Source organism: Allorhizobium sp. nf9_anc, from assembly GCF_056323085.1.
Window position 1 is genome coordinate 197,844 of sequence record NZ_CM150481.1, and the last position, 893,320, is coordinate 1,091,163.

Below are 893,320 nucleotides of genomic sequence, written 5' to 3' on the forward strand. Positions count from 1 at the left end.
GCTAAGTGCGGACCAGCACGAAGTCGTGCTTCACCTCCCAGAACTCCTCGGTGAAGCCATAGTCTGCGGCGCGTTTCGGATCGTTCTTCCGGACGAACTCTGCCAGAAGGCTTTCCTTCACACCGAAGACCGCGTCCGAGTGGATGTAGGGATCATCCGGATCGAAGATGTGCGTCACCAGCGTCTCGTAACCGTCGGCCTTGATGATGTAGTGCAGATGCGCCGGGCGATAGGGATGGCGTCCAAGCTTGCCGAGAAGTTGGCCAACTGGGCCGTCATCGGGGATCGGGTAGAATTTCGGCTTTACTGCGCGGAACCAGTAGTGCCCGTCCGGTCCCGTGCGGAAGACGCCGCGCAGGTTGAAGTCGGGCTGGATGCCCTTTTGCTGGACATCATAAAAGCCCTCGTCATTCGCCTGCCAGACGTCGATCACGGCATTGGCGATCGGCTTGCCGTCCGTATCGAGAATGCGGCCCTCGATCACCATGTCCTCGCCCTTGGAATCCAGGCAGATATTGGCGCCCATCGGCAGTTCGGGGGCGTCGGCCACGTGAAAGGGGCCGAGGACTGTGCTTTCCGAAGCGCCCGAGGGTTTGCGGTTGTTGACGGCGTCGACCAGCATCGAGACACCGAGCACGTCTGACAGCAGGATGAATTCCTGCCGCCATTCGTTGCACATCTGGCCGGTGCGGGTGAGGAAGAGGATCGCCTCCATCCACTCGTCCTGGGTCGGCTCCAGTTCCTTGACCGCCTCGTGCAGCTTGCGGGTGATGACCTCCATCACCTGCTTGAGACGCTCGTCCTTGGCGTTGGCATTGCGACCTGTGACGACGTAGACGGAGGTCTCCTCGGTGAAGTAGCCCTTTTCATGTGCTTCCATGTTCCCTCCTCACCGGTCCAGAATGGCTTTCAGGACGCGCCGCAGCTCGCCTTCGGGGTCAGCGACCGCGGCTTCTACGCGCCAGGCAACGTGATGGTCCGGGCGAACCAGAAGAGCACCGGAATCGCGGATTTCGCGGGCGCGCGCCCAGTCGCCGGAGAAGTCCTGCCAGGTCTGTCGGGGGCCGATCTTGTGAACGGTAATTGGCAGGCCGAATTCCTTCGACAGGGATTTTGCCGCAGCCACCCAGCCATCGCCGCCGATGCCGGTCAGAACGGTGAAGACGCCATGGCCGGTCAGGTCGAGGCTTGAGACCTTTTCACCTTCTGGGCCGAAGAGCCAGGCATGCGGCAGGCGGGCGCCGGGCCAGCTGGTCGGCTGGTGATGAAGCTCGGCATCCTTTTCGAAAGCCGGTTCCGGCTGGCCGTCGGTCACGACAGCGCCTGACTTGTAGCGCTGGTTCATCTCCACGCCGTGCGCGTCGAATTCGTAGACCTTGTGGGCAATCGCCTGGCGGATCGCCTCACGCTGTTTTTCTGCATCGGCGGTGTCGTCGCAGCGGGCGTCCATGTTTTCCTGCATCTTCACCGGGTCGACGGAATCGAGCAGGCCGAGCGCCTTGAAGATCGGGCCGAATTCCTCGATCGACTTGTTGGCGCGGGTGACGATCTGCTTGGCAACGGGCGCGCGCTCTGCCTGGTAGCTGTCGAGCAGCCCCATGCCGGCCTGGCCGCGGATAACGGCGGCCAGCTTCCAGGCAAGGTTGAAGGCATCCTGGATCGAGGTGTTGGATCCCAGGCCATTCGACGGCGGATGGCGGTGGGTGGCGTCGCCCATGCAGAAGACGCGTCCATTCGACATCGTGGTTGCGTACATGTTGTTTACGGTCCAAGTGGAAACCGACTTGATTTTCGGCTGCAGGTCCTGAACGCCGACGAGATCGCGCACCACCTTGGTGGCGAAGGCATCGTCGACGGCCGGTGCCGGCTGGTTGATGTCATAGCCCCAGACGATCAGCCACTCGTTCCATGGCCTGACCATGCGGACCAGACCCATGCCGATGCCGCCGACATCGGCGCCCGGCTGAAGCACCCAGTAGAGCACTGAGGGGCGGTGGGCGACGTAGCGCGACAGATCGCATTCGAAGAGGATGTTCATCGAACCGGCGACACCCATCTTGCCTTCGAAGGAGAGGCCTGCGTGTTCGGCGACCTTGGAGTTGCCGCCGTCGGCCCCGACCAGAAACTTCGATCGGATGGTGATGTCCTTGCCCGTCAACCGATCACGGCAGGTCGTGGTGACGCCGTCTGCATCCTGTACGTGGCTCAGATACTCCGTCGACATGCGTGACTGCGCACCGCGCGAACAGGCGGTCTTGAAGAGCAGCGGCTCCATATAGGTCTGCGGCAGGTCGTTCATCCGGCCGGGAGAGGACAGGAGATGTTCGGCGCGAGACAGCGGATGGTTGCCCCAGCTCTGCATGCGGCCGATTTCTTCGCCGGCGACCGCCGTGCAGAAGACGTTCTGGCCCATCAGATCCTGCTCGGTCGCGAACATATAGGCTTCGTCCTCGACTTCGCGGCCGAGATCGCGCAGAACCTCCATCGTGCGCTGGTTGGTGATGTGGGCGCGCGGCGTGTTGGCGAGCCAGCGGTATCGGTTGATGACCATGGGCTCAAGGCCGTAGCTTGCGAGCAATGCGGCCGTTGCCGAGCCGGCCGGTCCGGTGCCGATGATCAGGACGTCGGTTGTAATGTCAGCCATGTGGCCCTCCCTTTGTCGTTTGTTCAAGCGATCCACCCCTCAAGGTGCGGCGGACCGGAAAGAGTTCGATGCCGGTACGGTCGGTGATCAGGCCCCAGATCCCGCGCGGCGCAAAAAGCATGGTGACGATGGCGAGCGCGCCGAGCAGCAGCAGGTACCAGGACCCGTAGCTCGACAGCGCATTCTGCATGAGGAAGAAGATGATGACGCCGAGGATCGGGCCCTCGATGGTGCCGATGCCGCCGATCACGACGATGAAGATCACATAGGCCGTCCAGTCGGTGAGCGAGAAGGCGGCATCGGGTGAGATGCGGGCCTTCTGCAGATAGATGAGTGCGCCAACGACGCCGGTGATGAAGGCTGTCGAAAGATAGATCACCAGCTTCAGTTTCTGGGCGTCCACCCCGAGTGCCCGGGCTGCCGTCTCGTTGTCGCGCACGGCAGCAAGGCCCAAGCCCTGCTTCGAGCGCAGCAGGCGGTAGACGAACCAGATCGTCAGGACGAGCACGAGCAGCGCCAGCCAGAAGGCGATGGCGTCGGCGGCGGCTGCGGTTCGCATGCCGAACCAATCTTCGAGGAACGAGACACCGAACATCTCGCGCGTCGCGTCGCGCGGAAGTGACGTGCCCGTGCCGCCGCCGAGGGCCTTCCATTGAGCGAATAGCAGGCGCCCGACCTCGGCGATGACCCAGGTGCCGATGGCGAAATAGGGCCCGTAGAGGCGGAAGGCGAAGAAGGCCGTCGGGATGGAAACGAGGACGGCGAAGAGGCCGGCGAGCGGGATGGCGAGAACAGGATCGACACCGAGAAGGATGACGAAGCCGAAAAGCGCATAGGCGCCGCAGCCGACGAAAAGCTGCTGGCCGACGGAGATCAATCCAGCATAACCGGCCAGCAGGTTCCAGCTCTGGGCGAGCGCCAGCATGGTGAGGATGAAGAACAGATCCTGCACAACGCCGCGCGACACGACGAAGGGGGCTGCTGCCAAGAGCAGCACGAAGAGGATGGCTGCGATCGAAAAAAGCGCCGAAAGGCGGGTGCGGGTTTCGACCCGCCAGGATGGCGTCGGGCGCATGACGTTCGACAGGATTTCTCTGTTGGCGTTCATCGTCACCTCAATCGACAGCGCGCGGGAAGAGACCCCGCGGACGGAACAGCAGAACGAGCAGGAAGGCGATATGGCCCGATAGGATCTGCCATTCCGGGTTGATCGCGGCTCCCAGCGTTTGGGCGACGCCTAAGATGATGCTACCTGCAAGCGTGCCCCAGAGCGAGCCCAGGCCGCCGATGATGACCGCTTCGAAGGCATAGATCAGGCGGGCTGGGCCTGCGGTTGGATCGAAATTGGCGCGGGTGCCGAGATAGAGGGCGGCAATCGTGACGATCACCATGGCAAGGCCGGTTGCGATGGCGAAGATCTGGTTCGGGCGGATGCCCATCAGGCCTGCTGTCACGACATCGTCTGAGGTCGCGCGGAAGGCGCGTCCGAGGGCGGTCTTGTAGATCAGTTGGTTAAGGCCGACGATGACCAGGATCGCGGAGGCGAAGGTGAGCAGCGGCATAACGCCGGCGTTGATGCCACCGAGCGAGAGCGATGCCTGTTCGAGCGCGCCTGCGGGTATGCGCTGGCTGTCGGCAGTGAAGGCTTCGAGAAGCCCGTTCTGGATGACGATCGACAGGCCAAAGGTGACGAGTAGCGGTGGCAGGATATCCTTGCCGAGCGTCCGGTTCAGCAGATGATATTGCAGCAGGTAGCCGATCCCGAACATCAGTGGGCCGGCGATCAGTGCCGCCACGAAGGGATTGAGCCCCAGCGTCGAGACCAGCATCAGGATCAGGAAGGCTGAAAAGACAATCAGGTCGCCATGGGCGAGATTGACCAGCCGCATGATGCCGAAGACCAGCGATAGGCCTGCCGCGAAGAGGGCATAGAGGCCGCCGAGCAGGATGCCCTGGAGAATGGTATCAAGCCAGTTCATGGGGCTCCGCTCCGAAATAGGCTGCGTGGATGTCGGCGCGGTCGAGCTCTGCGGGGCGCCCTTCGAGCGTGACCCGACCTTCCATCATGCAATAGACCCGGTCTGCGACCTTCAGTGCCTGGGCGATGTCCTGCTCGACGATGACGATCGCCGCACCCGTTTCCCGGATGCGGGGGAAGGCGGCGTATATGTCCTTGATGACCACGGGAGCGAGGCCGAGACTGAGCTCATCGCAGAGCAGGACTTCCGGATTGGACATCAGCGCACGGCCGATTGCGACCATCTGCTGCTGGCCGCCAGAAAGCGCTGTCGAGGGATTGCGGCGCCGCTCCTTCAGGATCGGGAAAAGTTCATAGATCGTTTCCAGCGACCAGGGTCCATCAACCTTTCGGCCATGGCGGCCCACGAGCAGGTTTTCCTCGACCGTCAGCGATGGGAACAGTCGACGACCTTCGGGAACAAGCGCGATACCGCGGGCCATAACGTCGGGTGCGGCGAGCGCGCCGATCGGCTGGCCGCGATGCAGGACCGCGACGGGGTCATTGCGCAACACGCCTGCTATCGAGCGCATCAGAGTCGATTTGCCCGCACCATTGGCACCGATGACGGCAATCGTCTCGCCGGGATTGAGGATGATGTTAACGCCGAACAGGGCTTGGAAGTCGCCGTAGAAGGCGGTGAGTTTCTTCGTTTCGATGAGGCTCATCTGTCAGACCTCCATGCCCAAATAGATTTCGCGAACTTCGCGCGAATTCATGATGGTCTGCGGATCGCCGTTGCCAATCATCCGACCGAAGTTGAGGACCAGGATCTTTTCCGCGACGGCATTCAGCGCATGCAGGACGTGCTCAATCCAGATGATGGTCATGCCGCGCTGGTGGACGCGCTTGATCGTCGCGACCAGTTGTCGGCATTCGCCTTCGGTCAACCCGCCGGCGATCTCGTCGAGCAGCAGAAGCTTGGGTTTAGTGGCAAGCGCCCGGGCGAGCTCCAGCCGCTTGCGCTCCAGCAGGGTCAGGCTGCCGGCCGGGCGATTGGCCTTGGCGATGAGGCCGGTTTCAACGAGGATCTCGGCGCAGAAATCGGAAACCTCGGCTTCGCTGCTTTCACTGCCGAAGGCGCCGGCAACAAGCAGGTTTTCATAGACCGTCAGCCGCTCGAATGGCTGCGGGATTTGGAAGGTGCGGCCCATGCCCGCAAAGCAGCGCTGCATTGGCGGGACATTGGTCACGTCACGCCCATCGAAATGAACAGTGCCTTTGGCGACGGAGAGGTTACCGGTGATCAGGTTGAACAGCGTCGACTTGCCGGCGCCGTTCGGCCCGATGACGCCAAGCGCCTCGCCTGCTTCGACGGAAAAAGAAATGTCTTCGGCAACCACAAGGGCCCCGAAGGACTTCGACACACCATTCAGTTCCAAGATCGGCATGGACACTCCTCCGTCAGACTTACGGCGCCCCGACAAGGACGGGACACCGCGTAGCCACATGCTTCACAGGGTTCAGTTCAGCGCTTCCATCTTGCCGCCGAGCGGGATGTTTGGTGCCTGACCGTTTTCGACGACGACCAGATCGTAACCGCCGCCGGATTTCAGCCGCCACTGGCCGCCGACGAGCGGGGTCTTGGCGACGTTCTTCTGGGCGAAGGGCGGCAGGTTTGCGTTGTTCCAGGCGATGGGGCCGACCAGCGTGTCGAGCTTGGTCTCGCCGATCGCCTTGGCCACCGCATCGCCATCCGTCACGTCTTCGGCGCGCTTCATCACGTCGACGGCGAGCTCGAACAGCGCATGGGCAAAGCCGATTGGCTGTGTCCAGGTGCGGCCCGTTGCCGTGGTGAAGGCGGCAGCCACATCGGCAGCCGTTTCGCCTGTCAGCGAGGACTTGAAGGGATGAGACGGCGTCCACCAGACTTCGGTCGAGAGGTTGTGGCCGGCATCACCCAGGGCGTCCACCGTCTGCGGGAAGAGCAGCGCCTTGCCGATCGAGGCGATCTTCGGCTTCAGGCCCTGCTGCTTGGCCTGGTTCCAGAAGGTGGTGAGGTCAGGCGGGATCATCACGCCGGTCAGGATCTCTGTCTCGGCCTGCTTGAACGCATTGATCTGGGCGGAGAAATCATCCGTCAGGTTCTGATAGCGGCCGGTGTCAGTGAGACCATAGCCGAGCTTTTCGAGGACCGGCGGGAAGCCGACGACCTTGTCGCCCCAGGCATTGCCGTCGCCGTCGTTGGGGAAGAGACCGCCTACCTTCTTGTTGGTTTCGATCTGGCCCCACATGCCGGTGAAGACGGCAATGATGTCCTCGAGGCCCCAGAAGAAGTGGTAGGCGTAGTTGAACGGCTTCCAGCTGGCGGGATCGCCTGGATTGCCCTGCTGACCGATGAACCAGGGCTGCCAGGGTGCGACCGTCGACAGGCAGGGGACCTGCTCGGCTTCGCAGGTAGTAGACACCGGATTGGTGGTTTCTGGCGTTGAGGAGACGAGCATCAGGTTGATCTCGTCGTCGACGATCAGCTCCTTGGCGACTTCGGCCGCGCGGTTCGGGTTGGACTGGCTGTCCTTGACGATGACCTCGTAGTTCAGCCCCATCTTCTTCGTCGTGGCGAGGAAGCTGTCGATGACGAACTTGTCGGCCTCACCGAATCCCGCGAGCGGTCCGGTCTGTGGGCTGACATAGCCGAGCTTGACCGCCGCTGACTGCGCAATCGCGGGCGCCGCAAGGCCCGAAGTTGCCAGCACGGCACCGCCGGCTGCCGTCGTCTGCAGGAATTTGCGTCTCGTGAACATGTTTCCTCCCATCATCGTCTCTCCTCCCAAAGAGTGCGCCAAGCGCGAGATGTCGTCTCGGTCAGTCGGGCCTTACGCCCTCCCAGGCCTTTTGCAAAAGTGTGCGGATCGACGCTCGGTCGATCGGGCGCGGGTTCCAGTAGGGGTTTTCGACAGCGATATCGGCGGCGCGGTCGAGATCGGCTCCAACAAGCCCGAAATCCTTGAGCGACAGAGGCGCGCCGATCGACTTGGCAAAATCCCAGAGACCAACCCCGATCGAGCCACCGAAGAGTTCGGCGGCTGCCGCGAGCTCTTGTTCGGCGGCCCCGGAATTGAAGGCGGCCGTATGCGGCAGCATGACTGCATGGGTTTCGGCATGGGGCGTGTTGAAAGAGCCGCCCAGCGTGTGGCAGATCTTGTGGTGCAGCGCCATGCCGACGGTGCCGAGCACCGTGCCGCAGAGCCAGGCGCCGTACAGCGCTTCCGCCCGCGCATCGGTGTCTTGAGGGCTCTTCACCAGAACTGGAAGGCTATCCCTGAAGGCGCGCAATCCGTCGAGCGCCATCAGCGTTGAGACCGGATCGCGATCCTGGGCGTAGAGACCTTCGAGCGCATGGGCCATGGCATTCAAGCCACTCGTGACGCTCATGCCGACGGGAAGACCAAGGGTAAGATCCGGATCATAGATCACCACTTCCGGCAGAATACTGGCGTTCCGGACCGTCGTCTTTCGACCGCCTTCGGTCTGGCCAAGGATCGGGGTGACTTCGGAGCCGGCATAGGTCGTGGGAATGACCACCTGCGGCAGATCGGTGCGATAGGCGATCGCCTTGCCGAGGCCTGTGGTCGAGCCGCCGCCGAGTGAGACCACGCAGTCGGCGCGGGTGTCCTGGACGAGTTTGAGCGCGGTTTCAGTGACATCGACCGGCGTGTGCATCACGGCGCCGGCAAATACGCCGACAGACAAGGCGCCGAGCCTCTCGGAGAGAGCTTCGGCATCAGTCTTTTGATGCGGCGTAGCAAGCACCAGTGCGCGGTGGCAGCCGAGTGCTTCCACATGTGCGCCAATGTCCGCGCTGCGGCCGGAGCCAAAGACGATACGGGCCGGGCTCCCCATGTAGGTAAAGTTCTTCATTTGCTCTTCCCCGGTCGCGCACGGATCATGACGAACTTGACGCTGACCTTTGTGCCCGACTGACCATCGGCTTCGAACGGTCGAACGAGTTCCGGACGCACGCCGAACAAGGCGTCCTCCCCGAGCCGTGGATCACTTGCGTCATAGATATGCGTGGTAATCGTCTCGAAGCCCGGCGCGCGCAGGACGAAATGCAGATGTGCCGGGCGATGCAGAGGGTAGCCCGCCTGCGCGAGCAGCCGTCCGACGGGACCGTCACCGGGTACGCCATAGCCTGCGGGTCTGACGGTTCGGTAGTGGAAACGTCCGTCCTGGTCGGCGCGGAAAAGGCCCCTGAGGTTGAATTCCGGCTGCAGATCCGGCTGCTGGTTTTCGTAATAGCCTTCGGCGTTCGCCTGCCATGTGATTATCTCGGCAGTCCTGATCGGCAGGCCATCGAGATCTTCGACGCGGCCTTCGACCTCAAGCGGCTCACCGATACCATCCAATGAAATCGAGCTGCCCAGCGCGCGCTCAGGCGTGTCGGTTCTGAAGAAGGGGCCGCGGATCGTGTTGGGCGTGGCGCCGGCAGGGCGACGCGAGTTGATCTCTTCGACGAGAGCCGAAGCGCCGACGAGATCTGAAAACAGAACCCATTCCTGGCGGCGTTCATCCGAGGCGTGGCCGACTTCGGTGAGGAAATCGATGACCTTGCGCCACTGCTCCTGGGTGGGGCGGAACTCCTTGATGAGCTCATGCACATGGCCGACGACGGCCGACAGAAGGCGCGCCGTGGCGTCATCCGGCGTGCCGAAACGGTTCGCGAAGGCCTCGGCCGAGGTTGCTTCATTGAAGGTGATGAGGTCTGCGGCCCGCGACATGCATCTCCTCCCAAATCCGCATTGCTGGTCGAGGATGAAGCTAGCAGGGCTTGAATGCGTGATTGATGATTTGTTTGGGAGGCAATATAACAATCCGTTATGAAGTTCGACGAGCGACACCTGATCCAGCTGGCTGCCGTGGTGAAGACGGGCGGCGTGACCGAAGGCGCAGCCTTGTTGGGGCTCGCGCAACCGGCGGTGTCGCGCACTTTGTCGATGCTGGAAAAGAGGATCGGCGAACCGCTCTTCATCCGGGGAAGGCGCCCGCTGCAGCCTACCCCGCTTGGGATTGCGCTTGCAGAACATGGTCTTGCGATGCTGGCCGCCTCCCGCAAGGCCTCCGACCTGATGGAGAGCTTTCGCGTCGGCAAAAGCGGCGTCGTCCGGGTGGGCGGAAGTCCCTTCTTCATGGATTCTCTGATTGCCGGCATGTGTGCGGAGTTTCAGGCGACACATCCGGATGTGCGGATCGACCAGTCCTATGGCTATTTCCCGGATCTTCGCGCGGCGCTGAAGGCCGATCAGATCGATCTGGCGATCTGCCCCATCGATATTCTCGATGAAGGCTCTGGGCTTGCCTTCCAGCAGATCCTGCCTGGCCGCAATGTCATTGCCTGCCGGGTCACGCATCCGCTGCTCCTGAAACGCCGCCTGCAGCCGGCCCATCTTCTCGATTATGCCTGGGTGGCTCCGCCGCCCGGCAGTCCGCTGCTCGCAGACCTCCGAGCCCTGCTGCTCTCGTTCGGCGCGACCGAAATCCGCATCCGCTATTCGGGCGGGTCGCTGGCGAGTGTGGTCAATTATCTGAAAGCGGCAGACGCGCTGACTGTCATGCCGCACAGCGTCGTCTTTGCTCAGCGCAAGGAAAAGACGATCACGGCCCTGCCGATCAACATTCCGCATCCGGAGCGTGCGCTGGCGATCCTCAGAAGGGTCGATGCGCCCCGCTCTCCCGCTGTCGAGCAATTCTCGGCCTTCATCCGCTCCGGTTTCGACAACCTGAAACATCTGATCAAGCGGCATGAGGAGGCGGTCGTTTGGGGCAGTTGAGGGGCCCGACGTGGCGGGCCCCTGTGTGTTTGACCTGTCAGGCCAGCGCTTCCATCTTGCCGGCTGTCGGGATGTTCGGCGCCGTCTTGTTGTCGACGATGACGAGGTCGAAAGTGCCGTCGTCCTTGCGACGCCATTGACCGCCGACCAGCGGCGTCTTGGTGACGTTCTTCGCCGCAAAAGGTGGCACGCCCTGGCCGTTCCACTCGACGCGGCCGACGATCGTGTCGACCTTCGAGGAAGCGATGGCCGCTGCCACGGCTTCCGCGTCGGTCACGTCGTCGACGCGTCCCATCACATTGGTTGCCATCTCGAACAGCGAGTGGATGAAGCCGATCGGCTGCGTCCAGGGGCGGCCCGTCTTGGCGGTGAAGTCGGCAGCAAGTTCGCCCGCACTCTGGCCTGTGAGCGACGACTTGAACGGATGCTGCGCCGACCACCAGACTTCCGAAGATAGGTTGTGGCCGGCAGCTCCCAGCGTCTCAACCGATTGCGGGAAGAGGATCGCCTTGGCGACAGTGACCGCCTTCGGATTGAAGCCTTGCTGCTTGGCCTGGTTCCAGAAGGTGGTGAAGTCGGGCGGAATGACGACGCCGGTGATGATGTCGCACTGGCCATCCTTGAAGGCATTCACCTGTGCGGTGAAGTCGTCGCTCAGGTTTTGATAACGGCCTGGATCGAGCAGCTCGAAGCCGGCTTGTGAGAGACCCGGCTTCAGGCCGACATTCGGATCCCCCCAGGCATTGCCGTCGGCGTCGTTGGGGAAGAGGCCTCCGACCTTTTTGTTGGTATCAAGCTGGCCCCACATGTTGGTGAAGACGGCAATGACGTCTTCCAGACCCCAGAAGTAATGGTAAGCGAAGTCGAACGGTTTCCAGCTCTCGGGATCGCCGGGATTGCCCTGCTGGCCGATGAACCAGGGCTGCCAGGGCGCCTTGGTGGAAATGCAGGGAATGCCCTCCGCTTCGCAGGTGGTCGCCACCGGATTGGTGTTTTCCGGGGTCGAGGCGACCAACATCAGGTTGATTTCATCCGACAGGATGAGTTCCTTCGCCACATCCGCTGCCCGGTTCGGGTTCGACTGGCTGTCCTTGACGATGATCTCGAAGTTCTTGCCCGCCTCGGTCGCGAGGAAGGAGGCGATATTATAGGCGTCGCTCTCGCCGAAGCTTGCCAGCGGCCCGGTCTGCGGGCTGACATAGCCAAGCTTGATCTTGGCCCCTTGGGCGATCGCCGGTGCAGCGAGGCCCCCGAAACCATAGGCGAGACCGGTAGCAGCCCCCGCCTTCAGCAATTTTCTGCGCGTAATCATGCTGTCCTCCTCCCAGTTGTATTTGTGAAACTACGCCGCGACGTGGCGAAATGGCCGGCTTCCCTCCGCAAGATCCTGCAGGATCGCGTCTACCGCTGCGACTTCCATCTCGGACGCCTGATGCGTGCGTCCCGGAAAAAGTTCGCATCGAAGCCTCGCCCGCGCCCTCCCAAGCGCCTCGGATGCTTCAGCAAAGGCCGAGACCGGAATCCAGGGATCTTGATCGGAGCCGGTAAGATAGACGGGCATTCCGTCGAGGTCTTGTGCCGGACGCAGGTCTGTCGTCTGGCCCACTCGGCACCCCGTGAGATTGACCATCGCCCCGTTCCACGGGCCGAAGGTCATCGCATATTCAAGCGACAGGCAGGCGCCCTGACTGAAGCCGCCGATGAGAAGCGGCTTCTCCTTGCCGCCGGCCTGTCGCAGGGCCCCCACGAGCCCGTTGATGTAATCGAGAGACTTCTGCAGTTCCTCGCGGGTCGGATCGGTGAGCGCATCGGTAGCCCGCGCCGCATACCAGGACTTGCCGGTGGCACGCGGCAGGCAATAGGATACGCCGCGCACCGAGAGCTGCCCGATGACCTGCTCCATCATGTCCTCGGGCGATTGGGTGCGCCCGTGGACGAAGATGCAGAGAACGTCCGCCTCCGCCGGTGCGACGCCCGCGCTCAGCGGCTCGCCATGGATGGCCATGATCGCCTCCGGCTTAGAAGTTCGCGGGTTCGAGGCCGGCGATCAGTTCCTCGCGGCGATCCTCGAACCAGGGCGGGAAGACCAGCGTGGTGCCAATGGCGTCAGCTGGCTCGTCCAGGGCCCATCCCCCTTCAACCGACCAGGCGATTTCGAAGAGTGCTCCGCCGGGAGACCGCACATAGCAGGACTTGAAGTAGTTGCGGTCCTTCTGGTCCGAGACATCGGTGAAGCCGAGACCTTCGATATGGGCCTTGAGCTTCAGCTGGTTTTCCTCGTTGAGCGTGTTGAGTGCAAGGTGGTGGATCGTGCCGCCCGAAAGCGTCCATGTGCCCTGCGGGCCGGTCGGCTGGTGAATGACCTCGACCATGCTCGTCGGACCGTTGTTGTTCGGCACCGAGAACATCAGTCCCTCGTCGCTGTCGGCCTCCTTCTTCATGCCCATCCCGACGGTCAGGAAGTCGTCCATCGAGGTGCGGTCGAAGACGGCGATGGCAGCGCCATAGATGCCGCGAATGCCCTGTTCCGGGCCAATACCCTGTGCCTCATTCGTGATTGGCGGGCGGGTATCTGCCGGGCTTTCGACCAGTTCGTGGTCGATGCCGCAGGGATGGGCGAGCGCGACGCGGGTGATGCCGAAGCGGCTCGTCTTCTTCGCCGGGATGCCGCGTTCGTTCAGCCGGTCGACCCAGAAGTCGGCCGAACCGACCGGGATCGAAAGCTGGATAATCTTCGACTGGTTGGTACCGCGCTTGCCGTAGATGCCGGGTTTCTTGAAGGGGAAGGTCGTGACGATCGTCGAAGGATCGCCGCTCTTTGCGCCGTAATAGAGGTGGTAGACCGGGATCGTACCGTCAAACAATACTGTACGTTTGATGGAATGCAGGCCAAGTGTCTTTGTGTAAAAGTCATAGTCCTCCTGAGCGCCATCGGTGCTCAGCGTGAGGTGATGATAACCCGAGATGAACGACATGCTTCTTCTCCTCCAGAATCTGCAAATGCTAGGGTTGTGACGATCCCGGACACACGGGCCCTCCAACGGCATAAATTGCCGCGCCCGTTCTCCAAGTGTCGGATCGTATCCCACCCAATAATCCGACTATACAGAGCCTCAGACCCTCTGTTGATAAAATTGCTTATGTTCGGTATAGCGAATTGCTATGAAGATCGATGAGCGTCACCTCGTCCAGCTTGCGGCCGTTGCCGAGACCGGGGGCGTCACGGAAGGTGCTGCCATGCTCGGCATGACCCAGCCTGCCGTTTCGCGCACATTGTCCATGCTGGAGCGCCGGGTCGGCGAGCCGCTGTTCATTCCCGGCAAGCGGCCGATGCAACTGACGCCGCTCGGGCAGCAGCTGGCGATCCAGGGGCGTTCGATCCTCGGTGCATCACGCAAGGCAGTTGAGATTGTCCGCAGTTTCCAGTCGGGAACCGCTGGTCGCATCAAGGTCGGCGGGGTTCCCTTCTTCATGGATGCGGTGATCTCGCAGATGATCGCGAGCTTCCAGCTTCGGGAGCGCGATATCATGGTCGAGCAGTCCTATGGCAACCTGCCGGATCTGCTCACCGAGCTCGATTCCAGCCAGATCGATCTGGCGATCACGCCGATTGGCAGTACGGACCTCAAGAGCGATTTCGAATTCCAGGCAATCCTGCCGGGCCGCAATGTGCTCACCTGTGCCGTCGGCCATCCGCTGCTGCGCAAGCGGCGCTTGAGCATAGAGGATATCCTTACCTATCCCTGGGTCGCGCCGCTGCCGGGCTCCCCGCTGGTTCTCGATCTGCACAACATCCTGATCACGCTCGGCATCAGCGAGCTCTCCATCCGCTATTCCGGCGGCTCGCTCTTGTCGGTCGTCAACTATATCGCGTCCACCGACGCGCTCGCCATCCTGCCGCATTCGGTGGTCTTTTCTTTCAAGGGCGAGAACAAGATCTCGATCGTGCCGGTCGACATCCCACAGCCCGAACGCACACTCGGCATAATCACCAAGCGCAAGACCTTCCCCAATCCGGCCCGCCGCAAATTCCAGGATCACATTGTCCGTGAATTCATGGATCTGAAGAAGGTCATCGAGCGCCACGAGAAGTCGATTGTCTGGGGGCAGGGGCCATTCCTTCCGGAGCGGGATCGGTGAGGCCAAGTCTCTCCTCGCCATAAAAAATGCCCCGCACACCGAAGTGCGCGAGGCAGGCCAGGGAGGCCTTTGGCTACAGATCAGAGGTCGCCGAGCAGTTCGTTGACGCGGCTTTCGGCGGAGGCGAGGGCTTCGTCGACCGACTTGTCGCCATTGACGGCGGCACCGATTTCTTCGCCGATGATGTCCTGGATCGGGAACTGGCGCTGGACTTCAGCCGGCAGCGCACGGCCGGTCTGGGCAATCTTCGCGATGTTGTCACGATGCGGAAGTGCCTTGAATTCCGGCATGTCGAAGACGGCCTTGGCGGCTGGCAGGTGGCCGGTGCGGGCCCACTGGAAGTCGTTGTCGGCGAGGAACTTGAAGAGCTTTCCGACGGCGTCCACCTGCTCCGGCGAACGGTCTTTCTTCGGCATCACCCAGCTATGGCCGTCTGCATAGGTGCTGTCCTGGGCCGGGAAGAGCTGCGGGACCGGATAGACCGTGTAGCCGTTGAAAAGCGCCGCGCCTTCCTTTTCCGACTGCGCGACGTAATCGCCGATCAGCCAGGTGCCGTTGACGGCGATGCCGCCTTCGCCATTGGCAAAGCCCGAGACCGCTGCCGCATAGTCGAGGCCTGTCGTCGAGATGCCCTGATCCTTCGTTGCTTTCATCAGTTCGACGGCGGCTTTTGCTTCCGGCGTGTTCAGCTTGATCGCGGTCGGATCGGAGAAGAAGTCGGAGTTCTGCTGCTGCAGCAGCGTGTAGAGAATGCGGGCATAGGAGGCCGTTTCATTGGCCATGATCTGGATGAGATAGGGTTTGCCGGTCTTTTCCTGGAACTGCTTGCCCTGGGCGATCAGTTCTTCGCCAGACTTCGGCAGCATCGGCGTGCCGTCGGCGTTGACGAGGCCGGCTTCCTTCATCAGGTTCAGGTTGACGTGGAAGAGCATGGTCCAGTTGTCGAAGGGCAGGCCGTAGAGCTGGCCTTCCTTGGTGACACCATTGCGGCCTGCATCGGTGAAGCTCTCCGGCGAAACGCCCTGGGCGGCCAGGACTTCGTCGATCGGTTCGATCAGGCCGCGGCTCTGGTAGTCTGAGATCGCCGAATAGTGCATGGAGACAACGTCAGGTGCTGCACCGGACGCGAGCTGGGCGTTGAGCTGGTCGTAGCCGGGCCACTCGACCGTCGTCACGTTGACGTCGATATCCGGATTGTCGGCTTCGAACTTGTTGACCAGTGCGGTGATGATGCCGCATTCGCCGACGGCGGCCGAGACGTCAGTCACTGTGCCGTATTCAGCGTCGCAGGCACCGAAGAAGCGCTGCAGCTCGATCTTTGTCTGCGCCTGCGCCGAGGCGCTATAGCCGAGCGCCAAAACGGCGACGGTGGTCATCAGAATATGTTTCATCGTATCTCACTCCCTTATGTCGGGCTGATTGCCCTGTTGAACGAAGCCGGCCGGCTCCTCCCCGGTCGGGTAGGCTTCACTTCACCGCACCGCCGGAAACGGCAGTCACGATGTGTTTCTGGAAGATCACGTAGACGATCAGCGCAGGCACGCTGGCAAAGACCGCCTGGGCTGCGAGGAAGCCGAGGCCCTCGCTCTGCGCGAAGTTCGACTGCGACGAGGCAAGCCCCACCGTCAGCGTGTACATTTCCTTCTTGGTCGCCGAAATCAGCGGCCACCAGTAGTCGTTCCAGCCATGCAGGAAGGTGAAGATGCCGAGCGTTGCCTGGGCAGGCAGGGTCTGCGGCAGCATGATCTTCCAAAAGATCCGCCACTGCGATGCGTTGTCGAGTAGGGCCGCCTCGTCGATCTCCTTCGGGATTGCCCGGAAGAACTGCGTCATCAGGAAGACACCGAAGGCACCCGACATGCCCGGCAGCATCAGGCCGAGATAGGTGTTGTGCAGGCCGAACCAGTTGAACATCTGGTGCCGGGCGATGATGACAGCCTGCTCCGGCACCGCGAGCCCGAAGAGCACGATGATGAACAGCGTGCGGCGGAAGGGAAACTCGAGCCGGGCGAAGCCGTAACCGGCCAGCGAAGAGAGGACCAGCACCATCAGCGTCTGACCGGTGGCGACGACAAGGCTGTTGAAGAACCAGCCGAAGACCTGAGAGGAATGCCAGATGTTCAGGTAGTTGGCGATGGTATACGGCGCGCGGAAGACCGAGTCCGTGCCGACCATCAGGTCCTGGTTGCTCTTGATCGAGAGGCCGACCAACCAGGCGACCGGCGCCATCATCACGATGGATAGCAGGGCGGCACCCCAGAGCAGCGGACGGTTGGCCGTCAGCACTTCCGGCTTGTAGGTGTCGGTGGTGGAGCTCATGCGCCGTCCTCCGTCTTGCGCGAGGACACGACATATTGCGCCATGGCCGCGATGAGGATGATCAGGAAGAGGTATTGCGATGCTGCCGCTGCACGACCCACATCCCAGCGGATGAAGCCCACTTCATAGATGTACATGACGAGCGGACGCGAGGAGCCGTTCGGGCCACCATTGGTCATCAGCTGCGCCTGGCCAAAGAGCTGGAACTGCAGCACGATCTGGATGATCGTCACCAGCATGATGGTCCGCGCGATCGAGGGCAGGGTGATGCGTGTCAACACCCGCCAGGGGCTGGCATTGTCGAGCGCTGCCGCCTCGTAGAGATCCTGCGGCACCTGCTGGAGCGCGGCGAGGAAGAGCATCATCGGCAGGCCAATGCACCACCAGACGGTTGCGACGCCGACGGCAAACAGAGACCAGCCCTTGGTCGAGATGAAGTTGATCTGCTCAATCCCGGCCTCGGCAAAAAGCACCGAGAGAAGGCCGTCACCTGGAATAAAGACGAAGCGCCAGATCAGCGTGACGATCGTGACCGAAAGCACCGAGGACGAAAAGAAAAGGCCGCGGAAGAAGCTGGTCGTGCGCGTGGTGCGGTTGAGTGCCAGCGCCAGGAACAGGCCCAAGGCGACCAGCGTGGGCACGCTCACCACCACAAACAGGATGGTGTTGCGAAGCGCCTGCAGGAACACGGCATCACCGGCGACCCTGATGTAGTTGGTCAGGCCGACGAACCGGCCTGGGCCGAAGAGGTCGACCTTGTGCAGGCTCAGCAACATGCCCCAGATTAGCGGAAACACAAGCAATGCGAGGAAGACGAGGAGATACGGCAGAATGAAAAGCCCATTGCTCCACTGGCTGCGGCGATAACTCTCGGCCATGTCAGTCCGCCTCCTTGAAGAAGGCTCGGCCGTCGGCGCCAAAGAGATGGAAAGCCTTGGGATCGAGCGAGAGCATCAGCCGATCACCAGCCTTGATCAGCGAGCGGCCGTCGGCTTCCACGACGAACTTGCTGCCGTCATCGAGCACGCCATAGACGAGCGAGCGATCGCCGAGCCGCTCGACGACTTCTGCTGTCAGCGGCACACCGGCGGCGCCATCGGTGAGCACGGTGATGTCTTCTGCGCGAATGCCGATCGTCGCACCTTCAGACGGCGTGCCGGCGGGGACTTGGAAGCCCGTTTCGACGCGTCCCAGACCGGCCGTGGTCACCGCCAAGTCGGTGCTGCCCTGTATCCAGCCAGTGACGGGCAGGAAGTTCATAGCCGGTGAGCCGATGAAGCTCGCGACAAATTTGCTGGCGGGCCGCTGATAGACATCCATCGGCGTGCCGATCTGCTCGATCTTGCGCGCATTCATGATGACGATCCGGTCGGCCAACGTCATCGCCTCCACCTGGTCGTGGGTGACGAAGATCATCGTCGAGCCGAGGCGGTGGTGAAGCTGTGCCAGTTCGAGGCGCGTGCGGCCGCGAAGCGCTGCATCAAGGTTGGACAGCGGCTCATCGAACAGGAAGGCCTTGGGCTCCTTGACGATGGCACGGCCGATCGCGACGCGCTGGCGCTGGCCGCCAGAAAGCTTCTGCGGCCTGCGGTCGAGCAGATGGCCGATCTCCAGCGTCTCAGCGGCGGCGAGCACGCGGGCCTCGATCTCGTCCTTCCGCATCCCGATGTTTTCGAGACCGAAGGACATGTTCTGCTTCACCGTCATATGCGGATAGAGCGCATAGGACTGGAAGACCATGGCGACACCGCGCTTGCCGGGCGGTAGTGTATCCACGCGGCTGCCGCTCACCGAAATGGTGCCGGAGGTCACATCCTCCAGACCGGCTATCATGCGGAGCAGTGTGGACTTCCCGCAGCCCGAAGGCCCTAGGAAGACCACGAATTCACCCGCCTCGATGGACAGCGAAATGTCCTCGAGTACGGTCAGTGCGCCGTAGCGCTTGGTGACGTTGTCAATTTCAATCGAAGCCGACATGGTTTCTCCTCCCCGTCGTCGATTGGTTTACTGGCCGAGCCGGATCATCCGGTAGCTGAGCGGCGCCATCTCTGCCTTGAGGCGACCGCCCTCGACGGTGACCCCGCTGCCATCGACCGGCGCAACCGTCTGTTTGTCCGGGCCGTTCACATCCTTCAGCGCATGGCCTGCGATGACCTTGTCCATGATCACCTTGCGATCGCCGAAGCCTTCGAGCGCGACATCAAGAGTAATCGCGTCGGTCTCGTGGCGGTTGACGATGAAGAGGGTCAGCGCGCCATCGGTGTCGCTCTCAACGGCGGAGACGTCGAGATAGGGAACGGCGTCTGCGAAGTCGGTCGAATAACCAGGGCAGTCGATCGACAGCTGGTAGGAGGTGCCGCGGCCATAACGCGAGGCAAAGAGGTAAGGGTAATAGGTCGTCTGGCGCCAGGCCGGGCCGCCGGGCACGGTCATGATCGGCGCGATGACGTTGACGAGCTGGGCCAGGCAGCCGACCTTCACGACATCGGCGCGGCGGATGAAGGTGTTGAGGATGCAGCCGACCTGCAGCACGTCCTCGAAATTGTAGATGTCTTCGAGCAGTTCCGGCGCATGCGGCCAGCCATCACGGCCTTCCAGAACCTTCCGGTCGGCTTCGTTGGAATGGTACCAGACGTTCCACTCGTCGAAGCTGATATAGACATCCTTCTTCGAGCGCTTCTTCGCCTTGGTCACCTTGATCACGGAAGCGATGGTCTGGATGTAGTCATCGAGGCGGGCGTTCTGCGCCAGATAGGCTGCGGTATCGCCGGCGTGGTTCTCGAAATACATATGCAGGCTGATGTAGTCGACGCTGTCATAGGTGTAGTCGAGGACGGTAGCTTCCCAGGCCGGATAGGTCGGCATCTTAGGAGAGGAGGAGCCGCAGACGACCAGCTCGATCGACTTGTCGAAGGCGCGCATGGCCTTGGCTGTCTCGAAGGCGACCCGGCCATATTCTTCGGCCGTCTTCTGGCCGATCTGCCAGGGGCCATCCATCTCGTTGCCGAGGCACCAGAGCTTGACGTTCCAGGGCTCTTCGCGTCCGTTCTTGCGGCGCAGATCCGACCAGTAGCTGCCGCCCGGATGATTGACGTATTCAAGGAAGGCGCGGGCTTCATCCAGACCGCGTGAGCCGAGGTTCACGGCCAGCATCATTTCTGTGTTGGCGGCCTTGGCCCAGTCGGCGAATTCGTGGATGCCGACCTGGTTGGATTCCGAGGTGTGCCAGGCGAGGTCGAGGCGGACCGGGCGGTCTTCCTTCGGGCCGATGCCGTCTTCCCAGTTATAAGCCGAGACGAAGTTGCCGCCGGGATAACGCACGACGGGAACATCGAGTTCGCGCACGAGGTCGATGACATCCTGGCGCATGCCGTTTTCATCGGCAGTCGGGTGATCGGGCTCATAGATGCCGGTGTAGACCGCGCGGCCGAGATGCTCGACGAAGGATCCATAGAGGCGCGGATCGATCGTGCTGATTTTATAGTCGCGGTGAACGGTGCCGACAGCCCGCATGTGTATTTCCTCCGTATATATCCGTTTATCGGATATCTATCATAATTGGCGATATGATACACGGGATCGTCCGGAGGTCAATCCGGCAATATGCAGGGGAAAATCGAGGGGCGTTTCAGGTCTTGATGCGCAGGACGATGTCCTGGTCGTAGTTGCCGAAGCCGCGGCCGAAGATGTTGATTCCGCCGGGATGTTCTGCCTTTTCCGGCACCTCGATCCTGACGCGGATCGAGCGGTGGTCGAGCAATTCCAGGTCTTCAAGCGTGGCATCGGAAACCCGCATGCCGTCGATGAAGGTGCCACCCTCCGTGACGCGGAAACTTTTCAGCACTCCATATTGGCTACCCCGAAGTTTCCACCAGTCGGGCGTGAACTTGCCGCGCCGGTCGCCGAAATCGCCGGGCGACGTCCATGTCGCGACCGCCTTGCCGTTGATCGAAATGGTGATATCGGAGGGCCAGTTGTCGGAGGTGCCGGGGACCTCGGAGGAGAGCTCCATGAGCAGTTCCAGTTCGCGGATCGGCGCGCCTTTGATCCTGGCATTGTTGGGAAACTGATAGTCTACGTAGCCCCTGGTAAACCAGAGGAGTCCGGCTTTCATGCGGTCCGGGGAGAGGAAGGTGTCGGGGTTGTCGAGATAGCCGATAATGGCATCCGGCCCGCACATGCCGCAGGGGGCGTAGACCTCATAGCCACTGTAAAGGCCGACCGGCATCGCGACTTCGATCGCCTCGTCCGTCGCCTCGTTGGGGCGGGTAAAGGTCAGCACGATCTCGTCATGCACCGCATGACAAATCTTCTGGCTGCCCTTGCGCGCCTTCTGCACCTCGGTGCGAATGAGGCCGGCCTCTTCCATCTGATTGAGATGGGTGGAGGTGGTCGACTGCGGCAGTTCCAGGACTTCGGCGATTTCGTTGACGTTGAGCGCGCCTCTGGCATGAAGCAGTTCCAGGATGGCAAGTCGCGCCGGCGCAGCCAGGCACTTGAGGACATCCTTGCCGTCTTCCGGCGTGATCATCAGAAAACGGCTGCTCAATTCTGTCCTCCCTGGATAGATAATACGTATCAGATTTTCTGATTAAGACAAGTCTTTCGCTGCTGAGTTCAGGTGTTGGAGCGCTGAGTGGGTTCGGGTGCCGATGGCGCTGCCCGCTAGACTTCCTGTATACACGCGGTGAACAGGCGGCAGGTTCTGGCGCGTAATTTGCCGTATTTTGCCCCGCCGATTGACATCGTGTATACGGTATGGCTCTCTTGCCTCGATAGAGGAGGAGCTGTCATGTCCAAACCCACCTTTCCGCTGAATGCTTGGTATGCCGCCGCCTATGATGTGGAGCTGAAGCGCCAGCTGCTGCCGAGGACCATCTGCAACAAGCCTGTCGTCTTGTATCGCAAGGAGAATGGGACGCCGGTCGCGCTCGCCGATGCCTGTTGGCACAGGCTGGTGCCGCTGTCACTCGGGCGCCTGGAAGGCGACAATGTGATCTGTGGCTATCACGGACTCGAATATGACGAGACGGGCCGCTGTGTATACATGCCCTCGCAGGACACCATCAATCCGTCGGCTTGCGTGAAGTCCTATCCGATCGCCGAGAAGCACCGCTTCATCTGGATATGGCCCGGTGATCCGGCGCTTGCTGATCCGGCGCTGGTGCCCGACATGCATTGGAACCAAGATCCCGACTGGGCCGCCGATGGCAAGCTGATCGAGGTGAAGTGTGACTATCGCCTCGTTGTCGATAACCTGATGGATCTGACGCACGAAACCTTCGTGCATGGCTCTTCGATCGGCAATCGCGCTGTTGCCGAGGCACCGTTCGAAGCGAGCCATTCGGACCGCTTCGCCTATATTACCCGCTGGATGGAAGGCATCGACCCGCCGCCGTTCTGGCGCAAGCAGTTCGGTCGCCCGGGCAAGGTCGATCGCTGGCAGATCATCCGCTTCGAGGCGCCCTGTACCGTTACCATCGACGTCGGCGTCGCCGAGGCCGGAACGGGTGCCAAGCAGGGTGACCGCTCCAAGGGCGTGAACGGTTATGTTCTGAACACGATCACTCCCTCGACGGACAAGACCTGTCTCTATTTCTGGGCCTTTGCCCGCAACTACGACCTCGGCAATCAGGCGCGCACTCATGAGCTTCGCGAAGCGGTCGCCGGTGTGTTCCGCGAAGACGAAGAGGTGCTGGAAGCGCAGCAGCGGGCGATCGAGGCCAATCCGGACCATCAGTTCTACAATCTGAACATCGATGCGGGCTCAATGTGGGCGCGCAAGCTGATCGATCGGATGATTGATGCGGAATTGAAGCCCCAGGCCGGGCCACATGCGGTAGCGGCGGAGTGACCACATGAGTGCTGATCCGGACCGCGCTCCGAAACAACAGACGGCAAAGGCTCTGCTCGGCCTTCGCGATCTCATCCTGACGGGTGAGATCGAGCCCGGGGAGCGTTTGTCGGAGGTGGCACTCGCCGAGCGTCTCTCCGTTTCACGCACGCCGCTTCGGGCCGCGTTGCAGCGGCTCGAACAGGAGGGGCTTGTGACGCTGATACCGTCCGGCGGTTATGCCGTGCGTTCGTTCAGCAGGCAGGAAGTGATCGACGCGATCGAGTTGCGTGGCGTGCTTGAGGGCACAGCCGCACGGCTTGCTGCCGAGCGGGGTGTGACGCCTGCGCGGATGAAGGCCATTCGCGAGGTTGTCGCGCAGCTCGATGAGGTCCTCGCGGCCGAAGCCCATGCGATGGATTTCGAGCGCTACGAGGCGCTGAACGGCAAATTCCATCGGCTACTTTGGGATCTCGCTGGAAGCGAAGTCTTGCGGCGGGAAGTCGAACGCATGACAAGCCTGCCTTTCGCCAGTCCCAATGCTTTCGTGAATACGGAAGCGGATGCGCCCGCCTTCTACAGGACGCTGGTCGTCGCGCAGGCGCAGCATAAGGCGATCGTGGCGGCGATCGAATTGCGCGAGGGCGCACGGGCGGAAGCGTTGGCACGCGAACATGCGCGGCTTGCGCGGCAGAATCTCGATTTCGTGCTGGAGGAGCAGCCCGATCTGCGCCGGAAGGTTTTGGCGCTCGCCCTCATGGCGGGCTGATCGGGTCATCAAACATAGACTGGGAGGACTTCATGCGTTCCAAGCTGGAATGGCGTGCAGCGCGCGTCATATCGATCGAAAACCCGGCGGAGGATGTCCGGGCCGTGACCTTCGCGGTTGAGGGGCTCCGCTCTGCCTTCGATCCCGGGTCGCATACCAATATCAAGGTCGTCATCCGGGGAGAGCCGGCGATCCGGACCTATACGGTTCTGCCGAGCGCTCCCGGCACGCTGAAGATCGCCGTCAAGCTGCATCCGAACAGCCGGGGTGGTTCGGCCTTTGTCTGGAGCCTGGCCATCGGCGACCAGACGGAGATGACAGAGCCGGAGAACCGCTTCGAGCTCTCCTGGCGGGCGTCGCGCTATCTGCTGATCGCGGGCGGCATCGGGATCACGCCGATCTACGGGATGGCGAAGGCACTTGTCGCGCGCGGCCAGTCCGTCCGACTGATCTACGGCGCCAAAAGCCGGGCGCAGATGGCCTTTGCTGATGAGTTGCAGTCGCTGTTGGGTGAAGGCCTCGCAAGCTTCGTTCAGGATGAGGGACAAGCCTTCGATCTCGCAGCCGAATTTGCCGCCCTGCCGGTCGATGGCGAAGCCTATATCTGCGGTCCTCATGGGCTTCTGGAGGCTGCGCGCAATACCTGGCGGGAAAGCGGCCGCTCGATGAGCCGATTGCGCTTCGAGGTCTTCGGCGATAGCGGCCGGTTTGCGGAGCAGCCGTTCTCGGTCACGGTGCCGCAATATGGCCGGACCGTCGATGTCCGCGCCGACCAGACCATGCTGGATGCGCTGATGGAGGCGGGGATCGACATGGTCTACGACTGTCGTCGTGGCGAATGCGGTCTCTGCGCCGTCAACATCGTCGATGCCTCGACGCCGATCGATCATCGCGATGTGTTCTTCTCCCCGGAAGAACGGCATGAAGGCGAGAAGATGTGCGCCTGCGTTTCGCGCGCAGTGGGCGGCACGGTCACGATCGATACGGGTTACCGCCAGGAAGCGCTGCGGGCGTAATTTTTCAGCCCGCGCCGCTCCTCAACCGCTTTCCCCTTCGATAAGGGTCATCGGCCAAAGCCGACGGCGAACGGCCTCGGGATAATGCTGGGCAAGGTCCGGCATGGTCGCGAGCAGGCTTTCTGCCAGCGCTATTCCGAGTGCCCTCAGATCCGGGCGGAAGCAGGTGAGGACCGGGTTCAAGAACTGCGCCTGGGGACTGTATTGGCCGATGACGGCAATGTCCTTGCCCGGCTTCAAGCCGACCTCCTGCAAGCCGCGATAAAAGCCGACCACGGTCGCCTCGTTCAAGAGAATGATCGCGGAGGGACGTTCGCGTGACTTCATCACCTGCTGGGCGACATGATAGCCACCCGGTTCGTTTGGCCCTGAGCGATAGATATGGGCGGCATCGAGCTCGAGCCCGTGCCGGGCAAGGACCTCCCGGCAATGGTTTTCGAAGACGTGGCCAAGGTTGATGTCGCCATGGGGCCTGCTGATCGTAATCCGGCGATGCCCCTTGGCGATCAGGCGTTCCAGCGCATCCTCGGCCATGCCTTCGAAGTCCAGATCGTACCAGGGTTGGCCGACATCGGTCTGGCTTCGGCCAAGCGTGATGAAGGGGATCTTCGTCTTGTGCAGAAGCTCGAAGCGGGGATCCTGGAAACGCGTCGCCGACAGGATGATGCCGTCGACAAAGCCCCGGGCGACAATGCGCTTCAGATAGGCGTCCGGATCTTCCTCCGATGAACAGAGCAGTGCGACAAGGTCAAGCTGATGGCGCGCGAGCACGGTCTGTACGCCATCGAAGACGCGCATGAAGAAGGTGTCGCCCTGGCCGGTGATGTCGTGGCCCGTTTGCATCATGAAGCCGATGATGCCGGTTGCTCCCTTGCGCAGGGAGCGGCCCGCCTGGTTTGCCACATAGCCCAGTTGTTCAGCGGCTTCGAGCACGCGCCTGCGCGTCTCTTCGTTGACGTCGGGCTTGCCGTTCAGCGCACGAGACACCGTCCCGATCGATATGTCGAGATGTTCGGCCAGTTGCCGGATGCCCTTCATCAACCCCTCCGCTGAAACGCACGCCGTAATCGTTTACGAAATCTCTATTGACACATGGGCCGCCTCGTTCATAGTGTCGTAAACGTTTACGGTATGTGCGGGAGAGGAGTTCCGCTCATTCTTTGGGAGGATATCAGTGACTTCAAGGGCCGTTTTGTGCGGGTGCGGAGCTATGGCCAAAGGCTGGCTCAGAGCGCTTCAGTCTGCTTCTGACCTCAGCCGCGATGTCGAAATCGTGGGCCTCGTCGACCTCGACCTTTCGGTGGCGAAAGCGCTTGCAGCCGAATTTGGGCTTGAGGGCGTGGTGATCGATACGGATCTCGGCTCCGTCATCGAGGCGACCCAGGCCGATATGCTGTTCGACATTGTCGTGCCTGCGGCGCGCTTCGCTGTCGTTTCGACTGCGCTCAAGCTTGGCTGCCATGTCCTCTCCGAAAAGCCGCTTGCCACCTCCATGGATGAGGCAAAAGCACTGCTTACGCTCTCGGCAGAAACGGGGCGGGTGCATGCCGTCGTCCAGAACCGCCGCTTCATCTCGGGTATCCGGCGCTTGCGCCGCGCCGTCGATGACGGACTGATTGGCGATGTCTCGGGCATCCACTGCGACTTCTTCATCGCCCCGCATTTCGGCGGCTTTCGAGAAGCCATGGACAATGTCCTGCTGCTCGACATGGCGATCCATACCTTCGACGCCGCTCGCTTCGTGTCCGGCAAGCAGCCGCTCTCGGTCTATTGCGTCGAGAGCAATCCGTCCGGCTCCTGGTATGCCCATGGCGCGTCGGCGAATGCCATTTTCAAGCTCTCGGGTGATGCCGTCTTCACCTATCGCGGCTCGTGGTGCGCTGAAGGGCGGCGCACCAGTTGGGAGAGCGCCTGGAGGCTGGTCGGCTCGAAGGGCATGATCACCTGGGACGGCGAAGAGACTTTCGAGGCGACGGTCGCCGGCAATGAACCCGGCCTGCTGCGCGGTCAGCACATCTTGCCCGTGCCATTGGCGCCTGACGAGGACGAGACGCACGGACATCGAAGCGTGCTCGCCGAATTCATCGACGCGGTGAACTCCGGGCGGAAGCCCGAGACGGTGAGCGACGACAATATCAAGAGCCTTTCCATGGTGTTCGGCGCGATCGAAAGCGCTCGGACCGGACTTCCCGTCAGCATTTCAGTCGAAGGACATTGAGCCCGTGAGCAATCCTGCAAAATCCATTCGTATCGGCACCATGGTCAGCGCCAGCGGCGGCAAGGCGGCCGAGCGGATCGGACAGATCGCCGACATGGGCTTCGAGAGTTTTGAGCCCTTCTTCTGGCAGACCACCAATGGTCAGGACCTCGCCGATCTCGGCAAGCGCTGCGTCGAGGCGATTGGGGATCGCGACATCACGATTTCGACGCTCGGGATGTTCGGCAATCCGCTGGAAGAGACCGACATGGATCTCCAGACCCTTCAGGGCTGGAAGGATTGCATCGACAATGCCCATCATTTCGGCGCGACCTGTGTCGCCGGTTTTACGGGTCGTATCCGTAACCGCCCACTGACGGAGAGCCTGCCGCGCTACCGCGAAATCTGGAGCGAGCTCGCCAAGCGTGCTGCCGACAAGGGCGTGAAGATCGCGTTCGAAAACTGCGCCATGGACGGCAACTGGCAGACCGGCGACTGGAACATCGCCCACAATCCGGATGCCTGGGAGCTGATCTTCAATGAGACACCGGACGACCACATCGGGCTCGAGTGGGAACCGTGCCATCAGATGGTCTATCTCATCGACCCGATCCCGCAGATCCGCAAATGGGCCCACAAGTTTTTCCACGTGCATGGCAAGGACGCGACGATCCGCTGGGACGTGATCCGTGAACATGGGGTCTTCGGCAAGCACCCCTTCGTGTTCATGCGCACGCCGGGCTTCGGCGACACCAACTGGACGGATGTGATCTCCGAGCTTCGGCTCGCCGGCTGGTCCGGCTCGATCGACATCGAGGGCTGGCACGATCCCGTCTATCGCGACGCGCTGGAAATGACCGGCCAGGTGCATGGCCTCAACTATCTGAAGAATTGCCGGGGCGGGGATTTCGTCACCGACCCGCAATGAGACTGCCCGTCGGCTTGGAGGAAGCCGGCGAGACGACAAGGTCAAACCCTAAGGAGGAGAGCATGTCTATCAAGAATTGCCTGATGGCCGGCGCGCTGGCGCTGGCCTCCGTGTCCGGGCTCGCTGTGGCAGCCCATGCACAGGAAGAGGTCACCATCACCATCTGGAGCCTCGACAAGCCGGAGCAGCCGGCCTGGAATCTGGCCCGCGAATTCGACGAGAAGGAGCCGGGCATCAAGGTCGAGTATCGTCTTGTGCAGTTCGACGATGTCGTCAGCGAAGCGATGCGCGCCTATTCGACCGGTCAGGCGCCCGACATTATCGCCGTCGACAATCCGGAGCATGCGCTCTTTGCCTCGCGCGGTGCCTTCCTCGACCTGACGGACCGGATCGCGAAATCCGAGGTCATCAAGCCGGCCAACTATTTCCCGGGCCCGCTCAATTCCGTCACCTGGGACGGCAAGCTGTTCGGCGTGCCCAAGGCGACCAATACGATAGCGCTCTACTACAATGCGGACATGTTCAGGGAAAAGGGCCTCGATCCGGACAAGCCGCCGCAGACCTGGGCAGAACTCATCGACGCTGCACGCAAGCTGACCGATCCCGCTAAGAATGTTTACGGCCTGTCCTTCTCTGCCAAGGCCAGCGAAGAAGGCACCTTCCAGTTCCTGCCCTGGGCGCAGATGGGCGGCGGTGGCTACGAGAAGATCAACGCCGATGGTGCGGTGAAGGCGCTCGAAGCCTGGAAGACGATCATGGACGAGAAGCTCGCCTCGCCCGACAGCCTGACGCGCGGACAGTGGGATTCGACCGGCACCTTCAATTCCGGCAATGCCGCCATGGCGATCTCTGGGCCCTGGGAGCTGAACCGCATGTCGGATGAAGCCAAGTTCGACTGGCGTGTCACGCTTCTGCCGGTGCCGGAAGCCGGTGCCGAGCGGTCGTCCGCGATGGGCGACTTCAACTATGCGATCTTCTCGAACAGCAAACATCCCGAGGAAGCCTTCAAGGCACTCGAATACTTCGCCTCACAGGACAATGTGATGTTCGAGAAATACGGCCAGCTTCCGGCCCGCTCCGATATCACGCTGCCGGCCACAGGCAACGAGAAGAAGGATGCAGCGCTGAAGGTCTTCCAGGAGCAGTTGCAGTTCGCCAAGGCTCGTGGTCCGCATCCGGAATGGCCGAAGATCTCCAAGGCGATCCAGGATGCCATCCAGAGTGCTCTCACCGGCCAGATGACGCCGAAGGAAGCACTCGATCAGGCAGCTGAAACCATCGCTGCCGTAACCGGCTGACCTCTCCCCACGCCCCCTGTGGGAAAAGGCTCGACCCTACTTCGTCAACCTCCCGGAGGGCCGTCCTCGTTCGCCTTAGTCGCGGGGGCGGCCCGACCGGAGATTCCCATCGCGATGCGGAGACCCTCATGCGCAAGATCCTGTCCAGCCTGACTGATGGCCGTGGTTTCGACATCGGCCTCGTCGGACTGCCGCTCGCCTTCCTCTTCGTCCTGTCCGGCCTGCCGCTGCTCTACAATGTGCTGATGAGCTTCCAGGAAGTCGACATGTTCTCTCTGGGCTCCTTCTTTCGCCCCTTTGTCGGCTTCAAGAACTATGTCTCGCTGTTTGCCCAGCGGGAAACCTGGCCGATCTTCATCAACACCGCCATCTTTGTCGGGGCCTCCATTGCCGGCCAGTTTCTGATCGGGTTTTCCCTTGCGCTGTTCTTCTGGACGAATTTTCCCGGCGCTTCCTGGCTGCGCGGGCTCTTTCTCGTCTCCTGGGTGATGCCAGGGCTTGTAGTCGGCGCGATCTGGAACCTGGTGCTGTCGGGCGATTTCGGGGTGTTGAACTTCTTCCTTCGGGAAACGGGCTTGATCTCGGAGAACATCTTCTGGCGCTCGGACCCGAACTATTCGCTCTGGGCCGTGATCATCGCCAATATCTGGCTCGGGACTTCCTTCAACATGATCCTGCTATCGGTCGGTCTCTCCGGCATTCCAAAAGATCTCTACGAGGCGGCTGAACTCGATGGTGCCAATGTCTGGCAGCGTTTCTGGACGATTACGCTTCCGATGATGCGCTCCACGATCGGCGCGATCATCTCGCTCGGCCTGATCTTCACCCTTCAGCAGTTCGACCTCTTCGCCGCCATTACCTCCGGGGGGCCGAACAATGCGTCGAATGTCGCGCAATACTGGGCCTGGGACCAATCCTTCCGGCAATATGATTTCGCCCGAGGTGCGACCATCTCCGTCATCATGATCGTCTTCGTGATGCTGGCGTCCGTTGTCTATGTGCGCTCGACCCGGCAGGAGGTGCGCGGATGACCGAGACCTGGCGCAACCGGCTCATGCTGACGATCGCGATTGCTCTCGCAGCCATCTATCTTTTCCCGCTTTACTGGATGTACGTCACGGCGCTGAAAACCGGTTCGGCGATGTTCGCGACGCCGCCGAGCTTTTGGCCGAGCGATCCGCAATGGGGCACCTACATGTATGTCTGGGAGAGCCGAAACCTCGCCCGCTACATGTGGAATTCGCTGATCATCGCCTTCGGCGCCGTGGCACTGATCACGGTGCTCGGCACGGGCTGCGCCTATGTGCTCGCCCGTTATCGCAATGGCTGGATCGATGTCGGGCTCTTCCTCATCCTGATGCTGCAGGTTCTGCCGGCCTCGCTGATGATTACGCCGATCTTTGTCGGGTTCTCGCAATTCGGGATGCTGGAATATCCGCGGCTTGCCGTCATCATCGCGATTGCCGCGAAAAGCATGCCGTTCTTCGTGGTGCTGGTGCGCGCCACTTTCATGAGCGTGCCGATCGAGCTTGAGGAGGCAGCCCTTGTCGATGGCAATTCGCGGGTCGGCGCTTTCTTTCACATCGTCCTGCCACTTGCCCGCAACGGCATCCTGGTGGCGGCTATCCTGATCTTCATGCAGGCCTTCGGCGAGTTCGTCTATTCGAAGTCGATCATCCAGGATGCCGAATTCCAGCCGGCCAGCGTCGGGCTCAATTCCTTCATGGGGCCAAATACCAACGAGTGGAACAACATCATGGCGTTTGCCTCGATCTATGTAACGCCGATCCTCGCGGCCTTCGTTCTTCTGCAGCGCCGGATCGTCTCCGGGCTCACGTCTGGAGCTCTCAAATGACCCATCAGATCGAACTATCCGGCGTCAACAAATACTACGGTGCCTATCATGCGCTTCGCGACATCGACCTGAAGATCAAGAAGGGATCGTTCGTGGCTCTGGTCGGTCCGTCCGGCTGTGGCAAGTCCACCCTTCTTCGGTCGCTGGCCGGCCTTGAGAGCATTTCGGCCGGTGACCTGGTGATTGCCGGCGAGCGAATGAATGGTGTTCCGCCGCGCAAGCGCGACCTTGCCATGGTGTTCCAGTCCTATGCGCTCTATCCGCATATGACCGTCGAGGAGAACCTCACCTATTCGCTGCGCATTCGCGGGGTGAAGAAGGCTGAGGCGAAGAAGGCGGCAGAAGAGGTGGCGGCAACGACGGGCTTGTCCAATCTGCTGCATCGCTATCCGCGCGAACTCTCCGGTGGCCAGCGCCAGCGCGTGGCGATGAGCCGGGCAATCATCCGGCATCCCAAGGCCTTCCTGTTCGACGAGCCGCTGTCCAATCTCGACGCCGCCCTTCGCGTGCACATGCGCAAGGAGATCCGCTCGCTGCATGACCGGTTGGGTACGACCTCGGTCTATGTCACCCATGACCAGATCGAGGCGATGACCATGGCGGACCATGTCGTGGTCATGCGGCAAGGTGTGATCGAGCAGCAGGGCGCGCCGCTTGAGCTCTATGACCGGCCGGTCAACAAGTTCGTCGCCGGCTTCATCGGGTCGCCGGCCATGAACTTCATTCCAGCCGCGGTTGGGGCTGACGGCAAGTCGCTGGTGCTCGATCTGGGTACGCCACAGGTGATCGCTCTCGATCGGCCTGTTCCCACGGCTTCGCACCTGACCGTTGGCCTGAGGCCCGAGCATTTGCGGCTGGTGCCGGATGCCGAGGCACAGCTCAAGCTTCCTGTCGGCATTGTCGAGAGCACGGGCTCGTTGACCTATATCAGTTCCGCCAGCAAGCCGGAGATCAACGTCGTGGTCTCCGAGCGCCAGTCACTGAAGCATGGGGACATAATGTCGCTCGGCTTCGATCCGGCGCATCTGCACTTGTTCGATGCAGACAGCGAAAGGCGGATCGAGATCGTGGCTTGATGCTGGTGCGGTCCCTCAGATGTCCAACGTCGTCTGCCGTTCCCAGGCTGTGAAATGCCCGCAATAGCTGTTCCACTCGTCATGCTTGAGCTTGAGATAGGCGTCTGAGAATTCAGACCCAAGCGTTGATTTCAGCACGTCATCCTGCTCGAAGGCGCGCAGCGCGTCGAGGAGGTTCAGCGGCAGCCTTGGAGCATCCTTCACCGTGTGGCCATCGCGGTACATGTCGATGTCGTAATGCGGGCCGGGATCAGCATTGCTCTTGAGACCGCTCAAGCCAGCCGCGATGATGATCGACTGCAGAAGGTAGGGGTTCACGGCGCCATCGGGCAGGCGGAGTTCGAAGCGGCCGGGGCCGGGGACGCGGACCATGTGGGTGCGGTTGTTGCCGGTCCAGGTCACGGTGTTTGGCGCCCAGGTGGCGCCGGAGACGGTGCGCGGGGCGTTGATGCGCTTGTAGGAATTGACCGTCGGATTGGTGATCGCCGCGAGTGCCGAGGCGTGCTTCATGATGCCGCCGAGGAAGGTCTTGCCTTTGGCCGAGAGGCCGAAGGGCATGTCCTTATCGGCGAAGGCGTTGACCTTGCCATCAAGATCCCAGACCGAGATATGCGCATGGCAGCCATTACCGGTCAGGCCCTTGAAGGGTTTCGGCATGAAGGTGGCGCGAAGGCCGTGCTTTTCGGCGACAGACTTCACCATGAACTTGAAGAAGGAATGCTTGTCGGCCGTCTTCAGGGCATCGTCGTATTCCCAGTTCATCTCGAACTGGCCATTCGCGTCCTCATGGTCGTTCTGGTAGGGCTTCCAGCCGAGCGCCAGCATGTGGTCGCAGATTTCGGCGATCACGTCGTAACGGCGCATCAGCGCCTGCTGATCGTAGCAGGGCTTTTCGGCCGTGTCGTATTGATCCGATATCGTTTCGCCGTCAGCCGAGACCAGGAAGAATTCCGGCTCAACGCCGGTCTTCACCCGCAGACCATGCTCCGCAGCCTCTGCGACGAGTTTCTTCAAAACCACGCGCGGGGCCTGTGCGACCGGTTCGTCCTCCATCATGCAGTCCGCTGGGACCCAGGCGACCTCTGGCTTCCACGGGAGCTGGATGACGGAGGAGGCGTCAGGGATGGCGAAGAGGTCTGGATGGGCGGGCGTCAGGTCGAGCCAGGTGGCAAAGCCGGCAAAGCCTGCGCCGTCCTTCTGCATGTCGGCGATGGCCTGAGACGGGACCAGCTTGGCGCGCTGGGCGCCGAAGAGGTCGGTATAGCTGATCATGAAGTATTTGATGCCTCGCTCCGCAGCGAAGCCTGCCAGATCCTGTGTCACGTCGTTCCCCTGTTTTTATGGATTGAGACACATGTGTTGAAAAAGAATGGCCGCATCCGTGGGAGTCGGATGCGGCCATCAGGCTTTTAAAAACCTCCCTTGCCCGGATACCAGCTGGTGCCGGCAAGGGGCACCTGGGCCATGGCGGCGGCCTCCATTGTGAGCGCGCAGAGGTCCTCCGGCTCCAGATTGTGCAGTTTGTTCTTGCCGCAGGCGCGCGCGATGGTCTGCGCCTCCAGCGTCATCACCTTGAGGTAGTTGGCGAGCCTGCGGCCGGCAGCGACCGGATCGAGGCGGGCGGCAAGCTCGGGATCCTGCGTGGTGATGCCGGCCGGGTCCTTGCCTTCATGCCAGTCATCATAGGCGCCGGCTGTGGTGCCAAGCTTCTGGTATTCCTCTTCCCACTTCGGGTCGTTGTCGCCGATGGCGACGAGCGCTGCCGTGCCGATCGAGACTACGTCGGCGCCGAGCGCCAGAGCCTTGGCAACATCAGCGCCCGAGCGAATGCCACCCGAGATCACGAGCTGGACTTTGCGGTGCATGCCGAGATCCTGCAGCGCCTGAACGGCCGGACGGATGCAGGCGAGGGTGGGCATGCCGACATTCTCGATGAAGACGTCCTGCGTCGCCGCCGTTCCGCCCTGCATGCCGTCGAGCACCACCACATCCGCACCAGCCTTCACCGCAAGAGCGGTGTCGTAATAGGGACGGGCGCCGCCGACTTTCACATAGATCGGCTTTTCCCAGTCAGTGATTTCGCGCAGTTCGAGGATCTTGATCTCGAGATCGTCGGGGCCTGTCCAGTCGGGGTGGCGGCAGGCGGAGCGCTGATCGATGCCCATCGGCAGGTTGCGCATCTGGGCGACGCGGTCGGAGATCTTCTGGCCTAGCAGCATGCCGCCGCCGCCGGGCTTCGCGCCCTGACCGACCACGACCTCGATCGCGTCGGCGCGGCGCAGATCCCTAGGGTTCATGCCGTAGCGAGAGGGAAGATACTGGTAGACGAGCTTTTCGGAATGGCCGCGCTCCTCGTCGGTCATGCCGCCGTCGCCCGTCGTGGTCGAGGTGCCTGCCAGCGTCGCGCCGCGTCCGAGTGCTTCCTTGGCATTGCCTGAGAGCGCGCCGAAGCTCATGCCGGCAATGGTGATCGGAATCTTCAGCTCGATTGGCTTCTTAGCAAAGCGCGTGCCGAGGACCACCGAGGTGTCGCATTTCTCGCGGTAGCCTTCGAGCGGATAGCGCGAGATCGAGGCGCCGAGGAAGAGCAGGTCGTCGAAATGCGGGACCTTGCGCTTCGTGCCACCGCCCCGGATGTCATAAATGCCGGTTGCGGCCGCGCGGCGGATTTCGGCAAGCGTATGATCATCGAAAGTGGCGGACTTGCGCGGCGGGGTGAAGGGGTTGTGGTAGCTCATGGCTGTTCCTCGCCTCAATACGCGTCGGCATTGTCGATGTTGAAATTGTAGAGTTTCCGGGCCGAACCGTAGCGCTTGAACTCCTCAGGCTTCGCATGCGTTACGCCGGCCTTGGCCAGCAGTTCGGCGAGCATTTCGAGATGTTCGGGGCGCATTGTTTTTTCGATGCAGTCGGCACCGAGGCTCTTCACCGAGCCGCGCACGAAGAGCTTCGCCTCGTAGATGCTGTCGCCCAAAGCTTCGCCTGCGTCGCCGCAGACGACCAGATGGCCTGATTGTCCCATGAAGGCCGACATGTGGCCGATCGAGCCGTGCACGACGATGTCGATGCCCTTCATCGAGATGCCGCAGCGGGAGGCGGCATTGCCCTTGATGACGAGCAGGCCGCCGCGACCGGTGGCACCAGCATATTGCGAGGCGTCGCCCTCGATCACCACCGTGCCGGACATCATGTTTTCCGCCACGCCCGGACCAGCCGAGCCATGGATGGTCACGGTGCCGCCGTCATTCATGCCGGCGCAGTAGTAGCCGACCGATCCCTTCACTTCGACGGTGACGGGCGCATCGATGCCGACGGCGACCGCATGGTGGCCACGCGGGTTCACCACTTCGAACAGGGTGTCGTTCGAGCCGGCACCGAGATTGTGGAGCGCGCTGTTCAATTCACGAAGCGGAGTATGGGAGAGGTCGAAGATTGGCATTCTGCAAGCTTTCTCGATACGCGGATCAGGCGGCCTTTTTGTGGTCCCAGAAATAGACGGTTGCCGGCTCCGGCTCCCACACCCGGGCGGTCTCGATGCCCGGCAGGTTGACGAGCGCGCGGTATTCCGAGCCGAAGGCGACATACTGGTCGGTCTCGGCCATGACGGCGGGCTTGCAGGCGATGGGGTCGCGCACGACGCCGAAACCGGTCTTGGTGCCGACGACGAAGGTGAAGAAGCCGTCGAGATCATCGAGCGCGCCGGTCAGGGCTTCGCCGAGATCCTTGCCCTTGGCCATCTCGGCTGTGAGATAGGCAGCGGCGACTTCGCTATCGTTCTGGGTCTCGAATGACATACCTTCGCGGATCAGTTCGCGGCGCAGATTGTTATGGTTCGACAGCGAGCCATTGTGCACGAGGCACTGGTCTGCCCCGGTCGAGAAGGGATGGGCGCCGAGCGTCGTGACGGCACTTTCGGTCGCCATGCGGGTGTGGCCGATGCCGTGGGTGCCGCCCATCGCGCGGACGCCGAAACGCTGCACGACTTCCTTGGGAAGCCCGACTTCCTTGAAGATCTCGACGCTTTCCCCGGAGCCCATGATGCGGACATTGGGGCGGATATCAGCGAGGGCAGACCGGATCTCGGTCAGTTGGCTCGCGGCGATCGAGATGACCGCATGGGTACTCTTCAATTCGATTTCCGCGGCGATGCCTGCCTTTACCAGATCTTCGGCGAGGCCCGCAAAATCACTTTCCGGGGCGGCGGACTGGATGGTGACTTTGGCGGTCTTGCCATCGACGCCGCCATAGATGGCGATGCCGGCCGAGTCCGGTCCTCGGTCGGTCATGGTGATCAGCATGTCCGAGAGGAGATCGCCGAGCCGGGGCTCCAGCGCCTTGTCCTTGAGAAACAGACCTACAATGCCGCACATGGCCACGCCCTCCAAAGTCTCTGGAGAAAGGGCTAGCAGCGGCATCCGAGAAAATCAATCTAAAGGAATAAAGTTTTCCTAGTGGGCAACTATCGGCGTTGCGGATAGGAGATAATCGACAGGTATCGTGCCGGCAGGCTTACGAGTTCTTCCGGCCCGTGCGGTGCATCGGCGTCGAAGAACAGGCTGTCACCTGCCTGCATGCGGTAGAGGCTGTCGCCGTGCCGATAGACCACTTCGCCCTCGAGCATGTAGAGGAACTCCATGCCCTCGTGCTGGAAGGTCGGAAAGACGTCGGACTCGGCATTCAGCGTGATCAGATAGGGTTCGACGACGACGCCCGAAGTGTTGTTTTCGATGTGTCCGAGCAGGCTGTAATGGTGGCCGGCGCGGGTTCCCCGGCGCTCCAGGTTCACGCCTTCGCCCGCCTTCACGAAGCTCGCGGACTTCGGCTCCTCGAAGCCCTTGAAGAAGGCGGTGATCGGCATGCCCAGTGCCTTGGACAGCGCCTGAAGGGTTGTCAGCGACGGCGAGATGTTGCCGTTCTCGATCTTCGAGAGCATGCCGACCGACATGCCGGTGGCTGCTGCGAGATCGGCAACCGTGATGCCGAGCTTCTTGCGATAGGTCCGCACCTCATGGCCAATCGCCATCTCAAGATTGTTGGCGCGGGGCTCGCGAACGGCATGGGGATCCTGCGACAGCGCGGACTTCTGGGCGCTTTTCGCTGTTTTGGGTGTCTTTGCCATGGATCCTCCTCATGCTTCGCCGGCATGCCGGGTCATGATCCTCTAGCGGATTTTCAGCGCCTGCCCAATGGTCCCGGTCGTTTCCGTCACAGTCCAACGAAAACGAGGACTGCCAGTACGATCAGTGCAAGGAAGACGGTATCGGCGACCAGCACGCCGATCGCGCGTCCGCCGATCTTGAAGACTTCCGGAAGTGAAGTCTTTACGCCGACGGCGGCAATGGCGACCAGGAGGGCCCAGCGCGAGACGATGCCTGCCCAATCGGCCACCATGGGGGGGATGGTCACAAGCGAGTTCAGGGCTGCCAGCAACAGGAAGGCGACCACGAAGCCCGGCAGCAGCGGCGGGCGCTTCACATCGCCGGAGACCGTGCTTCGAAAGGCAAGTGCTGCCACGAGGACCACAGGCGCCAGCATGGTGACGCGGATGAGTTTGACGAAAACGGCCGTTTCGCCTGCAGGGACGGAAACCGAGAAGCCGGCGCCAGCGACCTGGGCGACATCATGGATCGTCGCGCCGAGGAAGATGCCGGTCTGGTGATCGTCCAACCCTGCCAGACTTGCGAGGATCGGGTAGAAGATCATGGCGAGGGTAGACAGCATGGTCACACCGATGACGGTGAAGACCATCTGCTGGTCGGCTTCCTTGCTGCGGTTCCCAAGCGTTGCTGATATCGCAAGGGCTGCCGAAGCCCCGCAGATCGCGACAGCGCCACCGGTCAGGACGCCGAAGGCCGTCCCCTGGCCAGAGAGGCGCGAGGCGAGGATGCCAAAGACAATGGTGAGCAAGACCGCACCGACGATCATCGCGATCACAGCAGCTCCCAGTTCGGCGAACATCGCGACGCTCACTCTCAGGCCGAGCAGGGCAATGCCGACGCGAAGAACCGTCCGAGAGGCGAAGTCGAGGCCTGCAGCAGTCTTCGGGTCCTCGGCCAGGAAGTGCAGCGCAAGCCCGATCAGGATTGCGAGCAGCATGGCCGGTGCGCCGTAATGTTCCGACAGGAAAGCTGAGGCCAGCGCGATCAACACGGTCACGGACAGACCGGGGAATAGCTTCTGCCATCGCCCGCTCAAGGTCGCAGAGTGGCGTTCTCGCTCCGGATCGGGCGAGGCGGTCGACGGTTCTGGCATGGATCACCTCTGGTGGGTCGCCCCGGAGATTGAAATCTCGCGCGATGCGCAGGGCGGTTGGGATGGGATGCGCGGGTTCGCCGCGCATCCCGCGTTCATCAGTTCAAGTCAGCTGCGCGCTCGGCGTCAACCTTCTTCTGGGCGTCGGCAACCGCTGCCGTGAACTGGTCAAACACTTCGGCACCGCCTGTGACGTTCGTCTTGAACCAGTCGAAGACGGGCGAGACGGCGGTCTTGAAGGCTTCCTTCTCGGCAGGCGTCGGCACGTAGATCTCGCCGCCGGCCTTGGCGAAGTCCTGGTAGGCTGCGATTTCCTTGCGCTTCGGCGAGGCGAAGGTTGCCTGCTGGAGTGCGGCAAAGCCATCGACGACGATCTGCTTCTGCTCGGGTGTGAGGGCCTGGAAGCGGTCGTTCGACATCCACCAGAAGGCGCCCATGTAGCTGTGGCCATCGAGCGTCAGATATTTCAGGCCGGCATCCGGGAACTTCATCGACATGATGTCGGTGATGCCGTTGGCCGTGCCTTCGACAACGCCCGTCTGCAGCGAGGTAAAGAGTTCCGGCCACGGGATCGGGGTCGGCGCTGCACCCACTGCGGTCGCAACCTGCTGCGGCAGATCGGCCGGCACCGTGCGCATCTTGAGACCCTTCAGATCTTCCGGCGACTTTACAGCCTGCTTGGTGTTGGCATAGTTGCGCCAGCCGCCGGTATTTCCGATCGTCATCAGGCGGATCTTGTTGTCACTGTCGGTCAGTGCCTTTTCGCGCAGCTTGCGTGTGAAGTCGCCAGTCAGCACTTCCTCGGCAATCCGGTCGTCGCTCATCAGGTAGGGCAGGTCGAGCACCTGGATATAGGGGAAGAGACCGGCAGCACCGCCTGATGTCGAGATATAGACGTCGAGCGACCCATCGGCGATGCCCTGGAGGCATTCTTCACCCGTGGCGCAGAGCTGCGTGCCCATGAAGATCTCGACGGCGATCGCACCGTTCGAGGCGTTCTCGATATAATTCTTGAAGACGACGAGGCCGTCATAGTCCTCGTCGTTCTCGTTGGAATTGGCGGTGGCACGCAGCGTGATGTCGGCCGCCTGCGCCACTCCCGTGATCGTCAATGCGCTGGCGAGCAGCAGGGTCTTGAACATGGACTTGAGCATTCTGGTTCCTCCCGTTTTCTCAAGTTAGTCGACGAAGCCCGCAAGGCGCGGGACCGTTAGGGTCAGGGCAGGGAAATAGGTGATCAAGAAGATCACCACGATTTCCGCCAAGAGAAATGGCATGACGGCCTTGGCCACCGTCTCTACCTTCAGTCCGGAGACCGAAGACGTGACGAAGAGCACGAGGCCCATCGGTGGCGTGAGCAGGCCGACCGTCAGGTTCACCACCATGATGATCGCGAAATGCACCGGATCGACGCCGAGCGACGTGAAGATCGGCCCGAGGATCGGTCCCAGCACGATGATTGCCGGACCCGCGTCCAGGAACATGCCAACGACGAACAACAGAATGTTGACAAGGAACAGCAGGACGAGCGGGTTGTCGCTGAGGTTGAGGAATAGGTCGGCCAGCAGTTCCGGCGTATGTGCAAGCGATGCCACCGTCTTGAAGGCCATAGCGGCCCCGATCAGCAGAAGCACGACGGCGGACGTCATCGCCGCGCGCATCAGGATGCCCGGGATATCCTTGAACTTCAGCGTGCCGATGACGAAGAGGCCGAGGAAGAATGCGTAACCGGCGGCAATGGCGGCGGCTTCCGTCGGTGTGAAGACGCCACCCAGAATGCCGCCCATGATGATGACGGGGGTAAGGAGCGGCCAGAACGCGCCGATCATCGCGCGACCACGGTCGCGCCAGGAGGCGCGCTTGGTGGCGGCCGGCAGATCGTAGTGGTTGGCCAGCAGCCGGATCATCACCATCAGGCTGATGCCGATGAGGATGCCGGGCACGATGCCGGCGAGAAACAGGGCAGCGACGCTTTCACCCATCACATAGGCGTAGATGATCATGATGCCGGAGGGCGGAATGATCGGGCCGATAATGGCAGATGCCGCCGTGATGCCGGCCGCGAAACGGCGGGTATAGCCCTCCTTTTCCATGGCCGGGATCAGCATGGCGCCGAGGGCGGAAACGTCGGCTACGGCCGAACCGGAAATGCCGGCAAACATCATGGAATCGACGACGTTGACCTGGGCCAGGCCGCCGCGCATGTGGCCGACCATGGATTGGGCAAAGCGCACGATGCGGACTGTTATGCCAGCCCGGTTCATCAGTTCCCCAGTTAGCATGAAGAAGGGGATGGCCATCAACGGGAAGCTGTCCATGCCCGCATAGATGTTGCGGTAGAGCAGCACGATGTCGCGCTCCTGGCCGTTCCACCAGAGGATGAGAGCAGGTGCTGCGATCAGGCCGAAAACGATCGGCAGCCCGAAGAGCAGGAAGACGATGAAGAGAGGAAGGAAGAGGCTCAGCATCATTCGGCTCCCAACTGTCCGGCGATGCGGATCGGGGTCAGTTCCCGGTCATGGCCCGTCAGCTTCAGGAGTGTTCTGAGAACGAGTTCTATGTTGACCACAAACATCAGGGTGATGCCGACCGCGAGCGACGCCATCATCCAGCCGCGTGGCACCTTCATCCAGGTGGACAGGTCGAAGGATGTGGGAACGGCGATCGCCGCCATCGCGAAACGGCCACCGATCCCGGTGACTTCACTCCAGCCGATGCGCATGCCGACATAGAGCACGGTTCCGATCAAGAGGAGGAACATCAGGCTTATCAGAGCAGACAGCAGGCGCGGGAGGTTGTCGAGGATCAGGCCAATGGCCACAAAACCGCCCTGGCGGAAGGCGGTCGGCACCAGAAGACCTGTCATCCAGAGCATCAGGAAGCGCGATGCCTCCTCACTCCAGGGCAGGGCGTTGCCGAGAAAGTAGCGGAAAAAGACCTGCATCAGCATGAAGAACAGCATGATGCCGAGAGCGCCTGCGCCCAGCCAGAGTCCGACCATCAGCACGGCGGCGTTGAGCCGGCCGAGCAGGTTGGTCAGGTTCGATAATGCTGTCATGTCTCCACCCGTTTTTATCATCGGTCAATTTGCGAGACTATCGAAGACTATACCTCGCCGCGCAAACACGGCTGTTCCAGTTTCAGGTCGCGGCGGAGTAAAATCCTCCTTGCGGCACTTGTTCCAGATCGTCCTCAACTGCCTCGCCGCGCATGCCAGGCATGCACCGACGACCTCCTCCCAAACTCCCAGCTCAGACCGCGAAGCGTCCGAACCGTCCTCCCGAGAAGCACAGCGGTTCTCCCTTCCGATGTGCGACCCTTAACACCCTGCCGATGATGATCGTGTGATCCCCGGCGTCATGCTGCGCCTGCTCGGCGCATTCGAAACGCGCGAGCGTGCCCGGCAGAACCGGGACGCCTTCGTCGTTGAATCTAACCTCGATCCCGTCGAAGCCATTGCCACCGCGTGTGAAGGCGGCGCTCAGGTGGTCCTGATCCGCACCGAGCACGTGGATCGCGAAATGGCGGGCACCCGTAAAAGCGCCGTACCGCGACGAACTCTTGGCCGGTGACCAGAGTACCAGTGGTGGATCGAGCGACACCGAGGCAAAGCTATTCACCGTCATGCCGATCGGCCCGTCTGAGGTCATTGCGGTCACCACGGTCACACCCGTGGTGAAGCTGCCCAGGGCGTTGCGAAAGGCACGATGGTTGTCGGCGCCCGGAACGAAGACGGCCTCCAAAGCATGGATGTCATTGGCAGCCATCATCAGGCGACCTCCCGTCCGATCGCAAGCGTGTAAAGCTCGAACCAGGTCTGGCGATCCATCTCAAGCTTGGTCGCGTCTGCAATCTTGGCAATACGATCGAGCGAATTGGTGCCCATGACCGGCATGATGGCGGCCGGGTGACGCAGGAGCCAAGCAACGGCGACTGCCGTTTCGTCAACGCCATGTTCTGCGCCGATCCGCTTGAGGGCCGCGAGAAGTTCCGGCTTCGAGCCGTCCATGAGACGTCCGCCACCGAGCGGCGACCAGGCCATCGGGGGAACCATGCGCTCCTGGAGATAGGCCAGATCGCCGTTCACGAAGGTATCCGTCGCAAGCAGGCTCATCTCGATCTGGTTGGTGACGAGATTGTTCTCCATCGACGACTGAAGAAGCGAGAAATCCCAGGGCCGGAAGTTGGAAACGCCGACGGCGCGTACCTTGCCCGAAGCGACCAGCGCATCGAGAGCCGGGCCTGTTTCGTCGGGATCCATCAGCGGATCAGGACGGTGGATCAGCAGCAGGTCGACATGGTCGGTGCCCATGTCGTTGAGCGAGGCTTCGACCGATGCCGTGATGTGAGCCGCCGACGTGTCGTAATACTTGACGCGGGCTGCCGCATGGCGGCCAACAGGGGCGACGATATCGCATTTGGTGACGATTTCGAGCTTATCGCGCAGACCCCGTGAGGCCTTGAGCGCGTTGCCGAGCACGGCTTCTGCCGTGTAGCCGCCATAGATGTCCGCCTGGTCCATCGTTGTGATGCCCTGGGCGAGGCAGGCCTCGATCTTGGCCTGGACGTGTTTGGGCGAGGTGTCGGCATCGTCGCCGATGCGCCACATGCCGTAGACGAGGCGGCTGAAGGTGAGGTCTGGGGTGAGATTGACGCGCTGCATCAGCGGCGAACTCCATTTTCGAGAGGTGTGGGCGGCGTTTCCGAGGGAACGCGGCCATAAGCATGGGGAAGCGAGACGGTCTTGAGTTCCGGCAGTACCTTGGTGCCGAAGTGAACTGCCTCGTCGATATGCGGATATCCTGACAGGATGAAGGCGCGGATACCCATTTTTCTGTAGGCTTCGAGTTCCGAGAGGATCTGATCCGTCGAACCGACAAGGGCTGCACCACAGCCGGAGCGGGCGCGGCCGATGCCGGTCCACATATGCGGTTCGATATAGCCGAACTGGTCGGCGAGTTCGCGGGCGCGGGCCTGATGGGCGACGCCGAGCGAGATCGAGTCATGCGCGCGATCGCGGATCAGCTTGCCGTATTCGTCATCGAGCTTTGAGACGATGTATTCGGCGTATTCGCGGGCTTCCTTCTCGGTGTCGCGCACGATCATGTGGACGCGCAGACCGTAATCCAGCGTGCGACCATGGGCTTCGGCGCGTGCGTGCACGGCCTTCATGCGCTCGGCGAGCTGGTCCTTCTTCTCCGGCCACATCAGATAGACGTCGCATTGCGCGCCGCAGAGCTCCAGGGCATCGGGGGAGTAACCGCCGAAATAGAGCAGGGGGCCGCCGTTCTGCTGATAGGGGCGGGCGGGTTCGGTCGAGACGCCCTTGAACTGATAAACCTCGCCCTCGTGGTCGATCGTGTCTCGCGTCCAGGCCTGGCGGAGGATCTCGACCACCTCGTGGCTGCGCTTGTAGCGGAAGGCGCTGTCTGCGACTTCGCCAGGGAAGTCCGAGCTGATGACGTTGAGTGTCAGTCGACCCTTCAGCATGTGGTCGAGGGTGGCGACGGTCCGCGCCAGCATGATCGGCTGCATCTCGCCGCAACGGATGGCGGCCAGCATGTTGATCTTCGACGTGATCGGCGCGCAGCCGGCAACGAAGCTCAGCGTGTCCTGGCCGACCTGATAGGAGGACGGGCAGAGGATGTTGCGGAAACCCAGTTGCTCGGCCTTCTGTACGATGTCGGAGCAATGCTCCCAGCTCGAGCGCAGGGCGCCATCCGGCACGCCGAGAAATTGATAATCGTCAGAGCAGAGGGCGGCGAACCACGACACTTCTGCGCCATCGAGATCGGCCGATGTGACGGGTACGACAGTCATTGAGGTCTCCTCCAAGGCTCCAACTTTCCTCTTGCCTAACACCCGATTTGATGTAGATCAATAGTGTATCAATTTTTTCTTGGGCGTACCGAAGTGCCACAGAACCCCGCAACGCAGCCGCCCGGCAGCCTTCCGATCTATGTCCAGATCACCGAACTCCTGGTGCGCGACATCGCGGCCGGGCGGCTGATTGATGGCGAAAAGCTGCCGCCGGAACGGGACATGGCCGAGGAACTCGGGATTGCCGTCGGCACGCTGCGCAAGGCCCTGGCGGAGCTGCAGAATCGCGGACTTCTGGAGCGAATCCAGGGCTCCGGCAATTACATCAGGGCGATCTCTGATCCCAAGTCGGTTTATGCGATGTTCCGGCTGGAACTCCTGGGCGGGGGCGGTTTGCCGACGGCCGAGATCCTCTCGATCGACCGCCTGCCGAAGCCTTCTGGACTGCCCAGTTTCGGCGGTTCCACAGAGGCGCATCGCATCCGGCGTCTGCGTCGTCTTTCCGGCAGACCGGCCGCACTCGAGGAGATCTGGCTCGACGGCTCCTATGTCGAGAGGATCGATCTCGAGGCGGTGTCGGAATCCCTTTATCTCTTTTACCGCACCAAGCTGTCGCTCTGGATCGCCCGGGCGGAAGACCAGATCGGCCTCGACGTCGTGCCGGATTGGGCGCCTGCGAGCTTCAGCCAGGCGGCCGGCGCGCCGGTCACACACATTCAACGCATCAGCCAGGATCAGGAGGGCGTCCGCGCGGAAGTCTCGCGGACCTGGCTCGATCACACCGTCGCCCGCTACGTCGCGCGACTGAAATGACAGGGCCGCGGGGAGCGGTCCAATCCAGGAGGAAAGAGTGACAGGACTTCAATACGGGATCATCGGTTGTGGTATGATGGGGCAGGAGCATCTGCGCAATATCGCGCTTTTGCCGGATGCGTCGGTGGCGGCAATCTTCGAACCGGATGCCGGCATGCGCAGGCTCTCTGCCGAGGCGGTCCCGAATGCTAAAATGGTAGGCTCGATCGAAGAACTGCTCGGCGTCGAGGCAGTGAACTGCCTGCTGATCGCAAGCCCCAACTATCTGCATCTCGAACAGCTCGAAAAGATCGCCGCAATCCGCCCGCTGCCGGTGCTGGTCGAAAAGCCGCTCTTCACCGATCCCGCCGATGCGCCCCGCCTTGCAGCGCTCCGCGCCGCCTATCCGGCGCCGATCTGGGTCGCCATGGAATACCGCTACATGCCGCCCGTTGCTCGGATGATCGAGCAGGCGGACGAGGCGACCGGCGGCATCCGCATGCTGACCATCCGCGAGCATCGCTTCCCCTTCCTCGAGAAGGTGGGCGACTGGAACCGCTTCAACCGCAATACCGGCGGAACGCTGGTGGAGAAATGCTGCCACTTCTTCGACCTGATGCGGCATATCCTGAAATCCGATCCCGTGCGTGTCATGGCGTCTGGCGGGCAGTCGGTGAACCATCTCGACGAGGTCTATGACGGCAAGCCTTCCGACATCTGGGACAATGCATATGTCATTGTCGACTTTGCGTCCGGCGCCCGCGCCATGCTGGAGCTCTGCATGTTTGCCGAAGGTGCCCGCTATCAGGAAGAGATCTCGGCGGTCGGGCCTAAGGGCAAGATCGAGTGCCTGGTTCCCGGTCCCGGTCGCTTCTGGCCGGAGCATCTCGGAGAGCCGCCGATTGCCCAGGTGATCGTCTCGCCACGCGATCCGAAGGGGCCGCATGTCGTCGAGATCCCGGTCGACCCGCAGCTGCTGGAAGCCGGTGACCATAATGGTTCGACCTTCTACCAGCATCAGCGCTTCCAGAAAGCCGCCAAGGGCGAACGTCTGGTCGAGGTTGCGATCGAGGATGGCTGGTGGGCCGTGGCCATGGGGCTTGCTGCTCAACAATCGGCAGAGACCGGCCAGGTTGTGACTTTCCCCCTCGCGTTTTCGCCGAACGCCGTCTGAGAGAGCGGCGGGTCGCAAACCCGCCGCAGCATCATCTCAGAGCCGAACATTTCACGACTTGCCGCGTTTGCTCTCATCGTGCCAGTGCGAGGAGATGCCGCGTGAATGATTATACTTTCGGCCCTGTGATCGAGGATGACGGGGTGCGGTTTCGGCTCTGGGCCCCGCATTGCGACGCGGTCACGCTCGAAGTCGACGGGCACTCTGCGCAGCCGATGGATCCGCGGGACGAAGGTTGGTTTCATCTGAAGGTCGCCGGGGTTGTGCCGGGTGCGCGATATCGGTTTCGCCTGCCCGATGGTCTCGTCGTCCCGGACCCGGCAAGTCGCCATCAACCTGAGGACGTTTTCGGCCCGAGCGAAGTCGCCGATCTCTCACGTCACCCATCGCGGGATCTGCCGTGGCGCGGGCGGCCATGGGAAGACATGGTCCTCTACGAGTTGCATGTCGGTGCCTTCACCGAGGAGGGGACTTTCCGCGCCGTGATCGAGCGGCTCGATCACCTTTCTACCCTCGGCATCACGGCTATACAGCTGATGCCGATCGCAGACTTTCCGGGACAGCGGAACTGGGGTTATGACGGGGTGATGCACTACGCGCCCGACAGTTCCTATGGGCGCCCGGAAGACTTGGTGCTCCTCGTAGATGAAGCACACCGGCGGGGGATCTCTGTCTTCCTTGATGTCGTCTACAATCACTTCGGTCCGTCAGGCAATTTCATGCCGGCCTATGCGCCCTTGTTTACGTCCAGCCATCAGACACCCTGGGGCGACGGTATCAATTTCGATGCCGAACAAAGTCTCATGATCCGGGAATTCCTGATCGAGAACGCCCTCTACTGGATCGGCGAATATCGCATCGACGGACTGAGGTTGGATGCCGTTCACGCGATTCGCGATGACAGCGAACCGCATTTCGTCGAGGATCTCGCCGCTCGTGTCCGGGAGCAATTTCCTGATCGTCACGTTCATCTGATCGTGGAAAACGAGGAGAATGATGCGGGGCTACTTGAGCGCGACACGGGGGCAAGACCGGCTCTCTTTGAGGCGCAATGGAACGATGATGTGCATCATGCGCTGCATGTGGCGACTACTGGCGAGATATTCGGCTATTACGGCGACTACGAGGATGCGATTTCGGCACTGGCGAGGGCGATGGCCGAAGGGTTCGTCTATCAGGGCGAGGTGATGCCCTATCGTGGGGAAACGCGCGGCCAGCCGAGCGCCCATCTTCCGCCATCGGCATTCGTTTCCTTCCTTCACAATCACGACCAGATCGGCAACCGCGCAAACGGTGACCGGGTGATGGCTTCGCTGCCGGAGCCGGCGCTCGCTTTCGCAGCCTCGCTGGTTCTCCTCTCGCCACAGGTCCCCATGGTCTTCATGGGAGAGGAATGGTGCTCGGCCAGCCCTTTTCCGTATTTCTGCGATTTCGACGAGGAACTGAATGAAGCGGTGCGTAAGGGAAGGCGAACGGAGCTTTCCAAGCTGCCGGGCTTTGACGGTGATCATGTCCTTGATCCGACAGCGGAAACGACGTTCCATTTGGCGAAGCTCGACTGGGCAACAGCAATGTCCGCTTCGGGTCTTGTCTGGACCGAGCGGTATCGTCAGCTCATCGCATTGCGTCGGGAACGCGTGGTGCCGCTCTTGTCTCACATGCGCAGCGGCGGCTCTCATGCACTGGACGGCAAGGTGATCCGGGTCGAATGGCCGCTTGTGGATGGGCGCCGATATGTGCTCGTGGCCAATCCGACGGCGCTTGCCGTCACCACCACCATGGAGCGCGATATTGTCGACGTGATCTATGCTCTCGGCGAGCATCGTCCCGATGGTCTGGGGCCCTGGTCCCTCGTCTTCGGGGTCAAGGAGTGACGGGTGGCGTCCTCTCCCGGATCGGCTCTGCGGTCAGGCCATCCTGTCCGCCAGATGCATGACCTCGATAGCTGACCTCGCTACCATGTCTGCTCCGATGCTGCCGAAGGCGCGCGGGTTTTTCATGACAGCCGGTCCGCCCACGGCGATCTTCATCGTGCTGGTGCTGCGGCTTGATTGAACGCGGCGTATGGCTGCTGCGCATTGATCCACCTCGTCAACCCGCCCGACGGAGATGCCGAGAAGGCTGTAGGACGAGTTTGACAGGCGCAGGTAAAGACTGTCGTCGAGTTCGAGATCGGCACCGCCGTCGACATCCCAGCCCATGTCGCGGAAACAGGAGGCCACGATCGATACGCCGATGGTGTGGAGCGCGCCTTGCGTCCGGGCCAGCAGCACGCGGCGCACCTTCTGGCGGTCACGGATCGCCTGACTGCGGTTCTGGGACAGATGGTTGACGATCATGCCAAGCCGCGTCGATGCAACGGCCACCTGGATAAAATCGGTCTCGTCATTGCACCACAAGCGGCCCAACTGGGCTGCCACCGGCGAGAAGAGCTGGATGGCGAGGGTGTGCATGGGCAGATCGCTGCGCTGCAGTTCCTCGATCATCTCCCGATGCCCGCGCGGGTCTGTATTAACGAGGGCCTCGGTCAGGGCCGCACGATAGCTGATTGCCTTTTCGGTCCCCGGCAGCTCGCGCGCCTTGGGATCCAGTTCCGGATAGAGATGGAAGTCGATGTCCGACGGCATATCACCGCTCTGGGAATCCATCGACAATTCACTATGGCCCGCACTGACGATTCGCGGCACGGAATCCCGTATCGCGCTTTCGAGAATACGCTGATCAAGGCTTGTCAGCCTGGTGTCACTTTTGGAAAGCCCAGATCTGGCTTCGCCAACGTACGGGGGATCTCCCGTCGTCCCAGACGGTCCCCCCTTTTTATCACCCGCCATATCACCCTCCCGGTCATCGGCCTGGGCTCATCCGCTCATCCCGACCGGATGCTACTGCATTCCTTGGCCAACGCCAAACCTCTTGTGGTCGAATACGCGATTCAACGTCTTGTGGTTTAGTTAGCGATCCTCCGCGCGGTGTAGGCGCGTCGGCAGTTCTTGTTGGCCGGCCCGTGTCGAGCGGCGAATATCGGCATGTGGTCGCGCCACGCCCAGTGCGTTGCGCGCCGTGGCGGCGATGTGTCGCGCCGTCAGTCTTGCCTCCTCGTACATGTCATCGGGGCTCGCCTGAGCGATGAAGGTGTCCGGCAGCGTCAGCGTCCGCACCGCACAATGTCCATCGAGCATGCCATGATTGGCGAGGTGGTGGAGAACCAGTGCGCCAAAGCCGCCGGTCGCGCCTTCCTCGACCGTAATCAGCATGGCGTGATTGTCGACGAGATCCGCCAGCAGCGCCGTGTCGAGCGGCTTGGCGAAACGTGCGTCTGCCACGGTCACGGAGATGCCTTCCAGCGCCAGGAGACGCCTTGCTTTCAGACAGTCTGCAAGCCTTGTCCCGAAGGACAGAAGCGCCACCTGACTGCCGTGTTCGACGATGCGACCCCGCCCGATCGGCAGAAGGTCTCCGCGGGTCGGCAAGGGCACGCCTGTGCCTTCGCCGCGCGGATAGCGAAACGCGATCGGACCGTCATCATGTGCTGCGGCGGTCGCCACCATATGCACCAATTCCGCTTCGTCGCTTGCAGCCATCACGGTGAAGCCTGGCAGGTTGGCCAGATAGAGGATGTCGAAAGACCCGGCATGGGTCGGTCCGTCCGCTCCGACGAGGCCTGCTCGATCGATGGCGAAGCGCACCGGCAGCTGCTGCAGCGCGACGTCATGGACGATCTGGTCGTAGGCCCGTTGAAGGAAGGTCGAATAGATGGCGCAGAACGGCTTCATTCCGCTGGCGGCAAGGCCGGCGGCGAACGTGACGGCATGTTGTTCGGCAATGCCGACATCGAAAGCGCGATCGGGAAAAGCCGCTTGGAAACGATCGACGCCGGTCCCTGCCGCCATGGCAGCGGTGATCGCGACGATACGATCGTCGTGTCGTGCTTCTTCAATCAGCGCATCTGCAAAGACCCGGGTATAGCTCGGCGCCTTGGCCTGTACCTTGGTCTGAACGCCCGTTTCGACATCGAAGGGGTTTACGCCGTGATACTTATCGGCTGCCCGCTCGGCCGGGGCGTAGCCTGCACCCTTCTGCGTCACGACATGCAGAAGGATCGGCCCGTGCTTGCTGTCGCGCAGCTCGGCAAGCAGCGGCAGGAGGAGGTCCAGATCATGGCCGTCCACGGGGCCGCGATAGTCGAAGCCGAAGTTCTGGAAGAGATTGCCGGTGTTTTCGCCGGGGCCTTTTCGAACAGCGGCAAGGTGGTGCGACAGCGCGCCCGTCGATTCCGAAATCGACATGTCGTTGTCGTTCAGGATGACGATCATGGGCCGGCCGGAGCTTCCGGCGTTGTTCATGGCCTCGAAGGCCATGCCCGCAGACATAGCGCCGTCTCCGATGATGCAGACGACATGGCCGTCGTCACCTTTCAGATCGCGTGCGGTCGCAAAACCAAGGCCTGCAGAGATCGAGGTTGAGGAATGGGCAGCGCCGAACGGATCGAAGGCGCTTTCGCCGCGGCGGGTGAACCCGGATAAGCCGTTCTTTTTGCGCAGGCTGCGCATGCGGTCGCGCCTTCCTGTCAGGATCTTGTGGGGATAACACTGGTGGCTGACATCCCAGATGATGGTGTCTCGGGGGGCTGCGAATATCGCATGAAGGGCAACTGTGAGTTCGATCACGCCCAGGCTCGAGCCCAGATGGCCGCCGGTTTCGGATACCACCCGGAGGGTTTCCGCACGCAGTTCCTGTGCCAGGCGACAGAGTGTGTCGTGATCCATTTCCTTCAAGTCGTCCGGGGATCTCACCTGGTCGAGCAAAGGGGTGGCGATGCTATTCGCACTAGACAAGCCCACTGCGCTTTCCTCCCACGCACGAGCCCATTTCTCTGAGGTCTGCCGAGGCTCAAGGTGCCGGACTGGCACGAGAAACAACGGATGCCTGAAAATGGTGCAACATCTGCATAGTCGGAGAAGACGAGCGATATGTAAACTTTTTTTTACACTTTTGCCGAATTTTCCGCCGGAACGCTTGTTCCGGCGGAAAAGCGAGCGCCGATTACGGGGCCGGAGTGAAGGTTTTCAGGTAGGCAATCACATCGGTGATGTCCTTCGGCTCCTTCAGGCCTGCGAAGGCCATACGGGTTCCCTTGACCACGCCACGGGGGTTGGCGAGGTAGGCGGTCAGCTGTGCCTCATCCCAGACCTTGCCGGCGCCGAAGTCGACCATGGCCTTGGAATACTTGAAGCCTTCGGCGATGCCGGGCTGCCGGCCGATCACACCTTGTAGCGATGGACCCACTTTGTGTTTGGCGTCGTTGACGTTGTGACAGGCGCTGCACTTTTTGAACACTGCCTCACCTGCCGCTACATCGCCTTCCTGAGCAAAGGCGTTTGAAGACAGCAAGAGTGCTGCGGCTGTGCATGCGGCTGCAATTATCCTCGACATGTGTATCCTCCCATGGCATCGCGGATGAAACTAAGATGTAATGCTGGCATGAAATTCGACCAGCCGGTCCATTTACCGACGGGTTCGCCTCGCTTCGTGGTGCCATCATCGGAACCGAGATGCAGGCTGTAGGCTTTTCATACTACGCAAACGAACCCGGAGCCGGATCATGGCCGCAGTCGTCTTTATTGTCATCGTCTTCGCGGCGGCCTCGAGCGGTGCGATTTTCAAACCAGGTGAATGGTACGAACGACTCGACAAGCCAAGCTGGACGCCGCCAAAATGGGCCTTTCCGGTGGTTTGGACAATACTCTATCTGTTCATAGGTTACGCGGGCTGGCTCGTCTGGACGACGGCCGGATGGTCGCTGCCAATGGCGATCTGGACGCTGCAGATTATCGTCAACGCGCTCTGGTCTTATTTCTTCTTCGGCATGCGACGCATGGACCTGGCGCTCGTGGATGTGGCGGTCCTCTGGCTGTCGGTCGCACTTTTTATTCTCGCGGCCTGGCCCGTGGCGCCGCTCGCGTCCCTGCTTTTCGGTCCCTATCTCGTCTGGGTTTCGGCAGCCGCGGCCTTGAATTATTCCGTTCGGCGTCTCAATCCCGAAGCCTGATCCGCAGATCGATCAGGAAAGCGACGAGCGAAGCAGTCAGCAGAAGTGCGAGCCATGGGACAGGTCCCTGGCGCATCGCGAGGCCAAAGGCTGCGAGAAGGCAGCTTCCCGAGACGGCATTGGGCACGAGGCCTGCCAGAGTGGACTTAGGCCTCAGTGCGCGCCCTGCCGCAAGCAGGGTGACCGCCCAAAGCACGACAATCGCCACGACGCTGATCCAGCCCGAGGTGAAGATTTGCGTCACCCATGCGATCATCGCTGCCCCGCAGGCATGCCGAAGAGCTGGGCAAGATCCTTGGCAAATACGCGCAGATGCGCGAGCGGATCGCGCCGAACAAGCTTCTTGTTGAGATAGGACTCCCAGGTCAGGCGCTGGACATCCGGATCGGCGCACATAGCGACGAATTTTTCGCGCAGCCTATCATTGCGATACCAGATCTTCTGCATGATGCCGAGGATCAGGAAGACACGGCCATGGGCCCGCATGAAGGTTTTCCGCGCTCCTGCCAAAGCTCGTCCGTTTCCGGCCAGCAGCGACTGGTGTGCCGCTTCTGCCGACAGCCGACCGCACAGCATGGCATAGTAGATGCCCTCACCGGATGAGGGGGCAACGGTTCCCGCGGCGTCACCAGCCAGCAGAATGTTGCGGCCGTTATCCCAGCGCCGCATAGGTTTGAGGGGAAGCGGAGCGCCTTCGCGCCGGATGACCCGACAGTCGCCGAGACCTGCCGCTAGCTTTAGCGCGGTGGTCGCTTCGCGGATGTTGTGGCCTTTGACGGCCGTGCCAGTGCCGATGCTGGTCTGGCCACCATGGGGGAAGACCCAGCCGTAGAAGTCGGGTGAGATCCGCCCGTCATAGATGACATCGCAGCGATCGGCCCGAAAGATTTCCGGGTTGGCGCCTTCAGGACTTTCGACGATCTCATGATAGGCGAAAACGTAAGGTGGTTTTTTGGACGCGGGAAACATCATCCGGCGGACCGCAGAATTGGCACCATCGGCCCCGATCACCCGGCGTGCCCTGAACTGGACGTTGCCGGCATCCTCCGTGGTTCGCGCGATCGTCAGATCGAGCAATCCATCGGTGGCCTCCCGGATGTCATCGAGTTTTCCCGTCAGCCGCTCGGCGCCGGCATCGGCTGCACGTTGGCGCAGGTACGGGTCGAAATGGGCGCGATCCACCATGCCGACATAGCCGATATCGCCAATGGTCATGTCGACCGTTCTGCCGGAGGGCGCAATGATGCGTGCAGCGTTGGCGCGCGCCACAAGCTGTGTCTCCGGGATTGCGAAGTCTGCAAGGGCCCTCGATGGAATGGCGCCGCCGCAGGGTTTGATCTTGTTATCGGGATCGACCAGGACAACGCTGTGGCCTTTCTGCGCCAGTTCTTCGGCGGCCATCGCGCCGCAGGGGCCTCCGCCGATCACGGCGACATCATAGATCTTCGGCATGCTCTTCTCCCTGCCGGTGCTCCGGCCTGAGGGTTTATTCTCCGGGCATCATGGCGGCGTCAGGCAGTGTGTTCGAGCTTGTCAGTGCTGGTCGGCCGATGCGGGTTGCCACGATTGCGGACACGAGAAAGAGGCTTGCTTCAATCGTGAAGACGGCCGCGAAGGCCAGTGCATCGCTTGCTGTCAGCCATCGTCCCAGATCGAGTGCCACGGTCCCCAGCACGCCTCCAAGCCCGAAGGCGATGGCCTGGGCCGCACCCCAGACGCCCATGCGCATGCCGTAGTTGGATTTTCGACCCTGTCCGGCGAGGATCATCATCGTGCCGACTGCCGCGACCGCAAACGCGCCGTTTGTGGCGCCGAGCAGGAAGATGTTGACTTCGAGAGGCCAGAGCGGCGCCGACTGTGTCGAGAGCGCGAGGGCAGCGAGTGCCACAGCAGACCCAAAGCAGCCCCCCGTGATGAAGTGGCGCGGCAGATGGGGGTAACGCTTTCCGAAGAAGGCCCCCGATACGCCGACGAGGATCATGCCGAGCAGAACGCCGGCATGCTGGGTGCCGGAAAGGCCTGTCGTTTCCCCCGGTGTCATGCCGAAGAGAAGGCCCGCATAGGGCTCGAGGATGAGGTCCTGCGTTGCAAAGGCGAGCATCGACAGGAAGATGAAAAGGGTAAAGAGGCGCGCCTCGCGATCCTCTAGGACATCCTGCAGGCTTTCGCGAAAGCTTGTCGTTGCCGCGCCCTCTTCCTGTCTGTCGACGGATGGCTTCTTCTCCATGCCGGCCACACCGAGAAGCCCGATGCAGAAAGCGACAACACCCGTGGCCGCCGTGACCGCGATCAGTCGTTCATGCGAATAGGGATCGAGTTGTGCACCCACGACGATCGAGGTGACGATGATGCCTGATATCATCAGCATCCAGGTGATCGTGGCTGCGGCTGCTCGTCGTTCGACGGCGGTTTTCATGGCGATCAGGGCGAGCAAGGAGGTGCCGGACGCTCCGATGCCAATGCCGATCAGGAGATAGGCGAGGATCGCTGCGAGGATGCCGGCGAGGAAGGATTGCTCGAACAGAAGTGTGGTGGCCGCAGCGCCGGTGCCGGCGATGGCAAGAAGTGCGAGGCCGCCCAGGATCCAGTGTGTGCGCGATCGTCCGGTGTCTGATTTGTGTCCCCAGACCGGTCGCGTGATCTGCACTCCGTAATGCAAGCCGACAAGCAGGCCCGGAATGACGGCGGCGAGGCCGAGTTCGACGATCATGACACGGTTGAGCGTGGAGGTGGTCAACACGACAATGGCACCGAGCGCTGCCTGGACCAGCCCGAGGCGGACTATCGACAGCCAGCTCAGTCCCGGGTTGAGGGTCAGGGTCGTTGCGGGATTTCCGAATGCCTGGCTCATGATCGCCGCCTCCTATCCCGCAGATGTTGCCGATAGAGGCAGCGAACCCAGGGCCACCGCTGCCGCCATCATGCCGCTGACATAAAGCCCGACACCCACGGCCGAGTACCACACGGCCTTGCCTTCGGGATCGCGCAGGAAGCGGATCATGCAGATGAGCTGCAAGGCAAGCACGGTCGCGACCAGCGCCGCCCCTGTCGAGAGGCCGGCGTTCGCGAGCAGGAGGATCACACCGGCTTGAGACGCGGCCATGACCAGACAGGCGATGCGGGCTGCATTGGCCGCGCCGTGCAGCACCGGCAGCGTATTGACGCCCATCTGGCGGTCACCCTTGATCGCCTTGAAGTCGTTGAGGGTCAGGATGCCGTGCGCGCCCAATCCATAGAGCAGGGCGACCAGCATTGTGAGCCTCGAAGGGGTAGCCCCGAGGGCGGCCGTCGCGGCTGTGATCCAGGGAAGTGTCTCATAGCTCAGGCCGACGACCCCGTTTCCGATCCAGCCATTCTGCTTGAACCGGAAAGGCGGAGCGCTGTAGGCCCAGGCGAGCGCCAGCCCGACGAGGGCGGCGACAAAGACCAGCGGACCGAGCAGCGCTGCCACGGCCATCGATATCACGGACATGGCGATGGCGATCATCAGTCCCCATCGTCCCGGCATGCGTCCGGACGGGATGACACGGTCCGGTTCATTGATGGCATCGACATGCCGATCGAACCAATCGTTTACCGCCTGGCTCGTGCCGCAGAGAAGTGGTCCTGCGAGCAGCACTCCGAGTGCAACCGGGAACCATCGGTCAGTAAGGCCGGCGCCCGAGGCAATCGCGCCGCAGGCGAAGGCCCACATCGGTGGGAACCAGGTGATCGGCTTCAACAATTGCACGACCGCGGAGGCGGTCGGGTAAGGGGCAGCCGGAACATGTGAAGGGATCTGGGCCATAGGAGAAGGCTAAGCCGCACCCATGAATGTGTCAACTCAAATTGACAGTTTCGGCGTCGATCAGCCTTGACGTGCGTTGCCTGGGCGGTAGTCTTCCAACCCGTGGCGGCGCAGCTTGATGTAGAGGCTCTGGCGCGACAGGCCGAGGATCTCGGCTGCGTAAGCGCGATTGTTGTTGGTCTGGTCGAGTGCTGCCTCGATGCAGATCTTTTCGATCACATCGAGGGATTCGCGGATCAGATCCTTCAGGGGAACCTTGCCGACAAGGGCCGAGAAGCCTTCCGCCTGCTCGGGGACGCCGGGCGAGGGGATGGTCAGCCGGTCGCTGCCAGTGGGCTGCGGCACGACGATCAACTGGATCGTGTTGTTTGACGCATTCAAGCGGGCAGAAATGCTGACAGCACTCTCGCCGGAAAGGTTGTCAGTCAGCGTCGAGGTGAAGCCGCGGATCGAGGGTTCGTCCAGCAGGCGCGCATAGAGAACACGGATATCGATGGCTGCAGTGGTAAACCAGGATCCGATGTTGCGGCCGAGGACCTGTGTCAGCGAAGGGGCGTGGATCAGGTCCAGAAAGAGCGTGTTGGCGGCCAGGACAAGGCCTTCAGCATCGGTCTGCACCACCGCTTCGGGAAGGTCGGCAATCTCCAGCGCCATGCCGCCCGCAGGCTTCTCCGTCCGCTGCCGGCTGGTTTCGTGATCCTGATCGGCGGGCCAGATCGCCAGCAGCACATTGGTGATGCCGTTCTCCCGGTAGGATCGGATGGTCAGCGAAACCGGCTCGCCTTTTGCAATGGTGACGCCGTCCAGGTTGACGGGGCCGGGGCTGTGGCGCGCTTCGCTTATGGCGTCACCCACCCGATCGCGATCCTCCTTCGCGAAAAGATCGCGAATGGATTTTCCGGACAGTGGCGCCCCGGTCGAGGACATGAGGGTGCTTGCGGCCGGATTGGCGTCGAGAATGGTTCGCCGTTCGCCATCCAGCATCACATAGGCGACTGTGGCGACCTTGAAGGCGGTGCGATAGCGGGTTTCGGCTTCCTTGAGCTCGCGGTAATCCGCCTCGAGCTCCATCTGCGTCTGGACCAGGCGCTGCTGGTCGAGCATCTGCTGGCGCATTTCGCGGCCAACGACGATGGTATAGGGGAAGTCCTTGGCTCGGTAAGCGGAATAGACAACCGGCAGATCTGGCTTGCCGCTGCATTTGTGGTTGACTTGATAGCCCCGCACCGGATGGTGGCGGGTCTCGGCCGACAGCATCGACACGATCTTGGGCACTGATTCGATAGTCACGCAGTCCTGAAGCCGCTTGCCAACGATCTTCGACAGCCCATAATCCGCAAGGTCCTTGCCTGCGAGGAAGATCTGGGAGACAGTGTCACTGCGGTCGACGAGGATCACGACGTCGGCGCCGAGGCTTACCAGCGAGCCGATTGAATTCAGGTCGAGGGTCTTCAGCAGGCTGTCAGCAACTGCGAAGCCATCCGTACCGCTTTGACCGTTCAGTGGCTTCATGGAGTGAGCCAATCAATTCCGCTTGGTGAAACCACTGCCGTTAGGCCTGCGGCGCGGGCCTGCTGGCTGATTCTCTCTAGTTCGTAGTAATTGTCGCAGATCCTGACGGCGGAGTAAACGCTGTCACAGATGCAGTCAATCCCCAAACTTACAAGAAAATCAATGGAATCCAGTGCTGCGGCGCCGCCAACGATGAGAGGCAGCCGGGGGCCTTTTCGAAGCTTCCGCACGTCCTGGACGAGTGTCTTGAATTCTGTCGCCAGTCTTGCGTTGCTCCAGCCGATGCAGGCGACGTCTGCCCCTTCGACAGCCCGTTCGAGGGCCCTTGTTCTCGTGGCGGCAGGCTCCAATACCTCACTTGTCCAGCCGAGGCTGTCGAAGAGCAGGCCAATCAGATGCGGCATCAGCGTATGCTGCTCGCCGAAGGGCGTCAAAACCAGGGCGCTCGGCGTATCCCCGCTTTGCACGGTTCCCCGAAGCTCCATTGAAAGCGAGATCGCCATTTCCTGCAGGCGTGCGGTTCCGATCGTGACATCGATGAAATCACATTCGTCGGCAACCCAGTCCTTGCCCAGCAGACGTGCGACGGTTTCGAGGAAGAGGACTTTTACATAATTCGGGCGGCCCGGCGGCAACTCGTGTTCGAGAAAGGCCCTGAGCGATGCCACGCGCGTGCGTGGATTGACGATGAGAAAACGAAACTCTGCGAGCGCCCTATCATAAAGGCGATCGTGCTCCAGACCCCGGTCGTATCGCGTTGACAGCTTTTCGGCGGTCATCGAAGCTACCGTTCCCTCAATCAGGCGTCGGAGTTTGTCCCCTTCGCTCTGGGTTAGGTATGCGCTCTTGCTCCCCGCAGCAAGCCCCTTGAGTGGCTTAACACCCTCGGATCCCGAAGGTTTGCCGGTATTTTGCGGGTCATTCCCGCCATGAAGCGAACCGTCCAACATCCCGCGCCGTGCTCCCCGCCCGCGAAAACCTCCCTGTGCGGCGTCGGGCGGAGACGTACGAGGTTCCGTCGGACGAGCAAGAGTAGAATGAACCGAGATTCCATTTCTGTAAATCAAAATATACGTCAATCTAAGTTGACACTTTGATTGTCTGAGAGGTAGTCTTCTTGCAATCCGGTCGCCTTTGGGAGGGGATGGGAGAAGGGATGACTGCCATGCGCATATCCAAACCATCGGCATCAAGCCGCGCACTTTACACACCGGATGAGCGTCGCAGACGCGACGAAAGTGTGTGGACCCTGGTGCAGGGCATTCTCGCTCCCGTGCAATTTCTCGTCTTCCTCGTCAGTCTCGGATTGATCCTGCGCTTTCTGGCCACCGGCCAGGGGATTTTTGCAGCGCAGATCTCGATCGTCGTGAAGACGCTTACCCTCTACGCCATCATGGTCACCGGCTCGATCTGGGAGAAGAAGGTCTTCGGCCGCTTTCTCTTCGCCGGTCCGTTCTTCTGGGAAGACGTCTTCTCTATCCTGGTTCTCGCTCTCCACACGGCTTATCTCGTCGCGCTTTTCACCGGTGCGCTGACAGCCGACCAGCTGATGGCGCTGGCGCTCGCCGCCTATGTCACTTACGTGATCAATGCCGGGCAGTTCCTCTGGAAGCTGCGTCTGGCCCGTCTCGACCAGGCCGGCAGCGCCGGTTCTGCCGGGGCGCTTGGAGATGGCTCTTCGCTCTCGGGGAGCGCGTCATGAACCAGCCTCTCGTTTCCTGCGCGCCGACCGCCACCATCCGCCAGCGCGGGCAGCATGAAGTTTTCTGCGGCCTGACCTCGATCATCTGGCTGCATCGCAAGGTTCAGGACGCCTTCTTCCTCGTGGTCGGATCGCGCACTTGCGCGCATCTCATCCAGTCTGCCGCCGGCGTGATGATCTTTTCCGAGCCGCGTTTTGCGACAGCGATCATGGAAGAGCGCGATCTGGCCGGCATGGTCGACATGCATGACGAACTCGACCGCGAAGTGGCCCGGCTGCTTGAGCGTCGCCCGGATATCCGCATGCTGGTGCTGGTCGGTTCCTGTCCGTCGGAAGTGATCAAGTTCGACCTCAATCGTGCCGCAGAACGTCTCGACAAGCGCTTCGGCTCCCGCCCGCGCGTGCTCTGCTATTCTGGCAGCGGTATTGAGACGACCTTCACCCAAGGCGAAGACAATTTCCTCGCTGCTCTTGTTCGCGATCAGGCCGTGCATGGGGCAAGCGAAAAGGTCGCCAAGCTCGTGGTGGCCGGTTCCGTCGCCGATGTGGTTGAGGACCAGTTTGCCCGGCTGCTCGACGAGATGGGTCTCGAAGATGTCGTGTTTCTGCCCGGCCGCAGCAGCGAGCGCCTGCCGAAGATCGGTCCCGAGACGCGCTTCATTCTGGCGCAGCCCTATCTCGGAGCCACGGCAGCAGCGCTTGAAAGTCTTGGCGCAAGCCGGATCAACGCGCTTTTCCCGCTCGGCGAAGAGGGCACCACTGCCTGGCTGAAGGCGATTGCCGATACGTTCGGTGTCTCGCCTGCGCGCTTTACGGCCATCACGGAGGCACCCCGCCGCCGGGCCCTCGAAGCCACGGCGCATTACCGCAGTGCCCTTGCCGGCAAGCGGATTTTTCTCTTCCCCGACAGCCAGATGGAGCCGTCGCTCGCCCGCTATCTCAGCCGCGAGCTCGACGCCGAGATCATCGAGGTCGGCAGTCCCTATCTGCACCGCGAACATGTGGCCGGCGAGCTTGCCATGCTGCCGCCGGGTGTCTCCATTTCTGAGGGCCAGGACGTCGAAATCCAGATCGACCGTTGCCGCGCCGCCAAGCCTGACCTCGTGGTCTGCGGCATGGGGCTTGCCAATCCCTTCGAAGCCGAAGGCATTGTCACGAAGTGGTCGATCGAATTCGCCTTCACCCCGATCCAGGGCTATGAGCAGGCCGGTGATCTCGCCGAGCTCTTCGCCCGTCCGCTGACGCGCAAAGCCATGATCGCGGGCGACCGCTCCGGCAACCGGAGGGCCGCATTATGAAACTCACCATGTGGACCTATGAAGGACCGCCGCATGTGGGTGCCATGCGGATCGCCGCCTCGATGAAGGGCGTGCACTATGTGTTGCACGCGCCGCAGGGCGACACCTATGCCGACCTGCTCTTCACCATGATCGAGCGGCGCCCGTCGCGTCCGCCGGTGACCTACACGACCTTCCAGGCGCGTGACCTTGCCGGTTCGACCGCCGATGTGTTCAAGAATGCCTGCCGCGATGCCGTCGAGCGCTTTCAGCCGGATGCGCTTCTGGTTGGTGCTTCCTGCACGGCAGAGCTCCTGCAGGACGATCCGGCGGGCCTTGCCAAGACGCTCGACGTGGCAATCCCAGTGGTACCCCTGGAGCTTCCTTCCTATCAGAAGAAGGAAAATTGGGGCGCTGCCGAGACCTTCTATCGCCTGGTGCGCAACTTTGCCGGTGGCCGGGAGCGCCCGGCGGATATCGCGCCGAACAGCTGCAACATTCTCGGGCCGTCGGCGCTCGGGTTCCGCAACCGCGACGACGTCACGGAAATTTCGCGGTTGCTCGCAGCCAACGGTATCGATGTCCGGGTCGTGGCTCCTCTGGGTGCGACGGTCGAGGATCTCGCACGCCTGCCGGAGGCTGCCTTCAACATCGTGCTCTATCCGGAGATCGGCGATAGCGCTGCGCGTTATCTCAAGAAGACCTTCGGCATGCCCTTCGTCTCCACAGTGCCAATCGGTGTCGGCGCCACACGCAGCTTCCTCAGGGAAGTTCGTGCATTGGCCGGCCTTGCGGAAGACGTTCCGGTCGGAGAGGCCGAGGATCGGGCAACCTGGTATGCGCGCTCGGTCGACAGCAATTATCTCACCAACAAGCGTGTCTTCGTTTTTGGCGACGCGACCCACGCGATTGCCGCGGCCCGCATCGCTAGCCGCGAGCTTGGTTTCAAGGTCTGCGGCCTTGGAACCTATATGCGCGAATTTGCCCGTGAAGTGCGGGAAGCAGCCGAAGAATTCGGTATCGAAGCGCTGATCAGCGACGATCATCTCGATGTCGAGCAGGCGATCATCGACGCCCGCCCGGAACTGGTGCTCGGGACGCAGATGGAACGGCACATCGCCAAGCGCCTTCGGGTTCCCTGCGCTGTCATCTCGTCTCCTGTGCATGTCCAGGATTTCCCGGCCCGCTATTCGCCGCAGATGGGCTTCGAAGGCGCAAACGTGATCTTCGACAGCTGGGTTCATCCGCTGATGATGGGGCTCGAAGAGCACCTGTTGCAGATGTTCCGCGACGATTTCGAATTCAACGACGGGGCGACCGCGTCCCATCTGCATGAAACGCATGCTGCGGTTCCTGCGCCAGTTACCCCGATTGAAGTTCCTGTTGCTGCCGCTGCTGCCGTTGTTGAAGGACCTGTCGGTTGGACGGCCGAAGCCGAGACTGAACTGAAGAAGATACCCTTCTTCGTCCGCGGCAAGGCACGCCGCAACACAGAGCTCTTCGCCGCCGGCAAGGGCATTCAACCCATTACCGTGGAGACGCTGTATGACGCGAAAGCTCATTTCGCCCGCTGACAGCACCCCGGTCAGGGTTGTGCTGGTGACGCTCGACAATCACATGGGGGCAGCCGTCGACGACGCCCGCCGCAAGCTCGCCGTCGATCTGCCGGGTCTTTCCCTCTCAGTGCATGCTGCGACCGACTGGAACGACGATCCGGCAAGCCTCGAGGACTGTCGCGCGGCAATCCTGGCCGGCGATATCGTCATCGTCTCGATGATCTTCGTCGAGGAGCATGTACGGGCAATCGCCGATGTGCTCGAAGCGCGCCACCGCGAATGCGATGCCATGGTCTGCTGCATGTCGGCTGGCACTATCATGAAATACACTTCCATGGGCCGCTTCCGCATGAGCGAGGAGCAAAAGGGTCCCTTGGCCTTGCTGAAGAAGCTTCGGGGAAAAAGCTCGCGCGGTGGCAAGGACAGTGGTCGCACCGCCGGCGAGCGCCAGCTCGCCATGCTGCGCCGCCTGCCGCAACTGCTTCGCTTCATTCCGGGCACAGCACAGGACGTGCGCAACTATTTCCTGACACTGCAATATCGCATCGCTGCATCGGACGAGAATATCGCCAACATGGTGCGGCTCCTGGTCAACAAATATGCCAAGGGCGAGCGCAAGGCGCTTGCCGGTCGGCTGAGTGCCGGCGATCCGGTCGAATATCCGGAGGTCGGCCTTTATCATCCGCGGATCAAGCCGCGCGTGACGACGCGTCTTTCCGATCTGCCATCGGTATCCGGTGGTCGCGGCACGATCGGCGTGCTCCTGATGCGGACCTATATCCTGTCGGGTGATACCGGTCATTATGACCGCGTCATCCGTGAGCTGGAGACCCGCGGCTACAATGTCGTGCCGGTCTTTTGCAGCGGGCTCGACATGCGCGGCGCCATCGAGCGCTACATGCTGCCGGCGAATGGCGGCGTAACGATCGATGCGCTCTGCTCGCTTACCGGTTTTTCGCTGGTCGGCGGTCCCGCCTATAGCGATGCTGCCGCTGCCGCCCAGACGCTCGAAGCGCTCGACGTTCCCTATATCTCCGCCTTCGTCACCGAGTTCCAGACGAAAGAGGCGTGGCTGTCTTCTTCTCAGGGCCTGACCCCGATCGAAACCACGCTGATGGTCGCCATTCCGGAACTGGATGGCGCGATCGGCTCGATGGTCTTCGGTGGCCGGTCCGATGGTGGTGGCAAGCCGAAACCCTGCATCTGCTCGCGCGAGCTGAGCGCCTGCCCGTCGGGTCGCTCCTGCATGCAGCCGGATTCCGAGCGGGTAACCCTCCTGGCTGACCGGCTCACCGCCATGGTCGATCTGCGCCGCAAGGCGCGTTTCGAGCGCCGCGTTGCGATCACAATGTTCAACTATCCACCGAACAGCGGAAGCATCGGCACTGCTGCCTATCTCTCGGTTTTCGAAAGCCTCTTTGAAACCATGCGCCGCCTGAAGGCGGAGGGTTATGACGTCGAATTGCCAGCGGATGCCGAGGCCTTGAAGGTCTCCATCCTCGAAGGCAATGCGCCACTCTATGGCACAGAGGCGAATGTCCATGTGGTCATTCCCGCCGACCAGCATGTGCGCGGCGAAGTGCATCTGGCGGACATCGAAAAGCAATGGGGCCCAGCACCCGGACGCGTGCTCAGCAATGGTCGCGGCCTCTTCGTGCTCGGCCGTCAGTTCGGCAAGCTGCTGCTCGGGATCCAGCCACCCTTCGGGTACGAAGGCGATCCGATGCGGTTGCTGTTCGAGGGCGGCTTTGCGCCGAACCATGCCTTTGCCGCCTATTATCGCTACCTGCGCGACACCTTTAAGGCCGATGCCGTGCTGCATTTCGGCACCCATGGGGCGCTCGAATTCATGCCGGGCAAGCAGGTTGGTCTGGCGGGCGACTGCTGGCCGGACCGCTTGCTGGGCGCCTTGCCGAATTTCTATCTCTATGCGGCCAACAATCCGTCGGAAGGCACGATCGCAAAGCGCCGGTCTGCGGCCACGCTCGTTTCTTATCTGACGCCACCGATCACCCATTCCGGGCTTTACAAGGGATTGAGCGACCTCAAGGGAAGCCTTGATCGCCACCGTGCTGCGGCTCCCGAAGCCCTGGTTGAGCGTGAGCGGCTGTTTCAGCTCATCCAGGTTCAGGCCGGACAGCTCGAACTTGGGAAGGACACGCTGGGGCTCGCCGAGGCCGATGTCATCCAGAAGCTGGTCGCCGAGGTGGCCGAGGTCGAATATGCGCTGATCCCACACGGCCTGCACATTGCCGGCCGCGGCATGGACGAAGCCGAGCGGCTGGAAATGCTGGAGCATGTCGCGACCAATATGCCGTCGATCAGCCGTCATGGGCGGCAGGTCGAATTGCTGGGTGCCATCGCCAAGAACGATCTCGTCACCGTCGCGCGGATGACGAAGGATGCGGATGCCGAGCTCAAGGAGAGTGTCGACAAGCTGGTCACCATGAACCGCGAGCTTGCGGACAACGGCGAAATCGACGGCCTTATCCGGGCGCTCGATGGTCGCTATGTGCTTCCCTCGCCATCCGGTGACCTGCTGCGCACGCCCGAGCTGCTGCCGACCGGTCGCAACATCCATGGTTTCGATCCCTTCGGTATCCCAAGCGCCTTCGCTGTCCAGGACGGCGAGCGTCAGGCGGCCAAGATCCTCGAACGTTATCTCGCCACGGATGGGCGCCTGCCCGAAACCGTGGCTGTGGTTCTCTGGGGCACCGACAATCTGAAGGCCGGTGGCGCGCCGCTGGCACAGGCCATGGCGCTGATGGGCGCCCGCCCGAAACTCGACGCCTACAACCGTGTCTGTGGCGCGGTTCTGGTGCCGCTCGAAGAACTGCAGCGTCCGCGCATCGATGCTGTCATGACGCTGTCGGGCATCTTCCGCGACCTTCTGCCCATCCAGGCAAGCATGCTGGCCGAGGCGAGCTATCTCGCCGCTATCGCCGACGAGCCGGTCGAGATGAACTTCATTCGGAAACATGCGCTCGCCTATTGCGAAAGCCATGGCTGCGACATCGAGGCTGCTGCCTACCGGGTCTTTTCGAATGCCGATGGCGCCTATGGCTCCAACGTCAACATGCTGGTCGCGTCGTCGTCCTGGAGCGATGATGACGAGATCGCCCAGACCTATAGCAACCGCAAGAGCTTCGCGATCAACCGTCGCGGCAAGACCAGCCATCAGGCCGAGGTGTTCGATGCGATGATCGGTCAGGTTGATATGGCCTATCAGAACCTCGATTCCGTCGAGATCGGCGTGACCACGATCGAAAACTATTTCGACACACTGGGCGGCCTGACCAAGGCGGTCTCGAAAGCCAAGGGTGGCGCGACGCTGCCGGTCTTCATCTCCGACCAGACGCAGGGCGAGGGCCGTGTTCGTACCCTCGGCGAGCAGGTGGCCTTGGAGACACGCACACGTACGCTGAACCCGAAGTGGTTCGAAGGCATGCTGAAGCATGGCTACGAGGGTGTGCGCAACATCGAGACGCAGGTGACCAATACCTTCGGGTGGTCGGCCACGACAGGCGATGTGGACCCTTGGGTCTATCAGCAGATCACGGAAACCTTCGTGCTCGACGCTGCCATGCGCGAACGGCTGGCGACGCTCAATCCGGCCTCGGCCGCCCGTGTCGCCAACCGGCTGATCGAGGCGCATGAGCGCAACTATTGGCAGCCGGATGCAGAAACGCTCGCCGCCCTGAAACAGGCCGGTGAAGAATTGGAAGACCGTCTCGAGGGGCTGGTCAGGGAGGCTGCCCAATGAACATCTACACTCATGGCAAGATCGCCGAACGCGAGGCCCGCATCGCTGAGAAGCTCCGGGAGCGAGCCGATGGCGAAGGCAGCGTTCAGGTGCATCTCGACCCGACGATGGAAATCGATGGCGCGAAAGTTTTTGCGGTCTATGGCAAGGGCGGCATTGGCAAATCGACGACCTCGTCGAACCTCTCGGTCGCCTTCTCCATGCTCGGCAAGCGCGTGCTGCAGATCGGCTGTGATCCGAAGCATGATTCCACATTCACGCTGACCAAGAGCCTGATCCCGACCGTCATCGACGTTCTGGAAAAGGTCGATTTCCATTCGGAAGAACTCCGTCCGGAAGACTATATGGTCGAGGGCTATAACGGTGTGCAGTGCATTGAGGCGGGCGGTCCGCCGGCCGGCACCGGCTGCGGCGGTTACGTCGTCGGCCAGACGGTCAAGCTGCTGAAGGAGCACCACCTGCTCGACGACACCGATGTCGTGATCTTCGACGTGCTCGGTGACGTCGTCTGTGGCGGCTTTGCCTCGCCGCTCCAACATGCCGAGCGCGCGGTCATCGTCGCTGCCAACGACTTCGATTCCATCTTTGCGATGAACCGGATCGTTGCCGCCATCAAGGCGAAGTCGAAGAACTACGATGTGCGCCTCGGCGGCGTCATCGCCAACCGGTCACGCGAGACGGACCAGATCGACCGCTACAATGCAGCGATCGGGCTGACGCGCCTCGCTCATGTGCCTGATAGTGATCATGTGCGGCTGAGCCGGCTGAAGAAGAGCACGCTGTTCGAGATGGGCGACAGCCCGGAGATCCTCGGCATCCAGAAGGAATACATGCAACTGGCCGAGCGACTCTGGGCGGGTACGCCAGCACTCGAGGCCGAACCGATGAAGGACCGGGAAATCTTCGAATTTCTCGGCTTCGAGTGAGGTTGTCATGAGCCAGGCCGATTATATCAGACGCACCGGCGAGATCGAGCACTACTTCGACCGCACCGCGCTCGATGCCTGGAAGCGGCTGACCGGCGATCAACCGGTGAGCGGCATCCGCGCCACCGTGCGCAAAGGCCGCGAAGAGATGCGCGGAACGCTGGCTTCGTGGCTGCCGCAGGATCTCACCGGCTGGCGCATCCTCGATGCAGGCTGCGGTTCCGGCGTTCTTTCCTTCGAACTTATCGCTCGTGGTGCCGAAGTCGTTGGCATCGATCTCTCGGCGCAGATGATCGCCCATGCCCGCCAGCGGGCACATGACCTTGAAGCGTCCCATGGCCGCTTCAAGGGTTCGGTCACCTTCCACAGCGGCGACATGCTCGATCCCCGCCACGGGCGCTTCGACGCGGTGGTCGCGATGGATGTACTGATCCACTATCGCCCTGCGGACGCCGTTCGCGTGCTCCACACGCTTGCCGAGCGCACCTCGCGTCAGATGATCTTCACGCTCGCTCCGGGCTCGCGCCTGCTGCGGGCCATGCTGGCTGCAGGCAAGGTTTTTCCGCGCGGCAACCGGGCGCCTGCGATCTACCCGGTCGATCCGGCGCGGCTTGTCGCACAGATGATCAACCATCCGGAGTTTGCCCATTGGCAGGCTGGTCGCAGCCACAAGGTCGCCGTCGGCTTCTACACCTCGCAGGCCATGGAGGTGATCCGGTCATGACGATCGCTGCCGCCAACCGCAAAATGATCTCGTTCTGGCAGAAGCTCGGAACGCGCTTCATGCCGTTTGCGGATGCTGCGTCGGCCGAGATGCCCCTGTCGAGGCTGCTGCGTCTTTCGTTGTTCCAGGTTTCCGCCGGTTGCGTGCTCGTTCTCCTGACCGGGACATTGAACCGCGTGCTGATCGTCGAGCTCGGCGTTTCCGTCGCGCTCGTCTCGGCGGTCGTCGCCATTCCGGTTCTGGCCGCTCCGCTGCGGCTGCTCTTCGGCTTCCGATCGGACACCTATAAATCGGTGCTCGGCTGGCGGCGTGTGCCCTATGTCTGGCTCGGCAGCCTGCTGCAATTCGGCGGCCTGGCGATCATGCCTTTTGCTCTTCTCCTACTGCAATCGCAGACGCTTGGCCCCGATTGGGCCGGCGCTGCAGGTGCAAGCCTTGCCTTCATCTTGACCGGCTTCGGCATGCACATGTCGCAGACGGCAGGCTTGGCGCTCGCAAGTGACCTCGTGCCTGAGGAAAAGCGCCCGCGGGTCGTGGCGCTCCTCTACTTCATGCTGCTCGCCGGCATGATCGGGGCCTCCAGCTTCTACAGCGTGTTCCTGGTCGATTTCTCGCCGAAGGTGCTGATCCAGGTTATCCAGGGTACGGCGCTGCTCACCATCATCATCAATGTCATCGCCATCTGGAAGCAGGAAGCGCGCGATGTGCGCCGCACGGCGGTTGACCGGGATCTGTCGAGTTTCTTCGACGCGCTTGAAGACTATCGCAGTGCGCCGGGTGTCATGCGGCTTCTGCTGGCGGTCGCAATCGGATCAGCGGCCTTTTCGATGCAGGATATTCTGCTTGAGCCCTATGGCGGTGAAATCCTCGGCCTGTCCGTCGGCGAAACAACCCGCCTGACGGGTCTCTGGGCCTTCGGAACCATGATCGGCTTTGCCTGGGCAGCCCACAGCCTGCAGCATGGCGCGCAAATGTACCGGGTTGCGGCGCGGGGCTTGCTCATCGGTCTTGGTGCCTTCCTGGCTGTCATCTTCGCCTCGCCGCTCGGTTTCAACGCGCTCTTCCATCTCGGTGCCTTCGGTATCGGTCTGGGCGGCGGTTTGTTCGCCGTCGGCACGATGCTTGCTGCCATGGGCATTGCAGAGCGCTCGGACAGTGGCCTTGTCGTCGGCGCCTGGGGTGCCGTGCAGGCGACTGCGATCGGCGCCAGCATGCTGGCCGGTGGCGTGATCAAGAACACGATCAATGCGCTGGCACTGAACGGCTCGCTGGGCGAGGCCATGATGACCCCGGCTGCCGGGTATCTGGTGGTCTACACCTTTGAAATCATTCTCCTCTTCCTGTGCCTGGCGGTCCTGGGTCCGCTCACCGGCCGGCGCTATCAGAGGGACTATCTGCAAGACATGCGTTTTGGACTGGCGGAGCTGCCCGGCTGACCGCCGGCGGATGCGCTTTACACGGGAGGGTCTGATATGACCGGGTCGTTGGTTGGGAATATCGATGTTGCACAAGTGGTGCTTTATGCGTTCTGGCTCTTCTTTGCGGGGCTGATCTGGTATCTGCGTCAGGAAGACCGTCGCGAGGGCTATCCGCTCGAAGAGGATGTCACGGGCCGCTACAACAAGAGCCCCTGGCTCTTCGTGCCGCCGAAGAAGACATTCCTCCTGCCGCATGGCCAGGGCATCAAGCAGGTTCCGGATTTCAAGCGCGACGAGCGCACGTTCTCCAGCCGCCGCATCGCACCGGCACCTGGCTATCCCATCGAGCCGGTCGGCAATCCGCTGCTCGCAGGCATTGGCCCCGGCTCCTGGGCCGAACGTTCCGACAAGCCTGACGTGACGGCCCATGGCGACGCCCGTATCGTGCCGATGCGTGTGGCTGAGGGTTTCGGTCTCGCCCAAGGTGCAACCGATCCCCGTGGCCTTTCTGTCCTCGGCTGCGACCGTCAGGTGGCCGGAACCGTCAAGGACATCTGGGTTGACCGGGCCGAACATCTGATCCGCTACTACGAAGTGGAGCTTGGTGAGGGCGGGCGTACCGTGCTTCTGCCCAACAACTTCGTCGTCTTCGGCACGGGCCGCGGGAACGTCCGCTACCTCTATGTGCATGCGGTGACCGCTGGTCAGTTTGCTGATGTGCCCGCCACCGCTCGCCCCGAACTCGTGACCCTGCTCGAGGAAGACAAGATCGCCGCCTATTTCGGCGCTGGCCTCCTCTATGCGGATCGCTTCCGTCAGGAGCCACTGCTGTGAAACAGTTCGTCACCCGTGAGCATGAAATCGAGCCGCTGCCGGGTCTTCCTGGCGTGCCTCCGGCCGGCGAGGTCATCCTGTGGCAAGGGCGGCCATCGTCTGCCCTGGTCGCTCGCCATCTGCTGAAAGTCCGCTGGATCGTTGGCTATTTCCTGATCCTTGCCAGCTGGGCGGTCGCGGCCGGTCTTTCGGACGGCCACCCGGCGGGCGGCATTCTCTTCTCGGTCGCTGTTCTCACGGCACTTGCCGGTCTGCTGATCGGCATGATCGAGCTGTTTTCCTGGGCGGTGGAGAAGACGACCCTCTACACGATCACCACGGAGCGCATCGTGATGCGCTTCGGTGTTGCGATCTCCATGACCCTCAATCTCCCCTTCCGCCAGATCGACAGCGTGTCGCTCGCCCGGATCGGTGAGAAGGCCGGCTTGATCGCGATCGCGCTTGTGCCGGAACAGCGCCTTTCCTGGCTCATCCAGTGGCCGCATGTGCGCGGCTTCCGCTTCGCCAAGCCTGAGCCGAGCCTGATCTACCTGCCCGACGCGACGAAGGTGGCCAATGTGCTGTCGGTTGCGATCGGCCAGTATCGCGGTGCGCGGGCCGAGCAGCCGCGGATCATCGTGCAAGAGACAGCCGGAAGCGCCATGCCGCCTTCCGTTGTCGCCGCCGAATAGGAGCGCGTCATGGGATCGGCTTCGCATCTCGGCTACTGGGCAGACCGCAAGGGCAAGACGCCAAATCGGGTACCCCGTGGCTTGTTTTTCGGTCTTGTCGGTCTTCTCGCCTTTACGGCGGGCGCAATTCTCTTCGGCAAGACGACGGGGCTCGGCCTTGTCACGCAGCAGCAGGGTGCGCCGGTCGGCATTCGCGATCTGATGATCACACGCAGCTCGTCTGACTTCGTCGTCGTCACCGATGCTGCGACCGGCCAGGAGATCGCCAGCTACGGCCCCCAGGCGGGCGGCTTCGTTCGCGGCTCGCTCCGGGCGTTCGAGCGCATGCGCCAGGTGGCCAAGGTGCCGTTCGACACACCTTACCGGCTGATCAAGTGGGAAGCCGGTTCCGTCAGCCTGTCCGACACGGGCACCGGCGAGCGGATTTATCTCGATGCCTTTGGCCGCGACAACGTGGCCGCATTCGAAGCCCTTCTGGGCTCACAGGGAGGAGAAAGCCAATGAACCCGGTCTTTGCCTTGATGCGACGGAAGGAGACGGTCGATTGTACCGTCGAAATCAACAACACCTTCGAGGCGCTCGGTGCGCATTTGAGGTTCGACAACGGGGTGGTCGTCCATCCGGGTGATGAAGTGCTTGTGCACGGCGCCCCGGTCCAGATCCCCTATGGCTCCAGCCAGAATTTCCGCCGCAAGGCAACCATCACCCGGGCCGGCGCGCTGGAGCGGGCCTGGATCCGCGCCACCGGCGATCTGGATATGATGGAATTGTGCGAATTCAGCTTCACGGAGAGGGCACTGTCATGAACAACCATGTTTCGCCAAGCGATCTTTCCGATCATGAGCCGACCGTCGAAGAACGCATGGCCGGGGTCAGCGATACGACCCGCAGCGCGCTCGTCTCCACGATGCTGACACCCCGCTTCTACACCACCGATTTCGAAGAGATGGACAAGATCAATGTCGAGCCGGTGCGTGCCGAATGGGACGTCTTGATCGCCCAGATGAAGAGCGATCCGAACCGTGGCCACTTCAAGCGCAACGAGCAGTGGGACGATATCGACATCGACGGCCTGCCGGACGATCTGCGCGAGGAATTCATCGACTTCCTCGTCTCGTCGCTCACGTCAGAATTCTCGGGCTGCGTGCTCTACAAAGAGATGAAGCGGCGCGGCAAGAACCAGGAGATCTGCGAGCTCTTCGGCTATATGAGCCGCGACGAGTCCCGCCATGCCGGTTTCATCAATGATGCGCTGAAGGAATTCGGCATCGGCGTGAACATGGGCTTCCTGGCGAAGGCCAAGAAATACACCTTCTTCAAGCCGAAGTTCATCTACTACGCGACCTATCTGTCCGAGAAGATCGGCTATGCCCGCTACATTACCATCTTCCGGCATCTCGAAAAGCATCCGGACAAGCGCTTCCACCCGATCTTCAAGTGGTTCCGCGAATGGTGCAATGACGAGTTCTCTCATGGCGAGGCCTTCTCGCTGATCATCCGCTCCGACAAGAGGCTGATGGAGGGGATGAACAAGTATTGGATCAAGTTCTTCCTACTCGCCGTCTTTGCGACCATGTATGTGCGCGATCACATGCGGCCGGCCTTCCACAAGGGGCTCGGCGTCGACATCGATGACTACGACATGAAGGTCTTCCGGCTGACGAGCGAGATCTCGCGCCAGTGCTTCCCGCTCGTGCTCGATCTCGACAATCCGGCCCTGCATGAAGGCTTCCGCCGGATGGAGCGGATCAATCGCCGTGTCATGGCAGCTGACGCCAAGGGCGGGATTTCCGGCCGGATCGCCAAGGGTTTCTGGTCCGCGGCCGCGGCCGTCAATTTCGTCCGCATGTATGTCATCCCGACGAAGTCGAACGCCATCCCTGCCACATCCCGCCTTCAGCCGGTCTGGTGAGGAGATTGCCATGACCTTCACGCACCCGCTCGCTGTCGTTCTGGTCGCCATCTCCGTATGGTGGCTTTCGACCGGGCTGGTGCTGGCCATGGTCAACCGATCCGACGGCCCGCGGGGCAGGGGCCTTGTTCTGATGGGCCTGATGACCATCGTCGGAGCCTTCGGCTTTGTCTTGATGCTATACGGTGCCCGCGAGCCGACGGTGCTTGGATCCTATGCCGGTTTCTTTGGCGCACTGCTCGTCTGGGCCTGGCACGAAGCTGCCTTCCTGACAGGGATCCTGACAGGTCGGCGCACGGGTGAGTGCCCTCCGGATCTCACCGGCTTTCGCCGTTTCCGGGCTGCCTGGGAGGCAGTGAGTGATCATGAGATCGCCATTCTCGTCACCGCAGTCGCACTTTGGCTGTCGCTCCAAGGATCGGTCAATCTCTTCGGGCTTGCCGCCTTCGGACTGCTCTGGGGCATGCGGATCTCGGCCAAGCTCGTCATTTTCCTAGGCGCGCCGCATGCCGTCAGCGAGTTGATGCCGAAAGGCATCCGGCACCTGAAGAGCTATTTCAAGACAGACCGGATGACGCCGCTGTTTCCGGTCTTTCTGGCGATCGCTGCGGGCCTGTTCGCCGTCCTCGTCGTGGGGGCAAACCGCGCGACCCAGGCGCATTCCGTCGTCGGCCACACGCTGCTGGCGACGTTCATGGCACTTGCCATCATCGAACACCTTGTTCTCGTGCTTCCCGTTTCCGACACTGCGCTGTGGCGCTGGGCGATGGCAAGGCAGGAACGGGCAAACCTCGTCATTCGCCCTTCGGCGGACGGCGTTTCCGCACTCAAGGAGGCTGGGCCTGTGTCTGTGCCGCACCCCTCCTGGACAGCAATTGGACAAGACACGATCGGGAAGAGGAAAGACTGATGACTGTTTTCCAGCACATGGAAGAGGCGCTCGCCGGCCTGCACACCGCCGGCAACTACCGCGTATTCGCGGATCTGGAGCGTCAGTGCTCGGCCTTTCCGAAAGCCGCGTTTCACAATGGTGACGGAACGGCCCGTGAGGTCACCGTCTGGTGCTCGAACGATTATCTCGGCATGGGCCAGAACCCGCTCGTGACGGAACGGATGATCGAGGTCGTTCGCAAGTGCGGCGCCGGTGCCGGCGGCACGCGCAACATCTCCGGCACCAATCACTATCACGTCCTGCTCGAGCAGGAGCTGGCTGACCTGCATGGCAAGGAAGGCGCGCTGATCTTCACATCGGGTTACGTGTCCAACTGGGCAGCGCTTGGAACGCTTCTCTCTAAGATCCCCGGGATCATCTGCTATTCGGACTCGCTCAATCACGCTTCGATGATCGAAGGCATTCGTCATTCCCGCTGCATCAAGCGGCAGTTCCGCCACAATGACTACAAGCATCTGCGCGAGCTGATGGCGGCCGACGATCCGGCAGCGCCGAAGCTGGTCGCGTTTGAGAGCGTTTATTCGATGGATGGCGACATCTCGCCGATCAAGGAGATCTGCGATGTCGCCGACCAGTTCGGTGCAATCACCTATCTCGACGAGGTGCATGCAGTTGGCATGTACGGCCCGCGCGGTGGCGGTGTCGCCGAGCGCGAAGGCTTGATGGACCGTCTGACGGTCATCGAGGGCACACTCGGCAAGGCTTTCGGTGTCATGGGCGGTTACATCACCGGTCCGGCCGTGCTCGTCGACTTTGTTCGCTCGTTTGCCTCTGGCTTCATCTTCACGACCGCGATCCCGCCGGCGCTTGCCGCGGGTGCAACTGCGTCGATCCGTCATCTGAAGGAAAGCAGCTTCGAGCGCCACATGCATCAGGCGACCGTTGCCAAGGTGCGGCGGGCGCTCGACGTCCGCGGAATTCCGCATATGCACAATCCCAGCCACATCGTGCCGGTCATGGTCGGCAATGCTGCGAAGTGCAAATGGATCTCGGACGTATTGCTCGACGATTTCGGCATCTACGTGCAGCCGATCAACTATCCGACGGTCGCCGTCGGCAAGGAACGGCTGAGGATCACGCCAACCCCGCTGCACAGCGATGCCGACATCGACCATCTGGCCGAGGCGCTCTGTTCGCTATGGTCGAAATGCGCGCTGGCGCGGGCGGTTGCCTAAACGGGGTAAAACCCGTATCGGCAGGCCCAGGATCTCTGTGGAACCGGACAGGATGACCGAAAGCATTTACATCCCGGCGATTGCCGGTGACGGATCGCTTTTTCCGATCGAGAAGATGCAGGCGCATCTCGACGGGCAGTTGCATCTTGCCGTCTCGGTTTTCGTCTTTGACGGCGACCTGCTGCTGATCCAGAAGCGTGCCGCAAGCAAGTATCACTGCGCCGGCCTCTGGGCCAATACGTGCTGTACACATCCCCACTGGGACGAGACCGTCGAACACTGCGCCGAGCGTCGGCTCACCGAGGAGCTCGGCTTTACCCTGCCGCTGACCCGTCATCAGACCGTCGAATACTCGGCTGATGTCGGCGAGGGTTTGAAGGAGCACGAACGGGTCACCCTGTTCAGCGCACAGGTCGACAGCCAGACGCTTCAGGTCGAGCCCGTCGCCGACGAGGTGGATGAAGTGCGCTGGATCGTTCCTGGCGAGTTGCTTCGGGAGGTGCGTGAGCGTCCTCAGGATTTCACGCCCTGGTTCCGCATCTATCTGCAACGCTTCCCAGGACTCAGCTTCGCTGAAGCGGCCTGATACAGACCTACCCCCTCATTCTCCTCATCTGAAACAAGTCCGCATCGGTAGCCTGGAGGTTACCGATGCGGACTGCGTTTGCAGTGAAGACAAGCAACTGCAACAGGGAAAGAAGCGCAAAAAGAAAGGGAGCCCGAGAGCTCCCCTTCCTCTTGCGGCCCGCCTTGGGAGGCCGTCAATCGCTGGCAGTCGGCGGGGACGATGGCGGCAGCAGGACGGCCGCCGTCTCGGACTTTGGTGCTGCGAGCGGCAGAGCGCTGCTCTGTTCGGCCGGTGCCATCCGTTGCGTCACGCCGGGCTGATAGGTGGTGAAGTCCGGCACCGTGATCGGCCCCTTCTTGGCGAGGGAGTCGACATAGTCCTGCAGCATCGAGGTGCCATAGAGCGGCTTCTGCACGCCGGCATGGCAGGTGCCGCAGCCGACCTTGAAGACATCACCCTCGGGGCCCTTGCGGGTGTCCGGGAAGACCGGCGTCAGGCCGACCATGTAGTTGGCATTGACGTCGCGCACCATGCGGATCCCGTGCCAGGCGGTCACACGCTGCGGCGGGCTTTCGTCCCAGGCGTTGAAGGCACGAGAGTTGTGGCAGGTCGTGCAATTCACGCCGAGAGACTCGGACATGTGCATCATCAGCGACCAGGTGGCTTCCGTCTCCTTGGTGCCAGCCGGATTTGTGCCGGTCGGCAGGGCGGTGTTGGAGTGCACTCGGATCGGCTTGGCATCCAGCAGGTAGTCCTTAAGGACATTCTGCGGCAGCGAGGAGTTGCCGCCGAACTTGGCGACGACGTTCTGGCCCGCGCGGTTCTGGGTCATGCCGCCCGCCGGCTTGGGCTCCAGATCCTCGTACCAATAGTTGACCGGGATCGCCTGGCCGCGGTGGCAGGTGTAGCAGGTGGCGCCGACCTGGCCGACATGGCTCTGCCAGTCGACATTGATGGCCTGCGTCATCTGGATCATCCGGCGCGCTACGACCTTTTGGTAGACTTCGTCGGAGGCGAGGTTTTCCGGGTTGTGGCAGTAGTTACAGCCGGCTTCCGGCGCGATCCATTCGGTGATCGAGGCCATGAACTGGTTGAACTGATCGTCGGAGAGATCGCCGAGGATCTGCACGTTTTCATAGAGATCGCGTGCCTTGTCACCTGCGGGGTCGGCTTCCCAGGGGGCTGGGGGCACGACGTTTGCCAGCTTCAGCGCTTCCTGGTTTTCGACGTCGCGGTGGACATACATGCCGGTGCCGCGAAAGCCGATCTGTTCGCTTTCGACAGGTGGTGCGTCCCAGCCGGCGCCGACGAAGCTTGCGATCGTCAGCAGTGAACCGGCGGAGACGGCGAAGGGGATCCAGAGTTTCATCGTCGTTCTCCTCAAAGCGCCGGGTCAACGACGCCGGGATAGCCCGGCAGCGGGGACACGATCCCGTGGTTGATGCCCCAGAGGTACCAGTTGTCGACGACCGTACCTGTCAGCAGGATGCCGATGCCGCCGGTGATCGGGGTCAGAATGGCAAACCACCAGGCCCAGCGGTGGACGGATTCCATGGTGGCGTTGAAGCCCATGGTCCATCTCCAGAAGAGGGCTGCGCGTTCGGAGGCCGTACCGCGATCGGTGATCTGTTCCAGCTCGCGTTCACCGCCGTATTTGCCGACGGCGAGGATCGTTGCGCCATGCATGGCAAACAGCAGGACCGAGCCGTAGAGGAAGACGATCGAGAGGCAGTGGAAGGGATTGTAGTAGAGATTGCCGTAACGGATCGAGAAAGCGGCCGTCCAGTCGAGATGCGGGAAGATGCCGAAGGGCACGGCTTCCGAGAAGTTGCCCATCAGGAGCGGACGGATGAAGCCGAGCACGAGGAAGAGCCAGATCGCAGCGGCGAATGCCCAGGCGACATGCGTGCCCATTTCCAGCTGGCGTGCCCGGCGATAGACGCGCACCCACCACAGAAGGATCGATGTCGTCAGGAAGAAGCCTGCGATCAGCCACCAGCCACCTTCCGCCAGTGGCGGCAGGACCTTGAGGCCGTACTTTGCCGGTGGCGGTTCAAGCCCCAGCCAGAAGAGCTGGCGAACGAACTGGATGGGATCCCAGCCGACCGAGGCCAGCATGTTTAGGCCGATGATCTCGAAGGCGATGAAACCGAAGACCAGCGAGAGCGTGCCGAGATAGCCGAGATAAATCGGTCCGATCTGGGCGTTGCCGATCATGCCGAACAGCTGCACCAGCATTGGCTTGCCGGCTCGCGGGCTGTCGCCGGCGGGAAGGGGCATGCCCTCTTCCAGCGGACCGCTGACCTGGATCGGCGTAATGATGTTTTGATACTGCGCTAATAAGAACATGGTCCGGTCCCCCTCAGTTCCAGATCGGCAGCGTCAGCCACCAGTTCCACCATTGCGGCCAGCCCTGATTCCAGAACGGTCCGCTGATGACGATGCAGACCGCGCTCCAGAAGCCCGCGTTGAGCGCCAGGATCAGGCCGAGGCGGTGGATGCCCAGCGTGCCGATCGAGTAGCCAATGATGTCGCGGAAGAATGTGTCTTCGTATTCCGGCGTCTTTACCTCGGCCTGCTTGCCGGCCTCGGTGATCGATGCACCTGGATTGGCAGCCGACAGGATCAGGCCGCCATGCAGGGAGAGCGCGAGCGTCGTGGTGAAGAAGAAGGTCACCGCGATCATATGCGCCGGATTGTAGTGGAAATGCAGGTACTGGTAGCCGACGTTCGACACCCAATCCAGATGGCTGAAGATGCCGTAGGGAAAGCCATGACCCCAGGCGCCGAGCAGCAGCGGACGGAAGACGACAAGCGTCGCATAGGCGAAGATCGCGAAAGAGAATGCAAAGGGCACGTGGTAACCCATGCCGAGCTTGCGGCAGATTTCCACTTCGCGCAGTGCCCAGGATATGAAGGCACCGAGCGCGCAGACGGTGACGATCTGCCAGAGGCCGCCTTCCTTCAGCGGCGCAAGCGCCAGGCCGTAGGACAGGTCGGGTGGTGCAATCGAGATCTGCCAGATGTTCCATGTCGGGCCAAGCGCCGCGCCATAGATCAAAAGTGCCGTCCCGAGCGTGGCAAAAAAGGCCGTGGTCACGCCGAAGAAGCCGACATAGAACGGTCCTACCCAGAAATCGAAGAGATCGCCTCCGAGCAGCGTACCGCCTCGTACGCGATATTTGCGTTCAAAACTCAGCAGCGCCATGTTCGTTTCCTCCAGAGGTGATCAGCCAGGCGGCGTTGTCGGGTCATGCGATTTGGCGGCGGGCGAGACCTAGGTCACGCCCGCTGCCGTCTTGGTCCTTCAGCCGATGAGCCGGAGATCCACGCCTTCAGAGAGGGAATGCTCCAGGGAACTGGTCGTGAGGGGCTTGCCCTCCAGCCAGTTGAAGCGTTCCGTGCTCAGCAGGATAAAGTGGATCAGGATCGCAAGCGTGAACAGGAATACAGACAGTGCAACCAGCGCTTTGCGCGGGTCGAACATAAGCCAGACTCTCCACATATCGCGTCCTCCTCAGGTCAACATCGGCAGAAGCGTGAGAGCCGTCTGGTTAATGCCCTCGAGAGAGCTGTAACCTTCCGGACCGGGGATCCAGGGACGCCACATCCAGACCAAGATATGCGCGACGATGGCAATCGCCGTGAATATCATGAAGCCTTGGATGAAAAATCCATGGACCTCGCGCGCTTCGCTTTCGGTCAGACCCGAAAGCGAAACATTTGATGTTTCAGCCATCAAATTCACCTCCTAGTCTCGAACACCGCGGCGCCCCCGCGGCGGGGTTTCGGCAGGGTCTTGAGGATCCTGCCGGGTTTCTGCCGGTGTCGAGAACACCGGCAAACGGATCGGGTTACGCGTGGAAGGCGTAACCGGCAGCTGCGTAAGCCGAAGAGCGAGCCTCGGCGAAGATCGATTGGTCGGGGCGCTCGGCCGCGTCCTCGGCATGCCCGGCAAGCCTCGACGTCAAGGCGGCGCAAAGGCACAGCGGATAAAGGAGCAGGTAGAGACGCCGCATGTTCTGGCGCTCGGACTGGCGGTCGCGATGTCGACGCAGGTCCTGATCGGATCGGGTTGCAGTGATCATGGCTTCACCTCCAGTTGTCCCATTGATGGGTGTCGTTCCCTCGCTCATGCATAGGCTCCCTCAAGGCGGGCGGCCGTCTCGACATGATGGCGGGTAACTTCGTGGTCTTCGGCCCGGCGCGCCTCACGCTCCGCCGCTTCCCTGAGCCGCTTGGCGGCCGAGATGCGCACGAGCACGGGCTCGTTGCCGATGAATGTTTCGAGCGAGGCCTGGGCATCGGACTGCCAGGCCATCTCGCTGCGCGGACGAGCTGTTGTCGCTTCGATCGCGTCGAGTTCTCCGGCGCGCGGCAGGATGTCGAACAGCATGTCGAAGAGCGCGTTGCAGACCTCCTGGATCAGCCAGGCCGCCCCCGAATAGCCCATGACAGGCGTACCGGGATGGCGACGAACGATGGCGCCGGGATAGGAGAGCTGCACGAACTTGCCGCGGGCACCGCGCTCGGCCATGTACATCCGCTCGTTGAACGAGCCGAACATGATCATCGGCGGCTTCTTGGCCGTGAGCTCCGCGACCTCGATATTGTCGGTCTTCGATCCGGCCTTGCGGGGGATCGCGAAGTTGCAGGGCAGGCCCATTTCCTCCTCGAGGAAATTCCGGATGCCGCGCACATAAGTTTCGTTTGCGACGATCGCGAAGCTTGCAGTCGCAAAGAAGTCCTGGGTGACGGAGCGCCAGAGATCCCAAAGCGGCTTCAGCGTCGTGTGCTTTTCCTTCAAAATGAAGGGTTCGGGGTCGAGCCCGAGCATGTCTCCGAGTTCGCGCAGGAAGGCCGTCGTCGAATGAATGCCAATAGGGGCTTGCAGATAGGGACGGTCGAGCGTCTCGCAGAGCAGACGGCCGAACTCGCGGTAGAGGCAGATATTGGCATCGGCATCAGCGAGCTTGCGCACGTCTTCGAGATGGCTGCCCAGCGGAAAGACCATGTTGATCTCGGCGCCCATTCCCTCGACCAGCCGGCGGATTTCCGCCAGGTCCGAAGGCATGTTGTAGGTGCCGTAGATCGGGCCGATAATGTTGACGCGGGGCTTGGCACCATCAGGACGACGGCGCGGTGCCGGCACCTTGCCGCCCTTCGGGCCGAATTCGGTCCAGAGCCATTTCAGCGCGCGGTCGGCGCTCTGCCACTGGTCCTCGTCGATGGTGCGCGGCAGGAAGCGGACGATGTTGGAGCCTTCGGGCGTCACGCCGCCGCCGATCATCTCGGCGATCGAGCCGGTGACAACGACAGCCGGCAGGTCCGGATCGAGCGCCAGGCGGGCCCGCTTCATTGCGCCTTCGGTGCCGTGCTGACCAAGCTCGTCTTCCGAGAGGCCGGAGACGACGATCGGCAGTTCATGTGGGGGCAGGGCGTCCGTATAGTGAAGGACGGAGGTGACGGGCAGGTTCTCGCAGCCAACAGGGCCGTCGATGATGACCTGTAGGCCCTTGATCGCGGTGAAGGCGTAAACGCTGCCCCAATAGCCGCCGGCTCTGTCGTGGTCGAGGATCAGCATCCGACACTCTCCCCATTGTCGACGGCGTTGCGGGACTGCTTGACCTTGGCGGCGAACTTCTTGCGATAGGCGCTGCGGTCTTCGGGCACGTTTTCCCAGATGCCGGCACCATCACCTTTGCCGACGCCCTCGAAGAAGGCGTTCATGGCGAGGAAGCGGTCCTTGTTGCCGATCGCGGCATTGATGACAGCTGGCAGAGAGGCGACACCGGCCGGACCCATCAGGGGACGGGCGGAAATTAGGTTGGTGAAGTAGAGGGCAGGGGTGGCTGCCTCCTTCGCCTTCTGCACGACGGGGGTCGTGCCGATGGCGAGGTCCGGCTTGAATTCGGCGAAGGCGGCGAGGTCTTGCTCCAACGAGGCGCGGAAGCGCAGTTCCACACCATGCGCGGATAGCCACTCGGCATCCTCGCTGTTGTAGGGGGTCTTCGGACAGGCGGTCCCGACATAGCGAAGATCCGCGCCAAGCTCGACGAGCAGTCGGGCAACCAGGAGTTCGGAACCTTCGTAGCCGGAGAGCGTGATGCGGCCATTGATCCTGTGCTCGGCAAGTGCCGCCTTTATTGCGGCGCGCATCGCGTTGCGGCTGATATTGGTCTTCGCCTCTGGGACGTTGCAGCTATCGCCGATCGCCTTCAGCCAGGCATCGGTGCCGTCGACGCCCACCGGTGCCGAGCCGACGATCGGGCGGCCGGCCGCCTGGAATTCGCGGATGCTCGCCGTGTAGAAGGGATGGATTGCGGCCACAGCGGCGCAGTCGAGAGCGGAATAGAGCTCGCGCCATTCGCGGACGGGAACGGTCGGGCCGGCGGCGAGGCCCATCGGCTCCAGCATGCCGCCGATCACAACCGGATCGACCGGGAACATTTCACCGAGCAGGGTGACGGTGGGTCTGTCCTTCAGCCCGCCGCGCGGGCGCTGAACCGGGCCTTCGCCGATTTCCTGGCGGGCATAGGCGAGCATCGCGCCTGACAGCACGTCTTTCGCTTCCGCATGGGTCGGAACGCCAAAGCCGGGGACGTCGATCCCGACGATGCGCACACCATCGATTTCGCGCGGCAGCATGCGGAGCGGAACGCCGGAGGCCGAGGGGACGCAGAGATTGGTGACGACGACGGCATCGAACTTGGCCGGATCCGCCATCTGGTGCACGGCCTCGACGATGTCCTCATAGAGCTTGCCGGTGACCAGGGTCTCGGAGCTGAATGGCACATAGCCGACGGAGCGCTTGGCGCCATAGAAATGCGAGGTGAAGGTCAGGCCGTAGACGCAGCAGGCGGAGCCTGAGAGGATCGTGCCGACGCGGCGCATGCGAAGGCCGACGCGCAGCGAGCCGAAAGCCGGGCACATGGATTGCGGCTGATCGTGTGGACCCTTCGGGTAGTCGGCTTCGAAGCGATCCATAAGCTCGCCCTGGCCGGCCGCACGGGCAGCCGCTTTGGAGAGTTCGACGCCACCATGGCAGCCGATGCCGGATGCCTCCGCCACGCCGTCTGCAAGGACGGCGGCATCGTTGCCGACGGGAGTGATCCCGTTGGCGTCGTCCGGCTCGAATTCCTTGCGAAGGTCATCCATAATGCTCACCCGATCTCACACGTTGTCGTAGACGACTTCCAGCGACGGCCGTTTCAGCGCGCCCGTGGCGCACATGTCTTCCGGCAGGGCTGGTTGGAGCTTGTAATCGGCGCCCGTTTCGCTGGCGTCGAAGAGACCGAGCAGGCCATCCTGATCGAGCGGTTTGGGGAGGATCGGCGGCGCTTCGGCCAGATTGATGGACAGCGCTTCGAAAAGCGGTCCCCAATGGCTCTCATGCGTGCCGATGATCTGGTAATTTGCGCTCTTGCGGCGGATGTCATCGTCCTGCGGGATCGAGGCGAGCACCGGGATGCCAACCGCGTCCGCAAAGGCCTGGGCTTCACCCGTGCCATCGTCCTTGTTGATGACGAGGCCGGCGACGCCGACATTGCCGCCGAGATTGCGGAAGTATTTCACGGCCGAACAGACATTGTTGGCGACATAGAGCGATTGCAGATCGTTCGAGCCGACGACGACGACCTTCTGGCACATGTCGCGGGCGATCGGCAGGCCAAAGCCGCCGCAGACCACGTCGCCGAGGAAGTCGAGCAGGATGAAGTCGAAGTCCCATTCATGGAAACCGAGCTTTTCCAGTGTCTCGAAGCCGTGGATGATGCCGCGTCCACCGCAGCCTCGGCCTACTTCCGGTCCGCCGAGTTCCATGGCGAAGACGCCGTCACGCTTGAAGCAGACGTCGGAGATCGAGACCTCCTGGCCAGCTTCCTTGCGGCGCGAGGCCGTCTGGATGATGGTCGGGCAGGCGCGGCCGCCGAAGAGCAGCGAGGTCGTATCGCTCTTGGGGTCGCAGCCGATCAGCAGGACTTTCTTGCCGAGCTGGGCCAGCATGTAGGAGAGATTGGCGAGCGTGAAGCTCTTGCCGATGCCGCCCTTGCCGTAGATCGCGATGATCTGCGTGTCCTTGGTGACTTTGCCGGTGGCCGGGGCATCGGGTTCGATCGCGGCTTCTTCGCGGAGGTTTTCCTGCAGGCGCTCCAGTCCGTCCTGTGCGAGGTCGAGGCTCATGCGGCTTTCCTCCAGTCGATAATCATTTTCAGGCAGTCGGGGTCGTTGAATGCAGTCCGGTAGGCCGAAGCCGCATCGGACGGGGCAGAATGATGGGTGATGAGACCGCCCAGCGAGAGGCTGCCAGCATCGACCAGAGCGAGAACCGCCTCGACGTCGGTCGAGTTGAATTCGGCGGCGATGGCGATCGATGCTTCCTTCATGAAAGCGGCCGGGAAGGCAAAGTCGACGCGGCTCCCGTAAAAGCCTGCCAGGACAAGTTCGCCGCGGCGATTGAGCTGCGCGATTGCCTTGTCGATGACCGCAGCGTCGCCGCTTGCATCGATGATCACGTCGTGGCGCTGATCGCTGTCGCTCTCAGGCGCGGCGACAACATAACCGTTGGCGCCCGTGCGGCGGGCTGCCCGTGTCTCCCACACGATCGGTGCGGGCAGTCCGGTGGCGACAATGATGCGGGCGATGAGACGTCCGAGGACGCCGTGGCCGATGACAAGTGATGCGGGGCGTGTCGAGCGACAGACCGCATGGTGCGCCGTTGCAGCGAGTGCCAGGAGTGCGGCTTCTTCAGCCTGTTCAAAATGGGTTCGGACCGTGCGGGCACCCGGCACCACGAGCCGTGCGGCGCTTGCGCCGAAAAGCCCTGCGGCGTCTGCGTAGCAATTTGCGCCCGGTACGAAGACCTGGTCGCCGACAGCGCGCCCCGAGGTTTCTCCGGCTTCGATGATGGTGCCCACCGTCTCATAGCCCGGGACCAGCGGATAACGCATGCCGGGGAATGCCGGCATCGTGCCCTCGTACAGCATTTTCTCTGTCCCGCTGGAGACGCCGCTGAAGCGCGATTCCACAACCACGTCCGACGCCTCGGGCGCATTCAGCGCCAATCGCCTGACGGCGAGCGTTCCTGGTTTTTCGAAGACGATGGCTGCGCTGTGCATTGTCGCGTCCTCCCCGGACACGGGATGCCTTCTGCTCCCAAATGTCATATTAAGATTACGCTTCTGAGTGTCAATCTAAATTTACACAAAGCGAGGGTGAGATCACCGATCATTCACCGTTGTGCGATGACAAGCGTTGCCAGCAGGGGATTTCCTGTGGTGACGGCCTTTGCGTTCCGGAACCCGCAGCGGCCCAGGAGGGCGCTGATTTCCGCGGACGACCGGCAGCGTCCGGAGCCCATGGCGGCGAAGTAGGTCCCGAAATAAATGGCGGCGAGATTCGCCCCTTCGCTGTCCCCTGCCATGGCTTCAGCCACGACGAGGCGCGTCCCGGGCAAAAGGTGCCGGTGGAGATTGGTCAGGATCTTGATGACCCGATCGTCGTCGTGGTCGCAGAGGATACGGACGAGCGTCACACACTCATGGTCGCTCGGTAGCGGATCCGAAGTGAAATCGCCGGGAGACAGCGTGTAGCGGTCTAGCATGCCGCGTTCGCGCAGATGGCGCAGGGCGAGGTCGGTGACTGCGGGCAAATCGAAGAGCGCCAGCTTCACCTGTGGATGACGTTCCCCGAGCGCACCGAGAAAGGCTCCTTCGCCGCCACCGACGTCGAGCACCGATAGGTATTGGCCGAAGTCGTGCGCCGCCAGGATGCAGTCTGCCAGCATCGCCTGGCTTTCGCGCATCAGCGCCGAGTAGGGTGCGACGAGTTCGTTGTCCATCTCGGCGGGATTGCTGCCCCGGACATAGGCCCAGTAGCGGCGGAGTTCGGTGTCGCGCAGATCGCCGCGCCAGAAGGCGGCGGCATCGGTGAGATCCCGATAGAGCATGTCGTGATGCTTGATCATCTCGCGCAGTCCACGATCGGTGGCAAGGACGGTGCCGGCGTCGGAGAGCATCCACAGATCGGGCCCAGCGCTCGCCACAAGATCGAGCCGTTTTGCCTGGTCGAGCAGCCGCCGCATGGCATCTGGCGCCATGTTGCAGCGTGTTGCGATCTGAGCGGTGGAAAGGGCCTTGCCGTCGAGAACCTCGAAGAGACCGAGCTGCACACAGGCGGACAGGATTTGTGTGTGCACAAAACCGCTTGTCAGCCGGAAAAGCTGGTTCGCCTTCGCGTTTGCGACCAACCGCAGAAGAGGCAGGCGGGAGATCAGCGCACGAAATCGGGGTGAGCCGATCTGTCTGTTTCGCCATAGCCGCATCCTGATCGATAGCGATCGGAGGATACCTGGCATCTGGCGTGGGCTATCCACGGTGTTGCCGATCGGCGGGCTGGCCTTCAAGCCTCTTCCGCCGCCGGTATCCATGGCGTCACGCAGCGCTGGTTGCGAGCGTCTTCGGCATCAGCCGGGTCGCTTCGTTGCGGATCATCGAGCGGAATGCATCGGCACCCGGGCAGTCCGGCACGCTGTCGACCGCCTCTGCCACCAGACTCTTCAGGCGGGCGAGTGCGGCCTCCAGGCCGATGCTGGCGACAATATTGGGCTTGCCGTTGCGGCTGTCCTGGCCCGCTGGCTTGCCGGCCTCCGATTGCCCGACGGCATCATAGAGGTCGTCTGCCACCTGATAGGCGGCGCCGAGTGCATCTGCCAGCACCAGCCATTCGCGTGGATTGCCGCCCGAGGCGATGGCGCCGGTCGATACTGCGCCGCTGAAGAGCGATGCTGTCTTGGCACGGTGATAGGCGGTGATGTTGATTTCCGGCTCGCTCTCCCAGGCCTGACCGGCGACGAGGCCATAGGGGCTGCCCACCGCATTGGCGATGGTTGCGATCAAGGGCGCGGTCAGAAGCGGGGTCTGTTGCGTTTCTCGCGCGACCGTCTCGAAGGCGGCAATGATCAGGCCGTCCCCGACCAGCAGGGCGATCTCCTCGCCAAATTGGGCATGCACGCTGGGCGAGCCACGCCTTGTCATCGCGTTGTCGAAGCATGGCATGTCGTCATGGACCAGTGACGCGCAATGCAGCAGCTCAATGGCCACGGCAGCACTGTCGGCGGCGTGCGGCTCGCGGTCACCGCAGGCGGCAGCGACGGCAAGGCAAAGACGGGGCCGGATGCGCGCACCTCCGGGAAACACCGCATGTTTCAAGGCTTTCGCCAGGATCGGCGGACATCCGTTGGCGGTTGCGTAGCGCAGGCTGCGCTGCATGCCGGCTTCGATGCGCTCGGGAAAATCCATCAGGCTCACCTCCAGGGAATGCGCAGTTGTAAATTTTGAGCAACTGAATAATGTGTAAATCAAGATTGACACATGTGGACTGTATGTCAACCGTGCAAAGGAGAGGAACTTGTCCATGGCAACCGATGATACCGTTGCGGTGATCGGGGCGGGCATGGCCGGCCTTGCGGCCGCCGTGCGGCTGGCGGCTGCCGGATATCGCGTTGTGGTCCTTGAGGCTCAGGCCGAAGCGGGTGGCAAGATGCGCCGCGTCGAGGTTGCCGGACACGGTTTCGACGGCGGACCGACGGTGCTGACCATGAAATGGGTCTTCGACGCGCTGTTCGCTGCGGCCGGACGCTCGATCGACCAGGAGCTTTCGCTCGTTCCATCCACGGTGATTGCCAGGCACTATTGGCGCGGAGGGGCAGCGCTCGATCTCTATGCCGATCCGCAGGAAACCATTCGTGCCATTGCCGACTTTGCCGGTCGGCGAGAGGCCGAAGGCTATCGTCGGTTTGCGGCGGACAGCCGCCGGACTTTCGAGGTGTTAAAGGACAGCTTCATCGATGCGTCGAGACCCAACCCGGTCTCGCTCTCGCGCCGCATTGGCCTTGCCCGTCCCGGTGCGCTTCTCGCGATCAAGCCATTCGCGACACTCTGGTCTGCGCTGGGAGGCTATTTTGCCGATGCCCGGCTTCGCCAGCTCTTCGGGCGGTACGCAACCTATTGCGGTTCGTCGCCCTATCTTTCTCCCGCCACGCTGATGCTGGTCGCGCATGTCGAGCAGGAGGGTGTCTGGACGGTGCAAGGTGGCATCCGGGCACTCGCGCAACGGCTCGCAGCTCTGGCCGTCGAGCTTGGCGTGGAGTTCCGATATGGCGATGCCGTCAGCGAAATCGTCATCGATCCGTCCAGGCGTGCGTTATCAGGCGTCGTGACCCGGACGGGGCGCAAGCTCGATGCGCGGCAGATCATCTACAATGGCGATGTTGCAGCGCTTCCCAGATTGATCGGTGTCCCGCCCCCCGATCCAACCCGCGCTCAGGCGCAGCGGTCGCTGTCGGCCCTCGTGTCTTGCAGCCTCGCGGAACTGTCCGGCGTGCCGATCGCGCATCACACGGTCTTCTTTTCCGATGATTACGAGCGCGAATTCGAGGCGATCTTCAAACGTCGCGAAGCCCCCTCCGACCCGACCGTCTACCTCTGTGCCCAGGATCGCGATGCCGCAGGTCGGCTCTCAGCTGGGCATGCGGGTCCTGAACGCATCTACGCCCTGATGAACCTGCCGGCGGACGGCGATCGCCGTCGTTTCCATGAAAGCGAGGTCAGCACATGTCTGAAGACCATGGAACACCGTCTGGAGCTGAACGGGCTGACGCTCTCGATGAGCCAGGCGGCGGCGGACATCACGACGCCGGACCGTTTCGCGACCCTTTATCCGGGAACGGGCGGGGCCCTATACGGGATGGCCTCTCACGGCTGGATGGCGTCCTTCGCGCGGCCGGGCTCGCAGGGGCCGGTGCCGGGTCTCTATCTGGCGGGGGGCAGCGTGCATCCGGGGCCGGGCCTGCCGATGGCGGCCCTATCGGGGAAACTCGCGGCCGAACGGTTGATGGCGGACCGGCCTTTGACCAGGCGGTCCCTGCCGGCGGCTATCACTGGTGGTATATCGACGGAACGAGCGACTGCGGGCGCTTCGCCTTCACGGTAATCGCCTTCATAGGTTCGGTTTTTTCGCCCTACTACCACTGGTCCGGTCGGAAAACTCCGGAGAACCATGTGGCCTTCAATGTCGCGCTCTATGGGCCGGACGGACATGCCTGGGCGATGACGGAGCGCTCCCAGCGTCACCTTCATCGCGGCAAATCCGTCCTGCAGATCGGCGGCAGTTCCCTGCGTTTCGACGGGTCTGATTTCGTCATCGCCTTCGATGAGGTCTTCCTGCCCTGGCCAGGGCAACGGTGGTTGCCGAAACGCATGCGCGGGGGAATCCGTCTTGCGCCAGCATTCCTGGCGGATCAGACATATCTGCTCGATGCCGCCGGTCGCCATGCCTGGAAGCCCGTTGCGCCATGCGGGCGCGTCACCGTCTCCTGCGACGCCATGCAAGATGGCGGCTGGTCCGGAGACGGTTACCACGACATGAACCATGGCAACCGTCCCTTGGAAGAGGATTTCCAGGGGTGGGACTGGGCTCGCGGCACAACAGCCGACGGTCGCACCGTGCTGCTTTACGATTCAGTGCTGGCGGACGGGGACAATAGACGGTCGGGTCTCGTCTACACCGACCGCGGCGCGGTCAGCCACTTCGAACCACCGGCGCGGCGGTTGCTGAAGCGTGGCTTCTGGGGTGTCGGTGGGGGTGTCGCCTGCGATGAGGGAACGACGCCCGAATTGCTCGGCGCCTACGAGGACACGCCCTTTTACCGGCGCTCGCTGGTGGAGACGGCTATCTCTGGCGACCGGGTCCTCATGATGCATGAGACGCTGGACTGTCAGCGGCTTGCCATGCCTCTGGTCAAGCTGATGCTGCCGTTCCGTATGCCGCGTCGGGGTTAGTCCTGTGTGGCTTCTCCATGGACCTCTCGCTCGGCCTCACGGGCGCGGGCCTCAGCCTTCAGCTTTTCTTTCTTCAGGTCGCGCATCTGCCAGACGTAGAAGGCAATCGCCAGGCTGAAGACGAATATCGCTTCGATGATCCCGAAATAGTTTTCAAGCAAGGCTCGCCACCTTTTCTCGCGCGGCGCGCCGGCGTTCGCGGGCCTCTGCCCGGGCATCCGCGTGAAGACGCAGGAGTATGTCCGTCACCCGCCCGATCGTATTGTCCTTTGCCGCCAGCGAGGTGGTCGCTTGCTGCTCGGGCTCGGCGTCCCGCGCGGCCCCGCTCAAGGTGACCAGATCCCGTGCGACGATTTCAGTCGAGGCATGCAGATCGCGCACTGCCGTTGCCGTCCATCTGCTGTCCTCGCCCCTTGCTTTGATCATGAGGCCGATCTTCTTTCCAAGGCCGGTGGTCGCGCGTCTCGAGACGCTGTCGTAGTCGTTGGCTGCGATATCCTCGCCGATCGCCTCGTAGACGAGGGCAGCTGTGCGGATCGCGTGTCGGCAGGACTTCGGCAGGCAGCGAATGCCGGCATGGCCGAGCCGATAGTGGCGGGCTGCCTCGTCAAGCAGACGTTGAACGACCACTCCCAATGCTTCGCTGTGTTGCGGGTTGCGCAAAAAGGCTGCTCCATCGATCCCATGTTCGTCGAGCCATTCGAGCGGCAGATAGAGCCTGCCGTTTCTCGCATCCTCGCCGACGTCACGGGCAATATTGGTCAGCTGCATCGCAATGCCAAGATCCGCGGCGCGGGCAAGGGCAGCCCGGTCGCGCACGCCCATCACGCAGGCCATCATCAACCCGACGCTTGAGGCGACGCAGGTTGCATAGGCCTTCACGTCCTCGATGGTTTCGTGTCGCTGGCCTTCGAGGTCCATGGCGAAGCCATCGAGCAGGGCCTCGACCACCGGCTTGGGGATTGCATGATCGTGCACCACACGGGCAAAGGCCCGGTCGCAGGCAAAAGGGGCTGGCTCGCCGGCATAGATCAGGTCGAGGCGCTGTCGCAGCCGGAGAAGGGCCGGCATGCCGCTTTTGGGGTCATCGATCAGATCGTCGGAATGGCGGCAGAAGGCATAGAGCGCGCGGGCCGCCTGGCGTGTGGAGGCTGGCAGCAGCAGGGACGCCAGATGAAAGGATTTCGAGCCGCGTCTGATTGCGGCGGAACACGCCTTTTCGTCCTCGTAGTCGCCGGAAAAGCCGTAGTTGAGCGAAATCGGGCGGCGGGCGAGGGGACGGGCGAGCAGTTGCTCCCGAGCCGTATCGGACGCGATCATGGGCTTTTCCTCCTTGCCTGGGCTTCCCAGGTTTCGGCCATGATGGTGGCCGGGTCGGGCACGAGATCGGCAACGATGCGAGCGGAGGAGACGACGCCGGGCAGGCCTGCTCCCGGGTGGGTGCCCGCACCGCAGAGGAAGAGGTTGTCGAGTTCTTCGCTCTTATTGTGCGGACGGAACCAGGCACTCTGGAAGAGCTTCGGCTCAAGCGCAAACGCGGCCCCCTGCCAGGACAGGAGACGATCCCGGAAATCCATCGGCGTGGCGATGCGGGAGGTGACGATGTGGCGCGACAGATCCGGAAGGACGGTCTCTTCCAGCCGCTTTTCGATCTTGCGCCGGTAGTGTTCGGCCGTCTCTGTCCAGTCTGTCCCACTTGCGAGGTTCGGGACCGGGCTCAAGACGTAGAAGGCATCGCAGCCCGCCGGTGCAAGTGATGGGTCGCTTGCCGTTGGGCGATGCAAGTAGAGACTGAAGTCCTCGGCGAGGCGGTGCTTCCTGAAGATGTCGTCGAGCAGCCCCTTGTAGCGCGGTCCGAAAAGCATGGTGTGATGCAAGACATCGTCATACCGGCGGCTGGTGCCGAAATACCAGACGAAGAGGCTCATCGAATAGTCGCCCCGCGCGAGCTTGGCGTCTGTCCAGCGGCGGCGTGGGTGAGCTTTCAACAATTCTCCATAGGTGGTCGCAGGATCAGCGTTGGAGACCACGATGTCTGCGGCGATGCGCTCGCCGGACGCCAATCTGACGCCAGTGGCTCTGCTGCCTTCGGTTTCGATTTCGACGACCGTCTCCTGGAGCCGGATGCGGCCGCCATTGCGGGTCACCAGCGAGGCGATGCCGCGCACGAGGGCATTGGTGCCCCCGACTGCGTAATGCACGCCGTATTTCCCCTCCAGATGGGCAATCAGGCAATAAAAGGAGGTGGCAGAAAACGGGTTGCCGCCGATCAGCAGCGGATGAAACGAAAAGAGCGTGCGCAGCTTGTCGCTGCGGAAGTGTTTCGAGACGACCGAGTAGACCGAGCGATAGCCGCCCAGGCGGACGAGGCGGGCAAGCGTCTTTGCCGTGAAGAGCAGGCTGTGGAAGGGCTTGTGCGCGAGCTGCTCAAAGGCGACCTCGTAAATGCGGCGGCTCTCGTCAAGGAAGCTGCGGTAGCCGGCGACGTCCTTCGGCTCAATTCTTGCGATCTGGGCTTCCATCGCCTCGCGGTCGCCGGAGTAGTCGAAGACCGTGCCGTCATCGTAACGCACCCGATAGAAGGGCGTGTTGGGGTGGAGGTCGACATCGTCGCTCAGCCTGCCGCCGCAATCGCGCCAGAGGTTTTCGAAAAGCCATGGGGCGGTGATGATGGTGGGGCCGGCATCGAAGGTGAAGCCGTCCTGGCGATGTGCGTAGGCGCGTCCGCCGGGCTCGTCGAGCGGATCGAGGATCGTGACGCGATAGCCCTTGGCGCCTAGCAATGCGCCGGTTGTGAGCCCGCCGACGCCGGCGCCGATGATGACGGCGTGTGGCCTGTTGTCGGCGGGTGGGGTTTTCGGTTTGGGAAAGCGGCCTGCGATGTTCATGCTGCATCCGCTCCGTTGGATTTCTGTTCGCTCACCACCTCGTCAAGCCATTTGGCGACCTCTGCTGCACGGCATTCGTGCAAGAGGTGGCCGCCCCGCTCGGTGAGGATCAGCCGACTGCCTGGGGCTTGTCGCGCTGCATGGCTGGAATTGGCGATCGGCACCATCGGGTCATCGCGGGCGGCGATCAGCGTCATGGGAAAGGGAAGGCGGCGCAACGTGGTGTCGAACCGGGTCAGGTCCCAGGCTGCCATCATGCCGAGTGCGCCCCGCACATGGGCGGGCGAGGCGAGCAGCACGCGATAGATCGCCTTGCCCTCTTCGTCGATTGATGAGCCGGTGGCCGTCAGCAGATTGCCGCCGAGCGGGGTCGCGCGCGCCAGCATCGAGAACATCGAGGCCGAAAAGGGATTGGCAAAAAGCGCCTTGGCGAGCGGCGAAAACAAGGCGTTGCCGCGGATCGGCAGGAAGGCGCCGTTGATGCCGACAACATGGCGCGGCACGGCTGAGGCCTGATCGGCTGCCAGTGCGACCGCGATCGCTGCGCCTGCGGAGTGTCCGAGAATGACGGCCGGGCAGCGTTCGAGCGTTGCAACGAGCTCGCTGAGTGCCCTGACCATGCCCGGGAGAGAAAGGTCGGCGGATCCGCGCGGACGGGTAAAGCCATGGCCGGGCAGATCGGGGGCAACAATCCGGAAGCGGCTCGACAGAAGCGGAAGGATGTTGCGCCAGGAATGCGAGGCGGCGCCTGTTCCATGCAGAAGCAGGATGATGGGTGCATTATCAGGTCCGGTGATCTGCACATGCCAGTCGAAGGATGCGGTCTGCACGAAGCGGCTCGCGCTGCGATGGGGCCAGTTGCGACCATCCGTTTGCCAGTCCAGCCGCTCGCGCCCGCTCATCATGTTCGACCCTCCCGCATGGAAAGATCGACCAGGTGCGACACGCGGCCGGCATCGGCCTGCCGCAGTACATGCAGGTCGGCGCCCAGCATGCGGGCGAGGTTCGTCACGCTTTCGCGTGGCCGCCGTGCGATGTCGATACAGATGGTGCGCGTCTGCCGGCTCTTGCATGTCGCGGCAAGCCGCGTCAGTTCCTCTGCCGCGAGCGTGCGGTCGGCTGTGCCGTCGAGTGCGATGTTGCCGCTGCCGTCGGTCAAGAGCACGAGGACGGGGCTGCTGCCCCGGCGCTCGACCGAAAGCGCCAGTTCCAGTCCCGCCTTGAGGCCAGCCGCGAGCGGTGTCGGGCCGCCGCCGGGAAGCCCGGCGAGCTTGCGCTTGGCGGCGGTCAAGGAGCGCGTCGGGGGGAGAAGCAGGTCTGCACCGGTGCCTCTGAACGCAATCAGGGCGACTTCGTCGCGACGGACATAACACCGGGCCAGCAATTGCTCTATGGCGCCCTTGGTTTCGCCGAGGCGCTCAAGCGCGGTGGAGCCGGAGGCATCAACGACAAAGATCGCCGTCGATGGGGCGGCGTGGCGCAGACGCACATAGCGGAAATCGTCGCGCGTGACGAAGGCGCGTGGGGTCGTCGTTTGCCCTGATGGCGTCGTGCCAGGCGCGCTTAGGGCGCGGCGTTGTGCGGCCCTGATCTTCTGGAAAGGCGCCGCCGCGCGCAGGGTGGCTACAATGTCCGGACGGGCCTCCGCATGGGGTGGAGTAAGGCCGATGCCGAAGGGGCGACCGCGCCTCGCATTCTTGCGAACGCCACCGGATTTGCCCGCAAGACCAGAACTGCGCGTCGGACGCAGGCAGATCGACAGCCAAGGGTCGGCCGAAAGCGTGCCGGCCTGAACTGCGGCCAGCATTTCGGTCAGGTCGTCGAGACGCGACGGCGCCGTGGTTTCGGCTTCGGGCTTCGGCTCCACGGCTTCGGTCGTGGGCGCCGGTTCCGCTGGCGCTTGGTCGCGCTGCTCGGGCGGCGAGGTTTCGGGTTCTTCCGGTGGCTGATCGCTCACCGGAGAAAGACGGATGCCGAGGCAGAGGCGAAGGGCTGTCAGCACATCACCTTCCGCGACGGCTGCGCGATCATCACGGCAGGCAAGCAGCCGGGCGGTGCGTACAAGGTGGCCAAGTATCCGCGGCGAGCGGTGGCCGGTGCTCAAGGAGAGGGCGGCAAGCCCCTTCAGCAACCGGTCGTCGATCGAAACGTTGCGCCAGGCCGAATGCGGTTGGGTCAGGGTTGCGCCTTCTGGCAGATTGCTTTCCACGTGGTGCCAACCGATGCCGTCGAGATCGACGCGCAGGGCGAGGCGGTCGCCGATGAGGCCGGACAAGGGCGCCTCGTCATCAAGGGATTCGTCCAGGGCAATCACCATATGGCCGGACGCAGCTGGTTCGTCCATGCCTCGGGCCACGAGCGCTGCTATCGCTGGATCCAGACGCTCGGCCATGGGGATCAGCAGAATGCCGCCTTCGGCTCTCGCTAGAAGGCCAGGCTGGCGCACCAGATGTCCGAGTTTTGCGGTTGCTGCGAGATCGACACCGCCAATCAGGTTGGCGATTGAGGTTCCCGGCGGCAGTCTTGTCCAGGACTGCCCGTGGCCCAGGTGCTGTTGCAGCCTTTCGAGGAACAGGTCACGCACGCCGCCCGCACGCGCCTTCAGCCAGAGCCCTCCGATGCCGGACCCGCCGATGCAGAGCAGCTCTATTGCCAGAAGGGCGTCGGCCAAAAGCTCCGAACCTCTGATGTCGAGTGCCTGTTCGAAGGCTTCGTGGGGGCCGAGTTCAGCCATGGGCGTTGTTGTCGCTGATGGTCGCGAGCGCGCGTTCCACCCTTGGGCTCGATCCAGCGTCGTCGAGCGGGTCGCGGCGCAGGCGATGGCAGAGCACCATCGGCGCAATTTCCGCGACATCGTCCCAAGTCGCGAGTTTGCGGCCTGCAAGGGCGGCTGCCGCGCGGCTTGCCCGCATCAGCGTCAGCTCGCCTCGCATGCCATCGATGCCGAGCCTCAGACAGAGCTGCGACATGCGCATAACCACATGATCGGGGATCTCGACCTGGCGAATAATCTTGCGGGCTGCAACGACGCGGCGACCGATCGTGGCGTCGCGCTTGGCCCAGAGCCTGACAAAGGCAGCCGGGTCTGTCTCATAGGCGTCGCGGCGGCGGATGACTTCAATGCGTTGGTCAAGGTCATCGATGGTGCGGACATCGACCGACAGACCGAAGCGATCGAGCAATTGCGGTCTGAGATCGCCTTCTTCCGGATTGCCACTGCCGACCAGAACGAAGCGCGCAGCATGGCGGATGCTCAGGCCCTCACGTTCCACGACATTGACACCAGAGGCTGCTGCATCGAGCAGGAGATCAACCAGATGATCCTCCAGCAGGTTGATCTCGTCGATGTAGAGGAAGCCCCTGTTGGCGGCGGCGAGCAGGCCTGGCTCGAAGTGCTTTTCGCCTGCCACGAGCGCCTTTTCGATGTCGAGCGAGCCGCAGACACGGTCTTCTGTCGCGCCGAGTGGCAGGTCGATCATCGGCGCCCGATGCTTGACGATCGGCGGGGCTTTCAAACCTGATGCCGGATTGCAGGCGGTGCAGGCGGATTGGGGTTCGGCGGGCAGGCAGTTGTAGCGGCAGCCGGTGCGCGTTTCGATGGGCGGTAGCAGTTCGGTCAGGGCCCGGACGGCTGTCGATTTTCCCGTGCCGCGATCGCCGAAAATGAGAACCCCGCCCAACAGAGGTTCGACCGCTGCCATCAGGAGGGCCTTCTTCATGTCCTCCTGTGCCACGATGGCAGCGAATGGGAAGGGTTGGGCCATAGGTCTGCCTCAGTTCGAGTGTCAAATTTAGTTTACACTTTTTGATGTCTCTTTGAAGAGGGTTTGTCGAGAATCTTGTGCCCCAACGCAAATGGCCGCGCTTGCGGCGCGGCCATGCGTTTTCGATCTCATTATGCTTTCAGGTCCGCAGCACCCGGTAGATCGCCGGAATGACCAGCACCGTCAGCAGCGTCGAGGAGATCAGGCCGAAGAGCAGCGAGATCGCCAGGCCCTGGAAGATCGGGTCTGTCAGGATGACCGCGGCACCGATGATGGCGGCGAGCGCCGTCAGCAGGATCGGCTTGAAGCGGATCGAGCCTGCCTCGATCAGCACATCCGTCAGCGTCTTGCCGGTGTGATCGGCATGGCGGATGAAATCCACCAGCAGGATCGAATTACGCACGATGATGCCGGCGAGCGCGATGAACCCGATCATCGAGGTCGCCGAGAAGGGCGCGCCGAAGAGCCAGTGGCCCCCGAGGATGCCGATGAAGGTCAGCGGTACAGGTGTGAGGATCACCAGCGGCACCTTGAACGAGCCGAACTGGGCGACGACGAGGATGTATATGCCGAGCAGCGCGATCATGAAGGCGGCGCCCATGTCGCGGAAGGTCACCCAGGTCACTTCCCATTCGCCATCCCAGAGAAGCGTTGCCTCGTCCTCGTTGGTCGGCTGACCGTTGAGCGAGATCACCGGCTTGGGAAGGCCCGTCCAGTCCTGCGCATCAATCGCTTCCTGCACGGCGAGCATGCCGTAGAGCGGGGCTTCGAAGTCGCCAGCCAGTTCGGCGGTCACCATTTCGGCGTTGATGCCGTTGTGGCGGAAGATCGGCAGTGTCGTCTTCTCGTCGAGAACACGTACGACATCGCCGAGTTCGACCACGCCCTTGTCGCCGGGTAAGACATTGGCTGGCATCGGGGTCGAGAGGAAGCGCTCATCGATGACCTTGTCGCCCTTTGCCCGCTCCAGGCGGATCGGGATCGGCGGACGGCCATCGCCGCGATGCGAGTAGCCGATGGTCTTGCCATTCGACAGGATCGCGATCGTGTCGAAGACATCGCCTTCCTCGACGCGGTAGAATTCTGCGTCGTCGGTGGAAATCACCAGTCGCTTGCGCTGGGCTTCGACACCATAGGAATTGTCGACATCGACGATGAAGGGGACCGAGCGGAAGGCCGCCTCGACCTTGGCGGCCACGGCGCGACGGATTTCGGGCGTCGGGCCATAGATTTCCGCGAGCAGGGTTGCCATGACGGGCGGGCCCGGTGGGGGCTCGACGACCTTGAGGCTGGTGCGTTCGGGCGTCGTGATCGATGCAATCTTCTGGCGGATGTCGAGGGCGATATCGTGGCTCGAACGGTCGCGTTCCGACTTCGGCGTCAGGTTGATCGCGACGTCTCCCTGATAGGAGGCTGCGCGCATATAGGCGTGGCGCACGAGGCCGTTGAAGTTGAAAGGGGCGGCCGTGCCGGCATGGGTCTGCACGGAGACCACTTCCGGCATATCTAGGACGGTGCGGCCGACGGCCTGGGCAATCGCATCGGTCGCCTCGACGGACGAGCCTTCCGGCAGGTCGATGGTCACCTGCAGTTCCGACTTGTTGTCGAAGGGCAGGAGCTTCATCGTGACATGCTTGGTGTAGAAGAGGCTGAGCGATCCGAGTGTCAGCAGGCCGACCAGAGCGAGGAAGATCCAGCTGCGCGTCTTGGTGGCGAGGATGGGGCGGGCAGTCGCGGCATAGAGCCGCCCAAGTTTGCCACCCGTCTCGTGATCCTCATGGGCGTGGACGGGCGCATTGCCCGCGACCTTCAGCATCAGCCAAGGGGTGACCATGACCGCGACGAAGAAGGAGAAGACCATCGCTGCCGATGCATTGGCGGGGATCGGGCTCATATAGGGGCCCATCATGCCGGAGACGAAGAGCATCGGCAGGAGGGCGGCGACGACCGTCAGGGTCGCGACGATGGTCGGATTGCCGACTTCGGCGACGGCCTCGATGGCGCTGCGGCGGCGCGAGCGCTTGTCGCCCATGCCCCAGTGGCGGGCGATGTTCTCGATGACGACGATCGCGTCATCGACGAGAATGCCGATCGAGAAGATGAGCGCAAAGAGCGAGACGCGGTTCAGCGTGTAGCCCATCAGGCGCGAGGCAAACAGGGTGAGCAGGATCGTCACGGGAATGACAATCGCGACGACCAAGGCTTCGCGTCGGCCGATCGCCAGCCAGACGAGTGCGATGATCGAAACGGTCGCGAGGGCGAGGTGGTAAAGGAGTTCGTTCGCCTTTTCGTCCGCTGTTTCGCCGTAGTTCCGGGTCACCTCGACATGGATGTCTTCGGGGATCAGCTTGCCTTCCAGGGCTTCGACGCGCGCAAGGATGGTCTCGGCCACCACGACGGCGTTTGATCCGGCGCGCTTGGCGATGGCCAGCGTCACCGAGGGCACGCGTTCGACAGTCTCCCCGTCCTTGCGCAGCGTCGAAACCAGGGCTTCGCTGGTGTCGGTGGCAAAGTCTATCGTGGCGACATCTCGGACATAGACCGGGCGACCATCGCGGGCGGTTAGCAGCAGGTTGCCGATCTCGGCCGGTGTGGACAGGGTCTCGCCGGCGATCACGTCGATCTGGCGGCCCTGTTCGCGCACCTGCGAGGCGGGCATGGCGGTATTGGCCCCGCCGACCTTTCCGGCGAGTTGCTGCAGGGTAATGCCATAGAGCGCCAGCTTTTCCGGCTGTGGCGATATGCGGATGATCTCGTTGGTCTCGCCGACAACATAGGTCAGGCCGACATCCTCGACCTTGGCGACTTCGTTGCGAACCTCGCGGACGATGCGGGTCAGGTCGTTGGGGCCGACATGGCCGCTGGCATCCTTCGTCGGGGAAAAGGTGAGGGTGACGATCGCGACGTCATCGATGCCGCGCCCGACCACCTTGGGTTCGGCGATGCCGACCGGAATGCGGTCGATGTTGGCGCGGACCTTGTCATGAACGCGCAGTACGGCGGTGTCGGATGAGGTGCCGACCAGGAAACGAGCAGTCACCATGACCATGTTGTCCATGGACTGGGAGTAGATATGCTCGACGCCGTTGATGCTCTTGACGATCGTTTCCAGCGGCTCGGAGATCAGCTTCTGGGCATCATCAGCTCGCAGGCCGGGTGCCTGGACGATGATGTCGACCATGGGCACGGAGATCTGTGGTTCTTCCTCGCGGGGCAGCGTGAGCAGCGCGACGAGGCCGAAGGCGAAGGCGGCGATCAGGAAGAGCGGTGTGAGCGGCGACTTGATGAAGGCGCGCGTCAGATTGCCGGCAATGCCCAGATTTCTCATCGGGGTATCGTCGTCTGGCTCGCCAGCCCCCGGGGGATTGTGATTGGGGTTTGTCATTTCGTCACCACGACATCACCGGCTGCGAGGCCGGACAGGATCTCGATTTTGGGGGCGCCCTCGAACGCGATTGTCTCACCGGCCACTACGGCGCGTTCCACGATGGCTTCGCCTTCACGGACTGCAACGAAGTCGATGCCGGCGCGGTTGGTGAGGCTTGCGGTTGGCACTAGCAGCGCCTGGCGCTCGCCAACCGGCAGTTCGACCAGGACGCGGGCTGCGACGAAATCGGTATCGAGACCTTCGACCTCGACATCGGCGGTAACGCGGCCGCCCTCGATCTGCGGATAGATCTTCACGAGTTCGCCCTCCAGCGTCTCGCCGCCAGCCTCGATCCGGATCGGCGCGCCCTGGGATAGTTCGTGGGCGTGGCGTTCCGGAATCGCGAGCCGCAGGAAGAAGCCGCCACCGGCGATGGTAGCGACGGTCTCGCCGGCCATGACGACGGCGTCGCTGGTTACCGGAACCGAGATGACCCGACCGTCGGAGGGGGCGAGAACTGCTCCCTCCGAGGTCTGCTGCACGAGGAGGGAGCGCTGGGCCTCGGCCTGGCGGACCTGATTGGTGATGACATCTAGCTGGGTTCTCAACTGGTCGAGGCGCTGGGTGCTGGTGGCACCGCTGCGGACCAGTCTGTCCGCACGGTCAAGTTCGACCTGAGCATCGTTCATCGACGCGTTGAGGCCCTGAAGCTGGGCGTCGACCGCCTTGATCTGGAAGTCGATCTTGTCGTCCTTCACTTCGGCGATCACGTCGCCGGCCTTGACGAGGTCGCCTTCGGTGACATTCAGCGTCACGATGGTGCCGCCAAGCCTTGCGCGCGCAAGGACGCTGTTGCGCGGCTGGATCTGGCCATAGACCGCCTTCATCTCCGGTATGCTCACGGCCTCAAGCCTCAGATCCGCCGCTTGTACGGCTGTCAGTCCTGCTGCCGTCATGGCGGCGATGAGAGCGATGAAGGCGGTTTTCTGCATGATCGGATCCTCAGAATGCTGTGCCGGGGCGAAGGCCCAGCTTGCGGAAAATCATGGCGGCTGGACAAAAGCCGGTGAAGGCGGACTGTAGCATGTTCACGCCGATGAAAGCGGTGAACCAGACGAAGCCTGGATGGACGAAGTGGGTCAGCAGCAGAGAAACCAGAACCATGATGCCGGCAAAGGCCAGAACAGCGCGATCAATCGACATGTTTTTCTCCTTTAAGATACATATCTACGATAGTACGTATATATCAGATAAACGGATGTCAAGTCGCAGGCGGTGTGGTTGTTCAAGCCACGACCAATGCCGTCACACGGTGCAATCGTCCGTTTTGCAGAAACTGTTGTAGAGGGTGCCGATCACGGCGCGTGCCGGTTCGCTCTCGATCCGGTACCAGATCGTCTGTCCGTCACGCCGACCGGCGATGATCTTTTCGCGCCTCAGAAGCGCCAGATGCTGAGAGACGGTGCTGTCGCGAATGCCCAGAAATTCGGCCAGTTGACCGACCGAATGCTCGCCATCGGCAAGCCGGCACAGGATCAGCAGTCGATATCGGTTGGATAGCGACTTCAGGAGTTCGCTGGCCATGTCAGCGCCAGCTTTCATCTGCTCAGGATCAATCTTCATAGATACGAATATATCTTAGAAAAGAAGGTTGGCAAGGGTTGACTAAAGAGCGGCTCCCACAAATATATAAAAAACGCTATCTCTAAAGTCTCGCCGTTATGGGCATTCAGCCGGCAAAGGAGCCGTTCATGAGCATCCGCAGTATCGATCCGAGTTTTCATGTGACGGGGCAGATCAGCCCATCGCAGCTGAATGAGATCGCTGGCCTTGGCTTCAAGACCGTCGTCTGTATGCGACCCGATAACGAAGGTTTCCGGCAGCCGTCGTTTGACGAGGTGGCCCATGCTGCGCAGGAAGCCGGACTGGAGGCGCATTATCTGCCGGTCGTTCCAGGCTCCATGCCACTAGACCAGGCGGAAAAGCTCAAGAGCATTCTTGGAAAACAGACCGGCCCCATTCTCGCCTACTGCGCGTCCGGCCAGCGCTGCGCCGCCGTCTATGACATGGCGAAGCGCGCTCCCTGAGATCGAAGCGCCTGGATCAGGCGGTTCTCCATTAGGGACGACTACAAGATTTGCCAATCGACGCGACTGGCGAAATGGCCTTGAATGCGCATCTCTGGTTTGGAGTGTGCTCATGGATCAACTGCGTGGCGAGCTTGACCGGGAGCGGCTATCGGTCGTTCATCCCGGCGTCGAGCAGCACATCGGGGAGCCCGTCTGGCTGATGGCGAGTGCCTTGCTCGCCAATCCGGCCTTTGACAGGGCGATGCTCGCCTATTGCCGGAGAATGGTGGAGCCGAGCGCCTTCCGATGGCCTTCCAACAAGATCTTCGCCCAGAAGATGCGCTACATCACCTGCTACATGCTGATCGGGCTTGCAGCGCGTTTTGAAGACGGCACCGGTCCCGCGCCGACCATGACCTTGTTGCAGACGATGGTTCCCGGTAGCTCTCGTCAGGTCAGCGACCTCATCGCGGGATTGAGGGCCGGAGGCTATGTCGTCGCCCATCAGAATGCGCGGGACAGGCGCGAAATCCGGTTGGTGCCTACCCCCTTGCTGGTGCTTGAAATTGCCCGCTCGCCTCTCGCCTTCCTCGCGTCGCAGGCCATGCTGGAACACCACACGCTGTTCGAGGCCTTGAGTGCCGACACGGCTCGTCTTTCCAGGCTGATCGCCAGATCGACAGAGGCTTTCCAGTCGAAGGATGTGCTGTTTGCACCATTCGAGACGGTCGTCGAATTCACCGGCCGCGACAGCGGCTACCTGATGCTCTGCGCCGTCATGGGCGCTCACCTTGCCCGGCAGGCAGGGGAGGCGTGGGATCTCGCTCTCACTTATGATGCGCTTTCGCAGCGGTTTCAGGTCTCGCGGCAGCATGTGGGCAATGTTCTTGCCCTTGCGACGAAACGCGGCCTGCTGACGCTGCATGGAGGCAGGATCGGCGATGTGGACGACCGGTTGCTGACCGAGTTTGCCTGGTGGGCTGCGGGCCAGATGGCCCATTTCCGAACGCTGGCTGCCTGACTGTGGACGCGTCGACAGGGAGCAGCGCATTCTCTGCTCTGATTTAGATATTCTTTAATTACTGGTGGTCTAAATTGCTCACAGATTGCAGAATCAGTTTCTGCGCGCCGGGATGCCCGGTTGATCAACATCGTGACAAGGTGCCAGCAGGCACGGGCTTGCAGCAGGAGGAATTGCAGATGAATACGACGTCGAATGCCGCTGATGCCCTCGAAATCATCGCCTTTCGGCTTCATCATCAGGAATTCTGTGTGAAGACAACGTCCATCCGCGAAATTCGCGGTTGGGCCCCGGTGACGCCGATTCCGCATTCGCCCTATGAAGTCCTCGGTGTCATGAACTTGCGCGGCACGGTCATTCCGATCGTCGATCTCGCCGTCAAGCTCGGCATGCCGGCCGCCCAGGCGACGGAGCGCAGCGCCGTGGTTGTCACCGAAGTCAACGGCATGACGGTCGGTCTTCTCGTCGATGGTGTTTCGGACATCCTGACTGTCGCTGGCAGCACGCTGCAGCCGCTTCCGGCCGCGACCGGCCCGAGTGCCGCCTTCTCCGACGGCATCATCGCGCATGACAAGAGCATGATCTGCTTCCTCAGCCTCGAGCGCATGTTCGGTGAGGACGATCCGTCCGCCTGGGGCATGGCTGCCTGATCAAGAATGTCGGTCGGGCAGGGTGGCTCAGCCTCTCTGCCCCATCATTCCGCGCTCTTGATATCGTCACACTTTGTTTGCCATGGCTCGCGAAAGAGTTGTGCCGCCGGGGCGCGCTCACGGAGAATTGCGACTTTTTTAAGTGTTTGAGCCCAGCTTGCGTGGCGAACGACTTCCCCAGTTCCCATCTTTGTAGCAGGATGTCGTCAGAGGAGCACCGAGGTGACGCAGTCCCCGAACAACCTGACCGAAGACCTGCTGGGCCGTCTCAGCGACGCGCTTGCTGGCACCCATGGGCGCGAGTTGTCGCTCGATGCGGTGAAGTCGCTCGTCCAGCTCGAAGTCCAGGATTGGAACATCGACCGCTGTCCGGATGAAGGTCGGGCAGGCACTGCCCGCGTCGAGCAGCCCCTGATCCCTCATCGTATCCGTCTATCGTCAGACTGAGACGTCTCAGTTCTGTGCCGAAATCGTGCAACTGACCCTTCGACCGTCGTAGAGCTTGGTCAGATTGCCGCCAAGTTTGGTATTCGACATCGGACGCAGCGCTTCGAATTCTGCCTTCATCTCAATATCGTTGCTCAGGGCCACATAGGGCTCAAGCCAGGCTATGGCCGATAGGTTGTTCTTCAGGCCGGGCTTCACGGTCTGGCTCTTGCCGTTGATCTTCTGGACAATCTTCGGATCTTTCACTGCCGCCACCGAGAACCGGGCCATGGTCTGGAGCTTCTCCAGGTCCGCGCCGCCCTTTCCATAACCCGCATCGCAGATCCGCGCGACCGACGTGACGAGCGGAGCCATGGCATGCAGCTGATAATGCAGGGCATATCTCTGGCGGTTCATCTCGAGCGGCAGGCTGCCATCTGGTGATGCGTTGACGATCATCGTGTTGTTACTGAGGATTGCCCATTCGACCAGTCCACGGTCGCGGTTGAGCACGCCCACTTCGCCCACGGCCAGGCTGGCCCAGGCGCGCAGGTTGTTGCGGGCTGCTCCCTTGGTGGCCTCGTTTTCGAAGAAGTAGACGATCTCCTGGGCCCGCTTTTGCAGCCATTTCTCGACGATGCGTTCCCGGTCATGCAGGCCGGGCACCTGGTCGCGGCTTTCGGCGAAGAGGATGGCAAGCCCGCCGATGCGGGCCGGGATCGAGAGTTTGGCATTGAAGGTGCGCATGTCGTTGAGCGCGTCGGCCTTCGCCCAGGCATAGATGGAATCCACCACGCAGCGCTGGTACTGCCTGCGGGTCGCGACGTCCTTTTCGGTTTCCGCCTTCGACACCACCTTGGCGAGGTTCTGGATAAACTGGTCGATGGGTTTCAAAGCCTTGGTGACGGCGGCGTCCGAATCCTCGTCAATGTCGGACCTCGTCTTCGAATCGGCCTCATAACGGCTGCCGAAGCCCAGGCTCATGACCGGCGTCGGTGTCTTGAAGCAGGTCTCCTCGGCTGCTTCTGCTTTCGGTATAATCGCCATGGCGGCGGTTATGGCGAGCAGCGAGACTGCGATGTGGCGGTTCAGTGTCCATCTTTTGAGATCGGCCAATGATTAGCCCTCCGTTCCTGCGTTGTTGAGCTTCAGGACCTGGGCGGCGTCTGGGTATCCGGCTTCTGCGGCTTTCACCATCCAGGTTTGTGCGGCGTCGAGTGCCGGGCGGGTGCCCAGTCCATAGGCGTAGGATTGCGACAGGAGGAACATGGCCTCGCCGTCGCCGGCTTCCGCCGCCTTCTTCAGCCAGGTGAAGGAGGCGAGGATCGACTTGCTGTCCTTGGCATCGTCGCGCATCAGCTTGGCCACTTCGCGCATGGCGACGGGCTGTCCGGCCTCGGCGGACTTCTGGTAAAGGCCACGCACATCGACGCGCTGCGACACCTGACGCCGGATTTCCGGCTTCATGTTGGCCAGCATGAGGAGTTTTTCAGGCACGGACTGCAGATCGGAGCTCTCAACGAGATCGACGAAGATGTCGCTCGCCTGCTTCGGATCGTAGCTCTCGCCGGCATCGTTGGCGTAGTGCTTGACGAGGCGATAGTAAGCGGCTGGCTCGCCGCCGAGCCGCGCTTCCTGGTAAAGGCCGAGCGCGCGCTGCTGCATGTCCGAGCGATTGAAGGCCATGTAGACATCGGCGATCTTCACTTTCCTCCAGGCATCATCGCCGGCAATGTGCTCGGCGATCGACAGCCAGCGCTTGGCATCCTCCCGCTGATGTCTGATGGCGAAATCCGCAAGCGCCATCGTGTCATCGTAGTCGCAGCGCTGCGTGCTGATGGCCTGATGGTAGAGGCGAAGCTTATCTTCCTCGGAGGCAGCGTTTTCTGCCAGCAGCAATTGCGCCGACATGTCGCCGCGATCGCGCATCACCTCGCCGAAACGAATGAGGGGCGAGGACAAGGGATCCATGTCCGGGCCTTCGAGCTCCTGGAGGAGACGTACCGCGCGCCCGGCGCCGCTTGCGGCGAGCGGGTTCAGGATTTCCTTGGCCAGTGCCACGCTTTCCGGATCGGTCGCGTAGTTGTTGACGAGGAAGCGGGCGAAGCTCAGGCCGGCATCGACGGTCATGCCTTCGCCGGTCATCTGGATGCTGCGCTTGGCGTCGTTGATGCGGCCCTTTTCGAGGTTCTGCTTGAATTCCAGCAGAGCGGCTTCAACGGTCGCGCCGCGCCGGATCTCGGCGCGCTCTGCCCAGAAGCGCAGAACCTGGTCGGAATAGCCTGCGCCCTTCAGATAACGTTGATACAGCGCCAGTGCGCTGGCGCGACCGTAGAGTGCCTGCGTCTGGATCGCGGCGATCACCATCGGATCCTTCAGCGCGGGCAGCTGGTCAATCTGTTCGGGCGCGAGATCGAGTGTCTTGTTGCCGGCGCCGGCTTCGACGTTCGACCAGTAGTCTGCCGCTGAAAGATCAGGTCCCGTGGGATCGACGCAGAGGTAGACGCGCTGGAGCTTGGCGATCGCGTTGATCTCGCCGTTGATGTGGATCGCGCCCGAGAGAAGGTCGGTGGAGCGGGCGATGGTCTTGGGCGAAAGATCTTCGCGCATCAGAAGTTCGGCGAGATCGATGCCGCCCTCGATATCACCGCGTCTCACGGCTTCTTCGAGCAGCGGTTTTACTTCGGCCGCCGATTTCCAGAGACCGTCGCCGGCCTGGATGACGCGGGCGAGGCGGGTGAGAGCCCATGGTGGCGGATCGTTGCGGGCGATCAGGCGGCGAAGCAGGTCTTCATAGGCTGCCGCATCGGCCGGCGATGTGTCCTTGGTCTGCTCGAGGAGCTGCGCTTGCTTGATGACGCCCGCCTGGTTGCCCGCTGCTTCTGCCTGCTTGAAGTAGGCAAAGGCCTTTTCCTTGTCCTGAGGCACCAACGCACCTTCGGCATAGAGACGTCCCATTTCGAGGATCGCGGCCATATTGCCGCCGTCAGCGGCCTTCTTCAGGTATTTCAGGAGGACATCGTTGTCCTTGACCACTTTTTCACTGAGGAGATTGAGCTCAGCGACTTCCCAGGCGGCGGCCGTGTCGCCCAGATCGGCGGCAAAGCGGTACCAGGCCTGGCTGAGATCCGGATCCTTCACGACGACTTCGCCATCGTCATATTCGCGCGCAACACGGCTGATGCGGTCGCAGATGCCTTCGTCGAGCACGCCGACCAGGGAGCCGAAGGCCATGTTGACCGCGAGTTCCGGTTCGATTGCCCAGCCGTCGACGCTCTCGCCGTCTTCGGTAAGCCGGGCGAGGTCGAGAATGGCATCGGCATTGCCGCCATAGGCAGCCTGGACCTTGAGCTTCAGGCCCGCCTCTCTGTCCTGATCAATGCCTTCACCGGCGATCAGATAGTCGGCAAGCGTGTTGAGCGAGCCTGCAGGATGTCCGCCAATATCGAGCAGTTTCTGGACAAGGCCATCCGCGCGTGCATTGTCCGCCTCGCCCTTGGCCAGCATCAACTTGACCGTGTCGAAGAGGGCGTCCGTCTGGTCGTAGCCCTTCTTCACCGTCGGCATCAGTTCCTGGATGCGGGTGATGATCGGCTCGAAGCGACGGGCATCGAGATCCCGCATGCGGTTCATGTCGCGGGTGATGGCAAATGTCGCGCGCTTGGGCAGGGCCTTTTTATCCCATGCGGTCCATTCGGCGATCATGTCCTCGTCGCGGACGCGCGGCGTGCAGACCGCCGTCTTGGGCAGCTCGACGTCCGGTGGCGCGAACCGGACGTCTATGGCTGCTGTTCGCCCGGGTGTTCCGGCGGCCATCGTCATCACGCCTGCCATCAGCAGCGACTTCGCCATTCTTGCAATCGTCATGATAAACCTCCGGAACTCTCTATGATTTAGCGGGCAATGGTGCTGGGAACGGCGACGGCGTCGACTTGGTCGCCTTCTCCGGTCACCACGATGGTGACACCGGCGAGGCGCTTGAATTCGACCTTGTCGAGCTTGGCGAGATCCTTGTCGCCTTCGCGGACGACGAGATCGACGGCGAGCGGCGCCCGTAGCGCGACTGACTTGGAGCCGCCGCTGTCGACGTCCGAGACGGCTTCGGCACCAGCCTGCGGCACGAAGAGGTCGATCGCGGCCTTTCCGGTCAGATTGTAGAGCGACAGCGTCGCCTTGGACGGGTTCTTGGTCATGTCGTCTTCGACCGTTGTTGCACCGTCCTTGGTGACGACCACCGAGTAGAACTTGCCGGCGCTTGCCTTGACGCTGCTCTGACCCAGCGAGGAGGTGACCGGAATGTCACCCGGTGCTACCGCCACGTAAGGCGAGACACCGTCGTTCAGCTTGTTGAAGGCGCTGTTCTGAACGGAGGCGCTGGTCGCCCCCGGAGCGATGACGCGAACAAAGGCCGAGTTCGGATCCAGCGGCTTTTCATAGAGGCCACCGTCATCGGCCCGGACATTCGTAGACAGGGCAAGAGCTACTGCCAGCGAGATGGTGGCGATACGGATCGGGTTGATGGTCATCATGACTGTTCTCCAGTTTTGGATTTGCAGATGGAAAGGGTGGTGGTGTCGTCGACAGGCGCGTCAAAGCTGACGGCCACCTTGTCGATCGAGCCATCGGGGAAGCCGCCGAGCGAGAAGAAGTAGCGGCCGGTCGAGCGCAGGCGGTCGCCGCGCTCGATGGAGCGGGTGCGAACGGTTCCGTCGGCGCCCGTCAGGGTGAAGATGGCCTTGCGGCTGGTGTCGCTGCCGATGTCGGCGAGGATGACATCATCGCGGGTGAGCTTGATCGTCGAGAGATCGGCTTCAACCGCATTTTCGCCGCGCGCGGTCGCAGCCATAGCCGGGCTGCATTCGCCAAGCGATGCCGCCACGATCTCGGCCCAGGGGGCGTCGCCGTACTGACCGAGATTGTTGTAGATCGGGTTCTCCCAGATCAGGAAGCGCGGGCGCTGTTCCTGGAATTCGCGCGACGTGATGTAGGAGAGGATCGAACCGAACTGGTTGCCGCCTGAAATCGAGTAGTTGTCGAGCGGTACGCCCGTCCAGTGCTCGATATAGCCGGCGAAATTGCTGATCGGCTTGTCGGAGTAACTGGTCCCGATAAGCGCGATCGTCGCCTGGTCTCCGCTGCCGAAAATGTCCATGGATCCGGACTCGGCCGTCTCGTCTTCGCTGCGCACTGCCTCATAGGTGTGGGCGGTAACCGTGGGCACGTGGTTGACGCAATGCTTCTGCAGCAGCTCGCGCATGCTGGAGAATTCCTGCGGCGGCGGGACTTCCTTCATGTCGAAGCGGACAGGCTCGACATCCTCGTAGGCGGGGAGCGCCTTCACACGGTCGGCGATTGCTTTTGCGGCAACGTCCGCACCGTGTGCCGTCCAGTGGAAGTCGGCTTGGAAAAAGGAGTGTTCGCCGAAGCCGTTGCGATTGTTCTCGCGCATCGGTGTCGCGATATCGACGGCGGTCACGCCCTTCTGGTTCAGGCGGCGGACCACATCGTCGTAGATCTCTGTCGCGATGCCGGCTTCGAAGCCGTAGAGCGAGGCGCGGGCAGGCACGAGTTCCGGCAGAACTTGCGACTTGGTGGGAAGCGGCACGTAGATCAACGTCGTGCCGTTCTTCTCAAGCGCCTTGGCCATGGTCGCCAGATGGTCGACGGTCTGTTCCGTGAAGGCATGCTGCAGACGAAGGTCGGCGAGGATACGGAAGAACATCCCGTCCTTGCCTTCGATCATCTGCAGCTCGGCGATTTCCTCCAGGCTGCTGCAGCCATAGGAGGATGGCGCTTCACCGCCTGTGGTTTCGGCCCGGGCCTGGTTGCCCGCCGCCATCAAAATGGCAGCAAGGGCCGTTCCGGCGAGAATGCGTGTCTGGCGAACTCGGGTCATTGCTGAACCTCCGCGGTTGTTTCACTGGACTTGGTCTGGAGCTGCGCCAGGATATTGGTCGCGGCTGCCTTCATGCCTATGCTGCCGCTCTCCTCGGCGATGGCGAGGAACCGGGTTGCCTGTTCGGTCTGCTCGGGCGTGCGGTCTTGATCGGACAGCAGAAGCACGGCGAGCTTGAAGGCTGTGTCGCCGTTCTTCTTGCCGATACCGGAGGCGAGCAGGGCTTCCAGCTCGTCCCGTTTGTCACCGAAGCGCCGGCCCTCGCTGTAGAGCCGGATCAGACCCTCGACCGCTTTGTCGTTCCCCTTGCGGGCCTGCAGCCGGAGGGCCGCTTCGGCGCTCTTCAGATGCGATGGCGAGAGCTCAAGGCTGTCATTGCCGAGGATCTCCATCATGCGGCCGACGGCATAGCCGCGGTCCTCATAGGCAGCGATCGCGAAATAGTGGAGTGCATCGGTTGCGAGCGTCGGATCACTCTGTTTCTGGATGCGCTCAGCGAGCTTGAAGGCGCCGATCCCGTCCTTGGCATCGGCGAGTGCCTGAAGCTCTCCGTAGGAGACGCGCTTGCCGGCGATCAGGCGCTTGCGCGCTTCCTGCAGAGCGATTGGCAGATGCGAAGCGGGCCCCATGGTCTTACGCTTTGCCGGTTTGGCCGGCTCGACGGTTTCCGGCGGATTGCGCGGAAAGAAGGGCTTCACAGCCGCATGAGCTGATGTGAGGCCCAGCAGCGGCAATGTCAGTATGGTGGCGCAGCACAGGCGGACGAGGCGATCAGACATTGCCGCCTCCTGCCTTGGCGTCACCGTCGCGCTGCCACAGCGTCTTGGTGCCGAGATAGCGGACTGGGAATTCCCAGACGACGACGGTTGGTGTGGTCTCGTCGAGCGCGACGCCTGCGAGCAGGTCCATCATCGGAACGCCCGGCCCGAGGCCTTCTTTTGCTACGTTCACGACATCGGCTTGTAGCGACTGGCGCAGGAAGTCGGCGAAGGACCAGTTCTCGTTGGCGCTGTAGCTGGTGCCCACCAGCATGACCGGGACTGCCGTATCGTCGCCGAAGATATCGGCGCCGTCAGCGGCTGCATTCACCGTGGTGCGATAGATCGGCACGCTTTCCTGTGCCAGTCCGACGGTCGGGGCATAATCAGGCGAGGTGACAAACTTGGTCAGGTCCCCCCAGAGCGAAACCGGCGTCTGCCATTGTGCTGTTACGCCCTCGGACGGCAGCGCGATGCCGGCCACCTGCAGGCTGGTCTGGACGGCTTCCGCCGTCGCCTTTGCCCCTGATGGAGACCAGTGAGTGTCGGACTTGAGGAAGACTTCGCCGAAGGGCTTTGCGGCCATAAGTGCCGGACGCGTGTCCGCCGTGACGATCCCTCTGTCCCTCAGCGCTGCGGCAAAGGCGTTGTAGGCTTCGGCCATCGCAGGGCCGCGAACGAGGGAGGGGACCTCTTCCGCATAGATGTCCGACTTTGCCGGAAGCGGAGCCAGAACCAGCCGTATGCCCCGCGCGTCGAGATCCCGCTGGACCTCGGCAATTCGATCGACGGCTGCGGCGATATCGGCGCTCGAGACGTTCTTGAACTCTTCAGCCGAGAAGAACCAGCCATCTTCACCGACGATCACACCCTTTCGCCCGGCGCCGAGGAGCGCATAGCGGGCATTTCCGAAGAGGCCGACGGATGCGGCGCGGTGCGGAAGCTCGTTCTTGTAGAGCGTGTCGAGGTCGCGGGTTGCTTCCCCGTCGATGACATAGGAGAGCGACAGGTCCTTCGCCTCCGAGGCTTGCGCTTCAGGCGATGCCGCATTCATCAGCAGGGCAGAATTCGCATAAAGCGCATAACCGAAGAAGGTGGTCGGTAACAGCAGCAGGGATGTGTACTGGCGCAGACTGGGCATGGGGTTGCTCCTGTCAGAACTGGAAGTAGAGGAAGGGTGAGGCGGACTGCTCGGCGAGCCGGGCGATCGTCACGGCCAGCAGGGCGGTCATGGCGAGCGGGTAAGCGATCGACGGTGACGCGATGAGCGTGCCGTCCGGCGCCATCCGCGGTGCGCCGGCGAGCGGCACACGATCCGGATCGGTCATGTGTTTGAAGCGCGGCTCGAGGACAACGGCGACGACAGCGAGCAGGATGAAGACGATATGCTCCTGGTTGACGCTTGCCAGGAATTCCAGGCTCGGCGCCATGCCGTTCAGGCCGAGCATGCCGGCATAGACCGAGAAGGCTTCACCAACGCTCGTGGCGCGGAACATGACCCAGCCGATGACGACGAGCAGCAGCGTTGCGGGAACCGTGACTGCCTTGCTGAGGCCGGCGCGGGCATATCCCGTGTAGCGCTCGACCGCCAACCATGCCCCGTGCCACGCGCCCCAGAGGACGAAGGTCCAGGCGGCACCGTGCCAGAGGCCGCCGAGCAGCATGACCAGGAAGAGGTTGAGATAGGTGCGCAGCGGTCCCAAGCGGTTGCCGCCGAGCGGGATGTAGAGATAGTCGCGCAGCCAGGTCGACAGGCTGATGTGCCAACGCTGCCAGAATTCGGTGATCGAGGCGCTGACATAGGGCGTGTCGAAGTTGCGGATGAACTTGAAGCCCATCATCAGGCCAAGCCCGATGGCCATGTCGGAATAGCCGGAGAAGTCGAAATAGAGCTGCAGGGTATATGCGGCGGCGCCGAGCCAACCTTCGACAAAGGTGATGTTGCCAGATGCGAAGGCGGCATCCGCGACCGGGGCGATCGAGTCCGCCAGCAGCACCTTCTTCGCAAGGCCGATCGTGAAGATGCCGAGGCCGGTCGAAAACAGCGCGAGGCTGTGGGTGCGCTCATGGAACTGATCCGCCAGATCCTTGAAGCGCAGGATGGGGCCTGCGATCAGCTGCGGGAAGAGCGCGATAAAGGCGGCGAAGTCGACGAAGCTGCGGGTCGCCGGCGTATCCTTGCGGTACACGTCGATGACATAACCGACGGCCTGGAAGACGTAGAAGGAAATGCCGATCGGCAGGATCAGGCGCCAGTGTACGCCCAGCTCATCGGGTGTCGTGCCGAGCAAAGCCGCAAAGCTGTCGATGAAGAAGTTCAGGTATTTGAACACGCCGAGCACGGACAGGCAGCCGACGACGCCCAGGACGAGCGGGATCTTGGCGCGAGCCTGTCCCTCCCAGCGCTCGATCAGCAGGCCGCAGCCATAGGCCCAGGCGGTCACCCCGACGAACAGGATGAGGAAGTCCGGCCGCCACCAGCAATAGAAGATGTAGGAACCGATCAGGATGGTCCACGACTTCAGCCGGTCTGGCGTCAGGTAGTAGGCGACCAGGAAAAGGGGCAGGAAGAGAAACAGGAAAGTCTCTGACGAAAAGACCATGGTCAGCTCCCGGTCTTGCAGTCCACCGGAACGGCAGACGACGTGTTGGCGTGAATGGTGAGGGCAGTCGCCGATGCTCCCTGCGAGGCAGAGGCTTGCAGCAACTGCGGCACGTAAGGGGCGAATTCGCCGTCGAGCAGGATCGGCGACTGGCCGGCAAAGTCGTTGGCGAGAAGTGATACTTCGCTCGCCGCGCCGCCATGGATCCCGGACTTGTTGGCCGAGAAGGCATTGCCGTCGATGGTGACGCGGGCCTCGGCCTCCTGATCAATGATCGAGATGCCGGCACCGGCATTTGCGATGAGATCATTGTGCGAGAGGAAGAGCCCGTTGCTCGCGCGCAGCTTGATGCCGACCTGGCTGTTGGAGAGGACGAGGTTGTCCGAAATCGTCACACAGGTGCTCCGTACCACGGAGACGCCGCCGCGGCCGTTGCCGGACATCAGATTGCCAGTGACCGTTACATCGCGGGCGTCGTTGGCAATGAAGATGCCGCTGCCGCGGTTGGCGAGCAGGATGTTGCCGGCGACACGGATCGACGAACTCGTATTCTGGATATCGATTGCCTGGGTTTCGGTCGTGCCGGTGATGACGTTGTCGCTGATATCGGCGCCGGTGACGCCCTTCATGGCGACCGCCGGGCCAGTACCACCCGAGAAGCGGTTGCCGGCGACCGTCACACGATGGATGTTTTCCAAATTGACGCCGGAGACGTTGTCGAAGCTGCTGTCGACGATATGCGAGCCGATTTTGGAGGGGAACAGCGCCGCCCCGAGGATCGAAAGCCCACTGGTCGAGCCGGCGTCGGCGTAGCCGAGACGGCTAAAGCGAGCGCCCGTTGCCTGGAATGCGCCGGTCATTGCCGTAGCGACAAAGGGTCGAAAGCCCTTGAGACCAGGGTTCTCACCCTCGGAGGCTTTGAGTTCGCCGTGATCCACAGTGAGAAGACCCGAATTGAGCAGGAAGGCGCCATCGGTTGTCGAGAGTTCAAGCGATTGCCCGGGTTCGATGATGAGTGCCGAGTCCGACCAGATGACGATCGGCCAGCGGGAGAGGATGGTCTTGCCCTTGCGCTCCAGAGCGCCGGGATAGAGCTTGTCCGCCTCGACTGCGACCTGATCGAGCGTCATGGAACCGCCGCGGACGAAGAGGGCGGGGGGTGCGCGGTTGACGAGCGCTTTCTCGATCTCCGTATCGAACTGCCGCGCGGTCTGCAGGCGCAGCTGGGCCAGCATGAAATCGATCGGCACAGTCTGCAGTTTGCCGACAGTCGTCAGACGGTCGAGGGCAGGGCGCGGGGCGGCTTCCGTCCTGTCGATCATCGCCAGGCGACCGGTCAGGAGTGCGCGGGCATCATCCTTGCGAGCATCGACGGCTTCGAGCCGCGTACCGATCTCGGCCACGGTCCGGGTCAACCTGGCCAGTTCCGCCCGGTCGAGGCTCTCGGCACGAAGGCCGGGAGCTGTCGACGCGAGCAGGAGTGCCAGAAGGAGGGGGAGGCCCTTGCGCATCACCATTCCTCAGCTGTGCACGAGTTGCAGGGTGGCGATGGCATCGGCTTTCTCGATGACGACTTCGCAGACGACCTCGACCAGCTGCATTTCGCTTTCGGGACCGCAGTAGATGGCTGCCGTTTCGCCCGCCGGGACCTCGAAATTGTCACCGATCCGAAGCGGCCGGGTGACGGCTCCGGTCTTCAGGAGGCCAGCTCCAGAGGTGACCGTCACCATGCGATGCGACGCCGTGTCCTCGGCAATCGGCAGCATAGTGCCGGGCCGGAGCGTCATCATCCGCAGTTCGTAACCCGGACCGCTTTGGACGCGGCGCACTTCGCCCCAGGCCATCTGGTTGCGCATGTGCTGCGCAAGTTCGCGGCGCTTGATGCTCTCCAGCTTCTTGACGATCTGCTTGACCTGCTGGGCCTGATCGCGGGTCGTGATGAGCAGCGCATCGTCGGTATCGACGACGACCACGTCATCCATGCCGACGACGGCGATCAGCTTGCCGGAGGCGCGGACATAGGAGTTGCGGGTATCGATGCTGATGACGTCGCCGCTTAGGACGTTGCCGTCCTCGTCCTTCTCGGCGATGTGGTGCAGGGCATTCCACGCGCCGACATCGCTCCAGGCGACGAGGAGGGGGGCAATGACCGTGCGCGGCGAGTGTTCGAAGACGATGGATTCCGTCGGCAGATTGGCCGCCGGCTGCAGGGCCTCGGCATTCAGGTAGAAGGCGTGCTCGGTTTCGAAACCGTGGTCGAGAGCCTTGGTGACCGCGTCGAAGGTCTTCGGGTCTAAACGCTTGAACTCCGCGATCAGGACATCGGCGCGGAAGAGGCTGAGGCCGGATGCCCAGTATGCGCCACCGGCCTCGATGAGGGCCGTTGCCACTTCGACGGGCGGCTTTTCAATGAAGCTCGAGACTTTACGGGCGCAGGTGAGGCCATCGAGAGCGCCACCATCGACGATATAACCATAGCCGGTCTCGGGGTATTCCGGCGGAACGCCGAAGAGAACGATGTGGCCCTGTTCAGCCGCCTTGCGGGCTGCCAGCACGTTGGCGGGAAGATCGCCCTTCACGACATGGTCGGAGGGGATGACGCAGATGAGCGAGGCCGGATCGGTCTTCGCCAGCGTCAGCGCGGCCGCAAGCACGGCCGGGCCAGTGTTTCTGGAGATCGGCTCTGCCAGCACCCGCGCCGGGCACTTGATGTCGCTCAGCTGATGCAGAACGGTTGCGACATGGGCGCTGCTGACGGCGACGATCGGATCGGCGAAGCCCGGAGCGCGATGGCGCTCCACGGTGGCGTGGAAGAAGGTGGTTTCCGAGCTGCCGTCGATGCGCTGGAACTGCTTGGGATGTTCCGTGCGCGACAGTGGCCAAAGCCGGGTGCCGATGCCTCCGCAGAGGATGAGGGGGTGGACGTCTTGCATGGCTGCTCCTGTGAATCCGTTGGAGTGATTACGCGGGATAAACTGCCTGGACTTCAGGTTGCGGCGCCCTCCCTGAACCACTCGCCAAGCTTCAGGCGCAGGGCGAAGATGCGTTGGCTGATAATGCGGACGGAGACGGGGGAGCCGGTCGCCTCGCTCTCGAGTTCGGTGGTCGGCTCGATCAAGGCGCGCATCTCTCCTTCGTTGCCGATCGCCGTCAGTGCTTCCGCATCACGCGACAGGCTGCCGAAGACGACCTTGCCGTCGGAGAAGCGGAGTTCGGCGATGTCGCCGGAGACGAGCTGCTTGGCCTGTTCGGCAGAGACGACGGCCTGGACGACCGGTGTCGCGGTCTCGTCGACCACTTCGACGATCGGGTCGCCGGCCATCACGGTTGAGCCTTCGCCGGCGCGGGTCGGCAGGATCCGGCAGTCGCAAGGCATGTTGACGCTGAGCGTTGTGCCGGACACGGATTGCAGGGTGTAGAGGACCTCGCCGCGGGTGGCGCCGAGATCGAGGTAGGAAATCTGGCCGCTGGCGATCGCCCGCAGCGGTTGACCGCCGGCGGAGAGCACGGCGAGCTGCTTCACCTCTTTCGAGAAGACGCGCTCATAGACGAGATTGGCAGCGATGCCGGCAAGGGCGAGGCTGGCGGCCACGGTGGCAGCGGTCTTCAGGCCGCGCCCGACCATGTTGCCGATACCCGCCTGAGTTCCGGGCTTCTTGCCGCCTGAGACGGCTGCCCGTTCCCGCAGGCTGATGATGCCGTCGACGGAGGTGATGTCACCGGCGATATAGCTGTTCAGAAGATAGCGCAGCGTCGGTAGGTGCTCGCCCGTCGGCTCGAGGAAGTCGAGCCGCACTTCGCCGGTCTCGGCATGGGTCCGGCTGATGCGAACATTGACCTGCAGCGAAATCGTGTAGCCGTCGAAATCGAAACGCAGGACGGCGATGCGCTCCTTGGCTTCGAGCTCGGGGCCGGCAAGGCCCGACACGGAAGCCGAGACCAGGGACAGGCTGCGGCCACTGAACTGTCGGCCGTCAATGACGGCGATGAAGGGGATATTGGTCTTCGGATGCTCCGTGCCCGTGTCGAGCAGCATCGGGAAGCTTTCGGCCTGTCCGGTGTAGCCCTGGGAAGCGGTGTCGCGTGCGGCCTTCGTTTCGATATCCATGGTTACGGTCCTTCGGGAGTTAGATAATGTTGCCGACATAGGCCACGCCGAGGATGAGCCATCCAAGCGCGAGGCAGTGCATGTAGGTGGAGCTCATGGCCCGCCAGCGCTGGCCGAGCGGGATCGCCCGGGCCGATCCGGAGCCCGACTGGCGGGTCCATCTCTGGCGGTCGAGGCGGAAGAGAATGAAGCTTTTGACGACCGCGCCGCCGACCTGGCTGAAATACAGGAGGAAGGGATAGGTGATCGGGAAGCTCTGGCCTCTGAAAGTCATGATAACCGTGCAAAAGAGGTAGCGGGTGAACATGACCCAGGCGATGTAGATCGGCAGGATCCAGGGGCTGACAAAGAAGGCGGCCAAGAGGATGCTGGCGGGGCCGGCCAACGTCGTCCAGATCGAAAGCGCCTGGTCGAGGATCGACCACCAGGTGAAGTAGCCGATGCGGGAGGCGGGGAGCGCCAGTGCCCGGGCGTTGGTGCGCAGCATGTTGCCGAACCAGCGGGTCATCAGCGTGGTGGCGGATTCGAAGAAGCCGTCCTTGGGCTGGGTTTCGATCGACAGCGTGCAGAGATCCGGCAGGTAGAGCATCTTGTAGCCGCGCTGCAGCAGCCAGTACCAGGTGGACTTGTCGTCGCCGGTCAGGAAGTGGACGCGGCCGAGACGCCAGTGGTCGATGAAGTCGTTGCGGACGAGATCGACGAAGCCGGGATCGGTTGCGAGGCTTGCCCGGAAGATCGACATGCGCCCGGTCAAAGTCAGCACGCGCCCGCCCAGCGACATAGACGACATCATGACGTGACGCTGCGAGAAGCGGAGGTCGAACCAGTCGCGGAACAGGCGGCCACCCTGGGTGTCGCTCAGTTCGTCTGTCGTCACCGCGCCGATGGTCGAATCGGTGAAGAAGGGAATGCTGCGATCGACGACGTCATGGGGCACGCAGCTGTCGCCGTCGACGAAGATGACGATGTCATTGCGGCCGGGATTGAGCCTGGCAATGGAGCGCAGCGAGGTGGCGAGCGCGTCACGCTTGCCGGTGCCCTCGATCTTGTCGATCTTCAAACCGACGGTCGCTTCGCGGCCGGGATGGTTGAGGGCAACCGATGCCATGACCCGGCGGATGAGGCGTGCATCGGCCTCGTCGACGATGGAGGCGACAATGGTCGCGCCGCCGGTCGCCCGGAAGGCGGCCTCGAAGATCGAGCGATAGACGCGGGTCGAGATTTCCGGGGCGATCTTGTAGGTGGTGACCAGGAAATAGGCATGGTCCTTCAGACCCCGGGCTGTGTATGCCTCGGCGGCCTGACGGCGCCGCCGAGGATAGGCGAAGTTGAGGAAATAGGCGGCCCGCGCCAGGTTGATCCCGGCCCAGGCATAACGCCAGGCGCCAATCAGACCGACGGTGATCAGGGTGCCGGAGACCGCCGAGACGGTCGGGTGTGGCACGCTGAGCGCCAGGATCGTCATGGAAAGGATGTAGATGACGTGGGCCAGCATCTTTCCGCTCCTTACCAGCAAATGCCCTGGTAGGTGCCGGACGAGCGAATGTCCGGCCGGATGCGCAGAAGATCGACCATCGGGATCTTGTCGCTCGACTGATCGAGAACCGGCATGGCTTCGGCATAGTGGTTGCCGACCAGGATGACATCCGAGGTGTCGATCAGATCGTCGAGTTCGCCGACAAGCCGGTTCTTCAGGTCGATAGCGGTGTCATTGCCGCGACCGGCGCCGCTCATGCCCTCCGCATAGGCCTGCTGAACGAAGGGGTCGTAGATTTTCAGGTCGTAGCCCTTGGCGATCAGGCGCGAAGCAAGGCTTGCGAGCGGGCTCTCGCGCAGGTCGTCGGTGCCGGTCTTGAAGCTGATGCCGACCATGCCGATGGTCTGGCCGCCCATCTGGGAGACCATGGTTTCGGCGCGGTCGATCTGGGCTTCATTGGCTTCGAGAACAGCATCGAGCAGGGAGCTCTGGACATGGGCTTCCTTCGCCAGATGGCGAAGTGCGCGCACATCCTTGGGCAGGCAGGAGCCGCCGAAGGCAAATCCAGGACGCATGAAGTAGGGCGAGATGTTGACCTTGAGATCCGAGCACAGGATCTTCATCACCTGCTGGCCATCGACGCCGCAGGCCTTGGCGATGTTGCCGATCTCGTTGGCGAAGGTCACCTTGACGGCACGCCAGGAGTTGCTGGTGTACTTGATCATCTCGGCCGTCGCGAGCGGTACGGAATGGCAGACGCAGGGCAGGCCGGCGTTGATCTCGTGCAGGATCTTGTCGGTGGTTTCGTCGATCGCGCCGAAGACGATCAGGCCCGGATCGTAATAGTCCTCGATTGCCGTGCTTTCGCGCAGGAATTCGGGGTAGTAGCCGACGCCGAAGTCCTGGCCGGCGACTAGGCCGGAGGCGGCTTCAAGCGCCGGGATGCAGACCTTGTCCATGGTGCCCGGCACGATGGTCGAGCGGACGACAACGGAGTGGTATGCCTTCTTGCGGGCGATTGCCTCGGCGATCGCCTCGCAGGCCTTCACGACATAGGTGAGGCCGACGGAGCCATCCGGTGCGCTCGGCGTGCCGACGCAGACGAAGGAGAGGTCGGTTGCGGCAATCGCCTCATCAATATCAAGCGTTGCCCGCAGGCTGCCATTGGCCACCGTCATCTCGATCAGCGGCTCGAGGCCCTTCTCGACGATGGGTGTCTTGCCTCGGTTGATCGTGTCGACCTTGGCGGGGTCGATGTCGACGGCCACCACTTCGTGTCCGTCCTTTGCGAGGCATGCCGCGGCGACCACGCCGACATAACCAATCCCAAATACGCTGATCCTAGCCATTTGCTGCCCTCTACCTGGCGGCGCGACCCGCTTGGGGCCAGCCGTTCGTTAACATCTGTTAATCTCGGCTGTAGGATTGGCAGCATTGCCTTCACGATCAAAGTCAGGAAAATACGATAGGTGTCAGGAAAATCCTGACCAATGACAAGTTTATTTCAGAATATGTTCATAAATTTCGAGCGAGCACGAAAAAAGCCGCAATCCATAGGATGCGGCTTCCGGAAGTTATATTGTATTATATCTAGTGTTGCAGCCATCCTACGCTTATAGCGTAGTTGACTATATCTGAGCGCGTTCTCAGGTCGAGCTTTTTAATTGCTCTATACTTGTAGGTCTCGACTGTCTTTGCGCTGAGCTGTATGTCGGCGGCGATTTCCTTCATCGCCTTTCCCAGGGCGACGTGACGAAGGACAAATTCCTCCTTCGTCGACAGTTTTCGCTGGTCCAGCTCGCAGGATTGCAGTGAACGGTCTGATAGAGCCAGCACGGTCTCGTCGATGACGACGTCGCCGGCATGAACGCTCTTGATGGCGCGCAACAGGCGCGGGCTTGCCACCGTCTTTGTCACCACGCCGCTATAGCCGCGATTGATGTAAGTCTCGCCCGACAGGGTTTCCCGCGCATCGCAATAGGCGATCAGTTTTGCTCCGGCGCGAAGGTCCTGTAGTTGCAGCCCGCATTCCGCAAGCGTCCGATCCAGGAAGTTCGGATCTGCCACCATCACGTCTGGCTCAAGCCGTTTCACTGCTTCGCACAACTCCTGATCGCGTTGCGCCAGGATGATCGCATGCAGTTGGCGGGTTGAGTTGATCAGGAAGTTCAGCCCGTCCACGAGGACGGGATTATCGTCGAGAACAAGCACCCTGATCTTGCTAGTGTAATCCATTGCAGCTCCAATCTTTCGACAACGCCACAAAACTCCTCTCCGGTCACAACCGGTTGAATAAGTTTCATTCACCGAGCCAGCACCGGAATGGTCCGGGAGAACGGGCAAGGTGTCAAGATGTTGCAGTGCCGCGAAAATTCTAGACAAATTGTTGGCCTACAAAATCAAGGTTTAGAGGCGTGCATCACTTTCCCAAAAAATTATCGTTCTTTAACAGTATTATAAGCCAATTTACTGGTGGGAATCCGATGGTTGCGATTGGTACCGTTGCAATTTTGCGATGCGAAAAACTGTCCATTTTTGGGTCACCAAGGATCCTTTCGATAGCCGCTTTATAAGGAATGACGGATGAGAATTTCGCTGTGGGATGAGCCGCGACCCTTGCCAAATCAGGCAGGATTGTGGCGACGCAGGCCGCTCACCTGCGATCTATCGTCATCCCCGAAATGATATTCTCTGTCGTCCCCGTCACGATACCTGACGGAATCGTGATTTGGCGGAGGCTAAAGAAGCTATCAGGCGAAAATGCAGCAGCGACATGATTGTCGCAAAAGGGCAAACGGCGAAGGGGCCAGACTGTGTCTCTACAGTCGGCCCCCGAGCGGTGGATTGCTTCCAATGGTTGTGTATTCTGGTGGCTTAGGCCGCGGTCTCCAGGGCCTGGAAGTCTCGCTGCGAGCCATAAGCCGGCGGTTGAATGGCGCTGGTGCTGACCAGCCTCAGAACTTCGTCGGCAAAGGCTTGCGCATTCATAACCGCCTTCTCACCTCCTGTGGACAGAGCGCCATCGAGTTTGCGAAGCGGGCGATGTATGTCGAACATCTCGCGAAATGCCGCGCGTTCCGCGATCGGCGTTTCCAGCACATTGATCTGCTGCTCCGACAACAGTCGCTTCACGGCCTGCATCGAGCGGGTGGTGATCGCCGGGTTGACGCGGGAGAGGACTACCGAGTGGGGGATGCGGATGCCGGCCTTGCGGTCGAGATAGCGCAGAAGGTCAAGAACCTGCGCGCCGCCCTGGGCGTCCATGCTTGAGCCCTGGATGGGGACGAGCACATGATCGGACAGTCCGACTGCGGATGCGAGAAGCGGGGATTGGATCCCCGGAAGATCGACGATGACAAAATCCCACTGGCTGCGCCGCTCATGCACGATCTTCTGGATCGTCGGGGCGGAGACATAGGTCTCGACCGACAGCCTCGGCATCAATGCTGCACCTTCGTACCACTTGGAGAACCAGCGCTGAGGGTCGGCGTCGATCACGCAGACGCGGTAGTTGCGATGGAGAAGTTCGGTGGTCAGGAGGAGGGCCGCAGTTGTCTTGCCTGCGCCACCCTTCGTATTCGCAAAGGTGATCACTGCCATCGGGTATTCCTGTTTCGTGAAGCGGGAGCCGGAATCGCTCATGCGGAGGCACAGGACATCGTGCATCTGGAAATATAAAGAAAACTGGTTAACAGAAAATTACGAGATTTAGGGAGGCTGGGCCGGTCGCCCCGGTTTCCAAGCGTTTTGCCGTCAGAGCGGATTCTATACTCGGCGGGTGCGCGCTTTCCATGTTAACCTTTGCCTCGACCCGGCGTTCGGAAGGTGATGCGAAAAATAGAAAATACTTATGCTGCAGCGCACAACATATAATAGTACTTTTGGTCTTTACAGGTTGTGTCGCTTTGCCTATGCATAATGACAGACACCGTGGAGGCGGTGTCTTTTCAAGGGAGGACATCATGACATTTCTTCGCAAGCTTGCGCTCAGCGCAAGCGTGATTGCACTCGGCTGCTCTTCGGCTCTCGCTGCAGACCTGACCGTCGGCTTCTCGCAGATCGGTTCGGAATCCGGCTGGCGTGCGGCTGAAACATCCGTCACCAAGCTGGAAGCTGAAAAGCGCGGCATCGAACTGAAGTTCGCCGACGCACAGCAGAAGCAGGAAAACCAGATCAAGGCCATCCGCGGCTTCATCGCCCAGGGCGTTGACGCCATTCTCGTTGCTCCCGTCGTCGCAACCGGCTGGGAAGACGTTCTGACGGAAGCCAAGGAAGCCGAAATTCCGGTCATCCTGCTCGACCGCGGCGTTGACGCTCCGCAGGATCTCTACCTGACCTCGGTCGCTTCCGACCAGGTTAAGGAAGGCCGCGTTGCCGGCGAATGGCTGGCCACGACTGTCGGCGACAAGCCGTGCAAGGTCGTTGAACTGCAGGGCACCGTCGGTTCGACGCCTGCGATCAACCGCAAGAAGGGCTTCGAAGAAGCCATTGCCGGCAAGGCGAACATCACCATTGCCCGCAGCCAGACCGGCGACTTCACCCGCGCCAAGGGCAAGGAAGTCATGGAAGGCTTCCTGAAGGCTGAAAACGGCGGCAAGGACATCTGCGCGATGTATGCCCACAATGACGACATGGCCGTCGGCGCCATCCAGGCGATCAAGGATGCTGGCCTGAAGCCGGGCACCGACATCCTGGTTGTCTCGATCGACGCTGTTCCGGATATCTTCGCCGCTATGGTTGCCGGCGAAGCCAATGCGACCGTGGAACTGACCCCGAACATGGCAGGTCCGGCCTTCGATGCACTCGACGCATTCCTGAAGGACGGCAAGCAGCCGGAGAAGTTCATCATCACGGAATCCAAGCTCTACACGCCTGCGGACAACCCGCAGGGCGAGTATGACAACCGCAAGGGCCTCGGTTACTAAGGTAACCCTCCCGGCAGGACCCCGCCCTACCCTGGTGGCGGGGTCTCTGTCGCTTTCTCCCGGCTTTAATCGGGGATAGCTTTATGGGAGAGGGGGAAGAGGCAATGACCGAGCATCCATCGATCGTGCTTGCGGCGGCGGGCATCACCAAGACATTCGGCAATCATACGGCGCTCGACGGCGTCGATATCGCGTTTCACCGGGGCGAAGTGCATGCACTTCTCGGCGAAAACGGTGCCGGCAAATCCACGCTGATCAAGATCCTGACGGGCGCCTATATTCCAGATGGCGGGACGATCACACTTGACGGCGAGGTCGTGAACTTCACCACGCCGCAGCAGGCCCAGACGCTCGGCATCGGCACGGTCTATCAGGAGGTCAACCTCCTGCCGAACATGACCGTCATCGACAATCTCTTCATAGGTCGCCAGCCGACCAACCGCTTCGGTCTGGTCGACAAGCGTCGGATGGAGCGCGAATCCCGCGAGATTCTCAATACATATGGCCTCGACATCGACGTGAAGGCCGAACTCTCCACGTTCTCGGTTGCCGTTCAGCAGATCATTGCGATCGCCCGTGCCGTCGAACTCTCCGGCAAGGTGCTGATCCTCGATGAGCCAACAGCAAGCCTTGACCGGTCCGAAGTCGAGAAGCTGTTCGGCATTGTCCGGCAGCTGCGCGATCGCGGTCTCGCCATCGTCTTCATTACCCACTTCCTTGATCAAGTCTTTGAATTGTCGGACCGCGTGACGGTCCTGCGCAACGGGCGCCTCGTCGGGACGCAGGCGATTGCCTCGCTCGACCGCACCAGCCTGGTGCGAATGATGCTCGGCAAGGATCTCGCCTTCCATCATCCCGATGTTCTCGGTGAAGAGGGCGAAGTGGGCGAGACGCTGATGGAATTCGATGGCTTCGGGCTTTCCAACAGCGTGCAGCCCTTCGATCTCAAGATCCATCGCGGCGAGGTCGTCGGCGTTGCGGGCCTCCTTGGCTCCGGGCGTACCGAGATGGCGCGGCTGATGTTCGGCATCGATCAGGCCGATAGCGGATCGATCAAGATCGATGGTTCAAGCCGCCAGGTCCGCAATCCGCGTGAAGCGGTCGAACTCGGCTTCGGCTTCTGCCCGGAAGATCGCAAGATCGACGGCATCTTCGGCGACCTCTCGGTGCGCGAGAATATCGTGATTGCCATGCAGGCGCGGCTCGGCTGGTTCAAGGCGCTCAACCGCGACGAACAGCTGGAGATCGCCGGCAACTTCATCGAGGCGCTCGACATCCGCACGGCTTCTGCCGAGCTGCCGGTCAAGCTGCTCTCGGGTGGCAACCAGCAGAAGGTGATCCTCGCCCGCTGGCTTGCGACCGATCCGCGTTTCCTCATCCTCGACGAGCCGACGCGCGGCATCGATGTCGGCGCCCATGCCGAAATCGTGCGCATGATCAGCCGGTTGCGGGAAGATGGGCTGGCGCTCGTCGTCATCTCGTCCGAACTCGACGAAATCGTCAGCTATTCCTCGCGTGTCGTCGTCATGCGCGATCGCAAGATGGTCGCCGAGTTGCATGGCGCCGACATCACCCCCGGCGTCATCGTCCAGACCATTGCCGCCCAGCCGGCGGAGGTCGAGGCATGAAAAGGCTTTCCATGTCCCGCATCATTTCCCCGCAGCTCCTGGCACTTGCCGGCGTGCTGTTCTTCAACTGGCTGGTCTTCCCCGGCTTCTTCAACATCACTTGGCAGGATGGCCGTTTGTTCGGCAGCCTGATCGACGTCATCAATCGCGGTGCACCTGTCGCGATCCTGGCAATCGGCATGACGGCGATCATCGCGACCAAGGGTGTTGATCTCTCCGTCGGCGCCGTGATGGCAGTTGCAGGCGCGGTTGCCGCGACCTGTGCGGTTGCCGGTCAGCCCCTGATCGTGACGCTCGTCGCAGCGCTTGCGATCGGCATCCTCTGTGGTCTGTGGAACGGTATTCTGGTTGCCTATCTCGGCATTCAGCCCTTCGTTGCGACGCTGGTGCTCATGGTAGCGGGGCGAGGGGTGGCGCAGCTGATCACCGAGGGGTCGATCGTGACCTTCTCCGATCCCGCGCTCATCTTCGTCGGCACGGGCAATCTGTTCGGACTGCCGATGCCGGCTGTCATCGCGATCGTGCTGATGATCACAGCGCATCTCTTCATGCGACGCACGGCGATCGGACTGTTCATCGAGGCGATCGGTATCAACCTGTCGGCCGCCAACTATACCGGTCTGCGCAGCAAGCTCGTGATCCTGTGCATCTATGCCTTCGGTGGCTTCTGTGCCGCGACCGCCGGCATCATTGCCGCCGCCGATATCCGCGGAGCGGACGCCAACAATGCCGGCCTCTGGCTGGAACTCGACGCGATCCTCGCGGTCGTCATCGGTGGCACCTCGCTGCTCGGCGGACGCTTCTCGATCCCGATGTCGGTGCTTGGCGCCATCATCATTCAGGCCATGAATACGGGCGTCTTGGTTTCGGGCTTCCCGCCGGAATTCAACCTGATCGTCAAGGCCGGCATGATCATCATCATCCTGGTGCTGCAGTCGGCCCGGATCGCCCAAGTGCTCGGCCGCAAGTTCGGCCCGCGCCAGGCACCCGCCACGACCCCGCCCCAGACCAAGACCCAAACTTCGGGACAGGCACGATGAATCCGCGTTATCGCCCTCTCGCCGCGACCACCCTCATCTTCGTGATCGCCTATGCCATCTGCATCTCCCAGTATCCGGGCATGTGGTCGACGCGCGTCTTCGGCAACTTCCTGACCGACAACGCCTTCCTCGGCATTGCTGCCGTCGGCGCGACATTCGTGATCATTTCCGGTGGCATCGATCTCTCGGTCGGTGCGGTGATCGGCCTGACCGGCGTCATCACGGCCATCCTCATCTCCTGGGTCGGCATCCATCCGCTGGCGGTGTTTGCGATCGTGCTGGCGCTTGCTGCCACCTTCGGCGCCTCGATGGGAGCCGTGATCCATTTCCTGCAGGTGCCGCCGTTCATTGTGACGCTGGCCGGCATGTTCCTGGCGCGCGGTTTTGCCTCTGTGCTCAGCCAGGATTCCATTCCGATCGACCACGAATTCTATCGGACGATCTCCAGCCTCTATTACCGGCTTCCGGGTGGCGGGCGTCTCAGTGCCATTGGCCTCCTGATGCTTGCAACATTCCTGGTGTGCGGTTTCATCGCCCACAAGACGCGCTTCGGTTCCTATGTCTATGCAATCGGCGGCAATGCCACATCCGCCTCGCTGATGGGCGTTCCGACAGGCCGGGTGACGATCGGCATTTATGCGCTCTCGTCGTTCCTAGGCGGGCTCGCCGGCATCGTCTATTCGCTCTACACCTCGGCGGGCTACCCGCTGGCGGCTGTTGGCATCGAACTTGACTCGATTGCAGCCGTGGTGATAGGCGGAACCCTGTTGACAGGCGGTTACGGTTTCATCTTTGGAACCCTGATCGGGGTCATGCTGCAGGGCCTTGTCCAGACTTACATCGTCTTCGATGGGACGCTCTCCAGCTGGTGGACTAAAATCGCCATCGGGTTCCTGCTGTTCATGTTCATCTTGCTTCAGAAGCTGGTGTTTACCGCGCAGACCGGGCGTACGCGCCTGAAGAAGGCCCCTGCATGAGTGAGCCGGGGAGCCTTCTTCGCTCCCTGTCCGGGCGGTCGACGGCGCGTAATTACCATTCGCATGTGATCAACGAGATCGGGGCCGGGGTCATCTCCGGCCGCTATGCGATTGGCACCACGCTGCCGAACGACGCGGAACTGATGGAAGAGTTCGAGGTGTCACGCACCGTGTTGCGCGAGGCTTTGAAGACTTTGGAAGCGAAGGGCTTGCTCGAGGCTCGGCCAAAGGTCGGCACCAAGGTCGCCAAGAAAAGCCGTTGGAGCCTTTATGATCCGCAGGTGCTCGCCTGGCACCTGGAAGCTCCTGTTGATGCGGAGTTTCTGTCCGGGCTGCATGAGGTGCGCCGTTCGCTGGAGCCGCAAGCGGCGGCCGAGGTTGCGCGGCGCCGTACCGCTGACCAGATCCGCCTGATGCTCTACTGGATCCACCAGATGGAGACCTCGCTCGGTTCGCCGCAGAACTTTGCGCTTGCCGATTTCGAACTGCACCGCATCATTGCGGATGCCGCGCACAACCCGTTCGTGCGCGCTCTCTACGGGCTGATCGAACTGGCGCATGCCTTTGCCTACAAGACCCAGATCGATGAACCCGATCCCTGTGTGCTCGACAAAATCCTCGAGAGCCACAAGTTGCTGGTCAACCGCATCGAATATGGCGACGAGGCGGGGGCTCGCCAGGCTATGCTGGATTCGATCGAGCAGGACAGGGCGATTGCGGCTGCCGTGAGGTAATGGCGGCTCAGGCTTCCGGCGACGGGCTTAGAGCGCCAGGGCGTCCTTCAGTGTCCGGGCTTCCGCGACCGACAGATCGAGGTCGGCCTCTATGTGATCGATGTGATGCAGCATCAGATGCGTCGCCTTTTTGACGTCGCCCTTTTCCAGCGCATTCAGAATTTCGTCGTGTTCGTCATGACCGCAGCTCGAAATGCCGGTCCGACCATAAAGCGCGATGACGAGGGAAGAGCGGGCGACGAGCTCATCCATGAATTTTTCCAGCACCTGGTTTCCGGCAACCTTAGCCAGCATCAGATGGAAATCGCCTGACGCCTTGATCTCGGCGCGTCTTGCGTTCGCACCGCGTTCGGTGCGGTACCGCGCCTCTTCCTTCAGGTGTTCGCGCAGGGCGGCGATGTCGGATGGCGTGATGCGCTCGGCGGCGGCAGCAATAATGCCAGCCTCGATCAGGCGGCGCGATGAGAAGACCTGGCGCGCCTCTTCCGTGCTCGGATTGGAGACGAAGGCGCCGCGGTTGCGTTCTGTCTTCACCAGCCCCTCGAAAGCGAGCATCTGCAGGGAGTCCCGCACCACCGTGCGGCTGACGTCGAACAGAGTGCCGACTTCGGCTTCGGAGAGCTTGGTGCCGGGGGCAAGCCGTCGGTCGACGATCGCATCGCGCAGGGCATCGCGGATCGCGCGGGCGCGATCTTCAAGGTTGGGGTCGAGTTGCCTGCGGAGCGAGCTCTTGGCGTTCATTGATCCATCCGGTGTTCGTCTCTGTTGTAGCTCGCCATGAGCCATTGGGGAAGATCGTGAGAAGACCAAATGCCGTCTAGATTGCATACAATCTGATCTCACTAATGATGACAATCGATTAATTGCTGTGCATGCAGTCTCTCCATGTGCTCAATCCTTTTGCGGTGCAGCAATGCGGCCCATGGGAATCAAGCACTTAGCGAGATGGCCGCAAACTGGCACGGCTTATGCATCGTCTTGAGCGACACCAAGGAGCCGCCATGACGAAAGCCGCCGACATCGAACTTGCCGCCGTTACCAAGACCTACGGGACGTCGACTGCGGTTCATGCCATCAGCCTGAAGATCCCGGCCGGTACCTATTGCTGCCTGCTCGGACCGTCCGGTTGCGGCAAGACATCGACGCTCAGAATGGTCGCCGGGCATGAAAGTGTGTCCTCCGGCGACGTCGTGTTCGGCAATACCAATGTCACCACGCTGCCGCCTGCGCAGCGGGGGACTGCGATGATGTTCCAGTCCTATGCTCTCTTCCCGCATCTCGATCTTGTCGACAATGTCGCCTTCAGTTTGAAGATGAAGGGTGTCGACAAGGAGACCCGTCGCGGACAGGCGATAGAGATGCTTAAGCTCATGCAGCTCGAGCCTTATGCGAGCCGTCGTCCGGCCCAGCTGTCCGGTGGACAGCAGCAGCGTGTGGCGCTGGCGCGTGCGCTGATCACCAAGCCCGAGGCGCTTCTGCTCGACGAGCCGCTCTCGGCGCTCGATCCGTTTCTCAAGATCCGCATGCGGGCTGAACTCAAGAAGCTGCAGACCTCGCTCGGCATTACCTTCGTGCATGTGACCCACAGCCAGGAAGAGGCGATGGCTCTCGCCGATCTCATCGTCGTCATGAACGAGGGACGCATCGAGCAGGCGGCTACGCCACGGGCCGTCTTCGAGCGGCCCGCGACCGCCTTCGTCGCCCGCTTCATGGGGGATCACAATGTGCTCTCCGGGCGCATCGTCGAGCGCACCGCTGAGGGCTTGTTCATCGAGGTTGTCGGTGGCGGTCGCTTCTTCGCGCTCGGTGCTGCACCTGTCGAGGATGAAACGGCCGATATCGCCATCCGCACGGACCATGTGCGCATCGGCGCCATGCCGACCGATGGCCTCGGATTCGACGGCATCGTCTCGAATGTCGAATATCTCGGCGCCAAGGTGAAGCTGACCGTCACCACCGCCTTTACCGATGAATTCACCGCCGTTCTTTCGGACGCGGCCTTCTTTGCCTCCCCGGTTCGCGTCGGGGAAGGCGTCACCCTGTCATGGGATCAGCCGGATTCGATCGTCCTCGGACGCATCGTGAAGTGAAGCCAAACCAATAAAACCAGGAGAACAGCGCAATGTCAGACAGCAGCAAGACGAAGAAGGGCGTATCCCGCCGCACATTCCTGAAGACCGCATCGGCCGCTGCCGGCCTCGCCGCCGGTTCGGGTGCGATCACCGGCTTCCCGACGATCTGGGCGCAGAACCCGATCACGCTGCGCCAGTTCGGCACGGGCGTGTCGAACATCAATGCCATCGCCGAGAAGTGCAAGGCTGACCTCGGCATCACGCTCGAGATGACGGCAACCGATTCTGACGCCGCCGCCCAGCGCGCCGTGACCCAGCCGATGTCCTACGATATCGCCGACATCGAATACTGGATCCTGAAGAAGGTCTATCCGACCGGCGTCATCCAGCCGATGGAAACCTCGAAGCTCAAGTTCTACGACAAGGTCGTTCCGCTGTTCAAAAACGGCAAGCTGCTGCCCGACAGCGTGATCGCACAGGGTACGGCGCCGCACACCGTTGGTTATGTCGAGAGCAAGGATGCCAAGACCTTTGCATCGGGCGAGACCGAACTCTTCACGATGATGCCGACCATCTACAATGCCGACACGCTTGGCATTCGTCCCGACCTCGTCGGCCGCGAGATTTCGTCCTGGGCCGACATCATGGACCCGGCTTTCAAGGGCAAGACCTCGATCCTCAACATACCCAGCATCGGCATCATGGATGCCGCGATGATCTGCGAAGCCATGGGCATCATCAAATATGCCGACAAGGGCAACATGACGAAGGCGGAGATCGACACGACGATCGACTTCCTGATCAAGGCGAAGCAGGACGGCCAGTTCCGCGCCTTCTGGAAGTCGTTCGACGAGTCGGTCAACCTGATGGCCTCGGGCGAAGTCGTCATCCAGTCGATGTGGTCGCCGGCGGTTGCCGCCGTTCGCTCCAAGGGCATCGCCTGCAAGTATCAGCCGCTCAAGGAAGGCTATCGCTCGTGGGGCGGCGGTCTGGGTCTCGCCGCACACCTCACCGGCGCGCAACTCGATGCGGCCTATGAATACATCAACTGGTACACGTCCGGCTGGGTCGGCGGCTATCTCAACCGTCAGGGCTACTACTCCGCCTGCATGGAAACCGCCAAGGAATTTATGTCCGCCGACGAATGGGGCTACTGGATCGAAGGCAAGGCCGCGACCGGCGACATCATGTCTCCGGAAGGTGCGGTCATGGAAAAGGCCGGTGCGGTTCGCGACGGCGGCTCCTTCGAAGAGCGCATGGGCAAGGTCGCCTGCTGGAACTCCGTCATGGACGAAGACCGCTACATGGTCCGCCGCTGGAACGAGTTCATCGCGGCTTGATTTTCCACCCTCCCCTTGAGGGGGAGGGTCGGAGCGAAGCTCCGGGGTGGGGTGAACGTCAGCAATGGATCACCCCCACCCGCGGCTTCGACGCGACCTCCCCCCTCAAGGGGGAGAAGGTCCCGGCAGGGGGATGAGGGGCATCTTCACATGCGGAATGCTGATTGAGCGACAGGAGACCTAACATCATGGTGGAAGTGCGATTTCTGGGTGTCGGTGAGCCGAAGCCGAAACGCGTGATCCGTGTGCCGCTTAGGCTCATCTCCTATCTGCAGGCGACGCCGCTGATGCTCATCCTCGGCGCGTTCCTGCTGTTGCCGATCCTGATGATCGGGACGGTTTCCTTCTGGGACTACGACTTTGCCCAGATGTATCCCGACTTCGTCACCTTTAATTACACCGAGACACTCGGCTCTTGGGTCACCTGGAAGATCTATTTCAACACGTTGAAGTTCGCCTTCATCGTCTGGGCGATTACCCTCTTCGTCGGCTTTTGGGTCGCCTATTTCCTGGCCTTTCATGTGCGGACATCCGCCATGCAGAGCGTCCTCTTCCTTGTCTGCACCGTGCCGTTTTTGACTTCCAACATCATCCGCATGATCTCGTGGATCCCGGTGCTCGGCCGCAACGGGTTGATCAATACGGCGCTGGTCAATGCCGGTATCGTGCCGCAGCCGATCGAATGGCTGCTTTACTCTGATTTCGCCGTCGTGCTCGCCATGGTGCATCTCTACACGCTGTTTATGGTCACCCCGATCTTCAACACGATGATGCGCATCGACCGATCGCTGCTGGAAGCGGCGCGCGATGCTGGTGCCAGCGGCTGGCAGATCCTGACCAATGTCATCATCCCCCTCTCAAAACCCGGCATGGCGATCGGCACGATCTTTGTGGTGACGCTTGTGATGGCCGATTTCTCCACCGTGCAGGTCATGTCGGGCGGGCAGAGCGCGTCTGTTGCGCTGATGATGAAGAACCAGATGTCGCTGCTGCAATATCCGGCCGCTGCCGCCAATGCCGTAGTGCTTCTAGCGCTGGTTCTGTTGATGGTCGCGGCCATCCTGCGCGTCGTCGATATCCGGAAGGAGCTCTGAGATGCATTCCGACAAGCGCCCGCGCGAGTTTTACGTTCTCGCCGCCTTCTTCGCCCTGTTCGTCCTCTTTCTCTACGGCCCACTCTTGGCGATCCTGATCCTCTCCTTCCAGGGGCCGAATGGGGGCCTGACCTTCCCGCTCAACGGTGTGTCGTTCCATTGGTTCGGCAATCTCTTCGAGCAGCAGGCGGTGGGTGATTTCGGCGGCTCGTTCCGTCGGTCCTTCGCGCTTGGCGTCATGGTCATGGTGGTGACGGTGGTCGTGTCGTTGCTGGCGGGTCTCGCCTTCCGCCGCAAGTTCGTCGGCTCGACGGCACTCTTCTACCTCTCGGTCGCCAGCCTTGTCGTGCCCTCGATCATCATCTCGCTCGGCATCGGCGTGTTGTTCAGCCAGCTGGGGCTGCAGCCGGCCTGGTATTCCTCGGGCTTCGGGGCGCATCTGACCTGGACGCTGCCCTTCGGCGTGCTGATCATGTTCGCCATCTTCAACCGTTTCTCGCCGGCCTACGAGGAAGCCGCACGCGACCTTGGCGCTTCGTCGTGGCAGACATTCCGCCATGTCGTGCTGCCGATGATCGCGCCGCCTTTGATCGGGGTCGGACTGTTCGGCTTCACGCTCTCCTATGACGAGTTTGCGCGTACGCTGATGACGTCGGGTACCTACAACACGCTGCCGCTCGAGATCTACGGCATGACGACCAATGTCACGACGCCGGTGCTCTACGCGCTCGGCACGGTGACCACGCTCTTCTCCTTCCTGGTGATTGCCGGAACGCTCGGCATCATCATGGCCATGAACCGCCGTCGGGGGCGGGCGTAATCGTATGAAAATTGCCGTCATCAATCCAAATACGACTGCCAGCATGACTGCGACCATTGCGGATGCGGCGCGGCGGGTCGCCCATGCCGGAACCGAAATCCTGGCGATCACCTCGTCGATGGGGCCGGTCTCGATCGAGGGTTATTATGACGAGGTCTTCGCGGTGCCCGGCCTGCTGGTGGAAATCGTCAAGGCCGAACGCGAAGGGGTAGATGCGATCGTCATTGCCTGTTTCGACGATACGGGGCTGGATGCAGCCCGTGCGCTGGCGGGCATCCCGGTCATCGGCATTTGCGAGGCGGCGCTTTCGGCGACATCCTTTATTGCCCAACGGTTTTCGGTCGTGACGACCATGGAACGCTCGCGGCTCCCCGTGGAACATCTCGTGCATCGCTACGGCATGGGTAGTCGCTGCAAGGTACGGGCGGCGGATGTGCCTGTGCTCTCGCTCGAAGATCCCAATTCCAACGCCCGCGACCGGCTGCGCAGCGAGATCTCCGCAGCACTCAAAGACGACAGGGCCGAGGCGATCGTGCTCGGCTGTGCCGGCATGGCGGATCTGACGGCATCGCTCCGTCAGGAGTTCGGCGTGCCCGTCGTCGATGGTGTCGCTGCTGCTGTGAAACAGGCGGAAAGCCTTGTGGCGCAGGGCCTGTCGACCGCCAAACGCGGCGCCTATGCGACGCCCGTCTCCAAGACCTATCACGGTGACCTCGCCCGTTTCTCTCCTGCTGCCATGGGCGTGTGAGCGTGGCCGAGGATGGGGAGATCAGGGTCCTGACGGCTGGCGAAGTCGAGGAGCTCGTCGGCTGGGCGGCGCTTGAAGGTTGGAACCCGGGGCATGGCGATGCCGCAGCCTTCCGCTCAGCCGATCCCGAGGGCTTCATCGGCTGTTTCGTCGACGGGCGGCTGGCTGCCGGGATCTCGGCCGTGCGCTACGGGGACAGCTTCGGCTTCATCGGGCTTTATATCTGCCATCCGGACTTCCGGGGCCAAGGCCTGGGACGGCGGGTCTGGGATGCCGGAATGGCGCATCTCGGGGATCGTGTCATCGGCCTCGACGGCGTCGTCGAGCAGCAGGCGAATTATGGCCGCATGGGTTTCGCGACCGCCTATGACACCGTCCGCTGGAGCATCGATCGCATGCCAGCTCTGCCTGCGAGCTTCGCACGGTGCGAGGCGATCACCGAGGGTGATCTCGCTGAGATCCTTGCGCTCGATCGGGCATTCTTCCCCGCGCCGAGAGAAGACTTCCTCTCCGACTGGCTGAAGCCGCCGCGTCGTGCCTTCCTCTGCCGCCGACAGGGTGTGGTGGCCGGCTATGCCGTGATGCGACCCTGCCTTGGTGGCTACAAGATCGGGCCGCTGTTTGCCATGGATGGGCGAACGGCCGAGGATCTGCTGAAGATCTGTCTTGCAAACCTCAAGGGCGAGGAAGTGCATCTGGATGTGCCGGAATACCAAGAAGGCTTTCGCTACCTGCTCAGCCGTCTCGGCTTCAAACGGGGGTTCCAGACGTCGCGCATGTATCGAGGCGAACCGCCGCAAACGCAGAAGACAGGCGTCTATGCGATCACCACACTGGAGCTCGGCTGAGATTTCTCAGTCCGCCATGCCTGCCGGCGCGGCAAGCGGCAGCATGTCCTTGTAGATGCCGGGCGAAGAGCCGGGGATGGCGATGGCACCGACGCTCTTTTCGTAAAAGCCCATGGGGCCAGCACCGCCAATGATGGCATAGCCATAGCCTTGGTCGCGCATGTCGAGGAGCGTGCGGATCAACAGTGCATGGCCGATGCCGCGGCCGCGGGCTTTCTCATCCACGCCTGTTGGCCCGAAGAAACCCTTCATCGTCGCCTCGTGGCAGGCAAAGCCGAGCAGCGTTTCGCCTTCATGGGCAATCCAGCAGGTCACAGGCTGGCGCATGATGGCCGCCGTCGCTTCTGATGCCCAGCCGACGCCAAAGCGCGGTTCGATCCAGGCGCAGATTCCTTGCAATTCGGGCACAAGCGCGCGCCGGATCGTCACGCCTTCCGCTTCCATGCGCCGATCAGGGTCGGGATTTGGCTGCAGATCGTAGAGCTTTACCAGCATGTCCGCAGCCATCTCAGCCTCCTTGATGCTCTCTAGCGAAGTCGAGACCGAGGATCGCGGCTCCGATGAGGCCCGGCTCGACGCCGCATGCTGCGGGAACAACGATCGGGTTCTTGAACTTGCGAAGGATGCGCGCGCGCAGGGCCGTGTCGATCCGTGAAAGGAGCGCCGGCACGTTCGAAAGGCCGCCGCCGACCGGCAGAATAGTCGTGCCGGTGACGTTGACCACCACCGAAAGCGCATCGGTCAGGATGTCGACATAGACATCGATGGTGCGTTCGGCCTTGGCATCGCCCTTCTGCCAATCAGCGATGATTTCCTCGCTGGTCAGCTGTTCGGCGTGAATATGCTTGTGCAGCTTTTCGAGGCCTCGCGCGCTGCAGATCGCGTCGATGCAGCCGATCTGGCCGCATCCGCACTGGAAGCGTGGCACGTGCATTGGCGGATTGCCGGCTTCGGTTGGCTGGATGGGCCCATGGCCCCATTCGCCGGCAAAGCCGCTTTCGTTGATCAGCTTGCCGTCGATGACGAGGCCGCCGCCAACGCCCGTGCCGAGGATCACGCCGAAGACGACGCGGTGGCCGCGGGCTGCACCAATGCCGGCTTCGGCCAGCACGAAACAGTCGGCATCGTTGGCGACGATGACCGGCAGGCCGAGGGCAGCTTCGAGGTCGGCCTGCAACGGCCGACCTTGGATGCAGGGGATGTTGGCAACAACGGCGTTCGCCGTATCGGGATCGATGACGCCGGCGATCGAGATCGCGATGCAGGCCGCTCGCTCACCGGCGATGGCTTCGGCTTCCGTGATCACGGATGCGAGCGTTGCGACGAAGGCGTCGAAATCGTGGATCGGTGTCGGTTGGCGCGGAAAGGGGCGGATGTCTTCGGGGCTCATTGCCAGCGCGCCCTTGATGGCGGTGCCGCCGATGTCGAAGCAGACGATCATGCGAAGGCCCTGCTGGCTTCTGTGCCCTCCGCAAAGACGCAGGCGCCTGAAATCCAGGTCGAGTGGATGTTGAGATCAGGGCCAAGCACAATGAAGTCGGCGTCCTGGTCTGCTGCCAAGCTGCCCTTGGTCTTGGCACCAATGGCCTCAGCGGGATAGAGCGATGCCATGCGCAGCGCTTCCTCCAGCGGCTGTCCCAGCTTTTCGTGCACGTAGCGAACACAGGAGAGCATGTCGATGTCGGCGCCGGCGAGCGTTCCGTCGGCAAGCGTCAGCCGCCCGTCGCGGCGGTAGACGGTCCGGCCGTTCAGGTCGAAGCTTGTCTCATCAGAGCCAATGGTCGACATGGCATCGGTGACGAGGAAGATGTGGGCGGGGCCGGTCTTGGCGGCGAGCGCGATCTTCATGGTCACCGGATCGACATGGAAGCCGTCGGCGATCAGGCCGCAATGGAGGATCGGTGAGGTGAGGGCAGCACCCACGAGGCCGGGCTCCCGATTGCCGAGCGGGCTCATGGCGTTGAAGAGATGGGTAACGAGTGTGGCGCCTGCTTCGACATAGGCCTCGACGCTGGCGCAGCTCGTATCGGTGTGGCCAAGGCTCACGCGGTAGCCGGCCTGAACCAGACGATGGACCTGATCCGGTGTGACACTTTCCGGGGCGACCGTGATCATCGGGATGCCGAAACGCGATGCCTGCTCGACGAGATAGTCGAGATCGGCTTGCGTCATCGGGCGGATCAAGGCCGGATCATGGGTGCCCTTGCGGGCGATCGAGAGATGCGGGCCTTCGAGATGCAGGCCGAGATAGCCCGGCTCGCCTGCCTTGGATGAGGCCTCGCCAGCGGCGATCGCCTCGCGCTTGATCTCGGGCGCATCGGTGATCAGCGTGACCATCAATGCCGTCGTGCCGTAACGCGCATGGGCCTCGCAGATCGTGCGGATGCCGGTCACAGTCGGATCGTTGTTGAACAGCACGCCGCCGCCGCCATTCACCTGTAGGTCAATGAAGCCGGGGGCAATCAGCGCATCACCCATATCCTGCCTCGCAATGCCAGCGGGCAAGTCGGCTCTGGCGAGAACAGCCTTCACCCGGCCGTTGTCGACCAGGAGGGCTGCATCTTCGTGGAACATGTGCCCATCGAAGATGCGGCTTGCTGTGATGGCGAAGGCTTGGCTCATTGGGTCTCGGTAACTTTCTTCAGTGCGACCGGCTTGTCGGGATTGAAGCCACGGGCACGGGAGAGGGATTCGATAAAGCCATAATAAGGAACGATCAGGGCCAGCGCATCCGTGATTGGATGTCCTGTTGCGATGAAAGGCAGCTTGTGGCCGGCGGTCGCCTTATCCGAGGTGATGAAGCAGGTGGCATTGCTGGCCGCGAGCTTCGAGACGGTGCCGGCGATCGAGGCTTCCGCCTTGTCGCGGGCCGCAAAGGCGACGACGGGGAAATTGCGGCCGACGATCGAGACTGGACCATGCAGCACCTCAGCGGAGGAATAGGCCTCGGCGTGTAGTTCGCAGGTTTCCTTGCATTTGAGTGCGGCTTCCGCCGCGATGGCAAGTGCTGGGCCGCGACCGAGCATGTAAAGAGAGTCTGCCGATTTCAGCGGTTCGAGCAGTGCGCTCCAGTCGAGAGCAAGTGCCTTTTCGAAGTGCTCGGGCAGGGTATCGACGGCGCGGGTCAACGCATCGTTACGGCTCCAGCTTGCAAGGATAGCAAGGCCTGCCACGATCGAGTTGACGAAGGACTTGGTGGCGGCAACCGCGATTTCGGGGCCGGCCTTGATGTCGATGGCGAAGGTCGCAGCATCGGCGAGCGGCGAGGGCAGTGTATTGACCAGGCTCACCGTGGTCGCGCCGCCGTGGCGAGCACCTCTCGCCATGGCAACGATATCGGGGCTCGCACCGGACTGGGAGACGGCGAAGGCGGCGGCCTTGCCGAGCTTCATCGGCGTCTCGTAGATCGAGGCGAGCGAGGGGCCGAGCGAGGCGACCGGCAGACCCATCTGCAGTTCGATCGCATATTTCAGGAAATGGGCCGCATGATCGGAAGATCCGCGGGCGATGGTGACGATGACGCCTGGGTCCTTGTCGCGAAGCGCGTTCGCGGCTTCTGATATCACGGTCCTGGAGCTATCCAGCAATCGGGCAGCGGCTGCGGGGATCTCGTCGATCTCCTCACGCATCTTGGTGGTCATGGTACGCGCTTTCAGTCTTGAGGCTTCATGGGCGAGCCAATGCCGAGTTCGGCAACCAGGTCATAGGCGTCGCTGCGATAAAGCGCGCGCGACATTTCCATCACGCGGCCGGTTTCGAGATAGGCAATGCGCTGTACCGAGAGTGCTGCCGAGCCGGGCGGAACGCCAAGCAGCTTGGTTTCCTCGTCTGTCAGTAGAACGGCCGAGATGCGCTGGTTGGCGCGCACGGGGCGGATGCCGGCGTCCAGCAGGCAGAGGTAGAGAGAGTCCTCAATTTTATCCGGATCCGGCAGCAGATCGTCGGGCAGGCTGGTGCGTTCGAGTGCAATTGGCATGTCGTTGGCGGTTCTCAATCGGTCGATGCGGGCTACGCGTGCGCCGCTGACGAGGCCGAGCATCATGGTTTCTTCCGCGGTCGGGTAGAACAGACCGCGTCCCAGCCAGCGGGAGCCTGCGACCATGCCGCGCCGGCGCATGTCCTCGGTAAAGGAAGTCAATTGGCTCAGCGGTTGCTGCATGCGCGGGACGGGCTTCACGACAAAGGTGCCGGACCCACGGCGGCGGACGAGCAGGCCTTCTTCCACCAGCTCGTCGATCGCCTTGCGCACCGTCACACGGCTGATATCGGCCGCTTCTGCGATGTCGCGCTCGGCCGGCAGGGCGTCGCCGTGCTTCAGGCGACCCGACGCGACGGCGTCCTCGATCATCTTGCGCAGCTTGACGTAAAGCGGTCCGCCGCGGACGGACTGAAGTTGTTCCAGGGGAAGGGACGTGCTCATGCGGTTCCTCTGCCCCAGGTGCGGACGGACCGCAAGCGGAGGGCAATTGCGCATTCCGTCTTCGGTGTCTGCATGCTTCCGTCCCCTCGGTGGTCTTTCTCAAAACAATACCAACCAGAAACCTATTTCGCAAATGGTTTTGAAAAGGATCTGCGCGTGAATGTTGATATGAAGAAATTTCGCCGGAAAAACAGCAATTTGGATGTTTTGAAGCTGATTTTGACATAACCCGCTTTACGATTGGACTAGTTTTGGTATCTTAAATTAACGATTGGAGAGGAGCCCAATCCAAAGCCTCTGCGCCTTCTTCCGCAATGGGACGAGTTGCAACTGCAGGCCCCGGCATTTCGGCTCTTCATCCAATATCGTAGGCGGTCATGAAAACCATTTTCATCAACGGTGGGATTTTTGCTCCCCGTGTTGACGATCTTGGAAAATTGACGCAGTCTGCGAAAAATAATTACGAAAGCAGGGGAATGCATCATGAAGGTCGCGATTATCGGACTCGGATTCCGTCTTGGATATCTGGGTCGGGTGTTCAAGGAGATTGATCCGAGCTTCGAGATCGTCGGCTATGTCGATCCGGCGCCAGCCGGCATGGCAACGCTCGACGAGCATGGCATCTCTGCCGGCAAGGTCTATGAGACGCCTGAAGCCCTGATCGCCGGTGAGACATTCGATCTTCTGATGATCGGTTCGCCGAACCACCTGCATCTCGACCATATCCGGCTCGGCCTTGAGGCTGGCCTTACCGTCTTCACCGAAAAGCCGATTGTCACCAGCATCGAGGAAAGCTATGCGCTCGCCTCGCTGTTGAATACCCATGGCCACGACCGCCTGCTGGTCGGTCTCGTCCTGCGTTACTCCCCGCTCTACCGCGACCTGCGTAAGGCGCAGGAAGAGGGGCGGCTCGGCAATGTCGTCTCGATTGAGGCCTCCGAGCATATCCAGCCATATCACGGCGCCTTTTTCATGCGCGACTGGCGCCGTTACGGGCGTTATGCCGGTGGCTTCATGCTGGAGAAGTGCTGCCACGACCTCGACCTTTACAATGGCGTGGTCGGTGCCCGTCCGCGTTTCGTCGCGAGCTTCGGCGGCCGCAAGAGCTTCGTGCCGGAAAATGCGCCTGAGGCAGAAGGCATCAACGACCTCAACGTCTATCACCGCAAGCCGAGCGGCTGGCAGGGCTCCGACAAGGTGTTCGACAGCGACGGCGACATCATCGATTTCCAGACCGCGATCGTCGAATACGAGAACGGCGTGTCGATGACCTTCCACACCAATCTCAATGTCCCGGACGAGTTCCGTCGCTTCTGCGTCATTGGCTCGAAGGGCATGGCGGAAGGTGATTTCGTGCGTGGGTTCATGGATGTGCATGACGCCCGCACCAATGAGAAGGTCATTGCCAACACCTACAAGGCGCCGTCCTCGCTGTCGCAGCACTATGGCGCCGACGAGCAGATGGCCGAAGACGTGATTGCCTTTGTGCAGACGGGCGCCAAGCAGCCGGTGTCCGCCATCGATGCGCTCGAAGCCGGCATTCTGGCGCTTGCCATGGATGAGGCGCGGCTCGCCCGCAAGGTCGTCGATCTGAAGCCGGTCTGGGAGAAGTTCGATGGCTGCCTGCACGGCACGTCGGACGCTTCCGCCCGTGTTCGGTCGGCGTAAAGGAGCGGTCGGATGCAAGCTCGCCGAAGCGCTATCATCTTTGCCTGGCTGCTGATTGCGCCGGCCCTTCTCTATATCGCCGTCATCGTGGCCTATCCGCTGGTACAGACCTTTATTCTCTCGTTCACCGACGCGTCGCTCAAGAAGACGACGAACTGGGTGGGCTGGGTGAACTACGAGAAGATCTTCAACGATACCTTCGCGACCGTCATCATCAGGACCTTCATCTGGACCTTCTTCTCGGTGTCGATCAAGATGATCATCGGCACCTTTGGTGCCGCGATGCTGAATGCTGCTGTGCCTGGTCGGACGCTCTTCCGCGTGCTCACCATGCCGCCGTGGATCGTGCCCATGGCAATCGGCATCTTCATGTGGGGCTGGATGTATAACGGCCAGTTCGGGATGATTTCCGGCGTGCTGCAGCGCATGGGCGTGGTCGATGGACCCGTCGCCTTCCTCGCCTATGGTTCGACCGCATTCTGGGCGACCATCTTCACCGATGTGTGGATCGGCGTGCCGATGGTCACGCTCTACATGCTGGCTGCCATGCAGGCGATCCCGCAGGATCTCTACGAGGCCGCATGGACGGATGGCGCCGGCCGCTTCTATCGCTTCCGCCGCATTACTCTGCCGCTGATCCTGCCGGCGATGATCACCATGTCGATGCTGTCTCTGATCGCGACCTTCAATTCCTTCGACATCATCTGGATCCTGACGCGCGGCGGTCCGAGTGGCGAGACCACCACGATGATCATCGACACCTATCACACCGCGATCGGCTCGAAGAAATATGGCGAAGGTGCCGCCCGTGCAGTCCTGATCTGCATCTTCCTCTCGATCTTCTGCGTCGCCTATTTCCGCGTGACCAGCCGCCTCTCGCAGGAGCATGCCCGATGAGCTACGACAAGACAGCCCTGATCAACCGCTATCGCTGGTATGAACTGGTCGGCATCTATGCGGGTATCGCGCTCTTCCTGACCTTCGTGCTCGCGCCGTTCGTCGAGGGTTTCCTGGTGTCGCTCAAGCCGCTCAGCCAGCTCTTCTCCTCGCCTTATCGCTTCTTCCCGGAGAACGGCTCCTTCGACGCCTACATCACCATGTGGGACAGCGTGCCGGGCTTTGCCCGCTACATCTTCAACTCCTTCTTCATCTCGACGATTGCGACAGTCGTCGTGCTGATCCTGGTGGTGCCGGCATCCTACGCCTTCGCTCGCTTCGAGTTCAAAGGCCGTGGCCAGCTGCTGGCCGCCTTCCTTGCCGTCAACATGTTCTCGGGCGCCGTGCTGCTCATCCCGCTCTTCCGGCTGATGCGGTCGATGGGCGTGCTGAACACCTACTTTGCGATGATCGTGCCGGGTGTCGCCTTCCTCATCCCGTCGGCCATCTGGCTCTTGCGCACCTACATGATGCGCATTCCGCGTGAGCTGGAAGAGGCGGCCTATGTCGATGGGGCCGGCTACTTCTACACCTTCCGCCGGGTCATCCTGCCGCTCGCCACGCCTGGCATCGCTGTCGTCGCCATCACCACCTTCATCGGCGCCTATGCCCAGCAGTTCATCTTCGCCCTCACCTTCAATTCCAAGACCGAATACATGCCGCTTCCGATCGGACTGTTTGCCTATTTCGGCCGTCAGGAGGTCATCTGGAACGAGCTGATGGCGGCAAGCTTCGTCGGCATTACTCCGGCGATGATCGTGATCTTCTTCCTGCAGCGCTACCTCGTCAGCGGACTGACCGCTGGTGCCGTAAAATAAAGGCTGCCAATCAAAATTCGGGCCAACCGGACGCTTTCAACCTGTCAACAAAGGGGAACTACCGATGACAAGAAAACTGACCATGCTCGCAGGCTCGTTCGCCCTGCTCGCAAGCTCGGCGCTCACCACGCTGGCGGCCGACCAGGAGATCAGCTGGATCTATTGCGGCGACAAGATCGACCCGATCCATGAGAAGTACATCGCCGAATGGGAAGGCAAGAATGCCGGCTGGAAGGTCAAGCCTGAAGTCGTCGGCTGGGAGCAGTGCCAGGACAAGGCAACGACGCTTGCCGTCGCCGGTACGCCGGTTGCCATGGCCTATGTCGGCTCGCGCACGCTGAAGGAATTCGCCCAGAACGATCTCATCGTTGCGGTTCCGATGACGGACGAGGAAAAGGCATCCTACTATCCGAACATCGTCGACACCGTGACTTTCGAGGACACGCAGTGGGGCGTGCCGGTCGCATTCTCGACCAAGGCGCTCTACTGGAACAAGGATCTGTTCAAGGCTGCCGGCCTCGATCCGGAAACCCCGCCGAAGACCTGGGCTGAAGAGATCGCCTTCGCCAAGCAGATCAAGGAAAAGACCGGTACTGCCGGTTACGGACTGCCGGCCAAGACCTTCGACAACACCATGCACCAGTTCATGCACTGGGTTTACACCAACAACGGCAAGGTCATCGACGGCGACAATATCGTCATCGACAGCCCGGAAGTTCTGGCCGCCCTGCAGGCCTACAAGGACATCACGCCTTACTCCGTCGAAGGTGCGACCGCCTATGAGCAGAACGAAATCCGCGCCATCTTCCTCGACGGCAAGGTCGGCATGATCCAGGCCGGTTCCGGCGCCGCCTATCGCCTGAAGGACACCAAGGTCAACTGGGGCGTTGCTCCGCTGCCGCTCGGTCCGTCCGCCAAGGGTGAAGGCACGCTGCTGATCACCGACAGCCTTGCCATCTTCAAGGGCTCGGGCGTTGAGGAAAAGGCGACCGAATTCGCCAAGTACATCACCTCGACCGACATCCAGCATGAATACGAATTGCAGGGCGGCGCTGGCCTTACCCCGCTTCGTCCGGGCGCCGTGGTCGACCAGTTCGTCGCCAATGAGCCCTTCTGGAAGCCGTTCATCGACGGCATCGCCTATGGTGGTCCGGAGCCCCTCTTCACCGACTACAAGGGCTTCCAGAACGTCATGATCGAGATGGTCCAGTCTGTCGTCACCGGCAAGGCCGAGCCGGCCGATGCCCTGAAGAAGGCTGCCGGCGAACTCGAGCAGTACAAGTAATCTCGGGAAACCGAGGCTCCGCGGGCCGGTTTCGGCCCGCGGAATTCATCAAGAGGGTTTGGCCGACTGTTGAGGTCGGCAATGGAGACTGAGGGTCGTGGGTCAGCTATTTCTGAAAAAGGTGCGCAAGTCGTACGGACATTTCGAGGTCATCAAGGGTGTCGATCTCGAGGTGAAGGACGGCGAGTTCGTCGTTTTCGTCGGTCCTTCGGGCTGCGGCAAGTCCACGCTGCTGCGCATGATCGCAGGCCTCGATGACACGACCGACGGTGACATCGTCATCGATGGCGAGCGGGTCAACGACAAGCCGCCAGTCGAACGTGGCATTGCCATGGTCTTCCAGTCCTACGCGCTTTATCCGCATATGTCGGTCTTCGAGAATATCGCCTTCCCACTGCGCGTCGAGAAGCTCTCAGAGGAGCAGATCCGCGAAAAGGTGGGAGGCGTTGCCAAGATCCTGCAGCTCGATCAACGCCTGCAGCAGCGCCCGGGCCAGCTTTCCGGCGGCCAGCGCCAGCGCGTTGCCATCGGCCGCGCGATCGTGCGTGAACCGAAGATCTTCCTGTTCGACGAGCCGTTGTCGAATCTTGACGCTGCCCTTCGCGCTGACATGCGCATCGAGCTTACCAAGCTGCATCGCGACCTCGAAGCGACGATGATCTACGTCACCCATGACCAGATCGAGGCCATGACAATGGCCGACCGTATCGTGGTGCTGAATGCCGGCCATATCGCCCAGGTGGGTGCACCGCTCGAGCTCTATCACAAGCCGCAGAACACCTTCGTCGCCGGCTTCATCGGCAATCCGAAGATGAACTTCGTGCCAGTCACCTGTGTCGGCGTCGATGCGATCGGCGTGACGATTTCCTACGAAGGCCAGACGGCGCTGATCCCGGTCGATGCGCGTCCCGATCTCGTCGGCCAGACGCTGACGCTCGGCATCCGGCCTGAGCATACGCGTCTCAGCGAAGGCGATATCAACATCATGGTGACGCCTGCCGTCATCGAGCGGCTTGGCATCAACACCATCGCCTATGCCTCACTGCCAAATGGCGAGCCCTATTGCGCCCTTCTGCCGGGCTCGGCGCCGATCCGTGTCGAGCAGCCGATGGTGACCGGCATCATGGCGGCAGACTGCCACCTCTTCGACGCCAGCGGCGAGGCGCTCGAACGGCGCATCGACTGGCGCACCCTCGACCTCCCGGCGTCTGTGACGGCCGCCGAATAAAGCTCCTCCCGGCCATGCCAAAGGCCCCTGGTCCGCCCTCGGGCGGACCTTTTTTCGTTGGGGCGGCGGGTCTTGGTCAGCCCGGAAATTCGTCGAACTGCGGCAGGTCGTCGAGGATCTCGTACCATGGCGCCTTTGAGCCGACGAAGATGTGCATGGTGGGCTTCATCGAGGGCGGGTCGATGAGCGTGCCCATGGGGATATGGACCTTCACGCTGCCGTTTTCGGCAATCCACGAATAGACGAGCGAGCCGCAGGTGCGACAGTGCATGTCATGGATACCGTCAGGGTCGCCATGGCGGAACATAGCGTCCGATCCTGCCGTGAGATTAAAAGCATCTACCGCGACGCCAGCTATTGGTTTGAAAGCGGAGCCCGTGGTGCGGCGACATTTCGAACAGTGGCAGTTGATTGCGTAGAGGAAGCGATCTGCGACCTCGTAGGTCACGGCGCCGCACATGCAGCCGCCACGCAGCTGGCGCGCGTCGGAATTCTCAGTCCTCTCGCTCATGATCGTCCTCCCGAAGCCAGCCTAGGCGGGCGAGGCGATGAATTGCAAGTCGCTACCAGACGAGTCCGCGCGCCGCGACCTCTTCCACGCGGGTGACGATCCCGTCTCGGTGGAAGGTCATCACATCGAAGAGATTCGAGACCACGCATGTGTGGTTCGGGATGATCCTGACCTTCTCGCCGATCTCCGGGCGTCGTCCCTGGACCTTCGACAGATCGACCGTGCCATGCTCTTCGGAAAGACCGGTGATGACCGTGTCCGGGTACTCAACGATCATGCCGTAGTCGGAGAAGCCGAGAAGGTCCGAGGTGAGGGCCTTGGAGCCTGCATCAAGGATGGCGCGATCCTTGGTCGGGCGGGAGACCACGGTCGCCAGGATGTGCATGGCGCAGTCGTCGAGGCTGCAATGGCCCGATCTTGCCATGGCGCGGTCGTTATAGACATAGGTGCCGGCGCGGTGCTCGGTCGCCGAGGTCACCTTGTGGGCGGAGAAGAGGCTGGGCGTGCCGCCATTGGAGACGATGGGGCAGGGGATCCCGCGGGCCGCGAGGCCTGCGAGCGTGGCGGCGAAGAAGGCTTCGACGGCTTCTTCAGTGTCGGCCTTGGGATAGGTCAGGATGCCGCCGAAGGTGAGGCCAGGGGCTGCAGCGATTGTCTCGGCAAGTGCTACGGCCGCTTCAGGACTCTGGACGCCACAGCGTCCGCCGCCCGTGTCGCATTCAACGAGAACCGTGAGCGGGCGCGTCTGTGAGAAAGCACAGGAGAGGCCGCGCACGGTCGTCTCGCTGTCTGCGACGACCTTCAGGCCGGAAATGCGGGCGTTCAGATCGATCAGGCGCTTGTGTTTCTCGCTGCCCAGAATGTTGAAGGTGATGAGCAGGTCCTCGAAGCCGGCATCGGCGAAGATCTCGGCTTCGGTGATCTTCTGGCAGTTGATGCCTTTCGCGCCCGCCTTTACCTGTTCGCCAGCGATCACCGGGATCTTGTGGGTCTTGATGTGCGGACGGAAGGCGAGGCCATGGCTGTCCATATAGGCCTGCACACGCTCGATATTGGTGGCAAGCTTTCGCTCGTCGATCAGCGGCAGCGGCGTGGAAAGTTCTGATGTCGGCTGGCCGGGCTTGGGGCGGGGGAGTTCCATCATGCGGCCTCGCTGCCTTCGGGCGTCTCGTGCGGATTGGCCATGATCGGCCATATATCGCGGCGCACATGGCGGTAGGCGGTTTTGGCCGGATTGTTGGGATAGGGCGTTCCGGCTGCGCAGTAGAGGATCTCGGAGGCGATCTGCGAGAAGGCCGCATAGAAGTGGTTGGTCGACTTGATGACGAGCAGATGCTTCGTCTTCGGGTCGATGCCGAGCGCGGTAAACAGCGACGGATCGTAGCTCTGGACTCTCACCGAGCTCAGGATGATGTCGATGCCCTCAAGCCGGATATGGGCAGCATCGCCGAAGGGGGCGATGCTGTCGCCGAAGCGCATCTCAGCATTTGGCACGACCTTGACCACCTTCACCAGACCGTCGACCGGATGGCCCGTGCCGGGGGCCGATTTCGCGCCGAAACGCAGGGGGATTTCAGCACCTTCGCCGGCCGCCACGCAGATCTGCACGGCGATCGGGTCCCAGATCATGCCGACGGCTGCGTTGGTCACGCCACGCGCCAGCATCTCCTCAAGGATCACGGTCGCGTCGCCCGCCGTGCCACCGCCCGGATTGTCCCACATGTCGGCGATGACGACGGGGCCTTGCGGGTAGGCGAGCGCCTGGTCGAGCGCGGTCTTCTCGTCGATCTGCGGCATCATAAAGGTGCCGCGCTTTGCAAAAAGCTCGAGACCTAGATCACGGGCGAGCATGGCGCCCTTGTCGGCATTTCCGTTGGTCACCGCGATCGTCTTGGTGCCCATCTCAGGCACGTCACCGGCCATGAAGCCATGGATGACCGAGAGCGTCAGAACTTCCGGATCGACCTGTTCAATGGCCATAAGTCTGTCAACAAAGCTGCGCATCGGCTCGCGCGAGGTCGGGAAAATATCGATCATCCGGCAGTCGAAGACCGACATGACAGGCTTGACCCGACCTTCCAGCGTGTCGACAGCGATCCGCCAGAGATCTTCGGCGCGATCGACGAAATCGGTGTGCGGGAATTCCTTGAAGACGACGAAGAAATCGGCGGCGGCCACGCGCTTTGCCGTCAGGTGGCTGTGCGGATCGAGCTCTGCGCAGAGAAGAATGTCGGGGCCGATGATCTCGCGGATCCGTGTCAGCAGATCGCCTTCTGGGTCGAGATAGCCGTCGGCGACCATGGCGCCGTGCAGGCCGAGCACGACGGCATCGACGGGCATGGCTGCGCGCAGTTGATCGAGAATCTCGTCGCGCAGGCTCTCAAAGGTCTGCCGGTTGACGAGACCCGCCGGATCCGCCCAGGTTGCTGTGCCTTCGATCAGGGTCCAGCCCTTGTCAGCGCAGACCTTGCGGCCGACGGTGATCGGTGCGGTGCAGAGCGTGGGGGTCGCGGGATGTTGTCCGGGAGGCGCATAGAGCGAATCCTCGAAGGCGCGCCGGTCGATGCAGATCGGGGAGAAGGTGTTCGTTTCCGTTGCAAGCGCGGCGGTGAAGATGCGCAAAGGCTGACCTCCGGGGTCTTGAGGGTTTGAGGGCGGTTCAGCGCTTGCCCATCGGATTGGGCAGATAACCGGTAAAGCCGGAGATTTTCCAGCGGCCTTCATGCAGACGGCAATAATAGAGCGTCTGCCAGCGCATGGCGTCGAGGCTGCCATCCGCCTTCTTGATGCCGCCGTCGAACTTCTTGCGAACGAGCGCCGTCTCGCCTGAGATCTCGATCTCTTCCAGCGTCGTCGTCGTGAAGATCGCGGTGCGCGGATCTTCGCCATATGTCTGGGCGGCGAAGTCCTTGGCCTGCGTCAGCCACTCTTCGCGATAGGCGGGCAGATTCGGGAAGGCCAGCGTCCACTTGTCCGGATCTTCCTCGCGGTTGCCGCTGATGCCGATAAAGCCGTCTTCGACGAAGTCATGGGCGACCATGCTCCAGTCGGCGGCGAGAAAGGCATCGATATCGCGGGGGACGAGCATCTCCCAGATGGCGTGGCGGGCTTCATCCGTTGCCGGAAACGGATTGTGGAATGGGTCGCGCATTTCTTCCCCGCTTTTAAATTCTTTTCATGAACGTCGATTTTGTCTGGTCAAAATCCGTTTTTTGTGGTCGCTTGTCAACGATCGAAGAAAATAATTTGCATGAGAGGTGTCCATGACGATCAAGCGTTACGGGGCCGAGAAGGCGGGTGCCGGTGGCCAGCGGCTGCCGTTTGCCCGCGCTGTCGAGGCCGATGGCTGGCTCTATGTTTCCGGCCAGGTGGCCATGGAAGATGGCGAAATCATCCCCGGCGGCATCATCGAGCAGACCCACAAGACGATCGCCAATGTCATCGCCATTCTGGATGAGGCCGGCTACGGGCTCGAGCATGTCGTGCGCTGTGGCGTGTGGCTTGATGACCCCCGCGATTTCTGGACCTTCAACAAGATCTACCAGCAGTATTTCGGCGAGCACCCGCCGGCGCGGGCCTGCGTTCAGGCCTCGATGATGGTCGATTGCAAGGTCGAGATCGACTGCGTAGCCTTCAAGCCTTCGAAATAGCAGAGAGGGCAGCGCATTGGATATCTTCGCGCGCATTCAGGAAGAGGCAGGGCAGTTTTCGGCCTCCGAGCAACGCATCGCGGATATCCTGCTCAACTCCTTCGACTTCGCGGTCAATGCCTCGATCATCGAACTGGCGGAGAAGGCAGAGGTGTCGCCGCCGACGGTCACGCGCTTCTGCCGTCGTCTCGGCTGCCAGAACTTCGCCGATTTCAAGGTGAGCCTCGCGCGAACGGCTTATGTCGGGGTGCGCTATCTCAACCCTGAGGCCCAGAGCACCGAGCCTGCCGACGTTGCGACTGATGTCATCACCAAGGCGCAGAACGCCATGTTCATGGTGCATCGGGCGCTCGATCCGGCAGTTCTCGACAAAGTCGCCGACCGGCTGGCGCGAGCGGAGATGGTCTATGCCTTCGGCTCCGGCGGCAATTCCTCGATGATCTCCGGCGAGATCCAGAACCGTCTCTTCCGTCTGGGGTCACGGGTGACGGCTTCGGCCGATCACAATATGCAACTGATGCTGACGGCTGCTGCCCGCTCTAACGACGTGCTGATCGGTTCGTCGTTTTCGGGGCGTAATGCCGAGCTGGTCAAGTGCTTCAAGCTCGCCCGCGAGAACGGCATCACCACGATCGCGCTGACCCAGAGCAACAGCCTGGTGGCCGAGGCGTCCGAACTCTTCATCGGCATCGACCTGCCGGAAGGCGAAAACATCTTCCGGCCGACCTCGACGCGATTTGCCTATCTCGCGGTCGTCGACGTGATTGCGAGCCTCGTTGCCTATCGCAATCGCAAGCAGTCGCAGGTGACGCTGCGCCATATCAAGCAACAGCTGGTCGAACACCGCGATGGCGGAGACGACCGGCAACTTCTCGGAGACTGAGCCATGCCCGTATCGATAGCGGAGACCTGCCGTGACGCATAAGGTTGCCGTCGTAACCGGTGCTGCCGGCGATATCGGGCGGGCGATCGCCAAACGTCTGGCGGATAGCCATGACGTCGTCGTGCTGCTTGACCTCGATGCGGATGCTCTGGATCGGGCAATCGTGGAGCTCGGAAGCGATCCGCGTTTCGTGCCGCTCACTTGTGATGTGACGGACGAGAAGGATCTCGCCGAGACCGCTGCGCGGGTGGCCGACAATGGGCTCGTGCATACGCTGGTCAACAATGCCGGTGCCGCCCGCGCTGTCAGCCTCGGCGATACCGATGGCGAGATCTGGCGCAAGGACAATGCGCTCAATCTCGAAGCGCCCTTCCTCTGCTTCCGCGCGTTTGAGGAGGCGCTGAAGGAGGCGAAGGGCGCGCTCGTCAACATTTCCTCGGTCAATGGCATGGCCGTCTTCGGGCATCCTGCCTATAGCGCTGCCAAGGCCGGGCTTATTCACCTCACCAAGCTGATTGCCGTCGAATACGGCAAATACGGTATCCGCTCGAATGCGGTGGCCCCCGGCACCGTGCGTACCCAGGCCTGGGAGGCGCGTGCTGCCGCCAATCCGCAAGTCTTTGAAGAGGCCAAGCGCTGGTATGCGCTGCGCCGGATCGCGACGGCTGAGGACATCGCCAATGCGGTCTTCTTCCTTTCCGGCGATCAGGCGGCTGCCATCACCGGTGTGTGCCTGCCCGTCGATTGCGGGCTGACAGCCGGTCAGGCCGAGCTCGCGCGAACCTTCTCGCAATCCGACAATTATTGATACCGACAAGCCCGGAGCATTCCCCATGGCAACAGAAGTCCAGTTCCGCCTCGAAAACGCGTGGCATCCGGTGGAGGGCGACGCCTGCGGCGCCTTCGTCTTTACGCTGGTCAATCTCTCCGACGCGGCGCTTTCCGATTTCAAGCTCGCCTATACGTCGCTCACCCGCGTGAAGGACCTGGAAGAGCCGATCCTCGAGAATGCGATCTTCCTGAAGCGCAACGCCAATTTCCACCAGTTCGCGCCGCCGGCCGGCTTCGTGCTGCAGCCGGGTGCTTCCTGGACCTTCCGGGTCGGTGGTCTATGGCGACCTGCAAAACACCGGACAGATGGGGCAAAGTCCGCTTTCATCACCCTCTCCACCGGTCAGCACGCCGCCGTCGCGGTGGCCGACCTGATGCTGGGCGGTGGTCATAGTGCGCCGCCTCCGGCCTTGCTGCCTGAGGGCAAGGTGTCCCAGCCCTTCGCCATGCTCCCCTGGCCGGCCTCTGCCGAGCTCGTGGCCGGAGAAGGTTTCCCCGTTGCGCTTTATCCGGCTGAAGGCGCCTCGCTGGTCGAGATTCGGGCCGTCGAGAACGTGCTGCGCCTCTTCTGCCGCCTCTTCGCGGTTGGCCATGCGCCGCTGTCGCTTGCACCGGTGCATCAGGGGCGGGCGGTCTCCCTCAAGTCCGAAGAGGCGCTTGGTGCCTCCGCCTATCGGCTGGACTTTGCCGCTGACGGCATCACGCTCACCTATGGCGATGTCGCGGGCCTGCAATATGCGCTGACCCTGCTTGCCCAGATGCTGCATGGTGCGCGCACCCAGCCGGAGACGTTCCGCTTTCCCGCATCAGGCACGATCGCCGACAAGCCGCGCTATGACTGGCGCGGTTGCCATCTCGATGTCTCACGCCAGTTCTTCCCCGTTGCAGACGTCAAACGCTTGATCGACATCCTCGCCTGGTTCCGGATGAACACCTTCCACTGGCATCTGTCCGACGACGAAGCCTGGCGGCTGGAAATCAAGGCCTTCCCGCAGTTGACGACCCTTGGCGTGTTGCGCGGGCCGGACGAACCGCTCCTGCCGCAGCTCGGCAATGGCGCCGAACCGGTCGGTGGTTTCTATGCCCAGGACGAGGTGCGTGACATCGTTTCCCATGCCGCAGCCCTTCAAGTTGAGGTGGTGCCGGAGATCGACATCCCCGGCCACAGCACAGCCATGCTGGTGGCATTGCCGGAGCTTGTCGACGGACAGGAAGCACCGGATAGTTATCGCTCGGTCCAGGGCTATCCGAACAATGCGCTGAACCCGGCGATCGAATACACCTATGAGGTTCTGGGCAAGGTCTTCGACGAGATGGTCGAGCTCTTCCCGTCGACGCTTATCCATATCGGCGGCGACGAAGTGGCGGCCAATACCTGGATGGCTTCGCCGCTCGCGCGGAAATTGATGCAGCAGGAAGGCATCGAGGGCACGTTCGGGCTGCAGAGCTATTTCATGAAGCGCATCCAGAAGATGCTGGCTGAGCGTGGCCGCAAGCTCGCCGGATGGGACGAGGTCAGCCATGGCGGCGGCGTCGATCCCGAGGGAACGCTGCTGATGGCCTGGCAGAAGCCGGAGGTCGGGCTGGAACTGGCGACACAGGGCTACGACGTCGTCATGACGCCGGGCCAGGCCTATTACCTCGACATGGTGCAGGACGAGGCCTTCCAGGAGCCTGGTGCAAGCTGGGCCGGCACCGTGCCACCCAAGCATACCTATACTTACGAGGCGGTCGCCGAGTTTCCGGCGGAGCTTGCGGCCCGCATGCGCGGCGTCCAGGCCTGCATCTGGTGCGAACACTTCCTGACCCGCGACTACTTCAACCACCTCGTCTTCCCGCGGCTTCCGGCCATCGCCGAGGCCGCCTGGACGCCGAAGGACAACAAGGACTGGCTGCGGTTTGCCGCCATCGTCCGTCTGAGCCCCCGCTACTGAGGATATCCACCCCATGACCTTCCGCATCGCCGTCGGCGGTATCCATACCGAATGCTCGACCTCGTCTCCCGTTCTGATGCAGCCGGAGGATTTTCGTGTGCTGCGCGGGCCGGATTTGCTGGCGCATGAGTACTTCGACTTCCTCCATGCCGATGGTGTCGAGCATCTTCCCTTGCTGCATGCCCGCGCGGTTCCCGGTGGTCCCTTGGCGCGCACCACGTATGAGGGTTTCAAGGCGGAATTCCTTGAGCGGCTGAAGGCCACACTGCCGATCGACGGGCTTTATCTTGCCATGCATGGCGCGATGAATGTCGAGGGCATGGACGATGCCGAGGGCGATTGGATCTCTGCGGCGCGCGCAGTCGTCGGACCCGATGTGCCTGTTGCGGCGAGCTACGACCTGCATGGCAATGTCACGCAGAAGATCGTCGATCAACTGGATATCTTCGCTGGCTATCGTACCGCGCCGCATATCGATGTGCGCGAGACCATGGTGCGCGCCTGGTCGATGCTGGTTCGAGCACTGAAGACCGACGAGAAGCCGGGCGTCGCCTGGGCGCCGGTCCCGGTTCTCTTACCTGGCGAGCGAACCTCAACCGAGGACGAGCCGGCGAAGAGCCTTTATCTGAAGCTGCCGGAGCACGACACTGTGCCCGGCATCTGGGACGCCAACCTGATGGTCGGTTATGTCTGGGCGGACGAGCCGCGCGGCACGGCCTGCGCCGTCGTCACGGCTGTCGACAAGGCTGCGGCGGAAAAGGTCGCGGCTGCCATTGCGCAATCCTATTGGGACGCGCGCGCGGACTTCCGCTTCGGCCCGGTCACGGGACCGCTGATGGAGATGCTGGACATCGCTGAACGCACCGAGACACGGCCGATCATTCTGGCTGATTCCGGCGATAACCCGACCGGTGGTGGCGTGGGCGACCGGGCGGATGTGCTGACGGCGCTTCTGGCGCGGTCGATTGATGATGTCTTAATTGCCGGTGTTACCGACCGACCCGCGGTCGAACGGTGTTTCGCAGCGGGTGCTGGCGCGCGGGTTAAGCTGAAGGTCGGCGGGTCTCTGGATCCGGCGAGCCCCTCCGTCGAGGTGGAGACGGATGTCGTGTTTCTTGACGATCCCGGCTCCGCCTTGGAGCAGCAGGCGGTCGTTCGCATTGGCGGTATCACGCTGGTACTGGCGGCGCGGCGTCGGCCCTATCACAACATCGCGGATTTCACCCGGCTTGGGCTCGATCCGACCACGGTGCGGCTGCTCGTCGTCAAGTCTGGGTACCTCTCGCCGGAGCTTGCGCCGATCGCCAATCCCAATCTGATGGCGCTGACGGATGGCGTGATCAACCAGGATATCGAGAACCTGCCGAGCCACCGCCGACACCAGCCCAGCTATCCCTTCGTCAAGGATTTCAGCTATACGGCAAAGGTGTTTTTCTCGACGCGATTCCCTTGAGACATTGATGTCGGTGCTGCCCTTCCGGCGGCACGACCCCCAACCCGATTGTACCCTTGATGTTGTCCTCCTTTTCGGTGGTCTATCGCCACAAGCCGATCCGGGTCAGTGCGGCCGCGATCTTTTTCTTCGGCTTCTCAGGTGCCGCGACGTCGCCCTACATGTCGCTGATCGGCATCCGTGAACTCGGATTGTCGGACGCCGTCTATTCTGTACTGATCTTCCTGGCGGCCGTGGTGAATGTCAGCGCCAGCGTGACCGCCGGAATCATTGCAGACCGGCTCGGACACTTCCGCTCGCCGATGATCCTGGCCGCGATCTTCGGCATCGTCGGCTTCGGGCTGGTTTATGTGGTGCCTACGCCTGTCATGTTTGCGATCGCGACGCTGGTTCTGATCCCGGTGTTCGGGACGATCAATTCGCTCATCTTCGCCAATATTCGTGCGGTTTCCTCGGGCATGGCCGTGCGCGAGCTGATGGCAGTGAATTCCGCCGTCCGTGCCATTCTCTCCGCCTCATGGGTCCTTGTGCCGGGGATCGTCGGGGCGCTGCTCGTCAGTCAGCCGAGCATGCTGCCGGCCTTTCTGCTGGCGAGCCTTGCCTGCCTCGTCTGCCTCCTGCTCTTCGTCTTCGGGCTGGATCGCCTGCCGCCGGTGCAGGAGGGGGAGCGGCAGCACTATTCCTTCTTCCGCTCCATCCGGCAGATTGGTTCGGCAAGCGTGTTGCCAAGGCTTCTGGCGATCTCATTGATCTCTGCCATGTTGCATGCCAATGGCACCGTCCTGCCGCTGATCGTCACCGGCAAGGCCGGCGGAACACCGGCCGATGTCGGCGTCATCGTCGGTATCGTCGCCTTCCTCGAGATCATCTTCATCCTCTTCTGGGGATGGGTCGAAGCCCGAACCTCCATCCTCTTCGCGATGGTCACGGCTGCGCTGATCTATTGCAGCTATCTCGTCTTCCTCGGCCTCGCCGACCGTCCCATGGATGTCTATCTGCTGACTGCCGTGGCCGGTCTCGGAGCGGCAGGCATTATCGCGATCCCGATCACCTATCTGCAGAACCTGATCGCGGACCGCGCCGGCCTCGGCAGCTCGCTGATTGCGGTCAACATCTTCCTGAGCGGTGGTATGGCTTCGCTGATGTTTGCGCTCGGCACCAGCATCAGCGACTATGCGGGCACGGCGATCATCGCCTCGATCGCCGGCTGTTCGGGCGTCTGCCTGCTGTGGCTGCTCGATCGGACGCCACGCGTGAAGACGGACGGTTGAGGGAGGGCATGGTGACATCTCGGGAGAAAGCCGCAGGACCGCTGCTCGAAATCTGCGTCGATGACGTCGCCGGGCTGGACGCGGCCGTCGCTGGTGGCGCTGACCGGATCGAGCTCTGTTCGGCACTTGGTTCCGGCGGGCTCACGCCCTCTCGTGGTTTCATGGTTGTCGCGGCCAAAGCACCGATCCCCGTCCATGCGCTGATCCGTCCGCGCGTCGGTGGCTTCATCTATAGCGAGGCGGAAGTCGCGCTGATGGAGGCTGACATTGTTGCGGCTCGCGAGGCCGGCTTGGCCGGCGTCGTCATCGGCGCGACCACGGCCGCTGGTGTGCTGGATGCCGACGTCATCCGTCGGCTCATCAACGCGGCAGAGGGACTGGACCTCACTTTGCATCGGGCGATTGATGTCGTCGGGGACATGGATGCCGCCCTCGATCTTGCGATCGAACTCGGTTTCTCCCGTGTGCTGACATCGGGCGGTGCGCGACATGCCGAAGAGGGCATTGATGTGATTGCCCCTCTGGCGAAGAGGGGTTCCGGCCGCATTTCGATCATGCCCGGCGGTGGCGTGCGGCCAGAGAATGCGGGTCGTTTTCTCGCGATTGCCGGGGTGAGGGAACTGCATGCGTCCTGCAGCCGGGCGGGTGTCAGCGAGCCACGACTGACCGAACTGGGTTTCTCGACCGAGACACCCCGGCACACGGATGCCGATACCGTCCGTCGCCTAAAGGCGCAGTTGCGGTTTGGACTGGACTGACCTTTAAGACGCCATCGCCTGGGCAGGTTTGGCCGCCAGGAACTTGACGGTCTCGGCCGCCAGCATCGGCTTGCTGAAGTAGTAGCCCTGCACCGCCCGGACACCGAGATTTTCAAGGATCCGCAGTTCCTCTTCCGTCTCGACGCCTTCGACAATCGCTTCCAGTTCCATCTCGGCGCAAAGCGCCAGCACCGATTTGACGATGTTGAAGCTCGTCCGGCGCGTGTGAATGTTGCGCACGAAGCTGCCGTCGATCTTGATCTTGGTGAGCGGTAGCTTGTGCACATGGCTCAAGCTGGAATAGCCGGTGCCGAAATCGTCGAGCGAAATGCCGGCCCCCATTTCGCGCAGCATCTGGATCGAGGCGCTCGCCTGCTCGAAGTCGTGCATGACGGCGGTTTCGGTGATCTCGAAGTTGATGCGGCGCGGGTCGAAGCCGCTCTTCAGCACGATCGAGACGATCTTCAACGTGTTTTCCGGCGAGCTGAGATCGTGCGGAGAGAGATTGAAGGAGAGATAGACGTCATCCGGCCACAGATGTGCAACGCTCAGGGCGCGTTCCAACAGGAGGCGCGTGATCAGCGTGATCCGACCATTGTGCTCGGCAACGGGAATGAACTCAGCAGGCGAAACCTGGCCGATGCGCGGGCTTTCCCAGCGCGCAAGAGCCTCGAAGCCGATGCAGATACGGCGGTTGATGCAGGTGATCGGCTGGAAGACGAGCGAGAGTTCCTTGTCCAGGTCGGCTGCGACGAGGGCCTCTTCGACGAGCTTCTGGCGGTTCAGTTCGTTGGCCTGGACGGCGTTGAAGATAACCGTGCCGGCCCGATGATGGCGCTTGGCGGTGTAGAGCGCATAGTCGGCAAGCTCATAGATTTCCTGCCCGGTTTCCCCGACATTCGGATAGAGGGCAAAGCCGACGGAGCCGGTGACCTGGACCATGCCGCTGCCGATATTGATGCGTTCGGCAATCAGTTCGCAGACCTTCTGGCCAAGCGCCATGACCTCGTTGTCGCCGCATTCACCCTCGAGCAAGAGGCCGAACTCGTCGCCGCCGAGACGATAGACCGACAGGCCTTTGTCATGGATGGCCGACAGGCGGGCACCGATTTCGATCAGGACCTTGTCGCCGGCGGAGTGACCATAGAGATCGTTGACCGGCTTGAATCCATCAAGGTCGATGACGCCAACCGCGAGTTTGTCTCCCGCGACGCTCGCCCGCGCAAAGGCCGTCTCCAGCATGTGGAAGAAGCTGCGGCGGTTGGGGAGCAGCGTCAGGCTGTCGAGATTGGCGAGGCGCAGGTTTTCGTCCGAGAGCGCCTGCATGGCCTTGTTCTGCTCCTGCAGCGCCTGTTGCTGCAGCATCAGGACGTTGCGAGATTCGTGCAGCTGGCGAAAGTCGCGGTAGTGCGAGACGAGGATCATGATCATCGCCATCGTCACCAGGATGACGTTGACGCCGGTGGCAATGAAGGTCGGCTCGCCCGAGAGACACATGACGACGAAGAAGGGCAGGTTGACCGTGACGGTCACGATCAGGGCTGCGGAGCGCAGGTGCATCAGGCAGAAGATGCAGCCGATGACGGTGATCGCCATGAAAAAGGCGACATGCGCTTTCTGATAGGCGTCGCCATAGGGGAGCAGCGAAATCGACCAGGCGGTGCAGAAGACCGCGATCGGAAAGCTGAGAATGTTGGTGGCGCGGAGCTGCCTATAGGCTTGCTCTGGCGTTCTCTGGCGGCGCCGGCCTCTAAGCCAAATCAGGGAGCGCAGGGCGAAGAGGGCCGTCAGGACAGTCGGCAGGTAGACGACGAGATAATCCGGTGCTGCACCCTGATGTGTCCAGGCGAGCGAGATCAAGTTCGTGGCAAGGATGAAGTAGAGCAGGGGGACCTGCTTGGAGAAAGCCTCGAACTGGGCCGCCGTCAACGCCGGATTGCCGTTGGGAACCTTGAGCAGGCCGAACCACTCTCCCATCCGGCTTCGGATGTCTTGCATCGTCCCTTTTTCAGCCACGCCTGTCCGCTCTCCCCTTCGCTCCGAGCTTGTTTTTTTATATGAGAATCCGTTAAAATTGCGGAAAGCGCGGACTACCAGATTCAAGCACCATCGAGTGTTGCCTTCAGATGGTCATTGCGGTTGGCTAAGTCGGCCGGTATCAGGATGCCTGATCCCAGGAGCCGTTTCACCGTGAATTCGATCTCTCGTCTGCTCGCCGCCCTCGTTGCCTCACTCTCAGCAGCATTGCCAGCCGCCGCCCAGGAGTGGCAGGCGACTGAAAAGGTGGAGCATTACAAGGTCAATGGCACTGCGCCGATGGAGCTCTACCAGTCGATCGGCGAGCGTGGGCCGAAGCTTAGCCTCGGGCGAGTGATCGCCCACACGACCTTCAAGCTCACCTGGCAGCGCGACTATCAGCAGCAGGGACAAGCTTGCGTTCTGGCGACGGCAAAGCCGAGACTGATTATTACCTACACGCTGCCGAAGCCTGCGCAGAAGCTTGCACCTGAGGTGGCGGCAAAGTGGGAGGCCTTCTACGACGGGATCGTCGAGCATGAGAAGCTGCACGGGCAGTTCATGAAGGACCTCACGCAGGCTATCCAGGATGTGTCGATCGGCCTGCGCGATGAAAACGATCCGGGCTGCAAGAAGGTACGTGCCGCACTTCAGGCCCAGTTGAAGCCGATCTCGGATGCGCATGTGGCGCGCCACAGCGAATACGACCAGGTCGAGATGTCACCGGGAGGTGCTGTGCATCAGCTGATCCTGACCTTCCTCAATCCGTGAAATGAAAAGGCGCCCACAAGGGGCGCCTTCAATTCCGTGTCAGATGCGTTCCAAAGCAATCGCAATGCCTTGGCCGACGCCGATGCACATGGTGGAGAGCGCATAGCGCCCGCCCGTTTCCTTCAGTTCCAGCGCTGCCGTTCCGGCGATGCGGGCGCCCGACATGCCGAGCGGGTGGCCGAGCGCGATGGCGCCGCCATTGCGGTTGACGCGCGGGTCGTCGTCGGCGATGCCGAGGTCGCGAAGCGTGGCGATGCCCTGGCTTGCAAAGGCTTCGTTCAGCTCGATCACGTCGATCTGCTGCTGCGTGAGACCCAGACGGGCGAGCAGCTTCTTCGAGGCCGGTGCCGGGCCGAAGCCCATGATGCGCGGCGGAACGCCAGCGGTTGCACCACCCAGGATTCGGGCGATCGGGTTGAGGCCATATTTCTTCACGGCGGCTTCCGACGCGATGATCAGGGCGGCGGCCCCGTCATTGACGCCCGAGGCATTGCCGGCGGTGACGCTGGCGCCTTCCATCTTGTTGACCGGCTTCAGCTTGGCGAGCGCCTCGACGGAGGTCGCGCGCGGATGCTCGTCGCGGTCGACGATCACGGGATCGCCCTTGCGCTGGGGCACGGTGACATCAACGATTTCCTTCGCCAGTCGGCCGTTGCCTTGCGCTTCTGCCGCCTTGGCCTGGCTGCGCACGGCAAAGGCGTCCTGGTCTTCACGCGAGACCTTGAAGTCGATTGCGACGTTGTCGCCGGTCTCCGGCATGGAATCGACGCCATACTGCCTCTTCATCAGCGGATTGACGAAGCGCCAGCCGATGGTGGTGTCGTAGATCTCGGCATTGCGCGAGAAGGCGGTGTCGGCCTTGGGCATGACGAAGGGGGCGCGGCTCATGCTTTCTACGCCGCCTGATATCATCAGCTCGGCCTCACCGGACTTGATGGCGCGGGCGGCGGTGATCACCGCATCCATTCCGGAGCCGCAGAGGCGGTTGATCGTGGTGCCGGTGACGGAGACTGGGAGACCCGCCAGCAGCGCCGACATGCGCGCGACATTGCGGTTGTCTTCGCCCGCCTGGTTGGCGCAGCCGAAGATCACGTCCTCGATGGCTTCCCAGTCGATGCCGGCATTACGCTCCATCAGCGCCTTCAGCGGCACGGCGCCGAGATCATCGGCGCGGACGGAGGAGAGCGAACCGCCGAAACGGCCGATGGGTGTGCGGATGTAGTCGCAGATAAAGGCTTCGGTCATTGCATTTTTCCTCACAGAGCCGGGACGACGAGGTCGGCGACTGAACCGTCGGTGTGCAGCTTGGCCCCGGTCATGGCCTGCAGCTCGTCCATGCTCATGGGGCCAAGCTTTTCGCGCACCACAAACTTGCCATCGACGATGTCGATTACGGCATGGCTCGTATAGACACGGGTGATGCAGCCGACGCCGGTGAGCGGGAAGGTGCAGCGCTCGACGAGCTTCGGCTTGCCGTCCTTGGTGACGTGTTCGGTGATGACGACGACCTGCTTTGCGCCATGCACCAGATCCATGGCGCCGCCGACGGCGGGAACGCCCTTGGAGCCGACGCGCCAGTTGGCGAGGTCACCGTTTTCCGCCACCTGATAGGCGCCGAGGATCGCGACATCGAGATGGCCGCCACGGACCATGGCGAAGCTGTCGGCATGGTGGAAGAAGGCAGCGCCCGGCTTCAGCGTCACGGCCTTCTTGCCGGCGTTGATCAGGTCCCAGTCTTCCTCACCGGCGGCTGGCGCTTCGCCGAAGTTCAGCACGCCGTTTTCGGTGTGGAAGATCGCTTCGCGTCCCTCGGGCTGGAACTTGGCCACCATTTCCGGGAAGCCGATGCCGAGGTTCACATAGGCGCCGTCCTCGATGTCCTGGGCCGCGCGCCAGGCGATCTGGGCGTTGGAGAGCTTGATGTCTTCGCGGGTGTCGATTGCAGGTGCGTCGGTCATGCGTATACCACTCCGGCCCGGATGAGCTCTTCTTCCTGTTGCGGGTTGGCGACTTCGACGACGCCATCGACAAAGATGCCGGGGGTGATCACCTGCTCCGGATTGATCTCGCCGGGCTTCACGATCTTCGAGACCTGAGCGATGGTCTTGGCGGCGGCCATGCACATCAGCGGATTAAAGTTGCGGCCGGCCATCCGGTAGGTCAGGTTGCCCATGGTATCGCCGAGATGCGCCTTGATGATGGCGAAGTCGGCTTTCAGCCAGCGTTCCTGGACGTAAGACCGTCCGTCGAACTCGGCGATCACCTTGCCATTGGCCAGTTCGGTGCCGAAGCCTGTCGGTGTGTAGAAGGCTGGGATGCCTGCGCCGCCGGCGCGGATGCGCTCGGCAAGCGTGCCCTGCGGAACGAGTTCCAGCTCGATCTCACCGGCGAGGTAGCGGTCGGTGAAGGCGCGCGGGTCGGAGGAGCGGGGGAAGGAGCAGATCATCTTCCTGACCATGCCAGCATCAATCATGGCGGCAATGCCGATGCGACCATTGCCGGCATTGTTGTTGATGACCGTGAGGTTCTTAGGGCCCTTGTCGATGAGCGCGTGAATGAGTTCGATCGGCGCCCCGGAGCCGCCGAAGCCTCCGATCATGACGGTTGCGCCATCGCCGATTCCAGCCACGGCATCTGCCAGGCTTGCAATTGTCTTGTCCATGGGAACTCCCGTTTCCTCGAGCGCGGTCTGGCCGCTTTCTCCTGTCGCCAAATATGACCGTGAAAACATCGACAGCAAGTATTTTGTGCGATATTTGATATTTGTTCGATAATCGCACGAATGTGGGTGGTGTGCTATGGCGATCGGTGAGCGCGATCTGATGGGTGGTTTCGCGAAGGGCTTGAAGGTGCTGGAGGCTTTTGGGCCTGAGCGCCAGCGGCTCAGCATCACCGAGGCGGCCGAAACCAGCGGCCTCGACAGAGCGACGGCACGGCGTTGCCTGCTGACGCTCGCGGAGCTCGGATATGCTGACTATGACGGCAAGTTCTTCTCGCTGACCTCAAAGATCCTCAGGATCGGCCATTCCTGGCTTTCGGCCACGCCGCTGCCGGTGCTGCTTCAGCCGCACCTCGATCAATTGTCAGAGCGGGTCGGGCATAGCGCATCGGCTTCCATTCTCGACAATACCGAGATCGTCTATATCGCCCGCGCTGCGCAAAAGCGGGTCATGTCGATCAACCTGATGCCGGGATCGCGCCTGCCGGCCTATAGCGCTTCGATGGGGCGGGTTCTGCTGGCCAGCCTTGCCGAGGCCGAGGTTGATGCCATTCTGGCAGTGACACAGTTCAAGGCACACACGCCGCGCACGCTGACCGATCCCGCGCGGCTCAAAGCGGAAATCGCCCGGGTCCGCGAGCAAGGCTATGCCGTCATCGATCAGGAACTCGAGATCGGCCTCTGTTCCATCGCCGTACCCATCAGCAATGATCGGGGACGCGTCGTGGCCGCCATCAATGTCGGCGCGCCTGCGGCTGTGCTTCCGGCGTCAGACCTGCCTGGGCATTGTCTGCCGGCGATGCTGGAGGTGCAGGCCAGGTTGCGACCGCTGCTGCCCTGAGCTCAGGCGTTGGCCACGTCCGACGCTGCCTCGCGGATCGTGCGCATGAGAAGCGCCAGCGGCATGGAGGGGACGGAATCGGCACGTACGGTCAGGCCCACCGGTCCCTTGGTCTCGCTCGTGTCGATCGGCAGGGCTGCCAGCGTGCCATCGGCAAGGTCGGTTGCCACAACGCCTGCCGAGATGATCCAGATCGCCTCCGTCTGGCGGACAAAGGCGCGACCGAAGCTATCGGAGACCGTTTCGATCTGGGTGGGTATGCCGGAGATGCCGTTGGCGATCAGGAAGCGCTCGACGAAGGGGCGGATGATCGAAGCCCGGGTCGGCATCAGCACGGGGTAGCGCTCCAGCTGGCCGAAGAGGTCCGAGCCGGCCAGAAGGAGCGGATGACCGGCGCGGACGCAGAAGATCACCTGCTCGGAATAAAGATGCTCGAAGGAAAAGCCGGTCATCTGCTCCGGTGCAGCGAGACGACCGACGACGAGGTCGAGATCGCCGACCCGCAATTGTTCGAGCAGAACGGCGTTCTCACCGGTGACGATCTTGATGCGGGCGGGCACGTCCTCCTTGAGGAACAAGGTCATCGCCTGAGGCATGATGCGGGTTGAGACCGTCGGCAGGGCGCCGATCCGGATCGGTGGTGCATCGGCATGCAATGCATGGGACACGGAATCGAAACCCTGGCGGAGCGCAGTGAGTGCTGCACCTGCATGCTTCAGGAACGCTTCGCCATAGCGGGTGATGCGGATGCCGCGGCCATCCTTTTCGAACACCGCGACGCCCAGCACTTCCTCCAGTTCCCGGATGGTCTTGGTCACCGCGGGCTGGCTGACATGCAGGAGTTCTGCCGCCTTCATCACGCTCTTCTGGCGCGAAACCTCCACGAAGGTCTGCAGATGGCGAAACTTGATGCGGTTATCGATCATGGAAAACATAACCCTATGGTTAGGTGTTTCGTGGAAAACATCATTTTACCTAACCAAATCGCGTGAGCAATATGGTGTCAACGGAGGAGGAACCCGTGCAGTTCGTTCAGGTCAACGGCGTCAGCCTGCATCACCAGATAATTGGTGGGCCGGGCAACAAGCCGGTCATCGTCTTCATCAATTCGCTCGGCACCGATTTTCGCATCTGGCGCGACGTGATCGTCCGGCTTGCCGGCAGCTATCCGCTGCTGACCTATGACAAGCGCGGGCATGGACTGTCTGACGTGGGCCATGCGCCCTATTCGGTCGAGGACCACGTCGACGATCTGATCGGCCTGCTCGAGCATATCAAGGTCAGCAATGCCGTGATCTGCGGGCTCTCTGTCGGCGGTCTCGTTGCGCAAGGGCTCTATGCGCGTCGGCCTGATCTGGTGAAGGCGCTCATCCTCTGCGACACGGCCCACAAGATCGGAACGGCGGAGATGTGGGCTGCCCGCATCGCAGCCATTGAAGAGGGCGGTCTTGATGGCATCGTCGATGGCGTCATGGAGCGCTGGTTCACGACTGCCTTCCGCAACAGTGATCCCGCCTTCCCCGGCTATCGCAACATGATGCTCCGCCAGCCGGTCGACGGCTACATCGGAACATGCGCGGCGATCCGCGATGCTGATTATACCGAAGCTGCCGGTCAGATTTCTGTTCCCACGCTCTGCGTCGTCGGCGATCAGGATGGGGCAACACCACCCGATCTCGTGCTGTCGCTTGCCAAGCTCGTGCCCGGCGCGCGCTATGAAGTCATCAAGGATGCTGGACACATTCCCTGTGTCGAGCAACCGGAAATGCTCACCACCATTATCGAGGCCTTTCTCGCGCCCGTCATTTCAGGAGAGGCAGCCCATGGCTGATGCCCGCAGTCCATCTGATCGCTATCGACAGGGTATGGCGACCCGCCGCCGTGTGCTGGGCGATGCCCATGTCGATCGCGCCTCGGCCTCGGCCACGCCGTTTGATCAGCCGTTCCAGGAGATGATCACCGAGGGCGCCTGGGGCACCGTCTGGTCGCGTCCCGGCATCAGCGCGCGCGAACGCTCGATGATCACGATCGCATTGCTTGCAGCACTCGGCCATGACGAAGAAGTCGCCATGCATGTTCGCGCCACCGCCAATACCGGGGCGAGCCGTGAGGATATTACCGAAGCGCTGATGCATGTCGCCATCTATGCCGGCGTTCCCGCCGCCAACAGGGCTTTCAAGATCGCCAAGCACGTGTTTGATAAGCTGGATGCCGGCGAGACCGGGGGAGGGAGCCATGACTGATCTTTCGAACAAGAAGCCGGAAACGGGCGCCTTCTTCCCGCGCGACCGCAACTGGCATCCGCCGGCCTATACGCCGACCTACAAGACGTCCGTCCTGCGCTCGCCGCAGAAGGCGCTGCTGTCGCTCGATGGCACAAAGTCCGAGATCACAGGTCCAGTGTTTGGTCACTCGATCCTGGGTGAGCTCGACAACGATCTGATCCACAACTTCGCCAAATCAGGCGAAAGCGCGATCGGCGAGCGCATCATCGTGCATGGGCGCGTGCTCGACGAGCGCGGCCGTCCTGTTCCCGGCGCGCTCATCGAGTTCTGGCAGGCCAATGCCGGTGGACGTTATCGCCACAAGAAGGAAAGTTATCTCGCACCGCTCGATCCGAATTTCGGCGGCTGCGGGCGGACGATCACCGATGAGAACGGCTATTATGCCTTCCGTACGATCAAGCCCGGCCCTTATCCCTGGCCGAATGGTGTCAACGACTGGCGCCCTGCCCATATCCACTTCTCGGTCTTCGGCCATGGCTTTTCGCAGCGCCTGATCACCCAGATGTATTTCGAGGGCGATCCGATGATCTGGAAGTGTCCGATCGTGCTGACGATCCCGGATCGCAAGGCGATCGAGCAGCTCGTGGCAGCCCTCGACTGGTCGGCGACCATCCCGATGGATGCGCGCGCCTACAAGTTCGACATGGTGTTGCGTGGTCGGCGTTCGACCTTGTTCGAAAACCGGATGGAGGGAAATTGATGGTCCAGGATCTCGGCTACCTCAAGGAAAGCGCCAGCCAAACGGCCGGCCCTTACGTCCATATCGGCCTCACGCCGAACTTCGCCGACATCAAGGGCGTCTATCCTGTCGATCTCGGCACCACCATGGTCAACGACAAGACGCGCGGCGAGCGTATCACGATCACTGGCCGCGTCATCGATGGCTCCGGCACGCCGCTCAAGGATGCGCTGATCGAAATCTGGCAGGCGGATGCCGACGGGATCTACAACAGCCCGTCAGAGACGCGCGGCAGCGCCGATCCGAACTTCACAGGTTGGGGGCGCTGCCCTTGTGACCTCTCGACCGGCGAATACCGGTTCGAGACAATCAAGCCGGGCCGGGTGCCGTTCCGGGATGGTCGCCTGATGGCGCCGCATATCTCTTTCTGGATCGTCGCGCGCGGCATCAATCTAGGCCTCAACACGCGCCTTTATTTCGGTGACGAAGAGGCGGCCAATACCGAGGATCCGATCCTCGCCCGCATCGAGCATCGGGTGCGCGTACCGACCCTGATTGCGCAGCGTGACGGTTCGACCTATCACTTCGACATTCACCTGCAGGGGGAGAAGGAGACGGTCTTCTTCGACATCTGAGAAGGGCCTTGAGATCAGCATGACCGCATCCGTCTTCGACCATCCGATCCTGTCTGGCCTTCTGGGTGACGAGGAAATTGGTGCCCATTTCTCGGCGGCAGCCGAGCTTTCGGCCATGCTGCGTTTCGAGGCGGCACTTGCTGAGGCGGAGGCTGCCGAAGGCGTGATCCCTGGTGAATCCGCGGAAGCGATTGGGGCGCTGCCGGAAGCTTTCGTGGCCGATCTCGATGCTCTGAAGCAGGCGATCGGGCGGGACGGTGTCGTCATCCCCGATCTCGTGCGGCAGTGGCGGGCAGGGCTTGGCGACGCCGGCAAACATCTCCATTTCGGCGCGACCAGCCAGGATGCCATCGATACCGGCCTGATGCTGCGGCTGGGTGCTGTGCTTTCAATCCTCGATCAGCGCATGGCGACCATCATTTCGTCGCTTGACGGTCTGGAGAAGCGCTTCGGGGCGCAGTCCCTTATGGGGCGCACGCGTATGCAGGCGGCGATCCCGATCACGGTTGCCGATCGACTTGCCACGTGGAAAGCGCCGATCATTGCCCATCGGGCTGCTGTTCAGGATGTGCTGAAAGCCGGCCTGCCGCTTCAGTTCGGCGGCGCTGCCGGCTCGCTCGAAAAGCTTGGAGATAAGGCGGCGTTCGTTCGTACAAGGCTCGCGGCGGTGCTTCAGCTCTCCGACCGGCCGCAATGGCACAGCCAGCGGGCGGTGATTGCCGAGATCGGCGGTCTGTTCTCCCAGATCAGCGGCAGCCTCGGCAAGATCGGCCAGGATCTGGCGCTGATGGCGGACAACGGCACGGCGGTGATCGGCGGCGGCGGCGCCTCTTCCGCCATGCCGCACAAGCGAAACCCGGTGAAGGCCGAAGTTCTGGTCACGCTCGCCCGGTTCAATGCCGTGCAGATCTCGGGCCTGCATCAGGCCCTGGTGCATGAGCAGGAGCGGTCGGGCGCTGCCTGGACGCTCGAGTGGATGATCCTGCCGCAGATGGCGATTGCCACCGGGGCTGCCACGCGGCTTGCAACGGAAGTCCTGCAGTCGATCGAGGCGCTCGGCGACCGCTGACTATCTCTCACTCGTGTCGGAAGCGTCTGTTGCGACGTAGCGGCGGGTGACCTTGCGCATCATCTTGATTTGCCGGACGAAGCCCGAGCAGGCGCCACACTTGAAGAGATGCAGACGCAGGCCGACGGTTTCGCCGAGCGACAGGCGTCTGTCGAGTTCGTCCGAGGCGAGTTTCGTTGCGTTTTCGCACATCATGACAATTTTTCCTCCGGCGCGAACCAGTGTCCTTGCAGGCAGTTGCGCAGACGAAGCCGCGCGCGGTGCATCAGGACATGCATGTTGGTGGTGGTGATGCCGATCTCGGCGCAGATTTCTTCCGTGTCCATCTCGACGAATTCACGCATCATGAAAACGCGGCCCTGATCGGGGGGCAAATGATCGAGGCAGGCCTCGAAGACCCGCCAGAAATCCTTCCCGAGCAGTTCGACTTCCGGATTGCCCCAGTCGCTCGGGCGATTTTCCGGAACCCAGTGACCCTTGGCGTCAAAGTAGCGCGGCTCATCCTCATCCGGAAAATGTCCGAGCGGCATGGCGATCATCTGCGATTGCTTGCGTTTGAAGCGGATCTGGTCGGCGATCTTGTTGCGCAGAATGGCGAAGACCCAGGTGCGAAAGGCGGACCGCCCGGCAAAGGCTTTGGCATTGCGAAGCGCGCCCGCGAGCGCCTCCTGAACGGCATCTTCGGCAAGGCCGGGATCGGCAAGCTGGAGGCTTGCGAAACTCAACATGCGTTGACGCAGCTCCGCCATGTACATCGCATCGGCCAGGAACGGTGCGGCTGCACCGTTTCCGCCGTTCAATTCCTGCTCGCCCGCATTCGCCATCGTGATCCCCCGGACATTGCCCGCGCCTGCCAAAGACCCGACGCGCTGCACAGCACGCCTCCGTTTAGTCGCGGCTTTCAGCGCCATCTTACAGGTCGCGCAGAAAAAATCTCATGTCAGGATCATCACCACGGCATAGGCCGCAAGCACCAGCAGCGTGACGTTGCGCCGGAGCGCCAGATACCAGGCGGGTTGGTCGCCTTTGCGGTGGATGCCGAGATCGGCGGCCAGCAGGACCAGAAATACCCCGACATGCAGCGCCATCGTCAAAGCCGGTATGTAAGGATAGGCCAGCAGCCCGCCGATGGCAGCGAGGGCCGCGACATTGCTCACGATCAGCATGAGCCGTGGATCCTGAGCGCGGATCTGAGCCTGGCTCCAGAGCGTGCCGGCCATGAAGCAGGCGATGCCGGTTCCGTAGGCGATGAAGGCTTGCGCGGCGAGTGCGGGCTGGTAGCCGAGCACCTGGGCCAGTCCCAGCGCCCAGAAGGGCAGGGCGCCGGCATAGGTCAGGAGTTTGGTGAGCGCGGGGTCGCGGTACATCGTCAGGCTCCTTGCAGATATGTGATCAGCCGTTCCGACAGGGCCGTGGCGCTTTCGACCGCTGCCTCGACGCGGTTGCCGAGGCACCAGTCGCCGCAGGCGCCGAGGCCGAGGGCTTCATCGAAGAGATACGGTTGGTCTGCGGCTTGGTCCACATTGGCATAGCGCCAGCGGTGCAGATCGAGCCACGTGGCGTTCGAGAAGTCCAGTCCAAGGAGCCGCTTCAGCGACGCAAGCATCTCCGATTTCACCTCGTCCCGGTCGCGTTCCAGGTTTGCCTCGGCCCAATCGTTGCGGCTGTGGATGGTAAGCGCGGTGTTCTGTCCGCGGCCCGGCTTGCTGCCCTCCACGGCAATCCAGCTCAGGATCGCATCGTCGATGCGCGCGGCATCGAAGTCGAGATGCAGGGGCTCATCGATGCCGATCATCAGGGTAAAGCAGCCGCTCATGCGGACACGGGCCAAAGCTTCGCGGCCGGAGAATGTCTCGGGCAACAGGCGGATGGTCTGTGGTGCCGGGGCGGTGGACATCACGAGATCGAAACGGCCGAGATCCTGGCCTTCGCTATCGGTCAGTGACCATCCATCTTCGGCACGGTTCAGCCCCGCCACGGTCGCTTCCTTGCGGACCTGAATGCCGCCGGCCAATCCGTTCGCAAACCCGCTCATGCCGGGCAGCCCGATATAGCGCGGCTCCGGTGGGCGGCTGTCGGTCACCAATCCGTCGGCCTTGAGCGTGTGCACTGCCTTCGGCCAGATGGCGGCATGACCTGCCTTGATGGCAACTTCCGCAACGGACCGGAATGCCGGCGAGCGGGCAGTGAAATACTGGGCGCCATGGTCGAAGGCAAAGCCCTCCCGGCGGCGGTTTGCCATGCGGCCGCCGAGGCCTCGGCTCTTTTCGAAAATGGTGACGTCGGCTGACGGGGCAAGCGCCCGCGCGAGCGTGATGCCGGCGATACCGGCTCCGATAATGGCAATGGACGTCTTCACGCAATCCCTCTCTCAAGCGCTTGGCGCGCTTATGCTTTACGCGGTTCAGGCGGTGGTGGATTTGCCGTCTTCGCTCGCTTCCAGCAGTGGCCGGATGAGCGGGTTCGGAAAGCGACGCTTTACCGTGACGGCGAAGAAGGATTCGATCATGCCAGGCAGGGCGTCGAACTCGACCAGGGTGCCAGCTTCGAGCTCGCCCTTGACGACGATGGGCGGCAGAACGGCAAGGCCTGCCCCTTCGCGGGCTAAAAGACGCATCATCGCCATGTCGTCGACTTCAGCCGCGATCTGGGGCGTGATGCCAAGGCGCGCGACGAGCGCTTCGAACTGCGAGCGCACGCCGCTTTCGAGCGTCGGCAGGATGACGGGATGCTCGGCCAGAAGGTCGGCGAGCTTCGCACCTGGTTTGCCGTAGGAGGGTTTGCCGATGAGGCTGACCCGCTGCTGGTAGACGTGCTGGGCGATGAAGGGTGTTACGGAATCGGCCATCGGCGCCTGGTTCAGGAGGACTATGTCGAGGTTCAATGCTTCCAGCGCGCCCAACAGCTCACTGGTGCTGCCCGAGCGCAGGATCATGTCGACGTCGGAGCGCCCGAGGATAGGACGCAGGAACTCCATCTGGAAGTTGCGTGACAGGGTGGCCAGCGCGCCGATACGGATGGCGCGGCGTGTCCTCCCGGTTTCCTTCAGCGTCTCGACCAGTTCCTCGCCGGCCGAAAAGATCGTGTCGGCATGGTCGAGCGCGATGCGACCGGCTTCCGTGAGATAGAGCTGTCGACCACGACGCTCGAAGAGAGAATGGCCCAACCGCTCCTCAAGCTGCTTGATCTGGATGGATAGCGCCGATTGCGACAGGTTCAGCCGCTCGGCTGTGCGGGTCAGGTTGCCGTCATGGGCGACGGCGCGGAAATAGCGGAGATGATGATAGTTCAGCTCGGACATGGTTCTATTTTATAGAACGAATTTAGAGAAACAATGAATTTTTCTTGTGATCACGCCGCTGATAACAGGTCTGTGAGATCGCCGCTGCCTCCTCCCAAGCAGCGGCCCAGCCTGGAGATATCACGTGATCCATATGCTGCCGCTTCTCGCGCCGCTGCTGCTTGCAGGTGCATCGCTCTATGCCTTCCAGGCGCCCGGGCTTCGTCCGCGTCAGGCGATCCGCGTTGCCGAATTCTCGGCCCTCGGTTCGATCCTCGTCGCCGTCCTTTCGGCTGTCGTCCTGATGCTGCAGGGGCCGGGAACCAGCCCGGCGATCGGCTACAGCTATTTCGCGCTTGCCTCGCGGCTTGATCTCGTCAGCCTGGTGATGCTGCTGCTCGTGTCCTTTATCGGTTGGGTGGTGCTGCGTTATGCCGGCACTTTCCTTGACGGCGAAGAGCGGCAGGGCCCGTTCACCGGCTGGATGACGGCAACACTTGCCGCCGTCCTGCTCCTCGTCCAGTCCGGCACGCTGCTGCAGCTCGTCGTCGGCTGGGTGGCAACCAGTCTCCTCCTGCATCAGCTGCTGCTCTTCTATCCTGACAGGATCGCTGCCCAGCGCGCCGCGCGCAAGAAGTTCATCGTCTCGCGCACCGGTGACGCCGCCCTGATCGGCGCTGTTATCCTGCTCGCCATTTCCTTCGGCACCGGCGACATCGCCACCATTCTCGCCGCGGCCCGCGAGGGCGAGGGGCTGCCGCTGACGATTGCCGCTGCTGCCCTGCTAGCGATCGCAGCACTTCTGAAGTCCGCCCAGTTCCCGACCCATGGCTGGCTGACGGAAGTGATGGAATCGCCGACCCCGGTTTCGGCCCTTCTGCATGCTGGCGTCGTCAATGCCGGCGGTTTCCTCTTGATCCGCTTTGCCGATGTCATGCTGCAGGCCCCGGTGGTGCTTGCGGTGCTGGTCATGGTCGGTGGCTTCACGGCGCTGTTCGGCAGTCTCGTGATGCTCACCCAGTCGGCGGTGAAGACTTCCCTCGCCTGGTCCACGGTTGCGCAGATGGGCTTCATGATCCTGCAGTGTGGTCTGGCGCTCTTCCCGATCGCACTGCTGCACATCGTCGCGCACTCGCTCTACAAGGCGCATGCCTTCCTCGCCTCCGGCTCGGCCATCGAGACGGTTGCCTCGATTCGGCGCCCCGGTCCGGTCGCGATCCCGAATGCCAAGGCGGTCGGACGCGCCTTCCTGCTGGCGCTTGCCATCTATGCCGTCATCGGTGTGCTCTTCGGCTTTGCCGACAAGCCGCCGCAGGCGCTCGCACTCGGTGCGATCCTGATCTTCGGCGTCGCCTATCTCATTGCGCAAGGCTTGGCGGATGCGGCTCCCCGGGCGCTCACCTGGCGGACCTCGCTCTACGCGATCTCGGCGGCCACGGCCTACTTCGCCCTGCAGCGCATCTCCGACAAGCTGATGCTTGGCACGCTGCCGGCGACCCCGCAGCCCGGGCCGCTTGAATGGACGCTGATGCTGCTTGCCGTCGTGACCTTCGGCGTGGTGGCGGTCGCTCAATCGCTCTTCCCGCTCTGGGCCTATCATCCGGCGGCTGCGGGCCTCAGGGTTCATCTCGCCAACGGCCTCTACGTCAATGCCCTCTTCGATCGCCTGCTCGGTGGCTGGACGCTTCCGCGCTCCACCTCCGCAACGCCTGCTTCCGTGAAGGAGTGAACCGATGACCGAGACGACCACAGTGGACACCCTGCATGGCGAAGCGCTTGCCCGGGCGGCAGATCAGGCGGTGCGGGCGATCCCGCCGGCCTGGCCGCTGACGGCGACCGTTGCCGTCAACCCCTTCCTCGGTCAGATCACCGAGACGCTCGACCAGACGGCGGCCCGGCTCGCCCGGATCGGCGGCGTCCGGCTGGCATTGCCGCGCAAGCACTATGCGGACCTGATTGCCAAGGGCGAGATCACGGATGAGGACCTCAGCGCAGCGCTTCAGTCGAGCGCGCTTTTCAACCGCATCGACCTGCCGGCGCTCAAGGCTGCCGTAGCCGAGGAGCCGCAGCCGGTTGCCGCACTTCCGACGATCGCGGAGCTTGCCGCGCGGGCCACGGGCAAGGATTGGCCGGGGCTCGTCTCCGAGCGGATCGGCACCTTTGCAGCCGGTTTCTTCGATCAGGGCCAGGCCCTTTGGGCCGCGTCTCGGCGGAACGGTCTCTACGCCGCCTGGCGTGCCTTCGCGACCCATGACCTGACGCCTGAGATCCTGGGCTTCAAAGGCTTCAGCATTCATGTCGACGAAACGCCGGAGACTCCGCATGGGGCGATCGAGCGGGCGGCCGTTGCGCTCGGCCTCGGCGCCGAACCCGGCACCTATTTCCATCAGCTGCTGCTGACCGTCGGCGGCTGGGCGCAGTATGCGCGCCATATCCAGTTCAAGGCCGAGGTCGAGGGACGCACGGACACCACGGCGCTTGAGCTGCTGGCGATCCGTCTCGTGTTCGAAGAGGCCCTTTACGCCCGGCACAAGACCGCCATTGAGGGTGAGTGGCAGCAGGTGCGGCGGAGCCATGTCGAGCCTGTCAGCCCTGACTTTGATACAGTCATCGACGGGTTGCTGCAGGTCGCTGCCGAGCGCGCGGCGCAGCGGAAGCTCGCGGCCACGCTTGCTGCACCCTCGCCGATCAAGGTTGCCGAGTTGCGGCCCGTCCTGCAGGCGGCCTTCTGTATCGACGTGCGCTCGGAAGTCTTCCGTCGCTCGCTCGAAAGCGTTGATCCTGCTGTCCGCACGCTCGGATTTGCCGGCTTCTTCGGTCTGGGCGCCAGCCACAAGGGCTTTGCCTCTGACGTATCAGAGCATCGCTTGCCGGTCCTCCTGAAGCCTTCCGTCTTCAGCTGCAGCGCCGTCGATCACGACGAGGACGCCGACCAGCAGGCGCGGTTCAGCGCGCGCGCCACCCGTGCCTGGGGTCGTTTCAAGCTGGCTGCCGTCTCCTCCTTCGCCTTCGTGGAAGCCATGGGGCCGGTTTATGCGGGCAAGCTGATGCGCGATGGTCTCGGCTTCGGCAAGGGCAAAGGTCCTGATGCCGCCAAGCCGCGCTTTGCGCCGAGCCTCGATCTCGACACGCGGGCGGTGGTTGCTGAGACCGTGCTCAAGGCCATGTCGCTGACGGAAGGTTTCGGCCGCTTCGTGCTGATCGCCGGCCATGGGGCCAATGTGGTGAACAACCCTTATGCCAGCGCCCTTCACTGCGGCGCCTGCGGTGGCTATGCGGGCGACGTCAATGCGCGTCTCCTGGCTGATCTGCTGAACGACCGCGCCGTGCGGGAAAAGCTGGCGGTGAACGGGATCAACATCCCGGCTGATACCGTCTTCCTCGGTGGCCTGCACGATACGACGACGGATAGCGTGACGCTGTTCGAAGACGATCTGGAAAACGACCTCGCAGCGGAGGATATCGTCCGTATCCGGCAATGGCTTGCCCAGGCCGGACGCCTTACCCGCGCCGAGCGGGCGCGGCGGCTGCCTCGGGCGACGGCAGAGAGTGTCATCGCGCGCAGCAAGGACTGGTCGGAAGTGCGGCCCGAGCTCGGGCTTGCCGGCTGCCGCGCCTTTATCGCGGCACCGCGCACGCGGACGGCTGGCCGGTCACTGGAAGGGCAGGCCTTCCTGCACGACTATGTCTGGAAGAAGGATGAGGGCTTCAAGATCCTCGAACTGATCCTGACCGCCCCCGTCGTCGTCGCGAGCTGGATCAGCCTTCAATACTTCGGCTCATCGGTCGCCCCGTCGCTCTTTGGCGGTGGCAACAAGCTGTTGCACAATGTCGTCGGCGGTATCGGGGTCGTCGAGGGCAATGGCGGCAACCTGCGCGCCGGGCTTCCCTGGCAGTCGGTGCATGACGGGGAAAATTTCGTCCACGAGCCGCTGCGGCTGACGGTCGCCGTCGAGGCGCCGAAGGAGGCGATATCAGACATCCTGAAGCGGCATGCGCAGGTACGGGCGCTATTCGACAATGGCTGGCTCAACCTCTTTGCACTCGACGAGCAGGGCCAGATGGCCTGGCGCTACACTGGCAATCTCGGCTGGACGGATGTTCGCCCGGGTGCAGCATCGGGCGTCGAGCAGAAGGCCGCGAGCTGAATTGGGACAAGAGCAAGCCGCCGGCCTTTTGCGCCGGCGGTCGACTATTTGCCTGTCAGATGGCGCCGGCGGTCTGGAGCCGCGACGTCTCCGACATGTGCGATGCCGTCTTGCTGCTCGCAAGCAGGCGCTCGGCCTCAGCCATCATCAGCGGGCCGACACCCTTGATGTCATCCGGCCGGATGGCTTCGGTGAGATAGTAGGCGATGCTTCCGTCGCGATAGATGCCTTGGAAGGGACCGAGGCCCGCGACGCAGCAGATATTCTGCAACTGCCGTCGCCCGCCCTCGACGGGTCGTACCTCATGATCGGCAAGCGCCTGCAGCGCGGATCGCCCGAGACCGCCGTGTCGGTCGATACCCAGCCGTTCGGACTTTTGCAGGGCGTAGGCGAACATGGCTGTTGCCGAGCTTTCAGGGTAGTTGTCGCTCGCGTCCGGCGCATCGATCACCTGCAGCCAGCGATGATCTTTGGTCACCAGCGCGGCAAGCCGATCGTTGAGTGCTGCCAGTCGGGCCGATAGATCGCGGCGGTAATTGCCCTCCGGAAGATGCTCGATCACGTCGACAAAGGCCATGGCGAGCCAACCGATGGACCGCGCCCAATGGGCGGGCGACAGGCCGGTGTCGGGATCGGCCCAGTCCTGCAGGCGCGACTCGTCGTAGCCGTGGCGATAGAGGCCGGAGGCTGCGTCGAATGTCAGATCGAGCGCCGTGTTGAACTGGGCGATAGCGTCATCCACGAGGCGCTGATCACTGAGTGCCAGGCCAAGCTCCACCTTGAACGGCATGGCCATGTAGAGGCCATCCAGCCAGACCTGATGCGGATAGCGCAGCTTGTGCCAATAGGGGCCGCTTCCGATGCGGGGGTGATGGGTGAGCTGCCGGCCAAGCAACTTGGCGGCCTCCAGATAACGGCCCTGTCCCGTCTGGCGATTGAGGTAGAACAGTGCCCGGCCTGGCAGAATGTTGTCGATGTTGAATTCGGTAATCCGGTAGTCGGTAAGACCGCCGTCGGCATCCACCTGCGCATCGACGAGACGGGTCAGGTGGTCGAGCCAGCGCCGGTCTCCCGTCGCCTGATGCAGCGTGATTAGGCCGCGATAGAGGCAGCCGTCCTCATAACACCAGGCACCGGCCTTGTAGGGTTCGTAGTCGCGAGCGTAGTCGTCGAAATAGGAGATCAGCATCGGTCTTCATGGGTCCGGGTGAATGGAAGCGGGTGAGAGGCGCGTCAGGCGACTGAACCTCGTGTTTTCGGCAATGATGCCGGCGTGGCGCAGTTCCGGCAGATGACAGGCCATTTCCGGCACGGCGGGTTTTGCATCGGCGCTGTAGCCAATGTGCATGCCGTCGATCGACACCGCATCGATGGTGGATTCCGGCAGCCCGTAGAAGACGGCAGCCGCCGTCTCGGCGCCGGAAACCTCGAGATTGCGGATGTCGATGCACTCGATCTTCGGCGTGGTCACGGAGACGGGCAGGGCAATACGGGACTGCACATAGTCGGATCGGCCATCGGCATCGCAGAAGTAGAAGGCGTTGACGGCAATCGGGGTCGCGACGTGCTCCATGCGGCAATCATGGACGCTGATATTCGAGACGCTGCCGCCACGGCCACGGCGGGTTTTGATGCGCAGTCCCCGGTCGGTGCCGATGAAATGGCAGCGACTGATCGTGACGTCGCCGATGCCCTGGCTCATCTCGCTGCCCATGACCACGGCGCCATGGCCGCGCTGCATCAGGCAGTTGCGGATCTCGACATTGCGGGTCGCCCTGTCAGGGCCGCCGCGCGGATCGCGCTTGCCGGCCTTGAGCGCCACGCAGTCGTCGCCGACGGAAATGTCGAGGCCAACAAGGCGGATGTTCTGGCTGGATTCGGGGTTCAGCCCGTCGGTGTTCGGGGTATCAGGATGGTTGCGGATCGTCAGTCCGGCGGCGAGAACATCCTCGCAAAGCACCGGATGGACCGTCCAGGACGGGGAATTCTGGACAGTGATACCTGAGAGCGTCAGGTTTCGGCAGCCGGACAGGAAGATCGTGCGTGGACGCCGGGCGCCATCGCGGGTTTCCTTCGGCCAGGTCCACCAGTCGCCGCGATCGCCGCCTCCATCAACGACACCCTTGCCGCAGATCGTCAGGTTGTCGCAATCGATCGCCGTTAGCAGGCTGGCGAAGCAGGCTTCCGCGACCCCTTCCCAGGTGCCGAGCACGCGCCCGTCCGGATGCCGGGCGGATAGGATCGGGCGCCCATCGCGGGTGCCGATGTCTTGCAGAACCGCGCTCTCCTCGATCAGCAGTGTCATGTCACTTTTCAAGAAAAGCGGGCCTGAAAACCAGGAGCCGGCGGGCAGCCGGAGTGTTCCACCCGCCGGCACCGCGGCGATCGCGGACTGGATCGCCTTGGTATTGTCCTCGCTGTCTGGTCGCGCGCCATGGTCGCGGATATCGACCAGGGCCGTCTCGTCGGCTGTACGAAAGGTGATGCCACCGACTGCGGTCGAGAAGCGGTACTCGTTGTCAGGTTCTAGACCGTCGAGGGACAGCACGACCGAGGTCGCGCTGCCGGTCTTGACCGTCGTGCCGTCACCCAGCTGCAGCACCCAGGGCAACGCCCGGTCGAGGGCGAACAGATGCGCGTCCGCCTCGATCGTGAGTGTTGCCGTCCTTGACGACAGGTGCAGCAGCTGGATGGGGCCGTCGGTCAAGATCGTCTTCCTCAAATGCCGGTCAGCGCGCTGTTGATGCCGTCGATGATCTCGGCGGCGGCGTCTTCGGCGGAAGCCTGGCCGTAGGCGAAGGCCTCGAAGGTGCTGTCGAAGGCTTCCGTCACGCGGGGATGCTCGTTGAGCGGCGAGACGCCGACACCGTTGCTTTCCAACACGATCTTGTTCGCCTCCACCTGCACCGGCTTGATCGAGCCTGCCTTGGAGAGTTCGTCGAGTGCCACCTTGCTGGAGGGCACGCCACGGGTCGCGCCGAGGATCTTGATCGCTTCCGGATCGTTCAGCAGGCAGTTGACGATCTCGGCGGCCGCCTTCGGCTCCTTGCTGTTCTTGGAGATCGCCAGGAGCATCGAGGGCTTGCGATAGACGCCTTCGGTCGTCGCGCCCTCGATCTGCAAGAGCTTGACGGGCACGAGTTGCTGGCCTTCCTCCATCGGACCGGAAATCTTGCCGTAGGTGCTGTCCCACTGATAGGTGCCGGCGATCTTGCCGCTGGCCCAGGCCGGGTTTTCATGCAGCGGCGCATTGCCGCCGGCAGCTACGTCCTTCCAGGACTTGATGACGCCGTTGTCGACCATGGTCTGGTAGAACTTCAGGCCATCGGCCAGTTCTTCCACGGTCCAGGCAACCTGGTTGGTCGCGGGATCGATCAGGTCCTTGCCGGTCTTCTGCGTGGTACGCAGGATCACGACGAGGCGGGCGTCGAGCGCCGTGCCTTCGAAGGGATAGTAATCCTGACCGAGCTTTTCCTTCATGACCGGGGCTGCGGCGAGCAGTTCGTCCCAGGTAGTCGGGATTGCGAGCCCTGCCTTGTCGTAGGTGGTCTTGTTGAACATGAAGACGCGGCCGGTGGTCGAAACGGGCAGGCCGTTCAGCTTGCCCTCGACGGTGCCACCCTTCAGGTCCGTCTCCGACCACTGGCTGAGGTCAATGACGTCCTTGAACTCGTTGAGATCGACGAAGCCGTCGCCGTTCTTGGAGAAGATCGGCAGCCATGGCCAGTTGATCTGCATGATGTCGGCTTCGGTGCGACCGGCGAGCTGCGTGGTGATCTTTTCCTGGTGACCGGTCCAGCCGGTAAACTCGGGCGAAACGGTATGGCCGAACTTGCCACCGCAGAGCTTCAAAGCTTCCTGCGTGGCGATATGGCGGTCGTCGCTGCCCCACCACGACATGCGAAGGTCGGCGGCATAGGCAGTGCTCAGGCTGGTTGCCGCAAGAAGTGCGGCGGTCATGATCAAGGTTCTCATTCTGGCTCCTCCCAAGTTAGAACGATGACGGCTTTCAGTCGGCGAGCGAGATGTTCTCGCCCGTCATGCGGTTGAAGATGTGCGTGGACCGGATGTCGGGGCTCAGCCAGACGCGGTTGTCGCGGATCGCGGACCGGTCGTACTGGCTGGAGGGCACGACGGCGATGACGCGTTCGCCGCCGATATCCACGTAGAGATAGACTTCGTGGCCCATGAACTCGACATGGCTGATGCGCCCCGACAGCGTGCCCGGCGTTTCGGGCGGCGCGATCTTCAGATGCTGCGGGCGTATACCGATGGTGACCTCACGCGCGGCATCGCGATGGAGCCGCTGGGCAAGGCCATCCATGATCGAGAGCGTCTGGCCGGCAGTGACGAGTTCTCCGTTGCCGGTGAGCTCTGCCGCAATCAGGTTCATTTCCGGACTACCGATGAAGCCGGCAACGAAGGCATTGGCCGGGCGATTGTAGAGCGTTACGGGATCGGCCACCTGCATGATGTGCCCGTCCTTCATGACGCAGATCCGGTCGCCCATGGTCATGGCTTCGGTCTGGTCGTGGGTGACGTAGATGACGGTCGCAGCCATGCCGTCGGCCTTCAGCTGCTTGTGCAGATCGGTGATGCGCACGCGCATCGAGGCGCGCAGCTTGGCGTCGAGGTTCGACAGTGGCTCGTCGAAGAGGAAGACCTGCGGCTTCTTGATCAGCGCACGGCCGACGGCGACGCGCTGGGCCTGGCCACCGGAGAGTTGCTTCGGCAACCGGTTGAGCAGGGCGCCAATCTCCAGCGTGCCCGCCACCTTGTCGGTCGCTTCGTCGATCTCGGCCTGGGGGCGCCGTTTGAGTCGCATGGAGAAGGAGAGGTTCTTCTTCACCTTCATGTGCGGATAGAGCGCGTAATTCTGAAAGACCATGGAGATGCCGCGGTCTCCGGGGGCGCGGTCGTTGACGAGCTCGCCGCCGATGCGGATCTCGCCGCCGGTAATCCTTTCCAGGCCGGCGATCATGCGCAGCGTTGTCGACTTGGCGCAGCCGGAGGGGCCGACCAGGACCATGAACTCGCCGTCTTCGACATCGAGGTTAATGCCATGCACCGCACGGAAGGCGCCATAGTCTTTTTCGAGGTTTTTCAGTTGCAACCGGGCCATTGATTTATCCCTTGATGCCGCCGGCGGAGATGCCGTCGATGAAGTATTTCTGGGCGAGGAAGAAGACGGCGAGGGCCGGTAACAGCGTCAGCACCGACATCGCGAGCACCCGGTTCCATTCAAAGGCCTCCGTCGTGTCGATCGACAGTTTCAGCGCCAGGGAGACGGGGAACTTGTCGACGGAGGAGATGTAGATGAGCGGTCCTAGGAAATCGTTCATCGTCCACATGAACTGGAAGAGGCAGACCGAGATCAGCGCCGGCATCAGAAGCGGAATGACAATGAAGACGAGCACCTGCCAGGTATTGGCTCCGTCGACGCGGGCGGCTTCTTCCATGTCGCGCGGGATGGCGCGCAGGAACTGCACCAGCATGAAGACGAAGAAGGCGTCGCCGGCAAAGGCCGAGGGGACCCAGAGCGGCAGATAGGTATCGAGCCAGCCGAGATCGCGGAAGAGCAGGTATTGCGGAATGCGGGTGACGACGTTGGGCAGTAGTAGCGTCGCGATCAGGGTGGCGAAGAGCAGCTTCTTGAAGGGGAAGTCGAAGCGGGCGAAGCCGTAGGCGACGGCCGTGCAGGAAATCGCTGTGCCGATGATCTTCGGCAGAACGATCCACAGCGTGTTCAGGAAGAAGGTGCCGAAGGAATAGGGCGTCGAGGTCTGCCAGCCGCGGATATAGCCGTCCGCGGTCGGGTTTTCCGGCCAGAAGCCCGGATTGGCGAAGATCTCTGAATTGGTCTTGAACGAGGCGCCGATCAGCCAGACCAGCGGATAGATCATGATCAGGCCGACCAGCGTCAGCACGGCGTAGCGGAAGACAGTGGTGATCTTCTGTCGCCGCAGATCGCGGCGATGGGCCTTGTCGACTTCATCGACGCCTGTGGCATAGGGGGTGAGGGCGTGGTCGGTCATGATCAGCTCCGCTTGTCGCCGGCGTAGTAAACCCAGTGGCGCGAGGACCAGAAGGCGATGAGGGTGAGCGCCATGATGATGACGAAGAGCACCCAGGCGATGGCCGAGGCATAACCCATGTCGAAGCGCTTGAAGGCTTCGTCATAGATGTAGATCGGCAGGAAATAGGTGGCTTTCAGGGGGCCGCCCTGCGTGATGATGTAGGGGCCGTTGAACTCCTGGAAGGCCTGGACCATCTGCATGATCAGGTTGAAGAAAATGACAGGCGTGATCAGCGGCAGGGTGATGTGCACGAAACTCTTCCACTTGCCGGCGCCATCGATGGCGGCTGCTTCGTAGAGGCTCTTGTCGATGCTCTGGAGGGCGGCGAGGAAGATCACCATGGCCGAGCCGAACTGCCAGAGGCGCAACAGGGTGATGGTGAAGAGCGCATTGGTCGGGTCGCCGAACCAGTTGACGGGTTCGAGGCCAATCATCGCCAGCCCCATGTTGACGAGACCGACATCGGCGAACATGTAGCGCCAGAGAACCGCGATCGCGATGGAGCCGCCGAGGATTGAGGGCACGTAGAAGGCCGTGCGGTAAACGTTGATGAACTTCAGCTTGTAGTTCAGGATCACCGCGACGAAGAGCGCGAAGATCAGCTTCAGTGGCACCGTCGTGAAGACGTAGATGAGGGTCACCCAGAGCGACTTGCGGAAGGTCCTATCGCCGGTGAAGAGCCTGACATAGTTGTCGAAGCCGGTGAAGATCGGCGCGCTCATCAGATTGTAGTCGGTGAAGCTCAGATAGAGCGAGACGACGAAGGGCAGCGCCGTGAAGATCAGCAACCCGATGATGTAGGGCGCCAGGTAGAGGAGCCCGAGGTAACGGCTGTCTCCGCTCATGCCACACCTCCGGCTCTGCTCAGCGTCTCGGGCAGGCGATGCTGGGTGGCTGTCACCATCTCGCGGAAGAGGTGCATCGCCTTGTCCTGGGGCAGGGCGGCGACGAGCGGGTCCGAGATAAAGAGTGGCAAGAGTGCGTCGACGTCATCAGAGAGAACCGCTGCCACGAGTGCGTTCTGCCTGTCGGCGTGGGGGCGGGCGAGCAGCTCAATCGCCTGCGGCAGTCGCCCGGCGACGATGGGCTGGAGGCCGAGTGGGCTGAAGCGGGTGTTGGTTTCGACGATGGTGCCTTCCGCGAAACCGGACAGTTGCCCCCGGTTCGGCAGATTGACGTTGCTCACATGCTCAGGACCACCCAAGAGCGCCTTGATCTGCTCGACGATCGCCTCGTCGGAGGCCAGAGCCGGCGGCAGGGGCGCGCCCTTGTCGAGCGCCTCCGCGTGGTCGACTTTCTGCTTTCGCTCGCGCATCCGGAACTCCACGGGGGTGAGGCCGAATTTCCATGCGGCGTGATCATCGAGATACCACGCCTGAGGCAGGAACTCGACGAGATGGCGATCGCCGGCTGCCGCGGCGATGCCGAAGCGGAGCGAGAGATCGAACTTTACCCGGAAACTGTCGGTGAAGTAGCGGTCGTGTTCATTGGCCGGATCGAGCGGAGATTCCCGCCAGCCGGATGTGAGATGCTCGCGGGCGAAATCGAGATAGGTCGGCATCATGTCGACACCGCCAACTGCCGCCCGATCAACGAAAGTGAAATGGTTGATGCCGAGCACGTTCACCTTCGCGTCGCGGTAGCCGTAGAGAACCTCGCCGGCCCTACGGTTCGCGAGGTATGCCATGATCTTGCGGGTCTTGATCACTTCGTGGCAGGAGCCCCAGGCCCGGATTTCCGGAAAGACGGCATAGAGCGTGCCTGTCAGGACCGACATGGGATTGGTCAGGTTGCAGACATAGGCTTCAGGGCAATGGCGGGCTATGGCGCGGCCGATCTCGGCAATCATCGGGATTGCCCGCATGGCGCGGACAAAGCCGCCGGGTCCGACGGTGTCGCCGACCGACTGGCGGATGCCATAGCGCTCGGGGATCGCAATGTCGTTCGCCATGTCCTCGAAGGAGCCCGGCAGGATCGAGATGATGACAATGTCGGCACCGGTTAGGGCGGCCTCGAGCGTCCGTTCGGCTGAGTAGGTGACGGGTGCGCCTGCGTCGCTGCGGGCGGCATAGCGGTTGCCGATGCGGGCGTTGCGCTCGGCGGCGGCATGGTCGAGATCGTAGAGCCGGACGGTTGCCGGAACGGTGCCGTCCTGGGCCAGGTCGCCCATCAGTTTCGTCGCCCAGTTGAGCGAGCCGCCGCCGACATAGGCGATGGTGACCGGGCGCGTGTATTCCGCTTTCTGCATCGCAACATTCAAGGGCTGCGGCTTTGGGGCGGCCCACAAGGCTGCCCGTCTCACCGACGTCCCTTCTCCTCCTGATATCCTCCCGGCCTTCCCAAGAGGGCCGCTCCTGTGGCTAATATCCCCCCAATTGGTCTCGCGCGGAAATCGACAAATAGGGGAAAAATGATGGACGAAACTGAAGGTAGCGTTCTCGCCGGCATTCCGATGCAGGCGCTGGCGCTGAACCTGACCCGCTCGACCATCCGCATGCAGCATTCCCAGACCTGGTCGATCGACAAGTCGAACCGGGTGCATGATCTCGTGATCTGCCTCAGCGGTCGCGGGATCTATGAGGTCGAAGGACAGACGGTAGAGCTTGAGCCGGGGTCGGCCATGCTATTGCCGGCCGGCACGCGGTTTGTCGGGCGGTCGGCTTCGGTCGAAGCCTATACGGGCATCGCGCAGCATTTCACGCTGGATCTCTTCGGCCGCCTCGACCTGATCGCGCAGATGGACCTGGCGCTCTCGGTGAAACTCGCCCGTTGGGACATGCTGGAAAAGGTGGTTCGCCATTTTCGCGAGACGGCGCCGCCCTACTCGACGTCGCTGCAGCAGCATCATGTCTTCATGTTCCTGCTCATCGAATTCATCGAGCAGGCTTTCGTCCGATGGCGCGAGCAATCCGTCGGCACGGTTGCCAATCCCGATCAGCTTTCGCTTGCGATCATGGTGGCCGCCAGCCAAATCGCGGCCGACCCGCTGAACGAGGCAATCAGCGAACAGGTGCTGGCCGCAGCGCCCTATAATCCGGATTATTTCAAACGTGAATTCCGCAAGCGCGTCGGCTGGACCATGGACAAGTTCCAGGAGTTCAAGCGCATGGAACGCGCCATGGGGTTGCTGGCCGGCGGATGCACGGTGAAGCGGGCAGCTGCCCTTTCCGGCTATACGGACGCCTATTATTTTTCCCGCATGTTCAAGCGCTATATCGGCATCAGCCCGCAGGGTTATCGCGAAGCGGAACGCCGCAACCGGGAAGGGGCCTTTCCGCGTGGCGAGGAAGACGGGCAGGTCGTCTATCCGCTGCCGCGCCCCTGAAACCTGTCTTATGAGTTGCGGCGAAACAGATCCTCAAGGCGGTTGTCCAGCCAACGCATATGGATTTTGTCCTTGCTGAGCGCTTTCCAACATGTATGATAAGTTGAAATAACATGTATGGGAGGAATGATGTCGCACACCGACTTCACCAATCGCTTCGCCGTGGACCCCTTGACCGCTGCCGGCTTCGGTACGGACGAATTGCGGTCGAATTTCCTGCTGCCGCCGCTCTTCGTGCCGGGACGCATCCAGCTGCACTATACCAATTATGACCGCATGATCGTCGGTGGCGCCGTGCCCGTTACTTCGGAGTTGTCGCTCGAAACGATCAAGCCGGCCGGCACGCCGGAGCTTCTTGCGCGTCGTGAGATGATAGCGGTCAATATCGGTGGCGCTGGGGTCGTGACGGTCGATGGCGAAAAGTTCGAGGCCGGCACCCGCGATATGGTCTATGCCGGCATGGGTTCCTCGGTCACCTTCTCATCGGTGTCGTCAGAGCAGCCGGCGAAGTTCTACCTCTTGAGTGCGCCGGCCCATACCCGTCATCCGGCCCGCCATATCGGCATCGCCGATGCCAAGCGGCTCGATCTCGGAGCGCAGGAAACCAGCAACGAGCGCTCGATCTTCCAGTTCGTGCACCCGGAGGGCGTAAAAACTTGCCAGCTCGTGGTCGGCATGACCAGCCTCGCCAAGGGTTCCGTCTGGAATACCATGCCGTGTCACATCCATGACCGGCGCATGGAGGCCTATCTCTATTTCGACATGGCGGAAAAGACGCGTGTCTTCCATCTGCTGGGCGAGCCGGACGAGACACGCCACATTATCGTGAAGAACGAGGAAGCCGTGCTGTCGCCCGGCTGGTCGATCCATTCGGGTGCGGGAACAGCCAATTATTCCTTCATCTGGGCCATGGCCGGCGACAATGTCGACTATACCGACGTTGATCCGGTGGCCATCGAAGACATGCGCTGACCTCGACCGGTTCATTGTACCGGGCATACACATTCTTGCGGCATGCGGGATCGTCCATCTCGCGTGCCCTCTTGTGTTACCATTTTCGATTTAAGGTTGCGGACTTCGTCGAGCTTCCGGTGCCGCTGACGCTGCTTCCCGCAGGTCAATCAGAGCTATCTCATTAAGGTCATATTAGTCTTCCTTGCCCATTCTCCATACGATTCAGGCATGGACCTCGATGACCGCAGTTTTCCCGGTCGCCGATGTCGGAGGAGACCAAACCGTGTTCATCGACCGCATATTGTCGCGCTTCAATATTCAGACGAAGGTGCTGATTTTCATTCTGCCTTTCGTCATCAGCATTTCCGCCGTCGGCTTTACCGGGCTTTACGCGTCGGGCCTACTGCAGGGACGCATCGAGATTTCGAACAGTGTGCTGCAGTCGCTGAGCGGTTTCCGCGATGTTTCGGCGTCGATGACCAGCTTCCTCGCGAACACGACCGAAGAAGCAAGGGCTGACCTGACTGGGCGCCTCGAGCAGCAGAAGCGCGATCTCGAGACGACGCTTTCGCAGCTCGCCCCCGATGCCGATGGTCGCACGGAACTTGAAGAGGCCGGCAAGCTGATTGACCAGGTCTTCGTCCATATCGGCGATCTCTGGACGCTGCATGATGCCGAGTCCAAGCTTGTGGATACGCTGCAGCAGGGCACCAAGCAGATCGTTGTCGCCCAGGGCCGCGTGACCGCCGCCATGGCCACCCTTGAACGCGCCGTCCAGGGGGATGATGCCGCCGCCAAGACCATGCTGCGCGATGCCGAGAGCATTCGCAGCACCGGTACCTTCCTGACCGAAACCAATTCCGCCTTCACCAAGGCCAAGACGCCGGACGAGAAGTTTGCCGTGATCACGGCCCGCGTCGACGAGATCATCGCACGCCAGCAGGTGCTCGCTGCCGTGCTGCCGAAAGCCAACCAGTCTGCCGCCAAGACGCTCGACAAGATCGGCGGCGAATTGAAGGCTGCCGTGGCTGCCAACGACAAGTCCGAGGCCGTCATCACCGATCTCGCCGGCAAGCTGCGCAATTTCACCCAGCTCAACGCCTATCTCGGTCTTGCCGCCCAGCAGAAGATGAAGGAAGCCACCATCAAGTTCGGTGAGCTCGATGCGCCCTTGGCCAAGGCCCAGGCCGTCATCGCCGACGGTCGCCAGGTCATGGCTGCCGGCTATGCCTTGCAGATCATGATGGCGCGTTTCCTCCTGGAGCCGACCGAGCAGAACCGGATGCTCCTGGAGCAGCAGTTCAATGCCGTGAAGAAGTTCTTGGCCGCACTCGACAAGACGGCTGCCGATCAGCCAATCATGATGCAGGTGAAGAAGGAGCTCGGGCCGGCTGTCGATTCCATGATCGGGGCAAGCGCCGAACTCGTGAAGGTCAGCCAGGAGCGCAAGTCGAGCTTCGAGCAGGCCGCCTCCGATCTCAATGTCATCTGGAAGCAGTTGACCACCTTTGCCGAAATGCAGAAGGTCTCGGCGGGCGAAGAGCGCCAGGAGGCAAACTCCATCTCCATCGGCGCGACCGGCCTTGGAATCCTCATCTCGATCTTTGCAGGTATCGGCCTCGTGCTGACCTTCAAGGGCCCGATCGGCCAGATCACCGGCGCCATGCGTCGTCTGGCCGAAGGCGTGCTCGACACCAAGATCAATGGCGAAGCCCGCGTCGACGAAATCGGCGAGATGGCCCGTGCGCTTGGCGTGTTCAAGCAGAACGCGCTGTCGAAGATCGAGATCGAAAGCCGCAGCGAAGCCGAACGGGTTCAGGCCGAGGAAGAGCGTCGTCGCAACGATCTCGAAAAGCAGGAGATCGACCGTCAGATCGACTTCGCGGTCAACGCGCTCGCCACCGGTCTTGGCCGCCTTGCAAAGGGTGATATTTCCGAGACCATCGACACGCCGTTCCACGGCCGTCTCGAGCAGCTGCGCAACGACTTCAACCAGTCGCTGGAGCATCTGCAGGATACGATGACGCAGATCCGCTCCAACACCTACATGATCCAGCGCAACGCCGCCGAGATGAGCAGTGCGGCCGACCAGCTGGCCAAGCGCACCGAACAGCAGGCGGCCTCGCTCGAAGAGACGGCGGCTGCCGTCGACGAAATCACGGTGACCGTCAAGTCATCGGCCGAGCGGGCCGAGGAAGTGAACAACATCGTTGCCGATACCAAGGGCCGCGCCGACACATCGTCCACGGTTGTCGGAAACGCCATCGACGCCATGGGTCGCATCGAGGACGCCTCGGGCCAGATCGTGCAGATCATCGATGTCATCGACGAGATCGCCTTCCAGACGAACCTGCTGGCACTGAACGCCGGCATCGAAGCGGCACGTGCGGGCGAGGCCGGCAAGGGCTTCGCCGTCGTTGCCCAGGAAGTCCGCGAACTGGCGCAGCGTTCGGCGGGTGCAGCGCAGCAGATCAAGGACCTCATTCACAAGTCGAGCACGGAAGTCTCGGCCGGATCCAAGCTGGTGCAGCAGACCGGTGCGGTGCTCGCCGAGATCTCGGCCAATATCATCACGGTTGCCGACCGCGTCTCGGTCATCGCCATGGCGAGCCGTGATCAGTCGAACGGGCTGGCGGAGGTGAATTCCTCCGTCAACGAGATGGACCAGATGACCCAGCGCAATGCTGCCATGGTCGAGGAGACCAATGCCGCGACCCGTCAGCTGGCCGATGAGGCGGATGCGCTGATGCAGCTCGTCAACCAGTTCAAGCTCGCACCGGAAGGTCGTCGCGCCTCCGCGCATTCCCACAGCCGCGCGGCCTGATTGCCTCAAAGCCCCGCTATGTTTTCGAGCCGCCGGACCCGTAAAGGCCGGCGGCTTTTTCGTGAGCCGAGGCCGTGTTCGCAAGCCGGCTTGGAAAGCGACAGTCAGGTCGCTATCCTTGCGCTCGAGGAGATAGCCCGTGACGACAGCAACGATACCACCTGCGCGACGACTGGCTGTGGCACGGCGCATGATCCTGGCGCTCGTCTTGATCCTCATTGCTGCAAGCCTTGCACTCGCCACCATCGGCAACCGGCTCCTCACCCGCAATGTCATGGCGGAAGCTTCGCTGCAGGCCAACAGCGCCTTGCGCCTGGCCACTTCGGCGCTGTCAGGCCATCTCAGCCGCTATGAGACCTTGCCGGCGCTGATCGCCGACCACGAGGACATGAAGGAACTCATCCTTGATCCTGACAATCCGGCGCTAAGGCGGGCTGCCAATCTCTATCTCAAGGAAATCAACACGCTGCTCGAATCCTCCGACATCTATGTGATGACGATGGACGGCAACACGATCGCCGCGAGCAACTTCGACGGTGTGGCGAGCTTTGTCGGCGAAAACTTCATCTACCGTCCCTATTTCTACGAAGCGGCGGCCGGCAAGCAGGCGCGCTTCTACGCACTCGGCACGACCTCGGCGAAACGCGGCTACTATTTCTCGGCGCCCATCGAAGTGAATGGCACGGTACGTGGCGTCATTGCCTTCAAGGTCGATATCGAGGGTATCGAAACATCCTGGCGGGGTGGCGAGTACAAGATCCTCGTGCATGATCCCGAGGGGATCATCTTCATGACCGGGAATCCGGAATGGCTCTATGCCTCGGTGCTGCCGCTCACGCCTGAACGACTGGAACGGACGACCGCCTCCAGGCGCTATTCCGATGCTGTCTTGCGGGAGCTTCCCATCAAACGAAGTGCGCTTGATGATCATGTGTTGATGACCGTCAGCCAGGGGGCCGGATCTCGGGAATATCTAGTTCTCGAACAATACATGCCGGACGCCGACTGGACGGTGAAGGTCCTCTTCGACACCGGCACCATCCATGCCCAGGCGCGGACCATGCTGGTCGCCATTCTTCTGTTCCTCTGCCTGTTCGGGCTGGGGCTGGCTGTCGTCATCCAGCGCCGCGCCCGGTTGCAGGAGCGCATGCATATGCAGATCGAGGCGCAGGCCGAGCTTGAGCGGCGGGTTGAGGAGCGCACCGCCGATCTCGCCCGCGTCAACCTGCAGCTCCGCCAGACGCAGGCCGACCTCATTCAGGCCGGCAAGCTTGCAGGCCTCGGCCAGATGTCGGCTGCCCTTTCACACGAATTCAACCAGCCGCTTGCCGCCGCCAAGACCTATGCCGACAGCGCGACCATGCTGATCGATCGCGACCGGATCTCCGAGGCGCGAGACAATCTGGGGCGTATTTCCAATCTCATCGACCGTATGGCTTCGATCTCGCGGCATCTGCGCAACTTCGCGCGGAAGCCGAACGAGAAGCTCAGCGCCATTTCGATCGAGGAGGTGGTGGAAGAGACACTCGAAATCGTCTCGGCGCGGCTGGGCACGGCAGATGCGACGTTGTCGCTGAATTTCGAGCCTGGGTTGCCGCCTGTCCAGGGCGGATCCGTTCGCCTGCAACAGGTGCTCGTCAATATCCTCACCAATGCCTGCGACGCGGTCGAAGGGCTAGATGATCGCGCGATAGAACTTTCGGCGCGTCGGGAAAATGGTCGTGTGGTGATCGAGATCGTCGATCGGGGACCGGGTGTGCCGCCGGCGATCATGGAGCGGATCTTTGATCCGTTCTTCACCACAAAGGGTGTCGGCAAGGGCCTTGGGCTCGGCCTGTCGATTTCCTACAATATCATCAAGGATTTCGGCGGAAGCCTGACGGTTCGGGAGCGTGAGGGCGGCGGTGCCCTGTTCCGGATCGATCTCCTGGAAGCGGAAGCATTGCACGAGGCGGCGGAATGAATTCAGGTCTGGTGTTGCTCGTCGATGACGAGGAGGAGCTGCGCTTCTCCACCAGTCAGGCGCTGGAATTGCATGGTCTGCAGGTCAAGGCCTTCGCCTCGGGCGACGAGATCCTCTCGCGGGTTGGCTTCGGCTTTGATGGCGTGGTCGTCAGCGACATCCGGATGCCGGGCATGGATGGAATGACGCTTCTGCACCGGATCCGGGAACTGGATCACGAAATCCCCGTCATCCTAGTGACCGGCCATGGCGAGGTGCAGCTCGCAGTGAAAGCCATGCGCGAGGGCGCTTATGACTTCATCGAGAAGCCGTTCGCCAGTCAGGCATTGGCGGGTGTCGTGCGGCATGCGCTGGACCGCCGGTCGCTTGTTCTCGAAAACCGGCGCCTGAGGGCCGTTGCCGGCAAGCGCGACGACATCGAGACGCGGCTTCCGGGGCGAACGCCTGTCATGGTCGATCTGCGCTACCGGGTGAGGGCGATCGGTGCGACGGAGGCTGATGCGCTGATCATTGGCGATACCGGGGCCGGCAAGGAGGTCGTCGCCCGCAGTCTGCATGATATCAGCGCCCGGGCGAAGGCACCCTTTCTCGCCATCAACTGTGCTTCGCTGCCGGAGACCCTGATCGAAAGCGAGCTCTTCGGCCACGAAGCCGGTGCCTTTCCCGGTGCGCTTCGGGCGCGCTACGGCAAGTTCGAACATGGGCGTGGCGGAACCATTCTCCTGGACGAAATCGGCTCGATGCCCTTCGACCTGCAGGCAAAATTCCTGCGCGTGCTGCAGGAGCGGACAATCACGCGTCTCGGGTCGAACGAAACGGTGCCGCTTGACGTGCGGTTCCTTGCCACGAGCAAGGTTGACCTCGAAAGCGAGGTGGCGGCCGGGCGTTTCCGCGCGGACCTCTTCTACCGGCTGAATGTCGTGACACTCCGCGTGCCGTCGCTTGCGCAGCGGCGGGCCGACATTCCGCTCCTCTTTCTGCATCTCGTGCGTGAAGCCTGTGCACGCTACGGCCGCGACGACATGGAGGTGGAGCCGGAGATCCTTTCCGAGATCGCCGAGCGTGACTGGCCGGGCAATGTTCGCGAGTTGCGGAATGCGGCCGATCGGCTGGTGCTCGGGCTGGAAACCGGGCTCGACAGTGCGGCAGCCCTTGAAACGGCGAATACGCGTCTGGCCGACAAGGTGGCGGCCTATGAAAAGCAGCTGATCGCCAATGCCATCACCGCCCATGGCGGATCACTGCGTCCGGTCTACGAGCAGCTCGGAATCTCCCGCAAGACGCTTTACGAGAAGATGCAGAAGCACGGGCTCGACAAGAGTCTCGCCTTCGACAGCAGGGACTAAGGCCCCTCCCGACCGCTCCCTCCTTCAGGAATGGGTGGAATTCCACACATCATCTGAGCTGCTTGGGAGGAAACCCACCCATGTTGCACTGCGATGGCTCACAAAAGCTTGGTCCACACGTGACCGGGCGATTGTGGCGCGGTCTCGCCTGAAGAAGATCGGGCCATCCAATGCCGGGCGGGAGGAGCCGAACCGGCGGGATCAATTGAACCGGGAGGCTTTCATGACTTTCTTCAAGTCGCTCTTCAGCGCGACTGCCATTGCGGCAACCTTCATCGCAGCATCTGCATCGGCCCAGACCTATCCCGAGCGCTCAATCACCATGGTGGTCCCGTTCGCGGCAGGTGGTCCGACGGATACCGTCGCGCGTCTCGTCGCTGAATCCATGTCCAAGGATCTTGGCCAGCAGGTCCTCGTGGAAAATGTCGGCGGTGCCGGTGGCACGCTGGGCGCCGGCCGCGTCGCGAGCTCGGAGCCGGATGGCTACACCATTCTTCTTCACCATATCGGCATGGCGACCAGCGCGAGCCTTTATCGCAAGCTCGCTTATGATCCGCTGAACGCCTTTGATTATGTCGGTCTCGTCACCGACGTTCCGATGACCATCGTTGCCCGCAAGGATTTCGAGCCGACCGATCTCAAGGGTCTTGTTGAGTATGTGAAGGCCAACAAGGACACGGTCACGGTGGCCAATGCCGGCATCGGTGCAGCCTCGCATCTCTGCGGCATGCTGTTCATGAGCCAGATCGAGACCCCGCTCGTCACCGTTCCCTACAAGGGCACCGGTCCGGCGATGACCGATCTGCTCGGCGGCCAGGTCGACATCATGTGCGACCAGACCACCAACACGACGAAGCAGATCCAGGGCGGCACGATCAAGGCCTATGCCGTGACCTCCGCCGACCGCCTGCCGGTCCTGCCGGATGTGCCGACAGCTGCCGAAGGTGGCCTGAACGACTTCCAGGTTGGTATCTGGCACGGCGTCTACACGCCAAAGGGCACGCCTGCTGAAGCGATCGAGAAGCTCAATGCCTCGCTCAAGAAGGCCCTCAAGGACGAAAACGTCGTTGCTCGCTTCGCCGAACTCGGCACCGCACCGTCCCCGGACAGCGACGTGACGTCTGCCGCCCTCAAGGCCAAGCTCGAAGGCGAAATCGCCCGCTGGAAGCCTGTCATCGAAGCTGCCGGCCAGTACGCCGACTGATCCATCCACATCTGCGCGGATCCGGTCTTTTGGCCGGGTCCGCGACTTGTCGTGCCGGTCGGCCAAGTCCAAGGCCGTCCGCGCCTTTTGTCGGGGGACATCATGAAATCCATACGCTTCGACACGGCCAATCTGCTTTGCGGTCTGCTGTTTATCGGGCTTGGCCTCTTCTTCGTCATTCAATCCTTGTCGCTGGAACTCGGAACCGCGTTTCGCATGGGCCCGGGCTACTTCCCGCTTGTGCTTGCCGGTGTGCTGACGCTGCTCGGTGTCGTCATCCTCGTGCAGTCCGTGAAGGTCACCGGTGAGGTGATCGGCGCGATCGCCTGGCGCGGCATGCTCTTCATTCTGCCGGCACCGATCGTTTTCGCTCTCCTGGTGCGGGGCGCCGGTTTCGTTCCGGCCCTTTTCGTTGCCGCCTTCATCGCAAGCTTCGCCTCTGAGCGGCTCCGGGTTCCGGCGGCGCTCGCGCTTGCGACTGGCATCACCTTCTTCTCGGTCCTCGTGTTCAGCTATGGCCTCGGCCTACCGTTCGAACGCTTCGGCCCCTGGTTCCGTTGAGGCGGCGAACATGGATTTCATCAGCAATCTTGCCCTCGGTTTCGCGACCGCTGGTTCCATCGAGAACCTATTCTTCTGCCTGATCGGTGTCATCCTGGGCACGCTGATCGGCGTGCTCCCCGGCATCGGTGCAACAGCCACGATCGCCATGCTCCTGCCGATCACCTTCCAGCTTGAGCCCGTCTCGTCGCTGATCATGCTAGCCGGCATTTATTACGGCGCGCAGTATGGCGGTTCGACCACAGCCATCCTGATCAACATGCCGGGCGAATCCTCATCCGCCGTTACCGCGATCGATGGCTACCAGATGGCTCGCAATGGCAGGGCAGGGGCCGCGCTCGCGATTGCCGCGATCGGCTCCTTCTTCGCGGGTACCGTCTCAACCTTCCTCGTCGCGATCTTCGCGCCGCCGCTCACCGCCATCGCGCTTGAATTCGGGGCGGCCGAATACTTCTCCCTGATGATTGTCGGTCTCGTTTCGTCGATCGCGCTCGCGCACGGCTCGATCATCAAGGCGCTTGCCATGGTCGCGCTCGGTCTGCTGCTCGGGCTTGTCGGCACCGACATCTATTCGGGCACGCCGCGCTTCACGATGGGGATCACCGAGTATGCGGATGGCCTGAATTTCGTGGCAGTGGCCGTCGGTGTCTTCGGTGTCGCTGAGATCCTGCGCAATCTCGAAAGCGATCGCAACCGGACGGTGCTCATCACCAAGGTCAGTGGTCTCATGCCGACCCGTGATGACTTCAAGCGGATGGTCGGACCGGTGCTGCGCGGCACGGGCATTGGCTCGGCGCTCGGTATCCTGCCGGGTGGCGGCGCGATCCTGGCGTCCTTCGCCTCCTACACGGTCGAAAAGCGCATGTCGAAGAACCCGCAGGAGTTCGGGCATGGCGCCATCGAAGGCGTCGCAGGTCCGGAATCGGCCAACAATGCCGGTGCCCAAACCTCGTTCATCCCGCTGCTCACCCTCGGCATTCCGGCAAATCCGGTCATGGCGTTGATGGTCGGTGCGATGATCATCCAGGGCATCGTGCCCGGTCCGAACGTCGCCAGCGAACAACCGGCCTTGTTCTGGGGCATTATCGCTTCGATGTGGATCGGCAACCTGATGCTGCTGGTCTTGAATCTGCCGCTGATCGGGCTCTGGGTGAAGCTTCTGACGATCCCGTACTACGTGCTCTTCCCGATCATCATGGCCTTCTGCTCGATCGGGGTCTACAGCGTCAACGGCAACATCTACGACCTCTATGCCGTCGCCTTCTTCGGGCTCATCGGCTACGTGCTGGTCAAGCTGCGCTGCGAGCCGGCACCCTTGCTGCTCGGCTTCGTTCTGGGACCGCTGCTCGAGGAGAACCTGCGGCGGGCGATGATCCTGTCCCGCGGCGATCCGTCTACCTTCGTCACCCGGCCGATCAGCCTGACCCTGCTGCTGCTCGCGCTTGCGGTTCTGATCGTGGTCTTCCTTCCGAGCGTCAAGAAGAAGCGCGAGGAGGTCTTCCAGGAAGAGGACTGAGGTCTTTGATCCTGGTGCTTTGCAAAGGCCGGCGGAGACGCCGGCCTTTTTTCATCAGGGCGCACCGGGTGCCAGAAGCGATGTCCAATTGCGGATGAATTCCTCGCGCGTCGCCCTGTCCTGAGCGGCGAGGAGCGCCGGGCCGACGCGGATCGGGCGGCCGATGCCGGATTCGATCAGGGAGATCGGCCCGTCGACGCCGGGTGGCAAAGGTGCGTTTTCGGCAAAGTAGAAGGCCTTTTCCCGCGCAACCTTCTGGCCGCGCTCCGAGACGAGATAATCCACGAACCGGGCGGCGAGGTCTGGCTGTGGCGAATGGGTCGGGATCATCGCGCCCCGGGTGAGGATCAGCGTGTAATCGCGCGGTACGACCACCCGCATGTCGTTGTTGCGCAGGTAGCGCGCATAGGCATAGGAGCCGAGGATGTTGTAGGCGATCTTCAACCTGCCGGTCTCGATCAGGTCGAGCACTTCCTTGTTGCAGCAACTGGTCACGACCTGGGCGCGGCTGAAGCTTTCCAGTAGACGGCCATAGCTTGTCGGCGCCTGCTGGGCATCGTGGAAGGCGAGGAGATAGCCGACGCCCGACAGTTTGACGTTGTAGGTGCCGATCCGCGTCCAGTATTCGTCCGGCTTGCGGCGCAGGAGTTCCGCGATCTCGACATGCGAGCGCGGAACGTCTTCCGGCGGTACCTGCGAGGCGTCGTAGACGATGACAGCCGGCTCGAAGGCGAAGCCGAAGATCTCATCGCGCCAGTTCGCCCAGGCCGAGACCCGCTCGGTCTCCTCCGATTGGTGAGCGTGGGCGCAGCCGTCATTGGCGAGTTTGACCAGATGATCGACGGATGAGGATATCCAGAGATCGCCATGGCTTCGCTGCTGCCTGCAGGCCATTTCGGCCTCGCGGAACAGGTCGTTGCTCACATAGTCATTGAATTCCACCGTGACGTCTGGTGCCGTCTGCTGGAAGTCGAGGATGAGGGGTGCAATGACATCGGCATCGGTGACGCCGTTGATCACCAGCCGGGCGCGTTCCTTGGTCGGTGCCGGAAAGACGGAGCGGTCGCCTTCGAGCGCGAAGACCGAAGTCGAGGCGAGGGCTGCGGCCAGCAGGCCCGACATCACTGCGGTGAACCGTGTCTTCAGCGTCATGGTTCGGACCTCGCGTCGAGCAGGGGGAGTTCTAGGAAGACGGTGAAGCCGCTTCGAGACCCCGGTTCACGAAAGCCGAGCGCTCCGCTCAACGTTGTCGCGACTTCCGAGGCGATCGCAAAGCCGAGGCCGGAGCTGCCTTCGCCGGATTTGGAGGAGACGAAGCGGCGGGTGACCTGCTGCCAGTCCTGTGCCGGAATGCCGGGACCGTCGTCCTCCACCTCGACCAGCACGAAATTGCCGCGCCTGATGACGCGAACCGCGAGGCTCGAGACGACGCCGTGGCGGAGCGAATTGTCGATGATGTTGACGATCGCTTCTCTCAGGCTCAGCGCATCGCCGAGCACCATGAGCTCTTCCGGCGGCGCTTCGAAGGAGACGATGATGTCAGGATCGATCGTGATCGGGACTGCTGCGCGGAAGGCCTTGCGGGCAACATCGATCACGTCGATCGGCGCGAGCTGCACGGAATCGAAACGATGGATGACCATGGCGTGGTTCAGGAGCTGCGTGGTGAAGCGGGCAAGCTCCGAGGCGCGGTTCTTGACGCGGTCCAGGTGACGACGGTCGTTTTCGGAGAGCGCGTCTTCGTCGATCAGGCTGACCTGCGCCGACAGAGCCGTTAGCGGCGTGCGGATCTGATGCGCGCTGTCGGCGATGAAGCGCTGCAGGAGGCGCAGGCGATCGTCGAGGCGGCGCATGAAGTGATTGATCGACTCGACAAAGGGCGAGAGTTCACGGGGAACGTCGACAGCGAGCGGTGTCAGATCCTGGCTGTCACGGCGGCGGAGTGTGTCGCCCAGCGCATCGAGCGGGCGCAGGGAGTAACGGACGGCGAGCACCGTACCGCCGAGCGCAAGCAGGCTCATGACGCCGACCAGAGCCAGGGCGCGGGTGGTGAGTTCCGTCGTCAGCTCCTGCCGTGCCTCGGTCGTCTGGGCGATCAACACATTCGCCCAGCCGCCGATGGTGGGATCCGCGATCGCGCGGCTTGCCGCGACCATGCGCACATGCTGATTGCGAAAACTTGTTGTCGCAAACCGGGCCTGGGTCCGCGCGTCGGCCACGTCATCCGTGAATTCGAGGTCTTCGTAGCCGGTAAGGGTGGTGCCATCGGGTGCGACAACCCGGTAGAAGATCTTGTCGCGCGGTGCCAATCCCAGGAGCTCGAAGGCGCTCGGCGGCAGGTCGACGGCGATGCGCCCCTCTTCGACCACCAGGCTGTCGAGGATCTGGATCGCGGCACCCTGAAGCAGCCGATCATAGGCCTCGTCGGCTGCCGCGCGGGCATAAAGCCAGGCCGCGGTCATCAGGATCGCGGCGCCGCCGGCGAGAACCACGGCAACGCGGATGACCAGTCGGGCAAAAAGTGAGCGCCTAGTCCTCTGCATCAGACACCAGTTGGTAGCCCACGCCACGAACAGTCACGATGCGGGCCTTTGCCCCTTCCAGCTTCTTTCTCAGGCGTCCAACATAAAGCTCGATGGCATTCGGCCCCGCCGGTTCATCAAAGCCGAAGAGCTGGTCGAGAAGCTGGTCCTTGCTGAACACACGACCAGGCCTGCTGGCGAGGATTTCAAGTAATGTCATTTCGCGACGTTTCAGCGGCACCTCGCGATTGCCGACCTTGACCGAGCGCTGGGAGCGGTCGAGCAACACGTCGCCGCAGGCGATCACATTCGTCGCCTCGCCTCCGGCGCGGCGGCGCATCAGGACACGGGCGCGCGCTTCGAGCTCGCGGAAGTCGAAGGGCTTTACAAGGTAGTCATCGGCTCCGAGATCGAGCGCTCCGACGCGATCGTCGATCTCGGAGCGCGCCGTCAGGACGAGCACCGGCACGGCGCTGCCGTTGTCACGCAGCCTCTTCAGGATCGAAAACCCATCCATGCCGGGCAGCATGACGTCGAGGATGACGAGATCGTATTCGGTGAAGTCGAGGATTTCAGCTGCAGCACGGCCGTCCGTCTGCCAGTCGACCGTATGGCCGATGGTTTCAAAGCGGCGGGAGATGGCCTCTCCGACGTCAAGCGTGTCTTCCACAAGCAGAATGCGCATGGCCGGACGCTCGCATGTCTGACGTCTGTGATCAAGCTGGCGGAAAGGCTGTATTCAGGGCTTCCGGTTAACTCGACGATAAACCGGGACCACTAAAGTTCGCCGGCAACGGGAAACGGAGACGCGGTCTTGGCAGACGAACAGAAGGAAAGCTTCATCCGGGCGGGTTACGACCAGAGCTCGTTGCTCTATCTCATGAAGCGCATCTTCTGGCGCCTGATCGCGCCTTTGCCGGACAAGCTCTATATCCAGCTGAAGTTTTGGAGCATCAAGGGCGAATGGCCCGATGTCGACAAGCCGAAGACCTTCTCGGAGAAGGTTCAGTATCGCAAGATCCATGACCGCAATCCGCTCTATGGCAAGCTGGTCGACAAGCTGGCGGTGAAGGACTACGTGGCCGAGAAGGTTGGCGCCCAGCATACGATCCCCACCTATTGGGCGGGAACCCAACTATCCGAGGTCGAGTGGTCGACAATTCCGCTGCCGGCTGTGATCAAGCCCAACCATGCGAGCGGGCTTGGCGAGTTCCTTTACACGACTGAGGATGTCGAAACCCTCCAGCGCAACGATCCCTGCGCCGAATGGCTGTCGATCGACCATGCCCGCTACAACAGGGAATGGGCCTATTCGCAGGTCGCGCGGAAGGTGGTCATCGAGAAGATGCTGAGCAAGGATGGTGGCATCCCCTGGGACTATCGCTGCTTCGTCTTCAACGGACGGCTGTCGCACATCATCATCGATACGCGCACCGACGATCAGGGCTATTCCGCCACCTATTCGCGTTCATGGGAACGCCTGCCGTTCTACGACCCGGATTATTATCCGCCCTATCCGCACGAGATCCCGCGCCCGGAGCAGCTGGACCTGATGGTGTCGCTGTCGGAAACCTTGGGGCGTGATCTGGATTTCGTCCGCGTCGACCTCTTCGATACGGGCGACAATCTCTTTGTCGGTGAGCTCACGCTTTATCCGGGCGGCGGCTTCGAAGCCTTCGAGCCGCCGGAATATGATCGCCTTGTCGGAGACAAATGGCAGATCGCCGGATCTCGGACGTAATGTCAGGCCTGGTGCAGGCCTGCCGGTGTCTGCATGGCGGCCAGCACATCTGCCGGGGGTGCCTGTAGCGCTTCGATCAGCGATGCCATGATTGCCGTTCTCAGTGCATAGGTGTTGGCTGTGGTTTTCTTGTGGTCCAATCTCTGAGCGGCGACGACCAGATTGGCACCCTGCTGCATTACAATCTCATGAGCCCTGACCATCGCCCAGGTCTCGATATCGATCTGTTCCCGCATGTCCGCATCCCCAGCTAAGTCATTTAGCCCGCGAGGCTTTCTCGAATCAGCCTCATATTTCAAGGATATTCGATTATCTCGATTGGTTAAATCAGCAATCCAAAAAAGGTCATGAATTGCGGAACAAGGCGGTTGCTTCCTCGGAAACTGGTTGCGTAGCAGCTTTCAAGCTTCCTTAAGACGGTTGTGTTTTTGTTGTGATGCATAATTTAGGAGCCGCGATGACCTGCCAGGGTTGCAAAAATGGGACCGCCTTCGAGTCGAGGTTTTCGATGGCATTTCAGCCCATCATTGATACCCGGCGTCGCGAGGTTTTCGCTCATGAGGCGCTCGTGCGTGGCCTTGATGGCAGCGGTGCCGTGTCGGTGCTCTCACTTGTCGATCCCGACAATCGCTACGCCTTCGACCAGCAATGTCGGGTCCGTGCCATCGAATTGGCCGCAAGCCTCTTTCCTCGCAACGCGATGCCGCATCTGTCGATCAATTTCATGCCGAATGCCGTCTACGAGCCGCGCGCCTGCATTCGCCAGACGCTCGAGACAGCACGGCGTACCGACTTCCCGCTCGACCGCATCATTTTCGAGTTTACCGAAGTCGAGAAGCTCGACACCGCGCATCTCCTCAACATTCTCAGGAGCTACCGCGAGATCGGCTTCAAGACGGCGATCGATGATTTCGGGGCCGGTTACTCAGGTCTCAACCTTCTCACGCGCTTCCAGCCCGATCTGGTGAAGCTCGATATGGATCTCATCCGGGGCATCGACACCGATACGGTGAAGCAGATCGTCGTCAGCCGGACACTCGACATGTTGCGCGATCTCGGCGTGACTGCCGTTTGCGAAGGCGTGGAGACAGCGGGCGAGCTTCAGCTGTTGACGGAACTCGGCGTGGATCTGATCCAGGGCTATTATATCGCCCGGCCGACCTTTGAGGGTCTCAGCCCCATTCCGACCGCGCTCGCCGCCTGAGCACTGTAAAACCACATACAGAAGAAAGGGCCGCCCTCATGAGCGGCCCTTTCTCGTTTGCAGACCTTCTACTGACAGCATTACGATCTGGCGCCAAACTTTCCGGAAATGACGAAATTTCTCGAATTCTGGCGCGCCAATCTCGACGGCGATCTGCATTCGGTGCGTTTCAGCCACAAGCGGCTGATCGGTCCGAATGAATGGCGCAAGGTGGACGGAGAGTTCGACCTCCACTGAGGCTGCGGCATGCACCGGCCAAGGTGGAACAAGGGTGGCAGGAGGGCGTTAGCTGGCGTCGGACACCGCCAGCCGCAAGGATGCCAGCATGCCCTTTCCCGTTTCAACCTACCGCCTTCAATTTCGCGGTGGCATGGATTTCCACCGTGCCATCAGCCTCGTGCCTTATCTGAAGCGGCTCGGCATCACGCATCTCTACGCGTCGCCCGTTTTTGCCGCCACAGCAGGATCGACCCATGGTTATGACGTCACCGATGCGAACCTGATCGATCCCGTGCTTGGCGGTCGTGCGGGGCTCGAGCAGCTTGCAGCCGCGCTGAAGGCGCAAGGACTGGGTCTCATCCTCGACATCGTACCGAACCATATGGCGGCGAGCCTGGAGAATCCCTGGTGGCGGAGCGTCATCGAGTGGGGAGAAGCCAGCCGCTACGAACATTATTTCGATATCGACTGGGGCCAGCGGCTGACCCTGCCGTTTCTCGGAAAACCCTTCGAGCAGGCGGTGGTGGACGGCGAGATATCGCTGACGCTCGACCGCAAAGAGGGTTCGCTCGCCTTCAAGTACTTCGACAGCCTCTATCCGCTGAACCCTTCCACCTATCCGGCCGTGCTCAAGGGCTGCAGTGACCCGATGGCGGCTCCGCTTGGCGATCTCGGACGGCAGGCCAAGCCCGGCGATGAGCAGGCCTTTCACGCTTCGGTGCTGACGCTTTGCGGTGAGCACGGCTGCGAAGGGCTGCTGCAGGAATTGAGCGCCAAGGCACAGGCGGGAGAATTCCTGCTCTTCCTGCATGATCTTCAACCATGGCGCCTGATGCATTGGAGCGAAGCGGCGAGGGGCTTGAGCTATCGGCGGTTCTTCGAAATCGCCGGCCTTGTGGGGCTGCGCGTGGAGGCAGAAGACGTTTTCAAGGCGGCTCACCGGACGGTGCTGGAACTGGTGCGTGCCGGACAGGTGGATGGGTTGCGTATCGACCACGTGGACGGTCTTGCAGATCCGACGACCTATCTGGAGCAGTTGCGGGCCGCCGTCGGACCGGAGATCCCGATCTACGTCGAGAAAATCCTCGCCGCCGGAGAAGAGTTGCCAGAGGCCTGGCCCGTGCAGGGCTCGACCGGCTACGAATTCATCGCGGCCCAGGTGCCTGTTCTTCTCGATGCCGCAGGCTTCCTTGCCATGCGAGATGCCTATGTCAACGTCGCCGGGCCGCAGGCTCCCGTCGCTGACAAGATGCGGGACGCGAAGCTGCAGATGATCCGGGTGAATTTTGCCGGTGAGGTGAAGGCGCTCGTCGAGCTGGCTTCGCGCCTCCTCGGGCAAACGACGGACCTGGTTCGAAGCGCGCTTGAGGAGCTTCTGCTCGCCTTCCCGCGCTACCGGACCTATGGCTCCGATCAGGGCATGCCGGCTGCAGATCGCGCGCTGCTTGATGACGTGCTGTCGTCTGTCACCGATCAGCTCGGGGGCGATGCTCAGGCGGTGGCAGAGGATCTGGTCACCCTGCTCAAGGGTGACGGCGTTGCGGCGGAGAACCGCCCATCGGCAGCCATCTTCCGTCGTCGCTTCCAGCAGTTGACCGGTCCGCTGATGGCCAAGTCTCTCGAAGACACCCTGTTCTTTCGCCATGTCGAATTCCTGGCGCTCAACGAGGTGGGCGGCGAACTTGAGCCGGAAGAAGGCGGCTTGGCCCACCTCCACGCCGAAATGCAACGGCGTGCAGAGCACCAGCCGCTTGGCCTATCCGCCTCTTCCACCCATGACACCAAGCGTGGCGAGGATGCCCGCGCGCGCCTCTTTGCGCTCGCCGAAGATGCCCCTCGTTTCGCTCGGCTGATCGAACACTGGCGCAAGGCGCATAAGTGTGCCGTCATCGACATCGACGGGCAGATGGCGCCGGAGCCGGAAGTGCAGTGGATGATCTTCCAGGCCCTGATCGGTCATTGGCCGGTCGATCTCAGCGCCGGCGACCGGGATGGCCTGTCGGATTTTGCAGAGCGTGTCGCGGCCTTCGTTGAAAAATCCCTGCGTGAGGCGAAGCTTCGGACCGACTGGAACAAGGTGAATGCCGAGTATGAGGCCGCGGCTGCCGACTACGTGCGCACACTGCTGGACGATCACGAGTTCGTCGCCGAGTTGGTGCGGGAGATCCAGCCTCTGATCCAGGCAGGACTGGTCAACGGACTGACCCAGACCGTGATCAAACTCACGGCGCCCGGTATTCCGGATATCTACCAGGGAAGCGAAGCGATTGATCTGAGTTTCGTCGATCCGGACAATCGACGTCTGCCGATGTTCGATACGCTCTGCGAGTTCGATCCCGAGGCGCCGCTTGCCTTTGCGGACGAGCGTGCGCTGAAGGAGGGATGGCTGAAGCAGGCCGTGGTCGGTCGCGGCCTTGCGCTTCGCAACCGCCATCCGGCGCTTTTCCTTGAAGGACGGTATATGCCGCTGACGGTCACTGGGCCGCGCCAGACCCACGCGGTGGCTTTCGCCCGGGAGAGGGATGGCCTCTGTGCGGTGACGGTTGCCTGCCGACTGCCGGTTGCGATGCTCGGCGAAGGCGAAGGACTGGCCTCCCCCGCGTTCTGGGGCGAGACGGTCATCGAATTGCCTGCGGAGATCGCTGGTCGGACTTTCACCGATGTGCTGACAGGGCGCAGATTTACGGGTGACAAGCCGCTTGCTCTGCGCGACCTCATGGATGGTCAGACGGTGGTCATACTCATGTCAGAGGTGGGGTGAGATGGGCTTGGGTGCAGATGCGCCCTAGGGCGTATCCGCATCCTCCGGTGCCGCCCTCAGGCGGCGGATCGGGCTCGCGGCAGGAAGCTCACGAGTTTCTGCGGGTTCGAACACTGGGTCATGCCTGCTTCATGGGCGGCTGCGATAAAGGCGCTTCGTGCGAGTTCGGTCGCCCTTGAGCCTCGCAAGGCGTTCTGGCACAGGCGCAGAGCCCGCTGATAGGCATCGCCGCGCCGGGTCGGCCATTCCGCGTCTAGAAAATCGAGCGCGTCATAGGCATTCAGGAAACGCCGCGTCAGGCCACAGGGCAGTTCGAGTTCCACGGGAATGTTCCAGGTAAAATCGGCTTCAGTCATGCCTTCCTCCATTTCGCTGCGGTGAACTCGCAAGCGGCTCACCGGTTCCCGGAAGGCGATCAAATAAAAATGTTAGGATATTGATTTTTCAGGGGAGGTTCGGGTTTCCGCCTCGCGGCGCTCTAGCCATGCCGTCGTGTCATTGCCGGCGATCCGGCTCGCTGCGACGATATCGGCCCCGCCCAGCAGGCAGTTGATCAAGGCGCCGCTGAAGCTGTCGCCAGCGCCGATGGTGTCGGGAACGGAGACGGTGCGGTCAAGCGTCACGGTGTGCTCGATCTGCCCGTCGAAGATCGAGATCGCGGCCGGGCCATCGGTCATCACGAGGTGGGTGAGGCGTTCCGATCCGAGCCGTCGTGCCCGGCGCCACGCATCGGCCATGGAGACCCCGGGCAAGTCCGCTTTGGAGCCAACCATGATGTCGGCGCCGCGGGGTTCGCCTTCACGCAGCGGAAATTGCGAGACGACGAGCGGTGCGCTTTCGAGCGAGGCGAGGATCGTTTTCGGCAGCTTCGGTGCGTTCACATAGAAAGCGTCGGCATTGACAGGCTCGTCCAGCAGAAAGGTCCGTGACAGGCGCCGTTCACTCGACAGGATAGTGCGCTCGCCCGTGGGGTCGAGCAGGATATCGGCGAAATCGGTCTCGCCGTCGCGGCGAGCAATGAGGCGCGTGTCGAAGCCTGCAGCGTGGAGGTCGGCGAGCGCCGCCTCGCCATGGGCGTCGCTCATCAGGTTCGAAAGCAGGGCAACCTCGTGGCCGAGGTCGAGCAGGCGTCTGGCGGTGAAGTAACCGCCGCCTCCAAGGCGGGTCTCCCGCGACGACCAGGCGATGCGTCCTCCGGCGCGAAGCGGCTCCGTAAGCCGCCAGATGCGGTCGTGATTGATGTGGCCGATGACGACGACGCGCTTCTTGACGGGCTTGGTCATTCGGGTTTTTCCTTTGGTGCCGGTCGGCTCGTCTCGCGCAGGACCAGTTCGATCGGCCAGAGCTCCCTGATGTCTGACGGCTCGCGACCTGCCAGCATTTCCAGCGCCAGGTCGGCAATGCGAGTGCCGGCAGCGCGGATCGAGGATCGGGTGGTCGACAGAGCGGGCACCATGTTCTCAGCGGTCAGATAGGGGAAGACGTCATCATGCGCGATGACCGAGATGTCCTGACCGATGACCAGGTTTCTTGAGCGGGCCGCTCGGTAGACACCGAGTGCCGTCATCATGGAGCCCGCAACAAAAGCCGTAGGTCGCGGGCGCTCGTCCAGCATCGAGCAGGCGAAGCGGAAGCCGATCTCGTCGGTGAAGTCGCCATGGGTCACGAGCGTCGGGTCGAAGGCAATTCCATAGGCCGCGAGCGCCGCCTTGTAGCCAGCAAGCCGATGCAGCGTGAAGGTCAGGCCCTCCCGGCCATTTAGCAGCGCGATGCGGCGGTGACCTAGATCCAGCAGGTGTTCGGTGCTGCGGCGGATCGCGCCTTCGTTGTCGATGTCCAACCAGGCATGCGGCACATCGGTTTCCGAGCGACCATGCACGATGAAGGGCAGTTTCAGCTGGTGGAGGAGGGCGATGCGCGGGTCCCTGGGACGCGGCGAATGGATGACAACTGCGTCGACCCGACGGCTCTCCGCCAGGCGCCGGTAGAGCTGCAGTTCATCCGCCGTGTCGTGTTCGGTCATCGGCGTAATCAGGATGTCGATATCCTCGCCGCTCAAGCGCTCTGCCATGCCGCTCATGAATTCGGAGAACTGGTAGTCGCTGGCCCTGGTCATCACGACGCCGATGGCGCCCGCCCGTCCGGTCGCCAGGCGTACTGCATTGATATTGGGCCGGTAGCCGAGGCGGGCGGCCTCTTCCATGACGCGTGCGCGCGTTGCCTCGTTCACCTCGGGATAACCGCTGAGCGCGCGGCTCACCGTTGTCGGTGACAGTCCGATATGCTGGGCGAATTCCTTGAGCTTCATTCCTGTCGTCGAACCCCGGCGGGAACATCTCCGCTTTTGTCGGCTTATGTCATGCCACGGCGCATTCTGGCAATTCTAGACCCCTGATGTCAAAGCGCTTCCAAAAAAACTTTGTTTTCAGGGCGTGGAGCTGGGGTTCGGAATGGTGGGATGAGTTCGAAGAGCGCCAAAATGCAATTTGACAGCAGATTATTAGCCTGCAAAAGTCGAGGCCAAACCGCTTTCAAATTTTTGTCTTCTGCCCTAGTTTCGATCCTATTCATTCCTAGGTCAGTTGGGGCGACGGTTTCGTCGAGGCATTGCTGATGGGCGGTTGCACAGATCCTAACCAAGGAGAATTCAGATGACGATCAGAACGGTTGTCTGGGGTGAAAACATCCACGAACGCGAAAACGCCATTGTCCGGGACATCTATCCCGACGGCATGCATTCGACGATCGCCAGCGCCCTGAACAAGGATCCTGAGATCGAAGCTACGACTGCGACGCTGCAGGAGCCGGAGCACGGCCTTCCCGTCGATCGTCTGGCCGAGACCGACGTGCTCGTCTGGTGGGGCCACAAGGCGCATGGCGAGGTCTCCGACGAGATCGTCGAGCGGGTGGCGAAGCGGGTCTGGGAAGGCATGGGGCTGCTCGTGCTGCATTCCGGTCATTTCGCCAAGCCCTTCAAGCGGCTGATGGGCACGCCCTGCGCGCTCAAATGGCGCGAGGCGGGCGAGCGTGAGCGGATCTGGACGGTCAATCCGGGGCATCCGATCGCAGCTGGCATTCCGGAAAACTTCGTGCTCGAAAACGAGGAAATGTACGGCGAGTTCTTCTCCGTGCCGGAGCCGCTGGAGACCGTGTTCATCTCGTGGTTTGCCGGTGGCGAGGTGTTTCGCTCAGGGCTGACATGGCGCCGTGGAGCGGGCAATATCTTCTATTTCCGTCCCGGCCATGAGACCTATCCGACTTATCACGATGCCAATGTGCAGCAGGTCATCCGCAATGGGGTGAAGTGGGCCTATAATCCGATGCCGCGTTACGCCGCCGTTCATGATGCGCCGAATGTCCCGGTCGAAGAGGCGCTGGAGCCGATCACCGAGCGCGGTCCACGTCTCCACCAGGCCGGTGAGGAAGGCTACAAATGAGCACTGCCCCCATTCGTCTTCTGGTGCTCGGCACCGGCGGCATGGCCAATACCCATGCAATGAATTTCTCGACGATATCTGACGTGCAGCTTGTTGCGGCCGTCGATCTCGACATGGCCACCGTGCGGGCCTTTGCCGCCCGGCACAACATTCCCAACACGTTTACCTCGCTCGACGAGGCAATCGCCTGGGGTGAATTCGATGCCGTCACCAATGTTACGCCGGACAAGGTGCATTATCCGACGACCCTGAAGCTGCTTGCTGCCGGCAAGCATGTCATGTGCGAAAAGCCGCTGGCGGAGAATTATGCCAAGGCAGACGAGATGGCGACGGCGGCGGAAATGGCCGGCCTCGTCAACATGGTCAACCTCACCTATCGCAATGTCGCGCAGGTGCAGAAGGCGCGGCAGATGGTGCTGGGCGGCGAGATCGGCAAGGTGCGCCACATCGAGGCCTCCTACCTGCAGAGCTGGCTCGTTTCCAAGGCCTGGGGCGACTGGTCGACCGAGAGCCAGTGGCTTTGGCGGCTGTCGACCAAGCACGGCTCGAACGGAGTGCTGGGCGATGTCGGCATCCATATCCTCGACTTCGTGGGTTATGGCGCGGCGACTGATATCGACCATGTCTTCGCGCGGTTGAAGACGTTTGAAAAGGCACCGGGCAACAAGATCGGCGAATATGATCTCGATGCCAATGACAGCTTCACCATGACCGCCGAGTTCACCAACGGCGCCATGGGCGTGATTCATGCGAGCCGCTGGGCGACGGGGCATCTGAACGAGCTGCGCCTGCGGGTCCATGGCGACAAGGGCGCGCTGGAAGTCATCCACCGCCTGGATGGCTCCAGCCTCAGGGCTTGCCTGCAGGAAGATGTCGAAAAGGCCGTCTGGCGGGAGATCGAGGTCGATCCGGTGGAAACGAATTATCAGAAGTTCATCACCGCGATCCGCTCCGGCTATATGCAGGAGCCGAGCTTCCGGCATGCTGCGAATCTGCAGAAGATTCTGGATCTTGCCATGCTGACCGAAGTCGAGCGGCGCGAGCTCGTCGTCTGATCTCTCATCCGTCCACAAACTAAAGCGCCGCCCGAGGAGGTTCGGGCGGCGCTTCCATTCTGCGTGACCTCTCGGCCACGCGGGAGCTGTTTATCGTCAGTAGGTGACGGTGACGGCCGACTTGTCCTTGGCCGACTTGACGGCGGCATCAGCCAGCGCCAGCGCGATCAGGCCGTCTTCTGCCGAGGGTGCCATCGGCGTGCCGTTGTCGAGCGCGTCGATGAAAGCCGAGATTTCGGCGGCGTAAGCTGCCGTGTAGCGGGTCATGAAGAAGTCGTGCAGCGGCGGGCGGGTATAGCCGTCCTTGTTGGCGACTTCGATCGAAACCGGGCGCTGGTTTTCGGCCGAGACCGAGCCTAGCGAACCATGGACTTCGATGCGCTGATCGTAGCCGTAAGACGCGCGGCGCGAGTTGGAGATGATCGCCTGGCGGCCGCTCTTCGTCGTCAGGATCAAGGACGCGCTGTCGTAGTCGCCGAGTTCGCCGATCTTGGGATCGACGAGAACGGAGGCCGAGGCCTGGACCGTTTCGATCTCTTCGCCGAGCAGGAAGCGGGCCATGTCGAAGTCATGGATGGTCATATCGCGGAAGATGCCGCCGGAGACTTTGATATATTCGGCCGGCGGTGCACCCGGGTCGCGGCTGGTGATCGTCACCATCTCGACCTTGCCGATCGAGCCCTTGTCGATCTCCTTGCGGACAGCCTGGAAATGCGGGTCAAATCGGCGGTTGAAGCCGAGCATGACCTTGCCGCCGACGGCGCGCACGGTTTCAAGGCAGGCTTTGGCGCGTGCGACATCCAGATCGATCGGCTTTTCGCAAAAGATCGCCTTGCCGGCCTTCGCGAAGCGCTCGATCAGATCGGCATGGGTGTTGGTCGGCGTGCAGATGATGACGGCGTCGATGTCCTTGTCGGCTTCGATCTCCTCGATCGTCTTCACCGCGCAGCCGGTCTGGGCGGCGATGGCGTTTGCGGCGTCCGCAAAGGCATCGGCAACCGCGACGAGCTTCGCGCGCTTGTCTTCGGCGATGGCTTTTGCGTGTACCTTGCCGATGCGGCCGGCGCCCAGAAGTGCCAGTCTCGTGACCATGTTCATTTCCTCCCTGTCGCGCCTTGGTCTCTCGTCAAGAGGAGGCGATTGTGATGTCGTTGGGCGCTCCTGATGGAGGCGCCGGATCGATGTTCCATTTCACGCTGGCAAATGCCATGTTTTGGAATATATGTTCTATTTTGCTAGATCGTGACACGGTTTCTGTCAAGCGTGACGATGTGTCCGGATGAGGGTAGGGGACGGCATGAGCGAGAACGGCGGACCGCAGACGATCAAGGAGTTCGAGGACCGGTTGCTGGAAGTCTCTGGCAGTCTGCCCAAGCGGCTGAAGCAATGCGCGGACTATGTCGCTGCCAACAAGGATCGCATTGCAGTCTCTACTGTCGCCGAGATGGCGGAAGGGGCGGGCGTGCAGCCCTCCGCCTTCATGCGCTTCTGCCAGATCATGGGTTTCTCCGGCTTTTCGGAGATGCAGAAGCTGTTTCGCGAGAGCTTCGTCGGTGGCTGGCCTGACTATTCCACGCGTCTCCAGCATTTGCGCGAGAAGGCCGAAGGATCGCCCTCCGCGCTTCTCGCGGAATTTGTCGAGGCTGGCCGGCTTTCGCTCGAAAATCTGGTGAAAACCGTTGATCCGCAAGCGATGGAGGTGGCGGTCAAGCAGCTTTCCGAAGCACGCATGATCCATATCATTGGCTTGCGCCGCTCCTTTCCGGTTGCAAGTTACATGGCCTATGCCTTCGAGAAGATGGGTGTGCCGGCCATGCTGCACAGCGTGGTCGGGCGGCTCGACAATCACCATGCGATCCGGGAGGGCGATGCCTTGCTTGCCGTGACATTCTCCCCCTATTCCGCCGAGACCCTTGATCTGGTCGAGCAGGTGCGGGCGCGCGGCGTTCCGGTCGTTGCCGTCACGGATACCGTCGTCAGCCCACTCCGCCGGCTGGGTGCTACGCTTCTGTCGGTCTCCGAGGTCGATTTCGGTGCGTTCCGCTCGCTGTCCGCCACGCTCTGTCTCGCCATCACGCTCTCCGTTGCCGTCGGGACCGCGCGACAGGATGGCTGAACGTCCGTATTGAAATTCTGAAAAATAGAATTTATAGTCCATTTCTAGATATCGCCGTTCCAAATCGTGGAATGGTTTCGAGGCGGGGCGAAAGATCCCGCTTTAAAGGGAGGACATCGCTTGGCTTTGCTCGATCTGATCACGATCGGTCGCTCGTCCGTGGACCTTTATGGGGCCCAGGTCGGCGGTCGACTGGAGGATATGGCTTCCTTCAACAAATATATCGGCGGGTCGCCGACCAATATCGCGGCGGGAACGGCGCGGCTCGGTCTCAAGTCGGCCCTGATTACCCGCGTCGGTGACGAGCATATGGGTCGCTTTATCCGCGAGCAGCTGGTGCGCGAGGGCGTCGATGTGCGCGGGGTGAAGACGGACAAGGAGCGGCTGACCGCGCTCGTCCTGCTCGGCATCCGCGACGAACACCAGTTCCCGCTGATCTTCTACCGCGAGAATTGTGCCGACATGGCGCTCTCGGAAGAGGATATCGATCCGGATTTCATTGCCCAGGCACGCTGCGTCTGCGCCACTGGCACGCATCTGTCGCATCCGCGCACGGAAGCTGCCGTCTTGAAGGCGCTGAAGATCGCCCGGGAGAAGGGTGGTCTGACGGCGCTCGACATCGACTATCGCCCGAACCTCTGGGGTCTTGCCGGTCACGGCGACGGCGAAAGCCGCTTCGTGGAGTCGGCGAAGGTGACTGAAAAGCTGCAGTCGACGCTGCATCTTTTCAACCTGATCGTCGGCACGGAAGAGGAATTCCACATTGCCGGCGGCTCGACCGATACCATCCAGGCCCTGAAGGCGGTTCGCAAGGTGTCGTCCGCGACGCTCGTCTGCAAACGCGGCCCGATGGGGGCCGTGGTCTTTGACGGTGCGATCCCTGATAGTCTCGATGCCGGCCAGACCGGCCAGGGTTTCCCGATCGAGGTTTTCAACGTGCTCGGCGCCGGCGATGGCTTCATGTCTGGCTTGCTCAAGGGCTGGCTCACCGGTCAGGACTGGCCGACCAGCCTGAAATTCGCCAATGCCTGCGGAGCCTTCGCCGTCTCGCGCCACGGCTGCACGCCGGCCTATCCGAGCTGGGACGAGCTGCAATATTTCTTCAGGACCGGCATCAAGAACAAGGCGCTGCGCAAGGACGAAGCGCTGGAGCAGGTGCATTGGTCGACGAACCGCAAGAATGACTGGTCGACGATGCGGGTCTTTGCCTTCGATCATCGCATGCAACTCGAGGCCATGGCCAAGGAATCAGGCGTTTCGGACGAGAAGATCGGTGCGTTCAAGAACCTCTGCCTCGATGCGGCGCTCAAGGTTTCCGGCGGCAATTCCGGTTACGGCCTGCTCTGCGACAGCCGTCTCGGTCGCGAGGCGCTCTATCGCGCCGCCGGTACGGGGCTCTGGATCGGTCGTCCCGTAGAATGGCCGGGCTCGCGTCCGCTGACACTGGAGCCGGAAATCGGCCCCGATTTCGGCGGTCTCGTCGAGTGGCCGGTTGAGCACGTGGTCAAGGTGCTCTGCTTCTATCACCCTGACGATACCGCAGAGATGAAGGCCGAGCAGGAAAAGACCGTGCAGCGGCTCTTCCATGCGGCACGCCGCAATCGCCTCGAATTCCTGCTCGAAGTCATCCCCTCCAAGGTCGGCGCCTGTGACGACGAGACGACCGCCAAGATCATCGAGCGCTTCTATGAAATTGGTGTCTATCCCGATTGGTGGAAGTTGGAGCCGATGAAGACCACTGCGTCCTGGGCGAATGCCTGCAACGCGATCGAACGCAACGATCCGAACACGCGCGGCATCGTGGTCCTCGGCCTCGATGCGCCGCAGGCGGAGCTCGAGGCGAGCTTCCAGCTTGCCGCCGGCTTCGATCTGGTCAAGGGTTTCGCGGTCGGGCGCACGATCTTCGGGGATGCCGCGCGCAAGTGGCTCGCCGGTTCGCTGAGTGATGCCGCTGCCGTGGAGGACATGGCGGTCCGTTACCAGAGCCTCTGCGCGATCTGGGATGCGGCGCGCCAAAAGGCGGTTTCCGCCAAGGGAGGAAAAGCATGAAGACGATCCGGCTGACCGCCGCGCAGGCGATGATGCGCTATCTCGCCAACCAGCTTAACGAGGATGGCGTGCCCTATATCGCCGGTATGTGGGCAATCTTCGGCCATGGCAATGTCGCCGGCATCGGCGAGGCGCTTTACGGCATCCGTGAGGAGTTGCCGACCTATCGCGGCCAGAACGAGCAGTCGATGGCGCATGCGGCGATCGCCTATGCCAAGCAGCTCGGCCGTCGCCGCGCCATGGCGGTCACGTCCTCCATTGGCCCGGGCGCGCTCAACATGGTGACGGCTGCGGCCCTCGCGCATGTGAACCGTCTGCCAGTGCTCTTCATTCCCGGTGATGTCTTCGCCAATCGTGGCCCGGATCCGGTTTTGCAGCAAATTGAAGACTTCGGCGACGGCACGATGTCGGCCAATGATTGCTTCCGCCCGGTGTCGCGTTACTTCGACCGCATCATGCGGCCGGAGCAGCTCCTCACCGCTCTGCCGCGTGCCATGCGCACGTTGACCGATCCCGCCGATTGCGGCCCCGTCACGCTCGCCTTCTGCCAGGACGTGCAGGCCGAGGCCTATGACTATCCCGAGAGCTTCTTTGCCAAAAAGACCTGGCGCTTCCGCCGTCCGGAGCCTGATGTCGTGGAATTCGAAGCGGCGGTTGCGGCGCTGAAGGCTGCAAAGAACCCCGTGATCGTTGCCGGTGGCGGAGTGCATTTTTCGGGCGCCACGGAGACGCTGAAGGCCTTCGTCGAGAAGCACCAGATCCCGGTCGTCGAGACGCAGGCCGGCAAGTCGGCACTGGCTTGGGACCATGGCCTGAACTTCGGCCCTGTCGGCGTGACCGGTGCCGAAAGCGCCAATGTCGTGTCGGAAAAGGCCGATCTCGTCATCGGCGTCGGCACCCGCTTCCAGGATTTCACCACGGGCTCCTGGGCGCTGTTCAAGAACCCCAACCGCAAAATCCTGGCGCTCAACGTGCAGTCTTACGATAGCGCCAAGCATGATGCGATCCCGCTGGTGGCGGATGCCAAGATCGGGCTGGAGAAGCTCTCTGCAGCCCTCGGGGATCACAAGTTCGCCACACCCGATGCTGGTCTCAAGGCCTCCTGGTTTGCCAAGGCGGATGCCGTGACGGCGGCACCCAAGGACAGCAACGCACTGCCGACCGACATGCAGGTCATCGGCGCCGTGCAGCGCGCCTCGCGGGACAATACGGTGGTCATGTGCGCCGCTGGCACCATGCCGGGCGAGCTGCATCAGCTGTGGAAGTCGAAGCTGCCGCTCTCCTACCACATGGAATACGGCTTCTCCTGCATGGGCTACGAGATCGCCGGCGGTCTCGGCATCAAGATGGCGGAACCGGACCGCGACGTCATTGTCATGGTCGGCGACGGCTCCTACATGATGATGAATTCGGAGCTGGCGACTGCCGTTGGCATGGGCGTGAAGATCACACTCGTGATCACCGATAACAGGGGTTACGGCTGCATCAACCGGCTGCAGATGGGTACCGGCGGGGCGCAGTTCAACAATCTCTACGCTCATACGAATGTCAGCCCCATCGCCATCGATTTTGCAGCACACGCGGCGTCGATGGGCGCGCGGGCGCACAAGGTGTCGTCGATTGCAGAGCTGGAAACAGCGCTCGATGCCGCACGCGCGGCGACCCAGACCACTGTCATCGTCATCGATACCGATCCTTATCCGACCACCGGAGCCGGCGGCTACTGGTGGGATGTCGCGGTGCCGGAAGTCTCCGCCCGCGCTGAAGTCAATCAAGCCCGCGCAGCCTATGAAGCGGCTCTGAAGGAAAGAACCTGATCATGATCCTTTTCGGAACCAACCCGATCGCCTGGTCGAATGATGACGACCGCCGCCTCGGCGCCCATATCAGCCTCGAACAGTGCCTGGACGAGACCGCCAAGATCGGTTTCGACGGCATCGAGAAGGGCCACAAGCTGCCGACCGATCCAGCCGGATTGAAGTCGGTGCTCGAGCCGCGCGGCCTGAAATTCGTCTCCGGCTGGCATTCGCTGAACCTGCTCACCAATTCCATCGAGGAAGAAAAGGCCGCGATGCAGCCCTTCCTCGATGTGCTCAAGGCCATGGGCTGCAAGGTCATCATCGTCTGCGAAACCTCGAACGCCATCCATGGCGCCGATGACACGGCTCTTGCCGACCGCCCGGTTCTGTCCGATGCCGAATGGGCAAAGTTTGGCGCGGGCGTCGAGGCGCTGGCCGAATTCTCTGCCAGCCAAGGCATCTCGCTCGTCTACCACCACCACATGGGTACGGTGGTCGAGACAGAGGCCGAGATCGACAAGCTGATGGAGCATACCGGCCCGCATGCCAAGCTGCTGCTCGACACCGGCCATTGCTATTTCGGTGGCGGCAATCCGGAAGCGGTCGCAAGCAAATACATGCACCGCGTCGGCCATATCCACGCGAAGAATGTCCGTCCTGTCATCGCCGATCAGGTGCGTAGCGAGAAGCTCTCCTTCCTCGAAGGCGTGCGTCGCGGCGTTTTCACGGTGCCGGGGGATACCGAAGGCGGCGTGAATTTTACGCCTGTGCTGAAGATCGCGGCCGAGCATGGTTATGAGGGCTGGATCGTCATCGAGGCCGAGCAGGATCCTGACGTGCGCAATCCCTTCGAGTATCAGAGCCTCGGCCTGAAATCGTTGAAAGGTTTCGCCAAGGACGCCGGCCTGATCTGAATGAAAGCCGGGGCAGGGACTTAATCTCTGCCCCGTGTTTTGACAGCACACGGATTTGGGCTCTATTGCAGGCGACCTATTCACAAGACTGCCGGGAGCAAAGCCTTGAAGTTCCAGATCCTTGATCCAACCCATCCCTTCTTCAAGCCGCTTTGGCGCCGCATTCTTTGCGTCGTGCTGCCGCTGGCCTGGGCGGGGGTGGAGTATGGGAACGGCGCCACCGGCTGGGCGATGGTCTTCATCGTCTCCGGTCTCTATGCGGGCTACGAGCTGCTGTTCATGTACGACCACACGATGAAAAAGGCCGAAGCCAAGGCGGAGGCCGAGCGGGCGAGGATCGCGGCAGAGGCCGAACGCTCCGACGCCGACTGAGCATAAAACACGGGAGACGAGGAATGGCCGATCTGTTGCGCAAGCCCACGGGCACATCCGGCAAGGTGCACGACATCACCCCGGCCAGCGCCGGCTGGGGTTATGTCGGCTTCGGGCTCTACCGCCTGAAGGCCGGCGAGAGCGCCGCAGAGCCCACGGGCGAGACGGAAGTCATTCTCGTTCTCGTCGAGGGCAAGGCCACGGTCTCCGGTGGCGGCAAGGAGTTTGGCGAACTCGGCCAGCGCATGTCCGTCTTCGAGAAGACGCCGCCGCATTGCGTCTATGTGCCGGCCGGCAGCGACTGGTCTGCAAAGGCAACGACCGATTGTGTGCTCGCTATCTGCACTGCACCCGCGATGCCCGGCCGCGAGGCACAGCAGATCGGGCCGGAGGGCATTTCACTCGTCGAGCGCGGCAAGGGCGCTAATACAAGGCACATCTATCCGATCGCAATGGAAGACCGGGATGTCGCGGACAGCCTGCTGGTGACGGAAGTCTTCACGCCCTCGGGCAACTGGTCCTCCTATCCGCCGCACCGGCATGATGAGGACAATTTCCCCGAGATGACCTATCTCGAAGAGACCTATTACCATCGCCTCAATCCGGCCCAGGGCTTCGGCTTCCAGCGGGTGTTCACCGAAGACGGCTCGCTCGACGAGACCATGGCAGTGTCGGATGGCGACGTGGTGCTGGTGCCTAGGGGGCATCACCCCTGCGGCGTGCCGCATGGCTACGAGATGTATTATCTCAACGTCATGGCTGGCCCCTTGCGCAAATGGCGCTTCCAGAACCATCCCGATCACGACTGGATCTATCAGCGCGACAACGGCTGAGTTTGCTTAAGGCGTTGCCTGCGCCGCCTTCACGAATATGTTTGCCGGGCCGGGAAAAATCCGGCCGTCCATCCGGTGCGTAGTGGTTTGCACAATGCCAATGATGGAGACGCCAATCATGCCGAAGCTCACTTTCGCCCTTGTCGGGCTCGCCATGAGCCTGCTGCCGACCGCCGGTCAGGCGGCGGACAAGTTCACGTTCGAGGACTATTTCAACGGTCGCACGGAAGCGGTCGGCTCGTTCAGCGCCATCAACGGCGTGAAGCGAACCTTTACGGTGGATCTGACCGGAAACTGGGATGGCAAGACGCTGACGCTGCGCGAGGACTTTGTCTTCGACGACGGCACCAAGGACCGCAAGACCTGGCGCTTCACCAAGACGGGCCCGACCACCTATAGCGGCACCCGCGAGGATGTAATCGGCGAGACGACCGTGCGGCTGAATGGTGCCGTCGCGCGCTTCAACTATCTCGTCTATCTCAGCCCGGAAACGCAGGGCAATAAGGTCCGCTTCTGGGACAAGATGGTGCTGCGTGAAGACGGGACGGTGCTAAACACGGCGCTCGTCACCAAATTCGGCATCCCGGTCGCCAAGACTACCGTTGAGTTCCGCAAGCCGGGCTATTCGCACAAGACCGCCAGCCGCTAAGGCTTAAACCTTTGGTGTCTCCAGCCAGCGGTCGATGCCGCTGGCGGCGGCAATGCCGGTCGCAAAGCAGGCGGTCAGCAGATAGCCGCCTGTTGGCGCTTCCCAATCGAGCATTTCGCCTGCCACGAAGGTGCCCGGGCGCGATGTCAGCATGAATCTCTCGTCAGTCGCGTCGAGTGCCACGCCGCCTGCCGTCGAGATCGCTTCGGCGATGGGACGTGGCTTGCGAACGGAGAGGGGCAGGGCCTTGATCAGGCGTGCGAGACCGCTCGCATCGAACTGGTTGGCATCGGGGTTCACTTCGCGCAGGAGCGCGATCTTCGCGCTGTCGAGATTGGCGGCCTTTTTCAGCCGTGTCGAAAAACTTGCCTTGCGATCCTGACGCGCGAGGTCTGCGACGAGCTTCTCCTCCGTCCGCCCCGGTGTGAGATCCAGCATGAGTGCCGCATTGCCGTCCCGGTCGAGCGCATCTCGAAGCGCCGCCGAATGCGCGTAGATCAGGCTGCCTTCAATGCCGCCCTTGCTGATGACGAATTCACCCTGCGTGGTGCCGGCTGCCGAGGTGGCCTTCACCGATTTGATCGGTTGGCCGGAGAAGCGGGTGTCGAAGCTTTCGGAAAAATCGCAGTCGAAGCCGCAATTGGCCGGGCGGAGCGGTGTGATGTTGACGCCTTGGCCTTCCAGCAGTGGCACCCAGGCCGCATCTGAACCGAGCTTCGGCCAGCTTGCGCCGCCGAGGGCGAGGAGCGTGGCATCGGCAGTGACGTGCTTCTGCCCCTCCGGAGTTTCGAAAAGCAGGGCTTTTCCGTCGAAACCTGCCCAGCGATGGCGGGTGAGGATGGTCACACCCATCGCTTCCAGCCGTTTCAGCCAGACGCGCAAAAGCGGCGAGGCCTTCATCACCGTGGGGAAGACGCGGCCGGAGGAGCCGACAAAGGTCTCTGTGCCCAAATCAGCGGCCCAGACCCGGATCGCCTCGGGTGTCATCAGGTCGAGTATGGGGCGCAGCCGACCGTTTGCCGCGCCATATCGCGTCACGAAGCGCGCATAGTCCTCGGCATGGGTGATGTTGAGGCCGGACTTGCCGGCGAGCAGGAACTTGCGACCCACTGTCGGCATGGCGTCGTAGACGGTCACGGCATGGCCTTTGCCGGCGAGATGTTCCGCCGCCATCAGGCCCGCCGGGCCGCCGCCGATGATCGCCACGCTTTTCGTCATGTCCGGTCAGTCCAGCTTGAAGGTCGAGAGACGGGAGACCAGACCTTCGATCGTCGCGCTGTCGGCATTGGCGAAGGCGAAGCGCAGGTAGTCCTGGCAGTCGTCGCCGAAATAGGCGCCGGGAATGCAAAGCACGCCGGCCTTCTTTGCCAGCCTTTCCGCGACATGGGCCGAGTCCTGGCCTGCAAAGGGATGGCGGATGAAGGCGAAATAGGCGCCGAGCGAGTCCATCTTCCAGGCGGGAAGTTGGGCCATCACGCCTTTCAGGGTTTCGGCGCGGTGCAAGATTTCGATGCGGTTTTCCTCGCGCCATGCCTTCAGCGCGGGAATAGCCTTGGCGACGGCCGCCTGGGGTGCGCGGGGGGCGCAGATCTGCAGGTTGTCCATAACCTTGGCAATTTCCGAGACGGCGCGGGGGCCTGCCGTGATTGCGCCCAGGCGATGGCCGGGGATGCAGAAGGACTTCGAGAAGGAGTAGAGCAGGATGAGGTTCTCTTCCCAGCCTTCGACCGAGAGCAGATCATGCGGGCGGCCTTCGCCGGGGAGGAAGTCGCGATAGGTCTCATCGAGGATCAGGAAAGCACCGGCTTTGCGGCAGGCGTCGAAGGCCTGGTGCAGCAGGTCCGCCGGATAGATGGCGCCCGTCGGGTTGTTCGGCGAAACCAGCGCCACGGCCTTCACGCCCTTCGCCAGGACCGCCTCGATGCCTTCGATGGTGGGCACGAAGCCGGTCGCGGGGTCGAGCGGGAGCAACTCGCGGCGAATGCCCATCATCGCCAGCGTAGTTTCCTGGTTGAAGTAGAAGGGATCCGTCAGCGCCACCGCATCGCCGCTCCCCGCAATCGCGGAGACCGTTGCCATGAAGGCCTGGTTGCAGCCGGCGGTGATGTGGATGTTGTCGGCGGTAACAGGCGCGCCATAGACGGCGGCCACCTCCGCCGCATAGGCTTCGCGCAGCGGCGCTTCGCCCTCGATCGGGCCGTAGCCGGCGTTCGCCCGCGCCGAGGCTGCTTCCGCCAGCCAGGCGAAGAGATCGGGATGCGGCGGATAGCCGGGCACGGCCTGGCTCAAGTCGATCATCGGGCCCGCCGCTCCGTCATAGGCGCGCGCCCAGGCGAAGACGGAAGGTACGGGCGGAGCCGAGAGATCTGCAACGAGCGGATTGAAGGGTGCGGCGGGCATGGCAGGTTCCTCGGTCTGTTGTCAGCTCTCTTCCGAGAGCACGGCAGTGGTGTTTGTGTTGCGTTTGCGTGTCGAGGGCAGGCCTCGTCCCGAAGGGCGGCTTGCCGGGCGCGGCTGGGCGGCCCGCTCGGTTTCGATCATGTCGAAGATCCAGTCGATGAAGACCTTGGCGATCGGGGCCGCGCGAACATCATTGCGAGCCGCGACATAGAAGGCGTCAGGGGCGGGCACTGCGAGATCGAAAGGGATCACGAGTTCGCCGGCGGCAATCAGGCTGGACGCCGTGATGCTGTCGCCGAGCGCCACGCCCTGGCCGAAACGGGCAGCCTCGGTAGAGAGCCGTGCATCGCCCATGAAGTGTTCGCGCGCCTTCGGCATGTCGAGCTGATCAGCGGCAGCGAGCCAGCTTCGCCATTCGCGGCCATCGTCGCCATGCAGCAGCACGTGGTCGTGCAGATCGCGAACCGAGCGCAGGGGACGCGTATTGAGCAGCGTCGGGCTGACAACGGGGAAGAGTTCGAAGGTGCTCCAGAGCCGTGTCCAGCAATCCTTCCAGCCGCCCGCGCCATAAAGGATCGCGATGTCGATATCGGGCGAATAGATCAGGCTGGAATCATTGCTGGAGGTCAGTGTCAGGCTGATCTCGGGATAGCGATCGACGAAGGAGCCGAGGCGGGGCACGAGCCAGAGAGAAAGCAGGGCCGGCACACAGGAGATGCGCAAGCTGCCGCTGGTCGAGGGGCGGTTCATCAGCGCGGTTGCTGCTGCAATGCCGTCAAAGGCCTGGGTGACGGCCGGCAGGAGAAGCGCGCCCTGCGGCGTCAGTTTCAGCCGCTTCCCGCCGCGCTCGAAAAGCGCCGTCTTCAGCGTTTCTTCAAGGCTGCGGATCTGATGCGAGATCGCGCCATGAGTCACGCTCAGCTCCCGCGCTGCAGCCGAGATCGAGCCACGGCGAGCGGCGGCCTCGAATGCGCGCAGAGGGTTGAGCGGGGGCAGGCGGCTTGCCATGACGAGTTCAGGATCCGTGAATTTTTCTCACATCGAATGCTATAACATCGTGAATTGATTTTCCAAGTCTGTTGCGGGTTAATGCTCACAATAAAGGCAGGCACGGATCGTGCCGCAAAAATGGACGATGGCCTTGTCATCGTTCACAAACAGGGAACGAGACATGACCTTCGACGAAAAGCGTCTGGCGGCACTGCGCGAGAAATACGGAGCCGACAAGGCCGGCGAGATCTTCGATCCGAAGTTTGCCAAGGTCGGCGAGAAGATCTTCTCGAACGGTACGCGCGCTGCGCCTTACGCCGGCGTGCCGACTTTCGTGTCCGCGCCCTATCGCCAGGTTGATCAGCGCAACCCTGAAGTCAGCGACCTCGATGTCGCGATCGTCGGCGTTCCCATGGATCTCGGCGTCACCAATCGGCCGGGCTCGCGTTTTGGGCCTCGCGCCTTGCGTGCCATCGATCGCATCGGTCCTTACAACCATGTTCTCGAATGCGCGCCGGTCTTCGATCTCAAGGTCGCCGATATCGGTGACGTGCCGTTTTCCAGCCGCTACCGGCTGGAGATGAGCCATGACGATATCGAGGCCTATCATACGAAGCTGGTGAGCCAGGGCGTGCTCCCGCTTTCCGTCGGCGGCGACCATTCGATTACCCATCCGATCATGAAGGCGATCGCCAAGAAGCATGGTCCTGTCGGCATGATCCATATCGATGCCCATTGCGATACGGGCGGCGCTTTCGACCAGACCAAGTTCCACCATGGCGGCCCGTTCCGGAATGCGGTACTTGACGGAGTACTCGATCCTGTCCGCACGATCCAGATCGGCATTCGCGGACCTGCCGAATATCTCTGGGAGTTCTCCTACGAGTCCGGCATGACCGTCATTCACGCCGAGGAAATCAATGGTCTCGGCATCCAGGCAATCATCGAAAAGGCCAAGGCCGTGATCGGTGACGGTCCGACCTATCTCTCCTTCGATATCGACAGCCTCGATCCGAGCGTGGCTCCCGGCACGGGTACGCCTGAGGTCGGTGGTCTCACCTCACGCGAAGCGCTGGAACTGATCCGCGGCTTCAAGGGCATCAATCTGATCGGCGGCGATGTGGTCGAAGTCGCGCCGCAATATGACGCGAACCACAATACCGCACATGTCGGCGCACAAATCCTCTTCGAAATCCTCAGCCTGATGGTCTACAGTCCGGCCATCAAGGCCCGCTGAGGGCTGATATCCCGGACGGCTCATGTCGTTGGGCAACCGATGCAGATGAACGGGCGAAAACGCCTCAACCACAACATGGGAACAGGACCATGAAAGACATTCTCTCCACTTCCGTCAGCCGCCGCGGCGTGCTCGCCGGCTCGGCCGCCATTGCCGGCGCGCTTGCCATGCCGTCGATCCTGCGCGCCCAGGACAAGTCGATCAAGATCGGCGTCTATGGCGGCTACTTCAAGGATTCGTTCGACAAGAACATCTTCCCGGAATTCACCAAGGCAACCGGCATTGCCGTCGAATCCATCGCCGAGCCGACGGGTGAAGCCTGGCTCGTGCAGCTGGAACAGGCCGCCAAGGCCGGCCAGGCTCCCGCCGATCTTTCGATGATGTCGCAGGTTGCCATGCTGAAGGGCCAGGCGACCGAGCTCTGGGCACCGATCGACATGGCGAAGATCAAGAACGCCTCCGGCCTGATCGACCGCTTCGTCAACAAGTATCCAGATGGTCGCGTCGCCGGCGTCGGTGCTGTTGCCTGGTACATCACGCTCGTCACCAACACCGATGTCTACAAGGAGGCCCCGACCTCCTGGGAAGCGCTGTGGGACCCGGCAAATGCCGACAAACTCGGCCTGCTCGCGCTCGTCTCCAACTCCTTCCTGCTGGAAGTGACCGCCAAGACATATATGGGGGGCACCAATGCGCTCGATACCGAAGAGGGTATCCTGAAGGCGCTGGAGAAGCTTGCAGAAGTGAAGCCGAATGTGCGCCTCTGGTATCGTGACGAGGCCCAGTTCGAGCAGTCGCTGAAGTCGGGCGAAATCCCGATGGGCCAGTATTACCACGACGTTACGGGCCTTGCCGCTGCCGATGGCCAGCCGGTCCGCTCGACCTTCCCGAAGGAAGGTGGCATTCAGGACTCGGGCTGCTGGGCTCTGTCGCGTGCTTCGACTAAAACCGAAGAAGCACACATCTTCATCGATTACATGTGCCAGCCGTCGATCCAGGCGACCCTGTCGCGCAAGGTCGGCACCGCGCCTACGGTCAAGCGCGAACTGCTCGACCTGACGGATGCCGAATTCGCCTCGGTATCCTCGGATATCGAGCCGATCACGCCGCGTTATGATCTCTACCAGACCAAGTCGGACTGGCTGAACCAGAAGTGGACCGAGCTGATCGTCGGTTGATATCGGCAGAGGCTCGCCCCTCATCCGCCCTGCCGGGCACCTTCTCCCCGCACGCGGGGAGAAGGAGATGAGCGGTTCGCTCTGCGCCTAGTTCTCCTCTCCCCGCTTGCGGGGAGGGGGTAGGGTGAGGGGCAAAGCCCCAACCTCAAACGCGTGCTGCGCCTCATGGGGCTGCTCAGCGCTTGCAAGACAATTCGGGCGTGAGATGCTATTGCCGCGCCAAAGGGCTTTGAGCCTGCACCATTTGATTTCGGAGACATGATGTCCGGCCTCGCCCTCAATTCCATCACCAAGCAGTTCGGTCCGTTCACGGCCGTCGACAATGTCGAGCTTTCTGTCCCGCATGGCACCTTCGTCTGCCTGCTCGGCCCCTCCGGCTGCGGCAAGACCACGCTGCTTCGGATGATCGCCGGTCTAGACAGCCCGACCAATGGTGCGATTGTACTCGATGGACAGGACATTACTCAGGTGCCCACGCATAAGCGGGATCTCGGCATGGTCTTCCAGTCGCTGGCGCTGTTTCCGCATCTGACTGTCGGTGAGAACATTGCCTATCCCTTGCGCATTCGTGGCATTGGTCGCGAGGAGCAGGTGAAACGCGTCGACGAGCTGCTCGCGATGATCCACCTCAACGGCTATGCCGACCGTCCGGTGCACAAGCTTTCCGGCGGCCAGCGGCAGCGTGTGGCGATTGCCCGGGCACTTGCCATCTCGCCCAAACTCTTCCTGCTCGACGAGCCGCTGTCGGCGCTCGATGCCAAGCTGCGCGAGGCGATGCAGGTGGAGCTGCGCAAGCTGCAGCAGCAACTCGGCATTACCACGATCGTCGTGACCCATGACCAGCGCGAGGCGATGACCATGGCCGATACCGTGGTTGTCATGAATGGCGGCAAGATCCGCCAGGCGGCGAGCCCGATCGAGATCTATCGCAAGCCGGCCGATCGCTTCGTCGCCGATTTCATCGGCTCGACCAATCTCCTGCCGCTGAGCGCGCAGAGCGGAACGGCGCTGGTGCTCGGCCACAGCGTCGCCGGCATTATAGCTCCCTCGGGGTCAACGCAGGCCAGCCTTTCGGTGCGCCCTGAAGACGTAAAGCTCGCGGCTCCCGGTGAAGGCCGCATCACCGGCAAGGTCACCTTTATCCGTGACCTCGGAGGCACGATCGAGACCTTCCTCGATGTTGCCGGCACTGAAGTCGTCGCCGTCTCGACCCCGCGCGAGCGACCCGTCGTGACCGTCGGCCAGGATGTCGGCATCGTCATCGACCCCGAAACCGCCGTGGTGCTGTCGGCATGAGACGCGAACCGCCCAAGACCGCGCTCGACTATGCGCCGCTCGCCTTTCCGGCCGGCATGCTGATCTTGTTCTTCGTCGTGCCCTTCGCGACGATGATCGCCGTCTCCTTCTTCAAGCGGGATCCGACCGGCTTCTATTCGCCGGATTTCGTCTTCGACAATTACGCCCGCTTCCTCAGCTTCTTCTTCGGTGGCGTGCTGAGCTTCTCGCTAATGCTGGCGATCGCAGTCGCCGTGGTCTGCGTGACACTGGCGCTGCCCTTCACCTATCTGCTCGCGCGTATGTCGCGCAAAGCGCAGGTGCTCTGGCTCGTTGCGCTGCTCTCCATCCTGTCGCTTTCGGAGGTGATCATCGGTTTTGCCTGGTCGACACTGCTTTCGCGCACGGCCGGCATCACCAATCTGCTTGTGATGATCGGCTTGATGGAAAGCCCCGTGGCATTGATGCCAAATTTCGGCGCGGTGCTGACGGGCATGACCTATCAGGCGCTGCCCTATACCGTGCTCGTGCTCTATCCCGCTCTCGTGAGGCTTGACCCGACGCTGACCGAAGCCGCCCGCACGCTCGGGGCCTCGCCGATCAAAGCCTTCTTTACCGTGGTCGTGCCGGCGCTGCGCAACACGTTGATCGCCACGCTGATCATGGTCTTCATCTTCGCGCTCGGCTCCTATCTTCTGCCGCAGATCCTCGGCCGTCCCTCGCATTGGACGCTCTCGGTGCTGATTACCGACCAGGCGATCTACCAGTCCAACATGCCGTTTGCAGCGGCGATGGCTGTGTTCCTCGTGCTGGTCACGCTTGGCATGGTGGCTCTGACCCTGTTGATTGGTCGCAAGGGAGAGGCGGCATGAACAAGGCTCTGACCCGTCTCTATTTCACCCTGATCGGCATCTTCCTCGCGGCTCCCATCGTTGTCGTCGCCGGCGTCTCGGTAAATGCCAAGCAGAGCCTCAACTTCCCGCCGCAGGGCTTTTCGCTCTCGTGGTACGGCGCGATCTTCACCGATCCCGGCTGGCGCGCGGCCCTGTTCGCCTCGGTCATCCTGGCGCTCTGCGCAGCTGCTCTTGCGGTTGCCATCGCGCTGCCGCTCGCCTGGTTCCTCTGGCGGCGTCTTGCCCCCTGGGCGCAGGTCTTCCAGCTGCTGGGCATCGCGCCCTTCACGCTGCCGCCCGTCATTACGGCGCTGGGGCTGCTCACCTTCTGGGCGGCAACAGGTTTCTACGGCCAGCCCTGGACAGCGGTCATCAGCCACGCGATCTTTTTCGTGACGCTGCCCCTGGTGACGCTTTCGCTCGGTTTCTCGGCGATCGACCGTTCGCTGGTCGAGGCGGCCGCCACCATGGGCGCCGACGACCGGACGATTTTCCGCACAGTCGTTCTGCCGCTGATCGCGCCTTATCTCGTCTCCGGTTATGCGTTTGCCTTCGTGCTCTCGCTCAACGAATACATCGTCGCCTACATGACGGTCGGTTTCGTGATGGAGACGCTGCCAATCAAGATCTTCAACGCGCTGCGCTACGGCTATACGCCGGTCATGGCTTCGGTGACGATCCTGTTCGTGGCGATCGCTGCCCTCATCTTCGGCCTCGTTGCCCGCTTCGGCGACCTGCCGAAACTGCTCGGGGCGAATGCCGACGACCGCAACTGATAACAACGGTCAGCGGTGATCCTCAAGGATCATCGCGGCCGCTTTTTCGGCGATCATCAGGGTCGGGGAACTGGTGTTGCCCGAGGTGATCGTCGGCATGACCGATGCATCGGCAATGCGCAGGCCTTTCAGTGCGCGGAGCCTCAGGCGGGGGTCCACTACGCTATCCGGATCCGCCCCCATGCGACAGGTGCCGACGGGGTGGAAGATCGTCGTGCCGATGTCGCCGGCGGCCTGTTCCAGTTCCGCATCGCTTTCGAGATCAGGTCCTGGACGGTATTCCTCAGGGTGATAGCGGGCGAAGGCTGGTTGAGCGGCGATCTGGCGGGTGAGCCGGATCGAGCGGACGGCGACATCGCGGTCAGCAGGCGTCGAGAGATAGTTCGGCGCGATCTTCGGCTGGGCGGCGAAGTCCGGTCCGGCGATGTGCACGGAACCCCGGCTTTCGGGTCTCAGATTGCACACACTCGCCGTCATCGCCGGGAAGGGGTGGACCGGATCGCCGAATTTGTCCAGCGACACCGGCTGGACATGGTATTCGAGGTCGGCGGTTTCCTTGTCCGGGCCGGAGCGGGTGAAGATGCCAAGCTGGCTCGGTGCCATCGACATCGGGCCTGAGCGCCGCAGCGCATATTCCAGCCCGATCATCGCCTTGCCGAGGAGGCTCGACGCGCGTTCGTTGAGTGTCGGCACGCCCTTGACCTTGAAGACGAGGCGCAGCTGCAGGTGGTCCTGCAGGTTTTCTCCGACGGCGGGCACCTCGCAGACGGTCTTAATCCCTGCATTTTGCAAGACATCGCCGCGGCCGATGCCGGAGAGCTCAAGGATTTGCGGCGAGCCGATGGCCCCGGCAGACAGCACCACCTCGCGGCGGGCGGTAAAGCGCTTCAATTCGCCGTCGTGATGCACCTCGGCGCCGGTCACGCGGTCCCCCTCTATCGTCAACCGCTTCACATGGGCGCGGGTGAGGATGGTCAGGTTCTTCCGATGCCGGATCGGCTTCAGAAAGGCTTTCGCCGTGTTCCAGCGTATGCCGGAGCGTTGGTTCACCTCGAAGAAGCCGGAGCCTTCATTGTCGCCGCGATTGAAGTCGTCGGTTTCCGGAATGCCCGCCTGTTTGGCGGCCTCGCGAAAGGCTTCCAGCACGTCCCAACGAAGCCTGGCCTTCTCCACCCGCCATTCGCCGCTGGCGCCGTGTTTGTCGTCCGCGCCTTTGTGGAAGTCTTCGGTCTTCTTGAATAGCGGCAGGACGTCATCCCAGCCCCAGCCTTCGCAGCCCATCTGGCGCCACTGGTCGTAGTCGCGGGCCTGGCCGCGCATGTAGATCATGCCGTTGATTGAGGAGCAGCCGCCGAGCACCTTGCCGCGGGGGTAGCCGATTGCGCGGCCGTTCAGCCCCGGCTCGGCTTCCGTCTTGAAGCACCAGTCGGTACGCGGGTTGTTGATGCAGTAGAGGTAGCCTACCGGGATATGGATCCAGTGATAGTTGTCGCTGCCGCCGGCTTCCAGCAGCAGCACGCGCCGCGTTGGATCGGCGGAGAGCCGGTTGGCGAGCAGGCAGCCGGCGGTGCCGGCGCCGATGACGATGTAATCGTAGGTCTCCATGCTCCTCCCTGAGCGCTGCCTGCGTCTCAACTGTTTCGCAGGCGACCCTCCAGCAGGTCAAGCACGGAGCGGGCGGCGTCCATGACATTGGTGCCGGGACCGAAGACGGCGGAGACGCCATGCTCGAGCAGAAAGTCATAATCCTGGCGCGGGATGACCCCGCCGACGACCACGATCACGTCATGGGCGCCCTTGGCCTTCAGCGCTTCGACCAGCTGCGGCGCGAGCGTCTTGTGGCCGGCGGCAAGCGAGGACATGCCGACGACCTGGACTTTGTTGGCGACCGCGAGATCCGCCGCTTCCTCAGGCGTCTGGAACAGGGGACCCGCCACGACATCGAAGCCGATATCGCCGAAGGCCGACGCAATCACCTTGGCGCCGCGATCATGGCCATCCTGGCCGAGCTTGGCGATCAGGATACGCGGCTTGGAAGCCGCCTTGCCGTAATCCTTGAGGCGGGTCGACAGCGTCTCCATCTCCGGATCGCCCTCATAGGCCTTGCCATAGATGTCATGCACGACCTCGGGCACAGCGACATGATCGCCGAAGACCGCCCGCATGGCATCCGAGATCTCGCCGACGGTGGCGCGGGCGCGGGCGGCGTCTACGGCGGCTTCGAGGATGTTGCCTTGACCACTCTCGGCGACCTCGGTCAGGCGCGCGAGCGTTTCGCTGACCCGTTTCGGATCGCGCTGGCGCCGCGTCTGTTCGATACGTTTGATCTGCGACAGGCGAACGGCGGTGTTGTCGATCTGCAGGATATCGATCGGTTCCTCGTTTTCGAGACGGTATTTGTTGACGCCGACGATCACCTCTTCGGCGCGGTCGACGGCGGCCTGGCGACGGGTGGCGGCCTCCTCGATCAGGCGCTTCGGCAAACCGTCATCAACAGCCTTTGTCATGCCGCCCAACCGCTCGATCTCCTCAATTAAGGCCCAAGCCTTTTCGGCCATGTCATTGGTCAGGCTCTCGACATAATAGGAGCCAGCAAGGGGGTCGACGACCTTGGTGACGCCTGTCTCGTGCTGCAGGATCAGTTGCGTGTTGCGGGCAATGCGGGCGGAGAATTCCGTCGGCAGTGCAATCGCCTCGTCAAAGGAATTTGTGTGCAGCGACTGGGTGCCGCCGAGCACGGCAGACATGGCCTCAAAGGCGGTGCGGACGATGTTGTTGTAGGGATCCTGTTCGGCCAGCGAGACGCCCGAGGTCTGGCAATGGGTGCGCAGCATCAGGGAGGACGCCTGCTTCGGCTCGAATTCCTGCATGATGCGGGTCCAGAGCAGGCGGGCGGCGCGCAGCTTTGCCGCCTCCATGAAGAAGTTCATGCCGATGGCGAAGAAGAAGGACAGGCGGCCGGCAAACTCGTCGACATTGAGCCCCTTGGCGATGGCGGCGCGGACATATTCGCGCCCGTCGGCCAGCGTAAAGGCGAGCTCCTGCACCAGCGTCGCGCCCGCCTCCTGCATGTGATAGCCGGAGATCGAGATCGAGTTGAACTTCGGCATCTCCTTCGCCGTGTATTCGATGATGTCGGCGATGATCCGCATCGAGGGCTCGGGCGGATAGATATAGGTGTTGCGGACCATGAACTCCTTGAGGATGTCGTTCTGGATGGTCCCGGAAAGCTTGTCGCGCGAGACACCCTGTTCCTCGCCGGTGACGATGAAATTGGCGAGGATCGGGATCACGGCGCCATTCATGGTCATCGAGACGGAGATGGCTTCGAGTGGAATGCCGTCGAACAGGATCTTCATGTCCTCGACACTGTCAATCGCCACACCGGCCTTGCCGACATCGCCTTCGACGCGGGGATGATCCGAGTCGTAACCGCGATGGGTGGCGAGGTCGAAGGCGACGGATACGCCCTGCTGGCCGGCAAGAAGCGCCTTGCGGTAGAAGGCATTTGACTCTTCCGCTGTCGAGAAACCGGCATATTGCCGGATCGTCCAGGGGCGGCCGGCATACATTGTGGCACGGGGGCCACGGGTGAAGGGGGCAAAGCCCGGCAGGCTGTCGAGATGGTCGATGCCGGCGATATCGTCTGCCGTGTAAAGCGGCTTGACCGGAATGCCCTCGGGCGTTTCCCAGACGAGGCTATCCGCCGGACGCTTTAATTCCTTCTCGGCAAGCGCCTGCCAGTCGGCGATGGTCTTCTTGGTCATCGATGCGATCCTTTCGCGAAGGCTGCGCGTTTCGGCTGTTCGCCGATTGAGGTCAGTTTGACGGAATTTGGGGTCCGGGCTATTCTGAAGGCCTCAACCGGAGCGCCTTGCCATGACCTTAAAAGCCTCTGTCTCGCTCTCACCCCAGCAGGAAGAATTCGCTCGCAAGCTGGTCGAGGATGGGCATTTCCCGAGCCTTTCCGCTGTCGTCGAGCGAGGGTTGGATTTGGTGCGGGAAGAGACGGAGATGCGGGAAGAGGATGTGGAGGCGTTGCGGGCGTTAATTGAGCGTCGGCGCAAAGGGCCTTTCCTCTCTGAGGCTGAAAGCCATGAGCGGATCGAGGCCATGATTGCTGCAAAGAAGGCCGAGTATGGTCTTTGAGGTCGAACTTTCGGAAGAAAGCGAGGTCGATCTCAAGCAGATCTTTGATCATCTTGTTCAGTCCTACACCCAGTTGGGCGAGCCTCTCGAAGATGCCTTTGATCAAGCGTCCGAACGCGTTCGGCGTATCCGCAGTGACATCTTTGGCCTCGGGAGAGCGCCGGATCAGGGAACATTGTCGAAGGAGATTGGCGACGGTCTGCGTCACGTCACCAAAAACCGCGCAGTCATCTATTTCGACGTTTACGAGGCGACGCAAACCATTCAAGTCATTGCCGTTTTCTTCGGTGGACAGGACCATCAGCGGCATATGCTGAAGCGGCTGTCCTAGGCGGCTTTGAATCGTCTGCTGGTTTACCGCGCGGATACCGCCCTCTGTCCTGCCGGACATCTCCCCCCTTGTGGGGGAGATGTCGGCGTAGCCGACAGAGGGGGGCGCCCCGACCGCAATTGTCGACGGCGTCCTCACCCCTCAAACTCCATAATCAGCTCATCCACTGCCAGGCTCTGGCCAGGCTTGACGACGATCTTCTTCACGGTGCCGCGACGTTCGGCCTTCAGGATGTTCTCCATCTTCATCGCCTCAACGGTCGCCAGCGCCTGACCAGCCTCGACCGTCTCGCCCTCCTTCACCGCAACCCCGGTGATGACGCCCGGCATCGGGCAGAGCAGCATCTTCGACGTATCCGGAGGCAGCTTTTCGGGCATCAGCCTGGCAAGCTCGGCGACACGCGGCGAGCGGACGCGGGCGGTGATATCCATGCCGCGCCAGCGCAGCCGGACGGCGGGGCCCTTGAGGTCGACCTTCACTGCGAGCGTCTCTCCGCCGATGTCGACATGGGCGAGTGTCTGACCCGGCTGCCAGTCGGTGGCGACAACAAGCTCGTTGCCTGCCTCAAATGCGACGCGCGTGTTGCCGGTGCCTTCGGTGATCGCCAGGGCATGGTCCGATCCGGCTAGGTTCACGACCCAGTCCTTGCCGAGTTTGCGCGGGTGGTTGCCGATGGTACCAGAGATCTGGATCGCGCGGGCCTGCAGGCGGTGGTTGATGACGGCGGCGATCGCAGAGAGTTTTTCCGCCGAGGCCGCATCCGGCGTCACGCCGGTGAAGCCATCCTTGAACTCCTCGGCGATATAGGCCGTGGTGATCTTGCCGGAGCGGAAGCGGTCCTGGTTCATGACGGCTGAGAGGAAGGGCAGGTTGTGGCCGATACCTTCGACCTCGAAGCTGTCGAGCGCCTCGCTCATGGCGTCGATGGCGGTCAAACGATCGGGCGCCCAGGTGCAAAGCTTGGCGATCATCGGGTCGTAATACATCGAGATCTCGCCGCCTTCGAAGACGCCGGTGTCGTTGCGAACAACCGTGCCGTCGGCAGTCGTTCCCTCAGCTGGCGGACGGTAGCGGCTGAGGCGGCCGATCGAGGGCAGGAAGTTGCGATAGGGGTCTTCAGCGTAAAGCCGGCTTTCGATCGCCCATCCCTCAAGCTTCACGTCGTCCTGACCTAAAGCAAGCTTTTCGCCCGCAGCGACACGGATCATCTGCTCGACGAGATCAAGGCCGGTCACCAGTTCGGTCACGGGATGCTCGACCTGCAGGCGGGTGTTCATCTCGAGGAAGTAGAACTTGTTCTGCTTGCCATCGACGATGAATTCGACGGTGCCGGCGGAGTGATAGCCAACGGCTTTTGCCAGTGCCACGGCCTGTTCGCCCATGGCCTTGCGGGTGGCGGCATCCAGGAAGGGCGAGGGGGCCTCTTCGATAACCTTCTGGTTGCGCCGCTGGATCGAGCATTCGCGCTCGCCGAGATAGAGCAGGGTGCCGTGTTTGTCGCCCAGCACCTGGATTTCGATATGGCGCGGCTCGGTGACGAATTTCTCGATGAAGATGCGGTCGTCGCCGAATGAATTCTTCGCTTCGTTCTTCGACGACTGGAAGCCTTCGCGGGCCTCCTCGGCATTCCAGGCGATGCGCATGCCCTTGCCGCCGCCGCCGGCCGAGGCCTTGATCATCACGGGATAGCCAATCTGGTCGGAGATCTTCACCGCCTCGTCGGCATCCGCGATCAGGCCCATATGGCCGGGCACGGTGGAGACACCGGCTTCAGCCGCGAGCTTCTTCGAGGTGATCTTGTCGCCCATGGCCTGGATCGCGTTCACCGGCGGGCCGATGAAGGTGACGCCCGCCTTTTCCAGCGCCTCTGCGAAGGCGGCGTTTTCCGAGAGGAAGCCGTAGCCGGGATGGACGGCATCGGCGCCCGTCTGTCTGATAGCATCGAGGATCTTGTCGATGACGATATAGGACTGGTTCGACGGCGCCGGGCCGATATGCACCGCCTCATCGGCCATCTCGACATGCAGCGCGTTGCGATCGGCATCGGAATAGACGGCGACCGTCTTGATGCCGAGTTTCTTCGCGGTCTTGATGACCCGGCAGGCAATTTCGCCCCGGTTGGCGATGAGGATTTTCTGGATCATTTTCTTCTCTCCCTGCCGTTTATCATCCGGGTTCAGCCTCCAGGCGTTCATGCGCGAAGACTGCCGCTATTCCCGCACCTTCTTCTTCAAGCCCTTGGCCACGCTCTGCTCGTCCTTCACGTCGCCAAAGGCTTCCGGAAAATTCTTGCGGGCCAGTTGCTCGTTGATCTTCAGCTTGGCGAAGTAGGATTGCGGATCGAAGCCGCGCTCCGCAGCGATGACTTCGCGGCCGAAGAGGCGACAAAGGCGTTCACCATCGAGGTTGCCACGCTCGAAGGTTTCTGTGCCGAAGAATTGCCAGAGCGCCTGCATAAAGCCGAGGTCGGCCAGCGCCACCGTCTGGTCCATGGTGCGGTGGCGCGGCCAGTTGGTGAGCGGCGTCACCTTCGGGTTCGGCCGGCGGATCGTGAATTGCCACTGCGTTCCCGGCAGTCCCAAGGGAAAGCCCTGGTGTTTCGGCATCAGCGGATCTTTTGCCATGGCGTTACACCTCGAACACGTCTTCGAAGGATTCGGGGAAGCTCTTGCGCGCCACCTTCTCGTCGATGACGAGCATGGCCTCGTAGGAGAGCGGGTCGAAATCCTTGGTGGCTGATATCACTTCGCGGCCGAAGAGCAGGCTCAGGCGCGCGGCATCGAGATTGCCGCGCTCGAAGGGTTCCGCGCCGAAGTGATGCCAGAGCGCGTGCAGGAAGGCCGCATCGATGCGATGTTCCTTGGTGCCAGGGCGCGCCTTGCGGGGGAAGGCCTTGATGGGGGTCACGCCGCGCGGATTGGCGCGGCGGATGGTGAACTGCACACCGGTCCCCGGCATGCCGCCGGGGAAACCGCGATGTTTGGTCATGTCGGGCAGGCTCGGCATGGTCTCTCCTTACGCCGAAGCGATCTTGTCCTGCGTCTTCGTTTCGAAGTCGGAGGCATCGTGGCGTTCATGCAACTGTTCGGACAGCGGGCCGGAGGTCCTGTTGACCATCACGCCGCGCTGCAGGGCGGGGCGTTCGGCAAGCTGCTTTGCCCAGCGCAGGACATGGACATATTCATGGGTCTGCAGGAAGGTGCCGGCATCCGGATAGGACTGGTCGAGCGCCAGCCGTCCGTACCAGGGCCAGATCGCCATGTCGGCGATGGTGTAGTCGCTGCCGGCGACGAATTCATTGTCGGCGAGCTGCCGGTCGAGAACGTCCATCTGGCGCTTGGCCTCCATGGCGTAACGATCGATCGCGTATTGGATCTTCATCGGCGCATAGGAGAAGAAGTGGCCGAAACCGCCGCCGACGAAGGGGGCGGAGCCCATCTGCCAGAACAGCCAGTTCAGGGCTTCGGCGCGGGCGCGGGTTTCCGACGGCAGGAAGGCGCCGAATTTTTCTGCGAGATAGGTCATGATCGAAGCCGACTCGAACAGGCGAACCGGCTTGCCGCCGTCCTTCGGTGCGTGGTCGGCGAGGGCCGGGATCTTCGAATTCGGGTTGATCTCGACAAAGCCTTTGCCGAACTGGTCGCCCTTGCCGATATTGATCAGCCAGGCATCGTATTCAGCGCCAGAATGGCCGGCTGCGAGCAGTTCTTCCAGAAGGATCGTGACCTTCTGGCCGTTCGGCGTTGCCAGCGAATAGAGCTGCAGCGGATGTTTGCCCACCTGAAGCTCGACCTCTGTCTGCGCGCCAGCCGTTGGGCGGTTGATGCTGGCGAACTGGCCGCCATTGCCGGCTTCCCAGGTCCAGACCTTGGGAGGCTGATAGCCAGCGGGCAGGTTCTTCTCGGGCGGGAATTTTTCGTCGGTCATGAAATCGGATCCTTTCTCGGTCAAGCGCCTCGGGCGCGCCGAGAGTTATATAGGCCTTCCGTGTTGTCCTTGCCCACTCTCAATCGGCTGTTACAACGGGATCGTGTCGTGCTTTTTCCAATGGGTGCCCACCTGCTTGTTCCTGAGGCTCGCAAAAGCCTTAGCAATGCGGCGGCGGGAGGAATGCGGCATGATCACCTCATCGATGAAGCCGCGCTCTGCCGCCTTGAAAGGATTGGCGAAGTTGACTTCGTATTCTTTGGTCCGCGCCGCGATCTTCTCGGCGTCGCCGAGTTCGGAGCGGTAGAGGATCTCGGTTGCACCCTTGGCGCCCATCACGGCGATTTCGGCGGTTGGCCAGGCATAGTTGATATCGGCGCCGATATGCTTCGACGCCATGACATCATAGGCGCCGCCATAGGCCTTGCGGGTGATGAGGGTCACCATCGGCACGGTCGCCTGGCTGTAGGCGAAGAGAAGTTTCGCGCCATGCTTGATGACGCCGCCATATTCCTGGGCGGTGCCGGGCAGGAAGCCGGGCACGTCGACCAGCGTCAGGATCGGGATCGAGAAGGCATCGCAGAAGCGGACGAAGCGGGCGGCCTTGCGCGATGAATCGATGTCCAGGCAGCCGGCCAGCACCATGGGCTGGTTGGCGACGACGCCGACCGTCTGGCCTTCCATGCGGATAAAGCCGGTGATGATGTTCTTGGCAAAGGCTTCCTGGATCTCGAAGAAATCGCCCTCGTCGGCCAGCGCGTAGATCAGCTCCTTCATGTCATAGGGCTTGTTGGAGCTGTCAGGGATCAGCGTGTCCAGCCGCATCTCGATGCGGGCCGGATCGTCGTGGAAGGGCCGGACCGGCGGCTTCTCGCGGTTGTTCAAGGGCAGGAAGTCAAAGAGCAGGCGCACCTGTTCCAGGGCTTCGATGTCGTTCTCATAGGCGCCATCGGCGACGGAGGATTTTTTCGTGTGCGTCGAGGCGCCGCCGAGTTCTTCCGCCGTGACGATCTCGTTGGTGACGGTCTTCACCACGTCGGGGCCGGTGACGAACATGTAGGATGAGTCCCGCACCATGAAGATGAAGTCGGTCATGGCGGGGGAATAGACGGCACCCCCGGCGCAGGGGCCCATGATCACGGAGATCTGCGGGATGACGCCCGAGGCATCGACATTGCGTTTGAAAACATCGGCATAACCGGCAAGCGAAGCGACGCCTTCCTGGATGCGGGCACCGCCGGAATCATTCAGGCCGATCACGGGTGCGCCCACCCTCATCGCCATGTCCATGATCTTGCAGATCTTCTGGGCATGGGTTTCCGACAGGGAGCCGCCGAGCACGGTGAAATCCTGGGAGAAGACATAGACCTGGCGACCGTTGATCGTGCCCCAGCCGGTGACCACGCCGTCGCCCGGCACCTTCTGTTCGGCCATGCCGAAATCCACGCAACGGTGCGTGACATACATGTCGTATTCTTCGAACGAGCCTTCGTCGAGCAGGACTTCCACGCGCTCGCGGGCGGTCAGCTTGCCCTTGCCGTGCTGGGCGGCAATGCGCTTTTCGCCGCCGCCGAGGCGGGCCTCGTCGCGACGGGCTTCGAGCTGGTCCAGGATCGTCAGCATATCTCCTCCCTAATGGTCTTCTGGCTTCAGAGCCTTGATGTGACACCTATTCCACTGTGCCGCAGAAGAAAACGGTTGAACAGGTGCATCTGTGGATTTATGAATTTGCAAAGTGAAAATTGCGAATTTGCGAAATGGCCATCGGGAAACTCTTCATCGGCCGCAAGGTCCGCGACATCCGCCAGGCAAACGGGGCCACCCAGGCGCAGTTTGCCGATATAGTCGGCATTTCCACCAGCTATCTCAACCAGATCGAAAACAACCAGCGCCCGGTTTCGGCCTCGGTGCTGCTGGCGCTTGCGGAAAAGTTCGGCATTGACATCACCGAGCTCTCGTCCGGCCAGAATGATCGCCTCCTCTCGGCGCTGACGGAGGCGCTGTCCGATCCCTTGTTCGAGACCTATTCGCCGAGCCTGCAGGAGCTGAAGCTCGTCACGCAGAATGCGCCCGGGTTTGCCCATGCCCTGATTGCCGCCCACCAGGCCTACAGGCGCGGCAACGAGCAGCTGGCAAGCCTGGACGACCGGCTGGGGGCAGCCCCCAGCCAGGAAGTGACGCCCTATGACGAGGTGCGCGACTTCTTCCATTTCGTCGACAATTACATCCACGATCTCGACCTTGCCGCCGAGCAACTGGCGACAGAGCTGAAGCTCGGGGAGGGGGAGAATTACGCGGCGCTCTCAGGCCATCTCGAAGCGAAACACGGCGTGCGCGTCGTGCGCGGCGAGGCGGGCGACGAGGCCATCAGGCGCTTCGATCCGGTGGGGCGCATCCTCACCGTCAGCCGCTATGCATCGGCCCCCACCCGCGATTTCCAGATCGCCATCCAGATCGCCCAGCTGGTGGCTGCCACCAAGATCGACCAGGTGCTGAAACAGGCGAATTTCCGCAGCGAAGAGGCGGTCGAGATCTGTCGCATGGGTCTCTACAACTATTTCGCCGGCGCACTGATCCTGCCCTATCGCAGCTTCCTCACCGCCGCGCGGGATCTCCGCCACGACATCGAACTGCTCGCCGCCCGTTTCGAGGCCTCACTCGAACAGGTCTGCCACCGTCTCTCGACGCTGCAGCGGCCGGGCCTCAAGGGCGTACCGATCTTCTTTGCCCGCATCGACCGGGCCGGCAATATCACCAAGCGGCATAGCGCGGCCCGCCTGCAATTCGCCCGCTTCGGGGCGGCCTGTCCGCTCTGGAATGCCCATCAGGCCTTCGAGACACCCGGCCGGATCATCCGCCAGACGGCGGAAACGCCCGATGGCGTGCGCTATCTCTGCATCGCGACGCAAGTGTCAAAAGGCTCCGCCGGCTTCCGCGCCGCCAATCCGCGCTATGCCTTGGCGCTCGGCTGCGAGATCTCCTATGCCGGCGCCTTCGTCTATGCCGACGACCTCGACCTCTCCAACCGCGGCGCCTTCGACCCCATCGGCATCTCCTGTCGCATCTGCGAGCGCGTCAAATGCACCAGCCGCGCCGTGCCGCCGCTGAAGCGGAAACTGGTGGTGGATCATCGGGTGAGGAACCCGATGCCGTATGAGATTGAGTGAGAAGTGGTTCTTTGATTGCGGCAGGGCAAAATCTTCGTCTGCAGTCGGCCCGAACCGGTCATCCCGCACTCGCCGAATGGCAGCGCAGATCCTAACATTCGCGCTGTTCGTAACCGGAGCCGAAACCATTAGGTAGCGCGCAACCAACGTGTTAGGGTAGCGCGCTACCTAATGGAGAGCGCTATGCCGAGACCTAAGAACGCCGATGACGGCCTGACCAAGTTTCAACGCTACCGGCAACAGCAGCAGAACCGGGGCATGAAGCAACTGCGCATTTGGGTGCAGGATCCTCACAGGCCCGAATTTGCCACCGAAGCCAAGCGGCAAGGCCTGCTCTTGCGCGGTCGTCCCGAGGAAGCCGAAGCACTGGATTTTATCGCGGCTGCTACTGAATGGCCAGAACCGTGAAAAGAGGTGATCTCGTCACGGCTTCGGCGCAGGGCGATTATGGAAAACCCCGCCCCGCGATCGTCATTCAGTCTAATTTTCTCAATGCGGCAGACAGCGTGCTCGTCGTTTTGCTCACCAGCACGATCGCTGATGCCCCGCTTTATCGGCTCACCGTCGAGCCAACGGCGGAGAACGGTCTCAAGGTGGTTTCACAGGTCATGGTGGACAAGGTTATGGCCTATCCGCGTGCCAAATGCGGCCTGATCATCGGTCATCTTTCCGATGCCGAAATGTTGGCTCTCAACAACATGCTTTCGGTGATGATCGGCCTTGCTGACTGAAGTCAATGTTTGTTGCGACAAATCGGTCGCGCCCTCTAGGGATCCGCGACCCTACCCAAACAACCGCTCATCCCTCACCGCAAAGAACGCCTCCACACTCTCCGGCGCCACATCCTCCAGCGTCGCCGGCGCCCATTTCGGGTTCCTGTCCTTGTCGATGATCGCCGAGCGGATGCCTTCGTAGAAGTCGGGGACTTTCACCACCTGGAGGGTGCCGGCGAATTCGCGTTCGAGGCAGGTTTCGAGGTCCCCGGAGCGGCGGGCCTCGCGCAGCATCCTGAGCGTCACCTTCAGGCTGGTCGGCGATTTTGCGCGCATGGCGGTGAGGGTGCGCGTCGCGAGGTCTCCGCCTTCCTTCTCTAGGGCTGCGACGATCTCCTCGACCGTGTCGTGGGCGAAGCAGCGGTCGATCATGTCGCGGCCTTCGGAAAAGATGCCGGTCGGCCCGTCGACGGTGTAGTCGCGGATGATCGAGGCGATCGTTGCCCCCAGGGCGGGGGCGGGGAGGGCGGCAATCCGCTCCAGCAGTTCGGCCACCCGGTCCTGCGGCACATACCAGTCGGCGAAGCCTGCGGTGATGGCATCAGCGCCGTTGATCGCCTCGCCTGATAGCCCCATCCAGGTGCCGAGTTCGCCGGATGCGCGGGAGAGGAGCCAGGTTGCGCCGATATCGGGGAAGAAGCCGATGCCGGTTTCGGGCATGGCGAGTTTCGTGGTTTCGGTGACGATGCGGTGGCTGCCATGGCTGGAGACGCCGACACCGCCGCCCATGGTGATGCCGTCCATCACGACGATGTAAGGTTTCTTGAAGCCGGCGATGCGAGCGTTCAGGCGGTATTCGGCCTTGAGGAAATGGGAGGCCTTGCCATCGCCCGCCTTGCCGCTTTCATAGAACATCCTGATGTCGCCGCCAGCGCACAGCCCGCGTTCGCCCTCGCCGGTGACGAGCACGGCAGCGACTTGGCGATCGGCCTCGAAGGCATCGAGTGCCTTGCCGAAATCCAGGATCATGTCGTGGGAGAGGCTGTTCAGCACCCGTGGGCGGTTGAGGGCGATCAGGCCGATTGCGCCCTTTCTCGCCGTCAGGATCTCGTTGCCCTGATAGTCCGCCTCAAGATAGCGCATGCCGTCCTCCCTTGTCTTTTGAGAGAGTTAGATATGCGTCGCGCCTAAAGGGCAAGGGGTGGGCTGTTGCATGTGGACCAACGGTGGCTGTTGCGGACGCCCTCTTCTCCCCAGCGGGGAGAAGTGCCGAGCGCATGCGAGGCGATGAGGGGGCTGCCTGCCCGGCACAGCTCTGGCGCTTCGCGTCCCCCTCATCCGGCGCTTCGCGCCACCTTCTCCCCGCTGGGGAGAAGAGGGAGCCCGGGACGCCACCGGTGTCCCATAGGCGATAGCCCTGCTCCCTTTGTTGGCTCAGGTCACGAGATTGCGCGGCGTGCCCAAGAGAAAGAGCTCGATGTTCTCGATCAACTGGTCGGCCAGCGCCTGGATCGCCTCGCGACTTGCCCAGGCGACATGCGGGGTGAGGATGACGTTTTCGCGTGACGCGATCCGCATCATCGGGCTGTCGGGTGCGGGCGGTTCGCCATCGGTCACGTCGAAGCCGGCGCCTGAAATCTGGCCGGCATCAAGGGCCTTTTCGAGTGCCAGTTCATCGACGAGGCCGCCGCGACCGGTGTTGATGAGCAGCGGGCGGCGCTCCATCAGGGCGAATTCTCTGATACCGATCACGCCGCGCGTTTCGGGCGTCAGCGGGCAGTGGAGTGTGATGACGTCAGAGCGTTTTAATACCTCGTCGAAGGCCGTCTGGCCGGGCTTGAGCTCGGCTGCGCCACGACGACCGGCAGCAAGTACCGTCATGCCGAAGGCCTCGGCGATCTTGCCCACCGACTGTCCAAGCGTGCCATGGCCGATGATGCCGAGCGTCGAGCCGCCGAGATCGGCGATGGGATAGTCGAAATAGCAGAATTGCGCCGCCTGCTGCCAGCGACCCTCGATCACCGACTGGCGATAGGGCAGGATCGAGCGGCGCAGCGCCAGCATCAGCGCGAAGGTGTGTTCGGGCACCGTGTGTTTGGCGTAGTTCCTGATGTTGCAGACGGCGATGCCTCGCGCCTTGGCTTCCGCGAGATCGACGATGTCTGTGCCGGTGGCAGAGACGGCGATCAGCTTCAGCTTCGAGGCACCGGCCAGGGCCTCGGCGCGGACGGGGGCCTTGTTGGTGATCACAACGTCTGCGTCGCGGATACGCTCCGCCACTTCGTGTGGGGCGGTCCGAGCATGGACGACCATCTCATGCGGCACGGCGGGCGCGCGGACCACGGTTTCCGGCGACAGCGTGTCCCGGTCGAGAAAGACGATGCGGATCATGGCGGACCTCCCTGCTAGCGTTCCGACCTAGCCGAGCGGCTTTCGGCCAGCAAGGCAGGTCAGTGGTAATCCGGTACGCCCGGCATGGTGATGAAGCCCGGAAGTGCGCGGAAGCGGCGCAACCAGCGACGAAGGGCGGGGTACTCGTCATGATCGATGCCGCAGTCGCGCGAGAGGGCAAAGCTCGGCAGGAGTGCGAGGTCCGCAAGCGTCGGAGTGTCGCCCACGAACCAGTCCGAACCTTCGATCTGCCGCAGCGTCATGTGGTCTTCCATGATGCGGAAGGCTTTACGGGCTGCCTTGAGGTCGGCCTCGCTGGCGCCCTCTGAGGTAAAGAGCGCTGCCTCGCGGGCGTCCACGGCTGGTCTCAACTCGCGCCCGGAGAAGCCCAGCCATTGCTGCACGCGGCCGAAGTCTGCTGCATCGGCGGGGAGCCAGGGACTGTCAGGCGCATAGGCGCGGGCGAGATAAGCGAGGATCGCAGCGGTGCCAAAGAGCCTGACGTCGCCGTCTTCAAGGATGGGCAGCGTGCCGGTCGGATTGAGCGCCAGCATATGCGGCTTTTCCTGCTCGCGGCCCGGTGCCTTGTCGACGGCGACGGTCTCGAAGGAGAGGCCGAGCATGGAGAGGAGGAGACGGACGCGAAAGCCGTTTTCGTCGAGGTGGTAGTCGTAGAGCCTGATCATCACGCGGCCTCCACCATCTGCGATTCAACGCGGTTGCGCAGGTCTGTGGCCCAGAGGATCAGGGCGCGGCGAATGTCTGCGGAGGTGTTTCCGGCCACCGTGATGTGCAAGGCCGTCCGGCCGGCGTCGCGGGCTTGGGCTGCGATCAGGACGGTCACGTCGTTCCCTTGCAAAGTCACTGTGCCGGTCTCGCTCGGGAGCGGCCTGTAACCCTCGGGTGGCGCTGCCGTCACCGCCAGCAGAGCCGCGTTCGTCGACAGGTCGAGGAAGAGGCTGCGAACAGGGTCGGCCGTCTCCGGAATTGCGGAGAGCTTAGCCGCATCCGCCCCTTCCGGTGCCATCCAGACAATGCCGGCGCGTTCGGTTGCGGCGAAGGTCGGGACCTTGATGGTCTGGGGTACCTCGAGTTCGGGATGGGCCGGAATGTAGCGACATTGGCCGCCGGTATCGTAGCGCCAGCCGTGATAGAGGCAGGCGATGTGGTCGCCGCGCACGAAGCCGAAGCTCATGCGCATGCCACGATGCGGACAGCGGTCCTCCCAGACATGCACGTCGCCTTTCTCGTCGCGCCAGACGACGCGCTCCTCGCCGTTGACGAGCGTTCCGGCAGAGGTGCCGGCTTCGATGTCGGCGGAAAGGGCGACGGGTATCCAGGGAGAGGCTGATGTCATGATGCGGCCTTTGCGGGCAGGTCTTCGTCGGTTTGAAATCGTGATACGTCGAGCACGATGCTGTCATAGGGGCCGAGGCTGACCGCCATCTCGAAGGCGTCGATCAGGGCTTCCGGGCCCGACAGCGTCAGGCGGCAGCGCTCACTGTTGCAGGAGGCAATGTTCAGCCCGAGCGACAGGCGCGCTGCACGATGTTCGGCGAACGCGATGAAGCCCTGCGGCTCCAGCCTTCCGGAAAAGGTGAAGCCGACTGTCATCTGGTCGGCTTTCGCCGTCATCGGGTGGGGATCAGTGTTGCCTTGCAATTGTGCGCGCTCTAATTTTTGGGCAATCTAGCGGGCGACGAGATGGGGGTTCAAGTGGTTTCTCCCGTGCTCCAGAGGAAAGACAGACTATGCAGAACGGTATCGACAAGGCGTCGCTCGATCAGTGGTATGTGCTCGATACCGTGGCGGTTATCCCGGTTGGGCGATCGCAGAACTGGCTGCTCGGGACGGATCTCACCGTCGTCAAGCAGGCGGATGGGTCGATCGAGGTGTTTGCCGAGGGACGGGCCGAACCTCTGCCGCTTCGCCATCGCTTCGGCTTTCTCTGGGCGACACTGGGCAACCCCGAGCGCGAGATCTTTCCGCTGCCGGAGGCCGATGAGCCTGACCGGCGCTATGTTCCTTGCGGTGTCGTCACGGTGAAGGCCTCCGGGCTTCGCATCGTCGAGAATTTTCTCGACATGGCGCATTTTCCCTTCGTGCATACGGATGTTCTCGGCGCCGAGCCACATACGGAGGTGCAAAGCTATGATGTCGAGATCCGCCGCGAGGAAGACGAGGTCTGGGCGACCAACTGCACCTTCTTCCAGCCGCAGGCGGCTCTGTCCGCGTCCGACGGGATCACCACGCAATACATGTACCGGGTGATGACGCCGTTCACGACGATCCTTTACAAGACCTGCCCCAATGCGACCAATCGCTGGGATGTCATCGGCCTCTTCGTCCAGCCGCTCGATCCGGGCCGCTGCCGGGCACATCCGATCATGTATCTGATCGACGATGTCTCAACGACGACGGAGCTCATTCATTTCCAGCAGATGATTTTCCTGCAGGACCGGATCATTCTTGAAAACCAGCGGCCGGTGCTTCTGCCGCTGGAGCCGCGTAAGGAAGTGCCGACGCGGGCGGATGCCTCGTCGATCGCATATCGTCGGTGGCTCAAGGAAAAGGGCGTCACCTATGGCGCGACGACGACGGCTGCCTGAATTCAGGCAAAAGAAAACCCGGAAGCGGGTGCTTCCGGGTCGGGGTATCTTCTAGACTGACGGTCTTAGCCTCTGGTCATCCAGTCGTCGATCTCGCGATCGGCTTCTTCCTGGGTCTTGCCATAGGCAGCCTGGATCTTGCCGGAGAGTTCCTTGCGCTTGCCGGCGATGACGTCGAGATCGTCACCTGTCAGCTTGCCCCACTGGGTCTGGGCCTTGCCCTTGAACTGCTCCCAATTGCCTTCGATCTGGTTCCAATTCATCGGTGTTCTCCCGTGTCTGGTGTTGGTCGAGGCTCCGTGTCCTCGGATCCGAAAACGCCGGTTTGTCGCAGAAGTTCCGTCCTCGTTGTCCGACATCAATGGCCTGATAGGGGCGTGTCGGCGGCGCGTGAGAATATATCGGGACCGGTGGAACACTCGCTCTTGCTCGACGTTCTCTAGACGAAACACAATCGAAAGAACGAGTGAAGGAGATCCCCATGGCCCAGGTACCGAGCGCCTCCACGAACGATATCGAGGACAAGGCGAACGAACTTGCTGACCGCATCGAGGCAAAGACCGATTCTGCCGGCGGTGCCACGAGCGACGACATCCAGGCCGATCTGGAAGCCCTTCGCCGCGATATCGCCGCACTGACGCAGACAGTCGCCTCCTTCGGCAGCAGCAAGATCCGCCAGGCTGGCGAGACTTCGCAGCAGTATGTCGACAGCGCTCGTGAGAGCATTGCAAATGTCGAAGATGAGCTGGAGGCCTATGTGCATCAGCGTCCGTTCCAGTCGCTCGCGATTGCGGCCGGCGTCGGCTACGTGCTCGCACTGCTTACCCGGCGCTGATCATGCTGCCACTCTTTAGACAGCTCGGCATTCTCGCCTTCGGTCGGGTGCAGCCGACCGCGACCCGCATCACGCGCTCCCTCATCGGGGGCGCGATTGTCGGCGTTCTGGCACTCACGGCCTATGTGGCATTGCTTCTGGCGTTGGGCTTCTATCTGTCCAGCGAGTTTGGCGCGATCTATGCCGCCCTTATCGTCGCAGGCGTCACCGCCCTGTGCGGTCTCATCGTCATTCTCATCGTTAAGTCGATGAACAAGGCGACCGAGCGGCGCATGGAGGCACGTCGCCGTGCAGCGAAGTCGCAGTTGCCGGATCCGATGACTCTGCAATTGCTGGCCGGTGTTCCCGCTCTGATGAAGGGGCGATCCTTGCTTGCCACCGCCGCAATCGCCGCGCTCGTGTTCGGCGTCGCGAAGATGCAGGGCGTCGGTCGGGATGGACGGGACGATTGATATTGGGACAATGTCGAATGCCAGTGCCTTGTGCTCTGGCTTTCGACGTTGAAGCGCCTATTTCTTCGCTTTGGTTTCTGCGTCTTGCAGCCGCTCGAGGAGGTCCAGAAAATGAGGAGGGGTGCCTTCTTCGATGATGCTGTCGTAATAGCCACGCAGCTTGGTGGCGATCAACGCATTGTCGTTCTGGCGTCGCGCTGCGGGGAGCTTTTTCGGTTTAGCCGGTTTGTCCGCGGGGCCTTCAGCCATTTTGTTCCAGTTCCATCGTTTCCCTAGGCGAAATGAGAATTACTCCTATAAGATTCCGGATGCAAAATAGTTCCTGGGGAGATGGAACTTTTTTGTAAGTCCCGCGTTCTCAGCCGAGTCCGCACCGAATTCCATACTGATTGGAGAACTGCATGTCCCTTACTGCCCGCGTTGCCGTCCATCTTCCTTATCTGAGGCGATATGCACGCGCCGTCACTGGTTCGCAGACATCAGGAGATGCCTATGTTGCTGCGGTCCTTGAGGCTCTGATCGCCGATATCTCTATTTTCCCGGCCACCGGCGATGACCGCGTCGCGCTCTACAAGCTGTTTGTCGTCATCTATGATTCGACCAAGGTGGAGCTGCCGCCGATCACCTCGCCCTTCGCCTGGGAAAAGCGCGCTGCCGCCAATCTCGCATCCGTGCCGACACGCGCCCGCCATGCTTTCCTCCTGATCACCGTAGAAGGCTTCACCACCGCAGAGGCCGCCAACGTGCTGAGCGTCAGCGAGGCGGAATTCAACGTGCTCTTCAATGAAGCCTCGATGGAAATTTCCCGCCAGGTGGCAACTGACATCATGATCATCGAGGACGAGCCGCTGATCGCGCTCGACATCGAACAGATGGTCGAAGACCTGGGTCACCGCGTTACCGGTATTGCGCGCACGCATGCCGAAGCCGTTGATCTCTACAAGCGCACGAGCCCGAAGATGGTTCTAGCCGACATCCAGCTTGCGGATGGCAGCTCGGGCATCGACGCGGTAAACGACATTCTGAAGGTCGATACCATCCCGGTTATCTTCATCACTGCCTTCCCGGAACGTCTGCTGACCGGCGAACGTCCGGAGCCGGCTTTCCTGGTGACCAAGCCGTTCAACCCCGACATGGTCAAGGCTCTGATCAGCCAGGCGCTTTTCTTCAATGAGCGCGTGGCAGAGCAAGTCTAATCCCGCTCACATGGGCATAGGTTAGAGTGAGAAATGGGGCCGGCCGCGAGTGCCGGTCCGGGGTGCCGATCAACGGCGGAGCAGGACAATTGGTACATCGGTTGACATGGTTTGAACCTCAGCGCGGCGATGAGCAGCTGCGGGAGTTCTTCATAACCGCGCTCATTGACATGGGCGCCAGCCTGATTCTTCAGGACAAGGATGGTACCTATGTCTGCATCACCTCGCTTCCGGCGCGGTGGCGTCTGCCGTCGGGTAGCAAGCCGTCCGACGATACGGTCTTCGGGCCTGAGATCGGACAGAAGCTTGCGGAGCTGAAGTCGGGTCTCGTGAATGCCGGTGATCGGGTGGAGCTGGAGATCGAAGCCGGCGACGATACCTTCTTCGAGTTCCGGTGCCGCATGGTGGAAATGGCGGATAATGATCTGCACATGATCACCGTGGTCATCGACCGGACCGAGGATCGTCGGCGTGAGCGTCTTTTAAGGGCGCTTTTGCGCGAAGTGAGCCACCGCTCGAAAAACCTGCTTGCGATCATCCAGAGCATTGCCTCCCAGACCGCGCGTTACTCCGGCACGCTGGACATGTTCCTCGGAAAGTTCCGCGGCCGGCTTCATGCGCTGTCGCAGTCGCAAGACCTGATCACGGATTCAAGCTGGCGCGGTGCCTATTTCCGCGACCTCTTGAAACAGCAGGTCGATCGTTATGTGCAGGAGAATGCCGATCTGGTTCATGTCTCCGGCGACGATGTGCTTCTGACACCGAATGCGTCGCTGCATATTGGCCTGGCATTGCATGAACTGGTCGTGAATGCCGTCAGCCACGGCGATTTCCTGCAGCGGCGCCTGCCGATCGAGGTGACCTGCCGCAAGATCGATACGCCTGATGGTCCCGTCGTCGAGATTGGCTGGAACGAGCCATTCACGGCGCAGGTCGGCGAGGAAACCAAAGCGGCGCGTTTCGGCAGTACCGTGCTTGAGCGCGTTGTTCCCTCTTCGGTCAACGGCGAGGCCACCCATAAACTCGAGAATGGGCAGGTGCGCTACATGCTCCGGTTCCCGCTTGAGATCTTCGACTGATCCCTCCGACACTCCGGTGTCGCCCCCATAGAAAGACGAGATCATGCGCCTGTTCAGTTGCAGCAACTGTACGAATGTCGTGCATTTCGAAAACGACGGCTGCGTCACTTGCGGCGCACGGCTCGCGTTCCGGGCAACCAGCCTCGACATGGTCGCGCTCGATGCCTCGGGCACCCATATTCTCGATCACGGCCAGACGGAACCGGTCCCGGTTAACCCGTGTGCTAACGCGGCGATGGGCGGCTGCAACTGGCTTGCCGATGATGGCGATGACAGCGGCTTCTGTGTCGCCTGCCGGCATAATGTCACTATCCCCGATCTCTCCGTGCCGGAGAACTTGCACAACTGGCAGCGGATCGAGCTTGCCAAGCGCAGCCTTTTCTATTCGCTGCTGAGGTTCCGTCTGCCGCTCGTTACCCGCACCGCAGATCCGGAGGGGGGGCTGGGCTTCGAGTTTCTGGCTGACGACCCCGCCGCTCCCGATGGGGAGGGGCCGGTGCTGACCGGCCATGCCGAGGGCCTGATTACGCTCAACATCGCCGAGGGCTCCGACGCTGAGCGGGAAGCGCGTCGTGTGGCGCTTGGCGAACCCTTCCGGACTTTGCTCGGCCATTTCCGCCACGAGGTTGCCCATTACTACTGGAACGTCCTGGTGCGCGACCGAGGTGCTTTCGAGGAATGCCGTGCCGTTTTCGGTGACGAGCGCGTGGATTATTCCGAAGCTCTGAAGCGGCATTACGCCGAGGGACCTGCTCCCGGCTGGGAGAACACTTTCATTTCCGCCTATGCCGCTAGTCATCCTTGGGAAGACTTCGCGGAAACATTTGCGCATTACTTCCATATGGTGGATGCGCTGGATACCGCCGATGCCTTCGGTCTCAGAACGAGCCCTGATGTCGAAGCCGACGTGCCTGCGATCGAGTTGAAGCGGACCTTCGACAGTTACAGTGCCGGCAGCGCAGGGGCGCTCATCCGTGCCTGGGTCCCGCTGACGCTCGCGATCAACAGCATCAACCGCAGCATGGGCCAGCAGGACCTGTACCCCTTCGTCCTGTCAGAGCCCGTCATTGCCAAACTTCACTATATTCATGAGCTGATCCGCTCCTGATCTTGCGCTGCGCCTAGCAGGTGCCGAATTCCCGGAACATCGATCAAGTCTCCGCGTTAACCTTCCAGTAACACGGAGACTGATCATGAACAGTATGGCTGCCTTATTGGTCATCGTGGCCTGCCATCCCCAAGACACAACCTGTCTTCAGGATCCGGTCGCCGTGATTTCTTACGAAACGGATCAGGCTTGCTATCAGGCTTTGCCGGAAGAACTGCGTCGCGCCCGGGCGATGGCGGACATCATTTATGGTGATTGCTTCCCCGTCAGTGCCGATCTGGTTGCAGGTCGTGATATTCGCCAGACGATCGATCCCGGCAAGCTTGCTGCTCTCGACGCCCCGGTCGTCACCGCCGGTCCGGCAGAGGCGCAGGCGCTGATCGCACCGATCCCTGCTGATCGCTATGGAGCCGTCGAATGAGCCCCTCCACTCACGACCGCCAGCCGTCTTCCGAAATCGACGCGCAGAATCGCCACCTGGCACAAGAAGCTGGGCTTGATCAGGATCTCGAGTCGCAGGTTCCGCCCCGCTATGGTTCCTTCACGGTCACCACGCTCTTGATCATGCTGGGCCTGCTGATCGCAGTCATGGTCTGGATCATCCTCTGACGTTTCTTTGTCCGACTATTCCAAACGAAAAAAGGCTGCGCCTCTCAGCGCAGCCTTTTTTGTATCCGCTTCCGGTCTCCCGTTACGCCCGACGGAACAGGCGCATCGCGAGCGAGATGATGAAGAGAATGATGAAGATTGCGAACAGGATCTTGGCGATGCCGGCAGAGGCGCCAGCGATGCCGCCGAAGCCGAGAACGCCGGCGATCAGGGCGACGACGAGGAAGACGAGAGCGTAATAAAGCATTTTGGTTCTCCGAGTTTCGATGGCTGGAAAACGTCGATTTCATGACTTTGTTCCATGCCGATCACGGCTTCGAGAGCACCTTCGACAGCCATCGAAAAGACGGCTAAAAAATCTTCTGTCGCGTGGAACCTTATGGGGATCGCGGCGTTGTCAGGCGACACTCTTTCAAACCCGTTGGACCCAATGACAGAACATTCAAAGAAAGCGCCGGTTTCGAACGGTCTGCCTGGAACGGGCGCCTTTCATCCTGGCGTCTCGGCGCAACTGCGGGAATATTATCAGTCGGTACAGGAGGAGGGGATACCGGAACGGTTTCTCCAGCTTCTCGAGCGGCTGGACATGGCAGAGCGCCAGGCCGGCGATGACACTCGCATGAAGGACGCTGCTCGATGACCGTTGCCGACAAGTCGACCGACGGAGCCTTCAAGCGCGATCTTCTGGCCGCGCTCCCAAACCTGCGCGCCTTTGCCGTGTCGCTCACAGGTCGCCACCATGTAGCGGACGACCTGGTTCAGGACACGATCATGAAGGCGTGGGCCAAGCAGGATCATTTCGAGCCCGGCACCAATATGAAGGCCTGGCTTTTCACCATCCTGCGCAACGAGTTCTATTCGCAGATGCGCAAACGCGGCCGCGAAGTCTCCGATACCGACGGCATCTTCACGTCGCAGCTGTCAACGCATCCGCAGCAATATGGTTCGCTCGACCTGCAGGATTTCAAGCGCGCACTCGACCAGTTGCCGAGTGACCAGCGCGAGGCGATCATTCTCGTCGGCGCGTCGGGCTTTGCCTATGAAGAGGCCGCCGAGATCTGCGGTTGCGCCGTGGGCACGATCAAAAGCCGTATCAACCGCGCGCGCAACAAGCTGCAGGAAATCCTCGGCGTGAGCGGCGAAGGTGACTACGGCCCGGACGCGCACAGCTCAGCGGTCATCAAGAAGGCCTTCGCTGTTTAACCACTTGCGACGCATCGCGTCGACGACCGCCGCGGCCAGCTCGTCTGCCTGCGGCGGTTTTGATAGCATGGGGTAGGACGAAACGATCGTGCCGGCATCGGGGAAATGATCATAGGACGACAGGAAGACCGGCATCGCACCGGCCGACAGCACGAGTGTCGCCCGCTCCACATTGAGTGGTTCGGAAGACGCCGCGTCGATGATGACGATATCGAACCCTCCGGCAAAGAGTTCATTCGCAAGCCCGGAAACTGGCGTGATTTTAACATCGCAAACCAGGCTCTCCTGCAGGATCCGCTCCACCTCCATCGCAATCAAATATTGGTTTTCAGCGATGAGGACGCGCGGCGGCGATGTGTTCATGGGACTTCCTTCTGTCAGGCGCGCTTTATGGGTCCACCCCTGATGGCCGTCATTTAAATAAGACATGTCGATGCCATGGTTGTTCCACGCGGGAACATGATGGCAGCCAAACGAGGTGATCGCATGGCACCGGAGCCGCGCCACAATCCAGTTCGCGTCAGTTGTTACGAATGTCCGCTTCGGCGGATGAAGCAGTTCCGGCCCTTCACAGAGGCTGAGCTGGAGTTTGTCTCCAACTTCAAGCGGGGCGAGCTGCAGGCCGATCCCGGCACGACGGTGTTGGTGGAGGGCGCACAGAGCGCGCATCTCTACACCGTTCTTGGCGGCTGGGGCTTCCGCTACAAGATCCTTGAAGACGGTCGCAGGCAGATCCTCAATTACGTGGTGCCGGGTGACATGATCGGGCTGCAGGGCGCCGTGATGGCGGAAATGCAGCATTCGGTCGAGGCCCTGACGCCTATGACGCTGTGCGTCTTCGAACGTAGCCGACTGTTCTCTCTCTTCGAGCGCCATCCTGGCCTTGGCTTCGACCTGACCTGGCTTGCCGCGCGGGAAGAGACGATTCTCGACGAGCACCTTCTGAGTGTCGGCCGACGTTCGGCGCTGGAGCGTGCTTCCTATCTTCTCGCTTTCCTCTTCGAGCGTGGGCGTGTGGCCGGTGTTGTCGACGAGAGACAGCGGCATGTGCCGATCACGCAGACGCACCTTGCCGATACGCTGGGCCTCTCGATCGTGCATACGAACAAGACCCTGAAGAAGCTCTCCGATCGAGGCCTGATCCTGTGGCGTGACCGCGGGTGCGAGATCCTCGATGCGCGCGGGCTCGAGGACATCGCTGGCTGGACGCCGGGAGAGCCGCGGATCCGCCCATTTATCTAGCTTTGGCCGTCGGCCAGGGACTGCCAGACAAAAGAATAGCCCGCCGTGAACGCATCCCGGCGGGCTTTTTCGTCTTGTCTCGCGGATGTCAGGCGACAATCAGAACGCCGGTGAAGAGCGCAATGATCATGACGATCAGGACGATGAAGATCAGGATCTTCGCAATGCCGGCGGAGGCGCCGGCCACGCCGCGAAAACCGAGAAGGCTTGCCACGGCGGCGATGAGAAGGAGGATGAGGATCCATTGTAGCATGCGTGTCTCCCTTGCAATGTTCCATGGGGAAACAGTGACTTGCCGCAATTGTTCCCTGCTGCGGCGAAGGTCTGATTTTGTGCGGTGCAACAAAAATCGGTTTAAGCCGACGCGCCATCGCCTAAAACCGTCACTTGTCCTGAAAGCTGGACTAGACAGGCGACCTCGCTTCTGCTCGTGTCCGCCATTGGAGTGTCCTTCGACTTTAGGCGAGGGACTGAGGTTTGCCCCGTTCGAACGGAGTTAAGGAGATGGGATTGAAGATCGGATCGCCAAGGGAGATTTACGCCGGCGAGGCCCGCGTTGCGATGACGCCGGACAGCGCCACGCAACTGCAGAAACTCGGCTATGAGTGTGTCATCGAAAGCGGCGCCGGCAAGGCCGCGGGACTTTCTGACGACGCCTATCGCGCCGCTGGCGTGACCGTCGTCGAGACGGCTGCCGCGCTCTTCGAGACGGCCGATATCATTGCCAAGGTGCGGCCGCCGGAGACATCCGAAGTCGATCGTCTCGGCCCCGGCAAGACGCTGATCTCCTTCTTCTATCCGGCCCAGAACTCGGCCCTCTTGGAGCAGGCCAAAGCCAAGGGTGCGACCGTCGTTGCCATGGATATGGTGCCGCGCATCTCGCGCGCCCAGAAGATGGACGCGCTGTCGTCGATGGCGAATATCGCCGGCTATCGCGCTGTCATCGAGGCTGGCAACAATTTCGGCCGCTTCTTCACCGGCCAGGTGACCGCTGCCGGCAAGGTGCCGCCGGCCAAGGTACTGGTCATCGGAGCAGGCGTCGCGGGTCTTGCTGCCATTGGCACCGCGACTTCGCTCGGTGCCATTACCTATGCCTTCGACGTTCGTCCTGAGGTCGCCGAGCAGATCGAGAGCATGGGTGCTCAGTTCGTGTTCCTCGAATTCGAAGCCGCCCAGGATGGAGCAGCCACCGGCGGTTATGCCGCGCCGTCCTCGCCGGAATTCCGCGAGAAGCAGCTCGCTAAGTTCCGCGAACTGGCGCCTGAGATCGACATCGTCATCACCACGGCACTGATCCCGGGCCGGGATGCGCCGAAGCTGTGGCTCGCCGACATGGTGGCGGCGATGAAGCCCGGTTCCGTCGTTGTCGACCTTGCCGCCGAGCGTGGCGGCAATTGCGACCTGACCGTTCCGGATCAGAAAATCGTTTCGGAGAACGGCGTCACCATCGTCGGCTATACCGACTTCCCGAGCCGCATGGCAGCGCAGTCCTCGACGCTTTACTCGACCAACATCCGCCACATGATGACGGACCTGACGCCGGCCAAGGACGGCGTTGTGGTGCACAACATGGAAGACGATGTCATCCGGGGTGCCACCGTCACCAAGGACGGCGAGATTACCTTCCCGCCGCCGCCGCCGAAGATACAGGCGATCGCTGCTGCCAAGCCGAAGGAAAAGGTCAAGGAGCTGACGCCCGAAGAAAAGCGGGCCCAGGAAATCGCCGCCTTCAAGACGCAGACCCGCAACCAGGTGGGCATGCTTGCCGGTGGCGGTGCGCTGATCCTGCTCGCCGGTCTCTATGCACCCGCCAGCTTCATGAGCCATTTCATCGTCTTCGTGCTCGCCTGCTTCGTCGGTTTCCAGGTCATCTGGAATGTCAGCCATTCGCTGCACACGCCGCTGATGGCGATCACCAATGCCATCTCCTCGATCATCATTCTGGGTGCCCTGATGCAGATCGGATCAGGCAACTTCCTGGTGATCATCCTCGGTGCGCTGTCGGTCCTGATGGCCGGCATCAACATCTTCGGTGGCTTCATGGTGACACGGCGAATGCTCGCCATGTTCCAGAAGTCTTGAGTTAGGGGAGGGGACACACACATGGAATACGGATTCACCACAGCGGCCTATGTCGTCGCAGCCGTTCTCTTCATCCTGTCGCTCGGCGGGCTCTCGGGCCAGGAAAGCGCCAAGCGCGCCGTCTGGTATGGTATCGTCGGCATGGGGCTCGCCGTCGTCGCGACGCTTTACGGCCCCGGTGCCGGTAACTGGTTCGTCTCGGTCGTCATGATCGCCATCGGCGGCGGTATCGGCTGGGTCGTTGCCCAGCGCGTGCAGATGACGGAAATGCCGCAGCTTGTGGCCGCCATGCATTCGCTGGTCGGTCTCGCCGCCGTCTTCATCGGCTTCAATGCCGAAATCGAGATGTGGCGTATCGCCAGCACGCTTGCCGACGCCGGCCTCAACACTTGCGATCCGCTAAGCGCCGTGGCGTGCGCGGCTCAGGCCGGTCAGGCGAACCTGTTTGCCGACTTCGCAGGCTTCGCGCTCAAGATCGCTCAAAAGACCGGTGCCGAAATCGCCGTGTTGAAGATCGAGGTCTTCCTCGGCGTCTTTATCGGGGCTGTCACCTTCACCGGCTCGGTCGTCGCCTATGGCAAGCTTGCCGGTAAGGTTGATGGCAAGGCGAAGAAGCTGCCCGGCGGCCATATGCTGAACGCCGGTGCTGCCCTCGGCTCGCTGATCCTGCTGGTCCTCTACTTCAATGGTGCCGGCAGCTGGACACTGATCCTGATGACGCTTCTGGCGCTCTTCATCGGCTATCACCTGATCATGGGCATCGGCGGCGCCGACATGCCGGTCGTCGTCTCCATGCTCAACAGCTATTCCGGCTGGGCGGCGGCGGCAATCGGCTTCTCGCTATCGAACGATCTGCTGATCGTCGTCGGCGCGCTGGTCGGTTCGTCCGGTGCGATCCTCTCCTACATCATGTGCAAGGCGATGAACCGCAGCTTCGTCTCGGTCATCCTCGGCGGCTTCGGCGGCACGACCGGGCCGCAGATGGAAGTCGTGGGCGAGCAGATCGCCATCGACGGCGATGGTGTTGCCAATGCGCTGAACGATGCCGACAGCGTCATCATCGTTCCAGGCTACGGCATGGCGGTCGCCCAGGCGCAGCAAACGGTCTCGGAGCTGACCCGCAAGCTGCGTGCTGCCGGAAAGACGGTGCGTTTCGCGATCCATCCGGTCGCCGGTCGTCTGCCAGGCCACATGAACGTGCTGCTCGCCGAAGCCAAGGTGCCCTACGATATCGTTCTGGAAATGGACGAGATCAACGAGGACTTCCCCGAGACGGATGTCGTCATCGTCATCGGCTCGAACGACATCGTCAACCCGGCGGCCCAGGAAGACCCGAACTCGCCCATCGCCGGCATGCCGGTTCTGGAAGTGTGGAAGGCGAAGCAGGTCTTCGTCTCCAAGCGCGGCCAGGGCACAGGTTATTCCGGCATCGAGAACCCGCTGTTCTACAAGGAGAATACGCGGATGTTCTACGGTGACGCGAAGAAGTCGATCGACAGCATCCTGCCGTTGATCAAGTAAGCTTCGGATCAGACCAAATCTTTAAAGCCGGGTGGTGACGCCCGGCTTTTTTCTTCCATGAGTTGCCAAGAAAACCGGACGTTAACCATAAGCCACTTAGATGGTGGCCAGTGTGACCGCAGGAGTTTTCGTGAGCATCAGGGTGTTTCTTGCCGGCATTTCTGCCGGGTTTATCGCAACGGCAGCGACAGCAGCCGACCTCAATTCATCCGATGCACCACTACCGCTGCCGCCGCAGGGCGATGTTGCTGATATCATTCACGACTGGGGCGGCGGCTATGTCGGTGTTGTCGGCGGTGGTGCCGTCGGCGAAGTGGAAACACAGACCGGTTCGGGCACGCTGTTTTCCGAAACGCCCTTACGCGGTGGGCTTGCCGGCGTGACGGCGGGCTACAACATCCAGAACGGCAACATGGTCTATGGCGTCGAAGCCGACGTTTCCTGGGCGAAGATCAAGGGCGACAAAGCCTGCGCGGGCTTTCCCTCGCAGAACTGCAGTTTCGAACTTGGCTGGCAGGGAACGGCACGTGCTCGCGTCGGTGTCGCGTTCGACCGGACGCTGCTCTACGTGACCGGTGGTCTTGCGGTCGCCGGTGGCAAGGGTGGTGTTAACCCGGTCCTCGGCGCGATTGTGGGCGAAGACCAGCAGACATATTTCGGCTACGTCGCTGGCGTGGGTGCCGAATATGCCATGACCGAAGCGCTGAGTTTCAAGGCTGAGTATCTCTATACCGACTACAAGTCGCGCACTTCGCCGGTCGGGACGGTCAGTCCGACTGACAGCTACAAGTCCGACCCTTCTAGCCACCTGTTTCGGGTTGGCGTGAACTACAGTTTCTGATCTCCTAGGCCGGGATCCTCCAAGCACGTAATAAAAAAGCCGAGCGTCAACGCTCGGCTTTTTTTGTTCATTGCCATGATACGCAAGACCTCACCACAAGAGTGGGGTCAATAACCGGATTATCGGTTCAACTCAGACATCCGCCTTGAACGTCTGCTTCTGGGTGCCGAGCCCTTCGATGCCGAGCTCGACCACGTCGCCGGCCGTGAGGAACTGCGGCGGCTTCATGCCGAGTCCGACGCCTGGAGGGGTGCCGGTGGAGATGACGTCGCCGGGATGCAGGCTCATGAACTGGCTGAGGTAGGAGACGAGGTGGGCGACGCCGTAGACCATGGTCTTGGACGAGCCGTCCTGCATCATCTTGCCATTGACCGAGAGCCACATCTTGAGGTTCTGCGGATCGGAAATTTCGTCCTTGGTGACGAGCCAGGGGCCAATCGGGCCGAAGGTGTCGCAGGACTTGCCCTTGGTCCACTGGCCTGCACGCTCCGTCTGGAAGGCGCGCTCTGATACGTCGTGGGAGACGCAGTAACCGGCGACGTAGTCCATGGCGTCGGCTTCCGAGACATATTTCGCGGTCTTGCCGATGACGACGCCGAGTTCGACTTCCCAGTCGGTTTTTTCCGAGGTGCGCGGAATCAGCACGTCGTCGTTAGGGCCGCAAATGGCCGAGGTCGCCTTCATGAAGATGACCGGCTCCGGCGGAACGGCAGCGCCGGTTTCTGCGGCGTGGTCGGAATAGTTGAGGCCGATGCAGATGAACTTGCCGGTGCCGGCGACGCAGGCGCCGATGCGGTTGGCAGCGATTTCCGGCAGCGAGGAGAGGTCGAGAGCCGCGATCTTGGCCAGGCCCTCCGGCGAGATGGCAGCGCCGCCGATATCGGTCACATGGGCCGAGAGGTCACGCACCTTGCCGTCCTTGTCGAGGATCGCAGGCTTTTCCTGGCCGAGAGGGCCGACGCGCATCAGTTTCATGGTCTTGTTCCTTCCTGAATATTAGATCGTCCAGCCGCCGTCGATGGCATAGGCCTGGCCCGAAGTGTAGGCGGCGCCGGCGAGATAGACGGCAAGGTCGGCGATTTCTTCCGGGGTGCCCAAGCGCCCCATGGGTTGACGGGCGATGAAAGCGGCGCGAGCGGCGTCATAGTCGCCTTGAGCGCGCATGCGGTCCTGCAGCGAGGGGCTTTCGACAGTGCCCGGGCAAATGGCATTGCAGCGGATGCCCTGCGTCACGTAGTCCGCAGCGACGGACTTGGTGAGGCCGATCACGGCTGCCTTGGTGACCGTATAGGCGAAGCGGTTGGGGACGCCTTTGATTGCGCTTGCCACCGACGCCATGTTGATGATCGAGCCATCGCCGCGTTCCAGCATCGCGGGCAGGACGGCCCGGATCGTGCGGATCATGGCGCGCACATTGAGGTCGAGGGCGAAGTCCAGATCCTTGTCGTTCATGTCCAGGACCGTGCCGGCATGGACGACGCCGGCACAGTTGAACAGAACGTCGAAGGGGCCGGTCTCGGCAACGACGGCCTTGACGGCTTCGTCGCTCAAGACATCCAGCTTGCGCGTCGTAATCCCAGCCTCGCCATCCAGGCTCGCCAGCGCCTCGGTGTTGATATCGGTCGCAACGACCGTTGCTCCGGCGCGGGCAAAGGCAAGAGCACTGGCGCGACCGATGCCCTGGCCGGCAGCCGTCACCAGCACATGCTTGTTCTCAAGGTTCATGCTCTTGGCTCCTCCAGCCGATCCCTCGTCACTCGACCCTTGCATATTCTGACCGTCGATGCGAGCATCATTCATATGCAAAACATTTATTCATGAACGTCAAGGCCAGACCTCGGACTTCAAGGAGAGAAATGACGTGAATGACCTCGACCAGGACCGCTACCGGGCGCCAGCGCTCGACAAGGGGCTCGACATCATCGAGCTTCTGGCGGGCGTCGATGGCGGCTTGAGCCAGGCCGAGATCGCCAAGAAACTCGACCGCAGTCCCAATGAATTCTACCGGATGCTCGACCGGCTGGTGAAGCGCGGCTATGTCGCGCGGCTCGATGGTGATCGATACGTTCTGACGCTGAAGCTTTTTGGCCTCGCGCAGCTGCATGCGCCGACCCGGCGGCTCGCCTCGCTGGCCATGCCGCTGATGCGCGAGCTGGCGGAGATAACCCGGCAGGAGAACCACATCGTCGTCTATGACCGGGGCCATCCGGTCGTGATCGCGCAGCTGGAGGCGCCGGGCTATTGGGGGATCTCGATCCGGGTCGGCTCGCGCATGGGGCTGTTCGATACCGGCTCCGGCCATGTCTTGCTCGCCTTTCGAAGCCCGGAGGTGCGGGCGATGATGGTCGCCGAGCACGTGGCGAGCGGCGGGCCGGACGGGCGGATGACAGAGGCCTTTATCGACCGGCTCGAGCAGATCCGGGCGCGCGGCTACGAGATGATGCCAAGCGCGCAGACCGCCGGTGTCATCAATCTCTCGGCCCCGATCGTCAGTGCCGATGGCGAGGCCATCGGGGCGCTCACCATCCCCTACATTACCATCATCAATGCGCCCGAGGCGCCCGACATCAACAGAACGATCGAAGCGTTGACCGCAACGGCAAAGCGGATCTCGGAACTTGCCGGTGCCGGTCTGGGGACGGACGTTTCGGATACGAATTGAGGTTCAACGGCCTTGGGAGGGGCCTTGCATGATCATCGATACCCATCTGCATCTCATCTATCGCGACCGTCTCACCTATCCCTGGCTGAAGGATGTCCCGGAGCTCAATGCCGATTTCACCTGGGAGACCTATGCGCGGGAGGCGCGTCGTCTCGGGATTTCCTCGGTGCTGCATATGGAGGTGGATGTGGCGCCCGCAGACATTCCCCGGGAAACCGAGATGGTGCAGGAACTGTCCCGCGCTACCGATAGCCTGATCCAAGGTGTGATCGCCTCCTGCCGCCCAGAAGAACAGGGCTTTGCCGCCTATCTCGAAGCCCAGCGGGCAAACCCGTTCGTCAAGGGCTTCCGCCGCGTGCTGCATGTGGTGCCCGACGAGGTGTCCCAGGGGGCGCTGTTCCGCGAGAATGTGAAGCGGCTCTCCGGTACAGGCCTCACCTTCGATCTCTGCATGCTGCCGCATCAGATCGACAAGGCGAAGGCGCTGGTCGATCTCGCGCCCGATGTCACCTTCATCCTCGATCATTGCGGCGTGCCCGACATCAAGGGGCATGGCTATGAAACGTGGAAGACCGGGATCACCGACATTGCCACACGCGACAATGTCCGCGTGAAAATCTCCGGCATCCCGGCCTATGGCAATCTGGAGAACTGGACGCTGGAGGATCTCAAACCCTATTTCGAACACACGATCGCATCCTTCGGCTTCGACCGCGCGATCTGGGGTTCTGACTGGCCGGTCTGCACGCTGGGCGGTGGGCTCTCGACCTGGGTCGCGACCACACAAGCATTGCTGCATTGCTGCACGATTGAAGAGAAGGAAAAGCTCTTCTCGGGTAATGCGAAACGGATCTGGGGCCTCTCCTAACGCGCCTTGCCATGCTCTGCCAGGAGACGGCGGAGATAGCCGCGCATGGCAATGATGAGGGCTTCGATGTCCTCATTCGAGGCGGAGAGATCTTCGAGGGCGTAGCTCTGCAGGATGATGCCGTCGATGCCGATCAGCATCTGGCGGGCGACGGCGCGGCCGATGCGGCGGAGCTCCTCGTCGCTGTCGTCCTCGAAAACGAGATGGCCGTAGAAGTCGATATAGGCATTGTACTGACGGGCCGCGAGCCATTCCGAGCCCTTGGTCCGGAGTGCATAGAGCGTCAGTTCCGTCTGGGCGATCTGCTTGCCCCGGGTGCGCTGGATATAGCGCCAGCTCGCCCGGATCAGGGCTTCCACCCTGTCCTCCGGGGCTTTCGGCAGGGCGACATCCTGCCGGTAGGCCTCGTCCATCTCGGCGATCAGGTCTTCGAGCACGGCGAGCAGCAGGCTTTCCTTGCTGTCGAAGTAGTAGTGCAGTGTCGCGAGCTTGACGCCGGCGGAGGCGGCGATGCGCCGTGTCGTCAGCGCCTCCATGCCACCTTCCTCCAGCGCCTCTCGGGCACCCTTGATGATGCGGACGCGGGTTTCCAGCCCCTTGCGGGTGGCGCCTGTGGGGCGGCCACGTCCCGGCGTGTTCGCCGGCTTCTCCCGCGTCGCGTCCGCTACCTCGCTCATCGGCCCCCTCCGGCTTCGAAGGTGACGCGGCCGTCGCAGATGGTGAGCACGGGAGAAAGCGCGGCGATGCTTGCGGGGTCGGTCGCCTCGATGTCACCGGAGAGAAGCACCACGTCTGCCAGATATCCCGGTTTCAACACGCCCTTGCGGTCTTCCATGTCTTCGACCCAGGCGCCGGTCCTTGTGTAGGCGGCGAGCGTTTCCTGAAGGCTCAGGCGTTGGTCGGGCATATCATCCGCCCAGGGCTGGCGTGTCATGGCGTCGCCGATGCAGCTCAAAGGCGGAAGCGGGGAGACGGGCCAGTCGGTGGCGAAGACGATCGTGGCGCCTGCATCCACCAGCGTCTTCCAAGCGAAAGCGAGAGGCCAGCGCTCGCGGCCGATATAGGTGAGATAGGGTTCGAGCGGGAGGCCGGCGGATCCTGGCGGATGGGTGGGCTGCATCGAGGCGATGGTGCCCGTTTCGGCAAAGCGCTTGATGTCGTCGGGATGGACAACCTCGATATGCTCGACGCGGTTGCGCATGTCCTTTCGGCCATTGGCGTTGATCGAAGCCTCGTAGCCGTCGAGCACCATGTGGACCGCGCCGTCACCGATCGCGTGGACCGCGACCGGCATGCCGAGGCGGTTCGCCTCGGTCGCGACCGCATTGAAGGCGTCGGCCGAAAACAGCGGCTCGCCCTTCCAGCCGGGCTTGTGGGCGTAGTCGTCGACGAAGACGGCGGTCTCGCCCTCGGTCACCCCATCCATGAAGAGCTTGACGAAGTTGCAGCGCAGCTTGTCCGTATCGAAGCGGGCCTTCCAGACGGCAGCCTTCGTTTCCAGATCGGTGAGCGGCATGAAGTTCTTCATGTGATAGGGCATGCGGACACGAACGGCCAAGCCATCCGTCTTCTCGATCTCATCCAGCATTTCCAGCTGATAGAGATTGCCGTCCATGTTCTGGAACGACGTAATGCCGAGCGATGCGCAATAGGCGAGGCCCTTCTTCAGCACTGCGATATCCCCGGCGCGCTCTTCCGGGGTGACGTGTTCGGGATCTCCGCCAGTGCCGACACCGAGGCCTTCTCGACCGCCCGTCACGCTCATCGAGGCGACAGGACGCATGGCATTGCTTTCGCGCAGCTCGCCATTGGCGAGACCATCCTCACCCATGACGATCTCGTTGCCGACGCCGACATCGCGGCCGTGGAGGATGCCGGCTTTTTCCAGCGCGATGGTATTGGCCCAGGCCGTGTGCCGGTCGGGGGCGACCATCATGAAGGGGCGGTCGGGAATGATGCGGTCGAGATGGTGGCGGGTGACGCGTTCGGTTTCCGAGAGGATGGTATAATCGGCCGTCTGGGCGACAAGCAGCGGCAGGTCCGGGTTGGCATCCGCATAGTCCCGCACTGATTTTGACAGGGCGTCGAATCCACTAACGCCGAAGAGCGAGAGTTCGCCGAGCGAGACCGAGCCGCCGAAGATATGCATATGCGCTTCGTTGAAACCGGGAAGCACCGTTGCGCCACCGGCATCGACGACGTGTGTCATTGGTCCCGCCAGCGCCAGAATCTCGGCATTGCCGCCCACTGCCAAAATCCGGTTGCCGGTGAGCGCGATCGCTTCCGCGCGCGGATGCTCGTCATCCATGGTCAGGATGCGGGCATTGTGGATGACGAGATCGGCGCTCATGGGACGTGTCTTTCTTCAAGCCTGGAAGGTGATCTGGCCGTCGCAGATGGTGACGGCGGGTCGGACCGTGTCCATGATCTCTTGGGGTGCCACGGCTTCGATGTCCCTGGTGAGGATCACGACGTCGGCGAGGTAGCCGGGCTTCAGCATGCCCTTGCGGTCTTCCATGAACTCCACCCAGGCGCCGATCGAAGTGTAGGCTTCGAGCGCCTCCATCAGCGAGAAGCGCTGGTCCTTCAGACCCTCCTTCCAGGGTTTCCGGGTCAATGCATCCTGGATGCACTGGAAGGGCGATACGGGCGAGACCGGCCAATCGGAGGCGAAGACGACGGGCGCGCCGGCTTCCTTCATCGTGCGCCACGCATAGGCCTCGTTCCAGCGGTCCTCGCCGATCTTGGCCGTTGTCGGTTCTGCCGGGAAGCAGGTGCCGCCGGGGTAGTGCACCGGCTGCATGGAGGCGACGATGCCCAGTTCGGCAAAGCGGGGAATATCATCTGGATGGATGATCTCGATATGCTCGATGCGGTGGCGATTGCCGCGTGGGCCATTGGCATTTAACGCCGCCTCGTAGCCGTCGAGCGTCTGGCGGATCGCGGCGCTGCCGATGGCGTGGACGGCGACCTGCAGGCCGAGCGCATCGGCCTTGGTGGCTATGGCGTCGAAGGCTTCCGGTGTAAACAGCGGCTCATATGTGTAGCCCGGTCGGTCACCGTAACCGTCCAGCATATAGGCGGTCTGGCTGTCGAGCACGCCGTCCATGAAGACCTTGACGAAATCGCCGCGGAGCATGTCGGTGGCGAATTCTTTCTTCCACGCGGCCGCCTTGTCTAGGTCCTCCAGCGCCATGAAGTTCTTCATGTGGTAGGGGATGCGGATGCGGCAGGAAAGTTCGCCTGCAAGTTCCAGGTCGCGCATCAGGCGAAGCTGGTAGTGATTGCCATCGAAGTTCTGGATCGAAGTGACACCCCAGGAGGCGCAGTAGTCGAGGCCGGCTTTCAGGATGGCGCGATCGAGAGCGAATTGCTCCGGCGTGACGTTTTCCGGGTCCATGCCTGTGACCATGCCGAGTTCCTCGCGGCCACCTGTAGAGGCCAGCGCCGAGACCGGGCCGAAGGCATTGCCCTCACGCAGCTCGCCATTCGCCAGACCGTCGGGCCCCATGACGATCTCGTTGCCGATGCCGACATCCTTGCCCTGCAGAATGCCCGCCTTCTCCAGTGCTGCCGTGTTGGCCCAGGCGGTGTGATGATCCGGCGCGAACATCATGAAAGGACGGTCCGGCAGGATCGCATCGAGATGGTGGCGGGTGCAGGGTTCGGTGAGCGAGATGATCGAATAGTCGGCGGAAAAGCCCATCAGCAGCGGCTCGTCGGGGTTCTTTTCCGCATAGTCGAGGATGGCGGCCTTCAAGGGCTCGAAGCCCTGGATGCCATGCAGGTTCAGCTGGCGCAGCGACACGGAGCCCGGGAAGATGTGCATATGGGCTTCGTTGAAGCCTGGCATCACGGTGGCACCCTTGGCGTCAATTAGCTTTGTGGTCGGACCGGCCAGAGCCTTCACCTCGGCTTCGCTGCCGACCGCAAGAATGCGGTTGCCGGCAAGGGCTACGGCTTCGGCGCGCGGGGCGGCGCTGTCCATGGTGAGGACGCGGCCATTGGTGATGATGATGTCTGCGGTGGTTGCCATTTCAGGCTCCTCTGATCTCATGCGGTCCAGGCGCTGAGCGCGCGGAAAAAGGCGAAGTTGTCGTGTTTCAGCTCGTCGTCCAGCGGATTGGGCTGCGATGAGAGCTTGACGATCACGGTTTCCGTCGACGGATCGACATAGAGCCATTGGCCGTGGATGCCGATGGCGCAGAAGGCTCCATCCGGTTCACCCGACTGGTACCACTGGCTGCGATAGCGACCCTTGGGGAAGAAATTGGACTTGCCGTCGACCCAGGCCTGGTGGTCGCCAGCCGTCAGCATGTCGGAGAGCCAGGCTTCGGGAATGAGGCGGTTGCCGGCGACCGTGCCGCCGTTGCGCAGCATTTCACCGACGCGGGCGAGGTCGCGGGCGGTGACCGAGATGCCACCTGCCGCCCGCGCCGTGCCCTCGGCATCGACGGTGACGCTGGCATGGTTCCTTGCGCCGAGCGGCTTCCACAGGCGTGTCGACAAGACGTCGGCATAACGTTCGCCGGTGGCGCGCTCGATCAGGATGCCGAGAAGGTCGGAATTGGGCGAAGCATAGAAATGCGCGCCGCCATGCGGATGGGCGTCTTTCTTCAGCGTCAGAAGGAAGGCCAGCAGGGTCTCATCCGGCTGGGACGGATCGGCCGGGTTCCAGAGCGTGGCGCGGCGATAGCGGGCATAGGCGCCATCGGTGTTGAGATAGGCCTCGTCGAAGGCGAGGCTGACGCGCATGTCGAGCACGTTGCGGATGGTGCAGTCGCCATAGGCGGAGCCTGCCGCTTCGGGCAGGAGACTGGTGACCGGGGCGTCGGGATCCATAAGCCCGTCGGCTTCCAGGGTCGCGATCACCAGAGCGGTCAGCGACTTGCTGATCGAAAAGACGATGTGACGCTGGTCGACGCCGGCATGCGGGGCATAGTGTTCGGCGACGATGCGGCCCGACTTCATCAGGACGAAGGCATCCGTGTGGGCATAGTCGAGATAGGCGCCGACATCAGGCTGTCCGGCAAGCCCCTCAGGGAGTGACTGGCGCATGAGGTTGGAGACCACCGGCGAGCCCTCGGGCTCTTCGGCGCCTGCAGAGATCCTGGCGCTCGGCACCACCTCCTCGGCATGGCCGAAGCTGAAACGGCTGAAAGGGGCCGTGCGCCAGTTGGCAAGCGTCACGTCCCGTCTTTCGAAACCATAGGCCTCGGCAAACTGCGTCGTCATCAGGGTGTGCTCCTCCTGCGGGAGGGCCATTGGCCCTCCCGTTTCTGTTTTTTGTTTTGGGTCGAGGTTACTTCTGAACTTCGGTCCAGATCCGGGTGTAGAGCTGCTGCACGTCAGGTTCGCAGCTCAGCAGGAACTCGCCGGCACTCTCCAGTTCTGCGGGGATAACCAGTTCCGGCGCGCCCTGCATCTCCTTGTCCATGAACGCTTCCGAACCCTTGATGCCGTTGGCATACTTGGCGAAGTTCGACAGCATGGCCGCATTTTCCGGGGCCATGATGAAGTTCATGAAGGCCTTGGCGTTGTCGACGTTCTTCGCATCCTTGAGGATGACGACGCTGTCCATGAAGACAGGATAGCCTTCCTTCGGATAGCCGAACTTGACCTCCGGGTTCTGCAGGCGCGAACGCATGATGGCGCCGTTCCAGTAGTAGACGCCCGCATAGTCGCCGGTCGGCAGCTTGTCGGTGACGCTGTAGTCCATGGCGAGCCACTTGGCCTTGGCTTCGACGAGCTTGTCGCGGACCTTCATCAGCACTTCCTTGTCGGTCGTGCACCAGGCGCCGCCAAAATACTTGATGGTGGCGAAGAGAACGTCGTTCATTTCGGGCGTGACGTTCAGCTTGCCGACCAGCTCTTCCGGCGGATCGAGGAAAATGGCCGAGGTGTTGATGTCACCCTTGTAGAACTTGGTGTTGACGCCGATGCCAGTCACACCCCACTGCCACGGAACCGAGTAGCGGCGGCCCGGATCCCATTCGACATCCGCCCAGCGCGGGTCGACATTCTTGAAGTTTTCCATCTGGTCAGGACGGGCTTCGAGCAGCAGGCCTTCGTTGATCCAGATCGGCATGTAGTTGGCCGAGGGCACGACGATGTCGAAGCCATGGCCGCCGGCGCGGACCTTGGCAAGGGCAGTGTCGTTGGAGTCATAGTCGGTGATCGTCACCTTGACGTCGAACTGCTCCTCGAACTTCTTGATCATCTCGGGGCTCGTATAGTCACCCCAGTTGTAGATGTTGAGCTCGCCGGCGGCCGAGGCCGCACCTGCGAAACCCAGCACCGAGATGGCGGCAATTGCCGTGGTCGTCATCCATTTCATTGTCATTCTCCGTTCCTCTCTTTTGGTTGTCGTTATGCTTGCGGCTTGCGCCGGTTGATGAAGAAGAAGATCACGATCAGCACCGTCGAGGCGGCCAGGAAGATCGTGGCGATGGCGTTGATTTCGGGTGTCGTCTCGCGCCGGATCTGGCCGAGCATGTAGGTGGGCAGCGTGTCCTGCCCGCCGGATTTGACGAATTCGGTGATGACGACGTCATCCAACGAGATCACGAAGGCGAGCATGAAGCCCGCGATGATGGCCGGCCGCAGCAGGGGAAATGTCACGGAGCGGAAGGCCTGCCAGGGCGTGGCGTAGAGATCGGCCGCTGCCCGCTCCAGCGTCAGGTCCATGCTTTCCAGACGTGCCCGGATGGGCAGATAGGCGAAGGGAATGCAGAACGCCGTATGCGCCATGATCAGGTAGCCAAGGCCGGAATAGCCGGTCCAGACCTTGATGCGCGAGAAGACGATCAGGAGCGCCACCGCCGTGACGATTTCCGGGATCATCAGCGGCTGGTTGATAACAGCATACTTCGCCGTAAGGCCGCGATAGGGCTCTGTGCGCGTCGTTGCCAGCGCGGCCATGGTCGCGGCGATCGTTGCGAGCCCCGCTGCCCAGAGGGCGATGATCACCGAACGAAGCGCCGCCTCCTGCGCCGTACCATTCTCCAAGGCGGATGCAAACCAGCGCAGTGAGAAACCGCCCCAGCTCGAGAGCGAGTCATTGGCGTTGAAGGAATAGGCGACGAGGGTTGCAATCGGCAGATAGAGCGCGAAGAAGGTGAAGAGCGCGATCAGGCCGAAGCCCGGCTGCGAGCGGATGTCGAAGCGACGTTCAGCCATGACGCACCCCCGATTTCGCGGCGTTGCGGACATAGAAGAGCAGGGCGATCATGACGAGGGCCATCAGCGTGATGGACATTGCGGCCCCGAGCGGCCAGTTGCGACCAGAGCCGAACTGCAGTTCGATCAGGTTGCCGAGCATCAGGTTCTTGCCCCCGCCCAGCACGCGCGGGATGACATAGGCGCCGAGCGAGGGGATGAAGACGAGAATGGAGCCTGCGATCAGGCCGGGCTTCACCAGCGGGATGACGATCCGCCAGAGCACCTGCAGGCGGTTTGCGTAGAGGTCGTAGCCGGCCTCGACCAGCCGGAAATCGAGTTTCTCGATCGAGGCATAAAGCGGCAGCACCATCAGCGGCAGGTAGACATAGGTCATGCCGAGCAGGGTGGCCGTGTCGGTATAGATGATCTGGAGGGGGGTATCGATGACGCCGAGCCAGATCAGCAGGTTGTTGAGGATGCCTTCGTTGCGGATAACCTGCTGCATGGCAAAGGTGCGGATCAGAAGGTTGGTCCAGAAGGGGATGGTGATCAGGAAGACCCAGATTTCGCGGGTCCGGGCCGGTCGCGTCGCGATGAAATAGGCGGTCGGGAAACCCAGGATCAGGGTGAAAATGGTCGTCTGGAGCGAAAGCGAGATGGAGCGCCAGAAGATCGCCAGATGCGCGTCGGCGATGCCCAGCGTGTCATCGAAGATATCGCGCTGCATGAACACCGAGGTCCAGCCTTCGAGCGAGAAGGTGCCGAACTTGACGTCGCCGTAGTCGCCCTTCTCCAGAAAGGAATAGAGCACCATGACGAAGAGCGGACCAAGTGCGGCGACGAAGATGATCGCGAGGGCCGGGAGGCTGAGCAACCAACGGTTTTTGACATCGCGCGATCTGGCAGTTTCGGGGGCCGTTTTCATCGCGCTCATGGTCAATCCCTCAGGATCTGCGCGACATCGTCGCTGACAAGGATGCCGACCGTCTGGCCTTCGGTCTCCACACAGCAGCCGCTGCGGCTGTTCTGCTGGCGAACGCTGAAGAGCGACCCGCCCTCCAGACGCACGTTTATGTTGGTGTCCGTGCCGAGATAGACGATGCTTTCGATCGTGCCCTGCAGCGTTGCCTCGGGTGACGGAGCGACGATCTTGGCATGTTCGGGACGGATGACGATGGTTACCTTGCCCGAAGGGGTCGTGTTGTCCGGGAAGGTCGCCGGGATCTCGCGGCCGGACCGTAGCCGGACGCTCGCCCGATCACCGGTGACGGAGGCGACCTCTACCTCGAGGAAGTTGGTCTCGCCGATGAAGTCGGCGACGAAGCGCTCGGCCGGACGATCGTAGATGTCCCACGGGGAACCCACCTGGCGGAGGCTGCCCGTCGACATGACCGCAATGCGGTCCGACATGGTCAGAGCCTCTTCCTGGTCATGGGTGACGAAGATGAAGGTGATGCCGGTTTCGGCCTGCACGCGCTTCAGCTCGATCTGCATTTCCTTGCGCAGCTTGTAGTCAAGCGCCGACAGCGGCTCGTCGAGAAGCAGGACCTTCGGCTTCGGCGCGAGTGCTCGGGCAAGCGCCACGCGCTGCTGCTGGCCGCCGGAGATCTGGCTCACCTGGCGGTCGCGCAACTTGGTCATGTGCACGAGATCCAGCATTTCGGCGACGCGCGCTTCGATCTCGGCCTTCGGCTTGCCGAGCATCTTCAGGCCGAAGCCGATGTTGTCGGCGACCGACATATGCGGGAAGAGGGCGTAGGACTGGAAAACGGTGTTGACCGGCCGCCTGAAGGGCGGCAGCGGTGCGATGTCTTCGCCGTGCAGCAGGATTTCGCCCGTTGTCGGGAAATCGAAGCCGGCGATCAGCCGCAGAAGCGTGGTCTTGCCGCAGCCGGACGGCCCCAGCAGCGTGAAGAACTCGTTTTCCTTGATCTTGAGAAAGATCCCGTCGAGTGCTGTGACCTTGTCGGGTCCGGTTCCATAGACGCGGCTGACGCCGCGGATTTCGATGGCTGCCTTGTCTGATGCGGAACTCAAGCCGTGCCCCCTGGCGTTCGGGTTATGCGCGATGTGCTTTGGTCGACCCGTCGGTCGGCAGAGGATGCCGGTCACGGGGTGGCGCAGATGATGTCACGCAAGTCACGTGCCAGCTTTTCGGCATGCTGAGCTCTCCCCTTCGGCATCGCCTGCAACATGATCCCGGAACAGGGAATTTGCCGGCTTTTGCCTTGTTTCGTCGAGGTTCCCGTGTTTCGGAGATGCAGCTCGACGGCCTCTGCATCTTCCTCTTTTGTGGCATGTTGCCTCTAATTTGGTCGTTTGACCATTTTTATTTTCGGCAGGTCCAAAGAATTCCGGATGTGCATGGCAGGCCTGCGTGAGGCGCTCGGCCCAGCGCTTGACAGAGCTCAGGCGGGGGCTCCATCGTTGGTATCTGCCCGGCCCGAGCGGCCCATCCGTCAGGAGCCATGCGTGTCCGATCCGATCTCCCTGTCCCTCACCGAACTCCTCGCCGCGCTCGATACGCAGCGCATGACCTGCGAAGAGCTCATGGTGTCCTGCCTCGACAGGATCGAACGGCTCAATCCAAAGATCAATGCCCTTGTGAGCCTCAGACCGCGCGAAGTTCTCATCGCCGAAGCCAGAGCCAGGGATGGTGAGCGAAAGCAGGGCGCTGCTCTTGGCGCGCTGCATGGCGTGCCGATTGCGATCAAGGATCTGAGCGAGGCGAAAGGCATTCTCTGCACCTATGGCTCGCCGCTCTTCCACGACTATGTGCCCGATTTCGATGATATCCAGCTCGAGCGTATCCGCGCGGCCGGTGCCATCATCATCGGTAAGACCAATACGCCGGAATGGGGCTTCGGTTCGCATAGCTACAATCCCGTCTTCGGTGTGACGCGCAATCCCTGGGACCTGAGCCGTTCGGCCGGTGGCTCCAGCGGTGGGGCAGGGGCGGCGCTTGCGGCGCGGCTCGTGCCGATCGCTGATGGCAGCGACATGATGGGATCGCTCCGCAATCCGGCGGCCTTCAACAACGTGGTCGGATTCCGACCAAGCTTCGGTCGTATCCCGGCTCTGCCTGGTCGCGATGCCTATCTCAATCAGCTCGCGACTCTCGGGCCGATGGGGCGCTCCGTCGAGGATGTTGTGACGCTTCTCAACGTGCAATCCGGTTTCGATGCGCGCGATCCCAGCTCGTTCGAGAGTGGGTCGCTTGCCCTCGACCGCGAGATGGCGGCCAAGGGCGGGCGGATCGGCTGGCTCGGCGATTTCGGGGCGCATCTTCCCTTCGAACCGGGTGTGCTTGATCTCAACGAAAAGGCGCTCGGTGTGTTCGAGCGGCTCGGGTTTGCGGTTGAGTCTGTTCGCATCGATTTCGACATGAACAGGCTCTGGTGGGCCTGGACGACGCTGCGCAGCTTCTTCACCGCCGGCAGCATGCGCGACTATTACGAAGATCCCAGCCGGCGCGGTTCGCTGAAGCCGGAGATCCTCTACGAGGTCCGGTCGGGCCTCAGGATCAATGCTGCGGATGTCTACGAGGCGTCAGCGGTGCGGACGGCCTGGTATCAGGCGCTGTCGAAGGTCTTCGAGACCCATGACTACCTGATCGCGCCCGCCGCCCAGGTGTTCCCCTTCGATGCCGATATCCCCTGGCCGCGCGAGATCGCGGGTAAACACATGGATACCTATCACCGCTGGATGGAGGTGGTGATTGGCCCGAGCATGGCGGGTCTGCCGGTCGCGGCACTTCCGGCCGGATTCTCGCCGCAGGGCCTGCCCACCGGCTTCCAGCTGATCGGCCAACCCCGCGCGGATGCGCAGGTTCTGTCTGTTGCCGCCGCTTACGAGGCCGCCACCGACTGGCTCACACAAATACCGCCGCTCTCTTGAACACTTCTTCCCGGTTAAATCGTCGCCTGACTTGAAGCGCGACATGATTTCGTCCAACGATTCCGAAACAGTTTTGCTTCGACGCCCAGCCATCCCCTCCCGTCCGGGTCCACACCTGGATGCCATTTTCTGGATCTGCCTGCATGAATCTCGTTTTCGACGGCCATAATGATGTTCTCCTCCGCCTCTGGCGCAGTGGAACGGAAGGTCGCAACCCCGTGGCCGAATTCCGCAACGGAACCAGCGCCGGGCATATCGATGCACCCCGGGCCAAGCGGGGTGGTCTCGCCGGTGGTCTCTGTGCCATCTACATTCCGTCGCCGCATGATTTCACGCTGCGCGAGCCTGATGCCAACGGGCACTATGCGACACCGCTCGATCCGCCGCTCGATCGCCAGGCTTCCCTGGATATCGCGATGGAAATGGCGGCCATCGCCCATCGTCTCGATCAGGACGGAAGCTGGCGGCTCTGCCGCTCGACACGCGACATCCGGCAAGCCATGGATGATGGCGTGTTTGCCGCCGTGATGCATATGGAAGGCTGCGAGGCCATCGATGCCGATCTCGATGCGCTTGAGGTTTTCTACGCCGCTGGCCTGCGTTCGCTCGGCCCGGTCTGGAGCCGTCACAATATTTTCGGCCATGGGGTACCCTTCGCCTATCCGAGTTCGCCCGATACAGGGCCCGGCCTGACCCGCGCCGGGGAGGATCTGATCCGGGCCTGCAACCGGCTCGGCATTCTGATCGATCTTGCCCATATCACCGAGAAGGGCTTCTGGGACGTCGAGCGCCTGAGCGATCAGCCGCTGATCGCCAGCCATTCCAATGTGCATGCATTGACGCCTGTTGCCCGCAACCTGACGGACCGGCAGATGGATGCGATCAAGGCGAGCCACGGGCTCGTGGGTCTCAACTATGCCGTCACCATGCTGCGTCCTGATGGGCGCGACGATGCGGAGACGTCGCTTGCGACCATGGTCAGCCATATCGATTATCTCGTAGAGCGCATGGGGATCGACTGCGTGGCGCTGGGGTCTGACTTCGACGGGGCGACGATACCGAACGTTATCGGCGATGCTGCCGGCAACCAACGGCTTGTGACCGCGCTGAAGGAGCGCGGCTACGGTGCTGCCGAACTCGACAAGATCTGCCGGGAAAACTGGCTGCGGGTGCTGGCGTCCGCTTGGCACGAGTAAACGCGGGGAGGGCGCTTCCGCTCAGGCGACGCGGTGACCGGAGCGCCACACCGACTTGGCGAAGGGATGGCCATCGTACAGGTTGACGCGGATCAGGTCGGCCTTCAAGCCGGTTTCGATGGCACCGCGATCCGTCAAGCCGCCGGCGAGTGCCGGGCTGCGGGTTACCATGGCAACAGCGCTCGGCAGGTCGTAGTCCAGACCCGGATCGGCTGAGATCATGAAGGCTGCATCGAGCATGGAGCGTGGGACGTAGTCTGAAGCCAGGATATCGACGAGCCTTGCTGCTAGCAGGTCGCGCACGGCGATGTTGCCGGATTGGGAGCCGCCGCGCACCAGGTTCGGAGCACCGGCAACGATTGACATGCCAGCCGCCCTTGCGGCCTGCGCCGCTTCGATCGAGCAGGGGAATTCCGAAATCGACACGCCCTCTGCCACGCCTTCCTCGATGTGGGCGATATCGGTGTCGTCATGGCTCATCAGCGGCATGGAGCGCGTGCGGGCAAGGGCGACGATATCAGGCCGGGTCGTGGCGGCGATATGGCTCTTTTCCGCCACCAGCACCTTGATCTTTTCGCGCACAAGATCGGGGCTCTCGCCCGTCGATTTGCAGGCTCTTGCGACATAGGCGTCGATGTCGCGGCTCTGCCGGATGCCGGGCAGGTGTTCCATGATGGAGATGACGCGGACGATCTCGCGGTCGATATTGTCGGCTGTCAGTTGCGGGGTCACCGGGTCCGTCAGTTCGCAGCGCAGGTGAACGAGATGTTCGGCGCGCAGCATGCCGGAGCTCTGCGCCTGCTCCAGCGCCTCGATCATCGGTTTCAGGATCTCGGCCCGTTCCGGATTGTCGGTGGTTGCGCCGACGCAGAGGCTGTCGAAGACGGTGGTGACACCGCCACCAATGATCTGGGCGTCGTGGGCCAGGGCCGCGCGCATGAAATCCCAGCGCACATGGGCGCGGGGATAGAGGTGTTTCTCGAAATGGTCGGTGTGGATATCGACAAGGCCGGGCAACAGGTAGTCGCCGACAAAATCAAGCGCGTCGGCATGGCGCGACGGTCCCTCGTGGATCTCCGTGATCTTCCCGTTTTCAATCAGCACCGAGCCATGCAGGACATGGCTTGGTGTGACAACGCGGGCATTGGAGAGCACCAGTGCCTCGCCGCGCGCTGCGTCATGGGTTTCACCCGTGGCATTCGTCTGTCTCAGCATGACCGCATCTCCATCCGCTCTCGTCGAGGCGTCTCTAGGCGCGTTTCATGACGCTTTGGTGTCAGTGCTGGCGGATATTCCTAGCCGACGAGTCTCAGGCAATCGTCGGCGATCACCCGTTCCTCGTCGGTCTCGATCACGCGGATCTTCACCCGGCTCTCCTCGCGCGAAATGACTGCTTCACTGCGGTCGTTGGCCTCGCCATCCAGGAGCAGACCGAGGAAGCGAAGGCGCTCGACCACCGATCGGCGGATTGCCGGCTGGTTCTCGCCGATGCCGGCGGTGAAGACCAGCGTGTCCAGGCCGCCGAGCGTGGCTGAGAGCCGCGCCACTTCGCCTGCGATGCGGAAGGTGAAGACATCGAGCGCTTCGCAGGCTTCCTTCGACGGGGTCTCCAGCAGTACCCGGCTATCGGCACTGATGCCGGAGAGACCGAGCAGGCCAGACCGTTTGTAGATCAGGTCCTCGACTTGCCCGATGCTCAGCCCGTGGGCCTCTATCAGGTGGAACAGCACGCCCGGATCGATTGCGCCGGAACGGGTCGCCATGGGTACGCCGTCGATGGTGGAAAAGCCCATGGAGGTGTCCCGGCTCACGCCATTCTCGAGTGCGCAGAGGCTGGCACCGGAGCCGAGATGGGCGATGACGGCGCGGCCGCCGGCCGTTTCCGGTTCGAGCGTCTTTAAGGCGCCCGCGACATACTCATAGGACAGGCCGTGAAAGCCATAGCGCTTGACGCCCTTGTCAAACCACTCGCGCGGTATGGCGAAGCGGCGCACGGTATCGGATTGTGTCCGGTGGAAAGCGGTGTCGAAGGATGCGGTCTGGGGCAGGCCGGATTTTAGCTCGGCGATGGCGCGGATGAGGCGGAGGTTCTGCGGCTGGTGGAGCGGCGCGAGCGTCACCAGGCTCTCGATGCCGGCGAGGCTGGTGTCATCGACCCTGACGGCATCTGCAAAGAGATCGCCGCCATGCACCACGCGGTGGCCGATGGCCGAGACGGCGTCGAGATCGTAGTGCTCGGACAGCCAGTCGAAGACCTCTTCGAGAACGTCGTGCAGCAGGTCATCGGTCTTGGCCACCAGCGGCACGTCGAAGACGGCGGGGCCTTCGACCAGATGAAAGGTCAGCGGCTCGGCGCGGAAGTCGATGACACCCTTGCCGATGCGTTTTGCTCCATCCGCCTCGCGGGCGAAGATGCCGATCTTCACCGTGGAAGAGCCGGCATTGAAGGTCAGCAGCAGTTTCTGGCTCATGACTTGCCACCAAGGGCTGCCGCACGCTTGGCGGCGACGAGTTTCGCCAGGGCGGCCGAGGCGATGCGGACCCTCAGGCTATCCGAGCGGCTGGTCAGAATGATCGGCACGCGGGCGCCGAGCACCAGGCCGGCGGCATCTGCATTGGCGAAGTATAGGAGTTGTTTGGCGAGCATGTTGCCGGCCTCGAGATCCGGCACCAGCAGGATGTCGGCGTCACCGGCGACGGGCGAAATGATGCCCTTGGTGCGGGCGGCCTCCATGCTGATTGCATTGTCAAAGGCAAGCGGTCCGTCGACCTTGGCCCCCTTGATCTGGCCACGCGCGGCCATCACGGTGAGGGCCGCCGCCTCGAGCGTTGCCGGCATCTTGTCATTGACCGTTTCGACGGCGGCGAGCACGGCGACCTTTGGCTCGGCCACGCCCAGCATATGCATGAGATCGACGGCGTTCTGGCAGATGTCGCGCTTGTGCTCGAGGGTGGGGGCGATGTTGATCGCCGCATCCGTGACAATCAGGGGCTTGGAATAGGCGGGGACATCCATGACATAGACATGGCTGACTCGGCGTTCGGTTCTGAGCCCCGAGCCGCTGCCGACGACCGCGCCAAGCAGCTCGTCGGAATGCAGACTGCCTTTCATGACCGAGCCGACCTTGCCGGCAACCGCAAGCTCGACGGCAAGGGCCGCCGCCGCATGGCTGTGTTCGGTATGGAGGATCTCGAAGCCGTCGATGGATATGCCGGCCTGTTCGGCGGCGGCGCGGATCTTCGCCTCCGGCCCGATCAGGATCGGCTCCAGCAGGCCTTCATCGCGGATCTCGACGGCCGCCTCGATCGCCTCCGGTGAGCAGGGGTGGACGAGGGCCGTCTTCACCATTGGCAGGCTGCGGGCCTCAGCGACGATGGCGTCGAAGCGGTCGTGACGCTGCAGCGAGACATCCGGCGGAAGGTTCTCCGACCAGCTGATGCGCTCGGTTGGCGCCCGAACGCGGGCCTTGCCGGCGAGCACCGGCTCGCCATGCTGGTTCACGGCGCGGGTGTCGAAGATTAGCGTCCTGCCATCGCTTTCCTTGGTCATCAGGGTGACGGTCGCAGTAATGCGGTCGCCGGTCGCGATGTCCTTCCAGAATTCCAGATCCTGGCCGAGATAGACGGTGCCTGGGCCGGGCAGGCGCGTGTCGAGGACCGCCGAGATCATGCCGGCCGGGATCAGCGACTGGCCGAGCGGCACGGGATTGTTGTCGCCGGACAGCGCCGCGAAGAGTTCGATGTCATCGGGGCCGATGACGCGGGTGATGCTGGCCGCATCGCCGAGCTTCAGCTCGTCGAAGGTGCGGTTGGTGAGGACTGGTCTTTCCATGTCGCTTTCGTCTTCCATTGTCGAACCGTCCTCCCCCGATCCGTTCATCCTGTGGTCGGTCTGCTTCGTCAGCATGGCCAACCCTGAGGGGCAATCTCTGTGGTGTAGGGTGGGCTGTCCTTGACTTGGGTCAAGGGGCGGTGGGACGAAAGTCTTGGGGGTGCAGGAGGGGCGCCTCTCCCCCTTGTGGGAGAGGACGGAAAATCGAAGGCTTAGGCGAGCGCAATCCGCCTAAACTTCAGAATTTCCGGGTGAGGGGACCGGTTCAGTTGCCACTGAGAACGGACGCCCTCACTTGCGATTTCTGAAGTTTAGCCGTGGCTTGCGCCACGACTAATTCATCGAAATCGCTTTCTCCCCCACCAAGGGGGAGAAGAAGTCACGCCCACCTGTCACGCCATGCCGGTTGCGCATCGGCATAGGGCAGCGCCACGGCCTCGAACACACCGCGCGCAATGGCCCGGGCCGTGACCAGCGTTGCCAGATGGCAGAGTTCCATGAGGTCTGCCGTGCCATTGCCCTTACGCTTGCCTGTCGAGGCCGCAAACATCGTGTCGCCATCCAGCGGCAGATGGGCGGGGAGCACCGCGCGCGCCAGGCCGTCATGGGCTGACAGAGACAGGCGGTGGAGCTCGGGTTTTGACAGAGTGCAATCGGTCACGACAGCGCCGATGGTCGTGGCCGTCAGTCGCAAGCCCTTGATGCGCATCGCCCGGTCGTCGGAGCTGACCTGGGCAGGCTGGCCGAGCCCGCCGAATTCCTGGCCCTCTTCAAAGGGGGCGGCCCAGAAATGCGGTCCGTCGCCGATCACCACAGAGCCCATGGCATTGACGGCAACGAGTGCTGCGATCGTATGGCCTGAAGACGAGACGGCGCTGGCCGAGCCGAGGCCGCCCTTGAAGTTGGCGGTCGTAGCACCCGTTCCCGCGCCGACCGTGCCGAGCGGGAAGGCGCCCTTGGCGGCGTTTTGATAGGCCTCATAGCCGAGGTCGCGATAGGGCGCATGCAGGCCCCAGTCCTTATTCCCGCCGTTCAAGAGATCCATCAGGATCGCCTGCGGCACGATCGGCACGCGCACCGGCCCGACGGCAAAGCCGCGACCGGCGGCGCGCAGGCCCGATTGCACCCCGCCTGCGGCATCGAGCCCGAAGGCCGAGCCGCCCGAGAGCACGAAGGCATCGACCTGTTGGACCGTCATCGACGGGTCAAGGAGCGTGACGTCCCGCCCGCCTGGCGCGCCGCCGAGCACGGTGCCCGAGGCGGTCGCGGGTTCATCGAACACGATTACGGTTACCCCGGAGCCGAGGGCGAGATCGGTCGCATGCCCGACGGAGAGGCCAGAGATGTCGGTCAGCATGTTGAGGGGGCCTTGGGGCATGGGGGTTCTCCAGTGGGTGGGCGGAGGGTGGCTAAATCAGGCGCGTCGTCCAGCGCGCCAGGCGCTTCTTTTCCATCTGAAACAAACGATGCCGACGGCCAGTATGAGCGAAAGCGGCGCCAATATGCCTGCGACCCAGATTGTAGAGGCCGCGTCACTGCATTGGTATGCGCCAGGGCAGTGGAGGTTCTGATAGTCCGCCCATGCGGCGAGCCCTGCCAATCCCAGAATGGGGGCAACCATGAAGCAGACGGCAGCTATAGTTGACAGCAGGGTCGTGACGAAGGCTCTGGCGAAGGGCAAGTTGTGGGCTCCCGTTTGGTGGGCACTTATACCGGGTAGATGCGGTTTTGTATTCTGGAACAGTTGGCACTGCTGCCTTGCCGCTTTAGAGCCCCTCATCCACCTCCTGAGCCTGTCGAAGGGCGGCACCTTCTCCCCGCAAGCGGGGAGAAGGCCGAGACGGCCACCGCGCGTGCCTCCCTCTCCCCGCAGCTAAGGCGAGGGTAGGGTGAGGGGCAAACCCCCTGGCTCGGCGCAATCATCGCGTCCACCCATTCCCGCGCGGGGAAACGATGCCGCTGGACTAGTCGTATGGAACAACCGCGACCCGCCCACATTTGCCTCCCGCGTCCCGGTTGACGCACGCGCCTTGCGACGCGATGTACGTTCAACGCCACCGATCAGGAACCAGCCCATGCATCGCATCAAGCTCCATCTCACTCGCATCGCCTCGGCGGCAGAACGGCGTGTCTGGCTGACCGCGCTGGTGGCAGCGCTGGTCGCCTACTTCCTGTTCGAGCTGACGGGCGAGGTGCTGGAGGGCGAGACGCGGGCCTTTGATGAGGGCGTGCTCTTGATGTTGCGCGACCCTGCCGATCCGGCCATGCCGCGGGGGCCTGCCTGGCTCACCAAGATGATGGTGGACATTACCGCACTCGGCGGCGTCACCGTGCTGACGCTGCTGGTCACCCTTGTTGTCGTCTATCTCGCACTCCGCCACAAATACCGGACCGCCCTCTTCGTCACGGCCTCCATCCTCGGCGGCTGGGCTTTGAGCAGCGCCATGAAGCTCGGCATTGCAAGGCCGCGGCCGGAGGTGGTCCAGCATCTGGTCGAAGTCACCGATATGAGCTTTCCGAGCGGCCATGCCATGCTGTCCGCCATCACTTATCTGACGCTCGGCGCTATGCTGTCACGGCTCGAGGAGCGCGTATCGCTGCGGTACTTCTTCCCGCTGGTCGCTGTGGTGCTGACGCTGATCATTGGCCTCAGCCGCATCTATCTCGGTGTGCATTATCCGACGGACGTGCTCGGCGGCTGGGCGGCGGGCATGGTCTGGGCGTGCGGGAGCTGGTTCGTGGCAAGGCGGGTGTTGGGGAGCCCGAGCGGGCGCTAAAGCGCCCGCTGCGATTTCTCAATGCTTCAACGCCTTCGGATCGAGCGCATCGCGGATCGCGTCGCCGATGTAGTTCACGCTCAACACCGTTAGCGAGATCGCCAGGCCCGGCCACAACACGCGAGACGGGTTGATCTGCAGGAAGTTGGCGCCGTCGAAGAGCAGGCGGCCCCAGGTGGGGAAGTCGGGCGGGAAGCCGAGGCCGAGGAATGAGAGCGCGGATTCGGTGATGATGGCGGTGGCGATGCCGAGCGTCGCCGAGACCATGATCGAGGACATCACATTGGGCAGGATGTGCTTGATGATGATGCGGTATTCGCGCATGCCGCTCGATTTCGCCGCCAGGATGAATTCCTGGCTCTTGATCGCCAGCACGTCGCCGCGAACGATGCGGGCGGTGTGCATCCAGCTGGTGATGCCGATGATGAAGACGATCAGGATGAAGATGCCGGTTTCCGGCCCGAAGGCTGCCCGTAGTGTGTCGCGGAAGAGCATGATGATGACCAGGAGCAGCGGCAAAAGCGGCAGCGCGAGGAAGAGGTCGGTCATGCGCATCAGCGGACCGTCGAGTTTGCGGGAGTAGCCCGAGAGCACGCCGATCAGCGTGCCGACGACCAGCGCCAGCAACATCGCGGTCATACCGACGGCGAGCGAGATCTGCCCGCCGGCCAGCACCTGGGCCAGCATGTCCTTGCCGAGGTTGTCCGTGCCAAAAGGGTGTTCCCAGGAGGGGCCCTGGTTCTTGGCGCGGATGTCGATCTTGTTCGGGTCGATCGTGTGGATGTAGGGGCCGATGAACACGGCCAGCACGATGAAGGTGAAGACGATCAGGCCGGCGACGCCGCCCTTGTGGGCGCGGAACTGGCGCCAGAGCATGGGCCAGAAGCCGCCGCTCTGGGGCCTTGTCTGCGGTGCTGTTGCAGTCACGATGGCGGCGTCACTCATAGCGGATCCTCGGATCGAGTATGCCGTAGAGAACGTCGGCAATCAGGTTGAAGAGCACGATCAGGATCGCGAAGATGAAGGTCAGCGTCTGCACGAGCGGGATGTCTGCGCCCTGGATCGCGGTGATCAGCAGCTGTCCGAGGCCGTTCACGCGGAAGACCTGTTCGGTGATGATGGCGCCTGAGAAGATCGTCGGCACGCCAAGCGCAATGACGGTGACGACCGGGATCAGGCTGTTGCGCAGGACATGCACGAGCAGCACGACCTTTTCCTTGACGCCCTTGGCGCGCGCCGTGCGGACATAATCCATGTTCAGGTTGTCGAGCATGGAGGCGCGCACGAAGCGGCTGATCTGCGAGACGTTGAAGAGCGTCAGCACCAGCACGGGCAGGAACATCTGCTTCACCTGGAGTACGAAGCTGTCCCAACTGTTGACCACCAGCGTGGTATCGTAGATCGACGGGAACCACTGCAGGTAGGAGGAGAAGACGACGATCAGCAGAACGCCTGTGAAGAAGGTCGGGACGGAATAGCCGACCATCGAGATGAAGGTGCCGATCTGGTCGAACCAGGAATACTGGCGATAGGCCGAGATGACGCCGATCGGGATCGCGATCAGGACGCCGAAGAGATAGGACAGGCCAACGACCCAGAGCGTCTGCGGCAGGCGCTGGACGATCAGGTCGACCACGGGGCTGCGGGTCGCCCAGGAGAGCACGCGCATGCGCTCGCCGGAACCGACGGTGATGCCGGTGATCTGTTCGAAGATGTTGAGCGGTTCATTGATGAAGAACTGCTGCAGCCATTTGAAATAGCGGATGAGGAAGGGCTGATCGAGACCCATGGCGGCGCGGATCTGCTCACGCACATCAGGCGGAATGGTCAGCGGCAGGTCGCTTAAGGGATCCCCTGGGGAGAGGTCGAGCAGGGCAAAAATAATGAAACTGATGGCCAGTAGCGTCGGGACTGCGAACAGCAGCCGCCGGACGGTGAAGGTAAACATCGGCTGGTCTCCAGACTGTCACAGAAAATGCTGATGCCGGGCCTGCCGACAGGGCAGGCCCGGCACCTATGGCATTACTTAGCGCGCGACCAGTCGGCGACGTTCCAGAGTTCCGAGTCCCAGGCGTTCATCTTGACGCCCAGCAGCGTGTTGTTGACAGCCGAAGGCTGGCCACGATGGATGAGCGGGATCTGGGCGACATCGTTGGAGAGCATGTCGTTCAGCTTCTTGGCAATTTCGGCGCGCTTTTCGAGTTCGCCGGTCTTGCCGAGTTCCTTCACGAGCGCATCGTATTCCGGGTTGCAATAGCGGACGATGTTCTCACCCTGCCAGCCGGTGGCAGGGCTCGGGATCTTGTCGCACATCCAGCCGGCCATGTACTTCTCGGGGTCGGTGCCGTCGAAGTTGTTGGTGTACATCTGGATGTCGGCCATGAACTTCTGGAAGGTGTCCGGAGAGGCCGGGTCACCGCCGAAGAAGACGGAGGCCGAGATGTTGCGCAGTTCGACGGAGACGCCGATCTGGCTCCACATGTCCTTGACCAGCGCCTGGGTGCCCTGGCGGACGGAGTTGGTCGAGGTCTGGTAGAGGAAGGAGAGCTTGACGCCGTCCTTTTCGCGGATGCCATCCGAGCCCATCTTCCAGCCGGCGTCTTCGAGCAGCTTGTTGGCGCCTTCGACGTCCTGCTTCAGGCACCAGTCGACGGCGGTCGAGACATAGATGTCAGGAGCGGGCAGGATGTTGCAGGTCGGCTGACCGTTCGGGCCGTAGCCGGCTTCATCGATGATCTCGCGGTCGATGGCGATCGAGAGTGCGCGGCGCACGGCCGGGTCGGACAGGGCCGGATGCGGGCCGGCTTCCTTGGTCGAGCGCTTGTCGCCGAGCGAGGCGTCAACGCCATAGGGGTTGATGTCGATACGTTCGACCTGGGTGCCGAAGGCGACTTCGATCTTGCCCTTGCCGGCAGCCATCATCTGCTCGAGGATTTCAGGCTCAACCTGCATGTTCCAGGCATAGTCGAATTCGCCGGTTTCGAGAACCGAGCGGGCAGCCGACGCTGCATCACCGCCACCCTTGAGGGTGACCGAGGCGAAGGCCGGCTTGGCAGCATCGCGGTAATTGCTGTTGGCTTCGAAGGTCACGACGTCGTTCGGCTTGAATTCCTTCACGACGAAGGGGCCGGTGCCGATCGGGCCAAAGTTGGCCGAGGTGCATTCCGGTGCCTTGGCGCCGAGGCAATCCTTGAACTGGGCAGCCTGGATGATCGGGGCCTGCGCGCCGACAAAGGCGCTGTACGGATAAGGCTTGGCATCGGCGAAGGAGACCTTGATGGTGGAGGCGTCGATCGCCTCGACATTGGTCACGCCTTCGAAATAGGCGCCCTGGGCGCAGCCGCCGTCCGGTGCCGTGCAGTATTTCCAGGTGAAGATGGCGTCTTCAGCCGTCACGGCCGTGCCGTCCGACCACTTCAGATCGGGCTTCAGCTTCCAGGTGATGCTCTTGAAATCGGCCGCGACGCCGCCGTTTTCTACCGTCGGGATTTCCGTGGCGAGCATCGGCACCAGCGCGCCGGTCTCGTCGTAACGGGCCAGCGGCTCGATGACCATCGAGGCTGCGTAGACTTCCTTGGTGCCGCCCGACAGATACGGGTTCATCGTCGAGACGGCCTGCCAGAAGATAATCTTCAGGTCGCCGTCGGTGCCGCGTTCGGCCATTGCCGGCGCTGCCGTCAGCGCAAAAGCGGCAGCAGACGCTGCCAGCATCAGTTTGCGAGTGTTCATGTGCTCATTCCCCATTATTTTTTGTTAGCAGGCATGATGGTAACCCGATCTGCCGACCCGGGATGTGGCCAGCGCATTCAAGAAATGTCAACCACCTATCTTTTTGGTATTTCAGGAAAATTTAGGCACATCCGGCAAATATCGGAGTCGCGACAGGCGTTCCCGGACAGCTCAGCATCTGTCGGGTTGGCTAAAATTTAGGCCATGTAAACACAAGCCTATTTTCCATGCAAGATGGAATTTTGCGGCTTGCCAAAGCTGCGCATCGCAGCACAGTATGCGCGAAATCCTGCGGGGAACAACGACAAAAAGAGGTCCTTTCATGCCAGTGCTCAACCGCGCCAGCGAACTTCAGCCCGAAGTCGCGGAGTGGCGCCGCCATCTGCACCAAAATCCGGAACTTCTCTTCGATGTGCATGGCACGGCCGCCTTCGTAACGGAGAAGCTCAAGGAATTTGGCTGTGACGTGGTGAAGACGGGGATCGGTCGCACCGGCGTGGTCGGCATCATCAAGGGCAATCGCGGCGATGGCCCGGTCGTCGGATTCCGTGCCGACATGGATGCCCTGCCGATTCATGAAATGTCGGGCAAGGCCTGGGCTTCCAAGACGCCTGGCAAGATGCATGCCTGCGGCCATGACGGGCATACCGCCATGCTGCTGGGGGCTGCGAAATACCTCGCCGAAACCCGCAATTTCCGCGGTTCGATCGCCGTCATCTTCCAGCCGGCCGAAGAGGGTGGCGGCGGTGCGCGCGAAATGGTTGCCGATGGCATGATGGAAAACTTCGGCATCAAGGAAGTTTACGGCATGCACAATCATCCCGGCATGGCGGTCGGCACCTTTGCCACCCGCCGGGGATCTATCATGGCGGCCGCTGATCAGTTCGACATCGAGATCGAGGGCCGCAGTGGCCATGCCGCCATGCCGCACAAGAGCGTCGATCCGGTGCTCGCCGCCTCCCAGGTGGTCGTTGCCTTGCAGTCGATCGCATCGCGTGAGGCGGACCCCTTAAGCTCTGTGGTCATCACGGTCACCAAGATCCATGGTGGCGACGCTTATAATGTCATCCCCGATATGGTGAAGCTGTCGGGCACGGTGCGCACGCTTCTGCCGGAGATGCGCCAGATGGCGGAGACCCGCATCGGCGAAATCGCCAGCGGTGTGGCAATGGCCATGGGTGCCAAGGCAACGTTGCGTTATCACCGCGGTTATCCCGTCACTTTCAACCACGCCTCCGAGACCGACTTCGCCGTCGATATCATGCGCAAGGTCGCCGGCGACCATGCCGTCAGCGATGCCTTCCCGCCTACCATGGGTGCGGAGGATTTCTCCTACATGCTGGAAGCGCGGCCCGGCTCGTTCGTCTTCATCGGCAATGGTGACACGGCGAACCTGCATAATTCGGCCTATGACTTCAACGACGAGGTCATCCCCTATGGCATCAGCTACTGGGTGACGCTCGCCGAGACGGCGCTCGCCGCCTGATCAAACGACCACATCTCGATACAGATAAAAACAGGGGAACGGGATATGGCCGCGGTGGAACAGGGAAAAGAGACGAGCGGGGCACCGGTGCTTTCCGTGCGAGGTCTGACGACCTCCTTCAGGATCGGCACCGAGTGGCGCTCTGTTGTGCGCAACATGAACCTCGATATCGCGGCCGGTGAAACGGTCGCGATCGTCGGCGAATCGGGGTCCGGCAAAAGCGTCACCTCGCTTTCGATCATGCGGCTCCTGCCGCAGATCACCAGCCGCATCGAAGGCAGCGTCAAGCTCGAGGGGCGCGAGCTTCTGACGCTCGATGCCGAGCAGATGCGCCAGGTGCGCGGCAACCAGATCTCGATGATCTTTCAGGAGCCGATGACCTCGCTCAATCCGATCTTCCCGATCGGCAAGCAGATCGCCGAGGCCATTACCTGCCATCGCGATATCTCGAACGCCGATGCGAAGACGGAGGTATTGCGGCTGCTCGATCGCGTGCGGATCCCGAATGCGAAGAACCGTTTCGACGAATATCCACATCAGTTTTCAGGCGGCATGCGCCAGCGCGTGATGATCGCCATGGCGCTTGCGTCACGGCCGAAGCTGCTGATCGCCGACGAGCCGACGACGGCACTCGACGTCACGATCCAGGGCCAGATCCTCGACCTGATCAAGACCCTGCAGGACGAGGAGGGCATGGCGGTTCTCTTCATCACCCATGACATGGGTGTCGTCGCTGAAGTGTCGGACCGCACCATCGTCATGTTCCGCGGTGAAGCTGTGGAGACCGGCACGACTGATGATATTTTCAACCGCGGCCAACACCCGTACACGCGGGCGCTGCTCTCGGCGGTGCCGAAGCTCGGCTCGATGGGCGGGCGCCAGCGGCCGATGCGGTTCCCCGTGATCGACATCAAGACCGGCGATACGCTGGTGCCGGAGGCGGAAGCCGGGATCCCGGAAGCCGGGAGCCGCCCGCTTCTGGAGGTGAAGAACCTCACGACCCGCTTCGACATTCGTTCCGGTCTGTTCGGGCGGAAGAGCGGGGCCGTGCATGCCGTCGAGAATGTCTCCTTCGATCTGAGGCCCGGCGAGACCTTGTCGCTGGTCGGCGAATCCGGTTGCGGCAAATCGACCACGGGACGTTCGATCACGCGGCTTGTCGAGCCGACTTCCGGCCATATTGCCGTCGACGGATATGATGTCGGGCGGCTCGACCAGGCGGCGCTCAGGACCATGCGTCGTAGCATCCAGATGGTTTTCCAGGATCCCTTTGCCAGCCTCGACCCGCGCATGAGCGTCGGACATGCGGTCATGGAGCCCTATGTCGAGCACAAGCTTGGCTCGAAGGCGCAAGCGCGTGACAAGGCGGCCGATCTTCTCGAACGCGTCGGTCTGTCCGCCGAGATGATGCCGCGCTATCCGCACGAGTTTTCAGGCGGCCAGCGCCAGCGCATCGCAATTGCCCGCTCGCTGATGCTCGATCCGAAGATAATCGTGGCGGACGAGGCAGTGTCGGCCCTCGACGTCTCGATCAAGGCGCAGGTCTGCAATCTACTGCTCGACCTGCAGCAGAGCTTCAATCTGGCCTATCTCTTCATTAGCCACGATATGGCGGTCGTCGAGCGGGTCAGCCACCGGGTGGCGGTGATGTATCTCGGGGAGATCGTCGAGATCGGTCCGCGCCAGGCAGTCTTCGACAATCCGCAGCATCCTTACACCAAGAAGCTGATGGCGGCGGTGCCGGTGCCGGATCCGGCGCGTCGCAAGCTGAAGCGCAATCTGTCCACCGACGAGATCAAGAGCCCGATCCGTCCCGTGGGTTTCCAGCCACCGGTGCGGCAGTACCGGGAAGTGAGCGAAGGTCACCTCGTGCAGATGTGAGGCATGGTGCCAGTCCCGATCCCGGGGCTGGTTTCCCTATTGCTCGACAGGCGCGTTGCCGAAGCCGACCAGCGACACGTGCGCTGTCCATTGATACTTCGTGGCGTCGATGATCTGTGGGCGCGGATGTGAAAAGCCGTGATAGAGCAGGGCGTAGCATCGTGTGAGGGTTTCGCCGGGCGCCAATGCGCGATCGTGGCGCAGGGTGCCGCGATAGGCGACCGCCGTTCGGCCTTCCTCCCGCCCGACAAGGTCGAACAACAGGCGGTTCACCATCGCATCCGAATTGTTGGCCAAGGTCGCGGAAATCGGAAGGGCCTGGTCAACGCATACCGATGCGTCAGCCGCCACCGTCACGGTGACCGCCGAGACGGCGTTTTGTTGCTGGCGGGATTGGCCATCGCTGAAGAGCCAGACGATCGTGGCGATAACGGCGATCGCAGCGGTCAGCGCAATCGCCCAGGGACGACGCCTGAGGAAAAGCTCGATCAGCAACAGGGCGATGGCGGCGGTGACGACAAATGCCATCACGTAAGGTTGGCTTCGATTTCATGATCCATCCCCTGAAGATAAGGGCGGCGACCGGAAAGGCAACCGCAGATGCCTGCCTTGGAGTTGCCGCTTGTCTGCGCTAGGCATGCAGCACTACCCTTCGAACTCAACCTCCGACGCAGACAGGTGCATCATGCTGATTTCGCTCTATCAAATGCAGCCGCTTTCCGGCGACGTCCCGGGCAATATCGGCAAGATCGCGCAAGCGGCGATGGCGGCGGCGGAAATGGGGGCGGAACTGCTGGTGACGCCGGAGCTCGGCACGAGCGGTTATGCGCTGGGCGCCCAGTTCGAGGAGGTCGCGGAAGGCCGTGACGGGTCGATCATCGGAGCGCTGACGGAGATCGCTGCGGATTGCGGCCTTGCCATCTGCGCCGGCTTCCCCGAGCGGGACGGCAATCAGGTGTTCAATTCCTCGGTGCTCATCCGGCCTGACGGCAGCACGGAATTCTATCGGAAGAGCCATCTTTACGGCGACGGGGAGCGGGCAGCCTTCGTGCCGGGCGCCGAGCCGCCGCATATCTTCGATCTCAACGGCATCAAGACGGGCATGCTGATCTGCTACGATGTGGAGTTTCCGGAAAATGTCCGCACGCTTGCGCTCGCCGGCGCGGAACTGATCCTGGTACCGACAGCACTGCCTGAAGGCATCATCAGCCGTCGGGTCGCCGATACGGTGGTGCCGACACGCGCCTTCGAAAACGGTGTGTTCCTGGTCTATGCCGATCTCTGTGGCAAGGAGAACGACCTCTCCTATGGCGGGCGTTCGGTGATCCTCGGTCCCGACGGTGACGAACTGGCGCGGGCCGGCATGCGCGAAACCTTGCTGGTCGCGGAGATCGATCCCAAGGCTTACGACGACGCGAAGGCGCAGAACCCCTATCTGATCGATCGCAGGCCCGGCCTCTATCGTCTGGGCTGACGCCCCGCATTGCAGCGGGCGCCCGGGTCTCCTACATCACAGCGACAGATGAAGGAGACCCCGATGATTTTTGACGCTGCCGCGTTGTCGCTGCGCAACCTGTTCGCTCCCGAGACGCGGACCGTGTTCTGGAAGACGCTTGGTCTTACGATCCTCGTGCTCATCGGCCTGTGGTTCGGATTGCGCGAGAGCTTCATGGCTTTCATCATGCCGCTGCTCCAGGGCTTCATTCCCGAGCTTCCGGACTGGGCCGGGTGGCTGACCTTCATCTTCGGCATTCTCGCCAGCATCGGGCTGGCGCTTGGGCTCGCACTGCTGCTGTCGCCCGTGACTGCGATCATCGCCGGTCTTTTCCTCGATGACGTCGCCGAGGTGGTCGAGAAGCGGGACTATCCCAATGATCCGCCTGGCACGGCGATGCCGATGGGCCAGGCGATCATCGCCTCGATCAAGTTCTTCGGCGTGGTTATCGTCGGCAATCTCTTCGCGCTGATGCTGCTTTTTATCCCGGGCATCAACATCATCGCCTTCTTCCTGGTGAACGGCTATCTGCTCGGACGCGAATTCTTCGAGTTCGCTGCCATGCGCTTCCGCAGTGTCGAAGAGGCAAAGCTGCTGAGGTCCAGGCATTCCGGCACCGTCTTCATGGCGGGCCTGGTGATTGCGCTGTTCCTGGCGGTGCCGATCGTCAACCTTCTCACCCCGCTCTTCGCCGCAGGCCTGATGGTGCATCTGCACAAGGCGCTGACGGCTCGGGACGTGGCGCTCGCGCGCTAAGCGTCACTCGACCTCGCCGATCACTTGCTGCGGCAATTCGACGAGCGGGGCCGGGACATCCACCGTCTTTTCCGGTGACTTGCAGATGTCGGCGATGACGCAGCGCTCGCATTCGGGGCGCCGCGCCTTGCAACAGTAGCGCCCATGCAGGATCAGCCAGTGATGGGCGTGGAAGAGATATTGTTCTGGGATGATCCGCATCAGGATGTCCTCGATCTCATCCGGCGTCTTGCCGGGCGCGAGCTTGATGCGGTTGCCGATCCGGAGGATATGCGTGTCGACCGCCATGGTCGGGATGCCGAATGCCATGGACATCACGACATTGGCCGTCTTGCGGCCCACACCCGGCAACGTCACCAGTTCTTCGCGGGTGCGCGGCACGACGCTGCCGAAGTCGTCGACCAGCTTCTGGGACAGCGCAATGACGTTCTTCGCCTTGTTGCGGTAGAGCCCGATCGTCTTGATGTAGTCGCGGACCTTTTCCTCGCCGAGTTCAAGCATCTTTTCCGGCGTGTCAGCCACCTTGAAGAGAGCGCGCGTCGCTTTATTTACGCCTGCGTCGGTTGCCTGGGCGGAGAGCGCCACGGCAACGACAAGCGTGAACGGGTTGACGTGTTCCAGCTCGCCCTTGGGCTCCGGCCTCTGGATCGAGAAGCGGCGGAAGATCTCTTCCAATTCGGCCTTTGAATAAGCCGTGCGACGGCGTGCCGCTGGCTTGCGACGGGTCGCAGGATTTGACTTTTTCAAAGTTTGGGTGCTGGATTTCGGCTTCGCTACAGTCATGGAAAACCTATAATCGGGCGCAGTGATGGAAGGCAATCTCGAGCAGGCGGCAGACCAGCCGATTTTCGCAGCGGAACTGACGCCCTACCGGTCGCTTGGCCGCAAGGGGTATCGTATTCTGTTTGCGGTGACTGGCACTGTTTGTTTCCTGCATGCAATCTTCTTCATGGCAACCGGCGCATGGCCGATCGGCCTGTTCTTCGGCCTCGACTTCCTGTTGCTCTACGGGGCCTTCTGGCTGAACTATCGTTCTGCGCGGGCGCGTGAAGAGGTGACGGTGTCGCGCACCAGCCTCTCGATCCGTAAATTCACGCCTGCTGGCCGGATGACCGAGCACACCTTCAAGACGCTTTGGGCGCGGTTCTTCGTGCACCGCCACGAGGAGTTCGGCATCACATCGATGATGGTGAGCGGTGAGGGTCGCGGCACCGATGTCGGCTCCTTTCTTAACCCCGATGATCGCGAGAGTTTCGCCAAGGCCCTCACGGGGGCACTCGCGACGGCCAAGCAGCGGATCTGAGTTACCCAACATCGGCGCAAGAAACGGGTGGCGTCCAAGGCTTGCCCGTGGTGAAGTCCTGATCAGATTGAGGATTTCGCCATGACGCTTGCGCAACAGATCGACCTTTCCGGCTCCACCGACATCACACCCGATGGCTCTGATTATGAGACCGTGCGGCAGGTGATCGAGATGCTGACGCTTGACTATCAGAGCCAGCCGTCGCTGGAGGTGATCGCCGAGCGGCTGGGCCAGTCGCCGACGCAATTGCAGAAGACGTTTACACGCTGGGCGGGCCTTTCCCCCAAGGCTTTCCTGCAGGCCGTGACACTCGACCATGCCAAGCGGTTGCTGGGACGCGAGGAATTGCCGTTGCTGGAGACGTCGTTTGAGCTTGGCCTTTCCGGTCCCGGGCGCCTGCATGATCTCTTCGTCACGCATGAGGCCATGAGCCCTGGGGAGTGGAAGGCGCGCGGCGCTGGCCTCACCATTCGTTTCGGCTACCATTCGTCTCCCTTCGGGCTGGCGCTTGTCATGATCACCGAGCGCGGGCTGGCAGGGCTCGCCTTTGCTGATGTCGGCGGCGAGATCGCCTGTTTCGACGACATGGCGCAGCGCTGGCCGAATGCGCATTACGTCGAGGATAGCGTGGCAACCGCGCCTTATGCCGCGCGTGTCTTTCACCCGGAGCGCTGGTCGGCGGAAGAGCCCCTGCGGGTCGTCTTGATCGGCTCGGACTTCCAGATCCGTGTTTGGGAAAGCCTGCTGCAAATCCCGCTCGGCAAGGCCGTCACCTATTCTGATATTGCTCAAAAGATCGGTCAGCCGACTGCCAGCCGTGCCGTGGGCGCCGCCGTCGGCCGCAACCCGATCTCGTTTGTCGTGCCCTGCCACCGGGCACTCGGCAAGAGCGGCGCGTTGACCGGCTATCACTGGGGGCTGACCCGCAAGCGGGCCATGCTTGGCTGGGAGGCGGGTAAGGGGTGAAGCGCGGCGCTTTTCGGATGGCTGCTTCTGTGAGAGGATAAGCCATGCGCAACACGGTTCAACTTCCTGAAGACATCAGCCGCCGGATCGACAGTCTGGTCGAGTCCGGTCGCTTCGATCATGCTGATGATGTGCTCCGCGAAGGACTTCGGCTTGTCGAGGAGAAGGCTGCCGATGAAGCGGCCAAAGTTGAGGCTTTGCGACAAGCCGCCGACCGAGGCTTCGCCGATCTGGACCAGGGGCGTTTCACCGACGTGCCGGTCGAAAAGCTGGCGGACCATGTCGCGAGGATCGGTCGCGACGCTATCCGACAGGCGGACAAGCGGGTGAGGGACGATGGTTGAGGTTCGGCTTTCGACCGAAGCCGATGCCGACATCCTCGATATCCTAACCCGAACCTATGCTGACTTTGGCGGCGACGCTCTGCTCCGCTATGAGTTTCTGATCGTCACTGCTCTCTCGGATCTCGCCGTCTCGAACTGGCGAAATGGCGTCGTGTCACGGCCTGAGCTTGGGCCTGGGATTCACAGCTACCATCTACGCCACAGCCGCGATCGGGCGCGCCATCCAACCGGTATTGTTCGCCGGCCGCGACACTTCATACTCTATCGACATGTCATGGCAGAATTGATCGGTGTTGGGCGCATCCTGCATGATGCGATGGAGGTGGAACGACACCTGCCACGCAGCTTCGGCGACGAGTAGACGACTTACGCAGTCGCCAGCGCCAGCAACTCCCGCGCCGCCGCCTCATCTGTGATCAGTGTATTACACCCAATCCGCCGGATCGTGGCGCGGATCGCCTTGGCGCGATGCGCGCCGCCTGACGACAACACGATGTGTTTGGCCTTCTTCAGCGTATCCAAATCAACCGACATCACCCGCTCGTTGATCGGATGGGCGACGGAGTTTCCGTCAGCATCGAGGAAGTTGAACATGGTGTCGCAGACGCAGCCGGCTTCGACGAGTTCGGTCAAGGTCTGGTGGCTGATGAAGCCTTCCGAAAGCGAGGTGGAATGCGGGCCGATGTCGCCGCAGGAGACGATGGCGAGGTCGAGGTTTTCGGCGAGGTCGTAGATCGCTTTCAGCCCGCATTCCTCGATCAGCGCACGTTTTGTCGTGACGGAATCGACGAGAAGCGGTGCGAGGAACATGTAGCATTCGGCGCCGAGCTGGCTTGCCAGCCGCCAGGTGTAGTCGATCGGGTTGGTCTGGCGGACGGCCACGATCCCGCCGAGCAGCGAGACCACCTTGCAGTTTTCCCGGCCGGGCGAGCGGAAACCGGCAAGCGATGCGGTCATGGTCCGGCCCCAGCCGACGCCGATCGTCATGTCATTGGTGATGGCTTCGGTCAGGAACTGGCCGAGGGCGAGACCTACGGCTTTGGCGATCGAGGCGGCATCCTGGCTGTCCGGCGAGGGGACGACAACGGCCTCGTCGAGACCATAGGCCTTCTCCAGCCGCACGGCGAGATCAACGCAGTCGGCGACGCCATCGCTGATCCAGATCTGGACTTCGGAGCGTTTGCGCGCCTCCTCCAGCATGCGGATGACCGTCGAGCGGCTGATGCCAAGACGGTCGGCCACATCCTTCTGCGTCAGGCCCTCGTTGTAATAGAGCCAGGCGGCGCGGATGCGCAGCGCGGCTGCGTCCGAAAGGGTGCTGTGGGTCTCGCGTCGGAGCTTGGTCAAGATCTCTCTCGAATGGGGAACTTCCAGCGGGCACTATCCGTTCTTGTGATACTTATGTCAAATTCAAAGGACATATGTCTTGACTTTGCCGTCTTCTGACGGTGATAGTCCGGGCAATGAGACCGGCGTGCACATGCCGGTCGCCAACCCTTTTCGCGCAGCCGAAGGATGATCTGATGACCTCGAAACTCGAACAGCTTCGTTCCATGACGACCGTCGTCGCCGATACCGGTGACATCGAGGCCGTCCGCCGCCTGAAGCCGGTCGATTGCACCACCAATCCCTCGATCGTTCTGAAGGCGCTCGGCACCGATGCGTTCAAGGATGCCTTCCAGGAAGCGATCACCTGGGGCAAGGCCAAGGGCGGTCAGGATGATGCCGTGATCGGCGCGATTGCCGATCGCATGGCGATCTCCGTCGGTGCTGCCTTGGCTGAACTCGTCCCGGGCCGCGTGTCGACCGAAGTCGATGCCGACCTCTCCTTCGACACCAAGGCCTCGATTGACAAGGCGCATCAGATCATTGCTGGCTACAAGGAGCGCGGCATCGAGAAGGATCGCATCCTGATCAAGCTCGCCTCGACCTGGGAAGGTATTCGCGCTGCCGAAGTGCTGCAGAAGGAAGGCATCGACTGCAATCTGACGCTGCTCTTCTCCAAGGCGCAGGCGATTGCCTGCGCCGAAGCCAAGGTCTTTCTCATCTCGCCTTTCGTCGGCCGCATCCTGGACTGGTACAAGAAGTCGACCGGTGAGGACTACACGTCCGAAACCGATCCGGGTGTGGTCTCTGTCCGCTCGATCTACAACTATTACAAGGCGAACGGTATCAACACGATCGTCATGGGCGCCTCCTTCCGCAATGCAGGCGAAATCGAAGCGCTCGCCGGTTGCGACCGCCTGACGATCAGCCCGCAGCTGCTCGACGAGCTGAATGCGGACCAGGGCACGCTTGCCCGCGCGCTGTCGCCAGAAACGGTCAAGGCCGAGCCGCATGTCTCGCTCGACGAGAAGGCTTTCCGCTGGGCGATGAACCAGGATGCGATGGCGACCGAGAAGCTCGCTGAAGGCATTCGCGGGTTTGCAAAGGATATGGATACGCTGCGCGGCCAGATCGCCAAGGCACTGGCTGCCTGATCGGGCAACCAATTCTCCAATATCGAGTTCGAGGATGGCCGCGGCGAAAGCTGCGGCCATTTTTCATTTGTGCCAGAGTGCTGGTGTTGTTGAAGGGAGAGCGGACATGGCCATCATGAAGGGCGGTTGCGCCTGCGGCAAGGTGCGGTTCGAGGCTGAGGGTGAGCCGGACCGTGTCGGCATCTGCCATTGCCTCGATTGCCGCAAATATCACGGAGCGCTCTTCTATGCCGCGGCCATCTATCCGGACACGCAGGTGAGAATCACCGGCGAAGCGCAGATGTATGAGGGCCGCTATTTCTGCCCGACCTGCGGTTCCCGGGTCTTCAATCGGAGCGGCGGCGAGGTCGAGCTTCATCTGGGCTCTCTCGACGATATCAATGTGCTTCAGCCGAGCTATGAACTCTGGACGATCCGGCGGGAGGGCTGGCTGCCGGAGTTTCCGGTGGGGGAGCGCCACGAGCGGGATCGGCCAGGTGAGGGGCGTGAGGCGGAGTGAAGCGGCGGGGTCGGCCGGATTCTACGGCTTACCCGTGTGGCGCCATCGCATCAATCGCGGGCAATGTCGTTCTGACCCGACTCAGGGCTGCAGGAAGTGCTGCCTTAATGATTGACGAAGGGTTAATTTCTGCGTCATATCGCATAAATGACGAGCCTCCGAATCCGCATGGGATTCGCGCAGGTGAGGAGCGGGATTTTCCGCCTTTTGTCATTGTCACGGCGGGGGAAGCAGACACCAACTCTGCTGCATGATGCCCGATCCAACGCCAGGCTCTTAAGAGCCATGTTTCCACTGAAGATTGCGTCCGCAGCCGCACTGCCAGATGTCGCCCGTTGTTCAACGCGCGCCTTGCAGGAGCCGCCGGGCTAGCGCGTCAACCCGGGGGAGACGCGCGCCTGGTGTGGGGTCGCAATGCGTATTTGATCCACATTTCTTTAGGGCGGGCGTTGATGGCTACGATCATTCCTTCGATGAGCATCACTCAGATCAGGACGCTGGCGACATCGACGATCGCGGCTTTCTCCAGCGAAGACGTCAATGCGCTGAGCTCCGCTCAGATTGGCGCAATGTCGTCGAAGCAGATCTCGGCCTTCCAGACGGATGATTTCGACAGTCTGTCATCCAGCCAGTTGCGCGCCGTTTCGGCAGCTGCGGTGCGTGGATTGACCATGGATCAACTCGCCGTCATCGATAGTGCCAAGATGATTGGGCTGCAGAGCGGTCAGCTCGGTGCCCTTTCTTCCGCCCAGATCGCAGCGCTGTCTGCCGACCAGTTCAATGCCCTGACGACGTCCCAGCTGAGCGCGCTCACCAGTGTGGCGCTTGCCGGGCTCGGGACGGACGATATCGCGACGCTGACCGCAGCCGAGCTCTCCGCCCTGTCTACACGGGCGCTTTCCGGTCTGTCCGCCACCAATTTTGCCGCACTGACCAGCAGTCAGCTCGCCGGTCTCACCACGGCCCAGATTGCCTCGCTGTCCACCGCCGTCATCGCTGGCCTCACCAGCAGCCAGATCGATGGTCTCTCCGCGCTGCAGGTCTCAGGCCTGACCTCGCGCCAGATCACGGTTCTCACCACCGACAAATTTGCCTCCTTCGGGACTGATCAGATTGCAGCCCTGCGGAGCGGTACGGTGGCTGCCCTGTCTTCGACACAGCTGGCGGCACTCTCGACCGAGCAGATCGATGTCATGACGACCGGCCAGCTTGCGGCGCTCAGCTCCGCGGCGATCAAGGGCCTCGGTTCCGATGATATCGATGTGCTGTCCGCAGAGGATGTGGCCGCCATTTCGACGCGGGCCCTGGCCGGCATTTCCGTCGACGTCTTTGCCTCGCTTAGTTCCGCACAGCTGACCAGCCTGACTTCGGCCAAGATCGCGGCATTGACCACGGCGCAGATCGCCTCCCTGACATCGGATCAGGTCGACGGCCTGGCGCCAGCCCAGCTTGCTGGTCTGACGAGCGCTCAAGTCAACGCGCTCAACTCCGGCACGCTGCTCTCGCTTAGCACCCTGCAGATCAGCGGTCTCACTACCCGCGTGATCGCGATGCTCGGGTCGGCCAAGATCGCCGCGCTCGATAGTGCGCAGGTCGCGGCCCTCTCGACCGCGCAGCTTGCCGCCCTGTCCTCGTCGGGCGTGGCCGGGCTCGGGACCGACGATCTTGCGAACTTCACGTCCACCGAGCTTGCGGCCCTGAATTCCCGTGCACTGCAGGCGCTGACGACAGTCCAGATCGCCAGCCTGCTCTCGGCTCAGCTGACGGCGCTCTCCAGCGGCCAGATTGCGAGCCTGACGACAGCCCAGGTGGCGGCACTCAACAGCAGTCAGATCGACGGTTTGAGCACCGCCCAGATTGTGGCGCTCGGTTCCGCTCAGATTGTGGCTCTCGGAAACGTCAACATCACGACGCTTTCCACCGAGCAGATCGCCGCACTGAACAGCCGTGCCATCGGCGCGCTCACCAGCGCCCAACTCGATGCGATGACCAGTGACCAGATCGCAGCGCTGACATCGGCCCAGATCGCCGCGCTCTCGTCGAGCGACGTCGCAGCACTCTCGGCCAGCGACCTGGAGACATTCTCCACGAACGAGTTTGCCGCACTGACCTCCGCTGCCATCCGTGGCATCTCCACGTCCGTCATCGGCACCCTGTCGACGACGCTGATTGGCGCGATGAACACGCGGGCCGTGGCGGCTCTCGCCTCAGGGCAGGTTGCGGCCATGACCTCGGCGCAGATCGCCAGCCTGTCGAGCGCCCAGATTGCTGCCCTGTCGTCGACTTCGGTTGCGGCACTCGGGTCTGATGATCTCTCCACCTTCGATTCCGCCGACATTGCCGCGCTGCAGTCCCGGTCGCTGGCCGGCCTGACGAGCGGTGCGTTCTCCAGCTTGACCTCCAGCCAGCTGGTCGCCTTTACCTCCGCCCAGATCGCAGCTCTCTCGACCGCCGTGATTGGCTCGCTGCAGAGCACTCAGCTGAATGCCCTGACCACGAGCCAGATCGCGACGCTGTCGTCGAGCCAGATCGCGGCGCTGTCTAGCGCAGCACTTGCATTGCTGGACACGGCTCAGATCAGGGCGATCAGCACGCGTGGCATCGCGGCTCTGACGTCCCAACAGATTTCTGCCCTGAACACGGCGACCTTCGATGCGCTGACCAGCACGCAACTGGCTGCGCTGAGTTCCTCGGCTATTCGTGCCCTGACCACCGGTGCCATCGGTACTCTGACATCTTCCGAGATCGCCACTCTGCCGTCTCGTGTCATTGCCGCGCTTTCAAGCAGCGGCATTGCGGCGCTGACATCCGACCAGATTTCGAGCCTGACTGCCGCTCAGGTCGCAGCACTGACATCAGGGCAAATCGACGTTCTGAGCAGCACTCAGATCGATGCGCTGTCCACAGCCGCCGTCGCCGGGCTCACCAGCGCCCAGGTTCGGTCGCTCACACCAGAGCAGTTCGCCTCTCTGTCGAGCGAACAGATGCAATCCTTGAACACGCGTGCGCTTGCTGATCTTGGCAGCACTCTGTGGTCTGCGGTCGGAAGCGCTGAATTTGCTGCTCTTTCGACGTCGCAACTTGCAGCGCTTGGAAGTGCGCCGCTCGCCTCGACCCTGCTCGATACGCTGACCTCGTCGGAACTTGCCGTTTTGAGTAGCCGAACGATTGCTTCCATTGCCCCAACCGCCTTCGCCACTCTCGATACCACCCAGTTGGCCGGGCTTACGTCCGGACAGGCCTCCGCGCTGACCACGGCGCAGATCGCTGCCCTTAACAGCACGCAATTCGACGGCCTGACATCGGCCGCGATCGGTGCCTTGACCAGCGCGCAGTTGCGGGCGCTGACGTCCGATACGTTTGCCTCGCTGTCCACCAGCCAGATTACCGCAATCAACACCCGCGCCTTTGCCGGCCTCGCCTCAGCTCAGATCGCCGCGCTGTCTTCCGAGCAGATCGGCTCTCTGACGACTGCCCTGCTCGCCCTGCTCTCGAGTGCTGCGGTTGCCGGTCTCACGACCGAAGACCTGGGTGCGCTGGAATCGAGCGATATCGCTGCCATCAGTTCGCGGGCGATCGTCGGCTTGTCGACGGCCAATATCGCCGCCCTTGGCAGTGCTCAGCTCGCCGGACTGACCACGTCGCAGATGAGTGCGCTGACGACGGCCCAGGTCCGTGCGTTGACGTCGGCTCAGGTCGCCGGCCTGACGAGCAGCCAGTTCTCTGCTCTGACCTCGACACAGATCCGCAGCCTGTCGACCAGCAGCATTGTCGCTCTCAACACTGCTCAGGTCGCAGCGCTCAGTTCGCGGGTCATCGGGTCGCTATCCACCGAGCAAGTGGTTGCCATGACCACTGGGCAGATCGAGGCTCTGACCGCAGCGCAGGTCGGCGCTCTCGGGTCGGCCGCGATCCGTGCCTTGGAGGATGGTGACCTGCAGCTCTTCGCCACTGAAGACATCGCCGCCATTGCCACGTCCGCGATTGCGGGTCTGACGACCCAGGATATTGATGATCTAAGCTCTGCGCAGCTCTTCGCGCTGACGACCCCGCAGGTTCAGGCCATGAACGACGTTCAGCTCGCGGCGGTTATCGCAGCCTATCAGGATATCTGATCCGCCAGACCACGCATTGCCCTCAGGGCCTTCTGGGCCTTGGGAAAGGATCGATGATTATCTCCGGCTCGAATGAGGGATTGCGCACGTCATCCGGCGGTGCAAAGCCTGTCTCCTCTAGCAGGAAGCGTCCGTCTACCCAGCCTGAGATGCGGGGGCGATCCACAGTCGCGATGCGGCACCAATAGCCGCCACGGCTATCCTGGCAGGAGAGGCGCTCGATCGGTTGCCCCTCATCGAGTGCGTAGATGACGCGGAAATTCGGGCCTGCGCCGGAGTGGACCGCGAGGCGCTTGCCAGGCGGCAGGCCGCGGACATGCCAGAGATAGGTGTCCATCAGATTGCTGTCATCGATGTCAGGGGCGGGGATGACCTTCGGCTCTTGAGCATGCGCCGCAAGGCTCGTACCTGCGATGCAGGCGAGAGCGGTCAGGATGATCATGGTGGCGCGGTGGTGCATGCGAGGCTCCCTGAAGTGCTTCGCATCATACCGGCGGCTGCGGGATGCCGCCACCGCTTTGCTGCGTCAGGGTAAATGCCAACAGCCAAAAGGGAAGGGGCCACCGAGGTGACCCCTTCCCCTTATCGCCCGCAGGCCCCTGCTGAAATTAATGCGCGATCATCACGTGGCGAACGGTCGTGTAGTCTTCCAGCGCGTAGATCGACATGTCCTTGCCATAGCCCGACTGCTTCATGCCGCCATGGGGCATTTCGTTGCAGAGCATGAAGTGGGTGTTGATCCAGGTGCAGCCGTAACGCAGCTTGGCGGCGCTCTGCATGGCGCGGGAAATGTCCTTGGTCCAGACGGAGGAGGCAAGGCCGTAGTCGCTGTCATTGGCCCAGGCGACAGCCTGCTCGGCTTCGGTGAAGCGGGTGACGGAGACCACGGGCCCGAAGACTTCGCGGCGGACGATTTCGTCGTCTTGCGTCGCGCCGGCAATGACTGTTGGCGTGTAGAAGAAGCCCTTGTCGGAGCCGAGCTTGCCGCCGGCGACGACTTCCATGTGCTTGTGTTCGGCAGCGCGCGTGACGAAGCTTTCAACGCGGTCGCGCTGGCGCTTGGAAATCAGCGGGCCAATCTCGTTTTCAGCATCGTCGGCCTGGTTGAACTTGATCGTGGACACGGCGGCCGCGAGATCCGCGACGAAGCGGTCGTAGATCTTGTCGCTCGCATAGATGCGGCAGGCGGCGGTGCAGTCCTGGCCGGCATTGTAGTAGCCGAAGGTGCGGATGGCAGCGACGGCGGCGTCGATATCGGCATCGTCATGGATGATAACCGGGGCCTTGCCGCCGAGCTCCAGATGGGTGCGCTTCACCGTCTTGGCGGCTGCCGTCATGATCTTTTTGCCGGTGGCGATATCGCCGGTGATCGACAGCATCTGGATTTTCGGGTTGTTGATCAGCGCGTTGCCGACGCTTTCGCCGCGCCCGAGCACCACGTTCACCACGCCCTCGGGCAGGATGTCGGCCATGACCTTGGCGAGCTTCAGCGCCGTCAGCGGCGTCTGCTCAGAAGGCTTGAAGACCACGGTGTTGCCGCCGGCAAGTGCGGGAGCCAGCTTCCAGGCCATCATCATCAGCGGGTAGTTCCAAGGCGCAATCGAGCCGATGACGCCGACCGCATCGCGGCGGATCATCGAGGTAAAGCCCGGGAGGTATTCGCCTGACACCGGCGCCTGCAGCGTGCGGATCGCGCCGGCGAAGAAACGGTAGCAGTCGACGATCGCCGGGATTTCGTCATTTAGGACGGCGTTGATCGGCTTGCCGCAGTTGAGGCTTTCAAGGGCTGCGAAAGCGGCTGCGTCCTTTTCGATCGCGTCGGCAATCGCGAGCAGGTAGCTCGCGCGCTGGCCGGGTGTCGTCTGCGACCAGGAGACGAAGGCGCCTTCGGCAGCGTCGACTGCCGCCTCGACCTGGGCGAGCGAGGCTTCAGGGAGATCGACGATGAGTTCGCCGGTCTTGGGGTTCAGGATCTTTTCGTCCGTCTCTGTGCCGGCTTCAAATTTGGCGCCGATCAGCATCTGGGTGTCCATGTCGTTCTCCCTTTTATCAGACTTCATTTGCGACAACGCCCCTGAAGAAGAGGCGTCGACGGTGGTTCATTTGCCGCTGCCCGCGATCTGGTCGGTATCGCGGGTCAGATAATAGGCCGCCAGGATCGGCAGGAAAGTCACGATCACCACGACCATGGCGACGACGTTGGTGACCGGGCGCTGGCGGGGGCGGATCAGTTCTTCCAGCATCCAGATCGGCAGTGTCGATTGCTGGCCGGCGGTAAACGTGGTGACGATGACTTCGTCGAAGGATAGCGCGAACGCGAGCATGCCGCCGGCCAGAAGCGCTGTGGCAATGTTCGGCAGGATCACATGGCGGAAGGTCTGGAAACCATCGGCGCCAAGATCCATCGAGGCCTCGATCAAGGATCCTGAGGTGCGGCGGAAGCGGGCGACGGCGTTGTTGTAGACCACGACGACGCAGAAGGTCGCGTGGCCGAGGATGATCGTCCAGAAGGAGAAGGGGATATCCGCCAGCGAAAAGGCCGAGCGCAGCGCGATGCCGGTGATGATGCCGGGCAGCGCAATCGGCAGGATGACGAGCAGCGAGATGACTTCCCGGCCAAAGAACTTGGTGCGGGCGACGGCGGCAGCCGCCAGCGTGCCGAGTACCATCGCAATCACGGTTGCGATGCTCGCGACCTTGACCGAGAGCCAGAGCGCTTCCCAGATATCAGGGCGGTTCCAGGCGACGGCAAACCACTTGGTGGTGAAGCCCGGTGGCGGCCACTGGAAGCTCTTTTCCTCCGTGGTGAAGGCATAGACGAAGATCAGCAGGATCGGCAGATGCAGGAAGGCAAGGCCGGCACCGGCGGCGATCTTCAAGGACAGGCCTGATGACTGGGAGCGGTCAGAGCGCATCGAAGGCCCCCATGCGTTTGGCGATGGTGAGGTAAATGCCCATGATCACGATCGGCACGACCGAGAAGGCGGCGGCAAGCGGGATGTTGCCGGCAGTACCCTGCTGCGCATAGACGGCCTGGCCGATGAAGAGGCGCGAGGTGCCGACGATCTGCGGAATGATGTAATCGCCCATGGTCAGCGAGAAGGTGAAGATCGAGCCCGCGACGATGCCGGGCAGCGCCAGCGGAAAGAGCACATGGCGGAAGGTCTGGCGGCTATCGGCGCCGAGATCGCCTGAGGCTTCGATCAGGTTGCCGGGCACGCGCTCCAGGGCTGCCTGGGTCGGCAGGATCATGAAGGGCAGCCAGACATAGACGAAGACGATGAAGGTGCCGAGATAGCTGATCGACAGCGAATTGCCGCCGATGACCGGGATTGCAAGGAGGCCATCGAGCAGCCAGGTGAGATGCAGCTTAGCGAAGATCCAGGTGAGGATGCCTTCCTTGGCGAGGATCAGCTTCCAGGCATAGACCTTGACCAGATAGCTCGACCAGAGCGGCAGCATGATGCCGAGATAGAAGACGGCCTTCCAGCGGCCCTTGGCGTAACGCGCGGCGTAATAGGCGATCGGGAAGGCGATGACGGCGGAGGCCAGCGTGACGGCGGCCGACATCAGCAGCGTGCGCAGGATGATGTCGAAATTGGCCGGACGGAGCAGTTCGCCATAAGTCGCGAGCGTGAACTCGTAATTGATCAGGCCGGAGAATTCGTCGATCGAGAAGAAGCTCTGAAGCAGCAGCGCCACCAGCGAGCCGACATAGATGATGCCGAGCCAGAGCAGGGGCGGCACCAGCATCAGAACCAGCAGCAGGTTGGGCCTCCGCCAGAACAGATCCGAGAGCCGCCCCATCAGGCCCTGACGGCCAGGGGTGATGGCAGATGTGGAGATAGCCGTCATGCGGCCTCCTCCATGTAATGCGGGTCGGAGGCCGACCATGTGATGCGGATGCTTTCGCCGGCTTGAGGCGCGGACTGGCCAGCGGGCAGCGAGACGGTAAGGGCGGTCACTGCGGTCTCGACGAAGAGCTTGGTCGAGGCGCCAAGGAAGCTGGTCGAGCGCACGGTCGCCTCGACGCCGCCTTCCGAGACGATGCGGATCGCTTCTGGGCGCAGGCTCGTCCAGCGGGCTTCACCGCCCAGCGCTTTCATGGCGTCCGGGGCGATCACGTTGGAGGAGCCGACGAAATCGGCGACGAAGCGGGTGCGGGGGCGGTTGTAGATCTCGTGCGGGGTTCCGGCCTGGACGATCTTGCCGTCATTGAAGACGGCAACGCGGTCGGCCATGGAGAGTGCTTCCCCCTGGTCGTGGGTGACGAAGACGAAGGTGATGCCGAGCGAACGCTGCAGGCTTTTCAGCTCCTCCTGCATCTGTTCGCGCAGTTTCAGGTCCAGCGCCCCGAGCGGCTCGTCGAGCAGCAGCACCTTCGGCTTGTTGACCAGCGCCCGGGCCAGCGCCACGCGCTGCCGCTGGCCGCCGGAGAGCTGGCCGGGCTTGCGGGCGCCGTAACCGGGAAGCTTGACCATCTCCAAGGCCTTCTCGGCTTCGCGGTGGCGCTCGGCCTTGGCGACGCCCTTGACCATCAGGCCATAGGCGACATTGTCGAGAATGTTCAAGTGCGGGAAGAGGGCATAGTCCTGGAAGACCGTGTTGACGTTGCGGCGATAGGGCGGCACGCCCTCGGCGGTTTCACCGAAGATCTCGATATGGCCAGCCGTCGGCTGTTCGAAGCCGGCGATCAGGCGCAGGCATGTCGTCTTGCCGGAGCCTGAAGGGCCGAGCATGGCGAAGAACTCGCCGGGCTCGACGGTCAGGTCGACGGCATCGACGGCTTTCACGCTGCCGAAATGGCGCGAGACCTTCGAGAAGGAGACGGCTGCGGACATGGGGACTCCAGAGGTATGTGAGGTGTGCCGCCGATAGGCGGCCTCTTCTCCCCAGCGGGGAGAAGTGCCGAGCATAGCGAGGCGATGAGGGGGGCCGAAGGCCACGAGGCCCCACGAGAGGCTAGAGGCTTCGCCTCCCCCTCATCCGGTCCTGCGGACCACCTTCTCCCCGCTGGGGAGAAGGGGAAGTGATCAACGTCCGCCGATCACGCCGATGTAGTCGGAAACCCAGCGGTGGTAGGGGACGCATTCGCCCTGGCTTTCGCACTTGGAGACCGGGGTCTTCCAGAACTTGATCTTCTCGAAGTTGTCGAAGCCGTTGTTGGTGCAGCCGGCGTCGGTCAGGAGCGCATTGCCCTTGCAGGCGGCAGGAACGGAGGGAACCGTGCCGAACCAGGCGGAGACGTCACCCTGGACCTTGGGCGAGAGCGAATGCTCCATCCACATATAGGCGCAATTCGGGTGCTCGCTCTCGGCATGCAGCATGGTCGTGTCGGCCCAGCCGGTGACGCCTTCCTTCGGGAAGACCGAGGCGACGGGCTGGTCCGCCTTCAAGAGGTTGACCTGGAAGGGCCAGGAGCCGGAGGCAACCACGCCTTCGTTCTTGAAGTCGTCGATCTGGATGAAGGCATCGTGCCAGTAGCGGCTGACGAGCTGGCGCTGGCCGCGCAAGAGGTCAAGCGCTGCCTTGTACTGATCTTCGTTGAGTTCGAAGGGGTCCTTGATGCCGAGTTCCGGCTTGTGGAACATCAGGTAGTTGGCGGCGTCGGCGACATGGATCGGGCCGTCATAAGCCTGGACGCGACCCTTGTTGGACTTGCCGTCAGCGAGCGTCACTTCTTCGAAGACGACATTCCAGCTGTCGGGCGCTTTGTCGCCGAACGCCTTGGTGTTGTACATCAGGACGTTCGGGCCCCAGACATAGGGCGTGCCGTAATGAACGCCGTCCTTGGTGTGCCAGGGAGCGTTCTGCAGACGCTCGTCGATGGTGCTCCAGGAGGGGATGAGGGCCGTGTTGATCGGCTGGACGCGCTTGCCGGCCACGAGGCGCAGCGACGCATCGCCCGAAGCGGTGACGAGGTCGAAGCCGCCTTCGTTCATCAGGGCGACCATTTCATCTGAGGTGGCGGCTGTTTTCACCGAGACCATGCAGCCGGTCTTCTTCTCGAATTCGGTGACCCAGTCGAAATTCTTGTCGGTTTCGCCGCGCTCGATATAGCCGGCCCAGGCGACGATGGAGAGGGCGCCTTCGCCGGCTCCGAGTGCCTGCAACGGCTCCTGGGCAACAGCGGCGGTGGTCATACTCAATACAGAGGCAAGGACAGTGCAAGACTTCAGAAGAGATTTCATCGCGAGGTCTCCCGTTTTTGAGGCCGCGTTTTTGCGGCCATATGTTCCCGGCGAGAAAGTTGCCGCGAATTAACCGCATTCGCAAATTCATTCGTCAGAATGGTGGTATCGGTTTTTCCGATGGGAGGTTGGTTGAGGTAATTGTTCTTAAGTGCCCCTCATCCCCCTGCCGGGACCTTCTCCCCGCAGGCGGGGAGAAGGGGGCAAACGGCCGGCCCCGGTGGCCTTCTCCCCGTTCACGGGGAGAAGGTGGCGGCAGCCGGATGAGGGGCAATCGCTGCGGGTCTTTACCTGACCCTTCCACTGCGGCTCGCCTCGGCAATCCCGACAAAATCCCGTGCCGCTTGCGGCAGGCTCGATCCCTTGCGCCAGACCATGCCGACCTGCACCACCGGCAGGGCACCTGACACGTCGCGGCTTTCGATGCGGTCGCCTTCCAGCGACCAGGGGCGATAGACGAGGTCGGGCAGGAGCGCCACGCCGGCGCCTGTCGCGACCAGACTGCGGACCGCTTCCACCGAGCGGGTGCGGAAGGCGACATGGGGGCGGGCGCCCAGCGCCGAGAGGAGCTTGCCGGTGTTCTCCTCGATTTCGTCGACCGTCAGCATGATCAGCGGTTCCTTGGTGATATCGGCAATCGAGATGATGTCCGCCGAGACCAGCGGATGGCCGATCGGGAGCCAGAGGCGATAGGGCGAGGTTTCCAGGATTTCGGCCTGCAGCGCCATTCGGTCCCGCAGGTTTGATATGACCATGACGGCGACATCCAGTTCGCCACCGATCAGCAGATGTTCGAGATAGGAGCCGTTGTCCTCGATCGCCGAGACCTCGACGCCCGGACAGGCCCGGCGATAGCGGGCCAGCAGATCTGACAGCACGTAGCCGGCGACGAGCGAGGTGACACCGATGTTGAGCGTGCCGCCGGTGCTGTTCTGAGTTTCGGTGAAAACGTTGCGGGCGTCCGAGACATCCGCGAGGATCTTCGTCGCGTGGCGAAGGAACTGGTGGCCGTTATAGGTGATGGTCAAACCGCGCGGGTGACGCTCGAAGAGTTCGACGCCGAGATCGCCCTCGAGCTCCTTGATCGCCTCGGTGACGGAGGACTGGGAAATCGAGAGGTTCTGGGCGGCGCGCGTGACCGATCCCTGTTCTGCGACGGCGACGAAATACTGCAACTGACGGAGGGTGAAGGCCATGGCTCTTTCAAGCATGGCGCCCGCCGTGAGGCAAGGCGGTCGTCATGACGGGCGAGGGCTTGTCAGGTTGCAGGGCAGGTTTGCAAAACTGCACTGGTCAAGACCCGCTCAGGGTGTAGGATCGTTACGCCCGCGCCGTTGGTTCGTCCACGGATCCCTCCTCGTGCAAAGCTCCCATTGCCCCATGAAATCGACGCCGCTCGGCTATATCTTCACCTTCCTCGCCTTTTCCGTCTTTGCCATCCAGGACGGACTTTCCAAGCATCTTGGCGAAACCCACTCGCCGGTGCAGGTGGCCATGGTGCGCTACTGGGCCTTCGTCGCCTTCGCGCTGTTTCTGGCGATGCGGTCGTCCGGTGGCTTGAGTGTTGCGGTCAACACGAAGCGGCCGTTTCTGCAAATCCTCAGGGGCCTCATTCTCTTCTTGCAGATCCTGATCTCGATCGTGGCCTTCACGCAGGTGGGACTTGCCCAGAGCCAGGCGATCTTTGCGGCCGGGCCGATTTTCGTGGCACTCCTCTCCATGCCGATCCTCGGCGAAAAGGTCGGCTGGCGGCGCTGGACGGCGATCCTCTTCGGCCTTGTCGGCGTGGTGATCATGCTGGCACCCAGCGGCGACGGCTTCAATTCCTATATCTGGCTGCCGCTGATCTGCGCGGTGCTCGGCGCGATCTACGGGATCGCCACGCGTCTCGTCAGTCGCGACGACCAGCCGTCGACCAGCTTCTTCTATCTGGCGATCGTCGGCTTCATCGGCTCGAACCTGCTTGGTCCCTTCTTCTGGACGCCGTTCACGCCTGTTGGATGGGGCTTGATGATCGGCCTCTGCTGCACCGGCATTGTCGGGCATCTGGCGCTGATCAAGGCCTATGAAAACCTCGATGCCGTCATCGTCCAGCCGATCTCCTACTGGCAGCTGGTGCTGGGTGCTATGATCGCGGTGACGGTGTTCGGCGAAGTGTTGCGCTGGAATACGGTGGTGGGTGCCGTCATCGTCGTCGGTGCGGGTCTCTTCACCGTCTGGCGGGAATGGGTGGTGTCGCGCCGCGCCAAGCGCGCCGAGGAAGAGGCGCGGGTCTAAGACGCTCCGGAGGTCTTATTCCTCATCAGCGATCCGTTTCAGTTCTTCCAGCCCCACCGGTGCGATCGGGCGGAAGTCCAGGCCATAGACACGGCTTGCGCAATCGCGTTTCACCCGTTCGATCTGCGCCTTTTCGCCCCGGATGCGGGCGCGCAGGAGCGGATCGCGGGTGCCTGTGATCGCCATCGACTTGTTGACCACCCAGCCATAGGGCGCGATGCCGGCGCGGCGCAGGTCGTCCTGAAGCGCTGATGCTTCAGAGACCGGTGTCGTCTCCGGCAGGGTGACCAGCAGGACGCGCGTATAGGCGGGGTCCTGCAGGCGCATCAGCGGTGTCACCATGCGGCCGGGAGCGTTGTCGTCCATATGGCGTGTCATCTGGCGGTGATAGGCGCCTGTCGCATCGAGCAGCAGCAGCGTGTGGCCGGTGGGCGCGGTGTCGATCACCACGAAGCTTGATCGGGCTTCGCCGACGACACGGGAGAAGGCGTGGAAGACGGCGACTTCTTCGGTGCAGGGAGAGGCAAGATCCTCGCGCAACAAGGCCTGACCGGCGTCATCGAGATCCCGGCCCTTGGTCGCCATGACCTTGTCGATGTAGCGTTTGGTCTCCGCCTCCGAATCGATGCGATCGACCGTCAGGCCTGGCATGGCGGCGGCACCGACGACGAAGGACAGATGGGCCGCCGGGTCTGTCGTGGTGAGGTGGACCGTATGGCCATGGGCGGCAAGCCCGACGGCGACGGCGGCGGCGACCGTGGTCTTGCCGACACCGCCCTTGCCCATGACCATGACAAGGCCCTTGCCGCTTGCGGCGATTTCATCGACCAGCGTCGAGAGACGGGGAAGGGCCAGGCTTTCGACGGTGTCGTCTGCGGTATCGGCAGGAGGCGCGAGGGCCGTCTCGGACAGCAGTGCGCGCAGGGCGTCGAAGCCCACCATGTCGAAGGGTTTAAGTCCGACCTCGTCGCGGGGCAGCGATGCGAGAGCGATTGGTAGGTCACTCAGCGCCTTCCTCTGTTCTGCCGCGAAGGCGCTCGCCACAGGATCGTTCGGATCCGTCGGCGTGAAGCGGCCGTTGACGGCGAGCATCTGGTTGGAAAGGCCGAGTTCGGAGAGCTCTCCGGCGGTGCGGGCGGCTTCGCGGATCGCGCCGCGATCGGCGCGTGTTACCAGCACGATGGTGGTGCGGGCGGGATCGCCGAGGCATTCCAGCGCCGTGCGGAATCGATCTTCCTGCATTTTCAGTCCGGAATGGGGCCCAAGGCAGGAGGCGCCGCGCTCATTGGTCTCCAGGAAGCCGGTCCAGGCCTTTGGCAAGCTGAGCAGCCGCAGGGTATGCCCGGTCGGCGCGGTGTCGAAGACGATGTGGTCGAAACGCGGGTTGTCATCGGCGAGCAGGCCGACGAATTCGTCGAAGGCGGCAATCTCTGTGGTGCACGCGCCTGACAGTTGTTCGCGCACGGTGGCGCGGTCCTTGTCGGTCGCATCAGGTCCCATCTGTCCCAGCACACGTTGGCGATAGTCTTCTGCCGCGCTCTCCGGGTCGATGTTCATCGCGGACAGGCCCGGCACACCGGGCACCGCTGTCGGATCGCTGCCGAGCGCCAGCCCCAGCATTTCATCGAGATTGGAGGCGGGGTCGGTGCTGACGAGCAGGATCTTCAGGCCCTGGTCGGCGAGCGCGATGGCCGTCGCGCAACTGAGCGAGGTCTTGCCGACGCCACCCTTGCCGGTGAAGAACAGGTGGCGGGTGGGTTTTTGAAGAAGTTTCATCGTCGACATGGGCGTCCATCCTCGCGTTGATGGAATGACCCTAGCCCGCCATCGCCCTTGCGGACTTGATTCATGCCAAGTGGCAGGGTGATCAGATGTCTCCTGCTGCGGCGATGCGGTTGACGCTGCGGGCCTGCCAGAGCGTGCGGAAGAAGGCGAGGATGAAGATGCCGCTCATGATCAGCACGATCGTCGGGGCGGGGGCACTGTCGATGAAGAAGCTCAGATAGATGCCCGCGAGCGAAGACGAGACAGCGACGATCACGGCCGTCACCAGCATCGTTGCGTAGCGCTTGGTGAGCAGGAAGGCGATCGCGCCGGGGGCAACGAGCATAGCGACCGAGAGGATGATGCCGACCGCTTTTAGGGCGCCGACGACGACCAGCGAGAGCACGGCGAGCTGGCCGTAATGCAGGAGACGGACAGACAGGCCGATGGCGCGGGCGTGCTGCGGATCGAAGGCATGGGCCAGAAGATCCTTGCGCAAGACAACGAGGAATGCGGCGGCGAAGAGGGCGATCAGGCCGGTCTCGATGAGGTCCGAGGGCAGGAGGCCCAGCATGTCGCCGAAGAGGATGTGGTCGAGATGCACCGAGCTCTGGACCTGGACATAGAGGACCAGGCCGAGGCCGAACATGCCGGAAAAGACGATGCCCAGCACCGTGTCTTCCTTGATGCGGCTGTTCTCCTTGATGAAGCCGGTCAGAAGCGCACAGACGAGACCGGCGATAAAGGCCCCGATCGCCAGCGGAATACCGGCGATATAGGCGATGACCACGCCCGGCAGCACGGCATGGGAGACTGCGTCGCCCATCAGCGACCAGCCTTTTAACACCAGCAGGCAGGAGAGGAGTGCCATGGGGATGGCGATCATCAATGTGACCACAAAGGCCGACTGCATGAAGGGAAGCTGGAAGGGCAGGAGGGCGAGTTCGAGGGTTTCGCTCATGCGGGCCGCTCCTCGGGCAGACGGTGCGGTTCTGCCGTCGATGCGGAGGGCATCGGTTCCAACGCTTCGCGGGCGCGGCTGCGGGCGGCGAGCAAGCCGTGCTTCGGGGCGAAGAGGAAGGCTGCGAGGAAGATCAGGGTCTGCAGGACGACGATGATGCCGCCGGTCGCGCCGTCGAGGAAGTAGCTGGCATAGGCACCGACGAAGCTGGTGCCGGCACCGATGGCAAGTGCCATGATGATTAGACGCTGGAAGCGGTCGGTCAGCAGATAGGCTGTGGCGCCTGGCGTTACGACCATGGCGATGACGAGGAAGGCGCCGACGGTCTGCATGGCGGCAACGGTGGAGGCCGCAAGCAGAGTGAAGAAGATCACCTTGAGGCGTTCGGGCTTGAGGCCGATCGAGCGGGCGTGGTTCTCGTCGAAGAAGGTGACCATCAGGTCCTTCCACTTCAGTGTCAGCACGAGGAGGCTGACGCCGCCGATCAGGATGAGCTGCAGCGTATCGGCCGGCGTGATGGCGAGGATATTGCCGAGCACGATGGTCTTGATGTCGATCGAGACGGGCGAGATCGAGACCATGAACAGGCCAAGGCCGAAGAAGGAGGTGAAGATCAGGCCGATGATCGCGTCTTCCTTCAGCTTGGTGCGCTGGTTGAGGAAGAGGATGGCGAGCGCTGCGAGCCCGCCGGACATGAACGCACCAAAAGCAAAGGGCAGGCCCAGCATATAGGCACCGGCAACGCCCGGCACGATGGCATGAGAGAGCGCATCGCCGATCAGCGACCAGCCTTTCAGCATCAGATAGGCGGAGAGGAAGCCGCAGACGCCGCCGACGAGTGCGCTCACCAGGATGGCGTTGCGCATGTAGTCGTAGGTGAAGGGCTCAACCAGGGTCGCGAGCATCGGCGGCTCCCGGTTTCGGCTGGCCATAGATGACAAAGGGGCGTTCGTCGTCGGTGATGACGGTGACCTCGCGGCCGTCATCGTCGTCGTGCAGGTCGCGGCCGGCGAGCACAAAGTGGCGCAGCGCGCCACCAAAGGCGGTCTTCAGGTTCGCCTCGGTGAAGGTATCCTCAGTCTTGCCGGAGGCGATGACCGTGCCTTTGACGAAGATGGTGCGGTCGCAGAAGTCGGGCACGCTGCCGAGATTGTGGGTGGAGACCAGCATGACGCGCCCCTCTGCACGCAGGTCCTTCATCAGACCGATGATCTGCTCCTCGGTGGTGACATCGACGCCGGTGAAGGGTTCGTCGAGCAGTATCACCTGGCCTTCCTGGGCAAGCGCGCGAGCGAGGAAGACGCGCTTGCGCTGGCCGCCGGAGAGTTCGCCGATCTGGCGCTTGCGGTAATCGCCCATGCCCACGCGGGCAAGCGCTTCGTCAACGAGCTGGTGATCGCGCTTCGAGGGGATGCGCAGGAAATTCATGTGGCCGTAACGGCCCATCATCACGACATCTTCGACGAGAACGGGGAAGTTCCAGTCGACTTCTTCCGCCTGGGGCACATAGGCGACGAGGTTCTGCTTGAGTGCCTGTTTGACGCTCATGCCGAGCACGCGGATCTCGCCTGAGGCCACCGGCACGAAGCCCATGATCGCCTTGAAGAGGGTGGACTTGCCGGCGCCGTTGACGCCGACAAGGGCCGTGATGGTTCCGGGTGGGATTGCAAAGCTCGCATGGCGCAAGGCCGTGTGGCCGTTGCGATAGGTGACCGTCACATCCTCTGCGGCGATCCCTTCGCGATTGCGTCTTGCGCCCGATCCCATGATCATCCGGCAAATCCCTTCACGATGGTCGATACCGTCACCTTCAAGAGATCCAGATAGGTCGGGACCGGGCCATCAGGCTCGCTGAGGGAGTCCACATAAAGGATGCCCCCGTAGCGTGCCCCGGTTTCCGCCGCGACCTGTTTGGCCGGCTTGTCGGAGACAGTGCTCTCAGAGAATACGACGGGGATCTTGTTTTCGATCACCTGGTCAACGACAGCCTTGACCTGCTGGGGCGTGCCCTGGCTATCGGCATTGATCGGCCAGAGGTAGAGTTCCTTCATGCCGAGATCGCGGGCGAGGTAGGAGAAGGCGCCTTCGCTCGTTACCAGGAAGCGCTCGTTTTCCGGGATCTTGGCGATTTCCGCCTTCATCGGCTCGATCTCGGCGCTGATCTTCTGCGAATAGGTCCTCGCATTGGCCTCGTAGATCGCGGCGTTTGCGGGGTCGAGATCGGTCAGGGCCTTGCGGATGTTTTCGACGTAGATCAGCGCGTTTTCCGGCGACATCCAGGCATGCGGGTTGGGCTTGCCGTCATAGGCGCCGCCGGCAATGCTGATCGGCTCGATGCCATCGCTGACGGTGACGGTCGGCACGTCGCCGAGATTGGCGAGAAATTTCTCGAACCAGGCTTCTAGGTTAAGGCCATTGCGCAGAACCAGATTGGCGTCGCGGGCCTTGAGGATGTCGCGCGGTGTGGGCTGGTAGCCGTGAATTTCCGCGCCGGGCTTGGTGATGCTTTCGACGGTTGCGGCATCGCCTGCAACATTCTGGGCAATATCGGCAATCACGGTGAAAGTCGTGACGACCTTCAGCTTGTCGTCGGCAAAAGCTGTCCCTGGCAGCAGGAGCGCCAGGGCGAAAAGACGGCAGGCAAGCTTTGAGACCATGGTCTATTCCTGTTCTTGCAAGTCATTCTCATTAAAACCTATCGCGCTCCGCGCTGATGTCAACGCTTTTGCAAATCATTTGCAAAAAGCTTTCCGTGATCTGTGCCGGAACTGGAAAGCCGGGGTTAAAGGTTCCGCAAGGAGAAGGGGGCTATGGTCGACCTCAGTATTGCGTAAACAGTCGGGACGGTGTCATGGCGGAGTTCCAAGCGTGAAGGTGCCGAAGATCCACCTTTCACGAAAGCTCATGCTCATTTTGGGCGGGGTGCTGGTCACCCTTGGCGGCACGGGTGCCGCTGCCGTCTATATCGGCGCGGACAAGCTGCTCGGCCCCTCCTATGCCGAATTGAACGGGCTTGAATGCACCGAAGTCAAAACGGTCGAGATCCGGAAGAAAGATCGCTTCTGGGTGCGCAAATTCATTACCACCAATGAACCCGGCGACGGGCTGACCCGCGTCAAGACGGCGCTGCGCGTGGCAAAGACCCTGCAGGAAACGAAGAAGGCCGACCTGGTGCAGGTCGTCGTACTCGATGCCACCGGCCCGAAGGACCGCTCGGGCATGCGTGGTCGTGCGGTCGGGGCTGACGTCATCTATGTGCCGGACCCGAGCCATGTGCCCCAGGAAATGTCGGCGCGTGTGCTGACGGCCCGTTATGCCGATGGCCTTGCTGCGCCGAATGGCGAGTTCTTCGGCGAGCGTGTCGACATGCTCGAAGCCGATATTCAGGCGCTTGTCGCCAAGCTCAACGATCAGACGGATTGCGTGAAGCCCGAAGGCTTGGTGCCGGAAGGCGAGGGCCATGGCGAGAAGGCCGCCGATGGTCACGGAGAGGCGCCGGCTCATGGCGCCGAGGATGCCCATGGCGAGAAGCCGGCCGAAGGGCATGGCGAGACGGATGCCAAGGGTGATGCCGAGGGTCATGGCGATGCGCCTGATGGTGAACACGGTGAGGAAACTCCGGTCGCCGAGCACGGTGCCGAGGAAGACAAGGGCTGGATGGCCTCGCTGATGGGCATGGTCGGTCTCGGCGGCGATGAAGCGCCTGCCGAAGGACACGCCGTACCGGCGGATGGCCATGCGGCACCCGCCGATGGCCATGGTGCCGTGGCCGAGGGTCACGAGGCGCCGGCCGAGGATCACGCGGAGCCGGCTGCTGTTGCGCATGGAGATGCAGGTTCTGCCGAGACCCATGGAGGAGACGCGGCGACCGATCATGCTGCCACGGATCCTGCCGCGCATGGTGAGGAACCGGCTGCCGATGCGGCTCATGCGGCTGCGCCCGAGCATGGGGCAGAACAGGTCGTGCATACCGAAGAGAACCCCGCCGTTGTTGATGAGGCTGCGGCCCATAGCGCGGATGAAAACAGCCACGACGGTGCGGTCGAACAAGCCGCAGGCCATGACGCTGCTGCCGGTGAGACGCCGGTGGCCGAAGAGGCGCCCTCCGAAGGCGACGGCTGGTTCTCATCGCTGAAGAGCATCGTTGGGCTTGGCGGTTCCGAGGAAGAGGCGCCCGTCGCGGATGTTGCCGCTGAAGCCAAGCCCGCCGAGGGTTCGGATGGTGCCAAGAGCGCCGACCACGGGGCTGCCTGGCTGGAGAAGATGCGGGCACAGCCGATCGCGCCAGAGGGTGCGGGTGCTGCCGTGCCGGCAACCAAGCCGGAAGAGCATGGTGCTGCGACAGTTCCGGCCGAGGACGAGGCCGTTCTGCCGCCCAAGGCCAACACCAAGGGTGACGAACACGCCAAGGCGGATCACTGACAGCGTTTTCGCGGCGTCCCGGCTAAAAGGCGGGGCGCGTTCGTCAGTCCATAGGGTCTGGAAATTCCGCGATGGCGGTCTTAAGCCAATCCAGGAAATGCTGCGTCTTGCGACGACCCTTGCGCGCCACTTTCACAGCATATCGATAGTCGCTCGGGTGAAAGCCTGATGGGGCCACCAGTCGACCTGAGCCGACATCCGTCGCGACCAGATGCCACGGGACTACCGCCGCGCCGAGACCGTTCAGAGCGGCCTCGATGGTCAGGTGATAATGGTCGAACGTTCGTGACGGTCTAGGACTGTCCGGGGAAGTTTGCGCCACCAGGCGCGCCCATTCATGCCAGACATGCGGGCGGGTGCGCGTTTCCAAGCGTGGCAGTTCGCCTGCCCAGGCCGCGGCATCAAGCTTTGTCTCAGGCGCAACTGAGGGCGCGAAGACGAGGCCGAGTTTTTCCTGAAACAGCAGTGAACAGTCGATCGGAATCTCAGTGCCGGGTTCAAGGATCAGGATCTGAACATCGACGGGGCTGCGCGGCGACCGGTCGTCTGTCGCGAGCCGCACATCGTATTGTGGATGCTTGGTGGTAAAGTCGTGCAGTCGCGGAACCAGCCAGCGGATTGCAAAGGTGCTCAGGCAGGCAACGTCCAGAATGCTGTCATCGCCTTTCGAAACGAGGCGTAGTGCATCCTCGATCTGATCGAAGGCGTTTGTCAGGGCAAAGCCGAAAACACGTCCTTCAGCCGTCAGTCTTGGACGGTTGCGCGGCCCCTCGAACAGCGGTGTTCCGATTACCGCTTCCAGGTGACTGACATGGCGGCTCACGGCGCCATGGGTGACGGCGAGCTCTTCGGCACCTTCTGTGAGGGTTCCATGGCGGGCCGCAGCCTCAAAGGCGCGCAGCGCGGCAATGGGCAGATTTTTCCTGTGATTCATGTGAGCCACAGTCACAAACATGCGGGCCAGATGTCAATATGTGCGGCCTTATCTGTGTGATATTTCGCAACAATCTTCAGCACGTACAAGAGGTTGTTCTATGCCCTTCATCCGAACTGCTTTGCCCCATGGAACCGAAATTGCGCGCAAGCGCCATATCGTGGAGGGCATTCACGATGCGCTGGTCGAGGCCATTGGCATGCCGCAAGACGAGCTGTTTAACTTGGTCAGCGAGTACCGTGACGGTGAGTTCTTCTTTGATCGTCGCTTCAATGGCATCGCGCGCTCGGATGCCGTCGTGGTGGTGGAAATTACGATGCGGCGCGGGAGAAGCGATGCGATGAAAAAGGCGCTTTATGCCGCGATTGCGCGCAATCTCGAAACTCGCGCGGAGGTCTCCCCGAAAGATGTTTTCATCTTCATGCATGAAAATGATTATTCGGACTGGAGTGTTGGGAACGGTGTTTTTGCCATGGCGATCGCGCAGCAGCGCGGCGCAGACAACTGACGGGCGTCATCGCCCGATCCTGCCGTTCAGGTCACGCTCGCAGTCTGTCGGCTGCGAGCGCTTTTGTCTTGAACTGGCGCCGAAGCGCCTGCCGTCGAATGTGACCGCTCAGTCGTTGCGGTTGCGGCGCGCCGGGAAGAGGATGACGTCGCGGATCGACGGGGCGTTGGTCAGAAGCATGATCAGGCGGTCGACGCCGATGCCGAGGCCACCGGCGGGCGGCATGCCCTGATCGATCGCATCCAGGAATTCGTCGTCGAGCTGCTTGTCCTTTTCGCCGCGCGAATGGGCCTGTTCGAGCTGCTCGACCATGCGCTTGCGCTGCTCTTCCGGGTCATTCAGTTCGGAGAAGGCATTGCCGACTTCCCAGGCGTTGCAATAGGTCTCGAAACGCTCGACGAGGCGCGGCTCGCCCGGCACTTCCTTGGCAAACGGCGAGATGTCCTTCGGGAAATGCGTGACGTGGCTCGGCTGGATCAGCGTGCCTTCGACCTTTTCCTCGAAGATAAAGGCCAGGCATTCACCCCAGGTCCAGTCCTTCTCGACGGCAAAACCTGCGGCCTTGGCGGCGGTGCGGGCTTCCTCGTCGGTCTTCATTGAAAGGAAGTCGATGCCGGTTGCTTCCTTGACGGCGTCGGGCATGGGCACGCGCTTGAACGGGCCCTTAAAGGAGAGCTGCTTGTCACCGAAGGTGAGGTCGGTCGTGCCGTGGATGCCGATGGCGAGCGTCTCGAACATGCGCTCGACGAGGCCCATCATGTCCTCGTAGTCGGCATAGGCCCAGTAGCATTCCATCATGGTGAATTCGGGATTGTGGCGGGTCGACACACCTTCGTTGCGGAAGTTGCGGTTGACCTCGAACACCTTGTCGGCGAGCCCCGACACCAGCGTGCGCTTCAGGAACAGTTCCGGCGCGATGCGCAGATACATGTCCATCTTCAGCGTGTTGTGGTGGGTCTTGAAGGGCTCGGCCGTTGCGCCGCCGTAGACGGTCTGCAGCATCGGGGTTTCGACTTCCAGGAAGCCTTCGCCCTCGAGGAAGCGGCGGATGCCGGAGACGATCTTCGAGCGCTGCTGGAAGCGGAGCTTGGATTCCTCATTGGTGAGGATGTCGAGGTGGCGCTTGCGGTAGCGCAGCTCGATGTCGGCGAGACCGTGATACTTCTCCGGCATGGGGAGAAGCGTCTTGGTCAGCATGGTGATTTCATGGGCGTTGATGGTCAGTTCGCCACGCTTCGTACGACGGACCTGGCCCTTGACGCCGATGATGTCGCCGAGGTCGATCATCGGCAACAGCGCGCGGGCTTCTTCCGGGGTCGTGTCCTTGTGGGAGAAGATCTGGATCTTGCCCGAGGCGTCATGGATGTCCATGAACATGCCGGAATTGCGCGAGGAATAGACGCGGCCGGCCACCGTAATGATGTCGTCAGACGTCTCGTCCAGTTCCAACCCTGCGTATTTCTCGGCAAATTCCGCATTCGTCATCGTGCGTTGGAAATGCGCCGGATAGACATCGCCGACCTGTTCGCGCAACAGCGCGAGTTTCTGGCGGCGGACTTCCGTCGGGTCGGAGGAGAGGGCGGTTTCGGTGGTCTGTTCGGTCATCGTGTGGTTCCTGTGGCGGCCTCTGGCCTCTGCCGTAAGTCTTTGCCCCTCACCCTACCCTCTCCCCGCAAGCGGGGAGAGGAGACGTTGTGCCAAAGTTCGCCGTCGTGGCCTTCTCCCCGTTCACGGGGAGAAGGTGCCCGAAGGGCGGATGAGGGGCACTCTTTCAAATCAGTTCTGCGCACCCGCCATCGCGGTCAGGACCTGGATCGCCACCTTCAACCGCTGGCGCACGACCGAGCGGCCGAGCAGCGCCATCGAGTCAAACAGCGGCAGCGAGCGCTGGCTACCGGAGACGGCGACGAAGAGGGGCGGGGTGACGACACGGAGCTTCTTTTCCATGCGCTCGGAGATCGCGCGCAGCTCTTCCTCGATGGTTGTGACATTCCATTCGAGGATCTTTTCAAGATCCGCCTGAACGGTGGTGACTATTTCGAGTGTTTCGGCCGGGCTGGTCTTCAGGCCGTCAAAGGAGGCGGGCGTCAGGCCGACGTCGTTGGCCAGCAGGAAGCCGGCAAGCGGTGGCACTTCGCCAAGCTTGGTGACGCGGCTCTGGGCAAGCTTCAGGCCTTCGACTAGGCGATCGTTTTCCATCGACCAGTCGCGCACGCGTGCGACAAAGTCTTCCGGCGAGAGCTTCTCGCGGAGCCAGCGGCCGTTCAGCCAGTCGAGCTTCTGAATGTCGAAGATCGCGCCGGCCTTGGACAGGTTGTCAGGATCGAACTTGGCGATCAGCTCTTCCATCGACAGCAGCTCTTCGCCTTCTGCGATCTGGATGAAGAACAGGCCGAGGAAGTTCATCAGGGCTTCCGGCAGGTAGCCGAGGGCCGAGTAATAGGAGATCGAGGTCGGGTTCTTGCGCTTCGACAGCTTCGACTTGTCGTGATTGCGCATCAGCGACAGGTGCATGAAGACAGGCGGCTCGAGACCGAGATGCTTGTAGATCAAGATGTGCTTCGGCACGGAAGCCAGCCACTCCTCGCCGCGGGCGACGTGGGTGATCTTCATCATGTGGTCGTCGACGACGTTGGCCATGTGATAGGTCGGCATGCCATCGCCCTTGAGCAACACCTGCATGTCCACGCTTTCCCACGGGATCGACACGTCGCCGTAGACGCCGTCGTGGAAGTCGCAGGAGCCTTCGCTCGGCACTTTCAGGCGGATGACATGTGGCTCGCCGGCAGCAACGCGGGAAGTCACTTCTTCGGCCTTCAGGTGCAGGCAGTGGCCGTCATAACCAGGCGGCTTGCCGGCGGCGCGCTGCGCTTCGCGCATGCTCTCAAGCCGTTCCGGTGTGCAGAAGCAATGGAATGCGCCGCCATTGTCGAGCATCTTGTCGACGTAAGGGCGGTAGAGGTCCTTGCGCTCGGACTGGCGATAGGGGCCGTAAGGGCCGCCGACATCGGGGCCTTCCGACCAGGTGAGGCCGGTCCACTTCAGGGCGTCCAGAACCTTCTGTTCGAATTCCGCAGTCGAGCGGGTCGCGTCGGTGTCCTCGATGCGCAGGATGAACTCGCCGTCGAATTTCTTCGCGAAGAGGTAGTTGAACAGCGCGATATAGGCGGTGCCGACATGGGGCTCGCCGGTCGGGGATGGTGCAATGCGGACGCGGACGCCGGACTTGGTCATGGGTAAAGCTCGTGGTGCGTGCGGATGATCGGCAGTTTAGCGCCGGATCTTGAAATTGTGAGGCTGCCGGTAAGGGCCGGTGAGAACGGAGTTCGGCACCTTGGCGCCGCCTGTTCCACAGCGTGGCCTTAGGCCATATTCAGGGCCGTGCGTCAAGAAAAACCACGGAAACCGGCCTTTCGAGCGGCATTGAAAAAATCGTCAAAAAATTTTTGGGAGAGCCGGAACCTGGGGCCGGATCCGGCGTTCTTATGGCAGAGCGCAGGCCGTGCCAACCGGACGCGACGGGATATGGGGAACACGGGAGTTTTTCCGGTTTCTATCCGTGGCCAACGAAATGGCAGGCGAGCCCCTTAACCGTCCGGCCTGTGCTCTCCCCAAGTCCCCGCCCCCAAGGAAAACCTGCGTCCGCCGACGCAGGTTTTTCTTTGTGCGCGTTTTCCGTGGCCTAGCCGGATCAGCTGACCGGCCAGACCATCAGCAAGGCCGGGACCGAGACCAGGACGATGAGGATCGAGAGGGGAAGCCCAAGCCTTGGATAGTCCGAAAAGCGGTAGCCGCCGGGGCCCATGACCAGCGTGTTGCACTGGTGACCGATGGGGGTGAGGAAATCGCAGCCTGCACCAATGGCAACTGCCATCAGGAAGGCCTCCGGCTTGTAGCCGAGGCCGGTCGCGAAGCTTGCAGCGATCGGGGCCATGACGAGAACCGTCGCTGCATTGTTGAGGAAGGGTGTGACGGCCATGGCGGTCAGCAGGATCATTGCTACAGCACCCCAGGCGGGCATCCCTCCAGCCACTGCGTTGAGCCAGCCGGCAATGACGTCGCTGCCACCTGACGTGCGCAGCGTATCGGCGACGGGGATCAGGGCGGCCAGCATGACCAGTATCGGTCCGTCGACAGCGCGGTAGACCTCGCTCACAGGGATGACGCCGAACGCGACCATGGCAAGGGCTGCGGCGAAGAAGGCGATGGCGACAGGCGCCAGGCCGAGCGCGGTTGCGCCCATGGCGATGACCAGGATTGCCAGCGGGATGAAGATGTTGCGGCTGGTGCCGAGCAGGATTTCGCGTTCGGCGAGCGGCAGGCAGCCGAGTTCTGTCAGGATCGACGGCATCTGCTGGCGCAGGCCCTGGAGCACCACGACGTCGCCCGAGCGTAGGGTCAACTGGCCGAGGCGCTCGCGGATGCGTTTGCCCTGGCGGCTGACGGCCAGAAGGTTGACGCCGTAGGTGTGGACCAATGACAGCTCGCTGGTCGTCTGACCGATCAGCGGCGAGCCACGTCCGATGACAGCCTCGACGGAGGAGATGTCGCCACGCCGCTTGCGGTCGCCATCCGTGTTCCCGGACAGGCTGAGATTGCCTTGCGAGACGATACGGTCCAAAGCCTCGGACGGTCCTTCCAGGAGAAGCGTGTCCTCCTCGTGCAGCAGGACATCCGGGAAGGGCGACAGACGGGTCTGGCCACGTAGGATGGCCGAGGCCGTCACCTCGCCGTGGGACGTTTGCAGCAGGTGATGCAGCGTCTTGCCGACGAAGGGAGACTGGCGGGTGATCATGGCTTCCGTCGCGAAGCTCGAGGCTTCGAGTGCCTCCTGCAGCGACGGATTCTGGTTCTCGCGGCGCGGCACGAGCCAGTAGAAGAAGATCAGGAAGACGATACCGGCTGCGGCGAGCGTTGCGCCGACCGGCGTGAAGTCGAACATGGTGAAGGGCTGGCCGGTCAGCTCTTCCCGCAGGCGGGAGACGGCAATATTCGGCGAGGTGCCGATCTGCGTCATCAAGCCGCCAAGCAGGGCGGAGAAGGCCATGGGCATCAGGAAGACGGATGGTGGGACGCTCGATCTGCGGGCGAACTGGAAGGCCACCGGCATCATGATGGCGAGGGCGCCGATGTTCTTGATGAAGGCCGAGAGCACGGTCACGGTGACCAGCAGGAGCAGCATCTGGCCGTGTAGCGATGTCAGCGCCGGGAAGAAGCGCTTGATGGCGAGATCCACCACGCCGGAGCGGGCAACACCCGCACTGACCACCAATGCGCTGCCGACGATGATGACGAGGTCGTCAGAGAAGCCGGAAAAGGCATCGGCTGCCGGCAGAAGCCCAAGAACGACCGCGGCGACGAGCGCCACGCAGGCCACGACGTCGTAGCGAAACTTCTCCCAGAGAAAGGCGGCCATCATCACCGCGATGAGGCCGAAGGCGAGGATTTGCTCGTATGTCATTGGGCTCCGGCCAAATGCGGATGGTCGATGAAGGCGTAAGCGCTGACAGCAATTCCGGCAAGAGCCGATCGGCTCCGGCGCGATCGCTGCAGATAAAAAAAGGCCCATCTAACGACAGGCCTTCTTTTCAATTCAGCTAGAGCTCAATGCACCGCGGTCTTGGCTGCGCGGTCACGCTCGCGCTTGCGGCGAGCGAACATGTTGAGCACTTCGACCAAGGCCGAGAAGGCCATCGCGGCGTAGACATAACCCTTCGGCACATGGAAGCCCATGCCTTCGGCAATGAGCGTCGTGCCGATCATCATGAGGAAGGCCAGAGCCAGCATGACGATGGTCGGGTTCTTCTCGATGAAGTTGGCAAGCGGGGTAGCTGCCACGAGCATGACGGTGACGGCCGCGACCACGGCGACGACCATGATCGGGACATGCGGCGTCATGCCGACGGCGGTGATGATGCTGTCGATCGAGAAGACGAGGTCGAGCAGCAGGATCTGGCCGATGGCGCTGGCAAAGGTCGTCGATGCTGTCGAGGCGATGAAGTCCTCTTCCTTGTCGACCGGGTCCACGGCATGGTGGATTTCCTTCGTTGCCTTCCAGACGAGGAAGAGACCGCCGGCGATCAGAATCATGTCCTTCCACGAGAAGCCGTGGCCGAAGAGCTCGAAGACCGGCGTGGTCAGCTGGACGATCCAGGCGACGGTGCCGAGCAGGGCCAGGCGCATGACGAGCGCAAGGCCGATGCCGATGCGGCGGGCCTTTTCGCGCATCTCTGCGGGCAGCTTGTTGGTCAGGATCGAGATGAAGATGAGGTTGTCGATGCCGAGAACGATCTCCATGACGACGAGCGTCACGAGTGCGACCCAGGCGGCGGGGTCCTGGAGGAGAACGCTGATATTTTCCATTAATGTCTTCCGTGCTGATCAAACGGATGGGGGACCTAGGACATGAGACATATCCCGGGGAATGGCAAGCAGCGATTTAAAGTCCGAGATCGGAACAAAGTTCCGTCGATGATCAGCCGCGGGCTTCGGTGCTTTTCGGGCCGTAGAAGTTCATGAACATGCGAAGGCCTGACTCCACCACGCGTGCGATTTCCGTTTCGGCGGGGCGCACGGGAATGTCGTTGAACAGGCGCTTCTTGAAATAGCCGGCCGTCGACATGTCGATGAACTGACGGGCAGCGAGATCCGTGTCCTCGACTTCCAGTTCGCCCTTGTCGTTGGCAGCCGCAATATAGTCCTGCAGCAGAACCTTGATGTTCGTCGGTGACGAGGCGAAGAAGCGCTGACAGAGCGTCGGCATGCGATCGAGCACGCCCATCAGGATGCGCATCGTCGGGATCATTTCCGTGTCGAGAATGAAGTGCGCGTGGGCCAGCGCATATCGGCGCAAGCCTTCCTCGACATTGGCGCTTTCTTCAAGGATCTGCCGGATGGCGGCATCGAATGCGCTCTTTTCCCGTTCCACGAGAGCACCGAACAGATCTTCCTTGCTCTGGAAATAGACGTAGATGGTGCCCTTCGACACGCCCGCCTCGCGGGTCACGTCATTCATGCTTGCGGCGTCATAGCCGAGCTTCATGAAGACGCGCTTCGCGCCGTCCAGGATCTGGCCTCGCTTCACGGGGTCTGCGCCCGCTGCGAAACGGCCGACCCCACCGCAACCCTCGGGGGCTGCTATTGTGATCTCTTCCTGTTTCATCCTCTGCCTCGGCATTCTGCCTTCAAGACTATTAACCCAATCGGATCTTCGCTGAAAATCCGCGTTTCTATGCCTTGATATGCGTTAGCAAAGGCTATATGTCAATCGAACCGAACGGTTCAGTTCGAATAAATTAAACCAATCCCCGGTCCGTATCATGTCAGCGACGCAAAGATCCACCGCCCTTCGTTCCAATTCCACTCCAGTCGACCGGAATGAGGCCGCGCCCGCAACTGAAACGGATACCGGGGTCCCTACACCGTCCATCTCGGACGCCCCGAAGGCGAAGAAGCGCAGCCCGGTTCTCCCGGTGATCCTTGCAGCACTCCTCGGCGGCGCGGCTTGGTATGGTTACGGCTGGTGGACCGAGGGTCGGTTCATGGTGTCGACAGAGGATGCCTATATCGAAGGTGATATCGCCATCATCTCGCCGAAGGTGTCCGGCTATGTCGAGAAGGTCAATGTGACCAGCGATCAGATCGTCCATGCCGGCGACCCGCTCGTGACGCTCGATGGCGGCGACTATCAGATTGCCTATGAGCAGGCGCTCGCCAACAAGGAAAGCGCGGAACTGTCGGTCAAGCGCATCGATGCGCAGATCATCGGCGGCGAGGCGAGCGTGGCGCAGTCCGAAGCCCAGCTCGGTGCGCTCGAAGCGGCCGCGCGCGGCGCCGAAATCACCGCAAATCGGGCGAGCGACCTTGCCTCCAAGTCCGTCGGCACCACCGCTGATCTCGACAACGCCAAGGTATCGCTCGACCAGGCACGCGCCAATCTCGTGGCCGGGCAGGCGGCAGTTTCTTCCGCGAAAGCCAATCTCGCGCTCCTCAAGGCGCAGCGCGAAGAGGCCTTGAGCACGGTGCGCCTGCAGCAGCTGGCGATCGACAAGGCCAAGCGCGACCTCGACTTTACCGTTCTCAAGGCGCCTTATGACGGCGTGATCGGCAATCTCGCGGTTCAGGCCGGTGACCTCGTCTCCGCCGGCAAGCGGCTCGCAGCTCTCGTTCCGACCAGCGAGCTCTATATCGAAGCCAATTTCAAGGAGACGCAGATCGCTGATCTGGTCCCTGGCTCCAAGGTCGCGATCCATGTGGATGCCTATGGTGATCAGCCGCTCGAAGGCACGGTGACCTCTATCGCTCCGGCCTCCGGTGCCATCTTCTCGATGCTGCCGGCCGAAAACGCCACAGGCAATTTCACCAAGGTCGTTCAGCGCGTGCCTGTTCGCATTGCTCTTCCTGAAGACGCGCTTGCCGGCGGCCATCTGCGCGCCGGCCTGAGCGTCATCGTCGACGTCGACACCCGCACGGCCCCTGACGGCCGGGCGCTTGCCGCGAAGTAAACCACCGGCAGTCGTTATCGAAAGGGCCGTGTCATGGCCGCAATCACCACACAGGACATCGCTGCCTCGGCGCCCGCCGAGGAGCGGATGGATCCGAGACGCGTCTTTGCCTTCCTGGCAATGGTCTTCGGGATGTTCATGTCGATCCTCGACATCCAGATCGTCTCGGCGTCATTGGCGGAGATCCAGGCCGGCCTTGGGGCCGGTTCCGACGAGGTCGCCTGGGTGCAGACCTCCTACCTGATCGCCGAAGTCATCATGATCCCCTTGTCGGGCGTGCTCGCACGGATCGTGTCGACCCGGGTGCTGTTTACCGTCTGTGCGGCCGGCTTCACGCTTGCCAGTGCGCTGTGTGCGACCGCCACCAATATCGAGCAGATGATCGTCTACAGGGCGATCCAGGGCTTTATCGGTGGTGGCATGATCCCGTCGGTGTTTGCCGCGGCCTTCACCATCTTCCCGCCGTCCAAGCGCAACATCGTCTCGCCGATGGTAGGTCTTGTTGCCACACTGGCGCCGACAATCGGTCCGACGATCGGTGGTTACATCAGCCATGCGATGTCCTGGCACTGGCTGTTCCTGATCAACGTCATTCCCGGCATGCTGGTGGCTGCTGCCGCCTGGAGCCTGATCAATTTCGACAAGCCGGATCTCAAGCTGCTGAAGAAATTCGACTGGTGGGGGCTTGCCTCCATGGCGGTCTTCCTCGGCACGATGGAGTTCGTTCTGGAGGAGGGCAACAACAAGGACTGGTTCAACGACCACCACATCGTCATGGGCACGGTCGCCATGGTCATCGGCGGGGCCATCTTTTTCTGGCGGGTGTTCAAGGTCGAACTGCCCGTCGTCGATCTCAGGGCCTTCTCGAATGCCAACTTTGCCTTCGGTTCGCTCTTCTCCTTCGTCATGGGGGTTGGTCTCTACGGGCTCACCTATCTTTATCCGCTCTATCTCGGTCGCATCCGGGGCTACGACTCGCTGATGATCGGCGAGACCATGTTCGTGTCGGGTGCCGCGATGTTCCTGACGGCGCCGGTCGCGGGCATGCTGTCAAACAAGCTCGACCCGCGCGTGATGATGATGATCGGCTTTTCTGGCTTCGCGCTCGGCACCTACATGATGACCGGCATCACGGCGGATTGGGATTTCTACGAGCTGCTCGTGCCGCAGATCCTGCGCGGCTGCTCGCTGATGATCTGCATGGTGCCGATCAACAATCTGGCGCTCGGCACGCTGCCGCCCGACCGGATGAAGAATGCCTCGGGCCTCTTCAACCTGACCCGCAACCTTGGCGGGGCAGTCGGGCTCGCCATCATCAACACCATGCTGACGCAGAGGACCGACGACCATTATGCGCGGCTCTCCGAGCAGCTTTCCTGGAGCAACAAGGCAGCGCTCGACTGGCTGGCAAGCGTCGGTGCGAATTACGACAGCTATGGCCTCGACGGGACAGCGGTTGCGATCAAGAAGCTGTCGGGCGTGGTGACGCAGCAGGCCTGGCTCCTGTCCTTCATGGACGTATTCATGGGGCTGACCGTTCTCTTCATTGCTCTGGTGTTCCTGGTCTTGCTGCTGAAGAAGCCGCAGGGTGCCGCACCTGCAGGCGCCGGTCACTGACATCTCCATGCCCGCATAAGCTTCGCGGTCCAGTTTCTAAATCGATCTCCAGATCTCGGCCGTCCCAACTCGGGGCGGCCTCTTTTTTTGTCTGTAAAAGAGGTACGTACATCAGTTTCTGATTTACGTACCTCATGAGGTGGTGTAGGAACGGCGCCGGAGGAGAGAATGAAGCCGACAGTCCACGACATCGCGAGCCATGCAGGCGTCAGCCTCGCCACCGTCGACCGGGTTTTGAACCGGCGGCCGGGGGTGAGCGCGCGGACCCGTGAAAAGGTGGACAAGGCTGTGCACGAACTTGGCTTCGTGCGCGACGTGGCGGCGGCCAATCTTGCCAAGGGGCGGACCTATCCGCTGACCTTCCTCATTCCCTCGAACGACAATTCCTTCATGCGGGGCCTGCGGCTCGCGCTCGACGAGGCGCGGGACCGCGCGGGCGTCGAGCGGATCGCGATCCGCCTGGTTGATGTGCCGGCCTTTGACGTCGCAGCGCTTGCCCAGGCGTTGAGAGATGCAGCGGCCGAGCAGCCGGCCGGCATCGCCTTCGTTGCCGTCGATGCGCCTGAAGTGGCGGCCGCTGCATCCGAGGTCATCGCCGCCGGGATTCCGCTGGTCACGCTGGTGTCGGATCTCTCCGGCACGGAGCGCGACCATTATGCCGGCATCGACAACGCGGCGGCCGGGCGCACGGCCGCCAGTTTGCTTGGTCGTTTTGCAGGCGGTCGTCAGGGCAAGGTTGCGGTGCTTGCCGGCTCGATGCTGGTGCGCGACCATCGTGAACGCTGCGAGGCCTTCGCCTCCGTCATGGCGCGGGACTTCCCGACGCTGGAGCTTTTGCCGGTGCTTGAGGGCCGAGACGATCCTGCCGTCGTCGAGCGGCTGGTTGCGGCACTCTTCTCCGGGCTTGATGACATCGTCGCCCTCTACAGCCTGGGCGCCGGCAATCGCGGCCTCGTCAAGGCGCTGGAACGCGTGCCGGCCGAGCGGCGTCCGGTCGTCATCGCCCATGAATTGACCGAGACAACGCGCGGTGCGCTGCAATCGGGGCTGATCGACGCCGTGCTGAATCAGGATGCGGGACACGAGGTGCGCAGTGCGATCCGTGTCCTGAAGGCCAAGGCCGATGGGCTGCCGGTTGTTGCCGACCAGGAGCGCATTCGTATCGACATATTCTTGAAGGACAATCTGCCCTGAAGGCAGAGGAATGGAGGACTCCTATGTATCTCGGATTGGATCTCGGCACATCCGGCATCAAGGCGATGCTGATCAACGACGCCCAGCAGGTGATCGGCGTTGGTCATGCGGCGCTGACCGTGCAGCGGCCGCATCCCGGCTGGTCTGAACAGGCGCCGGGCGACTGGCTGCATGCGACGGAAGAGGCGATCGCAGCGCTGAAGGCAGCGCATCCCAAGGAGCTGGCAGCGGTTCGGGGCATCGGCCTGTCCGGCCACATGCATGGTGCGACGCTTGTCGACGCCAAGGGGCGGGTGCTTCGGCCCTGCATTCTCTGGAACGATACGCGCAGCCATGCGGAAGCAGCAGCCCTCGATGCCGATCCGCGCTTCCGGGCGCTGACCGGCAACATCGTCTTCCCCGGCTTCACCGCACCGAAGCTCGCCTGGGTGAAGAACAACGAACCAGAGACCTTTGCCAAGGTCGCGAAGGTGCTGCTGCCCAAGGATTACCTGCGCTTCTGGCTGACGGGGGAATATCTCTCTGACATGTCCGACTCGGCTGGCACCAGCTGGCTTGATACCGGCAAGCGGGCCTGGTCGACGGAACTGCTCGACGCCACGGGACTGACGATCGAGCAGATGCCCGGTCTCGTCGAGGGGACGGATCGCGCCGGTACGCTGCGTGCCGAACTTGCGGCCAAATGGGGTTTGGGATCCGACGTCGTGATTGCCGGCGGGGCAGGGGACAATGCGGCCTCGGCCTGCGGCATGGGCACGGTCGCCGAAGGTCAGGCCTTCGTCTCTCTGGGTACATCGGGTGTGCTGTTTGCCGCCAACGCTTCCTATCTGCCGAAGCCGGAAAGCGCCGTGCATGCGTTTTGCCATGCTCTCCCCAGTACCTGGCACCAGATGGGTGTCATCCTGTCGGCCACCGATGCGCTGAACTGGCATTCGGGTGTCACCGGCAAGTCGGCTGGAGAGCTGACCGGTGAACTGGGCGATGCCCTGAAGGCTCCGACGGGCGTCACCTTCCTTCCCTATCTCTCGGGCGAGCGCACGCCGCATAACGATGCGAAGATCCGTGGTGCCTTTATCGGGCTTGGCCATGAGAGCGACCGGGCCGTGTTGACGCAGGCGGTGCTGGAAGGGGTGACCTTCGCGATCCGCGACAGTCTGGAGGCGCTGAAGTCTGCTGGCACCTCGATCAGCCGTGTCACGGCGATCGGCGGCGGCTCGCGCTCGCGCTACTGGCTGTCCTCGATTGCCACCGCGCTCGACATGCCCGTCGACATTCCCGCCGACGGCGACTTTGGTGCCGCCTTCGGGGCGGCACGCCTCGGGCTGATTGCGGCGACGGGTGCGGATCCGCTGTCGGTCTGCACGGCACCGCAGACGGCGGAGACGGTGGAGCCGGTTAAGGCACTGACGGGTGCTTACGAGACGGCTTACGGGCGTTACCGGGCGCTGTATCCGGCGATCCGGGGCCTTTGAAGATTTGCCCCTCACCCTGACCCTCTCCCCGCAAGCGGGGAGAGGGGACTGAAAGGGCGGCGGCGCGTCCCCTTCTCCCCGTTCACGGGGAGAAGGTGCCGGCAGGCGGATGAGGGGCTGCACGGCAATCACCCCACCCCGGACCTTCGGTCCGACCCTCCCCCTCAAGGGGAGGTTAGAAACAACACACCAAGGAGGACTACCCATGAGCACAGGTTTCTTCGGCAATATCCAGAAGATCAAATATGAAGGCGAAGGTAGCACCAATCCGCTGGCCTTCCGCCATTACAATCCGGACGAAGTCGTCCTCGGCAAGCGCATGGAAGACCATCTGCGCTTTGCGATTGCCTATTGGCACACCTTCGTCTGGCCGGGCACCGACCCGTTCGGCGGCAACACCTTCGAGCGTCCGTGGTTCAAGGACACGATGGATGCTGCGAAGCTGAAGGCTGATGTCGCCTTCGAATTCTTCCAGCTGCTCGGAACGCCGTATTACTGCTTCCACGATGCCGACGTTCGCCCTGAGGGTAACAGCTTTGCCGAGAACACCAAGAACCTGAACGAGATCGTCGACTACTTCGCCAAGAAGCAGGAAGAGACCGGCGTCAAGCTGCTCTGGGGCACGGCGAACATGTTCTCGCATCGCCGCTACATGTCGGGTGCGGCCACCAATCCGGATCCTGACGTTTTCGCGTTCGCCGCTGCGACGGTGAAGACCTGCCTCGACGCGACCCAGCGTCTCGGCGGTGAGAACTACGTGCTGTGGGGTGGCCGTGAAGGCTACGAGACCCTGCTCAACACCGATCTCTCCCGCGAACTCGACCAGATGGGTCGCTTCCTCAACCTCGTCGTCGAATACAAGCACAAGATTGGCTTCAAGGGCGCGATCCTGATCGAGCCGAAGCCGCAGGAGCCGTCGAAGCATCAGTATGACTACGATGTCGCCACCGTCTACGGCTTCCTGAAGCGCTACGGCCTCGAGAACGAGGTGAAGGTGAACATCGAGCAGGGCCATGCGATCCTCGCCGGCCACTCCTTCGAGCACGAACTGGCGCTTGCCAATGCGCTCGGCATCTTCGGCTCGATCGACATGAACCGCAACGACTACCAGTCCGGCTGGGATACCGACCAGTTCCCGAACAATGTTCCGGAGATGGCACTGGCCTATTACCAGGTTCTGCAGGCCGGCGGCTTCACCACCGGTGGCACCAACTTCGACGCCAAGCTGCGCCGTCAGTCGCTCGACGCCGAAGACCTGCTGATCGGTCATATCGGCGGCATGGACTGCTGCGCCCGTGGCCTGAAGGCTGCTGCCAAGATGGTCGAGGACAAGGCCCTGTCGGGACCGCTCAACAGCCGTTACGCCGGCTGGGACAAGGCCGAGAACCAGAAGATGCTGCGCGGCGAGGAAAGCCTCGACGCCATCGCTGCTCGCGTCGAAGCCAAGAACGTGAACCCGCAGCCGGTTTCCGGCAAGCAGGAACTGCTGGAAAACGTGGTCAACCGCTACGTTTGATTTCGGGTTTTCTGATGAGACAAGGGCCGGGGCGCGAAAGCGTCCCGGCCATTCGCATTACTTTGCCGGTCGTCATCCTCGGGCTTGTCCCGAGGATCTGTCGCGGGTGGCTGCGGTTCAGACTTCTCAGGAATGCTGGGCGGGAGCCGCGGTCGCCAGGAGGGTCGAGTTTGCAGCAGGCAGCAGTGGATCCTCGGGACGAGCCCGAGGATGACGACGTTGGCGGATTTGCGACGTCCGTTGCAGGCCTCGGGTATGATGACGGCGGGGAAGGCGTTGCTTGACGACCGGCCTTTAAGCTATGGCCGTGATCTCCAATTCCTGGTCGCCGACAGTCACAACGTCACCGACGCTTTTGCCCATGAGGCGGGCTGCGACAGGCGAAACGAACGAAATCGAGCCGGCCTTCGGATCGGCCTCGTCCTCACCGACGATACGGTAGGTCTGGACGCGACCATCGTCTCGCTCGAAGGTGACCTTGCTGCCGAAGGCGACGACAGCGTTGGTTTCGGGCTCCGGGATGACCTGCGCGGTGCGCAGCCGCTCCGTCAGGTATTTGAGGTCACGATAGGGGACGGCCGATTGGCGACGACGCTCGTTGACGTCCTCCACCGACTGCGCCGCGAGATAGGTGATGCGGGCCTCTTCCGCTTCGGCCTCAAGCTGCACCAGCCCTCGCGCCGTCACCAAGTTCGGGTGCTGCGAGATCGGACGGTCCGGCAGGTGGAGTTCTGCTGCGGTTTCCGAACTCTCTTCTTTGGTGAAAGCGACACTCATAAGCGTAATCCAATGGCTGGGCAGCTCTTTGCTTTGATCTGCCAATAAAGGGGATATAGGTCAACGGCCCAGATGACCGATAGGTCCGTGGCGTAACCAGATCGCGCTATTCCTGCTCAGCGCCTGGCCGGCCCCGTCACAGACCCCCGCACGATCAGATCCGGCATCAGCAGGATTTCCTGGCGTTCCATCGTGCGGTCACCCAGCGACTTGATCAGCAGTGACATGGCCTGGCGGCCGATGGCTGTGCGGGGCTGGCGGATGGTGGTGAGCGCGGGGTTCACATAGGTCGCCTGGGGCACGTCATCAAAACCGATGACGGAGAAGTCGTGTGGCAGATCGTAGCCGCGGGCGGTGAGGCCGTTCAATACGCCGACGGCCGTGGCATCGTTGACGCACATGAAGGCGGAGGGAAGCTGGTCGCGCATGAAAAGCTGTTCGACGGCGAGGCGCCCGCTTTCGATGGTGCCTTCGCCTTCCAGCACGAAGCGTTGATTGGGCGGAATGCGGGCGGCATCCAGCGCGATATCGAAGCCCTGGCGGCGGCGCTGGTGGCCGAGCCTCGTTTTGCTGTCGCCGATGAAGGCGATGGAGCGGTGGCCGGCCGAGAGCAGGTGTTCGGCGGCCTTCCGGGCTCCTGCCACATCATCGACGCCGACATAGGAGATCTTCGAGCCGAAGACCGGTTCGAAGACGGCCACCGACGGCGGCAGCCGCTGGCCAAGCACCTGGTGGCCGAAGGGCTCGTGACCGGTGAACAGCACCAGGCCTGTTGCCTGGCCGGAACTCAGGAATTTCAGGTATTCGAGGCCGCGTTCCGGGTCGTTCTGGGTGTGCCCGATCAAGACGCCATAGCCATGGGCGCGGGCCTCGTTTTCGAGGCCGATCAGGGTCGATGAGAAGTTGGGGTCGCCGATATCGGGAGCAAGGATCAGGATCATGTTCGACCGGCCCATGCGCAGCGAGCGTGCCATGGCGTTGGTCGTGTAGCCGGTGATGGCGATGGCCTGGTTCACCCGCTGCCGCGTGGATTTCGCCACCTTGTCGGGCGTGTGGATCGCACGGCTCACCGTCGCGATCGACACTTCCGCGATGCGCGCCACATCCTCGATCGTTGCTGGTGCTGAATTCGGCACGCGGCTCCATCCCCCTATCCGCATGGAATCGTTGGAGACCTTACCGTTCCTGTTGCCGCTGCGAAAGCCGGCAGGGCTCAAATTGTCCCCTTGATCGGATGATGTAAACCTTTACATCGGCTATGTAAAGGTTTACACAAATGGCATAGCGGTTGAGGAGCCGCCGGGAGGATTGCATGACATTGGCTGGGGGCGAGGCGCGGACACCCGTGCTCGTGGCGGAGCGTATCTCCAAATCATTTGGCGACGTGCAGGTGCTGTTCAGCGTCGATTTCGACGTGTTGCCGGGCGAGGTTCATGCGCTCATGGGCGAGAATGGTGCCGGCAAATCGACGCTTGTGAAGATACTCTCGGGCTTCGAGCAGGCGACGGCGGGGCGCATCCTGCTTGACGGCGAGCCGGTGATCCTGCCGGCGAATGGCTCGGCCGAGGCGCTCGGCATCGTGCTCATCCACCAGGAATTCAATCTTGCCGATCATCTGACGGTCACCGAGAGCCTGTTTCTCGGGCGCGAGGTGACGCGTTTCGGCGTTCTCGACCGCAAGGTGATGCGGGCCGAAGCGCGGCGCGTGCTCGACCAATTGGGGTCAAGGATCGACGAGAATTCGCTGATCAGTTCGCTCGCTGTCGCCGACAAGCAGATGGTCGAGATCGCCAAGGCGATCAGCCGCAAGGCGCGGATCGTCTTCATGGATGAGCCGACGGCGGTCCTGTCGCGGGACGAGACCGAGGTGCTGTTCGATCAGGTGCGCAAGCTGCGCGCCCGGGGCACGAGTTTCGTTTTCGTCAGCCACAAGCTCGACGAGGTGATGGAGCTCACCGATCGGGTCACGGTGTTACGTGATGGCCAGTGGGTGAAGACTGCGCCGACCTCGGCGCTCGATGGCGAAGCGATTGCGCAGCTGATGGTCGGCCGTGAATTGTCGAGCCTCTATCCAACGAAGCACGAACCCAATGTCGATGAAGAGGTCGTGCTTTCCGTCAAGGATCTGACGACAGGCTTCGTGCGGAATGCCAGCTTTGATCTGAGGCGTGGCGAAGTGCTCGGTTTTTCCGGATTGATCGGGTCTGGCCGAACGGAACTGATGGAGGCGGTCGCAGGGCTTCGTCCAAGGCTTTCGGGCGATGTCTGGCTGAAGGGCATGGTGCTCGACCAGCAGGATTTTCGCGAGGCGAACCGGCGCGGGCTCGCCTACATGACCAAAGACCGTAAGGGCAAAGGGCTGCTGCTCGGCGAGGGCATGACCGCAAATCTGACCTTGCAGTCGATGGACAATCACGTCCGCCATGGTTACCTCGACCCGGCCAGCGAGGCGAAAGCCATGGCGCGAGCCAAGCGCCGTTTCGATATTCGTGTGCGCGACGAAAAGGTGCGGGTCGGCCGCATGTCGGGCGGCAATCAGCAGAAGCTGCTGCTCGCCAAGATCATGGAAGTCGAGCCTGACATCATCATCATCGATGAGCCGACGCGCGGCATCGATGTCGGCACCAAGCAGCAGATCTATCATTTTATCGCAGCGCTTGCCCGGGAGGGCCGCTCGATCATCGTCATCTCCTCGGAAATGCCCGAGGTGATCGGCCTTTGCACGCGGGTTGCCGTCATGCGCGAAGGCCGCATGGTCGGCATGCTCGAGGGCGACGACATCAACGAACAGACGATCATGCGTTACGCCGCCGGCCTGAAACGGCAGATGGCAAGCTGAGTGATTTGCACAGCCCGGCGACAAAGACCGGGCTTGGAAACGAAGACTTCAGGGTGCGCGACCTCCAGTCGAGGCGCGTGGGAGGAGACGGGACAACATGACTGCCGAGACTGAAACGACCACCCCTGGCCGTGCCCGCCGGACATGGCGCGATGTGGACATGCGCGCCGTGGCGCCCTTTGCTGCGCTTCTGATCCTCCTGATCGTCGGCGCGCTGGTTAATCCCAACTTCATCGGCCTCACCAATCTTGCCAATGTCGCGACACGCTCTGCCTTCATCGCGATCATCGCCGTCGGTGCGACCTTCGTCATCTCGTCGGGGGACCTTGATCTCTCTGTTGGTTCGATGGTGGCCTTTGTCGCCAGCCTGATGATCCTGTTCATGAATTCCGGCGCGATTGCCGATCCCGGCCTGATGATTGCGGCGGCCATGGCGCTTGCCGTCATCATCGGTTCGCTCTGCGGTCTGGCCAATGGCCTGATCACCACCGTCGGCAAGATCGAGCCATTTATCGCGACACTCGGCACGATGGGCATCTATCGTGGCCTCACCACCTGGCTCTCCCAGGGCGGTGCGATCACGCTGCGCGACCCGGCCCAGCAGGAAATCTATCGGCCCGTCTATTTCGGCTCGATCCTTGGGTTGCCGGTGCCGATCGTCATCATTCTGGTGGTGACCGCGATTGCCGCCTTCGTGCTTTACCGCACCCGGTATGGCCGCCATGTCGTCGCCGTCGGTTCGAACCGTGATGTCGCGCGCTATTCCGGCATTGCCGTCGACCGGGTGCGCACCATCGCCTTTGTCATCCAGGGGCTCTGTGTGGCGATTGCCGTGTTGCTCTACGTGCCGCGTCTCGGCTCAACGTCCGCTACGACAGGCATTCTCTGGGAGTTGCAGGCGATCACGGCGGTCGTCGTTGGTGGCACGGCGCTTAAGGGTGGGGCGGGGCGTGTCTGGGGCACGATCTGCGGTGCTTTCATCCTCGAGCTCGTCGGCAACATCATGCTGCTCTCGAATTTCATCTCCGAATATCTGATCGGCGCCATTCAGGGCACGATCATCATCATCGCGATGCTCGTCCAGCGGTCGCTGGCGCGCAAGGCGTGAAGAAACGACCGGGCAGGAGGGTCGCCCGGTTCGTTCACACTCGACCCTCGTCACTTTGGGAGGAAACCAATGCACAAGAAACTTATGGGTATGGCTGTCGCCATGACCGCGCTGGTGTCGATCTTCGGCGCAGCGCAGGCCCAGGACGCCAAGACGATCGGCGTTTCGATCCCGGCTGCGACGCATGGCTGGACATCGGGAGTCATCTATCACGCCGAGCGTATTGCCAAGCAGCTCATGGAGCGTCATCCGGGCCTCAACGTGGTCGTGAAGACCTCTGCTGATCCGTCCAGCCAGGCGAATGCCGTGCAGGATCTTGCCACGCAGGGCATCGATGCGCTCGTCATCCTGCCGACGGATCCGGATCCGCTGGTCAATGCCATCCGCCAGATCAAGGACAGCGGCAAGTTCGTCGCTCTCGTCGACCGCGCACCGTCCGTGAACGACAACACCGTGCGTGACCTTTACGTGGCCGGCAACAACCCGGCTCTCGGTGAAGTCGCTGGCAAATACATCGCCGCGACGACCCCGGACGCCGAAGTCGTCGTCATCCGCGGCATGCCGATCCCGATCGACCAGCAGCGCCAGGATGGTTTCGACAAGGGCATTGAAGGTTCGAACGTGAAGATCCTTGATCGCCAGTTCGGCAACTGGAACCGCGACGACGCCTTCAAGGTCATGCAGGACTACCTGACCAAGTATCCGAAGATCGATGTGGTCTGGTGCCAGGACGACGACATGGCTGTCGGCGTGCTGCAGGCGATCGAACAGGCTGGCCGTACTGATATCCAGTACATCATCGGTGGTGCCGGTTCGAAGGACATGATCAAGAAGGTCATGGACGGAGACAAGATGGTTCCGGTCAACGTTCTCTATCCGCCGTCGATGGTTGGCACGGCGATGGAAATGACGGCTGCTGCCCTCTACGACAGCGTTCCGGTCCATGGCACCTACACGCTCGACGCGACGCTGATCACGCCTGACAACGCGAAGAACTACTACTTCCCGGATTCGCCGTTCTGATCCGCAGGCCTTCAACGCCATGGTCTGCCCGGGTTTTTCCCGGGCAGATTTCCGCTGTGAACATCATTGCGGTTGTGTCGAAATTCCATCTCCTGTAATCGTTCACGGAAACGTTGCAGGAATACTCAGGGAGGAGAATTCATGAAGACGATCAAGGGACCGGCGATCTTTCTCGGCCAGTTTGCGGGTGATGCCGCACCGTTCAATACCTGGGATGGGATTACGAAGTGGGCGGCCGAAAAGGGCTATGTCGGCGTGCAGGTCCCGACCTGGGCCAGCCAGCTTATGGACCTGAAAAAGGCCGCTGAATCCAAGGATTATTGCGACGAACTCGCGGGTGTGGCGCGCCAGAATGGCGTCGAGATCACCGAGCTTTCCACCCACCTGCAGGGCCAGCTGGTCGCGGTTCATCCGGCCTATGACGAAGCCTTCGACGGCTTTGCCGCACCCGAAGTGCGCGGCAATCCGAAGGCCCGCCAGGAATGGGCGGTGCAGCAAGTGAAGTACGCGCTGAAGGCCTCGCGCAATCTCGGCATCAAGGCGCATGCGACCTTCTCGGGCGCGCTGGCCTGGCCCTATATCTATCCCTGGCCGCAGCGCCCGGCGGGTCTGGTCGAGACTGCCTTCGACGAGCTTGCCCGCCGCTGGCTGCCAATCCTCGACTATGCCGAGGAGCAGGGTGTCGACGTCTGCTACGAGATCCATCCGGGCGAAGATCTGCATGATGGCGTGACCTTCGAGATGTTCCTTGAGCGCGTGAAGAACCATTCCCGCGCCAACATGCTCTACGATCCGTCGCACTATGTGCTGCAATGCCTCGACTATCTCGACAACATCGACATCTACAAAGACCGGATCAAGATGTTCCACGTCAAGGACGCGGAATTCAATCCGACCGGTCGGCAGGGCGTCTATGGCGGCTATCAGGGCTGGGTCAATCGCGCCGGGCGCTTCCGCTCGCTCGGTGACGGCCAGGTCGATTTCGGCGCGATTTTTTCGAAGATGGCAGCGAACGATTTCGATGGCTGGGCCGTTGTCGAATGGGAATGCGCGCTGAAGCACCCGGAAGACGGTGCCCGCGAAGGCGCGGATTTCGTCCGGGCGCATATCATCCGCGTCACCGAGAAGGCGTTCGACGACTTCGCGTCCGGCGGTACGGACGATGCGGCGAACCGCCGGATGCTGGGGCTCTGATCGTCAGACCTGCTTGAGGGCGGCGATGTCGCCGCTCTCGAGATGGGGCAGGGCTCGCTCGATCCTGTCAAGCGGCCAGTCCCACCAGGCAAGCGCCAGCAGGTCGGCAATCTCCTCGTCCGTGAACCGCTTTCGGATCACGGTTGCCGGGTTGCCGCCGACAATGGTGTAGGCCGGCACATCACGGGTCACCACCGCGCGGGCGGCGATGATGGCACCGGATCCGATCGTGACCCCCGGCATGATCGTTGCGCCATGACCGATCCAGACGTCGTGGCCGATGATGGTGTCCTGGAAAGGCAGGTCCTGATAGCCGCCGATTGTGTCAGGGCTGAAGACGCGGAAGGGATAGGTTGTCACACCCGACATGGCATGGTTGGCCGAACTGGTGATGAAGATCGCCTCGCGGGCAATCTGCACGAAGCGGCCGATCACCAGCCGTTCCTGGCTGAAGGGGTAGAGATAAGGCGCGATTGTCGCTGCCGTCTCTTCTGCCGTGCCGGAATGGGTGAAGTAGCTGAAGTCGCCGATCTCCATTCGGGGATGATCGATGACGGCCGCAAGCTGAACGGTCTCGCGATAGGGCGTGCCATCGGCGAGCGTGATCGGATAGGGTTGTCTCGGGTCGAGAAAAGGCATGGCTGAGATCCTTGCAAAAGCTTCCATTCAGCGTCGCGGTGATCGCCGACGCGGGCTTGTTCGCTTTGCCTCAGAAGAGGCGGATCTCAGATGTTCACTGTCAGGGCATCCTTCTTCTCGGATGCCAGTCTAACGGATCTGGAGCGTGAACTCCAGACGCAGCTCATAGAAGGAGGACGCATCATGGCGATCGAAGCAAGCAAATCGGGCGAACGGACACCGAAGATCCGGCTGGGCATGGTCGGCGGTGGCGCTGGCGCGTTTATTGGCGCGGTGCATCGCATGGCAGCCCGTCTCGATGACCAGTACGACCTCGTTGCCGGCGCATTGTCCTCGACGCCGGAAAAGTCCGTGGCGTCCGGCCGTGAGCTCGGGCTCGACCCCGAGCGCTGCTACGGCTCCTATGAGGAGATGGCGGAGAAGGAAGCGGCTCGCCCCGATGGCATCGAGGCGGTGTCGATCGTCACGCCGAACCATGTACACTTTCCGGCGGCCAAAGCCTTTCTGGAGCGCGGTATCCACGTCATCTGCGACAAGCCGCTGACCTCCAACCTCGAAGACGCCAAGGCGCTGAAGGCCGTTGCCGACAAGGCGAAGGCGCTGTTCATCCTAACCCACAATTACACCGGCTATCCGATGGTGCGGCATGCGCGCGAACTCGTGCGTTCCGGCGAGCTCGGTGATCTTCGTCTGGTGCAGATGGAGTATCCGCAGGATTGGCTAGCCGAGCCGATCGAGCAGACCGGCCAGAAACAGGCCGCCTGGCGCACGGACCCGAAGCAGTCGGGTGCGGGTGGATCGACCGGCGACATCGGCACGCATGCCTATAATCTTGGCTCGTTCATCTCCGGCCTCGAACTCGATGAACTGGCGGCCGACGTGCACACCTTTGTCGAGGGCCGTCGTCTTGATGACAATGCCCATGTGATGCTGCGCTTCAAGGGCGGCGCCAAGGGGCTGCTCTGGTGCAGCCAGGTGGCAACCGGCAATGAAAACGGGTTGAAGGTTCGCATCTACGGCACCAAGGCCGGGATCGAATGGACGCAGGCCGATCCGAACTACCTGTGGTTCACGCGCCTCGGCGAGCCGAAGCAACTAATCACGCGCGGCGGGGCAGGGGCGAATGCGGCCGCTGGCCGTGTGACCCGCATTCCGTCCGGCCATCCGGAGGGCTATCTCGAAGCCTTTGCGACGATCTACACGGAAGCGGCTCACGCCATCAATGCGGCGAAGGCGGGGACTGAGGTCGATGCGGCGGTGGTCTATCCGACGGTGGATGACGGCGTGAAGGGTGTCGCCTTTGTCGAGGCCTGCATCGAGTCGTCGAAGCAGAATGGTGGCTGGGTGAAGGTGTAACTCCACCTCTCCCTTGAGGGGGGAGGTCGCGCGGTACGCGCGGGTGGGGGTGAACCTGTAAACTTGCCCCTCACCCTACCCTCTCCCCGCAGGCGGGGAGAGGGAGGAATGTTTGGTCAGCGGCGAGGCCTTCTCCCCGCTCGCGGGGAGAAGGTGCCCGAAGGGCGGATGAGGGGCATGGTTCATGAGCCATGCAGATGCCCCGCCGATCCGCCCCCTCACCCCGCCTCCGCTTCGCTCGGCGACCCTCTCCCCGAGGGGAGAGGAGGTGACGCCGGCGGTCACCCCGCCCCCGCGATTGCACTCCGACCCTTCGTCCTAGGGGAGGGTGGATTTCCTGCAACGTTGCAGTTTTTTGTTTCCTGCGTCTTCACCGCGTCGCGCGATTGCTCTAAATCGCTTGTCACTGACATCGGGCGCCGCCTGTTCGCCCTGATATGACGAAGGACATGTTTGATGATCGATCCCAAGGCGCTCGCCTCGCGTTTTCCTGGTGACTTCCTCTTCGGTGTGGCCACTGCATCCTTCCAGATCGAAGGAGCGTCGAAAGCCGATGGGCGCAAGCCGTCGATCTGGGATGCCTTCTCCAACATGCCGGGCCGGGTCTTCGGGCGGCATAATGGCGACATGGCCTGCGATCATTACAACAGGTGGGAAAGCGATCTCGACCTGATCAAGGACATGGGCGTGACCGGCTATCGCTTCTCGATCGCCTGGCCGCGCGTGCTGCCCGAGGGGACAGGACCGATCAACGAAAAGGGCCTCGATTTCTACGACAACCTCGTGGACGGATTGAAGTCCCGCGGCATCAAGGCCTATGCGACGCTTTATCATTGGGATCTGCCGCTTGCCTTGATGGGCGAGGGTGGATGGACGGCGCGCTCCACGGCGCAGGCCTTCCAGCGCTACACCAAGGTGGTGATGGAGCGCCTCGGCGATCGGCTTGATGCGGTCGCGACCTTCAACGAGCCTTGGTGTTCTGTCTGGCTCAGCCATCTCTACGGCGTGCATGCGCCGGGTGAGCGCAGCATGGATGCCGCCCTGCATGCGTTGCACTACACCAATCTGGCCCATGGTCTGTCGGTTCAGGCGATCCGCGATGTGGCGCCGAAGGTGCCGGTCGGGCTGGTTTTGAATGCGCATGAGACGCTGCCGGGCTCGGATAGTGCTGCCGATCTCGCCGCTGCCGAGCGCGCGCATCAGTTCCACAACGGCGTCTTCTTCGATCCGGTCTTCAAGGGCGAATATCCGGCCGAGTTCCTGTCGGCGCTCGGCCATCGTATGCCGAAGATCGAGGAGGGGGATCTTGCCATCATCAACCAGCCGCTCGACTGGTGGGGGCTCAACTACTACACGCCGATGCGTGTCGCAGACGATCCGACGCCGGGTGCCGAATTCCCGGCGACCGTCAATGCGGCGCCTGTATCGGACGTGAAGACGGATATCGGCTGGGAGGTCTATGCGCCGGCGCTCAAGTCGCTCGTCGAGCGTCTCTATGCCCGCTACGATCTGCCGCCCTGCTACATCACCGAGAACGGTGCCTGCTATAACATGGAGGTCGAAGGTGGCGAGGTCGAGGACCAGCCGCGGCTCGATTACTATGCCGAACATCTCGACAAGGTCGCCGACCTGATCGCCGGGGGCTATCCGATGCAGGGCTATTTCGCCTGGTCGCTGATGGACAATTTCGAATGGGCGGAAGGCTACCGGATGCGCTTCGGCCTTGTTCATGTCGACTACGACACGCAGGTCCGCACCATCAAGAAGAGCGGCAAGTGGTATCGGGATCTCGCGCTCGAATTTCCAAAGGGGAACTTCAGGGCGGATTGACCGGGTATGGGGTCTTGCCCCAGCGCCTTGATGCGATCAGCCCAGCTTGATCAGCTTGTTGCCGGCATCGGCCTCGGTGCGGCGGTCGAAGTCGGCGCGGGCCGTCTGGATGCGGTCGTGATGGGTGAAGACCCAGCCACCCAGCGCCCGGATCGGCTCGCCAAAGGAGCGGCCGAGATCGGTCAGCGCATATTCCACCTTGGGCGGCACGGTCGGATGCACGGTGCGTTCGACGATGCCGTCCCGCTCTAGTGAACGCAGTGTCAATGTCAGCATGCGCTGCGAGATTCCGACCACTGATCGCTTGAGATCCGAGAAGCGCTGGGGGCCGTCTCCGAGTATCATGATGACCAAAACCGTCCATTTGTCGCCCAAACGGGCCAGCATTTCGCTGACGGTCTGGCACTTGGTCGGATCATAATTGTCGCACATGGCGGGTCCAATCGTTTCATCGGTGTAACCTGGTATCAAAAATGTGCCTTCTTGCACAAAATTCCCGGTTACATATCTAGGCCTGGTTACGAATTGATACCAGACCTCGTTCGCGATGCCAACTCCTAACGGCGCGCTACCGGGTCCAACCAGGATCGACACCATGTCCGCACTTATCGAAAAGCTGAACTGGCGCTATGCCACCAAGAAAATGGATCCCGCCAAGACCGTCTCTGAAGACAAGGTCGAGCGCATTCTCGAAGCGGCCCGCCTCGCGCCCACCTCCAGCGGGCTGCAGCCCTTCGAAGTGATCGTGGTGACGAACAAGGATGTTCGCGCCAAGATCCAGGAGATCGCCTGGAACCAGGCGCAGGTTACCGAAGGCTCGCATCTGCTCGTCTTCGCCGCCTGGGACAACTATACGGTCGAGCGCATCAACCACATGTTCGACCTCACCAATGAAGAGCGCGGCTTCACGAACGAAGGCTTCGAAAACTATCGCCAGATGTTGCTCGGCATGTATCCGGGCCGCGATGCGGACGTGAACTTCGAGCATGCCGCCCGTCAGGCCTATATCGGCTTCGGCATGGCTGTCGCGGCTGCCGCATTCGAGGGCGTCGATGCGACCCCGATGGAAGGTTTCGACGCTGCCAAGCTCGACGAGATCCTCGGCCTTCGCGAAAAGGGCCTGCGTTCGGTCACCATCCTGCCGATCGGCTATCGTGCGGCCGAGGGCGACTGGCTCGCCGGCCTGAAGAAGGTGCGCCGTCCGAAGGACGAATTCGTATCCGTCGTCGCCTGATCAACATATGAGGGGCCGGTGCCTCCAGGCCGGCCTGCCAAGGGCTCCGGGCAACCGGAGCCCTTTTCCCTTGCGCGAATATTCATTTAACCGGATCATTCGTTATTCTGCATGCTGTTCAGTATGTTAAGTCAAATTGAACACATTCTGCCGCAAGGTGGCGCCTCAGCCTTGGGTAATGTGTATGCGGCTTCAGCATTTGGACAGACGGCTCCGGCCTCTTGCGACCCGCCGCGTGGCGGTTGCGGTGTTGCTCGTGGTGTTCGCGACCATGGCAATGATGGTCGCCTCGATTGTGATGACGGCGCTCGACCGTGTCGCCAGCTATGCCAATCATCTCGACGAAGAACGCTCCCGCGAGACGCTGGTCGGTGCGGTACAGACTTTTGAGCATCAGCTCGGCGCGACACTCCTCGACTACACCGCCTGGGATGATGCGGCCGCTAATGCTTACGACCATCCCGACATGGCGTGGATGATCAGCAATTTCGGCGACATGACCTTCGACAGTGACCTGTTCGACGTGGCAATCGTGCTTGATGCCGAAGGGCGTCCGCAGATGGCTTATTCCGACGGCCAGCCGCTCGAAGGGCGCGTTACAGGATATCTGACGCCGGCGTTGATGGGTTTGTTCGACGCGGTCCAGAGTGGCAAGAGTGGCCTCGTCCCGCAGGCGCTCGGCTTCATCCGGACGCAAAAGGGGATCGGTTCGGCTGGGGTGGCGCTGATCCGCCCGAAATCCGGGGAGATCGGACAGCCGCGCGAAAACTACGTTTATCTCGCTTTTATCCGGCATCTGTCTTCGTCGACGGTCGAACGGCTGTCGGACGCCTATGTGTTGCCGGGCCTCGCCCTCGTGCCGCCATCGACGAACCAGACCTCTGTCACCATTTCCGCTCCCTCCGGAGAGGCGATCGCGTCGCTTGCCTGGACGCCGCGCGCGCCGGGCGACCAGAGCCGCGAACAGGTGAAGCCGCTGATCAAGGCCGCCCTCGTGATCGTCACGATCTATGCTCTCCTGCTCGTGGTCATCGGCAATGCCGAGATGCGCCGCGTCCGGAGAGATGAGGCGAATGCGGTCAAGCTTGCGCAGACCGATCGTCTGAGCGGCCTTCTCAATCGTGCGGGATTGAACCAGCTGCTCGAGGATACGGTTCGCCATGGGCGTGATGTGGGCGAAGACGTGGTGCTGCTTTATCTCGATCTCGATGGGTTCAAGGAGATCAATGACGCCTATGGTCATGCCACCGGTGACCGGCTGATCCGGGCCGTGGCCGCTGGTCTTGCGGTTCTGGTGGGCGAGGGGGCGGGTCTTGCCCGTATTGGCGGAGACGAATTCGGTATCGTGCTGACGGGCCAGGATGCGCAGGCGCGCGCCTATACGCTTGCCACCTCGATCATCGCCTTCTTCGACGAGCCGGTGCTTCTTGGCGAACGCACTGTCGTCGTTGGCTGTAGCATCGGCATTTGTGTTTCCGAGGGCGGCCAGGTGGACGGCAGCGAGCTGACGCGTCGTGCCGACATGGCCATGTATTCGTCCAAGGACGGTGGTCGGGGGCGGTGGACGATCTACGATCCGCGCATGGATGAAGAGCGTGAAACCCGCAACCAGATGGAAATCGATCTCCGGAGCGCGATCGCCCGTGGCGAGATCACCGTCGTCTATCAGCCGGTCGTTGATGCGAAGACCTTCTCGCTTGTCAGTGTCGAGGCGCTGGCGCGCTGGACCCGCAAGGGGCATGGGCCTGTTTCGCCCGATGTCTTCATTCCGATAGCCGAAGCGAGCGGGCTGATCGACCAGCTTGGGCTTTGCGTGCTGAGCCAGGCATTGGCGCAGCTTTCGCACTGGCCCGACCTGAAGCTGTCGGTGAATGTTTCTCCCGGACAGTTCCGCGATCCCGCCTTCGTCGATCGCGTTGCAGATCTCTTCGAAGAAGCGAATATCGAGCCGGGCCGGGTCGTTTTGGAAATGACCGAGACTTATTTCATCCAGAGCCCGGACCGAGCACGTCTTGCGCTTGAACGGCTGAAGGCGCTTGGGCTACGCATTGCGCTCGATGATTTCGGCGCCGGTTTCTCGAGCGTCGGTTATCTCAGGCAGTTCGGGTTCGACCGCATGAAGATCGATCGGTCACTGGTCCAGTCGCTTGATCGTGGGCATCGCGCCGTCGAGATGCTGCAGGCGACGGTGGCGCTTGCGCGGTCGCTTGGCATCCCCGTGACCGCTGAGGGCGTCGAGACCGAACAGCAGGCCGTCATCTTGCGACTGGCCGGCTGCGACCAGTTGCAGGGTTACCTCTTTGGCCGGCCGCAAACACCGCGCGAGATCGGCGAACTAATGATGCGGCCGATGGAGCTGCGCGCCAAGGCAGCCGAACTTGCCTTCGCGGCCAGCCGCGATGGTGGGGTGCTGGTGTGAGGTCCTGAGGGGCGCCGCCAGCGATGCTCTGGGCTTCTCCGGTGGCCGGTGCTCAGCTGCCGATGTGCCTTTCGCCGCGCTTCCTGGCGAGCGCGATCTGTAGCTGGCGCTGGCGATAACGGTCACGGTCGGCTTCGGTGCGGCTGTCATAGCAATGGCTGCAGGAGACGCCTTCCTCGTAATGGGGATGGGTCAGCTCTTCTGCGGTGATCGGGTTGCGGCAGGCGTGGCAGAGCTTGTGATCGCCCTCTTTCAGGCCATGGGTGACGGACACGCGCTCATCGAAGACGAAGCAGGCGCCATCCCAGAGGCTCTGTTCTTCCGGCACTTCCTCCAGATATTTCAGGATGCCGCCCTTGAGGTGGTAGACCTCGTCGAAGCCCTGCTGCTTCATGAAGGCCGTCGCCTTCTCGCAGCGGATGCCGCCGGTGCAATACATGGCGATCTTCGGCTTGTTGTGCAGGCCGGGATTGTTCTTCACCCAGTCGGGAAACTCGCGGAATGTCTTGGTGTTCGGATCGACGGCGCCGCGGAAGATGCCGATTGCCGTCTCATAGTCGTTGCGGGTGTCGATGACGATGGTCTCGGGATCTGAGATCAGATCGTTCCAGTCCTTCGGGTCGACATAGGTGCCGACGATCTCGTTGGGGTCGATATCCTCGACGCCCATGGTGACGATCTCCTTCTTCAGCCGCACCTTCATGCGCAGGAACGGCATCTTGGAAGCCCGGCTTTCCTTGTGCTCCAGGCTCACGAATTCCGGCTGGCTGCGAAGAAACGCCAGAACCTTTGCAATCGCGGCATCGGTGCCAGCGATGGTGCCGTTGATGCCCTCATGGGCAATGAGCAGCGTGCCCTTGACGCCTTCGGCCTTGCAGAGGGTCTCCAGCGGTTCCTGGAAGCTCTCGAAACGCGGAAACTTGGCAAAGTGATAGAGGGCGGCGACGCAAAAGGCGCCGCTTGTCTCAGGGCGGGGGGCTGTCGAATGTTCTGTCATGGCCTGCGAAATACCGCCTCGGCCCCTGCCGTGCAACGGATTTCCGCTTTCCGGGTCAAGTTTGAAAATCGTCAAGTGAGGTGAGGGTTGTGGGCGAGTGCGTTGCAGCACTGGACAGCGCGGATCGGTTTGGCTAGACGGATGTAACTTTATAACATTAAAGGTGCTCCTAATGTTTCGCAAACTCATTGCTGCCTCGCTCGTGACGCTGCTGGCCGGTTCGGCGCCCGCCATGGCGACCGACGGTGTCGTCGATATCGTCGCGCCCTTCGAGATCACCGGTCTCGATCCCGCCAAGTCTGGCGACATATTCCTGCGCATGGGGATCGTCGAAACGCTTGTCGAAGCCGATATGGACGGCAATCCGGTTCCGGCGCTCGCGAAGAGCTGGTCCGTCAGCGAAGACGGTCTCACCTGGCGTTTTGAGCTACAGACCGGCGTGAAATTCCAGGACGGCACGGGGCTGACGGCCGAGGCGGTTGTCTCCGCACTCAACATCGCCAGGGCGAAGGCCGGGCTTCTCAGCAAGGCGCCGATCTCGGATATCAAGGCTGACGGGGAAGGGGCTGTTGTCGTTTCGCTGTCAAAGCCTTTCGTGCCGCTGCTGGCTTTCCTTGCCGAAAACCGCGCCCAGATCCTGGCGCCGGCGGCCTATGACGGTGCGGACGTCAAGGCGATCATCGGTACGGGGCCGTTCAAGCTCAACAAGCTCGAGGCGCCGCAGAGCCTCGCAGTTGAACGTTTCGCCGATTATTGGGGCCAGAAGCCTGAGATCGAGAAGGCGACCTATCTCTCGGTGAGCCGCGCCGAGACCCGCGCGCTGATGGCCGAGAGCGGCGATGCTGACTATGTCTTCAACCTTGATCCCGCGAGCCGTACGCGTCTGGCGAAAAGCGACAAGGTCGTGCTGCAGTCGGTGTCGATCCCGCGCAGCGTGCTGCTCAAGGTCAATGCCGGCCATGCCTTCCTCGCCGACGTGAAGGCACGCGAAGCGCTGAGCCTTGCCATCGACCGCGAAGGGCTTGCGGTTGCGATCCTGCGCTATCCGGCGGCCGCCACGCAACTCTTCCCGCCGAGCCTGAAGATCTGGCACGATGCCGATCTCGCACCGCTCGGCTACGATCCTGAGAAGGCCAAGGCGCTTCTGGCCGAACTCGGCTGGACGCCGGGCGCCGACGGCATCCTGCAGAAGGACGGCAAGCCCTTCGCGCTTACGCTGACAACCTATCCGGATCGCCCCGAACTGCCACTGATCGCCGCTGTCCTGCAGGACCAGCTCAAGGAAATCGGCGTTGCACTGACAATCAACTCGACCAATTCCTCCGAGATCCCGGCGAAACATCAGGATGGCTCGCTGGAGCTTGCACTGATGGCGCGCAACTTCGCGCTGGTTCCGGATCCGATCGGCACCATGCTCTCCGATTACGGTCCAGGCGGCGGTGACTGGGGTGCGATGAACTGGACGAATGCCGGCTTTGAAAAGGCGCTGGATGATCTCACGCGCGTCGCCGATCCGGCAGAGGGCGAGGCCCTGCGCCATCAGGCTGTAGCGGCCATCCAGGCTGACTTGCCGGTCATTCCGATTGCCTGGTACCAGCAGACGGTGGCCTTCTCGCCGAAGCTGGAGGGCGCCATGATCGATCCGTTCGAACGATCCTTCGGTCTGGAAACCATGCGGTGGGCGAAATGAGCAAGGCCATCCTGAACCGCCTGATTCAGGCGGCTTTGGTCGCGTTCATGGTGGGGCTCATCTGCTTCGTGATGACAAGGTCGCTTCCGGGCGACCTCGCCTACCGGATCGCTGCCGGCCGCTATGGCTTTGACGTCGTCGACAGTGCGGCCGCGGCGAAGGTCGCCGCCGAACTCGACCTCGGCAAGCCGGCCATCGTCGCTCTCTTCGACTGGATGACCGATCTCCTGCGCTTCGATCTCGGAACGTCTCTGGTCACCGGCAAGCCTGTGATCGAGGAGATCGGCATGCAGCTCGGCCATACGATCGAGCTGGCCCTGGCCGCGATCGTGCTCTCGCTGTTCATCGGTCCGCCGCTCGGCATTCTGGCGGGTCTAAGGCCCGGCGGCGTGCTCGACCGGACGCTGATGCTGGTGTCGACGGGGTTGCGGGCGCTGCCGCAATTCGTGGTGGGCCTCATCCTGATCATCGTCTTCGGGATCACGCTCAATGTGCTGCCGGCGGCGGGACATACTCATGGGGCGCATCTCGTGCTGCCGGCGCTGACTTTGGCGCTCGGACTGGCGGCGGTGTCGAACCGGGTGGCGCGCGATGCAATGGTCGCCGTGTCGCGGTCGCCCTACTACGCCTTCGGACGGACGAAGGGTCTTTCCGAATGGCAGGTCTTTTTGCGGCATGGATTGCGCAATGTCGCGGTGCCGATCGTCACCTATCTCGGCGTGCAGTTCGTCTATCTCGTCGAGGGGGTGGTGGTTGTCGAAACGCTGTTTGCCTGGCCGGGCATCGGCCATGCGCTGGTGCATGCGATCTTCGGGCGGGACGTGCCGATGATCCAGGGGACGGCGCTTGTTATGGGCCTGATGTTCGTCGCGCTAAACGCGCTGGTCGATCTCTTCTGCCATGGCGTAGATCCTAGGAGGCGCAGCGCATGACGGCGTTCGATTATGTAGCGCCGCGCCCGGTGCACTGGCCGCTGCGCCGGCTTGTCGGTGTGGCAATCCTTGGCGGTTTGCTCGCCTTTGCCTTTCTGCCGCTGGTGATCGGTGGAGCCGATCCGCTCAAGCAGACACTGCGTCTGACGCTGCAGGGGCCGAGTGTTGCCGACTGGTTCGGCTATGACCATCTCGGGCGCTCGATGCAGGCGCGGCTGGCTGCTGCCCTTCGCCTCTCGCTCGGGCTTGCACTGCTCTCCGTCTTCACCGCGATGATCCCTGGCGTGCTGCTCGGGGTTCTCGCGGCCTGGCGCGGTGGGTTTGCCGACCGTGCCGTCGGCGCGGTCTCGGAGGCCTTCCTGGCGCTGCCCGGACTGCTTCCGGTGCTGATGCTGACGGCGATTGTGCCCGACAATCCGGCCATGCTCTATATCGGCATCTCGCTGGTGCTTTGGGTCGAGTATTTCCGCCTGACGCGGGCGATGGCGCGGCCGCTCTTGCTGTCACCGGCGGTGGAAGCCTCGCGGCTACTCGGTTTTGGCCCGGCCTATATCCTGCGCCGGCATCTCTGGCCGGAGCTTGCGCCGATGCTTCTGACGGTTGCCGCCTATGGTGCGGCGTCCGCGATCATGGCGATTGCCGCCCTCGGCTTCGTCAGCGTCGGGGTCCGTCCGCCGACACCGGAACTCGGTTCGATGATGATCGAGCTTCTGCCGTACTACCAGGAAGCGCCGCATGCGCTGTTGCAGCCGATTGCCGTGATCTTCCTGATGGTGCTCGCGCTGCAGTTAATCGGCGGAAAGGACAAGCCATGACCACTCTTCTTTCCGTTCAAGCGGCCTCTGTCTCTGCCGTGACCGGCGAGATCGTTGCCCCGGTCTCGTTCTCCCTGAAAGCCGGACGGCCCTTCACCATCCTCGGCGAAACCGGCTCCGGCAAGAGCCTGCTTGCCCAGGCGATCATCGGCATTCTCCCGGAAGGGCTGACCGCGACAGGATCTGTGACGATCGAGGGGCAGACGCTCTCGCTTGCGGAGCCGAAGCTGTTCCGTCCGCTCTGGGGCCGCAAGGTTGGCGTTCTGCCGCAAGAGCCATGGCTGGCGCTCGATCCGACCATGGTGGCGCTTGAGCAGGTGGCCGAGGGGCATCGCTATCTCGGACGTCTGGGTGAAGATGAGTCTATCTCCGCCGCGCGTACTGATCTCGAAGCGCTGGGCGTGCTCGATGCCGAGGCGAAGCTTCCCGGACAGCTCTCCGGCGGCATGGCGCAGCGCGTCGCCTTTGCCGCCGCGCGGGCCGGTGGGGCCCGGATCATCATCGCCGACGAGCCGACCAAGGGGCTTGATGTAGGCAGGCGCGATGAGGTGATCGCGCTTCTGATGCAGGAGGTGGCGGCCGGTGGCACGGTGCTTGTCATCACCCATGATCTGGCGCTTGCCCGGCAGATGGGCGGCGATCTCGCTGTCATGCTGGAGGGTAAGATCATCGAGACGGGCGAGGCAGCGGACGTGCTGAACGCTCCGTCGCACGACTATACCCGTCGACTGATCGCGGCGGAGCCGGAAAACTGGGCTTCCCGAGTTGGCACTGCACCTGAGGATACCGACCCGATCCTGATCGCCTCTGGCCTCGCCAAGACGCGTGGCGGCAAGCTGCTGTTTTCCGGCCAGGACCTGTCGCTTCGTCCGGGCGAGATCGTCGGCATCACCGGCCCGAGCGGATCGGGCAAGAGTTCGCTCGGTGATGTGCTGCTGGGATTGTTGAAGGCCGATGCCGGGCAGGTGACCCGCCTGCCGCAGGCAAAGCCCGTTCGCTATCAGAAGCTCTACCAGGATCCGCCCTCAGCCTTCCCGCAGAAGATCCCGCTCGGGGAGGCGATTGCCGATCTCGTGCGCCTGCATCGGCTTGACGCATCCCGCGTTCAGCCGCTGATGGAGCGGCTCCGGCTTTCGCCAGTACTGCTAACGCGGTTGCCGACGGAAGTTTCCGGTGGCGAGTTGCAGCGGTTCGCACTCTTGCGTGTGCTGTTGCTCGATCCGGTCTTCCTTTTCGCCGATGAGCCGACCTCGCGTCTCGATCTGATCACCCAGCAGGAGACGATCGATCTGCTGACCGAACTGGCGCGAGAGCGCAATTGCGCGGTGCTACTGGTCAGCCATGATGCTGTAATGATCGAGAAAACCTGCGATCGGCAGGTGTTGATTGGCGGCCTCTAGGTCGCCGCTCGCATCCACAATGACTCGATGATGCCGGCCTCGCTCTTCGCGGGGTCGGCGAAAACCTGGTCGGCCAGATCAAGCGCCTCCCGGCGCAGGTCCTGCTGGCGGCGGATGATGATGGCGAGGAGGAAGGACAGGCCCTCGCCATCGCCGAAGGTCTGGGGTTCATGATCGATCAGCGTGGTGAGCACAGTCAGATCGTGCTCGTGGCCGAGAAAGTCGACGAGTTGTTTGGCGTCCTGGCGTTTGGCATCGAAGGCGCTTGGCCAGAGGTCGCGCAAGAGTGAGAGGTTCATCCAGTAGGCCTGGGCTGCCTTGCGCAGGTCGTGAAAGGCCTCGCCATGACTTTCACCCTTGCAGATTTCGAGCGACTTGCGTGCCTCGTCGAGGCCCTTGCGCCAGCCTTTGGCCATAAGGCGGCCGGCGTGACCCGTCTTGGAGGGGAGAGACAGGCCCTCAAGAGCCTCGATCGCCGACCGGCATTCGGCGACCGCGGCTGCCACCTTGGCCTCAAGATCGCTTTCAGTCTGCGCGATTTCGTCACGGCGGAGAGCCAGCACTTCGCGGGCGGCCGACAGCGTTTCGGCCTCATCCTCGGTCAGCGTATGATTGGTCAGGTGCTGGACGGTTTCGATCAGGGCCGTGGCGTCGCGCATGCGTGACAGGCTGCGGGCCGCATCGCGCAGCCTTGCGTTTTCCGCCTTCTGGAACGGCTTGTCGCCGCTTGCGACCAGCCGATAGAGATTGCGCAGGCGTTTGAATTTCTTGCGGGCGGCGTGGATGGCTTCGTGCAGACCGTCCGGTCTCGCCTCCAGCGTTTCGATCGCCTTGTCCAGCTCCTGGCGGGCAACAAGCCGGACCTCGGCAAGAAGAGGCCGGTCCGGCCTAATGCGATATGGCATGCACCAGCTCCGGCCGCATGCGCTCGGTGGCAAGGGCCTGGTTCGAATAGCGCTTGTCGCCGGTCACCTCGCGGCCGAGCCAGGTCGGGAGTGCCGGGGCGTCGTCTTCCGAGGCCATCTCTACCTCGGCGGTGATGAGCCCGCGATAGACACCTTCGAAGACATCTATCTCCCAGGTGAAGCCTTCGAAGTCGACCGTGTAGCGTGTCTTCTCGATGACGTTGCCAATCGAGAAGGCCAGCATTTCCAGCGCATCGTCATGGGCTATCGGATATTCGAATTCGTCGCGGATGAGATGGCCTTTGCCGAACTTGATGGTCAGCTGGGCGGTCTGGTCGTTGCGGGTGCGGACGCGGACGGAGCGATCCGTTTCGGCTGCAATATAGGCCTGCCGTATTTTCGTCTCGGAAGTGACGGCGTTTTTCCAGCCATCGGTCCGGACGAGAAACTTGCGCTCGATTTCCTTCGCCATACACTCACGCTCCGAAATATTACGCCATTGGACCATAGCGGAGGCGGAGGTGTTAGGAAACCCGAAAGATTCCGTGCTACCTGTCGGTCTCGACATCGCGGTCAGCGCGGGTTAGTGAATTGCCGATCTAATCGTTTTAAAAGAGGGTCCTGCCATGGGCGACAAAACCGAAAAGCTACTCTCCACCCTGAAGCTGCAGCCGGTCGTGCCGGTCCTGATCATCGAAGATGCGAAGACGGCTGTGCCTCTGGCGCGCGCGCTTGTCGCCGGCGGTTTGAAGGCGATCGAGATCACGCTGCGCACTGAAGCAGCCCTCGAAGCGGTGCGCCTTGTGGCTCAGGAAGTCGAAGGTGCCGTGGTCGGCGCCGGCACCATCCTCAACGCCGCTCACTATGCCGCAGCCGTCGATGCCGGCTCGCAGTTCATCGTCAGCCCCGGGACGACGCAGGAACTGCTCGACGTCGCGCGTCAGTCCGACATTCCGCTTCTGCCCGGTGCGGCAACCGCGTCCGAAGTCATGGCGCTGCGCGAAGAGGGCTACAAGGTTCTGAAGTTCTTCCCCGCCGAACAGGCCGGTGGCGCCGCTTACCTCAAGGCGCTGTCTTCGCCGCTTGCCGGCACGCTGTTCTGCCCGACCGGCGGTATCTCGCTCAAGAACGCCATGGATTACCTGTCGCTGCCGAACGTCGTCTGCGTCGGCGGCTCCTGGGTTGCGCCGAAGGAACTGGTGTCTGCCGGTGACTGGGCTGGCATCACCAAGCTTGCCAGCGAAGCTGCAGCCCTCAAGGGCTGACATTTACGCCAGCTTCATCGTCGTCCTCTTTGTAATGTCGAAGTCGCTTCCTATCTAGGGAGCGACAGAGACAACAAGGAGACCGCGATGTTCGACGCCAAGAAGCTGCTGGATCAATTTCTGGGATCGCAGATGCCGGGAGCATCAGGCTCGCTCGGCCAGAAGGGGACCGATCTCCTGGGTATGGCGAAGGCCAATCCCTGGAAGAGCGGCGCTCTTGCGGCCGTGCTGCTCGGCACGAAGACCGGACGCTCGCTCGGCGGCAATGCCCTGAAGCTCGGCGGTCTCGCCGTCATCGCTGGTCTCGGCTACCAGGCCTACAAGAATTACCAGGCCGGTCAGAAGCCCGAACCGACCCAGGCATTGCCCGAACTCCTGCCGCCGCCGAAGGATTCGCCCTTCAGCACCGAGCCCCAGGCTGTCTCCGATGATTTTGCCCTGTCGCTGGTGCGCGCGATGATCGCAGCCGCCAAGGCCGACGGCCATATCGATGCGAGCGAACGGGCGCGGATCATGGACAAGGTCCATCTGTCGGGCCTTGGCGCCGAGGCGGAAGCCTTCATCGAGGCCGAGCTTGCCAAGCCCATCGATCTGGACACGCTGGTTGCGTCGGCCAAGACAGAAGAGCAGCGCGTCGAGATCTACACCGCCTCGCGCCTGACCATCGAGCCGGATACCCGCACGGAGCGTGGCTATCTCGACATGCTCGCTGGTCGCCTTGGCCTTCCGGATGCGCTGGTCGACCATATCGAGGCGACGGTCGCCTCTGCCAAGATCAGCCTTTGACGCCACACATCTGCGGCATCCGGTCCACCCGGGTGTCCGCGACGTCGGTTGCCTTTGCCGCTTGCGTGACTTAAGCCTCGGGCAATTGTTTGAGCCCGAGACTTTGCCATGCGTGACCTATCCAGCTTCAAGGGATGTCCGGCTCCCCAGCCCGTCAGGCTGGAGGGTCGTTTTGTCGTGGTCGAGCCTTATGAGCGTGAGATCCATCTCGAAGCCCTTTGGGATGGCCTGGGCGGCATGGCGATCAACCCGCTGCTCACTTATTTCACGCAGCCGGACTTCAAGGGTATCGAGGATTTCGATGCCTGGCTGAGCGCCGTCCAGAAGGGCGGATGGGTCACGGAAGTGTTTCGGGACAAGGCGACCGGGAAGGTCGTCGGCATGGCCAACTATATGCGGCCGGATCCCGCAAACGGCGTGGTCGAGGTCGGTGGCGTGGCGCATGGCCCTGCGATGGGCCGTTCGCCGCTTGCGACGGAAGCGCATTATCTTCTCGCCCGGCATGTGTTCGATGATCTCGGCTATCGCCGCTACGAGTGGAAGTGCCACAACGAGAATGAGCCGAGCAAGGTGACGGCCAAGCGGTATGGCTTCAGCTTTGAAGGCATCTTCCGACAGCACATGCTGTCCAAGGGCAAGAACCGTGACACGGCCTGGTTCTCGATGATCGACGGCGAATGGCCACTCATCCGGGCCGCCTTCGAGGCCTGGCTCGATCCTCAAAATTTCGACGATGCCGGACGCCAGAAGCGTCGGCTGGAAGAGCTGCGGGCCGAGATCGCAGCCTCCGCGACCTGATAGGAAATGACACCGTGAAGCCGAACATCTTCAGCATCATCCTCAATGTCGGCACGGCTGTGGTTGTCGCCGCACTCGCTTATGCGAGCTACAAGAGCGCGACCGTCGCCTGGTCAGTGGGTCTTTGCGTGGCAATCGGTCTCGTGGTCTATGCCTTCCGCTTCCTGCCGGAGCCGAAGAAGGCTGTGCGGAAAGACGGTGCTGAACTGTCTCCGCGCTCTCAGACGAAACAGGCCGCTGTCGTTGTCGCCGTCATTTTCGGATTGATGCTCGTGGTGCCGACGGTGGTGCTCTGGCTCGGCCGCTACTCGCCGGAACTCGGCGCGCTTGTCGGTGCGGTCGCCTTGATGGCGATCTTTCTGATCCTCTGGCTCCGCTCGCGTCATCAGCGCAGCCATGAGGCCGACGAGGGCTGATCGCCTCAGGCGGTCAGACTTGCGGCCAGGAGCAGCGCACCGAGCAGTATCACCAGCAGAGCAGCGCCGACTTCGATCGCGCTTGCGACGATGCCGGCTCGACGGGAGCCGGGGCCGGAAAGCGTGAGTGCGACGCTCTTGGCGCCGACGGCGAGGCTTGCCAGCACTGAGACGGTGATGGCCGTTCCGAGCGCCATGGCGAGCACGGACAGGATGCCGCCGAGCAGCAGGCCGTTCAGCAGCGAAAAGGTCATGACCAGCAGCGCGCCGGAGCAGGGGCGCATGCCGACTGCAATCACCGCAGACCAGGCATCCCGCAGGCTGAATGTGCTGCCGCCGACCAGGCTCGGATCCGGCACATGGGCAATCCCGCATTCATGGCAGACGGAGCCGGGGGCCAGTGCATCATGGTCATGGGCGACTGCCATGCCGCGGAAACGCGAGCCACCCGTTTCGCGGGGCGTCGCTGTTGTCGCCGGTTCGGCAAAGAGTGAGGCGGTGACGCTGCCGGCGGCCGGTGTTTCCGGGGTGCCGAACAGCGCACCCGTGCCTGCGGTCTGCACGGAGGTAGCGAAGGATGCCTTCAGCTTACGGACCAGGAGCCAGATGCCGAAGGCGACGATCATCGCGTAGCTTGCGATTTCGAGCGTCCGGGTTGCGTCGGTCATGCTGATCGATGTGCCGCGCAGAGCCAAGTAGGTGACGCCGACGACCGTGATCGCGACGACCGCCTGCAGGAAGGCCGAGACGAAGGAGACGAGGATGCCGCGGCGCAGTTCGATCTCATTGGCAAGCAGGTAAGACGAGATGACCGCTTTGCCATGGCCAGGGCCTGCGGCATGGAAGACACCATAGGCAAAGGAGAGGCCGACGAGGGTCACAAGGCTCCAGGGATCCTCGCGCATGGCCTTGAGGGCATTCGTCAAGGATCGGTAGAAGGCCTGCTGATGCGTATTGATCCAGACGAGCAGTTCGGCGAAGGGTCCGCCTGTCGGCTGGTAGCTCGGCTCTGCGGTGCCGATGCCGAGCGGGGAGGCTGCATGCGCAAACCCGGCAAGCAGGAGGCAAACAAGGGCAGCGAGGGCGAAGCGTGCGAGGGACGGATGCCCGGCAATCTTCAGCATGTCACCTCCAGCCGCGTGGCGAAGAGCTTGCCCATGTCGGTGCCGGCGGGATCGTTGAAGAAGGCTTCCGTCAGATTGGACTGGTTCTGGGCGATCACCTGGTCAGGATCGGGGCGCACGACCTTATGCGTGCAGGCCTCGAAGGGCTTGCCCTCGACCACCATGTCCTCATCCTTGGCAAAGTCGATCGCCGTGTAGAGGGTGGGATCGTAAACGCCGAAGGTCATGCGGCCACCGATCTTCAGTGGTGTCTTGGGCTTGGCGACGAAAAAGACGAGAAGCTGGTTGTCCTTGAAGTCGACATTGAAGATCTCTGGCTTTGCGATCTCGCTCGATGCGCCGTCCTTCGAGATGAAGGTGAAATAGCTGTAGTCACCGAGGGAGTCGCGGATCGTGTTGGCGATCTCGTTCAACTCGCTGTGGTCGAGCTTCAGGTTGCTGTTCTTGTCGAAATCCATGAGCACGCTGGAGGAAAAGATGTCGTCGAAGCGCCAGACATTGCGCAGCTCCTTCAGCATGCCGTCGTCCGTCGCGACGATCTCGACGCGTGCCTCGGCAAAGATGTGCGGATGGGAGAGGGCCGGCGATGCAAACGCCATGACCGCTCCGGCCGCGCAGTAACCGAGGCTCTTCCGCATGCTTTGAATACCCTTCCCGAATTCCAGCTTGTGGTCTCTCCCTGTCCGATGATTGGGACAAAAGTGGGACCCTGCGCCGGCTCTATGGCTCAGGAATAGCGCTTGAACCATGCGTGAAGGTAGTCAACGAAGGCGCGGACCTTGGCCGGCAGATAGCGGCGATGGGGATAGACGGCATAGATGCCGCGATCCTTGGCGATGAAATCGTCGAAGAGCGAGACCAGTTCGCCGGAGGCCAGATAGGGGCGGGCGATGAAGTCGGGGATCATCGCGATGCCCATGCCGGCGCGGGCAGCCCTGAGTGTTGCAAGCGGACTGTTCACCTCGATCGGGCCTGTGACGCTGACCGAGATCATGTCGCCATCGGTATCGAGAAAGCGCAGGCTGTTGTGTGAGCGGGAGTTGGTGTCGATGAGGAAGGGGATGCGCGAGAGTTCGCTCGGATGTGTCAGCGGTCCATTCTCGGCGATGAAGGCGGGCGTGGCGCAGGCATAGACGCGGAAGTCGGAGAGCTTGCGGGCGATCATGCCGGAATCGTCGAGCTTGGTGATTCGAATGCCGAGATCGAAACCCTCTTCGATCAGGTCGACGAATCGATCTTCGGCGACGATCTCGAGCGAGATCTGCGGGTTCTCCTTGGCAAAATCGATGAGCGACTGGCCGACATCGGCATCGATGAAGGTGCGAGGGACCGTCACTTTAAGCTTGCCCTTGAGGTCGGCATTATTCTCGCGCACGAGATCGGCGAGGTTGTCGATCTCCTTCAGGATGTCGGCAGCCGTCCGAAAATAGGTGTGGCCGGCCTCGGTCAGTGAGAATTGCCGTGTGGTGCGGTTGAGCAGCAAAGCGCCGAGCTCATCCTCCAACTCTCTGACATATTTGGACAAAAGTGCCTTGGAGCGGCCTGTCTTGCGGGCGGCTGCGGAAAAGCCCTCGGCTTCGACCACATCGATGAAGGCACGAATACGAGTGAGCGTGTCCATCCCAATCCCCCAAAATTTATCGCTATTTGTGAACGTATGGAGGAAATTGTTCAAAGAAAAGTGTCCAAGTCGGCAAAATTAACCAGGGGCGAAAAAACCTCTTGATTATGACCGACACATTTCTTATCTCGTGTTCAGCCCAAAGTCGCACGTGCCCGTGTGTGTCCGCCGACCCTCGAATGGGGATTAATCCCTAAGGTGAGGTCATCGGTAAGGTACCTGGAACTAACCCCTCCAGTCGCTATTCCGGCCAACCGGAAAATGCGAGGACATACGAAGCAACGACGGTGCGGGCCTTTCTAGTCTCTTCCGGCTTTCCATCAGCTGGAGTTACTTCAGAGGCACACCATCATTGCCGGAAGTGCGGTAGGGTCTCCCTCCAATCCATGGCAGACAAAGCGGATTATTGTACTCGTTTCCAGAGTGCGTTGATCCATCGTTTCGCGCGTCGAGCGTTCGTACGGTACCGGTGTCTCCACCGACTGGTTTCGAGCGATGTCTCGCCGTCCTTTGTCCATCCGAAGCTTGGCAGCTTCGGGTATCGCTGGAATTTGGAAGGTTACATCGATGACCACTGCTCGCATCCTCGACTTCATCAACACCCGACGTCCCGAAGGTCCCTGCCTCGTGGTCGACCTCGACGTCGTGCGCGACAATTTCGGTGCGTTCCGTCATGCCCTGCCGGACAGCGCCATCTACTACGCAGTCAAGGCGAACCCGGCGCCGGAGATCCTCCAGCTCCTGGCCTCGCTGGGCTCGAACTTCGACTGCGCTTCCGTTGCCGAGATCCAGATGGCGCTCGATGCCGGTGCAGATGCTTCGCGCATCTCGTTCGGCAACACCATCAAGAAGGAGCGTGACATCGCGCGTGCCTTCGCACTCGGCGTCAACCTCTATGCCGTCGACAGCCACGAGGAAGTCGAGAAGATCGCTCGTGCCGCTCCCGGCGCCCGCGTGTTCTGCCGCGTCCTGACGGATGGCGAAGGCGCCGAATGGCCGCTTTCCCGCAAGTTCGGCTGCGTGCCGCAGATGGCCGTCGACGTTCTCGTCTACGCACACCAGCTCGGCCTCGAATCCTTCGGCGTCTCGTTCCATGTCGGTTCGCAGATGACCAAGGTCGATGCCTGGGACGGCGCTCTCGCAGACGCCAAGCGCGTGTTCAACTCGCTGGCCAAGCAGGGCATCGTGCTCCAGATGGTCAATATGGGTGGTGGTTTCCCGACCAAGTATCTGCGCGACATCCCGTCGGCAGAGGCCTATGGTCAGGCAATCAAGGCGTCGCTGAAGAAGCACTTCGGCAACAACATCCCGCAGACCATCATCGAGCCGGGCCGCGGCATGGTCGGCAATGCCGGCGTGATCAAGGCCGAGGTCGTGCTGATCTCGAAGAAGTCTGACAATGACGAGCACCGCTGGGTGTTCCTCGACATCGGCAAGTTCGGCGGTCTCGCCGAAACCATGGACGAAGCGATCCGTTACCCGATCCGCACCGCCCATGACGCTGACGCGATGGAGCCCTGCGTTCTCGCCGGTCCGACCTGCGATTCGGCCGACGTGATGTACGAGAAGAACATGTATCCGCTGCCGATCTCGCTTTCGATCGGCGACGAGGTTCTGATCGAGGGGGCCGGCGCCTACACCACCACCTATTCGGCGGTGGCGTTCAATGGCTTCGACCCGCTGAAGTCCTACGTCATCTGACGTCTCCCGTGCCGGCATGCCGGCACGGACCCTCACAATCATCGTCATCGCTTGGGATAGGAGGCCAGAATGGCCGCTGTTCTGACCAGCATGCGCGCGCTCTTCGCGCCGGCGCCTGCATTCGTCATTGATCATGAAACGCCGGCCGACGTCGTGGCACGCGAGGCTTTGCTCGACCGCGCCATGGGTACGGATCGCCGGAAGAAGTCGTCGGAGAAGATCCGCAGCGGCCGGATTCCGGCCGAGGGCCTAGCCCTCGTCGCCCGCGACGCTGCCGGCCATGTCATCGGGACCGTGCGGCTTTGGAACGTCGAAGCCGGCATCAGCCGTGAGGGCAGGGCGATCAACGCCCTCCTGCTCGGCCCGCTCGCGGTCGACGAGGCACATGCGGGCAAGGGCATCGGTGGCGCCTTGATGCGGGCAGCGCTTCTCGAAGCCCGCAAGCGCGGATATGGCGCCGTGCTTCTCGTTGGTGACGCCGCTTACTACGAGCGCTTCGGCTTCTTTGCCGACAAGACGCAGCATCTGGTGATGCCGGGTCCGTTTGCGCGCGACCGCTTCCTGGCGCTGGAACTCGTGCATGGCTGGCTCGAAGGAGCCGCCGGCATGGTTGTCGCGTCCGGTCGCAAGCTGTCGCAGCCGACGGTCCTGCGCCGCGCAGCCTGAACAAGGCTCCCGGATGCTCGCTGAAGGGCCCGGCCGCGATTCGTCGCGCCGGGCCCTTTCCTTTGCGCTCCGTTTTGCACAGCGCTTCTGCCGGGGTTTTCAATCGTCAACTCTGGCTGTGTCGCGCCGGTCACAGTCACAAAGGCGATGGTTGTTTTATATAACCAAGATCTAACCTATTGATCTGGCTCAAAATGCTCGTCTCTCCCGGGCTGCTAGCTGGCGTTGGCTCAACGCCAGTAGTTGTTTCAAGGAGAGAATGATGACCACCGTCCGGACTGCCTCGACCCGCGCTCTTGCCGCGACCGCCTCACTGTTGCTACTCGCTCCGGCTGCCTTTGCGGCGGACATAGCGCCGCTGATGGAAGCGGCACCAGAGGCGGCAATCGAGACCGTGGTTGCGTCCAGCCCCTGGCAGATCCGCCTGCGCGGTCTCGGCGTCGTCACGCATGATTCGGGTTTCGTCGATGGTGCTGCCGGCTCGGGCCTCTCCTACAGCGACAGCGTGATCCCCGAGCTGGATATCAGCTACTACCTGACCGACAATATCGCGGCCGAACTGATCCTCGGTACGACCTATGCCAATATCTATGGCGAAGGCAGTCTGGCCAGCCTCGGCAAGGTGGGCAAGACCTGGGTGCTGCCGCCGACGCTGACGCTGCAATACCACTTCACCGAATTCGGCGCCTTCAAGCCCTATGTCGGCGCGGGCGTGAACTACACCATGTTCTACAGCCAGAAGGGCGATGCGGCGAGCAGCCTCGACGTCAAGAACACCTTCGGCACGGCACTTCAGGTCGGCGCGGACTATATGGTCAATGAGCACTGGGGCGTGAACTTCGACGTCAAGAAGCTCTTCCTGAAGGCCGACTTCGATGCCACCGTCAACGGTTCTGCCGTCTCGGGCAAGGCGAAGCTCGATCCGTGGCTGATCGGCGCGGGTATCACCTACCGGTTCTAATTGCCTCCCGAGCCAAGTTTTCTTTGAGGGGCGGTTGCCGATGGCGGCCGCCCCTTGCCGTTTGCTCAAGCGGGACCCCTTTAACCGAAATCTGCCGCAGCGCCAGACACTTGGCCATCTGGCATTCGGTTTTCAGCTTCCGTGTCTCAACGGCTAGTGTTGCAGATCTCACGCACTCCTCACGCCTTCCTGAAACAGTGGATCTTTTTTCCGCCATACCAAGGAACCATTTTCCTGCTTGGAGCTTCTTGCTGCGGGGTCCGGCGCGAGAATTTCGCACGGGCGGGAACAAATGCGCCGGTTAGGTTTAGATGGTTATGTTGTATAATCATCACATACTTTAACCAGAGATGGCGTTATAAGTGGCCTTGTAACACAGGAGTTAAAAACATGATGAAGAGCATCCTTCTCGGATCTGCCGCCGCTCTGGCGATTTCGACCTCGGCTTTTGCGGCTGACGCAATCTACGAAGCTCCGGCAGAACCGCCGGTAGCCGTCGAAACCGTGCCGCAGTTTTCCTGGGCAGGTGGCTATGCAGGTATCCTGACCGGCTACGGTTGGGCTGATGGCGACGTCGAAGGCTTCGGTACCGAAAGCTTTGACGGTGCACGTCTCGGCGGTTTCGTCGGCTACAACTGGGACCTCGGCAACCAGCTGGTCGTCGGTCTTGAAGGCGACCTGAATTACGACTGGAATGACGAGTTTGTTGCTGGCGTTGGCGATGTCGAAACCGGCATGAACTGGTCCGCTCGCGCACGCGTCGGCTACGCGATGGACCGCGCCCTTCTGTTCGCGGCTGGTGGTTACACCGGTACCAATGCTGAAGGCCCGCTCGGCGACGACACGCTGCACGGCTGGACCATCGGCGGTGGCGTTGATTACGCTCTGACCGACCGCATGTTCACCCGCATCGAGTATCGTTACAACGATTTCGGCAGCGGCGACCTCGGCGGCACTGACGTCGACTTCGACCAGCACACGGTCAATGTCGGCCTCGCGGTCAAGTTCTGATCCGATCGATCTGACATAGAAAAGCCCGGCTTCCGCAAGGAGGCCGGGCTTTTTCTATTTTGAACAGCGGTCAGGCTGCGCGGTGGTCGATCTGGCGGGTGCCTTCTGCCCTGATGTCGTTGCGCCGGTTCAGCTGGAAACGGTTGACGAGCGAGGTCAGCTGCACGGCGCCCTCCGCCAGGGTGTGGCTGATCGCTGTGGTTTCCTCGACCATGGCGGCATTCTGCTGCGTCATCTGATCGATGCTGTTGATGGCAGTGCTGATCTCCTGCAGGCCGACTGCCTGTTCGCGGGCAGCGGTGGCGATCGCATCGACATTGGTGTCGATCCGGCTGACGAACTCGCCGATCTGGTCGAGCGCGCTTCCCGTCTCGCCGACGAGCTGGACGCCGGACGAGACTTCGATGCTGGACTTCTGGATCAGCCCCTTGATATCGCGTGCAGCGGTGGCTGAGCGCTGGGCGAGCTCCCGCACTTCCTGGGCAACGACCGCAAAGCCCTTCCCGGCTTCCCCGGCACGCGCCGCTTCGACGCCGGCGTTGAGCGCGAGCAGGTTCGTCTGAAAGGCGATTTCGTCGATGACGCCGATGATCTGGCCGATTTCGGAGGAGGCCGTTTCGATCCGCTCCATGGCCGACACGGCCGAGCGCACGATACCGCCGGAAGCGACGGCACAGTTCTTGGCCTCGCGCACGAGTTCGCGTGTGTCGCTGGTGCGCTGTGCAGAAGCACGCACCGTTGCCGTCACCTGTTCGAGTGCGGCAGATGTCTGCTCGAGCGCTGCGGCCTGCTGTTCGGTGCGGTTTGCCAGGTTGCTGGAGGCCTCGCGCATCTCCTGGCTGTTTTCCAGCAGACGGCGGGTTTCCTCCATGACCTTTTCCAGCGTCGCCTGGAAGGTGGCGATCGAATGGTTGAAGTCCTGCCGCAAGGGTTCGAAGCGGGCATCGAAGGCGTCGTCCAGGGTCATGCGGATATTGCATTCCGCAAGACGGTGCAGGCCGGCACCGAGCGCCTCGATGACGAAGCGAAGCGCTTCGGCCTCGATCAAGCGGTCCTGGTCACGCAGGTTGCGTTCCCGGTCGACTTCCGCGCGGGCCGCCTCCGTTTCGGCCTGCAGACGCTGATTTTCGAGACCTGACTGACGAAAGACCTCGACGGCCGCAGCGATGTGGCCGATTTCGTCACGGCGGTTCGCGTGCGGGACGGTGGCGGTGAAGTCGCCCGATGCCATGTTGGTCATGAAGTCGGTGATTTCCCCGAGCGGTTTCAGCGCGCGGCGGTGGATGAAGAAGACGCTGCCGAGTGCTGTCGCAATCAGGAGCAGGCCCAGGGTCAGGACAAGCGCTTCGCGGCTGGCGGATTCGGCTGCCGCAAACCCTTCCCGATCAACCAGATACTCGCTCGCCATCGTGACGAGTTCGTTCACCGAGGTCTCGTGGTCATGGAATTCGAGCTTGAGCTTCGAGAGGATGGGAGTGATAGCGCTGGCATCACCCGCAACAAGCGCGGGCTTGAGGTCGTTCTGCAACGTGGCCCAATAGAGATCACCCTTGGCGATGACTTCATTGTAGAGCTTGGCGCGTAGATTTTCGGGCAGCGTCGAGTTCTTCCAGTATTCCCGGCGCTCATCGTAGAGCTTGTTGAGCAGATCGAAGCGGGGCAGGTTAACCCCTGCCGTATCCGGATGGACGAAGACCTCATTGGCCAGCGCATAGGATTCGATCAGGTAGAGCGGCGGCGGCAGGATGTCCGCTATCAGATCCTTGCCGTCCACGATCTGCTTGTAGATCGGGCCGTTGACCTTGAGCGTCTGTAGCGTCTGGGCACCAACACCCGCGACGGCGACTATCCCGGCTGCAAGGCACAGACCTGCTGCCGTCACCACAATTTTCAGGTTGAGATTCATGTTGCGTCCGTTCGCAGTCCGCCCGTCGGCGCGGCGCATGGATAAGCGCCCGCGGCCAGGCAGCCGTGGTTGAAGAAGAATTGAATAGGCTATGTTGGAATGATTCCCAGTCCCGACGAGACGCGGCTGTTTTGTCTCTCGCTCGTCCTCCCTCAAATTAGGGAGGTAATTACTACCACATGGTTAAGGTGAGTAATTGATGAACGAGACAGTGCAAATTTTTATACTATTTGACCTTAGGCGCGATTTTTCACGCCTTTACACGCAACTAAAACGCTTTGAGGCGTGATTTTTAGCAATCAGCCGGTGATGTCGACGACGCCGCAGTCGCCCGCTTCGGAGGCGAAGGCGAGCAGTTTGCCGGTGCTGCTCCAGGCGAGCGAGGTGATTGCACCCTTGCCAGGACGGCGCAGAAGCGCCTCCTTGCTGTCGGCGATGCGGACCGCGAGGATCATGCCGTCGATGAAACCGATCGCCAGGACCTCTTCCATCGGATGGAAGGCGACCTGGGTGACAAGGATGTTGGCGCGGGTGCCGAGCTCCAACGGAGCCTTACCCATCGGGCCGTCCTTGCCGGCAAATGGCCAGACGATGGCGGCCGGTGCGCCCGAGGAGGCGAGCCACTTTCCCTTGGGCGACCAGGACAGGGATTTTACCTTGGCGGGGTAGCCGGTCATGCGCATGTGGCGGGTGTCGGCGGCCTTGCCGTCGAGTTTCCAGCCGTGCAGCGCGCTTTCCTGCATCATGGTGACGACGAAGCGGCCATCGGGCGAGAAGGTCACGCCGGTATGTGCGCCCTTCCAGTCGAGATCGACAGGAGCCCCCGCCGTTCCGACCCAGTGGAGCGTGACGCCATTGTAGCGGGCGACGGCGATGCGCAGGCCCTTAGGCGCGAAATCGACTGCCTCGACCGTGCGCTCCTCGGTGAATTCCTTCGTCGTGCCATCGGCGAGGCGCACGAAGGTCGACTTGCCATGGGCATACGCCACGGCCCCTTGCGGGCCTGGCGCCACAACCGAGATCCACTTGCGCGGCACCTGGGCAAGTTCGCTCACGGTGCCGTCATGGGCGATGCGCAGCACGCGGCCGTCTTCGCCGCCGGTCAGCAGCGTCTGGCTTGAAGGATCCTTGACGCAGGTGAGGAGGCCGGCATTGGCCTCCGTCACCTTTTCGCCGCCGTCCAGCCGATGGATGGCGCCCGTCGCGGCAGCAAAGACCGGGATGTCTCCCAGGAAATGGGTCGAGACAACATGACCTTCGATATCGAGAGGGGCGACTGTCGGCATATTACAAGGCTTTCTTTCAGGCAGAGGTCAGGCGGAGAAGGGCGCTGGCGCGCCCCGCTCGTTCGGTTCAGGCAGAGGCTTCGCAGGCCTTGAAGCTTGCTTCCAGCTTCTCGCGGTCGAGCTCGCGGCCGATGAAGACGAGGCGGCTTTCGCGCTTCTCGCCATCCTTCCACGGGCGCTGGTGATCACCCTCAACGATCATGTGCACGCCCTGGACGACATAACGCTCCTCGTCGCCCTTGAAGGCGATAATGCCCTTCAGGCGCAGGATGTTCGGGCCCTGTGTCTGGGTCACTTTCTGGATCCAGGGGAAGAAGCGGTCCGGGTTCATCTCGCCGCCGCGCAGCGAGACGGACGTCACGGTCACATCGTGGATGGCAGACGGGGCGTGGTCATGATGGCCGTGGCCGTGGTCATGATGATGGTGATCATGCCCGTGATCATGGTCATGATGGTCATGGCCGTGATGGTGATGATCGTGATCGCAATCCGGTCCGCAGACATGATCCGGGTCGTCATGATCGAGGAAATGCGGATCGTTTTCCAGCGCGCGCTCCAGGTTGAAGGCGCCCTGGTCGAGGACCTTCGACAGATCGACGCCCGACCGGGTGGTCGAATAGATGCGGGCCGACGGATTGATCGCGCGCACGATGTGCTCGATCTGATGCAATTCATCATGGCTGACGAGGTCGGCCTTGTTGATAACGACGACGTCGGCAAAGGCGATCTGGTCTTCGGCTTCGCGGCTGTCCTTCAGGCGCAGCGGCAGGTGCTTGGCATCAACCAGGGCGACGACGGCGTCCAGCTCGGTCTTGGAGCGAACATCGTCGTCCATGAAGAAGGTCTGGGCGACAGGAACCGGGTCGGCCAGACCGGTTGTCTCGACGATAATGCCGTCGAAGCGGCCCGGGCGGCGCATCAGGCCTTCCACCACACGGATCAGGTCGCCGCGCACCGTGCAGCAGACGCAGCCGTTGTTCATCTCGTAGATTTCTTCGTCCGACTCGACGATCAGATCATTGTCGATGCCGATCTCGCCGAACTCATTGACGATGACGGCGTATTTCTTGCCGTGGTTCTCGGAGAGGATGCGGTTCAGCAGCGTCGTCTTGCCGGCGCCGAGATAGCCGGTGAGCACGGTGACGGGTGTCGGTTTCGCGGATGCTTCGGTCATGAAAGCCTCTGATGTCAGGGGGCGCCGGGCGGTGCGGCTGTAATGGTGTTACCCCCATATAGGCGTTCCGCTTTGCCAGTTCAAAGGCTTTCGTGTGGTCAAGCGGTAGACAGGGCCGAGCGGATATCGGTGCGGGCGAAATCGTCGCCGACATAGAGGAGAGGGCAGTCGAACTCTTTGCCGGTGGCGTAGGAAAAGCAGTCACCGAAATTGAGGGCTGCGGGGTGAAAGCCCTTGCCGAAGCGCAGGTAGGCTGCGGCAGCGAGTTCCGCGCGTATTGACTTGACGTCGATGATCTTGAAGTCGAGCGAAGTTATAAGGCGATACAATCCATCGGAGCACTTCTTTTGAAGCGCCACGATTTTCAACTCAAGTAAGGTGCCTGCCGACAATAGCAGAGGCCTGTCTGGAATCTCCAAAACCGCAGCACATCTAGCCGCAGTCGGTTCGTTCTTAACAATCGCGATCAAGGCGGATGTATCGACTGCGATCACGCCGGAAGGCCGTTCTCGTCATACAGAAAATCATGACTTCTATCAGCCAGTGGCTCGCCAGGGACCCGGTGAGGTGCCTTCGCCATTATGTCTTGGATAATGGCCCGCCGTTCCTCAAGCGAAAGTGCTGGAGGATGTCCGGAGTTCTGTGCCTCAACCGGTTGCAGCACGACAGCATCCTGCCCATCGCGGGTGATGATGACGGGCTCTCCGCTTTCGGCTCGTTCTACGAGTTCTTCGACCCGTGCAGCTGCCTGCTCCATGGAAACACGCATGCGTCTTCCTCACGATCTCTTCCGAACAATATGCGCCTTACATCTTGAGCCTGCAAGCTCACGTCAATGTTGCCACATCAAACTCATGCACGTCCTCGAGCAGTTCCAAAATGCCCCTCACGGCATGCGCAATCAGTTGCTCTCCCCGTTCCGCGGTTGCCGCCGCCGCATTGCCGGCGACGCCATCAGGGTTGAGGTCCGACATCTTCCAGCCGATGGCGTGGGGGCCATAGGCGCGCAGGTGTTTGTAGCGGGCGGAAAACTCGGATTGGCGCGAGGGAAAGGCGGCGGCCTTCGTCATATCGACCTGGTCGGGGGCCAGCGCCAGCATGACCGAGGTCTCGATGTCGCCGCCGTGGATGTCGATAGCCTTGTCTTCCGGGCTAATCCAGCCCTCCGGCTGGCCGAAGCGGGTCCAGCTGGTGGCGACCACTAGCATGTCGAAACGAACCCGGGCTTCCGTCGCGACAATGGTCAGGAGCGGTGAATTGCCGCCATGGGCATTGAGCAGGACGAGCTTGCGGATCCCCTGGCGATTGAGCTCCTCGGCGATCCCGAGCCAGCGATTGATGGCCTCTTCAAAGGCGAGACTGCGCGTGCCCTCGACGTCCAAGTGTTCGATGGAATAGCCGACAGGTTCGACCGGTAGCATGGTGACCGGCAGGTGTTCGGCAAGCGCTGCAACGACACACTCGGCGATGCCGGCCGCGATGATCGTGTCGGTCTCGAAGGGCAGGTGGGGGCCGTGCTGCTCATGGGCACCGAGCGGCAGGACGGCGATCCAGTCGTGCCGATCTGCGGCAGTCAATTCCGGATCGTTATCCTTGAACCACGGGGCTGGTTTCGCCATCTGGTCTAAGCTCCTGATCTTCGTTATGCATTGCAGCCATCGCTGCGTGTATGAAGTGGCGACCGCAGCGTGTGTCGACCGGGGAGAGTCATGGCGAAAAAGGACAAGGCCGACAAGGACCGCGGCGAAAAGAAGAAGGGCAAGAAGAAGGAGCCACCAGGCTCCGGCGTTCTGTGTGCCAGCGTTACCCAGGTTGCGCGCGCCATGCGCACTCATCTTTCCCATGGTCTTGCCGAAAGCGGCCTCTATCCCGGGCAGGACGGCGTCGTGCAATTGCTCGCCCAGGAAGACGGGCAGACGCCCGGCGCGCTCGCCCACCAGCTTGGCGTAAAGGCGCCGACCATGACCCGCACGATCGGGCGCATGGAGGCGCAGGGTTTCGTCCTGCGTCGCACCGATGATCGCGACGGCCGGCTCACCAAGGTTTATCTGACCGATGAAGGTCGCGGCAGCGTTGCCCGTATCGCAGGCGCCATGGAAGCCTGTGAGACGCAGGCGGTTCAGGGTTTGTCGGGCAAGGAGCTGAAGACGCTGGTGAAGCTCTTGTCTCTTATCGAGGGCAATCTCTCCGGCAACGTGGTCATACGACCTTCGAACGAGGCCGAGGAAGACGATTGAAACGCCTCCTTAAATTGTTTAATTAAAACTTTTAAGGGCGATGAAACGCCCGCCGTTCTGCTGCGAGGGAGGAAACGTGGCACAAAAGGTAAAGCTTTCGACCATTGCGGAGTCGCTGGGTCTGTCGACCGCCACCATCTCGCTTGCGCTTCGTGACAGCCCGCTTGTCGCCGCCGATACCCGCGAGAAGATCAAGGAACAGGCGCGCGCGCTCGGCTATATCTACAACCGTCGTGCGGCCAGCCTGCGCACCTCGCGCTCCGGGATCATCGGCGTCGTGGTGCACGACATCATGAACCCGTTCTACGGCGAAATCCTGAAAGCCATCGAGACCGAACTCGACCGCAGTCGCCACACCTTTATTCTCTCCAATCATTACGACAGCGTCGACAAGCAGCGGATGTTCGTGGAGACGCTGCTGCAGCTCGGTGGTGACGGCGTCATCATGTCGCCGGCGATCGGCACGCCGCCCGAGGACGTGCTGCTGGCGGAAAACAACGGCATGCCGGCCATTTTCATCGCGCGTTCGATGGAGGGTCTCGACGTTCCGATCTATCGCGGCGACGATACCTACGGCATTTCATTGGCGACCAACCACCTGATCGGCCTCGGCCATCGCTCGATTGCCATGATCGGCGGCACGGACCAGACCTCGACCGGGCGCGACCGCTATCAGGGCTACGTCAACGCGCTGCGCAAGGCTGGCATCGAGGTCGATCCCGGTCTGCGCATTCCTGGTCCCCGCACCAAGCAGGGTGGCTTCGAGGCCGCGGTGAATTTCCTTTCGCTCCCCCAGAAGCCGACGGCGGCTGTCTGCTGGAACGATCTGGTCGCCATCGGGTTGATGAACGGCATTGCGCGTGCGGGGCTCATTCCCGGCCAGGACATTTCTGTCACGGGTTATGACGACCTCGAGGAAGCCTCGATCGCCACACCTTCGCTGACCACCGTCTGGAACGGTCAGGCGGAAGTCGGGCGGCTTGCGGCCCGCGCGCTTCTCGACAAGCTTGCCGGCAGCCATGAGCCTGACGGCATCCACCTGATCAAGCCCGAGATGCGCATCCGCCAGTCGACTGGTCCGATCCGCCGCTGAGCTTCGGCCGGTTGTTCAATCCGGTCGCTCTCCATCCTTGCCTGCCAGGAGACAGTCATGTCCGATCGCCCCCTCGTCTTGATCCCCGGTCGCATTCATTCGCGGGTGCGTTCCCGCCTTGCCGAAACGTTCGAACTGCTGGAAGTCACTGACGCGTCGGCGACAGAGGCGACGCCGGAGCAATTGTCGCGCGTGCGTGGAGCTGCCGTATCAGGTCGTTTCCCGGCGTCGCTCATCGATCGCCTGCCCAAACTCGAAGTGATCGGCAGCTTTGGCGTCGGTTATGACGGTGTCGATGTGAAGGCTGCGGCCGCGCACGACATCGTGGTCACCAACACGCCTGATGTCCTGAACGATGAAGTGGCCGATACGACGATCGCGCTGCTCCTCAATACCCTGCGCCAGTTCTTCTTCGCAGAGCGCTACCTGCGTGACGGGCGTTGGGAGAAGGAGGGCGCATTTCCGTTGTCGCCCCTGTCGCTCAAGGGGCGGAAGGTCGGGATTCATGGTCTCGGTCGTATCGGCATGGAGATCGCCTCGCGTCTTGCGCCGTTCAAAGTCGAGATCGCCTACCACACCCGACGACCGCGCACGGATGTGCCCTATGCCTATCACGACAGCCTCGTCGGGCTTGCAGCGGCTGTCGACATCATGATTTCGATCGTGCCCTCGACCCCTCAGACCAATGGGGCTGTTAATGCCGCGGTGCTGGAAGCGCTTGGATCGAACGGCGTGCTCATCAATGTCGGTCGTGGCTCGACTGTGGACGAGCCAGCTTTGATCGCGGCGCTCCAGAAGGGGACGATTGCTGCAGCCGGCCTGGATGTCTTTGCAGATGAGCCCCGCGTGCCTCAGGCGCTGATCGACTTGCCCAATGTATCCCTGCTCCCGCATGTCGCCTCGGCTTCCGTGCCGACACGCGATGCGATGGCCGATCTCGTTGTCGACAATCTCATTGCCTGGTTCCAGACCGGCAAACCGTTGACCCCGGTGCCGGAGACGCCACACAAGCCTGACTGATTCGGCAGTTCAGCCTTCCGCAAGCTTGAGAGAGCATCCTGCTCGGACATGGGGTTTCGAGCGGAAGGATGCTCCGATGAACGCCTCTCTCGTCATCGTGACGACGGCACTGGTGTGTGCAGGTGTTTCGGCTGCCGGGCTCAGCTTCTGGGCCATGCCGCAGCCCTCCGAGCCCTTCGTGGCAGATCCGATTGTCCTTGGGACGATCCCGACGCCGGGCGCTTCGCCGTCTGGACTGTCCGCCTCGCTGCAGGCGGGTACCGTTTCCCCGCCGGCCATCTTCTCGGTCTCCAACTTTACACGTCGGACAGTCTGTCTCGTGGAGCGCGGAGCAGCCTTGACCAGCCGCAGCCGGGATTTCTTTGCGCCACCCGATTGCGAGCAAGTCTGGCCCGGCCTCACGCGTGCGAGCAACTGGACGCAGAACGAAGACGGCAGCGTGACGATCAGCGATGCCGCCGGGGGGACCGTGTTGACGCTCGTGCGCGGGCAGCACTTTTCCTATGAGGCAACAGACGCGCCGGATGCCGATCTGGCGCTCCTCATGCTGCCGTGAGCGTGCCCGTCACCGGTCGAAACTGTCCTTGTAAAGATTGCTCGCAGATCGCGCTGGTTGCAGGTCTCCGTGAAGTAAGTGCGTGTTCGCGCTAACATCGCGGTTGATGAAAATTGGCACGCGCAAGTGAAAGCTCTCATCCAAAAGAATAGCTCCCAAGCGCTTGAAAGGCTTTGGACAAAATGGTTAGCTCGCGCATCGCTGCCGGGAGGGGCCGACGATGCCCGCCGGTGGGGCAACAACTGGGAGGTAGTTCATGGATCGTCGTTCATTCATCAAGAAGGCTGGCGTGGCCAGTGCAGGCGCAGCCGCGTCTGCCGTATTGGCAGCACCCGCCATCGCGCAGGAAAATCCGAAAATCACCTGGCGCCTGACCTCGTCTTTCCCGAAGGCGCTCGACACAATTTTCGGTGCTGCCAACGACGTCGCGGAACGCGTCAAGGCCGCCAGCAACGGCAACTTCGAAATCCAGGTCTTTTCTGCGGGTGAAATCGTGCCCGGCCTTCAGGCCAACGACGCCGTGGCCGCCGGTACCGTCGAAATGTCGCACACCGCCAACTACTATTACTGGGGCAAGGACCCCACCTACGCCCTGGCGACAGCCGTCCCGTTCGGTCTCAATGCCCGCCTTCAGAATGCCTGGTTCTACCAGGCGAACGGCAACGAACTGCTGAACGAATTCTTCGCCACACAGGGCCTCTACGGCCTGCCGGCCGGCAATACCGGTGCGCAGATGGGTGGTTGGTTCCGTAAAGAGATCAATACGCTCGATGACCTCAAGGGTCTGAAGATGCGTATCGGCGGATTCGCCGGCAAGGTCATCGAAAAGCTCGGCGTCGTGCCGCAGCAGATCGCTGGTGGTGATATCTACCCGGCGCTGGAAAAGGGCACGATCGACGCTACCGAATGGGTCGGTCCCTATGACGACCAGAAGCTCGGCTTCTTCAAGGTCGCGCAGTACTACTACTATCCCGGCTGGTGGGAAGGTGGCGCTACGCTGCATGCCATGGTCAACCTCGAAAAGTGGAACAGCCTGCCGGCCCATTATCAGGCAATCCTGCATGACGCCTGCGCCTTCGCCAATGCCAACATGCTGGCGAAGTACGACGTCAAGAACCCGGTCGCGGTCAAGGAACTCGTCGGCTCCGGCGCCGTGCTGCGTCCGTTCAGCCAGGAGATCCTGACAGCCTGCTACGAAGCCTCGCTGGCGACCTATGAAGAGATTAATGCCTCCAACGCGGCCTTCAAGAAGATCTACGACAGCCAGTTGGCGTTCAAGAAGGACGCGTATCTCTGGATGCAGCTGCCGGACTATACCTTCGACACCTTCATGATGATGCAGCAGCGCGCCAACAAGCTCTGATCAACAATTGCATCTCGACAGTCAGTAGCCCCGGTCCTCGCGACCGGGGCTTTTTCGTGCGCCTTCGGGCAAAAACAAAACCCCGGCGCAAGGCCGGGGTTCTGCAGATTTCTCGTCGTGCTGTGGGCCTCAGCCGCCGCTACTGAATGACAGGCGGCTGGCTCAGGTCCATCGAAGGTGCCGGGGCAGGGGCGGCGGGTGCCGCGCCTGCTGGCGGTTGGATGGCCGGCGGCTGACCGAGATCGAGGGGCGGCAGGCCGAGTGCCGGCTGCTGGCCAGCACCGCCAGCCGGTGCCTCGCTGCCGAGCGGTGGCAGGCCGAAGGACGGCATGGTGATGCCGCCACCGTCGGTCGGCTGCGGGATGGTGATCTGGATCGTACTCGGATCCTGGACCACCGCGTCGCCCTTGTAATGCATCACCAGACCCGGGAAGGCGATGACCGTGATGATCGCCAGGAACTGGATGATGATGAAGGGCAGCACACCCTTGTAGATGTCCAGCGTCTTGATGCCGTCCTGCATCTGGCCGGTCACCTTGTCCCTCCATCTCCCCTCTGGCGCGACCGAGCGTAGGTAGAAGAGCGAGAAGCCGAAGGGTGGCGTGAGGAAGGAGGTCTGCAGGTTGATGCCGAGGATGATGCCGAACCAGACGAGGTCGATCCCTAGGCTCTGTGCGACCGGGACCAGGAGCGGCACCATGATGAAGGCGATCTCGAAGAAGTCGAGGAAGCAGCCGAGGATGAAGACGATGATCGTCACGACGATCAGGAAGCCGTATTCGCCGCCCGGAAGCGCCAGCATCAGGTCTTCGACCCAGACATTGCCGTTGATGCCGTAGAAGGTCAGGCCGAAGACGCGGGCGCCGATCAGGATCATCATGACGAAGGCCGAGAGACGCGTGGTGGCGTCGAGGGCATTCTTCAGGATGGCGAGGTTCAGGCGTCCCTTGGCTGCGGCGATGATCAGAGCGCCGGTCGCGCCCATGGCGCCGCCTTCTGTCGGCGTTGCAATGCCGAGGAAGATCGTGCCGAGAACCAGGAAGATCAGCGCCAGCGGCGGCACCATGACGATGATGACTTCCTGGGCGAGACGCGAGATCACGTTCAACTGCATACCGCGATTGACGAGCGCGAAGACGTAGACGGAGATGACGCCGAAGGCGAGTGCCGCCACCAACTGCCACTCGGCGCTTGCGATGCCGGTGAACAGGATGTGATAGCCGAGGAAGTAAAGGCCCGTGCCGATGGCGATCATCACGAGAAGCGAGGTGACGCCATCACCGAGAGTGCGGGCCTCCTTAGGAAGGGCAGGTGCCCATTCCGGCTTGATGATCGTGACCGCGAAGATGTATGCGCAGTAAGCTGCAATGATCATCAGGGCCGGGTAGAGCGCGCCGACATACATGTCGCCGACGGAGCGGCCGAGCTGGTCGGCCATGACGATCAGAACGAGCGAAGGCGGAACGATCTGGGCAAGCGTACCGGAGGCCGCGATGGTGCCCGAGACCAGCGGACCATTGTACTTGTAGCGCAGCATGATCGGCAGCGAGATCAGGCCCATAGCCATAACCGAGGCTGCGACGACGCCGGTGGTGGCGCCAAGTAGCGCGCCGACGAGGATGACGGCATAGGCAAGGCCGCCACGGATCGGGCCGAACAGCTGGCCGATCGTGTCGAGCAGGTCCTCTGCCATGCGCGATCGTTCCAGAATGATGCCCATGAGCGTGAAGAACGGGATCGACAGCAGCGTGTCGTTATACATGATCCCGTAGATACGCTCCGGATGCGACTGGAGCAGCGGCCAGAAGAGACGGATCTCGGACGAGAAGATCGACAGTTCTACGCCGAGCACGAAGTAGATCAGACCACCGGCTGCAAGCGTGAAGGCGACCGGATAGCCAAGCAGCAGCATGGCCATGACGGTCGTGAACATGATCGGCGCGAGATTGTGGGCGATAAGGTCGATCATCTCAGGCCTCCCTGCCTTCGGTCTCAGTTTCTGGCTCAGGCGTGACTGCGTTCGGTTCCTCGATCCGGCCCATCAAAACGGCGGCGCGTTTGATGATTTCGGAGAAAGCCTGAGCGGTCAGCATCATGAAGCCAAGCAGGACCATTGCCTTGGCGGGCCAGATGATCAGGCCACCGGCGCTCGACGACATCTCTCCCGAACGGAAGGACAGCCAGAACCACGGCCAGGCGAGATAGGCCATCAAACCGGCAAAGGGCACGAGGAAGATGGTGTGGAGGATCAGGTCGATCCAGTCGCGCGTCCTCTTCTTCCAGCCGCTCGACAGGATGTCGATGCGGATATGTTCGTTGCGGAGCAGAGCGTAAGCGGCGGCGAGCATGAACACGGTGCCAAAGAGGTACCATTGCAGCTCGAGCCAGGCATTGGATGAAATGTCGAAGACTTTACGGATGACGGCATTGCCGGCGCTGATCAGAACGGCGGCCAGGAGCAGCCAGGAAACCCAGCGCCCGATGGCCCCGTTGATCGCGTCGATCACCCGGGAAACAGCCAACAGGATTGTCATTGTGTTTATTCTCCCCTTGTCTTTTTGTGCTTAGAGCAATGGTAAACCGCGCGCAACTGGACAGCACCTGTCCTCCCGTGAGGCATACCAAAGTCGAAGGTTTGCGGTTCGGTGCGGTCTGTCTCGGAAGAACTCGTCATGCTTTGCCGTTTCGCCTTTTGGTCGCATTTTACCGGTTTCCCTATGCCGGCCTTAACAGGTTCTCACTTACTTGTTTGCGTCCCGCTTCGAAGCAGTGCATTTTAGCACTTGCTTCGCTTTGCGCATTACTGTGACGTTTTGAACATGCATTTTGCCCCCGGAAACGGGACCAAGGATTGGAAGAGACATCATTTGACACCTGAGGTTTCGAGTCCAACCTCGCCGGGAGGGCAAAATATGAGGGCCGCCAAGGGGCATGACCACAATGTGCCCACGGATGTGTATCTGTCGTTCGTGAGCTCTCTATTTGACAACCGCTTCACGCTGTTCACCGGCATGGTTGTCCACATCCTGACCTTCGTCACCGTCTATGTGCAGACGGGTGCCTCCTTCTACCTCCTGCTCTGTGCCTGTTTCGTGCTGGTTTTCTCATTCCGGCTGCACTCCTTCTTCCTGTTCGACCGCGAGGACAAGGCGAAGCTGACGCGCGAGCAGATTGCAGCCTGGGAACGGCGTTATGTTCTCGGCGGCGCATTGACCACGGCCATTCTGGGCATTGGCAGCGGCTATGCGATGCTGGCCTTCCAGGACACGTTTGCCGAACTCGCCTGCATTTCCGTCGCCATGGCCACCATGGTTTCGATCGTCGGGCGGAATTACGGCTCGCGTCTGGCCGTGGATCTGCAGACACTTGCCTGTTGCGCGCCCATGGTGATCGGCAGCCTCCTGGCGCAGGACATCTTCAAGTCGCTGCTGTCGCTGATGCTGATCCCGTTCTGGCTGACGACCCGCGCCATGGCCAATGGCGTGCGCGACTTCCTCTACGAAAATGTCATCGCCTCGCGCGAGATGGCCAAGATTGCCGACAGCTTCGATACCGCGCTCAGCAACATGACCCATGGTCTCCTGATGCTCGATCCGAACAACCGGATCGAGGTGGTCAATCGCAAGGCCTGCGAACTCTTGAGCCTTGGCGACAGACGGCGCCTGGCGGGCTGTGATCTGGACGTGGTGCTGCGCTATGGCGTGCGCCATACCTTCATCGACGGGTCCATGCCCAGCCTGTTGCAGAAGCAGCTCGCGCAGCTCACGCAGGGTCTTTCCAATCGTGCCGTCATGCATTTCTCCGAGGATCTGGTGCTGGAATTCTCTGCCAAGCGGCGGGATGAAGGCGGCGTGGTTCTGATCTTCGAAGATGTGACTGCACGTGTCCGCGCCGATCGCAAGATCCTACATATGGCGCGATACGACAGCCTGACGGGCCTTCCGCAGCGCGGCTATTTTACAGAACTCGTGCGCGAACGTCTGGAGCGTCCGGGTGAGTTTGGACCCGTGGTCGGTCTGATGATCCTTGACGTGACCGACTTCAAGCATGTCAACGACCTCAAGGGGCACTTGACCGGCGACAAGCTGCTGGTGGCGATCGCTGCCCGGCTGACCGAGCTTGCGGCCGGCAAGGCCGTCGTCGGCCGCCAGGTCGGCGATCACTTCATCTGCTTCTTCCCCAATGTCGAGGGGCGCGAGGATCTGGATGAAGAGATGCGCAGCCTTCATGCGGCTGCCTGCAGCAATTTCGAGGTTGACGGTGCCATCATCACCGTCAGTTTCTCGGCCGGCGCGGTGTTGCTTGAGAGCGCAGACGTCAAGATGGACGAGTGGCCCGTCAAGCTCGACATTGCGCTGTTTGAATCGAAGGCGCGCAGCCGTGGACAGTTCACTCTCTTCGCCAAGGAAATGGATGCCCGCTATCTGGAGCGCCAGCGCCTGAAGGCAGACCTCAGGGCGACTGTGGATGATCACGGCATCACCGTCGTCTATCAACCCATGTTTACGCCCGATGGCCGTGTGCTCGCCTGTTGCGAGGCGCTTGCCCGGTGGCATCATCCGGAGAAGGGGCCGATTGCACCCAATATCTTCATCCAGATTGCCGAAGAGATGGGGATCGTTACTGACATCACGCATCAGGTGTTGCGAAAGGCCTGTGCCGATTGCCGGGCCTGGCCGGAGCCGATCGGCGTCTCCGTCAATCTCTCTGTTCACGACCTCCGTCATGGTGACCTTGCGGCGACGGTCGCAGAGATCCTCAATGACACCGGACTGTCGGCCAAACGTTTGCACCTTGAAGTGACGGAAAGCAGCCTGATCGAGGAGCTTTCTGCGGCCCGTGCCGTGCTCGACCGGCTGCGCGCCCTTGGCATTACCATCTCGATCGATGATTTCGGCACCGGCTTCTCCAGCCTGAGCTACCTCGACACGCTGCCGGTCGATGTTGTGAAGATCGACCGCTCCTTCGTGCGCAATATCGGCGAGGATTCCCGTCGCCTCAAGCTGCTGCGAGGCATCGTCAGCCTCACACGCGGTCTGGACATCGGCATCGTCGTCGAGGGCGTGGAAACGCGCGAGCAGCTGTCACTCATAAAGAAGCACAACTGCGCAGACCTGATCCAGGGCTATGTCTTCTCGATGCCGATCGCGGCGCATGCCATCGAAGCGCTTGCGGAAGAAGCAGCTGCGACCGGTCTGGCCGAGCGTGTCGGCGTTGCCTGACGCTGCGGCTTGAATTCCACCTGATCCCCTTGTCTCGAAGGTCCAGTGAGCAGCCCGTTTTGGGCCTAGCGGTGTCAAACGATACTGTTAACCTTAACTTATGGAGTGTTAATTTGTTATTAATATTCGGGGGGGCGAGGTTCCGGAATGCGTGATACCCGTTCACATGGTGTTAACCATGATGGGCGGCAAAAATATGGAACTGGAAGGCTTTTCGGAGCGATTGATGCGTCATCTCGACTTTATCGAGTACCGTCGAATTGAGACGCAGGAGGACTTCGAGGATATCGAACAACTCCGTTACAAGACCTACAAGGCCGCCGACATGATACCGCGATCGGCTCCAAGCATGATCGACGAAGCTGACTTCGATCCGCACGCTTATGTGTTTGGAATCTATTATTTCGAGGAGTTGGTCAGCACCATCAGGCTTCACCACGTGACGCCTGATCACCGGCTGTCGCAGTCGGCTCAGGTGTTCCCTGACATCATGCAAGCCTATCTGGATGCAGGGCTGACGATCATCGATCCCGCGCGTTTCGCTGTGGATCCAGCCTTTGCAGCCGAGGTGCCGGTTCTTCCCTATATCACGCTGAGGCCGAGCATCGTGGCGGCGGCCTATTTCAAGGCCGACAGGGTTCTCCAGCCCGTTCGTCCCGCGCATGCTGCCTTCTACAAGCGTGTCTTCTATGCCGAGACAGTGGTCGACCGCCGGATGACGGAGATCTATGGCCGGGAGCTCACCCTGATGGCGACCAATACCCACACGACCGGGACCAAGCTCCTCAAGCGCTATCCCTTCTTCGATTCGGGTGTGCACGAGCGGCGGCTGATGTTCGGGCGCGGAGTAGGGCCGTTGCCGACAACGCCGCTGACCATCCTGCCCTCGGCGCGGCTGGTGGCGGATGGCAAGATCACAGGCGCGATCGCCGGTCGGGATTATTGACCACGAACCCCGGAGGCGATTGCACTCGGGCTGGCGTTTGTGTATGCGGGAAAAAGACGAAATTTTGCCCACGGCTACGTCCCGCGTGATTCTGCCGTGGTGCCGCCAGTCCTACGATTTGGGAGATCGAACATGAGCGAACATCATTCCGGTCCGGTCGAAACCGGTGCTTCGATGGACTACAAGGAACACGAGAAGACCTACGACCTGTTCATCGCGGGTACCAAGTACGGCACCGCACTTCTGGTCGCCCTGATGATCGCCATGGCTGCCGGTTTCTTTGCCGGTGCAGGCCTGCTTGGCGGGTTCTTCATCTGGATCGTTCTGTCGGTCGCCGGCGTCTTCATGATGCGCTGAGCCGCGACACAGTTTGCATGCACAAAAGGCGGTCCGGAAACGGGCCGCCTTTTTCATTTGCTCCTGTCGTCAACCGGAGTTTTGATCGACCATAAAAAAACGGCGGGTTGCCCCGCCGTTCTGATCTGCTTGCCTGAGCGAATATCAGGTGGTGCCGCGTGTGCGGGCAAGGCCCTGCTTGGCGGGTTCGTATTTCGGGTCGAGCCGCAGCGCATGGCTGTAGGACTTTGCCGCGCGTGCCTTGTCGCCGCGACGCTCGTAGACGAGCGCCTGGTTGGCCCAGCTTTCGGCAATGTTGCCGTTGAGCTCGATGGCGAGGTTGAAGTCGGCAAACGCGTTTTCGTCGTCATTGAGCGCGATGTAGGAGACGCCGCGACCGTTATAGGGTTCGGGTGCGCGCGACGAGAGCGAGATGGCCTTCGAGAAGTCATCGATCGCTTTCGCGTGGTCACCGCGCAGCTGATAGATCAGGCCACGATTGTGGAACGCGCGACCATCCGTGGTGTCGAGCTGGATCGCGCGGTTGAAATCGCCGAAGGCTTCGTCGACACGGCCGGCCTGGCGGTAGATATTGCCACGGCCGATATAGGCGACGTCGTAATTCGGGTTGATCTTCAGCGCCATATTGTAGTCGGCGGCGGCTTCGACAGGCTTGCCCATGTTGCGATAGACGAGGGCGCGGTTGGCATAGGCCTGGAAGAACTGCGGATTGAGCTGCAGCGCCGTGTTGAAATCGTCGAGCGCCTGCTTGAACTGGCCCGAGCGGCCATAGGCGGAGCCGCGCACGTTGTAACCTTCGGGGTCACGCGGATTGGCCTGGATGACGGCGGTCAGCGACGCAATGTTTTCGTCGGATCCCTGGGCGCGATCGATGCGGATGACGTCGGTCGTCTCCGTGGTCGTGGCGCATCCTGCCAGTGTCATGGCTGCGAGCAGGGCCACGGCGGATGCCAGGCGATGCTTGCGGTCGGAATGGGAGGCAGTCGTCAGCACGGAGGTTTTCGTCATGAGGCGCATCGTCCGGCCGCTGCCTGCGCCGCATCAGGCTTCAGACAGCGCAAGTTGGTGTTTCATATCAAAAGAGCGGCGGCGATTCGTCTCGCCCCCGCCCTCATTTCATAGGAAAACGTCTAAATCTAGGCTGATCAGCGAGCGCGAGCAGGAGCCGGCAGAAGGCCTTCGCGCTGCATCTTCTTGCGCGCGAGCTTGCGGACGCGACGAACGGCTTCAGCCTTTTCGCGTGCACGCTTCTCGGACGGCTTTTCGAAGAAGTCGCGCATCTTCATTTCACGGAAGATGCCTTCGCGCTGCATTTTCTTCTTGAGAGCGCGGAGCGCCTGGTCAACGTTGTTGTCGCGGACTAGTACCTGCACGTTTATCCCGTTCCTTTGGTTCTTTGAGTTGGTCCTTCCGCCGATGGAGGTCACATCAACGGAAACAGCATAAAAGTTCGCCCGGCCAAGTGAGTCCGGCGATTGTGGTGCGAATTACCAGAACAAAGGGGTGAAGTCCATATGGCGCAAGGCTTCTGGCCAAGAATTTTGCGTCGATGAGTGCCCTTCTGGCAGGGTGTCGAAAGACGGATGATAATGCGTCGCAAAACGGACGTCACGACGTGGGTTGATCTGCGAGGTGTATCGTCCTACCCCAGTGCCTGAACCACAGGAGTTTAAGGCGAATGCGCAAATATTCGGTCTTTGCCGTTGTCCGTGAGGCGATGCGTGCCCACAAGGGATGGGAGGCTCAGTGGGTCTCTCCCGAGCCGCGGCAGTCCTATGACGTCATCATCATCGGCGCCGGCGGCCACGGCCTGGGCGCGGCCTATTATCTGGCCAAAGAGCACGGCATCACCAATGTCGCGGTGATCGAGAAAGGCTGGCTCGGCGGTGGCAATACCGGCCGAAACACGACGATCATCCGGTCCAACTATCTCTATGAAGAGAGCATGGACATCTACGAGCATTCGCTGAAGCTCTGGGAGGGCCTCAGCCAGGACCTCAACTACAATGTCATGTATTCGCCGCGCGGCGTGATGATGCTGTCGCACAATGTGCATGATCAGCAGTCCTTCAAGCGCCATGTGAATGCCAACAATCTCTATGGCATCGATAACGAATGGTTGACGCCGGAGCAGGCCAAGGCCTTCTGCCCGCCGCTCGACATCTCGAAGACCGCCCGCTACCCGATCAATGGTGCAGCTCTTCAGCGTCGTGGCGGCACGGCGCGTCACGATGCGGTCGCCTGGGGTTATGCGCGTGCGGCGTCGGATCGCGGCGTGCACATCATCCAGAACTGTGAAGTCACCGGCCTGCGTCGCGGACCGAACGGTGAAGTGACCGGCGTCGATACGACCAAGGGCTTCATCGGTGCGAAGAAGGTCGGCGTTTCCGCTGCCGGCCATTCCTCCGTCGTCATGGGTATGGCAGGCGTGCGCTTGCCGGTGCATTCGACGCCGCTGCAGGCGCTCGTGTCCGAGCCCTTGAAGCCGATCTTCCCCTGCGTCGTCATGTCGAACACGGTGCATGCCTATATCTCGCAGTCTGATAAGGGCGAGCTGGTGATCGGTGCGGGTACCGACCAGTACAATTCCTACAGCCAGACCGGCGGCATGCAGATCATCACGCATACGCTCGACGCGATCTGCGAGCTCTTCCCGATGTTCCGTCGTGTGAAGATGATGCGCCAGTGGGGCGGGATCACCGACAACACGGCCGACCGCTCGCCGATCCAGAGCGTGACGCCGGTGCAGAACCTATTCGTCAATGCCGGCTGGGGTACGGGCGGTTTCAAGGCGACGCCGGGGTCTGCCAATCTGTTCGCTCATCTCATCGCCAAGGGCGAGCCGCACCGGCTGGCCCAGGGCCTGACGCTCGACCGGTTCCGCACCGGCCGCCTCATCGACGAGGCAGCCGCCGCTGCCGTGGCGCACTGATACTTAGGGATCGTCCAACATGCTGGTCATCAAATGCCCCTATTGCGAAGAAGAGCGCGCAGAGCTCGAGTTTCGCGCCGCCGGTGAAGCGCATATCGCGCGGCCTGCCGATATCGCCTCGATCACGGACGAGGAATTCGCGGACTACTTCTTCCTGCGCGACAACCCGAAGGGTCTGATCTTCGAACGTTGGCGCCATATCCATGGCTGCGGTCGCTTCTTCAACGCGGCCCGCGACACCATTTCAGACAAGATCCTGCTGACCTATAAGGCCGGTGAACCCATGCCCGATCCCGCAACTCTGGTTGCCCCATCTGCATCGAAGGGAGAAAAGGCATGAGCGCTGCCAACCGTATTCCCGGCAAGGGCCGCCTGACTCCGGCGTTGACTGCCCGCTTCACCATCGATGACCGCACGCTGACCGCTTACGAAGGCGATACCGTGGCGTCTGCCATGATCGCCAACGGCATGCATCTCGCCGGCCGTTCGTTCAAGTATCACCGTCCGCGCGGCATCCTGACCGCAGGTCCGGAAGAGCCGAATGCGCTGCTCGACGTCTCGCGTGACGCCGCTCGCCGCCAGCCGAATGTGCGGGCGACCGTGCAGGAAGTCTTCGACGGCATGAAGATCGAGACGCAGAACCGTTGGCCGTCGCTGTCGCTCGACATCGGCGAGGTCAACAACCTGCTGTCGCCCTTCTTCGCCGCCGGCTTCTACTACAAGACCTTCATGTGGCCGAAGGCTGCCTGGCACCAGATCTACGAGCCCTTCATCCGTCGTGCGGCGGGTCTCGGCCATGCGCCGAAGGAAGCCGATCCGGATCATTACGCCAACCGTTACGCCCATTGCGACGTGCTGGTGATTGGTGGCGGTGCTGCCGGTCTCGCATCAGCACTGGCGGCTGCCCAGACGGGCGTGCGCGTCATTGTTGTCGATGAGCAGCCGGAAATGGGCGGTGCCTTCCACTTCGACACGGGTGCGACCGTCGACGGCCAGAGCGGCTGGGACTGGGCGCAGGCGACTGTCGCGAAGCTGAAGGCGATGTCTAATGTCACCGTGCTCTCGCGCACGACCGCTTTCGGCTATCACAACCACAATTACGTGGCGCTGGTCGAACGCGTCACTGACCACGTCGCCAAGCCGTCCAAGAACCAGCCGCGCGAACGGCTGTGGCAGGTCCGTGCCAAGCGCGTTGTTATCGCCAGCGGTTCGATCGAACGCCACATGGTGTTCGCCAACAACGACCGTCCCGGCATCATGCTCGCCTCTGCAGGCCGCACCTATCTTAACCATTTTGGCGTCGCTGTCGGGGCCAAGGTCGGCGTCTATACGGCACATGATTCGGCCTATGAGGCGGCGATCGATCTGAAGAAGGCGGGCGTTTCCGTGCCCGTCATCGTCGATGCCCGCGAAAAGCCGGGCGAGGGCGTTCTGGCCCAGGCCCGTGCGCTCGGCATCGAAGTGCTGACCGGCCATGGTGTGGTCGACACGGCTGGTCGCCTCCGCGTCCGCTCGATCACCGTTCGCCGCAATGGTGGCGGTGCGAGCCGCAAGATCGAGGTCGATGCTCTCCTGATGTCGGCCGGCTGGACGCCGTCCGTACACATGTTCTCGCAGTCGCGCGGGAAGCTGAAATATGATGCGGCCAATGACCGCTTCTTGCCTGATGTTTATGTGCAGGATTGCGTGTCCGTCGGCGGCTGCAATGGTACCGACGACCTGCAGGCACTGCTCGACGAGGCGACCGCTGCCGGTCTCTCCTCGGCCAAGGCTGCAGGTGCGACCGAAACGCCTATCGTTTCGCTCTCCGGTGCCAACGCATACGCCTGGACCGGCGGCATGATCGGGGCTGCCGAAGGGGCGGGTCGCGAAGACAACGTCAAGGCTTTCGTCGACTTCCAGCACGATGTCTGCGCCAAGGATATTCGTCTGGCCGTGCGCGAGGGCATGCATTCGATCGAGCATATCAAGCGCTTCACGACGAACGGCATGGCCTCCGACCAGGGCAAGCTTTCCAACATGCATGGTCTGGCGATTGCGGCAGAAGTGCTCGGCAAGGAAATCCCGCAGGTCGGTCTCACCACCTTCCGTGCGCCCTATACGCCCGTCACCTTCGGGACGCTGATCAACCATTCGCGCGATGCGCTGTTTGATCCGACCCGCAAGACGCCGATGCATGCCTATGAAGTCTCACAGGGTGCCGTCTATGAAGATGTCGGCAACTGGAAGCGCGCCTGGTATTATCCGAAGGCGGGCGAAGACATGCATGCCGCCGTCAACCGCGAAGGCAAGACGGTGCGTGACGCGGCCGGCGTGTTCAACGCCTCGACGCTCGGCAAGATCGAGGTCGTCGGGCCCGATGCTGCCGAGTTCCTGAACCTGATGTACACGAACGCCTGGGACACGCTGAAGCCGGGCAAGGCGCGTTATGGCATCATGACGCGCGAAGACGGCTTCATCTATGACGATGGTGTTGTCGGGCGTCTGGCCGAGGACCGCTTCCACGTGACCACGACGACGGGCGGTGCGCCGCGCGTCATGCATCACATGGAAGACTATCTGCAGACGGAATTCCCGCATCTGAAGGTCTGGCTCACCTCGACCACCGAACAGTGGGCGGTCATCGCTGTCCAGGGTCCGAAGGCGCGCGACATCATCGCGCCTTTCGTCGAGGGCATCGATATCTCCAACGAGGCCTTCCCGCATATGAGCGTGGCTGAGGGCAAGTTCTGCGGCGTGCCGACGCGTCTCTTCCGCGTGTCGTTCACCGGCGAGCTCGGGTTCGAAGTGAATGTGCCTGCCGATTTCGGCGCTGACGTCTTCCGCCAGATCTGGGAGCGCGCCCAGTCGCTCGGCGCTTGCCTCTATGGCACCGAGACCATGCACGTGCTGCGCGCCGAAAAGGGCTATATCATCGTCGGTCAGGACACCGACGGCACGCTGACGGCTGACGATGCCGGCCTCTCCTGGGCTGTATCGAAGAAGAAGACCGACTTTGTCGGTATTCGCGGCATGAGGCGGCCTGATTTGGTCAAGGAAGGCCGCAAGCAGCTCGTCGGTATCTACACCAAGGATCCGAACGAAGTGCTGGAAGAGGGCGCGCAGATCGTCGCCAACCCGAACCAGCCGAAGCCGATGACCATGCTCGGTCACGTGACCTCGTCCTACTGGTCGGAAAACCTCGGGCGCTCGATTGCGATTGCGATGGTGGCCGGTGGCCGCGCGCGCATGGGCGAGACGCTTTACGTGCCGATGAAGGACAAGACCATCGCGGTGGAAGTCACCGACATGGTGTTCGTTGACAAGGAAGGAGGCCGCATCCATGGCTGATATGTCTGTTGCAGAGCGCAAAACCGTTCTCGCCGGCTTCCACGGCGGCAGCGCCAAGGTGCGCCTGACCCCGGCGCTTCCGGCCACCCGCGTGTCGCTGCGCGCTGGCGCCGATGCCGTCGCGGGCCTCTCCAAGACGCTTGGCCTGAAGCTGCCGACAAAGCCGAAGACGTCCGCCTCGGCCAAGGGCCGCACGGCCTTCTGGATCGGTCCGGACGAATGGTTCCTGATCGATGAGAAGGGTGATGCTCTGATGGCCGACTGCGCCGCCTCCGGCGTCGTTCACTCGGCGACCGACATCTCCCACCGCAACACCGCGATCATCGTCTCGGGGCCTGCGGCTGCAAACACGCTGAACGCCGCCTGCCCACTGGATCTCTCGCTCGCCGCCTTCCCTGTGGGCGCCGTCACGCGCACCGTTTTCGGCAAGATCGAGATCATCCTCTACCGCGTCGAGGAAGAGACCTTCCGCGTAGAATGCTGGCGGTCGTTTGCGGAGTATGCGTTTGGCATGCTGGCCGAAGGGGCGGAGGATGCCTCGCTCTGAGGCGCGGCTGTTGGTGAAGGGGTTCGAGGAGGCCGGGGTGACCCGGCCTTTTCTGTGTTTTACGGCGCAGGCGCTACTGCTGGGATCCTGTAGACCACACGTATGGCCCGGAGCCAACTGAGAGCCGGTGGCGGCTTTGCGCCAAAACCGGACATTCGCGTCAAGCTATCCAATGTCGGATTAGAGGCCGGTGGCGGAATGACGGTCTTTGACAGGGGGGCTAGTTGGAGGAGAACACGAATAAAGGCTACGCGTAGCTCTCTTGAAGTTTCTTGGCAGCATCGCGCAACCTTGTCAGCAGGCTCGTGAGAATGCCCTCATAATCAGTCAGGTTGGTGATGCCTAGATGCGCCGCAACGTCCTTCAGCTTGTCGTCGCCCATGTCGTGATCAGCCCAAAGTCGCAGATCGTAGAGCCAGAAGAAAGGGGCTATCAAGTTGGTGCTGTCACCCAGGACATCGTTGTAGACATGTTCCAGCAACTTGTTCCCCTTCTTCCCCTTATCGAACTTCACACCTTTGATAGTGAGGAAATTTCGTAGCCCTTCGGTGTCGACGTTCTCGTTTATGATCTCATTCAGCTCGCTTATGAACCGGATGAAGTCGTCTTCGGACCGTATTATGATCCTGCGGTAACGGCGGACAGCATCGATGCGATCCTTAAACGAGCTAGGTTTGTAAAGCTGCAAGCCGTGCTTTGCCGCGAACCCAATGTTCCACTTCTCAAGCGCGTTGATCGCTTGGATTCCAATCGGGTGCCCCGTGAATACGGCTTCGATCTGTGCGTCGTAAAACTCCGACTTCATATCGTGCTGCGATGATATGTTGTGCTCACGCCAATGATACTGCTCGGATTCAGGCAGTTCCTTCAGGTCGCCCAGCCACGCGATTACGGCATTCTTTGAGTTGATGCCGAACGACATATAGCCGTCAGGCCAATAAATGGTGCCGTACGTCTCGCTGGCGAACTCCACCGCAATTGTCTTGCTATAGAGGTGCTTCACCAGTACTTCATTGTCGAAATAGACAGGTGTCAAGAAACCGTCGCCGAGGCCTTCAGCGGGGTCGAAATCGAAGGTGACGGCAGTGCTCATTTGTTGGCTCGCTAATGACTGCGGGGGGCAGCACTACATAGTCAATTTTTTCTATGTCGGCCATCTTTCCTATAACCGATCACCATCCGGAAACGACAAGTGGCAGCTCGTGATGTGTTCCTGCCCAAAAAGTAGATCAGCAGGTACTAAGTGCCGGCAAAGTTAGTCTGAGCGGCCTCATTGGAGGCGCGACGCTTGCGACTTTGCATCTAGCCAGCAATAACCGCTTAGGGCCGAGAGGCGACATAAGGCCGCGCTTGTTCAACTCAAGAGGCTGAGCCACCCAACCCATTTCACCCAACGCCCGTGAAAATCCGCCCGGCCGATCTCACGGGTTTCGCCCGTCGGCCACAGCGTGAGCAGGATCGCCGCCCCTTCCGGCTTGCCGTCGGCCTCAAGCTGCAGGCGGGCAAGCGGTGCGGCTTCCGTCGCGCGGGCGCCGGCTTCGGCGATCAGCGTTTCACCCTCAGCCTTCAGCGCGGGTGGCAGATATTGCCAAGCGATGGTGTGGTAGATGACATGGGCCATGCCCGGACGCGGCGTTGTCAGACGCTTCTTCAGCCAATCGATGGCGTCGGCCTTTTCCACCTTCAGGCCGCTTTCGGTTGCCATTTCAAGGGCTGCTGCCGTGCGGTCTAGGCGATCCTGCTGGTCGGCCCAGATGTAGGAGAAGAGCCGCAGGCGGTCGTCTTCTGAAGATGGGGCGAGCGGGTTCAGATCGCAGCCGGCGCGCTCAGTGATCTCGATCTCGGCTTGCGGTGGCGGCGGGCCTTCCCAGCGCGGGGCGAGTTCGACAGCAGAGGCCTTGCCCCAGTGGAAGTCTCCCAGTTGGTAGCTGTAGCGGTCCCATTGCAGGTTCAGCCCTGCGCTGGCGCCGACTTCCGAGAGGATCAGCGGCTTGCCCGTCAACGCCGCAATCGTCAGGAAACCGGGCAGCAGGGCGGAGGAGCGGCGTACCTCGTTGGTCTGCGGCGCGGATTTCAGGCGCTCCAGCATGAAGGCTTCGTCGCGGCGCAGGGTGGCCTCGATCGTGGCCCAGAGCGTGTCGTCGTCGACGGCATTCGGCGGATAGACGGCTGCAAGTGCTGAGTCCTGGCCGGAGCGGACAAGGGCATGCAGCGTGCCGGCGAGCCTGAGGGCGAGTGCATCGCCGGTGCCATCTGGATTGCCGGGCCAGCCGAGGATCATGGCGCCGACCCTCGTCTCATCCGTCAGCCGCTCTGCGGCGAGCGTGCACAGGCGCGCGGTGAAGGGGGAGCCGAGATCGGCGCAGGCTTTCGCCTGACGGAGGAAACTCTGGCGGATCAGTTGACTGCGTTCGTCACTCATCGTCGCAGTGCCTCTCGTGTCAGACGTCTTCCGGACGGTCCTTGGGGTCGAACTGGGAAATGGTAATCCAGTTGGCGGTGAGCGCCGGCTTACGCTCGTCCTCGATTTCGACCGTCACCTCATAGGTGTTCATCAACATGCCGGCGCCGCGGAAGCGGGCTTCGGCGAGCTTGAACGAGCCTCGGATCCGCTTGTCAGTCTTCACCGGCGACATGAAGCGCAGCTTGTCGAAGCCGTAATTGATGCCGAGCGTCTGTTCGCGGATCTTGGGCAGACAATTGTAGTTCATCGCGGAGAGCAGCGAGACGGTGAGGAACCCATGGGCAATGGTGCCGCCGAAGGGTGTCTCGGCGGCAGCGCGGACTGGGTCGGTGTGGATGAACTGGTGGTCCATAGTGGCGCCGGCGAAGGCGTCGATCATCGGCTGGTCGACCGTAATCCAATCGGATACGCCGACGATGGTTCCAACGAGGCCCGGCACGTCCTTGAGCGAAATCTCTTGCGGCATGAAAAGAACCTGATCCTTCAATAATTCCCGCAGGCTACAGCCGCTTGATGTCCTGAGGAAGAGGCTAACGTCACTGGTGGGGAAAAACTCAAGTTTCGATCCAGAAATCGACACTGCGCGCCTTCACCGTCAGCTTGGCGGCGCTGCGGCCCGTCTCGAGGCGGCGCCATTTGCGCTTGTCGTGTGCGGGGAGCGCGAAGTCCCTCGGCTCAGGCGATCGATTGAAAAGAACAGCGACATGGCAGTCCTTGGCCGTCTCGCGGTCAATGGACGCGAGCACCATGGCAAAGGCGCCGAGATCGGGCGTTTCCCAGTCGCCGACTGTCATGGGCAGACCGTCAGTGTTCAGCCAGCTGACGTCGCCGTCGCCGGTCAGGACACTGGTGTCCATGAAGCAGGAGAAGCGCTGGCGCATGGCGGCCAGACGGGCGGTCGTTTCGATCAGCTCTTCATCCGCCTTCGACCAGTTGAGCCAGGTGAGCGCATTGTCCTGGCAATAGGCATTGTTGTTGCCGCCTTGGCTGCGACCGAATTCGTCGCCTGCCGTCAGCATCACGGCACCCCGGCTGGCGAAGAGGGTCGAAAGCAGCGCTTCGACATCCTGCCTTCGCTTTTTCAGGATCGTCTTATCAGAGGTTTCACCCTCGACGCCATTGTTCCAGGAATGGTTCTCGTTGTGGCCGTCGCGGTTTTCCTCGCCATTCGCCTCGTTGTGTTTGTGCGCGTAGGACACGAGGTCGTAGAGCGAAAAGCCGTCATGGGCGGCGATGAAGTTGACGCTGCGGGTCTGGCCGTGGCCGTCATGGGCGAAGAGATCGGACGAGCCAGCCAGTGCCGTTGCGAGGTCGCCTGTCGTGCCGTCATCGCCCCGCCAATGGCGGCGAAAGGTGTCACGAGCGCGGTCGTTCCATTCGAGGAAGGCGGGCGGGAAACGGCCGAGCTGATAGCCGCCAAGCCCGATGTCCCAGGGTTCGGCGATCAGGATGCGGTCCTCCAGCACCTCGTCCTCAAGGATGGCCTTCAGCGTCGGGGCATCCTTATGGAAGCCGTCCCAATGGCGGCCCATGATCGGAGCGAGGTCGAAGCGGAACCCGTCAACGCCGGCCGAGAGGACGAAGTGACGGAGCGTGTGGACGATGAGTTGCCGCACAAACGGATGATCGCAGGCGAGCGTGTTGCCGCAGCCGGTGTCATTGACCAGCGTGCCGGGATCATCGGCGACATGACGGAAGAGGGAGCGGTTGTCGATGCCGCGCAGGGAGAGCGTGGTGCCGTGTACGTCACTTTCGCCGGTATGGTTGAAGACAAGGTCGAGGATGACGCCGATGCCCTCGGCATGCAGGGCGGCGACCGTGTCGCGCAGTTCCTTGACACCGCCGGGCACGAGGCGCGGATCGAGCGCCATCATGGCGACGGGGTTGTAACCCCAGCTGTTGGTGAGCCCGAGCGGGGGCAAATGCCGTTCATCGATCCAGGCGGTGATCGGCATCAGTTCGACCATCTCGACGCCGATCCGCCTGAGATGGGCGAGGATGGCGGGATGGGCGAGGGCGGAGAGTGTGCCGCGCTGGGATTCGGGCACGTCCGGATGCAGCATGGTCAGCGCCTTGACGTTGACCTCATAGATAAAGCCGGTGCGCTCGCCGAGCGGCATCATCGGCTTCAGCAGCTTGTGCGCCTTCAGGATCGCTTTCGGCATCAGGCCGGCGGTGTCTACGCTGAACTGGCCGAGGCGTGGGTCGTAAAAGAAGGGACGGTCGAGCTCGGTGGCGTAAGGGTCGATGAGCAGCTTGGATGGATCGTACCAGTGCCCTTGCGCCGGGTCATAGGGGCCGTGGATGCGGAAGCCGTAGCGGGCGCCTTCCTTCAAACCCTCGACGAAGACATGGTGCACATCGCCTTCGCCGCGGGTCATGGAGATGCGGGTGAGTTCGGTCTCGCCCCCGTTATCGAATAGGCAGAGTTCGACGAGATCCGCATGATGCGACCACAGACGGAAATCGGCACCCGTCTTGCCGATGATAGCTCCGAGCATCGCATGCGTCATGTCTCGCCTCGTGGTCGGGTTGATTCGCTCGCCCGATGGAACAATAGCAGGCGAGCGATCTTCGACCAGAGCGGTTGCGCTTACATGGCCTTGAGGTTCACCGCTTTAAGGGCCTCTTCCTTGCGCTCGCTATAGCGATCGGTGAGGTAGTCCGAGATGTCGCGGGTCAGATAGGTGAATTTGATCAGTTCCTCGCACACATCGACGACGCGCTCGTAATAGGCCGAGGGCTTCATGCGGCCTTCGCCGTCGAATTCCTGATATGCCTTGGCCACGGACGACTGGTTGGGGATAGTGATCATCCGCATCCAGCGGCCGAGCAGGCGCATGGCGTTGACGGCATTGAACGACTGCGAGCCGCCGGAAACCTGCATCACGGCCAACGTCTTGCCCTGGGTCGGGCGGACAGCGCCGACCGACAGCGGAATCCAGTCGATCTGCGCCTTCATGATGCCGGTCAGCGTGCCGTGGCGCTCGGGGCTCACCCAGACCTGGCCTTCGGACCATGCCGAGAGGTCGCGCAGCTCCTGCACCTTCGGGTGGCTCACCGGCGCATCGTCGGGCAGCGGCAGGCCTGAAGGGTCGAAGACTTTCACCTCGGCGCCGAAATGCTCGAGCAGGCGCTTGGCCTCCATCGCCAGCAGGCGGCTGAACGACACCTGACGCAGCGAGCCATAGAGGATCAGGATGCGCGGCTTGTGGGTCGAGAAGGGACGCCGCAGCGCCTCAAGATCCGGCATGCGCAGGTGGTCGAGATCGGCGGCGGGCAGGTCAAGTTCTGCATCAGACAATGCGCTTGCCCTCCGCATCGAGCACGGCTTCGCCGTCTTCCTTGACGAAGGCGGAGGTGAAGGCGTCGGCGGGGAGGATGTCGAGCACGACTTCCGACGGGCGGCAGAGGCGGGTACCCATCTCGGTGACGACGAGCGGGCGGTTGATCAGGATGGGGTGGGTGATCATGGCATCCAGCAGCAAAGTGTCGGTCAGGGCCGGGTCGGCCAGGCCGAGCTCCTCATAGGGCGTGCCCTTTTCGCGGATGGCCTCGCGTACCGAAAGGCCGGCGTCGGCGATCATCTTGGCAAGCTGCTCCTTGCTCGGCGGGGTCTTCAAGTATTCGATGACCACAGGCTCGATGCCGGCATGGCGGATGAGGTCGAGCGTGTTGCGCGAGGTGCCGCAGGCAGGGTTGTGGTAGATGGTGACGGTCATGGTCATCAGGCTCCTTGAGAATTTGTCTTGTGGGTCGCGCGGCGCTCATCGGCAAACAGCCAGGCGGCGAGCATGGATGCCAGCACTGCGCCGACGATCTGCGCGATGATGAAGCCCGGCAGGTCGAGGGGACGAATGCCGGCAAAGGTGTTGGTCAGGCTGCGGGCGATCGCGACGGCCGGATTGGCAAAGGAGGTCGAGGCGGTGAACCAGTAGGCCGCCGTGATGTAGAGGCCGACCAGCATCGGGATGGCGTCCGCCTTGAACCGCAACCCACCGAGGATGGTGAGGAGCAGGCCGAAGGTCGCGACCGCTTCCGCCGTCCACTGGGCCGAGCCTGATCGAACGGTCTCCGAGACCTGGAAGATCGGTAGCTCGAACATCGCATGGGCAATCAGCGTCCCAGCGATGCCGCCAAGGATCTGGGCCAGAATGTAAGGCAGGATGGCGGAGGCCTCAAACTCCTTGCGCAGGGCAAAAACCAGCGTGACAACCGGGTTGAAATGGGCACCGGATATCGGCCCCAGGATCGTGATCAGCACGAAGAGGATCGCGCCGGTCGGGATCGTGTTGCCGAGCAGAGAGACGGCGACATCGTCGGAAAGGCGGTCCGCCATGATGCCGGAACCGACAACGGTTGCGACCAGCATGGCGGTGCCAAGCGCCTCGGCTGCGAGGCGGCGGGAGAGATCGACCATGGTCTTCAGCCGGCCGTCTGTGTGTTGCTGCCGATTTTGTTCAGCCGCTTCTGCAGCGAGAGCTTGTCGAGGCTCGCCATCGGCAGGCTGACGAAGATCGAGATGCGGTGATTGAGCATGCGATAGGCCTCGGCAAAGGCGAAGTGCTTTTCGCTATCCGTGCCTTCAGCGGCAGCCGGATCGGGTACACCCCAATGGGCGGTCATCGGCTGGCCGGGCCAGACGGGGCAGGCTTCGGCGGCGGCGTTGTCGCAGACGGTGAAGACGAAATCGAGCTCAGGCGCGCCGGGGACTGCGAACTCGTCCCAATTCTTCGAGCGGGCAAAACCCGTGTCGTAGTTCATGCCCTTCAGGAGCTGCAGCGTGTAAGGGTGGACTTCGCCCTTCGGCTGCGAGCCCGCGGAATAGGCCTTGAACTTGCCCTGGCCGAGCCGGTTCAGGAGCGCTTCTGCGATGATCGAACGGGCGGAATTGCCGGTGCAGAGGAAGAGCACGTTGTAGATCTTGTCGGACATGGCCGGTCTCTCAGTTGGGGCGGGTGACTTCGAGGGTGGGTGAACAGCAGGCGAGATCGTCGATCAGCGGCTGGCAGAGGCTGGCATTGCCGCCGCAGCAATCCTTGAGCAGGTAAAGGGCAACGGCGCGGAAGCGATCGAGATCGGCTCGATAGATGATCGAGCGGCTCTGGCGTTCGCCGGTGACCAGACCGGCCTGCGAGAGCGTCGACAGATGCGCCGACATGGTGTTCTGCGGCACACCGATCAGGCGCGCGAGTTCACCTGCGGGCACGCCATCGGGTTCATGCGCCACCAGCAGACGAAAGGTCTGCAGGCGGGTCGGTTGGGCCAGGGCGGCGAGGGCCGCTATTGTCGATTTTTCATCCATATATCCAGAATAGTGGATACAATAGCGGAGTCAATTGGGGTCATGCCGCTGGCAAAGAAAAACCCCGGTGTCGAAGACGCCGGGGCTCGATGCGCGAGGGAAGGTCTCAATCGGATCAGGTGATGACCGTCGGCTCGTTCATGCCGGTGTAGCGCTTGATCTCGGCCACTTCCTCGGCTGCCGCGATCAGGTCGGCTAGGGCCGCTTGGGTCTCGATGCCGTGGCGGCTGGCGTCTGGTTCGTAACGTTCCACGTACAGGCGCAGCGTCGCGCCCGAGGTGCCGGTGCCGGAGAGGCGGAAGACGATGCGGCTGCCGCCCTCGAAGAGGATGCGGATGCCCTGGTTCTTCGAGACGGAGTGGTCGATCGGGTCGTGATAGGCGAAGTCTTCGGCGGCGCTGACGGTCAGGCCGTTGATCTGGGTACCCGGCAGGCTGTCGAGCTTGGCGCGGAGCGCTGCCACCAAAGCGTTGGCGTTGTCGGTGTCCACGCCTTCATAGTCGTGGCGGGAATAGTAGTTGCGGCCATATTCGGCCCAATGGGCTTCGACGATCTGCTTCACGCTCTGTTTGCGGGCGGCAACGATGTTGAGCCAGAACAGTACTGCCCAGAGGCCGTCCTTCTCGCGCACGTGGTCGGAGCCGGTGCCGAAGCTTTCTTCGCCGCAGACGGTGACCTTGCCGGCATCCATCAGGTTGCCGAAGAACTTCCAGCCGGTCGGGGTCTCGTACATGCCGATGCCGAGTTTTTCAGCGACGCGGTCGGCGGCAGCACTTGTTGGCATGGAGCGGGCGATGCCAGCGATGCCGTTCTTGTAGCCGGGGGCACAGGTGGCGTTGGCGGCGATCATGGCGAGGCTGTCGGAGGGCGTGACGAACATGCCCTTGCCGACGACCATGTTGCGGTCGCCGTCGCCGTCGGAGGCTGCGCCAAAGTCCGGGCCGTCGGCGCTCATGACGTCGTCATAGAGGGTCTTGGCGTGGACGAGGTTCGGGTCCGGGTGGTGGTGGCCGAAGTCGGGCAGGGGGACTTCGTTGCGCACGGAGCCTGCGGGCGCGCCGAGGCGCTTTTCGAGGATCTCGACGGCATAAGGGCCGGTGACGGCGCTCATGCTATCGATCACCACGCGGAAGCCGCCAGAGATCAGCGAGCGGATGGCGGGGAAATCGAAGAGGGTTTCCATCAGGTCGGCATAGTCGGTGACCGGGTCGATGACCTCGACGGTCATGCCAGCAAGGTCGAAGCTGCCGACGGTGTCTAGATCAATATCGGCGACGTCAGCGATCTTGTAACTGTCTATGGTACGGGTTCTGTCAAAGATCGCGTCGGTGATCTTTTCCGGTGCCGGGCCGCCATTGCCGATATTGTACTTGATGCCGAAGTCTTCGGTCGGGCCGCCGGGGTTGTGGCTGGCAGAGAGTACGATGCCGCCAAAGGCATGGTATTTGCGGATGACATGCGAGGCGGCCGGCGTCGACAAGATGCCGCCCTTGCCGACCATCACCTTGCCGAAGCCATTGGCGGCGGCCATTTTCAGCGCCACCTGGATGACTTCACGGTTGTAATAGCGGCCGTCGCCGCCGATCACCAGCGTCTGACCTTCAAAGCCTTCCAGGCTGTCGAAGATCGCCTGGATGAAGTTCTCCGCATAGTTTTCCTGCTGGAAGACCGGAACCTTCTTGCGTAGGCCGGATGTGCCCGGTTTCTGATCCGCATAGGGTTTCGTGGAGACGGTCGAGATCATCGATTACTGGCCTTTCGAGACGAGGCGTTGATAAAGATCGGCATAGGTCGCGCCACTCCTATCCCAGGAGACGTCGGACTTCATGCCCTGCTTCTGCAGTTGCGACCAGAGACGCTGGTCACTGTAGAGGCGAAGCGTGCGGCGGATGGCGCGACGCAGGGCTTCTGATGTCACCGGGGCAAACTGGATGCCGGTCGCGACACCCGCGGCAAGAGCCGCTTCATTGGCGTCGATGATGGTATCGGCAAGGCCGCCGGTGCGGGCGACGAGTGGCACGCAGCCATAGCGCAGGGCGTAGAGCTGGGTCAGACCACAGGGCTCGAAGCGCGAGGGCACAAGGATGATGTCCGATCCGGCCTGCATCAGGTGGGAGAGTTTCTCGTCATATCCCAGCACCATGCCGATGCGCCCGCGGTTGTGGGCTGCCGCCCCCTGCAACGTCGCTTCGATGCCGCTTTCGCCGGACCCGAGGATTGCCAGTCTGCCGCCTGCTGCGAGGATCTCGTCGATGACCTCAGGCAGGAGGTCTAGGCCCTTCTGCCAGGTGAGGCGGGAGATCACGCAGAAGATCGGGCCGTCGTCACCATCCAACCCGAAGCGTTCGACGAGGGCTGCGCGGTTGCCGGCTCGCTTCTTGAGCGTCGTGGCCGAATAGCCCGACGGCAGGAGCGGATCGCTGGCCGGGTTCCAGACATCGGCATCGATGCCGTTGACGATGCCATAGAGGTCGGAGGCGCGGCTGGCGATGACGCCATCGAGGCCCATGCCGAATTCGGGTGTCAGGATTTCCTCTGCATAGGAGGGGCTGACCGTGGACAGCGCATGGGATGTCAGGAGCCCGCTCTTCAGGTAGCTGATCGTGCCGTAATATTCGAGGGCCTCGTGCCAGGCGTGGGTGGGCAGGCCGAGATAGGGAAAGAGCGTCGCGCCGAACTGGCCCTGGAAGGCGATGTTGTGGATGGTGATGAGGCTCGGGACCTCCGGCGCCTCGGAATACCGCATGTAAACGGGCACCAGAGCTGCCTGCCAGTCATGCACATGGACGAGATCCGGCTTGAAACCCGCAACGGCCCCGGCCGCGATCTCCGCACCGACCTTGGACAGTACCGCGAAACGCTTCCAGTTGTCCGGATAGTCGCGGCCCTGGGTGTCGAGATAGGGGCCGCCCGAGCGCTCGTAGAGCGGCGGGCAATCGAGGATCAGGAGGTCTAGGCCTTCGTGTTTCACCTCAAGGAGTGTCGCCCGCTCGTCGAGGATATCCTCGAATTCGTGGACCTTCTTCGGCTTCTTGATCGCCTTCATCACGGCGGGATAGCCGGGAATGAGCGTCTTCGTCTCGACGCCATGGGCGGCGAGCGCGATCGGCAGCGCGCCCGCGACATCGGCGAGGCCCCCGGTCTTGATCAGCGGATAAAGTTCGGAGGCGACCGAAAGGACCTTCATCGAATTGGCTAACCCAGTTTGTCGATCATCGCCTGTGTGATGAGGCAGATCCCGTTTTCGCTGCGGCGGAAGCGCTTGGCATCCATTTCCGGATCTTCCCCGACGATCAGTCCTTCGGGGATCACCACGCCATGGTCTATCACGACATTCGTGAGACGCGCATGACGGCCAACCTGTACCTTCGGCAAGACCACTGCGCCCTCAAGGCGGGAATAGGAATTGGCGCGCACGCCGGTAAACAGCAGGCTCTTGTAGAGCGACGATCCGGAGATGATGCAGTCGCCTGAGACGAGCGAAGAGATGGCCGAGCCACGGCGCCCTTCGTCGTCATGGACGAACTTGGCGGGCGGGGTGATCTCCGAATAGGTCCAGATCGGCCAGGTCTTGTCGTAGAGATCCAGTTCCGGAACGATGTCGGTCAGGTCGATATTGGCCTGCCAGTATGCATCAATCGTGCCGACGTCGCGCCAGTAGGGCTCGCGCTCGAAGTCGGAACGGACGCAGGACTGAGCGAAGCGGTGAGCGACGGCCTTGCCGCTCTTCACCACGTAAGGGATGATGTCCTTGCCGAAGTCGCGGCTGGATTCCGGATCGGCGGCGTCTCGGCGCAGGAGTTCCATCAGGAACTTGGTGTGGAAGACGTAGATGCCCATGGAGGCGAGCGCGAGGTCCGGATTGCCCGGAATGCCCGGAGGGTCGGCGGGCTTTTCGACGAAGTCGATGATGCGGTCTGTCGCGTCGACATGCATGACGCCGAAGCCCGTGGCTTCCATGCGCGGCACTTCCAGGCAGCCGATCGTCACATCTGCACCCGAGGTGACGTGCTGCTGCAGCATCAGCTCGTAGTCCATCTTGTAGATGTGGTCGCCCGCGAGGATGACCATGTATTCCGGCGCGTAGGATTCGATGATGTCGGCGTTCTGGTAGACGGCGTCCGCCGTGCCCTCGTACCACTGGGTCTCGGACACGCGCTGAGAGGCGGGGAGGATGTCAAAGCTCTCATTGCGCTCCGGCCGGAAGAAGTTCCAGCCGAGCTGCAGGTGGCGGATTAGCGAATGCGCCTTGTACTGGGTGGCGACGCCGATACGGCGAATACCGGAATTGAGCGCGTTGGAGAGGGCGAAGTCAATAATGCGTGCCTTGCCACCGAAATAGACGGCGGGCTTTGCCCGGCGGTCCGTCAATTCCTTCAGGCGGCTGCCGCGCCCGCCGGCCAAAACATAGGCCATGGCATCGCGCGACAGGCTTCTTGCCGTTTTCTCGGTCATGTAATTCCTCCCCTTACTGTTCCAATTCCAACATGATCACGGCGAGCGGCGGAAGGGTCAGGCCCGCCTTTGCCCATCCGCTTCCTGTGGCATGCGCCTCCACGCGTCCACCATTACCCTTGCCGCTGCCGCCATAAATCTCGGCATCGGTATTTAGTATCTCACGCCAACGACCGGCGGCAGGCAAGCTCAATTCGTACCTGTCGTGATAGGCCGGCGTCAGGTTGCAGATGACGGCGATCGGCTTCTCGCCGGGTGCCTTGCGCAGCCAGGCGAAAACGGAGTTTTCCTGGTCGTCGCCGACGAGCCATTCGAAGCCCTCGCCCTCACAATCACGGGCATGCAGCGCTGCCTTCGAGCGATAGGTGAAATTGAGATCGCGCACGAGGCGGCGCATGCCTTCATGCGGGGCGTAGTCGAGCAGGTTCCAGTCGAGGGAACGCTCTTCGGACCATTCACCCCACTGGGCGAATTCCTGGCCCATGAACAAGAGCTTCTTGCCGGGATGGCCCCACATCATGCCGTAATAGGCGCGGAGATTGGCGAATTTCTGCCAATCGTCGCCCGGCATCTTGGCGATCATCGAACCCTTGCCATGCACGACTTCATCATGGCTGATCGGCAGAACGAAGTTCTCCGAAAAGGCGTAGAGCAGACCGAAGGTCAGCTCCTGATGATGGTACTTCCGGTAGATCGGATCCCTGGCGAAATAGCTCAGGGTGTCGTGCATGAAGCCCATGTTCCACTTGAAGCCGAAGCCCAGGCCGCCTTCGTGGACGGGCTGCGAGACCTTGGGCCACGAAGTGCTTTCCTCGGCGATGGTCATGATGCCTGGGTGGCTGCCGTAGACATGGTGGTTCATCTGCTGGAGGAAGCGCACCGCCTCCAGATTTTCACGACCACCATATTCGTTGGGGATCCACTCGCCTTCCTTGCGCGAATAGTCGAGGTACAGCATCGAGGCGACGGCATCGACGCGCAGACCGTCGAGATGGAACTTCTCGGCCCAATAAAGCGCGTTATTGATCAGGTAAGACAGGACTTCCTGACGGCCGAAATTGTAGATCGCCGTGTTCCAGTCAGGGTGGAAGCCTTGGCGGGGGTCGGCGTGTTCGTAAAGTGCCGTGCCGTCGAAGTTGCGAAGCCCATGTGCATCCGTCGGAAAGTGGGCGGGCACCCAGTCGAGGATGACGCCGAGGCCGACCTTGTGGCAGCCATTGACGAAGCGGGCAAAGCCTTCCGGCTCGCCAAAGCGGGCGCTCGGGGCGTAAAGGCCCGTCGTCTGGTAGCCCCAGGATGGGTCATAGGGGTGCTCGGTCACAGGCATGAATTCGATATGGGTAAAGCCCATGTCGACGCAGTAGGGGATCAGGCGCGCTGCCATTTCGTCCCAGGTCAGCATGGAGCCGTCGTCGCGACGCTGCCATGAACCGGCATGAACCTCGTAGATGGAGATCGGCTGGCGGCGCTGGTCAATGCTCGACCAATGCTTGCGATGCGCTTCGTCGTCCCAGACCTGCTCCAGTTCCGGCGTGGTCATGGAGGCGTTCTTGGGGCGCAGTTCGGCGCGACGTGCATAAGGGTCGGCCTTTAGCGGCTGAACGTCACCATGCGATCCGACGATCTCGAATTTGTAGGTGGCACCGGCGCGAACATCAGGCGCAAAGATTTCCCAGATGCCGGTGTCGCGGCGTAGCCGCATGACGTGGCGGCGGCCGTCCCAATCGTTGAAGTCACCGACGACGGAGACACGGCGGGCGTTCGGTGCCCAGACGGCAAAATGGAAGCCGTCGACACCCTGGTGCTTGATCGGATGGGCGCCCATCTTGTCGAAGAGGCGCAGGTGCGACCCTTCCTTGATGAAGTAGTCGTCCATCGGTCCGAGGATCGGCCAGAAGCTGTAAGGGTCAGTCACCGTCCATTCGGCGTCGCCCCGGGTGGCGCGGTAGCGCACGGGCAGGACGCCGTCGAGCTTCACCGAGCCGGAGAAGAAGCCGGCATCGTGCAGACGCGCAAGTTCGCCGATCTGTTCGCCTGCGAGATTATGGGCGACCACGGTCTCGGCACCCGGGATGAAGCAACGGGCGACGTGGCCCGTGCCTGCCTCATGGACCCCTAGAAAGGCGAAGGGATCGCCGTGGGTGCCTTGAATGATCGCTTCGATTTCTGCTGCCGACGGTGTGTCCGGCTTCGCTACGTCACCGCTCCTCTTCGGTGATTTTGCCATCAAGCTCTCCAGATGTCCGCGTTGTACTGCCGGATGGTGCGGTCCGACGAGAACCAGCCCATGCGGGCCGTGTTGCGGATGGTCTTGGAATACCAGGCCGAAGTGTCGGTCCAGATGTCATCCACCTGACGCTGAGCCTTTGCATAGGCGTCGAAATCGGCGGCGACCATGAACCAGTCATGCTGGTAGATGCCCTGCATCAGATCGGCATAGCGGTCGCGATCATCTGGCGAGAAGACGCCTGATGCGATCGACGAGAGGGCTTGCTGCAGTTCGCGCGAGGCGTCGATTGCTGCGCGGGGATTATGTCCATCCGCTCGCACGCGTCCGACCTCGTCTGCGGTCATTCCAAAAATCACAATGTTCTCCTCGCCCACATGATCGCGCATTTCGACATTGGCACCATCGAGCGTTCCAATTGTCAGTGCACCGTTCAACGCGAACTTCATGTTTCCGGTTCCGGAGGCTTCCATGCCTGCGGTCGAAATCTGTTCGGAGAGGTCTGCCGCCGGCACCATGACTTCGGCCAGCGAGACATTGTAGTTCGGGATGAAGACGACCTTCAGCAGGCCACGGACAGAGGGATCCGTGTTGATGACGCGGGCGACGTCATTGGCCAGTTTGATGATCAGCTTGGCGTTGTGGTAGCTCGGCGCTGCCTTGCCGGCGAAGAGCTTGACGCGCGGTACCCAGTCGCGCTCGGGATGCGAGCGGATCTGGTCGAAGAGGGCGACCGTTTCGATGATGTTGAGAAGCTGGCGCTTGTATTCATGGATGCGCTTGATCTGGATGTCGAACATCGCATGCGGATCAAGCTTGATGCCCATGCGGCTGGCGACGAGGCTTGCGAGCTTCTGCTTGTTGCCGAACTTCACTGCCGCGAATTTATGCTGGAAGGCGGCATCGTCTGCAAATGCGTCGAGGCCCTTGAGCTTGGTGGCGTCGTCGAGGAATTCCGGGCCGATCGCTTCCTTGATCAGGTTGGTGAGATCCGGATTGCACTGCATCAGCCAGCGCCGCGGCGTGATGCCGTTGGTCTTGTTGTTGATGCGCGTCGGGTAGAGCTTGTGAAGATCGGAGAAGACGGTCTCCTTCATCAGCTCAGTGTGGAGTGCAGAGACACCGTTGATCGAATGGGAGCCCATGAAGGCAAGGTTACCCATGCGCACGCGCCTGTCGCCGCTTTCGTCGATCAGCGAGATCTGGCGGATTTCATGGTCGTTGAAGCCGCGCTTCTTGCGGGCATCGAGCAGCACCTTGGCATTGATCGCGTAGACGAGCTGCATGTGGCGCGGTAGGAGGCGTTCGAAGAGCGGAACCGGCCAGCTTTCCAGCGCTTCGGGAAGCAGGGTGTGGTTGGTGTAGGAGAAGGTCTTGGAGGAGATCTCCCAGGCCTCGTCGAAGGCGATGCCGTGTACGTCGACCAGCAGGCGCATGAGCTCGACGACCGAGACAGCCGGGTGGGTGTCGTTGAGCTGGATCGCGACCTTTTCCGGCATTTGTGCGAGCGTGTTGCCCTGCTGCAGATGGCGGCGGACGATGTCCTGCAGTGACGCCGAGCAGAAGAAGAATTCCTGGCGCAGACGAAGTTCCTGGCCGGCAGGCGTCGCATCGGCCGGATAGAGCACGCGGGTGAGCGATTCGGCCTTGTTGCTCTCGCGGAGCGCGCCGATGTGGTCGCCGGCGTTGAAGGCATCCAGCAGGATCGGGTCGATCGGCTGGGCCGACCAGAGGCGCAATGTGTTGACGCGTTCGCCACGCCAGCCGACAGCCGGCGTGTCATAGGCGGTGGCGATGACGCGCTCGCCCTGTTTCCAGACATAGCGGGGTTCGCCGTCCGGGCCGTCGACGGTTTCGACGGTGCCGCCGTAGCCGACTTCATAGGAGCTTTCGCGGCGTTCGAATTCCCACGGGTTGCCGTGGGCAAGCCAGCTCTCCGGCAGTTCGACCTGCCAGCCGTCCGCCATCTGCTGGCGGAAGAGGCCGTGCACATAGCGGATGCCGTAGCCATAGGCCGGGATGTTGACGGTTGCCATACTCTCCATGAAGCAGGCGGCGAGACGGCCAAGGCCACCATTGCCCAGCGCTGCGTCCGGCTCCAGGCCGGCGATCACGTCGAATTCTACGGAGAGAGAAGACAGTGCCTGGCGGATGTCGTCGATCAGGCCGAGGTTCGACATGGCGTCGCGCAGCAGACGGCCGATCAGGAACTCGAGCGATAGGTAATAAACCCGCTTGCCGTTGTTCATGTAGGTGTTGCGGGTGGATTCCATCCAGGTGTCGATGATGCGGTCGCGGACCACGAGGATGGTTGCCGTCAACCAGTCATGCGGGGTCGCGACCTTGGCATCCTTGCCGATGCTGTAGGTCAGCTTGTCCATGATCTCGGCGGCCAAGGCGTCCGGATCGGAAACACCGCGCTTGGGAAGGGGAAGGTCGACTTTGTGGGGAGTCTTGATCATCGGTCCGCCTGGCGTTGTTCGTGTCTCCGGGCGGCGCCGATGCGATGATGGTGCCGCTTCCGTGAATGCCAGTTTACGCATCGAAATGAGACAGTTGCAACAGGCGGGACGCGGCGTGCGGAAAATTGTTCCCATTCCGGGAGGCGGAAATAAGTGTCTGTTCTGACTGTCTTATCTTGACATGAGCAGAAACGATAAGACCGCAGCCATGGAGGCTGCGGTCGAATTGCGTGGAAAATCCAAAACGTTTTGGATGTTTCAGTTGGTGAGGAGCGTGGAGGCCTTGGCGGCAGCCTTACCGATATCCTCGAAGGCCTTGACGAGATCGCTCATGGTCTGAGGTTCATAATAGTTGTTCAGAGACGAGGCGCATGCCGAAAGAAGCGATTTGCCTCTTGTTGGCGCCATGAAGGCAACGGTGAAGATCTTGATGCCGTCGTTCTTGGCTTCGGTGCACCGCGTGCGCACCAGATTGTCGATGGACGAGTTCCAGTTTGAGCTGTTGCCAGTCATTTCGCCGTCTGTCATCAGCACGATGTAGCGCTCGAATCCGGTGTTGCCCTTGGCTGCATGAGCAGTCTTCTCAGTCGCCACGGAAGTCTTCAGCGCGTCGAAGGCCGCCTTCATTCCGCCAGAGGCATCTGTGCCGCCGGTGGGTACGGTCGGAAGTGCGCTGATGTAGGTGCTCGCCGTCGATACCCCCCAGGCCATGCCCGATGCCGCCTGAGTGCTGTCATTGTAAGAGACAGCCCCGACGCGCGAGCGCTCGCTCTTTGGATCAGCGGTTACGAGCTGTTGCAGCAAGGTTGCGGATGCCGCCTTCAAAGCTGCCATTTTCTTGACATAGCAGGGGTTGGACGGATTGATGTAGTTGTTCCTGCCGGGTAGTACGTCCTTGTAGGCCCAGTTGGCAGCGCTGTAGTTCACGCAACTGGAGACGGCCGTGTCAACCGAATCCGTCGTGAAGGCCATAGAGCCCGAACGATCGAGGACTAGGTACATCGATAGCGCGGCCTTGCTCTCTGGCGTGGACTGGGCAGTCGCGGTCACGGCGACAGTCGCTTCCTTCCAGCCCAAGAGCGCGGTCATGCCGTTTGTCGGCATCGTGTATTCCGTCGTCAGCGTGACTTCGACAGTTTTGCCGGTCACGCCCAGTTCCCGCTCGACGTTGCCGACAGCGCCAGCCAGCGGATCTTCTTCTGCTGGAACATCGGCTTCGTCATTTCCCGCTTGCGGGACGGCGTTGTTGAACTGCGCCTTCATGAATTTGCGGGCGAAGTCGAGGACTTCTTCGTCCGACATGTTGTTGTTCTTCGCGAGAGCATTGGCCGCCGAGAGAACCGCTGAGTCGGCCGAATCCTGCAGAGCAAGCCGGACCTGAACCATCTGATTGAAGTCCAGCGCGACACCGGCTGTGGCGGCGGCCACTGGCAGGATGACCGCTGTAATCACGCCGAAGTTGCCGGCGCGGTCGTGCCAGAGGCGGGAAAACAAAGATTTCTTGGGGCTGTGAGGCGTAGTCATCATGTCCATCCAAAAGCAGCGTTTGGATGGTTGTAGATCAAGCATATTGCGATCCGTTTAATCCGGTCGCTAAAATTCGATGGAAACTGGTTCTACTGCTTGACCGGGATGACATCGACCGCTTGCGCTGTCTGATGACTGCCGTAACTCTTCAGGACACCGATCACAGGCGCCACATCTGCATAGTCACGGCCATAGCCGACGACGATGTGGTCGGTGCCGGCGGCGATGTCGTTGGTCGGGTCAAGCTCCAGCCAGCCGCTCAGCTTGCCGCACCAGACCCGGACCCAGGCATGCATCGCGTCTGCCCCTTCCAGGCGCTCCTTGCCCGGTGGCGGAATGGTGCGCAGGAAGCCGCTGACATAGCCGGCAGGAATGCCGAGGCTGCGCAGGGCGACGATCATCACATGGCTGAAGTCCTGGCAGACGCCGCGCTTCTTGGCGAAGGCTTCTGCCGGCGTCGAATCCACAGTGGTCGCTTCGGCGTCGTATTTGAAGTCCTTGTAGATGCGGCTGCAGAGCGTCTCGGCGATCTGGCGCACGGTCATGCTCGGCTTCAGCATGCTGCGCACATAGGTGGCAATTTCCTTGTCGCGGGGCAGGCGGGGGCTGGTGCCCATGAAATGATGTGGTGACTCGGCGTCCAGTGACCAGGTCTCGCCGATTTCCTGCGGCAGCCGGTCGAGCAGGGGCGAGAAGTCGGCGGTCATCGGCTGCGCCTGAACCATGACGCGGGCCTGCATGCGGATATCGAGTTTCTCGTGGGGACCGCGGAGAATGGCGTGGCTTGCGGGATGGTGGAAGAAATCGCTGAAGGTCGAGATCTCGTCCGGCTCCGGCGACACGGTGATCGCACCGGCGACGAGGCGCTGGCGATCGGGCAGGGAGAGCGGCAGAAGGCGCAGCATGTGATGCGCGCCCGATGCCGGGACTTCGTAACGATAGCCGATATGGAGCGAGAGGTCATAGAGCATGGCGTCAGCTCAAATAGGACTGGGCAAGGATATCGGAGAGCTTTTCCAATTCCCGTTCCAGATTGGTGTAGACCTCGGCCGACATGGTTTCCGGCGTCATCACGGCCAGGCCCGAATGCAGGCGCATGGCCTCGCGGAAGAGGCTGGACATTTGACCGTTGACCATGGCGTTCGGCAATTGCTCGACCTCGATGCGGATCTCGTTCAGCTGGAAGAGGATTGAGCGCGGGTTGAGCGGATCGAGAGCGAGCAGGTCGGTGACCGTTAACCGCGCCGTCGAGACGTTGTAGCGCCTGCGGTGGGTCATGACGTTGTCGCCAATCTCCAGAAGCATGTCGAGCGCGCCGTCGGGGGCGTCGGGGCCGGTCATGTGGCCGAGCAGGCGGGTCATGTGCAGGCCACGTTCCAGCAAGCGACCAATGGTGAGGAAGCGCCAGCCGGTGAAGCGATACATGTTTTCATGCACGAGACCGGCGAAGCCCGCGAGCTTGCGCAACAGGATGGTCATGGCATGCGCCGCGTCGTCGCCGGGCTTGACCTTCTCGTGGAAGCGCTTGGCGGTTTTCGACAGGTCGTTCAGCGCCAGCCAGCCGTCGGGCGAGAAGCGGTCGCGAATGTTGCTTGCCGAATAGACGGCGCTGTCGATGTTGCGCAACAGGCTCTCTGGCACGCCCGATTTCGTGTCGACGTCGATGTCGGAGAGGTACTCGCTGACGAAGGCGAGCAGAGGCTGGTCCGGATTGGCGCTTTCGGCATAGCGCGCATGCCAGGCGCGCAGGATACGCAACACGCCTTCGGCGCGTTCAATGTATCGACCCAGCCAGAAGAGATTGTCGGCGGCGCGGCTCGGGAGGCTGCCCGGCATGTTGCGGGTGAAGGTCTCCTCGGCGGGTAGCAGCGAGGTGCGGTCGACCGGCTTGTCGGAGACGATCCAGACATCGGCGGCGCTGCCGCCTGCCTGCATGGCGATTGCGGAGACGTCGGAGCCGCTGCCGATGCGGGCGAAGCCGCCCGGCATGATCTGCCAGCCGTTCTTCGTGCGGGCGGCGAAGACGCGCAACGACATCGGGCGTGGCGTCAGCTTGCCGTCGACGATCGCCGGTGTCGTCGACAGGGTCACGACTTCCTGGCCCACCAGATTTCCGACTTCGGTTTCCAACCATTCGGCAGTGGTCCGGCCCTGCGGGTCCTTGTAGCGAGAGCCCATGACCGAGCGCCCGCCATCGTCGAAGAAGGGCAGGCGGGAGAAGGCGGAGCCGATGACCATGCGGTCGAGGTGCGCGGCGACATGCTCGCGTTCGGCCTTCTGGCCGCACCACCAGGTGGCGATCGAGGGAAGCTTCAGTTCCTCGCCTAGCAGGTGGCGCGAGAGAGTGGGCATGAAGGCGAGAAGCGCGCGAGTTTCCAGGATGCCGGAGCCCAGCGCATTGACGAAGGTGACCGCACCGTTACGCAGCGCCTGCACCATCCCTGGCGTGCCGATATAGGAGTTCTGGTCGAGCTCCAGTGGATCGGCGAAGGCGGCATCCAGGCGGCGCCAGAGGACGCTGACGGGTTTGAGGCCAGCGACCGTGCGGACCATGACCTTGCCTTTGACGATGGTCAGGTCTTCGCCTTCGAGCAGCATGATGCCGAGATAGCGGGCGATATAGGCGTGTTCGAAATAGGTCTCGTTGGCGGGGCCGGGCGACAAGACGGCGATGCGTTCATCACTGCTGCGGGTGCTCGCCTGCAGCGCCTTGCGGAAGGCGCCGAAAAAGGAGGCGAGCCTATGAACATGCGTCTCGGCATAGATGTCGGAGAAGGCTCGTGCGGTCGCGACGCGGTTTTCCAGCGCAAAGCCGGCGCCAGAGGGGGCTTGCGTACGGTCGGCCAAAACCCACCAGTTGCCATCGGGGCCACGGCCAATTTCGAACGAACAGAAATGCAGGTAGTGGCCGCCGGCAGGCTTAATGCCGACGAGGGGGCGCAGGAACTCGGGATTGGAGGCGATCAGCTGGGGTGGCAGGAAACCTTCCTGCACCAACTTGTTTTCGGAATAGATGTCGGCAACGACGGCTTCGAGCAGGTCGGCGCGCTGGACCAGGCCGTCCGCCAGCACCTGCCATTCGGCTTCGGAGATCATCACCGGGATATGCGAGAAGGGCCAGGCGCGCTCGCTCGATCCGCCGGAACCATAGGCCCGGTAGAAGACGCCGGCATCGCGCAGATAACGATCAGCCCTGGCGAAACGCTCGTGCAGTTCGTTTTCCGGCATCGTGTCGATGGCCGAGACCAAGGCCTGCCAGACCGGTCGGACATTGCCCTTGTTGTCGAGCATCTCGTCGGCGGCGCCCGCCAGCGCGCGATAGCCGGCCGTGCGGGCCTCGCTCATCGGCGCCTCTGGCGGGGATAGCTCCGCTGCCGTCTTCTGTGCCATCAGATCAGATACCTTGCGGTCGTCTCAGGTCCAAAGTGTGCGGGAATTCCGGCGACACGGTTTCGGGCCATAGGGGATAGGAGCCGGCTGTATGGCCCCAAGGCTCGAAACGTGCAAGCCGACGGGCTTCCGCTTCATTCCCATTCACAGGGAAAGTGTCGTAGGTCCGGCCTCCGGGATGGGCGACGTGATAAACGCAGCCCCCGATCGACCGGGAAGACCATGTATCATAGATGTCGAATGTTAGCGGTGTGTTGACGGGCAGGACCGGATGCAGACCGGAGGCCGGCTGCCAGGCCTTGTAGCGGACGCCGCCCACCGCGACACCATTGACGTCGGACTTGCGCAGCGGCACCTGGCGTCCGTTGCAGGCCACGACGAAGCGCTCGGGATTGGCTGTCTCCAGCTGGACCTGCAGGCGCTCGACGGATGAGTCGACATAACGGACCGTGCCGCCGGGCGCACCTTCTTCGCCCATGACATGCCAGGGCTCCAGCGCCTGTCGCAGCTCCAGCTTCGATCCTTCGTAGGTCACCTCGCCGACGAAGGGGAAGCGGAATTCAAGCTGGGCGGCAAACCATTCCGGCTTGAAGTCGAAGCCGTTTTCGCGGAGATCCGCCAGAACTTCGAGGAAGTCTAGCCAGAGGTAATGAGGCAGCATGAAGCGATCGTGCAGGCTCGTGCCCCAGCGGACGAATCGGCCGCCGATCGGGTTCTTCCAGAAGCGGGCAATCAGCGCGCGGACCAGCAATTGCTGGGCCAGCGACATGCGCGCGTTCGGCGGCATTTCGAAACCGCGGAACTCGACAAGGCCGAGGCGGCCTGTCGGGCCGTCCGGCGAAAACAGCTTGTCGATGCAGATTTCCGAGCGGTGGGTGTTGCCGGTGACGTCGATCAAGAGATTGCGGAACAGGCGGTCGACGAGCCAGGGCAGCGGCGCTTCTTCACCGCTTGCCGGCATCGGCACCTGAGCCATGGCGATTTCCAGCTCGTAGAGACTGTCGTGGCGGGCTTCGTCGAAGCGCGGCGCCTGGCTGGTCGGACCGATGAACATGCCGGAGAACATGTAGGAGAGCGCCGGATGGCGCTGCCAATGCAGGATCAGGCTCTTCAGCAGGTCCGGACGACGCAGGAAGGGGCTGTCGGCGGGATTGGCGCCACCGACCACGACATGGTTGCCACCGCCGGTGCCGGTATGGCGGCCGTCGATCATGAACTTGTCGGCGCCGAGGCGGGTCTGGCGCGCTTCCTCGTAGATGGCATTTGTCGTCGCGACGCAGTCATCCCAGCTGGAGGCCGGGTGGATGTTGACCTCGATGACGCCTGGATCCGGGGCAACGCGGATGACGTTGATGCGCTCGTCCTGAGGCGGTGCGTAGCCTTCGATATGAACCGGCAGGCCAAGCCCACGAGCGGCAGTTTCTGCGGCAGCCACCAGTTCGAGATAGTCCTCGACGGCTTCGACCGGGGGCATGAACACGCAAAGGCGGCCGTCGCGGGGCTCGACGCTCATGGCCGTGCGCACCGCACCCCTAATGTCGCCGGCGGAGCCTGTAATGTTCTGCTCGTTGCGATCCTGCTGAGCTTCGCCGCTCTTGCGAGACGCCTCCGGCATGGCGCGACCCTCACGGACCTGCGGGCCAAAATCCGGCAGGGGTGCGCGCGGAATCGAGGGATCGGTGGTGTGGATATAGGGATATTGCGACGGCGGCACGTAGGGCAGGGTGCCGAGCGGCATGCGAAAGCCGATCGGGCTGTCGCCGGGGATGAGGAAGATCTTGCCACGCCGCGTGCGCCATTTCTCGCTGACCCAGCGGCGGCCTCCTGCCTTGGCGTTCCAAGCCTGTACCGGCAGGATGTAGCCGGTCGGAGTAGTCAGGCCACGTTCGAAGACCTTAGCGATGCGGGCGCGCTCTTCCGCGCTTTCGAGCTTGGAATTCGAGGGGTCGACGTTTTCCGGCAGGCTGCCTTCCTTGATGATCCACTCGGCCGGATCCTCGAAGGCCGGGATGATCATATCCGGCTCGATCTCGAGCTCGGCCGCGATCCCGGCCATCAGCGCTTCGGCCTGTTGGTGGGTGACGCCGGTGTCCTTGTGTTCGGCGGCAATCAGCGCTGGATCATGCCAGATCGGCTTGCCGTCCTTTCGCCAGTAGAGCGAGAAGGTCCAGCGCGGCAGGCTTTCCCCCGGATACCACTTGCCCTGGCCGTAATGCAGGAAGCCGCCGGGAGCGAAGCGCTCGCGCAGGCGCCTGATGAGTTTGTCGGCGAGATCGCGTTTGGTGGGCCCGACGGCATCGGTGTTCCATTCGGCGGACTGGAAGTCATCGATGGAGACGAAGGTTGGCTCGCCGCCCATGGTGAGCCGCACGTCATGGGATTTCAGGTCGGCATCGACTTTCTGTCCGAGTGCATTCAGGGCATCCCAGCTGTCGTCCGAGAAAGGCTTGGTGATGCGCGGGTGCTCGGCGACGCGCTTCACCTGCATGTCGAAGGCGAATTCGGTATTGGCCTGGCCGACATAGCCGCCGGAGATCGGAGCGGCATTCTTGTAGTGGGGCGTGGCCGCCAGCGGAATGTGACTTTCGCCGGTCAAGAGGCCCGAGGTCGGGTCAAGGCCGATCCAACCTGCGCCTGGGATGTAAACTTCCGTCCAGGCATGCAGGTCGGTGAAATCGACCTCGGTGCCGGAGGGGCCATCAAGCGCCTTCAGGTCCGGTGCGAGCTGGATGAGATAGCCGGAGACGAAGCGGGCAGCAAAACCGAGGCGGCGCAGGATCTGGACGAGCAGCCAGCTCGAATCGCGGCAGGAGCCGCGGGCGGAGGTCAGCGTCTCCTCCGGCGTCTGGACGCCTGGCTCCATGCGAATGACATAACCCACATCGTGCTGCAGGCGGGCATTCAGGCCCACCACCATGTCGATGGTGCCCTGGCTCGGCGTCGTGTCGACGGTTGCCATGAAGGCATCAAGCGCCGGGGACGAAGGCTCCGGCGTCATGTAGATCTTGAGGTCGTCGCGCAGATCTTCCGGATAGTCGAAGGGCCATTTGACCGCGACTTCCTCGGTGAAGAAGTCAAAGGGATTGTAGACCGTCATGTCGGCAACGAGGTCGACCTCGATCTTGAATTCGGTCACCGGGTCCGGGAAGACGAAGCGGGCGAGGTAGTTGCCGTAGGGGTCCTGCTGAAGATTGACGAAGTGATTTTCGGGTGTGACCTTCAGCGAATGGGAGAGAACCTTGGTGCGGGAATGGGCGGCAGGCTTCAGCCGGATGATCTGCGGTCCGAGCTGGACCGGGTTGTCATACTTGTAGTGAGTGAGATGATAGATGCTTGCCTTGATCGCCATTCTTTACCGCTTCGCTGTTCGCCCTGCCGCTTTTTCCGGCTTGCTTCGATCTTGTGCAATGCAGCGCCATAAAGCAAGCGGCCCGGACGGTGGAAGCCGCCGGGCCGCGCGTGTGCAGTGGATGACGCTGTATTAGCTGCGGCCGAATTCGTCGACCAGGCGGATGATGTCGTCTTCGCCGAGATAGGAGCCGGTCTGGACCTCGATCACCTCGAGCCGGATCTTGCCGGGATTGGCGAGGCGGTGGACGGAGCCTTGCGGAATGTAGATCGACTGGTTCTCGTGCAGGACGGTCACCTTGTCGTCGATGGTGACCTCTGCCGTGCCGCGCACGCAGACCCAATGTTCGGCGCGGTGGTGATGCTTCTGCAGCGAGAGCTTCTTGTCCGGATGCACGAACAGCCGCTTCACCTGGAAGCGGTCGCCGTTGAGGATCGAGGTGTAACCACCCCAGGGGCGCAGTGCCGTCGGGTGGTTCTCGGTGAGATGCGCCGTTTCCTTGTTGGCGGCGAGCATCTTCACCAGATTGCCGACGTCCTGGCTGCGGTCGAGGCGACCGACATAGACGGCGTCTTCGGAAGCGATGACGGCAACGCCCTCCATGCCCTGGACGGCGAGATGGGCGTTGCGCGACATGATCAGCGAATTGGTGGTGTCGGAGACGGTGGCGTTGCCATTGACCACATTGCCATGCTCATCGCCTTCGGCGAGCTTCCAGATGGCATCCCAGCTGCCGAGGTCGGACCAGGTGATCGGGGATGGAACGACGGCGGCGTTCGGTGTCTTTTCCATGACCGCGTAGTCGATCGAGATGCTGGGGCTTGCGGCAAAGCTCTCTGCGTCGAGGCGGGTGAAGTCGAGGTCGCCCTTGGCGTTTTCGACCGACTGTTCGACAGCTGCGAGCACTTCAGGCGCCAGGCTCTGGAGCTCCGAGATCATCTGGCCGGCGGAGAAGACGAACATGCCGGAGTTCCAGGCATAGTTGCCGCTTGCCAGCATCTTTTCCGCGACGTCGGCATTCGGCTTCTCAACGAAACGCGCGACCTTGTTCACGCCATTGCCGAGGTCCTCACCGATCTCGATATAGCCGTAACCGGTGGAGGGTTCGGTGGGTGTGATGCCGAAGGTGACGATCTTGCCGTCGCGTGCCGCTTCAGCGGCCTTGGCGACACAGGTGCGGTAGGTATCGTCGACCGTGATTTCGTGGTCGGAGGGCAGGATCTGGATCAGGGCGTCGCGGCCATGGCGCTGGCTGACGATGACGGCGGCAGCGGCGACGGCTGCTGCCGTGTTGCGCGCCTCGGGCTCCAGGATGATGCCATCCAGCTTGACGCCCAGTTCGCGGGCCTGTTCGGCGACCAGGAAGCGGAAGTCTTCGTTGGTGACGACGATCGGTGCGTCATAGATCGCGTCGTCGGAGACGCGGGCGAGGGTCTTCTGCAGCAGCGTCTCGTCGCCGAGGAAGCGGATAAACTGCTTGGCGGCAGCTGCGCGTGACAGCGGCCAGAGCCGGGTTCCCTTGCCGCCAGCCATGATGACCGGCACGATCTTGATGCTCATATTCTTGCCTTTCGATGTCTTGCCGGGACGAGAAACCTTCTGCCTTCGCCCTGTTCGACGGATCTTCTTCACGCTTTATGCAACGCGGTCGCGGCGGTTTTGTTACATGTTTGGGCCGATGTTCCAAGCCCGCTCAGCGGATCGCTTTGCGCCAACATTGCACCATTATCAATGATGCGTAACGATCTGGCGGGCGTTATGCTGGCTGTGTCGCAGCGTCCTGCTGCGATCCTTGCGTGTCCCATCCGAAGAGAGTGTGCCTTGTCCGCATCCCGTCCGCTGTTTTCCGTGCCGTCTGCCCCGCTCGTTCCGATCCTGGGGCTCGATGAAGGCTTTCCGATCCACCGCATCTTCTGTGTGGGACGCAATTACGCGGCGCATGCCGCAGAACTTGGCAATACGGTCGACCGTGTTGCGCCCTTTTACTTTACCAAGCCGCCGACCGGCCTCGTTCTCGACGGTGGCACGATCGCATATCCGCCGGGAACGGAGGACTATCACCATGAGATCGAGCTGGTGATCGCGATCGGCGCGCCGGCCTTCCGCATTTCTGCCGATGAGGCGATGGGTGCGGTCTATGGCTATGCCGTTGGCCTCGATATGACCCGTCGTGACCTGCAGAATGCGATGAAGGAAAAGCAACGGCCCTGGGATATCGCCAAGGCCTTCGAGGATTCGGCCGTGATCGGCGCGATCACGCCGGCCGCAGCCTTCGAGCCCGGGGCGCAGCGGATATCGCTTCTCGTCAATAACGGGCTGCGTCAGGAAGGGCATCTCTCCGACATGATCTGGTCGGTGCCCGAGATGATCAGCCATCTCTCGCGCTACTATCACCTGACGCCTGGTGACCTGATCTTCACCGGCACACCCTCTGGCGTCGGCGCGCTCCAGCCGGGCGACCGGCTTGAAGGCGCGGTCGAAGGGCTTTCGCCGATCACCGTCACCATCGGCCCGGCGGCCTGACATGGCTCTCTCGGGAGAAGGGCAGGGCCCGGCGCTGGTGCCGGGCCGCGATTGCGGCAGCTGTTCGCTCTGCTGCATCCTTCCCGATATCGCCGAATTCGACAAACCGGCCAACGAACCCTGTCGCCACTGCCTCGTCGGCGGTGGCTGCGAGGCCTATGATGTCAGGCCCGCGACCTGTCGCGACTTCTATTGCCTGTGGCGCACCGATCCGACGCTCGGGGATGTATGGGAGCCGCGAGTGAGCCGGATGATGATGTATGGGCAGGGGCCGCAATTGACAGTGCTTGTCGAGCCGGAGGCTGGCGCGATCTGGCGAGAGGCGCCTTATCTCGGCTGGCTTGAGGCGCGAGCACAGGCGCTGAAGCCAATGGGCGGATATGTGGTGGTTTATGCGGGGGAGGAGGTCTCTGTCGTGAAGGGGTGAGGCCTCAGAGGCCTGCCGCCTTCTTCAAGATATCATCGATGCGCTTCTGCCAGCCGGGGCCGGTCGCTCGAAAGTGATCAATGACCTCTGGCGAAAGACGGATCGAGACGGGGATCTTTGTCGGCGCCTTCTGAGTACCCCGTGTTTTGGGGAAAAAGGCGCGCAATTCCTCTGGCAGTCCCGGTCGGGCGCGGGCGAAATCCGATGCCGTCCATTCGGGGTTGTCAGCATCATCGCTTGGCTTCGACATAACGCTCAAATTCCTTCCTATGGGCTCGTCGCAGGCTGATCGCTCTTACGTGCCCATCGCGATAGGTGAAGGCCAGGCAGTGAGGTTGGTCATCGATGAACCCCCATGCCCTGTAGCGGATCTCGCCATATGCGTTTCGATCGTCCTCAAGAAGAGCGAGAATATCGATATCGCGTGCACGTTCGAGCGAGATCCCGTGCTTTTGAATGTTGGCCTCTTCCTTGGCCGGATCATATTCGATGATCATCAAATTGTATACACGATTTGAATTTGAAGCCACGCTCCATCATCGGTGGTGATGACGGATTTCTCAACTGGAAATCCGCACGGCTTCAGGCTTCGCGCAAATGGTGATTCGGATTGCCGCTTTTAGCCCTAGGGCGTCCGTCGTTGGAAAACCAAAAAGGGCTCGCCGTTTCCGGCAAGCCCTTGAAAGAATTCGAATGGTGGGCGTGACAGGGATTGAACCTGTGACCCCTACGATGTCAACGTAGTGCTCTCCCGCTGAGCTACACGCCCATCCGATGAGCGGCTTAAGACCACAAAACCTGTTCGCCCGTCAATAGGCATTTTGCAGTTTTGTGAAGAGATTTTTTCAACCCCTTCGGCAGGCCTTACGCAGCAAGGAGTTTGTTCACTTCGTCGACGAGATCACGGAGGTGGAAAGGCTTGGACAAGACCTTTGCATCCTTCGGCGCCTTCGAATCGGCGTTGAGCGCGACGGCTGCAAAGCCGGTGATGAACATCACCTTCAGGTCCGGATCGAGTTCGGTGGCGCGGCGCGCCAGTTCTATGCCGTCCATTTCCGGCATCACGATGTCGGTCAACAGAAGGGAGAAGGGTTCTTCCCGGAGGCGGTCATAGGCGCTGGCGCCATTGTCGAAGGAGGAAACTTTATACCCCGCCTTTTCCAGCGCCTTCACCAGGAACCGGCGCATGTCGTTGTCGTCTTCGGCGAGAAGGATTTTCTGAGTCATTTAGGGACCGCTGTACTCGATTGCATAGGGAAGCTCGCAGTCGCTCACTTTAGGGTCGGCGCAGTAAAGAACCGGTGAACAACGAAAAAGTGAGCCTGCTCCGCCATTTCCGGCAGTATGGACTTCCCGGCGGCCAACTGGCAACATGGTGAACACAACAAGTTTGTGACTTGGTAAAGAAGAGGCCCTGGGAAGCGGATGACCAACGAATTCGAGCTGTTCGAGGTTCGAGAGCCCGCGATCCAGACCATTCCCTTCGTCTATAATTCCCCGCATAGCGGCCGCCGCTACCCGTCGTCCTTCCTGGATGAGTCGCGACTCGATGACGTCTCGATTCGCCGATCGGAAGACCATTACGTGGATGAGCTGTTCTCGGCGGCGCCCGGCTTCGGTGCGCCGCTGCTCGTTGCGCATTTCCCGCGCGCCTATGTCGACGTCAACAGAGAGCCGTATGAGCTCGACCCCCGGATGTTTTCCGATCCGCTGCCGCCGTTTGCCAACAGCAATTCGGCGCGTGTGGCCGGCGGGCTTGGCACCATTCCGCGTATCGTTGCCGAAAACATGGAGATCTATCAGCGGCGCATGCCGCTTTCGGTCGCCATGGAGCGGATCGAGAGCTGCTACAAGCCCTATCATGCCTGCCTGAGAAGGCTGATTGCCCGCACCCATGCGATGTTCGGCTTCGGCGTCTTGATCGATTGCCATTCGATGCCCGGCAATATTCGCGTCGCTGGCAGCGGCTTGAAGCCCGACTTCATCGTCGGGGATCGCTATGGCACCAGCGCGTCTGCCGATCTCAGCCAGGCGGCGCTACAGTTCCTGGAAGAACTTGGCTACACGGCCGTTCGCAACAAGCCCTATGCCGGTGGTTTCATCACCGAGCATTATGGTCGTCCGGCGCGTGGGCTGCATGCGCTGCAGATCGAGGTCAATCGTTCGATCTATATCGACGAGACGACGCTGGAGAAGCGGGCCGATTTCGATGCCCTTGCCGGCTCGATTGCGGTCTTCATGCAGCAAATGGCGGATTTCGTCGCGGATTACGCGATCGATCAGGCGCTCGCGGCCGAGTAAGGCTTTCCAATCCAAAGTGTCCCTAAAGGCCCTTGCATTGCAGCGGGCAAAAAAAACCGCGCTCGTGGCGCGGCTGAGTCTAGGGAGGAAACACCCAAGGAGGGTATTTACAGTCAGAAGACTGTAAGTGAGACGTTAGATGTTGCGGCGCACCATTGTCAAGTCGATTTTTGGTGCTTTTTTGAGCAAGGCCAAAATTTGCGCAGTTTCGCTCCCGGCGGCCGCCGAAAGGGCGTGTGGGCAGCGATCCGTCGCGTTCGGATGTTTTCTTTCCGCGCAACTGGCTTTAAGACGTGGTCTCCCTCCAGACGACGGACTTTCCCATGCGCCCTGACCGTGAATTCTTCTTCCGCCTTGCCGATGCCGCCAAGGCCGAGACCCTTCCGCGTTTTCGTTCGGGCCTCTCCGTCGTCAACAAGGAGAAGGCCGGTTTCGATCCGGTCACGGAGGGGGATCAGGCCGCCGAGATCGCCATCCGTCAGCTGATCGAGGCGGAGTTTCCGACGCATGGCATTCTCGGCGAGGAGCATGAGAATATCCGCATGGATAGCGACCAGCTCTGGGTCATCGATCCGATCGATGGCACGCGCGCCTTTATCTCCGGCGTGCCCGTCTGGGGCACGCTGATCGGCTTCCAGGAACATGGCAAGTCGGTCATGGGCCTGATGGAGCAGCCGTTCACCGGCGAGCGTTACTATGCCGATGGCGAGCGCTCCTGGTACTCAGGTCCCGATGGCGAGCGCCAGAATCAGGTGCGCGACTGCGGCAGCCTCGAAAACGCGATCCTCTTCACCACCTCGCCGCATCTGTTCAAGGATTGGGAGGTCGAGCGCTTCCAGGCGGTGCAGGACAAGGTCAAGCTCTTCCGCTACGGCGTCGACTGCTACGCCTATTGCCTACTGGCTGCCGGCCATGTCGATCTCGTCATCGAGACGGTGCTGAAGCCCTATGACGTTGGCGCGCTGATTCCGATCATCGAGCAGGCGGGCGGTATCATCACCACCTGGGACGGCGGACGTCCGGAAGCCGGCGGTTCGATCATCGCGGCTGGCTCAAAGGCTGTGCATGCTGAGGCGATGGAAATGCTGAAGCGCCGCTAACGGCGGTCGCTCCAGCTGAGAGCTTAAGCCTCTAGGGCCGAATCGGTCAGTTCCCCGACAGGATCTGCCTCGTCTGGCTCGCCGCCGGGCATGAAGGCGAAGATGGCCGCCAGCGCCTGTTTGCGATAGCGGTCCTGCTCCTGCAGTATCTCGTGGCGGGCGCCGGGCACGGGTACGAGTTGTCCGGCACGGAAATACTGCGCCAGCGATTCCTGAAAATGATAGGGCACGATCGGATCGTTGCCGGGGGCAATGATGACGGTCGGGACCGTGATCGAGGCAAGATGGCCCGGCCGTCTGATGGCGTCGATCGCCTTCTGGCTCTCGTAGAGCCAGCGTGCCGTCGGTGGGCCAAGCGCCAGTTCCGGATGCTCGATGAGGATCTTCTGGTTGCGGGCGAAGCGGAATTCGTCCGTCGTCAGCGGATTGCCCTCGAAAGGCTTCAGCGGTTCGTCCTTGTTGAGGTTGATCTTGCCGAAGCCGGTGAAGGAGGCGAGCGTCGCCATCCGCCTTATGTTTTCCGGCGAGGTCTTCTGGCCACCGAGGCCAACGAAGGGTGCCGTCAGCACCATGCGTTCGATGCGGTTGGAAAGCCGGGGTGCGGCCTTCAAGGCGATCAGGCCGCCGGTCGAATGGGCAAGCAGGAAAAAGGGCAGGCGGGTGTCCGGCAGGACGATCTGCTCGAGGAAGATCTCGAGATCCCTGACATAATGATCGAAGCGGCCGACATGGCCCTTGCGCGGGTCCTTGAGCAGGCGCTCGGAGCCGCCCTGACCTCGGAAATCATAGGTCGCGACCCAAAAGCCTTGGTCGTTCAGCTCGCGGATCGTCTCGAAATATTTCTCGATGGCCTCATTGCGCCCATGCACGAGAACGATGGTGCCCTTGGTTCTGGCTGCACTCGACCGAAAGACCGCGTAGCGCAGCTTTACGCCGCGATGTCCCTCGAAGAAGCCGACAAGCGGGTTCCCTGGAATGGGGTTGCCGGGGGTGGCGTGAAGAATGGCATCCATGCCTGCAACTGCCTGTCGGTTGAGAGCGCCTCGGGTTTCTCCGGGATAGGATGCGGCCCCAGCAGAAGTCAAAGAAAAAAGCCGGAACCGCATACGGAGGGACGCGGTTCCGGCGAAGCCTGGCCGAAGTGGAAGGGACGATATCTCCGGCCCGGTCGGTCGAGACAACCGATGGATGGACATTAGGGCAGACCGCTTGAATGCGGCTTGAACCATGCGTTCACGGACTATTCATCGCGGCGGTCATGCCGCGAAACGGACGATCTTGAATTCGCATCGGGCATTTCCCACATCGGGATTGCGGACGCCAAACGGGTCCGCGAACCGCCGCCAGCATCGCCCCAAGCGGGATGCGCGCGGCATAAAAAACGCCAACGTCGCTTCAAGGAGGACATCATGCGTCACGTCGATTTTTCCCCGCTCTACCGTTCCACCGTCGGTTTCGACCGCCTGTTCACCATGCTCGACAGCCTCGGTCAGCCGGAACAGGCCCAGAGCTATCCGCCCTATAATATCGAGCGCACCGGTGAGAACCTTTACCGGATCACCATGGCCGTTGCCGGCTTCGACGAAAGCGAGCTTTCGATCGAGGCGCATGCGCATGTGCTGACCGTCAAGGGTGAGAAGGCCGAAGACGAGAAGGCCGAGCAGAGCGAATTCCTCTATCGCGGCATTGCCAAGCGCGCGTTCGAGCGCCGTTTCCAGCTTGCCGACCATGTGGAAGTCACCGCCGCTTCGCTGAAGAATGGGTTGTTGCACATCGACCTTTTGCGCAACATTCCGGAAGCCATGAAGCCCCGCCGGATCTCCATTGCCGCAGAGCCTGTCGGCTCAGCGCCGAAGGCCATCGAGGCGCATGTGAACTGATCACAGTCGCTGTAACAAGCTCCCAGTCAGGCGGTCGGCGCAAGCCGGCCGCTTTTTTCTTGGGTGGTCATGCGGCGCGTCCACACGGTGCAGAGCAGCTTGTCGAGCGAGACGAGGCCAGCCCCTTTCACCACCAGATATACGAGCGGGAAGATCCAGAGCAGGCGCTGGTCGAGGATGACGCTATCGGGGAAGCGATCGAAGAGCGCGCCGATCGTGGTGGCGTCGACATTGTGCACGAGGATGTCGGTCAGCGTCTGGACGATGATGAAGCCGATCATGCCAAGGGCCGCGATGCGGGTGAAGAGGCCCGCAACCACGAGCAGCGGCAGGATGACCTCACCGTAGGAGCCAAAAAACACCATCAGGCCCCAGGGGAAGAAGGATACGGCGGACACATCCCCGCCTGCCGCATCCACAGCCGGTAGTGCGATCTGGTAATAGGCGCCGGCCGCGATCGAGAAGGGTCCGTCGAACTTGGTGAGCGCGGAATTCAGGTAGTAGGGCACGAGCACGGCGAGGAAGACGATACGCGCGAGGATACCGAGGAACCAGCGGTCGAGCGCGGTTTCCAGCCCACGGACGGCCCGGCGATAGAGTTCGATGAGCGAGACGGCAGAGGTCATGGGGTCGGACTTTCGTGATGGATGTCGATTGCGCTGAAGGCGCCGCTGGACAAGGCGAGGCCAAGCAATCCGGCGATATCAGTGTCTTCATCGCCTGCGGCGGCGGCAAAGGCTTCGCCGAGCGTTTGCCCGGCGATGAGTGCCTCGAAGAAGGTGGCCCCGCCTGACGGCAGCAGTTCGATCGCCACGTCGTAGTGCTGTCGGGTGATGAGCACGCTCTCCGGTGCTATCGGGTCTACCCCTTCAAGCGAGATGCCGGCCCTGTCACGGCCGGTGATGGTGCCTCCGGCGTGCCTCAAGCGCGCGATGCGCATGGCGGGATGCGGGCGAAAGCGGATGCCGGCCAGCTCTTCCGTCGGGACCTGTGCAAGGGTGGCCGGGTCGAGAGGTGCTGCATCTGCCGCGTGATAGGCGTCGAGCCAGAGGCGCTCGACGCGCGCGACGTCAGCGAGGAAGGGAAGGTCCGCCGCGGGTGGGAAGTTTTCGAGGAAAACCGGAAAGGTCTCGCCATAGGTGAAGAGCAGAGGCGAGGTTGGTGGATGGGCGGTTACATAGAGCCGCGCCATCGCCCGGAAGAAGTCCTCGCCGACAAGGTTCTGAACGGTCGGAAAGATCGAGGCCATGGCATCGATCAGCGAAACCGTGACGTTGTTGCGGTAGACGGCAAAACGGCGCTCCGGTCGCACGTGATCGCGCCCCGCCAGCCCGTCGGGTGCCGGGAGGTCTGGCGTGAAGAGGGCCTTGGCAAAGGTGCCGCTCTGGACTGGATCAGGACGCATGGCGACGTCCCAGCTCGACAATGGCGTGGCGGTCGAGAACAGCATCGGCGCGCTGCGCTTCACGCTTCAGCACCGGCCAGTCCGGCACTTCGTTATCCCATTCGACGAGGGTTGGCAGCGGGCCGAGCCTGGCGATGACATGGTCGTAGAGATCCCAGACGAGATCGTCGACCGGGCGATCGTGGCTGTCGATGAGGAGCGGCAGGCCGGCATCGTCAATATCTTCGGCATGGCCGGCCAGATGGATTTCCTCGACGCAGAGGAGTGGGAAATCGGCGAGATAGTCGCGAGCGCCATAGCCGTGATTGATGGCGGAGACATGGACATTGTTGATGTCGAGCAGAAGGCCGCAGCCGGTGCGACGGGCGATCGCCCGGATGAAATCCGTCTCTGACATGGTCGAGGCTTCGAAGCCGAGATAGGTCGAGGGGTTTTCCAGCAGCATCCGGCGGCCAATCGCCTCCTGGACCTGGTCGATGTGGTCGCAGACCCTGTTGAGGGTTGCCTGGTCATAAGGGACCGGCAGAAGGTCGTTGAGAAAATGGCTGTCATGGGTCGACCATGCCAGATGTTCGGAGACCTGTTCCGGCTGATAGCGGTCGACGACGGTCTTCAGGCGGGCGAGATGCTCGGGGTCGAGACCGGTCGGGCTGCCGATGGAAAGACCGACGCCGTGGATCGAGAGCGGGAAATCCTCGCGCATGCGCGTGAGGATGCGGTGCGGATGGCCACCGGCGCCCATGTAGTTCTCGGCATGGACTTCGAGAAAGCCGATGCGGAAGTCGTCTTTTAGGATTGCGTCGGCATGCTGAGGCTTGAAGCCGGCGCCTGCACGACGAGGGAGGCGGGCGGCAGTGCCCTTAGGGCTTCTGTCGGAACGGGTTATCTCTATAGCGGGATGGACAGACACGGCCGACTCCTCAAGCATTCATCCTGGACAGAAAAGCGGGACGGCACCTGCGGACTTGCCGCAGATGCCGTATCGGTTCAGGCCTTGGGGAGGTCGCGGTCGAGGGCTTCAAGCGAACCCATGCGACCATCGGGAGCGGCCATGGTCATGCAGGTGCCCTTGGCGACGTATTTCCAGGCATTGCCTTGGAAGTCGACCTTGGAGGTGCCGGCGCAGGTGGTGCCGGGGCCGGCTGCGCAGTCATTCTTGCCGGCCATGGAGACGCCGAAGCACTTTTCCTTTTCCTGGGCTACGGCCGGGCTGGACAGGAGGGCGGCGCTGCCGATCGCCATGGTGACGGCGGCGGCGAGGGCGGCGGTGTTGAGGGTGGTCTTGGTCATGAAAGTTCTCCTCGGATCGTGATGCGCGTTGTTGGTCCAGCCCTCGTCGGGGCTGGCAAACGCATCATGTCGAGGAGTTGCGACTTTGAAAAGTCAAGGTTTTTTGTAGCAGAAGTGCGCGTTTCGACTGTAAGAAACGGTTCCCTCAAACGACTTCTATGAATTGATCGACTTCATCGGTCGTCGTCGCGAAGCTCGTTACCAAGCGAACTAGTGTTTCATTCTCAGCCGGCAAGGGGAGCCAGCCCTGTGGCGGCTGCCAGTCGTAGAATTTCGCGCCCTTGTCTCTTGCCCGTTCAGCTGCCGACTTTTCGATCACGGCGAAGACTTCGTTGGCCGAAGTATCCCAGGCGAGGCGCGCAGTATTCTTGGCCGAAAGCCCGGCGCGCAGCCGATCCGCCATTGCATTCGAGTGCTGGGCCAGTTCGAGCCAGAGGCCATCATCCAGATAGGCTTCGAGCTGCGCCGAGATGAAGCGGCTCTTCGAGAAGAGCTGGGCCGAGCGCTTGCGAATAAAGGGCATGTCGGCTGCCATGTCCGGATTGAAGAAGACGATGGCCTCGGCGCACCAGCAGCCATTCTTCGTGCCGCCGAAGGAGAGGATGTCCACGCCGCGCTTCCAGGTCATTTCAGCCGGTGTCACGCCCAGCGATACGAGCGCATTGGCGAAGCGGGCGCCGTCCATGTGGAGCGGCAGGTTGCGCGACTTGGCGACGGCTGCAATCGCGTCCAGTTCGGCGAGGGAATAGACGGTGCCGACTTCGGTCGCCTGGGTCACGGTCACGGCCATGGCGCGGCCGTGATGCGGGGAGACGGGTTCGAAACGGGCGATGGCGGCGTCCAGCGCCCGTGGGTCGATCCTGCCTTCCTTGCCTTCGACGGGAAAGAGCCGGGTCGCGCCCGTCAGGAATTCCGGCGCGCCGCCTTCGTCTGCGTTGACGTGGGCATCGGCGTGACAGAAACTCACCCCACCCGCCTTGGCGAGGCTTGCGAGCGCCAGAGAATTGGCAGCCGTGCCGGTGGCAACGAAGAAGACAGCGACTTCGCGTTCGAAAATGGCGCTGAACCTGTCTTCTACGGCCTTGTCCAGATCGCTTGTGCCATAGGCGGAGGCGAAGCCGGCGGCATGGCGGGTGAGGCTCTCGGCGATCCTCGGATGGGCGCCGGACCAGTTGTCTGAAGCGAAGTGCATGGGCATCTTTCCTGAGGCGAAGGTGGGTGTGCGGACTTTAGCCACTTCCGCCTCGCTATCAATCCGACCCGGTGGACAAGGCGCGCGCGGAGATCAAGTCCGCAAGAAGCCGAAAGAAAGATGCAGGTCTGCGTAATTAAATTTCGCATCGATGACGGTCGTCGTAATTTCGCGTCCTTTGCCCGGTTAATTTTCCTGAGTGCGTCTTGCATGAGCGTTTACTTTCTGTCATAGGAAAAGCAGAAATTAGGTCAGACTAGTTGACCTAATTCCGGTTTCGAAGGCGACATGTTTTCGGGCGTCATGGGGTGGTCAAGCAATCCGTGTAGGGAGGGCGAGGCTATCGCTGGCGCCCATCGGCGCCTGAAATGGGTCCAATCAGCCCGGCCAGTCCGGCTTCAACGGAGGTAAAGGTCATGACGAAGGTTCCGTCATCCGAAGAGATCATGCGGTCCGCCAGTGCGGATGCAGTCGCCGAGACGGCGATCGCGCGCACCGGTCTGCCTCCGAAACAGGGTCTCTACGACCCCCGCAACGAACATGACGCCTGCGGCGTCGGCTTCATCGCCCATATGAAGGGGCAGAAGTCGCATCAGATCGTCAAGGACGGCCTGTTCATCCTGGAGAACCTCACGCACCGCGGTGCTGTCGGTGCTGATCCGCTGATGGGTGATGGCGCCGGTATCCTGGTGCAGATCCCCGATCGTTTCTTCCGCGAAGAGATGGCAGCTCAGGGCGTGACCCTGCCGAAGGCTGGCGAATATGCCGTCGGTCACTTCTTTTTCCCGCAGGACGAACAGCAGATCGCCCATTTCAAGCAGGTCATCGCAGAAGTCTGTCAGTCCGAAGGCCAGACGCTGATCGGCTATCGTGATGTGCCGGTCGATAACTCCTCGCTGTCGAAGGCTCCGGAGATTGCCGCAACCGAGCCGCGCCAGATCCAGGTCTTCATCGGCGCTGGACGCGATGCCGCGACCCAGGACCAGTTCGAGCGTCGCCTGTTCCTGCTGCGCAAGGTGATCTCCAACCGCATCTACGACCAGTATGGCGGTCAGGAAACCGGCTTCTATCCCGTGTCGCTGTCGTCCTCGACGATCGTCTACAAGGGCATGTTCCTCGCCTATCAGGTTGGCGCCTATTACAAGGACCTCGCCGATCCGCGCTTCGAGTCGGCGGTTGCCCTCGTGCACCAGCGTTTCTCGACCAACACCTTTCCGTCCTGGAAGTTGGCACACCCCTACCGCATGGTCGCCCATAACGGCGAAATCAACACGCTGCGCGGCAACGTCAACTGGATGGCGGCGCGTCAGGCGTCGGTGTCTTCGCCGCTCTTCGGCGACGACATCTCCAAGCTCTGGCCGATCTCCTATGAGGGCCAGTCCGACACCGCCTGCTTCGACAACGCGCTCGAATTCCTGCAGCGCGGCGGCTATTCGCTGGCGCATGCGGTGATGATGCTGATCCCCGAGGCATGGTCTGGCAACCAGTTGATGTCGCCTGAGCGCAAGGCCTTCTACGAATATCATGCCGCGATGATGGAGCCGTGGGATGGCCCGGCCGCCGTCTGCTTCACCGATGGCAAGCAGATCGGCGCCACGCTCGACCGCAACGGTCTGCGTCCGGCCCGTTATCTCGTCACCGATGACGACCGCGTGATCCTCGCATCCGAAGCCGGCACACTGCCGGTTCCGGAAGAGCGGATCGTCAAGAAGTGGCGCCTGCAGCCGGGCAAGATGCTGCTCATCGACATGGCGGAAGGCCGCATCATTTCCGACCAGGAAGTGAAGTCGCAGCTTGCCGGCAGCCATCCGTATCGCGAATGGCTGGATCGCACGCAGCTGATCCTGGAAGACCTGAAGCCGGTAGAGCCGCGCGCTCTTCGCCGCGACGTGTCGCTGCTCGATCGCCAGCAGGCTTTTGGCTACACGACTGAAGACACCAAGATCCTGATGTCGCCGATGGCGACGACGGGCCAGGAAGCGATCGGCTCGATGGGTACCGACACGCCGATCTCGGCAATGTCGACCAAGTCGAAGCTGCTCTACACCTACTTCAAGCAGAACTTCGCCCAGGTCACCAACCCGCCGATCGACCCGATCCGCGAAGAGCTCGTGATGAGCCTCGTGTCGTTCATCGGTCCGCGTCCGAACATCCTCGACCATGAAGGCATGGCGAATGCCAAGCGCATGGAAGTGCGCCAGCCGATCCTGACCAATGGCGATCTCGAAAAGATCCGCTCCATCGGTCACATGGAAGACCGTTTCGACACCAAGACACTCGACTTCACCTATGACGTGGAGCGCGGTGCCGAAGGCATGCCGGAAATGCTCGACCGTCTCTGCGAGCGGGCGGAAGCGGCCGTGCGCGGCGGCTACAACATCATCGTGCTCTCCGACCGCCAGATCGGCCCGGATCGTATCGCCATCCCGGCGCTCCTGGCGACCGCTGCCGTGCATCACCACCTGATCCGCAAGGGCCTGCGCACCTCGGTTGGTCTCGTTGTGGAATCGGGCGAGCCGCGCGAAGTGCATCACTTCTGCTGTCTCGCCGGTTATGGCGCTGAGGCGATCAACCCCTATCTGGCCTTCGACACGCTGCTCGACATGCACAAGCATGGCGAATTCCCGAAGGAAGTGTCGGAAGACGAAGTCGTTTACCGCTACATCAAGGCCGTGGGTAAGGGCATCCTCAAGGTCATGTCGAAGATGGGCATCTCGACCTATCAGTCCTATTGTGGCGCGCAGATCTTCGACGCGATCGGCCTGTCGTCCGAGCTGGTCGACAAGTATTTCTTCGGCACCGCGACGACGATCGAGGGCATCGGCCTTTCCGAAATCGCCGAGGAAACAGTCACCCGTCACGCTTCGGCCTTCGGCAAGGACCCGGTTCTCGCCAACACGCTCGATATCGGTGGCGAATATGCCTACCGCATGCGTGGCGAAAACCACGCCTGGAGCCCTGACTCGATTGCGTCCCTGCAGCATGCCGTGCGCGGCAACAGCCAGGATCGCTACCGCGAATTCGCCGAGATGGTGAACGACAGCAATCTGCGGATGAACACCATTCGCGGCCTGTTCAAGATCAAGTCGGCGGAAGCGCTCGGCCGCAAGCCTGTTTCCGTGGACGAAGTCGAGCCTGCCGTCGACATCGTCAAGCGGTTCTCGACCGGTGCCATGTCCTTCGGCTCGATCAGCCGCGAGGCGCATACGACGCTTGCCGTTGCCATGAACCGGATCGGCGGTAAGTCGAACACCGGCGAAGGCGGCGAGGAAAGCGACCGTTACCTGCCGCTGGCGGACGGTTCTTCGAACCCCGAGCGTTCGGCGATCAAGCAGATCGCGTCCGGTCGCTTCGGCGTGACGACGGAGTATCTGGTCAATGCAGACGTGCTGCAGATCAAGGTCGCCCAGGGTGCAAAGCCCGGCGAAGGCGGTCAGCTGCCCGGCCACAAGGTCGATGCGACGGTCGCCAAGACCCGCCACTCGACCCCGGGCGTCGGCCTGATCTCGCCGCCGCCGCATCACGACATCTATTCGATCGAAGATCTGGCGCAGCTGATCTACGACCTGAAGAACGTCAACCCGGAAGCCGATGTCTCGGTCAAGCTCGTCTCGGAAGTCGGCGTCGGCACGGTTGCCGCCGGTGTTGCCAAGGCCCGCGCCGACCATATCACTGTCTCCGGCTTTGATGGCGGCACGGGTGCATCGCCGCTCACCTCGCTGAAGCATGCGGGTTCGCCTTGGGAAATCGGTCTCGCCGAGACCCAGCAGACGCTGGTGCTGAACGGTCTGCGTTCGCGCATCGCGCTGCAGGTCGACGGTGGTCTGAAGACCGGCCGTGACGTCATTATCGGCGCACTGCTCGGCGCTGACGAGTTCGGCTTTGCGACCGCTCCGCTGATTGCGGCCGGCTGCATCATGATGCGCAAGTGCCATCTGAACACTTGCCCGGTTGGTGTCGCTACCCAGGATCCGGTCTTGCGCAAGCGCTTCAAGGGCACGCCGGAGCACGTCATCAACTTCTTCTTCTTCGTCGCCGAAGAAGTGCGCGAAATCCTCGCCACGCTTGGCGTGACCAAGCTCGACGAGATCATCGGCGCTTCGGAGTTGCTGGAGAAGGACGAGATGCTCGCTCACTGGAAGGCCAAGGGGCTCGATTTCTCGAAGATCTTCCACAAGGTCGATGCGCCGAAGTCCGCCACCTACTGGACCGAGCGCCAGAACCACCCGATCGTCGATATTCTCGATCGCAAGCTGATCGAGAAGGCGATGCCGTCGCTTGAAGCCAAGCAGCCTGTGGTCTTCGACGTCGATATCAAGAACGTCGATCGCTCGGCCGGCGCCATGCTTTCGGGCGAAGTCGCCAAGCGCTACGGCCACAAGGGTCTGAAGGACGACACCATCCATGTCACGCTGAACGGCACCGCCGGTCAGTCCTTCGGCGCCTTCCTGGCACGTGGCATCACCTTCGACCTCGTCGGCGACGGCAACGACTATGTTGGCAAGGGTCTCTCGGGTGGCCGCATCATCGTGCGCCCGCCGGAAAATGCCCGCATCGTCGCGGAAAACTCAATCATCGTCGGCAACACCGTGCTCTACGGTGCGATCTCCGGCGAGTGCTACTTCCGCGGCGTGGCCGGCGAGCGTTTTGCCGTCCGTAACTCGGGTGCGATTGCCGTCGTCGAGGGCGTGGGTGACCATGGCTGCGAATACATGACAGGCGGCGTCGTCGTCGTGCTCGGCGAAACCGGCCGCAACTTTGCGGCCGGCATGTCCGGCGGTGTGGCTTACGTGCTCGATGAGAGCGGTGATTTCGCCAAGCGCTGCAACATGGCGATGGTCGAACTCGAGCCGGTTCCGGAAGAGGACGACATGCTGGAGAAGCTGCACCATCACGGCGGCGACCTCATGCATAAGGGCCTTGTCGACGTGTCCGGCGACATGACCCGCCATGACGAGGAGCGCCTCTACCAGCTGATCTCGAACCATCTGCACTACACGGGCTCGAACCGTGCCAAGCAGATCCTCGACAGCTGGGCCGAGTATCGTCCGAAGTTCCGCAAGGTCATGCCGGTTGAATACCGCCGTGCGCTTGAGGAAATGGAACGCATGCGCATGGGCGTGGCTGCGGAGTGAACCGCAAGGGACGCATCGTCCATATCGGAATGGCCGTGGCAATTGCTGCGGCCGTTCCAACGGTCGCCGCACTGGTCAATGGTGCGCTTGTTTTGGAATTCGTGGTGCTGGGGGCGGTGATCGGTTTCGCCTACTGGTACTGGGGGCCGCAATGGCCGCCTCTGTGAGCTGAGGGAAAGAAAATGGGCAAGGTTACAGGTTTCATGGAAATCGACCGGCAGGTGGCGAAGTATCAGCCGGCCTCCGACCGCATCCGCCATTTCCGCGAATTCACCATCCCCATGTCGGATGCTGAGGTCACCAAGCAGGCGGCGCGCTGCATGGATTGTGGCATTCCCTATTGCCACGGTCCGACCGGCTGTCCGGTGCATAACCAGATCCCTGATTGGAACGACCTCGTCTATAACAACAAGTGGGAGGAGGCGATCCGCAACCTCCACTCGACGAACAACTTCCCGGAATTCACCGGTCGCGTCTGCCCGGCCCCTTGCGAGGAAGCCTGCACGCTGAATCTCGAGGATACGCCGGTTGCGATCAAGACCGTCGAGCAGGCGATTGCCGACAAGGCCTATGAGCTTGGCTTCATCGTGCCGCAGCCGGCGACGATCCATACCGGCAGACGCGTTGCCGTGATCGGCTCCGGCCCGTCGGGTCTCGCTGCTGCCCAGCAGCTCGGCCGCGCCGGTCACGAGGTGCATGTCTATGAGCGTGAATCCAAGCCCGGCGGCCTGCTGCGCTACGGCATCCCGGACTTCAAGATGGAGAAGAACTTCATCGATCGCCGTGTCGAGCAGATGAAGGGCGAAAACGTCACCTTCCATTGCGGCGTGAATGTCGGCGTCGACGTGACCGTCGAGAAGCTGCGTGCTGACTACGATGCCGTGCTCTATTGCGGTGGTTCGGAAACCCCGCGCGAAGCTGGCATTCCCGGCGTCGAGTTCCATGGTGTGCACGATGCCATGCCGTATCTCGTGCAGCAGAACCGTCGCGTCGGTCGCGAAAACATCGACAGCGTCGGCTGGCCGGCCGATCCGATCCTCGCCGGCGGCAAGCATGTCGTCGTCGTCGGTGGTGGTGATACGGCTTCCGACTGCGTTGGTACCGCCTTCCGCCAGGGCGCCGTCAAGGTGACGCAGCTCGACATCCGCCCGCGTCCTCCGCAGACGGAAGACAAGCTCGCCATCTGGCCCTTCTGGGCGACCAAGATGCGCACCTCGTCCAGCCAGGCCGAAGGTGCCAACCGCGAATTCCAGGTGGCAACGCTCGAATTCGTCGGCGAAGACGGCGTGCTGACCGGGGTGAAGTGCTGCCAGGTGGATGAGCGCCGCAAGCCGATCCCGGGCACCGAGTTTATCATCAAGGCCGATCTCGCTTTCATCGCCATCGGCTTCTCCGGCCCGTTCACCGATAGCGTGCTGAAGGATCTCGACGGCAAGCTTGAACTCAACACCGACCGTCGTGGCTCGACCAATGTCGTTGCCAACGACAAGGACTATCGCTCGTCGGTCGACAAGGTCTGGGTGGCAGGCGACGCCCGCCGCGGCCAGTCGCTGGTCGTCTGGGCTATCCGCGAGGGACGTCAGGCCGCGCGCGCCATCGACGAGGCGCTGATGGGCGAAAGCGTGCTGCCGCGCTGATCCTGGCGAGCATCGAAAAACGATAAAGGGGCTGCTTTCGAGCGGCCCCTTTTGATTTTGGATTGTTTTGTCGAGAGCTTAAGGCGTGGCCGTTGTCGGCGTTGTCGGCGTTGTCGTCGTCGCTGTGGTTGCCGGCACACGCTTGACATAGTCCACACGGCCAACCGGCGGATCCGGCAGGCGACCGTTCTGGACGAGCTGGTCGCGGGGCGTGGGGAAGCTGGAGGAGGGCGGGAGCGTGCCTCCCAGCAGTTCGTCCGCGCCGTCGAGTTCCGGATCGAAGAGGTCGATCGGCTGGGTGGTGACGATGGCTTTGCTTTCCGAGGGTGGCAGGCTCAGCAGCTCCGGCAGGTTGCTGCCATCGAGGCGCACGAGATCCGGGCTCGTCATGTCGCCGAGATAGCGGCGCGCGGACTTTTCGACATAGAAGGCGAGCTTGCGCTTGCCGGGGCCGGTGAAGTTGATGCCGTCATTGCCGCGCAGGCGCACCGGCTGGCCATTGATGTCGGACCCGGTGACGATGAAGCGGCCTTCCTGGTCGACGAAGCCTTCCCAGACATCGACGAACTCGCCACTGACCTTCTCGATGCTCGATCGATAGATGGTGTTGAGGCGCAGCGCATCCGCCGTCATGTTCTGCGGGCGGAAGGCCGGCAGGCCGACCCAGATGACCGGCACGCGCGTTTCCGCAGCCACCGTCGCAAGCCGGGCAACACGCTCGCCATAGGCGGTGAACCAGGGATCGGTGCGGAAATCGAGGCGGCCTTCTGCTGTCACAAGCTGCTGGCGGTCGTTGGCGCCGATCTGGATGACCAGCACGCTGGGCTTGATCTCCGAGACAAGCGAAGGGAGTGCAGCCGGCCAGTCGTAGAAATCGTCGCGGACCAAGCCGGAAGAGCCGTTGGCCCGGCTCTCGACGATGACGCCCGGCGAATCCTCGAAGGCCGCTTTCAGGCCGTCTCCCAAGGCATTTGCGACGAAATCGCCGACCACGAGCACCTTCTTGGCCGTGTCGAGCTTTGGCGGTGGCGGCGGAGCGGCCGCGGTGCGTGTCGTTGGGGTGCGGGTCTTGATGGTGGTGACGCTGCCACTGTTTTTCTTGCGGGTCTTGCCTTCCCGGGGCGGCTGGACGTCCTGCGGCGGCACATAGGCCGGCTGTCGCTGGCCGAAGAGCATATCCAAGAGGGTGCGCCGCCGCTCTGGTTGCTGCGCTTCTGCGGTCGAACCAAGGAAGGTCGTCGCGGCCAGCATCACGGCGAGGCCGAGGCACAGCAAGCGGGCAAGGGTTCCGCGGGGGCTCTTCACGTCAAACTCCTTCGGCGTCGTCGCGGCAGTGTTCAAAAACAGTCCGCCGCGATCCCATGTTTCTGGATCGCGGCGGAGGGCAAGTCAATCGTTCCGTCGTGTGGAGCGGTTGCGATCAGTTGCGAAGCGCGTCGAGAAGGACGCGCGACGGCTGGCCGTCTGCGGCCATGCCGAGGCGCTGCTGGATGGCGGTGATGGCCGCCTTCGAGCCTGAGCCGAAATTGCCGTCGATCTTGCCGTCGTAATAGCCGAGCGCCTGCATGCGGCTCTGCAGCTCGAACTTCTCCTTGATGTCGAGCGATCCATCGGGACGGGGCCAACGCTGCTTCATGCCGCCGTAGCCGGCGATTTCGTCGGCGAGCAGTCCAACGCCAAGGGCATAGCTGTCGGCAGCATTGTAGCGCTTGATGACAAAGAAGTTCTTGGTCATCAGGAAGCCCGGTCCGTTTGCACCGCCCAGCATCTTGAGCTCGGCCCGTTCGGCACCGTTCTTGAAGCCCTTGCCGGTCGGACGGGCAAAGCCAAGCGCCTGCCACTGGGCGAGCGTCTTGGTCTGGCCGGTGAATTTGCTTCCACCACGCGGCACGACGATTTCGTAGCCCCAGGTGCGGCCGGTCTGCCAGTCGTTCTTGGCCAGCAGATTTGCGGCCGTTGCCAAAGCATCCGGGATCGAGTGCCAGATGTCCTTGCTGCCATTGCCGTCGGCGTCGATGCCGTAAAGCAGGTAGCTCGACGGAATGAACTGGGTGTGACCCATGGCGCCGGCCCAGGAGCCCATCAGATTGTCATTGGACACATCGCCGTTCTGCAGCATCTTGAGAGCCGAAATCAGCTGGGTGCGCGCATATTTTGCCCGCTTCTTGTCGGCATAGGCAAGGGTTGCCAGCGAACGCGGCACATTGTGCAGGCGGTCCGGACGCTCAAGGGCTGCGCCGTAGTTGGATTCCATCGACCAGATGGCAAGCAGGACGTGCTTGTCGACGCCGAAGTGGTTCTCCAGTGCCGTCAGTAGGCGGCCATGCTTGGAGAGCATCTCCTGGCCAATCTTGACGGTATAGGGGTTCACGCGGCTGTCGAGGTAATCCCAGATCTGGGACTTGAACTCGGGCTGGTAGGCCGCTTTCTCGAGCACGAACTGGTCTGGCTCGCTCACACCCTTGAAGGCTTGGCGATAGGTCCGCTCGGTGATGCCGGCCTTGGCGGCCGTTGGATAGAAGTCTCGGATCCACTTCTGGAAACCGGCGTCTGCAAAGGCATCCAGCGGGATGAGCGCCGTCGATAGCGTCAAGGCGATCGCGCCGAGCAGGCTGGGGCGGTGTCTTTTCATGGGCATCTCCCGTGCATTCTCGTGTTGGCAGCCGGAACAAGGCTGTTCACCACAGGTTAATGCTGTTCAGTCAACAAACCCTTTACCACGTTGTCCGCCCAAGCTTAGTCTTTGCCAATTTGAAGCAATTGTATGTTACTGGCCGTGACCGCGTTATGAAGGCGTTAATCGATTATATCCTCGAGGAGGGATGAGTGGTTCAGTCTAAAAAGCTCCGGAAAGCCGTGTTTCCCGTTGCCGGTCTCGGCACCCGTTTTCTGCCCGCCACCAAGGCCGTGCCGAAGGAAATGCTGACAGTCGTCGACAAGCCGGTCATCCAGTATGTGGTTGACGAGGCCATCGAGGCTGGCATCGAGCATTTCGTGTTCGTTACAGGCCGCGGCAAGGCGGTCATCGAGGATTATTTCGACATCCAGTTCGAGCTTGAGCAGACGCTGAAAGCCCGCAACAAGAATGCCGAACTGTCGCTGCTCGATTCGTTGCAGCCGACTGCAGGCCAGACCAGCTTCACGCGCCAACAGGAGCCGCTGGGTCTCGGACACGCCGTCTGGTGCGCCCGTGACATCGTGGGGCACGAACCCTTCGCCCTTCTTCTGCCTGACATGATTATGCGCGGAGAGAAGGCCTGCCTCAAGGGCATGGTCGAACTTTATGAAAAGACCGGTGGCAATATCGTGGCCGTCGAGGAATGTGCGCCCGAACAGGCCCACAAGTATGGCATCGTCGGCGTCGGCGAGACGCTCGAAGGTGGCTTCAAGATCACCCAGATGGTCGAGAAGCCGGCCAAGGGAACTGCGCCCTCCAACTTCTTCATCAACGGTCGCTATATCCTGCAGCCTGAGATCTTCGAGATCCTGTCGACCCAGGAACGTGGTGCCGGCAACGAGATCCAGCTCACCGACGGCATGCTGAAGCTCGCTCAGGCCCAGGATTTCGCCGGTTACCACTTCAAGGGTGAGACCTTCGACTGCGGCGCCAAGGATGGCTTCATCCTCGCCAATGTCGCCTTCGCCATCGAGCGTGCCGACATTCGTCCGGCCATCGAAGATCAGCTCAAGGCGCTGCTTGCAGCGTTGAAGTGATAGTACATTCCTGACCGCCGGGCTCAGCGCTTGGCGGTCAGGCCTACCAGCGCCGTCAGGCTGTCATTGTCGCTTCCGTTCTTGTAGTTCGTCCGCTCGTAGTTCAGATCCGCCGTCGCATCGAGATAGCGGTTGACCTTCCAGGTCAGGCCCGCGCCGGCGAGATAGGCGGTCGTATCGCTGGACGCCGCATCCCCATCATAATTCGTGAAGGTCGTGCCACCGGTCAGACGGGCGACGAGGTTCGTGCGCAGGTCATGCGCGAGCTGCGCCGTTACCCGATGGATGGTTGCGCCGCTGACGCCTGCCGTTGTCGATGGGTCAATGCTGGTGTCGAGGGTCACGTCGATGCTGGTGCCCTCGCGCGGTGACCAGAAGATGTTGCCATCCACGGTCAGTGCCGAGAGTTCGTCCAGGCGCGCGTCTTCGTATTTCTGGTGTTCGTAGCCGACCGCGATTTCGCCGCGCAGCTTTTCGCCCAGATCCACGGCGACACCGGTTTTCGCACCATAGAGATCGGCAGACCGGCGGTATCCAGCCGAATCCTCCGCATCGTCATAGTCGATCTTGCCGATCGTGCCTTCGATGAAGGGAATGAGAGCCGGCGAGAGTTCGTAGCCGAGGCGGGTGCTCAAGGCGTAGCGGTTGCGGTTACGATCGCTGCGCTCCAGCGTCGAGCCGTCCGAGAGTTCGGCGTCTGAGTACTGGTAGCGCGTGATGTCGGCGACGATGGAGCCGCGGATCAGGCCGAAGTCGCGCTCGATGGAAGCGCCGGCGCCATATTCATTCACGCCGGACTGGACACGCGCGCCTGATACCGCGTTCGGGTCATCCGTGTCTTCGCGGCTGAAACTGTAGGAGCCGGACAAGGTTGCAGTGGTGTCGTCGGCGAGGTCGAGGCGCAGGCGTGCGTCGATGTCGGCCCGCGGCTTGTCGGTGCCGTCGCCCGATAGCGTTTCCTGCCATGCGCCCTCGGCGCCTACGGACAGTTCATGGCGCGACCAGTCGGAGGTGATCGTGCCCTTGAGACCGGTTTCTGAGAAGATCCTGTCTTCCTTCACGCCGCCGCTTTTTTCCGTTTCGCTGCCCAGCTTCTGGCTGATCGAGGGGCGCAGGATGAGCGTGCCGAGGCGGATGCCGCTGTCCTCTTCGGAATCGAGTTCGCGGTTGATGCGGTCGGCTGTGGGGTTGTCGAGGCGGGTTTCGCGGAGGTTCTGGCGCCCCAGGCTTTCGTCGACCGGGATGGCGTCGGTGTCTGCGAGCGGTTCCAGGGTCTGGGTGGCGGGAACGACAGAGCCGGTCGCCAATGGATCGGCTGCTGCCGAGGGGGAGGCCGCGACGTCCGTCATCGCAGATGCGCCATTGGCAGCGGTGGTTCCGGCTGTGGTCTGTCCAGCGGTGGGCAGGAGGGAAACGGAGGAGGCCGTCGCTGTCGTCGGTTGGGTCTGTTGTGCTCCCAGCAGGGACGGATGCGCGAGCACGGACAATGCCAGCACGCTTCCAAAAGCGCGCAGCCCGAGGCGGCCTGTGCCGCGCGTGTCCCGATTTTCGATTGAATTCATCCCTGCGCCCGGCAATCTGCAATGCTTACCCAAACGTAAAGCCTGATGGTTAATGTTTCGTTTCGACACTCTCGGTTGGCCTCGCTCCGGACCGTCAGCAGCCCGCCGCATCGCACGAGAATTTACACCAGCCCTCAAACGCAGTATGGGACGGCATGATCAAGCGCGCAGTCAATCTCGTCGAAGCCAGTGCCACCGAATCCGCTCTCCGGGTCATCTCGACCGAGCGCGAAGGATTGCGGGTGCTCGAGGAGGCGCTGTCGGGTCCGCTCGCCGCGCCCTTCTGCCATGCCGTGAAGACCATCGGCGACATCGGCGGCCGGGTCATCGTCACCGGCGTCGGCAAGAGTGGCCATATCGGCTCGAAGATCGCGGCGACTTTCGCCTCGACCGGCACGCCGGCATTCTTCGTGCATCCCTCGGAAGCCAATCATGGCGATCTCGGCATGATTGCGCAGGATGACGCGATCCTCGCCATCTCCTGGGGTGGCGAGACCGCGGAGTTGCAGGGCATCCTCGCCTTTTCCCGCCGCTTCTCGATCCCGTTGATCGCAATCACGGCAGGCGAAAACTCGACGCTGGCGCGCAATGCCGATGTCGTGCTGCTGATGCCGAAGGTTCAGGAAGCCTGCCCGCATGGGCTGGCACCGACGACGTCTGCCGTGCTGCAGCTGGCGATCGGCGATGCCATCGCGATCGCTCTACTCGAAGCGCGCGGTTTCTCGCCTTCGGATTTCCGCACCTTTCATCCGGGCGGCAAGCTCGGTGCGGCACTCACCCATGTGCGCGATATCATGCATACCGGCGACCGCGTTCCGCTCGTTCCGCTCGGCACTTCAATGCCCGAGGCGGTGAAGACGCTGTCGCACAAGCATTTCGGCTGTGTTGGCATTACGGATGAGGCGGGCCAACTCTGCGGCATTGTTACCGAAGGCGACATGGCACGCAACCTCGCCCGCGATCTCTCGATCCTCAACGTCGAGGACGTGATGACCCGCAATCCCAAGGTGATCAAGGGCGACGCGCTGGCCACGACGGCAGCCGCCATGATCAACAAGCACGGGATCGGCGCGCTGATTGTGGTCGATGAAGACAATACGCCCATCGGGCTCATTCACTTCCACGACCTGCTCAGGATCGGCGTGGCCTGAAGCTCAAGGGAAGTTGTCCGGCCACTCCCGTGCGCCGTGGATGACGCTCAGAATCTCGACGCCGGCTTTGATGCGATAGACCACAATGTACCGCGTGCGGGTGATGACGAGTTCGCGCGTCCCGGCCACCCGGCCGGTGCGTCCCATTTCCGGGTTTGTGGACAGCAATCTGTCTGTCTGAGTGAAGATCCTGCTTATCAAACGATGGGCGGATGCGGGACGCTTTTGAGCGATGTAGTCCTGTATCTCTTCCAGATCCTGGATCGCGGGAAGAGACCACGAGACCTTCATCAGCCAGGCCGATATTTGTTGAGGACCCGGTCCACATCCGACTGTGACGCGAATTCCCCGCGGTCGGCCGCTTCGATCGCCATCTCCACCTTCTGGACAAACCGTTCCTGCCACTCGATGGAGTGGCCCTTTTCCAATGCGTCCTGGATGATTTGCGAGCGAGAGCCACCGGACCGGGCTGCAAGAGCGTCGATCCGGGCTGCGAGGTCAGGCGCAATGTCGAGTTCTACCGTCATGCGCTCACTATGCCACGGATTGTCGATGGTTCAACCTGTCCCGCTCGTTACGCCTCTTCGACCACCAGATCGCGTCCGTTGCTGGAGACGATCCGCACACGTGCGCCGCCCGGTAGGTCGGGGCCCGATACCAGCCAGAAGGTGTCGTCCAGGCGGATGCGGCCACGGCCCTCACGGATCGGTTCGGCGAGCACTGCCGTGCGACCGACAAGGCTTGCGCCCCGCTGGTTGAGGAGCGGTTCGTCACTTTCGGTTTCAAGGCTGGAGAAGTAACGACGGCCCGCCAGGGTGAAGACAACTGCACTGGCGGCGAAGACAAGCGACTGCACCCGCCATGTCCAGAAGCCGGCATCCCAGAGCAGCAGCGATACTGCGCCGGTCAGGATTGCGCCAAGCCCGATCCAGACGAGGAAGACGCCCGGCATCACGAGTTCGGCCGCCAGAAGCAGCATGCCGAGCACCCACCAGCTCCAGGGACCGAGTTCTGCGATGATGCGGCCGATCATGGCCATCACTCGCCGTTCGGGTTGAAGGAGGAGATCGGAGGCGTCGTGCGGACTGGCGTTGCCGGACGCGGCGGGGCAGGGCGCTTGTCCTCGCCGAAGACCTCGCGGGCAATGGCACCGATGCCGCCGAGCGAGCCGATCAGCGCGGTTGCCTCCATCGGCATCAGGACGATCTTCGAATTGTTGGCCGTGCCGATCGCAGTCATCGCTTCGGTGTACTTCTGGGCGACGAAGTAGTTGATGGCGTTGACGTCACCGGCCGCGATCGCTTCGGAGACCAGGCGCGTTGCCTTGGCTTCGGCTTCGGCCAGGCGTTCACGGGCCTCTGCCTCGCGATAGGCGGCTTCGCGCTGGCCTTCAGCCTCGAGGATGGCAGACTGCTTGGCACCCTCGGCGCGCAAGATCTGCGCGTTGCGGAAGCCCTCGGCTTCGAGAACCTGCGCGCGCTTCTCGCGCTCTGCCTTCATCTGGCGGCCCATGGCATCGACCAGATCGGCAGGCGGCTGGATGTCCTTGATCTCGACGCGGGTAACCTTGATGCCCCAGGGACGCACGGCTTCATCGACGACGCGCAGCAGTCGATCGTTGATCACCTCGCGGTTGGACAGCAGTTCGTCGAGATCCATCGAACCCATCACCGAGCGGATGTTGGTCATCGTCAGGTTCAAGATCGCGTTTTCGAGATTGGCCACCTGATAGGCGGCTTCCGCGGCGTTCAGGACCTGGTAGAACGCCACGGCATCGGCCGAGACTGACGCGTTGTCTTTGGTGATCACCTCCTGGGTGGGCACGTCGAGGACCTGCTCCATGACATTCATCTTGGCACCGATGCGCTCGAAGAAGGGGATGATCAGGTTGAGGCCCGGCTCAAGCGTGCGCGTGTAGCGGCCAAAACGCTCGATGGTGTAGCGATATCCCTGCGGCACCGTCTTGATGCCGGCAAACAGCACAAGGATGACGAGCACGACAAGTGCGATGACGACGATATCAGGACCGGTGATCGGCATGAATTCCTCCAGCAATGGCGCGAGAAATGATCGCGCCCCCATGCGCTAACATCGTGGGGTGACAGGGGAATTGCAAGGGTGGGAGATCACAGCCGGGGGAGGCAGAGGTCGATCATCACAGGATGAGGGCCGGCCCAAAAGCAGAAGGGCGGCGGGATTGATCCCGCCGCCGCCCTTTCGTTCCTATCGGATATGGCCTGGGCTTAGAACTCTTCCCAGTTGTCCTGAGCGACTGCCGCATTGCCGTGGCTGCGCGGGGCAGGGGCGGCGTGGCGGACGGGTTCGGCTGCACGTGGTGCCGGGGCACGATGGGCGGAAGGCTGTGCCATGGTGCGGGCAGTTTCACGCAGCGCCGAGGCCTGCGTTTGCTGCACGCCGTCGATGGTGAAGTGCGAGATCAGGTCACGCAGCTTGGCGGCTTCCGTTGCCAGGGCGCCGGAGGCTGCGTTGGATTCCTCGACCATCGCAGCGTTCTGCTGGGTCGTCTGGTCCATCGAGTTGACCGCGTGGTTGACTTCCGAAAGGCCGGTTGCCTGCTCCTTGGCGGAGATGGCGATGGCATCCATGTGGGTGTTCATCTCGGTGATGAAGCCGCCGATCGTGCGAAGAGCCTCGCCGGTCTTGCGAACCAGGTCCACACCGCCTGCAACTTCCGTCGAGGAGTTCTGGATGAGCGCCTTGATCTCCTTCGCGGCATTGGCAGAGCGCTGCGCAAGTTCGCGGACTTCCTGGGCGACGACCGCGAAACCCTTGCCGGCTTCACCGGCGCGAGCCGCTTCGACGCCTGCATTGAGCGCGAGCAGGTTGGTCTGGAAGGCGATCTCGTCGATCACGCCGATGATGTTGGAGATCTGCTGCGAGGAACCTTCGATGCGGCGCATCGCGTCTTCGGCCTTGGCAACAACGTCGGACGACTGGGTCGCGGAGGTGTTGGCCTGGGCCGCGACGGAGCGGGCTTCTTCGGTGCGCTTGGTCGAGTTGACGACGTTAGCGGTGATTTCCTCGACGGCGGCTGCCGTTTGTTCGAGGGCTGCGGCCTGCTGTTCGGTGCGCTTGGAGAGGTGATCGGTGCCCGAGGCGATCTCGCGAGTGCCGGTCTCCATGGTTGCAACGCTGTTGGTGATGCCGGCCATGGTCTGGTTCAGCTGGCGGACCGACTGGTTGAAGTCGTGGCGCAGGGCCTCGAAATCAGGGGCAAAGGCTTCGTTGATCTGAAAGGCGAGGTCGCCGGCTGCGAGGCGCTTCAGGCCGGTCGCAAGGCCGGAGGTCGCGATCCGCAGACGCTCGGCTGCATCAGCCTCGGCACGCTGCTGGGTAGCGATACGCTCGGCTTCGGCGCGCTGACGGTTGCCTTCGGCTTCCGATTCCAGACGCTTGTTGGCGATCGCTGCCTCGCGGAAGATCTGCATGGACGCTGCCATCTGGCCGATCTCGTCCTTGCCGCCCGAGACGATCTCGACATTGAGGTCACCGTTGGCCAGTCGGTCGGTCGCGGTAGCAAGCCTGGACAAGGGGCGCGAGACGAGGCGGTAGTTGAGGAAGCCCATCAGGGCTGCGACCAGTGCGACGGCAATGGCCGCGGCCAGCGCGATGCTCTCGACCATCATCAGTGCCGCGCCTTGCTGCTGTTTGGCGGCGGCGCTGCGCGTTGCGAATTGCTGCATGACCGCCTGCAGGCTCTGCTGGGCCTGTTCAACCAGAGCTTCACCGCTACCACCGACTTCAATGGCGCGCGCAAGGTCGACCGTGTCCGGAACACGCATCAGGTCGATCTGGCGCTGGACGATTTCTGTCTGCCATTGCGCCAATGTTGCGAAGCTCGCCTGCAATGCGGGGAGCTCACCGGGTGCCTGCTCTCCGAACAGCTTCGTGAGATCCGTTACATCCTTGGCGATTTCATCGAGGCGCGCCTGGGTCGTTTCTGCGAAATCGCGGTTACCCGTCAGCAAGTAGGTCTTCAGCTTGAGGTCGGCGACATAGATGTCGTCGCTGAATTCCGCCACGGCCTCTGCCAGAGCCTGAATGTTGTCAGCTTCGATGACGAGCTGGTTCGCAACAACAGTCCTGTTGTAGATGAAGATGGAACTCGCAATTGCGATCGTCGCCAGAAGGCTGAATGCGATCAAGCCCTTCGTGGTGACGGAAATATTGTTCAGCATGGCGCTCAGCAGCCTCAACGTTCAAAGTGATCAGCAGAAATTGGTCAAGCGAACGCCATCATGGCTCCGCAGCAGGCCGCTTAGGACGCGGCCAGCAGTCGTCTTTCAAGCTCAGTCAGGTTGATTTCTACGGTCACGGCGCCGATCTTCTTCTTCGAAGCGTCAAGCAGCGTGAAGCTGACCTGGTTGCGCCAGATCTTCGCCTCGTCGTCCCATTCGGCGGCGTCGACGAACATCGCATCGTCTGTGACGTCAAAAGTCTTCTGGAACTTGTCCTCGTCACCCTGCCAGAAGTCGCTGGTTACAGAGCTCTGGCCGACGTTCAGGCCGTTCTGGTCCATCACGAAAATTTCGGCATAGAGACCGAGCGACTTGCCCTGGATGCGGGCGAGGTAAACGGACAAGGGGCTGGAGAGGGTTGCTGCGATCAGCGGCTTGTCTGCCGCCTCGCGCTCCGCCTTCCACTGGTTGTCGAGCGCATCGATCTGTTCCTGCGTCATGTTCGTCAGGCGCTTGTTCTGAGCGTCGACCGATACCTGGACGATTTCGGCGTTGATGAAACCGCGCATCTCTTCGATCAGTGCCGGTGAAATGAGCTTGTTGACGTCCGGCTCCGGCGTTTGGGCATGGGCCGGCATGAACGACATCGCAACAAGGGCGGATGCCAGGGTCATACGGAAGTGATGCATGGGTGCTCTCCTTTGATGCCCTAATTCTAGGCATCATTATTAAACGGACCGTTAATATAAGAAATCGTTCCTGTAAAATTATATTTAAATCCAATGATTTATGCGGTTTCCCGCAATCTTTGAGGCGGAAACCCGACAGCCCGAGGTTGCCTCGGGAATGCGCAAGGAGGAGCGGATTGCCGCACTAACCAGATGAAAAAGAATGGCAAAACTTGCGCGGACCGCGTTGCAACCTGGTACCCGCTTCATTTTATCGTGAGGGGTAAGACGTTCTGGTTGCATACATTCAGCCGCGCTGAAATGAGACGGCCTGCGGGTGAAATATGAGGGCCTGCTGAAACGAAAACGGCCGCCTCGCGGCGGCCGTCTGTCAAAATCCATGGGGCAGACCGGTTCAGGCCCAGCCCTGCAATTCCCGCCGAACGACGTTTTCAATCACCCGCATGCCGTCCTCGCTGTCGTTGAGACAGGGGATATGCGTGAACTTTTCGCCGCCGTTGTGCAGGAAGTCCTCGCCCGCTTCGCCAGCGATTTCTTCCAGCGTTTCCAGGCAGTCCGAAACGAAGCCCGGGTTCAGGATGGCGATGCGCTTGACGCCTTCCTTGGCGAGCTTCTCGACCGTCTTGTCGGTATAGGGCTGCAGCCATTCTTCCGGTCCGAAACGGGACTGGAAGGTGACCATCAGCTTCTCCTTCTCCCAGCCGAGATGCTCGCGCAGCAGGCGCGTCGTCTTGTAACACTGGCAGTGATAGGGATCGCCCTTCATGAAGTAGGACTTCGGAATGCCGTGATAGGAGGTGATCACCAGCTCTGGCTCCCAGTCGAGGGAGGCGAGGTGGTTGTTGATCGAGTTGGCCAGTCCCGCGATATAGACCGGGTCGTCGGCATATTGCGGAACGGTGCGAAGTGCCGGCTGCCAGCGCATCTTGAGCAGGGCCTTGAAGGCCTCGTCATTGACCGTCGCCGTCGTTGCGGCTGCATATTGCGGATAGAGCGGATAAACGAGGATGCGCTCGCAGCCTGCCTTCTGCATCTCGTTCATCTTGGCCTGGATGGCCGGCTGGCCGTAGCGCATCGCCCAATCGACATGCACGTTTGGCAGGTCCTTCAGGGCGACTGCGAGCTTTTCCGCCTGGCTGCGCGTGTAGGTGCGCAAGTAGCTCTCGTCGAGATCCTTGTTCCAGATCTCCTCATAGGCCTTGCCGACTTTCTGCGGACGCTTGTTGAGGACGATGCCGTAGAGAATCGGATACCAGAACCAGCGTGACCATTCGATGACGCGCTTGTCCGTCAGGAACTCCTCGAGATAGCGGCGCATGGACTTGTAGTCCGTGCCGTCTGGTGTGCCGAGGTTGACGAGCAAGACGCCGACCTTGCCGAAATTCACGGGCGGATGGTCGGAAGGCCAATGGGCGGGAAGTGCATTCATCTTGTTATCCTGGTGATGAGATCTCGACCGATACGTCATGGAGGCTTGTTGAGATCATCTGATAAAAGCAAAAGCCGGCCCGGGGAAGCCCGGACCGGCTTTTGCCGTGCGTCAAACGGTCTTACTTCGCCGGCAGCTGCAATTCGCGGCCGATGGAGATCACGTTCGGATTGCGCAGCGTGTTGGCTTCCGCAATCTTGCTCCACATCAGGCCGTCGCCATAGGTGGCCTCGGCGATCTTCCAGAGGCTGTCGCCAGCAACCACCTTGTACACGGTAGCCGCGGTCACGACTGCCGCCTCCGTGGCCGTCGATGCTGGGGCCGGAGCCTCGGCAGCCGGCGCTGCGGGTGCCGTCGCGGCCGCTGCGGGTTCTGTCGTTTCGCCCGCCGGCGGCGCCGTGGCGGCGATAACCGTGATGCGGCCGTCGGTGTAGGGCTTGTAGGGGCTGTTCTTGGAAATGTAGTCGGCAAGGACAGCCTCAAGGCCTGGGCCGAAGTCGTAGGCGTTCTGGCCGCCGGTTGCGAAGACCTTGTAGCCGTCGCCGCCGGAGCGCATGTAGTTGTTGGTGGCAACGCCGTAGACCTTGTTCGGGTCGATGGCGACGAAGGCATCGCCTTCCTTGACCTCGACAGAGGTGATGCGGCTGCCGGCCGGCTTGGTGAGGTCGGCGGTGTATTTCAGGCCGGAGACCTGTGGGAAACGACCAGCGGCCTCTTCAACCTGGCTCACGCCGTTCTCCAGTGCCGCCACGACGTCCGAGCCCTTCAGCTGGAACGAGGCGAGCGTGTTCTGGAAGGGTAGGACGGTCAGGACTTCGCCCATGGTGACGGTGCCGGCATCGATCGATGCGCGCAGGCCGCCGCCGTTCTGGATGGCGATGGTGATGCCCTGGTCGCTGAGGCGATCGACCATGGCGTCGGCGACGAGGTTACCCATGGTGCATTCCATGGCGCGGCAGGTCTCGCGCGAACCATCGACGCCTTCGGCCGTCGCGCCGATTTCCTTCTGCTTCAGCTCTTCGATCGGGCCTGCAAGTTCTGCGACCTTGGCGACGAAGCCAGCGTCCGGGGTGACGGATGCATCGAGCAGCTTCGGCTCACCGGTCGCCGTCTTGACGACGCCGGCGTCGTCGAAGACGACCGTGAGATCGCCGAGATACTTGGAGTACGCATAGGCCTGGACGATCGGGACATCCTTGCCGGCCGGGTTCTTCACCATGGTCGGATAGGGGCCGGCCGCCTTGTCGTCGGTGTTGGAGAGCAGCGTGTGGCTGTGACCGCCGACGATGACGTCGATGCCGTCAACGGCTGCTGCAATCTCCTGGTCCTTGACGTAGCCGACATGCGAGAGAAGCACGATCTTGTCGATGCCCTGGCCTTCGATCTCCTTCACGGCTTCCTTGAGGTAGCCGATCTCGTCGGAGAACAGGACTGCATCGCCCGGAGAGGAGGTTTCATCGGTATCGGTTGCGAGCACGGAGACGATCGCCACCTTCTCTTCGCCGAATTCCTTGACGATGTAGGGCTTGAACTTGTCAGCCACCGGCGAGTTGAGGCCGGCCAGAGTGTTGCCCGAGATCATCGGAAACTTCAGCGCATCGATGAACTTTGCCAGTTCTTCCGGGCCGTCGTCGAATTCGTGGTTGCCGATCGCCATGGCGTCGAAGCCGATGCCGTTCATGAAATCGGCGATCGGGGCGCTCTTGTAGGTGGTGTAGAAGAGCGAACCCTGGAACTGGTCGCCGGCGTCGAGCGTCAGCACGTTCTTGCCGGAGAGTTCTGCGCGGCGGGCGTCGATCGCGGTCTTCACGCGGGCAATGCCGCCGAAGCACTCATTGGCGGCGGCATCTTCTGCCGAGCAGGTGGAGTCGGACTTGCTGATCGCCTCGATGCGCGAGTGCAGATCGTTGATGTGCAGGATGTTGAGTTCGAAATCGGCCAGAGCGGTTCCGGCCGTCAGCGCCAGCACCGAGGCGCTAAATAGGCCAATCTTCAAGTGTTTGAACATCTTGTATCTCTCCTGTTCCAATCCATCACACCCATCTGGCACGCAATCATGACAGCCGCATGCCAGAATTCGGATGGCGGATGTTTTCATCAAGGCCGGGGCAGGGCAAGTAAAAATCCGTCGCCGCCCATATGTTAGTGGTTGTAGAACGACAAAAGCGGCCCCTGGAGGCCGCTTTCGAAATCACCATCAAATTGAGTCTGATCAGACGTTGCTGCGGGCGAGCGAGAACTGCGCGCCGCTGTCGGAGGTGCAGTTGAGCTGCGTCGGGGTGACGAGCGCGCAATTGACCTTCTGCCGGGTGTTGCGAACCAGCGAGGTCATGTTGATCTCGACGAGGCGGTCGTTGACCAGAAGATAGGTGCCGGAGGCCAGGATCTGGTTCGAGTCGGTGGTGCGGGTGGTGAAGGTGCCACCCTGGAACGTGGACGTGATCCCGTTCGGATCAACCCATGCACCCTCGATGGAGGGACCCTGCTGGACTGCCGGCAACTGGCGCGGCGGGCTCGAATAGCAGGACGTGAGCGCGAGGCTCGCTGCTGCGACGGCGACCAGGGACTTGGTTTTCATTCTTGTCTCCCACCAACTCGGCGGTTCGGCTGTGCCGCCCGCCTTCTGCATTGTCATCAAAACATGCCGCGAAGCCTTGGTCAAAGCAAGGCGATAGCCCTGCGTTCTCGGGGTTATCCCGGGCTTGCTCTGCATGGCAAAAAGCCCGCCGCGAGCGACGGGCCTCCATTGCGTGCGTAAATCGCTTAGCGGACCAGAATGTTCCGGAACTGCCACGGATCCTTTTCGTCGAGGTCTTCCGGGAAGAGGCCCGGGCGACCGTCGAGCGGGGTCCAGTCGGTGTAGTGACCTTCGACGGGGCCGAGATAAGGCGTCTGCACTTCGAGGCAGCGCTTGTAGTCCATCTCGTCGGCTTCGACGATGCCGGCCTTCGGGTTTTCGATGGCCCAGACCATGCCGGCGAGCACGGCAGAGGTTACCTGCAGGCCGGTTGCGTTCTGGTAAGGGGCGATCTCGCGGGTTTCTTCGAGCGAGAGGCGCGAACCGTACCAGTAGGCGTTCTTGTCGTGGCCGTAGAGCAGCACGCCGAGTTCGTCGACGCCGTCGACCAGCTCATCCTCGTTGAGGACGTGCAGGACCGGCTGCTGCGTGCCGCCATTGCCGAACATCTCGTGCAGCGACAGCACGGCGTCGTTGGCCGGATGGTAGGCATAGTGGCAGGTCGGGCGGTAGGTGACTTCGCCATCCTTTTCGACGGTGAAGTAGTCGGCGATCGAGATCGACTCGTTGTGGGTGACCAGGAAGCCGTATTGCGGACCCGGCGTCGGGCACCAGGTGCGAACGCGGGTGTTGGCGCCCGGCTGCTCCAGATAGATCGCGGCCTTGCAGCCCTTCTTGTGCTTCTTCGCGTTCTTCGGCATCCAATTCTCATGGGTGCCCCAGCCGAGTTCGGCAGGCTGCAGACCTTCGGAGATGAAGCCTTCTACCGACCAGGTGTTCCAGAAGACGTTGAGCGGCTTCGGGTTCTTGGTGCGCTGGGTGTCGCGTTCGGCGATGTGTACGCCCTTCACGCCGACCTTCTTCATCAGCTTGGCCCAGCCTTCGCGGTCGTTCTGATCCGGCTCGTCGAACTTGATGCCGAGTTCGTTGGCAACATTGACCAGAGCCTGCTTTACGAACCAGGAGACCATGCCCGGGTTTGCACCGCAGGTGGAGACGGCCGTCGTGCCGCCCGGGTTCTTCGCCTTTTCCTGGCGGACCGTTTCGCGCAACGCATAGTTGGTGCGCTCGGAATTCTTCATGTTCTTGTCGAAGTAGAAGCCGAGCCAGGGCTCAACAACCGTGTCGATGTAGAGAACGTCGAGCTTGCGGCAGAACTTCATCAGGTCGAGCGAGCCGGTGTCGACCGAGAGGTTGACGCAGAACCCCTGGCCTTCACCTTCGGTCAAAAGCGGCTTCAGGAGCTTCTTGTAGTTGTCCTTGGTGACATGGGCCTGGATGTGCTTGATCCCGTGCTTGGCCAGCAGTTCCGCTTCGTCGTTGCGGGGATCGATGACGACCATCCGGCTCTTGTCGAACTTGAAGTGGCGTTCGATCAGCGGCATGGTGCCGCGGCCGATCGATCCGAAGCCGATCATCACGATCGGGCCGGTGATCTCGCCATAAACCGGGTAGGTCTTTTCGCTCATTCTTGTCTCCTTGGAGGCCCGGTTCTTTTGCCCGTGCCATGTTTCCGGCCTGTGTTTTACGGCCAGAGCGATACTGGCGGTTCTAGATCACAAAACTCTGACACAATAAAGAGTGCGGGCGAGGGGCAGAGGCGTCCTAGCTGCGATTTTCGGACGTCGCATCCTGCCGCAGCCGCGCGACGAGCCTGGTTCGCTGTCGCTCAAGGCCCTTGTAGCGAAGCTGGGGCTCGCTCAGAGCCTCCAGCTGGTCGGCGAGTGCCAGGGCGAGCCGCCTGCCGTCCGCATGTTTTTCGAACAGGGTGACGGGGTCGAGATAGATGCGGATCGTGAAGACGATGGCGCCGGTCTCCGGCAATTTCGTCAAGGTCTGGCGCTCGACCCGCACGACGGCCTCGTCCGGGGCAGCAGCGTCGTTGCGGCCTGTCTCGGGATGAAAGAGCTTTTGCTTCCAGTTTATCGACCAGTTGAAGCGTTCGGCGGGCAGACCGGGCGCCAGATTGTCGAAAATGCGGTTGATCATCGCGGCATTGCGCGTGCGGCCTTCGAAGCCAGGCACATGCTCGTGGACCTCCTCCATCGGTCGGTCGAACTTTTCCGCAAGCAGCCAGGAGGAGGGGAAGGAGAGATGGGCCGCGGCGATGTACCAGCCTGCCTCGCGCCTCATCATGATGACGAGGTCGTCCTGAACCAGCATGCCGGCGCGGAGCAGTGGGGGGAACGTTTCGTCGGAAAGGTCGAGGGTGTGGCCAGCGACTTGCAAGAGGTTGCCATCGCGACGGTAAAGCTCCGGGTGCTGGGTCTCCAGATGCGAGACAAGTTCGGTCAGACATTCCTGCTGAGCGGCAAGGCTGTCGTCTGCCGCGCGGAAGATCTCGGGGAGGCGGGTCGCGGCGAGGTCACGCTTCTCGGCGAGATAGTGGGCCAGATCGCTGTCGGGTTCGATCCATCGGGTTGGATCAAGGGCCGAGAGGCCGATGGTGAAGGGGCGTGTTGGGCCAGCATAGGGGGTGTGGGTGAGATTGGTCAGAGTACCGCCCATTGGTCAGGCCGAACGCTCGATCTCTTTGCGCGCGCAGCTTGCCAGAAAAGCAGAGCGCGTCAGGCCACGTTGTTTTGCGGCCTGGTCGATAGCCGCCAGGGTTCCGGCTTCCATCGTAATGTTTGCCCGGACAGTCCGTGTATCGTCCTCGATCAGCGGGACGCGGATCAGAAAGGCGCCGGCAGCCAGTTCGTCGCGAACGTCTAAGCGCTCCACGATGTCCTGATGAGGGGAGGCTGCTGGAAGCTCCTCATCCTCCGCCCAAAGCCTTAAGGCCTCGATTGCATTGGTGACCAGATCTTCGTCGCTGTCCGCCGCCGAAAAAACGGACGGCAAATCAGGGAAACTGATCCCGTAGGCGCTGTCCGGATCCTTATGCACCAAAGCCACATAATATCGCATTGCCGCTCACCTTTGCTTTTCAGATCCAGCCAGCCTGTTTGGCAATCGCCCGTGCCGTGCCCAATGGAAGGTCCTTTTTTGGATGCGGCACAATGATCGTTTTGTCGTCTTTCCGAAATTTGTGATGGGAGCCGGACACCGAGACGAGCTCATACCCTTCGGACCGGAGCCGCTGGATGATTTTGCGAGAGTCTTTCTCCATCTCTGCTCCAGTGCGCAAATATATGCGCATTCCAGGCTGCTTTCAATGACTAGGTTTTATCCCTTCAACCCTTCCAGCCCAACCGCCGTTCGCGTCACAGCCACTTCCATCACCTCATACACGGCAACACCCTCTGCCGCGAAGGGATCGGCCGCGACATAAGACTCGATCTTGGCTCGATCGCCCCGGGCGAGGATCACTCCATCGGTGCGTGGGTTCTTGCGGCCGGAGGCGAGGAACAGGCCGCTGTCATAGCCAGCATTCACCCAGTCCATATGCGGCTGCATCAGGCGGTCGGCTTCTTCTGTGGGCTTCACGTAGGTGAGGGAGAGAATGAACATCTGACTATTTCCATTAAGCGGAGGTCGTCGCGTCACGGCGCTCGTGCGCCAGAACGAGGAGGCAGGTTGCTGCCGCGATCAGCGGCAGGATGCGGTGATGGTAGCGGTCGGGTGGGCCGGAGACCACGGCGAACAGGCTGTCATTGGCGAGGCAGATCAAAAGCAGGATGACAAGCCAGCGCCTGTTCTCGGCGCCGGTCCATCGCCAGCCGATGACCATGGCAATAGCAAGGCTTGCATAGACGACCCACCGCAGTCCGGTCAGAGCTGCGAGGTTGGCATCCGATTGCCAGATGCCTCGTGCCTGCCAGGAACTCGAGAACGGCTCCGGCATGGGTTCGTTCAGGCGCGCAATGAAATCGAGGCGCGTTCCGGTGCCGTAGAAGCTCAGGAAATCCCGGAGGATGATATCAGCCGTTTCGAGGGGCATCTGCGTGATCGCGGCCCGGATAATCGGCCAGGCATGATCGCGTTCGAAGGCGGCGAGTTCGAAACGGTCGGGAAACGCGCGCATCAGGTCCCAGAAGAAATCGCGCCGACCGGCATTCTCGGGACGCTCCCGGATCGTTTCGATCAGACTGGCAGCGTCACACAGGACGACTGCATCGCTGCGCTCGCACTCTCCCCGCAGCAGTTCGGGTTGGACGGAGAAGAGGCGGGCCGCGAGGAACGTGCGTCCGAGAGACGGGGTCTCGGGGAAGTATTTGGCATCCAGAAAGCTGCTGACGCCGATGGTGGTGGCGATGGCGAGAACCGGCATCACCATTGCCTTTCGGAAGCCGAAGAGCAGCGCCACCAGCACGGCCAGCACACTTGCCAGGATCAGGCCGCTGGCGTGGCCGGAGAAAAGGATGCCGGCGGACAAAGCGAGAAATGGGCTCTTGTTTCTGATCGAAACGATCAGGAAGACGACGGCGGCGAAGAACCAGGAATCCACAAGCACGGCACTCGTGTAGAGCGGTTGCAGCGCGAGCACGGCGAGCGGCAGGATCAGCCAGTAGCCCCGCAGGTCAAAGCTGCGGATCAGAAGCAGCCAGGCTGCCGAATTCACGACGGCGTTGAAGAAGGGCAGGGCCCAATAGCCGATGAGGCCATGCAGCGGGGCAATCAGGACCGCAGCCGTCTTGGCCCGCATCCAGTTCACGCCCTGTCCGGAATAGGCGATCGAGTCGTCCATCACCCATGGGAAGCCGTTGAGAAATGCGGGCAGGAGGAAGAGCGCCACCAGGGCCAAGCCCATGAGCCCGGTGGCGGTTCTTGAGGTTTCGGGTTGAACGGCGTTCGGGGGCAGGGGGTCTGCCATTGCCGTGCCTATTCGACCAGTTCGGCGGGGATCAGGCCGCGCAGAGAATTGCCGACGAAGAGTTTGCGGTGGCGCAGGTCATCGAGTTTCAGCACCTCGCCGCGCGCCTTTCGCTCGCGGATCAGTTCGGCGCGCAAGACGCCGGGCAAAAGCCCGCTGGTAAGCGGCGGTGTGAGCAGAATGCCGTCGGCAGCTTCGGCGAAGATGTTGGTGATCGTGCCCTCGCAGACCTCGCCGCGCTCGTTGAGCAGGATCACCTCGTCGGCCTCATCCTTCGAGAACTCGGCGCGCGCGGCTTCATAGGGTTCGCGGCGGGTGGTCTTGTGGCGGAAGAGGCTGTCTTCGGATTGCAGCCGCGTCTTGGCGATCTTCAGCCGCCAAACGCTTTGCGCAGGCACCGGCTCGAATGGCGTGGCGGTCACCTCCATCTTGCCGCGATAGGTCATGACCAGGCGAACGCGCAAAGGTTCGCTGCCGGAGACTTCCTTCTCAAGCTTGCCTTTCGCGTCCTGCGGCTGGCGAAAGCCGAGCGCATCGGCCGAGCGGGAAAGGCGACGCAAATGCTGGTCGAGCCGCAGGAAACCCGCGTCCGGCTGCCACCGCAAAGTCTCGATCAGCGAGAAATCCATTCGTCTCCCACGGCAAAGCGCGCCTTCAACAGGCATTCCTCGTATTCGGCTTCCGCCTTCGAATCGAAGACGATGCCGCCGCCGACATTGAAGACGGCGCGGCCTCCGTTGAAAAGGGAGATCGTACGGATCGCAACCGAAAATCGCATCGGGCCGGCTGGATCGCACCAGCCGATCGCGCCGCAATAGATATCGCGCGGGCCGGCCTCGAGCTCATGCAGGATGCGCATCGCCCACATTTTCGGTGCGCCGGTCACGGATCCGCAGGGGAAGAGGGCGGCCATGATCTCGGCCAGGCCGATGCCGGGTGAGAGTTTTGCCCTGATATAGCTCACCATCTGGTGGACGGTCGGATAGGTCTCGATGGCAAAGAGCTTGGGGACGGACAATGTGCCGACCTCGGAGATGACCGAAACATCGTTGCGCAGGAGGTCGACGATCATGCGGTTTTCGGCTTGCGTCTTCTCGTCGCCGAGCATGGCCGCGATGATCGCCTCGTCTTCCTCCGGGGTAGCACCCCGGGCAGCCGTGCCTTTCATCGGGCGGGTTTCGAGCCAGCCGTCGTCGTCCACGGAGAAAAAGAGTTCGGGCGAGCGGGACAGGATAACTGGATCGCCGAAATCGATCAGTGCGCCGTAATGCACCGGCTGCCGCCCGACCAGCGACCAGAAGGCGGCGCGGGGATCGCCTGACCAGCGGGCCTCGACCGGCATGGTCAGGTTGGCCTGGTAGCAGTCGCCCTTGCGCAAATGGTGATGCAGGCGATCGAAGCGGGTGCGGTAGGTCTCGAAATCCCAGCCCGCTCTGGGTTCGGTGAGCAAGGGGGCGTTCGGGATGTTGGATGGGGCCTCAGCCAGCGGGTGTTCGGCCGGTGCGGGCGCGGCGAAGACCCCCATGGCGATGAGCGGGGTTTCCCGGCCGTTTTTCACGAGAGGACGCAGCTTAGGCTCGAAGACGAAGCCCGCTTCATAGGATAGATAACCCGCCAGCCATTTGCCGGCTTTCCGGTGCGCTTCCAATGTGGCGAGCGCAGGCTCGACCTCGTCCGCCGTCCGAGCGACGACGAGCGTCTCCGGTTCGGCAAAGACGAGGCTCGTCCCCGCGCGGTCGTCGCGGAAGAGCGCATAGGGCGCGTGGTCACGCATTGGATATCGGCGGCTCCGGTTCAGGCTGCCTTATCTAGCGCTTCCAATTCGTCGATCAGCCCCTCGATCATCGACAGTCCCTTGGCCCAGAACGACGGATCGGTCGCATCGAGCCCGAACGGAGCGAGAAGCTCCGAATGATGCTTGGTGCCGCCGGCCTTCAGGAGCTCGAAATACTTGTCCTGGAAGCCCTGATCGGCGTTCTGGTAGACGGCATAGAGCGAGTTCACCAGGCAGTCGCCGAAGGCATAGGCATAGACGTAGAAGGGCGAGTGGATGAAGTGGGGGATATAGGCCCACCACGTCTCATAGCCTTCCGAGATCTTGATTGCCGGCCCGAGGCTTTCCTGCTGCACGGAGAGCCACAATTCGCCGATCTTCTCGGCCGTCAGTTCGCCTTCCTTGCGGGCCGTGTGGATCTTGCGTTCGAACTGGTAGAAGGCGATCTGGCGCACGACCGTATTGATCATGTCCTCGACCTTCTGGGCGAGCATGGCTTTGCGTTCGCGCTTGTCGGTCGTCTTGTCGAGGAGCGCGCGGAAGGTCAGCATTTCGCCAAAGACGGATGCGGTTTCGGCAAGCGTCAGCGGCGTCTGGCACATCATCGCGCCTTGGCCACCTGCCAGCACCTGGTGCACGCCGTGGCCCAGCTCATGGGCCAGCGTCATGACATCGCGCGGCTTGCCGAGATAGTTGACCAGCACATAGGGGTGGGCGGACGGAACTGTCGGGTGGGCGAAAGCGCCCGGCGCCTTGCCCGGGCGGGCAGGCGCGTCGATCCAGCCGCCGTCGAAGAAGCGGCCGGCGATCTCGGCCATTTCAGGCGCAAAGCCGCCATAGGCCGACAGCACCATGTCCTTGGCTTCATCCCAGGAAATCAGGCGGTCAGGGGTTTCGGCCAGCGGCGCGTTGCGATCCCAGAAATTCATCTGGTCCATGCCAAGCCACTTCGCCTTCATCTTATAATAGCGATGCGACAGGCGCGGATAGGCCTCGCGTACGGCCTCGGCCAGGGCATCGACGACTTCGCGTTCGACGCGGTTGGCGAGGTGGCGGCTATCGGCGATGTCCTCAAAGCCGCGCCAGCGGTCGGAGATGTCCTTGTCCTTGGCGAGCGTGTTGGTCACCAGGGTGAAGATGCGGATATTGTCCTTGAAGGTCTTCGACAGGGCTTCGGCCGCCTGGCGGCGCTTTTCCGGATCGGCGTCCTGCAGAAGCGTCAGCGTCGGCTCAAGTGGCATTTCCTCCTCGCCGACCTTGAAGCGCAGCGAAGCGAGCGTCTCGTCGAAGAGGCGGTTGAAGGCGGCGGCGCCGGTCTGCGATTTCTCGAGGAAAAGCTGCTCGATCCGGTCGTCGAGCTGGAAGGGCTTGTCCTTGCGCAGATCGACGATCCAGGGGCGGAAATGACCAAGCGCCGGGTCGCGGTCCATGGCGGCGTCGACCGCATCGTCGGCCAGACGGTTCATTTCCAGTGGGAAGAAGAGGAGCCGGGACGACATGTCGGTCAGCTTGGCCTGAATGTCGCCGAAGAACTTGCCGTTCGCCGGATTGGTCATGTCGGAATAATAGGTGAGGCCGGCATAGGAGGCGATGCGGCCTAGCAGGTCTTCAAGCGCATCCATTTCGCGAAGGGCCTGGGCCAGCGAGTTCTCGCCAACGGTTTCGAGCGCAATCGAAAGCTTGCCCTTCCATTTGGTCTCGAAGGCAAGCGCATCCGATCCCGCCTTTTCGACGGCACCGAGGAATTCGCTCGAGGTCTGGCCCGGATAGAGATCGTCCAGCTTCCAGACGGGCAGGTCGCCGAGGTTCTGATTTCCGCTGGCGGAAGCCGGGTGGGCGGGGCTCAGGGTGGGGCGGCGGTCGATCGTCATGGCGATGTCCTTTCTTCTCTTCGTTCCGGAGATGTAGTCAGTCGCCTGCGGATCGGCAAGCAGCCGGGTGTGCCGCCATGGTGCGACATCCGTGTTCGCACGCACCGAGACACCTGTGGATTGTGCCAGAAACGGTTAAGGACCGTTAAAATGCGAGGCTTTCTCCCAAGAACATCTTCAGGCCTTTCTGGCAGTCTCCCCGCGATAACCCAGGAGCGCGAATGCGCCGAAACAGCCCCGGGGAGCGCAAGTTGACCGCACAGATTCTACTCATCGATGAAGATGCTACCGAGCGCCGCAGCATGAAGGCTGCGATCGAGGCGCACGGCCACGCCGTCCATGTCGCCGATACCGCGCATGCCGGCATCGACCTTTTCCGCCGCCATCGCGACGCCATAGGTGTCGTTGTGATCGATGCGGCATCCGCCGAGGGCCTGAACCCCAACATCATACCCATGCTGGCCGAGATCAACGCGGCGGTGCCTGTGATCGTCGGAACTGCCGAAGGTGCAACGGAGACGGCGCTTAATGCGGTCCGTGCCGGCGCTTTCGACTTTCTGGTCAAGCCGATCGCCCAGGAGCGGCTGATCGGCGCCATCGAATCCGCGCTCAAGATCCATCGCACCAGCCTGCAGGGCAGGGCGCCACGTCGGGCCCGCAGTGGGTCGGTGAGTTTCGCCGATGTGATTGCTGCAAGTGCCGCCATGTCCCGCGTTGTCGAACTCGGCCGCCGGGCAGCGCAATCGACCATCCCCGTCATGCTTGAAGGGGAGGCGGGTGTCGGCAAGGAACTGGTCGCGCGCGCCATTCATGCCGCAAGCGATCGTTCGTCGCGGCCATTCGTCGGGTTCAACTGCAATTCCATTTCTCCGGCCCAGATCGAAGAGGTGCTGTTCGGCAGCGAAAGCCAGATCGGCAAGCTTTCCGAGGCCGAAGGCGGCACGCTTTTCATTGAGGAAATCAGTGAGTTGCCGCCCGGGGGTCAGATGCGGCTGCTGGAGCTTGTGCAGACGGGCGAAGTCCATGGTGGCGGTCAGCAGCGTTCGGTGAAGGCCAATGTCCGACTGATCCTTGCCACCAACAAGGACCTGATCGAAGAGGTCAAGGCCGCGCGTTTCCGCGAGGACCTGTATTACCGTCTCAACGTCTTCCCGATCACGATTGCCTCGCTGCGCCGACGCAAGGAAGACATCCCGCATCTGATCCGGGCCTTTGTCGAGCGTTTCTCGCTGGAGCAACGTCTGCCGAGGACGCTTCAGGTGGAATCATCGGCGCTTGCGCTGCTCACCTCCTTCGACTGGCCAGGCAATACGCGGCAACTCGAGAACGCGATCTTCCGCGCCGTCGTGTTGGCTGATGGTGTGAGCCTTCGCGAGGCGGATTTCCCGCAGATCTCGGCCCAGATGAAAGACAATCGCAGCGGCACGACCGGTCCGGATGCGCAGCCATCCGTTCCGGAGCAGAGCCCGATTGCCAAGGTGCAGGCGGCTCTTGCCGAGCGGGCGGCGGGTCTTGTGGGCAATTATCAGGCTCCATCCACAGGTTTCAGTGGCGGCGCATCCGGCAATGTTATCGTCAGCACCGACGAGGCCGGCAATGTGCGCAAGCTCGCTGAAATCGAGGAGGAACTGATCCGTTTCGCGCTGAAATTCTACCGGGGCCAGATGAGCCAGGTGGCGCGAAAGCTGGGCATCGGGCGCTCGACGCTCTACCGCAAGCTCAAGGATTACGGAATCGATCCCGACGATCCGCAGAAGGATGCCGCTTGATTTGCCTCAACCGTTCGATGTTAACTCTGGGGTAAGCTTAATCGCCTACCAAAGGGCTAAGCATTTGTTAGGCAAGCGTTCACTATAAATGGACAGCTTGTGCGGATGTGGCAAATTTGCCATGGTATGACCGCATTTGACGTTCATTTCGGTTGGCGTGGGACGTAGTCTTTCGGACGGGGATTGCATTGCAGGCATCGCAGGACATCAGCGCGCTCCATACGCAAAGCGGGCGCAAAACCCGGCTTGCGTCCGCGCAGTTGGCAGCGAGGCTGCTTTTTTCGCTGTCTGCCGTCCTTCTGATGGCTTTCGGTGGTCTCTTGGGCAGCGTTGGTTCGGCGCAGGCCGAAAGCCGCACACTCAATATCGAATTCGTCCACACCGGCGAACGCGCATCGATCACCTTCAAGCGCAATGGCCGCTATGACCCCAAGGGTCTGAAACAGCTCAACTATATTCTCCGTGACTGGCGTCGCAACGAACCGACGAAGATGGACCCGCGCCTCTTCGACCTAGTCTGGGAAGTCTATCGCCAGTCGCGCGCCAAGGGCTACATCAAGGTCGTCTCGGCCTATCGCTCTCCGGCCACCAACTCGATGCTGCGTTCGCGCTCGAAGGGGGTTGCCAAGGAAAGCCAGCACATGCGCGGCACGGCAATGGACTTCTACATCCCTGGCGTTCCGCTGAAGACGCTGCGCGAACTCGGCGTGAAGATGCAGGCCGGTGGCGTCGGTTACTACCCCAATTCCGGTTCGCCCTTCGTGCACATGGACGTTGCAGGCGTGCGCGCTTGGCCGCGCATGAACCGCCAGGATCTCGTCCGCCTCTTCCCGGACGGCAAGACCGTGCATATTCCCGCTGACGGCAAGCCGCTGCCGGGCTATCAGCAGGCGCTCGCAGAGTACAAGCGCCGCGTTGCCTCCGGCAATACCGTCATGATCGCTGAGGAAAAGTCGTCTTCGCGTCCGCGCAATTTCCTCGCCATGCTGTTCGGCGGTGGCGACGAGGATGAAGTCGAGGATGTTCCGGAACCCGCCGCTCGTCCTTCCGTGGCACAGCCGCAGCAGGCTCCCGCCGCACCGCGCGAGCAGCCTGTCGTAACCGCTTCCGAGCCCGTGATGGTCGCCAATGCGCTTCCGGGTGTGGATGCTGCCGATGCGCCCGTTCCGCAGGCGCGGCCTTCACTGCGCCCGGCTGACAACAGCCTCGCCGTGGCTCTTTACCAGCCGCCGCGCAACGCGGCCGAGGACGCCCTCCAGCAGGTCGCAAGCGGTGTTCCGGTTCCGGCCTCCGCGCCAACGGATGAGTTCGCCGATCTTGCTTCTCTGACCACCGTACCAGTGCCGACGCTTCTCAATCCGCGGCCGCAGGCTGGCGGCGCAGAGCAGGGCGTCATGACCGCCTCGATCGACCCGAGTTCCGAAGCCATGCTTTTGGCGGAGGGTATGGCTGTTCCGGTTCCCGCGGCGCGTCCGCAGGTGGCCGAGGCGCTCCTTGCCTCCTCGCAGGCTGAAGCCGAAGCCGAGGTGGACGAGGTCGAGCAGGCGATCCTGTCGCCGGAAGCGGCCGCCGCACTTGAAGACAGCACCATTCCGGAAATGGCAGCCCCGATCCCGTCCAGCGCGCCTGTCCAGGCTGAGCTGACGGCGGCTCCCGAGCAAGCCCCGGCTCCCGCCCAGAAGCCCGTCGAGGTCGCATCGATCCCGCAGGAAACGACGGCCGTGGAAACCACGACGCAGTTCGGCGACATGTTCGACGCTCCGTCCGACGCCGTGCCGAATGCCGATGCCTCGCTGCCCAAGAAGGGCGGTCGCCCGGGCCAGGAAGATGCAGAACGTGCGCACATGGCCATGTATGGTGGCACCAAGCTCACCAAGGGCATGATCGAGCAGTGGGCCCTGAACCAGGGCAAGTTCGACGCCGTCTCCAAGCCGGTCAAGGCGCCCCGCGTCGTGTCGCGTTCGCTGGTGGCTCCTGCCACGGCGGTTCCCGATGGCTTCCGTCTCGATGCGACAACCATCGACCCGAGCCGCTTCGGCGCTCCCTGATCGTCAAATCAGCCAGTTGATAGACAATAAAAAACCCGCCGGATTGGCGGGTTTTTTGTTGGCTTTCGAGATGTCGCTCAGCCTTCCGGCGGGCTCTCGATCATGCCGAGCGCGTGCAGGTAGGTGTCGAGGATCAGATCCTCTTCCATGCGCTCCTGGTCGTCCTTCTTGCGCAGCGCAATGACCTTCTTCAGGATCTTGGTGTCGAAGCCCATGGACTTGGCTTCGCCGTAGACGTCCTTGATGTCGTCGGCGATGGTCTTCTTTTCTTCTTCCAGGCGCTCGATGCGTTCGACAAAGGCACGGAGCTGGTCGCGGGCGACGCCGTGAGCGGCATCAGACATGGGCAATCTCCTTCATTGCAGGGATGGCATTCTTGAGGTGGGTTTTCGTGGCGATCACGTGCCGCGAAGCGGCGTCCGCGTCAAGCCCCAAAGCTCGGGGACGTGATCATTCCTTCGGGCGGTTCTTCTCGAAGGCCTGCTGCTGGTCGTTGCTTGCCTCGCGCTGGTGCAGCGCCTTCCATTCTTCATAGGGCATGCCGTAGACGATCTCGCGGCTCTCGTCCTTTGTGAGGTCGAGGCCGGTTTCCTTCGCGGCGTCCAGGTACCAGTTCGACAGGCAGTTTCGGCAAAAGCCGGCGAGGTTCATCAGGTCGATGTTCTGGACCTCGGGGCGATTGCGCAGATGGGAAACGAGCCGACGGAAAGCGGCGGCTTCGAGTTCGGTTTGTTGGTCCTTGGTGGGGAGCGTCATGCAGTCCTCCTTCAGGGCGCGATTGGCTGGATAGGGTAAGGGCCGGTGCGCGAGGCATGGATCTGATACTCGTGGAGCATCGGGTCGGCATTGAGGCGCTCGAAGATTGGCGCGAGGCGATCAGCCCAGGCGGCGACGCCGGCGTCGTCCCCGATCAGATCCTGCCGGACCTCCAGCAGCGCATGCGGGATGCCTGTCACCATGCAGTGACGATACATGGTGTCGCCCTTCAAGGCGCCATCATAGGGTTCGTTGTCGCCCACAAGGATGTCGCCCGATGCTTCAAGGCCATCGATCAGTTGGCGCACTGCCCGCTCGTCGGTATCCCAGAGAACGGCGGCATGCCAGGGACGCGGCACGCCTTTCCAGGCCGGTGTGTAGGAATGCAGCGAGAGCACAAGCGGCGCCTTGCCCGAAGCTTCGGCGACGCTGGCGATGACCTCGGAGACGGCCTGGTGATAAGGGCGGTGATAGGTCGCGATGCGGTGCTGCCATTCCTCCGGCGTGATCGGATGGTTGCCGGGAATGATGGCGCCATCCGATATGCGCATGATGATGGTCGGGTCATCCTCGCCGCGATTCGGATCGATCAGCAGGCGGGAGAAGCGCGACATCACCGCCGGCACACCGAGGCGTGCCGCAAGCTGCCGAGTGAGCGGCTCGATGCCGATGTCGTAGGCGATATGGCGGCCAAAGGCGCTGTCCGGCAGGCCAAGGCGGCCATAGGGCTCGGGAACAATGTTGGTGGCGTGGTCGGCGAGAAGCACGAGGCCGGCATCGAGGCGGCCTTCTAAAATCTCAAAAACGGGGGAAACATTCATCAGTTTGAAGCCATCGTCTGCTACAGCCGCTTGATCGCATGGGGAATGGGGGAGCGCAAGCTTTCATGGCTGTCACGTTTGTGCCAAGATCGGACATATAGGTTCCAGTACTGACCAAAGACAGAAAATATAATCGATTAGAGTTGCGTTGACATTCTCTGGTCAGCATCGCAAGAAGGCATCCCATGCGCATTTTTGGAGTTCCGGCGGCAATCGTGCATCACTCGATCAGACAGACTTTTGACCGTGCCAAGGCACGTTTTCTGAAGCCCCTCCTGATCGCGGGTGCGCTGTTTTCGCCACTGCTGGCAGCCGATGCCGCCCATGCCGAGTTCCGTGTCTGCAACGGCACACCGAACCTTGTCGGCGTCGCCGTCGGCTACCGGGCGGAAGAGGGCTGGATTACGGAAGGCTGGTGGCAGGTTCCGGCCGGCACCTGCGCCACGCTGATCGAGGGCGAACTCCAATCGCGTTACTATTATCTCTATGCTGAGGATGCCGCCCGCGGTGGTCGATGGACTGGTGACATCAACATGTGTGTCGCCGAAAACGAGTTCAAGATCGTTGGCGTGAAGGACTGCTTCGCACGCGGTTATCAGCAGATGGGATTCAAGGAATACGACACCGGCAGGCAGGGGAGCTGGATGGTCCAGCTGTCCGATACGTCGGGCACCCAGGAAAGCCAGAACTGATGAAGCGAAACCGCAAAGTAAAGATCCTCGCCACGCTTGGTCCCGCATCTTCCGACGAAGCGATGATCCGGAAGCTCCACGAAGCCGGGGCTGATCTTTTCCGCATCAATATGAGCCATTCGAGCCATGAGATGCTGCGGACGCTCATCCAGCGCATTCGCAGTGTTGAGGCAGCCTGTGGGCGCCCGATTGGCATCCTCGCCGACCTGCAGGGACCGAAGCTGCGTGTGGGCAAGTTTGCCGAAACTACCGTCGAGCTGAAGGCCGGCCAGACCTTCACCCTCGACAGCAACGAAGCGCCCGGCGACGCGACCCGCGTCTACCTGCCGCATCCGGAAATTCTCGAATCGGTGAAGCCGGGCGACCGCCTGCTGATCGATGACGGCAAGCTCCACCTGAAGGCCGTCAAATGCGATGGCAAGACGATCGTGACCGAAGTCGTCTCCGGCACCAAGATTTCCGACCGCAAGGGCGTGAGCCTGCCCGACACGATCCTCGCCACCGGCGTGTTGACCGACAAGGACCGCGCCGACCTCGACGCCGTGCTCGCGACCAATGACGTCGACTGGGTGGCGCTCTCCTTCATCCAGCGTCCGGAAGATCTGGCGGAAGTCCGCAAGATCGCCAAGGGCCGCGTCGGCCTGATGTCGAAGATCGAAAAGCCGCAGGCCATCGAGCGCATCGACGAGATCATCGCGCTGTCCGACGCCCTGATGGTCGCTCGTGGTGACCTTGGCGTTGAAATGCCGCTCGAGCGCGTGCCTGGCATCCAGAAGCAGCTGATCCGCGCCTGCCGCCGCGAAGGCAAGCCTGTTGTCGTCGCGACCCAGATGCTGGAATCGATGATCACCGCACCTGTCCCGACCCGCGCCGAAGTCTCCGACGTTGCGACCGCCGTCTTCGAAGGCGCCGATGCGATCATGCTGTCCGCCGAGTCGGCTTCCGGCCAATATCCGGTCGAAGCCGTTGCGACCATGGCGTCCATCGCCCATACGGTCGAGCGCGAGCCGCACTATCCGGGCATCATCTACGCCCAGCGCGCCCAGCCGGAAGCGACAGGTGCTGATGCCATCTCTCTCGCTGCCCGCCAGATTGCCGAGACGCTGCGCCTTCAGGCGATCGTCTGTTACACGTCTTCGGGCAATACCGGTCTGCGTGCCTCGCGCGAGCGTCCGGAAGTGCCGATCATCGCGCTGTCGCCAGTCATCCAGACCGCGCGTCGTCTTTCGGTGGTCTGGGGCCTGCATTGCGTCGTGTCTTCGGAGCCGACCGATCTCGACGAGATGGTCAACGGTGCCTGCCGCATCGTCGTGGACGAAGGCTTCGGCAAGCCTGGCGATCGCATCATCATCTCGGCCGGTGTGCCGCTCGGTACGCCTGGCTCGACCAACATGCTGCGTATTGCCTATATCGGCTCGGATGGTCAGACAGGGATCTGATCCCCGCCTAAATACTAGAATTGGAAAAGCCGCCTTCGGGCGGCTTTTTTCATGGCGGCTACTGGCCAGCCTGAAGGGAAGGGGCGGTCCCCACCGGTTCCACGCGTGTTGCCGCCAGCATAGGCTCCACTGCACGCGCCATGGCCTGCAGGTCGCGTGTCTCGCCGGCGATCTTCTCAAGGGCAGCGATAACGATATCTGTCACGATATAGTCCGGCTTGTGGCCAAGGCCTTCGATCCAGACGAGTTCAGAGCCTGCGATGTCGCGGGCGAGGCCCTTCGAATGGATTTCCTCCAGCACGATTTCGTCGGCGTCACCGGTGATCACCACCGTCGGCTTGGCGATCTCGCGGTAGCGGGGGGCGAAGGTGCTCACATAGGCATGCAGGCCCGCCACATCCTTTGCGTTGGAGCGGAAGGTCGAGGGGCGCAGGACGAGGGCAGGGCCCGTGTTTGCGAGATAGGTGTCAGGGCGTGGATTCGGTGCGAAGACATGATCCGTCGCCGGCTCGATGCGCATCATGCCTGCATGCAAAGCCAGCGTATGGCAGAAGATCGGGCCGATCACTGGGGCGGAGGCGAGGTGATAGTACCAGTCGACGCCGCCGGGCCAGGGATGGGTGGCGGCGGCGAGGAAGACCAGACCCTCGACTTTATCAGGATGCAGCACGCCGAAGCTTGCGGTGATCGCGCCGCCGAAGGAATGGCCGACGATGATCGCTCGTTCGATGCCCTTCTTTTCCATCAGCCTCGCAATCGCGTTCGCCTGGCCATCCGGCGTGTCGTTCTCCGGCCCGCCGCGCTCGGAATAGCCGTGTCCCGGCCTGTCAACGAAAAGAAGCTCGGCACGACCGCGCAGAGGCTCCAGGAAGGCGCCGGTCTGGTCCCTGAGGTTACCGGAGGCGCCGTGGATGAAGACGATGGGCGGCAGGTCTGCGTCGGGGCCTGCGGGCACGTGGAGGGCGTTCAGGCTGAAGCCGCCGACATCGGTTAGTTCGCCGACGTTCGGCGCCTCGGCCTCGATGGCGCGCGCCCGGAGTTGGGTGGCGATGGCGAGGGCCGCGAGCACGGCGATGAGGATGAGGAGGATGACGAGCAAGGCGAGACCGATACGGGGGAGGAGCAAGAGCGAAGCTTCCGAGCTGGACGATATGGCAACAAGATCGTGCTGCAGTGCCGTTCGTCAAGGGAGGTCGATGCTGCCTTACGTCCGCTGGCCGGCCAGTTCTTCCGAGAGCTTCGAGACGATCTCCTGGGCCTCACGATCGGCGGGGAAGATGTCCAGGTAGCGTTCCCAGGCCTTCAAAGCCGCATCCTTGCTGCCGCGCTCGGTGAGGATGCCCGCAAGGCCGGCGATGGCGCCAAAATGGCGAGGCTCGAGTTCGAGGACTTTTTCGATGTCCGAGACGGACTTCTGGTAATTGCCCATGGTGAAGTGAAGCGTCGCGCGCTGGTTCCAGGCACCGACAAAATCGGGTTCGAGGATGATGGCCTGGTCGATGAAGTCGAGGGCCGCAGCATTTCGCTTTTCACCGGCTGCCTTGGCAGACCATTGCATGAGCAGATTGATCGTCGGGCTCGACGATTCGCTCCAGGTGGCCATCGTGGAATTGGCGATCTGGCGGGCGGCCTGGGGATTGCGCTCCCGTTTCAGCTCGGCCAGCAGGTCGTCAACAGTCTTGGGCTTGGCCGGCGGCTTCAGCGGGATCTGTTCGACAGGAGCCTGGGTCGCTTGCGCGCCGCCCTGGTCTTCGGGTGCCTGCGCTGAGACACTACCTGCCGTGAGCAGGGCGGGAACGAGCAGGTGGCTGAGGGCGAGTCGCAAAGAAAAACGGCGCATACAGGGAAGGTAGTCCCTCAGCGCCGTCTTTCAAACTCAAATTTCCGATATCAACACGCCGCAGATGCAGCGGGCAGTCCGTCCGGCTCATGGGATCCTGAGATCCCGGGGCATCAGCCCTGGCGAGCCTTGAAGCGCGGGTTCTGCTTGTTGATGATGTAGATACGGCCCTTGCGGCGAACCAGACGGTTGTCGCGATGACGGGCCTTAAGCGCTTTCAGCGAGTTCTTGATCTTCATTTTTCTGGTCCACAACGATTGTCGGGGAATGTGTCATTCACCCACTGTGTTCAAACAATCAAAAGCGCGCCGCTGGGCGCGCCCCTGAAGAGTTGGCGGCAATTAGCCCGAGGGAGGCCTTGATGTCAACATGCCCGGCGGAAAATGCGGGACCCATCAGGCTAAAAAACCGGGAAAATCAGTCGCGAAACGGCAGGATTTCGGTGACATGGCCCATCTTGCGGCCGGGTCTGGCTTCCGTCTTGCCGTAGAGATGGACGAGCACGTTGGGCTTTGAGAGCCAGGCGGGGACAGAATCGATGTCGTCGCCGATCAGATTCGTCATCACGCAATCGGAGTGGCGTACGGTGTCACCGAGCGGCAGAGAGGCGACCGCGCGGATGTGCTGCTCGAACTGCGAGACGACGCAGGCGGCCTCCGTCCAGTGGCCGGAATTGTGGACGCGGGGCGCGATCTCGTTGGCGATCAGGCTCCCGTCCTCCAGCACGAAGAACTCCATGCCGACAACGCCGACATAGCCGAGGCCGTCGAGCAGCTTGGTCGCAGCCTCACGGGCGGCCTTGGCCGTCTCCGGCGTGATGGCGGCTGGCTGGGTCGAGGTGTGCAGGATGCCGTTGCGGTGAACGTTCTCGGTCGGGTCGTAGCAGCGGACTTCGCCATCGGTGCCGCGGGCGGCGATGATCGAGATCTCGCGGACGAAGGGCACGAAGCTTTCGAGAATCAGCGGGACGGAGCCCAGGGCTTCATAACCGCCGTCGGCGGCTTCACCCTTGCGGTAGACCTTCTGGCCCTTGCCGTCGTAACCGAGGCGGCGGGTCTTTAACACACCTTCACCGCTGAAGTCTGCGAGGGCTGCTTCGAGGTCGGCCTGACTGTCCACGGCGTGGAAACGGGCCGTCTCGATGCCCGACGCGTTGAGGAAGCGCTTTTCCGTCACGCGGTCCTGGGCAACTTCAAGTGCCTTCGGTGGCGGATAGACGGGCACGCTTGCGGCAAGTGTCTCGGCGGCGGTCACCGGCACGTTTTCGAATTCGTAGGTGACGACGTCGCAGAGGCGGGCGAGCTCGGCAAGTGCTGCCGGGTCGTCATAGGCGGCGGTGACCTGATGGTTCGCCACTTGCGCGGCCGGGCTGTCGACCTGAGGCTCGAGGATCACGGTGCGGAAGTTCAGGCGGGCGGCAGACATGGCCAGCATACGGCCGAGCTGGCCGCCACCGATGATGCCGATGGTGCGGATGGTCATGGGGCCTCGTCCACGGGATATTCGGCGACGGATGCCGTCTGCCGCTCGACCCATTCGTCGAGGCGATCAGCCAGTTCGTCGTCATAGACGGCCAGAACACGGGCGGCGAGCAGGGCGGCATTGACGGCGCCTGCGCGTCCGATGGCCAATGTGCCGACGGGAATGCCGGCCGGCATCTGGACGATCGAGTAAAGGCTGTCGAGGCCGGACATCGATTTCGACTGAACGGGTACGCCGAAGACGGGAAGTGTTGTCAGAGACGCGACCATGCCGGGCAGGTGGGCTGCGCCGCCGGCCCCCGCGATCACCACCTTGAAGCCTTCGTCGCGGGCTCCTTTGGCGAAAGCATACATGCGGTCGGGCGTGCGATGTGCCGAAACGATCCGGGCTTCATAGGAGACGCCGAGTGCGTCGAGCGTGTCTGCGGCATTCTTCATGGTCTCCCAGTCGGACTGGCTTCCCATGATGATGGCGACGGGCGGGCACTCAGCGGTCATCTCGGATCCTTCCGTGTCACGCAATGATGTCAGGGATGATCTGGTCTTCAAGCGCCGTGATCTTGTCCTTGATGGACAGTTTCTTCTTCTTCATGCGCTGAATTCGCAGGGCGTCGCAGCCGACGGAGATCATGGCGTTGATCGCGGCATCGTAGTCTTCATGCTCCTGGCGGAGCCGCGCCAACGAGAGCCTGACGTCAGCCTGTTCCTGATCGGCCATGCTTATTCCCCATATCGCCGTTTTGCCCATCCTTTAAGGATGCCCGGAAGATTCGCGCAAGCTCCTATCACCAAATACCGGTAACGGGAAGTTATCCCTGTCTTGGTTTTTGATGGTCGTTTTTGCCCAGTTCGCCTTCGACAAACCGCATTTCTCGTGTCACATTATCTTCGCAAAGCCTGAAACTCCAGCGGATGAGGGTTGGAGGTAGGCGAGAAGGAAGGACGCATCAAATGACCATACAGGCTCATCTTGAATCGCTGCAGAAGAAGCACGGAGCCCTGGAGGACAAACTCCATGACGCACTTGCATCTCCCTCCGTTGATGACCGGCACATCGCCGAGCTGAAGCGCCTGAAACTGCGCCTCAAGGATGAAATGGAACGCCTGAGGGCCTCCACACGCCACTGATACCACCCTTCCGGCTGCGCCGGGATCAGGCGGACCCAAAGACCGATCCCGATGTATTCATGAAGCAGCCAATATCCCACCCTTGGCCCCGGAGTTCACACGACTTCGGGGCTTTTATTTTGCCTGTTGGGTGGAGGGCAGAAAGGGCTCAGGACCAGAACTGGTCGAGCCACATGTTCATCCGGTCAAAGCCCGGGCGGTTGATGAAATAGATGCGCCGGGTGCCTTCGGAACGCACATGCACCAGGCCGCTGTCGAGCAGGGCTTTCAGGTGCTGGGAGACGGCCGGGCGGCTGATCGGCAGCTGGCCCGCCAGTTCGTTGACGGTCTTTTCCCCCCGCCGCAGATCCTCGAGGATATGTCGCCGGTTCGGGTCTGCAATCGCCATGAACGGGTCTGCGTTCGTCATGGCTAAAAGGTTATGTCAAAGGTCCCTCGGCGGCAAGCGCAGATGTGCGGCGCAGCATAGGCTTTGCCAGCACGGATGTCTGCTTCAAATGCCGGTCAGTCCGCGCGTGCCATCCCAGAGAAGCTTGCTGCCGGCGATCAGCACCATGCCGTACATCAGGGGGTAGAAAAGCTGCGGCTTCAGGTAATGCACGAGGCGCGCGCCGGCGAGCGTCGAGATGAGTGCGACCGGCAGGAGCGCGCCTGATAGACTGAGATTGGTCGCATCCAGTTCGCCAAGCGCGAAATAGGGGATGACCTTGATCGCATTGAGGATGGCGAAGAAGCGCGTCGAGGTGCCGGTATAGGTGAGCGGGTCGAGCTTCAGCGGCAGGACATAGATCTGGAAGGGCGGGCCACCGGCATGGGCAACGAAACTCGCATAGCCGGCAATCGAGCCCCAGAAGGAGCCGGCGACAGGCCGTTCGCCGACCGCTTCAGTTTCCTTGCCCTTGTAGGCCAGCCAACTTTCAAGGAAGTATTTGAGCGCAAAGACGACCGATATCGCGCCGAGGACAAGGCGCATGGCATCCGCCGATACATAGGTGGAGGTGGCCCAGCCGAGCCCGATGCCGATCACGGCGCCCGGCAGCATGGCTATCAGGGTTGCGCGGTTGTTGTGATGGCGCCAAGCCCAGAGTGCCACGGCGTCCATGACCAGAAGGATCGGCAGGAAGATGGCGGCGGCCTGCATGGGCGGTACGGCAAAGGCCAGCAGCGGCACGCCGATCAGCGCAAAAGCGCCACCGAGACCACCTTTCGACAGGCCGACAAGGGCAACAGCGGGAATGGCGACGGCATAGAAGTTCGGGTCTGTCAGCATTGCGCGGTTGATCCTTTCGGAAGAGCGGTCTATCGGATTTGTCTAGAGAAAACGAGGACGAAATCCGCAGAAACGGACCCGTCCCGCACACGGAAACACCGCGCATGACCGAAGACCGCTGCCGCCTCGTCCTCATCGTTCCAGATATCGCTGATCCTGCCGAGCGCACGGAGGTGTTGCGCAACGCCTTGCGTGGCGGCGACGTGGCCTCGGTCATCATCCCGCAATACGAACTCGATGACACCGTGTTCCAGAAACATGCGGAAATGCTGGTGCCCGTCATCCAGGAAGCGGGCGCGGCGGCGCTGATCGTCGACAACAGCCGTGTGGCCGGGCGCGTCAAGGCCGATGGCCTGCACATCTCCGGAAATGCCGCTGCACTCGCAGAGGCGGTCGAGAAGCATGTGCCGAAGCTGATCGTCGGTGGCGGCAATGCCATGGACCGTCACCATGCGCTGGAGATGGGAGAGATCCAGGCCGACTACATCTTCTTCGGCAAGATCGACGGTGACATCAAGCCGGAAGCCCATTCGAAAAACATCGCGCTTGGCGAATGGTGGTCGTCGATGATCGAGATTCCCGCCATCGTCATGGGCGGTAGCGATCCTTCCTCGGCGGTCGTCGTTGCCGAGAGCGGTGTGGAATTTGTGGCGCTTGGAAACGCCGTGTTTGCCGATCCTGCCCAGGCTGCCGCAATCGTGACTCGTGTGAATGCAGAGCTTGACGAAAAAGCGCCACGGTTTGAGGCTTGAACCGCCTCATGCGTTCAAACTCGTCCCTCCACCGTCTGATTCTCGCCGCACTCGCCGGGGCATGCCTTGCTGTGGGCACGCCTTCGAGCGCGCAGGAGAGCGAGGATGGTATCGCGATTGGTGAGCAGCCGGCGATCCTGCCGGCGGATCCATCCGATGCGGGCGAGATCGAACGCGGCACGCGCGACAGCAGCAGTACCGGGGATGCCAACAAGCTCGATCGTGGCGATCTGGATTCCACCTTGCCGGTGACGAAGGGTGCCAAGCCGACCGCGGGCGACAAGCCCGATGAGTTGCAGGGCATCAATATCTATCTGCGCATGGGCGCCCCCTTGCCGGACGTGCCGGCGGAAAAGGCCTATGAAGGCAAGCCTGACGACGCTTACGGCGCCTTCCAGCGCGGGCTGTTTCTCACGGCCGTCGACAAGGCCTTGCCGCGTGCACAGCTCGGGGATCCCGCAGCGCAGACGCTGCTGGCGGAGATCATGTCACGCGGTCTCGGCGTCAAGCGCGACCTGAAGGGCGCGGCCTTCTGGTATGGTCAGGCGGCTCAGGGCGGTGATCCCGCCGCAATGTTCAAATATGCCCTGCTCCTGATGGAGGGCCGGGAGGTCCCGCAGGACAAGGCGAAGGCAGATGACTACATGCGCCGCGCGGCGGACGCCGGCAATGCATCTGCCCAGTTCAACTGGGCGCAGATCCTCGTTGCCGGCACACCCGGCGTGCGCGGGCTGACGGCTGCCATGCCCTATTATGAAAAGGCGGCCGAGCAGGGCATTGCCGATGCGCAATATGCGCTGGCGCAGGTCTATTCGGCGCTGAAGGACGTGCCGGACGAGAAGAAGTCGCGGGCGCGGGAATGGATGATGCGGGCCGCACGGGCGGGCTTCGATACCGCTCAGCTCGATATCGGGCTCTGGCTGGTCAATGGCTACAATGGCCCGCGCGACTATGAGGCCGGCTATCGCTGGCTGAGCATTGCGGCTGCGCGCGGCAATGTGGTGGCGCAGAACCGCATCGCCCATCTCTACATCAATGCGCTCGGGACAAAGCCCGACCCGGTCGAGGCGGCCAAGTGGTATGTGCTGTCGCGCCGTGCGGGTCTGAAGGATCCGGGGCTCGAGGATTTCTATCTCGGTCTCAACGAAGAGCAGCAGAAACAGGCGATCGATCTCGCCAACAGGTTCCGGCGAACCTGACGCAGCCCGCTCTGCCGCTCTATACCAAGTCTCGATGAGGAGCGTATAAGCACGGGGAGGGCGGCGGTCATGGGTCTCATCGATATCTTGCAAGGTCTTGGTCTGGCACTCGCCATCGGTGCTGCCGTCGGCGTCGAACGGCATTGGCGTGAACGTGAGGAGCCGGAAGGCGCGCGGATCGCCGGCATCCGCACCTTCACCCTGATCGGCATGACGGGCGGGATCGCCGGGTTGCTGGATCAGGGCCTGACGCCAGATGGCATCTCCGGTCTCGTTGTCGCGAGCTTCCTGCTCGCGGTTGCCATGGTCATGCTGCGTTTCGGCCTGATGGAGGCCCGGGCCGAGGGTTCGTTCAGCGCAACGACCGTCATTGCCGGGATCACCACTTTCGGACTTGGAGCGCTTGCTGTGCTGGGCGATATGGCTGCGGCGTCCGCAGCGGGTGCCGCCATGGTCACGGTGCTTGCCAGTCGCGAGTTCCTGCATGGCGCGATCCGGCGGCTCACCTGGATCGAATTGCGCTCGGCCGTCGTGCTCCTGGCCATGGGGTTCGTGCTTCTGCCGCTCATTCCGGCCAGCCCCTACGGTCCCTTCGGCGGTGTCTCCCCGCGCAGCCTGGTGATCCTGGTCATCATGCTCGCTTCGATCTCCTTCGTCGGCTATGTCGCGGTGCGCCTCATCGGTGGCGGGCGCGGTGATCTCGTGGCCGGAGCCGTGGGTGGCCTTGTCTCTTCCACGGCCAGCACGCTTGCCATGGCGCGGCAAAGCCTAGTGGTCGCAGATGGCGCTGCAGGGCCGGCCGCCGGCGCGATTGCGGCCGGGAGCGTGTCGCTGGTGCGCACCGGCTTGCTGCTGCTTGCGCTGGCACCCGCCCTTGCGGAGCGGCTGCTCTGGGGCCTTCTCGTTGCCGGTGCTCTGATGATGGTAGTGGCCGTCTCTCTCGTCGCACGCAGAGGCGCGAGTTCTGAGGCCGCCCTGCCGACCAATCCTTTTGAACTGCTCCAGGTGCTCAAGATGGCGCTGATGATCACCGTCATCGCCTTTCTGGCGCGGGCGGCCAGCCAGATTTTCGGAGATGCAGGCCTTTATGCGGTATCAGGGCTGACGGCCCTGGCCGATGTGGATGCGGCGACGGTGACGGTTGTCGGCATGCTGCCGACGCTCTCAGTCGAGGTTGCGACCATTGCCATCAGCATTGCCATTGCCTCGAACATGGTGGCCAAGGTCGTCTATGCGGCTGCGATCGGCACCAAGGGCTTTGCTGCCCGACTGGCGGGCGCGACTTTGCTCGCGATAGGCTCGGGCGTGATCGTCACGCTGGCTGCAGGGCTCATCTGACGCTGGTGCATGGGCCGGAATAGCTATCCCCCTTGAATTCTGGCGGCATTTGTGGTCTTGAACCGGCCAAATGCCGCCGCCATCGCGTGCTGCTACGGTCGCCGCCCTCCGGTGCCTCCCAGTTTCAAGGATTTCGATCAATGGCCCGCTCCGCCCTTCTCAATGTCATGGTCCAGGCTGCCCTCAAGGCCGGCAAGTCGCTGTCGCGCGATTTCGGCGAAGTGCAGAACCTGCAGGTTTCGGTGAAGGGCCCAGGCGACTTCGTCTCGCAGGCCGATTTCCGGGCCGAGAAGATCGTGCGTGAAGAGCTGCTCAAGTCCCGTCCGACCTATGGCTTCCTCGGCGAGGAAGGCGAAGAGATCAAGGGCACCGACGGCGCGCATCGCTGGATCGTCGATCCGCTCGACGGCACGACCAACTTCCTGCATGGCATTCCGCAGTTCGCCGTCTCGATTGCGCTGGAGCGCAATGGCGAAATCGTCGCTGGCGTGATCTTCAACCCGGCGACCGATGAACTCTACACGACGGAAAAGGGCGGCGGCGCCTTCCTCAACGACCGCCGCATCCGCGTCGGCGCGCGCAAGGTTCTGTCCGACTGCGTCATCGGTTGTGGCGTACCGCATCTCGGCCGCGGCCAGCACGGCAAGTTCCTCGTTGAGCTGCGCCACGTGATGGGCGAAGTCTCTGGCGTTCGCCGCATGGGCGCTGCTGCGCTCGACCTCGCCTATGTTGCCGCCGGCCGTCTCGACGGCTTCTGGGAAGCGCAGCTGAATTCCTGGGACATCGCGGCTGGTATTCTCCTGATCAAGGAAGCCGGTGGCTTTGTTTCCGACATGAAGGGCGGCCAGGAGATGTTCGAAAACGGCACCGTACTTGCCGGCAACGAATACATCCGCAAGGCGCTGGAAGAGGTCGTCAACCGCCCGGTGCCGCAGTCCTGATTACTGTATAGGGAAAATTTTCCCAACCTCCGCGGCTTCAATTCGTCTCAATTTTGCACTAGCCTCCGGGTCCAAGATTCCCCGGAGGTTGAGCGTATCATGGCGAAAGTGAAGTTGGAGGATCTCGAGGTGGGTGAAACCCGTCCGGGAGCATACGGCCAGAAACTCTCCAGCCCGATGCCCTTCTTCACGACGATGGTGATCTTCCTGATCATCGTGTGTTTCATCGCCGCCATCCTCTATCGCCAGGCGCATGCGGCCTTCATCACCAACCCCGGCCTGAACGGCCTGATCCTCGGCGTTCTCGCCGTCGGCATCATCCTTGTCTTTGCCCAGGTGCTGGCACTTCGACCGGAAGTCCGCTGGTTCAATTCCTTCCGTGCCGCTGGTGACAATGCGACGCTTGTCGGCCGCGACCCGAAGCTGCTGGCGCCGATGCGCGCGCTGATCGGCGGCCGCCGCTCGATGGCGATCTCGACGACCGCGCTGCGCTCCATCCTCGATTCGATCGGCACACGCCTCGACGAATCGCGCGACACCAGCCGCTATCTGATTGGCCTCCTTGTCTTTCTCGGTCTGCTCGGCACCTTCTGGGGTCTGCTTGGCACGATCGGTTCGATCAATGAGGTGATCGCCTCGCTCGATCCGGCCTCCGGCGACAGCAATGATGTGCTGCAATCGCTGAAGTCAGGCCTCAGCGCACCGCTTGCCGGCATGGGCACGGCTTTCTCGTCCTCGCTGCTTGGTCTCTCGGGCTCGTTGATCCTCGGCTTCCTCGACTTGCAGGCAGGGCGTGCGCAGAACCGGTTCTACATCGAGCTGGAAAACTGGCTGTCCTCCGTCACCGATGTGGATTCGGAGCGTGGCACGGTATCCGAGGCGTCTGCAGCCGTTGCGAGTGACGACATCCGCCTCCTCGTCGAGGAGATCCAGAAGCTCTCGAACCGGGAGGGGAATGACCGTTCTGTCGCTGCGATCGCGGGTCTGGCCGAAGGTATTCAGGGGCTGGTCAAGAACATGCGCAACGAACAGCAGATGCTGCGCGACTGGATCGAGGCGCAGCAGGAGGATGCTCGCGCCATGCGCAAGACGCTCGACCGGCTGAACGACAAGATCAGCGGGAGCAACAAGTAAATGGCGCTCGGCCGCAACCGTCGCCGCGAGCGCGGGATCGACTACTGGCCGGGTTTCGTCGACGCCCTGTCGACGCTTCTGCTTGCGATCATGTTTCTGCTCACGGTCTTCGTGGTTGCGCAGTTCATCCTGGGCCGAGAGATCTCCGGCAAGGATGAGGTGCTCAACCGGCTGAACAGCCAGATCGCCGAACTGACGCAGCTTCTGGCGCTCGAAAAGAGCGGAAAGCAGGATCTCGAGGATATGCTGGCGTCGCTGCAATCGTCGCTTGCCTCGTCGGAGACCGAACGGTCGCGCCTTCAGGAACTGCTCGACAGTGGAGCGGGATCGGCCGATGTCGCCAATGCCAAGATGGGCCGGCTGACGGAAGAGCTCGATGCGGAAAAGCAGGTGAGTGCCCGGGCGATGAGCCAGATCGAGCTGCTCAACCAGCAGATCGCGGCGCTCAGGTCGCAGATCGCGGCCATCGAAGAGGCGCTGCAGGCGTCCGAGGCCAAGGATCAGGCATCGCAGACGCGCATCGCCGATCTCGGACGGCGTCTCAACGTGGCGCTTGCCCAGCGTGTTCAGGAGCTCAACCGCTATCGCTCCGACTTCTTCGGCCGTCTCCGCGAAATCCTGTCGGATCGCGAGAACATCCGGATCGTCGGCGACCGCTTCGTCTTCCAGTCGGAAGTGCTCTTCCCAGTTGGTGGTGCCGATCTCGATGGTGCCGGTCAGGCGGAGATGGACAAGCTGGCGGCGGCCGTACTCGAACTGGCGCAGGAAATTCCAGCCGAGATCAACTGGGTGCTCCGGGTCGATGGGCATACCGATGCTTCGCCGCTCACCGGCACAGGACGGTACCGGGACAACTGGGAGCTTTCGTCGGCGCGTGCCACCTCGGTCGTCAAATACCTGATCTCAAGGGGCGTGCCTGCGAACCGCCTGGTTGCTGCCGGTTTCGGGGAGTTCCAGCCGATTGCCGAAGGCGAAACGCCCGACGTCCTCTCGCAGAATCGCCGTATCGAACTCAAGCTCACCGAACGCTAAGTTCATCCGTAATTGTTTGTCCTCCAGACAACTTGCGTGCTGTATTACGTGCGCGTAAAGGTAAGACATGCGCTTTGGGAGGGTGGCATGCAGGAATTCGACGTCATCGTCATTGGAGGAGGGCTGGCCGGTCTCGTTGCGGCCACGGAGGCTGTCGATCGCGGTCTCAAGGTTGGCCTGATCGACCAGGAGGGCGAACAGAACCTCGGAGGCCAGGCCTTCTGGTCGCTGGGTGGCCTGTTCTTGATCGACAGTCCGGAACAGCGTCGGATGGGCATTCGCGACAGCATCGAGCTGGCGCGCCAGGACTGGCTGGGCTCGGCCGCCTTCGATCGCACGGAAGACTTCTGGCCACGGCAATGGGCTGAAGCCTATCTGCAGTTTGCTGCCGGCGAAAAGCGCAGCTGGTTGAAAGCCCAAGGTGTCAGCTGGTTTCCGGTGGTCGGTTGGGCCGAGCGGGGCGGTGGCCATGCCGATGGCCACGGAAACTCGGTGCCGCGCTTCCATGTCACCTGGGGGACAGGCCCCGGCGTGCTGGCACCCTTCGTCCGGCGCGCCAAGGCGGCGGCCGACGCTGGCAAACTGACCCTTCTCTTTCGCCACCAGGTGGACCGGCTTGTCGTAACGAATGGCGTCGTCACGGGCGTCACCGGCCAACTGTTGGCGGGTGACGCGACGCCGCGCGGCGGCACCAGCTCCCGCAATGTCATCGGAGATTTCGAGGTCAAGGCCGGATCCGTGATCATCGCGTCCGGGGGCATCGGCGGCAATCACGATCTCGTCCGCAAGAGCTGGCCTGTCGATCGCCTGGGGCCTGCGCCGAAGCACATGGTGGCCGGCGTGCCGGCGCATGTTGATGGACGCATGCTCGGCGTTGCCCAGGCCGCTGGTGGCGAGGTCATCAATGGCGACCGGATGTGGCACTATACCGAGGGCCTCAAGAACTGGGATCCGATCTGGCCAAACCACGGCATCCGCATTCTGCCTGGCCCGTCTTCCTTCTGGTGTGATGCTGACGGCAACCGTTTTCCAGCACCCGCCTTGCCCGGCTTCGATACGCTTGGGACGCTGAAAGCCATCCGTGCGCGCGGTCATGACTATTCCTGGTTCATCCTCAACAAGGCGATCATCAAGAAGGAGTTTGCCCTGTCAGGCTCCGAACAGAATCCTGACCTTACCGACAAGAACATCCCGCTCTTGATGAAACGTCTCGGCAAGAACCCGCCGGGTCCGGTGCAGTCCTTCATAGACAAGGGCGAGGATTTCATCGTGCGCGATACGCTCGAGGATCTCGTGGCCGGCATGAACGAGCTGACGGGTGAACACCGTCTCGGCGTGCACCATGTCCGTGCCCAGATCGAGGCGCGCGACCGGCAGATGACCAACAGCTTCTCCAAGGATGCGCAGGTCGTGGCCATTCGGGGTGCTCGCAACTATCTCGGCGACAAGCTGATGCGCACGGCAAAGCCCCACCGGCTGCTTGATCCGGCCGCTGGGCCGCTGATCGGTGTCAGGCTGCATATCCTCACCCGCAAGACGCTGGGCGGGCTGCATACGGATCTGGAAGGCCGGGTGCTCAATCGCGAGAACAAGCCGGTGCCGGGGCTTTATGCGGCGGGCGAGGTTTCCGGCTTCGGCGGTGGCGGCATGCATGGTTACAACGCGCTCGAGGGGACCTTCCTCGGTGGCTGCCTGTTCTCCGGTCGGGTGGCTGGGCGCAGCGTCGGGCGCTGATCGAGCCCCTGGGGGAATTGATAAAGGGCGGTGGTGACACCGCCCTTTCCTACATGTGGTAAGGTCGGTTCAGTCCATCTGGACGTTGGCGTCCTTGACCACCGGCGTCCATTTCGCGACTTCGGCCTTCACATGCGTGGCAAGCTCATCCGGGCTGGAGGCGACGATCGTGGCGGAGAATTCCTTCATCCGCTCGGCGACGCCAGGATCTGCCATGGCCTTGACGGCGGCGACATTCAGCCGGTCGACCACATCCTTTGGCGTATCCTTCGGGGCAAAGAGCGCATTCCAAGTATAGGTCTCGTAGCCGGGCAGACCGGCTTCCGCCATGGTCGGGACATCCGGGAAGGATGGTGCGCGTTCGGCGGTCGTGACGGCAAGAGCCTTCAAGGTGCCGGCCTTGATATGGGCGGATGACGAGGGCAGGTTGTCGAACATGATCGACACCTGGTTGCCGAGCACGTCGTTGAGTGCCGGGCCGGATCCCTTGTAGGGAATGTGCTCCATGGTCACGCCTGCCATCGACTTGAACAGTTCGCCAGATAGATGCAGCGGTGTGCCATTGCCGGAAGAGGCGTAGCTCCATTTGTCTGGCTCGGCCTTCAGCAGGGCCAGAAGCTCCTCGACAGATTTTGCTGGCAGTTCGGGGTTGACGACCAGCACGTTGGGAACGAGCACCAGCAGCGAGACGGGTGCGAAGTCTGCCTCAGCGTCATAGGGCTTGCTCTTCAGCATCAGCGGGTTGAGCGCGTGGGTGGCGACCGTGCCCATCAGGATCGTGTAGCCGTCCGGCTCGGCCCGCGCGACATTGCCAGCGCCGAGGCTGCCGCCAGCACCTGCCACGTTCTGGACGATTACCTGCTGGCCGAGATCCGCAGACATCTTTTCGGCGATCACGCGGGCGACGACATCGGTCGAGCCGCCAGCGGCAAAGGGCACGACAAGCGTCACGGGACGCTCGGGAAAGGCAGCCTGTGCCTGTGCGGCGACAAGCAATCCGGCGGCCAGACCGCCGGCAAAAAGGGATTTATAGAACGACATGAGTACTCCTCCATTCAATGTCGAATGTCCGAAGCGGCTGCTCCTCCAGCTTCTCGGACGTGGGGAGTGTGGCAGGCGCGCGAGGCCGTTCAACGGCAGGCTGCATGCCGGTGTCCAAGGAGGCGTAATCGGGAAGGGGAATGGGTGACAATTCACCCAATTGGCGCTTTTGATGGGTGGACGTCCACCCATCAGGCTTCAATTGCGGCGCTTACTGCGCAGCGGCCGTGAAATCACGGCCACCCGTCTCGAACTGCAGACGGGCGAGCTTCGCATAGAGGCCACCCTGCTGGATAAGACTCTGGTGCGTGCCTTCCTCGACAATGCGGCCATCATCGAGAACCAGGATGCGATCGGCCTTCAGCACGGTTGCCAGCCGGTGGGCGATCACGATCGTGGTGCGGTCGCGCATCAGGCCATCCAGTGCCTTCTGGACGAGTGTCTCGCTTTCGGCGTCGAGCGCCGAGGTTGCTTCGTCGAGCAGCAGGAGAGGGGCGTCGCGCAGGAGGGCGCGGGCAATCGCGATGCGCTGGCGCTGGCCGCCCGAAAGCGTCACGCCACGCTCGCCGACAATGGTGTCGAAGCCATTCTCCAGGCGGCCGATGAATTCGCTCGCCTGGGCGGCTTCTGCTGCCGCCTCCACCATGCCGCGGCAGGCGTCCGGCGTGCCAAAGGCGATGTTGTCGTGGATCGAGGAGGCGAAGATCGTCGTATCCTGGGGGACGATGGCAATGCGTTCGCGCACGGCCTGCGGATCGGCTTCGCGAATGTCGACACCGTCGAGCCGGATGGTGCCGGAGGATGGATCGTAGAAGCGCAGGATGAGGGAGAAGATCGTGCTCTTGCCTGCACCGGACGGGCCGACAATCGCGACCGTTTCGCCATGCGCGACAGAGAAGGAGAGCCCGTTCAGCGCTGATTTCGTCTTGGCAGAGGGATAGACGAACTGGACGTCGTCGAAGGTGATGCTGCCCTGGGCAGGTTCGGGCAGGGCCTTGGGGTTGGCAGGTGCTGCGATCGCCGGGTGTTCTGCCAGGAGTTCGTGCAGGCGCTCCGCAGCACCGGCGGCTTGCGAAAGCTCGCCCCAGACTTCCGAGAGCGTGCCGAGCGAGCCGGCTGCGATCAGCGAGTAGAGCAGGAACTGGCCAAGCGTGCCGCCGCTCATGGTGCCGGCCAGAACGCTCTGAGCGCCATACCAGAGAACGCCGACCACGCTGCCGAAGACGAGGGCAATGGCGACGCCTGTCAGAAGCGAGCGGGAGCGGATCGCTGAGCGTGCGGCCTCAAAGGCGCTCTCGACGGAGGAGAAATATCGACCACGTGCGGCCTCTTCGGCATTGAAGGCTTGAAGTGTGCGGGCAGCGCCAATGACTTCGCCGGCATAGGACGATGCTTCCGCGAGCGTATCCTGAGCGGCGCGGGAGCGCTGGCGCACGGAACGGCCAAAGCCGACCAGAGGGAAGACGATGACCGGGATCGCCGCCAGGACCATGATCGACAGCTTCGGGCTGGTCGCGATCATCATGCCGACAGCGCCGAGACAGAGGATGGTGTTGCGGAGCGCAAGCGAGGCCGTCGCGCCGACAGCTGATTTCAGCTGAGTCGTATCGGCCGTCAGCCGCGAGACGATCTCGCCCGACTGGTTGATGTCGAAGAAGGAGGGAGAGAGCCGCGTGACATGGGCAAACACGTCGCGTCTCAGGTCTGCCACCACGCGTTCGCCGATTGTGATGACGTAATAGTATCGAAGGGCACTGGCGACCGCGAGAACGATGGCCATGACGATCATCATGGCGAAGTATTTGTTGATGAAGGCGCTGTCGGATGCTTGGAAACCGTGGTCCAGCATGCGACGGATGGCGATCGGTAGGGCAAGCGTGGTGGCGGCGGCCAGGCACAGGAAGATCAGCGCGCCAGCGACCAGACCCCGATAGCGCCCGAGATAGGGAAAGAGGCTTGTCAGGGGCTTCAGAGAGCGGCGTTTCTTGTCTGTGTTTTCAGCTTCCGAGGTCACTCTGTCATGCTCCTTCAGTGCACATGGGCTTTCGCGCCTTGGCACTTGTTATCCCTGCGTCCTTCATGTATAGGCACGGCATCGAATTGGGAAGCCGTAGCCCAGACGGACTGCGGCTTCATCTATTGAATAGGTTCTGCCGAGGCAATTGCGGCAAATGGACCGCTCGGCACAGCAGGAATAGAGCGATGAAGGCTAACATCCATCCCGACTACCACGTCATCAAGGTCGTCATGACCGATGGTACCGAATACGAGACCCGTTCGACCTGGGGTTCGGAAGGCGCCGTCATGAACCTCGAAATCGATCCGAGCTCGCACCCGGCATGGACCGGCGGCAACCAGCAGCTGCTGGACCGCGGCGGCCGCGTTTCGAAGTTCAACAAGCGTTTCGGCGGCCTCGGCCTCTGATCGTTCGAACGATCCGAATATTAACAAAAAGCCCGGCCTTCGTGCCGGGCTTTTTATTGTCCGTGATTCAGAAGTCTTGGTCGACCCGGCCATGAAAAAACCCGGCGCAGCTTTCGCTGGCCGGGTTGAAGGTGGTGCTTGCGACTTGATCAGCCGGCGTTGAAGGCGGTGCGCAGCAGGTTGAGCTGAGCCTGGACGCTGTTTTCATTGTCCGGCTGGAATTCTTCTTCGCTGGCTGGACGATAGATTTCGCGGTCGAGAAGGGCGATGCGGTTCTGCAGGCGCAGCGAGCGCTCGACGAGGTCGCGGAAAGCTTCCGGCAGGTCGTTCCAGCCCGGTGCAGCACGGTCGACATTGAAGCCGTCGAGGCGAACCTTGCTCTTCTCGGAGAGAACCTGGTCGCGGCTCATCTCACCATTGTTCACGGCGCGCTGCAGGAGAAGCCAGGAGGCCATCTGCATCAGGCGCGTGGTCAGGCGCATCGACTCGGCCGCGTACAATACCGAAGCCTGGCGCGGCAGAACCTTGGCGGCTGCGCGGCCGGGGCCGTCGAGGTAAGCGGCAGTTTCTTCAACCAGTCCCATGCCTTCGGCATAGGTCGACTTGAACTGGCTGGACGCTGCCACACGACCGGCAAAGCTAACCGTATTCACACCGAGTTCAGACATGGATGTTTCCCTGTAAACGCATCACTTAGGCATGTAACGACAGCGCTACGAACTTGTTCCTGTCGCATTTTGTGAGGCTACGATGCTACCAATAGCCCAAATCCGCAAGGCGAAACTTAAGGAAGGGTTAATTCCCACAATTTCGTGAAACCTTTGCCCCATTGGACAAAAAAAGAGCCGCAAATGCGGCTCTCAAGGTAAAACAGGGAGAAAATCAAGCCACCCCAAATAAAGGAAAATGCCTGAACCCAGGAGCTCTGGATGACCACAGTTTCGGATAAAAGGCTTAACGTGAAGTAAACGGAAAATTGAAAAGTGGTTCTTTCGGAGGCGGGTCTGTAGATCGCCGATCTATACTTTAGGGCCGAACAGGCTGTCGGCCGCCTTTCGGCCTGCCTCCTTGCGGTCGATCTCACCCTTCAGGCGCTCGATCTCACCTTCCAGCAAGGTGATTCGATGTCGCAACTCATCCGCCGAGATGGCGGATATGTCGCAGCCCAGCTCGTGGCCGGTGCCGCGCTTGCGGGGTTCTTCGTCGATGATCATTCTCGCGAATCCCTCTGGTCCTGTTCGTCATAGGGTTCCTGGTCTGGCAATGGTGCCGCACGCGGGTCGAGACTCAGGCCTTCCGGCGTGCTGCTCATCGGCGAAGCCGAGATCGGCAGGTTCGGGACGTTTTCGCGATCGGCGGCCGGGATCGCGGCGCGGGTGCGGCTGCGGTAGATCGCATAGGCCGAGATCAGCAGGTGCGAGACGGCGGTGACTGCGAAGAGCGCGTAAGGTCCGGCGGCCGTCATGACAGGGCCGCCGAGGGTCGGGCCGATGATCGTGCCGATGCCGAAGAGCAGGAGCAGGCCGCCGGACACCTTCACGAACTCATCCGGCTTGGCGAAGTCGTTCGCATGGGCGACGGCAATCGGGTAGAGCGCGTTGGCGGCCGCACCATAGATGCCGACGAAAATGAAGATCCAGAGCGGATCTGTGGGCGTCAGGAACACGAGGCCGAGGGCTGCGAAGGCGGCCAGTGCCGAAAGCGCTGCCAGCACGTAGCGACGGTCGATCCGGTCGGAAAGCTTGCCGGCCGGAAACTGCATGACCGCGCCGAGGAAGATCGTCACCGAGAGAAGCAGCGCGATGGTCGAGGCATCGAGCCCGGTGCGCGCGCCGAAGACGGCGCCGAGCGTGCCATAGGCGCCGTTGGCGATGCCGATCATCAGGATGCCGATAAAGGAGACGGGCGAGTTGCGGTAGAGCAGTGGCAGGTCGAGCTTGATCGACCGGAGCGGCTGGGGCGTGGCTGCGGTCGACATTAGCGTTGGCAGGACGGCAAAGCCGTAGACGATGCCGCAGACCATGAAGAGGATGGTTGTCGCCGGATCGAAGACGCCGACCAGCATCTGGCCGCCGACCACGCCGATCAGGGTGATCGAGATGTAGAACGAGAAGATCATGCCGCGGCTCTCGTTCGTCGCGCGCTCGTTCAGCCAGCTTTCGATGATCATCGAGGTGCCTGCCGTGCAGAAGCCGGTGATGACGCGCAGCGCCACCCACCAGTTTGCATCGACGACGATGCCGGTCAGCAGGGCGTTGACGGAGATCAGCGAGACGAAGGTGGAGAAGGCGCGGACATGGCCGACGCGCATGACCAGCTTCGGCGCCACGAAACAGCCGAGCACGAAGCCCGCCGCCCATGTCGTCCCGAGCAGGCCGAGCACTTCGTTCGAATAGCCTTCTGCGGCGCCACGGACCGGTAGCAACAGACCATGCAGGCCGTTTCCGAGGAACAGGAAGAGCGTGCCCAGAAGCAGGGCCATTACCGGCAGAAGATTACGTCTCATGGCATTCTTGTCGATTGGTGTGGATGGCACCCGAGGGCGGGCGGTACGACGCGGTTACAGTAGACGGATGTTCCTACCGTTGTCTGAATGCGACCTTGGCGCTTGCAGGAAAAGTTTCTGGCGGGCAAAAGTGACAGCGATGTGGCTGCGCACCGCATCGCATGCCGCCAGCGTGGCATCCCGCGCGGGTTCCACAAGGAAATTCGATGACCAAGGCCATCTCCGCCTTTTTGATTCTTGCCATGATCGTTCAGGTGATCAAGCCGATCGGCATTCCGGGCCTGAGACGACGCAGCGATTTCTGGAAGCTCGCAGTCGTCGCCTTTGTCACCTGGTCGATCACGCTGCTGATCCGGCCCTGACCCGATCGCGGGTCAGTTCGCGGCAGCAGCCTTTTCCGTCTGCCATTCGGGCAGGGGGAAGAGCCGGTCATAGGCCCAGTTGAAGATGAAGGCATAGACCAGGTAGAAAAGCGCAAATGCCACGTCCATAACGAAGGCCTGCCACAGGCTGATGCCGAGATACCAGGCAATGAACGGCATCAGGACCATCAGAAGTCCGGCCTCGAAGAGGATGGCGTGGATGATGCGCATCGGCACGGTCTTCAGCGTCGTGCCGGCATAGCGACGCAGAAGGTGGTCGAAGCCAAGATTGTAGAGATAGTTCCAGGCCGTCGCGAGGGTCGCGCTGACGACGCCGACGATGCCGATGTCTGACACGGGCACTGAAAAGGCCCAGCTGCCCAGCGGTATGATCAAGGCAAGCCCGATGAGCTCGAAGCTGATGGCGTGGCGGATGCGGTCTGCGGCAGTGCGCATGTTCTTCCCTCCGGGAAAACAGGCGGGTCGTCCCGCAGTGCTATCGGTCTCAAACTGGGGAGGTCGTCCTCGAGCGCTGTTATAGGCCCAGAGGCCTGAACCGGCAAGGATGGTCTGCTGACATTTTCAGCAAAAGCACAAGGATTGAGCGTTATCGGTAGGCTGGTTGCCCTTCCGTCACAGGTAAAGTTCGCCGCGCGTGACGAGAACAGAGCTGCCACTGATCTCGACCTGGTCGAACTTCCCGTCGTTTGTCGTCACACGCAAGCGGATGAGGCTACGCCGGCCCATTTCAACGCCCTGTTCGATCAGCAAGTGTCGCTCCGGCAGAGCGGAGCTGAGCGTGGTGAGGAAGGCACCGAGTGCCGCCGAGGCGCTTCCGGTCGCGGGATCTTCTGCGACGTTGTCGAAAGGGGCGAACATGCGGGCGCGGATGTGGTCCGCACCGACCCAGGTGTAGAGGAAGGTGGCGCAGTCGCAGTCTTCGTCGGCAAAGGTTGCGCGAAGGGCGGTGAGGGGATCAAGCTGCGAGGCTGCCTTGCCCAGGGCTTCCAGGTTCTTCACTTCGACCAGGATGAATTTGAGGCCGACAGAGGCGAAGACCGGTTCATGCCTGTTCACCTCGATGTCGGCTTCGGCAAGGCCGATACAGGGGGCCATGACATCAGCCGATATCCTTGCACCGGTGGTGAGGGGCCCCGGAGCGCGGATCGTGGTTCCCGTCACCGTGCCGTCCGGATCGCGCTTCACTGAAACGTCGACAAGGCCTGCCTTTTCTTCGAAGCGAAGTTGCTCGCCTACCGGCCTTCCGAAGGCGGCTCCTGCTGTGGCGAGCACATGGGCCGTGCCGACATTCGGGTGGCCGGCGAAGGGAACTTCCGTCACTGGCGTGAAGATGCGGACTTCGGCCGTATTGGCTGGGTCACTCGCAGGTAGGACGAAGGTCGTTTCCGAATATCCGAACTCTGCCGCGACTTGCTGCATCTCGATGTCTGTCAGGCCCCGTGCATCGGTGATAACGGCGAGCGGATTGCCGGCAAACCGGCTTTCGGTGAAGACATCGACGGTGACGAAGGGGACGGTTTTCATGCGGGCTCCGGATGTTCCATTCCCCTCCCATAACGCAGAAAACCCGGCGCGTGGCCGGGCTTTCGTGTCCTGATGACAAGTTTGACGTCAGTGGTCACGTCTTACTTATAAGAGCCTGGACCCAATTATTCGGCCGCGATGGCGCCGACCTTGGCAACGCTTGCGGCGTAAATCTGCTCGATCGTCGCCGCGATGCTGCTGTTGAATTCGGCGTCGCTCATGGAGGCACGCAGCTTTTCGGCGAGCGCGCGCGAGAAGCTCGCGATCATGCCGTGGTTCTGTCGCAGCTTTTCGCAGGCGTCGACCGTCGAATAGCCACCGGAGAGGGCCACAACACGGACGACTGCTGCATGGCTCATCAGCGGTGCGTAGAAGTCGGCCACGGTCGGAATGGTCAGCTTGAGCATGACCTTGTCGCCTGATGGCAGCTTGTCGAGCTCGGCGGCGATTGCGTCACGCAGGATGGCTTCGGCTTCCGCCTTGCTCGGGCTCTTGATCGAGACTTCCGGTTCGACGATCGGCACGAGGCCCTGGGCGATGATCTGGCGGGCAACCTCGAACTGCTGGCGCACGACGGCGGTGATGCCGGCCTTGTCAGCATGGGCGATGACCGAGCGCATCTTGGTGCCGAAGATACCCTTTTCGCGGCCGCGGATGAGAAGCGCGTCGAGGTCCGGCATGGGCTTCATCAGTTGAACGCCGTTTTCTTCCTCCATCAGCCCCTTGTCGATCTTGAGGAAGGGGACAACGCCCCGCTTTTCCCAGAGGAAGGAGGGGACGGGCTCGCCGTCGACATCGCCGTCCATGGTCCGCTCAAAGAGGATGGCGCCGATGACCTTGTCGCCGGTGAAGGCAGGCGCCTTCATGATGCGCACGCGCATTGCGTGGATCAGGCGGTACATTTCGTCGTCGCCCTGGTAGTCGCTCTCGGAGACGCCATAGAGACGCAGTGCGCCCGGTGTCGAACCGCCACTCTGGTCCAGCGCGGCGATGAAGCCGGGTGCCGAGGTCATTTTGTCCAACATCTTCGCGTCCACCATATCTCACTCCTATCCCTGAACATGGCGCCGTCGCGCCGGACTATTCTCTTGCTCTTTCGACGGACCGCTGTGGTCGTCCGGGTCATTCCCTTGAGCCTTTCGGCCTTTAAAGACCGAGATGAGTTCGGCGATAACAGAACTTCTCCAAAGGGAAAATGGGCAGCTAACCTATTGAAACGATTGAAATCATTTCAATCGTTTGAAAATTCAAAGATTTTTAAATGCGTTTCAATCGGCACGGAAATTGCTGTCGTTTCGCCGACAGACTGCACATCTGGCTTCACGAGGAACAACCCGCTTGGCGGACCGAGGTTCCCGTTGCACCATGCTAACACCGAAGGCTCGGCAGCCAAATGACATGGCGCACGAAAAAACCGCGTGCCCTGGGACACGCGGTCACTGTGTTTCCGATCGGTGCGTCGGCGTGATCAGCCCTTGGTCAGGACCGCGACGCCTGGCAATTCCTTGCCTTCCATCCATTCGAGGAAAGCGCCGCCTGCCGTCGAGACATAGGAGAAGTCATCGGCAACGCCCGCGTGGTTGAGTGCCGAGACGGTGTCGCCGCCGCCGGCAACGGAAACCAGCTTGCCGGCCTTGGTCTGTTCGGCGGCATGCAGGGCCGCCGAAACGGTCGCCTTGTCGAAGGGCGCGATTTCGAAGGCGCCGAGCGGGCCGTTCCAAACCAGGGTTGCGGCCTTGCCGATCCAGCTGTTGATCAGTTCTACGGACTTCGGGCCAACGTCCAGCATCATGGCATCCGCGGGGATCGCGTTGATGTCGACGGTTTCGTTGGCGGCATTGGCCTTGAACTCGCGGGCAACGACGCCGTCGACGGGCAGCACGATGGCGCAGCCGGCGGTCTTCGCTGTTTCCATGATCGAACGGGCGGTGTCGGCGAGGTCATGCTCGCAGAGCGACTTGCCGACATCGATGCCCTGGGCGGCGATAAAGGTGTTCGCCATGCCGCCGCCGATGACGAGGGCGTCGACCTTGGTCACGAGGTTGGAAAGCAGATCGATCTTGGTCGAGACCTTGGCGCCGCCGACGATGGCAACGACGGGTCGGGTCGGCTGTCCCAGACCCTTTTCCAGCGCTTCGAGTTCAGCCTGCATGGTGCGGCCGGCATAGGCGGGCAGGTGGTGGGCAAGGCCTTCGGTCGAGGCATGCGCACGGTGTGCGGCCGAAAAGGCGTCGTTGACGTAGATGTCGCCGTTCTTGGCGAGTTCGGCGGTAAACTCCGGGGTGTTCTTCTCTTCGCCCTTGTGGAAGCGGGTGTTTTCGAGAAGCAGGATGTCGCCGTTCTCCATCTTGGCGATGGCGTCGGCAGCAGGTGCGCCGATGCAGTCGGAGGCGAAGGCGACGCGCTGGTCGAGCACTTCCTCGACGGCAGGCGCGATCAGAGACAGCGACTGGTCCGCGACCGGTTCACCCTTCGGACGACCGAAATGGGCGAGCAGGATGACCTTGGCGCCCTTTTCCGACAGTTCCAGGATCGTCGGCGCAACGCGCTCGATGCGGGTCGTGTCGGAGACCTTGCCGTTGGTCACGGGGACGTTGAGGTCAACGCGGACAAGCACGCGCTTGCCTGCGATGTCGGAGAGATCGTCGAGTGTCTTGAAAGCCGGCATGGGTCTACCCGTCTTGAATGCTGTTGGAATTGGGCTTGCGGGCCGGACCTTACACCGCTCGTGTGACGGCGCAAGGCGCGCCGGCTCATTTTTCGGCGCTGCGATCGACGGCTGCCGCGCCGCGTTTGCGACGCAGGTAATCGCGTGTCGCATGGGCGAGTTCGCGGATATTGAGGAAGATCGGCCAGGTGGTCGCAGGCTCGACCGGTTCCATCGAGACGCCGACCGAGGCGATGTGGCCGTGCTCGTCGATGTCGCGGACGATCAGAACAATGGTGCCGAGGCGAACGCGATCCGCATAGTCCGGCCGGCCGCCGACACGCTGGGTGATCAGTTCGGCGACCGTCTTGCCGCGTTCGCTGTCGGAGATCGAAAGCGGCCCATAGGCCTCGTCGATATCGCGCACATGGCTGGCGGGAGCGATGGCGAAGGTGCCGAAGAATTCGCCGTCGTCCTCGGCCACCGGGGCCTCGGTGGCGAAGAGTCGGTCGAGCAGCTTGGAATAGCTCGGCGCGATGAAGAGGTAGACCTGGTCATTCTCGCGCAGACGGCCGGCATATTGATAGCGCATCGACTTGCCATCGCGGATGACGAGCGAGGGCATGGCCCAGCGCGGAATGCGCTCGCCGTTGAGCACGGGGCTGCCGGCGACGACGCGGTAGGCCAACAGTTCGTGATTTGCGGTACCCGGCAGGTCGAGTTCGACCTTGTCGATGGCACCGATGCGCGGCGGGATGATAAGGCCGAGACGCTTGGCCAGTGGCTTGATGGTCCAGCCTTGTAGAACCAGCGAGATCATGACGACGATGAAGGCCGTGTTGAAGAAGGCCTCGCCGTTTTCCATGTTGCCGATGACGGGCACGATGCCGAGCAGGATGGAGACCGCACCGCGCAAGCCCACCCAGGCGATGAAGCCCGTTTCACGCTGGGTGAAGTCGAAGGGCAGGAGGCAGAGCCAGACCGCGAGTGGCCGCGCGACGAACACCAGGAAGAGGGCGAGCAGAACGGCGGGCAGCAGGATCTGCGGAAACTGCGACGGGGTCGCGAGCAGGCCGAGCACCAGGAACATGACGATTTGGGCAAGCCAGGTCATGCCGTCCTGGAACCGCTTGATCGACACCGTCGAGGGTAGCTTGCGCGAACCCGCATAGATCCCAGCGACATACACGGCAAGGAAGCCGCTGCCGCCGATCAGGCCGGTAAAGGAGAAGATCATCAAGGCGATCGCCAGCATGAAGATCGGGGCGAGACCCTGCTCGATCTGCAGCTTACGCAGGATGAAGGCGATCATTGCGCCACCGACGAGGCCGAGGATCAGGCCGATGCCCATCTGCTCGACGAAGAGCCTCAGGAGTTCGAGCGACAGACCGTCCGAGCCGCTGCCATTGGAAATGAGTTCGACCAGAGCGATGGCGAGGAAGATCGCCATTGGGTCGTTGGTGCCGGATTCGACTTCCAGCGTCGAGCGTACGCGATCACGGATGTTGATGCCGCCGATGCGCAGCAGGAAGAAGACGGCAGCCGCATCGGTCGACGCGAGGATCGCGCCGAGGAGCAGGCCTTCGAGATAGCTGAAGCCAAAGAGGAAGTGTGCCGCCACGCCGAGCAGGACGGTCGTCAGCAGCACGCCGAAGGTCGCGAGCGTCAAGGCGGGGGCGGCCGACAGGCGGAAAGACTGCAGCGATGTGCCGAAGCCCGAATCGAAAAGGACGACTGCCAGGGCAAGCGAGCCGATTACATAGGCGAGGGGGAAGTTGGAGAAGTCGATGCCGAGGCCGTCGACACCTGCGCCAAGGCCAATGGTCAGAAAGAGAAGAAGGAGGGGCGCGCCGAAGCGGAAAGCGATGAGGCTCGAAAAGGCAGCCAGGAAAACCAGCGCCGTTGCAACCAACGTGACCGCATAAAACTCACTCAATCCTCTTCCCCTTTCCCGATGCCGGCCGATCGACAGCGCCCATCACTGTCCGGTCCCTCTCTCCGGCTGTCAAACCGAAAGGTGGTGGCTTTCCGTCGTCATGACGGGCGATCCTTGCAAACCGGAAAATGAGATGCGTGCCGAACGGCTTGCGCAAAATGGAACAAGATCATGATCATAGTAGGGCGGATTTAAATTCTTTAATCCGCCCTACGAAATTTTATCGGGGTTCGGAAAGCAGTCCCCGGATCAGGGCGTAGCTTGCTCCCAGAAGCACAATGGCAAAGGGCAGGCCGGTGGAAACCGCCATGGCCTGGAGGGCCACCAGTCCGCCGCCGAGCAGCAGCGCGATGGCGACAAGGCCCTCGAAAGTCGCCCAGAACACCCGCTGCGGCACGGGTGCATTGACCTTGCCGCCGGCCGAGATCGTGTCGATCACCAGCGAGCCGGAGTCGGAGGAGGTGACGAAGAAGACCACCACGAGCACGATGCCGATGAAGGACGTGATGGCGGTGAGCGGCAGATGGGCGAGCATCTCGAACAGCTGCAGTTCAAGTGCTGCGTCCTGGACGCTGCTCAGGCCGTCATTGACGACCTGGCTGATCGCCGTGCCGCCGAGCGCTGTCATCCAGAGGACGGAAACCAGCGATGGGATCAAGAGCACTGCCGTCAGAAGCTCACGCACGCTGCGGCCACGGCTGACGCGTGCGATGAACATGCCGACGAAGGGCGACCAGCTGATCCACCAGGCCCAGTAGAAGGCCGTCCAGCCCTGTGAGAAGTTGGTGTCTTCCCGACCGAAGGGATTGGCCAAGGCGGGCAGATAGGTCGCATAGGCCTTCAGGTTCAGGAAGAAACCCTGAATGATCTGCATGGTCGGGCCGACCGCGATGATGAAGACGAGCAGCAAGGCAGCGAGGCCGAGATTGATCTCCGACAGGAGTTTGACGCCCTTGTCCATGCCAGCGACGACCGAGGCGATGGCGATGCAGGTGATGGCGAGCACGAGTAGGATCATCGTCGTCTGGGTCGATGGAATGCCGAAGAGGAATTCCAGGCCGGCACTCGCCTGCTGGGCACCGATGCCGAGCGAGGTCGACAGGCCGAAGATGGTGGCGAAGACCGCAAGGATATCGATGACATGGCCCGGCCAGCCCCAGACGCGTTCGCCGAAGATCGGGTAGAAGATCGAGCGCAGGGTGAGAGGCAGCCCTTTGTTGAAGGAGAAGAGTGCGAGTGACAATGCCACGACCGCATAGATCGCCCAGGGGTGCAGGCCCCAATGGAAGATGGTCGCGGCCATGGCAAGGCGACGAGCCGTTTCGGGGTCACCGACCGCACCATTGAGGGGTGCCCAGTCGGTCCGTACGCCATCTTCGAAGACCGGCCCGCCAAGGGCTGCGGTGAAGTGGCCCATGGGCTCGGAGACGCCATAGAACATCAGGCCGATGCCCATGCCGGCAGCAAAGAGCATCGAGAACCAGGAGAGATTGCCGTAGTCGGGGCTCGCATCGGGGCCACCAAGCCGGATCCGCCCGAGCGGCGAGACGATGAGACCGATGCAGACGATCACGAATACGTTGCCGGTGAGCAGGAAGAACCAGTCGAGATTGCCGGTGAGGAAATCGCGCAGCCCAGTGAAGGCGGGCTCGAGCGTGGTCTGAAAGGCCAGCGTCAGGAAGGTGAAAACGACGATAGCGAGGGCCGAGACGCTGAAGACGACATTATGGATGTCGAGTTCGAAGACGAAGCGGCGGCGGAAATTGATGTTGTCCTGACCGATCTCATAGGTCGTGTCGATGATCTCGGTGCGCCCTTCTGGCGCCGGGATCGCCTCTTCGGCGACAGCGGTATTGGGATCGGTGATTGTTATGGCCAATGGTCCGGTATCCTTTCGAATGGGTGGGGCCAAGGCCCCGAAGACGGCGCGGAACGCGCGCCAGGAAGGGGCGCAGGTCTGCCGGAGCAGCCGCATTTGCGCCACAATTCGAAGGGGCAACCATTGACGTGCCGGATTGTTCCCAACCGGGACGATTTTTTCTCGAGCCTTTTTCCTCATCTCCGAAACGAAAGAAGGCGGGCCATTGCTGGCCCGCCTTCCTTCAAGATGATGTCCGAATGATCAGATGAGCTTGGCGAGCGCCACAGCCGTGTCCGACATGCGGTTGGAGAAGCCCCACTCGTTGTCGTACCAGGTCAGGATGCGGACGAAGTTGCCTTCGAGAACCTTGGTCTGGTCGAGCGCGAAGATCGAGGAGTGGCTGTCGTGGTTGAAGTCACGGCTGACCAGCGGCTCGTCGGTGTAACCGAGGATGCCCTTCAGCGCGCCGTTGGAGGCGGCGATGATGGCGTCGTTGATTTCCTGCGCGGTGGTGTTCTTCTTGGCGACGAACTTGAAGTCGACGACCGAGACGTTCGGGGTCGGCACGCGGATCGAGGTGCCGTCGAGACGGCCCTTGAGGTGCGGGAGCACGAGGCCAACGGCCTTGGCTGCACCCGTCGAGGTCGGGATCATGGACAGGGCTGCAGCGCGAGCGCGGTACAGGTCCTTGTGCATGGTGTCGAGCGTCGGCTGGTCACCCGTGTAGGAGTGGATCGTGGTCATGAAGCCGTGGTCGATGCCGACGGCGTCATCCAGCGTCTTGACGACCGGAACCAGGCAGTTCGTCGTGCAGGATGCGTTCGAGATGACCAAGTGGTCCTTGGTCAGCTGATCGTGGTTGACACCGAAGACGACCGTCAGGTCGGCGCCGTCAGCCGGAGCCGAGACGATGACGCGCTTGGCGCCAGCCTGGAGGTGAAGGGCAGCCTTGTCACGCGAGGTGAAGATGCCCGTGCATTCCATGGCGATGTCGACGCCGAGTTCCTTGTGGGGAAGCGTGGCCGGATCCTTGATCGCGGTGACCTTGATCGGCTTGCCGCCGTCGATGATGATCGTGTCGCCTTCGACCTTGACCGTGGCCGGGAACTTGCCGTGGATCGAGTCGTAACGCAGCAGATGCGCGTTCGTCTCGACTGGGCCGAGATCGTTGATGGCGACGACTTCGATGTCGGTGCGGCCGGATTCGACGATGGCGCGGAGAACGTTACGTCCGATACGGCCGAAGCCGTTGATGGCAACTTTCACAGTCATTGGTGCACTCCCGATTGAATATTGAGCTCTTGGGCAATGTCAGGGCGCCTTGGGGACGCCCTGGCGGGATTGTGTCAGGCAAGCTTGGCTTCGGCGGCGGCCACGACGGCGTCCGCCGTGATGCCGAAGTGCTTGTAGAGTTCCTTGGCAGGACCGGAGGCGCCGAAGGACTTCATGCCGATGAAGGTGCCGGTGGAACCGATGATCGCGTCCCAGCCCTGGCGAATGCCGGCTTCGACGGCGATCTTGACTGGCGCGTTGCCGATGATCGCTTCCTGGTAGTCAGCGTCCTGCTCGAAGAAGAGTTCGAAGCAGGGAACGGAGACGACGCGGGCGGAGATGCCCTTGGCTTCCAGCTGCTGCTGAGCCTTCATCGCGATCTCGACTTCCGAACCGGAGGCGAAGATCGAGACCTTGGCGTCGCTTGCAGAGATCAGCTCGTAAGCACCCTGAGCACAAAGATTGCGCTCTTCGTATTCGGTGCGGGCCGGGATCAGGTTCTGACGCGTGAGCGCGATGCCCGACGGACGATCCTTTGTTTCGAGCGCAACCTGCCAGCATTCCACCGTTTCCGTGGCGTCGGCCGGACGGAACATCATCAGGTTCGGAATGGCGCGGAGCGCTGCCATGTGCTCGACCGGCTGGTGGGTCGGGCCGTCTTCGCCAAGACCGATGGAATCATGCGTCAGGACGTGGATCACGCGGATGCCCATGAGGGCTGCCAGACGGATCGACGGACGGCAATAGTCCGAGAAGATCAGGAAGCCGCCGGAATAGGGGATCAGGCCGCCATGCAGCGCAATGCCGTTCATGGCTGCGGCCATACCGTGTTCGCGGATGCCGTAATGGATGTAACGGCCGGAGAAGTCGGTTGGGGTGATCGACTTGGTCTGGCTGGTCTTGGTGTTGTTCGAGCCGGTCAGGTCAGCGGAACCGCCGAGCGTTTCGGTGACGACGCCGTTGATGACTTCGAGGGCATCTTCCGAAGCCTTGCGGGTTGCGACCGTCGGCTTGGTTTCAGCGAGCTTCTTCTTGTAGGCGTCGACAGCGCCGGCGAGCGTGCCGGGCAGTTCGCCAGCGAAGCGGCGGTTGAATTCGGCGCGCTTCTCGGCGTCGGCACCAGCGAGCCGGGCTTCCCAATCCTTGCGGGTCTTGGTCGAGCGCAGGCCGGCGAGGCGCCAGGCGTCGAGCACGTCAGCGGGGATCGAGAAGGCTTCCTCGTTCCAGCCGAGAGCCTTGCGGGTGGCGGCGATTTCGTCAGCGCCGAGCGGCGAACCGTGAACCTTGTGGGTGCCGGCCTTGTTCGGAGCGCCGAAGCCGATGACGGTCTTCGCAGCGATCATGGTCGGCTTGTCGGACTTCTTGGCCGTTTCAATGGCTGCAGCGATCGCTTCCGGATCGTGGCCGTCGATGGCGATCGTGTTCCAGTTGGCAGCGCGGAAGCGGGCGTGCTGGTCGGTCGAGTCGGCGAGAGAGATCGCGCCGTCGATCGAAATGCCGTTGTCGTCCCAGAAGACAATCAGCTTGTTGAGCTTCAGGTGGCCGGCGAGCGTGATCGCTTCCTGGCTGATACCTTCCATGAGGCAGCCGTCACCGGCAAGCACATAAGTGTAGTGGTTCTGCAGTTCCGAGCCGAACTCGTTTTCCAGCTTCTTTTCGGCGAGCGCCATGCCGACGGCAGTCGCAATGCCCTGGCCGAGCGGACCTGTTGTCGTTTCGATGCCGGAGGCGTGGCCATATTCCGGGTGGCCGGCAGTCTTGGCACCGAGCTGACGGAAGGACTTGATGTCCTCGATCGTCATGTCCTCATAGCCGGTTAGATAGAGGAGCGAGTAGATCAGCATGGAGCCGTGGCCGGCCGACAGCACGAAGCGGTCGCGGTCGGGCCAGAGCGGGTTCTTGGGGTCGAAGCTCAGGTAGCGGGTGAAAAGAACGGTCGCGACATCGGCGCAGCCCATGGGCATGCCGGGATGGCCGGAATTGGCCTTTTCCACTGCATCCATGGCGAGGAAACGGATCGCATTCGCCATCCGCTGATGTTTTTCGGGAGAAATCATGGCTTATCCGCTTGTTCCGGGGCTTCGAGATACGGCCTGCCGGGACGGGCCGTCTGAACGGGGGTGATCCTTATCAGGTGCATCGCGCAAGTCAACAAATGGGCCGGCTTCGGGCGTTTCTGGGATCAAGAAAACATCTCTTTGCCTCTTTCCTGTGCGAGTTCCGAAGATGACTTCGGGAGCAGCAAATCGGGACAGTCTTCCACAGAATTGGCTTCTTCCAACGGCCCGCGCTTTATTGACGCGCGGCAAGCCCGGGGCTTACTGTCCCGGCACACATGGTCGGGGCGGCCACGACGATTCGTGTAGCGAACAGACATCACTGAGGCAGGGGCGAACGAATGCCGGCGGAAAATTCGGTTGATGCCGCGCTCGCAGCGCTACGTCAGGCTGTCGCCGGGCTCGAGAACGCCGTCGACATGCGTTTCGAAGCGGAGCGCGAGAGCACGGAGATCGACGGTGAAGTTCGGCGGGTTCATGCCGACCGGGCGCGGCTTGCCCAGGAGCTCGATCAGTCGGAGTTTCGGGCGAACCGCCTCGAAGAAGTCAACCGCGAGGTTTCCCGGCGTCTTGTCACGGCGATGGAAACGATCCGGGCGGTGCTCGACCGCTGAACGGTCGACAACAGCGTTAGTTGCTTCCGGCGTCAGAACGCCGCGCGTGAGAAAGAGTTGGAAGGCCGATGTCGCAGGTGACAGTCACGATCGACGGAAAAGCCTATCGCATGGCTTGCGAGGAGGGCCAGGAGGCCCATCTCACCGAGCTTGCGAGCCAGTTCGATCGCTATGTCGGCCATCTCAAGGGACAGTTCGGCGAAATCGGCGATCTCCGTATCACCGTCATGGCCGGGATCATGGTCATGGATGAGATGGCGGAGATCAATCGCCGTCTGGCTGCCGCCGAAGCTGAACTTGCCGGGTTCCGCGACGGGCGCGATACGGTTCTTTCAGGTGTGCATCACCGCGAAGAAGCCGTGGCGCATGCTATATCAGACCTCGCAGAGCGTCTGAACGGCATTACCCGCAAACTCACCCAGCGGCCCGCGCCCCAGCCTCAGGGCTGAGGACTATTTGCCAAGCCCACTGGCGCATTGCCTGCGAAGCGCCTATATCTGAATCGCGGTCTGCGCCTCACGACAGGAACCACAATCCCTGGGGCCATACTCGATCCAAAGGGAGCTGTCCCTGGCCGGGCCCGTGGGCTCGGACATATGGCGCCCACCTACGTTTGTAGGCACCCAGGATCGTAAATCTCCATCGGTTGCCGTGGATCGCACCTTTTCATCTCATCGAGATCATACAAAAAAGCCGCCGCGATCGCTCGCGACGGCTTTTTGTTGATTGGGCGGCTGGGATCAGAATTCTTCCCAGTTGTCCTGCGATGCGGCTGCGGCCGTGTTGCCGCCGCCGAATGCCTTGGCGAGATTGCCGACCATCTTGCGGGCCGGGGAGGCAACGGGCCGGGTTTCGGCTGCAGCAGCAGCCGGACGTGCGGCCGGGCGGTAGGCCGGTGCCGATGCGGAGTAGGTCGGTGCAGCAGACGAGCGGGCGGCAGAGGTTGCCGCACCGGCCATGCGGAACTGCGAGACAAGGCCTGCGAGGTTGCGGGCGCTGTCGGCCAGGCGGTGCGTGACGGCGGTTGCCTCTTCCACCATGGCGGCGTTCTTCTGGGTGAATTGGTCCATGTGGTTGACGGAGCCGTTGATCTCGTTGAGCGCGGTCGACTGTTCACGCGCAGCAGACGCGATGGATGTGATGTGGTCGTTGATGACGGCCACCTGGCTGGAGATCTCACCCAGCGCGTTGCCGGTCTGCTGGACCAGCGAGACGCCGCCGGCGACGGCTTCGCCCGACTTGTTGATCAGCGCCTTGATGTCCTTGGCCGCATTTGCAGAACGCTGAGCCAGTTCGCGGACTTCCTGGGCGACGACGGCAAAGCCCTTGCCGGCTTCACCGGCGCGAGCCGCCTCGACGCCGGCGTTCAGCGCCAGCAGGTTGGTCTGGAAGGCGATTTCGTCGATGACGTTGATGATCTTCGAGATTTCGCTGGATGCCTGCTCGATGCGGCTCATCGCCTCGATCGCGTTCGAGACGACCTTGCTGGAGTTCTCGGTGCTCTGGCGCGCCTTGGTTGCCATGGTCGCCGCTTCGTCGGCCTTGGAAGACGAGCCACGGACCGTCGAGGTGATCTGTTCGAGGGCGGCGGAGGTTTCTTCCAGCGAGGCAGCCTGCTGCTCGGTACGCTTCGAGAGATCGTCGGTGGCAGAGCGCATTTCGGCAGAGCTTGCCTCGATGCCGCTGGTTTCCACACGAATTTCGGAAAGCGTGCTGCTGAGCTTCTCGACGGAGGCGTTGAAGTCGACGCGCAGGCGATCGAGGTTGCCGGTGAAGGTGCGATCGATGCGGACCGTGAGGTCGCCGTCGCTCAGTCGGTTCAGACAGTCGGCGAGCACGTCAACGGCTTCCTGGACGATGCGCGAGTCTTCGGCCTTCGCCTTCTCGTTCTCTGCGCGGTCCCGCTCGCCCTGGGCAGCAGCGTCTGCTGCGCGGCGCTCGATTTCGATCTTCTGGATAGCGCTTTCACGGAAAACGTTGATCGAGCGGGCGAGGGCGCCGATCTCGTTGTGCAGATGCTGATCCGGAACGGAGGTCTCGAGCTGGCCGGAGGCCAGGCGATCGGCGACGGCGGTCAGGCGGGGCAGCGAGCCAACGATACGGCGGACGAGCAGTGCAATGAGCGTGGCTGCGATCAGAAGCACGATCAGGGCTGTCGTGCCGATGGCATAGGTCATCTCGGTGGCGATGCTGTTGATGTCGGCCTTGCGAACGCCGGCATAGAGGATGCCGAGCACGTCGCCGGCCGGAGAGAAGATCGGCTGGTAGATCGTGTAGTAGGGCGTTTCCAGGATGACGGCTTCGCCGCGATAGACCTGACCCTTGACCGAGAAGGGATAGACGGCGCCGGTCTGGCCGAGTGCCGTTCCGACCGCACGGTTGCCATCAGGCTTGATGATGTTGGTGGTGCGGCGCCAGAAGTCCTTGCTCTCGGCGTCCCACGCAAAGATCGTCGCCGTCTGGCCGGTCATGCGGCCGATCGTGTCGATCATCGTGTGTTCGGTGAATTCCTTCGGGATCCCTTCCATCACAATCCGCTCGACATTGCCGTCCTTCGCCCAGGTCACCTTGGTGCCCGGCAGGTCGCGCTCGATGATGGTGGCGGCGGTACGAAGGCTTGCATCCTGGCCGGCAATCGCCTGCTGCTGGATGCGCGTCTCAATGCTGCCGGAGATGACCCACGCCACGGCTCCGAGCGCCGCGATCAAGATCATGACCGTCGTCGCGGTGATTGTTTTCGTGATGCCGAAGCGCGAAAAGAACTGCATAGAAATGCCCCTTGAACGTTGTCTTGATCCTTAGTCTAAGCGCTTTGAGTTAATCCTTGGTTTTTTAGGGTATTTTCAAACCAAGTTGATGAAGTGCAAAAACACGATTTTCTGGTGTCTGGCCTCCCCATATTTGGCGAGGTTGCGAAGAAAGGAGCCGCAAGTGGTGGAAAAGCGGGAATTGAAGGCCGGAATCCGCAAGGCGCGACTGGCGGTCCGAGATGCGATCCCGGCGGAGCTCAGGCTTGAGCACGGCCTCGCGATGGCAGAGCATGCCGGCGACGCTTTGGAGATGGAGCCGGGGCTCGTGGTCTCCGGCTTTTTCCCGATCCGCTCCGAGGCGGATATCCGCCCGCTGATGGCGCGGCTCAAGGCACGGGGCGCGCGCCTCTGCCTGCCCGTCGTCATGGACAAGGAGACGATCGTCTTTCGCGAACTCGTGGCCGGTGCAGAACTCGTGAATACCGGGTTCGGCACCCGTGGCCCGGGGCCGGAGGCGGCCGTTCTCGACCCGGATCTGCTCCTGGTTCCGCTCTCCGCCTTTGATGCCAGCGGCAATCGGATCGGCTATGGTGCGGGTCATTATGACCGCGCGATCGCTCGTCTGAGGGAAAAAGGCCGGCATCCGCGGCTGATCGGCATTGCATTCGACTGTCAGGAGGTGGCAGAAGTGCCCTTCGAGGCCCATGATGTCCGGCTAGAGGCCGTGCTGACCGAAAGCGGCCTCAAAAGATTCATGGAGTGATTGGACGAAAATGCGACTTCTGTTCCTCGGAGACATGGTGGGCAAGACCGGACGTACGGCTGTATGGGAGCGGTTGCCGGGCCTGATCTCCGACCTGAAGCTCGATTTCGTCATCGTCAACGGCGAGAACGCTGCGGGCGGCTTCGGCATCACCGAGGACATCTATCTTGAGACGATCAATGCGGGTGCTGATGTCGTCACCACCGGCAACCATGTCTGGGACCAGAAGGAGGCCGTCTCCTTCTGCACGCGCCATGACCAGTTCCTTCGCCCCGCAAATTACCCCGCCGGCACACCGGGCAAGGGCTCCGGCCTGTTTTATGCCCGCAATGGCGCGCGCGTGCTTGTCGCCAACATCATGGGCCGCGTCTTCATGCATCCCGAACTCGACGACCCCTTCAAGTCGGCCGAGACGATCCTGGCGGCCTGTCCGCTGAAGGAGCAAGCCGACGTCATCGTGTTCGACTTCCATGCGGAGGCGACCAGCGAGAAGCAGTGCTTCGGGCATTTCGTCGATGGCCGTGCAAGCTTCGTTGTCGGTACCCATACCCATGTGCCGACCGCCGACCACCAGATACTGAACGGTGGCACGGCCTATATGTCGGATGCCGGCATGTGCGGCGACTATGACTCCTCGCTCGGAATGGAGAAAGAAGAGCCACTCAACCGCTTCATCTCCAAGATGCCGAAGGGGCGTTTTGAGGCGGCGAGCGGTCCGGCCACGATCTGCGGCGTTGGCGTCGAGATTTCCGATGCAACGGGACTGGCCGAAAAGATCGCGCCGCTGCGGCTTGGACCACGCCTCGCCGAGACGATCCCGCCGTTCTGGGCCTGAGCGCCCGGCGATAACGCCATTGTGACGCTCGCAGACGGGGAGGCCGCTTTACGCTTTCCCGACGCTCCCGCATTCTGAGCCGCAGGGAAGACGGTGCAGGGAGCGGCATGATGCTGAGACTGGTGTTGTCCACGATGGCGCTCACGGCTTTGGCCAGCAGCGTGTTTGCACAGGAAGCCAATCGGCCACAGGTCAGCCAGTGTCAGCTGATCGCCGAGAAGATCCCGAATGTTCAATATGCCAATTTCACCCCGCAAGCCTCGGGGGCTCCTGCGCTCACCCTCGCGCAGGTGCAGGAAGACGTTGTCATCACCTTCGTCGGACATTCGACCTTCCAGATCGATACGCCCGGCGGCATTTCGATTGCCACTGACTTCAACGGATGGCTGAGAACGTCGCGCACGCCAGATGTCGTGACGATGAACAAGGCGCATTCGAGCCATTACACGCTCAATCCGGATCCGGCGATCGGTGCTGTTCTGCAGGGCTGGAACGAGACGCAGTCGGGGCAGCCCGTGGAACATCGCCTGGTGGTCGGCGACGCCTATATCCGCAATGTGCCGACCGACATCCGCGACTGGGGCGGATCGATGGAGGCAAACGGCAACTCGATCTTCATCTTCGAAGTGGCGGGTCTCTGCATCGGGCATCTCGGCCATCTGCATCATGAGCTCACCGATACGCATTATGGCGAGATCGGCCGCCTGGATATTCTGATGGTGCCTGTCGACGGTGGACTGACGCTCGGCGCCGACAGCATGAGCCGGATCGTCAAACGGTTACGATCCGCCGTGATCCTGCCCATGCATCGCCGAGGTCCGCCGATCGAAACCTTCCTGTCGATGTTCGACGACAGTTTCGATACGCAGATCTCGGAGAACCGCGGCTTCACCGTGTCCATGCGGACATTGCCGAAGAAGCCGCTGATCCTCGTGCTTCAGGGGGTCTGACCGACCCCCTTCGCCTCAGGCGAAGCGGACGTGGCGATGAACGCCGACGTCAGGCATCTTTTCCGGGTTGAGGTTCGCCTTGGCGATTTCCCAGCCGAACTTGATGGTGCTGCCCGTCGAGGCCCAGATCTCGCCCTCGTCGAGGGAAAGCGCCAGCATGGTGAGGAGGGGATCGGACTTGCCGCCCTCGTACCAGGCTGCAACGACCGAGTTCCAGTATTCGTCGATCTTGGCCTGGTCCTTGACCACCGTCAGGCTGCCGGTCAGCGATGCATGATAGTCGTGGTTCTTGCCGACGACGCAGAACTGGCCGCGGCTGCCTTGACGAAGTGCCTTCACAAGGTCGGTGTCGGTCTTGGTGTAGAACCAGATGATATGTGTCGAGCGATCCGCCTGCGGTGCCATGGGCCGCATGAGAAGATCGGAGCCGACGAGACCGAGCATGCCGGCATGCACGTCGTCGATTTCCTCCCAAAGCTGTTCTACGGGATTTTCCTTGGCTTCAGTGAAGCTTGCCATCTTTTGTCTCCTTGGGTTTTGCCGTGGAGGCAACGAAGTTCAAGGTCAGATGTTCCTCACCCAGCGGCGCTTTGCAGAGGGTTGATGACCCTTGAACCGGGCGGATTTCGCCCGTATAAGGCGCCCATTCCCAACATACAGACCTGATCAGGGGTGCCATGGCTGGCCATTCACAGTTTAAAAACATCATGCACCGCAAGGGGAAGCAGGACGGTATCCGTTCCAAGATGTTCTCCAAGCTTGCGCGCGAAATCACCGTTGCTGCAAAGACCGGTCTGCCTGACCCGACCATGAACGCGGCCCTTCGCCTTGCCGTGCAGAACGCCAAGGCACAGTCGATGCCGAAGGACAACATCGAGCGCGCGATCAAGAAGGCGTCCGGTGCCGATGCTGAGACCTATGACGCGATCCGCTACGAGGGCTATGGTCCGGGCGGCGTTGCCGTCATCGTCGAGACGCTGACCGACAATCGCAACCGTACGGCATCCGTCGTCCGCTCGACCTTCTCGAAGGCCGGTGGTGCACTCGGCGAAACCGGTTCGGTATCCTTCTCCTTCGACCATGTCGGCGAGATCACCTACAAGGCTGCTGTCGGCGATGCCGACAAGGTCATGGAAGCGGCGATCGAAGCCGGTGCCGAAGACGTCGTGTCCGATGAAGACGGCCACACGATCTACTGCGCCTTCGAAGACATGAACGAGGTCTCCAAGGCGCTCGAAGCCGTGCTCGGTGGTGCGGAATCGGTCAAGGCCATTTGGAAGCCGCAGAACACCATCGAAGTCGACGAGGAAAAGGCGACTTCGCTGATGAAGCTCATCGACACGCTGGAAGACGATGACGACGTGCAGAACGTCTACTCGAACTTCGAAGTCTCCGACGAAGTCATGGCGAAGCTTTCGGCCTGATCGTCACACTCGATCGAGACAAACAAAAGCCCGGCTGCATCGCAGCCGGGCTTTTTGCTTTTCAGGAATTTGGCGACGGCTCAGGCGGCGGCGCTGCGCACGCTGCCGATGACATCCACCAGTTCGTTGACGATGCGCTCGACCTGCTCGCGGTCGTCGCCTTCCGCCATGACGCGGATCAGGGGTTCGGTGCCGGAGGGGCGGATGACCAGACGACCGGACTTTGCGAGTTCGGCTTCGGCATCGGCGATCGCCTGCTTGACCACGGCGTCTTCCAGCGGCTTGCCGCCGGAGAAGCGGACATTGCGCAGGAGCTGCGGCACGGGCTCGAAGCGATGGCAGAGTTCGCTGACCGTGCGGCCGGTGCGCTTGACGGCGGCGAGGATCTGCAGCGCGGCCACGAGGCCGTCGCCGGTCGTGCCGTGGTCGGAGAGCACGATGTGGCCGGACTGCTCGCCGCCGACGTTGAAGTCGTGGCTGCGCATGTGCTCGACGACATAGCGGTCGCCGACCTTGGTGCGGGCGAGCGTCAGGCCCTTGTCGCCGAGAAAGCGTTCCAGGCCGAGGTTCGACATGACGGTCGCGACGATGCCATTGCCGCGCAGCAGCCCGTCCTGCGCCCAGGTTTCGGCAACGACCGCCATCAGCTGGTCTCCGTCGATGACGGTGCCGTTCTCGTCGACGATGATGACCCGGTCGGCGTCGCCATCGAGCGCGATACCGATGTCGGCGCGGGTTTCATGCACCTTCTTCTGCAGCGTTTCCGGGTGGGTCGAGCCGCATTCGAGGTTGATGTTGGTGCCGTTCGGCTCGTTGCCGATGGTCACCACTTCGGCGCCGAGCTCCCAGAGGGCTGCGGGGGCCACCTTGTAGGCCGCGCCATTTGCGCAGTCGATCGCGACGCGCAGGCCATGCAGGGTGACGTCGCGGGGCAGGGTGCGCTTGGCAAACTCGACGTAGCGGTCATGCACGCCGTCGATACGCTTGGCGCGGCCGATATCATTGGGGGCTGCGAGCTGGCCGTAGATGTCCTTCTCGAGCATGTCCTCGATCTGCAGCTCCAGCTCGTCCGAGAGCTTGTAGCCATCGGGGCCGAAGAGCTTGATGCCGTTGTCGGCGAAGGGATTGTGCGAGGCCGAGATCATCACGCCGAGGTCGCAACGCAGCGAGCGCGTCAGCATGGCAACGGCGGGCGTCGGGATGGGGCCCAAAACGAAGGCGTCGAGGCCGGCTGCCGTAAAGCCGGCGACCATGGCGTTTTCAAGCATGTAGCCGGACAGGCGCGTATCCTTGCCGATCACGACACGGTGGCGATGGCCGCCGCGGCGGAAGATCGTACCGGCGGCGATGCCGACCCGCATGGCGAGATCCGGTGTCATGGGGAAGCGATTGGAGAGGCCGCGGATGCCGTCCGTGCCGAAGTAACGACGTGTCATCAAGTGTTCCTTCAAGTCCTATGGATCTCAGCCGCTTTGGAACGTCATCATTCGTGAGCGATCGCGCGGGGATCCCTTGTTGGCTGCTCATGCCACAGAACGCAGTAAAGGACACGTAAAATAGCGCTAAAAACGATTACACGGCGTTACCGGGTACCCGGTCGTCCACTAAATTCTGCTGATAGGATCATCTGAAACGAAAAAGGCCACCCGTTGGGGTGGCCTCGATCTTGAAGCATTTTTGCGCTCAGTGCGGCTGTGGTTCCAGACCGCCTTCGGCTTCCCCACCCTTCGGGGCGTCCTTGCGGCCGGTCGAGGGCACGGCCGAACCACGGCTTGGCGTGCTGTCGTCACCGCTGTCGCGCGACGGCTTCTCGCCACGGATCAGCGCCTTGATCTCTTCGCCCGAGAGCGTTTCGTATTCAAGCAGACCCTCGGCGATCGCGACGAAGGCGTCGTGGTGGTCGGTCAGGATGCGGCGGGCCTCGGTATAGGCCTCGTCGATCAGGCGACGGACTTCCATGTCGATCTTCTGGGCGGTCGATTCCGAGACGTTCTTTGACTGGGAAACCGAGTGGCCGAGGAAGACTTCCTGCTGGTTTTCACCGTAAGCGACCTGGCCGAGGACGTCGGAGAAGCCCCACTGGGTGACCATGGCGCGGGCAAGCTTGGTGGCCTGCTCGATGTCGGAAGAGGCACCAGAGGTGATATTCTCCTTGCCAAAGGTCAGCTCTTCGGCGACGCGGCCGCCCATCATGATGACGAGACGCGAGACCATCCACTTGTAGCTCATCGAGTAGCGGTCGCCCTCGGGGAGCTGCATGACCATGCCGAGTGCACGGCCGCGCGGAATGATGGTTGCCTTGTGCAGTGGGTCGGCTGCCGGCACCTGCAGAGCGGTGATGGCGTGGCCGGCTTCGTGATAGGCGGTCAGCTTCTTTTCGGCTTCGGTCATGGCGGAGGAGCGGCGTTCCGCACCCATCATGATCTTGTCCTTAGCGTCTTCGAATTCTGCCATGGTAACGACGCGCTTGTTGCGGCGGGCGGCCATCAGGGCTGCTTCGTTGACGAGGTTCATCAGGTCCGCACCGGAGAAGCCGGGCGTGCCACGGGCGAGGACCTTGAGGTCGACGTTCGGAGCCAGCGGAACGTTGCGGGCATGCACCTTGAGGATACGCTCGCGGCCGATGATGTCAGGGTTCGGCACGACGACCTGGCGGTCGAAACGGCCCGGACGCAGAAGGGCCGGATCGAGAACGTCGGGACGGTTGGTCGCGGCGATCAGGATGATGCCTTCGTTCGCTTCAAAGCCGTCCATCTCGACGAGCAGCTGGTTCAGCGTCTGCTCGCGTTCGTCGTTGCCGCCGCCAAGACCGGCGCCACGATGGCGACCGACGGCGTCGATTTCGTCGATGAAGATGATGCAAGGTGCGTTCTTCTTGGCCTGCTCGAACATGTCGCGGACGCGGCTTGCGCCGACACCGACAAACATTTCGACGAAGTCAGAACCCGAAATCGTGAAGAACGGGACGTTAGCTTCGCCAGCAACCGAGCGGGCGAGCAGCGTCTTACCTGTGCCCGGAGGGCCGACGAGAAGCACGCCGCGCGGGATCTTGCCGCCGAGGCGCTGGAACTTCTGCGGGTCGCGCAGGAATTCGACGATTTCTTCCAAGTCCTGCTTGGCTTCATCGACGCCAGCGACGTCATCAAAGGTGACGCGGCCGTGCGCTTCGGTGAGAAGCTTCGCCTTGGACTTGCCGAAGCCCATGGCGCCGCGCGAGCCACCCTGCATCTGGCGCATGAAGAACAGCCAGACACCAAGGATCAGCAGCATGGGGAGGAGCGTGCCGATATAGCTCAGGAAGCCTGAGGAGCCGTCGGTTTCCGGACGCGCGACGATCATGACGTTTTCTGCTTCCAGCTTGGAGAGCAGGTTGTCGTCGACGACGGGCGCATAGGTCTGGAAGGCTGTGCCGGATTCGGCATATTTGCCGAGAACGCGGTTGCCTGTGACCGTCACCTCACGAACGCGCCCAGCGTCCACTTCGCGCAGGAACTGCGAATAGGGGATCTCGCTCGAGGCCGTCTGCGAAGGCGACGTCTGGAACATGCTGAACAGCGCGATCAGCAAAAGGGCGATGATCGCCCAGAGCGCGAAATTGCGAAAATTTGGGTTCATTGAACTCCCCGAACCTGTGGTGCGGGACGGAGCCCCGCAGAATTATCTCATAACATAGGATCGTGGCGCATCCTTGCCAAGGCAAACGCACCCTCGCAGATCGTTTTCCGTCAATAAGTCTTAAATGGGTGAGGGCGGGGCCGGTTCCGCGCCGAGAATGCGGGCGATAGCATCGGCGAGTGGCTGGTCGAAGCCGGGCATGAAGTCTGCGAAGAGCGAGAGGCGCGGGGTGATGGTGATCTTATCGCTTGCGGCACCCGAAAGCTCTTTGTCCACAATGACTTGCGGGCAGTTTCCAGCAAGTGCAGAGCGCACTGCGCCGGGAAGTTCTGAGATGATTTCGGCGGCTGGTCCGGCTGTGACGGTCACTTCGTCCGCGCTTTGGTTCTCAATCAGGTAGCGCCCGTCCCAAACCATCGTGGCTGTTGGCGGCAGGGACAGCGGCAAAAAACCGCGCCTTTCGCGCAGCAGAAAAAGGTCCTGGCCCCGACGCAGCACCAGGCATCCCGACATTGTGAGCCGGAAATCCTTGCCAGCGTCGAGTGCATCGGCCAGGCGCGCAAGGCTCGTTGCCGCCGGCCGGTGCGGTTTGCCGCCGAGAATGGCCGTCAGTGCCGCGAGTGCGTGATCGCGGATTTCGGACGGAGCTGCGTCGCCCGAAAGCGCGATTTTCACAACGGCACCGGTGAAGACCTCTGCCGATGCGTCAAGCCACGTGGCCGCGCCGAGGGACAGTGCCTCCCGTTTGCGAGCAGCCTCCTCGATTGCCGAAGGTGAGATCGTCGGTGCCGACTGGCGAATGCGGATGCGTTCGTAACGGGGATCTTCATTGCTAGGGTCATCGATCCAGCTTTGGCCGAGGCCATCCAGATAGCTGCGGACAGCGCCGCGGCGGGTGCGCAGAAAAGGGCGGAGGATCCAGAGACGGCCCCCGTAGAGGGTAGCAGGTGCCATGCCGGTAAGGCCGAGAGCGCCCTCTGTCGAGCGATCGGCACGCATGGCGACTGTTTCGATCTGGTCATCGAGCGTATGGCCGGTCACGATTGCATCGGCACCGAGCGCGTCGGCTACGTCAGCGAGGAGCCGATAACGCGCGTGGCGGGCGGCGGCGGGTAGACCCTGCTCGGGTTTCGCGTCTGACCAGCGTGCGATGCGGTGGGGAATACCAAGGTGTTCGCAAAGCTTGGCGACCGCGCGCGCTTCGTTGGCTGAACCGGGGCGCAGAGCATGGTCGACGGTTGCGGCCGTCAGGGTGTGGTGATGGTGAAAGCGCTGCGTTGCGATCGCGCGCTGCAGGGAAAGCAGAAGGCCGGTCGAATCACTGCCGCCGGAGATGGCGACCAGCAGGCGCGTCGGGCGGCGGAGGGCATAGAGGAAATCTTCGATCGCCGCTTCGGGCGAGAGGTCGGGCACAGGCGAACCTGCCGCGCGGCGCGCGGCCATCAGCAGCCGAGGCGCTTCTGCTCGCTCGCGACCTTGGATACGACGGCGCGGGAAGCCTTGGGATAGCGCTTGGAGACTTCGCGCAGCGTGGCGCAGGCGGTCTCTGTGTTGTCGAGGGCAGCCAGCGACATGCCGAGCTTCAGCAGCATTTCAGGTGCCTTGGGAGAGGTGTTGTAGGTCTGGTGCGCGTTGAGGAAGGTCTTGGCCGCCTCGTTGTAATTGCCCTGCGAATAGAGGGCCTCGCCAAGCCAGAAGTTGGCATCTGCGATCTTGGCACTGCTCGGATAGGCGGCGATGAAATCCCGGAATTCGCTCTCGGCCAGCGAATAGTCGCCGGAGAGCACATGGGCATAGGCCACCTGGTAGACATCGCTTTCGGAATTCAGCGAGGCTGTCTGCGAGGGCGCGGCCTGACCGGTGGTCGAGGGAGCCGTCACGCCGCTGTCAACGCCGGGCAGGGCGGTTGAGCTATTGCCGAGGGCGTCCTGATTGAGCGTTGCCGTGACCGGCATGCCGCTTTCGTCGAGCGCGATCGAGCCGAGGGTCTGTTCGGCGGGAGCGGTGCCCGGCGCCTGGCCGGCCGAGGAAGCGTCGGCGGTTGCGCCGACGTCCGGTGTTTCGGTGATGATCTCGGCAACGGAATCCTGTTGCTGGCCGCCCTGGACGGGACGGGTCAGAGATCCACTCTTCTTTTCGAGATCCTGGAAGCGGAACTCGTTGTCTTCCTGCTGCTTGCGGATGGTTTCCTGCATCTGGAGAAGCTGGAAGCTCATTTCCTCGATCCGGCCGTTCAAGGCGCGAATCTCTTCCTCAAGCTGCTGAACACGCAGGGTCGGGTCTGTTGCCTGGGCGAGATGCACCTCGGCCTTGGGCGAATGTTCGGGCGCAGTCTTCTGGCCGAACTGGACGTTTGGAAACAGCTGGAACGCGTTCGCGCTGCCATGCAGTCCCATGAGCGAGGCCGTCGCAAGCAGAGCGGCCATCACAAGTTTGTTCATGTTCCTTTTTCCTGTTTTCGCGGCGAATTGCGCCGAACCAGCGCCGACAGGAGTTTTCCCAATTGCCTGCAAAAAGCAACCAAGTTCGGCCAAAGTATGGAGAAAAGTAAAAGGCGGCCCAGGGGCCGCCTTCACGTGCTGGTGATTGCCGGGTGGACCGGATCACATGCCGGCGCCACCGAGAACGGTGACGGCGCGGCGGTTCTGCGACCAGCAGGAAATGTCGTCGCAGACGGCGACCGGACGTTCCTTGCCGTAGGAAATGGTCTTCAGGCGCTGAGCCGGAACACCGCGCTGCGCGAGGTAATCGCGGGTGGCGGCGGCACGGCGTGCGCCGAGGGCCAGGTTGTATTCGCGGGTGCCGCGTTCGTCGGCATGGCCTTCGATCGTGATCGCGTAGTTCGGGTAGCGGGCCAGCCACTGGGCCTGACGGTCGAGCGTCTGAGCGGCATCGGCACGGATCGAAGTCGAGTCGGTGTCGAAGAAGATGCGGTCGCCGACGTTGACGGTGAAGTCCTGGGCCGAACCCGGAGTTGCGGCACCAGCGCCACCGGCGCCGAGGCCGAGTTCGCCAGCGCTGTTGGGCAGGTTCTTCTTGTTGGCGCAGCCTGCGAGGGCAAGAGCCACGGCAAATGCGATCATGGCCGGGTTGGTTGCCATTTTCTGCAGACGGCTCGTGGCCGGGGAATGAATGCGGCTCATCGCCGGTCTCCTTGAATTCTCTGTTAGGGTTGCCGGACCTTAACCAATCGCGGTTAACCGGCTTCCAACAATCATGGTTAACAAACTGTCAAATCACGCGTCGAAGATGGCGATTGCAGGCCGTTTGCGGCGAGAAAGAGGCGCAAAAGCGCCTCTTTCCGATCACTATTCCATCAGCGGCGACCAGGCCGGGTCAGACGCGAAGGACGGCGTCTTCACCAGCTGCTCGTTGTAACCGGTGAGGTCGATCGAGTAGAGCTGCGGTCCACCGGCGCCAGCGTTCTGGCGGAAGAACATCAACACGCGGCCGTTCGGTGCCCAGGTCGGGCCTTCATTGTGGAAGCCCGTCGTCAGGATGCGCTCGCCCGAACCGTCCGTCTTCATCACGCCGATCGAGAACTTGCCGCCCGACTGCTTGGTGAAAGCGATCAGATCGCCGCGGGGAGACCAGACCGGGGTCGAGTAGGAACCGTCGCCGAACGAGATGCGGCGCTGGCCGGAGCCATCGGCACCCATGATGTAGAGCTGCTGGCGGCCGCCACGGTCGCTTTCGAAGACGATCTGGCTGCCATCAGGCGAGTAAGATGGCGAAGTGTCGATGGCCGCTGTCGAGGTCAGGCGGGTCGTGGTGCGCGAGCGCAGGTCCATCGTGTAGATGTTGGCATTGCCTTCCTGCTGCAGGCTCATGATGACCCGCTGGCCATCCGGCGAGAAGCGCGGCGCAAACGTCATGCCGGGGAAGTTGCCCACGACCTCGCGAGAACCGGTTTCCAGCTGCAGCAGATAGACGCGCGGCTGGTCGCCCTCGAAGGACATGTAGGTGATTTCCTGGCGGTTCGGCGAGAAGCGCGGGGTCAGCACGAGGTCCTTTGAGCTGGTTAGCGGGCGCATGTTCTCGCCGTCCTGGTCCATGATCGCGAGCTGGCGCTTGCGGTCGGTCTTCGGACCGCTTTCGGAGACGAAGACGATGCGGGTGTCGAAATAGCCCTTTTCGCCGGTGATGCGCTCATAGATGGCGTCGGCGATCATATGGGCGACGCGGCGCCAGTTCTTCGGGTCGGTGAAGAACTGCTGGCCAGTCATCTGCTGGCCACCAAAAGTATCCCAGAGACGGAATTCGGCACGAAGGCGACCATCCGGCTCGCGGACGATGCGGCCGACGACGAGGGCTTCTGCCTTCAGGACCTTCCAGTCCTCGAAACGCGGAGGCTGGTCGGGATTGGAGATCTTCTCGATGAAGGCGGCGCGGCTGACCGGGGCAAAGAGGCCCGAACGCTTCAGGTCGGCTTCGACCACGGCGGAGATCTGGGCGCCGATGCCATCAGCGGAGATGAAGTCGGTAATCGCGATCGGCAGCGGCTGAACGTTGCCGCGGTTGATGTTGATTTCCACGGCTGCGTTTGCAGGTGCCACGAAGGCGCCTGCCATGCCGGCACAGACCAGCAGAATGCGGAGAAGGAGAGTTTTCATGCTTACCAAGCCTTTCAGCTCTTACATCAGTTCGCTGGGGTCGAAATTGACGACAACTTCAGACCAAGCGTCGTATTTGTCCGGGGGAAGATTGGTGAACGGGGCGGACTTTCGAACGGCGCGCACGGCCCCGCTCATGAGAACCTGTTGAGCCGACGGTGAACCGCCGGTTGCGGTCGCCTCCGGCTCGCCGACGAGCTCGCCATTCTGGTCGAGGCGGAAGGTGACGCGGACGCGGACATCGGCAGCATCGGCCATGCCGGGCGTAATCAGCCAGTTGTTCTGGATGATGCCGCGCAGCGCGTCGAGTTCGCTCTGGCTCAGCGTCGAGCCGCCGGTATTGGTGCTGCCGCCCAGCGCTTCAGGTGCCGTAGAGCGTTTTGCGCCGCCACCGGCTGCGTCTGTCTTGTTGAGAAGGGCCGCCACGTCATCGGCGTTGAAGTCGCTTTCCATCTGCGGCTTCGACTTTGCCGTTTCCTGGGCCTTGGTGTCCTTCTTGGCGTCAGGCTTCGGCGGCTTCTTTTCTGCGGGCTTGGCGATCTCTGGCTGCGGACGGGCAGCCGGGATCGGCGCCTTCTCGGGCAGGGGGATCTCTTCGGCAACCGTCTCTTCGGGCACGGCCTCTTCAGTCGGCTTCGGTTCGGGCTCTGGCGGAGGTGCCGTCTCTTCGGGCACGACTTCCTTGACCTCATTCACTTCCGGATCAGGTGTCGGTGCCGGCGTTTCCACCTTCTTCGGTGCAGCCGCGACTTCCTGCTCGACCGGGCGCTGCGAAGGCGTCGGCGGGGATTTCAGGTCGACTTCATTGTCGCCGAAGTTTTCAGCGGGTTCGGCGATCGGCGGCTTTTTCGTCGGCACGGGTGCGGATGTCTCCGCCATCGGTGCCGTCTTGGAGCCCTGCTGTATCTGGGTGAATTCCGAGATCGGGACGATGTCGACGGGGAGGGTTTCCATCGGGGCGATCTCCAGCTTTTCGGGCGAGCCGAGGCTCACCAGGGCTGCAGAGAGCGCCAGTGTGTGCAGAAACGAGGATGTGAAGAGGCTGCCCTTCATGTCCGTCCGATCAATTCTGCTGTTCCTGCAAGGTCACGAGACCGATATTGGTGAAGCCGGCCGACGAAATCCGCGCCATGACCTGCATGACGATGCCATAGGTGGCGGCGGTATCAGCACGCACGAAAATACGTTCATTGTAGCCGGTGGTGGCGATCGCCTGCAGCTTCGGCACGACTTCCTCGATCGGGATCGCCGTTTCCTGCAGATAGATCTCGCCCGCCGGATTGACCGAGACGGTGATCGGCTGATTTTCGCTGCTCATCGCCTTGGCCTGCGTCTGCGGCAGGTCGATCGGCACGCCAACCGTCATCATTGGTGCTGCAACCATGAAGATGATCAGCAGCACGAGTACGACGTCGACGAAGGGCGTGACGTTGATTTCGCTGACGAGGGCTTTCTTGCCACCGCGACGTCCGCGGCGTCCGCCACCCTTGCTACCCGATCCGACCGACATACCCATGATGCGTCCCCTGCCTTCCGGGCCTTACTGTGCCGCCTGGCGCGGCTGCAGCTTCTCGTCGATCTGACGCGACAGGATGGCCGAGAATTCGTCTGCAAAGCCTTCCATGCGCGACGAGAGCTTGCCCGCTTCGCCGGAGAACTTGTTGTAGGCGATAACCGCGGGGATAGCGGCGATCAGGCCGATTGCGGTAGCGAGCAATGCTTCGGCGATACCCGGTGCGACGACCGCGAGGCTGGCATTGTTAGAGCCGGCGATTGCCTGGAACGAGGTCATGATGCCGATGACGGTACCGAAGAGGCCGATAAAGGGACCGGCAGAGCCGATCGTGGCCAGCGACGACAGGCGCGATTCGAGCGTTTCGGATTCGCGTGCCATTGTCACGTCCATGGCGCGGTCGATGCGCATCTGAAGGCCGATCGGCGAGCGGGCGCCGCGCTCGAAGCTCTTCTTCCACTCGCGCATGGCGGCGACGAAGATGGCGGCAAGGCCCGTGTTGTTGCGCTCGGCAAGGGTGCGATAGAGCTCTTCCAGCGACTGGCCTGACCAGAAGACCTGCTCGAACTGATCGAACTGGCGGCGGGCGCGGGCGTAGCTCAAGTATTTGTCGATGACGATCGCCCAGGTCCAGACGGAGGCAGCCATCAGGCCGATCATGACGAGCTTGACGATCAGGCCCGCCTGCATGAAGAGGCCCCAAAGGCTCACGTCATGGGTCGCAGCAGCCATTCCAACTTGTTCCATCGCCTTCAATTCCCCGAAATCCAAACGCCCGGTGGGTTGGACCGGGCGGCGACATGAGCTTTACTGGTGGAAAACTTGTGCGGTTGCAGCCGCCGAAACCCTTTTCCCGCCTTAGCTCCCAGAGTGCTTCTGGGATGAAAATTTGGTCAAAGGAAGGCGTGCGCTGCACAAACTTCCAAGCGCCGAGTAAGACCCGATTAAGGTTAAAAAGGGGTTACCAAGGGCCTTGATCAGGGGTTTGTGAATTCAGGCGAGGAACTGTTTGGCGAGAGCATCCGGCAGGCGTCTGGGGCGACCGGCGCGGTTAACGACAGCGATCACCACCTTGGCGGCGATCAAGATCTGCTCGCCCCGGCGGATCTCCTGCTGCAGGATCATCTTCGCACCGCCGGCCTTTTCGGTGACGGTCACGACCGTGATGATGTCGTCCATGCGGGCAGGGGCCTTGAAGTCGATCTCCATGCGGTGGACCATGAAGGCGAGGCCTTCGTCCGAGGCCTGGAAGAGTGTCGACTGCTCGACGCCGACGCAGCGGAGATAATCCGTCCGGGCGCGTTCCATGAAATGCAGGTAGCGGGCGTGATAGACGGCGCCGGAGAAGTCGGTGTCTTCATAGTAGACGCGCTGGGTCAGGTGATGACCATCTGCTGTCAGCGTGCCGGAGAGCGATATTTCCATCGAAGACATTGCCGTCCCTGGTCCTGCATGGGCGGCACTGCTCGGTGCCTAGCCCGGTAATCTCGTCAGGAGGCGCATAGCAGAAAGTGGCGGAGTTTCGCAAACCTGGATCGTGTTTCAGGGATCCGCTTAGGCTGGATAGAAGGCCGGCCCTTACGCGCCAGCCTCCGGTTCAGTCTTCGTCAGGCAAGCCCCATGACCGGTTTCGACCGATCGCGCAGGCTGGAGGGCAGTTCAGAGCGCCGGTCGTCTCCAAGTGCCAGAAGGAGGAGCTGCGTTGCCAGCAAGGCAAGCGTCAGCAGCAGGGCATAGGCGAGCAGGATCGTCGTCATCGGTACGACGAAATTGAGCTGCGGCATCGCGCCGAGAAGCAGAGGGACGTACCAGGAGGTGGCCGACAGGGCGCCCGAGGCAAAGAACAGGCTGCGCTGTCCGGTCGACATTCCGTCGAGCAGTGAGCGTCCGATCTGCGCTTTCACCTTGGGAAGCACGGCCATGTGCAGGAAGATCCCGTTGATCGTCAGGATGAGGACGATCGTCATCTTGGCCCAGACCTTTTCATTGCCGAGCCGGATCGGATCGAAGGCGCTGTAATAGGCTAGAAAGCCAAGCCCTGTGATCCAAAGAAGGATCAAGCCGGCATTGACGATCCGCGAGCCGAAATGGAAGACGTTCCACTGGTCGGACGTTACCTTGCCCCTGAGGAAGAACTTCAGGATCATCAGGTCGAGAACTGTTGCCGCCCCCAGGCCCAAGGCAAGGCCTATGAAGTGGACGATACGCAACCCCGTCTTGATGGATGCGACGGGATCGAGGCGTAATGTATCGATAAGGTACATGAGACCCATAACGGGAATCCTTCAGGTTGTGCGAGGCCCCCACTTCCTCCTTCTGTCCAGTTTTACAGACGTGCGGAACCATTTCCGCAAACGCCGGGCGTATGCTGACTGTGAAATCAGGAATTACTCATTGCGTCGACTTAAGGGGCCGCACTTAACCTTAGGTCCGCCGCCTCATTACTGGCGTATCTGGACGGAAAAGGGGCTGGCATGTGGCGTCATTATGATATGCGGATTGTCTGATGCATGCGCTCCGCAGATGCGGTGCGACCGGCTTGTCAGGCTTCGCGCAGGTTCATGACCTGCGCTTCTGTTAGCCCCAGCCGCTGAAGAACATCCGAACGGCTTGCCGCGTCATCGGCGACGATGAACTCGTCGATCTGTGGTGGCTTGATTGTGGTGCCAGCCAGCATGGCATGCGCCTGGCCGCGATGATGGGTCTGGTGCTGGAAGAGGTGGGAGAGCACATCGTCGCATCGCTCCACCTGGATGCGGCCTGTGCGATGGATCCTCACAGGGCGGTCGAGGTATTCGTCGTTTAGAGCCAGGCAAAAGGCGAGCAGGCGTCGGTCGGATGCCAATTGCGCTGCGCGAAGGTCGGCGTGGTCGGGAAAGGGGATCTGATTGGCCCAGGCCTTCGGGCCAAGATCACCGCCTTCGAGGGCGTCGACGTAGAACCAGTCGATGATCAGGATATGATTGAGTGTGGCGACGAGCGAAGGGAAAAAGCTCGTGCGGGGTGCCTTGAATTCTCCGGGCTCCAGCTGCGAGACGGCCTCGTGCAGGCGGTCGTTGGCCAGCATATTGGCATAGGCGAGCTTGCGGATGAACCGTGTGGTCTCTGTCATGGCGTGTCGAGGTCCCCATCGTGCCAGACCACATGTTTCGGCGAGGCCGGCAGGTTCTCGATTTCTTCGGCGATGAAATAGGGTGGGATATCCAGGGCCTTCAGCGCTTCCCGTGTCGCCGGCACCCATTTGAATTCCAGAGAATTCTTGCCGTCCTCGTTGCGGTGGATGATGTCGGTGGGGTGGAAGGGAAAGCTGTTCGGGATCTCCATCCGGTAATAGAGACCCAGCTCGTGCCACGCCTTGCCCTCGTAGTCGAAGAAGTTCTCGACAATCCAGAGCAGCGGGCCGACGACGGCCTCGACGCCCAGCTCTTCCTGCATCTCGCGCACCAGTGTTTCCGTCGAAGTCTCGCCGATCTCCGCGCGGCCGCCGGGAAAGGTCCAGAAGGTCTCATGTGTGGCGCGGTGGACCAGCACATGACCGTCGCGGAAGGCGAGGCCGGCGATGCGGTGGTTGAAGCGCCGCTTGCTGTCCTTGATGGTGATGAGGGTGCGTTTGGACACGGTCTCAATCGTCCTCGAGCGTGAGCCGGAATTGCGCCGCTTCGAGATCCTTGGGCGGTGTCATGCCGAGGTGTTTCCAGGCGGTGGCCGTCAAAACACGGCCACGCGGGGTGCGTTGGATGAAGCCCTGCTGGATCATGTAGGGTTCGATGATATCTTCGATGGCGTCGCGCGGTTCCGACAGGCCGGCGGCGATGGTTTCGATGCCCACAGGGCCGCCGCCGAAGTTGACGGCGATCATCGAGAGGTAGCGCATGTCGAGCTGGTCGAGGCCCATATTGTCGACGTTGAGCCGCGTCAGGGCTTCGTCGGCGATCTGGCGAGTGACGGCCTCGGCGCGAGCCACTTCGGCGAAGTCGCGGACACGTCGCAGCAGACGGCCGGCGATGCGGGGCGTGCCACGCGCGCGGCGGGCGACTTCGCGGGCGCCGTCTTCCGTCATCGGCAGGTTCAAGAGGCGGGCACCACGGCGGACGATCGATTCCAGCTCCTCGACGGTGTAGAAATTCAGCCGAACCGGGATGCCGAAACGGTCACGCAGCGGCGTCGTCAGAAGGCCCAGACGGGTGGTGGCGGCGACAAGGGTGAACTTCGACAGGTCGATCTTCACCGAGCGGGCGGCGGGGCCTTCGCCGATGATCAGGTCGAGCTGGAAGTCCTCCATGGCCGGATAGAGGATTTCCTCGACGGCGGGGCTCAAGCGATGGATCTCGTCGATGAAGAGTACGTCGCGCTCTTCGAGATTGGTGAGAAGAGCCGCGAGATCACCCGCTTTGGCGATAACGGGACCGGAGGTCGAGCGGAAGTTGACGCCGAGCTCCTTGGCCATGATCTGGGCAAGCGTCGTCTTGCCGAGGCCGGGAGGGCCGACGAAGAGCACGTGATCCAGCGCCTCGCCGCGGTTCTTGGCCGCCTCGATGAAGATCTTCAGATTGGCACGCGCCTCGGCCTGACCGGTGAAGTCGTCGAGCGTCTGCGGGCGCAGAGCCGCATCGAGGTCTTCGCCACGCTTTTCCGGGGTCAGGATCGGGTTGTTGGTGTTCATGCGAGAAGTTCCATGCCGGGCATTGCCTGGGCTGCTATTTTGTCGAATGTCACGGTCTGATGACAGCCAGCCCGCTTGGACGACCAGGCAATCAGATAGTCGGCGATATCTGTTCCTGGCGTCTCCTGAGAAAGGAGTGCGTCCAGCTCTTCGGTGAATTCCACCACGAGGCGATCCGCCGCCAACAAATTCTGAATGAGGTCGCTTACGGTCGCCGAAGGAAGCTTCACTCGCCGACGTAGCAACCAAACAGTTTCTGCGATAACAATCGCGCTGACAAAAGCCGGGTCTTCTGCGCTTCGTTTCGAGAAGAAATCGCGCGCAAGTGCGTTTTGCTTCGGATCGTCCTCGACAAGAAATCGGACGAGCACGTTGGTGTCGACGCCGATCATTTCAATCGCTCTGCCGTTTCGCGCAGGATGCGCTTATCGTCTTCCGCTACGGCGTCGGCCACAGACGCCTCCATATCTTCCAGGCTCAAGCTTACCCCCGGAGGCAGTTTGAAGACGCCGGCGAGATCCATCAGGTTCTTGTTTTTCGGGATCGCCACCACCTGGCCATTGCGAGCGGCGACATAGAACCTTGTGCCCGGTTCCAGCTTCAGTGCATCTCGAACTTCGCTCGGGATCGTAATCTGACCTTTGGAGGTCATAGTGGTAAAGGCACCCATGTCTTACCTCCTCAAGGAATTCTTACGAGAAGCATATCAGTATTTCGTTCTAGCGCCAATTCCTACCGCGACAGCTCCTTCAACCCCAGCCGTATCAGCTTGGCGCTATCAGCGCCTTCGCCGCCGTTCTTGAGGGCCGCCGCGATGGCATTGGCGGCCTGGTCACGGGAGTAGCCGAGGTTGGTCAGTGCTGAGACGGCATCGGCAACCGGGACGGAGGCCACGCCTTCGCCGAGTTCCTGCTTGAGGCCTATATTGGCCGAAGCCTCGCCGGCGAAAGCAGGGGCCTTGTTCTTCAGTTCGGTCACGAGGCGAAGTGCGACCTTCGGCCCGACGCCAGGCGCACGGGAGATCGCGGCCTTGTCTTGTAGCGCGATGGCGTTCGCGAGTTCCGACGGGGTGAGGGTAGAGAGGACGGCAAGCGCCACCTTGGCACCCACACCTTGCACGCTTTGCAAGAGCTTGAACCATTCCCGCTCCAGCGCGCTCATGAAGCCGAAGAGCTTCAACTGGTCTTCGCGCACATAGGTCTCGATGAAGAGGACGACTGCTTCCCCTGCAGAGCCGATGCGGCCGAGGGTGCGCGAGGAGCAGTGGGCGACGTAGCAGACGCCGTGGACGTCGACGAGGACATAGTCGTCGCCGATCTCGTCGATGGTGCCTTTGAGTTTGCCGATCATGGATAAGTCCGTCGCGTTACAGGGGATGGGTTTCGGGAGAGATGATGTCGAGGTCTGGGAAGTAGCTGCGATACCGCGCCGCATCCCGTGTCAGCAAACGGTGAGACCTCACGGCTGCGTGGGCCCCAATAAGGAAGTCCGGTAGGGTGCGGTCGCGCTGTCCGCCGTTCTTTCGATAAAGCAGATGGGCTTTCCCAGCGCGGAAAGCCACTTCATAGGAAAGCGGCTCTTTCTTCAGGTCGAGCCAATCGAGCGCCTGGCTGAGTTGCTGCTCGCTCAAAGGAGAAGCGGCAAGCTCTGACCAGATGACCGGGTTAATCACCAAAGGGCCTTCGTGGAAGCAGCGCTTCATCGCATCAAGCGACCAAGCACGCGTTTCGCTACCCGGCCCCAGCACATCAATCAGCGCATTGGTGTCAATGACGGTCGAGGTCATCACGCGGTCCCCGCAGCCAATCGACATATTCGTCTGCTGTCATTCCATTCGTGTCAAAGACACCCTGGACGCTTCTTGCCCATGCGTCGAAGTCCTTGAATGCATCCGTCGCGTCACCATTCTTGACGAGCATGACGCCCTTCTCGGCAACAACGAATTCCACTTCCGACCCTGGCTTGATGCCAAGCCGATCGCGGATTTCCTTGGGGATGGTGACCTGGCCTTTTTCGGTGACGCGCATGGTAATACCTCTGAAGTATTACTTACGGCTGCCAACGGAACAAGTCAAGAACAAATCAGGCTGAGGCCAGCACCTTGCGCATGCGGTCGCCGCCCCTGTTATGGGCGTGGCAGATGGCGATGGCGAGGGCATCGGCGGCATCGTTGCCCTTGAATTCGGCCTTGGGCATCAGGATCTTCAGCATCATGTGGATCTGCGCCTTTTCGCCGTGGCCGACGCCGATGACGGCCTTCTTCACGGCGTTTGGCGCATATTCCGCCACCGGCAGGCCGGCGCGGGCAGGGACCAGCATGGCGATGCCACGGGCCTGGCCGAGCTTGAGGGTCGCCACCGCATCCTTGTTGACAAAGGTCTGTTCGACGGCTGCCTCGTCGGGCTTGTAGGCATGCACCACTTCGGCCAGACCATCATGCAGCTGGCACAGGCGGGAGGCGAGATCCATGTCTCCGTCGGAGGTGACGGTGCCCGATCCGACGAAGCGCAGGGAGTTGCCGAGCGTCTCGATGACGCCCCAGCCGCAGCGGCGCAGGCCTGGATCTATGCCTATGATGCGAATCGTGGATGTCATGCCAAACCCTAATGCAGATGCGGGCTGGTGTGCCAGTCAAATGTGAACAAACCGAAAACAAGCGAAGTGATTATAATTTATTATCGTCACCTCTTGGGACTTTGGCGGGGCCTGACTACATGAGGGAGGTACATAGAACAGGGCCACCGCCATGATACCGTTTTCCATTCTCGATCTTTCTCCCATCTCCGAGGGACATTCGGTCCGCGAGGCGCTGGACGCGTCGCGCAAGCTTGCGCAGGTGGCGGAAGAGAACGGATATCGCCGCTTCTGGCTGGCCGAGCACCATGGCATGCCGGGCATCGCAAGTGCAGCGACGGCACTGGTGATCTCCCATGTGGCGGCAGGCACAGAGACGATCCGCGTCGGCTCCGGCGGCATCATGTTGCCCAACCATTCGCCGCTGGTGATTGCCGAGCAGTTCGGAACCCTGGAAGCCCTCTACCCTGGGCGCATTGAACTCGGTCTTGGCCGTGCGCCGGGAACGGACATGCGCACAGCGCGTGCCCTCCGGCGCAATATGGATGCCGGTGCCGAGAGCTTCCCACACGACATTCTCGAACTGCAGCGCCTGATGGGCGAGCCGGATGACGAGGGCGGGCTGATCGCCGTGCCCGGCATGAACAGCCACGTGCCGATCTGGCTTCTCGGGTCGAGCCTCTATAGCGCGCATCTCGCTGCCGCGCTTGGATTGCCCTATGCGTTCGCCTCGCATTTTGCCCCGGATCAGTTGCTCGACGCTGTCGAGATCTACCGCGAGCGCTTCCAGCCGTCGGCTTCCTTGCAGAAGCCCTATGTGATGGTCGGCACCATGGCGGCGATTGCGGAGACGGATCGGGAGGCCGAACGCCTCTTCACGTCTGCCCAGCAGCAGTTCGTCAACCTTCGTCGCAACGTTCGCCGGGCGTTCCCGCGTCCCGTCGATACGATGGAAGGCTTCTGGTCGGATGTCGAGCGTATCGGCGTGGAGCACACCCTGCGTTATGCGATCGTGGGTTCGCCTGAGACGGCTGCGGACAAGCTCGGCCGCTTTATCGCCGAGGTCAGACCCGATGAAGTCATCGTCTCGACGCCGGTCCACGATCTGAACGCCCGGCTGCGTTCCGTCGAGCTCTTTGCGGGCCTCCGGGAGCACGTGGCGCAGCCCGCCTGAACCCCTTGGTATTACGGGGTTTCGCCTAATATCTTTACGGCCAATTAAGGGCAGAGAGTGATTGTTCCTGGATAAAAGGGGAATTTGCTGTGTTTCGCAGCAGATCGAAATTCTGGCCGCGACCGGACTTGTCCGGCCGGCCAGCGGGAACAAAAACCATGACAGCTCGCATCCATTCGCTTTCGTTCAAAGTCATCGCCGTCTTTCTGCTGCTGACGCTCATCACCATCGCTCTGCTCAACGTCTTCGCCTATCGCAGCTCCAGCCAGCTGTTCGGCGAGCAGACGGAAAAGGCGATGTCCAGCACGCTCACCTTCCGCGGTGACCTGCTGACGGAGAAGCTGCAGGCACTGGAAAACCAGGCGGCATCGATCGCCAAGATCGAGACCCTGCAGCAGTCGCTGACGGGCCTGAAGAGCGGCTGGAATACCATCGCCAAGAGCACAGGCGATGCCAAGGCGGAACTGCAGCGCATCTTCGTCACCGAGAACCCGCATCCGGCAGGCGAGCGCGAGAAGCTGATCAAGCCCGAGGGGCCGAGCGGTTTCTACTATTCCACCCATGAGACGACCCAGGCCCAGGTTGCCGCCTATCTTGCAGGCACGAGCTTCAGCGACATGCTGATCGCCGACCAGAACGGCAATGTCATCTATTCCTTCGAGAAGGGCCCAGCCTTCGGTGAGAACCTGAAGGAGGGGACCTTCGCGGCGACCGGGCTCGGGCGCGTTTACCAGCAGTCCGCCGAGGCTGCGGCGAAGGCCGTCGACGATGTCGTCGGCGTCAATTTCTCAGGCCTTTCCGTCGGTGCCGATTCAGGTGCGCCGGATATCTATTTCGCCGTTCCCCTCGTGAAGCTTGGCGGCTTCAAAGGCAGCCTGATGTTCCAGGTGAAGGCTGATGTCTTCGTCAACCTGTTGTCCAAGGGTATCATTGCCGGCAGCAGCCAGACGGCCGCCATTCTGTCGGGCAATGGGGCCGGTATTGCGCTCGACGCTTCAGGCAAGTTGACCGATGTCCGCGCCGATTTCGCAATTTCGGGCGATGGTATCGCCGTTCAGGACGGTGAGCGCCCCGAAGGGGCAGCTGTGGTCTATGGCCGCCGGATCAGCTTTGCCGGTCAGGACTTCGTGGTGACCGAGAGCCTGACCAAGGCCGAACTGGAAGCCGGTTCGATCCGTATTGCGACGATCCTGATCATCACGGGTCTGATCGCTCTTGCCATTCTCGCTGCTGCCACATGGGTCTTCACCCGCCGTCTATTTGCGCCTCTCGACCGTCTCGTCGCCTTCACCGGTGCCGTTGCCGACGGCGCGATCGAGCAGCCGGTCGAAAACCAGGACCGTCGTGACGAGATCGGCAGCATGGCGCGGGCGCTCGAACGTTTCCGCCAGGCGCTTATCGAGCAACAGAGGCAGTCTGCCGAGCGTCGTGACGAACGGGCACGTGCCGAGGAGGAGCGTCGGCAGCGGATGGAAGAGCGGGACCTTGAAGCCCGCACTCTGCAAGAGGTTGTCGAGACCCTCGATATGGGGCTGGACAGGCTGGCTGCCGGCGATCTCGCCTTCCGGATCGAGCGCCGCTTCCCGGCTGATCTCGAAGGTCTGCGCTCAAACTTCAACAAGGCAATCGAGACACTGAGCACGACGCTTGGTGGGATCGGCGGCAATTCTGTTGCAGTGCGCGAGGGATCCGAGGAGATGCGCGCAGGCGCCGACCAGCTTGCCGAGCGGACCGAGCGCCAGGCGGCTGCCATCTCGCAGGCCGCCACGGCGATCCAGGAGATCACCAGCGCCGTCAAGACGCAGATCGCGCGTGCCGAAGAAGCCGAGCGGATTGCCCGCGCAGCGAAGGACGATACCGCGATGTCGGGTCTCATCATGCGCGATACGATCGCTGCAATGGAGGCGATCCAGGGATCGTCCCAGTCGATCTCCAACATCATCGGTGTGATCGATGAGATCGCTTTCCAGACCAACCTTCTGGCGCTCAATGCCGGTGTCGAGGCGGCACGGGCAGGCGAGAGTGGCAAGGGCTTTGCTGTGGTGGCACAGGAGGTGCGCGAACTTGCGCAGCGCTCGTCGAATGCCGCCAAGGAGATCGCCAACCTGCTGTCGAAGTCACGCGGCGAAGTGGATCACGGCGTCAAGCTGGTCGAGAAGGCCGGCAATGCGCTGGATGGCATCGGTTCCCACGTGCTGTCGATCAACAGCCATATCGGTGAGATCATGGAATCCACCCGGGAAGAGGCGCAGACGCTCGTCGATATCAACACATCGGTGAACCAGCTCGACGCCATGACCCAGCAGAATGCGGCGATGGTCGAGGAAACGACCGCCGCCATTCACCGGCTTGCCGGTGAGGCTGCCGAGATGGATCAGCGACTGGGCTTGTTCAATCTCGGTGCCATGCGCACCAATCAGGGTCGCCACGCCGCCTGAGCGGCGGTAAGGCGAGCCTATTCGATATAAGTCAGGGCGCGGTTCTCCAGGGAGCCGCGCCCTTTCTTTTTGCTCTCAATCTGGTTGCAAGTATCAAGGTAAGCAAATGGATAAGGGTTAGAGTTAAGATCTGTAGTTAATCGCAACTTAACCTTTTCACTCCATTATCCGTCTCAATTCAGGATGTCTGGCTTCGGACGCCCTGACGCGAAAAAGCTGGGATTTGGAGTATCCTGTCATGACGAAAACCATTTTTGCCGCGGTCACGGCAGCCCTGCTTGCCAGCTCGGCCGCCTATGCCGCTGATGTCTATCAGGCCGAACCGCAGCCGGCCTATGTCGACGCACCGGAAGTTGCTGTTGCAGAAGCGTCTGGCTGGTACCTGCGCGGTGATCTCGGCTACAATTTCAACAAGCTGCGTGGCGCCAAGTATTTCCAGGGCGGCAACGACAATGAAGTCGATTTCACGACTTCCTCGATCAAGGACAGCTTCTGGCTTGGTGGTGGTGTCGGTTATCAGGTCAACAGCTATCTGCGCACCGACTTGACCTTCGACTACATGTTCAAGTCTGACTTCAATGGTTCGACGAAGGGTGAGTGCGGTTTCGCCGCTACACCATGCACTTCGAGTGACCTGGCTGCACTGAAGGCTTACACGCTTATGGCGAACGCCTATGTCGACCTCGGCACTTACGCCTATTTCACGCCGTACATCGGCGGTGGTATCGGTGGCTCCTACGTCAAGTGGGACAAGCTGCGGAACACGTCTTGCGCAGACAACGGCTCGGGCTGCGATCCTACCGTCGAACATGGCGGCAAGGGCAGCTGGCGCTTCGCCTATCAGCTGATGGCTGGTGCCTCGATCGACGTGACCTGCAACGTCAAGGCCGACCTCGGCTACCGCTTCCGCCACACAATGGGTGGCGACATGTTCGGCTACGCCTCGAACGGCGGCCCGGGCTACGACAAAGGCTTCTACAGCCACAGCGTCCATGCCGGCGCACGTTATGTCTTCGGTGGTTGCGAAACCCCCGTCGCCTACGAGCCGCCGCCGGAACTGCCGGTCTACAAGTAAGCCGGACACGGACGTCCAACATCACAGACCAGAAAGGGCCCCCTTCGGGCCCTTTCGCGCGTCTGGGCTCAGAGAATTCCGGTTCTGCGCAGGATCCACCAGGACAGCATGACCGAGATCAGGATGAAGCCGAAGGCATAGGCCGTGCCGTGCAATCCTTCCGCAAAGGGGAGGGCGGTGGTGTTCATGCCGAAGAAGCCGGTGACCAGTGAAGGCGGCAGGAGCAATGCCGTCATCAGCGACAGGATGTAGAGATGCCGGTTCGTCTCGGCGCTCTGCTTGGAATCGAGTTCCTCATGCAGGAGCCTTGCCCGGTCCGCCAGCGCATAGACATCCTGATCGACGGCTTCGAGCCTTGCTGCGAGACGCGCGAGGCTGTCTTCCATCTCCTCTGGCAAGTCCTCGTCATCGGCGGCTGCGGCCCGGCGCATGACCAGCAGCATGGTGCGCAAGTGCCTGTGCAGCCTGACGATAAGCCGCCGCACGGGTGTCAGTCGCCGCCGCTCGTCGCGCATTTCCGTGCCGTAGACATGGTCTTCGATCTGGTTCAACTCTTCCGTCAGTTCCAGAACCACGGCGATCAGGCCGCGTTGAAACTCGGCCACGAGCAGTTCGAAGATTTGAAGCGGCGAGGTGTAGCGCGCGGCGTTCTTTTCGACCGCCGCGCGGACCTTGTCGACCGAGCGGATCGGTTGCAGCCTCGTCGTGATGATGAAGTTGCCTGACAGGGCGACATGCAGCCATCCAATGTCCCTTGTGGTCGAATCGAACTCACGCTGAAAATCGATCAGGGTGCCGAACAGCAGGCCCTCGTCCACCGAAAGTGCTGCATGGGTGTCATGGGTGGTGAGCGCTGCGATCGCGGGGGGTGTCAGGGGCTGGAACTGTTCGAGAAACGCTGGCACGCGTCCGTCCGCCAGGTTGAGATGGAGCCAGATGAAGCCATCCCCCGGCTGTGCCTGCTCGATGGAACATTCCGCCGGCAGTCGTTCGCTTCGCATGCCGGGGGTAATCCGGTAGGCCCAGACGAGGCCTGGAATGGCGCTGCTCAGGGGAAACATCGATGCGGGCTCCGTGGTGGCGGGACTGGAGGCGGTGGGTCTTCAGGCAGATGCGCTCGATGGATGACGGATTGATGACAGTCGTCGGTGCCGGGCTGCGCCATCCTTGGCGCGGACGGAACAAAAATTTTGCTCATCGCGACGCAAGCCCGCTTGACTGACATGGGCGACAGGAGTAGTTCCGACGGCGGGACACCTCTCCCCAACGAGAGGCTAATTACCTGGAAGGGTATCTATATGGCTGATGTGATCGCCCCCGCCGCGCGTCCGGCAAACTCTCATTTTTCGTCTGGCCCCTGCTCGAAGCGTCCCGGTTGGTCGCTCGATGCGCTTTCCGATGCCCCGCTCGGTCGTTCGCACCGCGCCAAGGTCGGCAAGGAAAAGCTGAAGCTGGCCATCGACCTTACCCGCGAAATTCTCAATGTTCCCGCTGACTACCGCATCGGCATTGTTCCGGCCTCCGACACGGGCGCTGTTGAAATGGCCATGTGGTCTCTGCTCGGCGAGCGCGGCGTCGACATGCTGTCCTGGGAAAGCTTCGGCGCCGGCTGGGTCACCGATGTGGTGAAGCAGCTGAAGCTTGCCGATGTCCGCAAGTTCAATGCCGACTACGGTCTGCTGCCGGATCTCGCCGCCGTCGATTTCGACCGCGACGTCGTTTTCACCTGGAACGGCACGACCTCGGGCGTTCGCGTGGCGAATGCCGACTTTATCCCTGCCGATCGCAAAGGTCTGACCATCTGCGACGCCACCTCGGCGGCCTTTGCGCAGGATCTCGACTTCTCCAAGCTCGATGTCACGACCTTCTCCTGGCAGAAGGTTTTGGGCGGCGAGGGCGGTCACGGTGTGATCATTCTCTCTCCGCGTGCTGTGGAGCGTCTGACGACCTATGTGCCCGCCTGGCCGCTGCCGAAGATCTTCCGCATGACCTCGGGTGGCAAGCTGATCGAAGGCATCTTTGTCGGTGAAACCATCAACACGCCGTCGATGCTTTGCGTCGAAGACTATGTCGATGCGCTGAAGTGGGCAAAGTCGATCGGTGGCCTCGAAGCCCTGATCGCGCGCGCCGACGCCAATGCCAAGGTCATCTTCGACTTCATCGAAAAGAACGACTGGATCGCCAATCTCGCGGTCGACCCGGCTACGCGGTCGAACACCTCCGTCTGCGTCAAGATCGTTGATCCCGAAGTGACCGCACTCGATGCCGATGCCCAGGCAGCCTTTGCCAAGGGTATTGCCAGCATCCTCGAAAAGCAGGGTGTCGCCTTCGACATCGGCGCTTACCGTGATGCACCGGCCGGCCTTCGCATCTGGGCAGGTGCCACGATCGAGACTGCCGATATGGCGGCTCTCATGCCGTGGCTCTCCTTCGCCTATGAGACGCAGAAGGCGTCTCTGGCCAAGGCTGCCGCCTGATCCTTGCCGATATCGGCTCCGCCTGACCGGCGGAGCCCCGCAATTCTCATCATTTTCTTCAAACGAACTCTCTGAAGGAGGCCTCGTCATGGCACCTCGCGTTCTCGTATCCGACGAATTGTCTGAAACCGCCGTCCAGATCTTCCGTGATCGCGGCGTTGAAGTGGATTTCCAGCCGAAGCTCGGCAAGGACAAGGAAAAGCTTGCCGAAATCATCGGCAACTATGATGGTCTCGCCATCCGTTCGGCCACCAAGGCGACGGAAAAGCTGATTGCTGCTGCGACCAACCTGAAGGTCATTGGCCGCGCCGGCATCGGCGTCGACAATGTCGACATTCCGGCTGCGTCGAAGCGCGGCATCATCGTCATGAACACGCCCTTCGGCAACTCGATCACGACGGCAGAACACGCCATCGCCCTGATGTTTGCCGTTGCCCGCCAGCTGCCGCAGGCCGATGCCTCGACCCAGGCCGGCAAGTGGGAAAAGTCGAAGTTCATGGGTGTCGAAATCACCGGCAAGACGCTCGGCGTCATCGGTGCCGGCAATATCGGTGGCATCGTCTGCAAGAAGGCGATCGGCCTTGGAATGTCCGTCATCGCCTATGACCCCTTCCTCTCGGCTGAACGCGCACAGGAGATGGGCGTCGAAAAGGTCGAGCTTGACGAACTCCTGCCGCGTGCGGACTTCATCACGCTCCACGTGCCGATGACCGACAAGACCCGCGGCATCCTCGGCAAGGACAACATTGCCAAGACGAAGCCCGGCGTGCGCATCATCAACTGCGCCCGTGGTGGTCTCGTGGATGAGGCAGCCCTTGCCGACGCCATCAAGTCCGGCCATGTCGCCGGTGCAGGCTTCGACGTCTTCGAAGTCGAACCTGCGACCGAGAGCCCTCTTTTCGGCCTGCCGAATGTCGTCTGCACGCCGCATCTCGGTGCCTCGACCACGGAAGCCCAGGAGAACGTCGCACTGCAGGTCGCCGAGCAGATGTCTGACTATCTCATGAAGGGTGCTGTCTCGAACGCCATCAACATGCCGTCGATCACGGCTGAGGAAGCGCCGATCCTGAAGCCGTTCATCCGTCTCGCCGACGTGCTCGGTTCGTTTGCCGGCCAGATGACCGAGAACCCGATCAAGGAAATCGAGATCCTCTATGACGGCGTGACCTCCGGCATGAACACCAAGGCGCTGACGTCTGCGCTGCTGGCAGGTCTCATCCGCCCGCAGGTTGCCGACGTCAACATGGTTTCAGCCCCGATCATGATCAAGGAAAAGGGCGTCATCGTCTCGGAAGTGAAGCGCGACAAGACTGGCGTCTATGACGGCTATATCAAGCTCACCGTCACCACCGAGAAGCAGACCCGCTCGGTTGCCGGTACCGTCTTCTCCGACGGCAAGCCGCGCTTCATCCAGATCAAGGGCATCAACATGGATGCCGATGTCGGTCCGAACATGATCTACATCTCCAACACCGACGTTCCCGGCATGATCGGCTTCATGGGCACCACGCTCGGCAATGCCAAGGTCAACATCGCGAACTTCCAGCTCGGTCGCGACAAGGAAGGTGGCGACGCGATCGCGCTTCTTTACGTCGATGGCCCGGTGGAGCAGGCGGTTCTCGACCAGCTCACCGCCAACCCGGCGGTCAAGCAGGCCAAGCCGCTGGTGTTCAACGTCGACTGATCGACGTTCTCGATATCATCGACAAAGACGGCGCGGGATCAAACCCGCGCCGTTTGCGTTTTCCGCCGGAAGTAGGGTTAGATTAGAAACATATGAAAAGTATTATGCGTTGAACTGACGCATGGCGGGTTGTCGCATTGCCTTGCCGGTGCGAGGGTATAGTTGATGTTTATCATCTCCGGGAGGAGAGAAGGAAAGGACATCCCATGTTCGAGCACTTCGACGCGCAACTCCTGGCACGCATACAGTTTGCCTTTACCGTATCGTTCCACATCATATTTCCTGCCTTTTCCATCGGCCTTGCGAGCTATCTCGCGGTGCTCGAAGGCCTCTATCTCTGGAAGAAGGACAAGGTCTATCTGGAGCTCTTCGACTTCTGGAAGACGATCTTCGCGGTCGCCTTCGGCATGGGGGTCGTGTCGGGCATCGTGATGTCCTACCAGTTCGGCACCAACTGGTCGGTGTTTTCCGACAAGGCTGGACCGGTGATCGGTCCTCTGATGGGCTATGAGGTGCTGACCGCCTTCTTCCTCGAAGCGGGCTTTTTGGGCGTCATGCTCTTCGGTCGCAACCGCGTCGGGCCGGGCCTGCATTTCTTTGCCACCCTGATGGTCGCATTCGGGACGCTGATCTCGGCCACCTGGATCCTCTCGGTGAATTCCTGGATGCAGACGCCTGCAGGCTTCGCGATGAATGATGTCGGGCAGTTCGTGCCTGTTGATTGGTGGAAGATCGTCTTCAATCCATCCTTCCCCTATCGCCTCGTTCATATGGTCATCGCCGCCTATCTCACGACCGCCTTTGTCGTCGGTGCGGTCGGCGCCTGGCATCTGCTGAAGGGCACAGCACCGCGCCGCGCCGGCGTGATGTTCTCCATGGCGATGTGGATGGCGGCGATCGTTGCGCCTATCCAGATTGTCGCTGGCGACATGCATGGCCTCAACACGCTTGAGTATCAGCCGGTCAAGGTCATGGCCATGGAAGGCCATTTCGACAGCCATCCGGAGGGAGCGCCGCTGATCCTCTTCGGCATTCCGAACACGGAAGAGAAGCGGATCGACTATGCGATCCAGATCCCCAAGCTGTCGAGCCTGATCCTGAAGCATGATCTGAACGCCCCGCTCGCAGGCCTCGATACGATCCCCGACGACAAGGAGCCGCCGGTCGCTATCGTCTTCTGGTCCTTCCGTGTGATGATCATGATCGGTTTCGGCATGCTCGGTGTCGGCCTCTTCTCGCTCTGGTGTCGCTGGAAGGGAACGCTTCACTCCAATCACTGGCTGCACAGGGCTGCCCTCGTCATGGGTCCCTCGGGCTTCGTCGCGGTGCTTGCCGGCTGGATCACAACCGAGGTCGGCCGCCAGCCGTATACGATCTACGGCCATCTCCTGACGGCGGATTCGATTTCGCCGATCGCGGCCCCCGCCGTTGCCGCCTCGCTGATCGCCTTCATCGTAGTCTATTTCATCGTCTTCGGGGCCGGCACCTTCTACATCCTGCGCCTGATGGGCCGCCTGCCGCGTGACCCGATGCCGGATCTCGACGATGGCCCGATCCGCACCTCCGGCATCACGCCGGCTGCCCAGCCCGGTCACCATGGAGGCAAATATGCCCATTGATCTCCCTTTCATCTGGGCCGGCATCATTGCCTTTGCGGTGCTCGCCTATGTCATCCTCGACGGCTTCGACTTAGGCGTCGGGATCCTGTTTCCCTTCTTTCCGGAAAAGCACGAGAAGGACCTGATGATGAATTCGGTGGCGCCCGTCTGGGACGGCAACGAGACCTGGCTGGTGCTGGGTGGGGGAGGGCTACTCGCGGTCTTCCCGCTCGCCTATGCGACCATTCTGCCGGCGCTCTATGCCCCGATCATCCTGATGCTCTTGGGCCTGATCTTCCGTGGCGTCGCCTTCGAATATCGCTGGCGCACGCAAAGGGCGGAACATCTGTGGAACTGGGCCTTCACCGGCGGTTCGGTGGTTGCTGCCTTCTTCCAGGGCGTGGCGCTCGGGGCACTGGTCCAGGGCATTCCGGTTGAGAACCGCGCCTATTCTGGCGGTTGGTGGGACTGGTTGACGCCGTTTTCGGTGGCCACAGGCGTGGCGCTGGTCATCGGCTACGCCCTTCTCGGGGCGACATGGATCGTCATGAAGACGGAGGGTGAGATATGCAGGCGCGCCCGCTCTCTCGCCCTGCCGCTCTCCTTCGCAACCGTCGGGGCCATGGGGATCTTCAGCCTCTGGACGCCGTTCCTGGAAACGCCCTATTTCGAGCGCTGGTTCGGTTACCCGACGATGATCTTCTCCGTCATCGTGCCGGCTCTGGTGCTTGGCTGTCTCTACCTGATCGTCACGGGGCTGAAGGCGGGACATGACGCGCGGCCATTCATCGCGGCGCTCGGGCTCTTCGTGCTCGGTTATGCCGGCATCGGCATCAGCTTCTATCCCTATATCGTGCCGTCCTCGCTGACGATCTGGGAGGCTGCCGCACCCGATGAGAGCCTCGCCTTCCTGCTCTACGGTGCGGTCATCCTGGTGCCGATGATCCTGGGCTATACCGCCTATGCCTATTGGGTTTTCCGCGGCAAGCTCAATCCGGACGAGGGCTATCACTGATGGACAAGCGCCTGATTGCCAGCCGTCTTTTGTGGTTCGTCGGCCTCTGGGCTGGCGGGGTGCTTGCGATCACAATCGTCGGCCTGATCATCAAGTTCGGGCTCAACGGCTGATCCCGATCACTTGAAATTCAATGGAAATTGCGGGGCTCACTCTTCAAAAGAGGGTGAGCTCTCTCCATATGGGAGCCAAGCCCCTAAAAGGGCATAGAGACTGTTTCGAGGAGGACAGGAAACACCCATGCGGCAATACGGAAAGATATTCGCGACGCTCGCGCTCGGCATGATGGTCACGCTCGTGGCCGTCGATTTCGCTGAAGCCCGTCGCGCTTCAGGCGGCTTCGGCAGCCGTGGCACGCGCACCTTCAATCAGCCGGCGATCACCCGCACGGCGCCGGCACCCGCTGCTCCGATCGAACGGACGATGACGCCGCGCACCAATGCGAACCAGCCGGGTGCGGCCCAGTCGACGGCGGCCAACCAGGCAGCGCGTCCGGGTGGTCTGTTCGGCGGTCTCGCCGGCGGTCTCATGGGCGGCCTGCTGCTCGGTGGTCTGTTTGGCATGCTGATGGGCACCGGTTTCGGCGGCGGCTTCGGCTTCCTCGGCCTGCTCCTGCAGGGCCTGCTGATCTTCTTCCTGATCCGCTTTGCCATGCGCATGTTCGCCAACCGTCAGGCGCCGGCATCAGGCCCGAGCGTCGGCCCCGGTTTCGGCGGCTTTGGCGGGATGGCGCGTGACAATCAGAGCGGTGACCAGCTGCGTCCGAGCTTCCAGATTCCGAAGCTTGGCGGCGGTGCTGCGGCCAGCGCCTCTGCCGCCCGTTCGGGTTCGGCCGATGAACTCGGCATTGCGCCGAAGGATCTGGAGCGCTTCGAACAGCTCCTGCAGGAAATGCAGCGCGCCTATGCCGAGGAAGACTACGGTGCACTCCGCCGCATCACCACGCCGGAAGCCATGTCCTATCTCGCCGAAGAGCTTAGCGAGAACGCGACGAAGGGTGTGAAGAATACGGTGCGTGACATTCATCTCGTCCAGGGCGACGTGGCTGAAAGCTGGGCCGAGGACAAGATGGAATACGCAACGGTGGCGATGCGCTATGAAGCGATCGACTATGTGGTCGACCGCCAGAGCGGCGACGTCGTCGAAGGCGATCCGAATACGCCGGTCGAATCGGTCGAGATCTGGACCTTCGCCCGCCGCCCGAACACCCAGTGGCAGATCTCGGCGATCCAGAGCGCCAACTGATCTCCAGCGGTGCTGAATGCAACAAGCCTCCCCATCGGTCACGGTGGGGAGGCTTTTTCGTTTTAGTGCATTGGTCTGATCAGGCGCGCCACCCTTAGCCCGGGCACTGCTGCAACTGCTTGGCGTAGGTATAGGTAATGTCGGTAAACCGCTTCGCGCCGCGCAGAGCCTCCGGGCGCTTGTTGTAGGCGCCGCGCAGATAGCCGGTGTGGCCGGAGTGGTAGGCGAGATAGAGCTTGTAAGGGTCGTTCAAGGGGATGTTGACCTTCGTCGCGCTCTCGCGGTGATACCAGCCGATGAAGCGGATGGCGTCGGCGAAATCGGTGCGGCGGGCGCCCCAGCGGCCGGTTTCGCGCTGGTAGCGTTCCCAGGTGCCGTCAAGGGCCTGGGAGTAGCCATAGGCCGACGATGCGCGCTTTCCGGGGATGAAGCCCAGGATCATCTTGCGCGGCGGCTTGGCGTTGTGGCGGAAACTCGATTCCGTATAGATCGTCGCCATCAGGATCGGGACCGGCACGCCGTATTCGCGTTCAGCATCGACGGCGGCGCGGCGCCAGTTGTTGAACAGCCCGTCGCGCTGCTCGAAAATCGCGCAGGCATTGCGGGTCTGGGATGGCGGCTTGGCACAGGCCGACAGCGTCAGCATGACGCCGAGGGCAGATATGAGAGCGGTACGCATGACAAAACCTCGCTACAGGCCCGCCATTCTATTCATTAAAATTTAACGAAAGGTTTTCTTAACCGCCCCCGGATCTAGCATCCCCCGATCGGGGGTGGTGATGCCGGTGGAGGGCGGCCCCCGCATGCTCGCCTGGCGAGAAACAGGCGTTGACGTCAGTCGCATTTGCCACCAGTCTGCCGGGCGATCGCAAGGCAGCGAGGAGGAACGGTTGCGTTCTTGCCCGGCGGTCGCAGGTGGACATTCGTCCGGGAGCGAGGATCTTCAAGACATGCAGCAGGTCGGCATCGGCATCATCGGATGCGGCAATATTTCAGGCGCTTATCTGAAGGCGCTCCAGCATTTTCCCATTCTCAAGGTCTGTGGGATTGCCGATCTCAACGCTTCGCTGGCAGAAGCGCGGGCGGCAGAATTCGGTGTGCCGGCGCTCACCATCGACGAGCTGCATGCGGATCCCGAGGTTGCCATCATCGTCAATCTGACGATCCCCAAGGCGCATGTCGAGGTGGGGCTGAAGGCGCTCCAAGCCGGCAAACATGTCTATTCGGAAAAGCCGCTCGGTGTGACCTTTGCCGAGGGCAAGCGGCTCGTGGAGGCGGCAAAATCGCTCAACCTCAGGGTGGGATCTGCCCCCGATACCTTTCTCGGCGGCGCGCATCAGACGGCGCGCGGGCTGATCGACCAGGGCGTGATCGGCCAGCCGATCGGCGGCACGGCTTACTTCATGTGCCCCGGTCACGAGCGATGGCATCCCAATCCCGATTTCTACTACGAGGCCGGTGGCGGGCCGATGCTCGACATGGGGCCCTACTACATCACCGATCTCGTCAATCTCTTCGGCCCGGTCGAAAAGGTGGCGGGCTTTGCCACCAAGGTTCGCGACACCAGAAAGATCGGCAGCGAGCCGCGCCGGGGCGAGACGATCCCCGTCCATGTGCCGACGCATGTCGCGGGTCTCATGTCCTTCGCCAATGGCGCGGTGGTGCAGATCTCCATGAGCTTCGATGTTGCAGCCCACTGGCACAAGCCGCTCGAGGTCTATGGCACCGAGGGCACGCTGATTGTGCCGGATCCCAATCATTTCGGCGGTGACGTGTTTGTCCTGCCGCTGACCGGCGAGGCGCAAGGGAAGCCGGTGACGCTGCCTTATGCCGATGGAAACTGGCGCTCGCTCGGTGTCGCCGACATGGCGCATGCCATTCTCTCCGACCGACCGCACCGGGCAAATGGGGATCTGGCGCTGCATGTGCTCGAAGTCATGGAGGCCTTCCAGACGGCCTCCGACCGGGGCGAGACGGTCACCATCACCACGAGCGTTGAGCGGCCGGCGCCGCTCGAACAGTCGCTCATCGATGGCCTGATCGGCCGCTGAAGACAACAACAGGGAAATTCACATGCGTCAGGTTCTGAATGGCGCATGCCATTCTCTCCGACCGACCGCACCGGGCAAATGGGGATCTGGCGCTGCATGTGCTCGAAGTCATGGAGGCCTTCCAGACGGCCTCCGACCGGGGCGAGACGGTCACCATCACCACGAGCGTTGAGCGGCCGGCGCCGCTCGAACAGTCGCTCATCGATGGCCTGATCGGCCGCTGAAGACAACAACAGGGAAATTCACATGCGTCAGGTTCTGATTTGCTGGGGCGGCTGGGACGGACACCAGCCCGAACAATGCGCCGCCGTCGTCTCCAACATGCTGCAGGCGGAGGGCTTTTCCGTCCGCGTCGAAGCGGGCACGGAGGCCTTTGCCGATCCCGCGATCCGCGACTACAGCCTCATCGTGCCCATGCTGACGATGACCAAGATCGAGAAGCCTGAAATCGAGAACCTCGAACTCGCCATCCGCGGCGGCGTCGGCCTCGGCGGCTTCCACGGCCAGGCCGGCGACAGCTTTCGCGACTGCGTTCAGTATCAATACATGATCGGCGGCCAGTGGGTCGCCCATCCCGGCAATATCTATGATTATACGGTCAATATCGTGAAGCCCGAGGACCCGCTCGTCTCCGGCGTCAGTGACTTCCCCTATCGCTCCGAGCAGTATTACATGCATGTCGACCCCAACAATGAGGTGCTGGCGACGACGACGTTTACCGGTGAGCACGATGCCTGGATCGAAGGACATGTGATGCCGGTCGTCTGGAAACGCCGCCACGGGCAGGGCAGGGTGTTCTATTCCTCGCTCGGCCACCAGGCGGCGGAGTTCGCGGTGCCGCAGATGCGGGAGATTGTAAGAAGGGGGCTGGTTTGGGCGGCTCGGTGAGGGTGGCCTAACCGACGTGCCAGGAACGCACGGCCGTCCAGTTGTTGAGGATAACGATGACGGCCGCTGCGATCGACAGCATGGCAGCGGCCTTGCCCATGGTCGGCAGGCTGTTGATGCGGCCTTTCAGCTCGCCGAACTCGATCGCAGACGGTGCTGCGCGCAGCATGCCCTTGATCTCGGCGGTGTCCTGCAGGACCCGCTTCATATCGTCTTCAAGAGCTTTGACGCGCTTTGCCAATACTGTACCGCCTGTTGCTACCGCAGCAATGGGTTGATCTGTCGCTTGATAGAAATTTCCTTATGCCACAACATATTCTGAAACGATGAAATCTGAAAGGATCAATGGCCGGATGCAGAGTTTGGATATTCAAGTCATCTCGGCAATAGCCTTCTTAAGCGGGTGCATCGGTGAATGGCAGGTTCACATTCAGATACTTCAGAAAACTGACATGATGGCTCCGATAAACCATTCGCCCACCACGCGCGCACAATTCATAAAGAGCTTGGATGTGTTGACTAATTCCGCACGAGCGCTCGGGATGACTGGAGTTGCCATCGCAGGAAGGCGAGCGATGGAAGACTGCGTCGAGTTGACGGCGTCGCCTGTAGGGAGGGATAGCCATAAACTTGAGCAAATTGTGCGAGCCGCAGAACGTGTACTTTTTGCGTTTGTCAACGAATTGCATGGGCGTGTTTTGTTTGCGATGACGGAGGAAAATGCACGCGGCTTTTCCGCTATGGCTCCATTCGGAGATGCCGTTGCAAGAGCGTTCCCTTCGGCAGAATATGACATTGCTGAGGCCGCAAAATGTCAGGCTTTACGGAGACATACAGCTTGCGTGATGCACTTGATGAGAGTGCTTGAGGCCGGATTGAAGTCATTAGCGAAGCACTACGAAGTTGATTCAGTAGAGAACTGGAATGCTGCTCTCAATCAAATTGAAGCCAAGTCCCGGCAAATAGGAAAGCACTCACATGGCAAGGAAGAAGAGCAGTGGGCCGCAGAGGCTGCAACGCACTTTCGGTTCATAAAAAATGCCTGGCGCAACCACGCTATGCATCCCTCGGACATATATAATGAAGATAGTGCAGCTGCGATCTTTAACAGCACTCGTTCTTTTATGCAGCAGTTAAGCAAGAAACTATCCGAAGGATAGTCGAGTATTCTTTTGAAGAATTTTGGTAGCGGGAGGCGGACTTGAACCGCCGACCTTGGGGTTATGAATCCCACGCTCTAACCACCTGAGCTATCCCGCCACACATTCGGAAACCTGATGGGCCGTGGCAGCCCGTCCGAAGCGATGGGCGGCTTATAAGGCGAGGCTCCGATCAAAGTCAAGCGCGGTTTGGCCAAAAACAGTGTGGCTTTCCACCGGCTTGGGAGAAGACCTTGCAGGCGGCCCGAAAGCTCAGGCGTCAGGCCGCGACAGGACTTGCCAGAAGCGCCTTCAGCGAGGCTTCTGCTGTCCCTGAACGTTCCGAGCGTTCGATGAAGCCGCCGCCATAGACGCGGGCGTCCGCACCGGTTGCCGAATAGAGCACGCAGGCCTGGCCGGGGGCCACACCGGCTTCGCCGATTTCGAGATCGACATAGACGCCGCGCTCGTCAGCATGCAGCACGGCCGGGGTCGGCGGCCGGGTGGAGCGGACCTTGGCAAAGCAGGGCATGCCGTCACCAGCGTCTTCGGCCAGTGTGCGGTCGCCCAGCCAGTTGATGTCGCGCAGATAGACGCGGTGGGTTTCCAGCGCTTCCTTCGGGCCGACGATGACGCGGCGCGAGCGGGCGTCGAGATAGATGACGTAGAGCGGCTCGCCGGTGGCGACGCCCAAACCCTTCCGCTGGCCGATCGTGTAATGCAGGATGCCTTCGTGGTTGCCGAGAATACGGCCATCGAGATGCACGATGTCACCGGCCAGAGCCGCATTCGGCTTCAGCTTGTTGATCACGTCGGCATACTTGCCCTGCGGCACGAAACAGATGTCCTGGCTGTCGGCCTTCTGGGCGACGACGAGGCCCATGTCTTCGGCAAGCTTGCGGACTTCCGCCTTCGACATGGCGCCGAGCGGGAAGCGCAGATAGTCGATCTGCTCCTGCGTGGTGGCAAAGAGGAAATAGCTCTGGTCGCGCTCGCTATCGATCGGGCGGAAGAGAGCGCGGTGGCCGGGATCGTTTGCCAGCGGCACCGACTTCGAGCGGATATAATGGCCGGTCGCCAGCGCATCGGCGCCGAGTTCTCGTGCCGTCGCAAGCAGATCGGCGAACTTGACCGTCTGGTTGCAGGCTACGCAGGGGATCGGCGTTTCGCCGGCGACATAGCTTTCCATGAACGGGTTGATCACGGTGTCACGGAAACGCTGTTCGTAATCGAGCACATAATGGGGAATGCCGAGCGTTTCGCAGACGCGGCGGGCATCGTCGATGTCCTGGCCGGCGCAGCAGGAGCCGGCACGGTGGACCGCGGCGCCATGGTCGTAGAGCTGCAGCGTGATGCCGAGGACGTCATAGCCCTCGCGCTTCAGGATGCCGGCGACGACGGACGAATCCACGCCGCCCGACATGGCGACGACAACGCGCGTATCTTCCGGTCTCTTGTCAAAATCCAGCGTGTTCACGGGCTTCGTCTCTGTGCTTCATGCGACCGTTCATCCCGCCCATTGCGGGGATCTACGTCAGGCTTTGCGGGGTTTTTGGCCCGCTGCCGGTACCGGTCCTTTAGTTGACGGATATAGAAAGGATTGCATCTTCGTGCAAGAGCAGCGATTCGCGGGGATTGCCCGCGAGAGGAGATCCCATGCCTGTCCATATGACCGTCACACCGGAAAGCTTCCCGATTGCGGGCAGCTTCACGATTTCGCGCGGGTCGAAGACCGAGGCAAAGGTGGTCACCGTGCGGCTGACGGATGGCGCGCATGTCGGGCAGGGCGAATGCGTGCCCTATGCGCGCTACGGCGAGACGGTGGAGAGTGTCGCTGAGATACTGACGGCGCTCGTGCCTGAGGTGGCGGACGGTCTCGACCGTGCCGGGCTGCAGAGCCGGCTGAAGCCGGGGGCGGCGCGCAATGCGCTGGACTGCGCGTTCTGGGATCTGGAAGCCAAGCGGGCGGGGCTGCCGGTCTGGCAACTTCTCAAGTTACAAGAGCCAAAGGCGCTGTCGGTCACCTATACGCTGTCGCTAGGCACGCCTGAAAGCATGCAGGCTGCGGCGGAGAAGGAGGCCGCGCGGCCGCTGCTGAAAGTCAAGCTCGGTGGCGAGGGGGATGTCGAGCGCATCCGGGCGGTGCGCGCAGGGGCGCCTAAGTCGGCGATCATCGTCGATGCCAATGAGGGCTGGAGCCTTGCGCAATACAAGGCGCTGGCGCCTGTGTTTCTCGATCTCGGGGTGAAGCTCGTCGAGCAGCCGTTTCCGGCGGGTTCTGATGATGCCCTTCTCGGTCTTGATAGGGTCCTGCCCGTGTGTGCCGACGAAAGCTGCCATGACACGGCATCGCTGGCTTCGCTGAAGGGTAGGTATGACGCCGTCAACATCAAGCTCGACAAGACGGGCGGGCTGACGGAAGCGCTGCTGATGCGCGATGCGGCGGTCGAGGCCGGCTTCGAGATCATGGTCGGCTGCATGGTCGGGACCTCGCTTGCCATGGCGCCGGCCTTCCTGATCGGGCAGGGGGCGGCCTTTGTCGATCTCGACGGGCCGCTGCTTCTGGCGCGGGATCGCGAGCCGGCGATTGCTTATGACGGCGCGGTGATGCCGCTGCCGCCGCGTGGGCTGTGGGGATAGAATTATCAGTCGCGTTTTGCCGTGCGACATCCCCCTCTGCTCTGCACCGGTAACGGGCCGGGTTCCCTCTTCTCCCCAGCGGGGAGAAGTGCCGAGCGTATGCGAGGCGATGAGGGGGCTGCGCGGCACAGCTTTAGCGCTTCGCGCCCCCTCATCCCCCTGCCGGGACCTTCTCCCCGCTGGGGAGAAGAGCGACCCCGCTTCGTGCGCCGCTCAAAATCCATATGCAATTGCTCTGCGCATCGGGGAGATGTCACGCAGTGACAGAGGGGGTGTTGGCGAAGCCAAAGCGGTGCCGCCTGATGAAGCCCTTCAGGCCTTCGCCATCCAGATCATGTGCTTCTTGCCGCGTCCCGTTTTCCCTGCGCGGACGGGAATCTCTTCTGCGCCATAGCCGCAGTCCTTCAAGCGGCGCGTGAAGTAGGGATCTGGACCCTGTGACCAGACGCCGAGAACGCCGCCGCGGGTGAGTGCTGCCTTGGATTTGCGTAAACCGTCATGGGAATAGAGGCCGTCATTCGCTTCGCGGGTGAGGCCGTCAGGGCCGTTGTCGACATCGAGCAGGATGGCGTCGAAGATACCCTTGGATTTGGCGATCAGCGCGCCGACATCGCCGACATGGATTGCCACGCGCGGGTCGTCGAGGCTGCCGGCATAGATCTCGGCCATCGGTCCGCGCGCCCAGTCGACGACGGCGGGCACGAGTTCGGCGACGGTGACCTTGGCATCCTCGGGCAAGACGGCGAGAGCGGCGCGCAGCGTGAAGCCCATGCCGAGGCCGCCGATCAGGATGTGCAGGCGCTTGTGGGTGGCGATCCGCTCGAAGGCGAGGGTGGCGAGCGCCTCTTCGGAGCCGCTAAGGCGGCTGTTCATCAGCTCGTTGGTGCCGAGCATTATGGAGAATTCTGATCCCCGGCTCTTCAGGCGCAATTCGCCGCCGCCGGGTATCTTGGCCGTGTCGAGCTGGATCCAGGGGAGCATCGGGCAGTTCCTGCGTGTTGTTTATGGGCTGCCCCGTATCACGGCGACGCCCTCGGGTTCAATGTCGCGGGCGTACCGGAGACAGAGAACGAGACTTGCGGTCTCCATCGCTTCCGGGGATAGCTTGTGGTCTCCGGCCACATGGCCGGTTGGTGATTGCCTGAGGAGAAGACGCATGCCCGCCCCCGTGAACCCCTTCAAGAAAGCCCTCCGCGAAGACACCGGTCTCCTGACCGGCCTCTGGGTGGCGCTCGCCAATCCGCATTCGGCGGAAATCTGTGCCGGGGCCGGCTTCGACTGGATCCTCATCGATGCCGAACATGGGCCGAACGACATTCCGCTGATCGCAGCCCAGCTCGCGGCCGTCACGCGTCATGCCGCCCATCCGGTGGTGCGGCTGCCCGTCGGCGAGCCCTGGATGATCAAGCAGGCGCTCGATATCGGGGCGCAGACACTGATGATCCCGATGGTCGAGACGCCAGAACAGGCCAGCATGCTGGCCAAGGCGCTGCGTTATCCGCCATTCGGCATTCGCGGCATGGGCGCAAGCCTTGGGCGCGCGTCTGATTTCGGGCGGGTGAGTGACTATGCCGATACGGCCAATGATGAGGTCTGCCTGATCGCGCAGATCGAGAGCCGGCTCGGCGTCGAGAATGCCGAGGCGATCCTGGCTGTCGAAGGCGTCGATGCCGTGTTGATCGGGCCGGCCGATCTCTCTGCCGACATGGGCTATCGCGGCAAGGCGACCGTGCCTGAGGTGATGGAAACGGTTGAAACGCTGATCGGCAAGATCCGGGCTGCCGGCAAGCCGGCAGGCATCATGACCGGCGACGCGGAGATGATCGCGCTCGCGCGCCGCGCCGGTGTGCGCTTCATGGCCAACGGCACGGATACGGGGCTGCTGGCGCGCGCTGCCGCCACTATGGCGGCCGAGATGCGGAATGCAGGCGGCGACGCTGCTACCCCTTCCAAGGCTGCTGGCGGCTATTCGTAATCGGCGCGGTTGATGCCGTGGCGCTGGAGCTTGTCGTAGAAGGTCTTGCGCGGAATGCCGAGGGCCTCGATCGTCGAGCGCACGTCACCCTTGTTGGCGGTCAGCGCCTCGCGGATGAGGCTCGCTTCGTGGCTCTCCATCTGCTCGGGCAGGCTGGGGCCGGGTCCCGCAGCCTGTGAGGCCTGCTTCGGCGGCGGGGTGATGCCGAGCACGACGCGTTCGGCGAAATGCGAGAGTTCCCGCACATTGCCCGGCCAGTCGTGGCTTTCGAGATGGCGTCGCACCTCGGTGGTCATGGCCGGCATCTCGCGACGGAAGCGCTCGGCGGCGCGGGTGGCGAAATGGGCAAAGAGCAGTGGGATGTCGGCGCGGCGTTCGCGCAGCGGCGGGATCGAGATCGTCACGACGTTGAGGCGATAGTAAAGGTCCGCACGGAACTCGCCGCGCTCGGCGGGATTGCCGAGATCGAGTTTGGCGGCGGCGACCACGCGCAGGTCCACGGGCCTGATCTCATTGGTGCCGAGCGGGCTCACCTCCCTCATTTCCAGAACCCGCAACATCTTCACCTGGGTGGAGAGCGGCATGCTCTCGATCTCGTCGAGGAACAGCGTGCCGCCGCTTGCATGTTCGATACGGCCGACGCGCTTCTTCTGGGCGCCGGTGAAGGCGCCCGGTTCGTGGCCGAAGAGTTCGCTTTCGATGACCGTCTCGGGCAGGGCGCCGCAGTTCAGGGCGACGAAGTTGCCGCGTGCACGGCGGCTCCAGCGATGCAGGAGGGTGGCGACCACTTCCTTGCCGCTGCCGGTTTCGCCGGCGATCAGCACGTCGACATCGGTGTCGGCTATCTGGCGGAGCGTTTGGCGCAGATGCTCCATCGCAGGCGTCTGGCCGATGAGGGGCAGGTCGTCCGGCGTCGTGGTGGCTGCCTCGCGCAGGCGGCGGTTTTCGAGGACCAGCCGGCGCTTCTCGATGGCGCGCGCGACGCTCTGGACGAGGCGGTCGGCGGGAAACGGTTTGGCGATGAAGTCGTAGGCGCCGTCGTGGAGAGCCCTGACCGCCATGTCGACATCGCCATGACCGGTGATGAGCAGCACCGGCAGATCCGGGTCGAGGCTGCGGAGGCGGGCAAAGAGTTCCAGCCCGTCCATGCCGGCCATCCGGATGTCGGTCACGACGACGGCCTCGCTTTCCCGCGACAGCTGGGCGAGCGCCTGCGGTGCGGCGCCGAAATCGCGCACGGCATAACCGGCAAGCTCCAGCGTCTGGCGGGTGGCGCGGCGCAGCGCCTGATCGTCGTCAACGAGGATGATGTCGATGCTCATGCGCTGGCCCTTTTGAGGGTGATGGTGAAGGTGGTGCCGTCCTTGCTCGTATCCACGGAGAGCCGGCCGCCATATTCGGTGACGATGTCACGTGCGATCACGAGGCCAAGGCCCAGGCCTCCCTCTTTGGAGGTGGTGAAGGGGATGAAGAGGTTGTCCCTGACGTGATCCGGCAGGCCGGGACCAGTGTCGCTGACCGAGAGATCCACTTCGTCGTCCGTCAGGCGGGAAAGCCCGATGGTGATTGTGGCATCCGCTTTGTCGTCAATGGCTTCGAGCGCGTTTTGCAGGAGGTTGATCAGCACCTGTTCGAGGCGGATACGCTGGCCGAGAACAGCGATGTCTGAGGGTATGTCGCCAATAGCAAGCCGGTCAAAGCTGCCGGCGAAACGGCTCTTCAAGAGGAACAGCGCGCCATCGATCGCAGCCTTGGCCGTAACGGGCTCGGCGGCCTGGCGACCCTTTCGGGCAAGGCCCTTCAGCTCTCCGGTGATCGCGCCGATGCGGTCGGTGAGCTCGGCGATCAGGCCAAGGTTTTCCTTCGCCGTCTCGCCGTTGCCGCGATCGAGGAAGGCCTTGGCATTGTCGGCATAGGCGCGGATGGTGGCGACCGGCTGGTTGATCTCATGCGCTACGCCGGCTGCGACCTGACCAAGGATCGCCAGGCGATTGGCCTGGACAAGATCCTGCTGCACGCCCTGCAGGCGGCTGTCGGTTGCCCGGTGTTCGGTGATTTCGGCCTGGAGGCGGTCGCGCGCTTCGGTCAGTTCGACGGTGCGGAGTTTGACCTGCCGCTCAAGCTCGACCTGGGCGGCTTTCGCTTCGGCCTCGCGACGGGCGGCGCGGCCGAAGCGGTGGAGCAGCAGGCCGGCTGCCGCGAGCAGGGGCAGGGCGATGGCTACGAATGCGAGGCGATCCTGCAGGATGCCGGCATCCATGGCGGCGGCTGCGGGGCTGAGGATGTGCAGCGTCCACGGCGTGCCCGGCAGAGGCAGCGCCTCGGCGAAATGCGGCTGGCGCGGGACCGTGCCGGATGTGTCGGTCGCCACCATCGTGTGGCCGGCGAGATCTTCCAGCGACCATATGGGAATGGGCAAAAGCGGCGCTTCGCCGAACTGCAGGCTCTCCCGGATCGCGATCCGCTCCTCCTGGGGGATGTCCGTCACGGTCAGGAAGCGCCATTCGGGACGGCTTGTGATCAGCACGATACCTTTGGGATCTGTCACATAGGTGATGCGGCCGGAGCGCTGCCAGTTCTGCTCGAGTGCCTCGAACTCGACCTTGACGACCACCACGCCCAGCGCTCGTCCGGTCTCGTCTTCGACGCGGCGAGACAGGTAGAGCCCTGGCCTGCGGCTGACATTGCCCAAGGCATAATGTTCGGCGGTGCCTCGTGTCAGGGCGCCGGTGAAATACTCCCGAAAAGCGTAGTTGCTGCCGACGAAGCTGTCGGGCTGGCGAAAGTTGCTCGCCGCTATGGCGGTGCCGTCGAAGTTCACGACGTAGATCACCGAGGCGCCTGTGCCGGGGATGAGAGCCTCAAGCTTTTCGTTGAGCTGAGTGATGGCGCCCGGCGAGGGTGTCTCAAGCGCTTCCGTCAGGTCCGCGTCGCTTGCCAGCACCAGCGGCAAGGTGCGCGACCGGTCGAGGGCGGTGAGCAGCAGCGCCTGCTTCAAGGCGGCATCGGAGCCCGCATCCTCCGCCAGGGCGTCGAGTGCCGAGGCCTGTCCACGCTCGCCGGCATAGAAGAGGCCGGCAACCAGTACGGTGATCGCAAAAGCCGCATAGGCGAGCCAGAGAATGCGTCCGTTGCGGCGGGGTTTCAGCATGGGTGGATGGCCTCGGTCGGGTTGGTGATTGTGCGTGAAATCGCACTATAGCACAAAGTGCCTGTGCGGAAAATCACACTGGTTCATGTGATGAATCAAGTGTAATCGGCGAGAGAGCCTCTGAAAATCAATGGGTTGGTTGGATTTTTTCGAATTGGCACGCGCCTTGCTGACCTTTTTCCCAAGCGGCCGCGCCGCTCCCCATTCAGATCAGCAACCGCCCGGGAGGCCGGAATTCGTTCCGTCAGGGCGATCATGGAGGAAAGCATGCATATCGATACCGCAGGGCACGCGCCCGAGGGCCGGCAGCCCTTCTACAAGCATCTCTACGTCCAGGTTCTGGCAGCCATCATTGCCGGCATCCTGCTCGGCCACTTCTATCCCGAGATCGGCGCGCAGTTGAAGCCGCTGGGTGACGCCTTCATCAAGCTCGTCAAGATGATCATCGCGCCGGTTATCTTCCTGACGGTCGCGACCGGCATTGCCGGCATGAGCGACATGAAGAAGGTCGGCCGCGTTGCCGGCAAGGCGATGCTCTACTTCTTCACCTTCTCGACGCTGGCGCTTATCGTTGGCCTCGTCGTTGCCAATGTCGTGCAGCCCGGTGCGGGCATGCATATCGACCCGGCGACGCTCGATGCGGCCGCCGTGGCAACCTATACCGAAAAGGCGCATGACTCGTCGATCGTCGGCTTCCTGATGAACATCATCCCGACGACAATCGTCGGGGCCTTTGCAGATGGCGACATCCTGCAGGTGCTGTTCTTCTCGATCCTGTTCGGCATCTCGCTGGCACTCGTCGGCGAACGCGGAAAGCCGGTCACCGACTTCCTGCAGGCGGTCATCGCGCCCGTGTTCAAGCTCGTCGCCATCCTGATGAAGGCCGCCCCGATCGGTGCCTTCGGCGCCATGGCGTTCACCATCGGCAAATACGGCATCGGCTCGGTCACCAACCTTGCCATGCTGATCGGCACCTTCTACCTCACGTCCTTCCTGTTCGTGGCGGTCATCCTCGGTGCCGTCTGCCGTTACAACGGCTTCTCGATTCTGGCCCTCATCCGCTACATCAAGGAAGAGCTGCTGCTGGTTCTCGGGACGTCGTCTTCGGAAGCAGCCCTTCCGGGCCTGATGAACAAGATGGAAAAGGCCGGCTGCAAGCGTTCGGTCGTCGGCCTGGTCATCCCGACCGGCTATTCCTTCAATCTCGACGGCACGAATATCTACATGACGCTGGCGGCGCTCTTCATCGCCCAGGCGACGGATATTCAGCTGCCGCTCGGCGACCAGATCCTGCTGCTGGCCGTTGCCATGCTGAGCTCGAAGGGGGCGGCCGGCATCACCGGTGCGGGCTTCATTACGCTCGCTGCGACCCTTTCGGTCGTGCCCTCCGTGCCGGTTGCCGGCATGGCGCTGATCCTCGGCATCGACCGCTTCATGTCGGAATGCCGGGCGCTCACCAACTTCATCGGCAATGCGGTGGCAACGGTCGTCGTCGCGCGCTGGGAAGGTGAACTCGACCAGACGCTCTTCCATGCCGCACTCGGTGGCAAGGTTCTCGAAGAGGACGACATCCAGCCGGAACTGCAGCCGGCGGAGTAATACTTCCGCGCCGACCCAAGACGGCGATCGGAACTGAAGCGCGGCCCGGCATTTGTCGGGCCGCGCTTTTTGTTTGCGGTTACTCGGCGGCGATGATGTGGAATTCCTGAGGTGTGCCCGGATTTTGCGCCTTGCTCATCAGATAGATGAGACAGCTCGTTCTCAGCAGCGATGCGAAGTTCGACACCGAGCCGTTGATCTGCAGGGCTTCGTCGTAGAGCGTCGACAGAAAGCGGGATGTCGAGAAATTCTGGCTGGCGGCGATCTCGTCGATCAGCACCCAGAAGGCGGCTTCGAGCTGAATGCTGGTGGAATGACCACCGATGCGGACGGAGCGGTTGACCGCGCGATAGCGGCCCGGATCCTGTCCTGCGAAGACTTCACACATGGCATGCTCCTCCCTGATTTTTGCGTTTTTTCGGTCTGCAGTCTTTTGCGGCATTATGTTGCGCGCCGTGGCTCTGGTCAATTTCCGTCTTTTCTAAACTGCCTCGCCCGGGTGCGAAGAATGGACACATCCGCTGGCGAAAAAAATCGGCTGCGGTAATGGGCTGCTACCAGCCTTCCCGCAAATCGCGACATCCTCTCTCCATGACATCTGTCAGCATGCGAGGAGCAGCCCATTGGCGAAAATGATCCATTCCATGATCCGCGTCCTGGAGGAGCAGCGCTCGCTCTCCTTCTACACCGAGGCCTTCGGCCTGGAGATCGCGGAACGTCTCGATTTCGAAACCTTCACCCTGATCTATCTCAGCAATTCGGAAAGCGAATTTGAGCTGGAGCTGACGGTCAACAAGGGCCGTGAAGAGGTTTACGACCTTGGCAATGGTTACGGCCATCTGGCGTTCAGCGTTTCGGATCTCGACGCCGAGCACAAGCGGCTGACCGATCTCGGCTTGAACCCGAACAAGATCGTCGAATTCAACCGGGATGGGGCATTGCTCGCCCGCTTCTTCTTCATCACCGATCCCGATGGCTACAAGATCGAGGTCTTGCAGCGGCACGGTCGGTACAAATGATCGGGAGGCCGGGGAAGAGGAGTTCCCGGCCTTTCCTGTTTCGCAGACGGCCGGCGCGATCATCGCGCCTGCCTGGGGTGGCGGCCAAAGCCGTCGCACTTCATCTCATGGGAGGAGAATGACGTGGTTACGATACTCGACAAGACCGGGGGCATGTCCCGTCGCCAGCTTCTGAAGACCGGTGCGGCGAGTGCCGTGCTGATGGTCACCGGGACTGCGGTGATCTGTCCCGACCAGGCCTGGGGCCTGGAGGCGACCGCCCTGAAACCGGACACGCTCGCGACGCTCATCAAGATGGCGCGCGACATCTACCCGCATGACCAGGTCGCCGAACGCTTCTATGCGGCAGCCGTCAAGGGTCAGGACACGATGGCGGGCAAGGATGAGAAGCACAAGGCGCTTATCGAGGACGGCATCGCCGATCTCGACAGCAGAGCGGGTGCCGGCGGCTATCGCGGCCTCGGCTGGGAGGACGATCGCGTGGCGATCCTGCGCGACATCGAGACGACGCCCTTCTTCCAGGCGGTGCGCGGCGACCTCGTGGTCAGCCTCTATAACCAGAAGGAGATCTGGCCGATCTTCGGCTACGAGGGCGAGTCCTATTCCAAGGGCGGCTATATCGAGCGCGGGTTCGACGACATTACCTGGCTCTGAGCTACCCCAGACACGCATTCATCGTCGCCGGAAGGAGGCCCATCGCGGATGGGAACGGCGGCGCTTACCCAAATTGACCGATTTCCCGGGAGGAAAACATGGCAGCGCCCTATGATCTCAACGACGACAGCGTGGTCGTCATCATCGGTTCCGGTGCAGGCGGCGGCACACTCGCCAACGAACTTGCCCAGAAGGGCATCGACGTGGTCGTGCTCGAAGCCGGTGCCCGCATCGAATACGAGGACTTCATCAATGACGAATGGGAGAGCTTTTCCCAGCTCGCCTGGCTCGACAATCGCACCACCGGTGGTGGCTGGCGGGTGTCGAAGGACTTCCCCAACCTGCCGGCCTGGATCGTCAAGGCTGTTGGCGGCACGACCACCCATTGGGCGGGTGCCTCGCTGCGCATCCAGGAGCACGAGTTCAAGACGCTCACCCACTACGGAAAGGTCGAGGGGGCCAACCTTCTCGATTGGCCGATCAGCTATGCGGATCTGGAGCCGTATTATGCCAAAGCCGAAGACAAGATGGGCGTCACCCGCACCAACGGGATCGAGGGCCTGCCGGGCAATAACAACTTCAAGATCCTGAAGGCCGGCGCCGACAAGCTCGGCTACAAGGACTGTCACACCGGCAACATGGCGATCAACTCGGCCGATCGCGATGATCGCATGAGCTGTCAGCAGACCGGCTTCTGCTTCCAGGGCTGCAAATGGGGCGCCAAATGGTCGACGCTCTATACCGAAATTCCGAAGGGCGAGGCGACGGGCAAGCTGGAGGTTCGGCCGAATTCGCATGTCGTCAAGATCGAGCATGATGACACGGGCAAGGTGACCGCCGTCGTCTATGCCGACAAGGATGGCAATCTGCAGAGCCAGAAGGCCCGCATCATCTGCGTCGCCGGCAATTCGATCGAAAGCCCGCGCCTGCTGCTCAACTCGGCCTCGTCGAAGTATCCGGACGGGTTGGCCAACTCGTCGGGCCAGGTCGGCAAGAACTACATGCGCCACACGACCGGCTCGGTGTATGCGGTCTTCGAAAAGCCGGTGCATTTCTACCGTGGCACGACCATGGCCGGGATCATCCGCGACGAGGCGCGGCACGATCCGTCGCGCGGCTTCGTCGGCGGCTATGAGCTGGAGACACTGGCGCTCGGCATCCCCTTCATGGCGGCCTTCCTCGATCCGGGCGGCTGGGGTCGCTCGTTTGCTTCCGCCATGGACCAGTATGCCAATATGGCGGGTCTCTGGATCGTCGGTGAAGATATGCCGCAGGAACAGAATGCCGTGAAGCTGCATGCCGAGCTCAAGGACAAATACGGCATGCCGATCCCGGATGTCTGGTTTACCGACCACCCGAACGACGAGGCGATGCGCAACCACGCCTACAAGCAGGGTGTGGCGATCTATGAGGCTGTCGGGGCAACCCGTGCCTTCCCGACGCCGCCTTATCCGTCGACCCACAATCTCGGCACCAACCGCATGAGCGAGAAGGCGCAGGATGGTGTGGTCAACAAGTGGGGCCAGACCCACGACATCAGCAACCTCTTCGTCTCCGATGGCAGCCAGTTCACCACCGGAGCAGCCGAGAATCCGACCCTGACGATCGTTTCTCTTGCGATCCGCCAGGCGGATTACATCGCCGAGCAGATGGGCCAAGGCACGATCTGAGCGGCAAGACTACCTCCCTCCTGCGGGCAGCGATCGTGACGAGCGGTCCTGCCCGCTTTTTCGTGGGAAGGCGATGCTCAGTGGCCGCGGGCGGCGACCAGAGCGCGGGCCTTGTCACGTGCCTTATCGCGTGTTCGCAAAACGGCCTGGCGCAGACGGGCGGTGCGGCCGTTGTCGTTGTCCGCCACCGTCATGGCATTGCCGCGCCATTCGAAGCCGCTGCCGAACCAGGCGGCGATGAAGAGGACCGGCAACAGCAGGTCGCGGGCGATCATCGCCGGCAGGATGCGCCAGCCACTTGGCCAGCCATAGGCGCGGGCGAGCGCGAGTTCGCCCGCATACCAGATGGCAAGATAAGCAAGCGGAGCGAGCGGCGGCAGCGTGCCCGTTGCAGAAAGCGCAATCATCGCGGCTGCTGGCAGCGCGGCGCCGGTGAAGATTTCCGGCAGGAAGTAAAGCGGGAAGGAGGCACGGCGCAGGCGGGCCCAGCGGAGCTGGCGCTTCCAGACGGCCGTGATCTTGCGGGCGCCCAGCGGCTGCGGGAAGGGCTCGTGGACGAGCCGGACCTTGAGACCCGCACCGCGGATCAGAAGCGTGGCTGCGGCGTCTTCGGCCACCTCGTCGCCGAGGCGCTCGAAGCCGCCGAGCTTGGTGATCAGCTGCCGATTGAAGAGCATCGATTTGCCCTGGGCAAAGCCGAAACCGACGGCATCGGCGAAGAGCTGCCAGCGAGCCTGGAAACTGTCGAGCCAGGCGCTTTCGAGGCAGGCGCCGAAATTCTCCGGCTCGGTGCCGGCCGGCGGCGAGCAGACGAGGCCGGTCTGGCTGTCCCACCGCGCCATCATCTTCTCGAAAATGTCTGGTGGCATCAGCACGTTGCTATCGGTCATGACGATCCAGTCATGGCGGGCGGAGCGCCAGCCCTTGACCACGTTGTTCAGCTTCGGATTGGCGCTGAACAGGTCTTCACCGACCAGGAGGCGCGCCTGGATCTGCGGATGTTCGGCCATCAGTCGGCGCACGAGGGACGCTGCGGGATCATCTGCCTTCGCGACGCAGAAGAGGATTTCGTAAGTCGGCCAGTCGAGCTTGAAAGAGGAGGCGAGGCAGCGCTCGAGATTGTTTTCGAGGCCGCAGACCGGGCGGATCAGCGTGACCGGCGGACGGGGTAACGGCGTCTTCTCGCCATTGCGGTGGCGCTGTTTGACGGAGATGACGAAGGCGATGCTTGCAAGTTGAACCAGAAGCGCGATCGCTGCGAACCAGATCAGAAAAGTCATGGCGAGTCTCCGGATTTTCCGTTCCGGATAGCACCGCTGTGTGACAGTTCGGCGAACGCCAATATTCGGACGGCGCGGGGTCGTCAGTCCTTGGCTCTCACGGCCTGAAGCAGCTTGTAGCCCAGGATCGCCGCGACCGCACCGGCCGCCAGAAATCCGCTGATGCTGCCGCTGATCTCGGCGATCTGCGTGACGCTGTCGCTGAAGGTGGCGCCAAGTCCAGTATAGAGGCCGACCCAGACGGCTTCCCCCAGAATGCTGGCCAGCGTAAAACGCACCCACGAAAAACCAGAGGCGCCAGCCATCAGGTTGAGATAGGGGCCGAGCGGCGACAGCAGCCAGCGCGTCAGAAAAACGGCGACATTGCCGCGCTCGTCCATCTCCCGCTCCGCCCGCTCGATCGCCTTTCGACGCGCCGGATTGCGAGCGACGATGGGCACCAGCCGCCGCCCGGCTGTGCGCCCGAGGATATAACCGAGCTGGTCACCGCCAACGGCGGAGGCCAGTGCCACGGCGATGACGATCCAGAGGGTGAAGTCGCCGGCGGCAGCAAGCGCGCCCATCAGCATCATGACGATCGAGGCTGGCAGCGGTGCGCCGAGGCAGCTCACACAGACGACAATGCCGAGCAGCGAGAGCCCATAGGATGGAAGCGACGCGAGCAGCGTCTCGGTCAGAGTCATTTCGGCGGACCCAGACGGCGGAGTTCCGCAAGGGAGGCCTCGATCTCTGCCTTGAATTCTTCGAAGTCCTGGCCACGATCTTCGGCCAGCCGCTCCAGCGAGGGGCGTGGGCCATCCTTCGGCGGCGGTGGCAGGTCGAGGTCGCGGGCGAGCTTCTCGACGGGCACATGCCAGGAATGGGCGACGTAGCCGATCGTCATCCAGGGTTCGGGTGGCAGGTCCTGGCGCGCGGGATCGCTCCAATAGACGACGAAAAAGATCGTCCGCCCGGCGAAGAAGAGCGCAAGCGCCATGGCCAGCACGAAGGCGGAGGTGAGGATGCGGTGACGGCGCCACAGTCTGAGGAAGGGCTTCACGGTTCTCTTGTGTGCTCCGTTTGTCTCAAGGTTGACAGATCCCGGCCTGCAGCTTCTATCGTCCGCATCCATGTAAGCGAGAACGCGGAGCAGCGGCAATGGCGGATGCGGAAGTCAGACTCGAAGACAGCTGGAAGGCGGTGCTGGGGGCCGAATTCAGCCGTCCCTATATGGCCGAGCTCAAGGGCTTCCTGCAGCGGGAAAAGGCCGACGGCAAGCACATCTTTCCGAAGGGGGCTGAGTATTTCCGCGCGCTCGACCTGACACCGCTCGATGAGGTGAAGGTCGTCATCCTCGGTCAGGATCCCTATCATGGGGCAGGACAGGCGCATGGTCTGTGCTTCAGCGTGCAGCCCGGCGTGCGCATTCCGCCGTCGCTGGTGAACATCTACAAGGAGATGCAGAGCGATCTGGGCATTCCGCCAGCGCGGCATGGCTTTCTCGAGCATTGGGCAAGGCAGGGCGTGCTGCTGCTCAACAGCGTTCTGACGGTGGAAGAGGCGCGGGCCGCCTCGCATCGGGGGCAGGGCTGGGAGCAGTTCACCGATGCGGTCATCCGCGCTGTCAACGAGGAGTGCGAGCATGTCGTCTTCATGCTCTGGGGTTCATATGCGCAGAAGAAGGCGGCCTTTGTCGACCGTTCGCGGCATTTGGTGCTCAAGGCGCCGCATCCTTCGCCTCTGTCAGCGCATAATGGGTTCTTCGGTTCCCGGCATTTCTCCCAGGCGAACGATTATCTCACTGCGCAGGGCAGAAACTCTATTGATTGGCAATTGCCCGAAGTGTCTTAATCTCTATCCGTGATGTTTCTTTCGCGTTCTTCTTAAGTAAGAAGATCGTCACTCTACCGTCGCGTCAAAATACAGCCTGACGTTTATTGTCTCTTTTGTTCACGCCATGCAGATTGCGCGCCGATCTTTCCAATCGCGACGCAGGTCTAAGCTTCATGCAGCCCCCAATAGCGGATTCGCCTGTTTGGCGACGGCCCGTTTCACCGATCCTCTGTCGGTTCGCCGATGACACCGTCGACCTGGTGGTCATCGGCGCGGGTTATCAGGGGCTTTCGACCGCACTTCATGCTGCACGCGCGGGCTTGTCGGTTCAGGTGATCGAGGCCGGAGACATCGGCGCAGGCGGATCGGGCGTCAATGGCGGTCAGGTGATCCCGGGACTGAAGCAGGATCCCGAGACGCTTATCTCCCTGTTCGGTGAGGAGGCGGGGCAGAAGCTGACGCGCTTTGCGGCAATGACCGCCGATGTCGTCTTCGACCTGATTGCGCGGGAAGGGCTTGACGCCGAGCACATGCGCTGCGGCTGGATCCAGGCAGCGCATACCGAGACCGCCATGCAGGCTGCCATGCAGCGCAACCGCCAATGGCGCGCGCAAGGGGCCGATGTCGCGCTGCTCAATCCGGCGGAGATCGCACTTCTGACCGGTGCTGAGGGCTATCGTGGCGGTTTCCTCGATCGACGGGCAGGGGTCGTCAACCCGCTTGCGCTGGTGCATGAACTGGCGAGGGTCGCGACGGAGGCCGGCGTGCGGCTCGTCACCCATGATCCGGTGACAGAGCTTGTCCGTGACGGGACAAACTGGCGCGTTGTGACCGAAAGCGGACGTATGCTTCGGGCCAGGAAGGTGCTCGTCGCGACGAATGCCTATTCCGGTCGGCTGGTGCCCGAGCTTGCCCAAAGTCTCGTCTGGCTTCACTCGTTCCAGATCGCCACCGAGCCGCTGCCGGCGGAGTTCGACCTCGTTCTGCCGAGTGGCCAGGCGGTTTCGGATAGCCGCCGGATACTCGTCTACTATCGCCGCAGTCCGGATGGGCGTCTGGTGCTGGGCGGTCGCGGGCCGATGCGTCCGCCCCGCTCCGAGGAAGACTGGGCGCATCTGGAGCGGGCGCTCCACCGGCTCTATCCGATGCTTTCAGGCGTCCGGATTTCGCATCGCTGGTTCGGTCGGGTTGCCATGACGCCGGATCATCTGCCGCATCTGCACGAGCCTGAGCCGGGCCTCGTGATCGCCGCTGGATGCCAGGGGCGGGGCATTGGTCTGATGGTGTCGCTCGGCGAGGCGATTGCGCGATACATTGCGGGTGGCGATCCCGCCGTGCTTCCACTGCCGATCACACCCATCCATGCCATACCGTTGCATCAATTCAGGCGATTGGGCGTGGCGGCCAATGTTGCCTGGTACAGGTTGCTCGATGGCCTGGAACGCTGATCTCCCCATTCTGGTTGGGGAAAGGCGGTCCGCATACCCTTGCGTGCTTGCCGAGTTCCTGCATGTGGCGAATAGTGCCGAAACATCACCTCTTTCTCCGTCGGAGCCCGCATGTCCAAGTATCTGAAGTTCTTCATCGGCGGTGCGTGGGTCGACCCGGTGGAGCCGGCGCTTCTCGATGTGATCGATCCCTCCACCGAAGAAGCCTTCACGACGATCTCGATCGGCAGCCGGGGCGATGTCGATCGGGCCGTCTCGGCCGCCAAACGTGCGTTTGCGACTTTCTCCGTCACCGACCAGGCCGAGCGGCTGGCTCTGCTTGAGCGCATCCTTATCGCCTATACCGAGCGTTTCGAGGATATCGCCCAGGCGGTGAGCCGGGAAATGGGTGCGCCACTTTCCTTTGCCCGGGAATCGCAGGCCTGGGCCGGGCGGGCACATCTCGAAGCGACCATCGCAGCCTTCAAATCCTTCGAATTCTCCGAGCAGCGCGGCACGACCCGCATCGTCCGGGAGCCGATCGGGGTCTGTGCCCTGATCACGCCCTGGAACTGGCCGCTCAACCAGATCGTCTGCAAGGTTGCGCCGGCGATTGCCGCGGGCTGCACTGTGGTTCTGAAACCCTCCGAAATCGCACCGATTTCCGGCCTGATCTTTGCGGAGGTCATGGAAGCGGCGGGCACACCTGAGGGCGTCTTCAACCTCGTCAATGGCCGTGGTCCGGAGGTGGGTCAGGTGATGGCGGGGCATCCGGATGTCGACATGGTCTCCTTCACCGGCTCGACGCGCGCCGGTATCGTCGTCGCCAAGACGGCTGCGGATACGGTCAAGCGCGTGGCGCAGGAGCTCGGTGGAAAGTCCGCCAACATCATCCTGCCGGATGCGGATCTCGTCACGGCTGTCAGCAAAGGTGTCGAGGGCTGTTTCGGCAATTCCGGTCAGTCCTGCGATGCGCCGACCCGCATGCTGGTGCCAGCCGATCGCCATGACGAGGCCTTGCAGATCGCAAGGCAGGCGGCAGAGACCCACAAGGTGGGCGACCCGCAGGCCGAGGATACCGTGCTTGGTCCTGTGGTCAGCGAGGTCCAGTACAACAAGATCCAGCGGCTCATTGAAATGGGCATCGAGGAAGGCGCGCTGCTCGTCACCGGCGGGCCGGGCAGGCCTGATGGCCTCAACCGTGGCTATTATGTTCGCCCGACCGTGTTCGGCCATGTGACGCCCGACATGACGATTGCGCGGGTAGAGATCTTCGGACCTGTCCTGTCCATCATGCCCTACGAGACGGAAGAGCAGGCGATCGAGATCGCCAACGACACCGTTTATGGTCTGGCGGCATACGTGCAGTCCGAGGATATCGAGCATGCGCGGCGGGTGGCCGCGCGGATGCGGGCGGGGTCCGTCTATCTCAACTACCCGGACTGGGATACTGCCGCACCCTTCGGTGGCTATAAGCAGTCAGGCAATGGTCGGGAATATGCCGATTGGGCCATTCACGATTTCCTCGAAATCAAGGGCATTGTCGGCTGGGGCTGATAGCCACCAGCCGGCCCCTCGGCTCCTCGCCCGCAGGAGCAAGACCAGCGCTGACGCTGAGCCGCGATTTACCACCGCTCTGCAAGTCTTTGTCTGCAGCTTGAAGTAAAGCGCAGGCCATAAACTGCACGCCTGCCTCAATTTTGTCTATTTTTCCAGTCGCTTGCAGCACAAGGCCTAAAGGCGCTCATGGAACAATTTCCTGTGATGCCCGTTCTTTCCGTCACTGGCAGACAACGGAAAGGATCCAGCCATGAAGACGAAGATCATTGCTCTTGGAGCCATTGTCATTGGTGCCGTGGCCTCGCCTGTTGTGGCGCAGGAAGGCACTGTCACGGGCGCTGCAGGTGGTGCCGTCACGGGCGCCATTGTCGGTGGTCCTGTTGGTGCTGCCGTGGGCGGTGTTGTCGGCGCGATTGCCGGCACCGCGATTGATCCGCCGCCGCAGAAAGTCGTCACCTATGTTCAGCAGCAGCCGGTCCCGGCGCAGACTGTCGTGATCGAACGCCAGGTGGTTGTCGGTGAACCAATCCCGCAAGAAGTCGTTCTGACGACGATCCCTGAAGATCCGACCTATGCCTATGCGGTGGTCAACAACCAGCGCGTGATCGTCGATCCGCAGACCTATGTGGTTGTCGGCATCGTTCAGTAATCGATCCGAAAACGGATTGTCCAAGACTTGCATGAAAACATGAACTCGCGGCCAGCCGCATAGCGGTTGGCGGCCCATCCAGGAGGAAATACCATGGACCAACGTCCCGATCCCCGCATTGACCAGCGTCCGAACGTAACGCAGCAGACCACTTCGAGTGGCGCAACCTGGGGCATCGCCGTCCTGTTGGTTGTTGTTATCGCTGCCGGTGCCTTCTTCGTGTTCGGCGGTGGCGCAGACACCGATACGGCAACGACCCCGGCGACCAGCACGACAGCGCCTGCAGAGCCCGCGACGCCGCCTGCCGCTCCAGTAACGCCGCCTGCGACCGACACGGCTCCGGCTGCTCCGGCAACACCGCCGGCCACCGATACGGTTCCGACCACGCCGCCGGCTACGGGCACTGCTCCGGCTGCCCCGGCCCCGGCTACGCCGCCGACGACCACGCCTTAATCTGAGAAGGCATATTCAAAGAGGCCAGCTCCCATTGGGGGCTGGCCTTTTTCGTGTGGCTGGGCTTTGCTTTTAGATGTTGGCACCGAGGGGATTGATCATGATGGAAGAGCTCAGTTCCGCTGACGGGATACGGGCTGCACGCCTCATGGCGGAGCCGTCGGACTATGCGGTCATCTATGCCATCGGCGATGTGCATGGCTGTCTCGATGCCCTGCTCGAACTCGAGAAGCGGATTGTCGAAGATGCCGACGCCATCGAGGGGCGCAAGCTGATCGTGATGTTGGGCGATTATGTCGATCGCGGGCCAAAGTCAGCCACTGTCCTTTATCACCTCATTGCCGCGCCCCCGGCCGGGTTTGAGCGGGTCTGCCTGCGTGGCAACCATGATGACGCGTTCCTCGCCTTTCTCGAAGGAGATCCGGCCGGTGACTGGGTCCTCGATCATGGCGCTGCGGAGACGTTTCAGTCTTATGGTGTTGAGTTCGATGTCGATGGTCCCCGCGCCATTCATCCGCTGCGCACGGCGGTCCGGGCCGCTGTTCCGGATAGCCATCTGACGTTTCTTCGGACGCTGCCGGTCTTGCTGACCGTTGGAACGGATGTCTTTGCTCATGCCGGCATCCGGCCTGGGCGACCACTTTCAGAGCAGAGCGACGACGATCTGATGTGGATCCGGCGATCTTTCCTCGATCTCGGCCCGGGGCTGCCTGTCCGGGTTTTCCATGGCCACACGGCGATGCGGCTCCCGCATGTCGGGCCGGATCGGGTGAGCCTCGACACCCAATGCTATCGCACGGGCCGCTTGACCGCAGCGCGGTTGTTGTCCGGCGAGGTCACGATCCTGTCGGTTGGAGGCGAGCCCGAGGCAGACGATTGATCCGGTCAGTTGGCCGGTTTGTCAGCGGCTGGCGTGTCGGCTGCGGGCTTGCCCCATTCGGCGATCGCGATACCGCCAAGGACCAGAACCAGCGCCACTATGTGGAAGACTTCCAGCGTCTCGCCGAGGATGGTGATCGAGAGCAGGGTGCCGAAGACCGGTACCAGGTTGATGAAGAGGCCGGCGCGGTTGGCGCCGATGCCTTCGACGCCCTTGATGTAGAGGATCTGCGAGATCAGCGAGGGGAACAGGCCGGCATAGAGAATGATCAGCCAGCCGCGCGTGTCCGGCAGGATCAGTTCGCCGCGGCCGGCTTCCCACCAGAGAAGCGGCAGACAGGTGAGCGCGGCGGCGAGTGCTGGCACGGCCATCAGGCTCTTCCAGTGCACCGGCGGCTTCCAGCGCAGCGAGACCGTATAAATAGCATAGGAGATGCCGGCAAAGAGCATCAACAGGTCGCCGGAGTTCAGGGTCAGCGTCAGCAGCGTCTGCAGGTCGCCATGCGAGGCGGTGACGGCCGCGCCGACGAAGCTGATCAGGAAGCCGAGGATCTGGATGGCCGAGACCTGGATGCGGAACAGCAGGAAGTTGATGACGAAGATCAGAACCGGGATGGCGCCCTGTTCGATCGCGCCGTTGACCGCGCTTGTGTATTTCAGCGCGGTGTAGAGGAAACCGTTGAAGGCGGCATACCCGACGGCGCCGTAGAAAATCAGCAGCTTCCAGTTGGCTTTCAGGACATTCCAGTCCTTGCGGATCTGCGGGATTGCGATCGACGCGATGACCAGGGTCGCGAGTGCCCAGCGTCCGAAGCTCAGCACCATGGGGCTCACATGGCCGAGCGCCAGCTTGCCGGCGATGGTGTTGCCGCCCCAGAGCAATGTGGTGATGACGAGAAAGCTGTATGCGCGAATGGGCAAGTGCGTCTCTTCCCTGCAGGCTTGCACCGGTCGTCGAACCCGTTTCCTCCCGGTCCGGCTCAGCGCGAATTGCCTTCGAAATAGGCGAGGGGGCATGCTTTGTCACGCAAAAAGCCAAATCGCCCGTCAAGACGGGTCGATTTCCCAAAAACAACACAGTATAGATGCGCGGGTTTGGGTAGGGCGCAGACGCTGCGCGATATACAGGATTATGTGATGACGAATGTCGTGGTGATTGGTTCGCAATGGGGTGACGAGGGCAAGGGCAAGATTGTCGACTGGCTCTCCGAACGTGCGGACATCGTGGTTCGCTTCCAGGGCGGACACAATGCCGGCCATACGCTCGTCATCGACGGCGTTTCCTACAAGCTCTCGCTTCTGCCTTCGGGTGTCGTGCGTCCCGGCAAGAAGGCTGTCATCGGCAATGGCGTGGTCGTCGATCCGCATGCGCTGATCGCTGAAATCGGCCGGCTGAAGGACCAGGGCGTTGAAGTGACGCCGGACAATCTGCGCATCGCCGAGAACGCCACACTGATTCTCTCGCTGCACCGCGAACTCGACGGCATGCGCGAAGACGCAGCCTCCAACAGCGGCACCAAGATCGGCACGACTCGCCGCGGCATCGGCCCGGCTTACGAAGACAAGGTCGGTCGTCGCGCGATCCGCGTGATGGACCTCGCCGATCTCGACGCGCTGGAAGGCAAGGTCGAGCGTATCCTCACCCACCACAACGCGCTGCGCCGCGGCTTCGGCGTGGCCGAAATCGAGCACAAGACGATCATGGAAGAGCTGACCTCGATCGCCGATCGCGTGTTGCCTTTCATGGATTCGGTCTGGGTGCTGCTCGACAAGGAGCGCCGCAAGGGCTCGCGCATCCTGTTCGAAGGCGCTCAAGGCTCGCTGCTCGACATCGACCACGGCACCTATCCCTTCGTCACCTCGTCGAACACGGTTGCCGGTCAGGCCGCTGCCGGTTCCGGCATGGGCCCGGGTTCGCTCGGTTATATCCTTGGGATCACCAAGGCCTACACGACCCGCGTTGGCGAAGGCCCGTTCCCGACCGAGCTGCATGACGAGATCGGCCAGTTCTTGGGCGAGAAGGGCCATGAGTTCGGCACCGTCACGGGCCGCAAGCGTCGCTGCGGCTGGTTTGACGCCGCGCTCGTTCGCCAGTCGGTGGCGACCAATGGAATCACCGGCATTGCTTTGACCAAACTCGACGTTCTCGACGGTCTCGAAGAGCTGAAGATCTGCGTCGGTTACAAGCTGGACGGCCAGGAAATCGACTATCTGCCGGCAGCCCAGGCCGCCCAGGCGCGAGTCGAGCCGATCTACATCACGCTCGAAGGCTGGAAGGAATCGACTGTCGGCGCCCGCAAATGGGCGGATTTGCCGGCTCAGGCGATCAAGTATGTCCGCCAGGTGGAAGAACTGATCGGTGCGCCGGTCGCCCTCCTGTCGACAAGTCCCGAACGCGACGACACAATACTTGTGACGGACCCCTTCGAGGACTAATCTCGGAATTTAATAAATTTCTGCCGGCCCTCAGCGGGCCGGCGCCTTAGAGAAAGTGCTGATGGCTGACTTTATCGCAGTGATTCGACGGGCCGTTGACGGGCTCTCGAACAATACCCCGGAGATGCGTGCGCGGGTCTATGAAAAGGCTCGCGCCGCTGTCGTTCGGCAGCTCGAGAACATGTCACCGCGCCCGCCCGAGCACATGCTTCAGCGCCAGCTGGACAAGCTCGATGCGGCTATCCTGGAGGTCGAGGCAGAGCATGCGGAAGCCTTGGCGCCGCTCGATGATGCGCCGCCGGTCGTCATGCCAACGGCTGTTGCTGCAACAACGGTTGCCGCAGCTGCCGCACCCGCATGGGCCGAGCCTTCGCCGGAGCCTGAAGCACCTGTAGAGGCCGCTCCCCAGGACGAAGTCCAGGCTGCCGAGATGGAGCCGGTCGAGGCTGCACCTGCCGTGACAGGGGACGACTGGGCCGATGCCCATATGTCGGAGCCGGCGGCGTCTGCGCCCGAGGCTGAGACCACCGACGCGTACCAGGAGGAGCCGGCTTCCGAGGATCGTTACGCTTCCGATGCTCCTTACGCTGCCGAACAGGTAGATCAGGTCGACGCTGCACCGCAGGAAGATCTTGAGCCCATCGTGCCGGCCGCATCGGAGGAGACTTCCTGGCGGACCGAACCGACCTTCGGCCATGACGCTCCGGAAGCTGATTTCGCCCGCATCTACGAGACGCGGACTGAGCCGGAGATGGCTGAGCTGCCGCAGGTCGAGCCTGAGATTGCCGACGAGCCGACGCCGCAGTCCGCGGATGCGTTTGAACCGGGCGCCGAACATGCGACGTTCAGCAATGCGCCGACGGCCGAGGAGAACTGGTCCCGGGCCGAAGAGCCCGAGCCTGCTCAGCCTGCATGGGATATCGCGCCCGCTGTTGAAGTCGCGCCGATGGTTTTCGAGCCTGAAGCCGTCGAGGAGCCGAAGGTCGAGGCGCACCTTGAACCGGAAGCGCCAGCGCTCGGTATCCGGGTCGATTCGGTCGAAGACTGGCTGCAAAGCCGCGCGCTCGATCCGGCCCCCAGCATTCCCCAGGCAAGCTGGGACATGCCGGTCGCCACGGAAACTGCCGCGAACCGCGTGCCGGAACTGCCGGAAATCGAACCGGGCCCGACTGCCATTTCCTATACGCCGACGGACGAGTTCCCGGCCTATGAAGAACCGGTGCATGTCGAAGCCAGCCGCGACTATGTCGCACCGCAGGGCCTCGAGCTGCCACCTGCCGATCCGGTGGTGCTGGGCACACTTGCGGCCACTCCGGCTGCCGCATCCGTCGATGCCGACGACTTCAGCCAGTGGTTCCAGGAGCATGCGGACGGGACGCCGGCACGCGATGCCGAGGCTGGATCTGCTGCAGGCGCGTCGATCCCTTCGACCGAATGGGACGACCACATCAACAGCTTTGCGCCGAGTGCCAAGGGCGCACAGGTCGACCTGGGCAACCAGGCCGACGGCATGGAGGCGCTGGTTGGCGGATACGGCCAGCAGCCGGCCTATCGTCTTGAGCCTAAGAAGCGTCGCAATTTCGCGCCGTTGATCGTTGGCGCTCTGGTCCTCGTTGTGCTCGCCGGTGGTGGGTATCTGGCCTGGAGCATGCGGGATGATATCGGCAGCATGGTCGCCAATCTGACCGGCGAAGTCGCGCCTGCCGAAGAGGCGACTGCTCCGCCGGCTACGACGCCTGCCGATCCGCAGCCGTCGACCGAGGCGCCGGCAGCCGAAACGGCGGCCGCTCCTGCTGCTGCCAATGGCGAGACCGAACAGAAGTTTACCCAGCGGCTGCGCGCCGATGGCACGGAGATCGATGAAGGTGCGGGTTCCGCACCGATCACCGGTGCGCCTGCCGAAGGACGCTCGGTTTCGGCCCAGACGGTTGCCTCTACGGTTGAACCCACCGATGCTCCGCCGGCTGCAAGCGGCACTGCCACGACCCAGACACCGGGCACGGCTGCCAATACGGCGCCGGTCGCCGGTGGCGAAAAGCTCTTCCTCTATGAAGAGCGTATCGGCCAGGCGACGCCGGTGGCCGTCCCCGGCTCGATCAGCTGGACTGCCGTACGCGAGAACGGTGCTGATGGCCGGCCTGACCCGCAGATCCAGGGACGCATCAACGTGCCGGAGCGTGGCATCTCGGCTTTGCTGACGATCAAGCGCAACACCGACAACTCGCTGCCGGCGAGCCACATCATCGAAGTGGTCTTCTCCGTGCCCGCAGATTTCGAAGGCGGCGCCATCGAAAACCTGCAGCGGATCGCGATGAAGCGCACCGAGCAGGATCGTGGCGACCCGCTCGTGGCTGTCACAGCCAAGGTGACGGACGACACCTACCTTGTGGCGCTCAACGACTTCGAGGACGTGGTGAAGCGCAACATGGAGCTTCTCTCGACTCGCGGCTGGATCGACATTCCTGTCACCTATCGCAATGGTCGTCGGGCGCTCATCACGCTGGACAAGGGCACGACAGGCGGAAACGTCTTCGAGCAGGTGCTGCGCGAATGGGCGGCTTTGACGCCCGCCGCACCGGCGAACTGAGGCTCGTTCCTATCGCTTTTCCAAGGATCCGTCGGGTATTTCCCGGCGGATTTTTCTTTTCAAGTTGAGGGTTGTGCGCCGGACGTATCATCCGCCGGCGACCCCTCAGGATCAAGGGCAGGGAAGACGTGATGTCAGCACAGGCGCAGCGAGTTTCGACCATACCCTCTGCGGATCCAGGCGGGGATCCGGCCATTGCCTTTCTCTCCGTCAGGAAGGGGTTTGGGCACGGTAGCGGGGCCGTTCAGGCGCTGGATGGCTTGAGCCTCTCCATTCCCCGGGGCGTGGTCTACGGCCTTCTTGGTCCGAACGGCGCGGGCAAGAGCACGCTTCTGCGCATCCTTGCCGGGCTGCTGCGCCCCGATCGCGGCGAGATCAGGATATTCGGCGAGGCTGCAGGCCCCGCCCAGCGCAGCCGTCTCGGCATGCTGATCGAATCGCCGAGCTTCTATCCCTTTCTAACGGCCCGCGAGCATCTGCAGATGCTGGCGCGCGCTACCGGCACCCGGGCGCTGGTGGCGCCTGTCCTGCAGCGCATCGGGCTTGAGAAGGCGGCGGACAAGGCCGTGTCGGGCTTCTCGCTCGGCATGAAGCAGCGGCTCGGTATCGGCTGTGCGCTGATCGGGCAGCCGGAGGCGCTGGTCCTTGACGAACCGACCAACGGGCTCGATCCCGATGGCATTCTGGAAATGCGTGCCCTGATTCACGATCTGGCGCATCGCGATGGCCTGACCGTGCTCCTTTCCAGCCATCTGCTGGACGAGGTGGAGCGGGTCTGCGACCGGGTGGCGATCCTCCAGCGGGGTAGGCTTGTTGCCGAAGGTGCTGTTGCCGATCTGCTCGATCGTGACGGACGCTTCTGGCTGAAGGTGGACGCGCCGGATGCGCTTGTTGCCCGTCTTGGAGATGCGGCCGAGGAATCCGATGGTGGGGTCTATGTGCGGGTCGAGCGGACGGAGGTCCCCAACCTCATCCTCTCGCTCGCCAATGCAGGCGTTCGCATTCACGAGGCAAAATGGATCAAGCCGGATCTCGAAACCGTCTTCCTGTCCGAGACGCGTGAGGTACGCTCATGAGGCCGCTTCTCTCTGCCGAAATGCTCAAGCTCGTCCGTCAGCCGGGAACCCTCTTCTGGGGCTTCGTGGCCGTGCCGCTGGCAGCGCTTCTGGTCAAGCTGGTCATTGCAGGCTTCGTCTATCTGCGTCTGGGGCGGCAGTCCGGTGATGTCGATGTTTTCCTGTCGGCGGCCAAGAGCCTCAGTCTCTCCGGCAACTCGCTGGGGCACCTGCTCTTTGCGCTCGGGATCGCCACCGTCTTCTTTCTCGAATATCGCTATGCGACCTGGAGGCTGCTGGTGCCGAGGCATGCGCGCGTGGAGCTCTTCGCCGCCAAGCTGCTCGTCTGCCTTGCCTGGCTCGCACTGGCCCTGCTGCTGGCCGCGGTCGGGGACATGCTGCTCAGTGTGCTGTTTGGTGTCTTGCAGGGGCAAAGTCTCGAGCTCTCCGCATCCTCACTGGTTACGCTGGTAGCGGCGTTCGGCATCGCATTCCTTGAACTTGCGGTGCTGGCGGCGCTCGCTGGCCTGCTCGTGATTGCCTTCCGGTCGATGATTGCAGCCGTCATCCCGGCCTTTCTGCTGGCCATCGGTTCGACACTGCTGCAGCTCTATCTGGGAGCGGATGCCGACCGGCTGCCCTTGCCGAGCTATGCGGCCCAGGCGCTGCGGGACTGGTTGCTGGCGGGAGGGGCTCCGATGGCAGCCTTGATTGGCGTCACTGTCCTGATCTGCTGGTTCTGCGTCCTGACGGCGCTTGGACTTGCAGTCTTCTCGCGGCAACAACTGGCAGCGGAGTAACGCGCGGCCACTTCCATAAAGGAAAAGCCGCCCGGTTGCCCGGACGGCTTGAACAATTGTCCTCAGGGTCGGTTGGCCCTTAGGCCTCGACCACCCGGAGAGCCTTGGCCCGCTCGAGTGCGTCCTTCTGGACGGCCTCCTGGACCTTTTCAAAGGCGCGAACCTCGATCTGGCGCACGCGTTCGCGGCTGATGTCGAACTCGGCGGACAGCTCTTCGAGCGTCACCGGATCTTCGGCCAAACGGCGGGCCTCGAAGATGCGCTGCTCGCGTTCATTCAGCACGCTCATGGCGCGCTTCAGCATGCTGCGGCGGGTTTCAAGCTCGTCCTGCTCGATCAGCACGGCTTCCTGGCTCTCGTGGTCGTCGACCAACCAGTCCTGCCACTGGCCGCTTTCGCCTTCGGAGGCGCGCAGCGGTGCGTTGAGCGAGGCGTCGCCGGAGAGGCGACGGTTCATCGAGATGACCTCTTCCTCGGACACCTTGAGCTTGGTCGCGATCTCGGTGACCTGGTCGGGCTTCAAGTCGCCTTCTTCGATTGCCTGGATCTTGCCCTTGAGGCGACGCAGGTTGAAGAACAGGCGCTTCTGATTGGCGGTCGTGCCCATTTTCACCAGCGACCAGGAGCGCAGGATGTATTCCTGGATCGAGGCCTTGATCCACCACATGGCATAGGTCGCCAGGCGGAAGCCGCGCTCGGGATCGAATTTCTTCACCGCCTGCATCAGGCCGACATTGCCTTCAGAGACGACTTCGCCGATCGGCAGGCCGTAGCCGCGATATCCCATGGCAATCTTCGCCACGAGGCGCAGATGGCTGGTTACGAGACGGTGTGCGGCGTCGCGGTCACCATGCTCGGCGTAACGCTTCGCGAGCATGTATTCTTCCTGCGGCTCCAGCATCGGGAACTTGCGGATTTCATCGAGATAACGATTGAGGCCGGCTTCGCCGGCTGTGATCGATGGCAAACTGCTGCGGGCCATAAAGCACCCCCTTTTCCTATTGGGCTCCCAAAGCAACGGCGAGCCCGATCTCCGTGGATCTCACTTCCCCACGGAAATCCAGATGACAGATAAGTATGGCAAAACGGCGATACAAGCCTTGTGTTCCCTCACGAGACCGTGACGGAGTGTTCGCGATTCAACGATAAGGCTCGGGCGCCAGGCAATGTCGGCTGATGACGATATGGTGGCAGTTGCGGAATGTTATAAGCCTCTATCGTCGATTCTCCGAAGGTTCTCCCATGTCCCTGTCTGCCTATTCGCGCGGGCTCGTTGCTGTCAGTGCCGCCACCGTGGCGCTGTCCACGGCAGGGCTCATGACCCGGCTGGTGTCGATTGATGGGCCCACGCTTCTCTTCCTGCGCGGCACGATCGCCGGGGTCTTCCTGCTTGCCGTGCTGGCTGTTACCGCGCGACGCCGGACCATCGCCGATTTTGTCCGGCTTGGGTGGCCCGGCCTTCTGATTTGCGCAACATCGGCTGCCTGTGCCGTCCTGTTCATCGGCGCTCTCTACGCGACGTCCGTCGCGCACGTGGCGATCATCTTTGCAACATGCCCGTTTCTCGCAGCCGGCCTTGGCTTCCTTCTGCTTGGCGAACGGCCGGGCAGAGTGGCGCTGATTGCCAGCGGGGTGGCGATGGCCGGCGTGATCTTGATGATCGGCAGTGGGGAGGAAGGCACGCTGTTTGGTGATCTGCTGGCCTTCGCCATGACGGCTATGGTGGCACTCTGGACCGTGCTTGTGCGCCGGTATCCGGACAAGCCGGCTCTGCCCTGCACCGTGGTGTCCTGCTTCATGAGCGCGACGGTGGCACTGCCCTTCGCGACGCCGTTGGCTGCCTCGTCGCAGGACCTCCTGGTCGTTCTCGGCTTCGGGGTGCTGGCCTTCTCGCTGGGTTTCCTACTGCTGACCATTGGTGCCCGGGACGTTCCGCCCGTGGAATCGGCACTCATCGGTGCGCTGGATGCGCCGCTTGCACCGTTCTGGGTATGGCTATTCCTCGGCGACGTGCCGGCATCGACGACGCTGATCGGCGGCATGGTCGTGCTTGCGGCCGTCGTCGGTCACGTGCTGCTGGCGCGCAATGCGCCAGCGGTGGTGGCCGTGCCGTCGACCGACCGGTAGCGCCGGATAGGGGTTTGGTTACATCACCTTCAGCGCGTCAATGACCTTCTGAAGATCCGCCGGGATGGGGGCCTCGAAACGCATGGTCTTCCCCGTGGTCGGATGTTCGAATGCGAGCAGATAGGCGTGTAGCGCCTGGCGGTGGAACTTGTTGACGGCGCGCTTGGCGTCCTCGGTCAGAAGGTTCGCCTTTGTCTTGAAGGCGGCACCGTATTCCTGATCGCCGATCAGCGGATTGCCGATATGGGCCATGTGGACGCGGATCTGATGGGTGCGGCCCGTCTCCAGGCGGCACTCGACCAGCGAGGCGAGGCAGGTGGCGTCAGGCTTCTCGCCGTAGCGCTCAAGCACGGTGTAGTGCGTGATTGCCTCGCGGGCGTCGTCGGTGTCCTCGCGCTTGACCGTGCGCTTGGTGCGGTCGGCGCCGGAGCGGCCTAGGGCGGCATCGATCGTGCCGGCCAGCGAGCGCGGGCGGCCCCAGACCACGGCGCGGTAGGCGCGCTCCAGCGGGCCGGTGCGGCCATGGTCGGCGAACTGGTCGGAGAGATGGCGGTGCGCGATATCGTTCTTGGCGACGACCATCACGCCCGACGTATCCTTGTCGAGGCGATGCACGATGCCGGGACGCTTGACGCCGCCGATGCCGGACAGGCTGTCGCCGCAATGATAGATCAGTGCATTGACCAGCGTGCCATTCCAGTTGCCGGCGCCCGGATGGACGACAAGGCCCGGAGGCTTGGCAATGACGATCAGGTCAGAATCCTCATAGAGAACCTCCAGCGGGATATCCTCGCCCTTCGGCTGCGGGTCCTCGGGCGCCGGCAGGTCAATGACTACGGTATCGCCCGGCTTGATCTTGCGGTTGGGAGAATCCAGCGGCGCGCCGTTCAGCTGCACCGCGCCCTGTTCGATCAGCGCCTTGACGCGATTGCGCGAGAACTCGGCCCCGAGCGCTGCCGTCAGCCAGGCGTCGATGCGGCCTGAGGCATCGTCCTCGGCAATCAGCTCTTTCCTTGATGCGGCGGCTTCGTTAAAGGGGTCGGTCATCATGTCATCCCGTCTCACGGCGGCCGATGCTGCGGCCCTTGTCGCTGCCATTTGGCACAGACCGGGGGCTTCGACAATCGACAGCCGGTTCGCCCGGCGATTTTCTCCGGTTCGTTCGCCTCGGGGAAAGCGTCGGGATCAGGGCGAACACGATGGGAAACGACTGCTGCCATGGCTGATATCGACGACGAGAACCTGGAAGACAAGCCGCTCGATCCGGTCATGGAAGGCGTTCGCCGCAAGATGGTCAAGCTGCAGCTGATCTCCGGCGGCATCATGGCGGTACTCTTCCTCGCCGTGCTGGTGTCGATCTTCTACAAGCTGACCCGCGATGAGGGTGGTGCCGAAGCTGTGGCCGCGACGTCGTCGTCGACCTTTGCCGTTCCATCCGACCAACCGCTCAGCCTGACTGCCAATCTGCCTGCCGGCTTCCGCGTCGCCCAGACCTCGCTTTCGGGCAGCCAGATGCTGATCTATGGCGAAACGGCTGCCGGTGAACGCAAGGCCTTTGTCTTCGACCTCGCGCTCGGCCGCATCATCGCCGACGTGACGCTTGCCGGCGACTGAGGACGGCGTGGGGCCCGATCGCTTCATCGAGATTACCGATCCCGGCGATTTGAGGATCGCCGAGTTCACGGCGATCCGCGAGCGCGACCTGGCCGGCCGCCAGGGCCAGTTCATTGCCGAAGGCACGGTCGTCTTGTCGATGCTCGCCAAGGCGCATGGCGGCTCCGGCCCGGTGCGGGCGGAAAAGCTGCTGCTTTTGAAGAACAGGGTCGCCGGGCTTTCCGATCTGATCGGTCAGTTTCCTGAGGATGTCCCCGTCTATGTGGCAGAGGCCTCTGTGCTGGATGCGATTGCGGGTTTTCATCTGCATCGCGGGGTGCTTGCGCTTGGTAGCCGTGCCGCGCCACCCGATCTCGGGCACTTGATCGCAGGATTGCCGGAAAGCGCGCTCGTGCTGGTCGGCTGTGGCATTTCCAATCACGACAATATCGGCGCGCTGTTTCGCAATGCCGCCGGCTTTACTGCCGATGCGGTCCTGCTCGACGAGACGTGCTGCGACCCGCTTTATCGCAAAGCCTTGCGTGTGTCCGTCGGCGCGGTGCTGGCCGTGCCCTATACGCGTCAGCGCAGCGCAGAGGAGGTTCTCGGCACCCTCGCGGGAGCTGGTTTCGAGATCTGGGCGCTCTCGCCGGCAGGCACTGTCGAGATCGGCGCCATCGCTCCGGGACGACGTGTGGCTCTGGTCATGGGTACGGAAGGCGAGGGTCTGCCGGCGACGATCCTCGATCGCTTCCGCTCGGCGCGCATCGCGCAGGCGCCGGGGCTGGATAGTCTGAATGTCGGCACCGCAAGCGGGATCGCGCTCTACGCCATTGCCCGCGCCATGGGGCGGCTCGGCTGACCCGCTACGCGACACGCAGTTTCAAATTCTCGGATGTTGATGGGTTGCCTTATTCGGCAGGCGTTGCCATGCCGGAAGCGCGGCCGATCGACGGATCCATGGCGAGAACTCGGTCGACGAGGCTCTTTTGCTTGTCGCCGCCCTTCGGCTGTGAGCCGATCAGGTCGGTGATAACAGACCGCTCGTCCTCGCGGGCTGCTGTCAACACGATCATCTTGGCGGCAATGTCGCCCAGTTCCTCGCGCAGCGCATCGTCTTCGGTCGACGCCTTGGCTTTGAGCAGGCGTTCGGTCAGAACCGTCTGGCTGCGGCGGATGTCGTTTTCAAGGACGACCGGGTCGGCAGCGAGGTTGGAATTCGCGATCTCGTCTTCGACCATGGACGGCTCTTTCGTGTCGGGCAGGGCGATACCGGCTTCCCGCAGCGCGCGTTGCGCATTGCGCAGCTGGGCATTGGCCGTCTTCAACTTGGCGCGCAGATCGGTCAGTTCCCGCGTGCGGCGTTCGACGAGCGAGCTAGCATCGGCACGCTCGGCGGCGTCGCGGGCGAGGATGTCCTCAAGCCGCAGGACCTTGTGCTCTTCCTGGGCCAGGCGCAGCTCGGCGTCCTTGGCGCGCTTGCCGAGCAGCTTGGTCTCGCGGCGCAATTCTTCGCGCTCGTCGCGCATGCCCTGGATGCGGGTCTTCAGCGTGTCGATCTCGGTGTCGCGGCTCATTGCCTCGATGCGCATCGTGTCCATGTCGCTGATGACGCGGGCAATCCGATGGGCGCGTTCTTCGAGTTCGACATCCTTGGCGGCGGCTGCGATCTCGACGCGCTTCAGCGTCTCGCGGATAGAGCCCATCTCCACATCGCTGCGGCGCAGCTTGGAGCGAAGATCAGCGGCTTCCGTGCTCATCTCCTCGATCTGAACCTTGAGGTCCTTGCTGTCGGACAGAAGTCTGGCGGCGTCCCCGCTCAGCGTCTCGTTCTGCAGCTTGAGGCCGATCGACTTTTCCCGCTCGCGGGTGAGCTCGTGCTGGGTCCTGGCATTTTCTGCAGCATAGAGGGCGCGCACCATGTCCTTCTGGGCGCGGATCTCCTGCGGGCTCAGCGGCATGGTCGCCTTCAGCCGGTTCTCCGTGTAGAGCACGACGCGTTGATGGATCGCCGGTGCGACAAGCATCACCAGCAGCGCCGCCGCCATAAATCCCATTGCGAAAATCAGGGCATATTCAATCACGGTCGCGCCACGGAACTCTTGAAGATTAGCAGTTAGTTAAGCATGGCCGCCGTCAGGCGGCAAGCGGAACGACGGACCTGGCCGGTACCTTCCACGAATATGCCTAACGACAGACCAGATCGAGCTTGCGTGAGCCTGAGCCACGCAACTTGTGGGCTCAGAAGGGGTTCCAGGTGGGCGCGCGGGTCAACTTGAGATAGCCGACGTTAACGCCGAGCCGTGCGCCTAGGCCTGTGCGAATCGGCACCAGGATCACATCGCGGCTTTTGAGGACCGTCATGCCGACGCCGGCGACGATGTAGGCCGAGCCGCTCACGCCGCCGTAGCGGGCATAGAGCGTGTCGACATCGGGCAGGTCATAGACGAGCATCATCGCGCGCGTGCCGTTGCCGCCGTAATCGATGCCGAGGGATGGGCCCTGCCAGAACACGTCGTGTTGGCCGACATTCTTGGTGTAGAGCGTGCCTTCGCCATAGGTGAGGCCAGCGATCAGGGCACCGGAGCCTTCCTGGCCCAGGATATAGCCGTTCGGCAGGCCATACTGTTCGAAGGCCTGTTCAATCACCTTGGCCAGGGCGCCGCTGGTCTCACCGAAGAAGCCGTGACCGGCATCGACCACTTCCTGGATCGTGTATTCTCCGGCAGCCGCGGCTGGCCGTTCGCTGACCGCAATGCCGATGATAGCCATGGTGGCCAGGAACAGCGATCGCAGAACCGGCAGGGAGCGAATGGACGAGGGAATCATGGTGCCTCCTGAATGCGAAGCCGACGGATTCGGCGTCTTCCTTGGGGGTAATTAAACCTAGCGGGCATCGTCTTAATAATCGGTTTACCAAATATGGTGTCATTATGGCCGAACGGCATCCGACCAAGTCGCGGCCTGCGGACGTGTGTCCGCCTGTTGCGCTCAGGGTCCACATCTTCTGGAGACGACCATGGCGAAGAACCCCAACCTCACGCTTGCAGGTCCCGACCTCGCGGCGCTGCTTTGCAGCCGCGTCTGCCACGACGTCATCTCGCCGGTCGGCGCGATCAACAACGGCCTCGAACTGCTCGACGAGGGCGGTGCGGACGCCGATGCGATGGATCTGATCCGCACCAGCGCGCTGAATGCCTCGGTCCGCCTGAAGTTCGCCCGTCTTGCCTTCGGGGCTTCCGGCTCTGTCGGCGCCTCGATCGACACCGGTGAGGCCGAGAAGGCTGCCAAGGACTTCGCTCAGGCCGAGAAGAAGACCGAGGTGACCTGGAGCGGTCCGCGCGCCATCATCGCCAAGAACCGCGTCAAGCTGCTCCTCAACCTCTTCCTGGTCGCCTATGGCGCCATTCCGCGTGGCGGCTCGCTCGATATCTCGCTCGAGAACCCGGAGACGGACGCAAAGTTCAAGATCGTCGCCAAGGGCCGCATGCTGCGCGTGCCGCCGAAGTATCAGGAAATCCTCTCGGGCCACCTGGAAGAGGCGGTCGACGCCCATACCATCCAGCCCTATTACACCATTTTGCTCGCGGATGAGTGCGGCATGGAACTGAAATGCGTGCCGAGCGAAGGCGAGATCGCTTTCACCGCAGAACTGATCGCCTGAGCTGTCCCGATCCGGGACGATGGGCTGTTACAACCGGTAACCTTTCCTTAGGTCAGGCCCGGTATCATGGCGGTTAAAATTGTATTCCCCGGTTTTGAGGGGAGGGGAGTTGACCATGAAGCGCTTGATGATCGCAGACGGCTCGGACATCGTTCGCAAGGTCGGCAAAAAGATCCTGTCGGAGCTTGGCTATCAGGTCACGGAAGCTGGTTCCGGGCGTGAGGGTCTGACGCGCTGCGAACGGGAACTTCCCGATGTCATGATCGTCGATGCCGGCATGGACGACGCACTCGACCTGATTTCCAACGTCCGCGCGCTTCCCGATGGCAAGGCCGTGAAGATCTACTATTGCGTCGTCGAGGCCGAGCTGAAGGTGATGATGGCCGGCAAGCGTGCCGGTGCCAACGACTTCCTGCTCAAGCCTTTCGATCGCGAGATCCTCACCAAGACATTCGGCGACAAGGCGATCGCTGCCTGATCTGCCAGGAACTGAAGCAAATATCTGAAAGGCGGTACCCATCGGTGCCGCCTTTTTTCATGGCCGCAATCCGCGACGCTGCTGCGGCAGGGTAAAGCCCAAAAAGCAAAAGGCCCGCGTCGTGAACGCGGGCCTCCGGCAAGGGGATTGGGAAAAGGCTTATGCCGTTTCCATGTATTCTGCGCCATCCGGCTCTCGCAGCACGTAGCCGCGGCCCCAGACGGTTTCGATGTAGTTTGCGCCACCGGCGGCATTTGCGAGCTTCTTGCGCAGCTTGCAGATGAAGACGTCGATGATCTTCAGTTCAGGCTCGTCCATGCCACCATAGAGATGGTTCAGGAACATTTCCTTGGTCAGTGTCGTACCCTTGCGGAGCGAAAGCAGCTCCAGCATCTGGTATTCCTTGCCCGTCAGGTGAACGCGCTGGCCACCAACTTCGACCGTCTTGGCATCCAGGTTCACGATGAGTTCGCCCGTGATGATGATCGACTGGGCGTGGCCCTTGGAACGGCGGACGATCGCATGAATGCGGGCAACCAGCTCGTCCTTGTGGAACGGCTTTGTCATGTAGTCGTCGGCGCCGAAGCCGAGGCCCCGCACCTTGTCTTCAATGCCTGCCATGCCGGACAGGATCAAGATCGGCGTCTTCACCTTTGACAGGCGAAGGGTACGCAGCACCTCGTAACCGGACATGTCGGGCAGGTTCAGGTCGAGCAGAATGATGTCGTAGTCGTAGAGCTTACCGAGGTCGACACCTTCTTCGCCGAGATCGGTGGTGTAGACGTTGAAGCTCTCGGACTTGAGCATCAGTTCGATGCTCTGCGCCGTCGCGCTATCGTCTTCAATGAGTAGAACCCGCATATTTATCCCCTTTACCGCCGCCGAAAGGTCAAGATGGCCCCCTACGCGATACGGATCCAGTCGTTGCCTGATTTGAAGGCTGCCACCAATTGGTTAACAAATTCTGATTCCCTCTGGCAAGGTGTATCGAATTTATTAAGCAAAGATTTCAGCCTCCTGATTCTTCATGTGTTTCGGTCATCGCCACACCTGAATCTGCGCCTCAGGAAAACCCTGTAACCGATTCATTTGACTCATCATTGTCAGGAGCTCTTTTCGGGCTCTGGCATTTACTGACCCTTAAGTGATCGGGCTTATCATTAACGATGCCCGTAAACGAAAGGTTACCAAAGGTAGCTTTTTGTTAACGCCGCGGACTTTTTTTGGACGAATCGGTGGCGGGCGTGTTGAGTAGCAAGTGTGGCGGGGGATCTCGCATCACGGGAGTATTGCGTATGAAGTCGCGTGAGAGCCTGGTACGCCTGAAAGGTTTTCAGGTTACCGAAAAGCGTCGGCAATTGCAGCAGTTGCAGTCGATGATGTCCGAGTTCGAACGGATGGCGAAGGAGCTCGAAGCTCAGATCGGCATCGAGGAAAAGAAGTCGGGTATCTCTGATCCCAATCATTTCGCCTATCCCACCTTCGCCAAGGCAGCTCGCCAGCGCGCGGACAATCTTCAGGTCTCCATTCGGGAACTGAAGGTCCAGCAGGAAGCAGCAGAACTGGCGTTGGAAGAGGCAGAAGCGGAATACCAGAAGGCGGCGGCTCTCGAAGAGCGCGATGGCCAGATGCGTGTCCGGGCCTGAATAACGCTATTCAGTCTGGTTGAGATTTCGAAAAGGAAGGCGGTCGCGGGTTACCCTCGCGTCCGCCTTTGTTCGTTTATGGCCCAAGGGATCAGCCCTGTCGAACGTCATTCCAGTCCGGATGGCGGTCCATCTGCGCCTTCATGAAGGGGCAGAGCGGGATGATTTTCCAGCCGCCCTTGCGCGCCTCGGCAACCGCATGCTCGGCGAGCGCCTGACCGGCGCCGGTTCCGCGCATCTCGCCCGGCACCTCGGTGTGATCAATGATGATCAGAGTGGGGGAGGCGCGAGAGAAGGTCATGAGCGCCGGTTCCGCGATGCCATCGACGCGGCCTAAATAGCGTCCGCCGGACCCTGCTTCCTCACTGGTGATGTGCATCCTAGCCTCCTGTTGCCGTCGTTTCCTGCTTCTGCTTAACATCGGCGCTTGCGAACCGGCAACGATAGAGCCGGACACGCAGTGTTCGACATTGCAAGGGGAACCTCGTTGCTGGTCTGGTTGAAGGCGCTTCTCCTTGTCGGTGCCCCGGCATTTTTTGCCCTTGGGGTCACACTTCCGCTGATGCGGTTCGAGAGCTTTTACGTCTTTTCGACCGATGCCTCCCTGGTTGAGGTCATCCTCTCTCTGTGGACAGGCGCGGATGCGGCGCTCGCCGTGCTTGTCGGGCTGGTTTCCATCGTCTTTCCGCTCGCCAAGCTTCTGCTTGTCGCTGCCGAACAGGTGGTCGAAGATCGCCTTCAGCAGATCGGGTTTCTCGATCGTCTGGTGCCGGTGCTATCGAAGTGGTCGATGATGGATGTGCTGCTCGTCGCCATCGTCATCTTTGCGACGAAAACGAGCGGGCTGGCGCAGGCCTTTACCCAGCCGGGCCTCTGGTTTTATGCGGGATCGAGCCTGGCGGTGGTTGCCTTGAGTGCTCTTGGCCGAAGGGCTGTGCCCCAGAAAGCATGAAACCGGCAGGCTGGGCCATGCCGGTTCAGGATGGGTCTTGTCAAAAAACTTAGTGTACCGGCAAACCGGCACCAAAGGTACTAATGGCGATACTGCTGGATTCGGGTGGTGCGCAGGCCCGGCAGGCCGTGGTCGCTGATCGAAGACTGCCAGGAGAGGAACTCCTCGACCGTCAGCGTGTAGCGTTCACAGGCCTCTTCCAGGCTCAACAGGCCGCCACGCACTGCCGCGACAACCTCAGCCTTGCGGCGGATCACCCAGCGGCGTGTATTGGCCGGCGGAAGATCGGCAATCGTCAGGGGGCTGCCATCGGGGCCGATGACATATTTCACTCGTGGGCGGATCATTTCGGTCATTGGACTCTCTATACAAACTCAAGACCACACACCCGCATACTAGGACCGATGCTTTAAAATTTGCCTAAGCCCATTGTAAGCATTTGATAATAATTTTAGCGACGCAGCCGCGCCGGGATTCGCCCATTTTGCTGCAACTTGAGTAAACTTGCGGCAATTGCATAGGAGTTATGCGAACGGCGCGACTGGTGCGCGTCGCGCATCTGTGGCATTGGGCGCTCATCAATATCCATGCCGAGGACGATCCGTCGTCCAGAAGGGCAGATGTCGCGCAAGTCGGCTCTTTTTGAGCCGCAAGATCGGCGACAGGCCCAGCTGATACCCGTTCCTTCATGGAACGACTCAATGTCCATAAATATTCAGATCCCGATCGGACGGAATGTTCGGTCGAAAGGAGTTGTATGTTCAGGCCAACCGATGTGACGCACAGTCACAATCTTGGTGACGGCGCTGCCGTTTTTCAGAGTGAGGCGCTCTCCACGGGATCGTGGGGGCGTGATCTCTTTTCGCTGGGTCGTGCTCACGGGTTTCGGCACTGTCTTCTTGCCAGGTTTCCGAAGGCTGACAGCCCGGAATTTGCGGCCAATCTGATCGTCTGCACCTGGCCAGACGAGCTGCGATTGGCTTATGAGGCAGCCGAAGTCTACGCCGGAAGCCAGCTCGTTGCGCGCATCAAGCAGTCGATCCTGCCGATCTACACGGAGGACAACCTCTTCCTCGGCACACCTGGCTCGGAAGCGCGGCAGCCTGTGGCGCCGGTGTTCCAGCAGTTCGAGCTTGGCGCTCTTCTGGTCTACAGCCTGCATGACCGGAACCAGACCCAGTATGTTCTGGTTCTTTCGGGACGTGCCAGCGCGCCCGACCGCAGAGAGATTGCAGAACTGCAGTTGAGCTTGATGGAACTGCTTGATGCCGGTGTCGAGGCGCTGGTTCCGCGGCTCGGCCCGAAGGAAAAGCTGTCTGCGCGCGAAATCGAATGTCTGCGCTGGTCGGCTGCGGGCAAGAGCAGCGACGAGATCGCGATCATTCTCGATATTTCCAGCCATACCGTCGTCAGTTATCTGAAGAGCGCGATGCGCAAGCTCGAAGCGGTCAACCGCATGCAGGCAGTCGCCCGTGCCTGCCGTTACAGGCTGCTCTGAGATCCGACTTTTGTTTTGAGCGAAAGGCGCCACACGACCTGTGGCGCCTTTCGTCGTTTCGGGTGTCAGAGCAGGGTCAGGCTGAGCTCCGTCTTCGCGTAGCCGAAGTCATACTGGATCGTGCCGAGGTGGCGGAGTGAGAGGGTGTCGCCTGCGTCGAACCAGACCAGGGCGACCGTGCTCGAGACACCTGCACCGCCGATATGGCTTGCAACATCGATCGAGCCATTGCGGCTGACATGGACGGTGTGGGTGCCAGTGCTGTTCGCGTCTACGGTCAGCGACAGAAGATAGAGACCAGACGCCGATACCACGAGCGGGCGCCCATTGCCGGAGGCAAGCGGAGAGCCGAGCGCGACATCGCCGCCCGAGAGATGCAGGACATCGAAGCCGGTGAAGCTCCCGGCCGCCGGGGTGAGTGTTGCCGTATTCAGCGAGGCGCGGGCGTGAGGGCGCTGGTCGTGGCGGACATAACCCTCCGGCGTGATGCTGACGGCCTGACGCCAGCCGGTCACGTCGCCGTTCACCTTGAGCGAGAAGCGGTCTTCCCCCGCAAGCCCCATTTCGGCACGCCCCTGCCAGTTCGATTGGAAGATCAGGCTCGCGGTCTCTGCCGTGCCTGATTTGTTGATCGTCAGCCGATGGCTGTCGCCCGCGTGATTGAAGAGGCTGGCGGGCGAGGCGAGCGACAGCCTGTTATAGCTGTCCGGCGTGGCGGCGATGCCCAGCCGCTCGAACTGAGCCTCAGAAGGGAGAGGCTGCTCGATCCAGTCGGTGCCGTCGAAAAGTTTCAGTCTCTCTTCATCCAGAAAGACGGCGGTCCAGCCCGCACGCGGTGTGATGAAGATCCAGATGCCATCCTGGAAGAGGGCGAGCATGCCTTCCCGGCCGCTCCAGGCGCCAGTCCCGGGAGTGATGACCAAATGGATCTGGCCATCGAGAGGATCTGTGGGCGGACTGGGCAGGCTGCTGGTGATGACGAGCTGCACGAGCGCGTCGAGGCGCTGCAGCGCTTCATTGTGGGTCACATGCTTCTGCGCCTGTGCGGGCAGGATGAAGGGCAAAGCGAGCTTGGTGGTCGTATCGGGCATGGTCTCTCCTTCTCATTTGGCTGCCAGGTGCAGCGCGGGTTCGAAGGGAGAAGTCTCGGGCATGCCTGAAGACGGGGTATGAAAATCGCATGCCCCCGTTGAATTTGCTCACTCTTTCTTAGATGTCATCCCCGCTCGTGCAGGCGTCCTGTCGCAATGAAGGCCGGATTTTCGAAGGCGCGCAGGCCGATCAGTCGCTTGCCATAGGTGAGCGGCGCGCCGTCCTCGGTCGCAACCATGCCGCCTGCGGCGCGCAAGACGGCATCGCCGGCTGCCGTATCCCATTCCATGGTGGGGCTAAAACGGGGATAGATGTCGGCCACGCCTTCGGCCACCAGGCAGAACTTGAGCGAAGAGCCGACCGCCTTGCGCTCCAGGATCTCTGCCTTCTTGATATAGGCGTCGGTCGCATCGCAATTGTGGGAGCGGGAGACGAGCGCTGAGGGCGAGGCGTGCTTTTGCCTCACCGCAATGGGATAGCGGGCGGTGACGCGGTCCAGATCGTCCACCACCAGTTTCTCGGCCTTGCCGGGGCCGCCGAGATAGAGCGTGTTGAGTGCTGGCGCATGGACCACGCCGATGGTGGGGGTGCCGTTTTCGATCAGCGCGATGTTGACGGTGAAGTCGTCATGGCCGCCGATGAATTCCCGGGTGCCGTCGAGCGGATCCACCAGGATGAAGCGGCCGCCGCTGACATCAGGGATACGGCCGGCGGCGACCTCTTCTTCTGCGACCACGGGCACGTCCGGCAAATCGCGTGCGAGCGCGTCGAGGATCAGCCGTTCTGCGGCCTCGTCGGCTTCGGTCACGGGTGACTTGTCGCCCTTGATGCGCACCTTTGCGCCGGCGCGGTAGATGTCGAGAATGACGCGGCCAGCGGCGATCGCGCTTTCCTCGAACAGTCTCAGAATGTCTGTCGTCTGATGCACCTGAACCGGGCTCCCGATCATGTCACACTCCGGTTTACTGCCATGGCCCGCCGTTTGGAAGTGCGCCTTGCCGCAGCATGGGAATGCAGGCTGATGTTTCTGTGCTGCACTGCGAGCAAACCTGTGTTCCATGTCTCAAACAGCATAGTTTTTGTCCTGATCGCGCTTGCTCTTTGTGACGCCTATGCGAATGTGACGCGACATTTGCAGAGGTTGTTCGATGCGTTATTCCGCCCTTTCGATCTTCCGCCAGGCGCTTTCCGGCAACCGGAACTGGGCGCCGATGTGGCGTGAGCCGCAGCCGAAACCGCATTACGACGTTGTTATCGTCGGGGGCGGCGGGCATGGTCTTTCCACCGCCTATTACCTCGCCAAGGAATTCGGCATCACCAATGTCGCTGTCATCGAGAAGGGCTATCTCGGCGGCGGCAACGTCGGGCGAAACACCACGATCATCCGTTCGAACTACATGCTTGAAGGCAATGAGCCCTTCTACGAGCTGTCGATGAAGATGTGGGAAGGCCTGGAGCAGGACTTCAACTACAATGCCATGGTCTCGCAGCGCGGGATCGTTAATCTCTTCCATACCGACGGCCAGCGCGACGCCTATGCGCGGCGCGGCAATGCGATGATGATGCATGGCGTGGCTGCCGAACTGCTCGACCGTGAGCAGGTGCGCCAGATGATGCCGTATCTGAATTTCGACCATGCGCGCTTCCCGATCCTCGGTGGTCTTTTGCAGAAGCGCGGCGGTACGGCCCGTCATGACGCGGTTGCGTGGGGCTACGGGCGCGGTGCGGACGAGCGCGGCGTCGATCTCATCCAGCATTGCGAGGTCACCGGCATCCGCCGCGACGAGCTCGGTCAGGTGACCGGCGTCGAGACGAGCAAGGGTTTCATCGGCTGCAACAAGCTGGCGCTGGCGACCGCCGGCCATACCTCTGTCACCGGCAAGATGGCCGGACTGGATCTTCCGATCGAGACGCATGTGCTTCAGGCTTTCGTGTCGGAGGGCATTAAGCCCGTGATCGACAATGTCATCACCTATGGTGCCGGACACTTCTATATCTCGCAGTCCGACAAGGGCGGCTTGGTCTTCGGGGCCGACATCGACTACTATTCTTCCTATGCGCAGCGCGGCAATCTCGCGACCGTCGAGCATACGATCGAGGAGGGCGTGTCGCTGATCCCCGGTCTCTCTCGCGTCCGGGTGCTGCGGTCCTGGGGTGGCGTGATGGACATGTCGATGGACGGCTCGCCGATCATCGACCGCACGCCGATCGACAATCTCTACCTGAATTGCGGCTGGTGTTACGGCGGCTTTAAGGCGACGCCGGCGTCCGGCTTCTGTTTTGCCCATCTGATCGCCAAGAACGAGGCCCATCCAGTGGCTCGCCTCTTGCGCCTTGATCGCTTCGAACGCGGCTTTGCCGTCGACGAAGGCGGCAAGGGTCCCCAACCGAACCTGCATTGAGACATCGCCATGGCAAGCCTGATCACCTGTCCGCATTGCGGCGTTCGCCCCAAGGAAGAGTTCAGCATTCGCGGTGATGCCAGCCCGGTCCGCCCGGCCGCCGGCGCGCCTGACGATGCCTGGTATCGTTACGTTTTCATCCGCGACAATCCGAAGGGCCGGATTACCGAGCACTGGCACCATTCGGCCGGCTGCCGCCGCTGGCTGGTGGTGGAGCGCGACAATGCTGCGAGCCACGAGGTCTATAGCGTGACCGATGCGAGCGATTACGCGAAGGAGGCCGCACGATGAGTGGCTACCGGCTTTCCTCCGGCGGGCTCGTCAATCGCGCCCGTACGCTCTCCTTCTCGTTCGATGGCAAGATCTATACCGGCTATGAGGGCGATACGCTGGCGTCTGCGCTGATTGCCAATGATCAGATGTTGGTCGGGCGCTCGTTCAAGTATCACCGCCCGCGCGGCATCGTCACGGCAGGTGCGGCGGAGCCGAACGCGCTGGTCACGATCGGCAGCGAAGGGCGCACCGAGCCCAATACCCGCGCCACCGTGGCCGAGCTCTATCAGGGGCTTGAAGCCAACAGCCAGAACCGCTGGCCGTCGCTGAAATACGATATCGGCGCGGTCAACAGCCTGTTGTCGCCGTTCCTCTCGGCCGGCTTCTACTACAAGACCTTCATGTGGCCGAAGGCGTTCTGGGAAAAGCTTTACGAGCCGATCATCCGTAAAGCCGCCGGCCTCGGCAAGACGCAGTTCATCGCCGATCCCGATCGCTACGAAAAGGCCTGGGGGCATTGCGACCTCCTGGTGATCGGCGCTGGCCCGGCCGGATTGATGGCGGCGCGGGCTGCGGCGCGCGCCGGGCTTCGCGTCATTCTGGCGGATGAAGGCTTCCGGCTTGGCGGATCGCTGCTCTCCGAGCGCGTCACCGTCGGCGGTGTGCCGGCGGCCGAGTATGCGGCCTCGGTTGTCGAGGAACTGAAGAGCCTTTCAAACGTCACGCTGATGCCGCGCACCACGGTGTTCGGCTGGTATGACGACAATGTCTTCGGCGCCGTCGAAAAGGTGCAGAAGCATGTCGCCCAGCCTTCGGGCGATCTCCCGGTCGAGCGGGTCTGGCGCATCGTCGCCAAGCGGGCGATCCTCGCTTCGGGTGCGGAAGAGCGGCCGCTGGTCTTCGGTGGGAACGACAGACCGGGTGTGATGACTTCGGGTGCCATTAGGACCTATCTCAATCGCTATGGCGTGGCCGCTGGCCAGAACGTCGCCATCTTCACCAATGGTGGAGCGGGCTATCGCACGGCGGCCGATCTGGTCGCGGCCGGTGTCGGCGTTGCGGCCATCATCGATGGCCGGACACAGTCTTCGGATGTCGCACCATCAGGCGTGCGGGTCATCCGCGGCGGTTCCGTCATCGACACCAAGGGCACCTACCGGATCGAGGGTTTGATCGCCGAACGCGTTGGCCACCAGGAAGAGATTGCCTGCGATGCGCTGGCGATGAGCGGCGGCTATAGCCCGATCGTGCATCTCGCCTGCCAGCGCGGCGCTAAGCCTTATTGGTCGGACGAGCACCAGGCCTTCCTGGCGCCCGATGTGGGGCAGGGGCTGCGGATCGCCGGCTCGGCTGCCGGTCATGCCTCGCTTGCCGCTGTTCTGCGCGATGGTGCGGACAAGGCACATGAGGCGATAGGCGATCTCGGTCGTCTCGTCGGCACGGTCGATGTGCCCGAGGTCGAGGGTGAATTCGATGCGAGCTTCGCGCCGCTCTGGTATGTGCCGGGCGCCAAGTCCAAGGCCTTTGTCGACTTCCAGAACGACGTGCATGTGAAGGACCTGAGTCTTGCCCAGCGCGAGGCCATGGGGCATGTCGAGCATACCAAGCGCTACACCACCGGCGGCATGGCGACCGATCAGGGCAAGCTCGGTAATGTTGCAACGATCGGCATCATGGCCGGCATGCGCGGCGTCTCGCCTGCCGAGATCGGCACCACGACCTTCCGGCCCTTCTATACGCCCGTTTCCTTCGGGGCGATGGCGGGCACGTCACGCGGCGAACATTCGCGGCCCGTGCGCACCTCGCCGCTGCATGGCTGGGCGAAGAAGAACGGCGCCGTCTTTGTCGAATCCGGCCTCTGGTATCGCTCCTCCTGGTTCCCGCGCGATGGCGAGAAGACCTGGCGCGAGTCGGTCGACCGGGAAGTCTTGAACATTCGTGCCAATGCCGGGATCTGCGATGTCTCGACGCTCGGCAAGATCGAGATCTTCGGCAAGGATGCGGCCGAATTCATCAACCGGATCTATTCCAATGCCTTCCTGAAGCTGCCGGTCGGCAAGGCGCGCTACGGTTTGATGCTGCGCGAAGACGGGATGATTTTCGACGACGGCACGACGAGCCGGCTGTCGGATGAGCATTTCTTCATGACCACGACGACGGCCTATGCCGGCGAGGTGATGACGCATCTGGAATTCTGCTCCCAGGTTCTCTGGCCGGATCTCGACGTGCGCTTCGTCTCCTCCAGCGATCAGTGGGCGCAGATGTCGGTTGCGGGTCCCAAGGCGCGGCTCATCCTCGAACAGATCATCGAGGACGATATCTCCGACGAGGCCTTCCCCTTCCTCTCGGCCCGCGAGGTGCTGCTCAAGGGCGGCTTGAAGGCGCGTCTCTTCCGCATCTCCTTCTCCGGCGAACTCGCCTTCGAAGTGGCAGTGCCGGCCAACTACGGCGAGGCTGTTGCCGATGCGATCATGGCGGCCGGCAAGCCACATGGCATCTGCGCTTACGGTGTCGAGGCGCTCAACGTGCTGCGCATCGAAAAGGGCTTCATCACGCACAGCGAAATCGACGGGCGCACGACGCCCGACGATGTGGGTCTCGGAAAGATGTTCTCGACGCAGAAGGCCGATTTCATCGGCAAGCGGCTGTCCAGCCGTTTCGGCCTCACCGCTGCCGATCGTCCGCAACTCGTCGGCCTGAAACCTGTCGATCGCGACAAGAGTTTCGCTGCCGGCGCGCATCTGCTGAAGGAAAACGTCAAGCCGTCGACGCTGAACGACCAGGGCTGGGTGTCCTCCGTCTGCCATTCGCCGACGCTCGGGCACACGATCGGCCTCGCCTTCCTCAAGTCTGGTCGCGAGCGGCTGGGCGAAAAGGTCGTGGTTTGGGACGGGTTGCGCGGCTCGGAAGTCGTGGCCGAGGTCGTCAGCCCCGTCTTCTACGATCCCGACAACAAGAAACTGAACCTGTGAGGATCCTGCTATGCCGGTGACCTATGCCATCAGTCACGTGCTCGAGGACCACATTTCCGGTTTCGAAGCGACGCCCAATCCGCATCATCTCGCCATCCTGCGGGCAGTCTCCGTCTTCTCCGTGCTTGCCCATCCCGGCCATGAGGCTGATATCGACGAGGCGCTGACCAATCTCGAAGATGTGCATGTTCGCGTCTGCGGGCCCAGCGACTGGCTCGTGCTCAGCGAGACGGTCGCAACTGACACGATTGCTCGGCAGCTGGCAGACCTCGGGGCGACCCGCGCGTCGTTTGTCGACCAGAGCGACGGTCGCGTGGTGCTGCGTATTCAGGGACCAAAGGTGCGGGCGATCCTTGCCAAATGCACGGCGCTCGACCTGCATGCCGACCTGTTCGAAATCGGCCAGTCGAGCAACTGCCAGATCTGCCATGTCGCGGCGAACCTCGCCTGCACGGGGCAGGACGCGTTCGAGATCATCGTCATGCGCAGTTTCGCGGGCTTCCTGTTCGATGAGGTTCGCGAGATGGGGCGTGAGTTTGCGCTGACGGCGGGGTTTGCGTGACCCTCCCGGTGCGGAGATCGTTTTAGATGTGAACCGGCAGGGACTTTTCGGCGTTTACGGCACAAAGGATCCCCCGCCCGCATGTTTCATCTGATGTTTTCCCTGCCATGGCTCATCGTGGCAACCCGCTTCATCGCCCCCTTGCCATGGCCTTGGATGGTGAAGCTGTTGCTTGCCGCCTTCCTGCTTTTGGCTTCGCAGTATCATCTCTTCAGCCGCTTCACGTCCGGATCGGTCTTCGCGCCGGAGTTCCCGCGTCCGCTGGTGATCGGGTTCAACCTGTTCTTCGGGGCGATAGTGCTCTTGGCCGCAATGCAGGTGGTGCTGGATCTCGTCAGCATCCTGATCCTCGCCGTCAAATGGTCGTTTCCGGTGGTGCCGGCCGAAGTGCGTTACACGATGGGCATTGCGGCTCTGGTGCTGGCTAGTTTTGGCATCAGCCAGGCGATCCGCGTGCCGCCGATCAAAAAGATCGAGGTGGCAATCCCCGGGCTCGCGCCTGAATTCGACGGTTATCGGATGGTGCAATTGACGGACCTGCATATCAGCCGTCTATTCACCGGTCGCTGGGCGAGCGCCGTGGTGGAGAAAACCAATGCGCTCGATGCCGACCTCATTGTCATCACCGGTGACCTGATCGACGGTAGCCTGGACATACGCCGCGAAGACGTCGCGCCGCTTGCGGGTTTGAGCGCCCGTGACGGCGTGCTCACCGTGCCCGGCAATCACGAATATTTCTTCGAGGTCGATCGGTGGCTCGCGCATTTTCCTGAACTCAACATGCGGATCCTCGCCAATGAGCATGCGGTGATCGAACGTGGGGCGGGCAGGCTGGTTGTTGCCGGTGTCACCGACCTTTCGGCCCGTTCGACCGGGTCACTCGAGCCGGATCTCGGGGCTGCCCTGCGCGATGCGCCTGCGGGCGCGCCGATCATTCTTCTCGATCACCAGCCGCGGCTTGCCCAGCGGGCTGCCGAAAAGGGTGTTGCGCTTCAGCTTTCGGGCCACACCCATGGCGGCATGGTGCGTGGCCTCGACCAGATCGTCGCCCGGGCGAACAATGGTTATGTCTCCGGCTTCTACCAGGTCGGAGACATGAAGCTCTATGTCAACAATGGCACGGGCCTCTGGCCGGGCTTTGCGCTCCGGATCGGGGTGCCGGCGGAGCTGACGGAATTCACGCTGCGGCGGATGTAGGCCATCCACAATTACAAACAAAAAAATCATCAGCCGCCGGTTTCTCACCGGCGGCTGATGCTTTTCGGACGTCCTGTCAGGCGGCTGCTGTTTTGGTCACCCGGGACGGGCCGAAGGTGAAGATGGCGATCGCGGCTGTCGCCACGGCGCAGGCGGCCATGACGCCGATCATCGGAAGGGCAGTCCCATCGTCGAGCACGCCGATGGCGAAGCTGCAGAGCGCGCCGGCGCCGAAGCCGAGGGCACCCATGAGGGCCGCAGCCGTGCCCGAGATCGCGCCATGGGATTCCATCGCAAGGATGTTGCAGGTGGGCATGATGCCGCCGACGCCCATCACCATGATGAAGAGCAGGATGCAAACCGGGACAAGGGGGGCGATGCCGGCAAGCTGCAGACCGAGCAGGATGAGGCCGGCAGTCGCATAGACGCTGGCACTCAGCTTGACCACGCCGCGCACGCCGATCCGCTCTGCCAGGCGCGGGGCGAGCTGCGCGCCGATACCGATGCCGATCGCGTTCAGGCTGAAGATGACCGAATAGGCGAGCGGCGAGAGGCCATAGACATTGATCAGCACGAAGGACGAGCCGGCGATATAGGCAAAGAAGCCACCCTGGGCGAGCGCGAGTGCGCCGGCAGAGGGAATGAAGCTGCGGGTGAAGAGCAGGCGGCCATACCAGTGCAGGGCGTCGCCTGGGCGGCTCATGGCGCGCAGTTCGGGCATGCGCGTTTCTGGCAGCATGGTGACGGTGATGACCGCGACGACGACGCCGAGGGCGCCAAGGAGCGCGAAGATCATGCGCCAGTCGCCCATCTGCAGCACGAGGCTGCCGAGCAGGGGTGCCAGCACCGGGGCGATGCCGAGTACGAGCACGACCATCGACATCAGGCGGGCGGCGGCCTGTCCGGTATGGACGTCACGGATCGAGGCGGTGGCGATGACCATGCCGATCGAGCCGCCTATGCCCTGAAGGAAGCGGAAGACAAGCAGTTCCGTGGCGCCGGTGGAGAGTACGCAGCCGATCGAGGCGAGAACGAAGATCACCAGCGCCAGATAGATCATCGGCTTGCGACCGGTCTTGTCGGAGACGGGGCCATAGAACAGCTGGCCGAGCGTGAAACCGGTGAAATAGGTCATCATGCTCAGCTGGATGTTGGCATCCGTCGTGGCGAGGTCTTCTGCCATGCGGGGCATGGCGGCGACATACATGTCGGTCGCAAAGGGGCCGAGAGCACAGACGGCTCCCAGCGCAATCGCAAGTGCGGTGTTCTTGTTCTGCATGGTCCTTGTCTCTTCAGCGGCGGGGGTTGAAACGCGCAATTGGAAACGATATCGTTTCCTTGAGGAGATAGGAAACGCAATCGTTTCTTATTGTCAACCAGAATCTTGTGGGATGGCAGGCATGACGACGGCTTCAGCAACGGTGGGACGGCCCCCAAGCCTCGCGGACGATGATCGCAAGGCCTTGATATTGCAGGCGGCGGAGACCGTTTTCGACAGTCTCGGCTATGGCGATGCAACGATGGAAGAGGTGGCGCGCGCCTGCGGCATGGCTAAGAAGACGGTTTACAAGTTCTTCCCGGACAAGGCCTCGCTCTTCGGCGCGCTGGTCGACAGCCATGACGTGGCGGTCATAGACAGCCGTGTTGCGAGCGGTGAAGAGCAGTCGGAGGCGCGGTTGATCCGGCTCCTGGAGGATGTCGCTGCAGCGATCCTGTCGCCTCGGCAGATCACGCTCACACGGCTGGTGATCGCGGAGTCGATAAAGTACCCGGAGCTTGCGCAGCGCTTCTACCGGGATTGCGTCGAGAAGACGATGAGCCATGTTGCACAGGCACTGGCCAGCGATCCGTCACTTCGGCTGCCGCCTGGCATCGACAACAAGACCTTCGCCGACATGCTCGTCTCGACGCTGCTCGGCTCCATCCATCTGCGCGCTCTGATGCTCAACCTGTCCCGCGAGGCGCTGGAGGAGGAATTGCGCGGGCGGGTGCCGCTGGTGATGGATCTGATTGTCCGGAGCTTGCCGGCGCGCTGAGCCGCGGGCAGGAGATGACAACCGCCCGCGCTGGGAAACGCGGGCGATCTGGAGTTCCAACGGAGGCGTTCTCCGGTGTGCAGGATCTGCGCTGCAGGCGTCAGGATGCGGCGCGGTAGGGCATGCGCAGACGGGCTGCCCGCTCGGCCGGTGTCCAGACCTCCTTGCCGTCCTCACGGATCCCGTTCCGCCGGTCGAGCTTGAAGCGGTTGACGAGATCGGCGAGCACGGTTGCTCCATCGGAGACAGCCCTGCTGATTTCGGTCGATTGGGCGACCATCGCGGCGTTTGCCTTGGTCATGCCATCGACATCGGTCACAGCACCGTTGATGGCTTCGAGAGCTGCCGTCTCTTCAGCGGCGGAGGTCGCGATGCGGTCGACATTCTTGTCGATGGCCGAGACGAACTTTTCGATCTCTTCCAGCACGCGGCCCGTCTCACCAACGAGGCGCACGCCTTCCTGCACTTCATTGGCAGAGGTGTTCACCAATGCCTTGATTTCCTTCGCCGCATTGGCCGAGCGCTGGGCCAATTCGCGCACTTCCTGGGCAACGACGGCGAAACCCTTGCCTGCCTCGCCTGCGCGCGCTGCCTCGACACCGGCATTGAGCGCGAGCAGGTTAGTCTGGAAGGCGATCTCGTCGATCACGCCAATGATCTTGCCGATCTCGTTGGAAGCGCCTTCGATGCGCTCCATGGCGCTGACGGTGTCGCGGACCACAGCGACGGACGAGGTCGCGGCAGCACGGGCATCCGTTGCCATCTGGCGTGTTTCGCGGGTTCGCTCGGTTGCCGCGCGCAGCTTGGTGGTTGCTTCCGACAAGGCCGCTGCCGTCTGTTCGAGTGCAACGACCTGCTGGTGCGTTCTGTCGGAAAGCTCTTCGGCTGAATTCTTCATCGCGCTGCCATTGCGCGCCAGTTCATGCGTCTGGTCGAGGACGCCGGACAGGGTCAGCTGAAAGGCGCCGATCGAGGCGTTGAAGTCTCGCCGCAGCGGTTCGAACTCCTCGCCGAAGGGTTGGTCGAGCGTGATGCGGATATTGCTGTCAGCGAGGCGGCCGAGGCCGGCCCCGAGCTCCTCGATGACTCGGAAGCGCTCCGTGACGTCGCTTGCGAACTTGACCACCTTCAGCACCTTGCCGTCGGCATCCATGATCGGGTTGTAGGAGGCCTGGATGTGGATCTTCTTGCCGCCCTTGCCGAAGCGGGTGAACTGGTCGGAGACAAAACGGCCTTGTCCCAGTTCGCGCCAGAAGTCGCGATACTCTGCCGATGAAGCGTAGTCCCCGTCGCAGAAGATCTGATGGTGGTGCCCGACGATTTCGGACAGCGTGTAGCCCATGGCGCCGAGGAAGTTCTCGTTGGCATGCAGGATCTCGCCGGTGGGCGAAAACTCGATGATGGCCTGCGCCCGGTCGAGGGCCGTGAGTTTGCCTTCGGCATCCAGAGACTTCAGCTTCATCGCCGTGATGTCGGTCGCGAACTTGACGACCTTATAGGGGCGATCGCCCTTGCACACGGGATTGTAGGTCGCTTCGATCCAGATCTCGCGGCCGCCCTTGGCGATGCGCTTGTACTGGCGCTGGTCGAAGTTTCCGGCGGCCAGGTGGCGCCAGAATTGCTGGTAAGCGGGGGAATTGGCTTCGGTCTGGGTGACGAACATCCGGTGATGCCGGCCGACGATTTCGCTCAGCTGGTAGCCGATCGCTTTCAGAAAGTTGTCGTTGGCATGCAGGATGCGGCCTTCGAGGTCGAACTCGATGATGGCCTGGGATTTTTCGAGGGCGTTCAGAATAGAGCGGGCATCGCTGCCGAAGGCGAAAAATGACATGCGGATCTCTGATTTGGGACGGCGGCGGGGGATTGGGCCGATATGATACGATTATAATTGCTAACTTACTGAACTCTTAAAAAGACAGCTGTGTGTCGTGTTTGATTGACACAAAAGTCGCAACCGCGACGCCGCCAAGAGAACACTGTCTGTCACTCATGCGACATGTTTCGTCGCAGCATGGTCTTCTGGCTTTCATGCGGGCAATCTAGCTTTGTGGGATCAATCTTTGCCGCCAAGGGAGCGTTTTCCATGAAGAGCCATGCGCGTGTCGTCGTCATCGGCGGGGGTGTCGTCGGGTGTTCGGTCCTCTATCACCTGACCAAGTTCGGCTGGACCGATGTGGTGCTTCTTGAGCGTTCGGAGCTGACCTCCGGGTCCACCTGGCATGCGGCCGGCGGCATGCACACGATCAATGGCGATCCGAATGTTGCCAAGCTGCAGAAATACACGGTCGAGCTCTATAAGGAGATCGAGGAGTATTCCGGTCAGGACATCGGCTTGCACATGACATCGGGCCTGATGCTCGCCGCCACCAAGGAGCGCTTCGACTGGATGAAGTCGCTGCTTGCCAAGGGCAAGTATGCGAATGGCGAGGCGACGCTGATTTCGGCGCAGGAAGCCTATGAGATGATGCCGCTGTTGGACCCCAAGCAGTTCGTTGGTGCGGTCTTCGATCCGCACGAGGGCCATCTCGACCCTTACGGCACGACCCACGCCTATGCGAAGTCTGCCAAGAAGAATGGCGCCGAGATCTATCTGCACACCAAGGTCGAGGATCTGGTGCAGCTGGAAGACGGCACCTGGCGGGTGATCACCGACAAGGGCGAGATCCGCGCTGAGCATGTGGTCAACGCCGCCGGTCTCTGGGCGCGCGAAGTGGGCCGCATGGTCGGGCTGGAGCTGCCGGTTCTCGCCATGGAGCACATGTATCTGATCACCGAGGACATGCCGGAGGTGATCGAGTTCAACAAGACGACCGGCAAGGAACTGATGCACTGCGTCGACTTCGACGGCGAGATCTATATCCGCCAGGAGCGCAACGGCATGCTGATGGGCACCTATGAAAAGGATTGCCGTCCCTGGTCGCCGATCGAGACGCCCTGGACCTTCGGCCATGAGCTTCTGGCCGAAGACCTCGAGCGCATCACCAACGAGCTGGAAATCGGTTTCCGGCATTTCCCGGCGTTCAACAATGCCGGCATCAAGAAGATCATCAACGGCCCCTTCACCTTCTCGCCTGACGGTAACCCGCTCGTCGGCCCCGTGCGTGGCATGACCAATTACTGGTCGGCCTGCGCGGTCATGGCGGGCTTCTCCCAGGGCGGCGGCGTGGGGTTGGCGCTTGCCAACTGGATCATCGAGGGCGATCCGGGCTTCGACGTCTTTGCCATGGATGTCTGCCGCTACGGTGACTATGCGACGCTCGCCTATACCAATGCCAAGGTGCGCGAGAACTATTCCCGCCGCTTCTCGATCCGCTATCCGAACGAAGAGCTGCCGGGCGCACGGCCGCTGCTGACCACGCCTGTCTACGACAAGCTGAAGGCGGCCGGTGCCGTGTTCGGCGCGTCCTATGGTCTGGAAACGCCCCTCTGGTTTGCACCTGAGGGTGTCGAGGACGCCTTTTCCTGGCGCCGGTCGACGGATTTCGAGGCGGTCGGTCGGGAAGCCAAGGCCGTGCGCGAGAGCGTCGGTCTGATGGAGACCTCGGGCTTTGCAAAATACATGGTGAGCGGGGAGGGATCTCGTGCCTGGCTCGACCGGATGCTCGCCTGCAAGCTGCCCGAAGTCGGGCGCATGGCGCTGGCACCGATGCTGAACGAGGCCGGCAAGCTGATCGGTGACTTCACGGTCGCCAATCTCGATGACGAGGACTTCCTGATCATCGGTTCCGGCATTGCCGAGGACTATCACATGCGCTGGTTCGAGAGCCATCTGCCGGAGGATGGTTCTGTTGATGTCGAGGCGCTGAACCTCAGCCTTGTGGGCCTGTCGATTGCCGGGCCGAAGTCCCGCGAGGTGCTCGCCAAGCTGACGCATCTCGATGTCTCGGACGAGGCTCTGCCGTTCATGGCGATCCGAGAGATGGATCTCGGCATGGCACCGGTCATGCTCGGTCGCGTCAGCTATACCGGCGATCTCGGCTACGAGATCTGGATGCGGCCCGAATACCAGCGCTATGTCTTCGATACGCTGATGGAGGCGGGTGCCGAATTCAACATCTCGCTCTTTGGTCTGCGGGCCCTCAATGCGCTCCGACTGGAGAAGAGCTTCGGCAGCTGGTCGCGCGAGTATCGCCCGCTCTACGGGCCGCTCGAAGCCGGGCTGTCACGTTTCGTGGCGCTCAAGAAAGAAGCGAGCTTCATCGGCAAGCAGGCGGCTCTGGAAGAGAAGCTTTCAGGCGGCACGCTTCGTCTGCGCACTTTCATCGTCGAGGCCAAGGATGCCGACGTCATCGGCGACGAACCGATCTCGTTCAACGGTGAGGTGCGCGGCTGGGTTACCTCGGGCGGCTTTGCCCATCCGAGCGGCGTGTCGGTCGCCATCGGCTATGTTCCGAAGGAGATTGCCGACGAAATCGACGGCTGGGGCGTGGAAATTCTTGGGGAAATCCTGCCGGCCCGTCTGCAGCCTCAGTCGCTTTTTGACGCGAACGGGTCGCGAATGAGAAACTGAACTGTTTTTCACAAAAGTGGGCTTGCATTAGTTCGCGAGAATGAACGGCGGGTCGCCTCGCGCGACCTGCTGATTTCCTAAGCTTTTTCTGCTTCTTTTTTGTGTGACCTGTCATTTCCCGGGTCAAAGCGCCTGTTAACAGTAACATTTTGTCTGACGGATGCCTTTTTGGCTTCACATTTTCGGACAAAGCGATATGGAATCCTCCGACGCCTATGCCCGAAAGGGACAACAAAATGAGACGCAACAATCAGGCGCGTCCGGGGGATAATATATGGAGTACTTCATCCAGCAGCTCATTAACGGGCTGACTCTTGGATCCATCTATGGCCTCGTGGCTATCGGCTATACGATGGTCTACGGCATCATCGGCATGATCAACTTCGCCCACGGCGATATCTTCATGCTTGGCGGCTTCGCCGCTCTTATCGTCTTCCTCATCCTGACATCCTTCTTTGCCGGCATTCCGGTGGCGCTTGCGCTGCTGATCATGCTGATCATTGCCATGCTGATGACGGGTCTGTGGAACTGGACGATCGAGCGGGTTGCCTATCGGCCGTTGCGCGGTTCGTTCCGCCTCGCGCCGCTGATCACCGCGATCGGCATGTCGATCGTTCTGTCCAACTTCATCCAGATCTCGCAGGGTCCGCGCAACAAGCCGATCCCGCCGCTGGTCAGCGACGTTCTGCATTTCGGCAATGTCACCATCGCCGTGAAGCAGGTCATCATCGTCGTCATCACGGCCATCCTGCTTGCCGCCTTCTGGTACCTCGTCAACAAGACGCCGCTTGGACGCGCTCAGCGCGCGACCGAACAGGACCGCAAGATGGCAGCTCTGCTCGGCGTCGACGTCGACCGCACGATCTCCATCACCTTCGTGATGGGTGCAGCACTCGCCGCCGTCGCCGGTACGATGTACCTGATGTATTACGGCGTTGCCTCGTTCCACGACGGCTTCATCCCGGGCGTCAAGGCTTTCACGGCCGCGGTTCTCGGTGGTATCGGCTCGCTCCCGGGCGCTGTTCTCGGTGGCCTGTTGATCGGCCTCATCGAGTCGCTCTGGTCCGCTTATTTCAGCATCGCCTACAAGGACGTCGCGACTTTCGGCATCCTGGCCTTCGTGCTGATCTTCAAGCCCACCGGCATCCTCGGACGTCCGGAAGTCGAGAAGGTTTGATCCCATGACCACTCATGCAAACGTAAACGGTGCCGCGTCGTCCGGCACGCTCGCGCGCGCCATCAAGGAAGGCATCTTCGCGGGTGTCATCTCGCTCGGTCTCTTCGTCCTCTACATCGGCATCAAGACCGATCAGAACATGGCGAACGAGCTGGTCTGGTACACGCGTCCCGGCCTGCTGGCGATCTTCGTCCTCATCGCCGCCTTCGGTCGCTTCGCCATGGTCGCCCTCATTGCGCCGTGGTTCGCCGCCCGCAAGGAGAAGAAGTCGGCGGCCGTGCCGGTGCACGACATCGATGCCAAGCCGTCCTTCTTCAAGACGCATTTCCTGAAGATCGCGCTCTTGGCGCTCATTCTGTACCCGCCGGTCATTCTCGCTCTGACAGGCGTTCAGGGTTCGCTGAAATATGTCGACAACTTCGGCATCCAGATCCTGATCTACGTCATGCTTGCCTGGGGTCTGAACATCGTCGTCGGTCTCGCCGGCCTGCTCGACCTCGGCTACGTCGCCTTCTATGCGGTCGGTGCCTATTCCTACGCGCTGCTCGCCCAGAACTTCGGCCTGTCCTTCTGGCTGCTTCTGCCGCTCGCCGGCATTCTGGCTGCCTTCTGGGGCATCATCCTCGGTTTCCCGGTCTTGCGGCTCAGGGGTGATTATCTTGCCATCGTGACGCTCGCCTTCGGGGAAATCATCCGACTGGTGCTGATCAACTGGCAGGACGTCACCAAGGGTACCTTCGGTATCTCGAGCATTCCGAAGGCCACCTTCTTCGGCATCGAGTTCAATGCCTCGGCTGACGGCTTTGCCAAGACCTTCGACCTGCCGATGTCCTCCGCCTACTACAAGATCTACCTCTTCTACGTGATCCTGGCGCTGTGCTGCCTGACGGCCTATGTCACGATCAAGCTTCGCCGCATGCCGATCGGCCGTGCGTGGGAAGCGCTGCGTGAAGACGAGATCGCCTGCCGTTCGCTCGGCATCAACACCGTGACGACCAAGCTGACCGCCTTTGCGATCGGTGCGATGTTCGGTGGTTTTGCCGGCTCGTTCTTCGCGGCTCGCCAGGGCTTCGTCTCGCCGGAAAGCTTCGTCTTCCTCGAGTCCGCGGTTATTCTCGCCATCGTCGTCCTCGGCGGCATGGGTTCGCTGACGGGTATTGCGATTGCGGCGATCGTCATGATCGGCGGCACGGAAGCGCTGCGCGAAATGGAGTTCCTCAAGCACATCTTCGGCCCCGACTTCACGCCGGAACTGTACCGCATGATCCTCTTCGGCCTCGCCATGGTCGTCGTCATGCTGTTCAAGCCGCGTGGCTTCGTCGGCAGCAGAGAGCCGACGGCCTTCCTCAAGGAACGCAAGGCCGTCTCGGGCAGCTTCACCAAGGAAGGTCACGGCTGATGACCTCCGGGAACACGACAATGAGCAATGACACCATCCTGAAGGTCGAGCATCTGTCGATGCGATTTGGTGGTCTGATGGCCATCAACGACTTCTCTTTCGAAGCCAAGCGCGGCGAGATCACCGCGCTGATCGGCCCCAACGGTGCCGGCAAGACCACCGTCTTCAACTGCATCACCGGCTTCTACAGGCCGACGATGGGCATGATCACACTGACCCAGAAGTCCGGCGACCAGTATCTGCTGGAACGCCTGCCGGACTTCGAAATTCCGAAGAAGGCAAAGGTCGCGCGTACCTTCCAGAACATCCGGCTCTTTTCGGGTCTGACCGTTCTCGAAAACCTGCTGGTCGCCCAGCACAATGCGCTGATGAAGGCGTCGGGCTACACCGTTCTCGGTCTCCTCGGTCTGCCCGCCTACAAGAAGGCGGCAAACGAGGCGATCGAGAAGGCCCGCTACTGGCTCGACAAGGCAGATCTCACCGATCGTGCCGACGATCCGGCCGGCGACCTGCCTTACGGCGCCCAGCGTCGTCTGGAAATCTGCCGCGCCATGTGCACAGGGCCGGAACTCCTGTGCCTCGACGAACCGGCAGCCGGTCTCAATCCGAAGGAATCCCTGGCGCTCAACACGCTGTTGCGCAGCATTCGCGATGAAGGCACGTCGCTGCTCCTGATCGAGCACGACATGTCCGTCGTCATGCAGATTTCCGACCACGTCGTGGTTCTGGAATACGGCCAGAAGATCTCCGATGGCACGCCTGATCACGTGAAGAACGACCCGAAGGTCATCGCGGCCTATCTGGGTGTCGAGGATGAAGAATTGGAAGAAGTGATCCACGAAGTCGAAGCGATTGCCGGAGGGGAAGCCTGATGTCCTCTGAACCGCTTCTCAAGGTTTCCAATGTTGAAACCTACTACGGCAATATCCGTGCGCTCGCCGGTGTCGACGTCGAGGTCCATAAGGGCGAGATCGTGTCGCTGATCGGTGCCAACGGCGCCGGCAAGTCGACGCTGATGATGACCATCTGCGGCAGCCCACAGGCGCGCTCCGGCCAGGTCATCTTCGACGGTGAAGACATCACCAAGATCCCGACCCATCTGATCGCCCGTCGCCGCATCGCCCAGTCGCCGGAAGGTCGCCGCATCTTCCCACGCATGACGGTGCTCGAAAACCTGCAAATGGGTGCCGGCCTTGATGACCTGAAATACTTCAAGGAAGACGTGGAGAAGATCTTCACGATGTTCCCGCGCTTGAAGGAACGCCAGAGCCAGCGCGGCGGCACACTGTCGGGTGGCGAGCAGCAGATGCTCTCCATCGGTCGTGCGCTGATGTCGCGCCCGAAGCTGCTTCTCCTCGACGAGCCTTCGCTCGGCCTTGCGCCGCTGATCGTCAAGGGCATCTTCGAACAGATTAAGCGGCTCAACCAGGAAGAGGGGCTGACCGTCTTCCTCGTCGAGCAGAACGCTTTCGCCGCACTGAAACTGTCCGACCGTGCCTATGTCATGGTCAACGGCAAGGTGACGATGAGTGGCACGGGTAAGGAACTGCTGGCCGATCCGTCGGTCCGCGCGGCCTATCTCGAAGGCGGCCATCACTGAGCGCGGGGAGAATTTGACATGCAAGGTTTGTTTTTCGAAAGCGACACCACCGTTCGGCTCGTGCTGCGGTTCCTCGTGATGCTGCTGGGTTTCTGGACCGCATGGCGGACCGGCAAGGCCGCAGCCGAGGGCTGGAACGGCTATGGCACGGTGTTCGTGTATGTGCTGGGCTTGGGGTTTGCGATGCGTTTCCTGCATTATTCGCTGTTTGCAGGACCGTTCGTCAGCCCCTTCTTCTACGTCCTCGACGTGGTCATCCTGATGGTGTTTGCCGTGGCTGGTTTCCAGTCCCGCCGCACCACGCAGATGGTCGATAACTACTACTGGCTCTATGAGAGAACCTCGTATTTCTCGTGGAAGAACAAAGATTGACAAGCTGTTGTTTTCTGTCGCAGATTGGCGACAGAGGGCGTCGACTTGCAATAAGACAAGGCCTCGGCCGTATACAAAGAGTGGAACAGTTTTCCGGCGCAGTCACAGCGGGTATTGCGCAGGGTTTTTAATCCTAACCCGCATAAAAAACTTGGGAGTCACAATATGAAGAAGTCTCTTCTTTCGGCAGTTGCGCTGACGGCCATGGTTGCCTTCAGCGGCAATGCTTACGCCGAAATCCTCGTCGGCGTTGCCGGCCCGCTGACTGGCCCGAACGCTGCGTTCGGCGCTCAGCTCCAGAAGGGTGCCGAGCAGGCTGCTGCCGACATCAACGCCGCCGGTGGCATCAACGGCGAGCCGATCAAGATCGTTCTCGGTGACGACGTTTCGGACGCCAAGCAGGGCGTTTCGGTCGCCAACAAGTTCGTCGCTGACGGCGTCAAGTTCGTCGTCGGTCACTTCAACTCGGGCGTTTCGATCCCGGCTTCTGAAGTCTATGCCGAAAACGGCATCCTGCAGATCACGCCTGCTTCGACCAACCCGAACTTCACCGAGCGCGGCCTGTGGAACACCTTCCGCACCTGCGGTCGTGACGACCAGCAGGGCGCAGTTGCCGGCAAGTACATCTCCGACAACTTCAAGGACGCCAAGGTTGCTGTCGTGCATGACAAGACGCCTTACGGCCAGGGTCTTGCCGACGAAACCAAGAAGGCAATGAACGAACTCGGCGTTACCGAAGTCATCTACGAAGGCATCACTGCCGGCGAAAAGGACTACTCGGCCCTTATCGCCAAGATGAAGGAAGCCGGCGTATCGGTCGTCTACTTCGGCGGTCTGCACACTGAAGCTGGCCTGATCATGCGTCAGATGGACAGCCAGGGTCTGGAAGCAACCCTGATGTCTGGCGACGGCATCACCTCGAACGAACTTGCTTCGATCGCCGGTGACGCAGTTGACGGCACGCTGATGACCTTCCCGCCGGATCCGCGCCAGAACCCGAACGCTGCCGACGCCGTGAAGAAGTTCCGCGACGCTGGCTTCGAGCCGGAAGCCTACACGCTGTACTCCTACGCTGCTCTGCAGGTCATCGCAGAAGCTGCCAAGGCTGCCGCTTCTTCCGACCCGGAAACCGTTGCTACGGCTCTGAAGGAAAAGGGTCCGTACACGACCGTTATCGGCGAACTCGGCTTCGACGCCAAGGGTGACATCACCCGTCCGGACTACGTCATGTACACCTGGAAGAAGGGCGAGGACGGCAAGTACTCGTACTTCCAGAACTAATTCGATCCAGTCTTGGAACGACGGAAAGCCCGGCCTCGCGCCGGGCTTTTTGCTTTTGGGGGGACAGGATTTAGGCAGTAGCCAATAGGCAGTAGGTGCTAGGGAATTGGCATCCGAATGTCGTCCGGGTGTGGAGCGCCGTGCCTCGGAATAGGTGTTTGCAGTGTTGGGTCGGCTGGCGAGTTTTCGACTGCCTACTGCCTACTGCCTACTGCCTACTGCCTACTGCCCACTGCCTACTGCCCACATTTTACGTCTCGCGCAGCACATTTGCGGCCTTCACGGCAGCCGAGGCGCGGTTTTCGACGCCGAGCTTGGAGTAGATCTGCTCGAGGTGCTTGTTCACCGTGCGTGACGACAAGCCCAGGATTTCGCCGATATCTCTGTTGGCCTTGCCCTTGGCGATCCACAGCAGGACTTCGCTTTCGCGGTGCGTGAGGCCGAAGCGTTCGCGCAGCATCTCGTCTTCGCTCTGGCGGTTGGCGGAGGTGAGGCGGAAGAGATATTCGTCGGCACCGATCGTGCCTAGCAGGGAGAGCGTCAGCGGCAGGCCGGTGGCTCCGGGATAGGCGAAGCTGGATTCGCCCTGGGCAGGGCTGCCGGCACGGCGGACGGAAAGCCAGGCGGCGGCGGCCTTCGCGACGTCGCCGATTCCGTCTGCGTGGCCCGTCGCGGTCTCGATCAGCCGGTTTGCCTGGGGCGTGGTCCAGTGCACCTGGCCGTCACCACGGATGGCGAGCAGGTGGCGGCCGGCGGCATCGAGTGCCACACGTGCGCTCTGGGCCGAGCGGGCATTGGACAGATGAACCCGGATGCGGGCGCGCAGCTCGTCGATGTTGATCGGCTTGGTGAGATAGTCAACGCCACCGGATTCCAGGGCTTTGACGACGTGTTCGGTTTCCGTCAGGCCGGTCATGAAGATCACAGGCACCTGGGCGACGACCGGATCGGCCTTTAGTGTGCGGCAGGTCTCGAAGCCGTCCATGCCGGGCATGACGGCATCGAGCAGGATGAGGTCGGGGCTGATGCGGGCGACGATCGAGAGGGCGCCGTGGCCGGAGGTCGCAATCAGCACGGAATAGCCGGATGCCTCCAGGGCTTCGGTGAGAAAGCCGAGCGCATCGGGACTGTCGTCCACGAGAAGCACGATATCGCGGCGGTTCGCCTCAGCCATGGATCGGCTCCCTGCCGGTTTCGAAGGAGGTCAGGAAACCGCGAAGCCCTGCTAGGTCGAAAGCCTGCACATGAGCGCGGGCCGCGTCGACGAAGGCCGTATTGTTCCCCAGCCCGCCAAGTTCGGCGAGTTTTGCCTCGATGCCGCGCACATAGCCGATATCGCAAAGGCTGATCAACTCCTCGATATGGCCGGGGCCCGGAGATACCGGTTTGTCGGGCAGCGTTGCCGGCAGCAGCAGGCGCGGATCGTCGGCATAGATCCAATCCAGCCCGAGGAAGCGGGCCAGCTTATCGCGCAGCCGGGTGATGTCGACGGGTTTGGTGATTGCGTCGTCATGACCTTCGCCGCCCGGGGCAGGGGCGTCGCCGACATTGGCAGACAGCATCAGGATCGGTGCCTTCTGGCCGGCATCGCGCAGCTTCTCGACCAGTTGCCAGCCGTTCATGCCCGGCATCGAGATATCGACGAGGAAGAGGTCCGCCTTCACGCCTTCGACGAGGGTCAGGCATTCCGGCCCGCCGGCGGCGGTCAGCACGACGAAATCGAGCGGGGCCAGAACCTCCCGCATCAGTTCGCGGTGATCCTCGTTGTCGTCGACGACCATGATGGTGCGACGCGGGCCGGTGTAGGAGACGATCTTGCGTTCAGGGGCAGGCGCCGTGTTCGGACGGTCGATGGTCGAGAGCATCAGACGGATCTTGAAGGTCGAGCCCTTGTCGCGCTCGCTGGTGACCGAGATCTCGCCGCCAAGCGTGTTGGTCAGGAGCTTGGTGATCGTCAGTCCAAGGCCCAGCCCCGGCATCGGGCGAACATTGTCGGCCTCGCCGCGCTGGAAGGGTTCGTAGATCCGGTTCAGGTCCTTTTCCGAGATGCCGCGACCGGTGTCGCTGACCGTGAAGGTAGCCACCTGGCTGCGATAGTCGACGCCAAAGCGGATGGTACCTTCATCGGTGAACTTGATCGCGTTGGAGAGCAGATTGACTAGGATCTGTCGCAGCCGTCGTTCATCGGTCCGGACATAAAGCGGCAGGTTTCGGGAGCGCTGGTGCTCGAAGAGAATGCCCTTGGCCGCAGCCTGGGGGGCGAACATATCGATCAACTGGTCGAGGAAATCCTGGATGTTGACCTCGTTGGAGAAGACCTGCAGGCGGCCGGCTTCGATCTTGGAGATATCGAGGAGCCCGTCGATCAGACCCGACAAGTGGTCGGCGGAGCGGCGGATGACCTTGATCGCCGACTGGCGCGGCACGGGGATCGTCTCGTCGCGCTCGAGGATCTGGGCGTAGCCTAGCACCGCATTCAGCGGTGTGCGCAGCTCGTGGCTCAAGCCGACGACATAGCGGCTCTTGGCGCGGTTGGCTGCCTCAGCGGTTTCCTTGGCGTTCTGGAGCGCTGCGTCCGTCTTGCGGTGGGCCGCTATCTCCTTGAGCAGCAACGTGTTCTGGCGAGAAGATTCCTCCTCGGCGACGACGCGGCTGTCATGGGCGAGCACGTAGAACCAGGAGACGATGCCGGCGATGATGGCGAAGATGAAGAAGACGACGGTCACCGTGCGGTTGACCACGTCGGTCATGTCGGGCGTCGCGGCATTCACCTGATGGGCAATCAGCGCCAGGATGCCACCGATGACGGAGATCGACACCAAGGCGGTCAGCGCATAGCGGCCGAGACGGGTCGAGAAGGTTTCGAGCATCGCCTCGGGCAGGAAGGCGCGCGCCACTGTCGCGGCCTGTGCGTTGATCTTCGCATGCGGCTTGCACATGTCGTGGCAGCGGCTGTCAAGCGTGCAGCAGAGCGAGCAGATCGGTGCCGCGTAGGCGGGACACCAGGCCATGTCCTCCGGCTCGAAAGGGTGTTCGCAGATCGAGCAGGTGATGCCCGTTTGGTTCTTCCAGCTGTGGCGGGGTTTGCGGGCAAGGTAGAATTTGCCTTCCGTCCACCAGGCGATGAGCGGCGAAATGAGGAAGGCCACCAGGGTGACATAGGTCGAGAGCGACGCCATGAGGTCGCCGAAGGTGCCAAAATGGGCGGCGAGCGACAGCCCTGCCGACAGCGCCATGGTGCCGCAGCCGACCGGATTGATGTCGTAGAGATGGGCGCGCTTGAACTCGATGCCGGGCGGTGAGAGGCCAAGCTTCTTGTTGATGAAGAGATCGGCGGAGATGGCGCAGAGCCAGCTCATGGCGATGATCGAGAAAATGCCGAGCGTCTCTTCGAGCAGGCCGTAGATGCCAAGCTCCATCAACAGGAGCGCGATCGCCACGTTGAAGACGAGCCAGACGACGCGGCCCGGATGGCTGTGGGTCAGGCGCGAGAAGAAATTCGACCAGGCGAGCGAGCCCGCATAGGCGTTCATCACGTTGATCTTGAGCTGCGAGATGACCACGAAGCCGGCCATCAGCAGCATGGCCGCTGTCTCGTTCGGCAGCATATAGCCAAAGGCCGCCACATACATGTGGGCGGGGTCGGCCGCCTCGCTGATCGGGACGCCGGTCGAGAGCGTGAGGACCGCGAGGAAGGAGCCGGCGAGCAGTTTCGGCACGCCGAGCACGACCCAGCCGGAGCCTGCGAGGAAGATCGCGATGCGGTGATGCAGCTTGCGCGCACCCTCCGGCGGCAGGAAGCGCAGGAAGTCGACCTGCTCGCCGATCTGCGGCATGAGCGCCAGGATCACGGCGGAGGCGGCGCCGAATTCCAGGAGATCGAAGGGGGCCGCCTGGCCGAGATGGGCGTTGGAATGGTTGATGCCGGCAAAGGCGCGCCAGAGGTCGATCTTCTCCCAGTCGAGGAAGGCGATGAAGACAAAGGGCAGGATGTTCAGCACGATCCAGAAAGGCTGGGTGAGCAGCTGGAACTTCGAGATCATCCGGATGCCATAGGTGACCAGCGGCAGAACGACGATCGCCGAGATGATGTAACCGAGCCAGAGCGGAATGCCGAAGGCGAGTTCCAGCGCCTTGGTCATGATCGATGCCTCGATGGCAAAGAGCATGAAGGTGAAGGCGGCATAGATCAGCGAGGTGATGGTCGAGCCGATATAGCCGAAGCCGGCACCCCGGGTCAGCAGATCGATGTCGACGCCGTGGCGGATCGCGTATTTGCTGATCGGGATCCCGACCAGCAGCATCAGGATGGCGGCGACGATGATGGCGAAGAAAGCGTTGGTCGTGCCATAGGCAATGGTGATCGTGCCGCCGATCGCCTCCAGCGCTAGAAACGAGATGGCGCCGATCGCGGTCTGGGAGATCCGGCTTGAGGAAAACTTGCGGGCGCTCTTGGCGGTAAAGCGCAGCGCATAGTCTTCCAGCGTCTGGTTCGCGACCCAGCGATTGTATTCGCGACGAACGGGGATGATGCGTTGGCGTGCCGGCATGCCTAAAATCTAGCGCCTTTTGTGGATTGGCTTTCCTTTAGGCATTTTCACGGGATTGTCCAGAATAGCAAGGGCAGAGAAAGGGCTAGCCGACAGTTGGTGTCATGGCTTTATAAGGCCGCCATGATAGTCGAGACGATAGGCGAGCCGGTCGTTGACGAGGATGCGTTCGACGCCCTGAAAACTCGCCACGTCGCCGATGGATTCATCGATATATTCGCCAAGTGCATGCTGAAAACTGAAGCCGCCGAGAAAGCGGTTCTGCTGATAAAGCGCGATCAGCGCCTGCTTGATGATGGAGCCCGCCTTCTCCGCGTCGAGCCGGTTGGGATCGATGATGCGACCGTAGTAGTTGAGTGCCCAGACGGGGCTTCCATCCTTCCAGACCACTTCCTGGCCGATGAAATCCGTGCCGCCGAAATAGCTGTCGAGATAGCGGAAGGGACCGCATTCGTAGCGCAGATCATGGGCCGCCAGACGTGAGCCTTGCGGTTCGGCGGCTTTGCCGCCGACATAACACGCGGCCTTTGCGTCAACGATGAACTGTTCGAGTGCGCGCATCGATTCTCTCTCTGCCCTTGGAACAAAGAGAGAACTTAAAGTTGCCGGTCGCCGTTGACAACCCTGCCTCGACAGGGGTTTTCGAGCTAATCTGTGCCTAAGCAGGCAAGTCCTACAGCGGGTTCACACCGGCATTGCTTCAAAACGTCGATCGTCTGCCGCCGCGTTCTCCCGCGGCCAGCAGCATGCTTTGCATCACAAGCCTGGGATAGGTGCTGATGCCGGGCGAGGCGGCAGCAAAAGCGCCCCTGCCTGCAACGACGTGCTGTTTCAGATAGTCTGTCGCAGCGTCCGTCATGTCTCCGCCGTCTGGCGCAAATGCCACAGCGTTGATCGTATAGTCCTCCCGCTGATACCGGTTCTTCGTGCTTCTCGGCGGTTGCCTGTCTTCATCCGCGTAAACAGTCGAGACGTTGATGATCTTGTTCCTTGCGGCAAAGGGCATCGTCCGCATCGCTTCATGGGCGAGGTCGATGGCGTCAACCGGCGAGGCTGATGCATTGGACGCCGGGACTTCGGCCTTTGCCGTCGCTGCTTCGATCATTCCGGCGGCTTCGCGCGCCTTGTCCGCAGAGCAGATCACGATCCAGGGGAGGATGGTTTGTGCGCGTCCATCGCCCGACCATTCCAGGTAGTGAAGACCCAGGCACCGATCGTTGGAAAGAGCCCGATCGGCGAATGCCGGTGACTTAAGTGCAGCGACATGGGCGCTGATCTGCGCTGCCCGTTCTACAGCTGTCACATATATAGAATTTTCAACCGCCAGCACTATCGCAGTATCCACGGTTGACCGTTGCCTCGCATCCGCTGACGGTGAAGCAACCATCACAATCGCCGTCGTTACGAGCGATGCAAATATTCTTGTTCGCAATTTCATGTTTATGTCCCTCCGCCAATTTCAATTGGATTCCGATCCCTATCTACTGGTATTGGCGAGCCGTCTTTGAACGTCGCGGCCCTTCATTCCGAGGGTCTGTTCATGCAATGCCTTTGTTGCAGAATTATTTGATTTCATCTTTGGTGGGACCAATGAAGCGCTATATCGATCTGCTTTTCGATCAAGACATGACTTCGGCTCAACGAAATGGGGAATTGATCCGTTTCACGAAGAATGAGCGTTTGCTGCTTGAGGCCTTCACGCAAAAGGCGGGGCGCGTGCTGACGCGGGCTGCTTTGCTGGATGCGATTTCAGGCACCGGCTCCGATCGCTCCGATCGCAATATCGACTTTGTCATCACAAGGTTGCGCGCCAAGCTCGGGGACAGTGTCAAGCAGCCGCGCTTTCTCGCCACGCGTTATGGCGAAGGTTATGTCTGGATAGCGCAGCCTGAAGAGGTCGATCTGAGCGACGTCTTCCTCGTGGTCGGCCCGGTTTACGGTCTGGAGGGGGAGGCCTTTGAACCTCAGGTTCGCGAGGTCATCCACCACCTTTGCCATTTGCTTTCGGAACGGCTTGCAAAGCCGCGTACGGTTGTCTTTTCATCCACTCTGGATCCGCGGCAACAGGCGCGCAGCGCCGAGTATTGCCTGGAACTGGCATTCCTCCGGGATGGCGACAAGCTTCACGCCCGGGCCGTGCTGAGGTCTGCGCGCAGTTGGCAGACGGTCAAGGTGTCGAAGCTGCTGATCGACTGGCTGCTTGTAGGTGAAAACGATCAGGGGATCGCGGCGCTTGCGAGTGAAGTGATCGACGAGATGGTCTTCCATGCCTCAGACCGGGGTACGCAGGCGAGCGCCATACCGCTGGAGCTCAGCATGCATGAGGCCGCCCGGATGTTCGGGATGCCGGATCAGGGATGGTTGGACAGCGGCGAGATGCTCGCCCGAAAGCGGGCCGAAGACCCGACCGACGCGAAGGTGGCGGTGATGTGGGCGTCCCATCTCTATGCGATCCTTGTCATCGGACCTGTCACCTTCGGGCTCACCGATGAACGGCGGGAGGAGATCGAGCGAGAAATCGAGGCGACGTGCCTTGGCTGCCTGCCAGACGTTCAGAACAGTCCGGTTTTGAGGGCCTGTATCGCAAAGCTGCTGTTTTTCGTCGACCGCCGCCATCTCGATTTATCCGAAAGCCTTGTGCGCGAAATTTTGGAAAGCCCGGACCTCGAACTCTCGGTCGTCTATCCGCTTCTGGGCCAATTGCGGGCCCTGCGCGGCGAGTTCACGGATGCGTTGCGCTACTTTGACCATGCGCTGCGCACGGCAGAGATCGGCTCGCAGTATCACATCTACATTGCCGTCCTCAGGCTCTCGATGTTCCTGGCATCGGGTCAACGTGAGCAGCTCGAGCGCGAAGCCGAAGCGTTGTATCGGCTCTCGCCCCAGACGCTATACACGGTCGGTATCTTTCTCGGCGGACCCGATGACCCGCTCAGGCCCGAGCACGATGCTGTGCTCACCGCACGCGGCCCGGAGGGGGCACTCGAGATGTTGAAATATCTCTACAATACCTCGGCAAGGCAATTCGCCTCGCCCGTTCACAGGGAGCGGGTCTATTCTGGTTTTGCGTCGCAAGTCGAGCGCAAGTTCGGGGTTCGGTTCGTTCCCCCGGAACTGCGGACCCTTCGCGGTTCGCCGGTTCGGGATGCTCTCAGTGATCCTGCAGGCGGTCCGATAGCGCCTTGACGAGGGCGCTTGCGTCATAGGGCTTGCGCACGACCGGGATCGACAAAAGCTCGTCCGGCACCACCGATCTGTCGTCGTAGCCGGTGGCGAAGACGAAGGGAATGCCGCGTCGGACCAGTTCCTCGGCTACGGGCACGGAGGTGTCGCGTCCGAGATTGATGTCGAGAATGGCAATCGAGGGTGTGAAGGACTTCAGGCGGTTCAGCGCGTCGGTGCTTGAGCTTGCGGTCACGATGACATCGATGCCAGCGTCGGCAAGCATCATCTCCGCATCCATGGCGATCAGCACCTGATCTTCCACGAGCAGGACCGGCAGGCCGGCGATGCTGACGGGTTCAACCGCTGACTGGATATCCATGGCCTGACCCTTCTCCGAACGCGTTGGTTCGCTTTCCCAAGTCAAAAACCGGCCGGGCAGGCGAAACTCTGCATATAGGCCTCCCGGTCGGTAGTCGAGGCTGCTCGTGCCGCCTAGATCGTAAGGGATGCTTCTCTCGATCAGTGCAGTTCCGAAGCCCTTGCGCCCGGTCGGTCCAATCGTTGGACCCCCATTTTCGTGCCAATGCAAGATGCAATCGCCATCCTCGACCTCTTGCCAGGTCACGTCGAGGGCGCCGCCATCGCGCGACAGGGCACCGTATTTGGCGGCATTGGTGCACAATTCGTGGATGACGAGTGCCGCCACCGCATGGGCACGGGCATCCAGCGTGGCCGCGGGGCCGGCAATCGTGATTGTGCTTCGGCCGGCGCGGTAGGGCAGGAGCTCCGCGTCGAGAAGATCGCCAAGCGTGCCACCGCCGCCACCGCGGGTCAGCTGGTCGTGGGCGTGGGAGAGCGCATGAATGCGGCCCCGCAGGGAGCCGATATAGTCGTCGATCGGAACCTGATCCTGTGATGGCCAGGTGACGAGCGACTTGATGACCGCCAGAATGTTCTTCACTCGGTGGTTCAGCTCTTCGTTCAGCATGCGCTGGCGCACGTCCGATTTGCTGCGTTCTTCTTCCATCAGCTCGTTGTGGCGCAGCACGATCTCGACGGTTGCCGACCGGATCGCTTCGGCGATCTCAAGGTCGGAATCGCGCCATGGCGTCGCCTGTCGCTGAACGGTTTCCTTCCACAGGGCGAAGCTCTTGCGCGGCGTCAATCGATCGCCAAGAGGGCCCGTCTCATAGGTCTTTTCCGGATTGCCCGCCCAGTTCAGCGTCTGCAGGCGTTCCTTGCGGAAGAAGAAGAGGTAATCGCGTGGGATCTGCGACAGCGGAACCGCCATGACGCCGGATACGTCTTCGAAATAGTCGGCTGCCGGCGGGTAATCATGCGAAAGTGTCTTCGTCGACCAGATCCGGCCGTCGGCGACATCGCGGATGAAGTGAGCGAGATCCACTTCGCGCCCAGGCGGCGGGGCAGCGCCGATCGCAGTCCAGCGTCCGTTCATCCACATGCCCACGCCATCGCAGGCAAAGAGCGTCTGGAACTCGGGCAGGGCGGCCATCAGGATGTCATCAAGGTCAACGTGGTGCGACGCGGCCTGCAGGAAGCGATCGAGCGACCGGCGTGCTTCATTCGCGATGTCGAGCTTGCGCTTCTGCTTCAGCGCCAGAAGATGGAGCGAAAAGAACTCGCCGAACATTTCAGCGGCGATCCGCTCCGACATGGTCAGTGTCTTCGGCGCATAGTGGTGGCAGGCGATCAGGCCCCACAGGCGGTCGTCGACAATCACCGAGATCGACATGGAAGCGGAGACACCCATGTTGCGCAGGTATTCGCAATGGATGGGCGAGACGCTGCGCAGGTGGGCAAAGGAGAGGTCGAGCGGTGCGGCTTGCTCGTCGGCTTCTGGCACCAGGTTCACCCGCAGTCCACGCGCGTCCGAAATGACGCGGATGGGGTTCTGCATGTACAGGATGCGGGCCTGGCGCGGGATGTCGGTCGCTGGAAAGTACTGGCCGAGGAAGCTCTCCAGGTCGTGGCGCTTGGCCTCGCTCGCGACCTTGCCAGAACCATCGTCCTCGAAGCGGTAGATCATCACGCGGTCGTAGCCGAGCACCGTGCGAACGAGCTTCGCTGATGCGGTGATCAGAAGGTCGATGTCGTTGAGATCCTTGATCCGACCGATCATCTCACGGGCGAGCTGAAGAGGCTGGGTCCGTCTCAGAGACGGCTCGAATTCCAGGATGGCGCCCTGCTTCTGGCGATGGACGGCAACGTCGAAATACCGTCCGTTCTGCAAGGGCAAATGCGCAATGACCGCCGGGCGGCTCGCATCCGGTGCTGCCGCGATCGCATTGCGGATGTCATGGGTCACGTCTTCGCCAAGAAGCTCGATGATCGACACACCGTCCAGACGAAGGGGTCCGCCCAGCATCTCGGACGCATTGGCCGAGTGGCGACGAATGGTCGTGATCGACAAATCGCAGGCGAGAAGACAGCCGTGCGGTTGGATTGATCCGGGAATATGGATCGGCTCGCGATCGCAATTAGTTAGATCGACGGCAGGCGTGGTCAACATTCATCGCGCTTTCGAAAGCATCACGGGCATAGTCGAAAGCGGTGTTTGCCCACCGCGCAGCGGCTCGGTCGTCGTATCCACGCACGTTCTCCATACGATCCGAAAACGCGCGCCAGTTGGAAAAGTTCCGCGCTTGCGAAAAAAGATGTCGGGCACCGAAATCTGCAGAGAAACCAAGTGCCTCGGCCCTTTTCGCGAGGAGCCGGGCGCCGAGAGAGGAGCCTTCCAGCACATAGAGCAGGCCTACCACACCTTCGCCTTCTGGTGGAGAAAATGGGCGGGTGGCAACAGGTTCCGGCGTGTCGAGGTCGGAAAGGTCGGCCTTCAGCTCCTCGTGGACGAGGCCGGGCTGCCAGTCGTTAAAGGCTTGAGGCAGTGCATTGGTCGAAAGCCAGGCCTCCACGGGCAACCGGAAGGCGGCTATACCCTGAAGGTATCGGCGGTAGTCGGCGACCGTCGTGAAGCCGCCAACCATCTCATCAAGTGCGGCATGGGCACTTGCTGTCGCCTGTTTCAGGGCGTCTCGACGGGGTGGCAGCTGCATGGCAATTCCTTCGTTCGGTCGTCCCTTATATATACGACGTCGCCACGGCGCCGAACAAGTCGTCATCGTATCGGGCATCGGCGATGCAGGGCCGAACGTGCCCGGCGGCCGTCCTGTTCCCACTTTTACCCCCCGACCTACGTCAAACGACGTATACGGTTTTGCACTGCGGCATCGGATAGTCCCCTTCAGCAACGGTTAACACTCATTAACCGACCGGTTGCGACCAAGAAGAGGGGATCACAACAATGTCCATGAAGATGAAACTGACAGGCGCGCTGCTCGGCGCCATGCTGTCGACGACGGCCTTCCACGGCGCGTTTGCCCAGGAAGACACGATCAAGATCGGCGTTCTGCATTCGCTGTCCGGCACGATGGCGATCTCTGAAACGACGCTGAAAGACGCCATGCTGATGCTCGTCGAAGAGCAGAACAAGAAGGGTGGCGTTCTCGGCAAGAAGCTCGAAGCCGTCGTCGTCGACCCGGCCTCCGACTGGCCGCTGTTTGCCGAAAAGGCTCGCGAACTGATCGAGAAGGACAAGGTTGCGGCCGTCTTCGGTTGCTGGACCTCGTCCTCGCGCAAGTCCGTCCTGCCCGTCTTCGAAGAGCTGAACTCGATTCTCTTCTACCCGGTCCAGTACGAGGGTGAAGAATCCTCGCGCAACATCTTCTACACTGGTGCTGCTCCGAACCAGCAGGCCATCCCGGCCGTCGACTACCTCGCCGAAAACGAAGGCGTCGAGCGTTGGGTTCTCGCTGGTACCGACTACGTCTATCCGCAGACGACCAACAAGATCCTCAAAGCCTATCTGATGTCTAAGGGCGTTGCCGAAGAAGACATCATGATCAACTACACGCCGTTCGGTCATTCCGACTGGCAGACCATCGTCTCCGACATCAAGAAGTTCGGCTCTGAAGGCAAGAAGACCGCCGTTGTCTCGACCATCAACGGTGACGCGAACGTTCCCTTCTACAAGGAACTGGGCAACCAGGGCATCAAGGCCGAAGACATTCCGGTCGTCGCCTTCTCCGTCGGTGAAGAAGAACTCGCCGGCCTCGACACCGCTCCGCTGGTCGGCCATCTGGCTGCCTGGAACTACTTCCAGTCCGTCGATGCTCCCGTCAATGCCGAGTTCATCAAGACCTGGCATGCCTTCACCAAGAACGACAAGCGCGTGACCAACGACCCGATGGAAGCGGCCTATATCGGCTTCCAGGCCTGGGTTGCAGCCGTCGAAGCTGCCGGCACCACCGAAACCGACGCCGTTCTCGACTCGATCATCGGCGTTGCCGTTCCGAACCTGTCTGGCGGCACCTCGACCGTCATGCCGAACCACCACATCACCAAGCCGGTCCTGATCGGTGAAATCCAGGCCGACGGCCAGTTCGAAATCGTCCAGCAGACCCCGTCTGTCGTCGGTGACGAATGGTCGGATTACCTGCCGGACTCTAAGGACCTGATCTCCGATTGGCGCAAGCCGATGGAGTGCGGCAACTTCAACGTCGCCACCGGCAAGTGTGGCGGCAAGGGTAGCTGATCGGCTTTCTCCTACCTCCCCCTTCAGGGGGGAGGTCATCGCGCAGCGATGGGTGGGGAGATCTTGTCTTTGGTATCGCCCCACCCCGAACCTTCGGTTCGACCCTCCCCCTCAAGGGGAGGGTGTTCGCAAACCGCCCATAGCGGAACTACCCCTTCTACTCGTTCGCGGGGAGGAGGTGCCGGCAGGCGGATGAGGGGCTTTTCGAGCTCCGCCGCCCCGCCAACCGGGGGACAACAGAATGCTTATCCGTTTCATCACACTCGCCTTCCTATTCCTTTCCTTCGCCGCGCCTTCTTTCGCGCAGAGCGATCCCAAAGATCTCATCAACGCTCTCGGAAAAGCCAATTTCAAGCAGGCCGAAGAATTGCTTGGGCAGATCGCGGCCGCCGCCGATCCCCGGGTCGTGCCGGCGCTCGAAGCTTTTGCAGAGGGTGATCTCTATGTCCGCAAGTCGGACAATCAGGTTTTCATCACGAAGCCTGCCGGCAGTAATCTTGCCGCGATCGATCCGCTGACGGGCGAGACCGTTGCAGAGGAGCCGAAGGGCGCCTTCACCAAGGTCAAGGTCAACAACAGTTTGCGCCGCGCCATCCGTTCGGCGCTGGGCGGCTTGACGCTGCTCAGCCCCGATCGCAGCGTCCGGCTCGCGGCCGCACAGGCAGTGCTTCAATCGCCGAGCGCCGAGAACCTCGACCTCGTCGAGGCTGCCCTCGCCACCGAACAGGACCGGGAAGTCAAGGCGCGCATGGAAGAAGCACGCGCCGTCTCGGTGCTAGCGTCCGACCGTTCCGCCGATGAGAAGCGTGCTGCCATCGACACCGTTGCCTCGCTTGGCGGGCGCGAAGCGATCGGCATCCTGATGTCGGTTTCCTCTACCATCGACGAAAGCCTGAAGCCCGATCTCGACGCCGCGATTACCGGCCTCGAGGGGCAGTTGCTGTTCTGGGATGGCGCGCAGAATGTCTGGTACGGCGTCTCGCTCGGCTCGGTGCTGCTGCTGGCTGCCATCGGCCTTGCCATCACCTTCGGCGTCATGGGCATCATCAACATGGCGCATGGCGAGATGGTGATGATCGGCGCCTACTCCACCTTCATGGTGCAGCAGGTGATCCGCACCAGCTATCCCGATCTCTTCGACTGGTCGCTCGCCATCGCCTTGCCGGTCGCCTTCCTGGTGACGGCCGCGATCGGCCTCGTCATCGAGCGCGGCGTCATCCGCTTCCTCTATGGCCGGCCGCTGGAAACCCTGCTCGCCACCTGGGGCATTTCGCTCATCCTTCAGCAGACGATCCGCACGATCTTCGGACCCACCAACCAGGAAGTCGGCAACCCGTCCTGGATGTCCGGCTCGTTCGCGCTGGGCGGCATGACGATTACCTGGAACCGCATGTGGATCGTGCTCTTCTCGCTCACCATCTTCTTTGCGCTGCTTGCGCTGATGAAGAAGTCCGCCTTCGGTCTGCAGATGCGTGCCGTCACCCAAAACCGCCGCATGGCGTCTTCCATGGGCATCCGGACGCCTTGGGTCGATGCCTTCACCTTCGCGCTCGGCTCGGGCATTGCCGGCATTGCCGGGGTAGCGCTCAGCCAGATCGACAACGTCTCTCCGAACCTCGGCCAGGCCTATATCATCGATAGTTTCATGGTCGTGGTCTTCGGTGGCGTCGGCAATCTCTGGGGCACGCTGGTTGGCGCCTTGTCGCTCGGCATCCTCAACAAGTTCCTCGAACCCTCGGTCGGCGCCGTGCTCGGCAAGATCCTCGTGCTCGTGCTGATCATCCTCTTCATCCAGAAACGACCGCGCGGCCTGTTCGCGCTCAAGGGAAGGGCGGTGGAAGCATGATTACCGGCTTCATTCTGCGCGCACTCGAAGGCAAGATCCTCATTGCCGCCGGCATCCTCATCGCCTTCGCATTGCTCATTCCAGCGCTCAACCTGCTCACGCCACCCGACAGCGCCCTGCATGTGCCGACCTATGTCATGTCGCTGCTCGGCAAATATCTCTGCTATGCGCTGCTGGCGCTGGCTCTCGATCTGGTCTGGGGCTATTGCGGCATTCTCTCGCTCGGCCACGGCGCCTTCTTTGCACTCGGCGGCTATGCGATGGGCATGTATCTGATGCGCCAGATCGGCTCCCGCGGTGTGTATGGTGATCCCATCCTGCCCGACTTCATGGTCTTCCTGAACTGGAAGGAATTGCCGTGGTTCTGGCATGGCATGGACATGTTCCCGGTTGCCATGGCGATGGTGCTGATCGTCCCCGGCCTGCTCGCTTTTGTCTTCGGCTGGTTTGCCTTCCGCTCCCGCGTCAACGGCGTCTATCTCTCGATCATCACCCAGGCGATGACCTATGCGCTGATGCTCGCCTTCTTCCGCAACGACATGGGTTTCGGCGGCAATAACGGCTTGACCGACTACAAGGAAATCCTCGGCTTCTCCGTTCAGGCAGACGGCACGCGTGCGGTGCTCTTTGCGCTCTCGGCGATCTTCCTGGCGCTCTGCCTGGTGATTGCCTCTGGCATCACCCGGTCGAAATTCGGCAAGGTGCTGGTTGGTGTCCGCGATGCGGAAAGTCGCGTGCGCTTCCTCGGCTACCGCGTGGAGAACATCAAGCTCTTCACCTTCGTCGTTTCTGCGATGATGGCGGGCATTGCCGGTGCGCTCTTCGTGCCCCAGGTCGGCATCATCAATCCTGGTGAATTCGATCCGGCCAACTCGATCGAAGTCGTCGTCTGGGCGGCTGTCGGCGGACGCGGCACGCTGATCGGGCCGATCATCGGCGCGATCCTCGTCAATGTCGGCAAGAGCTACTTCACCGGTGCCTTCCCAGACCTCTGGCTGTTTGCGCTGGGTGGCCTCTTCATCTTCGTCACGCTCTTCCTGCCCAAGGGCATCGTCGGCACTGTCCAGGCCTATCTCGCGAAGCGCAAGGACTATGCCCGCGAGGCGGACAAGGATGCGGCGAACAGCGACGTGAAACCCCAATCGGCCCCTGTGGCTGCGGAGTGATGTGATGAGCGACCAGACCACGTCCAGCCTGCTCTATCTCAACGGCGTCTCCGTTTCCTTCGACGGCTTCAAGGCGTTGAACTCGCTGTCCTTCATTGTCGAACCCGGGGAACTCCGCGCCATTATCGGCCCGAACGGCGCCGGCAAGACGACGATGATGGACATCATCACCGGCAAGACCCGGCCTGATAGCGGTGAGGTCTTCTTCGACGGTGGCAAGATCGACCTGACAAAGAAGGACGAAGCGGAGATCGCGCAGCTCGGCATCGGCCGCAAGTTCCAGAAACCGACGGTGTTCGAAAGCCATACCGTCTGGGACAATCTGGAACTGGCGCTCAACCGCAAACGCGGTGTCTTTGCCACTCTGTTCTACAGCCTGTCGTCCGAGGACAAGGCGCGCATCGAGGAGATCCTGGAGACGGTTCGTCTGACGCATCGCAAGGACGAGCTGGCCGCCAATCTCTCCCACGGCCAGAAGCAGTGGCTGGAGATTGGCATGCTGCTGGCGCAGGAACCGAAGCTTCTGCTGGTCGACGAGCCGGTTGCCGGCATGACCGATGCCGAGACGGCGGAGACGGCCATTCTGCTCAAGGAAATCGCCAAGACTCGTTCCGTGGTCGTCGTCGAACACGACATGGGCTTCATCCGCGATCTCGGCGTCAAGGTGACGTGTCTGGCGGAAGGCTCGGTGTTGGCGGAAGGATCGATCGATTTCGTCTCGAACGACCAGAAGGTCATCGAGAATTATCTGGGGCGGTGATGGCTCACCCTCCCCTTGAGGGGGAGGGTCGGCGCAGAGCGCCGGGGTGGGGTGACCGGTCGCACAGGGATCACCCCCACCCGCAGCTTTGCTGCGACCTCGCCCCCTTAAGGGGGAGGTGGAAACAAGACAACGGGGACAAACCCATGCTGACAGTCGAAAACGTCAACCTTCATTACGGTGCCGCCCAGGCACTGCGCGGTGTTTCCATCAATGCCGAGATGGGCAAGATCACCTGCGTGCTCGGCCGCAACGGTGTCGGAAAGTCCTCGCTCTTGCGTGCCATCACCGGCCAGCATGCGGTGTCGGCGGGCACGATCACCTTCAACGGCCAAAAGCTCAACGGCATGGCGCCGTTCAACCGGGCGCGGACCGGCGTCGGCTATGTGCCGCAGGGTCGCGAGATCTTTCCACTTTTGACCGTCCGGGAAAACCTCGAGACCGGCTATGCGCCGCTCGACCGCAGGGACCGCTTCATCCCGGATGATATCTTCGCGCTCTTCCCGGTGCTGGATACGATGCTGTCGCGGCGTGGCGGCGACCTGTCCGGTGGGCAGCAGCAGCAACTGGCGATCGGGCGGGCCATGGTAACACGGCCGAAGATCCTTGTGCTGGACGAGCCGACCGAAGGCATCCAGCCGTCGATCATCAAGGATATTGGTCGGGCGATCCGTTACTTACGCGACACCACCGGCATGGCGATCCTGCTCGTCGAGCAATATCTCGATTTTTGCCGGGAGCTGGCCGATCACGTTTACATCATGGATCGCGGCGAAATCGTGCATCAGGGGGCGGCCGAGACGCTGGATACGCCAGAGGCGCGGCGTCACCTGACCGTGTGATTTTGCAAGACAGGGTTGATGATTTATTAGCGAAGTCGGGTTGATGCTGGGGGCACGCGTGGTATTAAACGCGCATCTGCGAACAGAAGGCACATCCATGACGACCAGCACGGTATTCCCACACGTGCGGGCACGCGGCGTATTGCGCGTGGTCGCGGGGCTCTTTCTCTTTGGTATCTCGACCGCTGCCGCTCAGGCTGCCACTTGCGGCAGCCCGATCGAGCCCGGCCAATATGGCCTCACTTTCCAGTCCGGTGGCGTGGAGCGCGAGGCGGTCTATGTCATTCCGTCGAGCTATACGGGCAAGAAGAAGGTTCCGCTGGTTCTCGATTTCCATGGATCGAACAGCAATCCCAAGGTGCAGCTCGGCCGCAGCCACTGGAACGAGGTTGCCGAGCGCGAGGGCTTCGTGGTCATGGCGCTTGCCGGCAGCCTGAAGGGCGAATTGCCGAATACGCATGCCTGGAACGTGCCCGGTGTCACCGCGGGTGAGGGGGCGGATGAATCTGCCGCTATTCGCGAGCTTCTGAAGCTTGCGAAGGAGACGCTCTGCATCGATGCCACCAAGGTTTATGCCTCGGGCTATTCCGGTGGCGGGCGCATGCTGTCACAATATATCTGCAACGGCTTCGGTGACTTTGCCGCGGCCGGCTTCGTCATGGGGCTTCGCGCCGGCACGCCGGTCGAGGAAAACGGTGTCTGGCAGCCGCGTCGCGAAAGCTGCCAGCCGAGCCGGCCGGTGTCGATTATCGCGTTTTCGGGCAAGAAGGATCACGTCAATCCGTTCGAGGGCGGCGGCCGGGCCTATTGGCGCTACGGCGGCGAAGTGGCGCTCAACCGCTGGGCCGAGCTGAATGGCTGCGAGACACGGGCTAATCTTGAGACCGGCGCGAATGCCGATGTGGCGACCTATGCCGGCTGCCGTGCCGGCACCAGCGTCGTTTCCTATGTGATTGCCAGCGCCGACCACGCCTGGCCGGCCCGCACGGTCCGCTTCCGCCTCGCTTCCAATGGCGACAAGGCGATCCGCGAGGTTGATGCGACCGATAGAATGTGGGAATTCTTCAAGGCTTCGGGCGGCGAAATGATTGCGACAGTCGCGGTCGAGAATGCTTGCGGCGACAAACAGAAAACCGCCGCGATCAGCGATGGCGGGCAGGGGACAAGGTGCAGCCCATCCAGCAAACCAGACAGCAACGCGCCGTTGGTGTCGGACGACTTGTGACGAAGTCGCTCGGCGGGCGCACGCGCATCGCCGAGCTTTATCAGGAGGGGGCGGCGAAGATCCGCCTGCCCGAGACCTTCAGCGACGAGCTTGAGGCCGTCATTATCAACACCGCCGGCGGCATCACCGGTGGGGACCAGTTCGACTGGAATTTCAGGGCCGGTCCCGGTTGCTTTTTGACCGCGACCACACAGGCCTGCGAGAAGATCTACAAGGCTTCTGCCGGTACCGGCCAGATCACCACGCGCATCGAGGTGGGCGAGGGCGCCAGGATGCACTGGCTGCCGCAGGAAAGCATTCTCTTCGACAACGCATCGCTGACGCGCCGGCTGGAGGTTGACCTCGCCGAGGATGCCGAATTCCTGGCAGTCGAGGCGATCCTGCTCGGTCGCAAAGCCATGGGCGAGGCGATGAATGCTGGCCTCGTTCGTGACCGTTGGCGGATCCGCCGTGGAGGTCAGCTTTTGCATGCCGAAGAGCTGAAGCTCGGTGGGGATGTCGCCGGCCTCGTGGCATCTCCGGCGGTGTTGGCCGGGCGCGTTGCCTTTGCCACGCTGATCCTCGTCAGCCCGCGTGCTGAAGCGCTGGTCCGCCCAATTCGTGAGCAGATCGGTGAAGAAATGGGCGGCGTAAGTCATTGGCAAGGCAAGCTTGTTGCCCGTGTATCGGCCAGTGATGGCTTTGCCTTGAGAAAAATCCTGTTGCCCGTCATTTCGGCCTTGCGCGGGGGCGCGTCTGTGCCAAAAGTCTGGAATCTCTGACGATCACGCCATTGGAGCACGCATGAATCTGACGCCGCGGGAAAAGGACAAACTGCTGATCGCGATGGCCGCCATGGTGGCCCGGCGCCGGCTGGAACGGGGCGTGAAGCTCAACTATCCGGAAGCGATCGCGCTGATCACCGACTTCGTCGTTGAGGGAGCGCGTGACGGCCGGATGGTGGCGGATCTGATGGAGGCGGGCGCCCATGTCATCACCCGCGACCAGGTGATGGAAGGCATTGCCGAGATGATCCACGACGTCCAGATCGAGGCGACCTTCCCCGATGGCACGAAGCTGGTCACCGTCCACGAACCCATTCGCTGAGGACTGAGATCATGGCGCTGGAACTTCGACCCAATTGCGAGTGCTGCGACAAGGATCTGCCGCCGGAGAGCCTGGCGATGATCTGCAGCTTCGAATGCACCTATTGCGCCGACTGCGCCGAAACCACGCTTGCCGGCATCTGCCCGAATTGCGGTGGTGAACTGGTGCGCCGGCCGGTGCGTCCGGCTGCCAAGCTCGCCAATAATCCGGCGTCTACCAAACGCATCCTCAAGGCCGAGGGCTGCCAGCCTTCGCGCGCTGCCTGAACCTGCTCAAGGAGAGATCGATGATCCCCGGTGAAATCATTGCAGCTACTGGCGAAATCGAACTGAATGCCGGCCATCCGACCGTGACGATCGAGGTCTCCAACAGCGGCGACCGCCCGGTGCAGGTCGGCAGCCACTATCATTTCTACGAGACCAATGCCTGGCTGATCTTCGAGCGCGAACAGGCGCGCGGCATGCGGCTCGACATTCCGGCGGGCACGGCCGTGCGCTTCGAGCCGGGGCAGACACGGCAGGTCACGCTGATCCCGCTCTCCGGCAAGCGCGAAGTCTATGGTTTCCGCCAGCAGGTCATGGGCGGCCTCTGACATGCAGCGATCGGGGGCGTGGCCATGGGGCGAGCGATGAACTGGAGCATGATCCTGATGCTCTGTGGCTGCGTCTTGCTCAAGGACGCGCCGGCATCGAGCGAGGACGTGCGCCCCGTCGACTGCGGTAATGCCCAGACCCAGGCCGACATGAACCAGTGCGCGGCTGGTGACTACCGCAAAGCCGATGCCGCGATGAATGCCCAATGGGCGGAGACGCGCGCGGCCATGCTGGCATGGGACAAGGCGTCGCCGGCCTCGGACAATAACGGCGCTGCCAAGCGGCTGCTTGCTTCCCAACGTGCCTGGCTCGCCTATCGCGACGCGGCCTGCGACGTCGAGGGCTACTCGGTGGAGGGTGGCTCGATGCAGCCGCTGATCGTCTCGTCCTGCCTCGCCGAGTTGACGACGCGCCGTACGGAAGAACTGAAGAGCCTCGGCTCACTCTATGCCAACTGAACGTGTGAACGGGGAAGCACAGGTGTCTGAACGAGTTGCCAATGACTTTGCCAGCATGACCAGGGCGCTGATCCGCGCCCTTCCCAAGACAACCGCCCTCTCCCAAGGAGCCTGAGACCCATGTCCTTCAAGATGTCCCGCGCCGCCTATGCCTCGATGTTCGGTCCGACCACGGGCGACAAGGTACGTCTTGCCGATACGGAGCTGTTCATCGAGGTGGAGAAGGATTTCACCACCTACGGCGAAGAGGTGAAGTTCGGTGGCGGCAAGGTCATCCGCGACGGCATGGGGCAGAGCCAGGTGACACGGGCGAACGGCGCCGTCGATACCGTCATCACCAATGCGCTGATCCTCGACCATTGGGGGATCGTGAAGGCCGATATCGGGCTGAAGGACGGCCGGATCGTTGCGATCGGCAAGGCCGGCAATCCGGATACGCAGCCCGGCGTCAACATCATCGTCGGTCCCGGCACCGAAGCGATCGCGGGCGAGGGCAAGATCGTCACGGCCGGCGGCATGGACGCGCATATCCACTTCATCTGCCCACAGCAGATCGAGGAAGCGCTGATGTCCGGCCTCACCTGCATGCTGGGCGGCGGCACAGGGCCGGCGCATGGCACGCTTGCCACGACCTGCACGCCGGGTCCCTGGCATATCGCGCGCATGATCGAGGCTGCCGATGCCTTCCCGATGAACCTCGCCTTTGCCGGCAAGGGCAATGCTTCGCTGCCGGGCGCTCTCGAGGAAATGGTGCTCGGCGGTGCGACTTCGCTCAAGCTCCACGAGGACTGGGGCACGACGCCTGCTGCCATCGACTGCTGCCTGTCGGTTGCCGATCAATACGATGTGCAGGTGATGATCCACACGGACACGCTGAACGAAAGCGGCTTCGTCGAGGATACCGTCAATGCCATCCGTGGCCGCACCATTCATGCCTTCCATACGGAAGGGGCGGGCGGTGGCCATGCACCCGATATCATCAAGATCTGCGGGCAGCTGAATGTGATCCCGTCGTCGACCAATCCGACACGGCCCTATACCGTCAACACGATCGCCGAGCATCTCGATATGCTAATGGTCTGCCATCACCTGTCCTCGTCGATCCCTGAGGATATCGCTTTTGCCGAAAGCCGCATCCGCAAGGAAACGATCGCGGCGGAAGACATCCTGCATGATATCGGTGCCTTCTCGATCATCTCGTCCGACAGCCAGGCCATGGGCCGCGTCGGCGAAGTCATCATCCGCACCTGGCAGACGGCGGACAAGATGAAGCGCCAGCGCGGTGCGTTGCCGTCGGAGACCGGCGATAACGACAATATGCGCGCCAAGCGCTATGTGGCGAAATACACCATCAACCCGGCCATCGCCCATGGGGTGTCCCATGAGATCGGATCGGTCGAAGTCGGCAAGCGCGCCGATCTCGTCATCTGGAACCCGGCCTTCTTCGGCGTGAAGCCCGACATGATCCTGATGGGGGGAATGATTGCCGCCGCGCCGATGGGCGATCCGAACGCCTCGATCCCGACGCCGCAGCCGGTGCATTACCGTCCGATGTTCGGTGCCTATGGCAAGGCGCGAACCAATTCCTCCGTCACCTTTGTCAGTCAGGCTGCCCTCGATGCCGGGCTTGCCAATCGCCTCGGCATTGCCAAGCAGTTGGTGGCGGTCAAGAACACGCGCGGCGGCATCTCGAAAAAGTCGATGATCCACAACGACTTGACGCCGCATGTGGAAGTGGATCCGGAAACCTATGAAGTGCGCGCCGATGGTGAGCTTCTGACCTGCGAACCGGCGACCAAGCTGCCGATGGCGCAGCGGTATTTCCTGTTCTGACAATCCATGACAGCCTGTGCCGCTGGCGGCCAGGCTATCCATGGTTGCGGCTGGTCGAGGCTCGTGTATCCTTCGGCTTGACGGATCGGGAGCTATGCCGTGAGCGACGATGTGAACAACCTGGTGCTGGAGCATCTGAGGGCCATCCGCGCCGATTTGCGCGAAATGCGTGACACGATGCAGGAGCAAGGCCATCGCCTGTCACGGATCGAAATCGGATTGGCAGGACTGCGCCGTGATCAGGGCTCGGATGCCGAAGGCGTTGCTGAAATGGGTTTGCGCATTGATCGCCTGGTGCAGCAAGTGCGCCGGATCGAGCATCGGCTTGACCTCGCCGACTAAGATGCGCGTTCAATGAAGACTTTACTCAAATGGCTTGCGGGCTTGGTGATCGCAGTAGCCGCATTTGTATCGCTTGGCACGCTCGTGCCTCGCCCGCTGACGTCGCCGGCCGTGGCCTCCGCCGGTGCCGGCAGCCAGATCCTGCTTCTCGCCAATCCAATCCATACGGATATCGCGCTGCCGCTCGATGACGAGGTGCGGGCTGCTTTCGCCGATCTCATTCCGGCGGGGCTGCCGATCGATATGCCCGGCGTCGAGTATCTGATCATCGGCTGGGGCGGTCGATCCTTCTATATCGAGACGCCGACCTGGGGCGACATTCGGCCGCTGCCGGTGTTGAAGGCGCTGACGGTCGATCGTTCCGTGCTGCATGCCTCGGTCGCAGGGGCGATCGATTCGTCGCATCCGGCGGTTCGTCCTATTGACGTCGTGGGGGAGGGCCGCAGCCGGATGATTGCTGCGATCCGCGCAAGTTTCGTTCGGGAGAATGGCGCACCCGTGCCGATCCCTGGGGCGGCCTACGGGCTGGATGATGCCTTCTTCGAGGCGGAAGGCTCCTTCAACGCGTTTGTCGGCTGCAACACCTGGACCGCGTCCATGCTGCGCAGCGCCGGGGTTCGGACCGGTTGGTGGACGCCCTTGCCGCAATTGCTGGACCTTTCCATCGATCTGCATCACGGCGCCTGATGGGTGCGGAGTGGCCTTCATTGGCCCATGCGGTTGAACTCCCAATTCCGTGATTGGGTTTCGCTCGTCCTTTTTAGGTGGTTCCTCCTTCAATCCCGAGATCGATCGCATTTGAGTGATTCCTTTAGGAATAGGCCAACCGACGCAGCCTAAGCCATGGGCATGTTCATGAAGGAGCAGGCGGTGATTCTCATCGGCAAACGGCCATGGCAGCAGATCGATCTCAAGGGCTTTGACAGGCCTTATGGGATCTGGAGCTTTGCTTTCCGGGTCAGCTTCCGCTCCGTCATCATCAGCTGTCTTGCCGGCTTGGCCGCATTGCCGCTTCTCTATGCGCTTGATCTCGTGACGATCCCGTTTGAGGAGATGGTCAGGCTGATGGTGGCCTTTTCCTGGCTGTTTGGCGGCGTCTTATCCGGCGCTCTCGCCTTCGTCGCTGGGCATGTTATCCGGGACCTCATGCTGTCGCGCACAGAGTTCGAACGCTTGAGCCGGACAGACACGCTGTCGGGGCTCGCGAACCGGCGGGCGTTCAACGAAGCCCTGGCTGCGGTGGACGAGGACGCTTCGCTCGCCATCATCGATATCGACCGGTTCAAGTCGATCAATGATCGCTTCGGACACCAGGCCGGCGACCGGGTGATCCAGGTGATCTCATCGGTGTTGAGAGAGGTGTTTTGCGATCGGCACCTCGTCGCCCGTCTGGGCGGTGAGGAGTTCGGGGTGATCCTGAAAGGTGGCACGGTAGCTGAGCGCCTGGCGCTGGTCGAGCACGCGCGCCTGCGGGTGGCCGAGATGAGCGCGAGTTATCATCAGGCTCAACTCTGTGTGACCATCTCGGCTGGTGTCGCCGAGTTCGAACCCGGCAAGCGGCCGGAAATCGTCTATGCCTGGGCAGACAAGGCGCTTTACCTTGCCAAGGATAGCGGTCGCAACAGGGTTTTCCACGAGCAATCGCTGTCGATCGGTGATCCCGTGCTGGCCGAGCATGCTCCTGATGATGCTCGCCTTTTCGCTGCGATCGGACGGCGCGGCTGAAGAACGATCTTGCCGTATGCCTCATTCCTGTGCATGGTTCAAAAAACAGTCATGCCGGGAGTTTTCATGCAGCGCGCGACATCTTTCAAACCTGCCGGTTCGGTCGCCGATGCGCCGGAAGGCACCGTTGTCCTTCCCCATGACGGGCGCCATCTGCGACGCAAGCTCCTGCATCTCGACAATGGCGATATGGTCATGCTCGACCTCAAGGAGCCTGTGCTTTTCCATCATGGCGACAGGCTTGTGCTCGATGATGGTACGACGATCGAGATCCAGGCGGCCGAGGAGCGGCTGTTCGAGATCCGCCCGCGTGACGGACAGCACCTGATCGAGCTCGCCTGGCATCTTGGCAACCGGCATCTCGCTGCCCAGATCGAAACCGGCCGTATTCTGATCCAGCGCGATCACGTCATCCGCGAGATGCTGATCGGTCTCGGCGCCGATGTCACTGACGTCGTCGAGCCGTTCCAGCCGGTGCGCGGGGCCTATCATGCGCATGGTGGTCACGGCTCCCACGGCGGCCATCACGAGGCCGGACATGGCCATGGCTGAGATTGCGGCAGACGGCCACGCCGCCCGCCAGGCGCTGCTGCGGCTGATGGCCTGGCTTTCGCCAGCCTTTCCCATCGGCGGGTTTTCCTATTCTGCCGGCCTGGAGAGTGCCGTCGTCGAAGGTCACGTCTCCGGTGGTGATGATCTTGAGGCCTGGCTTCTGGTGCTGCTCGGCGATGGCGGGATGCGCAATGATGCAATCCTGCTTGGCGAGGCACATCGGCTGCAGAGCGAGAGCCAAGCGCTCGACGAGATCGTGTCACTCGCGACAGCACTTGCCGGGTCGGCGGAGCGATATGCGGAGATTACCCGTCTCGGCGAGGCCTTCGTTCAGGCCGCTTCTGCCTGGCCCCATCCGGTGATCGACGCGCTGTCGGGGCCTGTGCCCTATAGTGTCGCCGTCGGTGCCGTGGCTGCGGCGCATGGGGTTGATAGGGTCGATGCGATCGCAGCCTTTCTGCATGCGCAGATCTCGCAATATGTCTCGGTCGCAATCCGCCTCGGCGTGATCGGCCAGACCCGCGGTGTCACAATCCTTGCGGGCTCGGAGGCCCCGATCCTTGCTGCGGCTTCGTCCTATGCGCGGCTCGGTCTCGATCATCTCGGTTCGGCGACGATCATTGCCGATACGCTCAGCATGCGCCACGAGATCCAGTATTCCAGACTTTTTCAATCCTAGGCGAAAGCGCTCACACAGGACGAACATCATGAAATCGAAGAATGGTCCCCTTCGCGTCGGTATCGGCGGACCGGTCGGATCCGGCAAGACGGCGCTGACGGAGAAGCTCTGCAAGGCGATGCGCGACGACTATTCGGTCGCGGTCGTGACCAACGACATCTACACGCGCGAGGACGCCGATGCGCTGATCCGCATGCAGGCGCTGACGTCGGACCGGGTCGTCGGCGTGGAGACGGGTGGCTGTCCCCATACTGCGATCCGCGAGGATGCCTCGATCAACCTCAAGGCCATTGCCGATCTCAATGCCCGGATCCCGGACCTCGACATCGTCTTCATCGAGTCGGGCGGCGATAATCTCGCGGCAACCTTCTCGCCCGACCTCGCCGATATCACCCTTTACGTGATTTCAGTCTGCCAGGGCGAGGAGATCCCGCGCAAGGGCGGGCCGGGGATCACGCGATCGGATCTGCTTGTTATCAACAAGACCGACCTCGCGCCGCATGTCGGCGTTGATCTCGATGTGATGGAGAGGGATGCGGGCCGCATGCGCTCCGAGCGGCCCTTCGTCTTCACGGACCTGAAGCGCGGTGCTGGCGTCGACCGGATCGTCAGCTTCCTGCAGGAGAGTGGGGGGCTCTGAGCAGGCGGCAGACAGATCTGGGGCGAGGCGCGCTCAGATCTGCTTGAGCGCGCTCACGTCGCTGATATGGATCGTCCGCCCACGGACGATGACGCCGACGCGGCGAAGCGTCGAGAAGGCGCGGGAGAGCGCCTCGGGTGCTAAGCCGAGCTTGCCGGCCAGCAGGCTCTTCTGGAAGGGCAGGCGGATGGCCGCCGGGCCGCCCTCGGTTTCGCAATGGGTCAGAAGATAGTGTGCGACGCGCTGGGGGGCGGTCTGCAGACGGTCATTGGCGATGCAATCCATCGTCGCGCGCAGATGGTCCGACAGGCAGCGGATGATTGATTTCGCCACATCCTTCTCGTGTTCGGCGAGCGCCCGGACACGCTGCAGATCGAAGCGGGCGAGCGTCACCGTCTCGGCGGCCTGGGCGTTGTAGAGATACTTGTCGCCGAGGGCGAGCAGGCATTCGGCGAAGGTGTCTCCCGGACCGCAGATGCGGATGTCAGCCTCTCGGCCGTCCTTGTTCAGACGGTAGAGCCGCACATAGCCGCTGAGTACGCTGTAAAAGCAGTCGGCGGGCTCTCCTTCGCGGAACAGCACGTCCCGTGCCTCGTAGTTGGAGATATTGGCGATCTCCATCATCGAGGCCATGGCCGTCGGGCCAAGTTGTGACAAGAAGGACGTCCGCAGGAGCGTATTCTTGTCTCGCGAGTTCAGTCTCAGCATCTTGTTCACGGTTTTCACGGCTCCCCATCCATCACGGTGTCCGGGCATGCAGCGCTGCGATCGTCGCGCCTGCTTTCACCCGAATTAGGTCAGGGTCCCGCATCGGACCGGCGCATCTCCTGCAGGTCCTGATATCTTTGCCCTTCCCAGTCGATTCACATTATCGCGGTGCCAGCAAGTTCGGATTGATTTCGATCAAAGCCCCATGGGCATATGACGATTGTCGAATGCAGTTCCCCGACATGACCGCGGGCGCTCCGTTGCCGAGGCGCCCGCTCATGGAGAACTGTTGTTTTGCTGCTGGGTCTCAGAACTTCACGCCAAGACCGAATTTGACGGTGTGCTGGGTGAGCTCGGCTCCGATCGAGGCTGCGCCGAAGTCGAGTTCCCCGGTACCGAAGTCGTTGTAGCGATAGTCGATTCGACCGAAGATCCTGTCTGTGACTGCATAGTCCATGCCGGCGCCGAGAGTGTATCCGTGGAAGCTGGCGGTCGTGGTGGACACGCCGATATACTCCGCTTCCAGATGCGTGGCCGCCCAGCCGGCGGTCGTGTAGATCAGAAGGCGGTCGAAGGCATAGCCGAGGCGCAGGCGGGCGGAGCCTTGCCAGTCCGCACCGCCGGTGAAGGTGCCGAACGCCGCCGTCACTGTGACATCCTGAATGTTGTATTCGACGTCGCCTTCGATGCCGAGAACGAGGTTGTTGTCGAATTGCGCATTGACGCCGGCAAAGGCCCCGAGGACCGTGCCGTTGAGCGGGTCTTCTGTCGGCGGGTAGCCTGCGGGAGGCTCAAAGTAGCCGTCCATCCAGCCGTAGCCGCCGGCAATGCCTGCGTAACGACCGCTCCAGTCATAGGGCGCGGTTTCGACGTCAGCGGCGACGGGATCAGCCGCCGGCGTGCTGATGGCATCGCCAGCCGATGCTGTGCCGGCGAGCAGGGAAAAGGTGATCGTGATGAAAGGTCTCAAGGCAATCCTCAGAATCTGCAATAGCAATAATGCTTAGAGGTTGCATCATCGGGCTTGTGCGTGACTTGAGGATGCGGTGCCCTAGGGCACTCGAGACCGGCCGCCGATCTGCGGCGGCCGGTCTTGTCTGATCATTCCGCTGCGAGCGGCGGAAGGTTGATGACGTTGCCGTTGCCGTCGCTCTTGCGGCTCACCGGCTGGCTGCGTTCCACGGCAGAGACCCGTTTTTCAACGGCTTCCAGAGCCTGAACGTTTTTGCGGGCCAGGAAGGACAGGACTTCCGGTGTGAGTGGCTCTTCCTCTTCTTCCTTCTTGCCAACGAAGCGGCTGAAGATCCAGCCAAGCAGGCGGGAGACGTCGTCGAGGATCAGGAAGAAGGCGGGCACGACCACAAGGCTCAGCACCGTCGAGACGATGATGCCGCCGATGACGGCGATTGCCATCGGTGCGCGGAACGAGCCGCCTTCGCCGACGCCGAGCGCCGAGGGCAACATGCCCGCCGACATGGCGATCGAGGTCATGATGATCGGACGGGCGCGCTTGCGGCCTGCCTCGACCATGGCTTCGAGGCGATGCATGCCCTGACGGCGCATTTCGATGGCGAAGTCGACCAGCAGGATGGCGTTCTTCGTCACAATGCCCATGAGCATCAGGATGCCGATGAGAACGGGCATGGAGAGCGCGTTGTTCGTCAGGATCAACGCCACGGCCACGCCGCCGATCGCAAGCGGAAGCGAGAACAGGATGGTGAAGGGCTGGATCACGTCCTTGAAGAGCAGGATCAGCACCGTCAGCACCAGAAGCAGGCCGAGGATCATGGCGTTGACGAAGCTTTGCTGCATCTCGGCCTGGATCTTGGCGTCACCGCTTTCGGCCAGTCGCACGCTCTCCGGGATCTCGGCGCTTGCCACGGTGTCGCGGAAGGCGTTGGTCGCGGTATCGAGTGCCACGCCCTGCGGCAGGCCGGCGCCGATCGAAACGACGCGGTTGCGGTCGTTGCGCTTGATGGACGAGACGCCTTCCGCGTAGTCGATATCGGCGACGCTCGAGAGCGGAACGGTCGCACCACTTGCGGTGCGCACCTTCAGGGAGCGGATGGCGGCCAGATCGGTGCGCAGATTGGTTGACGCCTGGACGCGGATCGGGATCTGCCGGTTGTCCAGCGAGATCTTCGGAAGTGCCGCATCCACATCACCAATTGTGGCAACGCGAACCGTCTGGGCGATCTGCTGAGCTGTGATGCCAAGGCGGGCTGCTTCGTCCGCGCGGGGGCGGATCTGCAGTTCCGGACGGGGAAGGGCACCGTCGGCGCTGACATTGGCGAGTTCCGGCACCTGGCGCAGCTTGGCCTCGAGGATGCCGACGGCCTGGTTCAGCTCTTCCTCGTTCTTCGACAGGAAGTTGAAGGTGATGTCGCGTTCGCCACGGTCATTGAGCTTGGTGATGCGAATGTCCGGGATCGAAGCGAGCTTGGCGAAAACCTCTTCCTCGACGTCCCACTGAGGACGCACGCGGCCGTTTTCGGGCAGCTTCGGCAGATATTCGCCGATCAGCGGCAGGCCGCCGAGACCCTTGTTGACGAGCGTCTTGGCCAGCGAGTGCTCGATGCGATCGAGGTTCATCGTGACGCTGGCGCGACGCAGTTCCAGATCGCCGCGCGGCGACGAACCGCCGAGGATGAAGATGCTGGCGACGTCGGGCACATCCTGGATCGCGGCATAGATCGCATCCGTCTTGCGCTCGGTTTCTTCGAGTGTCGCGTTGGGCGGCAGCTCGACCGAGAGCACGATACGGCCCGCATCTTCCGGCGGGATGAAGCTGCCCGGGACGCCCGACAGGAGGACGATCGAGCCGATCAGGAAGAGGATGGCTGCAGCAAGCGTCAGCAGGCGGGATACCCAGCCAAAGCCGACGCGGGCGAACATGAAATGCACGAACCTGCCGGCCGGTGTTTCCGACTTTTCGCTCTGGCGCTCGACGCGTTCACCCCAGTTCCGCAGGAACTGCGGTGCCCAGCCGCCGGTCGTTGCCCGGACGATGCGGGTGTACATCTTGAGCGGCAGGCTGTCGTTGTCGTGATGGTCGTCCATCGCGTCTTCTGCGCGCATCAGGTAGGCGGCCATCATCGGCGTGATGAGGCGCGCCACAAGCAGCGAGAAGAAGACGGAGAAGGCTACCGTCAGGCCGAACTGGATGAAGTACTGGCCGGGAATGCCCGGCATGAAGGAAACCGGCACGAAGACCGCGATGATCGTGAAGGTCGTCGCGATGACGGCGAGGCCGATTTCATCTGCCGCCTCGATCGCCGCCCGATACGGCGTCTTGCCCATCTTGATGTGCCGGGCGATGTTTTCCACCTCGACGATCGCGTCGTCGACGAGAATACCGGTCGCCAGCGTCAGCGCCAGGAACGAGACGAGGTTCAGCGAGAAGCCCATCATGTCCATGACCCAGAAGGTCGGGATGGCCGAGAGGGGCAGGGCGACTGCCGAGATCAGCGTCGCGCGCCAGTTGCGCAGGAAGAGAAGCACCACGATGACGGCGAGGATCGCGCCCTCGACCAGCGTGTGCATGGCGGCTTCATAGTTGCCGTAGGTGAAGTAGACCGAGTCGTCGATCATCTCGATCTGGACGTCGGGGTTCTCGGCACGCACCGTGGCAAGGCTTTCGGCCACGGTCTCGGCAACCGTCACTTCGCTTGCACCCTTGGCGCGGAAGATGGCGAAGGAGACGACGGGCTTGCCGTCGTGGCGGGCGAAGGACTTCGGCTCTTCATAGGTGTCGGTGACACGGCCGATTTCGGACAGCTTGACGAAGCGACCGCCGGGGAGGGCGATCGTGGAATTGGCGAGGCTCTCGACATCCCGGTTGTCGCCCAGTGTGCGGATCGACTGCTCAGCACCCGCTACCTGACCACGACCGGAGCCGAGGTCGACATTGGTGCCCTTGAGCTGGCTCGAAATGTCGGATGCCGTGACGCCCAGTGCATCGAGACGGTTGGGATCGAGCTCGACGCGAACTTCGCGGTCGGCGCCGCCGTAGCGGTCGACACGGCCGATGCCGGGCTGGCCCTGGAGGGCGCGCTTGACGGTGTCGTCGACGAACCAGGACAGCTCGGCGAGATTCATGTTGGGCGAGGAGACGGCGAAGCTCTGGATCGCCTGACCTTCGACGTCAACCTTGGTGACGATGGGTTCATCGACGGAGGCCGGCAGGTCGCCGCGGATCTGGTCGATCGCGTCCTTGACGTCCTGAACTGCCTGTTCGGTCGGCACTTCCATGCGGAACATGACGACGGTCTGGGACTGTCCGTCCGTAACGGTCGAATTGATTTCGTCGACGCCGGTGATCGAGGCCACCGCGTCTTCGACTTCCTTCGTCACCTGGCTTTCGAGTTCAGCCGGGGAGGCGCCGCTCTGGCCGACGGTGATCGCCACCAGGGGAACGTCGATGTTCGGAAACCGGGTGATCGGCAACGCATAAAAGGACTGGATGCCGACGACCATCAGGAGGAAGAAGGCCAGGATCGGCGCAATCGGATTGCGGATGGACCATGCAGAGAAATTCATGGCGTCGTCGCCCTTCAGTTGGAAACGCTGCTGGTGTCTTCCACGGGGTTAATCTTGTCCCCGTCGCGGACAAACACGCCCGCCTTTGCGACGACCTTGTCGCCTTCATCGAGGCCCTCGGTCACCTGAATGTAGGACCCGTCCTGGATGCCCGTCTTGATCTCGACCATCTGCACGGTTCCGTCGAGAACCTTGCGCACCGTCGTCTTGCCGCCTTCGGTGGTGATCGCAGACAGCGGAAGGGCGATCCCTTTTGCTTCGCTGACAATGATCGCGGCACTGCCATACATGCCCGATCGGGCGGCCAGATCGTCGTCGAGTGCGATATGAACCGCGCCCAGACGGGTGACCGGATCGACGACCGGGGAGATGAGGCGCACAGAACCCGTCAGAGGTTGCGTGCTGCCGGCAATCGTGACGGCAGCCTTCTGGCCCTGCTTGAGGCGCAGGATATCATTTTCCGGGACATCCGCCACCAGTTCGATCTGCCCGTCGCGGATGACCGTGAAGAGCGGCTGGCCGGCGCCGGTTGCGATGGCGCCGATCCGGGCGTTGCGCACCGAAATGGTGCCTGTGACCGGAGACTTGATGTCGGTACGCGCGAGACGAAGGTCGGTATCGGCAATCTGCGTGTCGACGACCTTGATATCCGCTTCGGCGACGGTGATTGCCTGGCGGGCGGTCTCGACCCGGGCGGTCGCGCTGGCGAGCGACGTTTCAGCCTGCTCTTTTTGTGAGGTGGAGACGGAACCTGATGAGACCAGGCGCGTTGCACGTTCGAACTGGCGCTGCGCGTCGTTGAGGCTCGCTTCGGCTTCCACCAGTTGCGCCTGATACTGGGCAAGGGCGGCTTCAGCCTTGGCACGGTTGGCGAGATACTGGCTGCGCTGGAGCAGGAGTGCGTCTTCGCTCAGCTTCGCGACCACTGCGTCGGCCTGCACTGTATCGCCGACATCGGCGTTCAGCGACTGGATCTGCAGACCCTCGACCTGGGGCTGGATCTGCACTTCTTCCTCGGCGCGCAATGTGCCGGTGGAGACGACCCTGTCGACGAGGTCACGGCTTTCAGCCGCTGTGACGATAATGGCCGGGAGGTTCTGCGCTGGTGCCGTCGGCTGTTCCTGGGCAATGGCGACAGAGGCCGCCAGCGACAGAGTGGCAGCCATCAGCACGGACTTCGCGCTCGCGTTTCGAAACATGAGACCCTTCCCAGAGAATGATAAAAGCAGTTCTGAAAGCATTACGTCTTGTCAGCCGGATCGGCTCACAGCGCCGATGCTAACGACACTCATACGCTGTTTTCAACTTTTCGGCATCTGAACCCAGATGAAGAGGTGGGGGATCGCAAAACCGCTTGCAAGAGGCTTAAAGGCCATTTGCGATGCGCTCGTGAAAATAGTTCAATATAGAACGATGGTGTTGCCGATTTGCCAGTCCCGGCGACTGAAAATGATCAGTAAAACCTACAAATAGACACGGGGATTGCTCCCCGTGTCCTGTATTCGCTGTGGTCCGCCAAGACTATTTCAGGGCCGCGTCGGTGATCTCGGTCGTGAAGGCGCCGGTCGGCTCCTTGGAGATAACGGGATCCGAACCACCGCCGAGCAGGGTCTTCACCGTGCGATCGTAGTCGGCCTTGTCCAGCGCACCGGCAGAGCCAGCGGTCAGCTTGGCGACTTCGCTCATCATGCGCTTCTGATGGGCTTCGGTCTGGGCGCCTGAGGCGTCGTTTTCGAGTACGATTTCAGCAGCTTCGTCCGAATTGGCTTCGGCATACTTCCAGCCCTTCATCGAAGCGCGGACGAACTTGACCATCTTTTCCTTGAAGGCCGGGTCGGCGAGCTTGTCTTCGAGGACGTAGAGACCGTCTTCGAGCGTGGCCACGCCTTCGTCTTCATACTTGAAGGTCACAAGGTCTTCCGCCTTGATGCCGGCATCGATGACCTGCCAGTATTCGTTGTAGGTCATGGTGGAGATGCAGGCAGCCTGCTTCTGGAGAAGAGGGTCGACGTTGAAGCCCTGCTTGAGAACCGTCACGCCGCCTTCCGAACCGTCGGTCTTGATGCCGAGCGTGCTCATCCAGGACAGGAACGGATATTCGTTGCCGAAGAACCAGACGCCGAGGGTCTTGCCCTTGAAATCTTCCGGCTTGGTGATGCCGGTTTCCTTGAGGCAGGTCAGCATCATGCCCGAGGACTTGAAGGGCTGGGCAATGTTAACGAGCGGCACGCCCTTTTCGCGGGTGGCCAAAGCCGATGGCATCCAGTCGACGATCACATCTGCGCCGCCACCGGCCAGAACCTGCGGGGGGGCAATGTCTGGGCCGCCCGGCTTGATTTCGACGTCGAGGCCTTCTTCTTCGTAGAAGCCCTTGTCCTTCGCGACGTAGTAGCCGGCGAACTGGGCCTGGGTTACCCATTTCAGCTGGAGGGTGACCTTGTCGGCAGCGGCGGCCTGCATGGCGGTCAAGGAGACCGCAGCAGCCAGCAGCAGGGATGCGAGTTTGATTGTCATTTCAGTTCCCTCTTTTTTTGTTGGTTCAGTTCACGACCGTCCACCACGGACGGACGGATGCCAGAAGGTGACCCGGCGTTCTGCCAGTGCCACCAATCCGTAGAAGACCGAGCCGGCGAGTGCGGCAACCGCAATCTCGGCCCAGACCATGTCGACATTCGAGCGTCCAACCTCGGTCGAGATACGGAAGCCCATGCCGACAATCGGGGTGCCGAAGAATTCTGCCACGATCGCACCGATCAGCGCGAGGGTGGAATTGATCTTCAGCGCATTGAAGATGAAAGGCCAGGCGGCGGGAAGCCGCAGGCGCACCAGTGTCTGCCACCAGGAGGCGGCATAGGTGTGCATCAGGTCGCGCTCCATGTGGCTGGCGGCGGCCAGGCCCTGGACCGTGTTCACCAGCATCGGGAAGAAGGTCATGATGACGACGACGGCGACCTTGGACTGCCAGTCGAAGCCAAACCACATGACCATGATCGGGGCGATGCCCACAACTGGGAGTGCGGACACGAAATTGCCGATCGGCAGCAGGCCCTTTTGCAGGAAGGGGGAGCGGTCGATCAGGATCGCGACGAGGAAGCCGAGGCCGCAGCCGGCGACATAACCGGTGATCACAGATTTCAGGAAGGTCTGCTGGAAATCCGCCCAGAGGATATGGGTGGAGGTGAGAATGCGGGCCCAGATCATCGAAGGTGCCGGCAGCAGGATCGAGGGGATCTCGAAGCCGCGCACCATGCATTCCCAGATGACCAGCAGGGTCACCCCGAAGATCAGGGGGACAGCCAGCCCGATCGCGCGGCGGGTGGATGGATCCTTCGGACGCTGTGCCACCAGCCACTGGTTCAGACCCCAGGCGCCGAGCCAGAAAAGGAAGGCGAAGACGAGGTAACCGTTCATGGCTTGACCCCCATGCGTGCGAGAACCCGTATATGGGCCATGCCGACGATTGATACGAGGAGGGCAGCCAGCCCCGCCGCCATGAAGAGGGCGGCCCAGATTTGGATGGTCTGGCCATAATAGGAGCCGGACAGCAGGCGGGCGCCAAGACCGGCGACGGCTCCTGTCGGCAGCTCACCGACGATGGCCCCGACCAGCGAGATCGCGATCGCCACCTTCAACGAGGTGAAAAGATAGGGCATCGAGGCCGGCCAGCGCAGTTTCCAGAAGGTCTGGGAGGGGCTGGCATGATAGGTGTGCATCAGGTCGAGCAGCAGCATGTCAGGGCTGCGCAGGCCCTTCACCATGCCGACGACGATCGGGAAGAAGGAAAGATAGGTCGATATCAGCGCCTTGGGCATCAATCCTGAGATGCCAATGGAATTCAGCACGACGATGATCATCGGCGCGATGGCGAGGATCGGGATTGTCTGGGAGGCGATCACCCAGGGCATCAGCGACTTGTCCATGGCCCTGTTATGGACGATGGCGATGGCGAGCACGATGCCGAGCACGGTGCCCATGCCAAAACCGGCCAGCGTCGCCGAGAGCGTGATCCAGGCATGATAGACAAGGCTGCGCTTGGAGGTGACGGCCTTGTTGAACACCGTGTCCCAGAGTTCGGCGACGATCTGGTGTGGCGCGGGCAGGATCGGACGTTCCTGGGCGAAGGTCCGCTCGACGACCTGGGAGAAGGTGATCTCTTCATTTGCACGTGCGGCCTGATCACGGACGAAGGGCGCGTTCAGATAGACAACGAAGAGATGCCAGATAACGAGGATCGCGAAGAGAACCGTCAGGACCGGCAGGATGCGGTCACGAAAGGCGGAAGGGGCTGACGTCATCAGGCACCTCCTTTTGCGGGATAGAGCATGAGGGCCATGGAGACGACACCAAGTGCGACGCCCGCCGTTTGGACGGCGCTCAGGCGTTCGCCGAAGAGGAAGAAGGCAATGACGTTGATGAGGACGAGCTGGGCGATGGCCGAGGCGGATATGGCGAGGCCAAGACCACCCTCTCGCATCAGTTTCACCATCATCAGATTGCCGATGCAGTAGAGAGCCAGCGATGCGAGAAGCACCCAGAGCTTGCCGTTGTCGACATAGGCGCGGGAGACGGTCGCCGCACCGAGGAAGGTCGCCATGGCGGCACCGAGCCAGAGGAGGAAGGTGGGGTTCATGGGGTGTTACCCTCAATCACAAGACTATTCCTCATAAGAATGCCCCGCCTTCAGACCCTCGCGCACCCGGTGCGCGATCTCCAGAAACTCCGGCGTCTCGCGGATGTCGAGTGGGCGTTCCTTCGGCAGCGTCGACTCGATGATGTCGGTCACCCGGCCCGGCCTCGGGCTCATGACGACGATCTTGGTCGAGAGATAGACGGCCTCGGGGATCGAATGGGTGACGAAGCAGATGGTCTTGTTGGTGCGGGCCCAGAGTTTCAGCAGTTCGGAATTCAGGTGGTCGCGGACGATTTCGTCGAGCGCGCCGAAGGGTTCGTCCATCAGCAGAAGGTCGGCGTCGAAGGCGAGCGCGCGGGCGATCGAGGCGCGCTGCTGCATGCCGCCTGACAGCTGCCAGGGATATTTCTTGGCAAAGCCCGAGAGGTTGACCAGATCCAGCGTCTGCTCGATGCGCTTCTTCTTTTCGACAGCACTGTAGCCCATGATTTCGAGCGGCAGCGCAATGTTGTTTTCGATCGTGCGCCAGGGATAAAGCGCCGCCGCCTGAAAGACATAGCCGTAGGAGCGCGCCTTGCGGGCCTCTTCCGGTGTCATGCCGTTGACGGTGATCTCACCGCCGGTGTGCTTTTCAAGGTCGGCGATAACGCGCAGGAAGGTGGTCTTGCCGCAGCCGGAGGGGCCGATGAAGGAGACGAAATCGCCCTTCTTCACCTCGAGATCGACATTCGACAGGGCGTGGACGGGGCCGTCATTGGTCTCGAAGGTGAGGCTCAGGTTCCTGGCCGAGACGACGGAGTAAGGTGCATTCATGCGCTAGGACCAATCGGGTTTATTGCAAAGGCAGTCTGCCTCTTGCATTCTTTTGACATGCGGCCGCTCGGGAGCAGCGGGCCGGGAGAGGCGGGCCTGCCGCCGGTGAGAAGAGGACGGGACAATGGACGCATCAGCAAAACCCACCTGCCGGATCGTGCAGCCCGGCCACACCTATGAGGGCAAGCAGGGACTGAGTTACTTCGAGGGCATTGCCGCCGAGACCGTGGGCGCCAAGGGCATCTGCATGCATGTGCTGTCCATGCCGCCCGGTGCCCGCGCCAAGGCGCATCTGCACGAGAGCCACGAGACCGCAATCTACATGCTCTCCGGCCAGGCACATACCTGGTATGGCGAGAGGCTTGAGAACCATGTGGTGGTTCACGCGGGCGAGCTCTTCTACATTCCGGCCGGCGTGCCGCATCTGCCGGCCAACCTGTCGAACGCGCCCTGCACGGCGATCATCGCGCGCACCGACCCGAACGAGCAGGAAAGCGTTGTGCTGCTGCCGGAGCTGGATGGGCTGGTCGAGGTTTGACGCTGAGTTCATCTCGCCAGCCCTTCTGTTCGGGACAGGGCGATCAGCCAGTAGATGATCGCGCAAATCATACCTGTCGGGACCAGTGACAGGGCCATTGATGCCGAGTTCTGATTGAAGAATCGGCCCCAGGTTGCCAGTTGCAAAAGAGCGATGCCGGAAAGGGGGCAGGCGGCACCCGCGATGGCGAAATGCCACCAGCGGTTCCAACGCATTCGCAGCAGCACCCAGGTCGCCAGCAAGGTGAAGGGGGCAGCGAGCAACAAGGCAACCGGCAGGATCTCGAGGGTCAGCTGAAGTGCTTGAAGAATGGGGCGCGGAAACATCGAGATGAAGTGCGGCAGGCGGCCGTAAGTGAAAGCATCTTCGACCTCCATGGTGGCCCAGATGCCCATGACGCCGACAAACACGGCCGCCGCATAGCCAGCCCCGAAGCGGGCACTCCTCAGCAGCCATGTCTTCTTCGCTGGCCTCACGCTCACACCCCCGTAGCCGGAATGCCCGTGCGTTCCACCTTGCGCGGGGCGACCAGTTCCTTCCAGGTCGACAGCGCCTTGGAAACGGCGGGGAAGGGCTCGCGCTTGACGAACTTGCCGTGGCCCTCACGGGTCTTCACAGCGCTCTCCTCGATCGCGACATAACCGCGGGTCAGCGTGTAGCGCGGCAGGCCGGTCACTTCCTTGCCTTCGAAGACATTGTAGTCGATCGACGATTGCTGGGTCTTGGCGGAGATGGTCTTGGAGCGCTTGGGATCCCAGACCACGAGGTCGGCATCGGCGCCGACGAGGACGGCACCCTTCTTCGGGTAGATGTTGAGGATCTTGGCGATGTTGGTCGAAGTGACCGCGACGAATTCATTCATCGTCAGGCGGCCGGTCGCAACGCCATAAGTCCAAAGCATCGGCATGCGGTCTTCAAGGCCACCGGTGCCGTTCGGGATCTTGGCGAAGTTGCCGACGCCGAAGCGCTTCTGTTCGCTGGTGAAAGCGCAGTGGTCGGTGGCAACGACCGAGAGCGAGCCCGACTGCAGACCGGCCCAAAGTGAATCCTGGTGCTGCTTGTTGCGGAAGGGGGGCGACATGACGCGGCGGGCGGCGTGGTCCCAGTCCTTGTTGAAATATTCGCTCTCGTCGAGCGTCAGGTGCTGGATCAGCGGCTCGCCATAGACGCGCATGCCTTTCTGCCGGGCGCGGCGGATGGCTTCATGCGCCTGTTCGCAGGAGGTGTGCACGACATAGAGCGGAACACCGGCCATGTCGGCCAGCATGATGGCGCGGTTGGTCGCTTCGCCTTCGACTTCAGGCGGACGGGAATAGGCATGGGCCTCCGGACCGTTATTGCCTTCGGCCAAGAGCTTTGCCGTCATCGAGGCGACGACGTCGCCGTTCTCGGCATGCACCATCGGCAGCGCGCCGAGTTCGGCGCAGCGTTGGAAGGAGGCGAACATCTCGTCGTCGTTCACCATCAGCGCGCCCTTGTAGGCCATGAAGTGCTTGAAGGTGTTGATGCCCCTGTCCTGCACGACGGTCTTCATCTCGTCGAAGACGCGCTCGTTCCAGCCGGTGATCGCCATGTGGAAGGAATAGTCAGCCGTGGCGCGGGAGGTCTTGTTGTCCCACATCTGCAAGGCTTCGAGCAGCGACTGGTCAGGGCCGGGCAGGCAGAAGTCCACGACCATGGTCGTGCCGCCGGAGAGGCCGGCGCGGGTGCCGCTTTCGAAGTCGTCGGCGGAATAGGTGCCCATGAAGGGCATTTCGAGATGCACATGCGGATCGATACCACCAGGCATGACATAACAGCCCGCCGCATCCAGCACGGTGTCGCCGGAAAGGTTCGGTCCGATCTCGACGATCACGCCGCCCTCGATCTTGACGTCAGCCTTGTAGGTCAGATCGGCGGTGACGATGGTGCCGCCCTTGATGACTGTGGTGGTCATATGCTCTCTCCCTCGTTTGTTGTTCTCAAGACTGCGCTCTGAATTGCTGCAAGCCGGTGATGTTGATGATCGCCGTCTCCAGCAGCGTCATTTCATCCTCGCTCAGATGGCCGATAACCTGGCGTATTGCCGCCTTCTTCAAATGGGTGATTTTGTCAGCCATATTTTGGGATCGTTCCTTCAGGCCATTGGCTTTCGATGGCTCTAGCGTCGGGCGAAAATCCGCCGCATCCGAGAGAAATGTCGATAGTGGACAGAGCAGCAGCGTAACGTGGTGTTCGATGTAGTGGTCGGCTTGAACGATCACTGCAGGCCTCGGTTTGCCCAGATCGCCTTGGAAGGCGGCCGTCACCATGTCACCGCGCGCAAACCTCACGGCTTATCCCAGTCTTCAGCTATGTCTTCGCCAATCAGTTCCTCAATGCCTGCGCGGCGATCGGCCTCTACCGCAGCTCTGGTCTGTCTTGCTGCTTCCGCCCGAGATGTCTCGCTGGACATGTCCGGCACCCAAATCTCAATCGGGCGATAGCCACGCCTCAGCAGGTCAGCCCGCTCTTCCTGTGACAATTCCCTTGGTCGTCCCATGGTTCGCTCCCGTTTAGGACTGCTCGCAAGTCTCGATCCTACCCCACAATCTCCGCCGTCTCCAGAACTGCCCGTAGCAGCACGTCGCAGCCGGCAGATGCCCATTCCTTGGAAATCTCCTCGGCCTCGTTATGGCTCAAGCCACCGACACAAGGGCACATGATCATGGTTGAGGGCGCGACCTTGGCGGCCCAGCAGGCGTCGTGGCCGGCGCCGGAGATGATGTTCATGTGGGAATAACCGAGGTCTTCGGCGGCCTTGCGGACGGAGGCGACGAGTTTCGGGTCGAAGGTCACCGGATCGAAATGGCCGACGGCCTCTACCGCACAGCCGACGCCGAGCGCTGAACAGATCTCGGCGGCCTTCGCCTCGATCGTGGCCCGCATGCGGTCGAGCTTTGCCTGCTCTGGCGTGCGGATGTCGACGGTGAAGACGACTGTGCCGGGCAGGACGTTGCGGGAATTGGGCGAAAACTTCACCTGGCCGACACCGCCGACGGCGCCGGGCTGTTCGCTCATTGCGACCTCCTGGACCATTTCCATGATCCGGGCCATGGCAAGGCCGGCATTGACGCGCAGGTTCATCGGGGTGGAGCCGGTATGGGCTTCCTTGCCGGTCAGGGTGAATTCCAGCCACCACAGACCCTGACAGTGGGTGACGACGCCGATCTGCTTCTCTTCGGCTTCGAGGATTGGGCCTTGTTCGATGTGGTATTCGAAATAGGCATGCATCTTTCGGGCGCCGACCTTTTCGTCGCCGACCCAGCCGATGCGCTTCAGCTCATCGCCAAAGGTCTTGCCGTCCATGTCCTTGCGGCCATAGGCGTAATCCTGGGTCAGCATGCCAGCAAAGACGCCGGAGGCGAGCATGGCAGGCGCAAAGCGGGCGCCTTCCTCGTTGGTCCAGTTGGTGACGACGATGGGGTGTTTGGTCTTGATGTTGAGGTCGTTCATTGAGCGCACGACTTCCAGACCGGCGAGCACGCCGAGCACGCCGTCATATTTGCCGCCGGTCGGCTGGGTGTCGAGGTGGCTGCCGATATAGACGGGCAGGGCATCCGGATCGGTGCCGGCGCGGGTCATGAACATGTTGCCCATGGTGTCGACGCCCATGGTGAGCCCCGCATCCTCGCACCAGCGCTTGAAGAGGCGGCGGCCTTCGGCATCCTCGTCGGTCAGGGTCTGACGATTGTTGCCACCCGCCACGCCGGGGCCAATCTTCGCCATGTCCATGAGCATGTCCCACAGCCGATCGCCGTTCACGCGAAGGTTCGTGCCGGGTTGCGCCGTCATTGCAGATCCTCACCTGTTTTTCGGGGATCCGGATCTTCCGCCCGTTCCCCATGTTCCCGGGGTCAGCGACAGCGGCTTGTCTTTGTCTTTTCCGCTGTCGTATCGGCAGTTGCCTTTATTTGACATCTGTCCAATAATTTGACCGACTGGTAAAACATTACAACTTCCATCACGGCACTCAAGACGAAATCGGCAAAATTCTGCGACAAAAATTAAAGCAGATGCCCAGTTTTTGGGCTTCAATATTGCTGAGCGAGTTCAGTATCTTAGGCAGGGAACAACTCTAAGATGGCGATACCGAGAGCGGCGCAAACCCAGAGGCGGACGCGGATCCAGGAGGAGAAGGAGGAGCTCATCCTGGAGGCGGCGCTGGAGGTGTTCTCGCAGCGGGGATTCCATGGCTCGACGATCGACCAGATCGCCGAGGTCGCCGGCATGTCGAAGCCGAACCTGCTCTATTATTTCCGCACAAAGGAGGCCATGCACCGGGCGCTGATCGACCGGGTGCTGGAGAACTGGCTCGAGCCCCTACAGGCATTCGATGCCGAGGGTGATCCGGAGGAGGAGATCCGCTCCTACATCCGGCGCAAGCTGGAGATGGCGCGGGAGTTTCCGCGCGAAAGTCGGCTCTTTGCCAACGAGATCCTGCAGGGGGCGCCGCATATCGCGGGCGTGCTCGATGGCCCGCTCAAGGAACTGGTCGACGAGAAGGCGGAAGTCATTCGTGTCTGGATCGCGTCGGGCAAGGTGCGCGATTGCGATCCGCATCACATGATCTTCTCGATCTGGTCGACGACCCAGCATTATGCGGATTTCGACGTCCAGGTGAAGGCTGTGCTCGGAAGCGGCCGCGACGGGGCGGACCGCTTCGAAGAGGCGGCGCGTTTCCTCGAAGGTCTTTTCGTCAGCGGCCTGATCGTCAAGCCGGCAAGCAGTTCTGTCGTCAGTCCCTGAGCAGTCCCATTACCAGCAGGCCGGCCGCCGTGACCAGCGCTCCGATGAAGACGGCGGGGCTTGCCCAGCCATGGCCAAGCATGCCTTCCAGCAGGATGATGAAGGTCGGCGTCAGGTAGCCGTAGCCGAGCACCTTGGGGGCGGGCAGGCGCATGGATGCGTATTGCAGCAGCATGAAGGTGATCGCGGTCGTCACGATCGAGAGATAGGCGATCGTCGCCCAGACGGTGCCGGGCAGGTTGACGAAGTCCGTTTCGGCCAGCGGGATCGCGCCGGTCGGTAGCAGCCAGGGTATAGTGAAGACCACGACCCAGAAGCCGAAGGCGACCGGGTTTTCGCCGAGGCCGAATCGCCGGATGAGCGGCACATAGGCGCCGTGGCAGATCACGCCGACGAAATAGATGAGCTCTCCGCGACCGACATCGAAGGAGAGGATGGCGCCGATATCGGCGCGAAAGATTACCCAGATCGCGCCGAGGGCGGCGATCACCAAGGCAGCCAGCACGTCGGGACGTGTCTTCTGGCCGATGAAGAGGAGCGCAAATCCGGCTGAGATCAGCGGCATCAGGGTGAAGACGGCGCCTGTCTGCACCGGGCTCGTGAATTCGAGCGCTGCAAACATCGTCAGCATGTAGATGGCGATCAGGCCGCCCAGCAGCGCATAGCGCCATACGCGCTGCGGTTTGGCGAAGGGGATGCGCAGGATGCCGAAGGTCATGATGCCCATGACCACCATGGTCATCAGGTAGCGCCAGAGGGTGAGGGGTCCTGCCTCCAGATGCTGGGCTGCCATGCCGCCGAAGGAGAAGGATCCCGCGATCAGGGCGGCAAAGAGCAGCATGGCCGCATGGGCCTTCAGCTTCTCGCGCCCCGTGGCGTGGATCGTGTGGCGATTGACGGGGGACGCGGCGGGCTCTGCTTGGTCTGTCATGATCTGCCTTATGAGGACCGACCTCGACCGTCCTTAGGGGGCGTGACTTGACCGGGCCGGTATTCTCCTTCATCTGCGGCGGGTGGTCGTGCCGCTCGGCATGGCCCTTCACAGATCTTGCCACGGCAGTTAATCGAAAGCGGACCTGATGACAACGATGATCGGCTTCACCGACACGGACAAGAGCACAAGTGCTGTGCTGGAGGACGTGATTCGTTCCATGGATGAGGAGCATATCACGCTCCGCCAGATCCTTGAGAAGATGGGCGAAAGCGGGCTTCTCCTGCTCTGCGGTCTCCTGTCCCTGCCGTTTCTCGTGCCGGTTTCCATCCCGGGTGTCTCGACCGTATTCGGCGCCGGGATCGTGCTGATCGGCATTGCCGTCACATTCAATCGATTCCCCTGGCTGCCGTCCAAGCTCGCGGATCGCAAGCTCGAGCGCAGCAAGCTCGTGCCGGTGCTGGAGCGCGGACTCACGATCCTGCGCAAGGTCGACCGCTATGTCCGTCCACGTCTGCTGGGTCTGACGACGGGTGGCCTCGTCAGCCGGATCAACGGCCTCGTGCTGACTTTTGCCGGCGTGCTGTTGATGATGCCGTTGAGCTTCATTCCGTTTTCCAACACGCTGCCCGGTGTCGCGATCCTGCTGCTCTCGACGGGCATTTCGCAGCGCGACGGCGGCGTCGTGCTGGCGGGGCATCTGCTGGTGGTGCTGACGCTTCTCTATTTTGGCGGTCTTGCCTGGGCGGCTTATGCTGCCGGAAACAGCCTGCTAGGCTGACGGGTTTCAGGCCGTCCGCTGCCAGAGGGTTTCGCGTTCGCCCGCGTGTTTGCGCGCGAAGTCCATCAATGCGTCGGCGCTCATCGGCCGGGCAAGGGCATAACCCTGCAGCGTATGGCAGCCGAGATCCCGCAGGATCGCGGCATGTTCCATGGTCTCGACGCCTTCCGCCACGATGCCGACGCCGAAGGATCGGCCGATATCGACGATCGAGCTGATCAGGCGGCGCTGCGCGGGGTTGTCGACGATCGGGGCCACCAGCTGCCGGTCGATCTTCAGGCGGCTGGGTGAGAGCTTGATCAAGGACAGGATCGAGGCATAGCCGGTGCCGAAATCGTCGATCTCGACGGAGATGCCATGGGCGCGGATGCGCTCCAGGCTTTCAGCGACTGCGTCTACCTTGTCATCAAACGAAATCGATTCGAGCAGTTCGAAGGACAGGCTCCCCGGCTTCAGCGATAGTGTGTCCAGATGGCTGATGAGGCGATCGTCGAACAGGCGCTGGGCGGAGATGTTCACCGACACATGCTCGATATCGAGATTGGCGGCGCGCCAGCGGGCCAGCTGAAACAGCGCCTGGTCGAGGATGCTTGCATCGATCTGGGCGACGACGTTGAGGCTTTCGGCGATTTCGAGGAAGGCAGCGGGCGGCAGAATGCCCTTCTTCGGGTGACGCCAGCGGGCTAGCGCTTCCACACCGTTGATCGCGAGCGTGTGGGCGTCAAATTGCGGCTGGTACCAGGCGATGAAGTCGTCATCCCCGAGCGAGCGGAGAATGGCGTCTGCGGTGTGCTTGATGTTGATGGTGCGGGCGCGGAGCTGGTCGTTGAAGCGCTCAACGCGATTGCGGCCGCGTCGCTTGGCCTCGTAGAGGGCAATGTCGGCATTCACTAGCAACTGCTCTGCCGACAAGTCGCGCTCGGTCTTGTCGGCGATGCCGATGGACGCTCCCACGCGGCACTCATGGCCCTCATAGACGATCGGCGTGTTCACGGCGGTGATGAGTTTGCGCCCGACGACGTCATGATCCTGGTCCAGGGTGCAGCCTTTGCAGGCGATCAGGAATTCGTCGCCGCCGATGCGGGCTACAAAGTCGCCGGGCTTGACCAGGTTTCGCAGTTCGTGTGCCACATGGCGTAGGATGGCGTCGCCGGCACCATGGCCGAGGGTGTCATTGATTTCCTTAAAGCGGTCTAGGTCCATGTGGAGCACAGTCAGGCGCTCTCCGGACGTGTTGCTTTCCAGGACGAGTTCTTCGAGACGCTGGTCGAGATAGCGGCGGTTGGGCAGTCCGGTCAGGGCGTCATGCAGGGAGTTGTACTCCATCCGCTGCCGCGCCGATTCCAGTTCCTCGTTGCGCTGTGCCGTCTCTTTCTGGGCGCGGCCCAGTTGCTCCTGCAGGGTTACGTCAGCGCTGACATCCCAGTTGACGCCAAGCACGCTGATCTTCCCGTCCGAATCCCGGAAAATCGTACCGACAGCGCGTATATGGCGGATTTCGCCATTGTCGCGGAAAATGCGGAACTGGGTCTCGTAGGTCTTGTCTGAGGCAATCGCATCATCAAGCGCTTCGTCCGAAGGGCCGATATCATCGGGATGGACACGCGATTTCCAGACCTCGTAGCAGGCGTCGACGTCAGGCGGGAGCCCGTAGAGTTGATACATGCGCTCGTCCCACCGGATATTTCCGGTGGCGAAGTCGAGTTCCCAGATGCCGATGGTGGAGGCCTCCAGTGCCAGACCCAAGCGGTTTGACATTGCGGACAACTGTTCTTCGCGCTGGCGCAAGGCGGCATAATTGCGCTGCCGTTCGCGCATGAGCTGTGCTACCCAGATGACGCTTCCGGCCATCAACGCTGCCATGACGAAGATCATGGTGCGAATGGGGAAGCTCTGACTGCTGACGCCCTGCCAGCCCTCTTTCGGGATCGCCGAGAGAAGCCAGTGCTGGGTCCCGAAATTGACCACCATGGAGACGGGATCGTCTTTCAGAATATGGCCATCGCCGTAGATCACCGAGGATCTGGTTTCGTTCTGATTGGTGATAGCGAGCGAAAGCGGCAGGTCCGGTGAGCGCAGTCCGCTGTCGTCATAAAGGCGGGCGACATCGACAATGCCTGCAAGGCCACCCCAGAAGACGCTCTGGCCGACGTCGTTGGTCATGGTGACCGGGAGCGTGATGATCAGCCCCATGTCGCCATTGTTGAGGGGGAGGGGACCCCGAATGATGGTCTTGCCCTCTTCTCGCAATTGCCGGGCGGCGGCCTCGCCATTGGGCGGTGGCACTACCCAGCGGCCGATGAAGCCCTTGTTCTCCTCATAGGGGTAAACGAAGGTGGTTATGAGGTTGGGTGCGGCTGCAATGTTGGTGATCTGTGAAGGGATCGCCATCAGTTTCGTCGCCAGCGATTCAAATCGCGGCTGCGTCACGTGGGGTTCGGTGCCGATGACAGCCACCATGCCCTGCAGAAGCTTGATGTTGGCATTGATGTTGGCTTCGAGCTTCGTGCGGATCAGGCCGAGGCTCTCTTCGACCGTGTTGCGTGCTGCTTCGCGGCTCAGGCGCTGCTGCTGCAGGTCTGCATAGAATGCCGATAATGCGATGCCTGTCAGGACGATCACGCTGGGAATCAGAATCTGAAGGCGCGACCTCAGAGAAGAAACGCCATCTGCACTCTTTTTCTTGCTAGCCATGGTCTCCTTGCCTGGTCTGCCTGGCTCGAAGCCAACGGAGGCACGGCCGACGGGGGCGATCGTGGAGTATAGCGCTGAACAATTTCTGAATCGGTTGACGATATGTTGGAGATTTATTGGGCGCAAAGGTATCCGGCCCGCTTGCGGGCCGGATTTGCTTGCCAGACGTTATTCCGCAGCCTGAACGGCCATCGGATTGTTCGGATGAGTCGTCCAGTTGGCATAGTTCGGATCAACGGGCCGGCCGGTGCGCTGGTCGAGGGCGCCGGTCGGCAGTTCGACCATGGTGATGCAGTTCTCGACGGGACAGACGTTGACGCAAAGATTGCAGCCGACGCATTCGTCTTCCATCACCTCGAAATGCCTGACGCCATCGACCATGCTGGTGATCGCCTGGTGCGAGGTATCCTCGCAGGCGATGTGGCAGCGGCCGCATTTGATGCAGGCGTCCTGGTCGATATGGGCCTTGGCGATGTAGTTGAGGTTCAGATACTGCCAGTCGGTAACGTTCGGCACTGCGCGGCCGCAGATGTCGTCGAGGCTGGCATGGCCCTTGGCATCCATCCAGTCGTTGAGGCCGGAGATCATCTCCTGGACGATCTTGAAGCCGTAGGTCATGGCTGCGGTGCAGACCTGCACATTGCCGGCACCGAGCGCCAGGAATTCAGCCGCATCGCGCCAGGTCGTGACGCCACCGATGCCGGAGATCGGCAGGCCGTAGGTTTCCGGATCGCGGGCGATCTCGGCGACCATGTTGAGCGCGATCGGCTTTACCGCCGGGCCGCAATAGCCGCCATGGGTACCCTTGCCGCCGACGGTGGGCGAGGGGGCAAAGCTGTCGAGATCAACCGAGACGATCGAGTTGATCGTGTTGATCAGCGAGACCGCATCCGTGCCACCGGCCTTGGCCGCACGCGCGGGCTTGCGGATGTCGGCGATATTCGGCGTCAGCTTGGTGATGACGGGCATGCGGGAATACTGCTTGCACCAGCGCACGACCATTTCGATATATTCGGGCACCTGGCCGACGGCGGCGCCCATGCCGCGCTCCGACATGCCGTGCGGACAGCCGAAGTTGAGCTCGATGCCGTCTGCACCGGTTTCCTCGACGAGCGGCAGGATCGCCTTCCACTCCTCCTCGACGCACGGCACCATGATCGAGGCGACGAGCGCCCGGTCCGGCCAGTTCATCTTGACCTGCTTCATCTCCTGCAGGTTGATCTGGAGAGGACGGTCGGTGATCAGCTCGATGTTGTTCAAGCCGAGGAGGCGGCGGTCAGCGCCCCAGATCGCGCCGTAGCGCGGGCCGTTGACATTGACGACGGGCGGCCCCTCGGAGCCCAGCGTCTTCCAGACGACGCCGCCCCAGCCGGCCTTGAAGGCGCGCTCGACATTGTAGGCCTTGTCTGTCGGCGGGGCAGAGGCCAGCCAGAAGGGGTTGGGCGACTTGATGCCGACGAAGTTATTTCTGAGATCAGCCATTGTTCAAATCCTCTCTGAGCGGTGCGTCATGCGACTGCGGATGCGCCCGCCGTCATGACGGCGAGAGAGCGGTTGATGCTTTCGGCCGCGTCGCGGCCCATGGCGACGGCAGACACCGTCAGGTCCTGGCCTCCGAAGGCGCAGTCGCCGCCGGCCCAGACGCCGGGAAGCGACGTGCGACCCTCGGCGTCGATGGCGATCTTGCCACCTTCGATCTTGAGGCCGTCTAGACCCTGAGCGTCGAGCTTCTGGCCGATGGCGACCAGGATCTGGTCAGCCTTGATCTCGGTCGTGTGGCCGGTGCCTTTCATTATGCCGTTTTCGAGGTGGGTGTATTCGAAGTTGATCGCAGAACAGTGGCCACTGTGATGGGCAACTTCCTTCGGCTGCAGCCAGTGGCGGATGTTGACGCCCTTGGAGGTCGCGAGATCCTGCTCGAATTCCGAGGCGTTCATGTGTTCCTTGCCGCGGCGATAGCAGATGGTGACGTTCTCGGCGCCGAGAAGCTTCGCCTGAACGGCAGCATCGATCGCTGTCATGCCACCGCCGATGACGACGACGTCGCGGCCGACCGGCACGTCGGCCTTGTCATCCGCCTGGCGCAGCCTTTCGATGAAGTCTACGGCACCCGTCACGCCATTGATCTGGGCGCCGGGGATGTTGAGGCCGTTGACGTTGCCGAGGCCGGCACCGATGAAGACGGCGTCGTGCTTGGCCTGGAGATCGGCAAGCTTGAAGTCCATGCCCATTTCCTGGCCGTCCAGCACGTCGATATTGCCGAGTGACAGGATGTAGTCGACTTCCTTCTGGGCGAAGTCGTTGGGCGTCTTGTAGGCGGCGATGCCGTATTCGTTGAGGCCGCCGGCCTTCTCGCGGGCTTCGTAGATCGTCACCTGGTGGCCGTGCATGGCCAGCCGATGGGCTGCTGCGAGGCCGGCAGGGCCTGCGCCAACGATACCGACCGTTTTGCCGCTAGAGGCTGCCGGGGAATAGAACTGGCGGCCTTCTTCGATCGCGATGTCGGTGGCGTAACGTTGCAGGCGGCCGATTTCGACCGGGCGCTCTTCGGCCGTGTTGCGCACACAGGCCTCCTCGCAGAGCGTTTCGGTCGGACAGACGCGGGCGCACATGCCGCCGAGGATGTTCTGGTCGAAGATGGTCTTGGCGGCGCCGAGCGGATTGCCAGTCGATATCTGCCGGATGAACATCGGGATATCGATGGCGGTGGGACAGGCCGTCATGCAGGGCGCGTCGTGACAGAAGTAACATCTGTCGGAGGCGACAAGGGCCTCATGGCCGCCGAGGCGGGGATGCAGGTCGGAGAAATTCTTCGCATAATCGGCAGCGTCAAGCCGCCCGGCCTTCAGGCCTGGTTCCAGTCTTCGCATCGCAGTTCCCTCTTTTATATTCGAAGCGATGCAGGGAAGCGTAACGCAGGTTCAAACTTTTATCAAACGGTAAAAAAAATGGATTCTGGGCGCCGCAAGCCTTGAGAATGCTGGATAGTTGACCTTCATCAATCCCGGGTCCTCCCGACACCCGCCTCGAAATGAACGGTGAAAAAAACATGAGTGTGAGCTTCAACTATATACTTTACTCGAATTGTCATGTTTTGTATGGCTTCAACTCAGGCGGCGTGACCATCGCGGCCTCCGATCGATTTTCTGGGAGACGGGACAGCATGGCGAAGAAGAAAAAGCAGGCGGGCAAGAAGCCGGGAGCGGAGGCCTCCTCGGTTGCAACGACGCCGAAGACGCAAGCAGAAGTGCGCAGCTTTCTCTATGTCGGCGGGCGGGATTGCCAGGTCGCGCATCTCCGGCAGATCGCCAGTAATTTTGGTGCGGAACTTATTCACCATGATGGGGGTTTACGGGAAGCGGTATCGCGAATCGACACGGTGCTACCCTCCGTCGACTGCGTCTTCTGCCCTATCGACTGTATCAGTCACGATGCGTGTTTGCGCGTGAAGAGCGGTTGTAAGAAGTTCGGTAAGACTTTCATTCCGCTGCGAAATGGCTCGAAATCCAGTCTCGAGCGCGCGCTGCAGACGCTGAATGAAAGGAATACGGACGTATGAGCAGAGACGGTTTCGAAACGGGTGGCATGAGTGCTTTTCAGGAGCTTGCACGACAGCGCGGCGAGGGGCTCCTTCCGGAGCTTGCCGAGGCAATCTTGCAACGCTCGCAGGAAAGTGAAGTGACGAATTGCGAAATCGTCACTTTGCCGGGCTTGCACGAACGCAAATCGGCTACCATGTACGCAGCTGTGAACCGGGCCCCCGCCCTTATCATCGAATTTCCCGCGCCAAGGTGGCAGCGGAACGCCAACGCCAGGTCGTAGTCGTTTCGTCAGCCATTCTCATTCGGGAAGCAGAGGAACTTTCCGCATGAACGCTCAGCAACCGGTTGCGAAGACGATCCTCAACGCCGTGCCTATCCTGCCTTCCCTCAACTTGTCAGAAACCCGCAACTTCTATGTCGAATATCTCGGCTTCGAAGAAATCGGTCTCGACTGCCTCGACTATCTGGTCGTTCGGCGTGGCGGGATGGAGCTGCATTTCTGGCTGAGCGACGACCCGATGCAGTGCCAGAACAGCTCGGTGTTCTTCCGGGCTGATACGCCGACCGAGATCTATCGCGATTTCTGTGACCGTGGGATCGAGGCAATCCGCCCGTCCGACGCCCAGGGTGAAGACATCCGCTTCCACGTGCGTGACCCGCACGGCAATCTGCTGATGTTCTCGGGCATGGGCTCCGCCGCCCTCGCTCACTGAGTCTTTTCGCTGAGTTAGCGAGGCCCGCTGGACTTCCAGTGGAGCCTCAGCTTCGCGGCGGCAAGAGAGCGCCGATGGCAAGCACAAGCCATGATGCGATGAGCGTCATGCCACCTGTCGGGGCTGCCATCGGAAACAGGCCGGTGCCGAGGAAATGCCGGGCGACGAGATCGCCGGCAAACAGCAAAGTTCCAACCGACATTCCCAACGCAACGAGACCCGCGAGCCGGATCCTGTCGCCCGCAAGCGCCAATGCTACCAGAGCCGGCGCATGGGCGAGGCATATGGTCGAGGCCGGGCGCAGCAAGGCCTCGCCGCCGGCATGACTTGCTGCGGCCGCAAGGCCGACGCCTGCTGCTCCGATCAGTCCAGATGCTACGGCTGCCCATCTGGTGTCGCGCATGATGGCCATCCGGCTCACTCCTTGTTCTGCATATGGTAGGCGAGCTTCTCGATCGGCGGCCAGATGATCTCCCGAAGTTTGGGATGCTCGACGGTCTCGTCCAGCGCACGGCGGAAGCAGAGCAACCATTCGTCCCGCTCGACCGGACCGATCTCGGCGACGAAATGGCGACGCCTGAGCATCGGATGGCCGCGCTTCTGCATGTAGATCGGTGGGCCACCCAGATAGCCCGTCAGGTAGTCGTAGAACTTCTCTTCGCTGCCGGTGAGATCCGGTGGATGGACAGCACGGCAATGTGCCGCCTCGGGCAGCGTGTCCATCAGTTCGTAGAAGCGGCGCGTCAGCGCCTTCACGGTCGCATCGCCACCGATCGCTTCATAAAGGGTAATCGTCTCATCGCTCATGCTGTCGTCCTCGAGTGAGGTCTTTTCGCGCTTTCGACGGCGTGTTGCAACGGGGTAGGGACTTCCGTGGCAATCCGGCGCAGTCGCGGTGCCGCCTTGCAACAAAAGCAGGGGACATGTGGCCCTGACCATGCCATAAGGGCGCCGATTTCCAGCAGGCGCCCTCATCCATGATCCGCATCGAAAACATCTCCAAGCAGCTCAGCCACCGCATCCTTTTCATCGAGGCGTCGGCAGCCCTCAATCGTGGTGAGAAGATCGGCCTTGTCGGGCCGAATGGTGCTGGCAAGACCTCGCTCTTCCGCATGATCATCGGCCACGAGCTGCCGGATGAGGGCCAGGTCTCCGTCGATAAGGGCGTGTCGATCGGCTATTTCAGCCAGGATATCGGCGAGATGTCCGGCCGCTCGGCCGTGGCCGAAGTGATGGACGGGGCAGGGCCGGTGAGCGAGGTCGCCGCCGAACTGCGCGAACTCGAGGCGGCCATGGTCGATCCTGATCGTATGGACGAGATGGACGCGATCATCGAGCGCTACGGCGAGGTGCAGGCGCGCTATGAGGAGCTCGACGGCTATGCCTTGGATGGCCGGGCCCGCGAAGTGCTGGCCGGTCTCTCCTTCTCGGAAAGCATGATGGACGGCGATGTCGGCGCGCTCTCGGGCGGCTGGAAGATGCGTGTGGCGCTCGCCCGCATCCTCTTAATGCGCCCCGACGTGATGTTGCTCGACGAACCGTCGAACCATCTCGATCTCGAAAGCCTGATCTGGCTCGAGCAGTTCCTCAAAGGCTACGAAGGGGCATTGCTGATGACCTCGCATGACCGCGAGTTCATGAACCGCATCGTCAACAAGATCATTGAGATCGATGCCGGCCAGCTCAACAGCTATTCCGGCGACTATGTCTTCTATGAGGGGCAGCGTGCCTTGAACGAGAAGCATCAGCAGTCGCAGTTCGAGCGCCAGCAGGCGATGCTTGCCAAGGAAATCAAGTTCATCGAGCGCTTCAAGGCGCGCGCTTCCCATGCTTCCCAGGTGCAGAGCCGGGTGAAGAAGCTGGAAAAGATCGACCGGGTCGAGCCGCCGAAGCGTCGCCAGGTCGTCGCCTTCGAATTTCAGCCGGCGCCGCGTTCGGGTGAAGATGTCGTCAGCGTCAAGAACATCTCCAAGCGCTACGGCGACAAGGTCATCTATGACGGCTTCGACTTCATGGTCCGCCGCCGCGAGCGCTGGTGCATCATGGGCATCAACGGGGCCGGCAAGTCGACGCTTCTGAAGCTGGTGGCCGGCGATTCGAAGCCGGACGAGGGCACGGTGTCGATCGGCGCCAGCGTCAAGATGGGCTATTTCGCCCAGCATGCGATGGACGTGCTCGATGGCGAGATGACCATCTTCGAAATGCTGGAGACGACCTTCCCGCGGGCAGGCCAGGCGCCGCTTCGCGCGCTGGCAGGCTGCTTCGGCTTCTCGGGTGACGATATCGACAAGCGGGTGCGGGTCCTCTCCGGTGGCGAGAAGGCACGTCTGGTCATGGCGATCATGCTGTTCGATCCGCCGAACCTGCTTGTGCTCGACGAGCCGACCAACCACCTCGACCTCGATACCAAGGAAATGCTGATCAAGGCGCTGTCGCAATACGAAGGCACCATGCTCTTCGTCAGCCACGACCGCCATTTCCTCGCAGCCCTGTCGAACCGTGTTCTCGAGATCACGCCTGAAGGCGTCTTCCAGTATGGCGGCGGCTATACGGAATATGTGGAGCGCACCGGCCACGAGGCGCCAGGCCTCAGGAGCTGAGGTTGAACAGCTATGAAGACGTAAAAAAGCCCGAGGTTCGATTGCGATCCTCGGGCTTTTTGATGTTTGGAAACGGGGTTTGCTCAGGTCGAGTGGCCGTTGAAGGTCGAGTGCCACTTCCAGGCGGAGCGGATGATGTCGTCGATGCCGTGCTTGGGATCCCAGCCGAGGACTTCGCGGGCGAGCGTATTGCTCGCGACAAGGCCCGGTGGGTCTCCGGGGCGGCGCTCGGTGCGCTTGATCGGCATGGCGCGGCCCGACACGGTCTCTATGGCCGTGATCAGTTCCTTGACGGTCGTACCGTTGCCTGTGCCGAGATTGATGGCGATGGTCTCGCCGCCTTTCAGCAGATAGTCGACGGCGCGGACATGGGCGTCGGCGAGATCGTTGACGTGGATGTAGTCGCGGATGCAGGTGCCGTCGCGCGTGTCGTAGTCCTCGCCGAAGATCGAGAAGAATTCGCGGCGTCCAAGGGCCGTTTCGATCGCAAGCGGGATGGCATGGGTCTCAGGCGAATGCCACTCGCCGATGCGGCCTTCGAAGTCGGCGCCGGCGGCGTTGAAGTACCGCAGCATGACGGAACGCATGCGGCCACAGAGGTTGAGGTCACCCAGCGCCTGCTCGACGATGTGCTTGGTGCGGCCGTAAGGATTGATGGGCTTCTGGCCGTGCTTCTCGTCGAGCGGCAGGTATTCCGGCGCACCATAGGTGGCGCAGGTCGAGGAGAAGACGAAGTTGCGGATATCGGCCTCGCTGAGGGCTTGCAGCAGGCTGAGCGTACCGGATACGTTGACGTCGTAGAAGTGCTCCGGCTCCTTGAAGGACTGACCAACCTCGATCAGGCCGGCGAAATGCATCGCTGCCTTTGGCTGGTATTTGGCGAGCACTTCCCTAAGGCGCGTCTTGTCCCGGATGTCCCCCTGTTCTGCGGGACCCCATTTGACGAATTCCGGATGACCCGAGGTGAAGTTGTCGTAGACGACCGGTAGATAGCCGCGCTCGGAGAGGGCGAGGCAGGTGTGGGAGCCGATATAGCCGGCGCCGCCGACAACGAGGATTGGGGTCGCAGTCATGGCTGTTTCTCGATCAGAGCGGCGCGTGTACGAAAGCCGGCATCGCTGCCTGCTCTTTCGACTTCGAAAGAAATAGGCGGGCGGTGTCGAGCGCTTCGCGGATCGTTACGTCCATGTCGAGGTAGCGGTAGGTCGCAAGGCGACCGACAAAGGTGACGGCCTTCTCCTCATTGGCCCGGGCGACGTAGTCGGCGAGCTGTGCCTTCTCTTCGACGAGACGGATCGGATAATAGGGGATGTCGTCCTCGCCGCAGGCGCGGGAGAATTCGCGGTAGCAGACCGAGCCCTCGTGGCTTTCCCAGGGCGAGAAATGCTTGTGCTCGGTGATGCGGGTGTAAGGCACCGAGGCATCGCCGTAGTTCATGACGGCGCAACCCTGGTAGTCGCCCTGATAGGTGAAGCGCTCGAAATCAAGCGTGCGATAGCCGAGCCGGCCGAATTCATAGCCGAAATAGCCGTCGAGCGGGCCGGAATAGAAGAGGTGCGCATAGTCATGGGGTGCGCGCGGATCCACGTGCTGGCCGAGCGTCACCTTGATCTTCGGATGGTCGAAGATCTTTTCGATCATGTCGGTATAGCCGTTTTCCGGCATGCCTTGGAATTTGTGGAAGAAGTAGTTGTCGTCGTAATTGAAGCGCACGGGCAGGCGCTTCAGGATCGAGGCCGGCAGGGCGGTGGGCGAGCAGCCCCACTGCTTTTCGGTATAGCCCTTGAAGAAGGCCTCATAGAGATCGCGACCGACGAAGCGCAGCGCCTGCTCCTCGAAGGTCTGCGGGTCGGTGATCGTCTTGTCGGCCTGTTCCTCGATGAAGGCGCGTGCCTCTTCCGGGCGGAAGGTCTTGCCGAAGAACTGGTTGATCGTGTGCAGGTTGACCGGCAGGGAATAGACCTGGCCCTGGCTCGTGGTCTTCACGCGGTTCTTGTAGGGCAGGAATGTCTGGTAGCTGTTGACGTAGTCCCAGACTTCCGCGTCGTCCGTGTGGAAGATGTGGGGCCCATAGATGTGGACCATGACGCCGGTGTCGGCATCGCGCTCGGTGTGGCAGTTGCCGCCGATATGCGGGCGCGTGTCGAAGACATCGACCTCGAAGCCGGCTTCCGCCAGTTCGCGTGCGATGACGGCGCCGGACAGACCTGCGCCGACAATTCCGATTTTCTGACCCTGTGCCATGCGCTGGGTGTTCCTCGATTTTCAGGGGCGGTGCGGTTCCAGCTTTCAAGCCTGCCGCGTCTCGCCCTGTTGTTGAAGACCGGCGGTCACCCGCCGGTCGATTCATGGTGACACTAGGCCGCCCGTTTCGGCGGCCCCGTATTCACCAGGTCAGGCGGGCTTTGCAGGCCACAGACGCGTGTCGTGCGGGACCGGATGGAAGGCATGCCAATCGGCAATCCGGTCCTGGTAGCGCTTGCGATAGGCGGCCTCGTCTTCGAACTCGACTTCTGCTAGCACGACATCAGTGCCGATCTCGTAATACATCTCCATGTTGGAGAGGTCCGGAACCGGGGTCTCGCCGCGTTCGCGCTCACCCTGCATCTGCCAGTAAAGCTCTTCCAGACGACGCACGAGGCGCGGAATGTCACGCAGGGCGCAGGTGTCGCGCTGGGCCTGGATGGAATTGCGGATCTGCGCGAGAGCTGCCGGATCTCTGGCCAGAGCCACGGCCTTGCGGACATATTCGTCCGGGGTGGCGCAGATGAGTTCCGGAACGCCGGCCGACTTCACGATGCTGCTGCAGAAACGCGATGCAAAGCTCTTGCCCGGAACGGTGAGGACGGGGAGACCCATGGTCAAGGCATCCGATGCCGTCGAATGGGCGCCATAGGGGAAGGTGTCGAGGAACAGGTCCGCGATCGCAATCCGCGCCAGATGGTTCGGGTTTGCCGCCTTCGGTGCGAAATAGATGCGGGCAGGATCGACGCCGGCGGAGGTCGCCAGTTCGCGCAGGCGCTGATTCACCACATCCGATCCCCCAAGCAGCCAAAGCACGCTGCCGGGCGTCGCCGTCAGGATGGCCATCCAGCGGGTAAACACGCCGGCGGTGATTTTCTGCATGCCGTTGAAGCAGGCGAAGACGAAGGCGTCCTCGGGCAGGCCGGCTTCCGTGCGCGTCGGGCGGGGGCCGATCAGACGCTTCCGGTCGACCGGCTGGTTGCAGGGAATGTGGAGGACCTTTTCGGTGTAGTAGAGCTCGTTGCCCGGCGGAATGATCTGCTCGTCGGCGATGATGTACTGGTGCACCGGGCTCGCCATGGTGCCGGGATAGCCGCAGAAATTCACGATCACAGGGGCCGGGCGGTAGGAGAAGATCTTCGTGCGGGCAAGCTTGGTATAGCCGTTGACGTCGATCAGGACATCGATCTCATCAGCCATGATCAGCTTTGCGGCCTCAAGGTCCGACATCGCAGTAACATCACGCCAGACGTCTATCACGGCCTTCATCCGGTTCTGCGTCGCGTCATTGGTGCGGGCATCGCCGATGTAATAGGCGTAGACTTCGACCGACGACTTGTCGTGCAGTTCCAGAACTTCGCTCAATGCGAAGCCGACGGCGTGATCGCGCAGGTCGGACGAAACGTAACCGATGCGCAGCCGCTGACCAGTGCCGACCTTCTTGCGGGGTTCCGGCCTGTTAAGGTGAGCAGGATCCGGGCGTCCCGCCAACATTTTGAAGTAACGAGCGGCCTTGGCCATCTGGTAGAGCGGATCGTCGGAATAGCAGGCGAGGGGAAGCGGCGAGATCGAGTCCAGCATCTGCTTCTTGGTCACGTATTCCGATGCCTGGACGACCGGCCACTTGCACTGATGCTGGCGGACCGAAATCCAGTGCTGGCCGGCTTCCGGCTTGTCGGGGCGCAGCTCGATCGCCTGCCATAGAGCCGTTTCCGCATCCGCGTAGAGGCTGGCGCCTTCCATCACGCGGCCGATGTGCTGCAGGGCCATCAGGCGATGCACTGACTTGTCCGGGGTGATTTCCGATGTCTGCTCGACATAGCTGCGCCACTGCTGGATCGCCAATGCGCCGAGGCCGCAATCCTCGTAGGTACGGCCGAGGTTGATGTGGGCCTGCCCCATCATCGGGGCCGCCCTCAAGGCGGCCTTCAAAGCATTGATGGCACCGGCGGTGTCGCCGAGCGCCTTCAGGACGACGGAATAGTTAAAGAAGGCAAGATGAAGCAGCGGGCTCTGGTCGTTGAACGCGGTCCAGGTCTTGTAGAGTTCTGCTGCCAGAGCCGACTGTCCCGAGGCGCCCCAGTGTTCTGCGAGCTGCAGCAACTCAATCAGCGAGAGCTTCTGGTTTCTGGCCTTGTCCATTGCGGCAGCGAGCTGGGCGTTCTGCTCCGGGGCGAATGCTGTATGTATCACCATCGACATCACATCTGTTGTCGGCCATGGGACTGGCCAGGTTACGTTCCTGCGCGGAGGCGTCTAGGGAACACCTATTCGGCCTAGCTTGCTTTGGGCTTGCGTTCTCGGCTCCGCTCACATCTTGCAGCTTGCCAAATCACTTCGTCTTGGTGATAGCATCCAAGGAAAGTTGCATGTACGTAACTGACCACTAAGAATAGACGGGTGACTTCCCGCATAGGCTGTTAATAGAAAATTAGAGTGTGCGGCCTAATCATTTGGGCAAGACTCGTCTCACCACATTCGTTTGTACACGAATCGGTGAGGCAAGGTGCGTGTCCGGATCGGGATGCGGACCTAGGTGGTGTGGGAAGCAGAGATCAGCTCTGCTGCATGATGCCCTCTCCAACGCCAGGCTCGGTCGAGCCATGTTTTCCAAAGACTTTCGTCCGTGAGGACACCGTTGTAGGGCGTCAACAGACAAACGCTTGAAGACGGATATCAGCCACTTAGGGCGCATTATGCTCCCGGGGTCGAGACGGTGATGCACAGGCTGTGCTCCCCCGATCGGTGGCAAGGAATGCAACGGCCAACCGCAAACGTTGAAGGCGCGCGTCACATGACTTCGATTATCTCTTCTTTGAGCATCAACCAGATCAAAACGCTGTCTACCGCGACGATCGCCAACTTCACGAGCTCCGACATTGCCGCACTGAGCACAGCTCAGGTTGCGGCTCTTTCTTCGACTCAGATCGGCGCGTTGCAGACCGACGACTTCGACGGCCTCAGCTCCAGCCAGCTCGGTGCGATCTCGAGCGTCGCCGCTCGTGGACTCACAGTTGACCAGCTCGCCGTCATCGATAGCGCCAAGATGTCCGGCCTCAACAGCCGCCAGCTCGGAGCACTGACGTCCACGCAGGTCGCTGCACTGACCTCTGACCAGTTCGAAGCGCTCTCCACCTCGCAGCTCAACGCCATCAGCAGCCTCGGTCTGGCCGGCCTCCAGACCGATGACATCGCGACGCTGACCTCCGCCGAACTCTCGGTCCTCAGCACGCGCGCACTGGCTGGCCTCTCGACCGGCAGCTTCGCAGCCCTCAACAGCAGCCAGATCTCCGGCCTGACCAGCGGTCAGATCGCCTCGCTCTCGACAGCCGTCATCGCCAATCTGACCTCCACGCAGATCGACGGCCTGACCTCGACCCAGATCTCGGCGCTCACCTCGCGCCAGATTTCGGCTCTGTCGTCTGACAATCTCGCGACCTTCTCCACGGAACAGGTCGTTGCGCTGAACAGCCGCGCTGTTGCAGCCCTCTCCTCTGCGCAGGTTTCCGCTCTCTCGAGCACCCAGGTTGGTGTTCTGACCACGAGCCAGCTTGCAGTCCTCACCTCTTCGGCCGTTCGCGGCCTCGGCGCCGACGATATCGACAGCCTGTCCTCCGACAAGGTTGCCGCTCTCGCATCGAAGAGCCTTGCTGCTCTTTCGACCGACGCATTCGCTTCTCTCGACTCGACCCAGCTGGCTGCATTGACCTCTGCGAAGGTCGGCACTCTGACCACCACGCAGATCGCTTTGCTGACCTCCGCGCAGGCTGATGGCCTGACGTCGACCCAGTTGGCCGGCCTCACCAGCGCGCAGATGAGCGCAATGTCTTCTGATACGCTGGCGTCGCTGACGACTGATCAGATCGCAGGTCTCAGCAGCCGCGTTATCGGTTCGCTGACCTCTGCCAAGGTCGCCGCACTCAGCAGCGCTCAGATTGAAGGTCTTTCGACCTTGCAGCTTGCTGCTCTCAGCTCCACCGCGATCCGCGGTCTGGAAACCGCTGACGTCGCGACCTTCACGTCGACCGAACTTGCAGCCCTCAACTCTCGCGCTCTTGCTGCGCTCTCGACTGATAACATTGCAGTCCTCACCTCGGGCCAGCTGACTGCCCTGTCCAGCGGTCAGGTTGCTTCGCTGACCACGCAGCAGGTTGCCGCTCTCGGCAGCGCGCAGCTGACTGGCCTTAGCACAAACCAGGTGGCTGCCCTGAGCTCTGCACAGGTCGTAGCACTTGGAAGCGCCAATGTGGCCTCCCTGTCGACCGGGCAGGTGGCAGCCCTTAGCAGCCGCGCTGTCGGCGCGCTGACGACGTCTCAGCTCGAGGCCATGACAACAGGCCAGATCGAGGCTCTCAGCTCTGCCCAGATCGCTGCTCTGTCCTCCAGCGACCTCGCTGCTCTTTCGTCCGAAGATCTGAACACCTTCACGACTGCCGAGTTTGCAAGCCTGAGCTCCGCTGCCATCCGCGGCATCACCTCCGCAGTCATCGGCAGCCTTACGACCGACCGTATCGCTGCCCTCAACTCCAAGGCTGTGGCCGCTCTGGAGAGCAGCCAGGTTGTTGCCCTGACGTCCGCTCAGGTCGCTGCCTTGAGCACCGGCCAGATCGGCGCCTTGAGCTCCGCTGCGGTCCGCGCGCTCGAAACCGCAGATCTTGCGACCTTCGACTCAGCCGACATCGCTGCCCTGCAGTCTCGTTCGCTCGCAGCACTCACCACCGACAAGTTTGCAACGCTGACCTCGACGCAGCTCGTCGGTCTGACCTCCGGCCAGATCGCTGCCCTGTCGACATCCATCATCGGGACGCTCGACAGCACGCAGCTCGACGGCTTCACCACCAGCCAGATTGCTTCTCTGTCCTCGGTCCAGCTCGCTGCACTGACGACCGCTGCAATCGCCTCTCTCGACACCGCTCAGCTGGCCGCAATCACCACGCGTGCCATCGGTGCGCTGAAGTCCGATCAGCTTGCTGCGCTCACTTCCGCCCAGTTCGATGCTCTTTCGACCGGACAGCTGTCACAGCTGACTTCCACGGCCATCCGCGGCCTTGACTCCTCTGCAGTCGGAACTCTTACCTCTTCCGAGATTGCAGTCCTGAGCAGCCGCGCAATTGCCGCCCTGTCGACCCAGAACGTTGCCTTGCTCGACTCGGCACAGATCTCTGGTCTCACCTCCGCACAGGTTACGGCGCTGACAACCGCGCAGGTTGGCATTCTCGAGAGCGATCAGCTGGATGGTCTTGCCAGCGGTCTCGTCGGTCTGATGTCCAGCGCTCAGGTCAGCGTCCTGACGACTGACGCAGTGGCCTCGCTCTCGACCGATCAGGTCGCTGCCATCAGCAGCCGCGCATTCGGTGCTCTCAGCTCTGCACAGATCGCAGCAATGACCACCGGCCAGATCGCCGCACTCACGACCAACCAGATCGCTGCACTCTCGAGTGCTGCAGTTGCCGGCCTCGGTACCGACGACCTCGATACCTTCGCTTCGAGCGACCTTGCTGCTCTGAACTCCAGAGCTCTTGCAGCCCTGTCGACGACGAACATCGCATCTCTCGACTCGACGCAGCTTGCAGGCCTGACCACCGGCCAGATGTCTGCAATGACCACTGCCCAGGTCGCGACCCTGGTCAGCACCCAGATCGACGGATTGACGACGGCCATCGTGGCCATGCTGTCGAGCTCGCAGATCCGGGCACTGACGACCGATGCCCTGGCCTCGCTGTCCACCGAACAGATCGCTGCGGTGAACACCCGCGCAATCGCTGCCCTCGGCTCTGATGCAGTGGCTGCCCTCAGCTCTACCCAGATCGGTGTCCTCACCACTGGGCAGCTGGCATCGCTGACCAGCGCTGCGGTCGCCGGTTTGACGAGCGAAGACCTCGACGGTCTGGACTCGGCGGATCTCGCAGTCATGAACTCGCGAGCCATCGCTGCCCTCTCGACGCAGAACATCGCTTCGCTGGACAGCACGCAGCTCAGCGGTCTGACGACGGCACAGGTTGCTTCTCTGACCACGGCTCAGCTCGCGGCCCTCGGCTCCGCCCAGATCGACGGACTGACATCGACCCAGGTCGCAGTCCTCAGCTCTGTACAGATCCAGGCCCTGTCCACCGACAACATCGCCTCGCTCTCCACAGAGCAGGTTGCGGCCCTGAATTCCCGGGCGGTTGGCGCACTCTCCTCTGGCCAGCTCGATGCTCTGAGCACGGCCCAGGTGGCGGCGCTGGTATCGGGTCAGATTGCAGCCCTGAGCTCTGCCGATCTGGCGGCCCTCTCGTCCGCTGACATCGCGACCTTCACCACCGACGAAATCGCAGTGATCTCCTCTGCGGCGATCAGCGGCTTGTCGACGGATGCCATTGCCGGACTGGGTACCGGTCAGGTCGCTGCCATCTCGAGCCGCGCTCTTGGCTCACTGACCTCGGCGCAGGTCGGTGCCCTCACGTCGGCCCAGTTTGCCGCCCTCTCTACCGCCCAGCTTTCGCAGCTGAGCTCGGCAGCAGTGGCCGGCATCGAGACCGGAGACCTTGCAACGCTCGACTCCGCTGAACTTGCAGTGCTCCAGACCCGCACGATTGCGGCTCTCAGCTCCGACAAGTTCGCAACTCTGGGCTCTGCACAGCTGAGTGGCCTGACGACCGGCCAGGTGGCCGCGCTGACGACTGCCCAGCTTGCAACGCTCAACAGCGGAACGATCGCAGGTCTCAACTCGACCCAGATCGCGGCCCTAAAGTCCAACCAGATCGCGGCCCTGTCGACCGACAGCCTCGCGGCTCTGACGTCGGCTCAGCTGCCTGGATTGGCAACGAGCGGTATCGCAAGCCTGTCTTCGGACAAGATCGCGGCACTGACATCCGCCCAGTTCGACTATCTCTCGACGGCTCAGCTCGGAGCGATCAGCTCCACCGGTATCGCCGGTCTGACGACTGAGGACATTGCGACCTTCGCTCCGACGGATCTCGCAGCCCTCAGCCCGAAGGCACTGGCCGCCATGTCGACCACGAACTTTGCGGCCCTCGGGTCTGCACAGCTCGCCGGCATGACCAGCAGCCAGATGGCCGCACTGACAACGGCGCAAATCGCGGTCCTGTCCACCGATGATATCGGCGGCCTCACCACGGGACAGATTGGCGCCATGACCAGCGCACAGCTCGGGGCACTGTCGACACAGAACCTGGCAACCTTCACGACCAGCCAGATTGGGGCGATCGGTACACGGGTCCTGTCCAGCCTGAACTCCGGTCAGGTGACGGCACTGACGTCGGCGCAGGTCGAGGCTCTCTCGAGCGGCCAGCTGACAGCCTTGAGCTCGGCAGCGATTGCCGGTCTTGAGACCGAGGACATGGCGACCTTCACGTCGACCGAACTCGCCATGCTGAACACGAAGACGATTGCCGCCCTTTCGACAGGCAACTTCGCTCAGCTCACCTCGACGCAGCTTGCAGGCTTGACCCCGGGCCAGGTCGCAGGTCTCACATCGAGCCAGATCGGCGGTCTGACTTCGACCCAGATCGACGGTCTCTCGACGACCCAGATCGCGGCCCTGACGACTGCCCAGGCGGCGAGCCTCTCGACTGCCGGCCTGGTGTCCTTCTCGACCGATCAGGTTGCGGCACTGAGCTCTAAGGTTGTCGGCTCGCTGTCGACCGATCAGCTGGTGGCCATGACCACGGGTCAGATCGAGGCTCTCACCTCGACGCAGGTCGCAGCCCTGAGCTCGGCAGCGATCAGCGCCCTGGAAAGCGCGGATCTGGCTCTGTTCTCGACGGACGACATCGCAGCGATCAAGACCTCTGCCATCGCCGGCCTCTCGACCGACGATATCAGCAACCTGACCTCTCAGCAGGCGCAGGCTGTTACCACGGCTCAGGTTCAGGCGATGAACAGCGACCAGGTCGCGGCCATCATCGCTAAGTATCAGTCGATCTAATAGGAAGGGGCGCGTCTCGCGCCCTAACCACCGACACGCTGAAGAGCCCCGCCCTTGCTGGCGGGGCTTTTCGTTTGGGCAAAGCTTGTCGCGATCAGGCGCTAGCTATGCCAGCCGCTATCCGCGAGGTGAGCTGAGGTGGGTTCTCGTAGTGCAGAGCCATGCCGCAACAGGAAAACGCCGCCCCAGATCTTGAGGCGGCGTTTTCAATTGCGTGGCTGAATGGCTGTTGAGGGCGATCCCTGGTCCTCAGACGCGAACCTTCGCCGCATCCCGTGCCAAGGCCTCTTCCGTCGCACTGCGTCGATACCAGACGGTGATGATCGAGGAGGTGATGACGATGAAGAGGCTGTAGAGGATCGGAATGAACAGCACTTCCTGCTGTTGAATGCCGGTAAAGGACAGCGTCACGATCAGCGCTGCCAGCGGGCCGTTCTGGATGCCGGTTTCGAGGCTGATGGTGCGGGCGCGGTTGCTGTCCTGGCGCAAGCCGCGGGCGAGCCAGTAGCCGAGCAGCATGCCGGTCAGGCCGATCCCGATTGCGGCGATATAGACGGGGAAGGGGGTGTCGAGCAGCATTTGATAGTTGCGCGGGACCCAGGAGCCGATCAGGAACAGGATTACGACAACGCCGAGCATTGAGCCGATCATCTCGATCGTGGCGCCGGCATTGGCATTCATCTTGCGCAGGAACATGCCCAGCACAGTGGGGACGAGCAGAACCACGAGGACCTGGGCGACATTGCCGGCCGGGATCACATAGTCGCCGCCAAGTCCCGCCAGTCCGCTGTAGAAGCTGAGCAGGAAGGGGACCATCACCACGGCAACAAGCGTCGAGACCGTTGTCATCATGATCGACAGTGCCAGCACGCCCTTGGAGAAGTAGGTGAAGATGTTGCTGGTCGTGCCGCCCGGCATGCATGCGATCAGGATCAGGCCGGCCGCCATTCCGGCCGGAAGCCCGAGGATCACTGCCAAGGCATAGCCGAGGAATGGCATGATCATATATTGGCTCAGAAGGCCGACCAGGATGCCCTTTGGCTTGCGGAAGGCGATGAAGAAGTCGCGCCAGGTCATCGAGGCGCCCATGCCAAGCATGATCACCATCATCATGATGCCGAGCAGGGTGGTTTCAAGTTCCGTCAACATGTGGGTTTGCCCTCGCTCACTTCTTTAATTCGACCAGCACTTCGGCCTTCAGATCCTTACGGAGGATCTTGCCGATCGGCGTCTTGGGGAGGGCGTCTCGGAAGACGATGGATTTCGGAACCTTGTAGTCGCTGAGAACAGTGCGGCAGTGGGCGCGGATCGCCTCCTCGGTCAGGTCTCCTTCGTGGTCCGGGTTCTTGACGACGTAGGCACGCACGGCCTCGCCGGTCTTAGCGTCAGGGATCGCTATGACGGCCGCTTCCAAAACCGCGTCCATCTTGGCGAGCGCGTCTTCCACCTCGTTGGGATAGACGTTGAAGCCCGAGACCAAGACGAGATCCTTCTTGCGGTCGACGATCTTCAGGAAGCCCTGATCGTCCATCACGGCGATGTCGCCTGTCGCGAACCAGCCGTTCTGCAAGGCGCTTGCGCTCTCCTCCGGGCGTTGCCAGTAGCCGAGCATGACCTGGCGTCCGCGGACCAGAAGCTCGCCCGGTTCGCCTGAGGCGACCTGCTTGCCATCGCCATCTACGAGGATGACGTCACAGCCCGGCACGGGGATGCCGATGCTGCCCGCCTTCGCACGGTCATCGAGCGGGTTGAAACTGACAAGAGGCGATGTTTCGCTGAGGCCATAGCCTTCGGCGATCGGCGTTCCCGTCATCACCCGCCAGCGGGTGGCGACCGCCTCATGCAGGGCCGTGCCGCCGGCGATCGCCGCGCGCAACTTCCTGGGCGGGTAGGCTGCAAACCATTCCTCGTTCATCAGGCCGTTGAACAGCGTGTTGACCCCGGTGATCCAGGTGATCGGATAGTTTTCGATCGCACGCTGCAGGTTTTGCACGGGGCGCGGCGAGGGGATCAGGATATTGCGCGCGCCGAGTTCGAAGAAGGTCATCAGGTTCGCGGTGAAGGCGAAGATGTGGTAGAGCGGCAGTGCCGTCAGCACCTGGTCCTCACGGGCCATGACGCCTCCGGACACGGCCCGCACCTGGTCTAGATTGGTGAGAATATTGCCATGGGTGAGCATGGCACCCTTGGCGACGCCGGTCGTTCCGCCCGTATATTGCAGCAGCGCGAGGTCATCGGGACCGGACGCTGCCCACATGGCCTTCACGTCCGCGCCGTGCATGCGGCCCTTGGCAAGGGCCTCCTTGATCCGAAGCACGGGAACGCCGAGCTGAGGGATTGGCGGCAGAACCTTGCTCCAGAGCTTCTGGACGCCCCTGATGATCACTTCCGGCAGCTTGGGGAAGAATTCAGGCACGCCTGCCATCACCACGGTCTGGATGCCGGTTTTCGGCACGACCTCGGCCAGCTTGTCGGCGAACATGTCGACGATCACGAGCGCCTTCGCGCCGGAATCGTTGAACTGGTGGATCATCTCGCTCGGGGTATAGAGCGGATTCGTATTGACCAGGATGCAGCCTGCCTTGAACACGCCGAAGGCGACAACGGGGTAGGGCAGACCGTTCGGCAGTTGCACCGCGACCCGGTCGCCGGCGCGCAGGCCGCAATCATGATGTAGGAAGGCGGCGAAGGCATCCGACATTTCGCCGACCTCGGAATAGGTCAGGCTACCGTTCATGCCGTTTGGCACGACGCAGGTGAAGGCCTTGCGCGGACCGTTTGCAGCACAGGACTGATCGACCAGATCGGCGATGCTCCTGTAGCGCAGCTCTCCCAGTTCCTGCGGAATGCTTGTGCCATAGGCCGCCAGCCACGGCCGTGGCGGCGTGAAGATGTGTTCCATGTTTCCTCCCCCAGAGCGCTCTGCGGCGCTTCATCGTTCAGGTCCCTAGGCGCATTTGCGATTCCGGGAGCCGTTGAACGAGGGAAAGGATGGAATTGTCTCTGGTCAAAGTCCAGCGATTTCGGGGGCTTGCGAGGCCTCGAAGGCGTCCGAGGTGGGGTTGCCGGGGCGAAATCCCATCACGTCCGCGTTATTGGATTGGAGGCGGTCGGAGAGCGTGTCACGACGCAGCGTGGTGCATGAGGAAGGGCAATGGGAATTTGGAAAAATGGCGCACCCGACAGGATTCGAACCTGTGACCTTTGGAATCGGAATCCAACACTCTATCCAGCTGAGCTACGGGTGCTTCCGACGGCGGGTTGACTCGCCGTTCCAGAAGCGGTCATAGCGCAGTCGCTCGCGCGCTTCAATCCGAAAAGATCGGCCGCCCCTCTGTAATTCTGCCACGCATACGGTATGCGGGCAGAATGGTGGAATGGAGATCAATTGCTCGGTATTGCTTGCGGTGAGATAAACCAATCCTGGGGGAAATGAACGGCGAGCGTTCAAAAACGTCGTTTGGTGCGGCAACGGTTGCGGTTGCGCCCTTGTGGCGTCGGTTTAAACAGATAGTATCGTTACAGGTAGGCGTTCGCGCAAGCGGGCGACCTTTTGAGGGGTCTGTATTGGCTATGGCGGGGATATGCCGGAACTTATAATGGATGAATTCGTACCCAATGCGTCGAAACTCGACTTTTCAGTCATGGACGATGCTGTGGGTTATCGTTTGAGACGGGCGCAGCTCGCCGTGTTTCAGCATTTCAATGAGGCATTTTCATCGAAGGGCCTTCGGCCGACCGATTTCGCCGTCTTGCTGCTGCTGACCTATAATCAGGGTGCCAAGCAGAGCGAGGTGGCCGAGGCGCTGGGCATCCAGCGTGCGAATTTCGTGGCCATCGTCGACGGGTTGGAAAACAAGGGCTTCATCGAGCGGCGCAAGTCGGAGACCGATCGCCGCGTCCAGTCGCTCTACATGACGCCTGCCGGCGAAGCCTATCTGGAAGAGCTGATGCCGATCTGGATCGACCACGAGAAATGGGTTCTGGATCAGCTGGGCGGTGTGGCGGAACGCGACACGGTCAACCAGTTGCTCAAGCGGCTCTACGACTGATCCTCATCGCCTAATGCCCAAATCATAGCGGCTGATCGCTTCGTCGATCAGCCCATTGGCGATTTTCATCCGGATGGTTGCAGCGTCGCGATAGTCCGCCGCGACGCGATCCGGGTGGTTTTCCCTTGCAAAGTGGCGCCGGCGCTCCTGCAGCCGATCACGATCGTCGGATGCCTCGATACCGAGGTCCTCGGCCACTTCGGCGGGGGAGAGACGCTCCAGCCAGGCCGGCGGTGGGGGCGGGGTCTCGGGCTCGGGCTCGGGCTCAGGCGGCTCGACCTCTTCAGGCATCATGAACAGGTAGGCGTCTAGGCGCTGGTCCATGGCCTCGGGCGAAGCTTCAGAAGAGAATGCGGGCGGTTCAGGGACGAAGCTTGCGGGAAGCCCGTTGATGCGGAAGGCCGGCTCTTCGGCCGGGGTCTGCTCTTCAGCCTCTTCGTTTAGCCTGTCGACGACCGACTGGAAGACGGACTTTCCAAACAGCATGCGTATACAGACCTCCGCTGCGGCCGTGCCGCGCCTTGGCGCACAACAACATCCCGAGGTGGTGCGGAGCTTGTGCCGCGCCACCTGCTTCTACGTACCAGTGGTGTGTCGGTTCAGCTCTGCGACTGGCTCTGGCTTTGGGACGGTTCGACCACCAGCTTGACCGTCAGATCCTCACCGGCGATCCCGATCCGCATGCCCGAAACAGGGGCGGCATCGGGGTAGCAGAGACCGGTCGCGATGCGGACATAGCGAGCGTCGGGGCAGTGGTTGTTGGCGGCATCGAAACCCACCCAGCCTAGACCTTGCAGGTGAACCTCGGCCCAGGCGTGGGTCGCGACCTGTTCTATGCGGTCATCCATCAACAGGTAGCCCGAGACGTAACGGGCGGGCAGGGCGAGCAGGCGGGCGGCGGCGATGAAGGCGTGGGCATGGTCCTGGCAGACGCCGCGGCCGGCTTCGAGCGCCTGTTCGGCCGTGGTTTCCGTGCCGGTCGTTCCCGTTTCATAGGCGATCTGGGTGTTGAGCTTGCCCATCAGGTCATGCATCTTCGCCAGCTCGTTATCGCCGGAGAGGCTGCGCGAGAGCTCGCGGATGAGCTTGCCCGGCTTGGTGAGCGGCGTGTCACGCAGATAAAGCCAGAGCGGCACATAGCCCTGATGCGGACCGAAGACGCCGGAGCGATCCTCGGTCTCGACCTCGCCGGAGGCGACGATGTGGACGCTGTGGCTGTCGCCCTCGGTCGATACCAGATGGGTGTGGTTGCCGAACTGATCGTTGAAGCCGGCCTCTACATTGGCACCGTCAACCGCGATGTTCCAGGAGACGATCTTCTGGCCAGGGCTGTCGAGCGGGCAGAGCCGCAACCGTTGCAGCGAATACTGCACCGGGTCGTCATAGCGATATTCGGTGGTATGGCTTATCCGCAGACGCATGCGCTCAATCCTGCTCAGCTGTAGAACCTGTAACCCTCGGTGATCTCATTGCCCAGCTTGTTGTTGCTGGCGATGAAATCGTCGAGGAATTCGTGCAGTCCCTGGTCCATGATGGTGCCGATGGTGGTCGACTTCAGCGTCTTGGCGACGCTGTCGGCGGTCTCGTGGGCCGGCAGCCGGTGCGCATAATCCTTGGCGAGATAGCCGAGGTTCGAGGTGATCTTCTCGTAGCAATAGGCCAGCGACCGGGGCATCTGGCCGTTGAGGATCAGGAAGTCGGCGATGTTCGCCGCCTTGTATTCCCCGTCATAGACCCAGCGATAGGAGCGGTGGGCCGAGACCGAGCGAAGGATCGATTCCCACTGCATGTTGTCGAGCGAAGAGCCGACATGGGTGATCGCCGGCAGAAGCACGTAGTACTTCACGTCGAGGATGCGGCTCGTATTGTCGGCACGCTCGATGAAGGTGCCGATGCGGGCGAAGTTGTAGATCTCGTTCCTCAACATCGAGCCATGGAAGGCGCCGCGGATTAGGCCGGCGCGGCGCTTCACCGTGTCAATGACCTCAGGCAGGTCGGCCGACTTCAGCTTGCGAGCGAGCATCTGCTTGAGCTCGATCCAGCATTCGTTGGTGGCTTCCCAGGTCTCGCGCGTCAGTGCCGTTCGTACCATGCGGGCATTGTTGCGGCCGGCGTCGATGCAGGACATGACACTCGACGGGTTGGCCGTGTCGCGCAGCATGAAGTCGATGGCATCCGAGGCCGTTACCTTGCCGTGGCGTTCGGCAAAGAGCGGGCGCACGTCGGCGCTTTTCAGGACGGCGTCCCAATCTTCGTCTGAGGCGCCCGAGCGGGTTAGCGACATGCGCAGGCCCGCATCGACGAGACGGGCGATGTTTTCGGCTCTCTCGATGTAGCGGAACATCCAAAAGAGGCCGTTGGCAGTTCTTCCGAGCATGACCATGTCAGTCCTCCAGTACCCAGGTGTCCTTGGTGCCGCCGCCCTGGCTGGAATTGACCACGAGCGAACCCTGTTTCAGGGCCACGCGGGTCAAGCCGCCGGGGATGATTTGCACCTTGTCGGAGACGAGGACATAAGGACGTAGGTCGACGTGGCGTGGTGCGATCCCCTTGTTGACGAGGATCGGCACCGTCGAGAGCGACAGCGTCGGCTGGGCGATATAGTTCGAGGGGCGTACCTTCAGCTTTTCGGCGAAGTCCGCGCGTTCCTTCTTGGATGCGGTCGGGCCGACCAGCATGCCGTAGCCGCCGGAGCCGTGGACTTCCTTGACGACGAGCTCTTCGAGATGTTCGAGCACGTATTTCAGGCTGTCGGCTTCCGAACAGCGCCAGGTCGGCACGTTCTCGAGCAGCGCCTTGCGGCCGGTGTAGAATTCGACGATCTCCGGCATGTAGGAGTAGATCGCCTTATCGTCGGAAATGCCGGTGCCCGGCGCATTGGCAATCGTGATATTGCCGGCGCGGTAGACGTCCATGATGCCGGGAATGCCGAGCGCCGAATCGGGGCGGAAGGTGAGGGGATCGAGGAAGTCGTCATCGACGCGGCGGTAAAGCACGTCAATTGCCTCGTAGCCGCGGGTGGTGCGCATCTTCACCTTGCCGTCGATGACGCGGAGATCCGAGCCTTCGACAAGCTCCACGCCCATCATGTCGGCCAGGAAGGAGTGCTCGTAGTATGCTGAATTGTAGATGCCGGGGGTCAAGACCGCGACGCGCGGCTTGCCCTTGCAGCCGGGAGGGGCAAGCGACGCGAGCGACTGCCGCAGCAGATAGGGATAGTCCTCGACGCGCTGCACCTTGTTGAGCTGGAAGAGCTCCGGGAACATCTGCATCATGGTTTCCCGGTTCTCCAGCATGTAGGAGACGCCGGAGGGCGTGCGGGCATTGTCTTCCAGCACGTAGAACTGGTCTTCGCCGGTGCGGACGATGTCGGTGCCGACGATGTGGGTGTAGACGCCACCCGGCGGTCGGAAGCCGATCATCTCGGGCAGGAAGGCGACGTTCTTCTCGATCAGCTCGCGGGGAATGCGGCCGGCCTTGATGATTTCCTGCTTGTGGTAGATGTCGTCGAGGAAGGCGTTGAGCGCCAGCACGCGCTGTTCGATGCCCTGGGCGAGCTTGCGCCATTCGCGGCCGGAAATGATGCGCGGGATGATGTCGAAGGGGATCAGCTTCTCGGCGCTGTCGGCATGGCCGTAGACGGCGAAGGTGATGCCGGTCTTGCGGAATATGTTCTCCGCATCTCTCGACTTGGCCAGAAGCCTTGCCGGGTCCTGGCTGGAATACCAATCGAAATAGTTCTGATAAGGTCCGCGCGGAGCACCGTCCGCACCAATCATTTCATCAAATGCCAATGGCGCCATCCCCTTTTTTGGTCATTTGAATACAAGCATTTGGGCAATGCAAGCTGCATCGCAGGCTGTACGCGTAGAATTAGAAATATCTGCTTTTGCCTGTATGGGCGGCATTGGCGCAAAGTTTGTGCAATCTGACCTTTGCACTTCGCCGGTTCTGCGGTTCTGTCGGGCGCTAGTTTCGCATTTGTCAGGCGTAGCGCATATGAGGCTTGAGTTTCTGCTGAAGATTTAGGCAGGTGCTTCGCAATGTTTTTTGTCGTGGGCCCTGATGTGAGCGGAATTCAACGGCAGTTGCAGGAAAACTCTTTTGACCGCGGGCGGGGTGGCCTTTATCGAGACGGGCAGCCGGCGGCTTGCGATCCGGTCCTCGAAAGACGAATCCGCTCATGACCCTTGCCCGTCTCGCTCCCGTGCTCTTCGTGTTGTTGTGGTCGACCGGATGGGTCTCGGCCAAATACGCGACCTTCTTTGCCGATCCGCTGACCTTTCTCGTCGTGCGCTACGGGACGGCAGTCGTGCTGTTCTACATCGTCTGTCGCATCGGCGGTGTTTCCTGGCCGAAAGATCGGGCCGGGTGGCTGCATGCGATCGTGTCCGGCGTGTTTCTGCACGGGCTTTATCTCGGCATGGTCTGGTGGGCGATCGGTCAGGGGGTGCCGGCGGCCCTTTCCGGGATCATCGCCGGGCTACAGCCGCTGATGACCGGCATCGCTGCCGCCTATCTGATCGGAGAGAACCTCAACACCGGCCAGCGGGTAGGCCTCGTCGTCGGCTTTGTTGGTGTGGCGATTGCCGTGCTGCCAAAGGTGCTCGTCATCGATGCCTCGACAATCCCGGCCTATGCTGTGGCGGTCAATGTGCTTGCCATGGCCTGCGTCACCACGGGCACGCTCTATCAAAAGCGGCTGGTGAAGGATGGTGATTTGCGCGCCGTGGCGACACTGCAGTATATCGGCGCCTTGATCGTCACCATCCCGGCCGCCCTCCTGCTCGAGGACCTCCACGTCGAGTGGAGCCTCGGCTTCTTCGCAACGCTCGCCTGGTCAGTGGTCGGGATTTCTATGGGGGCGATTGCGCTCCTGCTCTACCTCATCCGCCGTGGCGACGTGTCGAAGGCAGCGTCTCTCATCTATCTCGTGCCACCGCTCGCAGCACTTGAGGCCGCGATTGCGTTCGGTGAGGAGTTGACCGTGCCGATGATGATCGGCACCTGCGTCGTCATGGTCGGCGTCTATCTGATCAACCGGAAGAGCGCGGTCGAACCCATCATCCTGAAAGACTGATAATACGAAAAATGGCGCGGTGGTGACCGCGCCATTTTGACTGTTAAGGTTTTGCGCGAGCGCGAAACTCAGGCTTCGCGGCGACGTCCGCCGGCGGTGCCGGAGCGGGCCGGACGGCCCTGGCCGCTGCCATTGCCGGGACGCCCCTGGCCGCCATTGGCGCTGCGGTTCTGACCACCACCATTGCCACCCTTGCGGTGACCGGACTTGGCCGGACGGCCGTCGGCCTTGGCGCCGCCTTCGGACTTGCCACGGCCCTGGCCCTGGTGATTGCGGTTGTTGCCGCCAGCACCTGCACCACCGCCGCCGCCGCCGCCGCGACGCTGCGGACGGGCCGGGCGTGCGAGGTTGGCCGGCGGTTCGCCGGAGGCGACCGGGATGTCGATGCCCATCAGCTTTTCGACGTCGCGCAGCAGGCGACCTTCATCGGGACCGCAGAATGCGATTGCAATGCCGTCGCGACCGGCACGGGCCGTACGGCCGATGCGGTGGACGTAAGCGTCCGGAACTTCCGGCAGGTCGTAGTTGAAGACGTGGGAGACGGCGGGGATGTCGATGCCGCGGGCGGCAACGTCGGTGGCGATCAGCGTCTTGATCTCGCCGTCACGGAAGCCCTTCAGTGCCCGCTCGCGCTGGCCCTGGCTCTTGTTGCCGTGGATCGAGGCGACCGAGTAACCGGTGGCGTCGAGGTGCTTCATCAGCTTTTCCGCGCCATGCTTGGTGCGCAGGAAGACGATAGAGCGGCCATCCGGATTGTCGTTGAGGATCTTCTTGAGCATTTCCGTCTTGGCGTTCTGGCCAGCGACGAAATGCACGTGCTGCTCGACCTTGTCGGCAGCCTTGCCCGGAGGGGACACGGCGACCTTGAGCGGGTCTGTGAGGAAGCTTGCGGCGAGATCGGCGATCGACGGCGGCATGGTTGCCGAGAAGAGCAGGGTCTGGCGCTTCGGCGGGACCATCTTCGAGATCTTGCGCAGGTCATGGATGAAGCCGAGATCCAGCATCTGGTCGGCTTCGTCGAGAACGAGGTAACGCACGGCGCGCAGCGAGATCGCGTTGCGGGCGATCAGGTCGAGCAGGCGGCCCGGGGTGGCGACGAGAATGTCGGTGCCCTTTTCGAGCTGCAGCTGCTGCTTGCCGATGGAGGCGCCACCGACGACCTGGTTGATCTTCAGCGGCAGGCGGCGCAGGTAGCTGCGCAGATTGTCGCCGATCTGGTTTACCAGTTCGCGGGTCGGAGCGAGAATGAGGGCGCGGGTGGTGCGGTTGTCGGGGCGCTTCTCATCCTTGAGAAGCATCTCGATCATCGGCAGGCCGAAAGCAGCGGTCTTGCCAGTGCCGGTCTGTGCGAGGCCGATCAGGTCACGTCCACCGAGGACGACGGGAATGCCCTTCTCCTGGATCGGGGTCGGGGTCGTGAAGCCGAGCGTCGTCAGCGTCGCGACGATATTCTTGGAGAGGCCAAGATCATCGAAAGTTGTCAAAGTCATACCTTTCGGGGCGCCAAATGCACAAATCCCGGAACGCGTTCTTCGCGAGCCGGTTGGCATTGGCGTCAAGAACCCCGCGTGATTTGGGAACTTGTAAGTTGGAAAAAAGCTTTCCAAGCGCATCGGCGGAATGTCCGCCCGGATGTCATGCGCCTTATCCTTCGTCGCGTCTCAGATGTCGCTGGGCACGCTCACGCGGCGGCCGGAAGGTAAAAGCTGGCTTGCAAATGGGCCAGTTTGCGCCGGAAGTCAAGTGCAATGCACAATTCAGCCCCCGGCGCTTGCTGCACAATCGGCATTTGGCGAGGCGCTCCATGGGCTCTGCTGACTGCTTTGTGAGGTGAACAAAAGCCGTCAGCACGTGTTTCGTCCATGACGGTGCCCGATCCGGGTCGGCTTCGGCGGCAGAGAAAACTTGTCCGGCGAGGCTGCGTCGAATGATCAATGATATACGGAGACAGCCATGAAGACCCTTATCGCAGCCTCAGCCCTGATCCTTGCCGCCTCGATCGGATCTGTTCAGGCCGATGACGATCCGGCATGCCGGGATGTGGCGGCCGAGGCGCGGATGTCGCTCGGTGACATGGAAAAGCGGGCTTTGACCGAGAATGTCACGGCCCAGGAGATCGTGGTCGATGACGGCTGCTACGAGGTAAAGGGAATGCGCGACGGGCGCCGTGTCGAGGCGACCTTTCATCCGGTCTCGGGCGAATTGCTGAAGATCGAAAACGACGATTGAGCCTGAAGAGACTTGACGATCTGTTCGAGGCCCGCTTCCCGCGGGCCTCTTGCGTTTCGATCGCTCATGTCGGTGATGCTCGCTGGCCTTAGTTCTCGCGGCCTTCAGAGGCGCCAAGATTGAAATCGGCGCCTGCCTGGACGACCCCGTTCACCATGATCTCAAGCCTGTGGCGGCCTGGATGATAGATACGCGTCGTGATCGGTCGAAAGGCATGGCGCTTTACAATTGTCACGCTTTCCCCCGGCTTCAGCGGAAGGCTCTTGCCCTTGAAGACCTTCGGCGAAAGCGATCCGTCCTTCTTCTGGTGGTGGATGGCGTAGTCGACCAGCACCGTGCGCATGTCCTTGCCCTTGTTGGACAAAAGGACCTCGAAGGCGAGTTCGCCGGGGAAGCTGATGTGCTCGCTCTCCAGCGTGAGGCTCGCCGTTACGTCGGCCAGCGGCGCAAAGCCGAAATTGGCGAGCGCCTTGCCATGACCCTTCTTGATCAGCGTGCGCGAGGCGTGCTTGAGCAGCCAGAGCCTGTCCTTCGAAGCGTCTTGTGCGCGGCGCTCAACGAAATCGGCGACAAGATCCGGATGATCCTTGGCGATGTCGTTCAGGCTGTTGGCGACCGAGCGGCGGACATAGTCCTCGGGGTCGTCGATCAGGGATTCGAGGATCGGCAGTATCGGTGTCGGGTCCTTTACCAGAGCGGGCAGGCGCATGGCCCAGGGCAGGCGGGGGCGGGTGCCTTCACTGGCGAGGCGTCTCACATGATGGTTCGGGTCGGTGACCCAGTCGGCGATGATCGCAAGTGCTGCATCCTGTTCCTCTACGATGAAGGGGCGGATGCCGAATTCCGCGGTGAAATGCGGCGTCAGCGCCTTCAGGAGGCCGAGGGAAGCTTCAAGATGGCCGCGGCCGTGGGCGGCAACATACTGGTTGAAGGAGAGGAGGGCCCAACCGCTGAGGCCCGCCCGATCCGGTGCCGGCAGACAACCGTGCAGGATTGTGGCCGCGTGCTCGAAATCGGCAGGCAGATGTCGGTGCAGGGCATCGGCAATGCATTGACCGCGCTGCATCAGTTCCAGTCCATCGATGACAGGCAGGATGTCGGCGAGGAAGGCGGCGTGATCGAAGGGGGCCCAGGCCCGCGCCAAGGCATCAGCCGTATCGCGGGCGGTGTGTGGGCCGATCAGGTGTTTCAACGGCTCGGCCATGATCGCTCAGATCGTTCCCTTGGTTTCGAAATGCTGCATCAGGGTAACACCCGTGATCGCGGCCATGTAAGGGGCGAAGGCCGGGTCGGCCTGAACTTTCGCGGCTGCCGCATCGGCGCTTTCCTTGTCGGCCCATTCGACGAGATCGACGATCATGTCGCGCTGGTCCAGGGAGTTGAGCGCCCGCCAGCTGACGAAGCCGGGATAGGTGTTGACCGCCGCCATGGCGGCACGTCGTGCCTGGTCTGCTGCCGGCCTGTCGGCGACCGTGCAGACGGCGATTTCGAGGATGGTGTTCGTGGTCATCTGGCTCTCCCGTGGTTGATCACGGCTTGACCTAGCATGACCCAACTGACAACCTTCTGGCCATTACCTTCGAAGGAGGCACGCATGCGCCCCGCCGACCGCCTATTCCGGATCATCCAGCTGATGCGCTCGACCGGCCGCGCCATGACGGCAGCCGAGATTGCCGAGAGGATGGAGGTCGCGCCACGCACCATCTACCGCGACATGGATCATCTGATCGCCTCGGGAGCCCCGATCGAAGGTGAGCGCGGCGTGGGCTACATGCTGCGCGAGGCCTTCGATGCCCCGCCGCTCACCTTCACCTTCGAGCAGCTGGAGGCACTCGCCTTCGGGCTTCGCGCCGTCGAGATGCTCGGGGATCCAAGGCTTGGTCAGGCGGCGCGCGAGGCTAAGGACAAGATGCTGGCGATGCTGCCGAAGGATCATGCCGAACGGCTGATTTCCGCCCCGATCCACGCCTTCCGGTCATCGGCCCAACCGGTAGTGCCGGATTGTCTGGGCGATGTACGCTCGGCGCTGTCGGTCAAGCGCAAGGTTTGGATCGCCTATCACTCGCTGCCCGGCGAGCGCAGCCAGCGCGTCGTCTGGCCGCTGGGCTTGGCCGCCTTCGGCGCGATCTGGGTGATGACCGCCTGGTGCGAGATGCGCCAGGGGTTCCGCGACTTCCGCCTCGATCGGGTTGAGGACTGGAAGGTGATGCAGGATCGCTTCGAGCCTCAGCCGCATCAGACCTATCAGGCGTATTTGAAGCAGCTTTCGTGACGCCTCAGAAGTCGGTCGCCACCCCGCCTTCGGCCTTGCGTTTCGCCACGAAAGCGTCGAGCTCTTCCTCGACACCAGGGTCGATCGGCGGGCGCTCATAGGTGGCGAGTTTTTCCTTGAAGACGCGGTTGGCGTGGTCATACGTTGTCGGGCGGCCGGCGTCGGTCCAGGTCTCGAAATTGCGCCAGTCGGAGAGGATCGGCGAATAGAAGGCCGTCTCATAGCGGGCAAGCGTGTGGGCCGTGCCGAAGAAGTGGCCGCCGGGGCCGACTTCGCGGACGGCGTCAAGCGCCAGCGCATCCTGGCTGACATCGAGGGGCGTCAGGAATTCCGCCACCATCTGCAGCATGTCGACGTCGAGGATGAACTTCTCGAAAGAGGCCGTGAGGCCGCCTTCGGTCCAGCCGGCGGAATGCATGATGAAATTGCCACCGCCTTGCGTCAGCGCCCAGAGCGAGAAGGCGCTCTCGTAGGCCGCCTGGGCGTCGAGCGTGTTGGCGGCATTGGTGTTCGAGGTGCGGTAGGGGATCCCGTAGCGGCGGGCGAGCTGGCCGCCGACGATGACCGCCTTCATGTATTCCGGCGTGCCGAAGGCCGGTGCGCCCGTCTTCATGTCGACATTCGAGGTGAAGCCGCCATAGACGACCGGGGCGCCGCGCTTGACCATCTGGGTGAAGGCGATGCCGCAGAGGGCTTCGGCATTCTGCTGGACGACGGCGCCGGCGATCGTGACCGGCGCCATGGCGCCGGCCAGCGTGAACGGCGTCATGACAACGACCTGGCCGCGCGACGACATTTCGATGATGCCCTGAAGCATCGGGCCGTCGAGGCGCAGCGGCGAAGACGAATTGATGATGGTGAAGAGCGAGGGCTCATTCTCCATCTGCTCCATCGAGATGCCACGGCCAATGCGGGCGATTTCGATCGCATCGAGATTGCGCTGCTTGCCGAGCGAGTAGCAATGGAAGACCTTGTCGGTCAGCTTCACCATGTCCGAGAGGCAGTCGAGGTGGCGCACCGAGGCGTGGATGTCGATCGGCTCGACCGGATAGCCGCCCGTCGTGTGAATGACGTCGTAGCACTGGGCAAGCTTGACCAGCTTGCGGAAATCTTCCTGGTTGCCGGCGCGGCGGCCGCCTTCGCGATCGGCGACGAAGGGGGCAGAGGCGATCTGGGCGAAGACGAGATTGTTGCCGCCCATCTTGACGTTGCGCTCGGGATTGCGGGCGAACATCTGGAATTCCCGCGGGGCGGACGCGATCATGTCCATGATCAGGCCGCGGTCGAAGCGGACGCGGTCGGATCCCTCCGTCACGTGGGCACCATGCGCCTTCATGATGGCGCGGGCCTCGGGCAGCATGATGTCCATGCCGATCTCTTCCAGGATCGTCAGCGACGCCTCATGCATGTCGTCGAGAGCGGCGGGATCCAGAAGCTCGGTCTTGGTCAGGCGATTGACGAGGTTGCGATACTTGCCCGCCACGCCCGTGCGGCTGCGATCACCGCCGCGGCCGCCGGTGCGTCTGCGGCGCTCGGCGCCACCGGATTGGGGTTCAGTCTCGGACAAGGCGGTGTTGGTAATGTCGCTCATGGTCGATCCATTGTGTCAATCTCGACATCAAGTCTCGCAGGTTCACGGACCAAAAGGCATTGCCGTTTGCGACGAAAAACCGGCTCATCTGGAACAGTGGAAGAACCGAGAAGTTTTCATACGGCAGGCATTCATCAACATTTGCTTTTAAAGCGCCTTGTGGCGCTTTGCTTACCCCCTGTTTACCAAAACCAGTCATTGATCGAAGTGTGAACAAAGATTTGATCCGGGGAAGCGACTTGCTCGAGCTAGTCCGCGACAAGATTGCCGCGCTTGACCTGCCTTCGTATGTCAAGGACAGCGAGCTGCGTTATGTCGCGGTTAACAAGCCCTTCGCCCGGCTTCATAATCTCTCTCCTGAAAGCTTCATCGGACGCAGCGACCGGGAGATCCTGGGTGTCGATCCGGATGGACTTCGCGACGACCGCGAGCGCCGCGTTTTGGTCTTCGGCGAAGAGGAGCAGTTGCATCTGCGCCCCGTGTCCGGCGGGCCCTTGAACATCCTGCATATCGAGCGCTTCTTCGACGATGACGACCGGATGTATCTCTTCGGCTTCATGGAAGAGCGCGCGGCTGCGGTTGCGCCTGAGATGACAGCTCCCTCGACATCACCTTCGGCCGAGGTCTATCAGGCCGTACTCGAACAATATCCGATTGCCACCTATTTCCGCGGGGCGGACCACCGGCTGCTTTTTGCCAATCGCGCATATGCCGAGATGGTCGGGCGGCCGATCGAAGAGCTGCTGGGGCGCACCGAGCAGGAGATTTTCCCCGAACTCGGGCAGGCCTATTACGAAGGCAATTGTCGGGTTCTGGAACGCGGCGTCACCGAAGAGGTTCAGGATAGCTTCATTCGCGGCGACGGCACATCCGTGCCAGCGCTTGCGCGCACCGGCGCCGTGACAGGACCGGATGGCGCTCGCTACATCGTCGGGTCCATCACCGATCTTTCGCCGCTCAGGCTGGAGCAGGAGAGGCTGAAGGCCGCGCGGCAAGAATCGGAAGCGCTGCAATTGCAGCTGCAAAGCCTGATGGCGTCTCTTCCCGTCGGCATCTTCGTGCTTGACCCGGATCTGAGGATATCCTTTGCCAATCCGGCTGCGATCGAGATGTTGGAATTCGATCCGCCTGTGCCGGTGGAAGGCATGAACTACCGGGAATTGCTGATGCGGACGATGGCGCGTAGCATTTCCCGCATGCGGCCTGAAGAAATCGAGGAGCGCATTTCCTACCGCATCGAGCAGGTCACAGCCCTTGCCGAAGGGCCGCTGATCGACGTCAAGACTCCCTCCGGTCGTGCCTTGGCCGGCGGCAGCCGAAAGATTGAGGGTGGCCGCATCCTGATTACCTTCACCGATGTCTCCGACATGGTCCAGCGCGAGGAGGAGACGCTCCTCTACCGCGCGACGCTCGAGCAGATGCCGGTGCCGGTCTTCATTCGCGATATCAACCGGCGGATGATCTATGTGAACACCGCCTATGAGGAACTGCACGGCCAGCGGCGGGAAGATATCTACGGTCTGACCGAAGAGGAGCTATGGCCGGAGGACGGCCAGGTGATGAAGGAGGAGAACCTCCGCATCCTGGAAACCGGCGAACTGGTCGAGAAGAACCGCGAGGTCGTTGTCCGCGACGGCGAGGAAATCTCGGTCATCACGCGGCTGAGCCGGATCACCACTGCCGAGAAGAAGCATTACATCGTCGGCTCGGTGAACGATATCTCGAACCTGAAGAAGGGCCAGCAGGCGCTCGTGGAAGCCCAGGCGCGTGCGGAATCGCTCTACGACGATATCGTGTCGATGTTGCAGGTCATGCCTGTCGGCGTGGTGATCATTGATTCCGACTTCATGGTGGAATTCGCCAACGAGAAATGCCGGGAAATCTGGCACTGGCCGGATGATGTGTCCCTGAGCGGGCAGAGCTTCCGTTCCTATTGCGAGCAGAACCACAAGCTCGGCTATGCCTGGCCTGGTATCGAATTCGAGGAAGGGTTCCGGCGGCGCATCGCGCAGTTCGAAGCGCTTGAAGGCTCACATGTCAACGAACTCGCCTATGACGACGGCAAGTTCGTGCTGGCGACGATTACCCGCCTGCATGATCGCAAGATCCTGCTGACCTATTCAGACCTCACGGAGATGCGCCAGCGCGAGCGCGACATCACGGCGGCGCAGCAGCAGCTGGAGCGGCTCGGCCTCTTCGTCCAGGAATCCATGCGCCTGATGTCCCAGGGCCTGATGATGGTCGAACAGGGGCGGGTTGCCGAGGTCAATCCCTCGTTCAGCCGCATCCTCGATCTGCCCGAGGGCCTTTTGGTCGAGGGTGAAAGCTGGCGGCCGGTGTTCGAATACTGCGCGGCCCGCGGCGATTTCGGTGCGGACGCGCCGGCGGTGCTGCAGCAGTGGCAATCGGCGCTGCAAAACGCTAACTCGATTTCGACGAATTTCCTCGTTGCGGGCAAGACCTGGGTCAAGCTGGAAGCGACCTTCGGTCGTGATCGCAGCTGCGTGGTCGTGCTCACCGATTTCACCGAGCTCAAGGCCCGCGAGGCGGAGCTCGAAGTGCTGCTCGCGCGCAGCGAAGCCGCTGACAAGGCGAAGTCCGACTTCCTCGCCAATATGAGCCATGAAATCCGCACCCCGATGAATGGTGTGCTCGGCATGGCGGAACTCCTGTCCAAATCCGAGCTCGACAGCCGGCAGAAGACCTTCGTCGACATCATGGTGAAATCGGGCAATGCGCTGCTCACCATCATCAATGACATTCTCGACTTCTCGAAGATCGATGCCGGCCAATTGAAGCTCCGAAAGTCGCCCTTCGATCCGGTCGAAGCGATCGAGGATGTGGCAACGCTTCTGTCTGCCGCTGCCGCCGAAAAGGATATCGAACTGGTCGTCTCCGGTGACCAGAAGGTGATGCACACCTTCATGGGCGATCCTGGCCGTTTCCGGCAGATCGTCACGAACCTGCTCGGCAATGCCATCAAGTTCACCGAGAAGGGCCATGTGCATGTCGAGGTCTCCGCCGAGACCGTCATGGATGGTCAGGCGATCCTGAAGCTGCGCATCGAGGATACCGGCATCGGCATTCCGACGGAGATGCAGGCGAAGATCTTCGAGAAATTCTCCCAGGTCGACACCTCTTCGACCCGCCGCCACGAAGGAACCGGTCTTGGTCTCGCGATCACGGCTGGCCTCGTGCGCCTGTTCGGCGGCAAGTTGGATGTGGAATCAGAAGTTGGCCGGGGTTCGGCGTTTACGGTCGAGCTGCCGCTTGCGATCGTCGCGGAACGCCGGGGCCAAAAGGAGCTGCCAGCGACGGTCAAGGATGCGCGGGTGCTCGTCATCGACGACAATGCCGTCAATCGCCGGATCATCACCGAGCAGTTGAGCATGTGGGGCTTTGACGGGCTTGCGGTTCCCGACGGACCGACGGGGCTTGAAATTCTGAAAGCCGCCCATGCCGAGGGATTGTCGATCGACGTCGTCGTAATCGACTACCAGATGCCCGACATCAACGGCATCGATGTGGCGAAGGCGATCCGCAGCGACAGGCGCTATGACGACATCGCGCTGGTGTTTCTCACGTCGATGGACATGGTCGGCGACGACCGGCTGTTCGAGAGCCTGAAGATCCAGGCGCATCTGATGAAGCCGGCGCGGGCCAATGTGTTGCGCGGGGCAATCATTGATGTTGTGCGCACAGCGCGGGTGCACGGGGTGAATTCCGCTCGTTTGCGTCCCATGTCGCCGACGGCTTCTCTTGCTGCCGTGCGGCCGGCCTTGCCGGTTGAACCCGTTCCTGCGGCTCCAGTCTTTCATGATGACAGCGCCCTCAGAGTGCTGATAGCCGAGGACAATCCGGTCAACCAGATCGTCTTTCGACAAATACTGACCGGCAGCGGCATCGCCTATCGGATCGTCGGCAATGGCGAGGAGGCCGTCGAGGCCTGGCGCAGCGAGCCGCCGGACCTGATCCTGATGGATGTCTCGATGCCGGTCATGAATGGCCATCAGGCGACGAGCCTGATCCGCAGCGAAGAGGCCCGTCGCGGCGGCTATCGCATCCCGATCATCGGCGTCACCGCCCATGCGCTGGAAAGCGACCGCGAGGCCTGCCTCACGGCTGGCATGGATGACTACCTCTCCAAGCCGATTTCGCCGGAGCTCTTGATGCGCAAGATCGAGCAGTGGAGTGGCAGGCCGGTGAGCGCCGCGGCCGCCGAAGGCTGATCAGGCGGGACGCCTGACACCGCAGAGCATTTCGCGCTTTCCCGCAAAGCCAGGGCGCCGTTCGACATCAAAGCCGGTGGCGGTCAGATTGCGCCGAACGAAGCCGGCAGCGGCATAGGTGGCGAAGCTACCGCCCAGCCGTGTGGTATCGTGGACCCGCTGCATCAATTCCGCTGACCACATGGCGCTGTTGCGCGAGGGCGCAAAGCCATCGAGGAACCAGGCATCGAAGGTCAGCGTGCTTGCCATCAGGTTCTCGAATGCATCCCCACAGACGACGGACAGTCGGGTCTGTGCGTCGAGGTCGACAGTGACCACGCCGGACGGATCCGAAGGCCACAGCGAGACCAGCGCCTGCCGTTCTGCATCAATCTCGGGCCAGCGGGAGAGGGCGCGGTCGATCTCTTCCGCCTGCATGGGGAATAGCTCGAAGGAGACGAAATGGAGGTGCGCGCCGGGACGGCGATGCTCCTTCCATTGGCGCCAGGTCTCGCAGGCATTCAGTCCGGTGCCGAAGCCGAGTTCGCCGATGGTGAAGGTCTCGGCCGTCTGCCACCGCTCCGGCAGACCGTTGCCGGCGAGGAAGACGTGGCCGCATTCCAGCCGACCGTCCGTCTGACAATAAAAGTGATCGCCAAAGGCTGTGGAAAAGGGCATATCGCCGTCGTGCCAGGCGAGCGGTGCCTGGGTGTCGCCGGTGCCGGGCGGATAATTTGAATGGGTCATGACCATGTCCGATAAATCGGCAGCGATGTCAGGTCAATTCCGCGCCGATCTCGTGATCATCGGCGGCGGCATCATGGGCCTCTGGGCGGCACTGAAAGCCGAGCGCCGAGGTATCGAGACGATCCTGATCGACGGCGATAGAACCGGAAGCGGCGCCAGCGGTGGGCTGCTTGGCGCGCTGATGGCGCATATGCCGGATCGCTGGAACGAGAAGAAGCAGTTGCAGTTCGACGGCCTCTTGTCTCTGGAGGCGGAGATCGCCGAGCTTGAAGCCGAGACCGGTCTTTCGGCCGGCTATCGCCGCTGCGGGCGGCTGATCCCGCTGCCGAAGCCGCATTTGCGGCCGATTGCCGAGCGGCATTCGCTGGAGGCCGAAACGAACTGGAACCAGCAGGGCAGGCGCTTCGCGTGGTCCGTCATCGAGGAAAGCCCGTTTGCCGACTGGCCATCGCGGCGCTTCACAGAGGCGGGTCTTGTCTTTGACCGGTTCGCGGGGCGGGTCTCGCCGCGCGCGCTCACCGCGTCGATCCGGGCGCGGCTGGAGCGCACGGGCCGTGTGCGGATCCTCGAAGGTGTTGCCGTGCAATCGATCGATGCCAGCGCGCGGCAGGTGGTGACAGCCGATGGGGCGTCTGTCGGTTTCGGTGCTCTCTTGGTCGCGGCTGGCGTCGGCTCCTTTCCGCTGCTTGAAACGATCGGTCCGTCCGTCCGCAAGCCGCTTGGCCGGGGCGTCAAGGGGCAGGCGGCCCTCCTAAAGGTAGATCTGCCGGCCGATCTTCCCCTGGTTTACCTCGACGGTCTCTATGTCGTGCCGCATGAGGGAGGGCATGTTGCGATCGGCAGCACCAGCGAAAACAGTTTCGATGACCCGTTCTCAACGGATGCGCAGCTGGATGCCCTGATCGCCGAGGCGAGGGAGCTTGCGCCGGTCTTGCAGGGAGCCGAAGTTGTCGAACGCTGGGCGGGGCTGCGCCCCAAGGCGGTCGACCGGGATCCGATGGTCGGTCCGCATCCGGATCATCCGCATATCCATGCGCTGACCGGCGGCTTCAAGGTGAGTTTCGGCATTGCCCATCTGCTGGCCGATGCCGCGCTCGATGCGATTGCTGGGCAGGCATTGCCGCTGCCTCACGGCTTCTCGCTTTCTCATCACGTTTCGGTGGCAGTTGGCCGGTCAGTCGATGAGGAATTTACCGAAATACCCTGAAATCACGGGGATTCCTGCTGTGCAAAGGCCGAAAATCCTTTTGCCCGCTTCGTGATACTGTCATGCAAATCACCTATCCACCGGGTTGTAACGGAAACTGCTAAAGTTCCGAAGCGAGCCAGTGTGAGGTGCTCGACATGCGCTATGCCATCTGCTTTACGCCGCCTGCCCGTGATCCGCTTGCCGATGCAGCGGCGCGCTGGCTCGGTCGCAACGTGTTTTCCGGCGAGGCGGAAGAGCATCCGGGGCTGAAAGGTCTCGGCGTGCACGAGATTGCCTTTCACACGGCGCTGCCCCGTCGCTTCGGCTTCCACGCCACCTTCAAGGCACCGTTCCGCCTGAGCGAAGGATCCACCGAACCGGCCTTGCTGCGGGAGTTGATGCATTTTGCCGGGCGCATGGAGCCGGTCATGCTGCAAGGGCTGACGGTCGGTCGCATCGGTGACGTCTACGGCCTCATTCTGGAGCGACCTTGCCCGTCGGTCGACTATCTCGCAGCCTCGATCGTTCAGGCCTTTGACGGCTTCCGGGCACCGCTTTCCGAAGTCGAGATCGAGCGGCGCAATCCTGAGAGGCTGTCGGCACCGCAGTTCAGCAATCTCAGCCGCTGGGGCCATCCTTACGTGATGGACGAATTCCGCTTTCACATGACGTTGACGGGGCCGCTTCTGGCGCGAGATTTCCCACGCATCGAGCAGGGGCTGAAGGCGCATTTCGATCCTGTGCTCGCCGAGCCTGTTGTGGTGACCAATCTCGCGCTGTTTGTCGAGACTGAGCGTGGCGCGCCGTTTACCGTGCATTCGCTGCATCCGCTGGGGCGGGTTTCCAGCCGCAAGATCGCCTGACCGGTTTGCGCTGCAGCAAATTCCGCTTTTTCCATCTCGACAGCTGCCATCGTCGCCAATAGCCTCGCGTGAAAACACGAGAGGTGAACCGATGACGACTGCCCCCTATCCCCGCGACCTGATCGGCTATGGCCGCGACATTCCCGATCCGAAATGGCCCGGTGATGCGAGGATCGCGGTGCAGTTCGTGGTGAATTACGAGGAGGGCGGCGAAAGCTGCATTCTCGATGGCGATCCGGCCTCGGAAAACCTGCTGTCGGAAATCGTGGGCGCCCAGCCCTGGCCCGGCCAGCGCAATCTGAACATGGAATCGATCTACGAATACGGCTCACGCGCGGGTTTCTGGCGGCTCTGGCGCATGTTCACCGAGCGCAAGGTGCCCGTGACGGTCTACGGCGTGACGCTCGCCATGGCGCGCAATCCCGAAGCGGTTGCGGCGATGAAGGAGGCGGACTGGGAGATCGCCAGCCACGGCTATCGCTGGCTCGAATACAAGGATTTTCCAGAAGACGTCGAGCGCGAGCACATCCGCGAAGCGGTGCGCCTGCACAAGGAACTGACCGGCTCTCATCCGCTCGGCATGTATCAGGGCAAGCCTTCTGACAATACGCTGCGCCTCGTGATGGAGGAGGGCGGCTTCCTGTATTCCTCCGACAATTATTCCGACGACCTGCCGTTCTGGGTGCCGGATCTCGAGGGCAAGCCCTTTCTGATCATCCCCTATACGCTTGAGACCAACGACATGCGTTTTGCCACGCCGCAGGGCTTCAACACCGGCGATCAGTTCTTCACCTATCTCAAGGACGCTTTCGATGTGCTTTACGATGAGGGAAAGAACGGCAGCCCGAAGATGATGTCGGTCGGCCTCCACTGCCGCCTCGTCGGGCGACCGGGAAGGGCTGCGGCGCTGGCGCGGTTTATCGATTATGTCACCAGCCACGAGAAGGTCTGGGTGCCGAAGCGGATCGAGATTGCGGAACACTGGCACAAGTTTCACAAGCCGACGTGGTGAGCTCTAAATCCATCCGATAGGTTGTTTGATTTGACAGTCTCGCGCAAGTGTTGAGCGATAGCGCTGCTGGTTGAAGCCACTTGGAGGTCGAGGTCAGTCATGGAAATTTCCAACCGATACAACATGCCAATCCCGTCGCAGTATTCAGCCTTGTCCAAAGAGGCTGGCGAGGCTTGGCAAGATATCACAGGCACGGATGCGCCGAATGCCGCTGTTCCAGGGGTCTCCGGAAGCACTGCACATCAGAATCTCAACATGACGCTCTCCGCCAATGCCTTGAACACGCATGGTGCCCCGCTGAGCCGCATTCCGACAACGGCAGGAATGGCAAGCCCGGCTCTAGCGGCGGCTCTTTCGAGCGGTGTCGTTAATCCCGCTGACTGGCTTTTGCCGTCAGATATCAGTCTGTATGAGCAGGCGACCGGCGGCACGATCAAGGATGGCGTCATTTACGACAAGGACGGCAACGTCAACTCCGACCAGGCGAATGCCGATCTCGTCAATTCTCTTTTTGACATGCGGAATTATGGGACATTTTCGGATGGTCAGCCAAGATTGATCATAGGCGACATTACTGTCGGTGATCTCAAGGCGTTTATTGATTACAATCGCCCCAACTCTGCGGTTAACACGGGTATCCTTGACAGAGCGCTTGAAGCTCTTTCTGCTTAAGGGTGAGACTGTCCATAGCCTGGTGCGCACTCCGTTTGACATCGCTTAGGTGTGCTTTTTGTTTTGGTCAACAAATGCAGAAAACCCCGTTGGGGCGCTGGAGTTTGCGTGGGCGAGATCAACTGAGGTGCAGAATGGCAAAGCTTGTGGCCTTGAAAAAGAAGCTCATGAAAAACCCGGCATTCCGAGCCGAGTATGAGAACGCCTGCGTCGAGTATCAGGCGCTGGAAGCGGAGCTTGCGGCCTCCGCCAGCAGCCAGTCCCGCAAGACCGCGGCTGGCTCGGACAGGTCCGTGCCTGACAGCAGCCAATAGGCCTTGTCCTTGTCGGCGGCTTCATCGAACAGCACGCTCAGCGTGCCCGCTGCCAGATGGTCGGTGATCAGGGCTGTGGGGCAGAGGCCGATGCCGAGGCCCGAAAGGACCGAACTGACCAGCAGGTTGAAATCGGCATAGAGCGGTCCTGCAGGCGCCAGGCCTTTGATCCCTCGTGCCGCCAGCCAGGATTGCCAGGCGGCCTCGGTTGCGTCGTGCAGCAGGTCCTGTTTCAGGAGGTCGGCGGGTGTGATGATCGGCCCGTGCCGCTCCAGATAGGTGGGCGCACAGGTGGGCCGGGTGGCGGCGTCGAGAATGCGGTCCGCCCGCCCAGGCGGTCGGGACCCGTGTCCGATCAGCAGGTCTGCGCCGGCTTCTTCCGGGGTCAATGCGCCGAGCGGATAGACGATCGAGACCTGGATCTGAGGATGTGCTGCGCGGAAACGGGGCAGGCGGGGGCCGAGCCAGTGGGTGACCACCGAGGGCATGCAGGCAAGGCTCGCGCGGGCCAAGGATTTGCGGGCCGTCAGACGCTCGACGGCGCGGGCGATATGGCCGAGGCCTTCCGAGCAGGCGGCGCCGAGTTCGCGGCCGTCAGCGGTGAGGCGCACCCCACGCGGGCGGCGGTCGAAGAGGGCAAGGCCCAGCCAGTCTTCCAGCGCCTTCACATGCTGGCTGACGGCCGCTGCCGTCATGCTAAGCTCGGTCGCGGCCTGCAGGAAGCTTTCGCGGCGGGCGGCTGCCTCGAAGGCGCGAAGTGTCGGGAGCGGTGGCAGTTTCATGGCTTCATGACTAAGCCAGACTTGGCCTTGGGGCAAGAAGAGAGGCGGTTGTCATGGGAGAGGCTGTGGGGCACCTTGTGGCATCCTTCCTGATGCCGTCCCGGAGCCTCGCATGTCGCCCTTCAACGCCAACATCCCCGTTCCCGCCGATGCGGCTGCCCGCCGGGCGGTGAAGCCGGTCGTCTGCTACCCGGTGGAGTCGTTGAAAGCGCCCGACATGAGCATTCTGGAGCGGGCGCGGGCGGTGATGGAGAAGGTCGGTGAGGTGATCGTGCCGCCGCGCGAGGGCAATACGTTTGAGGTGCCGAAGGGGCATTTCTTCCGCATCGTCAGCGTCGAGGGGCCACAGGTCGGCGACCTGAACCTCTGGAACGCCAATGACCTTTCCGAGCGCTTCTTCTCCGGCAAGACGCGGGCGCTGCATGCGACGCATGTGACGACCGGCAACCGGTTGTGGAGCAATCTGCCGTCGCTGCGCCCCATGGCGACGATCAGCCATGATTCGCTCGGCTGGTACGGTATCGACGAGTTCGGCGGCGGGGTGCATGACGTGATCGGCACGCGCTGCGACCCCTATACCAACCGTTTGCTCTCAGGCGGCGACTATCATCACTGCTGCCACTCCAACCTCTGCCGGGCGCTGGCGCATCATACCGGATCCGACATCAAGGCAGTCGAGCCGCATGTGCATGACGTGTTGAACGTCTTCATGTGCACGGGTTTCACACGAGACACGCAGCAGTATTTCATGAAGGGAAGCCCGGTACGCCCCGGCGATTTCCTGGAGATGTTTGCGGAGATTGATCTCTTGGGCGCACTTTCGGCCTGCCCGGGTGGGGATTGCAGCACCAGCCATTCGAGCGATGTGGCAAAATGCTACCCGCTGAAGGTGGAGATTTACCGGCCGGATATGGCCTTGCTCGCGGATTGGCCGTTTCCGGAACGCAATGGGTATCAGTTGCAGCTCTGAACGCCGTCGGCCCTTTGGCCGTTATGTTCGGGCTTGGCCCGAGCATCCGCAAACGTCTGAATTTTCTCGACGATTGTAGATCCTCGGCACAAGGCCGAGGATGACGTCGCGTTTGGGGGCACCGAAAAGACAAAGGGCCCGGCAGTGATGCCGGGCCCTTTTCATTCCGTCTTCGCAGCTCAGTCCTTGGCGAGGGTCGCCATGTCGATGACGAAGCGGTAGCGAACATCGCTCTTGATGACGCGTTCATAGGCTTCGTTCACCTGGGCGATGTCGATGATCTCGATCTCCGGGGTAATGTCGTGCTTGCCGCAGAAGTCGAGCATTTCCTGGGTTTCCTTGATCGACCCGATCATCGAGCCGGCTAGGCTGCGACGGCCGGCAATCAAGGCGAAGGCATGCACCGGAACCGGATTTTCCGGCACGCCGAGCAGGACCATGGTGCCGTCGACCTTCAGAAGGTTGAGATAGGCGTTCCAGTCGATCTCGGCGCTGACGGTGCAGAGGATCAGGTCGAAGGAGCCGGCGAGCGTCTTGAAGGTCTCCGGATCCGATGTGGCGTAATATTCCTTGGCGCCGAAGGCGAGGCCGTCTTCCTTCTTCGACAGGCTCTGGCTGAGCACCGTGACGTCAGCGCCCATGGCCGCGCCGATCTTGACGCCCATGTGGCCGAGACCGCCCATGCCGATAACGGCGACCTTCTTGCCCGGGCCGGCCTTCCAGTGGCTGAGCGGCGAATAGAGCGTGATGCCGGCGCAGAGCAGCGGCGCTGCCTTGTCGAGCGGCAGGTTGTCCGGGATGCTCAGGACATAGTCTTCCTGCACGACGATCGAATCGGCATAGCCGCCCTGCGTCGGGGTCACGCCGTCGACTTCCGTAGAGTTATAGGTGCCGACGAGGCCCGGCATGTATTGCTCGCGGTAGAGGTCGCGTTCGCAATGCAGGCAGGAATTGACGAAGCAGCCAACGCCGACGCGGTCGCCGACCTTGTATTTCGAAACGCTGGAGCCGACTGCTGTCACGATGCCGGCGATCTCGTGGCCGGGGACCATGGGGAAGGTCGAGTTGCCCCATTCGTTGCGGGCCTGGTGGATGTCGGAATGGCAGATGCCGGAGAACTTGATCTCGATCACCACGTCGTCCGCGTTCGGTTCACGACGCTCGAAGTTGAAGGGAACCAATGGCTTGGAGGCATCCGTTGCGGCATAGCCTTTGGCAATCGGCATGGGGTATCCTTTCAAAAGTCATGGGAGAAGCGAGCTGTAGATAGGTCGATCCGGGTCTGCTGCAAGCGAAGAACCATGGCGTTTGTGTTGAAAGTGCCTGTCGCCTTCGGAAACTCGACAAGACCAGGGGGCTCGGCTAATCCTTGTCATCAACTGCTTCGCGAGATGCGCGGGCGGCCCCTCCTTGCCGCGGCTCTCGCAGCTACGGCCTTACATGATACTGGATTGACGGCATGGACAGAGCGGACTTCGTTCAGCGTTTCGGCGGGGTGTTCGAACATTCGCCCTTCATTGCGGAACGGGCCTTCGATGCAGGCATGATCGAGGAGCCGCTGACGGCGCTCGACGTGCATGATGCGATGGCTGCGATGTTTCGCACAGCAAGCCATGACGAGCGGCTGGGCGTCTTGCGCGCGCACCCGGATCTCGCGGGAAAGCTCGCAATTGCGGGCGAACTGACCGAAGACAGCAAGCGCGAACAGGCCGGTGCCGGGCTCGATCGGCTGAGTGCCGAAGAGCACACCCGCTTCACCGAACTGAATACGGCCTATGTCGAGAAGTTCGGCTTTCCCTTCATCGTCGCGGTCAAGGGACTGACAAAGGACGACATCCTCGCCGCCTTTGAAACGCGCATCGCCAATAGCCGCGATCAGGAATTCGACGCCGCCTGCCAGCAGGTGGAAAAAATCGCCAGGCTTCGCCTTGAAAGCCTGCTTCCGGAGACACACTGACATGCTTGAGACCTCGACCGTCGTTCTGCCGGATTTCGCAGCCGGTGCCGTCAACCTTGCATCTGCGCGCCTCGGTGCCGTGGGCATCTTCTCGACCGACGAGTTCTTCGCGCCGGTGTCGCGCATGCTGAACGATGATCCCGCGACCTTCGATCCTGATCTCTACGACGACAACGGCAAGTACATGGATGGCTGGGAAAGCCGTCGCAAGCGCGTGCCGGGGCATGACTATGCGATCATCCGCCTTGCCATGCCGGGCCGCATCTTCGGTTTCGATGTCGACACCCGCTTCTTTACCGGCAACTACCCGCCGCATGGCTCGATCGAGGCGGCTTTCGTCGAGAGCGGCGATCCGACGGATGCGACGGTCTGGACTGAACTCGTGGCCAAGTCGCCGCTCGGGGCGTCTGCCCAGCATTTCTTTGCCAATTCGGATACGTCGAAGGTCTGGACGCATCTGCGCCTGCACATTTATCCCGATGGCGGCGTGGCGCGTCTGCGCGTTTATGGCGCCGCCCATTTCGACTGGTCGAAGGTGGGTGCAACCGAGGAAATCGATCTCGCCTATATCTTCCACGGCGCCAAGTCGCTTGCCTGGTCTGATGCCCACTACGGCCATCCCGACAAGATCCTGTCGCCCGGCCGTGGCACCAATATGGGTGATGGATGGGAAACCAAGCGCCGCCGTGGTCCCGGACATGACTGGGCGATCATCCGGCTCGGCCACGCCGGTGTGATCAACCGGGTGCTGATCGACACGCATTTCTACAAGGGCAATTATCCGGATACCTGCGAGCTGCTCGGCGCCTATTTGCCGGACGCCGGCGACACGTTCAGTGAAGCGGAGATTGCTGCATCCGAACAGTGGCAGCCGATCCTGACGCGGCAGAAGATGCAGATGGATGCCGAGCATTTCTATGAAGGCGGCCAGCTGCAGAAGATCGGTCCGGTCACGCATGTGCGGATCGGCGTGCATCCTGATGGTGGCGTGATGCGCCTGCGCCTGTTCGGCACCAAGGCCTGAGTTTAGGGTAGAAACGGAAAGAGCGGGCGTTGGCCCGCTCGTCGCATTCTTCCAGCCGTCCGCAATGCGGGCGGCTTTCTTGTTGGGCTTTCGCCCTTACTGCTTCGGCGCCCGTTCGGCTTCGCGGATCGCTTCCTCGTGATACCAGCTTGCCGAACCGCTCTCATAGATCACGGGTTTCGGCGTCTGGCGCTCACGCATGGCGTTCAGCCGGGCCAGGTCACGCACCGGGAATTCGTAGATCTTCGCCGATTCCCGAACCATGTTCGTTGTCATGCTACTACCTCTCGTTTCACCGAGTGTTGTCTCGATGGTTCATTCTTACCACGTCTGAAACTGAAATGCACATGAAAAGTGCAAAATGCCTATTTTATGGGCAATATAGAAGCAGAAAAAGTGATGAATTTAAAATCATCACAGCGCTTTCGTGATCTTTGGTGGGCTGACAACACCGGACACGCGCCTCTGGTTCCATGAGTATGCGCTCAATCTGTTAAAGAAAGGCCTGCAATACCCGCGATTTGGCGGATCGCCTGCGACAAAATGGCCGCATTTCGCGGTCTGTCTGCAAACTGGCACGCTTCCTGCTTTTTCTTGTCCGACTCCCGGGCGAACCGGAGAATCACCCCTCTGTTGCGCATGAATGGCGCGAGACTGAAGAGAGAGCACCATGACCAAGTTTAAGCTCGAGTATATCTGGCTCGATGGCTACAAGCCGGTAGCGAACCTGCGTGGCAAGACGCAGATCAAGGAATTCGACAGCTTCCCGACCCTGGAACAGCTGCCGCTCTGGGGCTTCGACGGCTCCTCCACGATGCAGGCCGAAGGCCACTCGTCGGATTGCGTGCTGAAGCCGGTCGCCATTTATCCCGACCCGGCTCGCACGAACGGCGCTCTCGTCATGTGCGAAGTCATGATGCCTGATGGCGTCACCCCGCATCCGTCCAACAGCCGCGCCACGATCCTCGACGACGAAGGCGCTTGGTTCGGTTTCGAACAGGAATACTTCTTCTACGAAAACGGACGTCCGCTCGGCTTCCCGGAGCAGGGCTACCCGGCTCCGCAGGGCCCGTACTACACCGGCGTCGGCTACAAGAATGTCGGCTCGATCGCCCGCGAGATCGTCGAAGAGCATCTCGACCTTTGCCTCGAAGCGGGCATCAACCACGAAGGCATCAATGCCGAAGTGGCCAAGGGCCAGTGGGAATTCCAGGTCTTCGGCAAGGGCTCCAAGAAGGCAGCTGACCAGATCTGGATCGCCCGCTACCTGTTGCTCCGTCTGTGCGAAACCTACGGCATCGACGTCGAATTCCATTGCAAGCCGCTCGGCGATACCGACTGGAACGGCTCGGGCATGCACTGCAACTTCTCGACCACCTTCATGCGTGAAGTGGGCGGCAAGGAATACTTCGAAGCCCTCATGGCCGCCTTTGCCAAGAACTGGCAGGAGCATATCGACGTCTACGGTCCGGACAACCACCTGCGCCTGACCGGCAAGCACGAGACGGCTCCGTGGAACAAGTTCTCCTACGGCGTTGCCGACCGTGGTGCCTCGATCCGCGTTCCGCACTCCTTCGTCAACAACGGCTACAAGGGTTACCTGGAAGATCGCCGCCCGAACTCCCAGGGCTGCCCCTACCAGATCGCTTCCGTCGTCCTGAAGACGATCGCCGAAGTGCCGACGGCCGATTACGCCAAGTCCGCTGCCTGATTTCAGGTTGAGCGATAAAGATTGCAGCGCCGGTGGAAACGCCGGCGCTGTTTTCGTTTGGGGGGGGCTTCTGGATATGGTTGAGTATCTTTCATTTGCGCGGTCTCTGCCATATATATTACTGTCAAGGAGACTGGTGATGCGACCGTCAGATGTGCTGGAACGAAAGAGATCTGCAATCCGCGAGGTGACGGCGCTTCACAACGCGACGAATCCTCGCGTCTTCGGTTCCGTCGCCCGTGGAGAAGACCGCTCAGACAGTGATCTCGACATTCTGGTGGATGCCCTTCCCGGTTCTTCCCTCATGACGCTTGGTGGTCTGCAGTCGGCCCTAGAAGGCCTCGCAGAGGGTGTTCCAGTGCATCTGGTAACGACCAGCGAGATACCGCAGAAGCATCGGGGGCGTATCTTGGCGGAAGCGCTGCCAATATGAACCGCGAGCATCGTATCCGCTCGCTTCTTGAACGGATCCGAAGCGCATCCTTGGATGCTCACGAACTGTTGGGTCCATTAGATCTGAAAGAGTTCCGCACAAATCTTCTCGTTCAACGCGGCGTCGGGATGAGCCTTTTGATGGCAAGCGAGAGCGTTGTCCAACTCGAAGCGTTTTCGCCGGATTTCGTTGCGGAGCATCCGGAAATAGATTGGGTGACGATCCGTGGCATGCGTAACCGGATGGCGCACGGGTATTTCGACATCAATCTCGATTATGTGTACCAGACTGCGAAACATGAAGCGCTTGATCTGGTTCGGATCGTCGACTCCCTAATCCACATTTATCCCGAGGGAGAATAACCCCCTTTGCCCATCGAACTCTCCATCCGTCCCTTGACGGCTCAAAGTTTCGCGCCTTTCGGCGATGTCATCGAAGCCGAAGCGTCCACCATGCGGCTGATCAATGGCGGCACGACCGAGCGTTTCCATGCGCTGTTCTCGCCTGAAATTGCGGGCGAGGGTGCCCGGGTGATCGTTAGTATCTTTCGCGGCCAGCCGCGTGCCTTTCCCTATGCGATTGGCATGATGGAGCGCCATCCGTTCGGCAGCCAGAGCTTCTCGCCGCTGTCGGGCCGACCGTTCCTCGTGGCCGTTTCGCCTGATGAAGACGGCAAGCCGGGTGAGCCGCAGGTGTTCCTGGCTGCCCCACATCAGGGCGTGAATTATCGGCGCAACACCTGGCACCATCCCTTGGTGGCGATCGGTGAGGTGAGCGATTTCCTGGTTGTAGATCGTGACGGACCCGGCAACAATCTTGAGGAATTCTTCTTCGATACCCCCTTCATGATTCGGGAGCCACACCCATGACCGGTCTCACCACCCATGTCCTCGATACGGCTCTCGGCAAGCCCGCCCAGGGGCTTCGCATCCAGCTGATGCGGATGAATGGCGAGGAGGCGGAGCTGATCAAGACCGTCTTCACCAATGATGACGGCCGGGTCGATGGCGGGCCGATGCTGATCGGCGATACCTTTCAGGTCGGGCAATATGAACTGCTCTTCCATGCCGGCGATTATCTGAAGGCCAAGGGGTTTGCGCTCACCGAGCCGCCCTTTCTCGACGTGATCCCGATCCGTTTCGGGATCTCCGACACCACGGCGCATTACCACGTGCCGCTCTTGCTCTCGCCCTATGGCTATTCGACCTACCGGGGAAGCTGAGCATGCGTTTTGCCGCCATCGCCGACATCCATGGCAACCATCTGGCGCTTGAGGCGGTCATTGCCGATATCCGCGCAGAGGGGATCGATCAGATCGTCAATCTTGGCGACAGTTTTTCGGGGCCGCTCGAGGCGGGTCTGACGGCGGATCTGCTGTTGCCGCTCGACGCCCTGACCGTGCGCGGCAATCACGATCGTGCCCTGATCGATCGACCTTTCGAGGATATGGGCGATTGGGAGAAGCCGAGCTATCCGCAATTGTCGGCAGCCCAGCTCGACTGGATCCGTGGTCTTCCGGAAACGGCGCGGATCGGCGACGAGGTGTTCCTCTGCCACGCGACGCCTGAGGACGACAATACCTACTGGACCGAGACGCTTTCGGCAGACGGGATCTTTCATCTGAAGCCGCTCGCCGAGATCGAGGCGCTGGCTGCAGGGATCAACACGCCGCTGATGCTGTGCGGTCACAGCCATATTCCGCGTGCCGTTCAGCTTTCTGACGGCCGACTGATCGTCAATCCGGGCAGCGTCGGTTGCCCCGGTTTCGATTATGACGTGCCCGTCTATCACAAGGCCCAGGCGGGCACGCCGTTTGCGAGCTATGCGATCCTCGAAAAGAGCCCGCGCGGCTGGCAGCCGAGTTTCCGGCAGGTGCGTTACGACAATCTCGCCATGGCAGAGCTTGCGCGACGCCATGGCATGATGGATTGGGTCAGCGCGCTCTCGAGCGGCTGGATCGCCTGAAGGCGCTCAGAACGGGCTTTCTGCGATGATCGACTTGTCGACATCGGCGAGCTGTCGCTTGCCGCAAAGCGCCATCGTCACATCCATCTCCTTGGCGATGATCTCCAGGGCCTTGGTGACGCCCTGCTGGCCCATGGCGCCCAGGCCATAGAGGAATGGGCGGCCGATATAGGTTCCCTTGGCGCCGAGTGCGATCGCCTTCAGCACATCCTGGCCGGAGCGGATGCCGCCGTCGAGATGGACTTCGATCTTGTCGCCGACGGCGTCGACAATTCTCGGCAGCATGGCAATCGAGGAATGAGCGCCGTCGAGCTGGCGGCCGCCATGATTGGAGACGATGATCGCGTCAGCGCCGGTTTCCGCAGCCATCTTGGCGTCCTCGACGTCGAGGATGCCCTTGATGATCAGCTTGCCACCCCACTGCTTCTTGATCCAGGCGACGTCATCCCAGGAGAGCTTCGGATCGAACTGCTCGTTGGTCCAGGCGCCGAGCGAGGCGAGATCGGAGACATTCTTGGCATGGCCGTGGATGTTGCGGAAGGTGCGGCGCTGGGTGTGCAGCATGTTCCAGCACCAGCGAGGGCGCATGGCCATCTGGAAGAGGTGTTTCGGCGTCAGTCGCGGTGGGGCGGAGAGGCTGTTTCTGATGTCCTTGTGGCGCTGGCCGAGCAGCTGCAGGTCGGCCGTTAGCACCAGCGCCGAGCACTTGGCGGCGCGGGCGCGCTCGATCAGGTTCACCACGAAATCACGGTCGCGCATCACGTAAAGCTGGAACCAGAAGGGCCGCTTGGTGACCGAGGCGACATCCTCGATCGAGCAGATGCTCATGGTCGACAGCGTGAAGGGCACGCCGAATTCTTCCGCCGCCTTGGCCGCCAGCATTTCACCATCGGCATGCTGCATGCCGGTGAGGCCCGTCGGCGAAAGCGCCACCGGCATCCTCACCTTTTCGCCAATCATGGTGGTTTCCAGCGTGCGGCCGCTCATGTCGACGAGCACGCGCTGGCGCAGCTTGATCTTCGAGAAATCGCTCTCGTTCGCCCGGTAGGTGCTCTCGGTGTAGGAGCCGCTGTCGGCATAGTCGAAGAAGAGCTTTGGCACGCGCTTGCGTGCGAGCTTCTTCAGATCGGAAATTTCAAGGATCGGCCCCATTTGTCTCTCTCTCCGCCAATGTCTTTGTGTCGGCATATCATGCCATTCGGTCGACTGTGAACAGGGAGAGCGCGAAAGAGGTAAGATAATTTTACCTCTTGGATTCGTCAGAAGTGTTCTCCCGATCTGAACGGCCCGACACGCATGCCGGCTGCGATCAGATAGGCGGTCGACCAGCCGATCAGCAGGAAGCCGTTGACGCCTTCGAGCGCCGCCAGCATGCGCCATTCCGGATGGGGCACGACGTCGCCATAGCCGACGGTGGAGAAGGTGATGGTCGAGAAATAAAGGGCGGTTTCGAAATCATCGACGACGCCGATCAGCGTGAAACTCGCCGCCCAGAGCCAGACTTCGGCGGTCAGTACCGCAAAGACCCCGATCACCACCGTGTTCATGGCCAGCATCCGGCTGCGATGGCCATGCAGGCGGATGCGATCCGTCACCCAGCTCATGACATGGGTCACGCCCATCAGCCCGAAGGTGTGGATAACCACCGTCAGCGAGATCATCAGGGTGCCCAGCGCAAGATTGGTGGCCAGCATGGTGCATCCTCCTCCGGATGACTCAGTTTTTAGCGAAGGTCCTTGCGGATCATGAATTTGAGACCGGACCAGATCTCGGTCACGGCGCAGACTTTGACATCAACGAGGCCGGTGGGCAGGAAGATGGTGCGCAGGACATCTTCAGTGATCGTGGTCGGGACCTTCGATGCCTTCTTGGGCCAGGAGATCCAGAGCATGCCTGATGGTTTGAGCTTTGCTTTCAGACGTTCGGCGTGGTCTTCAAGGCGAGCACGGTCCGTCTCGAAGACATGGAGGTAGTCGAGTTCGCTGCCACCCGCCTCTGCAGGGTGTCCGACACGGCGCGCAATGGGCAGGTCGTCGACAAGATGGGAGAGCTCGTCGGGCAGATTGATGAAGAGCGCGGCAAGGTCAGGCCTCAATCCGAGCTTCTTGGCAAGGGGAGTGCCGGAGTAGCCGCTTTCGCTCATGAATGGCACAACCTTCCCCGAAAATCGCAGCGTCGGCAGCGTTCCGTGTCGTGTGGGTCGACGAGAGGTGAATCATCGTCGGGTTCGGGCCGGTGTGTCAATGCTCGGTTTGTCATCGACCTTTTGTAGAGCGGCAATAGGCTCATCACGGGCAGAAGTGAGGATCGTGCTGTGGCTTTACCGAGGGATTGCCTCCTGACCGTTGTTTTGCTCGTCGGTGGTCTTGCTTTTGCTGCGAGCCCGTCACGCGCGGTTATTCTCGAGGTCGACCCGGTGCCAGGCTGCCCTCCGGGCCAGGTGTTCGACAGCGGCGCGGCGCAGTGCCTAACCGATATGAGACGGCTGACGGATGCCGACAGGATGGCCAATGCCAGGCACCATATCGACGAGGGGCGGTTTGAGGAGGCACGCTTGCTGCTCGACGCCGTGAGCCAGAAGAACTCCGCCCGCTACTTCAACTATCGCGGTTTCGTCACCCGCAAACTCGGCGACCCAGAGGGCGCGCTGGTTTACTATCGTCGCGCACTGATCCTGGATCCCTATTATGCCGAGGCCCGGGAATATCTCGGTGAGGCCTATCTGATGCTCGGGCGGATCGCTGAGGCCGAAGCAGAACTCGCTCAGATCGCACGCATCTGCGGAGTGCAATGCGAGCCCTATCAGGAGCTCAGTGAAGCTCTGGCGGAGGCGAGAGGCCGATAAAGGCCTGTCGCCGCACGTCGGATTGGCTGGTCAGTTGCCGGGTTTCGAAGCCTTGCCCGCCACATAGGTCTCGACCACCGTACGATCGTCGCCCAGGGTCTGCAGCAGGAAGAGCTCTTCCGAGAGCGAGGTCACCGTTTCCATCCTCAGCCGCATGGCCGGGGTCGCGGCGGCATTGAGCACGACGATATCGGCGTCGGTGCCTTCGTCCAGCGTGCCGATGCGGTCTGCAAGATCGAGCGCCACGGCATTGCCGAGCGTCATGTGATAGAAGCTTTCCAGTGGGTTTAAACGCTCGCCAAGCAATTGCTGGATCTTGTAGGCCTCGTCCATAGTCTTCAGCATGGAATAGCTGGAGCCGCCGCCGATATCGGTGGCGACCGCGACGGTGACAGGCTTTTCCCGACGCTGGATGGCCTTCAGCGGGAAGAGGCCGGAGCCGAGGAAGAGGTTTGAGGTCGGGCAATGCACCGCGACCGCGCCGCTTTCCGCCATTGCGTCGGCTTCGCGATCCGAGAGGTGGATCGCATGGCCGAAGAGTGCCTTTTTCCGGAGCAGGCCGTAACGGGCATAGATGTCAGTGTAGTCAGTGGCTTCGGGATAGAGCTCGCAGGTGTAGCGGATCTCGTCGTGATTCTCTGAGAGATGCGTCTGGATATGCAAGTCGGGGAATTCTTCCGCCAGCTTCTGCGTCATGGCCATTTGTTCGGGCGTCGAGGTGATGGCAAAGCGGGGCGTGATGGCAACGTGATTTCGGCCCTTGCCATGCCATTGTTCGATGACGGCGCGGGTTTCGTCGTAGCCCAGTTGCGGCGTGTCGAGCAGCCCCTGCGGGGCGTTGCGGTCCATCATCACCTTGCCGCCGATCATCAGCGTGCCGCGCTTCAGGCTTTCGGCAAAGAAGGCGTCGGCCGAGGTCTTGTGTACGGAGCAATAGGCAACCGCCGTCGTCGTGCCCTGGCGCAGGAATTCGTCGAAGAATTGCGTGGCGATGCGCTCGGCATGGGCGCTTTCAACGAAGCGGCATTCTTCGGGGAAGGTGTAGGTATCAAGCCATTCCAGCAGGTTGGCGGCATAGGAGGCGATTACCTGCATCTGCGGGAAATGCACGTGGCAGTCGATCAGGCCGGGCAGGATGAGATGCGGGCGGTGGTCGATCTCTGATGTCTCCGCACCGGCCTTCGGCTTCACATCCGAATAGCTGCCAACGGCTGCAATCTTGCCGTCCCGCACCAGCAGCGCGCCGTCTTCCTCGTAGAGATAGCTCTCGCGGTCGCCGGCGTGCCCGGGGGCGCGACGGAAGGAAAGGAGGCGGCCGCGGATCAGGGTCTCAATTGTCATCATTTGCCTTCGACCGTCGTCTCGTACCAGGCGACGAGCAGCTTGCGCTCATCGGGCGAGAGATCGGTGATGTTTCCGGGCGGCATGGCATGGCTGCGGCCGGCCTGGAGGTAGATTTCACGGGCATGGGCGGCGATCTCGCCGTCCGTCTCAAGCTTCACGTTCTTTGGTGCCCGCGCGATGCCTTCCCAGACAGGCTCGGCGGCGTGGCACATCGAACAGCGGCCCTGTACGACATCACGCACGGCTTCGAAATGGCCGTTTGCAACAAAGGTCTGTTCACGGGTCGAAAGGCTCACCTGTTCTTCCTCGCCGGTCAGCACCTTGGGCACTGTCGACAGCCACATGATGACGATGAAGATGAGCACCGTCACCAGCCAGGTCCAGGTCGGCTTGCCCTTGCGGGCATGGGTCGTGTTGAACCAGTGGCGGATGGTGACGCCCATGAGGAAGACCAGCGCCGCGATCACCCAGTTGAACTCCGTCGCGAAGGCCAGCGGATAGTGGTTCGACAGCATGAAGAAGATGACGGGCAGCGTCAGGTAGTTGTTGTGCAGCGAGCGCTGCTTGGCAATCACGCCGTATTTCGGATCGGGCGTGCGGCCCGCGATCAGGTCCGCGACGACGATCTTCTGGTTGGGAATGATGATGAAGAAGACGTTGGCCGACATGATGGTGGCGGTAAACGCGCCCAGATGCAGGAAGGCGGCGCGGCCGGTGAATACTTGCGTGTAACCCCAGGCCATGGCGATCAGCACGACATAGAGAAAGGCCATGAGGCCCCAGGTGTTGCGGCCTAGCGGCGACTTGCAGAGGAGATCATAGAGGATCCAGCCGACGGCCAGCGACGCCAGCGACAGACAGATGGCCTGCCAAGGCTCGATGTCCAAGACCGTGCGGTCGATGAGGAAGAGGTCGGCGCCGCCATAGTAGACGACGGCGAGCAGCGCGAAGCCCGAGAGCCAGGTGGCGTAGCTTTCCCATTTGAACCAGGTCAGATGCTCCGGCATCGATGCGGGCGCGACCAGGTATTTCTGGATATGGTAGAAGCCGCCGCCATGGACCTGCCATTCCTCGCCATAGGCGCCGACCGGCAGGCCGGGGCGCTTCACGAGGCCGAGATCCAGCGCGATGAAATAGAAGGACGAGCCGATCCAGGCGATGGCCGTGATTACATGCAGCCAGCGGACTGCGAAGTTCAGCCATTCCCAGGCGATCGCATATTCATACATTCGAGACTTCCCCTTATCGTCCTCCCGGCCGGACAGTGTGGAAAATATTGCGCTGCAAGGGAAGCCCTCAGCAGTGCGGCGAGGGCTCCTGATGTCGATTTATGCAGAGATTCTTTTCTTCTGCAGAAGCCGGTGAAATCAGAGCGCTTTTTCGGCTTCGAGCGTGGCGGTGATCCAGGCTTGGAATGCCTTGATCTTCGGCGCGTTGCGTCTGGAGTGGGAATAGACCAGCTGGATCGGCGCATTGGCCGGGCAGGCGAGCGGGAAGGGCCGGATCAAGCGGCCCGAGGCGAGCTCCTCCTTGAAGAAGAAGGGGCTGATGATGGCGACCCCATAGCCGGCGATTGCGGCATTGGCTTCCAGATCCTGCGCCTCGTAGCTGTGCAGCTTGGTGTCGATCAGGGTGGGATTGTGGATGCCGACGGCGGCAAACCATTGCGGCCACCAGGGGTCGCCGGGGCTGATGATCGGCAGCTTCAAGAGATCGGCCGGCTCATGCACGCCGCCGATGGTTTTCGCCAGTTTCGGGCTCAGCATCGGCGTGAAGTCGAGCCTTATCAGCGGATGGGCGATGGTGCCCGGCCAGGGCCCTTCACCCCAGGGGATCGCGACATCGGCGCTCTTGGTTGCCAGGTCTTCGAACTTGCTGACACGCAGCAGGCGCACCGCAATATCAGGATGGGCAAGCTGAAAGCTGCCGAGATGGCGTGCCAGCCAGTTCGAGGCGAAGGTCGGTACCGAGTGGATCTCGAGCGTCTCGACGGCACTCCGCTTTGCCTGCTGCACGGCATCGACCAGAAGATCGAAGCCTTCGGCGACTTTCGGATGCAGACGCTCACCCGTTTCCGTCAGCCCGATCTGGCGTGGGCGGCGCCAGAAGAGGGGCTCGCCGACATGCTCCTCCAGGAGCTTGATCTGATAGCTGACCGCCGTCTGGGTCATGCCCAGCTCCTCGCCGGCGCGCGTGAAACTGTTGAGGCGCCCGACCGCCTCGAAGACGCACAGGGCATTCAGCGGAAATTGTCGCGACAGTTTCATGGATCAGCCCTCTTTATCCATGAGAAGCGTAATTGAATTGGATTGGGCTCGCAACCACGGCCATAAAAGCCTCATCAAACCAGAACGATAACAGACGCGTGGAGGCAGAGATGATATCCGCGACAGAACGACTCACGCCTAAATCCGGGGGCATCCTGCAATGGCTCGGGGAGGCCTTCCAGTGGGGTAGAGGCCCTCGGCGGTTGCGCCTACAAGACCTGCCGGCGGACCTGCGCCGTGACATAGGTCTAGAAATGGAAGACGACGCCTTGCGTGGCCGGGAGCTTGCCGGCCAGCGGCTGCTTGATCTCACGCGGCCAGGGGTGATGTGAGGAAAAGGTTATCCAGACCAGAATCTTAGAGAAGAACCTTTTCAGGTTGATTCCGCGTCTTCGCATGCTGCTTCAGCTGAGCAATACGCCCAACAATTCTGCCGCGACCATCGCCGCAATCACCGCGGGGCGCTTGTCTTTGACCGTGCTGCCGCCAATCGGCAGGATTAGCCGGTCTATTGCGGCCCGGCCAATTCCCTCGCGGCCCAGGAACGAGCCGAAAGTCGCGCGCTTTGTCTTCGAGCCGATCATGCCGACATAGGCGAGGTCGGTTCGGGCGAGCGCTTCCTTTGCGATCAGGAAATCCAATGCATGGTCATGGGTGAGGATGACGGCTGCACCGCCGATCTTCAGCTTCGCGACCTCCGCTTCGGGCATGGCGACGCGGCGGAAGCTGATGCCGTCCGGTACGTCGCCATCGATTTCCGGGCGCGAGTCGATCAGTGTGACAGCGAGCGGGAGGGGGCTAAGCGCTTGAGCCAGCGCCAGCCCGACATGCCCGGCGCCGAAGAGCATGACTTCCGGGAAAGTGGCGCGTTCGTCCGCGAGGCGTTGCAAAAGCGCGTCCTGGACGGATTGATCGATCCTGCGGAGTGATAGACGTACCCGTCCGCCACAGCACTGGCCGATTTCCGGGCCGAGCGGCACATCGAGTTCGGATTGCACATTTTTGCCTGCCAGCAGTTTGCGGGCGCGGTCGATCGCCATGAACTCCAGAGATCCGCCACCGATCGTGCCCCAGAGTGCTGTTTCAGCCACCAGCATCAGCGTGCCGGCCTCGCGCGGGGTCGAGCCTTTGGCCTCGACGACTTCGACGAGGATGGCGTGAGGATGGGCGGCGAGGAAGGCGGGGAGGGTGGTGATGGTCATGGTGGGCTGATCCTAGCACTAGGCAGTGGGAACTGGACAGCAGGGCTTCGGGTTTAATCCACCAAGGTTTCACCGCGCCTGTAACATGTCTGCCGTGTTATGGTCCGGCATGGCAAGCTCAGGAGCGGGAATGACCAGAACCACAGGCTTGATCGTCTGGCTGCTCGTGGCGGCTTTCGCCGGGGCGCTTTTCCTCGTTAATCCGCTGGCGGATATCGCAGCCAAGTTTAGCCGTGACGTCACGCTCGGCAGCGGCGCGCTCTACACGACCTTGCGGGTTGCGAACTCGGTGATGAGTGTGGCGCGCGATGCCGATGTTACCGGCGGGGTGGGCGTCGCCTCGGTTACCGCCAGCCCCGGCCAATTGCTGCAGCCCGTGATCAATACAATCGAGCGCATGGTCGACCTGCTGTTCGGGCTTGCCATCGTGTCCGGCATCCTGTCGCTGATATTGGTGCCGGTGGCGAAGGTTGCCTCCATCGGGCTTGCGACCTGCGCGCTGTTTTGTGCCGGCATGACGCTGACCGCCCGGCGGGTGCCGCCGATGCTGGAGCGCCTGACGCGGTCGGTGATAGTGCTGGGTGTCCTCGGCGCCGTTCTTCTCCCGGCATCCTATACCATCGCCTTTTATGCTGGCGACGCGATCACGGATCGGGCCTGGACCCATGCGACCGAGGTTTTCGATCGAATGCAGGGCCAGCATGCGCTTGCCGGCGTCGATGAGGGTGCAACAACGGCAGGCGCCCTTTCCCCCACCGACCGGGTCCCGCCGGCAGAGGATGGCATGTTCGACCGTCTCGGCACGGCGTTCACCGGCACCTTGCAGGCCGCCTCCGATATGGCGGCCACGGCGGCCGCCAATGCGCAGATCATCCGGGACGGTGTCGCGATCTCGACGGATCTGTTCGCCGCCTCGATCGGCATTGCCACGGCCTATCTGGTCAAGCTGCTGGTGCTGCCGATCCTGATCCTGGCGGCCATGCTTTACCTGATGCGATCCGCACTGCGCTGAGCCTTTCAGGCTCGCTTCAGCCTCTCCACGGCCATCAGCACCCGCTCCGGCGTCGCCGGTGCGTCGAGCCTCGGGCAGAGGCGGTAATCGGCAACCGAAGCCACGGCCATGGACAGCGCCTCCAGTACCGAGATCGCCAGCATGAAGGGCGGTTCGCCGACGGCCTTGGAGCGGCCGATTGTGGGCTCGGCGTTCTCAGACCAGGGCACGAGCCGCGTGTTGAAGATCTTCGGGCGGTCGGAGGCGAGCGGGATCTTGTAGGTCGAGGGGGCGTGGGTGCGAAGCCTGCCCTTGCCGTCCCACCAGAGTTCTTCCGTCGTCAGCCAGCCCATGCCCTGGACGAAGCCGCCCTCGATCTGGCCGATGTCGATAACAGGGTTCAGCGACTTCCCGACATCATGCAGGATGTCGGTGCGCTCCATCAGATATTCGCCCGTCAGCGTATCGATCGAGACTTCCGTGCAGGCGGCGCCGTAAGCGTAGTAGTAGAAGGGCGTGCCGCGCCCGGCGGCCCGGTCCCAGTGGATCTTCGGTGTCTTGTAAAAGCCGGCAGCCGAGAGCTGGACGCGGGCGAAATAGGCCTGTTTTGCGAATTCGCCGAAGGTGAAGATCTGCTCGCCGACGCGCACGCGGTTCGGCAGGAAGGCCACCTCAGCGGGGGATACGCCGTACTTCTCGGATGCAAAGGCGATCAGCCGTTCCTTGATCTGGCGGGCGGCATCATAGGCTGCCATGCCGTTCAGGTCGGAGCCGGAGGAGGCGGCGGTGGCCGAGGTATTCGGCACCTTGGCCGTGGTCGTGGCCGTGATCTTGACCGTGTCGACATCGACCTGGAAACAGTCGGCGACGACCTGGGCGACCTTGGTGTAGAGGCCCTGACCCATTTCGGTGCCGCCATGGTTCAGATGGATCGAGCCGTCCTGGTAGATATGGACGAGCGCGCCCGCCTGGTTGAAGGCGGTCATGGTGAAGGAGATGCCGAACTTCACCGGTGTGAGGGCAATGCCCTTCTTGATGACCGGGCTCGTCTTGTTGAAGTCGATGATCGCCTGGCGGCGCGCCTGGTAGTCGCAGGAGGTTTCGAGCTCCTCGACGACCCGCAAGATGATGTTGTCCTCCACCTGCTGGTGGTAGGGGGTCACGTCGCGGCCGGAGCCTTTTTCGCCATAGAAATTGGCCTTGCGGACTTCGAGCGGGTCCTTGCCCAGCGCATAGGCGATCTCCTCGATCACCCGCTCGGCCCCCAGCATGCCCTGGGGTCCGCCGAAGCCGCGATAGGCGGTGTTGGAGACAGTATGGGTCTTCAAGGGTTGCGAGGTCAGCTTCACATGTGGATAGAAGTAGCTTGAGTCTGCATGGAAGAGGGCGCGGTCGGTGACCGGGCCGGAGAGGTCCGAGGAGTAGCCGCAGCGGGCGGCGAAGTTGGCGTCGATTGCATGGATCTTTCCGTCATCGTCGAAAGCGACGTCGAAATCCATCTTGAAGTCGTGGCGCTTGCCGGTGACACCCATGTCCTCGTCGCGGTCGGGGCGGAATTTGACGGCGCGATTGAGCTTCTTGGCGGCGAGCGCCGCAAGGGCTGCAAATTGGTTCCCTTGCGTTTCCTTGCCGCCAAAGCCGCCGCCCATGCGCCGCGTGTTGACGGTGATGGCGTTGGAGGGAATGTCGAGCACATGGCCGACAATGTGCTGGATTTCCGAGGGGTGCTGGGTGGACGACCACACGGTGACGTCGTCGTCCTCGCCCGGGATGGCGAGCGCGATGTGGCTTTCGAGATAGAAATGCTCCTGGCCGCCGATGCGCATCGAGCTCTGGATGCGGTGTGCCGCCTTGTCGAGTTCGCTCTCCGGCGTGCCGCGCTTCAGCGTCATGCCGGGCGTCACGAGCGGGCTGTCATTCTCCAGCGCGCCGTCGATGTCGGTCCAGAAGGGCAGGTCGCGGTACTCGACCTTGGCGAGGCGCGCCGCTTTCCGGGCCGCGTCGCGGGTTTCGGCGATGACGGCGAAGATGGTTTGGCCGTGGAATTCGATTTTGTCGGTCGCGATCAGCGGCTCGTCGTGGCGGCCGCCGGAGGAGACATCGTTGACGCCGGTGATGTCATCCGCTGTCAGCACGCAAACGACGCCCGGATAAGCCTTCACGGCCGAAAGATCGATCGACAGGATTTCCGCATGGGCGCGGTCCGCCATGCCGAGCGCGCCATGCAACAGGCCTGCGGGTTCTGGAATATCGTCAATATATTCGGCACTTCCGGCGACATGCTTGTGCGCTGAATCATGCCGGAGCGACTGGTGCATCGGCCCCTTGATGTATTTCGTCGTTTCGTAGGTCGCCTTATCCATGATCACGCCTCCTCCGCCGCAAAGCGCTTCAATTCCTGCGGCGAGCCCGAAACCTCCAGGAAGAACCGCGTCAGCAGGTTCTTCGCCGTCAGCTGGCGGTATTCCGCCGTGGCGCGCCAGTCGGTGAGCGGCTTGTAATCGAGGTCGAAGGCGTCTCGGGCGGCTTCCATGGTCGCCTGGGTGAAGGGTTTCCCGTAGAGCGCCGCCTCGACCGACCGCGCCCGCTTCGGGGTGCCTGCCATGCCGCCGAAGGCGATGCGAATGTGGGTGACCACGCCGCTTGCGTCCTGCTCCAGGTGGAAGGCGCCGCAGAGCGCCGAGATATCCTCGTCGCGGCGCTTGGTGATCTTGTAGACGGCCACGTGGCTGTCCGCCTTGGGGCGCGGCACAAACATGCTTTCGACGAATTCGCCCGGCTGGCGGTCCTGCTTGCCGTAGTCGATGAAATAGTCTTCGAGCGGCATGGTGCGGGTGCCGGAGGCCGAGCGTAGCGTCACGGTCGCCGAGAGCGCGATCAGCGCCGGCGGGCTATCGCCGATGGGTGATCCATTGGCGATGTTGCCGCCAATGGTGCCCATGTTGCGCACCTGCTGGCCGCCGATTCGTTCGATCAGGCGACCGAAGGCGGGGATTTCCTGGCGCAGCACCTCGAAGGCGCCGTTGTAGCTGACGCCGGCGCCCATGGTGATGCCTTCAGGCGTGACGATGATCTTCTGCAATTCTTCCAGGTGGTTGATGAAGACGACAGGGTCGAGCACACGCATCTGCTTGGTGACCCAGAGCCCGACATCAGTCGCACCAGCGACCACTGTTGCCTTGGGATGGGCGGCGAGTGTATCGGCCAGGCCTTCGACGCTGCCGGGCACGACGAGTCTGCGGCCGTCGGGGCCGGACAGCGCGATCGTCTCGCGGGTCGCAAGTTCTTCCAGCCGCGCGATGATGTTGGCGCGCTCGCGCTCCAGCGGGTCGAACAGCGCAGACGGCCTCACGTGGCCGACCTGTTCGGCGGCCTTCACGATCGGCTCGTAACCTGTGCAACGACAGAGATTGCCCTGAAGCGCGCGCTCGATCTCGGCACGGCTTGGGTTTTCCGAGGTTAGCCACAGGCCGTAGAGCGACATGACGAAGCCCGGCGTGCAGAAGCCACATTGCGAGCCATGACAGTCGACCATGGCCTGTTGCACCGGATGCAGCGTGCCGTCTTTGGCCGCGAGGTGTTCGACCGTGACCACATGGGTGGCGTTCAGCGAGCCGACAAAGCGGATGCAGGCATTGACCGTTTCATAACTCAGCTTGCCCCCGACGAGCTGCCCGACCAGCACCGTACAGGCACCGCAATCGCCTTCCGCGCAGCCTTCCTTCGAGCCCGTCAGCCGGCGCTTCAGGCGCAGGAAATCGAGCAGCGTCTCGGTCGGGTCGAGGCTGGAAAGGGCGACGTCTTCGCCGTTCAGGATGAAACGAATGCTGGTCATGAACTGCCTTTTTTGTGCTGAACCCGCGTTACTGCGCGGTCCAGCCGCCGTCGATCGAGATGGAGGTGCCAGTGATCTGCTTTGCGGCGTCACTGGCGAGGAAGATGGCTGTTGCCGCGACCTCTTCGATGGCAACAAACTCCTTCGTCGCCTGCAGGCGCAGCATCACGTCGGTCTTCACCTGCTCCTCGGAAATGCCGCGTGCCTTGGCCGTGTCGGGGATCTGCTTTTCCACGAGCGGGGTCAGCACATAGCCGGGGCAGATGGCGTTGATGGTAATGCCAAATTCCGCCAGCTCCAAGGCGACAGACTTGGTGAGGCCCATGATGCCGTGTTTGGCGGCGACATAGGCCGACTTATAGGGCGAGGCGACCAGCGCATGCGCCGATGCCACATTGATGATGCGGCCCTTTTTGCTTGCCTTCATGCCGGGAACAGTGGCGCGGATCGTGTGGAAGGAGCTCGTCAGGTTGATCGCGATGATCTGGTCCCATTTGTCGATCGGGAAATCCTCGACCGGGGAGACATGCTGAATGCCGGCATTGTTGACGAGCACGTCGACGCTGCCAAAGGTCTTCTCCGCGGTGGCGATCAGGTCTGCAATCTCTTCAGGCTTGGTCATGTCCGCGCCGTGATAGATCGCCCTGCCGCCATGGGCTTCGAGCGCCTTGCGGTTGGCTTCGATCTCGTCAGCCGGGCCGAAGCCGTTGATCACAAGGTTCGCGCCTTCAGCCGCAAACGCCTTGGCGATGCCGAGCCCGATCCCACTGGTCGATCCGGTGACGACGACGGTTCTTGTCATGCCATTCTCCCTTGTCTCAGTCCTGCTGCGACGCAATACATGAGCGGAGGTTATGCCCAAAGGTGGAGCACTGGCAATCGTGATTTTGGCGCAAGGGTGCTTCGCCAAGACGCATAAAATCAGAAGCAGCAGTGCCTCTGTTCGCCGCTCCGAAACACTGCGTCACCTCCGCGCGGTTTGCATGACGAGGCGCGAACCTCTATCTCTGACGCAACGTTACAGCGAGAGAAACCCATGGAACTCGGACTTTATACCTTTGCCGATGTCGATCCCAATGCCGCCAACAAGGGCGCGGATGCAAAGCGCCGCGTTGACGAGCTGCTGGCGGAAATCCGTCTGGCAGACGAGGTCGGCCTCGATGTCTTCGGTCTCGGCGAGCATCACCGCCCTGACTATATGGCATCCTCGCCGGCGACGATCCTGGCTGCCGCTGCCGTGCAGACCAAGAATATCCGGCTGACCAGCGCCGTCTCGGTGCTCTCCTCCGATGATCCGGTCCGCGTCTTTCAGCAATATGCAACGGTCGACCTGCTCTCCAGCGGCCGTGTCGAGCTGATGGTTGGCCGCGGCTCCTTCATCGAGAGCTTCCCGCTCTTCGGCTACGATCTCGAAGATTACGACCTGCTGTTTGCCGAGAAGCTGCAGTTGCTCATGGAGATCCGCGAGAACGAAGTGGTCACCTGGGAAGGCCAGACGCGCAAGCCTATCCAAGGGAGGGGCGTCTATCCCCGTCCGCTACAGGATCTGCTGCCGCTGTGGATCGCGATCGGTGGCACGCCGCAGTCGGCAGCACGCGCGGGCTATCTCGGTCTGCCTCTGGCGCTTGCGATCATCGGCGGCGAGCCGCATCGCTTTGCGCCCTTCTTCGATCTCTATCGCCAGAGTGCGGCCAAGGCCGGTGTTGATCCCGCGCTGCTGAAGACGAGCATCAACGTGCATGGCTTCATCCATGACACGACGCAATCGGCGGCTGACATCTTCTACGCGCCGCAGGCAGTGGTGATGGACCGGATCGGCCGCGAGCGCGGCTGGGGTCCGACCAACCGGGCGCAGTTCGATGCCTCGCGCGGTCCGCGCGGTGCGCTCTTCGTCGGCGATCCGGAAGCTGTGGCCGAAAAGATCGTCGCCATGCACGGCATCTTCAAGAATGATCGCTTCCTGATGCAGATGGCGATCGGGCCAATGCCGCATATCGAGATCATGCGCGGGATCGAGCTTTACGGCACGAAAGTAGCCCCCCTGGTGCGCCAGGCATTGACGGAGAAGGCGTCGGCTGCGTAAGCAGCGGCCTTGCCCCGAGGGCGTTCGCCCTCAAGACTGCGAGGACCCCTGATGATCGTTGAAACTGAAGAGGACCTCGTCCGTCTCAAGGATATCGGCCGCATCTGTGCGACCGCCGTCAAGGTCATGGCGGCGGCACTCGAACCGGGCATCACGACGCGCGAACTCGATCTGATCGGCCGAAAGCTGCTGGAGGACAACGGCGCACAGTCGGCACCTGAGCTCTGCTACCAGTTTCCGGGCGCCACCTGCATCTCCGTCAACGAGGAGATCGCCCATGGCATTCCCGGCGACCGGGTGATCAAGGCGGGCGACCTCGTCAATATCGACGTCTCGGCGGAAAAGCTCGGCTATTTCGGCGATACCGGCTCGTCCTTCATCGTGCCGCCAGGCACAGCGAAGCAGGAACGGTTGCTGCGCGACGGCAAACGCGCGCTGTGGGTCGGGCTGAACCAGGTGAAAACAGGGCGGCCGCTGGCCGATATCGGCAATTCGATCGGCGCCTTCGCCCGCAAGAACCGCTACACGCTGATCACCAATCTCGCGAGCCACGGCGTCGGCCGCTCGTTGCACGAGGAGCCGACCGAGCTTTCGACCTGGCCGGATCCGGATGAGACGCGGATCATGGAGGAGGGGCTTGTCTTTACCGTCGAGCCGTTTCTCTCGCTCGGCGGCCAATGGGCCGAGGATGGTGACAAGGACAACTGGACGCTCTACAGCGAGCCGCGCGCGCCAACCGTGCAGTTCGAGCACACGATCGTGGTGACGAAGAACGGGCCGCTGGTATTGACGCTCGCCGATTAAGCGTCTGTTCGATAATTCCCCTTGGCGGGCTGCAAATGGCGATTTCTGCGCTTCCGGTGCTCACGTACCGAATGTACGCTCCGCTCCGGTTCTCGAAATCACCATTTTCGCCACTCCCAGGGCAATTCTGGAACAGACTTCGCGGCGGTGAGACCGTTCGTTAGTCGGCCTTCGAAAAGGCGACGGCGACGCCCTTCTTCTTGAAATAGGACTGCATGATCTTGCGGCCCTGACGGTTCGACTGGGCGAGCTTGCCCGGCTCGAACACCGCTTCCTTCACGCCTTCCTTCGCCATTGCGGCCTTCAGGGCGGCAATGTGAAGGTCGATGTCCTCGTTGTCGTTGTTGATCGAGGTGTAGATGTTGTCGATGGCCTGCTGCAGGCTGAGGTCGCTCATGGGGCACTCCTGAAAAAGCTTTGCGACTTCCCTAGCGATTTTTGGGCAGGAGGCAAGGATAAGCTAGCTAGCGGCTTGCAGCTTGGCGAAGTTGGCCACATGCTGCTTCAAACAAGCGATATTCTTGAGGCTCGATCGATGAGAAGAGCAGTCATCCAGATTCGCAGCGACGCTGATGAGATCGCGGCCATCGGCGCCGTGGGCCAGCGTTTTGCCGACGCCTGGAACAGGGGTGCCAAGGGAGCTGACGTGCCCTTCATACTGACATTCAGCTCGGCCTCTCAGCTCTTTTCCGTCATTTCGCCGAAGCGCTGGGAGTTGATCGAAGGCCTTCAGGGGCTTGGGCCCTCCAGCATTCGCGGCCTCGCCCGGGCTCTCGGTCGTGACGTGAAGCGGGTGCATGAGGATGTGTCGACCTTGCTGGAATGGGGCCTCATCGAAAAGGACGAAACGGGAAGGGTTGCCGTTCCCTTCGACGAAATCGAGGCCGACTTCATTCTGAAGGGAGCGGCTGCGTGACGGTCGGGCTTTGGCTCGAAGTTCTGCGCTCTGCCTATTCTTACAAACCCTTAATTTTCGCGGGGGTAATTCTGCCACAATTTGGCGATGCCATTGCTGGACGGAACCTTCTGCCCTAGGTTCCGCCAGGTTCTACAGGACTTCTCCTTCACGAAGGTTTCCCCCCGTGTTTCATTCCTTCTTCCCGCGGCCTAAGCTCTTCTTCACCTCAGCCGCGCTCTGGACCCTCGTCTGCATCATCGTCTGGTATACCGTGGGGCCGCAGATCGGTGCTGCCCTCGGCATGCCGCCGCTGGCTGAAGGGCAGACGCCGCCAGTCGGGCTCGCCTTCTTCTTCACGCCCGACAATCTCTGGTTCTATCTGTATTTCACCATCTTCGTGCTTATCTTCGGCGTCGCCTGGCAGCTGATTGCCAAGGATCATCCCTGGACCAACTGGTCGATCTGGGGCTCGGCCTTCATCATCTTCATTGCCTATTTCAGCGTGCAGATATCGGTCGCCGTCAACAACTGGCGCGGTCCCTTTTGGGACATGTTCCAGAAGGCGTTGAGCGGTGACGGGAGCGTTACCGCTGGTCAGCTCTACGAGTTGCAGCTCCGCTTCCTCGAAATCGGCATGGTCGGAGTCACTCTCTCGGTGCTGACGGCCTTCTTCACCAACCACTACGTCTTCCGCTGGCGCAATGCGATGAACGACTTCTACTTGTCGAAGTGGGACAAGCTTCGCCATATCGAAGGTGCCTCGCAGCGTGTTCAGGAAGACACGATGCGCTTCGCCAATATCCTCGAAGGCCTTGGCGTTGCGTTGATCAACTCGGTCATGACGCTGGTCGTCTTCCTGCCGATCCTGTTCCATATGTCGGAAAATGTCAGCGAGTTGCCGATCATCGGCGCCGTGCCACATGCGCTGTTCTGGCTGGCGATCTTCTGGTCGGCCTTCGGCACCATCCTGTTGATGGTCGCCGGCATCAAGCTGCCGGGGCTGCAGTTCCGCAACCAGCGTGTCGAGGCCGCCTTCCGTAAGGAACTGGTCTATGGAGAGGACCATGCCGATCGTGCCGAGCCGGTGACGGTACGCGAGCTCTTCTCGAACGTGCGGCGTAACTATTTCCGCATGTACTGGCACTACACCTATTTCAACGTCGCCCGGTACACCTATGGCCAGCTCGACGCGATCTTCCTGACTTTCATCATGATCCCGACCATCGTTGCCGGCAAGATCACTCTGGGTCTCTGGCAGCAGATCGCCACCGCCTTCGGCCAGGTGACGGACAGCTTCCAGTATCTCGTCAGCTACTGGTCGACGATCATCGAGCTCTTGTCGATCCACAAGCGTCTTGCTGCTTTCGAGGCTGCCATCGACGGCGACCCGCTGCCGGCGATCGACCAGCGTTATCTGGAGCGTGAAGCTGCCGAAGGAGAGATTGCTGCCGACCGTCCGTACTGAGGACTGCCGCCTGCAAAAAAAGAATGAGGCCGCGCCGGGAAACCAGCGCGGCCTTTCTCATTGATATCTGCAGTTCTCGTCAGACGAGATCAGCGACCATCTGTCCCGGTAGGCCCAAGCTTACCGGCAAAGCCGCGTAGGCCTCCGGCTGGGTGAACAGCGACAGGCCGATGGCAACGGCGCCGATGGTCGCAGCGATCACGCAGGCGCAGGCGAGGAGGAAAAGGATCTTCATGGATTACCCCGATGTTTCGCGTGTTCATATCGGGTGTCGCGGGTCTCAAGTAAATGCGTCATGCGATCACATCGCGCCGGGCGTTCCGGCAGGCGCATCACCTCGGTCTTCCAGCATGTCGAGCGCTTCCGAATAGGTGACGCAGGCGACATCGGGGCGAGGGCAGACTTCCGCCACCAGCCGCTCCATTGCTGCCCAATAGGCGCTGCCGTTCATGGTGACGAAGTGCAAGCCGATCTGCAGAGGGATGCGGTCACCTTTGTACTGGGCCTCGAACGCAGACTTGAATGCCTTGTAGCTGCGCTCGGCGAATTCATCACCCTTCGACGGATGGTCGATACCGGCCGAATGGCGGATGAAGAGATTGTAGTCCATGGCGATGATCCGTCGCTCTCTCGGCCCTTCCGGGATCAGCGGCAGGCCGAAGCGGGCAAGCCCGCCTTTCCTGACCGGTAGCGCAGGGTCATGGGTTACCACGCTCGCATCGTAGCGGAAGCCATGCTCGCGCTCGGCCTGGAACAGGCTGTCGGGGGCGGAGAGATAAGGCGCGCGAAAGCCTGTGATGTCGTTCCTGACGAAGTTCGCCCAGTCCTTTGGCTCGCGATCGCTAAGGCCATTGTCCTTCCAGGCGTTCAGCAGAACCCGGTCGAAGGTCTGAAATTCCGTCAGCCACTCGGCCTTCGTCCAGTCCTTGCCGTCGAAGTGTCCGCAGGTGTGGCTGGCGATTTCGTGGCCTTCGCTTCTCGCATTCCAGATGTGGTCGAGCCGGGCCGTCACCTCGTTCACATCCGTCGCAAAACCGATGTTCGAGCGGCCGGCCTTGATGCCCGGCGCCTTGTAGTCGCTAGCGCGGGTGCGCGGGATCAGCGTGGTGCAGGAGAGGAAATAGGTGAAATGGGCATCTGCACGCTCGGCAATGGCGCGGCTTCGCGCCCAGAGCCTTACATCATGCGCTCCATCGAAGGAGATCATCAGGATCTGGCTCGGCTTTGTGCCGTCGGCGCCTTTTGCCGCAGGGGCGGGCTGTTGCGCGGTCGCAGTCGTCGCGCAAAGGGCGAGGGAAACGGCAATCAAAGAACGAAACATCAGCAAACACCTGGCAATCAATTCGGTGTGTTGCCTCCCATCCAAATGCGGCGAAGCTTTGAACAGGCTGGATATTCGAACGTCAGACCAGTAAGGCTTTGGGCAACTCGACCCGAAAGGTTCTCACTCATGACACTTCTCATTCTCGGCATTATCCTGTTTCTGGCCACCCATCTGATCCGCGTCGTCGCACCCGGTTTTCGGGTCTCGATGATCGGCCGCTTCGGCGAGACCGGCTGGCGGGTCATCAACTCGGTGATGAGCCTCGTGTCGCTGGTGGTCCTGATCTGGGGCTATGCCACGGCACCTGTCATCAATCTCTGGTTCCCGCCCATGGGCATGAACCATCTGACGACGACCTTGATGCTGTTTGCCATGATCTGTCTGGTCGCCGGCTTCCTGCCGGCCGGGCATATCGCCACCAAGACCAAGCATCCGATCGTGCTGTCGATCAAGATCTGGGCCGCCGCCCACCTTCTTGCCAATGGCGACCTTGCTTCGGTGCTGCTGTTCGTGGCGCTTCTGGCCTGGGGTGTGGTCCTGCGCATCAGCTACAAGCGCCGTATGCGGGCGGGCGAGCTTGTGCTCAAGCCCTTCGTATCGGCACGCTGGGATGCGATTGCCGTGGTCGGTGGCATCGTCGTTTGGGCCGTCATCACCATGTGGCTGCACAAACTGTTGATCGGGGTTGCACCGCTCGCCATGTGACGGCTTAAGCCTGTTGGCGGTTTTCCCCTTACAAGCGGGCAAAAATCGGCTAGAAGGCCGCTCACGCATGAGACTGCATCGAAAGGCCGGCATTGTCCGGGGATATGAATGGTTGATCAGAACGACAGCTTTATCCGCGAAGTGAACGAGGAGCTCCGCTCCGACCAGGTGCGCAACGCCTGGAAGCGCTATAGCCGCATCATCATAGGTGCTGCCGTGGTCATCGTCCTCGGCACGGCTGGCCATCGCCTCTGGACCCATTGGGACTCCACCCAGGCCTCGGATGCCGGCGACAAGTTCCTCGCGGCGCTGACGCTGGCCGATCAGGGCAAGCGCGATGAGGCGGAAGCCGCATTGCAGGCGCTCGAACAGGACGGCTACGGTGCCTATGGCATCCTCGCCCGGTTCCGTGCTGCCTCGGTTCTCGCCGAAAAGGGTGATCCGGCTGGTGCCGTTGCCTCGTTCAAGACGATCGGCGATGATGCCTCAATCCCGGAAGCCGTGCGCAACACTGCCAAGGTCCGCGCCGCATGGCTGCTGGTTGATACCGGCACCTATGAGGAGGTCTCGGCCATGGTCGAGGCCATGGCGACGCCAACCAATGCCATGCGCCATGCCGCCCGCGAAGCGCTCGGTCTCGCCGCCTACAAGGCCGGCGACATGACCCGCGCCCGCGAGTGGTTCGAGCAGATCGTCGAAGACGCGGAAGCACCGCGCAATGTTGCCAACCGCGCCCAGATGCTGCTCGACAACATCAAGGCCTCCGGCAAGGCTCCGTAACAACAAGGCCATCAAGGCCGGAAAGCTAGCGTTCCCATGAGTTTCACAGTCGCCATCGTCGGGCGCCCGAATGTCGGCAAGTCCACGCTTTTCAACCGTCTGGTCGGAAAGAAGCTGGCGCTCGTCGACGATACCCCGGGTGTTACCCGCGACCGTCGGCCGGGCGATGCCAAGCTCGTGGACCTGCGCTTCACCATCATCGATACGGCCGGTCTCGAAGAGGCAGGGCCGGAGACGTTGCAAGGCCGCATGCGCGCCCAGACAGAGATGGCGATCGACGAGGCGGATCTGACGCTCTTCGTCGTCGATGCGAAGTTCGGCCTGACGCCTGTCGATCAGACGCTGGCCGAAATGCTGCGCCGTCGTGGCCGGCCTGTGGTGCTGGTCGCCAACAAGTCGGAAGCACGTGGCTCGGATGCCGGTTTCTACGATGCCTATACGCTGGGTCTCGGCGAACCGGTGCCGATCTCGGCCGAACACGGCCAGGGCATGATCGATTTGCGGGACGCCATTGTCGAGGCCATCGGCGAGGAACGCGCCTTTCCCGAGGAAGAGGATGTTGCCGAGACGGATGTCCTTCTTCCCGAGGACGGTGACCTCGAAGGCGAGGAAGACGAGGCCGAACCGGAATATGATGAGACCAAGCCGCTGCGCGTGGCGATCGTCGGTCGCCCGAATGCCGGCAAGTCGACGCTCATCAACCGCTTCCTTGGCGAAGACCGTCTGCTGACCGGCCCTGAAGCCGGTATCACGCGCGATTCGATCTCGGTCGAGTGGGACTGGCGCGGCCGCACCATCAAGATGTTCGACACTGCCGGCATGCGCAAGAAGGCGCGCGTGCAGGAGAAGCTCGAAAAGCTCTCCGTCGCCGATGCGCTGCGCGCCATCCGCTTTGCCGAAACTGTCGTCATCGTCTTCGATGCAACGATCCCGTTCGAAAAGCAGGATCTGCAGATTGTCGACCTCTGCCTGCGCGAAGGCCGCGCCGCGGTGCTTGCCTTCAACAAGTGGGATCTGGTCGACGACCCGCAGGCCTTGCTGACAGAGTTGCGCGAGAAGACCGAACGGCTGCTGCCGCAGGCGCGCGGTATTCGTGCCGTGCCGATGTCGGGCCAGACGGGCTATGGGCTGGAAAAGCTCATGCAGAACATCATCGACACCGACAAGGTGTGGAACAAGCGCATCTCGACCGCCAAGCTCAATCGCTGGCTCGACGCCGTCACGACGCAGCATCCGCCACCGGCCGTGTCGGGCCGTCGCCTGAAGCTGAAATACATGACGCAGGTGAAGGCCCGCCCGCCGGCCTTCATGATTTCCTGCACGCGTCCCGATGCGCTGCCGGAAAGCTATGTGCGGTATCTGACCAATGGTCTGCGCGCCGATTTCGACATGCCGGGCGTGCCGATCCGCATCCATTTCAAGGCAGGCGAAAACCCGTTCGAGGGTCGCAAGAGACGCCGCTGATTTCAGCGGCTCATTCGGTGGCAGGACGTCCGTGGGCGTCCAGCTCTGCCGGGCGAGTTCCGAAACGCTGCCTGAGGCCCCGCTTGCGGCGCTGCTCCTTGGCTTCCACGACATTGTCGAAGAACTGCTCGGTCGCCGCTTCCCAGGAATAGGTTTCGGCAAGCCTTCGGGCTGACGCCGGCGATGCCTGCAGCGCTGCGATGCAGGCGATCTGCAGATCGTGGTCGAGCGCGCCTGCATTGGAGCCGGCCGGGATGATGTCGATCGGGCCGGTCACAGGATAGCCAGCCACAGGTACGCCGGAAGCGAGTGCTTCCAGGATCGTGTTGCCGAAGGTGTCCGTCTTTGACGGGAAGACGAAGACATCGGCTTCTGCATAGGCGCGGGCGAGATCTTCGCCATGCTTCACACCGGTGAACAGCACGTCCGGATAGCGCGCTTGCAGGTCGGCACGGGCCGGGCCATCGCCCACCACCACTTTCGAGCCGGGCAGATCAAGATCAAGGAAGGCCGGCAGGTTCTTTTCGACCGCCACACGGCCGACTGTCATGAAGATCGGGCGGGGCAAGCCGAAGGGTTTCTCCGACTTTTCGCGCGGATGGAAATGGGCGGTGTCGATGCCGCGGCTCCAGAGGCAGAGATTGTTGATGCCACGCGCTGAAAGCTCCCGGCGCAGGCTCTCCGTCGCCACCATGCAGGCGCCGCCGCGATTGTGGAACCAGCGGACAAAGGCATAGAGCCAGGAGAGCGGCAGGGGCAGGCGGGCGGCCACATATTCCGGGAACCGCGTGTGATAGGTTGTCGAGAAGGGACGCTTGTTGCGGATGCACCAGTGGCGCGCCATCAGGCCGAGCGGGCCTTCTGTCGCGATATGCACATAGTCCGGCTGCTGGGCTTCGATCATGCGGCCGATGCGGCCGGGCGAGGCCAGCGACAGCCGGATCTCCGGATAGGTCGGCATCGGAATGCTGCGGAAGGGCTCGGGCGTGATCATCGAGACCTCGACGCCCAGTTTCTTCAGCTCGCGGTTGGTGGTCTCGATGGATCGGACGACCCCGTTCACCTGCGGGTGCCAGGCATCTGTCACGATGGTCAGTTTCGGCATGGCGCGTCCGCCCTCATCCGAACGGCCGCCGGAGCGGCGATTCTGCTTCACAAGCTCTGCACGCCTTATCGGAGCGGAACATTACAGCTTGATGTCAGTCCGGGGACGGCCCCCGTTTGACATTGCCGGCACAAGTCGGTTGCCTAGGGGCTGACGCCCATCGAGATCGATTCCCGCCGAAGGACCCGCCCCATGACCAAAGCTCCCGCCAAGGCCGCCCACGCCAAAACTGCCGACTGGTGGCGGGGCGCTGTGATCTACCAGGTCTATCCGCGCTCCTTCCAGGATACGGATGGCGACGGCATCGGCGACATCAAGGGCATCATCCAGCGCCTGCCTTACATCGCAGCCCTCGGCGTGGATGCGATCTGGCTCTCGCCCTTCTTCACGTCGCCGCAGGCCGACATGGGCTATGACGTCTCGGACTATTGCGACGTCGACCCGATGTTCGGAACGCTTGCGGATTTCGACGCGATGATGAAAGAGGCCAAGCGTCTCGGCCTCAAGGTGATCATCGACCAGGTGATCTCGCACACCTCCGACCAGCATCCCTGGTTCAAGGAAAGCCGGGCGAGCCGCGACAATGCTAAGGCCGACTGGTTCGTCTGGGCCGCAGCCAAGCCCGATGGTACGGCGCCGAACAACTGGCTCTCCGTCTTCGGTGGCCCCGCCTGGGAATGGGACGGCGTGCGCAAGCAGTATTACATGCACAATTTCCTCGCCTCGCAGCCGGATCTCAACTTCCACAATCGCGAGGTCCAGGACGCCGTGCTCGATGCCGTGAAGTTCTGGCTCGACCGTGGCGTCGACGGCTTCCGTCTCGATACGGTCAACTACTATTTCCACGACAAGGAGCTGCGGGACAATCCACCCCATGCGCCTGACAGCGACGATGCCGGGCTCGATGCGCCCGACGTCAATCCTTACGGCATGCAGAGCCATCTCTTCGACAAGACACAGCCGGAGAATATCGAGTTTCTCAAACGCTTCCGGGCACTGCTTGACCAGTATCCGGATCGCACTACGGTCGGCGAAGTCGGGGACGGAGCCCGCTCGCTGAAGACAGTGGCTGCCTATACGTCCGGCGGCGACAAGCTGCATATGTGCTACACTTTCGACCTGCTCGGGCCGGACTTCACGCCGAGCCATATCCGCCACTGCGTCGAGAGTTTTCAGAAACAGGTGAAGGATGGCTGGGTCTGCTGGGCCTTTTCCAACCATGATGTGACGCGGCATGTCAGCCGCTTCGTGCAGCAGCCGCAGGAACGCGAAGCCGTTGCCCGGCTGGCGATCTCGGTGCTCTCGACCTTGCGCGGCTCGATCTGCCTCTATCAGGGCGAGGAACTTGGCCTGCCCGAAGCTGAGCTTTCCTTCGAGGATCTGCGCGACCCCTATGGCATTCGCTTCTGGCCAGCCTTCAAGGGTCGTGACGGGTGCCGAACACCAATGGTCTGGGACGCGGGTAAGGACCAGGCCGGTTTCTCGGCGGCAAAGCCCTGGCTGCCGGTGTCGGCTGAGCATCAGGCGCTGGCCGTGGATGCGCAAGAAGCCGATGCGGCTTCGGTGCTTGCCCACTACCGGGTGACACTTGCCTTCCGCAAGGCGCATCCGGCCCTTGCTGACGGCGACATGGAGTTCCTGGCGACCAATGAGGACGTGCTGGCCTTTACCCGTTCGAAGGGTGAGGAGCGGCTGCTCTTCGTCTTCAATCTCCGTCGCGGCCCGCAGGAGATTTCGGTTCCGGCAGGCCTGAAGGTCAAGGAAAGCATCGTGATGCCCGGCCTATCAGGGCGGCATATGGAGAGCGAAATCCATCTCGGGCCGCTCGACGGCTTCTGCGCGCGGCTGTGACCTGATGACGGCGCTGGCTGCGAGGACTGCAACGGCGGGCGATCTTGTCGCCTGGGCGGGGCTGCGCCACCAGCTCTGGCCCCATCTCTCCCTGGAAGAGCACCAGGCAGAGATCGTCGACGCGCTGTCGCAGTCGCAGAGGCTGATCGCCTTTCTGTGCGTGACACCTGATGGGACTGCGGTCGGGCTTGCGGAGGCGAGTATCCGCTCCGACTATGTCAATGGCTGCGAAACCTCGCCGGTCGCCTTTCTCGAAGGCATCGTGGTCGATCCCGCAACGCGGCGGCAGGGCGTTGCCGGCTTGCTGGTTAAAGCCGTCAGCGACTGGGCCCGGTCAAAAGGCTTGAGCGAGCTCGCTTCTGATGCGGATGTCGACAACACGGTGTCGCACGCCATGCATGCGGCACTGGGTTTCGAGGAGACGCAGCGGGTCGTTTACTTCCGTAGGACGCTCTGACGTCTCACATGCCGTCGTCGGGAATGTTCAGCACATGGCCGCAGGCTTTGCAGTGCACGGCATCCGCGTCGTGGCGCTGCAGCCCGCATTCAGGGCAGGGGAAGCTGACCTTATAGGGCCGGACGATCGCCTGGGCGAGGCGTACGAAGAGCGAGATGCCGATGATCATGGTGACGATCGAGGTCAGCTTGCCGGAGATGCCTGGCAGCGTGATGTCGCCGAACCCTGTCGTCGTGACCGTGGCGACGGTGAAATAGAGCGCATCGATGAAGCCGGTGCCGGCATCTTCGGCATAGAAGAAGAAGGTGTAGACGAAGCCCGTCACCAGGAAGAGGAAAACGAAGAGATTGATGAAGGCGGTGACGACATCCGTCTGCTCTTTCAGGCCGAGCCGGTTCAGCATCAGCTTGAAGACCGGCCGCTGCGCCACCGCCCAGATGCGCGCAACGCGCAGGAAGGCGAAGTTGAACAGAAGATGCGGGAAGAGCAGCGTGCCGAGCACGAAGAGGTCGACCCAGGTCATCGGTCGCGTCAGAAAACCGCGCGTGGTGCGCGATGCGCCCCACTGGGCCAGCATCTCGACCGCAATCCAGGCGGCGATGGCGTAATCTAGAATGAGGTAGCTCGGCCGGTCTCGGATATAGGGCCCGGCGAGGAAAAAGCCGATGATCGCGAGATCGATCACCATCAGCGCGAACTGGAAGCGGATGGCAGCGGTGTCGCGGCCATAATAGAGCCGCGCCAGATGCTGGCGGAGGGTTTTGGATGGAGTGCTTTCAGTCTGGGATGCCATAGAGCCTCGTCAGTCGTGGTGGCGGCATTGCGGGATGACCAGTGTCTGGTCTTCGTCCTTGCCGACAACGGCGTAGACGATCCGGTGTTCCTGAATGATGCGGCGGGACCACATGCCCTTTATCGTGGCTTTCAATGGCTCCGGCTTGCCGATGCCCTCTGCCAATCCTCACCCGATCAGGCAGAACTTGTCGACATCGACCATGCCCTTGTCGGAAATCTTCAAGTGGGGGATGACCGGCAGCGGCAGGAAGGCGACTTGCAGGAAGGGTTCTTCCAGAGTCGTTCCAAGGGCATAGGCCGCCTTTCTCAAGTGATGCAGTGTGTCGCGCACGCTTTCATAGGGTTCAAGGCTCATCAGGCCGGCGACGGGCAGCGGGATCTCGCCGGTGACTTTGCCATCCTCGACCACGACGAAGCCGCCCTTGATCTCGCCCAGCCGGTTGGCCGCAGCCGCCATGTCCTCTTCGGAGACGCCGACGACGCAGATGTTGTGGCTGTCATGGCCGACGGTAGAGGCGATCGCACCCTTCTTGAGGCCGAAACCCTGAACGAAGCCGTTGGCATGGTTGCCGTTCTTGCCGTGCCGCTCGATGACCGCGACCTTGATGATATCGTTTTCGAGATCGACGGCGGTCTGGTTGCCGGAGGTCGGCAGGCGGTAGCGGCGGTGTTCGGTAATGATTTTGCCGGGCATGACGCCGATCACGGGCGTTTCGCCTTCGGCAACCGGCACCCCGAAATCGGCAGCCTTCACCAGCCTTGCCTTGACGCTGTCGAGGCCGACGGGGGCGACCGGCTTGCGGGTAGCGAAGAGGTCGTCAGTCACGCGGCGGCCGGCGGCGAAGACCATCTCGGCCTTGCAGTTTTCAAGGCTGTCGACGACGACGAGATCCGCCCGCCAGCCCGGAGCCACGAGGCCGCGGTCCCTCAGCCCGAAGGCGCGGGCGGCCGATACCGAAGCGGCGCGGTAGACGGCGAGAGGCTCGACGCCGTTGCGGATCGCCTCGCGGATCAGGTAGTCGAGATGGCCTTGTTCGGCGATGTCGAGCGGGTTGCGGTCGTCGGTGCAGAGCGCGAGGAACGGCGAGAGCCGCTCGGTCAGGATCGGCATCAGCGCGTGCAGGTCCTTCGACACCGAGCCTTCGCGCACCAGGATATGCATGCCCTTGCGGATCTTCTCCATGGCTTCCGCCGCCGTTGTGCATTCATGGTCGGTGCGGATGCGGGCGGAGAGATAGCCGTTCAGATCCCGGCCCGACAGAAGCGGCGAATGGCCGTCGATATGGCCGTCCTGGAAGGCCTCGAGCTTGGCCATACAGATCGGATCCTTGTAGATCACGCCCGGAAAATTCATGAATTCGGCAAGGCCGATGACCTTGGGATGGTTGCGGAAGGGCAGCAACCGCTCGATCGGCAGATCCGCACCGGAGGTTTCCAGATGCGTCGCCGGCACGCAGGAGGAGAGCTGGACGCGGATGTCCATGATCGTCTGTTCGGCCGAGTCGAGGAAGAACTGGATGCCTTCCGTGCCGAGCACATTGGCGATCTCGTGCGGATCGCAGATCACGGTCGTTACGCCATAAGGCAGCACACAGCGGTCAAACTCATGCGGCGTGACCAGCGAACTCTCGATATGCAGATGGGTGTCGATGAAGCCGGGCACGACGATCTTGCCGCTGATGTCGATGACCTCGCGGCCCTCGTAATTCTCCACGGTGCCGATGATCGTTTCGCCACAGATCGCGATGTCGGAAGCGACCAGCTCGCCCGTGACCAGATCGAAGAAGCGCCCACCTTTCAGCACGATATCCGCCGGCTCGCGGCCGGTCCCCTGATCGATGCGGCGTTCGAGGTCGGTCATGCGGCGTCTCCGATTCTGTGTGCAGTGCAGTAGTCTACCGCCTTGCAGCTTAAGGGGAAATGGGCTGCTCAGCCTGTAATCGCGACCTCAAACCCGAAGCGCATTGCCTCTCCCGCTGCCAGCGCCACCGTATAGGGCCGCTCGACGAGCTCTGCCGTTCCGCCGGCGTGTGCGGCCATGCCGTGCCAGGGCTCGACGCAGAGGAATGGCGCGCCGGGCTTCTGCCAGAGCGCGATATTGGGCAGGTTCTCGAAGGTGAAATGGAGCCAGGGGCCTCCGTCTGCGCCGAAAGTGAGGGCGTTGCCGGCGCCTTCCGGGAAGATCAGCGCGTCGTTGTCGAACAGGCTCTGGGCGAGCTCCAGCCGTCCTGCCTTGAAGGGTGAGGTGGGCAGCGTCTCGCCGATCAGGCCGCCTTCGAGCTGGATGACGCCGGGTTCGGCGCCGTTGTCGAGGGCGACGTGGTGTGCCTTGCCTTCCGCACCGGGCAGCGGCCAGAGGAAGGCCGGGTGGAAGCCAATGCCGAAGGGCAGCAGGTTGTCGCCGGTGTTTTCCACCGTGGCCGTGACGGAAAGGGTGTGGCCCTCGAGGCGATGCTCCAGCGTCAGGCGGAAGTCGAAGGGATAGACCGCGCGGGTCTCGTCGCTGGAAACCAGTTCGTGGCGGCAGGAGGCTGCCGTCTGCTCGACGATTGCGAATTCACGGCGGCGCGCAATGCCGTGCTGGGCCATGGGATAGGTCTTGCCGCTGACCGCCAATATGTCCCCCGGCGCCTTGCCGACGATCGGAAAGAGGATCGGCGAGCGACCCGTCCACCAGGTTGCATCGCCATTCCACAGCCAGTCGCGGCCATCCGCCGTCTTCAGCGACTGCATCTCCGCGCCGAGCGTCGAGACTTCGACGGCGAGCTCCGAATTTGCAATGCGAATCGTCTGGGTCATGGGTCATCCTCGTCTGGTTTGCGGCAGTCTAGAGTGATTGCCGGCAAAGTGCGACGCGGATGTGTCGGCGCGCAGACCTACTGCGCATCCTGATTGCTGCGTCAGATGATCAGGGTGCGGTCGCCGAAGGGTGTGTCCTCGTCGAAATTCTGGGTGCCGATGCGCTCGCTTTCGCCCGAGAAGCGCAGCTCCTCGGCGTCGCCGTCGGGCGCATCTTCGGTCTCGGTTCCCTCACGGGATGCCAGCGCGTGTGCGTTGCCGTCATCTTCAGGGGGCGATCCATGCTCGCGCCGCTCCTCCGCGGCATGCTCACGTCGCTCCTCGATGTCGTGGTTGATCTGCGACTGGCGCGCAGCGACCCAGGCATTGTCGGCGTCCGAGCCTATGTTCAGGGTGTGACTGACGTCTGTCGGGGAGGTGGCGTCACTGCGGGAAATGCGGCTGATCCGTTCGACCATGAATGTCTCCTGACGAGACCGGTCCGGGGTCCGGTGTCGACGACCTGATGTCATCGACACGGCACCGGCGGACTGTTGCACTTCATCGACCTCACCGGGTGGGCATCATGCCCAGCGGTTGCAGTCGTGCGACTGTCACAGCTTACATGGGGTGTTTTCCCCTGGGTTCAAGCGATTGTCGCCGTGGCGGCCCGACGGAGGGGCAATGCTCACTCCTTCGGCTTCGCTACCACCGGTTCCACAGGCAGCCCTTGATCCCGCCAGGCGGTAAAGCCGCCTTCGAGATGGCAGACATTTTCGAGCCCCATCTCCAGGGCGGTCTTGGTGGCGAGCGCCGATCGCCAGCCGCTGGCGCAGTAGAAGAGGAAGAGCTTGTCTTCGGCGAAAACAGACTTGTGATAGGGGCTTTCCGGATCGATCCAGAATTCGAGCATGCCGCGCGGGCAGGAAAAGGTCCCTGCTATCGTGCCTTCCCGCTCTCGCTCGCGTGGGTCGCGCAGATCGACGAAGACGACATTGTCGCGGCCGTGCAGGCGGGCGGCCTCGGCCACATCCACCGCCTCGACCATCGCCTCGGCTTCCGCCAGCAAGTCCTTGTAACCCTTCTTCATCATCGATCCTCGCGTCGGCTCTGCAAGCCTCGTCAATCTACTCCTTCATTCCCGTGTGTCACGACCTGCCTAAGTCGAAAGGACGCTTTGTCCCATTGAAGCAGCGGGCCCGAGAGCCTAGCTTCGAACCATGGACGACAAACCCGACACCGCCGGCCCGATCATTCTCTTCGATGCCGAATGCATCCTCTGCTCGGCCAATGCGCAATTTGTGCTGTCAAACGATCGCAACAAGCGCTTCCGCCTTGCCTCGATGCAAGGGCAGGTCGGCTCCGCGATCTACCGCCGCTTCGGAATCGATCCCACGGATCCCGATACGATGATCGTGGTCGATGGCGAGCATATGCTGCGCGACAGCGATGCGGTTCTCTCCATCTATGGCGGTCTCGGCTGGCCCTGGAAGGCGCTCACCGTCTTCCGGCTTGTGCCCAGGATGATCCGAGATCCGCTCTATCTGTTGATCGCGCGCAATCGCTACCGGATTTTTGGCAAGCGTGAGAGCTGCTGGTTGCCCGCGCCGGAATATCGCGATCGGCTGCTGTAGGGCCTGGCTGCAACTTTCCCCGTCTGCCGCCGTTGAGGGCTCATGAAACACGCAATCGTCACAGGTGGCGCCGGCCTCATCGGCGCAGAACTCTGCACTGCCCTTCAGATGGCCGATTACGAGGTCGCATCCTTCGATATCCGGCAGGCACCGGCCGGGATCCGCTCGGTTCTCTGCGATGCCTCGGACGAGGCCGCCGTTGCAGCAGGTTTTGCCGAACTCGGCTGGGAGAGCCTCGATCTTCTCGTCAACAATGCCGGCGTCGCCAGCCCCGATTTCGGGCCGATCACCGATCTCTCGCTGGACCAATGGCGCATGGTCACCTACAGCCACCTGACCGCCGCCTTTTTGATGACACGCGCTGCCGTGCCGCTGATGGGCGAGGGGGCCTTAATCGTCAACATGCTCTCCACCCGCGCCTTCATGTCGGAAAAGAATACGGAAGCCTATGCAGCATCGAAGGGCGGTCTCTTCGGGTTGACCCATGCGCTTGCTGTCAGTCTCGGCCCGAAGATCTGGGTGAACGGCATTGCCCCCGGCTGGATCAGCCGGGATACGGATCTGAGACCGGAAGACCACGCCCAGCACCCAGTTGGCCGCGTCGGCAGGCCTGAGGATGTCGCCAAGGCCGTGCTCTATCTGGCCAGCGCCGGCTTCGTGACTGGTGAGGTGCTGACGCTCGACGGCGGCATGTCGCGGAAGATGATTTATGCGGAGTAAGCCCAGTCCACCTCCCCTTGAGGGGGAGGTCGCGCGGAACGCGCGGGTGGGGTGATGTTCGGTGTCCATGGCCCGCTCACCCCACCCCGGAGCTGCGCTCCGACCCTCCCCCTCAAGGGGAGGGTGGGTTGCAACCACACCTTCCGCACAAACAAAAAAGGCGACCCTTGTGGGCCGCCTTCTCCATGTCAGCTATCGCCGAGCCTTACTCAGCCGAAACCGTCTTGCCGGCTTCCCACTTGTAGACGGCGAAGCTCTGCGAGGTCAGGTCGCCGGTTTCGCCATAGGTCAGCTTGCCGATGGCGGTCGGGATTTCCGAGCCGTCCTTCAGTGCTGCGGCCACGGCTTCTGCGTCGTCGGTGCTTCCGGCCTTGGCGATGCCAGCGGCGATGACTTCCACGGCGGCATAGGCGTTCAGCGTGAAGGCTTCTGCCGGGATGTTCTTGGCGGCGAGCGCGTCGACAGCGGCCTTGCTGTCGGCATTCTTCAGGGCGTCGGCCGCATTGGTGAAGATCGTGCCTTCGGCAGCGTCGCCACCGATCGTGACATATTCGTTGTTCGACAGGCCGTCACCGGCGATGAGCTGGGCAGACAGACCGGCATCTTTCATCTGGCGGACCATGAGGCCGGCTTCCGGGTGGTAGCCGCCGAAATAGATGACTTCGACGCCTTCCGACTTCAAACGGGTGATGAGCGCGCCGAAATCCTTTTCGCCTGCGGTCAGCGAATCCTTGAAGACTTCGGTGACGCCACCGGCGTTCAGAGCTGCCTTGAAGGCATCGGCGAGACCCTTGCCGTACTGGCCCTTGTCGTCGAGGATGGCGATTTTCTTGTCCTTGAAGCTGCCCAGCACGAACTTGGCGGCAACATCGGCCTGCTGGTCGTCGCGGCCGCAGGTGCGCAGAACCGTCGTCAGGCCACGGGCGGTGAGATCAGGTGCGGTCGCGGTCGGAGTGACCATCAGTACGCCGTTTTCGGCCAGAACGCTGGAGGCGGGGACTGCGACGCCCGAGGTGACGGGGCCAACGACGAAACGGACGCCTTCACCGACGAGCTGGTTTGCGGCGGAGACGCCCTGCTTCGGTTCGCCGGCGTCATCGGCGATCTTCAGGCTCACCTGTTCGCCGTTGATGCCGCCCATCTCGTTGATTTCTTCAACGGCGGTTTCAGCGCCATTCTTGATCTGCGCGCCGACGGCGGCCAGCGGGCCGGTCAGCGGCGCCATCAGGCCGAGCACGATTTCGGCGCGGGCGGCGGGGGCGGTGGCGATCAGTGCTGCAAGGGCCGCACTGGCGAGAAGTTGAAATTTCATGTCCTGCTCCTTGGGTCGGCGCGATCGATCTCTGTCGATTTGGACGCCATTCGGGTTCTTTTGTTGCTCCCCGGCATGGCTTTAGCCAAAAACGAAGGGCAGCAAAAGACCCGAAGCTGCGGTGTGCGAAGACGCCACAGCTTTGTCGGAGCGGTTTGATAGATGTTCAGGCGATAAGGTCAGACGGTCAGCACGCGTCCGCCGACGCCGTCTTCCGCCTCGAAACCAGCCTTGGCCGCAGCGGCATCCTGCTCGCGGCGCAAGGCGAGCTCGGCCATGGCGATCTGCTGCAGTTCGAAGAGATCATTGCTGATCTGGGCACGGCGGGCAGCGAGACGCGCTTCGTCGGCGCGGGCGGCTGCATGGACTGCCGGTTCGACAGGAGCCGGCGTGGCTGGCAATTGGGGGGACGCTTCTTTGCCGAACATGCGCTTGAAGAGGTCGACCACGGATTTCCTCCCGGGACCTGATCCGCTTGCGGCCTTCGCGACGTGATGTCGGTGATGACGGTTGCGGATGTGCCTGTGTCGTCGATCGGGCCTTTCGCGGTCATCTGCGCCAGGATCGAACGTGCGATTCTCTCGACAATAAGGGAAGCCTAATCGGTCGACAAGCGAGGCGAACGCATATGGTCAGCTTCGCGCAAGCTACGAAAAAAGCGGCCGGTGAGGGCCGCCTTTCTCTGTGAGCCGAGGCTCGGTTCAGATGTTGCGCTCCAGCACCTTGCGCAGCTTGTCGAAGAGTTCGTCGATCTGTTCCGTGGTGATGATCAGCGGCGGCGAGAGCGCGATGATGTCGCCGGTGGTGCGGATCAAGAGGCCATCGTTATAGGCTTCCAGGAAGGCGTTGAAGGCGCGCTTCGTCGGTTCGCCGTCGATCGGCTTCAGCTCGATCGCGCCGATCAGGCCGAGGTTGCGGATGTCGATAACGTTGGGGCAATCGCGCAGGGAATGCAGCTTCTCTTCCCAGTAGGGCGCGATTTCGGCCGCACGGGTCAAGAGGTTCTCGTCGCGATAGGTGTCGAGCGTGCCGAGAGCCGCGGCAGAGGCGATCGGGTTGCCCGAATAGGTGTAGCCATGGAAGAACTCGATCATGTGATCGGGGCCCTGCATGAAGGCGTCGTGGATTTCGGCGGTAACGAAGACCGCGCCCATCGGGATGACGCCGTTGGTCAGGCCCTTGGCGGTGACCATGATGTCGGGCTTCACGTCGAAATACTGCGAAGCGAAGGGAGCGCCGAGGCGGCCGAAACCGGTGATGACTTCATCGAAGATCAACAGGATGCCGTGCTTCGTGCAGATCTCGCGCAGGCGCTGGAGATAGCCCTTCGGCGGGATCAGGACGCCGGTAGAGCCGGAGACCGGCTCAACGATGACGGCAGCGATTGTCGAGGCGTCATGCAGGGTGACGATGCGTTCCAGTTCGTCGGCGAGATCGCCGCCATGCTCGGGCATGCCCTTGGTGAAGGCGTTCTTGGCCGGCAGGTGGGTGTGCGGCATGTGATCGACGCCGGTCAGCAGCGTGCCGAACATCTTGCGGTTTGAGACGATGCCGCCGACCGAGATGCCGCCGAAATTGACGCCGTGATAGCCGCGTTCGCGACCGATGAGGCGTGTGCGTGAGCCCTGTCCCTTGACGCGCTGATAGGCGAGCGCGACCTTGAGGGCCGTCTCCACCGATTCCGAGCCGGAATTGGTGTAGAGCACATGGGCCATGTTGTCGGGGGCGATGTCGATCAGGCGGTTTGCAAGTTCAAAGGCCTTGGGATGGCCGAGCTGGAAGGCCGGGGCGTAATCGAGTTCGCCGGCCTGTTCACGGATCGCTTCTGTGATCAGCGGGCGGCAGTGACCGGCGTTCACACACCAGAGGCCGGCGGTGCCGTCGAGCACCTGGCGGCCGTCATGGGTGGTGTAGTGCATGTCCTTGGCGCCGACGAAAAGGCGCGGCTCCTTCTTGTACTGGCGGTTCGCAGTGAACGGCATCCAGAAGGCGCGCAGGTCGTTCGGCGTGGAATTCAGGCGGTTAGACATCGTGTTCTCCATGGCCCTTTGGTCGCGGGCGGCCATTCTCCCGGCTGTCGGCGCAGGCGCCGAGATCTGTTGAATGCGCCGTCACGTTAGCAGGGACCAAAGCACGGTCAAGCCATGGCCGGGGCAGCATCAACAAAGGTCATGGATCGCTGAATTCCGGTGATGGGCGGCGGTGTCGCGCGGCAGGACCGATGCGGCTTCTGCCGCAGGTCACGAAAAAGCCCCGGAGGCATTTGCCGTCCGGGGCTTTGGAAATTGTTGTGCATCAAAAGCTCCACCCGCGGTTGCGAGTGTTCGCCGATCGCTCCCCACCCTCGATCGTCACGCCTTTGGGAGCGCTGTCATCAGGCGGCGGATTTGCTCGCTGCCGGAGGGCAATAGATGCTTTCCAGCGTGGAAAGGATCTTGATCACCGACTCGGAGGTCGAGGAATAGTAGATGGTCTGGGCGTCACGACGCGTCTTGACCAGCTTCTGTGCGCGAAGCTTGGACAGATGCTGCGACAGAGCCGACTGGCTCAGGCCCACCTGGGTCGCCAGAACGCCGACAGGAACCTCTCCCTCAACGAGGCTGCAGAGGATCATCAGTCGCTTCGGGTTTGCCATGGCGGAGAGCAAACCGGCTGCGACAGTCGATTGTTCGGACAATGCTTTTGTTTTCATCTCACTTCAACTTTCCTTGGTCGAGTGCCGTGGGGGAGTGGCAGTCGTTGAAAAATCCATGACTTAACTGGAAATCAAACTCTACCAGCATCATCAAAATTGTATATGCCTAAATTTAAGGTACTGCGTATACTCATTTAGGTAACTCTAATAGCAGATCTTCTGTTCTTGTGATGGGCGTCACAAATTCATGCCGAATGAGCAAGTCTTTGAAAACAATGTCCAATCCATGCGAATCAATGGCGGAAATGCGCCATCCACCCTCCGTCGCCCCGTAAATTGTCATAGCGATATGGGATGCGAGATCGGGATGGAGACCCCCTAAATCTCGCAGTCGGGCTTCCTCGTCCCCGAGCAAATCATCGTCCATTTTCGGTATGAAAAAGTCTGCGCTGCTCAAATGGTAGGCACGCCCGAAGCCGCCATTGAGGCTCGCCCGTTCGGGGTTCAATCGGAAGAAGCGGAAGTCCGGAAAATCGATATAGAGCTGCGACTTGGGGTGGCGGGCAAGGAAGCGGCTCCGCAGTCTCGCATGGGTCGGCGAGTCGCGCTCGACGCTTTCGGCCGTGCATTGCAGCGTCAGTCTTGGATGGGCAAGCGGGTCGCCCTTGGCCGGTTCGCCGGTCAGGAGCGACGCGCGGGGATCGGCGAGAAGGGCGGTCGTATGGGCCGACAGGCCGGAGACGAGGATCACGGCTGCGCCGTCAGTGTCCATGCCCAGCAGGACGCGGCTGACGAAGGGAAAGCCCGTCTCGGGCTCGATCACCCCGATCGCCGCAAAGCGCGCGCCGCGCAGCAAAATGCGCGCCTGTCGGCGCGCATCGTCGTCCGTGTCCCTGATGACCTGGGGCTTGTCGTTCATGTCCGTCTCCCGCATGCGTCTGTCTTCGATGCGGGTCCTAGACCGTCACGCCTTGCGGCGGTGCTTCGTCAGTCCGCTCACCACATCCTGAGCGTCGATGGTGCCGATGACGACGCCATTGTCAACGACGCCGATCGTCCCGGGCTGCCGTGCCAGGGCATCCAGCACGTCGACCAGCGGCGTGCGCGGTGCCGTCGTGCCGGTCACCTGGCCCTGTTCGCCGCTGACGCCGGGGCGCATCACGTCGGAGGCGATCAGCATGTTGATCGGGTTCATGTTCTGGACGAAATCCGCGACATACTGGTTCGTCGGGTTCTGGACGATTTCCTGCGGGGTGCCGCACTGGATGATGCGCCCGCCTTCCATGATGGCGATGCGATTGCCGATTCGGAAGGCCTCGTCGAGATCGTGGCTGACGAAGAGAATGGTCTTCTTCAGCCGGGCCTGGAATTCCAGCAACTCGTCCTGCAGGCGTGTGCGGATCAGCGGGTCGAGCGCCGAGAAGGGTTCGTCCATCAGAAGGATCGGGGCGCCGGTTGCAAAGGCGCGGGCAAGGCCGACGCGCTGCTGCATGCCGCCCGAGAGTTCGTTTACCCGGCGCTCTGCCCATTTCGACAGGTTGACGAGTTCCAGCTGGGCTGCCACCCGTTCCTTACGCTCGGGTTCCGGAACGCCCGCCAGCTCGAGGCCGAAACCGACATTGTCGGCAACCGTGCGCCAGGGCAGGAGGCCGAATTGCTGGAAGACCATGGAGACGGTGTGCATGCGCAGATCGCGCAGCACCTGGGCGGACGCCTTGTAGGGATCGACATAGCCGCTTTCGGTGCGAACGCTGACATTGCCGCGAACGACAGGGGCGAGCGCATTGACGGCGCGCAGGAGCGTCGACTTGCCGGAGCCGGACAGGCCCATGAGGACGAGGATCTCGCCTTCCTTGACTGCAAGCGAGGCCTTGGCCACGCCGAGGACGAGGCCGGTTTCAGCGCCGATCTCATCGCGGGTCTTCCCCTGGTCGACCATATCAAGCGCGCGTTGCGGATTGTCGCCGAAGACGATGTCGACATTGTCGAAGATGACGGCGTCGGTCATGTGTCTTCTCCGGGAATGCGGAAGATCCGGTCAAGGATGATGGCGAGGATGACGATGCAGAGACCTGCCTCGAAGCCCCGGGCGATGTTGACGGTATTCAATGCGCGCACGACCGGCACGCCGAGGCCGCTTGCGCCGACCAGTGCCGCAATGACGACCATCGACAGCGAGAGCATGATGGTCTGAGTGAGGCCGGCCATGATCTGCGGCGTGGCAAAGGGCAGCTCCACCTTGCGCAGCACCTGCATCGGTGTTGCGCCGAAGGCGACGGCGGCTTCCACCAGGGAAGGCGGGGTGGAGATGATGCCGAGGCGGGTCAGGCGGATCGGGGCTGCGATCGCAAAGATCACGGTCGCGATCAGGCCGGGCACCATGCCGAGACCGAAGAGGATGAGCGCCGGAATGAGGTAGACGAATGTCGGGATCGTCTGCATCAGGTCAAGCACGGGCCGCACGGCTGCATAGAGCCAGGGGCGGCGGGCACAGGCAATGCCGATCGGCACGCCGATCACCATGCAGACCCCGGTCGCGGCGAGCACGAGCGCCAGCGTCTCCATCGTTTCCTTCCAGTAGCCCTGGTTATAGATCAGGAGCAGGCCGAGGAAGGTGAAGACGGTGACGCCGAGAGAGCGACGCATCACCCAGGCGATCAGCGAGAACACCAGGATCATGAACAGTGGATAGAAGGCTTCCACTGCCGTTCCCTTTAGAAAGGGCGCCTGCAGCACGAAGAGCATGGCGTTGATGGAAGCGCTCAATATGGTCGCGATGAAATCGAATACAAAATCGACATTGGCCGTCAGCCAATCGACGAAACTTTTCGACAAGGGCCCGATGGGCAGCTTGTTGTCGGTCAGAAAATCCATTGAAGTCCCCGATTGGCCACAGGTTTAATGCCTGGGAGGCCGCGCGACCGGATCCCCCTTCCGGTCGCGCGGTTCCACGATCGATGGACAGGGATCAGAGGCCGAGGGCCGTCTTCACCGCTGCGAGGCCGTCGCCGCCATCCTTGGTGGTGACGCCGGCGAGCCAGGGCTCGACAGCAGCCGGATTGGCCTTCAGCCAGTCGCTTGCTGCCACTTCGGCATCCTGGCCGTCATTGAGGATCTTGCCCATGATCTCGTTTTCCATCTGGAGCGAGAACTTGAGGTTGGTCACGAACTTGCCGACATTTGGGCATTCGGTCGTGTAGCCGGCGCGGGTGTTGGTGAAGATGGTCGCGCCACCGAAGTTTGCGCCGAAGACATCGTCGCCGCCGGACAGATAGGTCAGCTTGAAGTTGGCGTTCATCGGGTGCGGTTCCCAGCCGAGGAAGACGACCGGCGTGCCATCCTTTTCGGCGCGGGCGACCTGAGCGAGCATGCCCTGTTCGGAGGATTCGACGACTTCGAAGTCGCCGAGCTCGAACTTGTTGCCGTCGATCATGTCGAGGATCAGGCGGTTGCCGTCATTGCCCGGCTCGATGCCGTAGATCTTGCCTTCGAGCGCATCCTTGTTCTTGGCGATGTCGGCGAAGTCCTTGATGCCGAGCTCGGCGCCCTTGGCATTGGTGGCCAGCGTATACTTAGCGCCTTCGAGGTTCGGTCCGAAGATCTCTACCGACTTTTCTTCGCGGTACGGGGCGATGTCGGCTTCCATCGTCGGCATCCAGTTGCCGAGGAAGACGTCGATGTCCTTGTTCTTCAGCGAGGAATAGGTGACCGGGACGGAGAGGACCGTGGTCGTCGGCTCGTAGCCGAGAGCCTTCAGGATGACGGTGGCAGTGGCGGTGGTCGCCGTGATGTCGGTCCAGCCGACGTCGGAGAAGCGCACGGTCGAGCAGCTCTCGGCTTCCTGGGCGGCGAGAGGCGCCGCGCTGATCGCGATCAGCGAAACGGCGGCTACGAGTGTTCGGCGACAAGAAGTAAGATACGTCATTTGCAGGCTCCCGGTTTTTTATGATGTTCCCAAGTCAACATTCAATACCGGAGAAATGCAAGGATGCCCGCGCGTTTGCGTCGCAGGAGCGGCCCTGTTTGCGACCTGATCACCTTTCTGCGCAGGGGGCAGCCGCATTTCAAAAAAAAGTTCGGGATCTTGATGGCCGTCAAAGTGTTGGATTGCGTGCCATGCGAATTGGTGATGCGATGAATGCGGCGCGCTCGCGCCCGTTGTTTGGATACAGGAGTTCCGATGAAGACGTCATCCCTGGTCATGCTGCTCGCGCTTGCCGCAGCACCGTTTCCCGCCTTTGCAGATGGTGATCCGGTTGCCGGCGCCAAGGCCTTCAAGGCCTGTCAGGCCTGTCATGTCGCGACCGAAGCCAAGAACAAGGTCGGCCCGACGCTGCAGGGCGTCGTCGGTCGCCCCGTCGCTTCGATCGCCGACTACAAATATTCGCCTGCCATGACCGAGTTCGGTGCCGGCAAGGTCTGGGATGAAGCGCTGCTTTCCGAATATCTGAAGGCGCCCAAGGCCGTCGTGAAAGGCACCAAGATGGCCTATGCCGGCGTCAAGAAGGACGATGATCTCACCAACATCATCGCCTATCTCAAGGATCCGGCTGCCGGCGGCCAGTGATCCCGACACAACTCCCCGATGCGGCAGCCGTTTCGCGGCTGTCGCATTTCTCTGATAGCGCCTCTTGTGTGGGGCTCGCGACCATCCATATCGGATGATGGCGATTGCTCCTGTGCGCTGCGATACTTTCCCGCACCGGGAAACGCGCTATGGTGGTAGGCAACGATTCCGGCGCGCCGCCGGCATGAGGGACAGGGAGACAACATGGCGACTTTGCAATCCTTCGACAGCGAGATCGAGAAGACGCGCAAGATCGTGTCGGAGATGCGCGGCAAGATCGAACAGTCTGGTGTGGTGCTGGATACGCTCGCCAAGAGCGATTCCAAGCTCGTTGGCCAGGACTTCGATATCGAGAATGCCCGGATCTCGGATGTGCTGAACCAGCAGAAGGTCATGGAGGCGAACATCGCCGACCTGATCATCGGGCTGGAAGACGCGACCAATGTCTTTGGTGCCGAGTTCGAAAGCATGAAGAGCCTGACCGGCATGGAAAAGTTCATCGGGATCTTTTCCAAGCAGAAGGCGCAGAGCATGCGCACCGAGCGCGTCCGCAACATGTCGCTCGCCGGCAATCTGCAGGAACTGCTCGCCAAGTCCGACAGCATTGTCGGCATCCTGAAGGAACAGAAGACGGTTCTCGAAGAGCGCTACAAGACCTCCGAGGCGAGCCTCGTGCAGGTGATCGAGCGGCGCAAGCAGACGATTGCCAATCTGGAAGAGACCCAGAAGCGCATCGAAACGCTCAATCCGGCGCTCCTCGACATCGAAAACAAGATCGCCGCTTCGACAGATACCTCGGAACGCACGGATCTCGAAGCCGAACGCTCGAAGCTTGCGACCGATTACAATCAGGCGCAGGCCCGCGAGCAGGAGCTTCTTGCCGAAAGCCAGACGCTGGAACGCTACACCTCGATGTTCCAGACCTTCGTCGACAGCTTGAACAACCAGATCGCCGCTCAGAACACGTTGATCAACAAGCTGACGATCGATACCGAGCAGCGCATCGTTCTCTACAAGGCGCTGGAAGATTCGTTGAAGACGGCTGCCCAGCAGGAAGTAGCCCACCGGATCAACACGCTGGGTTCGCAGGTCGATACGGCGGCCGAAGAGACGATGGCTGGCATCGGTGCAGCCGCCCAGCGGCATATCGGCGATCTCTTGGAACTGCACGAGAAGAACATGCTCTCGACACAGGACATCCAGCGCCGCAAGAAGCTTGCCGACGAGGCCTTCGCGCGGCGCTTCCAGTCGGTTCTCGACAAGCACAATGCGGCCAACTACGTGAAGCCTTGATCGTGCCCATGACGTGGACGCGGCCATCAGGCCGCGTGCCGCTCTTGCGGTGCGCGGTCCTGTCGATGGGGGGAGGGGCATGAACGTCGTCGATCGCAACAGTGCCGTGACGCACTATTTCACCACCATGGCCTCGGCGCTTTCAGGCCTTGAGCAGTTCTTCGGCCAGTCCGATCGCCGCTTCGGCGAGAAGGGACCGCCGACACTGCATCTGTTGCCCTATCTCGACCGTCTCCGGAACTCGTTCACCTCCTGGCAGAATCGCATCGGCTTTACCGGCCAGTTCAAGATCGCGCAGGCGGAGAGCGGCTTTCCGATCTTCCAGAATGTACTGGAACTGGAAAACGATCGTGCGGGAGCTGCGTCCAGACTTTCCACCATCCCTGATGTCGGCAAGCTGCGCGCCGAGATGGTTGATTTCATCCTGCGGCAGAAGGAATTCCCGGCGGCGCTGCAGCAGCAGATCGCCGAGCGGCTGTATCTAGAGCAGGTTCAGGCCGGTGAGATCTTCTCGCCCTTCGTTCTGCCGACCACTGTTGCCGTCAGCGTCAATCCGCAGTCAATCCGCCCGTCCTATCTCGTCAGCTGGGCCGCCTTCGACGGCGTGAGCACGCTGCCGATGATCTATCTGGCGACGATCGAGGATTCCTCGGACAACGTCACGAAGATCCTGGTGACCGAAGACGGCAAGCTCAACGACGAGGTCGATATCCCGCTTCCGGTTGGCGGTCTGCTCAATCCGGAGCTTGCCCGCACATTCGACGATTTCTGCGCCAAGAACTCGGCTTACTCGCTGACGCCGGCCACGATCGCGACAAATATGGACCGCGATTTCCCGACCCTGCATCCAAAGTCGATCCGGCGCGTGGTGCTCGGGCCGCTGTATTCGACGGGGCTTACCCAGAATTCCGGCCGGGTGACCGAGATCCTCGACCGGGTGCGCAAGCCTGAGAACGCCTGGGTGATGACCTGGACCGTGCAGGAGGTGTTTTCCAAGCGCGAGCAGCCGGCGGTGAAGGGCTTCTTCTCGTCCACGCCGGCCACCCAGGAATTCCACATCGAGACGCATGATCTTGAGGCCGCGCGCATGGGTGTCTCCACCTACGAGAAGCACGCGCTGGTGCCACATGACGCCTATCAGGCGCTCTATGCCGCCGGCGAGATCAAGCCGATCTTCGGCAATTTCAAGGTGCATGTGATTTCCGGCAACCAGGTCGTGAGTGAGGTCTGAGCATGAGTGAATTGACGGCAGGGCTGACGACGCTGCGTGAGGAAGACATCGCCAAGCATCTGGCTGTCGCCCAGGGGCTGGTGACACGCGTCGTGGTGCTCGACCAGGGCGAGGGCGCCTCGGGTGCCCCAATTGCCGGTACCGGGCGGCGTTTCGTCTCGACGGTCTCGACTGGCTCGGTGCGCCGGACCCGCGAGATCGAGCTTTCCAAGACCATCCAGGCGACCGGCACTGCCGATCCGCTGCTGACGCCTGCCCAGCACACCGTGCTCTACCGCGTCAGGCGCGGTGCGCAGGTGGCGCTTGCGATATCGGATGTCTTTGCCCGGCAGAGCGAGCTTGAGCCTTTGCAGGCGCGGAATATCAGCGCGCCGCTGCAGGGCGAGGAGGCTGCGCGCTTCAAGGCGCTGCTTGCCTCCCAAGCCTATGTCACGGCCTTTGCCTTTGCCGCCTATCTCAAGTCCACGGTGGCAGGCGAGGGCGAGCAGCTCGATGGTATCCGCGAGCCGGATTTCCTGTTTGATACGGCCCAGGATGCCTTGAAGAGCATGGTCGCCGGCATCGATACGGCGGTGAAGGGGGCGGGTGATGACGCGACGCTGATCGGCCGGGTCCGTGGCCTCGCCGATCTCGCGCTCGACGGGCTTTTGACCCGTAAGGCGCGCTTCGAGCATCTCGGCGTCTTCGAAAACGCCCATATCCGCGTCGATCAGGACGATTTCACCCTCGGCGGTTTCGATGGCGTACCGGGCGTCAAGTCGAAGCCGCTCTCGATGAGCTTCAAGAAGCCGGAAGAGATCATCGGCAACCACATCGCCAAATATCAGGCGCTGAAGCTCGCCAAGATGCTGATGGCCTATGATTTCGACCGGCAGATGAACCCCTTCGTCGATCTCGGCGGCTTCCTCTTCACCTTCATCGGCGACGGCATGCCGGGGACGGGCAAGACGATCCTGATCCAGATGCTGGCGGGTCTTCTGAACGACTACTGCAAGATGGCGGGCTATGCCTTCCACTACGAGAATTTTGGCGTCGATCAGATCTCGTCCTACCAGGGCAAGTCGGGCCAGAACTGCAAGAGTTTCGTCAACAACGTGCTCAATCCGCGCGTCATCGGCTTCGGCACGATCGATGATGTCGACCAGGTGACGGCCAAGCGCTCCGACGACCGTGCCTCCGCCGGCCAGCACGAGGTGACGGCCGTGCTGATGGAAAGCTTTGCTGGTGCCTCGACCGTGGTGCGCGGCAATGCCACCTTCGGCATGTTCTCCAACTATCCGGAGAATGTCGACGATGCGCTGCGCCAGCGCGCAGGCGCCCGCTGGCTGGTCGACGGGCCGCAGACCCGCGAGGACTATATCGACATCTTCTCGCTGCTGGTCGGCAAGAACCACCAGATCCCGCAGGGCGAGCACCAGCTGTTCGCCGGCCAGGAGATCCAGAAGGCGGTCAGCCGCTCCTATGGCGAGCATGACCGCCCGAAGGAAGACGGCCTTGTTGCTGTCTGGGAACGCTACGAAAAGACCGAGGGCAAGATCGAGACCCTGGCCGATGTCGGCGCCTATCTGCATGCGATCAAGCTCGCCGAACCGCGCTTCACCGGCCGCGCCATCAAGAACATCACCGATGCGATCAAGATGCGGGCGATGGATGTCGAACTGCCCGACGCCTGGTTCGAAAAGCCTGACGCTTTCGTCCACAAGAGCTATGACGAGAAGAAGGCGATGATTGCGGAGCTGCGCGGCCCCGTGACCATGGAGATGATCCTGCAGGAGATCAACCGCTACGCCGACTCGGAATTCCGCTATGCCGACAAGTCTGACGATGCGGCGGTGTCGGAGATCATCCGACGTGAACGCCAGCGCGAGCGGGCGATCGGCGAGATCGAGCGGATGAAGGGGGAGGGGATGTGGTGATTGAGCGCTGCGCTTGCCCCTCATCCGCCCTTCGGGCACCTTCTCCCCGTAAACGGGGAGAAGGCCACTTCGCTAGCGTCGCGCTCCCCCCTCTCCCCGCTTGCGGGGAGAGGGTAGGGTGAGGGGCATTTGCAGATCGCGATGTGGTCAAGGGGGCACAGATGCGGGGTGCGAACCAGAAAAGGACAGCAAGGGCGAGAAGTTTGAGAAAGGTCGAGAATGATGCCGAAGCCGCATTGTGGAGCGAATTGCGGGCACGGCGTCTGGCGGGGCACAAATTCGTGCGCCAGCTTCCGATCGGACCGTACTTCGCTGACTTTGCCTGCCGCGAGGCTCTCTTGGTCGTGGAAGTTGATGGCAGTCAGCATGCTGACAGTGAATATGATGCGAAACGGAATGCATTTATGAATGCCAATGGGTGGTCAGTGGTCAGGTTCTGGAATGCAGATGTGCTGCGAGAACGCGCAGCCGTGCTCGACACCTTGATCGCCATCCTCGATGGCAGGGTTGGCGAAGCTGTTCTCAGCCGCGACCTTGTCTACCTTCCGGCGGAGCGACTGGCATGAACCGCCTCCTCGAAGCTGAGCTAATCTACGGCCGCCTGCTACCCATTCGCGAGCCGCATCTCGTCGCGCGCTACAACAAGGCGCTCGTCGCCTTCGGTCTGCCGGCGACCAAGCTTACCGAATTCAACATCGACATCACCGGCTTCTCGCCGCAGGTGGCGGCCGAGCTCGGTGATTCCGATTACCTCGATCCGCTCAAGGTCAACCGCCGCTTCATCATCCTCACCCCGGAGCAGGACAGCCTGCCGGTGGTGCATACGAGCTTTTCCAACACCGCCGGGCTGATGCACGAGTTCTTCGCCGCCAATGCCCGCGCCATCCATGCGATCACGCTCAAGGACACGCTCTATGGCGAGATCGAAGACAGCGTTTCCGAGGTGAAGACGCTCGACGATCTGCTGTCGATCAACGAGGTGAAGTTCAAGGTGCTCTCGGCGGAAGATCTGCTCGGCAAGGCGGGGCAGCTCCGGCAGCTCTGCGATGCGCTGGTCACCAGCCCGGATGCATGGCGCGACGACGCCATGCTGGAGCGTATGGTGTCGCTGGCGAAAGAGACCGGCGATATCAGGCAGAACACGCTGGTGCCGGACAAACTCGTCTTCCGCCACGATGCCTTCTGGGCCGATCATTTCGGTGGTGTTTTCGTCTTTGTCGACGAGAAGATCACCACGGTCATCTGCGATCCCGAAGCCCCCGGTTTCCGCCGGTCGCGGCCCTGGCAGGTGAGCTATATCTCGATCCATGACGGGGCACAGGTCGGCGATTTCCTGGCGCGGACGAACCGTCTCGAGCTGCCGCGGGCGAGCTGGGTCGAGAGTTCGGGTCTGTTTGCCCACCGGCTGGAAATGGCGCTGCTGTCGGTAGCAGCCACCCTCGATCCGGTGCCGGATCTGAGCCGCATCGACGCGGTCTGGATGCAGACATTCCTGCATCGCAATGCCAAGGCGATCAACGAGCGCGGGGTCTATCCGCTGCTGCAGGAAGCGCTCAGGACCCTGGCACGCACCGGAAACCTCAGGATGGCGGATATCGATCCGAAGCTGAGGCTCTGGCTCGTGCGCGCCGAGCCAGGCCATGCCGACCAGTGGCTGACCAACAGGTTGATTGCGCATCTGACGGCAGACGATTTCGTCTCGCGCTTCGTCTTCGACAAGCAGGGCTTCTACCGGGCCTATGACCAGTATCCGGAAGCCTATCGCGATTATGTTGTATCCCGCCTGTCCGACACTTATCTGAAGGACAAGGCTGCCTTCCGCAAACGCCTCTATGGACTAGGAGATGACCATGCTTGACCCGATCATCGCGTTCTTCCAGCGCGTCTTTGCCGCCATCGGGCGCGGCATCGGCATGGTGGTCGCGTGGTTCCTCTGGCCCTTCCTTGCCGCCCATGGCTGGTATCGTGACCGCAGCTGGATCATCAAGGGGCCGATCCTGGCCGTGCTCGTGCTGTTGGTGATCTTCTATGGCCAGTTCATCTATCGCACCCAGGTCTGGTATGCCTTCGATCCGGCCTTCGTCCAGGCCTACAAGTTCGAGGAACGCACGGTACCGGCCGGGACCGCGCTGCCCGGCGAGGCAAACCGTTGCCAGGATTCGGCGGTGGTGATGATCAGTGCCGCGCTCACCGACCAGAACGTCAATCAGAATGTCTGGATCTCCTCGACGCTTCTCTACAAGCTGGGTCTGTTCGGGATCGATTGGGACAACACGCCCTACATGGACAACAAGGCGTCCTTCCAGCGTGGCGTGAACCAGGTGGTGCGCCGTACCGGCATCCAGCTCGCCGACAATCTTGGCCGCGTGCGCGGGACCTCGGGCATCAACAACGACTTGCAGGATGCGCGCGGCAACATCCAGTTCGACGAAAGCACTTGGTATTTCGGCACCGATCCCTTTGGCTTCAAGACACCGACCCCGAGCTACTACCGGGCGGCTGTCGAAAGCTGGAACCGCTTCAACACCTCGCTTGCCAGCTGTGATGCAATCTTCGACACCCGCTCGGACAACCTGCTCCAGCTCCTGGACGGCATGGCGAGTGATCTCGGCAATACCTCCGATATCCTGCGTCGCCGCTCGGAAGAGTACAATGCCGGCTGGTTCGACACGCGCGCCGACGACCGTTTCTGGTTCGCCTATGGTCAGCTCTATGCGCAGTATGCGCTGTTGCAGGCAACGCGCGCCGACTTCAGCGGCGTCATCCGCGAGCGTAACCTGACTGCCATCTGGACCGAGATGGAACGCCAGCTGCAGGGCGCGCTCCGCATCCAGCCGGCGATCATTTCCAATGGCAGCGAGGACGGCTGGATCATGCCGACCCATCTCGCGACCATGGGTTTCTACATCCTGCGGGTGCGCTCCAACATGGTGGAAATCCAGTCCATCCTCGATCGCTGAGACCTGCCTGATCGCTCGCCCGCTGCTCCGGCTGCCGGGCGAGCGCAGGTTGTCGCTGCTGTTTCACGCTCAACTATCTCGTTCACATCCGCTTGCTGCCACTCGGGAAATGCGCTAAAGATTTCCTGAGGTACGTACCTCATTGCGCATCCGCAAGGCTGACGATCGCCGATGCGGGCCAGCTGTGATGAGGTGTGTCAACGCTGCGTGGGAGGCGCCGTCATGTCGATATTTGAACTACAGCCGGATTTTCTGATCAAGGACGCGGGTTCGCTGCGCAGTCTTTACGAGCCGACCCATGCCCTGGCATTGCAGAAGCAACGCCATACGCTCGGCCCGAACGCTCAAGAGTTCATCCGCCGTTCGCCATTTCTGTGCATCGGCACGCAGGGCAGCGAGGGCAGGGCGGATGTCAGTCCGCGGGGCGATGCGGCGGGCTTCGTCCGTATTCTCGATGACAGCACACTGGCCATTCCGGACCGACCGGGCAACAACAGGCTCGATACGCTCGACAATATCATCGCCAATCCATCGGTCGGGCTGCTGTTTCTGATCCCGGGATATGACGAGACATTGCGGGTCAACGGGCAAGCGCGGCTGACGACGCAGCGGGATCTGTTGGAGGAGATGGCGGTAGGCGAGCGGCTTCCGAAGCTCGCCATCGTGGTCGAGGTCGACGAAGTATTCCTGCACTGCGCCAAGGCATTCCGGCGCTCGCATCTCTGGGATCCGGTAAGCAGGCAGGATCGCAGCGAGATGCCGTCCCTGATGCAGATGATCCTCGACGATACCACGGGTGCGCCTGATGACCCCGAGGCGATGACGCGGATGGACGAAAATCTCGAGGTCGCTTACCGCCAGACGATGTACTGAGGCGTCGTCCGCCTCAGCTGATGATCTTCATCCTGATGGCCTTGGCCACAAGCTGGGTGCGGTTGACGCAGTCCAGCTTGCGGATGGCATTGGTCATGTAGGCGTTGACCGTGTGGTCGGAGAGCGAGAGGATCTGGCCGATCTCCAGCGAGGTCTTGCCCTGGGCGGTCCAGCGGACCACTTCCAGTTCGCGCGCCGACAGGACGTTGGTGTTGGTCGCCGTGCGGCGCAAGCGATCGAAGACATCGAACGCCTGGATGCTCAGCATCGAGAGTTCGTTGATCTCCGGCATGTTCAGCATTCCGCGGTCGCCGTCATAACGCACCACGAAACGGCTGCCGTCGACGGAATTCATCGAGAAGAGAATGCCCGAAATCAGCCGGAACTTGCGCATCAGCGCGGCAAATTCGGGTGGACAATCGAAGCTTGGCGTCTGGCCGTCGGAGCCTATCGTCCACTGGTTGTGCATGATCGACTTGCTGATATGCGGGACTGTCGGGCACTGCCGCAAAAATTCCAGCCGGTCGAACTCACGGCAATACTCGGTCGGCAGGGTCGTTTCTCGCACCAATGGCCCGAGGAGCCTGTCGTGCGAGGTCGGTGCCGCCGCCAAGGTCACATAGTCGAGGCCGTATTCACGCGTCGCTCGTGACCAGCAATCCATCAAATCGGCGCGGTTCTGACAGCCCCCGATGTCCTGGCTCAAGAGCGTCTGTCGTTCTGACAACATTTTATCAATTTCGAAAGTTGACAACAAATCGGAAGTTTATGACCAATATATCAGTGCGGTCGAAAAGCTAGCAGTTTTTCGGGGCTTGTAACTATTAATATGACTAATGTCTGACCGCTGCCGATCAAAATGGCATTTGCCTATTATCGTGATCTTCATACGGGCAAAGCCGACACAGCCTTCACTTCTTCCATCACGGCATAGGTGTGAGTTTCGCGCACGCCGGGCAGGGGCAGAATCACTTCCGAGAGGAATTGCCGGTAGGCTTCCATGCCGGCCACCCGCGCCTTGACGAGATAATCGAAGCCGCCGGCCACCATATGGCATTCCATCACATCGTCCGACCGTTTGACGGCCGCCGCGAAGGTGTCGAAGACATCCGCCGTCGTGCGGTCCAGCTTCACTTCGATGAACACCAGGAGGTTGCGGCCGAGCTTTTGCGGTGAGAGCATGGCCATGTAGCCGGTGATGTAGCCCTCCCGCGTCAGCCGACGAACCCGCTCGGCGGTCGCGGTGGCCGACAGGTTCACGCGTTCGGCGAGCTCGATATTGGTGAGCCGGCCCTCGGACTGCAAGGCGCGCAGGATCTTGCGGTCGAGGCGGTCGATTTCCTTGCTCATTCTCTACGAAGCTCCCGTTCTCTAGTGAATATGCCAGAAAATTGAATGAAGAATAGCGAGAAAATTGGCAAACCCGAAGATATGTTGCGGATACCACGGAGGTGACAATGATCAAGCCAGCCACGACAGATTTTCCGCGTTTCGAAGCCCCCTATGCCGGCGACGACGACCAGTTCATGCGCCATTTTGCGTCACGCCTGACGCTCTCGGAGAGCCAGAACGGCGCCATCGACCGTCGCGCCACGACCTATATCGATGCCATCAGGAACAATTCCGGCTCGATCGGCGGCGTCGAGGATTTTCTGCGCGAATATGGGCTGTCGACCCGTGAAGGTCTGGCGCTGATGGTGCTGGCAGAGGCGCTCTTGCGCGTGCCGGATGCGCTGACCCAGGACCGCCTCATCGAGGACAAGCTGAAAGAGGGCGGCTGGAGCGAACACGAGGCGCATGGCGACAGCTGGTTCGTCTCGGCCTCTGCCTGGGCGCTCGGTCTGTCTGCCCGCGTCATCCGTCCGGGCGAAACGCCTGAGGGCGTCATGCGTGGTCTCGTGAAGCGCCTTGGGCTGCCGACCGTGCGGTCTGCCACCAAGCAGGCAATGCGTTTCCTCGGCCATCACTTCGTGCTGGGTGAAACCATCAAGGACGCGCTGTCGCGTGCGGCAAAGAGCGAAGAGCGCGGTTATCGCCACTCCTTCGACATGCTGGGCGAGGGCGCCCGCACCGCGGAAGACGCCAAGCGCTACTTCCAGTCCTATGCCAGCGCCATCGAGGCGATCGGCGCGCATATGGCAAAGTTCGGCAAGAGCCAGCAGCTGCCAAACCGCATGGGCATCTCGGTCAAGCTGTCCGCGCTGCATCCGCGTTATCTCGCAACCCATCGCGACCGCGTCATGCGCGAGCTGGTGCCGGATCTGTTGAAGCTTGCCCAAATGGCCAAGGCGCATCAACTCAACTTCACTGTCGACGCCGAAGAGGCCGATCGCCTCGAACTCTCGCTCGACGTGATCGCTGCCGTCTTTGCCGATCCGTCGCTATCAGGCTGGGACGGGTTCGGGCTTGCCATCCAGGCCTATCAGAAGCGCGCGCCTCAGGTCATCGACTATATCGACACCCTCTGCCAGCAATATGGCCGCCGGATGATGGTGCGCCTGGTCAAGGGCGCCTATTGGGATACGGAAGTGAAGCGCGCCCAGGAGCGTGGTCTCGACGACTACCCGGTCTGGACCCGCAAGCCTGCGACCGATCTTTCCTATCTGCATTGCGCGGCCAAGCTGATGGAGAAGCGCGCACGCATCTTCCCGCAGTTTGCGACCCACAATGCGCTCACCGTCTCGACCATCATCGAACTGGCCGGCACTGACCGCACGGGCTTCGAATTCCAGCGCCTGCATGGCATGGGCGAGGCACTCTACGACACGCTGCTATCAGGCAATGACCGTATCGCCTGCCGCATCTATGCGCCGGTCGGCGGCTACCGCGACCTGCTCGCCTATCTCGTCCGTCGTCTGCTTGAGAATGGCGCGAACTCGTCTTTCGTGGCTGTTGCCGGCGACAAGAATATTCCGGTTTCGGCACTGCTCGAGCGTCCGACCGAAAAGCTCGGCCTCGGCAACGGTCACAGCGCCCGCCACAGCCAGATCCCGATGCCCTTGGGGCTCTATGGCGACCGCAAGAATAGCGCCGGCTTCGAATTCGGCCATCGCGATAATCTGGATCAGCTGATGGCCCGCATCGGCCAGCCGCTGGCCGAGATCGCGGCTCATCCGCTGGTGCCGGGTGCGACCGGGGCAACGAGCGACGAGGCCGTGCTGTCGCCGGCCGATCGCGCCCATAAGGTCGGTACCGTGCGCAATGCCACGCCGGCTGATGTCGATCGTGCCTTTGCCGCTGGCCGAAAGGGCTTTGCCGGCTGGTCGCGACTGCCCATCGAGGAGCGCGCTGCCACCCTCGACAAGATGGCCGACCTGATGGAAGCCGATCGCGACCGGCTTCTGTCACTGCTGGCGCTTGAAGCCGGCAAGACGCTGGATGATGGCGTGGCCGAAATCCGTGAGGCGGTCGATTTCTGCCGCTACTATGCCGACCAGGCCCGCCGCCAGTTTGGCGAGGCCGAGGTCATGCCCGGCCCGACCGGCGAACTCAACCGGCTCTCCTGGCGCGGCCGTGGCGTCTTTGCCTGCATCTCGCCGTGGAATTTCCCGCTGGCGATCTTCCTCGGGCAGGTTTCTGCTGCCCTCGTCGCCGGCAATGCCGTTGTCGCCAAGCCTGCTCCCCAGACGCCGCTGATCGCGTTTGAGGCTGTGAAGCTCTTCCACAAGGCGGGTGTGCCCGAGGACGTGCTGATGCTGCTGCCCGGTGCAGGCGACGTCGGTGCCGCGATCGCTGCCCATCCGAAGCTCGCCGGTATTGCCTTTACCGGCTCGACGGCAACCGCCCAGGCGATCAACCGGACGCTTGCTGCCAAGGACGGCCCGATCGTGCCGCTGATTGCCGAAACCGGTGGCCTCAACGCCATGATCGTCGATGCCACAGCACTTGCTGAACAGGTGGCCGACGACGTCGTGCTCTCCGCGTTTCGGTCTGCCGGCCAGCGCTGCTCGGCGCTCCGCATCCTTTATCTGCAGGAAGACATTGCCGATGGCATGCTGGAGATGATCGAGGGGGCGGCACGCGAGCTGAACCTCGGCAATCCGCTCGAGATCACCACCGATATCGGCCCCGTCATCGACGAAAAGCAGAAGGCGATGCTGGAGGCTCATATCGCCGAGATGAAGCGGAGCCAGAAGGTGCGTTATGCCGGCAAGGTGCCCGCAAGCGGCAATTTCTTCGCCCCGCATATCGTCGAGCTCGACCGCCCCGAGGCGCTGACCAAGGAGATCTTCGGCCCCGTGCTCCATGTCGTGCGCTGGAAGGCCAAGGCGCTTGACCAGGTCATCGCGTCGATCGATGTCACCGGCTACGGACTGACGCTTGGCGTGCACAGCCGCATCGAGGCGACGATCCGCACCGTCACGGAAGCGCTGGACACCGGCAACATCTACGTCAACCGCAACATGATCGGCGCCGTCGTCGGCACCCAGCCCTTCGGTGGCTCCGGCATGTCTGGCACCGGCTTCAAGGCGGGTGGCCCGGCTTACTTAAGCCGGTTTGCTGTCGAGCAGGTGATCTCGGTGAATACGGCCGCTGCCGGCGGCAATGCCAGCCTGATTGCGATCGGCGAGGGGTGATCGGCTTCTGCTTCGGAGTGTGGCGATCGTCGCCGCAGTGCCCACCTCCCCCTTGAGGGGGGAGGTCGCCGCGAAGCGGCGGGTGGGGGTGAACGCCACCCCGAGTTCAATGCGTTAAAGTGGGGCTAGCCTCGCGTTCGTCACCCCACCCCGGAGCTTTGCTCCGACCCTCCCCCTCAAGGGGAGGGTGATCGCCTCAGATCTTGTCGGCGTCGCTGCTCTTCTTCTTTCCGTTCATCATCACTTCCAGATAGCCCAGCATCACCGCTGAGACGACGAAGGCGAGGTGGATCAGCGTCAGCCACATCAGCTTGCCGTCGGTATACTGGTTGGCGTTGAGGAAGACCTGCAGCAGGTGGATCGAGGAGATGGCGACGATCGAGGAGGCGACCTTGATCTTCAGGCTGCCGGCATCGAGCTTGCCGAGGAAGGAAACCTGATCATCGGCCTCGTCGAAACGGCTGACGAAGTTCTCGTAGCCGGAAATCATCACCATGACGATGAGGCTCGCCACCAGCGCCGCGTCGATCAACGCCAGCATGGCGAGGATCATCTCGAAGTCCTCGTAGACGAAGACGTTCTGGGCGATCTTCAGGAATTTGTAGCCGAAGGAGACGGCGTAAATGGCGAGCGCTGCGACCAGCCCGAGATAGAACACGACGAGTATCCAGCGGCTCGACAGGATGATTTTCTCGATCAGCAGTTCCAGCGATTTCATCAAGACGTCCTCTCGGGTGCAATTGTTGCAGCGCAAATATTACATCGTTGCCTTCTCAGGCAAGAGGGCGATTTCAGCGGCATGTCGGTTTTGGGCAAATGTGTTTCGCTGTGAAAAAAGTCCGCCTCCCTGCTTGCCAGTTGGGCCGCGCCGTCCGATCCTCCGGCCAACAGAAGGCAGGGGGAACCATGACCGTAGCATCCGACATCGATATCGCCCGTGCGGCGTCCAAGCGGCCGATCCAGGAGATCGGCTGCAAGCTCGGCATTCCCTCCGAAAGCCTCATTCCCTATGGCCATGACAAGGCGAAGATCTCGGCTCCGTTCATCCAGTCGCTCGCCGACCGGCCGGACGGCAAGCTGATCCTCGTTACCGCCATCAACCCGACACCGGCAGGCGAGGGCAAGACCACGACCACGGTCGGGCTCGGCGATGGCTTGAACCGGATCGGCAAAAAGGCCGTGATCTGCATTCGCGAACCCTCGCTCGGGCCCTGTTTCGGCGTGAAGGGCGGGGCGGCTGGCGGCGGTTATGCGCAGGTCGTGCCGATGGAGGACATCAACCTTCATTTCACCGGCGATTTCCACGCGATCACCTCGGCACATAATCTGCTCTCGGCCCTCATCGACAATCACATCTATTGGGGCAACGAACTGGAGATCGACACGCGGCGCATCACCTGGCGGCGGGTGATGGACATGAACGACCGGGCGCTGCGCCAGATCGTCACCTCGCTTGGCGGCGCCTCGAACGGTTTCCCGCGCGAGGCCGGCTTTGACATCACAGTGGCTTCGGAAGTCATGGCGATCCTTTGTCTCGCGACCGATCTCGACGATCTGGAGCGGCGGTTGGGCGCGATCATCGTTGGCTACCGGCGCGACAAGACACCCGTCTTTGCCCGCGACCTGAAGGCCGACGGCGCCATGGCCGTGCTGCTCAAGGAGGCGCTTCAGCCGAACCTCGTGCAGACGCTCGAAAACAATCCGGCGCTGGTGCATGGCGGTCCCTTCGCCAATATCGCGCATGGCTGCAACTCGGTGATCGCGACGAAGACGGCGCTGAAGCTCGGCGATTATGTCGTGACGGAAGCCGGATTTGGTGCGGATCTCGGGGCTGAAAAGTTCTTCGACATCAAATGCCGGAAGGCTGGCCTCAAGCCCTCCGCCGTCGTCATCGTCGCAACGGTCCGGGCGCTGAAGATGAATGGCGGTGTCGCCAAGGAGGATCTTTCTCACGAGGATGTCGCCGCCGTCGAGCGCGGCGCCGTGAACCTCGCGCGCCATCTCGAAAACCTCGCCAAGTTCGGCGTGCCGGCGGTCGTTGCGATCAACCACTTTACCAGCGATACAAACGCCGAGATTGCCGCCGTGAAGGCGGTTGCCAAGGGGTTCGGCGCGGAGGCTGTGCTCTGCCGACACTGGGCGGATGGCTCCGCCGGCATCACGGATCTTGCCGAGGCCGTGGTGCGGATCGCCGACAGCCCGTCCAGCTTCCATCCGCTGTATCCAGATGCCATGCCGCTCTTTTCCAAGATCGAGCGGGTTGCCGCCGAGATCTATCGGGCTGGCGAGGTGACGGCCGACAAGGCGGTGCGTCAGCAACTCGCCGACTGGGAACGCCAAGGATATGGCGATCTCCCGGTTTGCATTGCAAAGACGCAGTATTCCTTCTCGACCGATCCCACCTTGCGCGGCGCACCCGAGGGCCATGCCGTACATGTGCGGGAAGTCCGGCTTTCCGCCGGCGCTGGTTTCATCGTGGCGATCACCGGCGAGATCATGACCATGCCGGGCCTTCCGCGCGTCCCATCCTCAGAGCGTATCCGCCTCGACGCGCAAGGGGCGATCGAGGGACTGTTCTAGCCTCCGGAAACTAACGGGTATTTGTGATATTTCCGCCACGGTGACGCAGATCACAATTCATGATTAAAAGAATCATGTTTTATATGTTGACTCAGATAATCATGTTTTATACGGCGTGATTACGGCGGAAATTTCAGCTCCGCCCCGATTTTGACGCAATCACGTTCGGCCAGTCTGCACCCCAACCCCGGGTGCGGGATCAGTTTCTGCTGGCCTTTTGAAAGGACATTCGCATGGGCTCCCGGTCTCTCCGCCCCCTCCTGCTCGCCTGCACGGCTCTTGTGGCCAGCTCTGCCATCCTCTCGGCCCACGCCCAGGACGCCACGACGGCGACGACGACCACGGGCAACGAGACGCAGCTGCAGACGATCGTGGTCAAGGGCAAACGGGTGAAAGCGGGCTCGGTGGCCGATACGCCGCTTGCGACGGAAACGACGGCGGAGGAGATCGCGAATAAGCAGATCACGAGCATCGAAGATCTCGGACGCGTGGCAGAGCCGGGCGTTAACTTCAATCGCTCAAACGGGGCTGTCAACATTCGCGGCCTTGAGGGGGCGCGTGTGTTGACGACAATCGACGGAATTCCGGTTCCCTACATTTTCGATGCAACGCGTGGCGTCAGTGGCGGCGTTGACGCCTTCAACTTCGCAGCGCTTTCGGCGGTTGACGTTATGCGCGGTGCGGATTCGAGCCGTGCCGGCGCGGGTGCGTTGGGGGGCGTTCTGGCTCTCAGGACGCTTACGCCAGATGACCTCATCTCTGAAGGCAAGGATTGGGGAGGGGTGGCCAAAACGACTTATGACAGCTCTGACAATAGCTGGGAAACGTCTGCGGCTGTGGCAAAGCGCGTCGAAAACACCTCGGTTATGTTCCAAGGGTCCTACAAGAACGGCCATGAGCGGAAAAACAATGGCACCGTCGATACCCATGGCTCAACGCGCACCAAGGCTGATCCTTCCGATTATGACCAGCATAATCTGCTGTTCCGTCTGCAACAGCAGCTGGAAGGTGGCCACACAATTGGTCTAACGGCGGAGCGCTTCCGCAAGGATCGTGAAACTGATGCGAAAACCCAGCAGTCTACCGCCACCACCCCCACCCCCGCCTACCGGCCTGGAAATTACACTGGAAAGAAGCAGACAGATCGTGATCGCGTCTCGTTGGACTACCAGTATGAAGCCCAGTCACAGGACGCCATAATCTCCAATGCATGGGCATCCTTGTACTGGATGGATCAGCGGACCATGGACGGCTACGATGCCATCCGGCAGACCACTCCGATTGGCGCGATTGGGCGCGAGAACGACAACAACGAGAGGACGATCGGGTTCATTGGGGCCGCGCAATCTGAGCTCACGACCGGTCAGCTGAACCATACCTTCAATTATGGTCTGGATACAGCCTTTGGCGTTTCGGACCAATACTCAAGTGGTTACGACAACTGCACAACGCCTAAAACCGGAACGTGCCTAAACTTGCACACCAACCAGGCCGATTCGCCGAAAGTCGACAGCAGCAAGGTTGGACTGTATTTTGACGACGAGATCGAGGTCGGTTCGTCGGGTGTAACTATAACTCCAGGCTTGCGTTTTGATTGGGTTAAGCATTCTCCGGAGATGACGCCTGAGTATGACCGCAATTACCTCAATCCGGCACTGCCGAACGGCTTTGAGGATGCGGGGTTGTCACCGAAGCTCCGTCTCACATACGAGCTGCAGCCTGACGTCACGTTTTTCGGTCAGTGGGCGATGGCGTTTCGCGCGCCGACGGCAAGCGAACTCCACAGCGCGTTTGGCGGCTCAGGCACTTATCTACGCCTTGGCAATTCCGATCTCCAATCTGAAACGAGTAATGGCTTCGAGTTCGGGGCCGATCTCGGTGACGAAGAGATGGGCGCACGTGCTTCGGTGTTCTATAATCGCTACAAAAATTTCATTGACGTCGCCTCGATCACTTCTGCCCAGGCCGCCGCACTTGGTTTCAGCGGTTCCTACCCTCAAGGCATGACCCGCTATTCCAATATCTCCGATGTTGAGATGTTCGGCGTAGATCTGTCGGCCCACAAGGTATTCGACAACGGTTTCCGCGTTTCTGCCGGCCTTGCCTACGTTAAGGGCAATGATCTCGATCGTGACACTTTTATCCGTTCGGTTGCGCCACTTAAAGTCGTCGCGAGCATTGGATACGACACTGAATCCTGGGGTGTTGGTGCCGATTTCGTAGGGGCGAAAGAATCGAGAGCCAACGACGGCAAAGGTGCACCAAATACCTTCTACTTCAGAACTGCGGGTTACGGCGTCGTTGACCTCAACGCGTGGTGGGAGCCGGAACAGCTGAACGGCATGCGGATCACCGCCGGGGTTTATAACGTCTTCGACAAGACCTACTTCGATTACGCATCGGTCCGTACATATTCATCGACGCAGGCACGGGACTACTACTCCGAACCTGGCCGTACCTTCAAAATCTCGCTCACCCAGAAGTTCTAACCCACGTTTCCTTTCCACCGCCTGCGGCGGCGTCCCATCCGGGCGCCGCCGTTTTTCGTTCACCGGCAATACCGAAACCCGCTTTTGCGCTCGATCACATCCAGATGCATGTGGTCCTGATGCGTCGCGTCGCTGCCCGGCGAAAGCACGGTCGTGAAATACAGGCAGGCGAGGGCGTTGAAGGCTCGTTGGAAAGCCGCTTCCGCCGTGCCGTCGTCTTGTCTCGCGATCATCACGGGCATCTTTTCATCGCCGAAACTCAAACCCGCGATGTCGAGTGCGTTGCCGTAGGCGTGCTCTGAAATCTTGCCGTCGTTTGCGCTGTTGCGGTTGCGGCAGACGTAACCCGAGGCCTGGCTGACGCCTGAGAGCTTCGGCTTGTCCGGGAATGCGCGGGCCGCTGCCGGGATCAGCAGGTCGCGGGTCATCCGAGCAAGGCTGAGCGCCGTCTCGCAGCGAAGTGTGGCCTCCGGCTCCAGGGCTACCTCGGGCAGGATGCGACGGACGGTGACCGGATAGGAGATGCCACAGCCGAATTCTCCGTCGATTGTCTTTTCCTGACTGAAATCAGCGCCGATCGCCTTCAGGTCCTTCAGGCAAAGCGCCAGGTCTTCCGGCGTTTCCGAGACCGGGGCGGGGTCGGGTGGGGGCGGCGGTGTCACGGCCTCTGGTTTCGCCGGGCTTTCCTTCACGTCGGCTTCGGGATCAGGGCTCGGTGTCTCAGGTTTCGCTTCGGGTTTCTCCGCGTCCGACGGCGCCGGATCCGCCTCGTCGCGCGGGTCGCCTAAGGGTTTGGGAGCGTTGTCGGTGGGCAGGGCGGGTTGCTCGCCGGGCTCGGCTGCCGTTGTCCCGTCCTGCACCTTGGTCGTGGGCTCTGATCCGCTTTCGACCCTCGGCTCACCGGGTTTCGGCGCAGGCGCTGGACCGGTTTGCGGCAGGGTCACGCCGGTTGCTGCAAGCCATATCAGTGTCAGGCGCGTTACAGTCCTCATCGCCGCTCCCATGCTTGGCCCCGTGGCGACAACGGCGCGAGGCGCAAAAGGTTCGATTTTTCTCCGCTGAAATCCCGCTTGCGTGCGGCTGCGCCTCGGGTTATCAAATCGCCCATGAAGATCGTATCGAAGACCTTTGCATGGTGGTGGGCACGCTAACGCGGCCTTGACCAGTCATGTCTTCAGACGATTGACCCCAAAGCCGCCCGGACACACTCCTGAGGCGGCTTTTTTGTATTCAAGGCGCCGGGAGAGGGCCTCGAAGAACGGAAAAGGACTGACATGTCGACGATTTTGCAGGAAGACGGTGCGGAAGCCTATCAGACGCGCGGCGGTGTGACCGTTTCGCGCAAGCGCCGCCCGACGCCCTATGCCGATGCCGTTTCCAGCTATGTCGACAAGCTCGACGAGCGGCGTGGTGCTGTCTTTTCCTCGAACTACGAATATCCCGGTCGCTATACCCGCTGGGACACAGCGATCGTCGATCCGCCGCTCGGCATTTCCTCCTTCGGCCGCAAGGTCTGGATCGAAGCCTATAACGGCCGCGGCGAAGCGCTGCTGAGCATGATCGCCGAGGCTCTGGCTTCGGTCGACGATCTGGCGCTCGGTACCCGCACCGCGACACGGCTGGATCTCGATGTGAAGCTGCCGTCGCGCGTCTTCACCGAAGAAGAGCGCTCGAAGATGCCGACGGTCTTTACCGTGCTGCGCGCCATTACCGCACTCTTCTATTCGGAAGAAGACGCCGCCATCGGCCTGTTCGGCGCCTTCGGCTACGATCTCGCATTCCAGTTCGACGCTATCGACCTGAAGCTCATCCGTCCCGACGACCAGCGCGACATGGTGCTCTTCCTCCCCGACGAGATCCTCGTCGTCGACCACTATTCCGCCAAGGCCTGGATCGATCGCTACGATTTCACCAAGGGCGATGTGACCACCGTCGGCCAGTCGGAAGAGATCGCGCCTGAGCCATTCAAGCATACCGACACGATCCCGCCGCGCGGGGATCATCGTCCGGGCGAATATGCCGAACTCGTCACCAAGGCGAAGGAGAGCTTCCGGAAGGGCGATCTGTTCGAGGTCGTTCCCGGCCAGAAGTTCATGGAGCGCTGCGATTCAAAGCCGTCGCAGATTTCCAAGCGGCTGAAGGAAATCAATCCGTCGCCCTATTCCTTCTTCATCAATCTCGGAAACCAGGAATATCTCGTCGGCGCCTCGCCGGAGATGTTCGTGCGGGTCAATGGTCGCCGCATCGAGACCTGCCCGATCTCCGGCACCATCAAGCGCGGGGCGGACCCGATCGAGGATTCGGCGCAGATCCTGAAGCTGCTCAACTCCAAGAAGGACGAGAGCGAGCTCACCATGTGCTCGGACGTCGACCGCAACGACAAGTCCCGCGTCTGCGAGCCAGGCTCGGTCAAGGTCATCGGTCGCCGCCAGATCGAGATGTATTCGCGCCTGATCCACACCGTCGACCATATCGAGGGTCGATTGCGCGACGGCATGGATGCCTTCGACGGCTTCCTCTCCCATGCCTGGGCCGTCACCGTCACCGGTGCGCCGAAGCTCTGGGCCATGCGCTTCATCGAAAAGCACGAGAAGAGCCCGCGCGCCTGGTATGGCGGCGCGATCGGCATGGTCGGCTTCAACGGCGATATGAACACGGGCCTGACGCTGCGCACGGTGCGCATCAAGGACGGCATTGCCGAGGTGCGCGCCGGTGCCACGTTGCTCAATGACAGCGACCCGCACGAAGAAGAAGCCGAAACCGAATTGAAGGCCTCCGCCATGATCGCCGCCATCCGCGACGCCAAGTCCGATCCGAAGTCCAAGCGCGGCGTGGCCCGCGTGGGCGAGGGCGTCAACATCCTGCTCGTCGACCACGAGGATAGCTTCGTCCACACGCTGGCCAATTATTTCCGCCAGACGGGTGCCACCGTGAACACCGTGCGCACGCCGGTGCCGGAGGAGATCTTCGACCGTCTCAATCCGGATCTCGTCGTCCTGTCGCCCGGTCCGGGGTCGCCGACGGATTTCGATTGCAAGGCGACGATTAAGAAGGCGCGGGCCCGGGAACTCCCCATCTTTGGCGTCTGCCTTGGCCTGCAGGCGCTGGCAGAAGCCTATGGCGGCGACCTGCGCCAACTGGCTGTCCCCATGCACGGCAAGCCGTCGCGCATCCGCGTGCTCGAACCCGGCCTCGTCTTCGAAGGCCTGGGCAAGGAGGTCACCGTCGGCCGCTACCACTCGATCTTTGCCGATCCGGCGACGCTGCACCGTGACTTCGTCATCACGGCGGAAAGCGAAGACGGCACGATCATGGGCATCGAACACGCGAAGGAACCGGTCGCCGCCGTCCAGTTCCACCCGGAATCGATCATGACACTCGGCGGCGACGCCGGCATGCGGATGATCGAGAACGTGGTGGAGAAGCTCGCAAAGCGGAAGAAGGTGAAGGCGGCCTGAGGATTGTGGGCGGGGCGCTTCGGCGCCCCGAAGCTCTGTTTGACAGCCGCCGCACTCCGTTGCAGAGTTTCTTTGCGCCACGTTGCCAGGGAGCCATGATCCGATGAACAAGGTCGTTGTAACAACTGAAATCGACGTCGGCCTGAACGAGGCGCTGGAAGAGATTGCGCGCTTCGACAACCGTTCTCCGGCCGACCTCGCTGATCAGGCGATCCGCAATCTCGTGGAAGAACGCGTGGCCACGCGTGAGCTGCTACATCACGGCCTAAGTCTCATCGATGCCGGTAATGTAAAGGCGGTCGACAGCGCTCCGATCCATCAGTGGCTTCTCTCGGATGAGGACGATTTCCCGCAGGGACGCTGAAGGCGATGCGGCTCCGCTATCTGCCGACCTCCGAACTCGGCCTTCGCTGGATGCGCCGCTACTATCGGAGCCACCCGCAACTCGATGTCGTGGCGGCATCTGCTGCCCTTGCCTTGGCTGAGCAAACTATCCTGACCTATCCGGAGAGCGCCGCACGCTTCGAGGATCTCGATCGGGTTAGAGAGTATCACATTCGTGGCACGCCGTTTTCGTTGCTCTACGCGATCACCCCTGACGAGGTCCTTGTCATCGACATTCGAGATGCGCGCGGCCAGAGGAGTGCCGAGATCCTTCGGAAATTCCTGAGAGATCTTAGCCCGTCGTTGCCAGATACCTGAATGCGCATCCCCGCCTGTGCACACCACCCATTTCGCCTTGACCTCGCCTTAACCCTTCGCCATTACACTGCCGACATTCAAACGAACCGCCCGCTTTGCCGGGCGGTTTTGTCGTTTTTGGAATTGCTGCTGCAATTCACTCGCATCTGCAGGGAAGATGGCCATGGCGGCTGAAGACAGTAATCTGGTGCGGCGCATCGCCTTCTGGGGCATTCCGCTTGCCTTCGGGGTCATGGGGCTGAAGCTTCTTGCCTGGTGGGTGACAGGCTCGGTCGCGCTGCTTTCGGACGGGCTGGAATCGACCGTCAACGTGATTGCCGCCTTCATCGCCTATTTCGTCATTCGCTATGCGCAGAAGCCTGCTGATGACGATCATCCCTATGGTCACCACAAGGCGGAATATCTCTCGGCGGTGCTTGAGGGTGTGCTGATCGTGGTCGCAGCCTTGCTGATCATCCGCGAGGCGGTCCCGGCCTTGCAGAACCCCACTTTGCCCGAAGCACCGTTCCTTGGTCTTGCGATCAACGGCCTTGCCGCCATCATCAATGCCGCCTGGGCAACGCTCCTGATCCGGGTTGGCCGCAGCCTTCGGTCGCCGGCGCTGTCGGCCGATGGTCAGCACATCATGTCCGATGTGGTCACCTCGATCGGCGTCATCATCGGCCTGCTTCTGGTGCTGGCGACCGGCTATGCCATTCTGGATCCGGTTCTCGCGATCCTCGTTGCCCTCAACATCATCTGGCAGGGCTGGAAGGTGATTGCGCAGTCTGTGGCAGGCCTGATGGACATCGCCGTGTCACCGGACGAGGCTGAGGCCATCCGCCAGGCAATCAAGGAAAATTCCGAAGGCTCGCTTGGTGTGCATTATCTGCGCTCGCGCCGGGCAGGGGCTGCCACCTTCGTCGCCTTCGATCTGGTCGTGCCCTCGAAGATGACGGTGCGCGATGCGCATGTGATCTGTGACCGGTTGGAAATGGCCGTGCACAAGGCGGTGCCCGGCACGCGCGTCACCATTCATGTAGAGCCCGAAAACGAAGTGGCGCATGGCGCCGGCATCGAATTCGGGCGTTGAGATAAAAGGATATCCCATGAGCAAGACCGATACATCCGGGTTGACCCAGCTCGGCCAGAGCGTGGAAGCACCCACAAGCCCCGAAACCGCGGTTCTCGAGCGCGTGCCGAATGGCAATGCTGGCACGGATTATGTCGTGCGCTTCACCGCCCCTGAATTCACCTCGCTCTGCCCGATGACTGGCCAGCCGGATTTCGCCCATATCGTCATCGATTACATTCCCGGTGACTGGCTGGTGGAATCGAAGTCGCTGAAACTCTTCCTCTTTGCCTTCCGCAATCACGGCGCCTTTCACGAGGATTGCTCGGTCTATATCGCCAAGCGCATCGTTGAGCTGCTCGATCCCAAGTGGCTCAGGATCGGCGCCTATTGGTATCCGCGCGGTGGCATCCCGATCGATGTCTTCTGGCAGACCGGCGAGGCGCCCAAGGGCGTCTGGCTGCCGGAGCAGGGTGTCGCCACCTATCGCGGTCGCGGCTAATCGCCAAGGCTTCGGGTGACTTCGGTCCCCCGAAGCGCTAGCCTCCGGCATGTCCTTAACAGACCCGGAGCAGCCGACATGCCGAAATTTCTCGCCGTCTACACGATGAAGCACGAGGATTTCGCGCGCTTTCGCAACCTGCCCAAGGCTGAGCAGGATGCCATCGATGCCGCCGGCATTCCGCAATGGATCGAATGGGAAGAGCGCAACGCGGCAGCCATCGTCAATCGCGGCGGCATGGTCGGCAAGACGACGCGGGTCACGCGGGCCGGCGTCTCGCCGGCGGCGAATGCCATCTGCGGCTATCTGATCGTCGAGGCCGAGACGGCGGAGGCCGCCGCGCAGCTCTTCGTCGACCATCCACATATCACGGTGTTTCCCGGAGATGGGGTCGACATCATGCCTTTCGTGACCGATCCGCCGGTGTGATTTCTGGAGAGCGAGTGCTGCTCCGGACACAACCGGCGGTGCCGGTTCTAACCATTTGTTCACGATATCTCGATATTCGTATTTTCGACAAATGGTCGCGGATGAAATTGTCTTCTGCGCAGTCCTTGTTCTCCGCGGATGACCTCCGAGGGACATGCCGGTCGTGACGGGTTTTCACTTGTGAGATCCTGTCGGGCGGTGTGCTTCCGGTCACCGCAGGTCTCGTTCTTTGGCCCAATGAATGGGCTTCCCAACTTTTTTCGATTTGTGGTTCAGGGGCGTCAAAAGCGCAGCCTTACCTGCGAATGGTGTCCGATCGGTGCCGCAGTCACATGCGGCGGCGGCACGACGTCCTGCGCCCTGGCTCCACGTTATTTGTGCCCGAAAGGAACACTCCATGTTGGAAAAGCTCACGATCAGAAGCAAGGTGCTGTGCGCCCTGCTCGTTCTGGCAATCATGTCTACCGCCACCTCCGCCTGGCTGGCGGTCGCCCTCAACTCCACAAACCAGAGCTATCAGAGCCTGCTCACTCGCGAGACCGATCTGACGATCCTCGGTGCACGCGCCTCCGCTGCCATCTGGACCTCCGTCTCGATGTCGCTGCGCATGGCCGACATGGATCCGAAGTCCGAAGCGTACAAGGCTCTGGGCGAGCGCTACGAGAAGAACTTCAAGACGGCCTATGAGCGCTATGGCCGGGTCAGCGATGAACTGCCGAGCCGGGCGGATGCCATGAAGGAACTCATCGGATTTGTCGGCGAGTTGAAGGACAATCTCGACCAGATGCTGGCCGCTGCCGCAGCCGGCGATACGGCCAAGGTCGCCGAACTGCAAAGCCTGCATGAAGAGCTGTTCGGCCAGCTCTCGACGCTCAGCGGCAATCACAATCAGGCCATGCAGGCTCTGCTGACCGATGGCACGGCCGCACTCGGCGCTTCCGTTCAGTCGACCACCTGGTCCAGCGTGGCCGGTGTCGCCATCGGCCTCGTCATCGCCTTTGCCGTCGCCCTCTACATCTCCCAGGTTGGGATCACGGGGCCGATGCTTCGCCTGCGCGTCCGCCTTGCCGGTCTCGCTGCCGGCAATGTCGAGGAGGATATTCCCGGCCTCGAGCGGTCGGACGAAATTGGTCAGATCGCCCAGGCGGCGGAAATCTTCCGCGCCAATGCCAAGGATCGCGTTCGCCTGGAGCAGGAGGCCGAGGCCAATCGCAGCATGAGCGAACAGGAGCGCCTGGCCCGCCAGGAGCAGTCGCTGCGGGAAACCGAGGACGTGAAGTTTGCGGTCGACAATCTGGCGCTCGCACTGTCGAAGCTTGCCGAGGGGGACCTTTCCTTCCGCATCCAGCAGCCCTTCGTCGCCTCGCTCGACGGCGTGCGCACGGACTTCAACAACTCGGCCTCTAAGCTTGAGGATACGCTGTCGCGGGTCGCGGCCAATGCCCGCGGCATCGATGCGGGCTCAAACGAGATCAAGTCTGCCGCAGACGATCTCTCCAAGCGCACCGAACAGCAGGCCGCTGCCGTTGAAGAGACGGCTGCAGCACTTGAAGAAATCACCACCACGGTCAAGGATTCGACCAAGCGAGCCCAGGAAGCCGGCCAGCTCGTCTCGCGTGCCAAGTCCGGTGCCGAGGAATCGGGCGATATCGTCCGCCGTGCCGTCATTGCGATGGAGAAGATCGAGCAGTCCTCGCAGTCGATCTCAAACATCATCGGCGTCATTGATGAAATCGCCTTCCAGACTAACCTTTTGGCACTGAATGCCGGCGTTGAGGCTGCCCGCGCTGGCGAAGCCGGCAAGGGCTTTGCGGTCGTTGCCCAGGAAGTGCGTGAACTTGCTCAGCGCTCTGCCACGGCTGCGAAGGAGATCAAGTCGCTGATCACGACCTCCAACGAGCAGGTACAGGAAGGTGTGCAACTGGTTGGCCATACCGGGAAGGCGCTGGAAACTATCGTTGCCGAAGTCCAGGAAATCAACCGCCATGTGCTTGCCATCGTCGAATCCGCCCAGGAGCAGTCGTCGGGCCTGCAGCAGATCAACACGGCCGTGAACCAGATGGACCAGGATACGCAAAAGAATGCCGCCATGGTCGAAGAGACGACGGCTGCGAGCTATGGTCTGGCGCAGGAAGTCGTAGCGCTGAACGGTCTTCTCGCCCAGTTCCGGGTGGTGGACCACGGCGCACCGGTTGGGTTGCGTCCCCGTGCGGCCACTGTTACAGAGACCCATCGACCGTCGCCGGCCAAGGCGCTTGGCCGCAAGCTTGCCACCGCCTTCCACGGCAATGCCGCGGTCAATGGCGACTGGCAGGAGTTCTGATCCACCGGATCAGCTCCGATCCAAAACATGAGAAAGGGCGGCGCGATCCCTCGCGCCGCCCTTCTTCGTATTTTCGTTTCGACGCGGCGCTTCGAGCGCTGTCGATCATAAGGCCTGGGCCGCACTGATCGAGGAGACGAAGCGCTTCGTGCGCTCGCGCTCAGGGTTGCGGAAGATCTGCTCGCCGGGCCCGGTTTCGACCACGACGCCGGCTTCCAGGAACACCACCTGGCTTGCAATCTTCGAGGCAAGGCGAAGGTCGTGTGTGGCGATGACCATGGTCGTGCCCTCGGCCGCCAGCTGGCTCAACACGTCAACCACCTCGCCGGCCAGTTCCGGATCAAGCGCCGAGGTCGGCTCGTCGCAGAGCAGGATCTTCGGGGAAGGCGCAAGGGCGCGTGCGATCGCCACGCGCTGCTGCTGGCCGCCTGACAGTTCCGACGGCCAGGCATCGGCCTTGTGGGCCATGCCGACCTTTTGCAGAAGCTCTGTGGCGCGGGCATGGGCCTTGTCGCGTGACCATTTCTGCACCGTGATCAGGCCCTCCATGACATTCTCGATCGCGGTGCGATGCGGGAAAAGCTGGAAGTTCTGGAAGACCATGCCGGTTTGACAACGGATCTTCTGAAGCTCCGCAAAGGCGACCTTGCGGCCCGGCGTGAAGTCGATCCCGTACGCGCCGATCTGCACCTTGCCGGATGTCGGCTGCTCCAGAAGGTTGATGGAGCGCAATAGCGTGCTCTTGCCACCGCCGGAGGGGCCGACGAGTGCGGTCACACTGCCTTCGGGGATGGAGAGCGAGATGTCGTTGAGGATGGTCGCGTCGCCGAAGCGCTTGACGATATGGGAGAGCGTGATCATCGGTTAGACTCCAGCATGCCGCCATAACGGGCGAAGCGGGTTTCGAGCCGCGCCTGCAGCGCCGACAGGACGGAGCTCAGCGCCAGGTAGATGAGGGCCGCCTCGATATAGAGGATCAGCGGCTCGTAGGTCGTGGCGACGATGCGCTGGGCCGACTGGAAGAGCTCCGGCACGGTGATGGCGGCGGCAAGCGAGGTATCCTTCACCAGCGAGATGAAGGTGTTCGACAGCGGTGGCACTGCGACGCGGCCGGCCTGCGGCAGGATGGTGCGGCGCATGGCCTGCCCCCAGGTCATGCCGGTCGAATAGGCCGCCTCCCACTGTCCCTTGGGCACGGACGAAATGGCCGCGCGGATAATCTCCGAGGTATAGGCGCCGACATTCAGCGTGAAGCCGATCAGCGCGGCGGAAAAGGCATCGAGCAGGATGCCGACGCTCGGGAGACCGTAGAATATGACGAAGAGCTGCACCAGAAGCGGCGTGCCACGGATCACCCACACATAGAAGCGCGCGATCAGCACCAGAGGCTTTGCCGCAAACAGCCGCGTGACGGCTGTGATCAGGCCGAGCGTGATGCCGAATGCAAACGACAGCAGCGTCAGGGGAATGGTAAACTTCACCCCGGCCCAGAGTAGGGTCGGCAGCGAGGTCAGCATCAGGTCGAGCCAGTGCGGCATTGGGGTATCCTTGAGAACGGGAACCGAAACGATTTTGCGGCAGAGACGAAAAGCGCCCCTGCCGCATTGGATAACAAAGGTGTTTCGCCCCGACCGAGCGGCAAAGCCACTGCGACCGGCGGCGTTCTCCACCTCCCCCTTGAGGGGGGAGGTCGCCGCGAAGCGGCGGGTGGGGGTGAACCTTCCTGATGCGGTGAGATCACCCCACCCCGGAGCTTCGCTCCGACCCTCCCCTCAAGGGGAGGGGGGTTGTTACTTCGAGACGTCCTGGCCGAAATAGGTGTCGGCGATCTTCTGATAGGTGCCGTCGGCCTTGATATCTGCCAGCGCCTGGTTGATCGCGGCGACCAGTTCCGGGTCACCCTTGCGCACGATGATGCCGGAGGCATCGGCTTCGGCCTTTTCGGCGGCGATCTTCACCGGCGCGTCGGGCTTTTGCTTCTTGAAGTCGAGGAAGGACAGGCTGTCATTGATCGTGGCGTCGGCGCGGCCGGTCAGCACGAGCTGGATCGACTGGTCGAACCCGTCGGTGCCGACGAGTTCAGCGCCGGCTGCTTCGGCGATCTTGCCGAAATTGCTGGACAGCGACTGGGCAGAGGTCTTGCCTTTCAGATCCTCGAAGCTCTTGATCTCGTCGTTGTCGTTCTTGACGACCAGCACTGCCTTGGAAACGATATAGGGATCGGAGAAGTCGTACTTCTCTTTGCGCGCCTCGGTGATGCCGACCTGGTTGATGACGGCGTCATAGCGGTTGGCGTCGAGGCCGGCGATCAGGCCATCCCACTTGCCTTCGATGAATTCTGCCTTGACGCCCAACTTGGCGGCGACGGCTTCGCCGATTTCGACATCGAAGCCAACAAGCTTGTTGTCGGCATTGTGGAAGGTGAAGGGTGCGTAGGTGCCCTCGGTGCCGATCTTGATGACGCCTGCCGCCTTGATCTGGTCGAGGTTCTCGCCCGCGAAGGCCGGCGGGAAAATGAGGGTCTGCAAGGTTGCAGCGACTGCGATCGTCTTGAGCCAACGCATGGGAACGTCCTTTCATTCCATAATTCGGTGTCGCCGTCTTCGCAGATCGCAGCCCGTGAGGGATGAGAGAAAAGAGCAAATAAAATGGGCAAATGAGAATATTTTGCTCATTCTCAGCCTTCGTCGCCTGGCTTGGCGCGGTCTGTCGGCGGACCGGAACGCAAAACCGCCGCGAAGGTTCCAGCATGGAACCGGGCTTCGCGGCGGTCTAATGGAAGAGCCGTTATGCGGCCTGAAGGGTGGTGTCAGCCGAAGGCGATCGCGGCACCGCCGATAGCGGTTGCAAGGCCGAGGATCCGGGCGACAGCAGGGCCGAAGCGGGTGACGCCAAGGCCGAGCGCGATGCCGGCGCCATGCAGGGCGGTGGTTGCGATCAGGAAGCCGAGGCCGAAGGACAGGGCGCCGGCGGCACCGAGTTCACCGCCATGGGCATGGCCATGGAAGAGGGCGAAGATGCCGACGACGGCGGCCGACGCTGCGACCGGCAGGCGCACGGCGGCTGCGACCAGTAGGCCAAGGCCGATGACCGAAGCAAGGATCGCCGGCTCGACGAAGGGCAAGTCGACGCCTGCAACGGCGAGGCCGAAGCCGACAGCCATCATCGAGACGAAGGCAGCCGGAACAGCCCAGAGCGCGCGGCCGCCGATCTGGCTTGCCCAGACACCCACGGCGACCATGGCCAGGATGTGATCGGCGCCGAAGAGCGGGTGCGAGATGCCTGCCATCAGCGAGCCATGGGCTGCCGGATCCAGATGCGCAAAGGCGGGGCTTGCTGCCAGCGACAGCAGGGCGGCGGTGAATGAAAGGCGCTTCAACATGTCTTTTTCGTCCCTCTATTTGGTCGACTCAAGGCGGCCGGAATTCGGTCCCGCCGATCGTCCCCTTAAACCATCCCTAAGCCTAGCGTAACCCGTTCGCGGATGTCCACGACAAAGGCTCAGACAAGCCTACGTCGAATGCCGGGGGTGGGTGATGGCATCTGCGGCAGGGCCTTGTGCAGGACCGACAGTAGTACAGACGGTTACTATGCGAGCGCGCCGCAAGCGTGGTCGCACAGCGCTCGGCGCGCTCCTTGTGGGCGCTGGAACCAGGCCAAATTTAGGGTGTTTAGGCGGAACATTCAGTCGCTCGTGCAACTAAAGTTATGCAAGAGGCTGATTCGAAAACGAAATAAACCGGCAATCCAGTGTCATTTATCGTCATTAATTTTGTGTTAATAAAGTATTGACGCAAGCAAAGAAGGCGTGCTTGTATCTCGGTGGTGTAAGTCTGTTCAATCGTCAGTATTGTTGCGAAACCATTAAAATATCGCTATGTTTTTAGTGCTGTATTGCGTGGCGGCGTCATTGCTGCGAGTGCGAACGTTCTTGTTCTGTAATCAGAAAATCCGCGTATCTTCTGTATGGCTGAGAAAAATCGTTGAATTTATTTGATATTCTCCAGAATGACTCTGGGGGAGTGAGAAGCTCTGTTGTCTGGTACGACCTATTCTCTGTCTGAGGTGGTTGAGTACGGATTGAAATCGGGGCGATAGGTGAAGCAGAGGAGAGAGACCATGAAAAGTGTAATCGTAGCTTCAGTATTGGCGCTGATGGCGTCGACGGCCTGGGCTGATAGTCGCAATAACCATAGCAATCACGGTGCGGATATCGAACAGCTTGCGACCGGTATCCAGGAAGCTCTGAACGAGATCAAGGATGTAAAGTCAGCTGTGAACGTCGGGCAGACTGCAGTTAACGCTGCCAATCTGGTGTCGCTGACCAGCACGGGCGGAGTGGAGGATATCTCTCAGACCGTTGGAGGTCGGGGGGGCTTCGAACAGGATGCCGAAAACAAGATTGATCTTGATTGGGGGCGCCATGTTATCGTCAAGGATATCACTCAGAGCGCCACGAACGTTGTGAACTCCATCTCGATCGGTGCCGTGGAAGAAGAAGTTGAGGCTGCGCGCCGAGGCGGCATCGACCTCGAGAAGATTGAGCAGGTCGCATATTTTGATCAGTGGGCGACCAATGATCTTTCCGAAGGCAAGACGCTTGAAGATATCGCTCAGTCAGCTGTCAACGCTGCTAATCTGATCTCGATCTCTGCGGATGTGGATGTCGACGATCTTGACGAGATAAAGCAGGATGCAGATGGCGATCAGGACGCAACTAATTACATCGAATTCACAAAGTGGCTCGATGGAAACGCGTTGAATACTGAGACGGCAGCTTTGGACGATGTTATCCCGTCTACGCAAAGCGCTACTAACGTGGCCAACAGCGTTTCGGTCGGAACCGTTGGGAAGACGCTTGAGCAGTTCTCGCGCGTCTCTCAGGATGCTGTCAACGTAGTCGATTCCGAAGGCTGGGGCTCCAGCATCTGGGATCTCAATCAGTCTGCTGTGAATGCCACGAACTTGGTCTCGATCGACACCATCGGTGGCGGACTTGATATCGAGCAGACAGCTTACGTGGGACAACTCGCGTCGAACTTCATCGATGCAAACGGTCGCGTCGAGGCCGTCGTGCAGAGTGCAACCAACGTTGCCAACTCGATCGGCGACTTGAACTGATCGGACATTGGCCAGGCTGATCCGTCAGCCTGGCCGTTTCATTTCTTTCGATGAATGTGTGGGGGCCTGGCTCATTATGAGCCAAGGTAATGATTCCGATGTCCCGGAGATATCGAGTTTCCTTAGCCGTGACATGCGCGGTTCTGGTTGCCTGGCCCGGTCTTCCGGTCGCTGAGCCGCTTGCGCTCATTCCGACGCAGGAGCTTGTGCGGTCGGCGCAGATTGTCCAGAGCTTCGAAGGGCAGCAGGATGCAAGTCAGTCGCTTGGCTGGAGCAACGTGTCCATCGCGAAGTCGGCGCGGCAGACTGCCAGCAATGCCGGTAACATCATCGATGTCAGTGATCGGTCGCTCGACAGCGTGCGCCAGGATTTCGAGGGCAAGCAGTTCTCGGTCAATGACATCATCCTGAATGCCGTTTCGGCCCTCGAGACGATCGAGCAGGAGGCATCCAACACCGGCAACGCCGTCGTCGGCGGTGATATCGGCAATGTCGAGCAGTATTTCGCCGATGGCTCGGTGCAGCAAGCGAAGAACAACCTTGTTCTGCCGGACCTGCCGGGCACTCTGCGCCAGTCGGGCACCAACACCATGAACCTGGTTTATTCCGAGCAGTCGGTGGCGCTCAGCTCGCAGAATTTCACCAAGCAGGCCGAGCAGCGCGTCGACAACCATGTTGATGTCACGGGTGCGGGTGGTGCCGGCGCGATCGTGCAGGAGGGAAGCAATCTCGGCAATATCATCGTCGCGCGCGATGTCGACGAGGTGATCCGCGATTTCTCCGGCGACCAGATCATCAACAATGTCGTGCGGCTTGAAGATGGTGCGCGCTGGGGTTCGATCAGCCAGAACGGCACCAATATCGCCAACTACATCGAGGCCGAGAACATTGGCTATTTGGAGCAGACCTCCAGCAATGGCGAGCAGGTCGTGAATAACCGCGTCGAGGTGGTCACGCTGAAGAATGGCCCGGACGGCACGCTTGAGGAAATCACACAGATCACCTCGCCGAACATCACGCAGAACTCGAACAACTATGTTAACATGATTGTCCTGAAAGCGACGGCCGAAGACGCGTCGTCCCAGGCAGTCGACGTGGTGCAGTCGGCCGAATACAGCCAGTCCGTCCAGGGTGCCAATTCGGGCGCCGTGTCCCAGACCGGCAATGCGGTCGTGATCGAACGCTGAGGAATTTCCCTTGGATGAGGCGCGAACTTCGTCTCAGTCCGGCTCTAAAGCTGGATGTCAGTATTCCGCGCAGGCCGGGTCCTGACACCATTGCGGGAAGTCGATCCAGGGCGCGTCCGGCCATTCTGCCGGCTTGTTGTTCATGTAATTCCCGGCAGCAGTGATGTAGTTGTTCTGCGCCTTCACAAGTTTCGTCGAGCAAATGTAAGCCGCGTGCTGCTTGATCAATTTGCCGATGCCGTCCCTGGTTCGCTCGTCCACGGGGTTCGGAACGGGCTGTTTCAACGCAACGAAATAGGCGTCGATGCCAGCCATGAGGCTGAGCGGAGAGCCTTGTACATAGGGCTCGCAGGTCGCGCCGGTGCGCTTCAACTCCACCATGGCGCGGACAAAATTCTCGACCGTGTTCGTCTCTGCCGCCACCGGCGAGGCGGTGAGACCGATAGCGAGTGTCATAGATATAAATGTGCGCATGGAAGTGACCTATACATTCGCGTTGCGTCGTGTGATTGTTGCGTCATCCATCTTCTATTGTCCAGCGTCGTCAGTGGTTTATCCGTTGTTGTGTAGTGGTGTTGTCTTTAGGCAACGAATGGGAGATGTCTTATCCGCTTATTTGTTTTCGCAGTGGATTTTCGCTGTCTCCGGCTGCCTTTAGTGCTATCCCATCCTTCGGATACGGCTTGGAAGAGGCTAGTAAACTGTAGAATTGTAGGGGGGAGTTATGGTCATTTCTAGATATGCTGCAGGTCTGTTGATGCTCGCTGTCATGGCGCCCTCCGTGGCGGTCGCGAATGGTCTTGGCGAAGATCGGCCCTATCAGTTCCGCTCCGCCAACGAGCGCCAGGTCCTTCTCAATCTCGAGCGTACACGTCTGGAATTGCAAGGAAAGTTTCCCGCGACGGGCGTCGGTTCGGCGGCCGGATTGGGCACGCAGCAGACCGGGAATGCCACGACCATCACGATCAACGGATCCGGCAACACGATCACCACCACCCAGACCAATTCCGGTGCCCAGACGATCACCCAGACCGACAGCAACAATTCGATCCTGAACAATTGAGGCCCGAGGCATGACTTCTGGTAAATTGCGTGGCCTCCTGCTTGCTCCGGTCATTTTTCTCGCCGCCTGCCAATCGCAAACGGCCGAGCAAGCTCCCAAGGAACCCTTCCTCGGTCCTGTTCCGATTGCGACACGCACGCCTGTCGATGCGGCCCTGGAATGCCTGAGCAAGACCCCTGAGGTTCAGCGCTATCCGCGCATATTCGCCGTGCATGTCATCACTGATCAAACCGGGCGTTATTCGTCTGAAGAAACCGGCAATTATCTGCCGCGCGACAGCGCCGGCATGATGGTGTCGCTGTTGCAGAAGGCGGGCGTGAAGCAGGTCAATCGGTCGAATACGGCCGTCTCGGAGTGGGAAATCGCCCGTGCTCGCGAGCAGATCCTGGGGGATGGCGGCAATGTCGTCGTCGGTGACGAAAGCCTGCCGTTCCGGCCGCTGGTCAAAGGCGCGTTGCGTGGCTCCGATTATGTCATCGACGGTGTGATCACCCAGCTTGACTTCAACACCTATTCCGGTGGCCTCGAGGCAAGCGTTGGTGGTGCCGGTGCCGGTGCCCGACGGTTTGCCGTGACGGCTGCGGTCGATATCCGGGTCACGGACACCAAGTCCACCCGCATCATCAAGGCCAATTCCTATTCGAAGCAGGCGGTCGGTCGTGAGGTTTTCGCCTCGGTCTTCCGCTTCTTCTCGGACGAGTTGTTCGACATCAAGATCGGCAGCAAGTCCCAGGAAGGGTTGCAGGCTGCCGTCCGTTGGACGCTGGCTGATGCAACCTATGATTTGGTTAAGGAGCTGACCGGCCACAAGGGCGCCTGCGACGCGCTTCTGCCCCAGGCTTCACAGGATGACCGCGCGATGGCCGCAGAGGTCGCATCGATCAACTGATGCATCCTTAGCGCGCCCGGTTTGGTCGCGTTGAATCCTGGCTCAGAAACAGACATCGCCTGAGATTGGTTTCGGGCGATGTATTGCTTTTCTTCTTCAATTCTCCGGCGTTGCTGGCCGAATTACTTGAAAATCATCACTTCTCGACGCCGAGCACTTCCGCGCAGCGCGACAGGCTGAAGCCGTTGCCGGTAGTGTCGTTGCTGGCGCGGATCGTCGAAATCACGCCTGATGCGTCGGTGTTGATCTGCAATTCGCAGAAGAGCTGCTCGTAGCGGCCGGGCGTAATCACTTCCGGCTCCCAGAAGGGGTCGCGGGTGATGACCCGGGTCTGGGTCACCGTCTGGCCCGAGCCGTCCTGGCGGGTTTCGGTGCGCACGATGGTGCGGGCTGGTTCCGGACGGGAATAGACCGGTGGGATGTAGCGTGTCTTGTCGCCACCGCGCCAGGTGTAGATCTTGCCCGAGGACAGCGGATATTCGTCGATCGGTGGGCCATAGGCTGCAAAGAAGCGCTCGGCCGGCTGGCCGATCCAGCGGGATTGCAGCGCGCGATTGGCGTCTTCGGTCGTCGTGCAGGCGGCAAGCGCTGCAAGGGGGAGGAGCATCAGGGCGGCAATCAGCTGTCGGGCAGGGCGCATCAGGGTCTCGCAGGCATTGGCCAGAGAGGCCGCTTGGCCTCCCGGGACTTCATCGCCGATCGTAGCGCGTCCGGTCGTTTGCCCGCAAGGGATCGGTGTCGCCTGGAAGTTTCGACCGCCTGGTCTTGGCGGTTGGAGGGCGGGCAGGTCTTAAGCCTAAAGCCGGTCATGCCCTCCAGTTCTGCTTGTCTCGCCCCCGGGTCATCCCATATCTGGATGAAGCCCATGACATTGTCCGGCTTGCTGCCGGACCAGGAGTGCCCCTTTGTTTTCCTTCGACAACACTTACGCCCGCCTGCCGCAGCGCTTCCACCGACCGGCAAAACCCGCCGCTGCCCGCGCACCGCAGCTGATCCGCTTCAACCAGGCGCTGGCAGAGGAGCTGGGGCTCGATGTTGCGGAGGCGGATAGCGAGCGTCTCGCCCAGCTGTTCGGCGGGCAGGTGATCCCCGTGGGTGCCGAGCCGCTGGCGCAGGCCTATGCGGGCCACCAGTTCGGCCATTTCAACCCGCAGCTCGGTGATGGGCGGGCGCTGCTTCTCGGCGAGGTCGTCGATCGCGTTGGGCGCCGTCGCGATATTCAGCTCAAGGGCTCGGGGCCAACAGCGTTTTCGCGCAATGGCGATGGCATGGCGGCGCTGGGCCCGGTGCTCCGCGAATACATCGTGTCCGAGGCGTTTGCCGCGCTTGGCGTGCCGGCAACGCGCGCGCTTGCGGCGGTTGCGACCGGCGAAACCGTGATGCGCGAGACCATGCTGCCGGGCGCCGTCTTTACCCGGGTCGCTGCCAGCCACATTCGTGTCGGCACCTTCCAGTTCTTTGCCGCACAAGGCGATGAAGAGGCCGTCCAGACGCTTGCCGACCATGTCATCGACCGACACTATCCGGAAGCGCGGGCGGCCGGGAACCCGTATCTCGCCATGCTGACCCTGGTTGCGGAACGGCAGGCGCGGCTCATTGCCCGCTGGCTGTCGATCGGCTTCATCCATGGCGTGATGAACACCGACAACATGGCGATCTCCGGCGAAACCATCGATTTCGGCCCTTGCGCCTTCCTCGACGACTATGATCCGCGCAAGGTCTTCTCCTCGATCGACCAGCGCGGCCGCTATGCCTATGCCAACCAGCCCGGTATCGGCCAGTGGAACATCGCGCGGCTCGCCGAATGCCTGCTGCCGGTCCTCGATGCAGACGAAGACAAGGCGCTGGAGGCGGCAAACGGCGTGCTCAAAGCCTTCGGCGATGTCTTCCAGGCCGAATGGCTGGCGCGGTTTGCGGCAAAGCTCGGTGTGACGGGCGAGGGTGAAGACGATCGCCCGCTTGTCACCGATTTCCTCGAACTGATGCATCAGGGCGAGGCGGATTTCACGCTGACCTTCCGCGCGCTCTCCAAAGTCGCCGGCGGGGCGCCCGTGGAAACGCTGACTGACCTCTTCACAGTCCCGCAACCGGGTCTTTCCGACTGGTTCACCCGCTGGCATGCCCGCATCGACGACAACAGGTCAGCGTCTGAGCGTCAGGCCGCGATGGAGGCGGTCAATCCGGCGCTGATTGCCCGCAACCACCGAATCGAAGAGGCGATTGCCGCTGCTGTTTATGGCGACTTCTCCTTCTTCCATCGTCTCGTCGAGGCGCTCGCCAATCCCTATGCAGAGGATCCCGATACCGCCGATCTGCGCGTGCCGCCCAGGCCGGACGAGCGGGTGACGCGGACGTTCTGCGGGACGTGAGGCGATCGGGCCTCACTTTTCAGGCTTCGTGCGGCATGCTCCTGATGTCGTCCAGAAGGCCGGGACCGGCCGGCTTCCAGCCTAGTGCTGCCCGCGTCAGCACGGAGGACGCCGGCATGTCGAAGGTCGCGAAGCCTGACATCGCACCAAGATAATCCGGGGCCTGTTCCGCTGAAACGGATTGCACCGGAAGGTCGAACCGCTCACCGATCGCGTGAGCGATGTTGCGAAGGCTGATGCCTTGCTCATCGACGGCGTGGTAGCGCGCACCGCGCCCACCCTTTTCCAGGGCCAGCCGGTAGAGCAGGGCGGCATCGCTCACATGGCAGGCCGACCAGCGGGCGTCGCCGTCGCCAACGTAAGCTGCCGCGTTTCGCGCACGTGCCGCGTCTATGAGATAGCTGACCAGGCCCTGGCGCTTGATATCGTGAATTTGCGAGAGGCGGATGGTGATGAGGTTAACGCCCGCCTGAAGAAGGTCCTGCCCCGCCTTTTCGGACGCGATGCGCGGGTTTCTGTGCTGGAGGTCGAGTATGTTCTCCTTGGCCACATCGCCTGGGGTTGCGATGCCCATGCCAATTGCAGAGGTGATCAACATCGGGCGGTCGGAGCCTACAAGCGGCTTACCAAGCGCTGCGATCGCGTCGGCATCCTTCCGGCAATTGGCCTCGTAGTTTGAGAAATCGTGGTCGAAGGCGAGATGGATGACGGCATCCGCCCTCTCGGCCCCGCGGTTGAGGCTGTCCAAGTCCTCAAGCGCGCCCAGATGCGCTTCCGCGCCCATCGCCCGCAGCATGTCGGCGCCTTGTTGCGATCGGGTCAGGCCCAGCACCTGATGTCCGGCAGCGTGTAATTGAGGGATGACGGCCGAGCCGATAAAGCCGGTGGCTCCTGTGATGAAGATTTGCATGCCTGTATCCTTTCCAGTGAACGGGACAAGCAATGGCAGATCTGTTATCCTGTTAAAGTAGTGACCTTATCATGGTATAATTCCTCTCAGGATAGGCAGTCCTTCATGGCCGCGACGACATTGGCGAGTTTTCTCCGCGACCGCAGGACGCGTTTGGACCCGGCGACCTTCGGCCTGTCCGGACGACGCCGCACGCCGGGTCTGCGGCGCGAGGAAATTGCCCAGCGAGCCAATATCAGTCCGACATGGTATACTTGGCTCGAACAGGGGCGCGGTGGTGCGCCCTCCGCCGATGTGCTCAACCGCATCGCTCGGGCCATGCTGCTGACGGAAGCGGAGCGCGAGCACTTGTTCATGCTGGGACTGGGGCGCCCGCCCGAGGCGCGCTACACGTCCGTGGACGGCGTCAGCCCGCGCCTGCAGCGCTTCATCGACCGACTCGACACCTGTCCTGCCGTGGTGAAGACCGCAACCTGGGATGTGGTTGCGTGGAACCGCGCGGCCACCATCGTTCTCTCCGATTATGGAAAGCTGCCGCCGGGCGAGCGCAACATGCTGCGATATCTGTTTCGCAATCCCGAGGTTCGCGCCAAGCAGCATGACTGGGAGGCGATTGCGCGCTTTTCGATCGCTGCCTTTCGAGCCGATGCCGCCAGGGCCGGTGCGGTGTCGCAGATCGGCGACCTCGTTGATGAGCTTTCCGAGGCGAGCGCCGACTTTCGCCGGATCTGGGCCGAGAACGAGATCAGCGTTCCCGGGGAAGGGGCCAAGCGGTTGGCGCATCCTGTCCTCGGCACCATCGATCTCGAATACTCCGCCTTCGCCGTCGACGGACGGGTCGATCTCAACCTGATGGTCTACACGCCGATCGATCCCGAGGTCGCAGATCGAATCCGTGCCCTGGTGGGCGATGAGCGAGCGGGGCCGGTCTGAGACGGTCTGAGCGCCGTCGCGAAATTGTCCCATTGCCAGCGTGGAGTGCTAGGAGTTGTCGTCCAGTGCTCGCTTGAGTCTCCCGCCTGCACTGCCCCGCCGCCTCCCATTTTCAGAGACAATTTCATGCTCCGCTATTTCGAGACCATTATCGTTCCCACCGCCCGCGAGACGCCGGGGGATCCGCCGGAAGGACTTCTGAATTTCTACTGGTTCTTCGTGCGCCAGGCGAAGGGGCTGTTCATCGCACTTCTGCTCGCGAGCCTCCTGGTCGCCATTGCCGATGCCGCGATCCCGGTGTTGATGGGGCGGCTTGTGGAGGTGTTGACCTCGACGCCGAAAGAACAGGTATTTTCCGAAGCGTCCGGCCTGATCTTCGGGTTGATTGTGCTGGTCCTCGTCATCCGCCCGCTGGTGACGACGCTGCAGGGGCTGGTGCTCAACCAGTCGATTGCCCCTGGTGTCACCAACATGGTCCGTTGGCAGAGCCACTGGCATGTCATCCGCCAGAACATCTCCTTCTTCCAGAATGATTTCGCCGGGCGCATCGGCTCGCGCATCCTGGAAATCGGCCATACGCTTCGAAGCTCGGTTGTCTCGATCATCTCGGTCGTCTGGTATCTCGCCGCCCTCGGCGTCATCACGTCGGCCTTTCTGGCCGCCGCCAGCTGGTGGCTGGTGCTGCCGGTGGCGCTGTGGACAATCGCCTATATCGGCTTCCTCATCCTGATCGTGCCGCAGATCCGCCTCGGCTCGAAGGCGATTGCCTATGCACGCTCGGAAATGGTCGGTCGCATCGTCGACAGCTATACCAACATCATGACGGTGAAGCTCTTCGCGCGCCCCGAGGAGGAGGATGCCTTCGTGCGCGAAAGCGTCGACAAGCATACCGGCCGGATGATCACCCAGCATCGCTGGCTGTCGCTCTTCTCCATCGGCCTTACCATCCTCTCCGGCCTGCTGATCGCCGGCACCACCTGGGTTGCCGTCCAGCTCTGGGTCGATGGGGCAATCGGCATCGACGTGGTGGCCATGGTCCTGCCGATGACCCTGCAGATCTCCGGCACATCCGCCCGCGTGGCGCAGGAAATCACCCAGATCTCCGATCAGGTCGGCACGGTGCATGAGGCGATGGAAACGATCGCCAAGCCGATCGGCCTCACCGACACGCCGGCCGCCCGACCGCTGGTGGTCACCAAGGGCGCGATCCGCTTCGACGACGTTTCGTTCCACTATGGCCGCAAGGGCGGCATCATCGAGAACCTCTCGCTCGACATCAAGCCCGGCGAACGGATCGGCCTTGTCGGCCGCTCGGGGGCGGGCAAATCGACGCTGATGAACCTGCTCCTCCGCTTCTACGATCTCGAATCCGGCCGTATCACCATCGACGGCCAGGACGTGGCCCACACGACGCAGGCAAGCATCCGCCAGCATATCTCGGTCGTAACGCAGGACACCTCGCTGCTGCATCGCTCGATCCACGACAACATCGCCTATGGCCGCCGCTCGGCCACGCGCGCCGAGGTGATCGAAGCAGCACGCCAGGCGCATGCGGTCGAATTTATCGAGCAGCTTTCCGACTGGAACCTTCGCACCGGCTTCGATGCCCATGTCGGCGAGCGCGGGGTGAAACTCTCCGGCGGCCAGCGCCAGCGCATTGCGATTGCCCGGGTGATCCTCAAGAACGCGCCGATCCTGATCCTCGACGAGGCGACCTCGGCGCTCGATTCGGAGGTCGAGCAGGCGATCCAGACCAGTCTGGAAGGCCTGATGCAGGACCGCACGGTCATCGCAATCGCCCACCGGCTCTCGACGATCGCCTCCATGGATCGCCTCGTCATCCTCGACCGGGGGCGCATTGTCGAGCAGGGCACGCATGCCGAGCTGCTCGCGCTCGGCGGCCACTATGCCGGTCTCTGGGCGCGGCAGTCGGGTGGGTTTCTGGAGGCGGAGGGCTAACACCGACGTCAGCCGTCATACTCCAGGACATCAAAAAAGGCGCCCCTTGCGAGGCGCCTTTCTCATAGTCTGACTGATGCTGCCGATCAGATCGCCGACGGCTGCAGCGTCATCGAGGTGCCGGTGGCCGCAATGTTCAGGCCGATCTGGCCGGAGACGCTGACGGGCTGCAGATGGATCGAGCCGGAGGTGCCGCCGAACAGAACGTTGGCGCCAATGCCGGCACCGACGGTCGCCTCTGCGGTCGCACCGCCATAGAGGCCACCGAGCGAGCCCTTGTGGTAGCCGGCGGTCGGGGCAAAGACGGCCCAGATCACGCGGCTCTTGGTGGTGAAGCCGAGATCTACGCCGAACTTCTTGATCGAACCGGTATAGGTGTCGAGCGGTTCGCCGTCGATGACGGAGGTGAAGGCGCAGTCTGCGGTCTTGGCAGAACCGAGCACGTAGCCGAGGCCACCACCGATCTGGCAATCCAGGTAACCGATGCGCACACCACCGACGCGGTCGCTCTCGATGACGGCGGGAGCCGGGGCGGCAGCCGTCATGTCGGCCGCTGCGGTGATGCCGGCGCTCGTGAAGACGGGCAGGGCGGCGAGGCTCAGGATGAGCATTTTCTTCATGGCAATTCTCCTTCCATGTTCGGCTGCCGGGGAGGGGTGGCCGTTTTCGGCTTCTCAGGCAGCGTGGAACAACGCCTATCGGCAAAGATTGATCCAACTGAGGCTGAAGATAGGCCGCAAAATGGCGATCCACCGGCTTATCACCCTATCCCGACGATCGCGGGCGGCACCTTCCACGCCGGAACAAATGGTCGCTTCCGGGCTTGTCCCGGACATCAGAAGCCGGAGGCACCCATGACACTCACTCTCCCCGAACTTGCCAAGAAGATGCAGAAGATCGATTTCTGCATGATGCTCACCCGGGCGGAAGACGGCGCGATCGCCGGTCGGCCTATGAGCAACAATGGCGACGTCGAATATGGCGGCGACAGCTATTTCTTTTCCTACACCGACACGCGCAAGATCCGCGAACTCACCGCCGATTCCACCGTGACTCTCAGCTTCACCGCGCCGCCCAGCCTGCTCGGCAAGCCCGGCATCTTCATCGCTGCCGAGGGCCGCGCCAGCCTGATCGCCGATCAGGCCGTCTTTGAAGCCCACTGGAATTCCGATCTCGATCGCTGGTTTCCCGAGGGGACCGCGACGCCGGGCCTGGTGCTGATCAAGGTCCATGCCGATACCGTTCAGTATTGGGATGGCGAGGATAACGGCACCATCCGGCTCTGACGGATCGCAACATCGCCGCGTGACGCAAAAGCGCCATGCGGCAACGGAGAAGACGGGCGTCGGTGATAACCGGCGCCCTTTTTTGTTCTCTCTGCGGCATGCAAAGCCACCCTCTCGCCGCGATCCGGCAGATCAGGGCGTGGACAAGTGGTCGTGGGTCTCTTGCAGAATGTCGCAGACAGGCTGCAAATGCCCCGCCCGGGCTTTTAAGATCGGCACCACATCATTCACTCCCAGACATCAGGGTTCACAAGGCTATGGCAGAGTTTCCGACCAAGGCGAAAGTCGTCATCATCGGTCTAGGCGGCATCGTCGGCGCATCGATCGCGCATCATCTCATCGAGCGCGGCTGGGACGACATCGTCGGCATCGACAAGTCGGGTATCCCGACCGACATCGGCTCGACCGCGCACGCCTCGGACTTCTGCTACACCACATCCCACGACTATCTCTCGGTCTGGACCACGCAGTATTCGATCGATTTCTTCGAGAAGATGGGCCACTACGCCCGCATCGGCGGTCTCGAAGTCGCGCGCACCGGCGACGACATCTGGATGGAAGAGATCAAGCGCAAGCTCTCCTCTGCCAAGGCTTTCGGCACCCGCGCTCACTATGTCTCGCCCGCCGAAATCAAAAAACTCTTCCCGCTGATCGAGGAAGACCAGGTCATGGGCGGCATGTTCGATCCCGACGCTGGCCTCGTCATTCCGCGCTCCCAGACGGTTGCCGGCAAGCTCGTCGATGCCGCTGAAAAGTCCGGCAAGCTTCAGATGTTCGGCAATACGCCGGCCCAGTCGCTGATCGTCGAAGGCGGTCGCATCAAGGGCGTCGTCACCCATCGCGGCACGATCTATGCCGATCACGTCGTGGTCTGCGCCGGCCTCTGGGGCCGGCTTATCGCCGAAATGGTCGGCGAGGACCTGCCCGTCATGCCGGTCGACCATCCGCTCACCTTCTTCGGCCCCTATAACGAGTTCGAAGGCACCGGCAAGGATATCGGCTATCCGCTGCTGCGCGACCAGGGCAACTCCGCCTATATGCGCGACACCGGCGACCCGAAGACCTCCGAAGGCGGCCAGATCGAATGGGGTTACTACGAGCAGCACAATCCGCGCATGTGCCATCCGCGCGAACTGCTCGAAAAGCACGAGGCGCGCCTGTCGCCCTCGCAGCGCGATCTGGAAATGGAGCAGATCCTCGAGCCGCTCGAGCGCGCGATGGAACTTACCCCGATCCTCGGCGAACTCGGCTATAACGAGAGCCATTCCTTCAACGGTCTCCTGCAGGTGTCCGCTGCCGGCGGCCCGTCCTGCGGCGAAAGCCAGAAGGTGCGCGGCCTCTGGTATTGCGTCGCCATCTGGGTCAAGGACGGCCCGGGCTACGGCAAGCTGATCGCCGACTGGATGACCGACGGCCGCACCGAAATCGACCACAACTCGATCGATTACGCCCGCTTCTACCCGCACCAGCTGACCGAAGACTTCATCGCCGGCCGCTGCTATGAGGCCGCCCAGAAGATCTATTTCCCGGCCGTTCACACCCGCGAACCTTATGCGTCTGGTCGCGGCGCCAAGCGCTCGCCGATGTATGAGCGTGAAGTCGAACTCGGCGGCCACTTCATGGAACTCGGCGGCTGGGAGCGTGCGCATGGCTATGCTGCCAACGAGCACCTGCTGGAGAAATACGGCGATCGCGTTCCGGTTCGTGAAAACGAGTGGGATAACAGACACTTCTGGCGCGTCTCAAACGCCGAACATCTGGAGATGAGCGAGGATTGCGGCATCGTCAACCTCAGCCACTTCCACATGGTCGACATCGAAGGCCCTGATCATGTCGAGCTCCTGGAATGGCTGTGCGCCGCCAAAATCGGTGGCGACGCGAATATCGGCAAGGGCATCTACACCCACTTCCTCGACGACGAGGGCATGGTGCGCGCCGACTTCACCGTCTTCCGCCTCGCCGACCGCTGCCGCCTCGTCAACGGCGCCGATGCCGGCCCGCGCGACTTCCACTACATGAAGCGCGTGGCCGAAGATCGTGGCCTCGACGTCACCATCACCGATACTTCGGAGAAATACATCACCATCGGCATCTGGGGCCCGAATGCCCGCATGACGCTGAAAAAGGCCGTCGCTGAGCCCGCCGGCCTCGACCCCGAAAACTTCCCCTTCGCCGCGATCAAACAGATCGAAATCGCGGGCAAGTCCGTCACCGCCTTCCGCATCTCCTATGTCGGCGAGCAAGGCTGGGAACTTCACATGAAGTACGAAGACGGCCTTGCCGTCTGGGATGCGCTCCGCGCCACCGGCGTCATGGCCTTCGGCGTCGAGACCTACGCCAACTCGCGCCGCATGGAAAAGAGCCTGCGCCTGCAGAACGGCGACCTCTTGACCCAGTACAACCTGATCGAAGCCGATCTCGCCCGCCCGAAAGTCAAGGAAGCCGATTTCCGCGGCAAGGCCAAGCATCTCGAATACAAGGCCCGTGACAAGCAGCCGGCCATGCTCTGCACGCTCGTGATGACCGACAATGTCGACAAATCAGGCGTCGCCCGCTACCCGGTCGGCTCCATGCCGGTCATGGATCCCGCCACCGGCGAAGTGCTGATCGACGCGCTCGGCCGGCGGTCTTACACGACGTCGGTTGCCTATGGCCCGACGATCGGCAAGAACATTGCACTCGCCTATCTGCCGGCGGACTATTGCGAAGTGGGGCGCAAGCTGAATGTCGAATATTTTGCCGAGACCTATCCGGTCGAGGTTGCAGCGGTGGGGTATAAGCCGCTGTACGATCCGGAGAATTTGAAGCCGCGCAGCTAAGGGCAGGGCGGTTCGGTCAGAGGGTTATGGACCCGTCGGTCGTGAGGCCGGCGGGTTTTTTGTAACTACCGCAATCGTTCGTCTGGCTCGAATGGAAGCCCTTTAGCAATCTCATCAGCTTTCTGTGTAAAGGCTTCCATCGTAGGGTGTTTCTGATCCATCTCACCATGTCCCTCTTTGCGATGCGCTTCCATCTGGAGGGCTATCTTCAGAAAGTGCGGAAGCATCTGATTTGCCAGGGTCGAAATATCCATTCCATTTACTATCGTTGGAATGGGAGCGGAGTGTTGATCCTGTATGTTTCCAGTGTACGATATATGGTTCCCGCCGCCTGTTTGAAGGTCTCTCCAGACTATGATACTGCGATTTCCCACCGAGTTATCTCCTCGCCGAGTCAGTTCTAAATGGACAGACTGGCACATGGCGTTCAACTCTTCTGCAACCACATTGCCGGAAATCTTTTTGTTGTTGAAAGCCCGAACGAGTCCACAGACTTTATGATGCCAATTCGGATTTTTAGACAAGAATTCTGAACCGCTGCCAACAGCGCTCGCTCTCGGAGTAAAACTGGTTCCTCCACTCGTCTTAACCAGTCTGCGGAATCCGATGGTTATCTCCTTGCCCTTCTGTTGGTACTCGATGGAGTAAAGGTGGGCAGATTTGGTGAAAGCCGGAACAAGCATCACATGTTGAAACAGTTCAGAAACTCCGACGAGATGCGCTGGAAGTGCTTTGCCAGCGGCGTTTGCTAGAACCTCAAGCGCCTGTTCGATAGTGACGCGTAGGCCGCGTAGTGAGTTCGAGACCCACTCGGATGGTTCCATGCCGCGCGCAGTTGCGCCTAGACCAGCGTACCCAATGATCGCTTTTCCATCGAGTGTATCGAGGCAACAGATCTTCGTCGCATCATCGCGCAATACTATGTTGGCGACAGTCAGGCGTCTGTCTGCCATTAGCCAAAGCGACCGATTGGTTTGAATGGAGATAACTAACGTCACTGTGGGTCTCATTCCCTTTGTGAAGAGTTCACCCATCTTGAATAAAGTTGTTGATATGTGCAAATTCAATCTTAGGTTAAATTTTTGGGGGGGACTAGATGCAGTGGTTCTATGAAGTTCCCCGTTTCGACGCCGCCGACTATCTCGGCACGCCGGAAGCCCGCGCCGACTACATGGCGGTAGCGCTGGAAGAGGGCGATTCAGTCGAAATCCGCCGGGCGCTCAACACCGTCGCCCGTTCTCTCGGCATGTCCACCGTCGCCGAAGAGGCTGGGCTTGGACGCGAGAGCCTGTACAAGGCGCTCGGCGAAAACGGCAATCCGGAATTTGCCACTGTCCTCAAACTGATGAAGGCCATGGGGTTAAAGCTCTCGGCCTTGCCGATCGAGGAGAAGGACGGGTAGCCCGGTTCCCACCTCTCCCCCTTGTGGGAGAGGTTGCAAAATCGAAGGCTTAGGTGAGCGCAAGCCACCTAAACTTCAGATTTTGCTGGTGAGGGGATCAGTTGCGTTGCCACGAGATAACGGACCCCCTCGCTTGCGATTTCTGATGTTTAGGCGGCTTACGCTCGCCTAATTCATCGAAATCGCTTTCTCCCCCACCAAGGGGGAGATGGGTGTTGCGTTTGCGGCTTCCAACCCTCATCCCAATCACTTCAGCCCCTCATCCGGCCCTTCGGGGCACCTTCTTCCCGCCTGCGGGGAGAGGGTAGGGTGAGGGGGAAAACCACAGATTCGGCGCATGCGGCCGAAAAAAGGGGGATGACTTTGAAAAATTTCCGAGCAAATTCAAATCTCGACATGTTTTTTCATCCCCTACCATTTCCACCCTCTTAGACTCATCCCCGTCCCGCCCTCGGATACACCTGACGATGCGATGTCAGGCGAGGCGGGATCGGCGCCGGGGGCGAGCACTCTCGCAGGTGCAAATTCCCGGCCCACTGCAACGGTCTCCCTCCGGACGAAGGGCTTGACGAGGGTGATGGGGTCGGATGCCCCAGAACCCGGATACCCTGGTCGGAAGGACGTGCCTCAGAGGCACACAGACAAGGCGCCCGCGCTGTCGCGAACACCCAGACAGCGAGGCGAAACAAACGGCGGGGATGGCGTAAGATCGCAAATGATCGGAAGCAATCCCCCGGGCGAGGGTCCCGGTCGGATTGGTGCACCATCCGGCGGGAACCTCCCGGGCCACCGGCCAGGCTGAAGCGTCATCGTGTATGGCGCCGCAGCCGGACCCGCGCCCGGTCATCCCTGGAACGCAAGTTCCAAGGACCGTCGCCGCCTTGCCAGAGAGACGCATGCAGCGGGAATAGACGCCGAACGGGGCGCCGGAAGGAGCCACATAAAACTACTTAGACAGGTTGCTTCTGGCGCCTCGTCCGAGACAAGCATGACCATCCCCGGAAGGAGCAATCCCGACCGGCGGCGAAGCTTGGGGTTTTTGACAGTTCAGTTCCGCAAGGGGTGAGAGAGCGGGCCGCGTGCGCGGAGCCGATCTCCCCCTTGGTGGGGGAGAAAGCGATTTCGATGAATTAGGCGAGCGTAAGCCGCCTAAACATCAGAAATCGCAAGTGAGGGGGGCCGTTCTTCACGCCACCATCACCGATCCCCTCACCAACAAAATCTGAGGTTTAGCCCTGATCGGGCTAAGCCCTCGATTTTGCAACCTCTCCCACAGGGGGGAGAGGAGGGCACAAAAATCATTTGTTCTCCCTTGAACAAACAGGCGTAAGCTGCCCACATTGGACAAGAAGAAAAAACGAGAGGAAACCGCCATGGACGGACAGGTATCGCCGAAAGCAGAGGCTGCCGATCCCGCAGCGCGCATCGCCGCACTGCTCGCCGCGCAGAAAGCGGCCTGGGCGATCGACGTCACACCCAGCTATGCCACCCGCGATGATCGCCTCGCGCGGCTCGATCGGATGGTCGAGGCCTGGCAGGAGCGGTTTGCTGCGGCGATCTCGCAGGATTTCGGCAATCGGCCGGCTGTGGTCACTGAACTGACCGATGTCGTGCCGGTGCGCGCTGCGATCCGCCATGCGCGCAAGCAGCTAAAGCGCTGGATGCGGCCGCGAAGCGTGTCGCTCGCTTGGACGGGCAAACCGGCTTCCGCGGTTATCCTGCGCCAGCCGCTTGGCGTGGTCGGGATCGTCGCGCCCTGGAACTATCCACTGAACCTGATGCTCTCGCCGCTCACCGGCGCGCTTGCCGCCGGCAACCGGGCGATGCTGAAACCGTCCGAGTTGACGCCCGCATTTTCCGAGGTGCTTGCCAAGGCCATCGCCGAGACGTTTTCCGAGGATGAAGTGTCCGTGGTGACCGGCGGGCCTGAAGTCGCGACCGCCTTTACATCAGCCCCCTTCGACCACCTGATCTTCACCGGCTCGACCGCTGTCGGCCGCAAGGTGGCGGAAGCGGCGGCGAAGAACCTGACGCCGGTGACCCTCGAGCTCGGCGGCAAGTCGCCTGTTATCCTCGATCTCTCCGTGCAGTTCGACAAGGCCGTGCCGCGCCTCGTCTGGGGCAAGCTGTTGAATTCCGGCCAGACCTGCGTGGCGCCCGACTATGCGCTGGTGCCGCGCGAGCGCGTTGCCGATTTCCTTGCCGCCGTGAAGGCGGAGGTGGCGCGGCAGTATCCCGGCCTGCCGCGCAACGCCGATTACACCTCGATCATCAGCCCGCGCCACTATGCGCGACTCACCCGCCTCGTCGAGGAGGCCCGCGACAAGGGCGCCGAGGTGGTCGAGCTTGGCGGTCCGCATGATCCCGACGCCCGCGTGTTTTCGCCGGTGGCCGTGATCGGCGCGCCCGACGACACCACCGTGATGCAGGAGGAGATCTTCGGGCCGATCCTGCCGATCGTGCCTTACGACACGCTGGACGCGGCGATTGCCTATATCAACCATCGCGACCGGCCGCTGGCGCTCTACTGGTTCGGAGACGACAAGCAGGCGCAGGAGCGGGTTTTGACCGGCACGATTGCCGGTGGCGTCACGGTCAACGACACGATCCTGCATCTCGCCCAGGACGATCTGCCCTTCGGCGGCGTCGGTGCCTCAGGCTACGGCGCCTATCACGGCGAGGCGGGGTTCCTGGCGCTCAGCAAGGAGAAGCCGGTTCTCAAACAGTCGGCGATCTCTGGCGTGAAGTTCCTCTACCCGCCCTATGGGCGGATGGCGAGTTTCATGCTGAAGCTGCTCGGGCGTTTCGGCTGACGATATGCGTTGCCGCCGCTCAGCCGGCGGCGAGGCGCGGGGACGGGCGCTGCTGCGATACCGGGATTTGCGGCTGCGATTGCGGTTCGAAAACCGCGCGCTCGAAGTCGGCAAGCGGCATGGGCCGGCCGAAGAGATAGCCCTGGAAGATCCGGCAGCCCGTGGCTTCTAGGAAGGCGAGCTGGGCTGGGGTTTCCACGCCTTCCGCCACGGTTTCGAGGCCAAGGTCAGTGGCGATTGCCCGGATCGAGCGGACGAGGGCTGCATCTCGATCGTTCTCGGCGACTGTGGCGACGAAGCTGCGGTCGATCTTGAGTTCGCTCACCGGCAGGCGGCGCAGATAGGCGAGCGAGGAGAAGCCGGTCCCGAAATCGTCGAGCGAGAAGGTGAGGCCGAGGGCCTTCAGGGCCGCCATCTTTTCCGCGACCGGTTCAAGGCCGGCGATCAACACGCTTTCGGTGAGCTCGAGCCTGAGCCTTGTCGGATCGATGCGGTAGCGGGTGATGAGGTCGCGCAGGGTCGCCTCGAAATCATCCTCGTTGAATTGGCTGGCGCTGACATTGACGGAGAGCCGGAGGGGGCTGAGCTGCGGGTCGGCCTGCCAGCGGACGAGAGTTTCCAGCGCCTGTTCGAGCACATAGGTGCCGACGATCGGCATCAGGCCCATTTCCTCGGCAGCGGGAATGAAGGTGGCGGGAGAGATGGGGCCACGGGTCGGGTGGTTCCAGCGCAGCAGCGCTTCGGCGCCCAGGACCTTGCCCTGCCGATCGGTCTGGGGCTGGTAGGCGAGGGTGAGTTCGTCGTGCCGAAGGGCGGCCAGCAGATCGCGGGCGATGCCGCGCGGGGCGGAGAGACGCCGCTGCAGCGTATAGATCGCGCCGCAGAAGATCAGGGCGGCCATGGCCGGGTTGAGCCACATGCCGTAGCGATGCAGCTCCGGCGGGATCGGTTGGGCGAAGGGCAGGCGCAGATCAGCCGCATGGAGGACAACGAAGGCCACAAGGCTCGCTGCAATAACCGACAGCTGCAGGCGCGAGGGGCGGCGCAGGTGGTTGATATAGGCGAGCATGCCGAGCACCGGCAGGAAGAGATGGGTGACGCGCGGTGCGCCATTCTGCGGCACGTCGAACATCAGGCAGAAGGCAATGACGAAGATCAGGAAGCTGAATTGTGCGACGAGCAGGAAGAGATCGAGCCGGCCGCGGGTGACCAGAGCGAAGCAGACGAGGGCGGCAACGACGGGGAAGAGTTCGGCGAGCGCCATCATCGGACGGTCACTCACGAAGAAGATGATGGTCCAGAACAGCGCAAACGCAGCCACGGCAAGGGACACGGCCTGATAGACGCGGATCACCCGAGCGACCTTGTGCTCCTGACTGCCCTTTCCGATCATATGCCGCCCAATCGTGCCCACAGGCTCTGGATCGAACCTCTGCGCCGCGCCGCGACAGGAGATCCAAGAATGAGCATATCCTAACTTAGGTGGCTAAAGAAACGGTGTATCTTGATGTTCAACTTGTTTCGACGGTAATGGGTGGCGGACGCCGTGCCGGGAACGCGATTGGGGCGGTCCGCCGTCAGACGAACCGCCCCTCGAGGACCTTCCGGTCCTGCCTCCCCCCGGAGAATTCTTCTTTAGCTCGCCTTGGCGACCTTCATCACCTCGGGGTCATATACCCGGCCGAAGCGGTTCGCAAGGAAGGCTTCGAGGCCGATTTCTTCCTGGCGCACAAAACCGGCCTGCGGCAGCGTGCCATCGGCGAGCAGATCGAGAACCGTGCAGATGCCGGCGGCCGTGGTGATCTGGATGGCACTCATCTTCTTGGAAGCGACCACGCCGGCATAGACCTTGTTGGCATAGGTTTCCTGCAGGTAACGACCGTCCTTCCAGCCGCAGACGGTGACGAAGATGACGACGACGTCCTGCATGGTGGCGGGTAGGGCGTTTTCGAAGAGGTCCTTCAACACGTCGCGACGGTTCTTCAGGTTGAAGTCGTTCAGAAGCGCCTTGATGATCGCCTGGTGGCCGGGGTAGCGGATTGTGCGGTAGTTCATCGTGCGCACCCGGCCTTCGAGCGTCTTGGCCAGCGTGCCAAGGCCACCCGAGGTGTTGAAGGCCTCGTAGGTGACGCCGTCGAGGGAGAATTCCTCGCGCTCTTCCATGGCCGGCACGACAGACAGCTTGCCTTCGACGATGGCTTCGCAGGGCTCAATGTATTCGTTAATCAGCCCGTCGGTCGACCAGGTCAGATTGTAATTCAGGGCATTTGACGGATATTGCGGCAGGGCGCCGACGCGCATGCGGACCGTGTCCAGCGTGTCGAAATGCTTGGTGAGATCATGCGCGACGATCGAGATGAAGCCGGGCGCAAGGCCGCATTGCGGGATGAAGGCGGAACGGCTGCCGCGCGCGAGCTCTTCGACATGCCGCGTGGTGGCCACATCTTCTGTCAGATCGAGATAGTGGGTCGCGGTGCGGGCCGCACTTTCGGCAATCGCGCCGGTCAGGTGGAAGGGGGCAGCGGAGAGGACGGCGAACTGGCCGGAGAGCAGGCTGTCGAGGGCGGCGGCATCGGCGATATCGATTTCGGCGGTCTTGACCGCCGGATGGGCGTCGAGCTTGGACAGCTGTTCGGCGCTGCGATCGGCGACGGTGACCTGATAGTCGCCGGTCTCAGCCAGCATGCGCGCAATCGCCCCGCCAATCTTGCCGGCGCCGATGATGGTGACGTGTTTCATGGATTTGCCCCTCGCATGCATGAGAGCCCGTGCGACACGAGCCTGTTTTCACTGATCGGACCAGTGTGGCTGCGGCGCATGTCGATTCCAAGTGACGATATGCCCAATATGCAGTATGCATATGAACAGATCGACGTAAGGAATGGACGAAATGCAGATCAGTGACAAGGATCGGGAACTCCTTTCCCTGCTTTCGGAAAACGCCCGCATGCCGGTGGCCGAACTTGCCCGGCGGCTCGATCTGTCGCGCACGACGGTGCAGGCGCGGCTGGAGCGGCTGGAGGGGCAGGGGGTGATTGCCGGCTATCAGGTGCGGCTTTCGGATGTCTATCAGAGCGGGCTAATCAGGGCCCATGTGATGATCACGATCGCGCCCAAGGCGCTGTCCACTGTCACTGCGGAGCTCAACGCGATCCGCGAGGTGTCCGCGCTCTATTCGGTCAATGGCCCTTATGACCTGATCGCCATTGTCGCTGCGCCGTCGATCTCGGAGCTCGATCGCCTGATCGACCGGATCGGTGAGCTGTCGGGTGTGGAGAGAACGCTGTCGTCGATCATCCTCTCGACGCGCATCGCCCGATGACATCCCGGTGAAAAGCAACCAAGTCATCATTATATCCATAAATTCTTAATCAACCATGTGTTGATATGGATTCGCGGATACTTCGGGAGGGTTGGCATGACAGTGGTTGCATTGTTGTTTGCATCGGTTCTCTGGCCGACCGTCTTGCTGGCGGCGCCGCTTGGCGAGGGGCGCTTGCCCCTCGATATCGCCGCGGGCACCTCCACCTGGGTTAACCGGCATGGCTCGGTGATGGTGCTGGATCGCGGGCGCGACGGGTTGCTGCAGGGCTATTTCGTCAACAACGCACCCGGCAAGGGCTGTCGCGGCATTCCCTATGAGCTCAGCGGCCGCATGGTGAAAGAGACCATTGCGTTTCAGGTGAGCTGGCGCAACGGCGTGGCCGACTGTCCTATGGAGACGCAGTGGCGAGGCCATATCCAGCCATCGCGCGAGGGTGGTCTGGAAATCGTTGCCGAGTGGCAGCAGTCTTCGACGGTTCTTGCGATCGGGCTTGGTAATGACGAGCCACAAAAGGGGACTGATCACTTTACCCTGCAGGTCGCCACCGATCTGCACTCCCAGGTCACGCCCCCAGCAATATCGGCAATTCCCTAATTGGCTTTGGCTGTTTCACGCTGCCTTGAGTTCTGCCCGAGCAAGCGCCCGTTCCAGGGCCTCTATGCAGGTCTCGTCGTGGTGGCGACCGGCCCCTTCCCAGAGGATGGCAAGCGCCTTTGCGACTGGCATGGCCGCACGGTAGGGGCGGTCAGCGGTCAGCGCATCGAAGACGTCGGCGGTGGCGACGATGCGGGTCTCAAACGAGATCTCGTCGCCCTTCAAGCCTCGCGGATAGCCGGAGCCATCGAGCTTTTCGTGGTGGGCGCCGCCGATCAAAGCGAGATCGGCGAAAGCGGCGATGCGCGAGAGGATGGTCTCGGAGAATTCCGCGTGGCGCTTCATTTGCTCCCATTCTTCGCCTTCGAGGCGGCCCGGCTTGTCGAGCACGCTGTTGGAGACGCCGAGCTTGCCGATGTCGTGCAGGAGGGCGGCGCGTTTCAGGCGGCGGCGCTCTGCCGGGGGCATGCCGAGTTCTTCGGCGATCAGATCGGTGAAGAGTGCGACGCGGTCGCTATGGCCTGACGTGTAGGGGCTCTTGGCATCGATGACGCGGGCAAAGCCTGCGGCGATGTCGTCGAGATAATCTTCGTCTGCCAGGATCGCCTGGCGGCCGGGTTCGAGCGCCAGCACATAGGCTTCCAGATTGTCCGAACCAAGCTCGGCAAAGAAGACGGGCGTGGCCAGCGTTTCGAAGACAGTGACGATCTCGGGATCGAACCAGCCGCCGGCGCGCTTGCGGATTTCGGTCAGGGCGGCCTCCGGACCCTGGTGGACGAAGAAGACGTCGATGACCTGGGCCATCAGGGCGATGCGGGCGAAGAGGTGGATTTCCTTGCCCTTCAGCCTCTGTGGCTGGCCGCCGCCATCGACATGTTCGTCGAGATCGAGGATGCCCTTTGCGACCTCTTCGGAGAAGCGCATCTGGCGGGCGATTTCCGCGCCGCGCTGGCAACGCGTCTGGATGAGGCTGGTCGAGATCTCGCCGCCATTCTTGAAGATGTTGAGAATGCCGCGGAAGCGTTCGGCAAGGCCCGCCTCCATGCCGGTGTGGGAGAGCACGAATTTCAGGATCTGCGGGAAGGAGCCGTCGACCAGCTTGAAGTCGTGTTTGAACTTGAGGTCATCCGCCAGATAAAGCTCGCAGATGCGGGCGGCATTGGAGGAGCAGCCGAGATCCTTCAAGAGCAGCGTGTAATAGAGATCGCGCAGCGCCTCTTCGCCGAGGCCAAGGGCCTGGCCGATCCGAGTGCCGATGAAGCAGCAGCGGACGCAATGGCCGGCGGGCTGGCCCTCCGTCATGTCGAGCGCGTGGCTGAGTGCCTCGATCAATTCGGCAAGACGGATTGTGTTCGTCATGGGGGCTCCTTCGTCAGGGGCAGATTATCCCGCTAATATTAAGAACGGGTGTTGAAGACCGGGCGGCGAAGCATGTGTGTCAACCTCCTGTTCATCGCTTCCATGCTTGTCTTTTTCCCGCATTGTCTTAAGCCTGCAGACGCACTATGTGCGGATAAGCCAAACCAACGAGGACTGTCCCCTGTGATGAACGAAGACGAAGACGACAAGAGCAAGGAACTGCCGATCGGCAAGGAAACGGAAGCGAACCTCTTCAAGTCGCGTTCGATCTTCATCTATGGCGGGATCACCATGGAGCTGGCGCAGAAGGTCTGCACGCAGCTCGTCGCACTTGCTGCCGCCTCGGATGAGGACATTCGCGTGTTCGTCTGCTCGCCGGGCGGCCATGTGGAAGCCGGCGACGCGATCCACGACATGATCCGCTTCATCAAGCCGAAGGTCTTCATCATCGCGACCGGCTGGGCGGCATCTGCCGGCTCACTGATCTTCGTCGCGGTTCCGAAGGAACGCCGTCTGGCCCTGCCGAACACCCGCTTCCTGATGCACCAGCCGTCTGGCGGCACCCGCGGCATGGCCTCGGATATCGAGATCCAGGCCCGCGAAATCATCAAGATGAACGAGCGCCTGATCAAGATCTATGCGAAGGCCACCGGCCAGAGCCAGGAGAAGATCGCCAAGGACATCGACCGCGACTATTGGCTTTCTGCCGAAGACGCCGTCACCTATGGCCTGGTCGGCCGGATCATCGAGAGCCACGCCGACATCGGTTGAGGCTTTCGCCCGAACAAACAAAAAAGCCGCCGGAGCGATCCGGCGGCTTTTTCGTGTCTTGGGCTTCAGAGGCTGCGATCAGATGATCGGGCAGCCACGGCGATTGGCAAAGCGGATCTGCTCGGGGCCACGGCGGGTAAAGCCGCGCACGGTCACGCTGCGATCGGTGACGCGCACCACTTCGGCGCGGCGCAGACCTTCTTCGGCAGCGGCGGCACGGGCTTCGCGCGGGCTGCAACCACGGTTGCGATCGCGGCGGTCGACTTCACGTTCGCGGATGATCGGGCGTACGCCATCCGGGCCGATGCGAAACTCGACGCCCTGCGCCGAGGCGGTGGCTACAAAGGGCGCGGCGAGCGGAAGGCCGGCGAGGGCAAGCGTGGTGACCAGGGCTGCGCGCAGGAACTTGGCGGACATGGGGGAACTCCTTCGTTGTCGTGGCGGAGAAAGCCCGTGGGCGCCCAAAAGTTCCCTTGTCTCACGCAAAGAGGGATTGTTTCAGCGCCATTCGTGCAGGCGCGTGCCCATCAGCGGCCGGGTGCTGACCAGCGGCAGTGTCTCGCCTGAACGCTCGGCATGGCCAAGCGCCTCTGCCTCGTCGTTGAAGCCGATGAAGATCATCGACAGAGATCTCGCCTTCGGGGCGCCCTTCTTGCGATAGGAGAGCTTCACCGCGCAGTGGGGATAGGCAGCGTCCAGGACCGCGCCTTCGGGCAGCGCGTCTGACAGAGCGAGATGGGCGCCGAGGCCGAGGAACCGGTCGATCGCGGCAAAGGCGGTCGCTTCCGGCAGCTGTTTGTTTTCCTGCGCATTGGGTGCGCGGCCCCAGAACAGACTGTCGACCACGCCCTTGGCCCGCTTCGACTTCACCACCACGAGCCCACCGGCCGCGACAAGCTCCAGATGGGCGTCCCAGGTCTGGAAGAGGTCGGGGGACTGGTGGAGTTCGGTCAGCAGGGGCCGGAGGGCGGCGGTGAGGTCGTGGTAGAGGGCAGGGGGCATGGGCGGGTGTCTCGGCGAGTGTGGGGTGGTGTGTGGCGGCCTCGTAGCATGGTGGGGGCGGGGTGGATATGGGGGCGTTGTGGATCAGGGGCCGCAGGCGCATATTGTGGTCGGTGATGGTTGCTCTGCGAGGTGTCGCGATGGCGAGTATCGAGGTGAAGGAGGCTATGGCGAGGTTGTCGGGTCTGATCGATGACGTGGCGTCCGGCGAGTTCGTCACAATCACCAAGCATGGCAAACCGGCCGCGGTGCTGGTCAGCGTCGAGGCGGCGGAGGCGGCCAGGCGGGCGCTCGCCAAGGACCGGCCTAGCCTTGTGGCACATCTCACACTCTTTCCCGCCGATGTGGATCTCGATGACGAGGTCTTTGCGCGGAACCGTCAGCCGTCGCGCGAGATCAAGTTGTGAGCGGGCTAGCTCCTCGATACGGATGTGCCGTCGCTGCTGTCACCGGGGCGCGTGAACGTGCCCGAGGGGTTTGAGGTTTGGGTGGAGGCGCAGGAGCGGGCGGGGCAGGTCTATCTGTCGGCAGTGTCGATCCACGAGATCGAGAAGGGCATCCGGCTGCTGGAGGCCAAGGGGTCTTTACAGAAAGCGCGGGCGCTTGAGGCTTGGTTGCGGCCGCTTGTGACCCGGCTCGGGGATTTCATACTACCCGTGGATGTTGAGGTGGCGCGGGTCTCCGGAGGTCTCGAAGCGAAGGCTATCGCGGAGGGTGCCAATCCGGGGGCGTCGGATGCGATGATTGCCGGGACTGCGGCGTTTCACGGGTTGACTGTGGTGGCGCGGAATCTGCGGCATTTTCAGGCGTTTGGGATTGGTGTGATGGGGGTGGAGCTTCTCTGATTATGAGATGGCGCAATCGGTCACTTCGATAAAGAGGAAAGCAACTATTAATCCGAGATGATGACGGCGTTATGTGAGCTTCATACTGTTGAACTTTCCGTCCATCTCGTAAGCATTTTCGAATTCCGAGGAGAGAGCTTGAAGTATTTCTTGTCGTTTTCGCAATTCTTCTGTTTGGTATACTCTGTTACCAATGCGCTGGAGTGCTAGGTTAAGCGCCTCAATTTCTTTTTTGGGCTGCAGTAAAGTCCTTAGAATGTAAGTTGTCTTTGATGAGGAAAAAGTTATGCGAATTGTTGCGATGATCGCTATAATCAAGACGAGCAATTTCATCCACCTTGGTACGATATCTGCGATCATGAAAGTGGTGCATATGATAACTATCAACATGATCAACGCCGAAGCCATGAAGTTGATGGTTACCAATATCCCGGAAAGCTGAATTTCAGTTTTGTTTGAGTGCGATATTGCTGATTCAATCATCCAGTTGATGCGATCATCTATCTTCTTTTTCTGACTGCTGGGCCATCTGAGAGCTAACCAGTGTCCAAGGTAGGCGCTGGCGGGAATGCCTACAATAGAGACCAGCAAGCCCACAATAACGCCTGCTGGCCCAGATAGGTAGGCAATGAAATTATCAATAATTGTGGGCATGCTTGGCTCCTGGTAACTTCGCCAAGAAGAGTGAGCTTAGTGTGATTTGTCAATTGATACGGAGCTCGTTCAGTGGTCGATGAGAACAATAGTTGAGGTCAACCATCAGCCGTCGATGGCAGCGGATCCTCGGGACTACGCCCGAGGATGACGGCGCCGGGGCGGGTGGCCAACGAAAAACCCCGCCAGATCGCTCCGGCGGGGTCCTCTTTACCTCAATCCTCAAACGCTACCCGCGCTCTCAGAACTCTGCGACCCATCGAAGTCCATGTCCTGAATGTGCTTAGGGCGTCGGTCTTGTCGCGCCATCTCCACCACATCTTCCACCCCCACAAGGCGCCCGATCTTCCCATCCAGATACCGCAGCGTGACCCGAGCATGCTCGTCATCATAGGAGCTGATGCATTCCCTCGGCAGCAGCACGCGATAGTCTCGCTGATAGGCATCGATGGCGGCGGTTCGGATGCAGGCATGGGTGTTGATGCCGCATAGGACGAGATGATCGACCTTCTGCTGCAGCAGGTACTGATCAAGCGTGGTGCCGAAGAAGGCGCTGTAACGCTTCTTGATGATGGTCACGTCGTTTCCAGAGACTTCGAGGTCTGGATGGAGCTGTGCGCCCTCGGTTCCCTCGATCACGCCAGCAATGTTCTTGTCGCGCATTTCCAGAAAGGCGTCGCTTAGGTCGGCGCGGAATTCCTGTCGGATCCAGACGATCGGCAGTGTTTCTGCGCGGAAGGCGCGGACGAGGCGGTTTGTGCTGCCGATCAGGGAGGTGACGACGCTGGTATCCAGCGGCGCGAGGAAGTCGTTCTGCAGGTCGATGATCAGAAGGCATGGTTTCATGTCGCTGATCGTTATGGGCTTGGCACGACAGACATGTGACGGAATGGGTTGCCAAAAGGGAGGTCGTCGTGCTCGGCCTTGTGCCGAGCATCTGCCTTGGCATCCGCACTCTCGACCGTGCCGTCTGCCTCTGACGGCAGTAGATCCTCGGGACTGCGCCCGAGGATGACGACCGTCGGGGCTGGTGCCATAAGAAAAACCCCGCCAGATTTCTCCGGCGGGGTCCAAATCCCCTCAATCCTCAAGCGCTAAGCCGCGCTCTCAGAACTCGACAGCCCGATCGCCGTCTTCGTCCTGAATGCGGGTCGGCAGGCCGATCTTGTTCAGGAGGTTGATGAAGGGCTTGGGCGGCAGTTCTTCGACGTTGGCCATCTTCTTCACGTCCCATTCGCCTGTCGCGACGAGCATCGCGGCTGCGACCGGCGGGACACCCGCCGTGTAGGAGATGCCCTGGCTGCCCACTTCGTTATAGGCTTCCTTGTGGTCGGCGACGTTGTAGATGAAGACGGTCTTTTCCTTACCGTCCTTGAAGCCCTTCACGTAGTCGCCGATGCAGGTCTTACCTTCGTATTCCGGGGCAAGCGAAGACGGGTCGGGCAGGCAGGCCTTGACGACCTTGAGCGGGACCACTTCGGAACCGTCGGCGAGCTTGACCGGCTGTTCGGAGAGGAGGCCGATCGACTTCAGGACGGTGAAGACGTTAATGTAGTGATCGCCGAAGCCCATCCAGAAGCGCACGTCGGCGCCGTCCATGTTCTTGGCGAGCGAATGCACTTCGTCGTGGCCACAGAGATAGGCGCGGCGGGTGCCGACGACGGGGAGGTCGTAGTCCTTGCCGATCTCGAACATCTTGTTGACCTGCCATTCGCCGCCCTGCCAGGAATAGACAACGCCGGTGAATTCGCGGAAGTTGATTTCCGGGTCGAAGTTGGTGGCGAAGTATTTGCCGTGGCTGCCGGCATTGATGTCGACGATGTCGACGTCGGTCACCTTGTCGAGATATTCGTCCTTGGCGAGACGCGCATAGGCGTTGACAACGCCCGGATCGAAGCCGGCGCCGAGGATGGCGGTGATGCCCTTTTCAGCGCATTCTTCCGCACGCTTCCACTCGTAGTTTCCGTACCACGGCGGGGTCTCGCAGATCTTGTTCGGCTCTTCATGGATCGCGGTGTCGATATAGGCGACGCCGGTGTCCATGCAGGCGCGCAGCACCGACATGTTGAGGAAGGCGGTGCCGACATTGATGACGATTTGCGCGCCGAGCTTGGTGATCAGGGCCTTGGTGGCTTCGATGTCGAGGGCGTCGAGCGCATGGGCTTCAAGGACGCCCGCCTGCTTCATCGCCTTCTTTTCGTGAACCGAAGCGATGATGGCGTCGCACTTCGCATTGGTGCGCGAGGCGATGTGGATGTCGCCGAGCACGTCGTTGTTCTGCGCACACTTGTGGGCAACCACCTGCGCGACGCCGCCGGCGCCGATGATGAGCACGTTCTTCTTCATAATGGGACCAACTCCTTGCGTCCAATCGTCAGAACCTGGGCTTGAAGGATTTCAAGACAGGCTTTGTTCGTAGTCCGTGTAGTCGAACTCACGGACCGTCCTGAGGCTGCCATCCAGTTCGCGGATGGCGATTGCCGGCATTTGCACGCCGTTAAACCAGTTTTTCTTGACCATCGTGTAGCCGGCGGTGTCCTGCAGCGAGATGCGGTCGCCGATGTTCAATTCCTGTTCGAAATTGAACTCGCCGAAGATATCGCCCGCGAGGCAGGACTTGCCGCAGACCTGGTACCGGTGCGGTCCCTGGTTGGGGTGAACCTTCGCGCTTTCCCGGTAGATCAGGAGATCGAGGAGATGCGCTTCGATGGACGAATCCACCACGACAAGATCCTTGCCGTTGTAGAGCTTGTCGAGCACGGTCACTTCCAGCGTGGTCGACTTGGTGATCGAGGCTTCGCCGGGCTCCAGATAGACCTGGACGCCGAACTCGCCGGAGAAGCGCTTCAGGCGCTCCGCGAACTTCTCAAGGGGATAGTTCTCGCCGGTGAAATGGATGCCGCCGCCGAGGGAGACCCATTCGGCCTTCTTCAGGAGGGGGCCGAACTTCTGTTCGATGTCGCCGAGCATCGTGTCGAACAGGTCGAAATCGCCGTTTTCGCAGTTGTTGTGGATCATGAAGCCGGAGATCAGGTCCATGACCGGCTCGACCTTCCTCAGATCCCATTCGCCCAGCCGCGAGAAGGGGCGGGCGGGGTCTGCGAGATCGAAGCTCGAGGAGGAGACGCCGGGGTTCAAACGCAGGCCGCGAATGATGCCGGAGGACTGGCTCTCGAAGCGGGTCAGCTGGCCGATCGAGTTGAAGATGATCTTGTCGGCATGGGAGACGACTTCGTCGATCTCGTAGTCGGCGTAAGCCACCGAATAGGCATGGGTTTCCTTGCCGAAACGCTCGTGGCCCAGGCGAACTTCATTCAGCGAGGAGGAGGTCGTGCCGTCCATATAGTCGCGCATGAAATCGAAGACCGACCAGGTGGCGAAACATTTGAGCGCAAGCAGGGCTTTCGCGCCGGAGAGTTCGCGCAAGGTCGCGATCTTCTCCATGTTCTGGAGCAGCTTGGACTTGTCGATCAGGTAATAGGGAGTCTGGATCAAGGCTCTATCCTTCGTGAACCCAGCCATATCTGGCGGAAGTGAACGGGACGCCCCGAATGCGTCGGAGGGGTCCCTTAGGCAAAAGGGGGTAAAAAGGCAAGCGGAAGCTCAGTGTTTCGGCACGGAGATTGCCTGCCCGATTTTCATGAAGGGCAGATGACGCAGCGGCTCAGGCGTCTGGCGACCTGCCGCCTTGCATTCCTGCGAGTGCAGCCATGCGTTGGGCGCCGGGCAGTGTTCAGCAATCGGAAATCTCTGCACTGTTACTTGCAGAGGTAACGGTTATGCCCTGGACACGTCATGCATCTCGACCTCGCGACCATTCTGATCCTGCATCCGCTCTCTTTGACGGTGGGCGCGCTGTGCTTCCTGTATCTGCGCTACCGGTCGCGTCGAAATCGCGGGCTTGGCAAGATGGCAGTTGCCTTTCTCGTTCTGGCGCTGGGTTCGCTGATTGCCGGGGCTGGCGAGCAGGGCGTGGTCGATTACGCCACCTGGACCTTCGTATCCTTCGTGACAGGGCCTGTGGCCTACACGCTATTCTTCATCGGCCTCGCAAACCTTTTGACAGAGCGACCGGCCGGACGCTGGTGGTGGCTGATGCTGGCGCCTGCCATACTCACCGTCGCGGCCATCGTCACGCAGTTTCATCTGGTCAATCTCTACCGCGCTTCGGCATTCCTGACCGCCATGGGGCTCTATGCCCTTGGCAGCGCGGCCTTCGCCTTGTCGGATCCGCAGCAAGAAAGGCTCGGCAGCCGGTATGGGCTCGCCGCTGCGCTGGCCTGCAAGGCGCTCATCGCCTTGACAACGATTGCGGGGATCGTGACCCCTGAGATCGTTCGCTTTCCGCCGGCTGCGACCTTTCTGGTGCTGATCCTCTGCCAGTTTGCGATCGCCATGTTCGTTCTCATTCTTGTGCAGGAGCGGGCGGAGCAGCGGCTGATCGCGCTGACGGAGACGGACAGCCTCACGCGCATCCACAATCGCTACTGGCTGATGGATCGGCTGCCCAAGCTCGCGCCTGAGGGCAGCGGCTTCATGGTCATCGATCTCGACCACTTCAAACGCGTGAACGACGTCTACGGGCATCTGGCCGGGGATCTGGTGCTGAAGAGTGCCGCCCAGGCGATGGCGGCGCGGCTGGGCGAGGGCGCCTATTTTGCCCGGACGGGTGGCGAGGAATTCGGCCTCTATCTGCCCCGCGCCTCCGAAGACGAAATGCTGTCGATCGGCGAGATGCTTCGCCAGGAGGTGGAAGCCCTCAGCGTCGTCTATGAAGGCGTGACGATCCCCGTAACGCTGAGTGCCGGTGCCTCGGTGGCAGGGGAGGAGATGTCCACCAAGCGGCTTGCGGCGCGCGCGGACCATGCGCTCTACGTCGCCAAACGGGCGGGGCGCAATCGCGTGCGGCTCTATGAGGAGCCAGACCCGTCCGAGCAAGCCTCCTGGGATAGCGCGATTATGGCCGCGAGCGGCGCCTGAAGGCCGGCAGCAGGTCTTGCGGCGACCGCGCCTGCCTTGCCAGATGGACGTAAATTTGTTTCGGCTGTCGTCTATCGAGACCGGTGCTGTGAGTCCTGCCATGCTGAAAGACTTCTCCCCCCAGGCCGCCTTCATGGGCGTGCTCGTCGCCTTTGTCGGCTTCGCCAGTTCCTTTGCCGTCGTGCTGCAGGGGCTGAAGGGGGTGGGTGCGACCGATTACGAGGCGGCATCCGGGCTGATGGCGCTGTCGGTTGCCATGGGGATCTGCGGGATCGTGTTGAGTGTCTGGACGAAGCTGCCGGTCTCGGTTGCCTGGTCGACGCCGGGCGCGGCGCTGATGGCGACAGCGGGCATTCCGCTCGGTGGTTTTCCGGCAGCGGTCGGGGCGTTCCTCGTCTGTGCGGCGCTGATCGTGCTCGCGGGTCTGATCCGGCCCTTCGGGCGGGCGGTGGCGGCGATCCCGGCACCGATCGCGAATGCGATGCTGGCGGGCGTCATCCTCAACCTCTGCTTTGCGCCGTTCAAGGCGGTGGCCTCCGATGCGGCTCTCGGTTTGCCGATCCTCGTCGTCTGGGCTGTCGTCGCGGCCTTCAAGCGGCTTTATGCGGTGCCGGCTGCGTTGCTGACCTTCGTCGTTGTCATTATCTTCGGCGTCGACCTGCCGGAGGGTGCCATGGCGAGCTGGGCGGCGTCGCTCGCGCCGCCGGTGGAGTTCGTTGCGCCGCAATTCACGCTGCCGGCGCTGGTGTCGATCGCGCTGCCGCTCTTCATCGTCACCATGGCCTCGCAGAACATTCCGGGCATCGCGATCCTCAAGGTCAACAAATACGAGCCGAACCCGGGTCCGATGTTTGCCGTGACGGGGCTGTTTTCGGCGCTGTCGGCGCCGTTTGGCGGGCATGCGGTCAATCTTGCAGCGATCACGGCGGCAATGTGCGCGGGCGAGGATGCCCATGCGGATCCTGCCAGGCGTTACTGGGCGGCAATCATCGCCGGCATCGGTTATGTGCTGCTGGGCTTGGCTGCCGGTGCTGTGACCGGCTTCGTGTCGCTGGCGCCGCCGATTCTCATCCAATCCGTTGCGGGTCTCGCGCTGATCGGGGCGTTTTCGGGGTCTTCGGTTGCGGCGTTCCAGGTGCCGGAGACGCGTGAGGCGGCAGCCGTGACGTTCCTGGTTACGGCGTCGGGGATTTCGATCCTCGGGATCTCGGGGGCGTTTTGGGGGTTGATTGCTGGGGTGGCGATGCTGGGGCTGGTGAAGCTCGCCAAGGCAAGAGGATGAGACGGATACGCATCCGCGCGATTTTGCTCGGCTTTGCGGCGGGTCTTTTCGGCTTCCTCTTCTACACCCGCTACTGGATCTGGCGCGACTGCATCGCCGCATCGCAGTCGAGTTGCGTGACGCCCGATGGCAGCAATGTCACCGATGGCGGAATGGTCTGGGGCGTGATTGCGCTCGGCTTCCTCGCTGCGGCCTTGATCGCACAGTTCGGGCGGCGATGGTCGGGGTGTGCCGGATCTGGTGCAATCGTCAGGGTTGCGCTAGGTTTTGCGCATGGAGTTCGAATTCGATCCGGCCAAAAGCGAGGCGAACAAGGCGAAGCACGGAATCGATTTCGTGGCGGCGCAGGAGTTGTGGTATGATTTCTTTGCCGTCGATGCGGATGCTGTACACGCGGCGGAAGCAAGGCGGATACGTATAGGTCGGATCGCTGGCATTCTATGGACAGGTATTTACGTTCTGCGGGCCGAGCGGGTACGGATTATCTCTGTACGCCGAGCGAGAATTCAGGAGAGGCGTCGCTATGAAGACAATCAGCGCTGAAGAATTTGATCGGAAGTTTGATGACGGCGAGGATATCAGCGATTACGTCGACTGGAGCACGGCGACACGTCCCAACCTTGAGCCTGTTGAGTTGACCATCACCATCAAGCGGGGAACGAAGCTCAGGCTGGAGCGTCAGGCGAAGGAACTCGGTGTATCCGTGGATTCCTTGCTTGAAGACTGGCTGCGCGAAAAACTCGACTCGGCACGACCATCCGCCGCCGAATAACACCCTTGCGCGATTCAATTCATCGCGTTATTCCTGATCCCATGAAGACCAACGGCATGACCATTGCTGCGACTGAGATGACGGCCCGCGCTGCGGCCGGCTTCGTCGCGACGGTGCCAAACTCGCTTCTTCTTCTCGGCCTTATCCGCGGTTGCCGGGTCCATTGAGGAGCGCCCGGCGGCCGGGTTAGCCGTTTGGCGATTGCTCCTCGAAAACTCCCCAATTGATGTTATCCATCCCTTGAAAAGGGTCTGTGCGCGCGTGCCAAAGCTCCGCTGATTTGTTATCAGCCATGGCAGCCGCCCGAGGACGAGAAGAGACGAAGACGATGATTTTGAAGACCCATACCGTGAAGCAGGGCATGCCGGACGCTTCGCAGAAGTACCGCGCCTATCCGCAAATCGCCATTCCGGACCGTACCTGGCCGTCGAAGGTGATCGACAAGGCGCCGATCTGGTGCTCTGTCGACCTGCGCGACGGCAACCAGTCGCTGGTCAACCCGATGGGTCATGACCGCAAGGCGCGGATGTTCCAGCTCTTGCTCGACATGGGCTTCAAGGAAATCGAGATCGGCTTTCCCTCGGCTTCGCAGACGGATTTCGACTTTGCCCGCTGGTGCGTCGAAGAAGGTGGCGTGCCCGCCGATGTATCGCTGCAGGTGCTGGTGCAGTGCCGGCCCGAGCTGATCACGCGGACCTTTGAGGCGCTGGAAGGCGCGACCAACCCGATCATTCACTTCTACAATTCCACCAGCGAATTGCAGCGCCGCGTTGTCTTCGGCAAGGATGTCGCCGGCATCAAGCAGATCGCCGTCGATGCCGCGAAGATGATCATGGATATGGCGGCGAAAGCCGGGGGCGGTTATCGCTTCGAATACTCGCCGGAAAGCTTTACCGGCACCGAGCTGGAAGTGGCTTTGGAGATCTGCAACGCCGTCATCGCCGAGGTAAAGCCGACGGCCGAGAACAAGCTGATCCTCAACCTGCCGTCGACCGTGGAGATGGCGACGCCGAACATCTATGCCGACCAGATCGAATGGATGTGCCGCAACATCGACAATCGCGAGAATGTGCTGATCTCGCTGCATCCACACAATGATCGCGGCACGGGGATTGCGGCAACCGAACTCGGGTTGATGGCCGGTGCTGACCGCGTCGAGGGCACGCTGTTCGGCAATGGTGAGCGCACCGGCAATGTCGACATCGTCACGCTGGCCTTGAACATGTTCACGCAAGGGGTCGATCCCGAGCTCGACTGCTCCGACATTGAGCGGATCAAGGCGGTCTACGAATATTCCAACGAGATGGTCATTCCCGAGCGCCATCCTTATGTCGGTGAACTGGTCTATACCGCCTTTTCCGGCTCGCACCAGGATGCGATCAACAAGGGCATGAAGTCGATCAAGACGGCGAATTCGCCGGTCTGGGAAGTGCCTTATCTGCCGATCGACCCGCAGGATGTCGGCCGTACCTATGAGGCGATCATCCGCATCAATTCGCAGTCGGGCAAGGGCGGCATCGCCTATATCCTGCAGGAAGACTACGGCATCAACCTGCCGCGCAACCTGCAGATCGAGTTCCGCGAGGACATTCAGCGGATCACCGATGAGGAAGGCAAGGAACTGCCGTCGAAGAAGATCTATGAGCGCTTCATCGAGCGTTATGTCGACCAGACCGGTTCGCGCCTGAAATTCGTCGACCACCACACCTATCCGGCGGGGACGGATCAGAAGGGCGTTCGTGTCGTTGCGGCCGAAATCACCGACAATGGCGAGACAAAGCGGATCGAGGGCAAGGGGACGGGCCCGATTGACGGCTTCGTCAATGCGCTCTCGACCTATCTCGGCATCGACCTCTCGGTTCAGGACTATTCCGAGCACTCCCTGCAGCATGGCTCGAATGCGGCAGCAATCGCCTATGTCGAGATGGCGCATGCCGGCGGAAAGCTCTTCGGTGCCGGCATCAACACCAACATCGTGACGGCCTCTCTGGAGGCGATCGTCTCGGCCGCCAACCGCGTGCTCGACGAGCAGAAGAGGGCGTAATTGCCATGACACTCTTCGCCGAGGTTCGACATCCGTCCTCGGCGAAGGCCCCGCTTGTGCTGCTGCACGGCTTTGGCGGGATCGCAGCAGCATGGGAGCCGGTTTTGCGCCGGCTTGACCCAGACCTGCCGCTTGTCCTCTATGATCTGCCGGGGCATGGCCGCTCGCTCGATGCTGACGGCGTCGGACATGCCGGTGTGATGGCCAGAGCCATTCTCGGCGATATCGATCGGCGCGGGATATCCAGCTTTCATCTCTGCGGACATTCGATGGGCGGGGCGATTGCCAGCCTGATTGCGCTGAAAGCCTCCGATCGTGTGCGTTCTCTGACGCTTCTGGCGCCAGGTGGTTTCGGGCCTGAGATCAATGATGAAGCGCTGCGGGGCTATGGATCGGCGGTTGAGATCGACGAATTGGTACTGGGCTTGGCTGCGATGTCTGCTCCAGGCAGCATAGTAGATGTGGCGGGTCTCGAGCGGCTTGCAGATGCTCGTCGTCTTCCCGGAGCGACTGTGCGGCTGATGGAGATCCTCAACTCATTCCTCGTGGAAACCGGTGGCCGGATCGGGCAGGGGACGCTGCCATTCGCCTCGTTCGAGGGGCTTGGTGTGGAAACACGGCTCCTCTGGGGGACGGAAGATCCGATCCTGCCGGTCACGCAAGCCAAGTCGATCTGGACGGCTGCCGAGGTGACCCTGATCGAAGATGCCGGGCACATGCTGATCGATGAGGTACCGGACGCGGTGGCTTCGGCGATCGCTGCTGCCGTTGAGGCAGGCTGAACTCAGCCGCCGAGCAGGCGCTCGCTGTGGTCGAGCTTCAGGGGCGCGTCTTCGCTTTCGATCTTGTAGCGCTGCCAGTCGAGCTGCCAGTTTCCCGCTTCGCCATCCACCGAGAAGAGATTGTAACCGGCGGCTGGCTTCTTGGCGCCGGGGCCCTGGCTGGCGGAGGCTATGCCGACGACGGGGACTTTCTTCTCGCGGTCGGACAGCCAGTAGAGCGTGTTGAGATGCGTGTGACCGTGCAGCACCAGTTCCGCGCCGCCGGTGCGGATGGCGGCAGCGAAGCGGCGGATGCCGATCATACGCTTGTGCTGGGGGGCGGCTCCGCGGATCGGCGGGTGGTGGATCATGACAACCCGGAAGAGGCCCTCTTCACCGGCGGCTTTCAGAAGAGCTGCGGTTTCGCGGGCCTGGCGGCCGCTGAAATAGCCTTGCGCCGAGAAGGGCGGGGTGGCGATGGATGTCGAGCAGCCAACCAGGGCAACCTGGCCGCGGCGGCGGATATAGGGGAAGAGCTTGTGGTCGTCCTGGAAGATCAGCGGGTCGTCGTCGCCGCGCATGTAGTCGTACCAGGCCTGGACCACGCGTTCATGGGCACCGGGCACATAGGCGTCGTGGTTGCCGGGAACGACTGACGTGTCGAGCGGCGCGCCTGCCTCCTTCAGCCATTCCGCCACCAGCTTCACCTCGAGCTTGGAGGCGAGGTTGACGAGGTCGCCGGTGATTGCGAGGTGATCTGGGTTATCGGCGCGCAATGCCTTCAGGGTCATTTCCAGCGCATTGGGGAAAAGGTGCTTGCGGCGGTTGCGATGCCAGTTCACATAGCCCGTAATCCGCTTCGAGGCCAATTCCCGGATCGTCAGGTTCGGCAGCGGGCCGAGATGCACGTCGGAGATGTGGGCGAGCTTGAACATGGCGCTTCTCATAACGACGCTGAAACCGAGGGGCAAGGAAAATGACGCCAGCGGATGGTGCCGGGACCGGCACCGATAGCGAAAGGCTCGGATGGCCGAAGAGGTTCCTTGTTCGTCTGCTGCATGTGTATTTCGCATTGGCCCGCGGAATGACGCTCGGGGTGCGGGCTGCCTGTTTCGATGAGGCGGGCCGCATCTTTCTCGTCCGCCATACCTATGTGCCGGGCTGGCATATGCCCGGTGGTGGGGTGGAGCGCGGCGAGACGGCGATCGAGGCGCTCTTCAAGGAAATGCGGGAGGAGGGCAACTTGGAGGCTGTCAGCCACCCCGAACTCTTCCACGTCTACTTCAATGCCAGAGTCAGCGGCCGCGACCATGTGTTGCTTTACCGCGTCGATGTCCGGCAGACCGCAGAACGCCCCGCGGACCGGGAGATCGCGGAATGCGGGTTTTTCCCACTCGACGCACTGCCTGACGCCACGACCGAAGCGACGCGTCGGCGGATCGCGGAGCTGCGCGGGCAAATTTCCCCCGCGCATTTCTGGTAGGCTCAGGCGCCGAGCTTTTCTCGGCCATGCGGCGCCATCAGATCCTCAGCCGGGCCCACGGGAACTACGCCGGTCGGATTGATCATGGTGTGGCTGCGATAATAGTGGTGCTTGATGTGGCGCATCTCGACCGTCTCGGCGATCCCAGGAGTCTGGTAGAGGTCGCGCAGGTAGGCTGATAGCGCCGGATAATCGGCGATGCGACGGATGTTGCACTTGAAGTGACCGACATAGACAGGGTCGAAGCGCACCAGCGTGGTGAAGAGCCGCCAGTCGGCTTCGGTCATACGGGTGCCGAAGAGATAGCGCTGCGTCGACAAGCGTTCCTCCAGCCAGTCCAACGTCTCGAACAGCGGGTAGACGGCGCTTTCATAGGCCTCCTGGGTGGTGGCGAAGCCGGCCTTGTAGACGCCGTTGTTGACGGTGTCGTAAATGCGCTTGTTGACCTGGTCGATCTCGGCATGCAGGTCCTCCGGGTGCATGTCGAGGCTCGAGCCGGTCAGGTGATCGAAGGCCGAGTTCAGCATGCGGATGATCTCCGAACTTTCGTTCGAGACGATCGTACCCTCCTGTTTGTCCCAAAGGACCGGCACGGTGACGCGGCCCGAGAAGGTCGGGTCGGCTTTCACATAAACCTGCCAAAGGTAATCCGAGCCTAAGAGATGATCGGGCGTGGCGCCCTCGCGGTCATGGAATTCCCAGCCGTTCGACAGCATCAGCGGATCGACGACGGATACCGAGATAAGGTCTTCCAGGCCCTTCAGGGCGCGGAAGATCAGGGTGCGATGCGCCCATGGGCAGGCATAGGAGACGTAGAGGTGGTAGCGACCGGCCTCGGCCTTGAAGCCGCCCTTGCCCGAAGGACCGGCGGAGCCGTCTGCAGTCACCCAGTTGCGGAAGCTCGAGTCAGCCCGCTTGAAGTGCCCGGAGGTCGATTTCGTATCGTACCAGACGTCCTGCCAGACGCCATCCACCAGTCTGCCCATGGTCGATTCCTTCTCGTTTGAACTTGATCCGGAAAATACGGTTGTTGGCTGGGATTGCGAGGGGCTGACGATTGAACAGTGCGTTTTCCGTTGGACGAGCGGAAAATTTGCTGCTATCGGAACAAAACTCAAGATTTGAAGGCCCCGATGACCATCGCACGGAACCCACGACGACGCTGAAGCTCTCGAACGCACGACATCCGTGCGCGTGAACCCTATTGCTGTCTGTCTTCTGGTTTCGGTCATCCATGTTTCACTCTGGCCTTGTCTACCTCACCGAGGATGCGTCGCACGACGCTGTCATCGAACTCATCAATGAAGAAGCTTTCGGTCCCGGCCGGCACACGCGTGCGGCAGCGCGTATTCGCGAGCAGGGGCCGCATGATCGGTCGCTTTCCTTCATCTGCGCCGACAATGGCGAGACAATCGCTTCCGTGCGCATGACGCCAGTGCTGGCTGGCGGCGTTCAAGGGCATCTGCTCGGACCGCTCGCCGTGCGCCCCTCCCACAAGAACCGGGGCATCGGCCGCGAACTCGTCCGCATCGCCATCGAGGCAGCGCGCCGCAAGGGTTCCGAAGGCGTCATCCTGATCGGTGATCCGCCCTATTACATGCCGCTCGGTTTTGAGAAGGTGGCCTACAAGGCGCTCGATTTTCCAGGACCGGTCGATCCGAACCGGGTGCTGATCGTGCCGCTCGGCCACGATGTGCATGACCGGCTGAAGGGCGTCATTGCCTGGCGAGCGTGCAGGCCGGCGGAGACTGATATCCCGGCTCTGGATGATGTTGTGCCCAACAAGGCCTATGCCTCGGCCTGATGCCCGAGTGTCCCGTTGACCGGGCGGGCATGTCGCTCGGTCACGTTCCCTCTTGCGTGCAGTTGTTGATCGCCCAAGCGGAACCAAGTCGGCTTCGATCGGTTTTCCCTGTCCAATTCGGATTGAACCAGACAGGAGACTGACATGTTGAAATTTATCGGTGGCACGATTGGCGCTATTTTTCTGATCGGCCTGATCGTTGTTGTCCTGTTCTTCAAGCTGATTTTCTAAGTTGGATGAGGGCCGCAGGATACGCGGCCCTTTTCACGGTTGGTCCTGCTGTCCCGATTCAAGATCGAGGTCGAAGCGCTTGATCATCCAGCAGATATCCTGGCCCTGACTGAAATTCTCAATCCTTCCCAAGACACTGTATCCGGCGCGCTCATAGGCACGGCAGGCCACGGGATTGATCGTGTCGATATAGGCGCCGATGCAGCGGCGCGCCTTCGCCTCTTCTTCGGCAAGCGCCAGCAATCGGCCGGCCATGCCCTGACCGCGCAGGCGCTCAGGGACCGAGAGCAATTCCACATAAAGCCAACCGCGACCGGTATAGCCAATGAGCCCACCGTCAACGGAGCCGTCGTCTGTCGTGATCGGAATGAAGAGATCACGTCGGTCGGTCGGGCCGAGCAGGGTGTCATTGTGCGCCTTGATGCTGGCGAGGATCGCGTCGCGGGCGGCTTCGGAGACGGTGTCGGAGGGGGCAAGTGGCTGGGTCATGGCCAGAAGACTAGAGAAGGGTAGGGGTGCATGTCCAGGTGGGGCTGGGTCATATCTCTCGCTACAAGTTGGCCACACCCGCTGGGTAATGCGAGGGGTGCGAGACAACAAGCAAGCCGGTATTTGTGGCCTACAAGGCAATCGTGCATGGTCAGCGTCCGAACACTCTTCACCTCCATCAGCGTAAACCGGTCACCGACTCCACCGAGAGACATATTGATGCAGCCAATCCCGACACTCACGACCTCACGCCTCCTCGTGCGCGGGATGCGAGCCGAGGACTGGCCCCGCTACAAACAGATCATGTCTACGGACCGAGCTCGGTTCCTGGGCGGGCCGTTTGCCGAGTCAATTGCCTGGGGCATGTTCTGCAGTGACCATGCCCAATGGGACCTGTTCGGCTGTGGTGCGTTGATGATCGATGATTTGGCGACCGGTGCCTGTATCGGTCAGGTTGGGATCAATGCAGGTCCACTGTTTCCGGAATTTGAACTGGGCTGGTTCGTGTATCCGGAGTTCGAAGGATTGGGATATGCACACGAGGCCGCCGCTGCGATGCTTCATTGGGCAAAAGAAGTCCGGCGGCTGCCGAGCCTCGTCAGTTATGTCGATGCTCAGAACGTGAGATCAGCACGTCTTGCCATGCGGCTCGGTGCTGTTCTGGATCACGCGGCAGCGCGGCCTTCGCCGGATGATCTCGTCTATCGCCACTATCCCAAGGCGTCTGCCTAGGTAGCTTCGTCAACGCGCCGATTTCACAACGGTTGAGGTGTGAGGGCTACCGCCCCTCGCGCCACCACATGGCCGAGACTGCCAACAGCAGGATGCCGAGACCCGCAAAACCTGCAAACAGCGGCAGAGTGTTCACGCCCTTCAGCACGGTCTCGTCGGTCAGGCGGATCAGCATGCGGCGGTCGTCGGCGACGCGGACTTCGCCGCGGACAGGGAGAATGTCTGGGATGCGGACAGAGGCGTCGCCGTCGTCGAGGCGGGCGGTCACGCCTCTCGATTCCTCGCTGATGGGGACAAGCGTGTCCGTGGTCGAGATCATCGCGCGGAACTCGGGAGCGTCGACGGCGCCGACATGGACGAGGGTGGAGAAGTCGCCATTGGTGATGGTGAAGAGGCCCGTTTCGGTCATGCGGCGTTCGCCGCGATAGAGGCCGGGCTGGATTTCCGAGAGGTTGAGCGCGATGGTTTCGCCCGAGGGCGTGGTGATCGTCGCCGGGCCGGGGGCGTCGCCGATGGTCTGGCGGGTGACTTCCAGCGTGCGGCCGGTGGCGCGGGCCTTAAGCGCCTCTTCCTCTAGTTCCGGCTCCTTCATCAGCCAGTGGGCGATGCGGCGATAGAGCGAGACATGCGGTCCGCCGCCTTCGAAGCCGCGCGCCCAGAGCCAGCCCTGGTCGGAGAGCAGCATGGCGACGCGGCCTTCATTGGCGCGGTTGAGGACGAGCAGGGGACGGTCGCCGTCGCCGGTCATGACCGTTTCGCCATCGGTCCGGCCGACATCGACGCTGCGGAACCAGCGGCCCCATTGTGGCGGCTCGACAGCCGAGCCATCGAGGCCACGTGTTACCGGGTGGCGTTTGCCCTGGTCGGAGAGGCGCGGATAGAAGCCGGCCTGATGCACGTCGCCGGTCGGTGTGGCGGGCAGGACTGACGATAGAGGGGTGAGCGCAATCGAATCCTGGCCGGCATGTTCTGGGCCGGCTGCGATCAGAAGCGCGCCGCCATTGCGGACATATTCGGCAATGTAGTCGTAATAGAGGATCGGCAGGACGCCGCGATGCTGGTAGCGGTCGAAGATGATCAGGTCGAAATCATTGATCTTTTCGACGAAAAGCTCGCGCGTCGGGAATGCGATCAGCGAGAGTTCATTGATCGGCGTGCCGTCCTGCTTTTCCGGCGGGCGCAGGATGGTGAAGTGCACGAGATCGACAGAGGCGTCCGATTTCAAGAGGTTGCGCCAGGCGCGCTCGCCGGCATGTGGTTCGCCAGACACGAGCAATACGCGCAGGTTCTGGCGAATGCCTTCGATCAGATGGATGGCGCGGTTGTTGACGTCGGTGACTTCGCCCGGCGTCGCGGCGACCGAGAATTCCAGGACATTGTTACCGCCACGGGGGACGCGGAAGGCAAATGAGGTCTCGGCGCCGGGAACGGCCGGGATGGTGCCGAGGTCTTCGCCGTTCATTCTGACCGAGACGTCGGCCGGCTGGTTGGAGGCCTCTCCGTCGTCGAAGACGCGGAAGGTGAGTTCCTGCTCCTCGTCGACAATGCCGAAGCGCGGGGCGCGCAGGATCTCGATGCGGCGATCGAATTCGTCGGCCTTGCCGGTGATCAGCGAATGCACCGGGGCGTCGAAGGGGAGCGCCTGACTTTCACCGGGGATGTCATGCACCTGGCCGTCGGTGACGAAGATGGCCCCGCCGACACGGGCCGGCGGCACGTCGGTGGTCGCGGCGGCCAAGGCTTCGAAGAGTTTGGTGGAGGGGGCGTCGCTGTCGCCGGGATCGGTGACCTCGATGATACGCGGCTCAATATTCGGGAAGCGGCCGAGGCGGTCGCGGATGCCCTGCAGGGCCTGGTCGGTCTGGTCGACGCGGCCGGCGATCTGCTGGCTCTGGCTGCGGTCGACGATCACGGGCACGACCGTCGTCAGCGGATCGCGCTCTTCCTGGAGGAGGAGCGGGTTGGCAAGGGCCGCGAGCACGGCGATGGAGGCGGCAAGGCGGATGGCTGTTCCGCGCACGCCGCGCAGGAAGCCGAGAACGGAAAGCACCACGGCCAGCACGGCGAGTACGGCGATGGCGATCCAGGGAATGAAGGGGGCGAATTCGAGCGTCATGGTCTCACTGCCCCAATCTTTCGAGCAGGGCAGGCACGTGGACCTGGTCTGCCTTGTAGTTGCCGGTCAGCATGTACATCATGATGTTGACGCCGGAGCGGAAGGACATTTCGCGCTGCATTTCATCGGCGGGCACGACGGGCAGGACGCTTGCGCCGTTCGCATCGATCGCCCAGGCGCCGAGCAGGTCGTTGCCGGTGATCATGATCGGCGTCACGCCATCGCCGGAGGAGGCAACGGCGCTGTTGCTCGACTGAGCTTCCTGGCGAGACTCGACCCAGAGTGGGCTGCCGCTGTAGCGGCCGGGGAAACCCTGCAGCAGATAGAAGGCGCGGGTCAGGACGTGGTCCGAGGGGACCGGCTCCAGCGGCGGGATGTCGATGTTGGCGAGGATGGCCTGCAGGCGTTCGCCATTGGGCGAGGCGCCAGAGTCGGCGCCCAGCATGGAGCCCTGATCGCGGGTGTCGAAGAGTACGGTGCCGCCAGCACGCATATAAGCGTCGATGCGGCTGATGGCGGCCGCCGACGGCATGGGGGCGGAGGCCGAAATCGGCCAGAAGATGATCGGGTAGAAGGAGAGCTCGTCCTTCGAGATATCAACGCCAACAGGCGGCTCGGGTTCGAGCGTCGTGCGGTAGGTGAGGAAGTCGGTGAGGCCAGCCAAGCCCTGTTCGGAGATGCGGTCGACATCGGTCTCGCCGGTGATGACATAGGCGAGATGGGTGTTGTCGAGGCGTTCGAGGATCTGTTCGTCGCCGGGCTTGGCATCGGCCGACTGGGCGAGCGCCTGACCGGTCGGGGTGACGGTAGCGAGCGCCACGGCAAGCGCGAGGATCGACGCCGCGGCGGCAGGCGCGCGCTTCGGCATGCGCGAGAACGCGCCGCCCATGAAGAGCACGATCAGGCTGTCGATCACCAGAAGCAGGAAGGCGAGGGTCAAGAGGCTCGGCTTCAGCGGTGTCGCGGCAGTGCCTGCCATGGGATCGCGGGTCACGGTAAGGCCTGTCGGCGAGGGGAGCGGGCGGAGCGTCGAATCCGCGGGCAGCAGATTGAGCGCGGTGAAGCCGTCTTCCGTGCCGTAGAGGCCGGGCGGGTTGTCAAAGGTCGCCGCATCAGGGCGATCGGGGCCGAGCGAGAGCGGCTTGGCTGCGCCTGCTTCGGCAGTCAGCGCGCCGCGTTCGGTGAGCAGGCGGAAGGGCGGAAGCGAAGGGGCGGTCGCCTGGCTGCCTTCCGCTTCGGCGGCGCCGACGCGGGTGAGCTGGACGATACGACGGAGCATCTCGACGAAGGTGCCCGAGATCGGCAGGTCGGACCAGGTGGCCTCGGCGCTCACATGGAAGAGCACGATGCGGCCGGCGCCATTGTCCTCGACGGTGACGAGCGGGGTGCCGTCGGCCAGGCTTGCCCAGGTGCGGGCGGCGAGGTCAGGCGTCGGTTCAGCCAGAACCTGACGCTTGACGAGGATGCCTTCCGGGCGCGGCATGCCGGCAAAGGGGCCAAAGGTCGGGAAATCGGCAAGCGGCTGCGGCTCGGCCCAGGAGAGGGCACCGCCCAGCGCGCGTTCGCCCTGGCGCAGGATGACCGGCACGAGCGGATCGTCTGACGGCGCTGCGGCAAGGCGGGGGCCGGCAAAGCGGATCAAGGTGCCGCCGCGGTTGATCCACGCTTGCAGCGGATCATAGACGTCTGCCGGCAGGCGGCCGACATCGGCCAGCACGAGGGCGGACGGGTTTTGGTTCAGGATCTCAGGGATGGCAACGGCGAGGTCCGTCTGGCCGGGCTTGACCACATCGGCATAGGGGCCGAGGGCGCGCTCGATGTAGTAGAGCGGCGAGAGGAGCGGCTGGAAGCCGTCACCGCTGTCACCGGAGACGAGGGCGACCTTGCGGCGGCGGAAGCCGTCATCGAGCAAATGAGTGGCGCCGGCCGAGGCGATGCCAGCGATGGAGAGGCGGGCGAAATCGTTGCGCAGTTCGAAGGGGGCCGCGATCTCGCCGGAGGCTTCTGACGTGCCCGCCGCGAAATCGACCTGGCCCGAAGCGATGACGCGGCCCTGGCGGTCCTGGGCATCGACAATAAGGCTGCGAGGTTCGGAGGCGTTCAGGCGCGAGAGCGTGACGGTCAGGGCATCCGAGCCATTGTTGGCACCGGTGATTGCCACGCTTGCTGCGCCGTCTCCTTCGACGATGCGGAATTCGGCGGGTGAGAGGCTGGCGAGATCCGAGAGGAAGGGGTCTTCCGCATCGCGGGCGATGCCGTCGGAGACATAGGTCAGCGTGCCGGGGCGTTCCAATGAGAATGTGGTGCGCAGGGCTTCGATCGTTCTCACACGATCAGGGCGGAGCGGATGGGGCGTTGCGGCGGCGAGCTTTTCCAGCGCCACGGCAGGCGTGCCGGGGATTGCGTCATGGGTTGCGTCCGCGGTGAAGACGATCGAGACGGGCAGGCTGCGGTCTGCGGCGTCGCTGATCAGGGCTGTTGCGGTCTCAACGCGGCGCTCCCAGTCGCCGACGGTTGCCCAGCCGTTGTCGACGACGAGCAGCAGCGGGCCATCGCCCGACAGGGTCGAGTTGCGCGGGTTGAGCACGGGGTCGGCCAATGCGAAGATAACGATGGCGGCCATCAGCATGCGCAGGAGCGTCAGCCACCACGGGCTTTTCGAGGGCGTTTCTTCGCGCTTCAGGACGCCGGCCAGGATCTTCAGCGGCGGAAAGATTTCCGCCTTTGGGCGCGGCGGTGTGAGCTTCAGCAGCCACCAGATGAGCGGTAGCGCGAGTAGGGCACCGAGAATGGCGGGGGCCCCAAAAGCCAGCGGCAATCCGGACATCAGCCCGCACTCCTGTTGACGGCGGGCGGCATGCCCGACAGGTGCATGTGCACGGCGACGAGGGCCTCGGAAGCGAGGCGATCGGTGCGGTTGTGGGTGAAGCTCCAGCCCATGCGGCGGAGCTGGTCCGACATCGAGTCTCGGCGGGCGAGATAGGCCTGCTGGTAGTCGTCGCGCAGCGTCTCGGCGCGGCCGGAGGTCAGCTTTTCGCCGGTCTCGGGGTCGGTGAATTCGGTGCGGCCGGTATAGGGGAAGGTTTCTTCGGCGGGATCGGCGACCTCGACGACATGGCCGCGCAGGCCACGGCGGGCGAGCGGCGTGATGCGCTCCATCACCCGGTCGGCATCATCGAGGAAATCGCCGATCAGCACGATGTCGCTCGATCCCCGGATCATGCGGGTGTCGGGCAGGCCTTCGGTGATGGGGGCATGCATGATCGCCGTTGCGAGCCGTTCGGCAGCATTGCGAGCAGAGATCGGCTCCATAATGCCGGGGCAGCCGATGCGTTCGCCGGAGCGGGCGAGGATTTCGGCAAGTGCCAGCATCAGCACGAGCGCGCGGCTTTCCTTGGAGACAGAGGCGAACGTCGACTTGTACATCATCGACGGCGACATGTCGGCCCAGAGCCAGACGGTGTGGGCGGCCTCCCATTCGCGATCACGGATATACATGTGGTCGTCGCGGGCGGAGCGGCGCCAGTCGATGCGCGCAAAACTCTCGCCGTCGGCATAGGGGCGAAACTGCCAGAAGTTTTCGCCGATGCCGCGCTTGCGGCGGCCATGCCAGCCGGCGATCACGGTGTTGGCGATGCGCTTTGCCTCGACCATGCAGTCAGGCACCAGCACGGCGCGCTGGCGGGCGCGCTTCAGCACTTCGCTTCCGGGGGTCTGCTCGACGATCTGGCCGATCGATGCCACGCGGTTAAGGCCTCCCTTACTTGCGCAGGTCGGAAACGAGGCTCGCGATAACGTCGCGAACGGTCATGCCCTCGGCGCGGGCCGGGAAGGTCAGCGCCATGCGGTGTTCGAGCACAGGCTCGGCGAGCGAGTAGACGTCGTCGATCGAGGGCGCGAGGCGGCCCTCATAGAGGGCACGGGCACGGGCACAGAGCATCAGCGCCTGGCCGGCACGCGGGCCCGGACCCCAGGCGACGTTCTTGTCGGTGGACGCATTGCCATGGCCGGGACGGGCGGAGCGGACAAGCGTGAGGATCGCGTCGACGACCGTGTCGGAAACCGGCATCTGGCGAATGAGCTTCTGGATTTCCAGGAGACGCTCGCTGGATATCACGGCGCTTGCGCGGCGGTCGCTAACACCCGTCGTTTCGAGCAGGATCTGCCGTTCGGCTGCGAGTTCGGGATAGAGAACGTCGACCTGCAGGAGGAAGCGGTCGAGCTGGGCCTCGGGGAGTGGATAGGTGCCTTCCTGCTCCAGCGGGTTCTGGGTCGCGAGCACGTGGAAGGGGGCGGGCAGCTGATAGGGCTGGCCGGCGATGGTAACGTGATATTCCTGCATCGACTGCAGGAGGGCCGACTGGGTGCGCGGGCTGGCGCGGTTGATTTCGTCGGCCATCAGCAGCTGGGCGAAGACGGGACCCTTGACGAAGCGGAAGGAACGGCGGCCGGTGTCGTCCTGGTCCATGACTTCGGTGCCGAGGATGTCCGAGGGCATGAGGTCGGGGGTAAACTGGATGCGGTTCGCGTCGAGGCCGAGAACGGTGCCGAGCGTGGTGACGAGCTTCGTCTTGGCAAGACCGGGTACGCCGACGAGGAGGGCATGGCCGCCGGAGAGGATTGCGAGCAGGGTGTTTTCAACGACCTTTTCCTGGCCGAAGATCACCTTCGCCACTTCCTGGCGGATCGTGGCAATGTCGGCGAGGGCCTTCTCGGCCTCCACGACGATCGCCTTCTCATCCAGTGCGACATCAGGATTTGGCATCATGCCCATGGTCTGCTCCAATTGGTTTGGCCTGGTCCGGAGAATCGAACGGACGCGCGAAGGTGCATGTTACTGAAACTAACTTATTGGCGAGAGGACGGCTGACAAGGACGTTTTGAATGACTATCTCGTGACTGTTATAGGCTAAAGACAAAACCGGGACGCAAAAATGGCAAGCGATACGCTGAAGGCGACGACGGATGCGGCAGGGCTTGCTGCGCTGATTTCGCGCGCGTCAGCGCAAACATCGGGCGGAAAGGCATCACTACCGCCGGTGGAACGCTGGGAACCGCTGTTCTGTGGGGATCTCGACATGGAAATCAGGTCCGACGGTACCTGGTTCTACATGGGGACCCCGATCGGTCGGGAGCCTCTGGTGCGCCTGTTTTCGACCGTTTTGCGCAAGGATGAGGACGGGAAAACCTACCTCGTCACGCCTGTGGAAAAGGTCGGCATCCGCGTTCAGGATGCGCATTTCGTCGCCGTCGAGATGAGTGTGACGGAAGAGGCGTGTGAGTCGGTGCTGACGTTTCGCACCAATGTCGGCGATGTGGTCGAGGCCGGGCCGGAGCATAAGCTCCGCTTCGAGGTTGTCGGCGAGAACCACGAGCTCAAGCCTTATCTTTCTGTGCGGGGCCGGCTGGAGGCGCTGGTGTCACGCGCCGTGATGTATGATCTTGTCGAGCGTGGGGAAGTTCTCGATGTCGAGGGCAAGGCGATGTTCGTTATCCGCTCGCGCGGTGCCGTCTTCCCCGTCATGCCTGCCGACGAACTCGATCGACTGTCCCGGTGAGCCTGATGACCTTTACTGCCGAGGATTTCCGCCGCCGGGCGCTCGAACAGGTGGGAGCGCCGCTCGAGCATGCCTGGCGCGATCATGGCGATCATGTGCTGAACCCCGACACCATCCTGCAATACGAACAGCTGAAGCTGAAGGATGCGGCGGTGCTGATCGGCGTGGTCGACGATTGCAACGAAGCGCGGATCATTCTCACGCAACGCACCGACAAGCTGCGCAAGCATGCGGGCCAGATCGCCTTTCCCGGCGGCGGCATCGATGCGACGGACGCCTCTCCGGAAGAAGCGGCGCTGCGTGAGGCCGAGGAGGAGATCGGCCTCGACCGGCGTTTCGTCGAGACGGTGGGGCGCCTGCCGCAATATCTGTCGGGGACCGGGTTCCGCATCCAGCCGGTGCTTGCCGTCATCCAGCCCGGTTTCTCGCTGACGCTCAATCCAGATGAGGTCGATAGCGTCTTCGAGGTGCCGCTGTCCTTTCTGATGGATCCGGCCAATCATCGACAGGATAGCCGGATGTGGCAGGGGGCCGTGCGGCATTTCTACGTGATGCCCTTTCGGGAACGGCATATCTGGGGCATTACGGCGGGGATCATTCGCACGCTCTACGAAAGGCTTTATGCATGACCAATCTTGCCGATCGCGACTGGTTCCAGGAGCCCGGATTGCAGAAGCTGATGACGCTGCTCAACAGTGGCGGCGCGGAGACGCGGGTGGTCGGCGGCGCGGTGCGCAACAGCCTGATGGGGCTTGCCGTCGGCGACATCGATCTGGCCACCACGCTTCTGCCGGAAGAGGTGAGCGGACGGGCGGCGGCCAAGTGCATCAAGGCGGTGCCGACGGGCATCGAGCACGGCACGGTGACGCTCGTCATTGATGGCAAGGGTTACGAAGTGACGACGCTCCGACGTGACGTCGAGACCAACGGGCGGCATGCGCAGGTGGCCTTTGGCGCGACGTGGCAGGAGGATGCGGACCGGCGCGACCTCACGATAAACGCGCTCTATGTCGGCGTTGACGGCGAGGTGGTCGATCTCGTCGGGGGGCTGAAGGATATCGAGACGAAGACCGTGCGCTTCATCGGGGATGCCGAGCAGCGCATCGCCGAGGATTATCTGCGCGTGCTGCGCTTTTTCCGCTTCTTTGCCCATTATGGCAGCGGACGTCCGGATACGGATGGCCTGAAGGCCTGTGCGCGGGCGCGGACGCAGCTCAAGACGCTGTCAGCGGAGCGGGTGTGGAGCGAGATCAAGAAGCTGTTGTCCGCGCGTGATCCCGGCCGTGCGCTGCTCTGGATGCGGCAGTCGGGTGTGTTGACCGAAATTCTGCCGGAAACGGAGAAATGGGGGATCGATGCGATCCCCGGGCTGATCGCGGCCGAACAGGCGCTTGGCTGGGAGCCGGAGGCGCTGCTCAGGCTCTGCTCGATCGTGCCGAAGGATGCCGCAAGGCTCGTGACGCTGTCTGAACGGCTGAAGCTTTCCAATGCCGAGGCGCTGGCGCTCGACCGTTTCGCCCGGGCGCCGAAGCCGCAGGAGACGGTGACCGATGTCGCCTTCGACCGTGATCTCTATCGCTTCGGCAAGGACGGCATGATCTCTGTCATGAAGCTTGAGCTTGCTTCTGTCCGTGCGCGGGCCGAGGGCGACCAGAAGGCGATGGCCCGCAGTGCGCGGCTGTTTGCGCTTCTCAAGCGGGCCGAGGGATTTGTGCGGCCCGTGCTGCCGATCAAGGGTGCCGATGTGCTGGCCGCCGGGATCGCGGCCGGCCCCAAGGTGGGCGAGATCCTCGGCAAGCTGGAGGAGGGCTGGATTGCTTCGCAGTTCAACCTCAGCCGCGAGGACCTGCTGGCGCGGATCGAGACGCTCGCCAAGTCCTGAGGTTTCATGAAAACTGAGTGAGCCAATACGTTCGATTTCGCCATCGGATTTGCGGGCGGCCCTCAACAAAGAGTGTCCGAAGCTGCGCGATCCAAGGGCGAGGTGGGGCGCGTATCCCTCTCGGCTTCACATGATCGACATGACGTCGGTCTGGCCCATCAGAGGAGGGACTTCCATGAAACGCATCGCATTTGCAATTGTCGCCGCAGGCATGACGGTCGCCGCTTCCTCGGCGCAGTCCGCCAACATCGTCGAGACTGCACAGCAGGCCGGCAGCTTCAAGACGCTTCTCGCCGCGGCACAGGCTGCAGGCCTGGTCGACGCGCTCTCCGGCGGCGGCCCGCTCACCGTGTTTGCGCCGACCGACGAAGCCTTTGCCGCGCTTCCGGCCGGGACCGTCGAGAACCTGCTCAAGCCTGAAAACAAGGACCAGCTGGCCGCCATCCTGAGCTACCACGTGGTGGGTCGCGAACTGACCTCGACCATGCTGCCGGGCCGGACCATCCATGTCCGCACCATCAAGGGTGGTGGTGACCGTACGCTTGCCGTCTCCAAGTCAGGAGCGGGCGTGACCGTGGACGGCGCAAACGTGGTGTCGGCCGATATCCGCACGGATAACGGCGTCATTCACGTCATCGACAAGGTCATGCTGCCGAGCAGCTGAGCTTAGCTTTACGCGGAGCCTGTTCGTCGGGCTCCGCGCCTTGCCGGGTCAGGTCATCCTTGGTTGGCGGCTGCCGCCGGTTGGTCGTTGAGGATGCGTTCCTTGATGTGTTCCACCATCGAGGGCCGAATGACCTCTTCGCCGTGGGTGACGCGCATGTGCTCGACGGCGCGCCGCACCACTTCTGCCTCATCTTCGGCACGCGTGTGCCATTCGCAGCCTGGGACCAGGGTGCCACATTCGAAGCGTTTCATGATCGTTTCCTCCCGTGTCATGATGCAGGATCAAACAAGGGCTGCGTGCTTTTGTTCGGCTTCACGGCCAAAAAAATGCCCGCACCAGGTGCGGGCAGAGGCAACCGACGCGGTGGATTTGAAAATTCAGTCGGGCATGGCCCAGGCGTGGAAAACGGAGCGCGCTGGCTGACGCTTGCCACGGTGAGCGCCGCTCTCGATGTCGTTGGCGGCAAGCCGGTCGGCTAGATCCTTGCCGGCCAGACCGAGGCGCACCTGCTCGACGAAATAGGAATGGGGCAGGTCGACATCGCTCGACTGACGCATCTGTTCGGCCAGGCGATCGATGAGTTCGGGCGCCTGAAGTGCGCGGTCTGCGGGTTCACTGACGCGGGACACGGATACTGAGCTGGATGGGGTCATCGCAATCTCCTCCTCGATACTGCGTGAGGCCGCAGAATGGGCTGGGCGCGGGCGGAGCGCAATGCAAACTGTCAAGTAAACGACACACTTTGTCGTAAGCGGCGGGAATCACCGCTCATTCTTTTTCGTGAGCAAGCTGTGCATAACCTATGTCAGCGGTAACCCCTGGGATTAGGGATAGCGGACCAGCGGAGGCAGCGAGGAGAGGATTGATTCGACATTGCCACCGGTCTTCAGACCGAAGATCGTGCCGCGGTCGTAGAGCAGGTTGAACTCGACATAGCGGCCTCGGCGAACAAGCTGTTCCTCACGGTCTTCGTCCGTCCAGGGATTGTTGAAATTGGCGCGCACGATCTTCGGATAGACGAGGTTGAAGGCGCGACCGACGTCCTGAACGAAGGCGAAATTGGCGTCGAAGCCGCCCTTTTCTTCGTCTGCCGTCAGCCAGTCGAAGAAGATGCCGCCGATACCGCGGGCTTCGTTTCGGTGGGGCAGGAAGAAGTATTCGTCGCACCACTTCTTGTAGGCGGTGTAGTCGGCGACGGCGGGATGGCGTTCACAGGTGACTTCCATAGCGCGGTGGAAGAGGCGGGTGTCCGGATCGTCCTGGGTGCGTCGGCGGTCAAGCACCGGCGTCAGGTCTGCGCCGCCGCCGAACCACTGGCTGGAGGTAACGACCATGCGGGTGTTCATGTGCACGGTCGGCACATGCGGATTGACCGGGTGGGCGATCAGCGAGATGCCCGAGGCCCAGAAGCGCGGATCCTCTTCGGCGCCCGGCATCTGTTTGCGGAATTCGGGCGAGAACTCGCCATGGACCGTTGATGTGTGCACGCCAACTTTCTCGAAGACGCGGCCATACATCATCGACATGCGGCCGCCGCCGCCCTTGCCTTCCTCACGCTGCCAGTCTTTCGCAGTGAAGCGGCCAGGCTCGCGATCGGCCATGGGCCCGGACAGTTCGTCCTCCAAGGTTTCGAAGGAGGCGCAGATCGTGTCGCGCAGGCTTTCGAACCAGGCACGCGCTGCCGTCTTCTTTTCCTCGATGTCCTCGGGCAGGCCTTTCGCCAGTACCGGTCGCTCCATGTCGTCCCCCTCCACGTCCTCACGCAACTCTCTCAGGACAAACGAATATCAGGTGAAATCGCGGGCGACCATATAGGGGCGGGGGTGTCCCCGGAAATTCGACTCGCCTTCCGGTTTTAGCTGCATTAATCTTGGCCCATGCGAGGGATTTCATGATGAAGATGCCTGGCCCGCCATCGTTCAACGGCCTCAAGAAGCGCATCGCCGACCACAGAGCCGGGACTGCCGGGCGTGTGGGCGGGCAGTACGTGCGTGAGACCTATTGCCTGACGCGGGAAGAGGCGCGGGCCAAGGCGCGCGAATGGTTCGACACCTTCCCCAAGGCCGCCTACTGGACAGAAGTCGAGAGCTGGCGGCAGCTCGACGGCGACCAGATCGAGTTCACCATGCGGCGGCTGCCTTCGGCGGACTGAGCGGCGCGGACGTTTGAGGCTTTAAAGCGCCAATCGCTAAAATTCTAACTTTGGCAGAAAGCCAATTACAAAACCTGATCTCTAATGTGGTCGCCATACAGCCGGAATGATGCCGGCTTTGGATCGACATGACATGCGACACAAGGTTTTCTCATGAGTTCAGTCTGGCTCAATCCGTCCGTTGCTGGTGGCGCTTCGATGGCGGGAGCATCTGCGTCCGCGCTGGACCGGGTGACGAAGCAGCCCGCTGCCAAGCCGGCTGTCGAAACTGATCCGAGTTCTTCCAGCTATTGGTCGATTTCGACCACGATGCGCGCGGGCAGCCTGTCCATGGGCAGCGTGCAGGAGGCGAACGAGATTGCAGCCGCGGTTACGGATACCGCCGCTCTCGGGCTTGAGCAGGCTACCGACATCGTCGCACGCATTCAACAGAAGCTCGTTCTCGCCAAGACCGTTGGCGCCGATCGCGATGCGATCAATGCCGATATTTCCCAGATGAAGACGGATCTCGCAGCGGTTGTCGAGGAGAGTACGTTCAACGGCGACAACTGGCTGGCAGTCGAGGCCGGCGGGCGGCCCAAGGTCGCCTCGCTGCTTGCGTCCGTCACGACAGACAAGGACGGCAGCCTGTCGATCAATATGGTGGATTTCGACACGGCGAAGTCGACGCTGGTCTCGCGCCAGGAGGCGAAGGACGGCACGCTGACGCGGGCTTATGCCGGTACGAGCCTCGGTGGCGTTCCCTACAATTATTACCTCATGGACGCCCAGTCCCGCGAACCGAACGAGCCGGGTGCGCGCGAGATCAAGATCGACAGCCAGACGACGGGTGACGAGATCGACGGCATGATTTCATCGCTCAATCGGGTGATGATCGACATGGTCGGAGCGAGTGCCGAAGTGAGTGCGTTCCGCAACCAGGTGACGGGTGACAGCGTGCTTGCGCAAGGGCTGCAGGGGGCGACGGAGCTCGGCGTCAGCCGCCTGGTGGACACGGAACTCAACGAACAGAGCGTGCGCTTGACGGCGGAGAAGGTGCAGGATCAGCTGCAAGCCTCGTCGCTCAACATGGCCAATGTCTCGATGACGTCGTGGCTGAGGCTCTAAGCGTATCTCTCTGATCCGGAATCGAAAAGGCCCGCTTTGCGCGGGCCTTTTGCTGTCGGTCCTGTGTTCAGGTCTTGGTCCGAGGGCGCTTGGGTTTGCCGCGTGGGAGCGGGACCATGATCGGTGTCGCCGCCTTCTGGGCTTTTGCGGCAGGCGCGGCTTTCGCGGTCGGCGGAGGTTCCGCTTCGGCCTCCTCTGATGCCGCTGTGGCGATCGCGGGCTCTGTCGGCAGCGTTTCCGTTTCGGTGAGCACTGACGGTTCGGGTTCGATGACGGCCGGTAGCGGGGCGTCCTCGACCATTGCTGGGAGGGGCGCTGCTTCGACCGGCTCGGCCTGTGACGCAACCTGTTCGGGGATTGCCTCTTCCGCAACAGCTTCGACGACGGGTTCGGGCACCATTGTCTCGGCCACAATAGGCTCGGGCACGATGGTTTCTGGCATTGCTGTCGAAACCGGCGCTTCGCCCCTCAGGATCTCGCTGAGGATCTTGGTCACGGAGAGCGCCGTCGGCATGTCGGTGTTGGTCGAGTGACCGCAGAGGGGGACCTTGATGTCGGTCGCGATTTTCGGGCGCGAATTCATCTCGCCGAACCAGTCGAGTTCGCCGACGACGTCGACGACCTCGGTGAAGGCTTCCGGCATCTTGATACGTCCACCGAAGGTGACGACGCGGGCGGTGTTTACAAGAGTTTCAAGCCGGCCCGGATCGCTGGCCTTGATTGCGTGGAGGGCGTCCGCGATGACGCGGTTGCCGCGGGAATGGCCGGCAATCAGGTTAAAGGAAAGGGTCGGATCGGCGAGCAGGGTCGCCACCGTATCGGTATCGAGCCCGGTTTTGCGCTCGGTATCGGTGTCTTCGTCGCGCTTGCCATAGGCGCCGAGCTTGGGGCGACCGACGACGTCGTCGATCACTTCGAGATTGCTTCTGATGTGGCCGAGCCAGCCGAACAGGAAGGCGCCGCCGATCGCCTCGTTGACGATGTCGCCGAGGCCGTAGCCGGAGACGACGGCTGCAACAGGTGCGTCGATTGCGTCCGCGACGTTGCGGGCAAAGGCGGCCGCCCCGATGGCCGAACCGCCGATGCCGGCGACTGCCATGGCACGGACGTTGCGGCCACCGCGCAGGCGGAATTCCTCGACACTGTCACACAGGGTCAGCATGCCGCCGCCTGTGGGCGGAACGATCATGATAAGGCCTTCGGAGGCGATGCTGTCGCTGATGTAGAAGGTTTCATCGGCCGTAAGCGCCTTCACGTCATAGTAGAGGGCGTCGATACCGGTGTTGCGGAGCCGCCAGGGTTCGAGCGCTGCGTTGCGCATTGTGCGATGCCGGACGCGCTCGGGGAAGCTCAAGGATCGGGCGAACTGGGTAAGGCCCAGGGCGAATGCTGTCTCAAACATGACTCCATCTCCCATTTTGCTGCAATGCAACATAACGGTTTTCGGATAAATAGGCAATGCGCGAATGACCTCTGGCGCACGCGTTTTGAGAGAAGACCAAAAGCTCTTGACCTCAACTGCGGTTGAGGTTGCACGGTACCTCTGTTCCAAAGAGGAGGTGCTGATGACGTGGAGATTTCGAGGTTCAGGCCGGGAAGCGGGTCTGGCGCAGTGCTTCGCCTGCGATTATCGCGGCGGACATGGCGACATTGATCGAGCGATGGCCTTCGACCATCGGAATGATCACACGATGGTCGGCCCGATCGTGCACATGGTCGGGGACGCCTGCACTCTCCCGACCGAAGAGGAGAATGTCGTTCCGGGCGTAGTCGAAGGTGGTGTAGGGCAGGGCTGCCTTGGTCGAGGCGAGCACAAGGCGGCGGCCTTCCTCAAGGCGCCAGGCGTCGAAGCGCTCCCAGTTGACGTGTCGGGTCATCGCGACACTGGCCAGGTAGTCCATGCCGGATCGCTTGAGGTTCTTGTCGGAGAGGACGAAGCCTGCGGGCTCGATGATATCGACTTTCAGCCCGAGACAGGCGGCAAGCCTCAGGATGGTGCCGGTATTGCCGGGGATGTCGGGCTGGTAAAGGGCGATGCGAAGGTCGGACATGCAAGGCTCATAGGCGATCCCCGGCGGACGCTCAAGCATGGCGGGATACCACGGGTTTGCTCTGTGATCGGTCTGCAACAGTTGGCGCCGAATGTCGCGCTCGCGGGAAAAGCCGGCTGGCAAAAAACGCGCGCGCCCGCTAGAACGAGGCTCTGTTCCACACGCACCAGGGAGGGCCATCGATGGATCTATTCGGTATCTCGCGCCAGCCCCGATTTATGGCTGCTGCCGCCTGACGGCGTAACCCTCGCGTCTTTTTCCAAACTGATTCATCCTGCGGCCATAAGTGGCCTCAATCATTGAATATTCGCGTGTCCGCGTCACCTTTTTCCGGTGTCGCCTGCGCGCCATTTCTGGAGATTTTCCATGTTCTCGTGGTTCGAAAGCCGCCTGAATCCCTATCCGGTCGATGAACCGAGCCTGCCGCCGAAGGGGCTCATCGCCTTTTGCTGGCACTACACCAAGCCTGCGGGCTGGTGGCTGGTTCTGCTCGGGCTGTGCTCGGGTCTCATCGCAGTCGCGGAAGTGTTTCTGTACCAGTTCCTCGGCAATATCGTCGACTGGCTGTCGACGGCCGAACGCTCAACCTTCCTGCAGACGGAGGGCGGTACGCTCGCCTGGATGGCGGCCCTGCTGCTGATCGGTCTGCCGGTGATCGGGGCCATCCACAGCATCACCATGCACCAGGTGCTGGCGGGCAATTTCCCGATGATTGCACGCTGGCAGATGCACCGCTTCCTGCTGCGTCACTCGATGACCTTCTTCGCCAACGAGTTTGCGGGCCGTGTCTCCACCAAGGTGATGCAGACGGCGCTGTCGATCCGCGAAAGCGTGATGAAGATCATCGATGTCTTCATCTACGCGACGACCTTCTTTGTCTCGATGCTGGCGCTGGTCGCCTCCGTCGACTGGCGGCTCGGCGTGCCGCTGGTCCTGTGGCTGATCGTCTATGCGCTGATCCTGCGCTACTTCATCCCGAAGCTGCGCAAGCTTTCGAGCGAGCAGGCGGATGCCCGCTCGATGATGACCGGCCGGATCGTCGACAGCTATACAAACATCGCGACGGTGAAGCTGTTTTCGCATGCGGGTCGTGAAGAGGTCTATGCGCGTGAGGGCATGGATGCATTTCTCGGCACGGTCCACCGGCAGATGCGGCAGATCTCGCTGCTCAACATCTGCGTCGACATCAACAATGCCATCGTGCAGTTCTTCGTCGCGGCACTCGGCATCTGGTTCTGGCTGAACGGCACGGTCACGGTCGGCGCAATCGCCGTTGCCATCGGTCTTTCCATGCGTATCAACGGCATGTCGCAGTGGATCATGTGGGAAGTGGCAGCGCTCTTCGAAAACATCGGCACTGTTTACGACGGCATGGGCATGATGACGAAGGGCCACGACATCGTCGACAAGCCGGAGGCAAAGGCACTTGCCGCGCCGAAGGGCGAGATCGTCTATGACGCCGTGCGCTTCCACTATGGCAAGCAGAAGGGCGTGATCGAGGACTTTTCCCTAACCATCAAGGCAGGCGAGAAGGTCGGTCTCGTCGGGCGCTCGGGTGCTGGCAAGACGACGCTCATGAACCTGCTGCTGCGCTTCTACGATCTGGAAAAGGGCAAGATTCTGGTCGATGGCCAAGATATCTCGGCGGTCAGCCAGGACAGCCTGCGGGCGCTCGTCGGCGTCGTCACGCAGGATACCTCGCTTCTGCACCGGTCGATCCGCGACAACATCGCCTATGGTCGCCCGGATGCCACCGATGCCGAAATCATCGAGGCTGCGAAGCGGGCCAATGCCTGGGACTTCATCCAGGGCTTGTCGGACATGCAGGGCCGCAACGGGCTCGAGGCGCATGTCGGCGAGCGGGGTGTGAAGCTGTCCGGTGGCCAGCGGCAGCGTATCGCGATCGCCCGCGTCTTCCTGAAGGACGCCCCTATCCTGATCCTTGACGAGGCAACTTCGGCGCTCGACTCGGAAGTCGAGGCGGCGATCCAGGAAAGCCTGTTCAAGCTGATTGAGGACAAGACGGTGATTGCGATTGCGCACCGACTTTCGACGCTGACACAGATGGACCGGCTGATCGTGCTCGACAAGGGCCGGATCGTCGAAGAGGGCACGCATCAGGAACTGGTCCAGACCGGCGGCATCTATGCCGATCTGTGGAACCGCCAGTCGGGCGGTTTCTTGCCGGACCAGACAGATCCTGAGCAGGAGCTGGAGAAGACGCGCCGTGCGGACGCCGAGGCGAAGGCGATTGGCGATGCCGCCGATGAGGCGGCCGAGTAACGCGAGACGCGACTGCTCGTTGGATCATTCGAGACTTGGCGGCGGCGGAGCAATCTGCCGCCGCTTTTTTTGGCGTCGCGATTTGGCGACTGGCTCCCCGTCTGCGCCATCAAAGGTTGCGTGCAGTTTAAGTAATTTATTCATTGTTGATTCTTTAGAACGGTTTCATCCCGACCTATTGGACGATGTCTTGTCCTTACACCCTGGCGACCTCCCACGCCGGGTTGGGAATGCTTTTTCCTCTCCGGAGACCAATCATGTCGAATCTCAAGATCAAAGTTATCTTGCCGCTGCTGTTTGCTGTCGTGCTGGCTTTCGGCATCGGCCAGGGCATCCTCGCCGTCACCTTCATCGAAAACGTCAAGGAACAGGTGGATATCATCGGCCGCGAGCGCCTGCCGAGAACGCTGGCAGTGGCGCGGATGAACGCGACTTTCGCCGAAGTGCGTCGTGACTACTCGATGCTTCTCAGTGCTGCACCTGAGGAGTTGGACGCCATTGCTGCGGCCACCAAGACAGCGCTGTCAGATCGCGATGCCGCATTTGCTGCCTATGAGCCGATGATCACCATGCCGGCGACGCGCGCACGCTTCGACCGGATGAAGGTGGCGCTTGCCGAATATGACCGTCTTGCCTCGCAGATGGTCGAACTGAAGCGGGCTGGCAACGAATCTGCCGCCAAGGCGCTGTTTACCGGTTCCATGGCTGCCAGCGCCCGCGAACTCGTGAGCGTGATGGATGAAACGATCAAGGCCAATGTCGAACTCAGCGATGCCGCCATCGCCGAGGCGGACCAGGTTTCGTCGTCCGCGATCAACATCACCATCCTTGCCGTCATCATCAGCGGTGTGATTGCAGCCGGTGCTGCCTTCTTCAGTTTTGCGCGTGTCGTCCGTCCGATTTCGGCCATCACCGATTCGATGCGTGGTCTTGCTGCCGGCGACACCAAGACGGAGATCCCGTTTGCCGGCCGTCACGACGAAATCGGCGATATGGCCGCTGCCGTCGCCGTCTTCCGCGACAATGCGATCGAACGTGCCGCTCTCGAACGTCAGGCAGAAGAAAACCGCTCGCTGAGCGAAACCGAGCGCCAGGCACGCGAGGCACAGAAGGCCCGCGAAGCAGCCGAGGTTCAGTTTGCCGTCGACCAGCTGGCCTCCGGTCTGCAGCGCCTGTCGGACGGTGACCTCGTCGCCCAGATCAACGAACGCTTTGCCGATCATCTCGATCCGCTGCGTCTCAACTTCAATCAGTCGGTTGCCCGCCTGAAGGAGGCCATGCGTGCCGTCAGCGAAAACGCCCGCTCGATCGATGCCGGCGCCAACGAGATGCTGGCGGCAGCCGACGATCTGTCGAAGCGCACCGAACAGCAGGCGGCGTCCGTCGAGGAAACGGCCGCAGCACTTGAGCAGGTGACGACGGCCGTCAAGGACAGCGCAATCCGCGCCGACGAGGCAGGCCAGCTGGTCAGCCGCACGCGGGAAGGGGCCGAGCATTCCGGCGAGGTCGTTCGCCGCGCCGTTTCTGCGATGCAGGCGATCGAGAAGTCGTCTTCGGAAATCTCCAACATTATCGGTGTGATCGATGACATCGCCTTCCAGACGAACCTGCTGGCGCTGAACGCCGGCGTAGAAGCGGCCCGCGCCGGTGAAGCCGGCAAGGGTTTTGCAGTCGTTGCCCAGGAAGTGCGCGAGCTTGCCCAACGGTCTGCCAATGCGGCGAAGGAGATCAAGGCGCTGATCACGACGTCGGGCGAACAGGTCCGCAATGGCGTGAGCCTTGTTGATGAAACCGGCCGTGCGCTCGAGACCATCGTGCGCGAAGTGCAGGAGATCAACCAGAATGTTCTGGCTATCGTCACCTCGACCCGCGAACAGTCGACCGGCCTGCAGGAAATCAGCATGGCGGTCAACCAGATGGACCAGGGCACGCAGAAGAATGCTGCCATGGTCGAGCAGTCTACGGCTGCAAGCCATGGGCTGGCGCAGCAGGCGGGCCAGCTGATGCAACTGATGTCGCAGTTCAAGACGGACGAGGGCGGCTACCAGGCATCGTCGCGCGTCGCGCCGGCGACGTCTTCTGCCCAGCCGCAGCCGTCGCCCGCCCGGGCGCTCGGTCGCAAGATCGCCAATGCCTTCAAGGGCAATACGGCTGTCGCTGCCGAGTGGTCTGAATTCTGATCATCCGCATTCGACAACGAGACAGGGAGGGGCAGCGATGCCCCTCCTTTTTTGTTTGGCCACCGCACCGGGTGCCTGTGGACGAGGCGAGAATTGCCCTTCGGACCGTAAGGCTTTGTTAGAATTAGGATTGGCATGGAGGCTGTCGGTGTTTTTCCGTTCGCCTACCTCCATTTCAATTCAGGATTTCAGTGGTGCAAAATCTCAAGATCAAACTTCTTCTGCCGATCCTTTTCGGCCTGATGGTGATTGTGTCCCTCGGCCAGGGCGCCATCGCCGTCCACTCTGTTTCGGATATGGACGGCCAGATGGAAGCGCTCGGCGGACGCCTCGACCGGTCCATCATGATTGCGGACATCGATTCCGTTCTCGGCGAGGTTCGCCGCCTCAACCTGATGATCCTGACGGCCGCCACATCGGCGGAGAAGAAGACGCTGATCGACACGCTCGCAGGCGCTCGCGAGCGGCTGAATGCGGCGATCGCGCAGTTCGATGCGGTGATCGTCCTCCCGGCTGTGCGCGAACGGTTCGATGCGTTCAAGGCAACCGTTGCCGACTATGGCACGCTGGGTGAAAGCTTCGTCGAGCAGGCGCTGGCCTCGAAGATCTATCAGGCCAAGGAAACCATCGCCCAGATGGTGCCGCTCGGCGACGCCGCGGGGAAGAGCCTGCAGGAGATTATCGAGATCAACCGCGCGACCGGTGTCCAGGTCCGCCAGGAGGCCGATGCCTCGGCCACGCTGGCGATGCGTCTGTCGCTGGCCGCCGTTATCCTTGCTGCACTGATGGCGCTCGGTGCGGCCATTGTCTCTGTTGTCCGCGTTGCGCGTCCGATCTCGACGATCACCGGTTCGATGCGCACACTGGCGGCCGGCGACACGGAAACGGGGATCCCGTTTGCCGATCGCCGTGACGAGATCGGCGAGATGGCGGCAGCCGTCTCCGTCTTCCGCGACAATGCGATCGAACGCGCCACTCTGGAGCGCCAGGCGGAGGAAAGCCGCAGCCTAAGCGAAACCGAGCGCATGCGTCGGGAAGAGCAGAAGGCGCGCGAGGCGGCGGAGGTGCAGTTTGCCGTCGATCGGCTGGCCGGCGGTCTGCAGAAGCTTTCGGACGGGGACCTCGCCGTGGAGATCGGCGAGCGCTTTGCCGACCATCTCGATCCGCTGCGGGTCAACTTCAACCATTCCGTCGAGCGGCTGCGCGACGCCATGCAGGCGGTCGGCGACAATGCCCGGGCGATCGATGCAGGCGCGAGCGAAATGCTGGCAGCGGCGGACGATCTTTCCAAGCGCACCGAACAGCAGGCAGCTTCCGTCGAGGAAACCGCTGCGGCGCTCGAGCAGGTGACGACGGCGGTCAAGGACAGCGCGCTGCGCGCCGAGGAAGCCGGTGCGCTGGTCGGGCGGACGCGGGTGGGCGCCGAGCGCTCTGGCGAAGTGGTGCGCCGTGCCGTGGACGCCATGCATGCGATCGAGAAGTCGTCTTCGGAAATCTCCAATATTATCGGCGTCATCGACGAAATCGCCTTCCAGACCAATCTTCTGGCGCTGAATGCCGGTGTCGAGGCGGCCCGTGCGGGCGAGGCCGGCAAGGGCTTTGCCGTGGTCGCCCAGGAGGTTCGCGAACTGGCGCAGCGTTCGGCGAGTGCGGCCAAGGAGATCAAGGGGCTGATCAACACGTCCGGCGAGCAGGTCCGGAACGGCGTGGCGCTTGTCGGCGAGACCGGCAAGGCGCTGGAAGCGATCGTGCGCGAGGTTCAGGAGATCAACCAGAACGTCACGGCGATCGTTACCTCGGCGCGCGAACAGTCCACGGGGCTTGCGGAAATCAACATGGCCGTCAACCAGATGGATCAGGGCACGCAGAAGAATGCGGCGATGGTCGAGCAGTCGACGGCTGCAAGCCATGGTCTGGCGCAGCAGGCAACCGCCTTGATGCAGCTGCTCGGCCAGTTCCGCCTTGGCGAGGAGACGCAGCGCATGGTCGCGCCGCGGGTTGCCCCGGCCCAGGCTGATAGCCGGCCGCAGGCGTCGCCTGCGCGGGCGCTCGGCCGCAAGATCGCCAGTGCCTTCAAGGGCAATACGGCGGTTGCCTCGGAGTGGTCGGAATTCTGATTGCCGCAGGCGGCACACATTTGACATTGAAACGGGGCAGGGATGCCCCGTTTCGCGTTTTGCGATCGGCTCTCCATTCACGGGGCTGATCGGTTCATTTGCCGAATTGGCTTGTCGCCGGGACGGCGTCGCGGCTATGCGGTGCCTTCGGCCATCCGGAGCCGATTTGATCGATCGCGGTCCCGGAGGCCCTGTCAGGAGCGTCATGCTGAAATACATCGACTGGATTTGGGCCGTGCTTGCCGGCGCCTTGCTGGCGGTCATGGTGACCATCAACAGCGGGCTTGCCGCGTTGACGACGCCGTTTACGGCGTCCTGGGTGGTGCATGGCGTCGGTGGCGTCGCGGCATTCTTCCTGCTGATCGCAAACGGCGCTGTGGCGAGGCGGGCTGGCCGGCTGCCGGCTGATGGAAAGGCACCGCTCTGGTCCTATCTCGGTGGCGCGCCGGGTGCCTTCGCGGTGGCCTTGAGCTCGATTGCCGTCAATTCCGAGCTTGCGCTGGCCGGTGGTCTGTCATTGCTGCTCGTCGGGCAGATCCTGTTTGGGCTACTTTCCGATCAGTTCGGCTTGTTCGGCACGCCCAAGCGCGTGTTGAACCGCTTCGACTTTCTCGCCACGATCTGCGTGATCGGCGGCAGCGCGCTCCTCATCTTCTCCAAGGGGGGCTGAGATGCTCGGAGCCGTCTTCATCGCGCTGATCGGCGGTGCCGCCGTTGGCATGAGCCGGTCGATCAACGGGCGCCTGACCATGGACCGCGGAGCTTTCACGGCCTCGGCCTGGAACCACTGGATCGGCTTCCTGCTGCTCTCGGTCTATATCCTGCTCTTCCATCGGGTCGGCCTGCCGCTGCTTGCCGACGTGCCGTTCTTCTATCTGGTCGGCGGCGTGATCGGGGCCTGCTTCGTTGTGATCAGTTCCTATGTCTTTCCCCGGATTGGAGCGGCGCGCTCTGGTCTGCTGATCATCGGCGGCCAGATGATCACCGGGCTGCTCATCGACCTTGCCCGCGGCACCGCGCAGTTCCATCCCGGCCAGGTGGCGGGCGTAGGGCTGATCCTCACGGGCATCTATCTCACGCGCTATACTAAGTGAGTTTCCCTGTGACGGGCGAGGTGTCAGGCCCGTTGCATTTTAGCGATCTCCGAAACGATCGGTTTCGATTTGGGGCGTAGCCTGCTTTGACCGGAACACCTGACGGAGGTGCATCCCATGTCAAATTTCGCTTATCGCACAGCCCCGCATGCCAGAGAGGCCGAAATCATCGGCCGAAAGGCGCTGGAATTCCTGAGCAAGAACCGGCTTGATCTGACGCCGCGCAATTTCGAGCTGATCTATGAGGTGCTGACGGGCCGGGACAAGGCACTTCGGGAAGCCTTCGTCGCGCTGCCCAAACCGGTGAGCCAGGCTGCGCTGTCGATGGTTGCGCAGCAGTTTTTGCCGGAGCGCCCTCTGTTTGCGACGCTCAAAAGTGTGAGCGAAGAGGCGCTTGGTGCGCTGGACAGTTTCCGCAAGGCGCTGGAAAGCGGAACGGTGACCGTTGCCGAGGCGCATCAAGGGGCGACCGAGCGGCTTGCGGCGCTTGATGGGCAGATCGGCCATTGCATCGAGGCTTTGCAGGCCGTCTCGCGACTGGTGACGCCGGAGCCGCAGGATGCTGCAGCCCAGGAGCATCTGGCGGCTCAACTCACCTTCGGCCTTCCGGGCTATGCCGCGCTCGAAGAGCGGCTTGCATCGATCTTCGGCGAGGGCGTGCCGGAGGATGGGGTGAGCCTGATGCTGTGCCGTATCGACGGGCTGGAGCCGATGAACCGCAGCGGGCTTGCTCAGGTCGGCGACTACATGAAGAATACGCTGGCGCGCTTCACCCATCGGCTGATCGACAAGACCGATACGGCCTACTGGACCGGCCCGGACGAACTCAGCCTGCTCGTCGGGGCGAGCAGCGAGAGCTATCTTTCGCAGCTCGGCGAGAAGATCGCGCGGGTGGTCACGGATGCCGAAACCATTGCACGGCGGTCGATCAAGTCGATGCCGAAGCTCGCCTGCCATTTCGGCTGTGCCCGAACCCATCGGCCGGTGCTGGCGGCGCAGCTTTATGGGGCCGCACGCCAGTCGCTGCAGCGGGCAGAGCTGACGGAAAGCCTGGTGCCGGTCTTTGCGGAAGTCTCGGCCGATGCCGCCACACTCCGCCGTTACGAGGCGCTCTACGGTCGCCGGATGCGGTGAGCCACAGAGGCGCGGTCGACCGTTTCGCCGATGCTGACCAAAATGTAATCTGGTCTGCAGCGCAAAAGCTTTGCCGTCCCGGGCAAACCGCCTATATCGCTTTTCATGTTTCAAGCTGTCGCCCGCCTTTTCGAAAACTGGCTCGATCCTTTCGCCCGGACGGACAATCTGCGTCCGCCGGAAAAGACCTGGGCTTTCGTGTGGTTCTATGTCCGTCAGGCCAAGCTTGCCTTCTTCCTGATGGCGATCTTCGGCGGGGCCGTCGCCATGCTGGAGGCGGGGCTGTTCTGGTTTGTCGGACGGCTGGTCGACCTTCTCGATACGGTGCCGAAGGAGGCCGGCTGGGACGGATTGATCGCGGCGCATGGCGGCGAGCTCCTGGCCATGGCGCTGATCATCCTCATCGGGCGCTTCCTGGTGGTGACGGTTGGGGCGCTGGTCGAGGAGCAGGTCATCGTCCTCAACTTCTTCAATCTCGTGCGGTGGCAGGCGCATGCGCATGTGGCGCGACAGTCGCTCTCCTTCTTCCAGAATGATTTTGCCGGACGCATCGTCACCAAGGTCTGGTCGGCGGGGCAATCGACCGGGGATCTGCTGACGTCATTGCTGCAGGTGGTGTGGTTCATGGTGATCTACACGATCTCGACCATGGCGCTGGTCGCACAGCTTGACTGGCGGCTGGCGGCGATCATTGGCGCCTGGGTGGCGATCTTCCTGGTGCTGGCCCGGTACTTCGTCCCGAAGATCCGCCATCATGCACGGGAGACGGCCGAGGCGTCGTCGATGCTGAATGGCCGGCTTGTCGACAGCTATTCCAACATCCAGACGCTGAAGCTTTTCGCCCGCGAGCGGCAGAACGACCACTACATCCGTGCCGGCTTCGACCGCTTCCAGGACACGCTGCGCCCGTTCGCGCGGCTGCTCACCGGCGTGCGGGCTTCGCTTGCCATCCTCTCTGGCTTCATGATCCTGATGGTGGCGCTTCTGTCCGTCGACTTGTGGTTTGCCGGTGCAGTGACAGCGGGTGGCGTCGCCTTCACGCTGGGCCTCGTCCTGCGCCTCAACATGCTGCTCGGCCGGATGATGACGCAGCTCAACGGCATCATGCGCAATATCGGCACCATCCAGAATTCGGCGGAGCTGGTGGCCAAGCCCATTGGTCTCACCGACAAGCCGGATGCGGCCAAGCTCCAGGTAAAGTCTCCCGAAATCCGCTTCGAGGATGTCAGCTTCCACTATGGCCGGAAGAAGGGGGCGATCGATCATCTGACACTGACGATCGAGCCCGGCGAGAAGGTTGGTATCGTCGGACGTTCCGGTGCGGGCAAGTCGACGCTCGTCAACCTGCTTCTGCGCTTCTACGATCTGGAGGGCGGGCGCATCCTGATCGACGGGCAGGACATCTCGACCGTCACGCAGGAGAGCCTGCGGTCGCAGATCGGCATGGTCACGCAGGACACGGCGCTTCTGCACCGCTCGATCCGCGACAACATTCTGTTCGGACGCGAGGATGCGGGCGACGACCTGCTTTTGAAGGCGGCGGAGCGGGCGGAGGCGCTCGACTTCATCCAGCGGCTCGAGGATCAGCGTGGCCGCAAGGGCTTCGATGCGCATGTTGGCGAGCGGGGCGTGAAGCTTTCCGGCGGGCAGCGTCAGCGCATCGCGATTGCGCGGGTGATGCTCAAGGATGCCCCGATCCTGGTGCTGGACGAGGCGACATCTGCTCTCGACTCGGAAGTGGAAGCGGCGATCCAGTCCAATCTCGACCGGTTGATGCAGGGCAAGACCGTGCTTGCCATCGCACACCGTTTGTCGACCATTGCGGCGCTTGATCGCCTCGTGGTCATGGACAAGGGCCGGATCATCGAGCAGGGCACCCATCAGGAGCTGGTGGCGCAAGGTGGGCTCTATTCTGAGCTCTGGGCCCGCCAATCCGGCGGTTTCCTCGATACCCGCACCGAGCTTACCACGGCCTGAGCGTTCACCGTCTCGAGCGGTGCCCGCAACCATTTGCATCGCTTGATGAACTGCCGCTCACACTTGCGATAAATCAAGCAATTGGGGATGGTATCCATGAAATCCGCGACATCGTGGCTCCTTGCCTGCGGAAGACTGGACAGAATAGATTATCGGGCTTAGAACGCGCCAATCTGGCGGGGAATCTGTGGCTGCACAGTGGCCGAACTGTGATTCCCGCTGCGGGGGCAAATGCGGTATGTCGCAGGATTGCGAGAGGAAAAAGTGACCGTGAGCGAACACGAGACAACGACAGAACATGCGGCCGAGCCTACGCGCCGCGACTTTCTCTATATGGTGACCGGTATTGCCGGCGCGGTCGGCGCGGCTTCGTTCGCCTGGCCGTTCATCGACCAGATGCGTCCGGACGCATCGACGCTCGCGCTCGCTTCGATCGAAGTGGACGTATCGGCGCTCGAGCCGGGCATGTCGCTGACCGTCAAGTGGCGCGGCAAGCCGGTGTTCATCCGCAACCGCACCGACAAGGAAGTGGAAGAGGCAAACGCCGTTCAGCTGGCCGATCTCAAGGATCCGGTCGCGCGTAACGCCAATGTCGACGCCACTGCCGATGCGACGGACCTCGCGCGTTCGGCCGGTGAAGGCAAGGAAAACTGGATCGTCATGATCGGCTCCTGCACCCATCTGGGTTGCGTGCCGCTTGGCCAGTCCGGTGATTTCGGCGGGTGGTTCTGTCCCTGCCACGGCTCGCACTACGATACGGCGGGCCGTATCCGCAAGGGTCCCGCGCCGACGAACCTGCCGGTGCCGACCTTCGCATTCACATCCGACACTGTCATCACGATCGGCTGAGGGGATAAGACACAATGAGTGGCCATTCGAGTTACCAGCCGTCCACCGGCGTCGAGAAGTGGATCGATGCGCGCCTTCCGCTGCCGCGTCTGATGTATGACAGCTTCGTTTCCTATCCGGTTCCCCGCAACCTGAACTATGCCTACACCTTCGGTGGCATGCTGACCGTCATGCTGCTGGTGCAGATCCTGACGGGCGTCGTGCTCGCCATGCACTATGCCGCTGAAACGACCGTCGCCTTCAACTCGGTCGAAAAGATCATGCGCGACGTCAACAACGGCTGGCTGCTGCGCTACATGCATGCCAACGGCGCGTCGTTCTTCTTCATCGCCGTCTACCTGCACATTGCCCGTGGTCTCTACTACGGTTCCTACAAGGCACCGCGCGAAATCCTCTGGATCCTCGGCGTCGTGATCTTCCTCCTGATGATGGCAACCGCGTTCATGGGCTATGTTCTACCCTGGGGGCAGATGTCCTTCTGGGGTGCGACCGTTATCACCGGCTTCTTCACCGCCTTCCCGTTCATCGGTGAGAGCATCCAGCAGTTCCTGCTCGGCGGCTTTGCGGTCGACAATCCGACGCTGAACCGCTTCTTCGCGCTGCACTACCTGCTGCCGTTCATGATCGCCGGTGTGGTTATCCTGCACGTCTGGGCGCTGCACGTCACCGGTCAGACCAACCCGACCGGCGTCGAAGTGAAGTCCAAGACCGATACCGTTCCCTTCACGCCCTATGCGACGCTGAAGGATGCGCTTGGCCTCTCGGTCTTCCTGCTGGTCTTCGCCTACTTCGTCTTCTACATGCCGAACTATCTCGGCCATCCGGACAACTACATCCCGGCTGACTCGCTGAAGACCCCGGCTCACATCGTTCCGGAATGGTACTTCCTGCCGTTCTACGCGATGCTGCGCGCCATCACCTTCGACATCCTGTTCATCGACTCGAAGCTCGGCGGCGTCCTCGTGATGTTCGGTGCGATCATCGTGCTGTTCTTCCTGCCCTGGCTGGATACGTCCAAGGTTCGTTCGGCCGTCTACCGTCCGTGGTACAAGCTGTTCTTCTGGATCTTCGTTGCCAACTCCATCCTGCTGGGCTGGCTCGGCGCGATGCCGGCAGAAGGCATCTACGTCGTCCTGTCGCAGGCCGGCACTGCCTACTACTTCGGCTTCTTCCTCGTGATCATGCCGCTGCTCGGCCTGTTCGAGACGCCAAGGCGCATCCCGAACTCGATCACCGAAGCGGTTCTCGAAAAGAGCGGCAAGTCCGCTGCTGCCCAAGCCTGAGCACGTGAGAGGAAGATAACAATGAAAAAGCTTGTCACGAGCATCGCGCTGATCGCCGCCTTGGCCGGGTTCTCCGGCCAGGCGATGGCAGCGGAAGGTGGCGATCTGGCCGAGATGACGCATCATGCTGCGCAGACCGGTCACTACCCGATCCTGAAGCCCGAGCAGATGGACTGGTCGTTTGCCGGCCCGTTCGGCAAATACGACAAGGGCCAGCTGCAGCGCGGCCTCAAGGTCTACTCCGAAGTCTGTGCAGCCTGTCACTCGATGAGCCTGGTCGCCTTCCGCACGCTGGAAGATCTGGGCTATTCGGAAGCGCAGGTGAAGGCTTTCGCGGCGAACTACGAAGTCACCGACGGCCCGAATGCCGATGGTGAGATGTTCACCCGTGCGGCTGTTGCATCCGACCATTTCCCGGCACCGTTCCCGAACAAGGAAGCGGCTGCTGCGGCCAACAATGGTGCGGCTCCGCCGGACTTCTCGCTGATCGCCAAGGCACGCGGCGTTACCCGCGGCTTCCCGACTTTCGTTTTCGACATCTTCACCCAGTACCAGCAGGGCGGCCCGGACTATATCCACGCGCTGCTCACCGGTTACCAGGATCCGCCGGAAGGCGTTGAAGTTGCCGAAGGCACCTATTTCAACCCGTACTTCATCGCCGGTCAGTCGCTTGCCATGGCACAGCCGATCTCCGACGGTCAGGTGACCTATGACGACGGTTCGCCGGAAACGCTTGAGCAGTATTCGCGTGACGTTTCCGCCTTCCTGATGTGGGCTGCAGAGCCGCATCTCGAAGACCGCAAGCGCATGGGCTTCATGGTCATGGTGTTCCTCGCGATCTTCACCGCGCTGATCTACCTGACGAAGAAGTCGGTCTACGCGAACAAGGAACACTGATCCGAAGGGATTACGTTCACGGAAAAAGGCGGTCTTCGGGCCGCCTTTTTTATTGGGAGCCCACACCATTCTTGGTAAGGTCCCGCGCAAGATCTCCCCGACACAATCCGGATGCCCCATGAACCCCGACACGCAGAACTATCTCACGAGCTCGATCCGCTCCATTCCCGACTATCCGAAGCCCGGGATCATCTTCCGCGACATCACCACGCTGCTGGGTGACGCGCGGGCGTTTCGGCGCGCGGTGGATGAGCTGGTGCAGCCCTATGCCGGTCTAAAGGTCGACAAGATCGCCGGTATGGAAGCGCGTGGCTTCATTCTCGGTGGCGCTGTTGCCCACCAGCTTTCGGCCGGCTTCGTGCCGATCCGCAAGAAGGGCAAGCTGCCACACGAGACCGTGCGGATCGCCTACAGCCTGGAATATGGCGTGGACGAGATGGAGATCCACATGGACGCCGTGAAGCCCGGCGAGAAGGTGATCCTGGTCGACGACCTGATCGCGACCGGTGGCACGGCCGTCGGTGCCGTACAGCTGCTGCGCCAGATCGGCGCTGACGTCGTGTCTGCCTGCTTCGTCATCGACCTGCCGGAACTCGGCGGCCGCAAGAAGCTCGAGGCGCTCGGCGTCGAGGTTCGCACGCTCGTGGAATTCGAGGGGCACTGAGCCTTTTTACAACGACCGGGCGCTGCGCCCGGTCGACCTCCGGCTGGTGTCTCAGCGCTCTGCCAGCGCCAACTTCCCCGCCATCAGCAAGAAGCCACCTGCAAGCAGCCGGTTGACGATCCGCATACGGTGCGGGCGCTCGACCAGCCCATGGCGCATCGCGGCTGCGGCAAGGCCGTAGAGTGCGAAGACCACTGATGTCACGGCCATGAAGACGAGGCTGAGACCACCCATGGTGGCCAGGGGTGCCGGATCGGCCTGATCGACGAATTGCGGCAGGAAAGCCAGGAAGAAGAGCGAGAGCTTCGGATTGAGCAGATTGATCAGGACCGCCTTTCGGATGATCCGCCAGGCCTCGCGGTGCGGTTCAGATGCCTGTTCCTGGGCGAGGCCGCTTCGCCACAGGCCGATTGCCATCCAGATGAGATAGGTGATGCCCGCATAGCGGATCAGTTCGAAGAGACGCGGCTCGGCGGCGACGAGGGCGGCGAGGCCGAGCGCTGCCGCCAGCATATGCGGGACGATGCCCAGCGTGCAGCCGAGGGCAGCGATGAGGGCGCTGCGGCGTCCGCCGCCGAGTGCGGCTGCCAGGGTGTAGAGCGCGCCCGTGCCGGGCGTTGCGACGATGATCAGGGTCGTCAAAAGGAAATCGAGGGTCATGCTGGTCTCCTGCGTTGCTGGAGCGAGCATGCCGGTGTCAGGCGCTGCGGTCTTGTACAGGATTGCAGCCGAGCCGGGCGCGGCGATAGGCACCAGGGGTAAGGCCGAAGCGGCGGCGGAATTCACGGTGCATATGGCTCTGATCGACGTAACCGCAGGCGGCTGCGACCTCAGCGGGAGGCAGACCTTCAATGAGCAGGCGGCGGCTTAGGTTGGCACGGCTCTGCATGCGGTAGGCATGGGGCGTGATGCCGGTGTGGCGCTGGAAGGCGCGGATCAGCTGAAAGCGGCTGAGGCCGGCTTCGCGCGCAAGGTCCGAAAGATCGGCAAGGCTTGTCGGATCCTCGTCCAGGTGTTGGCGAACACGGGCAAGACTGGCCGGCAGGGCAGGTGCCGCCTGCCTGCGGCGAAGCAGTGCCTTTCCGAGAATGAGGACGAGCGCTTCCCGAAGGGCGTCCGCCGGCAGGTCTTCCGGTCCATGGTCAAACCGGCGATGCAAGGCCGCGAGATGATGGCGAATATCTCTGTCAGCGAAGACGGGCAGCTCGAATTCCAGGTCCGAGATCGCTGAGACCAGATCGGATACGCTGTCTGTGAGGAGGGCCGGCGTCAGGTAAAGCATGTACCAGCTGCGCGGCGTCCGGCCGATCGGGGCGCCGTCATGCACTTCGCCCGGATTGACCGTTATCAGCTGGCCTGCTTCGGCTTCGACCTGACCCCGGCCGGACGCCGAGATCTGGCCGCCGGCGGAGAGAAAGCCGATGCCATAGGTGTCATGGGTGTGTTTTGGAAAGACATGCGCGCTTGTGGCCGAGACCGCTTCCAGGCCGCTGAGAGATGTCGGATGGAAGCGGAAGTCGGCCATGGCGGATCAGAGGGCGAGCGCTTTGGCGATGTCGTCGGCAAGATCCGACGGAGCCGTGCGAGGGGAGTAGCGAGCGATGGGCTGGCCGTCGCGGCCAATAAGGAATTTCGCGAAATTCCAGCCGATCTCGCTGCCCTGTTCAGCGCCTGGTGTTTCAGCCTTCAGCCAGGCGTAGAGCGGGTGGGTGCCCGCACCGTTCACTTCGATCTTGGCGAAGAGGGGGAAGGTGACGGCGAACTGTGTCTCACAGAAGAGGGCGATTTCCTTCTCCGTGCCGGGTTCCTGGGCACCGAACTGGTTGCAGGGGAAGCTAAGCACGACGAGGTCGGGATTGTCCTTGTGGAGTGCTTCCAGGCCCTCGTATTGGGGCGTGAGGCCGCAGGCGCTCGCGGTGTTGACGATGAGCAGCACCTTTCCGGCATAGTCTTTCAGGCTGCGCTCGGTGCCATCGATGGCGGTCATGGTGAAATCGTGGATGCTCATGGCGCTTGTTCCTCGTCGGGGAAGAATTCGATCAGGTTGCTCTTGAAGCGCAGCACGGTTTCGCCGTGCTGGTTGACCCCTTCGGAGAGGGCCGAGTTCAGAATGTAGCGGTTTCGCCCTTGAACGGCGCGGCTTTCCAGCGGGATCATGAAGAAGGTGATGGTGTCGCCGGCGAAGACGGGTTTCAGCCATTGCAACTCGGCAAAGCCAGGCGAGGGGCCGAGCTTCGGCGGCGCGATGCCTTCGGCTTTCAGGCGTTCGATCTCCCGTCCGATAAAGCCGATGAAGCTCTTCATCCAGTTGGCGCAGGTGTGCCAGCCGGAGGCGCAGAGCGCACCGAAGACGTAAGTCTTTGCGGCTTCCGCATCGATGTGGAAGGGCTGCGGATCAAACTTCTCGGCGAAGCGGATGATGTCTTCGGCGGTAAAGGTGACGCTGCCGAGTTCGAGGCGGGTGCCGGCGGGATAGAGCTCGAGCATTCTCATGCGGTGACCTCCGACATCTCGCGACGGCGCACCATCACGGCATTGCGGGCCTTCAGCACCGTTTCGCCGCGCTGGTTGTGCAATTCATGGCCGAAGGTGACGATGCCGAGATGGGGGCGGGAGCGCATCACGCGGACCTCTTCGACGACGGACTGGCCGGACAGCGTGTCGCCGGCAAGCACCGGTTTGCGCCATTGCATGAACTCGATTCCGGGCGCGCCTTCGGAGGCGGCTTTGAGCACATAGGCATCGATCATCAGGCGCATGAAGAGGCTGGACGTGTGCCAGCCGGAGGCGGAGAGGCCACCGAGGATGCTGGCCTTGCCGGCTTCTTCCGAGAGATGCATTGGCTGCGGATCGAATTCGGTGGCGAATTCGATGATCTCTTCGGCGCTCACCAGACGGGGCCCGAGCGCAAAGCTTCGGCCCTCCGTGAAGTCCTCGTAGTGAAGCCTGTCTTCCTGCATGCGCCGTGTTCTCCAATGCCTTGCCAGTCGCTATGGTCATAAGCGGGAATCGAGAGGTGGTCCATGGCGGGTTGGGCAGATCAGGCCGGCTTTCTGGCAGGCATCGATGTAGAGGCACGGCAGGCGCTGGAGGCGCTGACGCCGATGCATGTGCCTCACCGCACGACGCTGTTTCGGCCCGGCGACGCCGCGCAGAGTTTCGTCATACTGCTCTCCGGCCGGATTGGCGTTTACCTCACGGGGCGAAACGGACGGGAACTGCTTCTCTATTCCGTGACGCCCGGCGAGACTTGCGTACAGACAACGCTCGGTGTGCTGGGTGGTGCGCCCTATTCGGGCGAGGCGGTGGCCGAGAGCGACCTCGTGGCCGTGATGGTTCCGCCCGCCGTCTTCGAGCGGCTGATGGCGGATTCGATGGCCTTCCGCAATTTCGTCTTTCGAGCCTTCGCCGACCGGCTGGGCGACCTGATGTTCGTGCTGGAGCAGGTGGCCTTCGTGAAGGTGGAGCAGCGGCTGGCGCATGCGCTTCTGGAGCGGGCGGCCGAGGAGGGGCATGTCGCCCTCACACATCACGACCTTGCCGTCATCATCGGCACGGCACGCGAGGTGGTGTCGCGGCGGCTGGAGGCGCTCGTCTCCAAGGGCGTGGTGGCCAATGAGCGCGGGCAGATCCGCATCATCAATCGCGCCGAGCTTGCCCGCATGGCACGGGCTTCAGACGGTTAAGACTTTGCAAAGCCCGTGACTAAGTCACCGACGCGGCGGCAAGGCAGCGATAGAGTCATCCCATCGTCAAACCAAACGGAGGGAAATCACCATGTTTGCCAAGAATGTCGGCGGTCTCGACCGCATCCTGCGCATCGTTGCCGGTCTCGTGCTTCTTTCGCTGTTCTTCATATATCCGGGCGCCTGGTGGCGCTACTTCACGCTGATCGGGATCGTGCCATTTGCAACCGGCCTGATGTCGAGCTGCCCGCTCTATTCGATCATGGGGCTCTCGACCTGCCCGGTGAAGCGGGCCTGAGGTTTACAGAGCTCTAAAAATGCAACAAAAGGCCGCGAGTTGATCGCGGCCTTTTGTTGTTACAGGCGTCACACTTAGGTGTTGAAGCGGAAGTGGATGACGTCGCCGTCCTGGACGACATATTCCTTGCCTTCGTCGCGGCCCTTGCCCGCTTCCTTGGCGCCGACTTCGCCCTTGAAGGCGATGTAGTCGTCATAGGAAATGGTGAAGGCGCGGATGAAGCCGCGTTCGAAATCGGTGTGGATCACGCCAGCGGCGGCCGGTGCCTTGGTGCCGCGGACGATGGTCCAGGCACGGCATTCCTTCGGGCCGACCGTGAAATAGGTGATCAGGTCGAGCAGGTGATAACCGGCGCGGATCAGGCGGTCGAGGCCGGCTTCATCAAGGCCGAGTGCAGAGAGGAATTCGGTGGCTTCCTCTTCCGGCAGCTGGGCGACTTCGGCTTCGATGGCAGCCGAGATGATGACGCATTCGGCGCCCTGCTCGGTTGCCATCTTGGCGACAGCTTCGGTGTGCTTGTTGCCGGTTGCGGCGTCACCTTCGGCGACGTTGCAGACGTAGAGGACCGGATGCGAGGTGAGGAGGTTGAGGCCCTTGAGGATCTCGATCTCGTCAGGGGCAAGCGTCTTCAGGAGAAGACGGGCGGGCTTGCCTTCGTTCAGCAGCTTGACCACCTGTTCCATGATCGGCAGCTGGGCGGTCGATTCCTTGTCCTTGGAGGCGGCGCGCTTGCGGGTCTGCTCGACGCGGCGTTCCAGGCTTTCGAGGTCGGCGAGCATCAGCTCGGTCTCGATCGTATCGGCGTCGCCAACCGGGTCGATCTTGCCTTCGACATGGGTGATGTCATCATCTTCGAAGCAGCGCAGCACGTGGACGACGGCATCGACTTCGCGGATGTTGGCGAGGAACTTGTTGCCGAGGCCTTCGCCCTTCGACGCGCCGCGCACGAGGCCGGCGATGTCGACAAAGGAGATGCGGGTCGGGATGATTTCCTTGGAGCCGGCGATATCGGCCAGCTTTTTCATGCGCGGATCGGGAACGGCCACTTCACCGGTGTTCGGCTCGATCGTGCAGAAGGGATAGTTGGCTGCCTGGGCTGCCGCCGTCTTGGTCAGCGCGTTGAAAAGTGTGGACTTGCCGACATTCGGAAGCCCGACGATACCGCATTTGAAGCCCATGGCTCTGAATACCTGCTCGGGATGGATTTTCGTTGCCCACGCCTATGAGGTATAGGAGGGACATGGTCAAGTGTTGCGGGCCTGATGCGGCCTCTAGATCCGGAAGGAACCCATGGCGAAGGATACGGTACTGACGCCGAAGACGGTGACCAAGCCCAAGGTGGAGAAGCCACGGCTCTACAAGGTGCTCCTGCACAATGACGATTATACGCCGCGCGAATTCGTCACGATCGTCCTGAAGGTGGTGTTCCGGATGAGCGAGGAGACGGGTTACCGGGTGATGATGACGGCGCACAAGTTCGGCTCGGCGGTGGTCGTGGTCTGTACGCGCGAGATTGCGGAGACGAAGGTGACGGAGGCGATGGATCTCGCCAAGGAGGCGGGCATGCCGCTGTTGTTTACGGCAGAGCCGGAGGAGTGAGGACGCGAAGCTCGCGTCCTCTCGATCGGGCAAGCGGTTACCTCCGCTTGCTTACTGTGTCTGCGGAATCCGTGCGATGACCTTGATCTCGAAGTCGAAGCCGGCGAGCCAGGTCACGCCGACCGCCGTCCAGTTCGGATAGGGCGGATCGGGGAAGACTTCAGCCTTGACCTTCATGATCGTTGCGAACTGGTTTTCCGGGTCGGTGTGGAAACTTGTGACATCGACCAGGTCGGTGAAGCTGCAGCCTGCGGCGGCCAGTGTTGCCTCGAGATTGGCGAAGGCGCGGCGCACCTGGGCTTCGAAGTCGGGTTCGGCGGTGCCGTCCTCACGGCTGCCGACCTGACCGGAGACGAAGAGGAGGTCACCGCTGCGAATGGCGGCGGAATAGCCGTGTTGTTCGTAAAGCGCATGGCGGTTTGCGGGGAAAACGGGTTCAGGTTTGATCATGGGTATCCTTTCGGGCATGCGGCATCGTTCCGCCCGTGGGTGGGTCGGTGAAATGCCGCTTGGCTGCAGGCTGAAGATTTCATATACGTTGCGTATGTAGATTTATTCGCATACGGGTCGTATGTCAAATTCATATACGCAGTGTATGTGAAGTCAGGAGATTGGCGTGAAGCGCGCACGGTCGGAAAGCATGGCGGAAAATCGCGGCAAGCTGATCGCGGCTGCGCGCAAGGCCTTTGCGGAGAAAGGCTATGCGGACGCCTCCATGGATGCGCTCACCTCAGACGTGGGTCTGACACGCGGCGCGCTCTATCACAATTTCGGCGACAAACGCGGGCTGTTTGCCGCCGTCGTCGAGCAGATCGATGGCGAGATGGCCGAGCTGGCCAAGGCGCGCGGTGCTGTGGCAGGCGAGGGGTGGGATGCGCTCCTGGCTGAAGGGGCGGCCTATATCGAGATGGCGCTTGATCCCGAGGTGCAGCGCATCGTGCTGCTTGACGGTCCTGCGGTGCTCGGCGATCCCTCGTTATGGCCGAGCCAGAATTCCTGCCTCCAGGTGACCCGTCAGGCCGTCGAGGACCTGATGGCGGACGGGATCCTCAAACCGGTCGATACGGAAGCCGCGGCGCGGCTGATCAGTGGGGCCGCGCTCAATGCCGCGATGTGGATTGCCGCCAGCGCGGAGCCCGAGAGCGTGCTGCCGCGTGCGCAGGTGGCGTTTCGGGCACTTGTCGAGGGGCTGCTTGCAAGGCCGGTGCAGGCGGGCCAGAACTAAGGCCGGAAACCAAATGATTACGTCTGCTGGCTAGACTTAGCCCATGAACCCCGACCCGCAGACACTCGCCGAAGCAGCCACCTGGCACTATGCCGTGGCGCTGGCTGTGTTCGCCCTGCTGGGTGCACTGGGGCATGTTTCGCGCGCCGTTTTCAACCTCTTGCCGGACCGCCTGTCGGATCGGCCTGTCATGGATCTCGTGATCAGCGACGGCTACAGCTGGACCGACATGATCTTCAAGACCGAGTATGACGATGCGGGCTATTACCGCCTCGACAGCCTGCATAACTTACGGCTCGCGGTGTGCTGGGCCATGCTGAGCGGGTTTGTCGTGCTGCTGCTCGTTCCCGATGTCTCGAAAGTCATTGCCTACTGGATCGACTGGGGGCTCGCAGCACTCGTCGATCTCTTCTGGTACCGGGTCGAGACGTTCGAGTGGTGAGGCCTTGGCCTCACTTCTTCTTCGCCTTCACGCCGAGCGCTTCCGCGCTGATCCAGAACACCGCGTCTTCCTCTTCCGTCGTCTCGACCCAGAGGAAGTCGAGGTCTGGGAATTCGGCTTCAAGGATGTCGCGGCCACGGCCGATCTCGCAGAGCATGCCGCCGCCCGGGTTCAGGTGCTTGGGGGCCTCAGTGAGCAGCGTGCGCACGAGATCAAGGCCGTCTTCGCCGCCATCATGGGCCATGGCGGGTTCGGCGCGGTATTCGGCCGGGAAGGCCTCCATCGCCTCGTGATCGACATAGGGCGGGTTGGTGATGATCAGGTCGAACTTGCGGCCGGCAAGTGGCGTGAAGAGATCGCCCTGGTGCAGCGTCAGCTGGTCCTTGAGGCCATAGGCCTGGCGGTTCTTTTCGGCCACGTCCAGTGCATCCGTGGAGAGATCGACGGCATCGACTGATGCCAGCGGGAAGAAACGCGTGGCGAGGATGGCGAGGCAGCCGGAGCCGGTGCAGATGTCGACCACGCTTTCAACCGCGAAGGGATCAGGCAGGAAGGTCGAGCCGAATTCGCCGCCATATTCGTTGAACAGGATCTCGCCGATATGCGAGCGCGGCACGATCACGCGTTCGTCGACGAAGAAGCGCAGGCCCTGGATGTAGGAGCGGCCAGTCAGATAGGCCGAGGGCTTGCGGGTCGCAACACGGGTTTCGATGCGCTCGGCGAGCAGGCGCCGCTCGGCGGGCAGTAGTTTCGCATCGAGGAAGGGGTCGAGCGCGTCGATCGGCAGGTCGAGGCTGTCGAGCACGAGGAAGGCAGCATCGTCGACGGCGGTGTGGGTGCCGTGGCCGTAGCTGAGTTCTGCGGCGTTGAAGCGGGAAATGGCATAGCGCCAGTAGTCGCGCAGGGTGACGAGGTCGGTGGTGATGTCGTGGCTCATGGCAGTCTTCCGGTCGTTTGCGCGGCTATCGGTTAAAGGCGGGGCAGGGTGGGCCCGTGATTGTGTGGTCAGTCGCCCTTGGGGCCGAACATCTTCTTCAGCATCTCAGCCATCGGGCCGGTTTCGGGAAGCTTCTTCGGCTGGTTAAAATTGCGGGCCTGATGGATGTGGGACTGGGCCGGCTTCGGGGTCTTTGGGGCCTTGGCGGGCTTTTCGTCCTCGGCCTTGCCGCCGGTTGCGAGCGCCAGCTTGTTCATCAGCTGCGAATCCTCACCGCGTACCAGCATTTCGGCATTGTCGGCGAGCGCTTCGAGCAGCGGATCCAGCCATTCGGCGTCCACCTTGGCGAAGTCACCGAGCACGTGGTTGTGGACTTTTGCCTTGTCGCCGGGATGGCCGATGCCGAGGCGCAGGCGCCGGTAGTTCAGGCCGCAATGGGCGTCGAGTGACTTGATGCCGTTATGGCCACCATGACCGCCCCCGGTCTTGATGCGGGCCTTGCCGGGGAGGAGGTCGAGTTCGTCATAGATCGCGACGATGTCTTCGGGGCCGAGCTTGTAGAAGCGCATAGCCTCGCCGACGCTTTCGCCGGAGAGGTTCATGAAGGTCTGCGGCTTGATCAGCATGACCTTCTCGCCGGCGAGCGTGCCTTCCGCGATCTCGGCCTTGAACTTCTTCGCCCATGGGGAGAAGCCGTGGCGACGCTGGATCGCGTCGACGGCCATGAAGCCGATATTATGCCGGTTCTTCGCGTACTGCGCACCGGGATTGCCGAGGCCGGCCAGGATGATCATTGCCCGAGATCCGTCTTGAGGTTCTTTGCCTTTCCCGACAGCGAAACGGCTTGAATGTCAAGACTGATGTCTGAGCCGTCAGGGTTTGGCGGCGACCATCCCGAAATTAGAGTAGCGCAGATTATAGGTGTCGAAGATTTCGGCCTGGGTGCCGTCGGCGATCAGCTTGTCGAGCGCGCCCTGCATGCGGGCGAGCAGATCTTCCGGAAAGTTCGCGTTGCAGGCGATGGCGAATTTCTGCTCCGAGAAGACGAATTGCGCCTCAAGCTCCTCACCCTTTTCCTGCAGCTCGATGTAATGCTGCTCGGAAATCGGCATCAGGTCGATGCGCTTGCTCTGCAGTTTCTTCAGCGTCAGCTTGAGGTCGGTGGCGAGGTCGATCTTGGGGAAACCTTCGTTCTCCAGAAGCGTCTGGGTGTAGTCGTTGCGCTGGGTGCCAACGATGTAGCGCTTGGCCTCTTCGATGTTGCCGACCTTGATGCCCGAACTCTTGTCGGAGACCATGAAGTTGCGGCCGACGGCGATAGGCTCCACCCATTTGAACTTCTTGTCGCGTTCCGGAATATGGGCGGTCGTGAAGACGCAGTACATCTTCTCCGTTTCAGCCAGGGCGATGGCGCGTGCCCAGGGCATCATCTCGAGCGTATAGGGGACTTTGATCTCTTCCATCATCAGGAGGACCTGATCATAGCCGGCACCTCGGATCTCGGCGCCGACGCGGAAGTTATAGGGTGGATAGTCTTCCGTCGTGAAGTGGACGATGTCTGCGGCGGCGACCGGGGCCGCCGCAAGTGAAAGTATAAGGCCAAGGACTTTCATTGCGGTTCCCTCTTGCGTTTGATGTCAGCCGGCCGAGGCCTTTTGCAGGCGAGCCGGTGTGGCGGTGGCTTGTTCGATCAGTTTGGCCAGCGGCTGTGGCCGGGCGAAGAGATAGCCCTGGCCGTAGTCGACGCCGAATTCTTCGAGGATCTGACGCTGTTCATCGGTCTCGATGCCCTCCGCGACCACGGCACATTCCATCTTGTGGGAGATCGCCGTGATGCCTTCGACGAGCATGCGGCTCTTGTGGCGCAGTTCCGCCTCATCCTCGGTCAGCGAGCGGATGAAGGACTGGTCGATCTTGACGATATCGACGGGGAAGCGGTTCAGGTAGCTGAGCGAAGAGTAACCCGTGCCAAAGTCGTCGAGCGCGAGGCGATAGCCGTAGCGGTTGAATTCATCGAGGATCGTGCGGATCTGCGGATTGTCGTGCAGCAAAGTCGCTTCGGTGATTTCGATGACGATGCGGTGTGGCGCGATGTCGAAATGGGTGGTCAGCGCGGCGAGGCGAACGGGCAGCGACTGATCGAATTGCAGCGGCGAGAAGTTGACGGCGAGATAGGCGTCGTGATCGCCGGTCGCGGCACTCAGGCGGGCAAGGTTCGAGAGCGCCTTTTCCAGCACCTGGCCGCCGAGGCGGCTGATCGCGCCGGTCTCTTCCGCCACGCAGATGAGTTCGGCCGGCGGGATGACGCCGCGTTCTGGATGAACGAGACGCATCAGGGCCTCGTAGCCGACGGTGCGACCGCTGCCGACTTCGACGATCGGCTGGAAGAAGGCATCGAACCAGTCTTCCGCCAGGCCTTCTTCGATGTCGTGCTCGATCTCGGCGCGGCGGCGGGTGTGGTCCTGGATCTCCGAATTGTAGAGCATTGCACCGTTCTTGCCGTCGCGCTTCTTGCTGTACATCGCCATGTCGGATTTCTGCAGCAGTTCAGCGGCATTGGCGGCATGGCGGGGATAGAGCGCGATACCGATGCTGGCGCTGAGGCGCACCGTCGAGCCTTCGATCGTCATCGGGTCGACGAAGATTTCGCAAAGCGCACGGCTGATCTCGGTTGCGACAGGTTCGATCGCATGACCACGCAAGAGAACGGCGAATTCGTCGCCGCCGAGACGCGCCGCAATCGCGCCCTTCGGCAGGCGATCATTCATGCGCTCGACGAAACGGCAGAGCACGATGTCACCGGCCTGATGGCCGAGATTGTCGTTGATCCACTTGAAGCGGTCGAGATCGACGAAGATGCAGGCCAATTCCTCGCCTGCGGTATCGGTCGCGGCAATCTCGCTGTCGAGGGCGGTCTCGAAGCCCTGGCGGTTGCGCAGGCCGGTCAGGTGGTCGGTGATCGCCTGGCGATGGTTGCGCTCTTCGGACTGCTTGAGCGCGGTGACATCGGTCATGACTGACAGGGACAGGTCTTCCTGTGCGCCCTCGATCGTGCGGTTGGCTTCCGCAATCAGCACGTCCATCACGGACCCATCGGCGCAGACGAACTGGGTGGTGGCTTCCAGGACGTCGGCGATCGAGCGGGTCTTCTTGCGCTCCAGATAGCCGGAACGGGCCTCGGTGGGCACGAGTTCGATGAAGCGGCGGCCGACGATCTGGTGGCGCTGATAGCCGGTTGCCACGAGCCAGTAGTCGCTGACGCCGGTGATGCGGTCTTCCTCGTCGAGGGAGAACAGCATGGCGGGCGTCGTGTTGTAGATATCGGTCGAGCGCCGGTGGGCGAGGCGAAGTTCGGCCTCTTCCTGCTCGAGCTTGATCTGCATGGCGTTGAAGCTGCGCGCCAGCCGCCCGATTTCGTCGTTCGACTGCCAGTCGACGTGGTGGCGGGAGCCGAGCCTGCGGGTCGCCTCGATGGCTGCGGTGAGCTTCAGCAGCGGCTTCATGACCATCAGCCGGTTACCGACGATGGCGGCGCCGACCACGCCCACGACCGCGAGCATGAAGATGCCGATCAGCATGACCTCTGCCTGGCGCAGCGAGGAGAACATGTCGATGCGGCTATAATAGATGGTGATCGTGCCGACCGACTTGGGGCCTTCGACGGCGCGGTAAAAGATCTCGCGCGTGATCGATTCCAGACCGTTCTTCGGCCACTTTGGCAGCGCTGGCATGGAGACCGAGATGCCGCCGGAGATATCCTTGACGTTGACGCGGCTGACGGGACCGTTGGAGACGATGGTGGCGGTGATCTGCTCGACGCTTTCCTCGTCGAAATCCCAGAGCGGTTTTGCCAGGGCCTGGGCGTTGGCCGCCAGCAGGATGTCGAGGTTTTGCTGCAGTTCATTGGAGGCCCGTTCCGTCGCCAGAGACAGGAACAGCGCAAAGAGCGGCACGACCAGAATAAAGATCGTGATCCCCACAATGGCGAGGAATCGGCTCTCGACCGAACGTGTCATCAGCAGTCCGCCTCGGGAGGCGCGGGATGATGCAGCATGATGCTCAAAACTCCCCTCACGCAATAATTGCGAGGCGAAGGCTTTCACGAAATACTTTAAATCTAACTAAAGAGAAATGGTCGGAATCGAGTCTATCGGACAGCAAAAAGCCCATCCCCGCGAAGGGATGGGCTTAATTGTTACAACCGAGCTGAAGATCAGGCTTCGGCTGCTTCTTCTTCCATGCCGCCAGCCGGAGCAACGATCGTGGCGATCGTGAAGTCGCGGTCAGCGATTACAGGCGTTACGCCCTTCGGCAGCTTGACAGCCGAGATATGGATCGCATCACCAACCTTGAGGCCGGCGAGGTCAACAGTGATCGCTTCCGGGATGTCCGAAGCCGGGCAGTGCAGTTCAACTTCGTGACGAACGATGTTGAGAACGGCGCCGGTCTTGATAGCGGACTTCTCTTCGTTGACGAAGTGAACCGGAACCTGAACCTGTACCTGGCTGTTGGCCGAGACGCGCAGGAAGTCGACATGCATCGTGAAGTCACGAACGACGTCGAGCTGGTAGTCCTTCGGCAGAACGCGGATCTTTTCGCCATTGACTTCAATGACGGCGACGGTGGTCATGAAACCGCCGGCGTGGATGCGCTTGGTGATCTCGTTCGTATTGATCGAGATCGCAATCGGGGCCTGCTTGTCACCATAGATGACAGCCGGGATGAGACCGTTGCGGCGAAGTTCGCGGGAGGACCCCTTACCTACCCGTTCGCGTGCTACGGCCTTGAGCTCGTAAGAAGCGTGGCTCATGGCTTTTACCTTTCAAGTTACTGGAGAGCCCTGGCGGCTTTGATGCCATGCCAGAACCGGAGACCGTTGCCGGTCCCATCCACATTGCCTCCAAGGGTGTCTGTGCGGATCGGGCGCCTATAGACCAGATGATGCGCAATAGCAAGGTTCTGCGGACCTGCGGCACAGATTACGCATTTGTGATCGGGCAGAGCGCCTTCAACGCGGCGAAGTCGATTTGGTAACCATTCCGCTCAAGCTCTTAGCAATTGACGAATGCTAATGCAGGCTCTGGTTTTCACGTGGTCCCATTTCATGCTCGAAGTTCTCACCTGTATCGTTGTTGAACATGACCCGCTGTCGCTGATCGCGGCTGTCTCCATCTGTGTCTTCGGTTCGCTGTTGACGATGCGGCTGTTCGGCAGGGTGAGAAGCACGCGGGGTGCCGCATGGGCGAGCTGGATCTCGCTGACCAGCGTGATCGGGGGCGCCGCGATCTGGACCACCCATTTCGTCGCCATGATGGGCTATGAGGCGGACGTTCTGGCCGGTTACGAGCCGAAGGCGACGCTGGCATCTCTGGTTCTTGCCATCACCGTCACGGGTATCGGCTTTGCGATTGCGGCGGCGACCCAGCGCAGCTTGCTGATCGAGGCGGGTGGTGCGGTTGTGGGCGCCGGCATCGCTGCCATGCATTATGTCGGCATGGCGGGCTATCAGGTTCAGGGGCATCTCGAATGGAATGGCACTTATGTCGCCGTTTCGCTCGTGGCCGGTGCGCTGTTCGGAGCCATTGCGACCAGCCGCGTTGCTCGGCCCGTGACCCGGTTCTGCCGTTATGGCGGCGGTGTGGCCCTGGTGCTGGCTATTGCCTCGACCCATTTCATCGGCATGACCGGTGTCACCGTCGTGCCGGATTCATCTGCGGCTCTGCCGGCGGACATGCTGCCCGAAAGCGTGCTGACCGTCGTCTTGATGCTGGTCACGGTCCTTATCCTCTCCATCGGTTCGATGACTTATGTGATCGACCGGCAGTCGACCAAGTCGGCCGTCGAGCGCTACCGCCAGCTTTCGCTGCACGACGCGCTGACGGGCCTTCCGAACCGGAGCGCCTTTGTCGAGCGACTGAGTGACATGCTGGAGCGGCCGGGGGCAGGGGGCGAACGGGTTTATCTCTTGTCTTTCGATCTCGACCGCTTCAAGGAAATCAACGACGTGCACGGGCATGCTGCGGGCGATCACGTTCTCAGGATTGCAGCCGAGAGACTGGGGCGCCGTCTTCGTGAGGGTGAGTTCGTCGCTCGCATTGGCGGGGACGAGTTTGTCGCTGTGACGTCCCGCCTGTTCACGCATTCGGAAGCCGAGCATATGGCGGCGCGGATCGTCAAGGATCTCGGCGAGCCGATCGACTGGGAGAACATGACACTCTCCATCGGCACCAGCATCGGCATCTCGGTCTCGCCTGACGGCGCCGAGACGATCGATGATCTCTTGGCGCAGGCCGATACGGCCATGTACCGCGCCAAGTCCATTGGCTCCAACCAGATCTGTTTCTATGACCGGTCGATGGACCAGGCAGCCCGTGAACGCAGCGCGCTTGCCATGGATATGCGGGCCGGCCTCGAACGCGGCGAGTTCATGCTCTACTTCCAGCAGCAGAACAACACGCTCTCGGGCGAGGTTGTCGGTTTCGAGGTTCTGCTGCGCTGGCTGCATCCGAAGCGCGGCATGGTATCGCCCGTCGAGTTCATTCCGATCGCGGAGCGGACCGGCTTCATCATGGAACTCGGCGACTGGGTGTTGCGGCAGTCCTGCCTGGCTGCGGTCAAGTGGAACAATCCCTTGCGGATCGCCGTCAATGTCGCGCCAAAGCAGCTCGCCAACAGCAACTTCCCGCAGCGTGTTCGGGATATCCTCAAGGAAACCGGCCTTGCTCCTGATCGACTCGAGCTCGAAATCACCGAATCCGGCATCATCGCTGACCAGCAGAACGCGCTGTCGATCATTCGGCAGTTGAAGACGATCGGCGTGAAGATCGCGATGGACGACTACGGCACTGGTTATTCGTCGCTCTCGACGCTGCAGCTCTTCCCCTTCGACAAGATCAAGATCGACCGCGGCTTCATCGACAATGTTGCCGATAACCGGCAGTCGGCAGCAATCGTGCGCTCTACGCTGATCCTGGCGCAGAGCCTCGATATCCCGGTTCTGGCCGAAGGCGTGGAGAATGCCGAGCATCTGCGGTTCCTGCAGGACGAGGGCTGCGCCCAAGTGCAGGGCTATTTCTACGGTCGCCCGGTGCCGATTTCCGAACTCCAGGCCATCGTCAATCCGGCAGCGCCCGCTGATGCAGATGAGCGGATTGTGGCTGATGATACGAAGGACGGGCTTGCCGCCTGAGCGCTTTGGTCTTTGTCTGGGTGAACTGTCGCAGATTTGCGCCACTTTGCGGGCGGCCGTGAGGGGTGGTCATTTGACGCTCACATGAGCGATTGCCTCTTCGGGCGGATGGCGCATACTGACGCCAGTGCTTTGGGAGGAGCCGATGCGTCAGGATATCAGTCATTCCGATCTCGTCTACTCGACGGCGCAGAAGGCATCCGCGGCGGTGACCTCGCCTGTTGCCGCCTCATGGAGCCGGTGTCTCAATCTTTATCGCCTGCAGCCGGAAGAGGCGCGAAAGCCCGTCCAGGTCGACGAGGCGACGTATCGCGAGGCGCGCGAGCGCATGGAGCGCTTGATCGGCAGCTCCGCTGATGAGGTCGATCGGCTTTACCAGATGGTTGGACGCTCCGGTTGCTGCATCATCCTTGCGGATCATAGCGGGATCGTGGTCGACAGGCGCGGTGCGCCTGGTGACGATGTCGAATTCCGGGCACTGGGGCTCTGGCAGCAGACGCTGTGGAGCGAGGCGAGTGTCGGCACCAACGGCATCGGCACCGCACTTGCCGACGAGCGGGCCGTCGTCATCCATCGCGATCAGCATTTCATGAGCGCCAATATCGAGCTCTCCTGCGCAACCGCACCGATCCGCGATCATCTCGGCCGGGTTACGGCGGCACTCGATGTTTCCACCTGCCGCAACGATGTCTCCGACATGACGCTCGCCGTCCTGTCGCAGGCGGTGCGCGATGCGGCGGCGAGGGTGGAAAGCAATCTCTTCCGTCAAGCGTTTGCCGGTGCGCGCATCGTGGTGGTGCCGCAGGCCCAGTCGCTTTCGGCCTTGATCGCCGTCGATGGCGATGACCTGATCCTCGGTGCGACCAAGGCCGCACGGGTGGCGCTGAAGCTCGACGACGGGTTGATTGCGCAAGGGTTGCCGGCTGCCGATGCGCTGCGCGAAACCCATAATGGCCGTACCAGCGATCTCGACGATGCCGAGCGGGCGGCGCTTCGCCGGGTGCTGTCGCGTGCCAATGGCAATGTCTCCCAGGCAGCCCAGATGCTCGGCATCAGCCGCGCGACGCTGCACCGGAAGATGAAGCGCTTCCAGCTGCACTGATCTCGCATATGTGTCGCAAGACTGAAACACTGTGCGCTGCAGCACTGTTTCGCGGCACTATTCCCCAAGAGAGAAGGCAGCAATCATCCTGCCATCGGGACCCGAGGAGGGGTCCTTTCACAGGGAGGATGACAGATGAACATTCAGGTCCAGACAATCGCGGCTTCGCCGTTCAAGCTGAAATACGGCAACTTCATTGGCGGCGAATTCCGCGAACCGGTGAACGGGCGCTACTTCGAGAACACGACGCCGGTCACCGGTGGCAAGCTCTGCGACATCGCCCGTTCCGACGAGCATGACATCAATCTTGCCCTCGATGCCGCCCATGCCGCGAAGGACAAGTGGGGCCGGACCTCGACCACCGAGCGCTCCAACATCCTGATGAAGATCGCCCAGCGGATGGAGGACAATCTCGAACTGCTCGCCCGGGCCGAGACCTGGGATAACGGCAAGCCGCTGCGCGAGACCATGGCCGCCGACATTCCGCTCGCCATCGACCACTTCCGCTATTTCGCCTCCTGCATTCGTGCCCAGGAGGGGACGATCGGCGAGGTCGACCACGACACCATCGCCTATCACTTCCATGAGCCGCTCGGCGTTGTCGGGCAGATCATTCCGTGGAACTTTCCGATCCTGATGGCGGCCTGGAAGATGGCACCGGCGCTGGCCGCCGGAAACTGCGTTGTGCTGAAGCCTGCCGAACAGACGCCAGCCTCGATCCTCGTCTGGATCGAACTGGTCGGCGATCTCCTGCCGCCGGGCGTGCTCAATATCGTCAACGGTTTCGGGCTCGAAGCCGGCAAGCCGCTCGCGACCAGCCCGCGGATCGCCAAGATCGCCTTCACCGGCGAGACCTCGACCGGCCGGTTGATCATGCAGTATGCCAGCCAGAACCTCATTCCGGTCACGCTGGAGCTGGGCGGCAAGTCGCCGAACATCTTCTTCGAAGACGTCATGCGCGAGGATGACGACTATCTCGACAAGGCGCTTGAAGGCTTCGCGATGTTCGCGCTTAACCAAGGCGAAGTCTGCACCTGCCCGAGCCGTGCCCTGGTGCATGAGAAAATCTACGACCGCTTCATGGAAAAGGCACTCAAGCGCGTTGCGGCGATTCGCCAAGGTGACCCGCTCGACATGTCGACCATGATCGGCGCGCAGGCATCCTCCGAGCAGCTGGAAAAGATCCTTTCCTATATGGATATCGGTCGCCAGGAGGGCGCGGAAGTGCTGATCGGCGGTGAGCGCAACAGCCTCGCAGGCGAACTGGCCGGCGGCTATTACGTCAAGCCGACGGTGTTCAAGGGTCACAACAAGATGCGCGTGTTCCAGGAAGAGATTTTTGGGCCGGTCGTATCCGTCACGACCTTCAAGGACGAAGCAGAAGCGCTCGAAATCGCCAATGACACGCTTTATGGCCTTGGTGCCGGCGTGTGGAGCCGGGACGCCAATACCTGCTACAACTTCGGCCGCAACATCCAGGCCGGTCGTGTCTGGACCAACTGCTACCACGCCTATCCGGCGCATGCCGCCTTCGGTGGCTACAAGCAGTCGGGCATTGGTCGCGAGACGCACAAGATGATGCTCGACCACTACCAGCAGACCAAGAACATGCTGGTGTCCTATAGCCCCAAGGCATTGGGTTTCTTCTAAACATCTACACCTCCCCCTTGAGGGGCGAGGTCGCAGCGAAGCTGCGGGTGGGGGTGATGGATCAGTGCCCGATCAATCGCCCCACACCGGCACTGCGTGCCCACCCTCCCCCTCAAGGGGAGGGTGGGTCCCGTCGCAACGCACTTGGAAGGAACCGCCGTGACCGACAATCCCAATCCCGGTGAACCAAGGGTCATCGCGACTGAAGCCGCATTGGCGTTTCTCGCCGAAATCCAGAGGGACCATCCTGAGATCCTCTTCCACCAGTCCGGCGGATGCTGCGACGGGTCTTCGCCGATGTGTTATCCGGCGAGCGACTACCGGGTCGGCGAGACGGATGTGAAGCTCGGTGAAATTGGCGGCGTGCCCTTCTACATCAGCGGCAGCCAATATGCCGTCTGGGCGCATACGCAGCTAATCATTGATGTTGTGCCGGGCAGGGGCGGGATGTTCTCGCTCGACAATGGCCGCGAGCGGCGCTTCCTCACGCGGTCACGGTTGTTTTCCGGAGGTGAGGCCTGTCCGCTGCCGCTCCAGCGGAGCTGAGATCGGGGCAGGCTTCAGCGCAGGCCGATCTTTTCGCAGGCGGCATCGATGATCGCCAGCTTGTAGGCCTGCGTCGTGTGATATTCGAGCAGGAATTCCCTTGATATCCACATCACGGAGCGGCCGCGATTGCCCTCCCAGCCGATGCTGCCGATGGCTTCCGCCTCGCGCAGCTTGCGGGTGAGGTGGGTGCGCGAGAGACGGAAGTTTTCGGCGAGTTCAGGCACCGAGCGGAGCTGGGTCGGAATGCGCTTGACCGACGGATCGACCGGCTCCACGCCCACCATCAGCCAGTCCATGACAATGCCGCCATTGTTGAGCCAGGTGAACAGCGACCAGGTCTGGGTAGGGCTGCGCAGTTCCGGCGAGATCATGGCGCGGGTCGTGATTTCCGGGTGCAGGCGCGACAGGATCCTGTTGTCGGTCTCTAGGCCATCGAGCCTCCTGCCGCTGTCGAGGCGGTCGAGGGTGGCCAAGTGAATCGAGACCCAGCGGCGGGTCGCGGCGATGGTCTGCGGGGCCGGCACGAAGGGGCGGTTTCGGCGGTCAGGCGTCTGGCCATGCTGCGCGATGCCGTAGACCAGCATTTCCTTGATGAAGGCGTCTGCGGTGTTGACGGAGGAGATGCCGAGCGTTTTCACTTGCTCGAGATAGCGGGCCATCAGGATGACGGGTTCGGCATTGCCGCGCGCGACTTCCGCGAAATACTGCCCCATGGCGAGATGGCCGAGCAGCCAGCGCTGCTGCGTGCCGAAGACGGCTGCCAGGCGAGGGGTTTCGTCATTGACTTGCAGCAGTGCCCGCGACTGGTCTCTCACCGCCTCATGCAGGTCCAGATTGGCAAGCAGCTGTTCAACGGTCAGTGACATCAAATCACGCGTAAGGGTGTCGTCGTCCGAAATGCCCCGTTTCAAGATGGAACATTGCGCGGCAAGCTGTATGCAAAGCGTAGACGCAGTGCAAGAGGCCGTGACACCGCTGACACTGCATTCCGTTGCTTAGAGTTAACTTGCGAAGCCGCGGTTTCCTTAGTCGAAGAGGCTGGAAACCGACTCTTCCTGGCTGGTGCGATTAATTGCCTCACCGAGCAGCGTGGCGGTCGAGAGAACGCGGATGTTGTGTGCCGACTGGACTGCCGTGGTCGGCTGGATCGAGTCGGTGATCACAAGTTCGCGAAGCTTGGACGAGGCCACGCGCGTGACGGCACCGCCGGATAGCACGCCATGGGTGATATAAGCGGTCACGCTGGTCGCACCGTTCTTCAGCAGCGCTTCCGCCGCATTGCAGAGCGTGCCACCGGAATCGACGATATCGTCGATGAGGATGCAGTCCTTGCCGGAGACTTCACCGATGACGTTCATGACTTCGGATTCACCCGGACGGTCGCGACGCTTGTCGACGATCGCGAGCAGACAGTCGAGGCGCTTGGCCAGCGAGCGGGCGCGCACAACACCGCCGACGTCGGGCGACACAACCATGACATTGTTCGTGTCGTAATGTTCCTTGATGTCGCGGGCGAGAAGCGGCACGGCATAAAGGTTGTCGGTGGGGATATCGAAGAAGCCCTGGATCTGACCTGCATGCAGGTCGAGCGTGAGAACACGGTCGGCACCGGCTTCGGTGATCAGATTGGCAACGAGCTTTGCCGAGATCGGCGTACGCGGACCGGGTTTCCGGTCCTGACGGGCATAGCCGAAATAGGGAAGAACGGCCGTGATGCGGCGTGCTGAAGAACGACGGAAGGCGTCGATCATGATCAGCAGTTCCATCAGGTGGTCATTCGTCGGGAAGGACGTCGATTGAACGACGAAGACGTCCTCGCCGCGCACGTTTTCCTGGATCTCTACGAAGATTTCCTGGTCTGCGAAACGGCGGACGCTGGCCTTGCCGAGTGGTACGTTGAGATAGGAGCAGATCGTTTCGGCAAGTTGCCGGTTCGAATTACCTGCGAAAACCTTCATCTTGGCCCGCCTGTTACCATGCTGAGATGCGGGCTTTTTAGCGCCCTTCCCCCTGAATGCAAGAGGTTTGGACGGTAAGGCCCATATTTTCGGTTGATGCGCCAAATGGGGCGCATGATTTGCGGTTTTACAGGGCGGATATCGCTCGGGTCTCAGCCGGCGCGACTGTTCCGCCATGATACATATTCTGCCATGCTCTTCGTGGCGATCTGCTGCATGACCGAGGCGGGGACGGCAGCCCAGGGGTCCTGCGCGCCGGAGGGGACGATCTCCTGGCCCTGGATACGGTGCAGGCGACCGCCGCTGGCATCGAGGATATCCCAGACATAGGTGATCGTCACATTGCCGCTGTCGGCGAAGGCGGAGAAGTAGCCTTTGAGGATGTGCTCGCTCGAGGCGTCGCTCGCGCTCTTGATCGTGAGGCCGCGGGCACGGGCCTCGGCGCCAAGCTGGCGGGAGAGCGGCGTGACGGCCTGGACCGGTGCGCCGATGATCGGCAGGAAGCGGATGCTGCCGGTCGCCTGAGCGGCAGGGGGAAGGGCGGCCTGCTGGCTTTGTGCCTGTTGCGGGGCGGGTTGTGACTGGCTTGTGGGCTGCTGGGCCGCCGTCTGTTGCGGGGCGGCTGGGAAGGCCTGGGTGTCGGCACCTTCGAGGGGAGCGGAGGCGACGGGATTGCGACCGCCTTGTGCCAGAGCCGCAGCCTGGGCTTCCAGCGAGTTCTGGGGCCCGCGGACGGGTTCTGCATAGCCGCCCAGCTGGCCGAGCGGTGCGCTTTGAACCGGCTGGCTGCCGACTGCCGGTGAGGCGAGCTGCTGGGAATAGGTGGCAGGCTGGCTGCCATCGCCGACCTCTGCCGGCGGTGTCAGCACTTCCGTGCTGTTGCAGCCTGCAAGGATAAGGAGAAGGCCGAAGGCTCCGGCCAGTCTCGTGGTCATTCTGCGGGAACGTCTCACCACTGCGGGTCCTTCCCCTTCACTCTGTCACAATTAATGTGACTAGCATTCTCAGCCTGTCAATTCCCTGAACAAGCGGGCAATGCCTCTTTGCCTCATGCTTTTCGGCTCATCGGCCTCACAAGTTGATCAGGTCGAGTGAATGACGCGAGAGCGCTCGCGGCGCGGTCTCGGTCGTCAGGTAGGTGTGGCCGAGCGTCATGGCGGTTTCCCGATCACTGTCCATGATGATCATATGGACGAAGAGGCTCATGTCGGCGGAGATTTCCTGCGGATTGCCGGCATGGAACATCTGGTGCTCCATCCAGGAGGGCGCGAAACGTGCGCCGACCGAATAGCCGCAGGCATTGAAGCGATGGCGGGTGAGGCCGCGATCGTCCATCACCTTGGCATGGGCGTCGAAGACCTCGCCGAAGGTGTGGCCGGGGCGAAGGACATGCTCGATTGCCCGCATGCCCTCGAGGGCGGCGGTATAAAGCTCGCGGTGGCGTGGCGAGGGGTCGCCGACCAGAACGGTGCGCAGCATCGGTGCATGGTAGTGGGAGGACACTCCCGCCCATTCCAGGGTCACCTGATCCGAGGCCGACAGCTTGCGGCGCCCCGATTTGTAGCGGCAGAGAAGTGCGTCTGCGGCAGAGCCGATGACGAAGGGATTGGCGGGATAGTCACCTCCGCCGGCCAGGATCGCAGACTGCATGGCGGCCAGGATCTCAGCTTCGTCGGCATCCGCGCCGATCAATGGCAGCGCCGCATCGAAGGCGAGGTCGGCGAGTTCTGCCGCATGGGTGACCTTGGCAATCTCGGCTGCGGATTTCACCAGCCTCAGATTGCTGACGATGTAGGAGGCATCGATCGCTTCGCAGAAGTTGGTCAGCTGGTTGTCGACGAGGCGTGCGACGCGGCCCGTCATGCCATGGGTGTCGTATTCCACGCCGACGCGCATGCCGAGCAGATCGAGGTCGCTCAGGAGGTTGCGCAGGTCGACGGCGGGGTCGGCATTCGGCCTGTCGACCCAGACAACGATGTTGTCGATGGTCGAGGTGTGCTTGGCCTGGCGCAGATCCGGCGTGCGGGTAAGTAGCGTGAGGCTGCCGTCTGCCTGGACGATGAGGGTCTGGAAGAAGCAGTAGCCGAAGCTGTCGAAGCCGGTCAGCCAGTACATGCTCTCCTGTGCGAAGAGCAGCAGGGCATCGAGCTTTTCCTCGGCCATGCGCGCCATCAGGCGGGCGCGGCGGGCGGAAAATTCGCTCTCGGGGAAGTGCAGGGCCATCTCAGTCCTCCTTGATCGCTATCGCCGAAATCTGCCGCCCATAATCGGGTTCGCCCGCATGTGTGGTCCGGCGATAGGAAAAGAACGTTTCAGGGGCGGCATAGGTGCAAAGACCAACGCTGTCGGCGGTGACACCGGCTTGCGTCAGGCGCCGGACGGTGAGGCCCGGCAGGTCGAACATTGCGTGGCCCGGTTTTGTCGACGGCGTGAAGAAGGCTTCGAAGTCACTGTTGGATGCGAGGAAGCGATCGACGAATTCGGGGCCGACTTCGTAGCTGGCCTGGGAGATCGAAGGGCCGAGCGTTGCGCGGATGTTGTCGCGCTTTGCACCTAGGCCGATCATCGCCTCGATCGTCTTTTCCAAGACGCCGCCAAGAGCGCCCTTCCAGCCGGCATGGGCTGCACCGATCACCCGGTTCTCAGGATCGGCGAAGAGGATCGGACCGCAATCGGCCGTGAGCACGCCGAGGATGATGCCGGGGCTTGCCGTGACCTGGGCGTCCGCCTGGGGCCGGCTGCCATCGTAATCGCCTGTCACCACCACAACGTCGGGCGAATGCACCTGGTGGGCGGTGGCGAGGCGTTCCAGCGGCAGTCCGAACCAGGCGCTGACGCGGCGGCGGTTCTCCCGCACTTTCTCGGGATCGTCGTTGGAGCCGAGGCCGACATTGAGGCCGCGATAGATGCCCTCGGAGACGCCGCCGTCGCGGGTGAAGAAGCCATGGCGGATGCCGGCTGTGCCGAGATTTTCGAGGCTGTTGGCTGTGACGGGGCGTGGCTGGTCGGCTGTGCTCATGATCTGTCTCCTGAGCCTTGGCAAATCACGCGTACGCGATGCAGATGCGGCGAAAGTGTTGAATTCAATCGGCTTTTGTCGATTTTAGCCGTTCGGAGCAGGCGCGATCGTGCAGATCGCACCCGCGCCTGTCAATGCTTCGGCTTGAATGGCAGCAATTGTACGGCAGGCATGGAGACCGCGAGCACCTTGAACAATTCGCCCATATAGCCGTTGCCGGAACCGGCCAGACGATGCAGCGCATCGACGATTTCGGCCTGCTTCGCTTCGTCCTTGTCGCGGCCGAGAGAGGCGGCGCGTTGCTCGATGCCGAGGCCGACGAGGAAGTCGCCCTGATGCATGCAGCCATTGAGATGCACCCCGGCTGCGAGCGCTGTGCGGGCGAGGTTCTCGAAGTCGACATGGCTGGTCAAGTCGGCAAGACCGGGATGGGCAAGGGGCGGATCATATTCATGGGCGCGCACGGCCTGGAGCGTGTCGCCGAAATTGCTGACCATGTGGCCGTAGTCGATAATCAAGGCGCTGCCGTGATGTGCGATCAGGCGCTCGCAGATCGTCAGCATCACCGACTGGCGGGCAGGCGCCACTTCGAAGATCTCTCCGTCGGGCGGCTGGCTGATGCCCTGGGGCAGCATGGCGGGATCCAGCGTTGCGACACCCAGCGTGAAGCAGAGCTCGTCGTTTTCGTCCAGCCCGACCATGCGTTCGCGAAAGCCGTTCGGCGTCTTGACGAACTGGCGGATCGGGATCGCATCGAAGAGTTCGTTGGCGGCAAGCAGGGTGAAACCGTCGGGTACACCGTCGAAGCTCTCGTGCCAGGAAACCTTGTCGCCATGCGAGGAGAGGGTTTCCATTTGGGTGAGCTTGAGGAGCGCGCTGGTCTCGACCAGATGCATAGTCGCGGTCTCATAGAGATTGGGGGCCGCACGCGCGATGACCCTTAGCATGTCGGCCATCATCGTGCCGCGACCGGGGCCGATCTCGACGAGGCGCACGTCCCGGGGTTCGCCGTGGCGCTGCCAGGCGTTGATCATGAAGATGCCGAGCATCTCGCCGAAGAGCTGGCTGATCTCAGGCGCGGTGACAAAATCACCGGCGCGGCCGAAGGGATGGCGCGTGCGATAATAGCCATGCTCGGGGTCGGCGAGGCAAAGGGCGAAATAGTCGGTGACGCTGATCGGCCCATTGGCTGCGATCAGCGACTTGATCTTCTCGGCGAGCGGTGTGGCCATCGGCGCTCCTCAACCTTGCGTCGCGGGGGCGCGTCGGCCCGATCGCACGAAAATCCAAACCCCGATCAGCACCATCGGCAAAGAGAGTACCATGCCCATGGTGAGCCAGCCGCCGAAGAGGTAGCCGATCTGTACGTCCGGCTCGCGGAAGAATTCGACGAAGATGCGGGCGGCGGCGTAGCCGGCAACGAAGATACCGGTGATGCGGCCGGGTGCGGCCAGGGCTCCGAAGGCGCGGGCCAGGATCTGCAGCACGATCAGAAGCACAATGCCTTCGAGGACTGCTTCATAGAGCTGGCTCGGATGGCGGGGGAAGGGGCCGCCGGTCGGGAAGGCCATCGCCCATGGCACATCGGCGGGGCGGCCCCAGAGCTCGCCATTGATGAAGTTGGCGATACGGCCGAAGAGCAGGCCGAGCGGGACGACACTCGCCACGAGATCGAAGAGGCTCCAGAGCCGGATCTGATGCTTGCGGGCAAAGAAGACCATGGCCAGCGTGGCGCCGATAAAGCCGCCATGGAAGGACATGCCGCCGTTCCAGACTTCGATCGCGCGCATCGGATTGGCGGCGACCGAGGCGAAATCGTAGAAGAAGATGTAGCCGATCCGGCCGCCGGCAACGACGCCGATTGCGGCCCACAGGACGAAGTCGTCGATCTGCTGCAGGGTGGCCGGTGCCTGGCCGTTCGGCCACAGATGCGGGCGTTTTAGCAAGTCGCGGGCGATCATCCAGCCGAGCAGGATGCCGGCGACATAGGCCAGCCCATACCAATGGACCGCCAGCGGACCGATCGAGAAGGCGACCGGGTCGATCGCGGGAAAGGATACGGCGGCGAAAAGGTCCAGGACTGACAACAATGGAGTACTTTCGTTAATGCTGCTGGAAAATGGCGTTGCGGATAGACACGGTCAAGATGGAATCGGGCCGTCTGCGACACCGTCAACCACCTTTATCTGCTGCTGCCGTCTTGCATGCTGGCGGATCTGGTCCTACCTCCTTTTCCAAGGGTTCAATCCCAGTCCGTTGTCTGCTTTAGAGGAGTTTTCCATGTCGACCGGCCCCAACCGTATTCTCGATGATTTCGCCAAGTTGATGACCGATGCCGCAGGTGCGGCCCAGGGCGTTCGCAAAGAGGTGGAAACCGCCTTCCATGCCCAGGCCGAGCGCTGGCTGAACAGCATGGACCTCGTCAAGCGCGAGGAGTTCGATGTGGTCAGGGAACTGGCACTGAAGGCGCTTGAGGAGAACGAGGCTCTGAAGACGCGTCTCGAGGCGCTGGAAGCACAGCTTTCGGCCCAGGCCAAGTAAGGCCGCTGTTTCGTTTCGAAACGCTTTGCGCTTCGCTGTCATGCCCATCGAAGACCCATTGCCTGTGGCTTTGGGTCTTTTTGTCTTTTCAGAGCCTTGACCGGCGACGCCAAGGTGTTTTCTCACGAAAAAATTGCAGCTTGTGGACATCTCCCAAAAAGCCAATCGGCAGAGTCGCTTATGGGGTGATGCAAAGGCGATTCTGAAAGCGCCATCCACAGGCGTCTGAGCCAAATGTGGCTGAGGGGGCTGGTGCTGGCCCCCCACGATTATACACTGATTTTCAACGATGATTCTGAGCGGGGGCCGCGTAAGTTTCGGGCAGGGTGCGTGTTCTACCCTGGGGTCCTTCGGAATCGTTTTCAGTAGTTTCCGGTTCAGGTGTCCGAGTGGCCCGGCGGTTCGCCGGGTGCCCGTATTCATTCCGGTCAAGAAGGTGATGCATGAGCCTCATGGAAATCGAAATCGAACGCCAGTCAAACCCGGTCGACATGATCGAGTTTGTTGCGGCGACCAATGACTGGTCGTTCGAACGTTCGGGCGAAGACGAAATCGCGATGACAGTCGAAGGCCGTTGGGCCGACTATCACGTCTCCTTCTCCTGGATGGAGGAGTTCGAGGCGCTGCATCTCGCCTCTGCCTTCGATCTGAAGATCCCTGAGAACCGGCTCAACGAAGTCATCAAGCTTCTCTCCTACGTCAATGGCCAGGTGCTGATGGGGCATTTCGACCTGTGGCGGAACGAGGACGTGGTGATCTTCCGCCAGTCCCTTCTGCTGGCCGGCGGTGCCGAGCCGACCAACCGCCAGGTCGAGGTCTTGCTTTCGTCTGCCGTCGATGCCTGCGAAGCCTATTACCAGGCGTTTCAGTTCGTCGTCTGGTCCGGCATGGACGCCAAGAGCGCCATGGATGCGGTCCTCTTCGAGACCGTCGGAGAAGCCTGAGCATGACAAATGCCGCATTCGGACACATCGTCCTCGTCGGGGCCGGCAATATGGGCGGCGCGATGCTGGCCGGCTGGCTGAAGAGTGGTGTGCCGGGGGCGTCGATCACTGTGCTCGACCCCGGTCCTTCCGAGACAATGATGGCAATGATCGCCGAAGCGGGTGCGCGGCATTCCGTTTCGCCGCCCGAGGGGCTGGTCGCCGATATCCTGTTTCTTGCGGTGAAGCCGCAGGTGATGGACGCCGTTCTTCCGGGACTGGCATGCGTCGTTGGCCCGCAGACAACGGTCGTCTCGGTCGCGGCCGGCAAGACCATCGCCTCGATGGAAGGCCATCTCGGCAAGGCTGCCATGGTGCGCGCCATGCCGAACACGCCGGCCATGGTTGGCCGTGGCGTTACCGGCGCCTATGCCAATGCGGCTGTGACAGACGTACAACGTGACATCGTCCATCGCCTCCTGCAGGTCTCAGGGCCGGTCGAATGGGTGGGAAGCGAAGCAGACATCAATGCTGTGACTGCGCTTTCAGGCAGCGGTCCGGCCTATGTATTCTACCTCGTCGAATGCATGGCAGAGGCAGGCCGGAAAGCGGGCCTGCCGGCGGACCTCGCCATGCGTCTCGCACGAGAAACGGTCGCGGGGGCTGGTGAATTGTTGCACCAGTCCCCCGACCCTGCCTCTCAGTTGCGCGAGAACGTGACATCGCCCGGTGGCACGACGGCGGCAGCACTTTCTGTGTTGATGGCCGAGGACGGCATGCAGCCGCTGTTTGATGTGGCGATCGAGGCCGCGCGCAAGCGGGCCGAGGAACTCGCCCAGTGAGCGGAACCGAGATCACCTTTGCCGATTTCGAAAAGGTCGATATCCGTGTCGGCACGATCGTCGAGGTCGAGGCCTTTCCGGAGGCGCGCAAGCCGGCCTTCAAGCTCAAGATCGATTTCGGTCCCGAGATCGGCATCAAGAAGTCGTCGGCTCAGATCACCGTGCATTACACGCCGGAGACGCTGATCGGCCGTCAGGTGCTGGGGGTGGTCAACTTTCCGCCACGCCAGATCGGTCCGTTTCGCTCCGAGGTGCTGACCCTCGGCTTCGAGGATGAGAATGGCGCGATCGCGTTGGCGGCAGTCGAGCAGCCTGTGCCCAACGGCAAGAAGCTGATGTGATCTGCGGGGCCTTTGGCCCCTTTCTTTTTCTCAAGTCCTCAAACGGGTACGCGGATGACGGCGCGCAGGCCGCCGAGCGGGCTGTCTTCGAGCGTGACGTTGCCGCCATGGCTTCGGGCGATGTCGCGTGCGATGGCAAGGCCGAGGCCTGTGCCTGAAGCGTCGAGGTTGCGCGCCTCATCGAGGCGGTAGAAGGGCTTGAAGACGTCGTCGCGCGCTTCCTTTGGGATGCCCGGACCGTCGTCATCGAATATGATCACCAGCCATTTCGCCGTATGCCTTGCATCGATGTCGAGCCGGTTCGCATAACGGCGGGCATTCGACGCGAGGTTCGTGACGAGGCGCGTGAAGGCGGTCGGGCGCACGAAGACCAGCGGGTCGCCGTCGAGCTTCCAGGTGAGCGCGCGCTCATGCAGCGCAAAGTCTGCCTCGACCCGCTCGAACAGTTCGGAGAGGTCGAGCCTGCCGACATCTTCTTCGACCTCTCCCTTGGCGAAGTCCAGGTAACCTTCGAGCATGCTCTGCATGTCGTCGATATCCTGGTTCAGGCTATCGAGTTCCGGCCCGTCGCCGGCGAGTGCCAGTTGCAGGCGAAAGCGGGTGAGGATGGTGCGCAGGTCGTGGCTGACGCCGGCGAGCATGGCAGTTCGCTGTTCCATCTGGCGCTCGATGCGCTCGCGCATCAGGATGAAGGCGAGGCCGGCGCGGCGGACTTCGTCGGCGCCGCGGGGGGAGAAGCCTTCCGGCGGGCGCTGGCCTTTGCCGAAGCTCTCGGCCGCGTTTGCGAGCGCCGTGATCGGCCGGATCTGGCCGCGCAGGAAGAGGATCGAGATGACGATCAGCACGAGCGCCGTCGAGACCATCCAGACAAGGAAGATGTGGGTGTTGGATGCGTAGGCGGAATTGCGCGAGGCAAAGATGCGCAGCGTCTGGTCTTCGAGCACGATGCGGATCTCGACCAGCCGCGACATGCCGACGGTGTCGATCCAGAACGGGCGGCGGATCTGCTCGGCGATCTCGTCCGACAGGATCTGGTCGAGAATGGAGAAGAAGGGCCGCTGGCGGGGTGAGGGGAGCTCGGTGCCGGGTTCGAGAGATACGATCAGGTTCAGGCGGCTTGCTGCGACGTTGACGATTTTGTCGAAGTCTTCCCGCTCCGGATAGAGCTCGATGAGCTCGATCACGGCGGAAATGTCGCGGGTGACGGCTTCGGAGAGGCGTTCGGTCACCAGCTGCCAGTGGCGCTCCATGAAGACGAAGGCGACGACGGTCTGCAGGATCAGCATCGGCAGGATGATGATGAGCAGCGAGCGGGCATAGAGACCGGTCGGCAGACGGTGCCGCAGCCAGCGCAGCATGCCGGAGATGCCGGTCGCCGGGCTGCGGTCCTGATCGCGGCGGATCTGATCGAACAGCGTCATGTCACTTTCCTCGACGCATGCTGCGCCGTTGCCGAGGGCTTCAATCCATGCTCAGGCGGTAGCCGATGCCACGGACCGTCTGCAGCCAGACGGGGTTGGCCGGGTCGTCTTCGATCTTGCGCCGCAAGCGGTTGATCTGGACATCGATCGTGCGCTCACCCACTTCGGCGTCGTTTCCGACCAGTTCGTGGCGCGGGATGGTGTCGCCGGCGCGGGTGGCGAAGAGATACATGATATCCTGCTCGCGGTCGGTGAGGCGGATTACCTCGGCGCCCTTGCGCAATTCCTTGCGCAGCACTGAGAAGGTGTAGGGGCCGAACATGACCTGCTCGATCTTCGGCGCATCCGGGTTCATGTTGCGCTTCAGGATATTGTTGATCCGGAGCACGAGTTCGCGCGGGTCGAAGGGCTTGGCGAGGTAGTCGTCGGCGCCGGCTTCGAGGCCTGCGATGCGGCTGTCGGCTTCGGAGCGGGCGGTGAGCAGAATGATCGGCACCCGCTTCTCGTCCGAGAGGCTCTGTGTGAGCGAGAGGCCGGATTCGCCCGGCATCATCACGTCAAGGACGAGGAGATCGAAGCTCAGACCCTCCAGCTTGCGGCGCGCTTCGGCGGCGTCAGCTGCGGTCGACACGCGAAACCCCTTTTCCGTCAGGAAGCGGTGCAGCAGGTCGCGGATGCGGGTGTCGTCGTCGACGACGAGGAGGTGCGGGGCGTCGTCGGTGAGCTCAATCTTCTTCGACACGTCAGTCGGCTCCATCCGTCTCGAGGGGCTGGGTCACGGTCTGTTTCTGCATGCCTTCGAGGAAGCGACGCACTGTCGCGCGCTCGTCTGATGTCATGCCATCCATGGCGTGGGCAATGCGGCGGGACTGCGGCTCGGACAGCGCCAGCGACAGCTCGCGGCCGGCAAGCGTCGGATAGAGGCGGCGCTGGCGACGATCGGCGGGACCGGCCATCTGGCGGATGTAGCCGCTGTCGATCAGCTCCTTCAGCACCCGGGCGAGGCTCTGCTTGGTAATCTGCAGGATGCCCAGGAGGTCTGCGACCGTCATGCCCGGCCGGCGGCTGACGAAATGGACGACGCGGTGATGGGCGCGGCCATAGCCGAGCTTGGACAGAATGGCATCCGGATCAGACACGAAATCGCGATAGGCGAAAAACAGGCTTTCAATGGTTTCGAAGTCGATCGTCTTGTCATCGACCACCGGCAGGTCCGGCAGGGTCTTCTTGGCAGTCTTCGTCGCAGACTGTCGGGCCACGCTCGTCATTCCTTTCCTCCGGCGCAAGCGACTGTCAGCTCGCGAACGCCGGTTCATCCACTCATCGCTCAGGGCCGATGCTTCCCCCGTGGCCGGTCCGTTTGCCGGTCGGCCATTGATCCACGTCTCATTGACGGTGATTGCCGGCAAAACTATGCGCAAGTGTAGCAAATTTCCAACAAATTTACGCAGATCGCACAGCTTACGGGCGGGATGCGAAACCTATCGCCACCAGCCTCGTTACTGCAGCACTGATCAAGCGCAAGCCCGGGACAAGCCAATTGGGCGAAGCTTGGCGAAGGAGAGAGGACTTTCACCATGACGGATCGTGAGCAGACCACCGAGACTTCAAGCCTGCGTCCTGTTGCCGTGCTGGTCTTTACCGCAAAGATCATGGTTGCGAGCTTTCTGGTGGCCCAGGCCTCCATTCTGCCGGCCTCGCCGGTGTCGCAGGTCTACGGCCTGTCGCGCTGATCTCTGTGCCGCATCGCTTGCGGTTTCTCTCGTTTCCAAGGCGTGTTAAGGCGCTTCACCGAACCGAGAGAAGGACCGACAGCCGATGGGACAGATTCAAGCGGGCATCATCCCCGTCACCCCTTTTCAGCAGAACTGCACCATCCTGTTCGATGACGAGACACGCGAAGGCGTGATCGTCGATCCGGGTGGCGATGTCGACGTCATCCTGCAGGTGATCGCGGAGAATGCGATTACGCTCAAGGCGATCTGGCTGACGCATGGTCACCTCGATCACGCAGGCGGTGCGGCCGAACTGAAGGAAAAGACCGGCCTCACGATCATCGGACCTCACAAGGACGACCTGCCGCTCCTGCAGCGGATCGAAACCCAAGCGGCGACCTATGGCATTGACGGTTTGCGCAGTGTTGTTCCGGACCAGTGGCTGGAAGACGGCGAGACGGTTTCATTCGGCGACCACGTATTCGAGGTCTATCATTGTCCGGGCCACGCACCGGGTCATGTCATCTATTTCAACCGGTCGCAGAAGTTCGCCCATCTCGGTGACGTGCTGTTCAGCGGCTCTGTTGGTCGCACGGATCTGCCGGGCGGCGATCATCAGACGTTGATGAACTCGATCCGCGACAAGGTCCTGCCGCTTGGCGATGACGTCGGCTTCATCTGCGGTCATGGGCCGGGTAGCCGGATTGGGGACGAGCGCCGCTCCAATCCCTTCATCCAGGGTCTATGAACGACAAAAGCGCCGGGGGACCGGCGCTTTTTTCTTTTGTGCGATACTGCTTGGCTCAGCCGGCGGTGCAGAAATGGGTGCGACCGTCATAGCCGACAAAGGTGCCGGTGCGCGGATTGAAGCTCCGGTAACGCTGAGAGCAGTAGTCATACCAGGCGCCGGTCCAGGGCTCGACGCCATAGGACTGAACGACAGGGCGCGGCTGCTGATAGACCGGGCGCGGACGATAGGTGTGGCGCGGCGGCGGCGGCGGCGGATAATCGTCGACATAATAGTCGCGGTCGTCATAGACGGAGACTGGGCGGTCGATATAGACGCGGCGCTGCGGTGCCGGATTTGCGAGTGCAGAGCCGACGATCACGCCGGTCGCTAGACCGATCACGCCGAGGGCGAGCGCATCATCGCCACGGTGATGGCGATAGTAGCGGTCACCGGCCTCGGCCTGCGTTGCAGCGGCGATCGGCGTCAGGGTGACTGCGGCCGCGAGAAGAGCGTTTTGCGCGAATTTCATCATGACGTCTGTTCCTCAAGCCTTGGCTAACCAGGGGCCGGTGCGGGCTGTTCGGGCCACCGGCGATGATTGCAATCTATGAGGCGCCGCCTGAACGCAGGCTGAACGAAAAAACCCGGCAAAAATGCCGGGCCGCAATTCGTCGAAAACCGGATGATATCAGCCGGAGATCTGCAGGTTTACGGCCTTAGGGCCCTTGCCACGGCGATCGGGTTCGGTGTCGAAGCTGACCTTCTGGTTTTCGGTCAGACCCGACAGGCCCGATGCCTGAACAGCGGAGATGTGGACGAAGATGTCCGCGCCGCCATTGTCGGGCTTGATGAAGCCAAAGCCCTTGTCGGTATTGAAGAATTTTACAGTGCCAGTCTCGGCCATGCGTCAGGTCCTTTTCTCTCTGCCCGTATTCGGCGGGGCAGCATTGCAATGTACCCGCAAGCGGGTGAGCGACAGGCATTTGTCGATATTGGAGGAAAGGGGCCCTGTTACCGCAGACTAACTCCAGTCAATGTTTCCATCTTCTCAAGTTCGACTGCCCGGGGTTGTTATAGCGTCCCCGGCGCGCATTACTTTATAGGTCTTCCCATGCTCGCAAAATTGCCCGAACTCACGAAGAGTGCTTGGTTTGGCGGAAATTGGCAAGTGAAAGTTTTAACCCTTCCGAAGGGGAGAGTCCTTTGTTTTCAGTGCGAACAGGGTGATTCGAACTGGCGGCAAGCCCGCTTTGCGTCGTTTTGGCGAAAATTTGCATCGCTTGCGATGGAGATCGCGGGAAAAGCCTGCGCAAACACGGAAAATTGCGGATGAAAATTTTCCGTGTTCGCTTCTGCGCAGCGTGGAAACGAGAGGCTCCAGAGCCGCAAATTAGCCCCTAAAAGGGACGATTGATGGCTTCGAGAGGGGTTTGAGCCGGTACTCAGCTTTCGCCGCTGCGGGTAATCCGCAAGAGCTGACCATCTTCCTCGTCGGTCACGAGCAGGATCGAACCATCCGGGGCGACCTTGACGTCGCGGATACGGCCATACTCGCCCTGCAGCATTCGCTCCTCTGCGCCGATCGAGCCGTCTGCGCTGCGATCGATGCGGGCAACAAGCTGGTACTTGAGGGCCGCGACGAGGAAGTCGCCCTCCCATTCTGGGAACATGGCGCCGCGATAGATCGCTAGCGCGCCCGGCGCAATCGAGGGATCCCAATAGTGGAGGGGTTGTTCGTAGCCATCCGCCGACTGGCCGATGCCGATTTCGGCGCCTGAGTAATGCTTACCGTAGGAGATGACCGGCCAGCCGTAATTGTTGCCGGCGTCTGGAGCGTTGATCTCGTCGCCACCGCGCGCACCATGCTCGACGGTGTAGAGCCGGTTGTCGGCGGGATCGATGGTGAGGCCTTGCGGATTGCGATGGCCGCTCGACCAGACTTCGGCCAAGGGCTGGCCCTTGGGGTTGGCCGCGGAGGGACTGCCGTCGGCATTGATGCGCATGATCTTGCCGGCGTGATCGGCGGGATCCTGCGCGCGATCTTGCTCGCCACGGTCGCCGATGCCGAAGAACAGGCTGCCATCTGCAGCGATCGCGATGCGTGAGCCGAAATGCTGGCCGGCGCGGGTCAGCTTGTTCATCAGAAAGATGCGGCGCACGTCTTCGAGCCGCCTTTCGTTCTGGCTGAGGCGGGCGGAAAACACGCCAGTGCCCTGGCCGCCCGGGCCGGGTGTGGCTGCCGTGAAGAAGAGGCGCCGCGTTTCAGCAAAGTCGGGGGCGAGGGCGATGTCGAGCAGGCCGCCCTGACCGACGGCAGCGATCCTCGGCAGACCACCCAAGGGCTGCCCGACCTCGCCGTCGCGGATGATGCGGATGCGGCCGGGGCGCTCGGTGACGATATAGGCACCATCAGGCAGGACCTCGACAGACCAAGGGTGCTCCAGGCCGCCGGCGACGCTGGTGACCTCGATCTTGACGTTGCCGACAGGATGCTCGCGGGTTTCCTGCGCATAGAGGGGCAATGCCATCGAGAAAGCGAGAAGCGGGGCGATCATCCACGCAGTCTGATTCAAGCGGTTTGGCATCGTCGTCTCCTTGTCCGGCAGCTCTCCCGCTCAGAATGTGGGAACAGCGGTGCCGGCGACAAGGCAGAGCGATGGCGGAGGGCGCCTCCTGACCGAAAAGTGAAGAGGCGCCGACGTGAAGTCAGGTGTCGAAGCTCACCGCTTTCAGTTTGTCGATGCCAAGCGCCTGAAGCGCCAGCTTCTCGTAGAAGGGCTCGGACTTGCCGAGCTTCACCTTGTAAAGGAAGTATTTCTCGAAGCCGATCTTGGCTGCGTGAACCCACTTGCCCTGGGACGACCAGTTTACGTTGCGCGGTGGCAGCTGCGGCTGGGCGACGAAGGCGATGCCGCCATCGCCGAAATCGGCCAGGCAGACGGCGTTCCAGGTCCCTTGAGCATTGGCCTCCTCGCCAGCGATCAGGTTGGCGATGTTGTGGGCCGTGGCCGTTACCATGGATTCGATCATGAAGCCGGTTTTCGGCACGCCGACGGGCACGGGTGTTTTGCCCATGGGCGGGATCGCGACGCAGACGCCCACGGAGAAGACGTTTTTGAAGGTCGGGTTCTGCTGGTGCTTGTCGGCAAGCACGAAGCCGCGCGGGTTCGTCAGGCCTTCGATGCCCTTGATGGCCTCGACGCCACGGAATGCCGGGAGCATCATCGTGTAGACCGACGGGATCTCGTGGGTGGCCTTGACGCTGCCGTCGTCATTGATCTCCTCGGCAACGACCTTGTCACCTTCGAAGCGGTTCACACGCGCGTTGGTTACCCACTTGATGTGCTTAGAGCGCATCGCGCTTTCGAGCAGCCCCTTGGTATCTCCGACGCCGTCGAGGCCGAGATGGCCGATATAGGGCTCCGACGTGACGAAGGTCATCGGCACACGGTCGCGAACCTTGGCGTCCCGCAGGGCCTTGTCGAGGATGAAGGCGAATTCATAGGCCGGGCCGAAGCAGGAAGCGCCCTGGACCGCGCCGATCACCACCGGGCTGGGATTGGTGACCAGCTTGTCGAAGGCCTGCTTGGCGGCCAGTGCGTGGTCGATGTGGCAGACGGATTGGGTGTGGTGATGCGGGCCGAAACCTTCGATCTCGTCGAAAGCGAGATCCGGACCGGTGGCGATCACCAGATAGTCATAGTCGAGAGAACTGCCATCGAGCATTTCGATCCGGTTCTCGGCGGGATGGACGCGGGTCGCGCCCTGGCTGTGCAGGGTGATGTTGCGCTTTTTGCAGGCGGGACGGAGGTCGACTTCGATTTCCTCGCGTCCGCGCCAGCCGACAGCGACCCAAGGGTTGGAGGGGACGAAGGAGTAGGTCGCTCCCTTGCTCAGCAGATGGATCTCGACCTCTTTGCCGAGGCGATCTCTCAATTCATAGGCCATGATCGTGCCGCCGAGACCGGCACCCAGGACTGCAATGCGTTTCATGACGGTTCCTCCCATTTGATGGGAGGCAGTATCTACGAAACTACATAGATAACAAGTAGACTATTTTATAGGTCCTGGCGTCCGCGTGCTCGCTGGACCAGATCCTGCCAGCCACGCTTCCATAGGGCAAAACCACCGATCGCCATCACTGTGAAGCAGGCGAAGATCAGAAGGATCAGCAGGTGGCGCTCGCTCTGGGGCAGGGGCGTCTGGTGGTTGCGATCAACCATTGAGGCTGACACATGGAGCGGCGTTGTGGATGCGGCGATGCTCGAAGTGGTGATTGCGTCCGGGCGGGGGGGCGAGATCTCTGTGCTTGCGGCAAAGGACTTCGAACCGGGTTCCAGCGTCGCAGGAGTGCTGGCGAGCGCCAAAGTGACCAAAGCGACGCCACTGATCGCTGCGAGCCAAGCGAGGGGGCGGCTGCGGCGGGAGGGCCGTCGAAATGTCTCCAGTTCGAAATCCATGGCGAGAACCTCCGTCTCGTTGCGTTGACCGCATGAAACAGCGTGATCGCGTCGGTAGAGCGACGGAAATGTGGCGGTCCCTGTGTCGAATTGTGATTTCGGCGGTGAGGCCAAAACGTCGCGAATTCCGCCATTGCCATGGAGACGCAAATCTCTTCGACAAGCGGTGCTTTCCGCTTGAAAGCCAAGGGCTCTTTCGCCATAGAGCTTGAACCTGAGGCCCCGGACAGCGGGGTCGATGTTCAATCAGCTCAGGACACGCAAACATGGCTTTCCTTGCCGACGCCCTTTCCCGCATCAAGCCTTCCGCGACCATCGCCGTCACGCAGATGGCCCGGGAGCTCAAAGCGCAGGGGAAAGACGTCATTTCGCTCTCCGTCGGCGAGCCCGACTTCGATACGCCGCAGAACATCAAGGACGCGGCTGTCGCTGCCATTGCTCGCGGCGAGACGAAGTATACGCCTGTTGCCGGCATTCCGGAGCTGCGCAAGGCGATCGCCGACAAGTTCAAGCGCGAGAACGGGCTCGACTACAAGCCCGAGCAGGTGATCGTCGGGACCGGCGGAAAGCAGATTCTTTTCAACGCCTTCATGGCAACGATCAATCCGGGAGATGAAGTCGTCATCCCGGCACCGTTCTGGGTTTCCTACCCGGAAATGATTGCGTTGTGCGGCGGCACGCCGGTCTTTGTCGAAACGACGATCGAGAACAATTTCAAGCTAACGGCCGAGCAGTTGGACAAGGCAATCACGCCGAAGACCAAGTGGTTCATGTTCAACTCGCCGTCCAACCCGTCGGGTGCCGCCTACAGCAAGGATGAGCTTAAGGCGCTGACCGACGTGCTGCTGAAGCATCCGCATGTGTGGGTTCTGACCGACGACATGTATGAGCACCTCGTCTTCGGCGACTTCGTCTATTACACCCCGGCTCAGGTCGAGCCCGCACTTTACGAGCGCACACTCACGATGAACGGTGTGTCGAAGGCCTATGCGATGACCGGCTGGCGTATCGGTTATGCAGCCGGCCCGCTGCCGCTGATCAAGGCGATGGACATGATCCAGGGCCAGCAGACCTCGGGTGCTTGCTCGGTTGCCCAGTGGGCCGCTGTCGAGGCGCTGAACGGTCCGCAGGACTTCATCACGGAATCGAAGAAGGCCTTTGAAGAGCGCCGCGACCTCGTGGTCTCTATGCTGAACCAGGCCTCGGGCCTCGTATGCCCTAAGCCGGAAGGCGCCTTCTACGTCTATCCGTCCTGCGCGGCCCTGATCGGCAAGACGGCGCCGTCGGGCAAGGTGATCGCCAATGACGAGGACTTCGTCATGGAACTGCTGGCGACCGAAGGGGTTGCCACCGTTCACGGCTCGTCCTTCGGCCTTGGCCCGAACTTCCGCGTCTCCTACGCGACCTCGAACGCCAAGCTGGAAGAGGCCTGCAGCCGCATCCAGCGCTTCTGCGCTTCGCTGAAGTAAGCGCCGAGGTTTATCGATTTTCGGAAGGGCTCGCCGATAGGCGGGCCCTTTTCGCATTTTTCGGCTTTGTTGAGGGGGCTCAGCGCTTGTGGTATTGTCAGTTGCATGAAGACGGTCAGCCTGCAGGAAGCCACACGTGATCTGGATGCGCTCGCCCGCGCGGTCGAGCAGGGCGAGGTCGTGACGGTGACCCGGGACGGCAAGCCGGTGCTGGATCTGGTGCCGCATGTGGTGGGAGAGGCGGCCAAAACAGAGGCGAAGAAGGGTGGGATCGATTGGGAGGCCGGTCAGGCTTATTTGCGGTCGAGGGGGATTGAGAATGCCGTTCCTTATATCGCCGAAGATTTTGATGATCCCCTTCCGGAAGATTTCCTTCTAAGGCCGCTCCCGTAGTGTCGCCCGTTCTGCTGGATACGCACATTGCGCTTGCCTTTTTCGGGCGGTCATTTCGGCAGCATTTTCCTATGATACACGAACTGCTCGAGGTCGGAGACGTCGACGGTTTCGTCAGCGCCGCAACTCTCTGGGAAATCGCAATAAAGACCAGGCTCGGCAAGCTGGACATCGGTATGCCACTTCGTGATTTACCAGAAGCCATAGCGTCAGTTGGCCTGGAGATACTCGGGATCGAAGTCTCTCACGTCCTCCACACCCTGGATCCCGAACCGCCCACCCGGGATCCCTTCGACCGGCTGTTGCTGGCCCAATGTCATGTGGAAGGGCTCAAATTGATCACGGTCGACCGTGCTCTCGTCGATCACCCCCTGGCGTTCCGCCCCTGATCGTCCGAGACCAGGGGCGGAAAAGCTCGCTTAACCCTTGGTCAGCTTGACGATCGTCGAGTTGCCGCCGCCGCGCTGTTCGGTGACGGCGTAGACGGCGCCGTCGGGGCCGACCTTCACGTCGCGAATTCGGGCGCCGACGTCCACGCGTTCTTCATGCTTCACGCGGTCGTTCTCCATGTGCAGCACGACGACGCCCTGGCTGACAAGGCCGCCGACGAGGAACGCACTTTTCCATTCCGGAATGGCGTCGGCGTCATAATAGGCCATGCCGGAGGGGGCGATGACCGGATCCCAGTAATAGACGGGCTGTTCGGTATCGGCCATCTGGGTGACTCCGTCGCCAACCTTGGCGCCGCTGTATTCGACGCCGTAGGTGACTTCCGGCCAGCCATAGTTCTTGCCGGGTTCGGGCAGGTTCAACTCGTCGCCGCCCTTGGGGCCGTGCTCGACGGTCCAGAGGCGACCCTGGCCGTCAACCGTGGCGGACTGGAGATTGCGGTGGCCGAGCGACCAGATTTCCGGCTGGGCATTCTCCTGGCCGACAAAGGGGTTGTCGGGCAGGGCTTCACCGGTCTGGGTGATGCGGAAGATCTTGCCCAGTCCACTCTGCAGGTCCTGCGCCTGAACGCGCGGCTCGGCATCGGAGCGCTCGCCGACGGTGACGTAGAGTTGGCCTTCAGGCCCGAATGCCAGGCGCGAGCCGAAATGCTTGTTGCCGTCATAGCCCGGTGTCTGGCGGAAAATGAAACTTACATCTTCCAGCGCCCCACCGCCCTGATCATCGGGCACGAGGCGGGCGGACGCGACCGAGGTACCGTTGCCGTCATCGCGCGGTTCGGCAAACGAGAAGAAGATCTTGCCGGAAGTTTCATAATCGGGTGCGAGCGCGACATCGAGCAGGCCTCCCTGACCGTCGGCCAGGACTTCTGGCACGTTTGCGATCTCGGGGCCGGGCTTGCCGTCTTCACCGATGATGTGCATTGCGCCCTGCTTGGCGGTCACCAGCATGCGGCCATCGGGCAGGAATTCCATCGCCCAGAGATGCGGCAGGCCCTTCGCCACCACTTCCTGCTTGATCTCAATCGCCTGAGCGGGTTGGGGCGCGCGGGTCTGGCCGGTGAAGGCTGGCTGCTGGTCCGGCGCGTTGGGGGCCTGCGTCTCCGCCGGTGTGCCGGCCTGCTGGGCGATAGCGGGGATTGTTGCGACACCAAGGCTCAGCATGGTTCCGGCGAGAATGTGCGGCAGTCGTTTCATCAGTTCCTCCTGGTCGAATGATTGGACCCGTTCAACGCCTCAAGTGGTCACAAAGCTCCAGACCGGTAGGGCATGTGAGATCAAGTTCGCTTTATCTGTTGGTGAGGAGAGGAGTGATCTCCAAAGACAGAGCGGGCCATTAGGCCCGCTCTGATGGTTTCTCGTCATGCCGGGGATTTGATCCAGCTGCCGAGATATGGCGCATTGGCGAAGATCTTTTCGCGGTCTAGCCACACGGCGGGGAGGGCAAGAATGCCAAGCGCTGCGATGGTGATGAAGGTCTTGGTCAGTTGCGACAGTTCCGGCGTGCGGGCGTCGAGGTAGTAGACCGCATAGACGATCAGCACGTGCCAGACATAGATCTGCAGCGAGTGGCGACCCAGCAGCTGAAGGAAGTTCAGCGTGAAGAGGCTCGTCAGTGCCGAGGCGATCTTCTGGATGACAGGGCTTTCATGGCGTGGGCCGGCGATCAGGATCCAGGCGAGGCCATAGGCGACGGCTGCGAAATTGATCAGATAGACCGGACCGAAGTCGGCACGCACTTCCATGAGGCCGAACTTTTCCAGCACGAAGCCCGGCATGAAGCCGTGGGCTGTCGCGACGCGGAGCGGCAGGAAGAAGAGGGTGATAGCAAGCGCCGTCCAGGCGAGCGTGGTGCGCTTGGGGTCGAAGACCTTCTGCCACTCGATCTTCTTCATGGAGGTCAGCGTGCCCGCGATGATGCCGGCAAAGAATACGATCTGCCAGCCGAGCAGGTTGAAGGAAACGCGCAGGCCTTCCCCATCCGGTGCGCCGGCCAGCCAGGTGTCGAGCGGGTAGGTAACGAGGCGGTGCAGGCCGAGCTGGGCTGCGAGCCAGACAAGCAGGGAGCCGATGGCAACGCCCAGCCAGTGGCCGCGCAGGCAGAGCCAGATGACGACAGGCGCAAAGATCATGTAGGCGATGTATTGCGGCAGGATGTCCATGAAGGTCGGCTGGACCAGGAAGGTCGCGATCGGTGCGAGCGAGCTCGGGTTGAGAAGGCTTGCGTCGCCCAGCCAGTTTTCCCAGGCGGAGACGGCACCCGGCAGGATCAGCTGCAGGGCAAGGACGATCAGGACAATCGCCATGGCATAACGATAGAGCTCGAGCGCCCGCGACCAGATCTTGTCGCGGCCGACGGCATAGCCGTCCTTCATCATCTTGCGGCTGTAGACCATGCCGGTCAGCAGGCCCGACAGGAAGACAAAGCCCTGCGCATCTTCGACGAAGGCAAGGTTGCGGTGGTTGATTTCAACGAGCCAAAGGCCCCCCGTGAACACCAGGTGGTTGATCAGCATGAAGACGAGGAAGTAACCCCGCATGCCGTCGATCACGTCCAATCTCTTCACGTTCGACTCCCGAGTTGGCCCCCCGGTGACCCGCGGCGGCGATCATCATCCGCATCATGTTGAGAATGCGGCGGGAGGCCCATTGGGGGCCGATCCGTGCGGGGGGAACGGCAGCTTTCCCCAAAAGTTCCGCGCAAAAGTGCTCACGGATCCGTGCCCGGATGTCGCAGAGGCGCGCGAATCAGTGGCGTTCAGAGGCCGAGAAAGGCGAGCATGATGAAGGTGGCGAAGAGCACGAAATGGGTCATGCCCTCGATCGCATTGGTCTCGCCGTCATTCAGATTGATGGCGGCTGCGACCAGCGTGATCGCAACCATGGTGGTCTGCACCGGGGTCATGGCCATGACGAAGGGCTGGCCCGTGTAGAGGGCAATCGCCTCCATCACCGGGACTGTCAGAATGACCGTCGAAAGCGATGCGCCCATTGCGATGTTGACGACCGCCTGCATTCGGTTGCGCAAGGCGGCGCGCAGGGCGGTCAGGATTTCCGGCGCAGCCGAAATGCCGGCCACCAGGATCGCGGTCAGGGCGACCGGCGCACCGGTGCCTTCTAGGCCGGCATCCATCAGGACCGACATGACTTCCGCCAGAACACCGATCAGAACGACGCCGAACACGATCACGCCGATCGACCAGAGTGTCGATCCCTCATGCTCCTCTTCCACGGCATGGGTCTCGCTGTCCGCCGGTGTCTCGGCCTGCCGATCCCAGGGCCGGGCGGCCTGGCGACCGGGATAGCTGTAGGAGAAGAAATAGCTATGTGTGCCCACCTGCATGCGCAGGAAGAGTGCATAGAGCGCAATCATCGCGCCGATGGTGAAGACGGAATAATACTGCCAGCGGTCAGAGGGCACGAATTCTGGCACGATCATCGAGATGCCCATGGCGGTCAGGATCATCACTCCATAGGTCTTGCCACTGTCGTCGTTATAGGCCTGCTCGCCATGCTTCAGGCCGCCGAGCAGGGCGGCGAGTCCGAGGATGCCGTTGATGTCGAGCATCACGGCCGAATAGATGGTGTCGCGCACCAGCGTGGATGACGAGCCGTTGCTCATCATGATCGCGAGGATCAGCACCTCGACGGCGACGGCCGAGAGGGTGAGGATCATCGTGCCATAGGGGTCGCCGACCTTGTGGGCGAGGATCTCGGCATGATGGGCGACGCGCATCGAGCTGACGACGATGGCGGCGATCAGGGCTGCAGCCCCGAGCAGCGAGGCCACCTGGCCTGCACCGAGGACGGCATGTTCCAATGCGAGGGCGAGGATCGCCGCAAAAATCGGGATCAGAAGAAGTTTTTCCTGCCTGATGCGCGACACGTGCTTCTCCTTCTGCTGATCGACGTCCGGTAACGGGGCCGATGGGTATGCTGTTCCCGGCTGGCCGATGATGTTTGCGCCTCGGGACTTTTGATGGAATACTCCTCTCAGCCTAGGAGGAGAAGGCCATGGTGAAGATCATCTATGAGATCGTTCCTCATGATGGCGGTTGGGCCTACCGGCTCGGCGGCGTCTATTCGGAGGCGTTTCCGACCCATGACCAGGCCCTGGAAGCCGCACGCATCGTGATGGAAGAGCAGCAGGTCGGCGATGAGCCGGTGACCATCAGCTATCAGGATGAGAGTGGTCGCTGGCGCGAGGAATACAGCGATGGCGGCGATCGACCGGAGGTCGAGATCATCGACAGTTTCGTCGGCGAGCAGCCCCCATCCGCCTGATTTCTGGCGGAGAATAGGTCGTCATTACAGAGGCTTGTAGCCTCTTGTTCGCATCATGATTCCGGCTGACTGGCGTGTAGGGAAGGCTGCTTTGGCAGGCGCATCCAGTCGTCGAGTCCCTGGACCAGGGCGTCGAAGGTCGCGCGGAAGCGTGGCACCGTCTTCAGGTTCTCATGCATCACCACGAAGGTCTCGAGTGCGATCTCCAGCGTTCCGGGGAGCACTTCGACCAGCTCTGGGTCTCTGGCTGCGAAGGCATGCTGGCACATGCCGATGCCGAGACCCGCGCGGATGGCGGCGAGCTGGACCAGATTGCTATCAGCACGGAAGTCGAAGCCAATGCCCGCGAGGTCGGGCCGCTGCTTCAGGATGTCCCTGATATAGGCGAGCTGCCGGTCGAAGCCGATCAAGCGGTGATTGGGCAGCTCGGCTAGCGAAGAGGGAACGCCATGTCGCTCCAGATAGCGACGGTGCGCATGAAATCCCAGCGTGATCTTGCCGATGCGCCGGCTTAGCAGTGCCGACTGGCTGGGGCGCACCATGCGGATCGCGATATCCGCCTCCTGCTGGAGCAGGTCTTCGACCGTATCAGATGCGGAGAGTTCGATCTCGAGAGCCGGGTTGGCATCTTGTAGCCTCGCCAGGATCGCGGGCAGCGTCTCGGCGGCGATTACCTCGCTGGCGCTGATGCGCACCGTGCCGCGGACTTCCTCCATATCGCCGGATGCGATGCGTGCCAGCGCCGCAGACATGGCGGACATGCTGCGGGCATGCCCCTTCATGGCGAGCGCCTTTTCCGTCGGCAGCAGGCCTTGCGGCGTGCGCAGGAAGAGCGGGGCGCCAAAAGCCTCCTCCAGCGCTTCGACATGGCGTCCGGCCGTGGGTTGCGTTAGCCCAAGCGAGCGGGCGGCACCGGACAGGGAGCCGGTTTCGAGAACGGCGAGGAAGGTGCGGTAATGGTCCCAGCTGATTTGATCGATTGACATACATTTTTGTATATCAACTCTACATTCCTTGGCAATTCTGAATATCTGAAATCAGTGGCAGTCTCTCCGCAGTTCAAACACAGGAGACGACCATGACTGATCTTTCCAATGCAGCTCTCGCAAAGCCCATTGCTCTCGTTCTCGGGGCAACCGGCGGGGTAGGCGGCGCGCTCGCCGAGGCGCTGCTGCAGCGCGGCTACCGGGTGCGGGCGATGTACCGGCGGCCCGACCAGCAGATCGCTGCACGTCCGCGCTTCGAATGGGTTTCAGGCGATGCGATGAATGCCGGCGACGTTTTGCGTGCCGCCGAGGGTGCTGGAATCATCGTGCACGGTGTCAATCCGCCCGGCTATCAGAACTGGGGCAAGCTCGTCCTGCCGATGATCGACAACACGATCGCAGCCGCCCGTGCGGTTGGCGCGCGCATCCTGATGCCGGGCACGATCTACAATTTCGGCCCCGATGCGTTTCCTTTGCTCACCGAGGAGAGCAGTCAGCAGCCGCAGACGGTCAAGGGGCGGATTCGGGTGGCACTGGAGCAGCGCCTCGAGCGGGCGGCAGGTGAGGGGGTTCCGGTGATCCTCGTGCGCGCCGGCGACTTCTTCGGGCCTGACGCCGGCAACAACTGGTTCGCCCAGGGGCTGGTTCAGCCGGGCAAGCCCGTTCGCTTCGTCATGAATCCCGGCCGGAAGGGGGCGGGCCACGCTTGGGCCTATCTACCTGACGTCGCGGAAACCTTCATGCGGCTGCTGGACAGGGCCGATGCCCTGCCGCGCTTTGCCCGCTTCCATATGGACGGCTTCTACGATCACGACGGGACGCAGATGGCGAAGGCGATCGGGCGTGCTGTCGGGCGGCCTCGCATCTTCACGCTCGGTTTTCCCTGGAGGTTGGCGGGGCTTGTGCGCCGCTTCGTGCCGCTGCTGAAGGAGTTGCATGAGATGCGCTATCTGTGGCGGGAGACGATCCGCCTCGACAACAGTGCACTCGTCGAATTCCTGGGCGAGGAGCCGCACACGCCGATCGATGTCGCGGTGAATGCAACGCTGCGGAGCCTCGGCTGTCTTCCGGAGATCGCCTCTCCAGCGGTCCGCAATCATGCAACTCTGGTCGCTGGAGGCGGACAATGAGTGCCGTGACATCAATCTCGACCATGGCTCCGCTGATTTTCCGGGCTTTCGCCGTGCTCACCCTTGGTGGCATCGCCGCTCAATTCTTCCTCGCGGGCATGACGGTCTTCGGGGCAGGGACTGGATGGGAGGCCCATGCGGCAACCGGGGGAGCGGTGGGGCTGCCGATCCTCGGGCTCTTCCTGATGTCGTTCCGCGCGAGTTTACGGGCCTATCGGACCCAGGCGAGCCTGCTCTTCGGTCTCTATCTGCTGCAGTTGACGCTGGCGGCGCTCGGCCAGACCTTGCCGCTGATCGGGGCCTTGCATCCGGTCAATGGGCTGCTGATGGGATTGCTCGCATCAAGGCTGACTGTGCGCCTTCTGTCTCACATATAGTTCATGAACTGCAGATGCGAAAAGGGCTCCCGGTTTTGCCGGGAGCCCTTCGTTTCTCAGGCCAGTGCAGGATAGGTCGTGTAACCTTCCGCGCCACCGCCATACAGCGTGGCCTGGTCGAGCGGATTAAGCGCTGCGTCTTCCTTCAGGCGCCGGACGAGGTCCGGATTGGAGATGAAGGGACGGCCGAAGGCAACGAGATCGGCATAGCCGCTTTCGACGGCTTCGATGGCCGAAGCGCGGTCATAGCCGTTGTTGACAATCCAGGCACCCTTGCCGCCGGCATCACGATACGCGGCCTTGAGCGCCTTCCAGTCGAAGGGCAGGCCATCGCGCGGGCCGCCGGTCGCGCCTTCGATGACATGCACGAAAGACAGATTAAACTTCGCCAATGCCTCGACCAGCGCGGTGTAGACTGCCTTCGGATCCGGATCCGAGACGTCGTTCGCCGGGGTGGTGGGCGAAATGCGGATGCCGGTTTTGTCGGCGCCGATTTCCTTGATCACGGCCTCGACGACTTCAAGCGTCAGGCGAATGCGGTTCTCGATCGAGCCGCCATATTGATCCGTGCGCTGGTTGCTGTTCGAACGCATGAACTGTTCGAGCAGATAGCCATTGGCCGCGTGGATCTCGACGCCGTCGAAGCCCGCATCCATGGCGGCACGGGCGGCCTTGCGGTAGTCCTCGATCACGCCTGGGAGTTCGGCGGTTTCAAGGGCGCGGGGTTCGGAGGTTTCGACGAAAGCGCCGGAGCCATCGGCGTTCAAGACATAGGTCTTAGACTTTGCGGCGATGGGCGAGGGGGCAACGGGCTTGCCGTCGCCTGGCTGCAGGCTCGTGTGGGAGATGCGGCCGACATGCCAGATCTGGGTGACGATCTTGCCACCAGCGGCGTGCACGGCGTCGGTCACCTTCTTCCAGCCTTCGATCGCCTCGGACTTGTAGAGGCCCGGAACGTCTGCGTAACCCTGTGCCTGGTGGGTGATCGCCGTGCCTTCGCTGATGATCAGGCCGGCTGTCGCGCGCTGGCGATAGTATTCGACGTTCAGTTCGTTCGGCACGGCGCCCGGGGAGCGGTTGCGCGTCAGCGGCGCCATGGCGATACGGTTGGAAACGGCGGTCGTGCCGACGGATGTCGGTTCAAAAAGCTTGGACATAAAACCTCTCGGAAGCTTCCAATGATGGGAGGATTGGTCATTGGGAGACCCGATGTGGGGCGTTAGAGGGTTCCGTTCAAGGTCTTGACGAACTCAGCGATGGCATCTTCGTTGCGACGATAAAGAACACGCTGGCCAACCCGCTTGGAGCTGATCAGGCCGGCTCGCTGCAGCGTTGCAAGATGAGCTGATACCGCCGACTGCGACAGGCCGGATCGCTCGAACTGCCCGGCGCTTATACCGTCGACAGCCTCTTCCTTAGGCACGCCGAAAAATTCCTTCGGGTCCTTCAGCCAGATCAGCATTTCCATGCGTGCCGGATGTGCCAGCGCTTTCATCACGTCCTCAAGGAACATGTCCCCTCCAATTCGTACAGTCATTCGAGTTTAAGGCTGACCGAACGCTGCTCGCGCTTCGTTTACGGAGGGCGCCAGTTTTGCCTGACGCGTAAACGCAAAATGGAACATATCGTTCCATCGAGAAAACAAAAAAAGAGGGCCACCGGAAAAACCAGGGCCCTTTGAATTGTGAAGGTCAAAAACCTCCAGAGGGGAACAGCTGCTGCGGTGGAACTGGGAGGAAAAAGCCACCATGTGCATCAGCTGTGTGCGATATGGTGGTTTTTTGTGCAGTGAACAATGGTTTTTTATGCATGTCAGGCATGCATCGCTTGCAAGTCTGTTTGATGGACAACAAAAAAGGCAGCTCAAAAGCTGCCTTAGAAGTTCCAGTTGCGGGCCTTGGCGACGATGAAGTCCCTGAAAGCCTTGAGCTTCGCTGCGTTCTTGATCTCGTCCGGATAGCAGAAATAGGTATCAAACGAGGGGACGTCTGCGCTCGTGACAAGCTGCAGCAGGCCCGGGTCGCGACCGACAATATAGTCCGGCAGCATGGCGATGCCGATGCCGAGCAGGCAAGCGCGCTTGATCGAGGTGAGGCTGTTGATCTGCAGATGCGGCAGTCGCGGATTATCCGATGAGCGACCGGCGACTTCCAGCCAGTTCACATCGAGCAGGTAATTGGGGGCGGGCTCGCCGAACGTGATGATGCGGTGGTTGTCGAGATCCTCGATCGACTGCGGCTCACCATAGCGGTTGATATAGGAGGGGGCCGCATAGACGTGCATGTGCACGGTGAACAGCTTGCGCTGGATCAGGTCCGACTGCTGCGGCTGGCGCAGACGAATAGCGCAATCGGCATGGCGCATGTTCACGTCCAGCTCCTCGTTGTCGAGGATCAGCTGGATCGACATGTCGGGATAAAGCTGGAGGAATTCCTGCACCTTGTCGGTGAGCCAGCCCTGGCCGAGACCGACGGTGGTCGTGACGCGCAGCTTACCAGACGGCTTTTCGGTCGTCTCGGTCAGCTGCATCTTGACGGTCTGCAGCTTCAGGAGAACGTCATGGGCGGTGCGGTAGAGCAGTTCGCCCTGTTCGGTGAGGATCAGGCCGCGGGCGTGGCGGTGGAAGAGCTTGACGCCGATGTCCTGCTCCAGCGACGAGACCTGGCGGCTGATCGCCGACTGGGACAGATGCAGCTTGTCGGCGGCATGGGTGAAGGACCCTGCTTCCGCAGCCGCATGAAAAATGCGCAGTTTGTCCCAGTCCAGCGGCATGCCGCCCCCTCTCATGGCGGTTATTCCGCCGCTTGTTGTGTCTCGAGGGGCAAGGCCGAGAGGAAGCGTTCGGCCTCAAGGGCCGCCATGCATCCCATGCCGGCCGCAGTAATGGCCTGGCGATAGACGTCGTCGGTGACGTCACCGGCGGCGAAGATGCCGGCCACGTCGGTCGCGGTCGAATCCGGAGCGGTCCAGAGATAGCCGTTGGACTTGATCTTCAGCTTGCCCTTGAAGAGCTCGACGGCGGGCGCATGGCCGATCGCGACGAAGACGCCGTCGATCGGCATGTCGGTCACGGCGCCGGTCAGGGCATCCTTGAGCTTCACGCCGGAGACCGACGGCGGCATCGGCGGCTTGGCGGGCGCGCCGGTGATCTCGTCGACCGTGGTGTTCCAGAGAACGCGGATGTTCTCCTTCGCGAAGAGGCGCTCCTGCAGGATCTTTTCCGAACGGAAGCTGTCGCGGCGATGTACGACGGTGACCGACTTGCAGATATGCGAGAGATAGAGGGCTTCCTCGACGGCGGAGTTGCCGCCGCCGACGACGATCACGTCCTTGTTGCGATAGAAGAAGCCATCGCAGGTGGCGCAGGCGGATACGCCGAAGCCCTGGAAATGCTGTTCGCTTTCGATGCCGAGCCACTTGGCCTTGGCACCAGTGCAGATGATCAGCGTGTCTGCGGTCCAGACCTGGCCGCTGTCGGTCTTCACCGTGAAGGGACGATTGACAGTGTCGACTTCGGTCACGAGATCGCTGACGATTTCGGTGCCGACATGGATGGCCTGGTTGAGCATCTGCTCCATCAGCCAGGGACCCTGGATCGGATCCGCAAAGCCCGGATAGTTCTCCACATCCGTGGTGATCATCAACTGGCCGCCCTGTTCCATGCCGGCGATCAATACCGGCTTCAGCATGGCGCGGGCAGCATAGATGGCGGCGGTGTAGCCGGCAGGGCCGGAGCCGATGATCAGCACCTTGGTGTGGCGGGCAGTCATATCGCTTCCTTTCAACGCGCGGTCCGTCTTTTCGACCGGGGCCTCGATATGGGGCTCACCCAGTCATCGCGCAACTGTCGCCCATTTAGGATCGAAGCGAAGCGCAGATCAAGGCGCTCGGCTGCATTAGCAACAGAGCTTTGCGCTGGCGCGCAATAATTGTGCGTGAGTGCGGAGGATTCTTGCCAATTCCAATCGTTGGAGTAGATAACGGACACATCTTTAAAAGGAGCGGCTGTGCTCAAGGTAGAACTCGACGCCATCGACCTGCGAATTCTGAAAGAATTGCAGCGGGACGGGCGGATGACCAATGTGGAACTGTCAGAGCGTGTCGGCATCTCCGCGCCGCCCTGCCTGCGCCGCGTGCGCAAGCTGGAAGAGGCGGGCGTCATCGAAAGCTATCATGCTGACTTGAACGCGAGCCGGCTTGGCTATGATCTCGTTGCCTTTTGCATGGTGGGGCTGAAGCACCAGTCGGAGGCCAATCTCAAGGCCTTTGCCGCGGCCACCGACAGCTGGCCCATCGTGCGCCAGGCCTGGATGGTGAACGGCGACAGCGACTTCCTGCTGCATTGCGTGGCGGAAAACCTGACGCGCTTTCAGGACTTCGTCATCGAAGTGCTGACGGCGAACGAACATGTCGACACGGTCAGGACCATGCTCACGATCCGGCAGGTGAAGAAGCTGGGGATGGTGGAGATCTGAGACCGCGTCTCAGTAAGGTTTCAGCGCTTCCGCAAGTCGCGTGCGGAAACCGGCGTCGATTTCCAGAAAACGCTTGCGTGCGGCTGAGCCCAGCCTCTGCTTTTCCGTGATGTCCATCCGCATCAGGCTCTCGATAACTTTCTCCATCGCTTCGAGATCGACGAGATAGTTGGTGCCGAGGTGCCGCGGTTCGGTGCTGCCATAGGCAATCAGGATGCCGCAATCTGACGAAACGTGCTCGTTCATCGGTGGGCCGTCGGTGGTGACCGTGACCGCGCCGACCGACAGCGCTTCGATCAGGTGATGCCCCCAGCCTTCCGACCGGGACGGGCAGAGATGTATGCCGCAGCTGTTCTGCAACTGCCTGAGTTCTGCATCGGTGATGTAGCCGCTGACGACGCGGATATTGGCAATGGAGGCCGCCTTCGGATGCGGATCACGCTGCACCAGCACCAGTTCGGGCCATTCCGGGTGGCGCGACCACAATTCGATGACGTCTTCCGTGCCCTTAAGTGTGCTTCCGCCTGCGAGATGGAAGAAACTGTTCCAGTTTTTCGGCACGCCCTCATCGAGACGGTCCTCGGAGGTGAAGCCGACATAAGCCGTGGGAACGCCAAGGTCGCGAAAGATCTGTTCGGCATGGCGGCTCTTGGCAAGCACCAGGTCTATGCCTTTCAGCCGGCCGAGGTGTCGGCGGGGAAAGCGCTCCTGGTTCGGGCAGAGCAGATTGTGCCGGGCGGCGCTGTACCAGTGCGGGAAAGCGCGTTCGATATGGATGATCATGTTGGCCTGCTTGCGGCCGAACAGCCAATCCAGAAAGCCGCGTGCCCGGATTCCTTTGGTAGCCACGCCTTGTGCGCGCCCGATCGAAACGAGTGCCTCCATCAGAAGGTTCGTGTCGCGCGTCAGCCCGAAGCTGTTGTCCTTATTGACGATGAGGATCTTGAGGAGATCGCGCGGCGCCATGGTTCAGGCTTCCTCGGTCTTGGCACTGGTGCGGGGCAGGGCATTGCCGAGCAGACCGGAGTAAACCTCTGCAAGCTGGTCGGCTTCGCGCGACAGTCCGAAGGATTCCATCACGTGTTCTCGGCCCTTGCGCCCGGCCTGCATCGCCTTCTGCGGCTCCATGAATGTCGAGATGGCATCGCGCAGGCGTTCGAAGTTGCCTGCCGGCACGACCGCTCCCGTCTCACCTTCGAGGATCATATCCGCATAGGCGCCTGCATCGCTGGCGACGACGGCAGTGCCGGAGGCCATGGCCTCAAGCGGCGTGAGGCCAAAGCCTTCGTTGCGCGACGGCGCAACATAGAGCGTCAGGCGACGATACCACGGCTTGATGTCATCGACCTCGCCGAGAAAACGGATCCGGTCGCTCAGGCCGGCGGCGGCGATCTCTGCCCTGAGCTCGTAGGCGAAACCGGCATGCTCTGCTGTCACACGGCCGGAAATCACGGCCGTCCAGTCGGGATTATCAGGCAATAGCGCTATCATCGCCCGGACAAAGATATCCGTGCCCTTCTGATGGCGCACCCGGCCAAAGCAGCCGATGAGGCGGCGGCCCTTCAGATACTCGGGAATGGTGGTGTCGATCTCTTCAGACGGGTGGAAAAGATCAAGGTCCACGCCATGGCGAATGACGCGGTGCGGAACCCTAAGAAAGGAACCGGACTTGGCGTTCGTCGCGACCACACCGTCCATCTTCGAGATGAGCCAGCGGGTGTAGCTGCTGTGGTGTCTCTGGGCCGCAGACGTGAAGAGCAGCTTCAGCGGCATGCGGAACAGGTCTCGCAGAATGAGGCCCGCCAGCATTTCATTGTTGCGACGAGCGTGCCAGACACGGTTCTTCCTGCCCTCCGGTGCGCGCCAGAGCTTCCAAAGGTCGCGGAAACGTAGGTGCGGGAGATGGGCCGGGAGACCCGGTCCGAGAACCGCGACCTTCTGGCCGAGGCGGTTCTGGACAGGTACGAGCTGGATGATTGTCGAGGTGACGCCGGAAAGGCGCTGCTTGAAGTTTGGTGCGATAACGTGGACCCCTGCAGGGTCCACGTAAATCTTTCGCTTAGGCATCACAGGGACCGGTCCATCAGCCCCACTTGACCGCGAGGATCTCGTAGGCCTTGGAGCCGCCCGGGGCGACAACTTCGATGTTGTCGCCGACTTCCTTGCCGATCAGGGCGCGGGCGATCGGGGAAGAGATCGAGATGCGGCCGGCCTTCACGTCGGCTTCCTGGTCGCCGACGATCTGGTAGGTCTTCTCTTCGTCGGTGTCTTCGTCGATCAGCTTGACGGTCGCGCCGAACTTGATCGTGGAGCCGGACATTTTCGAGAGGTCGATGACTTCTGCGCGGGCGATCAGATCCTCGAGTTCGCCGACGCGGCCCTCGTTGTGGCTCTGAGCTTCCTTGGCTGCGTGATATTCCGCATTTTCGGAAAGGTCGCCATGGGCGCGCGCCTCTGCGATCGCCTCGATGATGCGCGGACGCTCTTCCTGCTGGCGCCAGCGCAACTCTTCGTTGAGCTTGGCGAAGCCGTTCTGCGTCATCGGTACCTTTTCTACCATTTCTTTATCCTTCGTCTTCATGGCCGCAGGCGCGGGCACAAAAGAAAACAGGTTCCGAAGCAAAGCTGCGGAACCGTGTCACAAATCAGGTTGACCAACACTATAGCAGAATGCCCGCCGCAATTTCCAGAGTTTTCGACATGCCGCCTCCGACCGCTCGTTTCTGCGCCAAAAAGTCGAGCAATATCAGAGGGCAAAGTCGTGGACGGACGGAATGCCGCAGGGGAGTTTCTTGACGAAAGTCATGAGAACGTTTAGAGAACGAACTTATGAAGAAGTCGCTCAAAGAACGCCTCGCCATTCTCTCCGACGCCGCGAAATACGATGCATCCTGCGCGTCCAGCGGGACGACGAAACGCGACTCGTCGGCCTCGGGTGGTCTCGGTTCGACAGAAGGGTCGGGCATTTGCCATGCCTACGCCCCTGACGGGCGTTGCATCTCGCTGTTGAAAATTCTGCTCACCAACTTCTGCATTTACGATTGCGCCTATTGCATCAACCGGTCCTCCAGCAATGTGGAGCGTGCTCGCTTCACCCCTGACGAAGTGGTGTGGCTGACCATCGAGTTCTATCGTCGCAATTATATCGAGGGCCTGTTCCTGTCGTCCGGCATCATCCGATCGTCTGATGACACGATGGCCGAGATGGTCAAGGTCGCCCGGGATCTCCGGACGAAGCATGACTTTCGCGGCTATATCCATCTGAAGACGATCCCGGAGGCCTCCGCCCATCTCGTCGAAGAAGCCGGTCTCTATGCCGATCGCCTGTCGATCAATATCGAGCTTCCGACCGATCACGGACTGGAGCGCTATGCACCGGAGAAGCGGCCTGTGAACATTCGCCGTTCCATGGCCGACTTGCGGCTCAAGATCGACGAAGCACGCGAGCCGACGCATACCGGTCGTCGCAAGAAGTTCGTGCCCGGCGGGCAGAGCACGCAGATGATCGTCGGGGCTGATGGCGCCGATGATGCGACCATTCTTGGATCGAGTGCCCGGCTCTACAGCAGCTACGGACTGAAACGTGTCTACTATTCGGCTTTCAGCCCGATCCCGGACAGTTCGCGCAATCTGCCGCTGATCAAGCCGCCGCTGATGCGTGAGCACAGACTCTACCAGGCGGACTGGCTCTATCGCTTCTATGGATTCTCGGTCGAGGAGATCGCCTCGATCGGGCAGGGCGGTATGCTCGATCTGGAGCTTGATCCGAAACTCGCCTGGGCGCTCGCTAATCGCGACCGGTTTCCCGTCGATGTGAACAAGGCGGACCGCGAGACGCTTTTGCGGGTGCCGGGCTTCGGCACGAAGACGGTGAATGGGCTTTTGTCGGCGCGGCGCCATAGGCGCGTGCGTCTGGAAGATCTGTCACGGCTGGGCGTGTCCTTGAAGAAGGTGCGGTCCTTCATCGTGGCCGAAGGCTGGTCGCCGCATAGCAGCCTCGACCGCTCGGATCTGCGCGCCGTGTTCGCGCCGCCCGCCCAACAGCTGTCGCTGTTCTGATGCGCACGGTTACGCTCGAGGGACAGGGCGATTTCGCTGAGTGGCGTGATGCGGCCCGGCGGCTGCTTGTCGATGCAATCGCGCCCGATCAGGTCCGGTGGCAGCTATCGGGGCAGGGGCGCGATCTCTTCGGATCCATGGCGGAAGCGACGACAAAGGAAGGCGGAACGTCTGAGATTGTCGTGCCGAAGGGCTTCATCGAGGCCGCGGAAGCGGCGATCTGCCATTCGGATCCGGATCGTTTTGCACTTCTCTATCGTATTCTCTGGCGGCTGCAGGAGGAGCGCAGCCTTCTACAGGTTTCCTCCGATGTCGACATTTCTCAGCTGACGCGACTGATCAAGAATGTCAGGCGCGACAGCCACAAAATGAAGGCCTTCGTGCGGTTCCGCGAGGTGGAAGGCGTGCAGGCGGCGCGTCGGCGTTTCGTCGCCTGGTTCGAGCCGGAGCATTTCATCGTCTCGCGCACGGCTGGCTTCTTTCAGCGGCGCTTCACCGACATGGACTGGCTGATCGCAACGCCCAAGGGGTCGGCGGCGTGGAACGGCGAGGAGTTGAAGACCTCGCGTGAGCCGGCTGCCCGGCCAGAGGCCGAGGATGAGACGGACGAACTCTGGCGCACCTATTTTGCCAATATCTTTAATCCGGCACGCTTGAAGATCCGGGCCATGCAGTCGGAGATGCCGAAGAAATACTGGAAGAACATGCCGGAGGCGTCGCTCATTCCGGATTTGATCGCGGGCGCCGAACGTCGGGTGGCCGAGATGGCGGCGCGGCAGGCCAGCCAGCCGCCTGCCTTTCACGAGCGGTTGCAGGCGCAATGGCGTGGGCGGGAGGAAGAGGGTGGGGACGCCGATCTCTCACCATTGGCGCGGCTGCGTGAAGAAGCAGCTGTGTGCACGCGGTGTCCCTTGCATTGCCATGCGACGCAGACGGTGTTTGGGGAGGGGCCTCAGCGGGCCGATATCATGTTTGTCGGAGAGCAACCTGGGGATACCGAGGATCTGGCGGGCAAGCCCTTTATCGGCCCAGCGGGCCAAGTGTTCGACGAGGCGGTGGAGGCGGCGGATATCGAGCGGGGCGAGGTCTACGTCACCAATGCCGTCAAGCATTTCAAATATGAGCGGCGCGGCAAGCGCCGCATCCATATGCGTCCCGATGCCGGAGAGGTCGCTCATTGCCGCTGGTGGGTGGCCAAGGAGATCGAGGTGATCAAGCCGCGCATCGTGGTGGCATTGGGGGCAACCGCTTATCTTTCCCTCACCGGAGAAAGCCGCCCGATCGCTGAAGTGCGCGGCATGCCGATCCCGATGCAGGATGACCGCATGCTGCTCGTTACCACGCACCCCGCTGCAATCTTGCGGATGCCGGATGCGGATCTGAAAGCGCGCAGCCTTGCAGCCTTCCGGTCCGATCTGCAGGGCGTGAAGCGTCTTCATGAGACACTGCCTGCAGTTTGACCACGGTCTTCAATGCCCGCCGATGCGGCTTTCGTCCAGTTCGGTGCGTGCATAGACACGCGCGGCGATTGCCGCGAGCAGGAGCAGGGTGACGGTTGCCAGCGCGCAGCAGAGCGCGAAGCCGCCGGCATAGCTTTCTCGTGCCATCACGATCCAGGGGGCAGCTTCGTTGCCGGTGCTGCGCGCGACTTCGAGTGCCGTGCCAAGCGCTGATGTGACCGCTGACTGGTTCTCCGGGGAAAGACCGCTGAGGTCCGCCGTCTGCATGCCGAAGCGATAGAAGAGCGTGCCGAGGCTGCCGAGAACAGCCACGCCCAGCGCGCCGCCGAATTCCGCGCTGGTCTCCGAGATGGCGGAGGCCGATCCAGCACGCTCCGGCGGGGCCGTGCCAACGATCAGGCCTGTTGTCGTCAGGATCACGGGCACAAAGCCGAGGCCCATGATCATGCTGGCGCCGAGCACGCCGACGAGGCTCGAATTCCAGGCGGCGATCGCCATCAGTCCTGTGCCGAGCGCATTGACGACGAGGCCCAGCAGGACTGTTTTCACCGGCCCCAACCGATTGGTCACGCGCCACGCCTGAAAGGACATGACGGTGAAGACCAGCGAGGAGGGGATGGACCAGAGGGCAGCCTCGAGCGGGGTCAGGCCGATCACGAGCTGCAGGAAGAGGTTCTGGAACAGGAAGATGCCGAAGATGAAGAAGACGCCCGCGAGATTGACCATCAGCGAGGCGGTAAAGGCCGGGATCCTGAAGAGCGCGAGGTCGATCATCGGGTGCTCCAGCACCTTCTGGCGCTTCACGAAGACGACGCCGACGGCGAGACCGAAGAGAATGGGGAGAAGCTGGATCAGCTCGAAGCCTTCGGCGGCCATCTTCTTGAAACCGTAGACGACGGGAAGGACGGTCAGGAGCGACAGCGCGACGCTCAAGAGGTCGAGGCGGCCGGCATTTTCGTCCTTGTATTCCGGCAGCAGGAAGGGGGCGCTTGCGAGAAGTGCTGCCATGATCGGGACGTTGATCAGGAAGACCGATCCCCAATGGAAATACTGCAGGAGCACGCCGCCGATAAGCGGACCAATCAGGCCGCCGAGCGCAAAGGCCGTCCCCCAGATGCTGATCGCGCGGTTACGCTCCTGCTCGTCGCGGAACAGGTTGACGACGAGCGAAAGCGTGGAGGGGGCGATGGTGGCGCCGGCAATGCCAAGCAGGGCGCGGGCCACGATCAGCATCGAGGCGGTGTTGGCGAAGGCCGCGAAGACCGAGGCTGCGCCGAAGAAGAAGGCGCCGATCAGGAGCACCTTGCGGCGGCCGATGCGATCGCCGAGCGTGCCCATCGTGACCAAGAAGCCGGCGACCATGAAGCCGTAGATATCGTTGATCCACAAAAGCTGGGTGGCCGAGGGATCGAGGTCTGCCACGATCGCGGGCATGGCGAGGAACAGGACCGAGAGGTCCATCGAATAGATCAGGCAGGCAATGGACAGGATCAGAAGGCCGATCCACTCCCGCTGCGTCGCCTTTTCGGCGGGGGCGTCAATCGTCGCGGACATACGAATATCTCGAGTTTCAAACTTCAGCAGAGTGCCGTAGCGGCAGGCTTTCGACAAACGTCAAATTTTGATGGAACGCTTGAGCTGTTTTTATGGGTGCACTGGATCCTATCCTGCTCAGATCCTGGCAAATGCGGCGCGAGACGAGACGTGAAGGCCTCTGCGATCATTCCACAAAGACGACACCTGCGGGGAGATTTGGCGGGTTGTAGGACGTTGCGTTCTGACGAAGGCGGACGGAAGCGTGGATGAGGGCCTCCTGTGGGATGAGGCGGTAATCCTGGCGTGGAAGATAGATACCCCCGGCAGACCTGCCGCGGTTTCGCCAGGAGGTGGACGGGATCCGTCTCGGCAGCCATTCGACAAAGGGCCAGAGCTTCTTCATGGAATCGTGGAGTGGTGCTGTGGCATCCGGCGCGACATATTTGGTGTTGCCTTTGCCCTCGACCAATTGCTCGACCATGCGCGGACGATAGATGAGCCCGGTGGTCTTCGTCTCCTTGATCATCCATTGCAGCGGGATCTTGATCTGCGCGCTTGCCTTCTCGGGCTCTCCCCCGCCGACATCACCATGGACGCCTGCAAACCAGACTTCCTTCACGTCCTGCGGCCGGATCGCTTCCGAATTTCTCGGCTGAAACGGCCCACCCCAATAGGGTTGACCAGACGGCCAGAGTTCGGGCTGAAACATCGTGCGCCGTTCATCGATGGCCACGGCATGGCGGACCATTTCGACGCTTGCATTGCGATGGGTGAAGGGATGGGTCTTCAACTGCGGGCCCCACTTTCCGGGCTCGATCACCGAGGCGACGGTGTCGAACAGGCCCAGCAGGCGGATCGGCGGACGGTCATTGCGGAGGGTCCGCTCGTAGAGGCGCATGCTGTCGAAGGCGGAAGGGGCGTCCCCTGTCGCCTGTTTCTGCGTCTTCTGTTCGTGCTCGGAGATGCCCTTGTATGTGCGGTAGGCGTAGTCGAGCAGATTGAGGTGGATCTTCTTCGTCAGGCCGAAGGCATGGATGAAGCCGGCGAGAACCCGCGCGGTATAGGCACCGCGGCTGAAGCCGAAGATGTAGATGCGGTCTCGGTCGGTGTGGCGACCGTCGCTATCGACAGGGCCTGCATCGTAGTGGTCGACGAGGACGCGGTAGGCTTCCTTGACATTCTCATCCAGCCCCCAGCCCGTGGCCAGTCCCCAGACTTCTGAGGCTCCGCGATGCATCTTTGACCAGGCATTGGCGGCGCCGAAGGTTCCGACCCCAGGATCGTAATAGACGATCTGCTCCTCGGAGCGCCTCAGGCAACCGAACAGGCGCAGGTTGTTGGTACGGTCTGCAGAAATTTCGTTGGAGGTCCCGTCGAACAGAATGACGATGTTCTTCGACATTTCATTTCTCCCGTTGCGCCCGTGATCGTGTAATGGGTCATCTTGGTTGCATTTCGTAGATTGTGCAACTTAATTTGACGAAGCTCCCGACGGGGTTCTGACGTCAGAGTTTTGGGACGAAGCCCTTGATCTCGCTTGTCAGATGGCAGCTTTTTGGCAGTCCTGGCTTGTAAAGCCCGGGGACCTCACGTTTAACAGGCGCGCGGCGCTCTTCGACAGACCAGTGCCGGCCACGGCGTGGAGGAGAGCCTTGTTGCAATCGACATTCGTTCTGACCGCGGTGGCGATGCTCGCCTTTGCCGCCAACTCGTTGCTTGCGCGCGAGGCGCTGGGCACTGTGTCGATCGAGGCGGCCGGGTATACGGCGGTCAGGATCGTCTCCGGCGCCATTGTGCTTTACGCCCTGATGCGGCGTGGCGGAACTGCGACACGTCCGGACGGGCAGGCTGTGTTGCCTGGCGACTGGTGGGCAGCGGCGGCACTTTTTGTCTATGCCATCGCGTTTTCGGCCGCTTATCTTTCTCTGGGTGCCGCGACCGGCGCGCTCATCTTGTTCTCGTCCGTCCAGGTCAGCATGCTGGCCTTTGGCCTGCTGCGCGGTGACCGGCCCAACCTTCACGAAGGGATTGGTTTTGCAGTTGCTTTTGCGGCCTTCGTCTACCTGATCCTGCCGGGTGTCGGGCGTCCGGATCTCGGAGGGAGCCTTCTGATGATTGCCTCCGGCATTGCCTGGGCGGTCTATACCCTGCGCGGGCGTGGCTCCCGCGATCCGATCGGCGAAACCGCCGGCAATTTCGTGCGAGCCTCGGCATTCTGTCTGCCGCTCGCGGTTTTCGCTGTTTTCTACGAGACCACGACGATGACCGGGCTGGTGCTTGCGCTTGGCTCTGGCATCATCGCGTCCGGGCTCGGCTACTCCATCTGGTACCGGGCGCTGCGGGGTCTGACGACATTCCGGGCGGCGCTGATCCAGCTTTCAGTGCCGGTCATCGCCTCGCTCGGCGCGATCCTGTTTCTCGATGAGCGGCTGACGCTGCATTTCGTGGTCGCCGGTGCCTTTGTCATCGGTGGCATCGCCTTTGCCATTCTCGCAAAGCAGCAACGTCAGGCCTGAAACCAGGCTGACGAGAAGGCGCCTCAGCTTGAGGCGCTGATATCCCGGGCGTAGGCGTCTAGGCGGGCCAGCGTCTGTTGGCCTCCCTCGACCGCTCCGAATTTCAACGTCGCGTCGCGCGCTTCAGGCGTGGCGAAGATCAGGGTGAGGGTGACACGGCTCTGGTCGCCTTCAGGTTTGAGCGTGATCACGCCGTGGAAATGTGCGGCCTAGCCCATCTCGCCACCGTGTTCGTAGGCGATCAGTGTGGGTGGCGTGATCTCCTGATAGCGGATCCAGTTGGGCCAGTCCTTACCGTCGGGACCATGCATGGTGTAGCGCCAGAGCCCGCCGATGGAGAATTCCATCTCATGTGTCTCGTTGCGGAAGCCATCCGGGCCCCACCAGGCATCGAGGTGGCGCGCATCGGTGAACATCTCGAAGACGAGATCGATCGGCGCCCCGACCAGACGCTCGACCTGAAGAATACGGGCAGGATCCAGTTCCGTGGCCATCTCAGCCTTCCGCTTCCAGCAGCACCTGTTCGAGGCGCTCGAAATTCTGCTCGTTTGCCGCGTGGATGAACTTTTGCAGTTCCCGGTTCTCATCCGTCGGTTCGAACTGCATGCGCCATGTGAGGCGCGTGCCTTGTTCGGCTTCCTCGAATGTCATCTCCAGCGTGAAGACATGCATCGGTTCATGGTGGTGGGCGACCAGCCGTCGTGCCGGTTCGATCTCATGGAAGGTCCAGCGGTTTGCAAAATCGGTGCCGTCCGAGGATGTCATCGTCACGCGCCAGTCACCGCCGACGCGGAAATCGAATTCGTCGATGCGATTGGTGAAGCCATGCGGTCCCCACCAGAGCGCGAGTGTCTTGGGATCAGCGACCGCATTGAACACGGCGGTGGGTTCTGCGGAGAGCAGGCGCTCGTTTACGATTTCCAGCTTTTCGGTCATGTCTCGTCTTCCTTCACGTCTTCGCGTTCTTTCTGGATCGCCGCCAGGTAATCCTCCAGGCGATCGAAACGCTGCTCCCAGAGCCTGCGGTAGTCGCCCAGCCATCCATCGACAGCCTTCAAGGGTTCAGGTTCAAGCCGGCAGGGGCGCCATTGGGCGCTTCGGCCGCGCGAAATCAGCTTCGCGCGCTCCAGCACCTTCAAATGCTTGGAGATGGCCGGCAGGCTCATGGCAAAAGGCTCCGCCAACTCGTTCACCGTTGCCTCGCCGGTCGACAGGCGCGCAAGGATGGCGCGGCGCGTCGGGTCCGCCAGGGCGGCCAATGTCAGGGACAGGGGATCGCTGCTCATGATTAGCCATCAGGTTAATTAACTGTTTGGTTTACTACCGCGTCTGGTGAGAGGCGTCAAGCTCTGGTGGAGATGAGCGAGGGGTCGAGTGGTCAAGCAGAAGAGTGCGTGTGACGGAGGGCCTACAATCAGCCGAAGAATTCGAGAAGTGCGGAGATAACCGTGGCTCCGCCGATCGGGGCAACGAACAGCAGGAAGATGTTGAAGCCGACGATCATCATCAGCGTCTTCTGCTGGCGGGGTGTCAGGGAGGGGCGGTCCGGTTCTGCCGGCGGGTCCGGTGGCGGCGTGTAGTTGTTGAGGTCGAGAAACATGGCGGTGGACCTGTCTCGTCTGCCGGTCAGGAGGAGCGATCACCCTTACATAGGCGGCGGAGATGGATTTCCAGCTGGGGCGATCAGGACTTTAGCCTTGGCTTCAATAAACATTGCCTACAAACAAAAATCGCCGCATCCGAAGATGCGGCGAAAATGTCTTCCAGCGCCTTGCTCAAGCCACCCGTAGAGTGGCCAAGACGTTGACGCCTCAGAAGTAGCTCTGGAGCGGACGCACTTCGAGCTGGCCACCCTTCAGTGCGCGGATGGCTTCGGCTGCGGCGAGGGCGCCTGCCATGGTCGTGTAATAGGGCACCTTCTGCATCAGGGCCGCGCGGCGGAGCGACTTCGAGTCCGAGATCGCCTTGTTGCCGTCGGTCGTGTTGATGACCAGCTGGACCTGACGGTTGCGGATGGCGTCCTCGATATGCGGACGACCTTCGAGCACCTTGTTGATCTTGATCGCCGGAATGTCGTTTTCGGCGAGGAAGCGCTGGGTGCCGCCGGTGGCCAGAACCTTGAAGCCGATCTGGGTCAGGATCAGGATTGCCGGCAGGACGCGGGCCTTGTCCTCGTCGCGGACGGAGACGAAGACCGTGCCGTCGCGTGGCAGTTCGACGGATGCACCGAGCTGGCTCTTGGCGAAGGCGAGCGCAAAGTCGGTGTCGAGACCGATGACTTCACCGGTCGATCGCATTTCCGGACCGAGCAGGGTGTCGACGCCGGGGAAGCGGGCGAACGGGAAGACGGCTTCCTTGACCGCGATGTGCTTGAGGTTGCGCGGATCGGGCTTGGCGCCATAGGCGGCAATCGCATCGTCAAGCTTTTCGCCGGTCATGATGCGGGCGGCGATCTTGGCGATCGGCGCGCCGATGGTCTTGGCCACGAAGGGCACCGTGCGCGAGGCGCGCGGGTTGACTTCGAGAACGTAGATCACGTCGTCCTTGATGGCGTACTGGACGTTCATCAGGCCGCCGACATTGAGCGCCTTGGCCATGGCGGCCGTCTGGCGCTCCAGCTCGTCGAGCGTTGCCTTCGAGAGCGAACGCGAGGGCAGCGAGCAGGCCGAGTCACCCGAATGGATGCCGGCTTCTTCGATATGCTCCATGATGCCGGAGACGAAGACATTCTCGCCATCGCAGAGTGCGTCGACGTCGACTTCGATGGCGTTGGTCAGGTAGCTATCGAAGAGCAGCGGGTTCTTGCCGAGCAGAGTGTTGATCTGGCCGGTCTTGTCGTTCGGGTAGCGCTGCTTGATATCCTCAGGGACGAGACCCGGAACCGTGTCGAGCAGGTAGGACTGCAGCATCGATTCCGAGTGGATGATCTGCATGGCGCGGCCGCCGAGCACGTAGGACGGGCGCACGACCAGCGGGAAGCCGATTTCGGACGCGACGAGGCGGGCCTGCTCGACGGAGTAGGCGATGCCGTTGTTCGGCTGGTTGAGGTCGAGCTTCATCAGGAGCTTCTGGAAGCGGTCGCGGTCTTCGGCAAGGTCGATCATGTCGGGTGCCGTGCCGAGGATCGGGATGCCGTTCTTTTCCAGAGCTTCGGCGAGCTTGAGCGGGGTCTGACCACCGAACTGGACGATGACGCCAACGACTTCGCCCTTTTCCTGCTCGGCGCGCAGGATCTCGATCACGTCTTCGGCCGTCAGCGGCTCGAAATAGAGCCGATCGGAGGTGTCGTAGTCGGTCGACACGGTTTCCGGGTTGCAGTTGATCATGATCGCTTCAAAGCCGGCATCCTTCAGGGCGAAGGCGGCATGGCAGCAGCAATAGTCGAACTCGATGCCCTGGCCGATGCGGTTCGGACCGCCGCCGAGGATGACGACCTTCTTGCGATCAGAGACTTCTGCTTCGGAGCGCAGCGCGCCGACGAAGGGGGTCTCATAGGTCGAATACATGTAGGCGGTTGGCGAAGCGAATTCGGCAGCGCAAGTGTCGATACGCTTGAAGACCGGGCGGACGTTGAGGCCGTTGCGGAGTTCGGCGACTTCCTTCGGGCGCTTGCCGGAGAGAGAGGCAAGGCGGGCGTCGGAGAAGCCCATGGCCTTCAGCATGCGCAGGTTTTCGGCGTCTTCCGGCAGGCCGTGTTCACGGACCCGGGCTTCCATGTCGGTGATCGCCTTGAACTGGGCGATGAACCACGGATCGATCTTGCAGCCTTCATGCACTTCTTCCGGCGACATGCCGAGGCGAAGCGCCTGGGCGACCATGCGCAGACGGTCGGGCGTCGGGGTGCCGATGGCAGCCCGGATGGCGTTCTTGTCGTCGCCCTGGCCAAGGCCCGGGATTTCGATCTCGTCGAGACCGGTGAGGCCGGTCTCAAGCCCGCGCAGTGCTTTCTGAAGCGATTCCGAGAAGGTACGGCCGATCGCCATGACTTCACCGACCGACTTCATGGCGGTGGTCAGCGTCGGTTCGGCGCCGGGGAATTTTTCGAAGGCGAAGCGCGGGATCTTGGTGACGACGTAGTCGATCGACGGTTCGAAGGAGGCCGGTGTCGCGCCGCCGGTGATGTCGTTTTCGAGTTCGTCGAGCGTGTAGCCGATGGCAAGCTTGGCAGCGATCTTGGCGATCGGGAAGCCGGTCGCCTTCGAAGCGAGCGCGGACGAGCGCGAGACGCGCGGGTTCATTTCGATGACGACAAGGCGGCCATCAGCCGGGTTGACGGCGAACTGCACGTTCGAGCCGCCGGTCTCAACGCCGATCTCGCGGAGAACCGCGATCGAGGCGTTGCGCATGATCTGATATTCCTTGTCCGTCAGCGTCAGTGCCGGAGCAACGGTGATCGAGTCGCCGGTGTGGACGCCCATCGGATCGATGTTCTCGATCGAGCAGACGATGATGCAGTTGTCCGC

849 protein-coding genes, 3 tRNA genes, 1 other RNA gene and 2 pseudogenes (1 of these 855 running past the window's edge) are annotated in these 893,320 nt (G+C 62.0%); 393 read left to right on the plus strand and 462 right to left on the minus strand.

Annotation, left to right across the window (positions count from 1 at the left end):
* Position 1 precedes the first annotated feature (1 nt).
* The 9 genes from AC02Y0_RS00805 to AC02Y0_RS00845 form a co-directional block, all read right to left on the minus strand.
* Entirely contained in the window at positions 2–880 is an 879-nt protein-coding gene (locus tag AC02Y0_RS00805) for an intradiol ring-cleavage dioxygenase (protein ID WP_476381639.1), read from the minus strand.
* Between the two features lie 9 nt (positions 881–889).
* The gene (locus AC02Y0_RS00810; protein WP_476381641.1) at positions 890–2,644 is read right to left on the minus strand and encodes an FAD-dependent oxidoreductase; all 1,755 of its coding nucleotides are present in this window, start codon (positions 2,642–2,644) and stop codon (positions 890–892) included.
* Positions 2,637–3,752: a branched-chain amino acid ABC transporter permease gene (locus AC02Y0_RS00815; protein WP_476381643.1), complete on the minus strand. Its 1,116-nt coding sequence runs from the start codon at positions 3,750–3,752 to the stop codon at positions 2,637–2,639. The genes AC02Y0_RS00810 and AC02Y0_RS00815 overlap by 8 nt, the downstream gene beginning before the upstream one ends.
* Positions 3,753–3,759: 7 nt before the next feature.
* A complete protein-coding gene (locus AC02Y0_RS00820) occupies positions 3,760–4,623 on the minus strand; it encodes a branched-chain amino acid ABC transporter permease (protein ID WP_476381645.1) in 864 nt (287 codons plus the stop codon).
* A complete protein-coding gene (locus AC02Y0_RS00825) occupies positions 4,610–5,329 on the minus strand; it encodes an ABC transporter ATP-binding protein (RefSeq protein WP_476381647.1) in 720 nt (239 codons plus the stop codon). The genes AC02Y0_RS00820 and AC02Y0_RS00825 overlap by 14 nt, the downstream gene beginning before the upstream one ends.
* 3 nt (positions 5,330–5,332) lie before the next feature.
* Positions 5,333–6,052: an ABC transporter ATP-binding protein gene (locus tag AC02Y0_RS00830; RefSeq protein WP_476381649.1), complete on the minus strand. Its 720-nt coding sequence runs from the start codon at positions 6,050–6,052 to the stop codon at positions 5,333–5,335.
* A gap of 72 nt (positions 6,053–6,124) precedes the next feature.
* A complete protein-coding gene (locus AC02Y0_RS00835) occupies positions 6,125–7,405 on the minus strand; it encodes an ABC transporter substrate-binding protein (protein WP_476381651.1) in 1,281 nt (426 codons plus the stop codon).
* A gap of 61 nt (positions 7,406–7,466) precedes the next feature.
* Positions 7,467–8,522 carry a maleylacetate reductase gene (locus tag AC02Y0_RS00840; protein ID WP_476381653.1) on the minus strand — a complete coding sequence of 352 codons (1,056 nt, stop codon included), beginning with the start codon at positions 8,520–8,522 and terminating at the stop codon, positions 7,467–7,469.
* Positions 8,519–9,382 carry a dioxygenase family protein gene (locus tag AC02Y0_RS00845; protein ID WP_476381654.1) on the minus strand — a complete coding sequence of 288 codons (864 nt, stop codon included), beginning with the start codon at positions 9,380–9,382 and terminating at the stop codon, positions 8,519–8,521. Before AC02Y0_RS00845 ends, AC02Y0_RS00840 begins: the two co-directional genes overlap by 4 nt.
* A 99-nt stretch (positions 9,383–9,481) precedes the next feature.
* Between AC02Y0_RS00845 and AC02Y0_RS00850 the strand changes: the two genes are divergently transcribed.
* Positions 9,482–10,432 carry a LysR family transcriptional regulator gene (locus tag AC02Y0_RS00850; RefSeq protein WP_444555994.1) on the plus strand — a complete coding sequence of 317 codons (951 nt, stop codon included), beginning with the start codon at positions 9,482–9,484 and terminating at the stop codon, positions 10,430–10,432.
* 37 nt (positions 10,433–10,469) lie between these two features.
* Here the strand turns inward: AC02Y0_RS00850 and AC02Y0_RS00855 are convergent, their stop codons facing one another.
* From AC02Y0_RS00855 to AC02Y0_RS00865, 3 genes are read right to left on the minus strand one after another with little or no spacing between them, the layout of a single operon-like run.
* Positions 10,470–11,744, minus strand: coding sequence for an ABC transporter substrate-binding protein (locus AC02Y0_RS00855; protein ID WP_476381657.1), 1,275 nt, complete (start codon positions 11,742–11,744; stop codon positions 10,470–10,472).
* A gap of 30 nt (positions 11,745–11,774) precedes the next feature.
* Positions 11,775–12,437, minus strand: coding sequence for an alpha/beta hydrolase (locus tag AC02Y0_RS00860; protein WP_476381659.1), 663 nt, complete (start codon positions 12,435–12,437; stop codon positions 11,775–11,777).
* Between the two features lie 13 nt (positions 12,438–12,450).
* Entirely contained in the window at positions 12,451–13,407 is a 957-nt protein-coding gene (locus AC02Y0_RS00865) for a VOC family protein (protein WP_476381661.1), read from the minus strand.
* A gap of 187 nt (positions 13,408–13,594) precedes the next feature.
* On the opposite strand from AC02Y0_RS00865, the gene AC02Y0_RS00870 reads away from it, so the two are divergent.
* On the plus strand, positions 13,595–14,572 hold the full coding sequence (locus AC02Y0_RS00870; RefSeq protein ID WP_476381663.1) for a LysR family transcriptional regulator: 978 nt from the start codon (positions 13,595–13,597) through the stop codon (positions 14,570–14,572).
* An 80-nt stretch (positions 14,573–14,652) separates the two neighbouring features.
* On the opposite strand, the gene AC02Y0_RS00875 is transcribed toward AC02Y0_RS00870, so the two are convergent.
* From AC02Y0_RS00875 to AC02Y0_RS00900, 6 genes are all read right to left on the minus strand, one after another.
* On the minus strand, positions 14,653–15,963 hold the full coding sequence (locus AC02Y0_RS00875) for an extracellular solute-binding protein (RefSeq protein WP_476381664.1): 1,311 nt from the start codon (positions 15,961–15,963) through the stop codon (positions 14,653–14,655).
* Between the two features lie 76 nt (positions 15,964–16,039).
* On the minus strand, positions 16,040–16,891 hold the full coding sequence (locus AC02Y0_RS00880) for a carbohydrate ABC transporter permease (protein ID WP_476381666.1): 852 nt from the start codon (positions 16,889–16,891) through the stop codon (positions 16,040–16,042).
* On the minus strand, positions 16,888–17,769 hold the full coding sequence (locus AC02Y0_RS00885; RefSeq protein ID WP_476381667.1) for a carbohydrate ABC transporter permease: 882 nt from the start codon (positions 17,767–17,769) through the stop codon (positions 16,888–16,890). Before AC02Y0_RS00885 ends, AC02Y0_RS00880 begins: the two co-directional genes overlap by 4 nt.
* Position 17,770: 1 nt before the next feature.
* The gene (locus tag AC02Y0_RS00890) at positions 17,771–18,868 is read right to left on the minus strand and encodes an ABC transporter ATP-binding protein (protein WP_476381669.1); all 1,098 of its coding nucleotides are present in this window, start codon (positions 18,866–18,868) and stop codon (positions 17,771–17,773) included.
* 27 nt (positions 18,869–18,895) lie between these two features.
* Complete coding sequence (gene arfA / locus AC02Y0_RS00895) at positions 18,896–20,404, minus strand: arabinosylfuranosidase ArfA (protein ID WP_476381671.1); 1,509 nt, start codon at positions 20,402–20,404, stop codon at positions 18,896–18,898.
* A gap of 115 nt (positions 20,405–20,519) precedes the next feature.
* Entirely contained in the window at positions 20,520–21,440 is a 921-nt protein-coding gene (locus AC02Y0_RS00900; protein WP_102018734.1) for an ArsR/SmtB family transcription factor, read from the minus strand.
* Positions 21,441–21,683: 243 nt separating this feature from the next.
* On the opposite strand from AC02Y0_RS00900, the gene AC02Y0_RS00905 reads away from it, so the two are divergent.
* Genes AC02Y0_RS00905 through AC02Y0_RS00915 form a run of 3 tightly spaced genes read left to right on the plus strand, consistent with a single transcriptional unit; the run spans position 21,684 to position 24,509 of the window.
* Positions 21,684–22,745: an aromatic ring-hydroxylating dioxygenase subunit alpha gene (locus AC02Y0_RS00905; RefSeq protein WP_476381673.1), complete on the plus strand. Its 1,062-nt coding sequence runs from the start codon at positions 21,684–21,686 to the stop codon at positions 22,743–22,745.
* A 4-nt stretch (positions 22,746–22,749) separates the two neighbouring features.
* Complete coding sequence (locus AC02Y0_RS00910) at positions 22,750–23,493, plus strand: GntR family transcriptional regulator (RefSeq protein WP_476381675.1); 744 nt, start codon at positions 22,750–22,752, stop codon at positions 23,491–23,493.
* A 32-nt stretch (positions 23,494–23,525) separates the two neighbouring features.
* On the plus strand, positions 23,526–24,509 hold the full coding sequence (locus AC02Y0_RS00915) for a PDR/VanB family oxidoreductase (protein WP_476381676.1): 984 nt from the start codon (positions 23,526–23,528) through the stop codon (positions 24,507–24,509).
* 21 nt (positions 24,510–24,530) lie between these two features.
* Here AC02Y0_RS00915 and AC02Y0_RS00920 read toward each other — a convergent pair whose 3' ends face one another.
* Positions 24,531–25,547: a LacI family DNA-binding transcriptional regulator gene (locus AC02Y0_RS00920; RefSeq protein ID WP_476381678.1), complete on the minus strand. Its 1,017-nt coding sequence runs from the start codon at positions 25,545–25,547 to the stop codon at positions 24,531–24,533.
* A gap of 136 nt (positions 25,548–25,683) precedes the next feature.
* Here AC02Y0_RS00920 and AC02Y0_RS00925 point away from each other — a divergent pair, with 136 nt between their 5' ends.
* From AC02Y0_RS00925 to AC02Y0_RS00950, 6 genes are all read left to right on the plus strand, one after another.
* A complete protein-coding gene (locus AC02Y0_RS00925) occupies positions 25,684–26,727 on the plus strand; it encodes a Gfo/Idh/MocA family protein (RefSeq protein WP_476381680.1) in 1,044 nt (347 codons plus the stop codon).
* Positions 26,728–26,731: 4 nt separating this feature from the next.
* Entirely contained in the window at positions 26,732–27,634 is a 903-nt protein-coding gene (locus tag AC02Y0_RS00930; protein ID WP_476381681.1) for a sugar phosphate isomerase/epimerase family protein, read from the plus strand.
* Positions 27,635–27,696: 62 nt separating this feature from the next.
* Positions 27,697–28,932, plus strand: a complete 1,236-nt coding sequence (locus AC02Y0_RS00935; RefSeq protein ID WP_476381683.1) for an ABC transporter substrate-binding protein — start codon at positions 27,697–27,699, stop codon at positions 28,930–28,932.
* Positions 28,933–29,060: 128 nt separating this feature from the next.
* Positions 29,061–29,963: a carbohydrate ABC transporter permease gene (locus AC02Y0_RS00940; RefSeq protein WP_476381684.1), complete on the plus strand. Its 903-nt coding sequence runs from the start codon at positions 29,061–29,063 to the stop codon at positions 29,961–29,963.
* Entirely contained in the window at positions 29,960–30,787 is an 828-nt protein-coding gene (locus tag AC02Y0_RS00945; RefSeq protein WP_476381686.1) for a carbohydrate ABC transporter permease, read from the plus strand. Before AC02Y0_RS00940 ends, AC02Y0_RS00945 begins: the two co-directional genes overlap by 4 nt.
* Positions 30,784–31,863 (plus strand): ABC transporter ATP-binding protein, encoded by a 1,080-nt coding sequence (locus AC02Y0_RS00950; protein WP_476381688.1) that lies wholly within the window; start codon positions 30,784–30,786, stop codon positions 31,861–31,863. Before AC02Y0_RS00945 ends, AC02Y0_RS00950 begins: the two co-directional genes overlap by 4 nt.
* 15 nt (positions 31,864–31,878) lie before the next feature.
* Here the strand turns inward: AC02Y0_RS00950 and glnT are convergent, their stop codons facing one another.
* The 12 genes from glnT to AC02Y0_RS01010 all read right to left on the minus strand — a co-directional run bounded on the left by glnT (position 31,879) and on the right by AC02Y0_RS01010 (position 43,935).
* The gene (gene glnT, locus AC02Y0_RS00955) at positions 31,879–33,186 is read right to left on the minus strand and encodes a type III glutamate--ammonia ligase (RefSeq protein WP_476381690.1); all 1,308 of its coding nucleotides are present in this window, start codon (positions 33,184–33,186) and stop codon (positions 31,879–31,881) included.
* 86 nt (positions 33,187–33,272) lie between these two features.
* The gene (locus AC02Y0_RS00960; protein ID WP_476381691.1) at positions 33,273–34,601 is read right to left on the minus strand and encodes an FMN-binding glutamate synthase family protein; all 1,329 of its coding nucleotides are present in this window, start codon (positions 34,599–34,601) and stop codon (positions 33,273–33,275) included.
* 14 nt (positions 34,602–34,615) lie between these two features.
* Positions 34,616–35,302, minus strand: coding sequence for a protein GlxC (locus AC02Y0_RS00965; RefSeq protein ID WP_476381694.1), 687 nt, complete (start codon positions 35,300–35,302; stop codon positions 34,616–34,618).
* A gap of 25 nt (positions 35,303–35,327) precedes the next feature.
* Complete coding sequence (locus AC02Y0_RS00970; protein ID WP_476381696.1) at positions 35,328–36,233, minus strand: class II glutamine amidotransferase; 906 nt, start codon at positions 36,231–36,233, stop codon at positions 35,328–35,330.
* Between the two features lie 89 nt (positions 36,234–36,322).
* Positions 36,323–36,982, minus strand: a complete 660-nt coding sequence (locus AC02Y0_RS00975) for a helix-turn-helix domain-containing protein (RefSeq protein ID WP_476381698.1) — start codon at positions 36,980–36,982, stop codon at positions 36,323–36,325.
* 86 nt (positions 36,983–37,068) lie between these two features.
* Entirely contained in the window at positions 37,069–38,115 is a 1,047-nt protein-coding gene (locus AC02Y0_RS00980; RefSeq protein WP_476381700.1) for a YeiH family protein, read from the minus strand.
* Positions 38,116–38,213: 98 nt separating this feature from the next.
* Positions 38,214–39,269 carry a TRAP transporter substrate-binding protein gene (locus tag AC02Y0_RS00985; RefSeq protein WP_476381701.1) on the minus strand — a complete coding sequence of 352 codons (1,056 nt, stop codon included), beginning with the start codon at positions 39,267–39,269 and terminating at the stop codon, positions 38,214–38,216.
* Between the two features lie 24 nt (positions 39,270–39,293).
* Entirely contained in the window at positions 39,294–40,583 is a 1,290-nt protein-coding gene (locus AC02Y0_RS00990; protein ID WP_476381703.1) for a TRAP transporter large permease, read from the minus strand.
* Entirely contained in the window at positions 40,583–41,173 is a 591-nt protein-coding gene (locus tag AC02Y0_RS00995; protein WP_444556020.1) for a TRAP transporter small permease, read from the minus strand. Before AC02Y0_RS00995 ends, AC02Y0_RS00990 begins: the two co-directional genes overlap by 1 nt.
* A gap of 193 nt (positions 41,174–41,366) precedes the next feature.
* A complete protein-coding gene (gene smoA, locus AC02Y0_RS01000; protein WP_476381705.1) occupies positions 41,367–41,885 on the minus strand; it encodes an NADH-dependent FMN reductase SmoA in 519 nt (172 codons plus the stop codon).
* Complete coding sequence (locus AC02Y0_RS01005) at positions 41,885–42,778, minus strand: aldo/keto reductase (RefSeq protein ID WP_476381706.1); 894 nt, start codon at positions 42,776–42,778, stop codon at positions 41,885–41,887. Before AC02Y0_RS01005 ends, smoA begins: the two co-directional genes overlap by 1 nt.
* Complete coding sequence (locus AC02Y0_RS01010; RefSeq protein WP_476381708.1) at positions 42,778–43,935, minus strand: LLM class flavin-dependent oxidoreductase; 1,158 nt, start codon at positions 43,933–43,935, stop codon at positions 42,778–42,780. Before AC02Y0_RS01010 ends, AC02Y0_RS01005 begins: the two co-directional genes overlap by 1 nt.
* A 93-nt stretch (positions 43,936–44,028) precedes the next feature.
* On the opposite strand from AC02Y0_RS01010, the gene AC02Y0_RS01015 reads away from it, so the two are divergent.
* From AC02Y0_RS01015 to treZ, 3 genes are all read left to right on the plus strand, one after another.
* Positions 44,029–44,748: a GntR family transcriptional regulator gene (locus AC02Y0_RS01015; RefSeq protein WP_476381710.1), complete on the plus strand. Its 720-nt coding sequence runs from the start codon at positions 44,029–44,031 to the stop codon at positions 44,746–44,748.
* A 73-nt stretch (positions 44,749–44,821) separates the two neighbouring features.
* A complete protein-coding gene (locus AC02Y0_RS01020) occupies positions 44,822–45,901 on the plus strand; it encodes a Gfo/Idh/MocA family protein (RefSeq protein WP_476383926.1) in 1,080 nt (359 codons plus the stop codon).
* A 101-nt stretch (positions 45,902–46,002) separates the two neighbouring features.
* A complete protein-coding gene (gene treZ, locus AC02Y0_RS01025) occupies positions 46,003–47,775 on the plus strand; it encodes a malto-oligosyltrehalose trehalohydrolase (protein ID WP_476381712.1) in 1,773 nt (590 codons plus the stop codon).
* A 33-nt stretch (positions 47,776–47,808) separates the two neighbouring features.
* Here the strand turns inward: treZ and AC02Y0_RS01030 are convergent, their stop codons facing one another.
* The 3 genes from AC02Y0_RS01030 to AC02Y0_RS01040 form a co-directional block, all read right to left on the minus strand.
* Complete coding sequence (locus AC02Y0_RS01030; protein ID WP_476381714.1) at positions 47,809–48,549, minus strand: cobalamin B12-binding domain-containing protein; 741 nt, start codon at positions 48,547–48,549, stop codon at positions 47,809–47,811.
* Positions 48,550–48,852: 303 nt separating this feature from the next.
* Positions 48,853–50,667: a 1-deoxy-D-xylulose-5-phosphate synthase gene (locus tag AC02Y0_RS01035; RefSeq protein WP_476383928.1), complete on the minus strand. Its 1,815-nt coding sequence runs from the start codon at positions 50,665–50,667 to the stop codon at positions 48,853–48,855.
* 277 nt (positions 50,668–50,944) lie between these two features.
* Positions 50,945–51,334 carry a c-type cytochrome gene (locus AC02Y0_RS01040; RefSeq protein WP_476381716.1) on the minus strand — a complete coding sequence of 130 codons (390 nt, stop codon included), beginning with the start codon at positions 51,332–51,334 and terminating at the stop codon, positions 50,945–50,947.
* Between the two features lie 169 nt (positions 51,335–51,503).
* On the opposite strand from AC02Y0_RS01040, the gene AC02Y0_RS01045 reads away from it, so the two are divergent.
* Positions 51,504–51,950 (plus strand): TspO/MBR family protein, encoded by a 447-nt coding sequence (locus tag AC02Y0_RS01045; protein WP_476381718.1) that lies wholly within the window; start codon positions 51,504–51,506, stop codon positions 51,948–51,950.
* On the opposite strand, the gene AC02Y0_RS01050 is transcribed toward AC02Y0_RS01045, so the two are convergent.
* From AC02Y0_RS01050 to AC02Y0_RS01075, 6 genes are read right to left on the minus strand one after another with little or no spacing between them, the layout of a single operon-like run.
* Positions 51,934–52,194, minus strand: a complete 261-nt coding sequence (locus AC02Y0_RS01050) for a hypothetical protein (RefSeq protein WP_444567262.1) — start codon at positions 52,192–52,194, stop codon at positions 51,934–51,936. The genes AC02Y0_RS01045 and AC02Y0_RS01050 overlap by 17 nt on opposite strands.
* An 8-nt stretch (positions 52,195–52,202) precedes the next feature.
* Complete coding sequence (locus tag AC02Y0_RS01055; RefSeq protein ID WP_102018703.1) at positions 52,203–53,402, minus strand: geranylgeranyl diphosphate reductase; 1,200 nt, start codon at positions 53,400–53,402, stop codon at positions 52,203–52,205.
* 34 nt (positions 53,403–53,436) lie between these two features.
* Entirely contained in the window at positions 53,437–54,801 is a 1,365-nt protein-coding gene (locus AC02Y0_RS01060; protein ID WP_476381720.1) for a BCD family MFS transporter, read from the minus strand.
* Positions 54,802–54,813: 12 nt separating this feature from the next.
* Positions 54,814–55,737 (minus strand): chlorophyll synthase ChlG, encoded by a 924-nt coding sequence (gene chlG / locus AC02Y0_RS01065; protein WP_476381722.1) that lies wholly within the window; start codon positions 55,735–55,737, stop codon positions 54,814–54,816.
* 60 nt (positions 55,738–55,797) lie between these two features.
* Positions 55,798–57,249, minus strand: a complete 1,452-nt coding sequence (gene ppsR, locus AC02Y0_RS01070; protein ID WP_476381724.1) for a transcriptional regulator PpsR — start codon at positions 57,247–57,249, stop codon at positions 55,798–55,800.
* A complete protein-coding gene (locus tag AC02Y0_RS01075) occupies positions 57,246–58,028 on the minus strand; it encodes a cobalamin-binding protein (RefSeq protein ID WP_476381726.1) in 783 nt (260 codons plus the stop codon). The genes ppsR and AC02Y0_RS01075 overlap by 4 nt, the downstream gene beginning before the upstream one ends.
* Before the next feature lie 377 nt (positions 58,029–58,405).
* Between AC02Y0_RS01075 and bchF the strand changes: the two genes are divergently transcribed.
* The 15 genes from bchF to idi are packed head-to-tail and all read left to right on the plus strand — an operon-like array spanning position 58,406 to position 74,745.
* The gene (gene bchF / locus AC02Y0_RS01080; RefSeq protein ID WP_476381727.1) at positions 58,406–58,951 is read left to right on the plus strand and encodes a 2-vinyl bacteriochlorophyllide hydratase; all 546 of its coding nucleotides are present in this window, start codon (positions 58,406–58,408) and stop codon (positions 58,949–58,951) included.
* Positions 58,948–60,249, plus strand: coding sequence for a ferredoxin:protochlorophyllide reductase (ATP-dependent) subunit N (locus tag AC02Y0_RS01085; RefSeq protein WP_476381729.1), 1,302 nt, complete (start codon positions 58,948–58,950; stop codon positions 60,247–60,249). The genes bchF and AC02Y0_RS01085 overlap by 4 nt, the downstream gene beginning before the upstream one ends.
* Positions 60,246–61,802, plus strand: coding sequence for a ferredoxin:protochlorophyllide reductase (ATP-dependent) subunit B (bchB, locus tag AC02Y0_RS01090; protein WP_476381731.1), 1,557 nt, complete (start codon positions 60,246–60,248; stop codon positions 61,800–61,802). Before AC02Y0_RS01085 ends, bchB begins: the two co-directional genes overlap by 4 nt.
* On the plus strand, positions 61,774–65,547 hold the full coding sequence (locus AC02Y0_RS01095; protein WP_476381732.1) for a magnesium chelatase subunit H: 3,774 nt from the start codon (positions 61,774–61,776) through the stop codon (positions 65,545–65,547). Before bchB ends, AC02Y0_RS01095 begins: the two co-directional genes overlap by 29 nt.
* Positions 65,544–66,473, plus strand: a complete 930-nt coding sequence (gene bchL / locus AC02Y0_RS01100; protein WP_054147805.1) for a ferredoxin:protochlorophyllide reductase (ATP-dependent) iron-sulfur ATP-binding protein — start codon at positions 65,544–65,546, stop codon at positions 66,471–66,473. Before AC02Y0_RS01095 ends, bchL begins: the two co-directional genes overlap by 4 nt.
* A 7-nt stretch (positions 66,474–66,480) precedes the next feature.
* Positions 66,481–67,197: a magnesium protoporphyrin IX methyltransferase gene (gene bchM, locus AC02Y0_RS01105; protein WP_476381734.1), complete on the plus strand. Its 717-nt coding sequence runs from the start codon at positions 66,481–66,483 to the stop codon at positions 67,195–67,197.
* On the plus strand, positions 67,194–68,633 hold the full coding sequence (locus AC02Y0_RS01110) for a BCD family MFS transporter (RefSeq protein WP_102018693.1): 1,440 nt from the start codon (positions 67,194–67,196) through the stop codon (positions 68,631–68,633). Before bchM ends, AC02Y0_RS01110 begins: the two co-directional genes overlap by 4 nt.
* Before the next feature lie 36 nt (positions 68,634–68,669).
* Positions 68,670–69,449: a photosynthetic reaction center subunit H gene (gene puhA, locus AC02Y0_RS01115; protein ID WP_476381736.1), complete on the plus strand. Its 780-nt coding sequence runs from the start codon at positions 68,670–68,672 to the stop codon at positions 69,447–69,449.
* Complete coding sequence (gene puhB, locus AC02Y0_RS01120; protein WP_476381738.1) at positions 69,446–70,120, plus strand: photosynthetic complex putative assembly protein PuhB; 675 nt, start codon at positions 69,446–69,448, stop codon at positions 70,118–70,120. Before puhA ends, puhB begins: the two co-directional genes overlap by 4 nt.
* Before the next feature lie 9 nt (positions 70,121–70,129).
* The gene (gene puhC / locus AC02Y0_RS01125) at positions 70,130–70,624 is read left to right on the plus strand and encodes a photosynthetic complex assembly protein PuhC (protein WP_102018690.1); all 495 of its coding nucleotides are present in this window, start codon (positions 70,130–70,132) and stop codon (positions 70,622–70,624) included.
* Positions 70,621–70,926: a hypothetical protein gene (locus AC02Y0_RS01130; protein WP_102018689.1), complete on the plus strand. Its 306-nt coding sequence runs from the start codon at positions 70,621–70,623 to the stop codon at positions 70,924–70,926. The genes puhC and AC02Y0_RS01130 overlap by 4 nt, the downstream gene beginning before the upstream one ends.
* Before the next feature lie 56 nt (positions 70,927–70,982).
* Positions 70,983–72,032: a magnesium-protoporphyrin IX monomethyl ester (oxidative) cyclase gene (gene acsF, locus AC02Y0_RS01135; protein WP_476383930.1), complete on the plus strand. Its 1,050-nt coding sequence runs from the start codon at positions 70,983–70,985 to the stop codon at positions 72,030–72,032.
* A 10-nt stretch (positions 72,033–72,042) separates the two neighbouring features.
* The gene (gene puhE / locus AC02Y0_RS01140) at positions 72,043–72,942 is read left to right on the plus strand and encodes a putative photosynthetic complex assembly protein PuhE (RefSeq protein ID WP_102018688.1); all 900 of its coding nucleotides are present in this window, start codon (positions 72,043–72,045) and stop codon (positions 72,940–72,942) included.
* Entirely contained in the window at positions 72,942–74,159 is a 1,218-nt protein-coding gene (gene hemA, locus AC02Y0_RS01145; protein WP_476381741.1) for a 5-aminolevulinate synthase, read from the plus strand. The genes puhE and hemA overlap by 1 nt, the downstream gene beginning before the upstream one ends.
* Positions 74,160–74,211: 52 nt before the next feature.
* Complete coding sequence (gene idi / locus AC02Y0_RS01150) at positions 74,212–74,745, plus strand: isopentenyl-diphosphate delta-isomerase (protein ID WP_476381743.1); 534 nt, start codon at positions 74,212–74,214, stop codon at positions 74,743–74,745.
* Positions 74,746–74,920: 175 nt separating this feature from the next.
* On the opposite strand, the gene pufC is transcribed toward idi, so the two are convergent.
* The 12 genes from pufC to AC02Y0_RS01210 all read right to left on the minus strand — a co-directional run bounded on the left by pufC (position 74,921) and on the right by AC02Y0_RS01210 (position 86,024).
* A complete protein-coding gene (gene pufC / locus AC02Y0_RS01155; RefSeq protein ID WP_476381745.1) occupies positions 74,921–76,096 on the minus strand; it encodes a photosynthetic reaction center cytochrome PufC in 1,176 nt (391 codons plus the stop codon).
* Between the two features lie 11 nt (positions 76,097–76,107).
* Positions 76,108–77,076, minus strand: coding sequence for a photosynthetic reaction center subunit M (gene pufM / locus AC02Y0_RS01160; RefSeq protein WP_102018684.1), 969 nt, complete (start codon positions 77,074–77,076; stop codon positions 76,108–76,110).
* A 13-nt stretch (positions 77,077–77,089) separates the two neighbouring features.
* Positions 77,090–77,935, minus strand: a complete 846-nt coding sequence (pufL, locus tag AC02Y0_RS01165) for a photosynthetic reaction center subunit L (protein WP_102018683.1) — start codon at positions 77,933–77,935, stop codon at positions 77,090–77,092.
* A 99-nt stretch (positions 77,936–78,034) separates the two neighbouring features.
* Complete coding sequence (pufA, locus tag AC02Y0_RS01170) at positions 78,035–78,232, minus strand: light-harvesting antenna LH1, alpha subunit (RefSeq protein WP_102018682.1); 198 nt, start codon at positions 78,230–78,232, stop codon at positions 78,035–78,037.
* A 12-nt stretch (positions 78,233–78,244) separates the two neighbouring features.
* Positions 78,245–78,466: a light-harvesting antenna LH1, beta subunit gene (gene pufB, locus AC02Y0_RS01175; protein WP_006724822.1), complete on the minus strand. Its 222-nt coding sequence runs from the start codon at positions 78,464–78,466 to the stop codon at positions 78,245–78,247.
* 115 nt (positions 78,467–78,581) lie between these two features.
* Positions 78,582–78,815 carry a hypothetical protein gene (locus tag AC02Y0_RS01180; RefSeq protein WP_102018681.1) on the minus strand — a complete coding sequence of 78 codons (234 nt, stop codon included), beginning with the start codon at positions 78,813–78,815 and terminating at the stop codon, positions 78,582–78,584.
* A 44-nt stretch (positions 78,816–78,859) separates the two neighbouring features.
* On the minus strand, positions 78,860–80,311 hold the full coding sequence (bchZ, locus tag AC02Y0_RS01185; RefSeq protein WP_102018680.1) for a chlorophyllide a reductase subunit Z: 1,452 nt from the start codon (positions 80,309–80,311) through the stop codon (positions 78,860–78,862).
* On the minus strand, positions 80,305–81,885 hold the full coding sequence (bchY, locus tag AC02Y0_RS01190; protein ID WP_476381748.1) for a chlorophyllide a reductase subunit Y: 1,581 nt from the start codon (positions 81,883–81,885) through the stop codon (positions 80,305–80,307). Before bchY ends, bchZ begins: the two co-directional genes overlap by 7 nt.
* A 15-nt stretch (positions 81,886–81,900) precedes the next feature.
* On the minus strand, positions 81,901–82,908 hold the full coding sequence (locus AC02Y0_RS01195) for a chlorophyllide a reductase iron protein subunit X (protein WP_102018678.1): 1,008 nt from the start codon (positions 82,906–82,908) through the stop codon (positions 81,901–81,903).
* Positions 82,905–83,843, minus strand: a complete 939-nt coding sequence (bchC, locus tag AC02Y0_RS01200; protein WP_476381750.1) for a chlorophyll synthesis pathway protein BchC — start codon at positions 83,841–83,843, stop codon at positions 82,905–82,907. The genes AC02Y0_RS01195 and bchC overlap by 4 nt, the downstream gene beginning before the upstream one ends.
* Positions 83,844–83,956: 113 nt before the next feature.
* Positions 83,957–84,922 (minus strand): methyltransferase, encoded by a 966-nt coding sequence (locus tag AC02Y0_RS01205; RefSeq protein WP_476381751.1) that lies wholly within the window; start codon positions 84,920–84,922, stop codon positions 83,957–83,959.
* Positions 84,923–85,157: 235 nt separating this feature from the next.
* The gene (locus AC02Y0_RS01210; protein WP_476381753.1) at positions 85,158–86,024 is read right to left on the minus strand and encodes a polyprenyl synthetase family protein; all 867 of its coding nucleotides are present in this window, start codon (positions 86,022–86,024) and stop codon (positions 85,158–85,160) included.
* A 115-nt stretch (positions 86,025–86,139) separates the two neighbouring features.
* On the opposite strand from AC02Y0_RS01210, the gene crtD reads away from it, so the two are divergent.
* Positions 86,140–87,717, plus strand: a complete 1,578-nt coding sequence (gene crtD / locus AC02Y0_RS01215; protein WP_476381755.1) for a 1-hydroxycarotenoid 3,4-desaturase CrtD — start codon at positions 86,140–86,142, stop codon at positions 87,715–87,717.
* Positions 87,718–87,785: 68 nt separating this feature from the next.
* On the plus strand, positions 87,786–88,565 hold the full coding sequence (locus AC02Y0_RS01220; protein WP_476381757.1) for a carotenoid 1,2-hydratase: 780 nt from the start codon (positions 87,786–87,788) through the stop codon (positions 88,563–88,565).
* On the opposite strand, the gene AC02Y0_RS01225 is transcribed toward AC02Y0_RS01220, so the two are convergent.
* The 10 genes from AC02Y0_RS01225 to AC02Y0_RS01270 form a co-directional block, all read right to left on the minus strand.
* Positions 88,562–88,726 carry a hypothetical protein gene (locus AC02Y0_RS01225; protein ID WP_476381759.1) on the minus strand — a complete coding sequence of 55 codons (165 nt, stop codon included), beginning with the start codon at positions 88,724–88,726 and terminating at the stop codon, positions 88,562–88,564. The two genes, AC02Y0_RS01220 and AC02Y0_RS01225, sit on opposite strands and share 4 nt — an antisense overlap.
* Complete coding sequence (locus tag AC02Y0_RS01230) at positions 88,719–89,885, minus strand: phytoene/squalene synthase family protein (protein ID WP_476381760.1); 1,167 nt, start codon at positions 89,883–89,885, stop codon at positions 88,719–88,721. The genes AC02Y0_RS01225 and AC02Y0_RS01230 overlap by 8 nt, the downstream gene beginning before the upstream one ends.
* Complete coding sequence (locus AC02Y0_RS01235; protein ID WP_476381762.1) at positions 89,882–91,453, minus strand: phytoene desaturase; 1,572 nt, start codon at positions 91,451–91,453, stop codon at positions 89,882–89,884. Before AC02Y0_RS01235 ends, AC02Y0_RS01230 begins: the two co-directional genes overlap by 4 nt.
* Positions 91,450–92,358: an alpha/beta fold hydrolase BchO gene (gene bchO, locus AC02Y0_RS01240; RefSeq protein WP_476381764.1), complete on the minus strand. Its 909-nt coding sequence runs from the start codon at positions 92,356–92,358 to the stop codon at positions 91,450–91,452. The genes AC02Y0_RS01235 and bchO overlap by 4 nt, the downstream gene beginning before the upstream one ends.
* A complete protein-coding gene (locus tag AC02Y0_RS01245) occupies positions 92,355–94,187 on the minus strand; it encodes a VWA domain-containing protein (protein WP_476381766.1) in 1,833 nt (610 codons plus the stop codon). The genes bchO and AC02Y0_RS01245 overlap by 4 nt, the downstream gene beginning before the upstream one ends.
* Complete coding sequence (gene bchI / locus AC02Y0_RS01250; RefSeq protein WP_476381768.1) at positions 94,180–95,217, minus strand: magnesium chelatase ATPase subunit I; 1,038 nt, start codon at positions 95,215–95,217, stop codon at positions 94,180–94,182. Before bchI ends, AC02Y0_RS01245 begins: the two co-directional genes overlap by 8 nt.
* Before the next feature lie 139 nt (positions 95,218–95,356).
* Positions 95,357–98,545 carry an efflux RND transporter permease subunit gene (locus AC02Y0_RS01255; protein WP_476381770.1) on the minus strand — a complete coding sequence of 1,063 codons (3,189 nt, stop codon included), beginning with the start codon at positions 98,543–98,545 and terminating at the stop codon, positions 95,357–95,359.
* A 53-nt stretch (positions 98,546–98,598) separates the two neighbouring features.
* Positions 98,599–99,576, minus strand: a complete 978-nt coding sequence (locus AC02Y0_RS01260; protein ID WP_476381772.1) for an efflux RND transporter periplasmic adaptor subunit — start codon at positions 99,574–99,576, stop codon at positions 98,599–98,601.
* Positions 99,577–99,586: 10 nt separating this feature from the next.
* The gene (locus AC02Y0_RS01265) at positions 99,587–99,787 is read right to left on the minus strand and encodes a YgaP family membrane protein (protein ID WP_476381774.1); all 201 of its coding nucleotides are present in this window, start codon (positions 99,785–99,787) and stop codon (positions 99,587–99,589) included.
* Between the two features lie 102 nt (positions 99,788–99,889).
* Positions 99,890–100,207, minus strand: a complete 318-nt coding sequence (locus AC02Y0_RS01270) for an ArsR/SmtB family transcription factor (protein WP_476381775.1) — start codon at positions 100,205–100,207, stop codon at positions 99,890–99,892.
* Between the two features lie 128 nt (positions 100,208–100,335).
* On the opposite strand from AC02Y0_RS01270, the gene AC02Y0_RS01275 reads away from it, so the two are divergent.
* The 4 genes from AC02Y0_RS01275 (at position 100,336) to AC02Y0_RS01290 (ending at position 102,771) form a co-directional block, all read left to right on the plus strand.
* Entirely contained in the window at positions 100,336–100,671 is a 336-nt protein-coding gene (locus tag AC02Y0_RS01275; protein WP_444556062.1) for a TIGR01244 family sulfur transferase, read from the plus strand.
* A 112-nt stretch (positions 100,672–100,783) separates the two neighbouring features.
* The gene (locus AC02Y0_RS01280; protein ID WP_476381777.1) at positions 100,784–101,674 is read left to right on the plus strand and encodes a MarR family transcriptional regulator; all 891 of its coding nucleotides are present in this window, start codon (positions 100,784–100,786) and stop codon (positions 101,672–101,674) included.
* A 179-nt stretch (positions 101,675–101,853) separates the two neighbouring features.
* On the plus strand, positions 101,854–102,324 hold the full coding sequence (locus AC02Y0_RS01285; protein ID WP_102018662.1) for a chemotaxis protein CheW: 471 nt from the start codon (positions 101,854–101,856) through the stop codon (positions 102,322–102,324).
* A 222-nt stretch (positions 102,325–102,546) separates the two neighbouring features.
* Positions 102,547–102,771 carry a hypothetical protein gene (locus tag AC02Y0_RS01290; protein WP_476381779.1) on the plus strand — a complete coding sequence of 75 codons (225 nt, stop codon included), beginning with the start codon at positions 102,547–102,549 and terminating at the stop codon, positions 102,769–102,771.
* A gap of 6 nt (positions 102,772–102,777) precedes the next feature.
* Here the strand turns inward: AC02Y0_RS01290 and AC02Y0_RS01295 are convergent, their stop codons facing one another.
* The 14 genes from AC02Y0_RS01295 to AC02Y0_RS01360 all read right to left on the minus strand — a co-directional run bounded on the left by AC02Y0_RS01295 (position 102,778) and on the right by AC02Y0_RS01360 (position 121,192).
* Positions 102,778–103,866, minus strand: coding sequence for an alginate lyase family protein (locus AC02Y0_RS01295; protein ID WP_476381782.1), 1,089 nt, complete (start codon positions 103,864–103,866; stop codon positions 102,778–102,780).
* Between the two features lie 3 nt (positions 103,867–103,869).
* Positions 103,870–106,617 (minus strand): tetratricopeptide repeat protein, encoded by a 2,748-nt coding sequence (locus AC02Y0_RS01300; protein ID WP_476381784.1) that lies wholly within the window; start codon positions 106,615–106,617, stop codon positions 103,870–103,872.
* Between the two features lie 26 nt (positions 106,618–106,643).
* The gene (locus AC02Y0_RS01305) at positions 106,644–107,279 is read right to left on the minus strand and encodes an alginate O-acetyltransferase AlgF (protein WP_476381786.1); all 636 of its coding nucleotides are present in this window, start codon (positions 107,277–107,279) and stop codon (positions 106,644–106,646) included.
* A complete protein-coding gene (locus tag AC02Y0_RS01310; RefSeq protein ID WP_476381787.1) occupies positions 107,276–108,646 on the minus strand; it encodes an alginate O-acetyltransferase AlgX-related protein in 1,371 nt (456 codons plus the stop codon). The genes AC02Y0_RS01305 and AC02Y0_RS01310 overlap by 4 nt, the downstream gene beginning before the upstream one ends.
* Entirely contained in the window at positions 108,643–109,425 is a 783-nt protein-coding gene (locus AC02Y0_RS01315; RefSeq protein ID WP_476381789.1) for a hypothetical protein, read from the minus strand. The genes AC02Y0_RS01310 and AC02Y0_RS01315 overlap by 4 nt, the downstream gene beginning before the upstream one ends.
* Positions 109,418–110,545 (minus strand): alginate O-acetyltransferase, encoded by a 1,128-nt coding sequence (locus AC02Y0_RS01320; protein WP_476381791.1) that lies wholly within the window; start codon positions 110,543–110,545, stop codon positions 109,418–109,420. The genes AC02Y0_RS01315 and AC02Y0_RS01320 overlap by 8 nt, the downstream gene beginning before the upstream one ends.
* Before the next feature lie 13 nt (positions 110,546–110,558).
* Positions 110,559–112,007, minus strand: a complete 1,449-nt coding sequence (locus tag AC02Y0_RS01325; RefSeq protein WP_476381793.1) for an MBOAT family O-acyltransferase — start codon at positions 112,005–112,007, stop codon at positions 110,559–110,561.
* A gap of 2 nt (positions 112,008–112,009) precedes the next feature.
* Entirely contained in the window at positions 112,010–113,518 is a 1,509-nt protein-coding gene (locus AC02Y0_RS01330) for a NosD domain-containing protein (RefSeq protein WP_476381795.1), read from the minus strand.
* A 9-nt stretch (positions 113,519–113,527) separates the two neighbouring features.
* Positions 113,528–114,940 carry a mannose-1-phosphate guanylyltransferase gene (locus AC02Y0_RS01335; RefSeq protein WP_444556073.1) on the minus strand — a complete coding sequence of 471 codons (1,413 nt, stop codon included), beginning with the start codon at positions 114,938–114,940 and terminating at the stop codon, positions 113,528–113,530.
* Positions 114,941–114,993: 53 nt separating this feature from the next.
* On the minus strand, positions 114,994–116,115 hold the full coding sequence (locus AC02Y0_RS01340; protein WP_476381797.1) for a pilus assembly protein PilZ: 1,122 nt from the start codon (positions 116,113–116,115) through the stop codon (positions 114,994–114,996).
* A gap of 19 nt (positions 116,116–116,134) precedes the next feature.
* Positions 116,135–117,610 carry a glycosyltransferase gene (locus AC02Y0_RS01345; protein ID WP_476381799.1) on the minus strand — a complete coding sequence of 492 codons (1,476 nt, stop codon included), beginning with the start codon at positions 117,608–117,610 and terminating at the stop codon, positions 116,135–116,137.
* Between the two features lie 11 nt (positions 117,611–117,621).
* Positions 117,622–118,941 carry a nucleotide sugar dehydrogenase gene (locus AC02Y0_RS01350; RefSeq protein ID WP_476381801.1) on the minus strand — a complete coding sequence of 440 codons (1,320 nt, stop codon included), beginning with the start codon at positions 118,939–118,941 and terminating at the stop codon, positions 117,622–117,624.
* Between the two features lie 241 nt (positions 118,942–119,182).
* Entirely contained in the window at positions 119,183–119,827 is a 645-nt protein-coding gene (locus tag AC02Y0_RS01355) for a LuxR C-terminal-related transcriptional regulator (RefSeq protein WP_476381802.1), read from the minus strand.
* Between the two features lie 639 nt (positions 119,828–120,466).
* The gene (locus AC02Y0_RS01360) at positions 120,467–121,192 is read right to left on the minus strand and encodes an AAA family ATPase (protein WP_476381804.1); all 726 of its coding nucleotides are present in this window, start codon (positions 121,190–121,192) and stop codon (positions 120,467–120,469) included.
* A gap of 362 nt (positions 121,193–121,554) precedes the next feature.
* Between AC02Y0_RS01360 and ytfQ the strand changes: the two genes are divergently transcribed.
* The 5 genes from ytfQ to AC02Y0_RS01385 all read left to right on the plus strand — a co-directional run bounded on the left by ytfQ (position 121,555) and on the right by AC02Y0_RS01385 (position 126,896).
* The gene (gene ytfQ, locus AC02Y0_RS01365; protein ID WP_102018649.1) at positions 121,555–122,517 is read left to right on the plus strand and encodes a galactofuranose ABC transporter, galactofuranose-binding protein YtfQ; all 963 of its coding nucleotides are present in this window, start codon (positions 121,555–121,557) and stop codon (positions 122,515–122,517) included.
* Positions 122,518–122,621: 104 nt separating this feature from the next.
* A complete protein-coding gene (locus AC02Y0_RS01370) occupies positions 122,622–124,145 on the plus strand; it encodes a sugar ABC transporter ATP-binding protein (protein WP_444556079.1) in 1,524 nt (507 codons plus the stop codon).
* Positions 124,142–125,185, plus strand: a complete 1,044-nt coding sequence (locus AC02Y0_RS01375) for an ABC transporter permease (RefSeq protein ID WP_444556080.1) — start codon at positions 124,142–124,144, stop codon at positions 125,183–125,185. Before AC02Y0_RS01370 ends, AC02Y0_RS01375 begins: the two co-directional genes overlap by 4 nt.
* The gene (gene yjfF, locus AC02Y0_RS01380; RefSeq protein ID WP_102018646.1) at positions 125,182–126,162 is read left to right on the plus strand and encodes a galactofuranose ABC transporter, permease protein YjfF; all 981 of its coding nucleotides are present in this window, start codon (positions 125,182–125,184) and stop codon (positions 126,160–126,162) included. The genes AC02Y0_RS01375 and yjfF overlap by 4 nt, the downstream gene beginning before the upstream one ends.
* Positions 126,159–126,896: a FadR/GntR family transcriptional regulator gene (locus AC02Y0_RS01385; RefSeq protein WP_476381807.1), complete on the plus strand. Its 738-nt coding sequence runs from the start codon at positions 126,159–126,161 to the stop codon at positions 126,894–126,896. The genes yjfF and AC02Y0_RS01385 overlap by 4 nt, the downstream gene beginning before the upstream one ends.
* A 27-nt stretch (positions 126,897–126,923) precedes the next feature.
* On the opposite strand, the gene AC02Y0_RS01390 is transcribed toward AC02Y0_RS01385, so the two are convergent.
* Positions 126,924–127,637, minus strand: a complete 714-nt coding sequence (locus AC02Y0_RS01390; protein WP_476381808.1) for a GntR family transcriptional regulator — start codon at positions 127,635–127,637, stop codon at positions 126,924–126,926.
* A 260-nt stretch (positions 127,638–127,897) separates the two neighbouring features.
* Between AC02Y0_RS01390 and AC02Y0_RS01395 the strand changes: the two genes are divergently transcribed.
* The 6 genes from AC02Y0_RS01395 (at position 127,898) to AC02Y0_RS01420 (ending at position 133,818) form a co-directional block, all read left to right on the plus strand.
* A complete protein-coding gene (locus AC02Y0_RS01395; RefSeq protein WP_476381810.1) occupies positions 127,898–128,986 on the plus strand; it encodes an ABC transporter ATP-binding protein in 1,089 nt (362 codons plus the stop codon).
* A gap of 32 nt (positions 128,987–129,018) precedes the next feature.
* Complete coding sequence (locus AC02Y0_RS01400; RefSeq protein WP_148166992.1) at positions 129,019–130,308, plus strand: ABC transporter substrate-binding protein; 1,290 nt, start codon at positions 129,019–129,021, stop codon at positions 130,306–130,308.
* A 188-nt stretch (positions 130,309–130,496) separates the two neighbouring features.
* Entirely contained in the window at positions 130,497–131,402 is a 906-nt protein-coding gene (locus AC02Y0_RS01405; RefSeq protein ID WP_476381813.1) for an ABC transporter permease, read from the plus strand.
* Position 131,403: 1 nt separating this feature from the next.
* Positions 131,404–132,222 carry an ABC transporter permease gene (locus AC02Y0_RS01410; RefSeq protein WP_476381815.1) on the plus strand — a complete coding sequence of 273 codons (819 nt, stop codon included), beginning with the start codon at positions 131,404–131,406 and terminating at the stop codon, positions 132,220–132,222.
* 4 nt (positions 132,223–132,226) lie between these two features.
* Complete coding sequence (locus AC02Y0_RS01415; RefSeq protein ID WP_476381817.1) at positions 132,227–132,970, plus strand: aspartate/glutamate racemase family protein; 744 nt, start codon at positions 132,227–132,229, stop codon at positions 132,968–132,970.
* Complete coding sequence (locus tag AC02Y0_RS01420) at positions 132,967–133,818, plus strand: GNAT family N-acetyltransferase (protein WP_476381818.1); 852 nt, start codon at positions 132,967–132,969, stop codon at positions 133,816–133,818. Before AC02Y0_RS01415 ends, AC02Y0_RS01420 begins: the two co-directional genes overlap by 4 nt.
* Positions 133,819–133,824: 6 nt before the next feature.
* Here the strand turns inward: AC02Y0_RS01420 and AC02Y0_RS01425 are convergent, their stop codons facing one another.
* Genes AC02Y0_RS01425 through AC02Y0_RS01445 form a run of 5 tightly spaced genes read right to left on the minus strand, consistent with a single transcriptional unit; the run spans position 133,825 to position 138,238 of the window.
* Entirely contained in the window at positions 133,825–134,325 is a 501-nt protein-coding gene (locus AC02Y0_RS01425; RefSeq protein ID WP_476381820.1) for a GNAT family N-acetyltransferase, read from the minus strand.
* A gap of 1 nt (position 134,326) precedes the next feature.
* Positions 134,327–135,259, minus strand: coding sequence for an ROK family protein (locus tag AC02Y0_RS01430; RefSeq protein ID WP_476381823.1), 933 nt, complete (start codon positions 135,257–135,259; stop codon positions 134,327–134,329).
* Positions 135,256–136,440, minus strand: a complete 1,185-nt coding sequence (gene nagA / locus AC02Y0_RS01435; protein ID WP_476381825.1) for an N-acetylglucosamine-6-phosphate deacetylase — start codon at positions 136,438–136,440, stop codon at positions 135,256–135,258. Before nagA ends, AC02Y0_RS01430 begins: the two co-directional genes overlap by 4 nt.
* On the minus strand, positions 136,437–137,459 hold the full coding sequence (locus tag AC02Y0_RS01440; protein ID WP_476381827.1) for an SIS domain-containing protein: 1,023 nt from the start codon (positions 137,457–137,459) through the stop codon (positions 136,437–136,439). The genes nagA and AC02Y0_RS01440 overlap by 4 nt, the downstream gene beginning before the upstream one ends.
* Positions 137,460–137,470: 11 nt before the next feature.
* Positions 137,471–138,238 (minus strand): GntR family transcriptional regulator, encoded by a 768-nt coding sequence (locus AC02Y0_RS01445; protein WP_476381829.1) that lies wholly within the window; start codon positions 138,236–138,238, stop codon positions 137,471–137,473.
* Between the two features lie 483 nt (positions 138,239–138,721).
* Between AC02Y0_RS01445 and AC02Y0_RS01450 the strand changes: the two genes are divergently transcribed.
* The 5 genes from AC02Y0_RS01450 to AC02Y0_RS01470 all read left to right on the plus strand — a co-directional run bounded on the left by AC02Y0_RS01450 (position 138,722) and on the right by AC02Y0_RS01470 (position 144,173).
* A complete protein-coding gene (locus tag AC02Y0_RS01450; RefSeq protein ID WP_476381831.1) occupies positions 138,722–139,906 on the plus strand; it encodes a Gfo/Idh/MocA family protein in 1,185 nt (394 codons plus the stop codon).
* Between the two features lie 12 nt (positions 139,907–139,918).
* Entirely contained in the window at positions 139,919–140,803 is an 885-nt protein-coding gene (locus AC02Y0_RS01455; protein ID WP_444556093.1) for a carbohydrate ABC transporter permease, read from the plus strand.
* Positions 140,800–141,660 carry a carbohydrate ABC transporter permease gene (locus AC02Y0_RS01460; protein ID WP_476381832.1) on the plus strand — a complete coding sequence of 287 codons (861 nt, stop codon included), beginning with the start codon at positions 140,800–140,802 and terminating at the stop codon, positions 141,658–141,660. Before AC02Y0_RS01455 ends, AC02Y0_RS01460 begins: the two co-directional genes overlap by 4 nt.
* Before the next feature lie 64 nt (positions 141,661–141,724).
* The gene (locus tag AC02Y0_RS01465) at positions 141,725–142,945 is read left to right on the plus strand and encodes an extracellular solute-binding protein (RefSeq protein WP_476381834.1); all 1,221 of its coding nucleotides are present in this window, start codon (positions 141,725–141,727) and stop codon (positions 142,943–142,945) included.
* Positions 142,946–143,042: 97 nt separating this feature from the next.
* Positions 143,043–144,173, plus strand: coding sequence for an ABC transporter ATP-binding protein (locus AC02Y0_RS01470; RefSeq protein WP_476381836.1), 1,131 nt, complete (start codon positions 143,043–143,045; stop codon positions 144,171–144,173).
* A gap of 76 nt (positions 144,174–144,249) precedes the next feature.
* On the opposite strand, the gene AC02Y0_RS01475 is transcribed toward AC02Y0_RS01470, so the two are convergent.
* From AC02Y0_RS01475 to AC02Y0_RS01490, 4 genes are read right to left on the minus strand one after another with little or no spacing between them, the layout of a single operon-like run.
* Entirely contained in the window at positions 144,250–144,684 is a 435-nt protein-coding gene (locus tag AC02Y0_RS01475; RefSeq protein ID WP_476381837.1) for a GFA family protein, read from the minus strand.
* Positions 144,685–144,736: 52 nt separating this feature from the next.
* Positions 144,737–145,828: a D-TA family PLP-dependent enzyme gene (locus AC02Y0_RS01480; protein WP_476381839.1), complete on the minus strand. Its 1,092-nt coding sequence runs from the start codon at positions 145,826–145,828 to the stop codon at positions 144,737–144,739.
* Positions 145,825–147,306: a M81 family metallopeptidase gene (locus AC02Y0_RS01485; protein ID WP_476381841.1), complete on the minus strand. Its 1,482-nt coding sequence runs from the start codon at positions 147,304–147,306 to the stop codon at positions 145,825–145,827. Before AC02Y0_RS01485 ends, AC02Y0_RS01480 begins: the two co-directional genes overlap by 4 nt.
* 37 nt (positions 147,307–147,343) lie before the next feature.
* A complete protein-coding gene (locus AC02Y0_RS01490; protein WP_476381843.1) occupies positions 147,344–147,835 on the minus strand; it encodes a hypothetical protein in 492 nt (163 codons plus the stop codon).
* 112 nt (positions 147,836–147,947) lie between these two features.
* On the opposite strand from AC02Y0_RS01490, the gene AC02Y0_RS01495 reads away from it, so the two are divergent.
* From AC02Y0_RS01495 to AC02Y0_RS01525, 7 genes are read left to right on the plus strand one after another with little or no spacing between them, the layout of a single operon-like run.
* Positions 147,948–148,334 (plus strand): RidA family protein, encoded by a 387-nt coding sequence (locus AC02Y0_RS01495; protein WP_102018623.1) that lies wholly within the window; start codon positions 147,948–147,950, stop codon positions 148,332–148,334.
* Positions 148,335–148,350: 16 nt separating this feature from the next.
* On the plus strand, positions 148,351–149,217 hold the full coding sequence (locus tag AC02Y0_RS01500) for a MurR/RpiR family transcriptional regulator (protein ID WP_476381845.1): 867 nt from the start codon (positions 148,351–148,353) through the stop codon (positions 149,215–149,217).
* Positions 149,218–149,248: 31 nt separating this feature from the next.
* Positions 149,249–150,025: an SDR family oxidoreductase gene (locus tag AC02Y0_RS01505; protein ID WP_476381846.1), complete on the plus strand. Its 777-nt coding sequence runs from the start codon at positions 149,249–149,251 to the stop codon at positions 150,023–150,025.
* 25 nt (positions 150,026–150,050) lie between these two features.
* Positions 150,051–151,982, plus strand: a complete 1,932-nt coding sequence (locus AC02Y0_RS01510; protein ID WP_476381848.1) for a beta-N-acetylhexosaminidase — start codon at positions 150,051–150,053, stop codon at positions 151,980–151,982.
* A gap of 13 nt (positions 151,983–151,995) precedes the next feature.
* Positions 151,996–153,435: a M81 family metallopeptidase gene (locus AC02Y0_RS01515; protein ID WP_476381850.1), complete on the plus strand. Its 1,440-nt coding sequence runs from the start codon at positions 151,996–151,998 to the stop codon at positions 153,433–153,435.
* 59 nt (positions 153,436–153,494) lie between these two features.
* The gene (locus AC02Y0_RS01520) at positions 153,495–154,706 is read left to right on the plus strand and encodes an MFS transporter (RefSeq protein WP_476381852.1); all 1,212 of its coding nucleotides are present in this window, start codon (positions 153,495–153,497) and stop codon (positions 154,704–154,706) included.
* Positions 154,707–154,714: 8 nt separating this feature from the next.
* Positions 154,715–155,464 (plus strand): copper homeostasis protein CutC, encoded by a 750-nt coding sequence (locus AC02Y0_RS01525; RefSeq protein ID WP_476381853.1) that lies wholly within the window; start codon positions 154,715–154,717, stop codon positions 155,462–155,464.
* Between the two features lie 3 nt (positions 155,465–155,467).
* Here AC02Y0_RS01525 and AC02Y0_RS01530 read toward each other — a convergent pair whose 3' ends face one another.
* Positions 155,468–157,462 (minus strand): putative bifunctional diguanylate cyclase/phosphodiesterase, encoded by a 1,995-nt coding sequence (locus tag AC02Y0_RS01530; protein ID WP_476381855.1) that lies wholly within the window; start codon positions 157,460–157,462, stop codon positions 155,468–155,470.
* A 192-nt stretch (positions 157,463–157,654) separates the two neighbouring features.
* Between AC02Y0_RS01530 and AC02Y0_RS01535 the strand changes: the two genes are divergently transcribed.
* Positions 157,655–158,251 (plus strand): DUF922 domain-containing Zn-dependent protease, encoded by a 597-nt coding sequence (locus AC02Y0_RS01535; RefSeq protein ID WP_476381857.1) that lies wholly within the window; start codon positions 157,655–157,657, stop codon positions 158,249–158,251.
* A gap of 39 nt (positions 158,252–158,290) precedes the next feature.
* Here the strand turns inward: AC02Y0_RS01535 and pcaF are convergent, their stop codons facing one another.
* From pcaF to AC02Y0_RS01550, 3 genes are read right to left on the minus strand one after another with little or no spacing between them, the layout of a single operon-like run.
* Entirely contained in the window at positions 158,291–159,496 is a 1,206-nt protein-coding gene (pcaF, locus tag AC02Y0_RS01540; protein WP_476381859.1) for a 3-oxoadipyl-CoA thiolase, read from the minus strand.
* A gap of 11 nt (positions 159,497–159,507) precedes the next feature.
* Complete coding sequence (locus AC02Y0_RS01545) at positions 159,508–160,209, minus strand: 3-oxoacid CoA-transferase subunit B (RefSeq protein WP_476381861.1); 702 nt, start codon at positions 160,207–160,209, stop codon at positions 159,508–159,510.
* Positions 160,206–160,913, minus strand: a complete 708-nt coding sequence (locus tag AC02Y0_RS01550; protein WP_476381863.1) for a 3-oxoacid CoA-transferase subunit A — start codon at positions 160,911–160,913, stop codon at positions 160,206–160,208. Before AC02Y0_RS01550 ends, AC02Y0_RS01545 begins: the two co-directional genes overlap by 4 nt.
* 136 nt (positions 160,914–161,049) lie before the next feature.
* On the opposite strand from AC02Y0_RS01550, the gene AC02Y0_RS01555 reads away from it, so the two are divergent.
* Positions 161,050–161,811 (plus strand): IclR family transcriptional regulator, encoded by a 762-nt coding sequence (locus AC02Y0_RS01555; RefSeq protein WP_476381865.1) that lies wholly within the window; start codon positions 161,050–161,052, stop codon positions 161,809–161,811.
* A 2-nt stretch (positions 161,812–161,813) separates the two neighbouring features.
* Here AC02Y0_RS01555 and pcaQ read toward each other — a convergent pair whose 3' ends face one another.
* Positions 161,814–162,737 (minus strand): pca operon transcription factor PcaQ, encoded by a 924-nt coding sequence (gene pcaQ / locus AC02Y0_RS01560; protein ID WP_476381866.1) that lies wholly within the window; start codon positions 162,735–162,737, stop codon positions 161,814–161,816.
* A gap of 95 nt (positions 162,738–162,832) precedes the next feature.
* Here pcaQ and pcaD point away from each other — a divergent pair, with 95 nt between their 5' ends.
* From pcaD to AC02Y0_RS01585, 5 genes are read left to right on the plus strand one after another with little or no spacing between them, the layout of a single operon-like run.
* On the plus strand, positions 162,833–163,642 hold the full coding sequence (pcaD, locus tag AC02Y0_RS01565; RefSeq protein WP_476381868.1) for a 3-oxoadipate enol-lactonase: 810 nt from the start codon (positions 162,833–162,835) through the stop codon (positions 163,640–163,642).
* Positions 163,635–164,054, plus strand: coding sequence for a 4-carboxymuconolactone decarboxylase (pcaC, locus tag AC02Y0_RS01570; RefSeq protein WP_476381869.1), 420 nt, complete (start codon positions 163,635–163,637; stop codon positions 164,052–164,054). Before pcaD ends, pcaC begins: the two co-directional genes overlap by 8 nt.
* Entirely contained in the window at positions 164,047–164,796 is a 750-nt protein-coding gene (gene pcaH, locus AC02Y0_RS01575) for a protocatechuate 3,4-dioxygenase subunit beta (protein WP_476381870.1), read from the plus strand. The genes pcaC and pcaH overlap by 8 nt, the downstream gene beginning before the upstream one ends.
* Entirely contained in the window at positions 164,796–165,410 is a 615-nt protein-coding gene (pcaG, locus tag AC02Y0_RS01580) for a protocatechuate 3,4-dioxygenase subunit alpha (protein WP_476381872.1), read from the plus strand. The genes pcaH and pcaG overlap by 1 nt, the downstream gene beginning before the upstream one ends.
* Positions 165,411–165,429: 19 nt before the next feature.
* Positions 165,430–166,479, plus strand: a complete 1,050-nt coding sequence (locus AC02Y0_RS01585; RefSeq protein WP_476381874.1) for a 3-carboxy-cis,cis-muconate cycloisomerase — start codon at positions 165,430–165,432, stop codon at positions 166,477–166,479.
* On the opposite strand, the gene AC02Y0_RS01590 is transcribed toward AC02Y0_RS01585, so the two are convergent.
* From AC02Y0_RS01590 to AC02Y0_RS01610, 5 genes are all read right to left on the minus strand, one after another.
* The gene (locus tag AC02Y0_RS01590; protein WP_476381876.1) at positions 166,480–166,674 is read right to left on the minus strand and encodes a zf-HC2 domain-containing protein; all 195 of its coding nucleotides are present in this window, start codon (positions 166,672–166,674) and stop codon (positions 166,480–166,482) included.
* The gene (locus AC02Y0_RS01595; RefSeq protein WP_476381878.1) at positions 166,671–167,303 is read right to left on the minus strand and encodes a sigma-70 family RNA polymerase sigma factor; all 633 of its coding nucleotides are present in this window, start codon (positions 167,301–167,303) and stop codon (positions 166,671–166,673) included. The genes AC02Y0_RS01590 and AC02Y0_RS01595 overlap by 4 nt, the downstream gene beginning before the upstream one ends.
* 111 nt (positions 167,304–167,414) lie before the next feature.
* Positions 167,415–167,846 (minus strand): DUF3429 domain-containing protein, encoded by a 432-nt coding sequence (locus AC02Y0_RS01600; protein WP_476381881.1) that lies wholly within the window; start codon positions 167,844–167,846, stop codon positions 167,415–167,417.
* 2 nt (positions 167,847–167,848) lie between these two features.
* Positions 167,849–168,838, minus strand: coding sequence for an NAD(P)/FAD-dependent oxidoreductase (locus AC02Y0_RS01605; RefSeq protein ID WP_476381884.1), 990 nt, complete (start codon positions 168,836–168,838; stop codon positions 167,849–167,851).
* Positions 168,839–168,883: 45 nt separating this feature from the next.
* The gene (locus AC02Y0_RS01610; protein ID WP_476381885.1) at positions 168,884–169,780 is read right to left on the minus strand and encodes a LysR family transcriptional regulator; all 897 of its coding nucleotides are present in this window, start codon (positions 169,778–169,780) and stop codon (positions 168,884–168,886) included.
* Between the two features lie 133 nt (positions 169,781–169,913).
* On the opposite strand from AC02Y0_RS01610, the gene AC02Y0_RS01615 reads away from it, so the two are divergent.
* Together AC02Y0_RS01615 and AC02Y0_RS01620 are read left to right on the plus strand one after the other, a co-directional pair.
* Entirely contained in the window at positions 169,914–171,488 is a 1,575-nt protein-coding gene (locus tag AC02Y0_RS01615; RefSeq protein ID WP_476383932.1) for a proton-conducting transporter transmembrane domain-containing protein, read from the plus strand.
* 4 nt (positions 171,489–171,492) lie between these two features.
* Positions 171,493–173,907, plus strand: coding sequence for a YbcC family protein (locus AC02Y0_RS01620; RefSeq protein WP_476381887.1), 2,415 nt, complete (start codon positions 171,493–171,495; stop codon positions 173,905–173,907).
* A gap of 55 nt (positions 173,908–173,962) precedes the next feature.
* On the opposite strand, the gene AC02Y0_RS01625 is transcribed toward AC02Y0_RS01620, so the two are convergent.
* From AC02Y0_RS01625 to AC02Y0_RS01655, 7 genes are read right to left on the minus strand one after another with little or no spacing between them, the layout of a single operon-like run.
* Positions 173,963–175,096: a glycoside hydrolase family 88/105 protein gene (locus AC02Y0_RS01625; protein WP_476381889.1), complete on the minus strand. Its 1,134-nt coding sequence runs from the start codon at positions 175,094–175,096 to the stop codon at positions 173,963–173,965.
* Between the two features lie 6 nt (positions 175,097–175,102).
* A complete protein-coding gene (gene pglA, locus AC02Y0_RS01630) occupies positions 175,103–176,614 on the minus strand; it encodes a polygalacturonase PglA (RefSeq protein WP_476381891.1) in 1,512 nt (503 codons plus the stop codon).
* An 11-nt stretch (positions 176,615–176,625) separates the two neighbouring features.
* On the minus strand, positions 176,626–177,882 hold the full coding sequence (locus AC02Y0_RS01635) for an ABC transporter substrate-binding protein (RefSeq protein ID WP_476381892.1): 1,257 nt from the start codon (positions 177,880–177,882) through the stop codon (positions 176,626–176,628).
* A gap of 34 nt (positions 177,883–177,916) precedes the next feature.
* The gene (locus AC02Y0_RS01640) at positions 177,917–179,029 is read right to left on the minus strand and encodes an ABC transporter ATP-binding protein (RefSeq protein ID WP_476381894.1); all 1,113 of its coding nucleotides are present in this window, start codon (positions 179,027–179,029) and stop codon (positions 177,917–177,919) included.
* A 4-nt stretch (positions 179,030–179,033) separates the two neighbouring features.
* Entirely contained in the window at positions 179,034–179,942 is a 909-nt protein-coding gene (locus AC02Y0_RS01645) for a carbohydrate ABC transporter permease (protein ID WP_476381896.1), read from the minus strand.
* Positions 179,943–179,944: 2 nt separating this feature from the next.
* Positions 179,945–180,829: a carbohydrate ABC transporter permease gene (locus AC02Y0_RS01650; RefSeq protein ID WP_102018595.1), complete on the minus strand. Its 885-nt coding sequence runs from the start codon at positions 180,827–180,829 to the stop codon at positions 179,945–179,947.
* Positions 180,826–182,232, minus strand: a complete 1,407-nt coding sequence (locus tag AC02Y0_RS01655) for a family 4 glycosyl hydrolase (RefSeq protein WP_476381898.1) — start codon at positions 182,230–182,232, stop codon at positions 180,826–180,828. The genes AC02Y0_RS01650 and AC02Y0_RS01655 overlap by 4 nt, the downstream gene beginning before the upstream one ends.
* 165 nt (positions 182,233–182,397) lie before the next feature.
* On the opposite strand from AC02Y0_RS01655, the gene AC02Y0_RS01660 reads away from it, so the two are divergent.
* From AC02Y0_RS01660 to AC02Y0_RS01695, 8 genes are all read left to right on the plus strand, one after another.
* Positions 182,398–183,309: an AraC family transcriptional regulator gene (locus AC02Y0_RS01660; RefSeq protein WP_476381900.1), complete on the plus strand. Its 912-nt coding sequence runs from the start codon at positions 182,398–182,400 to the stop codon at positions 183,307–183,309.
* Between the two features lie 129 nt (positions 183,310–183,438).
* On the plus strand, positions 183,439–184,281 hold the full coding sequence (gene kduI, locus AC02Y0_RS01665) for a 5-dehydro-4-deoxy-D-glucuronate isomerase (RefSeq protein WP_476381902.1): 843 nt from the start codon (positions 183,439–183,441) through the stop codon (positions 184,279–184,281).
* Positions 184,282–184,501: 220 nt separating this feature from the next.
* Positions 184,502–187,087 (plus strand): methyl-accepting chemotaxis protein, encoded by a 2,586-nt coding sequence (locus AC02Y0_RS01670; RefSeq protein ID WP_476381904.1) that lies wholly within the window; start codon positions 184,502–184,504, stop codon positions 187,085–187,087.
* 190 nt (positions 187,088–187,277) lie between these two features.
* Positions 187,278–189,050: a sensor histidine kinase gene (locus AC02Y0_RS01675; RefSeq protein WP_476383934.1), complete on the plus strand. Its 1,773-nt coding sequence runs from the start codon at positions 187,278–187,280 to the stop codon at positions 189,048–189,050.
* Positions 189,047–190,396 carry a sigma-54-dependent transcriptional regulator gene (locus AC02Y0_RS01680; protein ID WP_444556133.1) on the plus strand — a complete coding sequence of 450 codons (1,350 nt, stop codon included), beginning with the start codon at positions 189,047–189,049 and terminating at the stop codon, positions 190,394–190,396. Before AC02Y0_RS01675 ends, AC02Y0_RS01680 begins: the two co-directional genes overlap by 4 nt.
* Before the next feature lie 223 nt (positions 190,397–190,619).
* A complete protein-coding gene (locus tag AC02Y0_RS01685; protein ID WP_476381906.1) occupies positions 190,620–191,600 on the plus strand; it encodes a tripartite tricarboxylate transporter substrate binding protein BugD in 981 nt (326 codons plus the stop codon).
* A gap of 102 nt (positions 191,601–191,702) precedes the next feature.
* Entirely contained in the window at positions 191,703–192,161 is a 459-nt protein-coding gene (locus AC02Y0_RS01690; RefSeq protein WP_476381908.1) for a tripartite tricarboxylate transporter TctB family protein, read from the plus strand.
* 10 nt (positions 192,162–192,171) lie between these two features.
* Positions 192,172–193,677 (plus strand): tripartite tricarboxylate transporter permease, encoded by a 1,506-nt coding sequence (locus AC02Y0_RS01695; protein ID WP_102018588.1) that lies wholly within the window; start codon positions 192,172–192,174, stop codon positions 193,675–193,677.
* Positions 193,678–193,731: 54 nt separating this feature from the next.
* Here AC02Y0_RS01695 and AC02Y0_RS01700 read toward each other — a convergent pair whose 3' ends face one another.
* From AC02Y0_RS01700 to AC02Y0_RS01710, 3 genes are read right to left on the minus strand one after another with little or no spacing between them, the layout of a single operon-like run.
* Positions 193,732–194,829, minus strand: coding sequence for an ABC transporter substrate-binding protein (locus tag AC02Y0_RS01700; protein ID WP_476381910.1), 1,098 nt, complete (start codon positions 194,827–194,829; stop codon positions 193,732–193,734).
* Positions 194,826–196,220, minus strand: a complete 1,395-nt coding sequence (locus AC02Y0_RS01705; RefSeq protein ID WP_476381912.1) for a sensor histidine kinase — start codon at positions 196,218–196,220, stop codon at positions 194,826–194,828. The genes AC02Y0_RS01700 and AC02Y0_RS01705 overlap by 4 nt, the downstream gene beginning before the upstream one ends.
* On the minus strand, positions 196,207–196,884 hold the full coding sequence (locus AC02Y0_RS01710; RefSeq protein WP_476381914.1) for a response regulator transcription factor: 678 nt from the start codon (positions 196,882–196,884) through the stop codon (positions 196,207–196,209). The genes AC02Y0_RS01705 and AC02Y0_RS01710 overlap by 14 nt, the downstream gene beginning before the upstream one ends.
* Positions 196,885–197,013: 129 nt before the next feature.
* On the opposite strand from AC02Y0_RS01710, the gene AC02Y0_RS01715 reads away from it, so the two are divergent.
* Positions 197,014–197,940, plus strand: coding sequence for an ATP-grasp fold amidoligase family protein (locus AC02Y0_RS01715; protein WP_476381916.1), 927 nt, complete (start codon positions 197,014–197,016; stop codon positions 197,938–197,940).
* A gap of 2 nt (positions 197,941–197,942) precedes the next feature.
* Here AC02Y0_RS01715 and AC02Y0_RS01720 read toward each other — a convergent pair whose 3' ends face one another.
* Positions 197,943–198,176 (minus strand): hypothetical protein, encoded by a 234-nt coding sequence (locus AC02Y0_RS01720; protein ID WP_102018583.1) that lies wholly within the window; start codon positions 198,174–198,176, stop codon positions 197,943–197,945.
* A gap of 272 nt (positions 198,177–198,448) precedes the next feature.
* On the opposite strand from AC02Y0_RS01720, the gene AC02Y0_RS01725 reads away from it, so the two are divergent.
* The 3 genes and pseudogenes from AC02Y0_RS01725 (at position 198,449) to treY (ending at position 202,124) form a co-directional block, all read left to right on the plus strand.
* Entirely contained in the window at positions 198,449–199,144 is a 696-nt protein-coding gene (locus tag AC02Y0_RS01725) for an EAL domain-containing protein (RefSeq protein ID WP_476381918.1), read from the plus strand.
* 75 nt (positions 199,145–199,219) lie between these two features.
* A pseudogene (locus AC02Y0_RS01730) lies at positions 199,220–199,381 on the plus strand (aspartate-semialdehyde dehydrogenase); the annotation flags it as partial.
* Positions 199,382–199,469: 88 nt separating this feature from the next.
* Entirely contained in the window at positions 199,470–202,124 is a 2,655-nt protein-coding gene (gene treY / locus AC02Y0_RS01735) for a malto-oligosyltrehalose synthase (RefSeq protein WP_476381920.1), read from the plus strand.
* Positions 202,125–202,180: 56 nt separating this feature from the next.
* Here the strand turns inward: treY and AC02Y0_RS01740 are convergent, their stop codons facing one another.
* The 3 genes from AC02Y0_RS01740 to AC02Y0_RS01750 form a co-directional block, all read right to left on the minus strand.
* The gene (locus tag AC02Y0_RS01740) at positions 202,181–202,480 is read right to left on the minus strand and encodes a DUF982 domain-containing protein (RefSeq protein WP_476381921.1); all 300 of its coding nucleotides are present in this window, start codon (positions 202,478–202,480) and stop codon (positions 202,181–202,183) included.
* Positions 202,481–202,552: 72 nt separating this feature from the next.
* Entirely contained in the window at positions 202,553–203,407 is an 855-nt protein-coding gene (locus tag AC02Y0_RS01745) for a PfkB family carbohydrate kinase (RefSeq protein WP_476381923.1), read from the minus strand.
* Positions 203,404–204,432: a substrate-binding domain-containing protein gene (locus AC02Y0_RS01750; RefSeq protein ID WP_476381925.1), complete on the minus strand. Its 1,029-nt coding sequence runs from the start codon at positions 204,430–204,432 to the stop codon at positions 203,404–203,406. Before AC02Y0_RS01750 ends, AC02Y0_RS01745 begins: the two co-directional genes overlap by 4 nt.
* Positions 204,433–204,775: 343 nt before the next feature.
* Between AC02Y0_RS01750 and AC02Y0_RS01755 the strand changes: the two genes are divergently transcribed.
* Together AC02Y0_RS01755 and AC02Y0_RS01760 are read left to right on the plus strand one after the other, a co-directional pair.
* Positions 204,776–205,561: a ThuA domain-containing protein gene (locus AC02Y0_RS01755; RefSeq protein ID WP_476381927.1), complete on the plus strand. Its 786-nt coding sequence runs from the start codon at positions 204,776–204,778 to the stop codon at positions 205,559–205,561.
* Complete coding sequence (locus AC02Y0_RS01760) at positions 205,558–206,616, plus strand: Gfo/Idh/MocA family protein (RefSeq protein ID WP_476381929.1); 1,059 nt, start codon at positions 205,558–205,560, stop codon at positions 206,614–206,616. The genes AC02Y0_RS01755 and AC02Y0_RS01760 overlap by 4 nt, the downstream gene beginning before the upstream one ends.
* A gap of 96 nt (positions 206,617–206,712) precedes the next feature.
* On the opposite strand, the gene iolG is transcribed toward AC02Y0_RS01760, so the two are convergent.
* Positions 206,713–207,708 carry an inositol 2-dehydrogenase gene (iolG, locus tag AC02Y0_RS01765; RefSeq protein ID WP_102018574.1) on the minus strand — a complete coding sequence of 332 codons (996 nt, stop codon included), beginning with the start codon at positions 207,706–207,708 and terminating at the stop codon, positions 206,713–206,715.
* A 205-nt stretch (positions 207,709–207,913) separates the two neighbouring features.
* Here iolG and AC02Y0_RS01770 point away from each other — a divergent pair, with 205 nt between their 5' ends.
* The 7 genes from AC02Y0_RS01770 (at position 207,914) to AC02Y0_RS01800 (ending at position 215,348) form a co-directional block, all read left to right on the plus strand.
* Positions 207,914–208,732 (plus strand): MurR/RpiR family transcriptional regulator, encoded by an 819-nt coding sequence (locus AC02Y0_RS01770; RefSeq protein WP_476381931.1) that lies wholly within the window; start codon positions 207,914–207,916, stop codon positions 208,730–208,732.
* A 120-nt stretch (positions 208,733–208,852) separates the two neighbouring features.
* Positions 208,853–210,781, plus strand: a complete 1,929-nt coding sequence (locus AC02Y0_RS01775; RefSeq protein ID WP_476381933.1) for a bifunctional 5-dehydro-2-deoxygluconokinase/5-dehydro-2-deoxyphosphogluconate aldolase — start codon at positions 208,853–208,855, stop codon at positions 210,779–210,781.
* Positions 210,778–212,598, plus strand: a complete 1,821-nt coding sequence (iolD, locus tag AC02Y0_RS01780; protein WP_476381935.1) for a 3D-(3,5/4)-trihydroxycyclohexane-1,2-dione acylhydrolase (decyclizing) — start codon at positions 210,778–210,780, stop codon at positions 212,596–212,598. Before AC02Y0_RS01775 ends, iolD begins: the two co-directional genes overlap by 4 nt.
* Before the next feature lie 2 nt (positions 212,599–212,600).
* Positions 212,601–213,494, plus strand: a complete 894-nt coding sequence (gene iolE / locus AC02Y0_RS01785; protein WP_476381937.1) for a myo-inosose-2 dehydratase — start codon at positions 212,601–212,603, stop codon at positions 213,492–213,494.
* Positions 213,495–213,599: 105 nt separating this feature from the next.
* On the plus strand, positions 213,600–213,866 hold the full coding sequence (locus AC02Y0_RS01790) for a hypothetical protein (protein ID WP_102018569.1): 267 nt from the start codon (positions 213,600–213,602) through the stop codon (positions 213,864–213,866).
* 23 nt (positions 213,867–213,889) lie between these two features.
* Positions 213,890–214,699: a 5-deoxy-glucuronate isomerase gene (gene iolB, locus AC02Y0_RS01795; RefSeq protein WP_476381940.1), complete on the plus strand. Its 810-nt coding sequence runs from the start codon at positions 213,890–213,892 to the stop codon at positions 214,697–214,699.
* Positions 214,700–214,817: 118 nt separating this feature from the next.
* A complete protein-coding gene (locus AC02Y0_RS01800; RefSeq protein ID WP_172449993.1) occupies positions 214,818–215,348 on the plus strand; it encodes a DUF3833 family protein in 531 nt (176 codons plus the stop codon).
* A gap of 3 nt (positions 215,349–215,351) precedes the next feature.
* Here AC02Y0_RS01800 and AC02Y0_RS01805 read toward each other — a convergent pair whose 3' ends face one another.
* The 3 genes from AC02Y0_RS01805 to AC02Y0_RS01815 are packed head-to-tail and all read right to left on the minus strand — an operon-like array spanning position 215,352 to position 218,756.
* Positions 215,352–216,566, minus strand: a complete 1,215-nt coding sequence (locus tag AC02Y0_RS01805; protein ID WP_476381942.1) for a TIGR03862 family flavoprotein — start codon at positions 216,564–216,566, stop codon at positions 215,352–215,354.
* Between the two features lie 6 nt (positions 216,567–216,572).
* Positions 216,573–217,748: an aminotransferase gene (locus AC02Y0_RS01810; RefSeq protein ID WP_476381944.1), complete on the minus strand. Its 1,176-nt coding sequence runs from the start codon at positions 217,746–217,748 to the stop codon at positions 216,573–216,575.
* A gap of 21 nt (positions 217,749–217,769) precedes the next feature.
* Entirely contained in the window at positions 217,770–218,756 is a 987-nt protein-coding gene (locus tag AC02Y0_RS01815) for a LysR substrate-binding domain-containing protein (RefSeq protein ID WP_476381946.1), read from the minus strand.
* A 163-nt stretch (positions 218,757–218,919) separates the two neighbouring features.
* Between AC02Y0_RS01815 and speB the strand changes: the two genes are divergently transcribed.
* The 5 genes from speB to AC02Y0_RS01840 all read left to right on the plus strand — a co-directional run bounded on the left by speB (position 218,920) and on the right by AC02Y0_RS01840 (position 224,097).
* Complete coding sequence (gene speB, locus AC02Y0_RS01820; RefSeq protein ID WP_476381948.1) at positions 218,920–219,975, plus strand: agmatinase; 1,056 nt, start codon at positions 218,920–218,922, stop codon at positions 219,973–219,975.
* 167 nt (positions 219,976–220,142) lie between these two features.
* Positions 220,143–221,153 carry an ABC transporter substrate-binding protein gene (locus AC02Y0_RS01825; RefSeq protein ID WP_476383936.1) on the plus strand — a complete coding sequence of 337 codons (1,011 nt, stop codon included), beginning with the start codon at positions 220,143–220,145 and terminating at the stop codon, positions 221,151–221,153.
* A 261-nt stretch (positions 221,154–221,414) separates the two neighbouring features.
* Complete coding sequence (locus AC02Y0_RS01830; protein ID WP_476381950.1) at positions 221,415–222,449, plus strand: ABC transporter ATP-binding protein; 1,035 nt, start codon at positions 221,415–221,417, stop codon at positions 222,447–222,449.
* Positions 222,446–223,300 carry an ABC transporter permease gene (locus AC02Y0_RS01835; protein WP_476381952.1) on the plus strand — a complete coding sequence of 285 codons (855 nt, stop codon included), beginning with the start codon at positions 222,446–222,448 and terminating at the stop codon, positions 223,298–223,300. Before AC02Y0_RS01830 ends, AC02Y0_RS01835 begins: the two co-directional genes overlap by 4 nt.
* Positions 223,297–224,097 (plus strand): ABC transporter permease, encoded by an 801-nt coding sequence (locus AC02Y0_RS01840; protein WP_476381954.1) that lies wholly within the window; start codon positions 223,297–223,299, stop codon positions 224,095–224,097. Before AC02Y0_RS01835 ends, AC02Y0_RS01840 begins: the two co-directional genes overlap by 4 nt.
* A gap of 9 nt (positions 224,098–224,106) precedes the next feature.
* On the opposite strand, the gene AC02Y0_RS01845 is transcribed toward AC02Y0_RS01840, so the two are convergent.
* Both AC02Y0_RS01845 and scpA read right to left on the minus strand, forming a co-directional pair.
* On the minus strand, positions 224,107–225,702 hold the full coding sequence (locus AC02Y0_RS01845; protein ID WP_476381956.1) for a GMC family oxidoreductase: 1,596 nt from the start codon (positions 225,700–225,702) through the stop codon (positions 224,107–224,109).
* A gap of 26 nt (positions 225,703–225,728) precedes the next feature.
* Positions 225,729–227,864: a methylmalonyl-CoA mutase gene (gene scpA / locus AC02Y0_RS01850; RefSeq protein ID WP_476381958.1), complete on the minus strand. Its 2,136-nt coding sequence runs from the start codon at positions 227,862–227,864 to the stop codon at positions 225,729–225,731.
* 112 nt (positions 227,865–227,976) lie between these two features.
* Here scpA and AC02Y0_RS01855 point away from each other — a divergent pair, with 112 nt between their 5' ends.
* Both AC02Y0_RS01855 and AC02Y0_RS01860 read left to right on the plus strand, forming a co-directional pair.
* Entirely contained in the window at positions 227,977–228,246 is a 270-nt protein-coding gene (locus AC02Y0_RS01855) for a ribbon-helix-helix domain-containing protein (RefSeq protein ID WP_476381960.1), read from the plus strand.
* A complete protein-coding gene (locus tag AC02Y0_RS01860) occupies positions 228,236–228,577 on the plus strand; it encodes a type II toxin-antitoxin system RelE/ParE family toxin (protein WP_476381962.1) in 342 nt (113 codons plus the stop codon). Before AC02Y0_RS01855 ends, AC02Y0_RS01860 begins: the two co-directional genes overlap by 11 nt.
* A 134-nt stretch (positions 228,578–228,711) precedes the next feature.
* Here AC02Y0_RS01860 and AC02Y0_RS01865 read toward each other — a convergent pair whose 3' ends face one another.
* From AC02Y0_RS01865 to AC02Y0_RS01885, 5 genes are all read right to left on the minus strand, one after another.
* Entirely contained in the window at positions 228,712–230,721 is a 2,010-nt protein-coding gene (locus tag AC02Y0_RS01865) for an acetyl-CoA carboxylase biotin carboxylase subunit (RefSeq protein WP_476381964.1), read from the minus strand.
* Positions 230,722–230,787: 66 nt separating this feature from the next.
* Positions 230,788–231,201 carry a hypothetical protein gene (locus tag AC02Y0_RS01870; RefSeq protein ID WP_112243944.1) on the minus strand — a complete coding sequence of 138 codons (414 nt, stop codon included), beginning with the start codon at positions 231,199–231,201 and terminating at the stop codon, positions 230,788–230,790.
* Between the two features lie 4 nt (positions 231,202–231,205).
* Positions 231,206–231,583 carry a hypothetical protein gene (locus AC02Y0_RS01875; protein WP_444556170.1) on the minus strand — a complete coding sequence of 126 codons (378 nt, stop codon included), beginning with the start codon at positions 231,581–231,583 and terminating at the stop codon, positions 231,206–231,208.
* Positions 231,584–231,592: 9 nt separating this feature from the next.
* Positions 231,593–232,504 (minus strand): glutathione-dependent disulfide-bond oxidoreductase, encoded by a 912-nt coding sequence (gene yghU / locus AC02Y0_RS01880; RefSeq protein WP_476381967.1) that lies wholly within the window; start codon positions 232,502–232,504, stop codon positions 231,593–231,595.
* 90 nt (positions 232,505–232,594) lie between these two features.
* A complete protein-coding gene (locus AC02Y0_RS01885; protein WP_476381969.1) occupies positions 232,595–234,127 on the minus strand; it encodes an acyl-CoA carboxylase subunit beta in 1,533 nt (510 codons plus the stop codon).
* Between the two features lie 134 nt (positions 234,128–234,261).
* Between AC02Y0_RS01885 and AC02Y0_RS01890 the strand changes: the two genes are divergently transcribed.
* The 3 genes from AC02Y0_RS01890 to AC02Y0_RS01900 all read left to right on the plus strand — a co-directional run bounded on the left by AC02Y0_RS01890 (position 234,262) and on the right by AC02Y0_RS01900 (position 236,402).
* A complete protein-coding gene (locus AC02Y0_RS01890; RefSeq protein WP_476381971.1) occupies positions 234,262–235,671 on the plus strand; it encodes a helix-turn-helix domain-containing protein in 1,410 nt (469 codons plus the stop codon).
* A 183-nt stretch (positions 235,672–235,854) separates the two neighbouring features.
* A complete protein-coding gene (locus AC02Y0_RS01895) occupies positions 235,855–236,079 on the plus strand; it encodes an antitoxin MazE-like protein (RefSeq protein WP_476381973.1) in 225 nt (74 codons plus the stop codon).
* The gene (locus tag AC02Y0_RS01900; protein WP_476381974.1) at positions 236,076–236,402 is read left to right on the plus strand and encodes a type II toxin-antitoxin system PemK/MazF family toxin; all 327 of its coding nucleotides are present in this window, start codon (positions 236,076–236,078) and stop codon (positions 236,400–236,402) included. Before AC02Y0_RS01895 ends, AC02Y0_RS01900 begins: the two co-directional genes overlap by 4 nt.
* A gap of 51 nt (positions 236,403–236,453) precedes the next feature.
* Here the strand turns inward: AC02Y0_RS01900 and AC02Y0_RS01905 are convergent, their stop codons facing one another.
* The 5 genes from AC02Y0_RS01905 to AC02Y0_RS01925 form a co-directional block, all read right to left on the minus strand.
* Positions 236,454–237,527: an enoyl-CoA hydratase/isomerase family protein gene (locus tag AC02Y0_RS01905; RefSeq protein WP_476381976.1), complete on the minus strand. Its 1,074-nt coding sequence runs from the start codon at positions 237,525–237,527 to the stop codon at positions 236,454–236,456.
* A 291-nt stretch (positions 237,528–237,818) separates the two neighbouring features.
* Positions 237,819–238,775, minus strand: coding sequence for a D-2-hydroxyacid dehydrogenase (locus tag AC02Y0_RS01910; RefSeq protein ID WP_476381978.1), 957 nt, complete (start codon positions 238,773–238,775; stop codon positions 237,819–237,821).
* Positions 238,776–238,834: 59 nt separating this feature from the next.
* Positions 238,835–239,461: a glutathione S-transferase family protein gene (locus tag AC02Y0_RS01915; protein ID WP_476381980.1), complete on the minus strand. Its 627-nt coding sequence runs from the start codon at positions 239,459–239,461 to the stop codon at positions 238,835–238,837.
* Entirely contained in the window at positions 239,461–240,132 is a 672-nt protein-coding gene (locus AC02Y0_RS01920; protein ID WP_476381982.1) for a Rieske 2Fe-2S domain-containing protein, read from the minus strand. The genes AC02Y0_RS01915 and AC02Y0_RS01920 overlap by 1 nt, the downstream gene beginning before the upstream one ends.
* The gene (locus AC02Y0_RS01925; RefSeq protein ID WP_476381984.1) at positions 240,129–240,410 is read right to left on the minus strand and encodes a hypothetical protein; all 282 of its coding nucleotides are present in this window, start codon (positions 240,408–240,410) and stop codon (positions 240,129–240,131) included. The genes AC02Y0_RS01920 and AC02Y0_RS01925 overlap by 4 nt, the downstream gene beginning before the upstream one ends.
* A gap of 116 nt (positions 240,411–240,526) precedes the next feature.
* On the opposite strand from AC02Y0_RS01925, the gene AC02Y0_RS01930 reads away from it, so the two are divergent.
* Positions 240,527–241,384: an aromatic ring-hydroxylating dioxygenase subunit alpha gene (locus tag AC02Y0_RS01930; RefSeq protein ID WP_476381986.1), complete on the plus strand. Its 858-nt coding sequence runs from the start codon at positions 240,527–240,529 to the stop codon at positions 241,382–241,384.
* A gap of 65 nt (positions 241,385–241,449) precedes the next feature.
* On the opposite strand, the gene AC02Y0_RS01935 is transcribed toward AC02Y0_RS01930, so the two are convergent.
* The gene (locus AC02Y0_RS01935; protein ID WP_076393716.1) at positions 241,450–241,647 is read right to left on the minus strand and encodes a CsbD family protein; all 198 of its coding nucleotides are present in this window, start codon (positions 241,645–241,647) and stop codon (positions 241,450–241,452) included.
* A 218-nt stretch (positions 241,648–241,865) separates the two neighbouring features.
* Here AC02Y0_RS01935 and AC02Y0_RS01940 point away from each other — a divergent pair, with 218 nt between their 5' ends.
* Complete coding sequence (locus AC02Y0_RS01940) at positions 241,866–242,219, plus strand: ElaB/YgaM/YqjD family protein (RefSeq protein WP_476381988.1); 354 nt, start codon at positions 241,866–241,868, stop codon at positions 242,217–242,219.
* 2 nt (positions 242,220–242,221) lie between these two features.
* On the plus strand, positions 242,222–242,671 hold the full coding sequence (locus AC02Y0_RS01945) for a hypothetical protein (protein WP_476381990.1): 450 nt from the start codon (positions 242,222–242,224) through the stop codon (positions 242,669–242,671).
* A gap of 57 nt (positions 242,672–242,728) precedes the next feature.
* Here AC02Y0_RS01945 and AC02Y0_RS01950 read toward each other — a convergent pair whose 3' ends face one another.
* Positions 242,729–242,920: a NepR family anti-sigma factor gene (locus AC02Y0_RS01950; protein ID WP_102018543.1), complete on the minus strand. Its 192-nt coding sequence runs from the start codon at positions 242,918–242,920 to the stop codon at positions 242,729–242,731.
* 152 nt (positions 242,921–243,072) lie between these two features.
* On the opposite strand from AC02Y0_RS01950, the gene AC02Y0_RS01955 reads away from it, so the two are divergent.
* The 5 genes from AC02Y0_RS01955 to AC02Y0_RS01975 all read left to right on the plus strand — a co-directional run bounded on the left by AC02Y0_RS01955 (position 243,073) and on the right by AC02Y0_RS01975 (position 246,663).
* Positions 243,073–243,867, plus strand: a complete 795-nt coding sequence (locus tag AC02Y0_RS01955; protein WP_476381992.1) for a response regulator — start codon at positions 243,073–243,075, stop codon at positions 243,865–243,867.
* A gap of 101 nt (positions 243,868–243,968) precedes the next feature.
* Positions 243,969–244,946: a sensor histidine kinase gene (locus AC02Y0_RS01960; protein ID WP_476381994.1), complete on the plus strand. Its 978-nt coding sequence runs from the start codon at positions 243,969–243,971 to the stop codon at positions 244,944–244,946.
* Between the two features lie 43 nt (positions 244,947–244,989).
* Positions 244,990–246,054 (plus strand): zinc-binding metallopeptidase family protein, encoded by a 1,065-nt coding sequence (locus AC02Y0_RS01965; RefSeq protein ID WP_476381996.1) that lies wholly within the window; start codon positions 244,990–244,992, stop codon positions 246,052–246,054.
* A gap of 85 nt (positions 246,055–246,139) precedes the next feature.
* The gene (locus tag AC02Y0_RS01970) at positions 246,140–246,475 is read left to right on the plus strand and encodes a hypothetical protein (protein WP_476381998.1); all 336 of its coding nucleotides are present in this window, start codon (positions 246,140–246,142) and stop codon (positions 246,473–246,475) included.
* On the plus strand, positions 246,472–246,663 hold the full coding sequence (locus tag AC02Y0_RS01975; RefSeq protein WP_476382000.1) for a hypothetical protein: 192 nt from the start codon (positions 246,472–246,474) through the stop codon (positions 246,661–246,663). Before AC02Y0_RS01970 ends, AC02Y0_RS01975 begins: the two co-directional genes overlap by 4 nt.
* Before the next feature lie 82 nt (positions 246,664–246,745).
* Here the strand turns inward: AC02Y0_RS01975 and AC02Y0_RS01980 are convergent, their stop codons facing one another.
* The gene (locus AC02Y0_RS01980) at positions 246,746–246,910 is read right to left on the minus strand and encodes a DUF1328 domain-containing protein (RefSeq protein ID WP_102018537.1); all 165 of its coding nucleotides are present in this window, start codon (positions 246,908–246,910) and stop codon (positions 246,746–246,748) included.
* 54 nt (positions 246,911–246,964) lie between these two features.
* On the opposite strand from AC02Y0_RS01980, the gene AC02Y0_RS01985 reads away from it, so the two are divergent.
* Both AC02Y0_RS01985 and AC02Y0_RS01990 read left to right on the plus strand, forming a co-directional pair.
* On the plus strand, positions 246,965–247,303 hold the full coding sequence (locus tag AC02Y0_RS01985; RefSeq protein WP_476382002.1) for a NepR family anti-sigma factor: 339 nt from the start codon (positions 246,965–246,967) through the stop codon (positions 247,301–247,303).
* Positions 247,300–247,866: an RNA polymerase sigma factor gene (locus tag AC02Y0_RS01990; RefSeq protein ID WP_476382004.1), complete on the plus strand. Its 567-nt coding sequence runs from the start codon at positions 247,300–247,302 to the stop codon at positions 247,864–247,866. Before AC02Y0_RS01985 ends, AC02Y0_RS01990 begins: the two co-directional genes overlap by 4 nt.
* On the opposite strand, the gene AC02Y0_RS01995 is transcribed toward AC02Y0_RS01990, so the two are convergent.
* Positions 247,834–248,229, minus strand: a complete 396-nt coding sequence (locus tag AC02Y0_RS01995; RefSeq protein WP_476382006.1) for an ANTAR domain-containing protein — start codon at positions 248,227–248,229, stop codon at positions 247,834–247,836. The two genes, AC02Y0_RS01990 and AC02Y0_RS01995, sit on opposite strands and share 33 nt — an antisense overlap.
* 123 nt (positions 248,230–248,352) lie before the next feature.
* Between AC02Y0_RS01995 and AC02Y0_RS02000 the strand changes: the two genes are divergently transcribed.
* Entirely contained in the window at positions 248,353–249,108 is a 756-nt protein-coding gene (locus tag AC02Y0_RS02000) for a Crp/Fnr family transcriptional regulator (protein WP_102018534.1), read from the plus strand.
* Between the two features lie 88 nt (positions 249,109–249,196).
* On the opposite strand, the gene AC02Y0_RS02005 is transcribed toward AC02Y0_RS02000, so the two are convergent.
* Positions 249,197–249,361, minus strand: a complete 165-nt coding sequence (locus tag AC02Y0_RS02005) for a DUF1328 domain-containing protein (protein ID WP_102018533.1) — start codon at positions 249,359–249,361, stop codon at positions 249,197–249,199.
* A 251-nt stretch (positions 249,362–249,612) separates the two neighbouring features.
* On the opposite strand from AC02Y0_RS02005, the gene AC02Y0_RS02010 reads away from it, so the two are divergent.
* From AC02Y0_RS02010 to AC02Y0_RS02020, 3 genes are all read left to right on the plus strand, one after another.
* Positions 249,613–251,190, plus strand: coding sequence for a Re/Si-specific NAD(P)(+) transhydrogenase subunit alpha (locus tag AC02Y0_RS02010; RefSeq protein ID WP_476382008.1), 1,578 nt, complete (start codon positions 249,613–249,615; stop codon positions 251,188–251,190).
* Between the two features lie 21 nt (positions 251,191–251,211).
* On the plus strand, positions 251,212–252,711 hold the full coding sequence (locus AC02Y0_RS02015) for an NAD(P)(+) transhydrogenase (Re/Si-specific) subunit beta (protein ID WP_476382011.1): 1,500 nt from the start codon (positions 251,212–251,214) through the stop codon (positions 252,709–252,711).
* 130 nt (positions 252,712–252,841) lie between these two features.
* The gene (locus AC02Y0_RS02020) at positions 252,842–253,552 is read left to right on the plus strand and encodes an outer membrane protein (protein ID WP_476382013.1); all 711 of its coding nucleotides are present in this window, start codon (positions 252,842–252,844) and stop codon (positions 253,550–253,552) included.
* 132 nt (positions 253,553–253,684) lie between these two features.
* Here the strand turns inward: AC02Y0_RS02020 and AC02Y0_RS02025 are convergent, their stop codons facing one another.
* A complete protein-coding gene (locus AC02Y0_RS02025; protein ID WP_476382015.1) occupies positions 253,685–254,527 on the minus strand; it encodes a fumarylacetoacetate hydrolase family protein in 843 nt (280 codons plus the stop codon).
* A 21-nt stretch (positions 254,528–254,548) separates the two neighbouring features.
* Positions 254,549–255,277, minus strand: coding sequence for an SDR family oxidoreductase (locus tag AC02Y0_RS02030; protein WP_476382017.1), 729 nt, complete (start codon positions 255,275–255,277; stop codon positions 254,549–254,551).
* A 136-nt stretch (positions 255,278–255,413) separates the two neighbouring features.
* On the opposite strand from AC02Y0_RS02030, the gene AC02Y0_RS02035 reads away from it, so the two are divergent.
* Positions 255,414–256,214, plus strand: a complete 801-nt coding sequence (locus tag AC02Y0_RS02035; protein ID WP_476382019.1) for an IclR family transcriptional regulator — start codon at positions 255,414–255,416, stop codon at positions 256,212–256,214.
* 28 nt (positions 256,215–256,242) lie between these two features.
* Positions 256,243–257,082 (plus strand): amidohydrolase family protein, encoded by an 840-nt coding sequence (locus tag AC02Y0_RS02040; RefSeq protein WP_476382021.1) that lies wholly within the window; start codon positions 256,243–256,245, stop codon positions 257,080–257,082.
* Here AC02Y0_RS02040 and AC02Y0_RS02045 read toward each other — a convergent pair.
* From AC02Y0_RS02045 to AC02Y0_RS02080, 8 genes are all read right to left on the minus strand, one after another.
* Entirely contained in the window at positions 257,079–257,759 is a 681-nt protein-coding gene (locus tag AC02Y0_RS02045; RefSeq protein WP_476382023.1) for a TetR/AcrR family transcriptional regulator, read from the minus strand. The genes AC02Y0_RS02040 and AC02Y0_RS02045 overlap by 4 nt on opposite strands.
* Positions 257,756–259,432, minus strand: a complete 1,677-nt coding sequence (locus AC02Y0_RS02050; RefSeq protein WP_476382025.1) for an amidohydrolase — start codon at positions 259,430–259,432, stop codon at positions 257,756–257,758. Before AC02Y0_RS02050 ends, AC02Y0_RS02045 begins: the two co-directional genes overlap by 4 nt.
* A 15-nt stretch (positions 259,433–259,447) precedes the next feature.
* Positions 259,448–261,118 carry an amidohydrolase gene (locus AC02Y0_RS02055; protein WP_476382027.1) on the minus strand — a complete coding sequence of 557 codons (1,671 nt, stop codon included), beginning with the start codon at positions 261,116–261,118 and terminating at the stop codon, positions 259,448–259,450.
* Positions 261,119–261,135: 17 nt separating this feature from the next.
* Entirely contained in the window at positions 261,136–262,317 is a 1,182-nt protein-coding gene (locus AC02Y0_RS02060) for a serine hydrolase domain-containing protein (RefSeq protein ID WP_476383938.1), read from the minus strand.
* 67 nt (positions 262,318–262,384) lie between these two features.
* Positions 262,385–263,419, minus strand: coding sequence for an extracellular solute-binding protein (locus AC02Y0_RS02065; RefSeq protein WP_476383940.1), 1,035 nt, complete (start codon positions 263,417–263,419; stop codon positions 262,385–262,387).
* A 32-nt stretch (positions 263,420–263,451) separates the two neighbouring features.
* Positions 263,452–264,261 carry an ABC transporter permease gene (locus tag AC02Y0_RS02070; RefSeq protein WP_476382029.1) on the minus strand — a complete coding sequence of 270 codons (810 nt, stop codon included), beginning with the start codon at positions 264,259–264,261 and terminating at the stop codon, positions 263,452–263,454.
* Positions 264,254–265,168: an ABC transporter permease gene (locus tag AC02Y0_RS02075; RefSeq protein ID WP_476383942.1), complete on the minus strand. Its 915-nt coding sequence runs from the start codon at positions 265,166–265,168 to the stop codon at positions 264,254–264,256. The genes AC02Y0_RS02070 and AC02Y0_RS02075 overlap by 8 nt, the downstream gene beginning before the upstream one ends.
* Positions 265,169–265,179: 11 nt before the next feature.
* Positions 265,180–266,280 carry an ABC transporter ATP-binding protein gene (locus AC02Y0_RS02080; RefSeq protein WP_476382031.1) on the minus strand — a complete coding sequence of 367 codons (1,101 nt, stop codon included), beginning with the start codon at positions 266,278–266,280 and terminating at the stop codon, positions 265,180–265,182.
* 435 nt (positions 266,281–266,715) lie between these two features.
* On the opposite strand from AC02Y0_RS02080, the gene AC02Y0_RS02085 reads away from it, so the two are divergent.
* The gene (locus AC02Y0_RS02085) at positions 266,716–268,140 is read left to right on the plus strand and encodes an amidase (protein WP_476382033.1); all 1,425 of its coding nucleotides are present in this window, start codon (positions 266,716–266,718) and stop codon (positions 268,138–268,140) included.
* A 143-nt stretch (positions 268,141–268,283) separates the two neighbouring features.
* Complete coding sequence (locus tag AC02Y0_RS02090; RefSeq protein WP_476382035.1) at positions 268,284–269,336, plus strand: dipeptidase; 1,053 nt, start codon at positions 268,284–268,286, stop codon at positions 269,334–269,336.
* 21 nt (positions 269,337–269,357) lie between these two features.
* Here AC02Y0_RS02090 and AC02Y0_RS02095 read toward each other — a convergent pair whose 3' ends face one another.
* From AC02Y0_RS02095 to AC02Y0_RS02110, 4 genes are all read right to left on the minus strand, one after another.
* Positions 269,358–270,551: an alpha-D-ribose 1-methylphosphonate 5-triphosphate diphosphatase gene (locus AC02Y0_RS02095; protein WP_476382037.1), complete on the minus strand. Its 1,194-nt coding sequence runs from the start codon at positions 270,549–270,551 to the stop codon at positions 269,358–269,360.
* An 80-nt stretch (positions 270,552–270,631) separates the two neighbouring features.
* Positions 270,632–271,807 (minus strand): acetate/propionate family kinase, encoded by a 1,176-nt coding sequence (locus AC02Y0_RS02100; RefSeq protein WP_476382039.1) that lies wholly within the window; start codon positions 271,805–271,807, stop codon positions 270,632–270,634.
* Positions 271,804–273,186 (minus strand): bifunctional enoyl-CoA hydratase/phosphate acetyltransferase, encoded by a 1,383-nt coding sequence (locus AC02Y0_RS02105; RefSeq protein WP_476383944.1) that lies wholly within the window; start codon positions 273,184–273,186, stop codon positions 271,804–271,806. The genes AC02Y0_RS02100 and AC02Y0_RS02105 overlap by 4 nt, the downstream gene beginning before the upstream one ends.
* A 361-nt stretch (positions 273,187–273,547) precedes the next feature.
* Positions 273,548–274,546, minus strand: coding sequence for a P1 family peptidase (locus AC02Y0_RS02110; protein WP_476382040.1), 999 nt, complete (start codon positions 274,544–274,546; stop codon positions 273,548–273,550).
* 697 nt (positions 274,547–275,243) lie between these two features.
* Between AC02Y0_RS02110 and AC02Y0_RS02115 the strand changes: the two genes are divergently transcribed.
* Positions 275,244–275,945: a phosphatase PAP2 family protein gene (locus tag AC02Y0_RS02115; protein WP_476382042.1), complete on the plus strand. Its 702-nt coding sequence runs from the start codon at positions 275,244–275,246 to the stop codon at positions 275,943–275,945.
* 18 nt (positions 275,946–275,963) lie between these two features.
* Here the strand turns inward: AC02Y0_RS02115 and AC02Y0_RS02120 are convergent, their stop codons facing one another.
* The 3 genes from AC02Y0_RS02120 to AC02Y0_RS02130 form a co-directional block, all read right to left on the minus strand.
* The gene (locus tag AC02Y0_RS02120) at positions 275,964–276,821 is read right to left on the minus strand and encodes an ABC transporter permease (RefSeq protein WP_245407879.1); all 858 of its coding nucleotides are present in this window, start codon (positions 276,819–276,821) and stop codon (positions 275,964–275,966) included.
* A gap of 61 nt (positions 276,822–276,882) precedes the next feature.
* Positions 276,883–277,893 carry an ABC transporter permease gene (locus tag AC02Y0_RS02125; RefSeq protein ID WP_102018509.1) on the minus strand — a complete coding sequence of 337 codons (1,011 nt, stop codon included), beginning with the start codon at positions 277,891–277,893 and terminating at the stop codon, positions 276,883–276,885.
* Between the two features lie 74 nt (positions 277,894–277,967).
* Positions 277,968–279,674 (minus strand): peptide ABC transporter substrate-binding protein, encoded by a 1,707-nt coding sequence (locus AC02Y0_RS02130; RefSeq protein WP_102018508.1) that lies wholly within the window; start codon positions 279,672–279,674, stop codon positions 277,968–277,970.
* 322 nt (positions 279,675–279,996) lie between these two features.
* On the opposite strand from AC02Y0_RS02130, the gene AC02Y0_RS02135 reads away from it, so the two are divergent.
* Together AC02Y0_RS02135 and AC02Y0_RS02140 are read left to right on the plus strand one after the other, a co-directional pair.
* Positions 279,997–281,160, plus strand: a complete 1,164-nt coding sequence (locus tag AC02Y0_RS02135; protein ID WP_476382044.1) for a M20 aminoacylase family protein — start codon at positions 279,997–279,999, stop codon at positions 281,158–281,160.
* Positions 281,161–281,205: 45 nt separating this feature from the next.
* Complete coding sequence (locus tag AC02Y0_RS02140; protein WP_476382045.1) at positions 281,206–283,041, plus strand: ABC transporter ATP-binding protein; 1,836 nt, start codon at positions 281,206–281,208, stop codon at positions 283,039–283,041.
* A 36-nt stretch (positions 283,042–283,077) separates the two neighbouring features.
* Here AC02Y0_RS02140 and AC02Y0_RS02145 read toward each other — a convergent pair whose 3' ends face one another.
* A complete protein-coding gene (locus AC02Y0_RS02145) occupies positions 283,078–283,569 on the minus strand; it encodes a hypothetical protein (protein ID WP_476382047.1) in 492 nt (163 codons plus the stop codon).
* Positions 283,570–283,726: 157 nt separating this feature from the next.
* On the opposite strand from AC02Y0_RS02145, the gene AC02Y0_RS02150 reads away from it, so the two are divergent.
* Both AC02Y0_RS02150 and AC02Y0_RS02155 read left to right on the plus strand, forming a co-directional pair.
* Positions 283,727–284,515 carry a carbon-nitrogen hydrolase family protein gene (locus tag AC02Y0_RS02150; protein ID WP_476382049.1) on the plus strand — a complete coding sequence of 263 codons (789 nt, stop codon included), beginning with the start codon at positions 283,727–283,729 and terminating at the stop codon, positions 284,513–284,515.
* A gap of 63 nt (positions 284,516–284,578) precedes the next feature.
* Positions 284,579–285,292, plus strand: a complete 714-nt coding sequence (locus tag AC02Y0_RS02155) for a sulfate transporter family protein (protein ID WP_102018503.1) — start codon at positions 284,579–284,581, stop codon at positions 285,290–285,292.
* 3 nt (positions 285,293–285,295) lie between these two features.
* Here AC02Y0_RS02155 and nth read toward each other — a convergent pair whose 3' ends face one another.
* Positions 285,296–286,075 carry an endonuclease III gene (nth, locus tag AC02Y0_RS02160; protein WP_476382051.1) on the minus strand — a complete coding sequence of 260 codons (780 nt, stop codon included), beginning with the start codon at positions 286,073–286,075 and terminating at the stop codon, positions 285,296–285,298.
* A gap of 25 nt (positions 286,076–286,100) precedes the next feature.
* Here nth and AC02Y0_RS02165 point away from each other — a divergent pair, with 25 nt between their 5' ends.
* From AC02Y0_RS02165 to AC02Y0_RS02180, 4 genes are all read left to right on the plus strand, one after another.
* Positions 286,101–286,595: a DUF2244 domain-containing protein gene (locus AC02Y0_RS02165; RefSeq protein ID WP_476382053.1), complete on the plus strand. Its 495-nt coding sequence runs from the start codon at positions 286,101–286,103 to the stop codon at positions 286,593–286,595.
* An 81-nt stretch (positions 286,596–286,676) separates the two neighbouring features.
* Positions 286,677–287,561, plus strand: coding sequence for a methylated-DNA--[protein]-cysteine S-methyltransferase (locus AC02Y0_RS02170; RefSeq protein ID WP_476382055.1), 885 nt, complete (start codon positions 286,677–286,679; stop codon positions 287,559–287,561).
* Positions 287,562–287,605: 44 nt separating this feature from the next.
* The gene (locus AC02Y0_RS02175) at positions 287,606–287,905 is read left to right on the plus strand and encodes a type II toxin-antitoxin system ParD family antitoxin (protein WP_476382057.1); all 300 of its coding nucleotides are present in this window, start codon (positions 287,606–287,608) and stop codon (positions 287,903–287,905) included.
* Entirely contained in the window at positions 287,898–288,266 is a 369-nt protein-coding gene (locus AC02Y0_RS02180; RefSeq protein ID WP_476382059.1) for a type II toxin-antitoxin system RelE/ParE family toxin, read from the plus strand. The genes AC02Y0_RS02175 and AC02Y0_RS02180 overlap by 8 nt, the downstream gene beginning before the upstream one ends.
* 5 nt (positions 288,267–288,271) lie before the next feature.
* On the opposite strand, the gene AC02Y0_RS02185 is transcribed toward AC02Y0_RS02180, so the two are convergent.
* Complete coding sequence (locus AC02Y0_RS02185) at positions 288,272–289,252, minus strand: sugar-binding transcriptional regulator (protein WP_476382061.1); 981 nt, start codon at positions 289,250–289,252, stop codon at positions 288,272–288,274.
* A gap of 176 nt (positions 289,253–289,428) precedes the next feature.
* Between AC02Y0_RS02185 and tal the strand changes: the two genes are divergently transcribed.
* The 3 genes from tal to AC02Y0_RS02200 all read left to right on the plus strand — a co-directional run bounded on the left by tal (position 289,429) and on the right by AC02Y0_RS02200 (position 294,999).
* Positions 289,429–290,385 (plus strand): transaldolase, encoded by a 957-nt coding sequence (gene tal, locus AC02Y0_RS02190; protein ID WP_476382063.1) that lies wholly within the window; start codon positions 289,429–289,431, stop codon positions 290,383–290,385.
* Positions 290,386–290,491: 106 nt separating this feature from the next.
* Complete coding sequence (locus AC02Y0_RS02195) at positions 290,492–290,884, plus strand: GFA family protein (RefSeq protein ID WP_476382065.1); 393 nt, start codon at positions 290,492–290,494, stop codon at positions 290,882–290,884.
* A gap of 452 nt (positions 290,885–291,336) precedes the next feature.
* Positions 291,337–294,999, plus strand: a complete 3,663-nt coding sequence (locus tag AC02Y0_RS02200) for a beta strand repeat-containing protein (protein ID WP_476382067.1) — start codon at positions 291,337–291,339, stop codon at positions 294,997–294,999.
* Positions 295,000–295,021: 22 nt separating this feature from the next.
* Here AC02Y0_RS02200 and AC02Y0_RS02205 read toward each other — a convergent pair whose 3' ends face one another.
* From AC02Y0_RS02205 to AC02Y0_RS02235, 7 genes are all read right to left on the minus strand, one after another.
* Positions 295,022–295,459: an SH3 domain-containing protein gene (locus tag AC02Y0_RS02205; protein ID WP_476382069.1), complete on the minus strand. Its 438-nt coding sequence runs from the start codon at positions 295,457–295,459 to the stop codon at positions 295,022–295,024.
* Between the two features lie 148 nt (positions 295,460–295,607).
* Entirely contained in the window at positions 295,608–297,032 is a 1,425-nt protein-coding gene (locus tag AC02Y0_RS02210) for a gamma-aminobutyraldehyde dehydrogenase (RefSeq protein WP_476382071.1), read from the minus strand.
* A 66-nt stretch (positions 297,033–297,098) separates the two neighbouring features.
* Positions 297,099–297,914 (minus strand): ABC transporter permease, encoded by an 816-nt coding sequence (locus tag AC02Y0_RS02215; protein WP_409747632.1) that lies wholly within the window; start codon positions 297,912–297,914, stop codon positions 297,099–297,101.
* Positions 297,904–298,854, minus strand: coding sequence for an ABC transporter permease (locus tag AC02Y0_RS02220; RefSeq protein WP_069043365.1), 951 nt, complete (start codon positions 298,852–298,854; stop codon positions 297,904–297,906). The genes AC02Y0_RS02215 and AC02Y0_RS02220 overlap by 11 nt, the downstream gene beginning before the upstream one ends.
* Positions 298,851–299,840 (minus strand): ABC transporter ATP-binding protein, encoded by a 990-nt coding sequence (locus AC02Y0_RS02225; protein WP_476382073.1) that lies wholly within the window; start codon positions 299,838–299,840, stop codon positions 298,851–298,853. Before AC02Y0_RS02225 ends, AC02Y0_RS02220 begins: the two co-directional genes overlap by 4 nt.
* Positions 299,841–300,032: 192 nt before the next feature.
* On the minus strand, positions 300,033–301,190 hold the full coding sequence (locus AC02Y0_RS02230; protein WP_476382075.1) for an ABC transporter substrate-binding protein: 1,158 nt from the start codon (positions 301,188–301,190) through the stop codon (positions 300,033–300,035).
* A 287-nt stretch (positions 301,191–301,477) separates the two neighbouring features.
* Entirely contained in the window at positions 301,478–302,386 is a 909-nt protein-coding gene (locus AC02Y0_RS02235; protein WP_102018489.1) for a LysR family transcriptional regulator, read from the minus strand.
* Between the two features lie 184 nt (positions 302,387–302,570).
* On the opposite strand from AC02Y0_RS02235, the gene AC02Y0_RS02240 reads away from it, so the two are divergent.
* Positions 302,571–303,467 (plus strand): DMT family transporter, encoded by an 897-nt coding sequence (locus tag AC02Y0_RS02240; RefSeq protein WP_476382077.1) that lies wholly within the window; start codon positions 302,571–302,573, stop codon positions 303,465–303,467.
* 15 nt (positions 303,468–303,482) lie between these two features.
* Here the strand turns inward: AC02Y0_RS02240 and arsA are convergent, their stop codons facing one another.
* From arsA to AC02Y0_RS02265, 5 genes are all read right to left on the minus strand, one after another.
* Positions 303,483–305,252, minus strand: coding sequence for an arsenical pump-driving ATPase (arsA, locus tag AC02Y0_RS02245; protein ID WP_476382079.1), 1,770 nt, complete (start codon positions 305,250–305,252; stop codon positions 303,483–303,485).
* A gap of 82 nt (positions 305,253–305,334) precedes the next feature.
* Positions 305,335–306,192: a metal ABC transporter permease gene (locus AC02Y0_RS02250; RefSeq protein ID WP_476382081.1), complete on the minus strand. Its 858-nt coding sequence runs from the start codon at positions 306,190–306,192 to the stop codon at positions 305,335–305,337.
* Positions 306,189–307,097 (minus strand): metal ABC transporter permease, encoded by a 909-nt coding sequence (locus tag AC02Y0_RS02255; protein ID WP_476382083.1) that lies wholly within the window; start codon positions 307,095–307,097, stop codon positions 306,189–306,191. The genes AC02Y0_RS02250 and AC02Y0_RS02255 overlap by 4 nt, the downstream gene beginning before the upstream one ends.
* Positions 307,078–307,965, minus strand: coding sequence for a manganese/iron ABC transporter ATP-binding protein (locus tag AC02Y0_RS02260; RefSeq protein WP_476382084.1), 888 nt, complete (start codon positions 307,963–307,965; stop codon positions 307,078–307,080). Before AC02Y0_RS02260 ends, AC02Y0_RS02255 begins: the two co-directional genes overlap by 20 nt.
* A complete protein-coding gene (locus AC02Y0_RS02265; RefSeq protein ID WP_476382086.1) occupies positions 307,962–308,849 on the minus strand; it encodes a metal ABC transporter substrate-binding protein in 888 nt (295 codons plus the stop codon). The genes AC02Y0_RS02260 and AC02Y0_RS02265 overlap by 4 nt, the downstream gene beginning before the upstream one ends.
* Before the next feature lie 247 nt (positions 308,850–309,096).
* Between AC02Y0_RS02265 and AC02Y0_RS02270 the strand changes: the two genes are divergently transcribed.
* On the plus strand, positions 309,097–310,614 hold the full coding sequence (locus AC02Y0_RS02270) for a hypothetical protein (protein WP_476382087.1): 1,518 nt from the start codon (positions 309,097–309,099) through the stop codon (positions 310,612–310,614).
* 43 nt (positions 310,615–310,657) lie between these two features.
* Here AC02Y0_RS02270 and AC02Y0_RS02275 read toward each other — a convergent pair whose 3' ends face one another.
* Positions 310,658–311,548 carry a LysR substrate-binding domain-containing protein gene (locus AC02Y0_RS02275; protein ID WP_476382089.1) on the minus strand — a complete coding sequence of 297 codons (891 nt, stop codon included), beginning with the start codon at positions 311,546–311,548 and terminating at the stop codon, positions 310,658–310,660.
* A 100-nt stretch (positions 311,549–311,648) separates the two neighbouring features.
* Between AC02Y0_RS02275 and AC02Y0_RS02280 the strand changes: the two genes are divergently transcribed.
* Entirely contained in the window at positions 311,649–312,056 is a 408-nt protein-coding gene (locus tag AC02Y0_RS02280; protein ID WP_476382091.1) for a tautomerase family protein, read from the plus strand.
* 108 nt (positions 312,057–312,164) lie between these two features.
* On the opposite strand, the gene lysS is transcribed toward AC02Y0_RS02280, so the two are convergent.
* From lysS to AC02Y0_RS02305, 5 genes are all read right to left on the minus strand, one after another.
* Positions 312,165–313,661: a lysine--tRNA ligase gene (lysS, locus tag AC02Y0_RS02285; RefSeq protein WP_476382093.1), complete on the minus strand. Its 1,497-nt coding sequence runs from the start codon at positions 313,659–313,661 to the stop codon at positions 312,165–312,167.
* A 171-nt stretch (positions 313,662–313,832) separates the two neighbouring features.
* A complete protein-coding gene (gene gltX, locus AC02Y0_RS02290) occupies positions 313,833–315,290 on the minus strand; it encodes a glutamate--tRNA ligase (protein ID WP_476382095.1) in 1,458 nt (485 codons plus the stop codon).
* Positions 315,291–315,747: 457 nt separating this feature from the next.
* Complete coding sequence (locus tag AC02Y0_RS02295; RefSeq protein ID WP_476382097.1) at positions 315,748–317,517, minus strand: SLC13 family permease; 1,770 nt, start codon at positions 317,515–317,517, stop codon at positions 315,748–315,750.
* 143 nt (positions 317,518–317,660) lie between these two features.
* A complete protein-coding gene (locus AC02Y0_RS02300) occupies positions 317,661–318,419 on the minus strand; it encodes a TerC family protein (RefSeq protein ID WP_476382099.1) in 759 nt (252 codons plus the stop codon).
* A 112-nt stretch (positions 318,420–318,531) separates the two neighbouring features.
* The gene (locus AC02Y0_RS02305; protein WP_476382101.1) at positions 318,532–319,218 is read right to left on the minus strand and encodes a TetR/AcrR family transcriptional regulator; all 687 of its coding nucleotides are present in this window, start codon (positions 319,216–319,218) and stop codon (positions 318,532–318,534) included.
* Positions 319,219–319,375: 157 nt separating this feature from the next.
* On the opposite strand from AC02Y0_RS02305, the gene AC02Y0_RS02310 reads away from it, so the two are divergent.
* From AC02Y0_RS02310 to xylA, 5 genes are all read left to right on the plus strand, one after another.
* Positions 319,376–320,560 carry an HlyD family secretion protein gene (locus tag AC02Y0_RS02310; RefSeq protein ID WP_476382103.1) on the plus strand — a complete coding sequence of 395 codons (1,185 nt, stop codon included), beginning with the start codon at positions 319,376–319,378 and terminating at the stop codon, positions 320,558–320,560.
* Between the two features lie 33 nt (positions 320,561–320,593).
* A complete protein-coding gene (locus AC02Y0_RS02315; protein WP_476382105.1) occupies positions 320,594–322,177 on the plus strand; it encodes a DHA2 family efflux MFS transporter permease subunit in 1,584 nt (527 codons plus the stop codon).
* Positions 322,178–322,345: 168 nt separating this feature from the next.
* Positions 322,346–323,371 (plus strand): LacI family DNA-binding transcriptional regulator, encoded by a 1,026-nt coding sequence (locus AC02Y0_RS02320; RefSeq protein WP_476382107.1) that lies wholly within the window; start codon positions 322,346–322,348, stop codon positions 323,369–323,371.
* Positions 323,372–323,394: 23 nt separating this feature from the next.
* Positions 323,395–324,843, plus strand: coding sequence for a xylulokinase (gene xylB, locus AC02Y0_RS02325; protein WP_476382109.1), 1,449 nt, complete (start codon positions 323,395–323,397; stop codon positions 324,841–324,843).
* 205 nt (positions 324,844–325,048) lie between these two features.
* The gene (gene xylA / locus AC02Y0_RS02330) at positions 325,049–326,359 is read left to right on the plus strand and encodes a xylose isomerase (RefSeq protein WP_476382111.1); all 1,311 of its coding nucleotides are present in this window, start codon (positions 325,049–325,051) and stop codon (positions 326,357–326,359) included.
* 294 nt (positions 326,360–326,653) lie between these two features.
* Here the strand turns inward: xylA and greA (AC02Y0_RS02335) are convergent, their stop codons facing one another.
* Both greA (AC02Y0_RS02335) and AC02Y0_RS02340 read right to left on the minus strand, forming a co-directional pair.
* Positions 326,654–327,136 (minus strand): transcription elongation factor GreA, encoded by a 483-nt coding sequence (gene greA / locus AC02Y0_RS02335; RefSeq protein ID WP_476382113.1) that lies wholly within the window; start codon positions 327,134–327,136, stop codon positions 326,654–326,656.
* Positions 327,137–327,252: 116 nt separating this feature from the next.
* Positions 327,253–328,272 carry a LacI family DNA-binding transcriptional regulator gene (locus AC02Y0_RS02340; RefSeq protein ID WP_102018470.1) on the minus strand — a complete coding sequence of 340 codons (1,020 nt, stop codon included), beginning with the start codon at positions 328,270–328,272 and terminating at the stop codon, positions 327,253–327,255.
* A gap of 176 nt (positions 328,273–328,448) precedes the next feature.
* On the opposite strand from AC02Y0_RS02340, the gene AC02Y0_RS02345 reads away from it, so the two are divergent.
* From AC02Y0_RS02345 to AC02Y0_RS02360, 4 genes are all read left to right on the plus strand, one after another.
* Positions 328,449–329,975, plus strand: coding sequence for a sugar ABC transporter ATP-binding protein (locus AC02Y0_RS02345; RefSeq protein WP_476382115.1), 1,527 nt, complete (start codon positions 328,449–328,451; stop codon positions 329,973–329,975).
* Between the two features lie 97 nt (positions 329,976–330,072).
* Positions 330,073–331,083, plus strand: a complete 1,011-nt coding sequence (locus tag AC02Y0_RS02350; protein ID WP_136557510.1) for an ABC transporter permease — start codon at positions 330,073–330,075, stop codon at positions 331,081–331,083.
* 69 nt (positions 331,084–331,152) lie between these two features.
* Complete coding sequence (locus AC02Y0_RS02355; protein WP_476382117.1) at positions 331,153–332,106, plus strand: substrate-binding domain-containing protein; 954 nt, start codon at positions 331,153–331,155, stop codon at positions 332,104–332,106.
* Between the two features lie 141 nt (positions 332,107–332,247).
* Entirely contained in the window at positions 332,248–333,300 is a 1,053-nt protein-coding gene (locus AC02Y0_RS02360; protein WP_476382119.1) for a sugar phosphate isomerase/epimerase family protein, read from the plus strand.
* A gap of 3 nt (positions 333,301–333,303) precedes the next feature.
* On the opposite strand, the gene AC02Y0_RS02365 is transcribed toward AC02Y0_RS02360, so the two are convergent.
* Positions 333,304–333,939, minus strand: a complete 636-nt coding sequence (locus tag AC02Y0_RS02365) for a CatB-related O-acetyltransferase (RefSeq protein ID WP_476382121.1) — start codon at positions 333,937–333,939, stop codon at positions 333,304–333,306.
* Positions 333,940–334,122: 183 nt separating this feature from the next.
* Between AC02Y0_RS02365 and AC02Y0_RS02370 the strand changes: the two genes are divergently transcribed.
* Positions 334,123–335,295 (plus strand): Gfo/Idh/MocA family protein, encoded by a 1,173-nt coding sequence (locus AC02Y0_RS02370; RefSeq protein ID WP_476382123.1) that lies wholly within the window; start codon positions 334,123–334,125, stop codon positions 335,293–335,295.
* Positions 335,296–335,751: 456 nt separating this feature from the next.
* The gene (locus tag AC02Y0_RS02375; RefSeq protein ID WP_476382125.1) at positions 335,752–337,125 is read left to right on the plus strand and encodes a GH1 family beta-glucosidase; all 1,374 of its coding nucleotides are present in this window, start codon (positions 335,752–335,754) and stop codon (positions 337,123–337,125) included.
* A gap of 36 nt (positions 337,126–337,161) precedes the next feature.
* Here the strand turns inward: AC02Y0_RS02375 and AC02Y0_RS02380 are convergent, their stop codons facing one another.
* The gene (locus AC02Y0_RS02380; RefSeq protein ID WP_476382127.1) at positions 337,162–337,557 is read right to left on the minus strand and encodes a winged helix-turn-helix transcriptional regulator; all 396 of its coding nucleotides are present in this window, start codon (positions 337,555–337,557) and stop codon (positions 337,162–337,164) included.
* A 163-nt stretch (positions 337,558–337,720) separates the two neighbouring features.
* On the opposite strand from AC02Y0_RS02380, the gene AC02Y0_RS02385 reads away from it, so the two are divergent.
* Both AC02Y0_RS02385 and AC02Y0_RS02390 read left to right on the plus strand, forming a co-directional pair.
* The gene (locus AC02Y0_RS02385; RefSeq protein WP_102018462.1) at positions 337,721–338,359 is read left to right on the plus strand and encodes an NAD(P)H-dependent oxidoreductase; all 639 of its coding nucleotides are present in this window, start codon (positions 337,721–337,723) and stop codon (positions 338,357–338,359) included.
* A gap of 184 nt (positions 338,360–338,543) precedes the next feature.
* The gene (locus AC02Y0_RS02390) at positions 338,544–340,778 is read left to right on the plus strand and encodes a putative bifunctional diguanylate cyclase/phosphodiesterase (protein WP_476382128.1); all 2,235 of its coding nucleotides are present in this window, start codon (positions 338,544–338,546) and stop codon (positions 340,776–340,778) included.
* Positions 340,779–340,830: 52 nt separating this feature from the next.
* Here the strand turns inward: AC02Y0_RS02390 and trhO are convergent, their stop codons facing one another.
* Positions 340,831–341,775, minus strand: a complete 945-nt coding sequence (trhO, locus tag AC02Y0_RS02395) for an oxygen-dependent tRNA uridine(34) hydroxylase TrhO (protein WP_476382130.1) — start codon at positions 341,773–341,775, stop codon at positions 340,831–340,833.
* A gap of 172 nt (positions 341,776–341,947) precedes the next feature.
* Here trhO and AC02Y0_RS02400 point away from each other — a divergent pair, with 172 nt between their 5' ends.
* From AC02Y0_RS02400 to AC02Y0_RS02415, 4 genes are read left to right on the plus strand one after another with little or no spacing between them, the layout of a single operon-like run.
* Positions 341,948–343,465: an ABC transporter substrate-binding protein gene (locus AC02Y0_RS02400; RefSeq protein WP_476382132.1), complete on the plus strand. Its 1,518-nt coding sequence runs from the start codon at positions 341,948–341,950 to the stop codon at positions 343,463–343,465.
* On the plus strand, positions 343,462–344,397 hold the full coding sequence (locus AC02Y0_RS02405; RefSeq protein ID WP_476382133.1) for an ABC transporter permease: 936 nt from the start codon (positions 343,462–343,464) through the stop codon (positions 344,395–344,397). Before AC02Y0_RS02400 ends, AC02Y0_RS02405 begins: the two co-directional genes overlap by 4 nt.
* Positions 344,394–345,212 (plus strand): ABC transporter permease, encoded by an 819-nt coding sequence (locus AC02Y0_RS02410; RefSeq protein WP_476382135.1) that lies wholly within the window; start codon positions 344,394–344,396, stop codon positions 345,210–345,212. The genes AC02Y0_RS02405 and AC02Y0_RS02410 overlap by 4 nt, the downstream gene beginning before the upstream one ends.
* Positions 345,209–346,612, plus strand: a complete 1,404-nt coding sequence (locus AC02Y0_RS02415) for an ABC transporter ATP-binding protein (protein WP_476382137.1) — start codon at positions 345,209–345,211, stop codon at positions 346,610–346,612. Before AC02Y0_RS02410 ends, AC02Y0_RS02415 begins: the two co-directional genes overlap by 4 nt.
* On the opposite strand, the gene AC02Y0_RS02420 is transcribed toward AC02Y0_RS02415, so the two are convergent.
* Together AC02Y0_RS02420 and AC02Y0_RS02425 are read right to left on the minus strand one after the other, a co-directional pair.
* On the minus strand, positions 346,609–347,517 hold the full coding sequence (locus AC02Y0_RS02420; RefSeq protein ID WP_476382139.1) for a CHAD domain-containing protein: 909 nt from the start codon (positions 347,515–347,517) through the stop codon (positions 346,609–346,611). The genes AC02Y0_RS02415 and AC02Y0_RS02420 overlap by 4 nt on opposite strands.
* Positions 347,501–347,989 (minus strand): CYTH domain-containing protein, encoded by a 489-nt coding sequence (locus AC02Y0_RS02425; protein WP_476382141.1) that lies wholly within the window; start codon positions 347,987–347,989, stop codon positions 347,501–347,503. Before AC02Y0_RS02425 ends, AC02Y0_RS02420 begins: the two co-directional genes overlap by 17 nt.
* Positions 347,990–348,143: 154 nt before the next feature.
* On the opposite strand from AC02Y0_RS02425, the gene AC02Y0_RS02430 reads away from it, so the two are divergent.
* The 4 genes from AC02Y0_RS02430 (at position 348,144) to AC02Y0_RS02445 (ending at position 350,782) form a co-directional block, all read left to right on the plus strand.
* A complete protein-coding gene (locus AC02Y0_RS02430) occupies positions 348,144–348,782 on the plus strand; it encodes a 2-dehydro-3-deoxy-phosphogluconate aldolase (RefSeq protein ID WP_102018455.1) in 639 nt (212 codons plus the stop codon).
* Positions 348,783–348,869: 87 nt separating this feature from the next.
* Positions 348,870–349,568, plus strand: a complete 699-nt coding sequence (locus AC02Y0_RS02435) for a tellurite resistance TerB family protein (RefSeq protein ID WP_476382143.1) — start codon at positions 348,870–348,872, stop codon at positions 349,566–349,568.
* Between the two features lie 108 nt (positions 349,569–349,676).
* Complete coding sequence (locus tag AC02Y0_RS02440; RefSeq protein WP_476382145.1) at positions 349,677–350,366, plus strand: GNAT family N-acetyltransferase; 690 nt, start codon at positions 349,677–349,679, stop codon at positions 350,364–350,366.
* Between the two features lie 14 nt (positions 350,367–350,380).
* Complete coding sequence (locus tag AC02Y0_RS02445) at positions 350,381–350,782, plus strand: hypothetical protein (RefSeq protein WP_476382147.1); 402 nt, start codon at positions 350,381–350,383, stop codon at positions 350,780–350,782.
* Between the two features lie 5 nt (positions 350,783–350,787).
* On the opposite strand, the gene AC02Y0_RS02450 is transcribed toward AC02Y0_RS02445, so the two are convergent.
* From AC02Y0_RS02450 to AC02Y0_RS02460, 3 genes are all read right to left on the minus strand, one after another.
* Positions 350,788–351,906 carry a nickel/cobalt transporter gene (locus tag AC02Y0_RS02450; RefSeq protein WP_476382149.1) on the minus strand — a complete coding sequence of 373 codons (1,119 nt, stop codon included), beginning with the start codon at positions 351,904–351,906 and terminating at the stop codon, positions 350,788–350,790.
* Positions 351,900–352,544: a DUF1007 family protein gene (locus AC02Y0_RS02455; protein WP_476382150.1), complete on the minus strand. Its 645-nt coding sequence runs from the start codon at positions 352,542–352,544 to the stop codon at positions 351,900–351,902. The genes AC02Y0_RS02450 and AC02Y0_RS02455 overlap by 7 nt, the downstream gene beginning before the upstream one ends.
* Positions 352,545–352,633: 89 nt before the next feature.
* On the minus strand, positions 352,634–353,527 hold the full coding sequence (locus tag AC02Y0_RS02460) for a LysR family transcriptional regulator (protein ID WP_476382152.1): 894 nt from the start codon (positions 353,525–353,527) through the stop codon (positions 352,634–352,636).
* Between the two features lie 567 nt (positions 353,528–354,094).
* Here AC02Y0_RS02460 and odc2 point away from each other — a divergent pair.
* From odc2 to AC02Y0_RS02480, 4 genes are all read left to right on the plus strand, one after another.
* A complete protein-coding gene (odc2, locus tag AC02Y0_RS02465) occupies positions 354,095–355,228 on the plus strand; it encodes an ornithine/lysine decarboxylase (protein WP_476382154.1) in 1,134 nt (377 codons plus the stop codon).
* A 69-nt stretch (positions 355,229–355,297) separates the two neighbouring features.
* On the plus strand, positions 355,298–355,894 hold the full coding sequence (locus AC02Y0_RS02470) for a GNAT family N-acetyltransferase (RefSeq protein ID WP_476382156.1): 597 nt from the start codon (positions 355,298–355,300) through the stop codon (positions 355,892–355,894).
* Positions 355,895–356,156: 262 nt separating this feature from the next.
* Positions 356,157–356,855 (plus strand): OmpW/AlkL family protein, encoded by a 699-nt coding sequence (locus tag AC02Y0_RS02475; protein ID WP_476382158.1) that lies wholly within the window; start codon positions 356,157–356,159, stop codon positions 356,853–356,855.
* A gap of 390 nt (positions 356,856–357,245) precedes the next feature.
* Positions 357,246–357,866, plus strand: a complete 621-nt coding sequence (locus AC02Y0_RS02480) for an outer membrane protein (RefSeq protein ID WP_476382160.1) — start codon at positions 357,246–357,248, stop codon at positions 357,864–357,866.
* Positions 357,867–357,936: 70 nt separating this feature from the next.
* Here AC02Y0_RS02480 and AC02Y0_RS02485 read toward each other — a convergent pair whose 3' ends face one another.
* From AC02Y0_RS02485 to AC02Y0_RS02510, 6 genes are all read right to left on the minus strand, one after another.
* Positions 357,937–359,772, minus strand: coding sequence for a methyl-accepting chemotaxis protein (locus tag AC02Y0_RS02485; RefSeq protein ID WP_476382162.1), 1,836 nt, complete (start codon positions 359,770–359,772; stop codon positions 357,937–357,939).
* Between the two features lie 299 nt (positions 359,773–360,071).
* Positions 360,072–361,058, minus strand: coding sequence for a WD40 repeat domain-containing protein (locus AC02Y0_RS02490; RefSeq protein WP_476382164.1), 987 nt, complete (start codon positions 361,056–361,058; stop codon positions 360,072–360,074).
* A 67-nt stretch (positions 361,059–361,125) separates the two neighbouring features.
* A complete protein-coding gene (locus AC02Y0_RS02495; RefSeq protein WP_476382166.1) occupies positions 361,126–362,232 on the minus strand; it encodes a CobW family GTP-binding protein in 1,107 nt (368 codons plus the stop codon).
* A 98-nt stretch (positions 362,233–362,330) separates the two neighbouring features.
* Positions 362,331–362,726, minus strand: a complete 396-nt coding sequence (locus AC02Y0_RS02500) for a type II toxin-antitoxin system VapC family toxin (RefSeq protein ID WP_476382168.1) — start codon at positions 362,724–362,726, stop codon at positions 362,331–362,333.
* The gene (locus tag AC02Y0_RS02505; RefSeq protein WP_476382169.1) at positions 362,723–363,001 is read right to left on the minus strand and encodes a type II toxin-antitoxin system Phd/YefM family antitoxin; all 279 of its coding nucleotides are present in this window, start codon (positions 362,999–363,001) and stop codon (positions 362,723–362,725) included. Before AC02Y0_RS02505 ends, AC02Y0_RS02500 begins: the two co-directional genes overlap by 4 nt.
* Positions 363,002–363,059: 58 nt before the next feature.
* A complete protein-coding gene (locus AC02Y0_RS02510) occupies positions 363,060–363,851 on the minus strand; it encodes a creatininase family protein (RefSeq protein WP_476382171.1) in 792 nt (263 codons plus the stop codon).
* Positions 363,852–363,941: 90 nt separating this feature from the next.
* On the opposite strand from AC02Y0_RS02510, the gene AC02Y0_RS02515 reads away from it, so the two are divergent.
* The 5 genes from AC02Y0_RS02515 (at position 363,942) to AC02Y0_RS02535 (ending at position 368,501) form a co-directional block, all read left to right on the plus strand.
* On the plus strand, positions 363,942–364,469 hold the full coding sequence (locus AC02Y0_RS02515) for a MarR family winged helix-turn-helix transcriptional regulator (protein ID WP_444556277.1): 528 nt from the start codon (positions 363,942–363,944) through the stop codon (positions 364,467–364,469).
* A 76-nt stretch (positions 364,470–364,545) separates the two neighbouring features.
* Complete coding sequence (locus tag AC02Y0_RS02520; RefSeq protein WP_102018438.1) at positions 364,546–365,562, plus strand: LacI family DNA-binding transcriptional regulator; 1,017 nt, start codon at positions 364,546–364,548, stop codon at positions 365,560–365,562.
* Positions 365,563–365,619: 57 nt separating this feature from the next.
* The gene (locus tag AC02Y0_RS02525) at positions 365,620–366,582 is read left to right on the plus strand and encodes a 2-hydroxyacid dehydrogenase (RefSeq protein ID WP_476382173.1); all 963 of its coding nucleotides are present in this window, start codon (positions 365,620–365,622) and stop codon (positions 366,580–366,582) included.
* Positions 366,583–366,658: 76 nt separating this feature from the next.
* Positions 366,659–367,138, plus strand: coding sequence for a hypothetical protein (locus AC02Y0_RS02530; RefSeq protein ID WP_476382175.1), 480 nt, complete (start codon positions 366,659–366,661; stop codon positions 367,136–367,138).
* A 256-nt stretch (positions 367,139–367,394) separates the two neighbouring features.
* Positions 367,395–368,501, plus strand: coding sequence for a TRAP transporter substrate-binding protein (locus AC02Y0_RS02535; RefSeq protein WP_102018435.1), 1,107 nt, complete (start codon positions 367,395–367,397; stop codon positions 368,499–368,501).
* Between the two features lie 139 nt (positions 368,502–368,640).
* Here AC02Y0_RS02535 and AC02Y0_RS02540 read toward each other — a convergent pair whose 3' ends face one another.
* Complete coding sequence (locus tag AC02Y0_RS02540) at positions 368,641–370,470, minus strand: TRAP transporter large permease (RefSeq protein WP_476382177.1); 1,830 nt, start codon at positions 370,468–370,470, stop codon at positions 368,641–368,643.
* A 1-nt stretch (position 370,471) separates the two neighbouring features.
* On the minus strand, positions 370,472–371,035 hold the full coding sequence (locus tag AC02Y0_RS02545; protein WP_444556281.1) for a TRAP transporter small permease subunit: 564 nt from the start codon (positions 371,033–371,035) through the stop codon (positions 370,472–370,474).
* 378 nt (positions 371,036–371,413) lie between these two features.
* Here AC02Y0_RS02545 and AC02Y0_RS02550 point away from each other — a divergent pair, with 378 nt between their 5' ends.
* The 3 genes from AC02Y0_RS02550 (at position 371,414) to AC02Y0_RS02560 (ending at position 375,026) form a co-directional block, all read left to right on the plus strand.
* The gene (locus tag AC02Y0_RS02550; protein WP_476382179.1) at positions 371,414–373,723 is read left to right on the plus strand and encodes a putative bifunctional diguanylate cyclase/phosphodiesterase; all 2,310 of its coding nucleotides are present in this window, start codon (positions 371,414–371,416) and stop codon (positions 373,721–373,723) included.
* Between the two features lie 181 nt (positions 373,724–373,904).
* Positions 373,905–374,669, plus strand: coding sequence for an N-acyl amino acid synthase FeeM domain-containing protein (locus tag AC02Y0_RS02555; RefSeq protein ID WP_245407878.1), 765 nt, complete (start codon positions 373,905–373,907; stop codon positions 374,667–374,669).
* A gap of 132 nt (positions 374,670–374,801) precedes the next feature.
* On the plus strand, positions 374,802–375,026 hold the full coding sequence (locus AC02Y0_RS02560; protein ID WP_102018431.1) for an aa3-type cytochrome c oxidase subunit IV: 225 nt from the start codon (positions 374,802–374,804) through the stop codon (positions 375,024–375,026).
* Between the two features lie 144 nt (positions 375,027–375,170).
* On the opposite strand, the gene AC02Y0_RS02565 is transcribed toward AC02Y0_RS02560, so the two are convergent.
* Positions 375,171–375,950, minus strand: coding sequence for a tetratricopeptide repeat protein (locus tag AC02Y0_RS02565; protein WP_245407877.1), 780 nt, complete (start codon positions 375,948–375,950; stop codon positions 375,171–375,173).
* A 221-nt stretch (positions 375,951–376,171) separates the two neighbouring features.
* Positions 376,172–376,399: a 30S ribosomal protein S21 gene (gene rpsU, locus AC02Y0_RS02570; RefSeq protein WP_054148188.1), complete on the minus strand. Its 228-nt coding sequence runs from the start codon at positions 376,397–376,399 to the stop codon at positions 376,172–376,174.
* Between the two features lie 305 nt (positions 376,400–376,704).
* On the opposite strand from rpsU, the gene AC02Y0_RS02575 reads away from it, so the two are divergent.
* Genes AC02Y0_RS02575 through AC02Y0_RS02590 form a run of 4 tightly spaced genes read left to right on the plus strand, consistent with a single transcriptional unit; the run spans position 376,705 to position 381,835 of the window.
* Positions 376,705–377,958: a sarcosine oxidase subunit beta family protein gene (locus AC02Y0_RS02575; protein WP_476382182.1), complete on the plus strand. Its 1,254-nt coding sequence runs from the start codon at positions 376,705–376,707 to the stop codon at positions 377,956–377,958.
* A gap of 19 nt (positions 377,959–377,977) precedes the next feature.
* Positions 377,978–378,298: a sarcosine oxidase subunit delta gene (locus AC02Y0_RS02580; RefSeq protein WP_110791586.1), complete on the plus strand. Its 321-nt coding sequence runs from the start codon at positions 377,978–377,980 to the stop codon at positions 378,296–378,298.
* A complete protein-coding gene (locus AC02Y0_RS02585) occupies positions 378,295–381,288 on the plus strand; it encodes a sarcosine oxidase subunit alpha (protein ID WP_476382184.1) in 2,994 nt (997 codons plus the stop codon). Before AC02Y0_RS02580 ends, AC02Y0_RS02585 begins: the two co-directional genes overlap by 4 nt.
* Complete coding sequence (locus tag AC02Y0_RS02590; protein ID WP_476382186.1) at positions 381,281–381,835, plus strand: sarcosine oxidase subunit gamma; 555 nt, start codon at positions 381,281–381,283, stop codon at positions 381,833–381,835. The genes AC02Y0_RS02585 and AC02Y0_RS02590 overlap by 8 nt, the downstream gene beginning before the upstream one ends.
* A gap of 247 nt (positions 381,836–382,082) precedes the next feature.
* On the opposite strand, the gene AC02Y0_RS02595 is transcribed toward AC02Y0_RS02590, so the two are convergent.
* The 19 genes from AC02Y0_RS02595 to AC02Y0_RS02685 all read right to left on the minus strand — a co-directional run bounded on the left by AC02Y0_RS02595 (position 382,083) and on the right by AC02Y0_RS02685 (position 408,574).
* On the minus strand, positions 382,083–382,928 hold the full coding sequence (locus AC02Y0_RS02595) for a hypothetical protein (protein WP_476382188.1): 846 nt from the start codon (positions 382,926–382,928) through the stop codon (positions 382,083–382,085).
* 261 nt (positions 382,929–383,189) lie between these two features.
* A complete protein-coding gene (locus AC02Y0_RS02600; RefSeq protein ID WP_476382190.1) occupies positions 383,190–384,257 on the minus strand; it encodes a DUF2332 domain-containing protein in 1,068 nt (355 codons plus the stop codon).
* A 19-nt stretch (positions 384,258–384,276) separates the two neighbouring features.
* Positions 384,277–384,765: a MaoC family dehydratase gene (locus AC02Y0_RS02605; protein ID WP_476382192.1), complete on the minus strand. Its 489-nt coding sequence runs from the start codon at positions 384,763–384,765 to the stop codon at positions 384,277–384,279.
* An 88-nt stretch (positions 384,766–384,853) separates the two neighbouring features.
* The gene (gene glgX / locus AC02Y0_RS02610) at positions 384,854–386,812 is read right to left on the minus strand and encodes a glycogen debranching protein GlgX (protein WP_476382193.1); all 1,959 of its coding nucleotides are present in this window, start codon (positions 386,810–386,812) and stop codon (positions 384,854–384,856) included.
* Positions 386,813–386,892: 80 nt separating this feature from the next.
* Entirely contained in the window at positions 386,893–387,621 is a 729-nt protein-coding gene (gene arsH, locus AC02Y0_RS02615) for an arsenical resistance protein ArsH (protein ID WP_476382194.1), read from the minus strand.
* Entirely contained in the window at positions 387,596–388,021 is a 426-nt protein-coding gene (arsC, locus tag AC02Y0_RS02620; protein WP_476383947.1) for an arsenate reductase (glutaredoxin), read from the minus strand. Before arsC ends, arsH begins: the two co-directional genes overlap by 26 nt.
* A 5-nt stretch (positions 388,022–388,026) precedes the next feature.
* Positions 388,027–388,719 carry an aquaporin gene (locus AC02Y0_RS02625; RefSeq protein WP_476382196.1) on the minus strand — a complete coding sequence of 231 codons (693 nt, stop codon included), beginning with the start codon at positions 388,717–388,719 and terminating at the stop codon, positions 388,027–388,029.
* Between the two features lie 5 nt (positions 388,720–388,724).
* The gene (locus AC02Y0_RS02630; protein ID WP_476382198.1) at positions 388,725–389,234 is read right to left on the minus strand and encodes an arsenate reductase ArsC; all 510 of its coding nucleotides are present in this window, start codon (positions 389,232–389,234) and stop codon (positions 388,725–388,727) included.
* Positions 389,235–389,244: 10 nt separating this feature from the next.
* Positions 389,245–389,604 carry an ArsR/SmtB family transcription factor gene (locus AC02Y0_RS02635; RefSeq protein WP_148166783.1) on the minus strand — a complete coding sequence of 120 codons (360 nt, stop codon included), beginning with the start codon at positions 389,602–389,604 and terminating at the stop codon, positions 389,245–389,247.
* Positions 389,605–389,719: 115 nt separating this feature from the next.
* On the minus strand, positions 389,720–391,348 hold the full coding sequence (locus tag AC02Y0_RS02640) for an alpha-D-glucose phosphate-specific phosphoglucomutase (protein WP_476382201.1): 1,629 nt from the start codon (positions 391,346–391,348) through the stop codon (positions 389,720–389,722).
* Between the two features lie 3 nt (positions 391,349–391,351).
* Positions 391,352–392,791, minus strand: a complete 1,440-nt coding sequence (gene glgA, locus AC02Y0_RS02645) for a glycogen synthase GlgA (RefSeq protein WP_476382203.1) — start codon at positions 392,789–392,791, stop codon at positions 391,352–391,354.
* Between the two features lie 8 nt (positions 392,792–392,799).
* The gene (glgC, locus tag AC02Y0_RS02650; RefSeq protein WP_102018417.1) at positions 392,800–394,059 is read right to left on the minus strand and encodes a glucose-1-phosphate adenylyltransferase; all 1,260 of its coding nucleotides are present in this window, start codon (positions 394,057–394,059) and stop codon (positions 392,800–392,802) included.
* A gap of 13 nt (positions 394,060–394,072) precedes the next feature.
* Positions 394,073–396,286, minus strand: a complete 2,214-nt coding sequence (gene glgB / locus AC02Y0_RS02655; RefSeq protein WP_476382205.1) for a 1,4-alpha-glucan branching protein GlgB — start codon at positions 396,284–396,286, stop codon at positions 394,073–394,075.
* Entirely contained in the window at positions 396,286–398,748 is a 2,463-nt protein-coding gene (locus AC02Y0_RS02660) for a glycogen/starch/alpha-glucan phosphorylase (RefSeq protein ID WP_476382207.1), read from the minus strand. Before AC02Y0_RS02660 ends, glgB begins: the two co-directional genes overlap by 1 nt.
* A gap of 258 nt (positions 398,749–399,006) precedes the next feature.
* Positions 399,007–400,272 carry a vWA domain-containing protein gene (locus AC02Y0_RS02665; RefSeq protein WP_476382209.1) on the minus strand — a complete coding sequence of 422 codons (1,266 nt, stop codon included), beginning with the start codon at positions 400,270–400,272 and terminating at the stop codon, positions 399,007–399,009.
* 92 nt (positions 400,273–400,364) lie between these two features.
* Positions 400,365–401,246, minus strand: coding sequence for a transglutaminase family protein (locus AC02Y0_RS02670; RefSeq protein WP_476382211.1), 882 nt, complete (start codon positions 401,244–401,246; stop codon positions 400,365–400,367).
* Between the two features lie 4 nt (positions 401,247–401,250).
* Positions 401,251–403,665 (minus strand): circularly permuted type 2 ATP-grasp protein, encoded by a 2,415-nt coding sequence (locus AC02Y0_RS02675; protein ID WP_476382213.1) that lies wholly within the window; start codon positions 403,663–403,665, stop codon positions 401,251–401,253.
* A 4-nt stretch (positions 403,666–403,669) separates the two neighbouring features.
* On the minus strand, positions 403,670–407,014 hold the full coding sequence (locus AC02Y0_RS02680) for a transglutaminase family protein (RefSeq protein ID WP_476382215.1): 3,345 nt from the start codon (positions 407,012–407,014) through the stop codon (positions 403,670–403,672).
* 132 nt (positions 407,015–407,146) lie between these two features.
* Entirely contained in the window at positions 407,147–408,574 is a 1,428-nt protein-coding gene (locus AC02Y0_RS02685) for a mannose-1-phosphate guanylyltransferase/mannose-6-phosphate isomerase (protein ID WP_476382217.1), read from the minus strand.
* 261 nt (positions 408,575–408,835) lie between these two features.
* Here AC02Y0_RS02685 and AC02Y0_RS02690 point away from each other — a divergent pair, with 261 nt between their 5' ends.
* Positions 408,836–409,537, plus strand: a complete 702-nt coding sequence (locus AC02Y0_RS02690; protein ID WP_476382219.1) for a fumarylacetoacetate hydrolase family protein — start codon at positions 408,836–408,838, stop codon at positions 409,535–409,537.
* A 1-nt stretch (position 409,538) separates the two neighbouring features.
* Positions 409,539–409,964, plus strand: coding sequence for a hypothetical protein (locus tag AC02Y0_RS02695; RefSeq protein WP_476382221.1), 426 nt, complete (start codon positions 409,539–409,541; stop codon positions 409,962–409,964).
* Positions 409,965–409,968: 4 nt separating this feature from the next.
* Here the strand turns inward: AC02Y0_RS02695 and AC02Y0_RS02700 are convergent, their stop codons facing one another.
* From AC02Y0_RS02700 to cpdR1, 4 genes are all read right to left on the minus strand, one after another.
* Complete coding sequence (locus AC02Y0_RS02700; RefSeq protein ID WP_476382223.1) at positions 409,969–410,214, minus strand: BrnA antitoxin family protein; 246 nt, start codon at positions 410,212–410,214, stop codon at positions 409,969–409,971.
* The gene (locus AC02Y0_RS02705; protein ID WP_476382224.1) at positions 410,195–410,461 is read right to left on the minus strand and encodes a BrnT family toxin; all 267 of its coding nucleotides are present in this window, start codon (positions 410,459–410,461) and stop codon (positions 410,195–410,197) included. The genes AC02Y0_RS02700 and AC02Y0_RS02705 overlap by 20 nt, the downstream gene beginning before the upstream one ends.
* Before the next feature lie 197 nt (positions 410,462–410,658).
* Positions 410,659–410,733: transfer RNA gene (locus AC02Y0_RS02710), tRNA-Val, on the minus strand.
* Positions 410,734–410,828: 95 nt separating this feature from the next.
* Positions 410,829–411,191, minus strand: a complete 363-nt coding sequence (gene cpdR1, locus AC02Y0_RS02715; protein WP_006726917.1) for a response regulator CpdR1 — start codon at positions 411,189–411,191, stop codon at positions 410,829–410,831.
* 198 nt (positions 411,192–411,389) lie between these two features.
* On the opposite strand from cpdR1, the gene AC02Y0_RS02720 reads away from it, so the two are divergent.
* Positions 411,390–412,265, plus strand: coding sequence for an N-formylglutamate amidohydrolase (locus AC02Y0_RS02720; protein WP_444556308.1), 876 nt, complete (start codon positions 411,390–411,392; stop codon positions 412,263–412,265).
* Positions 412,266–412,588: 323 nt separating this feature from the next.
* Positions 412,589–413,365, plus strand: a complete 777-nt coding sequence (hisN, locus tag AC02Y0_RS02725) for a histidinol-phosphatase (protein ID WP_476382227.1) — start codon at positions 412,589–412,591, stop codon at positions 413,363–413,365.
* A 23-nt stretch (positions 413,366–413,388) separates the two neighbouring features.
* Here hisN and AC02Y0_RS02730 read toward each other — a convergent pair whose 3' ends face one another.
* Positions 413,389–414,378, minus strand: coding sequence for an alpha/beta fold hydrolase (locus AC02Y0_RS02730; RefSeq protein WP_476382228.1), 990 nt, complete (start codon positions 414,376–414,378; stop codon positions 413,389–413,391).
* A gap of 396 nt (positions 414,379–414,774) precedes the next feature.
* On the opposite strand from AC02Y0_RS02730, the gene AC02Y0_RS02735 reads away from it, so the two are divergent.
* A complete protein-coding gene (locus AC02Y0_RS02735; RefSeq protein ID WP_166601448.1) occupies positions 414,775–415,245 on the plus strand; it encodes an Hsp20 family protein in 471 nt (156 codons plus the stop codon).
* A gap of 26 nt (positions 415,246–415,271) precedes the next feature.
* Here the strand turns inward: AC02Y0_RS02735 and AC02Y0_RS02740 are convergent, their stop codons facing one another.
* The 5 genes from AC02Y0_RS02740 to AC02Y0_RS02760 all read right to left on the minus strand — a co-directional run bounded on the left by AC02Y0_RS02740 (position 415,272) and on the right by AC02Y0_RS02760 (position 419,132).
* Positions 415,272–415,871 (minus strand): DoxX family protein, encoded by a 600-nt coding sequence (locus AC02Y0_RS02740; protein ID WP_476382230.1) that lies wholly within the window; start codon positions 415,869–415,871, stop codon positions 415,272–415,274.
* The gene (locus tag AC02Y0_RS02745) at positions 415,868–416,650 is read right to left on the minus strand and encodes an HvfC/BufC family peptide modification chaperone (protein WP_476382232.1); all 783 of its coding nucleotides are present in this window, start codon (positions 416,648–416,650) and stop codon (positions 415,868–415,870) included. The genes AC02Y0_RS02740 and AC02Y0_RS02745 overlap by 4 nt, the downstream gene beginning before the upstream one ends.
* Entirely contained in the window at positions 416,640–417,542 is a 903-nt protein-coding gene (bufB, locus tag AC02Y0_RS02750) for an MNIO family bufferin maturase (protein ID WP_476383949.1), read from the minus strand. Before bufB ends, AC02Y0_RS02745 begins: the two co-directional genes overlap by 11 nt.
* A 95-nt stretch (positions 417,543–417,637) precedes the next feature.
* A complete protein-coding gene (locus AC02Y0_RS02755; RefSeq protein ID WP_476382234.1) occupies positions 417,638–417,940 on the minus strand; it encodes a BufA1 family periplasmic bufferin-type metallophore in 303 nt (100 codons plus the stop codon).
* A 145-nt stretch (positions 417,941–418,085) separates the two neighbouring features.
* Complete coding sequence (locus tag AC02Y0_RS02760) at positions 418,086–419,132, minus strand: threonine aldolase family protein (RefSeq protein ID WP_476382236.1); 1,047 nt, start codon at positions 419,130–419,132, stop codon at positions 418,086–418,088.
* A 416-nt stretch (positions 419,133–419,548) separates the two neighbouring features.
* Between AC02Y0_RS02760 and gltB the strand changes: the two genes are divergently transcribed.
* From gltB to AC02Y0_RS02775, 3 genes are read left to right on the plus strand one after another with little or no spacing between them, the layout of a single operon-like run.
* Positions 419,549–424,267 (plus strand): glutamate synthase large subunit, encoded by a 4,719-nt coding sequence (gene gltB, locus AC02Y0_RS02765; protein WP_476382238.1) that lies wholly within the window; start codon positions 419,549–419,551, stop codon positions 424,265–424,267.
* The gene (locus tag AC02Y0_RS02770; RefSeq protein ID WP_476382240.1) at positions 424,264–424,434 is read left to right on the plus strand and encodes a hypothetical protein; all 171 of its coding nucleotides are present in this window, start codon (positions 424,264–424,266) and stop codon (positions 424,432–424,434) included. Before gltB ends, AC02Y0_RS02770 begins: the two co-directional genes overlap by 4 nt.
* A gap of 15 nt (positions 424,435–424,449) precedes the next feature.
* Complete coding sequence (locus tag AC02Y0_RS02775) at positions 424,450–425,904, plus strand: glutamate synthase subunit beta (protein WP_476382242.1); 1,455 nt, start codon at positions 424,450–424,452, stop codon at positions 425,902–425,904.
* Between the two features lie 78 nt (positions 425,905–425,982).
* Here AC02Y0_RS02775 and AC02Y0_RS02780 read toward each other — a convergent pair whose 3' ends face one another.
* The gene (locus tag AC02Y0_RS02780) at positions 425,983–427,209 is read right to left on the minus strand and encodes an SGNH/GDSL hydrolase family protein (RefSeq protein ID WP_476382244.1); all 1,227 of its coding nucleotides are present in this window, start codon (positions 427,207–427,209) and stop codon (positions 425,983–425,985) included.
* Positions 427,210–427,324: 115 nt separating this feature from the next.
* Complete coding sequence (locus AC02Y0_RS02785; RefSeq protein ID WP_444556318.1) at positions 427,325–428,536, minus strand: lytic murein transglycosylase; 1,212 nt, start codon at positions 428,534–428,536, stop codon at positions 427,325–427,327.
* 194 nt (positions 428,537–428,730) lie between these two features.
* Between AC02Y0_RS02785 and galU the strand changes: the two genes are divergently transcribed.
* Positions 428,731–429,618, plus strand: a complete 888-nt coding sequence (galU, locus tag AC02Y0_RS02790; protein WP_102018397.1) for a UTP--glucose-1-phosphate uridylyltransferase GalU — start codon at positions 428,731–428,733, stop codon at positions 429,616–429,618.
* A gap of 23 nt (positions 429,619–429,641) precedes the next feature.
* Here the strand turns inward: galU and AC02Y0_RS02795 are convergent, their stop codons facing one another.
* Entirely contained in the window at positions 429,642–431,180 is a 1,539-nt protein-coding gene (locus AC02Y0_RS02795) for an outer membrane beta-barrel protein (RefSeq protein WP_476382247.1), read from the minus strand.
* A 155-nt stretch (positions 431,181–431,335) separates the two neighbouring features.
* On the opposite strand from AC02Y0_RS02795, the gene AC02Y0_RS02800 reads away from it, so the two are divergent.
* Positions 431,336–432,331, plus strand: a complete 996-nt coding sequence (locus AC02Y0_RS02800) for a KpsF/GutQ family sugar-phosphate isomerase (RefSeq protein ID WP_476382249.1) — start codon at positions 431,336–431,338, stop codon at positions 432,329–432,331.
* Between the two features lie 3 nt (positions 432,332–432,334).
* On the opposite strand, the gene AC02Y0_RS02805 is transcribed toward AC02Y0_RS02800, so the two are convergent.
* From AC02Y0_RS02805 to AC02Y0_RS02890, 18 genes are all read right to left on the minus strand, one after another.
* Entirely contained in the window at positions 432,335–432,622 is a 288-nt protein-coding gene (locus AC02Y0_RS02805; protein WP_476382250.1) for a type II toxin-antitoxin system RelE/ParE family toxin, read from the minus strand.
* Positions 432,622–432,858 carry a CopG family ribbon-helix-helix protein gene (locus tag AC02Y0_RS02810; protein ID WP_476382252.1) on the minus strand — a complete coding sequence of 79 codons (237 nt, stop codon included), beginning with the start codon at positions 432,856–432,858 and terminating at the stop codon, positions 432,622–432,624. The genes AC02Y0_RS02805 and AC02Y0_RS02810 overlap by 1 nt, the downstream gene beginning before the upstream one ends.
* A 47-nt stretch (positions 432,859–432,905) precedes the next feature.
* A complete protein-coding gene (locus AC02Y0_RS02815; RefSeq protein ID WP_476383951.1) occupies positions 432,906–433,364 on the minus strand; it encodes an NfeD family protein in 459 nt (152 codons plus the stop codon).
* 5 nt (positions 433,365–433,369) lie between these two features.
* Entirely contained in the window at positions 433,370–434,371 is a 1,002-nt protein-coding gene (locus tag AC02Y0_RS02820) for an SPFH domain-containing protein (protein ID WP_444556696.1), read from the minus strand.
* Between the two features lie 203 nt (positions 434,372–434,574).
* A complete protein-coding gene (locus tag AC02Y0_RS02825) occupies positions 434,575–436,530 on the minus strand; it encodes a methyl-accepting chemotaxis protein (RefSeq protein ID WP_476382254.1) in 1,956 nt (651 codons plus the stop codon).
* Positions 436,531–436,610: 80 nt separating this feature from the next.
* Entirely contained in the window at positions 436,611–437,219 is a 609-nt protein-coding gene (locus AC02Y0_RS02830; RefSeq protein WP_476382255.1) for a hypothetical protein, read from the minus strand.
* 394 nt (positions 437,220–437,613) lie between these two features.
* Complete coding sequence (hemH, locus tag AC02Y0_RS02835; protein WP_476382256.1) at positions 437,614–438,648, minus strand: ferrochelatase; 1,035 nt, start codon at positions 438,646–438,648, stop codon at positions 437,614–437,616.
* A 121-nt stretch (positions 438,649–438,769) separates the two neighbouring features.
* A complete protein-coding gene (locus AC02Y0_RS02840) occupies positions 438,770–440,656 on the minus strand; it encodes a 5'-nucleotidase C-terminal domain-containing protein (protein WP_476382258.1) in 1,887 nt (628 codons plus the stop codon).
* Positions 440,657–440,860: 204 nt separating this feature from the next.
* On the minus strand, positions 440,861–441,226 hold the full coding sequence (gene omp10, locus AC02Y0_RS02845) for an outer membrane lipoprotein Omp10 (protein ID WP_476382260.1): 366 nt from the start codon (positions 441,224–441,226) through the stop codon (positions 440,861–440,863).
* A gap of 185 nt (positions 441,227–441,411) precedes the next feature.
* Positions 441,412–442,854 carry a homospermidine synthase gene (locus AC02Y0_RS02850; RefSeq protein WP_476382261.1) on the minus strand — a complete coding sequence of 481 codons (1,443 nt, stop codon included), beginning with the start codon at positions 442,852–442,854 and terminating at the stop codon, positions 441,412–441,414.
* 136 nt (positions 442,855–442,990) lie between these two features.
* The gene (locus tag AC02Y0_RS02855; RefSeq protein WP_476382263.1) at positions 442,991–443,893 is read right to left on the minus strand and encodes a heme-dependent oxidative N-demethylase family protein; all 903 of its coding nucleotides are present in this window, start codon (positions 443,891–443,893) and stop codon (positions 442,991–442,993) included.
* A gap of 3 nt (positions 443,894–443,896) precedes the next feature.
* Positions 443,897–444,295, minus strand: coding sequence for a type II toxin-antitoxin system HicB family antitoxin (locus AC02Y0_RS02860; RefSeq protein WP_476382264.1), 399 nt, complete (start codon positions 444,293–444,295; stop codon positions 443,897–443,899).
* A gap of 19 nt (positions 444,296–444,314) precedes the next feature.
* The gene (locus AC02Y0_RS02865; RefSeq protein WP_307367858.1) at positions 444,315–444,497 is read right to left on the minus strand and encodes a type II toxin-antitoxin system HicA family toxin; all 183 of its coding nucleotides are present in this window, start codon (positions 444,495–444,497) and stop codon (positions 444,315–444,317) included.
* 56 nt (positions 444,498–444,553) lie between these two features.
* Complete coding sequence (locus tag AC02Y0_RS02870) at positions 444,554–444,838, minus strand: YciI family protein (RefSeq protein ID WP_476382266.1); 285 nt, start codon at positions 444,836–444,838, stop codon at positions 444,554–444,556.
* A gap of 13 nt (positions 444,839–444,851) precedes the next feature.
* The gene (locus AC02Y0_RS02875) at positions 444,852–446,141 is read right to left on the minus strand and encodes a hypothetical protein (RefSeq protein ID WP_476382267.1); all 1,290 of its coding nucleotides are present in this window, start codon (positions 446,139–446,141) and stop codon (positions 444,852–444,854) included.
* Positions 446,142–446,149: 8 nt separating this feature from the next.
* A complete protein-coding gene (locus tag AC02Y0_RS02880; RefSeq protein ID WP_476382269.1) occupies positions 446,150–446,770 on the minus strand; it encodes an aminotransferase class IV family protein in 621 nt (206 codons plus the stop codon).
* Entirely contained in the window at positions 446,755–447,915 is a 1,161-nt protein-coding gene (locus AC02Y0_RS02885) for an aminodeoxychorismate synthase component I (protein WP_476382271.1), read from the minus strand. The genes AC02Y0_RS02880 and AC02Y0_RS02885 overlap by 16 nt, the downstream gene beginning before the upstream one ends.
* Before the next feature lie 20 nt (positions 447,916–447,935).
* Positions 447,936–449,786 carry a M3 family oligoendopeptidase gene (locus tag AC02Y0_RS02890; RefSeq protein ID WP_476382273.1) on the minus strand — a complete coding sequence of 617 codons (1,851 nt, stop codon included), beginning with the start codon at positions 449,784–449,786 and terminating at the stop codon, positions 447,936–447,938.
* Positions 449,787–450,037: 251 nt separating this feature from the next.
* Between AC02Y0_RS02890 and AC02Y0_RS02895 the strand changes: the two genes are divergently transcribed.
* Together AC02Y0_RS02895 and AC02Y0_RS02900 are read left to right on the plus strand one after the other, a co-directional pair.
* Positions 450,038–451,555 (plus strand): sigma-54-dependent transcriptional regulator, encoded by a 1,518-nt coding sequence (locus tag AC02Y0_RS02895; protein ID WP_476382274.1) that lies wholly within the window; start codon positions 450,038–450,040, stop codon positions 451,553–451,555.
* Positions 451,556–451,743: 188 nt separating this feature from the next.
* A complete protein-coding gene (locus AC02Y0_RS02900) occupies positions 451,744–453,603 on the plus strand; it encodes a peptidoglycan L,D-endopeptidase MepK (RefSeq protein WP_476382276.1) in 1,860 nt (619 codons plus the stop codon).
* A gap of 77 nt (positions 453,604–453,680) precedes the next feature.
* Here AC02Y0_RS02900 and AC02Y0_RS02905 read toward each other — a convergent pair whose 3' ends face one another.
* The 3 genes from AC02Y0_RS02905 to AC02Y0_RS02915 form a co-directional block, all read right to left on the minus strand.
* A complete protein-coding gene (locus tag AC02Y0_RS02905; RefSeq protein ID WP_054148241.1) occupies positions 453,681–453,947 on the minus strand; it encodes a DUF2312 domain-containing protein in 267 nt (88 codons plus the stop codon).
* A gap of 106 nt (positions 453,948–454,053) precedes the next feature.
* Positions 454,054–454,359, minus strand: coding sequence for a DUF1244 domain-containing protein (locus tag AC02Y0_RS02910; protein ID WP_476382278.1), 306 nt, complete (start codon positions 454,357–454,359; stop codon positions 454,054–454,056).
* 11 nt (positions 454,360–454,370) lie between these two features.
* On the minus strand, positions 454,371–455,180 hold the full coding sequence (locus AC02Y0_RS02915) for an N-formylglutamate amidohydrolase (RefSeq protein WP_476382280.1): 810 nt from the start codon (positions 455,178–455,180) through the stop codon (positions 454,371–454,373).
* 185 nt (positions 455,181–455,365) lie between these two features.
* Here AC02Y0_RS02915 and AC02Y0_RS02920 point away from each other — a divergent pair, with 185 nt between their 5' ends.
* On the plus strand, positions 455,366–455,872 hold the full coding sequence (locus AC02Y0_RS02920; RefSeq protein ID WP_102018375.1) for a DUF1036 domain-containing protein: 507 nt from the start codon (positions 455,366–455,368) through the stop codon (positions 455,870–455,872).
* Positions 455,872–457,311 (plus strand): pyruvate kinase, encoded by a 1,440-nt coding sequence (gene pyk / locus AC02Y0_RS02925; RefSeq protein WP_102018374.1) that lies wholly within the window; start codon positions 455,872–455,874, stop codon positions 457,309–457,311. Before AC02Y0_RS02920 ends, pyk begins: the two co-directional genes overlap by 1 nt.
* Positions 457,312–457,369: 58 nt before the next feature.
* Here the strand turns inward: pyk and AC02Y0_RS02930 are convergent, their stop codons facing one another.
* From AC02Y0_RS02930 to AC02Y0_RS02955, 6 genes are all read right to left on the minus strand, one after another.
* Positions 457,370–458,410, minus strand: coding sequence for an alpha/beta fold hydrolase (locus AC02Y0_RS02930; protein WP_476383952.1), 1,041 nt, complete (start codon positions 458,408–458,410; stop codon positions 457,370–457,372).
* A 105-nt stretch (positions 458,411–458,515) separates the two neighbouring features.
* On the minus strand, positions 458,516–459,151 hold the full coding sequence (locus tag AC02Y0_RS02935) for a tetratricopeptide repeat protein (RefSeq protein WP_476382282.1): 636 nt from the start codon (positions 459,149–459,151) through the stop codon (positions 458,516–458,518).
* 113 nt (positions 459,152–459,264) lie between these two features.
* Positions 459,265–459,390 carry a type B 50S ribosomal protein L36 gene (gene ykgO / locus AC02Y0_RS02940; RefSeq protein ID WP_006726873.1) on the minus strand — a complete coding sequence of 42 codons (126 nt, stop codon included), beginning with the start codon at positions 459,388–459,390 and terminating at the stop codon, positions 459,265–459,267.
* A 178-nt stretch (positions 459,391–459,568) separates the two neighbouring features.
* A complete protein-coding gene (locus tag AC02Y0_RS02945; RefSeq protein ID WP_476382284.1) occupies positions 459,569–460,633 on the minus strand; it encodes a 5-(carboxyamino)imidazole ribonucleotide synthase in 1,065 nt (354 codons plus the stop codon).
* Complete coding sequence (purE, locus tag AC02Y0_RS02950; protein ID WP_102018371.1) at positions 460,630–461,130, minus strand: 5-(carboxyamino)imidazole ribonucleotide mutase; 501 nt, start codon at positions 461,128–461,130, stop codon at positions 460,630–460,632. Before purE ends, AC02Y0_RS02945 begins: the two co-directional genes overlap by 4 nt.
* Before the next feature lie 16 nt (positions 461,131–461,146).
* On the minus strand, positions 461,147–461,350 hold the full coding sequence (locus AC02Y0_RS02955) for a YdcH family protein (RefSeq protein WP_476382286.1): 204 nt from the start codon (positions 461,348–461,350) through the stop codon (positions 461,147–461,149).
* 233 nt (positions 461,351–461,583) lie between these two features.
* On the opposite strand from AC02Y0_RS02955, the gene AC02Y0_RS02960 reads away from it, so the two are divergent.
* Positions 461,584–461,760 (plus strand): YdcH family protein, encoded by a 177-nt coding sequence (locus AC02Y0_RS02960; protein ID WP_102018369.1) that lies wholly within the window; start codon positions 461,584–461,586, stop codon positions 461,758–461,760.
* A gap of 148 nt (positions 461,761–461,908) precedes the next feature.
* On the opposite strand, the gene AC02Y0_RS02965 is transcribed toward AC02Y0_RS02960, so the two are convergent.
* Together AC02Y0_RS02965 and AC02Y0_RS02970 are read right to left on the minus strand one after the other, a co-directional pair.
* Positions 461,909–462,169 (minus strand): ArsR/SmtB family transcription factor, encoded by a 261-nt coding sequence (locus AC02Y0_RS02965; RefSeq protein WP_102018368.1) that lies wholly within the window; start codon positions 462,167–462,169, stop codon positions 461,909–461,911.
* 84 nt (positions 462,170–462,253) lie between these two features.
* On the minus strand, positions 462,254–463,030 hold the full coding sequence (locus AC02Y0_RS02970) for a sulfite exporter TauE/SafE family protein (RefSeq protein ID WP_444556338.1): 777 nt from the start codon (positions 463,028–463,030) through the stop codon (positions 462,254–462,256).
* A gap of 104 nt (positions 463,031–463,134) precedes the next feature.
* Here AC02Y0_RS02970 and AC02Y0_RS02975 point away from each other — a divergent pair, with 104 nt between their 5' ends.
* The 7 genes from AC02Y0_RS02975 to AC02Y0_RS03005 all read left to right on the plus strand — a co-directional run bounded on the left by AC02Y0_RS02975 (position 463,135) and on the right by AC02Y0_RS03005 (position 471,160).
* A complete protein-coding gene (locus tag AC02Y0_RS02975) occupies positions 463,135–463,782 on the plus strand; it encodes a thiamine phosphate synthase (protein ID WP_476382289.1) in 648 nt (215 codons plus the stop codon).
* 8 nt (positions 463,783–463,790) lie between these two features.
* The gene (locus tag AC02Y0_RS02980) at positions 463,791–464,981 is read left to right on the plus strand and encodes a tetratricopeptide repeat protein (protein WP_476382291.1); all 1,191 of its coding nucleotides are present in this window, start codon (positions 463,791–463,793) and stop codon (positions 464,979–464,981) included.
* Positions 464,982–465,050: 69 nt separating this feature from the next.
* The gene (locus AC02Y0_RS02985) at positions 465,051–466,319 is read left to right on the plus strand and encodes an MgtC/SapB family protein (RefSeq protein WP_476382293.1); all 1,269 of its coding nucleotides are present in this window, start codon (positions 465,051–465,053) and stop codon (positions 466,317–466,319) included.
* 140 nt (positions 466,320–466,459) lie between these two features.
* Entirely contained in the window at positions 466,460–467,260 is an 801-nt protein-coding gene (locus tag AC02Y0_RS02990) for an inositol monophosphatase family protein (protein WP_444556342.1), read from the plus strand.
* A 99-nt stretch (positions 467,261–467,359) separates the two neighbouring features.
* Positions 467,360–468,394 (plus strand): flagellar motor protein MotA, encoded by a 1,035-nt coding sequence (locus AC02Y0_RS02995; protein ID WP_476382295.1) that lies wholly within the window; start codon positions 467,360–467,362, stop codon positions 468,392–468,394.
* Positions 468,395–469,426, plus strand: coding sequence for a peptidoglycan -binding protein (locus AC02Y0_RS03000; RefSeq protein ID WP_102018361.1), 1,032 nt, complete (start codon positions 468,395–468,397; stop codon positions 469,424–469,426). It begins immediately after the preceding gene.
* Between the two features lie 87 nt (positions 469,427–469,513).
* On the plus strand, positions 469,514–471,160 hold the full coding sequence (locus AC02Y0_RS03005; protein ID WP_476382297.1) for an FAD-binding dehydrogenase: 1,647 nt from the start codon (positions 469,514–469,516) through the stop codon (positions 471,158–471,160).
* Positions 471,161–471,229: 69 nt separating this feature from the next.
* On the opposite strand, the gene AC02Y0_RS03010 is transcribed toward AC02Y0_RS03005, so the two are convergent.
* Together AC02Y0_RS03010 and AC02Y0_RS03015 are read right to left on the minus strand one after the other, a co-directional pair.
* Positions 471,230–472,201, minus strand: coding sequence for a Bug family tripartite tricarboxylate transporter substrate binding protein (locus tag AC02Y0_RS03010; protein WP_476382299.1), 972 nt, complete (start codon positions 472,199–472,201; stop codon positions 471,230–471,232).
* Positions 472,202–472,412: 211 nt separating this feature from the next.
* Complete coding sequence (locus tag AC02Y0_RS03015; protein ID WP_476382301.1) at positions 472,413–474,215, minus strand: ABC transporter transmembrane domain-containing protein; 1,803 nt, start codon at positions 474,213–474,215, stop codon at positions 472,413–472,415.
* A 188-nt stretch (positions 474,216–474,403) separates the two neighbouring features.
* On the opposite strand from AC02Y0_RS03015, the gene rpmE reads away from it, so the two are divergent.
* On the plus strand, positions 474,404–474,625 hold the full coding sequence (gene rpmE / locus AC02Y0_RS03020; protein WP_102018357.1) for a 50S ribosomal protein L31: 222 nt from the start codon (positions 474,404–474,406) through the stop codon (positions 474,623–474,625).
* A 149-nt stretch (positions 474,626–474,774) separates the two neighbouring features.
* Here the strand turns inward: rpmE and rcdA are convergent, their stop codons facing one another.
* From rcdA to AC02Y0_RS03035, 3 genes are all read right to left on the minus strand, one after another.
* Positions 474,775–475,293 carry a protease adaptor protein RcdA gene (gene rcdA / locus AC02Y0_RS03025; RefSeq protein ID WP_102018356.1) on the minus strand — a complete coding sequence of 173 codons (519 nt, stop codon included), beginning with the start codon at positions 475,291–475,293 and terminating at the stop codon, positions 474,775–474,777.
* A gap of 351 nt (positions 475,294–475,644) precedes the next feature.
* Positions 475,645–475,839: a DUF1192 domain-containing protein gene (locus AC02Y0_RS03030; protein ID WP_476382303.1), complete on the minus strand. Its 195-nt coding sequence runs from the start codon at positions 475,837–475,839 to the stop codon at positions 475,645–475,647.
* Entirely contained in the window at positions 475,836–477,131 is a 1,296-nt protein-coding gene (locus AC02Y0_RS03035) for an MFS transporter (RefSeq protein WP_476382305.1), read from the minus strand. Before AC02Y0_RS03035 ends, AC02Y0_RS03030 begins: the two co-directional genes overlap by 4 nt.
* Positions 477,132–477,337: 206 nt before the next feature.
* On the opposite strand from AC02Y0_RS03035, the gene AC02Y0_RS03040 reads away from it, so the two are divergent.
* On the plus strand, positions 477,338–477,493 hold the full coding sequence (locus AC02Y0_RS03040) for a hypothetical protein (protein WP_172449970.1): 156 nt from the start codon (positions 477,338–477,340) through the stop codon (positions 477,491–477,493).
* 12 nt (positions 477,494–477,505) lie between these two features.
* Here AC02Y0_RS03040 and AC02Y0_RS03045 read toward each other — a convergent pair whose 3' ends face one another.
* The 8 genes from AC02Y0_RS03045 to tkt form a co-directional block, all read right to left on the minus strand.
* The gene (locus AC02Y0_RS03045; RefSeq protein WP_476382308.1) at positions 477,506–477,949 is read right to left on the minus strand and encodes a PACE efflux transporter; all 444 of its coding nucleotides are present in this window, start codon (positions 477,947–477,949) and stop codon (positions 477,506–477,508) included.
* A 177-nt stretch (positions 477,950–478,126) separates the two neighbouring features.
* Positions 478,127–479,038: a PhzF family phenazine biosynthesis protein gene (locus AC02Y0_RS03050; protein WP_476382310.1), complete on the minus strand. Its 912-nt coding sequence runs from the start codon at positions 479,036–479,038 to the stop codon at positions 478,127–478,129.
* 125 nt (positions 479,039–479,163) lie between these two features.
* Complete coding sequence (locus tag AC02Y0_RS03055) at positions 479,164–480,078, minus strand: fructose bisphosphate aldolase (RefSeq protein WP_476382312.1); 915 nt, start codon at positions 480,076–480,078, stop codon at positions 479,164–479,166.
* 428 nt (positions 480,079–480,506) lie between these two features.
* Positions 480,507–481,706: a phosphoglycerate kinase gene (locus AC02Y0_RS03060; protein WP_476382314.1), complete on the minus strand. Its 1,200-nt coding sequence runs from the start codon at positions 481,704–481,706 to the stop codon at positions 480,507–480,509.
* Positions 481,707–481,791: 85 nt separating this feature from the next.
* Positions 481,792–483,621 carry a potassium/proton antiporter gene (locus AC02Y0_RS03065; protein ID WP_476382316.1) on the minus strand — a complete coding sequence of 610 codons (1,830 nt, stop codon included), beginning with the start codon at positions 483,619–483,621 and terminating at the stop codon, positions 481,792–481,794.
* A 220-nt stretch (positions 483,622–483,841) separates the two neighbouring features.
* Positions 483,842–485,500: a BCCT family transporter gene (locus AC02Y0_RS03070; protein ID WP_476382318.1), complete on the minus strand. Its 1,659-nt coding sequence runs from the start codon at positions 485,498–485,500 to the stop codon at positions 483,842–483,844.
* A gap of 243 nt (positions 485,501–485,743) precedes the next feature.
* The gene (gap, locus tag AC02Y0_RS03075) at positions 485,744–486,754 is read right to left on the minus strand and encodes a type I glyceraldehyde-3-phosphate dehydrogenase (RefSeq protein ID WP_444556355.1); all 1,011 of its coding nucleotides are present in this window, start codon (positions 486,752–486,754) and stop codon (positions 485,744–485,746) included.
* Positions 486,755–486,828: 74 nt separating this feature from the next.
* Positions 486,829–488,811, minus strand: coding sequence for a transketolase (gene tkt, locus AC02Y0_RS03080; protein WP_476382319.1), 1,983 nt, complete (start codon positions 488,809–488,811; stop codon positions 486,829–486,831).
* A 341-nt stretch (positions 488,812–489,152) separates the two neighbouring features.
* On the opposite strand from tkt, the gene AC02Y0_RS03085 reads away from it, so the two are divergent.
* The 3 genes from AC02Y0_RS03085 (at position 489,153) to ssrS (ending at position 490,087) form a co-directional block, all read left to right on the plus strand.
* Positions 489,153–489,425: a DUF4164 domain-containing protein gene (locus tag AC02Y0_RS03085; RefSeq protein ID WP_076394074.1), complete on the plus strand. Its 273-nt coding sequence runs from the start codon at positions 489,153–489,155 to the stop codon at positions 489,423–489,425.
* A 68-nt stretch (positions 489,426–489,493) separates the two neighbouring features.
* The gene (locus tag AC02Y0_RS03090) at positions 489,494–489,874 is read left to right on the plus strand and encodes a cell division protein ZapA (RefSeq protein WP_476382321.1); all 381 of its coding nucleotides are present in this window, start codon (positions 489,494–489,496) and stop codon (positions 489,872–489,874) included.
* Between the two features lie 54 nt (positions 489,875–489,928).
* A non-coding RNA gene (ssrS, locus tag AC02Y0_RS03095) (6S RNA) lies at positions 489,929–490,087 on the plus strand.
* 78 nt (positions 490,088–490,165) lie between these two features.
* Here ssrS and AC02Y0_RS03100 read toward each other — a convergent pair.
* On the minus strand, positions 490,166–492,193 hold the full coding sequence (locus tag AC02Y0_RS03100; RefSeq protein ID WP_476382323.1) for a methyl-accepting chemotaxis protein: 2,028 nt from the start codon (positions 492,191–492,193) through the stop codon (positions 490,166–490,168).
* 166 nt (positions 492,194–492,359) lie between these two features.
* On the opposite strand from AC02Y0_RS03100, the gene AC02Y0_RS03105 reads away from it, so the two are divergent.
* The 3 genes from AC02Y0_RS03105 (at position 492,360) to AC02Y0_RS03115 (ending at position 494,723) form a co-directional block, all read left to right on the plus strand.
* The gene (locus AC02Y0_RS03105; protein WP_476383953.1) at positions 492,360–492,938 is read left to right on the plus strand and encodes a 5-formyltetrahydrofolate cyclo-ligase; all 579 of its coding nucleotides are present in this window, start codon (positions 492,360–492,362) and stop codon (positions 492,936–492,938) included.
* 10 nt (positions 492,939–492,948) lie between these two features.
* A complete protein-coding gene (locus AC02Y0_RS03110) occupies positions 492,949–493,773 on the plus strand; it encodes a TIGR00282 family metallophosphoesterase (RefSeq protein ID WP_102018342.1) in 825 nt (274 codons plus the stop codon).
* Positions 493,774–493,880: 107 nt separating this feature from the next.
* On the plus strand, positions 493,881–494,723 hold the full coding sequence (locus AC02Y0_RS03115; RefSeq protein WP_476382325.1) for an MBL fold metallo-hydrolase: 843 nt from the start codon (positions 493,881–493,883) through the stop codon (positions 494,721–494,723).
* A 15-nt stretch (positions 494,724–494,738) separates the two neighbouring features.
* Here the strand turns inward: AC02Y0_RS03115 and AC02Y0_RS03120 are convergent, their stop codons facing one another.
* Positions 494,739–495,242 (minus strand): pyridoxamine 5'-phosphate oxidase family protein, encoded by a 504-nt coding sequence (locus AC02Y0_RS03120; protein ID WP_476382327.1) that lies wholly within the window; start codon positions 495,240–495,242, stop codon positions 494,739–494,741.
* A 158-nt stretch (positions 495,243–495,400) separates the two neighbouring features.
* On the opposite strand from AC02Y0_RS03120, the gene AC02Y0_RS03125 reads away from it, so the two are divergent.
* A complete protein-coding gene (locus tag AC02Y0_RS03125; RefSeq protein WP_444556361.1) occupies positions 495,401–496,147 on the plus strand; it encodes a YebC/PmpR family DNA-binding transcriptional regulator in 747 nt (248 codons plus the stop codon).
* Between the two features lie 80 nt (positions 496,148–496,227).
* On the opposite strand, the gene glmM is transcribed toward AC02Y0_RS03125, so the two are convergent.
* The 20 genes from glmM to ruvC form a co-directional block, all read right to left on the minus strand.
* The gene (gene glmM / locus AC02Y0_RS03130) at positions 496,228–497,583 is read right to left on the minus strand and encodes a phosphoglucosamine mutase (RefSeq protein ID WP_476382329.1); all 1,356 of its coding nucleotides are present in this window, start codon (positions 497,581–497,583) and stop codon (positions 496,228–496,230) included.
* A gap of 247 nt (positions 497,584–497,830) precedes the next feature.
* Positions 497,831–499,762: an ATP-dependent zinc metalloprotease FtsH gene (gene ftsH, locus AC02Y0_RS03135; RefSeq protein WP_102018337.1), complete on the minus strand. Its 1,932-nt coding sequence runs from the start codon at positions 499,760–499,762 to the stop codon at positions 497,831–497,833.
* A gap of 120 nt (positions 499,763–499,882) precedes the next feature.
* Complete coding sequence (gene tilS / locus AC02Y0_RS03140) at positions 499,883–501,205, minus strand: tRNA lysidine(34) synthetase TilS (protein WP_476382331.1); 1,323 nt, start codon at positions 501,203–501,205, stop codon at positions 499,883–499,885.
* Entirely contained in the window at positions 501,205–502,203 is a 999-nt protein-coding gene (gene ybgF / locus AC02Y0_RS03145; protein WP_476382333.1) for a tol-pal system protein YbgF, read from the minus strand. Before ybgF ends, tilS begins: the two co-directional genes overlap by 1 nt.
* Positions 502,204–502,365: 162 nt before the next feature.
* Positions 502,366–502,905 (minus strand): peptidoglycan-associated lipoprotein Pal, encoded by a 540-nt coding sequence (gene pal, locus AC02Y0_RS03150; RefSeq protein ID WP_476382335.1) that lies wholly within the window; start codon positions 502,903–502,905, stop codon positions 502,366–502,368.
* Between the two features lie 165 nt (positions 502,906–503,070).
* On the minus strand, positions 503,071–504,375 hold the full coding sequence (gene tolB / locus AC02Y0_RS03155; protein WP_102018333.1) for a Tol-Pal system beta propeller repeat protein TolB: 1,305 nt from the start codon (positions 504,373–504,375) through the stop codon (positions 503,071–503,073).
* A gap of 21 nt (positions 504,376–504,396) precedes the next feature.
* Positions 504,397–505,428: a hypothetical protein gene (locus tag AC02Y0_RS03160; protein WP_444556366.1), complete on the minus strand. Its 1,032-nt coding sequence runs from the start codon at positions 505,426–505,428 to the stop codon at positions 504,397–504,399.
* A 10-nt stretch (positions 505,429–505,438) separates the two neighbouring features.
* On the minus strand, positions 505,439–505,891 hold the full coding sequence (gene tolR, locus AC02Y0_RS03165; protein ID WP_102018331.1) for a protein TolR: 453 nt from the start codon (positions 505,889–505,891) through the stop codon (positions 505,439–505,441).
* 24 nt (positions 505,892–505,915) lie between these two features.
* On the minus strand, positions 505,916–506,635 hold the full coding sequence (gene tolQ, locus AC02Y0_RS03170; RefSeq protein WP_307367701.1) for a protein TolQ: 720 nt from the start codon (positions 506,633–506,635) through the stop codon (positions 505,916–505,918).
* A 246-nt stretch (positions 506,636–506,881) separates the two neighbouring features.
* Positions 506,882–507,322 carry a tol-pal system-associated acyl-CoA thioesterase gene (gene ybgC, locus AC02Y0_RS03175; RefSeq protein WP_476382338.1) on the minus strand — a complete coding sequence of 147 codons (441 nt, stop codon included), beginning with the start codon at positions 507,320–507,322 and terminating at the stop codon, positions 506,882–506,884.
* A 173-nt stretch (positions 507,323–507,495) separates the two neighbouring features.
* Positions 507,496–508,161, minus strand: coding sequence for a hypothetical protein (locus AC02Y0_RS03180; RefSeq protein ID WP_476382340.1), 666 nt, complete (start codon positions 508,159–508,161; stop codon positions 507,496–507,498).
* A gap of 269 nt (positions 508,162–508,430) precedes the next feature.
* On the minus strand, positions 508,431–509,000 hold the full coding sequence (locus AC02Y0_RS03185; protein ID WP_476382342.1) for a DinB family protein: 570 nt from the start codon (positions 508,998–509,000) through the stop codon (positions 508,431–508,433).
* Positions 508,997–509,506 carry an NUDIX hydrolase gene (locus tag AC02Y0_RS03190; RefSeq protein ID WP_476382344.1) on the minus strand — a complete coding sequence of 170 codons (510 nt, stop codon included), beginning with the start codon at positions 509,504–509,506 and terminating at the stop codon, positions 508,997–508,999. Before AC02Y0_RS03190 ends, AC02Y0_RS03185 begins: the two co-directional genes overlap by 4 nt.
* Before the next feature lie 4 nt (positions 509,507–509,510).
* Positions 509,511–510,551, minus strand: coding sequence for a Holliday junction branch migration DNA helicase RuvB (gene ruvB, locus AC02Y0_RS03195; RefSeq protein WP_054148290.1), 1,041 nt, complete (start codon positions 510,549–510,551; stop codon positions 509,511–509,513).
* Positions 510,548–510,943 (minus strand): PIN domain-containing protein, encoded by a 396-nt coding sequence (locus AC02Y0_RS03200; protein ID WP_476382346.1) that lies wholly within the window; start codon positions 510,941–510,943, stop codon positions 510,548–510,550. Before AC02Y0_RS03200 ends, ruvB begins: the two co-directional genes overlap by 4 nt.
* Positions 510,940–511,221: an AbrB/MazE/SpoVT family DNA-binding domain-containing protein gene (locus tag AC02Y0_RS03205; protein WP_476382348.1), complete on the minus strand. Its 282-nt coding sequence runs from the start codon at positions 511,219–511,221 to the stop codon at positions 510,940–510,942. The genes AC02Y0_RS03200 and AC02Y0_RS03205 overlap by 4 nt, the downstream gene beginning before the upstream one ends.
* 62 nt (positions 511,222–511,283) lie before the next feature.
* A complete protein-coding gene (gene ruvA / locus AC02Y0_RS03210) occupies positions 511,284–511,901 on the minus strand; it encodes a Holliday junction branch migration protein RuvA (protein ID WP_476382350.1) in 618 nt (205 codons plus the stop codon).
* 16 nt (positions 511,902–511,917) lie between these two features.
* Positions 511,918–512,337 (minus strand): type II toxin-antitoxin system VapC family toxin, encoded by a 420-nt coding sequence (locus AC02Y0_RS03215; protein WP_476382352.1) that lies wholly within the window; start codon positions 512,335–512,337, stop codon positions 511,918–511,920.
* Complete coding sequence (locus tag AC02Y0_RS03220; protein ID WP_476382354.1) at positions 512,318–512,578, minus strand: AbrB/MazE/SpoVT family DNA-binding domain-containing protein; 261 nt, start codon at positions 512,576–512,578, stop codon at positions 512,318–512,320. Before AC02Y0_RS03220 ends, AC02Y0_RS03215 begins: the two co-directional genes overlap by 20 nt.
* A gap of 55 nt (positions 512,579–512,633) precedes the next feature.
* Positions 512,634–513,146, minus strand: a complete 513-nt coding sequence (gene ruvC, locus AC02Y0_RS03225) for a crossover junction endodeoxyribonuclease RuvC (RefSeq protein WP_102018322.1) — start codon at positions 513,144–513,146, stop codon at positions 512,634–512,636.
* A 151-nt stretch (positions 513,147–513,297) separates the two neighbouring features.
* Here ruvC and AC02Y0_RS03230 point away from each other — a divergent pair, with 151 nt between their 5' ends.
* From AC02Y0_RS03230 to AC02Y0_RS03240, 3 genes are all read left to right on the plus strand, one after another.
* A complete protein-coding gene (locus AC02Y0_RS03230) occupies positions 513,298–514,299 on the plus strand; it encodes an LLM class flavin-dependent oxidoreductase (protein ID WP_476382357.1) in 1,002 nt (333 codons plus the stop codon).
* 158 nt (positions 514,300–514,457) lie between these two features.
* Positions 514,458–516,737, plus strand: a complete 2,280-nt coding sequence (locus AC02Y0_RS03235; RefSeq protein ID WP_476382359.1) for a methyl-accepting chemotaxis protein — start codon at positions 514,458–514,460, stop codon at positions 516,735–516,737.
* 238 nt (positions 516,738–516,975) lie between these two features.
* Complete coding sequence (locus tag AC02Y0_RS03240) at positions 516,976–517,812, plus strand: outer membrane protein (RefSeq protein WP_476382361.1); 837 nt, start codon at positions 516,976–516,978, stop codon at positions 517,810–517,812.
* Between the two features lie 68 nt (positions 517,813–517,880).
* Here AC02Y0_RS03240 and AC02Y0_RS03245 read toward each other — a convergent pair whose 3' ends face one another.
* The gene (locus AC02Y0_RS03245) at positions 517,881–518,873 is read right to left on the minus strand and encodes a transporter (protein WP_476382363.1); all 993 of its coding nucleotides are present in this window, start codon (positions 518,871–518,873) and stop codon (positions 517,881–517,883) included.
* A gap of 237 nt (positions 518,874–519,110) precedes the next feature.
* On the opposite strand from AC02Y0_RS03245, the gene AC02Y0_RS03250 reads away from it, so the two are divergent.
* From AC02Y0_RS03250 to AC02Y0_RS03270, 5 genes are all read left to right on the plus strand, one after another.
* Positions 519,111–520,289 carry a phosphoserine transaminase gene (locus tag AC02Y0_RS03250; protein WP_476382365.1) on the plus strand — a complete coding sequence of 393 codons (1,179 nt, stop codon included), beginning with the start codon at positions 519,111–519,113 and terminating at the stop codon, positions 520,287–520,289.
* 88 nt (positions 520,290–520,377) lie between these two features.
* Positions 520,378–521,973, plus strand: a complete 1,596-nt coding sequence (gene serA, locus AC02Y0_RS03255) for a phosphoglycerate dehydrogenase (protein ID WP_102018316.1) — start codon at positions 520,378–520,380, stop codon at positions 521,971–521,973.
* Positions 521,974–522,179: 206 nt separating this feature from the next.
* Positions 522,180–523,592, plus strand: a complete 1,413-nt coding sequence (locus AC02Y0_RS03260; RefSeq protein ID WP_476382367.1) for a cytochrome ubiquinol oxidase subunit I — start codon at positions 522,180–522,182, stop codon at positions 523,590–523,592.
* On the plus strand, positions 523,582–524,586 hold the full coding sequence (cydB, locus tag AC02Y0_RS03265) for a cytochrome d ubiquinol oxidase subunit II (RefSeq protein ID WP_476382369.1): 1,005 nt from the start codon (positions 523,582–523,584) through the stop codon (positions 524,584–524,586). The genes AC02Y0_RS03260 and cydB overlap by 11 nt, the downstream gene beginning before the upstream one ends.
* A 240-nt stretch (positions 524,587–524,826) precedes the next feature.
* Positions 524,827–525,831, plus strand: coding sequence for a Tim44 domain-containing protein (locus tag AC02Y0_RS03270; RefSeq protein WP_476382371.1), 1,005 nt, complete (start codon positions 524,827–524,829; stop codon positions 525,829–525,831).
* Between the two features lie 94 nt (positions 525,832–525,925).
* Here AC02Y0_RS03270 and AC02Y0_RS03275 read toward each other — a convergent pair whose 3' ends face one another.
* Positions 525,926–526,510, minus strand: coding sequence for a transglycosylase SLT domain-containing protein (locus AC02Y0_RS03275; RefSeq protein WP_112244390.1), 585 nt, complete (start codon positions 526,508–526,510; stop codon positions 525,926–525,928).
* A 271-nt stretch (positions 526,511–526,781) separates the two neighbouring features.
* On the opposite strand from AC02Y0_RS03275, the gene AC02Y0_RS03280 reads away from it, so the two are divergent.
* From AC02Y0_RS03280 to AC02Y0_RS03290, 3 genes and pseudogenes are all read left to right on the plus strand, one after another.
* Complete coding sequence (locus AC02Y0_RS03280; protein ID WP_476382373.1) at positions 526,782–527,882, plus strand: Gfo/Idh/MocA family protein; 1,101 nt, start codon at positions 526,782–526,784, stop codon at positions 527,880–527,882.
* 38 nt (positions 527,883–527,920) lie between these two features.
* Positions 527,921–528,106, plus strand: a pseudogene (locus tag AC02Y0_RS03285) (gfo/Idh/MocA family oxidoreductase); the annotation flags it as partial.
* A 22-nt stretch (positions 528,107–528,128) separates the two neighbouring features.
* On the plus strand, positions 528,129–528,770 hold the full coding sequence (locus AC02Y0_RS03290) for a ThuA domain-containing protein (RefSeq protein ID WP_476382375.1): 642 nt from the start codon (positions 528,129–528,131) through the stop codon (positions 528,768–528,770).
* 7 nt (positions 528,771–528,777) lie between these two features.
* Here the strand turns inward: AC02Y0_RS03290 and AC02Y0_RS03295 are convergent, their stop codons facing one another.
* The gene (locus tag AC02Y0_RS03295) at positions 528,778–529,011 is read right to left on the minus strand and encodes a hypothetical protein (RefSeq protein WP_476382377.1); all 234 of its coding nucleotides are present in this window, start codon (positions 529,009–529,011) and stop codon (positions 528,778–528,780) included.
* 112 nt (positions 529,012–529,123) lie between these two features.
* Between AC02Y0_RS03295 and AC02Y0_RS03300 the strand changes: the two genes are divergently transcribed.
* Positions 529,124–529,930, plus strand: coding sequence for a hypothetical protein (locus AC02Y0_RS03300; protein ID WP_476382379.1), 807 nt, complete (start codon positions 529,124–529,126; stop codon positions 529,928–529,930).
* A gap of 23 nt (positions 529,931–529,953) precedes the next feature.
* Here the strand turns inward: AC02Y0_RS03300 and AC02Y0_RS03305 are convergent.
* Together AC02Y0_RS03305 and mnmA are read right to left on the minus strand one after the other, a co-directional pair.
* A tRNA-Met gene (locus AC02Y0_RS03305) sits at positions 529,954–530,030 on the minus strand.
* Between the two features lie 159 nt (positions 530,031–530,189).
* Positions 530,190–531,386: a tRNA 2-thiouridine(34) synthase MnmA gene (gene mnmA / locus AC02Y0_RS03310; protein ID WP_476382381.1), complete on the minus strand. Its 1,197-nt coding sequence runs from the start codon at positions 531,384–531,386 to the stop codon at positions 530,190–530,192.
* Between the two features lie 179 nt (positions 531,387–531,565).
* Between mnmA and dgcA the strand changes: the two genes are divergently transcribed.
* Positions 531,566–532,549, plus strand: a complete 984-nt coding sequence (gene dgcA, locus AC02Y0_RS03315; protein ID WP_476382383.1) for an N-acetyl-D-Glu racemase DgcA — start codon at positions 531,566–531,568, stop codon at positions 532,547–532,549.
* Positions 532,550–532,861: 312 nt separating this feature from the next.
* Here dgcA and AC02Y0_RS03320 read toward each other — a convergent pair whose 3' ends face one another.
* Complete coding sequence (locus AC02Y0_RS03320) at positions 532,862–533,530, minus strand: spermine/spermidine synthase domain-containing protein (RefSeq protein WP_476382385.1); 669 nt, start codon at positions 533,528–533,530, stop codon at positions 532,862–532,864.
* Between the two features lie 175 nt (positions 533,531–533,705).
* Between AC02Y0_RS03320 and AC02Y0_RS03325 the strand changes: the two genes are divergently transcribed.
* A complete protein-coding gene (locus tag AC02Y0_RS03325) occupies positions 533,706–534,524 on the plus strand; it encodes an HpcH/HpaI aldolase family protein (protein ID WP_476382387.1) in 819 nt (272 codons plus the stop codon).
* Here the strand turns inward: AC02Y0_RS03325 and AC02Y0_RS03330 are convergent.
* Together AC02Y0_RS03330 and AC02Y0_RS03335 are read right to left on the minus strand one after the other, a co-directional pair.
* Positions 534,515–535,846, minus strand: a complete 1,332-nt coding sequence (locus AC02Y0_RS03330) for a sigma-54-dependent transcriptional regulator (RefSeq protein WP_476382389.1) — start codon at positions 535,844–535,846, stop codon at positions 534,515–534,517. The two genes, AC02Y0_RS03325 and AC02Y0_RS03330, sit on opposite strands and share 10 nt — an antisense overlap.
* Complete coding sequence (locus AC02Y0_RS03335) at positions 535,843–537,675, minus strand: sensor histidine kinase (protein ID WP_476382391.1); 1,833 nt, start codon at positions 537,673–537,675, stop codon at positions 535,843–535,845. Before AC02Y0_RS03335 ends, AC02Y0_RS03330 begins: the two co-directional genes overlap by 4 nt.
* A 267-nt stretch (positions 537,676–537,942) precedes the next feature.
* Here AC02Y0_RS03335 and AC02Y0_RS03340 point away from each other — a divergent pair, with 267 nt between their 5' ends.
* Positions 537,943–539,274, plus strand: a complete 1,332-nt coding sequence (locus AC02Y0_RS03340) for a dicarboxylate/amino acid:cation symporter (RefSeq protein ID WP_136557684.1) — start codon at positions 537,943–537,945, stop codon at positions 539,272–539,274.
* 79 nt (positions 539,275–539,353) lie between these two features.
* Here AC02Y0_RS03340 and AC02Y0_RS03345 read toward each other — a convergent pair whose 3' ends face one another.
* A complete protein-coding gene (locus AC02Y0_RS03345) occupies positions 539,354–539,662 on the minus strand; it encodes a ribbon-helix-helix domain-containing protein (RefSeq protein ID WP_136557685.1) in 309 nt (102 codons plus the stop codon).
* Between the two features lie 235 nt (positions 539,663–539,897).
* On the opposite strand from AC02Y0_RS03345, the gene AC02Y0_RS03350 reads away from it, so the two are divergent.
* The 3 genes from AC02Y0_RS03350 to AC02Y0_RS03360 all read left to right on the plus strand — a co-directional run bounded on the left by AC02Y0_RS03350 (position 539,898) and on the right by AC02Y0_RS03360 (position 542,617).
* Positions 539,898–540,293: a VOC family protein gene (locus AC02Y0_RS03350; RefSeq protein ID WP_476382393.1), complete on the plus strand. Its 396-nt coding sequence runs from the start codon at positions 539,898–539,900 to the stop codon at positions 540,291–540,293.
* Positions 540,294–540,416: 123 nt separating this feature from the next.
* The gene (locus AC02Y0_RS03355; RefSeq protein ID WP_476382395.1) at positions 540,417–540,947 is read left to right on the plus strand and encodes a twin-arginine translocation signal domain-containing protein; all 531 of its coding nucleotides are present in this window, start codon (positions 540,417–540,419) and stop codon (positions 540,945–540,947) included.
* 98 nt (positions 540,948–541,045) lie between these two features.
* Positions 541,046–542,617, plus strand: coding sequence for a GMC family oxidoreductase (locus AC02Y0_RS03360; protein WP_476382397.1), 1,572 nt, complete (start codon positions 541,046–541,048; stop codon positions 542,615–542,617).
* A 77-nt stretch (positions 542,618–542,694) separates the two neighbouring features.
* On the opposite strand, the gene AC02Y0_RS03365 is transcribed toward AC02Y0_RS03360, so the two are convergent.
* From AC02Y0_RS03365 to AC02Y0_RS03375, 3 genes are all read right to left on the minus strand, one after another.
* Positions 542,695–543,897 (minus strand): ceramide glucosyltransferase, encoded by a 1,203-nt coding sequence (locus AC02Y0_RS03365; protein ID WP_476382399.1) that lies wholly within the window; start codon positions 543,895–543,897, stop codon positions 542,695–542,697.
* A gap of 83 nt (positions 543,898–543,980) precedes the next feature.
* A complete protein-coding gene (locus AC02Y0_RS03370) occupies positions 543,981–544,580 on the minus strand; it encodes a DedA family protein (RefSeq protein WP_476382401.1) in 600 nt (199 codons plus the stop codon).
* Positions 544,577–544,936 (minus strand): hypothetical protein, encoded by a 360-nt coding sequence (locus AC02Y0_RS03375; protein WP_476382403.1) that lies wholly within the window; start codon positions 544,934–544,936, stop codon positions 544,577–544,579. The genes AC02Y0_RS03370 and AC02Y0_RS03375 overlap by 4 nt, the downstream gene beginning before the upstream one ends.
* 98 nt (positions 544,937–545,034) lie before the next feature.
* Between AC02Y0_RS03375 and ung the strand changes: the two genes are divergently transcribed.
* The 6 genes from ung to AC02Y0_RS03405 all read left to right on the plus strand — a co-directional run bounded on the left by ung (position 545,035) and on the right by AC02Y0_RS03405 (position 550,678).
* Complete coding sequence (gene ung, locus AC02Y0_RS03380) at positions 545,035–545,727, plus strand: uracil-DNA glycosylase (protein ID WP_476382404.1); 693 nt, start codon at positions 545,035–545,037, stop codon at positions 545,725–545,727.
* A gap of 155 nt (positions 545,728–545,882) precedes the next feature.
* Positions 545,883–547,157, plus strand: coding sequence for an NAD(P)/FAD-dependent oxidoreductase (locus AC02Y0_RS03385; protein WP_476382406.1), 1,275 nt, complete (start codon positions 545,883–545,885; stop codon positions 547,155–547,157).
* A 111-nt stretch (positions 547,158–547,268) separates the two neighbouring features.
* Positions 547,269–548,693, plus strand: coding sequence for an aldehyde dehydrogenase family protein (locus AC02Y0_RS03390; RefSeq protein ID WP_476382408.1), 1,425 nt, complete (start codon positions 547,269–547,271; stop codon positions 548,691–548,693).
* 253 nt (positions 548,694–548,946) lie between these two features.
* Positions 548,947–549,345 (plus strand): DUF1236 domain-containing protein, encoded by a 399-nt coding sequence (locus AC02Y0_RS03395; RefSeq protein ID WP_476382410.1) that lies wholly within the window; start codon positions 548,947–548,949, stop codon positions 549,343–549,345.
* Between the two features lie 93 nt (positions 549,346–549,438).
* Positions 549,439–549,798, plus strand: a complete 360-nt coding sequence (locus AC02Y0_RS03400) for a hypothetical protein (protein ID WP_476382412.1) — start codon at positions 549,439–549,441, stop codon at positions 549,796–549,798.
* A 100-nt stretch (positions 549,799–549,898) separates the two neighbouring features.
* The gene (locus tag AC02Y0_RS03405; protein WP_476382414.1) at positions 549,899–550,678 is read left to right on the plus strand and encodes a metallophosphoesterase family protein; all 780 of its coding nucleotides are present in this window, start codon (positions 549,899–549,901) and stop codon (positions 550,676–550,678) included.
* Between the two features lie 5 nt (positions 550,679–550,683).
* Here the strand turns inward: AC02Y0_RS03405 and AC02Y0_RS03410 are convergent, their stop codons facing one another.
* Positions 550,684–551,598, minus strand: a complete 915-nt coding sequence (locus AC02Y0_RS03410; RefSeq protein ID WP_476382416.1) for a DMT family transporter — start codon at positions 551,596–551,598, stop codon at positions 550,684–550,686.
* A gap of 216 nt (positions 551,599–551,814) precedes the next feature.
* On the opposite strand from AC02Y0_RS03410, the gene AC02Y0_RS03415 reads away from it, so the two are divergent.
* The 4 genes from AC02Y0_RS03415 (at position 551,815) to AC02Y0_RS03430 (ending at position 557,555) form a co-directional block, all read left to right on the plus strand.
* Positions 551,815–553,113, plus strand: a complete 1,299-nt coding sequence (locus AC02Y0_RS03415) for an adenylosuccinate synthase (RefSeq protein ID WP_069043514.1) — start codon at positions 551,815–551,817, stop codon at positions 553,111–553,113.
* Between the two features lie 61 nt (positions 553,114–553,174).
* Positions 553,175–555,700 (plus strand): hypothetical protein, encoded by a 2,526-nt coding sequence (locus AC02Y0_RS03420; protein WP_476382418.1) that lies wholly within the window; start codon positions 553,175–553,177, stop codon positions 555,698–555,700.
* A gap of 131 nt (positions 555,701–555,831) precedes the next feature.
* A complete protein-coding gene (locus tag AC02Y0_RS03425; RefSeq protein WP_476382420.1) occupies positions 555,832–556,776 on the plus strand; it encodes an ABC transporter ATP-binding protein in 945 nt (314 codons plus the stop codon).
* On the plus strand, positions 556,773–557,555 hold the full coding sequence (locus AC02Y0_RS03430) for an ABC transporter permease (protein ID WP_476382422.1): 783 nt from the start codon (positions 556,773–556,775) through the stop codon (positions 557,553–557,555). Before AC02Y0_RS03425 ends, AC02Y0_RS03430 begins: the two co-directional genes overlap by 4 nt.
* 79 nt (positions 557,556–557,634) lie before the next feature.
* Here AC02Y0_RS03430 and rpoH read toward each other — a convergent pair whose 3' ends face one another.
* Complete coding sequence (gene rpoH, locus AC02Y0_RS03435; protein ID WP_102018284.1) at positions 557,635–558,537, minus strand: RNA polymerase sigma factor RpoH; 903 nt, start codon at positions 558,535–558,537, stop codon at positions 557,635–557,637.
* Positions 558,538–558,797: 260 nt separating this feature from the next.
* Here rpoH and AC02Y0_RS03440 point away from each other — a divergent pair, with 260 nt between their 5' ends.
* Complete coding sequence (locus tag AC02Y0_RS03440) at positions 558,798–559,682, plus strand: DMT family transporter (RefSeq protein ID WP_476382424.1); 885 nt, start codon at positions 558,798–558,800, stop codon at positions 559,680–559,682.
* An 18-nt stretch (positions 559,683–559,700) separates the two neighbouring features.
* Here AC02Y0_RS03440 and AC02Y0_RS03445 read toward each other — a convergent pair whose 3' ends face one another.
* The gene (locus AC02Y0_RS03445) at positions 559,701–560,729 is read right to left on the minus strand and encodes an RluA family pseudouridine synthase (protein ID WP_476382426.1); all 1,029 of its coding nucleotides are present in this window, start codon (positions 560,727–560,729) and stop codon (positions 559,701–559,703) included.
* A 171-nt stretch (positions 560,730–560,900) separates the two neighbouring features.
* Here AC02Y0_RS03445 and AC02Y0_RS03450 point away from each other — a divergent pair, with 171 nt between their 5' ends.
* The gene (locus AC02Y0_RS03450; protein ID WP_476382428.1) at positions 560,901–561,296 is read left to right on the plus strand and encodes a hypothetical protein; all 396 of its coding nucleotides are present in this window, start codon (positions 560,901–560,903) and stop codon (positions 561,294–561,296) included.
* Positions 561,297–561,303: 7 nt separating this feature from the next.
* Positions 561,304–562,137, plus strand: a complete 834-nt coding sequence (locus tag AC02Y0_RS03455) for a TrmH family RNA methyltransferase (RefSeq protein WP_476382430.1) — start codon at positions 561,304–561,306, stop codon at positions 562,135–562,137.
* 49 nt (positions 562,138–562,186) lie between these two features.
* Here the strand turns inward: AC02Y0_RS03455 and AC02Y0_RS03460 are convergent, their stop codons facing one another.
* The gene (locus AC02Y0_RS03460; protein WP_476382432.1) at positions 562,187–563,332 is read right to left on the minus strand and encodes a hypothetical protein; all 1,146 of its coding nucleotides are present in this window, start codon (positions 563,330–563,332) and stop codon (positions 562,187–562,189) included.
* Between the two features lie 184 nt (positions 563,333–563,516).
* Positions 563,517–564,047, minus strand: coding sequence for a DUF1134 domain-containing protein (locus AC02Y0_RS03465; protein WP_476383954.1), 531 nt, complete (start codon positions 564,045–564,047; stop codon positions 563,517–563,519).
* A gap of 247 nt (positions 564,048–564,294) precedes the next feature.
* On the opposite strand from AC02Y0_RS03465, the gene chpT reads away from it, so the two are divergent.
* Together chpT and AC02Y0_RS03475 are read left to right on the plus strand one after the other, a co-directional pair.
* Complete coding sequence (gene chpT / locus AC02Y0_RS03470; RefSeq protein ID WP_476382433.1) at positions 564,295–564,939, plus strand: histidine phosphotransferase ChpT; 645 nt, start codon at positions 564,295–564,297, stop codon at positions 564,937–564,939.
* Between the two features lie 115 nt (positions 564,940–565,054).
* The gene (locus AC02Y0_RS03475) at positions 565,055–565,417 is read left to right on the plus strand and encodes a response regulator (protein ID WP_102018278.1); all 363 of its coding nucleotides are present in this window, start codon (positions 565,055–565,057) and stop codon (positions 565,415–565,417) included.
* Positions 565,418–565,576: 159 nt separating this feature from the next.
* Here AC02Y0_RS03475 and ctrA read toward each other — a convergent pair whose 3' ends face one another.
* Complete coding sequence (gene ctrA / locus AC02Y0_RS03480; protein WP_054148338.1) at positions 565,577–566,278, minus strand: response regulator transcription factor CtrA; 702 nt, start codon at positions 566,276–566,278, stop codon at positions 565,577–565,579.
* 434 nt (positions 566,279–566,712) lie between these two features.
* Between ctrA and AC02Y0_RS03485 the strand changes: the two genes are divergently transcribed.
* Positions 566,713–567,063, plus strand: coding sequence for a flagellar export protein FliJ (locus AC02Y0_RS03485; RefSeq protein WP_102018277.1), 351 nt, complete (start codon positions 566,713–566,715; stop codon positions 567,061–567,063).
* Positions 567,064–567,154: 91 nt separating this feature from the next.
* Here AC02Y0_RS03485 and AC02Y0_RS03490 read toward each other — a convergent pair whose 3' ends face one another.
* The gene (locus AC02Y0_RS03490) at positions 567,155–567,442 is read right to left on the minus strand and encodes a GNAT family N-acetyltransferase (protein WP_476382436.1); all 288 of its coding nucleotides are present in this window, start codon (positions 567,440–567,442) and stop codon (positions 567,155–567,157) included.
* An 81-nt stretch (positions 567,443–567,523) separates the two neighbouring features.
* On the opposite strand from AC02Y0_RS03490, the gene AC02Y0_RS03495 reads away from it, so the two are divergent.
* Positions 567,524–568,015, plus strand: a complete 492-nt coding sequence (locus tag AC02Y0_RS03495; protein ID WP_476382438.1) for a paraquat-inducible protein A — start codon at positions 567,524–567,526, stop codon at positions 568,013–568,015.
* 80 nt (positions 568,016–568,095) lie between these two features.
* Here the strand turns inward: AC02Y0_RS03495 and sciP are convergent, their stop codons facing one another.
* A complete protein-coding gene (gene sciP / locus AC02Y0_RS03500; RefSeq protein WP_007606379.1) occupies positions 568,096–568,371 on the minus strand; it encodes a CtrA inhibitor SciP in 276 nt (91 codons plus the stop codon).
* 401 nt (positions 568,372–568,772) lie between these two features.
* Between sciP and AC02Y0_RS03505 the strand changes: the two genes are divergently transcribed.
* Complete coding sequence (locus AC02Y0_RS03505) at positions 568,773–569,513, plus strand: helix-turn-helix transcriptional regulator (RefSeq protein ID WP_102018274.1); 741 nt, start codon at positions 568,773–568,775, stop codon at positions 569,511–569,513.
* Between the two features lie 65 nt (positions 569,514–569,578).
* On the opposite strand, the gene AC02Y0_RS03510 is transcribed toward AC02Y0_RS03505, so the two are convergent.
* Positions 569,579–570,604 carry a DUF2793 domain-containing protein gene (locus AC02Y0_RS03510; RefSeq protein ID WP_476382440.1) on the minus strand — a complete coding sequence of 342 codons (1,026 nt, stop codon included), beginning with the start codon at positions 570,602–570,604 and terminating at the stop codon, positions 569,579–569,581.
* A 125-nt stretch (positions 570,605–570,729) separates the two neighbouring features.
* Positions 570,730–571,515, minus strand: a complete 786-nt coding sequence (gene cysQ, locus AC02Y0_RS03515; RefSeq protein ID WP_476383955.1) for a 3'(2'),5'-bisphosphate nucleotidase CysQ — start codon at positions 571,513–571,515, stop codon at positions 570,730–570,732.
* A 238-nt stretch (positions 571,516–571,753) separates the two neighbouring features.
* Between cysQ and AC02Y0_RS03520 the strand changes: the two genes are divergently transcribed.
* From AC02Y0_RS03520 to AC02Y0_RS03540, 5 genes are all read left to right on the plus strand, one after another.
* The gene (locus AC02Y0_RS03520) at positions 571,754–573,007 is read left to right on the plus strand and encodes a sarcosine oxidase subunit beta family protein (RefSeq protein ID WP_476382442.1); all 1,254 of its coding nucleotides are present in this window, start codon (positions 571,754–571,756) and stop codon (positions 573,005–573,007) included.
* Between the two features lie 9 nt (positions 573,008–573,016).
* Positions 573,017–573,298: a sarcosine oxidase subunit delta gene (locus tag AC02Y0_RS03525; RefSeq protein WP_102018271.1), complete on the plus strand. Its 282-nt coding sequence runs from the start codon at positions 573,017–573,019 to the stop codon at positions 573,296–573,298.
* Positions 573,295–576,252, plus strand: coding sequence for a sarcosine oxidase subunit alpha family protein (locus tag AC02Y0_RS03530; RefSeq protein ID WP_476382444.1), 2,958 nt, complete (start codon positions 573,295–573,297; stop codon positions 576,250–576,252). Before AC02Y0_RS03525 ends, AC02Y0_RS03530 begins: the two co-directional genes overlap by 4 nt.
* 10 nt (positions 576,253–576,262) lie before the next feature.
* Positions 576,263–576,814 (plus strand): sarcosine oxidase subunit gamma, encoded by a 552-nt coding sequence (locus tag AC02Y0_RS03535; protein WP_476382445.1) that lies wholly within the window; start codon positions 576,263–576,265, stop codon positions 576,812–576,814.
* An 81-nt stretch (positions 576,815–576,895) separates the two neighbouring features.
* A complete protein-coding gene (locus AC02Y0_RS03540; RefSeq protein ID WP_476382447.1) occupies positions 576,896–578,011 on the plus strand; it encodes a metallophosphoesterase in 1,116 nt (371 codons plus the stop codon).
* Between the two features lie 76 nt (positions 578,012–578,087).
* Here the strand turns inward: AC02Y0_RS03540 and AC02Y0_RS03545 are convergent, their stop codons facing one another.
* Positions 578,088–579,290, minus strand: coding sequence for a multidrug effflux MFS transporter (locus AC02Y0_RS03545; RefSeq protein WP_476382449.1), 1,203 nt, complete (start codon positions 579,288–579,290; stop codon positions 578,088–578,090).
* A 121-nt stretch (positions 579,291–579,411) separates the two neighbouring features.
* On the opposite strand from AC02Y0_RS03545, the gene AC02Y0_RS03550 reads away from it, so the two are divergent.
* Positions 579,412–580,047 carry a TetR/AcrR family transcriptional regulator gene (locus AC02Y0_RS03550; RefSeq protein WP_476382451.1) on the plus strand — a complete coding sequence of 212 codons (636 nt, stop codon included), beginning with the start codon at positions 579,412–579,414 and terminating at the stop codon, positions 580,045–580,047.
* Between the two features lie 100 nt (positions 580,048–580,147).
* Here AC02Y0_RS03550 and AC02Y0_RS03555 read toward each other — a convergent pair whose 3' ends face one another.
* Positions 580,148–581,878 (minus strand): methyl-accepting chemotaxis protein, encoded by a 1,731-nt coding sequence (locus AC02Y0_RS03555; protein ID WP_476382453.1) that lies wholly within the window; start codon positions 581,876–581,878, stop codon positions 580,148–580,150.
* 252 nt (positions 581,879–582,130) lie between these two features.
* Here AC02Y0_RS03555 and AC02Y0_RS03560 point away from each other — a divergent pair, with 252 nt between their 5' ends.
* The 7 genes from AC02Y0_RS03560 to AC02Y0_RS03590 all read left to right on the plus strand — a co-directional run bounded on the left by AC02Y0_RS03560 (position 582,131) and on the right by AC02Y0_RS03590 (position 590,386).
* Positions 582,131–584,557, plus strand: a complete 2,427-nt coding sequence (locus AC02Y0_RS03560; protein WP_476382454.1) for a GcvT family protein — start codon at positions 582,131–582,133, stop codon at positions 584,555–584,557.
* A gap of 274 nt (positions 584,558–584,831) precedes the next feature.
* Positions 584,832–585,734 (plus strand): branched-chain amino acid ABC transporter permease, encoded by a 903-nt coding sequence (locus tag AC02Y0_RS03565; protein WP_102018263.1) that lies wholly within the window; start codon positions 584,832–584,834, stop codon positions 585,732–585,734.
* Positions 585,735–585,738: 4 nt separating this feature from the next.
* Positions 585,739–587,133: a high-affinity branched-chain amino acid ABC transporter permease LivM gene (livM, locus tag AC02Y0_RS03570; RefSeq protein ID WP_476382456.1), complete on the plus strand. Its 1,395-nt coding sequence runs from the start codon at positions 585,739–585,741 to the stop codon at positions 587,131–587,133.
* Positions 587,133–588,005: an ABC transporter ATP-binding protein gene (locus tag AC02Y0_RS03575; protein ID WP_476382459.1), complete on the plus strand. Its 873-nt coding sequence runs from the start codon at positions 587,133–587,135 to the stop codon at positions 588,003–588,005. Before livM ends, AC02Y0_RS03575 begins: the two co-directional genes overlap by 1 nt.
* Entirely contained in the window at positions 588,005–588,733 is a 729-nt protein-coding gene (locus tag AC02Y0_RS03580; RefSeq protein ID WP_102018260.1) for an ABC transporter ATP-binding protein, read from the plus strand. The genes AC02Y0_RS03575 and AC02Y0_RS03580 overlap by 1 nt, the downstream gene beginning before the upstream one ends.
* 18 nt (positions 588,734–588,751) lie before the next feature.
* Complete coding sequence (locus AC02Y0_RS03585) at positions 588,752–589,105, plus strand: DUF6867 family protein (protein ID WP_102018259.1); 354 nt, start codon at positions 588,752–588,754, stop codon at positions 589,103–589,105.
* A gap of 165 nt (positions 589,106–589,270) precedes the next feature.
* On the plus strand, positions 589,271–590,386 hold the full coding sequence (locus AC02Y0_RS03590) for a branched-chain amino acid ABC transporter substrate-binding protein (protein WP_102018258.1): 1,116 nt from the start codon (positions 589,271–589,273) through the stop codon (positions 590,384–590,386).
* 250 nt (positions 590,387–590,636) lie between these two features.
* Here AC02Y0_RS03590 and AC02Y0_RS03595 read toward each other — a convergent pair whose 3' ends face one another.
* The 4 genes from AC02Y0_RS03595 to AC02Y0_RS03610 all read right to left on the minus strand — a co-directional run bounded on the left by AC02Y0_RS03595 (position 590,637) and on the right by AC02Y0_RS03610 (position 596,374).
* Positions 590,637–591,560 carry a response regulator gene (locus AC02Y0_RS03595; protein WP_476382461.1) on the minus strand — a complete coding sequence of 308 codons (924 nt, stop codon included), beginning with the start codon at positions 591,558–591,560 and terminating at the stop codon, positions 590,637–590,639.
* Complete coding sequence (locus AC02Y0_RS03600; protein ID WP_476382463.1) at positions 591,553–594,936, minus strand: hybrid sensor histidine kinase/response regulator; 3,384 nt, start codon at positions 594,934–594,936, stop codon at positions 591,553–591,555. The genes AC02Y0_RS03595 and AC02Y0_RS03600 overlap by 8 nt, the downstream gene beginning before the upstream one ends.
* A gap of 102 nt (positions 594,937–595,038) precedes the next feature.
* Complete coding sequence (locus tag AC02Y0_RS03605) at positions 595,039–595,497, minus strand: DUF5680 domain-containing protein (RefSeq protein ID WP_476382465.1); 459 nt, start codon at positions 595,495–595,497, stop codon at positions 595,039–595,041.
* A 139-nt stretch (positions 595,498–595,636) separates the two neighbouring features.
* Positions 595,637–596,374 carry a DUF1194 domain-containing protein gene (locus AC02Y0_RS03610; RefSeq protein ID WP_476382467.1) on the minus strand — a complete coding sequence of 246 codons (738 nt, stop codon included), beginning with the start codon at positions 596,372–596,374 and terminating at the stop codon, positions 595,637–595,639.
* On the opposite strand from AC02Y0_RS03610, the gene AC02Y0_RS03615 reads away from it, so the two are divergent.
* Positions 596,359–598,122, plus strand: a complete 1,764-nt coding sequence (locus tag AC02Y0_RS03615) for a winged helix-turn-helix domain-containing protein (RefSeq protein ID WP_476382469.1) — start codon at positions 596,359–596,361, stop codon at positions 598,120–598,122. The genes AC02Y0_RS03610 and AC02Y0_RS03615 overlap by 16 nt on opposite strands.
* On the opposite strand, the gene AC02Y0_RS03620 is transcribed toward AC02Y0_RS03615, so the two are convergent.
* Complete coding sequence (locus AC02Y0_RS03620; protein ID WP_476382471.1) at positions 598,088–600,631, minus strand: HWE histidine kinase domain-containing protein; 2,544 nt, start codon at positions 600,629–600,631, stop codon at positions 598,088–598,090. The two genes, AC02Y0_RS03615 and AC02Y0_RS03620, sit on opposite strands and share 35 nt — an antisense overlap.
* Complete coding sequence (locus AC02Y0_RS03625) at positions 600,600–601,175, minus strand: biliverdin-producing heme oxygenase (protein WP_476382473.1); 576 nt, start codon at positions 601,173–601,175, stop codon at positions 600,600–600,602. The genes AC02Y0_RS03620 and AC02Y0_RS03625 overlap by 32 nt, the downstream gene beginning before the upstream one ends.
* A gap of 248 nt (positions 601,176–601,423) precedes the next feature.
* Here AC02Y0_RS03625 and urtA point away from each other — a divergent pair, with 248 nt between their 5' ends.
* The 18 genes from urtA (at position 601,424) to ureG (ending at position 616,460) form a co-directional block, all read left to right on the plus strand.
* Positions 601,424–602,713, plus strand: coding sequence for an urea ABC transporter substrate-binding protein (gene urtA / locus AC02Y0_RS03630; RefSeq protein WP_102018252.1), 1,290 nt, complete (start codon positions 601,424–601,426; stop codon positions 602,711–602,713).
* Positions 602,714–602,954: 241 nt separating this feature from the next.
* Positions 602,955–604,559: an urea ABC transporter permease subunit UrtB gene (gene urtB / locus AC02Y0_RS03635; protein ID WP_476382475.1), complete on the plus strand. Its 1,605-nt coding sequence runs from the start codon at positions 602,955–602,957 to the stop codon at positions 604,557–604,559.
* Entirely contained in the window at positions 604,556–605,725 is a 1,170-nt protein-coding gene (urtC, locus tag AC02Y0_RS03640) for an urea ABC transporter permease subunit UrtC (RefSeq protein WP_476382477.1), read from the plus strand. Before urtB ends, urtC begins: the two co-directional genes overlap by 4 nt.
* Positions 605,726–605,729: 4 nt before the next feature.
* Positions 605,730–606,485 carry an urea ABC transporter ATP-binding protein UrtD gene (gene urtD / locus AC02Y0_RS03645; RefSeq protein WP_139330403.1) on the plus strand — a complete coding sequence of 252 codons (756 nt, stop codon included), beginning with the start codon at positions 605,730–605,732 and terminating at the stop codon, positions 606,483–606,485.
* A 146-nt stretch (positions 606,486–606,631) separates the two neighbouring features.
* Positions 606,632–607,327, plus strand: a complete 696-nt coding sequence (gene urtE, locus AC02Y0_RS03650; protein ID WP_476382479.1) for an urea ABC transporter ATP-binding subunit UrtE — start codon at positions 606,632–606,634, stop codon at positions 607,325–607,327.
* Between the two features lie 97 nt (positions 607,328–607,424).
* Positions 607,425–608,552, plus strand: a complete 1,128-nt coding sequence (locus tag AC02Y0_RS03655; protein ID WP_476382481.1) for a CE1 family esterase — start codon at positions 607,425–607,427, stop codon at positions 608,550–608,552.
* Positions 608,495–609,313, plus strand: coding sequence for an urease accessory protein UreD (locus tag AC02Y0_RS03660; protein WP_476382483.1), 819 nt, complete (start codon positions 608,495–608,497; stop codon positions 609,311–609,313). The genes AC02Y0_RS03655 and AC02Y0_RS03660 overlap by 58 nt, the downstream gene beginning before the upstream one ends.
* A 22-nt stretch (positions 609,314–609,335) precedes the next feature.
* Positions 609,336–609,638, plus strand: a complete 303-nt coding sequence (locus AC02Y0_RS03665) for an urease subunit gamma (protein ID WP_054148370.1) — start codon at positions 609,336–609,338, stop codon at positions 609,636–609,638.
* 11 nt (positions 609,639–609,649) lie between these two features.
* On the plus strand, positions 609,650–609,904 hold the full coding sequence (locus AC02Y0_RS03670; protein ID WP_476382486.1) for a DUF1272 domain-containing protein: 255 nt from the start codon (positions 609,650–609,652) through the stop codon (positions 609,902–609,904).
* Positions 609,905–609,924: 20 nt separating this feature from the next.
* Positions 609,925–610,230, plus strand: a complete 306-nt coding sequence (locus AC02Y0_RS03675; protein ID WP_476382487.1) for an urease subunit beta — start codon at positions 609,925–609,927, stop codon at positions 610,228–610,230.
* A 24-nt stretch (positions 610,231–610,254) separates the two neighbouring features.
* Complete coding sequence (locus AC02Y0_RS03680; RefSeq protein ID WP_476382489.1) at positions 610,255–610,689, plus strand: lysozyme inhibitor LprI family protein; 435 nt, start codon at positions 610,255–610,257, stop codon at positions 610,687–610,689.
* 120 nt (positions 610,690–610,809) lie between these two features.
* Positions 610,810–612,522, plus strand: a complete 1,713-nt coding sequence (ureC, locus tag AC02Y0_RS03685; RefSeq protein WP_476382490.1) for an urease subunit alpha — start codon at positions 610,810–610,812, stop codon at positions 612,520–612,522.
* 99 nt (positions 612,523–612,621) lie between these two features.
* Positions 612,622–612,864 carry a hypothetical protein gene (locus AC02Y0_RS03690; protein ID WP_476382492.1) on the plus strand — a complete coding sequence of 81 codons (243 nt, stop codon included), beginning with the start codon at positions 612,622–612,624 and terminating at the stop codon, positions 612,862–612,864.
* 12 nt (positions 612,865–612,876) lie between these two features.
* Complete coding sequence (locus AC02Y0_RS03695) at positions 612,877–613,551, plus strand: TIGR02117 family protein (RefSeq protein WP_476382493.1); 675 nt, start codon at positions 612,877–612,879, stop codon at positions 613,549–613,551.
* Positions 613,552–613,719: 168 nt separating this feature from the next.
* Positions 613,720–614,589 carry a GGDEF domain-containing protein gene (locus tag AC02Y0_RS03700; protein ID WP_476382495.1) on the plus strand — a complete coding sequence of 290 codons (870 nt, stop codon included), beginning with the start codon at positions 613,720–613,722 and terminating at the stop codon, positions 614,587–614,589.
* 66 nt (positions 614,590–614,655) lie between these two features.
* Entirely contained in the window at positions 614,656–615,141 is a 486-nt protein-coding gene (gene ureE / locus AC02Y0_RS03705) for an urease accessory protein UreE (RefSeq protein ID WP_476382497.1), read from the plus strand.
* Positions 615,128–615,820 carry an urease accessory protein UreF gene (locus AC02Y0_RS03710; protein ID WP_476382499.1) on the plus strand — a complete coding sequence of 231 codons (693 nt, stop codon included), beginning with the start codon at positions 615,128–615,130 and terminating at the stop codon, positions 615,818–615,820. Before ureE ends, AC02Y0_RS03710 begins: the two co-directional genes overlap by 14 nt.
* 28 nt (positions 615,821–615,848) lie before the next feature.
* Positions 615,849–616,460 (plus strand): urease accessory protein UreG, encoded by a 612-nt coding sequence (gene ureG, locus AC02Y0_RS03715; protein WP_102018239.1) that lies wholly within the window; start codon positions 615,849–615,851, stop codon positions 616,458–616,460.
* A 33-nt stretch (positions 616,461–616,493) separates the two neighbouring features.
* Here ureG and AC02Y0_RS03720 read toward each other — a convergent pair whose 3' ends face one another.
* The 9 genes from AC02Y0_RS03720 to AC02Y0_RS03760 all read right to left on the minus strand — a co-directional run bounded on the left by AC02Y0_RS03720 (position 616,494) and on the right by AC02Y0_RS03760 (position 627,150).
* Positions 616,494–617,168: a Crp/Fnr family transcriptional regulator gene (locus AC02Y0_RS03720; RefSeq protein ID WP_444556699.1), complete on the minus strand. Its 675-nt coding sequence runs from the start codon at positions 617,166–617,168 to the stop codon at positions 616,494–616,496.
* Positions 617,169–617,475: 307 nt separating this feature from the next.
* Complete coding sequence (locus tag AC02Y0_RS03725; RefSeq protein ID WP_476382501.1) at positions 617,476–618,138, minus strand: outer membrane protein; 663 nt, start codon at positions 618,136–618,138, stop codon at positions 617,476–617,478.
* A 131-nt stretch (positions 618,139–618,269) separates the two neighbouring features.
* On the minus strand, positions 618,270–621,707 hold the full coding sequence (locus tag AC02Y0_RS03730; RefSeq protein ID WP_476382503.1) for an efflux RND transporter permease subunit: 3,438 nt from the start codon (positions 621,705–621,707) through the stop codon (positions 618,270–618,272).
* Between the two features lie 14 nt (positions 621,708–621,721).
* The gene (locus AC02Y0_RS03735) at positions 621,722–622,906 is read right to left on the minus strand and encodes an efflux RND transporter periplasmic adaptor subunit (RefSeq protein ID WP_476382504.1); all 1,185 of its coding nucleotides are present in this window, start codon (positions 622,904–622,906) and stop codon (positions 621,722–621,724) included.
* 322 nt (positions 622,907–623,228) lie between these two features.
* Positions 623,229–624,221, minus strand: a complete 993-nt coding sequence (locus AC02Y0_RS03740; RefSeq protein WP_476382506.1) for an ABC transporter substrate-binding protein — start codon at positions 624,219–624,221, stop codon at positions 623,229–623,231.
* A 30-nt stretch (positions 624,222–624,251) separates the two neighbouring features.
* The gene (locus AC02Y0_RS03745; RefSeq protein ID WP_476382508.1) at positions 624,252–625,118 is read right to left on the minus strand and encodes an ABC transporter permease; all 867 of its coding nucleotides are present in this window, start codon (positions 625,116–625,118) and stop codon (positions 624,252–624,254) included.
* Complete coding sequence (locus tag AC02Y0_RS03750; RefSeq protein ID WP_476382510.1) at positions 625,115–626,002, minus strand: ABC transporter permease; 888 nt, start codon at positions 626,000–626,002, stop codon at positions 625,115–625,117. The genes AC02Y0_RS03745 and AC02Y0_RS03750 overlap by 4 nt, the downstream gene beginning before the upstream one ends.
* A complete protein-coding gene (locus tag AC02Y0_RS03755; protein ID WP_444556452.1) occupies positions 626,002–626,337 on the minus strand; it encodes a hypothetical protein in 336 nt (111 codons plus the stop codon). The genes AC02Y0_RS03750 and AC02Y0_RS03755 overlap by 1 nt, the downstream gene beginning before the upstream one ends.
* Positions 626,338–626,361: 24 nt before the next feature.
* Positions 626,362–627,150 (minus strand): ABC transporter ATP-binding protein, encoded by a 789-nt coding sequence (locus AC02Y0_RS03760; RefSeq protein WP_476382512.1) that lies wholly within the window; start codon positions 627,148–627,150, stop codon positions 626,362–626,364.
* Positions 627,151–627,274: 124 nt separating this feature from the next.
* Here AC02Y0_RS03760 and AC02Y0_RS03765 point away from each other — a divergent pair, with 124 nt between their 5' ends.
* On the plus strand, positions 627,275–627,688 hold the full coding sequence (locus AC02Y0_RS03765; RefSeq protein ID WP_476382514.1) for a cupin domain-containing protein: 414 nt from the start codon (positions 627,275–627,277) through the stop codon (positions 627,686–627,688).
* A gap of 8 nt (positions 627,689–627,696) precedes the next feature.
* Here AC02Y0_RS03765 and AC02Y0_RS03770 read toward each other — a convergent pair whose 3' ends face one another.
* The 5 genes from AC02Y0_RS03770 to AC02Y0_RS03790 all read right to left on the minus strand — a co-directional run bounded on the left by AC02Y0_RS03770 (position 627,697) and on the right by AC02Y0_RS03790 (position 631,501).
* Entirely contained in the window at positions 627,697–628,098 is a 402-nt protein-coding gene (locus tag AC02Y0_RS03770; protein ID WP_476382516.1) for a hypothetical protein, read from the minus strand.
* Positions 628,099–628,166: 68 nt separating this feature from the next.
* A complete protein-coding gene (hydA, locus tag AC02Y0_RS03775; protein WP_476382518.1) occupies positions 628,167–629,624 on the minus strand; it encodes a dihydropyrimidinase in 1,458 nt (485 codons plus the stop codon).
* Between the two features lie 25 nt (positions 629,625–629,649).
* Positions 629,650–630,000: a type II toxin-antitoxin system PemK/MazF family toxin gene (locus AC02Y0_RS03780; protein WP_476382519.1), complete on the minus strand. Its 351-nt coding sequence runs from the start codon at positions 629,998–630,000 to the stop codon at positions 629,650–629,652.
* Positions 629,997–630,209: an antitoxin MazE-like protein gene (locus AC02Y0_RS03785; protein WP_476382521.1), complete on the minus strand. Its 213-nt coding sequence runs from the start codon at positions 630,207–630,209 to the stop codon at positions 629,997–629,999. The genes AC02Y0_RS03780 and AC02Y0_RS03785 overlap by 4 nt, the downstream gene beginning before the upstream one ends.
* A 38-nt stretch (positions 630,210–630,247) precedes the next feature.
* Positions 630,248–631,501, minus strand: a complete 1,254-nt coding sequence (locus tag AC02Y0_RS03790) for a Zn-dependent hydrolase (RefSeq protein WP_476382523.1) — start codon at positions 631,499–631,501, stop codon at positions 630,248–630,250.
* A 288-nt stretch (positions 631,502–631,789) separates the two neighbouring features.
* Here AC02Y0_RS03790 and AC02Y0_RS03795 point away from each other — a divergent pair, with 288 nt between their 5' ends.
* The gene (locus AC02Y0_RS03795; RefSeq protein WP_476382525.1) at positions 631,790–632,455 is read left to right on the plus strand and encodes a TetR family transcriptional regulator C-terminal domain-containing protein; all 666 of its coding nucleotides are present in this window, start codon (positions 631,790–631,792) and stop codon (positions 632,453–632,455) included.
* On the opposite strand, the gene AC02Y0_RS03800 is transcribed toward AC02Y0_RS03795, so the two are convergent.
* Positions 632,445–633,386 (minus strand): DMT family transporter, encoded by a 942-nt coding sequence (locus tag AC02Y0_RS03800; protein WP_476382527.1) that lies wholly within the window; start codon positions 633,384–633,386, stop codon positions 632,445–632,447. The two genes, AC02Y0_RS03795 and AC02Y0_RS03800, sit on opposite strands and share 11 nt — an antisense overlap.
* A 148-nt stretch (positions 633,387–633,534) precedes the next feature.
* Between AC02Y0_RS03800 and AC02Y0_RS03805 the strand changes: the two genes are divergently transcribed.
* Positions 633,535–634,167: an exopolysaccharide biosynthesis protein gene (locus AC02Y0_RS03805; RefSeq protein ID WP_444556460.1), complete on the plus strand. Its 633-nt coding sequence runs from the start codon at positions 633,535–633,537 to the stop codon at positions 634,165–634,167.
* A 6-nt stretch (positions 634,168–634,173) separates the two neighbouring features.
* On the opposite strand, the gene AC02Y0_RS03810 is transcribed toward AC02Y0_RS03805, so the two are convergent.
* From AC02Y0_RS03810 to AC02Y0_RS03820, 3 genes are all read right to left on the minus strand, one after another.
* A complete protein-coding gene (locus AC02Y0_RS03810) occupies positions 634,174–636,861 on the minus strand; it encodes a bifunctional diguanylate cyclase/phosphodiesterase (protein WP_476382529.1) in 2,688 nt (895 codons plus the stop codon).
* 168 nt (positions 636,862–637,029) lie between these two features.
* Positions 637,030–638,343 (minus strand): NAD-dependent dihydropyrimidine dehydrogenase subunit PreA, encoded by a 1,314-nt coding sequence (gene preA, locus AC02Y0_RS03815; protein ID WP_476382531.1) that lies wholly within the window; start codon positions 638,341–638,343, stop codon positions 637,030–637,032.
* Positions 638,344–638,369: 26 nt separating this feature from the next.
* On the minus strand, positions 638,370–639,731 hold the full coding sequence (locus tag AC02Y0_RS03820; RefSeq protein ID WP_476382533.1) for an NAD(P)-dependent oxidoreductase: 1,362 nt from the start codon (positions 639,729–639,731) through the stop codon (positions 638,370–638,372).
* Positions 639,732–640,024: 293 nt separating this feature from the next.
* On the opposite strand from AC02Y0_RS03820, the gene AC02Y0_RS03825 reads away from it, so the two are divergent.
* Positions 640,025–640,420: a DUF2325 domain-containing protein gene (locus AC02Y0_RS03825; protein WP_476382535.1), complete on the plus strand. Its 396-nt coding sequence runs from the start codon at positions 640,025–640,027 to the stop codon at positions 640,418–640,420.
* A 309-nt stretch (positions 640,421–640,729) separates the two neighbouring features.
* On the plus strand, positions 640,730–641,116 hold the full coding sequence (locus AC02Y0_RS03830; protein ID WP_476382537.1) for a VOC family protein: 387 nt from the start codon (positions 640,730–640,732) through the stop codon (positions 641,114–641,116).
* 46 nt (positions 641,117–641,162) lie between these two features.
* Here AC02Y0_RS03830 and AC02Y0_RS03835 read toward each other — a convergent pair whose 3' ends face one another.
* Together AC02Y0_RS03835 and AC02Y0_RS03840 are read right to left on the minus strand one after the other, a co-directional pair.
* Entirely contained in the window at positions 641,163–641,519 is a 357-nt protein-coding gene (locus AC02Y0_RS03835) for a DUF423 domain-containing protein (RefSeq protein WP_476382539.1), read from the minus strand.
* Between the two features lie 14 nt (positions 641,520–641,533).
* Entirely contained in the window at positions 641,534–641,923 is a 390-nt protein-coding gene (locus tag AC02Y0_RS03840; protein ID WP_476382541.1) for a globin domain-containing protein, read from the minus strand.
* A gap of 170 nt (positions 641,924–642,093) precedes the next feature.
* On the opposite strand from AC02Y0_RS03840, the gene AC02Y0_RS03845 reads away from it, so the two are divergent.
* Positions 642,094–643,716: an ABC-F family ATP-binding cassette domain-containing protein gene (locus AC02Y0_RS03845; protein WP_476382543.1), complete on the plus strand. Its 1,623-nt coding sequence runs from the start codon at positions 642,094–642,096 to the stop codon at positions 643,714–643,716.
* Positions 643,717–643,799: 83 nt separating this feature from the next.
* Here AC02Y0_RS03845 and galE read toward each other — a convergent pair whose 3' ends face one another.
* The 3 genes from galE to AC02Y0_RS03860 all read right to left on the minus strand — a co-directional run bounded on the left by galE (position 643,800) and on the right by AC02Y0_RS03860 (position 648,156).
* Positions 643,800–644,789, minus strand: coding sequence for a UDP-glucose 4-epimerase GalE (galE, locus tag AC02Y0_RS03850; RefSeq protein ID WP_476382545.1), 990 nt, complete (start codon positions 644,787–644,789; stop codon positions 643,800–643,802).
* Between the two features lie 13 nt (positions 644,790–644,802).
* Complete coding sequence (glf, locus tag AC02Y0_RS03855) at positions 644,803–645,960, minus strand: UDP-galactopyranose mutase (protein ID WP_476382547.1); 1,158 nt, start codon at positions 645,958–645,960, stop codon at positions 644,803–644,805.
* A 150-nt stretch (positions 645,961–646,110) separates the two neighbouring features.
* The gene (locus AC02Y0_RS03860) at positions 646,111–648,156 is read right to left on the minus strand and encodes an O-linked N-acetylglucosamine transferase, SPINDLY family protein (protein WP_476382549.1); all 2,046 of its coding nucleotides are present in this window, start codon (positions 648,154–648,156) and stop codon (positions 646,111–646,113) included.
* Positions 648,157–648,754: 598 nt separating this feature from the next.
* On the opposite strand from AC02Y0_RS03860, the gene AC02Y0_RS03865 reads away from it, so the two are divergent.
* Positions 648,755–653,890, plus strand: coding sequence for a beta strand repeat-containing protein (locus tag AC02Y0_RS03865; protein WP_476382551.1), 5,136 nt, complete (start codon positions 648,755–648,757; stop codon positions 653,888–653,890).
* Between the two features lie 249 nt (positions 653,891–654,139).
* Here AC02Y0_RS03865 and AC02Y0_RS03870 read toward each other — a convergent pair whose 3' ends face one another.
* From AC02Y0_RS03870 to AC02Y0_RS03880, 3 genes are all read right to left on the minus strand, one after another.
* The gene (locus AC02Y0_RS03870; RefSeq protein WP_476382552.1) at positions 654,140–655,039 is read right to left on the minus strand and encodes a bile acid:sodium symporter; all 900 of its coding nucleotides are present in this window, start codon (positions 655,037–655,039) and stop codon (positions 654,140–654,142) included.
* Between the two features lie 16 nt (positions 655,040–655,055).
* Positions 655,056–656,792 carry an AMP-binding protein gene (locus AC02Y0_RS03875; RefSeq protein ID WP_476382554.1) on the minus strand — a complete coding sequence of 579 codons (1,737 nt, stop codon included), beginning with the start codon at positions 656,790–656,792 and terminating at the stop codon, positions 655,056–655,058.
* 269 nt (positions 656,793–657,061) lie between these two features.
* A tRNA-Arg gene (locus tag AC02Y0_RS03880) sits at positions 657,062–657,138 on the minus strand.
* A gap of 351 nt (positions 657,139–657,489) precedes the next feature.
* Between AC02Y0_RS03880 and AC02Y0_RS03885 the strand changes: the two genes are divergently transcribed.
* Complete coding sequence (locus AC02Y0_RS03885; protein WP_245407845.1) at positions 657,490–657,942, plus strand: MarR family winged helix-turn-helix transcriptional regulator; 453 nt, start codon at positions 657,490–657,492, stop codon at positions 657,940–657,942.
* Between the two features lie 3 nt (positions 657,943–657,945).
* Here AC02Y0_RS03885 and AC02Y0_RS03890 read toward each other — a convergent pair whose 3' ends face one another.
* From AC02Y0_RS03890 to AC02Y0_RS03905, 4 genes are all read right to left on the minus strand, one after another.
* Complete coding sequence (locus tag AC02Y0_RS03890) at positions 657,946–658,428, minus strand: hypothetical protein (protein WP_476382556.1); 483 nt, start codon at positions 658,426–658,428, stop codon at positions 657,946–657,948.
* A 113-nt stretch (positions 658,429–658,541) separates the two neighbouring features.
* The gene (locus AC02Y0_RS03895) at positions 658,542–659,363 is read right to left on the minus strand and encodes a transglutaminase family protein (protein WP_102018206.1); all 822 of its coding nucleotides are present in this window, start codon (positions 659,361–659,363) and stop codon (positions 658,542–658,544) included.
* Positions 659,364–659,377: 14 nt separating this feature from the next.
* Complete coding sequence (locus tag AC02Y0_RS03900; protein ID WP_102018887.1) at positions 659,378–660,319, minus strand: alpha-E domain-containing protein; 942 nt, start codon at positions 660,317–660,319, stop codon at positions 659,378–659,380.
* Positions 660,320–660,326: 7 nt separating this feature from the next.
* On the minus strand, positions 660,327–661,736 hold the full coding sequence (locus tag AC02Y0_RS03905; protein WP_476382558.1) for a circularly permuted type 2 ATP-grasp protein: 1,410 nt from the start codon (positions 661,734–661,736) through the stop codon (positions 660,327–660,329).
* A 389-nt stretch (positions 661,737–662,125) separates the two neighbouring features.
* Between AC02Y0_RS03905 and AC02Y0_RS03910 the strand changes: the two genes are divergently transcribed.
* The gene (locus AC02Y0_RS03910) at positions 662,126–663,022 is read left to right on the plus strand and encodes a DMT family transporter (protein ID WP_102018205.1); all 897 of its coding nucleotides are present in this window, start codon (positions 662,126–662,128) and stop codon (positions 663,020–663,022) included.
* Positions 663,023–663,090: 68 nt separating this feature from the next.
* Here the strand turns inward: AC02Y0_RS03910 and AC02Y0_RS03915 are convergent, their stop codons facing one another.
* A complete protein-coding gene (locus AC02Y0_RS03915; protein ID WP_476383956.1) occupies positions 663,091–664,506 on the minus strand; it encodes a DEAD/DEAH box helicase in 1,416 nt (471 codons plus the stop codon).
* 469 nt (positions 664,507–664,975) lie between these two features.
* Between AC02Y0_RS03915 and AC02Y0_RS03920 the strand changes: the two genes are divergently transcribed.
* Positions 664,976–665,251 carry a PepSY domain-containing protein gene (locus AC02Y0_RS03920; protein ID WP_476382560.1) on the plus strand — a complete coding sequence of 92 codons (276 nt, stop codon included), beginning with the start codon at positions 664,976–664,978 and terminating at the stop codon, positions 665,249–665,251.
* A gap of 88 nt (positions 665,252–665,339) precedes the next feature.
* Here AC02Y0_RS03920 and AC02Y0_RS03925 read toward each other — a convergent pair whose 3' ends face one another.
* Positions 665,340–666,455 (minus strand): DNA alkylation repair protein, encoded by a 1,116-nt coding sequence (locus AC02Y0_RS03925; RefSeq protein WP_476382562.1) that lies wholly within the window; start codon positions 666,453–666,455, stop codon positions 665,340–665,342.
* Positions 666,456–666,461: 6 nt separating this feature from the next.
* Positions 666,462–666,761 carry a hypothetical protein gene (locus AC02Y0_RS03930; protein WP_476382564.1) on the minus strand — a complete coding sequence of 100 codons (300 nt, stop codon included), beginning with the start codon at positions 666,759–666,761 and terminating at the stop codon, positions 666,462–666,464.
* Between the two features lie 84 nt (positions 666,762–666,845).
* Between AC02Y0_RS03930 and AC02Y0_RS03935 the strand changes: the two genes are divergently transcribed.
* Complete coding sequence (locus AC02Y0_RS03935) at positions 666,846–667,523, plus strand: helix-turn-helix transcriptional regulator (RefSeq protein ID WP_476382566.1); 678 nt, start codon at positions 666,846–666,848, stop codon at positions 667,521–667,523.
* A gap of 4 nt (positions 667,524–667,527) precedes the next feature.
* Here the strand turns inward: AC02Y0_RS03935 and AC02Y0_RS03940 are convergent, their stop codons facing one another.
* Complete coding sequence (locus AC02Y0_RS03940; protein WP_476382568.1) at positions 667,528–669,114, minus strand: trimethylamine methyltransferase family protein; 1,587 nt, start codon at positions 669,112–669,114, stop codon at positions 667,528–667,530.
* Between the two features lie 239 nt (positions 669,115–669,353).
* Here AC02Y0_RS03940 and AC02Y0_RS03945 point away from each other — a divergent pair, with 239 nt between their 5' ends.
* Positions 669,354–673,343, plus strand: a complete 3,990-nt coding sequence (locus tag AC02Y0_RS03945; protein WP_476382570.1) for a response regulator — start codon at positions 669,354–669,356, stop codon at positions 673,341–673,343.
* Here AC02Y0_RS03945 and mnmC2 read toward each other — a convergent pair whose 3' ends face one another.
* Complete coding sequence (gene mnmC2 / locus AC02Y0_RS03950; protein ID WP_476382572.1) at positions 673,344–674,069, minus strand: tRNA (5-methylaminomethyl-2-thiouridine)(34)-methyltransferase MnmC2; 726 nt, start codon at positions 674,067–674,069, stop codon at positions 673,344–673,346.
* On the opposite strand from mnmC2, the gene AC02Y0_RS03955 reads away from it, so the two are divergent.
* The 4 genes from AC02Y0_RS03955 to AC02Y0_RS03970 all read left to right on the plus strand — a co-directional run bounded on the left by AC02Y0_RS03955 (position 674,068) and on the right by AC02Y0_RS03970 (position 677,805).
* Positions 674,068–675,276, plus strand: a complete 1,209-nt coding sequence (locus tag AC02Y0_RS03955) for an NAD(P)/FAD-dependent oxidoreductase (RefSeq protein ID WP_476382574.1) — start codon at positions 674,068–674,070, stop codon at positions 675,274–675,276. The two genes, mnmC2 and AC02Y0_RS03955, sit on opposite strands and share 2 nt — an antisense overlap.
* Before the next feature lie 137 nt (positions 675,277–675,413).
* Positions 675,414–676,121, plus strand: a complete 708-nt coding sequence (locus AC02Y0_RS03960; protein ID WP_102018195.1) for a DUF1045 domain-containing protein — start codon at positions 675,414–675,416, stop codon at positions 676,119–676,121.
* 91 nt (positions 676,122–676,212) lie between these two features.
* Positions 676,213–677,133, plus strand: coding sequence for an allantoinase PuuE (puuE, locus tag AC02Y0_RS03965; protein ID WP_476382576.1), 921 nt, complete (start codon positions 676,213–676,215; stop codon positions 677,131–677,133).
* A gap of 99 nt (positions 677,134–677,232) precedes the next feature.
* Positions 677,233–677,805 carry a hypothetical protein gene (locus AC02Y0_RS03970; RefSeq protein ID WP_476382578.1) on the plus strand — a complete coding sequence of 191 codons (573 nt, stop codon included), beginning with the start codon at positions 677,233–677,235 and terminating at the stop codon, positions 677,803–677,805.
* A 217-nt stretch (positions 677,806–678,022) separates the two neighbouring features.
* On the opposite strand, the gene AC02Y0_RS03975 is transcribed toward AC02Y0_RS03970, so the two are convergent.
* Positions 678,023–678,901 carry a LysR substrate-binding domain-containing protein gene (locus AC02Y0_RS03975; RefSeq protein WP_476382580.1) on the minus strand — a complete coding sequence of 293 codons (879 nt, stop codon included), beginning with the start codon at positions 678,899–678,901 and terminating at the stop codon, positions 678,023–678,025.
* Positions 678,902–679,013: 112 nt separating this feature from the next.
* On the opposite strand from AC02Y0_RS03975, the gene AC02Y0_RS03980 reads away from it, so the two are divergent.
* Entirely contained in the window at positions 679,014–679,871 is an 858-nt protein-coding gene (locus tag AC02Y0_RS03980) for an urea carboxylase-associated family protein (RefSeq protein ID WP_476382582.1), read from the plus strand.
* Between the two features lie 179 nt (positions 679,872–680,050).
* Here the strand turns inward: AC02Y0_RS03980 and AC02Y0_RS03985 are convergent, their stop codons facing one another.
* A complete protein-coding gene (locus AC02Y0_RS03985) occupies positions 680,051–681,097 on the minus strand; it encodes an NAD(P)-dependent alcohol dehydrogenase (RefSeq protein ID WP_476382584.1) in 1,047 nt (348 codons plus the stop codon).
* A gap of 233 nt (positions 681,098–681,330) precedes the next feature.
* Here AC02Y0_RS03985 and uraD point away from each other — a divergent pair, with 233 nt between their 5' ends.
* Together uraD and alc are read left to right on the plus strand one after the other, a co-directional pair.
* Positions 681,331–681,828: a 2-oxo-4-hydroxy-4-carboxy-5-ureidoimidazoline decarboxylase gene (gene uraD, locus AC02Y0_RS03990; protein WP_476382586.1), complete on the plus strand. Its 498-nt coding sequence runs from the start codon at positions 681,331–681,333 to the stop codon at positions 681,826–681,828.
* A 1-nt stretch (position 681,829) separates the two neighbouring features.
* Positions 681,830–682,852, plus strand: a complete 1,023-nt coding sequence (alc, locus tag AC02Y0_RS03995; protein WP_476382587.1) for an allantoicase — start codon at positions 681,830–681,832, stop codon at positions 682,850–682,852.
* A 96-nt stretch (positions 682,853–682,948) separates the two neighbouring features.
* Here alc and AC02Y0_RS04000 read toward each other — a convergent pair whose 3' ends face one another.
* Positions 682,949–683,128 (minus strand): DUF2735 domain-containing protein, encoded by a 180-nt coding sequence (locus tag AC02Y0_RS04000; protein ID WP_054148428.1) that lies wholly within the window; start codon positions 683,126–683,128, stop codon positions 682,949–682,951.
* A 394-nt stretch (positions 683,129–683,522) separates the two neighbouring features.
* Here AC02Y0_RS04000 and AC02Y0_RS04005 point away from each other — a divergent pair, with 394 nt between their 5' ends.
* From AC02Y0_RS04005 to AC02Y0_RS04030, 6 genes are all read left to right on the plus strand, one after another.
* Positions 683,523–684,563, plus strand: a complete 1,041-nt coding sequence (locus AC02Y0_RS04005; protein ID WP_476382590.1) for a glutamine synthetase beta-grasp domain-containing protein — start codon at positions 683,523–683,525, stop codon at positions 684,561–684,563.
* Positions 684,564–684,702: 139 nt separating this feature from the next.
* Positions 684,703–684,996, plus strand: coding sequence for a nucleotidyltransferase family protein (locus AC02Y0_RS04010; protein ID WP_476382592.1), 294 nt, complete (start codon positions 684,703–684,705; stop codon positions 684,994–684,996).
* A complete protein-coding gene (locus AC02Y0_RS04015; protein ID WP_136557804.1) occupies positions 684,993–685,358 on the plus strand; it encodes a HepT-like ribonuclease domain-containing protein in 366 nt (121 codons plus the stop codon). The genes AC02Y0_RS04010 and AC02Y0_RS04015 overlap by 4 nt, the downstream gene beginning before the upstream one ends.
* A 6-nt stretch (positions 685,359–685,364) precedes the next feature.
* Positions 685,365–685,865, plus strand: coding sequence for an ureidoglycolate lyase (locus AC02Y0_RS04020; protein WP_476382593.1), 501 nt, complete (start codon positions 685,365–685,367; stop codon positions 685,863–685,865).
* Positions 685,862–686,218, plus strand: a complete 357-nt coding sequence (gene uraH, locus AC02Y0_RS04025) for a hydroxyisourate hydrolase (RefSeq protein ID WP_102018184.1) — start codon at positions 685,862–685,864, stop codon at positions 686,216–686,218. The genes AC02Y0_RS04020 and uraH overlap by 4 nt, the downstream gene beginning before the upstream one ends.
* 2 nt (positions 686,219–686,220) lie before the next feature.
* Complete coding sequence (locus AC02Y0_RS04030; RefSeq protein WP_476382595.1) at positions 686,221–686,961, plus strand: metallophosphoesterase family protein; 741 nt, start codon at positions 686,221–686,223, stop codon at positions 686,959–686,961.
* A gap of 6 nt (positions 686,962–686,967) precedes the next feature.
* Here the strand turns inward: AC02Y0_RS04030 and AC02Y0_RS04035 are convergent, their stop codons facing one another.
* From AC02Y0_RS04035 to AC02Y0_RS04045, 3 genes are all read right to left on the minus strand, one after another.
* Positions 686,968–688,113 carry an alpha-hydroxy acid oxidase gene (locus AC02Y0_RS04035; RefSeq protein WP_476382597.1) on the minus strand — a complete coding sequence of 382 codons (1,146 nt, stop codon included), beginning with the start codon at positions 688,111–688,113 and terminating at the stop codon, positions 686,968–686,970.
* Positions 688,114–688,220: 107 nt separating this feature from the next.
* Positions 688,221–688,655, minus strand: coding sequence for a potassium channel family protein (locus AC02Y0_RS04040; protein WP_444556494.1), 435 nt, complete (start codon positions 688,653–688,655; stop codon positions 688,221–688,223).
* 29 nt (positions 688,656–688,684) lie between these two features.
* Positions 688,685–689,104: a hypothetical protein gene (locus tag AC02Y0_RS04045; RefSeq protein ID WP_476382599.1), complete on the minus strand. Its 420-nt coding sequence runs from the start codon at positions 689,102–689,104 to the stop codon at positions 688,685–688,687.
* Positions 689,105–689,275: 171 nt separating this feature from the next.
* Between AC02Y0_RS04045 and AC02Y0_RS04050 the strand changes: the two genes are divergently transcribed.
* Positions 689,276–689,806, plus strand: coding sequence for a tetratricopeptide repeat protein (locus tag AC02Y0_RS04050; RefSeq protein WP_476382602.1), 531 nt, complete (start codon positions 689,276–689,278; stop codon positions 689,804–689,806).
* Between the two features lie 30 nt (positions 689,807–689,836).
* On the opposite strand, the gene guaD is transcribed toward AC02Y0_RS04050, so the two are convergent.
* The 4 genes from guaD to xdhC all read right to left on the minus strand — a co-directional run bounded on the left by guaD (position 689,837) and on the right by xdhC (position 694,613).
* On the minus strand, positions 689,837–691,147 hold the full coding sequence (gene guaD, locus AC02Y0_RS04055) for a guanine deaminase (protein ID WP_476382604.1): 1,311 nt from the start codon (positions 691,145–691,147) through the stop codon (positions 689,837–689,839).
* Complete coding sequence (puuD, locus tag AC02Y0_RS04060) at positions 691,147–692,379, minus strand: urate hydroxylase PuuD (RefSeq protein ID WP_476382606.1); 1,233 nt, start codon at positions 692,377–692,379, stop codon at positions 691,147–691,149. Before puuD ends, guaD begins: the two co-directional genes overlap by 1 nt.
* A gap of 138 nt (positions 692,380–692,517) precedes the next feature.
* Positions 692,518–693,417 carry a LysR substrate-binding domain-containing protein gene (locus AC02Y0_RS04065; RefSeq protein WP_476382608.1) on the minus strand — a complete coding sequence of 300 codons (900 nt, stop codon included), beginning with the start codon at positions 693,415–693,417 and terminating at the stop codon, positions 692,518–692,520.
* A gap of 404 nt (positions 693,418–693,821) precedes the next feature.
* Positions 693,822–694,613 (minus strand): xanthine dehydrogenase accessory protein XdhC, encoded by a 792-nt coding sequence (xdhC, locus tag AC02Y0_RS04070; RefSeq protein ID WP_476383957.1) that lies wholly within the window; start codon positions 694,611–694,613, stop codon positions 693,822–693,824.
* Positions 694,614–694,749: 136 nt separating this feature from the next.
* Between xdhC and AC02Y0_RS04075 the strand changes: the two genes are divergently transcribed.
* Positions 694,750–695,631, plus strand: a complete 882-nt coding sequence (locus tag AC02Y0_RS04075) for a hypothetical protein (RefSeq protein ID WP_476382610.1) — start codon at positions 694,750–694,752, stop codon at positions 695,629–695,631.
* Positions 695,632–695,636: 5 nt separating this feature from the next.
* Here the strand turns inward: AC02Y0_RS04075 and xdhB are convergent, their stop codons facing one another.
* Genes xdhB through AC02Y0_RS04090 form a run of 3 tightly spaced genes read right to left on the minus strand, consistent with a single transcriptional unit; the run spans position 695,637 to position 700,247 of the window.
* Entirely contained in the window at positions 695,637–697,973 is a 2,337-nt protein-coding gene (xdhB, locus tag AC02Y0_RS04080; RefSeq protein ID WP_476382612.1) for a xanthine dehydrogenase molybdopterin binding subunit, read from the minus strand.
* Between the two features lie 2 nt (positions 697,974–697,975).
* Positions 697,976–699,445, minus strand: a complete 1,470-nt coding sequence (gene xdhA, locus AC02Y0_RS04085) for a xanthine dehydrogenase small subunit (protein ID WP_476382614.1) — start codon at positions 699,443–699,445, stop codon at positions 697,976–697,978.
* A gap of 28 nt (positions 699,446–699,473) precedes the next feature.
* The gene (locus AC02Y0_RS04090; protein ID WP_476382615.1) at positions 699,474–700,247 is read right to left on the minus strand and encodes a 3-hydroxybutyrate dehydrogenase; all 774 of its coding nucleotides are present in this window, start codon (positions 700,245–700,247) and stop codon (positions 699,474–699,476) included.
* A gap of 234 nt (positions 700,248–700,481) precedes the next feature.
* On the opposite strand from AC02Y0_RS04090, the gene AC02Y0_RS04095 reads away from it, so the two are divergent.
* Entirely contained in the window at positions 700,482–701,528 is a 1,047-nt protein-coding gene (locus tag AC02Y0_RS04095) for an LLM class flavin-dependent oxidoreductase (RefSeq protein ID WP_476382617.1), read from the plus strand.
* A 51-nt stretch (positions 701,529–701,579) separates the two neighbouring features.
* On the plus strand, positions 701,580–702,332 hold the full coding sequence (map, locus tag AC02Y0_RS04100) for a type I methionyl aminopeptidase (RefSeq protein WP_444556503.1): 753 nt from the start codon (positions 701,580–701,582) through the stop codon (positions 702,330–702,332).
* Positions 702,333–702,492: 160 nt separating this feature from the next.
* On the opposite strand, the gene AC02Y0_RS04105 is transcribed toward map, so the two are convergent.
* Positions 702,493–702,729, minus strand: coding sequence for a hypothetical protein (locus AC02Y0_RS04105; protein WP_476382618.1), 237 nt, complete (start codon positions 702,727–702,729; stop codon positions 702,493–702,495).
* A 138-nt stretch (positions 702,730–702,867) separates the two neighbouring features.
* Between AC02Y0_RS04105 and AC02Y0_RS04110 the strand changes: the two genes are divergently transcribed.
* Together AC02Y0_RS04110 and sbmA are read left to right on the plus strand one after the other, a co-directional pair.
* On the plus strand, positions 702,868–703,248 hold the full coding sequence (locus AC02Y0_RS04110; protein ID WP_476382620.1) for an HVO_A0114 family putative DNA-binding protein: 381 nt from the start codon (positions 702,868–702,870) through the stop codon (positions 703,246–703,248).
* A gap of 166 nt (positions 703,249–703,414) precedes the next feature.
* Positions 703,415–704,695 (plus strand): peptide antibiotic transporter SbmA, encoded by a 1,281-nt coding sequence (gene sbmA / locus AC02Y0_RS04115; RefSeq protein ID WP_476382621.1) that lies wholly within the window; start codon positions 703,415–703,417, stop codon positions 704,693–704,695.
* A gap of 79 nt (positions 704,696–704,774) precedes the next feature.
* Here sbmA and AC02Y0_RS04120 read toward each other — a convergent pair whose 3' ends face one another.
* Both AC02Y0_RS04120 and AC02Y0_RS04125 read right to left on the minus strand, forming a co-directional pair.
* Positions 704,775–704,930, minus strand: coding sequence for a hypothetical protein (locus AC02Y0_RS04120; protein ID WP_476382623.1), 156 nt, complete (start codon positions 704,928–704,930; stop codon positions 704,775–704,777).
* 66 nt (positions 704,931–704,996) lie between these two features.
* Positions 704,997–706,016, minus strand: coding sequence for a polysaccharide deacetylase family protein (locus AC02Y0_RS04125; RefSeq protein ID WP_476382624.1), 1,020 nt, complete (start codon positions 706,014–706,016; stop codon positions 704,997–704,999).
* A gap of 129 nt (positions 706,017–706,145) precedes the next feature.
* On the opposite strand from AC02Y0_RS04125, the gene AC02Y0_RS04130 reads away from it, so the two are divergent.
* The 3 genes from AC02Y0_RS04130 to der all read left to right on the plus strand — a co-directional run bounded on the left by AC02Y0_RS04130 (position 706,146) and on the right by der (position 708,968).
* Complete coding sequence (locus AC02Y0_RS04130; protein ID WP_476382625.1) at positions 706,146–706,724, plus strand: NnrU family protein; 579 nt, start codon at positions 706,146–706,148, stop codon at positions 706,722–706,724.
* 108 nt (positions 706,725–706,832) lie between these two features.
* Positions 706,833–707,504, plus strand: coding sequence for a tetratricopeptide repeat protein (locus AC02Y0_RS04135; protein ID WP_476382627.1), 672 nt, complete (start codon positions 706,833–706,835; stop codon positions 707,502–707,504).
* A gap of 36 nt (positions 707,505–707,540) precedes the next feature.
* Positions 707,541–708,968 (plus strand): ribosome biogenesis GTPase Der, encoded by a 1,428-nt coding sequence (der, locus tag AC02Y0_RS04140; protein ID WP_307373969.1) that lies wholly within the window; start codon positions 707,541–707,543, stop codon positions 708,966–708,968.
* A gap of 10 nt (positions 708,969–708,978) precedes the next feature.
* Here the strand turns inward: der and AC02Y0_RS04145 are convergent, their stop codons facing one another.
* Positions 708,979–710,073 carry a glycosyltransferase family 4 protein gene (locus AC02Y0_RS04145; RefSeq protein ID WP_476383958.1) on the minus strand — a complete coding sequence of 365 codons (1,095 nt, stop codon included), beginning with the start codon at positions 710,071–710,073 and terminating at the stop codon, positions 708,979–708,981.
* A gap of 192 nt (positions 710,074–710,265) precedes the next feature.
* On the opposite strand from AC02Y0_RS04145, the gene bglA reads away from it, so the two are divergent.
* Both bglA and aac(6') read left to right on the plus strand, forming a co-directional pair.
* A complete protein-coding gene (bglA, locus tag AC02Y0_RS04150) occupies positions 710,266–711,924 on the plus strand; it encodes a beta-galactosidase BglA (protein WP_476382629.1) in 1,659 nt (552 codons plus the stop codon).
* A 4-nt stretch (positions 711,925–711,928) separates the two neighbouring features.
* On the plus strand, positions 711,929–712,381 hold the full coding sequence (gene aac(6') / locus AC02Y0_RS04155; RefSeq protein ID WP_476382631.1) for an aminoglycoside 6'-N-acetyltransferase: 453 nt from the start codon (positions 711,929–711,931) through the stop codon (positions 712,379–712,381).
* 4 nt (positions 712,382–712,385) lie between these two features.
* On the opposite strand, the gene AC02Y0_RS04160 is transcribed toward aac(6'), so the two are convergent.
* The 6 genes from AC02Y0_RS04160 to AC02Y0_RS04185 all read right to left on the minus strand — a co-directional run bounded on the left by AC02Y0_RS04160 (position 712,386) and on the right by AC02Y0_RS04185 (position 717,044).
* Positions 712,386–713,174 (minus strand): potassium channel family protein, encoded by a 789-nt coding sequence (locus AC02Y0_RS04160; protein ID WP_476382633.1) that lies wholly within the window; start codon positions 713,172–713,174, stop codon positions 712,386–712,388.
* A 9-nt stretch (positions 713,175–713,183) separates the two neighbouring features.
* On the minus strand, positions 713,184–713,339 hold the full coding sequence (locus tag AC02Y0_RS04165; protein WP_476382635.1) for a Txe/YoeB family addiction module toxin: 156 nt from the start codon (positions 713,337–713,339) through the stop codon (positions 713,184–713,186).
* A 3-nt stretch (positions 713,340–713,342) separates the two neighbouring features.
* Positions 713,343–715,037 carry an adenine deaminase gene (ade, locus tag AC02Y0_RS04170; RefSeq protein ID WP_476382637.1) on the minus strand — a complete coding sequence of 565 codons (1,695 nt, stop codon included), beginning with the start codon at positions 715,035–715,037 and terminating at the stop codon, positions 713,343–713,345.
* Between the two features lie 68 nt (positions 715,038–715,105).
* Positions 715,106–715,975: an aldose 1-epimerase family protein gene (locus AC02Y0_RS04175; RefSeq protein ID WP_476382639.1), complete on the minus strand. Its 870-nt coding sequence runs from the start codon at positions 715,973–715,975 to the stop codon at positions 715,106–715,108.
* 101 nt (positions 715,976–716,076) lie between these two features.
* Positions 716,077–716,433 carry a hypothetical protein gene (locus AC02Y0_RS04180; RefSeq protein ID WP_476382641.1) on the minus strand — a complete coding sequence of 119 codons (357 nt, stop codon included), beginning with the start codon at positions 716,431–716,433 and terminating at the stop codon, positions 716,077–716,079.
* A 209-nt stretch (positions 716,434–716,642) separates the two neighbouring features.
* On the minus strand, positions 716,643–717,044 hold the full coding sequence (locus AC02Y0_RS04185; RefSeq protein ID WP_476382643.1) for a rhodanese-like domain-containing protein: 402 nt from the start codon (positions 717,042–717,044) through the stop codon (positions 716,643–716,645).
* A 130-nt stretch (positions 717,045–717,174) separates the two neighbouring features.
* Here AC02Y0_RS04185 and AC02Y0_RS04190 point away from each other — a divergent pair, with 130 nt between their 5' ends.
* Positions 717,175–717,588, plus strand: a complete 414-nt coding sequence (locus tag AC02Y0_RS04190; RefSeq protein WP_476382644.1) for a thiol-disulfide oxidoreductase DCC family protein — start codon at positions 717,175–717,177, stop codon at positions 717,586–717,588.
* Positions 717,589–717,630: 42 nt separating this feature from the next.
* Entirely contained in the window at positions 717,631–718,308 is a 678-nt protein-coding gene (locus tag AC02Y0_RS04195) for an SDR family oxidoreductase (protein WP_476382646.1), read from the plus strand.
* A 205-nt stretch (positions 718,309–718,513) separates the two neighbouring features.
* On the opposite strand, the gene AC02Y0_RS04200 is transcribed toward AC02Y0_RS04195, so the two are convergent.
* The 8 genes from AC02Y0_RS04200 to AC02Y0_RS04235 all read right to left on the minus strand — a co-directional run bounded on the left by AC02Y0_RS04200 (position 718,514) and on the right by AC02Y0_RS04235 (position 726,180).
* Positions 718,514–719,620, minus strand: coding sequence for a branched-chain amino acid ABC transporter substrate-binding protein (locus AC02Y0_RS04200; RefSeq protein WP_476382648.1), 1,107 nt, complete (start codon positions 719,618–719,620; stop codon positions 718,514–718,516).
* A 179-nt stretch (positions 719,621–719,799) separates the two neighbouring features.
* Positions 719,800–720,069: a hypothetical protein gene (locus AC02Y0_RS04205; protein WP_476382649.1), complete on the minus strand. Its 270-nt coding sequence runs from the start codon at positions 720,067–720,069 to the stop codon at positions 719,800–719,802.
* 252 nt (positions 720,070–720,321) lie between these two features.
* Positions 720,322–721,650: an omega-aminotransferase AptA gene (aptA, locus tag AC02Y0_RS04210; protein WP_444556527.1), complete on the minus strand. Its 1,329-nt coding sequence runs from the start codon at positions 721,648–721,650 to the stop codon at positions 720,322–720,324.
* 344 nt (positions 721,651–721,994) lie between these two features.
* The gene (locus AC02Y0_RS04215) at positions 721,995–722,312 is read right to left on the minus strand and encodes an ArsR/SmtB family transcription factor (RefSeq protein ID WP_102018149.1); all 318 of its coding nucleotides are present in this window, start codon (positions 722,310–722,312) and stop codon (positions 721,995–721,997) included.
* A gap of 133 nt (positions 722,313–722,445) precedes the next feature.
* Positions 722,446–723,174 carry a HugZ family pyridoxamine 5'-phosphate oxidase gene (locus AC02Y0_RS04220; RefSeq protein ID WP_476382652.1) on the minus strand — a complete coding sequence of 243 codons (729 nt, stop codon included), beginning with the start codon at positions 723,172–723,174 and terminating at the stop codon, positions 722,446–722,448.
* 45 nt (positions 723,175–723,219) lie between these two features.
* Positions 723,220–724,263, minus strand: a complete 1,044-nt coding sequence (gene choV, locus AC02Y0_RS04225) for a choline ABC transporter ATP-binding protein (RefSeq protein WP_102018148.1) — start codon at positions 724,261–724,263, stop codon at positions 723,220–723,222.
* Positions 724,260–725,129 carry a choline ABC transporter permease subunit gene (gene choW, locus AC02Y0_RS04230; RefSeq protein ID WP_102018147.1) on the minus strand — a complete coding sequence of 290 codons (870 nt, stop codon included), beginning with the start codon at positions 725,127–725,129 and terminating at the stop codon, positions 724,260–724,262. The genes choV and choW overlap by 4 nt, the downstream gene beginning before the upstream one ends.
* A 94-nt stretch (positions 725,130–725,223) precedes the next feature.
* Positions 725,224–726,180, minus strand: a complete 957-nt coding sequence (locus AC02Y0_RS04235) for a choline ABC transporter substrate-binding protein (protein ID WP_476382654.1) — start codon at positions 726,178–726,180, stop codon at positions 725,224–725,226.
* A gap of 255 nt (positions 726,181–726,435) precedes the next feature.
* Between AC02Y0_RS04235 and AC02Y0_RS04240 the strand changes: the two genes are divergently transcribed.
* From AC02Y0_RS04240 to AC02Y0_RS04275, 8 genes are all read left to right on the plus strand, one after another.
* The gene (locus tag AC02Y0_RS04240) at positions 726,436–726,822 is read left to right on the plus strand and encodes a c-type cytochrome (RefSeq protein ID WP_476382656.1); all 387 of its coding nucleotides are present in this window, start codon (positions 726,436–726,438) and stop codon (positions 726,820–726,822) included.
* A 204-nt stretch (positions 726,823–727,026) separates the two neighbouring features.
* Entirely contained in the window at positions 727,027–728,115 is a 1,089-nt protein-coding gene (locus AC02Y0_RS04245; RefSeq protein ID WP_476382658.1) for a hypothetical protein, read from the plus strand.
* Between the two features lie 79 nt (positions 728,116–728,194).
* A complete protein-coding gene (locus AC02Y0_RS04250; protein WP_476382660.1) occupies positions 728,195–729,346 on the plus strand; it encodes a hypothetical protein in 1,152 nt (383 codons plus the stop codon).
* A gap of 2 nt (positions 729,347–729,348) precedes the next feature.
* Positions 729,349–731,262: an AAA family ATPase gene (locus AC02Y0_RS04255; protein ID WP_476382662.1), complete on the plus strand. Its 1,914-nt coding sequence runs from the start codon at positions 729,349–729,351 to the stop codon at positions 731,260–731,262.
* A gap of 161 nt (positions 731,263–731,423) precedes the next feature.
* Positions 731,424–731,828, plus strand: a complete 405-nt coding sequence (locus AC02Y0_RS04260) for an endonuclease domain-containing protein (RefSeq protein WP_476382664.1) — start codon at positions 731,424–731,426, stop codon at positions 731,826–731,828.
* Entirely contained in the window at positions 731,825–733,120 is a 1,296-nt protein-coding gene (locus AC02Y0_RS04265; protein ID WP_476382665.1) for a DUF6638 family protein, read from the plus strand. Before AC02Y0_RS04260 ends, AC02Y0_RS04265 begins: the two co-directional genes overlap by 4 nt.
* Entirely contained in the window at positions 733,113–734,222 is a 1,110-nt protein-coding gene (locus AC02Y0_RS04270; RefSeq protein ID WP_476382667.1) for a DUF2333 family protein, read from the plus strand. Before AC02Y0_RS04265 ends, AC02Y0_RS04270 begins: the two co-directional genes overlap by 8 nt.
* Positions 734,223–734,444: 222 nt before the next feature.
* On the plus strand, positions 734,445–735,095 hold the full coding sequence (locus AC02Y0_RS04275) for a pyridoxamine 5'-phosphate oxidase family protein (RefSeq protein WP_476382669.1): 651 nt from the start codon (positions 734,445–734,447) through the stop codon (positions 735,093–735,095).
* A gap of 13 nt (positions 735,096–735,108) precedes the next feature.
* Here the strand turns inward: AC02Y0_RS04275 and AC02Y0_RS04280 are convergent, their stop codons facing one another.
* Both AC02Y0_RS04280 and AC02Y0_RS04285 read right to left on the minus strand, forming a co-directional pair.
* Positions 735,109–735,825 carry a helix-turn-helix transcriptional regulator gene (locus AC02Y0_RS04280; RefSeq protein WP_476382670.1) on the minus strand — a complete coding sequence of 239 codons (717 nt, stop codon included), beginning with the start codon at positions 735,823–735,825 and terminating at the stop codon, positions 735,109–735,111.
* A 155-nt stretch (positions 735,826–735,980) separates the two neighbouring features.
* Positions 735,981–736,445, minus strand: a complete 465-nt coding sequence (locus AC02Y0_RS04285) for an Lrp/AsnC ligand binding domain-containing protein (RefSeq protein ID WP_476382672.1) — start codon at positions 736,443–736,445, stop codon at positions 735,981–735,983.
* Positions 736,446–736,552: 107 nt separating this feature from the next.
* On the opposite strand from AC02Y0_RS04285, the gene putA reads away from it, so the two are divergent.
* Positions 736,553–739,672 (plus strand): bifunctional proline dehydrogenase/L-glutamate gamma-semialdehyde dehydrogenase PutA, encoded by a 3,120-nt coding sequence (putA, locus tag AC02Y0_RS04290; protein WP_476382674.1) that lies wholly within the window; start codon positions 736,553–736,555, stop codon positions 739,670–739,672.
* A gap of 196 nt (positions 739,673–739,868) precedes the next feature.
* On the opposite strand, the gene AC02Y0_RS04295 is transcribed toward putA, so the two are convergent.
* The gene (locus AC02Y0_RS04295) at positions 739,869–740,390 is read right to left on the minus strand and encodes a TIGR00645 family protein (protein ID WP_476382675.1); all 522 of its coding nucleotides are present in this window, start codon (positions 740,388–740,390) and stop codon (positions 739,869–739,871) included.
* 188 nt (positions 740,391–740,578) lie between these two features.
* Here AC02Y0_RS04295 and AC02Y0_RS04300 point away from each other — a divergent pair, with 188 nt between their 5' ends.
* Positions 740,579–742,252: a formate--tetrahydrofolate ligase gene (locus tag AC02Y0_RS04300; protein ID WP_476382677.1), complete on the plus strand. Its 1,674-nt coding sequence runs from the start codon at positions 740,579–740,581 to the stop codon at positions 742,250–742,252.
* A gap of 233 nt (positions 742,253–742,485) precedes the next feature.
* Entirely contained in the window at positions 742,486–744,741 is a 2,256-nt protein-coding gene (locus AC02Y0_RS04305) for a TonB-dependent hemoglobin/transferrin/lactoferrin family receptor (RefSeq protein WP_476382679.1), read from the plus strand.
* A gap of 59 nt (positions 744,742–744,800) precedes the next feature.
* On the opposite strand, the gene AC02Y0_RS04310 is transcribed toward AC02Y0_RS04305, so the two are convergent.
* Positions 744,801–745,733: an extensin-like domain-containing protein gene (locus tag AC02Y0_RS04310; RefSeq protein ID WP_476382681.1), complete on the minus strand. Its 933-nt coding sequence runs from the start codon at positions 745,731–745,733 to the stop codon at positions 744,801–744,803.
* Between the two features lie 282 nt (positions 745,734–746,015).
* Here AC02Y0_RS04310 and AC02Y0_RS04315 point away from each other — a divergent pair, with 282 nt between their 5' ends.
* The 7 genes from AC02Y0_RS04315 (at position 746,016) to AC02Y0_RS04345 (ending at position 753,206) form a co-directional block, all read left to right on the plus strand.
* Positions 746,016–748,199: an anthranilate synthase gene (locus AC02Y0_RS04315; RefSeq protein WP_476382683.1), complete on the plus strand. Its 2,184-nt coding sequence runs from the start codon at positions 746,016–746,018 to the stop codon at positions 748,197–748,199.
* A gap of 103 nt (positions 748,200–748,302) precedes the next feature.
* The gene (locus tag AC02Y0_RS04320; RefSeq protein ID WP_476382685.1) at positions 748,303–748,563 is read left to right on the plus strand and encodes a hypothetical protein; all 261 of its coding nucleotides are present in this window, start codon (positions 748,303–748,305) and stop codon (positions 748,561–748,563) included.
* A 5-nt stretch (positions 748,564–748,568) separates the two neighbouring features.
* Positions 748,569–748,901 carry a hypothetical protein gene (locus AC02Y0_RS04325; protein WP_476382687.1) on the plus strand — a complete coding sequence of 111 codons (333 nt, stop codon included), beginning with the start codon at positions 748,569–748,571 and terminating at the stop codon, positions 748,899–748,901.
* A gap of 163 nt (positions 748,902–749,064) precedes the next feature.
* Complete coding sequence (locus tag AC02Y0_RS04330) at positions 749,065–749,973, plus strand: cation diffusion facilitator family transporter (protein ID WP_476382689.1); 909 nt, start codon at positions 749,065–749,067, stop codon at positions 749,971–749,973.
* 16 nt (positions 749,974–749,989) lie between these two features.
* Entirely contained in the window at positions 749,990–750,454 is a 465-nt protein-coding gene (gene queF, locus AC02Y0_RS04335; RefSeq protein ID WP_102018128.1) for a preQ(1) synthase, read from the plus strand.
* Between the two features lie 78 nt (positions 750,455–750,532).
* The gene (locus AC02Y0_RS04340) at positions 750,533–750,883 is read left to right on the plus strand and encodes a hypothetical protein (RefSeq protein WP_476382691.1); all 351 of its coding nucleotides are present in this window, start codon (positions 750,533–750,535) and stop codon (positions 750,881–750,883) included.
* Between the two features lie 397 nt (positions 750,884–751,280).
* Complete coding sequence (locus AC02Y0_RS04345; RefSeq protein WP_476382693.1) at positions 751,281–753,206, plus strand: methyl-accepting chemotaxis protein; 1,926 nt, start codon at positions 751,281–751,283, stop codon at positions 753,204–753,206.
* 105 nt (positions 753,207–753,311) lie between these two features.
* Here AC02Y0_RS04345 and AC02Y0_RS04350 read toward each other — a convergent pair whose 3' ends face one another.
* From AC02Y0_RS04350 to AC02Y0_RS04365, 4 genes are all read right to left on the minus strand, one after another.
* Complete coding sequence (locus AC02Y0_RS04350) at positions 753,312–754,067, minus strand: amino acid ABC transporter ATP-binding protein (RefSeq protein WP_476382695.1); 756 nt, start codon at positions 754,065–754,067, stop codon at positions 753,312–753,314.
* Entirely contained in the window at positions 754,064–754,744 is a 681-nt protein-coding gene (locus AC02Y0_RS04355; protein WP_476382697.1) for an amino acid ABC transporter permease, read from the minus strand. The genes AC02Y0_RS04350 and AC02Y0_RS04355 overlap by 4 nt, the downstream gene beginning before the upstream one ends.
* Before the next feature lie 252 nt (positions 754,745–754,996).
* Positions 754,997–755,770, minus strand: coding sequence for an amino acid ABC transporter substrate-binding protein (locus tag AC02Y0_RS04360; protein ID WP_476382699.1), 774 nt, complete (start codon positions 755,768–755,770; stop codon positions 754,997–754,999).
* A 245-nt stretch (positions 755,771–756,015) separates the two neighbouring features.
* Positions 756,016–756,588, minus strand: a complete 573-nt coding sequence (locus AC02Y0_RS04365; protein WP_476382701.1) for a HupE/UreJ family protein — start codon at positions 756,586–756,588, stop codon at positions 756,016–756,018.
* A 737-nt stretch (positions 756,589–757,325) separates the two neighbouring features.
* Between AC02Y0_RS04365 and AC02Y0_RS04370 the strand changes: the two genes are divergently transcribed.
* Positions 757,326–758,327: a hypothetical protein gene (locus AC02Y0_RS04370; protein WP_476382703.1), complete on the plus strand. Its 1,002-nt coding sequence runs from the start codon at positions 757,326–757,328 to the stop codon at positions 758,325–758,327.
* Between the two features lie 128 nt (positions 758,328–758,455).
* Entirely contained in the window at positions 758,456–759,514 is a 1,059-nt protein-coding gene (locus AC02Y0_RS04375) for a hypothetical protein (protein WP_476382705.1), read from the plus strand.
* Positions 759,515–759,571: 57 nt separating this feature from the next.
* Here AC02Y0_RS04375 and AC02Y0_RS04380 read toward each other — a convergent pair whose 3' ends face one another.
* Positions 759,572–759,988 carry a hypothetical protein gene (locus AC02Y0_RS04380; RefSeq protein WP_476382707.1) on the minus strand — a complete coding sequence of 139 codons (417 nt, stop codon included), beginning with the start codon at positions 759,986–759,988 and terminating at the stop codon, positions 759,572–759,574.
* 250 nt (positions 759,989–760,238) lie between these two features.
* Between AC02Y0_RS04380 and AC02Y0_RS04385 the strand changes: the two genes are divergently transcribed.
* Positions 760,239–760,577 carry a hypothetical protein gene (locus tag AC02Y0_RS04385; protein ID WP_476382709.1) on the plus strand — a complete coding sequence of 113 codons (339 nt, stop codon included), beginning with the start codon at positions 760,239–760,241 and terminating at the stop codon, positions 760,575–760,577.
* A gap of 10 nt (positions 760,578–760,587) precedes the next feature.
* Positions 760,588–761,466 (plus strand): CsgG/HfaB family protein, encoded by an 879-nt coding sequence (locus tag AC02Y0_RS04390; protein WP_476382711.1) that lies wholly within the window; start codon positions 760,588–760,590, stop codon positions 761,464–761,466.
* Positions 761,467–761,602: 136 nt separating this feature from the next.
* Here AC02Y0_RS04390 and AC02Y0_RS04395 read toward each other — a convergent pair whose 3' ends face one another.
* The gene (locus tag AC02Y0_RS04395; protein ID WP_476382713.1) at positions 761,603–762,106 is read right to left on the minus strand and encodes a hypothetical protein; all 504 of its coding nucleotides are present in this window, start codon (positions 762,104–762,106) and stop codon (positions 761,603–761,605) included.
* A gap of 265 nt (positions 762,107–762,371) precedes the next feature.
* On the opposite strand from AC02Y0_RS04395, the gene AC02Y0_RS04400 reads away from it, so the two are divergent.
* Complete coding sequence (locus AC02Y0_RS04400; protein ID WP_476382715.1) at positions 762,372–763,835, plus strand: protein adenylyltransferase SelO; 1,464 nt, start codon at positions 762,372–762,374, stop codon at positions 763,833–763,835.
* A 19-nt stretch (positions 763,836–763,854) separates the two neighbouring features.
* Here AC02Y0_RS04400 and AC02Y0_RS04405 read toward each other — a convergent pair whose 3' ends face one another.
* A complete protein-coding gene (locus AC02Y0_RS04405; protein ID WP_476382717.1) occupies positions 763,855–764,745 on the minus strand; it encodes an SDR family oxidoreductase in 891 nt (296 codons plus the stop codon).
* A 105-nt stretch (positions 764,746–764,850) separates the two neighbouring features.
* On the opposite strand from AC02Y0_RS04405, the gene AC02Y0_RS04410 reads away from it, so the two are divergent.
* Together AC02Y0_RS04410 and AC02Y0_RS04415 are read left to right on the plus strand one after the other, a co-directional pair.
* Positions 764,851–765,678, plus strand: coding sequence for a helix-turn-helix transcriptional regulator (locus AC02Y0_RS04410; RefSeq protein WP_476382719.1), 828 nt, complete (start codon positions 764,851–764,853; stop codon positions 765,676–765,678).
* Between the two features lie 126 nt (positions 765,679–765,804).
* Complete coding sequence (locus tag AC02Y0_RS04415) at positions 765,805–767,637, plus strand: ABC transporter ATP-binding protein (protein WP_476382721.1); 1,833 nt, start codon at positions 765,805–765,807, stop codon at positions 767,635–767,637.
* Between the two features lie 86 nt (positions 767,638–767,723).
* On the opposite strand, the gene AC02Y0_RS04420 is transcribed toward AC02Y0_RS04415, so the two are convergent.
* Positions 767,724–768,257 carry a DUF992 domain-containing protein gene (locus AC02Y0_RS04420; RefSeq protein WP_476382722.1) on the minus strand — a complete coding sequence of 178 codons (534 nt, stop codon included), beginning with the start codon at positions 768,255–768,257 and terminating at the stop codon, positions 767,724–767,726.
* A gap of 234 nt (positions 768,258–768,491) precedes the next feature.
* Here AC02Y0_RS04420 and AC02Y0_RS04425 point away from each other — a divergent pair, with 234 nt between their 5' ends.
* Both AC02Y0_RS04425 and AC02Y0_RS04430 read left to right on the plus strand, forming a co-directional pair.
* Complete coding sequence (locus AC02Y0_RS04425; RefSeq protein WP_476382723.1) at positions 768,492–768,923, plus strand: pyridoxamine 5'-phosphate oxidase family protein; 432 nt, start codon at positions 768,492–768,494, stop codon at positions 768,921–768,923.
* A gap of 257 nt (positions 768,924–769,180) precedes the next feature.
* Entirely contained in the window at positions 769,181–771,742 is a 2,562-nt protein-coding gene (locus AC02Y0_RS04430) for a GcvT family protein (RefSeq protein WP_476382724.1), read from the plus strand.
* A 65-nt stretch (positions 771,743–771,807) separates the two neighbouring features.
* Here the strand turns inward: AC02Y0_RS04430 and AC02Y0_RS04435 are convergent, their stop codons facing one another.
* On the minus strand, positions 771,808–772,740 hold the full coding sequence (locus AC02Y0_RS04435; protein WP_476382725.1) for a hypothetical protein: 933 nt from the start codon (positions 772,738–772,740) through the stop codon (positions 771,808–771,810).
* A gap of 98 nt (positions 772,741–772,838) precedes the next feature.
* Between AC02Y0_RS04435 and AC02Y0_RS04440 the strand changes: the two genes are divergently transcribed.
* Both AC02Y0_RS04440 and AC02Y0_RS04445 read left to right on the plus strand, forming a co-directional pair.
* The gene (locus AC02Y0_RS04440; RefSeq protein ID WP_476382726.1) at positions 772,839–773,144 is read left to right on the plus strand and encodes an addiction module antidote protein; all 306 of its coding nucleotides are present in this window, start codon (positions 772,839–772,841) and stop codon (positions 773,142–773,144) included.
* Positions 773,145–774,517: 1,373 nt separating this feature from the next.
* Positions 774,518–775,957, plus strand: coding sequence for a coniferyl aldehyde dehydrogenase (locus tag AC02Y0_RS04445; RefSeq protein ID WP_476382727.1), 1,440 nt, complete (start codon positions 774,518–774,520; stop codon positions 775,955–775,957).
* A gap of 19 nt (positions 775,958–775,976) precedes the next feature.
* Here the strand turns inward: AC02Y0_RS04445 and AC02Y0_RS04450 are convergent, their stop codons facing one another.
* Together AC02Y0_RS04450 and AC02Y0_RS04455 are read right to left on the minus strand one after the other, a co-directional pair.
* Positions 775,977–777,350 carry a putative bifunctional diguanylate cyclase/phosphodiesterase gene (locus AC02Y0_RS04450; RefSeq protein ID WP_476382728.1) on the minus strand — a complete coding sequence of 458 codons (1,374 nt, stop codon included), beginning with the start codon at positions 777,348–777,350 and terminating at the stop codon, positions 775,977–775,979.
* A gap of 242 nt (positions 777,351–777,592) precedes the next feature.
* A complete protein-coding gene (locus tag AC02Y0_RS04455; RefSeq protein WP_476382729.1) occupies positions 777,593–778,696 on the minus strand; it encodes a saccharopine dehydrogenase family protein in 1,104 nt (367 codons plus the stop codon).
* 151 nt (positions 778,697–778,847) lie between these two features.
* On the opposite strand from AC02Y0_RS04455, the gene AC02Y0_RS04460 reads away from it, so the two are divergent.
* Together AC02Y0_RS04460 and AC02Y0_RS04465 are read left to right on the plus strand one after the other, a co-directional pair.
* Positions 778,848–779,279, plus strand: a complete 432-nt coding sequence (locus AC02Y0_RS04460; protein WP_476382730.1) for an Lrp/AsnC family transcriptional regulator — start codon at positions 778,848–778,850, stop codon at positions 779,277–779,279.
* Between the two features lie 96 nt (positions 779,280–779,375).
* On the plus strand, positions 779,376–779,876 hold the full coding sequence (locus AC02Y0_RS04465) for an avidin/streptavidin family protein (RefSeq protein ID WP_476382731.1): 501 nt from the start codon (positions 779,376–779,378) through the stop codon (positions 779,874–779,876).
* Positions 779,877–779,891: 15 nt separating this feature from the next.
* Here the strand turns inward: AC02Y0_RS04465 and AC02Y0_RS04470 are convergent, their stop codons facing one another.
* Entirely contained in the window at positions 779,892–781,235 is a 1,344-nt protein-coding gene (locus AC02Y0_RS04470) for an HD-GYP domain-containing protein (RefSeq protein ID WP_476382732.1), read from the minus strand.
* 186 nt (positions 781,236–781,421) lie between these two features.
* On the opposite strand from AC02Y0_RS04470, the gene AC02Y0_RS04475 reads away from it, so the two are divergent.
* Entirely contained in the window at positions 781,422–782,006 is a 585-nt protein-coding gene (locus AC02Y0_RS04475) for an ATP-dependent Clp protease proteolytic subunit (protein WP_054151449.1), read from the plus strand.
* Positions 782,007–782,084: 78 nt separating this feature from the next.
* Here AC02Y0_RS04475 and AC02Y0_RS04480 read toward each other — a convergent pair whose 3' ends face one another.
* Both AC02Y0_RS04480 and AC02Y0_RS04485 read right to left on the minus strand, forming a co-directional pair.
* Positions 782,085–782,423: a hypothetical protein gene (locus tag AC02Y0_RS04480; protein WP_476382733.1), complete on the minus strand. Its 339-nt coding sequence runs from the start codon at positions 782,421–782,423 to the stop codon at positions 782,085–782,087.
* 81 nt (positions 782,424–782,504) lie between these two features.
* Entirely contained in the window at positions 782,505–783,008 is a 504-nt protein-coding gene (locus tag AC02Y0_RS04485; protein ID WP_476382734.1) for a hypothetical protein, read from the minus strand.
* Between the two features lie 140 nt (positions 783,009–783,148).
* Between AC02Y0_RS04485 and AC02Y0_RS04490 the strand changes: the two genes are divergently transcribed.
* Entirely contained in the window at positions 783,149–783,415 is a 267-nt protein-coding gene (locus tag AC02Y0_RS04490; protein ID WP_476382735.1) for a type II toxin-antitoxin system Phd/YefM family antitoxin, read from the plus strand.
* Positions 783,416–783,439: 24 nt separating this feature from the next.
* Positions 783,440–783,853 carry a PIN domain-containing protein gene (locus tag AC02Y0_RS04495; RefSeq protein ID WP_476382736.1) on the plus strand — a complete coding sequence of 138 codons (414 nt, stop codon included), beginning with the start codon at positions 783,440–783,442 and terminating at the stop codon, positions 783,851–783,853.
* A gap of 69 nt (positions 783,854–783,922) precedes the next feature.
* Here the strand turns inward: AC02Y0_RS04495 and AC02Y0_RS04500 are convergent, their stop codons facing one another.
* The 5 genes from AC02Y0_RS04500 to AC02Y0_RS04520 form a co-directional block, all read right to left on the minus strand.
* Positions 783,923–784,507 (minus strand): hypothetical protein, encoded by a 585-nt coding sequence (locus tag AC02Y0_RS04500; RefSeq protein WP_476382737.1) that lies wholly within the window; start codon positions 784,505–784,507, stop codon positions 783,923–783,925.
* A gap of 222 nt (positions 784,508–784,729) precedes the next feature.
* A complete protein-coding gene (locus AC02Y0_RS04505) occupies positions 784,730–785,353 on the minus strand; it encodes a cysteine hydrolase family protein (protein WP_476382738.1) in 624 nt (207 codons plus the stop codon).
* 11 nt (positions 785,354–785,364) lie between these two features.
* Positions 785,365–785,544: a hypothetical protein gene (locus AC02Y0_RS04510; RefSeq protein ID WP_476382739.1), complete on the minus strand. Its 180-nt coding sequence runs from the start codon at positions 785,542–785,544 to the stop codon at positions 785,365–785,367.
* 70 nt (positions 785,545–785,614) lie between these two features.
* Entirely contained in the window at positions 785,615–786,853 is a 1,239-nt protein-coding gene (locus AC02Y0_RS04515) for a saccharopine dehydrogenase family protein (RefSeq protein WP_476382740.1), read from the minus strand.
* 51 nt (positions 786,854–786,904) lie between these two features.
* Positions 786,905–788,002 (minus strand): carboxynorspermidine decarboxylase, encoded by a 1,098-nt coding sequence (locus tag AC02Y0_RS04520; RefSeq protein ID WP_476382741.1) that lies wholly within the window; start codon positions 788,000–788,002, stop codon positions 786,905–786,907.
* Between the two features lie 300 nt (positions 788,003–788,302).
* Between AC02Y0_RS04520 and AC02Y0_RS04525 the strand changes: the two genes are divergently transcribed.
* The 6 genes from AC02Y0_RS04525 (at position 788,303) to AC02Y0_RS04550 (ending at position 794,367) form a co-directional block, all read left to right on the plus strand.
* Positions 788,303–789,487, plus strand: coding sequence for a GGDEF domain-containing protein (locus AC02Y0_RS04525; RefSeq protein WP_476382742.1), 1,185 nt, complete (start codon positions 788,303–788,305; stop codon positions 789,485–789,487).
* A 100-nt stretch (positions 789,488–789,587) separates the two neighbouring features.
* Entirely contained in the window at positions 789,588–790,769 is a 1,182-nt protein-coding gene (locus tag AC02Y0_RS04530) for a benzoate/H(+) symporter BenE family transporter (protein ID WP_476382743.1), read from the plus strand.
* Positions 790,770–791,042: 273 nt separating this feature from the next.
* Entirely contained in the window at positions 791,043–791,312 is a 270-nt protein-coding gene (locus AC02Y0_RS04535) for a BrnT family toxin (protein WP_476382744.1), read from the plus strand.
* Positions 791,293–791,541, plus strand: coding sequence for a type II toxin-antitoxin system BrnA family antitoxin (brnA, locus tag AC02Y0_RS04540; RefSeq protein WP_476382745.1), 249 nt, complete (start codon positions 791,293–791,295; stop codon positions 791,539–791,541). The genes AC02Y0_RS04535 and brnA overlap by 20 nt, the downstream gene beginning before the upstream one ends.
* Before the next feature lie 328 nt (positions 791,542–791,869).
* Positions 791,870–793,585: a 2-isopropylmalate synthase gene (leuA, locus tag AC02Y0_RS04545; RefSeq protein WP_476382746.1), complete on the plus strand. Its 1,716-nt coding sequence runs from the start codon at positions 791,870–791,872 to the stop codon at positions 793,583–793,585.
* A gap of 5 nt (positions 793,586–793,590) precedes the next feature.
* The gene (locus tag AC02Y0_RS04550) at positions 793,591–794,367 is read left to right on the plus strand and encodes an alpha/beta fold hydrolase (protein WP_476382747.1); all 777 of its coding nucleotides are present in this window, start codon (positions 793,591–793,593) and stop codon (positions 794,365–794,367) included.
* Between the two features lie 2 nt (positions 794,368–794,369).
* Here AC02Y0_RS04550 and AC02Y0_RS04555 read toward each other — a convergent pair whose 3' ends face one another.
* Complete coding sequence (locus tag AC02Y0_RS04555; RefSeq protein ID WP_476382748.1) at positions 794,370–795,281, minus strand: metallophosphoesterase family protein; 912 nt, start codon at positions 795,279–795,281, stop codon at positions 794,370–794,372.
* A gap of 41 nt (positions 795,282–795,322) precedes the next feature.
* Between AC02Y0_RS04555 and AC02Y0_RS04560 the strand changes: the two genes are divergently transcribed.
* Positions 795,323–795,829 carry an NUDIX domain-containing protein gene (locus tag AC02Y0_RS04560; protein ID WP_476382749.1) on the plus strand — a complete coding sequence of 169 codons (507 nt, stop codon included), beginning with the start codon at positions 795,323–795,325 and terminating at the stop codon, positions 795,827–795,829.
* Positions 795,830–795,831: 2 nt separating this feature from the next.
* On the opposite strand, the gene AC02Y0_RS04565 is transcribed toward AC02Y0_RS04560, so the two are convergent.
* On the minus strand, positions 795,832–796,815 hold the full coding sequence (locus AC02Y0_RS04565; RefSeq protein WP_476382750.1) for a glutathione S-transferase family protein: 984 nt from the start codon (positions 796,813–796,815) through the stop codon (positions 795,832–795,834).
* On the opposite strand from AC02Y0_RS04565, the gene AC02Y0_RS04570 reads away from it, so the two are divergent.
* From AC02Y0_RS04570 to AC02Y0_RS04580, 3 genes are all read left to right on the plus strand, one after another.
* Positions 796,814–796,954, plus strand: a complete 141-nt coding sequence (locus tag AC02Y0_RS04570; RefSeq protein WP_476382751.1) for a hypothetical protein — start codon at positions 796,814–796,816, stop codon at positions 796,952–796,954. The two genes, AC02Y0_RS04565 and AC02Y0_RS04570, sit on opposite strands and share 2 nt — an antisense overlap.
* A gap of 109 nt (positions 796,955–797,063) precedes the next feature.
* The gene (locus AC02Y0_RS04575; RefSeq protein ID WP_476382752.1) at positions 797,064–797,633 is read left to right on the plus strand and encodes a GNAT family N-acetyltransferase; all 570 of its coding nucleotides are present in this window, start codon (positions 797,064–797,066) and stop codon (positions 797,631–797,633) included.
* A gap of 144 nt (positions 797,634–797,777) precedes the next feature.
* Positions 797,778–797,864 (plus strand): small membrane protein YohP, encoded by an 87-nt coding sequence (locus AC02Y0_RS04580; protein ID WP_443216714.1) that lies wholly within the window; start codon positions 797,778–797,780, stop codon positions 797,862–797,864.
* Between the two features lie 33 nt (positions 797,865–797,897).
* Here the strand turns inward: AC02Y0_RS04580 and AC02Y0_RS04585 are convergent, their stop codons facing one another.
* Positions 797,898–798,353 carry a GNAT family N-acetyltransferase gene (locus AC02Y0_RS04585; protein WP_476382753.1) on the minus strand — a complete coding sequence of 152 codons (456 nt, stop codon included), beginning with the start codon at positions 798,351–798,353 and terminating at the stop codon, positions 797,898–797,900.
* A gap of 219 nt (positions 798,354–798,572) precedes the next feature.
* Between AC02Y0_RS04585 and AC02Y0_RS04590 the strand changes: the two genes are divergently transcribed.
* Positions 798,573–799,085 (plus strand): GNAT family N-acetyltransferase, encoded by a 513-nt coding sequence (locus AC02Y0_RS04590; RefSeq protein ID WP_476382754.1) that lies wholly within the window; start codon positions 798,573–798,575, stop codon positions 799,083–799,085.
* A 46-nt stretch (positions 799,086–799,131) separates the two neighbouring features.
* Here the strand turns inward: AC02Y0_RS04590 and AC02Y0_RS04595 are convergent, their stop codons facing one another.
* From AC02Y0_RS04595 to AC02Y0_RS04610, 4 genes are read right to left on the minus strand one after another with little or no spacing between them, the layout of a single operon-like run.
* Positions 799,132–801,201, minus strand: coding sequence for a hypothetical protein (locus AC02Y0_RS04595; protein WP_476382755.1), 2,070 nt, complete (start codon positions 801,199–801,201; stop codon positions 799,132–799,134).
* Between the two features lie 4 nt (positions 801,202–801,205).
* Complete coding sequence (locus tag AC02Y0_RS04600; RefSeq protein ID WP_476382756.1) at positions 801,206–804,028, minus strand: DUF4159 domain-containing protein; 2,823 nt, start codon at positions 804,026–804,028, stop codon at positions 801,206–801,208.
* The gene (locus AC02Y0_RS04605) at positions 804,028–804,945 is read right to left on the minus strand and encodes a DUF58 domain-containing protein (protein ID WP_476382757.1); all 918 of its coding nucleotides are present in this window, start codon (positions 804,943–804,945) and stop codon (positions 804,028–804,030) included. The genes AC02Y0_RS04600 and AC02Y0_RS04605 overlap by 1 nt, the downstream gene beginning before the upstream one ends.
* Positions 804,946–804,961: 16 nt before the next feature.
* Entirely contained in the window at positions 804,962–805,975 is a 1,014-nt protein-coding gene (locus AC02Y0_RS04610) for an AAA family ATPase (protein ID WP_102018078.1), read from the minus strand.
* Positions 805,976–806,135: 160 nt separating this feature from the next.
* Here AC02Y0_RS04610 and AC02Y0_RS04615 point away from each other — a divergent pair, with 160 nt between their 5' ends.
* The 4 genes from AC02Y0_RS04615 (at position 806,136) to AC02Y0_RS04630 (ending at position 809,305) form a co-directional block, all read left to right on the plus strand.
* Positions 806,136–806,759: a DUF1285 domain-containing protein gene (locus AC02Y0_RS04615; protein WP_476382758.1), complete on the plus strand. Its 624-nt coding sequence runs from the start codon at positions 806,136–806,138 to the stop codon at positions 806,757–806,759.
* A 5-nt stretch (positions 806,760–806,764) separates the two neighbouring features.
* Positions 806,765–807,388 carry a CoA pyrophosphatase gene (locus AC02Y0_RS04620; RefSeq protein WP_476382759.1) on the plus strand — a complete coding sequence of 208 codons (624 nt, stop codon included), beginning with the start codon at positions 806,765–806,767 and terminating at the stop codon, positions 807,386–807,388.
* Positions 807,385–808,641 carry a CCA tRNA nucleotidyltransferase gene (locus AC02Y0_RS04625; protein ID WP_476382760.1) on the plus strand — a complete coding sequence of 419 codons (1,257 nt, stop codon included), beginning with the start codon at positions 807,385–807,387 and terminating at the stop codon, positions 808,639–808,641. The genes AC02Y0_RS04620 and AC02Y0_RS04625 overlap by 4 nt, the downstream gene beginning before the upstream one ends.
* A gap of 175 nt (positions 808,642–808,816) precedes the next feature.
* A complete protein-coding gene (locus AC02Y0_RS04630; protein WP_102018075.1) occupies positions 808,817–809,305 on the plus strand; it encodes a fasciclin domain-containing protein in 489 nt (162 codons plus the stop codon).
* A 53-nt stretch (positions 809,306–809,358) separates the two neighbouring features.
* Here AC02Y0_RS04630 and AC02Y0_RS04635 read toward each other — a convergent pair whose 3' ends face one another.
* From AC02Y0_RS04635 to hemF, 3 genes are all read right to left on the minus strand, one after another.
* Complete coding sequence (locus AC02Y0_RS04635; protein WP_476382761.1) at positions 809,359–809,559, minus strand: DUF1059 domain-containing protein; 201 nt, start codon at positions 809,557–809,559, stop codon at positions 809,359–809,361.
* A 126-nt stretch (positions 809,560–809,685) separates the two neighbouring features.
* Positions 809,686–809,961 carry a hypothetical protein gene (locus AC02Y0_RS04640; protein WP_444556599.1) on the minus strand — a complete coding sequence of 92 codons (276 nt, stop codon included), beginning with the start codon at positions 809,959–809,961 and terminating at the stop codon, positions 809,686–809,688.
* Positions 809,962–810,132: 171 nt separating this feature from the next.
* A complete protein-coding gene (gene hemF, locus AC02Y0_RS04645; protein WP_102018072.1) occupies positions 810,133–811,047 on the minus strand; it encodes an oxygen-dependent coproporphyrinogen oxidase in 915 nt (304 codons plus the stop codon).
* Positions 811,048–811,199: 152 nt separating this feature from the next.
* Between hemF and AC02Y0_RS04650 the strand changes: the two genes are divergently transcribed.
* Both AC02Y0_RS04650 and AC02Y0_RS04655 read left to right on the plus strand, forming a co-directional pair.
* Entirely contained in the window at positions 811,200–811,460 is a 261-nt protein-coding gene (locus AC02Y0_RS04650) for a hypothetical protein (protein ID WP_102018071.1), read from the plus strand.
* Positions 811,461–811,613: 153 nt separating this feature from the next.
* Positions 811,614–812,567: a flagellin N-terminal helical domain-containing protein gene (locus AC02Y0_RS04655; protein WP_476382762.1), complete on the plus strand. Its 954-nt coding sequence runs from the start codon at positions 811,614–811,616 to the stop codon at positions 812,565–812,567.
* Positions 812,568–812,634: 67 nt separating this feature from the next.
* Here the strand turns inward: AC02Y0_RS04655 and AC02Y0_RS04660 are convergent, their stop codons facing one another.
* Complete coding sequence (locus AC02Y0_RS04660) at positions 812,635–813,969, minus strand: cell envelope biogenesis protein OmpA (protein WP_476382763.1); 1,335 nt, start codon at positions 813,967–813,969, stop codon at positions 812,635–812,637.
* A gap of 184 nt (positions 813,970–814,153) precedes the next feature.
* A complete protein-coding gene (locus tag AC02Y0_RS04665; protein ID WP_476382764.1) occupies positions 814,154–814,618 on the minus strand; it encodes a tRNA (cytidine(34)-2'-O)-methyltransferase in 465 nt (154 codons plus the stop codon).
* Between the two features lie 366 nt (positions 814,619–814,984).
* Between AC02Y0_RS04665 and AC02Y0_RS04670 the strand changes: the two genes are divergently transcribed.
* From AC02Y0_RS04670 to AC02Y0_RS04720, 11 genes are all read left to right on the plus strand, one after another.
* Positions 814,985–816,901 (plus strand): ABC transporter ATP-binding protein, encoded by a 1,917-nt coding sequence (locus tag AC02Y0_RS04670; protein ID WP_476382765.1) that lies wholly within the window; start codon positions 814,985–814,987, stop codon positions 816,899–816,901.
* Positions 816,902–817,158: 257 nt separating this feature from the next.
* Positions 817,159–819,081, plus strand: coding sequence for a HAMP domain-containing methyl-accepting chemotaxis protein (locus AC02Y0_RS04675; RefSeq protein ID WP_476382766.1), 1,923 nt, complete (start codon positions 817,159–817,161; stop codon positions 819,079–819,081).
* Between the two features lie 194 nt (positions 819,082–819,275).
* The gene (locus AC02Y0_RS04680) at positions 819,276–821,198 is read left to right on the plus strand and encodes a methyl-accepting chemotaxis protein (RefSeq protein ID WP_476382767.1); all 1,923 of its coding nucleotides are present in this window, start codon (positions 819,276–819,278) and stop codon (positions 821,196–821,198) included.
* A gap of 205 nt (positions 821,199–821,403) precedes the next feature.
* Positions 821,404–821,868, plus strand: coding sequence for a DMT family transporter (locus AC02Y0_RS04685; RefSeq protein WP_476382768.1), 465 nt, complete (start codon positions 821,404–821,406; stop codon positions 821,866–821,868).
* Position 821,869: 1 nt separating this feature from the next.
* Positions 821,870–822,292, plus strand: coding sequence for a DMT family transporter (locus AC02Y0_RS04690; RefSeq protein ID WP_476382769.1), 423 nt, complete (start codon positions 821,870–821,872; stop codon positions 822,290–822,292).
* 117 nt (positions 822,293–822,409) lie between these two features.
* Complete coding sequence (locus tag AC02Y0_RS04695; protein WP_476382770.1) at positions 822,410–823,426, plus strand: diguanylate cyclase domain-containing protein; 1,017 nt, start codon at positions 822,410–822,412, stop codon at positions 823,424–823,426.
* A 105-nt stretch (positions 823,427–823,531) separates the two neighbouring features.
* Entirely contained in the window at positions 823,532–825,403 is a 1,872-nt protein-coding gene (locus AC02Y0_RS04700; protein ID WP_476382771.1) for an ABC transporter ATP-binding protein, read from the plus strand.
* Between the two features lie 270 nt (positions 825,404–825,673).
* Complete coding sequence (gene petA, locus AC02Y0_RS04705; protein WP_444556612.1) at positions 825,674–826,252, plus strand: ubiquinol-cytochrome c reductase iron-sulfur subunit; 579 nt, start codon at positions 825,674–825,676, stop codon at positions 826,250–826,252.
* Between the two features lie 14 nt (positions 826,253–826,266).
* Positions 826,267–827,535, plus strand: a complete 1,269-nt coding sequence (locus AC02Y0_RS04710; protein WP_476382772.1) for a cytochrome b — start codon at positions 826,267–826,269, stop codon at positions 827,533–827,535.
* A gap of 21 nt (positions 827,536–827,556) precedes the next feature.
* Positions 827,557–828,432: a cytochrome c1 gene (locus tag AC02Y0_RS04715; RefSeq protein ID WP_102018061.1), complete on the plus strand. Its 876-nt coding sequence runs from the start codon at positions 827,557–827,559 to the stop codon at positions 828,430–828,432.
* Positions 828,433–828,550: 118 nt separating this feature from the next.
* Positions 828,551–829,096, plus strand: coding sequence for an adenine phosphoribosyltransferase (locus AC02Y0_RS04720; RefSeq protein ID WP_102018060.1), 546 nt, complete (start codon positions 828,551–828,553; stop codon positions 829,094–829,096).
* 51 nt (positions 829,097–829,147) lie between these two features.
* Here the strand turns inward: AC02Y0_RS04720 and AC02Y0_RS04725 are convergent, their stop codons facing one another.
* From AC02Y0_RS04725 to AC02Y0_RS04745, 5 genes are read right to left on the minus strand one after another with little or no spacing between them, the layout of a single operon-like run.
* Positions 829,148–829,756 (minus strand): LysE family translocator, encoded by a 609-nt coding sequence (locus AC02Y0_RS04725; protein ID WP_476382774.1) that lies wholly within the window; start codon positions 829,754–829,756, stop codon positions 829,148–829,150.
* Positions 829,757–829,793: 37 nt separating this feature from the next.
* A complete protein-coding gene (locus AC02Y0_RS04730; protein ID WP_476382775.1) occupies positions 829,794–830,621 on the minus strand; it encodes an AraC family transcriptional regulator in 828 nt (275 codons plus the stop codon).
* Positions 830,622–830,627: 6 nt separating this feature from the next.
* Positions 830,628–831,104, minus strand: coding sequence for a glutathione peroxidase (locus AC02Y0_RS04735; protein WP_476382776.1), 477 nt, complete (start codon positions 831,102–831,104; stop codon positions 830,628–830,630).
* Complete coding sequence (locus tag AC02Y0_RS04740) at positions 831,101–831,589, minus strand: MaoC/PaaZ C-terminal domain-containing protein (RefSeq protein WP_476382777.1); 489 nt, start codon at positions 831,587–831,589, stop codon at positions 831,101–831,103. Before AC02Y0_RS04740 ends, AC02Y0_RS04735 begins: the two co-directional genes overlap by 4 nt.
* Positions 831,586–832,056 (minus strand): MaoC family dehydratase, encoded by a 471-nt coding sequence (locus AC02Y0_RS04745; protein WP_476382778.1) that lies wholly within the window; start codon positions 832,054–832,056, stop codon positions 831,586–831,588. The genes AC02Y0_RS04740 and AC02Y0_RS04745 overlap by 4 nt, the downstream gene beginning before the upstream one ends.
* 63 nt (positions 832,057–832,119) lie before the next feature.
* Between AC02Y0_RS04745 and AC02Y0_RS04750 the strand changes: the two genes are divergently transcribed.
* Both AC02Y0_RS04750 and AC02Y0_RS04755 read left to right on the plus strand, forming a co-directional pair.
* Positions 832,120–832,782 carry a Crp/Fnr family transcriptional regulator gene (locus tag AC02Y0_RS04750; RefSeq protein WP_476382779.1) on the plus strand — a complete coding sequence of 221 codons (663 nt, stop codon included), beginning with the start codon at positions 832,120–832,122 and terminating at the stop codon, positions 832,780–832,782.
* 91 nt (positions 832,783–832,873) lie between these two features.
* Complete coding sequence (locus AC02Y0_RS04755; protein ID WP_476382780.1) at positions 832,874–833,080, plus strand: YgaP family membrane protein; 207 nt, start codon at positions 832,874–832,876, stop codon at positions 833,078–833,080.
* Positions 833,081–833,154: 74 nt separating this feature from the next.
* Here AC02Y0_RS04755 and ychF read toward each other — a convergent pair whose 3' ends face one another.
* A complete protein-coding gene (gene ychF, locus AC02Y0_RS04760) occupies positions 833,155–834,258 on the minus strand; it encodes a redox-regulated ATPase YchF (RefSeq protein WP_102018052.1) in 1,104 nt (367 codons plus the stop codon).
* A gap of 112 nt (positions 834,259–834,370) precedes the next feature.
* Between ychF and clpS the strand changes: the two genes are divergently transcribed.
* Positions 834,371–834,679, plus strand: coding sequence for an ATP-dependent Clp protease adapter ClpS (gene clpS / locus AC02Y0_RS04765; protein ID WP_006725606.1), 309 nt, complete (start codon positions 834,371–834,373; stop codon positions 834,677–834,679).
* 51 nt (positions 834,680–834,730) lie between these two features.
* On the opposite strand, the gene AC02Y0_RS04770 is transcribed toward clpS, so the two are convergent.
* Positions 834,731–835,129: a RidA family protein gene (locus AC02Y0_RS04770; RefSeq protein WP_476382781.1), complete on the minus strand. Its 399-nt coding sequence runs from the start codon at positions 835,127–835,129 to the stop codon at positions 834,731–834,733.
* Between the two features lie 166 nt (positions 835,130–835,295).
* On the opposite strand from AC02Y0_RS04770, the gene AC02Y0_RS04775 reads away from it, so the two are divergent.
* Together AC02Y0_RS04775 and AC02Y0_RS04780 are read left to right on the plus strand one after the other, a co-directional pair.
* Positions 835,296–835,904: a TetR/AcrR family transcriptional regulator gene (locus tag AC02Y0_RS04775; protein WP_476382782.1), complete on the plus strand. Its 609-nt coding sequence runs from the start codon at positions 835,296–835,298 to the stop codon at positions 835,902–835,904.
* Positions 835,905–835,947: 43 nt separating this feature from the next.
* The gene (locus AC02Y0_RS04780; protein ID WP_476382783.1) at positions 835,948–836,346 is read left to right on the plus strand and encodes a hypothetical protein; all 399 of its coding nucleotides are present in this window, start codon (positions 835,948–835,950) and stop codon (positions 836,344–836,346) included.
* Positions 836,347–836,356: 10 nt separating this feature from the next.
* On the opposite strand, the gene prmB is transcribed toward AC02Y0_RS04780, so the two are convergent.
* From prmB to AC02Y0_RS04805, 5 genes are all read right to left on the minus strand, one after another.
* Entirely contained in the window at positions 836,357–837,283 is a 927-nt protein-coding gene (prmB, locus tag AC02Y0_RS04785; protein ID WP_476382784.1) for a 50S ribosomal protein L3 N(5)-glutamine methyltransferase, read from the minus strand.
* 68 nt (positions 837,284–837,351) lie between these two features.
* Complete coding sequence (gene pth, locus AC02Y0_RS04790; protein ID WP_476382785.1) at positions 837,352–838,077, minus strand: aminoacyl-tRNA hydrolase; 726 nt, start codon at positions 838,075–838,077, stop codon at positions 837,352–837,354.
* A 78-nt stretch (positions 838,078–838,155) separates the two neighbouring features.
* Positions 838,156–838,896, minus strand: a complete 741-nt coding sequence (locus AC02Y0_RS04795) for a substrate-binding periplasmic protein (RefSeq protein ID WP_476382786.1) — start codon at positions 838,894–838,896, stop codon at positions 838,156–838,158.
* Positions 838,897–838,920: 24 nt separating this feature from the next.
* Positions 838,921–841,299, minus strand: coding sequence for a putative bifunctional diguanylate cyclase/phosphodiesterase (locus tag AC02Y0_RS04800; RefSeq protein ID WP_476382787.1), 2,379 nt, complete (start codon positions 841,297–841,299; stop codon positions 838,921–838,923).
* 197 nt (positions 841,300–841,496) lie between these two features.
* Positions 841,497–842,093: a 50S ribosomal protein L25/general stress protein Ctc gene (locus AC02Y0_RS04805; RefSeq protein ID WP_476382788.1), complete on the minus strand. Its 597-nt coding sequence runs from the start codon at positions 842,091–842,093 to the stop codon at positions 841,497–841,499.
* Positions 842,094–842,387: 294 nt separating this feature from the next.
* Here AC02Y0_RS04805 and AC02Y0_RS04810 point away from each other — a divergent pair, with 294 nt between their 5' ends.
* The 4 genes from AC02Y0_RS04810 (at position 842,388) to AC02Y0_RS04825 (ending at position 847,770) form a co-directional block, all read left to right on the plus strand.
* On the plus strand, positions 842,388–844,472 hold the full coding sequence (locus tag AC02Y0_RS04810; RefSeq protein ID WP_476382789.1) for a putative bifunctional diguanylate cyclase/phosphodiesterase: 2,085 nt from the start codon (positions 842,388–842,390) through the stop codon (positions 844,470–844,472).
* 145 nt (positions 844,473–844,617) lie between these two features.
* The gene (locus AC02Y0_RS04815) at positions 844,618–845,574 is read left to right on the plus strand and encodes a helix-turn-helix domain-containing protein (RefSeq protein WP_476382790.1); all 957 of its coding nucleotides are present in this window, start codon (positions 844,618–844,620) and stop codon (positions 845,572–845,574) included.
* A gap of 135 nt (positions 845,575–845,709) precedes the next feature.
* Positions 845,710–847,224 carry an aldehyde dehydrogenase gene (gene adh / locus AC02Y0_RS04820; RefSeq protein WP_476382791.1) on the plus strand — a complete coding sequence of 505 codons (1,515 nt, stop codon included), beginning with the start codon at positions 845,710–845,712 and terminating at the stop codon, positions 847,222–847,224.
* Positions 847,225–847,383: 159 nt separating this feature from the next.
* Positions 847,384–847,770 carry a DUF779 domain-containing protein gene (locus AC02Y0_RS04825; protein WP_476382792.1) on the plus strand — a complete coding sequence of 129 codons (387 nt, stop codon included), beginning with the start codon at positions 847,384–847,386 and terminating at the stop codon, positions 847,768–847,770.
* 14 nt (positions 847,771–847,784) lie between these two features.
* Here the strand turns inward: AC02Y0_RS04825 and AC02Y0_RS04830 are convergent, their stop codons facing one another.
* The 7 genes from AC02Y0_RS04830 to lgt all read right to left on the minus strand — a co-directional run bounded on the left by AC02Y0_RS04830 (position 847,785) and on the right by lgt (position 854,840).
* Entirely contained in the window at positions 847,785–848,639 is an 855-nt protein-coding gene (locus tag AC02Y0_RS04830) for a hypothetical protein (RefSeq protein ID WP_476382793.1), read from the minus strand.
* A 159-nt stretch (positions 848,640–848,798) separates the two neighbouring features.
* On the minus strand, positions 848,799–849,731 hold the full coding sequence (locus AC02Y0_RS04835) for a ribose-phosphate pyrophosphokinase (protein ID WP_476382794.1): 933 nt from the start codon (positions 849,729–849,731) through the stop codon (positions 848,799–848,801).
* A 152-nt stretch (positions 849,732–849,883) separates the two neighbouring features.
* Complete coding sequence (locus tag AC02Y0_RS04840) at positions 849,884–850,666, minus strand: hypothetical protein (RefSeq protein WP_476382795.1); 783 nt, start codon at positions 850,664–850,666, stop codon at positions 849,884–849,886.
* Positions 850,667–850,802: 136 nt separating this feature from the next.
* Positions 850,803–851,954 (minus strand): M24 family metallopeptidase, encoded by a 1,152-nt coding sequence (locus AC02Y0_RS04845; RefSeq protein WP_444556633.1) that lies wholly within the window; start codon positions 851,952–851,954, stop codon positions 850,803–850,805.
* 1 nt (position 851,955) lies between these two features.
* On the minus strand, positions 851,956–852,750 hold the full coding sequence (gene pgeF, locus AC02Y0_RS04850) for a peptidoglycan editing factor PgeF (protein ID WP_476382796.1): 795 nt from the start codon (positions 852,748–852,750) through the stop codon (positions 851,956–851,958).
* A gap of 131 nt (positions 852,751–852,881) precedes the next feature.
* Positions 852,882–853,982 carry a class I SAM-dependent methyltransferase gene (locus tag AC02Y0_RS04855; RefSeq protein ID WP_476382797.1) on the minus strand — a complete coding sequence of 367 codons (1,101 nt, stop codon included), beginning with the start codon at positions 853,980–853,982 and terminating at the stop codon, positions 852,882–852,884.
* Between the two features lie 9 nt (positions 853,983–853,991).
* Positions 853,992–854,840, minus strand: a complete 849-nt coding sequence (gene lgt, locus AC02Y0_RS04860) for a prolipoprotein diacylglyceryl transferase (RefSeq protein ID WP_476382798.1) — start codon at positions 854,838–854,840, stop codon at positions 853,992–853,994.
* 190 nt (positions 854,841–855,030) lie between these two features.
* On the opposite strand from lgt, the gene AC02Y0_RS04865 reads away from it, so the two are divergent.
* The 4 genes from AC02Y0_RS04865 (at position 855,031) to AC02Y0_RS04880 (ending at position 857,397) form a co-directional block, all read left to right on the plus strand.
* Positions 855,031–855,291 carry an accessory factor UbiK family protein gene (locus AC02Y0_RS04865; protein ID WP_102018033.1) on the plus strand — a complete coding sequence of 87 codons (261 nt, stop codon included), beginning with the start codon at positions 855,031–855,033 and terminating at the stop codon, positions 855,289–855,291.
* A gap of 443 nt (positions 855,292–855,734) precedes the next feature.
* Positions 855,735–856,235: a type III secretion system chaperone family protein gene (locus AC02Y0_RS04870; RefSeq protein WP_102018032.1), complete on the plus strand. Its 501-nt coding sequence runs from the start codon at positions 855,735–855,737 to the stop codon at positions 856,233–856,235.
* Between the two features lie 2 nt (positions 856,236–856,237).
* A complete protein-coding gene (proC, locus tag AC02Y0_RS04875; protein ID WP_476382799.1) occupies positions 856,238–857,056 on the plus strand; it encodes a pyrroline-5-carboxylate reductase in 819 nt (272 codons plus the stop codon).
* Complete coding sequence (locus AC02Y0_RS04880; protein WP_476382800.1) at positions 857,053–857,397, plus strand: tRNA-binding protein; 345 nt, start codon at positions 857,053–857,055, stop codon at positions 857,395–857,397. Before proC ends, AC02Y0_RS04880 begins: the two co-directional genes overlap by 4 nt.
* A gap of 38 nt (positions 857,398–857,435) precedes the next feature.
* Here AC02Y0_RS04880 and AC02Y0_RS04885 read toward each other — a convergent pair whose 3' ends face one another.
* From AC02Y0_RS04885 to AC02Y0_RS04895, 3 genes are read right to left on the minus strand one after another with little or no spacing between them, the layout of a single operon-like run.
* The gene (locus AC02Y0_RS04885) at positions 857,436–858,818 is read right to left on the minus strand and encodes an ATP-binding protein (RefSeq protein WP_476382801.1); all 1,383 of its coding nucleotides are present in this window, start codon (positions 858,816–858,818) and stop codon (positions 857,436–857,438) included.
* A gap of 40 nt (positions 858,819–858,858) precedes the next feature.
* Positions 858,859–859,560: a response regulator gene (locus AC02Y0_RS04890; protein ID WP_476382802.1), complete on the minus strand. Its 702-nt coding sequence runs from the start codon at positions 859,558–859,560 to the stop codon at positions 858,859–858,861.
* Between the two features lies 1 nt (position 859,561).
* Positions 859,562–860,086 carry a MarR family winged helix-turn-helix transcriptional regulator gene (locus tag AC02Y0_RS04895; protein WP_476382803.1) on the minus strand — a complete coding sequence of 175 codons (525 nt, stop codon included), beginning with the start codon at positions 860,084–860,086 and terminating at the stop codon, positions 859,562–859,564.
* Positions 860,087–860,395: 309 nt separating this feature from the next.
* Between AC02Y0_RS04895 and AC02Y0_RS04900 the strand changes: the two genes are divergently transcribed.
* Positions 860,396–860,551, plus strand: a complete 156-nt coding sequence (locus AC02Y0_RS04900; RefSeq protein WP_476382804.1) for a hypothetical protein — start codon at positions 860,396–860,398, stop codon at positions 860,549–860,551.
* Between the two features lie 85 nt (positions 860,552–860,636).
* Positions 860,637–861,281 carry an MBL fold metallo-hydrolase gene (locus AC02Y0_RS04905; protein WP_476382805.1) on the plus strand — a complete coding sequence of 215 codons (645 nt, stop codon included), beginning with the start codon at positions 860,637–860,639 and terminating at the stop codon, positions 861,279–861,281.
* 55 nt (positions 861,282–861,336) lie between these two features.
* Here AC02Y0_RS04905 and AC02Y0_RS04910 read toward each other — a convergent pair whose 3' ends face one another.
* The 5 genes from AC02Y0_RS04910 to AC02Y0_RS04930 form a co-directional block, all read right to left on the minus strand.
* Complete coding sequence (locus tag AC02Y0_RS04910) at positions 861,337–861,795, minus strand: BA14K family protein (protein WP_476382806.1); 459 nt, start codon at positions 861,793–861,795, stop codon at positions 861,337–861,339.
* 156 nt (positions 861,796–861,951) lie between these two features.
* The gene (locus tag AC02Y0_RS04915; RefSeq protein WP_006725577.1) at positions 861,952–862,167 is read right to left on the minus strand and encodes a cold-shock protein; all 216 of its coding nucleotides are present in this window, start codon (positions 862,165–862,167) and stop codon (positions 861,952–861,954) included.
* A gap of 538 nt (positions 862,168–862,705) precedes the next feature.
* Positions 862,706–863,848, minus strand: a complete 1,143-nt coding sequence (locus tag AC02Y0_RS04920; RefSeq protein ID WP_476382807.1) for a PQQ-dependent sugar dehydrogenase — start codon at positions 863,846–863,848, stop codon at positions 862,706–862,708.
* A gap of 121 nt (positions 863,849–863,969) precedes the next feature.
* The gene (locus AC02Y0_RS04925) at positions 863,970–865,256 is read right to left on the minus strand and encodes an NAD(P)/FAD-dependent oxidoreductase (RefSeq protein WP_476382808.1); all 1,287 of its coding nucleotides are present in this window, start codon (positions 865,254–865,256) and stop codon (positions 863,970–863,972) included.
* 65 nt (positions 865,257–865,321) lie between these two features.
* Positions 865,322–865,723 (minus strand): hypothetical protein, encoded by a 402-nt coding sequence (locus AC02Y0_RS04930; protein ID WP_476382809.1) that lies wholly within the window; start codon positions 865,721–865,723, stop codon positions 865,322–865,324.
* 266 nt (positions 865,724–865,989) lie between these two features.
* Between AC02Y0_RS04930 and AC02Y0_RS04935 the strand changes: the two genes are divergently transcribed.
* The 3 genes from AC02Y0_RS04935 (at position 865,990) to AC02Y0_RS04945 (ending at position 867,974) form a co-directional block, all read left to right on the plus strand.
* On the plus strand, positions 865,990–867,192 hold the full coding sequence (locus tag AC02Y0_RS04935; RefSeq protein ID WP_476382810.1) for a pyridoxal phosphate-dependent aminotransferase: 1,203 nt from the start codon (positions 865,990–865,992) through the stop codon (positions 867,190–867,192).
* 105 nt (positions 867,193–867,297) lie between these two features.
* Positions 867,298–867,585: a type II toxin-antitoxin system Phd/YefM family antitoxin gene (locus AC02Y0_RS04940; protein ID WP_476382811.1), complete on the plus strand. Its 288-nt coding sequence runs from the start codon at positions 867,298–867,300 to the stop codon at positions 867,583–867,585.
* A complete protein-coding gene (locus tag AC02Y0_RS04945) occupies positions 867,585–867,974 on the plus strand; it encodes a type II toxin-antitoxin system VapC family toxin (RefSeq protein ID WP_476382812.1) in 390 nt (129 codons plus the stop codon). Before AC02Y0_RS04940 ends, AC02Y0_RS04945 begins: the two co-directional genes overlap by 1 nt.
* A 30-nt stretch (positions 867,975–868,004) precedes the next feature.
* Here the strand turns inward: AC02Y0_RS04945 and AC02Y0_RS04950 are convergent, their stop codons facing one another.
* The 3 genes from AC02Y0_RS04950 to AC02Y0_RS04960 all read right to left on the minus strand — a co-directional run bounded on the left by AC02Y0_RS04950 (position 868,005) and on the right by AC02Y0_RS04960 (position 871,920).
* Positions 868,005–869,231 carry a PQQ-dependent sugar dehydrogenase gene (locus AC02Y0_RS04950; protein ID WP_476382813.1) on the minus strand — a complete coding sequence of 409 codons (1,227 nt, stop codon included), beginning with the start codon at positions 869,229–869,231 and terminating at the stop codon, positions 868,005–868,007.
* Positions 869,232–869,395: 164 nt separating this feature from the next.
* Positions 869,396–870,601 carry an OpgC family protein gene (locus AC02Y0_RS04955; protein WP_476382814.1) on the minus strand — a complete coding sequence of 402 codons (1,206 nt, stop codon included), beginning with the start codon at positions 870,599–870,601 and terminating at the stop codon, positions 869,396–869,398.
* Positions 870,602–870,792: 191 nt separating this feature from the next.
* Positions 870,793–871,920, minus strand: a complete 1,128-nt coding sequence (locus tag AC02Y0_RS04960) for a calcium:cation antiporter (protein WP_476382815.1) — start codon at positions 871,918–871,920, stop codon at positions 870,793–870,795.
* A gap of 128 nt (positions 871,921–872,048) precedes the next feature.
* Here AC02Y0_RS04960 and AC02Y0_RS04965 point away from each other — a divergent pair, with 128 nt between their 5' ends.
* Positions 872,049–872,318, plus strand: coding sequence for a DUF2188 domain-containing protein (locus AC02Y0_RS04965; RefSeq protein WP_102018015.1), 270 nt, complete (start codon positions 872,049–872,051; stop codon positions 872,316–872,318).
* Positions 872,319–872,371: 53 nt separating this feature from the next.
* Here AC02Y0_RS04965 and AC02Y0_RS04970 read toward each other — a convergent pair whose 3' ends face one another.
* Positions 872,372–873,304, minus strand: a complete 933-nt coding sequence (locus AC02Y0_RS04970) for a LysR family transcriptional regulator (protein ID WP_476382816.1) — start codon at positions 873,302–873,304, stop codon at positions 872,372–872,374.
* A 92-nt stretch (positions 873,305–873,396) separates the two neighbouring features.
* On the opposite strand from AC02Y0_RS04970, the gene AC02Y0_RS04975 reads away from it, so the two are divergent.
* Entirely contained in the window at positions 873,397–874,434 is a 1,038-nt protein-coding gene (locus AC02Y0_RS04975) for an NAD(P)H-binding protein (protein WP_476382817.1), read from the plus strand.
* Positions 874,431–874,811, plus strand: coding sequence for a DUF6220 domain-containing protein (locus AC02Y0_RS04980; protein WP_476382818.1), 381 nt, complete (start codon positions 874,431–874,433; stop codon positions 874,809–874,811). Before AC02Y0_RS04975 ends, AC02Y0_RS04980 begins: the two co-directional genes overlap by 4 nt.
* 56 nt (positions 874,812–874,867) lie before the next feature.
* Here the strand turns inward: AC02Y0_RS04980 and AC02Y0_RS04985 are convergent, their stop codons facing one another.
* From AC02Y0_RS04985 to trxB, 4 genes are all read right to left on the minus strand, one after another.
* Entirely contained in the window at positions 874,868–875,968 is a 1,101-nt protein-coding gene (locus tag AC02Y0_RS04985; RefSeq protein ID WP_476382819.1) for an alkene reductase, read from the minus strand.
* Between the two features lie 62 nt (positions 875,969–876,030).
* Positions 876,031–876,324 (minus strand): ArsR/SmtB family transcription factor, encoded by a 294-nt coding sequence (locus AC02Y0_RS04990; RefSeq protein WP_476382820.1) that lies wholly within the window; start codon positions 876,322–876,324, stop codon positions 876,031–876,033.
* A 362-nt stretch (positions 876,325–876,686) separates the two neighbouring features.
* On the minus strand, positions 876,687–877,583 hold the full coding sequence (locus AC02Y0_RS04995) for a LysR family transcriptional regulator VtlR (RefSeq protein ID WP_102018009.1): 897 nt from the start codon (positions 877,581–877,583) through the stop codon (positions 876,687–876,689).
* Between the two features lie 20 nt (positions 877,584–877,603).
* The gene (trxB, locus tag AC02Y0_RS05000; protein ID WP_476382821.1) at positions 877,604–878,581 is read right to left on the minus strand and encodes a thioredoxin-disulfide reductase; all 978 of its coding nucleotides are present in this window, start codon (positions 878,579–878,581) and stop codon (positions 877,604–877,606) included.
* A 237-nt stretch (positions 878,582–878,818) separates the two neighbouring features.
* Between trxB and AC02Y0_RS05005 the strand changes: the two genes are divergently transcribed.
* The gene (locus AC02Y0_RS05005) at positions 878,819–879,286 is read left to right on the plus strand and encodes an Lrp/AsnC family transcriptional regulator (protein WP_102018007.1); all 468 of its coding nucleotides are present in this window, start codon (positions 878,819–878,821) and stop codon (positions 879,284–879,286) included.
* A gap of 9 nt (positions 879,287–879,295) precedes the next feature.
* On the opposite strand, the gene AC02Y0_RS05010 is transcribed toward AC02Y0_RS05005, so the two are convergent.
* Genes AC02Y0_RS05010 through greA (AC02Y0_RS05020) form a run of 3 tightly spaced genes read right to left on the minus strand, consistent with a single transcriptional unit; the run spans position 879,296 to position 881,846 of the window.
* Positions 879,296–880,252 carry a glycosyltransferase gene (locus tag AC02Y0_RS05010; RefSeq protein WP_476382822.1) on the minus strand — a complete coding sequence of 319 codons (957 nt, stop codon included), beginning with the start codon at positions 880,250–880,252 and terminating at the stop codon, positions 879,296–879,298.
* Between the two features lie 3 nt (positions 880,253–880,255).
* The gene (locus AC02Y0_RS05015; RefSeq protein WP_476382823.1) at positions 880,256–881,353 is read right to left on the minus strand and encodes a glycosyltransferase family 4 protein; all 1,098 of its coding nucleotides are present in this window, start codon (positions 881,351–881,353) and stop codon (positions 880,256–880,258) included.
* Positions 881,354–881,369: 16 nt separating this feature from the next.
* Positions 881,370–881,846 (minus strand): transcription elongation factor GreA, encoded by a 477-nt coding sequence (greA, locus tag AC02Y0_RS05020; RefSeq protein ID WP_102018870.1) that lies wholly within the window; start codon positions 881,844–881,846, stop codon positions 881,370–881,372.
* Between the two features lie 269 nt (positions 881,847–882,115).
* Here greA (AC02Y0_RS05020) and AC02Y0_RS05025 point away from each other — a divergent pair, with 269 nt between their 5' ends.
* A complete protein-coding gene (locus AC02Y0_RS05025) occupies positions 882,116–883,345 on the plus strand; it encodes a putative DNA modification/repair radical SAM protein (protein ID WP_476382824.1) in 1,230 nt (409 codons plus the stop codon).
* On the plus strand, positions 883,345–884,805 hold the full coding sequence (locus AC02Y0_RS05030; RefSeq protein WP_476382825.1) for a UdgX family uracil-DNA binding protein: 1,461 nt from the start codon (positions 883,345–883,347) through the stop codon (positions 884,803–884,805). The genes AC02Y0_RS05025 and AC02Y0_RS05030 overlap by 1 nt, the downstream gene beginning before the upstream one ends.
* A 9-nt stretch (positions 884,806–884,814) precedes the next feature.
* On the opposite strand, the gene AC02Y0_RS05035 is transcribed toward AC02Y0_RS05030, so the two are convergent.
* Positions 884,815–886,359 carry an MFS transporter gene (locus AC02Y0_RS05035; protein ID WP_476382826.1) on the minus strand — a complete coding sequence of 515 codons (1,545 nt, stop codon included), beginning with the start codon at positions 886,357–886,359 and terminating at the stop codon, positions 884,815–884,817.
* Between the two features lie 166 nt (positions 886,360–886,525).
* Positions 886,526–887,743 (minus strand): DUF2235 domain-containing protein, encoded by a 1,218-nt coding sequence (locus tag AC02Y0_RS05040; RefSeq protein WP_476382827.1) that lies wholly within the window; start codon positions 887,741–887,743, stop codon positions 886,526–886,528.
* A gap of 253 nt (positions 887,744–887,996) precedes the next feature.
* Here AC02Y0_RS05040 and AC02Y0_RS05045 point away from each other — a divergent pair, with 253 nt between their 5' ends.
* The gene (locus AC02Y0_RS05045; RefSeq protein WP_476382828.1) at positions 887,997–888,857 is read left to right on the plus strand and encodes a DMT family transporter; all 861 of its coding nucleotides are present in this window, start codon (positions 887,997–887,999) and stop codon (positions 888,855–888,857) included.
* 23 nt (positions 888,858–888,880) lie between these two features.
* Here the strand turns inward: AC02Y0_RS05045 and AC02Y0_RS05050 are convergent, their stop codons facing one another.
* The 6 genes from AC02Y0_RS05050 to carB form a co-directional block, all read right to left on the minus strand.
* Complete coding sequence (locus tag AC02Y0_RS05050; protein WP_476382829.1) at positions 888,881–889,048, minus strand: hypothetical protein; 168 nt, start codon at positions 889,046–889,048, stop codon at positions 888,881–888,883.
* An 18-nt stretch (positions 889,049–889,066) separates the two neighbouring features.
* On the minus strand, positions 889,067–889,351 hold the full coding sequence (locus AC02Y0_RS05055; RefSeq protein WP_476382830.1) for an SRPBCC domain-containing protein: 285 nt from the start codon (positions 889,349–889,351) through the stop codon (positions 889,067–889,069).
* Between the two features lies 1 nt (position 889,352).
* A complete protein-coding gene (locus AC02Y0_RS05060; RefSeq protein WP_476382831.1) occupies positions 889,353–889,793 on the minus strand; it encodes an SRPBCC domain-containing protein in 441 nt (146 codons plus the stop codon).
* Complete coding sequence (locus tag AC02Y0_RS05065; protein ID WP_476382832.1) at positions 889,790–890,143, minus strand: ArsR/SmtB family transcription factor; 354 nt, start codon at positions 890,141–890,143, stop codon at positions 889,790–889,792. Before AC02Y0_RS05065 ends, AC02Y0_RS05060 begins: the two co-directional genes overlap by 4 nt.
* A gap of 128 nt (positions 890,144–890,271) precedes the next feature.
* Positions 890,272–890,457: a hypothetical protein gene (locus AC02Y0_RS05070; protein WP_476382833.1), complete on the minus strand. Its 186-nt coding sequence runs from the start codon at positions 890,455–890,457 to the stop codon at positions 890,272–890,274.
* A gap of 211 nt (positions 890,458–890,668) precedes the next feature.
* Positions 890,669–893,320, minus strand: the 3' portion of a protein-coding gene (gene carB / locus AC02Y0_RS05075) for a carbamoyl-phosphate synthase large subunit (protein ID WP_476382835.1). Its footprint extends 831 nt past the window's final position; the window shows 2,652 of its 3,483 coding nt (coding positions 832–3,483); its start codon lies beyond the right edge, outside the window; the stop codon is at positions 890,669–890,671.

Excerpts from the sequence above, each read along its gene's own strand:
- choW (WP_102018147.1), bottom strand. The coding sequence starts at position 725,129 with ATGGATTTTCTGACCGACAACAAGCTGCCCATCGGGCCCTTGTCGAAA.
- AC02Y0_RS03865 (WP_476382551.1), top strand. The coding sequence starts at position 648,755 with ATGACTTCGATTATCTCTTCTTTGAGCATCAACCAGATCAAAACGCTG.
- AC02Y0_RS01700 (WP_476381910.1), bottom strand. The coding sequence starts at position 194,829 with ATGACGCTGAAGACACGGTTCACCGCAGTGATGTCGGGCCTGCTGGCC.
- uraD (WP_476382586.1), top strand. The coding sequence starts at position 681,331 with ATGGACAGAGCGGACTTCGTTCAGCGTTTCGGCGGGGTGTTCGAACAT.
- AC02Y0_RS01550 (WP_476381863.1), bottom strand. The coding sequence starts at position 160,913 with ATGGACAAGACAATTGCAAGCCTGGCAGATGCCGTGGCTGGAATCGGC.
- AC02Y0_RS00865 (WP_476381661.1), bottom strand. The coding sequence starts at position 13,407 with ATGTCGTTCATCTCGGGTTATCATCACCTCACGCTGAGCACCGATGGC.
- AC02Y0_RS00940 (WP_476381684.1), top strand. The coding sequence starts at position 29,061 with ATGCGCAAGATCCTGTCCAGCCTGACTGATGGCCGTGGTTTCGACATC.
- trhO (WP_476382130.1), bottom strand. The coding sequence starts at position 341,775 with ATGACAGAACATTCGACAGCCCCCCGCCCTGAGACAAGCGGCGCCTTT.
- AC02Y0_RS04110 (WP_476382620.1), top strand. The coding sequence starts at position 702,868 with ATGAGAAGAGCAGTCATCCAGATTCGCAGCGACGCTGATGAGATCGCG.
- AC02Y0_RS01260 (WP_476381772.1), bottom strand. The coding sequence starts at position 99,576 with ATGCAGAAAACCGCCTTCATCGCTCTCATCGCCGCCATGACGGCAGCA.
- AC02Y0_RS02310 (WP_476382103.1), top strand. The coding sequence starts at position 319,376 with ATGTCAGCGACGCAAAGATCCACCGCCCTTCGTTCCAATTCCACTCCA.
- AC02Y0_RS03385 (WP_476382406.1), top strand. The coding sequence starts at position 545,883 with ATGCAGCCCCCAATAGCGGATTCGCCTGTTTGGCGACGGCCCGTTTCA.
- AC02Y0_RS02910 (WP_476382278.1), bottom strand. The coding sequence starts at position 454,359 with ATGACGCTCCCCACCAAGGACCAACAAACCGAACTCGAAGCCGCCGCT.
- AC02Y0_RS02435 (WP_476382143.1), top strand. The coding sequence starts at position 348,870 with ATGTTCGACGCCAAGAAGCTGCTGGATCAATTTCTGGGATCGCAGATG.
- AC02Y0_RS02170 (WP_476382055.1), top strand. The coding sequence starts at position 286,677 with ATGACGCTTGCGCAACAGATCGACCTTTCCGGCTCCACCGACATCACA.
- AC02Y0_RS02225 (WP_476382073.1), bottom strand. The coding sequence starts at position 299,840 with ATGTCCGCAGCCGTCTCCTTCTCGAAGGTCTCGCGCCATTTCGGCAGC.
- AC02Y0_RS02805 (WP_476382250.1), bottom strand. The coding sequence starts at position 432,622 with ATGAAGGTCTCGTGGTCTCTTCCCGCGATCCAGGATCTGGAAGAGATA.
- smoA (WP_476381705.1), bottom strand. The coding sequence starts at position 41,885 with ATGATGGCTGCCAATGACATCCATGCTTTGGAGGCCGTCTTCGTTCCG.
- AC02Y0_RS00805 (WP_476381639.1), bottom strand. The coding sequence starts at position 880 with ATGGAAGCACATGAAAAGGGCTACTTCACCGAGGAGACCTCCGTCTAC.
- AC02Y0_RS04595 (WP_476382755.1), bottom strand. The coding sequence starts at position 801,201 with ATGACGCTCGAATTCGCCCCCTTCATTCCCTGGATCGCCATCGCCGTA.
- AC02Y0_RS02590 (WP_476382186.1), top strand. The coding sequence starts at position 381,281 with ATGGCTGATATGTCTGTTGCAGAGCGCAAAACCGTTCTCGCCGGCTTC.
- AC02Y0_RS01210 (WP_476381753.1), bottom strand. The coding sequence starts at position 86,024 with ATGGATTTTCCCGAGCGCATCGAAGCCGGCATGCAGCGCAGCCTGCGC.
- acsF (WP_476383930.1), top strand. The coding sequence starts at position 70,983 with ATGGCCGGGGTCAGCGATACGACCCGCAGCGCGCTCGTCTCCACGATG.
- AC02Y0_RS04625 (WP_476382760.1), top strand. The coding sequence starts at position 807,385 with ATGACCAATCTTGCCGATCGCGACTGGTTCCAGGAGCCCGGATTGCAG.
- AC02Y0_RS03400 (WP_476382412.1), top strand. The coding sequence starts at position 549,439 with ATGGACCAACGTCCCGATCCCCGCATTGACCAGCGTCCGAACGTAACG.
- AC02Y0_RS03345 (WP_136557685.1), bottom strand. The coding sequence starts at position 539,662 with ATGTGTGAAGTCTTCGCAGGACAGGATCCGGGCCGCTATCGCGCGGTC.
- hemF (WP_102018072.1), bottom strand. The coding sequence starts at position 811,047 with ATGGAGCGACCGGTACTGGCGAAAGGCCTGCCCGAGGACATCGAGGAA.
- AC02Y0_RS01480 (WP_476381839.1), bottom strand. The coding sequence starts at position 145,828 with ATGATGGAACTCCCCCGCCCCAAGCCCGGCCAGCCGACATCAGAACTT.
- AC02Y0_RS02995 (WP_476382295.1), top strand. The coding sequence starts at position 467,360 with ATGGCGAAAGTGAAGTTGGAGGATCTCGAGGTGGGTGAAACCCGTCCG.
- AC02Y0_RS03980 (WP_476382582.1), top strand. The coding sequence starts at position 679,014 with ATGTCGCCCTTCAACGCCAACATCCCCGTTCCCGCCGATGCGGCTGCC.
- AC02Y0_RS04345 (WP_476382693.1), top strand. The coding sequence starts at position 751,281 with ATGTTGGAAAAGCTCACGATCAGAAGCAAGGTGCTGTGCGCCCTGCTC.
- bchI (WP_476381768.1), bottom strand. The coding sequence starts at position 95,217 with ATGGCCCAACCCTTCCCATTCGCTGCCATCGTGGCACAGGAGGACATG.
- ykgO (WP_006726873.1), bottom strand. The coding sequence starts at position 459,390 with ATGAAGATCAAGAACTCGCTGAAAGCGCTTAAGGCCCGTCATCGCGAC.
- AC02Y0_RS02945 (WP_476382284.1), bottom strand. The coding sequence starts at position 460,633 with ATGACCATCCGCACCATCGGCATCATCGGTGGCGGCCAGCTCGGCCGT.
- AC02Y0_RS01515 (WP_476381850.1), top strand. The coding sequence starts at position 151,996 with ATGACCTTCCGCATCGCCGTCGGCGGTATCCATACCGAATGCTCGACC.
- AC02Y0_RS04245 (WP_476382658.1), top strand. The coding sequence starts at position 727,027 with ATGGCGACTTTGCAATCCTTCGACAGCGAGATCGAGAAGACGCGCAAG.
- AC02Y0_RS03005 (WP_476382297.1), top strand. The coding sequence starts at position 469,514 with ATGCAGGAATTCGACGTCATCGTCATTGGAGGAGGGCTGGCCGGTCTC.
- AC02Y0_RS02360 (WP_476382119.1), top strand. The coding sequence starts at position 332,248 with ATGAAGACGATCAAGGGACCGGCGATCTTTCTCGGCCAGTTTGCGGGT.
- leuA (WP_476382746.1), top strand. The coding sequence starts at position 791,870 with ATGATTTTGAAGACCCATACCGTGAAGCAGGGCATGCCGGACGCTTCG.
- AC02Y0_RS02470 (WP_476382156.1), top strand. The coding sequence starts at position 355,298 with ATGGCCGCTGTTCTGACCAGCATGCGCGCGCTCTTCGCGCCGGCGCCT.
- AC02Y0_RS03580 (WP_102018260.1), top strand. The coding sequence starts at position 588,005 with ATGTCCTCTGAACCGCTTCTCAAGGTTTCCAATGTTGAAACCTACTAC.
- AC02Y0_RS02000 (WP_102018534.1), top strand. The coding sequence starts at position 248,353 with ATGGCACCGGAGCCGCGCCACAATCCAGTTCGCGTCAGTTGTTACGAA.
- ruvC (WP_102018322.1), bottom strand. The coding sequence starts at position 513,146 with ATGACATCCACGATTCGCATCATAGGCATAGATCCAGGCCTGCGCCGC.
- AC02Y0_RS00855 (WP_476381657.1), bottom strand. The coding sequence starts at position 11,744 with ATGATTACGCGCAGAAAATTGCTGAAGGCGGGGGCTGCTACCGGTCTC.
- AC02Y0_RS04010 (WP_476382592.1), top strand. The coding sequence starts at position 684,703 with ATGCGACCGTCAGATGTGCTGGAACGAAAGAGATCTGCAATCCGCGAG.
- AC02Y0_RS03890 (WP_476382556.1), bottom strand. The coding sequence starts at position 658,428 with ATGCTGTTTGGAAAGTCCGTCTTCCAGTCGGTCGTCGACAGGCTAAAC.
- AC02Y0_RS01345 (WP_476381799.1), bottom strand. The coding sequence starts at position 117,610 with ATGCTGGCCCACGTCATCTACATCCTTTCCATGACGATCCTGGCGCTC.
- iolB (WP_476381940.1), top strand. The coding sequence starts at position 213,890 with ATGGCCGATCTGTTGCGCAAGCCCACGGGCACATCCGGCAAGGTGCAC.
- AC02Y0_RS02840 (WP_476382258.1), bottom strand. The coding sequence starts at position 440,656 with ATGTTCAAACACTTGAAGATTGGCCTATTTAGCGCCTCGGTGCTGGCG.
- AC02Y0_RS02365 (WP_476382121.1), bottom strand. The coding sequence starts at position 333,939 with ATGCCTTTTCTCGACCCGAGACAACCCTATCCGATCACGCTCGCCGAT.
- cydB (WP_476382369.1), top strand. The coding sequence starts at position 523,582 with ATGCCCATTGATCTCCCTTTCATCTGGGCCGGCATCATTGCCTTTGCG.
- AC02Y0_RS02720 (WP_444556308.1), top strand. The coding sequence starts at position 411,390 with ATGACCAACGAATTCGAGCTGTTCGAGGTTCGAGAGCCCGCGATCCAG.
- AC02Y0_RS03045 (WP_476382308.1), bottom strand. The coding sequence starts at position 477,949 with ATGCGCACTGCCGCAGACCGCATCCGCCACGCCATCAGCTTCGAGCTC.
- AC02Y0_RS02425 (WP_476382141.1), bottom strand. The coding sequence starts at position 347,989 with ATGGCGAAGGAAATCGAGCGCAAGTTTCTCGTCCGGACCGATGGCTGG.
- AC02Y0_RS04600 (WP_476382756.1), bottom strand. The coding sequence starts at position 804,028 with ATGTCCGGATTGCCGCTGGCTTTTGGGGCCCCCGCCATTCTCGGTGCC.
- AC02Y0_RS04040 (WP_444556494.1), bottom strand. The coding sequence starts at position 688,655 with ATGCTGGCCACCAATCTTGCGCTGGGCACCCTGATGATCTCGCTGACG.
- AC02Y0_RS03460 (WP_476382432.1), bottom strand. The coding sequence starts at position 563,332 with ATGGGATTTATGGCGGCGGCGCTGCTGGTGATGCTTGTCGCACCGGCG.
- AC02Y0_RS02560 (WP_102018431.1), top strand. The coding sequence starts at position 374,802 with ATGAGCGAACATCATTCCGGTCCGGTCGAAACCGGTGCTTCGATGGAC.
- rcdA (WP_102018356.1), bottom strand. The coding sequence starts at position 475,293 with ATGTCTGAACTCGGTGTGAATACGGTTAGCTTTGCCGGTCGTGTGGCA.
- AC02Y0_RS03450 (WP_476382428.1), top strand. The coding sequence starts at position 560,901 with ATGGCTGATATCGACGACGAGAACCTGGAAGACAAGCCGCTCGATCCG.
- AC02Y0_RS02705 (WP_476382224.1), bottom strand. The coding sequence starts at position 410,461 with ATGATCATCGAATATGATCCGGCCAAGGAAGAGGCCAACATTCAAAAG.
- AC02Y0_RS04220 (WP_476382652.1), bottom strand. The coding sequence starts at position 723,174 with ATGAACGACAAGCCCCAGGTCATCAGGGACACGGACGACGATGCGCGC.
- AC02Y0_RS04325 (WP_476382687.1), top strand. The coding sequence starts at position 748,569 with ATGCGGCTCCGCTATCTGCCGACCTCCGAACTCGGCCTTCGCTGGATG.
- AC02Y0_RS02635 (WP_148166783.1), bottom strand. The coding sequence starts at position 389,604 with ATGGATGAAAAATCGACAATAGCGGCCCTCGCCGCCCTGGCCCAACCG.
- AC02Y0_RS04000 (WP_054148428.1), bottom strand. The coding sequence starts at position 683,128 with ATGACAACGAACATGGTTCGGGAATCGGCGAAGATCTACGAATTCCCG.
- AC02Y0_RS04465 (WP_476382731.1), top strand. The coding sequence starts at position 779,376 with ATGACAGTGGTTGCATTGTTGTTTGCATCGGTTCTCTGGCCGACCGTC.
- AC02Y0_RS02145 (WP_476382047.1), bottom strand. The coding sequence starts at position 283,569 with ATGGCATTTGTCGTCACCGCCGCCATCGCCCTGTTGCTGATCGAGCTT.
- urtC (WP_476382477.1), top strand. The coding sequence starts at position 604,556 with ATGATTACCGGCTTCATTCTGCGCGCACTCGAAGGCAAGATCCTCATT.
- AC02Y0_RS03600 (WP_476382463.1), bottom strand. The coding sequence starts at position 594,936 with ATGCCGGCACGCCAACGCATCATCCCCGTTCGTCGCGAATACAATCGC.
- AC02Y0_RS04380 (WP_476382707.1), bottom strand. The coding sequence starts at position 759,988 with ATGCGCACATTTATATCTATGACACTCGCTATCGGTCTCACCGCCTCG.
- AC02Y0_RS01340 (WP_476381797.1), bottom strand. The coding sequence starts at position 116,115 with ATGGATATCGAAACGAAGGCCGCACGCGACACCGCTTCCCAGGGCTAC.
- AC02Y0_RS01360 (WP_476381804.1), bottom strand. The coding sequence starts at position 121,192 with ATGGCAGTGATCACCTTTGCGAATACGAAGGGTGGCGCAGGCAAGACA.
- AC02Y0_RS00835 (WP_476381651.1), bottom strand. The coding sequence starts at position 7,405 with ATGTTCACGAGACGCAAATTCCTGCAGACGACGGCAGCCGGCGGTGCC.
- AC02Y0_RS02140 (WP_476382045.1), top strand. The coding sequence starts at position 281,206 with ATGGCCGCGGTGGAACAGGGAAAAGAGACGAGCGGGGCACCGGTGCTT.
- AC02Y0_RS02315 (WP_476382105.1), top strand. The coding sequence starts at position 320,594 with ATGGCCGCAATCACCACACAGGACATCGCTGCCTCGGCGCCCGCCGAG.
- AC02Y0_RS04470 (WP_476382732.1), bottom strand. The coding sequence starts at position 781,235 with ATGACGAACACAATCCGTCTTGCCGAATTGATCGAGGCACTCAGCCAC.
- AC02Y0_RS03730 (WP_476382503.1), bottom strand. The coding sequence starts at position 621,707 with ATGAATTTCTCTGCATGGTCCATCCGCAATCCGATTGCGCCGATCCTG.
- AC02Y0_RS04515 (WP_476382740.1), bottom strand. The coding sequence starts at position 786,853 with ATGAAGAAGAACGTGCTCATCATCGGCGCCGGCGGCGTCGCGCAGGTG.
- AC02Y0_RS02250 (WP_476382081.1), bottom strand. The coding sequence starts at position 306,192 with ATGAGCGAAACCCTCGAACTCGCCCTCCTGCCCTTCCAGCTTCCCTTC.
- AC02Y0_RS05030 (WP_476382825.1), top strand. The coding sequence starts at position 883,345 with ATGCGCACGGTTACGCTCGAGGGACAGGGCGATTTCGCTGAGTGGCGT.
- AC02Y0_RS00905 (WP_476381673.1), top strand. The coding sequence starts at position 21,684 with ATGTCCAAACCCACCTTTCCGCTGAATGCTTGGTATGCCGCCGCCTAT.
- AC02Y0_RS04710 (WP_476382772.1), top strand. The coding sequence starts at position 826,267 with ATGAGTGGCCATTCGAGTTACCAGCCGTCCACCGGCGTCGAGAAGTGG.
- AC02Y0_RS04865 (WP_102018033.1), top strand. The coding sequence starts at position 855,031 with ATGTCGACCGGCCCCAACCGTATTCTCGATGATTTCGCCAAGTTGATG.
- AC02Y0_RS03395 (WP_476382410.1), top strand. The coding sequence starts at position 548,947 with ATGAAGACGAAGATCATTGCTCTTGGAGCCATTGTCATTGGTGCCGTG.
- AC02Y0_RS01055 (WP_102018703.1), bottom strand. The coding sequence starts at position 53,402 with ATGCCGAAGATCTATGATGTCGCCGTGATCGGCGGAGGCCCCTGCGGC.
- AC02Y0_RS01300 (WP_476381784.1), bottom strand. The coding sequence starts at position 106,617 with ATGACGATTGCAAGAATGGCGAAGTCGCTGCTGATGGCAGGCGTGATG.
- AC02Y0_RS03925 (WP_476382562.1), bottom strand. The coding sequence starts at position 666,455 with ATGGCCGAGCCGTTGAAACACCTGATCGGCCCACACACCGCCCGCGAT.
- AC02Y0_RS01685 (WP_476381906.1), top strand. The coding sequence starts at position 190,620 with ATGACTTTCTTCAAGTCGCTCTTCAGCGCGACTGCCATTGCGGCAACC.
- AC02Y0_RS01355 (WP_476381802.1), bottom strand. The coding sequence starts at position 119,827 with ATGGATTACACTAGCAAGATCAGGGTGCTTGTTCTCGACGATAATCCC.
- AC02Y0_RS02320 (WP_476382107.1), top strand. The coding sequence starts at position 322,346 with ATGAAGCCGACAGTCCACGACATCGCGAGCCATGCAGGCGTCAGCCTC.
- AC02Y0_RS01915 (WP_476381980.1), bottom strand. The coding sequence starts at position 239,461 with ATGATCAGGCTCTACGACTACCACCTCGACGAAAACGGCTTTCGCGTC.
- AC02Y0_RS04265 (WP_476382665.1), top strand. The coding sequence starts at position 731,825 with ATGAACCGCCTCCTCGAAGCTGAGCTAATCTACGGCCGCCTGCTACCC.
- AC02Y0_RS01995 (WP_476382006.1), bottom strand. The coding sequence starts at position 248,229 with ATGAACACATCGCCGCCGCGCGTCCTCATCGCTGAAAACCAATATTTG.
- AC02Y0_RS01740 (WP_476381921.1), bottom strand. The coding sequence starts at position 202,480 with ATGACTGAAGCCGATTTTACCTGGAACATTCCCGTGGAACTCGAACTG.
- AC02Y0_RS01110 (WP_102018693.1), top strand. The coding sequence starts at position 67,194 with ATGACGATCGCTGCCGCCAACCGCAAAATGATCTCGTTCTGGCAGAAG.
- AC02Y0_RS02355 (WP_476382117.1), top strand. The coding sequence starts at position 331,153 with ATGCACAAGAAACTTATGGGTATGGCTGTCGCCATGACCGCGCTGGTG.
- AC02Y0_RS04885 (WP_476382801.1), bottom strand. The coding sequence starts at position 858,818 with ATGACGCTGTTCGATCAGATCCGCCGCGATCAGGACCGCAGCCCGGCG.
- AC02Y0_RS03665 (WP_054148370.1), top strand. The coding sequence starts at position 609,336 with ATGAATCTGACGCCGCGGGAAAAGGACAAACTGCTGATCGCGATGGCC.
- AC02Y0_RS01750 (WP_476381925.1), bottom strand. The coding sequence starts at position 204,432 with ATGAAGCTCAAGGAATTCGCCCAGCATATCGGACTGTCACCGACAACG.
- AC02Y0_RS03325 (WP_476382387.1), top strand. The coding sequence starts at position 533,706 with ATGCCCGCCCCCGTGAACCCCTTCAAGAAAGCCCTCCGCGAAGACACC.
- AC02Y0_RS04530 (WP_476382743.1), top strand. The coding sequence starts at position 789,588 with ATGCTGAAAGACTTCTCCCCCCAGGCCGCCTTCATGGGCGTGCTCGTC.
- AC02Y0_RS04440 (WP_476382726.1), top strand. The coding sequence starts at position 772,839 with ATGCAGTGGTTCTATGAAGTTCCCCGTTTCGACGCCGCCGACTATCTC.
- trxB (WP_476382821.1), bottom strand. The coding sequence starts at position 878,581 with ATGACTGCCCGCCACACCAAGGTGCTGATCATCGGCTCCGGCCCTGCC.
- AC02Y0_RS03000 (WP_102018361.1), top strand. The coding sequence starts at position 468,395 with ATGGCGCTCGGCCGCAACCGTCGCCGCGAGCGCGGGATCGACTACTGG.
- urtE (WP_476382479.1), top strand. The coding sequence starts at position 606,632 with ATGCTGACAGTCGAAAACGTCAACCTTCATTACGGTGCCGCCCAGGCA.
- AC02Y0_RS00840 (WP_476381653.1), bottom strand. The coding sequence starts at position 8,522 with ATGAAGAACTTTACCTACATGGGGAGCCCGGCCCGTATCGTCTTTGGC.
- pufM (WP_102018684.1), bottom strand. The coding sequence starts at position 77,076 with ATGTTCTTATTAGCGCAGTATCAAAACATCATTACGCCGATCCAGGTC.
- AC02Y0_RS02420 (WP_476382139.1), bottom strand. The coding sequence starts at position 347,517 with ATGCCATATCGCATTAGGCCGGACCGGCCTCTTCTTGCCGAGGTCCGG.
- AC02Y0_RS00830 (WP_476381649.1), bottom strand. The coding sequence starts at position 6,052 with ATGCCGATCTTGGAACTGAATGGTGTGTCGAAGTCCTTCGGGGCCCTT.
- tilS (WP_476382331.1), bottom strand. The coding sequence starts at position 501,205 with ATGGCCGCGCGCCGCGCGGCAGGTTCGCCTGTGCCCGACCTCTCGCCC.
- AC02Y0_RS02255 (WP_476382083.1), bottom strand. The coding sequence starts at position 307,097 with ATGCTCGCGACCCTGGTTGAGCCCTTCACCTACGACTACATGCGCAAC.
- AC02Y0_RS02665 (WP_476382209.1), bottom strand. The coding sequence starts at position 400,272 with ATGACTACGCCTCACAGCCCCAAGAAATCTTTGTTTTCCCGCCTCTGG.
- guaD (WP_476382604.1), bottom strand. The coding sequence starts at position 691,147 with ATGACAATTGAGACCCTGATCCGCGGCCGCCTCCTTTCCTTCCGTCGC.
- AC02Y0_RS04525 (WP_476382742.1), top strand. The coding sequence starts at position 788,303 with ATGCATCTCGACCTCGCGACCATTCTGATCCTGCATCCGCTCTCTTTG.
- AC02Y0_RS03215 (WP_476382352.1), bottom strand. The coding sequence starts at position 512,337 with ATGACCTCGACCGTCATTGACACCAATGCGCTGATTGATGTGCTGGGG.
- AC02Y0_RS04385 (WP_476382709.1), top strand. The coding sequence starts at position 760,239 with ATGGTCATTTCTAGATATGCTGCAGGTCTGTTGATGCTCGCTGTCATG.
- AC02Y0_RS04635 (WP_476382761.1), bottom strand. The coding sequence starts at position 809,559 with ATGAAACGCTTCGAATGTGGCACCCTGGTCCCAGGCTGCGAATGGCAC.
- AC02Y0_RS01020 (WP_476383926.1), top strand. The coding sequence starts at position 44,822 with ATGATGGGGCAGGAGCATCTGCGCAATATCGCGCTTTTGCCGGATGCG.
- AC02Y0_RS04665 (WP_476382764.1), bottom strand. The coding sequence starts at position 814,618 with ATGTCCGACCTTCGCATCGCCCTTTACCAGCCCGACATCCCCGGCAAT.
- chlG (WP_476381722.1), bottom strand. The coding sequence starts at position 55,737 with ATGGCCCAGATCCCTTCACATGTTCCGGCTGCCCCTTACCCGACCGCC.
- AC02Y0_RS01980 (WP_102018537.1), bottom strand. The coding sequence starts at position 246,910 with ATGCTTTATTACGCTCTCGTCTTCCTCGTCGTCGCCCTGATCGCCGGC.
- AC02Y0_RS04320 (WP_476382685.1), top strand. The coding sequence starts at position 748,303 with ATGAACAAGGTCGTTGTAACAACTGAAATCGACGTCGGCCTGAACGAG.
- arsA (WP_476382079.1), bottom strand. The coding sequence starts at position 305,252 with ATGTCGACGATGAAACTTCTTCAAAAACCCACCCGCCACCTGTTCTTC.
- AC02Y0_RS03275 (WP_112244390.1), bottom strand. The coding sequence starts at position 526,510 with ATGCGTACCGCTCTCATATCTGCCCTCGGCGTCATGCTGACGCTGTCG.
- AC02Y0_RS05015 (WP_476382823.1), bottom strand. The coding sequence starts at position 881,353 with ATGCCTAAGCGAAAGATTTACGTGGACCCTGCAGGGGTCCACGTTATC.
- AC02Y0_RS03415 (WP_069043514.1), top strand. The coding sequence starts at position 551,815 with ATGACGAATGTCGTGGTGATTGGTTCGCAATGGGGTGACGAGGGCAAG.
- AC02Y0_RS04675 (WP_476382766.1), top strand. The coding sequence starts at position 817,159 with ATGTCGAATCTCAAGATCAAAGTTATCTTGCCGCTGCTGTTTGCTGTC.
- AC02Y0_RS02370 (WP_476382123.1), top strand. The coding sequence starts at position 334,123 with ATGGCGATCGAAGCAAGCAAATCGGGCGAACGGACACCGAAGATCCGG.
- AC02Y0_RS02025 (WP_476382015.1), bottom strand. The coding sequence starts at position 254,527 with ATGAAACTGATGCGCGTCGGCCCTCTCGGCCAGGAAAAGCCTGCGATC.
- AC02Y0_RS01725 (WP_476381918.1), top strand. The coding sequence starts at position 198,449 with ATGGCATTTCAGCCCATCATTGATACCCGGCGTCGCGAGGTTTTCGCT.
- AC02Y0_RS04565 (WP_476382750.1), bottom strand. The coding sequence starts at position 796,815 with ATGGGCAGACTGGTGGATGGCGTCTGGCAGGACGTCTGGTACGATACG.
- AC02Y0_RS01935 (WP_076393716.1), bottom strand. The coding sequence starts at position 241,647 with ATGAATTGGAACCAGATCGAAGGCAATTGGGAGCAGTTCAAGGGCAAG.
- AC02Y0_RS01920 (WP_476381982.1), bottom strand. The coding sequence starts at position 240,132 with ATGACATCAGCCTCTCCCTGGATACCCGTCGCCCTTTCCGCCGACATC.
- AC02Y0_RS01815 (WP_476381946.1), bottom strand. The coding sequence starts at position 218,756 with ATGGCAAGCCGCCTGCCCCCGCTCAACCCTCTGCGCGCATTCGAGGCC.
- AC02Y0_RS01860 (WP_476381962.1), top strand. The coding sequence starts at position 228,236 with ATGGTCTTTGAGGTCGAACTTTCGGAAGAAAGCGAGGTCGATCTCAAG.
- AC02Y0_RS02375 (WP_476382125.1), top strand. The coding sequence starts at position 335,752 with ATGATCGATCCCAAGGCGCTCGCCTCGCGTTTTCCTGGTGACTTCCTC.
- AC02Y0_RS01010 (WP_476381708.1), bottom strand. The coding sequence starts at position 43,935 with ATGACTGTCGTACCCGTCACATCGGCCGATCTCGATGGCGCAGAAGTG.
- AC02Y0_RS01680 (WP_444556133.1), top strand. The coding sequence starts at position 189,047 with ATGAATTCAGGTCTGGTGTTGCTCGTCGATGACGAGGAGGAGCTGCGC.
- AC02Y0_RS02130 (WP_102018508.1), bottom strand. The coding sequence starts at position 279,674 with ATGAACACTCGCAAACTGATGCTGGCAGCGTCTGCTGCCGCTTTTGCG.
- AC02Y0_RS04925 (WP_476382808.1), bottom strand. The coding sequence starts at position 865,256 with ATGAAACGCATTGCAGTCCTGGGTGCCGGTCTCGGCGGCACGATCATG.
- AC02Y0_RS04485 (WP_476382734.1), bottom strand. The coding sequence starts at position 783,008 with ATGCCCCCTGCCCTCTACCACGACCTCACCGCCGCCCTCCGGCCCCTG.
- odc2 (WP_476382154.1), top strand. The coding sequence starts at position 354,095 with ATGACCACTGCTCGCATCCTCGACTTCATCAACACCCGACGTCCCGAA.
- AC02Y0_RS02675 (WP_476382213.1), bottom strand. The coding sequence starts at position 403,665 with ATGGCACAGAAGACGGCAGCGGAGCTATCCCCGCCAGAGGCGCCGATG.
- AC02Y0_RS04670 (WP_476382765.1), top strand. The coding sequence starts at position 814,985 with ATGTTCTCGTGGTTCGAAAGCCGCCTGAATCCCTATCCGGTCGATGAA.
- AC02Y0_RS04570 (WP_476382751.1), top strand. The coding sequence starts at position 796,814 with ATGGTCGATTCCTTCTCGTTTGAACTTGATCCGGAAAATACGGTTGTT.
- AC02Y0_RS01040 (WP_476381716.1), bottom strand. The coding sequence starts at position 51,334 with ATGTCGAGGATAATTGCAGCCGCATGCACAGCCGCAGCACTCTTGCTG.
- AC02Y0_RS04845 (WP_444556633.1), bottom strand. The coding sequence starts at position 851,954 with ATGGCCCTGCACTTCCCCGAGAGCGAATTTTCCGCCCGCCGCGCCCGC.
- AC02Y0_RS03975 (WP_476382580.1), bottom strand. The coding sequence starts at position 678,901 with ATGAAACTGCCACCGCTCCCGACACTTCGCGCCTTCGAGGCAGCCGCC.
- ybgC (WP_476382338.1), bottom strand. The coding sequence starts at position 507,322 with ATGTCTTCGATGGAAATATCGCTCTCCGGCACGCTGACAGCAGATGGT.
- AC02Y0_RS02830 (WP_476382255.1), bottom strand. The coding sequence starts at position 437,219 with ATGCATCACTTCCGTATGACCCTGGCATCCGCCCTTGTTGCGATGTCG.
- AC02Y0_RS05065 (WP_476382832.1), bottom strand. The coding sequence starts at position 890,143 with ATGAGCAGCGATCCCCTGTCCCTGACATTGGCCGCCCTGGCGGACCCG.
- AC02Y0_RS00950 (WP_476381688.1), top strand. The coding sequence starts at position 30,784 with ATGACCCATCAGATCGAACTATCCGGCGTCAACAAATACTACGGTGCC.
- AC02Y0_RS02015 (WP_476382011.1), top strand. The coding sequence starts at position 251,212 with ATGGAATACGGATTCACCACAGCGGCCTATGTCGTCGCAGCCGTTCTC.
- AC02Y0_RS01095 (WP_476381732.1), top strand. The coding sequence starts at position 61,774 with ATGACGCGAAAGCTCATTTCGCCCGCTGACAGCACCCCGGTCAGGGTT.
- AC02Y0_RS04455 (WP_476382729.1), bottom strand. The coding sequence starts at position 778,696 with ATGAAACACGTCACCATCATCGGCGCCGGCAAGATTGGCGGGGCGATT.
- AC02Y0_RS01840 (WP_476381954.1), top strand. The coding sequence starts at position 223,297 with ATGAACAAGGCTCTGACCCGTCTCTATTTCACCCTGATCGGCATCTTC.
- AC02Y0_RS00850 (WP_444555994.1), top strand. The coding sequence starts at position 9,482 with ATGAAGTTCGACGAGCGACACCTGATCCAGCTGGCTGCCGTGGTGAAG.
- glgB (WP_476382205.1), bottom strand. The coding sequence starts at position 396,286 with ATGGCAAAATCACCGAAGAGGAGCGGTGACGTAGCGAAGCCGGACACA.
- AC02Y0_RS04840 (WP_476382795.1), bottom strand. The coding sequence starts at position 850,666 with ATGACCACGAGACTGGCCGGAGCCTTCGGCCTTCTCCTTATCCTTGCA.
- AC02Y0_RS02905 (WP_054148241.1), bottom strand. The coding sequence starts at position 453,947 with ATGTCTGATGCCGCTCACGGCGTCGCCCGCGACCAGCTCCGTGCCTTT.
- AC02Y0_RS02810 (WP_476382252.1), bottom strand. The coding sequence starts at position 432,858 with ATGACGGTAGAACTCGACATTGCGCCTGACCTCGCAGCCCGGATCGAC.
- AC02Y0_RS01965 (WP_476381996.1), top strand. The coding sequence starts at position 244,990 with ATGCGCCTGTTCAGTTGCAGCAACTGTACGAATGTCGTGCATTTCGAA.
- pcaG (WP_476381872.1), top strand. The coding sequence starts at position 164,796 with ATGGTCCAGGATCTCGGCTACCTCAAGGAAAGCGCCAGCCAAACGGCC.
- AC02Y0_RS04815 (WP_476382790.1), top strand. The coding sequence starts at position 844,618 with ATGCGTCAGGATATCAGTCATTCCGATCTCGTCTACTCGACGGCGCAG.
- AC02Y0_RS02125 (WP_102018509.1), bottom strand. The coding sequence starts at position 277,893 with ATGTTTACCTTCACCGTCCGGCGGCTGCTGTTCGCAGTCCCGACGCTA.
- AC02Y0_RS03720 (WP_444556699.1), bottom strand. The coding sequence starts at position 617,168 with ATGCTGAGACTGAACTCGCGAGACAAGAATACGCTCCTGCGGACGTCC.
- glgC (WP_102018417.1), bottom strand. The coding sequence starts at position 394,059 with ATGACCGAGAAAACGGCAAGAAGCCTGTCGCGCGATGCCATGGCCTAT.
- AC02Y0_RS01600 (WP_476381881.1), bottom strand. The coding sequence starts at position 167,846 with ATGTACCGCGACCCCGCGCTCACCAAACTCCTGACCTATGCCGGCGCC.
- glmM (WP_476382329.1), bottom strand. The coding sequence starts at position 497,583 with ATGACACGTCGTTACTTCGGCACGGACGGCATCCGCGGCCTCTCCAAT.
- glf (WP_476382547.1), bottom strand. The coding sequence starts at position 645,960 with ATGGCACAGGGTCAGAAAATCGGAATTGTCGGCGCAGGTCTGTCCGGC.
- AC02Y0_RS03695 (WP_476382493.1), top strand. The coding sequence starts at position 612,877 with ATGAAGACTTTACTCAAATGGCTTGCGGGCTTGGTGATCGCAGTAGCC.
- AC02Y0_RS03115 (WP_476382325.1), top strand. The coding sequence starts at position 493,881 with ATGATGCTGAGACTGGTGTTGTCCACGATGGCGCTCACGGCTTTGGCC.
- AC02Y0_RS04445 (WP_476382727.1), top strand. The coding sequence starts at position 774,518 with ATGGACGGACAGGTATCGCCGAAAGCAGAGGCTGCCGATCCCGCAGCG.
- AC02Y0_RS04965 (WP_102018015.1), top strand. The coding sequence starts at position 872,049 with ATGGTGAAGATCATCTATGAGATCGTTCCTCATGATGGCGGTTGGGCC.
- AC02Y0_RS01985 (WP_476382002.1), top strand. The coding sequence starts at position 246,965 with ATGCCGATCACGGCTTCGAGAGCACCTTCGACAGCCATCGAAAAGACG.
- lysS (WP_476382093.1), bottom strand. The coding sequence starts at position 313,661 with ATGACCGAACAGACCACCGAAACCGCCCTCTCCTCCGACCCGACGGAA.
- AC02Y0_RS04555 (WP_476382748.1), bottom strand. The coding sequence starts at position 795,281 with ATGTTCAAGCTCGCCCACATCTCCGACGTGCATCTCGGCCCGCTGCCG.
- AC02Y0_RS01035 (WP_476383928.1), bottom strand. The coding sequence starts at position 50,667 with ATGGATCACGACACACTCTGTCGCCTGGCACAGGAACTGCGTGCGGAA.
- bchY (WP_476381748.1), bottom strand. The coding sequence starts at position 81,885 with ATGGATGACCTTCGCAAGGAATTCGAGCCGGACGACGCCAACGGGATC.
- AC02Y0_RS04200 (WP_476382648.1), bottom strand. The coding sequence starts at position 719,620 with ATGAAATTTCAACTTCTCGCCAGTGCGGCCCTTGCAGCACTGATCGCC.
- xylA (WP_476382111.1), top strand. The coding sequence starts at position 325,049 with ATGAGCACAGGTTTCTTCGGCAATATCCAGAAGATCAAATATGAAGGC.
- AC02Y0_RS04215 (WP_102018149.1), bottom strand. The coding sequence starts at position 722,312 with ATGAAAACAAAAGCATTGTCCGAACAATCGACTGTCGCAGCCGGTTTG.
- AC02Y0_RS02960 (WP_102018369.1), top strand. The coding sequence starts at position 461,584 with ATGACCATACAGGCTCATCTTGAATCGCTGCAGAAGAAGCACGGAGCC.
- AC02Y0_RS01330 (WP_476381795.1), bottom strand. The coding sequence starts at position 113,518 with ATGCGCAAGGGCCTCCCCCTCCTTCTGGCACTCCTGCTCGCGTCGACA.
- glgX (WP_476382193.1), bottom strand. The coding sequence starts at position 386,812 with ATGACGCATGCGATGCTCGGAGCTATCATCGGCAAGACGGGTGCCGAT.
- AC02Y0_RS04770 (WP_476382781.1), bottom strand. The coding sequence starts at position 835,129 with ATGATCAAACCTGAACCCGTTTTCCCCGCAAACCGCCATGCGCTTTAC.
- AC02Y0_RS04930 (WP_476382809.1), bottom strand. The coding sequence starts at position 865,723 with ATGGATTTCGAACTGGAGACATTTCGACGGCCCTCCCGCCGCAGCCGC.
- AC02Y0_RS04330 (WP_476382689.1), top strand. The coding sequence starts at position 749,065 with ATGGCGGCTGAAGACAGTAATCTGGTGCGGCGCATCGCCTTCTGGGGC.
- AC02Y0_RS03840 (WP_476382541.1), bottom strand. The coding sequence starts at position 641,923 with ATGAGCGATGAGACGATTACCCTTTATGAAGCGATCGGTGGCGATGCG.
- AC02Y0_RS02165 (WP_476382053.1), top strand. The coding sequence starts at position 286,101 with ATGGAAGGCAATCTCGAGCAGGCGGCAGACCAGCCGATTTTCGCAGCG.
- sciP (WP_007606379.1), bottom strand. The coding sequence starts at position 568,371 with ATGACCGAAATGATCCGCCCACGAGTGAAATATGTCATCGGCCCCGAT.
- AC02Y0_RS04810 (WP_476382789.1), top strand. The coding sequence starts at position 842,388 with ATGCTCGAAGTTCTCACCTGTATCGTTGTTGAACATGACCCGCTGTCG.
- AC02Y0_RS04655 (WP_476382762.1), top strand. The coding sequence starts at position 811,614 with ATGAGTTCAGTCTGGCTCAATCCGTCCGTTGCTGGTGGCGCTTCGATG.
- AC02Y0_RS04180 (WP_476382641.1), bottom strand. The coding sequence starts at position 716,433 with ATGGTCGAACGGATCAGCCGCATTTCCCGCAGTGACGCCACCTCCCCG.
- hydA (WP_476382518.1), bottom strand. The coding sequence starts at position 629,624 with ATGACCACCACAGTCATCAAGGGCGGCACCATCGTCACCGCCGATCTG.
- AC02Y0_RS02260 (WP_476382084.1), bottom strand. The coding sequence starts at position 307,965 with ATGATCATGGGATCGGGCGCAAGACGCAATCGCGAAGGGATCGCCGCA.
- AC02Y0_RS01440 (WP_476381827.1), bottom strand. The coding sequence starts at position 137,459 with ATGACCACCAAGATGCGTGAGGAGATCGACGAGATCCCCGCAGCCGCT.
- AC02Y0_RS02490 (WP_476382164.1), bottom strand. The coding sequence starts at position 361,058 with ATGCCGACAGTCGCCCCTCTCGATATCGAAGGTCATGTTGTCTCGACC.
- AC02Y0_RS02200 (WP_476382067.1), top strand. The coding sequence starts at position 291,337 with ATGGCTACGATCATTCCTTCGATGAGCATCACTCAGATCAGGACGCTG.
- AC02Y0_RS01845 (WP_476381956.1), bottom strand. The coding sequence starts at position 225,702 with ATGGAGACCTACGATTACATCGTCATCGGCGCCGGCACCGCCGGCTGC.
- AC02Y0_RS02095 (WP_476382037.1), bottom strand. The coding sequence starts at position 270,551 with ATGCTGAGACAGACGAATGCCACGGGTGAAACCCATGACGCAGCGCGC.
- AC02Y0_RS01450 (WP_476381831.1), top strand. The coding sequence starts at position 138,722 with ATGAAGGTCGCGATTATCGGACTCGGATTCCGTCTTGGATATCTGGGT.
- AC02Y0_RS01800 (WP_172449993.1), top strand. The coding sequence starts at position 214,818 with ATGCCGAAGCTCACTTTCGCCCTTGTCGGGCTCGCCATGAGCCTGCTG.
- AC02Y0_RS02600 (WP_476382190.1), bottom strand. The coding sequence starts at position 384,257 with ATGAGTGACGAACGCAGTCAACTGATCCGCCAGAGTTTCCTCCGTCAG.
- AC02Y0_RS01130 (WP_102018689.1), top strand. The coding sequence starts at position 70,621 with ATGAACCCGGTCTTTGCCTTGATGCGACGGAAGGAGACGGTCGATTGT.
- AC02Y0_RS00970 (WP_476381696.1), bottom strand. The coding sequence starts at position 36,233 with ATGTGCGGCATTGTAGGTCTGTTTCTCAAGGACAAGGCGCTGGAGCCC.
- AC02Y0_RS01195 (WP_102018678.1), bottom strand. The coding sequence starts at position 82,908 with ATGAGCCTCGACCTCGCACAGGACGGACTGGAGCGCCTGCAGGAAAAC.
- AC02Y0_RS03620 (WP_476382471.1), bottom strand. The coding sequence starts at position 600,631 with ATGTTGACCACGCCTGCCGTCGATCTAACTAATTGCGATCGCGAGCCG.
- AC02Y0_RS03610 (WP_476382467.1), bottom strand. The coding sequence starts at position 596,374 with ATGAAATTGCGAACAAGAATATTTGCATCGCTCGTAACGACGGCGATT.
- AC02Y0_RS02820 (WP_444556696.1), bottom strand. The coding sequence starts at position 434,371 with ATGCCGATCACCGGTCCTGATATCGTCGTCATCGCACTTGTCGTGCTC.
- AC02Y0_RS03740 (WP_476382506.1), bottom strand. The coding sequence starts at position 624,221 with ATGACAATCAAACTCGCATCCCTGCTGCTGGCTGCTGCGGTCTCCTTG.
- AC02Y0_RS01910 (WP_476381978.1), bottom strand. The coding sequence starts at position 238,775 with ATGATCCGCATCGTCTTTCTCGACCGGGACACGCTGTCGCCGGAAACC.
- AC02Y0_RS04370 (WP_476382703.1), top strand. The coding sequence starts at position 757,326 with ATGAAAAGTGTAATCGTAGCTTCAGTATTGGCGCTGATGGCGTCGACG.
- AC02Y0_RS01640 (WP_476381894.1), bottom strand. The coding sequence starts at position 179,029 with ATGGCCCGGTTGCAACTGAAAAACCTCGAAAAAGACTATGGCGCCTTC.
- AC02Y0_RS01645 (WP_476381896.1), bottom strand. The coding sequence starts at position 179,942 with ATGACCGACCACGCCCTCACCCCCTATGCCACAGGCGTCGATGAAGTC.
- omp10 (WP_476382260.1), bottom strand. The coding sequence starts at position 441,226 with ATGAAAACCAAGTCCCTGGTCGCCGTCGCAGCAGCGAGCCTCGCGCTC.
- AC02Y0_RS03805 (WP_444556460.1), top strand. The coding sequence starts at position 633,535 with ATGACAACGATGATCGGCTTCACCGACACGGACAAGAGCACAAGTGCT.
- AC02Y0_RS04240 (WP_476382656.1), top strand. The coding sequence starts at position 726,436 with ATGAAGACGTCATCCCTGGTCATGCTGCTCGCGCTTGCCGCAGCACCG.
- AC02Y0_RS01285 (WP_102018662.1), top strand. The coding sequence starts at position 101,854 with ATGAATACGACGTCGAATGCCGCTGATGCCCTCGAAATCATCGCCTTT.
- AC02Y0_RS04630 (WP_102018075.1), top strand. The coding sequence starts at position 808,817 with ATGAAACGCATCGCATTTGCAATTGTCGCCGCAGGCATGACGGTCGCC.
- AC02Y0_RS04255 (WP_476382662.1), top strand. The coding sequence starts at position 729,349 with ATGAGTGAATTGACGGCAGGGCTGACGACGCTGCGTGAGGAAGACATC.
- AC02Y0_RS02050 (WP_476382025.1), bottom strand. The coding sequence starts at position 259,432 with ATGAGCGCCGATCTCGTCATCCACAATGCCCGCATCCTGACCATGGAT.
- AC02Y0_RS01465 (WP_476381834.1), top strand. The coding sequence starts at position 141,725 with ATGACAAGAAAACTGACCATGCTCGCAGGCTCGTTCGCCCTGCTCGCA.
- map (WP_444556503.1), top strand. The coding sequence starts at position 701,580 with ATGATCGTTGAAACTGAAGAGGACCTCGTCCGTCTCAAGGATATCGGC.
- AC02Y0_RS04895 (WP_476382803.1), bottom strand. The coding sequence starts at position 860,086 with ATGACGAGCGTGGCCCGACAGTCTGCGACGAAGACTGCCAAGAAGACC.
- AC02Y0_RS03125 (WP_444556361.1), top strand. The coding sequence starts at position 495,401 with ATGGCTGGCCATTCACAGTTTAAAAACATCATGCACCGCAAGGGGAAG.
- xylB (WP_476382109.1), top strand. The coding sequence starts at position 323,395 with ATGTATCTCGGATTGGATCTCGGCACATCCGGCATCAAGGCGATGCTG.
- AC02Y0_RS04005 (WP_476382590.1), top strand. The coding sequence starts at position 683,523 with ATGACCAAGTTTAAGCTCGAGTATATCTGGCTCGATGGCTACAAGCCG.
- AC02Y0_RS00980 (WP_476381700.1), bottom strand. The coding sequence starts at position 38,115 with ATGCCAGAACCGTCGACCGCCTCGCCCGATCCGGAGCGAGAACGCCAC.
- AC02Y0_RS04125 (WP_476382624.1), bottom strand. The coding sequence starts at position 706,016 with ATGTTTCGTTCTTTGATTGCCGTTTCCCTCGCCCTTTGCGCGACGACT.
- AC02Y0_RS02440 (WP_476382145.1), top strand. The coding sequence starts at position 349,677 with ATGCGTGACCTATCCAGCTTCAAGGGATGTCCGGCTCCCCAGCCCGTC.
- AC02Y0_RS01905 (WP_476381976.1), bottom strand. The coding sequence starts at position 237,527 with ATGCGCTATCTTGAGGCGGACTATCAGGGCAACGAGATCCTGACGGCG.
- AC02Y0_RS02885 (WP_476382271.1), bottom strand. The coding sequence starts at position 447,915 with ATGCGTGACCACGCGCCCTATGCGCTCTTCCGCGACGACCGCGCGGGG.
- AC02Y0_RS00875 (WP_476381664.1), bottom strand. The coding sequence starts at position 15,963 with ATGAAACATATTCTGATGACCACCGTCGCCGTTTTGGCGCTCGGCTAT.
- AC02Y0_RS01745 (WP_476381923.1), bottom strand. The coding sequence starts at position 203,407 with ATGACCAAGCCCGTCAAGAAGCGCGTCGTCGTCATCGGCCACATCAAT.
- AC02Y0_RS01005 (WP_476381706.1), bottom strand. The coding sequence starts at position 42,778 with ATGCAGCGCGTCAATCTCACCCCAGACCTCACCTTCAGCCGCCTCGTC.
- AC02Y0_RS01085 (WP_476381729.1), top strand. The coding sequence starts at position 58,948 with ATGAACCAGCCTCTCGTTTCCTGCGCGCCGACCGCCACCATCCGCCAG.
- AC02Y0_RS02530 (WP_476382175.1), top strand. The coding sequence starts at position 366,659 with ATGAACGCCTCTCTCGTCATCGTGACGACGGCACTGGTGTGTGCAGGT.
- AC02Y0_RS04190 (WP_476382644.1), top strand. The coding sequence starts at position 717,175 with ATGGACGACAAACCCGACACCGCCGGCCCGATCATTCTCTTCGATGCC.
- AC02Y0_RS01520 (WP_476381852.1), top strand. The coding sequence starts at position 153,495 with ATGTTGTCCTCCTTTTCGGTGGTCTATCGCCACAAGCCGATCCGGGTC.
- AC02Y0_RS04740 (WP_476382777.1), bottom strand. The coding sequence starts at position 831,589 with ATGAGAATGCTCGAGCTCTATCCCGCCGGCACCCGCCTCGAACTCGGC.
- mnmC2 (WP_476382572.1), bottom strand. The coding sequence starts at position 674,069 with ATGACCCATTCAAATTATCCGCCCGGCACCGGCGACACCCAGGCACCG.
- AC02Y0_RS01620 (WP_476381887.1), top strand. The coding sequence starts at position 171,493 with ATGACCGAGACGACCACAGTGGACACCCTGCATGGCGAAGCGCTTGCC.
- AC02Y0_RS02700 (WP_476382223.1), bottom strand. The coding sequence starts at position 410,214 with ATGTCGAAGCCAAGCGATGATGCTGACAACCCCGAATGGACGGCATCG.
- speB (WP_476381948.1), top strand. The coding sequence starts at position 218,920 with ATGACCTTCGACGAAAAGCGTCTGGCGGCACTGCGCGAGAAATACGGA.
- AC02Y0_RS01670 (WP_476381904.1), top strand. The coding sequence starts at position 184,502 with ATGACCGCAGTTTTCCCGGTCGCCGATGTCGGAGGAGACCAAACCGTG.
- AC02Y0_RS02135 (WP_476382044.1), top strand. The coding sequence starts at position 279,997 with ATGCCAGTGCTCAACCGCGCCAGCGAACTTCAGCCCGAAGTCGCGGAG.
- AC02Y0_RS03445 (WP_476382426.1), bottom strand. The coding sequence starts at position 560,729 with ATGACCGACCCCTTTAACGAAGCCGCCGCATCAAGGAAAGAGCTGATT.
- AC02Y0_RS04410 (WP_476382719.1), top strand. The coding sequence starts at position 764,851 with ATGGCCGCGACGACATTGGCGAGTTTTCTCCGCGACCGCAGGACGCGT.
- AC02Y0_RS03280 (WP_476382373.1), top strand. The coding sequence starts at position 526,782 with ATGCAGCAGGTCGGCATCGGCATCATCGGATGCGGCAATATTTCAGGC.
- AC02Y0_RS04915 (WP_006725577.1), bottom strand. The coding sequence starts at position 862,167 with ATGGCCGAGACTGGCACTGTAAAATTCTTCAATACCGACAAGGGCTTT.
- AC02Y0_RS02935 (WP_476382282.1), bottom strand. The coding sequence starts at position 459,151 with ATGCGCCGTTTTTCTTTGCGACTCGCCCTCAGCCACCTGCTCGTTCCC.
- AC02Y0_RS01180 (WP_102018681.1), bottom strand. The coding sequence starts at position 78,815 with ATGATCACTGCAACCCGATCCGATCAGGACCTGCGTCGACATCGCGAC.
- AC02Y0_RS02230 (WP_476382075.1), bottom strand. The coding sequence starts at position 301,190 with ATGAAATCTCTTCTGAAGTCTTGCACTGTCCTTGCCTCTGTATTGAGT.
- AC02Y0_RS04575 (WP_476382752.1), top strand. The coding sequence starts at position 797,064 with ATGTTTCACTCTGGCCTTGTCTACCTCACCGAGGATGCGTCGCACGAC.
- AC02Y0_RS02795 (WP_476382247.1), bottom strand. The coding sequence starts at position 431,180 with ATGAATTCAATCGAAAATCGGGACACGCGCGGCACAGGCCGCCTCGGG.
- AC02Y0_RS02485 (WP_476382162.1), bottom strand. The coding sequence starts at position 359,772 with ATGAATCTCAACCTGAAAATTGTGGTGACGGCAGCAGGTCTGTGCCTT.
- AC02Y0_RS03270 (WP_476382371.1), top strand. The coding sequence starts at position 524,827 with ATGCGGCAATACGGAAAGATATTCGCGACGCTCGCGCTCGGCATGATG.
- AC02Y0_RS03530 (WP_476382444.1), top strand. The coding sequence starts at position 573,295 with ATGAGTGGCTACCGGCTTTCCTCCGGCGGGCTCGTCAATCGCGCCCGT.
- pcaQ (WP_476381866.1), bottom strand. The coding sequence starts at position 162,737 with ATGATCGATAACCGCATCAAGTTTCGCCATCTGCAGACCTTCGTGGAG.
- AC02Y0_RS03575 (WP_476382459.1), top strand. The coding sequence starts at position 587,133 with ATGACCTCCGGGAACACGACAATGAGCAATGACACCATCCTGAAGGTC.
- AC02Y0_RS02920 (WP_102018375.1), top strand. The coding sequence starts at position 455,366 with ATGCGCATTTTTGGAGTTCCGGCGGCAATCGTGCATCACTCGATCAGA.
- AC02Y0_RS02875 (WP_476382267.1), bottom strand. The coding sequence starts at position 446,141 with ATGGCAGACCCCCTGCCCCCGAACGCCGTTCAACCCGAAACCTCAAGA.
- AC02Y0_RS03670 (WP_476382486.1), top strand. The coding sequence starts at position 609,650 with ATGGCGCTGGAACTTCGACCCAATTGCGAGTGCTGCGACAAGGATCTG.
- arsC (WP_476383947.1), bottom strand. The coding sequence starts at position 388,021 with ATGACCGTCACCATCTACCACAACCCTGCCTGCGGCACCTCGCGCAAC.
- AC02Y0_RS04910 (WP_476382806.1), bottom strand. The coding sequence starts at position 861,795 with ATGATGAAATTCGCGCAAAACGCTCTTCTCGCGGCCGCAGTCACCCTG.
- AC02Y0_RS01495 (WP_102018623.1), top strand. The coding sequence starts at position 147,948 with ATGACGATCAAGCGTTACGGGGCCGAGAAGGCGGGTGCCGGTGGCCAG.
- AC02Y0_RS02270 (WP_476382087.1), top strand. The coding sequence starts at position 309,097 with ATGCTCATTTTGGGCGGGGTGCTGGTCACCCTTGGCGGCACGGGTGCC.
- AC02Y0_RS01270 (WP_476381775.1), bottom strand. The coding sequence starts at position 100,207 with ATGAAGATTGATCCTGAGCAGATGAAAGCTGGCGCTGACATGGCCAGC.
- AC02Y0_RS01585 (WP_476381874.1), top strand. The coding sequence starts at position 165,430 with ATGACCGCATCCGTCTTCGACCATCCGATCCTGTCTGGCCTTCTGGGT.
- xdhB (WP_476382612.1), bottom strand. The coding sequence starts at position 697,973 with ATGGATAAGGCGACCTACGAAACGACGAAATACATCAAGGGGCCGATG.
- AC02Y0_RS01660 (WP_476381900.1), top strand. The coding sequence starts at position 182,398 with ATGGACGAAACTGAAGGTAGCGTTCTCGCCGGCATTCCGATGCAGGCG.
- AC02Y0_RS04015 (WP_136557804.1), top strand. The coding sequence starts at position 684,993 with ATGAACCGCGAGCATCGTATCCGCTCGCTTCTTGAACGGATCCGAAGC.
- AC02Y0_RS03420 (WP_476382418.1), top strand. The coding sequence starts at position 553,175 with ATGGCTGACTTTATCGCAGTGATTCGACGGGCCGTTGACGGGCTCTCG.
- AC02Y0_RS03830 (WP_476382537.1), top strand. The coding sequence starts at position 640,730 with ATGAACGCTCAGCAACCGGTTGCGAAGACGATCCTCAACGCCGTGCCT.
- AC02Y0_RS03205 (WP_476382348.1), bottom strand. The coding sequence starts at position 511,221 with ATGGGTGCCTTTACCACTATGACCTCCAAAGGTCAGATTACGATCCCG.
- AC02Y0_RS01555 (WP_476381865.1), top strand. The coding sequence starts at position 161,050 with ATGGCGATCGGTGAGCGCGATCTGATGGGTGGTTTCGCGAAGGGCTTG.
- AC02Y0_RS03405 (WP_476382414.1), top strand. The coding sequence starts at position 549,899 with ATGATGGAAGAGCTCAGTTCCGCTGACGGGATACGGGCTGCACGCCTC.
- AC02Y0_RS00880 (WP_476381666.1), bottom strand. The coding sequence starts at position 16,891 with ATGAGCTCCACCACCGACACCTACAAGCCGGAAGTGCTGACGGCCAAC.
- AC02Y0_RS03535 (WP_476382445.1), top strand. The coding sequence starts at position 576,263 with ATGCCGGTGACCTATGCCATCAGTCACGTGCTCGAGGACCACATTTCC.
- AC02Y0_RS02060 (WP_476383938.1), bottom strand. The coding sequence starts at position 262,317 with ATGACGACGCAGTTTGCCGAGGCCTATGGTTTCGAAAGACGGGACGTG.
- AC02Y0_RS02760 (WP_476382236.1), bottom strand. The coding sequence starts at position 419,132 with ATGCACTTCGCTTCAGACAACTGGTCCGGCGCCCATCCGAGGATCGCC.
- AC02Y0_RS02555 (WP_245407878.1), top strand. The coding sequence starts at position 373,905 with ATGGGCGGCAAAAATATGGAACTGGAAGGCTTTTCGGAGCGATTGATG.
- AC02Y0_RS04500 (WP_476382737.1), bottom strand. The coding sequence starts at position 784,507 with ATGCCCACAATTATTGATAATTTCATTGCCTACCTATCTGGGCCAGCA.
- AC02Y0_RS02990 (WP_444556342.1), top strand. The coding sequence starts at position 466,460 with ATGGCCCGCTCCGCCCTTCTCAATGTCATGGTCCAGGCTGCCCTCAAG.
- AC02Y0_RS02400 (WP_476382132.1), top strand. The coding sequence starts at position 341,948 with ATGTTTCGCAAACTCATTGCTGCCTCGCTCGTGACGCTGCTGGCCGGT.
- AC02Y0_RS01675 (WP_476383934.1), top strand. The coding sequence starts at position 187,278 with ATGATCCTGGCGCTCGTCTTGATCCTCATTGCTGCAAGCCTTGCACTC.
- purE (WP_102018371.1), bottom strand. The coding sequence starts at position 461,130 with ATGACCGCTGAGTGCCCGCCCGTCGCCATCATCATGGGAAGCCAGTCC.
- AC02Y0_RS04905 (WP_476382805.1), top strand. The coding sequence starts at position 860,637 with ATGGGACAGATTCAAGCGGGCATCATCCCCGTCACCCCTTTTCAGCAG.
- tolR (WP_102018331.1), bottom strand. The coding sequence starts at position 505,891 with ATGGGTATGTCGGTCGGATCGGGTAGCAAGGGTGGCGGACGCCGCGGA.
- greA (WP_102018870.1), bottom strand. The coding sequence starts at position 881,846 with ATGGTAGAAAAGGTACCGATGACGCAGAACGGCTTCGCCAAGCTCAAC.
- AC02Y0_RS02605 (WP_476382192.1), bottom strand. The coding sequence starts at position 384,765 with ATGCCGCAAGAGATTTCGCTCAAGGACGTGCCGGGCCTCGTTGGAACC.
- AC02Y0_RS00960 (WP_476381691.1), bottom strand. The coding sequence starts at position 34,601 with ATGAGCTACCACAACCCCTTCACCCCGCCGCGCAAGTCCGCCACTTTC.
- AC02Y0_RS03750 (WP_476382510.1), bottom strand. The coding sequence starts at position 626,002 with ATGACGTCAGCCCCTTCCGCCTTTCGTGACCGCATCCTGCCGGTCCTG.
- AC02Y0_RS02450 (WP_476382149.1), bottom strand. The coding sequence starts at position 351,906 with ATGCTGAAGATTGCCGGGCATCCGTCCCTCGCACGCTTCGCCCTCGCT.
- putA (WP_476382674.1), top strand. The coding sequence starts at position 736,553 with ATGATCAAGCCAGCCACGACAGATTTTCCGCGTTTCGAAGCCCCCTAT.
- AC02Y0_RS01760 (WP_476381929.1), top strand. The coding sequence starts at position 205,558 with ATGAGCACTGCCCCCATTCGTCTTCTGGTGCTCGGCACCGGCGGCATG.
- AC02Y0_RS04650 (WP_102018071.1), top strand. The coding sequence starts at position 811,200 with ATGATGAAGATGCCTGGCCCGCCATCGTTCAACGGCCTCAAGAAGCGC.
- AC02Y0_RS03940 (WP_476382568.1), bottom strand. The coding sequence starts at position 669,114 with ATGAGCGACATTACCAACACCGCCTTGTCCGAGACTGAACCCCAATCC.
- AC02Y0_RS00885 (WP_476381667.1), bottom strand. The coding sequence starts at position 17,769 with ATGGCCGAGAGTTATCGCCGCAGCCAGTGGAGCAATGGGCTTTTCATT.
- uraH (WP_102018184.1), top strand. The coding sequence starts at position 685,862 with ATGACCGGTCTCACCACCCATGTCCTCGATACGGCTCTCGGCAAGCCC.
- AC02Y0_RS02850 (WP_476382261.1), bottom strand. The coding sequence starts at position 442,854 with ATGAGCGAAAAGACCTACCCGGTTTATGGCGAGATCACCGGCCCGATC.
- AC02Y0_RS02880 (WP_476382269.1), bottom strand. The coding sequence starts at position 446,770 with ATGGATTTCTCGCTGATCGAGACTTTGCGGTGGCAGCCGGACGCGGGT.
- proC (WP_476382799.1), top strand. The coding sequence starts at position 856,238 with ATGACAAATGCCGCATTCGGACACATCGTCCTCGTCGGGGCCGGCAAT.
- AC02Y0_RS04700 (WP_476382771.1), top strand. The coding sequence starts at position 823,532 with ATGTTTCAAGCTGTCGCCCGCCTTTTCGAAAACTGGCTCGATCCTTTC.
- AC02Y0_RS04615 (WP_476382758.1), top strand. The coding sequence starts at position 806,136 with ATGGCAAGCGATACGCTGAAGGCGACGACGGATGCGGCAGGGCTTGCT.
- livM (WP_476382456.1), top strand. The coding sequence starts at position 585,739 with ATGACCACTCATGCAAACGTAAACGGTGCCGCGTCGTCCGGCACGCTC.
- AC02Y0_RS02070 (WP_476382029.1), bottom strand. The coding sequence starts at position 264,261 with ATGGCTGAACGTCGCTTCGACATCCGCTCGCAGCCGGGCTTCGGCCTG.
- AC02Y0_RS02640 (WP_476382201.1), bottom strand. The coding sequence starts at position 391,348 with ATGATCTCGACCGTCTCCACGAAACCCTATGCGGATCAGAAACCGGGC.
- puhA (WP_476381736.1), top strand. The coding sequence starts at position 68,670 with ATGACCGGGTCGTTGGTTGGGAATATCGATGTTGCACAAGTGGTGCTT.
- AC02Y0_RS03545 (WP_476382449.1), bottom strand. The coding sequence starts at position 579,290 with ATGCAGAACAAGAACACCGCACTTGCGATTGCGCTGGGAGCCGTCTGT.
- AC02Y0_RS01830 (WP_476381950.1), top strand. The coding sequence starts at position 221,415 with ATGTCCGGCCTCGCCCTCAATTCCATCACCAAGCAGTTCGGTCCGTTC.
- AC02Y0_RS04755 (WP_476382780.1), top strand. The coding sequence starts at position 832,874 with ATGTTTGCCAAGAATGTCGGCGGTCTCGACCGCATCCTGCGCATCGTT.
- AC02Y0_RS03335 (WP_476382391.1), bottom strand. The coding sequence starts at position 537,675 with ATGCTGAAACCCCGCCGCAACGGACGCATTCTCTGGCTCGCCTATGCG.
- greA (WP_476382113.1), bottom strand. The coding sequence starts at position 327,136 with ATGAGTGTCGCTTTCACCAAAGAAGAGAGTTCGGAAACCGCAGCAGAA.
- AC02Y0_RS01690 (WP_476381908.1), top strand. The coding sequence starts at position 191,703 with ATGAAATCCATACGCTTCGACACGGCCAATCTGCTTTGCGGTCTGCTG.
- preA (WP_476382531.1), bottom strand. The coding sequence starts at position 638,343 with ATGGCTGATCTCAGAAATAACTTCGTCGGCATCAAGTCGCCCAACCCC.
- AC02Y0_RS05055 (WP_476382830.1), bottom strand. The coding sequence starts at position 889,351 with ATGGCCACGGAACTGGATCCTGCCCGTATTCTTCAGGTCGAGCGTCTG.
- AC02Y0_RS03955 (WP_476382574.1), top strand. The coding sequence starts at position 674,068 with ATGACCATGTCCGATAAATCGGCAGCGATGTCAGGTCAATTCCGCGCC.
- AC02Y0_RS01425 (WP_476381820.1), bottom strand. The coding sequence starts at position 134,325 with ATGGCTGCGGACATGCTGGTAAAGCTCTACGATCTGCAGCCAAATCCC.
- AC02Y0_RS01950 (WP_102018543.1), bottom strand. The coding sequence starts at position 242,920 with ATGGCTGAAGGCCCCGCGGACAAACCGGCTAAACCGAAAAAGCTCCCC.
- AC02Y0_RS04480 (WP_476382733.1), bottom strand. The coding sequence starts at position 782,423 with ATGTCCGCCAAGTTCCTGCGCGCAGCCCTGGTCACCACGCTTGCCCTC.
- AC02Y0_RS01350 (WP_476381801.1), bottom strand. The coding sequence starts at position 118,941 with ATGGCTAGGATCAGCGTATTTGGGATTGGTTATGTCGGCGTGGTCGCC.
- AC02Y0_RS04285 (WP_476382672.1), bottom strand. The coding sequence starts at position 736,445 with ATGAGCAAGGAAATCGACCGCCTCGACCGCAAGATCCTGCGCGCCTTG.
- arfA (WP_476381671.1), bottom strand. The coding sequence starts at position 20,404 with ATGCGGGCTGTCGGCACCGTTCACCGCGACTATAAAATCAGCACGATC.
- AC02Y0_RS03710 (WP_476382499.1), top strand. The coding sequence starts at position 615,128 with ATGGCCATGGCTGAGATTGCGGCAGACGGCCACGCCGCCCGCCAGGCG.
- AC02Y0_RS03625 (WP_476382473.1), bottom strand. The coding sequence starts at position 601,175 with ATGCAGCTGCCACCCCGTCGAGACGCCCTGAAACAGGCGACAGCAAGT.
- AC02Y0_RS03090 (WP_476382321.1), top strand. The coding sequence starts at position 489,494 with ATGTCGCAGGTGACAGTCACGATCGACGGAAAAGCCTATCGCATGGCT.
- AC02Y0_RS03360 (WP_476382397.1), top strand. The coding sequence starts at position 541,046 with ATGGCAGCGCCCTATGATCTCAACGACGACAGCGTGGTCGTCATCATC.
- AC02Y0_RS02055 (WP_476382027.1), bottom strand. The coding sequence starts at position 261,118 with ATGGCAACCACCGCAGACATCATCATCACCAATGGCCGCGTCCTCACC.
- AC02Y0_RS02975 (WP_476382289.1), top strand. The coding sequence starts at position 463,135 with ATGACCGAAGACCGCTGCCGCCTCGTCCTCATCGTTCCAGATATCGCT.
- AC02Y0_RS03185 (WP_476382342.1), bottom strand. The coding sequence starts at position 509,000 with ATGACAGAGACCACACGGTTCATCCGCAAGCTCGCCTATGCCAATATG.
- AC02Y0_RS03050 (WP_476382310.1), bottom strand. The coding sequence starts at position 479,038 with ATGAAAACCGTCCCCTTCGTCACCGTCGATGTCTTCACCGAAAGCCGG.
- AC02Y0_RS02075 (WP_476383942.1), bottom strand. The coding sequence starts at position 265,168 with ATGAAAACGGCCCCCGAAACTGCCAGATCGCGCGATGTCAAAAACCGT.
- AC02Y0_RS04425 (WP_476382723.1), top strand. The coding sequence starts at position 768,492 with ATGACACTCACTCTCCCCGAACTTGCCAAGAAGATGCAGAAGATCGAT.
- pcaC (WP_476381869.1), top strand. The coding sequence starts at position 163,635 with ATGGCTGATGCCCGCAGTCCATCTGATCGCTATCGACAGGGTATGGCG.
- AC02Y0_RS03055 (WP_476382312.1), bottom strand. The coding sequence starts at position 480,078 with ATGGTGGACGCGAAGATGTTGGACAAAATGACCTCGGCACCCGGCTTC.
- AC02Y0_RS03525 (WP_102018271.1), top strand. The coding sequence starts at position 573,017 with ATGGCAAGCCTGATCACCTGTCCGCATTGCGGCGTTCGCCCCAAGGAA.
- AC02Y0_RS03085 (WP_076394074.1), top strand. The coding sequence starts at position 489,153 with ATGCCGGCGGAAAATTCGGTTGATGCCGCGCTCGCAGCGCTACGTCAG.
- AC02Y0_RS01710 (WP_476381914.1), bottom strand. The coding sequence starts at position 196,884 with ATGCGCATTCTGCTTGTGGAAGACACGCTTGACGTCGGAGAGGCCATC.
- hemA (WP_476381741.1), top strand. The coding sequence starts at position 72,942 with ATGACTGTTTTCCAGCACATGGAAGAGGCGCTCGCCGGCCTGCACACC.
- idi (WP_476381743.1), top strand. The coding sequence starts at position 74,212 with ATGACCGAAAGCATTTACATCCCGGCGATTGCCGGTGACGGATCGCTT.
- AC02Y0_RS04950 (WP_476382813.1), bottom strand. The coding sequence starts at position 869,231 with ATGAAACGACTGCCGCACATTCTCGCCGGAACCATGCTGAGCCTTGGT.
- AC02Y0_RS02865 (WP_307367858.1), bottom strand. The coding sequence starts at position 444,497 with ATGGAGAAAGACTCTCGCAAAATCATCCAGCGGCTCCGGTCCGAAGGG.
- AC02Y0_RS03875 (WP_476382554.1), bottom strand. The coding sequence starts at position 656,792 with ATGGAACACATCTTCACGCCGCCACGGCCGTGGCTGGCGGCCTATGGC.
- urtA (WP_102018252.1), top strand. The coding sequence starts at position 601,424 with ATGTCCATGAAGATGAAACTGACAGGCGCGCTGCTCGGCGCCATGCTG.
- AC02Y0_RS03595 (WP_476382461.1), bottom strand. The coding sequence starts at position 591,560 with ATGGCTGAGGCGAACCGCCGCGATATCGTGCTTCTCGTGGACGACAGT.
- AC02Y0_RS04460 (WP_476382730.1), top strand. The coding sequence starts at position 778,848 with ATGCAGATCAGTGACAAGGATCGGGAACTCCTTTCCCTGCTTTCGGAA.
- AC02Y0_RS01460 (WP_476381832.1), top strand. The coding sequence starts at position 140,800 with ATGAGCTACGACAAGACAGCCCTGATCAACCGCTATCGCTGGTATGAA.
- AC02Y0_RS04805 (WP_476382788.1), bottom strand. The coding sequence starts at position 842,093 with ATGAGCCACGCTTCTTACGAGCTCAAGGCCGTAGCACGCGAACGGGTA.
- AC02Y0_RS03520 (WP_476382442.1), top strand. The coding sequence starts at position 571,754 with ATGCGTTATTCCGCCCTTTCGATCTTCCGCCAGGCGCTTTCCGGCAAC.
- AC02Y0_RS03230 (WP_476382357.1), top strand. The coding sequence starts at position 513,298 with ATGATACCGTTTTCCATTCTCGATCTTTCTCCCATCTCCGAGGGACAT.
- iolE (WP_476381937.1), top strand. The coding sequence starts at position 212,601 with ATGATCCTTTTCGGAACCAACCCGATCGCCTGGTCGAATGATGACGAC.
- AC02Y0_RS03505 (WP_102018274.1), top strand. The coding sequence starts at position 568,773 with ATGTTCAGGCCAACCGATGTGACGCACAGTCACAATCTTGGTGACGGC.
- AC02Y0_RS00845 (WP_476381654.1), bottom strand. The coding sequence starts at position 9,382 with ATGTCGCGGGCCGCAGACCTCATCACCTTCAATGAAGCAACCTCGGCC.
- AC02Y0_RS02775 (WP_476382242.1), top strand. The coding sequence starts at position 424,450 with ATGGGCAAGGTTACAGGTTTCATGGAAATCGACCGGCAGGTGGCGAAG.
- galE (WP_476382545.1), bottom strand. The coding sequence starts at position 644,789 with ATGACTGCGACCCCAATCCTCGTTGTCGGCGGCGCCGGCTATATCGGC.
- pth (WP_476382785.1), bottom strand. The coding sequence starts at position 838,077 with ATGATCATCCTGGCCGGCCTCGGCAATCCCGGTGCGCAGTACGCGAAG.
- brnA (WP_476382745.1), top strand. The coding sequence starts at position 791,293 with ATGAAGACAATCAGCGCTGAAGAATTTGATCGGAAGTTTGATGACGGC.
- AC02Y0_RS04730 (WP_476382775.1), bottom strand. The coding sequence starts at position 830,621 with ATGGCCGACTTCCGCTTCCATCCGACATCTCTCAGCGGCCTGGAAGCG.
- AC02Y0_RS01530 (WP_476381855.1), bottom strand. The coding sequence starts at position 157,462 with ATGCAAGACATCCGAAGCCGGATGGGAGAGTGGTTCGGCCTGCTCAAG.
- AC02Y0_RS00935 (WP_476381683.1), top strand. The coding sequence starts at position 27,697 with ATGTCTATCAAGAATTGCCTGATGGCCGGCGCGCTGGCGCTGGCCTCC.
- AC02Y0_RS03900 (WP_102018887.1), bottom strand. The coding sequence starts at position 660,319 with ATGCTCGGAAGAACTGCCAACGGCCTCTTTTGGATGTTCCGCTACATC.
- AC02Y0_RS02305 (WP_476382101.1), bottom strand. The coding sequence starts at position 319,218 with ATGAAACAGGAAGAGATCACAATAGCAGCCCCCGAGGGTTGCGGTGGG.
- AC02Y0_RS04145 (WP_476383958.1), bottom strand. The coding sequence starts at position 710,073 with ATGCCGAAACTGACCATCGTGACAGATGCCTGGCACCCGCAGGTGAAC.
- AC02Y0_RS04260 (WP_476382664.1), top strand. The coding sequence starts at position 731,424 with ATGCGGGGTGCGAACCAGAAAAGGACAGCAAGGGCGAGAAGTTTGAGA.
- AC02Y0_RS04300 (WP_476382677.1), top strand. The coding sequence starts at position 740,579 with ATGACCGTAGCATCCGACATCGATATCGCCCGTGCGGCGTCCAAGCGG.
- AC02Y0_RS05035 (WP_476382826.1), bottom strand. The coding sequence starts at position 886,359 with ATGTCCGCGACGATTGACGCCCCCGCCGAAAAGGCGACGCAGCGGGAG.
- AC02Y0_RS03585 (WP_102018259.1), top strand. The coding sequence starts at position 588,752 with ATGCAAGGTTTGTTTTTCGAAAGCGACACCACCGTTCGGCTCGTGCTG.
- AC02Y0_RS04535 (WP_476382744.1), top strand. The coding sequence starts at position 791,043 with ATGGAGTTCGAATTCGATCCGGCCAAAAGCGAGGCGAACAAGGCGAAG.
- AC02Y0_RS01265 (WP_476381774.1), bottom strand. The coding sequence starts at position 99,787 with ATGTCGATTGATCGCGCTGTTCTGGCCTTTGCCGGCATCATGGTTCTG.
- AC02Y0_RS04090 (WP_476382615.1), bottom strand. The coding sequence starts at position 700,247 with ATGACAAGAACCGTCGTCGTCACCGGATCGACCAGTGGGATCGGGCTC.
- AC02Y0_RS02150 (WP_476382049.1), top strand. The coding sequence starts at position 283,727 with ATGCTGATTTCGCTCTATCAAATGCAGCCGCTTTCCGGCGACGTCCCG.
- AC02Y0_RS01445 (WP_476381829.1), bottom strand. The coding sequence starts at position 138,238 with ATGAGCACGTCCCTTCCCCTGGAACAACTTCAGTCCGTCCGCGGCGGA.
- AC02Y0_RS02235 (WP_102018489.1), bottom strand. The coding sequence starts at position 302,386 with ATGGCCTTCACCCTCCGTCAGTTGCAGTATTTCGTCGCCGTCGCAGAA.
- AC02Y0_RS02660 (WP_476382207.1), bottom strand. The coding sequence starts at position 398,748 with ATGATCAAGACTCCCCACAAAGTCGACCTTCCCCTTCCCAAGCGCGGT.
- AC02Y0_RS04490 (WP_476382735.1), top strand. The coding sequence starts at position 783,149 with ATGGCGAGTATCGAGGTGAAGGAGGCTATGGCGAGGTTGTCGGGTCTG.
- AC02Y0_RS04780 (WP_476382783.1), top strand. The coding sequence starts at position 835,948 with ATGAACCCCGACCCGCAGACACTCGCCGAAGCAGCCACCTGGCACTAT.
- AC02Y0_RS04795 (WP_476382786.1), bottom strand. The coding sequence starts at position 838,896 with ATGAAAGTCCTTGGCCTTATACTTTCACTTGCGGCGGCCCCGGTCGCC.
- AC02Y0_RS04900 (WP_476382804.1), top strand. The coding sequence starts at position 860,396 with ATGACGGATCGTGAGCAGACCACCGAGACTTCAAGCCTGCGTCCTGTT.
- AC02Y0_RS04065 (WP_476382608.1), bottom strand. The coding sequence starts at position 693,417 with ATGAAACTGTCGCGACAATTTCCGCTGAATGCCCTGTGCGTCTTCGAG.
- AC02Y0_RS02735 (WP_166601448.1), top strand. The coding sequence starts at position 414,775 with ATGCGTCACGTCGATTTTTCCCCGCTCTACCGTTCCACCGTCGGTTTC.
- AC02Y0_RS02685 (WP_476382217.1), bottom strand. The coding sequence starts at position 408,574 with ATGAGCATCAAGATCGTGCCGGTCATCATGGCTGGCGGCAAGGGAACC.
- AC02Y0_RS00815 (WP_476381643.1), bottom strand. The coding sequence starts at position 3,752 with ATGAACGCCAACAGAGAAATCCTGTCGAACGTCATGCGCCCGACGCCA.
- AC02Y0_RS04405 (WP_476382717.1), bottom strand. The coding sequence starts at position 764,745 with ATGCAAATCTTCATCACAGGAGCCACCGGCTTTATCGGCTCGGCCGTC.
- AC02Y0_RS01430 (WP_476381823.1), bottom strand. The coding sequence starts at position 135,259 with ATGATCGTCTGCTTCGACATCGGCGGCACCGCCATCAAGGGCGCGCTG.
- AC02Y0_RS04295 (WP_476382675.1), bottom strand. The coding sequence starts at position 740,390 with ATGAAATCGCTGGAACTGCTGATCGAGAAAATCATCCTGTCGAGCCGC.
- AC02Y0_RS01245 (WP_476381766.1), bottom strand. The coding sequence starts at position 94,187 with ATGGCTGAACTCGGCCCCCACGAAGCCTTCGAACAGGCACTCGACATC.
- AC02Y0_RS03675 (WP_476382487.1), top strand. The coding sequence starts at position 609,925 with ATGATCCCCGGTGAAATCATTGCAGCTACTGGCGAAATCGAACTGAAT.
- AC02Y0_RS03010 (WP_476382299.1), bottom strand. The coding sequence starts at position 472,201 with ATGTCGTTCTATAAATCCCTTTTTGCCGGCGGTCTGGCCGCCGGATTG.
- AC02Y0_RS04935 (WP_476382810.1), top strand. The coding sequence starts at position 865,990 with ATGGCTTTCCTTGCCGACGCCCTTTCCCGCATCAAGCCTTCCGCGACC.
- ureE (WP_476382497.1), top strand. The coding sequence starts at position 614,656 with ATGCAGCGCGCGACATCTTTCAAACCTGCCGGTTCGGTCGCCGATGCG.
- AC02Y0_RS03110 (WP_102018342.1), top strand. The coding sequence starts at position 492,949 with ATGCGACTTCTGTTCCTCGGAGACATGGTGGGCAAGACCGGACGTACG.
- AC02Y0_RS01930 (WP_476381986.1), top strand. The coding sequence starts at position 240,527 with ATGCAGAACGGTATCGACAAGGCGTCGCTCGATCAGTGGTATGTGCTC.
- AC02Y0_RS04105 (WP_476382618.1), bottom strand. The coding sequence starts at position 702,729 with ATGAGCGACCTCAGCCTGCAGCAGGCCATCGACAACATCTACACCTCG.
- AC02Y0_RS03605 (WP_476382465.1), bottom strand. The coding sequence starts at position 595,497 with ATGCGCGCACTCGAACAGTTCATCGTTGACGCAAAGGCCGCGTGTTAT.
- AC02Y0_RS02980 (WP_476382291.1), top strand. The coding sequence starts at position 463,791 with ATGCGTTCAAACTCGTCCCTCCACCGTCTGATTCTCGCCGCACTCGCC.
- AC02Y0_RS01235 (WP_476381762.1), bottom strand. The coding sequence starts at position 91,453 with ATGAACATCGCAGGCCGCTTTCCCAAACCGAAAACCCCACCCGCCGAC.
- AC02Y0_RS03735 (WP_476382504.1), bottom strand. The coding sequence starts at position 622,906 with ATGTTTCGAAACGCGAGCGCGAAGTCCGTGCTGATGGCTGCCACTCTG.
- AC02Y0_RS02815 (WP_476383951.1), bottom strand. The coding sequence starts at position 433,364 with ATGATCGGCCGCATCATCGCAGAACTCGGTCCCTGGAGCTGGTGGGTG.
- AC02Y0_RS02430 (WP_102018455.1), top strand. The coding sequence starts at position 348,144 with ATGGGCGACAAAACCGAAAAGCTACTCTCCACCCTGAAGCTGCAGCCG.
- hisN (WP_476382227.1), top strand. The coding sequence starts at position 412,589 with ATGCGCCCTGACCGTGAATTCTTCTTCCGCCTTGCCGATGCCGCCAAG.
- AC02Y0_RS00985 (WP_476381701.1), bottom strand. The coding sequence starts at position 39,269 with ATGCTCAAGTCCATGTTCAAGACCCTGCTGCTCGCCAGCGCATTGACG.
- AC02Y0_RS04035 (WP_476382597.1), bottom strand. The coding sequence starts at position 688,113 with ATGGGGCCGATCCTTGAAATTTCCGATCTGAAGAAGCTCGCACGCAAG.
- AC02Y0_RS01475 (WP_476381837.1), bottom strand. The coding sequence starts at position 144,684 with ATGAGCGAGAGGACTGAGAATTCCGACGCGCGCCAGCTGCGTGGCGGC.
- AC02Y0_RS01230 (WP_476381760.1), bottom strand. The coding sequence starts at position 89,885 with ATGATCGCGTCCGATACGGCTCGGGAGCAACTGCTCGCCCGTCCCCTC.
- AC02Y0_RS01325 (WP_476381793.1), bottom strand. The coding sequence starts at position 112,007 with ATGGTCTTTTCGTCAGAGACTTTCCTGTTTCTCTTCCTGCCCCTTTTC.
- AC02Y0_RS04725 (WP_476382774.1), bottom strand. The coding sequence starts at position 829,756 with ATGACCCTCGATTTCCTTTTGACGACCCTGATCATCGTCGCAACGCCC.
- AC02Y0_RS02540 (WP_476382177.1), bottom strand. The coding sequence starts at position 370,470 with ATGATCGACCTTATCGCCCACAATCTCGCGCCGATCATGTTCACGACC.
- AC02Y0_RS04315 (WP_476382683.1), top strand. The coding sequence starts at position 746,016 with ATGTCGACGATTTTGCAGGAAGACGGTGCGGAAGCCTATCAGACGCGC.
- rpmE (WP_102018357.1), top strand. The coding sequence starts at position 474,404 with ATGAAGGCTAACATCCATCCCGACTACCACGTCATCAAGGTCGTCATG.
- AC02Y0_RS03390 (WP_476382408.1), top strand. The coding sequence starts at position 547,269 with ATGTCCAAGTATCTGAAGTTCTTCATCGGCGGTGCGTGGGTCGACCCG.
- AC02Y0_RS03240 (WP_476382361.1), top strand. The coding sequence starts at position 516,976 with ATGACGAAAACCATTTTTGCCGCGGTCACGGCAGCCCTGCTTGCCAGC.
- AC02Y0_RS04475 (WP_054151449.1), top strand. The coding sequence starts at position 781,422 with ATGAACGAAGACGAAGACGACAAGAGCAAGGAACTGCCGATCGGCAAG.
- glgA (WP_476382203.1), bottom strand. The coding sequence starts at position 392,791 with ATGAAGGTCCTTTCGGTCGCCTCCGAACTTTATCCGCTGATCAAGACC.
- AC02Y0_RS02625 (WP_476382196.1), bottom strand. The coding sequence starts at position 388,719 with ATGGTCGATCTCTCCCGCCGCCTCGCAGCCGAGGCGCTTGGCACCGCC.
- AC02Y0_RS01870 (WP_112243944.1), bottom strand. The coding sequence starts at position 231,201 with ATGGCAAAAGATCCGCTGATGCCGAAACACCAGGGCTTTCCCTTGGGA.
- AC02Y0_RS03760 (WP_476382512.1), bottom strand. The coding sequence starts at position 627,150 with ATGAATGCACCTTACTCCGTCGTCTCGGCCAGGAACCTGAGCCTCACC.
- AC02Y0_RS04430 (WP_476382724.1), top strand. The coding sequence starts at position 769,181 with ATGGCAGAGTTTCCGACCAAGGCGAAAGTCGTCATCATCGGTCTAGGC.
- puuE (WP_476382576.1), top strand. The coding sequence starts at position 676,213 with ATGACGACTGCCCCCTATCCCCGCGACCTGATCGGCTATGGCCGCGAC.
- queF (WP_102018128.1), top strand. The coding sequence starts at position 749,990 with ATGAGCAAGACCGATACATCCGGGTTGACCCAGCTCGGCCAGAGCGTG.
- AC02Y0_RS03565 (WP_102018263.1), top strand. The coding sequence starts at position 584,832 with ATGGAGTACTTCATCCAGCAGCTCATTAACGGGCTGACTCTTGGATCC.
- AC02Y0_RS03120 (WP_476382327.1), bottom strand. The coding sequence starts at position 495,242 with ATGGCAAGCTTCACTGAAGCCAAGGAAAATCCCGTAGAACAGCTTTGG.
- AC02Y0_RS04415 (WP_476382721.1), top strand. The coding sequence starts at position 765,805 with ATGCTCCGCTATTTCGAGACCATTATCGTTCCCACCGCCCGCGAGACG.
- AC02Y0_RS03485 (WP_102018277.1), top strand. The coding sequence starts at position 566,713 with ATGAAGTCGCGTGAGAGCCTGGTACGCCTGAAAGGTTTTCAGGTTACC.
- ureC (WP_476382490.1), top strand. The coding sequence starts at position 610,810 with ATGTCCTTCAAGATGTCCCGCGCCGCCTATGCCTCGATGTTCGGTCCG.
- AC02Y0_RS01400 (WP_148166992.1), top strand. The coding sequence starts at position 129,019 with ATGTCAGACAGCAGCAAGACGAAGAAGGGCGTATCCCGCCGCACATTC.
- AC02Y0_RS01990 (WP_476382004.1), top strand. The coding sequence starts at position 247,300 with ATGACCGTTGCCGACAAGTCGACCGACGGAGCCTTCAAGCGCGATCTT.
- scpA (WP_476381958.1), bottom strand. The coding sequence starts at position 227,864 with ATGACCAAGAAGACCATCGCCGACTGGCAGGCGCTTGCCGAGAAGGAA.
- AC02Y0_RS03235 (WP_476382359.1), top strand. The coding sequence starts at position 514,458 with ATGACAGCTCGCATCCATTCGCTTTCGTTCAAAGTCATCGCCGTCTTT.
- AC02Y0_RS03920 (WP_476382560.1), top strand. The coding sequence starts at position 664,976 with ATGAAGACCCTTATCGCAGCCTCAGCCCTGATCCTTGCCGCCTCGATC.
- AC02Y0_RS02740 (WP_476382230.1), bottom strand. The coding sequence starts at position 415,871 with ATGACCTCTGCCGTCTCGCTCATCGAACTCTATCGCCGGGCCGTCCGT.
- pufB (WP_006724822.1), bottom strand. The coding sequence starts at position 78,466 with ATGGCTGAAACATCAAATGTTTCGCTTTCGGGTCTGACCGAAAGCGAA.
- AC02Y0_RS00820 (WP_476381645.1), bottom strand. The coding sequence starts at position 4,623 with ATGAACTGGCTTGATACCATTCTCCAGGGCATCCTGCTCGGCGGCCTC.
- AC02Y0_RS01955 (WP_476381992.1), top strand. The coding sequence starts at position 243,073 with ATGTCCCTTACTGCCCGCGTTGCCGTCCATCTTCCTTATCTGAGGCGA.
- gap (WP_444556355.1), bottom strand. The coding sequence starts at position 486,754 with ATGACTGTGAAAGTTGCCATCAACGGCTTCGGCCGTATCGGACGTAAC.
- AC02Y0_RS01315 (WP_476381789.1), bottom strand. The coding sequence starts at position 109,425 with ATGTCTGATCGCCTCGTCCGCCTGTGCTGCGCCACCATACTGACATTG.
- pcaF (WP_476381859.1), bottom strand. The coding sequence starts at position 159,496 with ATGACCGAAGCCTTTATCTGCGACTACATCCGCACACCCATCGGCCGT.
- AC02Y0_RS02180 (WP_476382059.1), top strand. The coding sequence starts at position 287,898 with ATGGTTGAGGTTCGGCTTTCGACCGAAGCCGATGCCGACATCCTCGAT.
- AC02Y0_RS04720 (WP_102018060.1), top strand. The coding sequence starts at position 828,551 with ATGAACCCCGACACGCAGAACTATCTCACGAGCTCGATCCGCTCCATT.
- AC02Y0_RS01865 (WP_476381964.1), bottom strand. The coding sequence starts at position 230,721 with ATGATCCAGAAAATCCTCATCGCCAACCGGGGCGAAATTGCCTGCCGG.
- adh (WP_476382791.1), top strand. The coding sequence starts at position 845,710 with ATGAACATTCAGGTCCAGACAATCGCGGCTTCGCCGTTCAAGCTGAAA.
- AC02Y0_RS02275 (WP_476382089.1), bottom strand. The coding sequence starts at position 311,548 with ATGAATCACAGGAAAAATCTGCCCATTGCCGCGCTGCGCGCCTTTGAG.
- AC02Y0_RS02915 (WP_476382280.1), bottom strand. The coding sequence starts at position 455,180 with ATGAATGTTTCCCCCGTTTTTGAGATTTTAGAAGGCCGCCTCGATGCC.
- yghU (WP_476381967.1), bottom strand. The coding sequence starts at position 232,504 with ATGACCGACGAAAAATTCCCGCCCGAGAAGAACCTGCCCGCTGGCTAT.
- AC02Y0_RS02105 (WP_476383944.1), bottom strand. The coding sequence starts at position 273,186 with ATGGAAGACGAAAGCGACATGGAAAGACCAGTCCTCACCAACCGCACC.
- der (WP_307373969.1), top strand. The coding sequence starts at position 707,541 with ATGAGTTTCACAGTCGCCATCGTCGGGCGCCCGAATGTCGGCAAGTCC.
- AC02Y0_RS02195 (WP_476382065.1), top strand. The coding sequence starts at position 290,492 with ATGGCCATCATGAAGGGCGGTTGCGCCTGCGGCAAGGTGCGGTTCGAG.
- treY (WP_476381920.1), top strand. The coding sequence starts at position 199,470 with ATGCCCTTTCCCGTTTCAACCTACCGCCTTCAATTTCGCGGTGGCATG.
- AC02Y0_RS01770 (WP_476381931.1), top strand. The coding sequence starts at position 207,914 with ATGAGCGAGAACGGCGGACCGCAGACGATCAAGGAGTTCGAGGACCGG.
- nth (WP_476382051.1), bottom strand. The coding sequence starts at position 286,075 with ATGACTGTAGCGAAGCCGAAATCCAGCACCCAAACTTTGAAAAAGTCA.
- ctrA (WP_054148338.1), bottom strand. The coding sequence starts at position 566,278 with ATGCGGGTTCTACTCATTGAAGACGATAGCGCGACGGCGCAGAGCATC.
- AC02Y0_RS01385 (WP_476381807.1), top strand. The coding sequence starts at position 126,159 with ATGAGTGAGCCGGGGAGCCTTCTTCGCTCCCTGTCCGGGCGGTCGACG.
- AC02Y0_RS02405 (WP_476382133.1), top strand. The coding sequence starts at position 343,462 with ATGAGCAAGGCCATCCTGAACCGCCTGATTCAGGCGGCTTTGGTCGCG.
- bchB (WP_476381731.1), top strand. The coding sequence starts at position 60,246 with ATGAAACTCACCATGTGGACCTATGAAGGACCGCCGCATGTGGGTGCC.
- AC02Y0_RS01545 (WP_476381861.1), bottom strand. The coding sequence starts at position 160,209 with ATGACCGACGCACCTGCAATCGACACCCGCGAAGACATCAAGCTCTCC.
- AC02Y0_RS04855 (WP_476382797.1), bottom strand. The coding sequence starts at position 853,982 with ATGGCCACACCGCTCGCCGAGAAGATCAAGTCGCTGATCGCAGCCAAT.
- AC02Y0_RS02800 (WP_476382249.1), top strand. The coding sequence starts at position 431,336 with ATGATCAAGCGCGCAGTCAATCTCGTCGAAGCCAGTGCCACCGAATCC.
- AC02Y0_RS03100 (WP_476382323.1), bottom strand. The coding sequence starts at position 492,193 with ATGCAGTTCTTTTCGCGCTTCGGCATCACGAAAACAATCACCGCGACG.
- AC02Y0_RS01875 (WP_444556170.1), bottom strand. The coding sequence starts at position 231,583 with ATGCCGAGCCTGCCCGACATGACCAAACATCGCGGTTTCCCCGGCGGC.
- crtD (WP_476381755.1), top strand. The coding sequence starts at position 86,140 with ATGGCAACCGATGATACCGTTGCGGTGATCGGGGCGGGCATGGCCGGC.
- AC02Y0_RS01045 (WP_476381718.1), top strand. The coding sequence starts at position 51,504 with ATGGCCGCAGTCGTCTTTATTGTCATCGTCTTCGCGGCGGCCTCGAGC.
- AC02Y0_RS01595 (WP_476381878.1), bottom strand. The coding sequence starts at position 167,303 with ATGGCGAATGCGGGCGAGCAGGAATTGAACGGCGGAAACGGTGCAGCC.
- AC02Y0_RS02860 (WP_476382264.1), bottom strand. The coding sequence starts at position 444,295 with ATGCGATATTATGTGGCTTTGGTGCATAAGGATCCGGACAGCGCCTAC.
- AC02Y0_RS02970 (WP_444556338.1), bottom strand. The coding sequence starts at position 463,030 with ATGCTGACAGACCCGAACTTCTATGCCGTCGCCATTCCCGCTGTTGCC.
- AC02Y0_RS03700 (WP_476382495.1), top strand. The coding sequence starts at position 613,720 with ATGAAGGAGCAGGCGGTGATTCTCATCGGCAAACGGCCATGGCAGCAG.
- AC02Y0_RS02670 (WP_476382211.1), bottom strand. The coding sequence starts at position 401,246 with ATGCTCTATGACCTCTCGCTCCATATCGGCTATCGTTACGAAGTCCCG.
- pufA (WP_102018682.1), bottom strand. The coding sequence starts at position 78,232 with ATGTGGAGAGTCTGGCTTATGTTCGACCCGCGCAAAGCGCTGGTTGCA.
- ychF (WP_102018052.1), bottom strand. The coding sequence starts at position 834,258 with ATGGGCTTCAAATGCGGTATCGTCGGGCTTCCGAATGTCGGCAAGTCC.
- AC02Y0_RS03060 (WP_476382314.1), bottom strand. The coding sequence starts at position 481,706 with ATGCCGGCTTTCAAGACACTCGACGATCTCTCCGACATCGCAGGCAAG.
- AC02Y0_RS01415 (WP_476381817.1), top strand. The coding sequence starts at position 132,227 with ATGAAAATTGCCGTCATCAATCCAAATACGACTGCCAGCATGACTGCG.
- serA (WP_102018316.1), top strand. The coding sequence starts at position 520,378 with ATGGCACCTCGCGTTCTCGTATCCGACGAATTGTCTGAAACCGCCGTC.
- AC02Y0_RS03320 (WP_476382385.1), bottom strand. The coding sequence starts at position 533,530 with ATGCTCCCCTGGATCCAGCTCGACACGGCCAAGATACCCGGCGGCGGC.
- AC02Y0_RS01395 (WP_476381810.1), top strand. The coding sequence starts at position 127,898 with ATGACGAAAGCCGCCGACATCGAACTTGCCGCCGTTACCAAGACCTAC.
- AC02Y0_RS03680 (WP_476382489.1), top strand. The coding sequence starts at position 610,255 with ATGGGGCGAGCGATGAACTGGAGCATGATCCTGATGCTCTGTGGCTGC.
- AC02Y0_RS02550 (WP_476382179.1), top strand. The coding sequence starts at position 371,414 with ATGAGGGCCGCCAAGGGGCATGACCACAATGTGCCCACGGATGTGTAT.
- AC02Y0_RS04660 (WP_476382763.1), bottom strand. The coding sequence starts at position 813,969 with ATGTTTGAGACAGCATTCGCCCTGGGCCTTACCCAGTTCGCCCGATCC.
- AC02Y0_RS01825 (WP_476383936.1), top strand. The coding sequence starts at position 220,143 with ATGCCGTCGATCCTGCGCGCCCAGGACAAGTCGATCAAGATCGGCGTC.
- AC02Y0_RS02855 (WP_476382263.1), bottom strand. The coding sequence starts at position 443,893 with ATGGGCGGTACTCTGACCAATCTCACCCACACCCCCTATGCTGGCCCA.
- bchM (WP_476381734.1), top strand. The coding sequence starts at position 66,481 with ATGAGCCAGGCCGATTATATCAGACGCACCGGCGAGATCGAGCACTAC.
- AC02Y0_RS04270 (WP_476382667.1), top strand. The coding sequence starts at position 733,113 with ATGCTTGACCCGATCATCGCGTTCTTCCAGCGCGTCTTTGCCGCCATC.
- AC02Y0_RS04940 (WP_476382811.1), top strand. The coding sequence starts at position 867,298 with ATGAAGACGGTCAGCCTGCAGGAAGCCACACGTGATCTGGATGCGCTC.
- AC02Y0_RS04120 (WP_476382623.1), bottom strand. The coding sequence starts at position 704,930 with ATGAAGATCCTTTTCCTCCTCGCCTGCGCCTGCGTGATCGCTGCGACC.
- AC02Y0_RS05070 (WP_476382833.1), bottom strand. The coding sequence starts at position 890,457 with ATGTTTCTCGACCTCAACAACTACACGCCGCCACCGGACCCGCCGGCA.
- AC02Y0_RS04450 (WP_476382728.1), bottom strand. The coding sequence starts at position 777,350 with ATGATCGGAAAGGGCAGTCAGGAGCACAAGGTCGCTCGGGTGATCCGC.
- pyk (WP_102018374.1), top strand. The coding sequence starts at position 455,872 with ATGAAGCGAAACCGCAAAGTAAAGATCCTCGCCACGCTTGGTCCCGCA.
- AC02Y0_RS04640 (WP_444556599.1), bottom strand. The coding sequence starts at position 809,961 with ATGACCCCATCCAGCTCAGTATCCGTGTCCCGCGTCAGTGAACCCGCA.
- AC02Y0_RS01310 (WP_476381787.1), bottom strand. The coding sequence starts at position 108,646 with ATGACCCGAGTTCGCCAGACACGCATTCTCGCCGGAACGGCCCTTGCT.
- AC02Y0_RS02630 (WP_476382198.1), bottom strand. The coding sequence starts at position 389,234 with ATGTCCGACAAGATCTACAACGTGCTCTTCCTCTGCACCGGCAATTCC.
- AC02Y0_RS02480 (WP_476382160.1), top strand. The coding sequence starts at position 357,246 with ATGATGAAGAGCATCCTTCTCGGATCTGCCGCCGCTCTGGCGATTTCG.
- bchL (WP_054147805.1), top strand. The coding sequence starts at position 65,544 with ATGAACATCTACACTCATGGCAAGATCGCCGAACGCGAGGCCCGCATC.
- ureG (WP_102018239.1), top strand. The coding sequence starts at position 615,849 with ATGAAATCGAAGAATGGTCCCCTTCGCGTCGGTATCGGCGGACCGGTC.
- AC02Y0_RS03985 (WP_476382584.1), bottom strand. The coding sequence starts at position 681,097 with ATGCCGATTGCCAAAGGCTATGCCGCAACGGATGCCTCCAAGCCATTG.
- AC02Y0_RS01490 (WP_476381843.1), bottom strand. The coding sequence starts at position 147,835 with ATGCGCGACCCATTCCACAATCCGTTTCCGGCAACGGATGAAGCCCGC.
- AC02Y0_RS01370 (WP_444556079.1), top strand. The coding sequence starts at position 122,622 with ATGACCGAGCATCCATCGATCGTGCTTGCGGCGGCGGGCATCACCAAG.
- AC02Y0_RS01410 (WP_476381815.1), top strand. The coding sequence starts at position 131,404 with ATGCATTCCGACAAGCGCCCGCGCGAGTTTTACGTTCTCGCCGCCTTC.
- AC02Y0_RS04365 (WP_476382701.1), bottom strand. The coding sequence starts at position 756,588 with ATGTTGAAGCGCCTTTCATTCACCGCCGCCCTGCTGTCGCTGGCAGCA.
- AC02Y0_RS01255 (WP_476381770.1), bottom strand. The coding sequence starts at position 98,545 with ATGAGAAATCTGGGCATTGCCGGCAATCTGACGCGCGCCTTCATCAAG.
- AC02Y0_RS03885 (WP_245407845.1), top strand. The coding sequence starts at position 657,490 with ATGGATGAATTCGTACCCAATGCGTCGAAACTCGACTTTTCAGTCATG.
- AC02Y0_RS04980 (WP_476382818.1), top strand. The coding sequence starts at position 874,431 with ATGAGTGCCGTGACATCAATCTCGACCATGGCTCCGCTGATTTTCCGG.
- AC02Y0_RS01510 (WP_476381848.1), top strand. The coding sequence starts at position 150,051 with ATGGCAACAGAAGTCCAGTTCCGCCTCGAAAACGCGTGGCATCCGGTG.
- AC02Y0_RS02380 (WP_476382127.1), bottom strand. The coding sequence starts at position 337,557 with ATGTGCGACAATTATGATCCGACCAAGTGCCAGACCGTCAGCGAAATG.
- AC02Y0_RS01305 (WP_476381786.1), bottom strand. The coding sequence starts at position 107,279 with ATGATGACCATCAACCCGATCCGTATCGCCACCATCTCGCTGGCAGTA.
- AC02Y0_RS02525 (WP_476382173.1), top strand. The coding sequence starts at position 365,620 with ATGTCCGATCGCCCCCTCGTCTTGATCCCCGGTCGCATTCATTCGCGG.
- AC02Y0_RS03820 (WP_476382533.1), bottom strand. The coding sequence starts at position 639,731 with ATGCGAAGACTGGAACCAGGCCTGAAGGCCGGGCGGCTTGACGCTGCC.
- AC02Y0_RS02100 (WP_476382039.1), bottom strand. The coding sequence starts at position 271,807 with ATGAGCCAGAAACTGCTGCTGACCTTCAATGCCGGCTCTTCCACGGTG.
- AC02Y0_RS04130 (WP_476382625.1), top strand. The coding sequence starts at position 706,146 with ATGACACTTCTCATTCTCGGCATTATCCTGTTTCTGGCCACCCATCTG.
- AC02Y0_RS02785 (WP_444556318.1), bottom strand. The coding sequence starts at position 428,536 with ATGAAAAGACACCGCCCCAGCCTGCTCGGCGCGATCGCCTTGACGCTA.
- AC02Y0_RS02695 (WP_476382221.1), top strand. The coding sequence starts at position 409,539 with ATGGCTCTCTCGGGAGAAGGGCAGGGCCCGGCGCTGGTGCCGGGCCGC.
- AC02Y0_RS01390 (WP_476381808.1), bottom strand. The coding sequence starts at position 127,637 with ATGAACGCCAAGAGCTCGCTCCGCAGGCAACTCGACCCCAACCTTGAA.
- AC02Y0_RS03765 (WP_476382514.1), top strand. The coding sequence starts at position 627,275 with ATGGACGCATCAGCAAAACCCACCTGCCGGATCGTGCAGCCCGGCCAC.
- AC02Y0_RS03540 (WP_476382447.1), top strand. The coding sequence starts at position 576,896 with ATGTTTCATCTGATGTTTTCCCTGCCATGGCTCATCGTGGCAACCCGC.
- AC02Y0_RS04185 (WP_476382643.1), bottom strand. The coding sequence starts at position 717,044 with ATGAAGAAGGGTTACAAGGACTTGCTGGCGGAAGCCGAGGCGATGGTC.
- AC02Y0_RS03300 (WP_476382379.1), top strand. The coding sequence starts at position 529,124 with ATGCAGAGTTTGGATATTCAAGTCATCTCGGCAATAGCCTTCTTAAGC.
- AC02Y0_RS04750 (WP_476382779.1), top strand. The coding sequence starts at position 832,120 with ATGGCGGGTTGGGCAGATCAGGCCGGCTTTCTGGCAGGCATCGATGTA.
- ftsH (WP_102018337.1), bottom strand. The coding sequence starts at position 499,762 with ATGAACCCAAATTTTCGCAATTTCGCGCTCTGGGCGATCATCGCCCTT.
- AC02Y0_RS02005 (WP_102018533.1), bottom strand. The coding sequence starts at position 249,361 with ATGCTACAATGGATCCTCATCCTCCTTCTCATCGCCGCCGTGGCAAGC.
- puhC (WP_102018690.1), top strand. The coding sequence starts at position 70,130 with ATGGGATCGGCTTCGCATCTCGGCTACTGGGCAGACCGCAAGGGCAAG.
- AC02Y0_RS01525 (WP_476381853.1), top strand. The coding sequence starts at position 154,715 with ATGGTGACATCTCGGGAGAAAGCCGCAGGACCGCTGCTCGAAATCTGC.
- AC02Y0_RS01925 (WP_476381984.1), bottom strand. The coding sequence starts at position 240,410 with ATGACGGCGAAAGCCGACCAGATGACAGTCGGCTTCACCTTTTCCGGA.
- ytfQ (WP_102018649.1), top strand. The coding sequence starts at position 121,555 with ATGACATTTCTTCGCAAGCTTGCGCTCAGCGCAAGCGTGATTGCACTC.
- AC02Y0_RS01030 (WP_476381714.1), bottom strand. The coding sequence starts at position 48,549 with ATGGATTCCCAGAGCGGTGATATGCCGTCGGACATCGACTTCCATCTC.
- AC02Y0_RS04195 (WP_476382646.1), top strand. The coding sequence starts at position 717,631 with ATGAAACACGCAATCGTCACAGGTGGCGCCGGCCTCATCGGCGCAGAA.
- cpdR1 (WP_006726917.1), bottom strand. The coding sequence starts at position 411,191 with ATGACTCAGAAAATCCTTCTCGCCGAAGACGACAACGACATGCGCCGG.
- tkt (WP_476382319.1), bottom strand. The coding sequence starts at position 488,811 with ATGATTTCTCCCGAAAAACATCAGCGGATGGCGAATGCGATCCGTTTC.
- puuD (WP_476382606.1), bottom strand. The coding sequence starts at position 692,379 with ATGTATGAATATGCGATCGCCTGGGAATGGCTGAACTTCGCAGTCCGC.
- AC02Y0_RS03340 (WP_136557684.1), top strand. The coding sequence starts at position 537,943 with ATGCATATCGATACCGCAGGGCACGCGCCCGAGGGCCGGCAGCCCTTC.
- AC02Y0_RS00990 (WP_476381703.1), bottom strand. The coding sequence starts at position 40,583 with ATGCTGAGCCTCTTCCTTCCTCTCTTCATCGTCTTCCTGCTCTTCGGG.
- AC02Y0_RS01405 (WP_476381813.1), top strand. The coding sequence starts at position 130,497 with ATGGTGGAAGTGCGATTTCTGGGTGTCGGTGAGCCGAAGCCGAAACGC.
- AC02Y0_RS01320 (WP_476381791.1), bottom strand. The coding sequence starts at position 110,545 with ATGCCCAGTCTGCGCCAGTACACATCCCTGCTGCTGTTACCGACCACC.
- AC02Y0_RS02585 (WP_476382184.1), top strand. The coding sequence starts at position 378,295 with ATGAGCGCTGCCAACCGTATTCCCGGCAAGGGCCGCCTGACTCCGGCG.
- AC02Y0_RS05025 (WP_476382824.1), top strand. The coding sequence starts at position 882,116 with ATGAAGAAGTCGCTCAAAGAACGCCTCGCCATTCTCTCCGACGCCGCG.
- AC02Y0_RS02410 (WP_476382135.1), top strand. The coding sequence starts at position 344,394 with ATGACGGCGTTCGATTATGTAGCGCCGCGCCCGGTGCACTGGCCGCTG.
- AC02Y0_RS01705 (WP_476381912.1), bottom strand. The coding sequence starts at position 196,220 with ATGCAGAGGACTAGGCGCTCACTTTTTGCCCGACTGGTCATCCGCGTT.
- AC02Y0_RS01060 (WP_476381720.1), bottom strand. The coding sequence starts at position 54,801 with ATGAGCCAGGCATTCGGAAATCCCGCAACGACCCTGACCCTCAACCCG.
- hemH (WP_476382256.1), bottom strand. The coding sequence starts at position 438,648 with ATGAATGCACTTCCCGCCCATTGGCCTTCCGACCATCCGCCCGTGAAT.
- AC02Y0_RS04975 (WP_476382817.1), top strand. The coding sequence starts at position 873,397 with ATGACTGATCTTTCCAATGCAGCTCTCGCAAAGCCCATTGCTCTCGTT.
- AC02Y0_RS02965 (WP_102018368.1), bottom strand. The coding sequence starts at position 462,169 with ATGACGAACGCAGACCCGTTCATGGCGATTGCAGACCCGAACCGGCGA.
- puhE (WP_102018688.1), top strand. The coding sequence starts at position 72,043 with ATGACCTTCACGCACCCGCTCGCTGTCGTTCTGGTCGCCATCTCCGTA.
- tolB (WP_102018333.1), bottom strand. The coding sequence starts at position 504,375 with ATGAAAACTCTCCTTCTCCGCATTCTGCTGGTCTGTGCCGGCATGGCA.
- AC02Y0_RS01280 (WP_476381777.1), top strand. The coding sequence starts at position 100,784 with ATGGATCAACTGCGTGGCGAGCTTGACCGGGAGCGGCTATCGGTCGTT.
- AC02Y0_RS03910 (WP_102018205.1), top strand. The coding sequence starts at position 662,126 with ATGACCCTTGCCCGTCTCGCTCCCGTGCTCTTCGTGTTGTTGTGGTCG.
- AC02Y0_RS04870 (WP_102018032.1), top strand. The coding sequence starts at position 855,735 with ATGAGCCTCATGGAAATCGAAATCGAACGCCAGTCAAACCCGGTCGAC.
- AC02Y0_RS04275 (WP_476382669.1), top strand. The coding sequence starts at position 734,445 with ATGTCGATATTTGAACTACAGCCGGATTTTCTGATCAAGGACGCGGGT.
- AC02Y0_RS00915 (WP_476381676.1), top strand. The coding sequence starts at position 23,526 with ATGCGTTCCAAGCTGGAATGGCGTGCAGCGCGCGTCATATCGATCGAA.
- AC02Y0_RS02985 (WP_476382293.1), top strand. The coding sequence starts at position 465,051 with ATGGGTCTCATCGATATCTTGCAAGGTCTTGGTCTGGCACTCGCCATC.
- AC02Y0_RS01755 (WP_476381927.1), top strand. The coding sequence starts at position 204,776 with ATGACGATCAGAACGGTTGTCTGGGGTGAAAACATCCACGAACGCGAA.
- AC02Y0_RS02385 (WP_102018462.1), top strand. The coding sequence starts at position 337,721 with ATGTCCGCACTTATCGAAAAGCTGAACTGGCGCTATGCCACCAAGAAA.
- AC02Y0_RS02205 (WP_476382069.1), bottom strand. The coding sequence starts at position 295,459 with ATGCACCACCGCGCCACCATGATCATCCTGACCGCTCTCGCCTGCATC.
- AC02Y0_RS04340 (WP_476382691.1), top strand. The coding sequence starts at position 750,533 with ATGCCGAAATTTCTCGCCGTCTACACGATGAAGCACGAGGATTTCGCG.
- AC02Y0_RS04735 (WP_476382776.1), bottom strand. The coding sequence starts at position 831,104 with ATGAGCATCCACGATTTCACCATGACCGCCATCGATGGCACCGAGCGC.
- iolG (WP_102018574.1), bottom strand. The coding sequence starts at position 207,708 with ATGGTCACGAGACTGGCACTTCTGGGCGCCGGCCGCATCGGCAAGGTA.
- AC02Y0_RS02280 (WP_476382091.1), top strand. The coding sequence starts at position 311,649 with ATGCCCTTCATCCGAACTGCTTTGCCCCATGGAACCGAAATTGCGCGC.
- bchZ (WP_102018680.1), bottom strand. The coding sequence starts at position 80,311 with ATGCTGATCCTCGACCACGACAGAGCCGGCGGCTATTGGGGCAGCGTT.
- AC02Y0_RS02120 (WP_245407879.1), bottom strand. The coding sequence starts at position 276,821 with ATGCTCTGGCGCCAGTTCCGCGCCCACAAGGGCGGCGTCGCCGGCCTG.
- AC02Y0_RS01805 (WP_476381942.1), bottom strand. The coding sequence starts at position 216,566 with ATGACGAAAAGCGTGGCGATCATCGGCGGCGGCCCGGCGGGCCTGATG.
- AC02Y0_RS03555 (WP_476382453.1), bottom strand. The coding sequence starts at position 581,878 with ATGTCATTTTTCGCCTTCGGCAGCGATGCCCGCTCTATTCTGAACGCC.
- AC02Y0_RS03745 (WP_476382508.1), bottom strand. The coding sequence starts at position 625,118 with ATGAACGGTTACCTCGTCTTCGCCTTCCTTTTCTGGCTCGGCGCCTGG.
- ruvA (WP_476382350.1), bottom strand. The coding sequence starts at position 511,901 with ATGATCGGCAAACTCAAAGGCACCATCGACGAGATCGGCGACGACTAT.
- AC02Y0_RS04350 (WP_476382695.1), bottom strand. The coding sequence starts at position 754,067 with ATGATCACGCTCTCCCATATCGTCAAGCGCTTCGGCGACGCGACCATC.
- AC02Y0_RS01945 (WP_476381990.1), top strand. The coding sequence starts at position 242,222 with ATGCTGCCACTCTTTAGACAGCTCGGCATTCTCGCCTTCGGTCGGGTG.
- AC02Y0_RS01835 (WP_476381952.1), top strand. The coding sequence starts at position 222,446 with ATGAGACGCGAACCGCCCAAGACCGCGCTCGACTATGCGCCGCTCGCC.
- gltX (WP_476382095.1), bottom strand. The coding sequence starts at position 315,290 with ATGACCAAGTCCGGCGTCCGCGTCCGCATTGCACCATCCCCGACCGGC.
- AC02Y0_RS04745 (WP_476382778.1), bottom strand. The coding sequence starts at position 832,056 with ATGCAGGAAGACAGGCTTCACTACGAGGACTTCACGGAGGGCCGAAGC.
- AC02Y0_RS01075 (WP_476381726.1), bottom strand. The coding sequence starts at position 58,028 with ATGACCGCCGAAAAGCTGTCAACGCGATACGACCGGGGTCTGGAGCAC.
- AC02Y0_RS03825 (WP_476382535.1), top strand. The coding sequence starts at position 640,025 with ATGGCGAAGAAGAAAAAGCAGGCGGGCAAGAAGCCGGGAGCGGAGGCC.
- AC02Y0_RS02870 (WP_476382266.1), bottom strand. The coding sequence starts at position 444,838 with ATGTTCATTCTCTCCCTCACCTACGTGAAGCCCACAGAAGAAGCCGAC.
- AC02Y0_RS04990 (WP_476382820.1), bottom strand. The coding sequence starts at position 876,324 with ATGTTCCTTGAGGACGTGATGAAAGCGCTGGCACATCCGGCACGCATG.
- choV (WP_102018148.1), bottom strand. The coding sequence starts at position 724,263 with ATGACCGACGCCGTCATCTTCGACAATGTCGACATCGTCTTCGGCGAC.
- AC02Y0_RS04690 (WP_476382769.1), top strand. The coding sequence starts at position 821,870 with ATGCTCGGAGCCGTCTTCATCGCGCTGATCGGCGGTGCCGCCGTTGGC.
- AC02Y0_RS02475 (WP_476382158.1), top strand. The coding sequence starts at position 356,157 with ATGACCACCGTCCGGACTGCCTCGACCCGCGCTCTTGCCGCGACCGCC.
- AC02Y0_RS04585 (WP_476382753.1), bottom strand. The coding sequence starts at position 798,353 with ATGACCCAGCCACTTGCCCCCTCCGACACCGTCTCCGAAGCCGCCCGC.
- AC02Y0_RS02825 (WP_476382254.1), bottom strand. The coding sequence starts at position 436,530 with ATGCTGAACAATATTTCCGTCACCACGAAGGGCTTGATCGCATTCAGC.
- AC02Y0_RS03160 (WP_444556366.1), bottom strand. The coding sequence starts at position 505,428 with ATGAAGGGCAGCCTCTTCACATCCTCGTTTCTGCACACACTGGCGCTC.
- AC02Y0_RS03895 (WP_102018206.1), bottom strand. The coding sequence starts at position 659,363 with ATGCGTCTGCGGATAAGCCATACCACCGAATATCGCTATGACGACCCG.
- AC02Y0_RS04235 (WP_476382654.1), bottom strand. The coding sequence starts at position 726,180 with ATGACGTATCTTACTTCTTGTCGCCGAACACTCGTAGCCGCCGTTTCG.
- yjfF (WP_102018646.1), top strand. The coding sequence starts at position 125,182 with ATGAATCCGCGTTATCGCCCTCTCGCCGCGACCACCCTCATCTTCGTG.
- tolQ (WP_307367701.1), bottom strand. The coding sequence starts at position 506,635 with ATGGAACAAGTTGGAATGGCTGCTGCGACCCATGACGTGAGCCTTTGG.
- bchO (WP_476381764.1), bottom strand. The coding sequence starts at position 92,358 with ATGATGAGCGGGCGCGAGCGGCTGGACTGGCAAACGGATGGTCGCAAC.
- AC02Y0_RS03035 (WP_476382305.1), bottom strand. The coding sequence starts at position 477,131 with ATGAGACGTAATCTTCTGCCGGTAATGGCCCTGCTTCTGGGCACGCTC.
- AC02Y0_RS03550 (WP_476382451.1), top strand. The coding sequence starts at position 579,412 with ATGACGACGGCTTCAGCAACGGTGGGACGGCCCCCAAGCCTCGCGGAC.
- bglA (WP_476382629.1), top strand. The coding sequence starts at position 710,266 with ATGACCAAAGCTCCCGCCAAGGCCGCCCACGCCAAAACTGCCGACTGG.
- AC02Y0_RS02010 (WP_476382008.1), top strand. The coding sequence starts at position 249,613 with ATGGGATTGAAGATCGGATCGCCAAGGGAGATTTACGCCGGCGAGGCC.
- AC02Y0_RS02220 (WP_069043365.1), bottom strand. The coding sequence starts at position 298,854 with ATGACGGCTATCTCCACATCTGCCATCACCCCTGGCCGTCAGGGCCTG.
- iolD (WP_476381935.1), top strand. The coding sequence starts at position 210,778 with ATGAAGACGATCCGGCTGACCGCCGCGCAGGCGATGATGCGCTATCTC.
- ade (WP_476382637.1), bottom strand. The coding sequence starts at position 715,037 with ATGACCGACCTCGAACGCCGCATCGATCAGGGGACCGGCCGCGAGCCG.
- AC02Y0_RS03930 (WP_476382564.1), bottom strand. The coding sequence starts at position 666,761 with ATGACCACGAACACCATCCTCGAAATCGCCGTCTGCACGGTCGCCGAC.
- AC02Y0_RS02680 (WP_476382215.1), bottom strand. The coding sequence starts at position 407,014 with ATGGCGATCAAGGCAAGCATCTATCATCTCACTCACTACAAGTATGAC.
- AC02Y0_RS02350 (WP_136557510.1), top strand. The coding sequence starts at position 330,073 with ATGACTGCCGAGACTGAAACGACCACCCCTGGCCGTGCCCGCCGGACA.
- AC02Y0_RS04830 (WP_476382793.1), bottom strand. The coding sequence starts at position 848,639 with ATGTCACTGACCGTTGAACAGCTGCTTGCCAATCTGGACCTGCATGAG.
- AC02Y0_RS00945 (WP_476381686.1), top strand. The coding sequence starts at position 29,960 with ATGACCGAGACCTGGCGCAACCGGCTCATGCTGACGATCGCGATTGCT.
- AC02Y0_RS04995 (WP_102018009.1), bottom strand. The coding sequence starts at position 877,583 with ATGCCGCTGGACTGGGACAAACTGCGCATTTTTCATGCGGCTGCGGAA.
- AC02Y0_RS04095 (WP_476382617.1), top strand. The coding sequence starts at position 700,482 with ATGGAACTCGGACTTTATACCTTTGCCGATGTCGATCCCAATGCCGCC.
- AC02Y0_RS02535 (WP_102018435.1), top strand. The coding sequence starts at position 367,395 with ATGGATCGTCGTTCATTCATCAAGAAGGCTGGCGTGGCCAGTGCAGGC.
- clpS (WP_006725606.1), top strand. The coding sequence starts at position 834,371 with ATGGCGAAGGATACGGTACTGACGCCGAAGACGGTGACCAAGCCCAAG.
- AC02Y0_RS02495 (WP_476382166.1), bottom strand. The coding sequence starts at position 362,232 with ATGACCGAAGCATCCGCGAAACCGACACCCGTCACCGTGCTCACCGGC.
- AC02Y0_RS03960 (WP_102018195.1), top strand. The coding sequence starts at position 675,414 with ATGCGCTATGCCATCTGCTTTACGCCGCCTGCCCGTGATCCGCTTGCC.
- AC02Y0_RS03560 (WP_476382454.1), top strand. The coding sequence starts at position 582,131 with ATGAAGAGCCATGCGCGTGTCGTCGTCATCGGCGGGGGTGTCGTCGGG.
- AC02Y0_RS02345 (WP_476382115.1), top strand. The coding sequence starts at position 328,449 with ATGACATTGGCTGGGGGCGAGGCGCGGACACCCGTGCTCGTGGCGGAG.
- AC02Y0_RS00860 (WP_476381659.1), bottom strand. The coding sequence starts at position 12,437 with ATGGCCATCCATGGCGAGCCGCTGAGCGCGGGCGTCGCACCGGCGGAG.
- AC02Y0_RS02580 (WP_110791586.1), top strand. The coding sequence starts at position 377,978 with ATGCTGGTCATCAAATGCCCCTATTGCGAAGAAGAGCGCGCAGAGCTC.
- AC02Y0_RS00965 (WP_476381694.1), bottom strand. The coding sequence starts at position 35,302 with ATGCCAATCTTCGACCTCTCCCATACTCCGCTTCGTGAATTGAACAGC.
- AC02Y0_RS03465 (WP_476383954.1), bottom strand. The coding sequence starts at position 564,047 with ATGGCTATCATCGGCATTGCGGTCAGCGAACGGCCAGCCGCGGCTGCC.
- AC02Y0_RS04390 (WP_476382711.1), top strand. The coding sequence starts at position 760,588 with ATGACTTCTGGTAAATTGCGTGGCCTCCTGCTTGCTCCGGTCATTTTT.
- AC02Y0_RS03810 (WP_476382529.1), bottom strand. The coding sequence starts at position 636,861 with ATGGCTAGCAAGAAAAAGAGTGCAGATGGCGTTTCTTCTCTGAGGTCG.
- AC02Y0_RS04420 (WP_476382722.1), bottom strand. The coding sequence starts at position 768,257 with ATGAAGAAAATGCTCATCCTGAGCCTCGCCGCCCTGCCCGTCTTCACG.
- AC02Y0_RS04695 (WP_476382770.1), top strand. The coding sequence starts at position 822,410 with ATGTCAAATTTCGCTTATCGCACAGCCCCGCATGCCAGAGAGGCCGAA.
- AC02Y0_RS02240 (WP_476382077.1), top strand. The coding sequence starts at position 302,571 with ATGAAATCGACGCCGCTCGGCTATATCTTCACCTTCCTCGCCTTTTCC.
- AC02Y0_RS02565 (WP_245407877.1), bottom strand. The coding sequence starts at position 375,950 with ATGACACTGGCAGGATGCGCCACGACCACGGAGACGACCGACGTCATC.
- ppsR (WP_476381724.1), bottom strand. The coding sequence starts at position 57,249 with ATGAAGCCACTGAACGGTCAAAGCGGTACGGATGGCTTCGCAGTTGCT.
- AC02Y0_RS04135 (WP_476382627.1), top strand. The coding sequence starts at position 706,833 with ATGGTTGATCAGAACGACAGCTTTATCCGCGAAGTGAACGAGGAGCTC.
- AC02Y0_RS04715 (WP_102018061.1), top strand. The coding sequence starts at position 827,557 with ATGAAAAAGCTTGTCACGAGCATCGCGCTGATCGCCGCCTTGGCCGGG.
- AC02Y0_RS02115 (WP_476382042.1), top strand. The coding sequence starts at position 275,244 with ATGCATCGCATCAAGCTCCATCTCACTCGCATCGCCTCGGCGGCAGAA.
- AC02Y0_RS04030 (WP_476382595.1), top strand. The coding sequence starts at position 686,221 with ATGCGTTTTGCCGCCATCGCCGACATCCATGGCAACCATCTGGCGCTT.
- AC02Y0_RS03365 (WP_476382399.1), bottom strand. The coding sequence starts at position 543,897 with ATGACTTTTCTGATCTGGTTCGCAGCGATCGCGCTTCTGGTTCAACTT.
- xdhA (WP_476382614.1), bottom strand. The coding sequence starts at position 699,445 with ATGACCAGCATTCGTTTCATCCTGAACGGCGAAGACGTCGCCCTTTCC.
- AC02Y0_RS03490 (WP_476382436.1), bottom strand. The coding sequence starts at position 567,442 with ATGCACATCACCAGTGAGGAAGCAGGGTCCGGCGGACGCTATTTAGGC.
- AC02Y0_RS03755 (WP_444556452.1), bottom strand. The coding sequence starts at position 626,337 with ATGAACCCCACCTTCCTCCTCTGGCTCGGTGCCGCCATGGCGACCTTC.
- kduI (WP_476381902.1), top strand. The coding sequence starts at position 183,439 with ATGTCGCACACCGACTTCACCAATCGCTTCGCCGTGGACCCCTTGACC.
- AC02Y0_RS02265 (WP_476382086.1), bottom strand. The coding sequence starts at position 308,849 with ATGGTCTCAAAGCTTGCCTGCCGTCTTTTCGCCCTGGCGCTCCTGCTG.
- AC02Y0_RS04550 (WP_476382747.1), top strand. The coding sequence starts at position 793,591 with ATGACACTCTTCGCCGAGGTTCGACATCCGTCCTCGGCGAAGGCCCCG.
- pufC (WP_476381745.1), bottom strand. The coding sequence starts at position 76,096 with ATGAAACTCTGGATCCCCTTCGCCGTCTCCGCCGGTTCACTGCTGACG.
- AC02Y0_RS01275 (WP_444556062.1), top strand. The coding sequence starts at position 100,336 with ATGAGCATCCGCAGTATCGATCCGAGTTTTCATGTGACGGGGCAGATC.
- gltB (WP_476382238.1), top strand. The coding sequence starts at position 419,549 with ATGACGAAGGTTCCGTCATCCGAAGAGATCATGCGGTCCGCCAGTGCG.
- AC02Y0_RS03250 (WP_476382365.1), top strand. The coding sequence starts at position 519,111 with ATGGCTGATGTGATCGCCCCCGCCGCGCGTCCGGCAAACTCTCATTTT.
- AC02Y0_RS03200 (WP_476382346.1), bottom strand. The coding sequence starts at position 510,943 with ATGATCGGCGTCGACACCAACGTGCTCGTCCGATTTCTTGTCGAGGAC.
- AC02Y0_RS04360 (WP_476382699.1), bottom strand. The coding sequence starts at position 755,770 with ATGCGTTGGCTCAAGACGATCGCAGTCGCTGCAACCTTGCAGACCCTC.
- AC02Y0_RS02510 (WP_476382171.1), bottom strand. The coding sequence starts at position 363,851 with ATGGCGAAACCAGCCCCGTGGTTCAAGGATAACGATCCGGAATTGACT.
- AC02Y0_RS02455 (WP_476382150.1), bottom strand. The coding sequence starts at position 352,544 with ATGCGGAAGAGCCTCGGTTACTGCGCGGCCGGAGCGGTCATGGCGTTT.
- AC02Y0_RS01335 (WP_444556073.1), bottom strand. The coding sequence starts at position 114,940 with ATGCAAGACGTCCACCCCCTCATCCTCTGCGGAGGCATCGGCACCCGG.
- pal (WP_476382335.1), bottom strand. The coding sequence starts at position 502,905 with ATGAGCCGCATTCATTCCCCGGCCACGAGCCGTCTGCAGAAAATGGCA.
- AC02Y0_RS02175 (WP_476382057.1), top strand. The coding sequence starts at position 287,606 with ATGCGCAACACGGTTCAACTTCCTGAAGACATCAGCCGCCGGATCGAC.
- AC02Y0_RS01885 (WP_476381969.1), bottom strand. The coding sequence starts at position 234,127 with ATGCTGACGATCCTGGACCAGCTCGAAGCCCGTCGCGACGAGGCCCGC.
- AC02Y0_RS02595 (WP_476382188.1), bottom strand. The coding sequence starts at position 382,928 with ATGAGCACTGCCGTCACCTTCGATTTCGACCCCGCTGAAGGCCTCGGC.
- AC02Y0_RS00870 (WP_476381663.1), top strand. The coding sequence starts at position 13,595 with ATGAAGATCGATGAGCGTCACCTCGTCCAGCTTGCGGCCGTTGCCGAG.
- AC02Y0_RS05040 (WP_476382827.1), bottom strand. The coding sequence starts at position 887,743 with ATGTCGAAGAACATCGTCATTCTGTTCGACGGGACCTCCAACGAAATT.
- AC02Y0_RS02065 (WP_476383940.1), bottom strand. The coding sequence starts at position 263,419 with ATGAAATGGATGACGACCACGGCAATTGCCGCCATCTCGGTGCTGGGT.
- AC02Y0_RS01455 (WP_444556093.1), top strand. The coding sequence starts at position 139,919 with ATGCAAGCTCGCCGAAGCGCTATCATCTTTGCCTGGCTGCTGATTGCG.
- AC02Y0_RS05010 (WP_476382822.1), bottom strand. The coding sequence starts at position 880,252 with ATGGCGCCGCGCGATCTCCTCAAGATCCTCATCGTCAATAAGGACAAC.
- AC02Y0_RS03040 (WP_172449970.1), top strand. The coding sequence starts at position 477,338 with ATGACCAAGGCCATCTCCGCCTTTTTGATTCTTGCCATGATCGTTCAG.
- AC02Y0_RS01655 (WP_476381898.1), bottom strand. The coding sequence starts at position 182,232 with ATGCAGAAAGCGGAATACACGCGCCCGGTCACCATCGCCTATGTCGGC.
- AC02Y0_RS02515 (WP_444556277.1), top strand. The coding sequence starts at position 363,942 with ATGGCGAAAAAGGACAAGGCCGACAAGGACCGCGGCGAAAAGAAGAAG.
- AC02Y0_RS04970 (WP_476382816.1), bottom strand. The coding sequence starts at position 873,304 with ATGTCAATCGATCAAATCAGCTGGGACCATTACCGCACCTTCCTCGCC.
- AC02Y0_RS01720 (WP_102018583.1), bottom strand. The coding sequence starts at position 198,176 with ATGCGGGAACAGATCGATATCGAGACCTGGGCGATGGTCAGGGCTCAT.
- AC02Y0_RS02300 (WP_476382099.1), bottom strand. The coding sequence starts at position 318,419 with ATGGAAAATATCAGCGTTCTCCTCCAGGACCCCGCCGCCTGGGTCGCA.
- AC02Y0_RS03510 (WP_476382440.1), bottom strand. The coding sequence starts at position 570,604 with ATGCCCGATACGACCACCAAGCTCGCTTTGCCCTTCATCCTGCCCGCA.
- AC02Y0_RS01590 (WP_476381876.1), bottom strand. The coding sequence starts at position 166,674 with ATGATGTGCGAAAACGCAACGAAACTCGCCTCGGACGAACTCGACAGA.
- AC02Y0_RS02545 (WP_444556281.1), bottom strand. The coding sequence starts at position 371,035 with ATGACAATCCTGTTGGCTGTTTCCCGGGTGATCGACGCGATCAACGGG.
- ybgF (WP_476382333.1), bottom strand. The coding sequence starts at position 502,203 with ATGAACAAACTTGTGATGGCCGCTCTGCTTGCGACGGCCTCGCTCATG.
- nagA (WP_476381825.1), bottom strand. The coding sequence starts at position 136,440 with ATGAGCCAAGCCTTCGCCATCACAGCAAGCCGCATCTTCGATGGGCAC.
- bchF (WP_476381727.1), top strand. The coding sequence starts at position 58,406 with ATGACTGCCATGCGCATATCCAAACCATCGGCATCAAGCCGCGCACTT.
- AC02Y0_RS04310 (WP_476382681.1), bottom strand. The coding sequence starts at position 745,733 with ATGAGGACTGTAACGCGCCTGACACTGATATGGCTTGCAGCAACCGGC.
- pgeF (WP_476382796.1), bottom strand. The coding sequence starts at position 852,750 with ATGAGCACAGCCGACCAGCCACGCCCCGTCACAGCCAACAGCCTCGAA.
- AC02Y0_RS04835 (WP_476382794.1), bottom strand. The coding sequence starts at position 849,731 with ATGAAGGTTTTCGCAGGTAATTCGAACCGGCAACTTGCCGAAACGATC.
- AC02Y0_RS03370 (WP_476382401.1), bottom strand. The coding sequence starts at position 544,580 with ATGACTCTGACCGAGACGCTGCTCGCGTCGCTTCCATCCTATGGGCTC.
- AC02Y0_RS02045 (WP_476382023.1), bottom strand. The coding sequence starts at position 257,759 with ATGAGCGAGGTAGCGGACGCGACGCGGGAGAAGCCGGCGAACACGCCG.
- AC02Y0_RS03870 (WP_476382552.1), bottom strand. The coding sequence starts at position 655,039 with ATGTTGACGGAACTTGAAACCACCCTGCTCGGCATCATGATGATGGTG.
- AC02Y0_RS01895 (WP_476381973.1), top strand. The coding sequence starts at position 235,855 with ATGCCGAGACCTAAGAACGCCGATGACGGCCTGACCAAGTTTCAACGC.
- AC02Y0_RS03180 (WP_476382340.1), bottom strand. The coding sequence starts at position 508,161 with ATGGGTCTCATGTACCTTATCGATACATTACGCCTCGATCCCGTCGCA.
- AC02Y0_RS04175 (WP_476382639.1), bottom strand. The coding sequence starts at position 715,975 with ATGACCCAGACGATTCGCATTGCAAATTCGGAGCTCGCCGTCGAAGTC.
- arsH (WP_476382194.1), bottom strand. The coding sequence starts at position 387,621 with ATGCGGAGGGCAAGCGCATTGTCTGATGCAGAACTTGACCTGCCCGCC.
- AC02Y0_RS03440 (WP_476382424.1), top strand. The coding sequence starts at position 558,798 with ATGTCCCTGTCTGCCTATTCGCGCGGGCTCGTTGCTGTCAGTGCCGCC.
- AC02Y0_RS03845 (WP_476382543.1), top strand. The coding sequence starts at position 642,094 with ATGATCCGCATCGAAAACATCTCCAAGCAGCTCAGCCACCGCATCCTT.
- AC02Y0_RS01610 (WP_476381885.1), bottom strand. The coding sequence starts at position 169,780 with ATGTCCGAGCTGAACTATCATCATCTCCGCTATTTCCGCGCCGTCGCC.
- AC02Y0_RS00910 (WP_476381675.1), top strand. The coding sequence starts at position 22,750 with ATGAGTGCTGATCCGGACCGCGCTCCGAAACAACAGACGGCAAAGGCT.
- AC02Y0_RS01650 (WP_102018595.1), bottom strand. The coding sequence starts at position 180,829 with ATGAGCGGAGACAGCCGTTACCTCGGGCTCCTCTACCTGGCGCCCTAC.
- AC02Y0_RS01855 (WP_476381960.1), top strand. The coding sequence starts at position 227,977 with ATGACCTTAAAAGCCTCTGTCTCGCTCTCACCCCAGCAGGAAGAATTC.
- AC02Y0_RS02040 (WP_476382021.1), top strand. The coding sequence starts at position 256,243 with ATGATCATCGATACCCATCTGCATCTCATCTATCGCGACCGTCTCACC.
- AC02Y0_RS04250 (WP_476382660.1), top strand. The coding sequence starts at position 728,195 with ATGAACGTCGTCGATCGCAACAGTGCCGTGACGCACTATTTCACCACC.
- AC02Y0_RS03835 (WP_476382539.1), bottom strand. The coding sequence starts at position 641,519 with ATGCGCGACACCAGATGGGCAGCCGTAGCATCTGGACTGATCGGAGCA.
- AC02Y0_RS02890 (WP_476382273.1), bottom strand. The coding sequence starts at position 449,786 with ATGACGATCGACCGCCGCCCCACCCTGAGCCCCGCCCACCCGGCTTCC.
- AC02Y0_RS04355 (WP_476382697.1), bottom strand. The coding sequence starts at position 754,744 with ATGCCGCACTGGCTCGACCTGATGCTGACCTCGCTGCCGACCCTACTC.
- AC02Y0_RS03220 (WP_476382354.1), bottom strand. The coding sequence starts at position 512,578 with ATGCGCGTCACCGAAAAAGGCCAGGTCACCATCCCCAAGGAAATCCGC.
- ruvB (WP_054148290.1), bottom strand. The coding sequence starts at position 510,551 with ATGAACACCAACAACCCGATCCTGACCCCGGAAAAGCGTGGCGAAGAC.
- AC02Y0_RS04610 (WP_102018078.1), bottom strand. The coding sequence starts at position 805,975 with ATGGGCATGATGCCAAATCCTGATGTCGCACTGGATGAGAAGGCGATC.
- AC02Y0_RS04075 (WP_476382610.1), top strand. The coding sequence starts at position 694,750 with ATGACCAGAACCACAGGCTTGATCGTCTGGCTGCTCGTGGCGGCTTTC.
- AC02Y0_RS02295 (WP_476382097.1), bottom strand. The coding sequence starts at position 317,517 with ATGACATACGAGCAAATCCTCGCCTTCGGCCTCATCGCGGTGATGATG.
- AC02Y0_RS02215 (WP_409747632.1), bottom strand. The coding sequence starts at position 297,914 with ATGCGCTCTGACCGCTCCCAGTCATCAGGCCTGTCCTTGAAGATCGCC.
- AC02Y0_RS00810 (WP_476381641.1), bottom strand. The coding sequence starts at position 2,644 with ATGGCTGACATTACAACCGACGTCCTGATCATCGGCACCGGACCGGCC.
- AC02Y0_RS02090 (WP_476382035.1), top strand. The coding sequence starts at position 268,284 with ATGAATCTCGTTTTCGACGGCCATAATGATGTTCTCCTCCGCCTCTGG.
- AC02Y0_RS01970 (WP_476381998.1), top strand. The coding sequence starts at position 246,140 with ATGAACAGTATGGCTGCCTTATTGGTCATCGTGGCCTGCCATCCCCAA.
- AC02Y0_RS03935 (WP_476382566.1), top strand. The coding sequence starts at position 666,846 with ATGCGCCCCGCCGACCGCCTATTCCGGATCATCCAGCTGATGCGCTCG.
- AC02Y0_RS04620 (WP_476382759.1), top strand. The coding sequence starts at position 806,765 with ATGACCTTTACTGCCGAGGATTTCCGCCGCCGGGCGCTCGAACAGGTG.
- AC02Y0_RS02460 (WP_476382152.1), bottom strand. The coding sequence starts at position 353,527 with ATGGACACGCTCACTCGTATTCGTGCCTTCATCGATGTGGTCGAAGCC.
- AC02Y0_RS04800 (WP_476382787.1), bottom strand. The coding sequence starts at position 841,299 with ATGACACGTTCGGTCGAGAGCCGATTCCTCGCCATTGTGGGGATCACG.
- pcaH (WP_476381870.1), top strand. The coding sequence starts at position 164,047 with ATGACTGATCTTTCGAACAAGAAGCCGGAAACGGGCGCCTTCTTCCCG.
- AC02Y0_RS00890 (WP_476381669.1), bottom strand. The coding sequence starts at position 18,868 with ATGTCGGCTTCGATTGAAATTGACAACGTCACCAAGCGCTACGGCGCA.
- AC02Y0_RS01615 (WP_476383932.1), top strand. The coding sequence starts at position 169,914 with ATGCTGCCGCTTCTCGCGCCGCTGCTGCTTGCAGGTGCATCGCTCTAT.
- AC02Y0_RS02730 (WP_476382228.1), bottom strand. The coding sequence starts at position 414,378 with ATGGATGCCATTCTTCACGCCACCCCCGGCAACCCCATTCCAGGGAAC.
- AC02Y0_RS02505 (WP_476382169.1), bottom strand. The coding sequence starts at position 363,001 with ATGCGTGTTTCCATGGAGCAGGCAGCTGCACGGGTCGAAGAACTCGTA.
- AC02Y0_RS03330 (WP_476382389.1), bottom strand. The coding sequence starts at position 535,846 with ATGAGCATCGACATCATCCTCGTTGACGACGATCAGGCGCTGCGCCGC.
- AC02Y0_RS02390 (WP_476382128.1), top strand. The coding sequence starts at position 338,544 with ATGCGGCTTCAGCATTTGGACAGACGGCTCCGGCCTCTTGCGACCCGC.
- AC02Y0_RS01890 (WP_476381971.1), top strand. The coding sequence starts at position 234,262 with ATGGCCATCGGGAAACTCTTCATCGGCCGCAAGGTCCGCGACATCCGC.
- AC02Y0_RS04985 (WP_476382819.1), bottom strand. The coding sequence starts at position 875,968 with ATGTCCAAGCTTTTTGAACCGACATCCGTCGGCACGACCGCCGTTTCC.
- AC02Y0_RS02955 (WP_476382286.1), bottom strand. The coding sequence starts at position 461,350 with ATGGCCGATCAGGAACAGGCTGACGTCAGGCTCTCGTTGGCGCGGCTC.
- AC02Y0_RS03290 (WP_476382375.1), top strand. The coding sequence starts at position 528,129 with ATGCGTCAGGTTCTGATTTGCTGGGGCGGCTGGGACGGACACCAGCCC.
- AC02Y0_RS04590 (WP_476382754.1), top strand. The coding sequence starts at position 798,573 with ATGCAGCCAATCCCGACACTCACGACCTCACGCCTCCTCGTGCGCGGG.
- AC02Y0_RS04580 (WP_443216714.1), top strand. The coding sequence starts at position 797,778 with ATGTTGAAATTTATCGGTGGCACGATTGGCGCTATTTTTCTGATCGGC.
- AC02Y0_RS01375 (WP_444556080.1), top strand. The coding sequence starts at position 124,142 with ATGAAAAGGCTTTCCATGTCCCGCATCATTTCCCCGCAGCTCCTGGCA.
- prmB (WP_476382784.1), bottom strand. The coding sequence starts at position 837,283 with ATGAGCCACGACATCACCACCGACCTCGTCACCCTGCGCGACTACTGG.
- AC02Y0_RS03475 (WP_102018278.1), top strand. The coding sequence starts at position 565,055 with ATGAAGCGCTTGATGATCGCAGACGGCTCGGACATCGTTCGCAAGGTC.
- AC02Y0_RS03245 (WP_476382363.1), bottom strand. The coding sequence starts at position 518,873 with ATGTTTCCCCTGAGCAGCGCCATTCCAGGCCTCGTCTGGGCCTACCGG.
- urtB (WP_476382475.1), top strand. The coding sequence starts at position 602,955 with ATGCTTATCCGTTTCATCACACTCGCCTTCCTATTCCTTTCCTTCGCC.
- AC02Y0_RS03970 (WP_476382578.1), top strand. The coding sequence starts at position 677,233 with ATGGAAATTTCCAACCGATACAACATGCCAATCCCGTCGCAGTATTCA.
- AC02Y0_RS05060 (WP_476382831.1), bottom strand. The coding sequence starts at position 889,793 with ATGACCGAAAAGCTGGAAATCGTAAACGAGCGCCTGCTCTCCGCAGAA.
- alc (WP_476382587.1), top strand. The coding sequence starts at position 681,830 with ATGCTTGAGACCTCGACCGTCGTTCTGCCGGATTTCGCAGCCGGTGCC.
- AC02Y0_RS01625 (WP_476381889.1), bottom strand. The coding sequence starts at position 175,096 with ATGCTGATCTCCTATTTCGACGACTACGCTCGCGACTACGAACCCTAC.
- AC02Y0_RS00975 (WP_476381698.1), bottom strand. The coding sequence starts at position 36,982 with ATGGCAAAGACACCCAAAACAGCGAAAAGCGCCCAGAAGTCCGCGCTG.
- AC02Y0_RS03030 (WP_476382303.1), bottom strand. The coding sequence starts at position 475,839 with ATGATCATCGACGAAGAACCCCGCAAGCGCGGCACCGGCCACGAGCTG.
- urtD (WP_139330403.1), top strand. The coding sequence starts at position 605,730 with ATGAGCGACCAGACCACGTCCAGCCTGCTCTATCTCAACGGCGTCTCC.
- AC02Y0_RS03790 (WP_476382523.1), bottom strand. The coding sequence starts at position 631,501 with ATGACGGCGCAACCCGGCACGAACCTTCGCGTGAACGGCGATCGGCTG.
- AC02Y0_RS03800 (WP_476382527.1), bottom strand. The coding sequence starts at position 633,386 with ATGACAGACCAAGCAGAGCCCGCCGCGTCCCCCGTCAATCGCCACACG.
- AC02Y0_RS04305 (WP_476382679.1), top strand. The coding sequence starts at position 742,486 with ATGGGCTCCCGGTCTCTCCGCCCCCTCCTGCTCGCCTGCACGGCTCTT.
- AC02Y0_RS04280 (WP_476382670.1), bottom strand. The coding sequence starts at position 735,825 with ATGTTGTCAGAACGACAGACGCTCTTGAGCCAGGACATCGGGGGCTGT.
- AC02Y0_RS04560 (WP_476382749.1), top strand. The coding sequence starts at position 795,323 with ATGACGCCAGCGGATGGTGCCGGGACCGGCACCGATAGCGAAAGGCTC.
- AC02Y0_RS02745 (WP_476382232.1), bottom strand. The coding sequence starts at position 416,650 with ATGCGTCCTGATCCAGTCCAGAGCGGCACCTTTGCCAAGGCCCTCTTC.
- AC02Y0_RS03785 (WP_476382521.1), bottom strand. The coding sequence starts at position 630,209 with ATGGGACGACCAAGGGAATTGTCACAGGAAGAGCGGGCTGACCTGCTG.
- bchC (WP_476381750.1), bottom strand. The coding sequence starts at position 83,843 with ATGCACAGCGCAGCCATCGTCTTCGAAAAACCAGGAACGCTCGCCGTC.
- AC02Y0_RS01975 (WP_476382000.1), top strand. The coding sequence starts at position 246,472 with ATGAGCCCCTCCACTCACGACCGCCAGCCGTCTTCCGAAATCGACGCG.
- tal (WP_476382063.1), top strand. The coding sequence starts at position 289,429 with ATGACCTCGAAACTCGAACAGCTTCGTTCCATGACGACCGTCGTCGCC.
- dgcA (WP_476382383.1), top strand. The coding sequence starts at position 531,566 with ATGCCTGTCCATATGACCGTCACACCGGAAAGCTTCCCGATTGCGGGC.
- AC02Y0_RS03425 (WP_476382420.1), top strand. The coding sequence starts at position 555,832 with ATGTCAGCACAGGCGCAGCGAGTTTCGACCATACCCTCTGCGGATCCA.
- AC02Y0_RS02030 (WP_476382017.1), bottom strand. The coding sequence starts at position 255,277 with ATGAACCTTGAGAACAAGCATGTGCTGGTGACGGCTGCCGGCCAGGGC.
- AC02Y0_RS03655 (WP_476382481.1), top strand. The coding sequence starts at position 607,425 with ATGACGACCAGCACGGTATTCCCACACGTGCGGGCACGCGGCGTATTG.
- AC02Y0_RS00920 (WP_476381678.1), bottom strand. The coding sequence starts at position 25,547 with ATGAAGGGCATCCGGCAACTGGCCGAACATCTCGACATATCGATCGGG.
- AC02Y0_RS00825 (WP_476381647.1), bottom strand. The coding sequence starts at position 5,329 with ATGAGCCTCATCGAAACGAAGAAACTCACCGCCTTCTACGGCGACTTC.
- AC02Y0_RS04920 (WP_476382807.1), bottom strand. The coding sequence starts at position 863,848 with ATGCCAAACCGCTTGAATCAGACTGCGTGGATGATCGCCCCGCTTCTC.
- AC02Y0_RS01810 (WP_476381944.1), bottom strand. The coding sequence starts at position 217,748 with ATGCCCGCCGCACCCTTCAATCCGCTCGTTGCAGATCTCTCGGCTCCG.
- AC02Y0_RS03430 (WP_476382422.1), top strand. The coding sequence starts at position 556,773 with ATGAGGCCGCTTCTCTCTGCCGAAATGCTCAAGCTCGTCCGTCAGCCG.
- AC02Y0_RS01940 (WP_476381988.1), top strand. The coding sequence starts at position 241,866 with ATGGCCCAGGTACCGAGCGCCTCCACGAACGATATCGAGGACAAGGCG.
- AC02Y0_RS04395 (WP_476382713.1), bottom strand. The coding sequence starts at position 762,106 with ATGCGCCCTGCCCGACAGCTGATTGCCGCCCTGATGCTCCTCCCCCTT.
- aptA (WP_444556527.1), bottom strand. The coding sequence starts at position 721,650 with ATGTCTAACCGCCTGAATTCCACGCCGAACGACCTGCGCGCCTTCTGG.
- AC02Y0_RS04685 (WP_476382768.1), top strand. The coding sequence starts at position 821,404 with ATGCTGAAATACATCGACTGGATTTGGGCCGTGCTTGCCGGCGCCTTG.
- pufL (WP_102018683.1), bottom strand. The coding sequence starts at position 77,935 with ATGGCGCTGCTGAGTTTTGAACGCAAATATCGCGTACGAGGCGGTACG.
- AC02Y0_RS03795 (WP_476382525.1), top strand. The coding sequence starts at position 631,790 with ATGGCGATACCGAGAGCGGCGCAAACCCAGAGGCGGACGCGGATCCAG.
- AC02Y0_RS04510 (WP_476382739.1), bottom strand. The coding sequence starts at position 785,544 with ATGGCACCAGCCCCGACGGTCGTCATCCTCGGGCGCAGTCCCGAGGAT.
- AC02Y0_RS02575 (WP_476382182.1), top strand. The coding sequence starts at position 376,705 with ATGCGCAAATATTCGGTCTTTGCCGTTGTCCGTGAGGCGATGCGTGCC.
- AC02Y0_RS04505 (WP_476382738.1), bottom strand. The coding sequence starts at position 785,353 with ATGAAACCATGCCTTCTGATCATCGACCTGCAGAACGACTTCCTCGCG.
- AC02Y0_RS02755 (WP_476382234.1), bottom strand. The coding sequence starts at position 417,940 with ATGACCAAGACCACCCTCAACACCGCCGCCCTCGCCGCCGCCGTCACC.
- AC02Y0_RS04045 (WP_476382599.1), bottom strand. The coding sequence starts at position 689,104 with ATGAGCGAAAGCGGCTACTCCGGCACTCCCCTTGCCAAGAAGCTCGGA.
- AC02Y0_RS03860 (WP_476382549.1), bottom strand. The coding sequence starts at position 648,156 with ATGGTGATACATACAGCATTCGCCCCGGAGCAGAACGCCCAGCTCGCT.
- AC02Y0_RS00995 (WP_444556020.1), bottom strand. The coding sequence starts at position 41,173 with ATGACAGCATTATCGAACCTGACCAACCTGCTCGGCCGGCTCAACGCC.
- AC02Y0_RS01695 (WP_102018588.1), top strand. The coding sequence starts at position 192,172 with ATGGATTTCATCAGCAATCTTGCCCTCGGTTTCGCGACCGCTGGTTCC.
- AC02Y0_RS04160 (WP_476382633.1), bottom strand. The coding sequence starts at position 713,174 with ATGGCATCCCAGACTGAAAGCACTCCATCCAAAACCCTCCGCCAGCAT.
- AC02Y0_RS02210 (WP_476382071.1), bottom strand. The coding sequence starts at position 297,032 with ATGGACACCCAGATGCTGATCGGCGCCAAATTTGAAGCCGGCACAGAG.
- AC02Y0_RS02110 (WP_476382040.1), bottom strand. The coding sequence starts at position 274,546 with ATGCCCCAAGGCCCCCTCAACATGCTGACCGACATCTCTGGCCTCTCC.
- rpoH (WP_102018284.1), bottom strand. The coding sequence starts at position 558,537 with ATGGCCCGCAGCAGTTTGCCATCGATCACAGCCGGCGAAGCCGGCCTC.
- AC02Y0_RS03590 (WP_102018258.1), top strand. The coding sequence starts at position 589,271 with ATGAAGAAGTCTCTTCTTTCGGCAGTTGCGCTGACGGCCATGGTTGCC.
- chpT (WP_476382433.1), top strand. The coding sequence starts at position 564,295 with ATGGCGAAGAACCCCAACCTCACGCTTGCAGGTCCCGACCTCGCGGCG.
- AC02Y0_RS01635 (WP_476381892.1), bottom strand. The coding sequence starts at position 177,882 with ATGAGAACCTTGATCATGACCGCCGCACTTCTTGCGGCAACCAGCCTG.
- AC02Y0_RS02155 (WP_102018503.1), top strand. The coding sequence starts at position 284,579 with ATGATTTTTGACGCTGCCGCGTTGTCGCTGCGCAACCTGTTCGCTCCC.
- ung (WP_476382404.1), top strand. The coding sequence starts at position 545,035 with ATGGCGGATGCGGAAGTCAGACTCGAAGACAGCTGGAAGGCGGTGCTG.
- AC02Y0_RS02415 (WP_476382137.1), top strand. The coding sequence starts at position 345,209 with ATGACCACTCTTCTTTCCGTTCAAGCGGCCTCTGTCTCTGCCGTGACC.
- AC02Y0_RS03260 (WP_476382367.1), top strand. The coding sequence starts at position 522,180 with ATGTTCGAGCACTTCGACGCGCAACTCCTGGCACGCATACAGTTTGCC.